This window comes from Enterobacter asburiae (assembly GCF_007035645.1).
GTDB lineage: Bacteria > Pseudomonadota > Gammaproteobacteria > Enterobacterales > Enterobacteriaceae > Enterobacter > Enterobacter asburiae_B.
The window spans coordinates 1,264,300-2,184,257 of sequence record NZ_AP019632.1 but is presented as its reverse complement, the minus strand read 5'-3'; the positions used below and the strand labels follow the sequence as shown (position 1 = coordinate 2,184,257).

Here is a 919,958-nt window from a genome sequence, read left to right as displayed (position 1 = left end):
GGTCGAGGATGTCCACGTACACCACGTTCTCAACGCTCACCGCCTTTGCCGAGGCGGGCAGCAGCGCCAGCCCAAACCCCGCCGAGACCAGGCTTATCACGGTGGGCACGTCGGTCGCGTTTTGCACCACGTCCGGCTGAAAGCCCGCCCCGCTGCAGGCGTCATAAAAGTACTGTTCCAGCCCCATTCCCTCCGGGTCGCGCAGGGAGATCCATTTTTCGTCCTTCACCGACGAAAGCGTTAGCGCGGAAGATCCCGCCAGCGGATGCTGACGATACAGCGCAAGTACCGTTTTCTCTGACGTGAACGGGCGGCTTTGCAGATCGTCAGGCAGCGACGGCAGCGGCGCCCGGATAATGGCCACATCGAGCTGGTTGCTCTGCACGGCCGCGTAGAGCGTCTGCACGTTTCCCGTCACCAGCGACATGGTAATGGCCGGCCAGCGCGTATGCATCTGGCGCAGCGCGGCGGGCAGCCTGCCGTCGAACATCGCGCTCGACACGCACCCCAGGTTTAATACCCCCTGCTCGCCCCGTGCCGTTTGCCTGGCGTCCAGAACCGCCTGCTCGGTCAGGGAGATGGCGAGCCTGGCTTTCACCAGAAACGCTTCACCTGCGGGCGTCAGGGTTAAGCGGCGGTTCGCCCGGCTAAAGAGCGTGACGCCTAAACGTTCTTCCAGCGCCTTTATCTGCTGGCTCAGGGCCGGTTGCGCCATGTTCAGACGCTCAGCGGCCCGGTGCATGTGGAGCTCTTCGGCCACCACGATGAAATGGCGCATCTGACGAAACTGCACGGAACGCTTCCTTTTTTGATATTAATTTACTTATCAATTTAGCAGTAATGATGCAATTGATGCTATTGGTCATTGCCATAAAAATGGAGGTATTCAAACGAGGGAGGAAAATATGGAAAACCCGATCAACGATCTCCGCAGCGCCATCGCCCTGCTTCAGCGCCACGAAGGGCAGTATCTTGAAACCGATTATCCGGTCGATCCCAACGCGGAGCTGGCGGGAGTCTACCGCCATATCGGCGCGGGCGGCACGGTAAAACGTCCAACCCGTACGGGCCCGGCCATGATGTTCAACAGCGTGAAGGGCTATCCGGGCTCCCGCATCCTGGTGGGCATGCACGCCAGCCGCGAGCGTGCCGCGCTCCTTCTGGGCTGCGAGCCCTCTGAACTTGCAAAACACGTCGGCCAGGCGGTGAAAAAGCCGGTTGCGCCGGTTGTCGTTCCGGCCTCGCAGGCGCCCTGCCAGGAACAGGTTTTCTACGCAGACGACCCTGACTTCGACCTGCGCAAGCTTCTTCCGGCCCCCACAAACACGCCGATTGATGCGGGCCCGTTCTTCTGTCTGGGGCTGGTGCTGGCAAGCGATCCGGAAGACAGCTCGCTGACGGATGTCACCATCCACCGCCTCTGCGTTCAGGAGCGCGACGAGCTTTCCATGTTCCTTGCCGCCGGTCGGCATATCGAAGTCTTCCGCAAAAAGGCGGAAGAGGCCGGAAAACCGCTGCCGGTGACGATCAATATGGGGCTCGATCCTGCCATCTATATCGGCGCGTGCTTTGAGGCGCCCACCACGCCGTTTGGCTACAACGAGCTGGGCGTCGCCGGGGCGCTGCGCCAGCAGCCGGTCGAACTGGTGCAGGGCGTGGCGGTAAAAGAGAAAGCGATCGCGCGGGCGGAAATCATCATCGAGGGCGAAGTGCTTCCGGGCGTGCGCGTAAGAGAAGATCAGCATACCAACACCGGCCACGCGATGCCGGAGTTCCCGGGCTACTGCGGCGAGGCGAACCCGTCCCTGCCCGTGATCAAAGTGAAAGCCGTGACCATGCGAAACCACGCGATCCTGCAAACGCTGGTAGGACCGGGAGAAGAGCATACCACCCTGGCCGGTTTACCGACGGAAGCCAGCATTCGCAATGCCGTTGAAGAGGCGATTCCGGGCTTCCTGCAAAACGTCTATGCGCATACCGCGGGCGGCGGTAAATTCCTCGGGATCCTGCAGGTGAAAAAACGCCAGCCGTCAGACGAAGGCCGTCAGGGACAGGCGGCGCTCATTGCCTTAGCCACCTATTCGGAGCTGAAGAACATCATTCTTGTCGACGAAGACGTGGATATTTTCGACAGCGACGACATCCTGTGGGCGATGACCACCCGCATGCAGGGCGATGTCAGCATCACCAATATTCCGGGGATCCGCGGCCACCAGCTGGATCCGTCCCAGTCGCCGGATTACAGCACCTCAATTCGCGCAAACGGCATTTCCTGCAAGACCATCTTCGACTGCACGGTGCCGTGGGCGCTGAAGGACCGCTTCGAGCGCGCGCCGTTTATGGAGGTGGATCCGCGTCCGTGGGCGCCGGAGCTGTTCGCTGATAAGAAATAAATAGCTGAAAATTTAATAAGGTCACTCTGGCTTAAGCCGGGTGACCTTTTATTATTAGAGCGCCATATTTAATTCATCTCTCACTAAACTGATTAATCAGCGCCGCCATAACCGCAGCACAAATAAAGTAATGAATGAAAAGCCAGATAAAGCTATACCAGGCGAAATTCATCACCTCAAGGATCCGCCATGGACTGGAAAAGAGCCTGCTCATGATAATTCCGGGCAAGCGGATCGCCGGTACTTTTCGATTCGGCCACACTGCCCATACGGCTATCGCCGACAGCAGCAAAAAGATCGCCGTCATCAGGAGTGGTGGCCCCAGACCGGGTGTAGTAATGGCCGAAAGAGCAGCAAAATAGAGTCCGCCAAAGAACCACTGAATAATAATGAGTGAAAGCAGGAACTCAATGCCTAAAAAAGCGCTGAGCAATCTGGGTCTGGAATGGGCGCTTATCAACACCATATCGCTGACGTAAAGGTAGAAAATAAGCGTTGCAATTGTAATGGTACTGACGAGGGTAATACCCCCAGTGGAGGGTAAAATAGCGCTGAAAAGAAAACCCCAGAATGCCAATAAGAAAAGACCCGCCGATGTGAGGCCTAATCGTGCTCTCTGCAGGAACTGCAGAATAAAAGGATTGAGCCGGGGGAGGATTTCCGGAAAAGATTGCAGTACGTATTGATATCGTGTTGCCATAGTTTCAATCAAACCCGGCAATAATCGTATCCAAAAAGGTACGTTCGGTCGTTCACTTCTGAGCAGCTTAATAGCCAGCCTCTCCCGCCATGATCCCTGCTTCCCTTCCGCCTCCATTTTCTGCCAGGCTCGGAGGATTTCAGTTTGGCGGATCTGATGATTAATGGCGTGTTGAAGGTAAAGCGGGATGATATGGCTAAAGTCGTAATCATGTATCCGCCAGTTCAGCATTTCCGCCACGATATCAAGTTGCGCTTCAGTTAATCCAGCCTGTTCAGCCAGTGCAGCGGCAAGACGTTGACTGAAAAGCCGTTGTTGTTCAAGACTTCCTCGCCCGTTAATGCGGGCGGAGAGATGCTTGAGAGAAGCAATGCCGGATATTTCTTCGTTGACGAGCTTATAAGCCAGAGCAGATATTTCCTGTTCCGTATATAACGCTTCGCGCTCTGGTAAGAAAACGGTCACGCGTTCATCAGTTTCTTCCTGACGATCAACCATTGCCGCTGGTTCATCAACTAAAACACGTTGTGGATCCTTCTCTTTGCCTTCCTTTGCTAAGCGTTTTGCATCGTCAAAGGCTTCCCGTAGGCGTTGGTAACCAGTGGGGTCGGTATCAGGACGATTCTTTTTTAACTGGCGTGCGTAGGCTCGCCGAATTTCCGATTCATCCTCTGTAGGAGCAATATCAAGAGTTTGCCAGATGCTCATCTACCTGACCCCTTCGTAGCTATTGAGAAAAAGTTCAACCTCTCGTGCAGAACGTTCAATCCGCTGCGGCTCCTGACTCTCAAGAGCCCACTCAAATTCTGTTGTAAGCCGGTCAATGCAGGCTCGCTCGTCCCCCAGCAGCCGTTCATAGAGTCGCGAACAGCGAGCCAACAGCGCGACGTTTTCCTTACGATCGCGAGGGTGGATTTTGAGTGCGGCGAGCTTTTGCAGACTCTCGGCAATTTGTTCATCGCTCATCTGCCCCGGCACTTTTTCAATAATCCGTCTTGAGATGGCGGGGTTTCCCTGACACTGACATTCGACTTCCAGCAAACCATCGAGGGTATAGGTAAAGCGGACATCCAGAGAGACCTCTCCCGCCGGTGCAGGTGGGACATCAATACTCATTTCACCCAGAAAAATATTATCGCGAACTTTGCGCGCCTCCCCCTGGTAGATCTTCAGCAATACAGTGCGTTGATTATCTTCAACGGTATTGACTGTCTCCATCTTACTCACGGGTAGAAAGGTATTTCGTTCGATGAGTGGCAGGAAAAATCCCGTCTCAAGACGCTCCGAACTCCGCCTGGCAACTTCAACACCCAGAGAAAAAGGCATCACGTCCGTGAGAATGATATCCTCCACGGCGACATCAGACATGACCATACCGGCCTGAACGCCAGCACCAAGGGCTACGGCTTCGTCGGGATGAAGATCGTGACGTGGGAAGCGACCAAAAAGTCGCGCGACAGTCTGGCGGACGAGTGGCATGCGCGTCGCCCCTCCCACCAGAAGGATATGGTCCAGATCGCGCACGGAGAAACGCGCATCATTGAGCGCCTGCTGAACAGGATGTTGAAGCCGATTTAAAAGCGGTTTGCAGCACTGGGCAAATTGCTCTTCATTCATTAACCATCGCCACTCCGTATCATTCCAGCATAGAGTGACCTCGGCCTGTGCATGCTGGCTAAGCGTCAGTTTCATGCTTTCGGCTTTCGCCAGCAGCTCGGCCCTCACCGTATCGGGGGCTGCTTTTAGAGCCGGGTGTTGTTGCAACATCCATTGCAGAATGGCATCCGAAAAATCATCTCCACCTAAGCGTACGTCTCCGCTGCTGGCACGGACTTCCACCACGCCCTCAAACATATCAATAATGGATACATCGAATGTCCCACCGCCAAGATCGAAAGTGAGATATTTTTGTTCTCTGTTTTCCAGTAACCCAAAAGCAAGAGAAGCTGCGGTAGGTTCGTTTAAAAGGCGGATGGCATTCAGGCCGGCCAGGCTGGCAGCATTTTTTACCGCCCGTCGTTGTACATCATTAAAATAAGCCGGAACGGTGATGATCGCATCGGATATAGCCTGGCCAAGCCAGGCTTCAGCATCCTCTTTCAACTGGCGAAGCAGCAGAGCAGATAACTCCTCCGCACGAAATTGCCTTAGCCCAAGCGGAAGCTGGATGTCTGTCCCCATGAAACGCTTAAAGCTCGCCTGCGTGAGATGCGGGTGAGTTTGTAAACGATCCCGGGCAGGACGGCCTGTCAGGATATTGCCGTCATCATCAAGACCCACGACTGAAGGGGTCAGAACCTCACCAATTTTATTCGTAACCAGCACTGGCCGCCCCTCAAGCCAAACGCTGACCGCGCTGTTCGTTGTCCCGAGATCGATTCCCAGCACCTGATTATGCGTCATCGGTATACCTGTTTTTCATTGTTACTCTATTGATTATACAAATAGTTAGAAGAGAACTAATGCCCAAAAAAAGGGGGATCTTGATATTATTGCCGCTTCCCCTGCTTTCTTGTACCCTTTCACCGGAAACCCTGCCCCCACAAACATTGAGACATCCGGACACCTATGACTGCACATATTTCCAAAGATCCCTTGCATGGCGTAACGCTGGAGATGATGGTCAATGCCCTGGTGGCAAAATACGGCTGGAGCGAACTGGGCGACCGAATCAAAATTAACTGTTTCAGAAAAGATCCCAGCGTTAAATCGAGCCTGAAATTTCTGCGCCGTACCCCGTGGGCGCGCGCGGAAGTGGAAGCCCTGTATCTGGACTCCCTCAACGATGAGGTAAGCACAGAACAGGCGGCGCCCGCCTTTAATCCCTGGGCCAACAGTCGGATTATCAAGAGCTAATACGCAAATGACGCGACACGTAAAACGTATTGGTGCGCTGTCTGCCTGCGCGCTTTTACTTGTGAGCTGCTCCTCCAAACCGCCGAAATCACTGGTTACCCCTCTTCCCACCGCGAGCAAACCGACGCAGCAGGCAAACGAGCCGATGCGCGGGATCTGGCTGGCGACCGTCTCACGTCTCGACTGGCCGCCGGTGGCCTCGGTGAACGGCCGCAGCGCGGACCAGCGCATCGCGATGCAGAAGCAGGCGCTGACAAGCAAGCTCGACAACCTTAAGCGCCTCGGCATTAACACGGTGTTTTTCCAGGTGAAGCCGGACAGCACGGCCCTCTGGTCATCAAAAATTTTGCCGTGGTCGGATATGCTGACGGGCAACATCGGCGAGTATCCGGGATACGATCCGCTGCAGTTTATGCTGGATGAAGCGCACAAGCGCGGCATGAAAGTGCATGCCTGGTTCAACCCGTACCGCGTGTCGACCAACACCAAACCGTCCACCATCGCCGCCCTGAACCGGACCGCCTATCAGACCCCGTCCAGCGTCTATGTCCAGCACCCTGAGTGGGTGCGCATCTCGGGCGACCGTTTTGTGCTCGACCCCGGCATTCCGGAAGTGCGCGACTGGATAACCAAAGTGGTGACCGAAGTGGTGGCGAACTACGCGGTAGACGGCGTGCAGTTCGATGATTATTTTTACGCCGAATCGCCGGGGTCCGCGCTCAATGATTCGCAGACCTGGCGGCAGTACGGTCAGGGATTTGCCTCAAAGGCCGACTGGCGTAGACACAACACGCAGCAGCTGATCGTCCAGGTTTCCCGCGCGATTAAACAGACCAGGCCCGACGTTGAGTTTGGCGTCAGCCCGGCGGGCGTGTGGCGTAACCGCTCCTTTGACCCGGCAGGCTCGGACACCCGTGGCGCCGCGGCCTACGATGAGTCCTACGCCGATACGCGGCAGTGGGTTCAGCAGGGCCTGCTGGACTACATCGCTCCGCAGATTTACTGGCCCTTCTCCCGGGACGCCGCGCGCTACGACGTGCTGACCAAATGGTGGGCCGACGTCGTGAAGCCGACCCACACTCGCCTGTATATCGGCATTGCGTTCTACAAGGTGGGCGAGCCGTCGAGAAACGAGCCGGACTGGACGGTTCAGGGCGGCGTGCCGGAGCTGAAAAAGCAGCTCGATCTCAACGATTCGCTGCCCAACGTGAACGGCACCATCCTGTTCCGGGAAGATTACCTGAACCAGCCGCAGACCCAGCAGGCGGTGAACTACCTGAAAGGACGCTGGGGAAGCTAAATGCCATCAGGCAGAAACGCCCCGTTTCTGCCTGTTTTTTTACGGCTTCGGCCCGAACATCGCCTCAAGCTGCTGCGCATCCGGCATACCGACCACCTGCTGCAGCTCATTTTCCGCATTCAGATAGTAAATGGCCGGCGTGGCGTTAGCGCCCAGGCTGTCCATCAGCGTCTGGTGCTTCTGCAGGATCGCTACCGTTTCGCGGGAAGCCTCGCCCTCTGGCTTCGGTAATTTTTTGCCACCTGAAAGCTCATATTCGCGCCAGGCCGAAACCGGATCTTTCGCATTCAGAATCGCCGAGGCGTTACGTCCGCTGTTGGGGTTGAGAAACGCCACCAGCAGCGTGTTGAGCTGCACCTTGCCCGCCTTCACCCACGGCTGCGCTTCGGCCCAGAACTGCTTGCAGTACGGACAGAACGGATCGGCGAAGACAAAGACCTTACGCGGGGCGTTATCCGCCCCTTCCTTCAGGGGATGCGCCGCGTTGAGGTTCTTCCACATCTCGCGTCCCATCGGGGCGTAGATCTCTTTCTGGAAATAGCCCTCGCTGAGGTTTTTTCCTTTGTCATCGTACAGATAGCCTGAGATGACGTGCTTGCCGTCCGGCGTTAAAAAGAGCGTCACGCCCATGTCCTGATACTGCCCCAGCCAGGCGGGCGCGCCGCCGGGCGCATCCAGCTTCTTGATGATTTTAATGTTCTGCTGCTCGCCGAAGTGCTTCACCACGTCCGGTATGGCTTCAGCCGCCTGCGCCAGCCCTGACGCCGTCAACGCTGAAAGTAACAGTAATTTTTTCATTTCCCTCTCCGGTTTGTCGGGGGCATTCCGCCCCCTTCAGGTTAGCGGTTTTTCAGTGCGTCACTGACCATTTCGTCGAACTGTTCAAACGGCACCCAGCCGGGCAGCAATCCCTCGCCGATGAGCGTGGCGGGCGTGCCCTGGATCCCCATTTTTTCCGCGACGATCAGGCTGCGCTTGATCGTCATCAGGCTCTCCTCATCCGGCGTCGCGACGCTCACGCCCGCCCGCTTCTGCGCCTCCTGAATGCTGGCGTCATCGTGGTACCCCTTTTTTGCCATCAGGGTGTGGTTAAGCTTCATAAACTGCCCGGGCTCCTGACGCCAGAGCGTTAACGCATCGCGCGCGGCGGTCAGCGAACTTTCCGAGCGGAAAGGTAAAAACTTAAAGACTACCGCCACGTCCGGGTGTTTTTCGACGATCTTCTCCAGATACGGATCGAATTTTTTACAGTACGGACAGTTGTAGTCGGTAAACACCACCAGGGTGAGCTTTGGGTTTTTCGCGCCGATGCGCGGGGAGTTTGGATCGTTAAACAGAAAATCATACACCATCTTCTGCGCACGCTGCTCCTGGTCCAGCGTTAGCGGCTGGGCAGCGAACACCTGAACCGGCGCCAGCAGGAGCAGAAGCGTAATAAGGAGTTTTTTCATAATACGTTTAGCCTTTTGCGTTATTCAGGGTGGCGATCAAAGTGCGCTTGTCCAGCAGCGGCGAGAGGATTTCCCCCTCAGGCAGACCGGGGCCATACGCTGCGTTAAACGGAATGGCGTAACGGTTTCGCTTCGCCAGAAAATCGGCGATAAACGCGGACGGCTGGCTCCAGTCTCCGCGAAGGGCCACCACGTCCGGCTGGCGCAGCGCGGCAATAACGTCCGGCTGATTCAGCACCCGATGCTCGTTAACTTTGCAGGTCACGCACCAGTCCGCCGAGATATCCACGAACACCCGTTTCCCCTGCGCCAGCGCCTGCTGGATGGCCTCCTCGCTGAGCGGCTGCCACGGGATGGTCTGCGCAGCATTTTGTGCCGGAGCGGCAGGCGGCGCGTTAAGCAGCCCGCGCGCCTGATACCCACCAAACGCCGACAGCGCGATCACCACGAGCCAGAACAGCGGTGAGGATTTTTGCCCCTTCAGCGCGAACAGCGCCAGCGCGACGGCAGTCAGCACCAGCATCACAATCTGGCTGACCGCCTCGCCCAGATGCACGCTCAACAATGTTGCCAGCCAGAGGCTGGAGGCGAGCATCATCAGGCCCAGAACGACTTTTAGCGTGTTCATCCAGCGGCCGGGTTTCGGCAGCAGCATGGCCGTTTTCGGCACCAGGGCAACAAACAGCCACGGCAGGCTCATACCCACGCCGAGCATCAGGAAGATCAGCCACAGGGAGTGTAGCGGTGCGCCAAGGGCAAAGGCGACCGCCGTACCGAGGAACGGCGCGGAGCACGGCGTGGCAAGCAGCGTGGCGAACATCCCTTCGCAGAAGCTGCCGCCAATCCCCGATCCCCCTGCCGTCGCCAGCCGTCCCGTGGCGGCGGAAGGCAGCAGCATCTCAAACGCGCCAAACAGGTTCAGCGCAAACAGGAAGGTGACGGCGACCATCAGGCCGATAAACCACGGGTTCTGGAACTGAATGCCCCACCCCAGCGACGCCCCGGCCAGCTTCAGTGCGGTCACCATCCCCGCCAGCAGCATAAAGGAGGTGAGGATCCCGGCGCTGGTGGCCAGAAAGCGCAGCCTGATCGCGCGCCTGTCCGATCCCGACTGCAGGATGCTGTTAAGCTTCATGCCCATGACCGGCAGCACGCAGGGCATCAGGTTGAGGATCAGCCCGCCCAGCAGCGCAAAGAGCACCATTTTTCCCGTCCCTTCAGGCGCGGAGGACGCTGCGGGCGTCGCGCCAACGGTCATGGTGGTTTGCTGCGCATTGCCGCCGCTGGTCAGCACAAACGACAGCCTCTTGCCCTCCAGCGAGGCGGGTTTATCGCCCCATTCGTCGGTCACGGGTACCGTCACCCGAAGCGTATTGCCGTCGTGTTTGATGACCGGCTCGCCGGGAAGAATGTCACCCTCCAGCGGGTCAAAGTAGATCCCCGGATTATCCCACTTCCCGTCCGTCGTGCCGGTAATCACCAGCTTGTCGCCAGCGAGCCATGCGGAGAGATCCCTGGATACGCCTGACGTACCGGGCACGGCACGCATCGCCTGCTCGAACTCGCTACGGAAGCCCTCATCTACCGGCTGGGTAAAATCGAGATGCAGCGGGTAGTCCGTCAGCAGGCAGACGTTACTGCACGTGGAAAGCGTGAGCGTCCCGTCGAGCGTGTCGCCCTTCACTCCGTTGAGCGTAATCGGGATCGCGACCTTATCGTGATAGCCCTGCGTCGTCATGCCGGAGATATCGAAGCGCGACGGGACCGGCCAGGACCAGCTATCCGTTACGCCTTCCGGCCAGCCGATTTTTGGCGCGACGCCGCCCTCGCCCGGCGATCGCCAGTAGGTTTTCCAGCCGGGCTTCAGCTCAACGGTGAGCAGGCCTTTAACGTGCGTTTGCTCCCTCTCCGCCTGAAAGCGGATGCGGGCGTGATCGTTTTGGGGGGAAACCAGCCAGCCGGTGTCTGCCGCATGGACAATGCCGATGCAGGACAGCCACAGGAAGACGAATCCCCTGAAGAGGTTAACCATGTTTTACTCCGTGAACAGTGAAAATTATCGTGAGAGGACGATGATTTTCATTCACGGAAAACGCAGTTTTTAAGGTGTATTCGGGGAGGCGGTGCCTGAACGGGCTGTTCCGCGGGAGCCAATACCCGCCCTTGCGTAAACAGCTGCAGCAGCGCGAAGAAGATGATAATGGCCGGTAGCGCGCCGTCGAAGAACAGCGGCTGGGCGCAAAGCAGCGAGTGTGCGCCCAGCTGACAGGGCGACGGGCCGGGCTGTTCAGTGTTGCTACTTTGACCCGGGGCATCTGCACTCAGAGAAATTTGCGGATCCAGTCCCTGTAAAAAATGATTGAGCATCACCGCACGCTGCACGAGGCAAAGCGCCATCGCGAGACAGGTGACGATCAAAAGCCATTTTCCGAGGAGCTGACGGTTGCGCATAACGTTCCAGAGTAACAAGACGCCCCGATCATAAACGATAGTGATGAATCTACAAGTGCCGGAAGTGTAAGGTTTTGTCTGTCGCCGCTATTCGCCCGTCAGCGCGTCGTAGACGTCGCGCAGCCGCGTGCGCAGAAACAGCACCGCCTTGTGCTTGCGGGATAACAAAGCCTGTCCGCTGGCGCCGGTCTCCTCTGCCAGCATTTTAATGCTGTAGCCGTGGAGTTCGGTCTTTTCAAACACCTCCCTCTGCGGCGGCGGCAGTTCAGACAGCGCCTGCCCCAGCTCTTCCCACAGCAGCGTTTTGAGGTACTCCTCTTCCGGCGTATACGGTACGCCGAACAGGGTTTCGGCCAGCTCGTCCTCGGGGAAACCCTCTTCGTCTTCGCCCGTAAAATAGCCGGAGAGCGGTACCTCGCGCTTTTTACGCGCCCGGTCGGTCATCTCGTTACGCGCCGCGCGGAACAGCCAGGCGGCGACGTTTTCGACCGGCTGTTCCACTTTCATCAGCTGATAGGTGACTTCCTGCAAAATGTCGTCGGCATCATCGCGAACGGACGTCCGTCCGCGAATGAAGGCTGTCAGCCGGGCGCGGCAGGCATTGAGCGCCGACATCAGCATGGATCCGCCCGCCTCCCCGGCTTTCATTTCGCTCACTCTGCTTCCGGCGCTTTTGGCGTGGCGTCTTCGCGCTTATCGTCACGATGACCGTGCCAGCCGCAGTGGCCGCGACCGTGGCGACCAAACCCTTCGCGACGCTGCTGAATAAACGCCTCGCGCTGTTCGGGCGTCATGTTCATCCAGCGCTCGTGCATCCGGCGGTGCGCGCCAAACATCCCCGGACGGAAACCCAGCCCGCCAAACAGAATGCGGCTCAGCACCAGAATGCCCAGCGCCTGCCAGAAGCCAATGGCCTTCACGCCGAGGATGGCCGGGAGCAAGGCGTTCCACAGGGTCATCACCAGCAGGCCGAGCACGATGAAAATCACCGCGCCGATGACTAAGCCCTTGCCCATACGGTGGCGACCGAATCCGCGCCCATGACCTCTGTCGTGCATATCAAAATCTCTCATGGTGTTTACCTCGTTTACAGTAACTGATTATGGCTTGTGATGAGGTAGACGGATGAGGGAGGGAAATATTGCTGGGGGAATAAAAATTTTTGGGCTGACGATTTTGGACTCATAGCGATAACGGCTGGCGGGCGCTATGAGTCGCTTGCAGGCAAATCATCTCGTACGAAGAATTCGCTTAGCCAGTGCGATAGCAATAACGGCCAGTATGATTGACACCAGTGCCAGGAAGATGAGCAAGGATAATAGTGGATTTAACAAGCCACCTAAACTGGTGAAGTCGCTGATACGGCCAAGTTGCTCGGACGTGCATACACGCAAAATGATCTCAGGAATAATAAGCAAAAATATAATGATGGTCAGGACATAAACCAAAGCACTCTTGCGCTTTCCCATTTTCGATGTTGCCCCTTTCTCAAACATGATCAATGATAATAAGATAATGATACTGCAAGGTTATATAAAATGGCACAAAACTATTTGCAACTAAAAATGCAGTCGAATAAACGGTTAGCTATTGCACTAACAAACTCGCTTCGAGACATGCATGAAGACCATATGGCAACTCTGGAAAAGGTGAAACAGGGAACGCAGCGCCTGGTTAGCTACGGTGCATGCCTGATGCCAGACGAGTATTATCGTAACGCTTGCCGTGATACGTGGCGCGAAGATAAACGCTTAGTCCTTGCCTTAGGTGAAATTTACAACAGAAAAGATGTCACTTTGGACATGGTTGAAATTTATTTTAGGAAAACTCTTAATAGGCTGGGCGAACAAAAGAGTAAAGACCTGATTACTAATATCCATAACTTATTGGGTAAAGCTGCCGAGCATGCCTCTGCTAAAGCCAGCAAGTTAGCCCTCTCCTTTACCCTTGCGAATCTGATCATCAACAGCAGGGATTTTAAGCAAAATCATATCAGGCTTGTGAACTCATTCTCGACTTGGTTCGTTAATGGTGCAACACTTTACTCAAAGGCTCAGGTAGCGGCATCTGCGGCTAATCGACTCAAATTCCAGGATCCTCAGTACTACCAGGCACTTTATAAAGAAAATATTGAGATGTTATATTTCTTAATCGAGCCGCAAATGTCTGAAATTATCTACCAGGTAAACTCCGGAGATAATAACGAGCAAGTGATAGGTGACGCTTTGTACGAGATACTGCGAAAATGAAGCAAGCAATCTTATGGCTTTTGAAGTCGTTTTTTTACCTGGTGCCAGCGTTACTTATTGTACTTGGGATATATTTTTTTATCCGGTTTATACCGGACTATGCTGCTTTACTCAGCGTCGTTTGGGTGATTGCTATTTCTTTTATTTATGTGAAATATAATAAATGGTATTAAAACAGTCCTATTAGGTCTACAGGCTGACCTCATGGGAAAGCAACTTGGAAAGTTTCGCACATTAAGTAGATAAAAGGCTCCCTGCGGAGCCCCCCTCATACAATCAAGCCTGCACCGGCAAACTAAAACTCGAAATACTCCGCGAAAGCTGCTGCGCCTGCTCTTCCAGCGAGGCCGCTGCCGCAGCGGACTGCTGCACCAGCGCGGCGTTCTGCTGGGTCACGCCATCCATCTCGGTCACCGCCTGGCCGACCTGGCTGATCCCGCGGCTCTGCTCTTCGGAGGCGACGGAGATCTGCTCCATCAGCGTATTCACTTTATTCACCGACGAAATAATCGAGTCAATCACCTCGCCCGAGCGGCTGACCAGCTCCGCGCCGTTTTTCACGCTCGAGACCGACTGCGCAATCAGGTTCTCGATGTCCTTAGCCGCCACCGCGCTTTTCTGCGCCAGGGTGCGCACTTCGCTGGCCACGACCGCAAAGCCGCGGCCCTGCGTTCCCGCGCGCGCCGCTTCTACCGCCGCGTTCAGCGCCAGGATGTTGGTCTGGAAGGCGATGCTGTTAATCACGCTGGTAATGTCTTCGATGCGCTTCGAGTTCGCCGCGATGGTATTCATCGTGTCGATGACTTCACGGGTCACCGCTTCACCGGTGTGGGCATTTTTCACCGCGTCCTGCACCAGTTTCCCGGCCTGATAAACGTTGTCGGTATTGTTCGCCACCGTCGCGCTCAGCTCTTCCATGCTGGCTGCCGTCTGGGTCAACGCGGAAGCCTGCTGCTCGGTACGTGACGCCAGGTCGATATTTCCGGAGGCAATCTCCTGCGCCGCGTGCGTTACGGTATGGCTCGCGTCGCGCACCTGGGCGATGGTCGCCAGCAGCGCCTGACGCATCTGCTCCATTGAGCTCATAAGATGATCGATTTCGTTATGTGCGCTCCCCTTGACCGGTACCGGAACGTCCAGCTTGCCCGCCGCAATCTGGCTGCAGTGCTCGCGCGCCAGGTTGACCGGCGCAAAAACAAAGCGCTTCATCAGCAGGCTGACGGCGACAATCACCACCACAAACAGGCTGGCGATAGCGGCAATGATCGCAAGGCCAGAGACGAAGTTACTGCTCGCATTCTCGTTCAGGCTTTTGGCATATTTCTGGTGGACGGAAAGGACCTGGTCGAGAACGATCTCGTACTGGCGGTCGAGGCGGGAGACTTCCGGGATCAGGGCGTTAAATTTGGCGACATCGTGCGCCTCGGCGGCATCGATCAGCGGCGCCAGCCCCTGGTTGCGGTAGTTTTGCCAGGCGTCCTGATAGGCAGTCACCAGCGGCGCTTCATCCGTCAGACGCGGCGAAGCCATAAAGGCCGCAAAGGCGTGGTCCGCTTTGGTCAGCGCCTCCTTCACGGCGGTTAACTTTGCAGCCCCGTCTGCCGAGTTGCCCGCTTCCACCATCTTCACATACTCCATCACCCGCACGCGCAGCGTACGGCTATGGTTGATGGGGTCAATAATGGACAGCACAACCTGGATCTCTTTGTTAACGTTATCCAGGGAATTATTACTTTTAATGATGAGGCCAACGCTGGTGACAGTGCTGACAACAAAGAAGAAAAGCAGCGAGAACAGGACGATCAGGGACGACTTTTTCAACGACATAAACCAATACCTCAAGGAAAATTATTCCTTATGGTTATCGGCCATTCCAAAACTTAAATTAATTAAAGTTATTGAAGTATCGAACCGGGCTATTTCGCTGGCTTATAGCGTCGCTGCAGGGTGGCATTGAGCTTGCGCTGCAACGGCTGCGGCGTCTCCCCTTCGATCAATTTGCTAATCAAATCAAAGCAATGCCACGCCAGCTGGCGGTTATCCTGACGAATGGTATCCACCGGGATTGTCAGCGAATCGTAGAGATAATGATCGTCAAAACTGGCTAACCTGATATCACTTTGCAACAGGTTGTGCTGGCCCATATAGCGCAGCACCCCTTCCAGCAGCCCGCAGGCGGCGGCGAACAGCGCTTTCGGCGGACGCCCCAGACGGGCGCAGAGTTCAGCAAACATCTCGTAACCGGAGCTCGGGTGATAGTTGCCGTGAATGATCCACTCGGGGCGCAGCTCCACGCCCGCCTCTCGCAGACCTTGCTTAAACCCTTCCAGGCGGTCGCGCGTCGGAGAAAGGCGCGGCTGGCCGCCGAGGAAGTAGAATTCATCAGGGTGCTGGCGCGCAATGTCGGCCACCAGTTCCGCCGTTGGAGTAATGGAATCGGTGATCACCAGCGGCAGCGCGCTGTCGTTGATGTGGCGGTCAAACAGGACAACGGGCAGCTGCTCGCTCAGCTTGTGGTAGTCCGCATCGTTAAGCATGCTGGAGGCCACAATCAGCCCATCCACCTGACGTGCCACCATGTTGTTCACCACCACCGTCTCCTGCCCCGGGTTTTCATCGCTGCAGGAGATCAGCAGCTGAACGCCCGCCTCGCGGCACAGCGTTTCCAGCTCGTGAGAAAACACGGCAAAACCGTAGTTGGTGATCTCCGGAACTACCAGACCAACGGTGTGGCTGCGGTTATCGCGCAGCGACCGGGCGTGAATGCTGGGCTGATAGTGGTGCTCTTTTGCAATCGCCAGCACGCGCTCGCGCGTCTCTTCCGCCACGCGAAGCTCTTTGCTGCGCCCGTTCAGGACCAGGCTGGCGGTGGCTTTTGACACACCCGCCAGCTCCGCGATGTCTTTAATGGTGACGCGTTTTGTTTTTCTCACAACGACTTAGATCCGGCTGCCAAAACCCTCATTCTATCATGCAGGCGCGCAGCGACCAGTAGCGTAATGTGATATCGGACGCACCTTCGAATCGCACCAGGGCCGGATGGTCAGGAAAATAGCGGCTGCTCATCACTCCTTCACCGTGATTGATGAAGATTTCAACGCTGGAGCGGTCGCAGAGAACGCGCAAATGGCTGACGTCGCCCTGCCAGTAGCGGGTCAGCGTTTCACCGGTTTTCAGGCTCGCGCGTTCAAGACGTATACCCTGCTCATCGACCGTGAGGCGCAGCACGCCGCCAAAATCGACATTCACCTGCGATGCGCTCAGCTCAAACTCCAGGCACGTCGCGTCCAGGTCCGGCGCCTCGCTGGCGCGCCCCTGCCAGCGCTGCTCATCTTCACGCAGCGCCGCCAGCTCGCGCGCCGGGGTCTGCCAGAGCCTGCCGTCGCGATAGCGTAATTCGCGCGGGCAGGTCATCTGATGCATCCAGCCGTGCGCCCGGGTTGGCTGAAGCATCTCTTCCCCGTCCGGTACGCCCATCCAGCCGATCAGAATGCGTCGGCCGTCTTCCGCCAGCGTCGTTTGCGGAGCGTAAAACTCAAAGCCCGCGTCCAGCTCGTGCAGGTCGCCGTGATCGAACGCGGCGTTTGCATAGTCAAACGCCCCGCTCATCCAGGTCGCCGGATAGGTGTTGAGATAGCGATGCGGCTCGCGCGCCAGCCCCTGCGGACAGCTGATTAAGATGTGCGTTCCGTCGAGCGCGAACAGGTCCGGACACTCCCACATATAACCCGCGTCCGTCAGGCCGTTAACCCCGTGACCGGCGATCTCACCGCAGGACGCCCAGGCGTGCAAATCGGCTGACTTAAACAGCAGCACCTTGCCGCGCTTTTGCAGATCCTGCGCGCCGAGCACCATGTACCACATCCCGTCGTGCTGCCACACCTTCGGGTCGCGCACGTGGCCGGTATAGCCTTCCGGCAGCGCCAGCACCGGCCCCAGCTTCGTAAAGGTCCCGTCCGGCTGTTCCACTGCGAGGCACTGCCAGGCGGTGCGGCTGCCGTCATCGAACTTGACGTTGCCGGTATAGCACAGTGTTAAAACGCCATCGTTATCCACGGCGCTACCGGAGTAGCAGCCGTTGCGGTCATACTCTTCATCCGGCATCAGCGCCAGCGGCTCGTGCTGCCAGTGCACCAGGTCCGCAGAGCTCCAGTGCCCCCAGCATTTAAACCGATGCTCGCAGTCCAGCGGGTTCCACTGATAGAACAGGTGGTAGCGGCCGGCAAACCAGATAAACCCGTTGGGATCGTTCATCAGCCCCGTCACCGGCGCGGGGTGCCACTGCGGATAGTGGCTATCCGCAAGCGCCCGCGGCTGACCTTTCATAACGGCCTGCAGGATCGCAGGCCAGCGGGAAGGTAACGTCATTATTCAGAGTCCGTTTTATATTTCAGCAGCAGTGAGACGGTAAACGCCACGCCGAAGGCAATCACCATACCGATAATATAGTTGAGCAGCGAGCTGGCCTGCACGATGGCCATGCCCGGAATAGCGGTCAAACCAACGGCGGTCATGTACACATGGACTGAGACTACCCAGGCCCCGCCCACCGCGCCGCCAATCAGCGCGGCGATAAACGGCTTAACAAAGCGCAGGTTGATACCAAAAATGGCCGCTTCGGTGATGCCCAGCATCGCAGAGAACGCCGACGGTAAGGTAATGGCTTTGATTTTGGCATCTTTGGTTTTGAACCACACCGCCAGACAGGCGCCGCCCTGCGCCACGTTCGCCATGGCCCAGATCGGCAGCAGGAAGTTCACGCCAATCGACGGGTTGCCCAGCAGCCCGGCTTCAATCGCGTGGAAGCTGTGGTGAATACCGGTGATCACAATCACCGAGTAAAGCCCGCCGAACAGCAGCCCGGCCAGCCAGCCCGCGTGTTCAATTAACGTGCTCAGGATAAAGGAGATGCCGTCGCCCAGCGCGCGCCCCGCCGGGCCGATAATCAGCAAGGCGATAAAGCCGGAGATAACGACGGTGAGGAACGGCGTCAGGATCAGGTCTAACGCGTCCGGGATCGCGCGGCGCAGGTTTTTCTCCACGATGCTCATAAACCAGACGGCCAGCAGCACCGGGAACACCGTGCCCTGATAGCCAATCATCGCAATCTCAAGGCCGAAGAAGTTCATGGTGTGGAAGCCGGAGGCCACGCCCCAGGCGTTGGTCAGCGCCGGGTGCGTCAGAATGCCGCCCAGCGTCGCGCCGAGATACGGGTTGCCGCCAAATTCCCGCGCGGCGGTAAAGCCGATCAGAATAGGCAGAATGATAAACGCCGCGGAGCTGCACATGTCCAGCATGATGTAGAGAGCGTTATCCGCATTGACCCAGCCGTAGGTTTTCACCATGCCGAGCAGGCCCATCAGCAGGCCGGAGGCCACAATCGCGGGAATGATCGGGACAAAGATGTTGGAGAGCAGACGGGCAATGCGCTGGAACGGGTTCAGCTTGCGTGCCGCCAGGTCCGCGGCCTCAGACTTGCTGGATTCGCTAATCCCCGCCGCCTGAATAAACGCGGCGTAGACCTTGTTGACCACGCCCGTGCCAAAAATCACCTGCATCTGTCCGGCGTTACGAAAACAGCCTTTTACGCCGTCGACCTTGCCGATCGCCTGCTGATCGGCAAGCGCGTCATCGACCAGCACCAGACGAAGACGCGTTGCGCAGTGCGCCGCGCTGGCGATATTTTCCTTGCCACCGAGCAGCGGAATAAGCTCGCGGGCGATTTGATTAAAATCCATAGATACCTCTGCCTGACTTCTTTTTATGATGTGCGAAACGCTCCCGCAAAGCGGGAGCGTGATGGGTTAAAACCAGGTTTCCATCTGGACCCCAAAGTTCCATTCCCCGCCGGCGTTGAAGCCGCTGCTGCCAAAGGCATCATCGCTGGCGTAATGATCCAGTTTGCTGCTCCAGTCCATCCAGGTGGCAAACAGGCGCAGCTCCGGACGGCTGAAGAAATCGCCGATTTTGCTCGCTTTTAACGTCGGCGCAAAGGTCAGCTTGTAGAAACTGCCGTTGACGGCGTTGCGGTCCTTATAGCCTTCCGGATTTAAATCCATGTACTGATAGCTTCCCTCAAACGCCAGGGCGAAGTTCTGCGTCACTTCTTTAATCAGGCGGGTGTTAAGCGTCACCCACTCATAGCTATCGCCCTTGACGTAGCGATCTTTACTGCTCTGCGCCAGTACGGCGGGCGCAACGCTCCAGCCGCCGCCGACTGGCGTGACACCGTAACTTGCGAAGCGCCAGGTATCCGCCTCAGACAGCAGCGCGCCGTCGGAACCTATGCTTTTCACTTCCGCACCCAGCCCGTGACCGTACAGCAGCGCCGTTTTGGCTGTCCCTTCCCGCAGGCCGTAGAAGCTCTCGTTATGCAACCCGACCAGGGCATGAACGCCTGTATTGGCGGCGTCAGTTTTGATGAGATCGCCGTTGGTGTCTTTACGGTCGTCGTTATCCTTCGCCCGCAGGCCGCTCACCATCAGCTGGAACGGTCCGGCGAAGTGGTTCATGCTGAGAATATAGTTCTGAACGTTATTGTCGGTCTGCTCCACGCTGCCGAAGTTGCGGCCGTAGATGGAGAAGTTGCTGCGCAGCGACTCGTTCCATTTCACGTCGTAGACGCCGCCGCCGGTACCGGCCAGGAACACCACGTCGGAGTCCAGCCAGTGAATATCAAAGTTGTCGCGGTCGAAGCGTTTACCCGCCCAGAAGGTGCTGCCCTTCAGCGCGCCGGTAAAATCAGGCAGGTTGCCCAGCTCCGCGAAGGCCTGGCGAATATTAAGATCGCTGGTATCGGCTGACCAGTCGTTATAGGTTCGCTGACCGTCGGCCAGCATCGCTTTAAAGCGCGTAGTCGCCCCGTTATCCAGAGTTTGCTTGTGCTCCAGGTTCAGCTCGACGTAGGTGTCGGCTTCGTTACCCAGACGCCCTACCGCGCCGCCGGTTTCTCCGGCCGGGGTCAGATAAGGACCGCTTTTGCTGCTGGAGGCCGCATCGTTCATCAGAAGGCCCGAACGGGCGTAGCCGTGGAACTCAAACCCGCTGCTTTGATCCGCCTTCTTTTCCAGCGCTGTGGTGCGCTGCGCCACCGCCTGGGCTGTCGTTTGCGTCTGCTGCTGCGCAGCCACCAGCTGCTGCGTTTTTTGTTCCGCATCGGTGGCGCGTTTCTCAGCCACCTGCGCACGCGTTTCCGCAGCCTGGAGGCGCAGCTCCATCGCGGCAAGACGCGCTTCGATACTTGTCATATCCGTCTGGGCAAAAACAGAGGTACTTCCGGCCAGCATGCCTATCATCACGGCAAGTCTGCGTTTTTTATACATTTTGTCGCATCCCTAAAAGAAGTCATTAAACGTGCTAAATTGCTAAACCGGTTTAGGTTGCTGATACTAAACCTCTGAATTTTGGATCGGCAATCTTTTTTGCTAAACCGTTTTAGTAAGTGTGATCGAGGCGACAATTCAGGCCGCCGGATGGCGGCCAGTGAAGGAAGGAATTACAGATCGTGCTGCCACGGCAATGCGGTCATTGCCCCTTTGGCCGTGGTGGCTAATGCGCCGCAGCGCTGGGCTAAGGCGATGACCGGCGTCAGATCCTGCCCGGCGGCCAGCCCGTAGAGCAGCCCCGCCACAAAGGCATCGCCCGCGCCGGTGGTATCGACACACTCGACGGGCGTTGCCGGATAGTGCTTCACGGTGCCGTCATGCCAGGCGATCACCCCCTCTTTTCCCTGGGTGACCAGCACCAGACGCGCCGGGCAGCGCGCCATCAGCGCGTCCAGGCCGACGTTTACCTCGACATTTCCGGTTAAAAACGCCAGCTCTTCGACGGAGAGTTTCACCACGTCGGCGCTCTGCAGGGCCTGTTCCAGGCAGCGGCGCAGCGCGTTCTCATCCGGCCAGAGATCCGGGCGAATATTGGGGTCGAAGCTGACGTAACCGCCCGCCTCGCGAATAGCGGCCATCGCCTCAAACGTCGCAGAACGGCTCGGCTCTGCGCTTAATGCGATGGAACAGACGTGTAGCCATTCCCCCGCGCTGAACGTCGGCAGATCGGCGGTTTCGAGAAACAGATCGGCGCTCGGGCGCACCATAAAGGTAAACGAGCGTTCGCCCTGGTCATCCAGATCGACCACCACCGTTGAGGTGCGGTGCGCCGGGTCAAGGCGCATAGACTTCACGTCAACCTTTTCGTCAGCGAGAGTTTTCGCCATAAAGCGCCCGAAGGGATCGTCGCCAACCCTGCCGATAAAGGCGCTCTGGCCGCCCAGCCGGGCAATACCGACCGCAACGTTTGCCGGTGCGCCGCCGGGACACTGCAGCAATCTGCCTTCTCCATCGGGCAGCAAATCCACCACCGCATCGCCAAGTACCCAGATTTTTTTCATGTGATCCTCGTAGCTAAACTATGTTAAACCGTTTTAGCTATTTAAGCACAGGCAGGGCGAAGGGGAAATAACGCGGGAGGAAAATTGGCTAACGCACCAGATGCGGCCAGTGAATATCACCGACGCCATTAAGCTGCGGACGGGCAAACAGAAAGCCCTGGAAACGCCGGATCCCGGCAGACTCGAGCCAGCACCACTCCTCTATCTTCTCGATTCCTTCGGCCACCAGGGTAATTTCGAGATCGGAGCAACAGCTGACGATGGAGCGCACAATCGCCTGCTTCGGGCCGCTGAGGTGGATATCGCTAACTATCTCCCGGTCGATCTTAATTTTGTCCGGCTGGAAGCGAGTCAGCAGCGAAAGACCGGCATAGCCGGAACCGAAATCATCGATCGCCAGGCCAATCCCCTCACCGCGAAGTTGCTTGATGGCGCTATTGAACTGGTTGAAGCCGGAGATCATCTCGTTTTCCGTCACTTCAATGACTACCTGCTCCGGCTGCAGCCCATGTTTTTTTATCTCGCTGACCAGGAATTCCACGGCGTTGGGAACATTCACCAGCGACATCGGCAGCAGGTTTACCGCAATCTTATGGCTGCCAATGCCCAGCTTTTCCGCGAGAGCAAAGGCATACGCCTTCGTCTGGAGATCGACTTCGTAGATTTTGTCCGGGTCGAGGGCGCTGAAGAAATGCTCCGGGCTGCCGCCTTCGTTGCCGCGAATAAGGGCTTCAAGCGAACTGATCTTCCCTTCCGAGGGCTCAACAATGGGCTGGAGCGCAAACTGACAGGTTTGGTTGGCCATCAGCCCCAGGTGTTCGCCAAAGGGCAACACCTCGGGTGAAAGCGTCCATTTTTCAGGTACGTAGCGTGCACCCGACAGGGCCGGACGTTTACCCGTGATAAACGTCTGGATAAATTTGAACACCCGGTCATCGGATGTGAGATAGCTGTCCAGCTTGCTGTAATTCAGAACCGACTGCAGCACCTCTTTCGGTGACTGCGTCTGCAGATCGAACAGCAGCATACCGACGTTTTCGAAGCGCCTGCGCGGGCCATAGTCCCGCATCAGCTCTACCACTCCACTGTGCCGCTTGTCGTCACGGATTTTATGGAACAGCTTAAGCACGCTCTCTTCCGACCCTTCGAGTATTTGCAGCACGTCGCTGCCTTTTGCGAGCAGAACCCCGGTGATATTCAGACTGGCATTGCGGATCCGGGCGCGCTCCACCAGTTCCCGCAGCTCGGTGGAGGGGCGGGATAAATTCAACTGGCTTCGGTAAATCAGAGTCGTCAGCACAAAAATGGGTTCCGATGAGAAAGAGAGGTGCCTTGAAGCTACTATTTAACATACTTAATCAATGCGACCTAACATATTCACACCGCAGGGGAACGTTACTTTTCCCCGCTGCCAATTCGGCTGTCTATCCGCCCCTGCATGTAGTCGTAAAACGGATTCGAGGTGACCCGCATAAGCGCCTCTTTCCCGACGCTCAACACGGAGGTTTCGCCCCAGAGCGCAATCGTCCCCAGGCTGATACCGTAGCGGTTTTTCACCCGAGGCTCACGGCCATAGAGATCGTCATCCGGCGGGAACGGCACCGCAACGTGCGACAGGGAATAGACATCCTGCGGCCAGGACTGCGCAAGCGGCACGACCGTCTCCCGGGTGCTGCCTGCCGGAGTGATTTTCGCCACCGTCGAGAAGCTGTGTGCGTCCGCATTGGTAATAATGGTGACACCGTAACGCCTCTGCGCAACCGGCAGCAGCGCCGAGGTTGCCGTCCACGACGACGGTTTGAACAGCGGGCGGAAGCTCGCCGCCTGGTTGATGTCAAACACCACCAGCTCGCTGCCGTTTGCCGAAAGCTGGTCAAACAGGCCGGTCACCACCGCGCGGGTGCTGACCGTGGAATCCATGACCGACTGGAACGCCAGGATCGGCGGCAAATTCGCCAGCCTGTTCTCCCGCGCCTCGCGGCCAATTTGCTCCTGCAGGGCCTTCGTCAAAAGCCATGACTGGCGGGCGGCGTTCACCGGGAACGAGTTATATTTGTACGGGTTATATTCCGGAGAGATATTCAGCCACGCCGCTTTGGCAAACGCCGGCAGCAGCGCCGGTAACCCGGCGAAACCGGCAAAGCGCGCAAAGGCCGTCACGCCGATCATCGGTGAGAGCAGTATCACCTGCTGCGGTTTACGCAGCGCAGGCGCGTCCAGCGCATCGAGGGCATATTTCATCGCCAGCGCCCCGCCGTTGGAGTAACCCACCAGATGCAAAGGCGCACCCTCGCCCGCCAGACGCGTGGCTTCCCGCACCGCAAGACGCGTTGCCGCGAGCCACATCTCCCAGTCGACGTCCGTCAGCGCGCCGGGCGCGGTGCCGTGCCCGGGCAGGCGCGGCACCACGGCTACAAAGCCGTGCTGTTGATAGTTCACGGCAAGCCGCCGGACGCTGTAAGGCGAGTCCGTCAGACCGTGCAGCAGCACTACCGCGCCGCGCGGCTTTCCGGCAGGCATCAGCACAAAGGAGCGGTTGGCATCGGGCGTAAACTGTCCCGGCCACACCAGGCTCTGGCGATAATAGCGGTTTAACGGCGTACGTTCCTCGCCCTCTGTTTTCGCCGTCACCGCGCGATAAAGATCGGCGAAAATGGCGTTTTCCCGGGCGATATACCGGGCAAAATCGGCGTTATCCATCTCGCGCACGGACATCTCATCGGCCCGCCAGGTATGCCACAGGTGCAGTTCCGGTCCCTGCTGCGAGAGATACACCCGCACCGCCAGCAGGACGATCAGTACGATCCCGACGACCATCCCTATTTTCTTTGCAAGCGCCATCAGGCGCACGCTGACTCGCCAGGGCAGATTTACCATGCCGGGATCCCTTTTATATTCACAGTACATCTATCTTATCAAAAATGTGAACGGACTGACGTATTTACCAAATTCATACCTGCCGCGTCAGACAGTGCACCAAAAGTGAACTACGCTGCACAAATGTTGATCATTGGTTAAGCAAATATTGCATGAAGTTTACTGCACAGCGGGTTTCACCCGCCCTGTGAACATGGCACGCGTCATGCATTGTTAACCAGGTAACAAAAATTCGGCCATTGACAGCCTGTTAACAGCGAGGCGGTATGACGACGAAACCCGAGATGTTGAGCCGTATCGAAGCGACGTTCAGCCAGCTCACGCCCAGCGAAAAGCGGGTCGGAAGCTGGCTGCTGGCGCACGCCGCGCAAATCCCGTTTGAAACGGCGGAGAGCATCGGTCAGGCGAGCGGGACCAGCGGAATTACCGTCGGACGCTTCCTGCGCAAGCTGGGGTATCGCAACCTGGAAGATGTCAAAAAGAGCCTGCGCGATCCGTATCAGCCCTGGGGTATGAACGAGCGGCTGGACTCCTGGCAGCAGCAGCGCCCCCTTTCCAGCCGCCTTCAGCATGCCCTGTCGCTGGAAGTGGATGCCATCATGCAGGTGTACCAACTGGCGCAAACGGACGCCTTCCGTCAGGTGGTGCACAACCTCGCCCACGCCGACGCGGTGTTCGTGCTGGGGATCCAGTCCACGCGCGGGATTGCCAACGCCTTCTTCAGCCACCTCGAGTACCTCCGCCCGCGCGTGAGCTATTCGGAGGGCGCTTCCGGCAGCTGGGTGGAATCCCTCAACTCGGGGTTTTCGCACCCGTACGTCGTGCTGACCGATACGCGCACCTACTCCGCGATGGCCCGCCAGTACTGCCGCGTCGCCAGCGAGAAAGGCATTCCGCTGGCCTTAATCACCGACATCTGGTGCCCGTGGGCGCGGGATTACCCGATGGATTTACTGCAGGTGAAAACCGATACCGGTCACTTCTGGGATTCACTTGCCCCCGTGAGCTGTCTGTTCAACCTGCTGCTGTCGGGCGTGGTGGAGGTGCTGGGTGAGGCGCTCCCGGCGCGTCTGGCGGTAAACCGGCAATTACAACAAGAGTTTGGTCAATTCGAACGCTAAAGGAGCGGAGCTATGCCCGAAGAGAGTGAACTGATTGATGTGGCGAAGACGTTTCTCACGCTGCATATCGATCTGAAGTACGCCACCGCCGACAACATCACCGGCCGTCCGATCTATCAGGAGGCGCTATGCCTGCTGCATACCGACGCGGCCACCGCGCTGGCAAAAGCCATTAGCATTGCCGCGCTGGCCGGGCTGAAGCTGGTGGTCTACGACGCCTATCGGCCGCAGCAGGCGCAGGCCCAGCTGTGGGATGCCTGCCCGAACCCGGAATACGTGGTCGACGTGGCGATTGGCTCCAATCACAGCCGCGGTACGGCCATCGACGTCACCCTGATGGATGAACATAACGCCGTGCTGGATATGGGGGCCGGTTTTGACGAAATGCACGACCGCTCGCATCCGTATCACCCTTCCGTGCCGCCGCACGCCCAGCGCAACCGTCTGCTGTTGAACGCCATCATGTTCGGCGGTGGTTTTGTGGGTATCAGCAGCGAATGGTGGCACTTCGAACTGCCGAACGCCGCCAGCTATCCGCTGCTTGACGACCGTTTTGCCTGTTTTCCCCTGACGCACACTTCTCTTTAAACCTGGAGCACTGCCATGAAAACATCGCTTGTCTCGACCCTGATCGCCGCCACGCTGGCCCTGAGCGCCCCGCTGGCGCTGGCTGCCGTTCCGAAAGACATGCTGGCGATCGGTAAAGCCGCCGACCCGCAAACGCTCGATCCTGCCATCACTATTGATAACAATGACTGGACCGTCACCTATCCGTCCTACCAGCGTCTGGTCAAGTACAAGCCGGGCTCTACCGAGGTGGAAGGCGATCTGTCGACGGGCTGGAAGGCGTCTGAAGACCAGAAAGAGTGGACCTTTACCCTGGCGGATAACGCGAAATTTTCCGACGGCACGCCGGTCACCGCCGAGGCGGTAAAGCTCTCCTTTGAGCGCCTGCTGAAGCTCGGCCAGGGGCCGTCTGAAGCCTTCCCGAAAGACCTGAAAATTGATGCCGTCGATGACCATACGGTGAAGTTCACCCTCAGCCAGCCGTTCGCGCCGTTCCTCTACACGCTGGCAAACGACGGGGCGTCCATCATTAACCCGGCGGTGCTGAAGGCCAACGCGGCAGACGATGCTCGCGGTTTTCTGGCGCAAAACACCGCCGGTTCCGGGCCGTTTATGCTGAAAAGCTGGCAGAAAGGCCAGCAGCTGATCCTGGTGCCTAACCCCCACTGGCAGGGTGAAAAGCCGCACTTTAAGCGCGTATCGGTGAAAATTATCGGTGAGAGCGCCTCGCGCCGACTGCAGCTTTCCCGCGGCGATCTGGACATTGCCGACTCCCTGCCGGTCGATCAGCTTGCGGCCCTGAAGCAGGAAGGTAAAGTCGCCGTCGCGGAATACCCGTCCCTGCGCGTGACTTACCTCTATCTCAACAACAGCAAAGCGCCGCTCAATCAGGTGGATTTACGCCGGGCCATCTCCTGGGCGACGGATTACCAGGGGATGGTGAAAGGCATTCTGAGCGGCAACGGCAAGCAGATGCGCGGCCCGATCCCGGAAGGCATGTGGGGCTTTGACGCCACGGCAATGCAGTACAGCTTTGACGAGGCCAAAGCTAAAGCCGCGCTGGAGAAGGTCAAAGACAAACCCGCCAGCCTGACCTTCCTCTACTCGGACAACGATCCGAACTGGGAGCCTATCGCCCTCTCCACTCAGGCCAGCCTCGGCAAGATCGGCATTAGCGTCAAGCTGGAAAAACTGGCCAACGCCACCATGCGCGACCGCGTCGGAAAAGGCGATTACGACATTGCCATCGGCAACTGGAGCCCGGACTTTGCCGACCCGTACATGTTCATGAACTACTGGTTCGAATCGGACAAAAAAGGGCTGCCGGGCAACCGCTCGTTCTATGAGAACAAAGAGGTTGATTCGCTGCTGCAGGCCGCGCTGAAAACCACCGACCAGGCGGAACGCACCAAAGATTACCAGCAGGCGCAAAAGGTGGTTATCGACGAGGCGGCCTACGTTTATCTGTTCCAGAAAAATTACCAGCTGGCGATGAACAAAGAGGTCAAAGGCTTCACCTTTAATCCGATGCTCGAGCAGGTGTTCAACATCGCCACCATGAGCAAATAACGGTTCTCGCCGGGGGAAAGCGTATGACGTTCTGGAGCATAGTGCGCCAGCGCTGCTGGGGGTTAATCCTGGTGGTGGCCGGTGTCTGTATTATCACCTTTATTATTTCACACCTGATCCCCGGCGATCCGGCCCGTCTGCTGGCCGGCGACCGCGCCAGCGACGAAATCGTGCAGAACATCCGCCAGCAGCTAGGGCTGGACCAGCCCCTGTATGTTCAGTTTGGCCGCTACGTGGACGCTCTGGCGCACGGTGATTTAGGCACGTCCATCCGCACCGGACGCCCGGTCGCGGAAGACCTGAAGGCCTTTTTCCCCGCCACGCTGGAGCTGGCCTTTTGTTCTCTGCTGCTGGCGCTGGTCATCGGCGTGCCGCTGGGGATTTTATCGGCGGTGTACCGCAACCGCTGGCTGGATCACCTGGTGCGTTTAATGGCGATGACCGGGATCTCCACGCCGGCCTTCTGGCTTGGGCTGGGCGTCATTGTGCTGTTCTACGGGAACCTGCAGATCCTGCCGGGCGGCGGCAGGCTGGACGACTGGCTCGATCCGCCGACGCAGGTCACCGGCTTTTATCTGCTGGACGCGCTGCTGGAGGGCAACGGTGAGGTCTTTTTCAACGCGCTTCAGCACCTGATTTTACCCTCGCTGACGCTGGCGTTTGTTCACCTGGGGATCGTGGCGCGCCAGGTTCGCTCGGCGATGCTGGAGCAGCTTAGCGAGGATTACATCCGCACCGCGCGCGCCAGCGGCCTGCCCGGCTGGTACATCGTCCTGCGCTACGCCCTGCCGAACGCGATGATCCCGTCCATTACCGTGCTCGGGCTGGCGCTGGGCGATCTGCTCTACGGCGCCGTGCTGACCGAAACCGTCTTTGCCTGGCCGGGCATGGGCGCCTGGGTGGTGACATCCATTCAGGCGCTCGATTTCCCTGCCGTAATGGGCTTTGCCGTCGTCGTTTCGCTGGCCTACGTGCTGGTTAATCTGGTGGTCGATCTGCTTTACCTGTGGATTGACCCGCGAATCGGGCGCGGAGGTGCCGAATGATGTTAACGCAGGAAACGCCCGTCCCGGCTAAAACCGCCGGACAACGCATCAACTGGGCAAAGCTGTTCTGGATGCTGCGTCAAAGCCCGCTCACGATCGTTGGCGGCGTCATTATGATTGCGATGCTCTTCCTGATGGTGGCTTCGCCGTGGATCGTTCCGCATGACCCGAACGCGCTGGATTTGACCGCCCGCCTGCAGGCGCCGTCTGCGCAACACTGGTTTGGTACCGATGAGGTGGGACGCGACCTGTTTAGCCGCGTGCTGACGGGCAGCCAGCAGTCGATTACCGCCGGGCTGGCGGTCGTGGTGATTGCGGGCGGTATTGGCTCGCTGCTGGGCTGTTTGTCCGGCGTACTGGGCGGGCGCGGCGATGCCATCATCATGCGGGTGATGGACATCATGCTCTCCATTCCTTCCCTGGTGCTGACCATGGCGCTGGCCGCCGCGCTCGGTCCGAGCCTGTTCAACGCCATGCTGGCGATTGCGATTGTCCGCATCCCGTTTTACGTCCGCCTGGCGCGCGGGCAAACCCTGGTGGTGCGCCAGTTTACCTACGTTCAGGCCGCCCGCACGTTTGGCGCGTCCCGCTGGCATTTGATCCGCTGGCATATCCTGCGCAACGCCCTGCCGCCGCTGATTGTGCAGGCTTCGCTGGATATCGGCAGCGCCATTCTGATGGCCGCCACGCTGGGGTTTATTGGCCTGGGCGCGCAGCAGCCCACCGCCGAATGGGGCGCGATGGTGGCCGTGGGCCGTAACTACGTGCTGGACCAGTGGTGGTACTGCGCCTTTCCCGGTGCGGCGATTTTGATTACCGCCGTGGGCTTTAACCTGTTTGGCGACGGTATCCGCGATCTGCTGGATCCGAAATCGGGAGGAAAACAGTGATGACCGAACCGGTATTACGTATTGAGGACCTGCACCTGAGCTTCCCGGTTTTTCGCGGTGAGGTCCACGCGCTGAATCACGTCTCGCTGGAGATCGGCAGGGGCGAAATTGTCGGCGTGGTGGGTGAGTCGGGCTCGGGTAAATCCGTGACTGCCATGCTCGCCATGCGGCTACTGCCGGAAGGGAGCTACCGCATTCATCACGGTCAGGTGAAGTTACTCGGCGAAAACGTCCTGACGGCGTCCGAGAAGCAGCTTAGACAGTGGCGCGGAGCCAGAGTGGCGATGATTTTTCAGGAGCCGATGACAGCCCTCAACCCGACGCGGCGGATTGGCAAACAGATGGTGGAGGTGATCCGCCAGCATCAGCCGCTTTCGCGGCGCGAGGCGCAGCAGAAGGCGATTACCCTGCTGGAAGAGATGCAAATCCCGGACGCGAAGCAGGTCATGGAGCGTTATCCGTTTGAACTCTCCGGCGGCATGCGCCAGCGGGTGATGATCGCCCTTGCCTTCTCCTGCGAGCCGGAGCTGATCGTCGCCGACGAACCGACCACCGCGCTGGACGTTACCGTCCAGCTCCAGGTGCTGCGCCTGCTGAAGCATAAGGCGCGGGCCAGCGGGACCTCGGTGCTGTTTATCAGCCATGATATGGCCGTGGTATCGCAGCTCTGCGACAGAATGTACGTGATGTATGCCGGGAGCGTGATCGAGAGCGGTGCCACGCAAACGCTGATCCACCGACCCGTGCATCCCTACTCCATCGGCCTGCTGCGGTGCGCACCGGAAAACGGCCAGCCGCGCGACCTGCTTCCCGCCATCCCCGGCACGGTGCCCAACCTCAGCAAGCTTCCGCAGGGTTGCGCCTTCCGCGAGCGCTGCTTTGCCGCCGGGGCGAAATGCAGCGAAACGCCGCGCTTACAGCCCAATGGCGCAGAAGGCCAACAGGCCGCCTGCTGGTATCCGCAACGGGAGAAACACCATGACTGATGTACTGCTGGAACTGGATAGCGTGCACGTGAACTTTGCGGCGCGCAAAAACTGGCTGGGCCGCGTGACGGAACAGGTCCATGCCCTCAACGGGCTCGATCTGCAGATCCGTCGCGGGGAAACGCTGGGCATTGTCGGTGAGTCCGGCTGCGGAAAAAGCACGCTGGCCCAGCTGCTGATGGGCATGCTTAAGCCCAGCACCGGCGCGTGTCAGCGGGCGCACCACGCGGGCGGCATGCAGATGGTGTTTCAGGATCCGCTCTCCTCCCTCGACCCGCGATTGCCGGTCTGGCGCATCATCACCGAGCCGGTGTGGGTGCAAAAACGCAGCAGCGAGCGCGAGCGCCGCCAGCTGGCAGAAAACCTGGCGCTGCAGGTGGGCATTCGCCCGGAATATCTCGACAGGCTTCCGCACGCCTTCTCCGGCGGGCAGCGCCAGCGCATCGCCATCGCAAGGGCGCTCTCATCCGACCCCGATATTATCGTGCTTGATGAACCCACCAGCGCGCTGGATATCTCCGTGCAGGCGCAAATCCTCAACCTGCTGGTGAACCTGCAACAGCAGCGTAATCTGACCTACGTGTTAATCTCGCATAACGTCTCGGTGGTCAGACACATGAGCGACCGCGTGGCGGTGATGTACCTCGGGCAGATTGTGGAGCTGGGCAGCGCCGCGCAGGTGCTTGGCGAGCCGCGCCATCCCTACACCCGTCTGCTGCTCGACTCAGTTCCCCGCACCGGTGAACCGCTGGATGAAAATCTGGCGTTACGCAAAACGGAGCTTCCCGGCAATCGTCATCTGCCCGAAGGCTGTTTTTTCCGTGACCGTTGTCCGATGGCAGCGCAGGGGTGCGAACGTCCCCAGCCGCTACAGCCCTCACGCGAGGACCGTAACGTGCGCTGCTGGCGCAGTCTGGGTTAGATTTGCGCCATCCCGCCGTCCACAAACAGCTCGATGGCGTTAATAAAGCTGGCCGCGTCGGAGGCCAGAAACGCCACCGCTTTACCCACCTCGCCCGGCGCGCCTAAACGCCCCAGCGGTACCTGGGCGGCCAGCGCGTCGTACAGCCCCTGACGGTGTTCTTCCGGCACCAGATCGCCGAGACCTGGCGTTTTGATTGGACCCGGGCTCACCACGTTGACGCGGATCCCGCGGCCCTGCAAATCCAGCGCCCAGGAGCGGGCAAAGTTGCGCACGGCGGCCTTGCTGGCGCTGTAGACGCTGAAGTTGGCCGTCCCTTTAATGGACACCGTCGATCCGGTCAGAATAATCGACGATCCGGTGGACAGCAGCGGCAGCGCCTTCTGGACTGTAAACAGCACTCCGCGCACGTTGGTGCCAAAAATCCGGTCAAACTGCTCTTCGGTGATCGCGCCCAGCGGCAGCATATCGCCGCCACCGGCATTGGCGAACAGGATATCAAGACGGCCTTCTTCTTTGGCTATCCGGGCATAAACCTCATCCAGATCGGCAAGCTTTGAGGCGTCCGCGCGAATGCCCGTTGCGGTTGAAGCAATTTCCGCCACCGCCGCGTCCAGCTCGGCCTGGCGACGACCGGTGATGTACACCTTAGCGCCCTGCGCCGCCAGTTCCTGCGCCGTGGCAAGACCAATACCGGTGCTGCCGCCGGTGACCAGTGCAATTTTTCCTGAGAGAGTCGTGTTCATGTCATTTACCTTTTGTTGGGTTTGCGGTGCGCGCTTTCGCTCGCGTTGGACAAACTTTAGCCCTTGCGGCATTTGTGAAAAACGGGCAAAAATGAAAATGACTATTCACATACCGAAATAATCCGAGGTCATCATGGACCAGCTCATGGCGATGCGCGCCTTTACGCGGGTCGTGGAATCCGGCAGCTTTACCCGTGCGGCGGACTCGCTGAATATGCCGATCGCCACGCTGAGCAAGCTGGTCAAATCGCTTGAGTCGCACCTGGAGATACGCCTTCTGCACCGCACCACTCGCCGGGTGGTCGCGACGCCTGAAGGGATGGAATACTATGAAAAAGCGCTCAGGGTGCTGATTGATATCGAAGATATCGACACCTCGTTTCGCGTTTCCCGCGCGACGCCAAAAGGGCATTTGCGGGTTGACGTGGGCGGCTCCACCGCCCGGGACGTGCTCATCCCCCTGCTTCCGGAATTTATGCAGCGCTACCCGGAGATCCGCATCGACCTTGGCGTGGCCGACCGGCCGGTCGATCTCATCAGCGGTAACGTAGACTGCGTGATCCGCGGCGGTCCGCTGGACGACTCGACCCTCATCGCCCGTCATCTCGGTAACGCCGAAATGGTCACCTGCGCGACGCCGGGTTACCTGAAAAATCACGGCGTCCCGGCCTATCCGCAGGAGCTGCGCAACGGCCACAAGCTGATTAGCTATCTCTCGCCCGTCACCGGACGGCCGTTTCCGTTTCGCTTCCGGCAGAACGGCGAGGCGCTTGAAATCAACATTCCGCACTATCTCGGCGTCAATGAAAGTAATGCCCATCTGGCAGCTGCCGCGGCGGGGCTGGGAATCGTTCAGACCTTTGAGTATTCGGCAAAGTCGTATTTACAGGCGGGCACGCTGGCGGCGATCCTGGGCGACTGGCGCCCGGCCGCGTATCCGTTTCATGTAGTTTACCCGCAGAACCGGCATTTGACGCACAGACTGAAGGTATTTATCGCCTGGCTGGCGGAGGTGTTCCCCGCCGCGCTGAAGGGATAGCCGGGCTCAAACCCGGCTGTGGCTTAATTGAGCTTATAGTCCAGCGTAATCTCAGCTTTCAGGAGCTGCGAGACCGGACAGCCCGTTTTTGCTTTCTGAATAATGCCGTCGAACTGCTGCGGGGCGATGCCGGGAACGGTCACCTTGCTTTTCAGGGCAACTTTAGTAATGGCAAAGCCGCCGTCGGTTTTATCCAGAGAGACGTCCGCGGTGGTATCAATGGAATCGGCTGTATAGCCCGCTTCGCCGAGCATCAGCGACAGCGCCATTGAGAAGCAGGCCGCATGTGCCGCGCCAATCAGCTCTTCGGGGTTGGTCCCCTTTTCGCCCTCAAAGCGGGTATTGAAACCATAAGGCTGCTGATTGAGAACGCCGCTCTCGGTGGAAACCGTTCCTTTTCCGCGCTTAATGTCGCCAGACCAGTGTGCCGAACCGTGCTTATGAATAGTCATTCTTGCTCTCCTTTTGGCTTACAAAGGGTTAAGTATAGACTACGCATCTGACCCACCCTGGAACACAGACAATTCCAGGACTTTCACCTGCTGTACCGACAAAAAGGATAAAGATTATGGCCCTAAAAATCAGGATGGCCGTTGCCGTCACCACGCTGGCTCTGTCGCTCTCTTCACTGGCGAAAACGCCGGAGAACTTTATCTATACCAGCTCGGGCGATCTCGACGCGGCGTTTCCGCTTGTTGCGCGAAGCGATATCGGCGGCGTGCAGATCGTTTACAACTGGCGCCTGCTGGAACCCGAGAAGGACAGCTATGACTTCTCGCGGATTGAGCAGGATCTGGCGCGCGTTAAGGCCGCCGGAAAAAAACTCTTTATTCAAATCCAGGATCGTTTCTTTGAGCCGGACGCCCGCTACGTTCCGGACTATCTGATGCGCGACACGCAGTACGGTGGCGGGATTGCGCCGCAGTTCGATAACCCCGGCGAAGGCAAGCCGGTCGGTTCAGGATGGGTGGCGCGTCAGTGGGATCCCGCCGTGCGCCAGCGCTACCAGGCACTGCTGGCCGCCCTCGCGAAACGCTTTGATGGCGAGGTGTATGGGGTAAACCTGCCCGAAACCGCCATTGATCTCGACGAAAAAAATCCGCCCGTCGGGTTTACCTGCGACGGCTATTTCGCGGGTGAAATGGAAAACCTGGCCTTTGCGCGAAAGGCTTTTCAGAAATCTCACGTGGTGCAGTACGTGAACTTCTGGCCGTGCGAATGGGATAACGACCACAACTACATGGGGCGTCTGTTTGCGTATGCCAGCGCCAACAACATCGGCCTGGGTGGGCCGGACATTGTTCCCAACCGCAAGGCACACATGAAGAATGCCTATCCCTTCTTCCATAAAAATAAACAGACGCTGCCGCTCATCGCCATGGCGGTTCAGGAGCCGACCCTGACCTATAAGGATCCTCAGACCGGAAAACCGTTCACCAAAGCGGAATTTGTCCGCTTCGGCGAAAGTTATCTCGGTGCCGATATTATTTTCTGGAGCACGACGTCTCCCTGGCTAAAGGCGAAGTAATCCTTTCTTATGCCAGGTAGCGCGACAGTTCGTCAAGGAACACGCGCAGCGCGGCAGGCTGGTATTCCCGGGACTGATAAATGCCATGGATGGCAAGCGGTTTCGGCTCAAGCGCCTCCAGTACCGGCACCAGCAATCCCTGTTCCAGCGCGGCAGACGCTTCGCGCTCCGGCAGCATGGCGATACCGCAGTGCTTAATCGCCGCGTCCATCAACAGCGAAGAGATGCTGGCGCTCAGGTTGCCGCTGACGGCCACGCTCAGGCTTTCCCCTTCCGGCGTTAGAAAGTGCCAGGACTGCCCGGCAAAAAAGCTGTAGTGCAGACAGTTGTGCTGCGCTAATTCTTCAGGGCTGACGGGGATACCGTGCTGTGCCAGATACGCCGGCGAGGCGCAAAGCACCGAGCGACACTCCCCCAGCCGGCGGGCAATCATGCCGGGTTCGGGGTTGTCGGTAATGCGCACGGCGACATCAATGCGCTCTCCCACCAGGCTGACCGGGTGGTTATTCACGTCCAGCTCGATGCGCAGCTGCGGGTAGCGCGAGAGCAGCTCAGGCAGGACCGGCGCAATCAGGTGCATGGCGGTAAAATGGGCGCAGGCCACCCGCAGCGTGCCGGACGGCAGATCTTTCTCCGACTGGCCCTCGATTTCCTGCGAAATCTGCGAGAGCGTCCGCGTTTTTTGCAGCACCTTTTCCCCTGCCGCGGTCAGCGTCAGCTTGCGCGTGGAGCGGTTTACCAGGCGCGTTCCCGCCCACTTCTCCATTTGTTCAAGGTAGCGGCTCACCATAGGTCGGGAAATGCCCAACGCGCGGGCCGCCGCGCTCAAACTGCCCAGCTCGCATATCCGGTTGTAAACCTGAGCGGCGATAACGCGATCCATATAAGCTCCATTTGCTCGATTTATGAAACTAAGCATGTCTTGTTTCAGGAATTCTGGCAAATGAGAATATCCGTACAATAGACACATTCCTGAACAACAGAGACAACAGCATGAAATTCACTCACCTTGCCCTGCTTTCCACCCTTTTCACTCCTGCGGTTTTTGCCGCGCCGTTAACCATTGATACCTATAACCCGCAGGAAAAAGGCATTTTCCCGGTCTCCTCCACGCTGGTTTCCGGCCCGAAAGAGGCGGTGCTGTTTGACGCGCAGTTCAGCGTGAAGGATGGCGAAGCGCTGGTAGAGAAAATTCGCCGCAGCGGTAAAACCCTGAACAAGATTGTGATCACCTCCGGCGATCCGGATTTCTATTTTGGCCTGCAGCCGCTGGTCAAAGCCTTCCCGAATGCCAAAGTGGTGGCCACGCAGCATGTGGTTGACCATATTAAAGCCACCAAAGACGCCAAGCTCGCCTTCTGGGGGCCGCAGATGAAGGACGGCGCGCCAACGGAGCTGGTCGTCCCGCAGGTGCTTGCCTCCACCACGTTCATGGTTGACGGGGAAAAGGTCGATATCGAGCAGCCAGACAGCTATGCGGGCTATGTGTGGATCCCGTCGGCAAAAACGATCCTCGGCGGCACCGGGGTAGCCTGGGGTATTCACGTCTGGACGGCAGACACCCAGACGCCGGAAAGCCGCAAGCAGTGGCAGGAAACGCTGGAGAATATGGCCGCGCACAAACCTGAGCGCGTGATCCCGGGCCACTATCTGGGCACCCCACCAGCGGGCACTGGCGCGATTGAATTTACCCGCGACTATCTGAAGCGCTTTGAAAAGGCTTTAGCCGCGCATAAAGATTCCGCAGGCGTTATCAGCACCCTGAAAAAACAGTATCCGGGCCTGGCGGATGAAAGCTCGCTGGAATTAAGCGCCAAAGTGAATACTGGCGAAATGAAGTGGTAATTTAAAAACGGCTCCTGCTATATTTCCGCGATAGCAGGAGCTCCACCAAAATATCCCCGCCGTTACCCGTCGATATAGCCACACCTTTTAAAAGCGCATAAAAGCATGCACTTATGTCATTTTTATTTCTAAGATGAATCTGAACCACAACCGGGAAAATATTTGCCATTCTGTTTATGAATTAAATTTTTTGCGAGCCGTACCATTAAACAGACAACGACACGGAGGCAGCATGTTTACTTATTACCCGGCTAATACTGCAGCAGCACAACCTGAACTCGTTAACGCGATTGCGCAGGGTCTTCACGCCGAGCACGGTGCTGTGACTGAAGATGACATTTTGATGGAACTGACCAAGTGGGTGGAATCCACGGATAATGACATCCTCAGTGACATCTACCAGCAGACTATTAACTACGTCGTCAGCGGGCAAAACGCACCCTTGTAAAAACCTGCTAAGCTGGATCTGCAACCTAAGGGGTTACATTTCGTTTGCGTGAGCAAACTGGTCCTTAAAACTATCAACAGGATTGAGGAGTTAACATGAAATCGAACCGTCAGGCACGCCATATTCTGGGACTGAATTACAAGCTTTCAAATCAGCGTAAAGTGGTGATTGAAGGCGACCACGAAACGCAGGTCACTCACGCCACCGGCAGAAAACGCCACGCCGGCAAGTAAGTTCCAGACTGAGATCCAGAACACCATCGGTAATCCCGATGGTGTTTTTGTTTATGTGTTGCGGTAATTAATATTTAGCTCCTTTATAATACCGCCTGACCGCACCCCATCGCACAGGCCAGAAAGATGACAAACAGCAGTGTCAGGGACGGATCTTCATAAAAAGAGTGAGTGACATGGACAACAAACTGAAAAAACATCGTTCCTTATACATCCCATACGCCGGACCGGTTTTACTCGAATTCCCCCTGCTCAACAAAGGCAGCGCCTTCAGCATGGAAGAGCGCAGCAGCTTTAACCTGCTGGGTTTACTGCCCGAAGTGGTTGAAACCATTGAAGAACAGGCGGAGCGCGCGTGGATCCAGTATCAGGGTTTCAAAACCGAAATCGACAAGCACATCTACCTGCGCAACATTCAGGACACCAATGAAACCCTCTTCTATCGCCTGGTGCAGAACCATCTCGAAGAGATGATGCCGGTGATCTACACCCCGACGGTGGGTGCGGCCTGCGAGCGTTTCTCAGAGATCTACCGTCGTTCACGCGGGGTATTCATCTCCTATCAGAACCGTCACAACATGGACGATATTCTGCAGAACGTGCCAAACCACAATATCAAAGTGATTGTGGTGACCGACGGCGAACGTATTCTCGGCCTCGGCGACCAGGGCATTGGCGGGATGGGGATCCCAATCGGTAAACTCTCTCTCTACACCGCCTGCGGCGGCATCAGCCCGGCGTATACCCTGCCGGTGGTGCTGGACGTCGGGACCAACAACCAGCAGTTGCTCAACGATCCGCTCTATATGGGCTGGCGCCATCCGCGCATTACCGACGACGAGTACTATCAGTTTGTCGACGATTTCATTCAGGCCGTGAAGCACCGCTGGCCGGACGTTCTGCTGCAGTTTGAAGACTTCGCGCAGAAAAACGCGATGCCGCTGCTGAACCGCTATCGCGATGAGATCTGCTCCTTTAACGACGACATCCAGGGCACCGCGGCCGTGACCGTGGGTACGCTTATCGCTGCCAGCCGCGCAGCCGGCAGCCAGCTGAGCTACCAGAAAATCGTCTTCCTGGGCGCTGGCTCTGCGGGCTGTGGTATCGCCGAGCAGATCATCGCCCAGACGCAGCGCGAAGGCTTAAGCGAAGAGCTGGCCCGCTCCCGCGTCTTTATGGTTGACCGTTTCGGCCTGCTGACCGACGCTATGCCGAACCTGCTGCCGTTCCAGAACAAGCTGGTGCAGAAGCGCGATAACCTAAAAAACTGGGATACCGACAACGAAGTCCTTTCCCTGCTGGACGTGGTGCGCAACGTGAAGCCGGATATTCTGATCGGCGTTTCCGGGCAAACAGGCCTCTTCACCGAAGAGATCATTCGCGAGATGCACAAGCACTGCGAGCGCCCTATCGTGATGCCGCTTTCCAACCCGACCTCCCGCGTGGAAGCGACGCCTCAGGACATCATCGCGTGGACCGAAGGTAACGCGCTGGTCGCGACCGGCAGCCCGTTCGACCCGGTGGTGTGGAAGGATAAAACCTATCCGATCGCCCAGTGCAACAACTCTTACATCTTCCCGGGGATTGGTCTGGGCGTGATCGCCTCCGGCGCGTCCCGCATTACAGATGAGATGCTGATGTCGGCGAGCGAAACCCTCGCGGGCTACTCGCCGCTGGTCAACAACGGTGAAGGGCTGGTGCTGCCGGAGCTGAAAGACATTCACAAGGTGTCGCGCGCTATCGCGTTTGCGGTAGGTAAAATGGCGCAGCAGCAGGGCGTGGCGGTGAAAACCTCTGCCGACGCGCTGCAGCAGGCCATCGACGACAACTTCTGGAAACCTGAATACCGCAGCTATCGTCGTACCTCGATTTAATCCGCTCCGACCGGTCCCTCTCCCTTCGGGAGAGGGACTTTCAATAAATTCATTAACCAGTAGCGATTCAGATTCTCGAAGCGAAATGATTAACTTGCAGCCACGCCCTGGTCCGGCTGTAAATCGCCGAGGCGTTTCCTGCAGGCCGGGGCGAGGCGCAGGGATGCGCCGAGAGGGCGGGCTTTACAGGGATGTTACCTCCGCCCATCCCCGATAAGCCGGAAGGAATAAGCCGAGGGCACCGCGAAGCGGCGATTTACCGCCGGGAGCCCGGGTCGCCAGGGTGGTGGCGACTGAGCCACCCTGGCACGTTCACAGGTCATGTCGTTACAGAGTAGCAAGGAACATAAAGTGAACGGAATGACCACTACAGCCGTATGTTCCCCTCACCCTAACCCTCTCCCAAAGGGAGAGGGAATTAGATTCGCCCCCCACTAGCCAAACTCCTTTTCCCCCGCTACACTCCTTCCATCCATTAACCCACTGAATATATAAGGAGGCCAATTATGCTGTACTGTGAAATTTTCAATGTTTCACATACATTTGGTGATCGCACCAGCTCAAGCGTTATCGGTATCGTGCTGCGATAACTTCTGCTTGAGCGAAGACACCAACCCCTGAAATCCCTTCTCTCGGGCTTACTGAGTTATCGTCAGCGATGTTTGACGAGGCATAAACATGCCTGTAACTCTTGGGTAAGCAACAATGAGCACTTTACTCACTGCACAATCTTTACGCGTTGATACGGCGTTTGGCACGCTCTTCGACTCACTCTCCTTTACGCTGAAAAAAGGCGACCGCATTGGCCTGCTGGGCGACAACGGTTGCGGCAAAAGCACGCTGCTGAAGGTGCTGGACGGCACTGACTCCCCCGCCGCCGGAACGGTCGCGCTGGCCGGGCACTGCCTGATGGCGCGCGTGGAGCAACATCTCCCGGACGCCATTTTCCCGTTGACCATGCTGGATGCCGTACTCGCACAGCTGCCTTTAGCCGAGCGCGATAGCCTGCGCTGGAAAGCCGAAACGCTGCTGGCAGGCATGGGCTTCACGCCGCAGGATATGGCGCTGCAATCCGCCACGCTGAGCGGCGGACAGCACACGCGCCTGCTGCTGGCGCGGGCCCTGATTCACGAGCCGGATCTGCTCCTGCTCGATGAACCCAGCAACCACCTTGATTTGCCGACCATGCTCTGGCTGGAACACTTTCTGCAGAACTGGTCAGGCAGCTTCGTGCTGGTTTCGCACGACCGACAGCTGCTGGACGCCGTCACTAACGGCAGCTGGATCCTGCGCGATAAAACGCTGCACTACTTCGCCCTTCCCTGCACGGCCGCCCGCAAGGCGCTTGAAGCAAAGGATGAAAGCGACGCGCAGCGCCACAAGGCGGAGCAAAAGGAGATCGACCGCGTGACCGCCAGCGCGAAGCGGCTGGCGACCTGGGGCAAGGTTTACGACAACGAAGACCTGGCCCGCAAAGCCAAACAGATGGAAAAACAGGTCGAACGGCTGAAGGAGAGCCAGACGGCGCTCACGGCAGGCAGCCCGTGGACGTTAACCCTGCGCGGCGACGCGCTGCGGGCCGACCGTTTGCTGGAAATGGAGAATCTCGACGTTCCTCCTGCACCTGGCCTGCCGGCGTTATTCAGCATCGAAATGGCGCGGCTAAAAAGCGGCGATCGCGTGGCGATTGTCGGTCGTAACGGCTGCGGCAAATCGTCGCTGATGAGGCTTATCTGGCAACAGTTTGCCGATGAGTCCGCAAACAGCGGGTTGAAAATCCATCCGCGCGTGTCGCCAGGCTATTACGACCAGACGCTTCACCAGCTTGCGGACAACGCCACGCTGCTCGACGCGCTGGAGCCTTTCGCGCCGGATCCGCAGAACCGCAAAATGGCGCTGATAAGCGCGGGTTTCCCGTGGGCGCGTCACGGGCAAACGGTCAGCACGCTCAGCGGCGGCGAGCGCTCGCGCCTGCTGTTCGTTGGCCTGACGCTTGCCCGCTACAGCCTGCTGATGCTGGATGAGCCGACCAACCACCTCGACATGGAAGGCAAAGAGGCGCTGGCGCAAACCCTTCAGCAGTTTGAAGGCGGCGTCCTGCTGGTCAGCCATGATCGTCAGCTAATTAGCCAAAGCTGCAACCGTTTCTGGCTGATTGAAGAGGGAAAGCTGAGCGAGTGGCACGATGCAGAAGCGGTGTTTGAGCGCCTGCGTGAAAGCGCGGGGCTGGCGACATCCACCGCGCCCACCATCGACGCGGCGACGGTTCAACCCTCGCCGTATGACGATCTGCTCGAACGGCTGGTCGCGCTGGAAACGCTGCTGGAAGACGATCTGGCGCGTAAGCCGAAGCATCAAAAGCCGCAGCTGCAGGCGCAATGGCGTAAAGAGATTGAGGAGATAGAGGCACAGCTGTAAGTCTGCGCCCGGCGAGTCTCTCGTCGGGCCAGTATTTTCCCCCTAAATTATTAGAGGAACGCCGTATTCTTATTCTGAAAATGGATTAAATAATGACATTATGTTGCCGTTGCCTTGCATTACAGCGCCAAACCACTAATCCTTGAGGGGTATTACACCTGCTATGCAGATACTCATCATGAACAAGGAGATACACATGAAGGCTGCTGTTGTCACTCAGGATCATCAGGTCAATATCACCGAAAAAACCTTACGCCCGCTAAAGCACGGGGAGGCCCTGCTGAAGATGGAATGCTGTGGCGTATGCCATACCGATCTCCACGTGAAGAACGGTGATTTTGGCGATAAAACCGGGGTTATCCTGGGCCACGAAGGGATTGGTATCGTAAAAGAAGTCGGCCCCGGCGTGAAGTCGCTGAAAGTCGGCGACCGCGCAAGCGTGGCCTGGTTTTTTGAAGGCTGTGGCCACTGCGAATACTGTAATACCGGCAACGAAACCCTGTGCCGCGACGTGAAAAATGCCGGTTACTCCGTTGATGGCGGCATGGCGGAAGAGTGCATCGTCACCGCGGATTACGCGGTAAAAGTGCCGGACGGTCTGGAATCCGCTGCGGCCAGCAGCATCACCTGTGCCGGCGTTACCACCTACAAAGCGGTTAAGGTGTCCGGAATCAAACCAGGCCAGTGGATTGCGATTTACGGTCTGGGCGGGCTGGGCAACCTCGCGCTGCAATATGCCAAAAACGTCTTTAACGCCAAAGTCATCGCTCTCGACGTTAACGACGAACAGCTGAAGCTGGCGGCCAGCATGGGTGCGGATTTAACCATCAACTCCCGCAGCGAAGACGCCGCGAAAATTGTGCAGGAGAAAACCGGCGGCGCGCATGCCGCAGTCGTCACTGCCGTCGCAAAAGCGGCCTTTAACTCCGCCGTTGACGCCGTGCGTGCCGGTGGCCGCGTGGTCGCCGTTGGCCTGCCGCCGGAAGCGATGAGCCTCGACATTCCGCGTCTGGTGCTGGACGGCATCCAGGTGGTGGGTTCCCTGGTCGGCACCCGTCAGGATCTGCAGGAAGCCTTCCAGTTCGCCGCTGAAGGTAAGGTGGTGCCGAAAGTCACGATGCGTCCAATCGAGGACATCAACGCCATCTTTAAAGAGATGGAACAGGGCCAGATCCGCGGCCGTATGGTGATCGACCTACGTTCATAATCGTTCATCTTTCATTACCGCTCCTCGCTGGGGCGGTTTTTTTATAGCCATTTTCCGGCAATCCTTATCTTAATTCCTTGGTTCCCTTGTTTTCCCCCGCGCCCGATGATGAATCCGACGCTAACAAGAAGATAACAAAGGAATTCACCATGCAAATCCCATTTCGTCTGCCGCTGCTGACGGCGCTGATTCTGGCGACAACCGCAGCCTGGGCCGCAGATGCGCCCGTCAAAGGCGGCACGCTGATTTATCTGGAGCAACAGGCGCACACCAATCTCTATCCGCCTGCCGGTGGCTTTTACCCGAACGGCGGCATTTTGAATCAAATCACCGACAAGCTGACGTGGCAGAACCCAAAGACGCTGCAGGTGGAACCCTGGGTGGCCGAAAGCTGGACCACCAACGCCGATAAAACCGAATACACCTTTAAGCTTCGTCCCGGCATCACCTTCTCCGACGGCACGCCGCTGGACGCCAACGCCGTGGCGAAAAACTTTGATACCTACGGTTTAGGCAATAAGGCGCAGCGCCTGCCGGTGTCAGAAGTGATCAATAACTACGATCGCAGCGAAGTCATCGACCCGCTGACCGTGAAGTTCTACTTCAAAAAACCGTCGCCGGGGTTCCTGCAGGGCACCGCCACCATTGGCTCGGGGCTGGTCTCGCTCAGCACGCTGAAGCGCAACTTCGAAGAGCTGGGAGATGCCCGCCACATCATTGGTTCCGGCCCGTTTGTGGTGAAGGACGAGAAGCTGGGTCGTGAAGTGACGCTCGAAGCCCGCAAAGACTACCAGTGGGGGCCGAAAAACCTGACGCAACAGGGGCCAGCCAATCTCGATGGCATCAAGTTTATCGTGACCCAGGAAGACAGCGTGCGCGTCGGCGCCCTGCTGGCGGGTCAGGCCGACTTTATTCGCCAGGTACAGGCGTATGACGAAAAGCAGGCGACCGATCAGGGCTATAAGATCTACGCCGCCCCGACGCGCGGGGTGAACGACAGCATCAGCTTCCGCCCGGATAACCCGCTGGTCTCCGATATTCGCGTTCGCCAGGCGCTGCTGCATGCCACCAATGCAAAACAGGTGGTCGAGACCCTCTTCTCGGCCAACTATCCGCAGGCGAAGTCCGTGATTGCGGGTTCCGCCGCAGGCTTTGTCGATCTCAGCGACAAATTGACCTTTGACCCGGCAAAAGCCAACCAGCTGCTGGACGAGGCGGGCTGGAAAGCAGGCGGCGACGGGATCCGCGCCAAAGACGGCCAACGTCTGGCGCTGACGGTGTATGAATCCCTGCCGCAGCCGCAAAACAAAGAGGTGCTGCAGCTGGTTGCCCAGCAGTGGCGCCAGGTGGGCGTGGCGCTGAGCGTCAAAGCCGGAGACGCAGGCAGCCGCACGCTGGATAACCTTGACCCGCTGAAAACCCCGTTAACCGTCTCCGAAGTGGGCCGCGCCGATCCGGACGTGGTGAAAAGCATGTTCTACCCGGCTAACCGCGACGCGCTGCTGCAAAAAGGCGGATCCAGCGACAAGGTCAAAAACTTCCGTGACGACAGGCTGAATGCGCTGCTGGTGAACATTTCGGCTGAGGTCGACCCGCAAAAACGCCTGCAGCTGACGGGAGACGCCCAGCGCTACCTGCTGGATAACGCCTACGTCATTCCGATTTTCGAGGAGCCGCAGGTCTTCGCCGGTGCGCCGTGGCTGAAAGGCGTCAATTTTGAAGCGGTAGGCCGCCCGTCGTTCTACGGCGCGTGGATTGAGAAACACTGAGGAGCTGACGATGCGCCACGCACTTCTTCAACGCTTTGGGCACGGGCTGCTGGTGCTGTGGGCCGCCTTTACCCTCTCGTTCGTGTTGCTCCAGGTGCTGCCGGGCGACGCGGTGCTGATTAAATTTCAGAACCCGGACCTGGGCTTAAGCCCGGCGCAAATCGAGGAGATGCGCGTGGCCTACGGCGCGGACAGCCCGCTGTGGCAACAATACGGCCACACGCTGCTGGCGATGCTGCGCGGGGATTTCGGCTATTCGCTACAGGCCGGCGTGCCGGTCAGCGAGCTGATTGCCAGCAATCTGCCGGATACCCTGAGCCTCGCCCTGCCCGCGTTTGTACTCGCGGTCCTGCTGGCCTTTGCGCTGGCCTTTGCATCACGTCTGCCGGGTCTGCGCTGGCTGAGCAATACCCTTCAGTCTCTGCCGGTCCTGTTTATCTCCTTACCGACGTTCTGGCTGGGGATTGCCCTCATCCAGCTTTTTTCTTTTCAGCTGCGGCTGATCCCGGTGATTAACCCGACGCCGCTGCAGGGGCTGATCCTGCCGATCGTGACCGTCGCGATCCCGATCTCCGCCCCGCTGGCGCAAATTCTGATGCGCAGTCTGGACCAGGTGGCGACGCAGCCGTTTGTCGCCGTCGCCCGTGCCAAAGGGCTGAGTGAAACCGCCGTCCTGTGGCGTCACGTCACCGGCAACGCCCTGCTGCCGGTCCTGAACATTGCCGGGCTGCTGCTGGGCGAGCTGATTGCCGGGGCGCTGATCACCGAAACCGTTTTTGGCCGCAGCGGGCTCGGGCAGCTGACCCAGCAGGCGGTGAATAACCAGGATATCGCCGTACTTCAGGCGGTAGTGATGATTTCCGCCCTCGGTTTTGTCCTGATCAATCTGCTGGTGGATCTGCTGATGCCGCTGCTGGATCCCCGTCTGCAAACCGTTACCGGAGGTGCATCATGAGTCTGGTCGATTACGCGGCCGCCGCGCGAAAACGCGTTCCTGCCTGGCAGGGCGTGGAATGGCAGCCGGGACTGTGGCTGGCATGGGGGGTGATTATTCTCGCCGCTTTTGCCGCCGTAGCGCCCGGCCTGTTAACCCACTACAGCCCGATTGAGGGCATCGCCGGGGCACAGCGCCTGGCACCGCAGGCGGGACACTGGCTCGGGACCGATCAGCTTGGCCGCGATGTTTACACGCGTATTGTCTACGGTGCATCACACTCCCTGAGCGCGGCGCTGGCCGCCGTGACGATGGGGCTGGTGGTCGGTACCGGTTTAGGGGTGATCGCCGGGGCGTTCGCCGGACGCGTCGAGTCTCTGCTGATGCGCTTCGTCGACGTGTTGCTCTCCATCCCGTCTCTGCTGCTCTCGCTGACGGTGATTATTCTGCTCGGGTTTGGCACCGTTAACGCCGCGATTGCCGTCGGCGTTGCCTCCATTGCCAGCTTCGCCCGCCTCGCGCGCGGTGAAGTCGTGCGTATCCGCCATACGGATTATGTCGAAGCGGCGTTCGGCAGCGGCGGGACGTTTTTCGCCGTGCTGTGGCGACACATCCTGCCCAACGCGTTAACCGCCGTCCTCGCCTTTGCCACGCTGCAGTTTGGTCAGGCCATCCTGGCGCTCTCCACGCTGAGCTTTCTCGGCTACGGCACCCCGCCGCCGGTGCCGGAATGGGGCTTGTTGATTGCCGAAGGCCGTAACTATCTCTCTACCGCCTGGTGGCTCACCACCTTCCCCGGCGTCGTCGTCATCGCCGTGGTGCTGGCCACCAACCGTATCAGCCAACAGTTCAGCGGAGGTCGCTAATGACCGTTCTCTCAGTGGAAAATTTGACGATTAGCTACCGTACCGCGCGCCAGTGGCGAGAGGTGGTGCATAACGTCAGCTTCACGCTCGGACGAGGGGAAATGCTGGCGTTCGTCGGCGAATCCGGATCCGGCAAGACGACCACGGCGCAGGCGATCATTGGCCTGCTGGCCGATAACGCCCGGCGCGATGCGGGAAAAATATCGCTCAACGGCGAGGAGATTAGCCGATGGTCCGCGAAGCGTCTCGATACCCTTCGCGGCGCGAGAATTAGCCTGGTACCGCAGGATCCGGGTAATTCGCTCAACCCGGTGAAGACCATCGGGGCGCAGGTCGGAGAGATCGTTCAGCTCCACCAGAAGGTGACCCGCGCCGAGCGCGACGAGCAGGTGCTCGCCCTGCTGACAAAGGTCGGCCTGAGCCATCCCGAACAGCGCATGACGCAGTATCCCCATCAGCTCTCCGGCGGGATGAAACAACGCGTGCTAATTGCCATCGCGATAGCGCTGCGCCCGGACGTGATCGTTGCCGATGAGCCCACCAGCGCGCTGGATGTGACGGTGCAAAAACGTATTCTCGATCTGCTGGATATCCTGCGCCGGGAGTCGGGTACCGCCGTTCTGTTTGTCACCCACGATCTGGCGCTGGCCGCACAGCGCGCGGACAGGCTGCTGGTGTTTCGCGATGGCGAGGTTCAGGAACAGGGCAACACCGCCGATATCGTCCGCACGCCGCAGCACGCCTACACCCGCCAGCTGTTGAGCGATCTCCAGGGCCAGCGCCTGACCATCGCCCCGGTAGCCGGTCTCCCGCTCGCGTCGCCGGCCATTCGCGCCCGCGCCATCAGCAAGCAATTCTCCCTGGGCAAAGGTCATCAGCTTCAGGCGCTGGATCGGGTGACGTTTGACGTCAGGCGCGGCAGCACGCACGCGCTGGTCGGTGAATCCGGCTCCGGGAAAACCACCCTCGCCCGTATTTTGCTCGGTTTTGAACAGGCCGACAGCGGACAGGTCATTATTGATGATATTGATGCCACCGCGCTCAGCCGCGAGGCCCGCCGTCAACTGCGCCAGAAGATCCAGTTCGTCTACCAGAACCCGTTTGCCTCTCTCAACCCGCGACAGACGCTGTTCGAGATCATCGAGGAGCCCCTGAAGAACTTTTCTCACCTCAGTAAGGCGGAGCGAAAGCTCCGGGTGGAGACGGTGGCGCAGCGGGTTGCCCTGCCCGTCGAATTCCTGACCCGCACCGCCCGGGAGCTTTCAGGCGGACAGCGGCAGCGCGTTGCCATTGCCCGGGCGCTGATCCTGGAGCCGACCATTCTGGTGCTGGACGAAGCCACCTCCGCGCTGGACGTCACCGTGCAGGCGCAGATCCTGGCTCTGCTTCAGCAGCTGCAGCAGCAGCTGGGACTGACCTACCTCTTTATCACGCACGATCTGTCAACCGTCCGCCGGATCGCTCACAGCGTCACGGTGCTTCGCGGCGGTCAGGTGGTCGAACAGGGCGACGTCGGAACCTTATTCGCGTCGCCGCAGAACGACTATACCCGCGAGCTGATTGACGCCATTCCCCATTTTTCACCCGCTACGGAGGAGTTCGCATGACGCGAAAACGCCTGGGATTTTTCACCCGCCTGCTCGACGACGCTGCGCCGAAGGAGCGCTATCGTCTGGCAACTGAACAGATCCGCCACGCCGAACGCCACGGTTTTGACAGCGCCTGGATTGCCCAGCACCACTTTCATGAAAGTGAAGGCGGCCTGCCGTCGCCGCTGCTGTTTCTGGCGCACGTAGCCGCGCATACCGAAACCATCCGGCTGGGCACGGCCATCATCACCCTGCCGATGGAAAACCCGCTGCGCGTCGCGGAAGATGCCGCCGTGCTCGATTTACTCGCCGATGGTCGTCTTGAGGTCGGTTTTGGTTCGGGCGGCACACCGACCTCATTTCTGCCGTTCGGCCTGACGTTTGAGGAGCGCGGCGCGGCCTTTGCTGACCATTTGCATGTGATCCAAAGCGCCTGGCGCGGGGATTCGCTTACCCATCCGGATAACCACCTTTACCCGCCTGCGCCACAGCTGGCCGACCGTATCTGGATTGCCACCTTCTCTGTTGACGGAGCCGTTCGCGCCGCCCGGGCCGGACACGGTTTAATGCTCTCCCGCACGCAGCCGCGCCCGGCAGACCGGCTGGATTTAACGCTCGACGAGATCCAGAACCCGATTGTGGATGCCTACCTTGAGGCGCTGCCTGCGGGCATCGCACCGCGCATTCTGGCCTCCCGTACGGCGTTCGTCGCCGACAGCGACGACTATGCGCTCAGGGTCGCAACGCCGGGCCTCACGAAACAGGCCCAGCAGCATCGCGCTGCCGGGCACGTGGTTAAAGGTGACAACGTCACTGATTATCGCCGCCAGTTTGACGCGCATATTGGTTCGCCCGACACGGTGCTGCATTCGCTGAATGCTGATTCCATTCTCAGGCGCGCCACGGATATCTCATTCCAGGTCCATTCGGTCGAACCCTCGCATCGCGACACGCTGCGGTCCATCGAACTGATCGCCGAACGTATTGCCCCCCACATCCTTTGAGGAGACACCTATGTCGTTAAGTCAGGACATTCTCGCCGAGCTGGCGGAAATTAAACCCGGTTCCCCTCTGGCAGAGGCGCGCGCCACGCGTGATGCCGCCACGCGCCACGCGCAGGGCAGCTACGAAATCCTGTTTAGCCAGCAGGATGCTGATTTTGCACTCGACGAGCGCTTCGCCGTGGCGGCAAAAGTCGCCAGGTGGCACAGCGCGGAGGCGCTGGCCGCGCACTATGCGGGGTTTGGCCTGGCCGATCCCACCTCAGAACGCCTGACCCCGGCGCTGAACTTCGCGCGCCTGCTGACGTTCTCCCCCGTCGAAGCGACGCCCGCAGCGTTAAAGGCGCTGACCCAGGCGGGATGGAGCAAGGAAGGCATTGTTACCCTGGCGCAGCTTATTGCGTTTGTGAGCTTCCAGAGCCGACTCATCACCGGGCTGCGGCTGCTGAATGACAGGCCCGTCGCCAAAAGCGATGCGCCGGTGGCGGCAGGCATCTGGCACACGACCGCAACAACGGTCACCGGAAAGGCGGCCCCCGTCGCGTTCACCCAGCAGGAGCTGGGATGGGAACCGTGGATAGCGGCCAAACCGCTGGCGGATTTCCGTGACGATGAGGTTGCCATCCTGGCGAAATTTGGCCATACCGATTCCGAGTACTTCCGCCTGCTGGCGCGCAACCTGCCGGTGCTTGAACAGCGCACGTTAACGGATAAAGGCATTTTTTATACATCGGGGGGATTGCCGCGCGCCGAGCGCGAGCTGGCCGCAACGGTCGCCAGTAAAATCAACGGCTGCATTTACTGCGCATCTGTCCATGCGCGTAAAGCCAGCCAGCTGTCAAAGGATGACGCGGCGGTAGAGGCCCTGCTGGCCGTGCGGCCGGGGCGGTCCCTGAGCGAGGGGCAATCCGCACGCTGGCAGGCGGAAATCGATTTTGCGGCGGCGCTGTCGGTCACGCCGCCTGCCGCCACGCCGCTGCACCTTGCCGCGCTGGAAAAAGAGGGGCTGGATACCTTAGCGCAACTCGATCTGGTGCAATCCGCCGCGTTCTTCGTCTGGGCCAACCGCCTGATGCTGACCCTGGGTGAGCCCTGGCTTGCCTGAAGCCTGTCAGGCTAGCGCGCGAGCGTTAGCCTGAGCCCGTCTGGCCCGCAGGTGACCGTAGATCAGCAGTGCACTCATGGCCGAGAAAGAAAGTATTGCCGCCGGCAGCGTGACGTAACGCCAGCTAAAGCCGAGGACAATCATCATTCCGCCAAAGTACGCGCCAATCGCACTGCCGAGATTAAACGCCATCTGTCCCCCTGCCGCCCCCAGCATCTCACCGCCCTTCGCATTTTGCAGAAGCAGAATTTGTAGCGGCGCAGAGAGCGCGAACAGCCCGGCACAGCAGATAAAGCCCATGATCAGCGAGGCCGTTTTCAGTTCACCAAAGGCGAAAAGCAGCAGCAGCGAGGCGACAATCACCATGTCGGTGGTGGCCGCAATGCGCAGCGGGCTAAAACGCCCCGAGAGCTTACCGCTCAACAGATTGCCCAACACCATGCCAAGCCCCATCAGCATCATGATGGCCGTCATCATCCCTTCTGAATAACCGGAGACGTTGACCATAAAAGGCTTAACGAAGCTGAACCACGCGAACACCCCGGCGTTGCCAAACATGGTGGCGGCAAAGATCAGCCAGGGTTCTGGTTTTTTCAGAAAGTGGAACTGCTCGGTTAATTTGATTTCTGATGTGTCGCGGATGTCCGGCACCCAGAGCAGAACCGAAAGGATCACCAGCGCATCGAACACGGCAATCAGAAAAAAGGTATAACGCCAGCTGAACTGGTGCCCGAGCCAGGTCCCCAGCGGAACGCCCATCAGGTTGGCCACGGTCATACCGGCGATCATCCCAGCCACCGCGACCGTCACCTTACCCGGAGGCGCAATTTTAGACAGGATAATCGCCCCGACGCCAAAAATAGCCCCGTGCGGAAAGCCGGAAATCAGCCGCCCCACCGCCAGCCAGAAATAGGACGTGGAAAACGTGAACAGGGCATTGCCGACCGCGGACATCGCCACCAGAAACAGCAGCGTGGTTTTTAACGAAAACTTGCCTGAGAACAGCGCCACAATCGGGGCGCCAATCACCACGCCGAACGCATAAAACGAGATCATATTCCCGGCGGAGGGAATCGAAATACCGGTGTCATGTGCCAGCTCGGTTAACACGCCCATAATGCCAAATTCGGCCATTCCCAGGCCAAATGTGCCAAGCGCCAACGAAAAAATTGTCTTTTTCATACTTCAACCACTGGTTAATCACACGCGACGGACATTATTGAATAATCTTGTATGGTGAGCCAGTTCAAATCCGTTGGCTGGCAGGTTAATCCATTAATTCAGGTGGATTACACTTCATAGTGCGGCCTCGCTTTTTTCCGCGCCGGACAATCTGAGGATGACCATCATGGGAAGCAAAAAGAAAACCAGTGTCGCTGTTGATGTCGTAAAGAATGCTCCGTTAAAGACCAAAGAGTACGAACAAGAGCTACGTCGCCTCCACGTTGAACTGGTTAAGCTCCAGCAGTGGGTTGTCGCCAAAGGGCTAAAGGTGTGTATTGTTTTTGAAGGACGCGACGGAGCGGGTAAAGGCGGCACCATTAAAGCGATCACCGAGCGCGTCAGCCCTCGCGTGTTTCGCGTTGTTGCCCTCCCTGCACCCACCGAGAAAGAGAAAACCCAGCTCTATTTTCAGCGTTATGTTCCCCATCTACCTGCCGCCGGGGAGATCGTCATTTTCGACCGCAGCTGGTACAACCGCGCGGGCGTCGAGCGGGTAATGGGATTCTGCACCCCCGAGCAGGTTGAAAAGTTTCTAGATGGTGCGCCGGTGATGGAAAAAGCGATGGTGGATGCCGGGATTATCCTGCTGAAATACTGGCTGGAGGTTACGCCTAAAGAGCAGGAGCGCCGCCTGCGCGACCGTATTAACGATGGTCGTAAAATCTGGAAGCTATCGCCGATGGATATTAAATCCTTTAACCAGTGGGACGAGTATACCCTCGCGCGCGACGCCATGTTTGAAGCGACAGATACCGCCTGGGCGCCGTGGTTTGTAGCGCGTTCGGAAGATAAAAAACGCGTGCGCCTGAATATTATTTCGCACCTGCTCACCCAAATTCCCTATAAAGAAATTCACGTCGAAAAAGTGGATTTACCGAAACGTAAAATTGGTAAAGTCAAACCCACAAAATATCCGTTCCGGTATGTGGAGGAGCGGTTCTGAAATTACTGGAATACGCCTCGCAGAATGTAGATTACTAGGGGATACGGTATTGTTTTTTGTTGGCTGCGGTTGATAATGACCGCACCAACAAAGGAGATACTATGACATACCCAGCAGAGCACACACCCTCCCAACGCATAAAATCGGCAAAACCGTCGAGCAACACCGCACCAGACTCCGCTGACCCGCGTCAGCCATCAGAAGCGGATCGTTCATTTATTCGCTCAATGAATGAGTTTGTCGAAAAACATGGAACCATTACTGATGATGAGTTTTTCAGGGTGCTTTAATGCTGAGACAATTTAATGTTTTCCGAAATACATCTGCGGCCACCCGGGATAAGCTTCCCTATTATATGCTCATTCAGGATGATTGTTATGATGATCTTGCCACGCGCGTCATTGTGCCACTCGCGAGAAATAATAAATTACCGTTATGGCAGAGCCATCTGGCTCCAGGCGTAAATATCGATTTTGAAACATTTCTGTTTTATTCGCCAATGATAACCAACCTTAACAATAACAAAATAAATCCTAAAGACTTTGTTTGTAACTTACGCCACGCACGTCATGACGTTATAGCGGCAGTTGATCGTTTATTGACTAATACATGACGCCAGCCGGTCAGGCATTTGCCCTGTCTGCGCAAACTCAGCGCCGCCGGGCAAAGCCGACGGCGCAGGTCTTACTTCATTCCTTCCGTGCTTTCCTGTTTCGCTTCCAGTCGTTCCACTTCACGATACCAGCGCGGGTGGTGTTTCTGCGCCCAGCGGCGGCTCACCTTCCCTTCAATCATCCCTTTAATCGATCCCTTTACCCAGAACGCCATATACATATGGATCAGGATGGCGTGGATCAGAATGATGGCCGAGGTGGCGTGGATCAGCAGCGCGTAGCGAATCACCTGAATCGGAAAATAGTGCGCAAAATACGGACGCCAGATAATCACGCCGGTCACCAGAAGCACAAAAATCATGATCATGATGGTCCAGAACATCATCTTCTGCCCGGCGTTGTATTTCCCCACCTTCGCGACCTTATGCTCGTTGCCCTTCAGGACTTCGACGATCCCTTTCACCCACGGGATATCCTGCCTGTCCGGGATGTTGTGGTGGACAAAGCGCACGAACATAAACATCAGCACCACGAAAATCAGCACGCCGAAGAACGGGTGCAGAATGCGCCCCATCTGCGGCGTGCCGAAGGTTTCGGTCAGCCACTGCAGCGTCGGGAAGAAGAACGAAATCCCCGACACCGCCACCAGGAAGAAGCAAATCACGACCGTCCAGTGACAGGCGCGGTCAACAAACTTCGTGCGCACGATCGTTTTCGACTTACTCATGATGCTCCTCCTCGTCCTCATCCACCTCTTTGTTTGGCCCGATACCGATGTAGTGATAAATCAGCCCGGCAAAGGTGGCGATAAAGCCCGCCGCCGAAAGCGGCTTAAGCGCCCCTTTCCAGAGGTTGATGGAGGTATCGATCGCCGGATCCTTCGGCAGGTTGTGGTACAGCTCCGGCTGGTCGTTATGGTGCAGCACATACATCACGTGCGTACCGCCCACGCCCTGCGGGTTATAAATGCCCGCATTCTCGTAGCCGCGCGCTTTCAGCTTGTCCACTCGCGCCTGCGCCACGTCCAGCATCTCTTTTTTAGTGCCGAAGTGGATCGCCCCTGTCGGGCAGGTTTTCACACACGCAGGCTCCTGCCCGACGCTGACGCGGTCCACGCACAGGGTGCATTTGTATACCCGGTTATCCTCTTTATTGAGGCGCGGGATATTAAACGGACAGCCCGCGATGCAGTACCCGCAGCCGATGCAGTTGTCCTGCTGGAAGTCGACGATACCGTTGGCGTACTGAATAATCGCGCCGGCAGACGGGCACGCCTTCAGGCAGCCCGGATCTTCACAGTGCATACAGCCGTCTTTACGGATGAGCCATTCCAGCCTGCCGTTCTGGTCGGTTTCGCTAAAGCGCATCACCGTCCAGGATTTGGCGCTCAGATCCGCCGGATTGTCGTAGACCCCCACGCAGTGCCCCACCTCGTCGCGGATATCGTTCCACTCCGAGCAGGCCACCTGGCAGGCCTTACAGCCCACGCAGGAGGAGACGTCGATAAGCTTGGCAACCTCTGCCTTATAGTCCCGCGCGCGGGGCGCGGGGGTAATCGGGTTGGTCGCGGAGCGTTTGATAACGTCTTGTGTTTCCATCGCCATTGAATCGCTCCTTACGCTTTCTCGATGTTGACCAGAAACGCCTTGTACTCCGGCGTTTGCGAGTTGGAATCGCCGACGTTTGGCGTCAGGGTATTGGCGATGTAGCCTTTCTGCGCCACGCCCTCAAAGCCCCAGTGCAGCGGGATCCCGACGGTTTCCACCTGCTGGCCGTGCACGTTCAGGCTTTGGAGACGACGCGTCACCACCGCCACCGCGCGAATAAAGCCGCGCTTGCTGCTTACCTTCACGCGGTCGCCGTTGGCGATGCCTTTCGCCTTCGCCAGCGTCTCGCTGATCTCCACAAACTGTTCCGGCTGCGCGATGGCGTTAAGCCGCGCGTGCTTGGTCCAGGTGTGGAAATGCTCGGTCAGGCGATAGGTCGTCCCTACGTACGGGAACTTGTCCTTTTTGCCTAAGCGCAGGACGTCGTCTTCGTAGATACGCACCACCGGGCTTGAGACCACGTTCGGATGCAGCGGGTTGGTGCCGAGCGGCGTTTCCATCGGCTCGTAGTGTTCCGGGAACGGCCCTTCCGCCAGCTTGTTGAGGGCAAACAGGCGTCCCAGCCCTTCCGGCTGCATGATGAATGGCCCGGTGTTGCTGCCCGGCGCGGCGGTGTTGTAGTCCGGGATATCGTTCCCCGCCCACTTCGCCCCGTTCCACTGGATCAGCATGCGTTTCGGATCCCACGGCCTGCCGTTTACGTCTGCAGACGCGCGGTTGTACAGCACGCGACGGTTCAGCGGCCACGCCCATGCCCAGCCCAGCGTATTGCCCAGCCCGGACGGGTCGGCGTTGTCGCGGTTGGCCATCTGGTTGCCCTGCTCCGTCCAGCTGCCGGTGTAGATCCAGCAGGACGACGCCGTCGTGCCGTCATCGCGCAGCAGCGCGAAGCTGTTCAGCAGCTGGCCTTTCTTAGCCACCAGGTTGCCGCTGGCGTCATAGAGATCCGCCAGCGCCACGCCGTTGTTCTCTTTGGCGACTTCCTCTGACTCAGGATGGTCAGGCTGCCTGTAGCTCCAGCCCATCTTCAGCAGCGGCTCAGCGCCCTTGCCGCCTTCGGTGCGGTACATTTCGCGCAGGCGATGGTAAATCCCGGCCAGGATTTCGCCGTCGTTACGCGCTTCGCCCGGCGCATCCTGGCCTTTCCAGTGCCACTGCAGCCAGCGGCCAGAGTTAGCGATTGAACCGTCCTCTTCCGCAAAGCAGGTGGACGGCAGGCGGAACACTTCGGTCTGAATCGACGCCGGATCGACATCGTTCGATTCCCCGTGGTTCTGCCAGAAGGTTGACGTTTCGGTCACCAGCGGATCGATAACCACCATGTACTTCAGCTTGCTCAGGCTGCGAACGACTTTGTTCTTGTCCGGGAAGGAGGCCACCGGGTTAAAGCCCTGGCAGATATACCCCGTGACGTCGCCCTTATCCATCATGTTGAAATACTTGATGACGTCGTACGCCTGATCCCACTTCGGCAGCCACTCAAAGCCCCAGTCGTTCTCCTTCTGCGCCGCGTCGCCGTAGAAGGATTTCATCAGGCTGACGTAGAACTTCGGATAGTTGCTCCAGTAGTTCACCTGATCCGGCAGCGTTGCTTTCGGCGTATTGGCCTCAAGATACGTTTGCAGATCCGCCTGCTTTTCCGACGGCAGCGTCAGGTAGCCGGGCAAGCTGGTGGAGAGCAGACCGAGGTCGGTCAGCCCCTGAATGTTGGAGTGACCGCGCAGCGCGTTTACGCCGCCCCCCGCCATGCCCATGTTGCCGAGCAGCAGCTGGATCATCGCCATGGTGCGGATGTTCTGCGCGCCGACGGTGTGCTGCGTCCAGCCCAGCGCGTAGAGGAACGTGGTGGTTCTGTCGGCGGCGCTGGTGGAGGCAAGCACTTCACACACCTTCAGGAAGTCCGCTTTCGGCGTGCCGCAGATGTTTTCCACCACCTCCGGCGTATAGCGGGAAACGTGCTGTTTCAGCAGGTTCCACACGCAGCGCGGGTGCGTCAGGCTTTCATCACGCAGCGCGTAGCCGTTTTCATCGAACTGATAGTTCCAGGACGTTTTATCGTACTGGCGCTTTTCGGCGTCATAGCCGCTAAACAGCCCGTCATCGAAGGCAAAATCATCCCGCACCAGCAGGTTCGCGTTGGTGTAGTGCTTAACGTATTCCGCGTTAATTTTGTTGTTTTCGATCAGGTACAGCAGCACGCCGGACAGGAACGTAATGTCCGTACCGGAGCGGATCGGCGCATAGATATCGGCCACCGATGCCGTACGCGTAAAGCGCGGATCGACGACGATAAGCGTCGCATCGTTGTTATTTTTCGCTTCCATCGCCCAGCGGAACCCCACCGGATGAGCTTCAGCGGCGTTACCGCCCATCACCACCACGACGTTAGCGTTTTTGATATCAACCCAGTGGTTGGTCATCGCACCGCGACCAAATGTTGGAGCAAGACTTGCTACCGTTGGTCCGTGTCAGACGCGCGCCTGGTTGTCTACCGCCAGCATGCCGAGAGAGCGCACAAATTTTTGCGTCAGCATGCCGGTTTCATTACTCGCCGCAGACGCGCACAGCATCCCGGTGGAAAGCCAGCGGTTAACCGTTACGCCCTGGGCGTTCTTTTCAATAAAGTTGGCGTCGCGGTCGGCTTTCATTAATTTGGCAATACGGGAGAAGGCCTCATCCCAGGAGATACGCTGCCACTTGTCGGAACCCGGCGCGCGGTATTCCGGGTAGCGCAGGCGGTTTTCGCTGTGAACGTAGTCCAGCAGCCCCGCCCCTTTCGGGCAAAGCGCCCCGCGGCTCACCGGATGATCCGGATCCCCTTCAATATGGTAAATCGCTTCTCTGGCGTTCTTCGCGCCATCGCCCAGGCTATACATCAAAAGCCCACAACCTACGGAGCAGTATGTGCAGGTGTTACGGATCTCTTTCGCGCGCAGCAGCTTATAGTTGCGTGCCTGAGCCAGCGCCATTTTGGGAGCAAATCCCAGCATGGCTGCCGTTGTTCCGGCCATACCGCCCGCGCAGATTTTAAAAAATTGTCTGCGGCTGACGTCCATTGTTGTCCTCGTTTTCATATAAGACTTCGCGCCGCAAACTAACAGCAAAGCCCCTGTTTTTTTTGCGTCAAATCAAGGTCATCTGCCTTCACCCCCTTAATAGTCACCCCCGGAACCTTTAAATACTCCTTTTTGATTAACGGTTTAAGAGAATAATTGGCGACAGCGTCAGGATGAATGCGATACATTTTTCCTCTGATTTTTATTGCAATGGCGAAGTAATGGACAGAAAGAGAGCAACGCTTATTGGGCTGGCGGCAATACTGCTATGGAGCACCATGGTAGGCCTTATTCGAAGCGTGAGTGAGGGACTGGGCCCGGTAGGCGGTGCGGCGATGATCTACACCCTCAGCGGATTACTGTGTCTGGTGACGGTAGGATTTCCTGATATCAGGCGGTTTTCACCCCGCTATCTTATTGCCGGCAGCGTTTTATTTGTCAGCTACGAAATATGCCTGGCGCTGTCGCTGGGCTATGCCGCAACGCGATCGCAGGCTATTGAAGTGGGCATGGTCAATTACCTTTGGCCAAGCCTGACCATTGTGTTTGCCATCTTGTTCAACGGGCAGAAATCGACCCTGTGGGTGATCCCCGGCTTAGCCGTCTCATTGCTGGGCGTCTGCTGGGTATTGGGCGGAGAACAGGGTTTACATCTTGATGAAATAACCCGCAACATCGTTTCCAGCCCGCTGAGCTACGCGCTGGCGTTTGCCGGGGCATTTATCTGGGCCGCCTACTGCACGGTCACCAGCAAATTTGCGAAAGGACAAAACGGCATTACCCTGTTTGTTTTGCTGACCGCGCTGAGCCTGTGGGTGAAATATTTCCTGAGCGATCAGCCCGAGATGGTGTTCACGCTTCCGGTGATGGTGAAACTGGTCATGTGCGGTATTGCGCTTGGGTTTGGTTACGCCGCATGGAATATTGGCATCCTTCACGGTAACGTCACGGTACTCGCTGCCGTATCCTATTTTACCCCTGTCCTCTCCGCCGCGCTTGCCGCCGCAGTGCTGAGTTCGCCCCTCTCATTCTCGTTCTGGCAAGGCGCGCTGATGGTCTGCGCCGGGTCGTTGCTCTGCTGGTACGCAACAAGAAAATAATGCTTCTCTAACGGCCGGGCGAATTTCAGCCCGGCAACATAATTAACATAAATTTAAAGTGTGATCGCTCCTCGGAATATTTATCATAATTATCGCATTTCCGTTTAAATTCGGTTTATATTTGCCGTCTTCTGTAAACGGCCGAAAAGATAATTGACACAAACTGACAACACCATGAAATTAATTAACTGCGAATATTAACGTCATGGATAGCATTAAATGCAATAATTCATTTCTGACGTGTTCATGGCAATATTCGCAATATACGTCGTGATTTACCCCTAACCTACTGTTCTTAAGTCAAAACAATAATAATAACCCCCTCAAAGCATCGACAATACCGAAATCTAACGCAATAGACTAAAACACGCAGAAATTATAGCGATAGCAATAGTCCCGCAGAATACACAATTATTAATCGTATGAAATTCGGTCGCATTGTTTGAACAATCGCCTTTTTGCACGATCGAGATCACACTAATTGAAATTATCTCTAATATTTTGAAACTTATTATTGAAATAAGACTACGAGATTTTTAAAAATAGCATGCCATTGACGAACAGCCTCGTTTAGAAATCGTTTACAGTGGTTCAGGAAATACTCAAAAAAAATTATAAGGAACATTTAAGATGAAACTTAAATTAGTTGCAGTGGCAGTCACTTCCATGCTGGCAGCAGGCGTTGTTAACGCTGCCGAAATTTACAACAAAGACGGTAACAAGCTGGATCTGTACGGTAAAGTAACAGGTCTGCACTATTTCTCTGATGACGCTGGCGCAGATGGCGATAAAACCTACATGCGTATCGGCTTCAAGGGCGAAACTCAGGTTAACGACCAGCTGTCCGGCTACGGCCAGTGGGAATACCAGATTCAGGGTAACAAAGACGAAGGCGACAACCAGTCCTGGACCCGTGTGGCGTTTGCCGGTCTGAAGTTTGCTGAAGCAGGCTCCTTTGATTACGGTCGTAACTACGGCGTAATTTACGACGTGACCTCCTGGACCGACGTTCTGCCAGAATTCGGCGGCGACACCTACGGTGCCGACAACTTCCTGCAGTCTCGTGCAAACGGCGTTGCGACCTACCGTAACCAAGACTTCTTTGGTCTGGTTGACGGCCTGAACTTTGCTCTGCAGTATCAGGGCAAAAACGGCAGCGTAAGCGGTGAAAACACCAGCGGTCGCAGCCTGCTGAACCAGAACGGCGACGGCTACGGCGCGTCCCTGACTTACGATCTGGGTGAAGGCTTCAGCGTGGGTGGCGCAATGTCCTCTTCACGTCGTACCGCTGACCAGAATGCGGCTGGCGTATACGGTGAAGGCGACCGCGCTGAAGTGTACAGCGGTGGTGTGAAATACGACGCAAACAACATTTACCTTGCTGCACAGTACTCTCAGACCTATAACGCAACCCGCTTCGGTACCTCTAACGGTAATCGCAGCGACATCTACGGTTTTGCAAACAAGGCGCAAAACTTCGAAGTTGTGGCTCAGTATCAGTTCGACTTTGGCCTGCGCCCATCCATCGCTTACCTGCAGTCCAAAGGTAAAGACATCGAAAACTTCGGCGACCAGGATCTGGTTAAATACATCGATGTTGGCACAACCTACTATTTTAACAAAAACATGTCCACCTACGTGGATTACAAAATCAACCTGCTCGACGACAACCAGTTCACTCGCCAGGCAGGCATCGGTACCGACAACATCGTTGCGCTGGGTCTGACCTACCAGTTCTAAATCTTGTCTGTACAAAAGCCAGCTGAATAAGCTGGCTTTTTTTATCCGTCACTTTTACCCGGCTGACGGCTCCCCGCTCGCCGCCCGACGCAGCCAGTTTTGCAGCAGCTTACCGTCCTCGGTCATCTCCGAATCCGAACGCACGCAGAGGTGATAGTCGCGCCCGTCATCAATGGGTAAGTCAAATATCTTCACCAGTTCGCCGCTCTCAAGATAAGGCGCGATCAGCGGCTCGCGCATCAGCGCGCAGCCCAGCCCGGCCTGCACGCCCGCCAGCGTTAACAGCCCGTCTTCAAACAGGGGGCCGCTGCGCCGCAGAGCTCGTTTTACCCCCTGCAGCAGAAACCACTGCGGCCACGTGGTGCGCTCCTCATCATGCAGCAGCGGCATTTGCAGCAGTTGCTCAGGCGTGTCGATATGGCCATGAATGCGCAAAAACGCGCGGCTGCACACCGGCACCATCTGTCCGGAAATCAGCTTTTCGCTCTGATAGCCCGCCCACTGGCCGTTACCAAAACGAATCGACATATCCGACGCATCGCTCAGATAGTTACGATGGTTGGCATACACTACGTTGATCTCGGTCTGCGGATTGGCACGCATAAAATCAGGCAGACGCGGGATAAACCACCCCATGCCAAAAAGCGGGATCAGGCTGATGGTGACCTGACGCGTTTGCGCCTGCCCGGCCAGATGCTCCGTTGCCTGGCGCAGCACGTTAAACGCCGCACGGATCGAACGGTAATATTCCCGTCCGTGCTGGCTCAGCACCAGCCTGCGCCCCTGACGCGCCGTCAGCGGCATTTGCAGATACCCTTCGAGCACCTTGAGCTGATGGCTGACCGCCGATGGTGAGATATCCAGCTCCTGCGCGGCAAGCGTGACGCTGCCCAGCCGGGCGATGGCCTCAAAGGCACGGACGGCCCGAAGCGGCGGATCGTTTGCCAGACGGCTGTCTGCATACGCAGGCAAACCCGCCGATTGTTCTGTTTTATTCATATGTTGATTTCTTTAGGCTTTTCACCTGAAAACGTGATTACATTATCTTTATATAAATCATTAAGATAAAACAATATCGGTTTATCATAAGAAATAATATATGTGTATTTTACAATTAAATTCATTTATCGGATGGTAGCCGCAGAAAGAAGACTTTGCGGGAACAGACGTTGGATACACTCATACAACAACTGATCAACGGTGTGATGCTGGGCAGCATTTACGCGCTGATCGCGCTGGGCTATACCATGGTGTATGGCATCTTGCGCATTATTAACTTTGCTCACGGCGATATTCTGATGGTCGGTGCGCTCACCACCCTTTCCGCCATTAACGCCCTGAACACTACCTTTCCTCACATGCCGCTGCTGTTGCAGCTTGGCGTTGCCCTGGCGATTGCCATGGCCGTTTGCGCCCTGCTGGCAATGGCCGTAGAGCGCTTTGCCTACCGTCGACTGCGCAACGCCCCGCGCCTGGCACCGCTTATTTCGGGTATCGGCGTCTCGGTCCTGCTGCAAACCGTGGCGATGATTATCTGGACGCGCAATCCGCTGATGTTCCCGCAGATCCTGCCCATGGAACCGATCGCCGTAACGTCGGGAAGTGAAATGCATCCCCCTGCGATTGTGACCGTCACCGGCATTGTTACCGTAGCGCTGGCGCTTGCGGTGATGACGGGGCTATGGCTGCTGGTGGAATACACCCGCCTGGGCCGCGGCATGCGCGCCGTGGCGGAAAACCCGCGCGTTGCCACGCTGATGGGGGTTAACCCCAATGCCATTATTACCCTGACGTTCGCCATTGGCGGCGTATTTGCCGCGCTGGCAGGCGTCATGATGGCCAGCAACTACGGCAACGCCAGCTTCTCGATGGGCTTTTTGCCCGGGATCAAAGCCTTTACCGCCGCCGTGCTGGGAGGTATTGGTAACATTCGTGGCGCAATGATTGGCGGGATCCTGCTCGGCATTATCGAAGCGCTGGGCGCAGGTTACCTGGGTGAACTGACCCACGGCGTCTTTGGCAGCAACTATCAGGACGTTTTTGCCTTCATGGTCCTGATTCTGGTGCTGGTCTTCCGTCCGGCAGGCCTGCTGGGCGAGCGCGTAGCGCACAGGGCGTGAGGGAAACAATGACAACGCTTCAACTACAAACCCCGGCGGCGACGCGCAAATTCTGGTCAGGCATGGTCCTGTTCTGCCTCGCGCTGCTGATTGCTCCCGTGGTGGCCACGCAGCTTGGCGGCAACTACTGGGTGCGCGTTATCGACTTCGCCCTGCTCTACATCATGCTGGCGCTGGGGCTTAACATTGTGGTGGGCTATACCGGCCTGCTGGATATGGGGTTTATCGCCTTTTACGCGGTCGGCGCCTACCTCGCAGCACTGATGGCCTCGCCACACCTGCTTGAGGTTTTCCCGATCCTCAATGTCTGGTTCCTGGACGGGCTGCACACCTCATATCTGCTGATTATTCCGCTGGCGGCGCTCGTCGCTGCGGTCTGCGGCATTTTACTGGGTGCTCCCACGCTGAAGCTGCGCGGGGACTACCTGGCGATAGTGACCCTCGGCTTTGGCGAAATCATCCGCATCCTGATGCGCAACCTTGACCGTCCGGTGAACATCACCAACGGTGCGAAGGGCATTACCGGGGTGGATACGCTGAATCTGTTCGGCCTGAAGTTCAGCGGCGTATACCACTGGTTTGGTTTCAAAGTGCCCGCCCTGTGGCTGTGGTACTACCTGCTGATGCTGGTGATTGTGGCGATTATTTTTGTCTGCCTGCGCCTGCAGCATTCCCGTATTGGCCGCGCCTGGCACGCCATCCGTGAAGATGAGGATGTGGCCCGCGCGATGGGCATCAACGTGCGTAACTATAAGCTGTTGGCCTTTGCGATGGGTGCCTCTTTTGGCGGCGTGGCGGGTGCCCTGTTCGGCGCGTTCCAGGGCTTTGTCTCCCCGGAATCCTTCACGTTACAGGAATCCATTGCCGTGCTGGCGATGGTGGTGCTGGGCGGGATGGGACACATTCCGGGCGTGATCCTCGGCGCGATACTGCTTACCGCCCTGCCGGAACTGTTGCGCAGTCAGGCAGCCCCGGTTCAGCAGGCGCTGTTCGGTACGGTACTGATTGACCCGGAAGTGCTGCGTCAGCTGTTCTACGGCCTGGCGCTGGTGCTGGTCATGCTGGTGCGTCCTGCCGGGATCTGGCCGGTACGCCACAAGGAGGTGAATACATGAGTCTGTTAACCGTACGCAACATGTCCAAACGCTTCGGCGGGCTTACCGCCGTGGATGACGTTTCGATTACCGTGAACAAGGGCGAGATCTACGGCCTGATTGGTCCTAACGGGGCGGGAAAAACCACCTGTTTTAACCTGATCACCGGGCTTTATCCGGCGGACAGCGGTGAATTTTCCATTGCCGATAAGCCCTATTTCCCAAAGCACATTGAGAAAGTCACCGCCGCCGGGATCGCGCGCACCTTCCAGAACGTGCGCCTCTTTAACGACATGTCGGTGCTGGAAAACGTGATGGTGGGCCGCCACGTGCGCACCCGTAACGGCCTGTGGGCCGCGCTCAGCCGCCACAAACGCGCTCGCGCGGAAGAGACGCAGACCCGGGAGCTGGCCTGGCACTGGCTGGAGTACACCGGCATTGCGAAGTTCGCCCACTACCGCGCCTGCGATCTGGCGTATGGCCATCAGCGACGTCTGGAGATTGCCCGCGCGCTGGCAACGGATCCGCTGCTGCTGGCGCTGGACGAACCCGCCGCCGGGATGAACGCTGCTGAAAAAGTGGCGCTCGGCGAGCTGCTTATCCGCCTTCGCGATGACGGCAAAACCCTGCTGATGATTGAACATGACGTCAAGCTGGTGATGGGCATCTGCGATCGCCTGACGGTGCTTGATTACGGCAAAACGCTCGCCAGCGGCACGCCGGAGAGCGTGCGTCGCGACCCGGCAGTGATCGCCGCCTGGCTTGGAGGCAACGCCCATGTCTGAATTACTGAAGGTGGAACGTCTGGACGTGCATTACGGCGGCATTCAGGCCGTACGCGATGTCTCTTTTACCCTGCGCGAGGGCGAACAGGCTACGCTGATCGGCGCTAACGGCGCGGGGAAAAGCTCCACGGTGCGCGCCATTACCGGGCTGGAAAGCTTTAGCGGCCGTATTGAATTCAACGGTAAAGCGGTGCGTAAGCACAGGCCCGAAACCCTGCTCCGTGACGGTCTGGTGATGGTCCCGGAAGGCCGGGGGATCTTCTCCCGAATGACGGTGCTGGAAAACCTGCAGATGGGCGCCTGGCTCAGGCGTGACACTGTCACCGTTAAGCGCGAGATGAACGAGATCTTCGAGCGCTTCCCGCGCCTGGGAGAACGCCAGCATCAGCTCGCCGGCCTGCTGTCCGGCGGAGAACAACAGCTGCTGGCCCTTAACCGCGCCCTGCTCAGCCGCCCGCGCCTGCTGATCCTCGACGAACCCTCGATGGGCCTCGCCCCGAAGATGGTAGAAAACATTTTTGCCGTCATTGCCGGCCTGCGCGAGCGCGGCGTTGCCCTGCTGCTCATCGAACAAAACGCCCGTCTCGCGCTGGAGGTGACCGACAGCGCGTGGGTGATGGACAGCGGCAGCATTGTTCATCATGGCGAATCGAAAGCGCTGCTCAATGACGACCAGATTGCACAGATTTATTTGGGCGAAATGCCCGTTTAACAACACCAGCCAACATCAGGGAAATACAATGAAAACAGTAAAAATCAGTGCGCTTAGCGCCGCTATCCTCCTCGGCAGCTTTGCCTCGACGGCCGCGTGGGCAGCCGACGGCGAAACCGTGGTTATCGGTCTGGCAGGCCCGCTCACCGGCCCGTCTGCACGTATCGGTAAGGACCTGGAGAACGGCGCGCAGCTGGCCATTGACGACATTAACAAGCAGCACCCGACCATCGGTGGCAAAGCGGTGACCTTCAAACTGCAGTCCGAAGACGATCAGTCCGACCCGCGCACCGCCGTGGCCGTGGCGCAGCGTCTGGTGGATAGCGGCGTGGCGGGCGTTGTCGGTCACTGGAACACCGGTACCAGCATTCCTGCCGCACGTATCTATCACGATGCGGGCATCGCACAGGTGGCACCGGTCGCGACCGGTCACGCCTATACCAGGCAGGGTTTTGATACCAGCTTCCGCGTCATGGGCCACGACGACGACGGCGGTCAGCTAGCCGGTCAGTACGCGGTCAATACGCTGAAAGCCAAACGCATTGCGGTGATCGACGACCGTACCGCCTTTGGTCAGGGGCTGGCGGACCAGTTTATTAAATCCCTTGAAGCGCAGGGCGTGAAGGTTGTCGATCGTCAGTACGTTGATGACAAAACGGTGGATTTCAGCGCCGTGCTGACCGCCATCCGGAGTAAAAACGCCGATCTGATCTTCTTCGGCGGCGTCGATAGCCAGGCCGCACCGCTGGCGCGTCGTATCAAACAGCTGGGCATGAACGCCACCCTGATGGGCGCAGGCGGATTTGTCAGCCAGACGTTCCTGCAGCTGGCGCAGAAAGAAGGCGAAGGCGTGGTGGCGCTGGAGCCGGGTCTGCCCGTTGACCAGATGCCGGGTGGAAAGGCATTCGAACAGGCCTATCAGTCCCGCTACCACACCCATATCGAACTGCACGCCCCGTTCGCCTATGACGCCACCCGCGTGCTGATTGCGGCGATGGAAAAAGCAGACTCCGTTGAGCCATCCGACTATCTGCCCGCCCTGCGCGCCATCAGCTACTCCGGCGTCACCGGCCAGATCGCGTTTGATAAAGAAGGTAACCTGAAATCGCCGTCCTTCACCGTTTACAAAGTTGTCGACGGCAAATGGCAGCCGCAGACCGTGCTGGGTGGCGCAAAAGCGAAGTAACGCAGCGAGGGCAATGTGATGAGTGATAATAACGAGCTGGGCATTCTCGCCCGCCGCAAAATTGAAGCAGAAATTATAAAGCCAATTTATGAAATCCTGGTGCGCGAGATAGGGAAAACCCGCGCCCAGGCGGTCATTGGCGAGGCCATTGAGCAGGCCGCAATTGACGCAGGCAAAGCGTTTGCCAGCAAAGAACCCAACGGCGCGGACGTCAGGAGCTTCATCGCCCTGCAGTATCTGTGGGAGAAAGATAACGCCCTGGACGTGAAGGTGATCGACGCCGACGACCAGCAGTACAACTACAACGTGACCCGCTGTCGTTACGCGGAGATGTATCACGAAATGGGGCTGGGCGAGATTGGTCATCTGCTCTCCTGCGCGCGCGATGAAAAATTCATCGTTGGCTATGCGCCTGACGTGAAGCTCACCCGCACGACCACCATCATGCAGGGCGGTTCGTGCTGTGATTTCCGCTACCGCAGCAGTAAGGACAAAACATGATCCGCGTCAACGCCGCACGGCTGTGGTCAACGCTTGAGATGATGGCGCAGATCGGCGGCACGCCCGCCGGAGGCGTGACCCGTCTGGCGCTGAGCGAGGAAGATCGTATTGCGCGTAACCTGCTGCGCGACTGGGCGCTGGACGCAGGTTTCACCTGCGACGTCGACAGCATGGGCAATATGTTTATCCGTCGCGCGGGGAAAAACCCGCAGCTTGCCCCGGTCATGACGGGTTCACATGTGGATACCCAGCCGCTGGGCGGTAACTACGACGGTGTTTACGGCGTGCTGGCCGGGCTGGAGCTGCTGCGCACCCTTAACGATCATAACGTTGAGACCGAGCGTGACGTTGTGCTGGTGAACTGGACTAACGAAGAGGGCGCGCGCTTTGCGCCGGCCATGCTCTCTTCAGGGGTCTGGACGGGACAGTTTAGCGAAGCGTACGCCCATGCCCGCGCGGATAACGATGGCATCACCGTGGGCGAAGCGCTGGATAGCATTGGCTACCGGGGTGAAACCCCTGCCCGCGCGTTTCCGGTTCACGCCTGCTACGAACTGCACATCGAACAGGGCCCGATCCTGGAAGATGAAGCCATTGATATCGGGTTAGTCCGCGCGGCAATGGGCCAGCGCTGGTTTACCCTGACGCTGGACGGATTCGCCGCCCACGCGGGCACGACGCCGATGCACAGCCGCCGCGACGCGCTGACCGCCTTCGCAGAGCTGGCGCTGAAGGTGGAAGAGATTGGCTACCGGCATGCGCCGGACGGACGCGCAACGATCGGTATGGCGAAGGTTACGCCAAACTCGCGCAACGTCGTGCCGTCTCGCGTGGAATGCAGCGTTGAGTTTCGCCATCCTATGCAGCAGGCGCTGGAAACCATGGAAGCGGCGCTGCATAAGGTGGCTGAAAGCCTCAGCCTGCGCGGCGTCGCGGCTGCCGTTGAGCGCATTTTCGACTACGCGCCCATCGCGTTTGACGCCGAATGTCTGGCGCGTTCGGAGAAGGCCGTGGCGGAACTGGGCTATTCGTCGAAACCGATGGTCTCCGGTGCGGGACATGACGCCTGCTATGTCAGCAAAATGGCGCCCGCCAGCATGATCTTTATCCCCTGCGTGAAAGGCATCAGCCATAACGAAGCGGAAAGGATCCTGCCAGATTGGGCGGAAAAAGGGGCGAACGTGTTATTGCATAGCGTCCTGTCCGCGTCCCTTCAGAGATAGAACGGTGCGAAAGCAGAGGGCTCTGCTTTCGCCAGAATCTACACGGCAACGCGTCGGCTGATTTCGACAACCCGATCGCTGGGAAGGTGATAGTGGTTGATGACGTGCGTGCAGTTGCGCTTCATGAACGCAAAGATGTGCCGTTGCCAGGCCGCCATCCCTGCCTCACCCTCGCCTGCCACAATGGTTTCATGCCCGACATACCAGGTGGCGTCATCCGTGGCGAAAAGCGCGTTAATCTCGCTGACACCCTGCAGCAAACGCGGGATGTCCGGGTGTTCCATAAAGCCATACTGCGCCACGCCGTGCCAGTAGCCCGGCGCGCGCTGCTCTACCCTGATGCGTTGTTCTTCCCCCACGTAGGGCACATTCAGAATATCAATGGTAAGCGACAACACATCCTGCTGTAGCGCCCGGTTTCGCGCGACGTGCCAGCGCATGACCGGCGGGATATTGTTTTGTGTCCGGGTCAAAAAGACGGCGGAGCCCGCCACTCTGGGCACCGTCTTTTGCTGAAGCTGGGCAAAGAACGCATCCACGCTGACGCCCTTCTCGCCCACCGATGCGGATACCGCCTTAACGCCGCGGTGCCAGATCAGCATCACCGTACAAATAGCGGCGGCCATCAGCAGCGGAATATAGCCGCCCTCCAGGACCTTAATCAGATTGGCAAACAAGAAGGTGGCATCAATCACCAGGAAACAGAGGGCAATCACCGCGCTGCTGGCCAGGCTCCAGCGCCACACTTCGCGCATCGCCACAAACAGCAGCCCCGTGGTCATCAGCATGGTTAACGACACGGCAATGCCGTACGCGGCGGCGAGCTTATCGGAGGATTTAAAGAACACCACCAGCCCGATGGTCACCCCCATCAGCAGCCAGTTGATTATCCCGATATAAATCTGGCCGTAGCTTTCCGCCGCCGTCTGCTTGATGCGTAATCGGGGTAACCAGCCAAGCTGTATGGCCTGGCGCGTCATGGAAAAAGCGCCGGTAATAATCGCCTGACTGGCGATGATCGTCGCCAGCGCGGCAAGAATGATGAGCGGAACCTGCAGCACCGGCGGACAGAGCGTATAGAAAAGGTTTTGTTTGCTGTCGGCACCGGCCAGAATCAGCGCTGACTGGCCGGCATAGTTGAGCAGCAGCGAAGGAAAGACGATGCCGTACCAGGCAAGCCTGATGGGCTTTTTGCCAAAATGCCCCATGTCTGCATACAGGGCCTCGGCCCCCGTCACGCAGAGAAAAACGCCGCCCAGGACCAGGAAACTGGTGTACCCGTTCGAAAACAAAAACGCGATGCCGTACGCAGGGTTGAGGGCCAGCAATACCGAGGGGTGTTGAACGATCCCCCGCACGCCCAGGGCAGCAATCGCCAAAAACCAAACCGCCATAACCGGGCCAAATATTTTCCCTATTCGCGCAGTCCCAAAAGGCTGAAGAAGAAACAGCGCCAGCAGAACCGCCACCGTCAGGGGCAATATGTACGGCTGAGATTCAGGAATGACCATCTCCAGCCCTTCAAGGGCAGAAAGCACGGAGATTGCCGGGGTTATCGCGCCGTCACCGTAAATTAAAGCGGCACCGATCAGGGCGGAAAAAATAACCCAGCGCCCGCCTTTGCCTTTCTCCACCAGAAGCGACATTAAGGCCATGATGCCCCCCTCGCCATGATTATCAATTCGCATGGCAAAGGCGGCATATTTTATGGACGTTACCAGGATGAGTGTCCAGGTAATCAGGGAGAGCAGGCCCAGTATGACGCCGGGCGTAGGGTCATGCTCAGAGAGCGAAAGCACCGTGCGGAAGGTATAGAGCGGGCTGGTGCCGATATCACCAAAAACGACGCCCAGCGCGCCCCCTGCAAGCAGGGTTAACCGGGAGAGCGGTTGGGACGGTTCACTGCTGTGGCGAGGGCGCATATTTTCCAGCAAGAGTCAGATAATCCTTTAAAAAACATAGCCCATCTGCCCCACCCGCGCCAACCGCGCGCCCTGTATTACTGCGGCTTGACCCTCGCCAGGCTGAACCAGATCCCCACTGCCAACAGCAGCAGCATTCCGCCCGCGCTGCCCAGCGCCACGCTGTGCGAGGTGATAAACGCGCTTTTCGCCGCCTCAATCACCGATTCCGCCAGCGTCGGGGTCAGATCCTGCGCCACCTTCATCGCCTCGCCAATGGATGACGAGGCTTTATCTGCGAGCGAGGCGTTCAGCCCCTGCGGCAGGTCAATCGACGCCGAGAAGCTGCGGGTCAACAGCAGACCAAAGATGGCGATCCCCAGCCCGGCGCCCAGTTCATAGGACATGGTTTCAATCGCCCCTGCCGCGGCGGCTTTCTCTTTCGGCGCAGCGGCCATAATCGCCGAGGTCGAGGCCAGCAGCGCGCTGGCGGCGCTAAAGCCGAGCAGCACCATCAGGGCAGAAGCCAGCAGCTGCTGCGTGCTGAAATCAAGCATCGACAGGCCGATAAAGCTAACGGCGCTGAGCCCCATTCCGCCAGCCGCGACGATGCGTAGCCCTAATCGCCCGACCAGCACACCCGCGATCGGACCGCTAAACCCGCTCGCCACCATCACCGGCAGCATGAACATTCCCGCTTCAAACGGCGTAAAGCCGTGAACAAACTGCAGCTCCTGGGCCATCAGCAGCTCAAACCCGACCAGGGCAATCATGGCGGTCATCGCCATCACCACGCCGCTCAAAATGATGCGATGGCAGAACAGACGCATGTCGATCATCGGCACGCGGGCGCGGAGCTGAATACGCACGAAGATAAACAGCAGCACCGAGCCGGTAACCAGCGCGGACGCGACCACCCACGGCGACAGTGCGCCTTTGAGGGCTGTTTTTGCGCTGTAGACCAGCAGCAAAATCGCCACAATCAGCATAATGGCATGGCTGATATTCAGCGGCTGCTCCGGGCGGCCCTGCTGAGGAGGCACAAAACGCGCGGCCAGCGAAACCACCACCAGCACGATCGGCACGTTGATTAAAAACACCGAGCCCCAGTAGAAATGCTCGAGCAGCATACCGCCAATCAGCGGGCCAAACGCCGCGCCACCGGACCCCACCGCGGCCCAGACGCCGAGCGCAATGTTACGATCCCGCGCGTCGATAAACAGCGTACGGATCCCAGCCAGCGTGGCCGGAATAATCATCGCCGCGCCGATTGCCAGCGAGGCGCGCGCCGCAATAAGCCAGCCTGCTGACGGGGCAAACGCTGCCGCCAGCGACGACAGGCCAAACAGCGTGCTGCCAATCATGAGCAGTCGTTTGAAGCCAATGCGGTCACCCAGGGCGCCCATCGGCAGCACCATTCCCGCCATGACCAGCGAGTAAATATCGATGATCCACAGCAATTCATTGCCGCTGGCGCCCAGCGTCATGCTCAATGTCGGCGCCGCCACGTGCAGCACCGTCGCGTCGATCGCCACCGGGATATACACCAGCACGATAATCACTAACGCTAACCACTGACGAAACATAAATTTCCTTTTCTTTTAAAACATGGACACATGTCCAGGATGCGATCCTACGTAAAGTTGAACGCATGTCCAGCTTTTTGTTACACTCGTTTCATTCCCATTGAGAGTGAGTAAACATGCGATATCTGAGCAAGGATGAACGGCGGGAAGCCATCTTACAGGCCGCCATGCGCGTGGCGCTGGCTGAAGGACTGGCGGCAATGACGGTACGCCGTATTGCCGCCGAGGCCGGAGTCGCCACCGGCCAGGTGCATCATCATTTTACGTCCGGCGGCGAGCTAAAATCGCTGGCCTTCGTACGGCTAATTCGCGAGCTGCTGGATGCGGATGTCGCGGGTAAACAGGCCGGCTGGCGGGAACAGCTTCATGCCATGCTCGGCAGCGATGACGGGAGGTTTGAGCCCTATATTCGCCTGTGGCGTGAAGCGCAGATCCTGGCCAGCCGCGATGCCGACATCAAAGGTGCCTATGTGATGACCATGGAGATGTGGCACCAGGAAACGGTGGCGCTTATCAAAGCGGGAACGGAGGCCGGGGCATTAAATCCGGGCGATCGAGCGGAAAATATTGCCTGGCGCTTGATTGGTCTGGTGTGCGGTCTTGACGGAATGTATATCTTAAACATGCCCGAAATGGACGAAGCCGCCTTTAACAACCATCTTGATAAATTAATCACGCTCGAGTTGTTTTCTAGCCCGTCTCAGCAGTGATGTTGCCGGGTAGCGGCGACGTCTTACCCGGCCTGCGCATTATTTCCCGGCCTGAGGATGTGTATCAAAGCCCGCCATTACCGCCGTCAGCTCTGCCAGTGAAAATCCGTGTTTTGCATCGTCAACGCCCAGCCCAAAGCGTTCCTGCATCAGCTGGTAAAGCGCCTCAGCATCCGGCAAATGGATCTGTTCTTCTACGTGACCGTTCTGCCAGTGGGTAAAGTTGAAGTTGGTTAGCGTCAGCTTGCCGCCGTCCGGCAGATGGCGACACATCAGCAGATGATGACGGAAATGCGACTGCGGCCAGTGCGCCGACCAGAAATTCCCCATCACGTAATCGCTGAAATACTGCGTCGTCAGGTCAAACTGGTACATCGACTGCCAGTGCTCGTGGTGACGGAACTGCAGCACCCAGTCGTTCCCCTCGCTCAGCAGACGATACAGCCCGTGCGGCGTCTCCTGTTCTTCATTAGCGAGCAGTCGAATCGGCGCCGTCAGCGTCTGGCCGCCAAACCCCACATCGGCAATCCAGCGCTCACCGTTAAGCTCAACCAGCAGCAGACGGTGCGTGCGCGGCGGCATTTGCGGCGGATTCGCTAATACCACGCGCCCCAGCACGCTACGCACCGTAAACCCGACTTCACGCAATACGCGCTCGAACAGGCCGTTTTGCTCAAAGCAGTACCCTCCGCGACGTGCGTTGACCAGCTTGTCGACCAGACACCGATCGTCAAGCTGGATTTCGCGCGGCAGAACGACATCAATATTCTCAAAAGGGATGGCACAGTTGTGATGTAAATGCAGCGCGCGCAGGGTATCGATATCCACCCGCGTCGGTTGCGCCCAGCCGATGCGGGCAAAATAGGCGGTCAGAAATGGGGACATGCATCAGTTTCCTTTGATTGAGATGTTCTGTTTATAAACTAATTTTACGCATCCACTTTGATTTCCGTGCTTTTTCGTCATACTCATCGGTGTAGATGAGGAGATCCTATGAGCCACTTTCGCCCCGTTGAATTACGTCATGCCAGCCGTCTGCTGAACCACGGCCCAACTGTGCTTATCACCAGTCGGGATGAAAGCCTCGACAGACGCAACGTGATGGCCGCCGCATGGTCAATGCCCGTTGAGTTTGAACCGCCGCGCATCGCGATAGTCGTGGATAAAAGTACCTGGTCACGCGAGCTGATTGAGCGCAGCGGGAAGTTTGGCATCGTCATTCCCGGCGTGGCGGCGGCCAACTGGACATACGCGGTCGGTAGCGTCAGCGGGCGCGATGAGGACAAATTCAACTGCTACGGGATCCCGGTCGTGAACGGTCCTGAACTTGGCCTGCCGGTAATTGAAGAGAAATGTCTGGCGTGGATGGAGTGTCGGTTATTACCCGTGACCTCAGCGGCAGAAAAATACGATACGCTGTTTGGTGAAGTGGTTTCAGCGGCAGCCGATGAACGCGCGTTTATCGCCGGGCGCTGGCAGTTTGACGGGGATAAGCTGAATACACTGCATCATCTTGGTGCCGGGACGTTTGTCGCGAGCGGGAAGATGGTGAAGGCGCTGGATTGATTTACTTAATCATATCATACTGAATTATAGTAAATTTCTATGGCATTTTATGTTTACCATTGCGTTTTAAAACGGAGGATATTTCCGGAGTTGCTGCATTAGCACTCTCGCGTTAAGGAAATATCAATGACATGGAATAAAGATGGCGCAATCTCGTATGCCAAATCACACGCCCAACCTAAGAGTACGGGTTATTGTGCTCACTACGTCACCGAAGCGATCAGAACAGGTGGAAGATTAAAAATCCCCAATACGCGTCTGGCAAAAGACATGGGGCGAACATTGGTCAATGCTGGATTCCGCCTGGTATACGATCAACCTCATGCTGGTGACGTAGCCGTTATCCAGAATATTGCGGGCCACGATAGCGGGCACGTTTGCATATACGATGGTCAGCAGTGGATTAGCGATTTTGTACAACGCTCTCTGTATCCAGGACCGGCCTACCGAAACATACAGCCTCATTACGAACTGTTCAGGCATGACTAATGAAAACACTCTTCTTTTTACTTTTCGCCCTGTCTCCGTTCGCTGTCGCAGATAACATTTATGCACCGGGCCAGGCGGCGCTTAAATTCAATCAATGGTATATCGCGCAGTTAGATCAGAACAAACCGCCCGTACTCAATCCGGACATTATGAATAATTACGTTGCCGCAGAGACTATCGCAGCAATTAAAGAAATGTACTCTGGCGACAGTAACGAAAAAGACATGCCAGATGCGGATATGTTTATCAAATCACAGGACTGGGATGAAGACTGGGATCAGATAACCGTCTTACATTCTGATTTTGATGCCGTTTGCACAAACGTCTATATCGCGTTTGGGAAGAAACAAGATCACGTTGTAGCAGATTGTCTCGTTCAGGAAAAAGGCGTATGGAAAGTTCGCTCGGCCACGCTGATTAAGTAACAACGTAATATGAAAGGAAACGCCCTCTGTCGCAGAGGAAAAAGCACACGATAGCCCAGCGGCTACCGTGTGCAATTAATTACTTCGCACGTCGTGAAATAATCTCATCCGCAACATTCCGCGGGGCTTCCGCAAAATGATGGAACTCCATCGTATACGTCGCGCGTCCCTGGGACATCGAGCGCAATGTCGTGGCATAACCAAACATCTCTGCCAGCGGCACGTCAGCGCGAATAATCTGGCTTCCGTACTGCTCTGCCATCCCCTGCACCATGCCGCGGCGGGAGGAGAGATCGCCCATAATGTTACCGGCGTACTCTTCCGGCGTTTCCACCTCCACGTGCATGATCGGCTCGAGAATCACCGGATCCGCCCTGCGGGCGCCCTCTTTGAAGCCGAGGATCGCCGCCATGCGGAACGCCATCTCCGAGGAGTCGACGTCGTGATACGAGCCAAACGTCAGCGTCGCTTTGACATCAACGACCGGATAGCCCGCCAGCACGCCGCTGTTCATCGCTTCCCGCAGCCCTTTCTCAACGGACGGGATATACTCGCGCGGCACCACGCCGCCCTTGGTGGCATCTTCAAATTTAAAGCCACTCCCGGGCTCCAGCGGCTCCAGGCTCAGCACCACATGGCCGTACTGCCCTTTACCGCCGGACTGACGAACAAATTTACCTTCGATATCCTTCACCGTTTTACGCAGGGTTTCACGGTAGGTTACCTGTGGGCGGCCAATGTTCGCCTCGACGCCAAACTCGCGCTTCATGCGGTCGACGATGATCTCAAGGTGTAGTTCACCCATCCCGGAGATAATGGTCTGGCCGGACTCTTCGTCAGTATGCAGGCGGAAAGACGGATCTTCCGCCGCGAGACGCTGCAGCGCGATCCCCATTTTCTCCTGATCGCCTTTGGTTTTCGGCTCGATCGCCAGCGAGATAACCGGATCCGGGAACTCCATGCGTTCAAGCGTGATCACGGCGTTCGGATCGGTGAGCGTGTCGCCGGTGGTCACATCCTTCAGACCCACGCAGGCCGCGATGTCTCCGGCGCGCAGTTCGTCCACCTCGTGGCGATCGTTGGCATGCATCAGCACGATACGCCCGATGCGCTCTTTCTTCCCTTTCACCGGGTTGTACACTGCGTCGCCTTTGCGCAGCACGCCAGAGTACACGCGGATAAAGGTCAGTTGCCCAACGTACGAGTCGCTCATCAGCTTGAATGCCAGGGCCGAGAACGGCTCATCATCGCTTGGATGACGCTCCGCGTGCTGCCCTTTTTCATCCACGCCATCAATGGCAGGCACGTCCAGCGGCGACGGCATGAGCTCAATGACCGCATCGAGCATGCGCTGCACGCCTTTATTTTTGAACGCGCTGCCGCACAGCATCGGCTGAATTTCACCCGAGATGGTGCGAATACGCAGCCCTTTGATAATTTCCGCTTCCGTCAGGTCGCCGGTTTCCAGGTATTTGTCCATCAGCTCGTCGCTGGCTTCCGCCGCCGCAGAGACCATTTTTTCCCGCCATTCCTGGGCGGTACTGACCAAATCGTCCGGCACGGGCGCATAGGTGAACACCATGCCCTGCGACGCGTCGTCCCACAGAATGGTGCGCATCTTGATGAGATCCACCACGCCGGTGAAATGATCTTCTGCACCCACCGGGATGACAATCGGCACCGGATTGGCCTTCAGGCGCTCCTGCATCATCCGCACGACGCGGAAGAAATCGGCACCCGGACGGTCCATTTTGTTGACGAAGGCCAGACGCGGAACGTGATATTTATTGGCCTGACGCCAGACGGTTTCCGACTGCGGCTGCACGCCGCCCACGGAGTCATACACCATCACGGCGCCGTCGAGCACGCGCATGGAACGTTCCACCTCAATGGTGAAATCCACGTGCCCCGGGGTGTCAATGATGTTGATCCGGTGCGGCTCATAGCCTCTGTCCATACCCGGCCAGAAGCAGCTGACGGCCGCGGAGGTAATCGTGATCCCGCGCTCTTGCTCCTGCGCCATCCAGTCAGTGGTTGCCGCGCCATCGTGTACTTCACCCAGCTTGTGGCTCATCCCGGTGTAAAACAGGATGCGCTCAGTGGTGGTGGTTTTACCGGCATCGATATGCGCGGAGATACCGATGTTGCGATAACGTTCGAGAGGGATGGGTCGGGGCATGATATTTCCTTAGTCACTATGACTTGTCTGTGACGACCAGGATGGTCGTGCATTCGTTCGTTTGCTATAATAGTCCTATTGTACGAGTATTATCGAACTATTTTTTAACGGTTGACCTATTGTTGATATAGCTCAATCTGACGCCAAACGCAGGAAAACGATGATCCCAAACCACCCTGAAACTGAACAAATACTGCTGGAAAATGTGCTGTTTGCCCTCGGCAACCCGCTCCGGCTTGCGATCATTCGCCGTCTGGCCGATGGTAGCGAACTCAGCTGTAACGCGCTGCGCCCGGAGGATGTAGTGAAATCGACAATGACCCACCACTGGCGCGTACTGCGCGACAGCGGCGTTATCTGGCAGCGCCCGCAGGGGCGGGAGAACATGATTTCGTTGCGAAGAGAGGATCTGGATGCCCGTTTTCCAGGGCTGATGGAGATACTTTTACAGGCTAAATCATAAGGATATACCTGTTCTCCCCTGAAAAATGCCCCGTAAAGATGTAAGGGGCATAATGTCAGCAGAGGGATTTATCTTACGTGCATACGATATTCAATCATTCCACTTTTCTTCGCAATCCAGTCGTACAATCGTTGCCCGCGATAATTGGCTTCATGCGTATGCCAGTAAAGGTGACTGGCATGATGTTTTCTCGCTTCTCTCTGAACATATTCTATTAACTGTTTGCCAATGTGTTTGCCCCTTACGGCTTCGCAGACGTATAAATCTTCGAGGTAGCAGTAATCGCTCTCAGCCCATGTCGAACGGTGAAAAAGATAATGCGCAAAACCCACTACGTCTCCATTACATCGTGCCACCACGCAGAATAGCGGCTCAACGGAGCTGAAAAATCGTTGCCAGGTTCGTTCAGTAATGGGCCCGGACAGATCGACGTTGTAAAACGCCTGATATTTTCCCCATAGCGGCATCCAGCTTTCAAAATCACGTTCTTTAACTGCCTCAATTATCACGCTCGTATTATTCATATTGCCTCTTTGCTCACCCGTTTATTCGTTTCAGGAAGAGTGTATTCGCTGAATGGCACGTTTTGCCCCGCCAATTCTCGGCATCAAGGCAGACCAATTTTTCATCCTGCTGCATGCACTATTGCTTTAGAATCAAGAGATACAGAGTGAAAGTGGACAACGTAATGTTTAAGCACGCGCAGCTAGAAACGGTTAAGGCATGGATTATCGACCCCGCTAACGGATCGCTACCGCTTCATGAAAGGATCCAGAGAGCAATACGGACGCTGATACTGGAAGGGGTATTATCCCACGGAAAGACCCTTCCTGCTTCACGCGCGCTGGCGGCTTCTCTCGGCGTTTCACGGGACACCATTGAAGCGGCCTACTCCAGCCTGCATGCCGAAGGTTTTATTGAGAGACAAACAGGCAGAGGGAGCTTCGTCTCTTCCAGCGCGCGTTTTTTAAAACCCCGTCCTCGACAGCATCAGCCAACCGCTAAGATACGAAAAGCAAAACTCAGCGTCCGAGGAAAGATCGTTTATGAAAGCGGCGGGATCCGCGAGTTTTCTTCACCTCGCCCCCTTGCGCCCGGCATTCCTGAAACCCGCATGTTTCCCCTTCCGATCTGGGAGCGTCTTCAGCGACAGGTACTGAAGGAGTTTCAGCACCAGGCGTTAGAGCAAAGTCCACCCCAGGGTATAGAGCGCCTGCGACGGGCAATTGCGGAATATGTCAACCTTGAGCGCGGAACGCGTGCGAGGGCAGAACAGGTCATCGTTCTGACAAGTTCTCAACAGGCGCTTGCGCTCTGTTCCCACGTGCTGATGGACGCCGGGGATGGCATTGTCATTGAAGATCCCTCTTATCAAGGGGCACACAAAGCGTTCAACGCTGCAGGGCTTCGCTGTATTCCGGTTCCTCTTGATGAAAAAGGCATCTCGGTTGACGGGCTTAATTCTCTGACCGAGCCTGCCAGGGCGATCTACCTTACGCCTTCTCATCAGTACCCCACCGGGGTGACGCTCTCTCTTGACCGACGACTGGCAGTTGTTAAATGGGCAAACCGTTACGGAGCCTGGATTATTGAGGATGACTATGACAGCGAGTTTCACTACGAAGGTAAGCCTATGGCCAGTCTTCAGGGGCTTGATACGTATAACCGGACAATTTATATCGGCACGTTCACCAAGTCTCTGTTCCCTGGGCTGCGAATTGCCTACATGATCGTTCCCTCAGAATTGACAGAGCCCTTTACCATGGCGAGGACATTAATGGATGGTCACACCGCCTCAATAACCCAGCTGACGCTGGCTAAATTTCTGGAGGGAGGCCATTTTGGCGCCTATGTTCGTAAGATGCGGAGTATTTATGTTGCTCGTCGCGACACGCTGGCAAGCATGATGGACGAATATCTCTCCGAATATGTTACCTGTGAAACGCCTGCGGGGGGAATGCAAATGCCTTGTCACCTGAAGCACGGCATATCCGAGAAAGAAATAGCCACCGCCGCCCGCCGCGCGGGTGTTGATATACTTGGTCTTACCAATTTATATGCAGGTCCCCCCGCGTCCACCGGTTTTTTGATGGGATTTGCTGCTTACACGGAAAGGGAAATAGAAGACGCTGTAAAAAAACTGGCCGCAATTTTCCGTCATGTTTGATGCCGTCGACCGGTCAGCGGCGAATACTCATTCCAGGCGAGCAAGGCTATAAACAGGGATCCGCCGGGTTGTTTTGGTGAGCGTATCAAACACCTCGGCGTCGGACGTCACGATCCTCATCCCCGTTTTGCGTAATCTCTGCACATCGGCCGCGATGCGCTGAATGCCAAACCAGAAAAGCCCGTCGAGTGCCGTCACCGACAGCCCGTTTTCCAGCGCCAGCCTGAGGCGTTCCTTCGGGGCTTTAACCTGCTGGGCAATTTGCCGGTAAGGCAGTTCATTGCATCCTGTCGCGTCACTGCGCTGGATACGCGTTTTCAGCTGATAGGTAAATTCGTCAGGTATTCCGTCGAGATCTCTTTTCAGGCTATAGACGCAGCCAAAGCGCTTGCCGTTAAACAGAACATTTTTCTGACTGAGCTGAAGCTCTTTTCTGACAATGTCTATCAGCTGGGGCGCACGGGTAAGGAGCAGCCTGAAGGGCAGCTCGAAGCTGGTGACGTAATCCACATTGAGCAACGCGAGGCGCAGCCGCTCCTCTGCACCGGACTGTTGCTCACGACACTCCTCCATCACCTCTGCCCACTGGCGCGTCAGGCGCTCCGGCTCGGCGGCTTCGGTAAGGAGATATTTTTCAATCTGATAATCAACTCTTCCGGTCATCGTGTGGTATCCCGTCGCTGTGGGTGCGGTAATTCTATACAGCGCGGTGAGTTTTATAAAGGACTGAACCGCAGCGGCACCCTGAAAATGTCTTTGCGATTCAGCATCCTGACGTTTCGGATCAGTGCGCCATTATCCAGCCCATCAGCAGCGTGGCGAAAATCACCGTCGACGCGCCGCCGATGCGGGTGGCGATCTGCGCGAACGGCATCAGCGACATCCGGTTAGACGCGGACAAAATGGCCACGTCCCCCGTTCCGCCCAGCCCGCTGTGGCAGCAGGTCACAATGGCCGCTTCAACAGGATACATATTCAGACGCGACGCGATAAAGTAGCCGCTCAGCGCCATCGCAATCACGACCGAACCGCATACCACCACGTATCCCACCGAGAAGACCGACACCACGCTTTCAAGCGGCACGTATAACATCCCGAGGCCGATCATCAGCGGCCAGACCAGCGCAGCCGAGACGAATTTATAGCAGCTGTGCGCGCCCTGCTCCATTGAGGCCGGGATAACCCTGAAGTATTTACACAGGACGGCAATCAGGATCATCAGCACCGGGCCGGGAATGTGTACCAGTTTTTCAAACAATCCGCCGACGATGAAAAACGCGCACACCATCAGCAATCCGCCCCCCATCAGATGAAAATCCGTCTGCTGCGTGCTTTGCGCCCCGGCAAACAGGCTGGTGTCGTCTTTACTCCGCGTAAGCATGCCATTTCCCGAAAGCGCAGGGCGTTTCGCGCCGAGACGCGCCAGCGAGCCCGCACAAATAATGGCGAAGATATTCCCGACGACCGCAGCGGGTGCCAGCTGCGCAACGTAGACGTCCGGCGTCTGCCCCAGTATTGCCGAATAGGCCAGGGACAGCGGCAAAATCCCCTCGCCAATCCCGCCGCCGATGATGGGCACAATGATGAAGAAGAAGGTGTGGTAAGGCGTATAACCAAACAGTGAGCCCACAATGAGGCCGCTCAGCACGGCCATGCATGTTCCGGCCACCAGTGGAACAAACATGCGCATCATCCCCTGGATCAGCAGCACCCGGTTCATCCCCAGAATGCTGCCGACCACCAGGCAGGCGATGACGAAATAGAGCAGATTCGCCTCTTTCATCAGCAGATGCACGGTATCAAGGGTATGTTTCCCGAATACGCCAAAATAGACCAGCACGGAGGGGACCATCAGGCACAGGATCGCCGGGCCGCCGATATCTTTCAGCACCGGGATTTGACGCCCTACTTTGGCAAACGCGAAGCCGAGGGTCATGATGACCGCGAGTCCACCAATCATATTTTTTGGCAGCAGCCCTGCCCAGGCGGACGTCGCCACAATCGCGGCAATCCCGACGAACAGCATCAACGGGACCGTGCCCACCTCGGTATTGTTGAGCCCAAAGGCAAAACGCGAGGTCGACAGTTCAGAAGTCGGTACAGGATTATCTTTCATATAATCACCTGAATTTGTGTTCGGATAAACAGAGAAAGGAATAACTGAAACTATTCCTGATACGAATAAATGTTCTTAAATATAAATAAAGACTTAGATGGCCTTTTCTAAAAACAGGCTCAACATGAAATTAGCACGGGCCTGCCGGGAGAAATGTGAACAATTCGGCTCTTTGCTTTTAAATAACTTAATTCAGCATTAAGTAACTAAAGTTATTTATGGCGACCGTTGTCGCTTTCTTGCGTCTTATCAATATTTGACGCAAGTATTAGTTATCCAACTAATGCAATCTTTTTGAAATTAATAAAACCAGAGAGAGTGTGACCCTTGTCACTCCTGCCCTGCTTTCTAAGCGCTAGATTAGCGCTGCAATAAAACACATAAAATACCCTACAGGAAATACTATGCCTTCATTACTATTACAGTCACTGTTTCCGCTCGTCTTTATAATGTTACTTGGATGGCTAAGTGGAAAGCTGGGATATTCCCGGCGAGAAGATGCAAACGTCATGGCAACCGTGGTGATTCGTTTCGCCCTTCCTTTCCATCTTTTTATCGGTGCACTGCATACCGACCCGAATAAAATTAAGAACCTGACCTTTATGGCCGTTTTAGTTGTCGGTTTAATGGGATCGTATTTACTGACGCTATTTATTTCGCGCTACGTTTTTCGCCACGATATCAAAACCAGCGCCATTCAGTCTCTGGTTTGCGCCTTTCCTGATATGGCCTACTTTGGCGCACCGGTCCTGGCGGTATTGATTGGGCCGGAAGGATTTATCGGCGTGCTGATTGGCAATATTATTACCAGCGTTATCATGATCCCTCTGACTATCGTCCTGATTCGTATGGGTGATAAAAACGGTCAAGATGGCCTGGAGGCACTGCACCCGGGCGCGATGATCGTGCAAAACCTCATCAAGGCGGCACGCAATCCTATCGTCTGGATCCCGGTCTCCGGCGTCTTGCTCAGCCTGGCCGGCGTGCAGATACCGTCCATTCTCAGCATGCCTATCGAAATGGTTGGCAAAGTTTCAGGCGGACTATCCCTGTTTGCCCTCGGCCTGCTGTTTTACGGTGAGCGTCCAAAACTGAACGTGCAGACGTTTACCAACATCAGTATTAAAAACCTTATTCAGCCGGCAATGATGGCCGCCGCAGGGATCGCCTTTGGCCTGAGCCACACCTTACTGCAGCAGGTCGTCATTATTGGCGCAACGCCTTCCGCGATTGCCGCAGGGATGTTTGCTTTACGCAGCGATACCTATATTGATACCGCATCCTCTTCCATATTAATTGGCACTGCCGTCGGGGTCGTGACCGAAGGCATTATGATCTATTTCATCTCTTAATCTGCTTTAAATAAAAAATTCAGGAGTTAACCATGTCCCGGAAAGAAGTTCTGTACACCCCCTATAACGGGGCCGTATTGCTGGAAAATCCGTTGCTAAATAAAGGACTCGCATTTATTAAAGAAGAGCGTGACAATTTTAATCTGCATGGGTTATTGCCGCACAACGTTGAAACCATTGAAGAACAAACCGAGCGCGCCTGGGTGCAGTTCTGCCATTTTAAAAGCGATATTTCACGTCATGTTTACCTGCGAAATATTCAGGACACCAATGAAACGCTCTTTTATAACCTCCTGCGTTCGCATCTCAAAGAGACGTTACCGATTATCTATACCCCGACGGTCGGTGAAGCCTGCGAGCATTTCTCCACGATTTATCGACGCGCGCGCGGCCTGTTTATTTCATGGCCGAATCGCCATCGTATTGATGAGATGCTGCAAAGCTTTTCGCGCAACGACGTTCGCGTGATTGTGGTGACGGACGGGGAACGTATTTTAGGGCTTGGCGATCAGGGCATCGGCGGAATGGGTATCCCAATTGGTAAGCTGTCGCTGTATACCGCCTGCGGAGGGATCCATCCGGCCTCTACCCTGCCGATTATGCTGGATGTCGGCACCAATAATCAGCAGCACCTCGACGACCCGATGTACATGGGCTGGCGCCACCCGCGCATCAGCGACGACCAGTACGCTGAGTTTATGGATATGTTTGTCAGCACCGTTAAAGCGCGCTGGCCCAATGTGCTCCTGCAATTTGAGGACTTTGCGCAGAAAAACGCCACCAGGCTGCTTCAGCGCTACCGCGACCAGCTGTGCTGCTTCAATGATGATATCCAGGGCACGGCCGCCGTGACCGCCGGTACGCTGATGGCGGCGGCCCATGCCGCGGGCACGCGCATTCGCGACCAGCGCGTGGTCTTCCTGGGCAGCGGCTCTGCCGGATGCGGGATAGCTGAAAAAATTGTGGCGCTGATGGTGGATGACGGCCTGACCGAGCCGGAAGCGCGCAGCCGGATCTTTATGGTCGATCGCTTCGGCCTGCTGACCGACGACATGACCAACCTGCTCGATTTCCAGAAAAACCTGCTTACCGCGCGCGACGCCGTATGCAGCTGGCAGGTTGACGCGAAGAACATTTCCCTGCTGGACGTGGTGAAGAACGCGCATCCCACGGTGATGATCGGCGTTTCGGGCCAGCCGGGGCTGTTCAGCGAAGAGATTGTCAAAGAGATGCATCGCCACTGTCCGCGCCCGATCATCATGCCGCTCTCGAACCCGACCTCGCGGGCGGAAGCCCAGCCGCAGGATCTTATCGCCTGGACCCAGGGTGCCGCGCTGGTGGCCACCGGCAGCCCGTTCGCCCCGGTATTCTGGGAGAATGAACACTACGAGATCGCCCAGTGTAACAACGCCTATATTTTCCCGGGCCTGGGGCTGGGCGTACTGGCCTGCAACGCGCGCCGGGTGACGGAAGAGATGCTGATGGCAGCAAGCCGCAGCCTGGCCGCGCAGTCTCCGCTGGTCACCACGGAAAAAGGCGGATTGCTGCCGCCGGTAGATCAGATTGAAACGGTTTCACGCCAGATTGCCGTTGCCGTCGCCCGGGCCGCGATTGAACAGGGCGTGGCTCCGGCGATAGATGATGAGACGCTGATGGCGCGTATTGAGAAGACCTGGTGGCAGGCGGACTATGCGCCGTACCGCAGGTCTGCGCTGTAAGCCTCGATCCTGCCCTCACTGCACGGTGAGGGCTGGATTGCTGCCTTAATGCTGGACGCCCGACCGTTCGGAAAGATCGGCGGCAGACAGGATATCAGCCTTTGGTGCCACGCTCTTGCGGCGGGCATACCGGTCAGGCTGACCTTCAGGACGCGTTTTGAAGCGCCGGTGCAGCCACATATACTGTTCTGGCGCCATCCGTACCGCCTGCTCAATCGCCCTGTTCATCTGCGTCGCAACAGATTCTTTATCGCCCCCCTGCAGCGACTCGCTGATATCCTCCAGAATAATCAGTTCGTAGCCTGTACCGTCCGCCCGGCGGCGCGGCACAAAGGGAATGACGGCAGGCTTAGCGCTTTTGACCAGCATATAGCTTCCAGCGGTCGTGGCGGCATCCGCAACCGCAAAGAACGGCACAAAGACGCTATTGGTTTTGCCATAGTCATGGTCCGGGGCGTACCACAAAATTTCATTCTGCTTCAGCGAGCGGATCATGCCCTTTAAATCATGACGATCGAGCATGGTTTTATTGGAGCGCAGGCGCCCGCGCGTCTGAAGCCAGTCCAGCAGCGCGTTATTATTCGGACGATACACCCCAATGCCGGGGTTGAGCATGCCAAAGATCCGCGCGCCCAGCTCAAGGGTGAGAAAATGCATGCCAACGAGCACCACGCCATTTCCCTTTGCCCGCGCCTTTTCCATGTGCTCATAACCCGTCACGGTAAAGCATTTCTTCACCCGCCACGCAGGCCAGAACCATGCCATCCCGGTTTCGATTACCCCCATTCCTACCGATTCAAAATTACGCTGCAGCAGTGACTCTCGCTCCGCCTTTTTCATCTCCGGAAAACAGAGTTCCAGGTTGCGGCGGGCAATCTCAACGCGGCGCGGAAGCAGGCGCATCGCCAGCCGTCCAAGACTGTGGCCGATTCGGAACAGCAGCGGATAAGGTAGCAGCATGATGAGCCACAGCGCGGCGATGCCGGCCCAGCTTAGCCAGTAACGAGGGTGAAGAAAGGCGAGTGAAAAACGGGGTAATTTTGTCATGAGAAAATTATCCTTTAGCGTGTCTGTCCTTAACTGATTCTGTTTGAGATCTTTCCTAAGGATGTATGAAATGTCAGTCAGAAACGTAAAGTGTAACGGATAAGATAAAACGCATTTTTATCGATTTTTGCGAAAAAGCGGGAAGACGAGACGGGAAAAACCGGGGAGGAGAGTTCCCCCCCGGCAATTGCGCTTACATTGAATAGCCTGGCTTTTTGATTAATTCGTCCAGCTTCGGTCCTATTTCGGTATCCCAGACCTGCTCTTTCCAGTCCTCCTGGTTCACCTGATTCAACGCAACGGACACCGAGCTGTCTTTGCTGTTGAAATGGCGAATAATGACCTCAGCAATATCCTCGGCCAGTGCGGTTTTTTGTTCGTCGTTCAAATCGCGGGGAAAACATTTGATATCTACGTGTGGCATATGCAGGCTTCCAGTTGTGAGTCAGGGCTCCACGTTATCAGATAATACCGTTGGCCTTTAACACCTTGTGCAGTTCCGGCAGCTGACATACGGTATCTGCGATGGCCGTCAGTTTCGGCGTATTGGCCGCAAACCAGTCATGGCGTGGCCCCCAGGTTCGCGCCACCGCGATATAAACATCCAGCAGCGTCAGCCGTTCACCCAGCGCAAACGGGGCGGCCTTGAGCTGAGTTTCGAACCACAAATAGAGGGACTTCCGGTATTCGATGCAGTTTTTCTGCAGCTGTTCAGGCGCATCCTGCGCCCAGCGTTCGGGATAGTCCGCATACGTAAACGTGGGATAGACGTTGGCCACAAACCAGATCAGCAAGCGCTGAAACTGCTGGCGTTCGGCCTGCCCCACGGGCGGCGCAAGATCGGGACATCTGTCGAGCACCATCAGGGCGATTGCCGCCGTTTCGGTCATGATGGCGCCATTTTCCAGCTCCAGCGTGGGTACCTGACACAGCGGGTTGAGCTTTTGCAGCAGCTCACGCTGCGGGCCGGGCTGGTCAAACCCGTCCACGTTGATAAATTGATAAGGGATATCAGCCAGGGTTAGCATCACTTCACCGATTGCCGAGCCCCAGCCGGGTACGCCATAGAGTTTAATCATGTTGCCTCCGCAGGGATGAAAACCCTAAGTGTATACCCGTCATACTTCAAGTTGCAGGTGCGTTGGCTGCACTCACTCACCCCAGTCACGTACTTGTGTACGCTCCCGGGGATTCGTTCCCTTGCCGCGTTACTCGGCCTGTAGCCTCGCCCCTTCGGGGCCAGCGCAAGCGCTGTTCAAAACGGCAAGCCGTTTTGTCCTGCAACTCGAATTATTTTGGGTATAGAGCACCATTAGTAGGTTATCCCAGGCGGGTTGACCTCCGACTGCGCCACCGCTTCGCCCTGCTCGCCCCAGCGCGCCAGCACCTTCTGGTAATCTCCGCGCTTAATCGCGCCGTCCAGCGCGGCCTGCAGCGCGTACACCAGCTCATTGCCCTTTTTGGTGGTGGTGGCGACATAGGCTTTTTTCGGCCCTAAACCGACCACGCGGGTTTTACCCGTGAGCGCCGCTTTGTAGGCTGAAACCGACTGAGGGCCAAAGAACACATCCGCCCTGCCGGACTGAATATAGAGATTGCCCGAGGCATCGTCGTGGAGATAGACCGGCAGCGCAGGCGCCCGCCCTGCCTTTTTGTTCTCTTCGTTCCAGCCCAGCAGAATGCGCTCCTGATTGGTACCAGAGCCGACGATCACCTTTTTCCCGGCCAGATCTTCCGCGCTTTTGATTGACTGGATCTCGCTGGTGGATTTCACCGAAAACGCCAGCGAATCGACGCGGTAGGTCGCAAAATCAAATTTCTCTTTACGCTGTTCGGTCACCGCAATGTTCACCAGCGCCACGTCGTAGCGCCCGGAGGCGATCCCGAGCGGCCAGTCTTCCCACGCCGTCGGCACCAGCTTCAGCTTTAGCCCCAGGCTGCCCGCCAGCAGGCGGGCGATATCCGGGTCGCTGCCAATGCGCGTGCGGTTATCGCTGGCCAGCAGCGCCAGCGGCGGAGAATTCAGCGCCGAAACGGCGACCGTCAGCGTACCCGGCTCAACGAATTTGTAATTGGCGGGGATCTTCCCCACGGCCTGACGATCCACCGTCACCGGCAGCGGCTGCTCGTTGGCTTTCAAATCAATGCTGGCGTGGCTCGCCGCCGTGAAGACCAGCCCCGCCAGAAGTCCATATTTCATTGGCACTCCTTACAAGACTTTGGAGAGAAACTGGCGCGTTCGCGCATGTGACGGACGGTTTAATACCTCGTCACTGCTTCCCTGCTCGACGATTTTTCCGTCGACCATAAACACCACCTGATCCGCCACTTCACGGGCAAAGCCGATCTCGTGGGTCACTACCACCAGCGTGGTGCCGGACCGGGCCAGCTTTTTGATCACGTCTAACACTTCCCCCACCAGCTCCGGGTCCAGCGCCGAGGTGGGCTCATCAAACAGCATCACGCGGGGACGCAGCGCCAGCGCGCGGGCAATGGCAATACGCTGCTGCTGCCCGCCGGAGAGATGACGAGACCAGGCATCGGCTTTATCCCGCAGCCCGACCACGTCCAGCAGGCTGTACGCCCTTTCCACCGCCTCCTTTTTGCTGAGCTTTTTATGCGCGATGGGCGCCTCAATCAGGTTTTCCAGCACCGTGAGGTGCGGAAAGAGATTGAAGTTCTGAAACACGTAGCCCACGTTGACGCGCTGCTTGAGGATCTCCTTCTCCTTCAGCTCATACAGCCTGTCGCCCTCACGGCGATAGCCGATGTAGTCTCCGTCGATCTGAATAAAACCTTCATCGACGCGCTCCAGGTGATTAATGGTGCGCAGCAGCGTCGATTTACCGGAGCCGGACGGCCCGAGGATCACCGTCACGGACCCGGGCGGGATCTCAAGCGAAACGTTGTCGAGCGCCTTATGGCGACCGAAATACTTGCTGACGCCGGTAATCGAAATATGTCCTTCAGGAGAGGCTTGCATGGACGGGCTCCTGTGCTGGCGTGGTGGTGACAGAACGGGTGCGACGAGCGGCACGGTTCTGGTTAACGGCAGAGCGGCGTTCGCTGCGGGCAAGCGCGCGCTCGACGCCATACTGGATAGCGGACAGGACGGTGGTGATCGCCAGATACCATGCGGCACCGACCATCAGCAGCGGGATCACCTCCTGCGTGCGGTTGTAGATCATCTGGATGGTATAGAACAGCTCCGGCATCGCCAGGACGTACACCATCGCCGTGCCCTTGGCGAGGCTGATGATTTCATTGAACCCCGACGGCAGAATGGTGCGCAGCGCCTGAGGCAAAATGATGCGCACCGTGCGTCGCCAGGCCGGCAGACCGAGCGCGGCGGCGGCCTCATACTGGCCGTGATCGACCCCGAGGAATCCGCCGCGAACGATCTCGGCGGTATAGGCGCTTTGCACCAGGGTGAGCCCCACCACGGCGGTAGAAAACTGACCCAGCACGTTGATGGTTTCAAAGCTGCCCCAGGTGATGCCGGTGAACGGCACGCCGAGCGAAAGCGTGTCGTAGAGATAGGAGAAGTTGTAGAGAATGATCAGCACCACGATCAGCGGCAGCGACCGAAACAGCCAGATGTAGGCCCACGCCAGGCTGCTCAGCAGCCAGGATGAAGAGAGTCTCGCCAGCGCCAGCATGCCCCCAAGCACCACGCTCAGCGCGGTGCCGATCAGCGTCAGCAGCAGGGTCTGCCCGACACCTTCGAGGATCACCGGGTCAAAGAACCAGCGGGCAAACACCGTCCACTCCCAGCGCGGGTTAAAGGCCACGGACTGAATCACGACCGCCAGGACAAACAGCGCCACCGCGGCGCCGACGGCCCGCAGCGGATAACGCGCCGGGACCACCTTAATGGTTTCAACGTTGCTCATCGTCGTTCCTCATGCGGTTTTACTGAACGCTTCGCGTACCAGCGTTTTGGTGAAGCGCAGCCGACCGTCAAACGGCGGCTGGCTGTACTCTTCCGGATCGCGGTTCAGATCGAACTGCGCCTGATAGCCCTGGCTGAGATAGAGCCGTACCGCTTCCGGCTGGCGAAATCCGGTTGTCAGGTATATTTGGCTGTACCCTGCCAGCACCGCCCTGCGCTCAAGCTCCTGCACCACGCGCCCGGCAAGCCCCTGCTGACGCAGGGTTTTGTCCGTCCAGATGCGTTTGATTTCTGCGGTGCGTTCGTCGAAAGGTTTGTACGCGCCGGTGGCGATAATCTTCCCGTCGCGCTCCAGTATGATAAACAGCCCCTGCGGCGCTAAATACCACTCTGTAAGCTCAACTTCCGCGTCTTTGGAGAAGTAGTCCCCGTAGCGGGCGGCATATTCACCGAACAGCCCTTCGATAATGGGCTGAAGCTCGGCGTCTTCCGGTGAAACATCACGAAATCGTTCGCTCATCACGCCTCCTTAATCGCCCAGGCCAGCCGGGTTCACTTCTGACTGAGGAATACGCTCAACGCCTTCCCCCCAGCGGTTCAGCACTTTGTCGTAGTCGCCGTTTTTGATCACGCCGTTCAGCGCGGTTTGCACCGGCTCAACCAGCCCGCTGCCTTTCTTCAGCGTAACCGCAATGTGCGCCGCCTTCGGCCAGCCGCCGTCGACGCTACCCACCAGTTTGGTTTTCCCGTTCAGCGCCGCTTTCCAGGCGCCAATCACGTTCGGACCAAAGTAGGCATCCGCGCGCCCGGACTGCAGGGCCAGCGTTTGTGCCGCATCGTCTTTGGTGTAGATCGGGGTAAAGGGCTTCAGGCCCTTCTTCAGGTTTTCGGCATTCCAGGCCAGGAGGATGGCCTCCTGGTTGGTGCCGGAGCCGACGATAATCCGCAGCCCGGCGATGTCCTCAGCCTTTTGCAACGACTTGATCGGGCTGGTTGATTTCACGTAGAACCCGAGGGAATCTTTGCGGTAGGTGGCAAAGTCAAACTTCTCTTTACGCTCTTTGGTGACGGTGATGTTGCTGATAGCGGCATCATATTTCCCGGAAGCCACGCCCAGCGGCCAGTCTTCCCAGGAGGTTGGCACCACGTTTAGCTCCAGCCCGAGGCTGTCAGCGACCAGACGGGCGACGTCAACCTCGCTTCCCAGCAGCGTTTTGTTGTCGTCGGAAAACACCGTCAGCGGTGGTTGATTGAGGCCCGCCACCGCCACGGTAAATTTCCCCGGCACGGCAAAGCGATAATCTTTCGGCAGCTGTGCCACCGCCTCGCTGTTTTTGACGGTATTAACCGGCGTTTTATTGGCCTCGATGCTCACGCCGGTGCCGTTAATATTCACATTCTCTGCCCAGACGGCAGGGGTAAAGGCCAGCGCGAGCGCCAGAATAAGCGTTGTTTTCTGCATAGCGGGGTTCTCTTTTATTGTTGTGTGTATTGGTTTTTAGGTTCGTCTAAGCCGAGGCTTTCGCGCAGCGTGGTGCCCGGGTAGTCGGTACGGAACAGGCCGCGCGCCTGTAAAACGGGCACTACCTGGTCAACAAAGCGCGGGAAGGTGTCCGGCGTACCGCCCTGAATGATGAAGCCGTCTGCGGCATAGCCTTCAAACCAGGCCTGCAGGCCGTCGGCCACCTCTTCCGGCGTACCGGAAAAGCGCGGTCGCGGCGAGGCGGCTTCCAGCGCCACCTGACGCAGGGTTAAGCTGCGCTCGCGGGCGTTACGCTTAATTTCATCAGTGGTGCTGCGGAAGCTGTTTTTGCCTAAGTCGCCGATATCCGGGAACGGCTCGTCGAGCGGGTACTGGCTGAAATCGTGATGTTCGAAATAGCGTCCGAGGTAGTTGAGGGCATCGTTAATCGACACCAGCGCCGCCGTGGTTTGATACTGGTTTTCCACGTCATCGGCGTCTTTACCCACAATCACGCTGACGCCCTGGAAAATATGTAAATCTGACGCGCGGCGTCCGTTACTTTCCAGCTGCTGCTTCACGTCGCGATAAAAGGCTTTTGCCTCATCGAGGGTCTCGTGATGGGTAAAAATGGCGTCGGCATGTTTCGCCGCCAGCTTTTTCCCGTCGTCCGACGCGCCCGCCTGAAAGACAATCGGCCGCCCCTGCGGCGTTCGACCAATATTCAGCGGCCCGGCGACCTGGAAGAAATCACCGTGGTGGTCCAGGGTATGCAATTTTGCCGGGTCAAAAAACTGACCGCTCTCTTTGTTGCGCACAAAGGCATCGCCTTCCCAGGAATCCCATAGCCCTTTCACCACGTCGAGATATTCATCCGCAATGCGATAGCGCAGCGCGTGCTCGGGATGTTTTTCACGGGAAAAGTTCTTCGCTGACCCTTCCAGCGGCGAAGTCACCACGTTCCAGCCCGCGCGTCCGTTGCTGAGGTGGTCGAGGCTGGCGAACTGGCGCGCCGTAGTGAAAGGCTCGCTGTAGGAGGTGGATAAGGTTCCTACCAGCCCCAGGCGCGAGGTGATGCTGGCGAGAGCGGATAACACCGTCAGCGGTTCAAAGCGGTTTAAAAAATGCGGGATCGATTTCTCGTTGATATAGAGACCGTCGGCAACGAATAAAAAATCAAGTTTGCCCTCCTCCGCCTTTAACGCCGTCGCTTTGACGAAATCAAAATTGATGCTGGCATCGGCGACGGCCTCAGGGTGACGCCAGGCGGACATATTTCCCGATGCACCATGCAAAATGGTCCCGAGCCGCAGTTGACGATGTGCAGACATATTCACCTCTCCAGAATTAAACGTGTTGCAGGGCTTTTTCCGCAAGCTGTGCAAAATAGCGGGCAGCGGGCTCAATTAATGCCTCATCCGGGTTGAATGCCGGATGATGTAAACCATACGGGCTGTTGCTGCCGATGCTGACAAACGCCCCCGGGATCTGCTGCAGATAGACCGCGAAATCTTCCCCGCCCATATGCAGCTCGGCGTGCCGGGTTTCGTAGCCTGCTTCTCTGGCGACCGAGGTGGCGAAATCGGCCCAGCGCTCGTCGTTCACCAGCGCGGTGGGCCCGGCATACCAGGTGATATCAATCTGCGCGCTAAAGGCGCTGGCAAACCCGGCGGCGATTTCGCCCACGCGGGCTTTCACGTTCTGCTGCACTTCCGTGCGGTGGGTGCGCAGCGTGCCTTCCAGCTCGACGCTTTCCGGCAGCACGTTCCAGGTGTTACCGCCTGCAATGCGCGTCACGCTCAGCACCACCGAATCCAGCGTATTGACGTTGCGGCTGGCGACGCTTTGCAGCGCCGTCACCAGCTGGCTCGCCAGCACGATGGCGTCATTACCTTCGTGCGGACGTGCGGCGTGCGCACCCTTACCGGTAATGCGGATCACGAAGCGATCGACGTTGGCATAAAACGGCCCGCCTCGGGTAGCGAACTCACCGACCGGCAGGCCGGGCTCGTTATGCATGCCGAAGATGGCGCTGACGTCGCGCAGGGCGCCGGCCTGCACCATGCTCTTCGCACCGCCAAAGTTCTCTTCGGCAGGCTGAAACAGGATCCGCACCCGGCCGTTAAGCGAGGCTTCCCGCTCTTTCAGCTTTAACGCGGCGCCGAGGATCACGCTGGTGTGGATATCGTGTCCGCAGGCATGCATTACGCCTGCACGCTGGGAGCTAAACGGCACGCCGCTGCGCTCTTCAATCGGCAGGGCATCAATATCTGCGCGCAGCGCAATCAGTTTGTTGCCCGAGCCGATTTCCGCCACCAGCCCGGTCGACAGGTCGTAAGGCTGCGGGGTGATCCCGGCATTCGTCAGCCACTGGCGCAGACGCGTTGTGGTTTCCACTTCCTGGCCGGAGAGCTCCGGGTTCTGGTGCAGCTCGCGACGCCAGGCAATCAGCTGTTCGCCAAAGCTCATACGGTGACCTCCTTGTTAAGACGCGCCTCGGCAAGCAGGCGCAGCGACGCGACGCGCGTTGCCCCCTCCGCTACCGGCGTGTCGATGATAAATTCGTCAATGCCCCACTTTTCATGCAGGGCGTTAAGCTGTTCGAGCACCGACTCAGCCGTACCCGCCAGCAGCGACTGCGCCCGACGTGCAATGCGCACCGGCTCGCTGCCCGCCTGGCGCGCAAAGGCGTAGGCCTGCTCTTCGCTGGCCACGGTGACTCGCTGGCCGTTTGCCAGCTCAACGCCCCACACTTCGACCTTCTGCGCCAGGGCTTCCGCCTCTGCCTGCGTCGGCGCGACAATCGCCTGTACCGCCACAATTACGTCCCGCGCGCTGTTCTTACGCCAGGTCGAGACCACCTCGCGCAGCAGGTCCGGGTCACCGTTCAGATGCGCGGCAAACACAAAGTGCCAGCCGAGCCCGGCGGCCAGCAGCGCGCTATCGATACTCGCGCCCAGCAGGAAACCCTCTGCAGGCAGCGGCGGCAGCGGCGTGGCGCGAACGGCCTCTTCATGAGACTGATGCTCAGGACGGATCCAGCGATCGAGCTGGGCCAGCTGTTCGGCGAAGCTGCCCTTTTCCTCTTGATTCAGCCCCTGCTGCAGCGCGCGGGTTGAGAGCGGCAGCCCGCCGGGGGCTTTTCCGACGCCGAGATCCACGCGGCCGGGCGCCAGCGCGGCCAGCACGTTAAAATTCTCGGCGACTTTATAAGGGCTGTAGTGCTGGAGCATCACGCCGCCGGATCCGACGCGGATGCGCGTTGTCTGCCCGAGGATCCAGGCAATCAGCAGCTCCGGCGAGGGGCTGGCAAGGTGGGGAGTGTTGTGGTGTTCGGCAATCCAGAAGCGGTGATAGCCCAGATTTTCTGCCTGCTGCGCCAGCGCCAGGGTACGCGCCAGTGCATCGGCAGCCGTTTCGTTTTCAGCGATGGGGCTTTTATCCAGAATGCTGATTCGCCATGACATGTTGCGTTCTCGTTTGACTTAACATGTCGACATTATTAAAGGCGCATTTCACCACTGAGAAACAATTAATTTACATTTAGTTTGCCGGAAATCAGATATATAAAACCATGCTAAGAATAAGACTTTAAGTCGGCAATCAGCGTTTTCCCCTGCTCGCGCCGGGTAATGCGGACGAAGCGAATATGCCCATACTGCGGGTTTTGCAGATCGGCTTCATAACGCGTTCGGTTGTTACGCCAGGTTTTCATCGTCCAGATGAGAATGGACTCTCTGCTGAAGAACGCGCGCCGGAAACTCTCTTTGTTCCCGGTGCCGGGCCAGAGCTCGCGCTTATGCCAGGCGCGTTTGACTGCCCTGGTGACCGCCTGCCAGAGGGTGCGGGCAAAGCCATAATCCACCCACACCACAACGTCGACATTACGCCATTTCACCGGCCGCGTGCGGTTATAGTTGCCGTCAAGCACCCAGTCTGGCGAAGCCTGTAGCGCCTGCTCCAGCTTTTCCTGAAACACATCGTCCGGCGTTCCCTGCCAGTCAGGTCGCCAGTAGAGTCTGTCCATCTCGATATAGGGAATAGCCAGTTCGGTCGCAATCTGCTTCGCCAGCGTGCTTTTTCCGCTCCCGCTGGTCCCGATGACGTTAATTTTCACCTCAGCCTCACTGTGTTATCGAAAACTGACCAAATGATAGCGTTTTGATCCTGTTAACGAAACGCTATTTCAGCATGACAATTTTTCCTGAGAGACGATCTCCCTCTTTCAGTTTGGGTTATGTCGTTTATTTGCAGCGACTCCAGAATACACCCCTGAAAATATTTTCATTTTTATTACATTCGAGAACATTAGCAGATTAAAAATAATGAACAACGGGTATTTCAGGCAGTCAGAATTTCAGACAGAATATGCAGCAGTTCTTTATATAAAAATAATCACATTAATCTTGCCGGAGCATTTTCCGGGCATTTTTTATTCTTGCACATCATCATGGAGTTACTCATGAGGCGTAACAGTCCCGTTACACAAAACGAGTATTTACTTAACGATGGTTCGACGTTAATGTCGACCACCGATACCAAAAGCCATATTACCTATGCTAATTCCGCTTTTATCGAAGCCAGCGGATATAAAGAAGAACATCTTCTGGGTGAGCCGCATAACCTCATCCGCCATCCCGACATGCCTGCCGAAGCGTTTGGCGACATGTGGTATACCCTGCAGCAGGGTGAGACCTGGACGGGGCTGGTGAAGAACCGTCGTCATAATGGCGACCACTACTGGGTGCGGGCAAACGTGACGCCTGTCTGGCAGGGTGGATCCCTGACGGGGTATATTTCCGTGCGAAATATACCCGCACGGGAAGAGATTGCGGCCAGTGAAAAACTGTATGCAAAAGTGCGTAATAACGAATTAAAACATTACCGCTTTTATAAAGGGTTACTGGTTCGGCGCGGTTTATTTTCGTTTATGTCGCTCTTTAAATGTCTTAGCACCAGTAAACGCATCCATCTGGGTATTGCGACGACGGCGTTACTCTCCTGCCTGGCGGTGTATTTATTCCCTGATAAACTTGTGCAGTCGGGAAGTCTGGCGCTGCTGTTTATTGCCCTGACCTATTATCTTCATGCGCAGATCGCCCGTCCGGTAAAATCTATTGTGCAACAGATGCAGCGCGTGGTTTCAGGACGTAAAACGGACTATTACCATTTTGACAGGATCGACGACATCGGGCTGATGATGCGTCTGGTAAATCAATCAGGCTTGAACCTCAATTCGCTGGTTGACGACGTCGGGGCGCAAATCAGCGGGATTGGCACCATCAGCCAGCAGGTCGCGAAAGAAGGTGCAGCGCTGCAGACGCGTTCAGAAGAGACCGCAGACTTTCTGCAGCAAACCGCGTCGGCGGTGGAAGAGATCGCCAGCGCGGTGGAGCAGACTGCAGAAACGGCTAAAGAAGCCACGGAGATGGCGGATCGCACCCGCGACAGCGCCCACCGCGGTGAAGCGATGATGAAAGAGACCATCGGTATGATGCAATCCGTGTCGCAGGATAACAGCCAGATCGTCGATATTATCAGCGTTATCGATCGTATTGCCTTCCAGACCAACATTCTTGCGCTGAATGCGGCCGTGGAAGCGGCGCGTGCAGGTGAAGCCGGGCGCGGTTTTGCCGTGGTGGCGGCCGAGGTGCGCAATCTTGCGCAGCACTCCGCGACGGCGGCGAAAGAGATCAAAGCGCTGATTGAGAAAAACGTCGCCAGCGTCAACGCAGGCGTGGAGAAGGTAGAACAAACCGAAACGCAGCTGACGGTTATGATCGACAACGTGCTGCGGGTCTCCTCCCTGATTAAGGAGATCGGCCACGCCACGCAGGAGCAAACCCAGGCGCTGACGCTCATCAACGCCTCTATCTCCCGTATCGGCGCAATGACCCACAACAATACGGGGATGGTGGATAACGTCACTCACGCGGCGAATCACCTGACGCAGCGCACCACGCGCCTGCAGCAGGCGATTGCCGTTTTTGGCGGTTAGCCGCTGGGGTTTTGAAGTCTGAGTCCATTTTTGTGCGTTATCGCAGAGCCGTCGTCAGCCTGTTACCGCTTTCAGGTTACAGGCGGATGCTCTGCAACAGTTAAAATCTTTACCACCTGGTAATAATTAAGAGATTCTGATGATTAAATAATCAACCCGCCAAATGTTTTGTCTAAAAACTCATCACGATTCAGCGTGTTGTGATCGCCGTCTGCTCTGACCACACGATTTCCTTCGACGTGCATCACTTTCGGCACGGTTATATTTTGCGTCGCTTATGAATTGCAGGTAGGATGCCTCGCCATGTTTCGCCTTATCCATACGCAGAATGACTGGGAAGGCGACATGTGTTTGCGCAGAAGCAATCGTTTGTATTGCGCTCTGCCAGGCAGGACTATCACGATAATGGTTCAGACAGGCAAACAGGTAACTCAATGAAAACAAGCAATAAAAGCGCAGCCGATCATCATGCTGCTAAACGTCGCTGGTTGAACTCCCACGAAGAGGGCTACCACAAAGCGATGGGCAACCGTCAGGTTCAAATGATCGCCATCGGCGGCGCTATCGGAACGGGTCTGTTTTTAGGTGCCGGTGCGCGTCTGCAAATGGCTGGCCCGGCTCTCGCCCTGGTCTATCTGGTGTGCGGGATCTTCTCTTTCTTCATTCTTCGTGCGCTGGGCGAACTGGTACTGCATCGCCCTTCCAGCGGAAGCTTCGTCTCTTACGCCCGTGAATTCCTCGGTGAAAAAGCGGCCTACGTTGCGGGCTGGATGTACTTCGTCAACTGGGCGATGACCGGTATTGTCGATATCACCGCCGTTGCGCTGTATATGCACTACTGGGGCGCGTTTGGCGATGTGCCGCAGTGGGTCTTTGCGCTTGGCGCGCTGGCGATTGTCGGCACCATGAACATGATCGGCGTGAAGTGGTTCGCGGAGATGGAGTTCTGGTTTGCGCTGGTAAAAGTGCTGGCCATCGTGGTGTTCCTGGTCGTGGGTACCGTCTTCCTCGGCAGCGGTAAACCGCTGGACGGCAATGCCACCGGCTTCCACCTGATAACCGATAACGGCGGATTCTTCCCGCACGGTCTGCTGCCTGCGCTGGTCCTGGTTCAGGGCGTGGTGTTCGCCTTCGCCTCCATCGAACTGGTGGGTACCGCAGCAGGTGAATGTAAAGATCCGCAGACCATGGTGCCAAAAGCCATTAACAGCGTGATCTGGCGTATCGGTCTGTTCTACGTCGGTTCCGTGGTGCTGCTGGTTCTGCTGCTCCCGTGGACTGCCTATCAGGCAGGTCAGAGTCCGTTTGTGACCTTCTTCTCTAAGCTCGGCGTGCCTTACGTTGGCAGCATCATGAACATCGTGGTCCTGACGGCGGCGCTCTCCAGCCTGAACTCCGGTCTTTACTCTACCGGTCGTATCCTGCGCTCCATGTCGATGGGCGGTTCTGCGCCGAAGTTCATGTCGAAGATGAGCAAGCAGCAGGTTCCCTATGCGGGGATTCTGGCAACGCTGGTGGTTTACGTTTTTGGCGTGTTCCTGAACTATCTTGTGCCGTCCCGCGTATTTGAGATCGTTCTGAACGTGGCTGCACTGGGGATTATCGCCTCCTGGGCCTTTATTGTGGTCTGCCAGATGCGTCTGCGCAAAGCGATCAAAGAAGGCAAAGCGGCTGATGTGAGCTTCAAGATGCCGGGCGCACCGGTGACCTCCTGGCTCACCCTGCTGTTCCTGTTCAGCGTGCTGGTGCTGATGGCGTTTGACTACCCGAACGGTACTTACACCATTGCGACCATTCCGCTGCTGGCGGTACTGCTGATTGCCGGCTGGTTCGGCGTGCGTAAGCGCGTTCACGAAATTCACAGCACCGCGCCGGTTCATCACGACGATGAAAAACACGACGCACCGCTGGTGGAAGAAACCTCGCGTTAAGCGTCCGTAAGCATCAAAAAGGGAAGGCAAATGCCTTCCCTTTTTTATTTACAGCGCGATACGAATGACGTCGTCAGGCTGGGTGGCTTCCTGCTGGCGAGTCGATTTTTGTTTCACCGTCACGTACAGGGTTTTGCCATCCGCAGAGAGCGCCAGGCTGTTCGGGTAGACCGGCGTGTCGAAGGTTTTTGTGACCTTATACGTTTTCGCGTCAATCACGCTCACCTTACCCGCTTCACGGTGCGTCACGTAAACCTCATTGCGCGTTGGGTTAAACAGGACGGCCAGTGATTCAGGCGCGGCGATCTTCTCCATCACGCTGCCGTCTTTCAGGCTCACCACCAGCACTTCCGGCTGTTTTGAATCGGTCAGGAACGCGCGCTGGCCGACGGTATCGAGGCTGAGGTTCAGGTAGAAGTGCTCTTTGCCGTCATCCTGCACTTTTTTGCGGCTCAGGATTTTATTGGTGGCCGTATCAATGGTTACCAGCTCGCCGTCCGCATTCGTGGTGTACAGACGTTTTGCCTGCGCATCCAGCGCCAGGCCGGTGCTGTACGTACCGGTATTGGCAATGGTCTCTTTCAGCTTCAGCGTGGCGCCGTCCACCACCCAAATCACGCTCTCTTTGCCGACACCGGTGATGTAAATCGTGTTGGTCGCGTCATCCGCCACCAGCTGGCGCGGCTGCAGCGGTTTGATGGTTTCACTGCGCTGGCGATTATCGAGCACCAGTCGCCCTTTCACGTCGCCCGTTTTCGCATCGATGGCCGTCACCGCGCCGTTGATGGTGTTGCCAAACCACAGGGTTTGCGTCGCGCCGTCGAGCGTGGCGCCAAAGGGTTTGAGATCGCTGTGAATCGCCTGCGTCACGTCCAGCGTGACCGGATCAAGGCGATAGATAACTCCGCCCTTATCGGTTTTGCGGCTTTGCGAGGTCGCCACCCACAGCGCATTCTCCTGCTGGCTAACCGCCATTTCATACGCCCCTTTGCCCACCGCTTTACGCAGCACCTCTTCGGCGGCATGCACCTGGAACGTCCCGGCAAGCAGTAAAGTGGCAGACAGCAGTGACAGGCTCAGACGCGGCGAGCACAGATGACGTAAAGACATAACAATTCCTTTTCTGAAAAGAGGGGTTGGGCTGACATCACTTCCGGCAGGCAACGTCATGGCATTGCCTTTTGATAATGAGAATAGTAATCATTAATGAACTGAATGTGGAGTTTTTCTTTCGCGTCTCGCCTTTCATTAACGCAATGTGCGGTTATAGTTTTCAAAACATTTACAAAACCTTTAACATGTATGGACATGTTCCATTTGGTTCGTTTATACACCACAACCGGTTTTATTCATGAAAATCATTTCTGCCCGTAAGGCTTCTCTCCCGCTGCTGCTGGTTCCCGTTATTTTCGCGCCGCTAACCGCAATGAGCGCGGAGGAACAGACCATGATCGTCAGCGCCACGCCGCAAACCGTATCGGAACTGGATACCCCGGCCGCGGTCAGCGTCGTCAATGGCGATGACATGCGCCACGCCGCGCCGCGCATCAACCTGTCTGAATCTCTTGGCAGCGTCCCGGGACTGCAAATTCAGAACCGCCAGAACTATGCCCAGGATCTCCAGCTTTCAATGCGTGGGTTTGGTGCCCGCTCAACGTTTGGCGTGCGCGGTATCCGTATGTATGTCGACGGTATCCCTGCCACTATGCCGGACGGACAGGGCCAGACCTCTAACATCGATCTCTCCAGCGTGGAGAGCGTTGAAGTGCTGCGCGGCCCCTTCTCTGCCCTGTACGGCAACGCCTCCGGCGGCGTGATTAACATCAACACCCAGACCGGTCAGCAGCCGCCTACCATTGAAGCCAGCAGCTATTACGGCAGCTACGGTACCTGGCGCTACGGCATGAAAGCCACCGGCGCGATGGGTGACGGCACCCACGCGGGCGATGTGGATTACACCGTTTCCACCACCCGCTTCACCACCAAAGGCTACCGCGACCACAGCGGCGCGCGGAAAAACCTCGCTAACGCCAAACTGGGCGTGCGCATTGACGACGTCAGCAAGCTGACGCTGATTTTCAACAGCGTGGACATGAAGGCCAACGATCCGGGCGGGCTGAGCTATCAGGAGTGGCAGAACAATCCGCGTCAGTCTCCGCGCGGCGATCAGTACAACACCCGCAAGACCATCAAGCAGACCCAGGCCGGTCTGCGCTACGATCGTCAGCTCAGCACTCAGGACGACCTCAGCGTGATGATGTACGCCGGCGAACGTGAAATGACGCAGTACCAGTCGATTCCGTATCAGCCGCAGCTGAAAGCCTCCCACTCCGGCGGCGTGATCGATATGCAGCGTCATTATCAGGGTATCGATACCCGCTGGACGCACCGCGGCGAGCTGCTGGTGCCGGTGACGTTTACTACCGGCCTGAACTACGAAAACCTGAGCGAAGATCGTCGCGGATACGAGAACTTCGTGATGAACAACGGCGTGCCGGACTACGGCGTGAAGGGTGACAAGCGTCGAAACGAACGTAACCTGATGTGGAACGTTGACCCTTACCTGCAAACCAGCTGGCAGCTGACGCAGAAACTGTCGGTAGATGCGGGAGTGCGCTACAGCTCGGTCTGGTTTGATTCCAACGACCATTACGTTACGCCGGGCAACGGCGATGACAGCGGTGACGCGAGCTATCACAAGTGGCTCCCGGCCGGTTCCGTGAAGTATGCGGTGACGGACGCATGGAACCTCTACGCTGCCGCAGGGCGTGGATTCGAAACGCCAACCATCAACGAGCTCTCCTATCGCGCCGATAACCAGGGCGGCCTGAACATCGGCCTGCAGCCGTCCACCAACAACACGTATGAAGTGGGCAGCAAAACCCGCATCGGCAATGGCCTGCTGACCGCGGCGCTGTTCCGCACCGATACGGATGATGAGATCGTGGTGGATGCCAGCTCTGGCGGGCGTACCAGCTATAAAAATGCCGGTAAAACCCGTCGTCAGGGGGTGGAAGTCTCCCTCGACCAGCAGTTTGCCGAGAACTGGAAGCTGAAGATGGCATGGACTTACCTGGATGCCACCTATCGGACTAACGTCTGCAGCGACGCAGACTGTAACGGTAACCGTATGCCGGGCATTGCCCGCAACATGGGTTACGCCTCGTTTGGCTGGCAGCCGGATGAAGGCTGGTACGCGGGTTCAGACGTGCGCCACATGAGCGACATCATGGCCGATGACGAGAATACGGCGAAAGCGCCATCGTATACGGTGGTCGGGCTGAACACCGGGTACAAATTCAACTACGGCAGCTGGGGCATGGACGTCTTTGGCCGCGTCGATAACCTGTTCGATAAAGAGTACGCGGGCTCGGTTATTGTCAACGAGTCTAACGGTCGTTATTACGAGCCTGCACCAGGCCGTAACTACGGGGTCGGGCTGTCGGTCTCTTATCGCTTCGAGTAAGCAATAAGAAAAGTTTATTTTATTAATGAAATAACGCTCCTGATGGCAATAAACCATCAGGAGTTATTCACCAGATAAATAATTAGGGGCGGAATATAGTCGCTCTGCTAAATAATCTCTTAGTTAAAATATTGTCGCTGTAAAAGCAAATTCGCTTCATCAATCACCTTATCAATCGCCTTCTGGCAGGCAACAACATCTCTTCGCTCAAGGGCGGAAAGCAGTTCGTCATAGTGATATGTCGAGGCTTTGATGTCGTTAAGCTCCTGATGCAGATAGTTCATACAGGGCCCGATGCGCACCCACAGCTGCTCTATTAAGGCATTAAGCGTAGGCATTTCCGCATACTGATAAAGCGTAAACCGGAAGACGCGATTCGCATGCAATGCCTGCTGGACGTTCCCGTTGCGCATGGCCTCATGAAAGGCATCCGACAATTTGCGCAACGCCTCCAGTTTGCTATCAGACATATTCTGACAGGCCGCGGCGACCGCCATCGGCTCAAGCTGCTTGCGGATAGCGTTAATCTCGTTATAGCGCTCCAGCGTGACCTCCGGAACCAGAAATGCCTGCGCCGGCGTGGCGTGTAGCGCCCCTGATGACACCAGGCGCAACAGCGCCTCGCGAACAGGGGTAATACTGGTTCCTAATTTATCGGCAATCTCTTTCGTAATCAGTCGTGCCCCAGGTTTGAGTGAGCCTGTAATTAACGCTCCTTTCAAACTGTGTTCAACTTGCATGGTAAGACTGACCCTTTGGGCTTTTTCTAAGTGGTCCAAATCAAGCATGTTCAATTCCTGTAGCTAAAACTTAATGCTATTTTTAAACGCCAGTTTTAATAAAACGACGCTGGTCCGATATATCCTGTATCGTCATGCCTGGTGGTGGGAAGTACGTAAAAACATCAAAAAAGCAAAGTTTGTTTTTTTATTGGTTTCGGGCCCGTCCGGGAAGCGGGCGCGAAATGCCATGTTCATTAATTAAAGACAATATATCGTATCTTCACAAATAAATATGGCGGGAAACCCCGCCATAGTGCTGTTTATTTATTGTCACTCGCGACGCGAATCACGACTTTGCCGAAGTTACGCCCTTCGAGCAGGCCAATCAGCGCCTCGGGCGCGTTCTCCAGCCCGTCCGTTATCTGTTCACGATAGTGGATTTTGCCCTCCTGCACCCAGCGTCCCATCGCTTCCTGGAACTCTTTAATGCGGTGACCGTAATCCTGGCCGATGATAAAGCCCTGCATACGAATGCGTTTCTTCAGGATGGTCGCCATCAGGAGCGGCAGGCGATCCGGCCCCTCGGGCAGGCCCGTCGCATTGTAGCCGCTCACCAGGCCGCACACCGGCACGCGCGCGGAGGTATTCAGTAACGGCAGCACGGCGTCAAATACTTTCCCGCCGACGTTTTCATAATAGACGTCAATTCCTTGCGGACAGGCACGTTTCAGCTGTTCGGCAAAGTCGGCCGCGTGATGATCCAGACACAGGTCAAACCCGAGGACCTCAACGGCATGGCGGCATTTTTCAGCCCCGCCGGCGACGCCGACCACCCGGCAACCTTTGATTTTACCGATCTGCCCGACGGTCGCGCCAACCGGGCCTGTCGCCGCGGCGACCACCAGCGTTTCGCCCGCTTTTGGCTGCCCGATATCCAGCAATCCCATATAGGCGGTAAAGCCCGGCATACCCAGAATACCCAGCGCCCAGGAAGGATGTGACGGATTTTCGCCCAGCTTCACCAGGCCGCTGCCGTCCGAGAGTTCATATTCCTGCCAGCCGCTGTAGCCCAGCACCCACTCCCCGGCTTTGAAGTCGGGATGATTCGACTGCTCAACGCGGCTGACCGTTCCCCCCACCATCACCGCGCCCAGCTCAACCGGTGGTGAATAGGATGGCGCATCGCTCATGCGCCCCCGCATGTACGGGTCCAGCGACAGCCAGACGGTGCGCAGCAAAAGCTGTCCCTCAGCCGGGGCGGGAACAGGCTGCGCTTCGAGACGAAAATTTTCCGCCACCGGCGCACCCTGAGGACGGGAGGCCAGTACCCAGCGGCGATTTTGCGAAACAGGTTGATTCATCGGGATCTCCTTCTGGTACAAATGTCATTACAGCCTGGCTCACGATCGGCGTTATCGCATTAGCATTACGAGGCAGACTGGTTAAGCCGTACGACCAGATAGATGCAGGTTTCATTCGTTTCGTTGATGAACCGGCAGTCATTTGGCGGCCCCAGCTCGAGACAGTCTCCGGCGTGCATTTCGTGGCGCGTATCGCCCTCCTGAAACACCAGCTCGCCGGACTGAAGCCAGATAAGCTGACGTGCCAGCGCGTAAGAAGAGGCAGGCATCGGAACATCGCTGCCCGCGGGCAATTCAACCTGAACAAGGTCGATGGGAAGATCGGTGCGGGGAGAAACATGGCGGCGGAGGTAGTGCGTCTGTGGGTCGCGCCAGACGGGCTGGTTGGCAAGGCGCAGCAGCTTGCCCTCCTGCATTTCGGCCCGGGCAATGAGCGTGGACATGCTGATACCAAACGCGCCGGACAGACGGGCCAGCAAGGTGGCTGTCGGGCTGCTGTCTCCGCGTTCTATCTTGTGGATCATCGCGCGCGAGACCCCTGCCCGGTCAGCAAGCTCGCTCAGGGACCATCCGCGAGACTCGCGTTCAAGGCGAATTCTTGCGCTAATCCGTTGATTCATTGTGTCTGTTATGGTGTTCATGACGTCATACTATAGTGTATGAACGGCATTTCAATGGGCTTTTGATAACAAAAAAATATGGCTTATGCCGTAGCGATCGGGAGATACGATTGTGTAATATCGTAGGAATAACGTAATACTATAGTAAACAACACACAGAGGGTTAATCATGATCGTTCGTCATGCCTGCAAGGAAGACTGCGCCGCGATAGGAAAAATCTACAACCACGCGGTGCTGCATACTGCCGCGATCTGGAACGATAAAACCGTCGATACCGATAACCGAATCGCCTGGTTTGAGGCGCGCACGCTCGCGGGTTACCCGGTTCTGGTGAGTGAGGAAGACGGCGTTATCACCGGTTACGCCTCTTTCGGTGACTGGCGCGCCTTCGACGGTTTCCGTCATACGGTTGAGCATTCGGTCTACGTCCACCCGGACCATCAGGGAAAAGGCATTGGCCGCACGCTGATGATCGCGCTGATTAACGAGGCCCGCGCCATCGGCAAACACGTGATGGTGGCCGGTATTGAAGCGCAAAACCATGCCTCGATTCATCTCCACGAAACTCTTGGTTTTGTCACCACGGGGCAGATGCCGCAGGTGGGAACCAAGTTTGGCCGCTGGCTGGACTTAACCTTTATGCAGCTGCAGCTGGACGAGCGCAGCGATCCGGACGCTATCCCATGAATCAATCCCTGACCCTGGCGTTTCTGGTGGCGGCGGGAATAGGTCTGGTGGTGCAAAATACCTTAATGGTGCGTATCACCCAGTCCTCCTCCACGATCCTTATCGCGATGCTGCTGAACTCCCTGGTCGGCATTGTGCTGTTTGTCAGCATTCTGCTGCTGAAACAGGGCGTCGCCGGATTTAGCGAGCTGGCCGCAACGGTACGCTGGTGGACGCTTATCCCGGGGCTGCTGGGGTCGTTTTTCGTGTTTGCCAGCATCAGCGGGTATCAGAACGTTGGCGCGGCGACGACTATCGCCGTGCTGGTAGCAAGCCAGCTGATTGGCGGACTGGTGATGGACGTGCTGAGGAGCAACGGCATTCCGCTGCGCGCCCTGATTGGCCCGGTGTGCGGCGCGGTGATGCTGGTCGTCGGGGCCTGGCTGGTGGCGCGACGCCAGTTTTGAACGTTACAGTATGGTGCCGCCTTTGGTCAGCTGTTCCTCACGCGCGTCCAACTCCTCTTTATGCTGCTTACCGTGGTGCGAAATCGCGGTACGCAGACGCTGCTGCTGGGTGTAGCGTTCTTCACGGCTGAGATCTGCATCATCACTTAATTCGATCAGCAGTTCATTCATATGGGTGATGACGCTCTCTTCAATGGCGGCATCGACACGGGCGGTAACTTCATTTAAATGTGACATTGTCACTCCTTGTTATGTGCCCGGTGGCGGCTACGCCTTACCGGGCAATAAAACGCTTAGTTCAGCTTCGCCTTAGAGAAATCGCTGCCCATCAGGCTCACGCTGTATCCGGTCACGTTGCTGCGGGTCGCATAGAACGTTTTCCCGTTTGCCAGTGCGATCCACGGCGCCTGCTGGTAGAAGATCTCCTGCGCCTGGCCGTAGAGTTTCGCGCGCTCGGCCGGGCTGCTGGTCAGCTTCGCTTTTTGCACCAGATCATCATAACCCTTATCGCACCAGCGCGCGGCGTTGGATCCGGTTTTAATGCTGTTGCAGCCCAGCAGCACGTCGGCAAAGTTGTCCGGGTCGCCGTTATCGGACATCCAGCCAAACAGCGCGGAGTCATGTTCGCCTTTACGCATTCCGGAGAGATATTCCCCCCACTCGTAAGAGACAATTTTGGCCTTCACGCCGACTTTCGCCCAGTCGCTCTGGATCATCTCCGCGATACGACGCGAGTTCGGGTTGTACGGACGCTGAACCGGCATTGACCACAGCGTGACTTCCGCCCCCTTCTCCAGCCCCGCCTGCTTCAGCAGCGCTTTCGCTTTTTCAGGATCGTAGCTGTAGTCCTTCAGGTCTTTATTAAAGCCCAGCATATTTGGCGGGATCGGCGATTTTGCCACCGTACCGGAACCCATAAAGACCGCATTGACGATAGCCTTCTTGTCGGTCGCGTAGTTAAGCGCCTGGCGCACCAGCACGTTATCAAACGGTTTTTTCTCGGTGTTAAACGCCAGATAGCCGACGTTTAGCGCATCGACCGAGTGCAGCGTCAGGTCTTTGTTGTTCTTGATGGCGTCAAACTGAACCGGGGACGGTGCAGGAATAATCTGGCACTCGTTGGTCTGCAGCTTCGCCAGACGGGTTTCCACATTCGGCGTGATGGAGAAGATGAGATGCTTCGTCGGCACCTCGCCTTCCCAGTAGTTCGGGTTAGCGACGTAGCGAATCAGCGAATCCACCTTGTACTGCTGCAGGACATAAGGCCCGGTGCCAATCGGCCAGGTGTCCACGTTTTCAGGCGTGCCTTTTTTCAGCATCGCGTCGGCGTATTCGGCGGAAAGAATCGAGGCGAAATCCATCCCCCAGTCGGCCAGAAACGCGGCGTTAGGCTCGCTGAGGGTGAACTGAACGTGATAGTCGTCGACCTTTTTCACGTCCTGAATCAGCTTATCGAGCCCGACGTCGTTAAAGTATTCGTAGTTGCCCTGCGACACGTTGTGATAAGGGTGTTTAGGGTCTTTCTGACGCAGAACCGAGAAAATAACGTCATCGGCGTTAAAATCGCGCGTCGGTTTGAAGTATTTATTGCTGTTGAACTTCACCCCTTTGCGCAGGGCAAAGGTATAGGTCTTGCCGTCAGGCGAAATCGTCCAGGACTCCGCCAGCGACGGGACCGGGGTGTTTTTCACCGGGTCAAAGTTGATCAGGCGGTTGTACAGTACCTGAGAGCTGGCCACAAAAGACGGGCCAGAGCTGGCGATTTGCGGGTTGAAGGACTCGGGGGACGCTTCAGAACAGTAAATAAGGGTGTCGTTGTTTGCCGCCCATGCGGCACCGGCCGGTAACAGCGCGCTCAGCGCAAGGGCGAGCAGTGTTTTCCCTGTAGACATGGTTATAACCCTGACAGTTTTATTATATAAGACAGTAATAACAGCACAGGCGATATGACCTGGCAAATAACGAAACACTATCAGGTTATTCTAAAGCCGCGTTTTTTGCTGTTTTAACAGCCAGCGCCCGAAAAGGTGATTTGCCTTAAGGGCCATTATTCGTCAAGCACAACCGTCACTTTCTATGCCGCAAGAAATCGGTCCTTTTAGCGTCTCTTCCCCCGTTTGGTTGCTTCCTCGTTTCGTTAAAGTAACGGTGTGAAGAAGTATATGGGATCAAATCGTGGCAAAAACTCTTTTACGCAGCGGTAACCTGGATGACTTTCAGGCCGTGGGCGGCGGCGGACAAGCCGTTTTTGAATCAGCGTTACAAATCCGGGAAGCGCTCCGGTTGCGCAAACAACAGGCCATCGTCGACTGTCTGGCTATTCCGCAGGTCAACGACAGCGGTGACCGCGTGGACTGGTATTCCCCCGTTGAAGGGAGCGTAACCAGCTGGAAAGCGGCCGATGAAGATGACCGTTATCGCGCCCTGCGCTACCTGGAAAACACGCTAGCCAGCGTTGAGTCGTTAAGCAAGAAATGCCTCCTGTCGCCCAAAACCGCGCAGCAGCTTTTTGGTTCTCTGCTGTCGAAGGCGTTTCAGTTCCCGGGTGAAAACTTCCTCTTCCTGGTGGACGGAAAGCCGGTCATCAGCTTCTGGGGGTTCGTCAACCTGAACGAGAATGCGCGCGACGATGTTCTCGACTGCCTGCGTGAATCGCTGGTCCCTGAGCCCGCCCCCGTTGTGATTGAAGATCCTGAACCCGAGCCTGAGCCAGAACCGGTTGTAGCATTTGAACACGCCGACGAGCCGCTGATCGCCCCTTCCACGGTGGTGCGCATCACGCCGGAAGATCTGTATGAGCCAGAGCCGGCCCCGGCCGTTGCGCAACCCGTTCAGGAACCGGCTGTGCCGATCGTCGCGAAAAAGCGCCGCGTTCCCCTGTGGACGCTGCCGGTTGCCGTCGCGATCGTTGCCGCCATTGCCGCACCGCTGCTGTGGCCAAAACAGTCGCCTTCCGCTGAGCCCGCCCCGGTGCCCGCCCCCCAGCCCGTAGAGATTGCGCCAAAGCCGATCAAAGCGGTTGAGCCGCTGGCCATGAAATTACCGCTGCATCAGGCAGAGGTCCTGGCAAGCAAAGAAAAAGAGCCTGCTCTGGCGCCTGCGCCACAGCCTGCCCCGGTGGTGATTGTCGCCATCCCGAAAGATGCCATGGTGATGGAAGCGAATCAGGTGAAAGCGGGATCGACGCGTTTCCTGAACGGCACCTGGCGTGCGGTTCTGGACGTGAAAGATCCAGTCACCGGCAAGCCGCCGTCAATGCGCTATCAGATCCAGAACAATAAGGGCTTCGCCCGGGTTGTCCATGGCGACAACGTTGTCTGCCGCGCGGAGGTCTTCTCCGGCCTGCACAGCAACGGCGAGCTGATGATTAAAAGTCGCGGTACTGCCCGCTGCACCGACGGCTCCCGCTACCCGATGCCGGAGGTTGCCTGTAAAGCAGGCGCCAGCGATATCGCAGAATGTCGCGCCCGTTATGATGCCAATACCGTCGTTCCCCTGACGTTCAAGAAAGCAGGTGCCTGATCCTATGCTGGTTAATCTTTGCGACTATAAACAAAGCGTCACGCTTATTGCCAACAGCGGCGTGCAGTTCCTTGATTTCGGTCTGACGCCGCAGGACACCGCCAGCAACGGGCGCTTCGTACGTAAAACCGCGAACGGCCCGCTGCTGCGGCTCGATTTCGACCTGGTTAACGGGCGCTATACCGTGCCGGGAACGAACGGTGGTCAGCCTGAAGTGGTTAAACCGGAAACCACCATCCCGCTGCATCAGTCCCTGGCGGTGCTGGACGGCGTCTGGCTTCCGGTTCCGTTCCTGCGCTTCAACCCGCCGCGAACCTTTGTTGAGGGGCCGGATAACTGGGCCCGCGTTCAGGTGCGCAGGCTGGATACACCCGATACGGCAGGCAATACGCACCGCGTCACGCTCGCCCTTGACAGCCAGATTGCAGAACACGCCACGTCCGCCCTGTCCCCGGTTGAAAACGATATTCTGAACGGGACCCGATTCGCGCTGGCCTGGCGAGACAACGAAGTTGAAAGTTTCCTCGACCAGACCTGGATTGACGGCTGGCTGCGCGAGGCCTTTACCCAGTATGCCGACGGCGTTGAAAACCGCTCAGAACGCGATCTCCAGCAAGCGATGCGCGGGTTTGAATATCAGGCCCACTGGCTTAACCTGCTGACCATGCTCGGTGAACAGCTTACCGTGCCGGAAGTGAAATTTGTTACCCATACGCTCAGCACGCCTGCCATTCCGGTCGACCTGATCCTCGACGTGGGCAATACCCACACCTGCGGCGTCATTATCGAAGACCACGGCGATGCGAACGATGGCCTGCGCCAGACCGCCGAGCTGCAGGTACGCTCATTAAGCGAGCCGCAGTTCCTGAATGCGCCGCTGTTTACCAGCCGTCTCGAGTTTTCGGAAGCGCGCTTTGGCAAACAGCACTTCTCGGTTGAAAGCGGTCGCGAAGATGCCTTTGTCTGGCCGTCGATTGTTCGCGTGGGCGATGAAGCCCGCAAGCTGGCGATGCAGCGTCTTGGGACCGAAGGCAACAGCGGCATCTCCAGCCCGCGTCGCTACCTGTGGGATGAAACGCCAGTCGTGCAGGACTGGCGCTTTAGCCAGATGAACAGCAAAACCCAGCGTGAGCCGCTTGCCACCGCGTTTCCGCTGATGAACCTGATGAACGATGACGGCGAACCGCTCTTCACGCTGCCGCAGGACGAGCGGCTGCCGGTCTTCTCGCCGCAGTACAGCCGCAGTACGCTGATGACGCACATGCTGTGCGAGCTGCTGGCGCAGGCGCTGGGGCAGATCAACAGCGTCGCCACGCGCCTGCGTCTGGGCTTCCCCGCGTCACCGCGCCAGCTACGCACCCTGATCCTGACCCTGCCCTCGGCCATGCCAAAGCAGGAGCGCGAGATTTTCCGTCGCCGCATGTTTGAAGCCATCGCCATCGTCTGGAAAGCGATGGGCTGGCACCCGCAGGATGAGGATTTTGTCACCCGCAAACAGCAGGATAAAAGCGTGGTGCCGGTTCCTGAAATCCAGATGGAGTGGGATGAAGCCAGCTGCGGTCAGCTGGTCTGGCTGTATAACGAAGCGATCTCCCGCTTTGGCGGTCAGACCGAAGCCTTCTTCGCCTCCCTGGCCCGCCCGGACCGTGAGCCTGAGCCGGGTAACCAGCCGGGCCGCGCGCTGCGCGTTGCCTCCATCGACATCGGCGGCGGCACAACGGATATGGCGATCACCCATTATCAGCTGGATGACGGTTCCGGCAATAACGTCAAGATCACCCCGCAGCTGCTGTTCCGTGAAGGTTTTAAAGTCGCGGGCGACGATACGCTTCTGGACGTGATTCAGCGCTACGTGTTGCCTGCCCTGCAAACGCAGCTGCAAAAATCCGGTATCGCGGACGCCTCGCTGCTGATGGCGTCGCTGTTTGGTGACTCCGGGCGCATAGACACCCAGGCCGTACTCCGCCAGCAAACGGCGCTTCAGCTGTTTATGCCGATTGGCCACGCTATTCTTGCCGCGTGGGAATCGAGCGACGTTGACGATCCGCTGGCCGGTCTGCATGCCACCTTTGGCGATCTCCTGCCGCAGAAACCGACCCGCAACGTAATGAATTATCTGCAGCAGGCGATCGATCATGCCCTGCCTGCGGGTTCAGACGCGTTTGACCTGTTCGCCGTGCCGCTGCACGTGAACTTCCGCGAAATGCAGGATGCGATGCTGGCCGGGCAATTTACGCTGGCCTCGCCGCTCCACGCGGTGTGCGAGGCGATATCCCATTACAGCTGCGATATTCTGCTGATCACCGGACGCCCCGGCTGCCTGCCTGGCGTTCAGGCGCTGATTCGTCATCTGCAGCCGGTGCCGGTCAACCGCATCGTCTGGCTGGATAAATACCAGGTGCACGAGTGGTATCCGTTCAGCCAGCAGGGGCGCATTGGCAACCCGAAATCAACGGCCGCGGTGGGGGCCATGCTCTGCAGCCTGGCGCTCGACCTGCGTCTGCCGCGCTTCAACTTTAAAGCCGCAGACATTGGTGCGTATTCAACCGTGCGGTATCTCGGCGTGCTGGATAACACCGTTAATACCCTGCGCGAGGAAAACGTCTGGTATCAGGATATCGACCTCGATAAGCCGGGCGCGAAGCTCGACGCGCGTCTGCACTTCCCGCTGCGCGGTAACGTTACCCTCGGCTTCCGCCAGCTGGCGAACGCGCGCTGGCCCGCCACGCCGCTCTACACGCTCAGCATCAACTCGGCTGAACTGGCGAAAGCCATTGCCGGTGACGGCGTGCTGAACGTGCGGCTGAAGCTCTGCGGCGGCAGCAAGCAGGAAGGTCCTGAGGCCTTCGAGCTGAGCGATGCCTGGCTGCAGGACGGCACGCCGGTTGCCCCTGACGCATTAACCTTCAAACTGAATACTTTGGCCGATCGCCGACACAGCGGTAGCCACTACTGGATCGACAGCGGGAGCGTATACCTGAAATGACAGCGACGACGACAACCACTCAGGCCTTAATCGGGTGGATTAATGAGACGCGCCTGAACGCCCCTGTGCTGGATAACGATGCCGACGCCCTGCTTGCTCGCATCAACGCGGCGCAGGCGCGGGAGCAGGCCATTGAACGCGCCATGACCCGCCAGAGCAGCATTGGGCTTTACGGTCATTCACAGAGCGCGAAAGCCCATCTGCTGTTGTCCCTGTGCGGCAGCGGTAATGGACGCCTGAACGTGACGCCGGGCCAGCGCACCTTTGACTATTTTTCGCATATCAATCCGGGACATGCCCTCACCAACATGGCCGTCCGCTTCACGCCGGAAAGCCCGGAGGTGGCGGATGAGGCGTTCCCGCTGCGTCTGAGCCTGGTCACCGAGGCCGAGCTGGTACAGCTGTTTATTGCCCGCACGACGCTGCATCCGCAGATGCGCGCGGTGGATAAGGCGGTCATTGAGACACGTCTGGAGAAATGGCGCGGGCTGCGCCAGCCGCAGGGCGTGCCCGGCATCACGGCTCAGGAAGTGGGTACGATAGCCCGCTTCTGGCAAAGCACCGTACCCACCGCTAAGCAGCAAATTGATGATGCCCTGTGGCATGAGTTCGCCCGGCTGGTGCCTTCTCTCGATCTCAGCACGCGGGCCAGCGTCTGGTCGCTGCTGTGGGGCGAGCAGCAGGAGTTAACCCAGCAGTGGTTAAAACTGGCCCATGTGCTGCACCAGACCAGCCATGCCGGCGAGCTTGCTGCCCCGCTTAGCCTGCTGGTGGACAGCTTTGGCCTGCCGGGTGAAGGGTTCCTGACGCACGACGGCACGTTAGATCTTCAGGACGCGCAGGAGACGCTGCTTCATCCGCTAAATAGCGGTGAAATGCTTAACGCCATCAGCATCCCCGTCGACGTGCTGGCCTTCCTGACCCGCGAGCTGGTGCTGCCGGTTGAGAACGGCGCGCTGGATAACGTCGATATTATTGATATTCCTGTTTTTGAAGATAACCGTGCCGACCCGCTACGCCAGGCGAAGTCCCAGTGGCTGCTTGAGCATTACCGTCAACAGCTTCAGCCGGATGTGCTGGTGATTTGCAATGCGACGGCGCAGCACGAGCAGACGGCCAAAAAAGCAAAAGTGCTGATGAACTGGGTCAAGGAGACGCAGCCTGCTGAAGAATCTGCCCTGCCGGGGCTGGTATGGGCGATTACGCCACACGACGCCCGCTTTACCACCCGGCAGAATCTCGATGAAGCCGTACAGCATCTGCTCGGAAAGCCGGGTTTACGCTGGGGCACGCTGCAGGCGCTGGACAGCCACAGCATGCAGCGCGTCATCGAATGGCTGTCTCAGGCCACGTTACCCGCCCAGCGACAGAAGCGTCTCGGCACGCTGAAAGGCTTGCTGCGACAGGAGCTCTCATCGCTGATGCAAAGCTATCTGGCGCCGCTGGTTGAAGAGCCGGGGAAAAGACGCGCTCAGGCCGAAAGCATGGTGCGCACGCTGCAAAGCAGCGCCGCCCGCCACGGCGAACTGCTTGAAGGCCTCCTGCCGCCGCTGAAAGCCTATGAAACGCTGCTTGCCGTTCAGCAGCCGCGCGAGGAGCAGGTGAACGGGCTGTTTACGGACACTATTGACCTGTTTGCCGAGAACGCGCAGGAAAGCACCGGTCTGTTCCAGACAAAAGACAAAGCGCGCCTGGCGCACAGAGTCTGGATAAATCACCTGCGTCAGTGGAGCCGCAATGAGGCCACGGCCGCGCGCCTCGGGCTGGATCCTGCGGTATTACAGCAAATCGCGGATGTGCTGGTGGTCACCAGCTACCGGCTTAATCTGCCTCAACAGCTTCAGCGCATTGTCGAAGCGGATAAAAGCAGCGCTGCGCAACTGCATGCCGTGATGGGCAATTTCATTGGCTGGCTGGGTTACGACCAGACGCCCGTGGCTACACGTCCGGCAAGCCGCATCCGCAAGGGGCAGGCAATCTTCGTCACGCCAGTGGTCAGCAGCGCGGAGCCTCGATTGACGCGCCTGGGGGAACAGCCTGTGCATGCGGCCACCGCATACGTTTACGACTGGCTGGTCGCCCTCTATAGCCGCGCGATAGAGAACATTGATTACCAGCATCCGCATGATGTTCAGCCTGACGCTCGTCAGGCCTTGTACGCGTTATTACGCTGAACGCTGATTAACAATGTAGCCGCATTTCTTGCCGGGTAGCGTTGCGCTTACCCGGCCTACATTTCGCAACGGTGCAAGCGTAGCGCCGCCGGGCGAAACTTTTGCGCACATCACTCCGTCATACACCCGGCTAACGTCTGTGCCAGCGCAGACGGATTCTCCCACGACATCGAATGCCCCGCCGCAGGGATAATTTTTACCTCAACGCCCTTTTGCTTCAGATTGTCCACATCGTCATCCGGCAGAGACAGCTCGCCGAAAATCAACGTTACCGGGCAAGGAAGTGACAGGAACTGCGCTTCCCATTCGGGCTCAACGCCCGCCACCAGGCTCGATGCGCCCCGCCAGACGGCATATGGCGCATTGCTCTGCAGACACCCTGCCCACGCCGTTTTTTCCGCACTGAGCATGGCGTCATAGCCCTGGTTCAGAAACTGCTGCTCAGTTTGCGCTGCAATAGACCGGCTAAACATCCCCCCACCCGCATGAAAATTGGGCTCTGACACCATCAGCCCCTTCACGCGCGACGCCAGCAACCCCGCCGTTTCGATAGCAATGCTGCCGCCCATGCTGTGGCCGTATAACCAGAAGGCATCCAGCTTAAGGTGGTCAATCAGCTCCGCCACAACGTGGGCCTGGTCGGTGGTTTTATAGCTGTAGTGTTCAGGCTTGTCGCTGTAGCCGCTGCCGGGCAAGTCGATGAGGATCGCTCTGCGCGCGCCAAACAGCGGGTCATGAACGACACGGGGATATTCATAGGAAGAGGCGCAGCCCAGCCCGTGAATGAACACCACGGGATCGCCGGTGCCGGGCAGGTCATGCCAGCGCACGGTACAACCGGCCTGCTGCGAGTAAAAACTGTTCATAAGCACTCCTTTTACGATGCACTGTGTATTTATACAGTTAGCGTATCGGGAATGCCATATTCATCTTTTAAAAATGGAAGCGTGCTTCAGAAAAGCGAGACCAGCAGCGCAACGGGAAAGCTCATTGGCCAGGTTGACCCCACCAGAAAAGCGCTGAGCAGGCGGATACGTTTGCGGTCTTTAGAGAGGAACCAGGTAATTAATGCGCAGATGGAAGCCATGATTGCGTAAAAAACCAACATCTTTTGATACAACGTCATTCTGTATACCAGAGCCGAAAAAATAACCGCACGCAATATGCGTCATATGTTGATACAGATCAAGTTTTTTCGTTACAGAATAACCACTTAAAGATTACGGATAATAACAACTGAGTATCTTGCGTAACACTCATGGCGGGCGCGGGAAACGCCTGGCCGCGCATGCGGCCAGGCAGGGCGGACTTAGTGTTTGATCATGACATGCCGCACGACCGTATAATCCTCAAGCCCGTAGACCGACATATCTTTGCCGTAGCCGGATAATTTCATGCCCCCGTGCGGCATTTCGCTCACCAGCATAAAATGGGTATTCACCCAGGTGCAGCCGTACTGCAGGCGCGCGCTCAGGCGATGGGCGCGGCCCACGTCTTTGGTCCAGACAGATGACGCCAGGCCATACTGCGAATCGTTCGCCCAGGCCAGCACCTGCGCCTCGTCGTCAAATTCGGTGACGCTCACCACCGGGCCAAACACCTCCCGCTGAACGATGGCGTCGTCCTGTTTTGCCCCCGCCAGCAGGGTTGGCTGGAAGTAGTAGCCTGCCCCCTCTTTTTTGCTCCCGCCGGTGACAACGCGGATATGACCGAGTGCTTTCGCCTCATCGACGGCCTGACAGACGCGTGAAAGATGGGCGGCCGAGCTGAGCGGCCCCAGTTCGGTCGAGGCATCCTCCGGCGCACCCATTTTAAGGCTGGCTACCGCTGCGCCCAGCTTTTCCACCAGCGCGGCATAGATGCCCTTCTGGGCATAAATACGGCAGGCCGCCGTACAGTCCTGTCCGGCATTGTAGAAACCAAACGTCCGCACCCCTTCGACAACCGCATCCAGGTCGGCATCATCAAAGACGATAACCGGCGCTTTACCGCCCAGCTCCATGTGGGTGCGTTTAATGGAGGACGCGGTATGGCCGATGATATGTTCCCCGGTAGCAATCGAACCGGTCAGCGAAACCATACGGACCTTTTCATGCCCGGTAAGCGGGTCACCGACCGTTTTCCCCCGGCCAAACAGGACGTTCAGAACGCCTGCCGGGAAGATATCTTTTGCCAGCTCTCCCAGCTTCAGCGCGGTCAGCGGCGTGATCTCTGAGGGCTTAATCACCACGCAGTTCCCAGCCGCCAGCGCGGGTGCCAGCTTCCAGGCCGCCATCATCAGCGGATAGTTCCAGGGGGCAATAGAGGCAACCACGCCCACCGGATCGCGGCGGATCATCGACGTGTGACCGTCAAGGTACTCCCCGGCGGCCAGCCCGTTCAGACAGCGGGCGGCCCCGGCAAAGAAACGGAAAACGTCGACCACCGCCGGAATTTCATCTCCCAGAGCACAGTGCAGCGGCTTGCCGCAGTTGAGGGATTCGAGCCGGGCAAAGTCCTCCCCATGCGCTTCAATCGCATCCGCCAGCTTCAGCAGGTACTCGGCGCGGGTCTTCGGCGTGGTTTGTCCCCACTCCACAAAAGCACGGTCGGCCGCCTGAACCGCCGCGTCGACCTGAGCCGCTGACGCCTCAGCAATCTCCAGCAGGAGTTCTCCAGTGGCCGGGTTATAGACCGGCTGTTTTTCTCCCTCTCCGGTTACCAGTTTTCCCTCTATCAGCAGTTGTGTTTGCATAGCATTTTCCTGTTGAATTCACTGTTATTTCCCGCTGCCGGCGATATTCTCGCCGTCGCGGGTTAGCCACCAGGCTCCCAGAATGGGGATAGTTGTCACCAGCATCACCAGCAGTGCTACGACGTTGGTGACCGGCACGTCGCGCGGACGACCGAGCTGATTGAGCAACCACAGCGGTAACGTGCGCTCGTGTCCCGCCGTAAACGTTGTGACGATTATCTCGTCAAACGACAGGGCAAACGCCAGCATTCCCCCGGCCAGCAGCGCGGAACCCAGATTGGGCAGCACCACATAGCGGAAGGTTTGCCATCCGTCGGCCCCGAGATCCATCGACGCTTCCACCAGGCTCCAGGAGGTGCGTCTGAACCGGGCAATCACGTTGTTAAACACCACCACCACGCAAAAGGTGGCGTGTCCCACCACGATGGTGAAAAACCCCGGCTCAAGGTCAATCGTTTTGAATGCCGTCAGCAGCGCCAGACCGGTGATGATCCCCGGTAACGCAATCGGCAACAGCAGCAACAGCGAGATCGCATTCTTGCCAAAAAACTCGCTTCGCCACAGCGCCGCTGCAGCAAGCGTGCCAAGCACAAGGGCAATCGCGGTGGAGAGCGCGGCAATCTGAAGTGACAACGTCACGGATTCAATAATATCGCCGCGCCCCGCCGCCACGCTGAACCACTTCAGCGTCAGCCCCTGCGGCGGAAAGCTGAAGGCCGCGTCTTCGGTATTAAAGGCATAGGTCGCGATAATCAGCAGCGGGAAGTGCAGGAAGATAACGCCTCCCCACGCTGCCACTTTCAGGAACAGCGGTGCGCGTTCAGAGTGCATCGAATGCTCCCAGACGTTTCACGAACGCCAGATAGAGTGAAATCAGCACGATGGGCACCAGCGTGAACGCGGCGGCCATGGGCATATTGCCAATGGCACCCTGCTGCGAGTAGACCATGTTACCGATGAAGTAACCCGGCGGCCCCACCAGCTGTGGAACGATGAAATCCCCCAGCGTCAGGGAAAAGGTGAATATTGAGCCCGCGGCAATACCCGGGATCGCCAGCGGCAGAACGACGTAGCGAAAGGTCTGACGAGGGCGCGCGCCGAGGTCGGCTGAGGCCTGCAGTAGCGAGGCAGGCAGGCGTTCCAGCGCCGCCTGGACGGGCAAGATCATAAACGGCAGCCAGATATAGACGAAGACCAGAAACCGTCCCAGCCCGGAGGTGGACAAGGTGTTGCCGCCAATTGCCGGGAGCGTAAGGAGTGAGGTCAGGATCGGCTCCAGCCCCATATGGTTGAGAAACCACTGCGCCACCCCATCCTTCGCCAGCAGCAGCGTCCAGGCGTAGGCTTTGACGATGTAGCTCGCCCACATTGGCAGCATCACGGCGATATAGAAAAACGCTTTCCACTTGCCGCGGGTGTATCGCGCCATGTACCAGGCCATCGGGAATGCCAGGATGGCGCTGGCTATCGTCACCGCAATCGCCATGGTTAACGTGCGCAGGATGATGTCGTAGTTTGCCGGGTTGAAAAGCGCCTGAATGTTCGCCAGGGTCAGATCCGGCGTGACGGCCATGGTGAAATCGTCAAAGGTGTAAAAACCTTGCCACAGCAGGGTCAGAAGCGATCCTAAATAGACGATGCCAAACCACATGAGCGGCGCGAGCAGAAGCAGGAACAGGCCGAGCGACGGTTTACGCCAGAACAGCGCCGTCATGCGGCTTAAGCGCCCGTGCGAGGCGGGAGGATGCGCAACGCTCATAGACATTTCACCTCTCCTCGTGCAGGCGAATCATCGCCTCGCGTGACCACGATGCCATCACCGCCTGCCCCGGCGCAATGCCGCTCAGCGACGAGGTTTCACTGAGATTGGCCTGGCTCACCAGCAGCTTGGCGCCATCTGCGAGCTTCAGCTCCAGCCGCGTGGCCGCTCCCTGATACTGAACGGCCTGCACGATGCCCTCAACCTGAACCTCTCCCTCCTCATTAAGGCGAATATGTTCCGGGCGCAGGGAATAGCTACCTTCCATGCCGCATATTTTCTGCGCAAGGCCTGCATCAAAGACGTTGGACGTGCCGACAAAACCGGCGACAAACGGCGTGCGCGGACGCATGTAGAGATCGCGCGGGGTATCCACCTGCTCGATGCGCCCGTTATTGAACACCGCCACCCGGTCTGACATGGAAAGGGCCTCGCCCTGATCGTGGGTGACAAAAATAAAGGTGATGCCGAGTTCCTGCTGAAGCTTCTTCAGCTCGAACTGCATCTGTTCACGCAGTTTGAGATCAAGCGCACCTAAGGGCTCATCCAACAGCAGGACGCGCGGCTCATTGACCAGCGCCCGGGCGATGGCGACACGCTGTCGCTGGCCGCCGGAAAGTTGCGAGGGTTTGCGGGCAACGGCAAAGCTCAGGCCCACTTTTTCCAGGGCATCACGGGCCTGCGCATGGCGTTTTTTCTTGTCGATGCCTTTGACCATCAGCCCGTAGGCAACATTGTCGAGGATCGACATATGCGGGAACAGCGCGTAGTCCTGAAAGACGGTGTTCACATCCCGCTCCCAGGGAGGCAGTTCGCTCGCCTCTTTACCGAAGATAGAAATCGTGCCGCCTGACAGCTGCTCAAAACCCGCTATCAGACGCAGGCAGGTGGTTTTGCCGGAGCCCGAAGGCCCCAGCATGGAGAAAAATTCTCCGTCACGAATAGCAATGGTGACCCCATCCACCGCCCGTACGTCGCCGTACAGACGGGAAACGTTGTTAAACTCTACCGCGTACGTCATGTTCTGCTCCCGGGCAATTAACGACCGCCCATGATGGCGATGTAATCCTGCGTCCAGCGGCTGTAAGGGACAAATTTGCCGCCTTCGGCGATGGGGGTTTTCCAGAACATGATTTTGTCGAACTCGTTATAACCGTTTGTTTCGCAGCCTTTATCACCCAGCAGCGTGCTGGCCTTACACCCTTCTGCAACCACGGGCAGGGAGCCAAACCAGGCCGCCAGATCGCCCTGCACTTTAGGCGTCAGCGACCAGTTCATCCACTTATAGGCGCACATCGGGTGTTTTGCCTGCGCATGCAGCATGGTGGTATCCGCCCAGCCGGTCACCCCCTCTTTCGGGAAGACGGTGGCAACGGGCTGGTTCTCGGCCTTCAGCGCATTCGCCTGATACGGCCAGGCGCTGGAGGCCACGACGCCTTCATTTTTGAAATCGCTCATCTGAACGGTGGTGTCATGCCAGTAGCGGTGGATCAGCGCATGCTGGTCGCGCAGCACTTTCAGCACGGCGGCATACTGTGCTTCGGTGAGCTGGTAAGGATCTTTGATACCCAGCTGCGGCTGGGTAGCTTTGACGAAGAGCGCGGCATCGGCGATATAAATCGGGCCGTCATAGGCCTGAACGCGTCCCTGATTGGTTTTACCGTCCGGCAGATCCTGTTTGGTAAAGACCACGCTCCAGCTGTCCGGCGGCGTCGGGAAGGTTTTGGTGTTGTACATCAGCAGGTTTGGCCCCCACTGATACGGCGTGCCGTAGACTTTCCCGCCGACGTTAAACCATTCCCCTTTTACAATCCGCGCGTCGAGCGTTTTCCAGTTGGGGATGAGGTCCGGGTTAATGGGCTGAACGCGTTTACCCATGATCAGGCGCAGGGAGGCGTCACCCGAGGCGGTGACCAGGTCATATCCCCCTTTCGCCATCAGGCTGACCATTTCATCCGACGTGGCCGCCGTCTTGACGTTGACCGCACACCCGGTCTCTTTTTCAAACTGGGTGACCCAGTCATAATTTTTATCCGTCTGTCCGCGTTCGATGTATCCCGGCCAGGCGATAATATCCAGCCGACCTTCCCCGTCGCCGATGGCCTTTGGTGGTTCTGCGGCTTGCGCTGTCATGATAGTCATGCCGAGCGCGCACAGGCTGCTGCGGGCAAAATGTTTGCTCATAAGAGTTACTCCTGTCGCAATGAAATTTAGCGGCAGCCGTGCCGTAAAAATATCTCCCTTATTAAACGTAGACCGCGCAAATGCGCCGCACCGTACGGCTTCAGGAAATTTCATCAAGGTGTGACCGAGGGCGCATTCCCCGTTAACTGGATTATAGACAAGGAGTTAGCCGCGAGAGACGGTATGCAGATTTCCTATGACAGGGCACCGCGAAATATTCGCAGCGCCGTCATCAGGATAAGAATTGATTATTTAAATAACGGAGAAAAGTTTATTCCAGCATCGTGCTAATTAATTTTCCTAACTGAATGACCGCCTGCTCTTCTCGCTCTCCCCAGGCCCAGGAGGTATTAAACCGGAAGAACGGTGTCCACGCGTCGGAGGTGGAAAACATCTTTCCGGGCGCAATGCTGATGTGGTGCGTTAAGGCTTTTTCGCTGAGCAGACCCGCATCCAGCTGCGCCGGAAGCTCCAGCCATAAAAAGTAGCCGCTGTCGTTATGGTGAATTTTGACGCCGGCAGGCATATGGCGCAAAAGAGACTGCCAGGCCTGCTGTTTTCGCTCGGCGAGGGTACGCCGCAGGCGGCGCAGATGGGCGTCGTAGCGTTTCGTCGCCAGATAATCCACCAGCGCCAGCTGCACGGGTGAGCTGGTGGAGAGCGTGCTCATCAGCTGCAGCTGCTGAATGCGTCTCGCGTGTTTTCCTGCCGCAACCCAGCCGATGCGAAAACCGGCCACCAGGCATTTTGAAAAGGACGAGCAGTGCAGCGTCATGTCCTGACGATCCCATGCTTTCGCCGGGAGCGGCTTTTCGCGGCCAAAATAGAGCTCGCTGTAGACATCGTCTTCAATCAGGGTGACGTTGTGCTGCGTTAACAGCGCGACAAGCTGCGCTTTTTTCTCCGCGCTCAGCGTGAAGCCAAGCGGGTTCTGACTGTTGGTCATGATCCAGCAGGCTTTAACCGGGTACTCCTTCAGCGCCTGTTCAAGGGCATTCAGATCAATCCCCTCGCGGACATCCGTCGCAATCGACAACGCTTTGAGCTTCAGGCGTTCCAGCGCCTGCAGCGCGCCGTAGAAACACGGGTTTTCGACTATCACCCAGTCGCCCGGCTCGGTTACCGCCTGCAGGCTGAGATTGAGCGCTTCAAGCGCGCCTGCGGTGATCACAATCTCTTCCGGGGAGATGTTCATCCCCTGCTGCGCGTAGCGACGGGCAATGGCGTGGCGGAGATCGACGTTACCCGGCGGCAGGTTCTCAATCACGCTCATCGCCGTCGCGGTTTTGCTGACGTTCGCCAGCGAGCGGTTGAGCTGCTGCAGCGGGAAAAGTCGGGGATCGGGAAACGCGGAGGCAAAAGGAACAACGGACGGGTCGCGGCTGGCCTGTAAGACGTCGAAGATGTAGGTGTTGATATCCACTACTTCATCACGTATCACCTGGGCAGGTGGAGCAGGCTGATGTGCGGTCGGGCGCGAGGCAACGTAATAGCCCGACTGCGGTCTGGCGACAATGCGCCCCTGACTTTCCAGCATCTGATACGCGTGGCCAACGGTCATAAAACTCATGCCGCTGCTCGCCACCTGCTCTCGCAGCGAAGGCAGCTTATCGCCCGGCAGCCATACGCCAAGCTCAATCTGCGAGATAATTTGTTGCGCCAGACGCTGGTATTTTTTCATCAAATTCTCCTTGTGACCGACAGTGTATATCAGCAGGAGAAAAAGAGAAGATTTAGCTAACTGTTATGGTTCGGGAAACGAATTACTTACGGTACTCGGTAACGTGGCTTTGCGCCTGACGCGCGGCGGCCAGGTGATCGAGCGTAATCATCGACGATTTGCAAAAGATGCATTTCGCGCCGAGTGGGTTTTTCTCAGACATATCAAAGACTGAGGTACGGTACTGCGAGCCATGACAGCATGGGCAGCGGAAATGAATATAAGAAGTCATAGGATTCTCCTGTGAACGTAAAAACGTAAATTACTAATGGGCCGATTGGGCAATAATGGTTTTAAACAAAACGAATCGGAAAGTAGATAAAGACCCAAGAGAGGCTGCGGAGAGGCACAACGTGATGAGAACTGCTTTATAAAACTACGTCAGATATTTATTTGGACTCAAAACCAGAGGGCCATTAACGCACGGCGCAGACGACAAGGCAAGCAGTTTTATGCGTAAAATTCATAAAAAGACGGTTTTTATTCCTCATGCGAGGTATATCAGATGACTAAAGCATGAGTTTTAAGTCAACTGTTATGGTTAAAAATCACTTTTCTGCGTCTGATAGTCCGAACGTTGCCCCTATACCATAACAGCACACCGTTTGACATTGAGGCTGTGCATGTTTGGTTTAGATGCTTTTCACCTTGCACGGATACAGTTTGCCTTTACCGTATCCTTTCACATTATTTTCCCGGCGATCACCATCGGCCTGGCAAGCTATCTTGCCGTACTCGAAGGGCTGCGGCTGAAAACCAAAAATCCGGTCTGGCGCTCGCTGTACCATTTCTGGTCGAAGATTTTTGCCGTCAACTTTGGCATGGGCGTGGTCTCCGGGCTGGTGATGGCCTACCAGTTCGGCACCAACTGGAGCGGATTTTCACAGTTTGCGGGCAGCATTACCGGCCCGCTGCTGACCTATGAAGTGCTGACCGCCTTCTTCCTCGAAGCCGGGTTCCTCGGCGTGATGCTGTTCGGCTGGAACAAAGTCGGGCCGGGTCTGCACTTCTTCGCCACCTGCATGGTGGCGTTGGGCACTATTATTTCTACCTTCTGGATCCTCTCGTCGAACAGCTGGATGCAGACCCCGCAGGGCTATGAGATCGTCAACGGTCAGGTCGTGCCGGTGGACTGGTTCGCCGTGGTGTTTAACCCCTCCTTCCCTTACCGCCTGCTGCATATGTCGATAGCCGCATTCCTGAGCAGCGCCCTGTTTGTGGCCGCATCCGCGGCATGGCATCTGCTGCGCGGCAATAATACCCCTGCCATACGGGCAATGTTTTCGATGGCGCTGTGGATGACGCTGATTGTCGCCCCCATCCAGGCCATGGTTGGCGATATGCACGGTCTGAACACCTTAAAGCACCAGCCCGCCAAGATTGCCGCCATTGAAGGCCACTGGGAAAATCCGCCGGGTGAGCCTACCCCGCTGCTGCTGTTTGGCTGGCCGGATATGGAGCAGGAGCGCACCCGCTTTGGGCTGGAGATCCCAGCGCTGGGGAGTCTTATCCTGACGCACAGCCTGGATAAACAGGTTCCGGCTCTCAAAGAGTTCCCGAAGGAAGACCGTCCGAATTCCACCATCGTGTTCTGGTCATTCCGCATCATGGCGGGCCTGGGCATGCTGCTGCTGCTGCTCGGGGTGATGGCTCTCTGGCTGCGCTACAAAAAACGCGTGTATTCGTCTCGCCCCTTCCTGTGGTTTGCGCTGCTGATGGGGCCAACCGGGCTGATTGCCATCCTGGCCGGGTGGATCACCACCGAAGTGGGCCGCCAGCCGTGGGTGGTCTACGGACTCCAGCGAACGAAGGATGCGGTTTCTGCCCACGGTGACCTGCATATGAGCGTAAGCCTGCTGGCCTTCTTCGTCGTCTATACCTCGGTATTCGGCGTGGGTTACAGCTATATGGTGCGCCTCATCCGAAAAGGCCCGCAGCCGCATGAAACTTTCGCCACCGAGTCCGACGGACGTCCGGCGCGCCCGCTTTCTGCCGTCACAACTGAACATAAGGAGCAGCCATAATGGGTATCGACCTTTCCATTATCTGGTTTGTGATCATCGTCTTCGCCACGCTGATGTATATCGTGATGGACGGTTTTGATCTGGGGATTGGCATTCTGTTCCCGGCCACGCAGAACGCCGACGATCGCGACGTGATGGTCAACAGCGTCGCGCCGGTCTGGGACGGAAATGAAACCTGGCTGGTGCTTGGCGGTGCCGCCCTGTTCGGCGCATTCCCGCTGGCCTATGCGGTGATCGTTGATGCCCTGACCATTCCGCTAACATTAATGCTGATCGGACTTATTTTCCGCGGAGTGGCATTTGAGTTTCGCTTTAAAGCCACGCCGGCCCACCGCCCCTTCTGGGATAAGGCGTTTATTGGCGGTTCAATTCTGGCAACGTTCACCCAGGGCGTGACGGTAGGCGCCGTCATTAACGGCTTTACCGTCACCGGCCGGGCCTATACCGGCGGCCCCTTTGACTGGTTTACCGCGTTTAACCTGTTTTGCGGCGCGGGGCTGGTGGTGGCTTATGCGCTGTTAGGCTCTACCTGGCTGGTGATGAAAAGCGAAAACGCGCTGCAGGAGCGGATGCGTGAGGTGTCGAAAACGCTGTTAATCGTGCTGCTGGCGTTTATTGCGGCGATCAGCCTCTGGACGCCGCTGGCGCAACCGGCCATCGCTGCGCGCTGGTTTACGCTGCCGAATCTGTTTTATCTGCTGCCGGTCCCTGCCCTGGTGGTGATTTTTAGCCTGTACCAGTGGCGCTGCCTGAATAATCCCGCCAGCCATAGCCGTCCGTTTATTCTGACGCTGGGACTGATATTCCTCGGCTTTAGCGGGCTTGGGATCAGCATCTGGCCGCATATTATTCCACCGTCGATCACCCTGTGGCAGGCCGCCGCCCCGACGCAAAGCCAGGGCTTTATGCTGGTGGGCGCGCTGTTGATCATTCCCGTTATTCTGGTCTACACCTTCTGGAGCTACTACGTGTTTCGCGGCAAAGTTCAGCATGGGGAGGGTTATCACTGATGCAACAACCGGTCTGGAAAAGATTGCTGTGGCTGGCCATTATCTGGGGCGGCAGCGTACTGGCGCTGGCTGCTGTCAGTATGCTCTTCCGCATGCTGATGACGGCGGCAGGATTTAAATCGCATTAACGTCATTCCGGGCAACCGCTGCGTTGCCCGGCTCCTCCCAGCACTTTCAGATAAACCCCATTAACGCACGGCAGAGTATCGTTACACTGGAAAAAGATTCACAGTATTTATAGTTTGAGAAGAAAAATGAAAAAGCTCATTGCGTTAAGCGTTATTAGTCTTGTCCTTTCCGGCTGCGTTAATCCGGGCAAAGCCTCCGTACAGCCGGAGCAACTTAAAAACCATCGCTTTGTGCTGGAAAACGTCAACGGTAAGGCCGTGAAGACCGCGACAACGCAACCTGAGATCGGTTTTAGCGCGCTGCCAGATATCAGCCTGGTGAATAACATCAGCGTTTCTGGTCAGATGTGTAACCGCTTCAACGGACAGGGGAAATTGTCCGAAGGCGAGCTGAAGGTTAAAACGCTGGCCATGACCCGTAAGCTCTGTACTGAGTCGCAGCTGAATGAGCTGGATCAGACCATCGGCGACATGCTGCGCAAAGGGGCGCAGGTCGACCTGACTGAGGACCAGTTAACGCTGGCGACAGCCGATAAAACGCTGATGTTTAAGCGTGTAGAATAATCAGTAGTTACCGCAGCTTCCAACGGCAAGCGACTGTTCACTACAGCGTTTGCCGTTTGGCAAGGCGCACATCCCAATAGCAGAACCATCAAGCTGGCGGGCGACAGACAGCGAACCGCCAATCATCGCGCAGTTGGCCTGACCTGAACTGGACATTGCCGCTTTCATTCCCGGCGCCACGTGGGCTGCCGTTGCCTGCTGGACTGGCTCACTGCTACATGCCGACAACAATAACGCGGCACACCCTACCCAAAATGCTGAACGCATGCTCTCTCCCCCATGAATAATGCGAAACCTATGCATAATAGGCATCACATCCCGTGTCGTCGAGAGCGGAAGTGCGTATTTATGCGCTTTAGAAACAATTTCTCGCAATTTTTTCGCCAAAAGTTTGATCTACTCATTGATGGCAGGAATACCAAGGACACAAAAGCGAAAATCGTAAAATCCCCCGTTTGCTAGAATACACAGATAATATTCAGGGTTTGTTGCCGTAATACAGACCCCTATTTTTTGCGCAATGTAAGGGTGTTGTCCTATGCAAACTATTGACGGTAATGGTGCAGTTGCCTCAGTCGCGTTTCGCACCAGTGAAGTTATCGCCATCTACCCGATTACGCCAAGTTCTACCATGGCCGAGCAGGCGGACGCATGGGCGGGTAACGGGTTAAAAAACGTCTGGGGCGATGTTCCGAGAGTGGTTGAGATGCAGTCTGAAGCCGGTGCGATTGCCACGGTACACGGTGCGCTTCAGACCGGCGCGCTTTCCACGTCGTTTACCTCCTCACAGGGATTGCTGTTAATGATCCCTACGCTTTACAAACTCGCCGGTCAGCTGACGCCCTTCGTTCTGCACGTTGCCGCGCGCACCGTTGCTACCCACGCGCTCTCTATCTTTGGTGACCACTCCGACGTGATGGCCGTGCGCCAGACCGGCTGTGCGATGCTATGTGCCAGCAGCGTTCAGGAAGCGCAGGACTTTGCCTTAATTTCGCATATCGCCACGCTTAAAAGCCGCGTGCCGTTTATTCACTTCTTTGATGGTTTCCGCACCTCTCACGAAATCAACAAAATCGTCCCGCTGGCCGACGATACTATCCTGAATCTGCTGCCGCAGGCGGAAATCGACGCGCATCGCGCCCGGGCTCTGAATCCTGAACACCCGGTTATTCGCGGGACATCGGCGAACCCGGATACCTATTTCCAGTCCCGCGAGGCCACTAATCCCTGGTACAACGCGGTTTACGACCATGTTGAACAGGCAATGGATGACTTTGCCGCCGCAACCGGCCGGCAGTACAAACCGTTTGAGTACTACGGCCATCCGCAGGCGGAACGGGTAATTGTGCTGATGGGGTCAGCCATTGGGACCTGTGAAGAGGTAGTAGACGAGCTGCTGACGCGTGGTGAAAAAGTTGGCGTGCTTAAGGTGCGTCTCTATCGTCCGTTCTCGGCCAAACATCTGCTTTCGGCTCTGCCTGAAAGCGCCCGCGCTGTGGCGGTGCTCGACCGTACCAAAGAGCCGGGCGCGCAGGCGGAACCCCTCTATCTGGATGTGATGACCACCCTGGCAGAAGCCTTTAATCAGGGCGAACGTGAAACGCTGCCGCGCGTAATCGGGGGTCGCTATGGTTTGTCCTCCAAGGAGTTTGGGCCGGACTGCGTGCTGGCGGTATTCAACGAGTTAAGCGAAGCGAAACCCAAACCGCGCTTTACCGTCGGCATTTATGATGATGTGACGAATCTGTCCCTGTCTCTGCCGGAAAACACCCTGCTCTCGACCGCCAAACTTGAGGCGCTGTTCTACGGTCTGGGCAGCGACGGCAGCGTCTCCGCGACCAAAAACAACATCAAAATTATCGGCAACTCCACGCCGTGGTACGCCCAGGGGTACTTCGTCTACGACTCCAAAAAAGCAGGCGGCCTGACCGTATCCCACCTGCGCGTGAGCGAACAGCCCATCCGCTCTGCGTATCTTATTTCTCAGGCCGATTTTGTTGGCTGCCACCAGCTGCAGTTTATCGATAAATACCAGATGGCCGAGCGTCTGAAGCCCGGCGGCATTTTCCTCCTCAATACGCCGTACAGCGCGGACGAAGTCTGGGCGCGGCTGCCGCAGGAAGTTCAGGCGGTGCTGAACCAGAAAAAAGCCCGTTTCTACGTGGTCAACGCTGCAAAAATTGCCCGCGAATGTGGCCTGGCTGCGCGTATTAATACCGTTATGCAGATGGCCTTCTTCCATCTGACCAATATTCTGCCAGGCGACAGCGCGCTGGTGGAGCTGCAGGGTGCGATTGCTAAAAGCTACAGCAGCAAGGGCCAGGAGCTGGTCGAGCGAAACTGGCAGGCGCTGGCGCTGGCACGCGAATCGCTGTTTGAGGTAACGCTGCAGCCGGTGAATGCCGCAAGCCCGAACCGCCCTCCGGTGGTGTCCGATGCGGCGCCCGATTTCGTTAAGACCGTGACGGCGGCGATGCTGGCCGGCCTGGGCGATGCCCTGCCCGTCTCCGCGCTACCGCCGGATGGCACCTGGCCGATGGGCACCACGCGCTGGGAAAAACGTAACATTGCCGAAGCGATCCCCATCTGGAAAGAAGAGCTGTGTACCCAGTGCAACCACTGCGTTGCGGCCTGCCCGCACTCCGCCATTCGTGCCAAAGTGGTTTCACCGGAAGAGATGGAAGCCGCGCCTGCCAGCCTGCATTCGCTGGATGTGAAATCTCGCGATATGCGCGGACAGAAATACGTTCTGCAGGTCGCGCCGGAAGATTGCACCGGCTGTAACCTGTGCGTCGAGGTCTGTCCGGCGAAAGACAGGCAGGATCCGGAGATCAAAGCCATCAATTTGATGTCGCGTCTGGAGCACGTCGAAGAGGAGAAGGTCAACTATGACTTCTTCCTGAATCTGCCGGAAATCGATCGCAGCAAACTGGAACGTATTGATATTCGTACGTCACAGCTGATTACGCCGCTGTTTGAGTACTCCGGGGCCTGCTCCGGCTGCGGTGAAACGCCGTATATCAAGCTGCTTACCCAGCTGTACGGTGACCGGATGCTGATTGCCAACGCAACCGGCTGTTCATCCATCTACGGGGGCAATTTGCCTTCTACGCCGTACACCACCGACGCGAATGGGCGCGGTCCGGCGTGGGCAAACTCGCTATTCGAGGACAACGCCGAATTCGGCCTGGGCTTCCGCCTGACCGTCGACCAGCACCGCGCGCGCGTGATGCGCCTGCTGGAGCAGTTTGCCGGGCAGATCCCCGCTCAGCTCAATGACGCGCTTCATGCGGACGCGACGCCAGAAGAACGTCGTGAGCAGGTTGCTGAGCTGCGCCGCGCGCTGCAGGGCGTTTCGGGGGCTGAACAGCTGCTGACCGACGCTGACGCTCTGGTCGAAAAATCAATCTGGCTGATTGGCGGTGACGGCTGGGCTTACGATATCGGCTTTGGCGGACTGGATCACGTGTTGAGCCTGACCGAAAACGTCAACATCCTGGTTCTGGATACGCAGTGTTATTCCAATACCGGCGGCCAGGCGTCGAAAGCGACGCCGTTAGGCGCGGTAACGAAATTCGGCGAACACGGTAAACGCAAGGCGCGCAAAGATCTCGGCGTGAGCATGATGATGTACGGTCACGTTTACGTCGCGCAAATCTCGCTGGGTGCCCAGCTTAACCAGACGGTGAAAGCGATTCAGGAAGCGGAAGCGTATCCTGGCCCGTCGCTGATCATTGCCTACAGCCCTTGCGAAGAGCATGGCTACGATCTGGCCCTCAGCCACGACCAGATGCGTCAGCTGACCGCGACCGGCTTCTGGCCGCTGTACCGGTTCGACCCGCGTCGTGCAGACGAGGGTAAATTACCGCTGGCGCTGGATTCGCGTCCGCCGTCGGATGCCCTGGCCGAGACGTTAATGCAGGAACAGCGCTTCCGTCGCCTTAACGCCCAGCAGCCGGAAGTGGCCGGGCAGCTCTGGAAAGATGCCGCTGCTGACCTGCAAAAACGCTATGACTTCCTGGCGCAGATGGCGGGTAAAGCCGATAAACCAACCAGCGACTAGTTCCCCTGCCCGGCTTGTCCGGGCATTTTTTTTCCATAAAAAAAGCCCGGCGTATTCACACCGGGCGAATCCAGATAATCATTGAATATCTATTTAGTTTCCTTAATAGCATTCATGTTAATTATGGATGAATCATCTTACAGGCATATAACGCCGGCCAGATTACCTTAATTAACGCCTGATTAATAATTTCAATTTAATATAGTTACTTTTAAATCATTCATCAAACCAATGATCATTTCTACCGATTTATTCGGTTTAGATTTTACTTAGTTCGTAACAATTATATTTTATTACTCTTACACGGGAGTGATTTAGCATGAGACAACTTTCTCATTCTGAAAGTTCAACAGGTAATTAAATAAAAACAACTGCAAAGGAATATCACAATGCAAAGAAAAGTACTGGCTCTGATGATTCCGGCTCTGTTAATAGCTGGTTCTGCTCAAGCAGCAGAAATTTATAATAAAGACGGTAACAAATTAGATCTGTACGGAAAAGTAGATGGTCTGCACTACTTTTCCGATAACAAAGGTGCTGACGGCGATCAAACCTATATGCGTCTGGGTTTCAAGGGTGAAACGCAGATCAACAACACGATGACCGGCTATGCGCAGTGGGAATACAACATTCAGGCCAATAACACGGAAGGGTCTGATAATCAGTCCTGGACGCGTCTGGCCTTCGCCGGTGTAAAAGTGGGTGACTACGGCTCCTTCGATTACGGTCGTAACTACGGTGTCCTGTACGACGTGGAAGGCTGGACCGATATGCTGCCTGAGTTCGGTGGCGACTCCTACACCAAAGCCGACAACTTCATGACCGGCCGCGCAAACGGCGTGGCAACCTACCGTAACACCGACTTCTACGGTCTGGTGCAGGGCCTGAACTTTGCGCTGCAGTATCAGGGCAAAAATGAAGACGCCAGCAACAACCAGGAAGGTACCAACAACGGTCGCGACACGCGTCACGAGAACGGTGACGGCTTCGGTATCTCCACAACCTATGACTTCGGCATGGGGATTACAGCGGGTGCCGCGTATACCTCTTCTGACCGCACCAACGAGCAGGTCATGAATACCACTGCGGGTGGAGACAAAGCGGATGCCTGGACGGCGGGCCTGAAGTATGACGCCAATAACATCTATCTGGCGGCAATGTATTCTGAAACCCGCAATATGACCCCATATGGTGATAATACCGACGCCGTGGCGAACAAAACCCAGAACTTCGAAGTGACCGCGCAGTACCAGTTCGACTTCGGCCTGCGTCCGTCCCTTTCCTACCTGCAGTCGAAAGGTAAGGATCTGGGCAACGGCCAGGGCGACCAGGATCTGGTTAAATACGCTGACGTAGGGGTCACCTATTACTTCAACAAAAACATGTCCACCTACGTTGATTACAAAATCAACCTGCTGGATGAAGATGACAACTTCTACAAAGACAACGGCATCAGCACCGATGATGTTGTAGCGTTAGGCCTGGTTTACCAGTTCTGATTGTCAGAGCCCGCATAATCATGCGGGCTCGCTTGTTTTTTGAAGTTCGTCACATAAGACAGTTTAAGAAAGGGGTTGGTTGAGGGAAAGTTGAAAGTAAGCTGGTTAAACTGCGGTGATAGCCCTTTCTTCACTAAGGATAACAGCGTTGTTTGGTCGTGTATCCCTTGCCTTACTTACCCTTTTAGCATTGCTGTGGATGGCGTTAATTTTTGATTTTGGTGATATCGTCGGGCATCTCGGGGCGCTATTAAACCATCTGGATGGCAGTTAACTATTGTCCCTGGAAATAAAAAGCCACCAGCGGTGCCGGTGGCGGGTAAACGCGTATGTCGCGTTATTTTTTCACAGGTTGAGGCTTTTTATCACCTGATTCAGGGGCCTCACGCGGATCGTCTTTTTCAACACAGAGCATAGTTTCTCCTGTTTCAGTTACCCACTGCCAACTATAGCCGGAGGAGTAAAAGAGTGGCCAGGCGGCAATCATGCCTGCTCTTCCCCTTTCTCGCGAAAAGAGAGATATCCAAATACCCCACTATCCCCATCCATGGGATGGTTAACGCCGTCCATCACCTTCACCTCTGGAAAATCAAAAGGTGAAACGTTTTCAAAACAGGCGACATTAACGCCATATTCGTTTGGGTTAGAACGCCGCTGATGGAACGTGTAGATCCCGCATACCGAGCAGAAGAAATGCCGTGCCGTTCCCGTGTTAAAGCGGTACTCGGTGAGCTTATCTTCACCTTTGGTCACCTTAATGCCTGACAGCGGCGCAGAGACGACGACAGCGCCCCGCATACGACAAAAGGAACAGCTGCAGCGCCGCGCGGTATTCAGACCATCAGTGAGCTCAACGGTGAACGCCACCGCGCCGCAATGGCACTTCGCGTTTCGTCTTTCAGCCATGGGCTATACCCCTTTTCTCACCAGCTCGGCAGCCTTAACGAAAACCTCATCTTCTACGCCATCGCCTTTTTTCCTGCCGAGCCTGACCAGTTCATCAACAATGCTGTTGCGATGGATCGGTTTCTGCGCTGAAACTAGCCCAATAACGGCGGCCCCAATCGCCAGCCCCACTAATCCGGTTTGTTCATCTTTGTTCATCATGCTTACGCTCCTGGTCCAACCAACAAGCTTAGCAGGAATACGGTAAAACGGAATGACGGACAAGTTCAGACAGGTATGACTTCTAAAATCGACAGATAGGAACCGGTATCTATTATTTTGTTCAGCTTCAAATTGGTCTGTTCAAACAAGACCTGATACTCAGGCTCTGTTCTTGCCCGCCCGCCATCAAAGCTTGTTAACAGAAGAAGGTCAATTTCAAATCGTCCCTGCTGATTATTTTCTTTTTTAATAAGCGGTTCAAAAATTAATAATCGGGAGTTATCTTTCATTGCATTTCTGCAGCACTGAAGTATCTGAATCGCCTTCTCATCAGGCCAGTCCATCAAAATATATTTAAGTAAAAAAATGTCCGCTGCAGGACAGGCTTCAAAAAAGCTGCCCTCTACGGTCTTCCATCGGCGATTATCATTCAATAGTGAAAGTCTGTTCCGCTCAAGCACGTCTTTTTGATCAAACAAGATCCCTGTCAAGGTCGGATTTCGACGTAAAATTGCCAGCAATAAATTACCCAGCCCACCGGCGATATCGGCAACGACAGCGTTTTCAGGGAATGAATAGCTACCAGTAATAGTTTCATTTTCTACGGATGACATAGAGGCCATACCAGCATGAAAAATGTTGCTTCCCGTCACCGTGTCATCATGCTGCCAGTAATCGTAAAAAGGCTTGCCAAACAATGAATTAAAAACAGGTTTGCCTTGTAATATTTCATCCATTCTAGCCGCTGGCTGCCAGAATGTTTGGTCTGTCAACATAAGAACTGCCGCCCGTAAGGAAAATTCATGATCGGAACGCAGGAATTGAGCTGAATGGCTAAGACCGTATTCCGTTTCGGATAATTCGTTGAACACCCCACGCGAAGACAATAAGCGCATGATTCGATGAAGATAGTCGCCATCGACATTAAGCTCCTTCGCCAGCTGCTTAACGGATTTCTTTCCTTCAACCAGAAGATCTGCAACGCCTAATATCGCGACAGCCCGAAGTGCTGCCTGCCAGACAAAACCCATGCTTTGCTCTAACAAACACATTCCTTCTTTACGGCTTAGCAAATCCAGACTATTACGTTGTGACATTTTCTGCTCCTTACCAGTAAAGATGCGCTGAACAACTTAAATTCGCTAGCAAGCGTAAGTCTGGTAGTGAGCTTTATCCATAATTTCAGAAAGGATTATTTATGCGGTTTCGTACCGTTTAGCATACAATCTCTTTAAATATGTAAAAAAACAGGGCCACTTACTCTTTATTTTGATTAGTAACATAGTGACACTATTATTGTGTAAATAATTGCTTTGATGAGAAAAATGCCTGCCATGAGAAATGACATTTCATATTTAAAATCTCGGCGTCAGTCCAAACTTTGGCGTTTTGATGTTTGCAGCCCAAATCTTGATATCGTTTTGCAGGAGGATCGTGAAATCGGATTTTAAATGCGTCACCATGCTATTGACGCTGTCCGCATCAACCACTGAAAAATGTTCAATTCTGTTTTGTCCTACCTGAACACAATAATATTTGGCGGGCAGTACTTTACCATTCACATTTAGCGGCAGGTTTTTCTCACCGCAACGGCCTTCAGTAATATAGGACACCAGTAAATTAGCGGATTTTCTTCCTGGCTGGGAGACACTCACCATGACCGGGAAACCTTCCGAGGTCTGTGTCATATCATAAAGAACCGCATTTTTTATATACCAGGTATTATATTCCCGCTCCTGAAAAGCAGACCAGGAAGGCGCAGAAAAGAGCACCAGCACTGCCAGAATAAGAGATTCTATTTTCATGGGATGTTGTCGTCCGTGTTGTTGCACGTATTATTCAGATTGTGCAAAAAACAGCAACCACTTAAGAATAGTCCTACTACTATTGGCAGTGACGGAGGAGTAAATTAAAGATATGCCTTACCGTCAGCAGTCCCTGCCAACGCTCATAAAAGAGAATAAGAAGAAAAATGATAAACGGCCGCCATCATGGCGATGCTGACGACGACGCTGATGAAAAAGTAGCTTTTGAAGGGCTGCTTTTGGGTTTTATGGCGAAAGAGTTGTTGGCCGACAATGGCGCCAGGCCAGCCACCTGTCACGCCAAATACCAGCAATGTCGCTTCCGGAACCCTGCGCATCCCCTTCCGCGCCGCCATTTTATCGGCGCCATACATGAACAACGTCATCACGTTGATCGCCAGAAACCACATGACCAGAGAATGGGTAGCAAGAAGGCTGCCGATCGCAGCGATAATCAGGAGTAAATAACAAAAGCGATTAAGGGTCATAGCACGAGCCACGGGGTGTTTAGCAGTTTTGGATGACGCATTATACGTTAACTGACGAAAATCTCAGAGTGAGACGGCTATTCTAAAATGCAAACTGCGCCCCGGGCCTTTACTGGTTAACATTTAAACTGCGGTAATAAGTAAGCATTATTTCATTATGCGTTGACCGCTAGCATTTTTTTCTTAAAAAATTAACCTGAAACAACTTACGTCGAAAACACAGCGTAAGAGCATTGTTTTAACAAAACAATAATCATTACCCCCATCAATCTAAAGAGGGTGCGACAATATTGATTAAAGTCAAATTAAACGTTAGCCAGCTAATATTTAAAGCCATCCATTCATTTAAGAACACCCAAAACAATGTTGAAAACAATTAATTTGACCATCCGGTCAATGCATAACAAAATATTACCGTGGTTAAAGCAATAACGGTCTGCATTTTTGGGGGATGATGTCCCCCCTTTTTATTTTCTCAGAAACAACCGAATAAAGATTATTCCACCCTGACCTTAACTTTTGGCTTCGACAAGAGAACTTTGACCAGTTCCTTGAAAGGAAGAGGTTTGTAAAAGAAATACCCCTGTAAAAACCGGATATGATTGCGTGTGAGGTAATCGAGCTGCTCTTCAGTTTCAACGCCTTCCGCCACGATGCTAATTGAGAGTTTTTTGGCCAACTCCAGTACCGAATCAAGGATTAGGGTTGAGTCCTCATTCGCGTTAACCCTGGCAACAAAGCTCTGGTCGATTTTAATGTAGTCAATGTGCAGATCCTGCAGATAGGACAGGCCGGAATAACCCGTACCAAAGTCATCCAGCGCAATGGCAAATCCGTTATTATGTAGCTCATTCAATGTATTAACGAGTTGTTCATCAATGTCGAGCGGTTCACGCTCCGTCACCTCAACGACGAGGTTGAGATCCTGTTGAGTGAAGCTGCGCTTGTAGTGGAGACACTCTTCAACAAAGGTGGGCGCAACGATATGAGAAGCGCTGAAGTTAATCCCTACGTGAAACCCTTCCGGCAGCAATGTCGCAATAGCATTCATGTGTATTGCAACCTGCCTCATTAAGCTCTGAGTCAAAGGAATAATTAAACCGGATTTCTCCGCAAGAGGAATGAAGGATGCAGGAGAAATAAACCCTGATTGTGGATGTTTCCATCTGGCCAGCACTTCCACACCCCGCAAGGTTCCCTCTTTGCCGCTCACGACGGGTTGGTAATACGGAATAATTTCATTTCTGTAAATGGCGATGCGCAGTGACTCTTCGGGTGAAACATCCTTAGAAATATAGCGTTGAAGAATATAAGCAGAGAGAGACGATATTATCAGCAGGAATAACACCACGCCTCCGGCTCGATTGAATAATCTCTTAAGACTAAAAAGAGGTGGAGAGTTGAATTGTACCGAGAAAGGATAACCAGAGGCTTTTACCGTTAATATCTCTTTCTTCGTATGGTCTGCCGCCGTCACATCACCTGTCAGGCTTAAAAGGGTATTGCCTACTCTCAGGGAATATTCAACGCCATTTAATGGCATATCCAGCGCATCCCGGATATGGCTATCGCTGATGCTAACGATGATCCGGCTTCCGGCGTGAATTGTCTGATACAAGAGAACCGGAAGACCGTTGACGGTACTGGCCGAAGGGACGAGGAGCAATGATGACTCAGGCAGCACTGAGCTGTTGACCAACAATACGCGGTTTCCCGGTAACGAGGAGCACCAGACCGCATCATTTTTCAGAATAACGATCGTTCTCAGGTGAGGCTGTAATGCCGCCTCGGTGCCCAGCCGATATTGCCCTTCAGCATCACACTCATTCTCGGCAAGTTGCATTGCCATCTCAGTCGCATGGCGAGCTTCTTTAAGAATAACATTCATGTTCCGTACGACGTAGTGCGCCTCTGCCAGGCTATCAGCCCGCGCAGAATACCAAACCTGTAAATTGATGATAAAAACGCCGAGCAAAAACATTGTCGTGGCTGCAGCTACGGGGATAGATGCATGGCGCATTTAGGGTTCTCGATTTAAGTAAAGTTGCCGCTTCAACGATGGTGAAGTGATTGAATTGTCATCGTCTTAAGCATGGTTGATAACGTAATAAATACCATGACAGGCGTCAGAAAAGTTCTCGTAAACCAGATTCAGGGGAAACAAAAGGCCGCCGAACGGCAGCCCTGGTGGATAAGTGTCTATTAATATCGCTTTATTGTATTGATCGGGGTTCTTTCTGACCAGTCTGGCCGCTCGCCGGCCATGATGGCACGCTGTTGCGTTGGCGTCACAGACTGAGTTATTTCAGGCATTGACTTGTATTCGGGTTGTTTAGGTGGACTGAGAACCAGATCGGAGCTACAGCCTGACAGCAGGAAAATGGCCAGTAGAGATGAACTAAGCTTGAACACGTTAAACCCTTCCAATGGGATAATATTTAAAGAAAAAGCGTGGTGCTGGTTGCATCCAGGTGACTCGTTACTGATATTCAAAGCCACGCGCCTGGCTGCAGACAGCAGATTCACCACACAGATAACCTCGTAAGGATATATTTACCAGGGCAATACGCGCAACGCTTTGTTTTCCTTCCCACCCGAACTAAAAATGCAAGGAAAGGCGACTCTGCTTCTACAGTCGAGGGGGTTTATGCTAAAACCGCTATTCCGATTCTTTTGGTTAAGAGTTAAGAAGGGATTTGAATGGTTCAGGTTGAAGAATTAAAAATGAAGTACCCAGGCGCAGTGGCCTGGCAAATGGGTGACGGCCCGGAACTGGCGAGCGTGCTTGCGGACCTGATTAAAAAAGGAATCAAAACGGCCACCTGCGGATCTTTTGCCTCGTACGCGCAGGATGTGTCTGCTCCGCGGATGGGGAGCTACAACATAATTCTTGATGGCCAGAATGTCCCGGTCTGTGTGATCCGGCTGGTTTCAATGCGGCTGGTGCGTTTTTGCGATGTAAATGAAGAATTCGCTCGCAAAGAGGGTGAAGGCGATTTAAGCCTTGAATACTGGCAGAAAGAGCATCAGCGATTTTTCTTCCGCGAAGGCCATTTTTCTGAAGATATGGAACTGATCGCGGAAGAATTTGAATTGGTTGAGGTGCTGTAAGCTGAAATAAAAGTGATACTTATCCCAGCGAGCCTGCACCCTTCTGATGCCCTCCCAGGTTTGTCAGGCTTTTTAAAGCTACCCTTGTCGATATAACGCATCACCCCGGCATCACTAGCCATTACCCTTAAGCCTGCATGATGTGAATCATTATAGGGCTCCAGATTTAACGCAGCTGTAAAACGTGCTGGTATTCGCCGCCGGAATCCGTACCATACGCGGCATACAATGTTTGCCCCTGCTGGCTCCGAAGGTAGTACTAAATGCAAGAGAATCAAGAGATTAACAAAAAAGAGCAATACAACCTGAATAAACTGCAAAAGCGACTGCGCCGTAACGTGGGCGAAGCCATTGCAGACTTCAACATGATTGAAGAAGGTGACCGCATCATGGTCTGCCTGTCAGGGGGTAAAGACAGCTATACCATGCTGGAGATCCTGCGTAATCTTCAGCAAAGCGCACCGGTGAAATTTTCCCTGGTGGCGGTCAACCTTGACCAGAAACAGCCGGGCTTTCCGGAGCACATTCTGCCGGAATACCTCGAGAAGCTGGGCGTTGAGTACAAAATCGTCGAAGAAAATACCTATGGCATTGTGAAAGAGAAAATCCCGGAAGGGAAAACCACCTGCTCACTCTGCTCTCGTCTGCGCCGCGGCATTCTGTATCGTACCGCGACGGAGCTGGGCGCGACCAAAATTGCGCTGGGCCATCACCGCGACGATATCCTGCAAACGCTGTTCCTCAATATGTTCTACGGCGGCAAGATGAAAGGCATGCCGCCTAAGCTGATGAGCGATGACGGCAAGCACATTGTGATCCGCCCTCTCGCCTACTGCCGCGAAAAAGACATTGAGCGTTTTTCTCAGGCTAAAGGTTTCCCGATCATTCCATGTAACCTGTGCGGCTCTCAGCCGAACCTGCAGCGTCAGGTGATTGGCGACATGCTGCGCGACTGGGATAAGCGTTATCCGGGTCGTATCGAAACCATGTTCAGCGCGATGCAAAACGTTGTCCCTTCCCATCTCGCGGATGTGGAGCTGTTCGACTTTAAAGGCATCAACCACGAGTCAGAAGTTGTGAACGGCGGGGACCTGGCGTTTGATCGGGAAGATATTCCCATGCAGCCAGCGGGCTGGCAGCCGGAAGAAGATGACAATCAGTTTGAAGAGCTGCGTCTCAACGTGCTTGAAGTGAAGTAAGCGATTAGCGTCTCAGAAACACCTTCTGAGACGCTTCATTCTTTATTTCAGCAGACGTACGCGACAGGTTTTACCCTTAATTTTCCCGTTTTGCAGCTGCTTCCATGCCTTATGGGCAACCGCCTGGCGAACCGCTACGTAGACATGCGCCGGATGGACCGCAATCTTGCCGATATCCGCCCCGTCCAGACCCACATCCCCGGTCAGCGCCCCTAATACGTCACCTGGACGCATCTTGGCTTTTTTACCGCCATCAATGCACAGCGTCGCCATTTCAGCCTCCAGCGGCACAATGCTGGCGCTGGCCGGTGCATTCATCCAGTTCAGCTTAATCTGCAGCATCTCAGAGAGAATGTTGGCGCGCTGCGCCTCTTCCGGTGCGCAGAAGCTGATCGCCAGACCGCTGTTTCCCGCGCGCGCGGTACGGCCAATACGGTGCACGTGCACTTCAGGATCCCACGCCAGCTCAAAGTTCACCACCAGCTCCAGGGATTTAATGTCCAGACCGCGCGCAGCGACGTCGGTTGCGACAAGAACGCGGGCGCTGCCGTTAGCGAAGCGGACCAGCGTCTGATCGCGATCGCGCTGTTCCAGATCGCCATGCAGCGACAATGCGCTCTGGCCGGCGGCATTCAGGGCATCACAGACCGACTGACAGTCTTTTTTGGTATTACAGAACACCACGCAGGACGCAGGCTGATGCTGGCTCAGCAATTTCTGCAGGAGCGAAATTTTCCCCTGCTGCGAAGTTTCAAAGAACTGCTGCTCGATGGCGGGCAGCGCATCTACGCTGTCGATTTCAATGGTAAGCGGATTTTTCTGCACGCGCCCGCTGATGGCGGCGATGGCCTCCGGCCAGGTCGCGGAGAACAGCAGCGTCTGACGATCGGCCGGGGCGAAACGGATCACCTCGTCAATTGCATCGCTGAAGCCCATATCCAGCATCCTGTCTGCCTCATCCATCACCAGCGTTTGTAACGCATCCAGCGAGACGGTGCCTTTTTGCAGGTGATCCAGCAGGCGGCCGGGCGTTGCGACAATAATGTGCGGCGCATGCTGGAGTGAATCACGCTGCGCGCCGAACGGCTGTCCGCCGCAGAGGGTTAAAATCTTGGTGTTGGGCAGGAAACGCGCCAGGCGACGCAGTTCACCCGCGACCTGGTCTGCCAGTTCGCGTGTCGGGCACAGCACCAGAGACTGGGTCTGAAAAAGCGCCGCATCGATGTGCTGCAACAGGCCAAGGCCAAATGCCGCCGTTTTCCCGCTGCCCGTTTTCGCCTGCACGCGCACGTCACGGCCCTCGAGGATGGCGGGCAACGCGGCCGCCTGAACAGGCGTCATCGTGAGGTAACCCAACTCGTTGAGGTTATCGAGCTGGGCGGCGGGCAGAACATTCAGGGTAGAAAAAGCGGTCACAGTAGTCTCTCGTGGTCATCTTTGCGGTCAGATGGCGCGTATCCTCGCAGATCTCGCGATTCGATGCGACAATTTAATCGGTTCTTGATCTGGCGGCGGGTCGGGCATCGGCTGCGGACGCGGGATGGGATCGGGCATTGGCACCGGATCGGTGGGGACGGGATCGGATTGACGCGATTGTTGCAGTAGCAGAGCGTTCAGGATGCTCATCATTCCCTCCAGAATTTGCTGTCGTCCCTTTTAGGGTAGACGCTGAGAATCAGGAGGCAAAAAAAAGCCGACTATGAAGTCGGCGTCGTACGAATCAATTGTGCTATGCAGTAATTCAAAAAAGGAAGTAAGACAATATGGAGCGCAACGCCCATCGCTTGACGTTGCATTCACCTGCGGGAGTAATATTGCACCTTACGGGGTAGATGTTTATTGACTTCGCTCAATTAAAAGAGCGTTTTGATCCCGTTAAAAGCTGAAAAAAGCGTAAATTTACAGCCATTTACTACGATGCAACCACCATGCAACACCACCAATCAAAACAACTAACATCACGCAAAACGCGGTAAAGCCGTAGCGATAAGCGCCACCCGGAATTCCCCCAAGGTTCACGCCAAACAGCCCGGTAAGAAACGTGCTGGGTAAAAACACCATCGCCATCAGGGACATCGTATAGGTTCTTCTCGCCAGAGACTCCTGCATCACCTGCGCGATTTCGTCCGCCATCACCGCCGTTCTGGCAATACAGGAATCAATCTCGTCCAGCCCTCGCCCCAGCCTGTCGGCAATATCCTGCATTCTGCGTCGCTGATCGTCATTCATCCAGGCGAGCCTTTCGCTGGCAAGACGCGCATACACGTCGCGCTGCGGCGTCATGTAGCGGCGCATCACAATCAACTGCTTACGCAATAAGGCCAGAAAACCGCGCGGCGGGATCTGCTGATCGAGCAGGTTATCTTCCAGGTCGATGATTTTGTCGTGCAGCTCTTCAATAAATTCACTCGCATGATCGGTAAGGGCGTCGCAGACGTCCACCAGCCAGCTGCCGCAGTCGACCGGCCCGGTGCCCTCTTTCAGATCGTTGACGATGTCATCCAGCGCCAGAACTTTTCGCTGGCGGGTCGACACAATGAGCCCATCGTCCATGTAGACACGCATCGCAACCAGCTGATCCGGGCGTTCATCCGTGCTGCCGTTAATGCAGCGCAGGGTGATCAGCGTCCCGTCACCCATTCGACTCACGCGGGGCCGCAGGCTTTCACCCGCCAGCGCATCGCGCACGTTATTGGGCAAGAGCGGCGTCGAGGCCAGCCAGTCAGCGCTGTCCGGGTGGGTGTAGTTCAGATGTAGCCAGCAGGGATGCGCACTATCGATCACATCATTATCTTCCAGCGGTCGCGCACCGCCGCGACCATCCAGCACCCACGCAAAAACTGCGTCTGGAACGTTTAGTTCAGATCCTTTAATGCTTTCCACTGCGCCTCCACCTTTTTAGCTCTTCGGTGTCAGTCTAGCTTTCATCAGGGGTTAAGCAACAACTATGTATTCCATCGCGCTGAAATCGCTCAGGAATTGTACATACCAGGCGGAGGCGTGAAAAAAGCCTGGCATGCCAGGCTTTGAGGTGCTGTCAGAGAGAGTGCTCTGGCCGCTGCAGGAAGGATGGCGAGCCGCCAGATGATGAGGACAAGGATGACTGATCGAGCCTGAAATTACGCGTTCGGGTCTGCAGCTCAATCACCTGATTACGCAGTACATCAGACGAACCGTTGAGTTCCTCTGCCATTGCCACGTTACTTTGTGTGACCCGCTCCAGCTCCGATAGCGCCAGGGTAATCTGAGAAATGCCTTTCTCCTGCTCTGAGGTTGACGCGGAAATGTCGTCCATTAAGCGGCTTACATTTCCCGAGCCGGTCACGATTTCATGCATGTTTTTCTCTGCCTGTGACACAACGCTGGCTCCCTGCGTGACGTTACTGCTGGTGACTTCAATCAGCGTTTTGATATTCTTCGCGGCCTCCGCGCTGCGGTGTGCCAAGTTTCTTACCTCTTCCGCGACGACAGAAAAACCCTTGCCATGATCGCCCGCCCTTGCCGCCTCCACGGCCGCGTTGAGCGCCAGGATATTCGTCTGGAACGCAATGCCGTCAATGAGCGAAATAATCTCCGTCATCTGCTGCGCGCATTCGGTAATGGACTGCATATTGCTGGCGACCTGTCCCATCAGCTCGCCACCCTTGCGCGCCTGTAACGTCGCCACATTTGCCTGCTCGCTCGCCAGGCGGGTGTTATCGGCATTGTTTTTGGTGCTCGCGGCCATTTGCTCCATGCTGGCTGCGGTTTGCACCAAAGACGCAGACTGCTGTTCGGTTTTCACCGAAAGCTGAGCGCTACGTGCCGAGAGTTGATCCGATAAGGTCATGGCGGTTTGCGATGACGCTCTGATCTCACGCACCAGCGTCGCAATATTGCCGGAAAGACTATTGATCCCGGGGATGAGCCGGCCCGCACAGTTATTGCCAAATTCAGGGATAGATACGCCAAGGTTACCTGCGGTCACCTCCTCAATACTTCTCTTCACCGTATTGATCGGCGTCACAAGATACTTCGTCATATAGACCCAGAGCAAAAATAGCGCAACGAAATTGATGACATTAAGCGAAATAAAGAGAGACGTATTGCTGGAAAATAGAACAACGACACCTGCACTTACCAAAAAAAGAGAGAAAAGGAACCCGATAATAAAGGTCCTTACACTAATATTTTTTAGCATGATAATACCCACGTTTTATATTTTGGTCGGCACTTAGACTTATAGCATTGGCCCGGAAGTTTTTCATCGCAAACAACGCTTGTTTTTTGTTTCGCCGTTAGCATCCTGAGATTTACGTTAAGTCAGATAAAAAGAGCGTATTAGTGAAAATGTTTTGCTCAGCATGCTGTGATACTGTTCTCCAGCCATGTTAAGCGATAGTATCGCCCGCGGTGAGACGACACGATCGCCCTCATATTTAAGGAGCTTTGCTACTGTTATTCGTTCTTGTTTAGCAATGCTTAATATATTAACAAGAGAATATATTTTATATTCTTAATAAGTTTTAGAGTATTAATATGACTGGTCATTTTTCACGATAAATAACTAATATGGTTTGAATGCGCATGTTCGTTGCCCGATAAAGATGTATCCGGCAGGCGAAATCGGTAACCCTCTCAGGCGTGGGATTGCATAATGCTCAATATATCGTGGGACCCTGTGTTAATCGCTATCTCTTATCTGGTGGCGTTTATCGCCTCCTTTGTGGCGCTGGACAGCGCCGGAAAGATCCCCCTCTCCAGCCGAAAGGCTGCCCTGTTCTGGCGCATTGCCGGTGGGGTCACGCTGGGCATTGGCATTTGGTCGATGCACTTTATCGGCATGCTGTCGATGCAAATGCCCATGATGATGAGCTACGACCTCTGGTTAACCCTTGCGTCACTGGGCGTCGCGGTGGTTGCATCGGCCACGGCACTTAATATTGCCGTCGCGGGCAAAAAACTTTCTCCCTTTCGACTGATCTTTGCCACGGCGATCCTGAGCGCTGGCGTGGTGTCGATGCACTACATCGGTATGGCGGCCCTGATGCTGGATGGCAGCATCATCTGGGATCGCCGCCTCGTGGGGTTGTCCGTGGTTATTGCGGTTGTTGCCTCCGGCACGGCGTTGTGGCTGGCTTTCCGCCTGCGGGATAAACACAAAGGCGTCTTTATCAATCGCATTCTCGCGGCCTTCGTCATGGGTGCCGCCATTTGTGCGATGCACTATACCGGCATGAGTGCCGCGCGGTTTCAGGAAATGGCGCATACCCTCCCTGGCGGGATCGGCGAGCTGGGGTTATCCATCTGGGTGTCGGTCACCACGCTCTGCCTGCTCGGCGTGATGTTAATCATTTCGCTGATCGATTCCCACCGGCGCACCTGCCGGCTGACGGATAATCTGCATCAGCTCAACCGCCAGCTTGAGCTACAGGCGCGGTTTGACGCGCTCACCGGGCTCGCAAACCGCCACCAGATGGATCTCCGCATGCAGGATTGTCTGCGCAGCGCGCTGCTGAGCAAGAAGCCATTTGCGGTTATTTTCCTGAACGTCGATCACTTCAAACGCGTTAACGATACGTGGGGTCACAGCGTCGGTGATGAGCTATTGATCACGGTCGCGCAGCGCATCACGGCCCGGCTCACGCGAGAGATGACCCTGGCAAGGCTGGGAGGCGACGCCTTTATCCTGCTGGTGCCGGAATGTGACGACGACAGGCTCAACGCCCTGGTCACCGCGTTGCTCGAAGACGTGCGACGCCCTCTGTCCGTCTGCGGGCATACGTTAAGCACAACGATCAGCGCGGGCGTAAGCCTCTATCCTCAGGATGGCGAAACGCTGCACGAGCTAAAGCTCAAGGCGGATGCAGCATTACATCGCGTCAAGGAAGATGGCCGCAACGGCTGGGCGATTTACCGGACCGAGATGTCAACAGCGATCCCGGCGAAACCCGGTTTCCTGCAGGAGCTTTCTCAGGCGCTTGAGCGCGATCAGTTTGAGCTGTGGTACCAGCCAACCTGGCATGCGGGAGAGAAAACCATTCACGGTTTTGAAGCCCTTCTGCGCTGGCGGCATCCTGAGCAAGGGGTTGTGCTGCCTAATCTGTTTATCCCCTCCCTGGAACAAACGGGCTTAATTATTCCGGTAGGTAACTGGGCCATTGAAGCGGCATGCCGACAGCTTCATTTCTGGACTGAGCAAGGCTTCAGCCAGTGGACGCTGTCTCTCAACCTATCCCCCATCCAGTTTGAACAGCCTGATATTTTCCAGATCGTCTCGTCGATGCTGGAAAAATATAGCTTGTCTCCGTCCCGGCTGATCCTGGAGGTAACGGAAAGCACCGCGCTTAAAAATCTCGACCGCAGCATTGAGTTGCTCAATGCGTTTAATCATGCGGGGATCGTTGTCTCGATTGATGATTTTGGGACGGGCTATTCCAACCTTTTGATGCTGAGCGTGCTGCCAGCAAAAGAGCTCAAGATCGACAGAAGCTTTGTCACGTCGATGCTGGAAAATGAAAAAAGCTACAAGCTGGTTGAAACCATTATCAGTATCGCCCGGACCATGGAGATGAATGTGGTGGCAGAAGGGATCGAGACGGAAGAACAGCAGGCGGTTCTCACCCGACTCGGCTGCGATTACCTGCAGGGATATCTGTTCTCTCGCCCCTTACCTGCCGAACAGGTACCGTGGCTACTGCTGCAGATAAACTCAGACAAACAGATTATACCCATTAATAAAATTCAAACGGACCCCGCATTTATTTCTCAAAAAAATCATGCCTGACGGGGTTAAGTGGAGTATGTTTCAAGGGAGTACACGCGAGTCAATTCTGTCATGATTGTCAGGCACATGTTGTCGATGAACAGGAAACGCCTATGTCGCAACCTTGTTTTGATGCGTTGAATGTAATTAAAACACCCGTGTGGCTCGTTTCACCCGTGTTGGAAAAGATCATTTTTGCGAATGTGGCCGCAACGCAGATCATGGGGGATAAAACGCTCGATGACCTGCGCAAAGGGATCTACTCTGCCAGTGCGCAAACCGTCCTGTCGATGTATGTATCTGAACTGAAAACAGAGCAGGAGATCGTCGAAATCTGGACAACAAGCCGGGATGGACAGGATACGCCGTTAAGCTGTCGTCTCTCGCTTGCCCACTACGCGCCCTGGGGCGATGTGATTGTTTTCGAGGGCATCTCCCAACAAATACTCTCAGGATTGAAGGCCAGCCGTTCCGCTACCTACCGTCGGAAAAAACAGGGTTTTTATGCACGCTTTTTTCTGACCAACAGCGCCCCAATGCTGTTAATCGATCCGGCCCGCGACGGTCAAATCGTCGATGCGAATCTGGCCGCGCTCAATTTTTATGGTTATTCACATGATGACATGTGCAGTAAGCATACCTGGGAAATCAATACGCTGGGGCGAGATGTGATGCCCATTATGACTGCGATTGCCGCGCTGCCCGGTGGTCATAAGCCGCTCAATTTTGTTCACCGCCTTGCCGATGGATCCACCCGCCACGTTCAGACGTATGCCGGGCCCATTGAGATCTACGGTGACAAGCTGATGCTGTGCATCATCCACGATATCACCGAGCAAAAAAGGCTGGAGCAGGAGCTGGAACATGCGGCGTTACGTGACTCCATGACGGGGTTACTCAACCGGCGCCAGTTCTACGCGATTACCGATCAAAGCAATCTGAATAAACTTCCCTCGCAGCAGCAATTTAGCCTGCTGCTGGTGGATACCGACCATTTCAAAAACATTAATGACCTGTTCGGCCATCTGAAAGGCGATGAGGTGCTTATCGCCCTTTCCCGGACGCTGGAAGACTGTAGTCGGGAGGGCGATATGGTGTTCCGCTGGGGTGGCGAAGAGTTCGTTATCCTGCTGCCGCGCACCTCTCTCGACACCGCGATGCAGATTGCCGAGTCAGTCCGTGCAGCCGTTGCCCGCATTACGATTCCAGGCTTGCCGCGGTTTACCGTCAGCATCGGCGTAGCGCGGCACAATCAGGGTGAAAGTATTGACGAGCTGTTTAAGCGTGTGGACGATGCGCTGTATCGCGCTAAAAATGACGGACGCAATAAAGTCCTTGCGGCATGAAACTGGAGTATCCGGAAAAGCCCCGCTACAATGCCCACCTCGAATCAATTAGCGTCAGGTGGGTAAAAACCGCAATGGGAAAAACAGAAATAATACTCACCTTAATTATTTTACTCCTTATTATATTTGGCTTCTGGTTTATTTTTAGCGGTGAGATCTGGTATCTCGTCGAGTTCCTGGAAAATAGCCTTTACCCGACCTTCGATGCACCGTAACGCACGTTTAATCGCTTGTTTCACCTACCGAATATGTCAGGTATCTGCTTCCGTTACAGCCGCGTAAAATACGCGGCGTTATCCTCCAACAACGTTGATAACGAATCACTTATTCATTTGCTTATGTTGCCCGTGCTCTGACGGGCTTTTTTATTTCCGGCAATTCACCCACGCCAGGCTATATCTTAATCATCTTTATTGATAGAGGTGAGGAAAGATGAGCAAGAAGATCCTGATGCTGGTTGGCGATTACGCCGAAGATTACGAAACCATGGTGCCTTTTCAGGCGTTGCAGATGATTGGTCATCAGGTGGACGCGGTCTGCCCCGACAAACCGAAGGGCGACTACATCATGACGGCAATTCATGACTTTGACGGCGCCCAGACCTACAGCGAAAAGCCCGGTCACCGCTTTACCCTCAATGCCGATTTTTCAGCCGTAAAGGAGCAGGACTACGACGCGCTGCTCATCCCCGGCGGGAGAGCGCCCGAGTATCTGCGGTTAAATGAGGACGTCTTAAAGCTGGTACAGGCATTTGACGCCGCGCGTAAGCCGATTGCCGCAGTGTGCCACGGACCACAGCTGCTTGCTGCCGCGGGGATTCTGAAAGGACGAACCTGTAGCGCCTACCCGGCCTGTGCGCCTGAAGTCCGTCTCAGCGGTGGTCACTACGCCGCTATTGGCATCGATCAGGCCCATGTAGACGGTAACCTGGTGACGGCTCCCGCCTGGCCCGCGCATCCGCAGTGGCTGGCGAAGTTTAATGCGCTGTTAGAATAACAGAGACCCGGTATCGGGCCACGCATAGCGAATGAAGCGGTAACGAGTTTTGCAGACCTGGCGCATTCTCGCGCCAGGCCTCATAAAACATCAGTGCTTCTCGATAAACATCGTCCGGCTATACGCCACGTCTTCCGGGTTATTGATGGGGTAGCCTTTCACCCAGGGCTTAATCAGGCGACCATTGGTGTACTGGTAAATGGGCGCGATAGGCGCTTTCTCCAGGAGGATTTTCTCCGCCATGTTGTAGTCGGTATTACGCGCTTTCGCCGTGGTTTCCAGCGTCGCCTGGTGGATAATTTTATCGTAGGCCGGGTCGTTGAAACGCGAGATATTGCCGCTGTGGGTGGAGGTCAGCAGGGACAGGAAGGTCGACGGCTCATTGTAATCGCCTACCCATGACGCGCGGATCACATCAAAATTGCCGGTATTACGGCTGTCGATATAGGTTTTCCACTCCTGGTTTTGCAGTTTGACGTCCACACCGAGATTTTTCTTCCACATGGACGCCACCGCAATGGCGATTTTCTGATGGTTTTCCGAGGTGTTGTACAGCAGGGTCAACTTCAGCGGACGCTGCGGGCCGTAACCTGCGGCCTGGAGCAACGTTTTCGCCTGAGCGTTCAGCTCCTGCTGGGACATCTGCTCGAACGGTGAAGGCTCAGGGGTGAAGCCCGCCGTCACGTCAGGGGTGAAATGCCAGGCCGGCTTCTCGCCTGTACCTAATACCTTTTCCGCCATAATGCGGCGATCGATAGTCATGCTCAGCGCAAGACGCACCCGGGCATCGGCCGTCGGGCCCTTTTGCGTGTTAAACGCATAGTAATAGGTCCCGAGCTGAGGCGGCGTATACACCTGTCCCGGAATGTCCTTCAGGAGCTTCTGATACATGTTTTTCGGGAACGATTCGGTGATATCAATATCCCCCGCCAGATAGCGCTTAGTGGCGGACGATTCCTGATTAATCGGAATGAAGGTCACTTTTTGCAGGACAGTTTTCGCGTTGTCCCAGTAGTGCGTATTCGGCACGACAACCAGTTTTTCATTCACCACGCGGTCGTTCAGGACGTACGCGCCGTTACCCACCAGAGCGCCCGGACGCGTCCACTCTTTCCCGCTTTCAACGTTCGCTTTTTGCACCGGATAGAAGGCGAAGTTTGCCGTCAGGTTGCTAAACCACGGGAGCGGTTTGTCCAGCTGGACGCGTAAGGTTCTGGCATCCACCGCCGTCACGCCCAGGGTATCTGGCGCCGCTTTGCCATCGATAATGGCCTGCGCGTTATTGATGCCCGCCAGCGCCGCAAACCAGGCAAACGGAGACGTGGTTTTCGGGTCAACCAGACGCTGCCAGCTGTAGACAAAATCCTGCGCGGTGACGGGCGTACCGTCAGACCATTTCGCGTTATCGCGCAGGATGAACGTCCAGATACGGTTATCGTTGCTCTGCCAGCGCGTCGCCACGCCGGGGGTCAGCTCCCCTTTCTCGTTCTGATTCACCAGCCCTTCGAAAAGATCGCGAATTACCTGAATCTCGGGTAATCCCACCGCTTTTGCCGGATCGAGCGAAGCCGGCTCGTCTTTAATATGCCTGACCAGCTCCTGTTTTTGCGCCAGTACCGTGCCCTGGGGCACATCAGCAGCGTACGAGAGTGTAGAGAGTCCGCACAGGTACAGTGCAGCGCAGAGACGCGAAACAGGATGCTTCATAAGATCCCCTTTGATGAATTCAGGTAACAAGCAGATGCGTAATTATTTGTTTCGAAACAGAGAAATGCAAATACCTTACGCCTGAATAGTGATTTAAGGCAATTCTCAAGCGTTACGGAAACTATTTGATTAACAGCGGGTTTTGCACAACACTGCCAGTAGAGACTTCTTTATCAGGATTTCGTATGGCAATCACCCGACCACGAGCGGAGCGCGGGGCCTTTCCGCCGGGCGCTGAGCAATATGGCCGCTCATTTTTAGGCGCATCGCTGATCTGGTTCCCGGCGCCCGATGCCGATCGCAGCAGCGGTTTGATCATTGCCGGCACGCACGGAGACGAGAACTCGTCCATAGTCACGCTTTCCTGCGCGCTGCGGACGCTGACGCCTTCATTGCGCCGTCACCACGTGATTCTTGCCGTCAATCCGGACGGCTGTCAGCTTGGATTACGGGCGAATGCGAGGGGCGTTGACCTGAACCGTAATTTCCCGGCGGCAAACTGGCGCGCCGGAGAAACGGTTTATCGCTGGAACAGCTCCGCCGAGGAGCGGGACGTGGTGCTGCTGACGGGAGACAAGCCCGGCTCGGAGCCGGAAACGCAGGCGCTGTGCCAGCTTATCCATAAGATCCACCCCGCCTGGGTTGTCTCCTTCCACGATCCGCTGGCCTGCATTGAAGATCCGCGTCACTCCGACCTGGGCGCGTGGCTGGCGCAGGCTTTCGCCCTGCCGCTCGTCACCAGCGTGGGCTATGAAACACCCGGATCGTTCGGTAGCTGGTGCGCCGATTTGAGCCTGCCCTGCATCACCGCTGAATTCCCGCCAATTTCCTCCGACGAAGCCAGCGAAAAATACTTAAACGCGATGATGGAGCTACTGCGCTGGCAGCCTCAAAGATGAAGCACGCCGCTGGTAAAATTAAGCGCCGGTGAAACGTCGACCGCCAGCCACGTCGGGCCGTCCAGATCGGCGAAACGGACCTGATTGACCAGCGGCAGCGCCGCGCCGATCGCCCGGGATGTGCAGAGCATGCATCCAAGCATCAGGGAAAAGCCCTGCGCCTGCGCTTCCGCCGCCAGGGCCAGCGCTTCTGTCAGCCCGCCGGTCTTGTCGAGCTTGATATTGACCATCTCATAGCTGCCCTTAAGCGCGCTCAAATTCTCGCGGGTATGACAGCTTTCATCCGCACAGACGGGCAGCGGATGGATAAAATTCTTCAGCGCCGCCTCATCCTTCGCTGGCAGAGGCTGTTCCAGCATCGCTACGCCCAGGTCAGCCAGCAGCTGGCATCGCGCGGCAAGCCCCTCGGGATGCCACGACTCGTTGGCGTCAACAATCAGCGTGGCCGAGGGAACCGCCGAGCGAATGGCGACCATCCGCTCGCTGATCAGGCGATCGTCGAGCTTCACTTTTAACAGCGTGGCCCCGGCGTCAAAGAGCGCTTTTGCGCTGGCAGCCATCTGCTCCGGCTCACCAATCACGACCGTTTGCGCCGTCACGACGGACTCCGGCAGCGATACCCCCAGCAAGGACGTCAGCGATTGTTCCTGCCTGGCGGCCTCAAGGCTCCAGAGCGCACAGTCGATGGCGTTGCGCGCTGCCCCGGCGGGTAAACGCTGCTGTAACGCCTCGCGCGTGAGCCCTTTTTGCAGGTCAGGCACCAGGGTCATGATATGCGCCATCACCGACGCAGGACTTTCTCCATAGCGCGGGTAAGGCGTACATTCCCCAACGCCTTTAACCCCCTCTTCTTCAATTTCAACCACGACCACGCTGGCTTCACTTCGACTGCCGCGGGAGATCACAAACGGGGTATGCAATGGCCAGGCTTCTTCATAGACCTTAACGCTTCTCATCACTGACTCCTTGCGGCCCGGAAAGGCGAAAAATTTGGTTTGCCGTGTTATCCGCTGATGGCATACACTAGCCCCGACGTTAACTATATGTAAACAGGAAGATATCTATGTCACAACTCGTTCATTTCCAGGGCAACCCGGTTGCTGTTGCAGGTTCCATTCCGCAGGCTGGCAGCAAAGCGCAGGCTTTTACTCTGGTGGCTAAAGATCTGTCTGACGTCACACTGGCTCAGTTTGCGGGTAAACGCAAAGTACTGAACATTTTCCCAAGCATTGATACCGGCGTTTGTGCCGCGTCCGTGCGTAAATTCAACCAGCTGGCGACTGAAATGGACAACACCGTTGTGCTGTGCATTTCCGCTGACCTGCCGTTTGCCCAGTCCCGTTTCTGCGGTGCTGAAGGCCTGAGCAACGTTATCACCCTCTCCACCCTGCGCAGCGCAGATTTCCTCGAGAAATACGGCGTCAGCATCGCGGAAGGCCCACTGAAAGGTCTGGCGGCACGTGCCGTACTGGTTCTGGATGAAAACGACACCGTTGTCTTCAGCGAACTGGTTAACGAAATCACCACCGAGCCGGATTACACTGCCGCGCTGGACGTGCTGAAAGCATAATAAGTACTTAGCATTCTATACAACTTATTCTCAACCTCGCCGCGGCGGGGTTTTTTATTATAATAAAGCTGAATCGTTAAAGCATAAATGCTCACAAATCACATTAGTCATGCAATAAAAACGTCGACGCGTAACATTAACGTGATCAATAACGCATAATAATCGTTAAAATTCTCTATTTTCGACCGCAGTGAAGCACATCACATTTCCCTTTTTGCCTAAACATTAGATTTGCTTACGAAAGAAAATAATCGTTTCAGCAAAAAGGATAAAATATGAAAATTAAATTCGCTTTTACGCTCCTTGCGGTACTGAGTTCTGGCCATGCAGCGGCCAAAACCTGGGTGCTGACAAGCGCTGAAAGCAGCGTAGAGAAAGGAAACTGGAAGATTTCCAGTGATGAGCTGAAAGTTAAAGACCAAACGTTCAGCATTGAGCAAAAAGTCTTGCACGGTGGTAAACAGGAAGGCAGCAAAGTCATCATAATCAGCAGTAAAGACGGCCTGACGATTACCCTGAGCCCGACCCGCGGGATGAACCTTCTGCATGTAGAAGGCTTTGGCACCCGACTGGGGTGGAATTCGCCCGTTAAAGAGGTCGTTAATCCGGCATATATCAATCTTGAGAGCCGCAACGGTCTCGGCTGGCTGGATGGTTTCAACGAGATGATGGTGCGCTGTGGCTATGAGTGGACAGGACATCCGGTCACCGCTGACGGGCAAATTTACACCCTGCACGGCAGGGCCGGTAATACCCCCGTTTCGCAGGTCGAGGTTGAAATCGCCGATGCCGCCCCGCATGAAATCCGCGTTCGGGGTTTGATCAAAGAGAGCACGTTTAAAAAATCGGATCTGCAAACCATGACCGAACTGCGCTACGTTCCCGGAACTAACCAGTTCAGCCTGCACGATGTTCTGACCAACCATGCGGATTACCCTCATGATTACCAAATCATCTATCACAGCAACTTCGGCACGCCGATCCTCGAAGAAGGCGCCCGTTTCCTTGCGCCGGCGGCGAGCGTGAGCCCGTTCAATGACTACGCCAAGGCGGGCGTTAACGACTGGCAAACCTATGCCGGGCCGACAAAAGGCTTTGATGAGATGGTCTTTAACATTAAACCGCTCTCGGACAATAACCACGAAACGCTTGCGGCGGTGGTCAATAAAGCCGGAGATAAAGGCGCGTCAATCCAGTTTGATACCCGCCAGCTGCCCGTGCTGACCTTATGGAAGAACACCGATACGCTGAAGCAGGGCTACGTCACGGGCATTGAGCCGGGCACCAGCTACGCCTACCCCGTTACGATTGAACGCGAGCAGAAGCGGGTTAAGCAGCTGCAGCCCGGTGCCAGCGCGCAGTTTGACCTGACCTATACCCTGCTGCACAGCCCGCAGCAGGTGAAAGAGGTCGAAAACAGGATTGCATCGATTCAGGGAGAGACAAAAACAGACATCGTTAACACGCCGATGGCGAAGGAATAAACGCAAAGTAAAAAGCCTCTTTACAGAGGCTTTTTGTTATTCGTCGCCTTTCTTATGATTCAACCCATACTCACGCAGCTTGTTCGCGATCGCGGTATGCGAGACGCCAAGGCGTTTTGCCAGCTTGCGGGTGCTGGGATAGCTGCGGTACAGCTGCGTCAGCACTGAACGCTCAAAACGGCTGGTGATATCGTCCAGCGAACCTTCCATCGCCTCTTCGCCAACCGATACCGTCCCCGCGTCGTAATCAGGCAACAGAATATCCTGCGGACGCAGTTCATAGCCTTCCAGCTGGGTCAGCGCACGATAAACGGCGTTTTTAAGCTGGCGAATGTTGCCCGGCCAGCCGTAGCGCATCAGCACCGTGCCGAGATCGGCAGACAGCTTCGGACGCGGCACCCCCTGCTCGTCGGCAAAGCGGGCGACGAACAGCTCCGTGAGCGGCATGATGTCCTGCGGGCAATCGCGCAGCGGGGGAATATTCAGCGTCAGGACGTTGAGGCGGTAATAGAGATCTTCGCGGAAGATCCCCTTTTGCACCAGTTCCACCAGGTTTTTCTGGGTGGCGCAAATGACGCGCACGTCCACATGCACTTCGTGATCCTCACCGACGCGGCGGAAGGTTCCGTCGTTCAGGAAACGCAGCAGCTTAGCCTGCATGCGCGGCGACATTTCGCCGATTTCGTCCAGCAGCACGGAGCCACCGTTAGCCTGCTCGAAGAACCCTTTCTTGCCTTCCGGCGCGTGGCCAAACAGCTCGCTTTCAACGGCGTCTTCCGGAATAGAGGCGCAGTTAAGTGCCAGATAAGGCTTAGCCGCACGCGGGCTCGCCAGATGCACGGCGTGAGCCAGCAGGTCTTTCCCGGTGCCGGTATCCCCGGTAATCAGCAACGGCGCGGTCAGGCTTGCGAGCTTGCGCGCCTGATCAACCACATGACGCATTTTCGGGCTGACGGCAATAATCTGGCTGAACGCGCCAACGTCCTGGCTGGAAATGTTCTGCAGCTGGCGACCCATGCGTAACGTCGAGCGCAGCATGATCACCGCCCCGGTCAACACGCGGGTATTCCCTTCCCCTTTCAGATAGACCGGCGTGATCTCCATCAGGAAATTCTGCCCGTTAATCACCACATGCTCGCTAAGCGTGTTCTGCGGATTGCTGTCCAGCCAGCGCTGGAAGTTAAAGCCGGGGATCAGCTGCGCGGCGTTATGATTGCTGAGCTTCTCCTGGCTCTGCGCGAAAAGCTGGCAGCTCGCGTGGTTAACGCGCTCAACTTTGCTTTTCAAATCCAGGGAGAGGAACGGCTCAGGCATCGCTTCCAGCAGCGCGCTCAGCGCCAGATGCTCACGCTCAGAGGGCATCCAGGGAATGGTGCGTACATCCGTAACGCCAGCGATACGGCGGATTTCCGCCATCAGGCTGCTGAAGGTATTAAATTCAATTTCGGCAAAATTGAGGTAAATTCGCCCGACAGGATCGATCTCAATGCCACGTAAATCAATGCTACGTAAAACAAGAAGATCGAGTAACTCGCGGGTCAGACCGAGACGGTCTTCACAGAAGACTTCAAGACGCATGGGAAATTCACCGTTTTAAGCCAATAACAGTAAAATGATATGCCAGAACACGGTGATCGGGAAGATGGCTGTCAAGAAATATTGACAGCCAGCACGATAAGTGAACAAAACCTCACGGAGCCGGTTTTTTATTGAGCGTCTCTTTAAGCTGGCCGATCAGCTCGCGCCTGAAATCCCCCAGCCGGGGCTTATCGCCATCAATCCACGGCAGCGGACGGCAGACTTCCATCGCTTTAATCCCCAAACGCGCGGTCAATAATCCCGCGCCGATACCCTGCGCGGCACGAGCGGAAAGACGCGCCGCCAAATCCTGCGACATCCAGTCCATTCCGACTTCGCGCACCAGTTCACTCGCCCCGGCAAACGCGATATTGAGCAGGACCAGCTTGAACAGCCGGAGTCGACTGTAGTAACCCAGCTCTATGCCGTAAAGGTTCGCGATACGGTTGATCAGGCGCAGGTTACGCCAGGCGATAAAGGCCATATCGACCAGCGCCAGCGGGCTGACGGCAATCATCAGGGTGGATTCCGCCGCAGAACGGCTGATCTCGCGTCGCGCCTGGGCATCCAGCACCGGCTGAACCATATGGGAGTAGAGCGTCACCACTTCCCGGTCATTCTGGGTTTCATGGATGGCGGCATACCAGCGCTGAAGCGCCGGATGCGACTGATCGATTCCGGCCTGGCTGGCCAGCTTTTCACAGAACGCGCGGCCTTTGCCGGTGCCGTGGCTGTGGAGCAGATCCCGCGCCTCATCACGCTCGTGCGCGCGCTGGCGCAAACGCCAGAGCCGCCGCCACTCGGTGGCAACCGACCCGATACCCGCTCCCACAATCAGCGCGCCCGCGGCACATCCGCTCAGCGCGACCCAGTCCTGAGTTTGCCAGGCGTTCATCGTCCACTGCGCGCCCTGCCCAACCACGCTTACGCCAAACAGCGCCAGACCGGCGGTGACCATCCTGCGCCACAGGCTGCGTTTTGGACGCAGGGCGGCTTCCACAACCGCCTCAGCAGGACCTTCCTCGACGCCGGGCTCCTCGGTCAGGGCCGGGGCAAAGTTATCAGCCTGCGTGCCGCTGAACGTCTGCGCGGTTTTAAACGCCTCCTGAGGATCCTGCTCAAGCGTTCCGGTAAAGTCTATGCGCGGTTTTAACGGTTCCGTCATCGCAATTTATCTCCAATCAAAAACTCCAGCGCCGCATCCAGACGGATGTGTGGTAATGGCCGATCGACGCTCATTGCCTGCGGGCGGAAGGCTTCAAACTGGAAGCCCTGGTTCTGCCAGAAGGCCTGACCCGGCAGCCGCGCAGGCACTTCGCCCGGATAGACGGTAAGCGGTTCACCGTCGCTGAGCCGGTTCCCGCGTAATGCCGGTATTTTCTCGCCGTTAAGATCAATCAGCCCGCTTTGCGTTGCCTGCACGGACGCAAGCCCAAGGCAATCCATGCCGATCCCTTCGAAGGCGGCGTTTTGCCAGGCGTCCTGCACCAGCTGCTGCAGCAGCGATACCATATTGGCATGCTGGTCGACCGTGACGTGATCGGCCTTGGTGGCCGCAAAGAGCAGTTTATCGATCACCGGTGAGAACAGACGGCGAAACAGCGTCCGCTGCCCGTAGTGAAAACTTTGCATCAGCTGCGTCAGCGCCAGACGCATATCGTTGAAGGCCTGCGGCCCGCTGTTGAGCGGCTGCAGACAATCCACCAGCACAATCTGACGGTCAAATCGCAAAAAGTGGTTTTTATAGAATCCCTTGACCACTTTTTCACAGTAGTAATTGTAACGCTCGCGCAGCATCCCGGCGTTAGTGTGCCTGTCGGCCTGCGCCAGCTTCGACTCGCCCACCCTATCCACGTCCGGCCAGGGGAAGAACTGAAGCGCAGGCGCGCCCGCTAAATCACCCGGCAGGACAAAGCGACCCGGCTGAATGAAGTGCAACCCTTCCTGCTTGCACTGGTGCAGATACGCCGTCCAGGCTTCGGCAATGGCCGCCAGACGGTTTTCATCGGCTGGCGCAAGCGGGTCCAGGCCTTCGCACAGCTGTCGCCATTTGGCCGACCACCCGGCGCGCTGCCCCTGCAACAAGCCCGTCATCTGGCGGGACCAGCTGAGGTAATCCTGCGCCAGCATCGGCAGGTCGAGCAACCATTCACCGGGGTAATCGACGATTTCAAGGTACAGCGTAGAGGTATCCTTGAAGTGGCGCATCAGGGATTCATTGGAGCGAAAGCGGAGCGCGAGGCGAATTTCACTCACCCCTCGCGTCGGCGTCGGCCACATGGGCGGATCGCCATAGAGCTGCGCCAGCCCTTCGTCATAGGTAAAACGTGGAATCCCAAAATCACGCTGAGGAACGCGCTTCACGCCCAGCAGGCGTTCTTCCCGCACCGCGCTGAGCAGCGGCAGACGCGCCCCGGCGTGCAGGTTCAGGAGCTGGTTCACCATCGCGGTGATAAACGCCGTCTTACCGCTGCGGCTCAGCCCCGTCACGGCCAGACGCAGATGACGGTCAACGCCGCGGTTCACCAGTGAATTGATTTCGTTTTTAAGTCGCTTCATCGCCGTCCTTCGTTGCCTGGAAGCCTTGAATGCATGGCTTCAGAATACAATAAATGGGGGCAGATCGTTGATTATCAATTCTTATTTATTGCTATTGCCATTTTCTCTCCAGTAAGATGAACGGCATTGCTGTCAGTCCGGAGTGAGTAAGGTGTATGTCACCCACCATCTATGATATCGCACGGGTTGCGGGCGTATCGAAATCAACCGTTTCCCGCGTTCTGAATAAACAAACGAATATTTCTCCCGAAGCGCGTGAAAAAGTGCTGAAGGCGATTGACGAATTAAATTATCAGCCCAACAAACTGGCCCGTGCCCTGACCTCTTCAGGCTTCGATGCCATTATGGTTATTTCAACCCGATCAACCAAAACCACTGCCGGAAATCCTTTTTTCTCCGATGTCCTTCATGCCATTACGGCAAAAGCGGAAGAAGAAGGATTTGACGTTATTTTACAAACGTCAAAAAGCAGCGAAGACGATCTGCTGAAATGCGTGAGTAAAATAAAACAGAAGATGATCAAAGGGATCATTATGATGAGCTCACCGGCAAATGAATCCTTTTTCACCACGCTGGATGCGTATGGCGTACCGGTAGTGGTTATCGGTAAAGTGGAAGGTGAGTATCAAAATATCTATTCCGTCGACACGGATAATTTCCATGACAGCGCCACGCTGACCGAAACCTTTATTAAAAACGGACGCCGTAAAATTGCCTGTCTGCATGCCCCGCTTGATTATCATGTTTCGATCGATCGCCTTGCGGGCTATAAAGCCAGTCTGGAAAAGCACCATATTGCCCTTAACCCGGACTGGATCAGGGATGGCGGTTATACCCATGAGAGTGCGCTTACGGCGGCGCTGGAATTGTTGTCTTCACCCACGCCGCCTGATGCAGTATTCGCTACCGACAGCATGAAGTTACTTAGCCTCTATCGCGCGGCGGATGAGTTGAACCTGATGATCCCGGAGCAGGTGGTGATAGCCGGATACAGTGACCCGATGCTGTCTCTCATTTTAACGCCCGCACCTGGCGGCTTTGATATCCCCACCCGAAAGCTGGGGGAAGAGAGCTGCGATCTTCTTTTCAGGCGTATTGCGGGTCATCCCGCCCCGCAAAAAGTGCTGGTTGATACCCACTTTTTGTTGGCTGCTTCCCTTCGCTAAAACCAGGGGCGAAGTGCCCCTGGCGTGCAGTCGGTCAGAACGCGTAGTTTACGCCAACCCCCGCATAGTGGAAGCGGTCGCTTTCGCCTTCATCGTGGTTTTCCCACTCATAGGCGTATTCCAGCGTCATGGATAAACCATTGTTGAAATCGTAAGCGTAGAGGAGACCGAGTCGGTTGAAATCGTGTCCTTCACGCTCAGGATCGTCCTGCCAGTCCCAGTTCGACCAGCGATCGAGCCCCAGGCGGGTATAAGGCGTTAAGGTGGTCTGGCCTAACGAAATGGGCAGATAGGCACGAATTTCCTGAGTAGAAAACTCGCCGTTATTACGGGAACTGTCCATATTGAAGCCGCGCTCTAAATAATAATTCACTTTAGCAGCAAAGGTTTCGTTAATGGTCCAGGTAAAGCCCGTTTCGGTTTCAACGCGGCTGTCAGCATAGCCGGTTTTTTGCAGATCGTTAGCAAACTGATACATGGCAAACCAGCCGCCAAAACGCCAGTCATCGGTTAATTTAATATCCCAGTCAGGCTGAACTTTGTAGCGCTGCATATTAGCGCTGCCGTCTTTGGCACCGTGCTCATCTTTAAAGTGATAACCATAATTACGGAAACCGCCGGTCAGACCGAAGGTGAAATTATCGGTTCCGATAAAGCGATAGCGTAATTGAAATTCAGGACGATCGAAATAGGTTCCACGGGTCATACTGCTGTAATCAACCGGCCCCTCCTGATACATCGCCAGCGAAATAGTCCACGCATCCCAGGTTGCATTAAACCACACGGAAGGTTCATATAATCCATCTTTATCGTCGCCCTGCCCCTCAACGTTTTCGATTTCATACATTGCGCCAATATTAAATTCCCACTGTTTAGCTGCTTCTGATGCTTGTGCACAGCTAACTCCTGCGCACAGAACGAGCGCAGCACTTCTTAGTAGAGTACTCATTTAATTTTCCCTTTATAAGTAACAAACAAAAAAACCGGAAATTTGCATTTCCGGCGAACACCTTTCTTATCTAATAGCCGCTTCGGTTTCAGCGTCGAAGAAATGGCACTTATTCATATCGAACTGGATGTTGATATTATCCCCTGCGGCATAATCATTCGCCGCGCCAGCGCGAACCACCAGCTCATGACCGCCAACGGTGGCGTAAAGCATGAATTCCGCGCCGGTCAGTTCGGCTACGCTGACTTTCGCCGCGATATTTTTACCACTGCTCTGCAGAGTGAGAATATCTTCCGGGCGGATCCCAAACACCACCGCTTTGCGCTGATACCCTGCGGCATTCAGTGAAGCGAGCTTGTCTTCCGGGATCGCCAGACGCAGCGTTTCCGTGACGAAATAGCGATCGTCGATAGCACCGCGAATAAAGTTCATGGCTGGCGATCCAATAAACCCAGCAACAAACATGTTTGCCGGTTCGTTGTATACCTGCTTCGGAGCGCCGACCTGCTGAATAATGCCGTCTTTTAAGATCACGATGCGGGTCGCCATCGTCATGGCTTCCGTCTGGTCGTGGGTCACGTAAATCATCGTGGTGTTGAGCTTCTGGTGCAACTTGCTGATTTCAGCCCGCATCTGCACGCGAAGCTTGGCATCAAGGTTGGAGAGCGGTTCATCCATCAGGAACACGCCCGCTTCGCGCACGATCGCCCTGCCCAACGCCACGCGCTGTCGCTGGCCGCCGGACAGCGCGCCCGGTTTACGCTTGAGGTACTCGCGTAATCCGAGGATCTGTGCCGCCCAGTTAACGCGCTCGTCGATAACCACAGGCGCAATTTTTTGCATCTTCAGGCCGAACGCCATGTTGTCGTAGACCGTCATATGCGGATAAAGCGCATAGTTCTGGAACACCATCGCGATATCGCGTGACTTGGCGGGCACGTCATTCATGCACACCCCGTCAATAATCAGTTCACCCGCGCTGATCTCCTCCAGACCGGCAATCATGCGCAGCGTCGTGGATTTCCCGCAGCCCGAAGGCCCGACGAAGACGATGAACTCCTTGTCTTCTATTTCGAGACTGAAATCCTTAACCACGTGGACCTGGTTATCATAGATTTTCTGAATGTGTTTCAGGGACAGTTGAGCCATTGTTAATTCCTTATCAATACGTCCGGGATGCCCAAAACTCGGTCAGGCATTTCCAGGTCAGTTCCCGCGTTGAATGAAGTTGTAAACCCGCATGGTTCAGGCCAGATCCAATCCCAACCGATAGCATTCCCGCCGCGTTGATCGCCTCAACGCCTGCAGGTGCATCTTCGATACCTATAGCCGCGTCAGGACGCACATTCAGGCCTGCACAGGCAGCAAGGAAGATCTCCGGGTCTGGCTTTGAGCGGCGAATACGGGAAGCATCGGCGCAAAAATCGAAGGCCTGATGAATGCCCAGCGCGTGCAGGATCCCCGGGGCATTCAGGGATACGGAGGCGAGCCCAATTTTGACCTTCGCCGCACGGATATCCGCCAGGACGTCGCGAATACCCGGAAGCAGTGAATCCTCCGTCAGCGACGCCAGAGACTGGACATAGAGCGCGTTCTTTTTCGTCGCCAGCGCGAGGCACTGCTCATGGCTGAACATCCCCTCTTTCCCGCCATGCTTCAGGATGCGCTGCAGGGAATCCATGCGGCTAATGCCCTTCAGCTGTTCGTTAAATACTTCGTCGAAGGTGATGCCGATTTCATCCGCCACTGCACGCCAGGCCAGAAAATGGAGGTGTGCGGTATCGGTGATCACACCGTCCAGATCGAATACAACCGCCTTAAGCGTCATGGCGCCCCTCCGTGGTAGCGGTCCCATTAACAGGTGCAAGAAAATCCTTATAAGCGCAAACTGTCCGCCCCGATACGTGTAGCGTCTTGCCCCACAGCGTCAACATGGAAGGTGCCGAAGCTTCAATGGTTAACACCTCGTTTTCACAGGTGAAGTGCAGCGTTGCATTTCGCCAGCGCAGCGGGAATGCCAGTCTTCGCCAGTGGGCCGGCAACCTGGGCGAAAGATGCAGCTCCCCATCCACTATCTGCATACCGGCAAAGCCCTGAATGACGCCGGACCAGATAGCGCCGGTCGCAGCGGCGTGAATTCCGTCATCGCAGCTGTGCGGGTCGTCCCCAAGATCGATAGCGACGCCATCGCGCCAGAAGGCGTAGGCACCTTCGACGTCACCACAGCGGGCAGTCACAATGCCGTGAATGGCCTTGCTCAGCGAAGAGTCATGGATCGTGCGGGGCTCATAGAACGCCAGATTGGCGGCACACTGTTGCGGGGTAAACCGCTCCGGCAACAGGTAGGTAAGCATCACCACATCAGCCTGCTTAAGGATCTGCATGTCGTTGACTTCCGCGCGGGAATAATCGAGCAGAATGGTCTGCTTACCCGCTTTGGCTTTGTAGCGGCTGAGATCGATGGCCGGTTTGGCCATGAAGGTATCATCCTGCGGGATCACACCGTCTGGATTGGCCTCCGGCAGCCATAAGCACTTCAGGAACCGTGTCGCTTTGTGCGTAAAACCTTCATCCTCGCGCCCAAATATCGCCATAAACTGGCGAGCGCAGGCAACGTTGTGCCAGGCCAGATAGTTGGTATACGCGTTGTTGTTCACATGCTCGGTGTATTCGTCAGGTCCGATAACATCATGGATTTCGAGACGACCATTAATTTCCGTCGCGCGGCCCATCCAGAACGCGGCGGTTTCCATCAGCAGCGTCAGGCCTTCGTTTCGCATAAAGGTCTCATCCTGCGTCGCCTGCCAGTAAGCGACGACGGCCCAGGCAATGTCCGCCACGATGTGGTGTTCCGCCAGCGCGGAGGCCACCTTCTGGCGCGTGCCGGTTCGGATGTTGATAGCCGCGAACTCCGGCGTCTCTTCCAGCCCGCTGGCGGCGCTTTCCCATGGGAACAACGCGCCGGGCCAGCCGTTGCGACGGGCTTTTTCCCGCGCCCCGGCCAGGTTGAGCCAACGATAGCGCAGCAGGCTACGGGCGATTTGAGGTCGCGTGAAGAGATGGAAAGGCAGCAGGAAAATTTCGGTATCCCAGAAGACGTGGCCTTTATACCCCTCGCCCGTCAGCCCTTTGGCGGCGATACTGCTTCGCTCATCATGGGCTGGCGTCATGGTCGTCAAATGCCAGACGGCGTAATCCAGCGCCATCTGATCCTGATGTTCCGTAGAGTCCACCTCCACCCGAGCGTTACGCCAGACCTCTTGCCAGGCACACGCCGAACTCTCAAGCAAGGCGTCGTAGCCTCTTGCCGCACAGACCTTAAGATCGGCCAGCGCGTTTCGGGCGAACGAGGCCTGCGACAGTGCTTTATCACTGCGATGTGCCACCCAGACGATTTTTTCAAGCGTGACAGTGTCACCCTTAGCAATCGTCAGCGAATGATGAACGCTGAGACGACGATTTTTGGCGGTGAAACAGCTATCGCTCTTCGCGGAGAGCTGACAATATGCTGAAACAACAATCTCAGACGCGCGGTCCTGCGTTTCATATACGCCCTGCATATATTGCTGGTCGAACACTCTGACCGACATTTCATCCAGATGCTGTCTGCCGCTGTTCGTTTGAGTTGCGTCAATGCCGGTTTGCAGCACGGCCTGCGTGGCGGCATCGAGCGGTGTAATCGAAAGCTGCATGGCCACTAAGGGCAACTGGTCTAGCGACACAAAACGACGGCTCTCCAGACGATAGCGTTTCCCGTCAGGCGAGCGCCAGACGACGCTGCGACGAAGCTCGCCATTAGCAAACGCCAGCTCGCGCTGCCACTCGAGGATTTCGCCTGACAGGAGCGTGAAATTGACGCTATCCAGCTCAACATCAATACCGATGATATCCGGCAGATTGATTAGCTCAGTGGTCTCGTTGCGACCAGCACGATGATAGAGGCCCGCAAGATACATGCCTCTGGTTTGCTGGGTGTAATCTTCTTCGTGCGCAGCCCGGAGCCCCATGTAGCCATTACCGCAGGCCATGATGGAGGCGTATTTATTCAGGCTGTGTGGACAAAAGTCCGGGTCGGTTAATACAGACACGTTTAGCATAACGTCACGCTTTCCCCTGTTTCTGCTGATTCATACAGCGCGGCGACGAGCTGCTGGATAACCAGCCCCTGCTCCGCATCAGCGATCATGACGGGTTCTCCCTGCACATGCCGTACGAAGGCATCCATACTGCGCATATGACGCCGATCGTCAGCCTCTTCACGCTGCGTGAGGGTGACTAAAGTACCGGCTTCGTCGTTGTAGATGTGCGCCGGGAACAGCATGGCGCCAGCCTTTTCGCCGCAGAATGCGACGTTCATGATGGATTGTTCACGGATATTGAGCGCAAACGACGTGTCCAGACGCAGAATGCCGCCGTTGCAAAATTCAATGGTGCCAAACAGGGCATCTTCAACGGTAAACTGCGTGGGATCCCACGCACCAAATTGGCCGCTGCTTTTACGGTTTCCCAGCCTCTGGAAGCTGTGTGCCGTCACCTTTTTTACCGCCGGGAACCCCAGCACGTACATCGCGGCATCGAGCATATGGATGCCGATATCAATCAGCGGCCCACCGCCCTGAAGCGTTTTGTTGGTAAAGACGCCCCAGCCGGGAACCCCGCAGCGGCGTAGCGCCTGCGCCGTGGTGTAATAAATTTCGCCCAGTTCCCCCTTTATCACAGCTTCACGCAGCAGTTGCGTATCAAGAGCAAAACGATGGTGAAAATCATACGCCAGCACTTTTCCTGCCTTGCGCGCGGCCATGCGCATCCGATCTGCCTCCTGCGGCGTCATGGCCGGCGGTTTTTCACACATCACGTGGCAGCCTGCTTCCAGCGCGGCCATGACGTGCCCGAAATGGAACCGGTTAGGCGAACAGACGCTCACCACATCCGGCTTAACCGCCTCGAGCATCTCTCGCGCATCCTGCCATGCCGAGGAAATACCATGACGTTCCGCAAACGCCCGAGCCTGTTCAGGATGGCTGTCCATGACAGCCACCATCTGAACATCACTGCGCGTGGCGTAATACGAGGCATGCACTTTATCCGCGACCTGTCCGGCGCCAATGATGGCGACGCGCAGAGGCGAAGGTGTAGAAGCACTCATCACGCTCGTCATCCTTAGCATTTACGCAAGTAAGTGAGCGAGTCCCGGTATGCCTGAGCCGGATCCTCGGCGCGAACACGGCATTCATACACCACGTAACCCCGGTAGTTATCCGCACGCAGCCGATCGAATAGGCTGGCAAAATCGAGGCTGCCGCTGCCCGGCTGGTAGCGGTGGTTATCTGCGATGTGCACATGGCCCAGCAGATCGCGGTGCTGATACAGCGCATCCGTCAGCGAGTCTTCTTCGATGTTCATATGATAGAAATCGCCGATGATCTGCACGTGCTTCAGGCCGTTCTCTTCGATATAGCGACGCGCATCAGCCAGGGTGTTGATCATATGATCCTGATAGCGGTTCAGCGGTTCCAGGTAGACGGTCGTTCCGGTGCGCGCCGCTACCTCATCCAGCCAGCGCAGGGAGGCGCTTACGGCTTTGCGGTCACCGTCCAGGCTGCGTGGAGAGGTCATTGGCGGCAGACGGAAGGTAAACATTCCCCAGGCAGCAGGCACGATAATGCCCTTGCCGCCCACTTCAGCCAGCGCTTCCAGGATACGTTCAATCTCCTGTAACCCGTTCAGACGACGTTCTTCGATGAAGTCGCCAATCCAGCCATCGTATCCGCCACAGGCCGTCGTCACCGGCAGTCCGGTGGCCTTAATCGCCGCTTTTACCTCGGCGAGGTTTTCCACCAGCAGCTTGCCGTCAATTTCGTAGCCATCAAAACCCATCGCTTTGATGTACTGGAATTTCTCCATGATATTGACCGGGAAAAAGGCCTGATTTTGTGTTGCGATTTTCATGTTTTGCTTTCCTTAGCTTAAAAAGTGACGCCCATTTTGATGCTCAGTTCCGGGTGCTGATCGACATACTTCATGTAGCTTTCCGGGCTGGTGGTGAAGGTGACGACCGGGTCGATGAGATCTTCACAATTTAGATAGCCGTTCATCAGCAGTTCCCAGCAGGTCTCTTCAATACGTTTACGGTTCCAGCGCGGGTAATCCGGGTTGGGTTCGCTACAGGCGCGGGAGAAGACAATCTTCGCGTTATTGAAATGCGCTTCGCGGCCGAGGTTAAAGCCTTCCGCGAACGGTTTCGCGAAGGCTACGTAGGAGATAGTGCCGCCATAGGCGAGCCCGCGCAGCGCGGACTGCAGCGCATCTGCAAAGCCGCTGGTTTCGATGATCACGTCCGCGCCCTGCTTCCCGGTCAGCTTTTTGATTTCCAGACCGACATCGGTGCCGATTGGGTTCAGACAGTGGTCAGCCCCATGACGGCGGGCAATCTCACAGCGGTGTTCGATAGGGTCGACGCCGATGACGATTGACGCACCGGCTTTTTTGGCCAGCTGGATCGCAATTTGCCCAATGGCTCCCAGACCGACCACGACAACAAAGTCGCCCACGCGAACGTTGGCATCACGCACGCCGCTCATGGCGAACTGCGCCGGATCGTAGCAAACGGCGTTTTTCCAGGAGGCGCCCTGCGGCATTTTGCGCAGCTTATAGTTATTCACCGCGTTAACGATCACCGTTTCCTGCAGCGGTGCGTAGCAGCAGACGCTGTCGCCGATCTGGTATTCCGTGACGTCAGCACCGCATTCGATAATCTCGCCAGCAATCATATTGCCCAGCTGGAACTTACCGAATTCGATCCCGCGGGCCGCCCCCTCTTCACGTGGGGTAAACATCTGCCACTCCGCGTTGAACTCTTCGTCAATAAACGGACTGGCGGCGCGGAAATCCACCACTTCGGTACCGTGTTTAGGCGCGCCAAAGCGGGCGCGAATTTTCACTTCATGGACGGCAACCGGACGATCTTCATATTCCACCAGCGCCGCCACGCGTGGCGCTGTCGCAACTAATTTTTTCATGACTGACTCCTTGTTAAAATTGGCCGCCTCAGCCCTTCACGCCACCGGCGGTCAAACCACTTTTAATAAAACGTTCAGACAGGGCGTACATGATGACCACCGGAAGCGCCGTCACCAGCGATGCCGCCATCATGCGACCCCAGATATAATCTGGCGTGCTAAAGAGCGTGTTCAGCCCAACCGGCAAGGTGAAATGGCTGGCGCTGGACAGGAAAATGGACGCAAACAGGTAGTCGTTCCACGCCACCATGAAGCAGTAGACAAACACCGACACGAGCCCGGAAATCGCCAGCGGCACGGTGATGCGGAAGATGATTTGCAGGCGGTTCAGGCCGTCCATTATCGCGGCTTCTTCGATTTCGTCCGGGATGGTGTCGAAATAGCTGCGCAGCATGAACACCGCTGTCGGTAACGTTTGGGTCACCATGGTGATAATCAGCGCCAGCTCGGTGTCGTAGATCCCAAGAGCAGTGATGATTTTGAACAGCGGCACCACCAGCAATATTCCGGAGAACATGTAGACGGTGTAGAAACTCGCATTGATCGTCGTGCGGCCCTTAAAACGCAGTTTGGACAAGGCGTAAGCCCCCAGCGTGCCGAGAAATACGGCAATCACCGAGGAGGTCAGCGACACCACCATGCTGTTTTTGAAATAGTCCACGAACGGGAAAATCAGAGGGTTAAAGATGTCGACGTAATGCTGCAGCGTCCACGCCTGCGGCAAAATGGTCGGGTTAAGCGATATCGCCTCTTTCGCACTCTTAAACGACGTCATCAGCATCACGAAGAACGGGAACAGCGTGATGACCAGGAACACCGCCAGACCGAGATAAAAACCAATACGGCTCAGTACGCGTTTATTTGTTGCCATTGAGGTTTACCCTTTTTCTGGTCAGCAGAATCACCGCGAAGATGATCACGAACAGCACGACAGAGATCGCCGCAGCCTTACCCAAATCGTTGAAAGCGAATGCGGTTTTGTAGAGATAGACGCCCAAAATATCGACCTTGGTCGTCAACAGGTAGACATCCGCAAACATGTAGAACATCCAGATAGTGCGAAGCGTCACCACCGTTGCCAGCACCGGCATAATCGCGGGCAGCGTAACGATTCGAAAACGCTGCCAGGCATTCGCGCCGTCCATTTCCGCCGCTTCATACAGCGACTTATCAATGGTCTGCAAAATCGCGAGGAACGAAATGAACGCGTACGGGAAGTAGCGCCAGATGGCGAACAGCACCACCAGTACAAAGCTGCTGCCAGGATTGTCGAACCACAGCGGCGCCTGGTCATACAGATGCAGCAGGTCAACGCCCAGATAGTTCACAATGCCGTAGCCGTTGTTGAACATGTATTTCCATGCAAACACCAGCGAAATGGACGGGGTGACGTAGGATAAAATCACCAGTGAACGTGCCGTTTTCCGCAGACGGAATTCACGGTTAAAGAAGATCGCCACCGCCAGCCCCAACCCCGTGCTGCCGATCACCACCAGCGCCGTGTACCAGAACGTCATCCACAGCGAGTGCCAGAATGCTGCATCACTGAGAATGCGAATGTAATTATCCAGCCCGACAAACACAGCGCTAATGCGCGGGTTAAGCGGCAGACGTAAGAAACTGATTTCAATATTGGAAATCATTGGCCAGGCCACCAGGCCCCCCAGCAAAATCAAGCTGGGGGCCAACAGCAGCATGGCGAAAGGCATATCTGAACGACCAGAAAACAACGTCTTCATAATTTCCTTCCGCAGAGCGCTCCTATCGTTGTGAAATCAGATCGGTCAGACGCTTCTGGCTGTTACTAAGCGTGTTGCTGAGATCTTTTTTCCCCACCGTGACGTTATGCACCATGGAACTGATGATGCCGGACCCGGTAACATCGCCCATGCGTGTGAAGTTTTTGTCGCCCACGGCGCCAAATACCTGCACATTCGGGAACTGCGCAATCAGTTCGTAAGGCAGTTGCCCAAACGCTTTAATCACATCGTTGTTTTTCCAGGTATCGGTGCCCACCACCAGCTTGTTCACCGGCAGTGCCGCGCCGGGCGACATCATGACCCAGTCGGTTGCGTTTTGAGCCTGCTCCATCCAGGTCACAAACTTTTCAGCCGCCTGAGTCTCATCTTCGGTTTGACCGGTGGTAATCGTCAGCGACGTGACCATGCCGTAAACGGCAGAAGAGGTTTCTGTTGGGACGACGAAGCCCAGGTTGGCAGGGTTTCCGTCCTGGAATACCGCCGGAAGGATGTAGGTGGAGTAAACCGCCATCGGCGCAGAACCGTTCATGAAGGCATCTTTGATCTCCATGACGTCGTTTGAACCCGGCATGGTAGTCGCGGCCAGATCTTTATAAAACGCCAGGGCTTTTGCCATTTCAGGGGTATCGATATCGACGTTCCCTTTGGCATCAAAAACGTTCGCACCGCCGGAAAGCGCAAACTGGGAGAATGCCTGCTCCGTCATCACGCTTTCGGCGGTGGGCAGCGCAATGCCGTAATGTTTTTTGGTCGGGTCATTGAGCCTCTGGCTGGCTTTCAGCAGCTGTTCCCAGTTATGCGGCTCCTGGATACCTGCCGCAGCAAGCGCATCTTTGTGATACCAGACGCCGGATAGCCAGGCGCTGACTGGCACTCCCGTCCAGGCAGAACCGTCTTCCGTACGAACAACACGCAAGATGCCGTCATAGAAGGTGTCCTCGCCTACCGCTTTAATGGCTTCGCCGATAGCTTTGCGATCCAGGAGCTGTTCCTTGTCCATAACTTTCGCGTAGTCATGGCTGACTTCAATCACCTCTGGCAGCGCGCCCGTTCTGGCGAGCGTAATAACCTTGGTGTTGTAGGCATCCTCTTCGACCGGCACCTGTTTCACCGTGATGCCGGGGTTCTCTTTCTCGAACTTTTCGATAAGCTTCGTGATAACCGCCTGGCGCTCCTGCTCGACTGACGAGTGCATAAACTCAATGGTGACAGCAGACTTTTTGTCGTCCTTGCATCCTGATAACAAGGCGCACGAAACCAGTGCTGAAATCAGCACAATTCTGGGCATTTTCATTTTTAAGGTCCTTTTTAGTTTTCTTTAATCCACAACACCTGCCATGGATATAGGGTCAGCGTTTTATCTGTAATATCTTTCCCGGAAATCAACTCCGTTCCGGAATGAATATCGGATTCCACCGTTTGAATGCCGTCACTGAAATTAAACAGCGCCGTTACTTTCTCACCACAACCCGCCACGCGAACGATTTTTAAAACATATTTACCTGACGCACTGAAATAAGCTTCACTGTCAGGATGGAATGCTTTCTCCGCCCGACGCAGCGTGATTAACTGGCTTAACGAGCAATAGACCTGAGAACGCAGGCTATTTTTATCTTCAAGCAGGCTATCAATTTGCCCTGCCGTGTATTTCTCACGATTAATCGCACGGTTGTATCCCAGGCGTTCAACACCTGCATAATCATTACGTGAACCGAGAATGCTCTGGATATAAACCGCAGGCACGCCGGGGAAGCTTAAAAGGACGGCATGCGCCAGAATAAACCGGGCAATCCGTTGGCTATCAAGACTGTCACGCGTACTTAAAGCATCCAGATAGGTCACATTAATTTCATAAGGACTGCGTGTACCATCCGGGTTATTTTTCCAGTTAACCAACGCCCCTTCAGCCTGAAGTTTTTCCACAAGCGAGAGGATTTCCGACTCGGGTAAAATTCCGCGTAACGGATTCAGACCAATCCCGTCATGCGAGGCCAGGAAGTTAAACCAGGTGGTTTTCGTGGAAGGCAACGTCAGCGACGCTGCCCACTGGCTCAGCGTCCCGACGTCCTGAGAATGCACCGCATGCAGCACCAGCGGGGGCAAAGAGAACTGATAAACCATCTGCGCTTCATTTTCGCCGTCACCGAAGTAAGCAACGTTATCTTTATGCGGAACGTTCGTCTCGGTAATAATCACCGTTCCAGGGGCGACAGCCTCGGTAATCGCGCGGAAAAGCTGGATGAGCTGGTGGGTTTGCTCAAGGTGGATGCAGTTTGTTCCGGGTATTTTCCACATGAATCCCACCGCATCCAGACGAATGTATCGCGCCCCTTCAATCAGGTAATGCAGCAGCACGTCGACCATCGCGATCAGCACCTGCGGAGAGGCGAAATTGAGATCGACCTGGTCCTCGCTGAAGGTGGTCCACAGGTGTCGCACGCTGCCGTCATGCAGCGTGAAAGGCGTAAGAAGCGGTAAGGCACGCGGACGCGTCACCGCGGATAAGTCTGTTTCAGGATCGACAGAAATAAAGAAATCTTCATATCCTGGCATTTGCTTCAGATAATTAGCGAACCATTTGCTTTTGGCTGACATATGGTTGCATACGAAATCGAACATTAAACTGGCTGACTGTTTTAATTCAGCAACGTCTCGCCACGTTCCGGTTTCCGGTGCAACCTCGTGATAATCGATAACAGAAAAACCGTCGTCCGAAGACCATGGATAAAAAGGCAAGAGATGAACATGAGAAAAAGAACGAGAAAGCCACCTGTTATAAAAACGTGTAAACACCGGTAGCGCCTTCTCCCCTTTCGCTGAAAACTGATCGGCATAGGTAATCAGGACAACGTCTTTTTCATCCCAACCCGTTTTACGTTTTTCCGTAATAACAGAAGCGGCATTTCCAATATTTTCCAGCAGCACATTAAGATGGGCGTCAGAAAACGTTTCCCCGTAAACAATATTAATGAGTTCTTTAATTTTTGTATTCATTTCATTTTCCATGGTAGCGGTCCCACGGAGTGGCAATCTACTCCCATGAAAAATATCTGTCAACGGACCAGAAAGGAGAAAAAGGTGATTGCAAAGCAGCTCAGCGCAATATTGTGAGCTGCCGCAAAGAAAGAACCGGGAAAAGAGGAAATGCGGTTAACCGTCGCCAGTCCCTCCCCCGTCAGGGAAAGGGCTAACGCCAGCAGGAATTATTGGGATAAGTAACGGCGAGAAAGCCGTTTTGCCACCTTTTGCAGCAGCGGTTCGAGCGCCACGGCCAGCACCATTCTGACCGGTTTGCGGGCAACGGATTTGATCGCCCAACCCGCCACGCCTGCCGGGCCGAACCGTAACGCGGTCAGCAGGACCAGTTTACCTGCGATTTTCAGGCCGGGTTTTACCTTCTGACCGGCCTGTTGCCAGTGTTGTTTCATCTCATCTCTCTCTTAAAGCTGACGAAAGCGACTTCTCAGCGTAAAGGTATCCGACGTGACATAGCGTTCCATTTCCCGTAGCCGCTTCTCACCGGCGGCGAGCTGCTCATCAACGGCATTGAGAAGATCGCTGCTGGTCGGAGCTCCCTCCGCAGCCAATTCTCCTTCTGGCATCGGGTCAAGAACAAACGACAGGACGATGTATGCCACCAGGGTAATAAACGCCAGGCCGAAGAATATCGATAGCACCGCGACCACGCGGACAAGTTTGACCGGGACATCAAGATAGTGAGCCAGCCCGGCACAAACGCCGCGCACCATGCCCTGCTGTGGAATACGCCACAGCTTTTTGTTCAGATTCAGTCCAGACATTAACGGTCCCTCCAGTTTGGATGCTCAGCATCCAGGATGGCTTCCAGCGCCTGAATGCGTTCGCGCATTTTGTTCGCCTCGTCGGAGAGCTGTACCAGACGCTGTTGTTCACTCTGGGAGAGTTCGCCCCGAGAAGAACGGTTGCTGTAGTGCAGCCATAGCCAAATCGGCAAAACGAACAGCACGAAAATTGTCAGGGGAATGGCCAGAAAAAGCGCGCTCATGTGTACTCCTTGTCTTATGATGCGGCACGCTCAGGTGCCGCAGGAATTATTATTGGTTGTCTTGCTTCATTTTGGCTTTCAGTGCCGCCAGCTGCTCGCTGATTTCATCATCAGCCTTCAGATCGGCGAACTGTTGATCCAGCGACTTCTGCTTGCCGATGCCGTGGCTTTCGGCTTCCGCTTCCATGTGGTCGATACGACGTTCAAACGATTCAAAACGCGCCATCGCTTCATCCAGCTTACCGCTGTCTAGCTGACGACGCACGTCGCGGGAGGAGCTTGCCGCCTGGTGACGCAGGGTCAGCGCCTGCTGACGCGCGCGGGTTTCGCTCAGTTTGTTTTCAAGCTCACCAATCTCTTTCTTCATACGGGTGAGCGTGTCGTCCACCAGCGTCACTTCATGCTCGAGCGTCGCGACCATATCAGCCAGCTTCTGTTTTTCGATCAGCGCCGCACGGGCCAGATCCTCTTTGTCTTTACGCAGCGCCAGCTCCGCTTTTTCCTGCCATTCGTTCAGCTGAGCGGTTGCCTGTTCAATACGACGCGTAAGCTGTTTTTTCTCCGCCAGCGCGCGGGCGGAGGTTGAACGCACTTCAACCAGCGTGTCTTCCATCTCCTGAATCATCAGACGTACCAGCTTCTGCGGATCTTCCGCTTTCTCAAGCAGTGAGTTGATGTTGGCGTTCACGATGTCGGCAAAACGAGAAAAAATACCCATAATCAAATCCTCATAGTTCTGTTATCGGGCTATGCCCTGCTGTACTGATAATACAAACATCATGCCAGGTTTTTATCTTATTGATTTCACTGAGTCTGATTGATTTTTACGCAGTGAAGAACTATTCTTCCCTGGTGAATATCGCTAAGGAGTGGTTAATTTCATCATGCCCGGATACAAAGACAATTTACTCGGCGAAGCAAACAGCTTTCTCGAAGTGCTGGAACAGGTCTCTCGCCTGGCGCCGCTCAATAAACCGGTGCTGATCGTCGGTGAACGCGGAACGGGGAAAGAGCTGATAGCCAACCGTCTGCATTACCTCTCCGGGCGCTGGGATGGCCCCTTCATTTCCCTTAACTGCGCGGCGCTGAATGAAAACCTGCTCGACACCGAGCTCTTCGGCCATGAAGCGGGGGCGTTTACCGGTGCCCAGAAACGCCATCCCGGACGCTTTGAGCGCGCCGACGGCGGTACGCTGTTTCTGGATGAGCTGGCCACCGCGCCCATGCTGGTGCAGGAAAAACTGCTGCGCGTGATTGAGTACGGCGAGCTGGAGCGCGTCGGCGGCAGCCAGCCGCTGCAGGTTAACGTACGCCTGGTGTGCGCCACGAACGCCAACCTGCCGGAGATGGTGGCGGAGGAGAAATTCCGTGCCGACCTGCTTGACCGCCTGGCCTTTGACGTCGTTCAGCTTCCACCCCTGCGCGAGCGCAGAAGCGACATCATGCTGCTGGCAGACCAGTTTGCGATTCAGATGTGCCGAGAGCTCGGACTGCCGCTGTTCCCCGGCTTCAGCGATTATGCGCAGGAGACGCTGCTGGCTTACCACTGGCCGGGAAATATCCGCGAACTGAAAAACGTCGTGGAGCGCTCCGTCTATCGCCACGGCAGCAGCGAGACGGAGCTGGACAATATCATTATCGATCCTTTTCAGCGCAGCGCAGCGCCGCTACCCACACCAGCGTCTTCAGGCGATCTCCCTACTCTCCCCCTTGATTTACGCCAGTTCCAGAACGATCAGGAGAAACAGCTGCTGGAGCAAAGCCTGAAGACGGCGAAATATAACCAGAAACGGGCGGCTGAACTGCTGGGTCTGACCTACCATCAGTTAAGGGCATTGCTCAAAAAGCATCAAATGCGCTGACAATATCAGCACTTACCTGCAGACATTTTTACGAAGCAGGCGTAAGTGCGATACACTTTGCAGATCGAACCTAAAAACCTTAAAAATTATGCGTCTGGTTTTATCGTCCTTTTTAGCACTCGGTCTGTTTAGCAGCCTGGCCTTTGCCGCGCCCGGGCAAACTCCCCAGCCTGACATTCGTGACAGCGGCTTTGTCTATTGCGTAAGCGGCCAGGTGGATACCTTCAACCCGCAAAAAGCGGGCAGCGGCCTGATCGTGGATACCCTGGCCGCGCAGCTTTACGACCGTCTGCTTGATGTTGACCCATACACCTACCGTCTGGTGCCTGAGCTGGCGGAAAGCTGGGAAGTGCTGGATAACGGCGCAACGTACCGTTTTAACCTGCGCGATGACGTCGCGTTTCAGCGCACGCCTTGGTTTACCCCCACGCGCAGGCTGAACGCAGATGACGTGGTCTTTACCTTCCAGCGCATCTTTAACCGCAACCACCCGTGGCATAACGTTAACGGGGATAATTTCCCCTATTTCGACAGCCTGCAGTTTGCTGATACCGTCAAGAGCGTGCGCAAGCTGGACAACCGGACGGTTGAATTTACGCTGACGCGCCCGGATGCCTCCTTCCTCTGGCATCTGGCGACCCACTATGCGTCAGTCATGTCTGCTGAATACGCGGCGACCCTGACGAAAAAAGATCGTCAGGAGTTACTCGATCGTCAGCCGGTCGGCACCGGTCCGTTCCAGCTCGCTGAATACCGCGCCGGGCAGTATATTCGTCTGCAGCGTCATGAGCATTTCTGGCGCGGCACCCCGCTGATGCCGCAGGTGGTGGTCGATCTCGGTTCAGGTGGAACGGGACGTCTGTCGAAACTGCTCACCGGGGAGTGCGACGTGCTCGCCTGGCCCGCGGCCAGCCAGCTCACCATTTTGCGTGACGATCCGCGCCTGCGCCTGACGTTACGCCCCGGCATGAATATCGCTTATCTGGCCTTTAACACGGATAAGCCGCCGTTGAATAACCCTGCCGTACGCCACGCTCTGGCGCTGGCGATTAACAACCAGCGTTTGATGCAGTCGATCTACTACGGCACGGCGGAAACCGCCGCCTCAATTTTACCGCGCGCCTCGTGGGCCTATGACGGTGAAGCTAAAATTACGGAATACAATCCGGCAAAAGCGCGTGAACAGCTGAAGGCGCTGGGGGCGGAAAACCTCACGCTGCAGCTTTGGGTGCCAACCAGCTCCCAGGCGTGGAACCCGAGCCCGCTTAAGACCGCCGAACTGCTGCAGGCAGATATGGCGCAGGTGGGCGTCAAAGTGATCATCGTACCGGTTGAGGGCCGTTTCCAGGAGGCGCGCCTGATGGACATGAATCATGATTTAACCCTGACCGGCTGGGCGACCGACAGTAACGATCCGGACAGTTTCTTCCGGCCGCTCCTGAGCTGTGCGGCGATAAATTCGCAGACCAACTACGCCCACTGGTGTAACCGGGAGTTTGACGCCGTGCTGCAAAAAGCGCTGGCTTCCCAGCAGCTGGCCTCACGCATCGACGCCTATGATGAAGCGCAGAAGATCCTTGCCCAGGAACTGCCGGTGCTGCCGCTGGCCTCTTCCCTGCGTCTTCAGGCCTATCGTTACGATATTAAAGGCCTGGTGCTGAGTCCGTTCGGCAACGCCTCGTTCGCCGGCGTGTCGCGTGAAAAAGAACAAGAGGTGAAAAAACCATGATTATTTTTACCTTACGTCGGCTCCTTTTGCTGCTGGTGACGCTCTTTTTCCTGAACTTTGTCGGCTTCAGCCTGAGCTATTTCACGCCCCACGCCCCGCTCCAGGGGTCGTCGCTGTGGGATGCCTGGCTGTTCTGGTTTAACGGGCTGCTGCACTGGGATTTCGGCGTGTCCAGCATTAACGGGCAGCTGATTTCTCAGCAGCTGAAAGAGGTTTTCCCGGCCACGATGGAGCTGTGTATTCTGGCCTTCGGCTTTGCCCTGATGGTCGGGATCCCCGTGGGCATGCTGGCCGGGATCTATCGCAATAAATGGCAGGATAAGTTTATCAGCGCCCTCGCCCTGTTCGGCTTCTCCATCCCGGTATTCTGGCTGGCGCTGCTGCTGACGCTGTTCTTCTCGCTGACGATGGGCTGGCTGCCGGTTTCAGGTCGTTTTGACCTGCTCTATACGGTTAAAACGGTGACGGGTTTTGCCATCATTGATGCGTGGCTGTCCGATTCGGTGTGGCGCCATGAGATGATCGTCAGCGCCGTGCGCCATATGGTATTGCCGGTTCTGACGCTGGCGGTTGCGCCAACAACCGAAGTGATCCGCCTGATGCGCCTGAGCACTATCGAGGTGTTTGACCAGAACTACGTCAAAGCCGCGGCCACGCGCGGGTTGTCACGCCTGACCATACTGCGCCGCAACGTCCTGCACAACGCGCTGCCGCCGGTTATTCCGCGTCTGGGATTACAGTTTTCCACCATGCTGACGCTGGCGATGATTACCGAGATGGTCTTTAGCTGGCCAGGCCTGGGGCGATGGCTGATTAACGCCATCCGCCAGCAGGACTACGCCGCTATTTCTGCGGGCGTGATGGTGATTGGTTCGCTGGTGATTATTGTTAACGTGTTGTCCGATATTCTGGGTGCCATGGCTAACCCATTGAAGCATAAGGAATGGTATGCCTTACGATAGCGTATACAGTGAAAAGCGCACGCCCGGCGTGCTGCGTACCGTGTGGCGTAAATTCTATGGTGACACCACGGCGATGATCGGCCTTTACGGCTGCGCCGGACTGGTGTTGCTTTGCGTCTTTGGCTCGTGGTTTGCGCCGTACGGCATCGACCAGCAGTTCCTTGGCTATCAGCTGCTGCCACCGTCCTGGTCGCGCTACGGTGAAGTCTCTTTCTTCCTGGGAACGGACGACCTCGGACGTGACGTGTTGAGCCGCCTGTTGAGCGGTGCAGCCCCGACGGTGGGCGGCGCATTTGTGGTGACGCTCGCGGCTACGATCTGCGGGCTGGCGCTCGGTATTTTTGCGGGATCCACCCATGGCCTGCGTTCGGCGGTCCTTAACCACATTCTGGATACGCTGCTGTCGATTCCGTCCCTGCTGCTGGCAATCATTGTTGTTGCCTTTGCCGGTCCGCACCTGTCGCATGCCATGTTCGCCGTCTGGCTGGCTATCCTGCCCCGCATCGTGCGCTCGGTTTACAGCATGGTGCATGATGAGCTGGAAAAAGAGTACGTCGTCGCCGCGCGTCTGGACGGCGCGACGACCTTCAACATTCTGTGGTTTGCCGTGCTGCCCAACATCGCCGCCGGGCTGGTCACAGAGATCACCCGCGCCCTGTCGATGGCGATTCTGGACATCGCGGCGCTCGGCTTTCTCGACCTCGGTGCACAGCTGCCGTCGCCCGAATGGGGTGCAATGCTCGGCGACGCGCTGGAGTTGATCTACGTGGCACCCTGGACGGTCATGCTGCCGGGGGCGGCCATTATGGTGAGCGTGCTGCTTATCAACCTGCTGGGCGACGGTATTCGCCGTGCAATTAACGCGGGGGTGCAATAATGCCGCTTCTTGATATTCGCAACCTCACCATCGAATTCAAAACCGGTGAAGGCTGGGTTAAAGCCGTCGATCGCATCAGTATCACCCTTGCAGAGGGTGAAATACGCGGGCTGGTGGGGGAATCCGGCTCGGGAAAAAGCCTGATTGCCAAGGCTATCTGCGGCGTGGCGAAAGACAACTGGCGCGTGACGGCAGACCGTATGCGTTTTGACGATATCGATCTGCTGCGTCTCTCCCCCCGCGAGCGGAGAAAGCTTGTCGGGCATAACGTCTCGATGATTTTCCAGGAGCCGCAGTCCTGTCTCGACCCGTCCGAACGCGTGGGTAAACAGCTCATGCAGAACATTCCCGGCTGGACCTATAAAGGCCGCTGGTGGCAACGCGTTGGCTGGCGCAAGCGCCGCGCCATCGAGCTTTTACACCGCGTCGGGATCAAAGATCACAAAGACGCGATGCGCAGCTTCCCTTATGAGCTGACCGACGGCGAATGTCAGAAAGTGATGATTGCCATCGCGCTGGCAAATCAGCCGCGTTTGCTGATTGCGGATGAGCCCACCAACGCGATGGAACCCACCACGCAGGCGCAAATTTTCCGCCTGCTGTCGCGTCTCAACCAGAATAACAACACCACCATTTTGCTGATCAGCCATGACCTGCAAATGCTCAGCAAATGGGCGGATAAAATTGACGTCATGTACTGCGGGCAAACGGTCGAAACCGCGCCGAGTGAAGATCTGATCGGCGCGCCGCATCATCCGTATACGCAGGCGCTTATCCGCGCCATTCCGGATTTTGGCAGCGCGATGCCGCATAAGAGCCGCCTGAATACCCTGCCGGGGGCGATTCCGCTGCTGGAATCCCTGCCGATAGGCTGTCGTCTGGGGCCAAGGTGCCCATATGCTCAGCGTAAATGTATCGAGACGCCACGCCTGACCGGGGCCAAGAATCATCTGTACGCCTGTCATTTCCCGCTGAACATGGAGAGAGAGTGAAATGGTCGAAACCTTACTGGAAGTTCGCAACCTGAGTAAGACCTTTCGCTACCGTACGGGGCTGTTTCATCGTCAAACTGTCGACGCGGTGAAGCCGCTGAGCTTTACGCTGCGTGAAAAACAGACCCTGGCGATCATCGGCGAGAACGGTTCCGGGAAATCCACCTTGGCGAAAATGCTCGCCGGCATGGTTGAACCGACTGCAGGCGAAGTGTTGATTGACGATCATCCTCTGACGTTCGGCGATTACTCTTTCCGCAGCCAGCGCATCCGCATGATTTTCCAGGATCCCTCGACCTCGCTTAACCCGCGCCAGCGCATTTCGCAGATCCTCGATTTTCCGCTGCGTCTGAACACCGACCTGGAGCCGGAGGCGCGCCGTAAGCGCGTATTTGAAACCCTGCGTATGGTTGGGCTGTTGCCGGATCACGAAAGCTACTACCCGCATATGCTGGCCCCCGGCCAGAAACAGCGTCTGGGCCTGGCGCGTGCGTTGATTTTGCGGCCAAAAGTGATCATTGCGGATGAAGCGCTTGCCTCGCTGGATATGTCGATGCGCTCGCAGCTGATTAACCTGATGCTGGAATTGCAGGAAAAACAGGGGATCTCGTATATCTACGTCACCCAGCATCTGGGAATGATGAAGCACATCAGCGATCAGGTGATGGTCATGCACCAGGGCGAAGTTGTCGAGCGCGGCAGCACGGCGGATGTGATGGCCTCCCCGCTTCATGAGCTGACAAAACGACTGATTGCCGGTCATTTTGGTGAAGCATTGACCGCCGATGCGTGGAGAAAAGACCGCTAAGCGCGACGCTCAACACAAATTGCCCCACTAAATTAAGGATTAAATAGCCTGCGTGCGCTATTTAATCCTTTAATTTTTCGTCTCCATCCCTGCTCCATATTTTAAGCAATATCAATCAACAGTTCTTCTCCAGAATATCCGGACATTACGGAGGAGAAGAAATGAACACCGCCACTTACGTTTTAAAATACACAGAGTATCTCATCAGAAAATGCCGCTCATTTTTAATGACGGACCTGCATTTTCATACCGTGAGGCTTAAGAAAACAACTGGGGAAACCCCTGACATTAACTCGCCCACGACGTTGAGTGAAAAAATATGCCATCGGCTGGTCTATGACCATAATAACTTCTACACGATGCTTGCCGATAAACTCGCCGTTCGGGCATACGTTTCCTCCAGAACAACGCGCGTGAAAACGGTGCCATTAATTGGCGTTTATACCCGGCCGTCGCAGATTGATTTTTCAGTTCTTCCTGACAAATTCGTCCTTAAGTGCAACCATGACAGCGGCAGCACAATAATATGTACAAACAAAGCGCAATTTAATGAAAAAGAAGCGTGTAAAAAGCTGAGCCTCGCGTTAAAGAAAAATCTTTACTACACCACGCGCGAATGGCAGTACAAAAACATTACGCCGAGTATACTTTGCGAGCCGTTTATCGATCTCTTCGACGACGCTGACAGGAATACAACGCCCGAAATGCTGAGGATCCATTGTTTTCACGGCGTTGCCCACTATGTAGAAGCGGATTTTACGGATGATAACGGCAAAGGGTTTATCAACGTTTATGACAGGTACTGGAACTTACAACCCTTCCGGATGGAATATCCAAATACTTCAGCAGAACCATGCGAACCGCTCTTATTCCGCCAGGCTTTGTTGGCCTCCCAGGAGCTGGCGGATGGAATTGACTACTGCCGCGTTGACCTTATGCTAAAAAAAGATGAAATCTATTTCAGCGAAATAACCTTAAGCCCGAGACGCGGTAAGCTGACGATTACCCCGCAGGAGTGGGATGCTAAGTTAGGAAAAATATGGCATTTATCGCCGGCAGGCACATTTGACCTGCCGCTGAAGCTCACGAGTCGGGCCAGGTGAGTTTAAATATCGAGTGGTTTTGCGTCGATAAGGTATAGGTAACATCGCCACCATGAGCCAGCATGATGGCTTTTACCACCGACAAGCCCAAACCACAGCCTTCCGGGTTCACATGTCTGGCGCCATTATCGCGCTGAAAGGGCTGAAACAGGAAATCATGAAACTCTCTGGGGATGCCCGGTCCCCCGTCCTGAATAAGGATAAAATTGCCTTTATCAGAAACGCCATTTTTCACGATGAGCGTGCGCGAGGTTGAATAGTGTAAGGCATTATCAAATAAAACGGTCAAACACTGATTGATGCGCAATGGATCGAATACGCACTGCTGCTCCCTCAGGTCTGTATTGACGGTAAAAGCCTTACGGCTGAACTCGGGCATGAACGTATCGAGTGCGTTCTGTATTGTCCCTTTTAGATCCGTTCTTGACTGGCATAACGTGTATCCCGCCCCGCCATCCGAACTGATAACCCGGAGATCTTCAATCAGGCGGGTTAACCCTTCCGTCTGTTTGAGAAGATTATTAAACAGCACCGGATCCGGGGTAAAAACGCCGTCAACCAACCCCTGAAGCCGTCCGCGTAAGATCGTGACCGGGGTTCTCAGCTCATGCGCAATAGCGGCATTCCAGGATTTTCTCTGAATATCCAGCGTCTGTAATTTTTCCGCCATTTCATTGAAATCCGTCACCAGGTGATTGATCTCACCCAGCCGGGAACTGGCGCAGAATGCCCGGGCATCCAGATCGCCCTGAGAAATCTTTTTCAGGCTGGACGCTACCGCGTTTAGCGGGGTGAGGATCCGCGATGACAGTTTGACCGTGAAAAAGAGGGCAATAATCATACTGATCGTAGTCGCGGTCCCAATCCATACCCAGTCCCACATCGTCATCTGCTCGTCATCGCCCGCAGCAGGGCCGCCCGGGAGTTGATCCAGAATAAAGGAGTAAAAAAACCAGGAGCCGAGTATGGCGATGGCAATGATCGTAAACGTCAGCAACAGCATATACGTTAAGATCTGACGGCTCAGAACAGACTCTTTGTTCATTTCTTTTCCCCAAGCCGGTAGCCCATGCCTCTGATGCTCTCGGGAACACCATAGAGGCCGGCAAGCTCCAGTTTTTTACGCAACTTGCTCATATGGCTGTCGACCGTTCTGTCGAGCGTATCCCCTTCCGGCAGACACGCGTTGAGCAGCTCTTCGCGGGAGCAGACCTTTCGCGGATATCTCACCAGGTATGTGAGCAATTTAAATTCGGTCGTCGTTAATACCGGGGAGACAACCTCTGCGCCCACGGTGACTTCCACGTAGAAGTCATCCGGATAGACCGTAATAAAGGGCGTTCTGAGCGGCTGGGAACCCGCCTGCTGAAGCGCGGGTTTTGTCCTGCGCAGCACCGCCTCAACCCGGGCGACAACTTCAGAAGGGTTGAAAGGTTTGATCACGTAATCATCCGCGCCCAGCCTCAGCCCCATGAGCTTATCGACATCCTGATCGAGAGCGGAAACCATAATGACGGGGACAGCACTTTCCTGACGAAGCGTGGTAAGTACGCTCCAGCCGTCACATACGGGCAGGTGAATGTCCAGCAATATGAGATCCGGTTTATGGAGGCGATCGAGCGCTATGGCCTGTTCGCCCTGCCTGGCTCGGAGCGTTTTCATTCCCGAACGCTCCAGGTAGCTCATCAGTATATCGGCGATTTCGTCTTCATCTTCAACAACAAGGATCAGCGTATTTTTGTGCATTTTATCTCCGCGGGTGAAATCCCTTTGAGCTCGCTATTAGATATCTTTAGCACAATAAGACACAGCCTCCGCGAAAAAGTGCCGTGGTCACGAAAATTTCCCGGTTGATTTAAATGCCCGGTTATTTCTCCATACAGCCTACACATTCCGTCAATAATGACTCGACAATGCCCGTTCAAAATCGCTATTGAGACAAAACTCTTTTTACATTTAGCGTTGCACATTATCCCTGTTACTTAAAGATTTTATGAAGTTGGCTGAAATAATGAACATGGAACTTTCTAAATATTTCTCTCCTAAAAAACTGGGCTTATATTCCCTGTTCCTGCTGCTGTCCTGGGGATTACTTTATATCTGGCTGATGCTGGTACACAAAATGGATGAAAAAGTCGCCTCAACGCTGCTCTCTTCACCCATTATCTATGGCTGCATCGCATTGTCGGTTGTCTCTCTGATAATCCAGAATAAAGCCGGCGCGTTGACTGAGCTACTCGTCGTCGCCTTCTGGCTGTTGGTGATTTTTGTTTATCTCATTATTACGTTCACCGTGTTGTTAAACGCGATGCCCGATATCGAGGATCTGGTCTTTTACTACGAGTGTTATTTGATCATTTTTTTTGGTGGAGCCCCGCTGTACCTTATTATGAGAATGATTTGAGCCGTTGCTCCACATAGCCTCCACAAACCGCCCATTTCCGCTAAACAGGCGCGCGGTAGACTCTCCCTCACGCTATTTTGCACAAAAATAACTCACCTAAGAATCTGATAAAACTTATCCATAATGATGAACCGTAATAATCTTCGTTCTTCTGAACCTGCCGGAGTGATGCACTCGCTAAAAAAACTCGCGATACGGCACCGGAAAAAACTGGTTGTCACTTTTTTCCTGGTGGTGGCCGAAAACGTGACGTTTTTACTTTATCCCGTTCTGGCTGGCATCGCGATAAATGCCATCCTCGCCGGTGAAACGCTTAACGCCGCGCTGTATGGCCTGATGGTGCTTTGCATGTGGTTCATCGGTGCGGCCAGACGAAGCGTAGACACGCGCACGTTTGCACGCATTTATGCCGGACTCGCGGTTTCCGTCGTCCTGGCACAGCGCAAATATCAGCTTAACCATTCGGCGATCGCCGCCAGGGTAACGCTCTCGCGCGAATATGTGGATTTCTTTGAAATGCACCTTCCCCTGCTTATTACCTCGCTGAGCTCACTTTTTGGTGCCGCAATCATGTTGCTGTTTATTGAATTTTGGGCCGGCGTCATGTGCTTTGCGATTGTATTTATCCTGCTCGGATTTGTCTCAGGATATGCCCGTAAAAATGAATGGCTGTTCATGCGCCTGAATAATCGGCTGGAAAAAGAAGTGGATTATGTCCATAAGGCGGGCACGGCTACCCTTCACCGCCATTACTCCACGCTGGCGCGTTTGCGTATCGCATTATCTGACCGCGAGGCGTGGGGTTATTTGTGGGTCGGCGTGCTTGTTGCCGCGCTTTTTACGCTGACCATCGTCTGGATGACGCGCTCAACCGGCATCACCGCCGGACATATTTACTCGGTGATGACCTACATGTGGATGTTCGCGACGAGCCTCGATGACGCGCCGCAGCTTCTTGAGAAATTTTCGCAGCTCAGGGATATCGGCAAGCGCGTATCCACTGATGATGAAATTCACGTAACCGGACGTTAATTTAATGCCGCATTTTTTTATCGAACGCCCCGTTTTCGCCTGGGTAGTGGCGCTTTTTATCGTTCTGGCAGGGCTCCTGTCTATTCCCCGTTTGCCGGTTGCGCAGTATCCGGCGGTGGCGCCGCCTGGAATCATTATTTCCGTCAGTTACCCCGGGGCCAGCCCCGATATCATGAACACGTCGGTGGTATCGTTAATCGAGCGCGAAATCTCCGGCGTAGATAATTTGCTCTACTTTGAATCATCCAGTGACACAACCGGTTCGGCATCGATTACCGTCACCTTTAAACCGGGCACGGACATCAAGCTGGCGCAGATGGATCTGCAGAATCAGATTAAGATCGTCGAGCCTCGTCTGCCTCAGGCGGTAAGGCAAAACGGCATCAACGTCGAGGCCGCTAACTCTGGCTTTTTAATGATGGTGGGGCTGAAGTCGGCGACGGGTCAATTTGAGGAAGCCGATTTAAGCGACTATTTTGCCAGAAACGTCAGTGACGAGCTTCGTCGCGTGCCCGGCGTAGGGAAAGTTCAGCTGTTTGGCGGCGAAAAAGCGCTGCGCATCTGGTTGGATCCCATGAAGCTCCACGGCTACGGGCTTTCGGTAAGCGATGTTCTTACCGCCGTTGGCCAGCAAAATGCCCTGGTTTCGCCCGGCAAAACGGGAGATGAGCCAGCCTCTGCAGGACAAGGGGTGACGTATCCCATCACCGTGAAGGGACAGCTCTCCTCGGTTGAGGCGTTCAGGAATATCACCCTGAAATCTGACGCATCCGGTGCCCGCCTGAAATTGTCCGACATTGCGCGGATTGAATCTGGCCTGCAAAGCTACGCTTTTGGTATCCGTGAAAATGGCGTGCCCGCAACGGCGGCGGCAATTCAGCTCTCGCCTGGCGCGAATGCGATGAGCACGGCTTCCGGCGTACGGGTGCGCATCGACGAACTTTCCCGGGTGTTACCCGAAGGAATGGCATTTACGATCCCCTTCGACACCGCGCCGTTTGTAAAACTTTCTATCATGAAAGTTGTTCAGACATTTGTGGAAGCGATGGTCCTCGTCTTCCTGGTTATGCTGCTGTTTCTGCACAAGATACGCTGTACGCTTATCCCGGCGATTGTTGCTCCCGTCGCGCTTCTTGGCACCTTCACGGTGATGCTATTGAGCGGCTACTCCATCAATATTCTGACGATGTTCGGCATGGTGCTGGCAATAGGGATTATCGTTGATGATGCCATCGTGGTCGTGGAGAACGTTGAACGACTGATGGAGGAAAAAAGCCTGTCTCCGCGTGACGCCACGCGGCAAGCCATGCAGGAAATCACCCCGGCGATTATTGGCATCACGCTGGTGCTGACCGCCGTCTTTATCCCCATGGGGTTTGCGGAAGGATCCGTCGGGATTATCTACCGACAATTTTGTATTTCCATGGCGGTCTCCATACTGCTGTCCGCGTTTCTTGCCCTGACGCTGACGCCTGCCCTGTGCGCAACGTTACTCAAGCCGCATAAGCCAGGAAAGAGCGGAGGCGGAAGATTCGCGGTCGGGTTTAACGCGCGCTTTCGTTCGCTCACCGCCAGTTACGAAGCCGGGCTGGGTGCCGTTCTGAAGCGAACCGGGCGTATGCTGCTCCTGTACGCTGCGCTTTGTGCTGCGCTGTTTTTGGGATTGTCTTCGTTACCGTCGTCCTTTCTGCCGGACGAAGATCAGGGCTACTTTATGTCCTCAATCCAGCTGCCTTCAGATGCCACGATGCAGCGTACCCTCAACGTGGTTAAAAAATTTGAAGAGGAAATTGCGGCCCGGCCGGATATTGAAAGCAACATTATGATCCTGGGGTTTGGATTTTCAGGTTCAGGACCTAACTCGGCTATGGCCTTCACCACGCTGAAGGACTGGAAAGATCGGCAGGGCTCGACGGCCCAGGGGGAAGCCGACCGGATACAGGCCAGCATGGCAAACGTCTCTGATGCCGTCACGATGAGCCTGCTCCCGCCGGCCATTTCGGATATGGGCACCTCGTCGGGCTTCACCTGGTACGTGCAGGACAGAGCGGGACTGGGCTACGAGGCGTTAAAGCGCGCTGCCGACGCTCTGGTCCTGCAGGCCAACCAGCGCCCTGAACTGAGTGACGTGTATATAGACGGTCTGCCGGAAGGAACAAGCCTTGCGCTCCAGGTGGACAGAGAAAAGGCGGAAGCGATGGGCGTCGCATTTGATGAAATCAACCAGACGCTCTCCGTCACCCTGGGCTCAAATTACGTCAATGACTATACGAACAACGGCCGCGTCCAGCAGGTGATTATTCAGGCCGATGCGCCTTACCGAATGCAGCCTGAGCAGATACTGACATTATCAGTGAAAAACCGGATGGGACAGATGGTGCCGGTATCGACGTTTGCCACGCTTTCCTGGCACGTTGCGCCCCAGCAGTTGACGCGTTATCAGGGATATTCGGCTATTCGCATTACCGGAAATGCGGCGCCGGGAGAGTCCAGCGGCACCGCAATGAAGGTTATGGAGAGTTTGTCCAGAGATTTACCTCAGGGCATGGCTGGCGAGTGGGCAGGCAGTTCATTGCAGGAGAGAAAATCGGAATCTCAGCTTCCGGGCCTTATCGTCCTGTCGATACTGGTCGTGTTTATGGTGCTAGCCGCCCTGTATGAGAGCTGGTCTATTCCATTTGCGGTCATGCTGGTCGTTCCGCTGGGTCTTATCGGCGCGGTGATCGCGGTGTCCGTTGCCGGCATGACGAATGACGTTTTCTTCAAGGTCGGCCTGATTACGCTTATCGGCCTGTCGGCCAAGAACGCCATTCTGATTGTTGAATTTGCGAGGCAGCTCCATCGCCAGGGTCAGCCCCTGCTGGCGGCAACCATTCATGCCGCCGGCCAGCGCCTGCGCCCTATTCTGATGACGTCGTTAGCCTTCACCTTAGGGGTTGTTCCGTTGATGCTGGCCAATGGTGCGAGCGACAGTACGCAGCATGCCATCGGTACCGGCGTATTTGGCGGCATGATTAGCGGTACGCTTCTCGCCATTTTCTTCGTACCGGTTTTCTTTATCGTCATCGCGCGCTTCATCGACAATCTCAGGAAAGCGTGAATACCCTCGCGGGATCGCGCTTCCTCGCTGGTTGGATGAGGTGAACCTGTTGCCGGGTGATATACTGGACGAATGCTGAAATTTTGAGCCCCCGCGAGTCCGCGGCGCATTCTTCGGGGCAGGCGTCTTCGGAGAACAGCGAGAAATATCGTGACACAAGGGGCTGTGAGTGGGCTATAATTTCGAGCTAATTTCGAATGATTTTGAAATACTGCCTGTAACGCTATGAATTACAAGGCAAAATTAGTAATGAATATAAGGATTAAAGCTATGGGTTTTCTTTCCGGTAAGCGCATTCTGGTGACTGGCGTTGCCAGCAAACTGTCCATCGCATACGGCATCGCACAGGCAATGCATCGCGAAGGCGCTGAGCTGGCGTTCACCTACCAGAACGACAAGCTGAAAGGCCGTGTTGAAGAGTTTGCCGCGCAGCTGGGTTCCAGCATCGTTCTGGAATGTGACGTTGCACAAGACGAAAGCATCGACGGCATGTTTGCTGAACTGGCAAAAGCATGGCCGAAATTCGACGGTTTCGTTCACTCCATTGGCTTCGCTCCTGGCGACCAGCTGGACGGCGACTACGTGAACGCGGTTACCCGTGATGGCTTCAAAATCGCTCACGACATCAGCTCCTACAGCTTCGTTGCGATGGCGAAATCCTGCCGCGCGATGCTGAACCCGGGCGCAGCCCTGCTGACCCTGTCCTATCTGGGCGCTGAGCGTGCTATCCCTAACTACAACGTTATGGGCCTGGCGAAAGCCTCTCTGGAAGCCAACGTACGCTACATGGCGAACGCAATGGGTCCTGAAGGCGTGCGCGTTAACGCCATCTCTGCAGGTCCTATCCGCACCCTGGCAGCTTCCGGTATTAAAGATTTCCGTAAAATGCTGGCACACTGCGAAGCGGTTACCCCAATTCGTCGTACCGTTACCATTGAAGATGTGGGTAACTCTGCAGCATTCCTGTGCTCTGACCTTTCCGCTGGTATCTCCGGTGAAGTGGTTCACGTTGACGGCGGCTTCAACATCGCTGCAATGAACGAGCTGGAAATTAAATAAGCTGTGACTCTCTTCCCGCACGGGAAGAGAGTTTTCCCCCCGCACCACCCCTTCGTTATTCCGTTCTGCTATTTGTTATCACCTAACAATATTTTTCCCTTTATCTGCCTTACGCCAGGATATTGATCGCCATTTTGAGATCAAGGAACGCACATGGAACAACGCCGTTTTTCCGGCAAAGGCCACTGGTATCACGAGACCCAGTCGAACCACGCGCAGACAGATGTTCTGCCTCTGGTGCCCGAAGCCGCTAACGTCGACGATCGTTTTTTGCTCGATTTAGCCCTGCCTGATGAGATTGTCACCGCCTGTTCTGGCTGGCTTACCCCTGCCAGAGCCTTGTGCCACCAGCTGTTTCCGCTCTCGATTCCCGTGAACCGCCTGCATACGCTCAGCGCCTACGATCGGCTCAGCACCGCGCTAACGGTCGCCCAGGCCTGTGGGGTTCAGCGGCTTTGTAACCATTACGCCGCCCTCCTCGCCCCGCTTCCCGGCCCGGACTCCTCGCGCGAAAGCAACCGACGTCTGGCGCAAATTACGCAGTACGCCCGCCAGCTCGCCAGCTCTCCTGATGTGATTGATGATAAAGCGCAAAACCAGCTTGATGAGGTTGGCCTGTCAATATATGACATTGTGGTGATTAACCAGATTATCGGGTTTATCGGTTTTCAGGCGCGCGTGGTCGCGGTTTTTCAGGCGCTGTTAGGACACCCCGTTCGCTGGTTGCCAGGCCATCATATTCAGCCGCACACGCTGCCCGCGAGCCACGCCGCCTGGGTGCCGCTATTGCCCGTCGTCGAGCTGCGCTATGCGAGTGCGCATCAGCTTGAGTCGCTGTCCCGCTGGCAGGCAGAACCCGCGCTGGAGGCGCTGACGCCGGTCCTTTGCCATGAGCCTTCGCTGCTCGACCTGACCGGAGAAATCCTGTTAAACACCCGCGAAGCGATCCCGCTGACGTCCCCCGCACTTTCGGCGGCGGTCGAACTGCTGACGCGCTCTCCGGACCGCTTCAGCGCCGCGCAGTTTACCCCGCTCACGGATCAGGGACTCCCCGGCGAACATGCCATCACGCTGCTTACCCGCAGCGCGTTTGATGGCTGGCTCAATCGTCTGAAAGTCGCGTTTGGTAAAGAGGAATAACCATACTAATTACCCAAAGAGCGCTTGCTGAGACAGTGAGAATCGCGTAAAACTGTCAGCCGCTCAATGGCTACGAAAATAGAACATTATGTTTCAGGACAACCCGCTGCTAGCGCAGCTTAAACAGCAACTGCATTCCCAGACGCCGCGTGCAGAAGGGGTCGTAAAAGCCACGGAAAAGGGCTTTGGCTTCCTTGAGGTTGACGCGCAGAAAAGCTACTTCATTCCGCCTCCGCAGATGAAGAAAGTGATGCATGGCGATCGCGTCATGGCCGTCATTCATACCGAGAAGGACCGCGAGTCTGCCGAGCCGGAAGAACTGATCGAACCGTTCCTGACCCGTTTTGTGGGCAAGGTGCAGAGAAAAGACGATCGTCTTGCTATCGTTCCGGATCATCCCCTGCTGAAAGATGCTATTCCCTGCCGCGCCGCCCGTGGCGTTGAGCATGATTTTAAAGAAGGTGACTGGGCCGTAGCAGAAATGCGCCGTCATCCTCTGAAAGGCGATCGCGGTTTTTATGCTGAGCTGACCCAGTTCATCACCTTTGGCGCCGACCATTTCGTGCCATGGTGGGTCACGCTGGCACGCCATAATCTTGAAAAAGAAGCGCCGAACGGCGTAGCGACCGAGATGCAGGACGAAGGTCTGACGCGCCGCGATCTCACCGCGCTGGAGTTTGTCACCATCGACAGCGCCAGCACGGAAGATATGGATGACGCGCTGTACGCTGAAGAGAGCGCCGATGGCAAACTGCATCTGACCGTCGCCATTGCCGATCCAACCGCCTGGATTGCCGAAGGCAGCAAGCTTGATGACGCGGCTAAAATCCGTGCGTTCACCAACTACCTGCCGGGCTTCAACATTCCGATGCTGCCGCGCGAATTGTCAGACGATCTCTGCTCGCTGCGTCCAAATGAAGTGCGCCCGGTCCTTGCCTGCCGCATGATTATCGCCGCAGATGGCGCGATTGAAGACGATATCGAGTTCTTTGCCGCCACCATCGAATCGAAAGCCAAGCTGGCCTACGATAACGTGTCCGACTGGCTTGAAAATACCGGTAGCTGGAAACCTGAATCAGACGCCATTGCCGCGCAAATCCGTCTGCTGCATCGCATCTGCCTCAACCGCGGCGAGTGGCGTAAAACCCACGCGCTGGTGTTCAAAGACCGCCCGGATTATCGCTTTGTTCTGGGCGAGAAAGGCGAAGTGCTGGACATCGTGGCCGAACCGCGACGCATTGCGAACCGCATCGTTGAAGAGGCGATGATTTCCGCCAACATCTGTGCCGCACGCGTGCTGCGCGACAAACTGGGCTTTGGCATTTACAACGTCCACACTGGGTTTGATCCGGCGAATACCGAAGCGCTGGCGGCCCTGCTGAAAAATCACGATGTGCACGTTGATCCGGAAGAAGTGCTGACGCTGCCGGGCTTCTGCAAGCTTCGCCGCGAGCTGGACGCGCAGCCGTCGGGCTTCCTGGACAGCCGCATTCGTCGCTTCCAGTCCTTCGCTGAAATCAGCACCGAGCCTGGCCCGCACTTTGGCCTTGGCCTCGAAGCTTACGCCACCTGGACATCGCCGATCCGTAAGTATGGCGATATGGTTAACCACCGCCTGCTGAAAGCGATTATCAAAGGTGAAACCATTGCCCGTCCTCAGGAGGACACCACGCTGCAGATGGCCGATCGTCGCCGTCTGAACCGCATGGCCGAGCGTGACGTTGGTGACTGGCTGTACGCACGTTTCCTGCAGGATAAAGCCGGTACGGACACCCGTTTCGCCGCAGAGATCATCGATATCAGCCGCGGGGGCATGCGCGTCCGTCTGGTCGATAACGGTGCTGTCGCGTTTATTCCTGCGCCGTTCCTGCACGCGGTTCGTGACGAAATGGTCTGTAGCCAGGAAAACGGTACCGTGCAAATTAAAGGTGAAACAGTTTACAAAGTCACCGACGTGATTGACGTTACTATCGCCGAAGTTCGCATGGAAACCCGCAGTATTATCGCGCGCCCTGTCGCCTGATAACCGGTTCAATTGTCGGCCGTTTCCTTTCCGGAAGGGCCGACAATTTTTCTTTTTATGCCCGCCACAAAATCATTATTTTTCCTTACTATTTTCAGTATCCCTTCGCCCAAAACCGCCATAATTATCTACAGTAAAAGAGTGTTGTTATATTCGGTTACGTGAATTTCTATACGCTCAGTATCCTTTTTAACCTGACTCGTTTTATTATAAGAAAGCAGGGAAAAACAACAGGTTCACTTCGGTTTTGCCGCTGTTTCTCAACGGAAAAGTCGACAGCAAATGAATAATTTGTGCGCTAATGAACAGCTGCGGGAGAAAACATGATGGACGATCTGGAGCAGAATTTGCTGTTTCGCTACATGGGGACTCACAGCCCGTGGTGGCGCCTGTCAGCCGACAGCAACGCTCTGCACCTCTCCACCAGCGAAAATGCCGATGTCACTCAGGTCGTGGCGCTGGACGATGAACAGGCCGATCTCATCCGTCATTTAACCGTTATTACCTCCAGCATTTCCATGTCGCTCTCCCTGTACGGGGAAGATGTCCCGGTTCATCTTGTGGGCCGTAAAATTACCCGCAACGAGTGGGCAGGCACCGCTTCCGCCTGGAACGATACACCCTCCGTGGCGCGCGATCTGGCTCAGGGGCTCTCTTTCGCGGAACAGGTTGTCTCAGAGGCCAACTCCGTCATTGTTATTCTCGATCAGCACGGCAATATTCAGCGTTTTAACCGGCTTAGCGAAGAGTACACCGGCCTGAAAGAGCAAGAAGTGATTGGGCAGAACGTGTTTAAGCTGTTTATGAGCCGCAGCGAAGCGGCAGCCTCAAAGCGCAATATTACCGGTTTTTTTCGCAACGGCAGCTCCTACGAAGTCGAACGCTGGATCAAAACGCGTAAAGGGCAGCGCCTTTTTCTGTTCAGAAACAAATTCGTGCACAGCGGCAGCGGTAAAAATGAAATTTTCCTTATCTGTTCCGGGACAGATATTACCGAGGAGCGCCGCGCTCAGGAACGACTGCGCGTGCTGGCCAATACCGATACCATCACCGGCCTGCCCAACCGCAATGCGATCCACGATCTGATTTCTGACGCCATCGACAACCGCGGCGACACGCAGGTGGGCGTGGTGTATCTCGATCTGGATAACTTTAAAAAGGTCAACGACGCTTACGGGCATATGTTTGGCGATCAGCTGTTGCAGGCTGTCGCCCTCGCCATCTTGAGCTGTCTGGATGAAGAACAGGTGCTGGCGCGTCTTGGCGGCGATGAGTTTATCGTCATGGCCACCAATACCTCTCAGGGCTCTCTGGAGGCGATGGCGTCGCGCATTTTAACCCGCCTGCGCCAGCCGTTCCGAATCGGTCTGATTGAGATTTATACCGGCTGCTCTCTGGGTATTGCCCTCGCCCCGCAGCACGGAAACGACCGGGAAAGCGTTATTCGCAACGCCGATACCGCCATGTACACTGCCAAAGAGAACGGCCGGGGCAAGTTCTGCGTCTTCTCACCCGAGATGAACCAGCGCGTATTTGAGTATCTCTGGCTGGATACCAACCTGCGCAAGGCCCTGGATAACGATCAGCTTCTGATCCACTATCAGCCGAAAATAACCTGGCGCGGAGAAGTCAGAAGCCTTGAAGCGCTGGTCCGCTGGCAATCACCAGAACGCGGCCTGATCCCGCCGCTGGAGTTTATCTCTTATGCCGAAGAGTCGGGGTTGATTGTGCCGCTGGGCCGCTGGGTGATGCTCGACGTGGTTCGTCAGGTGGCAAAATGGCGCGATAAGGGAATAAACCTGCGCGTGGCGGTGAACGTCTCTGCACGCCAGCTGGCCGACCAGACTATTTTCAGCGACTTAAAGCAGGCGCTGAAGGATCTGAATTTTGAATACTGCCCGGTCGACGTTGAGTTGACCGAAAGCTGTCTTATCGAAAATGAAGAGCTGGCGCTGTCCGTGATCCAGCAGTTCAGCCGACTCGGGGCGCAAATTCATCTGGATGATTTTGGCACCGGCTACTCTTCCCTTTCTCAGCTGGCCCGCTTCCCTATCGACGCCATTAAGCTCGATCAATCTTTCGTCAGGGATATTCATAAGCAGTCTATTTCCCAGTCACTGGTGCGCGCTATCGTCGCGGTGGCGCAGGCGTTAAATCTGCAGGTGATTGCCGAGGGTGTGGAGAATGCAAAAGAAGACGCCTTTCTGACCAAGAACGGCGTCAACGAACGGCAGGGTTTTCTGTTTGCTAAGCCGATGCCCGCTGCCGCATTCGAGCGATGGCTAAAACGATATCAAGCGCGAAATCAATGTTAACTGGCTTTACGCAGGCCCGCCGCGTGATGGCGGTTTTGCAGCGTGACCAGACGCTCCATGTAGGCGATATCTTTCGGCTCCAGGCAGAAAGCGGCATCAACCCAGTCTTCCGTGATGTCCATCAGTTCACTGCGAGGCAATTGCAGAACGCGCGTACGGGCGCGCAGCATCGCCCTTACGCCATTCAGTTTTGGCCGCAGCGTGTCGATGAAGGTTCGGGTGGAGACATAGCTTTGTCCCGGTTCAAACAGGACATCCACCAGCCCGTGCTGTTCGTACCATTCAGCCGTATGGGATTCCCCTTTGTAGATGAGTTCCTCCGCCAGCTTCATGCCTGCACGGCGTGCAACCAGGGAATATCCTCCCATACCCGGAAACAGGTTGAAGGCTATCTCCGGGAAACCTAAACGGGCATCGCGCTGAGCCAGGACGAAATGGTGCGCCAGAGCGGCCTCAAACCCGCCCCCTAACGCACTGCCTTCTACCATTGCCAGAGTGATGGCTCCCGTATCAAACCCCCGTGAGGCCGCATGGACGCAATCAACGCAGGCGCGAGCGTACGCCCGTAACGCTTCCCGACGTCCGTTCTGAATGCACTCGACGAAGAACTGTAAATCACCGCCCGTATTGTACATCTCGGGAACCAGCGATCCGGTTACCCAAAAATCAACCGCAAACCCAGACTGGCGAACCAGCCATAAAAAGTTCATGATCTCCTCTATTAACGCATGGTTAAAGCAAGGACGTGGCTGAGCCCGCAGCATCATCCAGACCGTGTGACGCTCCGCCTCGTAATACCCTGACAGCTGAGTGAACCGTTCAGTATCGGTAAACAGTGTGCAGGTAGGCTGATTGATAACTGTCATAGTCTAATTCCTCTTATAAAAAAGCGCCTTGCGCGCAGTTTTAGACTAATCCAGTCATTAAGCCTGCTGCATGAGGGGGAATAAATTTATCACTTACGTTTATGTAATTTAGTTATTGCATTTTTTCCCTTCTCTTTTGAACCTATTTTCTGCATCATTGAAAATATTAACTTTTCGCGCCTGGGGTGAGATTATGTCGACTATTGACGCACAAGCTGTAGCACAACGAATTGATACCGTGCTGGATATCCTGGTGGCGGGCGATTATCACTCTGCTATCCGTAATCTCGAGATCCTGAAGTCTGAACTTCTTGCTCAGAATGGTGCTGACAATGCGCCAGAAAACAGACAGCCAAAAGCTCCGTGGGAAGTTTAATCCCACCGTCTCCGACCTCGTTTCGCTTTATTAAATGGATGCTATGAATTCCCGACAACAACTCATTTTGCAGATGGTCATCGATCAGGGACGCGTAAGCGTAGTCGATCTCGCTAAAACCACCGGCGTTTCTGAAGTCACCATCCGTCAGGATCTTAATCTGCTGGAAAAACAGAGCTACCTGCGTCGCGCTCACGGATATGCTGTCCCGCTGGACAGTGATGACGTCGAGACGCGCATGATGAATAACTACGCGCTCAAACGTGAACTGGCGGAATTTGCCGCGTCCCTGGTGAACAACGGCGAGACCGTCTTTATTGAAAACGGCAGCAGCAATGCCCTTCTGGCGCGCACGCTTGCCGATCAAAAAGACGTTACCATCATCACCGTCAGCAGCTATATCGCGCATTTGCTCAAAGAGACGCGCTGCGAGGTGATTCTGCTGGGCGGTATTTACCAGAAAAAAAGTGAAAGCATGGTAGGCCCGCTGACCCGTCAGTATGTTCAGCAGGTTCATTTCAGCAAGGCCTTTATCGGGATTGACGGCTGGCAACCGGAGACAGGTTTTACCGGCCGGGATATGATGCGCTCCGACGTGGTGAATGCCGTGCTGGAAAAAGAGTGTGAAGCCATTGTGCTGACCGACAGCTCTAAATTTGGCGCCGTTCACCCTTATACGATGGGCCCGGTTTCACGCTTTAGCCGCGTGATTACCGATGAACGGTTGAGCGATGCGCACCGTAATAAACTGGAAGATGACGGGCTGATCGTCAATATTATTAAAACGACCGCCTGAGTTCCCTCCGCGCCCGAATTTCGGGCGCATACGCCCTTCTTTCTCTGAGATGATTCCTGGTACTTCTTTAAGAGTTTTTACCTGTTTAACCTGCATTAAAGTCGTAAAATTAATGTTAGCGATATAACAGGAAGTGACTATCACCTGCGTGATTACGTAACGCCTGCGCGACCAGCTTTCACGGAGAACAGAATTAAGTATTCGATTCGTCTATACTTAACGTGTACATCTTTCCGTGAATCGATAATTCAGGAGAAAGTATTATGACCTTAACCAGCAAAAAATTAGCCGCCGCTGTTCTGGCAATCACTGTAGCAATGTCCCTGAGCGCGTGCTCTAACTGGTCTAAACGTGACCGTAACACCGCTATTGGTGCCGGTGCCGGTGCTCTCGGTGGTGCAGTATTAACGGATGGTAGTACGCTGGGTACATTAGGTGGCGCTGCTGTCGGTGGTATTATCGGTCACCAGGTTGGCAAATAATTATTCTCTAAGCCTTCCCCGGTATTGCGATATTTGAACGCATTTCAGGTCTGACATACGCACGTATATAACACGAGCCACGGCATTTGCCGTGGCTCATTTATTTTAACCGCCTGCCAGTTTGACTTTCATCCCTTTGGCTTCCAGCAGAGATTTTATTAAATCGCGCTTATCTCCCTGGATTTCAATAATACCGTCTTTCACGGCGCCGCCGCAGCCACATTTCTTTTTCAACTCGGCCGCCAGCTTTGCCAGTTCAGCATCACCCAGGTCAATGCCGGAGATAAGGCAAACCCCTTTCCCTTTTCGTCCACTGGTCTGGCGCTGGATCCGAACGATGCCGTCCCCCTTAGGACGTTCCACTTTCGCTTTCGGCTCGTCTATACGCCCGCTGTCGGTTGAATAGACCAGACGGCTGTTGGAATCGGTCATTAGGCCCCCTTTTTCAGCGATGCGTTGATAGCCTTAAGCGTCTCAGCCGGGTTGGCAGACTGCGTCACCGGACGCCCGATGACCATATAGTCAACGCCAGCAGCTAGCGCCTGCTCAGGCGTCATAATGCGGCGCTGATCGCCCACTTCGCTGCCTGCAGGACGGATACCCGGCGTAACCAGTTTAAAATCCTGGCCCAGCGCTGATTTGAAACGTACCGCTTCCTGCGCGGAACAAACAACGCCATCCAGGCCGCAATGCTGCGTCAGACGCGCGAGACGTTCGGCATGCTCGGCGGGTGACAACGTCACGCCCAGGTCGCGTAGATCGTTTTCGTCCATACTGGTCAGTACGGTGACCGCAATCAGCAACGGTGCATCTTTACCGAACGGCAGGAGCGCCTCACGGGCGGCCGTCATCATTCTTGCCCCACCCGATGCGTGGATGTTGACCATCCATACGCCCAGCTCTGCGGCTGCGGCAACCGCGTGCGCCGTGGTATTCGGGATATCGTGGAATTTCAGGTCGAGGAAAACGTCAAAGCCGCGCTGCTGCAGATCGCGAACGATTTGCGGTCCAAACAGCGTGAACATCTCTTTGCCAACTTTCAGACGGCAGTCGCGAGGGTCGATGCCGTCGACAAACGCCAGTGCAGCGTCACGCTTATTGTAATCAAGCGCAACAACAACAGGAGAATCCGTAATTACGCGGGAAGTGGAGGATGTAACAGACGTCATGACCAGCCCTTTTCGTCTATGGGCGCGCAGCGGCGCGGAACAGATAAACGGCCAGCATTCTACCTGCCGACGCCGCAAATTGACAGGATCCATTTACGCGCCTGCCAGGCCGGCAAACCGCACGGAGTTCAGGACAAGGGAAAAACCTTCAGTATGTTGTAACTAAAATGCGGCGTTTTAAAAAATTACTGCCCGTCCAGGCCACGGATTGGCTTGATGGTGGACCAGGCGCGGCAGGAAGGACAGTGCCAGTAGAGCGTATACGCGGTAAAACCACACTTCTGGCAGCGATAGCGCGGCTTGCTGCGCACCTGTTCGCCAACCATGTCGCGCAGCACCATCAGGCTCTCTTTGGCGCGCCCTTCTTCAGCGTCGTTCAGGTGGTAATCCATTAGCTTATGGAACACCCGCATGGTCGGATGACGTTGCAGCTGACGCGTAATATAAACCTGCGCGGTGTCGCTTCCCTCATACTGCTCAACAACGTCAGAGAGCATCAGTTCAGCGGTGGCGCCGGTATTTTCTTCCACGCAGCGACGCAGGAAAGCTACCCACTCTTCCTGCTTGTCGAGCTGTTGATAGCAGGTTTGCAGCATTTCCAGCGTTTCACTGACCAGTTCTTTGTCCTGGTCGATAACCCGCAGCAGGCTTTCAACGGCTTTGGCGTAGTCGCCATTCGCCATAAAGACGCGCCCCATCATGATGGAGATGCGCGCGCTGTTGCGGTCCGCGGCGGCGCCTTTCTTCAGCAGCGCCATGGCTTTATCCATGTCGTCGTTGCCCATCTGCTGAAGAGCAAGCTCACAGTAGAAATGGGCGATCTCAACGCGCTGCTTATCTTTACCCAGCTTCACCAGACGTTCAGCGGTATCAATGGCTTTCTGCCAGTCGCTGGTGGCCTGATAAATCTGCAGGAGCTGCTGCAGCGCGCCGATGCGGAAATCTGTTTCGTCCACCAGCTGCGCGAACATATCTTCAGCGCGATCGTACAACCCCGCGGCCATGTAATCCCGCCCCAGCTGTTGCACCGCAAGGAGACGTTGATCGTAGGTCAGCGAGGCGCTTTCCATCAGAGTCTGGTGAATGCGAATGGCGCGATCGACCTCGCCGCGCGAGCGGAACAGGTTGCCCAGGGTGAGATGCGCTTCAACCGTCCCCGTATCCTCTTTCAGCATATCGAGGAACAGATCTACCGCTTTGTCCTGCTGATTGCTCAGGAGGAAGTTCACCCCCGCAACGTAGTCGCGGGAGAGCCGGTTGGCCTCATCCTGTTTTGTTTGTTGCGCACTTCTGCGGCCCATATACCAGCCATAGGCTGCGGCTACAGGCAAAAGCAGAAACAACAACTCCAGCATAGTCGATTATTCCTTCACGACCGGCACACCAGAGCTTTCCGGAATGTCAGACGCAGGGGCAATGTTATTTTCGAGTCGCTTAATTTTACGTTCAGCGCGCGCAAGAGAAACACGGACTTTCAGCCAGAACAGACCGCAAACCAGCCAGCCAATGGCAAAGCCGGCAGCAAATAAGACCGCCAGCAGGCTTGAGACGCGATACTCACCCTGAGCCAGCAGATAGTTAAACGTCACCTGCTGATCGTTTTGTGCACCCAACGTGACTGAAATGACAAAAATCGCCAATACCAGTAAGAAAATGAGTAAATATTTCACATTACTTCCCGTTATGTGGTTCAAGCGAATAAAGTGTGTTCAATTCACCGCAATCAGCCTTATAAACTACCATTTTAGCGACGAGCGCGAAACGGAAAAAGTGACGCGCAGGTCATGGATCTATGGGCAAAATGCGGAATATCAACCGTCAGGCGTCTGTCTGGTCCCTTTCGGCTATTTCTTCTTTCTCTTCTGGCGGTGGCGTTAGCGGGCCGCAGAATCGTTCAGTGAGCCAGGTCGCCATCATAATCAGCAGCCATGAGATGAGCGTGGCGACGACCAGGTCGCGCGGCCAGTGCATCCCCAGCAGCAAGCGGCTGCCCATAACCCCCGTCGCCCAGACCAGTAAAATCACGATAGTAATCGTTCGACGCCTTGGCCAAAGCAGCCCAACCCCCAGCAACGCCCAGCTGGCCGCAAACATGGTGTGACCGGAAGGAAACGCGAACCCGGTCTCTTTCTGCCAGTGTTTACGCAAGAATTTAGGGATATCCTGCTGTTCCGCAAGCTGTTCTTTCACCAGCGCGCCGCGATCTTTACGCTTTAAATTGTAGAACTCATCTACCGGAACATGATGCGTTTTTTCCAGCCAGACGACAAAAGGACGCGGCTCCTGAACGCGATCTTTAACCCAGGACTTCACGCCCTGACCGACAAGGATAGCGCCCCCGAGGATCGCAAAGAGCATCAGCGCCGTGCGCAGACGAAAGCGCAGGCACCACAGAAACCAGGCGCAGAGGAGTACGTGGGTAATAATCCCCCACGGCTGGGTGACCGTTTCCGTTATCCAGTATAACGTTTTCAGCCACGTGGCGTTCTGCCCGGGCTGCCACATCCAGCCTGAAAGCCATACGGCCAGAGGCATAATCAGTAAAATGGCCGCACCTGCTGCCGTACGTCTGGCGATTGAAAGCATGTCTTCTCCTTTTTCGCTAAGCGTCACAATCATAACTGAAATTAATCCTCCGGGTGGATATGTCGGATCGTGCGTTTAACGTTCATATAGCATGGTGCCCATTAGGCGAACCTGCTGAGCTTGTGGCAAAATGAACTGATACAGAAAGCAAAACAGGGCAAAGGCACGAAACGTGTCAGCCTACTCTGGAGAATCACATGCAGCTTAAACGTGTGGCAGAAGCCAAACTGCCAACCCCATGGGGCGATTTCCTGATGGTGGGTTTTGAAGAACTGGCAACCGGACAGGATCATGTCGCGCTGGTGTATGGCGACATTTCAGGGCAGACGCCGGTTCTGTCCCGCGTCCATTCAGAGTGTCTTACCGGCGACGCGCTGTTCAGCCTGCGCTGTGATTGTGGTTTCCAGCTGGAAGCCGCCCTGTCTCATATTGCAGAAGAAGGCCGCGGAGTGTTGCTTTATCACCGTCAGGAAGGTCGTAATATTGGTCTACTGAATAAAATCCGCGCTTACGCGCTTCAGGACCAGGGCTACGATACGGTTGAAGCAAACCATCAGCTTGGCTTTGCCGCTGACGAACGCGACTTCACCTTGTGCGCCGATATGTTCAAACTGCTGGGTGTGGACGAAGTTCGCCTCCTGACCAATAATCCGAAAAAAGTGGAGATCCTGACCGAAGCGGGGATCAACATCGTCGAGCGCGTACCGCTGATTGTCGGCCGAAACCCGAAAAACGCCCACTACCTGGATACCAAAGCCGCCAAAATGGGCCATCTGCTGAAAGAGTGATGCTAAAAAGCCCGGCACGGGTGCCGGGCTCGTTTCATCAGTCCAGCATCTTACGAATCACATAATGTAAAATGCCGTCGTTCTGGTAATAGGTCAGCTCGGTTGCCGTATCAATACGGCACCGGCAATCCAGCACCTCGGTTTCCCCGTCTGCCCGCGTTAACTTCACCGGCACCGTTTTCCCCGGCTGCAGGTTTTGCAGACCGCTAATCTCAATCTGCTCTTCCCCGGTCAGTCCCAGCGTTTTACGCGTCACGCCCTGAGGGAACTCGAGCGGCAGGATCCCCATACCGATCAGATTCGAGCGGTGAATACGTTCGAACGATTCGGCGATGACCACGCGAACGCCAAGCAGACGCGGACCTTTCGCCGCCCAGTCGCGGCTGGAGCCGGAACCGTACTCTTTCCCGGCGATCACTGCCAGCGGCGTTCCTTCCTGTTGATATTTGACCGCCGCATCATAGATCGAAACGACTTCCGTCCCCGGCAGATGGCGCGTCATGCCCCCTTCCACGCCCGGGACCATTTCGTTACGAATGCGGATGTTGGCAAACGTTCCGCGCATCATGACTTCATGATTACCGCGACGAGATCCGTAGGAGTTAAAATCGCGGCGTTCGACGCCCCGGCTTTGCAGATAACGGCCTGCCGGGCTATCGGCTTTGATACTCCCCGCCGGAGAGATATGGTCGGTCGTGACGGAATCTCCCAGCATCGCCAGTATGCGCGCGCCGTGGATATCCTTAAGCGGTGCCGGCTCGGCCAGCATCTCATCAAAGAACGGCGACAGACGAATATAGGTCGAGTCATCCTGCCAGTCGTAGGTATCTGAGCCCACGACGTTGATGGTTTTCCACTCCGGCGTGCCTTCAAAGACCTCCGCATACTCTTTGCGGAACATCTCGGTTGAGACCTTTTCAACGGCCAGCGCGATTTCACGTGAAGATGGCCAGATATCTTTCAGGTATACAGGATCGTTCTTGCGATCGTGACCAATCGGGTCGGTCGCCAGGTTGATATTCATGTTCCCTGCAAGGGCATATGCCACAACCAGCGGCGGTGAGGCGAGCCAGTTGGTTTTCACCAGCGGGTGAATACGCCCTTCAAAGTTTCGGTTACCGGACAAGACCGCGCCTACCGTCAGGTCACCCTGCCTGATCGCCGTTTCAATGGGTTCAGGCAGCGGGCCGGAGTTACCAATACAGGTCGTACAGCCGTAGCCCACGAGGTTAAAGCCCAGTTCGTCAAGGTACGGCGTCAGTTTGGCCTGCGCCAGGTAATCCGATACCACTTTGGAACCCGGTGCCAGCGAGGCCTTGACCCATGGCTGAGGTTTTAGCCCAAGCTCTACCGCCTTTTTCGCCAGCAGACCGGCCGCCATTAAGACGCTGGGGTTCGAGGTGTTGGTACAGGAGGTAATAGCCGCAATAACAACCGCGCCATCCGGGAGCTGATACTGATGTCCGTTCAGAACATAGTCGACCGGACGGTGATCTTTCTGCGCCACGTTCACTTCAAGGGCATTGCTGGCGGCAAAGGCTTTTGGCACGTCACTCAGCGCAACCCGATCCTGTGGACGTTTCGGTCCGGCGAGGCTCGCCTCGACGCTTCCCATATCGAGTTCGAGCGTGCTGGTGAAGACCGGTTCATCGCCCGGGTTTCGCCACATGCCCTGCGCTTTGGTATAGGCCTCCACCAGCGCGACCTGCTCTTCGCTGCGCCCGCTAAGGCGCATGTATTCCAGCGTGACGTCATCGATGGGGAAAAAGCCGCAGGTTGCACCGTATTCCGGCGCCATATTGGCAATGGTGGCGCGGTCGGCCAGCGGCAGCGAATCCAGACCATCCCCGTAGAATTCTACAAACTTGCCCACCACACCATGCTTACGCAGCATCTGGGTGACGGTGAGCACCAGATCGGTGGCGGTAATGCCTTCAGACAGCTTGCCGGTGAGCTTGAAGCCCACCACGTCAGGGATAAGCATGGACACCGGCTGGCCGAGCATGGCCGCTTCCGCTTCGATACCCCCGACGCCCCAGCCCAGCACGCCCAGACCGTTGATCATGGTGGTATGGGAGTCCGTGCCCACCAGCGTGTCCGGATAGGCGACCCACTCTTTATCCTGCAATTCACTCCAGACGGCTTTACCCAGATATTCAAGGTTAACCTGGTGACAAATACCGGTCCCTGGCGGGACCACGCTAAACCGGCTGAACGCCTGCTGCCCCCACTTCAGGAACACGTAGCGCTCGTGGTTGCGCTCCATCTCCAGACGCACGTTCTCGCCAAAGGCGTCGTCATCCCCAAAGCGGTCAACGGTTACGGAGTGGTCAATGACGAGGTCAACGGGGGAAAGCGGATTCACTTTTGCCGTATCTCCGCCGAGACGCTTAACGGCCTCGCGCATCGCGGCTAAATCAACGACGGCAGGAACACCGGTAAAGTCCTGCATCAGCACCCTGGCCGGGCGGTAGGCGATTTCTCTGTCGGCATGGGCATTTTCCAGCCACCCTGCCAGCGCCTGGATATCATCGAGGGTGACAGAGTCACCGTCCTGCCAGCGCAACAGATTTTCCAGTAAAACTTTCAATGACTTGGGTAAACGCGAAATGTCCCCAAGCGTTCTGGCAGCCAGCGGCAGGCTGTAGTAATGCCAGGTTTTATTTTCTGCCTGTAACGTATCCTTACTGGCTTCGCGTAGGGTTAACGACATAAGCTCCTCCTTAATCACAGAGATGCCCCGACAATCATCAGGGCCGTAATTAAAGATAACACAAAGATGTCGTAACGTTTTGATAACAACCCAAATTGATAAATTTAGGATTGGTCCAGAAAGGAAAAACAAAAAACCCCGCCGTAGCGAGGTTTTACAATTTAGTGGAGGGCCAACCAGATGAGCTGACTCCAGAACAGAATCGACACGGTAAAAACGCCGATCCATGACCAGTATTTGTGAGACGTCATGTTATTCATCATAGGGACACCAGGCATTATTTATTAAAAGTTCCGAGGTAAGTCCTCAGTGCTATATTGCTGATGTGTATTTATTAAAGAGTACGAAAGTGCAGAGTCGATATTCAGACTATTTGCATCATTACGCAATTAACTAAATTATTGTTTTTTGGGTTCGTCTTCTGCGAACACATCAATAAACGCTTGCTGCTGCGGCGTCAGTTTCCAGGACGCGGGTACAACAGTCGCAGGTGCTTTACGCCCTCTGTGGCCGTTGTCACGATGCTGACACATCTGTTTTACCGTTTCTGTACGTACCGTCACTGCCATATTTAACCCCAATATTTCCAGGCCAGGAGAGCAACCACCACCCAAAACAGGGTAGAGACGAGAAAGACCGCCAGCCAGGCTTTACGCTTGAGCGCAGGATCCCTTTGCGGTTCTTCACTTCCTGAAGGCATTGCTAACCTCATACAATCGACATCGCTTATCATTTAGGACCAAACAATTGGTACAATTAATCATCTGTTGAGATAAATCCTAAAGAAACTTTAGCCGAAAAGCCAGTGAATTTACGCACCGGAAGGTATGAAATATTCAATCTTTTGACCAGAAATAAATAATTGAAAAGAAAAATTTGCGAAGGCGTAAATTAGTTTCTACTTTTGTCGCCAATTCACGACATTATAACCATACGGATTAAATGGATAATGACATTATATGACAGGGGATACGCAGATGATGATAATTCTAATTTAGCTTTGAGGCGTTATTTCGGTATCTTTCCCTAAGGGAAAGATACCGGGTGTGATTATTTTTCGGGGAGTTTGATGTCTTTAAACATCTCTTCAATATCTTCATTTGAGCGTAATGCAACGGCGGTATCAACCACGTCACGCGTTAAATGAGGGGCAAAGCGCTGAATAAAATCATACATATAGCTGCGCAGGAAGGTGCTGCGACGGAAGCCAATCTTTGTGGTGCTATGACTGAAAACATCATGCGCATCAAGACGCACCAGGTCAGGGTCTGACACCGGATCCACCGCCATGCTGGCAATAACGCCCACCCCCAGACCAAGCCGCACATAGGTTTTAATCACGTCGGCGTCCGTCGCGGTAAAGACAATGCGCGGCGTTAACCCTGCCCGGTTAAAGGCCGTATCAAGCTCGGACCGTCCGGTAAAGCCAAACGTATACGTTACCAGCGGATATTGCGCCAGCTCTTCGATAGAGACCGACCCTTTGCCCGCCAGGGGGTGATCGGGGGTCACCACGATAGAACGGTTCCAGTGATAGCATGGAAGCATCACCAGATCGTCATACAGGTGAAGCGCTTCGGTGGCGATGGCAAAATCTGCATTCCCCTTGGAAACGGCTTCAGCAATTTGCGTTGGCGAGCCCTGATGCATATGCAAAGAGACGCGAGGATAACGCTCGATAAAGCCTTTGATAACGCCGGGTAGCGCATAGCGCGCCTGGGTATGCGTCGTGGCAATATACAGCGAACCTTTATCCGGCCAGGTGTGTTCTCCCGCCACAGACTTAATCGCATCGACTTTGGAGAGGACTTCACGCGCAATGCGGATGATTTCCTGCCCCGCAGGCGTCACCTGGGTGAGATGCTTACCGCTGCGGGCAAATATCTGGATACCTAACTCGTCCTCCAGCATACGAACTTGTTTGCTGATGCCCGGTTGCGAGGTATACAACCCCTCGGCGGTAGAAGAGACGTTAAGGTTATGATTCACCACCTCAACGATATAACGAAGCTGCTGTAATTTCATGCCAGACCATCCGATTTAGCGCATGCGGTCAATCGCTTAAGACGATTTAATAATAAGAAACAGGTTAACTATAACCACTATATCATTTATAGCCTGACTGTATAGTACGGAACAAAAAATAATAACAAGGCAATAAAAAAGGGCCGGAAATCCGGCCCTTTTACAGGTAAGTTACGGTAAGGGAAGATTATTTCTTGCCTTCAACCCATTTGCCATCGACAAAGAAGGCAGACCATCCGGTCGCTTTACCCTCTTTCTCGGCCGCAACATACTGCTGCTTAGTTTTACGGCTAAACCGTACCACGGTTTTGTTGCCTTCCGGATCCTGCTGTGGCGCATCGGCCAGATAACGCAGTTTCTCAGGCAGACGATCGCGGAAGCGATGCAACTCTTCCACCAGCGGCGCGCGCGTTTCACGCGATTTCGGGAAGGTGTTGGCGGCCAGGAAGACACCTGCGGCACCATCACGCAGCACGAAGTACGCGTCGGATTTCTCGCACGGCAGTTCTGGCAGCGGAACCGGATCTTCCTTCGGAGGAGCCACTTCGCCGTTACGCAGAATTTTGCGCGTGTTTTTACACTCGTCGTTGGTACAGGCCATGTACTTACCGAAACGCCCCATTTTCAGGTGCATTTCAGAGCCGCACTTCTCGCATTCCACAATCGGGCCGTCATAGCCTTTAATGCGGAACTCGCCCTCTTCGATCTCATACCCGTCACACGTTGGGTTATTACCGCAGACGTGCAGCTTACGTTTTGGATCGATCAGGTAGCTGTCCATTGCCGTGCCGCATTTCTTGCAGCGGCGTTTGGCACGCAGAGCGTTAGTTTCCGCATCGTCACCCTCCAGCACGTTGAGAACTTCGTTCTCAGGCACCAGGTTGATGGTGGTTTTGCAGCGCTCTTTTGGTGACAGCGCATAGCCGGAGCAGCCAAGGAATACGCCCGTGGTTGCTGTGCGGATCCCCATCTTGCGGCCGCAGGTTGGACAGTCGATGCTGGTCAGAACCATCTGGTTAGGCAGCATGCCGCCCTCTTCAGGATCTTTCTCCGCTTTTTCAAGCTGGTCGGTAAAGTCGCTGAAGAAGCTGTCGAGTACCTTTTTCCATTCCGCCTGATGGCTGGCAACCTGGTCGAGGCTGTCTTCCATTTGCGCGGTGAAATCGTAGTTCATCAACTCGCGGAAGTTTGCCTCCAGACGGTCAGTGACGATCTCACCCATTTTTTCCGCATAGAAACGGCGGTTTTCAACGCGTACGTAGCCACGGTCCTGGATCGTCGAGATGATGGACGCGTAGGTCGACGGACGACCAATACCGCGTTTTTCCAGCTCTTTCACCAGGGACGCTTCACTGAAGCGCGCAGGCGGCTTGGTGAAGTGCTGGGCTGGCACGAGGTCAACCAGCGAGAGCTCATCCCCTTTATTTACCGCCGGCAGCGTTCGGTCTTCATCACCTTTACGCAGCGCTGGCATCACCTTCGTCCAGCCGTCGAAACGCAGGATACGACCGCGCGCTTTGAGACGGAACTCACCCGCACCAACGGTCAGCGTGGTGGAGTCGTACTGCGCTGGCGTCATCTGGCACGCCACGAACTGGCGCCAGATCAGCTGATACAGCTTCTGCGCGTCGGCTTCCATGTCTTTCAGCGATTCCGCTAACACCGAGACGTCAGAAGGACGAATCGCTTCGTGTGCTTCCTGAGAGTTCTCTTTGCTGGCGAACTGGTTAGCGCTTTCCGGCAGGTATTTCTTACCGAAATTGTCACTGATGTAGCCGCGCACCATGCTGACCGCGTCCTGACTCAGGTTGGTTGAGTCGGTACGCATGTAGGTGATGTAGCCCGCTTCATACAGGCGCTGGGCCATCATCATGGTCTTCTTCACGCCATAACCCAGACGCGTGCTTGCAGCCTGTTGCAGCGTGGAGGTAATAAACGGTGCCCCCGGCTTGCTGCTGGTCGGTTTGTCTTCACGTTCCAGCACCTGATAGCGTGCTTTTTCCAGCAGCGCTACGGCGGCCATGGTCTGGTCGCGGTTTTCTGGACGGAAAGGCTTGTCGTTGTGATGGCTCACCTGCAGCGGCAGAGCGTCACCGCCCGGCGTGGTCACATTGGCATCGACTTCCCAGAACTCTTCCGGCACGAAGGCTTTAATTTCGCGCTCACGCTCAACGACCAGACGCACGGCGACGGATTGCACACGCCCTGCGGACAGGCCACGGGCAATCTTCTTCCACAGCAGTGGAGAGACCATGTAGCCCACAACGCGGTCCATAAAGCGACGAGCCTGCTGTGCGTTTACGCGGTCAATATTCAGTTCGCCCGGCTTCTCAAACGCCTGACGAATCGCATTCTTCGTAATTTCGTTAAACACTACACGGCTGTAGCGTTTGTCATCACCACCGATCACTTCCCGCAGGTGCCACGCAATGGCTTCCCCTTCGCGGTCAAGGTCGGTTGCGAGATAGATGTGGTCTGCTTTTTCAGCAAGCTGCTTCAGCTCGTTAACGACTTTTTCTTTCCCGGGCAGCACTTCATATTGTGCATCCCAGTTATGCCATGGGTTAACACCCATGCGGTTGACAAGCGCGCTACGTTCATCCTTTTTAGGCTTTTTAGCCCCTTTGGTGGAGGTAGAGTCTGCGCTCTTTTTGCTGGCTGAGCCACTGGTCGGCAAATCGCGGATATGACCGACGCTGGACTTAACCACGTAGTCATTACCCAGATACTTATTGATCGTTTTGGCTTTTGCCGGGGACTCAACGATGACGAGAGCTTTACCCATATTCACCTTTACCTAATTTAATTCTTCCAGGAATACGCCGCACGTTGATTTCCCTTCCGCTGACGACGAGCCAATGATATTGCGACTGCCTCAGGAGATATCAACCCCTTTGACTTACCGGACGTTAATGAGAAGACGCCCAGGTGATTGAGTTTTCGGGTATTTTTCTCACATCTCGTGTAATTCGTGACGAATTCCCGGTTGAATGTCAAGCAATTCTGTTGCCAGAATGACGAAAGCGCACACTCTACCTGATAAAATTCGTTACGCAACTTTATTAGCATGCAAAAGCAGATCCCGCCAGCCAGGACCCTGCACCTTATCCCCTCACATTACAGGGAAAATTTGCCCCCAAAGCGCCCTCGGCGTAGACTATTGTCACTGTTTAAGGAGTGGATTATGCAGAATACGACCCAACCTATTGACCGAGCCTCTCTGCTTATCGAAGCAAACAAGCTTATCCGTGACCATGAAGATACGCTGGCGGGCATTGAAGCCACCGGGGTAGAGCAGCGTAATGGCGTGCTGATTTTCAGCGGCGAATACTTCCTTGACGAACAGGGTTTACCGACCCCGAAAAGCACCGCCGTGTTTAACATGTTCAAATACCTGGCGCATACGCTTTCAGAGAAATATCACCTGGTCGATTAACGCAAAACGCGAGGCATATGCCTCGCGTTTTTGTTTACAGCAGCGGTTTTTGTCCGCGCTGTAGCCAGCGCAGCAGCAGACGGTCCGCGCTTTCTGCCGCACTGTTGGTAAAGCGGTCAAGGAGTCGCTTACGCTGGGTAAAGCGCACGCCCACCAGTTCCCGGCCTTCCATCAGATTGAGCAGCAGATCGTCGCTGGTTCCGACTTCATCCACCAGCCCTTTCTCCTGCGCCTGGACGCCGTACCAGTGCTCGCCCGTCGCGACCTGTTCAATATCGAGCGTTGGGCGCATACGGTGTACAAAATCTTTAAAGAGATGATGCGTTTCGTTGAGATCTTCGCGGAATTTTTGACGCCCTTCTTCCGTGTTTTCCCCCAGCAGCGTCAGGGTACGTTTGTACTGACCCGCCGTGTGAAGTTCGATATCAATCTCTTTATTTTTCAGGAAGCGGTTAAAGTTCGGAATTTGTGCGACCACGCCGATCGAGCCAATAATGGAGAACGGCGCGGCAACAATTTTGTCCGCCACGCAGGCCATCATGTAGCCACCGCTCGCGGCCACTTTATCCACGGCAACGGTCAGCGGGATCTGTTTTTCACGCAGGCGCTGCAGCTGTGAGGCGGCCAGTCCGTAACCGTGAACCACCCCGCCCGGGCTTTCAAGACGCACGACAACCTGATCCTGCGGTGTCGCCACGGCCAGAACGGCAGTCACTTCTTCCCGCAGAGAAGACACTTCATGCGCATCCATACTGCCTTTAAAATCGAGCACATAGACGCGCGGCGTGGCCTTATCCTGCGGCGCATTGAGCTTTGCTTTTGCCTTTGCCGCTTTGGCTTCCTGTTTATGCTTTTTCTTCTGCGCTTTCTGCCAGAGTTTCTGTTGATGACTATCAAGCAGCGCCAGAGACATCTCTTCCTGCATCTCTTTATACTGCTCGCTCAGGCGGGTGATGCGTAACTCCCCACGCTGACGCTTGCGCTGCGTCAGGTTGGCAATCAGAACGGCAACCACCGCAATGGCAACCACCACCGTCGCGATTTTGGCCAAAAACAACCCATATTGAGAAAGTAATTCCACGCGTTTCACCTTGATTTAACCACGAATCTTTCACGGCAGTGTACAACAGCCCTGCCCATGCGTCTCGCTCGTGACATTACCTCTGCGAGCCGCCTTCAGGAATCCCCGGACTGGAGTTTAAATATTTGCAAATTGTTAATTTTACAGTAATGCGTCCTGTAGACTGATTGAATTATTAAGCTAATTCGGGCATAAAGCCGAAAAGTCATCATAAAGGCGCCATTGCGTCACCGGTCGCCTGAGGAGTCACCGTGCATTATCAACCGCAAAAAAATCTGCTGCAAAACCGGATTATTCTTGTCACCGGTGCCAGCGACGGGATTGGCCGCGAGGCAGCCCTGACATACGCCGAATATGGCGCCAACGTCATTCTGATCGGGCGCAACGAAGAAAAACTGAAAAACGTCGCCCAGGAGATTGAGGCCGTATGCGGCACGCCGGCCCCGTGGTATACGCTCGATTTACTGACCTGCACGCCTGCGGTGTGCCAGGAATTAGCCCAGCGCATCAGCGCTCACTATCCGAGACTCGACGGCGTGCTGCATAACGCCGGTTTGCTAGGTGAAGTGCGTCCGATGGATGAACAGGATCCAGATATCTGGCAGCAGGTGATGCAGGTCAACGTCAACGGCACTTTTTACCTCACACAGGCATTGCTTCCTTTATTACTCAAATCCGAGTCCGGGTCACTGGTCTTTACCTCGTCCAGCGTTGGCCGTGAAGGACGCGCAAACTGGGGAGCCTATGCCGTATCAAAATTCGCGACCGAAGGCATGATGCAGGTGCTGGCGGAGGAGTACCAGAACCGCCATCTGCGCGTAAACTGCATTAACCCGGGCGGTACGCGCACCAAAATGCGCGCCAGCGCGTTCCCGAGCGAAGATCCGCAGAAGCTGAAAACCCCGGCAGACATTATGCCGCTCTATCTCTGGCTGATGGGCGACGACAGCCGCCGCAAAACCGGGATGACCTTTGACGCCCAGCCGGGACGTAAACCAGGAATTTCGCAATGAGTGAAGAACGCCATCAGCAGCGCCAGCAGCGTCTGAAAGAACAGGTCGATGCGCGCGTCGCGGCAGCCCAGGACGAACGTGGGATCGTCATCGTTTTTACCGGCAACGGAAAAGGGAAAACCACCGCCGCATTCGGCACGGCGACACGCGCCGTTGGACACGGTCAAAAAGTGGGTGTGATCCAGTTTATCAAAGGCGAATGGCCCAACGGTGAGCGGAATTTGCTTGAGCCTCACGGCGTTGAGTTTCAGGTGATGGCGACCGGGTTTACGTGGGATACTCAGAACCGGGAAACGGATACTGCAGCCTGTCTCGCCGTCTGGGAGCATGCAAAGAGAATGCTGGCCAATCCCTCGCTGAATATGGTTCTGCTGGATGAGATCACCTATATGGTCGCCTACGACTACCTGCCGCTGGAAGCCGTGCTGGATGCTCTGAAGAATCGTCCTGTACACCAGACGGTTATCGTCACGGGGCGCGGATGTCATCGGGATATTCTGGAGATGGCCGATACCGTCAGCGAGCTGCGTCCGGTCAAACATGCGTTTGATGCAGGCATCAAAGCGCAAATTGGAATTGATTACTAAAGAAAAAAGCCCGGTGCGTTCACCGGGCTTTAATATTAACCGTTGTTGTTACGGCTGCCGGAGCGGCGGCTGCTGCTCACCTGGCTGTGGCGCTTCACCGCGCGACGGATCTGATTCGCCTTCATGCGACGACGATCTTTTTCCACCGCCACTTTTGAGGTGGTTTCCGGCGTCAGGCCAACCAGCTCGCGCAGGTAGTTGGTTTGGGTCAGATCCAGTTCGGTATAACCCCCGCGCGGCAGACCTTTCGGCAGCAGAATGTCGCCGTAACGAACGCGGATCAGGCGGCTAACCTGCACGCCTACCGCTTCCCAGAGACGACGCACCTCGCGGTTACGGCCTTCGGTCAGGGTCACGTTGTACCACTGGTTAATGCCTTCCCCACCGGTAAACTTGATGGTTTTGAACGCCGCAGGACCGTCTTCAAGCTGAACGCCACGCGACAGATCGCGCAGTTTATTTTCGTCAACCTGGCCAAATACGCGCACCGCGTATTCACGTTCCACTTCACGGCTTGGGTGCATCAGACGGTTTGCCAGTTCACCATCGGTAGTAAACAGCAGCAGACCGCAGGTGTTCACGTCCAGACGGCCGACGGCAATCCAGCGAGCGCCACGCAGTTTAGGCAGACGGTCAAACACCGTCGGACGACCTTCCGGGTCGTTGCGGGTGCACAGCTCGCCTTCCGGCTTGTAGTAAGCCAGTACGCGGCAGATCTGTTCAGCGGACTCTTTAACGGAGATAAGATGACCATCGATGCGGATCTTCAGCCCCGGTACGATTTCTACGCGGTCACCCAGCGTGGCGATTTTACCGTCCACACTCACGCGGCCCGCTTCAATAATGGCTTCGATTTCACGGCGTGAACCGTGGCCGGCACGCGCCAGCACTTTCTGTAACTTCTCGCTCATTGAGCTTCCTCAGGTGTCGCCTTCACAGGCGTCGAATCAGGTCAAAAGAGGGCTGAGCCCTGCTTTGATGGCCGCGTAGTATATCTGCTTATACCTTTACAAGAAAGGCTTTACGTCACCCACGCCTTCACGAATCACTTCCGGTGCATCTTCGGTTAAGTCGACCACGGTGGTCGGCTGCTGGCCGAGATAGCCGCCGTGAATAATCAGCTCGACCACCTTCTCCAGGCGATCTTTGATCTCTTCCGGATCGGACTCGGTAAACTCGCTTCCGGGCAGCATCAGCGAGGTGGAGAGCATCGGTTCACCGAGGGTTTCCAGCAGCGCCTGCGCAATCGGGTTCGACGGCACGCGCATGCCGATGGTTTTGCGTTTCTCCTGCAGCAGACGACGCGGTACTTCCTTCGTGCCCTTCAGGATGAAGGTGTAGTTACCGGGCGTGTTGTTCTTAATCAGGCGAAACGCCACGTTATCAACATACGCATAGGTCGATAGCTCAGAGAGATCGCGGCACATCAGGGTAAAGTTATGGCCGTCCGGCAGCTGGCGAATACGGCAAATGCGCTCCATTGCCCCTTTATCTTCAATTTTACAGCCCAGCGCGTAGCCTGAATCGGTCGGGTAGACAATCACGCCGCCTTTGCGGACGATCTCCACGGCCTGGTTGATCAGACGTGGCTGCGGGTTATCCGGATGGATATAGAAAAACTGACTCATACTTCCCTCTCTTCAATTTGCTGCGGCTGTTCCCAGAGCTGCCAGACCGGCTCAACGCCAGCAGGCAACCAGAGCTTGCGCCCCAGTTCGATCCACGCGCAGGGCTGATGGAAATCAGAGCCCTGTGACCCAAGCAGGCCGAACTGGCGGGCATAGGTCGCGAGCTGCGCGCGCTCGTTGGGCGCCTGCTGACACTGGGCGACTTCCATCGCCTCGCCACCGCATTCGGCAAAGTGTGCCAGCAGCCTTTTCAGCCATTTAGCAGAAAGATTATACCGCCCAGGATGGGCCAGCACGGCCTTACCGCCAGAATGATGAATCACATCAATAGCTTGTTTTATTGTACACCACTGTGGCGGAACGTATCCGGTTTTACCGCGCGCCAGATACTTTTTAAAGACGTCCGCCATAGTCGTCGCTTTGCCCGCGTCGACCAGAAAACGGGCGAAATGACCGCGGGTGACCGCCCCGCCGTTCGCCATCTTTTGCGCGCCTTCCAGCGCGCCCGGAATATGCGCCTTTTCCAGACGCTCGCCGATCATCTCTGCGCGCTGATTGCGGCGCGTTTTTTGTTCTTGCAAAAATGCCGTAAGTGCCGGATGGTCTATATCGATATTCAGGCCAACAATATGAATCTCATGGTTTTCCCAGACGGTCGAGATCTCGACGCCGGACACCAGATTCAGCGCCAGCCCGCTGCGGGCGATCTCGGCGCGCGCCGCCGGAATGGCATCTGTCGTATCGTGATCGGTTATCGCCAGCGTGCCGACACGCATTTCAACGGCGCGATGAACCAGGGCTTCGGGTGTCAGCAGGCCATCAGAGGCCTGAGTATGGCTGTGTAAATCATAAATAATGGCGTAGGTGGTATCGCTCAAAGCACTTCCCATAACAGGTTGGAGACATCCGAAAACACCATGATACCGACTTAACGTGAAATTCTGAAATCAAGGGTTGACAACTCGCCATCGAACTAGTTAACTAGTACGCAAGTTCACACGAGAAAGGTATCTGAAAATGACAGCACATTTCACTCTGCACGGCTGGTGGCGCACTTCCTGATCTTCGGGCAGTGTCACGCGTCTGCGAAATGCAAACAGATACCCGCCCGCTACCCAGCGGGCTTTTTTTTGAACAAAATATGAGAACAACAACATGCAAACAGCCAAACCTCATCTCGAACTGCTGACCTGCGAGGCGGCCTATCGCCACAACCCGACCGCGCTGTTTCATCAGGTGTGCGGGGCACGTCCGGCAACGCTGCTGCTGGAATCGGCGGATATCGACAGCAAGGACGATCTCAAAAGCCTGCTGCTGGTCGATAGCGCGCTGCGCATTACCGCTTTAGGTGACACTGTCACCATCAAGGCATTATCAGACAATGGCGCATCGCTGCTGCCGCTGCTGGATGCCGCCCTGCCTTCAGGCATTGAAAACGAACATCATCCAGAAATGCGCATTCTGCATTTCCCGCCGGTGAGCCAGCTGCTGGACGAAGACGCGCGCCTCTGCTCCCTGTCCGTTTTCGATGCCTTCCGCCTGCTGCAGAATCTGGTCACCGTGCCGCAAGACGAGCGTGAAGCGATGTTCTTCGGCGGGCTGTTTGCTTACGACCTGGTTGCCGGTTTTGAAGATTTGCCGGAAACCGAGCAGGGTAATCGCTGCCCGGATTATTGCTTCTATCTGGCTGAAACTCTGCTGGTGATCGACCACCAGAAGCAATACACCCGCATCCAGGCAAGCCTGTTCACGCCGTCTGCCGCTGAGAAAAACCGTCTTGAGCACCGCATCGCTCAGCTGCAGCAGCAGATGACGGAAGCGCCGCCCGCGCTGCCGGTGCAGCGCGTGGAGAAAATGACCTGCGACGTTAACCAGACTGACGATCAGTACGGCGCCGTGGTTCGCCAGATGCAAAAAGCGATTCGCGCCGGGGAAATTTTCCAGGTCGTGCCGTCCCGTCGCTTCTCGCTGCCCTGCCCGTCGCCGCTCGCAGCCTACGACGTGCTGAAAAAGAGTAACCCAAGCCCGTACATGTTCTTCATGCAGGACAACGAATTCACGCTGTTCGGCGCCTCGCCGGAAAGCTCGCTGAAGTACGATGCCACCAGCCGTCAGATTGAGATCTACCCGATTGCCGGAACCCGTCCGCGCGGGCGTCGCGCCGATGGCTCGCTGGACCGCGATCTGGACAGCCGCATCGAACTTGAAATGCGTACCGACCACAAAGAACTCTCCGAGCACCTGATGCTGGTTGACCTGGCGCGTAACGATCTGGCACGCATTTGCACCCCAGGCAGCCGCTACGTGGCGGACCTGACCAAAGTCGACCGCTATTCGTTCGTGATGCACCTGGTCTCCCGCGTGGTCGGCGAGCTGCGCCACGATCTCGACGTGCTGCACGCCTACCGCGCCTGCATGAACATGGGCACCCTGAGCGGCGCGCCGAAAGTGCGCGCCATGCAGCTGATTGCCGCCGCCGAAGGACGCCGTCGCGGCAGCTACGGCGGCGCGGTGGGTTACTTCACCGCCCACGGCGATCTCGACACCTGCATCGTAATCCGCTCCGCCTATGTTGAAGACGGTATTGCCACCGTTCAGGCGGGTGCCGGGATTGTCCTTGATTCTGTTCCGCAGTCTGAAGCTGACGAAACGCGCAGTAAAGCCCGTGCGGTCCTTCGCGCCATTGCTACCGCACACCATGCACAGGAGATTTTCTGATGGCTGACATTCTGCTGCTCGATAATATCGACTCCTTTACCTATAACCTGGCAGATCAGCTGCGTGCGAATGGCCATAACGTCGTTATCTACCGCAACCACGTTCCTGCGCAGACCCTGATTGACCGTCTGGCCACCATGCAAAACCCGGTGCTGATGCTCTCCCCGGGGCCAGGCGCACCGAGTGAAGCCGGCTGTATGCCGGAGCTGCTGACCCGTATGCGCGGCAAACTGCCGATCGTCGGCATCTGCCTCGGCCATCAGGCGATCGTTGAAGCCTATGGCGGCTACGTTGGCCAGGCGGGTGAGATCCTGCACGGTAAAGCGTCCAGCATTGAACATGACGGCCAGGCGATGTTTGCCGGCCTGCCGAACCCGCTCCCGGTCGCGCGCTATCACTCGCTGGTTGGCAGCAATATTCCCGCCGGGCTGACGATCAACGCCTCGTTTGAAGGCATGGTGATGGCGGTGCGCCACGATGCGGACCGCGTCTGCGGCCTGCAGTTCCACCCGGAATCGATCCTGACCTCCCACGGCGCCCGCCTGCTGGAGCAGACGCTGGACTGGGCGTTACAGAAGCTGGAGCAGACCAATACCCTGCAGCCGATTCTGGAAAAACTGTATCAGGCGCAGACCCTGAGCCAGCAGGAGAGCCATCAGCTCTTCTCCGCCGTGGTTCGCGGCGAGCTGAAGCCTGAACAGCTGGCAGCCGCGCTGGTGAGCATGAAGGTGCGCGGCGAAAGCCCGCAGGAGATCGCCGGTGCCGCTACGGCCCTGCTGGAAAATGCCGCCCCGTTCCCGCGCCCGGACTATCAGTTTGCGGATATCGTCGGTACCGGCGGTGACGGCAGTAACAGCATCAATATCTCCACCGCCAGCGCCTTCGTGGCGGCGGCGTGTGGTTTGAAGGTCGCGAAGCACGGTAACCGCAGCGTTTCCAGCCGGTCAGGTTCTTCCGATCTGCTCGCCGCATTCGGTATTAACCTCGATATGAACGCCGAGCGTTCCCGTGAAGCGCTGGATGACCTGGGCGTCTGCTTCCTGTTTGCGCCGAAGTATCACACCGGTTTCCGCCACGCGATGCCGGTTCGTCAGCAGCTTAAAACCCGCACGCTGTTTAACGTGCTCGGCCCGCTGATCAACCCGGCTCATCCGCCGCTGGCGCTGATTGGCGTTTACAGCCCTGAGCTGGTACTGCCGATTGCCGAGACGCTGCGCGTGCTGGGTTATCAGCGTGCCGCCGTGGTGCACAGCGGCGGTATGGATGAGGTTTCTCTTCATGCGCCAACGCTGGTGGCCGAACTGCGCGACGGCGAAATCCTGAGCTATCAGCTGGACGCTGCCGACTTCGGCCTTGCGCCATACCATCAGGAAGCGCTGGCAGGCGGTACGCCGGAAGAAAACCGTGACATTCTCACGCGCTTATTACAAGGTAAAGGAGAGGTTGCCCATGAGGCCGCCGTTGCTGCCAACGTCGCCATGCTGATGCGTTTGCACGGTGAGGAAGACCTGAAGGCCAACGTTCAAAAAGTTCTGGATGTACTGCGCTCCGGTGCAGCTTACGATCGCGTTACCGCACTTGCGGCAAGAGGGTAAAGAATGCAGACCGTTTTAGCGAAAATCGTTGCCGATAAGGCCATCTGGGTGGAAGCCCGCAAGCAACAGCAGCCGCTTGCCAGTTTCCAGAATGACGTCGTCCCGAGCAGCCGTCGTTTCTATGACGCCCTGCGGGGGACGCGCACCGCGTTTATTCTTGAGTGCAAAAAAGCGTCCCCGTCCAAAGGCGTTATTCGTGACGATTTCGACCCGGCGCGTATTGGCGGCATTTATAAGCATCACGCGTCAGCCATCTCCGTGCTGACGGATGAGAAATATTTTCAGGGCAGCTTCGATTTTCTGCCGATCGTCAGCGGCATCGCGCCGCAGCCGATCCTGTGCAAAGACTTTATTATCGACCCGTATCAGATCTGGCTGGCGCGTTTTTACCAGGCCGACGCCTGCCTGCTGATGCTCTCAGTGCTCGACGACGAGCAGTATCGCCAGCTTTCCGCCGTGGCGCACAGCCTGAACATGGGCGTGCTGACCGAAGTGAGCAATGAAGAGGAGCTGGAGCGCGCGATTGCGCTGGAAGCCAAAGTGGTCGGCATTAACAACCGCGATCTGCGTGACCTGTCCATTGACCTTAACCGTACCCGTCAGCTGGCGCCGCGTCTGGGGTCTGGCGTTACGGTGATCAGCGAATCCGGCATTAACAGCTACGCCCAGGTGCGCGAGCTGAGCCACTTCGCCAACGGTTTCCTGATTGGCTCGGCCATGATGGAGCATGACGATCTCAACGCGGCCGTGCGGCGCGTGCTGCTGGGTGAGAACAAAGTCTGCGGCTTAACCCGCGAACAGGATGCCCAGGCCGCGTATGAAGCGGGGGCAATTTACGGCGGGCTGATCTTTGTGGACTCCTCTCCTCGCGCGGTCAGCGAAGAGCAGGCGCGTAAGGTCATCGCATCGGCTCCGCTCGGCTACGTGGGCGTTTTCCGCAACGCAGATATTGCAGACGTTGCGGCAAAAGCCGACGCGCTATCCCTGAGCGCGGTGCAGCTCCACGGCAGTGAAGACCAGCGCTACATTGATACCCTGCGCGCCGCGCTGGCACCACAGGTGCAAATCTGGAAAGCACAAAGCGTTGGCGATACGTTGCCCTCGCGTAACCTGAACCATGTGGACAGATACGTCCTCGATAACGGCCAGGGCGGCACCGGCCAGCGTTTTGACTGGTCGCTGCTGAACGGCGAAAAGCTAGACAACGTCCTGCTGGCGGGCGGATTAAGCCCGGATAACTGCGTAGAAGCCGCTAAAACCGGCTGCGCAGGCCTCGATTTCAATTCAGGCGTAGAGTCCCAACCGGGTATCAAAGATGCCAGCAAGCTGGCCTCGGTTTTTAAAACTCTGCGTGCATATTAAGGAAGAGAAGATGACGACATTACTTAACCCGTATTTTGGTGAGTTCGGCGGGATGTACGTCCCGCAAATCCTGATGCCCGCGCTGCGCCAGCTGGAAGAAGCGTTTGTCAGCGCGCAGAAAGATCCGGCGTTTCAGGCTGAATTTACCGACCTGCTGAAAAATTACGCCGGTCGTCCGACCGCGCTGACCAAATGCCGCAACCTGACGGAAGGCACCAAAACCACGCTGTATCTGAAGCGTGAAGACCTGCTGCACGGCGGCGCGCATAAAACTAACCAGGTGCTGGGCCAGGCGCTGCTCGCGAAGCGTATGGGCAAAACCGAAATCATCGCCGAAACCGGTGCGGGTCAGCACGGCGTGGCCTCTGCGCTTGCCAGCGCCCTGCTCGGTCTGAAATGCCGCATCTATATGGGAGCGAAAGACGTTGAGCGTCAGTCTCCGAACGTCTTCCGTATGCGTCTGATGGGAGCAGAAGTGATCCCGGTGCACAGCGGCTCCGCGACGCTGAAGGATGCCTGTAACGAAGCGCTTCGCGACTGGTCTGGCAGCTATGAAACCGCGCACTATATGCTCGGTACCGCGGCGGGCCCGCACCCGTTCCCGACTATCGTGCGCGAATTCCAGCGCATGATCGGTGAAGAGACCAAAGCGCAGATCCTCGATAAAGAGGGTCGCCTGCCGGATGCGGTGATCGCCTGCGTTGGCGGCGGGTCTAACGCCATCGGCATGTTCGCAGACTTTATCGACGACGCCAGCGTCGGCCTGATTGGCGTAGAGCCTGCCGGTCACGGCATTGAATCGGGTGAACACGGCGCGCCGCTGAAGCATGGCCGCGTGGGGATCTACTTCGGGATGAAATCCCCGATGATGCAAACCGATGAGGGCCAGATTGAAGAGTCTTACTCTATTTCTGCCGGCCTCGACTTCCCGTCCGTCGGGCCGCAGCATGCGTTCCTGAACAGTACCGGCCGCGCGGACTATGTCTCCATTACCGATGACGAAGCGCTGGAAGCCTTTAAAACGCTGTGCCGCAGCGAAGGGATCATCCCGGCGCTGGAGTCTTCCCACGCCCTGGCGCACGCGCTGAAAATGATGAAAGAAAACCCGGAAAAAGAGCAGCTGCTGGTGGTGAACCTTTCCGGACGCGGTGACAAAGATATCTTCACCGTTCACGATATTCTGAAAGCACGAGGGGAAATCTGATGGAACGCTACGATAACGTATTTGCAGAGCTGAAATCCCGCCAGGAAGGCGCGTTCGTTCCCTTCGTCACCCTGGGCGATCCGGGCCCGGAACAGTCGCTGAAGATCATCGACACCCTGATTGAAGCCGGCGCCGACGCGCTGGAGCTGGGTATTCCGTTCTCCGATCCGCTGGCGGATGGCCCGACCATCCAGAATGCGACGCTGCGCGCATTCGCCTCCGGGGTGACGCCGACCCAGTGCTTCGAGATGCTGGCGGCGATTCGCCAGAAGCACCCGACCATTCCGATCGGCTTGCTGATGTACGCCAACCTAGTGTTCAACCGCGGTATCGATGAGTTTTACGCCGAGTGCGCACGCGTGGGCGTCGACTCCGTTCTGGTGGCAGACGTGCCGGTCGAGGAATCTGCGCCATTCCGTCAGGCGGCCATGCGCCATAACGTCGCCCCGATTTTCATCTGCCCGCCGAACGCCGATGACGCCCTGCTGCGCCAGATTGCCTCTTACGGACGCGGGTATACCTACCTGCTCTCCCGCGCGGGCGTGACCGGTGCCGAGAATAAAGCGGCGTTGCCTCTGCATCATCTGGTGGAGAAGCTGGCCGAGTATCATGCCGCGCCTCCGCTGCAGGGGTTCGGGATTTCATCCCCGGATCAGGTCAGCGCAGCGATTGACGCGAAGGCGGCAGGTGCCATCTCCGGCTCCGCAATTGTGAAGATCATCGAGAAGAACGTGGACAAGCCAGAGCAGATGCTGGCTGAGCTGAAAGCGTTTGTGACCGCAATGAAAGCGGCGACGCACAAAGCATAACCTCTCTACCGTCTGGCTCCCTGCCAGACGGTTACCCTTCCTTCCCCACCTTCTACAACGGATTACCTCAAAATTGATCCCGTCGATATTTTCGGCGTGAATGGCTTTCCATTCTGGCGTGCAAGCGTATGATCTGGACTCTTTTTTATCTTTAATCCTTCTGAGTTCAGAGGCTTATTCATGTCATGGCACGCCTTCAAACAGACTTACCTGGTTAAGTTCTGGTCACCTGTCCCGGCCGTTATCGCGGCAGGCATTCTCTCTACCTACTATTTCGGCATCACCGGCACCTTCTGGGCCGTGACCGGCGAGTTCACCCGCTGGGGTGGTCAATTGCTACAGCTCGCTGGCGTGCATACCGAAGAGTGGGGTTACTTTAAACTCATTCATCTGGACGGCACGCCGCTAACCCGCATCGACGGAATGATGATCGTCGGCATGTTCGGCGGCTGTTTCGCGGCGGCGCTGTGGGCAAACAACGTTAAGTTGCGTATGCCCAAAAGCCGGATTCGCATAATGCAGGCGGTGGTCGGCGGTATCATTGCCGGGTTTGGCGCCCGTCTGGCGATGGGCTGTAACCTGGCCGCTTTCTTTACGGGTATTCCTCAGTTTTCGCTTCACGCCTGGTTCTTTGCTGTCGCCACGGCCATCGGCTCTTACTTCGGTGCAAAATTCACCCTGCTGCCGCTGTTCCGCATTCCGGTGAAAATGACAAAAGTCAGCGCAGCGTCTCCGTTAACCCAGAAGCCGGACCAGGCGCGTCGCCGTTTCCGCCTCGGTATGCTGGTCTTTTTGGCTATGGTCGCCTGGGCGCTTTGCACTGCGATGAATCAGCCCAAACTCGGCCTGGCGATGCTGTTCGGCGTGGGTTTTGGTCTGCTCATTGAACGCGCGCAGATCTGCTTTACCTCCGCGTTTCGCGATATGTGGATCACCGGCCGCACGATGATGGCGAAGGCGATTATCGCCGGGATGGCGGTCAGCGCCATCGGTATCTTCAGCTATGTTCAGCTGGGCGTTGAACCGAAAATCATGTGGGCTGGCCCAAATGCGGTGATTGGCGGCCTGCTGTTCGGCTTCGGTATAGTGCTGGCTGGCGGGTGTGAAACCGGCTGGATGTACCGCGCCGTTGAAGGTCAGGTGCATTACTGGTGGGTGGGGCTGGGAAATGTTATCGGCTCGACGATCCTGGCGTACTTCTGGGACGATCTGTCCCCGGCGCTTGCCACGAGCTGGGACAAGGTCAACCTGCTGAGCACCTTCGGCCCTCTCGGCGGCCTGCTGGTCACCTATGCCCTGCTGCTGGTCGCTTTTTTACTGGTTGTCGCGCAGGAGAAACGTTTCTTCCGTCGCGCGAGTGTTAAAACAGAACCCCAGGAGAATGCTGCATGAAAGAGATCGTGCCCGATTACCGTCTGGATATGGTCGGTGAACCCTGCCCTTATCCGGCTGTTGCCACGCTTGAAGCCCTACCGCAGCTCAAAAAAGGGGAAATTCTGGAAGTGGTCAGCGACTGTCCGCAGTCCATTAACAACATTCCGCTGGATGCGAAAAACCACGGCTACACGGTGCTGGATATCCAGCAGGATGGCCCGACCATTCGCTATTTGATTCAAAAATGATCGCTAAGGGCCTCGCGAGGGGCCTTTATCGCATTGAATTATAAGACATCTTGATCCACGGCAAAAACGCGATCTTTGACTTAAGTAAAATCTCACTTCCCTTTTGAAGGAGGTTTTCGCGGTTTGATGTATTTACGAGCTTTACTGGTTTTCGCCTTATTAATTCCCTTCCATGCGCTGCCCCTGAATTTCTCTTCTACCTTCCTGCGCCTTAATTGTCCGCAAAGAGGACTTGTCGAGGTCATTCTGCACGTTTATGACCATACCCAGGAGCGATGGCACGGTCATTTTGAAACCGGTGCGGGACATAAACGTGCGGGAGATACCGAAATCATCCCGTTTGCCAACGGCGATATTCTTTTTCATTCCCTGTCCAGCGACGCTTTCAGCTATTTATATGATGGGGAAAATATCCTGAGGCACTGCGTAAAGCTTGATGAGCGGCCGGTTTATCCGTCGTTTTGAAGTGAGCAAAGCAAACTGGCCACCCTGTGGCCAGTTTGACGGGGGATCAGAAACGATAACCCGCAGAGAACATAAACACCCATGGATCCAGGCGAGTATTGATACTTTGCTGCTGACCGCCCGCCTTGAAGCGTACGTCCGTATCAATATCCATGTACCAGACCGAGGCGTTAATCAACCAGTCGCGGTTAATCAGATAGTCCAGACCGACCTGCCCCGCCATGCCCCAGGAATCTTTCAGGCTGAGGTCAGTCAGACCGGCCTCTTTACCGGTATCGTTAAACTTCTCGTCAAAGAAGGTGGTGTAGTTCACACCGGCGCCAATATAAGGACGCACCTTGCTGCTGGCATCGCCAAAGTACCATTGCGCCATCAGCGTTGGCGGTAAATGGTGAACCGTAGCGATATCACCGGTTGCGCCCAGACCCACGCGATGACGGAACGGCGTTGCAGCCAGAAGCTCAACACCAACGTTTTCCGTCGCCATATAGGTGAACGTTAACCCTAACTGGGTGTTATTACTGACGTTAAAACCGCCCATACCCAGCACGTTATCCGATCCTTCAGTCGGGCGAACCGTAGCCGAACCGGCACGAATAAAGAATTCGCCTGCTTCATGCGCATACGCGCCGCCAGAGAGACTGCTTAATACAAGGGCTGCCACCGCTAATTTTTTCATATCCGCTCCATCGTTGTGGTTTTAATCGCGGATGAGAATATACTCACAAATGAGTAATAAGTGATCTGCTACAGATCACATTAAAACCAGTAACTTAACATTCATTGATCTGGATTAATTTTTTGTTACACATCCAAAAGCGATAAGTTGTTTCCATGTCAATTTTTGGCATTTCACGGTTACAAAATTTTCCCTTTTCCCCCTCTTGCTCTTCCTCTGACGGCTGGATAATTTATCGCTCTCACAAGTTGATTTGATGCGTTCTTCTTTTGCAGGTGTGCCATGAGTGACATTAACCCGTGCATGACGTGCGGAGCCTGTTGTGCGTATTTTCGAGTCTCTTTCTACTGGGCCGAAGCCAGCGATGGCGGCGGTACCGTTCCGGTTCATCTTACTGAGCCGTTAACGCCCTTTCTGCGCTGCATGAGCGGCACAAACCAAAAGCAGGCCCGCTGCGTAGCGCTACAGGGTGAGCCCGGGGTCTCTACCCGGTGTTCCATTTATGAGGATCGGCCCAGCCCGTGTCGGGAATTTGCCATGTCGGGGGAAGATGGCCAGGTCAACGAAGCCTGCAATCGCGCCCGGGCGCGCGTTGGATTACCGCCGCTTTACAAAGATATGCTTTTCCATACAAGCCTTGATGCTGCCACAGCAGGTGCATCCGGTGTACAATTGCCGGCTAATTAACACCTGCAATACTCAAGGAGAGTGCATGTCTATCACGGCGAAGTCTGTCTACCGTGACACGGGAAACTTTTTCCGCAATCAGTTCATAACCTTTTTACTGATCGCGTTGCTATGTGCCTTTATCACGGTGGTGCTGGGCCATGCCTTCTCACCGAGTGAAGAACAGATTGCCAGCCTGAGCCAGGGCGACCATCTTGCCGGAAGCGTGGGGCTGTTTGAACTGGTGCAAAACATGACGCCGGAGCAGCAGCAAATTCTGCTGCGGGCGTCTGCCGCGTCCACGTTCTCGGGCCTGATCGGTAATGCGGTTCTGGCGGGCGGCGTTTTGCTGATGATTCAGCTGGTCTCGGCGGGTCACCGGGTCAGCGCCTTACGGGCGATTGGTGCGAGTGCGCCAGTCTTACCTAAGCTGTTTATCCTGATCTTTTTAACCACCATGCTGGTGCAAATGGGGATTATGCTGGTCGTGGTGCCGGGCGTATTACTGGCTATCGTGCTCTCATTTGCGCCTGTGATGGTCGTGCAAGATAAGATGGGGATTTTTACCGCGATGCGCAGCAGCATCAGACTGGCATGGGCGAATATGCGTCTGGTGGCTCCCGCCGTGATCGGCTGGCTGCTCGCCAAAACGCTCCTGCTGTTGTTTGCACCGAATTTTGCGGTATTAACGCCAAATGTTGGTGCGGTAGTGGCGAATACGCTGAGCAACCTGATTTCAGCGGTACTGCTGGTCTATCTGTTCCGCCTGTATATGTTAATTCGTCAGTAATCCTGAGGCGGGCGGCATCGCTGCCTCCCGCCCCGCTCAGAAGATGGAATCACAGAATGAAGCAGTTTCTTGATTTTTTACCGCTCGTGGTCTTTTTTGCTTTTTATAAGCTGTACGATATTTATGCCGCGACCACTGCGCTGATCGTTGCGACCGCTGTTGTACTCATCTACAGCTGGGTTCGCTATCGTAAAGTCGAAAAAATGGCGCTGGTTACCTTCGTCCTGGTCGCCGTATTCGGCGGGCTGACTCTGTTCTTCCACAATGATGAATTTATTAAGTGGAAAGTGACCGTTATTTACGCGCTGTTTGCGGGCGCATTGTTAATTAGCCAGTGGGTCATGAAAAAGCCGCTGATCCAGCGCATGCTGGGCAAAGAGCTGACGCTGCCTCAGGAAGTCTGGTCCCGTCTAAATATCGCCTGGGCGGTCTTCTTTATTCTCTGTGGTCTTGCCAATATCTATATTGCCTTCTGGCTGCCGCAGAATATCTGGGTCAACTTTAAGGTCTTCGGCCTGACCGCGCTGACGCTTATCTTCACGCTGTTAAGCGGCGTATACATCTATCGCCACATGCCGCAGGACGACAAGCACTGATTAATGACTGACCAGAACGTCTACGACAGGCGTTCTGGTCTATTCTCTCCGCTGTGAAATCATAGTAGCATCCCGCCTGAAGTCTTCCGTTACGAGTTAAAACAATGACAACAACTAACGCCCCGCAGGGCGAACTGGTTTTACGCACACTGGCAATGCCCGCTGACACCAATGCCAATGGCGATATTTTTGGCGGCTGGCTGATGTCGCAGATGGATATGGGCGGCGCAATTCTGGCTAAAGAGATTGCCCACGGGCGCGTGGTGACTGTGCGAGTGGACGGCATGACCTTCCTGCGCCCGGTTGCGGTGGGAGATGTGGTTTGCTGCTACGCGCGCTGCGTCAAACGCGGCAACACCTCTATTTCAATCAACATCGAAGTGTGGGTTAAGAAAGTCTCTTCTGAACCCATTGGACAGCGTTATAAGGCCACTGAAGCGCTGTTTATTTATGTTGCAGTCGATAGCGAGGGAAAACCTCGTCAACTTCCGCAGGCCTGATCGACAGGCAAAAAAAAGCCTCCATCAGGAGGCTTTTTTTATTCCATCTGCGCCCCGCCGTTCAGGCGGAAAACAATATTCACAATCAGTCCGCTGCCCGGTTTTCCGGCTTCATAGCGCCATCTGCGCATCGCCGATTTCACTTCGCGCTCAAACATATTGGAAGGCTGAGCGGACAAGATTTCCACGTTATCCACGCGGCCATCGGCAGTGACGTCAAATTTAACCCGTACGCGGCCTTCAATACGTAAGGCCTGCGCCCGCGCCGGATACTGAGGCTGGTTGCGACTCAGTGCGCGCGGGCCCGCGGGGGCACTGACTGTCGGCTTAGGCGCGGTTGCGGTGTTATTCATCACCGGACGCGAAGGCGCCGCATTCTCGACCGTCTGGGTCGCACGTGGTTCAACCGGACGTTCCTCGCGTTTCGGACGCTCCTCGACCTTCTTCACCGGTTTTGGCTTCGGCTTAGGTTTTGGCTTCGGTTCAGGCTTGTGGATCACCACCGGCGCTTCCTTCGGTGGCGGCGGAACAGGCTCGGGCTCTGGCTCAGGTTCAGCCACCGGCTGCGGTGGCGGAGGTGCAGCCTGCGGCGGTTCGAGATCCGCTGGCGATACCATCGTCACCGAAATCGGCTGCGCGGGCGCGGGCATTTCAATAACCTGATGAACCGAGGTATACAGCAAACCCGCCACAACAGCACCGTGAATCACGACAGAAAGCAGCGTCGGCCAGGGGAAGCGGCGAGGTAAATCAAGGGTCATCGAAGTCATAATCATCAACGTTAAAAAACCGAACACTGATTTTAAATGCAAATAGCAATCATATTCAATAAGACACTTTGCTCTGGCGCAACTTTAGCGCATAAGAGGCCAAAAAAGGCGCATTCAGATCAGGGTATTAACATTGTTTTTATTTTACATTGCAGTCGTTTGCCCTTTAACATAACGTAACTGACACTTTTACCGGTTAAGGAGCTTCGCCGTGTTTTACGTGATTTACTCTGAAGATGTTGCTGATTCGCTCGAAAAACGCCAGGCTGTGCGCCCTGCGCATCTGGCACGTTTGCAGCTGCTCCAGGATGAAGGCCGTTTACTGACCGCCGGCCCAATGCCTGCAGTAGACAGCAACGATCCGGGCGCCGCCGGTTTTGCCGGTTCCACAGTGATTGCTGAGTTTGAATCTCAGGAAAGCGCTCAGGCATGGGCTGACGCAGATCCGTATGTTGCCGCAGGTGTATATGCGAAAGTAACGGTTCGACCGTATAAGAAAGTGTTCTGATACCAAAGCGGCTCCGAAAGGAGCCTTTTTTATGGTGGAAGTTACGCGTCTCTGCGCCGGGTAAACTGCTGCTCCGTTATAAGGGTTCCCCACTGATCGCCCTCCCACTCTTTAACGAGCGTAAATCCAAACGATTCGTATAAACGTCGTGCGGCGGTCAGCTTATTGAATGTCCAGAGATGCACGGCAGAGAAACCTACGCTGTCGCAAAAGCGCATCGCTTCGGTCAGCAGTTTTTTCCCCACCCCGTGTCCCCGGCAGCCATCGTCGAGAATAAACCAGCGCAGATGGGCTTCACCCGGGGCTAAATCCTCGCCATCTATCGCCACTGACCCCACTATCCTGCCGTTCATCACCGCCAGCCAGATCTGGTTGCATGGCTTATCCAGGCGGTCACTAAATTCCGCAACTCCCGTAGCCACTTTGGCCTCAAAAAAACGGCCAAAATGATGCTCGCGCGCGTAATAGATCCCGTGCATCTCCGCGACACGGCCAATCATGCCGGGAATATCTCCCTGCACTATCGTGAGCTCGTCGGGGCGCATGTCGCTACCCGTCTCACGGCACGCCAGCAGCGCGTTGGCATAAAGGGAGAGTCCTTCAGAAATGGTCTGCTGCTGCGCAGGAGCCAGACTCTTTATTGCTGAGACCACGCGATCATTGCTAAAGGTATTAATTTTACTGACCGTCTCATGGCCTTTCGCGGTCAGCCTGAGGCTCTTCGCTCTCGCATCTTCAGGTGAAGTCACTTCCTCGAGTTCGCCCGCAGCAATCAGGCGAGCCAGCATCCGGCTGACGCTGGATTTATCCAGGCCCAGCAGCTGCACCAGCTGACTCGCCGTCATCTCTTTGCGTAGGGCTATTTCGACCAGGGTATGGACGGTGGACGGTGAGTAATTCGTTGAGGCCAGGGTCGAGGCCATAAAACCTAACTCTCGCACCATCAGGCGCGAGGAACGTCGAATAACACTGACTACCGGGGTTTCGCTGTGCATGTTGTGCCCTCATCATTTAGTTGCACTATACAACTAACCAATGAGGGGTTGTCAAACATAATAAAAAAGCTCCCTCAGGAGCCTTTCAAACCATCAATGCAGCGACGCTAGCCTCGCCGCAAACCCGACAAACAGCAGCCCTATCAGCCCGTTCCCCAGCTTTGCCAGTTTCTTTTTCGTTTTCAGATAACGCGTGACAAACGCGCCGGAGAAGATCAGGAAGCTCATGTACATAAAGCTTATCAACTCCAGCGTCGTCGCGAGGATCAGGAAAGAAGTTCCAGTGCTCTGTGCATTCACGTCAATGAACTGAACGAAGAACGATACGTAGAACAGAATCGCTTTGGGATTGGTCAGGCTTAATACCAGCGAACGTTTCATGATCATACTGGCTGGTTCGGGGCCGCTCTCATTCGCGTTTTTCTGGCGGTTCACCACCGACCAGAGCATTTTGCCGCCCAGCCAGAGCAGATAGAAAGCCCCGAGATAGCGCACGATATTAAACAATACCGGCGTGGTCTGGATTAATGCCGCGACGCCCGCCCAGGCCAGAAACATCAGCACCGCATCGCCGATAAATACGCCCGTGGCGGCAAGATACCCTTTTTTAACGCCGTGACCGATCCCGGTTTTGAGCACAAACAGGGTATTCGGCCCTGGCACCAGCACGATAAAAAACGCGCCGACAACATACGTCCAGAAATTCAGTACGCCAAACTCCGCAAACACTTCTCCCTCCTTTTGCTAAACACAACAGGAATATCGCTGCAAATACGCTATTCCTAAAAAATCAGACGCTATAATATCAGCGGGCACCCGTTACGGTGCCCTCATGGTTTCAGATATCCTGGACTGCGAACAGCAACGCATTGCGGTGTCTGGTCAATCCACATTTTCTGATGGCGTGAATACGCATATTGCGGCGGGATTGTGCTTCCAGCCAACGAGCCTTGCGACGACTCACCTGTCGCAACATGCGCCAGCGCCCTACTTCTGTTCTACTGCGCTTCATGTCTACAACTCTTTAACTTACAGAGTCGCCATTATAAACCCAACCCGGCAGCAAACCAGCGCTTTTACCTGGCGTTTTTATTTGCCAGATGAATCCTGATGCGTACACTCATAACAATACGCTTTCAAAAGGATTTTTTTACCTATGACAACCTTCTACACCGTGGTGAGTTGGCTGGTCATTTTGGGATACTGGCTGTTAATCGCGGGTGTGACATTACGCATCCTGATGAAGCGCAGAGCCGTACCCTCTGCCATGGCCTGGCTTCTGATCATTTATATCCTCCCGCTGGTGGGAATTATTGCCTATCTCTCTTTCGGTGAGCTTCATCTGGGTAAACGCCGCGCCGAGCGGGCCCGCGCCATGTGGCCCTCCACCGCGAAGTGGCTGAACGACCTTAAAGCCTGCAAACATATTTTTGCCGAGGAGAACAGCAGCGTCGCCTCCTCACTGTTTAAGCTGTGCGAGCGCCGTCAGGGGATTGGCGGCGTTAAGGGCAATCAACTGCAGCTGCTGACCTCGTCCGACGACGTCATGCAGGCGTTAATCCGCGATATTCAGCTGGCTCGTCATAATATCGAGATGGTTTTTTATATCTGGCAGCCCGGCGGGATGGCTGACCAGGTCGCTGAATCGCTGATGGCCGCCGCGCGGCGCGGCATTCACTGCCGCCTGATGCTTGACTCCGCGGGTAGCGTGGCATTTTTCCGTAGCCCCTGGGCGGGCATGATGCGTAATGCCGGGATCGAAGTGGTTGAAGCGCTGAAGGTAAATCTCCTGCGCGTGTTTCTGCGCAGGATGGATCTCCGTCAGCATCGCAAAATGATCATGATCGATAACTATATTGCCTACACCGGCAGCATGAATATGGTTGACCCGCGCTTCTTCAAACAGGACTCTGGCGTAGGTCAATGGGTTGATTTGATGGCACGAATGGAGGGGCCGATTGCCACCTCGATGGGCATCGTGTATTCCTGCGACTGGGAGATTGAAACCGGCAAGCGTATCCTGCCGCCACCGCCGGACGGCAATATTATGCCGTTTGAAGAGGCGAGCGGTCACACTATTCATACCATTGCTTCCGGGCCAGGCTTCCCGGAGGACTTAATCCATCAGGCGCTGCTGACGGCAACCTACTCGGCGCGTGAATATCTGATCATGACGACGCCCTACTTTGTCCCCAGCGACGACCTCCTGCACGCGATCTGTACCGCCGCGCAGCGCGGTGTCGATGTGAGCATCATTTTGCCACGCAAAAATGACTCCCTACTGGTGGGCTGGGCCAGCCGGGCATTCTTCAGCGAACTGCTGGCCGCAGGGGTAAAAATTTATCAGTTTGAAGGCGGATTGCTCCACACCAAGAGCGTTCTTGTCGACGGTGAGCTGAGCCTGGTGGGCACGGTCAACCTGGATATGCGCAGCCTGTGGCTTAACTTTGAAATCACGCTGGTCATTGATGATGCCGGCTTTGGCGGCGACCTTGCGGCGGTGCAGGATGATTATATCTCCCGCTCGCGGCTGCTGGATGCCAGACTGTGGGTAAAACGTCCGATGTGGCAGAGAATTGCCGAACGACTGTTTTACTTCTTTAGTCCGTTGCTGTAAAACGTGCCCAACGATGTTAAACAGGTAGTCATCATGGAAATGGATCTGAACAATCGCCTGACCGAAGACGAAACGCTCGAGCAGGCCTATGACATTTTTCTCGAACTGGCGGTTGATAATCTCGATCCCGCAGACGTGATCCTCTTTAATCTGCAGTTCGAAGAGCGCGGCGGCGCCGAATTGTTCGACCCTTCAGAAGACTGGGCTGAGCATGTTGATTTCGACCTGAATCCTGACTTCTTTGCCGAAGTGGTGATTGGGCTGGCCGATGAAGACGGCGGCGAAATTAACGATATTTTCGCCCGCGTCCTGCTCTGTCGCGAGAAAGACCACAAACTGTGCCATATTCTCTGGCGCGAATAATAAAAAAGGCTGCGATTGCAGCCTTTTTTATTTACTCCGGCAATTCACTGCCGCAGCGGTAACAAAACCGCGCGCTGTGTTCATGTTCGCCCTGCTGGCAATGAGGACACTTGCGCTGCTGCTTGCGGTTCTGGAAGGCGCTGCTCATATGTGTGGTAATAAGTCCCGTCGGGATCGCAATTACCGAATAGCCAATCAAAATCAGCACGGACGCCACGATGCGCCCCAGTGGCGTATGGGGCGTAATATCACCGTAGCCCACGGTGGTGACGGTCACAATAGCCCAGTAGACGGACGCATTGAGCGTCGTAAAGCCATATTTGGGCCCTTCTATTAAATACATCAGCGCGCCAAAAACAATCATGACGATGGCAATAAACGAGTAGAACAAAATAAGCTGATGCCGGGCGCTGACGATCGCACTCCAGAACACGCGTAATGACGGCATAAAACGCAGCAATTTCAGAATACGTAATACCCGAATCACGCGCATCGCGCGCCAGGCAAAGACATAACTCTGGCTGATCTCCGGCCACAGCCACATGACATAGAGCGGCAGGATGGTGGCTAAATCGATAAATCCCCAGAAGCTGAAAACATATCTGGCCGGATTGGGCCAGGCTATTACCCGGAGGAGATATTCAGCGGTAAAGACCAGGGTGATCGCCAGCTCAAGCCAGACAAAGATATGCCATTCGTCAAACGTCAGGTGGTATTGCGTCCCGGCACCCGATTCAATAAAGATGACTACCACGCTGAGGAGCGCAAATAAACCGCACAGACCTTCGAAGCGTCGCCCGGAAACCGTTTCAGGATCGAATAAAAAATGATATAGCCGCCGACGGGCTGACGTGAATAAACGCGACACAGTTACCTCGCAAAAAATAAGGGCTGACATGATGTCAGCCCTTGCGATTATAACGGGTCTACTTTCAGGCAGGAAACCGCATGTCGGAAACTGCCTTCCAGAACCGGTCGCGTTTTAGCACATTCCGGCCCGGCCATCGGGCAGCGCGTGCGGAAGACGCAGCCTGACGGCGGGTTAATCGGTGAGGGTAATTCCCCTTCCAGAAGCTGGATCGTTTTATTCTTTTCCAGATCGGGATCGGGGATCGGCACCGCGGACATTAGCGCTCTGGTGTAAGGATGCAATGGATTGTGGTACACCTCGTCATAGGTGCCCAGCTCCACGGCATGCCCCAGATACATTACCAGCACGCGGTCAGAGATGTGTTTCACCACGGCCAGGTCATGCGCGATGAAGATCAGCGACAGCCCCATTTCGCGCTGCAGCTTCTGCAGCAGGTTAACCACCTGCGCCTGAATGGACACGTCCAGCGCGGAAACCGGCTCATCGCAGATAATCAGCTTCGGTTCGAGGATCAGCGCACGGGCAATACCAATACGCTGGCACTGACCGCCGGAGAACTCATGCGGATAGCGGTTGATGAGGTTTGGCAACAGGCCGACTTTCATCATCATCGCCTTCACGCGGTCGCGCACTTCCTGACGAGACATCTTCGGATGATAGGTGCGCAGCGGCTCGGCAATAATCTCACCGATGGTCATGCGCGGGTTTAATGATGCCAGCGGATCCTGGAAAATCATCTGGATATCGCTGCGCACCTCGCGCCACTCGTCGGGCTTCATGCCCAGCAGATCTTTACCCAGCCAGGCCACTTTACCGTCGGTGGCTTTGACCAGACCGATAATGGCTCGCGCAAAGGTCGATTTACCGCAGCCGGACTCTCCCACCACGCCCAGGGTTTCCCCTTCGTACAGGCGCAGCGTGACGCCGTCCACCGCTTTCAGAGTCTTCGGCGGCTGCCAGAACCACTGTTTGCCGTCTTTGATGTCGAAATGCACTTTAAGATCGGCAATTTCGAGCAGCACGTTGCGTTTTTCATCTAATGCATTCATACCAGCTCCTCCTGCGGCTTAAAGCAGGCGCGCAGACGGCCTGGTGCAAACTCTTCCAGCGGCGGAGCGCTGTTGCAGATTTCCATCGCGTGCGGGCAGCGCGGCTGGAACGGACAGCCTTTCGGCAGACGCAGCAGGTTTGGCGGGTTGCCCGGAATGGTGAGCAGGGATTCCCCTTCCGCATCAAGACGCGGCACCGCGTTCAGCAGACCAATCGAGTACGGATGGGCTGGCTGATAGAAGACATCGCGCGCTTTGCCGTATTCCATGGTACGACCGGCGTACATCACCAGCACTTTGTCACAGATGCCCGCCACTACGCCCAGGTCGTGGGTGATCATGATAATCGCCGTGTTGAACTCGCGCTTCAGCTCGTTTAACAGGGTCATGATCTGCGCCTGTACGGTAACGTCCAGCGCGGTGGTAGGTTCATCGGCAATCAGCAGCTTTGGCCGGCACAGCAGCGCCATCGCAATCATCACGCGCTGACGCATACCGCCAGAAAACTCGTGCGGGAACATGCGCATACGCTTGCGCGCTTCCGGCATTTTCACCGCATCCAGCATTTTGACCGACTCTTCAAAGGCCTCCGCTTTGCCCAGGCCTTTGTGCAGCATCAGGACTTCCATCAGCTGCTCGCCTACGCGCATATACGGATTCAGCGAGGTCATGGGATCCTGGAAAATCATCGAGATCTGCTCAGCGCGCAGCTTGTTCAGCTCGTGTTCCGGCAGGTTGAGGATTTCGCGACCGTTGAATTTAGCGGAGCCCCCAATCACGCCGTTAGCAGCCAGCAGGCCCATCAGCGCAAAGGCAGTCTGGGATTTTCCGGAACCGGATTCCCCTACAATCCCCAGAGTTTCACCCGCGCGCAGGTTGAAGTTGAGATCGTTGACGGCGGTAACATCCCCGTCCGGCGTTTTAAAGGTCACGCGGAGATCTTTAACATCCAGCAGAAGGTTATTCTGCTGTTGCGCCTGTGGCGCAGTGGCCGTTTCAATAATTGTCATGACGGCGCTCCTTAACGGTCTTTCGGGTCGAGGGCATCACGCAGGCCATCGCCGATAAAGTTAAAACAAAACAGGGTAACGACCAGGAAACCCGCCGGATAAAGCAGCAGCCACGGTGAAACTTCCATCGAGTTTGCGCCATCGCTCAGCAGCGCGCCCCAGCTGCTCAGTGGCTCTTGAGTGCCGAGACCCAGGAAGCTAAGAAAAGATTCAAACAGGATCATGCTTGGTACCAGCAGTGAGGCATAAACCACCACCACGCCCAACACGTTAGGAACGATATGGCGAACCACGATATTCCCGGTTGACACACCGCCTACCTGCGCGGCTTCGATAAATTCTTTGCGTTTGAGGCTCAGCGTCTGGCCGCGAACAATACGCGCCATATCCAGCCAGGACACCATCCCGATGGCCACGAAGATCAGCAGGATATTCTGGCCGAAGAAGGTCACCAGCAGGATGACGAAGAACATAAACGGGAAGGAGTTCAGGATTTCCAGCAGACGCATCATTACCGAGTCTATTTTGCCGCCGAGGTAGCCGGAAAGTGAACCGTAGAGCGTACCCACGATCACCGCCACCAGCGCGGCAGCAATACCTACCATCAGCGAGATACGGCCACCGATAGCGACACGCACCAGCAGATCGCGTCCCGAGGAGTCCGTGCCAAAATAGTGGCCTGATTCCATATCCGGCGCGCTGGACATCATGCCCCAGTCGGTGTCGAAATAGGTAAATTGCGACAACATCGGCGCCAGGGTCACAAACAGCGCGATGATCACCAGAACAACCAGACTGGCAACCGCTGCACGGTTGTGCATAAAGCGACGGCGCGCGTCCTGCCAGAGGCTACGACCTTCTACTTCCAGTTTTTCACTGAAGTTTTCCAGCGCCTCGCTGTTTTTCTTACTCAACATCATGGCGTGCTCCAGCGTTAGTAACGAATTTTCGGATCGATGACGGCATACAGCACATCGACAATAGCATTAAAGAGAATGGTCAGCGCACCGACGAGAATGGTCAGGCTCAGCACCAGCGAATAGTCGCGGTTGAGCGCGCCGTTAACGAACAGCTGACCAATGCCGGGCAGGCCGTAGATTGTTTCGATAACCATAGAGCCGGTGATGATCCCAACGAATGCTGGTCCCATGTAGGAAAGCACGGGTAACAGCGCCGGTTTGAGCGCGTGGCGAAAGATAATCCGACGCATCGGCAGCCCTTTAGCGCGCGCGGTACGAATGAAGTTCGAGTGCAGCACTTCGATCATTGAACCACGGGTGATACGCGCGATACTGGCGATGTACGCCAGAGATAATGCCACCATCGGCAAAATCATGAACTTCAATGCCCCGCCGTTCCAGCCGCCGCCAGGCAGCCACTTCAGCGTGATGGCAAATATCATCACCAGTAATGGCGCGACAACGAAGCTGGGTATCACTACCCCGGTCATTGCCACCCCCATTACGGCATAATCCCATTTGGTATTTTGTCTTAGCGCGGCGATGACGCCAGCGGTGACCCCGAAAACGATGGCCAGAATAAATGCCGCAGCACCCAACTTAGCCGAAACCGGGAAGCTGGACGCGACCAGGTCGTTAACGGAATAGTCTTTATATTTAAATGACGGTCCAAAATCGCCGTGGGCCAGCTGCTTCAGGTAATTGAAGTACTGGGTGGAGATAGGATCGTTCAAGTGGTATTTCGCTTCGATATTCGCCATAACTTCAGGCGGTAGCGTACGCTCACCGGTAAATGGACTGCCCGGCGCAAGACGCATCATGAAGAAGGAAATCGTGATGAGAATAAATAGCGTTGGAATCGCTTCAAGACAGCGACGTAGGATAAATTTCAACATTGCCCGTACCTTCTGGCGTGTGCCTATATTATGTGACGTTGGTTAGACACCGTGGGGCGAGCATGCCCGCCCCACTCATTGCCATTAATGCTTGATAATATACAAGTTTTTAACGTAGATATTATCCATCGGGTCTTTACCGGTATATCCACCTACCCACGGTTTCACCAGACGGGCGTTAACGTAGTAGTAAACCGGAACGATCGCGGAATCTTTATCCAGCTGCTGCTCGGCTTTAGAGTACAGTTCTGTACGCTGCGCTTCGTCAGTGGTTTTCAGCGTGTCGCCAATCAGCTTGTCGAACGCTGGGCTCTTATAGTGCGCGGTGTTGTTCGAGCTGTCGCTCAGCATGGTGTTCAGGAAGGAGGTCGGTTCGTTATAGTCCGCACACCAGCCAGCTCGTGCCACATCAAAGGTGCCCTGATGACGGCTGTCGAGGAAGGTTTTCCACTCCTGGTTTTCCAGCTTCACGTTCGCGCCCAGGTTCTTTTTCCAGATTGAGGCAACGGCGATAGCCAGTTTTTTGTGCAGATCGGAAGTGTTGTACAACAGGCTGAAGGTCAGCGGCTTATCTGCGGTGTAGCCCGCTTCGGCCAGCAGTTTCTTCGCTTCTGCGTTACGCTGTTCCTGAGTCTGTTTAAACCACTCTGGCTCGGTCAGTTTTGCGCCATCGGTGTATGGAGGGGTATAGCTGTACGCCGGCAGATCGCCCTGGTTTTTCACTTTGTTCACGATGATATCGCGATCCAGTGCCAGCTTCAGCGCGGTACGAACACGTACGTCGGTAAACGGTGCTTTCTGGTTGTTGATTTCATAGTAATAGGTGCACAGGTACGGATCGACGTGAACTTCTTTAGGGATCTCTTTTTTTAGTTTCTGGAACAGTTCAATCGGCATGTTGTTATAGGTCATGTCGATTTCACCGCTGCGGTAGCGGTTAACGTCAGTCACTTCGGACGAAATTGGCAGGTAGGTCACCTGGTCAATAACGGTTTTCGCGTTATCCCAATACTGCGGGTTACGGTCAAGCACCATACGTTCGTTGACCACCCAGTCTTTCAGCTTATAGGCACCGTTGGTCACGATATTGGCAGGCTGCGTCCATTTCTCACCAAATTTTTCCACGGCGGATTTTGGTACCGGGGAGACGGACGGGTGAACCAGCAGCTTATAGAAGTACGGAACAGGTTCGCTCAACGTCACTTCAAAGGTATTGGCATCGATCGCTTTTACGCCCAGGTCGGTAACAGGTTTTTTGCCCGCGATGATGTCATCAATATTGGCGATGTGGCCATATTGCAGGTAGCTCGCATACGGAGAGGCGGTGGTTGGATTCGCCAGACGCTGCCAGCTATAAACGAAATCTTCGGCCGTGACCGGTGTACCGTCGGACCATTTCGCATCTTTACGCAGATGGAAGGTCCAGACTTTGAAATCTTTGTTTTCCCATTTTTCTGCAACACCCGGCGCCGGGTGGCCGTCTACGTCTGTCACCAGCAGGCCTTCGAACAGGTCGCGGTTAACGTTAGACTCAGGAACACCTTCAATTTTGTGCGGGTCAAGAGACTGAACTTCCGCACCGTTGTTACGCACCAGCGTCTGTTTCTCCGCCAGTTGAACACCTGCAGGAACGTCCGCAGCCATTGCAGCGTTGCCCGCGATTAGCGCAGTTAAAATCCCCGCCGCTACCAGATTTTTTTTTGTGATGATGGACATTGTGTTGGTACTCCACTCATTATAATGACTGGCCTTCGCCAGCTGTGTAATCCCCTTTTGGGGCCTGTACAGCGCAGGAGTTTTTTTTGCTGCTGTCAGGTTCTTCTTTTACTGCTTGCTATCACCGACTTTTTTATTACTGACCGCTCGTATGGCCGTCTTGCGTCGATTCTTTACAGGCCTCCCCTGTTTGAGACCTGCACTGGATATCTGAGAAGAGAACTATATGAAAATAATTCTCATCTGCTTGTTTTATGCTGCAAAATATTAGGCCGGAAAGTATCAAATGGCGTAAACGCGCGCCAATACATTTTGCAAATTTGTTAAGCAATTCTCTTTTACGGTGAGTACCGCATCGTTGAGGGCAGCCCTGCCGGACATCGAACACCACTTAAAAGTCATGATATTCAATAAGATAGAGAAAATTTTCTCTACACGCGCGTCGCTGCGCTATCATCGAGTGATTTTGTACAAAAATTTAACAACTGGTTATTATTTAGCACATTCATCTAGGGGAATGTTGAATTTACTAATATCATTTCGGTTATCTCTCAGCAAGCCCCAGAGTATCATGTGAGTAAAATAACAGATCGATCGAAGGTTTTCTGCGCAGGCGGGTTTGGCGGGAATTAATAACTCATTGAAATACAAGCAATGAACATTATTAGTAGAATTTATTATGATATGTGAGCATTTCAACTTTAGTTATAGGATTTACTGATAATGACGTAAAAAAACGGAGCCGTGGCTCCGTTCTTTCATACGAAATATCAGTGCAGCAAACCGGGGAAAATGCTTTTAATTCCTGTAACGATGAATTCTATCCCTAACGCCATCAACAGCAGACCCATAATACGCGTTATGACGTTAATGCCCGTCTGCCCCAGCAGGCGCACCAGCCAGGGCGCCATGCGGAATACTCCCCAACAGCAGAGTGCGAAAAGCGCAATGGCAACGGAAAAGCCAATCAGGTGCATCAGGCTATGGTAACGCGTGCCCCAGACAATGGTTGAACTGATGGCGCCAGGGCCAGCCATGAGCGGTAAGGCCAGCGGCACCACGCCAATACTCTCGCGGATAGCTGTTTCTGACTTCTCCTGCTTGTTCTGTTTATCCTCGCCCAGCTTACCGCTGATCATGGACATCGCGATGGTCACGACCAGGATCCCACCCGCTATGCGGAAAGAGTCAATCGAAATGCCGAAGAGCTGGAGAATGGCGTCCCCAAGAAAAAGGGAGGTGAGCAATATGATAGCCACTGACAGGTTAGCGGTGAGGTTGGTCTTATTCCTCGCCGCCGCCGTCTGGTAACTCGTCATACTAATAAAGACAGGAATGATCCCCACCGGGTTGACCAGGGCAAACAAACCAATAAAAAATTTAAAATACGTTGGAAAATCAAAGAGCGTTTGGATCACGTTTTGCTCCGCTTATACACATGCCCGGGACTGACACTTTGTCATGAGAAATCGCGCTGAAGATACCCTTTTTATTAGCATACTTCACTCGAAATCTGTGGCAAAACGTTATCATTTCAGGATGTTAAACATATGTATAATCAATGATAGCGTCGCTTCCATTACTTACGTAATTATTTAACACTTGAAAAATCTCAACGAAATAACCCTGCTGAAAGGTATCAGCTTGGGGGAAAATTGACGCAGATCATGATTTCCGTACTCAGAAGTGAGTAATCTTGGTTACGCCCCCAGGGAGATCACCTGACAAAAAGGGATGATGCTAAGGTAAGGCTCTTTTAGTAAATTAGTGTGCTGACGCAGAAAGTAACTCTTTGTTTTACTTTGTGTTACGCAAGTCGTATCGGCTCTGTCTATACTGTGTGACGTATCGAGCGCTGGTTTACTAAAAGAGTTTAAACATTATCAGGAGAGCATTATGGCTGTTACTAATATCGCTGAACTGAACGCCCTCGTCGAGCGCGTTAAAAAAGCCCAGCGTGAATATGCCAATTTCACCCAAGAACAGGTTGATAAAATCTTCCGCGCGGCCGCACTGGCTGCTGCAGATGCTCGAATCCCTCTCGCTAAAATGGCCGTTGCCGAATCCGGCATGGGTATCGTGGAAGATAAAGTGATCAAAAACCACTTTGCTTCCGAGTATATCTACAACGCCTATAAAGATGAGAAAACCTGTGGCGTGCTGTCCGAAGACGACACCTTCGGTACCATCACCATCGCTGAACCTATCGGCATCATCTGCGGTATTGTTCCGACAACTAACCCAACGTCTACGGCTATCTTCAAATCACTGATTAGCCTGAAGACCCGTAACGCAATCATCTTCTCTCCACACCCACGTGCGAAAGACGCGACCAACAAAGCTGCGGATATCGTCCTGCAGGCGGCGATCGCTGCTGGCGCACCAAAAGATCTGATCGGCTGGATCGACCAACCTTCTGTTGAGCTCTCCAATGCGCTGATGCATCACCCGGACATTAACCTGATCCTGGCGACCGGTGGTCCTGGCATGGTTAAAGCCGCATACAGCTCAGGTAAACCAGCGATCGGTGTAGGCGCCGGTAACACCCCTGTTGTTATCGACGAAACTGCTGACATCAAACGTGCCGTTGCGTCTGTACTGATGTCTAAAACCTTCGATAACGGCGTGATCTGTGCATCTGAACAGTCTGTTGTTGTTGTTGATTCCGTGTACGACGCAGTTCGTGAACGTTTCGCCAGCCACGGCGGCTACCTGCTGCAGGGCAAAGAGCTGAAAGCAGTTCAGGACATTATTCTGAAAAATGGCGCACTGAACGCCGCTATCGTGGGTCAGCCGGCTTACAAAATTGCTGAACTCGCAGGCTTTACCGTTCCGGCAACAACCAAAATCCTGATCGGTGAAGTGAAAGTTGTTGACGAAAGCGAGCCGTTTGCACATGAAAAACTGTCTCCAACGCTTGCCATGTACCGTGCGAAAGATTTCGAAGACGCGGTAGAGAAAGCCGAGAAACTGGTTGCCATGGGCGGTATCGGTCACACGTCTTGTCTGTACACCGACCAGGACAACCAGCCAGAACGCGTTGCCCACTTCGGTCAGATGATGAAAACTGCACGTATCCTGATTAACACCCCTGCTTCTCAGGGTGGTATCGGTGACCTGTACAACTTTAAACTCGCACCTTCCCTGACTCTGGGTTGTGGTTCCTGGGGTGGTAACTCCATCTCTGAAAACGTTGGTCCAAAACACCTGATCAACAAGAAAACCGTTGCTAAGCGAGCTGAAAACATGTTGTGGCACAAACTTCCGAAATCTATCTACTTCCGCCGTGGCTCTCTGCCAATCGCGCTGGATGAAGTGATTACTGATGGCCACAAACGTGCGCTCATCGTGACTGACCGTTTCCTGTTCAACAACGGCTACGCTGACCAGATCACCTCTGTACTGAAAGCGGCTGGCGTTGAAACTGAAGTGTTCTTTGAAGTTGAAGCTGACCCTACCCTGAGCGTGGTGCGTAAAGGTGCTGAGCTGGCTAACTCCTTCAAACCAGATGTGATTATCGCACTGGGTGGTGGTTCCCCAATGGACGCCGCGAAAATCATGTGGGTCATGTACGAGCATCCTGAAACCCACTTCGAAGAACTGGCGCTGCGCTTTATGGACATCCGTAAACGTATCTACAAGTTCCCGAAAATGGGTGTAAAAGCGAAAATGATCGCGGTAACCACCACTTCCGGTACCGGTTCAGAAGTTACGCCATTCGCAGTAGTAACGGACGATGCAACAGGTCAGAAATATCCACTGGCTGACTATGCACTGACCCCAGACATGGCTATCGTTGATGCAAACTTGGTCATGGAGATGCCGAAATCACTGTGTGCGTTCGGTGGTCTGGATGCGGTAACTCACGCCCTGGAAGCTTACGTTTCTGTGCTGGCATCTGAGTTCTCTGACGGTCAGGCTCTGCAGGCGCTGAAACTGCTGAAGGAAAACCTGCCAGCGTCCTACAACGAAGGGTCTAAAAACCCAGTAGCACGTGAACGCGTTCACAGTGCAGCAACCATCGCCGGTATCGCGTTTGCGAACGCCTTCCTGGGTGTTTGCCACTCTATGGCGCACAAGCTGGGTTCTCAGTTCCACATTCCTCACGGTCTGGCGAACGCCCTGTTGATCAGCAACGTTATCCGTTATAACGCTAACGACAACCCAACCAAGCAGACTGCTTTCAGCCAGTACGACCGTCCGCAAGCGCGCCGTCGTTACGCTGAAATCGCAGACCACCTTGGCCTGAGCGCACCGGGTGACCGCACTGCTGCGAAGATTGAGAAACTGCTGGCATGGCTGGAAAGCCTGAAAGCTGAGCTGGGTATTCCAAAATCTATCCGTGAAGCAGGCGTTCAGGAAGCTGACTTCCTCGCTCACGTAGATAAGCTGTCTGAAGATGCATTCGATGACCAGTGTACTGGTGCTAACCCGCGCTACCCACTGATCTCCGAGCTGAAACAGATTCTGCTGGATACCTTCTACGGTCGTGAGTTCAAAGAAGGTGACGTTGCCGCTGTGAAAACAGAAGTTCCTGTCATCAAAGCTGACAAGAAAGCGAAGAAAAGCGCTTAATTGAAAGCAGAAGAAAAAACCCGCCTTTATGGCGGGTTTTTTTATGTCTGTATAACAAGGCTGGCGTTATTTCCTGTTGTCGTGTTGAATCGCCGTCAGCGAGCCTACAGACAACGCTTCTTTATAATGCTTACGACAGACTGAAACATAGCGTTCATTACCGCCTATAACCACCTGCTCGCCATCTGCATAAGGTTTCCCGGCCTGGTCAAGACGAAGCACCATGCTGGCTTTTCGACCGCAGAAGCAGATTGTTTTCAATTCGACAAGCTTATCCGACCAGGCAAGCAAATACTGGCTACCAGCAAAGAGCTCACCGCGGAAATCCGTACGCAGGCCGTAACACAGCACGGGAATATCGAGCTCATCAACCACCTCTGAAAGGGCATGAACCTGTTCACGCGTCAGAAACTGGCTCTCATCTACCAGAACACAGTGAATGGGCTGCAAAGCATGTTCTGTACGAATGTCCTCATATAGATCGGTTTTCGGGTTAAACAGTCTGGCAGGCGACGAGAGCCCTATTCTGGAGCTCACCTTCCCTGCGCCAAAGCGATCGTCAATTTCAGCCGTATAAACAACGGTACGCATCCCGCGCTCCTGGTAATTGTACGAGGATTGCAGCAACGCGGTGGATTTCCCGGCATTCATTGCCGAATAGTAGAAATAAAGTTGTGCCATTGGCCGTAAAACCCTAATCAATGTGTAATATTCCCGATGATTCATTGTACCATAATTTGTCTGGTCATCAGCGATGTAGCACACAGAGGAAGCGTTTCAGCGCGGAGTTCACAACCTTCTTTTCATGAAAATAACCCGCTAAAACATGAAGTAAACTCCCTCAGCCTGGCCAATATGTTATATGTTTAGCCAAACATAACACTGCATTTTATAGTGGAATCGCCGTTCATTAAAATTCACTATTTATTAACTATTTCAGTCTTAACATCACGGTGGGGAACTAATACAAAAGGCTGATATTTCTCCGCCGCAACTATAATTCCTGCGGTAAATGTCACAAAAAAAAGAGGCAATCGACCGGGTCCAGCCGGGTTAGCTGATAACAAACGAGACTGTTGGGTGATGAAATTTAAGTTAGCGTAATTAATAATAGCGGCATTATTTAGTATTTTTTGAATTCCTTACATTCCTGGCTATTGCACAACTGAATTTATGGCTCTATTATTAGGTCAACAAACCACCCCCCATTATAAGTTTGAGATTACTACAATGAGCGAAGCACTTAAAATTCTGAACAACATCCGTACTCTTCGTGCGCAGGCAAGAGAATGCACCCTCGAAACGCTTGAAGAAATGCTGGAAAAATTAGAAGTTGTAGTTAATGAACGTCGCGAAGAAGAAAGCGCAGCTGCCGCTGAAATCGAAGAACGTACTCGTAAACTGCAGCAATATCGTGAAATGCTGATTGCTGATGGTATCGATCCAAATGAATTGCTGAACAGCATGGCTGCAGCTAAAACCGGTACTAAAGCCAAGCGTGCTGCTCGTCCTGCTAAATATAGCTACGTTGATGAGAACGGCGAAACTAAAACCTGGACTGGCCAGGGCCGCACTCCTGCTGTTATCAAGAAAGCCATGGACGAACAAGGTAAACAGCTGGACGACTTCCTGATCAAGGATTAATCCAGCCGTATTCAGAAAAATCCCGCGTAATGCGGGATTTTTTTTAACCTAAATTTGTCGCAAACATCCCCTTACACTCTGTCATAAAGCATTATTTGGCAATTTTAATAACTGTACTTTGAGACAGGTTTTGGAAGTGTTTAGGGCACAAAAAAACCGGTGGGCAGCGCCTCACCGGTTTCGGACATATCTAACCGTGGCTTATTTCTTAATACCTACGCTCTCTTTGAGCCAGGTTTTAAATTCTTCACCAAGAGTATTGTGGCGAATACCATATTCAACGAACGCCTGCATATAACCAAGCTTATTACCGCAGTCATGGCTCTTACCTTTCATATGGTAAGCCTCAACGGTCTCTTTCTCGATCAGCATATCAATGGCATCCGTCAGCTGAATCTCATCACCCGCTCCTGGAGGCGTTTTCGCCAGCAGAGGCCAGATTTCAGCGCTCAGGACATAGCGACCTACAACGGCCAGGTTTGAAGGCGCTACGTCGGCTTTAGGCTTCTCTACCACGCCAACCATTGGCACGCTTTCGCCCGGCTCAAGGTTAACGCCTTTGCAGTCAACCACACCGTATGCCGTCACGTCGTCAACAGGCTCAACCATAATCTGGCTGCTACCGGTTTCGTCGAAACGTTTGATCATCTCTGCCAGGTTATCCTGAGAAAGATCGGATTCGTATTCGTCCAGAATTACGTCAGGCAGAATTACCGCTACAGGCTCATCACCTACAACAGGATGTGCACACATCACAGCGTGGCCCAGACCTTTAGCCAGACCCTGACGAACCTGCATAATGGTAACGTGTGGCGGGCAAATAGACTGAACTTCTTCTAACAGCTGACGCTTAACACGTTTTTCCAGCATGGCTTCAAGTTCAAAGCTTGTATCGAAATGGTTTTCGATAGAGTTTTTTGATGAATGCGTAACCAGCACAATTTCAGTGATGCCGGCTGCGATACATTCATTAACGACATACTGGATTAATGGCTTATCAACCAGAGGCAGCATCTCTTTAGGAATTGCCTTAGTTGCTGGTAACATCCTGGTCCCCAATCCCGCTACCGGGATGACGGCCTTTCTGACTTTCGAATTTAGGGCAGCCATTCAAATTCTCCTGAGCTGTTCAAGTTTTGAACTTTTATGCAATAAATAACGCGTTGAGTATATCAGCCTCGCCCCGCAGTCCGGGTCTGAAAAGAACGCGTTGCCGATCAATTAGGACAAATACGCATGAATCTGGGCAGCGATAGTAGCACTCCCCGTAAAACACAGGTAAAGCAATCTTAAAATTAAGATCCAATTGCTTATTCCGTGGACAACATTAAGCGTAGCCGTCCCCCGGTGCCCCAAATTTGGCACTGCCAGGAGGAACAGCGGTGGCTAATTTGATTCAGATACGCCGTACCCAATGTCCCAAGCGGAACACCGTTACTCACCTGAATATGATGTTCACCGGTATTCAGTGAAGCGTTGAGACCTGCTGAAACGAGGATCAGATTCTTTAAACCGCTGTGGTAATAGCCGACCAGCAGCGGGAACTGTCCGGGCAAATTAGCCTGGCGAAAAAGCTGGTTTACCTGTTTGAGCAAACTGCCTAACTCCGGCAGCCGTTGTCCCTGATGCGATAACTGTTCCTGCAGCAAACCATTAAAAAGCGCACGAAGAAGTAACGCGGCTAATACGCCATTATCCCCTGCCCGGGTGACATCCAGAGAATAAAACGCAAGGTCGGAATCAGATAAAGGTGCGATATCCAGTACCAGTCCCGGCTGGTCAGCCGCTACCAGCTGACGATAATTTACGCGGCAGTGTGAAATAGTTTGCTGTACGGGTGGCTGAAGTTCTTGCAACAGTTTCGCCGCAGCAGGAGGATCACTCACCAGGGCATCCCAGTCCTGGAAAAGACGCTCCTCTTCCTCTACCCGGGAATTAAACATATTCGGATAAAGGCACGCTAAGACCGTTTCTCGCAGCCGGTTCAGATCCTTGACCGGTTTAAGCAGAATATCCTGGACACCGAGTCGCAATGCTTTGGCGATATCCGCCATATTCTCTGTGGCAGAGATCACCAGAATCGGCGTCTGGTTGCCTTCGTTACGCAGATGTTCAACCAGCTTCAGCCCGTTCATGCGCGGCATCTCAATGTCGCAAATCATTAAATCGGGCGTAATGCTGATCATTTTTTCCAGGGCGTCGATACCATCTTCAGCCAGTGAAGTGATTGCTCCCAGCGAGGATAACCACGAATCCAGTAGCGATCGGAAAACGGGCTCGTCTTCAACAATCAAAATGTGTTTTCCGGCCAATGGCTGCGTCATGGTTCCTCCCCTGGCTGACAGTAACTAAATAGTGGCATGCGATCGGCACTATCGCCTGTCAGATTTTGCTGAAGTAGTCAAAAAAAGGTGCTTAACGTGCTGTTTGCACAAAAGGCAACAATTCGTCCATTTTCTTTTCGACGGCTAACGAGCCCGCTGCGATGGCGGCCTCAGCCCGATGGAAATCAAGAGTAGAGATTTGCGGACAGTAAGGCTGAATAAGAATATCTGGCGGATCGCCTGCCATACGATTGCGCTTAAGGCGATTCTCCAGTACCTGGATTGACGTGGTCATGATTTCTATCGCCGTCGGCGCGGTAACCGAGCGTCGCGCGGCCATACGCCCGATTCTACCGCGCAGGCGCTCATGCCAGGCCAGCTTCTCGCCCTCGGCATCTTCGCTCTGGAGATTGACCGGCATGAGGTCCTGTTGCATCAGGTGGGCGTCGTGCTGCAGGTCGACGGCAATTACGATATCCGCCCCCATTGCACGGGTCAGAGAGATGGGAACCGGGTTTACAACGCCACCGTCGACAAGCCAGTAACCGTTGTGTGGGACAGGTGCCATGAGCCCCGGCATACTGCAGGAGGCGCGCACGGCAAGATGGATATCCCCTTCGGTTAACCACAGTTCGCGTCCTGTGCTGAGGTTCGTCGCGACGGCGCCAAAGGGCATCTGACAATCAGTGAAGTCTTCGAGAGGCATAACCTGGCGGAACTGGTTAAAGACGCGTTCGCCGCGCAACAGCCCACCACGCTGCCACGAGAGGTCCATCAGACGCAGGACGTCCCAGTAACTGAAGGAACGCACCCAGGTCTCGAGTTCCGGAAGCTTCCCGCACGCGTAGGCGGAGCCGACAAGCGATCCTATTGAACAACCTGCGACAATATCTACGTTAATGCCCATCTTGTTTAAGGCATTAATCACGCCGATGTGTGACCATCCCCGGGCTGCACCTGAGCCCAGCGCCAGTCCAATTTTAACCTTTCTCATTAGCCCTGTTTTACTTCCCCTGGATTCCTGACATAGCGTCAACGCAACAGCTCAGTTAACATAGTGCTACCCGAAGCGTTTTACGCCTTTATTATTTGTTCCAGGAAGAGAATCGTGTCTCAACTCTGCCCTTGTGGTAGCGCTCTGGAGTATAGCCTATGTTGCCAGCGATATCTGTCTGGCGATCAGGTTGCACCAGACCCGTCACACCTCATGCGTTCACGTTACACTGCTTTTGTGATCAAAGACGCAGACTACCTGATTAAAACCTGGCATCCCTCCTGCCACGCTGCCGAATTCAGACAGGACATCGAAGCCGGCTTCGCGAACACGCAGTGGCTCGGCCTTACCGTCTATGAATCCTCAACGGGCAGTCATGTGGATGAAGGTTACGTCAGCTTTGTTGCTCGTTTTACCGAGAATAATAAACCTGGTGCCATTATCGAGCGTTCCCGGTTCTTAAAGGAAAGCGGGCAGTGGTATTATATTGACGGAACGCGCCCACAGTTTGGTCGTAACGATCCCTGCCCGTGTGGTTCAGGTAAAAAATTTAAAAAGTGTTGCGGGCAGTAATGCCTGACAACCCAGACTTCGCAAATACAAACAGGATTTCCCGGCGATGCAATCATTACAACGTAAAGTTCTGCGCACCATCTGTCCCGATCAAAAAGGACTGATCGCACGAATTACCAACATTTGCTACAAACATGAACTGAATATCGTGCAGAACAACGAGTTCGTTGACCACCGTACCGGCCGCTTCTTTATGCGTACCGAACTCGAAGGTATTTTCAACGACACCACCCTGCTTGCCGATCTCGACAGCGCGCTTCCGGAAGGTTCCGTGCGCGAGCTGACCCCAGCCGGTCGACGCCGCATCGTGATCCTGGTGACCAAAGAAGCACACTGTCTGGGCGACCTGCTGATGAAAGCAAACTACGGCGGTCTGGAGGTGGAAATAGCTGCCGTTATTGGCAACCATGAGACGCTGCGCACGCTGGTCGAGCGTTTTGATATTCCGTTCGAGCTGGTGAGCCACGAAGGCCATACCCGTGAAGAACACGACGATCTGATGGCGCAGGCCATTGAAGCGCATAACCCGGACTACGTGGTGCTGGCGAAATACATGCGCGTGTTAACGCCATCCTTCGTGGCGCGTTTCCCGAACAAGATCATCAACATTCACCACTCGTTCCTGCCGGCCTTTATTGGTGCGCGTCCCTACCACCAGGCCTACGAGCGCGGCGTGAAGATCATCGGTGCGACCGCGCACTACGTGAATGACAACCTGGACGAAGGTCCAATCATCATGCAGGACGTGATTCACGTGGACCACACCTACACGGCCGAGGACATGATGCGTGCAGGGCGTGACGTTGAGAAGAACGTGCTCAGTCGTGCGCTGTATCAGGTGCTGGCGCAGCGTGTCTTTGTCTACGGCAACAGAACCATCATTCTTTAATCTTTCGGAAAATGAATTGATTAGCTTTGCGCCTTTACGGATAAAAAGCAGGCAAACAGCTTCATTTACCTAAAGGAATGCTTTACAGGGGCGTCTCATTTGATATGATGCGCCCCGCTTCCAGCAGAAGCAGGTAAGTCAAAAAGCATTACCCCGTGGTGGGGTTCCCGAGCGGCCAAAGGGAGCAGACTGTAAATCTGCCGTCATCGACTTCGAAGGTTCGAATCCTTCCCCCACCACCATCACCTTCAAATGACGCTAAACCCTCTGTTCGCACCAGGCATCATGCATTTCCGTAACGGGGAAGGATGAGAAGCTTCGACCAAGGTTCGATTCGAGCGTAGCGAGAAAGCGTTGCCGCAGGCAACGACCCGAAGGGCGAGGCGCAACGCGCCGAGTAATCCTTCCCCCACCACCATCACTTTCAAATAAATCCAAACCTCCTTTTTGCACCAGGCATCATGCATTTCCGTAACGGGGAAGGATGAGAAACTTCGACTAAGGTTCGATTCGAGCGTAGCGAGAAAGCGTTGCCGCAGGCAACGACCCGAAGGGCGAGGCGCAACGCGCCGAGTAATCCTTCCCCCACCACCATCACTTTCAAATAATCCAAAAAATCATTATAAAACTGAACCGAATCCGCCTTTGTAGGCCGGGTAAGGCGCAGCCGCCACCCGGCGACAGAAGACAGAAGACAGAAGACAGAAGACAGAAGACAGAAGCCAGAAGCCTACATCGCTGGCAAACGACGCTTCACCGGCGAACTCTTCACAATCGACGTATTGCACTGGGCATGCTCCGCCAGGCCGTCCAGCAGCACATCCAGCTGCTCTATCGATCGCACCACCAGCCTAATCACAAAGCAATCTTCCCCTGTGACTTTGTCGCTCTCAATACACTCCGGCATCGCCTGAATGTACTTATCCACCTTATGCAACAACCCCGGCAAAGGCCGCACGCGCACCAGCGCCTGCAGCGTATACCCCAGCGCCGCCAGATTCACCCGTGCGCCATACCCCTGAATCACACCGCGCTCTTCCAGCCTCTTCAGGCGTTCTGCCGTGCTGGGGGAAGTCAGACCGATGCGTCCGCTGAGCACCTTCAAAGACATGCGCGCATCCTCGACCAGACAGGCTAAAATTTGACGGTCGATATCATCGAGAAGGTATTCCATCGTTTTCACCTAATTTTAAAAAGTCATCACTGCATTTCACCTTATCTCATCCCTGTAAAACCCGACAGCGATTTTCGACAATAGCGTCATACAATCAGGAGGTGGATGATGCGTGATTTCCATAAAGGCGTCTGGCAAATGAGCCTGGCGATGTTAATTTCCGGCTCTATCGGTGCGTTTGTTTTACTCAGCGGTCTGCCGGTGACGGAAGTGGTGTTCTGGCGCTGTCTTATCGGGGCAATAGCGCTTTTTATTTTTATCCGGGCAAGTCAAAAGCCCTTCAGTCCCCTCACCCGCACCACGCTGCTGCTGGCCATTCTCGGCGGCGTAGCGCTCGTGGTGAACTGGCTGCTGCTCTTCGCGGCCTATGAACGGATCTCGATTGGTCTTTCTACCGTGGTCTATAACACCCAGCCGTTTATGCTGGTCTTAATGGGGATGTTTTTAGGTGAGCGCGTTAGCCTGGTGAAATGGGGCTGGCTGTTCCTCGCCTTCGGCGGCGTGGTGATCTTGCTCTCCAGCGAGCTGACCGGCGCGCACGGCGGTGAATGGCTCGCCGGAATCGGCCTGGCGATGGCCGCGGCTTTCTTCTATGCGGTCACGGCCATTATTGCCCGCAAGCTCAGATCCGTTGCGCCGCAGCATATTGCCTTTATCCAGGTGCTGACGGGCGTCGTGATGCTTTTGCCGTTTGCCAGCATGCCGTCATTTTCCGGTGATTTTCCCTGGCCGATCCTGCTGACGCTGGGCATCGTCCATACCGGCATTATGTACCAGCTGCTCTACAGCGCGATCCAGAAGCTGCCTACGCCCATTACCGGCTCCCTGTCGTTTATCTATCCGGTGGTGGCGATCGTTGTCGATAATCTGGTGTTCGGACACTCGCTGAACCTGACGCAGCTGGCGGGCGGCGCGCTGATCCTGTTTGCTGCCGCGGGCAATAACCTGGGCTGGGGCGAAAAAAAACCCCGCGAGTGCGGGGTTGGTATCAAAACGGCGAATTAGCGACGGGCGCGCACAATCTGGTATTTGCGCGTCAGGTACTCCACCGGCGCGCTCCAGATATGCACCAGACGAGAGAACGGGAACAGCACAAACAGCGTCATCCCCAGCACCAGGTGAACGCGGAAGATAAACGCCACGCCGTCCAGGTGCGCGGAGGCTCCGCCGTGGAAGGTCACCACGGACTGCGCCCAGCCGACGAGCTTCATCATTTCGCTGCCGTCCATATGCTGCGCCGAGAACGGAATGGTCAGCAGGCCCAGCGCGCACTGCACCATCAGCAGGGAGAGGATCAGAATATCCGCTGCGGTCGTGGTCGCACGCACGCGCGGGCTGAACAGACGACGTTTCAGCAGCAGCAGGCCCCCCACCAGAGTCATCACGCCGCAGGCACCGCCGGCGATCATCGCCATCTTCTGCTTCACCTCGATCGGCAGCCACGCTTCATACATCCAGTGCGGCGTCAGCATCCCGAGGAAGTGACCGGCAAAAATCCCCAGAATACCGATGTGGAACAGGTTAGAGCCCACATGCATCCCTTTGCGATCCAGCATCTGGCTGGAGGCGGCACGCCAGGTGTACTGGCCGTAGTCGTAACGCAGCCAGCTTCCCACCAGGAACACGGTGCCCGCGATATACGGGTAAATGTCAAAGAAGAACATATTCAGGAAGTGCATTAGTGCCGTCCTCCGTTAGAGATATTCAAATATTGCGGGGCAACCGCGCCGGCAAAGCGACGCTGGTGAGCGGAGATTTCAGACTCGCCGCAGTTCTGGTCAGCAAAGAATTTCACCTGCTCTTCTTCCCAGACCGCATCCAGCGCCTGTGGGGTATCGTCGCGGGCTTCATCCGCAATTTTCTCCGCCACTTTTTCACTGTCGACCGCGGCGTTGGCCAGCTTCACCAGCAGATCGAACAGAACAGCATAGCGGCTCTCGCGCTGCTGAAGACGCGCGCCGAGCAGCGCCAGGATCGGCGCGATATCCTGCAGACCGCCCAGCGCCTCCTCTTTCGGCAGCTGCGCCAGGTACTCCAGATACAGCGGGAGATGATCCGGCAGCTCGCGGCTGTCGAGCTGCAGGCCGTGCTGTTCGTACTGGGCCATCAGGTCCACCATCGCCTGCCCGCGGTCACGGGACTCACCGTGAACGTGTTCAAACAGCAGCAGCGACGTAGCGCGCCCGCGGTCAAACAGCTGGCTGTAGTCCGACTGGGCATCCAGAAGGTCGCGCGCCAGCAGATCGCGGAGGAAAACACCCAGCGTCTGGGCATCGTCTTTATCCAGGTTTTCAGATGACGCGAGTGCATCAAAGAGTTCCTGCTGATGCTGCGCAAGCGCAGCATCCGGGTACTCGAGCAGACGCGAAACAATGACGAGTTCAATCATTGGTGCGGCTCCGTTTTGCTGGTCACATCCATGGCATCGATGCGGCGGCTGTTGAACAGGTTGAATTTGCTGTCTGACCCGTGGCAACCGTCGCCAAAGGTAAAGCCACAGCCATTTTTTTCCGGGAAGGCTTCACGGGCCAGCTCGCGGTGGCTGCTCGGCACCACGAAACGGTCTTCGTAGTTGGCAATCGCCAGATAGCGGTACATCTCCTGCGCCTGCGCTTCGGTCAGACCGACCTCTTCCAGCGCGCGGGTATCGGTCACACCGTCTACGGTTTCCGCACGTTTGAAGTGACGCATCGCCAGCATACGCTTCAGCGCGAGCAGTACCGGCTGGGTGTCCCCGGCGGTCAACAGGTTCGCCAGGTACTGAACCGGAATACGCAGGCTTTCCACGTCCGGCAGGATGCCGTTGCTGCCCAGTTCGCCCGCGTCAGCCGCGGACTGAATCGGCGACAGCGGCGGCACGTACCAGACCATCGGCAGGGTGCGGTATTCCGGGTGCAGCGGCAGGGCCAGCTTCCAGTCCATCGCCATTTTGTACACCGGTGACTGCTGCGCCGCGTCAATCACGCTCTGCGGCACGCCGTCCTTCAGCGCCTGTTCAATCACCTTCGGATCGTTCGGATCGAGGAACACGTCCAGCTGACGCTGATACAGATCTTTCTCGTGCTCGGTGCTGGCGGCATTTTCAATCGCGTCCGCGTCATACAGCAGCACGCCGAGGTAGCGAATACGGCCTACGCAGCTTTCTGAGCAGACGGTCGGCATTCCGGCTTCGATACGCGGGTAGCAGAAGATGCACTTCTCAGATTTACCGCTCTTCCAGTTGAAGTAGATTTTTTTGTACGGGCAGCCGGTGATGCACATACGCCAGCCGCGGCACTTGTCCTGGTCGATCAGCACGATGCCATCTTCTTCACGCTTGTAGATAGCGCCGCTTGGGCAGGTCGCCACGCACGCCGGGTTAAGGCAGTGCTCGCACAGGCGCGGCAGATACATCATGAAGGTATTTTCGAACTGGCCGTACATCGCCTTCTGCATGTTCTCGAAGTTCTGGTCTTTGGCGCGTTTCTCGAACTCGCCGCCCAGAATCTCCTCCCAGTTTGGACCGCTGGTGATCTTGTCCATGCGCTGACCGGTGATCAGCGAGCGCGGACGAGCGATCGGCTGGTGCTTGCTTTCCGGCGCGTTGTGCAGGTTCTGGTAGTCGTAGTCAAACGGCTCGTAGTAATCGTCGATGCCCGGCAGGTGCGGGTTAGCGAAGATTTTACCCAGCAGCATCGCGCGGTTACCCATGCGCGGCTGCAGCTTGCCGTTGATTTTACGGATCCAGCCGCCCTTCCATTTCTCCTGGTTTTCCCAGTCGGTCGGGAAGCCGGTGCCCGGCTTGCTTTCCACGTTGTTGAACCAGGCGTACTCCATACCTTCACGGCTGGTCCAGACGTTTTTACAGGTGACCGAGCAGGTATGACAGCCGATGCATTTATCCAGATTCAGCACCATGCCGACTTGTGAACGAATTTTCATTTTACGCTCTCCTGTACCTGGTCATTACCTTCGCCGTCTAACCAGTTAATATTCTTCATCTTACGTACCACCACGAACTCATCGCGGTTCGATCCTACGGTGCCGTAGTAGTTAAAGCCGTAGGCCAGCTGCGCATAGCCACCGATCATGTGGGTCGGCTTCGGCGTAATACGGGTCACAGAGTTGTGGATCCCGCCGCGCTGCTCGGTAATTTCTGACCCCGGCAGGTTAACGATACGTTCCTGCGCGTGGTACATCATGGTCATCCCGGCCGGTACGCGCTGGCTCACCACCGCACGCGCCGTCAGGGCACCGTTGCTGTTGAACACTTCGATCCAGTCGTTATCTTCGATATCCAGATCTTTGGCGTCCGTTTCGCTCATCCAGACAATCGGACCGCCGCGAGACAGGGTCAGCATCAGCAGGTTGTCGCTGTAGGTGGAGTGAATGCCCCACTTCTGGTGCGGCGTCAGGAAGTTCAGCGCCTTCTCAGGGTTACCGTTCGATTTCGCGCCCATCACCGCTTTCACGGAGCGGGTGTCGATTGGCGGACGGTAGACCAGCAGGCTTTCACCGAAGTCGCGCATCCACTGGTGATCCTGATACAGCGACTGACGACCGGACAGGGTGCGCCATGGGATCAGCTCGTGAACGTTGGTGTAGCCCGCGTTATAGGACACGTGCTCATCCTCCAGGCCAGACCAGGTCGGGCTGGAGATAATCTTGCGCGGCTGCGCCTGAATATCGCGGAAGCGGATTTTCTCTTCCTCTTTATTCGTCGCCAGGTGCGTATGGTCGCGACCGGTGAACTCGCTCAGCGCCGCCCAGGCTTTGACGGCAACGTGGCCGTTGGTTTCCGGGGCCAGGGTCAGGATCATCTCTGCTGCATCAATCGCCGTGTTCAGCATGGGCTGGCCTTTCGCCGGGCCGTCCGCTTTGGTGTAGTTGAGCTTGCGCAGCAGATCCATCTCGCTCTGGGTGTTCCAGGCGATCCCCTTCCCGCCGTTACCGATTTTCTCCATCAGCGGGCCGATAGAGGTAAAGCGCTCGTAGGTTGCCGGATAGTCGCGTTCAACCGGAATAATGTGCGGCGCGGTTACGCCCGGGATCAGGTCGCATTCGCCTTTTTTCCAGTCCTTCACGTCCAGCGGCTGCGCCAGTTCGGCGGCGGAGTCGTGCTGGATTGGCAGCGTCACCACGTCGGTCTCTTTGCCGAGGTGCCCTACGCAGACTTCGGAGAATTTCTTCGCGATGTCTTTGTAGATATCCCAGTCGCTTTTCGATTCCCACGCCGGGTCAACGGCCGCAGACAGCGGATGAATAAACGGATGCATATCCGAGGTATTCATGTCGTCTTTTTCGTACCAGGTCGCGGTTGGCAGCACGATGTCGGAGTACAGGCAGGTGCTGGACAGACGGAAGTCGAGCGTCACCACCAGATCCAACTTGCCGTCGAGGCCGTTATCTTTCCACTCCACCTCTTCCGGCTTCACGCCGCCCTGCTTGCCGAGATCTTTCCCCTGGATACCGTTTTCGGTACCGAGCAGGTATTTCAGCATGTACTCGTGGCCTTTACCGGACGAGCCCAGCAGGTTGGAGCGCCAGATGAACAGGTTACGCGGATGGTTTTTACCGTTCTCCGGCTGTTCAGCCGCGAAGCGGATTGAGCCATCCTTCAGGGATTTCACGGTGTAATCCACCGGTGACATGCCCGCCTGCTTCGCCGCTTCCGCAATGCGCAGCGGGTTAGTGCCCAGCTGCGGCGCCGACGGCAGCCAGCCCATGCGCTCTGCGCGCACGTTGAAGTCAATCAGGTGGCCGCTGTAGCGGGATTTATCCGCCATCGGCGACAGCAGCTCCTGCGCGGTGACCGTTTCGTAGCGCCACTGGCTGGAGTGGTTATAGAAGTAGGAGGTACTGTTCATATGGCGTGCCGGACGCTGCCAGTCGAGGGCAAACGCCAGCGGCTGCCAGCCGGTCTGCGGACGCAGTTTTTCCTGGCCGACGTAGTGTGCCCAGCCGCCGCCGCTCTGACCAACGCAGCCGCAGAAGATCAGCATGTTGATCAGACCGCGATAGTTCATATCGAGGTGATACCAGTGGTTCAGACCCGCGCCGACGATGATCATCGAACGGCCGTGCGTTTTGTCCGCGTTTTCAGCGAACTCACGTGCGATACGGGTAATGTGCGCACGTGGCACGCCGGTAATCTGTTCCGCCCAGGCCGGGGTGTAGGCCTTCACGTCGTCATAGCCGGTTGCGCAGTTTTCATCGCCCAGACCGCGTTCCAGACCGTAGTTCGCCATGGTCAGGTCATAAACGGTGGTGACCAGCGCGGTAGAGCCGTCGGCCAGCTGCAGGCGCTTAACCGGTAGTTTGTGCATCAGAACGTTTTTCAGTTCAACCTTGTTGAAGTGCTCTGAACCTTCGCCACCGAAGTACGGGAACCCGACCTCGGCGATCTCGTCCTGGCTACCCAGCATGCTTAGGCGCAGCTCCGTCTCTTCACCGGTCGTACCGTTGCGTTGCTCAAGGTTCCACTTGCCCTTCTCGCCCCAGCGGAAGCCGATTGAGCCGTTTGGCGCCACCAGCTCGCCGTTGCTGTTATACGCAACGGTTTTCCACTCAGGGTTGTTTTCCTGGCCCAGCGAATCCACCAGATCGGCGGCGCGCAGCGTGCGGCCAGCGGCATAGTAGCCCTCCCGCTCTTCCAGCATGACCAGCATCGGCATGTCGGTGTAGCGGCGAACGTAGTCGGTGAAGTACTGGCTTGGCTTATCAAGATGGAATTCACGCAGCATGACGTGGCCCATCGCCATCGCCATCGCGGCGTCGGTACCCTGTTTCGGCGCCAGCCACAGATCGCAAAGCTTGGCGATTTCCGCGTAGTCAGGGGTCACCGCCACGGTTTTGGTGCCTTTGTAACGGACTTCGGTAAAGAAGTGCGCGTCCGGCGTACGGGTCTGAGGTACGTTTGAGCCCCAGGCGATGATGTAGCTGGAGTTATACCAGTCCGCGGATTCCGGCACGTCGGTCTGCTCGCCCCAGGTCTGCGGAGACGCAGGCGGCAGGTCGCAGTACCAGTCGTAGAAGCTCAGGCAGGTACCGCCGATCAGCGACAGATAGCGCGCCCCGGAGGCGTAAGAGACCATCGACATCGCCGGGATAGGCGAGAAGCCCGCCACGCGGTCAGGACCGTAGGTTTTAACGGTGTAGACGTTGGAGGCGGCAATCAGCTCGTTTACCTCTTTCCACGAGGAGCGAACGAAACCGCCGCGACCGCGAGCCTGCTTGAAGCTTTTTGCTTTGTCAGCGTCTTCGATGATGGACGCCCAGGCATCCACCGGATCGCTGTGCTGTACTTTCGCCTCACGCCACATTTTCATCAGGCGCTTGCGCATCAGCGGGTATTTCAGACGGTTAGCGCTGTAGAGATACCAGGAGTAGCTGGCACCGCGCGGGCAGCCGCGCGGTTCGTGGTTTGGCATATCCGGGCGGGTGCGCGGATAGTCGGTCTGCTGCATTTCCCAGGTCACCAGACCGTTTTTAACGAAAATCTTCCAGCTGCATGAGCCGGTACAGTTCACGCCGTGGGTCGAACGGACGACTTTGTCATGCTGCCAGCGCTGGCGGTAACCGTCTTCCCAGTCCCGGTTGGTATCCAGAACCTGGCCGTGCCCATCGGCAAAAGTTTCACCCTTCTGTTTGAAGTAGCGAAACCGGTCCAAAAATTTGCTCATCGGGTATCTCCTGTGTGGAGCCTGTGGCTCTCTAAATCGACATTGCTGATTTGCAGCGAAGGTAACGCCCTGAAAGAGGGGGAGAATTGATAACGATCAAGACGAGGAGGGACTTTCAGGCGAGGGGTTACACCAAATACCACCAAAGCGGTATCTTCAAAAATTTCATATCATCATGAAATATAGAGTTATTTTTATTTTATCGTACAAAAAGCCAGTCAAAATTTAACATCTCAGGTATTAAGGGGTAGAGCCACCTGCAAAGCGATGGCGATCGCAGTGTCACCGCAGGCGTCTGCCGTAAAAGCCGTAAGTATGTTGTAACTATTATTCAGGCTAAAAAAAACGCGGCCCGAAGGCCGCGTAAACGGATAATCACACTTACTTATTTTTCTTGGTATTTCGGCCATATACCAGCCACGTAATCACAACGCAGGCGATATAGAAGACGAGGAAGACTTTCATGGCGCCGGCCGGTGAGCCGGTCAGGTCCAGAGAGATACCGAACGCTTTCGGGATAAAGAAGCCGCCAATCGCGCCGATGGCAGAGATAAAGCCCAGCGCCGCGGCCGTATCCGTCGCCGCTTCGCGCATGGCCTGCTCTTCGCTACCGCCCTGCGCCTTCACCCGATCCATCGTCAGCTTACGGAAGATCACGGAGATCATCTGGAAGGTAGACGCGCTCCCCAGCCCGGCCGTCAGGAACAGCACCATAAACACGCCGAAGAAGGCGATGAAGTTACCGCCCTGCCCGTCGACGGGCAGCGTCAGGAACAGCAGCGCGCAGAAGACCGCCATCACGACGAAGTTCACCAGCGTCACGCGGGTACCGCCGAGACGGTCAGAGACCATGCCGCCCAGCGAACGCGCCAGGGCACCGATAAACGGCCCGAAGAAGGCAAAGTGCAGGATCTGAATCTCCGGGAACTGCGTTTTCGACAGCATCGCGAAGCCCGCAGAGAAGCCGATAAACGAACCGAAGGTGGCCAGATACAGCAGCGCCATCACCCAGAGGTGTCCACGCTTCAGCACCGGCAGCTGTTCGCTCAGCGACGCCTTCGACGCGGACAGGTCATTCATAAAGAACCAGGCTGCGAGGGTGAAGACCACCAGGAAAGGTACCCAGATCCAGGCGGCGTTCTGCAGATAGAGGGAAGAACCATCCGCCTGCTCAACGCCACCGCCGCCAAAGGCCGCGAAAATAGAAACAGAGATCGCCAGCGGGGCAATCAGCTGCATCACGCTGACGCCCATATTCCCCAGGCCGCCGTTAATGCCCAGCGCACCGCCCTGCTTCGCTTTCGGGAAGAAGAAGCTGATGTTCGCCATGCTGGAGGCGAAGTTCGCACCCGCAAAACCGCACAGCAGGGAAATAATCACGAACACGCTGAACGGCGTAGAGGTATCCTGCACCGCGAAGCCGAGCCAGACGCAGGGGACGATCATGATGCCCGTACTGAACGCCGTCCAGCGACGACCGCCAAACACCGGCACCATAAACGCGTAAGGCACACGCAGCAGCGCGCCTGACAGCGACGGCAGCGCGGTCAGCATGAACAGCTGATCGGTCGTAAACGTAAAACCCACTTTCGGCAGATTTACCGCCACCGCGCTAAACAACATCCATACGCAAAACGCTAATAACAAACACGGCACGGAAATCCACAGATTCCGGCTGGCTACACGATGGCCGCGCTGTTGCCAGAACGCCGGATCCTCTGGACGCCAGTCTGTAATAACGGCACCATTTTCCCTTTCGGGAGCGGATGAGTGACTCATAGACACCTCTGATTCTCGAATGATGCTGCAAACATTAGGGCTTTAGGGCGGCGGTAAGTTGATATAAATCAAAGGAAAAGTGGGAGAATTTGCGGCGTAAAATAAGGCCTCACCCTTAGTGAGTAGGCTAATTCGGTAAAAAAGACGTGGTTTTTCACGGCACTGACGGTTCCAGACTACCCCCACCTCCTTCCCCCTACTCCGTTGGCAATTTAGGGGTAATCCTTTATTGGTATGGGTATACTCCAGGGTATGCACCAGAATAGCGCCATTCCTGCAAGCAGGCCACGTCAGGAGCACGCCACCTCTATGTTAAAAAGATGTTTATCTCCGCTGACGCTCGTGAATCAGCTCGCTCTGATTGTTTTGCTGTCCACCGCCATCGGCGTGACCGGCATGGCGATCTCCGGCTGGCTGGTACAGGGCGTACAGGGTAATGCGCATGCCATCAACGAGGCAGGCTCGCTACGCATGCAGAGTTATCGCCTGCTGGCGTCGGTTCCCCTGACGCAGGACGATCGGCCTCTGATTGATGAAATGGAGCGCACGGTCTTCAGCCCCGAACTGGAAAACGCCGCCATCCGCGCCGGTCAGCAATATCAGCTTAAAGCCCTTCAGGGCTACTGGCACACCCAGCTGGAGCCCGGGCTGAAACAGGCGCGCAGCACGGAAACCGTTGCGCAGGACGTGGCGGGGTTCGTCTCACGCATTGATGCGCTGGTCTCCTCTTTCGACCAAACCACCGAATTACGCATCGACCGGGTGGTGATGGTGCACCGCGCCATGGCGCTGTTTATGGGGCTGCTGCTGATCTTCACTATCGTCTGGCTCCGTGCGCGGCTGCTAAACCCGTGGAAACAGCTGCTGGCAATGGCCCGCGCGGTCACCGCACGCGATTTTACCCAGCGCACGCACATCAGCGGGCGCAACGAGATGGCCATGCTCGGTCAGGCGCTCAACACCATGTCTGCAGAGCTCTCCGAGAGCTACGCGGTGCTGGAACAGCGCGTTCAGGAAAAAACGGCCGGACTGGAGCAGAAAAACGAGATCCTCTCCTTCCTGTGGCAGGCCAACCGTCGTCTGCACATGCAGGTGCCGCTATGCGAACGCCTCTCTCCGGTGCTGAACGGCCTGCAAAATCTAACCCTCCTTCACGACCTTGAGCTGCGCGTCTACGACGTGGAAGACGAAGATAACCATCAGGAATTTACCTGTCAGTCGGATATGTCCTGCGATGACAAAGGCTGCCATCTTTGCCCTCGCGGCCTGCCGCCGCTGACGTCCGGCGGCACCACCCTGAAGTGGCGCCTGACCGACAGCCACACCCAGTACGGTATTCTGCTGGCAACGCTGCCAGCCGGGCGTCACCTGAGCCACGACCAGCAGCAGCTGGTCGATACGCTGGTCGAACAGCTAACGGCCACGCTGGCGCTCGACAGACATCAGGAAAAGCAGCAGCAGCTGATCGTCATGGAAGAGCGCGCGACCATCGCCCGCGAGCTTCACGACTCGATCGCCCAGTCGCTCTCCTGTATGAAAATGCAGGTGAGCTGCCTGCAGATGCAGGATGCGGAGATGCCCGAAAGCAACAAGCAGCTGCTCAGCCAGATCCGCAACGAGCTGAACACCTCCTGGATACAGCTTCGCGAGCTGCTGACCACCTTCCGTCTGCAGCTGACCGAGCCGGGCCTGCGTCCGGCGCTGGAGTCCAGCTGTCACGAATTTAGCGCCCGACTGGGGTTCCCGGTGAAGCTGGACTACCAGCTGCCGCCGCGGTTTGTCCCCTCCCACCAGGCCATACATGTACTGCAGATCGCCCGTGAAGCGCTGAGCAACGTGCTCAAGCATTCCGGCGCGACGGCGGTAACGGTCACCGTCAGCCAGCACAGCAATCAGGTGAAGCTCACGGTTCACGACAACGGCCGCGGCGTGCCGGAAAATGCCGAACGCACTAACCACTATGGTTTAATTATTATGCGAGACCGCGCCCAAAGCCTGCGCGGTGATTGCCAGGTTCGCCGGAGAGAGACGGGTGGCACGGAAGTTGTCGTCACCTTTATTCCCGAGAAACCGCTTACAACTGCTCAAGGAGAAACCCATGACTAATCAGGAACCGGCATCCATCCTGCTGATCGACGACCATCCGATGCTGCGTACTGGCGTGAAACAGCTGGTCAGCATGGCGCCCGATATCACCGTGGTTGGCGAAGCCAGCAACGGTGAACAGGGCATTGAGCTTGCCGAATCCCTCGATCCCGATCTGATCCTGCTCGATCTGAATATGCCCGGCATGAACGGTCTGGAAACCCTCGACAAGCTGCGGGAAAAATCGCTTTCCGGACGCATCGTCGTCTTTAGCGTGTCGAACCATGAAGAGGATGTGGTCACGGCGCTGAAGCGCGGGGCGGATGGTTATCTGCTCAAGGATATGGAGCCGGAAGACTTGCTTAAGGCGCTGCAGCAGGCCGCGGCGGGCGAGATGGTTCTCAGCGAAGCCTTAACGCCGGTGCTGGCCGCCAGCCTGCGCGCCAATCGCGCCACCTCTGACCGCGACGTCAGCCAGTTAACCCCGCGCGAGCGCGATATTCTCAAACTCATTGCCCAGGGGCTGCCGAACAAAATGATCGCCCGCCGCCTGGACATCACCGAAAGCACGGTCAAAGTGCACGTGAAGCATATGCTGAAGAAAATGAAGCTCAAATCCCGCGTTGAAGCCGCGGTGTGGGTGCATCAGGAACGCATTTTTTAAGGATTACTCCTCCGGCAGAAGCTTCCAGCGCGGGTCGTTGTCCGGTAATGCGACCAGCGGCTGCACGACGGTCAGCACGATCTCATTGGACGAGACGCGCTGGCCTTTCTCATCTTCCACCACTGCCGACAGGTGCCAGCGGTTTGTCGCCCCTTCACTGTCATCCCAGGCAGGCATAATCACACTCCAGCCGTCGCTGCTGTTGCTTTTGCTTTTGGCCGGCGACGTCAGGCTCAGCGCCTGCGTATCCCCCTGCCAGTGGATCTCACGAATGCCGTGCGCGCTGCGAACCTGAAGCTTCAGCATAACGGTCTCGCCCCCTTTCAGATCCCACGGCGGCGTCGCCAGCCAGACGGACAGCGTTTTACGCTGGCGGAACTCCATCACCGGCAGGCTATTGCGCTCCGGCGAGTCGTAGCGGCTTCCGCGCAGGGAGCGCGTGGCGGCGACTTCACCGGCGGAAAGCTGCTTCACCAGCGGCACGCCAAAGCGATAGTTGAGCTTCAGCCCGAGGTTATTCTGGCTCGCGCCACTTTCGCCCTGCTTGTGCGCGGCGGTCAGGGTGACCAGCGGCACGGGGGTATAGTTAAGCCCCAGATTCACCGCCACCGGATTGTGATAGCCCGTTCCGCTGTTGAAGAGATCGACGTTATCGCCGAAGTATTGCTCGAAGCTCACGCTGGTATTGAGATGATGGAACCACGGCAGCCAGGCTTTAGCGGTGACGTCATAGCCGCGCGCCATGCGCTGCTCCTGGACGTCGGAGCGCTCGCGCCAGCCGGCAAAGGGCTGATAATAGTTGGCTGACAGGCGCAGATTTTCCCCCCACGCTTCCGCGCCCAGCCCGGCACGCTGCAGGTTTTCATCCAGGAGGTTATCGTAAAAGGTGTTGTAACCCAGCAGCCATTTCCCGGCGACCCAGCGCTGGCCTATTCCGGCGTTACTGACCAGGCCATCCGCCTGCTGGGTCAGGCCAAGCTGGCTCCAGCTCAGGTAACGGTTGTTATCGTTCCAGGGGATAAACCAGCTCCCGCTGCTGCCGTTAAATTTGCCATCGTTATCCACCAGTAGGTTCACGCTGGCGTTCCCCCAGGGCGAAAGCCAGGACTCAATCTGCTGGTTCACTTCGCCGCTCACCGCGTCGCGCACCTGGCCAAACGCAAACTGACGCGCCTGCTCGCCCGTTGTCAGGCCGTTGTCGGTCATGCTGGCTTCACCGAAGGCTTTCGCCATTTCGGCCAGGTGTTTTTCCCCCTCGCCCGTTGGCGCCGCCATGCCGAGGTCGGGCAAACTATCCCCGTTATTATCAAAGGGATTTTGCGCCTGCTGGATAAAGGAATTCGGCGCACCGTGAACGGCTCCGACCGTAACAAGGGAGAGTAATAACAGCAAACGAATGCGGGACGATACAGCCATCAACGTCGTAAATAAGAACCTGTGTTTCTGAATAAACTCCTATTATGTTAACGCGATAAGCCTTGAAATGCAGTTCTGGCGGACATTTCAGGATTATCCTGAAACAGCCCTTTCAGCTCCGGCACGCAGGAGCCACAGTTCGTACCGCAGCGCAGCGTCGCCCCCAGCGCGGTGACGGAATCACACCCGCCGACGATCGCCTCCCGTATCGCATTCTCCCCGACGCTGAAACAGCTGCAGATGATGCGTCCCGGATCCGCCGCCTTCCCGACGCTCTGTCCGTTCAACAAGGCGTGGCGTTCTGCGAGAAGCACGGGTGGGGATTGAAAAGCGGCTTCAATCACCGCATGCGCCAGCGCCGGTAACGCGGTGCCCTCCCAGAAGCCCAGCATCAGCTGGCCTTCATGCCAGGCCAGCACGCTGCTGCGTTCACCGGTTTGCGCAACCTGCAGCTGCCAGCCACGAGCGCTGGCGTATTCCATTACCCACGGCAGCAGCGGTTGATCGCCCGCCACCGTCAGGCGTGAGGCTTTACGCCACCAGTAAGCCGAAGAGGGCATTTCCGGCCATTCCCGGGCATAGAGTTCCCCCTGCCAGGCGGGCTGCCAGGGCAGGATCCTGACGGCGGTTTGTTTACTCTCCGGCTGGCCCGAAACCGGATCGCAGCGCCCTTCCACCAGCGCATTCACCTTTCCCTGGCGGGCAAACCCGGCGTTCCAGTGCATCGGGGCAAACGCCTCGCCTTCCCGTATCCCGTCGCTGATTCGCACTCTTGCCACCATCACGCCGCGCGGCGAGCTGATGCGCGCCAGCTGGTCGTCGCACAGGGAAAAACGAACGGCGTCTGCCGGGCCAACCTCAACAAACGGTTCGGCGATATGCTGCATCAGCCTCGCCACGTATCCCGTTCGGGTCATGGTATGCCACTGATCGCGGATGCGCCCCGAGTTGAGAATCAGAGGGTATAAGGCGCTGACCGTCGCGCCGTGCGGCAGAGGGTTAACGGGAACGATGTTTCGGCGCGGAAAATTCCCCGTCGGCCACTGATAAGGCTCAAGCTGATCCCACTCCTCGCGGGTTAGCGCAGCCAGTTGATGAAGACTCAATGCCCGCGCGCCGTCATTTTCAAAGGCCGTCAGCGCCGCATGTTCGCAAAAAATCTCGTGCGGATGTTGCCACGCAAAGGCCTCGCCGTAGCCCAGCCGTTTCGCCATCTGCGCGACGATCCACCAGTCCGGCTTCGCTTCGCCCGGCGCGGGCAGAAACGCGCGCTGGCGCGAAATGCGGCGTTCCGAGTTTGTCACCGTCCCGTCCTTCTCCCCCCAGCCCAGCGCCGGAAAACGGATATGGGCGAACCGGCTGGTGTCGGTATCCTTCATCACCTCAGAAACCATCACCAGCGGGCAGCTCGCCAGCGCCTGACACACCGCGTGGCTGTCCGGCAGCGACACGGCGGGGTTGGTGCCCATGATCCACACCGCCTTCACCTCGCCGCAGGCAATGGCGTCAAACAGGTCCACCGCCATCAGGCCCGGCGTCTGCGCCAGCCGTTCCGTTCCCCAGAAACGCGCCACCCGCGAGAGATCGTCCGGCTCGAAGCTCATGTGCGCCGCCAGCTGGTTAGCCAGCCCGCCCACTTCCCGTCCGCCCATCGCGTTTGGCTGTCCGGTCAGCGAAAACGGGCCGCAGCCCGGACGGTTGAACTTCCCGCTGGCAAGATGAACGTTAATGATGGCGTTACACTTGTCGCTGCCGCTGGCGGACTGGTTGATCCCCATGGTGTAGAGCGTAATCGCGCGAGGCGCGGTGACAAACCAGTCGTAAAAGGTGCCAATATCCTGCGGCGAGAGGCCGCAAAACGCCGCCACGCGGGATATCGGCCACGCCTCGGTTCCCTGAATCAGATTGAGTAACCCGACAAACAGCCCGGCGTCGCTTCCGGGGGCGAGCGCCAGATGCAGATCGGCGATATCACAGGTGGCGGTTCTGCGGGGATCGATTACCACCACCTTCATCTGCGGGTTGTCGTGCTTCGCCTGCACCAGCCGCTGATAGAGCACCGGATGCGTCCAGGCCGCGTTCGAGCCAGCCAGCACCACCAGATCGCTGTTTTCCACATCCTCATAGCTGCACGGCACCACGTCTTCGCCGAAGGCGCGCTTGTAGCCTACCACCGCCGAGGACATGCAAAGGCGGGAGTTGGTATCGATGTTTGCCGCGCCGATAAACCCTTTCATCAGCTTGTTGGCGGCATAGTAATCCTCGGTCAACAGCTGGCCGGAGGCGTAAAACGCCACCGCCTGCGGCCCCCATTTATCGATAATCTCCCGCAGACGATCCCCTGCCGCGTTCAGCGCCTGCGCCCAGTCCACCTCAACACCGTCAACGACCGGGCGCAAAAGCCGCCCCTGTAAGCCCGTCGTTTCTCCCAGGGCCGATCCTTTCACGCACAGGCGGCCCAGGTTCGCAGGATGGGTTTCATCTCCCCGAACGCTGACCGCTTCACCTTCCACGCGGGCGACCACGCCGCAGCCCACCCCGCAGTAGGGGCACGTTGTCCGGGTTTCCGTCATGAGGCCTCCGCACGCATTACCAGAGCGTCGCTGCCAACCCACACCTTGCCGTTTTCAATCTTCACCGGCCAGGCGCGCACCGCGGGTTCGCCGTTCTCAACCTGACAGCCGTCGCGCAGGCGAATGCGCTGCTTGTAGAGCGGGGAAATTACCACCGGCTCACCCGCCGCATCGCCAAGAATGCCGCGGGAAAGCACGTTCGCCTCACCGCCCGGCTCCCTATCGTCGAGGGCGTAAACGGTTTTGCCAAAGCGGAACAGCGCAATCGGCTTACGTCCAAGCCGCGCGCCGATGCCCGCCTGCTCGGGGATATCGTCGATGCCGCATATTTCCTGCCAGCGCTTGCTTCCATCCGCCGCGGTGTCGTTCACCGCGGTGCGGAACAGCGCCAGGCGGTTGGGATCGTTAAGCGTGGTTTGCCATTCGCACTGGTAGGCTTCCACCACCCGGGCCATCTCCTGCTCCAGCTCGTGGGCGATGCCGAGGCTGTCGTTGAGGATCACCTCGCGCAGATAGTCGAGGCCGCCTTTCAGGTTGTCCATCCAGGTGCTGGTGCGCTGCAGGCGATCCGCCGTGCGGATGTAAAACATCAGGAAACGGTCGACGGTGCGGATTAACGTTTCGTCGTCCAGATCGCTGGCGAAGAGATCCGCGTGGCGCGGCTTCATCCCGCCGTTGCCGCACAGATAGAGGTTCCAGCCCTTATCGGTGGCAATCACCCCCACGTCTTTGCTCTGCGCCTCCGCGCACTCGCGGGTGCAGCCGGAGACCGCCATTTTGATTTTGTGCGGCGCGCGCAGGCCCTTGTACCGGTGCTCCAACCGGACCGCGAGACTGGTGGAGTCCTGCACGCCGTAGCGACACCAGGTCGAGCCGACGCAGGATTTCACCGTGCGCAGGGATTTCCCGTAGGCGTGTCCGGTTTCAAAACCAGCCTCCACCAGCGCCTGCCAGATCTCCGGCAGCTGTTCGAGGGTGGCGCCGAAAAGATCGATGCGCTGCCCGCCGGTGATTTTGCTGTACAGGCTGTAGCGCTTCGCAATCTGGCCGATGGCGATCAGCCCGTCGGCGGTCACTTCCCCTGCGGGCATGCGCGGCACGATGGAGTATGTGCCGTCCTTCTGGATGTTGGCAAAATAGCGGTCGTTGGTATCCTGCAGCGGCAGGTGCGCCGGTTTCAGCAGATACTCGTTCCAGCAGGAGGCGAGCACCGACCCCACCAGCGGCTTGCAGATCTCGCATCCGTGCCCCTGTCCGTAGCGGCTGATAAGCTGGTCAAAGGTGCGGATATGGTTGACGCGCACGAGGTGGTAAATCTCCTGGCGCGAGTACGGGAAGTGCTCGCAGATGTCCTTTTTCACCTCCACGCCCTGCTCCGCCAGCTGGAACTCCATCACCTGCTTCACCAGCGCGCTACATCCCCCGCAGCCGGTCGCCGCTTTGGTGCACTGCTTAACGGCGCCGATATCCGCCGCGCCCGCGCTCACCGCCTGACAGATGTCGCCCTTGCTGACGTTATGACACGAACAGATCTGCGCGCTTTCCGGCAGCGCCGCCACGCCCAGCGCTTTTGGCGCGCTGCCTGACGACGCGGGTAATATCAGCGTTTCCGGCTCTTTCGGCAGGCTGATGCCGTTAAGCATCATCTGCACCAGCGTGGCGTACTCGCTGGCATCGCCCACCAGCACGCCGCCGAGCAGCGTTTTGCCGTCATGGCTGACCACGATTTTCTTGTAAATTTGCTGCGGACCGTGCGTCCACTGGTAGCTCAGTGCCCCCGGGGTGCGCCCGTGGGCGTCGCCGAACGAGGCCACGTCCACGCCGAGCAGCTTGAGCTTAGTGCTCATATCCGCGCCGGTGAAGGTTTTATCCTCACCCGCCAGCGCGGCGGCGGCCACCCGCGCCATCTGATAGCCGGGCGCGACCAGACCAAAGACTTTCCCCTCCCACAAGGCGCATTCGCCGATGGCCAGCACGTCCGGATCGGAGGTCTGGCACCCGTCGTCAATGCAGATCCCGCCGCGTTCGCCGATAGCCAGCCCGCTGCTGCGCGCCAGCGCGTCCTGGGGACGAATGCCCGCCGAAAAGACCACCATGTCCGTTTCAAGCTGTTCGCCATTGGCAAAGCGCAGCACCAGCCCGCCGTCCGCGTTGGCGATCTCCGTCGTGGCTTTACTGGTGTGAACGCCGACGCCCAGCGCCTCAATTTTTTTGCGCAGCATCGCCGCGCCGTCGCTGTCGAGCTGGACCGCCATCAGGTTGGGCGCAAACTCCACCACGTGGGTTTCCAGCCCGAGCTGCTTCAGGGCATTCGCCGCCTCCAGTCCGAGCAGGCCGCCGCCAATCACCACGCCGCGGCGCGAGCCCGCCGCATGTGCAGCAATGTTGTCCAGGTCGTCAAGGGTGCGGTAGACAAAACAGCCCGGCAAATCGTTGCCCGGCACGGGCGGAACGAACGGGTATGAGCCGGTCGCCAGCACCAGCTTGTCCCAGTGGGTCTCATGCCCGCTGGCGGTGCGTACCACGCGCGCGTCGCGATCGATAGCGACGATCTGCTGCGACAGGCGCAGCTCAATGCCGCTGTCGGCAAAGAAATCCCCTTCCACCAGAGAGAGCGACGCCGCGCTGCGGCCGCCAAAATATTCCGACAAATGCACGCGGTCGTAGGCGGCATAGCGCTCCTCGCCAAAGACAACGATCTGATACTGCTGATGCAGATTGCGCTTAACGCAGTCTTCGAGGAAATGATGGCCGACCATACCGTGCCCAACCACCACCAGAGTAGGTTTTGTCATAGCATTCTGTCCTGCAACCTGCGGTTGCGTAGTGAAACGATCGAACAGCCAGTCCGCGTGGGCGGGCGCAGCCGTTGCCAGTAAATCGGTAAACGTTGCCGCGCTGCGGCAGTCGCCCATCAGCAGCGCGCCAGCCAGCGCCCCCTGATGGATCAATAAACGACGATAGTGACGGGTCAGCGGATCCCATGCGTTCCAGACCACGTCGCCCTCCTGCTCCGCCGCACGGCCGAGGCTGAACAGCTCCACGCCGGTGACCTTGAGACGCATCCCGCTGTCGGTCAGGGTAAACGGCGCGGTGGCGTCCCCGGCCAGCCGCGCAGCGAGGATCTCCGCCTGCGCCAGGCAGGGGGCGATCAGGCCAAACGTCTGCCCGTCAATTTCGCAGCACTCGCCGATGGCGTAGACGTTCGGTTCGGAGGTTTGCATCTGGTGATCCACCACGATGCCGCGCGCGCAGCGAATGCCGCTGGCCTGCGCCAGCGCGACGCTGGGCTGCACGCCGGTCGCCAGCACCACTCGCGCGGCGACGACGCGGCGTCCGTTGAGCAGCGCCACGCTATTTCCGCTCACCGCTGCGATGCCCGAGGCTAGCTCACATCGCACGCCCCGCGCCGCCAGCGCCTCTTCCAGCAGCATTCCCGCCTGCCGATCCAGCTGCTGCTCCATCAGCCACGGACCGCGATGAACCAGCGTGACGTTGTCACCTGATCGCGCCAGCGCCGCCGCCGTCTCAACCCCGAGCACGCCGCCGCCCAGCACCACCGCCGGACCGGCGATCGCCTGAATGGCCCGGGTATCCTCCAGGGTGCGGAACGTGAACACATGCGGCGCATCGCAGCCGGGGATTGGCGGAATAAAGGGTGTTGATCCGGTGGCAAACACCAGCGCATCCCAGCCCAGCGTGCGGGCGGTGGTTTGCACTTCCCGCGCGTCCACGCTCACGGCGATCGCCTTTTCACCCCGCAGCACCGTCACGCCACGCGACTGGTACCAGTCGTCATCCTGCAAACAGATGTCTGCAGCCTGCTTTTCACCGCCCAGCACCGGCGAAAGCTGGATGCGGTTATAGGCATGCTCCGGCTCGTCACCGATTACGGTGATAGCGAAACGACCGGCAGCACGCCCGGTGAGCGCGGCAATCAGCCGCGTGGCCGCCATGCCATTTCCGATAATGACCAGTCGCATCAAAGCCCCCTCGTTACGCCGCTTTCGGCTGCTTTTCATAGAGGAAATGGAGGATCTGCTGGCGCATGTGGTGATAGCGGCTGTCGTCGGCCAGCTGCACCCGGTTGCGCGGGCACGGCAGGTCAACGCGCAGGATCTCCCCGACGGTGGCCGCCGGGCCGTTGGTCATCATCAGCACGCGATCGGAGAGCAGCACCGCCTCGTCCACGTCGTGGGTAATGAGCACGATGGTGGTGTTCAGCGCCTGCTGGATCTGCATCACCGAGTCCTGCAGATGCGCGCGCGTCAGGGCGTCGAGCGCGCCAAAGGGTTCATCCATCAGAAGGACTTTCGGCTTCATCGCTAGCGCGCGGGCAATACCGACGCGCTGCTTCATGCCGCCGGAGATCTCCCCCGGGCGCTTGTGCAGGGCGTGCCCCATCTGCACGCGGTCGAGGTTATGCTCAATCCACTCCCTGCGCTCCGCCTTGCTCATGCTGTGGCGAAACACGTGATCGACCGCCAGGGCCACGTTGTCGAAGCAGGTGAGCCACGGCAGCAGCGAATGGTTCTGGAAGACCACCGCACGTTCCGGACCCGGCCCGGCGATTTCACGGTTGTCGCAGATCAGCCCGCCTTCCGTCGGCAGGGTAATACCGGCGATGAGGTTCAGCAGCGTCGATTTGCCGCAGCCGGAGTGCCCGATCAGGCTGACGGTTTCGCCCTCGTGGATATCAAAAGAGACGTTTTGCAGCGCCAGAAACTCGCCGCTGGCTGTGGAAAAACGCTGGCTCACGGCCTGGACCTGAATTAATGGTTTCATGTTCGCTCCTTATTTTTCCTGCCAGCTAAAGCGACGGGCGATCAGCATCAGCCCCTGCTCCAGCAGCAGCCCGACCACGCCAATGATGACGATGGCGATGAGAATGTTTTCGACGTTGAGGTTGTTCCACTCGTTCCAGATCCAGAAGCCGATCCCTAAACCTCCGGTGAGCATCTCGGCGGCGACGATCACCAGCCAGGCGATGCCGATGGAGAGACGCACCCCGGTCAGCACCGCGGGCAGCACCGCCGGGAAGAGAATGCGGCGCATGATGGTCCACTCGGAAAGCTGCAGCACCCGGGCCACGTTGAGGTAGTCCTGCGGAATGCGGCGTACGCCTTCGGCGGTGTTGATCACCATCGGCCAGATGGAGCAGATGAAAATGGTCCAGCTCGACGCGGGCTCCGCTTTCTGGAACAGCAGCAGGCCGATGGGCAGCCAGGCCAGCGGGCTAACCGGGCGTAACAGCGCGATCAGCGGGCCGAACATGCGAGAGAAAAAGGTGAAGCGACCAATCAGGAAGCCGAGCGGGATCCCGGTGAGCGCGGCCAGGCCAAAGCCCACCGCCACGCGCTGTAATGAGGCGAGCACGTTCCAGCCGATGCCCATATCGTTAGGCCCGTCGCGATAAAACGGATCGGCAAACAGGGTGATGGCGGAATCGAGCGTGCTGAGCGGCGTCGGGAAACCTTTGCTGTTAATCGCCGCCAGCTGCCAGAGCACCACCAGCAGTCCCAGACCGAGAAACGCCGGGATGATGCGCTGGAGGATCGCATTAATCCGACGCGCAAACGTCGGCGTACGGCGGCGAACCTGCACCGGAGGCAGGACAATCACCTCCCCACTCTCCGGCGTCTCGTGTGAATTCGTCTTTTGCAGATGCTGCATAATCAGGCCCCTTTACGGTGAATGGCGAAACGGCTGGCGTATCCTTCCGGGTCGGTACCGTTCCAGACGGTGCCGTCCATCAATGTGCTGCTGCGTAATGGTGAAGTCGGTGTGCTGATGCCCCCCACCGCCGTGGCGGCATCCTGCCAGACCGCGGTCTGGTTAATGCGCTGCGCGATGCCCGCGTAGTCCGGCGCGGATTTGAGCAAGCCCCAGCGGCGGAACTGGGTTAAGAACCACATGCCGTCGGAGAGATACGGGTAGCTGACGGCCCCCTCGTTGAAGAAGCGGATCGGGTGCGCGTCCTGCCAGCGCTGGCCCAGGCCGTTGTCGTACTCGCCGAGCATGCGTCCGGTGAGATACTGTTCTTTGCAGTTGAGCCACGCCCGGCGGGAGAGGATCTGCGCGGTCTCGCGTTTGTTTTCCGGGGAGGCTTCGATCCAGCGCGCCGCCTCCAGTACCGCGCTCACCAGCGCCCGCGCGGTGTGCGGGTTTTTCTCCACCCAGTCGCGGCGCGTACCGAGGATTTTTTCCGGATGATCGGCCCAGATAGACTGCGACGTGGCGGCGGTAAAACCGATGCGGTCGTTGATGGCCCGGGCGTTCCACGGCTCGCCGACGCAAAAGCCGACCATGTTGCCAATGCGCATGTTCATCACCATCTGCGGCGGCGGCACCACCACCGTGCGCACGTCGTCAAAGGGGTTAATGCCCGCGCTGGCCAGCCAGTAGTAGAGCCACATGGCGTGCGTCCCGGTCGGGAAGGTGTGCGCGAAGGTGTAGGTGCCGGGCGCCTGCTGCCCAATGAGCTTTTTCAGCCCGTCAAGGTCTCGTACGCCCTTCTCCCCCAGATCGCTGGAAAGCGTAATTGCCTGGCCGTTCTGATTGAGCGTCATCAGGTTCGCCATCTGCTGCGGCTTGCCGGCGATGCCCAGCTCCAGGCCGTACAGCAGGCCGTAGAGAATGTGCGCGGCATCGAGTTCGCCCGCCACCAGCTTGTCGCGCACCGCCGCCCAGCTCGCCTCTTTGGTGGGCACGATGGTAATACCGTATTTTTTATCAAAGCCTTTCAGCGCCGCGATAACCACCGGGGCGCAGTCGGTCAGCGGGATAAACCCGATGCGCACCGTTTCCTGCTCCGGTTTATCCGAGCCTGCCGCCCATGCGGCCTGCATGATACCCGGTAACAGCATTGCGCCACTCGCCAGCACGCTGGCCTGCAAAAAACGCCGTCTCGACAAATCCGCCATGACCACTCCTGAAAAAAAAACCAAAAAAAAGCGCCCACGATGCCGAAGCACCAGTGGACGCCTTTATCCCGAAGACGCATGCGCCGCCGTTGGCGCATCGTCAAAAATGGTTAATCCGATAATGCAAAGTGAATGCCAGGTTTTAACCCGCAATTTCCGGGGCGCTAACCGAACTCCCCTCGCCTGCACGCACCTTAATCAGGCACAAAATGCCCGCTGACCGTGCAGCTACTCCTTTGGTGTTACCTGCCATAAATTCTTCACCATCAGCAGCGCGCGGGCGATATCCACCATCCTTTGGTTCTTGTCCATCGCCATTTTGCGCAGCGCCGTCCAGGCCTGTTCCTCACTCATATTCTGGTGGGTCATCAGCACGCTTTTCGCTTTATCAATGACTTTGCGCTCTTCAAGCGTATCGCGCAGCGATGCAAGCTGGCGCGAGAGCTGTTCTATCTCGCGTGCCTGCTGGCGCACCAGGGTGAGCAACGGTTTTTCCGGATACTGTATCAGCGGGTCGTCCTGCTCATCGGCGGGAGGCACGTACTCATCGTTACGGTAAATACGCTCGTCCACCGCCGTCATCAGATCGGCGATGAGCGTCTCCTCCAGCGTGCGCAGATGCTCAAGGCGCGCGGTTTGCAGAGCAAACCAGGCCAGAGCGGTAAGGCCATCATCCGCGGCAGGCTGGCGGGTACAGGCTACGCGCCGGAGTTGCTCCGTTTCACGATCGGGCTGGCAGTGCAGAGAAAAGGTGGTCTGGACGTCAGCGGAGCTGTGTGAGAGAAAAATTTCAAAGCAGGCCTGCTGCCCGTCGATGCGGTCAACCAGCCTCTGGCGAGTCACATCATCGAAAAAGCCCTGCGTGAAGCCAATCGCCCCCAGGGCCCGTTCCTGTCCCGCCAGCTCTTTCCCCTGCATCAGGCTATAAAGGGCAACAAAACGCCCGGCGATTTGCGGATCGTCAATGCTGTCATTGAGCTGCGGCACGATACTGAGCAGATGGCGAAGCATGCGGGAGTAGTGTTCCATCGCCTGCGGCGCCGTTACCGTTTGCTGAATAACACCGTCGCGCAGCGCGGGAAGCATGTCAAGGCACTGAAGCGCGCCGCCGATACGTTCACAGACGGTACTTCCCGGGATCGGCGACTGTTTTTCAAGAATGTCATAAAGTGCAGCAAGGTTTTCATCCACCAGCGCCCGGCTGGCTTTGCATTCAGGGGCGTAGAGCTTACCCTGTGAGCAGAGCCAGACGTTGGACGCCCCACGCTCGCACTGTAACATATGCACCAGTTGGCTAATGCCGTGCACAAGCACGCCAAGCTGTGCCAGCTTGCTGAGCTGCTCCCGGCGCATCATTCTTGCGCGCTCGAGCCATTCAGCAGCGCCTGGCGAAATGCCAGCCATTAATGTCATGCTTACTCTCCAGAACAGCGAAACTCGGGAAAGCTAAGCAATATTCGTGCCTTTATAAGAACAGGAGTCAACATGCAAAAGATTGTGATCGTCGCCAACGGTGCGGCTTACGGCAGCGAATCCCTTTTTAACAGCCTGCGCCTGGCGATTGCGCTGCGTGAAAAAGAGAGCGACCTGGCGTTACGACTCTTTTTAATGTCGGACGCGGTCACCGCGGGGCTGAAGGGTCAAAAACCGGCAGAAGGCTATAACATTCAGCAGATGCTGGAGATCCTCACCGCGCAAAACGTGCCGGTGAAGCTGTGCAAGACCTGCACCGACGGCCGCGGCATTACCGGTCTGCCGCTGATTGATGGCGTAGAGATTGGTACGCTGGTTGAGCTGGCCGAGTGGACGCTGTCCGCCGATAAAGTATTAACTTTTTAATAATAAACTCGTAAAAATATTATTTTCTTATGGACGCGGTTTCAGCATCAAGTTTACCTGCGGGGTTGCCGATAGGCATGGAAACAACACAGCAGGTATTTCACTTATGTTCAGATCGATTCGTGCACGCATCATCGCGGCGACGGCAGGCTGTCTGGTCGTCGCCCTTCTCCTTAATACCGTCATTAACTTCCAGGTCACGCGCCAGGATAACCAGCAGTCCCAGCGCGATATCCTGACCAGCACCAGCGCCAGCCATAACATGGCGATTGCCGACTGGGTAAAAAGCAAGATGACGGTGATCGCCTCCGCGCAGACCGTTGCGCTGAATGACGACCCGGTTCCGGTGTTTAAACAGCTTGCGCAGGCGGGTGGATTCACCAACGTCTATGTTGGCTACGCCAGCAAAACGGCGAAATTCTCTGAACCGGCGGGCGTTCCGGCGGACTATGACCCGACTATTCGCCCGTGGTATCAGCAGGTGGTCAGCACGGACGGTCCGGTTGTCACCGCGCCCTATGTTGACGCGGGAACCGGTAAACTGGTGGTAACCTTTGCGGTGCCGGTGAAAGAAAATGGCACGCTCAAAGCGGTCGTGGCGGGCGATGTGGCGATGGACAGCGTGGTGGCTAACGTGCGCGGGATCCATCCCACCCCGGCCAGCAGCGGGTTGCTTCTGAACAGCGACGGCAGCGTGATTGCCGCTAACGATCCGGCTCTGACGCTGAAACCGTTTGGTGAGACGATCAAGGGCATTGATTTTGCTGCGCTGAAAAGCGGTAACCCCGTCGACGGAACGCTGAACGACGCGGAAAAAACCTTCGTGGCGACAGCCGTGCCGGGCACAAACTGGCTGTTAGTCATCGCGCTCGACAGCGGTGACGCCACCTCCGGCATGCGTTCCCTGCTTAAAGCCTCGGGGATTTCGCTGGTGATCCTCGCACTCCTGAGCGCGGCGATTGTGCATTTCCTGATTGCCCGCCTGCTCAAGCGTTTGTCCGACATTCGCGACGCGATGCACAACATTGCTAACGGCACTAACGATCTGTCCCAGCGCCTGCCGGATAACGGCGAAGACGAGGTCGCGCAGATTGCCCAGGCCTTTAACGCCTTCAGCGATAAGCTGTCGGTGGTGATGGTGCAGCTCCGTGACGCCAGCGAATCGGTGAAAAACGCCGCGCAGGAGATTGCCGCAGGTAACCAGGATCTTTCCGGACGTACCGAGCAGGCGGCATCCAGCCTGCGCGAGACGGCCAGCGCCGTGGAGCAGATCACCGCCTCCGTGACGCAGTCGAATGAATCGGCGGCAGAAGCGAACGACCAGGCGAGCAAGGCCTCAGCGGCCGCGGCGCGCGGCGGCGAGGTGGTATCGCAGGCGATCAGCACCATGCAGTCCATTGAAGTCGCGTCGGCAAAAATTGGCGATATCACCAGCGTGATTGACGGGATTGCTTTCCAGACTAACATTCTGGCGCTGAACGCCTCCGTCGAGGCGGCGCGTGCGGGTGAGCAGGGGCGCGGGTTTGCCGTCGTAGCAGGTGAAGTGCGTAACCTGGCAAGTCGTAGCGCTCAGGCGGCGAAAGAGATCAAATCTCTGATTGACTCCACCACCGACAGCGTGGCAACCGGCTCCCGCTACGTGCATCTGGCGGGGGAAAGCATGGATGAGATCCGCTCCAGCATCGGCAGCGTCTCTGGCATCATGCGTGAAATCTCCATCGCCACCAGCGAGCAGATGAAAGGGATTCATGAGATCAACCACGCGGTGACCCATCTCGACAGAATGGTTCAGCAGAACGCCGAGCTGGTGGTGGAATCCGCCGCCGCCGCGGGAGCCCTGCAGAGCCAGGCGGGCGACCTTGCTGAAACAGCCGGGCATTTCCGCATTTAATCTTCTTCCGGCGCGCGTTTAGCGGGTAAAACGCGCGCTAGCCTAAATTTTGAGGAATTTTGTCATTTTTGTTTAATCGTTATGCCATTTTTTGATCAAAATCAGCATCCCGCCCCCTCCCCTTTGGTGTTATGCCATGAGTGAATTGTGAACAACATCACGCTCGGATATGGCAGCAGGGAGAGCGTTGTTTAAGACTACGGGGTAAAAAATGGCACTGGTAAAAACAAGTTTGAAACTGTTTGGTGGGGATACGGTAGTGGTGCGTTGCTCAGAACGCTGTCGTATTCATCTGATGAGTTCGAAAGCACAAAAACAGTCCCAGGCGGATATTCTCACCGTACAGGACGATAAGGCCTGGCTTACCGTGCCGTATACCGGCACGTGGGATGTGCTGATTGATAGCCACAGCCAGTCGCTGGAGCATTCCGTCAGCTACGTGGCAGCATAAGTTTAAACGCCCGGCAAGCCGGGCGTATTGTCAGGCAAAACCCGGTCGCAGCGCGCTGTTGAGCGGGTTCCCTTCCAGCAGCGCCTTCACCTTCACCACCAGCTCATTTAGACAATCGTCCTTCATGCCGAGGCGCGTCAGCTCCTGATCGAGGGAGAACAGATACTGCGCGTTGGTGCCCAGAGGCCCGCTCGCGGCGGCAATCAACGGGGCAATCACCTGCGTGCGGGTATCCGCTTCATACAGCGGATGACGCGGGTCCATAATAAACACCAGCGCGTTGACGGTGCGTCCGTCGTCCAGTTCCAGCTTGCACCAGCTCGGCATATAGCAGCCGGTGATCATCTCGCGCTTCCAGAGCAGCGTGAGCTCCTCTTCCAGCGTGGCATCCGGCAGGCGATACGCCACGCCCGTGGTGCGCCCGCCCTCTTTCAGTGCAAGCATACGGCCAGGCTGGCACGCGCTGCCGCGTCCGGCCGTCAGGCGCAGGCAAAATGCGCGATGCCAGCCAGGCAGCGTTCCCGTTGCCGATTCGACAAATTCCAGAGCCGGGTTCCACATCAGGGAGCCGTAGCCAAAAATCCATACCGGGCCATCATCCGGGCGGCAGGCAAGCGTGGCAGCGAGTGACGCCGCACGTTGTTCAGCTGACCAGAGAAGCGATTCCTCAATAGCACCAAATGCCGTCTTACAATCTGCCTTCATTAAGAAATCACGCGTTAACACTTTCCACCTCCGCCACTGCATGCTTCCTTGCGACATCTGTAATTCGCCTTCCCGGCATTTTATGCTGGTCATTTTGCCAGCAGTCGAATAACGATAAGCAATTAGCGGACCAGTTGCAATACAACGGAAGTTCAACCGCCTGAAAAGTCAAAATGAAGGCAGCGAATCATTTCATGGCTATTTCTTTTTATGCCATTTATCGTCGTCTCCTTTCTCATATTCATGTTTTACTGCGGCCCAGGCGACTTTGTGGGCCGTCTCTTCACGGCTGGCATCATCCCGGCGATCGTCCTTGTCTTTGTACTGATCCCAGGCGCTGTTAAACGCCTCTTTGTAGATATCCTGCGCGTGAGCGGGCAGAACGTTTTGCACGTTATCCGGTAATTCGCATTTCGCTTTATAGGGCATCACTAACCTCTCTTTTGGTTAAAGAGATAAGTGTGGACGACGATACGCCATGGTGCCACCCGGCAATAATTTATGAGTACATTATATTTTTAATTCGCTGTTATTTAATGAGTATTAAACAAAAACTATTCATTACAGGCATCAGGATTAAAAATAATGGAAAAGGGTAAAATTAAGTAAAAAATAAAGGGTATTTAACAGAGATCTGTTAATTTAATGACCTCAAAAATCTATCTATAATTACAAGCACCTGCATTGATGGAGAAGCACATGACAGCAACACACGAGGCGGTAAAGACCCGCCACAAGGAGACGTCACTCATTTTCCCGGTTCTGGCACTGGCTGTGCTGCTCTTCTGGGGAAGCAGTCAGTCACTGCCAGTGGTGGTTGGTATCAATATTCTTGCCCTGGTCGGCATCTTAACCAGCGCATTTAGCGTTGTTCGCCATGCGGACGTCCTGGCCCACCGTCTGGGCGAGCCGTACGGATCGTTAATTCTCAGCCTTTCCGTTGTTATTCTCGAAGTCAGCCTGATTTCCGCCCTTATGGCGACCGGCGATGCTGCGCCAACGCTGATGCGCGATACGCTCTATTCGATCATCATGATTGTAACGGGCGGCCTGGTGGGCTTCTCTCTGCTGCTGGGCGGGCGCAAATTTGCGACCCAGTATATGAACCTGTTCGGCATTAAACAGTATCTTATCGCCCTCTTCCCGCTGGCGGTTATCGTGCTGGTCTTCCCGATGGCGCTGCCGGGTGCAAACTTTTCCACCGGGCAGGCGCTGCTGGTCGCACTGATTTCCGCCGCCATGTACGGTGTGTTCCTGTTGATTCAGACCAAAACGCACCAGAGTCTGTTTGTGTACGAGCATGAAGACGACGGTGACGATGATGACCCGCACCACGGCAAGCCATCGGCCCACAGCAGCGCGTGGCATACGGTTTGGCTGATCGTGCATCTGATTGCGGTGATTGCCGTCACCAAGATGAACGCTAACCCGCTGGAGACGCTGTTAACCGAGCTGAACGCGCCGGTGGCGTTTACCGGCTTCCTGGTGGCGCTGCTGATCCTGTCCCCTGAAGGGCTGGGCGCGCTGAAAGCGGTGTTGAATAATCAGGTGCAGCGCGCAATGAACCTGTTCTTCGGCTCCGTACTGGCGACGATTTCACTTACCGTACCGGTGGTGACGCTGATTGCCTTTATGACGGGCAACGAGCTGCAGTTTGCGCTGGGCGCGCCGGAGATGATTGTGATGGTCGCCTCGTTGCTGCTGTGCCAGATTTCGTTCTCAACCGGGCGCACCAACGTGCTGAACGGCGCGGCGCATATGGCCTTGTTTATTGCGTATTTAATGACAATTTTTGCGTAGCCTTTTTGCCCAGCGACGCTTCGCTTGCAGGGCCTACGGGTTTTGTAGGCCGGGTAAGCGCAGCGCCACCCGGCAATATGCCCCATAAAAAACCCGCCGAAGCGGGTTTTTTTATTAGTTGCTGGTATCCAGTTCGTCGAAGCTCTTCACCAGATCGTCAATCGCTTTGATCTGTTTCAGGAACGGCTCCAGCTTGTCCAGCGGCAGCGCGGATGGGCCGTCGCATTTCGCGTTAGCCGGATCCGGGTGCGCTTCAATGAACAGGCCGGCCAGACCGGTCGCCATGCCGGCGCGCGCCAGCTCGGTCACCTGAGCGCGACGGCCGCCGGACGCGGCGCCGAACGGGTCGCGGCACTGCAGAGCGTGCGTCACGTCGAAAATCACCGGAGACTGGCCGGAGACATTTTTCATTACGCTGAAGCCCAGCATATCGACAACCAGGTTGTCGTAACCGAAGTTTGCGCCACGGTCACACAGGATCACCTTGTCGTTTCCGCCTTCGATAAATTTATCGACGATGTTGCCCATCTGGCCTGGGCTGACGAACTGGGGTTTTTTCACGTTAATCACGGCACCGGTTTTCGCCATCGCCGCAACCAGGTCAGTCTGACGCGCCAGGAATGCCGGAAGCTGAATCACGTCCACCACGTCTGCCACCGGCTGCGCCTGTGAGGCTTCATGCACGTCGGTGATCACTTTCACGCCAAAGGTCTGCTTCAGCTCCTGGAAAATTTTCATTCCCTCTTCCAGGCCCGGGCCACGGTAAGAGTTGATGGAGGAGCGGTTGGCTTTGTCAAAAGAGGCCTTAAACACGTACGGGATGCCCAGCTTCTGGGTCACGGTCACGTAGTGTTCGCAGATACGCATGGCGAGATCGCGGGATTCCAGCACGTTCATGCCGCCAAACAGTACGAACGGCAGGTCGTTTGCTACCTTGATATCACCAATGCTAACCACTTTTTGTTTCATAGGATCGCCTTATTCAGGTGTGAATCGGAATTAAGATTAATGCAGTGTAATTTGTTTGTGCGAGATCGCGTTGATCTGCGCACGAATCATTTCGCTAATGGGATCTTCCGGACACTGCTCAACGAAATAATTCAAATCATTCAGCGCCACGTGTTCACAGTCGAGCTGCGCGTAGATCAGCCCACGATCGCGAATTTCGTACGGGTCTTCCGGGTTGAACTGCAGCAGCACTTCGCTGGCGCGCAACGCCAGCTCCATCTGACGCTCTTCCATTAACGCAGACTTCAGCGTATCCAGCAGCTTGCGAATCACTTCCGCGTTATCCGCCTCGTCGAGATCTTCGTTGAACAGTTCAGCCACCGGGCTGATATTGCCTTTCAGCCACACGTCCAGCGTATGTTCATCCAGCGTGTCGCCGTTGAAGGGATTAATGAGCCACATTTCACCGTCCAGCCACTCAGCGCGCAGGATCATCTGCGTCGGGAAAATGACCGGGACCAGCGGAATATCCAGACGGTGCGCGACCCACAGCAAAATAGAGCCCAGCGCCACGGCGCTGCCCTGACGATTTTTTAAGACCTGGTCCAGCCATAACGCGTCAGACAGGCGATACACGCCCCGCGTGTCGCAGAAACCCCATTCGCCGTAGAAAAGCTCCAGCAGCTTCTCTAATTGCCAGTCTTGCGGGCGAGCCTGATTAATCTCTTCACGCGCCAGGCTGACCAGATTCTCCAGCTCATCGTAGACAAACTGCGACGTAAAATCGTCGCGAATCATCTCAGAAATCAGGATCATGCCATCGCAAAGCGGCACTTTATTAAATTCGAAATCGGCTAAGGACCTCATGACTTACCCCAGTAACGGTATTCTTGTGGTGGCGAGTTTAATGATGATGTACAGCACCACCAGACCCAGCAGAAAGGCGATAAACCCGACCTGCTGGCTGCGCGGACGACGACGCCCAAGCGCGATAAAACCCAAAACGATGTAGATGATAACGCCAAACAGCTTTTCAGTCAGCCATGCACCTTTATCAGTAAATGGCAGATAGCCGGTCTTCAACATGAGTCCGGCGCCGGAAAGGAGCAATAGCGTGTCGATGCAGTGCGGCGCGATACGCACCCAGCGGGCATCCATCAGCGGATTGTTGCTGTAGCGCCACCAGTAACGGACGATGAAAAAGCTGACGGTCAGCGCAACGGAAATGAGGTGGACGGTAATGAGCACGGTAAACAGGCTCATAGCCACTGCCCCAGCGTCAGGCGTTCGTTGCCGCCGTAGTCGCGGCAGGTTTCGACAGCGGCGTAGCCAGCTTGCGTAAACAGTGCCCGAACGCCCTCTCCCTGCGTCCAGCCATGCTCCACGAGCAGCCAGCCGCCGGGAAGTAAATGTTCCCGTGACGTTGTCACAATGTGTTCGAGATCGGCTAATCCCGCGTTGGCGGCCACGAGCGCCGTCAGCGGTTCGAAGCGCACGTCTCCCTGCGCAAGGTGCGGGTCATGTTCGTCGATATAGGGAGGATTGCTGACAATCATCGCAAATGAGCGATTCTCCAGCGCGGCAAACCAGCTGCTTTGCAGCACCGTCACGTTGCGAAGCCCGAGACGTTCCACGTTACGCTGCGCCAGCGCCACCGCATCGGACATCACATCCACCGCCGTTACCGCGCAGTCGGGCCGCTCGGTGGCCAGCGCCAGCGCGATAGCACCGGTGCCGGTACCGAGATCGAGAATGCTGCAGGCCGCCGCAGGTAAACGCGCCAGCGCCTGCTCCACCAGGCACTCGGTGTCCGGACGCGGGATCAGCGTCGCCGCCGAGACGTACAGCGGTAACGACCAGAACTCACGCTCACCGACCAGATGCGCCACCGGCTCGCCGGTTTTACGGCGAGCAAGCAGCGCGGCGAGCTGCGCTTCCTGTTCCGCGGTCAGTTCGGTTTCGCCAAAAGCCAGCAGATACGTGCGGGCTTTACCCGTCACGTGCTCAAGCAAAATCTCGGCGTCGCGTTTCGGGCTTTCGCTTTCTGAAAGCTCACCGGCCGCCTCACGTAACCAGCGCTGAAAATCCATTATTCCTGCTCGGACAGCGCCGCCAGCTGGTCGGCCTGGTATTCCTGCACGATAGGCTCGATCAGCATATCCAGCTTCCCTTCCATCACCTCGTCCAGACGGTACAGCGTCAGGTTGATGCGGTGATCGGTTACGCGCCCCTGCGGGAAATTGTAGGTGCGGTTACGGTCGCTGCGATCGCCGCTGCCCAGCAGGTTACGCCGCGTAGACGCTTCCGCCTGCTGGCGCTTCGCCATTTCGGCTGCGTGGATACGCGCGCCCAGCACGGACAACGCCTTGGCTTTGTTTTTGTGCTGCGAACGCTCGTCCTGACATTCGACGACGATGCCGGTCGGCAGGTGGGTAATACGGATGGCGGAGTCGGTGGTGTTAACGTGCTGACCGCCCGCGCCAGAGGAGCGGAACGTATCAATACGCAGGTCCGCCGGATTGATGTCGGGCAGTTCAGCTTCCGGCAGCTCCGGCATCACCGCAACCGTACAGGCGGAGGTGTGAATGCGGCCCTGAGATTCGGTGGCCGGCACGCGCTGCACGCGGTGACCGCCGGATTCAAACTTGAGACGACCGTACACGCCGTCGCCGCTGATCTTGGCGATAACCTCTTTGTAGCCACCATGTTCGCCTTCGTTGGCGCTCATGATCTCCACGCGCCAGCGACGCGATTCGGCGTAGCGGCTGTACATGCGGAACAGATCCCCGGCAAACAGCGCCGCTTCGTCACCGCCGGTACCGGCACGCACTTCCACAAACGCGTTACGCTCGTCGTCCGGATCTTTCGGCAGCAGAAGCACCTGAAGCTGCTGCTCCATCTCTTCAGAACGCGCTTTCGCATCCTGCAACTCTTCCTGCGCCATCTCGCGCATTTCAGGATCGTCGAGCATCATCTGCGCGGTTTCGATATCTTCCTGAACCTGTCGCCAGTCGGTAAAGCATTTAGAAACATCACTTAACTGCGCGTATTCACGCGAGAGCGCGCGAAAACGTTCCTGGTCCGCAATGGTCCCGGCATCCCCGAGCAGCGCCTGTACTTCTTCATGGCGCTCGTGCAGAGCTTCCAGTTTAGCGACGATAGAAGGCTTCATAGGCGTAAGTGCACCTTGTCTTAGAAAATGGGTATAGGGCGCTATTCCAGCCCGAGGCTGTTGCGCAGAATAGTCAGGCGTTCATCATCCCCGTCACGGGCAGCCTGCTGAAGAGATTTGGTTGGTGCATGGATCAGGCGGTTGGTCAGTTTCCACGCCAGATCCTGCATAATCGCATTGGCGTCGCCGCCCTGTTCAAGGGCTGCTAACGCTTTGGCAGTCAGGTCATCACGCACCTGCTCCGCCTGCCCGCGGTACTCGCGGATGGTCTCGCTGACGCTTTGCGCGCGCAGCCAGGCCATAAACTCACTGGTTTCCTGCTCAACGATGGTTTCCGCCTGAACCGCCGCCGCTTTACGCTGGGCAAGGTTGTGCGAAATGATGCTTTGCAGGTCATCCACGCTGTAGAGATAGGCATTAGGCAGCTTTCCCACTTCCGGCTCAACATCGCGCGGGACGGCGATATCCACCAGCAGCATCGGCTGATTACGGCGGGACTTCAGGGCACGCTCCACCATCCCTTTTCCGATAATCGGCAGCGGGCTGGCGGTAGAACTGATAATAATGTCCGCCTCTTTCAGGCGTTCATCGATGTCGCTCAGGGCAACCACCTCTGCCCCCACTTCATCCGCCAGCACCTGCGCGCGTTCGCGGGTGCGGTTAGCGATAATCATCTTTTTCACTTTATGCTCGCGCAGATGGCGCGCCACAAGTTCGATGGTTTCGCCCGCCCCCACCAGCATCACGGTGACGGTAGAAAGGGATTCAAAGATTTGGCGTGCAAGGGTGCAGGCCGCGAAAGCAACAGAAACCGCACTGGCACCAATGTCGGTTTCGGTTCGCACACGCTTCGCCACGGAGAACGACTTCTGGAACATGCGCTCCAGCTCGCTGGCCTTCAGATGCCCTTTTTGCGAATCCGCAAAGGCTTTTTTCACCTGACCCAGAATTTGCGGCTCGCCCAGCACCAGCGAATCCAGCCCGCTGGCGACGCGCATCAGATGGCTGACGGCATCGTTGTCCTGATGCCAGTACAGGCTGTTGCGCAGCTCGTCTTCATTGAGGTTGTGGTAGTCACATAGCCAGCGGATCAGCGCTTCGTGCAGGTTGTCCTGCTCTTCCACGCTTAAATACAGCTCGGTACGGTTGCACGTCGAGAGCACCACGCCACCCTGCACCATAGGCTGTGCAAGCAGGCTGTCCAGCGCCAGGTCAAGCGTATCCGGCGAAAACGTCACGCGTTCTCGCAGCGAAACCGGAGCCGTTTTGTGGTTGATGCCGAGTGCTAATAGGGTCATGTTGAGCGGGAGTAGTACCAGCGTTAATAAGGTTAGCAGAACGCATCATACAGGATGCGCGAGATCAATAAAAGGGACTGCCCCCTTTCGGAGTAATAGGTTACACAACCCTTTGAGATAATTTGAACGTAGACGGTAGCCCCCTTCGACGCTAGCATTAACAGTTATAACTGCAACGTATCTCAAGGATTTGTCCTCATTATGACCCGACTGATTCGCCTGCTGCCGCTGGCAGCACTGGTTCTGACCGCCTGTACCGTCACCCAACCAAAAGGCCCGGGCAAAAGCCCTGATTCACCGCAGTGGCGTCAGCATCAGCAGGACGTCCGTAATTTGAACCAGTACCAGACCCGCGGCGCTTTCGCTTATCTCTCTGACGAGCAAAAGGTTTATGCCCGCTTCTTCTGGCAGCAGACGGGGCAGGACAACTACCGCCTGCTGCTGCTGAACCCGCTGGGCAGCACCGAGCTGGAGCTTATCGCCAAACCGGGCGAAGCGCAGATCACCGATAACAAAGGCCAGCACTATACCGCGACCGATGCCGAAGAGATGATTGGCAAGCTGACCGGGATGCCTATCCCGCTCAACAGCCTGCGCCAGTGGATCCTTGGCCTACCGGGCGAGGCAACTGACTACACCCTTGACGATCAGTACCGTCTGAGCCAGGTGAACTACACCCAGAACGGCAAAACCTGGAAAGTGGTGTACAGCGCCTATGACAGCAAGAGTAAACCGTCGCTGCCATCAAACATGGAGCTGACCCAGGGCAGCCAGCGTATCAAGCTGAAAATGGACAACTGGATCGTTAAATGATGACCCACTGGCCCTCTCCGGCAAAGCTGAACCTGTTTTTATACATCACCGGCCAGCGTGCTGACGGTTATCACACCCTGCAGACGCTGTTTCAGTTTATTGACTATGGCGACACGATCTCCATTGAACTGCGCCAGGACGGGCAGATTTGCCTGCTAACGCCTGTCGAAGGCGTGGCGCATGAGGACAACCTGATCGTGCGCGCCGCGCGTCTGCTGATGAAAGCCGCGGCGGAATCGGGCCGTCTGCCCGCGGGAAGCGGTGCGGATATCCGTATCGAGAAACGCCTGCCGATGGGCGGCGGTCTGGGCGGCGGCTCATCCAACGCCGCCACCGTGCTGGTTGCGCTGAACCACCTCTGGGGCTGCGGGCTGTCGAAGGACGAACTGGCAGCCCTGGGCCTGACGCTGGGGGCGGATGTCCCGGTGTTTGTGCGCGGTCATGCGGCCTTTGCTGAAGGCGTGGGTGAGATCCTCTCCCCGGCTGAACCGCCGGAGAAGTGGTATCTGGTTGCCCATCCTGGCGTGAGCATTCCGACGCCGGTCATCTTTAAAGATCCTGACCTGAAAAGGAATACCCCGGTTCGGTCAATAGAAACGTTATTAAATTGTGAATTCAGCAACGATTGCGAGGATATCGCAAGAAAACGTTTTCGCGAGGTTGATGCGGTGCTTTCCTGGCTGTTAGAATACGCGCCGTCGCGCCTGACTGGTACAGGAGCCTGTGTCTTTGCTGAATTTGACACCGAATCCGCCGCTCGTCAGGTGCTTGAGCAAGCGCCGGTTTGGCTGCATGGTTTTGTAGCTCGCGGGATGAACACCTCCCCCCTACAGCAGACCATTCTGGCGCAGACTGAGTTTCGGTGACAACGTCACCCTGTTCCAGACGTTGCATCGCGCTCTTTAATACACCGCCTGGATAGCCTTCGCCTGGCCCGCACAGTTTGCGGCGAACGCTATCCACCACTGGACGCATGCCTGAGGTTCTTCTCGTGCCTGATATGAAGCTTTTTGCTGGTAACGCCACCCCGGAACTAGCACAACGTATTGCCAACCGCCTGTACACTTCCCTCGGCGACGCCGCCGTAGGTCGCTTTAGCGACGGCGAAGTCAGCGTACAAATTAACGAAAATGTACGCGGTGGTGATATTTTCATCATCCAGTCCACCTGTGCTCCAACGAACGACAACCTGATGGAATTGGTTGTTATGGTCGACGCCCTGCGTCGCGCTTCAGCAGGCCGTATCACTGCTGTAATCCCTTACTTCGGCTATGCCCGTCAGGACCGTCGCGTCCGTTCCGCACGTGTGCCAATCACCGCTAAAGTTGTCGCTGACTTCCTGTCCAGCGTCGGCGTTGACCGCGTACTGACCGTTGACCTGCACGCAGAGCAGATCCAGGGCTTCTTCGACGTCCCGGTTGATAACGTATTCGGCAGCCCAATCCTGCTGGAAGACATGCTGCAGCTGAACCTGGATAACCCAATCGTGGTTTCTCCGGACATCGGCGGCGTGGTACGTGCCCGCGCTATCGCTAAGCTGCTGAACGATACCGACATGGCGATCATCGACAAACGCCGTCCGCGCGCTAACGTTTCTCAGGTGATGCACATCATCGGTGACGTTGCTGGCCGTGACTGCGTGCTGGTTGACGACATGATCGATACCGGCGGCACGCTGTGTAAAGCAGCTGAAGCGCTGAAAGAGCGTGGTGCCAAGCGCGTATTCGCTTACGCGACTCACCCGATCTTCTCCGGTAACGCGGTAAACAACCTGCGCAACTCCGTCATTGACGAAGTTGTGGTATGCGATACCATCCCACTGAGCGACGAGATCAAAGCACTGCCAAACGTGCGTACGTTGACCCTGTCCGGGATGCTGGCCGAAGCGATTCGTCGTATCAGCAACGAAGAATCCATCTCAGCAATGTTCGAACACTAATCGAACACGGCCGAAAAACCCGCTGCGGCGGGTTTTTTTGTCTCCGGGTTTTATTTGTATGATTAATGCCTCCTTCACCTGCCATTCACATGACAGATGATGCGCATACGGATGATAGATAATTGTGAAAAACGTAACCTCCTCACATGTTCTGCCCTTTCGCGCCCTCATCGACGCCTGCTGGAAAGAGAAGTACACCTCGTCACGCTTTGTCCGTGACCTGATTGCCGGGATCACCGTCGGCATTATCGCCATCCCGCTGGCGATGGCGCTGGCGATTGGCAGCGGCGTTGCGCCGCAGTACGGTCTGTACACCTCGGCCGTTGCCGGGATAGTCATTGCCCTGACGGGCGGCTCGCGCTTCAGCGTCTCCGGCCCGACCGCCGCCTTCGTGGTGATCCTCTACCCGGTTTCACAGCAGTTTGGTCTGGCAGGCCTACTGGTCGCCACTCTGATGTCCGGCGTCTTTTTGATTCTGTTTGGTCTGGCCCGCTTTGGTCGCCTGATTGAATATATTCCCCTTTCCGTAACGCTGGGATTCACATCGGGGATTGGTATCACCATCGGAACCATGCAGATCAAGGATTTCCTCGGCCTGCAGATGCCCCACGTACCGGAGCACTACCTGCAAAAAGTGGGGGCGCTGTTTATGGCGCTGCCGACGGCCAACCTGGGCGACGCCGCCATCGGGATTGTGACGCTGGGCACGCTGATCGTCTGGCCTCGCCTCGGTATTCGTCTGCCGGGCCATCTGCCCGCGCTGCTGCTGGGCTGCGCGGTGATGGCGATCGTCAATATGTTCGGTGGTCACGTCGCGACTATCGGCTCGCAGTTCCACTATGTTCTGGCGGACGGTTCACAGGGTAGCGGCATTCCGCAACTGCTACCGCAGCTGGTGCTGCCGTGGGACATGCCCGGCTCCAGCTTCACCCTAAGCTGGGATTCCCTGCGAGCCCTGCTTCCCGCCGCGTTCTCTATGGCAATGCTGGGGGCGATTGAATCCCTGCTCTGCGCCGTCGTTCTGGACGGGATGACCGGCACCAAGCACAAAGCCAACAGCGAACTGGTCGGTCAGGGATTAGGCAACCTCGTCGCGCCGTTCTTCGGCGGTATTACCGCAACGGCAGCCATCGCCCGTTCTGCGGCCAACGTGCGCGCGGGTGCAACCTCACCGGTTTCGGCGGTTATCCACTCCGTGCTGGTGATCCTCGCCCTGCTGATCCTCGCCCCGCTGCTCTCCTGGCTACCGCTTTCCGCCATGGCCGCCCTGCTGCTGATGGTGGCCTGGAACATGAGCGAGGCGCACAAGGTGGTGAACCTGCTTCGTCGCGCGCCGAAAGACGACATCATCGTGATGCTGATCTGCATGTCGCTGACCGTGCTGTTCGATATGGTTATCGCCATCAGCGTCGGGATCGTGCTGGCTTCCCTGCTGTTTATGCGCCGTATCGCGCAGATGACGCGCCTTTCCCCGGTTAACGTCGAGGTGCCTGACGATGTGCTGGTGCTGCGCGTGATTGGTCCGCTGTTCTTCGCCGCGGCGGAAGGTCTGTTCAGCGATCTGGAGTCCCGCATCGCGGGCAAACGGGTTGTGGTGCTGAAATGGGATGCCGTACCGGTGCTGGATGCAGGCGGCCTGGATGCCTTCCAGCGCTTTGTGAAACGTCTGCCGGAAGGCTGCGAGCTGCGGGTGAGTAACCTGGAGTTTCAGCCGCTGCGCACCATGGCGCGCGCGGGCGTACAGCCGATCCCTGGCCGACTCTCCTTCTACCCTAACCGTGAAGCCGCGTTAGCGGATCTGTGAGTCTCATGATGCAGAGAAACGTCTCTGCATCATCACCCCGATCGCCTGCTGGAGCCATGCAAGCACGGCAGGCGTCATCCAGGTTCCTTTCATCAGGTGCGGCTCCTGCTGCATGGCAGTACGAAACTTTTGCTGAGTTTCCGGGTTCTTGCCCGCGTAAGACTGGAACAATGCCAGCCAGTTTTCAGCCAGCTTTTGCGCCTCCTCACAGGCAGGATCGATATTTTCCCGCTGCGCCTGATGCAGTTTTGCCACCAGCGGCGGCCACTCCATCATGCGGTCAAAGTAGTGTGCCCGGGTAAAGGCCATCTCTTCGGCAGTGAGATACTTCTCCCATATGCAGAGCTTAGACTCAGCAAACGCGCGCGTGATGTAATCCGTCATCTCCGGCGTGATGCCGGTCTGCGCCTGCATCTGCGGTTCAACGCTGTGCATCTCGTTCAGCCGGGTGAGAAACTCCGGCTTGCCCGCCGTGTCCTGCTCAAGGCGCTCCATCCAGCGCGTCGCCAGATCCATCGCCCGGGCGTCAGTAGCGGGTATATGGTGCTCCAGCAGCGTGTTGGCCTCTGCAACCAGCCCTGACCAGATAGCCGTCAGCGCATCCTTCTGCACCGCAAACGGCAGCTGCTGTAACTCTTCTTTGCTAAACCAGCGATCGTACATATTCATTAACTCCAGAGTCTGTAGCCAGGATTCCAGATCCGGCGTCGCATCGTCGAGAAGCCCGGTTCGCAGCTCCACCAGCCGATCGCGCAGCGTATGTATGCTGCGCAGCTGTTTATCCAGCAGCGTGATTTGCGCATCGAGTAACTCGGTTAACGACAGCGACTCCTGTTCCAGGAAATCCCTGATTTCAGCAAGTTCCAGCCCCGCTTTTGCCAGCGCCTGGATCATATGCAGACGCTGGACATCCGCCAGGTTGTAAAGCCGGTAACCTGCCGCGCTTCTGGCAGAAGGCAGCAACAATCCTGTTTGCTCATAGTGGTGCAATGTCCGCACGGTGATCCCGGCGCGTTTCGCCAGCTCACCCACCTGAATCAACATAACTGCTCCTTTTTCTTTGCAAGTGACGCCACTCTGGAGCCTTACGTTACGTGAGGGTCAACCCTTGATGCAAAAAAAAACGACTCCCTCGGGAGCCGTTTCGGCGTTCTTTATCGTAGCACTAGCTGTGCTTATGCTGATCGCGACGACAGCGTTTGTCGTAGTGGCGCACCCACCAGTATTTATCGCAGACTTCCTCATGCCCGCTCACGCGCGCCCCGGCCAGCCACAATACCGCACCAACGAAGATGCTCAATATCGCGCCGTGCGCGAAGTATTGCGGGAGGTCAATCTGAGGTAACTGGTTTAAAATGGAATAACCCACGCCGGCTACCATCACGAACAGCCCCAATCCCATCAGTACGTTACCGAGTAACGAAGCGTTTTTGCGTTTCATGTGTCACCTCCGGAACTTTGGGTTGTCAGGGGAAAAGCCCCTAATCCTTGTGTGTAAAGTATAGACAACGCCCCTTTTATGAGTTGCGTGAATGATCACAATTACAGATAAGTCCCAAACAAAAGTTTACAAATAAGGCTTTGAACAGCTTGAAATTCTAATGGTTCAAATCAGAAATTATTCGTATTTCGCTGGGAAGATCGCAGAATTTTGTCAAGCGGCGCGCCAGACAGTAAACTACGCGCCAGATCTGGAACCCATTAGGAATTGAATCGTGACGATTAAACTGATTGTCGGCCTCGCCAACCCCGGCGCAGAGTATGCGGCCACCCGCCACAACGCCGGGGCATGGTACGTCGATCTGCTGGCCGAGCGGTTACGTGCTCCCCTGCGTGAAGAACCTAAATTCTTCGGGTATACCTCACGTATCAACCTTGCTGGCGAGGATGTTCGTTTACTGGTGCCCACCACCTTTATGAACCTGAGTGGTAAAGCGGTGGCGGCAATGGCAACGTTTTATCGCATCAATCCGGATGAAATCCTGGTCGCACACGATGAGCTGGATCTCCCGCCCGGCGTGGCAAAATTCAAGCTGGGCGGCGGGCACGGCGGCCACAACGGCCTCAAAGACATCATCAGCAAGCTGGGCAATAACCCGAATTTCCACCGTTTGCGCGTTGGAATCGGCCATCCGGGCGATAAAAACAAAGTTGTCGGTTTCGTACTCGGTAAGCCCCCGGTTTCTGAGCAGAAACTGATTGACGAGGCGGTAGACGAAGCGGCGCGCTGCACTGAAATCTGGCTGAAAGATGGGTTAACCAAAGCGACAAACCGCTTACACGCTTTCAAAGCGCAATAATCCGCCCGATTCGGCTTTTTTACCGCGCGTCATGCGGGTTACGTGTATAATAGGCGTAGTTATTTACTTTTCATCAATCGGTTATCGTTAACGGATTGATTATCAAGATATTAAGGTGATTTAGAAATGGGATTCAAATGCGGTATCGTCGGTCTGCCAAACGTGGGCAAATCCACCCTGTTTAACGCGCTTACCAAAGCGGGTATCGAAGCGGCGAACTTCCCGTTCTGTACCATCGAACCTAACACCGGCGTTGTGCCAATGCCGGACCCGCGTCTGGACCAGCTCGCGGAAATCGTTAAGCCGCAGCGCATTCTGCCAACCACCATGGAATTCGTGGACATCGCGGGCCTGGTAAAAGGCGCGTCCAAAGGTGAAGGCCTGGGTAACCAGTTCCTGACCAACATTCGTGAAACCGAAGCGATCGGCCACGTTGTGCGCTGCTTCGAGAACGACAACATCATCCACGTTAACAACAAAGTGGATCCGGCTGACGACATCGACGTCATCAACACCGAGCTGGCGCTCTCTGACCTCGACACCTGCGAACGCGCTATTCACCGCGTGCAGAAGAAAGCCAAAGGCGGCGACAAGGACGCGAAAGCGGAACTGGCTGCGCTGGAAAAATGTCTGCCACAGCTTGAAAACGCGGGCATGCTGCGCGCGCTGAAAAACCTGACTGAAGAAGACAAGGCGGCGATCAAATACCTGAGCTTCCTGACCCTGAAGCCAACCATGTACATCGCCAACGTTAACGAAGACGGTTTTGAGAACAACCCGTACCTCGACAAAGTGCGTGAAATCGCGGCGGCTGAAGGTTCTGTGGTTGTGGCGGTTTGCGCTGCAGTTGAATCCGACATCGCTGAGCTGGACGACGCCGACCGTGAAGAGTTCATGGCCGAGCTGGGTCTGGAAGAGCCGGGCCTGAACCGCGTGATCCGCGCGGGCTATGAGCTGCTGAACCTTCAGACCTACTTCACCGCTGGCGTGAAAGAAGTGCGTGCGTGGACGATCCCTGTGGGTGCGACAGCTCCTCAGGCGGCCGGTAAGATCCACACCGACTTCGAGAAAGGCTTTATTCGTGCGCAGACTATCGCGTTTGAAGACTTCATCACCTACAAGGGTGAGCAAGGCGCGAAAGAAGCAGGCAAGATGCGTGCGGAAGGGAAAGACTACATCGTTAAAGATGGCGATGTGATGAACTTCTTGTTTAACGTTTGAGTTGTTTTGAATGAAAAAAATCCACGCTTTGGCGTGGATTTTTATTCCGAGATAAATTCCCCGGTTAATACTAAATTTAAAAAATCCCTTCTTTGAGAGGATAATCTTTTATTCCTCCCCAAGGGTCATCTAGCAAAAACTTAGCAGCAATAGCTTCTTTTGCCGGCACAAGAGTGAAATTATAATAAATTTCATCTCCTTCACAAATCTCATAAAAGAGTGAATAAACTTCATCGTTCACATCTATATTTAAATCGAATTTCTCAGTTGCAGAAGCGATTTGAAGCTTATCTTTATCCGTAATGAAAAATGGCACAACAATACAGCGCTGAGCATTTTCATCCATTTTAAAACTATTCTCTATTTTGATATTGACGTTTGCTCCAAACGCGTCCTCTGGTAATGGATCGAATATAACATAATCCTTGTGTAGAACAGCACCTTGAGAAACATTGCCTTTTCCCCACTGACTCAGCTTTTCGTCATAGTCTCGGGATCGTAACACTATTTGACTATGTGAAATTAGTAGATCTACTTTTTGCATGCTCTTATCACTCATAATATTACATCGTATTTTATTTTTGTTGTATCTGGCAGTTCTGAAAAAATAATCTATATTTGAACTATTTTTTAAAAAAATGCACGATTTGGCGTGGGTTTTCCAAAATACTGAACTAGGCGTTTAATAAAAGCAAAACTATAACATAAATATACTATTACTTTCTTTATCAATTTCCAGGCTTCCTAATGCTCCAAGATCTAAAGAATAAATATCATCAGTACCCTTGCACAGATTCAAAAAATACCCAAGATCACCATCTTGACCAATCAACAAAAGGTCAGGCTCAACCTCTTGGATTGCATATGCATTATTTCTTTCAAGCAAATCAAAACAATTGAAAACATAAAGCTGGTCACCATTTGCTCGTTGAATTTCATAAAAGTCAGCGTACTTGACGTTCTCAATTATAAAGCATTTATATTCAGATGGTAAAGAAATGTGCATAAGCTTTTCAATTTCATTTAGCTGATCAATTAAATTTTGTTTTTCCATACCAACTTGCCTTTAAGCTAATAAGTCATATATAAAATAAACATTATTACTATTAAACTATTTCTATTGGTCAAAATATTTATACGAATCCCTAAGCGATTTTCTTCCCTGCTGTTTTAGAACACATGCATCAATCATTTCTTTGTAACTGATATGAAACTATTGTTTCAACGTTGCATACTAATCTCCAGGCTAAGCTCTACGGGTTCGTTGAGTAGAACCTATATTAGCATATAGACTGCCTGATGCGGATTTAAGTAACTTGATTGTTGCGAACCCGCGGCTGTCTGATGACTTCCGTCAGGCGGTTGTACGTGACCTTCTCTGCAGATCCTTCGCGCAGGCAACCGTCCCGCTCTTCCCTTACCAGGTTGCGGTAGTCGTAATCCCAGCGGCGCGGCGACGACGGGCATTGCCGGTAAAGAAGTCCCGACGATGCAGTCGACCAAGGTGGTAGTACTCGCGGCGGGTGGTAAGCAGCTACGGGGGACTATTCTCAGGGTGGAGTTGTTCGTTGCGAGTATAACGACCGCTTATTAAGGGTAACGGTAAGCAAGGCGCGAAAAAAAAATAAGCAAGACACCTGCAAAAGGAAAAAAGACTATTGTTATAAATGGCTACGTGCTGAATTAATTGTTTAACATTTTTTTGGATGAAAAAATCCACGCCAGGGCGTGGATTTGCATTCAGAGATAAACTCCCTCTTCTAATGAGTTTCCAGTAATCGTTGCTTTTGTAAAGGAAACCAGAACATCTGAACCTTGCTTTTTATATTTAACTTCGTAACTACCAGGGTCTAAATAAATGAACTCACCTGAAATAGCATCTGAGTCATCAGGCTCAAGATCTCCGCCTGTGACATCTTCTCCCGCCCCAATGAAAACCTTTCCAGAAGGTACGCTTAAAAATAGTGACCCGGTATATTCATCAACATCATTTTTAATATGAACTTTATAGGCACCATCATCTCCAAGATTGAGAAATAATAGATTCCCTTTATTTATTTCTTCAACTTCATCTTCTGGAAGACTCCACCAATCTGCATCATCATTAATTCTATGCTTTAATGACATCAAATCATAAATAACTAATGTGGCAGTATCTGTTTGTATGCTTATGATTTTTCTCATGCCGTAAGTAAAAGGCCGGAAATATCTCCCCGGCCTAGTCTATTAGTTAACAAAGCTTTCTATAGATTTTATAACGCTTTTATAGAATTGAATCGACTCTTCACCGATTGGTATATTCTCAGTTGGTGAGTCAATTGTTACGCCATGCTCATCATATATTTTATTTCTGACAGGGTTTTTAAAATAATGTTGTGGTAAGATATCCACTTCGCTCGTTTCGATAGTTTTAAATGTTACGAAGTAACCGTTTTTCCAGCATGAATTATCAGTAATGATTGGCGGCAATAGCAAATTATCTTTTGCCAATACAGCATCTTCTTGAAGCGAAGATGTAAAATAGTCATATATATATATAACTATAGCATTTTTGAATGGACCGACATCTATTTTACCCAAGGAGACCATACCATAGCCTAATCGACCATCATTTAACTGAAAGTAAAAAAAATCACCTTGTTTAGGCCATTTTTTTTGCCTTTCATTTCCTGACACTACTGTTAATCTGTCGGCCATTTTACATTAATCCCATTATTTTTAAGCCAATTTTCGCCCCACGAAACAGCATCTGAGTATAACTTCCTTGTCGGACTTATGCTATTTATAGAGTTCTCAAAATGAGGGTTGTTGTGAATAACTGCTTGTTCTATGCTCCGCGCATGACCACGATTTAACGGTTCTTCAGTAATTCTAACTAATTTGTCGAACCTTTCACCATGCTGCACAGCACGGATATCAACATCCTTACTGATACCTACATAGACAGGTTTACCGTCTCTATATCCTAAATAAACATGGGTGTTATTCCCACCTTTTGCCTTTCTTTTAATCCAGTCAGCAAAAGACATGTTTCTCACTGACCGTTTAGGACTCCCATTTTTGCAAGCGGTTAAACCTATAGGATCCCCCCACCCCAGCGCATTCGGCGCATACTGGTAAAGGTTTATCCCTCCCGCCAGCCCTATCGGGTCCTGCTGCGTAAACCTTCCGCAGTCCGGGTCATAATACCGGAACAGATTGTAGTGCAGCCCTGTCTCACGGTCCAGGTATTGCCCCTGCATGCGCAGGTTCTGAGAATATCCTGATACCTGCGTCTCGCTTTCCCGCAGCAGCTTGCCCCAGGCGCTGTTCACCCCTTCCCAGCGCACCTGCCCTTCGATATCCGTCATCCGCTCCGGCGTGCCGTTGGGCTGGCAGTGGAACCAGAAGATCTCCGGAGCATCCACGCCGTCAATACGCGCCAGCGGGTCGTAGCTGTCCTGATCGCTGTAAACGTAGGTGAGCGGCACATCCCCGTGTACCTCCTGCAGCAGGCGGAACCCTTCCCAGACAAACCGGGTTGTGACCGGCTTGCCGGTTGGCTGTCCGCCCAGCATCTGGCGTCGCGTTTTGCTGATGCGTCGCCCGAGCGGATCGTAGCGGAAGCTGACCTGCGTCTGCGGTTTGTTGCGGTCCCGCGGCTGGCTGATGACCTCCGTCAGGCGATGCTCACCGTCGTAGCGGTAGTGCCAGCGGGTCTGGCCGTTCTCTTTTTCCACGGTGCGGCCGTGGATGTCATAGCGCCAGCGAATGCCGTTCAGCTGCGTCAGGCGGTTGTGCGTGACCTTCTCAGCGGATCCTTCGAGCGGGTTACCGGCAGCGTCCCAGCGCCACTGCTCCTGTCCGGGCAGCGTGCCGTCCTGAACGAGCAGGCGCCCGGCGCTGTCGTACTGCCAGCGGTACCAGCTGAACGGGTTATCGTCCCGCTCTTCCCGCACCAGGTTATTTCGGTAGTCGTAATCCCAGCGGCGGGACCAGCGGCGCGGCGACGGGCGCTGCGCATTGCCGGTAAAGACGTCCCGGCGATGCAGTCGGCCAAGACGATCGTATTCGCTGCGGGTGGTCAGCAGCCCCTGAGTGCGGCTGGTCTCCCGGTGGAGTTCGTCGCGGGTAAAGTCGGAGACCGACAGCTTATCGAGAGCAATGCTGAGCAGATGCCCGCTGCCGTAGTAAAACTGCTTGAGCTCGCGGCCGTCGGGAAGCGTGATAGAGGTGCGGTTGCCCAGCGCGTCATACTCCCACGCCAGCTCGCCGTGCTCGCCCGCCTCGCGCGTCACGCGACCAAGCGCGTCATACTCAAAGGCCAGCTCCTGCTCTGCCGCGGTGGTCCACGCGTCGGCTGCAAGCGCAGGATGCAGCCCAATCCGGCTTAACAGCCCGGACGGCGTGTAGTGATAGCGTGTCTGCCCCTCCGGCGTGGTGCGGGCGACCAGCTGGCCGCTCGCGCTCCAGGCGAAGGCATGGGTGATGGCCTCAGGATGACCGGCGGCAAACGTGCGTGCTATCGTGCGTCCGCAGGCGTCATAGCGATACTGCGAGGCTACGCCATCGAGCCCCACCTCTTCCAGCAGCAGCGAGTCCGCGCCCCAGCGGAACTGATACGCTTCGCCGTTTTCATTTTCCAGGGCAATCAGACGCCCGCGGCTGTCCCAGCGGCGACGGACCTCTTCACCCTGGGTATTACGCGTCGCGGTTAATCGCCCTGCCGCATCATATCTGAACTCACTCTCTTTACCGTCGGCGCCCGCATGCTTCACCGGCAGGCCGCGTTCGTTCCATTTGAGCGATTCCGTCCAGCCTTCCGGGCGATCGAGCTGCACCGGACGCCCTGCGGCGTCGTAGCGATATCGCGTCTCTTCCCCGTCGGCGCCAGTCTCGGCCAGCAGCCAGCCCAGCGGATGGTAGCGGTAGAGGGTAATACGCCCGGAACAGTCCGTCGAACGAACAATCTGCCCGGCCTCGTTGTACTCCTGGTAGCGGCTGTTTCCGGCGGCATCGACCTCTTCAACGACCTGGCCGAACTCGTCCCGGCGTAGCTGCGTGGTCTGCCCCATCGGGTCCACCACGCGCTTAAGCCCGTGATGTTCGTCGTACCAGAACCGGGTGGCGCTGCCGTCGGCTTCAATAATGGCCGCAGGAAGCGCGCGGTGTTCCAGCCAGGCGGTGGTGCGGGTATTGCCGTCGGCGTCGATCTCCTGAACCCGGTTGCCCATTTCGTCGTAGACGAAGGTAACGGCATTGCCGAGCGGATCGATGCGTCGCGTCAGAAGCTCGTTCTCGTTCCACTCGTAGCGCCAGTTTTCACCGCGCTCGTCAACGTAGCGGACAATCAGATTCTGCGCGTTCCAGTAGTGGCGGCGCGTCTGGCCGTCGTAGTGCTCGACGGTCGTCAGCCCGACGGCTAAATCGTAGCTAAAGCGGCAGCCGTCGCCGGTGCTGGTGCGGTTTTCCACCACGCGCCAGTGATCGAATTTTTTCCAGCGGTATTCGCTCTCCAGACCGCCCGGCATCCGGTGCCAGACCATCAGCCCGTGCTCGTTATAGCGGTACTCACGCGTCACCACGCCGGAGGCATCCGTCGCGCTCGCCAGCTGGCCGCGCGCGTCGTAGCCCCACTGCATCAGCGGCCATGTCTGGCTGCCGTCAAAATGGCTGGCAGCGGTAACACGCTGCGGGAAACGTTCATCGTCATAGCGCAGGGTGACGTCTATCGCCCGCGGCTCGTCGTGAAGGCCGACCAGCCTGCCGTGCTCGTCCCACTCCGTCAGCAGCGCGTTGCCGTATTCGTCGCTGAGGGAGGCCAGACGCAGGATAGATGGATTCGCCCGGGTCGGTTTATACAGACGCCACACCGCGCCGTCATCGTCGGCAATCGCCACGTCGCCGCTCTCATTGCGGCGGATAATGATGCCTTCGCTGATGCTGTAAAACGCGCGGTCGACAGGCGGCAGCTCGAAGCTCAGCTCGCGCCCGGTTTCGTCGAACCAGGTGGCGTTGTTGTCTTCCAGCGCCAGATAGCTGTCAAAGGTGGTTGCCCAGCCCAGACCGAACAGCCCTTCCCGGGTGGTCAGGCTGTTATAGCTGCGCTGCCAGCGAAGCGGAAAGCGCCCCGGCAGCGAGAAATCGAGCTCGTCGTCGTCATTCAGCACCTTCACGCCGGTGGCGGCGTGAACCGGGTGCGAGGAGCCAAACACGGCATTCACCGCCATATCGGCCAGCATCCCGCCGCCGGCCGCCGCCAGCGCGCAGGGCATGTTTTTCAGGATCTTACCCGGACGCCCGCGCAGCAGGGAGAGTGCAATCATCCCCAGCGCCAGACCCGGCGTTTTACCGCTTTTGATATCGCGAACCGTGAGCGTGTCCCCGCCGATGATCACGTTCGGGGAGACGTCGTCGGAAACGGTGCCTTCGCAGGTGGTGCGATCTTTGGCACGCACCGCGGGCTGCCCGTTGATGAAGACGCTTTTAGAGCCTTCCGCCAGATACTGCGGCCCGGAGTGCTTTTCGCACGCCACCTTGTCCTCTTCCAGCGGCGAGGTTCCCGCGGCGGCAGAGGCCACGCTCGGCTGCCACATTTCGCTGCCAAACTGACCGGCGGCGGATAGCAGCATGCCCGCGTAATCGGCAAAGCTGCCCGGCGACTGCGGCTCGGGGGACGGTGTATCGGCGGGCGTCAGCGTGCCTGCCGCGCGCGCGGCGGGGATTGCGTTGGTGAGAACGTTACTGGAACCGGTAGTGATTTTACCCGCAGGCGACGGCGGGAAAAGCGCATTACCTAACCCCTCAGCGGCGTTGCTGATATCGTCGGTGATCCCCGCGACGTTCGCCAGCACGCCACCGATAATTCCGCTTAACAGACAGCTGGATCCAATTGCCGCCACGCCCGCTGCGGCCGCCCCTGCGCCCAGCAATGGCGCCGCTACGGTTGCAGCTGCGCCTACCGCCGCGCCGATCACCGCATAGGCGGCACCCTCCGCCACAATGCTGGTGATGTCAGCAAAAATGCTGGAGTGAATAATCTCGTCGCCCTTACGGGCCGCCTTGTTATCGCTCATGCCTTACACATTCCGGTTGTCGTTTAGCGTCAGACTCTGCTTAAGCGCGCTCCAGCGCACCTCGTCCTCTTCGGTGAATGCCCTGAGTGCCGAGAGGGTAAAAATCATCAATACCGGTTTGCCCGGCGTCTGCACGGCCAGCTGTTTTTGCCACAGGCGCTGCCCGTTACGGTCAAAGGTGGTCTCAACTTCCAGCCCGTTAATTTTTCCGTCAGGCCCGGCTTTTACGTTCCGGAATTCGCTCTGGGCAATTTCGCCCATCTGCGGACGCAGCACATCCCACTGGCGATGGAACTCGTGTTCATAGTCGCTGCCATCGGGGATAACGCCGCGGCTGACCACCACGGACAGCCCGCTTTCGTCATCGCGAATAATGTTCATGCTGTTATCCTGCCAGGCAGCAGGAAAAAGGGAAAACGAACCTTCCTGGAGGGTGTATTTCATAAGTGAACTCGGGATGATTAATATTGTGAAAAACAAAAAGGCCAATCCATGCTGGCCCTCTGGCTGGCTGTTTTATTATTTACGCCATTGACCTGACTGTTCGACTAAAACATGGCCGCCTTTGCTGACAACCAATTTCGCAGGTGCATAATCTTGATTAGTTGTTCGTTGCAAAATGCATCGCATCAAATCTGGCAGCCCACTGCTGAATATCGGCATTAATAACCGGGCTATTATCTGAAAACTGGTAATGAATAACGTCCGACTCCGGAACCACCCAGGCCGCAAAGATTTTGCCGTCAGGATCGATAACCAGCGCTGACGCGTTCTCCAGATAGAGATCTTTTAGCCAGCCTTCAACAAACAATCCGCCACCTGCGGTGGTATGCGGTTCACCGAAGACATCAAAGTTATCAATAAAGATCTGGTAATGATTTCCCAGCAACGTCCTGAGACTGTCTGTTACTTCGCTGTCGTTAACGATGCGGCTAACCGTTTCGAGCTTATTGTATTGCGATAATTCAAGCGCCGATGACGCTTCAACGACGCCAGCCAATAAAGCCGTGCACAATACGGCTGCCAGATATTTTTTGGTCATAAATCACTCTGAAGAACCATTTTCGTAATTCATGGTTATTTTCACAACCTTACTGTCTTTAACCTCAAAAGAGAGCAATTTCTTACCCAATTCATAGGAAATCCACTGCTCCCCGGAATCATTTTCAACCTGGCCATCGCCGTATGCATTGTTCAGTGCTCTGATTGTTGAACCCACATGAACTCCACGCGGCGTTAAAATATCTGAGGCAGTCAGAGTAATCTGGGAGACGATATAATCATCAACGCTTCGTTCAGCTTTATCCCAACAGAGATTGGAAGTGAATATTGCTAAACCATCCTTTTGATGCTGGTAGAATTTATAGTTCGTTCCGTCAAAAGGAACCTCACCGACAAAATGGCCTTCAAGCGGCACGTCAATTTTACGGGCAATATCAGGAGTCCATCTGTCGCCTAATGCGACAGGCTGGCCTTTGACCTTGACGGAAAAATCCTGTTTTGTCAGAACGGGCGGCATAGCTTCTGCCAAAACCGCATTGCTGCTCAGACAGGTAAACATCAGGGCACAACAAAGAAATGTCGGAGTATGTTTTTTCACATTAGTTGTCATTCAATGAATATTGATTGCGCTTCTCACCACTGGAAACATCGCCAGGACATGGAAGCAGCGTTTCTTATTCGGCGCTTATGACGACTGAACCCAGACAGTCAGGATTTTTCACGGTGAAACTGAAGCTCACCTTTTGTCCATTCATATCTTTTGGCGCTGTATAGCTGGTCACTTCGTTCTCAGAGCGGCCTCGTGGATAATCAGTTAACGTCAGTTGCGGATAATGCTTTTTAACGGTATCGAGAGTGATGCACTGGCCTGACGGTGAAAAATTCAGTAACGGTGCCATACCGTCACTTTCTTTACTTAAACGTAAATCAATTGCAGTAATGTTCGTTCCATCCGCCAGTTTGATATCGTCGGCATTGTAGAAATTGATATATTCATTCTGTTTTGTCAGCCTGAATGACAACGGAGCGTTATCCAGACTGTTAACGGACAACGTTTTGAGTGATGCGCTCATTTGTGCAATGAACTGCCAAAGATCCTGTTTCTGCATGTTACCTCCTGCCATTCCCGTCGTTAATAAAGCCGCAAGCACCGCACCCGTTTTTAGACTATGGATAATTTTTATCATACCAACCGCCATAATAATCTTCGTAATATTGCCCTGTGGTAGACGTTTGTTCGCCTTTGCCAAAGATACGGCCTATCTGCGTACGCGCTTCACTTTCCTTTATAGCCCCCCGTTCGAGGGAATCATAAATACGATTATATTGTGTCTGATTTGCCGGATTGCCCGCAATACCGATATCCCCACCCTTGTTGGCTATGATTTCGCGCTGGACCCGGATATTGTTCAACGTTGCAGCGCCTTCATCACTGAGTGTGCTGTTGAGATAGGCGTCGCGCGAAGAAAAATCAATGTTGGGTTCATATAAAGCGTGGCCACTTTCATGTGACAAAGACTGAACAACCGCATTCGGATTACCGAGCTCGTTTTTATCAACGGTAATAACTCGCTTTTGACGATTGGCAAACGTCCCCTTACCTGCCTCACCTTCTTCAAATGTCCAGCCTCGTTTCTTTAACGTAGCTATGTCATTTTTCATGGTCGGTGATTTATCGACAAGACTATCTACATCCTTGCCATATCCGCTTGAAGGCACACCTGATGATGGGGGTGTTGCAGTTTTAGAGGTTTCGGCAGGCGCGCTTGCAGCCGCACCTGCCTTATTCTCCTTTCCCGGCGTAAATTTCGCCTGCACCGCCGCATCAATATCCCCTTTATGCCCCGATCCCGGTGCCGTTGTGCCCGGCTTGGTGCCAGAGGTATTCAGATGCAGCTTACCGCCCGTGGTGATATACCCATCCCCTTCCACGAAGAAGTTAAACTCTTTGCCGATCAGGTTAATCTTGCCGTTAGCGTTCAGCTCAATGGCGCTCTCACCGGAGACCAGCCGCAGCTTCGTCCCGGAAGCAATAACGTACTCTTCCACCGCAGCATCCAGCTTGCCTTTCCCCGTCAGGATCTCGGTTCCGCCCTTCACGGCCTGGGTTTGGTTCGCTTCCACGCGATGTAGTTCATTTTTCTTCACGTAATGGCTGCGCTCCCCGCCGACGCTGTGCGTTTCATCGTTTTTAACGCTGGTGTCCATGTTGCGCTCGGCCTGGATCCACACCTGCTCTGCGCCCGCTTTATCCTCAAACCGCAGGGCGTTGGCATTGTCGACTGAACCGTCTTTCGTGCGGCTCATAAAGCCCATCTGCGTCGCCGCGGCAGGCAGCGCCCACGGCGGCATGCTCGCGTCGTTGTACACGCGCCCGGTAATAATCGGACGATCCGGATCGCCGTTGATAAAGTCCACCACCACCTCGTCGCCGACGCGCGGGATCTGCACCCCGCCGTAGCCCTGGCCCGCCCACGCGCTCGACACGCGCACCCAGCAGGAGCTGGTGTCATCGCCTTTCGCCAGGCGGTCCCAGTGAAACTTCACCTTCACGCGACCGTATTTGTCCGTCCAGATACTCTCGCCCTTCGGCCCCACCACTTTCGCGGTCTGCGGTCCGTAGGTGCGCGGCCACGCCGTGGTCTGCGCCGGACGGTACACCACCGTCGACGGAATCACCGTGAAATCGGTGCGGTGAATGGTTTCACCCTCGCCGCTGGCGTAGCGGTTCTCTTCGAAGTGGTAACCCGCCGCCGTCACCAGATACTCGCCGTTGTCGCTGAAGAACGGCGCGTTGGTTAAGGTGAAGGTGTGCCCGGGCGCAATCCCCGCCGCCGTGGCGGTGGCCTGAATCTGCTGATGCTCCACCTGCCAGCGTTCCTGACGGATGCGGGCATAGAACTCTCCGTGGCCTTTGTCCACAAAGCGACCCGGCCAGTCGTACACGTCGATGCTGCCCGGCTTCGGCGACGCCGGGTTCTGCTGGGCCTGGAACAGCCACGCGTTCGGCTTGCGGAAGTCATAGTCGTCGAGGCTGTAAATCCCCGGCGTCACGCTGTCCTCCAGCGCCCACTGGCTGATGCCCTCTTCGTCCGTACTGCCGCCGGACGGCGTCTGGTGGTAAGGAATGACCTCATAGCCGCTGAACGGCTGATGCTGCGTGGCGGCGTCGGTGAGCACCAGGGTGTGTTTGTCCGCCTCGTGGCTGAAGTGATAGGCAATCCCCTCCAGCTCCATCAGGCGGCTGATGAAGTCCAGGCTCGACTCCTGATACTGCACGCAGTAATCCCACACCCGGTAGCTGCCGGTGAGCTTATCCTCAACGTTAACCTGATGCTCGCCCAGCAGGGTTTTCACAATCTGCGGCACCGTCTGCCCCTGGAAGATACGCAGGTTACGGTCGCGCTTCATCGGCCACAGGTCCGGCTCAACCGTCAGCTGGTACACCGCATAGCGGGTGCCCGTCAGCTCGACGGCGCTGACCGCCACGCGGGTAATCTTGCCGTTAACATAGCGGGACGTCAGCAGGTTCTGCGTCGGGATGGTCACCGTGACCGGCTGGCCCAGCAGCTTGCTGCGATCGATGCGCGCGTCCGTGCCGAGCACGGTCAGCGTCAGCGCGAACGACTCGGACATCGCCTCGCGGCCCGTCAGTTTCCAGAACAGAAGCCCCTCCACCGGGAGCTGAACGGTAATTCGGTTGAGCATAATCTTTATTCCATCTAGCTTATGCGATTCAGAAAAGAGGTTCGCATCTGTGACTGAGCGTAATTCTAAGGGTTCACCAGCCAGGTGCCCGGCTTGGTGATATCCAGCGTCTGGCCACGCGTTCTTCCGTTGCCCTGGAGTTCAATCTTCACCTCACCGGCCGGCAGCTTGAGCGAGGCATAGCCGTTGGTCGCCGGACGCAGCGCTTTTGGCTCGCCGTTCACTTTCAGCGTTTCGCCGTCGAGGATGCGGATATAGACCAGCGCAACCGGGCTCTCCACAGGCGGCGGAGTCTGCTGGGCCGTCGCCTGCTCGTTAACCTTCGCCGTTTTCGGCTTCACGTCCGGCGCGTTTGCGGCGGTTTCAGTCGGACGCGTCTCTGCCGGTGCCTGTGCAGCCTGCTCGGGAGCATCGTTACCGCCGCTGAACAGCATCGCCCCGGCGACAATACCCACCAGCACGCCTGCGGCAACCATGCCCGGGATCTTGTAGCGGCGCCAGTCGAGCAGCGAAGCCGGTTTTTCGTCCTCGACCGGAACCAGCATCGTGCCGGGCTTTTTCGCCGTCAGCACGTCGTTGATACCGGCGACCGGCATCTCAATCAGCGCGGCGAACTCGTCGATTGACTGCGGACGGTCCTCCATGTGCAGCGCCAGCGCACGGTCGATGGCCTGCAGCAGCGGAATGGAATAGCCCTGCGGCATAATTTCCACCAGCGGTTTGCAGGTATCCTGAATCGAGCGCACCACGCTGACCGGCGGCGGAGAACCCACAATCAGGGTACGCAGCACCGCACCGAGGGCGTAAATATCCGTCCACGGACCCTGCTCGCTTTCGTTATCGTCGGTGTACTGCTCGATCGGCGCAAAGCCCGGGCGCAGCATGGTTTCCGTTTCATCGGAAAGGTTACCGATGGTGCGGCGCGCGGAGCCGAAATCAAGCAGCACCGGCAGGCCGTTATCCTGGATCTGAATGTTATCCAGCGAGATGTCGCGGTGCAGATAGCCTTCGTTGTGGATGGTCTTGATCGCACCGAACAGCATCGGCAGCGTGCGGCGGATCCAGGCCTCGTTGATTAGCTCCGGCTTTTCTTCGCGCAGGCGCGAAAGCGTGGTGCCGCTGTAAAACAGCGTCCCCATGTAGGCCGTGTCGTTTTGCACCCAGAAACGCAGGACGTGCAGCAGGTTCGGGTGGTTAAAGCGCGCCAGCAGACGCGCCTCCTGAATAAAGCTGTTCAGGCCTGCGGAAAACGCTTTGCCAAAGCGCTCGCTGCGCAGCACCAGGGTCATGTCGTCGCCGCGCACGGCGAGCGAGGAAGGCATAAATTCTTTGATAGCGATAGTGCGTTCGAGCTGGTGATCCCACGCGCGATAGACGATGCCAAAACCGCCGCCGCCGATCACCTCTTTGATTTCAAACTCGTTGAAGCGGTACCCGACCGGGAGCGCGTTTGGGACAGTCCGATTGTTATCATTATCCGTCATCTTTTACAGTTCTCTTGATGATTATTACGCGGCAAACTGACAGTGAAACTCGCCCTGCTCGCAGGTGACGTGCAGACGTCGGTACTGCTCGTCGCTGCGGCTGGCGGTAAGTAAGATCTGGCTCATCTGAGGCAGCAAGGTGTTGGTCAGAATAGCATCCACCATGCGGCCACCGGACTCCACCTCGGTACAGCGCTGAACAATCTGTTCCACCACGCTGTCGTCAAACTCAGAAATAATGCTGTGATTCTCTTCCAGACGACGCTCAATGCGCTTGAGCTGCAGGCGAACAATCTGCCCCAGCATCTCGTCGCTGAGCGGGTAGTACGGCACCACCAGCAGGCGGCCCAGCAGCGCCGGTGGGAAGACCTCCAGCAGCGGCTGGCGCAGGGCGCCGCTTAACGCGTCAGGCTCCGGCATCAGCTCCGGATCGGCGCACATGGCGCTAATCAGATCGGTGCCGACGTTGGAGGTCAGAATAATGATGGTGTTACGGAAATCGATGTGGCGCCCCTCGCCGTCTTCCATCCAGCCTTTATCAAAGACCTGGAAGAAGATCTCGTGGACGTCCGGGTGCGCTTTTTCAATTTCGTCCAGCAGCACCACGCTGTACGGGCGGCGGCGCACGGCCTCGGTCAACACGCCGCCTTCACCATACCCTACGTACCCCGGAGGCGCACCTTTTAAGGTGGAAACGGTATGCGCTTCCTGGAACTCACTCATGTTGATGGTGATAACGTTCTGCTCGCCGCCGTACAGGGATTCCGCGAGCGCCAGCGCGGTTTCGGTTTTACCGACCCCGGACGGACCGCACAGCATAAAGACGCCCACCGGTTTGTTGGGATCGTCCAGCTTCGCCCGCGAGGTTTTCACGCGGCGGGCAATGAGATCAAGGCCGTGACGCTGGCCGATAACGCGCTGGTTCAGCGTGTCGGCGAGGTTGAGCACCGCGTCGATCTCGTTTTTCACCATCCGGCCCAGCGGGATCCCGGTCCAGTCAGAGACCACCGCGGCAACCACGTTTTCATCCACCGCCGCAAACAGCAGCGGTTCATCACCCTGTAGGGCGTTCAGCGCCTGCTGCTGTTCCGCCAGCTGGCCGCGCAGCTCGGCGCTATCGTCATCGCCCGCCGCGAACAGCGCCGCGCGCAGGCGGATAATCTCCTGCACCAGGCCGCGTTCTTCTTCCCAGCGCCGGGCCAGGGCTTCGCGTTTTGTTTCATACGCGTCGCGTTCGGCGAGTAAAGCGGTCACGCGATCGGCGTCGCCGGCTCCCACGCGCGCTTCGCGCTCAGCAATCTCAATCTCCACGTCCAGCGCGGCAAGGTGGCGCAGGCAGTCTTCCAGCTGCGCGGGCGGCGCGCTCTGGCTGACCGCAACGCGGGCGCAGGCGGTGTCGAGCAGCGCAACGGCTTTATCCGGCAGCTGACGCGCCGGGATGTAACGATGCGACAGCTTCACCGCCGCGCTGACCGCTTCGTCGAGCAGCAGCACCTGGTGGTGCGTCTCCAGCGGCGACACGGTGCTGCGCAGCATCAGAATGGCTTTCGCTTCGTCCGGCTCGTGGACCTGCACCGTCTGGAAACGGCGGGTCAGCGCCGGGTCTTTCTCGATGTATTTTTTGTATTCCGCCCAGGTGGTGGCGCCGATGGTGCGCAGCTGACCGCGCGCCAGGGCAGGCTTCAGCAGGTTCGCCGCATCGCCGGTCCCCTGCTGGCCGCCAGCGCCAATCAGGGTGTGGATCTCATCGATAAACAGAATGATTGGCGTGGCGCTGGACTGGACTTCGTTAATGAGCGCCTGCAGACGAGCTTCAAACTCGCCTTTCATGCCTGCGCCAGCCTGCAGCATGCCGATATCCAGCAGCCACAGCTGAATATTTTGCAGCGGCTCCGGGACGTCGCCGTCGGCGATACGCAGCGCCAGCCCTTCCACTACCGCCGTTTTCCCGACCCCGGCTTCCCCGGTCAGCAGCGGGTTGTTCTGGCGGCGACGCATCAGGATATCCACCATCTGGCGGATCTCCTCGTCGCGCCCGACAACCGGGTCAATCTTCCCTTCGCGGGCGCGGGCGGTCAGATCCTGGCCGTACTGGGCCAGCGTCCCCTGCGCCGCCGGTACCGTACCCGCCGGTGCGTCTGCGGCGGCAGCGGCCTGCTGCGTCTCTTTGCTGTTTGCGCAAATCGCGTCGAACTGCTCAATCAGCACCTCGACGTTAAGGCGGGTGAACTGCGACGAAATGCTTTTCAGCACGTTAGCCAGGTTCCAGGTTTTAAGCATGCCGATCAGCAAATGGCCGCCGCGAATACGGCTGACGCCAAACTTCAGCGAGCCGAAGACCCAGGCGCGCTCCACGGCGCTGTCAATGTGTTCGGAGAGATCGGTAACGGAACTGGCGCCACGCGGAAGGACATCCAGCGCGGCCACGATATCGCGCGTCAGCTGCTGTTCATCGAGGGCAAAGTGGCGGATGACCTGCTGCAGATCGCCATCCTGCTGCTGCATCAGCTGATGCAGCCAGTGCACCAGCTCAACGTACGGGTTGCCGCGCAGCTTGCAGAACGCAGTGGCGCTTTCCAGAGAGGTAAATAACAGCGTATCCAGTTTGCCGAAAAGCACGGCACGGCTAATTTCTGACATGTTAGTTTCCATTAACAATGATTCGGTATACGGAAGGATTACCGCTCTGCGCGATACAGCAGATCGCCACGCGGGACAGGCTGCGGCTGAAGGCCCAGCCAGGTGTTATAGCCTAATCGCCCATTGCTGCCGAGCGTGGTGCCCTGCACCGCGTCTTCACGCAGGATCACCCGCGTTTCCCATTCAAACTCCACCCCGGCGTACTGACGCACCCAGTCGCGCAGCTCGGTGACCCAAGCTTCACCCGGCAGAAAACGGTTGTACTCCTCCGCGCTCAGCGGGCCAATTTCGATGCGAAACTTGTGCTGCACGTCGCGGACGGCAACGCCGAGAAAGGCGGATTCCCCCATGCGCGGCATGCGGCGCCCTGCGCCAAGCTGCGCCTGCTCGCGCGTGGAAAGCGGCATCCACTGCGGCACGTTGCTGACCAGCTTAACCGGCGCGTTAAAATAGTTGCGCAGGATCTTCTCCAGCCCCTCCGGATCCCGCCCGTGACGGGTCAGGTGCCCGGCGTGGGTAAAGCGAGCATGCGAGCTCAGGCTGCCTTTGTTCATCTGTCCCGGCTGGCCCATGCCAATCAGCGACGCCAGGTAGCCCTCAAAGCGCCTGTTATCAGCGCGATCGAGGGAGACGGTGGGTTGCGCATCCGCCCAGGCGCGGTAAAACAGCAGCGCCAGGCGATGATGGAACAGGTCGGCAAACGCGCTGAGGCTGGTGTCCTGATGATGATAAATTCGCTCGCGGGCGTATTCGGTCATATGGACCGGCAGCGGGCCGTTCGGGCCAAACAGGCCGAAACTGAGGATAGACACCTCGTGCAGCCCGCTTTCCTCCCGCTGGCGGACCTGAGCCAGCGTCGACGGCGCAAAACTCATCGACGGCTGCTGGCCGATGCGCAGCGGCTCAAACTTCGGCAGCGGCGCGCGTCCCAGCGGGTAGCGCTCGCCGCCCTGGGCATCAATGCGCCTTAACAGCTGAAACAGGTCGTAGCGCCAGGGCGTCTCGCGAACCCCTTGCCAGAACGCGTCCGGCAGCCGGGTCAGGCGATGCACGCGCAGCGGTGCAGTGGCAGCGTCACTCATATCAGCGCCCTTTTACCCATGCGCGGCGCCCAGTAGCCAATCTCGCCGCGCTGCTGACTTTTCAGGGTGAACTCCGTAAAGCTGTTGATGGACACCAGGCGGGCAAAGAGACGTTCCATAACGCTGCCAAAGAGCCACGGGCTGGCGCCGGAAAAGGCACGCTCATCGACCGTCAGGGTAATGCCGATCCCGCGGGCGAAAACGACCGGGCCGGGTTCAGGCACGCGGCGGTGAACCGGCTCCAGCACGCAGTGGCGTACCCCCTCCACCTGACGCGCAACGGGCGTTTCTGCCAGGTTGGCGTACAGCCCTAACAGCTGGCGCAGCGCGGCCGCGCCGTCTTCGTTTTCGCTGTCCATCAGGCTGAGGTAGTTCATCTGCAGCTGGCTGATGAGCCGCCAGGTGCTGAACCCTTCCGCCAGCGCCGGACGCGGCGGCGTTGGGCCTTTGCGCAGGGTCAGGGATTTCACCGGCATGGAGTCGGCCATAATGAACTGCCCGAGCTCCTGCTGCAGCATCAGCGGCAGATCGCGGCTGGTGCAGAGCACCTCGGCAGAGATATAGCGCAGGTTTTCCTGCCACGGCGCGTGCTGTTCATCCACCAGCGAAACAAACACCTCCGAGCCGATATAGCCGGTGCGCGTGCCGTAGCGCAGGGCGTGCTCGGACAGCACGCGCTGTTCGCGGCGCAGGGAAAAATAGGCCCCGTAGTTGCCCGCATCGCCGCTCCAGGTGCTCCAGAATGGACGAAACGTCTGGTCATCGCGCTGGCCGTCCGCGCTGCCATAGATTTTTTTGACCGCGTAAATTTCATAATCCAGCGGACGAATGTTATCCACCACCAGATGGTATTCATGCTGGCCTTCATTCAGCTTCTGACGCGCCGCGACCTTTGGGAAAAGGTTGATGACCGGGGTACAGTGCAGCGCCAGATGGCTGGCATCAACCACGCGCTCCAGCTGTTCATCCGATTTATCCAGCAGAATGAAGATGTCGAAGGCTTTTTCGCCTTCACAGCGCTCGATAAGCTTGCCCAGACCGCTCAGGCTAATGAAGCGGAAACGGGCCGGAAACGCGAAATACTCCTGCAGCAGGCGATAGCCGTCAAAGTTGCGCAGATCGTCCGGAAGCAGGGCCTGGTCAGGCTCAAAGCCTTCCTGGCGCAGCGCGTCAGACGCCAGCAGCTGCCGCTGCGGCTGCGGGCTGACCGTCTGACAGACGATCCCGGCGTGATGCTCCATCACCAGCTCCAGCAGCTTCAGCGCTTCAATGTCCGGACCGCCGAGGAAAAATTCCAGACGGTCGAAATCCAGGTGCCCGAGGTTTTGCGGGCCGTCGCAGGCGATGCGGATCCGCAAGGCGCTGCCGATCCCCCGCTGGCTCAGCCCCAGCTGCGCGAGCGGCAGATCGGCGGGCACGCCGCCCAGCTCGACCTTGTCGATTTTCAGCGGCAGCAGGTTGACCTCGTGCGCCGTGGTATAGCTGCAGGTCACGCCGGTTTTTTTTAGCGCCAGGCTGTCCATCATGGTACCGCGCGGCACGATAAAGCCCTTGCTCAGGTCGCCCCGGCTGCTGTCGGGCTCAATCTCCGCAATCGCCATCGACGGCGTGGGCGCGAGATAGTTAGGCGCAATCATCTCCAGCAGACGCTGGGAGAAGCGCGGAAACTCCGCGTCCATTTTCATCTGCACGCGGGAGGTCAGGAAGGCGAAGCCCTCCATCAGACGTTCGGTATACGGGTCCGCCACTTCGATGCCGCGCATGCCCAGCCGTCCGGCGACCTTAGGATAGCGTTCGGCAAACTCGGCCCCCATTTCGCGCAGGTAGGCCAGCTCGCGGTTGTAATATTCGAGCAGTTTACTTTCCATGATTACCCCGCATCTTTCAGTTCAAAATGGCCGTTTTCCAGATCGACATCGGTACGAAACAGAAACTCCAGCGGGTACGGCACACACCATAAACGCCCTTTGATCTCGATGGAGAGCACGTTGTGCAGATCCAGCGAGGAGGTATCCGACACGCAGCGGACCTGCAGCCCCTGCGGCAAAATGCGCGGTTCAAAATTGATGATGGCCTCGGTGAGCTTGCGCTGAATGTCGTGCCATTCGATATCCGACATTCTTTTCCCGGCCAGCGGCGCGACGCCGAAATTGACCACCGATCGCTTCACGTGCGGCAAGGCGCTCAAATCGCCGGAGGCATCGTGGTTGATGGTGTTAAACAGCCACTGCAGATCGCGCAGGACGTTGCGGCGCAGGGCGGCGTGGGTGATCAGATTGCTGTTGGCCGACTCGCGTTTTTTTTCCGGCTCATTATCGGTGAGACGATCCAGCAGCGAGGGCTGCATTTTGTCGCGCGCCCCCACCTTCTCCTGCTTGCTGCGGGCTTGCCAGCCGCTGCGCAGCAGATCGCCTTCGCCAGCGGGATTACTCATCGGCTCCATCCGTCGCAAACGTCACGAGGCTTAAGGAGAGCAGCGGGTATTCGCTTTGATCGCTCAGCCAGGCCTTCTGGCCCCTGCCTTCGTAAAGAGTGCCGTCTTCGTCGAGCGGCTGCCATTCGGTGGTGCGGCCCAGCCTGACCGCATCGGTGGCATCGGCAGCAAACGGGTAACGCGCCGGGATCTGACACACCTGCTCCGTACCGTCGGTCAGGCGCACCAGCGCGTGACGCCAGACCAGATCGGTCACGCTGGCGGGCGCCTGGAAACGGATCTCCGCGATGGCGCTGAACGGCAGCCAGAAATAACGGCCGTTCACGATGGTTTCGCAGACCGGGCCGAGACGGGCATCGCCGTCCATCAGCCAGTCAAACGCCTGCGTCTCCTCGTTTTCGAGGATAATCTGGCCGGGGATGGCTTCAGCCCGATCGAGGCCGTCAAGACGCAGCGCCCGGGCGCGCTCGCCCTCCTCGCTCAGCGCCGCGGCCAGGGTCGTCAGCCACGGCCACTGGGTTTCAGGCATAGCCGGACGCGCCTGTCCCGCCATCACCTGCGCGCGCTGCAGCTCGCCCTGAATGGATTGCTCCAGCAGCGTGACGGTGGGTTTCGCCTGAGGCTTCAGCGCCAGCCAGCTTTTCAGCTGGGTCAGCGCGCGCGTCCAGTTGCCGCTGAGGGTTAAAAACTGCACGAACGCGGCGCGGAGATCGGCATCCGCCGGACGGGCTTTGATTTCAGCTTCAAGGCGCGCCAGCGCGTCGCTGAGCGACTCGCCCGCCAGGTGTTGATAGAGCGTATTCATAGCCATTCCTTAATTCGCCGCGCGCCATGCGCCAACGGCCGGGTCGCGCAGCTGAGGACGCAGGGTGTCAATCAGGACGATATTGAGCGGAGTGCCGGGTGCGACCCAGGCGCTCCAGGTTTTTTTCACCGCCGCAATACGCGCCTGCAGTTTTGCATCGTCGCTGGCGATTTCACGGGAAATCTCCACCGCTACGGTGCCGTTGCTTTTCCAGCTGTTCAGGGCGCTATCGTAAGGCAGGATCATCCAGCTCTGGTCGCTGTTTGGGGTGCTGAACACCATGCGCTCTTTGTTGACGGAGGTGATCAGCGCGTTTTCAGGATCGGCGCTTTGATTCAGACCCGTCACCGGGAAGCCGTGGATATACGTCACCGCCATCTCTTTCTGTCCGCCGTTGCGGGACTGTGAAACCACGGTGTGTCCACTCAGCCAGCTGCCGTTACCGCAGCGGGTGGTGTCAGAATCCGGAATAAAGAGCGCCGGAGCGGAAGCGCCCCCTTCCCAGAAGGTGCGCAGGTGGCAGCCGTCCTGCAGGGTGAATTCCTGCCACGGCGTACGGTCAGCCGCGACGGTGCGGGAAGCCACGTTCTGGTCCGGCGGCAGCAGCGCGCCGCTGGTTGGGGTTGCGGTCACGGTCGCAGCAGGCGCGGCCTGGTCCTGTTTCACCACCAGCGCCCAGTCCTGCGCTTTGCCTGCCGTACCCTGCGCCAGCGTGGTACCCGCCGGATCGTTTAGCGTCCAGCTAAGCTTATTCACTTTGCTGCACTGGTGTTCCAGCAGGGAGCCAAGACGCGGCACAAAGTTCTCCAGCACGGAGACGTCTTTCTTGCCGTTCGCCACAATGCGCAGCGCCACCTCAGGCTTACACCAGCTCTGCGGCGTGTTGTCTTTAATGTTGTCGATCCAGATATCCAGCTTCTGCGCAGGCGACTGCACGATGCGGAAATTCTCAGCCTGCGCGGTGGAGGTGACCGCCAGAAGTGCCAAACCCGATAGCCAAAGTTTCATATCGTTCCTTGTGTGTCTAATCAGTTCCGCAGGGAAGAAATTGCGCTGCGTCAGAGAGGGTGTGCAGCAAAGTGGTGTCCTGAGGGTTGCCCATCCATACCGCCAGGGCAGTATAGTTATCCTGAGCATTTCCCTCCTGTTCGCCATTCTTTTGAATGATTTGGTTCATTAAGGTCAGCCACTCCTGCGGCGTATTGACCATATGCAGCGACTGCTTCATTTGCTCTTCGCTAACGCCGTGCCAGAACCCGTCGGTGCAGAGTAAGAATGCATCGCCGTCTTCAACCTGCACCACGTCGCTGTAGCTCGCTTCCGGCCCGCCGTTTTCAATTCCCAGCGCCAGATAGAGCAAATTGCTGTTCAGGTTGTCGGTCTGGTGACCGGCATCTTTCATCTGCTGCACCAGGCTATGGTCGGTGGTCACATGCCACAGCCATCCCCGGCGAAACAGGTACAGGCGGCTGTCTCCGGCGTGCGCCCAGTAGGCCAGGCCGTAATCACGGTCAATGAACAGGCTGACCAGCGTCGTGCCCATCCGGCGATAGTCCTGAACGGCCTGCTGTTCGCTGAGGATGGTGCGGTTAGCCGTCTGCACGTAGTCGCGGATATGCTGCGCATTAAGATGTTTGTCGCCATCGAAGCGGGAGATAATGCTGTTGCGGGCCAGCTCTGCAGCCACCTCACCGCCCGGCAGGCCCGCGATGCCGTCGCAGACGACAAAGCAGGCTGAACGTTCCCCTATGGTTTCTCCCGTCTGATCCTGGTTGCTGGCGCGCGTCCCCTGGCGGGAGAGAGAAGCCGTTGCGATATTCATTTGTCTTCCGATCCGCTCTGTGAGTCTTTGTACTGATTCACCTCCATGTCGTACGCATGAAGGAAGGCCTCGCCGAACAGGGTGTGGAAGTCATCCTCAATCTCGCCAGCCGTCTCGCCATAGCTGCGAACAAAATAGTCCCACAGGGCGGCTTTGCGGCTGCCCGGCAGCGCCAGACGAGAGGTCATCCCGTTCTGCTTCGCCTGCTCTTCCAGCTGTTCCGGGTTAAAGGACTGCAGCATCGCGGCAATGATGGCGCGGATACCGGAGATCATGCCCAGCTGGTGCGCCTGCAGGTCGATCAGCGCGTCGCGCACGGATTTGGTCGGCGGCATAAAGCCCGGCATCGGAGTGCCGAACATCTGGATCAGCACGGTTTTGCCGGTCGGCAGCAGCTTGAACGGGTTGTTGGCATCGTCCAGCACCATGGTCATATCGGCCTTCACGCCCCGCTTGAGGATGGAGCGCGAGGAGAGCAGCGCCACGGTCCCCTGAGAAAACATGCCGAGGATCTGCCCGAGCTGACGCATATTTTCCCGGTCAAACTGGGGGACGGGCTGCATTTCGCTCAGCCCCATCCCCTCCAGCAGAGCCTCCAGCAGCTCGCCCTGCAGCACTTCGCCCTTCTCACCGCTGTTTGCCGTGGCGGTTGGGGCGGCAGCGTTATTGACCGGGTCAATGCGCAGACGGCCCTTCGGTGCCTGAGCGCTGCTGCGCGCCACGGCCTGTGGCGTAGGCATGGTGAAGCCTGCGTAATCCGGTCGCGCGGGCTCTTCTTCAGCACGCGGTTCTTCCTGCGGCTCAGGGGCGAACAGCGGAGAATCGGCCAGCACGTCCTCTTCCTGCTCGGGTTCCGGCACTGGCGCAGGCTTTTCGGCAATAATGTCATCCGGATGGGTTAATGGCGCGCCGCCCATCAGCCCGAGCGGGTCGTCATTACGCGCGGCTGGCGCGCTGGCCTTACCGCCAAACAGGGCCAGCGGATCGAGCTCATCCGTCGCCTCGTCTTCTGGCTTCACGGGGCTGTTCTCGCCCGGCGGCACCAGCGTTGACGGGGTGACGTCGTCAAAAATACTCTCTTTTTTGAACAACGCTTCGTCGCTGAACAGCGTGTCCGGGTCGACATTCTTACGCTCGAGCTTTGGATCGCTGTCGTTAAACAGCGCCAGCGGATCTTCCGCGTTACGCTCCGGGGCCGCAGGCTGGGAGAACGGATCGTGCGATGGAGCAGGCTGCGGTTTTGTACGATTGCTGGAGATGCTGTCAGAGATGGAGAACTCCTGCATCAGGCTATCCCAGATCTCCGTTGGCACGGCGCTTGGCTCGGCCTTCCCGCGCGGTGCGGCACTCGCCGGCTTCGGTTGCGCAGCGGGCGCGGGTGCGGCTGCCGGACGCGCCTGCTGATGCATACTGGCCGCCATACGGCTTACGGGTTGCGTATCGTGGATCAGTTCGGTCACTTCGATACGGTAGTCATCAATACCGAGAATGTCGCCATCCTGCAGCTCAACCTGACGCCCTCGCTCCAGCGGAATGTCATTTAATACCACGCGGGTGACGCTGCCACGGTTGGTCACGCGGCATTCGCCCTGGGCGTCAACGTGAACAATGGCCTGCAGCCGAGAGATGGTGCGGTCATTATCCGGCAACACCAGATTGTTATCCGTACCGCGCCCAATGGTGCCGCCCGGGGCGTAAAAATCACAGCTGCTTTGCGGCGGCTGATGACCGGGTTTCGTAGAAATAATCGTGAATCGCATGGCGTATTCCTGCTGGTATGATTAGCGCTCAAACGCTGCCGCTCTCGGGGCGAGAACGGCGGCGTTTGAGAAATTGAATATCAAAACTATTTAATGAAGGTGATAAAATATAATCCAACAATGAGCCATAGAGTGAATATTAACGCCTGTAACTTATAACGGCGATGTAATTTTAGCATCCAACCAATTCTTTCTTCAGGTAACGACTGTACATATTTATAAGCATCTTCCTGAACAAGCCTTTCACGCGTGAATTTCATTTCAACGCCTTTATAAAGGCGAACAAACCAGATTATTTTTTGATAATTGGCCAGCGAACCAAAAAAAGAAGCATAGTTGGTTACAAGATCCAGATCATATCCCTTGCGCCGATAGTCTGAAAGTAACCGATTATAATCAGCCTCGTGTTTTTTGAAATAACGAGAACTGAACAAATCCATAATTACAACAACCAGCAATAAAACCACGATAAGAAATAATGATAAATTCTCTATATTCACCATATTTTATCCATCATATACTCAGTCGCTCCGCCCGCTATCTCGCCACCAACGTATCCACCTGCAGCAGCCCCAACAATAGAGCAGGCGAGCAGTCCTACGCCCCCCGTCGCAACACCAAGCGCAACGCATACACCAGCACCTGCCATTGCTCCGTATTTACCACCGTAAATACCCCCTGCCAGGCTTGCACCAAAGCTGCTGTATTTTTTCACAGCGACTTTAGAACAACTCTGCTCTCGTCCTACGGTGCAGGCATTGTAAACTTCATTAGTGGTATTTGCACCTGCAAAACCTATTGCAAGCCACCCTCCCGCTTTAAGAAAACGAGCGGCCTTAGAGGCATTATCGATATAAGTTGAATAACCACGAATAGAGGCGACCCCGGCTGTACTCCATTCATGTACAATGGATCTGCTTGACAAGCCTAATGCATGCTTCAATTCGTTATAGGGCTTCATCTTTAAGGTCAGTCGGGACAATTTGTTTAATAAACCATCCAACTCAGAAAAGAGGCGCTGACGTTCAACAAAAAACTGTTGGCTTATCAATGTCCCTTGTGCTCTGTACTGATTCTGGTAAGCCAATTCAATGGATTTAAGTTTTTTTTCTATTTCACTAAAATATTTTTCACCTGCATCAGCAACGACACCAAGGGACTTATCCATAAAATTAGTAACTGCAGCTATGGTACTAAAATGTTGATTAAAGAAATTCGCTTCACCAGAATTAAGATCGGCCAGAGCACCGTTGACTTTCTTTTTAGCGAGCTGTAATTGCTTAAGCTGCACAGAATTATTACTTCCCGGTGCACCAAGAATCAACATCTGCCCAGGTTTTGACCACTGCACATCACTATTAACCTGCATGAAATAACGTGCAGCATCACTATTTGGATCGTTGAATAAAAGCCTTGTCTGGAAATCCAGGGTTCCGGGTTCCTGAACAATACAATATCCCGGATTAACTAATGATTGGCTAGCCATATTCATTCCCTTTGATTTTTACAAAAACGCTCACAAATAAGCATACCCATTCAAATAAAAACGGAGTTGAATTAATATCCAAAGGTTGACACTTTCTTAAAAACATCAACATTTGAAAACGCTCCTATTCTATTCTAACCAGCGATAATTCGCCTCTGGAATTTATACTGAGAATAAAGCGAGTAGCATATCGAACAATAGTATTATGATTTCTCGATTCTAATACCACATCATACTCCCCTGACTGCCAGTCTACTTTATCCCAGCGTAGGCACTCTTCAGATTTCAAAAAGCGGCTGGAAGGAAATGCTCCTGGAGAGAAGATGCTTTCCCATTCGTTACCTGCACGTCGAGATATAGAGGGTTCATAAACTAGCACAACCTCACCTGGTTCAGTGTCATTCGAAACGCCAAAACAGGGTGCATTTTTTTCCACCTTAACAGTTAAACTCTGAAACTGAGCAGGGTGGGATATGCAGGCGCTACATGATAATACAATGGGTATAACCGTTAACGCTCTTTCCATCGCAAATACGCGCCGAATAGTGAAGCAATCATAATGACCGGGGAAAACTCCCCGGCCACATACGCAATTACGCTTCTTTGTTTTCTTTGATGTTCCAGCCAGCGCTGCTTTCAGCACCTTTACCACCAGACGTGGTCTGCTCCCAGTACTGCTGTTTCACTTTCGCAGCCTGGAATGCATAGGTCACACCAACGGTATCGCCGTTGTCAGCACCGGTGTACTGAACAGAGGTGACCAGCACATCTTCCAGCGTGATGCGGGAGTATTCCACCTGCTGGCCGCCGGCTTTACAGACGGACAGCTCAACTTTGGTCAGGTGTTTGCCGCTGGCGCAGTGTTTCAGGATAGCGGTGGTGGATTTGTCGATCAGCGCGTTAACGTGCAGGTCGTTGAAGTTAACTTTACCGGCACCGCCGCCACCGCCAACGCTCATATTACCTGGCTGGGAAGCGCCCCAGGAGAAGGAGGTAATATCAGTCCAGCCGGTGTGGTTAGAATCTTTAGATTCGCCCGTAACACCCTCGACCTTCAGAAACATATCAATAGCCATAATATCTACTCTTCGTGGATGAACAATATTGCTTTCGAAAAAGCACTTATATGGCAAACAGGAAAGCATGGGGCTGAATAAAACCGTCCATATTTTACCTCTGCCTCATATCAAATGACCCGTGTCATTTGACAGTCTTACATTCCCCCTGAATGAACGGAAAGAATGTGAAGTCTTTACTACTGCGGATTATCCTGAATCCAGGTGCGATCAGGATTTCCGATAATTAATTGAGGTACCAGCTTGTTAAGTTCGTCACTATGATAAAGACGCAGGCAATTTAACGTAACGCCTTTTACATCGGGCTTTCGTTCGGCATGAAAGCCGTTAATGTGATCTTTGTATTTTCCAATGAGCGCATCCATTTTCTCAGTGCCATTTTCAGCATCAAAAGGAATCCACTCAATGAATGCACTCGCACTGCGGGCAGCATCAGCAGAAAACTGGCTGCCTTTATCTGCTACCTGCGCCAGGCAGCGCGCCAGAACAAAATCTTTTAAAACCTGCCGGTATGTTTGCTGCTGATAAAAATCAGGATAGTTATTTCCGGAATACACATAAAAAGTCATAAATACGAGGAAAAAACATAAACGTTTCACCTTATATCCTTTGCCATAAGACCCACAGCGCATCAGTCCGCGTAAAATACTAACTTTCCTCTTTCCATTTTTCTGCGACAACGTATATCCCTATCGCTAATGCATTAAGTCCAGTGCATAAAAATCCATGCATTGCGATTCGCGGGACTTCTGCCGGCCAGTCAAAGATAAACAGATAGTAGCCGGATACCGTCACAAACAACATGAATGAAATTATTAGCAACGTATAAATGGCTAAATAGCTGATGAATTTTCGTATCAACGCTTTCACTGTCAAATTCATTAGCTATCTCGTATTGATCGAAAAGTAGCCGGCCCAATGGGCCGGCTACACTCATCACGCGTCTTTCGTCTTCAGCGACGGCAGTTTGGATACCAGACGCAGGGAAACGGTCAGACCTTCCAGCTGGTAGTGTGGACGCAGGAAGAACTTCGCGGCGTAGTAGCCCGGGTTGTCTTCAATCTCCTGCACCTGCACTTCCGCTGCGGCCAGCGGTTTACGGGACTTGGTCTCCTGAGAGGAGTTCGCCGGGTCACCGTCGACGTAGTTCATGACCCAGTCGTTCAGCCAGCGCTCCATCTCTTCGCGCTCGCGGAAGGAGCCGATTTTGTCGCGCACGATGCACTTCAGGTAGTGTGCAAAGCGGCAGCAGGCGAACAGGTACGGCAGACGAGAGGCCAGACGCGCGTTGGCGGTGGCATCCGGGTCGTGGTACTCGGCCGGTTTCTGCAGCGACTGCGCGCCGATGAAGGCGGCAAAGTCGGAGTTTTTGCGGTGAACCAGCGGCATAAAGCCGTTTTTCGCCAGCTCAGCTTCACGACGATCGCTGATGGCGATTTCGGTCGGGCACTTCATGTCCACGCCGCCGTCATCGCTCGGGAAGGTGTGGCACGGCAGGTTTTCCACCGCCCCGCCGGACTCCACGCCGCGAATCGAGGTGCACCAGCCGTACTCTTTGAAGGAGCGGTTGATGTTGGCGGCCATCGCATACGCGGCGTTCGCCCAGGAGTAGCTGTTGTGGTTCGCGCCGTCGGTCTGCTCTTCAAAGTCAAAGCTGTCGACCGGGTTGGTGCGAATGCCGTACGGCAGGCGCGACAGGAAGCGCGGCATCACCAGGCCCAGATAGCGGGCATCTTCGGATTCACGCAGCGAACGCCAGGCCGCGTATTCGGTGTTCTGGAAGATCTTGGTCAGGTCGCGCGGATTAGCCAGCTCCTGCCAGGACTCCATCTGCATCACGCCCGGCGCGGTACCGGTGATAAACGGACAGTGCGCCGCAGAGCCGATGCGCGCCATTTCGCCCAGCAGCTCAACGTCCTGCGGGCTATGGTCGAAGTAGTAGTCGCCCACGATGCAGCCAAACGGCTCGCCGCCGAACTGACCGTACTCCTGCTCGTAGATTTTCTTGAAGATCGGGCTCTGGTCCCAGCCCACGCCCTTGAAGCGCTTCAGGGTGCGGCCCAGCTCCTGCTTGGAGATGCTCATAAAGCGGATCTTCAGCATCTCGTCAGTTTCAGTGTTGTTCACCAGGTAGCTCAGACCGCGCCAGGCGCTCTCCAGCTTCTGAAACTCTTCGTGGTGAATGATCTGGTTTACCTGCTGCGACAGCTGCTCGTCGATACCGGCGATCAGGTTCTGAATGGTGCGGTAGGTGTCGTTGGAGAAAGTGACGGTATTTTCCAGCGCCTGCTGCGCCAGCGTTTTGACCGCGCTTTCGACGGCTGAACGGGCCTGATCGGTTTTCGGGCGGAACTCTTTGTTCAGCAGCGCGCTGAATTCATCCTGGCTGAACGCCTGACCCGCCTGCTGCTCGTGTTGTTGAGTCTGGTTGCTCATCGATTATTCCTCGCTACCTTTCGCGCTTTCGTCATTTTTCGGCAACTGGCTCAGGGATTTGAGCAGCGTCGGATCCTGCAGAATTTTAGCGATCAGCTCTTCCGCACCGTTTTTGCCGTCCATATAGGTCAGCAGGTTGGAGAGCTGGGTACGCGCTTCCAGCAGCTTGTTCAGCGGCTCGACCTTGCGGGCCACCGCATCCGGCAGGAAGTCGTCCATGCTGTCGAAGGTCAGATCCACGTTGAGCTTGCCTTCGCCGGTCAGGGTGTTATCCACCTGGAACGCCACGCGCGGCTTCAGCGCCTTCATGCGTTCGTCAAAGTTGTCGATGTCGATTTCGAGGAATTTACGCTCGTCGACGGCCGGCAGATTTTCAACCGGTTTGCCGACCAGATCGGCCATGACGCCCATCACAAACGGCAGCTGAATCTTACGTTCTGCACCGTAGATCTCTACGTCATACTCGATCTGCACGCGGGGGGCACGGTTACGTGCGATGAATTTCTGCCCACTGTTACTCATTGCCATGATGTTCTCCATCAAAGATGCGCGGTGAAGGTGAAACGGCAGGCTCCATGCCTGTCGTCATAATGCCTGGACGCGTTATTCGCGGCGCCCAAAGATGTTTTCAAGTTGGTTAACGCCGTCTGGCGCCAGGTCGCGAATAATGTCCATAAAGTTAAGTTCTGACAGCCGCTGCACCCGTTCAATCATCAGCGGTGCGGGGTGGCTCGGTTCGTACTGCGCAAAATACTGCTTCGCTTTTTCCAGCACCAGCTGCGCGTCGGCGCGGCTGGTGATCTGCACGCTGCGCCAGTCGGTGACCGGCTGAACGGGCTGCGCTGCCGTCGACTGCTGCTCGGCCTGGGGTTCTGCCTGCGCCTCACGGTTCGGCAGCAGCTTGCTGATGTCGGTTACCTGACACGCGCTGGCGACCAGTCCGACGGTTTTCAGCAGCTGTTCCATCTCGGGCACGCCGCTTTCACCGAGATGCCCGGTGAGAAGCTCGCGAATCGCCAGCAGACGTTCGTTAATGACGATAACCGCGGCGGTGCCGGGCTGGTCGCCGCGGGCCAGCTCGTCAATCAGCCGTGGACGGCCGCCGGGATAGTCCGGGCATTCCGTCTTGCTGCCGTCCAGCAGGGCCTGGGCATCCCGGAGCGAAATTTCATCGCCGTTTGAACGCAGAAGCGAGGCGTTTCGCACGGCGACGGTGAGGTCGGATTTATCGCTCAGCCCTGCCAGGGCGTTAATGCGATAGAACGGATCGGTTTCGCCATACTCTTCCAGCAGCGGATAGAGCGTCTCCCAGTAACGGGCGATCGCCTCCTGCACCAGCAATAATCCGTCCGCGTAGCCCGCTAGCCCGCGGCGGCGCGTCCAGGCATGGGTTAACGCCAGCAGTACGCGAAGATCTTTGGTGCGGGTCAGCAGGCTGGTGGCGTATTTTTCCACCGTGTTCCAGTCAGCTGGCTCTGCCGGGATAATGGTGTCGCCAAACTGCTGTTCCGCTTTCCCAAGACTTGCCTGATTCATGATCTGGAAGTCGGCGTCGTACTCCAGGTTTTCCCCGCAGGGTTTTTCGGGACTGATTGGCGCGAGAAATTCTTCGATATTCATGAGATCCCTGCTTATTCAAACATGGGCGGATAGAGACCGTGACGCCCCGGACGGGCGCCCCCTGCCGGGTCGAACAGCAGGGTGAAAAGCTGCCCGGTAAAGTTCCCGCTGTGCACGTGGGTGTACAGCGGGTAGCCGTCGCAGCGGTTGGTCCACCAGTAGCTGGTCTGACGCAGCGGATCAAAACACTCGGCCGCCTGAGGCCAGCCCAGCGTGCTCTGCCCGTCCTCGTCATAGCCAATCACATCAAGGATGTCGGAACGCTTTTGCGGCTCGACGGGCTGCGGCGCCGGAATGGTCATCAGCATCTCATCCAGCTGTGAGGCGGAAAAACTGTTGCGCACCGCGTGCAGCCCCAGGCGCCCAATCTGCTGGTACCAGCTTTCGGCCTGGCTGAGCAGGCTGGTCGACCACTCTGACGGGGCGAAGCTCAGCTGCAGGCAAACCGGATACTGTCGGCCAACGCTGTCGCGGCCGGGCAGCAGACAGCCCATCTGGATCATCTGGCTGCCCAGCATGGGCGGTACCACAAAATTCCAGACTGGCGCTTTGTTAAACTGGCGCTCGCCGCTGCGCTGCTCTTCCTGCTGCCAGGCCAGCAGGCCGACCTGGAACCAGTGTGACCACTGGCGCTGTAAAGTGTCAGGAAAGCGACGCTGCAAAAAATCTCCGGCGCTGGGTAACTTGCCATACCAGCTGTAGCGGTTCATCGCAGGGGTATTCGTCATACGGCTGTCCTTGCGGTTATGGGCATGAGAAACGGGGAAGCTGGAACGGGTTACGTATGCTGTTTGGCGCAAACTCCAGCGTGACCTGATGTCCGTCGACGTTGAAGGTAGCCTGACGGCTCAGGCTACCCGCGCCCGGGCTGGTGCTCGCTTTATCGAAGAAGCGGTTGAGCGCCCAGGCGCCGTTGGTGACCAGCGTCGCCGTGCTGCCGTTCGCCAGCCCCAGCTGCATGCGTACCTGGTTGGTGCCGCCCGGCCCCGGCCAGTTCATGATCTGTACGGCCTGTGGGCCGTGGCTGTAGCGCAGCAGCTGGCCGTCGACGTCCAGCGTCAGGTTCAGAATGGAGTTATCCATTCGCACGGTTCGAACCGTCACCTTGAAGGACGGCGTCGTGGCGCCATTAGCAAAGAAAGCGTCGCGAATCGACTGGGCCTGCTGGAACGGTCTCAGCAGCCCTTCACTTCCCGGCAGCGTTTTCCCGTCGATGCCCGGCATAAAGCGCCAGTTTGCCTGGGTGGTATCCACCTTATTGGTCAGATTGTCGCGGAAGAAAGCGTCCATCAGCCCGGTTCCCGGCGCAAACATGCGCGCGAGATCGTCAGGGGTGACCTCGGTGCTGGCGCTGCGCACCAGCGGGTAACGGCCGGCGATTGCCTGACGGCAGAATCCGCCCACCTCAACGTTAATCCGCTTCCGCACGTTTTCGAGGTCGCGGCGCTGGGTATCGCTGCTGGCGCCCACCGCCATATTGCTGAACATGGTTTGCAGCCCGCCCGGCAGGCGACCGGCGCTGGCCTGCAGGCGGCTGATCGCCTCGCCGCCCGGTGCCGGCATACCGCTGTTGGCCGCGTCCTGGACGGCGGTCAGGTAGCGATAGAGCTCATCCACCTGCTTGAGAAAATCATCAAACACGATGGTCTTCCCGCCCTTTTCCAGCGGCTGCGCCAGCTCAATCATCGGCGCGTAGTGGTCGGTGACCAGCTGTTCCGGCGCCTGGGTGACCACGGCGGCCTGGGTCGGCGCAGCGTCATTGTTGCTGAACAGCGCTTCCAGCGTGCGGGTGGCGCGGTTGCTCTGCGCCTGCGCTTTATCCGCATCTTCCGGCGCTGGCGCATTGCGTGACAGCGTCAGGACCTGGCTCAGGTTCTGCACCAGACGGCGCAGAGGCGAGTTTGCGCCGGAGAGCAGGCGCGCGGTGTTGATGCGCTGGGAGAGATCGGCGCTGTTATTGAGCTGAATGTCGGCGAGGAAGCGATCCCAGTTCGCGATAAAATCGCGCATGTAGAGCTGGCGCACGGCGTTATCGATCTGCTGTTTATCTTCCTGCGCCGTCGCGGCCCCCAGCACCCAGGCGTCGTCTTCATGCAGGGCGGTGGTGACGCTGTCAATCTGGCCGTTAAAGCTTTTCCAGTAGCCGTCCGGCGTATACAGACCCGGCACGCCTTCGCTCACCGGCTTGCCGCTTTTGCGTGAAAACACCAGCTCGCTCTGCGGTCCGCCCAGGTCGGAAAGGGAGACCGGCTTGAGGTTGTCATCATGCTCCAGCAGGCGTTTGAGACGACCGTATACGCGCGTGGAGAGCGGCTGCTGATTGATCATCGCTCTTTCGCGGGCCACCAGAGATTCATCCTGCGCGTACGGCGAGGCCTGGATTTTCGGTTCCAGCAGCTGCGTCAGGTGCCATTCAAGCTGCTGCAGCTGCGCCTTCGTGACGTTCTGCGGCAGATTTCGCTGCAGGTTGAGCATCACCCACGAATGCAGGAATTTACCGTCGTAGTGCTTCGGCTGATACAGCATCTGATAGGCTTTCAGCGCTTCATAGCTATATTCCACATCGCTACCGTTGTCGTTGCGCAGCCAGGTGGTGATGTGCATAGCGACGGCAGGCAACAGCATCTGATCCAGCGCTTTCTGGTACAGAGACTGCGAGGCATCGCTGACGTCATCTCCGCGATAGAGCCCCATACGGCGGGAGACGGGCGGATCGTTTACATCAAACGCGTCGCTTTTCGGCAGGTCCACCAGACCGTTCAGCAGCGGCAGCAGATCGAACAGGTCACGCTGGGTCTGGTTCTGCAGCGCTTTGCTCTGCTGGTCCAGCAGCGGCACCTTCGCATCCACCTCTTCCAGATAGGCCTTGTTTTTGGCATAGCTGGTCAGCCACAGACCGCCGAGGATGACCAGCAGGGCCAGCAGCGCCGCGTAGCCGGACCAGATCACCGCCCGGTTGCGCAGCTCCCACCAGCGGTTTTCGCCCGCGATCCCGGCTTCCTGGAAGATGACGTTTTGCAGCAGGTTCTTAATGAAGAAACTCTGACCTTTTGCCCCCGGGATAGGCGCTTCTTTGCTGACCGAATCCCAGTTATCCGCCTCTCCCCCTTCCGGCAGCGACAGCGCGCGGTTCAGTTCGCCCATCACGCGGTCGAACGGCATACCTTCCTGCGTCCCGCTGGCGAAGTAGATCCCGCGCGGAGAGAACTCGGTTTCAAAGTTGGAGCGGGCGAAGACCGTGCTCAGGTAATCCGCCAGCAGCGGACGCAGCGCGGCGAACTCCTGCGGGAAGAGATACGCTTCAGCGCGGGTTTTCGCGTCATGCTCTTTCAGCATGGTTTCCGGCAGCCCGGCATCAAGGCGCTGCTGGAGCAGAGAAAACTCCTGCTGGAAGTTGCCCATCAGGTCGTAATCGGCGTGTTTGGTTTGCTCCCACGGCAGCGTAAAGCCCCAGATCTGGTCGCGCTGCGCTTTGTCGTAGTCGGCAAACCAGGCGCGGAAGCCTTTAAGCAGGTCGGCCTTGGTCACCATCACGTAGACGGGGAAGCGAATACCCAGCTGTTCATGCAGCTCGGACAGACGCTGGCGCAGGTTCACCGCCTGCTGGCGGGACGCCTCGGCGGACTGGGTGAGCAGGTCAGAAATGCTGATGGTGATGATGACGCCGTTGATCGGCTGGCGGCGGCGATACTTGCGCAGTAACCCCATGAACTCCAGCCATTCGCCGGCATCCTGCACCTGCTCGCTCTCCTGGGTGGTGTAGCGGCCCGCCGTGTCCAGCAGCACCGCTTCATTGGTAAACCACCAGTCGCAGTTACGCGTGCCGCCAATGCCCCGCAGCGCGGTTTTACCGAAGCGATCGGCCAGCGGGAACTGCAGCCCGGAGTTAACCAGCGCCGTGGTTTTACCGGAACCCGGCGCGCCGATAATGACGTACCACGGCAGCTGATAGAGATATTGCGTGCTGAAGCGCTGCGTCCACTGGGCGCCCTGGCCCGCTTTGCTGAAGTGCGCTTTTTTAAGCATCTGCGCGGCTTCATCAAAGCGGCTGGCGAGGATCTGCTCCTCGCTGTTCAGCCGCTTCTGCGGATCCGCCGCTTCCGGGCTGGCGGTGTTCTCTTTGAGCTTGTCCATCAGCTTGCGGTTCAGCCAGGCATTGTACAGGCGCGGCAGAATGTGGCCCTGCGCCCAGAGCAGATAGACCACGGCAATGCTGATAATGCGGTTCTGCTCAGACTCAAGCGGTCGGGTGTCCACGATGGACAACAGGGGACCAATCATCCAGATCACCGCCGCAAGCGCCGTTACGCCGAGGAAGCTCCACAGAATGCGGTTGGTCAAGATGGAAAGAAGTGTAGTCAGCATCCTTAGTTTCCTTGCGGCAATCCGTTCAGCTCAGCCTGAGTGTTTTCAGGCGACACCAGCAGAGTAATTTCCACACGGCGGTTACGGGCGCGGTTTTCAGGCGTCGTGTTCGGCGCCACCGGGTTAATCTCGCCCCGCCCTTCCGCTTTCACGCGGCCAGGCTGAGAGAGGCTTCCCTGCAGCATTTTCTGTACCGAGCGGGCGCGTTCCAGAGAGAGTTCATAGTTCGAGGCAAAGCGCGCGCTGCGGATCGGCACGTTGTCGCTGTAGCCCACCACCAGAATTTTGCCGCTGACGTTATTCATCGCCTGCGCAATGCGGTTGATGACCGGTTCATAGCGGTCACGCACGACGGTAGAGGCGGAGGCAAACAGCCCGTCGCCCTTCAGGATAACGACGCTGCGATCCGCTTCGTCTTTCACCGCGACCAGGCCCGCCTCGATTTCAGGCTTCAGGAAGCCGCGCAGGTTCAGCACCGCCGGAAGCTGACGGGCCGGCTGCTGAATAGTGGTTTCCGGCAGCTGGGACTGGTAAATCTTCGCCAGCACCGGGTTGGTGTTATCGCCAAGGCGCCAGTTAAGCACGATATAAAACAGGCAGGCGATAAACCCGGCCAGCGCCACGCAGGCCCACAGGGGAACCATCGGCCGCCAGAGCTTGCGCAGTACCGGACGATCTTCCGGATGGGGAGAAAGCGGCGGCGGATAGCTGCCGCGCACGCCGCGGATCATCTGCCACAGCCGCTGCTTGATGGTTTCAAGCTGCGTGCGGCCATTATCCAGCACCCGATAGCGTCCTTCGAAGCCCAGCAGCAGGCAGTAGTTGATCATCTCCAGCAGCAGGATATGCTCGCGCGGGTTCTGCGACAGGCGCGCCAGCAGCTGGAAGAACTTCTCGCCGCCCCAGGTTTCGTTGTGGAAGGTCACCAGCAGACCGTTGCTTGACCAGACGCCGCTGCTGCCCCAGGGGGTGAGCGCGGCGGCCTCATCGAGCGCCGTACACAGGCAGTAACGCGCCCCGACGATCACTTCGTAGGGCAGCCCCGCCTGCTGACAGCGGACTTCGAAACGGCGAATCTCATCGATCAGACGCTGGCGTAACGCCACCTGATCGTCATGGGAGACCGAATGACGGATCTGCGGAATCGCGTTGAGCAGCGGATTGGCGGCCGCCACCAGCTGGTTGTTGCTACTGGCTCCGGTAAACGCGGCATCACTGCCGGTGTCCTGTCGTTCCTGCATATTAAGCGCTCGCTTTATTATTCTGTCGGGCTACGGATGGCCCAAAACTCCATATCCAGCCCCGGGAACTCCCCTGCAAGATGCAGGGCGAATGCGCCGGACTTATCCATCTCGTGCCACAGCTCGCTGCCCTTCTCCAGTTCAAAGTAGCTGTAGCCGGCATGCCACGGGATCTGCGGCGGCGCGACCGGCATGGCGCGCAGCATAATGCCCGGCAGCTGAAGCTGAACCAGATCGCGGATTTTCGAGACCGGCGCGACCTTCATCTGCGCCGGGAAATGGGTTTGCAGGTGTTCGCCTGGCACATTGGCTTTAACCGCCAGCACGAAGCCGAACTCGCGCACCATGCTGGTTTCAGGCACCGTGGCGATGTTCAGGCCGTGGGAGCGTTCGTTCAGCGGCAGCTGAATTGCGTGGTCTTCCATCACCAGCGACAGCCCCTGACGCAGCATCAGCATCAGTTTGCTGAAGCAGTTAGCCAGATCGTCATGATCGTAAATCGGCAGCACGCTTTCGGCGGTACGCTGCGACGTCCAGGTGGCGAGCTCGGTCGCAAACGGCAGCCAGCTGCGCCAGAGCGTTTCCGGATGCAGCAGCGGGAGGGTTTTTAAATGAGAAACCTCGCCCAGATGACGGTTAACCAGCGACAGCAGCGTGAACTCAATCAGTTCGGAGGTGTTAAAGCGGCCAGGCTGGCGCAGACGACCGCCAATTTGCTGGCTGCGCTGCACCAGCAGACCGTGCAGATCGTTGATCATGCTGTAGATCTGCGGGCTGTTGTTAGCGTTGAGCATCGGCGGGATGTAGCTGTTATCGAGCCGCACGTGGTTGTCGTTACGTTTCTCCGTCACAAACGCCACGCCGATGGCGGTCCATTCCGCCGTGAGGTCTTTTTCCAGCATCAGGGTCAGACGCAGACGGCCAAACTGGACGGTGGCATCCCCCACCGACATGGCGTTGTCGTCTTCCACCTCTTGCTCGAAAGCGATGAAGCGCGCCAGCGAGGCCGGCTCTTCGCTAAAAATCACCTCTTCTCTCTCGCCACGACGAACCGGCAGCGCGAGCACCACCTTTTCGTTGGTGAGATTGTCAGGAATTTTCAGCGGCGCAGGGCCGTTGCGCCCGTTACGCACCTGGAAAAAGGTGCCGTCCGGCAGCAAGCCGCTGCAGTAGCTCAGGGCAATGCATCCCTGACGAAGCATCGCTTCATCCAGTTCCACGTCAAGAAAGCCCCAGAGATATGACCGCTGTAGCGCGCCCCATTCACGAACATGGTTGAGCAGATAGCTTTCAGTCCGCTGAAAATGGTGTGGACGCAGGAACATGCCTTCGGTCCAGACGACCTTTTCTGCTTTCGTCATGATGATGTGTTTCCTGTGTTGAAGCGCGTTACTGGCTGATGACCCGAATGCCGTTCACGTCGAGAAAAACGTTGGCCTGAAGTTCATCCGCGGACCATTTCCAGAACTGGTAGATATGATTTTCGCCAGGCACAGGCAGAGGGAGTGAAACGCGCCATTTTTTGCCATCCAGCATCTGATACTCCGCCATCACGCCGATGTAGCGGGCCTCCGGAGAGCTTTGCCCGCTGAGGGTTTTGGACAGCTGTCCCGGCATCAGGAAGAACACGTCGCTGTTCAGCAGATTCGCGCCTAGCGTGGCTGACGCGTTGTTCTGCAGGGAGTAGAAGTCGCTGGACATGAAATCCGCATCGGATTTCAGCAACAACACCCGGACCTTAAGCGGCGCAGATTCGTTGATTTGTGGATGAGCCTGAAACTGCAGATTGTAGCGGGAGGGGTCGCTGTGTGAAGACGACGTACAACCACTGACCAGGGCGAAAATCACCGCGTAAAAGAATAACCACAGCTTATGAAAATTTTTATTATTCATAAAAATGCGCTCATGCAAGCCGTTTAGTTCAGGATCCAGGTACCGTTAGCGCTGTCTTTGCAGGCTTTGCTGTTGCCATCGACGTCGACACAGGTCGCTTTTTTACGCGCCTTCGGACGAATGGCCTGTTTACGCACGGCGGCGTCGTACAGGTCGGCCTTGATCACGGCGCGCATCGGGACGTAACCAATCAGCTGATCGTTGCCTTCATCGGCAAGCGCCATCCAGTAATGTTCAACCTGACCCAGCACCACGTACGTTTTTCCGGTGTCGAGAGTGCGGATAACTTTGCCGCCGAAGTCAGGACGGCTCATCAGGGAGGCTGGATACATGGCGCGATACGGTTCGTTGACCGGGTTGAACTCCGCCGGCGGCGTCACAGCGTGACGGTGGGTTAAGGTCACGCCGTTGACCTGGCTGGTCTCGATCGTATCGTCGTTGATCACAGGTTTCTGCGGCGCTTTACAGCCCGCCACCGCCATTACAAACAGAAGTGAAAACAGTACGCGCATTTTCATATGCTTTTCCGTAGCGATATTTCGATGATGAAGATAAGGGAGTGAAGTTTGACTTAGGTGCTATTGTTAAAATAGCCAGGATATTTTCGGGGCGTTACTATTTTAAGGGCATAGCTACCGCACGAGCCCTTCAGAATAAGGCCCAGTGTCTTCCTGACATATTTTGACAAACGGTAAACAAGTTTACATGAGCTTCGTCTCAATTCAATATTTACCGGTACGTAACTGTTGGTAAATGAAGCAGTCGGAAAATTATAGGATTAATCCTATGAAAAAACCCGATATGACCTACACCCTTTTATTTCTTAGCCACAAAACATTGCAATCATTTGTTTTATATACAAAAAATACAAAAGATAACCACTTTCATTAACGCAATATGGCTATTATCACCACTACCATAATTAGTAGAATTCGCGTATTGGTGAGGTCAGCAGAATATGTGAAAGATGAATTATTTGTTGCACTAACAGGGTAACTTTAATATTGAATGCACGCGTTAACGTGAATGTGACTATTTCACTTATGTTGCACGACGTTAATTTTACGCCTCAAAATAACTTTATATTTCGCGTTGCGACAATTATCCGGCCAGGCCTGAATTTTATCCTTTAATCATTAAGCCTGAGTTAACCATCCTGACATTATCGCAGCCAAAAATGCTCGCAATAGCCCGCCAGCAGCGACCCGTGTTTATTGCTGCCGCCCGCAGCCTTCATTCGAAATTTTATTGCTGCTACACCCTCTCCTGCTCGCCCCATCTATCTTGCCTACCGTGTGATAGATAAGATTTATTATTAAAATGATAAAATTTCGTTATAATTTCTTTAAATATTTAAACATCAGATCTGATAAATCGCTGTAATAAAACGAATTTAAGATAAAGCATTTTTCTACACCGCATGCGCATAGCCATCCGGTCGTCATTGCTTTCACTTATTGTCCTTTGCAGCGTTTTTATGGGTTCAGACGTTGTGTGACCGAAGAAATCAGGAGTGGGTATGAATAAGAAAAGACGCTCGGTGCCGGGTATCAGACACTATGACGGTCCTGCCGGAGGCTGGGGCGCGTTAAAAGCGACGGCCATCGCGGTACGTACCCAAATGGATACCCTGGACGCTCCCGCCACGCTGCTGCGCACCAACCAGCCTGACGGTTTCGACTGCCCGGGCTGCGCGTGGCCGGATAAAGAACACAAGTCGACGTTCCAGTTCTGCGAGAACGGCGCCAAAGCCGTGACCTGGGAAGCCACCAGCAAGCGCGTTACCCCCGCGTTTCTGGCCGAAAACAGCGTCTCCTCGCTGCTGGCAAAATCGGACTTTGAACTGGAAGGCTACGGTCGACTGACGCATCCCCTGCGCTATGACCGGGCAAGCGATACCTTCCGGCCCGTCGACTGGGAAGAGGCGTTTCACCGCATCGGCGCAGTATTGCGCGGGCTCGAACCGGACCAGGTCGAGTTCTATACCTCCGGACGCGCCTCTAACGAAGCGGCGTATCTGTTCCAGCTGTTCGCTCGCGAATACGGCACCAATAACTTCCCCGACTGCTCGAATATGTGCCACGAGGCCACCAGCGTCGGTTTGCCGCGTTCGATTGGCATCGGGAAAGGCACCGTCTCGCTGGACGACTTCGATAAGACCGAGCTGGTGATCTCCATCGGCCACAACCCCGGCACCAACCATCCGCGAATGATGGGGACGCTCCACGAGCTGGCCCGTCGCAACGTGCCGATTATCGTCTTTAACCCGCTGCGCGAGCGCGCCCTCGAACGCTTCGCCGACCCGCAAAGCGTGATTGAAATGGCGACCTACGGCTCAACGGATATCGCCTCGACCTATTTCCAGGTGAAGGCCGGGGGCGATGCCGCCGCGCTGAAAGGCATTGCCAAACATCTGCTGGAAATGGAGGCCGAACGCGGTGACGTGCTCGACCATGCGTTTATTGCCGAACACACCCAGGGCATTGAGGACTTCGCCGCCGATATCGCGCAAACCCGCTGGGACGAGATCGAGCGCGAGTCGGGCCTGAACCGGGCGGCACTCAAAAAGGTGGCCGACGCCTATGCGAAATCAAATGCCACCATCATTACCTACGGGATGGGTATTACCCAGCACAATAAAGGTACGGCGAACGTCCGCCTGATCGCTGACCTGCTGCTGCTGCGCGGAAACATCGGCAAGCCCGGCGCGGGAATCTGCCCCCTGCGCGGCCACTCTAACGTTCAGGGTAACCGCACCGTCGGGATCAGCGAGAAGCCTACCCCGGCCTTCCTGAACCGTCTGAAGGACGTTTTCGGCTTTGAGCCGCCGTCTCACCACGGACACGATGCGGTGCAGGCCACGCAGGCGATGATCGACGGCCGCGCGAAGGCGCTCATCTGCCTCGGGGGTAATTTTGCCGTCGCGATGCCCGATCACGAGCGGGGTTTTCCGGCGATGGGTAACCTGGATTTGAGCGTGCACGTCGGGACCAAGCTCAACCGTACCCATCTGCTGGTGGGCAAAGAGACCTTTATCTTTCCGTGTCTCGGCCGCACCGAGCTGGATCTCCAGGCCACCGGCCGTCAGTCCATTACCGTCGAAGACTCCATGTCGATGGTGCACGCCTCGTCCGGCAAGCTGAAGCCCGCCTCACCGTTGCTCCGTTCGGAACCGGCTATCGTCGCCGGCATGGCGAAAGCCACGCTGCCGGAAACCCGCGTGGACTGGCTGACGCTGGTAGAAGATTACGACCGGATCCGCGATCTGATCGAGCAGACCATTCCGGGCTTTGAGAATTACAACGCGCGGATCCGCGTTCCCGGGGGCTTCCGTATGCCGCTGCCGCCGACGCAACGCATCTGGCCAACGGCGACGGGAAAAGCGATGTTCTCGGTGTTCGACGGCGTTCACGAGAACGCCAGCGGCGAAGGTGAGCACGTTCTGCGGTTAATCACGCTGCGCAGCCACGACCAGTACAACACCACCATTTACGCGCTGGACGACCGCTACCGCGGCGTGTTTGGCCGCCGCGACGTGCTGTTTATGAACGAAGACGATATGGCGCAGTCAGGCCTGGAACACGGCGACCGCGTGGATATCGAAACCGCCCTCCCCGGCAGCGTCCAGCGTTTGAAGGACATTACCGTGGTGGCGTACAGCATCGCGCCGGGCACCGTCGGCGCCTATTACCCGGAGGCCAACGTGCTGGTACCGCTTGATTATCTGGATAAGGACAGCGGTACGCCGTCTTATAAATCCGTTCCGGTTCGCATCACCCTGCGCTCGAAAGAGATCCGCATGCTGTAAGGCTGCTCGCGCAGAGATAATGATGGATATTAAACAGTTAAAATATTTAATCGCACTCGACGAGACCCGGCACTTTGGTAAAGCGGCCTCGCAGTGCAACGTCACCCAGCCGACACTCTCCATGCGCATCCGCAGCCTGGAAGAGGAGCTGGGGCTGGTGCTGATCGTGCGCGGGCAGCGCTTTGAAGGGTTTACGCCGGAGGGGGAACGCATCCTCGCGTGGGCCCGCGCCCTGATTGCCGCACACGACGGGTTACAGGCGGAAGCCGCGCTGTGCAAAGGCCAGGTGGTGGGCGAATTACGTCTGGGGATGGTGCCGCTGGCGAGCGTGGATCCGATGATCTTTATTCGCCAGCTAACCCAAAAATACCCGGAGCTGACCTACAGCCTCTATTCCATGTCCTCAGCGCAGATCGCCGACGGCGTCAGCCGCAATCAGCTTGAGCTGGGAATTTGCTACCTCAACAGCATCGACACCAGCCTGTTTGACATTATCCAGCTGCCAAAAACAAAGATGGGCCTTCTGCACGACGTCCGCCATTTCCAGCTCGGCCAGGCAACGCTGACGTGGCACGACCTGACGGATTTTCCGCTGGGGTTCCTGACTAAAGGGATGCACTACCGGGCGCATATGGAGGCCAGCTTTAAATCTGCCGGCATCGAACCCACGTCCGTTTTCGAAAGCGACTCGACGTTCCAGATCATTCAGGCGGTTCAGAGCGGCGTGTGCTGCGCCGTCATGCCGCTGAACAACGGGCTGGAGGCACTGAACAGCAACTTCAGGATTGTGCCCATCGCCGACGCGAACATTGAGGCTCCCGTCGGCCTGATTATGCGCAGACAGAAGCCCGTCTCCTCGCTGGCGCTGCGCTGTTTTACAGACGCGCAGGAGATTTATCACGCGGTCAATGAGGCGTAGGCCTCGCGCGTCACCACGCTAAAGCCGCCGATCAGCACCGCGTCGCAAATCTCCCGATGTTCCGGTGAACTGACCAGCGCGTGGAGCGCATCGCGAATGGCGTTAAGCGTTTCAGGCGAGGTGTTATGCGAGGTGATCAGGGGCAGTCCCGGCGTCAGCGGGGTGCGGTCAATGACCGCCAGTCCCGCAAGGCGTTCCGGCTCATGGCGCTGCAGCAGTGCCCAGGTCACGCAGTCGATGGCCGCAATATCCCACGCCCCGCGTTTCACATCAATCAGCGACTGGCGATGGCTGCCGCTGAAGGACGTTTGCGCGAAAAAGGGACCGCCGCTCGCCAGGGGAACCACTATTTTCCGCAGCGCATTGTAGCCGGACTGGGAATCCGGGGAATTACAGACCGCCCGACGTCCGCGAAAACCCGCCAGCGTCAGGTGCCGATCCTCCTCGCGCACCGCCAGAAAGCTGCGGTACTGGATCCCTTCGCAGCCCGGCGCCGCGTAGTGAAAACAGCCGACCACCTGCACGTCCGGGAGCTGCGTGACCAGCGGATAACCGCAGGTCTGGCTGAGGATAAGCGCAGGCTGTTGCCAGTGCCTCAGCAGATCGGACTCCGGCCAGCCGGGATCGCGATCGACGAACACACCGCGCGCGGCCAGCAGCCCCTTTACCGCCAGCCAGAGCGCGCGGGTATTGGCGCGATCCACGGCATACATGGGAAACGCCAGCAGGTTACTCATACCCTTCCCCCTGTTGTTTTGCGGGATGAACGGTGACGTCGACGGGCCTGGCCCAGAACTGACGCAGCCATTCACCATAGCCCCTGACGAGAAAACCGTGGTTTCGCTGCTGGTACGCCTCCCGGTTTTGCTCGTAGATGGCCTTCAGCCCGTACCAGGGAACGCCCGGCAGATCGTGATGTACTGAATGGTAGTTGAGATTCAAAAACAGCACCCGCCAGAACAGCCCCGCCTCATTAATAACGGAGCGCGCCAGCGGGTCGTCCGCCGCGCGATGTTCGAAAAACGATCGGATCTTGGTCAGCGCCAGCGCCGGATAGCTGACCGCCAGCACGAACCAGACGGGTGAAAAGCCGGTATGCGTCATCCAGGCGAAGAGCGCCACCAGCAGCAAAACGTGAATCAGCCACATTGACATTGCCCGCAGCTGAAGGTGACGAAACGCCGCCGCAGCGCTGCCCAGCGTCTGAAGGATATCCAGCAGCGGGGCCAGCATCAGCCGCCCGGCGAAGGTATTCCGCGCCCGAATCATACGTTTCTGCCAGGGGGAAAAGCGCGCCCAGCTCTCGTCGGTAAAATAGTACGACTCCGGGTCATCCACCGGATGGGTCAGGCTATGGTGCCGATGATGGGCGAGATGGGAGTCCCGGTACAGGCCATACGGATACCAGACCGCCAGCGGGAGCGTGCCAAACAGCTGGTTGAGCCAGGCAAAACGCGTGGGGTGCCCGTGGATCAGCTCATGCTGCAGGGACATGTACCAGGCGGTAAACCCGATGAGCAGGAGCGTGGCGGGCAGCAGGCCGAGCGTTTGCCAGAACGCCAGCGTGGCAAACCAGCCTGCATAAATAGTGATAATCAACAGCCACGTGGGCAGTTCGCTGCGCCATAAAAAACCCGATGCAAGGTGGCGGATTTGTTCGCGTTGTTGCGGATGTAAATAGAGGGAGCTTCGTTGACTCATTCCTTCAGACGCCGTTTCGCCAGAGATAATTCTCTGACGATCGGGGATAACGCCTGAAATAACAAAGAACTTAAATCGCATTGCTTTGCCAGAAACGTGGGGCGCACGCGCTGCTTGACTTATTCTGTGATAAAGGTACTTTTCAGGACATGAAGAAGATCCTGATTATTGTTCCCGACGGCGGCATGCTGTTTGAAGCCGCCGGTATCGCCGACATTCTGATGCAGGCCAACCGGCTGCATCCGGAAGGGCTTGCGCAGCCGCGCTACCGGATTATCATCGCCACCACCCAGCCTCACCAGGTGATCCACGGCCAGTCCGGCCTGAATCTGCTGGCGGACTATCGCCTGCCGGAGCTGGACCCGCGTGAACCGCTGGACACCATTATCATCACCGGACGCGGCATGAACGAGCAGGAGAGCACGGCGGTGGTGGACTGGCTGCACCTCGCTGCGCCGCACGCCCGGCGGGTAGCCTCCATCTGCGGCGGCGCGATGCTGCTGGCCCAGACCGGCCTGCTGGACGGTCGCCGTGCGACCACCCACTGGCGGCTGCTGGAGACGATGCAAGTCCAGTATCCGGCTATCCACGTCGAAGGCGGTCCGCTGTATATTCAGGATGGCCCCATCTGGACCTCCGGCGGCGTGAGTTCCGGGTTCGATCTGACCCTGGCGCTGGTGGAAGACGACTACGGATTTACCCTCGCCCGCGACGTGGCGCAGGACATGGTGATGTACCTGCGCCGTCCCGGCGGCCAGCTGCAGTTCAGCCGTTACAGCCTGCAGCAGCCCGGCACATCGGGCCCGATAAGCGAACTGCAAGCCTGGATCCTGCAGAACCTCACCGCCGACCTGTGCGTGGAAAATCTGGCCGAGAAAGCGGCGATGAGCCCGCGTAATTTCACCCGCGTGTTTACCCGCGACGCGGGAGTTTCTCCGGCCCGCTACGTAACCGAAGCGCGTCTGGCCGCGGCCCGCCAGCTGCTTGAGCAGACCCATGACTCCCTTGAGCGCGTTGCCGAGCAAAGCGGGTTTGGCACCAGCATTAACCTGCGCCGCATCTTTGAGAAACAGCTCCACCTCACGCCCGGCGAGTACCGCCAGCGCTTCCACTGCCGCAAAATGGCGTAATCTGATCCTTTTTTGTCATTTACGCCAAAGGGCCCGACGCCTACAGTGACTCCAGACAACAGAGATAAGGAGTGCACCATGGTTAAGGTCGGTATTAACGGTTTCGGCCGTATCGGACGTAATTTCCTGCGCGCGGCGCTGGGTAACCCGGATCTGCAGATTGTGGCCATTAACGATCTGACGGACAGTAAAACCCTCGCCCACCTGCTGAAACATGATTCCCTTCTGGGCAAGCTTCCCGCCCCGGTTGAAGCGGCAGACGGCGCGCTGCAGGTAGACGGGCAGCGGATCGCCGTATTTAGCGAACGCGATCCGGCGAATATCCCGTGGCGTGACGTCGGCGTTGACGTGGTGATTGAGGCCACCGGTTTCTTTACCGAGCGGGAAAAAGCGGCGGTGCATATCACCCACGGCGGCGCCAAGCGCGTCATCATTTCCGCTCCCGGGAAGAACGACGACCTGACGATTGTGATGGGGGTTAATCACGAGCAGTACGATCCCGCCCGTCACGCGGTGGTGAGTAACGGGAGCTGCACCACGAACGGTCTGGCACCGGCCGCTCAGGTTCTGCATCAGCAGTTCGGGATTGAGCATGGCCTGATGAATACCACGCACGCCTACACCAACAGCCAGGCGCTGCACGATCAGCCGGAGAAAGATCTGCGCGGCGCGCGCGCGGCGGCGCTGTCGATTGTGCCTTACTCCAGCGGCGCGGCAAAAGCGCTGGGGAAAGTGATCCCCTCTCTGGACGGCAAACTGACCGGGTACTCCCTGCGCGTGCCGGTGCCGGTGGTGTCGATTGTGGATTTAACGGTAACGCTGAGCCGTAACGTAACCGCCGAAGAGGTGAATGACGCGTTCCGCAACGCGGCCGCCAGCGGGCCTCTGAAAGGCATTCTGGGCTATAGCGATGAACCGCTGGTCTCCAGCGATTACCAGGGCGACCCACGCTCCTCGATTATCGACGGGCTTTCCACGCTGGTGATTGGCGGGAACATGGTGAAGATCCTGGCGTGGTATGACAACGAGTGGGGCTTCTCTAACCGCCTGGTTGATCTGGCGGAGTGGATGGATAAGAAAGGGCTGTAAGTCTTACCGTGATGCCGGGTGGCGCTTGCGCTTACCCGGCCTACAAATTATGTCATCATCCAGTAATATCTCCCCATTCCTCGCTGAATATATAATTCTCAATAATCTCAAGTTTATTTAACTCTTTCTAATTCATCGCATCAATTATAAAAACGCACCAATTAACTTAGAAAATAGGTTAATGTTTATTCTTTACTTTACGTTTAAAAGTGCGAGTCCGATCACTGTCCTTAGACGATAGCGTAGACCATGATACACCCTGCATACAACAGGACCATATTATGTATTACAGCAAGGAAATTATAGAAAGAATTGGATCCGATAAAGATCTTGCATTAAGGCTCGATCGCGCCGTCGCGGGAGTAAAGGACGGTGCCAACGAATATTTAAATAATCTTGGTGATGCTACCACGCGATTGCTTTATTATACGTCTTGCTTTACAGACAATTATCAGGATGTCTGTTCACAATTGCGTTCAGAAGACAAGAGGTTCATTTTTGGTGTTGTAGAATTAGTTAAACACAGAGATTTAATCTTCCGCATGGTTAAGATATATTTAGAAACAATGCTTAAAAACAGAAGTGAAGATGAGAAAAAAAGCATACTCCAGAAAGTCATACCCTTCACAACCAATTATTCAGTTAAACAAGCTTCGAAATTCGGCTTAATTTATGCTGTTACAAAGTACATATGTTATAGCAATCAAATGAATACCGCAGTGCAAAGGGTGTTAATGACAAAAGTTGCAGGGAGAACAGGTGGCGTATTTTTAGTGTTAAACGGTTATGCAATGATTCAACACGCTGCCGACAGTGCCAATAATCTTAAAAAAAACCTTCCGTTATTTTACCATGCATTATATATGGAAAATATTGAAATGATGTTCTTTCTCATCGAACCCGTAATAATGAAAGCTGGCTATCTGAATATTTATACAGCGTCAGACAATGATATTACGAATGCATTTATAAAAATGGCCCAATAATGCGAGAATTCATTAAGAGTATCATTAAACTTATTATCGAAGACTGGAAGAATGATTTGAAAGCATATGGCACAATTTTTGTCATTGTGATCTTATCAACGATACCAGCTACCTTCATCGAGGATGACCAAACCGCAATACTTATCATTGGGGCTATTGTTGTGATTGTTTTTTATATAGCGTACTTCTACGAGCCAAAAGGATGAAACATGTCTAAACCAGCACATATATGGTTTACTGATGAAAATAACGCGCCCGTTTCAGGCGAGTGTTTAATGCCTACCAGATTGGGCTCTACCGAACTCAAATCGTTTAATCACTCCGTCTGGATCCCCACCAGTTCCAACACGGGAAAACTAACCGGGACACGCCTTCATGTTCCAATCACCTTTGAAAAAGAAATAGATCGCATCACACCCCATCTTTTTCGTGCCGTATGTACAGGTAAAACCTTCAAAACGGCATTAATCAAAATGTATAAAATTGATGACGCCGGTATTGAGCGCGAATACTTCAATATCACTCTGGAAAACGTAAAGATAACGAGGATCTCTCCAGTATTGCACCCGCTCGGTATCGCAAGTGCACATATGGAAGAAGTCGAACTTCGCTATGAATCGATTGAATGGAAATATTGCGACGGGAATATCATGTTCAAAGACACCTGGAATGAAAGAGCAACAGCATAGAACAATGAACACCCCTTAAGTCCCTCTCCCAAAGGAGAGGGAAAAGGCTCACTCTGCTTTCACTTTCACGCCCATAAGCACAATCACCATCGCCGTTACCAGCAGAAGGCCGCTTCCGGCGAATACGCCGCTGGCGCCGTTGAGGTCAAATACCGCGCCACCCCCGGCCGCACCGGCACTTATTGCCAGCTGAATTGAGGCCACCAGCAGCCCGCCTGCACTTTCGGCTTCATCCGGAACGGTTGTGGCAAGCCAGGTTGACCAGCCCACCGGAACCAGACCAAATGCAAAGCCCCACAGCGCGACCAGGAACCCGTCCAGCATCGCCAGATGACCAAACGCCACCATCGTGAGCGCGAGAACGCCCATCGCGAACGGCACCAGCGCCAGCGTCAGGCGCAGATTACGCGCCAGCAGATGCCCGGCAACGGAGGTGCCGACAAAGTTGGCGAGCCCAAAGCCCAGCAGGATCAGCGAAATGGTCTCCACGCTCGCCTGCCCCACCGTTTCCAGGAACGGGCGCAGGTAGGTAAAGAAGGCGAAATGGCCGCTGAAAATCAGGATGGTCGCCAGCATGCCGCCGATCATCCCCGGACGACGCAGCACGCGGAACAGCGTACTCAGGCTGCCGCTGCTCTCCGGCTTCATGGACGGCAGGACCCAGAGCTGCCACAGCAGCGCCAGCATGCTCGGCAGAATGCAGAGCACAAAGACGTTGCGCCAGCCGATCAGGCTGCCCAGGTAGCTGCCGAGCGGCGCCGCGACCACCGTGGCTATCGATACGCTGGAAAATATCACCGCCAGCGCCTTCGGCACTTTATCCGCCGGAACCAGACGCATCGTGGTCGCCGTCGACATCGCCCAGAATCCGCCGATGGCTATCCCGAGCAGCAAACGCCCCATCAGCAGGACGTGCAGGTTGGGCGCAAAGGCCACCAGCAGGCTGGAGATAATTTGCAGGACCGAGAAAAACATCAGCACCCAGCGGCGGTCGATGCTTTTGGTCGCCGGCGTAATCAGCAGTCCGGTTACCAGCGCAACCAGCGCGGTGGCGGTGACGGCCTGTCCGGCCATTCCTTCACTCACGCCCAGGCTCGCGGCCATCGGCGTTAACAAACTGGCGGGCAGAAATTCTGCCGTAATCAAACCAAACACCCCCAGCCCCAGTGAATAGACGGCCCGCCAGGCGGGTTTTGCAGGCGCTACCGCCTCGCTCGCCGCGACACATGAATTCATCTGTTTTTCTCCCGTTATAAAAATGTGACAACTGTCGCAAAAGCATAGAAGGTTCACCCTGGACGATCTATGACATATAATCTCCACTTATTGATTATTCGTCCGGAGTTGCGCCATGACCGTACAGTCACCCGATCTGATCAGCGAACTTTTACGCGGCATGCGTCTGTCAGGTGTGAAATACCGGCGGATCCAGGCCAGCGCGCCGTTTGGCGTCGCGTTCCATCAGGCGCCCGGTAGGGCGCAGTTTCATTTTGTGAGCCACGGTAGCGCCCTGCTGCGAATGGAAAGCGGTGCGACGTTCGAACTGAGCAGCGGCGATGCCCTTTTTATTCCTTGCGGTAATTCCCATGCCCTGCTCTCTGACGAGCGGGCAACCATTACGCCCATCAATGCCTTTCCCAGCGAGCCCATCTGCAGCTCGGTGTGTGCCATCACCTGCGAGCCCTGCCCGGAAAGCGAGAACACCATCATCTTTAGCGGATGCATGGATTTTGAGCTGGGCGGGATGCAGCCGCTGATCAAGGCAATGCCGGAAGTGATGATGGTCAGCCGGCTGATGTCCACCTGGCCGGAGATCCACCCGCTGCTGGCGGCGATGGAGCGGGAGTCCGTGTCGCGTCAGGCCGGATACGCCGGGATCCTTGCGCGTCTGGCCGACGTGGTGGCGGCGTTAATCGTGCGCGGCTGGGTTGATGGCGGCTGTGGTAAAGCCACCGGCTGGGTGCAGGTTCTGCGCGACCCGCGCCTGAGCCGGGCCATTTACGCCATGCACCAGCAGCCCGGCCTGAACTGGAGCGTGGCGGATCTGGCAAAAGAAGCGGGCACGTCCCGTTCCGTGTTCGCCGAACGGTTTCTGGCCGCGACGGGAACCACCCCGGCAAAATATCTCAGCGAGCTGAGGATGCGGCTGGCCATCCAGTACATTCGCCACGAAAATCAGCCGATTGAAACCGTCGCGCTGCGGCTGGGGTACGGCTCTCTGGCGGCATTTAGCCGGGCATTTAAGCGCATCATAGGACATGCGCCGGGCACGCTGCGGGAAGCCAGCCAGACGCCGGAAGAGGTCTGACGGGCAGGCAATTATTAACGCGAAGCGGGCAATATTCGTCTAAGGTTTTCAGGTGATTGACAACAGCGGTCACGCTGTTTAGTGAAGACAGGAGACGAACTGATGATAAGACCTCGTACACTACGCCCCGCGTTCTTGCCCCTTGCGTTAGGAGGCGCGCTGCTCGGCGTCACGACTTGCGGTTATGCCGATGATAGCCCCGCAGCCCAGACAACCTCACCCGATATTTTGCTGGGCCCTCTGTTTAACGATGTGCAAAGCGCCAAACTGTTTCCCGATCAGAAAACCTTTGCTGATGCCGTCCCCAAAAGCGACCCGCTGATGATTCTGGCGGATTACCGGATGCAGCACGCGCAGTCCAGCTTTGACTTACGCCACTTTGTCGAGATGAACTTTACGCTCCCTGCGGAAGGGGAAAAATATGTTCCGCCTGCTGGACAAAGTTTACGTGAGCACATCGACGATCTCTGGCCCGTGCTGACGCGCACCACGGATAAAGCCAGCAACAAATGGGATTCCCTTCTGCCGTTACCCAAACCTTACGTTGTGCCCGGCGGCCGTTTCCGCGAGGTCTACTACTGGGACAGCTATTTCACCATGCTGGGCCTGGCGGAGAGCGAACACTGGGACAAAATCAGCGACATGGTGGATAACTTTGCGTATGAGATTGACACCTTCGGCCACATTCCCAACGGCAACCGCAGCTATTACCTGAGCCGCTCCCAGCCGCCGTTTTTCTCAATGATGGTTGAACTGCTGGCGACCCACGACAGCGATGCGCTGAAGAAGTACCGCCCGCAGATGGAGAAAGAGTATGCCTACTGGATGGACGGCGTCGACGCCCTTCAGCCGGGGCAGGCTAACAAACGCGTGGTGAAGCTGGACGACGGCGCTATCCTCAACCGCTACTGGGACGACCGCGATACCCCGCGCCCGGAGTCCTGGCTTGACGACGTGAATACCGCCAAAAGTAACCCTAACCGGCCTGCGACCGAGATCTACCGTGATTTGCGTTCCGCTGCGGCCTCGGGCTGGGACTTTAGCTCGCGCTGGATGGACGATCCGCAAAAGCTCGGCACCATCCGGACCACCAGCATTGTCCCCGTGGACCTGAACGCCCTGATGTTCAAGATGGAAAAACTGCTGGCGCGGGCAAGCCAGGAGAGTGGCGACGCCGCCAGCGCAAGTAAATACGAGGCGCTGGCAACGGCGCGTCAGAAAGCCATCGAGAGCCACCTGTGGAATGATAAAGAGGGCTGGTACGCGGATTACGATCTGAAAAGCAAGAAGGTACGCAATCAGCTCACGGCGGCAGCCCTGTTCCCGCTTTACGTGAAGGCGGCGGCGCAGGACCGGGCCGATAAAGTCGCCGCGGCAACCTCGTCGCGCCTGTTGAAGCCGGGCGGTATTGCGACCACCACCGTCAATAGCGGCCAGCAGTGGGATGCGCCAAACGGCTGGGCCCCGCTGCAGTGGGTGGCGGCGGAAGGGCTGCAGAATTACGGACAGGAGAAGGTCTCGATGGACGTGACCTGGCGCTTCCTGAAGAACGTTCAGCATACTTACGACCGCGAAAAGAAACTGGTCGAGAAGTATGACGTCTCGACAACCGGTACGGGCGGCGGCGGCGGTGAGTATCCGCTGCAGGACGGCTTCGGCTGGAGTAACGGCGTGACGCTGAAAATGCTGGATCGGGTCTGTCCGAAAGCAAAACCGTGCGACAGCGTGCCGGAGAATCAGCCTGCGGCGAATGAGGAAGCTGCGCCGGTGAAAGCTGCGGCGCAGTAAGGGTATTGCCGGGTGGCGGCTACGCCTTCCCCGGCCTGCGCGTGCTGGCTCTAATCCTCACAAATTAATGCGAGTAGCCAACAATCCCCTCGCCCCTTTGGGGAGAGGGTTATGGTGAGGGGAACATACGACTGCGGTGGTCATTCCGTTCACTTTATGTTCCTTGCTACTCTTTAACGACATGATCTGTGAACGTGCCAGGGTGGCTCAATCGCCACCACCCTGGCTACCCGGGCTCCCGGCGGTAAATCGCCGCTTCGCGGTGCCCTCGTCTTATTCCTTCCGGCTTATCGGGGACGGGCGGAGGTAACGTCCCTGTAAAGCCCGCCCTCTCGGCGCATCCATGCGCCTCGCCCCGGCCTTCAGGAAACGCCTCAGCGATTTACAGCCGGACCATGGCGTCGCTGCGAATAAATCGTTTCACTTTAAAAATACAAAATCGCTTCTGGTTAAAAATTTACTGGAGATCCCTCAGCACCGGGAAAGGGAAACGATCGTCAGAAACTATAACTCGCCCCTAGCTGATACGTCCTGTCACGCCCAATCCAGCAGTTGGTCGCGTCGTAGCAGGTCAGCGTCTCTTTATTAGTGATGTTCTGCGCGCTGGCCTTAAGCGTTAGCCCTGCCAGCGAGGGCAGGATTTCACCCATCCGGTAGGAAGCCGCCAGATCGTACTGCGTGGTGCCCCCCAGCTTACCCGCATCGTTTGCCGGAGAGATTTCCATCGGCCCGGTGTAGCGTGCCCCAGCCCCCAGCATCAGTCCTTTCAGCGGCGTGTTGTCAAAGGTGTAATCCCCCCAGAGGTTGAAGGCATTCTCCGGTACCTGCGTTGGACGTTTGCCTTTGTATTTGTCATCTTCCCGGTTGATCGCGTGGGTGTACGCATAGTTGGCAATCAGCGTCAGGTTGTCCGTCGGACGGCTGATGGCGGAGAGCTCTGCCCCTTTGGATTCCACTTCCCCGGTCTGACGATAGTTCAGGAAGCCCGGATCGGAGGTGACGACATTTTTCTGCCGGATGTTAAACACCGAGGCGGTAAAGGTGGTGGCGTAGTCGGCCAGCAAATATTTCACCCCGCCTTCCACCTGCTTGCTGGTAGTCGGTTTGACGTCTTTCGCCACGAGCGTACCCTGCGGCGACACCGGCGCGAAACCTTCTGAATAGCTGATAAACGGCGAAATCCCGTTATCGAAGGCGTAAAGCGCGCCCAGGCGTTTGGTGACGCGATCCTGCGATACCCAGGCTTTATCACCGTTTTGCAGGTAGTTGGTAGTAACGGAGCGGTAATCGTCGTAGCGCAGGCTGCCCAGCAGGTTGAGGCCGCCAAACTCTACCTGATCCTGTAAGTAATAGCCGTTCTGCTGATAGCTGAGACGGTTTTTCTGGGCAGTATAGAGCCCCAGCGCGCTTTCCTGGATCTGCGAATAGTCAGGATGCCGCATATCGATGCCCGGCGTGGCCGACGCGTAGCGATAATGGAAATGGGAATTCAGCTTCTGATAGTCAAACCCGGCCAGCAGGTGGTGTTTCCAGTCGCCCAGGGCAACGGTTTTGGTCACCTGGTTGTCGATGTTGAAGCTCTTAAGGTCTTCATCGGTGGTGTAGGCAAAGCGGTTGAGCTGATACGCCTCGCTTCCCGTGCCTGTCGCGTAGACGCTGCGCTGGTGGGTATCGACGTCGAAATAGCGCGCTTTCTGATTAAAGCCCCAGCCGCTGTCAAATTCATGTTCAAAGCTGTAGCCCAGCATCCACTGACGCTGCTTAAACCCGCTCCATTCGTCTCCGGCATAATCGCGCTTGCCCGCATATTTCGAGCGCAGGTAGGCGAGCGGCAGCGGATTAGACGGCGTCAGGCTCGGGGTGTTTTGCGCCAGCGCGTCCAGGGTGAGGCGGGTTTTGCTGTCGGGCTGCCAGGTGACGGACGGCGCAACCAGGTAGTTTTCATACCGGGTAGTGTGCGGCTGATCGTCGTTTTCCGTGGCTTTGCCCAGCAGACGGTAGTTCCAGTCGCTGTCGGCAATCTGCCCGGTTGAATCGAGGTATCCCTCTTTCAGATTACGGTTTCCGGTGTTAACGCCGATTTCGGTTCGGGCTTCCCGCTGCGGTTTTTTACTTTGAATATTCACCAGCCCGCCCGGCGAACCGCCGCCGTAAAGGACCGATGAGGGGCCTTTCAGGATATCAACGCTGTCGATCAGCAGCGGATCGATGCGCGCTTTGGTATTGCCGGTGACGTTATAGGGCAGCTGCAGCCCGTTGTAGAACTCCTGGTCGACGGTAAAGCCACGAATTTTATATTCGCTCATGTAGGAGGTATTCCCCCGCACCTCGGTTGAGACGCCCGGGGCATAGCGCAGGATTTCATTCACCGAATTCGCATGACGCTTTTCAATTTCCGGCGCAGAGAGGGTCGTGATGACCTGCGGCGTTTTACTTTCGGCAACGGCCGATTTCGTGGCGCTGTTCGTCCAGGCCGGCAGCGCGCTGCCCTGCTCTGAGCCCGTGACGACGATGGTGGATTCTTCGGCAAACGCCGGGACCTGCAATGCCAGCGTGACGGCCCCTGCCAGAGCGCAAAGCGTAAAACGTGAGGTATTCATAATGTCGTCTTGTTGTTAGATGCAATACGGAACGACAATTATTATCATTTAGATTAACAAATCAATACTCAGGCAAAAAAAACGGCCCTCCGCAGAGAGCCGTTTACGTCAATTTATGCTCGTCGCAGTAACCTGAATATGCCCAGCACCACAATGGCACCCACGACAGCGACCAGAAAACTGTGCAGGTCGAAACCACTTATGTTGCCTCCAAAGCCAAACATCGTCGCCAGCCAGCCGCCCACAACCGCACCAACGACCCCGAGTACACAGGTCAAAATAAAGCCGCCGCCATCGTTTCCCGGCATGATCAGTTTAGCGATAGCGCCAGCAATAAGACCAAAGATAATCCAGGCGATGATACCCATAGCGATGCCCTCTTGCAGGTTTAACGCGTGCGCAGAAAACCTTCTGCACAGCTAACTTAAGTATAGGTCATCGCCGGAAAACCATTTTCATCTCACCGACTTATCTTTGGTTAAACAGGCAAAAAAAACTCACCGGTTTGTATTAAGTTTCATTGCAGATTGCCGATAACGCTAAGACAGTCTGTCATCTATCAAGGAGCCATCCGGCGTGAGTCATTACAGTGAGCAGTTCCTCAAGCAAAATCCGCTGGCTGTATTAGGGGTATTACGCGACCTGCAAAAAGGTGAAGTGCCGCTGCGCATCAGCTGGTCGAATAATCAGTTCATCAGCAAGATCCTTGACGCCTCGCAGGATCGGCTGGTGATTGATTTAGGCAGTCAGGAGTATGAAAACCGCGCGGCGCTGAAAGCGGAGAATATCGCGGTGATGGCCGAAACGCAGGGCGCCAAAGTGGAGTTTGTCCTGTCGCGGCTGGAACTGAGCGAATACCAGGGACTGCCGGCTTTTGTTACCCCGCTTCCGACCAATCTCTGGTTTGTTCAGCGTCGTGAATATTTCCGCATCAGCGCCCCGCTTCACCCCGCCTATTTTTGTAAGGCCAAAATGCCGGACAAAAAAGAGATCCGCTTCCGCCTCTTCGATCTGTCGCTGGGCGGCATGGGCGCGCTGATGGACACGCCGAAACCGGACGGGCTGGTAGAGGGCATGCGGTTTACGCAAATCGAACTGGATATGGGGGGCTGGGGTCGCTTTTATTTCGATGCACAGCTGATTGCCATCAGCGACCGCACCGTCGTGGACAGCAAAAATGAAACCATTACCACGCCGCGTCTGAGCTTCCGTTTCCTGAACGTCGGGCCCGGCGCGGAGCGTGAGCTTCAGCGTATTATCTATTCCCTGGAGCGAGAGGCGCGGGAACGCGCAAATAAGGTCCTGTGAAGAAATCGGGCAGCGTGACCGCCGCCCGTCTGCGGCATTACATGGCATCCATCGCTTTCTGTACTTTCCAGATATAACGAGGCGCCTGTGGTGCCGGGTGATTTTTCGCCACATGTTCAAAGAATTCGTCTTTGTCCATGCCGTTAATCTCTTCTATCGCCTCTTTGCGGTCAGAGGAGAAGGTTCTGAGCAACGCGCCGGCACCGTTAACGTAAGACACCACCAGCGCGTACTGCATCACCTCTGGATCCTTAATCCCCTTCAGCACGCCATGCTCCATGATGCTCAGGTAGGCCGTGCCCATTGAAATGTTACGTTCCGGGTTTTTCAGCTCGCTGGTCGACGGCTGGCCGTTCCACCCCATGTAGCGGTAAACCTCTCTGCCCGCCGTTGACGCTTTAAGCTGCATCAGCCCCACCGCGTTAGATTTGCTGACAAGCGTGGGATTACCGCCGGACTCCACCGCAATGATCGCCGTGATGAGACGCGGGCTGACGCCCCAGGCCTTCCCGGCTTGCTCACTGATCGGCATCCACTGCATGGCCCGTTTCACCGGCACTTCCGGGTTCCAGGGCGGGTTTTGATAATCATGTTTTGAACTACAGCCAGCGAGCAACACAATCAAAAAAGCAAACCATCTCAATTTCACGTCATCTATCCTTATAGCCGGTCATCGCGGTGCGCCGCCTCTTGAAGCAGGCAGCGTATAAGCGGCATGATATAGACAATTAGTTTCTCATTCAGCAAGGAATTGCCATGTCTCAGTTTCATCTTATCGCGCCGTCGGGCTACTGCATTAACCAGGACGCGGCGCAGCGGGGCGTTCAGCGTTTGCTGGAATCTGGCCATCAGGTAGAAAATCAGACGATTATCCCCCGCCGCCAGCAGCGTTTTGCCGGTACCGAAGCGCAGAGGCTGAATGATATCAATAGTCTGGTGAACCTGACGGGCGAAAACCGGGTTGTTCTTGCGGTGCGAGGCGGATATGGCGCGAGCCGGCTGCTGGAGAGCATTGACTGGCAGGGGCTGGCGCTGCGCCAGCAGCAGAATCCGCTGCTAATCTGCGGCCACAGCGATTTCACCGTCATCCAGCTTGGGCTGCTGGCCCTGCATAACGTCATCACCTTCAGCGGTCCGATGCTGGCCGGTAACTTCGGCGCACCGGAGCTGGATGCGTTTACCGTGGAACATTTCTGGCGCGCGCTGCGCAATTCTACCTACAGCGTGGAGTGGCAAGGCAATGGGCCGCACTGGGAATGTGAAGGCCAGCTCTGGGGCGGCAATCTGGCGATGCTGGTCTCGCTCATCGGCACGCCGTGGATGCCGCAAATCGAGGACGGCATTCTGGTGCTGGAAGATATCAACGAACATCCGTTCCGCGTCGAGCGCATGCTATTGCAGCTTTATCATGCCGGTATTCTTGAACGCCAGTCCGCGATTGTGCTGGGCAGCTTCAGCGGCTCTGCTCCGAATGACTATGACGCGGGTTACTCCCTGGAGACCATGGTCGACTTCGTTCGCTCGCGGCTGGATATTCCGGTCATCACCGGTCTGGATTTCGGCCATGAGCAGCAAACCGTCACCCTGGCGCTGGGGGCGCATGCCTCCCTGATCCACAACGATTCCGGCACTCGGCTGACCATCAGCGGCCATCCTGTCATAAAGGCATAAAAAAGCCGTTATACCCCCTTAATAAAACGCTGTTGCCGTTGTTAATATGTTAGGGTTTTAGTAACAGCGTTAACATTGAGGTGGGAGTAAGAGAACATTGGATGCCGCAGCGATAATCAGCCTTTTCATTTTGGGTTCCGTCCTTGTAACCAGCAGTATTTTATTAAGTTCATTTTCATCGCGTCTCGGCATACCTATTCTTGTCATTTTCCTCGCCATCGGCATGCTGGCCGGCATTGATGGCATTGGCGGTATCCCATTCGATAACTACCCCTTCGCCTATATGGTGAGTAATCTCGCGCTGGCGGTGATCCTGCTGGACGGAGGGATGCGCACCCAGGCGAGCTCCTTCCGCGTGGCCTTAGGGCCTGCGCTGTCGCTCGCCACGGTCGGCGTGTTGATTACCTCTGGCCTCACCGGGATGATGGCCGCGTGGCTTTTCCATCTCAATATCATGGAAGGTTTGCTGATTGGCGCCATCGTGGGCTCAACCGATGCGGCAGCGGTGTTTTCCCTGCTCGGGGGAAAAGGGCTAAACGAACGCGTTGGCTCCACGCTTGAGATTGAATCCGGCAGTAACGATCCGATGGCGGTATTTCTCACCATTACGCTTATCGAGATGATTCAGCAGCATGAAAGCGGGCTGAGCTGGATGTTTGCGTTACATATCCTGCAGCAGTTCGGCCTGGGGATTGTCATCGGCCTGGCGGGGGGATACCTCTTACAGCAGACGATCAACCGCATCTCGCTGCCCGCGGGGCTTTACCCCCTGCTGGCGCTGAGCGGCGGCATTCTTATTTTTGCCGTCACCACCGCGCTGGACGGCAGCGGCATTCTCGCCGTCTATCTCTGCGGATTCCTGATGGGCAACCGCCCTATTCGCAACCGCCATGCCATTTTGCAGAACTTTGACGGCCTGGCGTGGCTGGCGCAAATCGGCATGTTCCTGGTGCTGGGCCTGCTGGTTACGCCATCGGACCTGCTGCCGATCGCCGTTCCGGCGCTGCTGCTTTCCGCGTGGATGATCTTCTTCGCCCGTCCGCTGTCGGTATTTGCAGGCCTGCTGCCGTTTCGCGGCTTCAACCTGCGCGAGCGGGTCTTTATCAGCTGGGTTGGCCTGCGCGGCGCGGTGCCGATTATCCTTGCGGTGTTCCCGATGATGGCCGGTCTGGATAACGCCCGGCTGTTCTTTAACGTGGCGTTCTTCGTGGTGCTGATTTCCCTGCTGTTCCAGGGAACCTCGCTCGGGTGGGCGGCGAAAAAAGCCAAAGTGGTGGTCCCGCCCGTGGGCTGGCCGGTCTCACGCGTGGGGCTCGATATTCATCCGGAGAACCCGTGGGAACAGTTTGTCTATCAGCTGAGCGCCGACAAATGGTGCGTGGGGGCCTCGCTGCGCGATTTGCACATGCCGACCGAAACGCGCATTGCCGCCCTGTTCCGCGATAATGTCCTGCTGCACCCTACCGGCAGCACCCGCCTGCGCGAGGGGGATATTCTCTGCGTGATTGGTCGCGAGCGCGACCTGCCCGCGCTAGGCAAGCTGTTCAGCCAGTCGCCTCCGGTGGCCCTGGACCAGCGCTTCTTCGGCGATTTTATTCTGGAAGCCAGCGCTAAATTTGCGGATGTGGCGCTGATTTACGGTCTGGATGAAGGTGCTGAAGACGGTGATAACCCGCAAACGCTGGGCGAAATCATCCAGCAGCGGCTTGGCGCTGCCCCGGTCGTGGGGGATCAGGTAGAGTTTGCCGGGATGATCTGGACCGTTGCCGAAAAAGAAGATAACGCGGTGCGGAAAGTCGGTTTAAGGCCGATGGAAGAGGAAGCGGAGTAGTTTTTTTGCCGGGTGGCGGTTTCGCCTTACCCGGCCTACAAAACCCTCTAACGTAGGCCGGGTAAGCGTTAGCGCCACCCGGCGAACATAAGTTACACCGTCACAACCGGCACTCGAGGGGCCAGCGCGCACATCAATTCATACCCCACCGTGCCCGCCGCGGCAGCAACGTCATCAATCTTAACTTCGTTACCCCACAGCTCGACGGGTGAGCCAATGCCCGCCTGCGGGCATGGCGTCAGATCAACGGCCAGCATATCCATAGATACGGTGCCCACCGTTCCCGTGCGAACCCCATCGACCCAGACCGGCGTGCCGGTCGGCGCGATGCGCGGGTAGCCGTCGGCATAACCGCCCGCCACGATGCCAATCCGCTGCTCGCCCTTTGCCCGGTAGCGGCTGCCGTAGCCCACCGTGTCCCCGGCCTTCAGCGTCTGCACGCCAATGATTTCACTGCGCAGGGTCATGACCGGCTTCAGGCCGCTGTTGGCGATATCCTGCCACTGACCGGAGGGAGACGCACCGTACAGAACGATCCCCGGGCGCACCCAGTTATAGTGCGCCTCGGGATGCCACAGCGTGGCCGCCGAGTTCGACAGCGAGCGCGGGCAATCCAGCCCTTCAGCCGCCTGCTCAATGCGGACCATGGCATCGGCAATACCGTCGGGTTTTTCCGCGTCGGCAAAATGCGCCATCAGCGTCATTTCGCCCACGTTTTTCATGGCGCGCAGCTGCTGCCAGACCGTATGCACCCGCTCAGGCTGGAAGCCCAGGCGGTTCATGCCGCTGTTTACCTTGAGATAGATATCCAGCGGAGCATGGAGCTTCGCATCCTGGATCGCCTTAATCTGCCAGTTGCTGTGAACGCTGGTGGTCAGCCGGTACTTATCCAGCAGCGGCAGATCCTCCGCATGGAAAAAGCCTTCCAGCAGTAGAATCGGCCCTTTCCAGCCGCGCTCGCGCAGCAGAATGGCCTCTTCCAGATTCAGGAGCGCAAAACCGTCGGTCGCGCTCAGCGCGCTCCAGATACGGTCGATACCGTGGCCGTAGGCATTCGCTTTCACCACCGACCAGACGCGCGAACCCGGTGCCGCCCGACGAACAATTTGCAGATTATCCTTCAGGGCCTGCAGGTTCAGCTGGGCCAGAACAGGACGGGACATGACAACTCCTTAGCTATGCGCGCCGTGCAGGTGCTGTGGACGCGAAGGCGTAAACCCCGATTGATAGCGCGCGGCGCTTAAATCGTCAAACGGAATTGCCGGCGTGCGCCCGGAAATCAGGTCGCTCAGCAGCTGGCCCGATCCGCAGGCCATTGTCCAGCCGAGCGTGCCGTGTCCGGTATTGGTCCACAGGTTTTTAAACGGCGTGCGCCCTACGATCGGCGTGCCGTCCGGGGTCATCGGACGCAGGCCGGTCCAGAACGTCGCCTGCTCAACAAAACCTCCGCGCGGGAAGAGATCGCCCACGACCATCTCCAGCGTTTCACGACGCGGCTGCAGCAGTTCGGTGTTGAAGCCGACAATCTCCGCCATGCCGCCTACGCGAATGCGGTTGTCGAAGCGGGTAATGGCGATTTTGTAGGTTTCGTCCAGAATGGTCGACACCGGGGCGCCGCTCTCTTCTTTCACCGGGATGGTCAGCGAGTAGCCCTTCAGCGGATAAACCGGAATGTCGAGAATGCCTTTCAGCATGGCGGTGGAGTACGAACCAAACGCCATCACGTAGGCATCGGCTTTGATCACCTCGTCGCCGCACTTCACGCCGTAAATTTTTTCCCCTTCCGACAGCAGCTTGTCGACGGAGGTGTTGAAGCGGAACTTCACCCCCGCCTGCTCGCACATTTGCGCCAGACGTTGCGTAAAGAGCTGGCAGTCGCCGGTTTCGTCATTCGGCAGGCGCAGGCCGCCGGTCAGCTTATGCGCCACTTCCGCCAGCGCCGGTTCAACTTGACCAAGCTGGCTGGCTTCCAGCAGCTGGTACGGTACGCCGGCATCTTCCAGCACGGCGATATCGCGGGTGGCATTCTCGTACTGTTGCTCGGTGCGGAACAGCTGCAGCGTCCCGCCCTGGCGGCCTTCGTACTCAATCCCCGTCGACGCGCGCAGCGCTTTCAGACAGTCGCGGCTGTATTCCGCCAGGCGCACCATGCGCCCTTTGTTCTCCATGTAGTGGCGGGTGTCGCAGTTGCGCAGCATCTGCCACATCCACTTCAGCTGGAACTGCGTGCCGTCAAGGCTGATGGCCAGCGGCGCATGGCGCTGGAACATCCATTTAATCGCTTTCAGCGGAACGCCCGGCGCAGCCCACGGCGCCGCATACCCCGGAGAGATTTGCCCGGCGTTCGCCGCGCTGGTTTCAAGCGCGGGACCGGATTCACGATCGATAACGGTTACGTCATGTCCCGCCTGACTTAAATACCAGGCGCTGGTTACCCCAACGACACCACTTCCCAGTATGACAACACGCATAGCCACTCCATTATGTGCAAAAGAACAATCTTCTAATTACAGATTGATAACCTAGTTGAAAATATTATTCAACATACGACTTTTTTATGGTGACTTACCTCACACATCCCCCAGCATCAGGGGATAGTGCTAATTTGGGATCTCCTGCTGCGCGTTATTTTTAACCAGCATAATATGCTGAGACATACCGTTTTTTTGCCGTATCAAAAACGCGAAATCGCAAAGAAAAAATTTCTACCCCAGCACGCTTTTTAACACGTTGATCTATGCTTGAAAGGAGGCTCTCCAGACAGAGAGAGCACCCACAACGAGGGCGCGCTAATGGCTACTATTGATTCCCTGAACAAGGACAACACACGTCTGAGCGATGGACCCGACTGGACCTTCGAGCTGCTGGATGTTTACCTCGCCGAAATCGACCGGGTCGCAAAGCTGTATCGCCTGGATACCTATCCCCATCAGATTGAAGTCATTACGTCCGAACAGATGATGGACGCCTACTCCAGCGTCGGGATGCCGATTAACTATCCGCACTGGTCGTTTGGTAAAAAATTTATTGAAACGGAACGGCTGTATAAGCACGGCCAGCAGGGGCTGGCGTATGAGATTGTGATTAACTCCAATCCGTGTATTGCCTATTTAATGGAAGAGAACACCATTACCATGCAGGCGCTGGTGATGGCGCACGCCTGCTACGGGCACAACTCCTTTTTCAAGAATAACTATCTGTTCCGCAGCTGGACGGACGCCAGTTCCATCGTCGATTACCTGATCTTCGCCCGTAAATACATTACCGACTGCGAAGAGCGCTACGGCGTGGACGAAGTGGAAAAACTGCTCGACTCCTGCCACGCGCTGATGAACTACGGCGTGGACCGCTACAAACGTCCGCAGAAAATCTCCCTGCAGGAGGAGAAAGCCCGGCAGAAGAGCCGCGAAGAGTACCTGCAAAGCCAGGTGAACATGCTGTGGCGGACCCTGCCGAAGCGTGAGGAGGAAAAAACGATCGCCGAAGCGCGTCGCTATCCGTCCGAGCCGCAGGAGAACCTGCTCTATTTTATGGAGAAGAACGCCCCGCTGCTGGAGCCGTGGCAGCGTGAGATCCTGCGCATCGTGCGCAAGGTGAGCCAGTATTTTTACCCGCAAAAGCAGACGCAGGTCATGAACGAAGGCTGGGCGACCTTCTGGCACTACACCATTCTTAACCATCTGTACGACGAGGGGAAAGTGACCGAGCGGTTCATGATGGAATTCCTCCACAGCCATACCAACGTGGTGTTCCAGCCGCCCTACAACAGCCCGTGGTACAGCGGAATAAACCCGTATGCGCTTGGCTTCGCCATGTTCCAGGACATTAAGCGCATCTGCCAGTCGCCGACGGAAGAAGACAAGTACTGGTTCCCGGATATCGCCGGTTCTGACTGGCTGGAAACGCTGCACTTTGCGATGCGCGACTTTAAGGACGAGAGCTTCATCAGCCAGTTTATGTCGCCGAAGATCATGCGTGATTTCCGCTTCTTCACCGTGCTGGACGACGACCGCAACAACTATCTGGAGATCTCCGCAATCCATAACGAAGAGGGATACCGTGAGATCCGCTCTCGCCTCTCTTCCCAGTACAACCTGAGCAACCTTGAGCCGAATATTCAGGTATGGAACGTCGATTTGCGCGGTGACCGCTCCCTGACGCTGCGCTATATCCCGCACAATCGCGCGCCGCTGGATAAAGGGCGCAAAGAGGTGCTGAAGCACGTGCATCGCCTGTGGGGCTTTGACGTGCAGCTGGAGCAGCAGAATGAAGACGGGAGCGTCGAGCTGCTGGAACGTTGCCCGGCGCGGTTGAATACGCTGTAGTGTTTTTTCGCCGGGTGGCGGCTATGCCTTACCCGGCCTACGGGTTTTGTAGGCCCGGTAAGCGAAGCGCCACCGGGCGAAAAAAAACCTCTCGTATGAGAGGTTTTTTCTTTTAGCGAGTCTGAATCGCTAAATCACCCGGCAGCGTTTTCTGCATACGGTGCCAGATTTCACCGGAATCGTGACCGTAGCGGCGCACCGTCTCATAAACCTGATCGTGCAGGCCTTCGGTACAGAGCTTGCTCAGCTTATGGTAGAAGCCCAGCGCCAGGCTACGCGCTTCCGGATTGGCAAAGTAGTGGCGGCCAATGCGGGTGTAAAGCCCTTTCATACCGTTGAGGATCAGCCCATACACCGGGTTGCCGGAGGCAAACGCCAGGCCGCGGAACACGTTGTAATCGAGAGTGGCAAAAGCATCGGCATGATCTTCCACCTCGTTCGCGCTGGCCAGCACCGCAAGGGCGTCTTCCGGATGCTGACGGAAAGCGGTACGAATAAAGATCGTCGCGATGTTGGTGCGAACGGAGAGCAGATTATCAATGAGCTGCGGCACGCTTTCATGGTCGAGACGCGCCAGCGTTTCAAGAATGTTCAGCCCGGACGTTTCCCAGAAATTGTTCACTTTCGTAGGCTTACCGTGCTGGATCGTCAACCAGCCATCGCGCGCCAGCCGCTGAAGCACTTCACGCAGAGTGGTGCGAGTGACGCCAATCAGTTCAGAGAGTTCGCGTTCAGCCGGAAGAATGGACCCCGCAGGGAAACGATTATTCCAGATGCTTTCGATGATGTACTCTTCCGCGAAACCCGCCGGGCTCTGCGCCTTAATGACCATAGTGAGATTTCCATTACACAGCTTTAGCAAATTGGACTCATCATACCAGAGGCACGCAGTGGCAGGTAGCGCGGCAAAGAGAGAAAAGAGGGATCGCCGTTTCATTTTTGTGAAATTTACAATGCAGCCTTATCCGCCTCCAGGCCGCGATTTTTGCGTATACTGATGTTTTGTCTTACTTGACGGGAAGGACGTCTGTTGTGGAAATTTCTTTTGGGCGCGCGCTATGGCGCAATTTTTTAGGTCAGTCTCCTGACTGGTATAAGCTGATACTGCTGGTTTTCCTGGTCGTTAATCCCATCATTTTTAGCATGAATCCCTTTATCGCCGGCTGGCTGCTGGTGGCGGAGTTTATCTTCACCCTGGCCATGGCGCTGAAATGTTATCCCCTTCTGCCGGGCGGATTGCTGGCGTTTGAAGCCGTCGTCATCGGTATGACCAGCGCCGGGCATGTCAAAGCAGAGCTGGCGTCTAATCTCGAAGTGCTTCTGCTGCTGATCTTTATGGTGGCCGGCATCTACTTTATGAAACAGCTGCTGCTGTTCATCTTCACGCGCCTGCTGCTCAGCATTCCGTCGAAAATGTTCCTCTCGCTGGCGTTTTGCCTTGCCGCCGCCTTCCTGTCGGCGTTCCTGGATGCGCTGACGGTCGTTGCGGTAGTGATCAGCGTCGCGGTTGGGTTTTACGGAATTTATCACCGCGTGGCCTCCTCTCGCCCAAATGAGGACCTGCAGGATGACAGCCACGTCGAGGCGCATAACCGTGACGTGCTGGAACAATTCCGCGCGTTTCTGCGCAGCCTGATGATGCATGCTGGCGTGGGTACCGCGCTGGGCGGCGTGATGACCATGGTGGGCGAGCCGCAAAACCTGATCATTGCCAAAGCGGCGGGCTGGCACTTCGGTGATTTCTTCCTGAGAATGGCCCCGGTGAGCGTACCGGTGCTGATCTGCGGGCTGGCGACCTGTCTGCTGGTGGAGAAGTTTCGCCTCTTCGGATACGGGGCGCAGCTCCCGGAGCCGGTTCGTCAGGAGCTGCATAAATTCGATCTGCAGAGCCGAAGCCAGCGGACGCGCCAGGAGACGCTACGACTGATTGCTCAGGGGATCATCGGCGTCTGGCTTATCGCGGCGCTGGCGTTCCATCTTGCAGAAGTGGGGCTGATTGGCCTGTCAGTCATTATTCTCGCCACCACCTTTACCGGCGTGACGGACGAACATGCCATCGGCAAGGCGTTTACCGAAGCCCTGCCGTTTACCGCCCTGCTGGCGGTGTTCTTTGCCGTCGTGGCGGTGATTATCGACCAGCACCTGTTCGCGCCGATTATTGCCTTTGTATTACAGGCATCACCGGATGCTCAGCTCTCGCTGTTTTACCTGTTTAACGGCCTGCTCTCGTCGATCTCAGATAACGTCTTCGTCGGGACGGTCTACATCAACGAGGCCAAAGCCGCCATGGAGCAAGGCGTTATCAGCGCCGGACAGTTTGAGCTGCTGGCCGTGGCGATCAACACCGGCACCAACCTGCCGTCGGTAGCGACGCCAAATGGCCAGGCCGCCTTCCTGTTCCTGCTGACCTCCGCCCTCGCGCCGCTCATACGTCTTTCTTATGGCAGGATGGTATGGATGGCGCTGCCCTATACGCTGGTGCTCACGATCGTCGGATTGCTTTGCGTCAAAATTACCCTCATTCCCTGTACGCAATGGCTGGTACAAGCGGGTATACTTGCGGCGCAGTAAACTATGCATCTCGGGCAGTTCGCTGCCCGTTTGCCTTTTCGCACGATAAACATCCAATTACGTTTTATTTCGCCAGGTACAGGTGGCGCGAAAAACGAATTCGTTTACACTGCGCTTTCTAAGCATGTTCCAGGGAAATGATTATGTTGAGATTTTTAAACCAGTGCTCCCGCGGTCGCGGAGCGTGGTTGTTAATGGCCCTGACCGCCTTTGCGCTGGAAATGGTCGCGCTGTGGTTCCAGCATGTAATGGGACTGAAACCTTGCGTACTGTGTATTTACGAACGCAGCGCGCTGTTCGGCATTATGGGTGCGGGCCTGGTGGGTGCGATTGCCCCAAAATCGCCGCTTCGCTATGCCGGTATTGCCATCTGGATCTACAGCGCCTGGAAAGGAATTGAACTCTCCTGGCAGCACACCATGATGCAATTGCATCCGTCACCGTTTATGACCTGTGATTTTGCCGCCCGCTTCCCGAGCTGGCTGCCGCTGGACAAATGGCTGCCGCAGGTGTTCGTCGCATCCGGTGACTGCTCCGTTCGCCAGTGGGAATTCCTGACGCTGGAGATGCCGCAGTGGCTGGTGGGCATTTTTGCCGCCTACTTCGTCGTGGCGCTGCTGGTGCTGATTGCCCAGCCGTTCAAACCGAAGAAACGCGATTTGTTCGGAAGGTAAACGCAAAACGGCAACCAAGGTTGCCGTTTTTAGCGTTTGCGCCCTCTCCCACGGGAGAGGGTTGGGGTGAGGGCATCAGGCCGCACAAGCACAAAAAAACCCGCCTCGGCGGTTTTTTTAATCTCAACGGGTCGGGTGGTTCATGATGTGATCTTCCCAGTCCTGCACCTCGGACTCTTTCACCGCAATGTGGCGCACAGAAATACGTTCACCGTGCATCGCCGCTTTTGAACCGGTTAACAGCGGATGCCAGTCAGGCAGACCTTTCCCTTCCGCCAGCAGGCGATACGCGCAGGTATGCGGCAGCCATTCAAACGTCGGCAGATTATCCCGGGTTAACTTGATGCAGTCAGGCTCAAATTCAAACCGGCGCTCATAGTTGCGGCACTGGCAGGTTTTAATGTTTAACTGCTTGCAGGCAACGTTGGTGAAGTAGATTTCGTCCGTATCTTCATCCATCAGCTTGTGCAGGCAGCACTGCCCGCAGCCGTCGCACAATGATTCCCATTCCGCGTCAGTCATGTCGTCGAGAGTTTTGCTTTGCCAGAAAGGGATGTCGTTCATCAGGATGTCCACACGTCAAGAGAAAGCGCACCTTATAACGAGTCTGGCACGTTGTTGCAAGTTTTGCCGCCCTCTTCAGGCGGCAAGATGGGGTTACAGCACGCGGGTTTTCAGCGACAGGCCGTTGAAACCGACCTCAAGCTCCTCACCGCTGAGTAGCGGGCCAACGCCTTCTGGGGTTCCGGTCAGGATCACATCGCCCGGCTTCAGGGTAAAGAAGCGACTCATGTAGGCGATCAGCGGCACAATCTTATGGATCATGTCTGCCGTGGTGCCCTGCTGGCGGATCTCACCGTTAACCTTGAGGCTGAGCGGCGTGTCCTGCGGATCGCCGGTAAATTCGCTCACCGGCACAAACGCCGAAATCGGGCAGGAATTATCAAACCCTTTGGATTTTTCCCACGGCTGCCCTGCTTTCTTCATTTTGCCTTGAACGTCACGCAGGGTCAGATCCAGCGCCACGCCGTATCCGGCAATCGCTTTTTTAACATGTTCTTCTGAGGCCTGGCGCAGCGTCGCGCCGATCAGCACGGCAAGTTCAACTTCGTGATGCACCGAACCCAGCCCCTGGGGCAGCGCCAGCGGCTGGCGGATATCGCAAAGCGCCGTTTCGGGCTTAATAAACAGGACCGGTTCTTCTGGCGTCGCGCTGCCCATCTCCTGAATATGTTTTGCGTAGTTGCTGCCCACGCAAACCACTTTGCTGACGGGATAATCCAGTAATGCACCTTGCCAGTTATGATGTTGATACATGGTCGACCCCTAAACGGTTGATGTGTTGTGCCCAAAAACAGTTGAGACTATTTTTTACCGTTCGCCTCAAGATGCTGTTTTAATAAATTCTCGGGTGGCGGTGGAAGCTGTAAATAATAGCCTTGCTCGGCTAAGGCCGTTTTCACTTTATCCAGATCGGCGTTAATCAGTTTCTTACGACCATCGAGCGGCAGCAGCATCGCCAGCTGTGGTCGGCCAAAGTTCTTCATTAATTCTTCAGGCACGCGTGAAAAATCGTCTTTCTTTTCGACATAAAGATAGGTCTGGTCACGGCTTGTACTTCTGTAGATCACACAAAACATGTTTTTACTCTGAATTAATGGGTGGTTGCTTGCCTCAATATACTCCTGACTATAACATGCCTGATACTCTTCGGAATATCGCAGCGAGTGGTTGCGGTTAATAGCAAATTGAGTAAGGCCAGGATGTCAAACACGCCCATCGAGCTTAAAGGCAGTAGCTTCACCTTATCAGTGGTACATTTGCATGATGCAAAACCCGAGGTTATTCGTCAGGCGTTAGAAGACAAAATCGCCCAGGCTCCCGCCTTTCTGAAGCACGCCCCTGTTGTTATCAACGTCAGCGGTCTTGAGGCTCCGGTTAACTGGAAACTTCTCCAGCAGGCCGTCTCCTCGACCGGACTGCGTATCGTGGGCATCAGCGGCTGCAAAGATACTGAGCTGAAAGCGGAAATTGAGCGTGCGGGGCTGCCCCTTCTGAATGAGGGCAAAGAAAAAGCCTCGCGAGCGGCACCCGTTGCCGTGCAAACGCCCCCTCCTGCGGTGCAAAACGTTACTACCGTCACAAAAACGCGAATGATTGATGTGCCGGTTCGTTCCGGTCAGCGCATTTATGCACCAAACTGTGATCTGATTGTTACAAGCCACGTCAGTGCTGGCGCTGAGCTGATTGCAGATGGCAATATTCACGTATACGGTATGATGCGTGGACGTGCGCTCGCAGGTGCAAGTGGCGATCGAGATGCGCAAATATTTTGTACTCACCTGACGGCGGAACTGGTGTCCATCGCAGGTGAATATTGGCTGAGCGACAAGATCCCAGCCGAATTTTATGGCAAAGCGGCTCGCCTGCTTCTGGCAGACGACGCGTTGACCGTTCAACCGTTGAATTGATCCCTTTTTAACAAGGAATTTCTATGGCACGCATTATTGTTGTTACTTCGGGTAAAGGAGGCGTTGGCAAGACCACCTCCAGCGCGGCCATCGCTACTGGTTTGGCCCAGAAGGGAAAGAAAACCATCGTTATCGACTTCGATATCGGTCTGCGTAACCTCGACCTCATCATGGGATGTGAGCGTCGCGTCGTGTATGACTTCGTAAACGTCATTCAGGGCGATGCCACGCTTAACCAGGCGATGATCAAAGACAAGCGCACCGAGAACCTCTACATTCTCCCGGCTTCTCAGACGCGTGACAAAGACGCCCTGACCCGTGAAGGCGTGGAAAAGGTGCTCGACGATCTGAAAAAAATGGATTTCGACTTCATTGTCTGCGACTCCCCTGCGGGCATCGAAACCGGTGCCCTGATGGCGCTCTACTTCGCTGATGAAGCGATCATCACCACCAACCCTGAAGTTTCATCCGTGCGTGACTCAGACCGCATTCTGGGCATCCTCGCTTCTAAATCCCGTCGTGCGGAAAATGGCGAAGACCCGATTAAAGAACACCTGCTGCTCACCCGCTACAATCCGGGCCGCGTGAACAAAGGTGACATGCTGAGCATGGAAGACGTGCTGGAGATCCTGCGCATTAAGCTGGTGGGCGTTATCCCGGAAGATCAGTCCGTGTTACGCGCGTCTAACCAGGGCGAGCCAGTGATCCTTGATACAATGGCAGATGCAGGTAAAGCTTACGCCGATACCGTTGACCGTCTGCTGGGAGAAGAACGTCCTTTCCGCTTCATTGAAGAAGAGAAGAAAGGTTTCCTCAAACGCCTGTTCGGAGGATAAGTTATGGCATTACTGGACTTTTTTCTCTCGCGGAAAAAGAACACCGCCAACATCGCAAAAGAACGTCTGCAAATTATCGTTGCGGAGCGTCGTCGTAGCGACGCCGAGCCTCACTACCTGCCGCAGCTGCGCAAGGACATCCTGGAAGTGATCTGTAAATATGTGCAGATTGACCCGGAGATGGTCACGGTGCAGCTGGAACAAAAAGACGGGGATATTTCGATTCTGGAGCTGAACGTGACGCTCCCGGAAGCGGAAGAGTCGCGTCCGTAGGTTTGTGTTTTCGTCGCCCCGGTAAGCGCAGCGCCACCGGGGAAATATGCCGGGTATATCGCCCGGCATATTTTTTTTATCGCGGGTAACCGTCCAGCAGCGTATTCAGGCGATCGGCCATCAATTCCCCGCGCCATCCCGCCATCATCTCCGGCACGCCATTCTGCGGCTTCAGCTTCCAGTGCCAGTTCAGCAGCTGGTTAATCTGACGACGTGAGGCGAGCAGTTCCGCGCTCAGCTTGCTTTCCGTTGCAACCGCCTGCACCAGCGCTTTGATATCTTTAAACGCTTTGCGATAGCCCGGCATGTCCATCAGGTTCAGCAGCGGTTCCGGCAGCGCATCTTCCGGCAGCTCCTGCGCTTTGGCGACCAGCGCCAGCAGGGTTTTACCGTGGAAGCGGATCTCGCTGCCCGAAAGCCCAATGCTGTCCAGCTCGCCCAGGCTGCCTGGCATATAGCGCGCGACTGCCCAGAGATGCTCTTCGCGAACCACAAAGTTAACGGCCAGATCGCGCTCGCGCGCTTTACGCAAGCGCCAGTCTGCCAGCAGCTGCAGGCATGCCAGCTGACGCGTGCGCAGCTGCCAGGCGTTGCTGATATCGCGCCAGGCCTCTTTCGGGTCAACCACTTCCTGACGACGCTGCTGGGTCATACGGCACTCGTCCAGCGCAGCAGCGAGCCAGCCGGAGGCTTCTGCCTCTTTCATCAGCTGTCCGGCAATCGGCAGCAGGTAAAACACGTCTGCCGCCGCATACTCCAGCTGACGCTCGGTAAGCGGGCGCGCCAGCCAGTCGGTACGGGATTCGCTTTTATCCAGCGTCAGGCCCGTATACTCCTCCACCATGGCAGCAAAGCCCCATGAGAGCGGACGATTGCTGAATGCCGCGAGGATCTGCGTGTCAATCAGCGGCTGGGGCATGATGCCAAAGGTGTTCAGAAAGACTTCCAGATCCTCACTGCCTGCGTGCAGGTATTTCGTCACGGCGGTATCGAGCAGCAAGTTACGCATCGGCGTCCAGTCGGTAATGCCGAGAGGGTCAATCAGCGACACGTGTTTACCGTCGTACATCTGAATCAAACCCAGCTGCGGATAATAGGTCCGGGTACGGACAAACTCGGTATCCAGGGCAATGGCAGGAAAGTCGCGCGTCACTTCGCACAGCGAAGCCAGCTCGTCGTTGGTCGTGATCATCTGGTAATTCAAAACGGGTTCTCTTTTGTTTGCGCCCATAAAAAACGCCAGCTTAACCGGCGTCTGGGCGATTAGCGTGAAGCTCAGGCCTTATTGTCTACTTTGCCACGGGCTTCGTCACGTAATTCTCGTCGTAATATCTTTCCGACGTTGGATTTCGGCAGCTCATCGCGGAATTCAACCAGCTTCGGCACCTTGTAGCCCGTCAGCTGACGACGGCAAAACGTTACCAGCGCCTCCTCCGTCAGGGAAGGATCTTTTTTGACCACAAATATCTTCACCGCTTCACCGCTGCTGCCGGAAGGGACGCCGACCGCCGCCACCTCGAGTACGCCGCTGTGCTGCATAACCACGTCTTCGATCTCATTCGGATAGACGTTGAAGCCGGAGACCAGGATCATGTCTTTCTTGCGATCGACGATGCGCAGGAAGCCCTCGTCATCCATTACCGCAATATCACCGGTGTGCAGCCAGCCGTCTTTGATGATTTCGTCGGTCGCATCGGGACGCTGCCAGTAACCCAGCATCACCTGCGGACCTCTGACGCAAAGCTCACCCGGCTCGCCCGGCGCGACTTCGTTATCGTTATCATCGACCAGTTTGGCCTCGGTGGAAGGAACCGGCAGACCAATGCTTCCACTGTGATAGTCGATATCGTGTGGGTTCACGCTGACCAGCGGAGCACATTCCGTCAGCCCATAGCCTTCCAGCAAATACTGACCGGTGAGCTTCACCCAGCGCTCGGCGACCGCCTGTTGAACCGGCATGCCGCCGCCCGCAGAGAGATGCAGCGTGGAGAAATCCAGCTGCTGGAACTCTTTGTTATTAAGCAGCGCGTTAAACAGGGTGTTCACCCCCGTCATGGCGGTGAACGGGTATTTCGCCAGCTCTTTCACCAGACCCGGGATATCGCGCGGGTTGGTGATGAGGATGTTCTGACCACCCAGTTCAATAAACAGCAGGCAGTTCATGGTCAGCGCAAAGATGTGATACAGCGGAAGCGCGGTGATCACCACTTCTTTGCCCGGATGCAGAAGCGGCCCGTAGGTGGCGTTCACCTGTTCAAGGTTTGCCAGCATATTGCGGTGGGTAAGCATGGCCCCTTTGGCGACGCCGGTGGTCCCGCCCGTGTATTGCAGAAACGCAAGATCTTCCGCCACCACTTCGGGTTTCACATACTGCATACGGTAGCCCGCATGCAGCGCGCGGCGGAAGGAGATGGCGTCCGGCAGGTGGTATTTTGGCACCAGGCGCTTGACGTATTTAACGACAAAGTTAACCAGCGTGCCTTTGGCGGTCGAGAGTTGATCCCCCATGCGCGTCAGGATGACGTGTTTAACCTGGGTTTTGTCGACCACTTTTTCCAGCGTATGGGCGAAGTTGGACACAATGACAATCGCGGCCGCGCCGCTGTCGTTCAGCTGATGCTCCAGCTCGCGCGGGGTATACAAGGGGTTAACGTTGACGACAATCATCCCGGCTCGCAGGATACCGAACAACGCCACCGGGTATTGCAGCAGGTTCGGCATCATCAGCGCGACGCGGTCCCCTTTTTGCAGCCCCAGCCCTTCCTGCAGATACGCCGCAAACGCGCGGCTACGCTCCTCAAGCTTACGGAACGTCATGACCTCGCCCATATTCACGAATGCGGGCTGGTCCGCGTAGCGCCTTACCGAGTGTTCAAATAATTCCACCAGGGATTGATAACGGTCAGGATTGATCTCAGCAGGAACATCTGCGGGATAACGGTTAAGCCAAACCTTCTTCAATGCATCACCTCTGAAATGAGTGTTCGTCGTCATCACAACCCCGATAATAAACAGTTTGTTAACATTATATTAACTCAGCGTACCAGTTTATTAATTGTTCAGATTTAAGGTTGCGAAGCGCGTCACTCTTTTTTTTCGTTTTATCCGTAAAAAAACAGAGACAGCGGCTGAGCCGCTGTCTCTTTTCTAACAATAACAGTAAGTTACTCAGTAACGATCGTCTGAACCTGTGCAGGACCCGGGTTATACCAGCCCCAGCCCGGGTAGCCGTAACGATAAGGATGTGGACCCCACATCCACGGATCCATCGGCTGAGGCGGCATGATCACCTGCTGTGCCAGCCGCCAGCGTTTATACCCGTTGACCTGCATGGTCATAAATTTATACGGCGTGCTGCCGATTTTGCCCTGCACGGCGCCGGTAATCGGCCCGACGACGGTCACCAGCTGCCCGCGAAAATCGACCGGATCGAGGAAACCGCTGACGTCCGCATAGATACGTCCGCGAGAGGCCTCACCCAGTACCGGCCGCGCGCCGCTGTCCAGCGGAACGGTCGCGATCTCGAGGCGGGTTTTCCCCTGCTGGTTTTGTACGTCTATGACCTTACCGCCAAAGCGCGCTTCCTGGCCGACGTAAAGCTCAGGCGCATTCATCACCCGAACCAGATCCTGCTGTGGCGTCGGGCTGCTGCCCTTAATCGCATCAGGAACGGAAACGCATCCGCTCAGTGCTATGGCAACTGCGCCTGCCATAATAAGGCGTACTACTTTAGTTCGAACCGCCATGATGCGACTCCTTTTTCTCAGTTCCTGTTACTGAGATTCACTCGCGGCCCGGAAGTTTCTTCCACGCAACGGTGTTTCGCAAATAAACCGGCTCCGCGTGTTCAACGGCAACGGTTTTTCCTGCCGCGAGCAGCTGGCAGGCAATCGGAAGCATATCTTCCGCAGCCGGCAGCAGCATGTTGCCGTCCACCAGCGTCACCCCGGTGTCGTTTGCCATGTCTGGCCACGCCGGCCAGCCGGTGCCAACGGTTGCCCACTCCCCGGAGAGCTGCTGCAGCCGCTCAGTGACCGCTTCCGGCTTGAGCACGGCTTCCGTCTCTTCGCCGTGCCACACGCCCTGCTCGTCGCGGGTGTATTCGGCCCAGTAAACTTCGCCCATGCGGGCATCAATCGCGGCCAGCACGCGCGTTGCCCCGGTCATGCGCCATGCGCCCTGGGCCATAGTGGCGAGGGTAGAGACGCCGATCATCGGCAGTTCGGCGCCCAGCGCCAGCCCCTGCGCAATACCAATCCCGATACGTACGCCCGTAAAGCTGCCGGGGCCACGGCCAAAGGCCAGCGCGTCGAGGTCGGTTAAGGAGGTGTTGCCCTGGGTTAAAATGGCTTTTACCAGGGGCAGAATGCGTTGGGTGTGTTCCCGTGGGCACTCTTCGAAATGAGCAGAAACAGCACCGTCGTTCAACAGAGCGACAGAGCAAGCCTCTGTCGCGGTATCAATAGCCAGAATTCGCATCAGTCGTCGCGCTCTCGCAAGGGTCAGTCACAAAATGGCGCGCATCTTAGCACACTCCGGGGTAAATTACTCCGCCGTTGGGTTTGCCAGGAAACGCACCGCGCGTTTTATGTCCCGCGTCCGCGGCGCGGGCGGCAGGCTGGCAAGGAAGGTCGCCCCGTAAGGGCGCATCACCAGCCGGTTATCGCAAATGACCAGCACCCCGCGATCGGTAACGTCGCGGATCAATCGCCCTACCCCCTGCTTGAGCGTAATCACCGCATCCGGCAGCTGTACCTCATCGAAAGGATCGCCCCCGCGCAGACGGCAGTCTTCCATGCGCGCCTTCAGCAGCGGATCGTCCGGAGAGGTAAACGGCAGCTTATCAATAATTACCAGCGAGAGCGTATCGCCGCGCACGTCCACCCCTTCCCAGAAGCTGCTGGTTGCCACCAGCAGGGCATTTCCGGCGCTGACAAACTGCTGTAACAGCTGGCCTTTACTGGTTTCACCCTGCAGCAGAACCGGCAGCGTCATGGTGGCGCGGAACTGCTCGGCTAGATCACGCATCATGGCGTGAGAGGTGCAGAGCATAAAGCAGCGGCCGTTGTTGGCCTCGATCATCGGTTTTAACATCGCGGCCAGATGGCGCGCCGCGCCCGGCTGGTTCGGCAGCGGCAGATTACGGGGAACGCAGAGCAGCGCCTGTTTTTCGTAATCGAACGGGCTGGGCAGGAGCAGGGATTCCGCCTCCTCAATGCCAAGACGTTCCGTGAAGTGATGCAGATCGTCGTTCACCGACAGAGTTGCCGAGGTGAAGATCCAGCTTCCCGGTTTTTGCGCCATCACCTCTTTAAATTTATCCGCCACCGTCAGCGGCGTCAGGGCCAGCGTGAAGTGGCGCGAGGTGCATTCATACCAGTAGCTGAAGCCCGGCTGGTTAATTTCTTTCAGCCGCTTGAGGCGCCCGCGATAGAGCGTGGCGCGCTCGAAGGCGGCATCCAGCAGCGCGGAGCGTCCGAGCGACAGCTTCGCCACGTCGTAGCAAAGCTCTAGCGCATCATCGAGAAGCAGCAGCGCGCGCTGGATGTTTTTGTCCGCCAGCAGCTCGCGCAGGTTGCCGCGATAGCCCGGCTCGCCGAGCTGTAAGCGGAAATCCTGCGCGCTTTGGGCCAGACGGTCGGCGCACTTCTGCAGCTGCTGGGTATCTTTGAGTTCGGTCCGGTAAGCAATGGTGAAATCTTTCGCCAGATCCTGCAGCTGGCGGCTGGAAAGCGACTGGCCGAAGTACTGGCTGGCGATGTCCGGAAGCTGGTGGGCTTCGTCGAAGATCATCACGTCCGCCTCCGGGATCAGCTCGCCGAAACCGCTATCCTTGACGACCATATCCGCGAGGAACAGATGGTGGTTCACCACCACCACATCCGCGTCCATCGCCGTTTTGCGCGCTTTCACCACAAAGCAGTCTTTATACAGCGGGCAGTCGCTGCCGAGGCAGTTGTCGTTGGTGCTGGTCACCAGCGGCCAGGCAGGAGAGTCTTCCGGCACGCTCGCGCAGGTGCTGATATCGCCCTCTTCGGTCTGGTTCGCCCAGGCGCGAAGGATAATAACGTCGCTGAGGGTTTGTACCGGCAGGTCGCCGCCCGCCAGCGCCTGCTGCTCAAGACGTTCCAGGCAGAGATAGTTGGAGCGTCCCTTCAGCAGGGCCAGACGCCCCTTGTATTTCAGCGCTTTCGCCACCGTGGGCAAATCGCGGCTGTAGAGCTGATCCTGCAGCGCCTTCGAACCGGTGGAAATAATCACCTTCTTCTTCGCGCGCAGCGCCGGAGCAAGGTAAGCATACGTTTTACCCGTACCGGTTCCGGCCTCGACCACCAGCGGCTGAGCCTTATCGATGGCGCGTGCAACGGCGTGCGCCATCTGTCGCTGCGGCTCACGGGGTTTAAAGCCGGGGATAGCCTGCGCTAATTGACCTTCAGGGGAAAAATCGTCTGCCACGGTGCTCTCTCACTGTATTTTTGCACAGGGATTATGTCAGCCCAACCTCTCCTGTGCCACCCCAAATAGTGACGACACGAGAACAATATGGCAGTCTTGCCGCCTGACGACGAAAAATAACGAGGAAACGTTTATGACAATTGTGCGCATTGATGCCGAAGCCCGCTGGTCTGATGTGGTGATCCATAACCAGACGCTCTACTACACCGGCGTACCGGCTAACCTGGACGCGGATGCGTTCGAGCAGACGGCTAACACCCTGGCGCAGATTGACGCAGTGCTGGAAAAACAGGGCAGCGACAAATCCCGCATTCTGGATGCGACGATTTTCCTGGCAAACAAAGACGATTTCGCGGCGATGAACAAAGCCTGGGATGCATGGGTAGTGGCGGGTCACGCGCCTGTACGCTGCACCGTACAGGCCACGCTGATGAAACCGGAGTATAAGGTTGAGATCAAGATTATCGCGGCGGTGTAGGCCCGATTATTCTTCTGGATCTTCATCTTCATCTTCGAATCGCGCCACGATCCGTTCGCCGGAATGACTGGCGCGAATCTCCTGAGCGACAACCGTAATCGCCTGTCCGCTGCTCATCCCCTGGGACATCAGTTCCTGAATTCGCTCAACCGCTTTCTGCTGCTGTTCATGGCTCAGAGAAGGTAAACCTGCAAACATCGTCAACTCCTGCTAAATTATTCGCGCTAATTATTTCACGCTGCCCGGTAGTATGCCACACATGAACATGCGCTTCCCCACTGTTATTACCTTGCCCTGGCGTGCAGACGCCGCTGAATTCTGGTTTGCCCGCCTGAGCCATCTTCCGTTTGCGATGCTGCTGCATTCCGGCCATGCGGACCATCCCTATAGCCGCTTCGATATTCTGGTGGCCGATCCGCTAAAGACGCTAACAACCGATGACCTGTCGTTAACGGACGATCCCCTGAAGCAGCTGCAGCAGGCCATTAACGCGCTGGACTTATCTGCCGCACCAAACCCGGACTTCCCTTTCCAGGGCGGCGCGCTGGGCCTGTTTGGGTACGATCTGGGTCGCCGTTTCGAAACGCTGCCGGAGCATGCGCAGGCTGATATTTCCCTGCCAGACATGGCCGTGGGGCTGTATGACTGGGCGTTAATTGTCGATCATCAGAAAAAAAAGGTTTCACTGCTGAGCCATCATGACGTGCAGGCGCGTCTGGCGTGGCTTGAGGCGCAACGGCCTGCACCGGCACAGACGTTTACCCTTACCTGTGGCTGGCGCTCAAATATGACCGCAGCGGAGTATGCCGAAAAATTCGCGCGCGTTCAGGCGTATCTGCAAAGCGGTGACTGTTATCAGGTTAACCTCGCCCAGCGCTTCCAGGCGACATACCGGGGAGATGAGTGGCAGGCGTTTACCCGTCTTAATGCCAGCAACAAGGCGCCGTTCAGCGCGTTTGTCCGTCTGGAACGGGGGGCCATACTCAGCCTGTCACCCGAGCGCTTTATCCATCTGGCCGAGGGCACGATTCAAACCCGTCCGATTAAAGGCACGTTACCGCGTCTTGCGGACCCCGATGCCGATCGCCAGCAGGCGGAAAAGCTCGCCGCCTCGCCGAAAGACCGCGCCGAGAACCTGATGATTGTCGACCTGATGCGTAACGATATTGGCCGCGTCGCTGAACCTGGCAGCGTGCGCGTGCCGGAACTGTTTGTCGTCGAGCCTTTCCCGGCGGTGCATCATCTGGTCAGTACCATTACCGCGCGTCTACCCGCCTCTCGCACCGCCTGCGATCTGCTCCGCGCCGCGTTTCCGGGCGGCTCCATCACCGGCGCGCCAAAGGTACGGGCGATGGAGATCATTGATGAGCTGGAGCCGCACCGCCGCAACGCCTGGTGCGGTAGCATCGGCTATATCAGCCTGTGCGGCACCATGGATACCAGCATTACCATTCGCACGCTGACGGCCTGCGGCGGAAACCTTTACTGCTCGGCCGGGGGCGGCATTGTTGCCGATAGCCAGGTCGACGCGGAATATCAGGAAACCTTTGATAAAGTTAACCGTATCCTGAAACAACTGGAGTAATCACGGGTGGAAAAAGAGAACCTGACGCTGGACAATTTTTTATCTCGCTTTCAGCTATTACGACCGCAGGTCAACCGCGAAGCGCTGAACCAGCGTCAGGCGGCCGTGCTGATCCCGGTCGTGCGTCGCGCGCAGCCGGGCCTGCTGCTCACCCAGCGTTCTCCCCATTTACGTAAGCACGCGGGTCAGGTCGCCTTTCCGGGTGGCGCAGTGGACAGCTCCGACGCCTCGCTGATTGCCGCCGCGCTGCGGGAAGCGCAGGAAGAGGTTGCCATTCCGCCGGAGGCCGTTGAGGTCATTGGCGTGCTGCCGCCCGTCGACAGCGTTACCGGTTTTCAGGTCACGCCGGTGGTCGGCATTATCCCGCCCGGCCTGCAGTATCACGCCAGCGTCGATGAAGTTTCAGCGGTGTTTGAAATGCCGCTCGAAGAGGCGCTCCGGCTCAGCCGCTATCATCCGCTCGATATCCATCGACGGGGGCATGACCATCGGGTCTGGTTGTCCTGGTATCAGCATTATTTTGTCTGGGGCATGACGGCGGGCATCATTCGTGAACTGGCGCTGCAAATCGGCCTGAAACCTTGACTATACTTTACATTCCACCCTTTTTCGCAGGTTTGCGATCCGCGTCGCGCTATTAGCAAAACCCATCGTTAACCATTAGTTTAATTCATGTGAATAGTTAAGCCGAGGTCGGTGTTCCCTCTTACACTATGCGCAGTTATAACATCGTTACTGGAACCCCGGTAACCCTGTCAGGAGTGTGAAAGTGATTAGTATATTCGACATGTTCAAAGTGGGAATTGGCCCTTCGTCTTCCCATACTGTTGGCCCGATGAAGGCCGGTAAACAGTTCGTCGATGATCTGGTCGAAAAAGGATTACTGGAAAGCGTTACCCGTGTCGCCGTGGATGTTTACGGCTCGCTGTCATTAACGGGTAAAGGCCACCACACCGATATCGCCATTATTATGGGTCTGGCAGGCAATATGCCGGATACCGTAGATATTGATGCCATCCCGGCATTCATCCGCGACGTGGAAACACGCGGTCGCCTGCTGCTGGCAAACGGTCAGCAGGAAGTCGATTTCCCGCAGGATGACGGCATGCGTTTCCGTAGCGACAACCTGCCGCTGCATGAAAACGGCATGACCATTCACGCTTACAGCGGTGAAAAAGAGATTTACAGCAAAACGTACTACTCCATCGGCGGTGGCTTCATCGTGGATGAAGAGCATTTTGGCAAAGACAGCGTCGGCGACGTCAGCGTACCTTACCCGTTCAAATCGGCTACAGAAATGCTGGGCTACTGCAAAGAGACCGGTCTTTCACTGTCCGGCATGGTGATGCAGAACGAACTGGCCCTGCACAGCAAAAAAGAGATTGAAGACTATTTTGCGAACGTCTGGCAAACCATGCGCGCCTGTATCGACCGCGGGATGAACACCGAAGGCGTTCTGCCGGGTCCACTGCGCGTACCGCGTCGTGCCTCTGCCCTGCGCCGTATGCTGGTGACCACGGACAAGTTCTCCAACGACCCGATGAACGTGGTCGACTGGGTAAACATGTTTGCCCTGGCGGTTAACGAAGAGAACGCCGCCGGTGGTCGCGTCGTGACGGCGCCAACCAACGGCGCCTGCGGTATCGTTCCGGCAGTGCTGGCGTATTACGATCACTTTATTGAGCCCGTGACGCCGGACATCTACATCCGCTATTTCCTGGCGGCAGGGGCCATCGGTGCGCTGTACAAAATGAACGCCTCCATCTCCGGTGCGGAAGTGGGCTGTCAGGGTGAAGTGGGCGTTGCCTGCTCCATGGCGGCGGCAGGTCTGGCAGAGCTGCTGGGCGCAAGCCCTGAGCAGGTTTGCGTGGCGGCGGAAATCGGTATGGAACATAACCTCGGTCTGACCTGTGACCCGGTCGCGGGCCAGGTGCAGGTGCCGTGCATCGAGCGTAACGCGATTGCCTCGGTGAAAGCCATCAACGCCTCACGTATGGCGATGCGCCGTACCAGCGAACCTCGCGTATCGCTGGATAAGGTGATTGAAACCATGTACGAAACCGGCAAGGACATGAACGCGAAATACCGGGAGACGTCCCGCGGTGGCCTGGCCATTAAGGTGCAGTGCGACTAATACTGCCTTTCGCCCATCTGCAACGGATGGGCGAATTTCCCTCTTCTTTCTCGTCTCCTTCTGCTTTCCCCACTACACTTTTACTGTTGCGTCCGGCTTTTGTGGCTGGTGGCTTATCAGGCGACCGTTCATGCAAACTGCACAAACGATCATTAAAAACTATCGCCGAAAACGCGTTATCGTCTGTGTCACGGTTGCGCTCCTCACGCTCATCCTGACGTTAGGCATTCGCTTCATTTCACAGCGCAATGTTAACCAACAGCGGATCCTCGATTTTACCAGCCACACCGTTCGCGCCCTTGATAACGTCCTGCTTTCTTTAGAGAACCGCCGCAGCGTGCTGCAGCCCCTGGTAGGGCAGCCCTGCCCGCAGGCGCACCTGGCGCTGCGAAAGCAGGCCGCCATTTTGCAGACGGTACGCTCCATCGCCCTGATTAACGAGGGTATCCTGTATTGCTCAAGTATTTTCGGGAGCCGCAACGTGCCCGTTCGCGACTTCCTGAAAGAACTCCCAGCCAGCACGGCGAAGCTGATTTTATCGAGCGACCAGTGGCTGCTTAAGGGTAGCCCGATATTGATCCAGTGGTATCCCGTCTCACAGGACGGTGAAGCTGGCGTTATCGAAATCATCAATATCGATCTGATCGCCAAAATGATCCTCGAGCCCCAGCGCCCGCTCATCAATGACGTGGCGCTGACCGTAGGCGATCGCTTTCTACGCTATGGACAACGCGTCAGCGACAGCCTGACGTTTGATGAAGAGGGCTCTCTTTTCCGGCAATCATCAACCCGAAATCCTTTTACCATTACGGTCAGCGGGCCAGGCCCTGGAGAATTAGCTTTAAAAAGCCTGCCAGCCCAGCTGCCGCTGGGGCTGATGCTCAGCCTGCTGCTGGGCTATCTCGCCTGGCTGGCAACGGCAAACCGGATGAGCTTTACGTGGGAGATCGATATGGGCATTGCGGCGCGGGAATTTGAGCTTTTCTGCCAGCCGCTGGTGAATGCCCGTACCCGGGCGTGCACCGGCGTGGAGATCCTGCTGCGCTGGAATAACCCCCGTCAGGGTTGGATCACCCCGGAGGTGTTTATCCCGCTGGCAGAAGAACATAACCAGATTGTCCCCCTGACCCGCTATGTCATCGCCGAAACGGTGCGCCAGATAGGCTACTTCCCTTCCAGCGCCGGTTTTCACATTGGTATTAACGTCGCCGCCAGCCATTTCCGTCACGCGGCATTGATACAGGACCTGAACCGCCTCTGGTTCAGCGCCGGTCCGCGCCAGCAGCTGGTGATTGAACTCACGGAACGGGATGCGCTGCTGGATGCGGATTATCGCATCGTGCGCGAACTGCATCGCAAAGGGGTGAAGCTCGCCATCGACGATTTTGGTACCGGGAACAGCTCCCTCTCCTGGCTTGAAAAGCTGCACCCGGACGTGCTGAAAATCGACCAGTCGTTTACCACCGCCATCGGTACCGACGCCGTGAACTCGACGGTGACGGATATGATTATTGCGCTGGGTCAGCGGCTGAATATTGAACTGGTGGCTGAAGGGGTCGAGACGGAGGAGCAGGCGCGCTACTTGCGCCGCCATGGCGTGCCTGTCCTGCAGGGGTTTTTCTATGCGCGGCCCATGCCGCTACGGGATTTTCCGAAGTGGCTGGCGGGAAGTTCATCCCCGCCAGCGCATCATAACGGGCACATCGTGCCGTTAATGCCGCTGCGCTAAGCCGGCTTACTCATCTTCGTCGTGGGCTGATTGTTCTTTAACAATACGAACCATATCAACGCGATAGTCGTTGGCTTCAACGATCGTAATGTGCAGCGGCGTCAGCTCGATCACATCTCCGACGCGCGGGATTTGCCCGTTAACGGCGATCACCAGGCCGGCAACGGTCGCGATGTCTTCTTCATCGTTGATCACGTTTTCCAGCCCCAGCGTGTGCGAGAGCGCGTGCAGGTCGGTGGTACCTTTAACCAGCCAGCCTTCACCGTCGGCAACGATCTCTGGCGTTTCGTCGGCATCCGGGAATTCACCGGCAATCGCTTCCAGCACGTCCAGCGGCGTAACCAGCCCCTGCACCACGCCAAACTCGTTGGTGACGATAACAAAGCTACCGCGAGCGCGGCGCAGCACTCCGAGCAGGTTGATAGGATCCAGCGTTTCCGGCACGACAATCGCAGGCGACGCAGCAGCAACGGCTTCCACGTTGACGCCCTCTTCCAGGGCCACCAGCATCTCTTTTGCCCGCACGACGCCGATGATCTCATCCAGCTCTCCGCGACACACCGGGAACAGGCTGTGCGGAGAAGAGAGCAGCTGCTGGCGAATTTCATCGACGCTTAGATTTGCATCAACCCAGCTGATCTCCCCGCGCGGCGTCATGATGCCGCGCAGCGAACGGGAGGCCAGGGAGAGCACGCCGTTGATCATGTAGCGCTCTTGTTCCACAAACGCCCCTTCCGGGACCGGAACCGGGTTATGGTTTTCGGAATCAGACTGGACGTTCACCTGACGACGACCGCCCATCAGGCGCAGAATCGCGTCTGCGGTACGGGCGCGCAGCGGCTGATTCGACTGCTGCTTAATAAAGTTACGGCGCGCAATCTGGTTGAACAGCTCGATCAGAATCGAGAAGCCAATCGCGGCGTACAGGTAGCCTTTCGGAATATGGAAGCCAAAACCTTCCGCCACCAGGCTCAGACCAATCATCAGCAGGAAGCTCAGACACAGCACGACCACCGTCGGATGCTGGTTGACGAAGCGCGTCAGCGGCTTCGAGGCCAGCAGCATGACCGCCATCGCAATAACGACAGCCGCCATCATTACCGGCAGATGATTCACCATGCCGACCGCCGTGATCACCGCATCCAGCGAGAAGACCGCATCAAGCACCACAATCTGCAGCACCACCACCCAGAAGCTGGCATAGCCTTTACCGTGCCCATCATCGTGCTGACGGTTTTCCAGCCGCTCGTGTAGCTCTGTCGTCGCTTTGAAAAGCAGGAATATCCCCCCGATCAGCATGATTAAATCACGCCCGGAGAAGGTGTAATCCATGACGGAGAACAGCGGTTTGGTCAGCGTGACCATCCAGGAGATGACGGAGAGCAGCCCCAGTCGCATAACCAGCGCCAGCGAGAGACCAATCAGACGCGCTTTGTCACGCTGTTTTGGCGGCAGTTTGTCCGCAAGGATGGCGATAAACACCAGGTTATCAATGCCGAGAACAATCTCCAGCACCACCAGCGTGAGCAATCCCACCCAGATTGACGGGTCCATTAAGAATTCCATGACAAGCTCCTGCTAAAGGAATGACGAAACGGTGCCCCACTCAACGTGGGCAAAACAGAGGTAAACAGAGTTGATACGTGGCGAGGATCGCCGGTGAATAAGGCGCGAAATGGCCTGGTTGATGACTGACGTCGGTGACGGTCCATATAGTGGGCTGTAACCCTATACTCCTGAACGATTAAACGGAGGCTAAACATATCAGAGACACTGTGTTTTTAGCAAAGATTTACGTTCCTTTGCAAAGTTCTGTAACACAGCGGCTTTACGCTACAGATAAATCTGTAACGCGTGGCTAAATTACGGATCTTCATCACATAAATTATTTTTTCACTATCTAAAATAATTCGCGGAAGTCTTAGTTTTTTTGAACTCTAACCCTTATCTGAATCGATTCGGTTCGCCAATACGATTCTCAGTACGGCTGCCTGGCAGGCGTATTAATGATAATAAAAGGAGGTAGCAAGTGACCATTGCTATTGTCATAGGCACACATGGTTGGGCTGCTGAGCAGCTACTCAAAACGGCAGAGATGCTGTTGGGCGAGCAGGAAAACGTCGGCTGGATCGATTTCGTTCCCGGTGAAAACGCCGAGACGCTGATAGAGAAGTACAACGCTCAACTCGCGAAGCTGGATACCAGCAAAGGCGTGCTGTTTCTCGTTGATACATGGGGCGGCAGCCCGTTCAATGCCGCCAGCCGCATTGTCGTCGATAAAGAGCACTATGAAGTTGTCGCCGGGGTTAATATTCCCATGCTGGTGGAAACCTTCATGGCTCGCGACGACAATCCGGCGTTCGATGAGCTGGTGGCGCTGGCCGTTGAAACCGGTCGCGAAGGGGTAAAAGCCCTGAAGGCGCAGCCGGTTGAAAAACCCGCCCCTGCGCCTGCAGCGGCACCAAAAGCGGCAGCACCGGCAAAACCGATGGGCCCGAACGATTACATGGTCATCGGCCTTGCGCGTATTGATGACCGCTTAATCCACGGCCAGGTCGCCACGCGCTGGACCAAAGAGACCAACGTTCGACGCATTATCGTGGTCAGCGACGAAGTGGCCGCCGATACCGTACGTAAAACCCTTCTGACTCAGGTTGCTCCTCCTGGCGTTACCGCGCACGTCGTGGATGTCGCCAAGATGATCCGCGTTTACAACAACCCGAAATACGCGGGTGAACGCGTGATGCTCCTGTTCACTAACCCGACAGACGTTGAGCGCATTGTTGAAGGCGGCGTGAAAATCACCTCCGTGAACATTGGTGGTATGGCATTCCGTCAGGGCAAAACGCAGGTCAACAACGCCATTTCAGTCGATGCGAAAGATATCGAGGCATTCAACAAGCTGAATGCGCGCGGTATTGAACTGGAAGCCCGTAAGGTTTCTACGGATCAAAAACTGAAAATGATGGATTTGATCGGCAAAGTTGGGAAATAAGCCCGCGCCGGTTCTCATATAAAGTTTATGTAATAGGAGAAGTGCAATGGAGATTACCACTCTTCAGATTGTGCTGGTGTTCGTCGTCGCATGTATTGCGGGTATGGAATCCGTACTTGATGAATTTCAGTTCCACCGCCCTCTGGTGGCCTGTACGCTGATTGGGGCCGTTCTGGGTGACATGAAAACCGGTATCATCATCGGTGGTACCCTGGAAATGATCGCCCTGGGCTGGATGAACATCGGCGCGGCGGTTGCGCCCGATGCGGCGCTGGCCTCTATCATTTCGACCGTTCTGGTTATTGCTGGTCACCAGAGTATTGGTGCCGGTATCGCCCTGGCGATACCGCTGGCTGCAGCAGGCCAGGTTCTGACCATCATCGTTCGTACTATCACCGTTGCCTTCCAGCACGCGGCGGATAAGGCGGCCGAAAACGGCAACCTCACGGCACTGTCGTGGATCCACGTTTCATCCCTGTTCCTGCAGGCGATGCGTATCGCGATCCCGGCGGTTATCGTAGCGATCTCTGTTGGTACCAGTGAAGTGCAGAGCATGCTGAACGCCATTCCAGAAGTGGTCACCGGCGGTCTGAACATCGCGGGCGGCATGATCGTGGTCGTCGGTTATGCGATGGTCATCAACATGATGCGCGCAGGCTATCTGATGCCGTTCTTCTACCTCGGCTTCGTGACCGCTGCCTTCACCAACTTCAACCTGGTTGCACTGGGTGTGATTGGTGCGGTAATGGCGATTCTCTACATCCAGCTCAGCCCGAAATATAACCGCGTCGCGGGTGCCCCAGCGCAGGCTGCTGGTAACAACGATCTCGATAACGAACTGGACTAGCAGGTGAGCGAAATGGTTGATATGACAAAAACTACCACCGAGAAAAAACTCACTCCGGGTGATATTCGTGGCGTGTTCATCCGTTCTAACCTGTTTCAGGGTTCATGGAACTTCGAACGTATGCAGGCGCTGGGCTTCTGCTTCTCCATGGTGCCGGCGATCAAGCGCCTGTACCCGGAAAACAACGAAGCACGCCGTCAGGCGATCAAGCGTCACCTGGAATTCTTTAACACCCATCCTTACGTAGCGGCTCCGGTTCTGGGCGTAACGCTTGCGATGGAAGAACAGCGTGCGAACGGCGCAGAGATTGACGACGGTGCTATCAACGGTATCAAAGTCGGCCTGATGGGTCCGCTGGCCGGTGTCGGTGACCCAATCTTCTGGGGTACCGTGCGTCCGGTCTTCGCGGCGCTGGGTGCCGGTATCGCGATGAGCGGCAGCCTGCTTGGCCCGCTGCTGTTCTTCATCCTGTTCAACGCCGTGCGCCTGCTGACCCGTTACTACGGTGTGGCCTACGGCTACCGTAAAGGGGTGGACATCGTTAAGGACATGGGCGGCGGCTTCCTGCAGAAACTGACTGAGGGGGCGTCAATCCTCGGCCTGTTTGTCATGGGGGCGCTGGTTAACAAGTGGACGCACGTGAACATCCCGCTGGTGGTATCGACCATCACCGGTCAGGATGGTCAGACGCGCGTCACCACCGTGCAGACGATTCTGGACCAGCTGATGCCGGGCCTGGTACCGCTGCTGTTGACCTTCGCCTGCATGTGGCTGCTGCGTAAGAAAGTGAACCCGCTGTGGATTATCGTTGGCTTCTTCGTCATCGGTATCGCGGGCTACGCAGTCGGCCTGCTGGGTCTGTAAGTTTCAATGCTATAGGCCGGGGGCTTGCCCCCGGTTTTTTTATCTGGAGGATGAATGACTGTCACGGACATCGTACTGGTTTTATTTATTGCTGCCCTTCTGGCTTACGCGATCTATGACGAGTTCATCATGCCCCGCCGTCACGGCGAGACGCTGCTCTCCCTTCCCCTTCTGCGACGCGGGCGCGTGGATGCGTTTATCTTCGCGGGTCTCATCGTTATTCTTATTTACAATAACGTCACTAGCCATGGTGCAATATTAACCACATGGTTATTATGTGCGCTGGCATTAATGGCGGTTTATCTGTTCTGGATCCGCACGCCGAAAATCATTTTTAAATCCCGCGGATTTTTCTTCGCCAATGTGTGGATAGAATATAACCGTATTAAAGAGATGAATTTATCCGAAGACGGTGTGCTGGTGATGCAATTAGAACAACGCCGCCTGCTTATTCGGGTGAAGAATATTGACGATCTGGAAAAAATATACAATTTACTTCTTAAAACTCAATGAGTTAAATATATAGCAATGGCTATATTCTGTGTTTATCTTGCGCAAGAAATATAGCCTAAGCTATATCCTTTTCGTTAATTTGCTCTCTATTTTTTAACGATAATTTCACGCTTAAAGACAAATGAAAATCGTTATCAACAAGCATTTTAAATAATGCTTCTCCATTGTTGTTTTATATTCTCAAAATATGTTAAGGTTGCGCCCGTCGTTGGGGAGTAGCCGATTTCCTGCTCGCAGGAAATGTACGTGTCAACATACTCGTTGAAAAACGTGGCGCGTACGGTTCGCTGACAGCACATCTTATGTGCGGCGCGATCAGGCGAGACCATAGATACATCAACTGCTGTTTACTGGGGGCAGTGATGTGTCATATGGATATCCCCGGTCTGGACGCTGTTATGAATATCTCCGCTACGATCCTCCTCGCTTTTGGCATGTCCATGGACGCATTTGCTGCTTCCATCGGAAAAGGCGCCACGCTCCACAAACCTAAGTTCTCAGAAGCCCTGCGTACCGGCCTCATTTTTGGTGCTATCGAAACGCTGACGCCGCTTATCGGCTGGGGACTTGGCATGCTCGCCAGCCAGTTCGTGCTGGAGTGGAACCACTGGATTGCCTTCGTACTGCTGGTGTTTCTCGGTGGCCGAATGGTGATTGAAGGTTTTCGCGGCGGTGATGATGAAGACGAAGAGCCGCAGCACCGCCACGGGTTCTGGCTGCTGGTCACCACGGCGATTGCCACCAGCCTTGATGCGATGGCCGTCGGCGTCGGTCTGGCATTCCTGCAGGTCAATATTATCGCCACCGCGCTGGCCATCGGCTGCGCAACGCTGATTATGTCCACGCTGGGCATGATGGTTGGACGGTTTATCGGCCCGCTGCTGGGTAAACGCGCCGAGATCCTGGGAGGAATTGTGCTGATTGGCATTGGTGCCCAGATCCTCTGGGCACACTTCGCCGGTTAATCTTCGCGCTGCCAGACGTGGATACTGAAATCCGTCTGGCAGTTAAATATTGATTGTAGAGCTAACGCTTCCCACACTTCCGGTTTTGCCCGCCACGCGAACGGCGTCATCTGCAGCAACGCGGTTGCTTCTTCCCCTTTAAGCGTCATTTCATACGCCACGCCTTGCTCCTGCTTCAGGCTAAAACCGGCCAGCTGTTCAGAATGAGGGGCATGCAGACGCACTTCGTCGTAGATCAGGCCTTTCAGCTCCATCAGATGACGCGGGCCCGGCGTCACGGTGACGACCCATCCGCCCGGTTTCACCACGCGAGCCAGCTCTTCCGCCTTGCAGGGCGCGTAAATGCGGATAACCGCATCCATGCTGGCATCGTCAAACGGCAGCCGGTGGCTGGATGCCACGCAGAACGTCACGTCCGCGTAACGCTTTGCCGCCGCGCGAATGGCCACTTTCGACACGTCCAGACCGAATGTCAACGCGCCCTTCTCGCGTGCGATCCCGGCAAACCGTGCGGTGTAGTACCCTTCCCCGCAGCCGATATCGAGCATGGCGGTGGCTGAACCCGGCAGGATGTCATTCAGCATCTGCGCGACGGTCTCCCGCAGCGGCAGATAGTGCCCGGCATCCAGAAACGCACGACGCGCCTGCATCATCTCTGCACTGTCGCCTGGATCGCGGGAGCGCTTATGCTGCACCGGCAGAAGATTCACGTAGCCTTCTTTTGCCATATCAAATTGATGCCCCTGCGGACAGGTATAGCTTTTATCTGAATCCGTCAGGGCGGCGTGGCAAAGGGGACAGCTGAAGGACATGGTGACTCCGGAGCATAATCAAAGGGCGAAGTGTACCGCTATTCGCCCTGGTTATAAACGCCCGGTTAACGCATAACGATAAGGTGATCGGAACCCGCCGGTAACCCGTCAGGTTTCACATTCTCCAGACGCAGCACGTTGCCCATAATCTCGCTGAAGACAGGTGCGGAAACGGCACCGCCGTAATAGGCACCATTTTGCGGATCGTTAATCACCACCACCAGGGCAAAGCGCGGATCGCTGGCGGGCGCAACGCCGGCCGTATACGCAACGTATTTATCGACGTACTTCCCGCTGTCGTCAATTTTCTTCGCCGTACCGGTTTTCACCGCCACCCGGTAATCACGAACGGCGGCCTTAACGCCCCCGCCGCCGGGCAGCGCAACGCTCTCCATCATGTGCTCCACCTCGTGCGCAATCTCTTCCGGCATGACGCGGTGCCCGATAACGGGTGGATCGATACGCGTAATCGAGAGAGGTCGCTCGAGCCCGAAGCCGCCAATCGTGGCGTAGACATGCGCCAGCTGGAGCGGCGTCACCATCAGCCCATAGCCGAAGGCAAAGGTCGCGCGATCGAGCTGGCTCCAGTATTTACGATTTGGCAACAGCCCCGCGCTTTCGCCCGTTAAGCCAAGCCCCGTATTCGTGCCAAATCCAAAGTTGCGATAGGTATCAATAAGATGCTGGACAGGCATTGCCAGGGACAGTCGTGACACGCCGGTGTCGCTCGATTTTTGCAGGATCCCGGTCATCGTCAGTTCAGGATAATAGCCCACGTCGCGGATACGATGCCCGTCAAGGGTATACGGGTGAGTGTCAATCACGCTGTCTGGCTGGACCAGGCCCTGCTGCAGGGCCGTCATCAGCACCAGCGGCTTGACCGTCGAACCGGGCTCGAACGTATCGCTGATGGCGCGATTGCGGAAATCGTTTATCGTCGCGCCTTCCCGATTATTGGGGTTGAAATCCGGATAGCTCGCCATGGCGAGTATTTCCCCGGTTGGGATATTAATTAGCACCGATGCACCAGACTCGGCCTTGTTCCAGGCCACGGCATTATCGAGCGCATCTTCGGTGATGGTTTGCAGCCGCTCGTCGATACTTAACTGGATGTTATGCGCCGGTGCAGGCGCCACTTCCGTCAGGTTTTCAACCACGCGACCGTATCGGTCTTCCCTTACCTGCCGCACACCCGGCTTACCGGTCAGCTGAGCGTTAAAGCTTTTTTCCACGCCTTCAATGCCCTGCCCGTCAATATTGGTGAAGCCAATCAGGTTCGCTGCCACATGGCCGGCAGGATAAAAACGGCGTGACTCGTCGCGTAAATTGATGCCGGGCAGATTCAGCTTATCGATCCACTTCGCCTGTGCAGGATCGACCTGACGGGCAAGATAAATAAAACGTCCCTGCGGGTTGGCGTTGATTCGCGCCGAGAGTGTGCCCAGGGAGAGATGCAGCGCATTTGCCAACGCCTGCCAGCGTTCATCAACGCCAACGCCCCCTTTTGCCAGCACCGTTTTAGGGTCGGCCCAGACGGCCCGGACGGGCACGCTCACCGCCAGGGGGCGACCTTCGCGATCCATTATCATGCCCCTCGGCGCATCAATCGCCAGCTGGCGGAGGGATCGCATATCTTCCTGCTTCACCAGGTTGTCAGGCTTGATGATTTGCAGCCAGGCAACGCGGCCCAGCAAAAAAGCCAGACTACAAAAAATAGCTAAACAGAGCAGCACAAAACGCGCCGGCGTGAAATTGCCAGCGGTCGTTATCAATTTCTTCTTCACCTGAACCCCAGGACTGTTAAACAACGCCCTGATTTAACGGGAAAAGATGGGGTTAAGGTGGCAAAACAGTGCTACTAACCTCGCAGCTTTGCAACAAGTTACTAACAAGACCGCAAATGGTAATATTTTGAAAGATAAAGGACATAAAAAAGCCCCGCGTTATGCGAGGCTTTATGTCTGAGATTGAAGTGCTAAGCGCTTCAGTCAGCAGCGGTTCGATCAGATAGCAGTTACGTTAACTGCAGCTGGGCCTTTCTGGCCATCCTGAATTTCGAACTCAACGTTCTGGCCTTCAGCCAGAGTTTTGAAGCCGTTACCCTGGATTGCAGAGAAGTGTACGAACACGTCTTTGCTGCCGTCAGCAGGAGTAATGAAACCAAAACCTTTAGACTCGTTGAACCACTTAACTTGACCTTTAATCTTTGCCATTTTGCAAAATTCCTTAGAGTGTTTTCTTAGCCCGCAGGCATTAACTGAGATAAAACTGAGACATTACTGCATGAGGCACTAATATAAGGTTCGGCAGAGAAGCGGTATTCAACGACAACGTGTTTACTCAGGACTTCTTTACTGAAAATGCCACACATAAACAGAACTGTACCTCGTTTGACCCAAAACGTGTTATCACACACTATGTTTAATATGGCAAGCCATTTTTAAACATGTCTCGATCCGCCGCACAAATTCGAACAGTGCCTGTCAGGTTTTGCACAATTATGCGCATCACTTACAGACAGCTCTGCTGCGTAACAAAGACCCAGCGTTGCTTTCACAAGCGCTGTAATCTAAGACTTTTTTAACATAGCTCAATCATTACGAAGCGTCCAGCAACCGGGAAAAGAAATCTTACGTCCTGATTGAGTTAGAACAATTTGTGAAAACTTATGCTTAAATCATTGTAACGCGACCAAATTGTTTCAGAGAAAAAACACTGTTAATAACCCGCGCCGAACTGTATTAAAATGCACCAACTAATAAACAGTGTTATGCACCAAAATAATGAAATTTTTATGACTCTGCATCAAAAGAAGGCAAGCAAAACGTTTCGATAAAAATAAAACATTCCTGAACGCGTTTACAGACAGAATATATGCACTACGTTATCGCTTCGTTTATAAGGATAAATATTCACCAACTTTCAGTATCCTGAAAGAATGATTAACTGGTGCTAAATTATCTAGCGCGTCAGTTAACTCCCGCACAGGTTCATCCAGGGATTCATCTGCCAGTTCAAACACGCCCCAGTGAATGGGAAACGCCAGAGGGCAGCCCAGCTGCTGCCACAATGCCACCGCAGATTGCGGATCCATATGATGGACAGCCATGAACCAGCGTGGGGCATAAGCTCCAATCGGTAACGCGGCAGCATCAATATTGCCCAGACGCTCAGGTATCAACAGCAGCTCGGGCGAATACCCCGTATCTCCGCTGAACCAGAAACGATGATGTCGACCTTCCATAACCCAGCCGCACCATAATGAGCGATTGCGGTTCCATGGCGTGCGCATACTCCAGTGCTGTGCCGGTACGGCGGTCAGCGTCATCCCCTGCCAGATGAAGCTCTGCCACCAGTCGAGCTCAACCACGCGTTTTCCCCCCCGGCGGCGAAACCAGCCGGCCAGGCCCAGCGGAACAAAAAAACTGACCTCGGGGAAGCGTTTGAGAATACGGCGAATGGTCGCGTCATCAAGATGATCGTAATGATTATGGGAGATGACGACCGCATCAAGCTGATGGAGTTGATCGACTGACAGAGCGGGAGGCGTTTTGCGCTGTGGTCCCAGGAAAGGGAGTGGAGAAGCGCGCCGTGAAAAAACCGGATCGGTAAGGATGATATTGCCGTCCAGCTGCAGCATCACGCTCGCGTGTCCCAGCCACCATACCCCATCTTCATGAGGTTGCGTAAGCTCAACCGGTTGCCACCACTGTTGGATAAAGTCTTCATAACCCAGCGCGGGTGGCTTCGGTAAACCGGCCTCTTTACGCGCTTTGCGCCAACGGTCAAGGTCGCCGGGTTGATGTCCAACAGGATAGGTATTACGAAAACCGTTCGGAGTGTGATGTTTCAGGGAGGGGTCATACCAGGGATTTTTCCAGACCACAGCCACCTCCCGGACAAAAGATTAACGCTCAGCCACCAGGCGGATAAAGTCGTCTTCGTCTTTGTTATCTTCAGCGACCGCGTCTTTCGGCGCGTCTTTCTCTTCCGGTTCGTTAGCCTCACACAGACGGCGCAGCAGCGCATTCTGACGTTTTTGCTGATCGAGAAGCGCTTCCAGCAGTTCAATCTGCTCGTTAGTACGGGAACTGGCGCGGTTCACGAAAAACCAGATGACCAGGCCCACAAGCAGAACAACCAAAGAAATCATCAGGGATGCCATATTCAGCAGCCCTGAATTCAGTAACTCACCCATTTCACCACCTCAATAAAAACGTCTATTTTACCACTGGCGCGAAGGAAGGAAATCACCTTGAGAAAAAATGCGTATTACCACGGAATAAACTTATTGATTGCGCAAACGCCGCTAAAAAACTGTACATCCTGATCGCACATCACATTGATCGTCTGCGTCCATAACACCACGCACGCTATCAGCACGATAATCAGAATTACCCAGCGTATTTTTTTCACTCCACACTCCGTCTAAAAACCTGATGTAACGAGGTTATCACGCTTATCTTAAACAAGGACTAACTGTACCGCCATCGCGCTTTTTTTCAGAATCCTGCACTTGTTTCATCGTGAAAACCGTTTACGCTAGCTTTATGATAACAACGACAAAAGAGGTTAATGATGCGCTTCATCATTCGAACAATTATTGCGCTGGCCATCGTCTGGATTGGCCTTCTGCTCACGGGTTACGGTGTGCTCGTGGGAAGCACCGAGAACGCAGCCGGGTTAGGGATTCAATGTAAATATTTAACAGCACAGGGCGTGAGCACTGCGCAATATTTGCATACTGACAGCGGGATCGTTGGCTTGACCCACTGTCCGGTTCTGCGTAAGACATCCGTCGTGATTGATAATGGCTAATCGGCCGGTGAAATGACTGGCAAAAAAAACGCCGCAACAGAGCGGCGTTTTTTTATACGAGCAGAGGTTAAAACGGGTAGTCGTGGTAACCCATCTGTTCAGAAATCTTACGTGCGGCAGTGTGCAGAATAGCCACATATTCATGCAGGCGCTCTTCGGAGAAGCGTAAGGTCGGGAAGGAGATACTCAAGCCCGCGATCACAACCCCAAAGCGGTCAAATACCGGAACGCCGATGCAGCGAAGCCCCTCTTCCTGTTCTTCGTTATCTTCGCCATACCCCTGCTCGCGTACGCGATCGAGCACCGTTAACAGCGCGTCCGTGCTGGTAATGGTTCGCGAGGTACTTTGCTTGTATTCCACGCCTTCGAGGATCTGCTTCACTTCTTCACGATCGCGCCACGCCAGCAGAACCTTACCAATCGCGGTACTGTAGAGCGGGTTGCGACGACCAATGCGCGAATACATGCGCAGATTGTACATGGAGTCGATTTTATGGATGTAAACAATGCTGTCTTCATCCAGCGCGCCGAGATGGATGGTCTCTTTGGTCAGGCGAGAGATTTCACGCATCTGAATATCAGCGCTGCGGATCAGGTCAACATTTTGTAGCGCACGGGCGCCCAGCTCAAACAGCTTCAGCGTCAGAGAGTATTTTTCAGATTCACCTTCCTGGGCTACGTAGCCCAGCGACTTCATGGTTTGCAAAAAGCGATATACGGTGCTTTTAGACATCATCACGCGCTGCGACAACTCTGTAATACCTATTTCACGCTCTTCCCCCAGCGCCTGTAAGATGCCAAAAACCTTCAGCACGGAAGAAACAGAATCTGGCTGTTTATCCAAATCCGCAATAGCCATTTACCACCTCATAGAGAGTGTTTTATAAAAATCAGAACCGGTTTTTATTATAAGTTCCCGTCATGTCACCTGCAATCAATCCGCGTTTACTTCGTTACAAATCTGCGACATATCGCGGCTGTAACAATGCTAAAATAGTTACCCTGAGAATAATTTCACGCTGAGCTTTTTTAATCCTAATGGAAAAGACCCTTTCCGATGGCCTGCCTTTACCCCAGCGGTATGGCGCTATAGCGACCATCATTATTGGTATCTCAATGGCCGTCCTTGACGGCGCAATCGCGAACGTTGCCCTGCCAACCATCGCCAGCGACCTGCACGCCTCTCCCGCCAGTTCGATATGGATCGTTAACGCCTATCAGATTGCGATTGTGGTTTCCCTGCTCTCGTTCTCTTTCCTGGGCGATATGTTCGGTTACCGTCGGGTGTATCAATGCGGTCTGGTGGTTTTCACCTTCACGTCGTTGTTATGCGCACTTTCAGATTCACTGCATACCCTGACGCTTGCCCGCATTGCGCAGGGTTTTGGCGGCGCGGCGCTCATGAGCGTAAATACGGCGTTAATCCGCTTAATTTATCCTCAGCGTCATCTGGGGCGCGGCATGGGGATTAACTCGTTTATTGTCGCCGTCTCTTCCGCCGCCGGGCCAACCATAGCGGCGGCGATCCTTTCCGTTGCGTCATGGCAATGGCTGTTTGCTATTAATGTGCCGCTGGGCATTGTCGCTATATTCTTTGCCCTGCGCTTTCTTCCCGCTAACGGTCCCAAAAGCACCATGCCGCGCTTCGATGTGGCGAGTGCGGTGATGAATGCCCTGACCTTTGGCCTGCTGATTACGGCGCTGAGCGGCTTTGCGCAGGGACAGTCCCTGATGCTTACCGGCGCGGAGCTCATCGCCCTGCTGGCGATCGGCTTCTTCTTTGTTCGCCGCCAGCTCACTCTCCCCGTGCCTTTGCTGCCGGTCGATCTGCTGCGTATTCCCCTCTTTTCCCTCTCTATTTGCACGTCAGTCTGCTCGTTCTGCGCCCAAATGCTGGCCCTGGTTTCTCTGCCCTTCTTTCTGCAGAGCGTGGTCGGCCGTTCAGAAGTGGAGAGCGGCCTGCTGTTAACCCCCTGGCCGCTGGCGACCATGGTGATGGCGCCGCTGGCAGGTTACTTAATTGAACGCGTCCATGCCGGTTTATTGGGAGCGTTGGGGCTGGCGGTGATGGCGACAGGCCTATTCGCGCTGGCTCTGCTACCGTCATCGCCAACCGATCTGGACATCATCTGGCGCATGATTCTGTGCGGCGCAGGGTTTGGCCTGTTCCAGTCCCCTAACAATCACACCATTATCACCTCCGCGCCGCGCCATCGCAGCGGTGGTGCCAGCGGCATGCTGGGGACCGCGCGCCTTCTGGGGCAAAGCACAGGTGCGGCACTGGTTGCCCTGATGTTTAACCTCGCCGGGCAAAACGGCAACCATGTCGCGCTTCTCACCGCGGGAGCCCTTGCCTCGCTCGCGGCGGTCGTCAGCGGCCTGCGCGTGACCCAGCCCAGGGTTCAGGCATAAAAAAAGCCGGGCGGAGTGTTCTCCTGCCCGGCTTATTAGGGTTCTTAGCGTTACTTCAGATATTCCCCACTGCGCAGCGCTTCGATACGTTTATCCAGCGGCGGGTGAGACATAAACAGCTCGCTCAGCGATTTGGATTTACCGTTAATGCAGAAGGCCATCATGCTGTTCGCTTCCTGCGGCTCATAGCTGGTTTTCAGACGCTGCAGCGCGGCAATCATCTTCTCACGACCAACCAGTTTCGCCGAGCCGGCATCCGCGTGGAATTCACGGTGGCGGGAGAACCACATGGTGATGATGCTGGCCAGAATACCGAATACCAGCTCCAGAACCATCGAAACGGCGAAGTAGATCAGCGGGTTGCCGTTGCTCTCTTCACCTTCGTCACGGTTGCCGCCCATAAAGCCTGCCGCGATCTGCGCCAGAATACGGGAGATGAAGATCACGAAGGTGTTCACCACGCCCTGAATCAGGGTCATGGTCACCATGTCACCGTTGGCGATATGGCTGATTTCGTGGGCAATAACCGCTTCGGCTTCGTCACGGCTCATGTTCTGCAGCAATCCGGTGCTGACGGCAACCAGTGACGCATCGCGACGGGCGCCCGTCGCGAAAGCGTTGATGTCCGGGGCATGGTAAATCGCCACCTGCGGCATGGCGATCCCGGCCTGACGGGATTGCTGAGCCACCGTATTCATCAGCCACTGTTCCATATCGTTACGCGGCTGTTCAATAACCTCACCACCCACCGATTTCAGTGCCATCCACTTCGACATCAGCAGGGAGATGAACGAGCCACCAAAACCAAACAGCAGCGCCATAATCAACAGACCCTGAACGCTGCTCGACTGAATTCCTGTCAGGCTTAGCACGAGCCCGAAAACCACCATGACCGCCAGGTTGGTGAGCAGGAAGAGCGCGATTCGCATCATAATTTTCTTTTTACCTCAGTTTAACAAAACGCACTATGCGATTACCCACATCGTATGGGTATTGCGGCTATTTTCAAGCATCCGGCGGGCGTAAGTCACCAGAAAGACACAACTTTACACAATTGGAAATCTGGCTGACGGAAGGATGAAGAACAAAAAGAAACAGGCACAATTCCTTGTGCCTGTTGGGTGATTATTTTGCCGGAGCGGGCTGTACGGCAGGTTTCTCTTTTTCCTGATTCGCCAGGTCGAGAGCGATATGCACCGTCTCGTCCAGATACGGATCCGGCTCCTGGTAATCTTTTGGCAGATCGTCCAGTTTCTTGAGCAGAGGCTTGCCTTCGCGCTTGAAGCGATCGTTGATACGCGCCAGGCGGGTTGCATCGTCTTCGTTATTCTCTTTCTCACGCTGTGCGTAGTTCAGAGAAACGATATTCCGCTTATCTTTCAGGGCATTGAATCGTGCAATGTCCTTCATGATGTACTGGAACTCCGGATCTTTCGCGATGCGGTCGTTATGCGCTTTCAGCAGTTCAGGGCCAAATTGCGTCATATCACCCGCTTTCACGTAGGTCGCGGCATTGATGCTGTCCCACGGCAAGGCGTTATCTTCAAACTTCTCGCCGGTTTCGGTCTCTTCCGTGCCTGTCGGCATCATGATGTCCGGCGTTACGCCCTTACGCTGCGTACTGCCGCCGTTCACGCGGTAGAATTTCTGAATGGTGTACTGAACCGAGCCCAGCGCAGGCCATTCCGGACGCAGCATCTGATCGTAAATACGATTCAGAGAGCGATACTGCTGAACGGTGCCTTTCCCGAAGGTTGGCTCACCGACGATCAGCGCGCGGCCATAGTCCTGCATTGCAGCGGCAAAGATTTCAGACGCGGAAGCACTGAAGCGGTCAACCAGGACCACCAGCGGGCCTTTGTAGTAGACCACACCGTCGTTGTCGGCATCTTCACGCACTTTACCGTTGTTATCGCGCACCTGAACCACCGGACCAGATGGAATGAACAGACCGGAGAGTGAAACCGCTTCCGTCAGCGCCCCGCCGCCGTTACTGCGCAGGTCGATGATAATGCTGCTGACGTTCTGCTTTTCAAGCTTCTGCAGCTGAACCTTCACATCGTCAGTCAGGCCCACGTAGAAGCCAGGAATATCCAGAACACCCACCTTCTCTTTACCCACGGTTTTCACCGACATTTTCACCGCGCGGTCTTCCAGACGGATACGCTCGCGGGTCAGGGTAACGATACGGGTTTTGGTGCCTTTACCGGCAGGCAGAATTTCCAGACGAACCTTGCTGCCTTTCGGACCTTTGATCAGCGCAACCACGTCATCGAGACGCCAGCCGATCACGTCGACCATGTTCTGGCCTGTTTGTCCTACACCCACAATGCGATCGCCTACGCTAATCGCTTTGCTTTTGGATGCCGGGCCACCCGCGACCATGGAATTGATCACCGTGTAATCATCGTCCATCTGCAGCACCGCGCCGATACCTTCCAGAGACAGGCTCATCTCGGTATTGAACTGTTCGGTGTTGCGTGGAGAGAGATAGTTGGTGTGCGGATCGATTTCGTGCGCAAAGGCGGTCATCGCGAGTGAGAAAACATCCTCACTGTTGGTCTGCGCCAGACGACGAATGGCGAATTTGTAACGACGCGTCAGCGTGTCACGGATCTCTTTTTCGTCTTTGCCGGTCAGCTTAAGACTCAGTTCGTCGTATTTAACTTTACCGTCCCACAGCGCATTCAACTCGGCTTCGTCTTTCGGCCAGGGTGCTTTACTGCGATCCAGATTAAAGGTGTCAGTACCGGTGAAGTCCATCGGACGTTCCAGCACTTTCAGCGCGTACTGATAGCGTTCAAAGCGGCGCTTTTGCGACAGGTTGTAGAGATCGTAGAACAGATCCAGCTTGCCAGAACGCAACTCGTCACCCACCTCGGATTTGCGCTTAGCGAACTGCTCGACATCGCTGGCGAGCAAAACGTTATGGCTGTAATCCAGCAAGTTCAGATAGCGGTCAAAGATTTTGGCCGAAAAGGCCTGATCGAGATCGAACTGACGATAGTGCGAGCGGGTAAAACGTGAGGTCACGCGCTCGCTCACCGTCGCGTGCTGCGTCTCTTCCTTGAGAACCGGAATTTGATCAACACGCGTAATATCGTCCACTGCAAAAGCGTGACCTGTTATGGCAAACAGGCCCGCCAGCGCGGTGAGCTTAAAAAAAGTGTTCATGCCAGGCTTGGCCTCCGTTTCAGAACAACAAGTGTTCTGCGCGTACAATCATTGACATACCAGAAGTCAGCTGTACACGAACGCCATCTTTGGTGATTTCCAGTACGGTGGCGTCCATAGCATTGTTACCCGCTTTTACCTTCAGCGCCTGACCTACGCTCAGGGCGTTAATGTCAGAAACCGGCGTATGGCGCGGCTCTTCACGAGGGGCACGCGGGGCTTTTGCTGCTGGTTTGTCTGCACGCGGTTTGCGATCGTTATTATCGTGACGGCGCGGCGCAGGGCGTGGTTTACGCTCACGACGAGGCGCTTCTTCCTGGCCGTTTGCCGCTGCGGCTTCACGTTTTTTCGCCTGCTGTTCTGCACGTTGTGCCTGAACGCGTGCTTTGGCTTCTTCAAGCTGCTTACGCGCGTGCTCAACGTGCTGCTCGTCCAGTTCACCACACGGGTTGCCGTCGAGATCCACGCGGGTCGCGCCAGGTTTGATACCGTACAGGTAGCGCCAGCTCGAAGTATAAAGACGTAAGGCGGAACGCAGCTGAGTTTTGCTGAGGTTCATTTCCCCTTCAACACGCGCCACCAGATCCTGAAAAATACCGACTTTCAGGGGACGAGCTTCACCTTCCGCGCTGAAGCACTGCGGGAAACGCTCGGCCAGAAATGCGATAACTTCTTTACTGCTATTCAACTTAGGTTGATTTTCCATGAAATTTCCTGATTACAACGGACGTTGCCAACAAGCGCAGGCATGAACAGGCGTCATTATAATGACGCTATCAGTAAATGCTACGTTATCCGTTGATTATCCTGCGACGCTCGCAAAGAATTTTTGATAATCGGTTGCGGCGAGTACGTTTTCCAGATTCGCCACCAGCTCGCGCAGCCCCTGTTCGTCCTCGGTTGTAAAGCGACTGAAGACCGTACTGTCGATATCCAGAACGCCAATAATCTGATTTTTGACCACCAGCGGCAGAACGATTTCAGAATTACTGGCGGCGTCACAGGCAATGTGCCCGTCAAACGCATGAACGTCTTCCACACGCTGGACCTGATTTTCGGCCACCGCCGTGCCGCATACGCCACGCCCTACCGGAATACGCACGCAGGCCAGTTTGCCCTGGAACGGACCGAGCACCAGCGTTTCACCTTCCAGGAGGTAAAAGCCGGCCCAGTTCACGTCAGAGAGACGTTCAAACAGCAATGCGCTAGTATTTGCCAGAGTGGCTAAGAAGCTGGTCTCACCCGCCATCAATGCCTTAAAATCGCGGTTCAGATCCGCGTAGAATTCTGTTTTGTTCATTATTCAATCACTTAGTTGTCTTACAAATTTACCGCATAGCCTATTAAAATAAGCATTAAATGCGCTCATGCTCAAGATGAATCCGTTCATGAGTTATTATAACTTTCAACAATACTTATTTGTGCGCAGCTGATGGCCTTAAAAACAACCAAAATTACGCCGACAAGAAAGATAACTGTCCATACGGTGAGCGAAGCTTTGCCACGTGCACATTATCAGCGTTGCCCCCAGTGCGATACGCTTTTTATGTTGCCGAAGATGAAATCGCACCAAAGTGCCTTTTGTCCCCGCTGCGACGCCAAAATTCGCGACGGCCGCGACTGGTCGCTCACCCGCCTCGCCGCCATGGCCGTCACCATGCTGCTGCTAATGCCCTTCGCCTGGAGCGAACCGCTGCTGAAACTCTACCTGCTTGGCGTGCGCATTGACGCCAACGTGCTGCAGGGTATCTGGCAGATGACCCGTCAGGGGGATCCCATCACCGCTGCCATGGTGCTGTTCTGCACCGTTGGTGCGCCGCTGGTGCTGGTCGCCGCCATTGCCTATCTGTGGTTTGGCAATATTCTCGGCATGAACCTTCGCCCGGTGCTGCTGATGCTGGATAAGCTCAAAGAGTGGGTGATGCTGGATATTTATCTGGTGGGCGTGGGCGTTGCGTCAATAAAGGTACAGGACTACGCCTTTTTGCAGCCCGGCATCGGACTCTTTGCTTTCATCAGCCTGGTATTGCTGAGCATCCTGACGCTGATCCACCTGAACGTTGAACAGCTCTGGGAGCGATTTTATCCTCAGCGCCCCGCCACGCGTCCTGATGAAAATCTGCGCGTCTGTCTGGGATGCCACTATACCGGCTTGCCCGACGCGCGTGGGCGCTGCCCGCGGTGTCACATTCCGTTGAGACTGCGGCGCAACAACAGCCTGCAAAAATGCTGGGCCGCGCTGATCGCCTCCCTGGTGTTTCTGATCCCAGCCAATATGCTGCCGATTTCCATCATTTACGTGAATGGCGGGCGTCAGGAGGATACTATCCTCTCCGGGATTATCTCCCTTGCGCACAGCAACGTCGGGGTGGCGGCGATCGTTTTTATTGCCAGTATCCTGGTTCCCTTTACCAAAGTGGTGGTGATGTTTACCCTGCTCATCAGCATTCACTTTAAATGTGAACAAGGCTTACGGACCCGCATTCTGCTGCTGCGGTTCGTCACCTGGATTGGCCGCTGGTCAATGTTAGATCTGTTCGTGATTTCGCTGATGATGTCGCTCATCAATCGCGACCAGCTACTTGCTTTTACAATGGGACCCGCGGCTTTTTATTTCGGCTCTGCGGTGATATTGACTATTCTTGCTGTGGAATGGCTGGATAGCCGCTTACTTTGGGATGCACATGAGTCAGGAAACCCCCGCTTCGCCGACTGAAGCGAGAATTAAAACAAAACGCCGCATTTCGCCATTCTGGTTGCTGCCCGTCATCGCCCTGATGATTGCAGGCTGGCTGATCTGGACGAGCTATGAAGATCGCGGGAGTACCGTCACCATTGATTTCCAGACCGCCGACGGCATCGTCGCCGGGCGAACGCCCGTTCGCTTCCAGGGGGTTGAAGTGGGTACGGTTCAGGACATCTCCCTTGGAAAAGGGCTGAACAAGATTCAGGTGCGGGTCAGTATTAAATCTGACATGCAGGATGCCCTGCGCAGCGAAACGCAGTTCTGGCTGGTCACGCCAAAAGCGTCTCTGGCCGGCGTGTCAGGGCTGGATGCGCTCGTGGGCGGTAACTATATCGGCATGATGCCGGGTAAAGGAGAGCCGCAGGATCACTTTGTTGCCCTGGATACACAGCCCAAGTACCGCCTCAACAACGGCGATTTAATGATCCATCTGCAGGCGCCGGATCTCGGTTCTCTGAACAGCGGTTCGCTGGTCTATTTCCGCAAAATCCCGGTTGGCCGCGTGTACGATTACGCGATCAACCCGAATAAACAGGGCGTCACCATCGACGTGCTGATCGAGCGTCGCTTCACCAATCTGGTGAAAAAAGGCAGCCGCTTCTGGAACGTCTCCGGCGTGGATGCGGACGTCAGCCTGAGCGGTGCGAAAGTGAAGCTGGAGAGTCTGGCCGCGCTGGTAAATGGTGCCATTGCCTTTGACTCCCCGGAAAACTCAAGCCCTGCCACCGCGGATGACTCATTTGGATTGTACGCAGACCTGGCGCACAGCCAGCGCGGCGTGATCGTCAAACTCGCTCTGCCCGATGCTAAGGGGCTAAAAGCGGGTTCAACGCCGCTGATGTATCAGGGATTGCAGGTTGGTCAGCTCACCAAAATGACGCTCAACCCGGGCGGCTCGGTCACTGGAGAAATGACTGTCGATCCGAGCGTGGTCGACCTCCTGCGCGAGAAAACGCGTATCGAAATGCGCAGTCCAAAGCTCTCCCTGAACGATGCCAGCCTCAGCACGCTGTTGACCGGCAATACGTTTGAACTCATCCCCGGTGAAGGTGAGCCCAGCAATAGCTTCGTGATTGCCCCGGCGGATAAATCCCTGCTGCAAAAGCCGGGCGTAGTGACCGTCACGCTGAATGCGTCAGAAAGTTACGGAATCGAAGCCGGCCAGCCGTTAATTTTACACGGCGTGCAGGTCGGCCAGGTGCTGGAGCGTAAGCTCTCCGCGAATGGCGTGACCTTCTCGGTCGCCATCGATCCGCAGTACAGCGACCTGGTGCACGGCGACAGCAAATTCGTGGTGAACAGTCGCGTCGATGTGAAGGTGGGACTGGACGGCGTGGAATTCCTCGGCGCCAGCGCCAGCGAATGGGTTAACGGCGGCATCCGCATTCTGCCCGGTGATAAAGGCCCCGTTCGCGACAGCTATCCGCTGTATGCCAACCTGGAGAAAGCGGTTGAAAACAGCCTGAGCGATCTCCCTACCACCACGCTGACATTAAGCGCCGAGACGCTGCCGGACGTACAGGCAGGTTCCGTGGTGCTGTATCGCAAGTTTGAAGTTGGGGAAGTGATCGCCGTTCGCCCGCGTGCGGACGCGTTTGATATCGAACTGCATATCAAGCCGGAGTACCGCAAGCTGCTGACGCCAAACAGCGTCTTCTGGGCCGAAGGCGGCGCGAAAGTTCAGCTTAACGGTAACGGGCTGACCGTGCAGGCCTCCCCGCTCTCACGCGCGCTGCGCGGGGCAATTAGCTTCGATAATCTTAGCGGCGCGGGCGCGAATCTGCGCAAAGGCGATAAGCGTATTCTCTTCCCGTCCGAAACCGCCGCGCGTGCCGTGGGTGGACAGATTACCCTGCACGCGTTTGATGCCGGTAAGCTGGCGGAAGGCATGCCAATCCGCTATCTGGGCATTGATATTGGACAGATCCAGAAGCTGACGCTGATTACCTCGCGCAACGAGGTGCAGGCCACCGCCGTGCTGTACCCGGAATATGTGCAGACCTTCGCCCGCACGGGTTCGCGCTTCTCGGTGGTGACGCCGCAGATCTCGGCCGCAGGCGTTGAGCATCTCGACACCATCCTGCAGCCGTACATCAACGTTGAGCCGGGCCAGGGCAATGCACGTCGTGATTTCGAGCTTCAGGAAGCCACGATCACCGACTCGCGCTATCTTGGCGGCCTGAGCATCGTGGTGGAAGTGCCGGAAGCCGGCTCGCTGAGCATCGGCACCCCGGTTCTGTTCCGCGGCATTGAAGTGGGTACGGTCACGGGCCTGACGCTCGGTACGCTCTCCGACCGCGTGATGGTGGCGTTACGCATCAGCGAACGCTACCAGCACCTGGTCCGTAATAACTCGGTATTCTGGCTGGCATCCGGCTATTCGCTGGACTTTGGCCTGACGGGAGGCGTGGTGAAAACCGGCACCTTCAACCAGTTCATTCGCGGCGGTATCGCGTTTGCCACGCCGCCGGGCACGCCGCTGGCGCCGAAAGCGCAGCCGGGTAAACACTTCCTGCTGCTCGAAAGCGAACCGAAAGAATGGCGCGAATGGGGAACCGCCCTGCCGCGTTAATCTGAAAGGCTCCGGTGTCAACGCACCGGAGCCTTTATGTTACACTGCGCGCCTGAACTTTTCCCTGTGGTGTGCCCGTGGCTCAAAACTCCGTATTTCTTCCTGAACAATTCCTGGCGCAGATGCGCGAGGCGCTTCCTTCTCACCTGTCGTTAGATGATTTTATCGCCGCCTGCCAGCGTCCGTTACGCCGAAGTATTCGCGTCAACACGCTGAAAATCAGCGTCGAGGATTTTCTGGCGCTGGTCTCGCCGTACGGCTGGCAGCTTACGCCGGTCCCGTGGTGCGCCGAGGGGTTCTGGATCGAACGCGATGACGAAGCCTCGCTGCCGCTGGGCAGTACCGCTGAACATCTGAGCGGCCTGTTCTATATTCAGGAAGCCAGCTCGATGCTGCCGGTGGCCGCCCTGTTCGCCGATGGTAATGCGCCTGAACGCGTGATGGATGTTGCCGCCGCTCCTGGCTCAAAAACCACGCAAATTGCCGCCCGAATGAGTAACCACGGGGCGATCCTCGCCAACGAGTTTTCCGCCAGCCGCGTGAAGGTGCTGCATGCCAACATCAGCCGCTGCGGTATTCATAATGTTGCCCTGACGCACTTCGACGGACGCGTGTTTGGCGCCGCTTTACCGGAAGCCTTCGATGCCATTCTGCTGGACGCGCCCTGCTCCGGCGAAGGAGTGGTGCGTAAAGATCCCGACGCGTTAAAAAACTGGTCAGTTGAGAGCAACCTTGAGATCGCCGCCACGCAGCGCGAGCTGATCGACAGCGCATTTCACGCGTTGCGCCCTGGCGGCACGCTGGTCTATTCCACGTGCACCTTAAACCGCGATGAAAACGAAGACGTCTGCCTGTGGCTGAAAGCGAACTACCCGGAGGCAGTTGAGTTCCTGCCGCTTAACGGCCTGTTCGCCTCGGCACAGGAGGCGGTCACGCCGGAGGGTTTCCTTCACGTGTTCCCGCAGATTTACGACTGCGAAGGTTTTTTTGTGGCTCGTTTGCGTAAAACGCAGGCGGTTGCTCCCCTGCCCGCACCTAAATTCAAGGTCGGCAACTTCCCGTTTTCCCCTCTTAAAGGTCGCGATGCAGCACAGCTTGAAGCCGCCGCCAAAAAGGTTGGGCTGGTCTGGGATGAGAGCCTGCACCCCTGGATGCGTGATAAAGAGATATGGCTGTTCCCGGCACAGATCGAGCCGCTTATCGGAAAGGTCCGTTTTTCCCGAATCGGTATCCGCCTGGCGGAAGTGCATAATAAAGGGTATCGCTGGCAGCATGAGGCCGTTATCGCCCTTGCCGGAGGCGAGAATACCTTTGCCCTGACGCATCAGGAAGCCGAAGAGTGGTACCGTGGTCGCGATGTCTATCCGGACAGCACGCCATCAGGCGATGAAGTGATAGTGACGTATCAGGGATATCCGCTGGGGCTGGCAAAAAAGGTCGGTTCAAGGCTGAAAAACAGCTATCCGCGCGAGCTGGTTCGGGACGGCCGTCTGTTTACCGGTAACGATCGCACAGCCTGAAAAAAAGCGCATTTTTTTACTGGCGATTTTGCTCTCCTTGTCTACGATCAAAAATGGGTGATCGCACTGGTCATACCAGATTTTGACAACCGACCCGGAGAGCACTATGACGAAAACCAGCGTGCGTATTGGCGCTTTTGAGATCGACGACGCAGAGCTGCGCGGCGAAGCACAAGGCGATCGAACGTTAAGTATTCCCTGCAAATCCGACCCGGATTTGTGCATGCAGCTCGATGCATGGGATGCAGACACCAGCGTCCCGGCAATACTTGATGGCGAACATTCTGTCCTTTACCGTGAGCATTACGATAGTAAAACCGATGCCTGGGTCATGCGTCTTGCCTGACCTAAAGAGAACCCGCCCGAAGGCGGGTTATTTATTACTGCAGCTGCGCCAGCGTAAAGTAACCGTCGAAAACAGCCCCCGTATCAATGTAGTGAAGATTATTAAAATCATACCTTCTGTCGAGAGGCGTATGCCCAAACCAGAAATGATCCGCGCCGCTGATGCCCTCTCCTTTGCCCACCATAAATCCCATCAGCCTGTCGCGGTTCCATAAGACGCGCTGGGCACTGACCGGTTTTTGCCACCGGTATTCCGCGGCAGGATAATCAGCATGGGCAATCACATTCAGACCGTTCGCACAGGTTATCTCGATGATATGCGGTAAATCGCGACAGGCGTCGAGCAACGACAGGGCAAGCTGTTGCTGGTCGCGTTCAAGATGCGAAAACCATATTCCGCCATTCATTGTCCAGAGTGAAAAATCGTTATTATCCAGACTGTCGAGAGCCATTTGCTCATGGTTTCCCCGCACGGCACGAAACCATTTTTCATGAATTAACTGCAGGCATTTAACGCTATCAGGGCCACGATCGATCACATCCCCGACTGAAATAAGTAAATCCTCATATGGGTTAAAATGACGGCGTTTAAGCTCATCCATAAGCCACTGGTAACAACCGTGTATATCGCTGACAACCCAGACGTGACGCCACATCCCACCTTCAATTCGCTGATACATAGAACCTCCTTAAAACAGTATAGCCGCCGCAGAAAAGGCGACAGACCGGCGCGGTCGTCACGAAGTGAAACAAACGGTAAACCAAACAGAAATAAAGATCCTCGCGCTATTAATCCCTTTTTATTGGCTCTTTAGAATAAGGGTATAAAAAAAGAGGGGTCTTCACGTGTCTAATACGCACCTGCATAACGATGTTTTCTATCCGCATCGCACAAACATTATTTCCGAGCTGGTGAACGGCAAACGCGTGCCGGGCCCAATCTGGCGTAAACGCGAATATCGCCTGAAGTTCCTTTTACGCTCGCTTCTGTTCTGGTCTTCTACCCATCGCATGCTGGAAGCCCTTTCGGGTCGCGACGATTTCGACAGGCTGCTGGCCTCTCAAATTACGTTGCCCAGCAAGACCCACCGACAGTATCTGATGCGCGGCCTGACGGCTAACGATCGCGCCGACGCTATCGTCAACCATTACTACTGGATTGATAGCCTGAAAGAGAGCGGTCTCGCTCAGGCCCTGAGCAGCCCGCAGGAGCAAACCGTTGTGCAGTTCCACGCCAAAGACGGCGTAACCTATACGGTCAATGCCTCCTCTGCGGGGAAAGCCGAGCGCGAAGGCGAAAGCACGCTGTGGCTACGCGACAACGAGGATACGCTGCTGGCCAGCCTGACCTTTAGCGTCGCGCGCAGTAACGGCCAGCAAGTCATGGTCATCGGCGGGCTTCAGGGGCCCCGCCGCAGCGTATCGCGAGATGTCATTAAGCAGGCCACCCGCGCCTGTCACGGCCTGTTCCCTAAGCGCGTGTTAATGGAAGTTCTTTTTCAGCTGGCTGCACAGTCATCTGTCCGGGCGATTTTTGCCGTCAGCGATGAAGGGCACGTTTTCCGCGCGTTGCGATATCGCCTGAGCAAAGGCCGCCATTTCCACGCCAGCTACGATGAATTTTGGGCGTCTCTGGACGGTAAAAAACTTTCAAGCTTCTGCTGGCAACTGCCGCTGCAGATGGAGCGTAAATCCCTTGAAGAAATTGCCAGTAAAAAACGCGCCGAATACCGCCGTCGCTTTGAGCTGCTCGATGAAATAGAGGCATCCGTTAAGTCCCACTTTTAAGCCTGGCTGGCGTCTTCGCTCACTGCATAGCGGATGCATTCCGTTTAAAAAAGAATGATAAAGCAGCGCACTATTGCACAGGGCGAGGGCGCTCAGTTAGCATTGCGCGAAATGAAACCGGCGAATGCGTTGGGAAGAGCGCAATGTGGGCGCAAAAATGAGGGACTTCGGTAATGATCTATGACTGCTTCTTATATTACGATGAAGATATGCTTCTCGAAATCAGGCTAAACACGCTCGCGGGCGTTGTCGATCGCTTCGTTATCGTTGAGTCAACGTATACCTTTACCGGTAAAAAGAGGCCGCTGCATTTTGACATTAATAAATACAGCCAGTTTAAAGATAAAATTATCTACGTTGTTCATGATAAAGAGCCGATTACGAAAGCCGCTGAAGAATCACACCCTGCTCGGGAGGTGATTCCGGGTCTGCCAGAGGGAATGGTGGTGGATGCGTGGGCAAATGAAGCCGCGCAGAGGAATGCCATCATGCAGGGTTTGACGCATGCCAACGATGATGATTTGATTTTAGTTTCCGATGTCGATGAGATATTTTCACCACAGGTGGTAGCATCGATAAATCCCAAAAAGCTCTGCACCACTATTTATCAGAATTTCTATAATTATCAGTTCAACCTGCAGGTTTTTAATACTGACAACACGCCAAGAAAATGTAAATTACCGCGAGCCACACAATATAAAAATCTCGTTAGTTTCTTTGGCGGCGAACCTGAATCATTCAGGAATCTTAAACGCACCCGAAGCGTTAAAAACTGGTCCTGGCTAAAGTGGAACTGGTTCAAGATTAACAACAGCATTATTGACAATGGTGGCTGGCACTTCTCGTGGGTAATGACACCCGAGCGCATCTCAGAAAAAATGTCGACCATATCCCATACTGAATACGATCTTCCTGAGTTTAACAACCCGGAACACATCATGAAGGTCATTAAAAATGCGGAAGATATCTGGGGGCGGGACAGGACGTTAATCAAGCAAGAGCTAACGGTTGAAAACTTCCCGGAGTACATTGTCCGCCACAAAGACAAATTCAGCGCGTTCATTATTTAGCTTAGGAATGCCCTTTTGCTCGCCAGAGGGCGTTTGCTCAGCGGTCGCTCGGCCACAAAATTTTAACATAGATCCCAAAAAACCCTGGACGCACGCGGTCCTGAGTATGTTATGGTTTAGACAGGATATGGAATGTTCGAGAAAGTTTCGGGTGATTTAGAGTCAACACCGAACAACACTTTGAAAAACATACAGATAAAAAGAGACCGAATACGATTCCTGTATTCGGTCCAGGGAAATGGCTCTTGGGAGAGAGCCGTGCGCTAAAAGTTGGCATTAATGCAGGCTAAGTCGCCTTGCCTTTTAAGAATAGATGACGACGCCAGGTTTTCCAGTCCACAGCAAAAGCGGTCGGAAAAAAAGCGCCAGAGCATCATTAAAAGTGAAAAACCGCAGTGCTTTCGCAAGCATCTGCGGTTTTTTATTGGAAACCCGAACGTTAGCAGAGCTTGTCGGCGCGCTCGATAAACGGCGCCAGACTCATTTTTTGTCCCGGATGCGCCGGGTCATCGATCTGAATAATGCTAATCGGCTGGCCGCTGCTCTTGCCGCTGGCTACCTGCTGCTCTGCGGTATCATTCAGCGGGTATTGCACCAGCGTACTCGGGTTGATCGCATACAGCGCATGGCCTGGACGGCAGGTCAGCATCACCTCTTCGCGATTGAACGCCCATTTGTCCTTACCCACTTCAAAACGACTCACGGTGATAACCTGCGGTGCGGCAAGGGCGCTCCCCGTACAGGCCAGCAATAAGAGAGAAAGTACTGTCTTTTTCATATGATATTTAACCTTGTCAGAAGGGTTCCCAGGTGGCGAACAGACTGACCGTTGCCAGCACCAGCGCTCCCAGCACCACTTCTGCCTGTGTCATCCTGATAAAAATCTGTTGTGCTCGCCCGCTCTCCGGACGAAACCGTGGCACCAGAAAATACCGATTTGCCAGCGCAATTACCACCATCAACGCCACCAGCGCACATTTGAACAACAAAAACCGCACGTAGCCAGCCTGCCAGGGAATATCGAGGCCCAGTATCATGAGCGCATTTATCACCCCGGAGAGCAGCACGCCCGCAACGGCGTAATGCCCCACGCGCGAGAAGCGCATCATGGTAAAGATGGCGGCATTCTGCCAGCGCCCTTTCGCCAGACGCATGCAGAACAGCAGGGGCAGTAATCCGCTAAGCCAGGTGGCGGCACATATCAGGTGAAAAGCATAATTAAGACGCTGCAGCGCCCCCATCGGACCGTCGTTCATCGCCGCATGCCCTACCCCAGCCAGCAGGATAAGCTGGCCCATTGCGAGCAGCAGCAGACGCGAACCTTTCAGCGGCGCGAGCCATGCCGCACTGACCGTCAGCGCAGCGAGAATTATTTGCCACAGCCAGACGCCGCCAAACCGGGTTCCCATCACGCTGAACCAGATCTGTGGCGCAAACACATCTCCCCAGCCGTTGCCCATCAATCCACCCTGCAGCACAAACATCAGGACTGCTGCCGCCAGGCTCACTAAGGCCGCCACTTTCTGCTGCGACTGAAAACGCCGGGACAGCAGACGGTGGAGAGAGGAAGGCGCAAACCAGACGCTGTAAAGCGCATTGCCAAACACCAGCATCAGCGCCCCGAAATGGATAAAGCGTAGCCCGATATAACACAGCGCCAGCATGCTATTTCACGCTAAAGTGATAGCTGCCTTTGGTTTTATGGCCGTCCACGGAGACCACATGCCAGTCCACCTGGTAAGTCCCTGACGCCAGGGTTTGTTCCAGCGGCACGGTGAGCTGAGCCTTATTCTGTTCGTCGCGCGTAGCGGGTCCCGTTTTGATGACCTGCTTTTGCGCATCCGTTACCACTACACCGCTAAAACCAGGTTCGATACCTTCCGAAAAATTCAGCGTAAGTGCCTGCGGTGCGGTCACCACGCTGTCTGCTGCCGGGATCTGCTGTTTAAGATGTGCATGTGCCAGCACGGAAGGCGTCATCATTGTCGAGGCCACAAAAACCAGTGCGCAGACCGCGCGGGAAGCGGAGAAACCCATCCTATCATTCCTTTTTGTTATGTCTGTATGCTAAAGAATAACGCTGTATAATAAACGAGTCGAGGATCATCCTGCCTCCGCTTGTCATCGTCGTGCAATCGCGGTAACGTTGCCGCCGCATAAAAAGGAGAAGGTAATGAAGATCAATCTGGCCGCCCTTCCGCAGGACGAGATGGATAAAGTGAATGTCGATCTCGCAGCCGCTGGCGTCGCGTTCAAAGAGCGTTACAACATGCCCGTCGTGGCTGAAGTCGTGGAACGGGAACAGCCCGCCCATCTGCGCGACTGGTTTCGCGAAAGACTCATCGCCCACCGCCTCGCCTCGGTCAACCTCTCCCGTTTACCGTACGAGCCTAAAGTTAAATAAGCTTAACGAGTCGTTACATTTCCTTACGCGGAATCTGGCAGGATAAGAAAACCCTGATTATTTTAGGTGTATTCTTAAATCTCTGCGACTCAGTGTATAAGGAAGTCACGATGTCACATTGGAATATAGCGGCAGCCCAGTATGGCGGGCTGCATCAGACTGTAGATGACCATGTTAAGCACCACCTGCGCTTCATCGCCGAAGCAGCACGGCAGCGGTGCGATCTGCTGGTTTTCCCTGAACTCTCATTAACGGGCTCTGGCTCGCCGACGTTACCTCCCCCGCCCGATGACGCGCAGCTGGAGCCGCTGCTCAACGCGGCACATCTACATCAGATTACCGTTATTGCCGGGCTCCCCCTGGAACAGAATGGCCAGCGCCAGAAAGGCCTTGTGCTGTTATCGCCCGCTCGCCATCGCATTTTGCGCTATCCGCAAGGGCGCGGTGCCAGCCTCGTGCCGGGGGATAAACACCTTACCATCCTTGATGCACATCCCGATTCGCCCAATCTCGATCCCCGGGCAACGCTTGTTACCAGCTGCCAGTCGGTGGGGGATAATCGCTGGCGGCAGTCCATCAGTAACCTGCAGCGCTTCGCGCATAAATATGCCATTGCGGTGCTGATGGCGAACGCCTGCGGCGGCAGCGCGCTGTGGGATGAAAAAGGCCAGCTGATCGTGCGCGCGGATAAGGGCGAGCTTCTGGTGACCGGCACGCTCGGCGGAGAGGGTTGGCAAGGCGATATCATTCCTTTAGGCTAGGCGTTTTAAGCTCAGGAGTTTTCAATGCTGCGCGTCATCGATACCGAAACTTGCGATCTTCAGGGCGGAATTGTGGAAGTGGCCTCTGTCGACGTGGTTGATGGTAAAATCGTCAACCCCATGAGCCATCTGGTGCGTCCCGATCGCCCCATCAGCCCTCAGGCGATGGCTATCCATCGCATTACCGAATCGATGGTGGCGGATAAGCCGTGGATCGAAGAGATTATTCCGCACTACTACGGTAGCCCGTGGTACGTCGCGCATAACGCCAGCTTTGACCGCCGGGTGTTGCCTGAAATGCCGGGGGAATGGATTTGCACCATGAAGCTGGCGCGTCGTTTGTGGCCTGGGATTAAATACAGCAACATGGCGCTGTACAAGTCCCGCAAGCTGAGCGTTCGTACCCCTGAGGGGCTTCACCATCACCGCGCCCTGTATGACTGCTATATCACCGCCGCGCTGCTGATTGATATTATGAATATCTCTGGCTGGACACCGGATGACATGGCGACGATCACAGGACGTCCCGCGCTGCTGACCACGTTTACCTTTGGTAAATATCGCGGGAAGCCGGTGTCCGAGGTGGCGGATAAAGACCCGGGCTATTTGCGCTGGCTGTATAACAACCTCGACAGAATGAGCCCGGAGCTGCGCTTAACGCTGAAACATTATCTGGGCGACGCTTAACGCTCCGCACGGCCTGGCAGCGTGTCCTGCGCCAGGCCTATCAAGAAGGCATATTCCAGAGCAACCCCTTCGTACGATTTAAATCGCCCCGATTTCCCCCCGTGTCCGGAATCCATGTCGGTACACAGCAGCAGCAGATTGTCATCGGTTTTCAGCTCACGCAGTTTTGCCACCCATTTTGCCGGCTCCCAGTATTGCACCTGAGAATCATGCAAACCGGTGGTGACCAGCATATGCGGGTAGGCTTTCGCCTCCACGTTATCGTACGGGCTGTACTCTTTCATATAGCGGTAGTACAGCTCATCCTGCGGATTCCCCCACTCCTCAAACTCCCCGGTAGTAAGGGGAATGGATTCATCGAGCATGGTCGTGACCACATCGACAAACGGAACCTGCGCGACAATCCCCTTAAAGCGGTCGGGACGCTGGTTGATCGCTGCCCCCATCAGCATACCGCCCGCGCTGCCCCCCATCCCAAAGCAGAGCTGCGGATCGCCGTAGCCCTGCTCAATCAGCGCATCGCAGACGTCGAGGTAGTCATTGAAGGTGTTTTTCTTCTTCAGGAATTTCCCGTCTTCATACCAGTGCTGGCCCAGCTCACCGCCGCCGCGAATATGGGCGATGGCGAAAACAAAACCGCGATCGAGCAGGCTTAACCGGCTGCTGCTGAAATCGGCGTCCATGCTTGAGCCATACGAGCCGTAGCCGTACACCAGGATCGGGTTTTTGCCTTTCTGGAAATGAGCCCGATGGTAAACAAGAGAGACAGGCACCTCCACGCCATCACGGGCGGTGACCCACAGGTGCTCGCTGCGGTAGTTGTCGGACTCAAACCCTTTTACCTCGGTCTGTTTAATGACCTGACGCTGCCCGGTGTCCATATCCAGCTCAAACAGGGTGTCCGGCGTGGTCATGGAAGAGTAGCCGTAGCGCAACCGCGACGATTCGGGTTCAGGGTTGAAACCAATCCACGTCACGTAGGCCGGGTCGTCAAACGCAATCCCCACCACTTCCCGGGTTTTACGGTTGATTTGCCGGATACTGGTCAGCCCGCGCTGACGCTCTTCGACCACCAGCCAGTCGGTAAAGAGGGTGAACCCTTCCAGCATCACCTGATCCCGCGCGGGGATAAGCACCTCCCACTTGCGCTCATCGCGCACTTTGGTTTTATAGAGACCAAAGTTTTTGCCCTCGCGATTGGAGCGCAAATAAAAGCTGTGCTGGAAGTGGTCCAGGCTGTACTCGTGATCCTTGCGGCGCGGCAGGAAACAGAGCGGCTGGGCATCCGGCAGTTCGGCATCCAGCAGCAGAACTTCCGACGTCGTCGCGCTGGCAAGGAAGATAATCACATAGTGGCGTGAGGAGGTTTTATGCAGGCTGACATAGAAGGTTTCGTCTTTCTCTTCATAAACCAGCTCGTCGTCAGCGGAGTCCGTTCCCACGGTATGTCGCCACACCTGGTAAGGCAGCAGCGTCGACGCGTGTTTTTTGACGTAGTAAACCGTCTCGGAATCATTTGCCCAGACAAAATCCGGGGAGACGTTTTCCAGCATTTCCGGATACCAGTTGCCGGTCTCCAGATTACGAAACCGCAGGCCGTACTGGCGGCGGGAGAGATAATCCTCCGCCAGCGCCATCACCGCGTTGTCAGGGGAAATGGACATGCCGCCCAGGGTATAAAACTCGCTGTGGGCGGCGCGCTGGTTGGCATCCAGCAGAATATCCCACTCATCCCATTCGGCGCTTAACACCGACTGACGCTGGTAGATGGGATACTCATTGCCGGGCTCGTAAATATGGCGATAGCGATAGCCATTTTTGGTCCAGGGCGCGGAGATATCGCGCTGGGGAATACGCTGCACCATTTCATTCAGCAACTGGTCCTGAAGCGTCTGCTGGCTGGACATGACCTTGCGGCCATAGTCGTTTTCCTCGTGCAGGTAGTCGAGTACCTCTGGCCGGGAGCGAGAATCGTCCCGCAGCCAGTAATAGTTGTCTATACGCGTATCGCCATGCGTGGTGATCGCATAAGGAGTACGTCGGGCTTTCGGTGGCATGTCATCATTCTTTTAAGTTTTACACACTATAAGGTTGGCAAAACCCACGCATGATGCAAGCGAAACAGCGTCGCGACGGCGACGGCTATCCCTGTAACGCCTGTTTTTGTTCCCGGATATCCCGCTCAATGCCCTCGCGCACGTCCTGAGGGATCTTTAACGCATCGCCCAGGGCGTTAAGGTAGCTCCGCTCCATAAAATGATCGATATCGATGGCTGCGCAGCTGAGTAAATAGAGCTCCAGCGCCTCTTCCTCATTTTTCACACTTTGCGCAAGACGCTGCGGCTCGAGCGGCTGTTCTATCGCCTGCGCCACCAGCACTCTTCCCTTCTCTTCAACGCCGGCTTCGCGCAGCTGCTGCTCGATCGCCGCTCGTTCCTTATCGTCAATATGCCCGTCGCTTTTCGCGGCAAAAACCAGCGCAAGAATGAGCCGTTCGGTACGCAGATCCAGCGGCGAGGTGTGCTCGCCGTAATGCGGTTCATCGCTGTGCGCGGTCCGTATTCTGTCCTTGTATTTATTCCACAGCACGGTGCCCGCGATGGCGCCGCCGCCGGCCAGCAGCGCGCCTGTACCATACTTTGCCAGCAGCTTGCGTGAGGATTTATTCGCGACCAACAGGCCTGCCAGCCCGCCGAGCGCCCCGGGTACCAGCAGTTTGCTGAGGTCCCGTTCGCCAGACGATGTTTTCTGCCCTAACAGGGATTGCAATTGATTTAACCAGCCAGACATGGTTTCCCTCACTTAACGGTGAACATGTTTCACAGCGTAAGCGAGCGGGCGTCAGGAAATGTCTGGTCGGGCTAAAGAAGCGCAAATTTCTGTCCCCTCGCTTAGCCGTGCACGAGACAGACGCAAACGTTTTCGTTTATACTGCGCGCAACTTTTTCAGGGGGATTGTTATGATTCGTTTAGGAACTGCGCTGCGGCCTGCGGCGACGCGAGTGATGCTGTTGGGATCGGGCGAGCTGGGAAAAGAGGTCGCCATTGAGTGCCAGCGTTTAGGTGTGGAAGTCATTGCCGTAGACCGTTACGCCGACGCACCCGCCATGCACGTCGCCCATCGTTCTTATGTGATTAACATGCTGGATGGCGATGCCCTTCGCGAACTGATTACGCGCGAAAAACCCGATTTTGTCGTGCCGGAAATTGAGGCCATCGCCACCGATACGCTGATCGCCCTGGAGCAGGAAGGCCAGCGCGTGGTGCCCTGTGCGAAAGCCGCAAAGCTGACCATGAACCGCGAAGGCATTCGTCGCCTGGCGGCGGAAGAGCTGGGATTGCCCACCTCGAGCTACCGTTTTGCTGGCGATAAGGCCGCGTTTCTGCAGGCCGTCGAGGAAATTGGCTACCCGTGCATCGTTAAGCCGGTGATGAGCTCCTCCGGAAAAGGACAGAGCTTTATTCGCGACAGCGGTACCCTGGATAACGCGTGGGATTATGCCCAGCAGGGTGGCCGTGCCGGAGCCGGTCGCGTAATCGTCGAAGGCGTCGTGAAGTTTGATTTCGAAATCACCCTGCTGACCGTCAGCGCCGTTGACGGCGTCCATTTCTGCGACCCGATTGGTCACCGTCAGGAAGATGGCGATTACCGCGAATCCTGGCAGCCGCAGCAGATGAGCGCCCTGGCGCTAGAGCGTGCTCAGGAGATCGCCCGTAAAACCGTCCTGGCGCTGGGCGGGTATGGCCTGTTCGGCGTGGAGCTGTTTGTGTGCGGTGATGAGGTGATTTTCAGCGAAGTCTCCCCTCGCCCGCATGACACCGGCATGGTCACGCTGATTTCGCAGGATCTCTCCGAATTCGCCCTGCACGTGCGCGCGTTCCTTGGCCTGCCCGTCGGCGGTATCCGTCAGTACGGCCCGGCCGCCTCGGCGGTGATCCTGCCGCAGCTAACCAGCCAGAACGTCACGTTTGATAACGTCGACGGGGCGGTGGGTGCAGGATTGCAGGTACGTCTGTTCGGCAAGCCGGAGATCGACGGAACCCGCCGTCTTGGCGTGGCATTAGCCACCGGGGATAACGTTGACGACGCCGTGGCGAGAGCGAAAGCGGCCGCTGCGAGCGTCAAGGTTGCAGGATAAAAAAACGGGCCAGAAGGCCCGTTTTTCATATGGCGAATGGCTTACTGCTTCGCGCCTTCAACCGCTTCACGAGCCAGTTTGGTGATGCGATCCCAGTCGCCCGCTTCCAGCGCATCCGCCGGAACCAGCCATGAACCGCCGATGCACAGCACGCTTTTCAGCGCCAGGTAGTCACGGTAGTTGGCAGGAGAGATACCGCCCGTTGGGCAGAAGCGTACCTGAGAGAAGGGACCCGCAATCGCCTGCAGCGCTTTGGTGCCGCCGTTCGCTTCAGCCGGGAAGAATTTGAATTCTTTCAGACCGTAGTCCATGCCCAGCATCAGTTCAGAGACGGTGCTGATGCCAGGGATCAGCGGAATAGTACCTTCGGTGGCGGCTTTCAGCAGCGGCTCGGTCAGGCCAGGGCTGATGGCGAACTGCGCGCCCGCTTCGGTCACTTCCGCCAGCTGCTGCGCGTTGAGAACGGTACCCGCACCGATGATGGCGTCCGGCACTTCTTTGGCGATAGCGCGGATAGCGTCCATCGCGCAGGCGGTGCGCAGGGTCACTTCCAGAACGCGAACGCCACCCGCAACCAGCGCTTTCGCCATCGGTACAGCGTGCTCCAGCTTGTTTACCACGATAACCGGCACGACAGGGCCAGTGGTCAGGATTGCTTCTGCACTTGTTTTCCAGTTTTTCATCAGAGTTTTCTCTCGCCAGATCGTTAAAATCAAGTCGTCTTAAAACGTAATACAGGTTGCGCCCTGCTCCGCACCGGAGAGTTTCTCACGCAGCGCGCTGAACATTTCGCGTCCGGTCCCCACGCGCGATGCGCTCAGGTCAGGAATATGGGGCTGACGTGCCGCCAGCTCGGCTTCATCCACCAGCAGGGTTAACTCGCCCGTCTGGCCGTTCACGCGGATCATGTCACCGTCGCGCACTTTCGCCAGCAGACCGCCGTCGTAGGCTTCCGGCGTCACGTGGATGGCTGAAGGCACTTTACCGGATGCCCCGGAGAGGCGTCCATCGGTGACTAGCGCAATTTTGAAACGGCGGTCCAATAATACACCAAGTGGTGGCATAAGTTTATGTAATTCTGGCATCCCGTTGGCTTTAGGCCCCTGGTGACGCACCACCACCACGCAGTCTTTATCGAGCAGACCGGCGTCAAAGGCGGGTAACACGTCATGCTGGCTTTCAAATACCACCGCCGGCGCTTCGATAACCTGGTTCTCTTCCGGTACGGCAGAGGTCTTCATTACCGCACGACCGAGGTTGCCGCTCAGCACTTTGGTGCCGCCGTGAGGAGAGAACGGTTTGTCGATAGTGGCAATCACCTGCGCATCAAGAGACGCGCTCGCCCCTTCACGCCAGTCCAGCTCGCCGTTGTTCAGCCACGGCTCCTGGGTGTAGCGCTGAAGGCCAAAGCCCGCCACGGTATTCACGTCTTCATGCAGCAGCCCGCCTTTCAGCAGCTCGCGCATCAGCAGCGGTACACCGCCTGCGGCCTGGAAGTGGTTAATATCCGCCGGACCGTTCGGGTACAGGCGCGCCATCAGCGGCACCACGGAAGAGATCTCGGAGAAGTCATCCCAGTTAATCAGAATGCCCGCCGCACGCGCCATGGCCACCAGGTGCATGGTGTGATTGGTTGAGCCCCCGGTTGCCAGCAGCGCGACAATCCCGTTGACGATGACTTTTTCGTCGACCATTTTGCCCATCGGCATCCATTCGTTGCCGTTGCCGGTCAGACGCGTGACCTGACGGGCCGCGGCCTCTGTCAGCGCCTTGCGCAGCGGCGCATCTGGCTGGATAAAGGACGAGCCCGGAAGCTGCATTCCCATAAATTCCACGACCATCTGGTTAGTGTTAGCCGTACCGTAGAACGTACAGGTTCCCGGCGCATGATAGGACGCGGCTTCCGCCTCCAGCAGCGCCTGACGGTCTGCTTTCCCTTCCGCGTACAGCTGGCGGATACGCACTTTTTCTTTGTTCGGCAGACCGCTCGCCATTGGGCCGGACGGGACGAAGATCGCAGGCAGATGCCCAAACGACAGCGCCGCCATCACCAGGCCCGGGACAATCTTGTCGCACACGCCGAGGTACAGCGCGCCATCGAACATATTGTGTGACAGCCCCACCGCAGCAGACATGGCAATCACTTCGCGGCTCAGCAGGGACAGCTCCATACCGTCCTGCCCCTGCGTCACGCCGTCACACATGGCAGGTACACCGCCCGCCACCTGGCCCACCGCATTTACGCTGTGCAGCGCGTTACGGATGATAGTGGGATAAACCTCATACGGCTGGTGGGCGGAAAGCATATCGTTATAGGAGGTAATAATGGCGATATTGTTACGCAGCATGCTTTTCAGCGACGCTTTATCATCAGGCTGGCAGGCGGCGAAGCCGTGCGCCAGGTTCCCGCAGGCCAGCTGAGATCGGTGGACGGTGCTGCTCTTTGCCTGTTCAATCCGGGCGAGGTAGGCCGAACGGGTCTCTTTCGAGCGCTCGATAATGCGTTGTGTTACGCGTAACAATGTCGGATTCATAAAAGCTCCTCTAAATTATCTGTCCGGCTCGGGAGTTTACAAAGTCGCTGGCAGTTGTTAACAACGCTGAAACGCTTGCTGTCCGGAGCTCAGGGGCAAAATCACTTCCGGCAGTGTAATAAAAAAAGCTCCGCGGGTGAATCCACGCGGAGCTTAAAAGTTGAAAATTGTGCCACTAGCTGTGTTAGATCATGTTACCGGTAAAATAACACTTTCGAGCTAGAGGATTATCTCACTCAAACTCGTTCCAGGAGCGGCCATCGCGGGTGATCATCGCCACCGACGCGACAGGTCCCCAGGTACCCGCCTGATACGGTTTTGGCGCATCCTGATCGGCAGCCCAGGCTTCGGTGATGGAGTCGACCCATTTCCACGCCTCTTCCACTTCGTCGCGACGCACGAACAGCGCCTGGATACCGCGCATGGTTTCCAGCAGCAGACGCTCGTAAGCATCGGCCAGGTGCGTCTGATTGAAGGTTTCGGAGTAGCTCAGATCCAGCTTGGTGGTCTGCAGGTTGTGTTTATGATCCAGCCCCGGCACTTTGTTCAGGATCTGGATATCCACGCCCTCGTCCGGCTGCAGACGAATAGTCAGTTTGTTCTGCGGCAGTTCCTGCCAGGACTCTTTGAACAGGTTCAGTTCCGGGTTTTTGAAATAAACAACCACTTCGGAACATTTGGCCGGCAGACGTTTACCTGTGCGCAGGTAGAACGGAACGCCCGCCCAGCGCCAGTCGTCGATATCCACGCGGATCGCCACGAAGGTCTCGGTGTTGCTGGACTTGTTCGCGCCCTCTTCTTCCAGGTAGCCCGGCACTTTTTTGCCTTGCGCAAACCCGGCGGTGTACTGGCCGCGGACGGTCTTCTCACGCACGTTGGAGCGATCGATGCGGCGCAGTGACTTCAGCACCTTCACTTTTGCGTCACGGATGCTGTCAGCCGTCAGGTCAGACGGTGGAGACATGGCAATCATGCACAGAATTTGCAGCAGGTGGTTCTGGATCATGTCGCGCATCTGACCGGCCTGGTCAAAGTAACCCCAGCGACCTTCAATCCCCACCTCTTCCGCCACGGTGATTTCCACGTGGTCGATAGTGCGGTTGTCCCAGTTATTCACAAACAGGGAGTTAGCGAAACGCAGCGCCAGCAGGTTCAGTACCGTCTCTTTACCGAGGTAGTGGTCGATACGGTAGACCTGGCACTCTTCAAAGAACTCGCCCACCTGGTCGTTGATTTCACGCGAGGTTGCCAGCGACGTACCCAGCGGCTTCTCCATCACGACGCGCGCCGGTTTGGCGTTCAGTTTGGCTTCGCCCAGACCTTTGCAGATGGCGCCGAAGGTGCTTGGCGGCATGGCGAAATAGTTAATGGTGACACGGTTTTTCTGATCCAGCATCGCGCCTAAGCGGGTAAACGCGCTGACGTCATTAACGTCCAGGTTGCAGAAATCGAGGCGTCCACTCAGGGTATCCCACAAACTTTCATCAATTTTTTCCTTCATGAAAGTTTCGAGCGCCTCGCGGACGACTTTGGTATAAGCGTCCTTATCCCAGTCTGCGCGCCCGACACCCAGGATACGGGTATCCGGATGAATTTGGCCCGCTTTCTCCAGTTGATACAGGGAAGGCAGCAATTTTCGGCGTGCAAGATCGCCTTTCGCGCCGAAAATGACCAGGTCACATGCCTGGGCTGTTTGCGTTACCGCCATGTCATTCTCCTCAGTTGGATCACCTGGTACTTCTGCCAGGTATCGTTGTAATTTTATTACAATGCACTGTACTGCTTTTACGTCATTCCCGAAACCATTAGCGCTTATCGTCGCGTGCGATAACGCGATTTTTCCCCCTTTGGAGGATTACGACGGCGCAATGACGCAACAACCGTCGTTTCTTTGCGCAACGGGGTCACAGCAAAACCCGACACCGATCAAGTAATGAAAAAAAACAACAACATTATCTTGTCGATTGTTACCCTTAATGGAAGCCACAAGGGTAATATCGGTTAAATCGAATCACGATTTCATCAATTTATGAAATCGTTTACACCCATGAGCGTCCTGTTAACATGAACATGCTGGAAAAAATCCAGTTTCAACTGGAACACCTTAGCAAATCCGAGCGAAAAGTGGCCGAGGTCATTCTCGCCTCCCCCGCTCAGGCGATTCATTCAAGCATCGCCGCTCTGGCACAGGAAGCGGGTGTTAGCGAACCGACGGTCAATCGCTTTTGCCGCAGCCTGGAAACGCGCGGCTTTCCTGATTTTAAACTGCATCTGGCACAAAGTCTGGCTAACGGCACCCCATATGTTAATCGTAATGTGGATGAAGACGACAGCGTTGATGCCTATACCGCGAAAATTTTTGAATCGGCCATGGCTTCGCTTGACCACGTGCGCCAGTCTCTGGACATGAGTTCCGTGAATCGCGCGGTGGATTTGCTCACCCAGGCCAAGCGGATTGCGTTCTTTGGTCTCGGGTCGTCTGCCGCCGTGGCGCATGACGCCATGAACAAATTTTTCCGCTTTAACGTCCCGGTGATTTATTCCGATGACATTGTGCTGCAACGCATGAGCTGTATGAATTGCAGTGAAGATGACGTCGTGGTACTGATTTCGCACACCGGGCGCACCAAGAGTCAGGTAGAGCTGGCACAGCTGGCCCGTGAAAACGATGCCATGGTGATTGCCCTCACCACGGCAGGCACGCCGCTGGCGCGTGAGGCGACGCTGGCGATCACCCTCGACGTGCCGGAAGACACCGACATTTATATGCCGATGGTTTCCCGACTGGCGCAGCTCACCGTGATTGACGTGCTGGCAACCGGTTTTACCTTGCGTCGGGGCGCAAAATTCCGGGATAACTTGAAGCGGGTCAAGGAAGCGCTGAAGGAATCGCGTTTTGATAAAGAATTGCTTATAAAGAGCGATGTTCCCTGATAGTTGATAACGAAGACGTAACCAATAATTACGATGTAACGATTTACGGCATTCGGTCCCCTCTCCGCTGCCTTGCAGCAGATGAAGGCCGATTCAATGTTCACGCAACACCAAAGTTGTTTCAGTCAACGGAGTATTACATGTCCAGAAGGCTTCGCAGAACCAAGATCGTAACCACCTTAGGCCCGGCCACCGATCGCGATAATAATCTTGAGAAAATTATCGCCGCCGGCGCCAACGTGGTGCGTATGAACTTCTCTCACGGTACGCCAGAAGACCATAAATTACGTGCCGATAAAGTGCGTGAAATCGCAGCCAAACTGGGCCGCCACGTTGCTATCCTCGGCGATTTGCAGGGTCCAAAAATTCGTGTATCGACCTTTAAAGAGGGTAAGGTTTTCCTCAATATCGGCGACAAATTCCTGCTTGATGCCAACCTGGGCAAAGGCGAAGGCGATAAAGAGAAAGTCGGTATCGACTATAAAGGCCTGCCGGCTGACGTGGTGCCGGGCGATATCCTGCTGCTCGACGACGGTCGCGTACAGCTGAAGGTGCTGGAAGTTCAGGGCATGAAAGTGTTCACCGAAGTCACCGTCGGCGGCCCGCTCTCCAACAATAAAGGCATCAACAAACTGGGCGGCGGCCTCTCTGCAGAAGCGCTTACCGATAAAGACAAAGCGGACATCGTGACGGCTGCGCTGATCGGCGTTGACTACCTGGCGGTCTCCTTCCCGCGCTGCGGTGAAGATCTGAACTATGCGCGTCGTCTGGCGCGTGATGCAGGCTGCGATGCTAAAATCGTCGCGAAAGTTGAACGCGCGGAAGCCGTTTGCGATCAGGATGCCATGGACGATGTGATCCTCGCGTCCGACGTGGTAATGGTTGCGCGTGGTGACCTGGGCGTGGAAATTGGCGACCCTGAGCTGGTAGGGATCCAGAAAGCGCTGATTCGTCGCGCACGTCAGCTGAACCGCGCGGTGATCACCGCCACTCAGATGATGGAATCGATGATCACCAACCCAATGCCAACCCGCGCAGAAGTCATGGACGTGGCTAACGCCGTGCTGGACGGTACCGATGCGGTGATGCTCTCTGCGGAAACCGCTGCGGGCCAGTATCCGGCAGAAACCGTGGCCGCTATGGCGCGCGTCTGCCTGGGCGCTGAAAAGATCCCAAGCATCAACGTTTCTAAACACCGTCTGGACGTGCAGTTTGACAACGTGGAAGAAGCGATTGCGATGTCTGCGATGTATGCGGCAAACCATCTGAAGGGCGTTACCGCGATCATCACCATGACCGAATCTGGCCGCACCGCGCTGATGACCTCTCGTATCAGCTCTGGTCTGCCGATCTTCGCCATGTCCCGTCACGAACGTACCCTGAACCTGACGGCGCTGTACCGCGGCGTGACGCCGGTTCACTTCGACAGCACCAGTGACGGCGTAGCTGCGGCGCATGATGCCGTAAACCTGCTGCGCGATAAAGGCTATCTGGTGTCCGGTGATATCGTCATTGTGACCCAGGGCGACGTTATGAGCACCATCGGCTCAACCAACACCACGCGCATTATGACCGTCGAGTAATAATGTCTGTGTTAAAAAGCCCTCTCCAGATGGAGAGGGCTTTTTTTATTTCCGCGGATAAAGCTCTTTGCGTTTATAGGGCTCGGTTTCACCCGGCTTACGCGTTTTAAGCAGCTTCAGGATCCACGTGTACTGTTCGGCATGCGGCCCCACCAGAATTTCCACCTCTTCGTTCATTCGACGCGCGATCGTGTGGTCGTCCGCGGTCAGCAGATCATCCATCGGCGGACGGACCTCAATACTCAGGCGATGCGTTTTGCCGTCATAGACCGGGAACAGCGGGATCACGCGGGCACGACAGACTTTCATCAGGCGACCAATCGCGGGGAGCGTCGCTTTATAGGTCGCAAAGAAATCGACAAACTCGCTGTGCTCTGGGCCGTGGTCCTGATCCGGCAGATAGTAGCCCCAGTACCCCTGACGCACCGACTGAATGAAGGGCTTAATGCCATCGTTACGCGCATGCAAACGTCCGCCAAAACGACGACGCACCGTATTCCAGACAAAATCGTAGATTTTATTTCCCTGGTTATGGAACATCGCCGCCATTTTCTGGCCCTGAGACGCCATCAGCATCGCCGGAATATCAACGCCCCAGCCGTGGGGAACAAGGAAAATGACTTTCTCGTCATTGCGGCGCATCTCCTCGATGATGTCCAGCCCTTTCCAGTCAACGCGATCGACGATTTTATCCGGCCCTTTCAGCGCCAGTTCAGCCATCATCGCCATTGCCTGCGGGGCGGTGGTGTACATCTCATCAATGATTGCCTCGCGCTCGGCGTCGCTTTTCTCAGGAAAACAGTAGTAGAGGTTGATCTGCGCGCGACGGCGGGCGCTCTTGCCTAAACGCCCGGCCAGACGGCCAATTTTCCCCAGAACGGGATCGCGTACGGAAGCCGGCAGCAACGCCATCCCCGCAAAGGCATAGACACCAAGCCAGGCGCCCCAGTTGCGCGGATGGCGGAAGGATTTTTCAAACTCAGGAATGTATTCAATATTGTTTTTTTTGGTTTCCATGCTGGATCCAGGGTCTGATGACGCAAAATTTTATTCAGATAGTGTAGCGAGGCAGTCGTCCACGCACAAAAGAAAAAGCCGGCGTCAGTGTGCGCCGGCTTTTTTAACAAAAACAGAGAGCTTAGTTTAGGCTCAGCTGCGGCATCACCTCTTTCACCTGCGCCAGATAATCAGTACGATCTTTACCTGTCAGGCCTTCGGTACGCGGCAGTTTCGCCGTCAGCGGGTTCACGGCCTGTTGGTTGATCCACACTTCATAGTGCAGGTGCGGGCCGGTAGAGCGTCCGGTATTGCCGGAAATCGCGATACGGTCACCACGCTTCACCTTCTGGCCTGGTTTGACCAGCAGCTTGCGCAGGTGCATGTAGCGGGTCGTATAAGTACGACCATGTCGTACCGCGACATAATATCCGGCGGCACCGCTACGCTTGGCCACCACCACTTCACCATCTCCAACCGCCAGTACCGGCGTGCCCTGCGGCATGGCAAAGTCAACGCCACGGTGCGGCGCGACGCGCCCGGTTACAGGGTTCAGACGACGCGGGTTAAAGTTAGAGGAGACGCGGAACTGTTTTGCCGTCGGGAAACGCAGGAAACCTTTCGCAAGGCCCGTACCGCTGCGGTCATAGAACTTACCGTCTTCGGCACGAATCGCGTAGTAATCTTTGCCTTCGGAGCGCAGACGTACGCCCAGCAGTTGGCTTTGCTCGCGCTTGCCGTCCAGCATTTCGCGGGACATCAGGACGGAGAACTCATCGCCCTTCTTCAGCTTGCGGAAATCCATCTGCCACTGCATGGCTTTAATCACCGAGCTGATTTCAGCGCTGGTCAGGCCTGCATCGCGCGCGCTGGAGACAAAGCTCGCGCCCACGGTGCCTTTCAGAACGCTGTTAACCCAGTCGCCCTTCTGCATTTCGCTGGTCATTTTGAAACCGTTTGCAGTGCGATCGTAGGTGCGGGTTTCGCGGCGGGACATTTCCCAGGTCAGACGCTGGAGATCGCCATCCGCCGTTAAAGTCCAGGAGAGCTGTTGTCCGATTTTCAGGTTACGAAGATCTTTATCCGCAGCCGCCAGCTGGCTGATATTGCCCATGTCGATGCCGTACTGGTTCAGCACGCTGCTCAGCGTATCCCCGGTAGAGACAACATATTCGTGGATACCCGCCTCGTTCTCGGTTTTATCGTCCAGCTCATCCTGCGGGATGGCTTCATCTTCCTGAGCCGCCTGGTCGATAGGCTCACTGGCTTCAGGCAGCAAAGAACGGATTTCGCTCTTTTCAAGCTCAATGGTTTTAATGATAGGGGCAGAACTCGGGTGGTAAACATAGGGCCGCCAGACGGCGACCGCTAAGGTGAGAACTGTAAGCGACCCCAGCATAACGCGGTGGGGTCGTGGCAGATTGTTAAATGCCAGGGCGACAGAGCGGGCTATCTGTTGCACGTATTCACTTCCTCGTTAATCTCCTTTCAGGCAGCTCGCATACTGGTTCGCCAGTTGGCTGAGAAACTGCGAATAGCTCGCTTTGCTCAACTGGATATTCGTACCTAGCGGGTCAAGGGTTCCCATGCGCACGGATGTTCCCCTGGCCACGGCTTCTACGACCGCTGGCCTGAACTGTGGCTCAGCAAAAACGCATGTCGCTTTTTGCTCAACCAACTGTGTTCTGATTTCATGTAAACGCTGCGCACCAGGCTGAATTTCAGGGTTGACGGTGAAGTGGCCCAGTGGGGTCAAACCGTAGTGTTTTTCGTAATAGCCGTAGGCGTCATGAAAAACGAAATACCCTTTACCTTTCAACGGTGCGAGCTCATTACCAACCTGCCTATCGGTTGCGGCTAATTGTGCCTCAAAATCCTTCAGGTTGGCGTCTAGTTTGGCTCGACTTTGCGGCATAAGTTCCACTAATTTGTCGTGGATTGCAACCGCTGAAAGCCGCGCTATCTCTGGGGATAACCAAAGATGCATGTTGTACTCGCCGTGATGGTGATCTCCATCACCTTTTTCGCCGTCTGCGGCATGATGGTCATGTTCGTCGCCGTCGTCATCCGCCCCTTTCATGAGCAACGGTTTCACGCCGGAGAGTTCGGCAATCGCGACCTGTTTTTCGCCAGCAACCTGTTTTGCTGACTTTTGCATAAACGCTTCCATTTCAGGACCAATCCAGACGACTAAGTCCGCGTTTTGTAAGCGTTTTACATCTGACGGGCGCAGGGAATAGTCATGCTCAGATGCACCATCAGGGAGCAGAACCTGGGTTTCCGTTACCCCGTCGGCAATGGCCGACGCGATGAATCCGAGTGGTTTAAGCGAAGCGACAACCGCAGCGTTAACATCTTGTGCGGTTGTACCCAAAAGGGCAGCGGATAATGCTGCGAAAAGAAGCGTATTTTTATGTAACATAATGCGACTAATCATCGTAGTGAATGCGTGGAATGTGATATTATAACATTCGTTGACTTCTTCAAGCTTAAAATGACATGACGACATTGGTTTCTCTTGAAAATATTTCGGTCTCATTCGGGCAGCGCCGCGTCCTCTCTGACGTGTCGCTCGATCTGAAGCCCGGCAAAATTCTGACGCTGCTCGGCCCCAATGGCGCAGGCAAATCCACCCTGGTGCGCGTGGTGCTGGGTCTGGTCGCACCCGATGAAGGCGTGATTAAGCGCGAGGAAAAATTGCGTATTGGCTATGTGCCGCAAAAACTTCATCTCGACGCAACGCTGCCGCTGACGGTCAGCCGTTTCCTGCGTCTGCGCCCCGGCACCCGAAAAGCCGATATTCTCCCGGCGCTAAAACGCGTGCAGGCGGGCCATCTTGTCGATGCGCCGCTGCAAAAACTGTCCGGCGGTGAAACTCAGCGTGTTTTGCTTGCCCGCGCGCTGCTGAGCAGCCCGCAGCTGCTGGTACTGGATGAACCAACTCAGGGTGTGGATGTGAATGGTCAGGTTGCGCTTTATGATTTGATCGACCAGCTCCGTCGGGAACTTGATTGCGCCGTGCTGATGGTGTCTCACGACCTGCATCTGGTAATGGCAAAAACCGACGAAGTGCTGTGTCTCAACCACCATATCTGCTGTTCCGGTACGCCTGAAGTGGTGTCAATGCACCCGGAGTTTATCTCCATGTTCGGCCCCCGCGGCGCTGAACAGCTGGGTATTTACCGTCATCATCATAATCATCGCCATGATTTACAGGGACGAATCGTACTGCGTCGGGGAAATGGACACTCATGATTGAACTGTTACTGCCCGGCTGGCTGGCCGGGATTATGCTTGCCTGCGCCGCGGGTCCGCTCGGCTCGTTTGTTGTCTGGCGCAGAATGTCCTATTTTGGCGATACCCTGGCGCATGCGTCCCTGCTGGGCGTAGCCTTTGGTCTGCTGCTGGATGTAAACCCCTTCTACGCGGTGATTGTGGTCACGCTGCTGCTGGCCGCCGGTCTGGTCTGGCTGGAAAAGCGCCCTCACCTCGCCATTGATACGCTGCTTGGCATTATGGCGCACAGTGCCCTGTCTCTGGGCCTGGTGGTGGTCAGCCTGATGTCGAACATCCGCGTGGATCTGATGGCCTACCTCTTCGGCGACCTTCTGGCCGTAACGCCGGAAGATCTCATCGCTATCGCCGTTGGCGTGGTGGTGGTGCTCGCTATTCTGCTCTGGCAGTGGCGGAATTTACTGGCCATGACCGTCAGTCCGGATCTGGCATTTGTCGACGGCGTGAAGCTGCAGCGCGTAAAACTGCTGCTGATGCTGGTGACGGCGTTAACGATTGGTGTCGCAATGAAGTTTGTCGGCGCGCTGATTATTACGTCGCTGCTGATCATCCCTGCCGCCACGGCGCGTCGTTTTGCCCGTACGCCGGAGCAGATGGCCGGCGTAGCCGTGATTATCGGAATGATTGCGGTAACGGGGGGATTAACCTTCTCGGCGTTCTATGACACGCCAGCGGGGCCGTCAGTGGTGCTCAGTGCGGCGGTGCTGTTTATCTTCAGTATGATGAAAAAGACCGCGAACTAACATGGAGGGCGCTGAGGCCCTCACCCTGCCCCTCTCCCTCAGGGAGAGGGAACACAACATTACGGCATTGCCGGTGGCGTAATGCCGAAATGATTCCACGCCCGCACCGTTGCCATACGTCCACGCGGGGTGCGTTGCAGGAAGCCCTGCTGGATCAGATACGGCTCCAGCACATCTTCAATCGTCTCACGCTCTTCCCCAATAGCCGCAGCCAGGTTATCCAGCCCGACAGGGCCGCCAAAGAACTTGTCCAGCACCGCCAGCAGCAGTTTACGGTCCATATAGTCAAAGCCTTCGGCATCGACGTTAAGCATATCCAGCGCCTGAGCGGCGATCTCCGCGGAAATCGAGCCATCGTGCTTCACCTCGGCAAAGTCACGCACGCGGCGCAGCAGGCGGTTGGCGATACGCGGCGTACCGCGGGAACGCTTCGCCACTTCAAACGCGCCCTCTTCGCTCATTTCGAGCCCCATATAGCGAGCGCTACGGCCAACGATGTGCTGGAGGTCCGCCACCTGGTAAAACTCAAGACGCTGCACGATGCCGAAACGGTCGCGCAGCGGAGAGGTCAACGACCCGGCGCGGGTGGTGGCGCCAATCAGGGTAAAGGGCGGCAGATCGATTTTGATGGAGCGCGCGGCCGGGCCTTCACCGATCATGATATCCAGCTGGTAATCTTCCATCGCCGGATAGAGCACTTCCTCCACCACCGGCGACAGGCGGTGGATCTCATCGATAAACAGCACGTCATGCGGTTCGAGGTTGGTCAACATCGCCGCGAGATCGCCCGCCTTCTCCAACACGGGGCCGGAGGTGGTGCGCAGGTTGACGCCCATTTCATTGGCAACGATATTAGCCAGCGTAGTTTTGCCTAAACCGGGAGGGCCAAAAATAAGCAGGTGATCGAGCGCATCGCCGCGCAGCTTTGCCGCCTGGATGAAAATCTCCATCTGGGAACGAACCTGCGGCTGGCCGATATACTCATCAAGCAGTTTTGGGCGAATCGCGCGATCCACCACGTCATCTGCCTGAATAGTGCCTGCCGACACCAGGCGGTCTGCTTCAATCATCCTTTACCTCACAATGCAGCGCGCAGCGCTTCACGAATCAGGGTTTCACTGCTGGCGTCCGGTTTGGCAATTTTGCTCACCATACGGCTGGCCTCCTGAGGTTTATAGCCCAGCGCCACCAGCGCGGCAACCGCTTCCTGCTCGGCGTCATCATCCGTCGCAGGGCCGCCAGGAGAGGTCAGTACCAAATCGGCAGCCGGAGTGAACAGATCGCCATGCAGACCTTTAAAGCGGTCTTTCATCTCGACAATCAGGCGCTCGGCGGTTTTCTTACCAATGCCCGGAAGCTTAATCAGCGCCGCAGGATCTTCGCGCTCGACGGCATTCACAAACTGTGGTGCCGACATGCCGGACAAAATCGCCAGCGCCAGCTTCGGACCGACGCCGTTGGTTTTAATCAGCTCGCGGAACAGGGTGCGTTCCTGCTTGTTATTGAATCCGTACAGCAGCTGGGCATCTTCACGCACCACAAACTGGGTAAAGACAATCGCCTCTTTGCCCGCGTCCGGCAGCTCGTAGAAGCAGGTCATCGGCATATGGACTTCATAGCCCACGCCACCCACTTCCAGCAGCACTAACGGGGGTTGTTTTTCAATGATGATGCCTCTGAGTCTGCCTATCACGTGACGCTCCTGCGTTCTGGGAGAAATTAACTGCCGACATAATAAAAAAAGGCTGGATGTTTATCCAGCCTGATTTCTGATTATCGTAACCTGCCTCGCGCCAGATTGAGTCGCGACTCGCTCATTTGCATCGCGTTCTGGCTGACGTGACAGTGGGTAATCGCAATCGCCAGCGCATCCGCGGCGTCGGCCTGCGGGTTCGCGGGAAGCTTCAGCAGGGTACGCACCATATGCTGCACCTGGCTTTTCTCCGCGCTCCCAATGCCCACCACCGTCTGCTTGACCTGACGCGCCGCATATTCGAATACCGGCAAATCCTGGTTCACGGCAGCGACGATGGCAACACCGCGCGCCTGACCGAGCTTTAGCGCTGAATCGGCGTTTTTCGCCATAAAGACCTGCTCAATGGCGAAATAGTCCGGCTGAAACTGGGTGATGATCTCCGACACGCCCGCATAAATGAGCTTCAGGCGCGAAGGAAGATCGTCCACTTTGGTGCGAATACAGCCGCTGCCCAGGTAGGTTAACTGGCGTCCCACCTGACGGATAACGCCATAACCGGTGACGCGTGAGCCTGGGTCAATCCCGAGAATAATCGACATCACGCGTCTCCCGTAAACGGTTTACAGGCTCTCATCAGAGAGTCGCTGCAACCTCATCAGAGATTTCACCGTTGTGGTACACTTCCTGCACGTCGTCGCAGTCTTCGAGCATGTCGATCAGACGCAGCAGTTTCGGTGCCGTTTCCGCATCCATGTCCGCTTTGGTGGACGGGATCATGGACACTTCAGCGTTGTCCGCTTTCAGGCCAGCCGCTTCCAGCGCGTCGCGCACGGCACCCATCTCTTCCCACGCGGTATAAACGTCGATAGCGCCGTCATCGAAGGTCACCACGTCTTCCGCACCGGCTTCGAGCGCCGCTTCCATGATTGCATCTTCGTCGCCTTTCTCGAAGGAGATGACGCCTTTTTTGCTGAACAGGTAAGCAACGGAACCGTCAGTGCCCAGGTTGCCACCGGTTTTGGTGAACGCGTGGCGCACTTCCGCAACGGTACGGTTACGGTTGTCGGACAGACACTCAACCATCACCGCAGTACCGCCGGGGCCGTAACCTTCATAAATGATGGTTTCCATGTTCGCGTCTTCATCACCGCCCACGCCACGTGCGATTGCACGGTTCAGGGTGTCACGCGTCATGTTGTTTGACAGCGCTTTATCTACCGCCGCGCGCAGACGCGGGTTAGATGCCGGGTCGCCGCCGCCCAGACGCGCTGCTGTCACCAGCTCGCGAATGATTTTGGTAAAGATCTTACCGCGCTTGGCATCCTGTGCCGCTTTGCGGTGTTTGGTGTTGGCCCACTTACTATGACCTGCCATAAAAAGTTCTCCAAAAATCGCGCCTTCTCAGGCTGCGTTAATTACAAATTCTTCAATCGCCTGCCGGTTGCTCCACGACTTGGTCAGTGCGGCGGCATCCGCCGCATTCACCCAGCGGTAGGTCAGGTGTTCGGTAAACACGATCTCCCGTTCATGGGGGAGCGCGAGACAGAACCACGACTCCGTATTGCGCTCGGTACCCGGCGCGTAGCGATGACGTAAATGGCTAAAAATTTCAAACTCCACCGTGCGCTGGCAGTCCTTCAGGGTCAGTTGCTCGCGGGCAACGTCAATGGTGACCTCTTCCTTTACTTCGCGCGCGGCGGCCTGCGACGCGGTTTCCCCCTCTTCCAGACTGCCGGTAACCGACTGCCAGAAATCAGGGTCATCGCGCCGCTGCAACATCAGCACCCGCTTCGTGTCTTCTGCATAAATGACCACCAGGACCGAAACGGGAAGCTTATATGCCATATCAGTTTTTCTCTTCCTTCTTCACCACTTCAATGCCCAGCTCGGCCAGAGAGGCCGGGTTGGCAAAGCTTGGCGCTTCGGTCATCAGACACGCTGCGGCAGTGGTTTTCGGGAAGGCAATAACATCACGAATGTTATCGGTGCCGGTCAGCAGCATGGTCAGACGGTCAAGACCGAAGGCCAGGCCCGCGTGCGGCGGCGTACCGTATTTCAGGGCGTCCAGCAGGAAGCCAAACTTCTCGCGCTGCTCCTGCTCGTTGATGCCCAGAATGCCGAACACGGTCTGCTGCATTTCACCGCTGTGAATACGCACGGAACCGCCGCCCACTTCGTAGCCGTTGATCACCATGTCATAAGCGTTCGCGACCGCATCTTCCGGTGCCGCTTTCAGCTCTGCCGCCGTCATGTCTTTTGGCGAGGTGAACGGGTGGTGCATTGCGGTCAGGCCGCCTTCACCGTCGTCTTCAAACATTGGGAAGTCGATAACCCACAGCGGCGCCCATTTGTTTTCGTCGGTCAGGCTCAGGTCTTTGCCGAGCTTCAGACGCAGCGCGCCCATCGCATCCGCCACGACTTTCTTGTTGTCTGCGCCGAAGAAGATCATGTCGCCGTCCTGCGCGCCGGTGCGCTCAAGGATCGCTTCCACGATGTCCGCGTTCAGGAATTTCGCTACCGGGCTGGTGATGCCTTCCAGACCTTTCGCGCGCTCGGTCACTTTAATATAGGCCAGACCTTTCGCGCCGTAGATCTTGATGAAGTTGCCGTAGTCGTCGATCTGCTTGCGGCTCAGGGCAGCACCATCAGGTACACGCAGCGCTGCTACGCGGCCTTTAGGATCGTTAGCCGGGCCAGCGAAGACGGCAAACTCAACGCCTTTCACCAGGTCTGCTACGTCCACCAGCTCCATCGGGTTACGCAGGTCTGGTTTGTCAGAGCCGTAACGACGCTCGGCTTCAGCGAAGGTCATGATAGGGAAATCGCCCAGCTCAACGCCTTTCACGTCGTTCCACAGGCTACGCACCAGGGCTTCCATAACTTCACGCACCTGCTCGGCGGTCATGAAGGAGGTTTCCACATCGATCTGGGTAAATTCTGGCTGGCGGTCAGCGCGCAGATCTTCGTCGCGGAAGCATTTCACGATCTGATAGTAGCGATCGAAGCCGGACATCATCAGCAGCTGTTTGAACAGCTGCGGAGACTGCGGCAGCGCGTAGAATTTGCCTTTATGAACGCGGGATGGGACCAGGTAATCGCGCGCGCCTTCCGGCGTGGCTTTGGTCAGCATCGGGGTTTCGATGTCGAGGAAACCGTGGTCATCCATAAAGCGACGCACCAGGCTGGTGATTTTCGCACGGGTTTTCAGGCGCTGAGCCATTTCCGGACGACGCAGATCCAGGTAGCGGTATTTCAGACGCGCTTCTTCAGTGTTGACGTGGTTGGAGTCCAGCGGCAGCGCTTCTGCACGGTTGATGATCACCAGATCGGACGCCAGCACTTCGATGGCGCCCGTCGCCATGTCGGCGTTGACGTTTTTCTCGTCACGCGCGCGCACGGTGCCGGTAACCTGAATGCAGAACTCATTACGCAGCTCAGAGGCCAGCTTCAACGCATCTGCGCGATCCGGATCGAAGAACACCTGGACGATACCTTCGCGGTCGCGCATATCGATGAAGATAAGGCTACCAAGATCACGACGACGATTGACCCAACCACACAGGGTGACCTGCTGTCCGACGTGGGACTGACGCAGCTGCCCGCAATATTCTGTACGCATGAGATATCCCTTAATTAGCCGCAGGCTAAATGTCGCCTGGTATGCAGGCTACTATGTCGCAGCTTTCTGTATGTCACAACTGGATGAAAAAAGGCGGCTATTATACTGGAAATTCCGCCGGACGATAAGAGCGAACCACGGCCTGGCGGTCGTTTGCTGCACTCTTATTGCGCATTCTCACAAAAATTAACAAAATTATCCGCCCAGGAACAGGCCATCACATCGTATGGTGTCTGGAAGTGATTCATTTAACGGGAGTAACGATGTTAACACTTGATGCCAGTAAAACCGCACTTGTCGTGATTGATTTACAGGAAGGCATTCTGCCCTTCGCCGGCGGCCCGCATACCGCGGATGATGTGGTCAGCCGCGCAGCTCGCCTGGCGGAAACATGTCGTGCCAGCGGTGCGCCTGTTGTCATGGTGCGCGTCGGCTGGTCCGCTGATTACGCTGAAGCGTTAAAACAGCCCATTGATGCCCAGGCTCCGGCACGCGCCCTGCCTGAAAACTGGTGGACGTACCCGGCCGCACTCGGCACACGCGACAGCGACATCGAAGTGACCAAACGCCAGTGGGGGGCATTTTACGGTACCGATCTCGAGCTGCAGCTCCGACGTCGCGGCATCGACACCATCATCCTGTGCGGCATTTCCACCAACATCGGCGTGGAGTCTACCGCCCGCAACGCGTGGGAGCTGGGCTTTAACCTGGTGATCGCCGAAGATGCCTGCAGCGCGGCCTCCGCGGAACAGCACCAGGGCAGCATGACCCATATCTTCCCGCGCATCGGCCGCGTGCGCAGCACGGATGAGATTGTCAGCGCGCTATGATGTACGTGGGCCTGCCCCAGTGGTCGCACCCGAAATGGGTGCGCCTTGGCATCACCAGCCTTGAGGAATATGCCCGGCACTTCAACTGTGTCGAGGGTAACACCACGCTGTATGCGCTCCCTAAAGCCGAGATTGTTACGCGCTGGCGGGAACAAACGACCGACGACTTCCGCTTCTGCTTTAAGTTTCCGGCCACCATTTCCCACCAGGCCGCGCTGCGCAACTGCGGGGATTTGACCGAAGAGTTTTTTACGCGCATGTCGCCGCTGGCGAACCGCATCGGTCAGTACTGGATCCAGCTGCCAGCCACGTTTGGCCCGCGCGATTTACCTGCGCTCTGGCAGTTCCTGGATGCCCTGCCCCGTGAATTCGCCTACGGCGTTGAAGTCAGGCATCCTGAATTTTTTGCGAAGGGCGAAGCAGAAAAAGCGCTCAATCGCGGCCTGCTTGAGCGTTCCGTTAACCGGGTGATCCTCGATAGCCGGCCGGTGCACAGCGCTGTCCCCCATAGCGAAGCCATTGTTGAAGCTCAGCGTAAAAAACCGAAAGTGCCGGTCCATGCCATCGTGACCGCGCATAACCCAATGGTCAGGTATATCGGCAGCGATAACATGCAGCAAAATCAGGCGATGTTCGCCGTCTGGCTGCAAACGTTAGCGAAGTGGGAACACACCACCACGCCGTATCTCTTTTTGCACACGCCGGATATCGCCCAGGCGCCCGAACTGGTCGATGCTCTGTGGCAGGCCTTGCAGGCTGCGGTGCCGTCCGTGGGCAGCGCCCCTTCCATTCCACAACAATCTTCTCTTTTCTGATATCACCCCCTATCATAGTGAAGTGCCATCTGCCAAAAACAGGGAGTTTGTATGGTCAGCGCGCTGTATGCGGTGTTAGGTGCATTACTGCTGATTAAGTTTTCATTTGATGTTGTGCGCCTCAGAACGCTGTACCGCGTCTCTTACGGTGACGGCGGGTTTTCCGAGCTACAAAGCGCTATCCGCATTCACGGCAATGCGGTCGAATACATCCCCGCAGCCTTAATCCTGCTGCTTTTTATGGAGATGAATGGCGCAGAAACCTGGATGGTGCACATCTGTGGCCTGCTTCTTATTGCTGGCCGCCTGATGCACTATTACGGTTTTCACCACCGCTTAATCCGCTGGCGTCGTTCCGGCATGAGCGCGACCTGGTGTTCGCTTTTGCTGATGGTGCTGGCTAACCTGTGGTATATGCCGTGGGAGTTGGTTTTCTCCCTCCATTAGCGCACAATACGCCACTTTATTTTTCCCGGATTTTTACGTTATGTCAGATCGCGACACGCTTTTTTCCGCGCCTATCGCCAGCCTGGGCGACTGGACCTTCGATGAACGGGTAGCCGAAGTCTTCCCGGATATGATCCAGCGCTCTGTTCCCGGTTATTCCAATATTATCTCTATGATCGGCATGCTGGCTGAGCGCTTCGTTCAACCCGGCACGCAGGTCTATGACCTGGGCTGCTCGCTTGGCGCGGCAACGCTGTCGGTTCGTCGTAACGTTCACCACGAAGGCTGCCGAATCATTGCCGTCGATAACTCCCCGGCGATGGTTGAGCGCTGCCGTCGCCACATTGACGCGTATAAAGCCCCTGTTCCGGTCGACGTGGTGGAAGGCGATATCCGCGAGATTGAGATCAATAACGCCTCGATGGTGGTGCTGAATTTCACCCTGCAGTTCCTGGTGCCTGAAGACCGCCAGCTGCTGCTGGACAAAATTTATCAGGGGCTGAATCCCGGCGGCGCGCTGGTGCTCTCGGAGAAATTCAGCTTCGAAGATGCCGAGGTTGGCGAACTGCTGTTCAATATGCACCACGATTTCAAACGGGCGAACGGCTACAGCGAGCTGGAGATCAGCCAGAAGCGCAGCATGCTCGAAAACGTGATGCTGACGGATTCCGTAGAAACCCACAAAGCGCGTCTGAGCAAAGCCGGTTTTGAGCACAGCGAACTGTGGTTCCAGTGCTTTAACTTTGGCTCTCTGGTGGCGCTGAAAGCGGGAGAATCCGCATGATCGAATTCAGCAACTTCTATCAGCTGATTGCCAAAAACCAGCTTTCCCACTGGCTGGAAACCTTGCCCGCGCAGATTGCCGCCTGGCAGCGCGATCAGCAGCACGGCCTGTTAAAGCAGTGGTCAAACGCGGTGGAGTATCTGCCCGAACTGACCCCGCATCGTCTGGACCTTCTGCACAGCGTAACCGCCGAGAGCGAAGAGCCGCTCCCGGCCGGGCAGATCAACCGCATCGAAACGCTGATGCGTAACCTGATGCCGTGGCGCAAAGGGCCGTTTTCACTTTACGGCGTGAACATCAATACCGAATGGCGCTCGGACTGGAAATGGGATCGCGTGCTGCCCCACCTTTCCGACCTGACCGGACGTACCATTCTGGACGTGGGCTGTGGCAGCGGTTACCACATGTGGCGCATGATTGGCGCGGGGGCGCATCTGGCGGTCGGTATTGACCCGATGCAGCTGTTCCTGTGCCAGTTTGAAGCGGTGCGTAAGCTGCTGGGTAACGACCAGCGCGCGCACCTGCTGCCGCTGGGCATTGAACAACTGCCTGCCCTGAAAGCCTTTGATACCGTCTTCTCCATGGGCGTGCTGTACCACCGTCGTTCCCCGCTTGAACACCTGTGGCAGCTGAAGGATCAGCTGGTCAGCGGCGGCGAGCTGGTGCTGGAAACGCTGGTGATTGAAGGCGATGAACATGCCGTTCTGGTCCCGGGCGATCGCTACGCGCAGATGCGCAACGTTTACTTCATCCCTTCCGCGCTGGCGCTGAAGAACTGGCTGGAGAAGTGCGGGTTTGTGGATGTGCGGATTGCAGACGTCAGCGTGACCTCAATTGAGGAACAGCGCCGCACCGACTGGATGATCACCGAATCGCTGGAGCAGTTCCTCGACCCGGCCGACCACAGCAAAACCATCGAAGGCTATCCAGCCCCGATGCGTGCGGTGTTAATTGCGACGAAGCCGTAGTTTTCCCCTCACCCCGGCCCTCTCCCCATAGGGGCGAGGGAGAAAAACCGCACCGAGCCGTCCCCTCTCCCCTATGGGGAGAGGGTTAGGGTGAGGGGAGAAAAAAAGGCCCCTGTTGAAATTGCAGGGGCCTGGTACAAGCAAGCATCATATTGGGCGACATGATGCGCGGTAAAAATCGGTACGTTGCTACACGTGATGGCGCTCAATCAGCGACTTCATTTCCGCAACCGACTCTCCCTCTACGCCATAGCGTGAATACTCATCCGCTTCAGCATCCGTCGACATTGACAATCCTGTATTGCGATAACGCATCGGCGAAGGTATCCATTTACCCGCGGAGCTGTGCAGCTCTTCTACCCCTGCGTTTAAAAACCGTTCCAGATTGCTGGCGCGGACTCCCGCACCCGCCATTATTATTGGAACACCGGAATGTGCTTTTAGTTCCGTAATTAATTGCAGTCCTTTTTCAGCTGACGCCTGCTGACCCGATGTCAGGATGCGCGCCACGCCAAGTTCTTCAAGCGTTTCAAAGGCCTGGAGCGGATCTTTACACATATCAAATGCGCGATGAAAAGTGACGGCCAGCCCCTGCGCGGCGCTCATAATCTGACGCATGCGCGGTATATCGATGTTGCCGTCTTCATTCAGCAGGCCGGTCACCAGCCCCGGAAACCCCAGGTCCCGAACGAGTGCGATATCATCAAGCATGGCACTGAACTCGCCCGCCGTGTAACAAAAATCACCGCCGCGCGGACGAATAATCGGGTGAACGGGAATGGTGACGGCCTGACGGGCAGACCTCAACACGCCGTAAGACGGCGTCAGCCCGCCCTCTTTGGGTGCCGCACACAGTTCAATGCGGTCAGCCCCGTGCTTTTGCGCGGTCACGGCACACTCCACGCTGTAACAACAAATCTCCAGCAGCGCCATTTAATCCTCCTGAAATTCCACTAAACGAAACATCATGACACACCGTCCGTTTTCAGTCCCGGCGTGAATTCACATCTCTTACGCTTCGCTGGCAACGATCTGCTCAATGGTCCACGGATGAAACTTCACCGTGACCTGTCCGTCAGTGACGGCCAGCGTCGGGTTAGGTAACCGCTCGCGCTCGCCTTTGGGTGAACTCGTCTTCACAAAAATCCCCGGCTTGCTTAAGCCTTCGTCGGAAAGGAGGGCCAGCGCGCGCGCGTTCAACGTTTCCGGCTCACCCGGCAGGACTATTTCGATATGCTCCCAGCCTTCGTGCGGATAGCGTTTCTCGCCCGGCCACGGCAGTTCAACCACGCTGAATTGCCAGTGCGCCACGTTCACCGGTTCATGCAGTTTGAACAGGCAAATGGGGCGACCATTGATGATGTTCTCGGAGAGCAACTCGCCGCACCGTTCGAACCCGCGACGCCAGCGCTCGGCCGTGGCATTCTGATGACAGCGCAAAGAGATGTGATCGGCCTCAAGCGGCGCAATATCCAGACCAAGACGGGTGGCAAGTTCTGTGAACGCCTGGGTGAAGCGCGGTAAATCTGCGGAAATATCATGCAGTTCGTCAATGGATTGCCAGTTCGCCATAAGTCACTCTCTTTTCATGTCGCAAAGCCGCTAATTTACTCTGTTGCCCTGTTTTGACCAACCGCAGAATCCGGCTTTTTGCGACTGCATGATTATGCACACCTTCACCGCCTGGATTCTGAGCAATCTTCAGGCCCCGCAATGCTGACGCCAGAGGGCATTTGCAGTATACTCCCGCCCTAAATTCTTTAACTGGCGCGGGCGGCTGTAAGCCCGCATCAAAAACGTAAGGTATCCAGGTGAATATTCAGGCTCTTCTCTCCGAAAAAGTCAGTCAGGCACTGATTGCCGCAGGCGCACCTGCGGATTGCGAACCGCAGGTTCGTCAGTCAGCAAAAGTACAGTTTGGCGACTATCAGGCTAATGGCGTGATGGCAGTGGCTAAAAAACTGGGCATGCCGCCGCGACAGCTCGCTGAGCAGGTACTGACGCATCTGGATCTTTCCGGCATTGCCAGCAAAACCGAAATCGCCGGTCCGGGCTTTATCAACATCTTCCTTGAGCCTGCATTCCTGGCAAGCCACGTTGATGCGGCCCTGAAATCTGACCGTCTGGGCGTTTCCCAGCCGGAGGCGCAGACCGTCGTGATCGACTACTCTGCGCCGAACGTGGCGAAAGAGATGCACGTTGGCCACCTGCGCTCCACTATCATCGGTGATGCCGCGGTGCGCACGCTCGAGTTCCTCGGTCACAAGGTGATCCGCGCGAACCACGTGGGCGACTGGGGTACCCAGTTCGGCATGCTGATTGCTTACCTGGAAAAACAGCAGCAGGAAAACGCCGGTGAAATGGCGCTGGCGGACCTGGAAGGGTTCTACCGCGAAGCCAAAAAACACTACGACGAAGACGAAGCCTTTGCCGAGCGCGCGCGCAGCTACGTGGTTAAACTGCAGGGTGGCGACCAATACTTCCTCGAGATGTGGCGCAAGCTTGTCGACATCACCATGTCGCAGAACCAGCTGACCTATAACCGTCTGAACGTCACCCTGACCCGTGACGACGTGATGGGTGAAAGCCTCTATAACCCAATGCTGCCCGGCATTGTGGCTGACCTGAAAGCCAAAAACCTGGCGGTAGAGAGCGAAGGCGCAACGGTGGTGTTCCTTGATGAGTATAAAAACAAGGAAGGCGAACCGATGGGCGTGATCATCCAGAAAAAGGATGGCGGCTACCTCTACACCACCACTGACATCGCCTGTGCGAAATACCGTTACGAGACGCTGCATGCTGACCGCGTGCTGTACTACATCGACTCCCGTCAGCACCAGCACCTGATGCAGGCGTGGACCATCGTGCGTAAAGCCGGTTACGTGCCGGATTGCGTGCCGCTGGAACACCACATGTTCGGCATGATGCTGGGTAAAGACGGCAAGCCGTTCAAAACCCGTGCGGGCGGTACCGTGAAGCTGTCCGACCTGCTGGACGAAGCGCTGGAACGCGCCCGCCGTCTGGTGGCCGAGAAGAACCCGGACATGTCTGCCGATGAGCTGGAAAAACTGGCCAACGCCGTGGGTATCGGTGCGGTGAAATACGCGGATCTCTCCAAGAACCGTACCACTGACTATATCTTTGACTGGGATAACATGCTGGCGTTTGAAGGCAATACGGCGCCTTACATGCAGTATGCCTACACCCGCGTGCTCTCGGTGTTCCGTAAGGCGAACATTGATGAAAACGTACTGGCGAATGCGACAGTGACCATCACGGAAGATCGTGAAGCGCAGCTGGCAGCGCGCCTGCTGCAGTTTGAAGAGACGCTGACGGTTGTCGCGCGTGACGGCACGCCGCACGTGATGTGTGCTTACCTGTACGATCTGGCGGGGCTGTTCTCCGGCTTCTACGAACACTGCCCTATTCTGTCTGCGGAAAACGAATCGGTCCGCAACAGCCGCCTGAAGCTGGCGCAGCTCACGGCGAAGACCCTGAAGCTGGGTCTGGATACCCTGGGTATCGAAACCGTAGAACGCATGTAATACAAAAAACCCGGCAAGCGCCGGGTTTTTTCTTATCAGAAATACTTCCGCAAATATTCCGTTAAACAGAGAATCGCCATCGCCTGTCCGTACGGCATCGACGTCAGCGGGATCTGGCGATAAAACTCAAGATCGCTGCCCATGCCCGTGCCGAACGACGTTTGCAACAGCTCGCCTTCCGGCGAAATATTTTTGACGATACCGCGAATCGCTTTTTCTGCCACTCCGGCATACTCCGTGCCAACGTAGCGCTTGCGCACGGCTTTCAGAATGCCGTAGGCAAACCCTGCCGTGGCGGACGCCTCAAGATAAGAATGTGGATCGTCGAGCAGCGTATGCCATAGCCCGCTGTCGTCCTGATATTTCGCCAGCGCGGCAATCTGCGCATTCAATACCTGCACAAGGTAGCGGCGTACGGCGCTGTTTTCCGGCAGATCCACAAGCTCAAGGAAGTCCGGGATCGCGATGGTGAGCCAGCTGTTGCCGCGCGCCCAGCGGGCACGGGCGAAGTTATGGTTGCCGTCGTAGCTCCAGCCGTGGAACCACAGCCCGGTCTCCCGGTCCATCAGGTTCTGCACATGCAGCAGGAACTGATACACCGCCTCTTCAACGTATTCCGGTTTGTTGAGCAGCTTGCCGATTTTCGCCAGCGGCAGCACCGTCATCATCAGCGTGTCATCCCACATCTGTTGATGGTTTTCTTCCGCCAGAGTGATGTGCTGCATCCCGCCGTGTTCCGTACGCGGCATCTCGGCCATCGCCCATTCCGCCCAGCTTTCCAGCCACGGCCGCAAGGCCTGATTTTTGGTCTCTTCGTAGCGATAAGCCAGCGTCAGGAACGGCGACATGGTATTCACGTTTTTGGTGGTCGCGCCTTCCGCAAAGCGGTCGGCAAACCAGCTGTCGATGATGTCTCGCATACCTTCGTCGCCGGTCTGGCAGTAATATTGCCAGATACCGTACAGGCCAACGCCGTGCGTCCACTCCCATCCGGCCCAGCCTTTAGTGTCGATCACGCGCCCGTCGTCCAGCCGCAGCAAAAATTCACCCGTTTTGTCGTGGATATTGACCAGGCTATGCGTCACCTTTTGAATCAGCGATTTCAGTTCGTCTCGGGCGATAAAGCGCTCTGGCTGACGTAATAACGGGCTATGTTTGACAGGCCAAACTTTCATCATCTTAACCTCTGTTGTATGTCGAATTCAGTACCGCGCGATCCTTCAGCGAGGGTGCCGCTGGCTTATTGCGATTCAGATAACCGATGTTGTTATTGCCCCACAGTGACTCATAAGGCATACCGGCCAGCATCTCGACGGTGGCGCGGGCGTGTGGCGTCGCTGACTCAGGCATCGCATGACCACACTCACGCATTTTCGCGGTCTCCTCGCGCAGCGTGCTGTGGGTCTGCAAATTGAGCCTGAAGCGCAGGGAAACGAGGAAGCCGCAGAACAGCACCAGGATCGTGCCCACGCTCAGGATCGTCAAAATGGTGTGGCTCACTTCCGCAGGCTGTACTTTCTGACCGCTGACAAAGCCGGACATCTGCATCACGATACCCACCAGCATCACCGCACCGGCCTGTGACGCCTTACGGGTCAGGGTCATGATGCCCGCGAAGATCCCTTCGCGGCGCTGGCCGGTGATCGCTTCATCCACGTCAGCAATGTAGGTATAGGTGTTCCACGGCACGTAGTTGATACCGCCGCGACCGAGACCGGCAACCGCTGAGATCAGCAACAGCAGAGCGTAGACGTCACTCAGGCCCGCGTAATAGAGCATGGCGTAAGAGAGAGACGCCAGACCAAACAGCACCACGACCATGCGGTAGGACGGTGCAGGCCCGAAACGGATGCACAGCGGGATCATGGCGATAACCGCAAAGAACTGGAAAATAGCCATCGTGCCCAGCAGATTGGACGCCATTGACGCTTCCTGCATCAGCACAAACACCACGTAGTAGGTGAATACCGCATTAAACACGTCCTGCGCGATATAGCCGCCAAGGTACATGCCCAGATGCTGACGGAAAATCTTGATGCGCAGCGTGGAGCTTAACTCAACGATCAGGCGGTTGAGGCTCTGCCCCAGCGTCAGCTTCTTCTTCTCTTCTTCAGCACGCAGCGCCGCTTCTGACCACTCTTCGCGCGGGCGTTCCCAGGTAAAGAACCAGACGAAGGTTAGCATCAGGGCGCAGAGCAAGGAGAAGACCAGGCTTGCGTAGAAGAAGGAGATCGCGTTTTCTTTCCCGAAGTGGGTTAACAGGATCCCCGGCAGGAAGGAGGCCAGAATGGCGGACATCTGCGCCATTGAGATACGCGCCCCGGAGAACTTGGTTTTCTGTTTAAAGTCATCGGTCATTTCCGGTACCAGCGTTTCGTACGGCACCAGAATCATGGTGTAGACAATATCAAACACCAGATAGGTCAGCAGGTAGTACCAGAAGCTCATGTCCCCAACCCACATCAGCGAGTAGCTGAACACGCACGGAATCCCCAGCAGGATAAAAAACTTACGACGGCCGAAGCGCTTACCGAGCCAGGTTGTCCCAAAGTTATCGGTTAAAAAGCCCATTAACGGGCTAACGACGGCATCCAGCACCCTTGCAGTGGCAAAGATAAACGTTGCTTCGATCGGTGAGAGCCCGCAGAAGGTGGTATAAAAATATAAAAGCCAGGCCGCCGTCAGGGCGGTTGTACCCGCTCCGAGGAAATCGCCTGACCCGTAAGCGAGATAATTTGCGAGCCCAATTTTACGTGTTCTCATTGCCGTCACCCCTAATCAGTTTTGGGAGACTCCCTGCAAGAAAGCGTCTTCCGGGAGCTTTTATACGGCTACAGTAAATGCATCGACCGGTTGATACCTTTCTGTTTCTGCCATCACTAAGAGGGTCAATGGCAATAATGCAAAGAGTACCGTCACGCGCGTCACTGATTTATAAAACAGCGTTTCTATTTGATCAAAAGGTGAGGTCAGTTTTGAGAGCCAGCCATCAAAATTGCTGATGGCTGGTGAAAGGCAGGGTGTTAGCGGTAGTTCACGATGACAGAATTACTCTGTACTTTCAGCGCCGGGATTAAACGTCCCCCGCCCGGCACTTCCCAGATGAAACGCAAAGGTTCAATGGCCGGTACGCCGTTGAACGCCTGCGTCGTGCCATTTTCGCCATCGATTTCCGTGCAGCGCGTCTGAGAACAGAGGCGCACCCGCAGCCCTGCGGGCGTTGGGCCAATCAGCCGGTAATTCCAGACCACCAGGCCCATCTGACCGGAAACGCCTTCAGAAGGCGACAGCGGGTTAGATGACATAGCAACGCCCCGGTTGCTGAGGGTCACTCCCATGCTGCTTGCCTGCCAGGTGCCTTCCCCGGCAGCGTGCGCCGCCAGCGGGAAGAACAAAATCCAGAGCCATTTACGCATTATTTTCCTCCGATCGTCGCGGTCATGCGGATGTGACGGTTATCCGACAGCTCCATATTCGACAGCACGACCAGCTGATTCAGGCTACGACGCAGGAAGCGCGACAGCAGCGGACGCAGCGCATGGTTAACCAACAGCACCGGCGGTGCGCCCAGCATCTCCTGGCGCGCCAGCGCCTCCTGCGTTTGCGCCAGCAGACGGTCCGCCAGGCCCGGCTCCAGGCCGCCCCCGCCCTGCAGGGCCTGCAGCAGCAGGCGTTCAAGCGGCGTATCGAGGCCAATGACCTGCACTTCTCCGGTTCCCGGGAACCACTGCTGGGTGATCGCACGACCCAGCGCCACGCGTACCACCGCCGTCAGCTCGTGCGGATCGCTTTGTATCGGCGCATGCTCGGCAAGGGTTTCGAGAATGGTGCGCATATCGCGGATCGGCACTTTCTCTTCGAGCAGGTTTTGCAGCACCTTGTGCAGCGTAGTCAAAGTCACCACGCCCGGGACCAGATCTTCCGTCAGCTTCGGCATCTCCTGCGTGACGCGGTCCAGCAGCTGCTGCGCTTCCTGACGGCCAAACAGCTCTGCCGAGAATTGCCCAATCAGGTGATTAAGATGGGTCGCCACCACGGTACTGGCTTCAACAACCGTATAGCCCTGGATTTGCGCCTGCTCTTTCAGGGCACTTTCAATCCAGATAGCGGCCAGGCCAAAGGCCGGATCGATGGTTTGCTCGCCCGGCAGCGTGCCTGCGGCGGTGCCCGGGTTAATCGCCAGCCAGCGGCCCGGATAGGCATCACCGCTGCCAATTTCGACCCCTTTCATCAGAATGCGATAGCGCGCGGGCGGCAGGTCCATATTGTCGCGGATGTGTACAACCGGCGGCAGGAAGCCCATATCCTGGGCGAATTTTTTACGGATACTGCGGATACGGCCAAGCAGCTCGCCATCCTGCTGGAAATCGACCATCGGAATCAGGCGATAGCCCACTTCCATTCCCAGGGAATCTTCCAGCTGAACGTCGTTCCAGGTCGCTTCGACGGCCTGGGTATTCTCCGGCATTTTTACCTGAACAGGTTCCGCTGCCGGTTTGATTTCACGGCCACGCATCCACCAGGCAAGCCCCAGCAGACCCGCCGTAAACAGCAGGAAGACGAGGTTTGGCATCCCCGGCACCAGGCCGAGCAAACCCAGAACGGCAGCGGCCAGCAGCATAACGCGCGGGTTGCTGAAGAGCTGGCCCACCATCTGCTCGCCAACGTCCTGATCGGTACTCACGCGGGTCACAATCACGCCCGCCGCCGTGGAGATAACCAGCGCCGGGATCTGCGCAACCAGACCGTCACCAATGGTCAGCAGCGTATAGCTTTCCGCCGCGTGCCCCATGTCCATCCCGTGCTGCAATACCCCCACCAGCAGGCCGCCGACCACGTTAATCACCATGATCAGAATGCCCGCGATGGCGTCACCGCGCACAAACTTGCTCGCACCGTCCATGGAGCCGTAGAAGTCCGCTTCCTGAGTTACTTCCGAACGGCGTTTTTTGGCTTCATCTTCGGCAATAAGGCCGGCGTTCAGGTCGGCGTCGATCGCCATCTGCTTGCCCGGCATCCCATCCAGCACAAAACGCGCGCCCACTTCCGCGATACGCCCTGCACCTTTGGTGATAACCATAAAGTTGATGATAACGAGGATAACGAACACCACGATACCGATAGCGAAATTGCCGCCCACCAGGAAGTGGCCGAACGCTTCCACCACTTTACCTGCCGCTGCCGCACCGGTGTGACCTTCCATCAGGATGATACGCGTGGACGCGACGTTCAGCGCCAGTCGGAGCAAGGTGGTAAACAGCAGAATGGTCGGGAATGCGGCAAACTCCAGGGTACGCTGGGTGAACATCGCCACCAGCAGCACCATAATGGACAGCGCAATATTGAAAGTGAAAAGCAGATCGAGGATGAATGCCGGGAGCGGCAGTACCATCATCGACAAAATTAGCAGGATCAGAATCGGCCCGGCAAGGATTTGCCATTGGGTCGATTTCAGGTTGCCGGGCAGGCGCAACATTGCCACCAGATTAGCCATCAGTGTCCTTCTCGTTCATAAAATCCAGCGCGGCAGGCACCGGAAGGTTTTCAGGTTTCACAGGCCGCTGACCGCCAGCCAGACGCCAGCGCTTCAACTGCCACACCCAGGCCAGCACTTCCGCCACGGCGGCGTAAAGTTGTCCCGGGATCTGTTGTCCGATATCCGCATGGCGGTACAGCGCACGCGCCAGCGGAGGGGCTTCCAGGATCGGCACGCGGTTTTCAGTACCAATTTCCCGGATACGCAGTGCGATCAGCCCCGCCCCTTTCGCAACGACTTTCGGCGCGCTCATTTTGTTTTCGTCATAGCGCAGCGCAACGGAATAGTGTGTCGGGTTGGTGACGATGACGTCGGCCTTCGGCACATCGTCCATCATCCGGCGACGGGCGGCGGCACGCTGCATCTGGCGGATGCGCCCTTTCACGTGCGGGTCACCTTCCATCTGCTTATATTCGTCACGGATATCCTGACGCGACATGCGCAGCTTTTTGAAGTGGGTATAAAGCTGGAAGATCACGTCAAAACCCACCATCGGGATAATGCTGAGCACCACCAGCAGCGCGCAGAGCCCGACCAGATTCAGCGCGTTGCTCATCGCGGTGAGCGGCGATTCGCTGATAAGACGCATCATTTCCGGCCAGTGGTACCAGAGGTAAAACCCCGCGGAACTGCCCATCAGCACCGATTTGAGAACGGCTTTGAGCAGCTCAGCCCCGGTCTGCGCAGAGAACATTTTCGCGATACCCGGCAGCGGGTTCAGTTTGGAAAATTTCGGTTGCAGCGATTTGGCACTAAAAACCAGGCCGCCGAGCATCACCGGAGAGACCAGCGCGACCAGCACGACCCCGGTTATCAGGGGCAGCAGCGCGACCATGGCCCCTTTAATAAGCTGAATAATCTGGCTGAGGATCAGATTCGGATCGTTGACCATGCTGTGGTCAAAACGTAACCCGGTGGACAACATTCCCGCCAGCTTGCGGGCGAGCGACTCCCCGCCCCACCAGATAATGCACACCCCTACGATAAGGATCAGCAGGGAGGTCAATTCTCGGGATCGGGGGATCTGCCCTTCCTCACGCGCTTTTTCTAGTCGGTGGGGTGTGGGGGCTTCCGTTTTGTCGTCGTTCTCTTCTGCCACAGTGCATGCTCAGCCCATTACGTCACGGGTATCATGCCAGCACCGCCTTTCATCAATGGGTTGATAAACCCCTATAACCGGGTCTTTTTATCCAGTTTAAGCCCCCCTCTGCAATTCGGGTGAGTGAAAAGAGGGCAAGAAATGTTCGAACGAACATTCTCCAGCTTTTGTGATGTGTTTCATATTACAAAATGAATTAAGCGCAGTTTTAAAGAACATTTGCTCTAAAATATCCCGAAAAAAAATTAACATAACCGTCGATTTTAACTACTTGGTATTGCAGGAATGATATAACTATGTAAATTCAATAATTCAGAGCCATTAAAATTATATAAATCATTACCCCACAAAATCCAAAAATGGATAAATCTGTATAACATTAATCCTGAGACTCCCTTACCCGCATAAAATTAAATGTTATAATTTCACGCGACATAATTTACTTTCAACCAGAAAGCAAAATGCATGCCAGATAATTATTTTTACTTAAAGGAACATTTAAGATGGATTTAAAAAAGAATATTATTGCGGGCTTAGCCCTTGCAACACTGTCGATGAATGGTTTCGCCGCAGAAATGAATGCTGGCACTATTCACTTCACGGGTGAAATTATCGAATCAAGCTGCACCATTCAGGGTGACGACGGCACGGACAGTACTATACCACTGGGTACCTATCCTACATCATTGTTTAATACCGTTGGGAAGGAGACCGCACTTACGGAGTTCTCCATTACGCTGGCGAACTGCCCGTTAACAAGCGCTGGGCTTCCAGCTGTTCAGCTGACCTTTAACGGCCCAACGACCCTGACCAAGACCAAGACGCTACTGGACGTCAGTAAAATTACCACCACGGGCGAAACCGCGGCCACCGGTATCGGCATTGCCGTCAGCCCGGCGGGTAAAGATGATAAGCTCATCACGATGGATGGCGCTGAAGGGCAGATCTATATCGAACTGGCGACAAAATCCGAAGATACGATTAAAGCTGATTTTAATGCCCGCTATAAATCATTTGCAGATGCGGTTACCGCCGGTCCGGCAGATGCTGATATGACGGTAAATATTCTTTACCGTTAATAATCGTATTACTGATATTCATAATATATATATTTAGGCGTCATGACATTTAAGGAGTCATGATCTGATAATAGTCCGGACTCGGACTATTATCATTTCCCTTCAACCTCCTTTATTAAAGGTTTCACTATGCGCATTTTACTCCAGGTCTTATTATGCATCCCTGTTATTGCAAGCACCTTTTGTCACGCAGCAGGTATTCAGATCGGTCGCACACGCATAATCTACGATGCCGCGAAAAAGGAAGTTGCCCTGCCCTTACAAAATAATGATAAAGAGCTTCCATGGTTAATACAGTCATGGACGGATACAGGTGATGGCAAAACGCACGGACCGTTTATCGTGACACCGCCTCTCTTTCGGCTCGATCCGCAAAAAGAGCAAAGCCTGCGTATTACCTGGAACGGGACAACCTTAGCAGGCGATAAAGAATCTCTGTTCTATATGAACGTACGAACCGTTCCTGCCACGGCTACGGATGAGGGAGACAAAAACGTCCTGCGGTTAATCTATAAAACGCGTCTGAAACTGTTCTGGCGCCCAGTCGGACTGAGCGGTACGCCCTATGAATCCTGCAAAAACCTGCGCTTCGCGCGTCATGGTCAGCAGCTCACTGTCATCAACGAGGGGGCATTCTACAGCGTCTTTGATTCACTTGCGCTGGGAGCGCACAAAGTGGAGAAAGCCGACATGGTTGCCCCTAAATCCCGCGCTGACATTCCTCTTCCTGACAATGCTCAGGGAACGAGCGTCACCTGGCGCTGCATAACCGATTACGGCAATGCTTCCGAAAAATACACCGCCACCCTGGCGCAGGATTAAAAAACCGCGATGATGACAGGACGTAATGATATGTCATACGAGCGGCTCTTTAGACCGAATCCGCTACTTCGCTGCCTTGGCGGTGTCTTGCTCATCGCGAGCTTCTCGACGCTGGCCCGTGAGTATCGTTTCTCACCCTCATCGCTTGAAGGAGACATGCTGGCCCAGCAGGATATCGACCTTTCACTCTTTTCAAAGTCGAATGCTCAGCTACCCGGCACCTATTCTTCACGAGTGCAGGTGAACGAACACCGCCTGAGCACCACCAGTATCGCTTACGTCAGCTCCCCGGAAGGGTCACTGATACCGCAGCTCACACCGGATATGCTGCGGGCATGGGGGGTTGCTATCGACCAGTATCCCGCCTTGCTTGCATTACCCGCCAATAAGGCTTTGCCTAAAGATATCAGCAACTATATCCCCCAGTCCTCCGCGCGGCTTGATTTTTCAACCATGACATTAGCGTTGAGTATTCCTCAGGCCGCGTTAAGAAGTACCGGTCGCGATTACATCGATCCCTCGCGCTGGGACGACGGTGTTCCCGTGTTGTTCAGTGACTACGCTTTCTCAGGATCAAAAAATAAGGAGAGCGGCGACAACAGCGCCACCAGTCAGTATCTGAATTTGCGCACCGGCGCCAACCTGGGTGGCTGGCGAGTGCGCAACTATTCAACGTGGAGCAATTCAGAGAATGAAAACCTGTGGGAAAACATCAATACCTTCCTCCAGCATGACGTTGACGCCCTCAAGGCACAGTTCACGGCCGGAGAAAGCAACACGCGGGGCGAGGTATTTGATAGCTTACAGTACCGGGGCGTTAACCTTGCGTCGGATGAAGAGATGCTTCCCTACAGCCAACGCGGCTATGCCCCTGTCATACGCGGCATCGCCAGTTCAAATGCGGAAGTCTCGGTGCGCCAGAATGGCTACCTCATCTATCAGCAAAATGTCGCGCCGGGCGCGTTCGAAATCGACGATCTCTACTCCACGACCAACAGCGGCGATCTGGACGTTACGGTGAAAGAAGCTGACGGCACCGAGCATCACTTTACGCAGCCCTACTCCAGTATCGCGGTTATGCTGCGGCCTGGGCGTATGAAGTACGAAATGACAGCAGGCCGTTATCGTGCTGAAAGCGGGAGCGACCAAAAGGAACCCGATTTTTTCCAGGGCAGCATGATTTACGGTTTAAATAACCTTCTCACCTGGTTTGGAGGGCTGACGCTCTCGAAAGACTATAACGCAGCCAATACCGGTGCCGGTCTGGCGCTCGGGCCGCTGGGCTCGCTGTCCGCTGACGTTACCATGGCCGACACCCGGCTAGACGATAACAGCCAGCATACCGGCCAGTCATGGCGTTTGCTTTATACCGGTAAGCTGGATTCGACCGATACCAACTTCAGCCTCGGCAGCTACCGATACTCCAGCCGCGGGTATTACAGCTTTGCCGACGCCAACCAAAAGCATGACGGCCACGAAGACGATCTGCAGTTTCGTTACAATAAACGCAACCGCATTCAGGCCAGCGTTAGCCAAACCGTTGCTGGGGTAAGTCTGTATCTTAACGGCTATCAGCAGGATTACTGGGGCACCTCTAAAAAAGAGCGCAACCTGTCTCTGGGATTCAATACCGTTGTTTCCGGCACGAGCTATCACATTGCCTATACGTACAGCAAAACCAACGGCGACGAGTCTGACAGGATGGTTTCTTTGGGATTTAGCATTCCTCTCGCCAGATGGCTGCCACGCGCCTGGAGTAGCTATAACATCAGCAACACTAAAAATGGCTATACGCGGCAAAACGTGGGCCTCAGCGGCACGCTTCTGGAGGATGAGCGTCTGAGCTACTCGTTGCAGCAGAGCCACTCCAACCACGACGGGGAAGATATCAGCAGCGTCTATGGCAGCTACCGCTCGCAGTACGCCAATCTGACCGCCGGATATTACGCTTCCACCGATCACTCTCAGCAGCTTAACTACGGCATTAGCGGCGGTATTGTTGCCCATCCTCAGGGCATCACGCTGGCTCAACCTTTAGGAAGCCAGTTTGCTATCGTCAACGCCAACGATGCTTCCGGCGTCCGTTTCCTGAACCAGCGGGGTATTCAGACCGACTGGCAGGGTAACGCAGTCATTCCATCGCTCACTCCGTACCAGGAGAATAATATTCGTATTGATACCTCGAGCCTGCCGGAAAATGTGGACAGCAGCGATACCGCCATCACCGTCATTCCCTCGCGCAACGCGGCAGTTCTGGCCAGATTTGACGCCCACACAGGCTACCGGATGCTGGTCACCCTGAAGCGTCCAAACGGTCTCCCCGTTCCGTTCGGCGCCATCGCGACCAGTAGCGACCCGGTGATGAGCGGCATTATCGATGAAACCGGCACAGTCTATCTGGCAGGCATTGGAGAGACCGCGCAGCTCATCGTGAAATGGGGTAACGGCACGGGCCAACAGTGCCGCGCCAGCATTACGCAACAGTCAGCTAACCAAACCGAAAGCCCTAACGGTATTCGCTCGGTTAGCGAGCTTTGTCAGCAGGAATAAGCACATGACAACTATACTCACGAAACGGGCCGTCTGGGCTTCATTGGCCACGGCATTGAGCCTGGCCGCAACCAGCCCGTGCAGGGCCGCGACTTTACTTCATAACTGCTTCAGTACGCCGCAAGCCTACACCACGTCGTTCGATCATGAGTTTTCGTCCAGCGAAAATATTGCCAATCATGACTATGATGTGCCAAATCATCTGGTCGGCAATGGCCCGGTGATAGTGGCCAACTGCAGCTGTCCCGGAAATATGTTTTCTTCGAGCATGGTCTATGAAAAAACGTTTGCCGGAAGCCCGCTGAATCCTGGAACAAACGGATACGGCTACTTGACCGAAAAGATCGATGCCGATATCACCGCCTATGCGGATGCAATCAACTCTCCGGACGGCACTTCTTTGACCCCGTTACCTGTCAATGAATACCCGACGTCCAGAGGTAATATGCGTAGCACTACCGAGAATGCACTCGCCAAAACGGAGGGAAATGCCAACGTTTGCAATAGCAGCACCCAGCCGAGCAACGCCGCTGTTATAAAGCGTAATTTCCGCTGGAACGTCGTTGCGATCCTGCTTCACGTTAAAAAACCCATCCTGGGTCAAGAGGTGATCCCTTCGACGATCGTCGCGCAAAACTATGCCTGCCTCTATTTCGGCACGGGGACAAGCTGCGATCCCGGGCAGGCAGAACAGGTCTCTGATATCTGGTTTAGCGGCACGTTATCTGCGCCGCTAAGCTGCACTATCAACGCAGGCAGCACCATTGAGGTTGAGTTCGGCAGCATCGTCAGCAAGCAATTCGTCATTAAGGGGCAACCGCCGAAACGTTATGCTATCAAAAACGTTGATATTGCCTACCACTGTGATGATAACGCAGTGGGAAACACGGACCGGATAAAGCTCACGCTAACCGCTGATCAGGGGGTCGCGGACAGCAGTACGCCGTACATTGCAAAACTTCTGGACAGGGACGATCTCGGGGTGCGTGTATATGATGAACACAGTCAGAACGTCGCGCTGGACGGGACCTATGAGTTTCCGGTGACGATGGACGCGCAGGGAAACGGTGTGGTCAAAATTCAGGCTGTACCGGTCAGCACGACCAATGCCTCCCCGGCCCCCGGCCGCTTTGAAGGTAACGTGACGGTGAAGATGGATCTTCGCTAACCGAACTACCCTCAGGCTGACGCCGCAGCCTGAGGGTAATCAGAACAATCAGAAGCCGAGGCTGTCGAGCAGATCGTCTACCTGATCCTGGCTTGCCACAACGCCCGCCTTGCTGGCGTCGAGCTGTGGACCATTGAGCAGGCTTTCGTTCTCGCGTTTTGGACGGGCCGCCGGTTCCGGGATGTTCTCCAGCAGAACCATCAGCAGCTGACGCTCAATCTCCTGGATAACATCCATCATGCGCTTGATCACCTGACCGGTCAGGTCCTGGAAATCCTGCGCCATCATGATGTCCAGCAGCTGGGCGTTGGTGAAGCTGGTGTGCCCCGGCACATCACCCAGGTACTGACGGGTATCCGTCACCAGCTCACGGGCATCCGCCAGCTCGATAGGGTTCTCAAACCACTCGTCCCAGCGTTTGCTCAGCGCTTTCGCCCCCTTTTCCATCGCATCCTGGTGCGGCTGTGACGCTTCGACGCTGTTCAGCGCACGTTCCGCGGCCTGAGCGGTCATCTGCACAACATAGTCCAGACGATCGCGGGCATCAGGAATGGCTTCCGCCGCTTCGGCAATCGCCTGATCCAGACCCAGCTCACGCAGGCTGTCACGCAGCATGCGCGTCAGGCTGCCGATGCGGACGATAATATCGCTCGGCGAGTGTTCTTCAACGGGTTTCATAGCAGGTTGCAACATTTCCATCACCTCACATGCCGAGTTTCTCGAAGATCTTACCGAGCTTCTCTTCCAGGGTTGCCGCGGTGAATGGCTTCACCACATAGCCGCTTGCGCCCGCCTGTGCAGCGGCAATGATGTTCTCTTTTTTCGCTTCTGCAGTAACCATCAGAACCGGCATAGACGCCATTCCGGCATCAGCACGAATGGTTTTCAGCAGTTCCAGACCGTCCATGTTTGGCATGTTCCAGTCGGAGATAACAAAACCAAACCCGCCAGCCTGCAGTTTGTTCAGCGCATCAACGCCGTCTTCTGCTTCTTCAACGTTGTTGAAGCCCAGCTCTTTCAGCAGGTTGCGCACGATGCGACGCATGGTGGAAAAGTCATCCACAACCAAAAACTTAAGCTCTTTATCCGCCATAAAATAATACTCCTGAGTCAAATACGTATTGCCTGTCCGGCACTGATTTTCGCCAGCATCTGCTGGCTTACCTGGCTAAGATCGACCACTTCGCTCACGCCACCCATATTGATGGCCTCGCGCGGCATGCCGAACACCACACAACTTGCTTCATTCTGCGCAATCGTCCAGGCGCCAGCCTGGTGCATTGCAAGCATTCCGGCGGCACCATCGTTGCCCATCCCCGTCAGGATCACCCCAACGGCGTTGCGCCCCGCATGTTTCGCCACCGAATGAAACAGCACATCCACCGACGGACGGTGCCGGTTGACCGGCGGTCCGTCATGAATTTTGATTTGATAGTTAGCGCCGCTGCGCGACAGCTCCATATGCTTGTCGCCCGGGGCGATATAGGCATGTCCCGGGAGCACGCGCTCGCCGTCTTCCGCCTCCTTCACGCTGATCTGGCACAGCTTGTTCAGGCGTTCGGCGAACGAACGGGTAAAGCCTGGCGGCATATGCTGAGTGATCAGAATACCCGGACTTGAAAGCGGCAATGGCTGGAGTACATGACGAATTGCCTCTGTTCCTCCGGTTGACGCTCCAATAACCAGCAGTTTTTCCGAGCTGAGTAAGGGACCGGCCTTCAGGGTCGCAGGCGCGGCCAATGGCGTATGGGCAGCAAGCTTCGCCCGCGACGCGGTGCGGATCTTCTCCGCAATCATTTCGCTGTAGGCCAGCATCCCTTCGCGAATGCCAAGCTGCGGTTTGGTGACAAAATCCACCGCCCCCAGCTCCAGCGCGCGCAGGGTGATTTCCGATCCTTTTCCGGTCAGGGAGGAGACCATCACCACCGGCATGGGCCGAAGCCGCATTAATTTTTCGAGGAAATCTATGCCATCCATGCGCGGCATCTCGACATCCAGCGTTAGCACGTCGGGGTTATATTTTTTAATTAAATCCCGCGCTACCAGAGGATCGGGCGCAGTCGCCACCATCTCCATGTCGCTGTGGCTATTGATAATTTCAGTCATGATCTGACGCATCAGCGCTGAATCATCGACAGACAACACCCTGATTTTACTCATGCTTTTTCCTTACTCAGCGCATATACCGTTTGCCCACGCAGGCTAAACTCACGCGCGAGGTTGCTGAAGTTTTCCGAGTGCCCGGCAAACAGTAAACCGTCAGGCTTGAGCAACGGAACAAACCGACGCAAAATGTCCTGTTGCGTCGTTTTATCAAAATAGATCATGACGTTACGGCAAAAAATGGCATCGAACGGCCCCGGCACGTTGTACTGCTTATCCAGCAGGTTAACGGGCGCGAATTCGACGCAGTTCGCCAGCTCCTGGCGTACGCGCACCAGGCCTTCATGCGGGCCCGTGCCGCGCATGAAATAACGCTGCAGCTGCTGCGGCGACAGCGTTTTCAGTTCATCCTGGCGATACACGCCGTTACGCGCCTTCTCCAGCACCTCGGTATCGATATCGCTGGCGTAGACTTTCCAGCGTCCGGGCGTCATGCCCAGGGTGTCAGCAAGGGTTATCGCCAGCGAGTACGGCTCTTCACCCGTCGAGGCGGCCGCGCTCCATACGCGATACTCCCCGGTGCGACGGCGGGCGTGCTCGGCCAGGACCGGGAAGTGGTGAGCTTCACGGAAAAACGCCGTCAGGTTGGTGGTTAACGAGTTAATAAAAGCCTGCCACTCTGCGCTGTTCTGGTTCGCCTCGAGCATGCTCAGATAGCGGCCAAAATCATCCAGCCCCAGCGTACGCAAGCGCCGCACCAGACGGTTGTAGACCATGTCCCGCTTATGATCCGCAAGCACGATCCCCGCACGCTGGTAGATTAACTGACATATCCGACGAAAATGCGCGTCGGACAGCGCGAGGCGCTGTGTCATCTGCAACAATAATGACGTTTGCCCAGGGGGCATTGGTGATGTCATAGCGCCTTCTTAATTACATTCAGGATACAACTGGCACGGCCTGCGACCGCCCGACTTCTGTTACTGCTTCAACGTGCTCTTTCACATTAAATACCGCGACCAGTCCGGTCAGACGATCCGCCTGGCTGGCCAGCTGATCGGTTGCCGCTGCAGCTTCCTCAACTAACGAGGCGTTTTGTTGCGTCACCTGATCCATCTGGCTGACGGCCTGGGCAACCTGCTCAATCCCGCGACGCTGTTCATCCGACGCAGAGGCAATCTCGCCCATGATGTCGTTCACCCGCGTCACGGAGGTGACGATCTCGTGCATGGTTTTCGCCGCCGTATCCACCAGCGTTGAGCCCTGCTGAACACGCGAAACCGACTCTTCGATCAGCACCTTAATCTCTTTCGCCGCGTTGGCGCTGCGGCTCGCCAGGTTACGCACCTCCCCCGCCACCACCGCAAACCCGCGCCCTTGCTCACCGGCGCGCGCCGCTTCCACGGCGGCATTCAGCGCCAGAATGTTGGTCTGGAACGCGATACCGTCAATCACGCTGATGATGTCACCAATTTTCTGCGAGCTGGTGGCAATCTCCTGCATGGTGCTGGCGACATGGGACGCCTGGTCGCCGCCTTTCTTCGCCGTCATCGCCGCCTGTTTTGACAGGTCAGACGCCTGACGCGCGTTATCGGCGTTCTGGCCTACCGTCGCGGTTAACTGCTCCATGCTGGCCGCCGTCTGCGCCAGCGAGGCCGCCTGCTGCTCGGTGCGGGACGAGAGATCGTTGTTCCCCGCCGCAATCTCAGAGATCCCAGTGTGCATGGCATAACTGCCCTGCCGCACGTCGCTCACCGTTTCCCGCAGGGATCCCTGCATCGCCTTCAGGCTGGCAAAGATCGCCGAAATTTCGTTCTTGCCGAACACCGCCACCGGACGCGCCAGGTCCCCTTTCGCAATACTGTCGAAGTGGCTGCTGATAATCGCCAGCGGCTGCACAATCATTCTGCGCGACCAGAGCAGCGCCCCGCCGGTCAGCAGCCCTGCCAGAATCACCACCACGGCAAAGATGACGCCCGACATGTGATAGCTTTGACGGCTCTGGTCACCGGCACGCTGAACAGACTGGTTAATATCCTGCTGCCACGCGTTAAAGCTGCCGTCAAACGCCGCCTGAGACGCCTGAACCGGTGCAGTCATAAAGTCCGAAAGCTGGTTGTTCTCAAGCCACGTCGCCTGGTGGTCCAGATCGCTGTACCACTGCTCAAAGTTCGTCTTCATGGCGGCCTTCAGCGCTTTCTCTTTCTCACTGTCGGCGGCCTGCGCCGTAAAGGCTTTAAACTGTGCGTCAGCCTGCTTCAGGCTGTCGCGCGCGGTCGCCATCAGCGCTTTAATGTCATCCGGCGGATAACTCAGCGCGGTTAAGGTTCCCGCCTTATTCAGCGCAGTGCTTGCCTGCAACAGCACGGCACGCGTTTGTGCCAGTGCGGAGCGCTGCTGATTACTCGCCTCAACTTCCTGCAAATTCTGATAGCCATCGCGAAACGCCCAAAAAGACAACCCGTTACTGCCAACCTGCAACACACCGCAAAGGATCAGAATCAAAAACAGTGTGGTCGAGATACGAATACGATTTAACATCCACGCTCCCATCAAGCGGCAAGCAGCCGCGGTTTAATTGTCAGTCAAAATGTTTCCCAGTTTTCATCTTGTCCGGTCGTCGCGGTGCGCGTACGGTTTACAGCCGATTCAGCGGCTGGCGCACGATACGTCGCCTGCGGGGTGACCGTATTTCCAGCGAGTGAAGCGAGACGAAACGCCGAGACGGCCATCTTCAGACGGCTCGCCTGGTCTTCCAGAGCAGCGGCCGCAGCAGCGGACTCCTGCACCAGCGCGGCGTTTTGCTGTGTCACGCGATCCATTTCCGATACCGCCAGGGCAACCTGGTCGATACCACGACTCTGCTCATCGGACGCAGAGGCGATTTCACCCATGATGTCCGTCACGCGGGTGACGGCATTCACGATGTCATTCATGGTCTCCCCGGCGCTTTCCACCAGCACGGAGCCGGTATCCACGCGGGAGACGGAATCTTCAATCAGAGACTTGATCTCTTTGGCCGCGTTGGCGCTGCGGCTGGCCAGGTTGCGTACTTCCCCGGCCACCACGGCAAACCCGCGCCCCTGTTCACCCGCGCGCGCCGCTTCCACGGCGGCGTTCAGCGCCAGAATGTTGGTCTGGAAGGCAATGCCGTCGATAACGCTGATGATGTCGGCGATTTTCTTCGAGCTGTCGGCGATTTCGTGCATGGTTTTCACCACGCCATCCACCACGCGGCCGCCGCGCTGCGCCGTCTCGGAGGCGCTTTCCGCCAGCTGAGACGCCTGGCGGGCGTTATCGGCGTTCTGCTTCACGGTCGCGGTGAGCTGCTCCATGCTGGCGGCCGTCTCTTCCAGGGCGGACGCCTGCTGCTCGGTACGAGAAGAGAGGTCGTTATTCCCCATCGCAATTTCGCTGGTGCCGGTGTAGATAGCCTCCGACCCGTTACGTACGTTGGCAACGGTTTCGATTAACGAACGCTGCATATGGTCAACGCTGTTTGCCAGCTCGGTGATCTCATTGCGCCCGGAAACGGTCAGCGTTTTGGTCAGGTCACCGCCGGCAATTTCACGAATGTGGGCAATGACGCGCCCGAGAGGGTTCAGCAGGATATGGCGAATGCCGTACCAGACCGCGACCAGCACAATGACCAGCGCCAGCGCCATCACGGCCATCTGCCATTTTGCAAAGCGGTAGTCATTCTGGCTTGCCGTAAAGGCCGAGTGATAGAGATCGCCACTGACCTTCGCGTATTCCCCCAGCGCCGCGCCGAGTGCGTTTTGCATCCCCTGCGTTGGCTGCGCGAAATAGGCGTCCATGTTGCCGCTCTCCAGGAACTGAATCAGCTCTGTCAGGCCGGTATGGTAGGCATTGTATTTTTCATCGATATTCTGGCTCACCTGCTCCATAGCAGGCTGCGGGGCGATCTTTTTGAAGGCGTCGTAATGTTTCGCGGCGTCAGCGAGGGTGGCACGGGCATTTTTCAACAGATCGGTTTTCGCGCTGCTCTGCTGATTGTTGGGGTCCATCATCATGCGCGCGGACGAGCGGCTCAGGTTGATACGCGTTTGCAGCATCAGATCCCACGTCGACGTGAGTTCACTCTGCTGCAGGCGGAGATCGTTCGAGGCCGCGAAGCTGTCCTGGTTCTGTTTTAATGACGAGAAAAAAAGCCCGCCGGAGATGAGCTGAAGAAGTGCGAAAATGACCAGCACCATCATGAGCATTGTGACAACGCGGATACGGTTCAACATACAACACCTTCTCATAGATTTATTAACGGTGTTATCGGCACAGCCCACAGGAACTTTACATTTGCGAAAGGGAAAAGCGCGGGGTTAAAACGCCACGTCGACAATCAGCGTGTCGGTGTAGGTTCCGGCGGGCGGCGTGGCCTGATTGGTCAGGACTTTCGCGGTGTAGTTGTAGGTGCGCAGTAAACCGTCGGTACTGACCTGGGACGATACCGCGCTTGACCAGCGCTCGCTGCCGCTGCCGCCCCAGCGGTTACCGGTGGCTTCCTTATAGATGTCGTAGCTCATGGCGTTGCTGCCGCTCACCATCCGCCGCACGTTGTTCAGCGCGTTGGCACCGTTATTAATGCCGATGGTATACGAACTTCCTTTGGTACAGGTGACGGCAATCGCCTGCGAGACGGTGGGGAAACTTTGCACCAGCGGCGCGCTGTTGAAGTTCACATCTGGCGTGGTCATGGCGCTGCAGTCGTTGGTGACGGTCATATCCAGCAGGATGGTGGTTGTCGCGGTTCCCGTCTGATTGATTGTGCAAATGCCAAGCGCGCCCACGGAGCAGACGCTGTAGTTAATGCTGAAGGTTAACTGCACCTGATATGGCCCGGCAGTGACGTTTTGCCCGGCGACGGTGCGGAAATAGAGCGGAATGTTGTACTGCTTTGACCCCAGCAACCCCAGCAGGGTACTCCCGCTCCAGGTATATGATTTACTTATCTGTACCTCGCTGCTGCTCGCGCATCCCGATAACCCGCACAGCCGGGTGGGGATCACGTCGGTGATGGCCGCATTATCCGTGCGTTTCATCGTGGCCCGGCTGCTGCCCGAAACCGATGCCGCGGTGTAGGTCAGCGTTACCGAGTCGCTGGTCAGCATATTCAGTACGGCATCGCAGGCCACCACCAGCGTGCCGGTGGTTTGAACTTCTCCGGTTCCGCTAAGCGCGAACGAGGTGACGCTGCCAAACGACGCATTAACCGTACTGACGGTACACGCCGCCCAGCCGCCGCCGGAGAACAGCAGCAGGATGAATAGCAGCAGGCGCGTCATGGCTCCTCCCGGCAAACCAGCGGCCCGTAGGTTTTCAGCTTGTGCTCCGGATTGGCCCCCACGGTCAGGGTAGTCTTACAGCGCCTCCCGTCAGGTGCGATCACCTCCAGCGGGTTCACATCGCTGAGATTTTCCAGCCAGGCGATGCCGTCATACCCCACCACCGCATTGCTGCGCGAGGCGCGTCGAACCTGGCTTCCCACCGGCAACGCCTTCCCGCGCGCGTCATGCAGAATAACGCTGGCCACCCGTTCCTGCTCCATCGGGAAATCGACCAGATAGCCGCTGTGGCGCCGAATCGCGATCCGCCGCTCGGTCTCTTTCAGACGGGTATCCGCCGGCAGATTCAAAGTATCAATCCGGTAGCTTGCCGGGTAATACGCCGACACCCCGCTGACCAGCAGGTAGCCGTTGTTATTGGTTTTACCGACGGGCTGGTTCTCATAGCTGACGGGCACATCCGGGTGGCCATCGGTACTGATGACCACAAACGCATCGTTGATCTTATTCGCCGCGAACAGCTCGCCGTCCATCAGCACAACGGCGCCCATCGCCTCGCCCCACCAGGTCATGGTATCCCTTTCGCCATAGCCGCCGCCCTGCAGCTCGATGTTGTTATTGCGCCAGCCCAGCGTACCCTGTTGATAATCACTGGATCTTGACTGGTTGGCCCAGGCCATGTTCCAGCTGAACCCACCGTCAGAAGGCATGGAGTGGTTGTAGTTAATGCGCTGGGTACTGCCTGCATCCGGGGTGTTTTCAACGGTGACGGCAGCGCTGTCGCGCGCCCCCAGCGGCACCTGCAGCGACAGCGCGACCGTCCAGTCTCCCCGCTGCCGATCCCGGCTGCCGGCCAGGTAAATGCTGCTCGCTCCCCACAGGTTTCGGCTCCAGGAGAGATTGAGCAGCTCGGTTTTTTGGCTGTCAAAACTCTCCACGCCGATCCAGGCCGCACCGATGTTGCCGTACCGTCCCAGATTGAAGGTCAGCGAATACTGGTCCGTATTACGGCTAAAGCTGGCGATGGGCTTATTGTTTTCGTCATATACCGTCGGCTGATCGTAAAGGGCCAGATTGCCAAAGCCGCGGTCGCGACGCGTGTGCTGGGTGGCGACGCTAAACTCGCTGGTACTGTACTGGTAACCCCAGTTGATTTGCCCGCCCGCATCACCGCGCATGCGGCTTTGCGAGTAAGAGGTATTCACCACGCCAAACTGGCCGAGTTTTATCACCGTCCCCGCGCCGCCCAGCGCCAGCTCCTGCGCCCCTTCCGCGTGGCCCTCGAGGGTTAGCCAGTCCGTCATCCCGTAGCGATACGAGCCGCTGCCGGCTGCCGGACCGTAGTCAAAATTCTTGATGCCGTAATTACGCCGCAGGCTGCCGAGCGTCACGGCGCCGTCGCTCAGCCCTTGTTTGAGCAGGTCGCTGGTGACGTAAAACGGTAGCGTGGTGCTTACCTGGCGCCCCAGCGCATCCGTTGTGACCAGCACCGCATCCCCGGCGCCGTTGATATAGGGCAGATTAGTCAGGGTGAAGGGGCCCGGCTGAAGCTGGGTTGAGCCGGAGCGATAGCCGTTGATAAAAAGATCGACCGAAGTGGGTACCGCGGCTTCCCCCGCGAACTCGGGCAGCGGCCATGTCACCAGGTCAGGACGCAGGGAGAAATCCCGCCCGACGCTTATCCCCCCCATCCGCACGCTGGAGCTCCAGCTCAGGGCATCGCTGATCACGTCCCCGGCGCTCCAGCTCATCGCGTCATCTTCGTTAGTGAACAGCAGGGTCGTGTCATAGCGGACATACCCTTCCTGCTGTCCGTCGTTACCGGTGAAATTTTCCCGCGCGTAACCGGTCGAGGAAAACGAGCCGTTCTCGTTGAAGTAGCGGAACTCATGCCAGATCGACGCCTGACCGCCGATATGTTCCGTGTGGTTGGTGTAGAGATCGTAATTCAGCAGCGCCCCGCGCCCGTAGTGCGGTTTGGCCTGCGCCGCTTGCGCGCTGAAAGGCGTCACGCGGGCCGTCACCCAGTCGCGGGGAACGTTAAGCAGCAGGCGCTGCGCTGCGCTGTCGTACTCCACCCGAACCTGAGCAAGCGAGGAGAGATTTACCTCGCCGGTGGGAACGTGCGCCGGGGGCAGCCCCGCGCGCAGCAAATCGGCGCTGGAGATAAAGAAAGCGCCTTTACGCTGCGTCACGGGCACGACCAGGCCGGTATCGTAGTGATTGACCACGATGGCCAGCTGGAAAACCGCTTCATCATTTATCGCCTGTGCCTGGGGAGGCGGCGGTAAACTGTCGTCGCCGGGCCCGGCCAGAGTCGCTGAACTGACGCATAGCAGTATCATCATCGCCGGCTTCAGTTGACGGGCGTCGACTGCCATTGTTCGTCCCTGGCATTAATCTGCGCGCTGATCCGCTCTGGCTGACGAATGCCAGCGGGTATAGGCCAGCTGCGGGTGCTGCCCGGCAGGACGTAACCCAGCAATCCCTCCGCCACCGTGCGTTTCTGACCGCCCTGCTCCAGCGCCACCTGGCTCAGCCTGACGTGAACATCACCCCGATTTTTGACCTCCAGCGCAGGCTTCCCCTCCGCCTGCGTCACCCGCCAGCTCAGGTTTTGGGTCTCCGCCAGCGCGTGATGCGCGCCCTCTTTGATGGTCGGGATCCCCTGTCCATATACGAACAGAGGGATGGAGTAACGCATCTGCAATTTCAGGCCGATGGCGGGTTCGGCTTTGGCATCTGGCTGGGGAATTTCATCGACGATAATGCGATAGGCCTGTTCGACCCCAGCGGGAACCGAAGCCTGTTTGATAAGGCGAATAAGCTGCTTGCTGCCTGTGCCAATCGTGACGATGGGCGGGCTGGCGACCACGTCCTGCTGCGCGGTATAGCGCTCGTGTCCGTCCTCCTGCTTCCAGCGCACAATGCGGACCTGCATCGTCGTGGCACTATTTCCCTGGTTCTGGATCCACAGTTCCGTGGCGTTGGCGTCTGCAGCAAGCCAGGGATCGATGGGCCAGAGCAGGATGGTGGCCGCCGCCTGCGCCTGGCCAGCAACCGCCATTCCCAACGCGCCCGCCAGACAAACCGGTCTGAAAAATGGCTTCATCAACACTCTCCCTTTATTACCATGACAAGGTCACGGTGAGCTGATCGGAATAGGTTCCCGCCGGGCTAAACCCGGTCAATAGCGCCACGCCAAAAAGCGGCAGCGCGATGTTATTGCTGTTGGTATAGGTCACCGCTATCGCCTGGTTGACGCCAATTTCGCTGTTCGCGGCCAGCGAGCTGCTGCTGTAGAGCCGGTATGGCACCATATCGACGCCGTTCGCGCGCTTCATGCGGCGAACGGATGAATAATTTTGACCGCCATTAATGCTCATGCTCAGCGCCACGCCTGGCGTACAGGCAATAGACAACGCCCCGTTCGGTACAAAGCTGGTGCTCACCGGCGCGCTCTCAACGCCGTTATGGCTGCCAAAATCCAGCGTACCGAGAAGCCCTCCGCTACCGGTGGCCACCGCGCATCCCGGTACGATCGTCGCGCTGACCTTAAACGACTGGGATGTCACCGCATCCGCCGTGGGCATCGTGAGCAATCCGACGATCAGCGCGAAAAAAGGCTGCACGCGTCCCTCTGCGCGTTTGCGCAGACCTGTGAGAGATGCCTTCATGGCGGTTTGGGACTAGTAGGTGACGCTGACGTTAATCGTGTCGGTGTAGGTTCCCGGAACGACCGTCACGCTGTTACCGCCGCCGGTAATCCGTCCGTAGAGGGTGTAACTGTCCACCCCTCCGGCCGTAGACGCGATCGGCAGCGCGGCGTTATTGGCAATCACGGTGTTAAACCCGCTGTCGCTGTACAGGCTGTAAGCCACGCCCTGTGCCGCGTTGGCCGTATTCACCAGATAGCGTTCAGGCGTGCCCGGCGAACCGACAACCGAGCCGGGCGCGGTGGAGTGGGTATTACCGGTGATCGCGACCGTATAGCTGGCGGTCGTACATTGAATGGTGAAGGTGTTTCCGCCGCTGGCGCCGCTCAGCTGCGTCGTAAGCGTGGAAAAGGTTGCCGGATGGGTACCGAAATCGAGCGTACCGAAGTTAATACCACTTTGTGCGGGCGAGCCGTTTATCAGACACCCGTTTGTCAGCGTCAGCGTTGCACCGATGGTGCCGCTGCTGGTGACGGCCAGCGCCTGATGGGCCGTTGTCGCAGCCAGTAAGGTGCCTGCGCAGATCAAAAGAAGTTTTCTTTTCATTTACCACCCTCCAGAAGACGTCTCCGTTCCCTTGCCACATTTTATTTTTGTCGTTCAAGATGTTAGCCCCGCTTAACGTTCCTCTGAGGGGGTTATTGAGAATTTAGTTTATGGATATCGCTTCGACCACCAGCCCGTTAACGCATAAGGCATATGTCTTATTGACTCAACTTTATTATAAATAACAGCAAGTTAAATTAATTCAGGCAACAATTTCATTCTATCCGGGGAGAATATATCCATTAAAGTGTGACGACGATCACAATATATCGTCAGCGCATTAACAACAAAATTAATAAAAATTAAAAAGGAGTTGTATCCCCCTACACTTTGCGTCAATTTATGTGCCGAATAATTTCCCGCATCGTAATAAAAAATTTATATGTATCGACGCGGGCTACATCTGAAGCGCATAGAGGGTCTTTTTTCGTGGCAAGTGCAAACAAACTCACACTCTTCATCGTGATATTCATGCTGGCGGGTATTCTTTCAGGGGCAGCAATTCATGAGTACGCATCTGCGGATGCCATCAAAGCCTGGTCGGATAATATTACCCTTCTGACCGATATTTTCCTCCGTCTGATCAAAATGGTCATTGCACCCTTGGTCTTCAGCACGCTCACCGTCGGCATTATGAAGCTGGGCGAAACCTCCACTATTGGCCGCGTTGGCGGCAAAGCGATGGTGTGGTTTATCAGCTCATCCGTGCTCTCTATTCTGGTTGGCCTGTTCATCGTCACGCTGGAGCATCCGGGAAGCGGTCTGAACCTGACGGTTCCGACAGAAGCGGTGGATACCGGCCTGGCCGTTGGCGGCATGACGCTGAAAGCGTTCCTGTCACACACCATTCCGACCAGTATCGCGGGGGCGATGTCGAACAATGAGATCCTGCAGATTGTGGTGTTCTCAATGTTCTTCGGCATCGGCGGCGCGTCGCTGGGGCAGAAATTCAACGCGCCGCTGGTGGCCGCGCTGGATGTGGTTTCCCATATCATGCTGAAGGTAACGGGTTACGTGATGTACGTTGCTCCGCTGGCCATTTTCGCGGCGATTTCATCCGTCATTGCCACGCAGGGTCTGGGCATTCTGCTGAACTACGCCTCCTTTATTGGCGGCTACTATGTTGCCATTCTTCTTACCTGCATGGTGCTGCTGGCCGTGGGCTACATGGTGCTGAAAAAAGAGGTGTTTCGCCTGGTCAGCATGCTGAAAGATCCGGTCCTGGTGGCCTTTACCACCAGCAGCTCTGAAGCCGCCTACCCGAAAACGCTGGAACAGCTGGAGCGCTTCGGCTGCTCGCGCAACATCGCCTCTTTCGTTCTGCCGATTGGCTACTCGTTCAACCTGGTGGGTTCGATGGTGTACTGCTCTTTCGCCTCGATGTTTATCGCTCAGGCGTACAACATTCACCTGAGCTTCTCTGAAGTGACGGTGCTGATGCTGACCCTGATGCTGGCGTCGAAAGGGATTGCCGGCGTACCGCGTTCTTCACTGGTGGTGCTGGCAGCAACCATTCCGAGCTTTAATATTCCGGTGGCGGGTATTCTGCTGCTGATGGGGATCGACCACTTCCTGGACATGGGCCGTTCCGCAATTAACGTGCTGGGCAATGGTATTGCGACCGCGATGCTGTCACAGAATGAAGGCGCGCGGGAAGCGGAAGCTGAAGCTGAGCTGGTAAAGCAGGAAGCGTAAGGTGAAAAAAAGGGTGAGGCCTGATGCCCTCACCCCTGCCCTCTCCCACAGGGAGAGGAAGCAAACACAAAAAACGGCAACCTGGGTTGCCGTTTTGCATTTACCTACGCTACGTGACTCGCGGCGATATCCAGCAGCGCCATCTCATCGCTGTTCAGCAGCTTCTCGATGTTCACCAGAATCAGCATACGCTCGCCGAGCGCGCCCAGGCCGGTCAGGTATTCGGTCGACAGCGTGACCGCAAACTCCGGCGCAGGACGAATTTGGTCAGAGGTCAGGGAAAGCACATCAGATACGCCGTCCACCACGATACCTACCACGCGCTGCCCCAGATTCAGAACGATCACCACGGTGTTGTCGTCGTAATCAACGTCGCCCTGGCTGAACTTCACGCGCAGGTCCACGATTGGCACAATGACGCCACGCAGGTTGGTGACACCTTTAATAAAAGCAGGCGTGTTAGCGATGCGGGTAACCTGGTCGTAACCACGGATTTCCTGCACTTTCAGGATATCGATGCCGTACTCCTCATCGCCTAAAGTGAATACCAGGAATTCCTGCCCTGATGGCTCGCCCGCCAGTTTCGTTACATTACTCATACCGGTCATGTTATTACCTTCTACTTAATCAGGCGGCTGTGTACGCCACACGTTGTTCACGATTTAATCCCTGAAGCGCCGACACATCGACGATCAGCGCCACGCTACCATCACCCAGAATGGTGGCGGCAGAAATACCCGGCACTTTGCGGTAGTTGCTTTCGAGGTTCTTCACTACCACCTGGTGCTGACCAATCAGCTGATCGACCAGCAGCGCGTAGCGACGGCCCGCGCTTTGCAGGATCACAACGATGCCCTGCGTGGCCTCTGTCTTCGCCCCGTCCACTTCGAACACTTTCCACAGCTCAACCAGCGGCAGGTACTCACCGCGCACTTCTAGGACGCGCTCGCCGCCCGCCAGCGGATGCAGATCTTCTTCACGCGGCTGCAGGGATTCCATTACGGCGTTCAGCGGCAGGATAAAGACTTCGTCCGCCACTTTGACTGACATGCCGTCGAGGATCGCCAGCGTCAGCGGCAGCAGGATGCGAATGGTGGTGCCGGAACCCTGTTTAGACTGGATCTCAACGTGGCCGCCCATCTCCTGGATGTTACGTTTCACCACGTCCATGCCCACACCGCGTCCGGACACGTCGGTCACCTGCTCCGCGGTAGAGAAGCCCGGCGCGAAGATCAGCATGCCCACTTCTTCATCGGTCATGTTTTCATTGACCGCCATCCCCTGCGAAATCGCTTTTGCCAGGATGCGCTCGCGGTTAAGACCCGCGCCGTCATCGGTCACTTCGATGCAGATGTTCCCGCCCTGGTGTTCCGCAGAGAGGATCAGGTTGCCGACCGGCGATTTTCCGGCGGCGATGCGGTTTTCCGGCAGTTCAATACCGTGGTCGAGGCTGTTACGCACCAGGTGCGTTAACGGGTCGATAATGCGCTCGATCAGGCTCTTATCCAGTTCGGTTGAGCTGCCCATCAGGGTCAGTTCAATCTGTTTATTCAGCTTGCTGGCAAGGTCGCGAACCAGACGCGGGAAGCGGCTGAAGACATATTCCATCGGCATCATACGGATGGACATGACCGATTCCTGCAGGTCGCGGGCGTTACGCTGCAGCTGACCCATGCTGGTGATCAGATCGCCGTGCGTAACCGGGTCCAGTTCGTTAGAACGCTGAGCAAGCATCGACTGGGTGATCACCAGTTCGCCCACCAGGTTAATCAGCTGGTCGACCTTCTCAACCGCAACGCGGATGCTGGTTGACTCGCTGGAGCGCGCGGCAGGTTTCTCACCGCGGCCAGGTGCTGCGGCCTCTTTTGGCACTGCCTTCAGCGCCGGAGCCGCAGGAGCCACAGCCGGTGCGGCGGCCTGAGCGACAACGGCCACCTCTTCCACTGCCACAGGGGCGTCAACCGCAGCCGTTTCGGTTTCGAAGGCGATCTGGTCAGCTTCAATCACAAAGCACAGCACCGCGACGATATCGTCCTGGCCAATACCGTCATCAAGCGTCGCGGCAAGGCTGTCTTTGCCTTTTACCACGTTGCTTAACTTCGCCAGGTTACCCAGCTCTTCTTCCAGCAGGTTAACTTCATTCTCTTTGAGACGTGACAGCACAACGCGCAGTTTGCCCGATTGTGCAGCGGCTGGCGCGGCCTCGTCGGCAGCAACCGCATCGACAACGCTCAGTTTCGCCGCAGGGACAACGGCTGCAGCGACTTCACCTTTTGCTTCCAGGGCGAGCTGGCGCAGCGCATTGCAGATGTATTCAAAGCTGGCGGCATCAGGCTCTGCCGAACTTTTATAGGCGTCGAGCTGTTCCTGCATAATATCTTTGGTTTCCAAAAACAGGTTGATAATGTCGGTATTGAGCTGCATCTCACCGCGTCGTGCTTCATCAAGCAGGTTTTCCATTAAATGGGTCGTTTCCTGCAGGATGGTAAATCCAAACGTTCCGGCTCCGCCTTTAATAGAGTGCGCCGCACGGAAGATGGCATTGAGCTGCTCGGAGTCCGGTGCTTCGGGCACCAAATCGAGCAAGTGTTGCTCCATATCGGCCAACAATTCGTCGGCTTCATCAAAGAATGTCTGGTAAAAATCGCTAATATCCATGCTCACGCTATCACCTCGGATTGGCTGGTGGCGATGTTGGAACGGCAGCCGAAGGAACGGCCCCAGGCTGTTTTAAATCGTCCAGTGACTCATTCTGACTTTCGGCGTTTTCATGCAGGATGGCCTGCTCCGCCTGCTGGTTCAGCACTAAAAGACTGATACGACGGTTGATGGCATCATCCGGCCCGCGGTCGGAAACGCGCATGGTTGCGGCCATGCCGACTACGCGCAGTACCTTGCCATCATCAAGCCCACCTACCACCAGCTCGCGACGCGAGGCGTTGGCACGATCGGCAGAAAGCTCCCAGTTGCTGTATCCCTTCTCCCCACTGGCGTACGGGAAATCATCCGTGTGTCCTGACAGGCTGATTCGGTTAGGAATGCCGTTCAGCACCGGTGCAATGGCACGCAGAATATCGCGCATGTACGGTTCGACTTCCGCACTCCCGGTTTTAAACATTGGGCGGTTCTGGCTGTCGATAATCTGAATACGCAGCCCTTCCTGCACCAGGTCGATCTTCAGATGCGGGCGCAGCGCGCGCAGCTTCGGATCCGCTTCAATCAGCTGATCGAGATCGCCCCGCAGTTTCTTCAGACGCGCCTGCTCCATCTTTCTTTTCAGCTCGTCGATGTTCGGCTCTTTTTTCACCTCACCCTTCTGCTGGGTGTAATCATCGCCGCCGCCCGGGATCGGGCTTTCGCTGTTAGAGATACGCGGCCCACCGGCCACCGCCGTTGCCAGCGGCGTACGGAAATATTCGGCAATCTGGATCAGTTCTTTTGGGCTGGAGATGGAGATCAGCCACATCACCAGAAAGAACGCCATCATTGCGGTCATAAAGTCGGCGTACGCAATTTTCCACGAGCCGTGTGCGCCATGCCCGCCGCCCTTGTGCTTGCGTTTTTTTACGATGACGATCGGATGGGACTGGTTTTTCATGCGTCCTCAGTTGTCGTCTGTTGGTTTGGGTTTTTCACCGCACGCACGTGTTCTTCAAGCTCGATAAACGACGGACGCTCGCTGGAGTAAAGCGTTTTACGGCCAAACTCAACCGCGATCGGTGGCGCGTAACCGTTGAGGTTAGAGAGCAGCGTGATCTTCACGCACTGCATCATTTTGGTGGTTTCCGCGCTCTTCTGGCGCAGAACGCTCGCCAGCGGAGAGATGAAGCCGTACGCCAGCAAAATACCGAGGAAAGTCCCCACCATCGCGTGGGCAATCAGCGCGCCCAGCTCGGCTGCCGGACGGTCTGCCGAGGCCAGGGCGTGAACCACGCCCATTACCGCGGCAACGATACCGAATGCCGGAAGCGAGTCGCCGACCAGCGCCAGGCTGTTGGCCGGCACTTCAGATTCGCTTTCGTGGGTTTCGATCTCTTCGTCCATCAGCGCTTCGATTTCGAAGGTGTTCATGTTGCCGCTGATGATGAGTCGCAGATAGTCGACGATGAAATCCAGCATCATGGCATCAGCAAGAATTCGCGGATAGCTGGCAAAAATTTCGCTCTCTTTCGGGTTTTCAATATCCCGTTCAAGCGAGAACATGCCCTGCTGACGCGACTTCGCCATCAGGCGATAGAGCAGTGCCAGCAGATCCATATACATGCTTTTGGTGTATTTCGAGCGACGGAACAGCAACGGAATCGCTTTCAGCGTGCCCTTGATCGATTTACCGTTGTTACCAACGATAAAAGCCCCTACCCCTGCACCGCCGATGATAATAAGTTCAGCCGGTTGATAGAGTGCTCCAAGGTGCCCGCCGGTCATCATGTAACCGCCGAAAACTGTACCGAGAACTACCAGGTAACCTAATAAGATAAGCACGACATCATCCTTCCGCTAGTGACTATGGCAAGGACGTCCAGCTCGCAGCGTTTACCGTTTGCGGGGTAAAAAAAAGCAGCGGTAATTGCTTACCGCTGCTGGAATCTTTCCCACACGTTCGGGTTAAACAGCTTGTTCGATCTGTTCATCCAGCAGTTGTGGAATAATATCGGCAGCATCCCGGGAAAGTTTACGTCTTTTTACTGCGCGGGATGGAGGCTGACATAAACTACAGGCGAAGCTGCCTGCAGGTTGATGAGCATGGGTAATAAAATTGCCGTCGCAGCAGTTGCAGCGCGACAGTTCAAGCATTCCGCTCTCAACAAAACGCACCAGCGTCCATGCGCGGGTCAGCGCCAGCAGAGGGCCTTCTTCCTGCTGTGGGCATTGTTCAAGGTAAAGTTTGTACGCTTTGATCACGGCGTCAACGCCGCTACACAAACCGGTTTTGAGAAGATACTGCCAGGCATTACAGAACATGGAAGCATGAATATTCTGCTCCCACGTCATAAACCAGTCGGTAGAAAACGGCAGCATGCCTTTCGGCGGGGGACTACCACGTAACTCTTTGTACAGTTTGATGAGACGGCCACGGCTCAGCTGAGTCTCGCTTTCCAGCATTTGTAAACGAGCACCCAGTGTAATCAGCTCCATGGCCAACTGTATGTCACGCGCTTCCTGAACAATGCTTTTCTCGCTCATTGCTAGGCCCTTTTCTTACGGGCTACGTCATCAGGCTGGCTGATTTCGTTAAGCAAGCGAGTGGAAAGAAGAATACCGGTATGGATCTGTTGAAGATCGTCCACACGGGATTCCTGCGTCAGACGCGTTATTGTCTGTGAATCATCGAAACGGAACTGGCAAACCAGTTGATTCGTTTCAGCCAGTTTAACCATCTGCGGGAGGGTTAAGCCGCCCAGCATGGTTGCCATTTCTTCGTTAATACCCAGACGAAACATCGCGGACGCCTTGTCCTGACTAATCAAACGCTGCGCGAGCAGTAAATACGACAAATTGATGTCATAGATATGTTTTAGCAACTCGGATGTATGCATTGTTCCCATCCCGAATAACCAACTATTATTTTTATGCGGAAAGACCGCACCCCGTGATGTCGCCGGGAAATCACCCGGTATAAAAAAGAAAAGGCTAAATGCATAGTTGAATTTAGGTTTGTATTCACTGAAACCGTAAGAGAGAAACCGCGAATGCGTCTCTTACATGATTTATCATTTCTTACAAATAACTAAGATTTTTCCTAATTCGACGCAAACTCTACTCGTCAGTTTTGACACATACAATCCAGCCACCCTCAAATTTAAAAAAAATGTGATCCACGTCACACAATTTAAGTGAATATGACCCATAAATCCATCAGTATGACTTGTAATTTGTTCAATATTTAGCCAATCGGTACTGTTTTGTATTCTTAATTGACGAATACTCATGCAGAAGGGTGATCCGAACTGGCATGCAACGTGCTTTTCATACCGTAAGCGCCGCGCGGAAACATTTACATCAGGCCCCTCTCCTGGAAACATTTTTCTTACCGTGAAAAAACATATAGTTATGCAGGTAGCACAAAAAAGATGTTTCAGGACGTGATCATTCGAGATGAGTTTGTAACGGGTCAGAACGATTTAACAGTCAAGGCGTGAATTTGTGTGATTTACGTTAAGTTGTTAATTTTTTTCATTTAGGCGCGTTTTTCAGTTATTCTTCTTATAAGAATAATTAATGAATAATTATGATAAGCTTCACACTAATGTCGTAATCTGCTCTTGCAGAACCGGAGATTTCGCGGTAAAGGTGGTTAAACGCTGTCTTTCAGACATCTAAGGAGTGCGCCATGAGTTACTCCCATCTTCTTGTTTCCGTTGCAGTTTCCCCCGAAAGCCATCAGCTCGTCGCCCGGGCGGTTTCCATTGCCAGACCCCACAATGCCCGCATCAGCCTCATCACCCTCGCCGCAGAGCCGGAGATGTATAATCAGCTGGCCGCCCCCATGCTGGAGGATATTCGCGAGGTTCTGCAGGAAGAAACGCAGCAATTTCTGCGCGAATTAGTGGAAAAGGCACAATATCCTGTTTATGAAACTGTTATTGCGACCGGGGAACTTAACGCCCATATTCTCGATATGTGTCGCAGACAAAATATAGATTTAGTGATTTGCGGGAACCATAACCACAGCTTTTTATCGCGGGCAGCCTGCGCGGCGAAATCTATTGTCGCGTCGAGCCAGGTCGATGTGCTGTTAGTGCCGCTTGGGGGGCATTAGCCCCCCAGCAGTAAATCAGGCGAGTTTAGGGAAGGTCGCGATCTTTTTTTGCAGATCGCCTTCATGACTTTGCGGAGCGATATTCCGGAGATCCTGAATAAAACGCGCCTGCCAGTGGTTAATATCGTTCTTCCGGATCGTCTCCATCATGTCAGCATGGCGGGAAATACGTTCCGTGAGCGGCATTGTCAGGGCGCGATTCAGCGCGTTCGCCACATCATCCCTGTCATAAGGGTTAACGATGAGCGCCGACGTGAGCTCATTTGCGGCTCCGGCAAACTGGGAAAGCACCAGAACACCCGGGTCGGCAGGATCCTGGGCCGCCACATACTCTTTCGCTACCAGATTCATCCCGTCGCGCAGCGGCGTGACCAGCCCAACGTCAGCATAGCGGAAGACCTTCATCAGGATCTTACGGTCAAAGTGTTGATTCAGGTAAAACAGCGGCGTCCAGCCCAGCTGGCCGTAGCGACCATTAATGCGCCCTGCTTCTGTCTCCAGCTGATGACGAATATCCTGATAGGCCTGAACCTCACCGCGCGACGTCGGCGCAATCTGGGTATAGCGAATTTTCCCGTGATGCTGCGGGTATTTATCCAGCAGCGTTTCATACGCCAGGAAGCGTTCCGGCAGCCCTTTGGAATAATCAAGACGCTCAACCGAGAAGATATTTTTCACGTGCTTGAGTTCATTCTTAAGCTGCGCCAGCTTCGGCGGCAGCGGGCCGGAAGCCTGCTCCGCGATTTCGTCAGGTTCAATCCCTATTGGATAGACCTCGGTGTGGAAGGTTTTCCCCCACGCCGTATGGGTTTTCCCGCCTTTGGTCACCAGACGCGCTTTGCCAGACACGGAGTCAAGGAACGCGAGGCGGTCATTTTCGGTCTGGAAGCCCAGCAAATCGTAATCGCACAGCGCCTCAAGCAGCTCTTCATGCGGCGGCAGCGCGGTAAAAATTTCCGGCGTCGGGAACGGGATGTGCAGGAAGAAGCCAATCCGGTTATTCACCCCCCTCTTTCGCAGCTCTCTCGCGAAGGGCAACAGGTGATAATCGTGGATCCATAAAATATCGTCTTCTTCTATTAATGGCAGCAGTTTATCCGCCAGCAGCGCATTTACGCGCGAGTAGCCTTCGAAGGATTCACGCTGGAATTTGACCAGGTCAAGACGATAGTGGAACGCAGGCCACAGGACGGCATTTGAGAACTGCGAGTAATACTCGTCATAATCTTTCTCTTTCAATGCAAATGAAGCCCACGTAATGTTTCCGCGCGTCACCTTGTTGAGCGGTTTCTCCTCTTCACTAATTTCTCCACTCCAGCCAAACCACAGCCCGCCAGCGGCTTTTAAGGCACCTAACACCCCTACCGCCAGGCCACCCGCGCTGGCTTTTTTATCATCCGGCGGTGCGATTCGGTTAGAGACGACGACTAAGCGACCCATAATGGTTTCCCCCTTTGCTTTGCGCTATTTGTTGTTGTTGCTGGTTAGCGATGTCAGATATCCACTGCCAGACGCTGGCGACATCCGCCAGCCGCCATTCGGCAACCGTGTCACCAGGCCCCACCTTGACGGCGATCCCTCCGGCCTGATTCACCACGCGAAACCCGGCCTCGTCGGTCAGGTCATCCCCAATGAAAACGGGCGTTCGCCCTTTGAAAGGCGGCGACGCCATAAACGCGGCGATGGCCGCGCCTTTATTAATCCCTTTCGGTTTTAACTCCACGACGCATTTGCCGGGCTGCAACGCCAGCTGTGGATGGGCATCCGCAACCGTTTGAGCCAGCGCCAGTACGGCCTCCTCATGCTGCGGCGCCTGACGATAATGCAGGGCAAAGGCCATGCCTTTGGCTTCCAGCTCGGTGCCAGGCAGCGCTTCCAGCGCAGCAGAAAGCTGCTTCTGGAGCGTTTGCGTGAGTGCGTCAGGGAGTGAAACGATATGCGTGTGATCATGGATGTCGCGGCGCTCCGCTCCGTGTACACCGGCCAGCGGAAAGTGGTAAGGACTGGCGAGCGTATCCAGCTCGGCCATTGAGCGCCCTGATATCAATGCCAGTGCTCCCTCGTTCATGAGCGAGAGCTGGTGCAAATCCTGTAACACCGCATCCGGAATAGACACCTGGTCAGGGTGCGGTTTTATCCCGGCGAGCGTGCCGTCGAGATCGAAAAAGAAAGCATAGTGTCCGGGCAGTACAGGCGGTGCGGTTAACATGTCAGCCACCCTTTTCCTCCTTACGGTTTACGAGAGGTAAACGCCTTTACCTCTTTCATAGCCATGTAAGTATAGACAGTGTGACGTCGCTCGCCATTTGACAACCGCCCCGCCAGTTTTACTGGCGGGGCGGTTAAGGGGTCAACTATGGTTATAAGTTGAGCAATAAAAGACGGGAAAAAGGGTTACAGGGTACGCTTCGCTTTTTGCTTGTAACGGTCGAAAATCACCGCTGCCAGCAGGATCAGACCACGAACCACGTACTGCGAGAACGGCGAAATATTCAGCAGGTTCATGGCATTCTCCACCGTGCCTAAAATCAGGATACCGGCCACCACATATGAGATTTTTCCGATGCCACCCTTGAGGGAAACGCCCCCTAAAACGCAGGCCGAAATGACGATCAGCTCGTAGCCAATAGAGGTCATCGGCTGGCCGCTTGTCATACGCGAAGCCAGGATAATCCCCGCGGCGGCAGAAACCAGCCCTGAGAGCACGAAGATAATAATCTTGGTTCGCACCACCGGTACCCCGGCCAGACGGGCGGCCTCTTCGTTACCGCCAATCGCCAGCGTATTACGGCCAAAGGTGGTCCGGTTGAGCAGGAAGCCGAACAGGATCAGGCAGGCCACGGTCAGCCAGATTGGCGCAGGCAGCCCCAGCCAGTTGGCGTAACCCAGGGTAAAGAAGCGCTCGTCTTCAATCCCCACCGCTTTACCGTCGGAGATGATATAGGCCAGCCCGCGGACAATTTGCATCGTCGCAAGCGTGGTGATCAGGGCGTTAATCTTCAGGCGTGCGATAACAAAACCGTTCACCAGACCGCTGATGACGCCGAGTAGCAGACCGGCGAGAACGCCAATCCACAGGCTCTCCGTCATGTTGATCACCACTGCCGTCGTGACGCCCGCACAGGCAATCACCGACGCCACCGACAGGTCAAAATCGCCGGAGGCCAGGCAGAACAGCATCCCGCAGGCCACCATCCCGGACATGGAAATGGCCAGCCCCAGCCCCTTCATATTAATGAAGGTGGCAAAGTTAGGAACAAAGATCGCGCAGGCGAGGAACAGTGCGGCAAAGACCACCAGCATGCCGTACTGATCCCAGATACGTCCAAAACTCAGCGCCGACTTCGACTTCGGCGCTCCGGATGTAGTAACAGAGGACATCATTAACTCCTTACTCAGGCGACAGCCTGGCTGACTTTAGGCATGGCGAGGTTCAACGCCTGTTGTTCATTCGCCTGTTCATGAAGTAATTCACCGGCAATTTCGCCTTCACGCATCACCACAATGCGGTCGGCCACGCCAAGCACCTCCGGCAGATCGCTGGAGGCGAAGAGCACCGCCACGCCGCGTTTTGCCAGCTCATAGATCACGTTATAAATCTCGTGTTTTGCCCCCACATCGATACCGCGCGTCGGCTCATCCAGCAAAATGACCTTCATATCTTCCGACAGCCAGCGGCCTAAAATCGCCTTCTGCTGGTTTCCGCCTGACAGATTCATGATCAGCTGTTCCGGACCCGGCGTTTTGATATTCAGCGAGCGAATATGGTGGTCGGCGTTGCTCGACTCCCAGCCATCGTTTATCAGGCAGCCTGCGCGAATAAACTTGCGGCGAGCGGAAATATTGATGTTGTCGCGTACCGAATGCACCGGAATAATCCCCTCGGCTTTACGGTCTTCCGGGCAGAGCATCATGCCCGCCCTGATTGCGTGGGCCGGTTTCTGGATATCGACCCGTTCACCATCAATAGAAACCAGCCCATCGGTAATGCGGGTACCGCCGAACAGGCCTTTCATTAATTCACTGCGCCCCGCCCCCACCAGACCAAACAAGCCGACAATTTCGCCGCTGCGAACGGATAACGAAATCGGCGTGCGCACGCCCGGCGCTTTGACGCTGTCCAGACGCAGACGTTCAGGGCCGTACTGACGCGGCTGCCAGTGATAAATATCACCCAGCTCGCGTCCAACCATCGCCTGAACAAGCTGGTCATGGTTAACCTGCTGCATGTCGGTAAAGGTGCGCACATAGCGCCCGTCTTTAAAGACGGTGATGGCGTCGCTCAGGGCAAATATCTCTTCCATGCGGTGCGAGACATACAAAATCGTACGGCCTTCCTGACGCAATTCGCGGAGCACGCGGAACAGATTTTCAATTTCACGCGCAGAGAGCGAACTGGTGGGCTCATCGAAGGCGATAATTCTGGCGTTACGCGCCAGCGCCTTGGCAATTTCAACCATCTGCCACTGGCCGATGGATAGATATTTCAGCGGCGTCTGGGGATCGACATCCAGACCCAGGTGTTTAAGCTGCAGCCCCGCTTCATAATTAAGTAGCGAACGATTTACCACGCCGCCTTTGTGCGGGAGCTGTCCTAAATAGATGTTTTCCGCCACGGTCATCTCGGGAATGAGGTGCAGCTCCTGATAGATGATCGCCACCCCGGCATTGAGCGCCGCCGTGGTATCGGCAAACGCCACCTCTTCGCCGCGAATGGCCAGCGTGCCGGTCGTAGGCGCGTAGTTGCCGCTGAGGATCTTCAACAGCGTGGATTTCCCCGCGCCGTTTTCCCCCATCAGGGCGTGAACCTGGCCGGCATAGCAGTCGAAGCTGATATCGGTCAGCGCGTTAACACCGGGGAAAGTTTTCCCGATGCCGCGAAAAGAGAGATACGGATCAGACTGTCGCATAACGTCTCCGTGATTCCTGTAGTGTGTACGTCTGGCCCCTCACGATGCATGAGGGGCACAATCACAGCGTATTACTTACCGCCCAGCCCTTTTTTCGCCAGCTCCTCTTTGAAGTTGTCGCGGGTAATCAGCACCACGTCGGTCACTTCGGTAAATTTCGGCGGTTCGGCCCCTTTGGTTACCCAGTTGTAGAGCATCTCACTGGATTTGTAGCCGTGAACGTCCGGGCTTGGCAGAAGAGAACCATAGAAGCCGGTAGCCTGCGCTTTGGACAGCTCGCTGACGGCGTCAACGCCGTTGATGCCAATCCCGATCACGTCAGGCGCTTTGAAGCCCTGGCCTTCCGTCGCGCGCACCCCGCCCAGCACGGTGTTGTCGTTCATGCCGACCACCAGCCAGTGTTTGACCTCCGGATGCTGGACCAGCATAGAGTTCGCGGCGTCGAAAGCGCCCGGGATATCGTTGGATTTGGTTGGGACTTTATAGATCTGTTTTTCCGGGAAGCCAGCCGCTTTCAGCGCATCCATTGAACCGGTAGTACGACGACGGGCGGTGTCCAGCTCGTCAGCCGTGATAGCCATCACCGCGGTCTCTTTGACATCCCAGCCGCGCTTTTGCATCTCTTTATAGAGTTCCTGGCCCTGGCGTTCGCCGATTTTGGTCGCCGCCATCATGACCAGCGGGACGGTGTCCATCGGCTTGCCTTTGGCGTTAACGAACTGATCGTCAACCGCGATGACCTTCATATCGTAACCGCGCGCTTTCGCCGCGATTGCCGACCCCAGCTTTGGATCCGGAGTACAGATAACGAAACCTTTTGCACCGCTGGCCGCCAGGCTGTCGATGGCGTTCAGGGTTTTTTCGCCGTCAGGCACGGCGATTTTAATGACTTCAAAACCTAAATCTTTCCCGGCTTTATCTGCGAATTTCCACTCAGTCTGGAACCAGGGCTCTTCGGGCTGTTTTACCAAAAAACCGAGTTTTAAATTCTCAGCGATAGCGGATTGTGACATAACGGCAGCCAGACCGATGGCCGCCAGCGCTTTAGTAAATTTGTGCATGGTAAACTCCAGCTTTAGCAATCTTTTCTGTAGGGAATAAGTGCGTGCTTCTTATTTAATCGGACTTAAAACAAGGCATTAGCGCTTACCTCGTCATAAGCGTTATTGCTGGTGATAGTTTTAGCGGGAAATTAATCATCCATAAGAGAGCCCCATCACACCGCAGAATTACAGTAATTGCGTACATAAATTCAGCGAAAAATGACATAAAAAAGGCAGAATTTGTCAGACAAATAGAATAGGGTTAAGCAGAATTATCCATAAGATTAGCCAAGATATCCCTGATGCCTCTCAGCGGGCAAAACGGCACCTGGCGTTAAGGGGTTCAACATGTTTTTCATCACGAATGTACAACTCACCTGAAAAAACGTTATTCCGCAGAATTTGATTTAGCGCAATTTTATTGACACATCATATATTCGAAATGATTAATCCGTATTTTTCCTTTTCCCGGAGTAATATTCCAACTTAATATTTTCGAAAGAGTAACAGTGTGTCCTTAAGATAAAAACCGTTAATTATTAGGCCATTAAGTCACATTCAATTCATGGCGAGCTAATTGTATTTCTGTACTATATTAAACTTTGTAATGTATGGTAAATATAGTCTGATTAAGAGTTTTCTTAGACCCGATACAAGGGTATGCTTATTTATATCGAACACAGGAAGTGAATTTCGGTCGACTTCGGTCACGGCAGAATGTCTATTTCTGCTCTTCTCTTCGTATTTGCCTGGCGCTCAGGTTACGCAACGGACATCACGTCCCACAGTCAATAAGGATATGAGTATGGCTACCCAAACGATGATGCAAAAACTTAACGCGCAGATGAACCTTGAGTTCTACGCCTCGAATCTGCACCTTCACTTAAGCGCGTGGTGTGCCGAGAATAGTCTTACGGGGTCTGCCACATTCTTTCGCTCTCAGGCGCAAAGTAACGTCACCCACATGATGCGTGTCTTTAACTTCCTGAAAGCCGCAGGGGCAAATCCTGTCGTTAAAGCCCTTGATGGGATCAACGAAAACTACTCTTGCCTGGAAGAACTGTTTCAGAAAACGCTTGAAGAGTACGAGCAACGCTGCAGCACGCTCAGCAAACTTGCCGATGAAGCCAAAGCGCAGCAGGATATTACGACGCTCAAATTCTTACGCGATATGGACAAAGAGCAGCAGCAGGATGGCATGCTGCTGAAGACGCTGGCGGATGAGATCCATAATGCGCAGCAGGCGGGTTTATGTCCTGAGCAAACCGACCGTCATCTGCTCGACATTGTGGCGGTCCAGCACCACTGAGTTTTGGCCTGCTTCCGTCCCGGGGAGCAGGCCCCCCTCCCATCTCCAACCTTCTGCTTTTGCTGAAATTTAACAAATCAGATCTGGCTCCCAATGATTAACCACACAACGTGTGATGATTTATTTAGTTACATAATCATTGACGAGGGAGCATCATGATCACCATTGAGTTTGTTGTCATTCTCCTCTGCCTGCTGACGGGTACGCGTTTCGGCGGTATGGGGCTTGGGTTAATCAGCGGTATTGGTCTTTTTATTTTATGTTTTGTCTTTGGTCTGCAACCGGGTAAACCGCCGGTTGACGTTATGCTGACCATCCTTGCGGTGATTGGCTGTGCGGCTACGCTGCAGACTGCGGGCGGCCTCAACGTCATGATGCAGTTTGCTGAACGCCTGCTGCGCAAACACCCGCAGCACATCACCCTGCTCGCCCCTTTCACCACCTGGATGCTGACCTTTCTGTGCGGCACCGGCCATGTGGTCTACACCATGTTCCCCATCATCGCGGATATCGCCCTCAAAAAAGGGATCCGCCCCGAGCGCCCCATGGCCGTGGCCTCGGTGGCATCACAGATGGCGATTACGGCTTCCCCCGTTTCCGTTGCCGTTGTGTCGCTGGTGTCTATCCTGGCGGCACAGCATGGGATCGGCCACGCGTGGGGGATTCTGGAAATTCTCGCCGTGTCGGTTCCCGCTTCGCTCTTCGGCGTAGCCATTGCGGCCCTGTGGAGTTTACGCCGTGGGAAAGATTTGGCTGACGACATAGAGTTTCAGGAAAAGCTGAAAGATCCTAAGCAGCGCGAATTTATCTATGGCGGGACCGAGACGTTAATGAATCAGCGTTTCCCTAAACAGGCCTACTGGTCCACGTGGATTTTCTTTGCCGGTATTGCTGTGGTCGTTTTGCTGGGGGCATTCCCGGAACTGCGCCCCGCTTTTGAAGTGAAAGGCAAAATGACGGCGCTGTCGATGAACCTTGTCATTCAGATGATGATGTTAATTGCGGGCGCCGTGATGCTGATGGCCTGTAAGGTCAATGCGTCGGCCATTTCCAACGGCGCGGTGTTTAAGGCCGGTATGGTCGCGATCTTCTCGGTGTTCGGCGTGGCGTGGATGAGCGATACCTTTTTCCAGGCGCATCTCGACGAGTTAAAGCTGGCGCTGGAAGGCGTGGTGAAGAGCCACCCGTGGACGTATGCCATTGTGCTGTTTCTGGTGTCAAAACTGGTGAACAGCCAGGCGGCTGCGCTGACGGCCGTTGCGCCAATGGGTCTCATGCTCGGCATCGACCCGAAAATGCTGATCGCCTTTTTCCCGGCGTCCTACGGCTATTTTGTCCTGCCGACCTATCCCAGTGATTTGGCCTGCATCGGCTTTGACCGTTCAGGCACCACCCGCATCGGCAAATTTATCATCAACCACAGCTTTATTCTGCCAGGGCTGATTGGGGTAAGCTGCGCGTGCGCGGCGAGCTACCTGCTGGTCCAGACGTTCTTTTAACCGCTTCAAAGGGCGACACGTGCCGTCGCCCCTACCCCTGCTTTAGTGGGACTCACCCTGCGGCGTGAATCGCAGCTCAATCAGCGCGATAGCTTTCTGGATCGCACGAAGCGTAACCGGGTCAGCGGCAGCAGGATGGCTGGCGAAATCGATGTTTTTCAGCTGCGTAGACATCTTCTCGCGCACTTCAACCGGCGCAATCACGTCCAGAACATCAAGGATTTGTTTGATAACCAGCTGACAGGCGACAACGTCAGAGACCAGTTCCTGATCGGCGCTCAGGTTTTGTGACATGGGCTTTCTCCTTATTTAAAGGCCGCCATAGTAGCAAAACACCCCCCCTGACATCTTCCCTTCATCGCCTGCAGGTACAAAAAAACCCGCCGAAGCAGGTTTTTTTAATCAGAACATGGCGCCTGGCGGCACGTCTTTGAACGTGCGGCAGTAATTGGCCCACATGCTTTTCAGGATTTTGCGCAGTTTCACGATGATGCTCCATTAACTTGTTATACAACTTTATTGTCAACGTGCTTATAATATGACCATTATCACAAAAATCAATCATTTTGTGATGCTCATCACATTTTTATAAGAGGTTGTCCTGATAGCACTCCCCTCTGACCCGTTGCGAAGAGTGAGGGCAGATTGTCCGGCTATTCCAGGCATTGCAGCGGGCATCTGCGGGTACGATAAGATATTTCCATCCACTCAGAGCGAACCATGAAAAGAGTCATTGTAGCCGGCACAATCCTGCTGCTCGCGGGGTGTAGTATCAACCGCCAGGCTGAAGTCAGCAGCCTCGACGCGCCGAACGGCATCGTCCGCCTCGATTACGGCCAGGCAGCGCTGCAAAATGCGTATTCCGATGAGTATGTGAATAACGGCACGGCGGCAAAAGCGTGTCAGAGCATGGGGTATGCCACCGCCTCAGCCTATGGTCAGCCCATCAAAACCTGCACCCTGACGAGCGGCTCTTTGTGCCTGAACGAGAGCGTGACTATCCAGTATAAATGTATGGGTTACGCCGTTAACCCTAAGTCAAATAACCCCTGGTATTAATCAACCCTGCCAGCGTTTGCTGGCAGTATATTTCATTACGAACAAAAACAATTCTCATTAATAAATTATAAAAATCGCCAATGCGTTTTATTCCCATTCGTATTTTAAATAAATAAAATAAAAATTTTACGTTTTGCAAATAATTAAATAACAAATTATAGTGTCGCTCATTGTGAACCAGAAATAATAATCCGGAGCGTCACCATGCTGAAAACTGAAATGATCGACAAGCTCAACGCACAAATGAACCTTGAGCTTTTTTCATCCCTGCTCTACCAGCAGATGAGCGCCTGGTGCAGCTACCACAGCTTCGAAGGTGCGGCCGCGTTTCTGCGTCGTCACGCTCAGGAAGAGATGACCCACATGCAGCGTCTGTTTGATTATCTTACGGATACGGGCAGCCTGCCGCGCATTGAAACCGTGACATCACCTTTCGCTGAGTATAATTCTCTCGATGAACTGTTCCGCGCCACCTACGAGCACGAGCAGCTGATCACGCAGAAAATTAACGAACTGGTTCATGCGGCGATGACCAGCCAGGATTATCCAACCTTTAATTTCCTGCAGTGGTACGTCGCTGAGCAACACGAAGAAGAGAAGCTGTTTAAATCCGTGCTGGATAAATTATCTCTGGTGGGGAAATCCGGCGAAGGTCTTTACTTTATTGATAAAGAACTTTCCACTCTCGATACGCAGAATTAATTTCAGCGCGGTGCCGGTTTCCGGCACCGCGCTGATTTACATACACCCCGCGCAGCTGGTGCAGCGCCAGTCATGAGGATTCACCGCCTGGTAAAAATAGCGGTAGCTGGACGTCTCCAGCAGAATCCCCACCTCGAAGAACATATCCGTTAACCAGTCGACATTCTCAACGATCCACTCATCTTCCTGTAAGCCTTGCGCAAAGGTTTCATCTTCAGGATCGATAACCGAATAGATTGCCCAGGTGCCCATATCCTTTTCGCGACGGGACTCGGGAAGTATCAGGGGTTGGTTCTGCCAGCTGATTATCCAGTGCCCATGGCACAACAGGTTACCTCCCCGGCTCCATGCCGCGGTGAAGGGATTCTCCCCAGCCATAAAACCCTCACTTAATTTGATAATTTATATTTATTGTTTACGTTACGCCGGAATATCGCTCAGCAATATTGTCCTTATGAAGTAGGCATCCACCTAAAAAGGATCAGATCGCCAACTATCCGTAAATTATTCATTACACCACTTGTAACGGTGATTTGACGAGTTACGGCTTTTCCCTTACTCTGCGCCGCAGATTTTGTCGCGGTTAAGCATCGTTGTAGAGGAAAGCGTGAGAAACAGAACCCTGGGAAGTATTTTTATCGTCGCCGGAACGACGATTGGCGCAGGAATGCTGGCAATGCCCCTGGCAGCCGCGGGCGTGGGATTTGGCATGACCCTGCTGCTGCTGGGTACGCTCTGGGCGCTGATGTGCTACACCGCCCTGCTGCTGCTTGAGGTTTACCAGCACGTGCCCGCCGACACCGGTCTGGGTTCGCTTGCGGCGCGCTATCTGGGACGCTACGGCCAGTGGATAACCGGCTTTAGCATGATGTTCCTGATGTACGCCCTGACCGCCGCCTATATCAGCGGCGCCGGGGAACTCATCGCCTCCAGCGTCAACGACTGGTTTGGCTCTGACATCACCCCAGCGACGGGGGCTATCTTCTTTGCGCTCATCGGCGGCGGCGTGGTCTGCGTGGGGACATCGCTGGTCGATCTGTTTAACCGCTTTCTGTTCAGCGCCAAAATTCTCTTCCTGATTATCATGCTGGTGCTGCTGGCGCCGCACGTGCACAAGGTCAACCTGCTGACGCTGCCGCTGGAAAAAGGGCTGGCACTCTCCGCGATCCCGGTCATTTTCACCTCATTTGGCTTCCACGGCAGCGTGCCGAGCATCGTCAGCTATATGAACGGTGATATCCGCAAGCTGCGCCGCGTCTTTATTATCGGAAGCGCGATCCCGCTGATCGCCTATATCTTCTGGCAGCTGGTGACGCTGGGCAGCATTGACTCTTCAACCTTTATTGGGCTGATGGCGCAACATGCTGGCCTGAACGGTTTTTTGCTGGCGCTGCGCGAAGTCGTCACCTCCCCGCACGTGGAGCTGGCGGTACACCTGTTTGCCGACCTGGCGCTGGCAACCTCGTTCCTGGGCGTGGCGCTCGGCCTGTTTGATTATCTGGCCGACCTGTTCCAGCGTCGCAATACCGCGGCCGGACGGTTGCAGACGGGGGCCATAACCTTCCTGCCGCCGCTCGCTTTTGCGCTGTTTTACCCACGCGGGTTTGTGATGGCGCTGGGCTACGCAGGGGTGGCGCTCTCTATCCTGGCCCTGCTGCTCCCTTCCCTGCTGGCGTGGAAGAGCCGCCAGCAGCATCCTCAGCAGGGATATCGCGTGGCGGGAGGAAAACCGCTGCTGTGCGTTGTGTTTGGCTGTGGGGTGGTGATTATTCTGGTGCAGGTATTGATTGCAGCCGGGATGCTGCCGGAAGTGGGTTAAATAAAAAAGGGGCTATCATCAGCCCCTTTTTTTATCAGTGCAAACAGCAGCTCTTAAACTTCTTCCCGCTGCCGCAAGGACACGGATCGTTACGCCCGACCTTCGTGCCGTTCACCGTCGGCTTCTTCACTTCCGGCTGCTGCGGGTTGTTAACCCAGTATTGATATAAACGCAGTGCCGCAGGCTGGATGCTTTCGATGCTGGCGATATACTCCTCTTCGGACAGTTCATCCAGCTTTTCGCTGTTCTCTTCCGTCCCGTGCAGGGCAATCACGTCAAGATCGGCCTTCAGGGCTTCCGGCAGGGCTGACCAGTCCGTCAGCGCCACGCCGCGCATATAGCCATAGCACCACTCTTCCACCACGGTATAGCTCTCATCATCCACGTCGTTATAACCAAACATCGGTTCAAACTGATCCGGGTACTCGCTCAGGCGCTCTGCAATATCGTTCATATGCTTAAAGCAGAGATCGATAAAACGGTTCATCTCACGATCGTTTTTCCAGCGCGGAATGTACTTCTCGCCGCCCCACACCGCCACCAGCCAGGCATCTGGCTCAACGACAACAGGACCGGAAAGCACTGCGGTAAGCATGCCGTCCAGTTCGGACACGTCAATCACGGACGCGTCATCATGACCGTAAGACATTAACGTCTCTTCAAGCCACGCCATTTCGCTTTCATTCAATGGGCCTTCAGTCATCGCTGACACTCCTGCAAAAGGAAACGATCCTAACACATAACTCACGCCTCTCCGGGCTGAAGTTTAGGTCTTTATTGCTGCAAAAACGTGCAAATCGTGACCTTTGCACAACTTATGGGCTTTATTGTTAACGATATGTGATCTCCGCTGTAATTTCTTCTCCTCCCGCAAGGCGGCATAACGCGGCGCTCTATACTCAAACATGTCGCAAGCTCGTCAATGGGTTAACCATTCTGGCAACGTTTTTGCTTAACGTTCTTCGCGCGCCTCTGCGCAGGGAAATCTCGCCGTAATATGCAGGATGCCGTCTGTATCTTGTTCGTTTAGTGCATTTTGTTCTTGCTCGTGTTTCGGATTGGCTGCGCCGTCGGGCGTTCGGGTTTACGCCGTGGTGCAAAAACCTCTTTGCTAAGGAACATAATAATGTCGCTGAAATTAATCAGAACTCCTCTTTCTCTTGTGTTGGCCGGTTGCCTGGTGACGGCGTTTTCCGCCCGGGCAGATATTGTGATTGGCGTGGCCGGGCCGTTCACGGGTCCGAATGCCACCTATGGCGATCAGTACTGGCACGGCGCAACGCAGGCCGCTGAAGACATTAATGCCGCAGGCGGCATTAACGGCGAGAAGATCAAACTGGTTCAGGGGGATGATGCCTGCGAGCCCAAGCAGGCCGTGGCCGTCGCCAACCGTTTAGTTGACCAGGATAAAGTCAACGCCGTGGTCGGCCATTTCTGCTCCTCTTCCACAATGCCCGCCTCCGAGGTGTATAGCGACGCGGGCATTATTGCGATTACCCCCGGCTCAACTAACCCGCTGATCACCGAACGCGGCATGAGCGACATGTTCCGCATGTGCGGACGCGATGACCAGCAGGGTCAGGTTGCCAGCGACTTCATCATCGACAAGCTGAAAGCCAAGCGCGTGGTAATTATTCACGATAAAGACACCTATGGTCAGGGTCTGGCTGACGCCACCAAAGCGGCGCTGGCGAAACGCGGGGTTCAGGATGTGATGTATGAGGGGTTATCTCGCGGTGAGAAAGACTTTAACGCGCTGGTGACCAAGATCGGCGCGCAAAAACCGGACGTCGTGTTCTTCGGTGGCTGTCACCCGGAAGCCGGTCCGCTGGTTCGCCAGATGCGTGAACAGGGCGTGCAGGCGAAATTCTTCTCCGGCGACTGTATTGTCAACGAAGAGATGGTGACCGCCGCGGGGGGCCCGCAATACACCAACGGCATTTACATGACCTTCGGTAAAGATCCGCGCCTTATCCCGGACGGTAAAGCGGTTATCGAGAAATTCCGCGCCGGTAAATTCGAGCCGGAAGGTTACACCCTTTACTCCTATGCCTCCGTACAGGCCATTGCCGCAGCCTTCAAGGCCACCGGCGGCAAGGACTCCGCCAAAGCCAGCGAGTGGCTGAAAGCCAATTCCGTCGACACGGTGATGGGCAAAAAAGCGTGGGACAGCAAGGGCGATCTGAAAGTGTCTGACTACGTGGTTTACCAGTGGGACGACAAAGGCAAATATAAGGAAGTGCAGTAACGGGACGGAGTCACGCTCAACGTCGGCGGGCCTGCCCGTCGGCGCGTAATAAACATCAGGCTGCGCGCATCGCGCAGCCTATAAAACGAGCGCGCTAAGATGAGTACATTCTTCCTGCAACAGTTAATCAATGGCTTAACGCTGGGCTCCGTCTACGGTTTAATCGCCATCGGCTACACCATGGTGTACGGCATTATCGGGATGATCAATTTCGCCCACGGCGAAGTGTATATGATTTCCGCCTATCTCTGCGCCATCGGCCTGGCGCTGCTCTCGTTCTTCGGTCTGCAGTCGTTCCCGCTGCTGATCCTCGGGACGCTGGTGTTCACCATCGTGGTAACCGGGGTGTACGGCTGGACCATCGAGCGTATCGCCTACAAGCCGCTGCGCAACTCCACGCGCCTGGCGCCGCTGATCTCCGCCATCGGGATGTCGCTTATCCTGCAAAACTACGCGCAGCTGAGCCAGGGTCCGCGCCAGCAAGGGGTGCCGACCATGCTGGACGGCGTGATTCGCCTGCATCTTGGCGACGGGTTCGTACAGATAACCTACACCAAAGTGTTTATTCTGATTGCCTCGTTTGCCGGCATGCTGGTGCTCACCTGGATTATCAACCATACCCGGCTGGGGCGGATGTGCCGCGCGGTACAGCAGGATCGTAAGATGGCCTCCATTCTGGGCATTAACACCGACCGGATTATTTCGCTGGTCTTTGTGATCGGCGCGGCGATGGCCGGTCTGGCAGGCGTGCTGATCACCATGAATTACGGCACCTTTGATTTCTACGTCGGGTTCGTGATCGGCATTAAAGCCTTTACCGCGGCGGTACTCGGCGGCATCGGCTCCCTCCCTGGCGCGATGCTCGGTGGCCTTATCCTGGGCGTGGCGGAAGCCCAGTTCTCGGGCATGGTGAACTCGGACTATAAAGATGTCTTTTCGTTCGGCCTGCTGGTCATGATCCTGATTTTCCGCCCCCAGGGGCTGCTTGGGCGCCCGATTGTGGCCAAAGTGTGAGGGAGAGAATGATGACATCACACGGTTTTTCACTTAAACGCTGCATGCTGGACGCGATTTTTTCCGGGCTGATTGCGCTGGTTATTTTCGGCCCCATTGCGGGCGTGGTGCTGGACGGTTACAGCTTTAACTTCGCCGGACAGCGGCTGGCCTGGATGGTCGGCATCGTCATGCTCGGGCGTTTTCTGCTGAGCGCCTTTTTAGGTACCGCCGCGGGCGCCCGTTTCCAGGCACGCTTCGAAGCCGATAGCGCGGGCGTATATGTCCGGCCACCGGAATACAAAAGCCGCATGCGCTGGATTATTCCTCTGGTAATTGCTCTTGCGATTTGCTTTCCGTTTGTCGCCACGAAATATGTGCTGACCGTCGCCATTCTCGGGCTGATCTACGTGCTTCTCGGTCTGGGGCTGAACATCGTCGTGGGTCTGGCCGGCCTGCTGGATCTGGGATATGTCGCGTTCTACGCAATTGGGGCGTACGGTCTGGCGCTGGGATACCAGTATCTCGGCTTAGGCTTCTGGAGCATGCTGCCGCTGGCGGCAATCATGGCCGCCGCCGCAGGCGCCCTGCTCGGTTTCCCGGTACTGCGCATGCACGGTGACTATCTGGCCATCGTCACACTCGGGTTCGGGGAGATCATTCGCCTGATACTGAACAACTGGCTGACCTTCACCGGCGGACCAAACGGCGTGTCGGCCCCTCCCCCCACCTTTTTCGGTCTGGAATTTGGGCGACGCGCGAAAGAAGGCGGCGTGCCCTTCCACGAGTTTTTCCACCTGACCTATAACCCGAACATGAAGTTTATTTTTATCTACGCGGTGCTGTTCCTGGTGGTGATGCTCGTGCTCTACATCAAGCACCGCCTGACGCGGATGCCGATTGGTCGGGCGTGGGAAGCACTGCGTGAAGACGAAATTGCCTGCCGCTCGATGGGGTTAAATCATGTTCTGGTTAAGCTGTCGGCCTTTACGCTGGGCGCATCGACCGCAGGGATTGCCGGGGTGTTCTTCGCCACCTATCAGGGGTTCGTGAACCCGACCTCCTTCACGTTCTTTGAATCTGCACTGATCCTCGCCATCGTGGTGCTGGGCGGTATGGGCTCGACGCTTGGCGTAGTGCTGGCCGCTTTTGTGCTCACCGTAACGCCGGAACTGCTGCGCAGTTTTGCCGAGTACCGCGTCCTGCTGTTTGGCATGCTCATGGTGGTGATGATGATCTGGCGTCCGCGCGGTTTGATCCGCATTAACCGCAGCGGGTTCGCCGTGCGTAAGGGTGTCGCACCATGAACGGAACGATATTACGCGTTGAACATCTGATGATGCACTTCGGCGGAATTAAGGCGCTAAATGACGTCAACCTGGACGTACAGCGTGGCTCAATTACCGCCCTTATTGGGCCAAACGGGGCGGGAAAAACAACCGTGTTTAACTGTCTGACGGGCTTCTACAGGGCCTCCGGCGGCAACATTTTATTTAATACCCGCCATAAAACGACCAACGTTATTCAGGTGCTCGGACAAAAATTCCAGCCGGGTGACTGGATTAACCCCGCGCAGTTCGGGCAGCGTCTGTTCTACAAAATGTTTGGCGGAACGCATCTGGTCAACCGCGCAGGGCTGGCCCGCACGTTTCAAAATATCCGTCTTTTTCGCGAGATGTCTGTCGTGGAAAACCTGCTGGTTGCGCAGCATATGCGCGTTAACCGCAATCTGCTCGCCGGGATCTTAAATACGCCGGCATACCGGCGGGCGGAAAGCGACGCCCTGGACAGGGCCTTCTACTGGCTGGAAGTGGTGGATCTGGTGGAGTGCGCCAATCGTCTGGCGGGAGAGATGTCGTACGGCCAGCAGCGGCGTCTGGAAATTGCGCGAGCAATGTGCACCGGCCCGGAAATGATCTGTCTGGATGAACCCGCCGCCGGACTTAACCCGGTTGAAACGCATAAGCTCAGCAGCATTATTCGCTTTCTGCGGGATCATCATGACATCACGGTATTACTGATTGAGCATGATATGGGGATGGTGATGGAGATTTCGGACGACATTATCGTGCTCGACCACGGGGATGTTATTGCCAGGGGAAAACCCGAGCAGATCCAGCATGATGAAAAGGTCATTGCCGCCTACCTGGGTACGGATGAAAGCGAGGTCAACCTATGAGCGAACCGCTGCTGGCATTTCGCGGGGTGGATGTGTTTTACGGCGTCATTCAGGCGCTTAAACAGGTTTCCCTCGAGGTCAATAAGGGTGAAACCGTGGCGCTGATTGGCGCAAACGGCGCGGGTAAATCGACATTGCTGATGTCCATCTTTGGCCAGCCCCGCATTCGCAGCGGACAGATCCTTTTCGGCGGTGAAGATATCAGCCATAAATCCACCCACTACGTCGCGTCCGGCGGCATCGCGCAGGCGCCGGAAGGCAGACGAATTTTCCCGGATATGACCGTTGAAGAGAACCTGCTGATGGGGACCATCCCCATCGGCAGCCAGTTTGCCGCTGAGGATATGCAAACCATGTTCGACCTGTTCCCGCGCCTCAAGGAGCGACGCAAGCAGCGCGCGATGACCATGTCCGGCGGAGAGCAGCAGATGCTGGCGATCGCCCGGGCGCTGATGAGCCGTCCGAAGCTGCTGCTGCTGGATGAACCGAGCCTCGGTCTGGCGCCGATTGTGGTGAAACAGATCTTCCAGACGCTGCGCGAGCTGGCCCGCAACGGCATGACCATCTTTCTGGTGGAGCAGAATGCGCATCACGCGCTGAAGCTTTCCGACCGCGGGTATGTGATGGTTAACGGGCAGATCCGGCTGAGCGGCAGCGGCGAGGAGCTGCTGGGAAATCAGGAGGTGAGGAAGGCGTATTTGGGCGGGGTTTGACTACACGATGTTCATGCGCCATCGAATCACCTTTATACTGTTTAACATCGGCGATTCAGCTGCCTTTCATGACGTGTGTCGCTGCGCTTCTTCTCCTCTAAGCCAAAACTATATCAATAAATCGCACTATTTATTGTAGGCCCGAGCAAGCGTAGCTCCAGCGGGAGGAACGCAAAAAGATACTTTGTCAGCAGTCTTAAGCTCCCCTTTTTGGGATATCACAACAATGCTTTCCTTGAAAAAGGATAAAATAATTTACTCGCGTAAATCCTTTTTATAGGCAATAAGCGTCCTTATGCGATAAAGTAATAAGGTGAAAACCTCACATTACTTACACAGCAAAACTATTAGCTAACAGGTGATTACATGAAGAAATTTATTAAATGGATTTTCTATATCTTTATTGCTTTGATGGTTCTGGGATATATCGTCGGTAAAAACGACAAATCTGAAGCAGGCGCGACTTCGTCTTCTGCATCAGTTGCGGATACGCAAGAGTCAGTACCGCAAAAAGAAGTGTTTACAACCTCCGCAAGGCAGCTTTTTAAAGCTTATGAAGAAAATGAAGTTGCAACCGATGAAAACATGAAAGGTAAGCTCGTCGCAGTCAAGGGGGTTGTTCAGTCCATTGATAAAGATTTTACAGACTCAATTATCATCGGCTTACAAACAGACAACCAGTTCATGCCTGCACGAATGGAGATGGAAAACTCAGAAAAGGCTACTGCTGCAGCAATGAAAAAAGGACAGCAGGTCACTGTTATTTGTAAAAAAATGATCCGAGTAATGGGTGCTCCTTCTGGACGAGATTGTTTATTCGCAAAATAACGAATCGGGAGGGTTGCCCTCCCATTCCATTCCCCCGATCCATCCTGTCGCCAACATCATGCCACTTATCCATACCTGATATGCTTATATAATACCCTTATTCCACACGCCAATCGCGTTGCAGTATCGGGGTAACATAAAGATATGTAGACGCGACGATGTAATCGCCTGGCTGTACTTGCGAAAAGCTGGAATAATAATCGGAGAGCGAAATCAGAAAATAAAAAAACCACCTTTCGGTGGTTTATACGACACTGCTTATTGCTTTGATTATTCTTTGTTTCCCATGGTAGCCGGAGTGGGACTTGAACCCACACAGCGCGAACGCCGAGGGATTTTAAATCCCTTGTGTCTACCGATTCCACCATCCGGCCAGGGAAGAAAGTGGAGGCGCGTTCCGGAGTCGAACCGGACTAGACGGATTTGCAATCCGCTACATAACCGCTTTGCTAACGCGCCGTAAAACTTTTCAAACTGACACCCGCTACTGCGCATGTCTTTAATCTGGAGCGGGAAACGAGACTCGAACTCGCGACCCCGACCTTGGCAAGGTCGTGCTCTACCAACTGAGCTATTCCCGCATGTCATCAAGTAAACATCTAACCACTTGATTTCATTATCGTCCGGCTTGCTGTGCCGCCGTTCGATGCGTTGCATTCTACTGATATGACGTTATGAGTCAACGTTATTTTTTGCATCCCTGGATCGTTTGCTGAAAATTACGGCGAAACGATCACTGATCAAGCAAATCCCCGCGCGCAGCGTTCAAATATTGCAGCATGGACCACAGCGTCAGCACTGCCGCCACCCACAGCAGACCAATTCCCGCCCATTCAACCCAGGCGTTCGGACGCCAGAGCATCCAGACCAGCGCCGCCATCTGCGCCGTCGTTTTGACTTTACCAATCCACGAGACCGCCACGCTGCTGCGTTTCCCCAGTTCCGCCATCCACTCGCGCAGCGCAGAGATAATGATCTCGCGGCCGATCATGGTTGCCGCGGGCAGCGTCACCCACCAGGTATGATAGTGCTCGGCTACCAGCACCATGGCGATAGCGACCATCACTTTGTCTGCCACCGGATCGAGGAAGGCACCGAAACGGGTGCTTTGATTCCAGCGGCGCGCCAGATAGCCATCAAACCAGTCGGTGACCGCTGCGATAAGGAAGATCAATGCGCAGGCGAAAGGTGCCCAGACGACCGGCAGGTAAAATGCCAGTACAAAGAACGGGATGAGTACGACACGGAAGAGAGTGAGCAACGTAGGGATATTAAATTGCATAATGACGGTAACTGTTTGTTGTCAGTAAAATTTAGCTCTATGTTGCTACAGAGCCCTCAATGTTTCAACGAGTAGTAGATCTTTTCTGCCAGGCCTTGCGAAATACCCGGCACTTTTGCAATTTCCTCCATGCTGGCGTTGAGTAATCCTTGCAATCCGCCCATATATTTCAGCAGCATCTGGCGACGTTTTGGCCCCACGCCTTCGATCGTTTCCAGGCTACTGGTATTTTTCACCTTCGCCCGTTTTTTGCGGTGACCGCTGATGGCATGATCGTGTGATTCATCGCGAATATGCTGGATGACGTGCAGCGCCGGGGAGTCCGGCGGCAGGCTGAAGCCCTCGCCTTCCGGCTCGAAGAACAATGTCTCCAGACCGGCCTTACGATCGGCCCCTTTTGCGACCCCCAGCAGCAGCGGATGGTTTTTATCCCAGCTGACATCAAGCGATTCAAATACCGCTTTCGCCTGGCCGAGCTGCCCTTTCCCGCCGTCAATCAGGATCACATCCGGAATTTTGCTCTCTTCTATGGCTTTACCATAGCGACGACGCAGCACCTGATTCATGGCCGCATAGTCATCGCCCGGCGTGATCCCGGTGATGTTGTAGCGGCGATACTCGGCGCGCAGTGGGCCATTCGCATCAAAAACCACGCAGGAGGCCACCGTCTGTTCTCCCATTGTGTGACTGATGTCGAAACACTCCATCCGTTTCACTTCCGGAAGCTTCAGCAGCGTCGCCAGGGCCGTTAAACGCTGGTTGACCGTCGACTGCTGCGACAGCTTAGTGGTGAGTGCCGTCGCCGCGTTGGTTCGCGCCAGCTTCAGATAACGCGCGCGATCGCCGCGCGGTTTAGTTTGTACATTCACCCGACGGCCCGCCAGTTCAGAGAGCGAATCGGCCAGCAGGGTTTTATCGTCAAGATTAAAATCGAGCAGGATCTCAGAAGGCAGCGTGCGCATCTGGCTCCCCTGCAGGTAGAACTGGCCTACAAAGGTTTCCACCACTTCACCCAGTTCAGTACCGCCGGGCACTTTCGGGAAATAGCTGCGGCTGCCGAGCACTTTGCCCTGGCGAATAAACAGCACGTGCACGCAGGCCATCCCGGCGTCAAAGGCTACGCCGATGACGTCGAGATCGTCACCGGTATTCGAGACAAACTGTTTCTCAGTGACTCTGCGCACCGCCTGGATTTGGTCGCGGATACGCGCGGCCTCTTCGAACTCGAGTGCGGCACTGGCTTTTTCCATCCGCGCGATCAGCTGCGTTAAGACCTGATCGTCTTTTCCGGCTAAGAACAGGCGCACATAATCCACCTGCTGGGCATACTCTTCTTCACTTACCAGCCCTTCCACGCAAGGCCCCAGGCAGCGTCCAATCTGGTACTGCAGGCACGGGCGCGAGCGGTTACGGTAAACGCTGTTTTCACACTGGCGGATAGGGAAGATTTTTTGCAGCAGCGCCAGCGTTTCACGCACGGCATAGCCGTTAGGGAACGGCCCGAAGTATTCGCCCTTGGCGTGTTTTGCACCGCGGTGCATCGCGAGGCGCGGATGGGTATCGCCGCTCAGAAAAATAAACGGGTAGGACTTATCATCACGCAACAGAACGTTATAGCGCGGCTGGTAGAGCTTTATATAGTTGTGCTCAAGCAGCAGCGCTTCTGTCTCGGTGTGCGTGACGGTGACATCAATATTCTGAATGAGTGAGACCAGCGCTTCGGTCTTACGGGAGGCCAGGTTACTGCGAAAATAGCTGGAGAGGCGTTTTTTAAGATCTTTTGCCTTCCCCACGTAGATAACCGTACCGCCAGCGTCATACATGCGATAGACGCCAGGCTGGCTGGTTACGGTTTTCAGAAATGCTTTTGAATCGAACACATCACTCACTGACTTAACAACGTCTCCGCATTACACAAACCGTGCCGGATGGCCAGGTGCGTCAGTTCAACGTCGCCATGAATGTTCAGTTTACTGAACATCCGGTAACGATAGCTGTTCACCGTTTTCGGGCTGAGATTCAGCTGCTCCGAGATCTCATTCACCTTCTGACCTTTGGTGATCATCAGCATAATCTGCAATTCACGCTCGGACAAACTGGCAAACGGTGATTCGGTTTTCTCGGGCTCGATCTGACTCAGCGCCATCTGCTGGGCAATGTCGGACGCTATGTAGCGCTGTCCGGCAAACACGGAACGGATCGCATTGACGACTTCCTGCGGCGCAGCACCTTTACTCAGGTAGCCCGCTGCGCCCGCCTGCATCACTTTCGCGGGCAGTGGGTTTTCGGTATGCACGGTCAGCATGATGACTTTTGTATCAACAAAGGTACGCGCGATTTTGCGTGTTGCTTCAAGGCCACCGATACCGGGCATGTTCATATCCATCAGTACCACATCGGCCGAGTTTGTGCGGCACCATTTTACCGCATCTTCGCCGCAGCACGCCTCACCGGCAACCTTAATACCTTTAATATCTTCAAGAATGCGTCGTATCCCTGCGCGCACCAGTTCGTGGTCATCAACAAGAAGGACGTTGATCAAAGGAAATGTCTCCAGAATAGGGATAACGCTACTGAGTGATAATTTGGTTTATATTAACGGTTTTCCTCGCAAGATTAAAACGTTAAAAAACCGGCTATTCGATTTTGCTCTCGTTTTTGGAAATTAGGCTGTACAGTCCGTGGAAAGAGAGACCATGCATTCAGGGCTTTTGCAGCTTTTTTTAAGCATCTGTATTCAAAAAGTTACAAAAAACTTGCAGGCTTTTCCTGCAAAAAAACAGATCTCAAATTTTTGTAACAATAATTAACGGCAAGCGAACCGGGCATAAACAATTAATAGACTTTAACGGCGGTTTAGTTTACCGGTACGTTCTGTTTACGCAATTAAACATCAACGTAAAAGTACGAAAAACAACCGCTGCATTTTTTGCTGCAGCTTGTGGTATACTCCGCCGCCTTGACTTTCGTCGTCGCGCTTTAGCGCCGTTAAATAATGAGGAAAATAAATGAGCACACCTGAATTTGCCACTGCGGAGAATAACCAGGAACTGGCACAGGAAGTAAACTGCCTGAAAGCACTGCTGACGCTGATGCTGCAGGCGATGGGCCAGGCGGATGCCGGTCGTGTGATCATTAAAATGGAAAAACAAATCGCGGAGATGGAAGACCAGGCTGAATCTGCGGTATTTGCTAACACCGTTAAGCAAATCAAACAAGCCTACCGCCAGTAACAAAAAACGGCTGGATGCAGTGCATTCAGCCGTTTGCTCGTCTGTCACGCAGAACGTATTATCCCGTCAGATCAGTCCCGTTGCCGCCGCGTAGCACGCAATCTGGGTTTTGTTAGGCGCGTTGAATTTCTTCTGCATATTTTTCTGATGGAAGTTAACGGTATTCTCTGAGATAGAGAGAATGATCGCTATTTCCGCTGACGTCTTCCCTTCCGCAGTCCATTTCAGAATTTCGCGCTCGCGTTTGCTGAATTTCATTTCAGGTGGCATGACCATCTCATCTTCAAAACGCACCAGAGAAGTTAAGGCCATTTGCACCAGCATTTGCAGCCGCAGTTCTATTTCCTCATGGGCAAACGGCCCTTCCAGTGCACTAGTACGGGAAACAGACAGGAAGCCAAGCGCATGATTAGGCAGCATCAGGCACTGCGTTATTCCCGCGCGTAAACCGTGGTCCTGGGCGCTATGCCATAATTCCTGCGCCTCGGCAAATAATGCGTCTGTCCAGGGCAAATGACCCTGGATGAAATTTTCCGCTTTTAAAACCGGATCGATAGCGAAATAGTTCGCGGATTGATATTGCGCCATCCACGGCTTTGGATAAGTGGTCTGCAAAGAGATTTTAGGGCGCGTAAAGGGCACGGGATGTCGCACGCAGAGCGCGTAATAATCGAATTCCAGCGCCTGAGTTTGCCGCTCTAGCTCTCGATATACCTCATCGGTATTCGTCAATTCCCGAAACCGGAGGGAGCAATCCCGTCGCCAGGTGAAAAAGTCTGAATCCTTCATACTTACTAAATGAAGCCTCTGAAAAGATAATCATTATTATGGTGAATATAACCTAACACATAAAACTTTTTTCTAACTACAAAATATCGGCATTAGCACAATTAACTTTACTATTGATAAGGTTTATCCGGGCCGGATGGAATAAAAAAACAAACGACTGCCCCCGAAGGGAGAATAATTTGCTCCAGCCTAAATTTCTGGAGCAAATTAGTGCAAAAATGCTACTGCATCAGGAATTTTTCAAGGAACTGACGGGTTCGCGGCTGCTGAGGATTAGCGAACAGGCTTTTCGCCGGCCCCTGCTCCACAATCCGCCCCTGATCCATGAAGATGGCTCTGTCAGCCACATCGCGTGCAAAGCTCATTTCATGCGTCACGATCACCATCGTCCGTTTTTCCTGCGCCAGCTGGCGAATGGTGTTCAGCACTTCACCCACCAGTTCCGGATCGAGCGCAGAGGTCGGTTCATCAAAAAGGATCACGTCAGGGCGCATAGCCAGCGCGCGCGCTATCGCCACGCGCTGCTGTTGCCCGCCAGACAGACGGCGCGGATAGCTGGTCTCTTTCCCCGCGAGCCCGACTTTAGCGAGCAGTTCGCGCGCGCGCGCCGTCGCTTCCTCTTTCGATTCACCTTTTACAATGACCGGTCCTTCAATAATGTTCTCCAGCACCGTACGGTGCGGGAAGAGATTAAAGCTCTGGAAAACGAAGCCGACATGCTGGCGCAGGCGGCGAATTAACCCTTTCTGTTGGCTAATGGATTTCCCGGTATCAATCGTTATCTCCCCTACCCGAATAGTGCCGCCTTCCGGCTGTTCAAGCAGGTTAATACTGCGCAGCAGCGTCGTTTTTCCCGAACCGCTTGGTCCGATAATCGCCACCACTTCACCCTGCTCGACTTCAAGATCGATCCCGTGGAGCACCGTTTGACCGTGGAATTTTTTCACCAGGTTTTTGACGTCGATAGCACTCATTTTGGATCACGCTCCTGGCGGTTAAGCTGGTTTTCGAAGTAGTTTTGCAGAGCAGACAGCACCGTCGCCATCACCCAGTAAATCAGCGAGGCGGCCAGATACATGGTAAAGACCTCAAGCGTGCGCGAAGTAATGAGCTGCGCCTGACGGAACAGCTCCGGTACCTGAATCGTTGCCGCCAGGGACGTATCTTTCACCAGGCTAATGAAGCTGTTGCTGAGCGGTGGAAGCGCCACGCGCGCAGCCTGCGGCAGAATGGCCCGACGCAGCGTCTGCCATGGCGTCATCCCGATACTGGCCGCCGCCTCCCACTGCCCTTTGTCAATGGAGGAGATCGCCGCTCGCAGGGTTTCTGACGTGTACGCCGCGGTATTGAGCGACAGACCAATCATCGCTGCGGGGATCGGATCCAGCTCGATACCAAACTGCGGCAAGCCGTAGTAGATCATAAAGAGCTGGGCGATAAGCGGCGTGCCGCGAAATACGGAAATATAAAAGCGCGCCAGCCAGCGTACCGGCAGGATGGGTGACATGCGCATTAATGCCAGCACAAATCCCAGCACCAGCCCGAAGAACATCCCGCCGATACTGAGCTGTAACGTAAATACCGCACCTTTCAGCAGATACGGCAGAGAATCAATAACCAGCTGAATACTTTCTTGCATTATTATTTTTCGACCTGATTTTTAGACATGAGGATGGTAGGCAAACAGCGCAGGCGCCCCGCCGGTATGGACAAATAAAATCGGCCCTTCATCCTTAAAGCGTTTCTGCGCAATGCCGTCAATCAGTCCGGCCATCGCTTTGCCGGTATAGACCGGATCGAGCAGTATCCCCTCGAGGCGCGCCAGCAGCTTCACCGCCTCCATGCCCTCTTCGTTAGGCGTGCCGTAACCAGGCGCAAAATAGTCGTCCCAGAGCAGAATATCGGCCCTGGCCTTCAGCTCCAGCTGCGCGGCTACCGCCTGCTGTAAAGTGACCACCTTCGGCTTCTGATCCGCGACGCTGCGGGATACCGTCACGCCAATCAGCTCGACGTCCGGCAGCAGTTGTTCGAGCCCCACCGCCAGCCCGGCGTGCGTGCCCGCGCTGCCGGACGCGACAACCACGGAGGAAAGGCTTACCGCGCCCTCGCACTGCTGCGCGATTTCCAGCGCACTTTCCACATACCCCAGCGCGCCCAGCGCGTTCGAACCGCCGACGGGGACAACGTAGGGGCGGAACCCCTGCGCTTCCAGACGCGTCGCCAGCTCGTCGAGCTGGGCGGTCGGGTCGGTCAACGCCTCCACCATTTCGACCTGCACGTTAAACAGATCCAGCAGCAGGCGGTTACCGTTGGTAAGATAGTTTTCTGCCCGCGTGCCAATCGGGTTTTCCAGCAATGCCACGCAGTGGAGCCCGAGCTTTGCCGCCACTGCCGCCGTCTGACGAACGTGGTTGGACTGGATAGCTCCGGCGGTAATGAGCGTATCCGCGCCTTCGCGCAGTGCGTCAGCCGCCAGAAACTCCAGCTTGCGCAGCTTATTGCCCCCCATCGCCATCGGCGTCACGTCGTCACGCTTGATAAAAATATCGCGCCCTAAATAATCAGAAAATCGCGGCAGGTACTCCAGCGGCGTCGGCGCGCCGATGAACTCCAGGCGGGGAAAGCGCGTTAAATTCTGTAGTGACATGGGTTCTCCGGTAACTCTGACAAAATGTGATATTTTTCATTATGCACGCAGACGCGAAAGAAATAAAAAAGGCGCTTTTAAAAGCGCCTTTTTTTACGTCAAAGACTTATTTGGTGACGTCTGCACCGAACCACTTCTCGGAGAGCGCCTTCAGGCTGCCGTCTTTTTGCATGTCAGCAATCGCGGAATCAATCGCTTTGACCAGGTCTTCGTTACCTTTACGAACGGCAACGCCTGATTCCTGACGAGAGAACGCATCACCCGCTACCGCCAGGGTATTGTTGGTTTTCTTCACCAGATCCAGCGCTGCCAGGCGGTCAACCAGAATGGCGTCGATACGGCCCACGCGCAAATCCTGGTATTTCGTCGGGTCATCATCATAGGTGCGGATATCCACGCCCTGCACGTTCTGGCGCAGCCACTCTTCGTAGTTGGTACCCAGACCGACACCGACTTTCTTCCCTTTCAGGTCCGCGGCAGTTTTAATTCCGCCTTCGTTGCCTTTCTTCACCAGCGCCTGAATACCGGACACGGTGTACGGCGTAGAGAAGTCATATTTCTTCTTACGCTCGTCAGAAATGGTCACCTGATTAATCACCACATCAATACGTTTGGAATCCAGCGACGCCAGCATACCGTCCCATTTGGTCGGTTTCAGTGACGCTTTAACGCCGAGGTGCTTCGCCAGCTCTTCAGCAAACTCCACTTCAAAACCGGTCAGCTTACCGTCATCGCCCTGGAAGCTGAACGGAGGATAGGTTCCTTCCAGCCCGACCAGCAGCGTACCGCGCTCTTTTACTTTATTCAGCAGGTTTTCTGCGGCGAACGTTTTCACGCTCATGCCCGCAACCAGCGCAACGGCCATAACACCCATCAGCGCCTGACGACCCAGAAGTGCAAATTTCATAAATACCCCGATATAGTGGAATTTTTACGTAGTGTAGAGAAATCGCCTGCAACGTCAAAGGCGACTGCGCTACATCTTATTCTTTTTTAATATATATCAGAAGTTGTTCCGGCGTGGGCTTTCTGCTTTATGGCACCCGGCATTTGTACCTTGTATTGAGCATACTTGCGCAGCGCAATTCGGTAGTTGTTGGTGCTGGTCGCAGGCAGCCACGGCTCCAGATTTTCATCCAGATAACCGGTTTTCAGCAGATCGCGAGAAATGTTGTTTACGGTCAGATGTTGCCCAAGGCGGCGCAGGCGAACGACATATTCGCGAACGGTGCCGTGGCTCATCTCCGTTTGTTCAAACAGGAACTGCTTGAAGCCGATAATATCGAAGAAGTCGCTTTGCTCTTTGCAGTGGAGATCCCCACAGAAACGGCAAAGCGCCACCCACTCTTTTTGCTCTTCGAGCCATGCTGCTTCGTCCATCAACGTGTCGAGACGCGAAATCGCAATCTTATTGACGATTTCGCCCCGGCGAACCAGCGTGATACGATCGAGTAACTTGTTACAGTGGGCGCAATGCGTCTGGCTGTGTTTAAAGTCTTTCAGGTAGCGGCTTAAAGGCCGTCTTTTAGATTGCTGCACCGTCATGATAACTCCTGGTTGTCAATACGTTGTGCGGCATTTTTAAGGTGAATCAATCACCTATAACTTACCCAGCTTGGTTCGTAAGCGTTTAATGGCCTGGCTGTGCAGCTGGCTCACCCGCGACTCTCCCACCTCCAGAACAGCGCCAATCTCTTTGAGGTTAAGCTCTTCCTGGTAATAAAGGGTCAATACCAGCTGTTCGCGTTCAGGCAGAGCTTCAATAGCCTCCATGACGCGCTGGCGTAAATTCCCTTCCATTAAATGGTGTAACGGGTTTTCATGCTGGTGCTCGTCCGTCACCAGCTCGATGCTATCGCCATGCTCTTCGCGCCACTCGTCATAAGAGAAGAGTTGGCTATTATTGGTATCGAGCAACATCTGACGATACTCTTCAACAGCAATGCCAAGACGCTCCGCCACTTCGGTTTCCGTTGCGTTACGTCCCAGTTCCTGTTCCAGCTGCCCCATCGCATGCGCCACTTCGCGCGCGTTGCGGCGAACACTGCGCGGCACCCAGTCGCGGCTGCGCAGCTCGTCCAGCATCGCACCACGAATACGCTGAACTGCGTAAGTCGTAAATGCCGTTCCTTGCAGAGCGTCGTATCGGTCAACTGCATTCAATAACCCGATACCGCCCGCCTGTAGCAGATCGTCGAGTTCCACGCTCGCCGGCAAGCGCACCTGGAGGCGCAATGCTTCGTGACGCACCAGCGGGACATAACGCTGCCACAGCGAGTGTTTATCCATTACACCTTCAGCGGTATAGAGTGAATTCACGATAAACAGCCCTGCGTTAGTTGAGTTATCGGCATGATTATCCGATTCTGCAGGGCGTTCAATTGGATGAAAAAGGGGGATAAAGTGAGGTTATTCTGAGGTTGCCCACAACAGGGGCAACTTTTCTGGCTAAATTAACAGTTGTAACAATGAAAGATCGTCGCCCAGTTTGACGCTATCTATATGTTGATGAAAGAGCTTTCCCGCTTCCTGATTATGCTGGCTAAGGGAGTGGAAGCTGTAAATAACATCAATAATATTATCTTGTTCAATTTTCCCCGCCACGATCGCCTGACCGGCAAGTAACGTTTTAAGGAAATAGAACTCCGCAACGATTAAATAAAGGTTATTCAACATGCTGCGGCCATTGTTCTGCGGGAAGCCCTGCTCCCAGAGTTTGTATTTAAAAAAGTTCTTAAACAAATGGTCATTGGTCGCCAGGTAACTGCCCGCCACATCGCGCCAGACGGACTCGATGTTCTCCATGACTTTCTCTGCCGGCACAGTGTCACCCGCAGACTCAAATTGTTGATAAAGCTGAGAAAAATAACGATTCAACACGGCGCCGCCGCGGCTGGCTGTTTTCTTCGTAAAGAAACTCTGGATGAGCGAAATTAATGCGAATTTCAGTCTGTAGTTCTGATTAAATCCGCCTAATTCCGTTTTGATTTTACCGCTCACCAGTTCGTTAACCAGCGAGAAATAGACCGTTTCGAGCGTGCCGATATTCTCTTCGAGATTATCGAGCTTTTCAGCCACCATGAGGAATTTCACCACGGCGTAAACCTGTTCTTCAACGCTGACGCCCTCAACGCTGAAAATATTCTGGCAGAAGAGATTGATGACCTTTGCCTTCAAATCAATCATCGGCGCATTATTGACGTCCTGCTGAACAATGACAGATTCCATCAACGACATAGACTCCCGATCGTTCAACAGAAGTCGGGTCACTTCCGGACACGAGAGGTTCAGCGATTTTTCGATTTCATTTTTATAGACCCGGTTTGTCCGCGGGAACGACGTACAGGTTGGGCTTAAGGCCTGGATGCCCATGGCGCTATGAACAGAACAGAGTTTTTCCGTATCCATAAACGGGCAGTTTTTACTTTCCGTATGGAAAATCACTTCACCCCAGTGGTCATAGTTTTTTTTGGTGACTTTTATCGCCGTTTTCGCCGTCTGACGAATAGCGGCATTTTTACTGTTCAGATAGCGATTAACGGAGGATTTATCAAACGCGATGGTCCAGCCCTGACAACAATGTTCACGGCATTCCCCACCGACACATGAAAAATCTGCGACCAGCTTTGGTTGAGTGACACTGATTTGTTTCACAGGCGGATTCTCAAATAGCAGAGATAAAAAAACCCCGCCGAAGCGGGGTTTCACGCGTAAAATTAACGCAGCAGAGACAGAACGGTCTGTGGAACCTGGTTTGCCTGAGACAGAACAGAAGTACCAGCCTGCTGCAGGATCTGCGCGCGGGACATGTTGGAAACTTCAGTTGCGTAGTCAGCGTCCTGGATACGGGACTGAGCAGCAGACAGGTTGTTAGAGGTGTTGTTCAGGTTGTTGATTGCAGAAGTGAAGCGGTTCTGCACAGCACCCAGACCGGAACGAGCGGTATCAACTTTAGCAATAGCTTTGTCGATGGTGTCCAGGTCAGTAGCGGTCATTGCTGTCAGGTCGATAGCGTTCACGCCCAGAGTAGTGGTGTCAGCTTTAGCACCGCTCAGGTCCAGATCGATGGTGTCGCCGTCGTTTACGCCAACCTGAATTTTAACTTTACCAGCAGTACCAGCAGTGCCGTCCAGCAGTTTGATGCCGTTGAAGTCAGTTTTGCCTGCAACGCGGTTGATTTCAGCCAGACGCGCTTTAACTTCATCCTGCAGGGATGACAGGTCAGATGCGCTGTTGGTGCCGTTGCTTGCCTGAACAGCCAGTTCACGGACACGCTGCAAGTTGCTGTTGATTTCGTTCAGGGAACCTTCAGCAGTCTGCGCCATGGAGATACCGTCGTTGGCGTTACGTGCAGCCTGGGTCATCCCTTTGATCTGAGCGGTCATGCGGTTTGCAATCGCCTGGCCAGCAGCATCGTCTTTCGCGCTGTTAATACGCAGACCTGAAGACAGACGCTCGATAGCAGTGCCCAGAGAAGACTGAGATTTGTTCAGGTTGTTCTGAGTGGTCAGGGACATCAGGTTAGTATTGATAACTGCCATAATTTTGTTTCCTTCAAAAATTGGGTTTTAGGTCCGGTGCCTAACACTCACAGCGTCTCTCACCGTCAACAAGGTTATCGACGGGTCCCCAAAAGACTTTAGAATCAATTTTTAAAAAAATACAAGCTACTGATTATTAATCATTTTATTTTTAGAAAATCAATTACGGTCAGCCAGAGGCTTATTATTTGCGCTTTTTTAACGCGCAAAGAGATGGCAAAAAAGGCACACACTTAATCGTGTTTTTAATGCACTGATAATGTCCCTAAAGTGCAATCCATTCATTTACCCCGCCAGAACGCGTCTATTCTTCGGATTATTTTTTTCTCACCATCGTAAACTTTTACGTTGAGAGGCCGATAAGAGTCCTGAACTACTTTCGTATTTTAAGGAAAATATGCATGGCTACTATCAGTAACCTCGGGATAGGTTCTGCAGGACTCGGGGATTTATATAATCAGTTGGAAGCGGCAGAGAAAACCAAGCTGACGACGATTACTTCCCAGCAATCAACGTATAACGCACAGTTAAGCGCTTACGGCAAACTGCAGAGCGCCATGACATCGCTGCAGACTGCCACCGCTGCACTGGGTAAAGCAACCACCTGGAACTCAACGTCCGTTAGCAGCACCAACACGGCCTTTACCGCCACGACAACGGCAGACGCGTCCGTGGGTTCCTTTGTTGTCAACGTCAACCAGGTTGCAAAGGCACAGGCACTCACTACCGGCTCTTATGCAAACAACACGGATCTGCTGGGCGATACGACAGGTACAACGCGTAAAATCACCATCACCCAGCCGGGCACGAAAACGCCTTTAGAGGTCACCCTGGCGGATGGCGATACGTCGCTGGCCGGGATCGCGAGCGCCATTAATAAAGCGAACGGCAACGTCACCGCCAGCGTCATTAAAGCGAAAGACGGTGATTACCGCCTGATGCTGTCATCTAAAACCACCGGTACGGATGGTGCGATGACCATCAACGTTACCGGCGACGCCAAGCTGCAAGGCGCCATTGGTTATGATTCAACCACCAAAACGGGCGCGCTGACGGTGAACACCGGAGCTCAAAACGCAATTGTGGTAGTGAACAGCATTTCGATTGAGCGCCAGACGAATACCATTACCGATGCCCTGCCTGGCGTGACTTTCTCGCTGAAAGCAGAAAGCAAGGCAGATGAAACATTGGAGGTGACTCGCGCAACGGATGCGAACCAGAAGGCGATCACCGACTGGGTCACGGCGTATAACTCGCTGCAGTCCACCATTAACAGCCTGACGAAGTATGTTCCGGTTGATGCAGGCGCCGGCAGCCAGTCTACCAGCAACGGTGCGCTGGTCGGTGATGCGAACGTGCGCGGGGTTCAGTCCCAGCTGCGCGGCCTGCTGACCGAAGTGCAGGCCGGCTCCATTCAGATCATGGCCCAGTTGGGGATCACCCAGGATCCGGTGAAAGGCTCGGACGGTACCGTCGGTAACCTGAAAGTCGACACCGATAAGCTGAAAAAAGCGCTGACCGACAACCCGAACGCCGTACAGCAGTATTTTGTCGGTGACGGAAAGAAAACCGGTATGGCGACCCAGATGAACAACACGCTGACCACCATGCTCAGCACCAGTACCGGCAGCGCCGGGGTGATCCAGAACGCGAAAGACGGGATCAACAAAACGCTGAAAACGCTGGGCGAACGTTACGATGCCATGGATGCTCAAATTGAAGCCACCATGGCGCGTTACAAAACCCAGTTCACCAGTCTGGACGTATTAGTCACCAAAATGACCAGTACAGCCAACTACCTGACCCAACAGTTCTCACAAAAGTAGTCGTAGCCTTCAGGAGTGGATATGTATAAGACCTCTGGTGTTCAATCCTATCAGCAGATAGGAGTAGAAAGCGCAGTCATGAATGCCAGTCCACACCAGCTGATTGTCATGTTGTTCGACGGGGCGCATAGCGCCCTTGTTCGCGCGCGTTTGTTCATGGAAGCCGGACAAATTCGAGAGAAAGGCGAAGCCTTATCCAAGGCCATCAACATCATCGACAACGGTTTGAAAGCAGGACTGAACATGGAGGTTGAGAGCGAATTGTCCGGTAATCTTGCCTCCTTGTATGAATATATGGTTCGACGTTTGTTGCTGGCGAATGTCAGTAACGACGTAGACGCAATTGTTGAAGTCGAGGGTTTATTAAACAACATTGCGGATGCGTGGAAGCAAATCGGCCCCAATGCGTCCTCTATTTCAGGATAATTTTGATGAATAATCCCAGCGCTGCGCTTAGCCACTGGCAGGCGTTACATGCTCAGAGCATTGCTATGCTAAATCTCGCACATTCTGGTCAATGGGATGCGCTTATCGAGCAGGAAATGCATTACGTTCAACTGGTGGAAAAAATTTCGCAGACACCCATCATGTCATGCCCTCCGGCTCAGGTTGAGCAAGCGCGTGCGCTGCTGGAAATGATCCTTGAAAATGAGAATGCGCTAAAGGCACTGCTGAAAGTCCGGATGGACGAACTGCGCAATCTGATTGATCAAACCGGTAAACAGCAATCCATCACGTCTACCTATGGAAAGCTGTCAGGGAATATTCTTTATCCAGAAAGTTTTACCCGCGACACACAACTATGATTTCTTCATCCATACTCCAGAAGTCTGCCAATGGCTTCTGGAGCAAGGATGATGAAAAACCCCACCCTGTTACAATGTTTTCACTGGTACTACCCTGCTGGCGGTGAATTGTGGCGAGAGGTCACGGCGTTAGCTCCCAATCTTAACGAAATCGGCATCAACATGATCTGGCTGCCGCCCGCCTGTAAAGGGGCATCCGGCGGGTATTCTGTCGGCTATGACACCTATGACCTGTTCGATCTTGGCGAATTTGACCAGAAAGGCAGTATCGCCACGAAATACGGCGACAAGGCGCAGCTGCTGGAGGCTATTGATGCCCTTAAAAGCAACGACATTGCCGTTCTGCTGGACGTGGTGGTCAACCACAAAATGGGCGCCGATGAAAAAGAGCCCGTGCGCGTTCAGCGCGTGAACGAACAGGACCGCACGCAAATCGATGACGAGGTAATTGAATGCGAAGCCTGGACTCGCTACACCTTCCCAGCCCGGGCCGGGCAGTACTCACAGTTTATCTGGGACTACAAATGCTTCAGCGGCGTCGACCATATTGAAAACCCCGATGAAGATGGCATCTTTAAAATCGTCAACGACTACACCGGCGAAGGCTGGAACGATCAGGTTGATGATGAGATGGGCAACTTCGACTACCTGATGGGCGAAAATATCGACTTTCGCAATCACGCCGTGACCGAGGAGATCAAATACTGGGCCCGCTGGGTCATGGAACAGACGCGCTGCGACGGTTTTCGTCTGGACGCCGTCAAGCATATTCCCGCCTGGTTTTACAAGGAGTGGATTGAGCACGTCCAGGAAGTCGCCGACCAGCCGCTGTTTATCGTGGCGGAATACTGGTCCCATGAGGTGGATAAACTTCAGGCCTATATCGACCAGGTCGAAGGCAAAACCATGCTGTTTGATGCCCCTCTGCAGATGAAATTCCACGAGGCGTCACGTCAGGGCCGGGATTACGACATGAGCCAAATCTTCACCGGTACCCTGGTGGAAGCCGATCCGTTTCATGCGGTCACCCTCGTCGCGAACCACGACACCCAGCCTTTGCAGGCGCTGGAAGCACCGGTCGAAGCCTGGTTTAAACCGCTGGCGTACGCGCTGATCCTGCTGCGGGAAAATGGCGTGCCGAGCGTCTTTTATCCGGATCTCTTCGGCGCCAGCTATGACGACGCGGGAGGCGACGGTGAAACGTACCATATTGATATGCCGGTCATTGAGCAGCTTCACGAGCTGATCCTCGCGCGCCAGCGTTTTGCCCACGGCGTGCAAACGCTGTTTTTCGACCATCCTAACTGCATCGCTTTCAGCCGCAGCGGCACCGATGACGATCCCGGCTGCGTGGTGGTGATGTCGAACGGGGACGACGGCGAGAAGGTGATTTGTCTTGGGGAAAACTACGGCAACAAAACGTGGCGGGATTTTCTCGGCAATCGCGAAGAAACCATCACCACGGCGGCGGATGGCGAAGGGACGTTTACCTGTAATGGGGGAAGCGTCAGCGTTTGGGTGATAGAGGATGCGCTGTAGAACGGGAAACGTGCGGCCTGATGCCCTCACCCCGTCCCTCTCCCACAGGGAGAGGGCGCAAACACCAAAAACGGCAACGAGGTTGCCGTTTTGCGTTTACCCTTAGGGTAGTTTACTCTCTAGCGGATTTTTACTCAGGTAATCGGCACACTCAACCGTTGGACGGTCGACCTTCTGCAGCTCCAGGCCGTCATACTCCAGCGTCGAGCCATCGCGCTCCAGCGGATAGATATCCAGCTTACGCGTCACGTTGTAATAACTGTCTGAACGCAGCATGATTTTACCCGGCACGGCAATCACGCGCTGCCACTGACGGCAGTCCAGCGTATCGCCCTCTTCCGTCACCACCAGCGTGGCAATCGCCTTCGGGCTGACCATGTTGCTCTGCGGCCCTTTCGACTGCCAGTATCCCGCCAGATGCGCCGGGACAGGATGCTTGATCACGTCGTTATAGTTATCGACCTGAACGCACCCGGTCAGTGCCAGCAGCGCGCCAGCAATTGCTATTTTTTTCATCATCTTTCCTGCATTCGAAGAAAAAAATATTGTGGCATTAAAGCGCTGCGGCTGCCAGCGAAGATCGAGAGGTCTTAAACCTGCATCCCCATCACTTCCTGATACGCAGACACCAGTTTGTTACGCACCTGGATCCCCATCTGCAGGGAAACCGAGGCTTTTTGCAAATCGGTCATCACATCATTCAGCGCCACGCCCGGCTCACCGAGGGTGAACTTTTCTGCCTGAGTGCGTGCTGCGGTCTGGGTATCACTGATACGGTCAAGAGCGGCATGCAGTTGCCCCGCGAAGCTGATGCTCGGCTGCTGATCTGCCACATTCTGATTACGGGCCGTCATCGCCGTTGCCTGCAACTGACTGATTACCCCTTCAATGCCCTGTATAGCCATGACTCTCCCCTGGATGGTTTTTTACGCGGTCAAGACTAACAGCTTGTCAATAAGATAATGGCGGTAAATAGCATGAAAAAACCAGGTTATTTGACGCATAGAAAATCACGAATCATCAAATAATGGCAGGGCCATCAATATGGAACTTTTGTCGTGTTTGCCGACCCGGGAGTCAGTTTTGTTTCTCTACACGAATAACGTAAACCACCAGGATTTAAGAGGTGCGCAATGAGTGCAACAGCATCGACAGCGCCGCAGAATAAATCACTCGAGTGGATGAACCGCCTTCGCGCGAATCCTAAAATCCCGTTGATCGTGGCAGGCGCTGCCGCAATTGCGATCCTTGTAGCGATGGTCCTGTGGGCGAAAAGCCCTGATTACCGGACGCTCTACAGCAACCTTTCCGATCAGGATGGCGGCGCCATCGTCACCCAGCTTACCCAGATGAACATCCCTTATCGCTTTGCCGATAATGGCGGTGCGCTTGAGGTCCCGGCTGATAAGGTGCACGAACTGCGTCTGCGTCTGGCTCAGCAGGGGCTGCCGAAGGGCGGCGCGGTTGGCTTTGAGCTGCTGGATCAGGAAAAATTCGGTATCAGCCAGTTCAGCGAGCAGGTGAACTACCAGCGTGCGCTGGAAGGTGAACTGGCCCGCACCATTGAAACATTAGGCCCGGTGAAGAGTGCCCGCGTGCACCTGGCGATGCCTAAACCTTCTTTATTTGTCCGCGAACAGAAATCACCTTCGGCTTCCGTTACCGTGAACCTTGAACCCGGCCGCGCGCTGGACGAAGGGCAAATCAGCGCGGTGACGCACCTCGTTTCCAGCGCCGTCGCCGGTCTGCCGCCGGGTAACGTGACGCTGGTTGACCAAAGCGGTCACCTGCTGACGCAGTCCAATACCGCCGGTCGCGATCTGAATGATGCGCAGCTGAAGTATGCCGCCGATGTCGAAAACCGTCTCCAGCGCCGTATTGAAGCGATCCTCGGCCCGGTGGTGGGTAACAGCAACGTGCACGCGCAGGTAACCGCACAGATCGACTTCGCGAACAAAGAACAAACTGAAGAGCAGTACAGCCCGAACGGCGATGCGGCTCAGGCGGTGATGCGTTCACGCCAGATCAATTCGAACGAGCAGGTCGGCGGTGCCTACCCGGGCGGCGTGCCGGGCGCGCTGTCTAACCAGCCTGCCCCGGCTAACGCGGCACCGATTTCTACGCCGCCGGCCAATCAGCAGAACGGTCAGCAAAATAATCAGCAGACCACCTCAACGACCAGTAACACCGGTCCGCGCACCAGCAGCCGTAACGAAACCACGAACTACGAAGTGGATCGGACGATTCGCCACACTAAACTGAACGTGGGCGACATTCAGCGTCTTTCCGTTGCGGTAGTGGTGAATTACAAAACGCTGGCGGACGGCAAACCGCTGCCGTTGACTGCCGAGCAGATGAAGCAGATTGAAAACCTGACCCGTGAAGCGATGGGTTACTCCGAGAAGCGCGGCGATACCCTCAACGTGGTGAACTCACCGTTCAACTCGGTTGATGAGACCGGCGGTGAACTGCCGTTCTGGCAACAGCAGGCGTTTATCGACCAGCTGATGTCCGCAGGACGCTGGCTGCTGGTGCTGATTGTCGCGTGGCTGCTGTGGCGTAAGGGCGTTCGTCCGCAGCTCCAGCGCCGTGCTGAAGCCGAGAAAGCGGCTCGCGAACAGATGAACACGCGTCAGGAAACGGAAGAAGCGGTTGAAGTGCGCCTCAGCAAAGATGAACAGATACAGCAGCGTCGTGCTAACCAGCGCATGGGCGCTGAGGTCATGAGCCAGCGCATTCGCGAAATGTCAGATAACGATCCGCGCGTCGTGGCGCTGGTCATCCGCCAGTGGATGGGTAACGAACATGAGTAATACGCTTACGGGCACCGATAAAAGCGTCATCCTGCTGATGACCATTGGCGAAGATCGTGCGGCAGAGGTGTTTAAACACCTCTCCCAGCGAGAAGTGCAAATTCTCAGTGCGGCCATGGCCAACGTGCGTCAGATCTCCAACAAGCAGCTGACCGAAGTGCTGGCAGAGTTTGAACAGGAAGCCGAACAGTTTGCCGCGCTCAACATCAACGCCAACGATTACCTGCGCTCCGTGCTGGTCAAGGCGCTGGGCGAAGAGCGTGCCTCCAGCCTGCTGGAAGACATTCTGGAAACGCGCGATACCGCCAGCGGTATCGAAACGCTCAACTTTATGGAGCCGCAGAGCGCCGCCGACCTTATCCGCGACGAGCACCCGCAGATTATCGCCACCATCCTTGTCCACCTCAAACGTGGTCAGGCGGCCGATATTCTGGCCCTGTTCGAAGAGCGTCTGCGTCACGATGTGATGCTGCGTATCGCGACCTTCGGCGGCGTCCAGCCGGCCGCGCTGGCGGAGCTGACCGAAGTGCTGAACAACCTGCTCGACGGTCAGAACCTCAAGCGCAGCAAAATGGGCGGCGTGAGAACGGCGGCGGAAATCATCAACCTGATGAAAACGCAGCAGGAAGAGGCCGTCATTACGGCGGTTCGCGAATTCGACGGCGAGCTGGCACAGAAAATCATCGACGAGATGTTCCTGTTCGAAAACCTCGTCGAAGTGGACGACCGCAGCATCCAGCGCCTGCTTCAGGAAGTGGATTCCGAGTCGCTGCTTATCGCCCTCAAAGGTGCCGAGCAGCCGCTGCGCGAGAAGTTCCTGCGCAACATGTCTCAGCGTGCGGCCGATATCCTGCGCGACGACCTTGCCAACCGCGGCCCGGTTCGTCTGTCTCAGGTGGAAAACGAACAGAAAGCCATTCTGCTTATTGTTCGTCGTCTGGCGGAAACCGGCGAGATGGTGATTGGCAGCGGAGACGACACCTATGTCTAATGAGCTGCCCTGGAAGCGCTGGACGCCGGACGATCTGGCGCCTCCCCTCTCCGAGTTCACGCCGGCCGTCATCGCAACCGAAGAGCTTGACCCGGACGTCGAGCAGCCCGAGCTGACCGAAGAGGAGCAGCAGGCCCAGATGCTGGCGCAGCTGCAAATGCAGGCGCACGAGCAGGGCTATAACGCCGGTCTGAACGAAGGCCGCCAGAAAGGCCACGAGCAGGGGTATCAGGAAGGTCTGGCGAAAGGGTTAGAGCACGGTATCGATCAGGCGCGCCAGCAGCAGGCGCCGATCCATGCCCGCATGCAGCAGCTGGTCAGCGAGTTCCAGCACACCCTGGACGCGCTGGACAGCGTGATTGCCTCGCGACTGATGCAGATGGCGCTGGAAGCCGCGCGTCAGGTCATCGGCCAGACGCCCGTGGTGGATAACACCGCGCTGATCAAACAAATTCAGGGTCTGCTTCAGCAGGAGCCGCTGTTCAGCGGGAAACCTCAGCTGCGCGTCCATCCGGACGACCTGCAGCGCGTTGAAGAGAGCCTGGGCGCGACGCTTAACCTGCACGGCTGGCGTCTGCGCGGCGACCCGTCGCTACATCACGGCGGCTGCAAAGTCTCTGCCGATGAAGGCGATCTGGATGCCAGCGTCGCCACCCGCTGGCAGGAACTGTGCCGCCTGGCGGCACCGGGAGTCGTCTGATGACCGCGCGCCTCACCCGCTGGCTCACCACGCTCGACAACTTTGAGACGAAGATGGCGCAACTGCCATCCGTTCGTCGTTATGGGCGACTGACGCGCGCCACCGGTCTGGTTCTCGAAGCCACCGGCCTGCAGCTTCCGCTGGGCGCGACCTGCGTCATTGAGCGTCAGGATGGTCTGGAAACGCGTGAAGTTGAAAGCGAAGTGGTCGGATTTAACGGCCAGCGCCTGTTCCTGATGCCGCTTGAAGAGGTGGAAGGCATTCTGCCCGGCGCGCGCGTGTATGCCAAAAACATTTCTGGCGATGGGCTGCAAAGCGGGAAGCAGCTGCCGCTTGGCCCTGCCCTGCTGGGCCGCGTGCTGGACGGCAGCGGGAAACCGCTCGACGGGCTGCCCTCCCCGGACACCACCGAAACCGGCGCGCTGATCACCCAACCGTTCAACCCCCTGCAGCGTACCCCTATCGAGCATGTGCTGGATACCGGCGTGCGCCCGATTAACGCCCTGCTGACCGTGGGACGTGGACAACGTATGGGCCTGTTCGCCGGCTCAGGCGTAGGTAAATCCGTCCTGCTCGGCATGATGGCGCGCTATACCCAGGCCGACGTGATCGTCGTGGGGCTGATCGGCGAACGTGGTCGTGAAGTAAAAGACTTTATTGAAAACATTCTGGGTGCGGAAGGCCGCGCCCGCTCGGTGGTGATCGCCGCACCGGCAGACGTGTCGCCGCTGCTGCGCATGCAGGGTGCCGCATATGCCACCCGTATCGCCGAAGATTTTCGTGACCGCGGCAAGCACGTGCTGCTGATCATGGATTCCCTGACCCGTTACGCGATGGCGCAGCGTGAAATCGCGCTCGCCATCGGTGAGCCACCGGCGACCAAAGGCTACCCGCCTTCGGTATTCGCCAAACTCCCTGCGCTGGTGGAACGCGCGGGGAACGGTATCAGCGGCGGCGGCTCCATCACCGCGTTCTATACGGTACTGACGGAAGGCGATGACCAGCAGGACCCGATTGCCGACTCCGCGCGCGCGATCCTTGACGGTCATATTGTGCTGTCGCGCCGTCTGGCCGAAGCCGGGCACTACCCGGCCATCGATATTGAAGCCTCTATCAGCCGCGCAATGACGGCGCTGATAACCGAGAAGCACTACGCCCGCGTGCGTAACTTCAAACAACTGCTTTCCAGCTTCCAGCGCAACCGCGATCTGGTCAGCGTGGGGGCGTATGCCAAAGGCAGCGACCCGATGCTCGACAAGGCGATTAGCCTGTGGCCGCAGCTGGAGGCATTTTTGCAACAAGGCATTTTTGAACGCGCCGACTGGGAAGATTCAATTCAGGCACTGGAGCTGATTTTCCCGCAGGTGTAACACAGGTGGAGGGCGAAGGTCATGGCGCAAAACAGCGCGTTATCAACGCTGAAAGATCTGGCTGAAAAAGAAGTTGATGATGCCGCATTGCAGCTAGGCGCAATGCGACGCGGGTGCCAGCAGGCTGAAGAACAGTTGAAGATGTTGATCGACTATCAGCATGAATATCGCACCAGCCTCAATACCGATATGACACAGGGCATTGGCAGCCAGCGCTGGATTAACTATCAGCAGTTTATCCAGACGCTGGAGAAGGCGATAGATCAGCATCGCCAGCAGCTTAACCAGTGGACCCAGAAAGTCGATACCGCGCTGAATTTCTGGCGCGAGAAGAAGCAGCGACTGCAGGCCTGGCAGACTTTACAGGACAGACAGATCGCGGCAACGACCCTGGCGGAAAACCGTCTGGATCAGAAGAAAATGGATGAGTTTGCCCAGCGCGCATCAATGAGGAAACCGGAATGATCACACTGCAACAACTGCTGATGAGCGACAGCGACCTGTCAGGCGGCACGCAAACGGGGAAAGGCACCGACGGTGCACAGGACTTTCTCTCTCTGCTGGCGGGCGCCCTGTCGGACGCAACGGGCAAGGGCAAAGATGCGCCGCTGACCCTGGCTGACCTGAAAGCCGCCGGCAGTAAGCTGTCAAAAGTGGCTCAGGACGCCAAAGGGGATACCACCCTGCAGGCCAAAATTGCCGACCTGCTCTCGCGCCAGACCGCGCTGAACGGCGATGAAACGTCGCCCGTCACGTCGCTTGATACGCTGGTTTCCGGGCTGGTGCCGCTGTCTAAGGGCGACGCGCTGAAGACGCTCAATGCGGCGAACAGCAAAGATGACGGTAAAAGCGAGCTGAGCGAAGAAGAGCTGGCCGGATTAAGCGCCCTGATGGCGATGCTGCCGCACCAGCAGCAAACTACCGCCTCTCGCGCGGCAGGCAGCGAGGGCGTTTCCGCCACCTCAACGCTGAATTCCGCGACGCTTTCAAACGGCGCGGGCCAACCGTCCCTGAACGCGTCTGCGGGAAGCCACGATAAAGCGCAGAGTGCTACGCCTTATCAGAACCAGGTGAAAAATCACGAGCCGGCCCTGCAGGGCAACGCGCCTGCTACACCGGCCGTGGCCGCGGCGGCAGAGAAGCAGGAGCTCGCCAGTTCGTCCTCATCATCATCACCAACAGCTACTCTGGCACCGATTATGTCCAGCCATGCGACCAGTCAGACGGCCGCCACCGTCGCCAGCGCGCCGTTATTAAGCCAGCCTCTGGGGACCCACGAATGGCAGCAGTCCCTGAGCCAGCACATCACCCTGTTCACTAAGCAGGGCCAGCAGACGGCAGAGCTGCGCCTGCACCCGGAAGATCTGGGTCAGGTGCAAATTTCGCTTAAGCTGGATGATAACCAGGCCCAGCTGCAGATGGTCTCTGCGCACAGCCATGTTCGTGCGGCACTGGAAGCCGCGCTGCCGGTACTGCGGACCTCACTGGCGGAAAACGGCATTCAGCTTGCGCAGAGCAGCGTCAGCAGCGAGAGCTTCGCCGGGCAGCAGCAGTCCTCGTCCCAGCAGCAGCACCAGGCTTCGCGTTCCGGCAACACCGGCGGTTTTAATGAAGAGAGCGATGAGTTACTGCCTGTTCCTGCCGCCCTGCAGTCCGCAGCGCGCGGTAATAGTGCCGTAGACATCTTCGCCTAAACGCCAGAGGTAGCGTGATTATCCCCGTCTTTTCCACGCTTTGACGACAGCAGGACACGGGATAATCACCTTATTAAGCTGTACCGAAACAGGAAGCTCGTATCAGATGACTGACTCCGCTATCACCAAAAAAAGTAAGCGTTCCATCTGGATCCCGCTGCTGGTGTTGATCACGCTCGCCGCCTGCGCTACCGCGGGCTATAGTTACTGGCGTATGCAGCAGGAACCGACCACCGCTGCAGCCAAAGCTGAAGCACCTCCTCCGCCGGCTCCAGTGTTCTTCCCGCTGGATACCTTCACCGTCAATCTGGGTGATGCGGATCGCGTGCTTTACGTTGGCATTACGCTGCGCCTGAAAGATGAAGCCACCCGTTCACGTCTGAACGATTACCTTCCTGAAGTGCGTAGCCGCCTTCTGCTGCTGTTCTCTCGTCAGGACGCTTCGGCGCTGGCTACCGATGTGGGTAAGCAAAAGCTGGTCGACGCCATTAAACAAACGCTGGCGACCCCGCTGGTAAACGGCCAACCTAAGCAGGAAGTCACTGACGTTCTGTATACAGCATTCATTCTGCGGTAACGACATGGGCGACAGTATTCTTTCTCAGGCAGAAATCGATGCGCTGCTCAACGGCGACAGCGATAACAATGATGATCCTAAACCGGGTATTGGCGGCGATAGCGATATTCGTCCCTATGACCCGAATACCCAGCGTCGCGTGGTACGTGAACGTCTGCAGGCGCTGGAGATCATTAACGAACGTTTTGCACGTCAGTTCCGTATGGGGCTGTTTAACCTGCTGCGTCGTAGCCCGGATATTACGGTGGGTGCGATCCGCATTCAGCCGTATCATGAGTTTGCCCGCAACCTGCCGGTGCCAACCAACCTTAACCTGATTCATCTGAAGCCGCTGCGCGGCACCGGTCTGGTGGTGTTTTCGCCAAGCCTGGTGTTCATCGCGGTGGATAACCTGTTCGGCGGCGACGGGCGTTTCCCGACCAAAGTAGAAGGTCGTGAATTCACCCATACCGAACAGCGCGTCATTAACCGCATGCTGAAGCTGGCGCTGGAATCTTACAGCGACGCGTGGAAAGCGATTAACCCGCTGGAAGTGGAGTACGTCCGTTCTGAGATGCAGGTGAAATTTACCAATATCACCACCTCCCCGAACGATATCGTCGTTAACACGCCGTTCCACGTGGAGATCGGTAACCTGACCGGCGAGTTCAACATCTGCCTGCCGTTCAGCATGATCGAACCGCTGCGCGAGCTGCTGGTGAACCCGCCGCTGGAGAACTCCCGCAACGAAGACCAGAACTGGCGTGAAAACCTGGTCCGCCAGGTCCAGCATTCGCAGCTTGAGCTGGTGGCGAGCTTCGCCGATATCCCGCTGCGGTTATCTCAGATCCTGAAATTACAACCCGGCGATGTTTTGCCGATAGAAAAACCCGACCGCATTATTGCCCATGTGGATGGTGTCCCCGTGCTGACAAGCCAGTACGGCACGATTAACGGTCAGTATGCGTTACGCGTTGAGCACTTGATCAACCCGATTTTGAATTCGCTGAATGAGGAACAGCCCAAATGAGTGACATGAACAATCCGTCCGATGAGAACAGCGGAGCACTGGACGATCTGTGGGCTGACGCGTTAAACGAGCAAAAAGCACCCCCGGCCAAAAGTGCAGCGGATGCCGTATTCCAGCAGCTCGGCGGCGGTGACGTCAGCGGCACGCTGCAGGACATCGACCTGATTATGGATATCCCGGTTAAGCTGACCGTTGAGCTGGGACGCACCCGCATGACCATTAAAGAGCTGCTGCGCCTGACGCAGGGTTCCGTGGTGGCCCTTGACGGTCTGGCCGGCGAGCCGCTGGATATTCTGATCAACGGTTATCTGATTGCCCAGGGTGAAGTGGTGGTGGTTGCCGATAAATACGGCGTACGCATCACCGACATCATTACCCCGTCTGAACGTATGCGTCGTCTGAGCCGTTAAGCATGAAAACCCAGGCAACAATATCACAGCCTTCTGCCGTTCCCGGCTCGCCTCTGCTCCAGGTGAGCGGGGCATTGTTCGGTATTATTGCCTTTATTCTTATCGCCGCCTGGCTGGCGAAACGCTTTGGCCTGGCGGGTAAAACCGCCGGTGCCCGCGGCCTGAAGGTCAGCGCCAGCACCACGCTGGGACCACGCGAGCGCGTGGTCATCGTCGAGGTAGACGATGCGCGCCTGGTCCTGGGCGTCACGGCCTCAAACATCAGCGTATTACATAAGCTGCCGCCCGCCCCTGTTGTGGTGGACGAGCGCGCAGACGCCCCTGCGGATTTTCAGTCCGTCATGAAGAGTTTGCTTAAGCGTTCCGGGAGATCCTGATGCGCCGTTTGTTATCCCTGACGCTTGCGGGCGTTGGCCTGTTTGCTCCCGCGGTCTATGCACAGCTGCCCGGTCTGGTCTCCACCCCTCTCGCGGGCGGCGGACAAAGCTGGTCGCTTCCGGTGCAGACGCTGGTGTTCATCACATCGCTGACGTTTATTCCGGCCATCCTGCTGATGATGACCAGCTTCACCCGCATCATCATCGTCTTTGGTCTGCTGCGAAACGCGCTGGGAACCCCTTCCGCGCCGCCAAACCAGGTTCTGCTGGGGCTGGCGCTGTTTTTGACCTTTTTCATTATGTCGCCGGTGATCGACAAGATTTATACCGACGCCTATCAGCCGTTCAGCGAAGACAAAATCTCCATGCAGGAGGCGCTGGATAAAGGCGCTCAGCCGCTGCGAGAGTTTATGCTGCGTCAGACGCGCGAAGCCGACCTGGCCCTCTTTGCCCGCCTGTCCAACACCGGCGAGATGCAGGGACCGGAAGCGGTGCCAATGCGTATTCTTCTGCCTGCCTATGTCACCAGCGAGCTGAAAACCGCGTTCCAGATTGGCTTTACCATCTTTATTCCGTTCCTGATTATCGACCTGGTGATCGCCAGCGTCCTGATGGCGCTCGGGATGATGATGGTGCCGCCCGCGACCATTGCCCTGCCCTTTAAGATCATGCTCTTTGTACTGGTCGACGGCTGGCAGCTGCTGGTCAGTTCGCTGGCGCAGAGTTTCTACAGTTAAGGAACGGCAATGACACCCGAATCGGTCATGATGATGGGCACGGAAGCGATGAAAATCGCGATTGCCGTTGCCGCGCCGCTGCTGCTTGTCGCGCTGGTTACCGGTCTGATTATCAGTATCCTGCAGGCCGCCACGCAGATTAACGAAATGACGCTGTCGTTCATCCCGAAAATCATCGCCGTGTTCGTGGCGATTATCGTGGCCGGGCCGTGGATGCTGAACCTGTTGCTGGACTATATGCGCAACCTGTTTACCAATCTGCCGTACATCATCGGCTGACCTGACGATGCTGCACTTCACCAGCGACCAGTGGGTTCAGTGGCTCGGAGTCTATTTTTGGCCGATGCTGCGCATCATGGCGCTGATATCCACCGCCCCGATTCTCAGTGAGAAATCGATACCCAAGCGCGTCAAGGTGGGGCTGGGCATTATCATCTCCATTATCGTCGCGCCCTCTCTTCCCCCCGTGGATATTCCGATCTTCTCGGCGAATGCGGTGTGGGTGGCCCTGCAGCAGGTGATGATTGGCGTCGCCGTCGGCTTTACCATGCAGCTCGCCTTTGCCGCGGTGCGTACCGCAGGGGAACTGATCGGTCTGCAGATGGGGCTATCGTTCGCCACGTTTGTTGACCCTGGCAGTCATCTCAACATGCCCGTGCTGGCGCGTATTATCGATCTGCTCGCCATGCTGCTGTTCCTGTCGTTCAACGGCCATCTCTGGCTTATCTCCATGCTGGTGGATACGTTCCATACGCTGCCGATTGGCGAAAATCCGGTGAACAGCAACGCTTTCCTCGCGCTTACCCGCGCTGCGGGGCTGATTTTCCTCAACGGGCTGATGCTGGCGCTGCCGATCATCACCCTGCTGCTGACCGTCAACCTGGCGTTAGGTTTACTCAACCGAATGGCGCCGCAGCTTTCGGTGTTTGTCATTGGTTTTCCGCTGACGCTAACGGTTGGGATTTTATTAATGTCATTACTGATGCCACTTATCGCTCCCTTCTGTGAACATTTATTCGGCGAGATATTCAACCTGTTAGCGGATATTGTCAGCGAGCTGCCACGTAAATAATAGCCCTCACTGTTGCTATTGTCTTTCTGAGGATATTCCTAAAATAAAACGCGTAAAACATCTTCCAGGATATATCTGACGCGGTTTAATTGTTTCTAACCATCTCACAATACTTAATATTTACTTTACTTTAAGAAGATTCCTGGCAAATTATACGTAACTTTACGGGATAGTGAGTCCGCCTGAAAGTCTTTGTCATGCTCACAGGTTTATTATTTTTTTCCATCCCGTATGGCTGTTTTGAGCTCTCAGGCAGATGGTGAATTATCGTTACGCATTGAGTGAGGGTATGCCATGTCAACGATCATTATGGATTTATGCAGCTACACCCGGCTAGGGTTAACCGGGTACCTGGCAAGCAGAGGGGTAAGAAAGAGAGACATCAACGATGCACACACCGTTGACGAACTCGCAGCCGCTTGTGACGAACTAAAACCAGGCGTGGTGTTTATTAATGAGGACTGTTTCATTCACGATCCAGCCAACAGTCAGCACATTAAGCAAATCATTAATCAGCATCCAAAAACCCTGTTTATTGTTTTTATGGCGATCGCGAATATCCATTTCGATGAGTATTTGTTGGTCCGTAAAAATTTATTGATCAGTTCTAAATCGATTAAACCCGAGTCGCTGGATGACATTCTGGGTGATTATTTGAATAAAGAAGTTAAAAATGTAGGAGCGGTTAACTTACCCACCCTATCATTAAGCAGGACTGAATCAAGTATGCTGCGAATGTGGATGGCGGGACAAGGAACTATTCAGATCTCTGACCAGATGAATATTAAAGCGAAAACCGTTTCGTCACACAAAGGAAATATTAAAAGGAAAATTAAAACGCATAATAAGCAAGTGATCTACCACGTGGTACGCCTGACCGATAATGTGACGAACGGGATTTTCGTCAACATGCGTTAGTCGCTTAAGACCTGTGCACCCTACCTTTGATCTCTGGCCTGGCCAGAGATTTTTGCTTCTGGAAAGGTTGTCGGGCACGCGATGTGCTACCCGACGCCGTGCTACTCCGCCTTCTCGACAAAAATACCGTCCGGATGCCCCAGTTCGTTAAAAAACCAGATGCCGAGCGGGTAGTCTTCAAGCGATACCAGGTACATTGTGCCTTCGCTAAACTCTTCAATTGCCAGCACCACACCCGGGCGGCGCGGCCCACCGTCCGTTTTAACGGTTACCCGATCGTTGACCTTCATACATTCCTCCTCTGGTTTTGAGCCAGTGTAGAACAAAACGCAAAAACGCACATCGCCGCCCGGCGTGATTGGCGTTTTTATACACAGTCTATACTTACCGTTGGACACGGCTGAAAGAGGAACCCCGTAATGAAGACCGATAAAGAGTACAGCGACACCATCAAGCGCGAAGTCGAGGTGGATGTCGATGCCCTGCTGGCCGCCATCAATGAGATCAGTGAGTCAGAAGTCCGCCGGTCGGACGACAATTCGGACCGCGTCATTGTCAACGGAAGGGATTATCACACCTATCGCGAGCTGGCGGAGGCCTTCGAGCTTGATATTCACGACTTTAGCGTGTCTGAAGCCAATCGGTAGGGCGAAAAAAATCCCGGCCATGGGGATGACCGGGATCAAAACTTGCTTATGCAAGAAGCACTTGAAAATTCGTTACACCAGGAAATCTGATGTACATGCCACACTATCCCCAACGAATTTGGCTGACAAGCATATATTCTTACGATGAATATAATATTTTTAACATAATGCTTTTTGTTATGAGCAATAACACACGCCGAATGCGGGTTTGCCAGGAGCATTCCTCTTTTCTCCGGTTTTCGCCTTCATTATTTTTTAGGAATTTTCTTAGAGCGAGACGCATCTGTTACCAGGAGTCGCTATGCCTTCACTGCGGGATACATTGCTGATTTTCTCTGACCTGGATGGTTCACTGCTGGATATTCACACCTATGAGTGGCAACCCGCCATGCCCTGGCTGGACAGGCTGCTGGATAATCAGGTTCCGGTTATTCTTTGCAGCAGCAAGACCGCGGCAGAGATGCTCGATCTCCAGCTGGATCTGGGGCTGGAAGGCTTGCCTTTTATTGCCGAGAACGGCGCGGTGATTCAGCCTGACGTGCGCTGGGATAAGGTTCAGCGCCAGATCAGGGGGATGACGCACCGGGATATTCGCCCGCGAATCGAACAAATTCGCCTGCAGACGGGCTATAAATTCACCACCTTTGACGACGTGGATGAGCACGTTATCAGCGAGTGGACCGGACTGACGCGCTACCGTTCGGCGCTTGCCCGCAAGCATGAAGCGTCCGTCACGCTCATCTGGCGCGATACCGACGAGAAACTGGTCCAGTTTGAAGAGGAGCTGGTGAATGTCGGCCTGAAATGCCTGCAGGGCGCGCGCTTCTGGCATGTTCTGGACGCTCGCTGCGGCAAAGACGTTGCGGTGAACTGGCTGATTGAGCAATACCGCGAGCTGGAAGAGATTGAACCCACCACGCTGGGGCTCGGCGACGGTCCCAATGATGCGCCCCTGCTCGACAGCGTTGACTTCGCGGTGGTGATTAAGGGCATTAACCGCCAGGGCATCACGCTACGGGACGATAACCCCGCCCGGGTTTATCACACCCGACAGCCCGGCCCGGCGGGCTGGCAGGAGGGGCTGGATCACTTCCTCTCTTAATCGCGCCAGACGACCCGGTTACGCCCGCTCTGTTTGGCCTGATACAGCCGGACGTCCGCCACGGACTGCAGCTGTTCAAACTCGTAGTTACCCGCTTCATCCGCGCTGCTGACCCCAAGCGACGCGCTGACGCGCAGGGTCGTGCTCTTCTTCACCAGGATCTCCTTACTGTTGATCCGGCAACGTATACGGTCCGCGACGCTTCTCGCCTCCTCCAGACCGATCCCCGGCAGGACGACGCAAAACTCTTCCCCGCCTACGCGCCCTGCCACATCATTCTTGCGTAACGCGCTGGCAATCAGCCCTGCCGTGTGGGAGAGCACTTTATCCCCGGCCTGATGGCCGAAGCGGTCGTTGATATTTTTAAAATGGTCGAGATCGATCTGAATCACCGAGAACGGCAGCGACTGCTGGCGACAGGTTTCCGCCAGCAATTTTGCGCGGTCGAACAGCGCGCCGCGATTATTCAGCCGGGTAAGCGGATCATGCCAGGCCTGCCACTGGAGCGAGTGCTGAAGCGTGTACATGTTACTCACCATGCGGCGGATCACCAGCCACGAGATCAACAGCATGGCGGTAAAGAGCGCCCACATCAGCGCCAGCACGATACTGATGCTGCCGAAGTCGTCCTGTACCCCTTCGTGCAGGGTGTGGATCCGCAGGACAACGCCGTCGAAGTGATCGAGCCGCTCCCAGCTCACAAAACGGCTTCCGAGGCGGATCCCGCCGCCGGTGGCGTGCTCAATCGCCTGCGCAATCTGCGCCGTTTCGCGTTCGTCAAAATGGTTAACCGCGTTTTCCGTATGGGCAGAGGTGGCAATCATATTGAGCCGGGTATCGTACAGCTGATACTCCCCTTCCGTTCGGTCTTCCGTCGCATCGGCCAGCAGACGCTGCATGGTGCCCAACGTAAAATCCATCGCCACGACGCCATACCAGTAATGGTCGAAATAGATGGGAACGCTGGCGGTGATCATACGTTCATCATTGGTCCAGGATGAGGGGGTGGAGATGAACCAGCGCACCGCGCGAGCGCGATTGTTCCGTTCTGACTGCTGGGTAAACCAGGACTGCGTGACAAGATGGTAATAGCGGGAGGTAATGTCGCCCGCCTGGTCCGGCGTATCGGTGGAAATGAAAAACCCGGCGCGGGAGACGTAGATCACGCGCGCTTCCGTTTGTGCTCTGGACGACGCCAGCCTGAGCAGATACCCCACTTCGAGCGTGGCAGAAATCTCGTGGCTGAGGCGTTCGGCGTCACGATTCAGAAACGTGGTTTTCTCGACGAATGCATCCGAGACACCGTTAATGGGAAGGGTGCGTTTTTTATCAACGGCAAGCTGCCAGGTAGGTAGCATGCGGACAGTATCGAAGCGTGATACCGCGTTCTGGAGTACATCAAATGCCAGCGGCGTCTGGATTGCATCGCGCATGCCCTGACGAAACAGCAGCATCCTGTCCACGCTGTTCTGCAGCTGCCTGTCCAGCGAACTGGCCACCGTATCCAGATGGTTACGCTGGCTGGAGATGTACGCTTCTTCCAGTACCACCACCTCGCGCCAGGTCAGTAGAGTCGAAAATACCAGAACAACCAGAAAACAGAGATTAACAATCAACCCCGGATTGCTACGCTTATGCAGCCATTGCAAAAAGGATTCTCTTACAACAAAGGTATCGCGCTGCACACACACTCCCTGATCGCTGCCTTACACCCGGTACTAGAGATAAAAACGCCCGGCAAAGCCGGGCGTTATGTGATTAAGCCTTATCCCGCTGGTGCTGCCCGTCCCCCGGCTGAAGCTCATCTTCACGAAATGCTTCCCGCTTGATGCCATAGCCATCGTGCCACCGACATTCCACCATTCCGCTGGAATACCCGGTGACAATCATACGTGGGCCGCCCTTCTTAGGCTTAACTTCATCACTGACCAAAAAGACCATACCTGCCTCCTGTATCAGGGTGAAACTGTTTCAATTTAGACGAGGAATGGTCTTTTTGCATCCCATAACGGGTAACAATTAGTGCGACGTGCCGCGAATTTTTTCAACCAGCTTCACCGCCGCGACCACGATAGCGCCAATGATGAAGCCCAGCACCAGATTCAGCAGCGTGGGCAGAATCGCCGCGACAACGGCCCCCTGCGCCGAGGAAAAATGTTCGATCGCATGGTGCAGCGGCGCGATACCGTGCACCACGATCCCGCCGCCCACGAGGAACATCGCCAGCGTGCCCACCACCGACAAACTCTTCATCAGCCACGGGGCCAGCACCAGCAGGCTTTTGCCGATGCCTCTTGCCACCGCGCTCGATTTCTCCTCCAGCCAGTAGCCGATATCATCCAGCTTGACGATCAGACCCACCAGGCCGTAGACGCCGACCGTGACCAGAATGGCGATGCCGGAGAGGATCAGAACCTGATTCAGGAGCGGCGCGTCAGACACGATACCCAGCGTAATGGCGACAATCTCTGCGGACAGGATAAAGTCGGTCCGAATGGCGCCTTTGACCTTATCGCGCTCGAAGGTTTTCGGATCCTGAGCGGCCAGCGCTTCAAGACGCTGCTGGCGCATCTCCGGCGTATCGCTCTGCTTGCGCGCGCTAAAGGAGTGCAGGACCTTCTCTACGCCCTCGAAGCAGAGAAACGCCCCGCCAATCATCAGCAGCGGCGTGATGGCCCAGGGAATAAACGCGCTGATCAGCAGCGCCAGCGGGACCAGAATCACCTTATTCAGGAAGGAGCCTTTTGCCACGCCCCACACCACCGGCAGTTCACGGTTAGCTCTTACCCCACTCACCTGTTGGGCGTTAAGCGATAAATCATCTCCCAGCACGCCTGCGGTTTTTTTCGCCGCCAGTTTCCCCATCACTGAAATGTCATCCAGTAAGGTGGCAATATCATCCAGCAATGTTAATAAGCTACTTCCTGCCAAAATCTTAATCCTTCATTTTTTGGTAATTAGGTGAATAGTATGGAGCAAAAGCGCAAACCCGGAAACACCCACCTCACGTCAACAAAAAATTCACATCTGCCACACAATTAAAGGGCTCGCCAGCGAGATAGTTTTCGCGTTTACTATCAGCGACCTTTTTATTTCGTCGTGAGGGATTATGCGTTTCCGGCAATTGCTACCGCTCATTGGGGCACTCTTTTCGCTGTACATCATCTGGGGCTCAACCTACTTTGTCATTCGCATCGGCGTGGAAAGCTGGCCGCCACTGATGATGGCGGGCATCCGCTTTCTCTCGGCTGGCGTGCTGCTGCTGGCCTTCCTGCTGCTGCGCGGGCACAAGCTTCCCCCGCTGCGCCCGATGCTGAATGCCGCCCTGATCGGCCTGCTGCTGCTGGCGGTGGGAAATGGGTTTGTAACGATTGCCGAGCACCAGAACGTACCGTCCGGGATCGCCGCCGTGGTCGTTGCCACCGTACCGCTGTTTACCCTCTGCTTTAGCCGCCTTTTTGGTATCCGCACCCGCAAGCTGGAATGGCTGGGGATTGGTATTGGCCTTGCCGGCATCATTCTGCTGAACAGCGGCGGTAACCTGAGCGGGAATCCGTGGGGCGCAATCATCATTCTGATTGGCTCGATGAGCTGGGCGTTTGGTTCCGTCTACGGTTCGCGTATCGAACTGCCGACCGGCATGATGGCGGGCGCGATTGAGATGCTCGCCGCCGGGATTGTACTGCTGCTCGCCTCCACGCTGACGGGAGAAAAGCTGACGACCCTGCCGCCGCTGTCGGGCTTTCTGGCGGTAGGCTACCTGGCGCTGTTTGGTTCCATCATCGCCATTAACGCCTATATGTTTCTGATCCGCAACGTCTCCCCGGCTGTCGCGACCAGCTATGCCTACGTCAACCCGGTTGTGGCCGTGCTGCTCGGGACGGGATTGGGGGGAGAAACGCTCTCTTCCGTTGAATGGCTGGCATTAGGGGTGATTGTTTTTGCCGTCGTGCTGGTCACTCTGGGCAAATATTTACTGCCCGCAAAACCGGTGGTCACGCCTTGCGAGGTGGAGAAACCGTAAGCAGGTGAATACCCTGCGTGTCGATCTGCGCGGTCTGGCCGCCGCCGCAGATCCACTCCTCCAGCCGCTCGGTCAGATCGGTATCGTTCAGTTTTAATCTGCCTCTCAGCGCACACTCCCAGACGATCAGCACCCGCCAGCCCTGCGCAATCAGCGCGGTGAGATCCCGTCTGTCGCGCTCGACGTTCTTGCCAATTTTATCCAGCCAGAAATCGGTGCGCGTCGCGGGGACTTTAAACAGATAGCAGTCGTGGTGATGCCAGAAACAGCCGTGGGTAAAGATGATGCACTGCCAGGCGTCGATGACGAAATCCGGGCGACCCGCAAGCGCGGGATCCTGCAAGCGGAAATCAAACCCCGCCTGCGTCAGCAGCCCGGCCAGGCGCTTTTCGATGGCGGTGTCACGGGTGCCGATGGCACGCATATTTTTGCTGCGCGTGGCCTTATCGTGAACATCCGTCATTGACGGCCTCACCCTGACGGAGTGCCACCGCCTGTCTGATGCGCGAGGCCAGCAGTTTTGCCACGGCGGCGAACGCGGGAACCACCACCGAGTTACCAAACTGGCGGTACGCCTGGGTATCCGAAACCGGAATGCGGAAGCGGTAACCCTGCGGGGTCTCAAATCCCATCAACCGGGCGCATTCCCGCGGCGTTAAGCGTCGCGGCCGGTGACGCTGGTTGTGCGGATCGTCGAAATCTTTTTCACCCAGCGCCTTGTCCCAGCCTCTGTCGATCAGGATCTCTGCCCCATCCTTATAGTAGCGAGCGGACAACGTACGGGTCACGCTGTGCGGATCGTTGGGGTTTACCATCCCAAAACCGAAGCCGTTGCCCTTCGCCTGATGTTTCTTGGCATAGCGGTAGAGGTATTTCCACAGCACCGGGGTAAGGATAAATTTCGCGTCAACGACAGGTTCCAGCAGATCGGCAACGGTAGGACGACGCTCGGGATACAAAGACGGAATATCACGAAGGGTGAAATCCCCCTTGAGATTGAGGTCGCGGCGGAAACCCACCAGCACGATACGTTCGCGATGCTGGGGCAGAAAATGTTTCCCATCAATGATTTTAGGATCGTCCGCGCCCATGTCCTGCGAGTCGGCCACGTCATAACCCAGCTCATCCAGGGTCTGCATAATAATGCGGAAGGTTTTTCCGCCGTCGTGGCTCTTTAGATTTTTGACGTTTTCCAGCACAAAGATGGCCGGGCGACGGGCGTCAATAATGCGCGCCACATCAAAAAACAGCGTTCCCTGGGTATCGCAGGCAAAGCCGTGGGCACGTCCAAGGGCATTCTTTTTGGAGACACCGGCCAGCGAGAAGGGCTGACACGGGAAGCCGGCCAGCAGCACGTCATGCGCCGGGATCGTCTGGCGGATGTGCTCGGCGGCCTGTTCATCGCTCACGCCGCTTTTATGGCTCAGGGTGACATCGCGGATATCCGCGTTGAACTGGTGCTCGTGCGGATCGCAGTACCAGTTGGCCTTGTAAGTCCGGACGGCATGTTTGTTCCACTCGCTGGTAAACACGCACTGTCCGCCGATAGCTTCAAAACCGTGTCGGATACCGCCGATACCGGCGAAAAGATCGATAAAGCGGAAGGCATAGTTCGGGTGCGCGGCAGGAGGACGCGGAAGCAGGTTTTGCAGATAACGAAACTCGCCTTCGCTCAGGCGACGCCCTGCTCGTTCGCTGGTCAGCAGACGCTTAAGGATCGCCGGGCTCCAGTGGCTCTCGCCGTGCGCCACCAGCAGATTGGCCAGCGTTTTAGCATCATAGATATCCAACAGCTGGCGCAGCAACGCCTGCACCGTTGCCGTTGATTTCTCAGCCTGCTCGGGCGCGGGCTCTGTCACTGATCGATTTTCCTGCATTCTTTTAACCGGAGAGTAAAGACTGGAAACAGATTACCACAGTTCAGTTGCGCAAACTGCGACGGAAGCGGCTCAACACCTGGCTATCCAGCCCGATGCAGTCGCCGTGTAATTCGGCACTGAGTTTCGCCATAAACTGGATCAGGAAATCGGCATTGTGGCGTGCCAGCTCGCGGCCCATTTCCGTTTGCATTGTATCAGGCAATCGCAGCAGCTTGGTCTGAAAATGGTCGAGGGCAAACGCACGGTCATCAAGGATACGCGCATCGGCAAAGGGATCGTCTGCATCAAAAAGCGGCACGCCCAGCGCGCCCGAGACGGCAAAGACGCGCGCCAGGCCGATCGCGCCTAACGCTTCCAGCCGGTCTGCGTCCTGCACAATTTTGGCTTCCATGCTCTGTGGCGCAATCCCGGCGCTGAAGCTGTGCGCCTCAATCGCGTGCGCAACGGCGGCTGCGTGCTCTGGCGGAAACTCAGGGAAGTCGCGGCGCAGAATGTCACACGTCCTGCGCGCTGCCATCTGGGATGACCGGCCGCGTTCGGGATGGTTTTTCGGCAGGCTGACAATATCGTGGAAATAGCATGCGGTCAGGATCACCAGCGGCTCCACCGCCTGATCAGCCATGATTTTTTGCGCCGTCATCCAGACCCGACGAAAATGCGAAATATCATGTGCGGTATCGTCGGTGCTGTGGTTTTCCTCAAGCCAGCGCTCAAATCGCTGCTGCCACCGGGCAAGTTCCATCGTCATATCCTGTTGTTTAAAAGTGCATGAATTATAACATAGACGAATTAAATCAATTTAAAAATAGAGCCACGAAATACTTAATAATAATTACACCGTATAAATTCAATGAATTAATTCAGCAGAAAAATAAAGAGATTAATAGAAATGTTTGGCAATATTTCATAGGATTTAATTACATTTTTTTTTGAAACTAAATAACACTTCCTGGAATAGTATCAAGCCTGTAATTGCGGAGGGTGATTACATATATTCATATAAATTATGCTTGAAGGGAATATATAATGAAAAGAAAAGTTCTGGCAATTGTGGTACCCGCGTTATTAATGGCAGGCGCAGCCAATGCGGCTGAAATGTACAACAAAAACGGCAACAAAGTTGACCTGTACGGCAAAGTCGACGCGCGTCATATCTTCTCTGACAACCCTGGCGACGACGGCGACGAAACCTATGTGCAGATTGGTTTCAAAGGCGAAACCCAGATCGCTAACGATCTGATCGGTTACGGCCAGTGGGAATACAAAACCTTCGCTAATAATACCGAGGGCGCGGGTGACAAATCGTTTAACCGCCTGGCGTATGCTGGCCTGAAATATGGCGAATACGGTTCATTTGATTATGGCCGTAATTACGGCGTCGTGTACGACGTTGAAGCCTGGACCGATATGCTGCCTGTATTTGGCGGTGACTCTTACACCTGGACCGATAACTTTATGAACGGTCGTGCTAACGGTCTGGCAACCTATCGTAACCAGGATTTCTTCGGTCTGGCTGAGGGCCTGAATTTCGCGCTGCAGTATCAGGGTGCGAATGAAGGTCAGGATGCAACAGAAGATCAGGAAGGCACGAAAAATGGCCATGACAATGTTCGTTTCCAGAACGGCGACGGCTTTGGTATGTCTACCACCTACGATTTTGACTTCGGTCTGAGCCTGGGTGCGGCATATTCATCTTCCGACCGCACGAACAAACAGGTTGCATACGGTGCAGGTAACTACAACCGCTACAGCCCATATGCAGGTGGCGAACACGCTGAAGCCTGGACCATTGGGGCAAAATATGATGCGCAGGGTGTTTACCTGGCCATGATGTATGCGGAAACCCGCAATATGACGCCATATGGTAATGTTGGTATCGCCAACCAGACCCAGAACTTTGAAGCCGTTGCGCAGTACCAGTTCGACTTCGGCCTGCGTCCGTCTCTGGCATGGGTTTATTCCAAAGGTAAAGACATTGGCGGCAATGATTACAACCCAGGTAATAATTACGACTATGTTGATCAGGATCTGGTGAACTATATCGATCTCGGTATGACCTACAGCTTCAACAAAAACTTCTCGACTTACGTTGATTATAAAATCAACCTGCTGGACAGCGATGAAAGCTTCTACGAAGCCAATGGCATCTCAACTGATGACATCGTTGGCGTAGGCATGACCTACCAGTTCTAATTCCCCAAAATACCAAAGGCCGCAATTGCGGCCTTTTTATTTCTTCACTATCTCTATTACGGCGCTTCCTGCAGTGCCACGCGGATAAACCCGTTATTTTGCGCCAGCAGTTCATGGGCTTTCCACGCATCCAGCCCTGTCAGCACCATCAATACCGCCGTTTTACAGTTATGGTTACAGCTCGCCAGCGCGGCTTTTGCCTCCGCCCGTGTGCATCCCCCCGCTTCCATCACAATGGCGATTTGCCGTTCAGCCCATTTGGTCGTGCCTGCCTCAAGATCCACCCGCAGGTTGCTGTAAACCCGTCCGGTTCGGACGGCCAGCCCGGTGGCAATCATCGAGAGGATCATTTTTTGCGCGATCCCCGCTTTGGTGTTGATATAGCCTGCGACGACGTCGGCCCCTAGCTCCGGAGCGATAACCATGCTTGCCAGCTGTGCGGCTTCGCTTTGCGCATCACCGGTAACAATAGCGACCGGTGAACCCAGAGACCACGCATGACGCATTGCCCCCCAGACCCACGGCGTTTTTCCGCTGACGGTCACGGCCAGCATCATATCGTGTTCACCAAACTTGATGGCCTGCAGATCGGCAACGCCGCGCTCGTAGCTCCCTTCCCCTTCTTGTGCCGTAACGGCCATCACAGGGGTTTTGCCCGGCGCATATTCATCGGCAATCTGTTGCGCTACGCGCCCTGACGGCCCCGCACCAACGACGATCAGGCGACCGCCGTGGCTGAGCGTCGCGGCGGCGTTGTCCACCACGCGGGCAATAGTATCTAAACAGGGGGTAATCGCAGCAGAAATGAGTGCATCATCCTGGTGAATGACTTTCAGCATGTCCAGCGTGGACAATCTATCAATATTCATCGTGCTGGCGTGCCGTCTTTCCTTGACCGAACCGGTAAGCATAACGCTCATAAACAGCCTCCTTATTATGAGTACCCACACACTATAAAGTGTTTTATATAGATGACCTGCGAGGAGGGTCACGAAAAGAGGACCAAATCCACGCCTTTACATGGCTTTAAGAAAAGCGCGTCATCGGCGATAATTACCCCTTTCTTAATCATCGCGGAGTGTTGATGAGCGATTTGCAGCCTTTCCTTCCGACGCGCAAGCGCCCCATGAAGCTGAACACCCTGGTCACGCTGATGGTATGCGCGATTATTGCCTCTGTGCTGCTGGTGGTCTTTGCGCTCTACTCCGTGCAAATCACCCGGGCGACCCGCGATGATGTAAAAGATACGGCTCTGGGTATTGCCAGAACGCTGGCCAACAGCCCGGAGATCCAGCGCGGCCTGATGCAGGCACCGCAGGAGAATATTATTCAGCCCATCGCCCAGGCGGTGACGAAACGAAACGATCTGCTGTTCACCGTGGTCACCGATATGCGGGGTATTCGCTACTCTCACCCGAACGAGGCGCTGCTGGGGCTGCATTTTATCGGTGACGATTTAACTCCCGCGCTTGAGGGCAAAGAGAACGTATCGGTAAACCGGGGTGCGCTCGCCGAAGCGCTTCGCGTCTTCACCCCAGTCTACGACGGCCAGCACGAGCAGATCGGCGTGGTGGCGGTAGGTATCTCCCTGAAAAAGGTTGAAGAGCAGATCGCTCGCGGGCGGCTCAACGCCGTCTGGACCATTTTATTCAGTATTTTTATGAGCTCCATGGCGATTTGGGGTCTGGTGCGGGTACTGAAACGCATCCTGTTCGGGCTCGAACCTTACGAAATTTCCGCCTTGTTCGAACAGCGTCAGGCGATGCTGCAGTCGCTTCGCGAGGGGGTGCTGGCCGTCGATATTCACGGGCGCGTGACGATGATCAACCAGACCGCCAGAGAAATATTGCTTCTCCCTTCCGGCAAGCAGACCGAAAATGCCAGCGCCCCCCTGCTGGCCAGCCTGCGCGAAGTCTCAAAGACGGGCGTCGCGCGCCAGGATCAGGAGATCAGCTGTAACGGGCGTCTATTGCTGTGCAACATGGTGCCCGTTAAAAGCCAGGATCGGGTGATCGGCGCCATCACCACCTTCCGTGATAAAACGGAAATCAGCCAGCTGATGCAGCGTATTGATGGCATGGTTAACTACGTCGAGGCCCTGCGCAGCCACACGCACGAGTTTATGAATAAACTGCATGTGATCCTGGGCCTGCTGCACATGAAGCGCTACGACAAGCTGGAAGAGTACATCATTCAGACTGCACATAATTACCAGACGGATATCGGCACGATACAGAGCAAGGTAAAATCCCCGGTGATTGCCGGGTTCCTGCTGGGTAAAATCAATCGGGCGAAAGAAGCGGGCGTCACCCTGACGCTGGCGGATGAATGCCAGATACCGGATACCGCGAGCGAAGAGCAGGTCGCGGTGCTGATCACCGTGCTGGGTAACCTCATTGAAAACGCGCTCGACGCGATGGAAGGACAGCAGGAAGGTGAGATCGGCCTGCTGCTGCATTATCAGAATGGCTGGCTCAGCTGCGAAGTCAGCGACGATGGCCCCGGCATTGAACCCGCTCAGCTGGAGGCTATTTTTACAAAGGGCTTCTCAACAAAAGGTGAAAACCGCGGCGTTGGGCTGTTCCTTGCTCGCCAGCAAATTCAGAACCTCGGCGGCGATATCAGCGTCGAGTCTGAGCCAGGCGTATTTACCCAATTTTTTGTTCACATCCCCTGGGATAGCGAGAGGAATATCGCGTGATAAATGTATTAATTGTCGATGATGACGCCATGGTAGCCGACCTCAACCGTCTGTATGTCAACCGTGTTGATGGTTTTAGCTGCTGCGGCGTCGCCTCCACGCTAAACCAGGCCGAGGCCATCATTAATAACCCCGGGCAGCCTGTCGATCTGGTGCTGCTGGATGTCTATATGCAGCAGGATAATGGGCTGGATTTGCTGCCCGTTATTCGCGCATCCGGTCGCCCGATCGATGTGATTATGATCTCGTCGGCTGCCGATGCCGCCACGATCCAGACCTCCATCCACTACGGCGTAGTGGATTATCTGATCAAGCCGTTCCAGTTTCCGCGCTTTGAAGAGGCGCTGAACGGCTGGAAGGCAAAGCATAGCCTGATGGGTTCGCACCAGTATTATGAGCAGGCCGACGTCGACCGGCTGATCCACGGCGGGGCGCCGGAACTGGCGGACAGTAAAAAGCTGCCGAAGGGGTTAACGCCGCAAACGCTGCGCACGATTTGCCAGTGGATTGACGCTCACCCGGAGACGGAATTTTCTACCGATGACCTGGCAAGCGCGGTCAATATCTCGCGCGTGTCCTGCCGCAAGTACCTGATTTGGCTCGCGCAAATCAACATTTTGTTCACCAGCATTCACTACGGCGCCACCGGCCGTCCGGTGTATCGCTACCGTCTCCAGCCGGAGCAGACCGGCCTGCTCAAGCAATACTGTCAGTAACGCGGTAGTCGTTATCCAGCAGGGTAAAGCGGAAGTGGTGTGCTGAAGAGAACACCACTTCTTTTGTTTTGGTCACAAAGATAGCTTCAATATCGGGACGAGAACGCAGCGCAGCGCAGCCTTTTTCGACGCCCATGCCGTACATCAGCGTGGTCCAGATATCGCCGTCGATGGAGTCTTTCGAAACAATCGTCACGCTGTCCAGCTCGTTGTCCAGCGGATACCCGGTGCGCGGATCGAGAATATGGTGATAGCGCTTGCCGTTTTGCTCAAAGTAGCGCTCGTACGTTCCCGACGTCACGACGGAGAGGTTCTCTACGGTCATCGTGCCGATCAGCGCATCACCGGCGAACGGTTTTTTCAGCCCCACGCTCCAGCCCCCTTCCGGCGAGCCTAACGTCTGAATGTTTCCGCCGAGGTTGATCAGCCCCAGCTCAGCGCCCTCTTTATGCAGGTAATCACGCACCCTGTCGGCGATATAGCCTTTGGCAATGGCCCCCAGATCGATCTCCATCCCCGCTCTGGTCAGAAACACGCTGCTGCTGGCCTCATCAAGAAGAACATCCTCAGGACGGGTTATCGCCAGCAGCGACGCGATTTCATCGGCAGGCGGAACGCTGTCCCCCTGAAAGCCAATTTTCCAGCGCTTCACCAGCGGACCTATCGCCAGGTTAAAGGCGCTGTCCCTGAACAGGCTTGCCGCTTTGGCACAGCGGATCAGCTCAAACACCGGCCGGCTGACGGTAACCGGATGCTGGCCAGCAGCATGGTTGATGTCCATCACCTGCGAGTGCGCGCGGTTGACGGTGAGCAGATCTTCGTACTGTTTGATCAGGCGAAACACGCGGGACGCGAGGGCTTCGTCGTGGGAGAAGAGTTTCAGGAGAATGGGTGAGCCCATCAGGACGGCGGAGTAGCTGTAAACGCGATGGCTATCAGGCATGGCTGGAGTCCTCAGATGTAGCCCCGGCAGGCACCGCGCCGCCGGGGAAAATGCCGGATAGCGCTGGGCGTATCCGGCCTACAACACAGGGGTCTTACTGCTTTTTCGAACGCATAGCCGCCTGATGTCCTGCAAGCGTACCAAAAATAATGATATCTGCCACTGCGTTACCGCCGATACGGTTACCGCCGTGGATCCCGCCGACCACTTCACCGGCCGCAAACGCCCCTGGCAGCACGTTGTGGTTGCTGTCCAGCACGCAGGTTTCGGTGTTGATGGTCACGCCGCCCATGGTGTGGTGCACGCCCGGTGCAATCTGAATGGCGTAGAACGGCCCTTCGTTGATAGGCGCGCGCAGCGCGGTGGTACGGCCAAAATCATCATCGTGCTGTTTTTCAACGAAGCCGTTGTAACGTTCCAGCGTCGCGAGAAAAGCGTGGTGATCCATACCCAGCGCCTCAGCCAGGGCTTTTGGCGAGCTGGCGCTGGTCACGAAACCTTTCGCGATGTACTCATCCGCGGCTTTGTTTTTGGCACGTACGTGCTCGTCAAAGACGATGTATGCGTATTTCTCCGGCAGCGCGATGATTGACGCCGAGACCTTATCGCGGGTCGACATTTCGTTGTAGAAGCGTTCCCCTTTCTGATTGACCAGAATCGCCCCGCCGCCGCGAATGGATTCGGAAATCAGGTACGAGGTTTTCTGCTCTACGGTTGGGTGAATCTGAATTTCGCCCATATCCACGGTACCCGCCCCGATGCGCTCCAGCAGCGCGATGCCGCCGCCGGTTGCCCCTTTGTGGTTGGTGGTAACGAACCCTTCCAGATCAGGACGGTATTTCACCACCATCTGGCTGTTAGCGCTGAAGCCGCCGGTGGCGACAATCACGCTTTTGGTTGCCACGGTGACGGTTTCGTTCTCTTCGGTAGTCAGGCGTACGCCGGTCACTTCGCCGTTCTCGAAGATGATGTCGCTGACGGAGGTATCCAGCATCACCTCGATGTTGCGTTTGTTGACGTTACGCACCAGGCCGCTGATGAGATAGCCGCCTACCGCTGAACCGTCTTTTGGACGGTGAGTACGGTCGATGCTCATCCCGCCGGTGGTGGTGATGTCGTTCAGCATGATGCCGCGCGTGGCCAGCCACTCAATTGCCTGCGGCGCGTTCTCGACGAAGCGACGCAGCAGTTCCGGGTTGTTCTTGTTGCCGCCGCCTTTCAGGCTTTCCTGATAGAACAGCTCTTTGCTGTCCTGAATGCCCTTCACGCGCTGGAAGCGGGTTTCGGCGGCATTCATACCGGCAGAGGCTTTAATGGTGTTCCCGCCGATGGTCGGCATTTTCTCGACAATCAGCACGCTCGCGCCTTCGTCGTGAGCCTGGATCGCCGCAGCCAGACCGGCGCCGCCGCTGCCGACAACGACCACGTCCACGCTGCGGGTTTCGTTCGGATCAACGCCCTCTTCCGCGGCCAGCGCTTTGCTGGATTTCAGCATCGCTTTCGAGACCGCTTTCTTCACCGCCTCGCTCTGGCTGGTTGCGCCGGTGATGGCATCCACGTGCGGGGTATTGGCGTCCAGAATGCGGGTACGGATCTCTTCAAAGCTGGTTACAAACTCAACGTCTTCGCTCGGGCCGGAGGCCAGTTCGATGTCCGCAATGCGGTCGGTTTCAAGGCTGACGTTAATCACCAGTTCGTTAGCGTCATCCTGCACTTTCTCAGCAAAGGTACCCGGTTTGAATTTGGATTCGCCCATGCTCATGTCGCGGATCATCGCTTCCACCAGCGAGAAGCGCCACAGCGGTTCAGGAATGCTGAGCTCTTCGCGTTTGGTGCTGTCCATAAACAGCTCCAGGCTTTCGCCGGCCGCGATGCGGTCGGTCCAGTCCGGATAAGCGATGGTGGCGCGGCCAACGGCAATCAGGTCGTAACCGTGGTCCAGCGCTTCATTCACATCGGAAGCATTCACCACGCCGCCCACGCCCATGACCGGAACCTGCGCCAGCGTTTCAGAACGCATCGCGCAGTATTTTTCGATAAGCGGGGTGGGATCCTGGGTGTCGACGATGGAAGGACGCAGGGTAGCGCCGACGGAGAAGTGCAGATAGTCCACGCCGCGCGCCGCCAGTTTTTCCAGCAGATACATGGTGTCGTCAAAGCGGATGCCCGGGACTTCCATCTCTTCAGGGGAGAAGCGGTAGCCAATAATAAACGCGTCATCCGCGTACTGGCGCACCATTTTGTGGGTAATGTCCAGCACCGCCAGCGGGAACTTCGCGCGGTTATCGCGGCTGCCGCCCCACTCGTCGTCGCGCTGGTTTGAATTCGGGGAGTAGAACTGCTGAATCAGATAGGTATTCGCCCCGTGGATTTCCACGCCGTCGAAACCGGCCTGGATGGCGCGACGCACCGCCTCACCAAACTTGCCGATCATGCCTTCCACTTCTTCTGCGGTCAGGGCGACAGGCGTTGCGGCACCTTCACGCGGCGCGGCTACGGCGCTCGGGCCAACCGGGGTACGGCCACCAATCAGTTTTGGATCGACCATGCGGCCGCCGTGGTAGATCTGCAGCAGCGCCTTCGATCCTTTGGATTTGATGGCCTCCGCGATTTTAGCCAGCCCGGCAATTTTCTCGTCATTATCAATACCGATGGCACCCGGGAAGGCGAGACCGAGATCGTCGACGAAGCAGCATTCCACAATGATGGTGCCAATGCTGCCGGAACGGGCCCGATAGTACTCCACCAGCTCGCTGGTGACGGTGCCGTCAAAATAGCCGGTACAGGTTGTCATAGGGGCCATTAACAAACGGTTTTTCAGTTCAGTGCCATTCGGTAATGTGAAGGGGCTAAGAATGCGTTCGTTAGTGCTCATAATAGAAACTCCAAACTTTTAAAAATTAAGAATTCGTTATCGGATTGATTTTTTATTTCGTCGTTTTTTGCCGATGTCATGATATTAATATAATGATTTTTTTAGTTTCTAAAGTTATTACGTTAGTTAAAAAACTATTTAATCCCTGCGATAACACAAATAACACATTGGTGTTAGCGATTGTAATTCAGTCATTCACAATAATTTAAAAACCGTTAAAATATGAATGGTAAAACCAATTCACCTTAACACATACAAAATCAATAAAAACAATATATTACAATGACACCAAAATCTATCTTGTTAAAGAAATGATAAAAAACACGCAAAAAGCAGGCAATAACCACATACGCCAGAGTGGTTATTAATAAAAGCATAAAAATAACGCTGCAATTCTATTTTTTTGATCGCGATCAATAGTTATGGCATTCAAAAGCGCAATATAAAAACATCATCTTTTTTTAATTTAGCGCACACAAAAACGCGTTAAATCGCTATTACTGAAAATACAGGAAAGCACCTTTAATAACTAAAAAAAAAGCAAAGAAACTAAATAAAGTGCTTTTTCAGTGCGACCGAATTTTTGACAACTTAAGACGTGAAACTATGAATACAAAAACTGCTGTAACGCCCCCTGTGGCGAACCAGGCATCAAATGGAAACGCAAAACGATTGCTGATGATGGCGCTACCCGTCATCGTCGCCGTACTGCTGCTGTTTGTTCCCGTTCCTGAAGGCTTGCCGCCTTACGCATGGCACTACTTCGCCATCTTTGTCGGCGTGATCGTCGGTCTGATCTTCGAACCGCTGCCGGGTGCGGTGATCGGCCTGACCGGCGTGGTTGCCATCGCCCTGTGCAGCCAGTGGGTGCTGTTCAGCCCCGATCAGCTGGCTGACCCGAAATTCAAGCTGGCGGGAGCCTCCTTTAAGTGGGCGGTGAGCGGGTTTGGTAACTCTACCGTCTGGCTGATTTTCGGTGCCTTTATGTTCGCCGCTGGCTATGACAAAACCCGCTTCGGCCGCCGTCTGGCGCTGATTCTGGTGAAGTACCTCGGCCGTCGCAGCCTGACGCTCGGTTACGCCATCACGTTTGCTGACCTGCTGCTGGCACCGTTCACCCCGTCCAACACCGCGCGCAGCGGCGGGACCATCTACCCGATTATCGCTAACCTGCCGCCGCTGTACGGTTCAAAACCTAATGACCCAAGCGCGCGTAAAATTGGTTCATACCTGATGTGGGTGGCGATCACCGCAGCCTGTATCACCAGCTCAATGTTCCTCTCCGCCCTCGCGCCAAACCTGCTGGCCCTGGCGCTGGTGAAAAGTACGGTTGGGATTGATATCTCCTGGGGCACCTGGTTCCTCGCCTTCCTGCCGCTGGGTATCCTGCTGATTCTGGCCATGCCGCTGCTGGCCTACTGGTTCTACCCACCTGAAGTCAAAGTGAATAACGAAGTGCCGCTGTGGGCGACCCGCGAGCTGGAAAAACTCGGCAAACTGTCCCGCAATGAAATTCTGCTGCTGGTGTTCGTGTGCTGTGCACTGCTGATGTGGATCTTCGCCGCCGCGTGGATTGAGCCTGCCATGGCAGCCCTGCTCATCGTCGGTCTGATGCTGTGGACCGGCGTGCTGGAATGGAACGATATCACAGGTAACAAGGCCGCATGGAACACCTTCGTCTGGTTCGCCACCCTGGTGGCACTGGCGGATGGCCTCTCTTCTACCGGCTTTATCAGCTGGTTAGGTAAAGAAGGCGGTCTGTTGATGAGCGGTATCTCTCCGGGCGTGGCGACCGTCGTCCTGCTGCTGGCGTTCTACCTGCTGCACTACCTGTTTGCCAGCACCACCGCGCACACCACGGCGCTGCTGCCAGCGATGCTGACCATCGCCTCCACCATCCCGGGCATGAATATGGAAGTGTTCGTTCTGCTGATGGTGACCTCGCTGGGCGTCATGGGGATCATCACCCCGTACGGTACTGGCCCAAGCCCGATTTACTACGGTAGCGGCTACCTGCCAACCAAAGACTACTGGCGCCTCGGCACCATCTTCGGTGCCATCTTCCTGGCGGCCCTGCTGCTGATTGGTTATCCGTGGATGTCCATGATGTTCTGATTCCTGACCGCCGGACTTCTCCTCCGGCGGTTTTATTTTTGTGGAGCAATACGCTATGTCAAATAAACCGTTTTTCTACCAGAACCCCTTCCCTCTTTCCCATGACGACACCGAATACTACCTGCTGACCAAAGAGCACGTCTCCGTTGCCGAATTCGACGGTCAGGAAGTGCTGAAAGTGGAGCCGGAAGCCCTGACCCTGCTGGCGCAGCAGGCCTTCCACGATGCCGCGTTTATGCTGCGTCCTTCTCACCAGAAGCAGGTTGCCGCCATTCTCAACGACCCGGAAGCCAGCCAGAACGACAAATACGTTGCCCTGCAGTTCCTGCGTAACTCTGAAATTGCCGCAAAAGGCGTGCTGCCAACCTGCCAGGATACCGGCACCGCGATCATCATGGGTAAAAAAGGCCAGCGCGTCTGGACCGGCGGCGGTGACGAAGCGGCGCTGAGCCAGGGGGTGTATAACACCTACATTGAAGATAACCTGCGCTACTCGCAGAATGCGGCGCTGGACATGTATAAAGAGGTGAATACCGGCACCAACCTGCCCGCGCAGATCGATCTCTACAGCGTGGACGGGGACGAATACAAATTCCTGTGCATGGCAAAAGGCGGCGGCTCTGCCAACAAAACCTACCTCTATCAGGAAACCAAAGCACTGATCACCCCGGCGAAGCTGAAAAACTACCTGGTTGAGAAGATGCGCACCCTGGGCACTGCGGCCTGCCCGCCTTACCATATCGCATTTGTGATTGGCGGTACGTCAGCGGAAGCCACGCTGAAAACCGTGAAGCTCGCTTCCACGCGCTACTACGACGCGCTGCCGACGGAAGGTAACGAACACGGCCAGGCGTTCCGCGACGTTAAGCTCGAACAGGAACTGCTCCAGGAAGCGCAGAACCTCGGCCTCGGCGCGCAGTTCGGCGGTAAATACTTCGCCCACGATATCCGCGTGATCCGCCTGCCGCGCCACGGCGCCTCCTGCCCAATCGGCATGGGCGTCTCCTGCTCCGCAGACCGCAACATTAAAGCGAAGATCAACCGCGACGGGATCTGGATTGAGAAGCTGGAACACAACCCGGGTCAGTATATTCCTGAATCACTGCGCCAGCAGGGCGAAGGCGACGTGGTGAGCATCAATCTGGACAAGCCGATGAAGGAGATCCTGGCGCAGCTTTCCGCGCACCCGGTCTCTACCCGCCTGTCGCTGAACGGGACCATCATCGTGGCGCGCGATATTGCCCACGCGAAGCTGAAAGAGCTGCTCGACAACGGTGAAGAGCTGCCGCAGTACGTTAAAGACCATCCGATCTACTACGCAGGCCCGGCCAAAACGCCGGAAGGCTACGCGTCTGGCTCACTCGGCCCGACCACGGCGGGCCGTATGGACTCGTATGTGGACTTACTGCAATCCCACGGCGCGAGCATGATCATGCTGGCGAAAGGCAACCGCAGCCAGCAGGTAACCGACGCCTGCCATAAACACGGCGGCTTCTACCTGGGCAGCATTGGCGGCCCGGCGGCGGTGCTGGCGCAAAACAGCATTAAGAGCCTGGAATGCGTCGCGTATCCGGAGCTGGGAATGGAAGCCATCTGGAAAATTGAAGTCGAGAACTTCCCGGCGTTTATCCTGGTGGATGACAAAGGCAACGATTTCTTCCAGCAGATCCAGAACAAACAGTGCGCGGGTTGTTCACAGCGCTAGGTTGAGACAGGCCGGGTGGCGCAACGCTGCCCGGCAGTCGCAGAAAGACATGAGCCTGCGTCATGTCACAAAACCGTGATATCAGCCACTTAGCAAAAAGTGGTGAATAAAAAATCAATTAATTGTTAAGTTATTGTTGTCATTAATTGTATTGATCCCGCGAAGGCTATTCATGCAAAACGTGCATCAGCCGATGCGGCATTTGCGCTTATCTATTTCCTCATCCTGATCCAGTTTTCAAAAACAGACGCGTAAAACGTCAACAATAAACTGGAGATAACCATGTTTTCCTCAACCTCACCTGCAACCGTACGCTCGAAAGCGGGCGCCATACTCCGCGTGACGTCCGGCAACTTTCTTGAGCAGTTCGATTTCTTTCTGTTCGGCTTCTATGCCACCTACATCGCCCACACGTTCTTCCCGGCGAGCAGTGAATTTGCGTCGCTGATGATGACCTTCGCCGTCTTCGGCGCGGGCTTTTTGATGCGTCCAATAGGCGCCATCGTGCTAGGCGCGTATATCGACAAGGTAGGTCGCAGAAAGGGGCTGATCGTCACGCTTTCCATCATGGCGGCGGGGACGTTCCTGATCGTGCTTATCCCCTCTTATCAAAGCATCGGTCTGTGGGCGCCGCTGCTGGTGCTGACGGGCCGTCTGCTGCAGGGCTTTTCCGCCGGTGCGGAGCTTGGAGGCGTCTCGGTTTATCTGGCTGAAATCGCCACGCCGGGCCGCAAAGGGTTTTACACCAGCTGGCAGTCCGGCAGCCAGCAGGTCGCCATTATGGTCGCCGCGGCGATGGGCTTTGCCCTGAATGCCCTGATGGAGGAGAGCGCCATTCGCGAATGGGGCTGGCGCATCCCGTTCCTGTTCGGCTGCTTAATCGTGCCGTTTATCTTTTTCCTGCGCCGCAAGCTGGAGGAGACGGAAGAGTTCAGCGCGCGCCGCCAGCATCTGGAGATGCGTCAGGTCTTTAAAACGCTGCTCGGCAACTGGCAGGTGGTGGTCGCAGGCATGCTGATGGTGGCGATGACCACCACCGCGTTCTACCTGATCACCGTCTACGCCCCCACCTTTGGCAAAAAGGTGCTGATGCTCAGCGCCTCGGACAGCCTGCTGGTCACGCTGCTGGTGGCGATTTCTAACTTCATCTGGCTGCCGGTGGGCGGCGCGCTGTCGGATCGCTTCGGGCGCAAGCCGGTGCTGATTGCCATGGCCCTGCTGGCGCTGGCGACCAGCTACCCCGCCCTGACGCTGCTGGCGAGCGCGCCCAGCTTCTCCATGATGCTGAGCGTGCTGCTGTGGCTCTCCTTCCTTTACGGCCTGTACAACGGCGCGATGATCCCGGCCCTGACGGAGATTATGCCTGCTGAAGTGCGCGTGGCGGGGTTCTCTCTGGCTTACAGCCTGGCAACGGCGGTCTTTGGCGGCTTTACCCCGGTCATGTCCACCGCGCTGATTGAATACACCGGTGACAAAGCCTCGCCTGGCTACTGGATGAGTTTCGCCGCCGTGTGCGCCCTGCTGGCCACGCTCTACCTCTACCGCCGCCGCGCGGTATCGCTGCAAAACACCGTCAAGTCACAGGGGGCAGTATGAAACGCACCTATCGCTTTACCGCCAGCGCGCTGGTGCTGACGCTCCTGAGCGTTAATGCCTGTGCCCAGGACGTGAAGGTCATGATTTCAGGCGGCTTCAAGGCCGCCCTGGAAAAGCTGGCCCCGGACTATGAACGCCGGACCGGGGATAAAATCGTGATTATCCCCGGCCCCTCAATGGGCGCTACGCCGCAGGCGATCCCAAACCGACTGGCGCGCGGCGAGAAAGCCGACGTGGTGATTATGGTGGGCGATGCGCTGGAGAAGCTCGAAAAAGCCGACCAGACCCAGCCGGGTTCGCGAACGGAACTCGCGGACTCCCCCGTTGGCATGGTGGTGAAAAAAGGTGCGGATGTCCCTGATATCAGCAGCGAGTCGGCTTTGCGTAAAACGCTGCTGCAGGCCAGCTCCATCGCCTACTCTGACAGCGCCAGCGGCAGGTACGTCAGCCAGACGTTGTTCAAAAAAATGGGGATTGAAAAAGAAGTGGCGGGTAAAGCGACAATGGTCGAGCGTATCCCGGTCGCCTCAGAAGTGGCGAAAGGAAAATACGCCGTCGGTTTCCAGCAGGTCAGCGAGCTGCTGCCGGTTCAGGGCGTCACCTTTATCGGGAAAATCCCGGATAATCTGCAGTACATCACGCGCTTCGCGGGTGCGGTCACCCGTCACGCAGAACATCCCGCAGAGGGGAAAGCGCTGCTGACCTATCTCGCCTCACCGCCCTCCAGGGCCGTCATCCAGAAGACGGGGATGATCCCCGTTACGTCCGGCGATACTGCTCGGTGATCTGCTTTTCCAGTTCAGCCGCAATGTAGGACTGGATGCGCCCCCGGCGCCGGATAAGCCCCACGGTGCGTTTCACTTCCGGCGCCACCAGCGGCAGATGCGTCAGCAGCGTGTGCTCTGACGTCGGCATCGACATGGCGGGAACGGCAGCAATGCCGATCCCCGCCTCTACCATACCGAGCATCGTGGTAACGTGGCGCGTTTCGCAGACGCTGGGGCGTTCGGGAACGATATCCCCCAGCATCCGATCGAGCAGGTTACGGTTGCCTGACGTTTTATCGAGGGAGATATAATCCTGCTGGTAAAAGGCCTGCCACGTCAGGTGACTCTTCTGCGCCAGGGGGTGATCCTTTCGGCACGCCGCAACATAGACATCCTCCACCAGCGGGAAAAATTCGATGTCAGACGGCAGATTTCCTGCGAAGCAGATACCAAAATCCGCCTGGCTTCGGGCCACGGCGTCAATCACATTCCCCGCGCTGCTGTCGATGAGCTTAATGCGAACCCGCGGATAGCGAGACTGAAAACGACGGATCACATCGGGCATAAAGTAACAGGCCGCGGACGGCACCGTGGCAACCGTGATCAGCCCCGTCCGCTCTTCACTGACCTTATCGACATCCGCCAGCATTGACTCAACGTTGTCGAGCAGCTGCGCGGAGCGTTCAGCAAAGTTTTGCCCGTATAACGTTAAGGCCACGCGGCGGGTGGTACGGTCAAACAGCCGGTTTCCCAGCGCGGCTTCCAGCTTTTCAATCCTGCGGCTCAGCGCCGACTGGGATAAGCAGATAGATTCAGCAGCGACACGGAAGTTACCGTATTCCACTAACGCTCTGAAAGCATAAAGATCGTTAAGGTCAAAATTCACGGGCATGGCGTCTGGATGTCCTGTCAGGGAATACGCAACAAAGTCAAAAATAATAGCGTCTTATTGACCCACCGCAACCGGCGCGGTGGTGAAATACGTCAGAGCTCGTTGAGATGCAGGCGAATATACCCGGCGCGATCGGCAATGGCCTGCCGCTCCTCTTCCTTCATGTCCGCAAGCTGTTTAAAGACGATGCCCAGGCGGGGATTGTTACCCAGACGCGCCTGGTTGCGCGCAAAGAAATCCCAGTAAAGGGCATTGAAGGGGCACGCCAGCTCTCCGGTACGCTGGCTGTGTTGATACCGGCACCCCTGACAGTAGTTACTCATCTTATGAATATACGACGCGCTTGAGACGTAGGGTTTACTGGCCAGCAACCCGCCATCGCCAAACTGGCTCATTCCGAGGGTATTGGGCAGCTCCACCCATTCAAAGGCATCAATATAGACCCCCAGATACCATTCATGAACCGCCTGCGGCGACAGGCCGCTGAGCAGGCTAAAGTTCCCGATGACCATCAGGCGCTGGATATGGTGGGCGCAAGCCTCGGTGAGGGACTGCCCAATCGCATGCGCCAGGCAGCGCATCTGCGTCCTGCCGGTCCAGAACCAGTCCGGCAGCGGGGCGTGCTGGTCTAAGGCATTCAGCTCCCGATAGCCCGGCATCTGCGACCAGTAGATCCCACGCACGTACTCCCGCCAGCCGAGAATTTGTCGGATAAACCCTTCGACGGCTGGCAGCGGCGCATGGCCCAAACGCCATGCCTGCTGGGCGGCAGCCACCACTTCCCGCGGATTAAGCATTTTGGTGTTCAGCGCGAACGAAATTAACGAGTGGAACAGAAAAGGCTCCTCAGCGTGCATCGCGTCCTGCCAGGCGCCGAACTGCGGGAGCACGCGAGCGATAAATTCATCCAGCCTGGCTTTGGCTTCCGAACGGCTGAGCGGCCAGCGAAAATTCCCGGCCTGCGGTTCGCCGAAGGTGTTTACGCCGCAGCGCTGGATCTCCGCCCATAAGGCTGAATAATCGTGGCTGGGACGCGAGTCGTCCGGCGCGGGCGGCTCGCCGGACCAGCGTTTGCGATTTTCAGCATCAAAATTCCATTTCCCCCCTTCCGGCTCGCCTTCTGAGGTTAACAGTATGCCGTTCTGACGACGCATTTCCCGGTAAAAGTACTCCATTCGCCAGCTTTTGCGCGTCGCAAAGAACGCGCTCACCTGTTCACGGGTGGTGAAGAAATGCTCGCTGCTGACGCAGGCCGTTTCGACGGACGCCGCTTTCGCCCACGCCTGCAGCTGCGTGTCCAGGCGCCATTCGTCGGGCTCCTGCCATATCACCCTGTCGGCGCCGTAATGCGCGACAAGCGCGTTGAGATTGTCTTCCAGCGCGCCGCGGTTTGAGTCGTCAGAGAGCCGGACATACCTCACCCGATGCCCCTTCTCCTTTAACGCAGAGGCAAACGCGCGCATGGCCGCAAAAATGGCGATCACTTTCTGAGCGTGGTGAAGCACGTACGCGGTTTCGGCCCGCAGCTCAAGCATCACGTAAATGACATTTGGATTACAGGCATCAAACCAGCTGTGGTGCGGATTAAGCTGATCGCCCAGGATCAGGCGCAGTTCGGTCAACGGTGGCTCCTTCGACAGCGCTCGGAACAGTATTTGACCTCATCCCAGCATTTCGCCCATTTCTTGCGCCACGTCATGGGCCGCTGGCAGTGCGCGCACGCCCGGCTGGGCAGGTCCTGCTTGTTACCTTTGAAATCGCTCATCTTTTCAATACCGTATTGATTTCTTCACCAGACCGGTGGATGCAGGCTACGACAGACTTCACAAAATGAAGGTGATGCCCGTAAACCGCTACCCACCGCTACGTACGAATGATAGTTTATTCAGGCTGGAATTGTCGCAGTGAGCGATTTTCTGGCATCTTAACCAAACCTGACTTTCCCATTTTTGTTCAAGTGACGAGTTTGCGAGCAAAGCGATGATAAAGTGGCCCTGGAAAACGAATGAAGCTGGCCGGGATATGGCGCTGCCATGGGATGACGCGCTGACGATCCCTGTTCTGGCTAATCTTAAGCCGGATGAACAAGCGAAACTGGTTCAGCTGGCGGATCGTTTTTTACAGCAAAAACGCCTGGTTCCACTGCAGGGTTTCGAACTCGATCCCCTTAAAAACGCGCGCATCGCCCTGCTTTTCTGTCTGCCAGTGCTTGAATTGGGTATCGAGTGGCTGGATGGCTTCCACGAAGTGCTGATCTATCCGGCTCCCTTTATCGTCGATGACGAGTGGGAAGATGACATCGGGCTGGTGCACAACCAGCGCGTGGTGCAGTCCGGACAAAGCTGGCAGCAGGGACCGATTATCCTCAACTGGCTCGACATTCAGGACTCGTTCGATGCGTCCGGTTTTAATCTGGTTATCCATGAAGTGGCGCATAAGCTCGATACCCGCAACGGCGATCGCGCCAGCGGAGTACCGCTGATCCCGCTTCGCGAGGTGGCGGGCTGGGAGCACGATCTGCACGCGGCGATGGATAACATTCAGGATGAAATAGACCTGGTGGGCGAAAGCGCGGCCAGCATTGACGCCTATGCGGCAACCGACCCGGCCGAGTGCTTTGCGGTGCTCTCGGAGTATTTCTTCAGCGCGCCCGAGCTCTTCGCGCCCCGCTTCCCGGCGCTGTGGCAGCGTTTCTGCCAGTTTTATCAGCAGGATCCGCTCCAGCGTCTGCGGCAAAATGAGGAGTCTGGCGGTCATTCCTCCCGCCAGATCCATTAAGGCTTTTCAGCAGGGGTCCGCTCGGATGACCGTACCCCTATGCTCAACGCTAAAAACAGCACTGCCATTCCCCATGCGGCCACCGTCAAAGACTGCTCGCCGTAAAAGCGCGTCACCACAGGCACCAGCAGCGCGCTGACGCCGTAGCCTAACGTGTGGCTTGTGGCGATGACGCCCGCCCCTTTCCCGGTGGTCAGCCTGTCGTTCAGCAGAAGCTGGTAGCCCGGCGTGGCCATCGCCGCCCCGAGTGAAGTGATAACAATCCCCACGTAGAACAGCGTTAAACCGGCGACAGTCATCAGCCCAAGCCCTGCAACCATTAACACCGCCGCGATGCAGAGCAAGGTCACCGGGGTGAAATGCTGCGGGCGGACCACCAGAAACTGCGCCGCGAGCGTGGCCAGCGCGGCCAGGCTCAGAAGAAGCGCAACATGATGGCTGATCTCCCGGGCGTTGCCCTCCAGCAGAGGGCTAAGATGCGGTGACAGGCCAAGCTGCATCAGGCTGACCAGCGCCGCCAGCAGCAGCGCCAGCAGCAGGAACGGCAGCATCGAGGCCTGCAGGCGGGTCGCCTGGTGCGCCACCGGCGGCAGCGGCGGGTCTGCGGCTTCGCGAAGCACCAGCAGCAGCGCGATTAACGGCGCGATCGCCATCAGCCAGAGCGGCGCAACCGGGCTGACGCTGAGCATCAGCGCCGCCAGCGGCGGGCCGAGCAAACGTCCGCAGCTGAGGCCGGAGCTTATCGTCGCCAGCGCCGCCATTCTTTTCTCCAGCCCCGCACGCTGAATAGCCCACGTCTGGGCCGCAGGCACCAGCCCCGAGACCGTCAGTCCGTAAAGCAGACGTGAAAGAATCAGTCCCGCCAGTCCCCAGACGGTATCCAGCCTTCCGGCCGCCATCGTCCAGACCACCAGCGCCATGACGACGAAACTGGCCAGATAGCCGCTCAGCGAGGCCACCATCACGGCCTTACATCCCCGCCGCTCGCTCTGGCGTCCCCACCAGGGCGAGGCCGGTAAAAAGAGCATGGATCCAAACATCAACAGCCCGGCCCAGACCGAAAGCGACAGCCCGGTCAGGGTCACCAGCTGCGGGAGCATCACCAGCAGGCCGTTTTGCCCGATACCTAATAAACCCGCACATAGCGCCAGGGGCCAGTTGGCTTTTGAGGTGACCTTTTCGGTCAATGTTTCTGAGTCAGCGCGCATGAGAATGTGAACATAGTGTCAATAAATGTGTGGAAATCATGAAGTTTATGAAAACAAATATTGCAAAAATGGTTGCGACTGTAAACAGAATGAATATCATAACGAGAATTATTATCAATCATGGAATGAGGTACATCTATGCGTGCTCTGACCCGCTCTGCCGGTACAGACGTTGCAGCCCAGTGTTTTTTGAACGCCCTGTTGCGCGAAACGAAGGACTGGCGCTATCTCCCCGCTACCGCTGCGGATGCGTTACCGAACATTCATATCCCGCTGTCCCAAACCCAGGCGCTTCGGGTTCCGGTACGCTATTTCTCTCCCACCCAGCATCATCAGTACCGTTTCCCGGCCACGCTTCTTCAGAGCAACAGTGATGACGGTGACGCCGTCACATTTGATCAACTGGTTGATTTAATTCTTGAAAAACCGTCAGTAAAAGGCTCGCTGGATGCCGATACGCTGGCGCGTTTTAAGCAGCGCGTTCTCGAAAGCCATGCCCACACCTGGCAGGCGATCGATCTCCGCCACGGCTGGGTAAACCTGCGCGATAAGCCACTGACGTTTGCTGAAGCGGAACAGGCGCTGCTGGTCGGCCACGCGTTTCACCCGGCGCCGAAGTCGCACGAGCCGTTCAACGAAACAGAGGCGCGTCGCTATCTTCCTGATTTCGCCTCCCGCTTCCCGCTGCGCTGGTTTGCCGTTGAGAGCGCGCTCGTTGCCGGCGACAGCCTGAACGTCTCCCTGCGTGAGCGTCTGCTGCGCTTCGCGGCCCAGAGCGCGCCTGAGCTGCTCGGCCACTTCACCGACACCCGCTGGCTGCTGCCGATGCATCCGTGGCAGGCCGACTTTCTGCTGGAGCAGGACTGGTGCCAGCGTCTGGCGGAAAACGGTGCATTGCAGGACCTGGGTGAAGCGGGCGCGCAGTGGCTGCCTACCAGCTCGTCCCGCTCGCTGTACAGCGAAACCAACAGCGACATGATTAAGTTCTCCCTCAGCGTGCGCCTGACCAACTCCGTGCGCACGCTGTCGGTCAAAGAAGTTAAGCGCGGAATGCGCCTGGCGCGTCTGGCGAAAACGGAACGCTGGCAAGAATTACAGGCCCGCTACCCGACCATGCGCGTGATGCAGGAAGACGGCTGGGCGGGGCTGCGTGACGAAAGCGGCGTTATTCAGGAAGAGAGCCTGATGGCCCTGCGCGTCAATCTGCTGTTCGATACGCCAGACACCCAGACCAACGTGCTGGTGAGCCTGACCCAGGCCGCGCCGGACGGCGGCGACAGCCTGCTGGCCTCCGCGGTGCGCCGTCTGAGCCAGCGTCTGGATTTACCCCTCGCCCAGGCCGCCCGCTGCTGGCTGGACGCCTATTGCGACCGCGTGTTGCTCCCGCTGTTCAGCGCCGAGGCGGACTACGGTCTGGTCCTGCTGGCGCACCAGCAAAATATCCTCGTTGAGATGCAGCAGGATTTCCCCGTCGGGCTGATTTACCGCGACTGCCAGGGCAGCGCGTGGACCGAAGGTGCCGACGCGTGGCTGAATTCAGCGGGCGAAACCGAGGTGGAAAACCGCTTCGGTGAGAGCCAGCTGCTGCGCTACTTCCCTTATTACCTGCTGCTGAACTCTACCCTTGCCGTCACCGCCGCCCTCGCCGCCGCCGGTTTCGACAGTGAGGAGAGCCTGATGTCCCGCGTGCGCGACGCGCTGGCCGAACTGCGCCGCACGGCGAAGCAGACCCGCTGCCTCGACTACGTGCTCGACAGCCCGACCTGGAACTGCAAAGGCAACTTCTTCTGCTACCTGCACGATCGCAATGAAAACACCATCGTCGATCCGGCGGTGATCTATTTCGACTTTAGCAACCCGTTTTACAAGGAGAAGGCGTAATGGCAATCGCGAATATCGTCCATTCCGGCTACGGCTTTCGCTGCACCGCAACGGATCGCGCGCTGCCGCTGACGTTGGGTCTCGACGGCAGCACGGTGCTGGAGCGTCTGAATGGGATCCCGGACGGCTGGCTGGTCGAAGCACTCGATCAGCTGTTTGTTGCCGCGCCCGCGCTGACCGGCATTACCCTGCCATGGGCAACCTGGCAGGATGAACCCCAGGCGCAGGCGCTGTTTAGCCTGGCCCACGGGGACTATCTGGCACGCGAAACCTTCTGGCAGCTGCCGCTGTGGCTGAAAGGCGAACGGCCGCAGGCCAGCGGCGGGATGCAGTTTGATGAGAGCCGTCAGCTGTACTTCCCGCTGCGTCCTCACCGCCCGCAGGGCGAAGTGTACCGTCGTTACGATCCGCAAATTAAGCGCACCCTCAGCTTCCGCGTGGTCGACGTGGCGCTGGACGGCGAGCGCTTTACGCGCTGGATGAACAACCCGCGCGTGAACGCCTTCTGGGAGATGGCGGGCCCGCAGGCCGAGCAGGAAAACTACCTGCGCCGTCAGCTTGACTCGACCTACTGCTACCCGGTTATCGGCTGCTTCGATGACCAGCCGTTCGGCTATTTTGAGCTCTACTGGGCGCCAGAAGACCGCATTGGCCGCCACTACCGCTGGCAGCCGTTTGACCGCGGGCTGCACATGCTGGTGGGCGAAGAGAACTGGCGCGGCGCACAGTACATCCGCAGCTGGCTGCGCGGCCTGAGCCACTATCTGTATCTCGATGAACCGCGCACCGCGCGAATTGTCGCCGAGCCGCGCTTCGACAACCAGCGCCTGTTCCGCCATCTGGCCTCCGCCGGTTTCGAGACGGTGAAAGAGTTCGACTTCCCGCACAAGCGCTCGCGCCTCATCATGAGCCAGCGCCACCGCTTCTTCAGCGAGGTGGAACTGTGAACGCGCTCTGGCAGAAAGTGAACCGCGAGATGGTGGCGAAGATCCTCGCCGAGCTGGAGTACGAACGCACCCTGCGCGCTGAGCCGGTTTCGTCGAACGGCTGGCGCATCGCCATGGGCAACGAGTCCTGGCAGTTTCGCGCCACGCGCGGGATCTGGGGCTGGCTGCATATCGACCCGGACAGCCTGATCGCCGCCAGCGGCGATGCAGTGGAAGCGGAACGCGCGCTGCTGCAGCTGGCGAAAGTGCTGGAGATGAGCGACGCGCAAACGGCAGAGCATATGGAAGATCTCTACGCCACGCTGCGCGGCGACATGCAGCTGCTGCATGCGCGTGAAGCGCTGGACGCGGACGCGCTGATCCACCTCGACCCGGACGAATTACAGTGTCTGATGAGCGGTCACCCGAAGTTTATTTTCAACAAAGGCCGCCGCGGCTGGGGGCTGGACGCGCTGCGTCAGTACGCGCCCGAGTATCGCGGACGTTTTCGCCTTCACTGGGTCGCCGTTCAGCGAGAGCATCTGGTCTGGAGCAGCGACGCCGATTGCGATATCAACGCTCTGCTGGCGAGCGCCATGGACAACGCCGAGCGCGCCCGCTTTGACGCCCGCTGGCACGCGCTGGGTCTCAACGACGGCTGGCTGCCGGTGCCGCTGCACCCGTGGCAGTGGCAGCAGAAGATCGCCGTCCATTTCCTGGCCCAGCTGGCGCGCGGTGAGATGGTTGAGCTGGGCGAATTTGGCGACGAGTATCTGGCGCAGCAGTCCCTGCGCACGCTCACTAACGCCAGCCGTCGCGCGCCGTATGACATCAAGCTTCCGCTGACCATCTACAACACCTCCTGCTATCGCGGCATCCCGGGCAAGTACATTGCCGCCGGGCCGCTGGCTTCGCGCTGGCTGCAGCAGCAGTTCGCTACCGACGCCACGCTGATCCGCTCCGGTGCTCAGGTGCTTGGCGAACCCGCCGCCGGTTATCTGTCGCATCAGGGCTATGCCGCATTGCCGAAAGCGCCCTACCGCTATCAGGAGATGCTGGGGGTGATCTGGCGCGAGAATCCGTCCTGTTATGTAGAAGACGGTGAACAGGCGGTGCTGATGGCGGCGCTGATGGAAACCGACAATGCCGGGCGCCCGCTGATCGACGCGTGGATTAAACGCTCGGGGCTAAGCGCCGACGCGTGGCTTGAAAAGCTGTTTGAGGCAACGGTGATCCCGTTCTATCACCTGCTCTGCCGCTACGGCGTGGCGCTGATCGCCCACGGCCAGAACGTGACGCTGGTGATGAAGGATTACGTCCCGCAGCGCATTCTGCTGAAAGATTTCCAGGGCGATATGCGCCTGGTGGATGAGGATTTCCCGCAGGCCCAGAGCCTGCCGGAGCAGGTGAAGGCCGTCACGGCGCGCCTGAGCGCGGATTACATTATTCACGACCTGCAAACCGGTAATTTTGTGACGGTGCTGCGCTTTATCTCGCGCCTCACGCTGCAATGCGGCGTGAGCGAAACGCGTTTCTACCAGCTTCTGGCCGGGGTTTTACGGGGTTATATGGCGGCGCACCCGGATCTGGCAGAACGCTTCGCCAAATTCGATCTCTTCAAGCCGCAGATTATTCGCGTGATCCTCAACCCGGTCAAACTGACCTTCTCCGAACACGACGGCGGCAGCCGCATGCTGCCGAACTATGTCACCGACCTTGATAACCCTCTTTTTCTCGCCTCCCGGGAGTCAGCGCAATGAAAACCTATGATTTCATCGGCATTGGTATTGGCCCGTTTAACCTTAGCATCGCCGCTCTGGCTGAAGGGCTGGACGGCTTTAGCTCGCTGTTCCTTGAGCGTAAACCGCACTTCTCCTGGCACCCGGGAATGATGGTGCCGGACTGCCACATGCAGACCAGCTTCCTGAAGGATCTGGTCAGCGCCGTGGAGCCAACCAACCGCCACAGCTTCCTGAACTACCTGGTGCAGCGCAAAAAGTTCTACCGCTTCCTGACTACCGAGCAGCGCACCGTCTCCCGCGAAGAGTTTGCGGACTACCTGTGCTGGGCGGCGGAAAACCTCACCAATCTCGCCTTCAGCCAGCAGGTACAGCAGGTGAGCTTTGATGAGAAAAGCGGCCTGTTTGAGGTAATGACCCAGCGCGACCGCTTCCTGGCGCGCCACGTCTGCGTGGGGATTGGCAAACAGATCAACCTGCCTGACTGCGTCACCGCGCAGGACGATACCTGCTTCCACGCCAGCGAGATGATGCTGCGCACGCCGGATCTCGCGGGCAAGCGCGTCACCGTCGTCGGCGGCGGCCAGAGCGGCGCCGACCTCTTTTTGAATATCTTCCGCGGCGAATGGGGCCAGCCGCTGAGCCTGAACTGGGTATCGCGCCGCAATAACTATAATGCGCTGGATGAAGCCGCCTTTGCCAACGAGTATTTCACGCCGGAGTACGTGGACAGCTTCTCCACGCTGGGTGAAGAGGCCCGTCGGCAGATGCTGCACGAGCAGAAGATGACGTCCGACGGGATTACCACCGAGTCCCTGCTGGCGATTTACCGCGCCATGTACCACCGCTTCGAAGTGCTGCGTGAAAAACCCTGGGCGCATCTCCTGCCGTCCCGCTCGGTGACGTCCCTGACGCGCCAGGAAAACGGCCATCGCCTGAGCATTCAGCATCACCTCGACGGCGGCCGCGAGCAGCTGGAGAGTGATGTGGTGATTTTCGCCACCGGCTACCGCGCCGTGCAGCCCGCGTTCCTCGCGCCGCTGTCTCACCGCCTGCATCTGGATACGGACGAAGCCTTCTGCATCAACAACGATTTCACCCTCGAATGGGACGGCCCGCAGAGCAACCGCCTGTTCGCCGTGAATGCCGGGATGCACCGTCTCGGCATTGCCGAACCCCAGCTCAGCCTGATGGCCTGGCGCGCGGCGCGAATTCTTAATCGCGCGCACGCCGACGAGCCGTTTGAGCTGGCTACCACACCCGGCGTTATCCACTGGCGCAGCACCACCAGCCCGGAGAACAGCCCGGTTTTTAAATCGTTAGCAAAAACAACCGAGTACTGACACACACAATCAGGATCAACATAACAATGAAACGTTCTCATCTTTGGGTTTTAAATCCTTGCTTGCTTGCAATGCTTTCTACCTCTGCGTGGGCGGAAGAACAAAAGGAAGAAAATATCGTGGTCTCCGCCAGCCGCGCGCACCGCAGCGTGGCGGAGATGGCGCAGACCACCTGGGTCATTGAACGGGCTGAAATTGAGCAGCAGGTTCAGGGAGGGAAAGAGATTAAAGAAGTGCTGGCACAGCTGATCCCGGGCATGGACGTCAGCAGCCAGGGCCGTACCAACTACGGCATGAACCTGCGCGGCCGCTCCATGATGGTGATGGTGGACGGCGTTCGCCTGAACTCGTCCCGCAGCGACAGCCGCCAGCTGGACTCTATCGATCCGTTCAACATTGACCGTATCGAAGTGATCTCCGGCGCCACCTCGCTCTACGGCGGCGGCAGCACCGGCGGCCTGGTGAACATCGTCACCAAAAAGGGCCAGCCGGATACCGAAGTGGAGTTCCAGACCGGGGCAAAGAGCGGGTTTAACAGCCACAACGATCGCGATGAGAACGTGTCGGCAGCCGTAAGCGGCGGTAACGACAACGCCTCCGGTCGTCTGTCGGTGTCGTATCAGCGCTACGGCGGCTGGTATGACGGCAAAGGCAACGAGGTGATTATCGATAACACCCAGACCGGCCTCCAGTATTCCGACCGTATAGATGTGATGGGCACAGGCACCATCAACATTGACGATCGTCAGCAGCTGCAGCTGACGACCCAGTACTACAAGAGCGAGTCCGACGGCAAGCATGGCCTGTATCTCGGGAAGAACTTCTCGGCGGTAACAGGCGATGCGACCGCGTACAACAAAGATAATCTTGATTCTGACCGCGTACCGGGCACCGAGCGCCATCTGATTAACCTGCAGTACTCCAATACCGATTTCTGGGGCCAGGATCTGGTCGCGCAGATTTACTATCGCGACGAGAGCCTGACCTATTATCCGTTCCCGACCCTGACCAAAGGCGTGGTGAGCAGCATCGGCGCGTCCCAGCAGAAAACCGATTTTTACGGCGGCAAGCTGACGCTGAACAGCAAGCCGGTGGACGATTTAACGCTGACCTGGGGTGTGGATGCCGACCACGAAACCTTCGATGCCAACCAGCAGTTCTTCAACCTGAGCAAGGCCGCGGCGAGCGGCGGCATGGAGCTGGATAACGCCTACAACGTGGGCCGTTACCCGGGCTACAGCATCACCAACCTCGCCCCGTTCCTGCAGGCCAGCTACGACATTGACGCCATCACCCTGAGCGGCGGCGTGCGCTATCAGTACACCGAAAACAAGGTGGACGACTTTGTCGGTTATACCCAGCAGCAGGCCATCGCCACCGGGAAAGCCACCTCCGCCGACGCGGTGCCGGGCGGGAAAACCGATTACAACAACTTCCTGTTTAACGCCGGGATCCTCGGTCGCCTGACCGAACAGCAGCAGCTGTGGTTTAACTTCTCCCAGGGCTTCGAAATTCCGGACCTGGCGAAGTACTACGGCTCCGGCACCTATCAGCTCAGCAACGGTCACTATCGCCTGCTGAACAGCGTCAACGTGAACGACTCGACGCTGGACGGTATCAAGGTCAACGCTTATGAGCTGGGCTGGCGCTACACCGGCGATAACCTGCGCACGCAGGTCGCGGCGTATTACTCGCTCTCGGATAAAACCATCACCATCAACAAGACGGATATGACCATCAACCTGGAAGACGACAAGCGTCGTATCTACGGGGTTGAAGGTCAGGTGGACTATTTCTTCACCGACAGCGACTGGAGCACCGGTGCGAACTTTAACGCCATCAAGTCTGAAACGCGCGAAAACGGCAAATGGGAGAAGCTGACGGTTGACAGCGCCAGCCCGTCGAAAGCCAGCGCATGGGTCAACTGGGCGCCGGGCGACTGGACCCTGCGCGTGCAGAGCACGCAGACCTTTGACGTATCAGACTCCGACGGCAAGAAGATCGATGGCTATAACACGGTCGACTTCCTGGGCAGCTACGCCCTGCCGGTGGGTAAGGTCAGCTTCAGCGTGGAAAACCTGCTGGACAAAGACTACACCACCGCCTGGGGCCAGCGCGCGCCGGGGCTGTATAGCCCAACCTACGGCGCACCGGGGCTGTATACCTATAAAGGCCGCGGACGTACGTTTGGTCTGAACTACTCCGTACTGTTCTGATCCTGCGCGCCGCCTGCGGGCGGCGCATTTTGCTGTGTAATTTCAACGCGAATTTGCTATAAAATCAGCGATTTGCTGAAATTGTCGGCAAACAAACGAAAAGTTTAATTTCCCCCTTTGACAAGGTGAACGCAGGTCGATAATATTCGCCCCGTTCACACGATTCCTCTGTAGTTCAGTCGGTAGAACGGCGGACTGTTAATCCGTATGTCACTGGTTCGAGTCCAGTCAGAGGAGCCAAATTTGAAAAGCCTGCTTTTGAAGCAGGCTTTTTGCTTTTCTGCGTCACTGATGTTAATTCAGAATCGCATCCAGCCTGGCAAGCACTTCATTTACAACGGCGTCAGGTATGCGTTCCAGCCGCATGCCGTTCCGGGCAGACATATCAATGGTTCTGGGCTGATCGCAGCGAATAACGCCCGTTGTTGTTGTCCCCGCCCCTTCCAGTGAAACGGTGAAACCTGCTGTACGTGCAAAGTTTCCGCCGCTGGTGACGGGAACCACTACCGGTAACCGGGTCAGCTTGTTAAACGATGCCTTCGATACGATAAGAACCGGACGTTTTCCACTTTGCTCGTGGCCAGCAATCGGATCCAGTGAAACAAGCCAGATTTCCCCTCTGTCCATTTACAGGATCTCCCTGCCCACCGCAGGCGCATCGATCCATTCCCGCTCCTCTTCGCTCATTTCAGCGTGCGGATCGCACTGCGCCAGCAGCTCCTCAAGCGAATAGTGAGGCCGCTTCTGGGGTTCAATAATCAGGCAGCCATTATTAATGGTCATGCCGACTTCGCTGTCCGTCGACAGCTCCAGCGTTTTCAGCACGGCGGGAGGAACCGCCAGCATGATGGATCCGCCGACCTTTTTCAGACGAGTTGTATACATAGCGCACCTCCGGATATTATATTTTAATATAACATTCATGGCGGGAAGTGCACAATTAGTCATCAGATTCATGGTGATTTCCTTTTCGTATTTAGGTGTCCATAAAGCCGTTATCCATCGAAGGACAGTGCAGGCGGGAACGAAGCGCGGAACTAAGAAGGCTGATAATAAAAAACTCTTTTTGCGGTTCAAAGGGTTATGGCGAATCGGATAAACGAAATGCGAGGCGGCTTCCGGATCGGAGCTGCGCCCGCTGTATTGTCTTTTGACCGTCGGAAAGACCCGTAACGCTCAGGGCAGCCTGGCAATCACCTTAATCTCAAACTGGAATCCGTACAGCCACGTCACGCCGATCCCGGTCAACGTCGGGTAAGGCGCTTCCCCCCAATATTCTGGCAGGATACTCCAGATAGCGTCGAGGTTTGACTCGGGATCGACGACAAAGAGGGTAACGTCAACCACGTCATCGAACGTGCAGCCCGCAGCCGTAAGAACAGCATTAAGGTTATCGAATGCCAGCCGGATCTGCGCGTTGAGATCCTCTTCAGGCGAACCATCCTCCCGGCTACCTACCTGTCCCGAAACAAACAGAAAGCCGTTAGATTTGATAGCGGGTGAATACCGGTTGCGCTCGTAGAGCGCCTGCCGACCGAAGGGAAAAACGGCTTCGCGTGTTGTCATGTTTGTGCCTCTGTAATGGGGCGAAACCCGCCCGGTGAACATAAAGACACTTTACAGTTGCTGTAGCGGGCGGATAAACAAGCGACTTTGTCCATCATTGTTTGTAATATCCAAACAATCGGTGAAAAGAGAGAACAACGGATGGATCGTTTCGATGCGATGCGCGCCTTTGCTCGCGTGGTGGAGGCAGGCAGTTTCACCAGGGCTGCCCAAACGCTTCATATGAGCAAAACCACGGTGACGCAGCTTATTCAACAGCTGGAAGCGCGCCTGCGCGTCAAGCTGCTCCACCGCACCACCCGCAGGCTCGGTGTGACTCCTGATGGCGCGGTCTACTACGAGCGCGTCATCCGCCTGCTGGCGGACATGGAAGATGCTGAAAACAGCCTGTCCAGTGCGACGATGGTGCCCCGGGGGCGACTACGGGTGGACGTGCCCACTCCTCTCGCCCGCCTGGTGCTGGTGCCCGCGCTACCGGCTTTTCACGCGCGCTACCCTGATATCCAGTTCGACATGGGCGTGAGTGACCGGGTGGTGGATCTGATTGGCGACAACGTGGATTGCGTCGTGCGCGGCGGTGAAATCAATGACCAGTCCCTGATCGCACGCCATGTCGGCGATTTGCAAATCGGTGTTTACGTCGCACCGAGCTATGTGGAACGCCTCGGCGCACCTGCGCATCCGCGAGAGCTGGAAAACACGGACCATCGCATAGTGGGATTCTTGTCCTCACGCACCGGTAAGGTTGATCCTCTGGTACTGCACGGTGAGAGCGAACATATTGAAATCACGGGCAGCTACGTGCTTGCAGTGGATGATGGCAATGCCTACCTCGAAGCCGGGCTCGCGGGATTAGGCGTGATTGCGCTACCCGTTTATATGGCGGCAGCACATCAGGCATGTGGCTCCTTGATTCCGCTATTTGAAGACTGGCGTATTAACCCAATGCCCCTGTACCTGGCCTTTCCGCCGAACCGTCATGTCAACGCCAAACTGCGCGTTTTTATTGATTGGATCGTTGAATTGATGCAGCAGCATGTCCCCACTTCTACCCATAAGTAATTGCATCTATTCGCTCATCACCACCGAGTGACGGTCATTCCGGCGGTTTTGAAGCAGGCTTTTTGCTTTTCTGCCCTACAGCACAAACTCATAGTGCGTGCCGTCCGGCAGCTCCACATCAAGCCGCAGCTTTCCGCCCGCAGCCTCAACGTAGCGCTTGAGAGAAGAGAGTTTCAAATCGCGCCCGGGCTTTTCCATTACCGCAACGGTAGGTTGCCTGATACCCAACGCCTGCGCCATTTCTACCTGCGTTTTTTGTACTTTCTCGCGTAACTCAGCAAGATGAATGTTGAGCAAAATATCCGTTGCTATCGCCTGAGCGCTGGCGACAACCTCCGGCTTTTCATCCGCTATAAGCTGCTCAAGGGTTCTTCCCATCGCGCTATTCCCTCTCTTTTAATGTATTCAGCCAGTGAGTGAATTCCCGGTCAGCAACGAGAAGCATCTCATCGTAGAATCGCCTTTCATTGCCGACCTTATTGCCCGCACAAAGCACGATACCCGTGCGGTTTGGATCAAAGGCGAAAAACGCCCGCAAGGGATCGCCCTTACTCTGAATACGTAGCTCTTTCATGTTGCTGTGACGAGAGCCTTTAAGCGTATCAGCGTAGGGTCTCGATAAACCCGGCCCCTTCTCTCGCAAAACCAGCAGTGCTGCAAGTACGCTGGCGCGTTCGGTATCGTCAAGCGAAGTGAACCAGCGATCAAACCTGTCCGTCGTGTTAATTGCCCACACAAGACCTCCCATCCAATATAGATCAAAAGCTATATATGTGCAAAGCTATAGCGATGATTATGCTGAGATGGAAAAGCAGAATCTTGTGGGGTTACGGAAATACTGAATGCGTGACGGAGTAATTCTATGTCTCCCTTGTTGGATATTCATTTTGCTACGAGCAGCATCGAAAAAAGTTCAGCAGCCCAGCAACTGCCGCCAGGCTGCCACTTCCTCATCCAGCCACGCGACAAAAAGAGCCACCTCGGGCTTCGTCTCCGTTGACCGCGCTTTCACCAGCCAGTAAGGCCAGGGATACGGCGCGGTAATTGAGGTTAGCTGGACCAGTTCCCCCCGGGTAATGGTATCCTGAACCAGAGAGCGGCGCTCCAGCGCGATGCCTTTCCCGAGCCGAACGGCTTCGATAATTAAATTCGAGTCGTTAATGCATAAACCGCCAGGCACGATCTCTTTCTCAAGCCCCGCATTCACGCACCACGTTTTCCACGACTCCATGGAAAAAATAATATGACTCTTTGCAATCTCAGCTGGCGTAGCGGGCAGCTCGCCGCCGTTATAGCCGGGTGCGGCCACCACAATAAGCTCATCGGAAAAAAGGTAATGGCTTTCGCTCCCTTCCCAGTTTCCCTTCCCCATTCGTATCGCGATATCTGTTCCTTCCTGCTGCAGGCTGGTGACCGTCAGGCTGGCCTTGATCCGAAGGGTGATAAGCGGATATTTCGCCCGAAAGCGTTCCAGACGCGGCAACAGCCAGTGGCATCCAAAAGACGGAACCATCGCCAGCGTCAGCTCCTGCTTTCTCGGCTTCACCTGTACAAGCCGGGTGGCATCTGCGATATGGTTCAACGCCTCGCGTACCTGTAAGGCATAGAGCCGCCCTTCTTCGTTAATCTGCACCCCGCGTCCCTGACGGATAAAGAGCTTTACGCCCACCATCTCCTCCAGCAGTTTGATCTGCTGGCTGATTGCGGAATGGGTAACGTGGAGCTCTTTCGCCGCCAGCGTCACGCTGCCAAGACGGGCGACGGCTTCAAAGCTTCGCAAACTGGCAATGGGTGGAAAATCCGACATGAAAGCACTCCCTTATCCGCGCTGGATGTATAACGGCAACTTGCCCACATGTCAGTAATACTAACCTTTACGGTAAGATACTGAAGATATTCGCCAGGAAGTTTGTATTGTACTGTTTGTTCATCCTCTTCAATGACGCGTTATTTCACAGAGACAGGAAAACGGCAACGATGATTAAGCTTGTTGGCATGATGGATTCACCTTATGTACGGCGCGTGGCGATTTCCCTTGAACTTTATGGCGTTGAGTTTGAAAGTCAGCCGCTGTCGGTATTCAGCACCTTCGACGCGTTCTCCCGAATCAACCCCGCGGTAAAAGCGCCCACGCTGATTCTGGATAACGGAATACGTTTGATGGATTCGTCGCTGATACTGAATTATTTCGAGGCTCAGGCCACACCCGAGCGGAGACTTCTGCCCGTCGCGCCGGATGCGCTGGCAAACGATATTCAGACGCTGGGTTTTATCCTCGCCGCCGCAGAGAAAGCCGTGCAAAATGTGTATGAGCACAACCAGCGCCCGGTGGAAAAGCAGCACGCTTTATGGGTCGATCGCATTACCACCCAGCTGCTGGCGGCCTGCAGGGAATGGAATGCCTTGCTGGAGACGCGTCCGGCCTCCGCCGTTCCCGATCAGGTTGCCGTCACGAGCACGGTTGTCTGGACGTTTATTCAGTCGATGATCCCGCACGTCGTTAACGCAGCGGATTTTAGAGAGATTCAGGCGGTTACCGAATCATTCGAATCACAGGCGGTCTTTAAAAAATATCCGTTCAGCTAAGCGATGAGCCCGGTCAGCGCAGCGCTACCGGGCAAATCAGCACCTAAATCTGATAATCAATCGCCACTTCTTCCGGCTCCATCACCTGGCGTTTAATCTCATCCACCGACAGCCCGGCGTTACAGAGTTCGATAAAGCGCCACACGTAGTTGCGCTGCAGCTGCCCGCGCTTCAGGCCAAGCCATACGGTGTTTGCGTCGAACAGATGACGCGTATCAAGACGCACCAGGTTCCCGTCCTCGCGTTCTCCGCTGGACTGTTCCGCCACCAGACCAATGCCCAGACCCAGCTCGACGTAGGTTTTGATCACGTCAGAATCCTGCGCGCTCAGCACCACGTCCGGCGTTAGCCCTTTGCGGTTGAAGGCCTCGTCTATGCGCGAGCGTCCGGTGATCCCCTGGCGGTAAGTAATCAGCGGCCATTTCGCAACGTCTTCCAGCGTCAGAGGGGAAACCTGATTCAGCGGATGATCGACCGGGAGTAACAGGCTGTGGTACCAGCGGAACCAGGGAAAGGCCACCAGCAGCGGGTCGTTGCTCAGGCGTTCGCTGGCAATGCCGATATCCGCCCCACCGTTTTGCAGCAGCACTTCAATTTCCTGCGGCGTGCCCTGGATGAGCTCCAGACGGACGTCGGGGAAAAGTTCGCGGAACGCTTTAATCACCGGCGGCAGGCTGTAGCGCGCCTGGGTGTGGGTGGTGGCGATGGTGAGTACGCCCGAGGCGTCATTGGTAAAGAGATCCGCCAGACGACGCACGTTGCTTGCCTCGTTGAGGATCCGCTCAGCGATGGTGAGCAAAGCCTTACCCGGCTCCGTCATGCCGAGCAGCCGCTTGCCGCGACGGATAAAGATCTCTATGCCCAGCTCCTCTTCCAGCTCGCGGATGTGGCGGCTGACGCCGGACTGAGAGGTATAAAGCATATTGGCGACCTCGGTCAGGTTGTAGTCCCGCCTGGCCGCCTCACGGATAATTTTAAGTTGCTGGAAATTCACGATTCACTCCGGCGCATCTGACATAGCTCTATTGTTAGAGTCAGCCGCGCTGCAGAACAAATAATAAAAACCAGCATCTTATGCTTTTATGGAATATCAGCTCACGAGCTGGAGTTCACGGTTCTCAAGCGACGGCTTGCTGACCAGCGACATCAAAATCTCTTTTACCGCCTGCGCCTGCGGCGACAGCGAACCGCGTGCAGACATGTTCAGCGACAGCGGCAGGCTCATCGAAGGCGTGGTGATCCGCGCCATCCAGCCGTTCGCCGCGCTGCACAGCGAGCGTGCTGCGGATTCCGGCAGAACCGTCACCCCCATTCCGCTGGCAATGGCCGCGGTGAGCGTGGAGATTGAGTCAATTTCGCCGATGATTTTGGCCGTCAGGCGGCGCAGGGAGAACGCTTCGTCCACGCGCACGCGCACGGCGCTGTAGTCGCGCGGCAGATAAAGGTTCATCTCTGCCACGGCGGTAAGGTCTACGCTCTGGCCCGGACAGTCGCGGGTGCCCACGAGATAGAGATCTTCTTTCAGCAGCGGCTGGCTGGTGATGCCGGCGACCGGGGAGCGATCGTAAAGGACCGCCATATCCAGCTGGCCGTTGAGCAGTTTGTCATTCAGCACGGAACCGCTGTTTTCGTGCAGGTACACCAGCACTTCAGGCAGCTCGGCGCGAACGGCCTGCAGCAGCGGCATGGTAATAGAGGACGCGGCCGTTCCCGGCGCAAGGCCGATAGAAACGTGCCCGCTCAGGGTCTGGCCCACGTTATTTACCGCCAGCTGCGCCTGTTCACACTGGCGAAGGATGGTGCGCGCATGGGTATACAGGATCTTGCCTGCTTCCGTTGGCGTGACGCCGCGTTTGGTGCGGATCAACAGCTGCTGATCCATCTCGCCTTCCAGAGTAGCCACCTGCTGGCTCAGCGCGGGCTGCGCGATATGCAGCACTTCTGCCGCTTGAGTCAGGCTGCCGATATCGACGATTTTTACGAAGTATTTCAGTCGTCTTAAGTTCATTTTGCCCCCTGTTCGAAATGCTGTGCCGGAACCGGCTGTCGTTGTTGAACAGGTTTTGCAATATGAATGCCACTTTTACCAGGCGGTCCAAATTGTTCGCTAAGCGCCTGAAAATAAGGAAACCTAATCATGGAGGGGGGTTTTATTACCGAAACAGCAGTTTATGATCTGCCCCATTAGGGGTATACCCGCACCATGACGGTGCATTCCGCTGCCAAAAACATCACTTTGCCGATTTTGTCAGCAAACGATCAAAAGGCGTTGATCCACCCTTTGACAAGGCGAACGCAGGTCGATAATATGCGCCCCGTTCACACGATTCCTCTGTAGTTCAGTCGGTAGAACGGCGGACTGTTAATCCGTATGTCACTGGTTCGAGTCCAGTCAGAGGAGCCAAATTTGAAAAGCCTGCTTTTAAAGCAGGCTTTTTGCTTTTCTGCGCAAGGTAAATGCAAAACGGCAACCGGGTTGCCGTTTTTAGTGTGTGCACCCTCTCCCGCGGGAGAGGGCTGGGGTGAAGGCACCAGCCCGCGCTATCCCTTCACATGCCAATCTTAACCGGCATTCCCGACCGCCGTTCCAGTTCAGCGCCCGCGCCCTCGTTTATCAGCTGCGTCCGCTGCGCGGCTGAAATAGGCAGCGGCACTTTCCGGGTTGACTCAAACTCCGCGCGGTTACGCGATAATGGCTCGTGAACTTCCACCCAGCGGCTGCCGTCCGGCTCCGTGGTCATTTTTACGGGCCGATCGATAAGCTGCACGCGGGTTCCCACGGGAACGTTATCGAAAAGATACTTGATGTCGTTATTACGCAGACGAATACAGCCCTGACTCACCCGCAGCCCGATGCCGAAATTCGAGTTTGTGCCGTGAATGGCATACAGCCTGCCGATATAAATCGCATACAGCCCCATCGGGTTATCCGGCCCGGCGGGCACGAATGCCGGCAGCGTTTTCCCTTCTGCCGCATAGGCACGGCGCGTGTTCGGCGTTGGAGACCAGGTTGGCCCCTCCTGCTTACGCTCAACGGCCGTCACCCAGTTACGCGGGGTTTCGCGCCCGGCCTGACCGATGCCGATGGGCAGCACTTCAACGGTGTTACCGCCTGGCGGGTAGTAGTAGAGACGCATCTCCGCCGCATTGACGATAATGCCCTCGCGGACGGTGTCAGGCAAAATCAGCTGCTGAGGTATCACCAGCCGGGTGCCGGATTTGGGCAAAAAAGGATCCACGCCCGGGTTTGCTTCCAGCAGGTTGCTCAGCCCCTGCCCGTGCTGCGCGGCAAAGGCTTCCAGAGGCAGCGTATTACCTTCGGGTACGGTGATGATAATCGGGGTACCCACCAGACGACTGCCTTCCGGCGGGAGTTTATAGGTTACGGCAAACGCACCGGGTACAGCGGCACACAGCGTAAGGACGAACCAGGTAAGTCGAATCATAGTTTTCTGCGCTCAAAAAAGAGAAAGCCCGGACTCAGGCAGGCTTTCTCAGTTTACGCTATCACGCCTCGGTTTTGCGCCACCTGCGCGTCAGCACTTTCTCCGCCTCGACAATAAGGAACATCACAAAACCAATCAGGAAGGTGATGACCCAGTAGCGGAACGGCAGCGCTTCGGTGCCAAACAGCATCTGCATGAACGGTGCGTAAATGATAAGAAGCTGTAGCGCCAGCAGTACGCCGCTCACGATCCAAATCCCTTTGTTCGCCAGCAGGCCTTTGCTCAGCGAGAAGCCGTCATTCACGCGACAGTTGAGCATGTAGAACCACTGCGCAGTGACCAGGGTTTGCAGCAGCACGGTGCGGATAAATTCTGCCGAGTAGCCGCGCGGCTGTAGCCAGGCTTCCAGCACGAAGGCGCTGATGGCAATCATCAGACCGACAAACACCACGCGCCAGATGGCATAGCCGTCCATCACATGGAGATTCGCCTTGCGCGGTGGCCGGTTCATGATGTCCTTCTCACCCGCTTCAAACGCCAGGCCAAACGACAGCGTTGCCGACGTCGCCATGTTCATCCACAGGATCAGGACCGGCGTCAGCGGGATCAGGTTCCCCGCCAGCAGCGCGATGATGATCAGCAGAGCCTGCGCGATGTTGCTGGGGATAACGAACAGAATGGTCTTTTTCAGGTTGTCGTAAACCCGGCGTCCCTCGTGCACCGCGCTGGCAATGGTGGCAAAGTTGTCATCCGTTAACACCATGTCGGCGGCTTCCTTGGTCACTTCCGTCCCCTTAATCCCCATGGCGATACCCACATCCGCCCGCTTGAGCGCGGGGGCATCATTTACGCCATCCCCGGTCATGCCCACGACTTCCTGTTTACTTTGCAGAGCCTGCACAAGGCGGAATTTATCCTCCGGGCTGGTTCGGGCGAAAATATCGTACTGCTGTGCGGCGTCGCTCAGCTGACGATCGTCCATCGCCTCCAGCTCACGTCCGGTGATAGCGCTTGCGGCGTTACCAATCCCCAACATTTGCCCAATGCTCATGGCCGTTTGCGGGTGGTCGCCGGTGATCATTTTCACGCGGATCCCGGCCTGCAGACAGTCGGCAATGGCGGTAATGGCCTCAGGACGCGGCGGATCCATCATTCCCGCGATACCCAGCAGGATCACGCCGTCATGCAGGTCCGGGTGATCCAGCTCGCGTTGTCCCTCGCGGGCAGGTTTCCAGGCCGCGGCCACCATGCGCAGACCTTCCCGGGCATACTCTTCAATCTTCCCTTCCCAGTAAGGCTGATCGAACGGCTGCAGTCCGTCATTCGTCTGCTGGTACTGGCAGAGGCGGAACAGGACGTCCGGCGCGCCGGTGATTAAAATCACCTCTTCATCGCCCAGCCGGTACAGGGTGGACATGTATTTATACTGCGAATCAAACGGGATTTTACTGCGCATTTCGGTATCGACCGGTGGGAGCGGGATTTTCGCCGCCAGCACCTTCAGCGCGCCCTCGGTTGGCCCCCCGGTGATTTTCCACAGCCCCTGCTCGTCTTTGATCAGCTGGCTGTCATTACAGAGGTCAATGGTGCGCAGGTAGCGTTCCAGCAGGGAACCCTGCGTCACGCTGACGGGCGTCGGGTCATCTACGGGGTGAATATTCCCCACCGGTTCGTAGCTGTCGCCCTCTACGCGATAGGTCGTGTCAGCGGTAATCACCGCTTTGACCGTCATTTCATTCATCGTCAGGGTGCCGGTTTTATCCGAGCAGATGACCGTCATCGCCCCCAGCGTTTCCACCGTAGGCAGCTTGCGAATGATGGCCTTGCGACGCGCCATGGCCTGTACGCCAAGCGAAAGGATGATGGAAATGATGGCCGGCAGGCCTTCCGGCACGGCGGCAACGGCGAGGCTAATAAGCGACAGCACCAGTTCAGAAACCGGCATATCCCGGAACAGGAGGCTAAAGACAAACAGCGCCACCATCATCACCAGGATAGTGATGAAGATGGTCTTACCGAGCTTATCCATCTGCACCATCAGCGGCGTGCGGTGTTTTTCAATGTCGGACATCATCTGATTGATGTGGCCCAGTTCGGTCTCGCCCCCGGTTGCCACCACCACGCCTTTACCGCCGCCGGAGCTAACGGTAGTGCCTGAGTAGAGCAGATTATACCGGTCACCTAAGGGCAGTTCCCCGCTTAACGCATCGCTGTTTTTCTCAACAACGGTGGATTCGCCGGTCAGGATGGCCTCCTCCACGCGAAGGTTATGCGCTTCAATCACGCGCAGGTCCGCAGGGATACGATCCCCGGCGCGGATCACCACGATATCTCCCGGAACCAGCGCCGTGGTGGGGATCGTTTCATGATTCCCCTGTCGTACAACCACGGCTTCGCTGGAGAGCATATTGCGAATGCTCTGCAGCGATTTTTCAGCATTGCTCTCCTGGATATGGCCAATCAGCGCGTTAATGATGGCAACCCCAAGGATCACGAACATGTCTACCCAGTGGCCCATGAAGAGCTTAAGCAACGCGGCCACCAGCAGAACATAAATCAATACGTCGTTAAAATGCGCCAGAAAGCGCAGCCAGGCGGGTTTGCCCTTTTTTTGCGGTAACGCATTCTCACCGTGCTGCTGAAGCCGGGCTGATGCCTCTGTGCCGCTAAGGCCTTCCAGGGTGGAGTGGATATTCGACAGGGTTTCGTCAACGGTTTGTTGATAATACGGACGTTCAGGTTTTCCTGTTTTCATCGTTCCTTCCTCAGGTTCTATTCAGAAATCACCTTGCTTCTCTGTAATTAACGAATAACGAAAACAGGAACATGAGCGTAACGAACAATACTTGCCGCCTCCGATCCTAACAAATGGGTTTGAATATTTGGATTTCGCGAGCCGACAATAATCGCGCCGACGGTAAGTTCATCCGCCAGCTTAATAACCTCATCACGAACATTCCCGCTACGGACGTGGAGATGAACACGCTCTTCTGGCAGATTTACTTTTTTGACCAGGTCAGACAGCTTTTCTTTCGAATTATTAATCATATATTCATCCATTTTGCGCGCATCTGAAATAAAACCACGCGTCAGTTCGGCTGAAAATTTGGGCATGACGTGCAGCAAATGAATGTCACCCGATGCGCTTTGCGCCAGAAACTGTGCATGCTGCAACGCTTTATCCGCAAGGCTTGTCTCGTAGACATCCACCGGAACGAGAATGTTTTTATACATATCGAGCATCCTTTTTATAACCAACACGAGAGTGAATGAAGCAAAAAAACGCATTAAATGCAGGGGGTTGCCCTTAATGCCAGTTACGGTAAAAAAAGATGATTAACATTAAACGTAGCACAGGAATATCAGGTTTAGCGCTTCCCCACTGATAATGGTTATTTAACATTTATCTTTTCGCCGACTATGCTCATAGTCAGCTACCGCTTCCGGCTCATGGAGGAATGTATGTATGGTTTAAGCCTGATCCGTCTGGGTATGTTTATTGCGCTTGCCATTATCGCCAGCACGGCGATTGGTTTATTTACCTATATGGTCGTCACTGTTCTGGCAGAATAGTGTCACCCCTGTCCAGGTTATGGAATAAATAAAACAGTTATTTATTAGGGGAATACAGTGAACCGCTACCTCTCTCTTTTACCGTTCGTTTTGTTAACGCTCACGGCGTGCGACCCGAAACCGAAGCAAGACTCCCCCCTTCCCAGGATGGTAAAAGTGGCGGAGGTGACGGTTCCCGGTCACGCCCAGCAGCGCGTTTTCCCCGCCCGCATTGAATCGGGCGATGCCACAGACCTTTCCTTCAAGCGCGCAGGTCAAATTGAAGCGCTCGATGTGCGTCAGGGCGCAGCCATCAAGCAGGGGCAACAGCTTGCCAGACTGAACGCCCGTGAAGCCCAGCAGCGGGTTAACGACAGACAAACGGCGGCGACGCTGGCCCAGAGGCAGTTCGTTCGCTTCCAGACGCTGGCGGGCCGGCAGGCGATTTCGAAAGCGGAAATGGACGTGCAGCGTGCGAACCGCGATTCGGCGAATGCGGCGCTGCAGATTGCCCGGGAAGAGCTGAATCAGATGACGCTTTTCGCCCCCTTCAGCGGGACGGTGGCCAGCGTACATGTCCGAAATCATCAGGTGGTGTCCCCCGGTCAGCCCATTGCCACGTTAACCCGCACCGACCTGCTTGACGTGGTGTTCAGTATCCCCGAAAACCTGTTTAAGACCTTTGATATCCGCAACGCGCAGTATCGCCCCGTGGTGCGAATTAACGCCATTCCGGATCGTGAATTTACCGCCGTCTACAAAGAGCATTCGGGCAGCAGCGACAGCAATACCCTGACCTGGCAGGTGATACTCACCATGCCGCGGCCAGATGATTTTCCCGCCGTCGGTGGCGTAAGCGGTACGGTGACCATCAATTTAACCAACCTCCCGGCGGGCGCGGGCGCTCAGGCGCTGGTCGTACCGGTTGAGGCAGTCTTTAACCCGGACAACAGCCCGCGCAATGAGCCGCACGTCTGGGTCGTAACGGGCGAAGGCGACGCGCTCCATCTTGAAGACCGCAAGGTCAGCGTGGGGCAAGTGAGTACTGAAGGCGTGGTGATCACCAGCGGGCTTAAGGCGGGCGAACGCGTGGTGGCTGCGGGCGTTGGGGAGCTCCATGCTAACCAGCCGGTGCGTATCTGGACGCGTGAACGGGGACTGTAATGGATATCTCTCGTCAATTTATCAATAACCCTGTTCGCGTCTGGCTAACGATCCTGCTGCTGGGCATCGGGGGGATTTTTGCCCTGTTGAATATCGGCAGGCTGGAAGATCCCGCCTTTACCATCAAAACCGCAGTGGTGGTCACCCACTACCCCGGCGCATCCGCTCAGCAGGTGGAAGAAGAGGTGACGCTTCCGCTGGAGAATGCCCTTCAGCAGCTGCCTTATCTGGATAACGTCAGCTCTATCTCGTCAAACGGTCTGTCGCAAATCACCGTTAACATCGCGTCACGCTATCACTCGAACGAGCTGCCGCAGATTTGGGATGAACTGCGCCGCCGCGTGGGCGATGCCTCGCGTCAGTTCCCGCCCGGCGTCGTCACGCCCTTTGTAAATGACGATTTCGGCGACGTGTTCGGCTTCTTCTTCGCCATTTCCGGAGATGAATTCAGTAACCCTGAACTGGTGAGATACGCGGAGCAGCTTCGCCGCGAGTTAATTCTGGTCCCCGGGGTTGCGAAGGTCGCCATCGGTGGGGCGATTAGCCAGCAGGTCAACATTGATATCTCCCTGAGCAAAATGGCCGCGCGCGGCATTACGCTGAACCAGCTTTCCGCCCTGCTCAGCAGACTTAACGTTGTTTCCAGCGCAGGAGAAATCACCTCCGGCACCGAATCCATTCGCCTGCACCCGACCGGCGAGTTCGGGAATCTTGATGAACTGGCGGATCTCATCATCACGCCTTCCGGCACCGGGGCGGCGACGCGTCTGCGGGATATCGCCACGCTGTCGCGCGGGCTGAACGAATCGCCAGCGAGTATCTACCATGCCAACGGCAAAAAAGCCGTCACCATGGGCGTCTCGTTTATTCCCGGGGTGAACGTGATCGACGTGGGCCACGCGCTGGAGGCGAAGCTAAACCAGATGTCGGCGGAAAAACCGGCCGGCATACGGATAGACCTGTTTTACGATCAGGCAGCCGAAGTGGGCCACTCTGTTAACGGTTTTATTATTAACTTCCTGATGGCGCTGGCGATTGTCATCGGCGTGCTGCTGATCTTTATGGGCGTACGCAGCGGGATCATCATTGCGGTTTCTCTCGCCCTTAACGTGCTGGGCACGCTGCTGATTATGTATCTGTGTGGCATTGAGCTACAGCGCATCTCGCTTGGGGCGCTGATTATCGCCCTCAGCATGCTGGTGGATAACGCCATCGTGATTGTCGAAGGGGTATTGATTGCCCGACAGCAGGGCTCCCCGCTGCTAACCGCCATAAACTACATCATCCGCCGCTCCGCCCTGCCGCTGCTGGGGGCGACGGTGATTGCCATCCTGGCGTTTGCCCCTATCGGGCTGTCGCAGGATTCCACCGGGGAATACTGTAAATCCCTGTTCCAGGTGCTGCTGATTTCCCTGATGCTGAGCTGGTTTTCGGCGCTCACCCTCACCCCGGTGCTGATTAAGTGGTGGTTGTTTAAAAACGACAGCGCGCCGGACAACGCTGACGAGTCAGATCCTTATGACAAACGTCTCTACCGCCTCTACCAGCGCCTGCTTAACACGCTGCTGAGCCATAAGGCACCGACGCTCATTGTGATGGCTGCGCTGCTGGCAGCGTCTGTCTGGGGCTTCGGCGCCGTACGGCAAAACTTTTTCCCGTCGTCTAATACGCCCATTTTCTTTGTCGACCTGTGGTTACCCTACGGTACCGATATCAAGTGGACTGAGAAAATGACCAGCGATATCGAAAAAACCATTAACGGCCAGCCTGGCGTGGAGACCACCGTCTCAACCATTGGTCAGGGAAGTATGCGCTTTATTCTGACCTACAGCGGACAGCGCCAGTACAGCAACTATGCGCAGATCATGGTGCGCATGGACGACCAGCGCAACATCTCCGCCCTGACGCGCCACGTGGACGAGTACATCGCGCGAAACTATCCGCAGGTCAACGCCAGCACCAAACGCGTGATGTTTGGCCCCTCCGGCGACAGCGCCATTGAGGTGCGCATTAAAGGCCCCGACCCTGACCGGCTGCGCCTGATTGCCAGCCAGGTGGACGACATCCTCACGCGCGACCCGGCCACGGGCAGCGTCAGGAACGACTGGCAAAACCGCAGCAAGGTGATCCGCCCACATTACGTTGCCGCCCTGGGCCGCGAGCTTGGCGTAGATAAGCAGGACGTCGACAACGCGCTGGAGATGAACTTCTCCGGCAGCCGGGCGGGGCTGTATCGGGAAGGCAGTGACCTGCTTCCGGTCGTGGTGCGCCCGCCTGAGAGCGAACGGCTGGACGCCAGTCACCTGAACAACGTGCTGGTCTGGAGCCAGACGCGGCAGCAGTATATCCCGCTGAGTAACGTCGTCAGCCGCTTCTCGCTGGAGTGGGAAGATCCGCTCATCCTTCGACGCGACCGCTCGCGGGTGCTGACGGTGCAGACCGATCCCGATCCGCTGAGCCAGCAAACCTCCGGGGACATTCTCGCCCGGGTGAAGCCGCAAGTAGATGCCCTTCCCCTGCCACACGGCTACAGCATCGAGTGGGGGGGCGACGCGGAAAACTCCAGCGAAGCGCAGCAGGGGCTATTCACTACGCTACCTCTCGGGTATCTGGTGATGTTTGTCATTACGGTGCTGATGTTCAGTTCGGTGAAAAATGCGGTCGCCATCTGGCTGACCGTACCGCTGGCGCTGATTGGCGTCACGCCGGGATTTTTACTTACCGGCATTCCCTTTGGCTTTATGGCGCTGATTGGTCTGCTGAGCCTGAGCGGAATGCTCATCCGCAACGGCATCGTGCTGGTGGAAGAGATCGAGCAGCAGAAAACGCAGCAGGATCAGCACAGCGCGATCGTTTATGCCGCGACCTCGCGTCTGCGCCCCATCCTGCTCACCGCGTTTACGACCGTACTTGGCCTGGCTCCGCTGCTGCTGGATGTGTTCTTCCAGAGCATGGCCGTTGTGATTATGTTTGGACTGGGGTTTGCTACAATCCTGACGCTGCTGGTACTCCCCGTTATCTATGCGTGTTTCCATCGTAAGGACGAAGCCAAACAACAATGAATGCGACAGGGCTGAACATTATCAAGACGCTGGGCTGCATGACGGCGGTCACCTTCTTTACCATCTACAACACCTGGGATCATTATGATTATGACTATCACTGGATCCTGGGGTTTTTAACCTTTATTTCGACGATTGCCACGCCGCTGTTTTTTGTCGTTGCGGGCTATCTCGACGGACAATCACGGCACGGCACCCGCTGGCAGCTGGGTAAAATTAAAAGTCTGGTGATTGTTTTTCTGTTCTGGATTACGATCTACTACCTGTGGGAGCCCTATCAGCGCGGGTATTTAATCCAGCCCTGGTTCGTGTTTGCGTTTGTGGTGATTTACACCTTCCACCCGGCGGTGGAGTGGCTCAGCCAGCGGCGAAGGCTGTTCTGCGGCGCGATTGCCGCCCTGCTGCTCTTTTCCTACGGATACGATCTGCTGTCAGCGCTCTATCCTGGAACGCACGCCCTTTCTCTTTCACCGCAGTATCGGCTGTGGACGTGGCTGCTGTTTTATCTGACGGGGCAACTCTTTTGCGACCCGAAAATTGCCGAGTGGATTAGCCGCAAAAATGTCGTCAGGGCGGCGGTTGTCGCCATCCCGTTTATCTACCTCTTCACCTGGTTTTACGAGCGCCACTTTTTCTTCGCGCTGTTCAAGGCGGACAGAAACGCCTTTATTCTCACCGGCTCGCAGATTTACATTTTGATCATCGCGCTGGTGATTGCGGCGAACGGCGTGCGCTTTCGCCGCAATGCTGTATTTAAGGAGTCCATTCTGGCCGCCATCAGCAAAACGATGACCGGCGTGTATATTGTGCACTACTCGGTGTTTCATCTGCTGACGGCGCTGATGCCGGTGACCTCTCTCGGTATGAAGCTGGCGCTGATTGTGCTCACCTTCGTCACCTCAGTTCTGTTCTCCATGCTGGTATTGTCTAACGCCGTGGCAAAAAAGGTGATCACCCTTTAGAAGCCTAAGCGCAGCCAGGCAAAGAGCACGTTGCCGTTGTTATAGGTTCCGGGAATATAGGTGAACTGGACGGTAACGCGCTTATACCCGGCGGAAAACAGCGGGAAGATAAACGGTAGCGGGACATAGTTTGCAAAATCATCTCGCGCCGTGATGCCCGCCGCGGCACCGAGCCCAAGACGGAAATCTTTGGCATCATCCAGATACCAGCCCTTCTCCCAGCCATAGCCCATCGCGGGCTGCCATTCGTTATGCGAGTCCTTGAACATCATCGCGAACAGCGCGCTCCAGTTGCCCTCTTCGTTATAGCGGGAAACGCCCAGCCCGCCGCCCCACGGCATTTCATTGTAATTGTCGGTTTTTTCTTTGTCGTACATAAAGCGAGCGTGCCAGCTCAGAAACGGTAGGTACAGGTCGTAACGTTGGGGCTCTTCCCAGGTTTGCGAAATATCATCCGTCAGCGCATTCCACCAGCCGCTGATACGCTGTTCACCATAGACTTTGGGCTCCGCATGAAGCGGTGCGACGAATAAAAACAGGACCATCCAGAATGCCGAAAAGGTGCGTTGCATCGTTATTCCCTCAGCTTAACTTACGCAGCGGTCACTATTACTGTAAACCATTCAGCCTTTAACGGAGCCAGAAGACACAATTATCTCGATGCAGGCGGGGATGAAATTTATTTATTCAGCACCATCCGGAAAGATAAAAACGTTTTCTCAGGCGTTCTGTCGCGGTAGTCTCATAGGTTCCGTTTATATGACGGGCGCAACGTGAGTGACCTTTTCTTATACCAATAATTAAAAAATCAGTACGGACAGGACAACTATGGACTCCACCCTCATCTCCGATCGTCCCAACGAGGAGACACCTTCGCTCAATCGTGCCCGCCGCGCAGCCTTAGGCAGCTTCGCGGGTGCCGTCGTCGACTGGTATGATTTTCTGCTTTACGGCATCACTGCCGCCCTGGTGTTTAACCGCGAGTTTTTCCCCCAGGTCAGCCCTGCGATGGGCACGCTTGCCGCGTTTGCCACCTTCGGCGTCGGCTTTCTGTTTCGCCCGCTGGGCGGAGTGATCTTCGGCCACTTCGGCGACCGCCTGGGCCGCAAGCGCATGCTGATGCTCACCGTCTGGATGATGGGGATCGCCACCGCGCTGATTGGCGTTCTCCCTTCGTTTTCCGCCATTGGCTGGTGGGCGCCGGTACTGCTGGTCACCCTGCGCGCCATCCAGGGATTCGCCGTCGGCGGCGAATGGGGCGGTGCGGCGCTTCTGTCCGTAGAGAGCGCGCCGAAAAATAAGAAAGCGTTTTACAGCAGCGGCGTACAGGTCGGGTACGGCGTGGGCCTTCTGCTTTCCACCGGGCTGGTATCGCTAATCAGCCAGCTCACCACCGACGAGCAGTTCCTGAGCTGGGGCTGGCGCATTCCGTTCATCTTCAGCATCGTGCTGGTCATCGCCGCGCTGTGGATCCGTAACGGGATGGAGGAGTCGGCTGAGTTTGAAAAGCAGCAGGAAAAACCGGCCACGAACAGACGTCTTCCGGTCATGGAAGCCCTCGTCCGGCACCCTGGCGCTTTTCTGAAAATTATCGCCCTGCGCCTGTGCGAACTGCTGACGATGTATATCGTCACCGCGTTTGCCCTGAACTACTCGACGCAAAACCTTGGTCTGCCGCGCGAGCTGTTCCTGAATATTGGCCTGCTGGTCGGCGGGATCAGCTGTCTGACTATCCCCTGCTTCGCCTGGCTGGCTGACAGGTTTGGCCGCCGTCGCGTCTACATCACCGGGGCGCTGATTGGCACCCTCAGCGCCTGGCCATTCTTTATGGCGCTCGAGGCGCAGTCGATCTTCTGGATTGTCTTCTTCGCCATCATGCTCGCCAACATCGCTCACGATATGGTGGTCTGCGTGCAGCAGCCGATGTTCACCGAGCTGTTTGGCGCAAGCTACCGCTACAGCGGCGCGGGCGTGGGCTATCAGGTCGCAAGCGTGGTCGGTGGCGGATTTACGCCGTTTATTGCCGCCGCGCTGGTGACCTTCTCCGGCGGCAACTGGCACAGCGTGGCGATTTATCTGCTGGCCGGCTGCCTGCTGTCGGCGGCGACGGCGCTGCTGATGAAAGAGACGAGCCACGGCTGATCTCCCTTTTGTTTCACAGGCGTGTGACATACTATCGGGTAGAGTCGCACACCTGTGGAACAAGGAGACAGAGATGAATAATAAGGGCTCCAGCCTGACCCCGGCTCAGGCGCTGGAAAAACTCGACGCGCTGTATGAACAGTCCGTCAACGCGCTGCGCGGCGCCATCAGCGAATATATCGAAACAGGGAAACTTCCCGACCAAAAGGCCAGAACCGAGGGCCTTTTTGTTTATCCATCGCTCTCTGTGACCTGGGACGGCAGCGCCAGCAGTAATCCCAAAACCCGCGCCTACGCGCGCTTTACCCACTCCGGCTGCTACAGCACCACCGTCACCCGCCCCGCGCTGTTCCGACCGTATCTTGAAGAACAACTCACGCTGCTGTACCAGGATTACGGCGCGCACATTGCCGTTGAGCCCTCGCAGCATGAGATCCCGTATCCGTACGTGATTGACGGTTCGGCGTTAACCCTTGACCGCTCCATGAGCGCGGGGCTGACCCGCCACTTCCCGACGACGGAACTTTCACAGATTGGCGATGAGACGGCCGACGGGATTTATCACCCGGCAGAATTTTCTCCCCTGTCGCATTTTGATGCCCGCCGGGTCGATTTCTCTCTGGCGCGCCTGCGCCACTACACCGGTACGCCAGTCGAACATTTCCAGCCGTTCGTGCTCTTTACCAACTACACCCGCTACGTTGATGAGTTTGTCCGCTGGGGCTGCAGCCAGATCCTGGACCCGGAGAGCCCGTATATCGCGCTGTCCTGCGCGGGCGGGATCTGGATCACCGCTGAAACCGAAGCGCCCGAGCAGGCCATTTCCGACCTGGCGTGGAAAAAGCACCAGATGCCCGCCTGGCACCTGATCACCGCCGACGGCCAGGGCATCACGCTGATTAACATCGGCGTTGGCCCGTCAAATGCCAAGACCATCTGCGACCATCTGGCGGTACTGCGCCCGGACGTGTGGCTGATGATTGGCCACTGCGGCGGCCTGCGCGAAAGCCAGCTGATTGGCGACTACGTGCTGGCCCACGCCTATCTGCGCGATGACCACGTGCTTGATGCGGTGCTGCCGCCGGATATCCCAATCCCGAGCATCGCCGAAGTACAGCGCGCGCTGTATGACGCCACCAAAGAGGTCAGCGGCATGCCGGGCGAAGAGGTTAAACAGCGCCTGCGCACCGGTACGGTCGTCACAACGGATGACCGCAACTGGGAGCTGCGCTACTCCGCCTCCGCGCTGCGGTTCAACCTGAGCCGCGCGGTGGCGATCGATATGGAGAGCGCCACCATTGCCGCGCAGGGGTATCGCTTCCGCGTTCCTTACGGCACGCTGCTGTGCGTCTCCGACAAGCCGCTGCACGGTGAAATTAAGCTGCCGGGCCAGGCCAACCGTTTCTACGAAGGGGCTATCTCTGAGCATCTGCAGATTGGTATTCGTGCGATTGATTTACTTCGCGCGGAGGGCGACAAGCTGCATTCGCGCAAGCTGCGCACCTTCAACGAGCCGCCGTTCCGCTAATCACGATAAGGAAAAACAATGTCCAGCACATCACCGCTCTCTGCCCTGCGCCACTGGCTTGAGGCCAGCCATCTCGACGGGATGATCGTCCCGCGCGCGGATGCCTGGCAGAGCGAATACTGCGCGCCTTACGACGAAAAGCTGGCCTGGCTGACGGGCTTTGACGGTTCGGCCGGCGTGGCGCTGGTGCTGAAAAACAAAGCGCTGCTGTTCGTCGACGGGCGCTATCAGGTTCAGGCGCGCGTTCAGGTCAATATGGATGAGGTTGAGATCCACCACCTGCACAACGAGCCGCTGGCAGAATGGCTGGCAGAAAACGTTGAGGCAGGAACGCGCATCGGTTTTGACGCGCTGCTGATGACCAACGCGGAGTTTGAGCAACTGTCAGCCACGCCGTGCGAGCTGGTGCCGCTGAAGGTCTCGCCGTTTGACACGCTATGGACCGATCGCCCAGCCGCACCGGCGGGGCTTATCCGTGAGATGCCGGTTGAACACAGCGGCGAACGCAGCGCGGACAAACGTCAGCGCGTCGCCGCCGTGCTGGCCGCAAACAATGCCGATTATCTCGCCGTCACCCTGCCGGATAACATCGCCTGGCTGTTAAACGTCCGCGGTGCGGATATCCCTTACAGCCCGGTACCGCTCTCCTTTGCCCTTCTTGGTCGTGACGGTCACGTTGAGTGGTTTGTTAACGACAATAAGCTCAGCGCTCTGCCTGACTGTGTGCGCAATGCGTTCACCATTGCGCCGCAGGATACCTTTATTGAACGCTGCCAGCAGATTGCCGTAGGCAAACGGGTGATGATTGATGCCGATTCCGCGCCGGTTGCCCTGCGCTTCGCCATTGAACCACGGGGAGAAATTGTCTGGCGGACTGACCCCATCACCCTGATGAAAGCGACTAAAAACCCGGTCGAGCTGGCGGGTTATCGCGAGTGCCATCACCGGGACGGGGCCGCGTGGGTCAACTTCCTCGCCTGGCTGAGCCGCGAAGTGCCGCGGCGCGAGGCGGCAGGACAACCGCTCACCGAGCTTGACGCGCAGGCGCAGCAGCTTGCGTTCCGTCAACAGCAGCCCGGGTTCATCGAGCAGAGTTTTGCAACCATCTCCGCCTCTTCGAGCAATGCGGCGATGTGCCACTACCATTCGAGCGAGGCCAGCAATAAGCCTATCGGCCATGACCATTTTTACCTGAACGATTCCGGCGGCCAGTATGCTAACGGCACCACCGATGCCACGCGCACGCTGGCGTGGGGTAACGTCGATCCGCAGCAGCGCCTGCACTACACTGCCGTGCTGAGAGGCTTCCTGTCGCTCATTACCCTGCAGTTCCCTTCTGGGACTCAGGGGCATCAGCTGGATGCGTTTGCGCGTCGCCCGCTGTGGGAGATGGGGCTGGATTACGATCACGGCACGGGACACGGCGTGGGGCACCAGCTGCTGATCCACGAGAACCCGCATCGCATCGCCAAAAAGGTTAACCCGTGGCCGCTGGTGGCGGGCAATATCATGACTATCGAGCCAGGCTACTATCTGGGCGATAGCCACGGTATTCGTATTGAAAACCAGGTGGAGATTGTGGAGAGCCGTCCGGGTTTCTGCAAATTTGCCTCGCTGACGCTGATCCCGATCGACTTAAGTCAGGTTGAGCTGCATCTGCTGAGCGAGCAGGAAAAGCAGTGGCTGGATGCGTATCACCGGCAGGTACGCGAGGCGCTCTCACCTCTGGTGAATAGCGAAGCGCGTGAGTGGCTGGTTGAGGCGACGGCGCCGATTGGTTTGGTTCGATAGTGCATTGTGCGGGCTGGTGCCCTCACCCCAACCCTCTCCCACGGGAGAGGGTGCACACACTAAAAACGGCAACAAGGTTGCCGTTTTGCATTTACCTTGCGCAGAAAAGCAAAAAGCCTGCTTTAAAAGCAGGCTTTTTAAATTTGGCTCCTCTGACTGGACTCGAACCAGTGACATACGGATTAACAGTCCGCCGTTCTACCGACTGAACTACAGAGGAATCGTGTGAACGGGGCGCATATTATCGATGCTCCCCCATGATGTCAAAGGCAGAATGCACATTTCCGATCGTTTGCCGAATTATTCTCCACTTCGCGCAATTGTCAGGCACTCTTTCGCGGATATTTCCACAGCCAGCGTCCGCTGACCATCCGCCAGTAGAACAGCGCGCCCCGCACGGCCCAGTCGAGGAACATCCCCAGCCAGACGCCGACCACACCCCATCCGAGCATCACCCCGAGCGTATACCCCGCGACAACGCGACATCCCCACATGCCTAGCATCGATACCCACATCGCAAAGCGGGCATCGCGCGCCCCTTTCAGCCCGGCGGGTAATACCCATGAGGCCGCCCAGATGGGCATAAAGGCCGCGTTGAGCCAGATGAGGATCTTAACAACCTCTTTAACGTCGTCTTCGTGGGTATAAAACGAGGCCATCAGCCCGGCAAACGGCGCGGTTCCCCAGGCGATCAGCGTCAGCCCAATGGTTGACAGCCAGAACACGTGCCGCAGCTGCCGCTCCGCCTGGCCTATCTGCCCTTTCCCGAGCCGTTTACCCGTAATAATGGTGGATGCTGAACCCAGCGCGTTACCCGGCAGGTTAATCAGCGAGGCAATAGAGAAGGCGATAAAGTTACCGGCGATAACGTCGGTCCCCATCCCGGCGACAAACATCTGCGTGAGCAGCTTCCCGCCGTTGAACAATACCGATTCAATGCTCGCGGGAATGCCGATGCCCATAACTTCCCAGATAATGGCGAAATTAAAGGGGCGGAAATAGCTTTTTAGCGTCAGACGCAGCGAGGGGGTGATCCCCGCCATCAGCACCCCGATGATGGCTGCCGCACCGATATAGCGTGAAATGGTTAACCCCAGTCCGGCACCGACGAACCCCAGCCCCTCCCACGAGAACACGCCGTAGATCAGCACGCTGCTGATAATGATATTCAGGATATTCATCCCGCCGTTGATCAGCAGCGGAATTTTGGTGTTGCCCGCCCCGCGCAGCGCACCGCTGCCAATCAGCGCAATGGCCGCCGCCGGATAGCTTAAGACGGTCATTTCCAGGTAGGTCAGCGCCAGGTCTTTAACCTCGTTAGTGGCCTCCCCGGCGACAAAATCGATAATCTCTTTACCGAAATAGTGGATCACCGCCGCCAGAACGATCGAAAAAATGGTCATGATCATCAGCGACTGGCGGGCCGCCTCGCGTGCACGTTTGGGATCAAGCTTGCCGAGGCTAAAGGCCACCACCACCGTCGTCCCGAGATCTATGGCGGCAAAGAACGAGATTACCACCATGTTAAAGCTGTCCGCCAGCCCAACCCCAGCCATCGCCTCTTTTCCCAGCCAGCTCACCAGGAAGGTGCTCAAAACCCCCATCAGCAGAACGCAGGTATTTTCCAGGAAGATAGGCACGGCAAGGGGGGTGATTTCACGCCAGAACAGGACACGATAGCTTTTACGTTTTGCATACCATGGCGTGCGCATTATCGCCTGGCGTAAGGAGGCAGTGACGTTCAAAATGGACCTTAGCGAGAAAAGTTGAAACTCCATTTCAAATGATGGGGGACAAATGCTAATCCTGCAAAGTATTTTCCAGAAAAAGATGTGTGGATTTACAACAAACTGACGACAGAATCAGCAATCAGTCGATTTTCCCTAAGATCAGGTTTGACAAAAGTTTTTTCGCCGCTAAGATAAGCCTCCACAACGATTCCTCTGTAGTTCAGTCGGTAGAACGGCGGACTGTTAATCCGTATGTCACTGGTTCGAGTCCAGTCAGAGGAGCCAAATTTAAAAAGCCTGCTTTTAAAGCAGGCTTTTTGCTTTGCGGATGAGGGAAAATGAACGCTCTGTTTGTCTACGGCACGCTGCGCCCGGGCCACGCTAATGCGCATATTCTTGAAGACATCGGCGGCGAATGGCTGGCCGGTTCCGTATCCGGCACGTTTTACGAACGCGGCTGGGGCGCCGCGGCGGACTTCCCGGGAATTGTGCTCCACCCTGACGGCCCCCGCGTCGAAGGCTATCTGTTTATCTCGGATAACCTTGCCGCACACTGGCAAATGCTGGACGAATTTGAAGACGGCTACGATCGGGTTGAGGTCACGGTGACCACCCTTGAAGGCAAGCAGGTTCAGGCCTGGATTTATCAGCTACAGCCGCGTTCTGAATCATAAAAAAAGGCTCTCTGTCACCAGAGAGCCTTTTTCATTATTCGCTGCGATTACTCGCTTTTTGCTTCGCCGTTTTTGATTTCGCCCATCACTTTCAGCTTTTTAGAGATGTCGCGACGCTCTTTGGACAGCTCAGCGTTTTTGATGATGTAGTCATCAACGCGGTCTTCATAGTCGCTCTTCATGCTGGCGATGATGCCCTGAATAGCTTCAACGCTCATACCTGGCTTGATGTAGTCGCTCAGGTTGTCGAGCAGCAGAACACGTTTCTGGTTGTCACGGATCTTCTTCTCAACGTCCTGGATTTCACGCTGCAGCTTGTTTTTGCGGCGGAACAGGCGGACGAATTCCAGAACATCCTGGAACGAAGGCTTGGTAGTTTCCATTTTTACACCCCTGATAATGTGAGATTCGGATTCGTTAAGGCAACCGTTGTAACAATAACCTTACTGACAGCGGCTGCGAATGACAATGAGTATATCGTTTAAAGCTATCATAACCCCAATTGCTGCTGAATCGAAGCAGCAGCCGTCACATACGCCTTTTATTTGCGCAGCGCCCGGCAAATAAGGTGCGATAACAGCTCAAGCTGCCGCGCCAGTTCCATGCTCAGCCAGACGTAGCCATGAATAGGCGTTTCCGCAACGTTATCGCTCTGGCGTTCATTGATTAACTGCTTCAGCTCCGCAACGATCTCATTCAGCCGCTCGCTGTTGGCCAGTATCGGCTGCGGATTCCCTTCATAGAGCGCATGGGCGATGGTCAACAGCGTTTGCTGCGTCATCTGCTGGGTCTCTTTGAGGGTCTGCGCGTTAAGCATCAACAGATGGCTGGGACGTGAGGCCCAGTGCGCGTTGATTTGCAGTTCAAGCATGCACACCAGATTGCGGCTTACCGTCTGGATGGCTTCGAAAATCGATTTTTGAATACGGGTTTCTTTGCTGGCGGGCGTGATCAGGCCGCGCATTTTGACCACGTCGTTGAGGATCGTTTGCAGATGCTTTTCCAGCCGGGGACGCTCGACCAGATTCGGAGAAAAACCGGCCTGATAGACGCGGTTAAAGGCGGTGACGTAGTTCGCCATCTGAATACGCCAGTGCAGAAAAGCGCGCTGCGGCCAGATACCGGTGAAGAGCATGGCCAGCAGTGACCCCAGGATAACATCCCCGCTTCGCCACAGCGCCGTGGTCATATCCCCGGCGGGCGCACCGACAACTACCGCGAGAGTAATCCCAATCAGCAAGGCCTGATACGGTCTTTTGCCCAACGCCAGCCAGCCGCACAGGAACATGGCGGCCCCGCACCATGCCAGCATCACGGGAAATGAGATGAGCTCCAGCTTCAGGGCAATAAGCCCAAGGGCCGAGCCTAAAACCGTCCCGCCAATTCGCTCAAAGGCGCGCGGAACAACGTTCCCCCAAAACGAGATGGGCCCCATCACCACCACCAGGGTGATCAGCGGCCACGTCCCTTCCGGAACATCAAGCAAACGGACCAGTACAAACGTCAATACGAACGCCAGCGCGATGCGGCACCCGTGCACCACGCGGTAATGTTTGTACAAGCGAATTTCAAAAGGGGTTAATGATTTGTCGGGACGCACACCCGCTCTCCAGCTACACGGCAAATCACAATTGTACTGTGTTTTCAGCCGGGCGGCTCGCTCCCGGCTGAAAAACCCTTCATTTAGCAGGCTTAAGCCGTTTTATGCTCTACCGCAATATACATTTCGATATCCCAGTAGCCGTCTGCATTGCCGTCATTGAGATAGCGTTCGAAGCAGGGTTTAAGCGCCATCTGGTACTTATTGTCCTGCAGCAGAGAGTTGAAGAACTGATACCACGGCGTGGCGAAGTCGTAGTTTTCCACGCGCGCCGTCGCCACGGCATAATCCCCGGCCGCGATTTCCGTCATCATGACGCCTTCGCTGTTTTCCGGGATAACGAAATCGTCCGGCACCGTAACGGCCGTATCGCAGCGCAGTTTTTCTGCCGGGACCTCATCGGGGTTATCGTAGTAGACCGCAACCCACTCCAGCGGCTCAATGTGGCGCCCGTCCACCCACATCACCAGCTGTTCAAAGCCCTGTTTTACCGTTTGTTCCCACGGTCCGACCAAATGAAAACCGGCAATCTTACGTTTCTGTTGCTGCTTGATGCTGTAGTCCATGCTGCCTCCATTTATTACTGTATATTTATACACTATAAAGCTGGATTACTATTATCGGCAAACGAGGAGTGTTTATTATGTGAGCAGACTCGCAACCCTGCCAGTCTGCCCATCAGCGGTTAAAGCGTGTGGTGGAGATAATCGCTCATGCGAGAGAACAGTCCGCCCTTATCAACGGCTTCCAGCGTCACCAGCGGCCAGTGCGCCACCACCTTGTCACGGTCATAGAGCTGGATCTCCCCGACCCGCTGATGCGCAGCAATCGGCGCTTCCAGCTCTTTTTTATCCAGCACGTATTTGGCTTTGATGTTCGGCACTTCCGCTTTCGGCAAGGCCAGCCAGAAGTCCTGGTCGGTGCCCAGTTTCACCTGCTCCTTATCGCCGTACCAGATACGCTCTGTCCCCACTTTTTTACCGCTATGCAGGATTTGCACCGTATCGAAGTTCTGCTGCCCCCAGTGCAGCAGTTTTCGGGCCTGGTCCTCACGGCCTTTCGGGCTGTCCGCCCCCATCACCACCGCGATTAAACGGCGCTGGCCGTCAACGGCGGACGCAATCAGGTTAAAGCCCGCCCCCGAGGTGTGCCCCGTTTTAAGCCCGTCCACGTTCATGGTTTTATCCCACAGCAGGCCGTTACGGTTTTGCTGGGTGATCCCGTTCCAGGTCAGGCTCTTTTCGCTGTACATATGATAAAACTCAGGCTCGCCGTGAATGATGGCGCGGGAGAGTACGGCCAGGTCATAGGCCGAGCTGTGCTGGCCCGGCGCGTCCAGCCCGTGGACGGTTTCAAAGTGCGTATCGCGCAGGTTCAGCTTCTGCACGTAGTCGTTCATCATCTTCACAAACTGCGGCTGACCGCCCGCCACGTGATCTGCCAGCGCCACGCAGGCGTCGTTGCCGGAATCGACAATCAGACCGCGGCTTAAATCACGCACGGAGACGCGATCGCCCTCTTTCAGGAACATCAGCGATGAGCCGTCAAAAACCGGGTTGCCTTTTGCCCACGCGTCACGCCCGACGGTGACAATGTCGTCCGGCGTAATGCGATGGCTATCAATGGCCCGATCGACCACATACCCCGTCATCAGCTTGGTCAGGCTCGCCGGATTACGTTGTTGATGTTCGTTGCCCGCCGTTAAGATCTGACCAGTCGTGTAGTCCATCAGCACCCAGGAGCCAGCCTGAATGGCCGGAGGCTGCGGCGAAAAATCCAGTGGTTCGGCCGCAAAAGCAGATGAGACACTCGAAGCGAGTAAAGAAACAGCAATAAACAGACGGCGTTTCAACGGTATATCCTCAGGTCATTAAAAATCGATGACCTTTTTACGGGAGTTCTGATGTCGTTACCTGGCTTAATTGCAAAAAAATGTGACAGAGCACAGATTTTTCTCTGAAGCTGGCGCGCAAATTTGCTCGACGGCGGTGCTTTTTATTCGGTCTGAACCGCACGATCGTTTACCATAGTGACGTCATTTTTTAACAGGATGGTATTACTGGTGTCTGACTCTGCCGCTCGCCCGACTTTTTTATTCCATGACTACGAAACCTTTGGCACGCACCCGGCGCTGGACCGACCGGCGCAGTTTGCCGCCATCCGTACCGACGACGAATTCAACATTATTGGCGAGCCTGAGGTCTTTTACTGCAAGCCGGCTGATGACTACCTGCCGCAGCCCGGGGCGGTCATGGTCACCGGGATCACGCCTCAGGAAGCGCGCGAGAAAGGCGTTAACGAGGCAGAATTCGCCCGACGCATCCACGATCTGTTTACCGTCCCCAATACCTGCGTGGTCGGTTACAACAACATCCGCTTCGATGACGAAGTAACGCGCAACATCTTCTATCGCAACTTCTACGATCCCTATGCCTGGAGCTGGCAGAACCGCAATTCACGCTGGGATTTGCTCGACATCATGCGCGCCTGTTATGCCCTGCGTCCTGAGGGCATTAACTGGCCGGAAAACGAGGAAGGGCTGACCAGCTTCCGGCTGGAACACCTGACGCGCGCCAACGGCATCGAGCACAGCAATGCCCATGACGCGATGGCGGACGTCTATGCCACCATTGCCATGGCGAAGCTGGTGAAAAACGCGCAGCCCCGGCTGTTTGAGTATCTGCTGAGCCACCGCAGCAAGCAGAAGCTCATGACCCTTATCGACGTACCGCAGATGAAACCCCTGGTGCATATCTCCGGCATGTTTGGCGCCTGGCGCGGTAATACCAGCTGGGTCGCCCCGCTGGCCTGGCATCCGGACAACCGTAATGCGGTCATCATGGTGGATTTAGCTGGCGATATTTCGCCGCTGCTGGAGCTCGACAGCGATACCCTGCGCGAACGGCTCTATACCCCGAAAAATGAACTCGGCGATCTGCCCGCGGTGCCGGTCAAACTGGTGCATATCAATAAATGTCCGGTACTCGCGCAGGCGAATACGCTGCGCCCGGAAGATGCGGACAGACTGGGCATTAACCGTCAGCGCTGCCTCGATAACCTGAAAGTGCTGCGCGATAACCCGCAGGTGCGCGAGAAAGTAGTTGCTATCTTTGCCGAGGCGGAGCCGTTCGTGCCGTCTGAAAACGTGGATGCCCAGCTCTACAACGGCTTCTTCAGCGATGCCGACCGCGCGGCGATGAATATCGTTCTGCAAACCGAGCCGCGTAACTTACCGGCGCTGGATATTACTTTCGCCGATAAACGCATCGAAAAGCTGATGTTTAACTACCGCGCACGTAATTTCCCCGGCACGCTGGACGAGGCAGAGCAGGATCGCTGGCTGCAGCATCGTCGCAATGTCTTTACCCCTGAGTTCCTTAATAGCTATGCCCAGGAGCTGGAAATGCTTTATGGCCAGTATGAGGGGAATGCTGAGAAACAGGCGCTGTTGAAATCCCTGTTCCAGTACGCTCAAGAGATTGTCTGAGCGAGGGGTATAAAAAAGCCGGAGGCGATGTCTCCGGCTTTTTTTTGCCCGCTGGCACAGGCGCCAACGGGTGTGTCGTTTTGTAGGCCGGGCAAGCGCTAGCGCCACCCGGCGAGTCATTACGCGACGTCTTCGTACTGCGGAACCGGGTTACGGAAGCTCTTCGTGACGCAGGCCAGGTAAATCAGGCCGATACCCGCCCAAATCAGGCCAAGCACCATAGAGCTCTCTTCCAGGTTAACCCACAGCGCGCCCACGGTCAGGGCACCGCACATCGGCAGGAACAGATACTGGAAGTGTTCTTTCAGCGTCTTGTTACGCTTTTCACGGATCCAGAACTGAGAGATAACCGACAGGTTAACAAAGGTGAACGCCACCAGCGCACCGAAGTTAATCAGCGCCGTTGCCATCACCAGGTCAAAGTTAATCGCCAGAAGCGCAATGGCACCGACCAAGATGATGTTCATCGCCGGGGTACGCCAGGTTGGATGAACGTAGCCGAAGAAGCTTTTCGGGAATACGCCATCGCGGCCCATCACGTACATCAGACGCGCAACGCCTGCATGCGCGGCCATACCGGACGCCAGTACGGTAATGGTGGAGAAGATCAGCGCGCCAACCTGGAACGCTTTACCCGCCACATAGAGCATGATTTCCGGCTGAGATGCATCCGGATCCTTAAAGCGAGAGATATCCGGGAAGTACAGCTGCAGGAAATAGGTCGAGAAAATAAAGATCAGACCGCCAATCAGCGCCGTCAGGAAGATGGCGCGAGGGATCACGCGCTCTGCATCTTTCGTTTCTTCAGACAGGTTGCTGATGCCGTCAAAACCGGTAAAGGAGAAGCAGAGAATGGTTGCCCCGGTAATCATCGGGATCACATGGGCATCACCAGACCAGAACGGCTTGCTGCTCGCCAGAGTGCCGGCGCCTTCGCCGTGGAACACACCGTAAATCACCATGCCAAGAATAACGGCAATCAGGACAACCTGAAGGACGACGATAACGGAGTTAAAGTTGGCAACGGACTTAATGCTGCGCAGGTTAAAGGCGGTCATAAAGGCCACCAGCGCTACGACGAACATCCAGGATGGAATCGACGGCACCAGCGCTTCAAAATAAATTTTTGCCAGCAGAATGTTGATCATCGGCGCGAACAGATAGTCGAGCAGCGAAGACCAGCCCACCATAAAGCCAACTGTCGGGCTGATGGATTTCTGGGCATAGGTGTAGGCGGAACCAGCAGACGGATAGCGACGCACCAGTTTACCGTAGCTCAGCGCGGTAAAGAGGATTGCAATCAGCGCGAAGCCATAAGCCGTCGGCACATGACCGTCTGTGAGGCCTGATACGATACCGAATGTATCGAACAGCGTCATCGGTTGCATATAGGCAAGGCCCATCATAACAACCGGAATCAACGTAAGCGTTTTACGTAATTCCACGCGAGAGGTGTTTGGAGTTGCGTTATGCGACATAGTTATTCTCCTTTACGGTGATAACCGCCACGTAAGCGAAAAATTGCCCCATTTCTTTCTTCCTCAGCGACAACAACTGTCGGATTTTAGTAAATATCTATCCGGTACGAAGCCCGGCCTCTTGGTTTTTAGTTTCGTTTCGTACATGCAAAAAAAAATAACCGACGCCTTTTATATCGTCGATTATTCATTTGGTTGCAGCGGCCGCATTTTGCCCCACATCGGATACAAAAGGCAATACTTTGCAAAGCATGGGACAATTTTCTTTTTGCTAAATGGCTGATTTCTGGACGCCGGGCTGAGAGTAAACGGCGGAGATAGCACTATTTGCTAAAATCTCGTCTCGCCACCAGGCGCTTGCAAGCCCGGCAGTTTGTTCATTCCAGCCTACCCACACCGATTCATTACTGCTTTGAGCAAGTACCTGTTTTTCAACAAGCGCGCCGCTGTCAATAAACCGCTGCGCCAGATAGCGCGGTAAATAGCCGCAGCCCAGGCCGCTTATTTGCAGTTCCAGCTTGGTTTTAAAGTCGAAAACGGTAATGGCCTCCTGCTCATCAAGCAGCTGCGAGGAGACCGAGCATTCCGGACGAGAGCTGTCCCCGACCACGATGGCGCGGTAGCCTTTAATCACGCGACGGTTAAGCGGCTCGGGTTCCTGAGCCAGCGGGTGATGGGGCGCCACGGCAAATACCTGCTCCAGCACGCCCAGCCGGGCAAAACCAAAATCACTCAGCTGGGGAGGCTCATGGAGTGCACCGACAAAGATATCCGCCCTGCCCTGCGTTAAGGCATCCCAGGAGCCACCCAGCACGCCATTGATAAAGATAAGCCGGGTCACGCTGTGGTGTTGATAGAAGGCTTCAATCAGCGGCGTCAGGAGAGAAAATGGGAAGGTATCATCCACGCCAATAACCAGCTCGTTTTCCCAACCCTGATGAAGTTTTACGGCCTGTTTTTCGAGTTCACGAACGGTATGGAGGACTTCACGACCTTTTTCCAGCAGCATCTGTCCTGTTCGGGTAAAACGTGCGCGGTGCCCGGAGCGATCGAGGATCTGGATATTGAGATCGCTTTCCAGTTTTTGAACGGTATAGCTCAACGCAGATGGGGTTTTGTAGAGCTTTGCTGACGCAGCGGCAAAGCTCCCCTCTTTTTCAAGGGCATCGAGAATAATAAGAACATCCAGCAGCGGTTTCATGCTCGCCCCCTTCTGGTGCGCGATCGTCTCCGCTGCGGGTCTTATTCCATGGGCATCACCAGCGGATCGGGATACTGATACTCAAACCCCAGCTCATGACAAATGCGATTGCCATCAACAATTTTGCCTTTACTGTCATCCTTTGCCTCACCAAAAACCGGCGGAGCCAGGCCCAGCTGACGTGCCATCAGCGGGTAAAACGTGCTGCGTGCCGGATGAGAAGGTGCACATATATTATAGATGTGTCCACCTTTCGGAGCCTGTAAGAGTAGCTCAATCGCAGCAACAACATCGTCAAGATGAACAAGATTGACGACATGCTGGCCGTCTGGCGCAGACTTACCGGCAAAAAAGCGTCCCGGATGGCGGCCTGGACCCACCAGCCCCGCCAGACGGACAATATCGACCTGCGTGCCGGGAAGATTATGCAGCCAGTCTTCCAGCTCTTTCAGAACCTGACCGCTCGCCGTCACGGGACGGCGCTCGGAACTCTCTTTCACCACGCCCTCAACTTCGCCATACACCGACGTCGAGCTGGTAAAAATGATGCGCGGAACATGGTGCGCCAGCGCGCTGTCGACGATCTCCTGCATCGCCTGCAGATAAAACGACTCGCCCGGGCCACTGCGCCGCGCGGGGAGCGTGATCACCAGCGCATCGACGTTCATCAGCGTGTCCAGATCGTCAGCATCACACACCAGCTCCGGTTCAAGGCGCAGCTCAACGCCATCAATACCGCACATGCGCGCTGCCTCTACCCCATCCGCCGTGGTTTTGCTCCCGGTCACCTGCCAGCCTTTCGCGGCTAATGACATCGCCAACGGCATTCCCAGCCACCCTAAACCGACAATTGCGACCTTTTTCATGCGAATTCTCCTGACTCTCACTCGTCTTTTATAAGGCTACGCCAGCCCGGCAGAACACACAATTCATAGCATCAATATGAAATGAATTAATGATCAAAAAAAGCCCTTGCAATATGTCGTACAACTGGTTTAGGTTAAAAGACATCAAATGAATAAGCATTCATCGAGAATTTACATGACACGCGTTCAATTTAAACACCACCATCATCACCATCATCCTGACTAGTCTTTCAGGCGATGTGTGCTGGAAGACGTTTGGATCTTCCAGTGGTGCATGAACGCATGAAAAAGCCCCCGGAAGATCTTCTTCCGGGGGCTTTTTTTTGGACCGAATTCAGACAGGTTAAAACAGGTTAACGAGGAATAAAGAATGTTAGATAACTCACGCTTACGCATAGCTATTCAAAAATCAGGCCGTTTGAGCGATGACTCACGCGAACTGCTGGCCCGCTGCGGGATTAAAATTAACCTGCACACCCAGCGCCTGATTGCTCTGGCTGAAAACATGCCCATCGACATTCTGCGCGTGCGTGATGACGATATTCCCGGCCTGGTCATGGATGGCGTCGTTGACCTCGGCATTATCGGGGAAAACGTGCTGGAAGAAGAGCTGCTGACCCGCCGCGCTCAGGGCGAAGATCCGCGTTACTTTACCCTGCGTCGTCTGGACTTCGGCGGCTGCCGCCTGTCGCTGGCTACGCCGGTTGACGAAGCGTGGGACGGCCCGGCCGCGCTGAACGGCAAACGTATCGCCACCTCTTACCCTCACCTGTTAAAGCGTTATCTCGACCAGAAAGGCGTGCAGTTTAAATCCTGCCTGCTGAACGGCTCTGTTGAAGTGGCGCCGCGTGCGGGTCTGGCGGACGCCATCTGTGACCTCGTCTCTACCGGCGCGACGCTGGAAGCCAACGGTCTGCGCGAAGTGGAAGTGATCTACCGCTCTAAAGCGTGCCTGATTCAGCGCGACGGCGACATGGCCGACGCCAAGCAGCAGCTGATCGACAAGCTGCTGACCCGCATTCAGGGCGTGATTCAGGCGCGTGAGTCCAAATACATCATGATGCACGCCCCAACCGAGCGTCTGGATGAAGTGATTGCCCTGCTGCCGGGCGCTGAGCGTCCAACCATCCTGCCGCTGGCGGGCGATCAGCAGCGCGTGGCGATGCACATGGTGAGCAGCGAAACCCTGTTCTGGGAAACCATGGAAAAACTGAAGGCGCTGGGCGCAAGCTCCATCCTGGTGCTGCCTATTGAGAAGATGATGGAGTAATGGCCATGAGCTTTAACACAATCATCGACTGGAACACCTGTAGCGACGCACAGCAGCGCGAGCTGCTGATGCGCCCGGCGATTTCCGCCTCTGAGAGCATCTCACGTACCGTGGCGGAGATCCTGGATAACGTCAAAGCCCGTGGCGATGACGCGCTGCGTGAATACAGCGCGAAGTTTGACAAGACGGAAGTCGGTGCATTACAGGTTACCGAGCAGGAAATCATTGATGCCAGCAATCGTCTGGGTGACGATATCAAGCAGGCGATGGCCGTCGCGGTGAAAAACATTGATACCTTCCACACCGCGCAAAAGCTGCAGACCGTGGATGTCGAAACCCTGCCCGGCGTGCGTTGTCAGCAGGTCACGCGCCCGGTTGCATCCGTTGGCCTCTATATCCCTGGCGGCTCTGCCCCGCTTTTCTCCACCGTACTGATGCTGGCAACACCCGCGCGCATTGCCGGGTGTCAGAAAGTGGTGCTTTGCTCACCGCCACCGATTGCCGACGAGATCCTTTATGCGGCGAAGCTGTGCGGCGTGCAGGCGGTCTATAAAGTGGGCGGCGCGCAGGCGATTTCGGCCCTGGCGTTCGGCACAGAATCCATTCCGAAGGTCGACAAAATTTTTGGCCCGGGCAATGCGTACGTGACCGAAGCCAAGCGCCAGGTCAGCCAGCGTCTGGACGGCGCGGCCATCGATATGCCTGCCGGCCCGTCTGAGGTGCTGGTGATTGCCGACAGCGGCGCAACGCCGGACTTCGTGGCCTCCGACCTGCTTTCTCAGGCGGAACACGGCCCGGACTCGCAGGTCATCCTGCTGACGCCGGATGCCGATATGGCGAAACGCGTGGGCGAAGCCGTTGAGCGCCAGCTTGCCGACCTGCCCCGCGCCGACACGGCACGTCAGGCGCTAGCGGCCAGCCGCCTCATTGTGGCGCGCGACCTGGACCAGTGTATTACCATCTCCAACCAGTACGGCCCGGAGCACCTGATCATTCAGACCCGCAACGCGCGCGATCTGGTTGACAGCATTACCAGCGCGGGCTCGGTGTTCCTCGGCGACTGGTCACCGGAGTCCGCGGGCGATTACGCCTCCGGCACCAACCACGTGCTGCCCACGTATGGCTACACCTCAACCTGTTCGAGCCTGGGCCTGGCGGATTTCCAGAAACGCATGACCGTGCAGGAGCTCTCCCGCGAAGGGTTTGCGTCACTGGCGTCTACTATTGAAACCCTGGCTGCCGCCGAGCGGCTGACCGCCCACAAAAATGCCGTTACGCTGCGCGTTGCAGCCCTGAAGGAGCAAGCATGAACATTGAAGAGTTAGCCCGCGAAAATGTCCGTCGCCTGACGCCTTACCAGTCGGCGCGTCGTCTGGGCGGTAAAGGGGATGTCTGGCTGAACGCCAACGAATTCCCGACGGCGGTGCAGTTCGAACTGTCGCAGCAAACGCTGAACCGCTATCCGGAATGTCAGCCGAAAGCGGTGATTGAAAACTACGCGCAGTACGCGGGCGTGAAGCCGGAGCAGGTGCTAGTCAGCCGCGGCGCGGATGAGGGCATTGAACTGCTGATTCGCGCCTTCTGCGAGCCGGGAAAAGATGCGGTGATGTACTGCCAGCCTACCTACGGCATGTACAGCGTCAGCGCGGAAACCTTCGGCGTAGCGTGTCGCAACGTGCAGGCGCTGGAGAACTGGCAGCTGGATCTTCAGGGGATCGCCGACAATCTCGATGGGGTAAAAGTGGTGTTCGTCTGTAGCCCGAACAACCCGACCGGACAGATTATCAACCCGCAGGATATCCGCACCCTGCTGGAGATGACGCGCGGTAAAGCGCTGGTGGTTGCCGACGAAGCCTACATCGAGTTCTGCCCCCAGGCGACGCTGGCAGGCTGGCTGGAAGAGTATCCGCACCTGGTGGTGCTGCGCACGCTGTCGAAAGCCTTTGCCCTTGCGGGTCTGCGCTGCGGCTTTACGCTGGCGAATAAAGAGGCCATCGACCTGCTGCTGAAAGTGATCGCCCCGTACCCGCTCTCAACGCCGGTTGCCGATATTGCGGCACAGGCGCTGACGCCTCAGGGGATCAACGCGATGCGCGAGCGCGTGGCGCAAATCCTGGAGGAACGGCAGTATCTGGTGACCGCCCTGAAGGATATCCCTTGCGTCGAGCAGGTATTCGACTCGGAAACTAACTACATCCTGGTGCGCTTCACCGCATCGAGTGCCGTATTTAAATCTTTATGGGATCAGGGCATTATCTTACGAGACCAGAATAAACAACCTTCTCTGAGCGGCTGCCTGCGCATTACCGTAGGCACCCATGCAGAGAGCCAGCGCGTGATTGACGCCCTGAAAGCGGAGAAAGTATGACCCAGAAGATCCTTTTCATCGATCGTGACGGCACCCTTATTTCGGAGCCACCAGCCGATTTTCAGGTCGACCGATTCGACAAGCTGGCTTTTGAACCGGACGTGATCCCGGTGCTGCTCAAGCTGCAAAAAGCAGGCTTTAAGCTGGTGATGATCACCAACCAGGATGGTCTGGGTACCGACAGCTTCCCGCAGGCGGACTTTGACGGCCCGCATAATCTGATGATGCAGGTGCTGACCTCTCAGGGCGTGGTATTTGATGACGTGCTGATTTGCCCGCACATGCCGGCCGACGAGTGCGACTGCCGTAAGCCAAAGGTGAAGCTGGTAGAGCGCTACCTGGCTGAAGATGCGCTGGATAAAGCCAACAGCTATGTCATCGGCGATCGCATCACCGATATCACGCTGGCGGAAAACATGGGCATCGCGGGGCTGCGCTACGATCGCAACAACCTTAACTGGGCGAAGATTGGCGAGCAGCTGACAAAACGCGACCGCTATTCCCACGTAGAGCGCAACACCAAAGAGACGCAGATTGATGTGAAGGTCTGGCTGGACCGTGAAGGCGGCAGCAAGATCCACACCGGCGTCGGTTTCTTCGACCACATGCTGGACCAGATTGCCACCCACGGCGGTTTCCGCATGGAAATTACGGTAAAAGGCGATCTCTACATTGACGATCACCACACCGTGGAAGATACCGGCCTGGCGCTGGGTGAAGCCCTGAAGCTGGCGCTCGGCGACAAGCGCGGCATTAACCGTTTCGGCTTTGTCCTGCCGATGGACGAGTGTCTGGCGCGCTGCGCGATGGACATCTCCGGCCGTCCGCACCTGGAATACAAAGCTGATTTCACCTACCAGCGCGTGGGCGATCTGAGCACCGAAATGGTGGAGCACTTCTTCCGCTCCTTGTCCTACACCATGGGCCTGACGCTGCACCTGAAGACCAAGGGCAAGAACGACCACCACCGCGTGGAGAGTCTCTTTAAAGCCTTTGGCCGTACCCTGCGCCAGGCAATTCGCGTGGAAGGTGACGCCCTGCCTTCATCGAAAGGAGTGCTGTAATGAACGTGGTCATTCTGGATACCGGATGCGCCAACCTGAACTCCGTCAAATCGGCGATTGCGCGCCACGGCTATGAGCCGGTGGTAAGCCGTGACCCGGACGTGGTGCTGCGCGCCGACAAACTCTTTTTACCGGGCGTGGGCACCGCGCAGGCGGCGATGGATCAGATTCGCGAACGCGAGCTGGTCGACCTGATCAAAGCCTGTACCCAGCCGGTGCTGGGCATTTGTCTGGGCATGCAGATCCTGGGCCGCCGCAGCGAAGAGAGCAACGGCGTTGACCTGCTGGGCATTATTGATGAAGACGTGCCGAAAATGACCGATCGCGGCCTGCCTCTGCCGCATATGGGCTGGAACCGCGTCTACGCCAAAGCGGGCGACCGGCTGTTTCGCGGCATCGAAGACGGCGCGTATTTTTACTTCGTGCACAGCTACGCCATGCCGGTGAACGTGAATACGATCGCCCAGTGCACCTACGGCGAGGCGTTTACGGCGGCCGTACAGAAAGACAACTTTTTCGGCGTACAGTTTCACCCGGAGCGCTCTGGCGCCGCGGGCGCGCAGCTGCTGAAAAACTTCCTGGAGATGTGATGATTATTCCCGCGTTAGATTTAATTGACGGTACGGTTGTCCGTCTGCATCAGGGCGATTACGGCCAGCAGCGCGACTACGGAAACGACCCGCTGCCGCGTCTGCAGGATTATGCCGCCCAGGGTGCGCAGGTACTGCACCTGGTGGATTTGACGGGCGCGAAAGACCCGGCGAAACGCCAGATCCCGCTGCTTAAACAACTTGTTGCGGGCGTTGATGTGCCCGTCCAGGTCGGCGGCGGCGTGCGTACGGAAGATGACGTCGCGGCGCTGCTGGACGCTGGCGTGGCCCGCGTGGTGGTGGGTTCAACCGCCGTGAAAGATCCTGAGACAGTGAAAGGCTGGTTCCGCCGCTTTGGCGCCGATGCTCTGGTGCTGGCGCTGGACGTGCGTATTGACGAACAGGGGAATAAGCAGGTGGCCGTTAGCGGCTGGCGGGAAAACTCCGGTGTGACGCTGGAAGAATTGGTCGATATCTATCTCCCCGTTGGCCTGAAGCACGTGTTGTGTACGGACATCTCCCGCGACGGAACGCTGGCGGGCTCTAACGTCTCGCTGTATGAAGAGGTCTGTGCGCGTTATCCGCAGGTGGCGTTCCAGTCTTCGGGCGGTATCGGTGATATCGGTGACGTGGCCGCGCTGCGCGGTACCGGTGTGAAGGGTGTGATTGTGGGTCGGGCCCTGCTGGAAGGTAAATTTACTGTGACGGAGGCGATTCAATGCTGGCAAAACGGATAATCCCCTGCCTGGACGTACGCGATGGTCAGGTCGTGAAAGGCGTGCAGTTCCGCAACCACGAGATCATTGGCGACATCGTCCCGCTGGCAAAACGCTATGCCGATGAAGGCGCCGACGAGCTGGTCTTTTACGACATCACCGCCTCCAGCGATGGCCGCGTGGTCGATAAAAGCTGGGTGGCACGCGTGGCGGAAGTGATCGACATTCCGTTCTGCGTGGCGGGCGGTATTAAATCCGCTGACGACGCCGCCAAAATTCTCTCGTTTGGCGCCGACAAGATTTCGATTAACTCCCCTGCCCTGGCCGACCCGGAGCTGATCACCCGCCTCGCCGATCGTTTTGGGGTGCAGTGTATTGTGGTTGGGATCGACACCTGGTATGACGCCGCAACGGGTAAGTACCACGTGAACCAGTACACCGGAGATGAAAGCCGCACGCGCGTGACGCAGTGGGAAACGCTCGACTGGGTGCAGGAAGTGCAAAAGCGTGGCGCGGGTGAAATTGTCCTCAACATGATGAACCAGGACGGCGTGCGTAACGGGTATGACCTCGAGCAGCTGAAAAAAGTCCGTGCGGTCTGCCACGTTCCGCTGATCGCCTCCGGCGGCGCGGGCACCATGGAACACTTTCTCGAAGCCTTCCGCGACGCCAACGTGGACGGCGCGCTGGCCGCATCCGTGTTCCACAAACAGATTATTAATATTGGTGAGTTAAAAACGTACCTGGCCGACCAGGGCGTGGAGATCAGGGTATGTTAACAGAGCAACAACAGGCGCAGCTGGACTGGGAAAAAACTGACGGGTTACTGCCGGTGGTTGTCCAGCATGCCGTCTCAGGCGAAGTGCTGATGCTGGGGTATATGAACCAGGACGCGCTGGCGAAAACGATCGACAGCGGCAAAGTGACCTTCTACTCGCGCACGAAACAGCGCCTGTGGACCAAAGGCGAGACCTCGGGTCATTTCCTGAATGCAGTGAGCATAACGCCTGACTGCGATAACGACACCCTGCTGGTGCTGGTAAACCCAATCGGCCCAACCTGCCATAAGGGCACCAGCAGCTGCTTCGGCGAGGCGAGCCACCAATGGTTGTTCCTGTATCAACTGGAACAGCTGCTGGCAGAGCGTAAAACGGCGGATCCTGAAAGTTCTTACACCGCGAAGCTGTACGCCAGCGGAACCAAGCGTATCGCACAGAAGGTAGGTGAAGAAGGCGTTGAGACGGCACTGGCCGCGACCGTGCATGACCGCGAGGAGCTGACGAATGAAGCGTCTGATTTGATGTATCACCTGCTGGTGCTGCTGCAGGATCAGGAGCTGGATTTGACGGCGGTGATTGAAAATCTTCGCAAACGTCACAAATAAAAAAAACCGGGGAATATCCCCGGTTTTTTTTAATCTGCAAATCAGACTTTGGGTTTGTAGTTGCGCAATGCGTTGCGGCCAAGCACAAAACCGGAACCAAGCAACCCGCCCAGCAGTACAGCAAGAATAAGAGTAATTGCTTTTTTCGGGCTGTCACGACGCACAGGGAGTTCCGGCTTCATGACATAACGGTAAACGTGGATCGTGTCCGGGTTAACGCTCAGATTCTGGATGTCCAGCAGATTTCGCCTGGTCTGGTAATAAGCTCTGGGAAAGACCAACGGGAGAGAAGCTTCGTTGTCAATCATGGATTTCAGCCCCTCACTTCCCAGCAAGAACATCGTTTCCTGAGTCACCTCCTGGGTTTGCTGGAGGCGCGGCGAGGTAATTTTCGCTGCTTCAGCGTTCTTGAGTGCCTCAGCAATCTGTTTGATACGCAGATCTTTCTGTTCCTGAGCGACCTTCTCCTGGTTTTGCAGGGAATCATTCAGGGTCTTTATCTGCGCTTTGATGTTGTCATTAAGGTCAGCGGCCAGTTCTTTAGCCGTTTGCTCATCTACCTGCTGGATGAACTGTGCCAATTGCTTTTGCGCAGCTTCTGCAGATGTACTGGTATACGATACTATTAATGGGAGCGGCTGCTCTTTAACCGTGGGCTCGATCGTCAGTTTTTCAGGCACTGCCTGGTTTTCAAGAGCCTGCGACAACGCCGAGAATGAGGAGCTAAAACGACCGATAGCGCGCGTTTGGTTGTCAAGCATTGTAGGTGCTGCGGTACCATAAAGGATGTTCAATGCATTAGAATAACTGGCAATCTGGGCCGCATCTGGTTGCGTAATAATCGCACTTGAGGTCCATTTTTCCTTTGCGACAGAGAGATATCCAATTGCCAGGGCGATACAAACAACAACAAAGGCGGCTATCACCCACTTCCCACGCCACAGCTGCAGCATTAAATCAAGTAAATCAATTTGCTCCGGGTCATTGCCTCGGCTGACCTGGCTATTGTTATTTTGCGTCATACAATCCCTAACTGATAAAAAAAGGGCAAACATAATTTTGTTTGTATAGTTTATCCATTACTGGCGATTTTTCTATAAGAATCCGATGAGTAATATCGGAAAGATGGGTTATGTAACTTACACCCTTCGCGCTATCATAGACGCCATGTGATGCGTTACGGCATCTATAGAATAGGGTTTATGAGGGAAGCTATGAAATTTTTAGTCACGGGCGCTGCAGGTTTTATCGGTGCGAATGTCAGTAAACGCCTCCTTGAGGCGGGTCATCAGGTTGTTGGTATCGATAATCTCAATGAATACTACGATGTCAACCTGAAGCTGGCGCGCCTGGAACTGTTAAAATCTGAGAGTTTCACCTTCCACAAGCTGGAATTAGCTGACCGGGAAGGTATGGCCACGCTTTTCGCCAGTGAGAAATTTGATCGTGTGATTCATCTGGCCGCGCAGGCGGGTGTACGCTACTCTCTTGAAAACCCTCACGCGTATGCAGATGCCAACCTTATCGGCCATCTCAACGTGCTGGAAGGCTGCCGCCATAATAACGTGCAGCATCTGCTTTATGCCTCGTCCAGCTCCGTATACGGCCTCAACCGCAAGATGCCCTTCTCCACTGACGATTCCGTGGATCACCCGGTCTCACTCTATGCCGCGACCAAAAAAGCCAATGAGCTGATGTCGCACACCTATTCGCATCTGTACAACTTGCCGACCACCGGCCTGCGCTTCTTCACCGTGTACGGTCCGTGGGGACGTCCGGACATGGCGCTATTTAAGTTTACTAAGGCGATCATTGAAGGCAAAAGCATCGATGTCTATAACTACGGTAAGATGAAGCGCGACTTCACGTACATTGATGACATCGCTGAAGCAATTATTCGTCTGCAGGATGTTATTCCTCAGTCAGACACAAACTGGACCGTTGAGACCGGCTCCCCGGCAACCAGTTCCGCGCCTTACCGGGTCTACAACATCGGTAACAGCTCGCCAGTCGAACTGATGGATTACATTACCGCCCTGGAAGACGCGCTGGGTAAAAAAGCAGAGAAAAACATGCTACCTCTTCAGCCAGGCGATGTTCTGGAGACCAGTGCCGATACCCAGGCTCTTTATGAGGTGATCGGATTTAAACCGCAAACCTCGGTTAAGGATGGAGTGAAAAACTTCGTTAACTGGTACCGCGAGTTTTACAAGGTTTGAAAATAAAAAACCCGGCAATTCAGCCGGGTTTTTTACAAAATAACGCAGAGAATCAGTCGCTACCAAACAGATCGCGGGTATAAACCTTATCCGCCACGTCAGCCAGCTCTTCCGCCATGCGGTTTGAAATGATGACATCGGCTTCTTTCTTAAAGGCATCCAGATCGCGGATCACCCGGGAATTGAAGAACTGATCGTCCGGCATGGCAGGCTCATAGATTACAACCTCAACCCCTTTCGCCTTAATGCGCTTCATGATCCCCTGAATGGAAGAGGCGCGGAAATTATCGGAGCCACTCTTCATGATCAGACGGTATACGCCGACCACTTTCGGTTGACGCGCAAGGATGGAATCGGAGATGAAATCTTTACGTGTACGGTTAGCGTCAACAATCGCCGAAATGAGGTTGTTCGGCACAGCCTGATAATTTGCCAGCAATTGTTTAGTATCTTTTGGCAGGCAATAGCCGCCGTAGCCAAATGACGGGTTGTTGTAGTGGTTGCCAATACGCGGGTCGAGACACACACCTTCAATAATCTGGCGGGTATTCAGGCCAAGACTCTCTGCGTAGCTGTCCAGCTCATTGAAATAAGCCACTCGCATTGCCAGGTAGGTATTCGCGAATAGCTTAATCGCCTCAGCTTCGGTGGAGTCGGTGAACAGCACCTGAATATCTTTCTTCACTGCGCCTTCCTGAAGCAGCGCAGCAAAACGTTCAGCGCGCTCTGAACGTTCGCCAATGACGATACGCGAAGGATGGAGGTTATCGTAAAGCGCTCTGCCCTCACGCAGGAATTCCGGCGAGAAGAAGATATTATCAATACCAAACTTTTCTTTAATGGATTTGGTAAAACCGACAGGAATGGTCGATTTAATGACCATCACGGCATCAGGGTTGATCGCGATAACGTCTTTAATCACCGCTTCTACAGTTGAGGTGTTGAAGTAATTAGTTTTAGGATCGTAGTCAGTAGGCGTCGCAATGATGACGTAATCCGCATTGCGGTATGCATCTTCTTTATCTGTCGTGGCGCGGAAATTCAGCGATTTATTGCTGAGATAGTCCTGGATTTCTTTATCCACAATCGGCGATTTTTTCTGATTGAGCATATCCACTTTGGCCTGCACGATATCCAGCGCAACCACTTCATGATTCTGGGCAATCAGAATGCCGTTAGAAAGACCGACATACCCTGTTCCGGAGATTGTTATTTTCATTCGCTAATGACTTCTGTGAGTTAACTGTACTGATGGCCACCAGACCATCGCGATAAACATAACTGTTGGGCTTTGTACCTCCTGGCAAACTGAACTGTCAAGGCAAACCAGGAGTAATCACTACGAGCGGGGCGAGATTCAGACTACTTCGAATAACAGGCGACACTTTTTGCATAAAAAACCCGGAGGCAAGCTCCGGGTTTTGATTACAGCGAGTGAGTTAACTTATTCCATCCATTCGGTATGGAATACGCCTTCTTTATCGGTACGTTTGTAAGTATGCGCACCGAAGTAGTCACGCTGTGCCTGAATCAGGTTAGCTGGCAGCACAGCAGCACGGTAGCTGTCGTAGTAGGCTACTGCAGCAGAGAAGGTCGGAACCGGGATACCGTTCTGGACAGCGTAGGCAACCACATCACGCAGCGCCTGCTGATATTCGTCAGCAATTTTCTTGAAGTACGGTGCCAGCAGCAGGTTGGCGATACCGGCGTTTTCAGCATAGGCATCGGTGATTTTCTGCAGGAACTGCGCACGAATGATGCAGCCCGCGCGGAAGATCTTCGCGATTTCACCGTAGTTCAGATCCCAGTTGTTCTCGTCTGACGCTGCACGCAGCTGAGAGAAGCCCTGCGCGTAAGAAACGATTTTACCCAGGTACAGTGCACGGCGCACTTTTTCAACGAATTCGGCTTTATCACCCGCTGGTTTAGCCTGCGGACCAGACAGCACTTTAGATGCCGCGACGCGCTGCTCTTTCAGAGAAGAAATGTAACGCGCGAAGACGGATTCGGTGATCAGAGACAGCGGTTCGCCCAAATCCAGAGAGCTCTGGCTGGTCCATTTACCGGTACCTTTGTTCGCAGCTTCATCCAGAATCACATCAACCAGGTATTTACCCTCTTCATCTTTCTTCGTGAAGATATCTTTGGTGATGTCGATCAGATAGCTGTTCAGCTCGCCTTTGTTCCACTCGGTGAAAGTTTCCGCGAGTTCTTCATTGGAAAGGTTCAGACCGCCTTTCAGCAGGGAATAAGCCTCAGCAATCAGCTGCATGTCGCCGTATTCGATGCCGTTATGAACCATCTTCACATAGTGACCTGCACCGTCCGGACCGATGTAGGTCACACACGGCTCGCCATCTTCGGCAACGGCAGCGATTTTAGTCAGAATAGGAGCAACCAGTTCGTATGCTTCTTTCTGGCCACCAGGCATGATGGATGGGCCCTTCAGCGCGCCCTCTTCACCACCAGATACACCGGTACCGATGAAATTGAAGCCTTCTGCAGACAGCTCACGGTTACGACGAATGGTGTCCTGGAAGAAGGTATTACCGCCATCAATAATGATGTCACCTTTTTCGAGGTAAGGCTTCAGGGAATCGATAGCTGCATCGGTACCTGCGCCCGCTTTCACCATTAACAGGATACGACGAGGCGTTTCCAGAGACTCAACGAACTCTTTCACCGTATAGAAAGGAACCAGTTTCTTGCCTGGGTTCTCGGCAATCACTTCTTCGGTCTTATCACGGGAGCGGTTGAAAACGGAGACGGTATAACCACGGCTTTCGATGTTGAGCGCCAGGTTGCGCCCCATCACTGCCATACCGACAACGCCGATCTGTTGCTTGGACATTACATACTCCTGTCAGGTGTGGTCACCACGGCTTATGCGCGGCTTGAAATGTGGTTGAGATGTTAACTCAGTATTAGGTGACATGAATAGCTTTTGCTGATCTATGTCACACTGATTGCACAATCCAGGTACAGTCAAGCCGCCAGAAATACGCTGGCGGCAGACCCTCACTTCCTGAGCAAAGCCAGAATTTCTTGCGTTTTCTCTTCCATCAGCGCCGTGTCAGCACGGGACTCCACGTTCAGGCGCACCACCGGCTCGGTGTTGGACGAGCGCAGGTTAAAGCGCCACTGCGGGAACGCCATGCTGATCCCGTCCGTACGGTCAATTTCCAGCGCGTGGATCGCAAAGTGCTGCTCCACGCGGGCAATGGCCTCGGCCGGCTGCGCCAGCTTGCTGTTGATCTCCCCGCTCGCCGGGAACGCCGCCATGCGGTCGCGCACCAGCTCGCCCAGCGTCTGCCCCTTCAGGCACAGCAGCTCGGTCACCAGCAGCCACGGGATCATCCCGCTGTCGCAGTAGGCAAAATCACGGAAGTAGTGGTGGGCGCTCATCTCACCGCCGTAAATGGCGTCTTCTTCGCGCATGCGCTCTTTGATGAAGGCATGGCCGGTTTTGGACATCACCGGCGTGCCGCCCGCCGCGGAGACCACGTCGACGGTGTTCCAGGAAAGGCGCGGGTCATGGATGATTTTCGCGCCCGGGTTTTTCTCGAGGAACGCTTCCGCCAGCAGGCCGACAATGTAGTAGCCCTCGATGAACTGCCCTTTCTCGTCGAACAGGAAGCAGCGGTCGAAGTCACCGTCAAAGGCGATGCCCATGTCCGCGCCGTGCTCAATCACCGCGTTGCGGGTGTCGTCGCGGCACTCCGGCAGCAGCGGGTTAGGAATACCGTTCGGGAAGTTGCCGTCCGGGGTGTTGTGCACCTTGATGAAGGTCACCGGCACGTTCAGCGCCTTAAAGCGGGCTTCCAGCGCATCGACAACCGGACCGGCCGCGCCGTTACCGGAGTTGATGACCAGCTTCAGCGGCTTGAGGTTCGCCACGTTGATGTAGCCCAGCAGGTGGTCGATGTACTCTTTCTGCAGGTTGATTTTTTTGTAGCTGCCGCGCTTCGCGTCGTTCACCGGCGGGAAGTCGTTGGCTTCCGCCAGGCGCTGCACGTCGCGCAGGCCGGTGTCGCCGCTGATAGGACGGGCGCCCTTGCGCACCAGCTTCATCCCGTTGTAGTCCATCGGGTTGTGGCTGGCCGTCACTTCGATACCGCCGTCCACGCCCAGGTGGAAGGTGGCAAAGTAAATCTCCTCGGTCCCGGAAAGGCCGATATCCAGCACGTCCACGCCCGCGTCCTGCAGCCCTTTCGCCAGGGCCAGCTTGAGGGATTCACTGGTCAGACGCACGTCGCCGCCCAGCACAATGGTCTGCGGTTTTAAATATTCGCCGTACGCGCGGCCAATGCGCCACGCGATGTCTTCATTCAGCTCTTCGCCCAGCTTGCCGCGAATATCGTAGGCTTTAAAACAGGTTAATTTTTCCATGATAATTTTACCGTAATCTCAAACACGACCATACCTGTCAGCAAAACGTACAATATCATCCTCTCCAAGATAAGAGCCTGAGCGAACCTCAATCAATTCCAAAGGGATCTTTCCAGGGTTCTCCAGACAGTGCGTTGCTCCAACAGGAATATAAATAGACTCATTTTCACCGAGGAGTTTGGTTTGCTCGTTAATTGTAACTTGTGCAGTTCCTGCGACGACAATCCAATGCTCAGCACGATGGTGATGCATCTGAAGAGAGATACCTTCGCCCGGCTTTACGGTCAATCGCTTAACTTGATAGCGGCTTCCCGTATCAATCGAGTCATATTTACCCCAGGGACGATAAACTTCGCGGTGAGTATGATGTTCATGACGGCCGTCTGCTTTGATCGATTCGACAATTTTCTTCACATCCTGAACGGCGTTACGATCGGCAATCAATACAGCATCCTTGGTCTGCACAACGACCAAATCTTTCACCCCAACAGTAGTCAATAGCCCGGATTCAGAATACAGGAAACTATTTTCGGTATTATAGGACAAGACGTCACCTGTAACGACGTTACCCTCTGGAGTCTTATGGCTAATATCCCAAAGCGAAGACCATGAGCCGACATCACTCCAGCCAGCATCCATTGGCACAACAACAGCATCTGAAGTCTGTTCCATCACAGCATAATCAATCGACTCATCAGGACAAGCTCTGAAAGCTTCCTCGTCAACGCGAATAAAGTTAAGGTCAGGATCAATAGAGCTCATGGCCTTTTCGCACGCCTTAAGAATATCCGGACGATATTTTTTCAGTTCCTCAAGATAGCGATCGGCGCGGAAGAGAAACATCCCGCTATTCCAGTAGTATTCACCGCAGGCAACATAGGCTTCCGCCGTTTCAAGATTAGGTTTCTCAACAAATTGCGCGACCTCAAATGCATCTGCATGCTCAACATCAACGCATGGCACACCTCGACAAATGTAACCATAGCCAGTCTCTGGTTTATGCGGGACGATGCCAAAGGTCACAAGCTTTCCATTTTCAGCATAAGGTAGTGCCTTACGAACTGAATTACGGAAAGCTTCTTCATCCTGTATGACGTGATCGGCGGCCAGAACCAGCATGAGCGCATTACCCTCGTGCTGGGTACGAACTGCAGCAAGTGCAGCCAACGCTATCGCCGGAGCTGTATTACGACCAACCGGTTCGAGGATGATATTCTCAGTGAGTTTATTCATCTGGCGCAATTGCTCGGCAACGATAAAGCGGTGCTGTTCGTTACAAATGACGACGGGACTTTCGCATTCAATGCCCTGTAATCGGTTAATTGTCGCTTGTAACATTGTCAGTTCACCTTCCAGACAGAGAAATTGTTTTGGATAGAGAACACGAGAAAGCGGCCATAAACGACTACCGGAGCCCCCGGCCATAACAACAGGAAATAATGACATGATTGAACTCACTTTAATGATGAATATAAATTAATTATATTCTTAACCATCAACTCTTTAGTAAACATAGTATCAAATCTGGCTTTCGCGCCTTTACTATATGTCTCACTGCTTTGAATAACAGAAACAATTCCTTTAGCAAGTGCTTTAGCATCATTCGGCTCAACAACAATGCCAGTCTCGTTATGCTGATTAACCCAGGCCACACCACTTCGTGGAATATTTGTCGACACAAGCGGTCTGGAGAAACTCATAGCTTCTAACTGAACCACACCAAAAGCTTCAGATTCATGAATAGATGGCAGACAAAAAACGTCACATGCTTTATAATAAGAAGCCAAATCCGAATAATTGATACTACCAAGAAGAATTACTTTATCTGACAATCCATCATTAGCAATTTTTTGCATTAATGAATCAATCAATGGGCCAGTACCGCCAATAAGAACAATGTAATCTTCAGGAAGTTCTTTCGCAGCATCAATCAGGTATTCCATACCCTTATAATAAACAAGACGCCCCAAAGAAAAAATTATCTTTTTATTTTGATAACGTTGCTTGATACTTTTTTCAAGCTCCTCATTCAATGGCATAACACGGGTATCAACCCCAATTGGGATACAAACAATTTTATCCTGATAAGGCTGTAAAGTTGGAGAAGACTGCCCATACACAGGGCTAGTAACGATAATGCTGGTACACTTATCTAAAATCCATTTTTGTAGCGGAGCAAAAAGCATCAATAATTTTTTTTGCTTAACAATATCGCTGTGCCAATGGAGAACTATCTTACCTTTGGGCGGGAATAAAAAGAGTGCCAAAACAGCCAGTGGATTTGGAAGATGGACATGGATAACATCATAATTATTTCTTATTGCTCTCCATCGGGATATTAAGGAAAATGATAGCGGTGTCGAAAAAAGCTGTGCAAACAATTTCTGACGGTAAACTTTATAACGGAGTTTGTCGTCATTTTTTCTTTCTCCAATTGGATCAACACAGAGTACATCAACAGGTTGGTCATTACTTTTTGCGATACCTTCACTTATATCGAATGCTACCTGTTCGATTCCACCATGTACTGGAGGGTAAAATTTGCTAAACTGTAAAACCTTCATTCAAATATTCCTTTGAGAGATCACATCCATAAGTTTCGATGCAACATCACGTACGTCAAATTTTTCTAACCTATGATATCCATTGCGAATCAATACAGGACTGAGCTCATCATAATTTTCAATCAATTCACGTAACTTAGAACTAAAATCTAATGAGTCCTCTGGATTAAAATAATATGCCGCATCGCCACAAACTTCAGGGATACTTGCGCGGTCAGAAGCCATTACAGGACAACCGCGTTGCATTGCTTCCAGAGGAGGAAGTCCGAAACCTTCATATAATGACGGATAGACAAAAATAGAAGCATCTCTGTATTTTAACTCTAAATCGTCATCTGATAGATATCCACAGAATACAATGTTCTCATGCTGTGAAAACGTCACTTTTGAGAAAGCTGTCCCTAACCCTCCCACCACGATGAGTTTATAATCTTCGATTTTTGAATTCAAAAAAGCATTAATAACAAACTCGATATTTTTTCTCGGCTCTAAGGTACCAACCAATAAAATCTCTTTATGCTTAACCGCTTCGCTTGCAATATGATTCTTGAGGTTAATAGATGTATCTACGGAGTTTGGCAATACAGTGATCTTATCTGGATCAACCGCCAGATATTTCTCTATCTCTGATTTTGAAAAGTCACTAACCGTAAAGATACCTCTCGCAATTTTCGACTGAATGGCATAGTTAACCTTGTATACAGCACGGTATAAGAAACGAAACCACTTTGGATATGCGTACAATGACATATCATGGATAGTAAAGTAACAGTTCTTGTAAAACGCAGGTGATAACCCAGTGAAGCAGAGCAGTAACGGGCTACCGACGCTTCTTAGATAACGAGGTAATTCGATTTGTTCCCAGAAGTGACCGTTACGATTTCCTATTTGAAGGATATTAAATTCCTTCCTCCATTTCTCATCAATGAGGTCCGTTTTCGGTGTCAAAAAACAGATATCAGGAACGTGTTTAACGAGTTCCCGACATAGTACCAATGCATATTGCTGTACACCAGTTTTACGTTGAGTCAAAAATCTCGCATTAATATAGATCATTTATTACTCGGCATTCTATAGATGTAACACTGAAACATAAAGAAGGAATAAAATAGAATAAATCTAAAAGGTAATGTAAAGAGCATCGAAGCAACAATATACATTAGAATGATAAAGTGATTCTTATTTGCTTTAAGTCTGGCTGACAACAAACATATACCCAGGACAAATATGAGCAAGCCCGGCAGGCCGAAACTTAAAATAATAAAACTTAAGACATCTTTTGGTGCAAAACTTTCATAGGCACTGGGATCCGACGAAGATAAATAAGATCTCATCTCATTACAGTTTACGTCCAAACCAGAAAGAGCCTGACAATAGTCATGTATAAAAGGTGATAGTGTGCTCTTGAAACCATATACGCCACTGCCAAGTGGATAATCACTAAGATGCCATATGCTGACAATAGGGAAACCTAGACGAGTTACATACGTCATCGTTGCAGAATTTGACAAATTCGCTGCAATGAGTGCAAAAAGGTCATAATATATGAATGCAAGACTGACAAAAAGAACAATAAAAGATAACGGAATGAGTTGGTATGTATAATTATAAAATCCCTTCACCTTGAAAAAATAGACTAGCCCAAGGAGTACTGGAATTATCAGGAATGAAAATTTAGCACCTGAAATATAGGTGGTAATGGCAAACATACACGCAAGGATTAGTCTGTACTTTTGATTAGACAACATCACCATCAAGAACATTAGGCCATAAAAATAGCCATTTAAACTTGGCTCTGCAAAAGTGCCTGCAAATCGAAAGTTTTCATCATATAACCAAGCTCCACCTAATACTTTAACATGAAAACCAAACTTCGCCATGATGTAAAGTATCAGCGCCACGCCAAGAAATAAACTTGATATCTTGACACTAAAACGATATATATTAAAGTTACTTTCAAGTTCTTTAGCATAACTAAATATAACAAACCATAAGAGCATATTTAGTAAAAGTGCGAAGATTTTATCATATTCAGCACCATGATAGAATGCACCAAGCGCAGCACCTAAGAGAAGGATAAAGGCAGAAAAGAGTATCTTTGCAAGGTTAAGACTGCGAATCCTGAAAAGTAGGAGCAATACGATTACAAGGATGATCTTCAGGCCAAAATCAGCAATACTTGAAAGGCCTTTCATCAACCCAATCTGAGAAAAGTCAACACCACTAAAAAGCGAATTAATTAATAACAGTCCAACAAGTGATTTGACAATAAAAGTTGTAGATAAATTATAGTTATTGACAAGTGTGCTACTGGAAATTTCGCTCACCTTAACCTCTTAGTCATTTATTTTTTAACATTAGTCCGTCGATAATCCCCCTGACAAAAGCCTTATAAACTTTATATGGCGTTTTGCGACAAAGTGGATAGACCAACCGGGTAACAATGGTAAAGAAAACGCTAACAATATAATAAGGAGCTTCAATATTTTTTCTGGCGAAAAATATACGGTTCCTTGTCAAATAATATGCACCAAATAGACTTAACCCCCCCCCAGTAGAAGTACTAACCTTATGAAACACTAGAGGTTCATTAATAATTCTAACTCGGCTGCCAGCTATGTTTGCACGATAGAGAAAATCAGTATCATCGTAATAAGCAAAGTAACGAGCATCCATCATACCTATAGTGGCAAACATCGAAGCATGTACAAGTAAAAAACATGTTGGTGCATAATCGCACTCTTCTGGAATATTAGCGTAAATTTCATCGTAGTCGGCTCCCTCAAAAAGATGAGGGGCAATAGCTTTTTTCTTATTAAAAAAAGCGCCTGCGTACCAGACTTTTTTTTCTGGATAACTGAATATTACAGGTGAAACAAGTTTGTATTGTCCCTCCTCAGCAACACTCATCATTTTGCTGAGGGTATCTTCCTGTTCAAAAAGTAGGTCGTTATTAGTGAGTAATATATACTCACACCCATCCTTTAAAGCTTCTTCAATGCCTTGGTTGTTGGCCTGCGCAACCCCAACATTGTTTCCGTCATTATTAATATAGGTATACTCTATGTCTTTCCTCAAGAGAATTTCTTGCGTTAAGTTAAAAGAATCCTGATTTGTACTGTTATCCACAATATAAAGATGCTTGTTCTGATATTTTTGTTTTTCAACACTCGAATAAAAGTCAGGCAGCACACCTGGAGAATTGAACAAAACAGTAACGAGCCCAACTTTTTTCACACTTTCACCTAAGCAATATTAGTATTGATTTAACAGATTCTTGATGCTTTTTACTTGTTTTATTATGAAGACAGTAAATACAACTATAAAAGCTACCTGGATGCCATAAATAACACAATGGATAGTTACCGACTGAGTCATCACCAGACTGACCAGGCAGATGGCTATCATCACAGGTATTACCAGAAACGAGACAAATATCAGCTTTGACTTATACTCAGCTTCAGCCCGATACTTGCATGCGTAAACCGCCATGATTAATACGCCTGAAATAAACGTCGAATAGGCAATTCCAATCGCGCCATAGATACGAACAAAGAAAATCGACAACGCAAAGTTCAATAGTCCTTCGAGCACCGGCAGCCAGGCGATTGATAATTGTTTGCCGTAGGCGACTAACATAAGCCCGTAGGGCGCTGCAATCATTCGGATAAGATAAGCCGCAAGCAGCAAAGAAAACATTACGTGCAGGTTCGTCGCTTGCTGATAGCCCAACCAGACGCCAAGGATATGCACAGAAGCAAACCAGGCAATAAAGACACCGATAAAGACAATCATCGAGAAAATGAAGATAAGTTTGTTAACCAAAAGTTCAACATGCTGGTTATTCCCGTGATTGTGCATCCTTATCATAGGTTGAATTATAGGATTAATCATGGCTCCCAAAATTCCCACCCCAGCATTAACAAGCGTCATTAATACGGCAAAACCAGCTAGTTCCTGAAATGAGTATTTACCGACGGTAAAGGTGCCTATACCGGAAATTAAGAACTGGGCTATATTCCATACTAAGAGCCCACTGAAAAAGACAACTATTGTTTGAAATAAATTCTTATCCAACGATAACTTTGTTCTTTGCGATGTATTTTTTAATTTATATAAAATATAAAATGCAATTTGATTAAAACTGTTTATTGCAAAATAAACCCATGCAATAACATCGAGACCATGGTGAACAAGCAACAGAATCGACGTACCCAGAATCACTTTAAAAAATATATTTATGCCAGCGGTAATATCATTGCGTTCTATACCAGTAAAATAACCAACAAAGGGTGAGAATACGTTATTAATGACAAATGAACTGCCAATTAATATAAGAATTAGTTTAGCATTAGCGTTGGTTTCTGAAACTTCAGGGAAAAATGAGAAAAAGAATTTTGCTAAAATAAATATTCCGCCCAAACATACCATGTTGAGCAGTAACGCAAAAAGCAATGACTGATGCATTGCCTTTTGAAGTTTCTGTGGGTTACTTAAATGAAGGGCGACAAAACGCCCTACCGTAACCTGAAGACCAATTCCAAAAATTCCGATCAAAACCCCGACCTGAAGAGTAAGGGACCAAATCGAAAAATCTACCTTTGAAAGATTGTGTAGTAAAACTGGAGAGATAACTATTCCAAGTATTACATTTGAGAAGCCATTTATTATGTTAGATAAAGAGTTTTTAAGTAACCGCTTAAAGCCACTCATATTTATCTCGCCAGTTCTTCTTTATAACTAGCTATCATAATTTTCAAATCATCAAGCACATGTTGTGGTTTATAATCCGGAATTTCAGTAGATAACTTATTTATGCTGGTTACGGGGAACTCTTCACGAGGAAAATTACCGTCATGCCAGTTAACTTTACAAGCCGTCTCTTTTTCAATGACATCAGCGATTTGCTTAGCTGTTACGTTAAATCCAGATGCGACATTGTATATTTCTTTATTAGTGTTTTGGTTTTCAGCCAACCACACACATGCTTTAGCGACATCATTGACCGAAACATAGTCCTTAGCATATTCAGGCGCAACAAACATGTTGATTTCACCATTATTAATGGCATGACGAATAATGGACGGCAGGAATAATGTACTATTGAGCGCTAAACCATAGACATTGCTAGGTCGAACTACAGTAACATCACGTTCGCTCTTAAGGCACAATTCTTCTGCTACCAGTTTGGTCAGATTAAACAGCTTCCTGTTATCATCCGCAGTTACTACCAGATCGTCAGTTTCATTCGCGCTATGATGGTTCATATAAACTCGAGTTGAGGATATATATACCAGCTTTTCAAACTGTGCATCCTGCAGTAACTTTGCCAACAAAACCGTATTTGCTTCTAGCACAGAAAAATAGCTTTTGGCACAATCACCATTACCAGCACAATAAATGACTTTGCCCAACTCACCATTGAGAGAATTGCAGCTGTTGCGATCAGGAACAACGACATCATGCCCTTGCTCTTTAAGCAATGTAACGATATGTGAACCAATAAAACCGCTACCCCCAATAACTGTATACTTAGCCATTTGTCCAGCCTTTAAGAATCTGTTCTTTGATACTTGCAAGTGAAGGTAAAATACAATCTTTAGCAGAAACTACAGGATTAGAAACTGGCCATTCTATACCCAGATCTGGATCGTTCCAGATAAGACCACCTTCATCGGTTGGATCATAATAATCTGTGCATTTGTACTGGAAACTAGCAGTATCACTTAATACACAGAAACCATGAGCGAAACCAGGAGGAATATAAAACTGAAGAAAATTATCTTCGGATAGAATGACTGAATGATGCTGACCAAATGTTGGTGATTCTGGGCGGAGATCAACGGCCACATCAAAAACAGAACCCTGGGTTACTGAGACTAACTTACCCTGAGGCTTTGTTTTCTGAAAATGAAGCCCGCGCAGAACATTTTTCGTCGATTTAGAACGATTATCCTGAACAAAGTCCAGACCAAATCCTAATTCCTGGTAACGTTTTTTCTGATATACTTCGAAGAAATAGCCACGTTCGTCACCAAAAACTTTAGGTTCAATAATTACAGCATCTTTTAAAGGCGTTTCAATAATTTTCATACTTTTTAATACTTTATGTTGGATTTTCAGTCTTTAGCTAAATGCTGCAAATATTTGCCATAGTCATTTTTATTGAGTTCTTTGGCTAATTTTGCTAACTGTTTCTTATCAATGAAACCTTTGCGATAAGCAATCTCTTCCGGGCAAGAAACTTTGAGACCTTGACGTGATTCGATCGTCTGAATAAAGTTACCTGCCTCAATTAGACTCTCATGCGTTCCTGTATCAAGCCAGGCATATCCACGCCCCATAATAGCAACTGAGAGCGATTTTTTTTCCAGGTAGAGTCGGTTAATATCAGTGATCTCTAATTCACCACGCGCTGACGGTTTCAGCTGTTTAGCCATCTCAATGACGTCATTATCATAAAAATAGAGACCAGTCACAGCGTAATTACTTTTTGGCTTCAGTGGTTTCTCTTCTAAAGAAAGCGCTTTGCCATTCTCATCGAAATCTACCACGCCATAACGTTCAGGGTCTTTCACATGATAGGCAAAGACTGTAGCTCCTTTTTCCTGATTCATTGCCATTTCAAGTTCTTTTGGCAAATCGTGACCATAGAAAACATTGTCTCCAAGGACTAAAGCACAAGAATCGTTACCGATAAACTCTTCACCAATGATAAATGCCTGAGCAAGACCATCAGGACTTTCCTGGACTTTATATTCAATGTTCAGTCCCCATTTTTTACCGTTACCCAGTAATTGCTCAAAGCGCGGGGTATCCTGAGGTGTGCTGATGATGAGAATATCCCGAATACCCGCAAGCATCAGCGTGCTTAACGGATAATAAATCATCGGCTTATCATAGATTGGCAGCAGCTGTTTACTAACCGCCATCGTCACAGGGTAAAGGCGAGTACCTGAACCACCGGCTAAAATAATTCCTTTTCTTTTTGACATGTTCAATGCTTCTTATGACGGGGTTGAAAAGATTAGCGTTGCTCGTAATTTTTATTGATCCAGTCCTGATAGGCACCACTCATAATATTTTGGACCCAATCCTGGTTATCAAGATACCAATGAATCGTTTTCTTAATACCAGATTCAAAGGTCTCTTGAGGTTTCCAGCCGAGTTCCAGAGTGATTTTACTGGCATCGATTGCATAGCGTCGATCGTGGCCTGGGCGATCGGCAACATAAGTGATTTGTTCGCTATACGAGGTATTCTTCGGCTTTATTTCGTCAAGAATATTGCAGATGGTCTGTACTACTTCAATATTCTTTTTCTCATTATAACCGCCAATATTGTAGGTTTCACCTACGATACCTTCCGTGATAACGGTATAGAGAGCACGGGCATGATCCTCAACGTACAACCAGTCACGGATCTGATCACCTTTGCCATAAATAGGCAACGGTTTACCTTGTAATGCATTGAGAATTACCAACGGGATTAACTTTTCTGGGAAATGGTAAGGTCCATAATTGTTTGAACAGTTAGTCACAATAGTTGGGAAATTATAAGTCCGATGCCACGCGCGTACTAAATGATCGCTTGATGCTTTAGAGGCAGAGTACGGGCTGCTTGGAGCATAGGCGGTATGCTCAGTAAACAATGGAAGACTTTTGTTATTATCCCATTCATCAGGATGAGGTAGGTCCCCATACACTTCATCGGTTGAAATATGATGGAAACGAAATCCCTGTTTCTTTTCACCTTCCAGGTTTTGCCAGTATTTTCTGGCTGCTTCAAGCAAGACGTAGGTTCCAACAATATTCGTTTCAATAAACGCAGCCGGACCGGTGATTGAACGGTCAACGTGACTTTCTGCTGCCAGATGCATTACTGCATCAGGTTTATGAGTTGAAAAAATTGCGTCTAATACCTGTGCATCGCAAATATCAGCATGAACAAAAGCATAACGATCGCTGTTTTCAATGCCTTTTAAAGATTGAAGGTTACCTGCATAGGTTAACTTATCAACATTTACCACAGAATCAGTTGTTGAATTAATAATATAACGCGCTAATGCCGAACCGATGAATCCGGCAGCCCCAGTAACTAATATTTTCATCACGATCTCTTTTATATAATTGAAGCCAAGGGTTTTAAAGTACTGATATCAACTTCGTACGCTGACCCATTTATTCTCTTCAAATGAATAATACTTTATAATCTTGGCTGGAACACCTGCGACAACCGAATAATCAGGTATTGATTTAGTCACTACTGAACCAGCACCAATGACGCAATTTTTTCCAATCGTAACACCGGGAGAAATATGCGATCCAAAACCAATAAAAGAACCATCACCTATGGTAACTGGCCGTTGAATATTTGAAATTCGGTCACCAATTTTTGTTGTATCATGAATATTTTCGAAGGGATGGCTCACATCAACAATGGAACAATTCCCGGTAATAGTTACATTGTTGCCAATAGCTACTTTTACACGACCAATAATATGACAATTCTGTTCAATATTTACATTATCACCAATACTGATGACAACCTCATTTTGAGGGTCAACAACTTCTAGCCTTAAACCGTTTCTTATTAAAACTCGCTGCCCAACCTCAATATATTTTGGATTTGCAATGAGTAAGGGCGAGATAATCCTACTACGATGCCCAAAAGATTTCATACAGGTTTTATACTTAACCTGTGAAAAAAATAAATGGAAGGCATTCACTATTTTATTTAGCAACATTTACTGCTTCCCACTCATGTGAACTATGATTGTACATCTTGATAATGCGGGCTGGGTTACCTGCTACTACGCAAAAGCCTGGGAAGGATTTCGTGACAACAGCCCCCGCCCCTACGATGGTCCATTCTCCGAGTGTTACTCCTGGCAAGATTTTAGTATTGAAACCAAGAAAAACGTTTTCACCGAGAACTATCTGCCCTTTGTCAATATCCTTCTGGGTGAGGATAGGCCCCAGTTCAGGATCTATACCATGAGCTAGCGTGCTTATATAAACATAATCACTAATAACGCAATTTTTTGATATCACAATCTTAGAGGCTGTATGAATGTTTACATCTCTGCCGATATAAACCCCATCATGGATAAAGATACCGTTGCGATCTTCATTCGATCTCACAATGAAGGTGGGGTTCTTATGAATGAATACTTTATCACCCACTTGAATTTTATTTCGGAATTTTGTTGCTAACTTCAACTTTAATAGCAAACGATTGAGTAAACCGATCATGCATACCTCTTCAAGTCGCATATATACATCTCAACGCTGGAGGTTCATGTTTGACCACGCTACCGCCCCTGGCTCAATAGCTACCAGTGCACTAAGTCTGCATGAGACGTTGAATTTTATATTTTGTTACTCAGACTGCAGCGTCCATAGCAGCCACAGCGAATCCAGTATTGTGGTATTAATTACAGACCAAAACAAGAAAAACCAACCGTTTGGTATTCAAAACCGTAAGACGTCCGACACTTCGGGTTACTTGCTAAAAACAAAACGACAGAGGATACGAGGGACACTTTAAAATGTGCCCCAAGAATCATCTGTCGTTTTCTCATCAACTTAGGCAAACACAGGTTCGAAAATTTACTCTTCGAGAAGTTTTTCAATTTTCTTACGGAACTTCGCCCCTTCCTTCAGGTTACGCAGTCCATAGTTCACGAACGCCTGCATATACCCCATTTTCTTACCGCAGTCATAGCTGTCGCCGGTCATCAGCATCGCGTCAACGGACTGTTTTTTCGCCAGTTCGGCAATCGCGTCAGTCAGCTGAATACGATCCCAGGCGCCTGGCTCGGTTTTTTCCAGCTCTGCCCAGATATCAGCGTTCAGAACATAACGGCCAACCGCCATCAGGTCCGAATCCAGCGTCTGTGGCTGATCCGGTTTTTCGATGAACTCAACGATGCGGCTCACCTGCCCTTCCGTTTCCAGCGGTTCTTTAGTCTGGATAACGGAGTACTCAGAGAGATCGCCCTTCATGCGTTTTGCCAGCACCTGGCTACGGCCGGTTTCATTGAAACGTGCCACCATTGCCGCCAGGTTGTAACGCAGCGGATCGGCAGAAGCGGTATCGATGATGATGTCCGGAAGAACAACAATGAATGGGTTATCACCCACAACCGGACGGGCACACAGGATAGAGTGGCCCAGGCCCAGCGGCTGCGCCTGACGGACGTTCATGATGGTCACGCCCGGCGGGCAAATAGACTGCACTTCCGCCAGCAGCTGGCGTTTGACGCGTTGCTCAAGCAACGCTTCGAGTTCGTAAGAGGTGTCGAAGTGGTTTTCTACCGCATTCTTGGAGGAGTGCGTAACCAGGACGATTTCTTTGATCCCTGCAGCAACAATCTCATCGACAATGTACTGAATCATTGGCTTGTCGACGATCGGCAGCATCTCTTTAGGAATGGCTTTTGTGGCTGGCAGCATATGCATGCCCAGGCCTGCTACCGGAATGACTGCTTTCAAATTAATCATTATTTCTTCCACCTTAAAATGGTTGACGAATTATAGCTCTTAAACCTGTTTTCGCCAGCATGATTTGCCGTAATCCTTGGGCAATGTTACGCCTTAGCATCACAAATTTCTGTAGTTGTAATCTGATTAGATCGCGCTTTTATGCCAGGAATAGTCTCAAAACTGATGATTGTCGATTATCTGTGCGGAAGCGCAAAGTTAAGCCTTTCCACATTCACTACCTGCTGGTCGACCCGGTCAATATCGACCGAGCTTTGCCCCTTCTCATTCACTGCTTTTATGTTCGCCAGCGACAGCAACGTCTCGTCTTTCGCCATGAACTTGCCCCGCACATCCTTGCGCAGGTCGAAGTTGATCTTCAGGGCGGGCCCCACAGCGGCTTCCTGCATCACATTGATGTTGCGTAAAAAAAGATGCTGCGGCTTGTTGTGCAGTTCAAGCGTCGCCCGCTGCATCTCCACGTTGGTTATCGCCACAAACGAGGTGGCGTTACCGGATGAAATCTGTATTCCGCGCAATTTATACGCAAGCTGACGATTATCGAGATGAATATTGTTGAGCTTGAAGTTCTGCGGGATGGACAAATAATCGCCTTTTATCACCCCATAGCCGATTAACATTCCGGCACTGTTCACCATCTCGACATTATCAATAATGAAATTATCACAGCCATAAATGGCCACCGTGGCGTTGTCTATTCCCGCCTTTTTACTGAAGTCGGGAGTAATATTTTTGGCCTTAATATTGCGGATAACAAAATGCTTACCGTTTTCAACGTGCACCAACTGGCGACAGTTGCTGCCGGTGATGTTTGCCACCACGAAGTTCTTGACGGTTTGCTTCTCCGGATAGTCATTATCGTAAGTGCTGCCGGCGAGGCCAATGCCGATGCCCCAGTTGATCTTGCCGTTGGTGCAGTTGATGTTGTCGATGACATGATCGGAGATCAGGATATTGCGATCGTTGATGGCGACGTTCCACTCGATCGCATCCCCCTGGAGATGGCTAAATTTGCTGTTGGTGATGCGGGCTCCGTCCACCTGGTTGTGGAAACCCTGGCGCAGGATGGCGTAGTTGGCCTGACTCACGCTGATGTTATCAATCAGCAGGTTGCGCATCACGCTCGGTTTCTTGCCGCCGATGTAGATCTGCGTCACCGGGCCAAAACCGCTCATGGCCAGCCCTTTGATAACGCAGTCAGAGCCGCGAACGTCGAGCGTGATGTTCTCCGTGCGGCCAGCACCTTCGCCTATCACTTTGCTGCCTTCCTGCAGAACAAAGCGGCCGCGCCCGTTGCCGGTTAACGCCCCGCGGATCAGCAGCGTTTTACCGTCGGGAATGAAAATACCCGTATTGATGTTTTCGCAGGTGAGCCCGGCCGGGACCACGACGGTGTCGCCGTCATTAAACGCCTGCTTAAAAGCGGCGATCCAGTCGTTGTTATTGTACTGATTAACAGAGACCGTTCTGCCGCTTGCCGCCCGCGCGATGCGTGACGACAGCAGCGGCGTGGCCGCCAGAACGGAGAGAGAAGAGACAAAGGTGCGTCGGGTAATCTTTTTCAGCATACATCCTCGGCGTTACAACGTTTGCAGCAGGCTCGCTAACTGGCGGTTAATCACCTGCTGGTTAAAATCGGTTTCCACTTTTTGTCGGGCGTTATGGAGCACGGGCTCCAGCGCCTGCTGGTCAATATCGCTGAAGGCCGCTAATCGGTCCGCAAGGGCCATCGCGTTATTCTCCGGCACCAGCCAGCCGGAGTGGTCAGACTTAATCAGCTCCGGGATCCCGCTGTGCAGGGTTGATACCACCGGAATACCTACGGCCATCGCCTCCATCAGCGCCACCGGAATGCCTTCCATATCGCCATCGGCGCCCGTTACGGAAGGCAGCAGAAAGACATCCGCCTCGTCGAGCATGGCCTTGACCTCGTGGCTCGGCTTGAAACCCGGCATCTCTACGACATCTTCCAGCTGATACTGTTCGATAAGCGTGCGCAGACGACGCTCCCACGGCCCAATGCCGAGAATGCGATAGTGGAAATCCACCCCGCGCGCTTTCAGCTGGCGGCAGGCTTCAATGGCCACATGCAGGCCTTTCTTCTCGGTCAGGCGAGCAACGGAGATGATCTGCAGCGGTTTTCCCGGCACCTTGACAGGACGGCGAGTGAAGCGCGTTAAGTCCACGCCCATACGCGAAACGGCAATTTTCTCTCCCGGGCAGCCCATGTTTTTCAGGCGTCCGGCCCACAGGTCGCTGATAGGCAGCATCATGTCGCCGCGCCTGAACAGCTGCTGATACTCCGGCGTGTAGTGGTTCAGCACTTCGCGGCTGGAGATATCGATACCGTGGAAGATGGTCGCAATTTTGCCGTCAATCACGCCCAGCTCGCGCAGCTTGGCGGCGGTGACGCCCGCCGGGCCAAAGTGGGCGATAAACACGTCGGCACGATACGGCTGCGCGGTTTGCCCGCAGATGGCCGACAGGATCAGATTGCGGGATTCGGAACCATAGCGGGAAACATTCAGCGCCCGCCACGTCGACGCGCGGTGGATCCCGCGCAAGGTCTGGCTGGCCCGGTGGCGCAGCTTGCTCAGTCTCCCGGACGGCTCATCCTGCAGCCAGCGGGTTTTCGCCTCCAGCCCATACTGGGTATACGCCGCATGGGTATTTTTGGTATCGCCCTTTTGCAGGGCGATAATCTCCACGTCATATCCCATATCGATAAACGCGGTGATTTGGTTCAGGACAAACGTTTCAGACGACAGCGGAAATTTCAGTAAGAAGAAACCAACCTTCATTTCCCCTCCCGTACGCGGTCAAGTACCGATTTCACCATCCCAATGCCCTTCTCGCGCTCGGCTTTCACCGCCACCGCCAGGCGTTCATTGATCGCAGGCAGCTGGCCGAGCGTGTCGCCCACCATCGCACCGAGCGAACCATCGAGCAGATGACGGATATCCACGGCCATTTCCGGCATACCGAGCTGCTGCATGATGCCTGCTGATTTGTGTTCGTAGTTGATGGCAATGGCCGGCGTGCCAAAGTTCATGGAGATAATGGCGGAGTGCAGGCGCGTGCCGACGGTCAGGTCGCAGGCGGAGAGCAGCTTGCCCATCTCCAGATCGTTCAGTTCGTCCATCACCACGTGATAGCGGGACGGATCGTTCACCAGATTGCGCAGGTTCAGCGCCACCATACGGTCGTCTTTGTTGTAGCTGTCGATGCCGGTGCAGGTTGAGAGCGCCAGCACCTGGTACCCGCTGTCCAGCACGCGGTTCACCACGTCGGCGAAGGCTTTCTCATACGCCGCCTGGGTCGTACCTAAACGCTTATCGAAGGGCGCCAGCTCGCGCAGGGTAATCGCGACGGTTTTCTGTTTCGCCGCCACGTCGAGCCAGTGCTGCACCGCGTAGCTTGGCTGGAAGCTGTCGTCCTGGTGATCCACCAGCCACGCGGTGTCCACGCCGTGCTCAACTTTTGAGGTGTCAATTTCGCTGCGCTTCATCATGTCGAGGCTGACCGACTCGCGCAGGATCAGCGCGTCGCAGTGGCCGAAGACGTAGTTTGCGAGCTGGTTAAACTGCGGATCCTGGAATGGCCCCACGCTGTGGCCAATCATAAACAACGGCTTTTTCGCCATAAAGGTGCAGAGCGCATGCTCAAACTGCGGCACGCCGTAGAGATCGACGAAGAACGAACCGCCGACCTGGATAATGGCGTCATAGCCGGACAGCAGACGGACAAAATCGGTAAAGCCCTGCGCGATAGCGATATTGCGCAGCTTGCCGGTATCGGTCACGCGGGAAAGCAGCACCTGGTGCTGGTAGCGACGACGCAGCACTTTTTTCACGCGGCCCATCACGCCCGCGGCGTTGTTATGCTGTTTCATCTGGCTGTAGAGCGGGTCGCCCATCACCGGGCGGTTCAGTAACCAGGATGAGCTGACCGGATAACGGCTCATCACGTCCACTTCGGTCTCAGGCTTAAGGGTGTTAATTGCATCCAGTAAACCGCGCAGGATGGCGCTGTCGCCACGGTTGCCGCAGGTATGGTTGCCAAGAATTAATAATTTCATAATGGCCTCTTAAATAACTAGCCTGCGCGAAGCAGCGTTTTCATTTTTTCGTTACGGCAAAACTGGCGCTTCATCTCCACCACCAGCGCATTGCGCGACAGCACAATCATCACGCCAAATGCCAGCGCGCCCGCGGCAACCTGTACCGCCAGCAGCGCGGCCAGCGGCAGGTGACCGCTGAGGATGATGCCCAGGCCGTAGCTCACCGCCAGGGTCGGCAACGAGAGATAGAACGGCAGCCACAGGCTCAGGATGTACTGACGGTAGCTGGAGCCCAGCACCGGCTTGATCATGATGAAGTAGCTCAAAACGGTATTGATTATCTGCACCAGCAGGAAGCCCAGCGTGACGCCGATGGCGCCTGCCATATGCCCGCCGACGATAATCGCCGGAATAAACAGGAAGGTTTTGAACACGTTGAACTTAAAGCTAATGTCGACGCGCGCTTTTGCCATCAGCAGGGAACCAATCGGATTCCCCACGGAGCGCAGCAGCCCCACCACGCACAGCAGCTGCAGGATCGGGATGATGCCGTTCCACTTCTCGCCAAACACCAGCGGCACGAAGTTGCTGGAAACCACCATCAGCCCCAGCAGCACCGGGAAGTTAATGATCCCCACCACGGAAAGCAGCTTGTAGAAGTTAACGCGCAGCTTCTCGGTGTCGTCCTGGATCTTGGCGAAGGCCGGGAACAGCACGCGGGTGATGATAGGGTTTAGCTTCATCGGCGGCACCACCGCGACGTTGTAGGCCAGGTTGTAGCCCCCCGCCACGCTCGCGCCAAGAATACGCGCCAGCACCAGCGTCGACAGGTTGGTATTCACATAGTTGATGATGCTGTCCGCCGTTAGCCACGCGCCAAAGCGCAGGTTGGACGAGACGGATGCGAGAGAGAAATGCAGCCCGGGACGGTAGATCTTGCGGCCAAAGTAGCCGAACAGCAGCGTGCGCACGGCTGAGTTAACCAGGTATCCGAGGATAGCGGTCATCGCCAGCGGCCAGAAATGGGCGCTCACCACGGTGAAGGTAAAGCCCGCCAGCACCGCGCTGGTCTCGATCATGCCGATCTTGTTGAACTCCAGCTCTTTCTGCATCAGCGCGCGGAACTGCTGCCCGTGCGGGATCACCACGAAAGCAAACGACAGCGTGCGCATCAGCGGAGCCAGATCCGGGTTATGCAGCACGCTGGCGATGGTGTCGCTCAGCAGGAACACCAGCACGAACACGAAAATCCCCAGCCCCACGTTCAGCCAGTAGAGCGTGGTCAGCTCAAGATGGCTGATCTCTTTGCGCTGGATAATCGAGTTGGCGATACCAAAATCAGACAGCGTATCGGCCAGCGCAATAATCACCAGCGAGACGGTCAGCAGGCCGAACTGGTGATTATCAATAATGCGCGCCAGCACGGTCATCTGCACCAGACCGAGGCCAATGATGACGATGGTCGCCATCGCTGACCACTTCGCCCCGCTGATGGTTTTTTCACGTAAGCTCATCTTAGTACGCCGCTTTGTTCACGAAACCTTTGAAGATGGTCAGAAAAACAATCTTGATATCGAACCAGATACTCCATTCACGGATGTACTCCAGATCGAATTCGATACGTTTTTCCATTTTTTCCAGCGTGTCGGTTTCGCCGCGCCAGCCGTTGATCTGCGCCCAGCCGGTAATGCCCGGCTTCACCTTATGGCGCAGCATGTAGCCTTCAATCAGCGAGCGGTACTGCTCGTTGTGCGCCACCGCGTGCGGACGCGGGCCAACAATCGACATGCCGCCGGTGAAGACGTTGATAAACTGCGGCAGCTCGTCCAGCGAGGTGCGGCGCAGGAAGTTCCCCACGCGGGTGACGCGCGGATCGTTCTGCGTTGCCTGGGTCACCACCTTGTCGTTTTCCATCACCTTCATGGAGCGGAATTTCCACACCATAATCGGCTTACCGTCCATACCGTAGCGGGTCTGGCGGAAGATAACCGGGCCGGGAGAGCTCAGCTTCACCGCGAGGGCAATGCAGCACAGCACCGGGGAGATGAGCAGTAAAATCAGCGAAGAGAGCACGATATCTTCCGCGCGCTTCAGCACGCGGTTAATGCCCGACAGCGGGGTGTCGTACAGCGGTACCACCGGCACGCCGTTCACTTCTTCAATGCGTGAATGGAGGATGTTGAAGGTAAAGACGTCCGGGATCAGGATCACCGAACAGGTGGTGTCCGCCAGCTCGCGCATCAGTTGCTTAATGCGGGATTCGTCTCTCATCTGCATAGCGATGTAGACGTTGTGAATTTTACCGGCTTTCGCGTCTTCAATAAGCTGTTCGTAATTGCCCGCCCAGTCCGACGGCACGCCGCCCGGCTTCGCGTCGTGGTAAATCCCGACCACTTCAAACCCTAACCACGGCTCTTTGCGGAAGCTGTCGAGCAGAACCTTACCAACCGGAAGATCGCCCGCTACCGCAACGAAGCGACGGTTATAACCGCGGTTACGCAGCCAGCCCGCACCGAAACGGATCAGGGAACGGCACACCACCATGCCGACGCTGGTGATCAAATACCAGCAGAGATAGGTGACGAGGCGATTATCAAAATCATGGCTGAAGGCCACCAGGCCTGCGCTGAAGATCAGACTCAGGGTCCAGTTCTGCAGCAACAGCATCAGTTCGGTGGTCATTTTCACGCCGCGCCACGAGCGGTAGAAATCGGTCATCCCGCCGATCATCTGAAACACGACCAGCGCAATGAGTGCCATCAGCAGATGCATATATAAGAACGGCAGCCCGCCGATCCGACACACCGCCCACAATCCACCGACCATGATGGTGATATCAGAAAAACGCTGCACCATAGAGATTAACGATGCATTCGTTCTCGCTCGTTCGCGTTTTTTTAGATTCGTCATCGTTGTTCCTGTATTCGGTTCCCCCTCCCGCCGGGAGGGGCAATTGTTACTGATTCAACAGCGCCAGAATGTCCTTCGTTCGGGCTTCCATCAGCGCCGTGTCAGCACGGGACTCCACGTTCAGGCGCACCACCGGCTCGGTGTTGGACGAGCGCAGGTTAAAGCGCCACTGCGGGAACGCCATGCTGATGCCGTCCGTACGGTCAATTTCCAGCGCGTGGATCGCAAAGTGCTGCTCCACGCGGGCAATGGCCTCGGCCGGCTGCGCCAGCTTGCTGTTGATCTCCCCGCTCGCCGGGAACGCCGCCATGCGGTCGCGCACCAGCTCGCCCAGCGTCTGCCCCTTCAGGCACAGCAGCTCGATCACCAGCAGCCACGGGATCATCCCGCTGTCGCAGTAGGCAAAATCACGGAAGTAGTGGTGGGCGCTCATCTCGCCGCCGTAGATGGCGTCTTCTTCGCGCATGCGCTCTTTGATGAAGGCGTGGCCGGTTTTGGACATCACCGGCGTGCCGCCCGCCGCGGAGACCACGTCGACGGTGTTCCAGGAAAGGCGCGGGTCATGAATGATTTTCGCGCCCGGGTTTTTCTCAAGGAACGCTTCCGCCAGCAGGCCGACAATGTAGTAGCCCTCGATGAACTGCCCTTTCTCGTCGAACAGGAAGCAGCGGTCGAAATCGCCGTCAAAGGCGATGCCCATGTCCGCGCCGTGCTCAATCACCGCGTTGCGGGTGTCGTCGCGGCACTCCGGCAGCAGCGGGTTAGGAATACCGTTCGGGAAATTGCCGTCCGGGGTGTTGTGCACCTTGATGAAGGTCACCGGCACGTTCAGCGCCTTAAAGCGGGCTTCCAGCGCATCCACCACCGGGCCGGCCGCGCCGTTACCGGAGTTGATGACCAACTTCAGCGGCTTGAGGTTCGCCACGTTGATGTAGCCCAGCAGGTGGTCGATGTACTCTTTCTGCAGGTTGATTTTTTTGTAGCTGCCGCGCTTCGCGTCGTTCACCGGCGGGAAGTCGTTGGCTTCCGCCAGGCGCTGCACGTCGCGCAGGCCGGTGTCGCCGCTGATAGGACGGGCGCCCTTGCGCACCAGCTTCATCCCGTTGTAGTCCATCGGGTTGTGGCTGGCCGTCACTTCGATACCGCCGTCCACGCCCAGGTGGAAGGTGGCAAAGTAAATTTCCTCGGTCCCGGAAAGGCCGATATCCAGCACGTCCACGCCCGCGTCCTGCAGCCCTTTCGCCAGGGCCAGCTTGAGGGATTCACTGGTCAGACGCACATCGCCGCCCAGCACGATGGTCTGCGGTTTTAAATATTCGCCGTACGCGCGGCCAATGCGCCACGCGATGTCTTCATTCAGCTCTTCGCCCAGCTTGCCGCGAATATCGTAGGCTTTAAAACAGGTTAATTTTTCCATGATGACCCCTTTTTCAGGCAACAGTCGGCCCTGACCACGTAATGGCCAAATTGATTTTTTTGTCATTCGCAGGCCCGGTAAGCACAGCGCCACCGGGCATAATGCAGAGTGCTACACCCGCCCGTAGCGGTCCTGGAAGCGCACGATATCGTCCTCTTCCAGATACGAGCCGGAGCGCACCTCAATTAAGTCGAGAGGAATTTTCCCCGGGTTCTCCAGACAGTGCGTCGCCCCCAGCGGAATATAAATGGACTCGTTTTCACCGAGCAGTTTGACTTCACCGTCGATGGTGACTTTAGCGGTACCCGCGACCACCACCCAGTGCTCGGCGCGGTGATGGTGCATCTGCACCGACAGCCCCTCGCCCGGCTTCACGGTGATGCGTTTCACCTGATAGCGGTCACCGGAGTCGATGGAGTCATATTTCCCCCACGGACGGTACACTTCGCGGTGAATATGGTGCTCGTGGCGGCCATCGGCCTTGATCTGCTCCACCACTTTTTTAACGTCCTGCACGGCATTACGGTCGGCAATCAGCACGGCGTCCTTGGTCTGGACAACCACCAGATCCTTCACCCCGACCGTGGTCACCAGGCCGGATTCGGCGTAGACGTAGCTGTTTTCCGTTTTGTGGCTAATAACATCGCCGTGGTGGACGTTACCCTCCGGGGTATGGGCGCTGATCTCCCACAGGGAGGACCAGGAGCCGACATCGCTCCAGCCCGCATCCATCGGTACCACGACGGCGTCCGCCGTACGTTCCATCACCGCATAGTCAATGGACTCTTCCGGGCAGGCGAGGAACGCCTCTTCATCCACGCGGATGAAGTCGAGATCCGGGTCCACCACCGCCATGGCTTTCTCGCAGGCGTCCAGAATATCCGGGCGGTATTTGCGCAGCTCTTCCAGATAGCGTCCGGCGCGGAACAGGAACATCCCGCTGTTCCAGTAATACTCCCCGCTGGCGACATACGCCTGCGCGGTTTCCAGATTCGGTTTTTCAACAAACTGCGCCACGTCAAACGCCACGCTGTCGCCTTCACCCGGCGTCACGCTGCCGCGACGAATATAGCCATAGCCGGTTTCCGGCAGATCCGGCACGATGCCGAAGGTCACCAGCTTGCCGCTCTCGGCGTAAGGGATCGCCGCACGCACCGCGTCGCGGAACGCGTCTTCCTGCTGGATAACGTGGTCTGCCGCCAGGACCAGCATCAGCGGGTCACAGTCCGGGCTGCTGCGTTTTGCTGCCAGCGCCGCCAGAGCGATCGCGGGCGCGGTATTGCGTCCGGCAGGCTCCAGGATGATGTTTTCGGTGAGCTTATTCAGCTGGCGCAGCTGCTCGGCAACAATAAAGCGGTGCTGTTCGTTACAAATCACCACCGGGCTTTCACACTCCACGCCGTGCAGACGGTTTACCGTCGTCTGCAGCATGGTGAGATCCCCTTTCAGGCAGAGGAACTGTTTTGGATAGAGCACGCGGGACAGCGGCCACAACCGGCTACCAGAGCCACCAGCCATCACAACCGGATACAAAGTGGTTTGACTCATGATTTATCCCCGTATATCTGCAATAAATTGGCTCAGCACGTTCTCTTTCTCGAGCGTGCGTTCGGCATATTCACGTGCCACCGTGTTCACTTTTGGCATGGCAAGTGCCTTCTCAATTCCGGTTACCAGCGCCGGGACCGATTCCGGCTCCACGCACACGGCAATCCCCGGATAGCTGTCGCACAGCTGGCCTAATTCTGTTTCGGCTTCTGCCGTGATCACCGCGTTACCGCCCACTGCCAGAATGTTGGTCAGCTTGGACGGCAGCACCGCGTCCGCGGCGCCGCGTTTTTGCACCACCAGATGGCAGTCGCCCATCTTCAGCAGCGCAGGCAATGCCTCGTAAGACTGAAGCGGGAAAAATTTCACGTTGGTCAGGCCGCGTTCCCCGGCCATTTTTTCCAGCCGCGCCTTTCCACCGCCCTGCCCGACAATCACAAACGTCCACGGATGTTCACTCAGCAGCTGGGCCGCTTCAATCACGCTCTCCAGCCCCTGTTTTTCGCCGATGTTGCCTGAGTAAAGAATGATTTTTTGATCTTCAGGCAAACCGAGCTGCGCGCGCAGGGCCTGAGCGTCTTGCTCAGTTACATCGCGAAAACGCGCCACTTCGGACCAGTTCGGGAAGAAGATCACCTTCTCTGCCGGAACGCCCTTCTCCTGCGCCTTATTCATCATCGAGCGCGAGATAGTCGAGACGTAATCCACGTTGTGCAGGCCGCTGCGCTCAAACGCGCTGGCGAGCTTCGCCACCTTGCCGCCCTTGCTTTTGCCTGCCATCCCCAGGCCCAGCATGGCGTCAACTTCATAATCCTGAATGTGCAGCAGAGTGCGCGCGCCGGAGAGTTTGCCCAGCAGGCGCATGCCCGGCGTGCAAAACAGCGTCGGCACCACGCCGATGATGCGATCCGGCTTCCAGCGACGCTGCGCCATCAGCGGGAAGAAACTGCTCAGGGCAAAGCTGCCCAGATGAATTAACCGCTTCAGCGTCGAGGGCTGCTTAGGCACATACAGCGGGCAGCGCCAGACGGTCGCTGCGCCCTCTTCGCGACGGTAGCGCCAGCTTGAGTAGCGCTCCCCGACTTTCCACTCCGGGTAGTACGGCGGCGCGGTAATGACCCGCACGTCATGTCCCTGGCTCGCCATCCACTCGACCATCTCGCCGGTATATTTACCGATGCCGGTTAATTCCGGCGAGTAGTTGATTCCGTATACGAGGATCTTCATATGCCCGGCACCTCGGCCTGACGTTCGGCCAGGAAATAGGCACGACTGTTGTCATGCACATTGTCGCTGGCAAGCAGCGCCTCTGGCGTCTGCCAGCGGTAGTCGTCATGCTGAGAATCAGGCAGACGCAGGTCTGCCTCACTCACCTTCAGGCGGAACCCCAGCACGATGTAGTGCGTGGTGAACCCGGTGCCTGAAAAGTTATCGTCATAGAAGTGCTGCCAGACCCCGTAAAACTGGCCCGCTGCCATCGGCAGCTGCAGGCCCAGTTCCGCCAGAGTGAGACGCTCAAACGCATCGCTGAGCGTCTCATCCTTCTGCACGCGCCCGCCGGGCACGAACCAGAAGCCCTGTGCAGGACGGTTGGTTCGTTTCCCCAGCAAGAACTCGCCGCGTTCGTTCTCCACGATCAAATCAATTGAGATGAGCGGAGTCGAACGCACTACCGTGGCAAAATCTTCCTGACTTAAAAACATTGTTACCCCCGGAAGCGGTGCTGGTTTTCCAGGAACCACTGGTAGGTACTGGCCAGCCCCTGCTCCAGTGACACCTCGTGATACCAGCCCAGCTGATGCAGACGGGTCACGTCCAGCAGCTTGCGCGGCGTGCCGTCCGGTTTCGTCGCGTCAAACACCACGCGGCCTTTGTAGCCCACTACCTGCGCGATGGTTTGCGCCAGCTCGCGAATGGTGCAGTCCACGCCGGTACCGACGTTGATGTGCGACAGCATCGGCTCGGTGTTCTCCTGCCACACCTCGCGATCCAGCTCCATCACGTGAATGCTGGCGGCAGCCATGTCGTCCACGTGCAGGAATTCACGCATCGGCGTACCGCTGCCCCACACCACCACGTCCGGCGCGTTCTCGGCGGTCGCCTCGTGGAAGCGGCGCAGCAGCGCCGGGATCACGTGCGAGTTGCTCGGGTGGAAGTTGTCGTGCGGTCCGTACAGGTTGGTCGGCATCACCGAACGATAGTCGCGGTTGTACTGACGGTTGTAGGACTCGCACAGCTTGATCCCGGCAATCTTGGCAATCGCGTACGGCTCGTTGGTCGCTTCCAGCGTGCCCTGCAGCAGTTCGCTCTCGGCGATCGGCTGTTTTGCCATTTTCGGGTAAATACAGGACGATCCGAGGAACAGCAGCTTATTCACGTTGTGCAGATGCGCCGCGTGAATGATGTTGCTCTCGATCATCATGTTTTCGTAGATGAAATCCGCCGGGTAGGTGTTGTTAGCGACAATGCCGCCCACCTTCGCCGCCGCCAGATACACCTGGTCAATGCGTTCGTTAGCAAAGAAGTCCTGTACCGCGCGGCTGTCGAGCAGGTTCAGCTCGTCGCGCGTGCGGACAACCACTTCCACGTCACCGCGCTGTTCGAGCTGGCGAACAATCGCGGAACCCACCATTCCGCGATGACCGGCGACAAAAATACGTTGTTTTGTCATTCTCAGGACTCCAGCGCGATGGCAACCTCGTAGCCATGAGACTTGAGCAGGGAGTGTTTTTTCGCTGCTTCAAGATCTTTGGCTACCATCTCGGAAACCATTTCCTGCAGAGTTATTTCTGGTTTCCAGCCCAGCTTCTCGTGCGCTTTGGTTGGGTCGCCCAGCAGGGTTTCCACTTCAGCAGGACGGAAGTAGCGCGGGTCAACCTGGACAATCACGTCGCCTGGCTTCACGCCCGGTGCGTCGTGGCCGGTCACGGAAACCACGATACCTTTCTCTTCCACGCCGGTACCTTCGAAGCGCAGTTTAATGCCCAGCTGTGCCGCTGCCATTTCAACGAACTGACGAACGGAGTACTGCACGCCGGTCGCAATCACGAAGTCTTCTGGCTGTTCCTGCTGCAGCATCATCCACTGCATTTTCACGTAGTCTTTGGCATGGCCCCAGTCACGCAGGGAATCCATGTTGCCGAGGTGCAGGCAAGACTCCAGACCCTGCGCGATGTTGGCGATAGCGCGGGTGATTTTGCGGGTCACGAAGGTTTCGCCGCGACGCGGAGATTCGTGGTTGAACAGGATGCCGTTACAGGCGTACATGCCGTAGGATTCACGGTAGTTCACGGTGATCCAGTAGGCGTACAGTTTTGCTACCGCATACGGAGAGCGCGGGTAGAACGGCGTGGTCTCTTTCTGTGGGATTTCCTGCACCAGGCCGTACAGCTCGGAGGTGGATGCCTGGTAGAAGCGAGTTTTCTTCTCAAGGCCGAGGAAGCGGATTGCTTCCAGCAGACGCAGCGTACCCATGGCATCAACGTCGGCGGTGTATTCCGGGGATTCGAAGGAGACCGCTACGTGGCTCATCGCGCCCAGGTTGTAGACTTCATCCGGCTGTACTTCCTGCAGGATACGGGTCAGGTTGGAGGTATCGGTCAGGTCGCCGTAGTGCAGATGGAATTTCGGGTTCGCCGCGTGAGGATCCTGATAAATATGATCCACACGTTCGGTGTTGAAAGAAGACGCACGACGTTTAATACCGTGTACTTCATACCCTTTTTCCAGCAGGAACTCTGCCAGGTAAGAACCATCCTGCCCGGTAACGCCGGTGATGAGAGCGACTTTAGACATGTTTTATTCCTCTACTTATGAATTTAATCAGAGCCGTTAAGTAGGCTATCTTTTTTGTCATTTTGAACGTGGGCTGTGCTCGAAATCCTCACGTACCTAAGTACGTTCCGGTTTCTCCGCGCAGTCCGCGTTCAAACTGCCTGCAACGATTACGCCTACTTAACAAGGCTCTTCGTTTCAACGCGTTCGCGTATCACCACTGCGGGGTTGCCACGGCAAATTTTATTTGCCGGTAGCGATTTAAAAACGCTGCTGCGGGCACCGACTACCGTGCCATCGCCAACAGAAACACCCGGTGCAACAAAAACATCCGTTGCCAGCCAGCATTTTTCGCCAATCACAACAGGCGAAGCGGTAATATCAAAATGCTGACTCATAAAATCGTGGCTGCCGGTGCACAAATAACATTTCTGTGAAACCACCGAATTTGCGCCAATCGTAATTTCGCCCAGGGTATATAACACCGCGTCATCCCCAACCCATGCGTAATCCCCAAGCGTTAATTTCCACGGATAGGTAATTTTCACAGAAGGTCGGATGACTACGTTTTTTCCGATTTTTGCGCCAAACAGGCGCAATAAAAAAGCTCGCCAGCGGTACATTATTTGCGGCGACCAGGCAAATAACGTTGCCTGAACGGCCCACCACAGCTGTACCTTAATACCGTTCCCGCCCCGAAAACCTTTCGGCACGGAGAAACCTTTTAAATCCTGCATTGCGTTTCCTTATATTCAGGCTTTGTTATATAAGGTTTTCGTTTTGCCTGTGGTACGCAGGCGTAATAAATAGGACAATTCCGCCCAGAACCCCGGCACGCGTAATATTTTACGCTGCACGTTTTTGGCATCCTGGCACAATTCCAGATTATTAGACGTTGACACGCCGCCCATGGAGAATTCAGACACCAGCCCTTTAATTCGACGGAACGGGTAACCTGATTTATACAGGCTGGCTGCCAGCGCATAATCGGAAGACACTTTATACTGCAAATCGTAAGGCTGTTTTTTCAGACCTTTTACCGGGAAGAAAATGGCCTGATGGCTGGCCGGCAGGCTGTGATAGATATACCAGCCTGGCTTCGCGCTGCGGCACACTTTATGTCCGTCGCCAAAATCGAGCAGCGCATCGCCAATATACATGGCGTCCTCTTTCTGGCGAGCCAGCTGACGGGCAAACAGCGCCACGTCTTCATGGAAAATATCGCCCGAGTTCAGGAAGATGGCATAACGGCCTTGCGCCATGTTGATGCCTTTATTCATCGCATCGTAGATGCCTTTATCTTTCTCGCTGATGTAGCGTAAGTTGAACTCACCGTTGAGTTTTTCCAGAAACTCCGCCGTGCCATCGTTCGAGCCGCCGTCGACCACAATCCACTCAAAGGTGAGGCTTGGATCGCGCGCCAGGTTGCGCAGCGAGCGCCAGGTTTTTACCACCCCTTCGTAATTACGAAAAGCGACAGTAATGACGCTAAGAAACATAAATCACCTCATTTCGTCATACGTTCGTAATATTAAGCGCCTTGCGCAGAATAAACGGACAGACAATCAAGAAAGCATATTCCGGGCTAAATATTGACCCGGTAAAAAACAGCGACACCGGAGTAAACAGATAAAGCTGAACGCGAAAGTTCTGGTTATCACCAAACGCGTTAATCATCATTTTGAAAACTTTAAACAGATACCACAGGGTCAACAGTACGGCAAACCACGAAAAATAAATAATTAACAGATACAGACCATTGTCTATGGTTTTACCGACATCTGCACCGTTAAAGATTCCGAATGATGCAACATATTCGTAAAGTGAGCCGAATCTTACTACCCCATCAATATGGGTTAAGGAATAACCCACCATCACCAGTGGCCCAATGATGCGATAATAGGATGAAGACCCTTCCGTTCCCAAATCTCCCAGACGTTCTGAGATGTACGGGAAGGCAAATATCACGCCTACCATAAATACCGTCAGGGAGATAATCGCCAGCGGCAGTTTTTTCTTAATCGCATCTTTGTTCAGGTACTGGAACGCCCACTCCAGCAGGTAAAACAGGATAAATGTCATTACCCCTGAGAACGATCCAGACAGAACAATTCCTGCAAGAATCATAGCATCGGTCTTAGGCGTTTTGATACCAAACTGTTTGATGCTGAGCCAAATTGAGATTAACGCCAGAGCGAAAAACGCCGGTTCAAAATAGAGGGCCGTAGTACGCTTCCCGCCAAACTTGATGAAGTTCAATACATAGCTGTTACTGTAAATGAGATATTTCGAAATTATCTCCATCAGGCTGCTGCCGCCGGTCAGAATAATTTGCGCCATCTCCAGCGCGGCAAGCATAACAATTAACGCTACGGCAATATAAAAGAACCTAAGGATTTTCCGATAATTGTGCGGAGAAATAGTTTTAAACCGAATACTCCAGACCATTCCGATAATAATGACAATATAAACAAACAGCATGGTCGAGGTGACGTATTTACTCGCATCCAGCGACTGGCCAAAGATGTAGTTAAACAGCGTCAGGCCCGTGCCCAGCCCTAAGGCAATCATCAGCTTCTTGAGGTTGATTTTATCGACATACAGCAGAAGCAGAACGGGCAGGAAGGTCACGATGGTTATCGGGAAGCTTTCGCCGAGCTGGGCAATTTTGACGTTGACCAGCAGGTAGATCAGCGGCAGCAGCAGATAACTACAGATTCTGATAGAACGAGACATATTCCTCCAGCATCTGTTGTCCACTGTAGGCCTTGCGGCTGCGGTTGCGGAACGATTCCAGGTCAGTGCCAAAAACGATCTCAGCAATCTGCGCCTTCGGCAGCTGTACCAGCGGCAGAACCTCCTGCTCCGTGAAGGTTTTCCCGCCGGACTTTTCCAGCACTTCGCGCGCCGCATCGCTGTGGGTGGCAATCACCGGCACGCCGATAGAGAGCGCCTCGCAGAGGATCAGCGGGTAGTTATCCACGCGGGAGCTGAACACCAGGGCGTCCATTTCATTCAGCGCGCTCATCAGCTTGCGCTTGTCAGTCTCAAACCCGTGGTTCACCACGTTGGCCCCTTCGAACGGTGAAAACTTGCCGAAGGTGTGAAGCTCTATCTTGTCACCCAGCGCCATCATGTCGCGTACCAGCTGCTGGTTGGTTTTACCGTCGTAACGCAGATCATGCGCAACGATAGCGATTTTCGGTTTGCCCGCGGTTTCGGCCACCGGGGTTAGCTCGGCAAGAATGGCTTCCGTCGCCACGTCGATGCCGTTGTTGATAATCTGACAGCGCCCTGCCCCGTACAGGCTGTTGAAGGCATCCGCCACGTGCTGGCTCGGAGAGATAAACGTACAGCCGAGCGAGAGCATGTCGCGGAACAGCTGACGCTTTCCGGCCACCAGCTGATGCGCGCGATCCACCTTCACCGGCGGGTAGTTGCTTAACGTCGGGCACTTCTGGCAGTTATCTTTCCAGCCTTCACAGCCGTCGGTAAACGCGCAGCGTCCGGTCACGCTCCAGTGATCGTGCAGCGTCCACACAAAGCGGGTGTCGGGCTTGTGGGCCTGCACCTTCTGACAAAACGCCACCACCTCTTCCAGATTCAGCCAGTAGCTGTGCAGAACGTGAAAATGCAGCACAACCGGGCCCACGGTGCGGGTAACCGTGCGGTAAAGATTGTTCAGGTTGCCAAACAGATCGCGGTTAAACAGACGGAACAGCGCAATGTTGGCCATCGAGGTCAGACGCGGCGTGTGCTTGTGCACCTGCGGGAAATTATCGTGGCTGACGCTTTTCTTGCCGCCTTTGCCGTAGCCGTAAATAAACCGAGACTGAAGTCCTTTTTGCAGCGCGCGCTGGTGCAGATCCAGCGCCACGCCTGCCGCTCCGCCTTCTGCGAGGCGTACGTTGAATTGCAGAATGTTCATTTAATCACCTTCACGCGGGCTTTTTCTCCCACCACCAGCGCGTTATCCGGAATGCTGTCCAGCACCACGCTGCCAGCACCAATCGTGACGTTATTACCAATCGTAATGTCACCGACGATCACCACGTTCGCCCCCAGCTCGACGTTATTGCCGATGACCGGGCAGGCCAGGCTGTCAGGCCCGCGGTTGCCAATGGTGACCGCATGACGAATGGTGAAATCATCCCCGGCGACCACAAACTTGTTGATCACCACCGCATAGCCGTGGTGGATGGTAAAGCGGCGGCCAATGGTGGCAGCGGCCTGAATTTCATAGCCAAAAAAGCATTCGGTAATGATGCGGTACAGCACCAGCACGGGCGCCGCCCAGATATTGTTCAGCACGTTTTTCTTACGCCACACCGAGCAAAAGTGCGCGATGCGGTACGCCAGAACCATGCAGCACGGACGCAGGCTCCAGCTGTTAGCGCGGCAATCTTCCAGAAACATTATTTCCCCCGAAGTCCATCAGCCAGGCGCTTGCCGTTACGCACGGAAAGCAGCGTCAGCAGCGTGCGCCAGTTCATGCGCTTATTGCGGATCTGATAGAGGGTAAAGAGCTGATATTTACGGCTGGCACGGTCAAATTTGTCCTTGTGCTTGCGGTAAAAATGGAAGTAGCCGGAGAACTTTTTCGGCGAGGAGGTGATTTGCATCTCCCCGTGGTTGATATGCAGGATCTGCGTGGCCTCTTCCACTTTCCACGGCTCGCCGTATTCCACCACCATGCGCAGGAAGATGTCGTAATCCTGCGCGGCCTTGAGTTCGGTATCGAACAGGCACTCTTTGAAGCGCCACGCCCAGGTGAAGACCTGGTTACCAATAATGTTGCGCTTGTAGAACAGGCGGCGAGAGTACGGCGATTTCGGGTACAGCGGCAGACTCGCGGGCTGCGAGTAAACCTCGCCCTGGCAAACATAGTCGTTGGCATACAGGAAAGCGTGCGTGACCAGCTGTTCTTTATGCGACAGGAAGATAGACAGGCGGTTCGGCGTCCATTCGTCATCGTCGTCGATCCCGGTCAGATACTGCCCTTTGGCCTGCATAATCGCCTGATTACGCACCGCGCACGCGCCGGAGTTAATGGCGTTATGCGTATAGACCACCCGCGGGTCGTTGAGGTCAGTCACAAACTTTTGCAGCTGTTCATACGAGGAAGAGCAGTCATCAACGATGATAAGCTCCCAGTTATCGTAATCCTGTCGCAGGACGGATTTGATTGCGCGGATCGCCAGCTGCTGACGATTCCATGTCGGCATATAGATTGAAACTAAAGGGCGTTGTGTGGTCATCTTTTCCCCTCACCCCGGCCCTCTCCCCAAAGGGGAGAGGGTGAAAGGCAGCCAGTGGTTATCATTACGTTCGTCCCCCACATCCAGCACCGAACAGTCCCCTCTCCCCTTTGGGGAGAGGGTTAGGGTGAGGGGTGTGGGGTGTGTTTTGTTATTTACTGTCAGATTTATATTCGTACTCGTAATAGCCGTAATCCTGGTACCCGGTCGCGCGGCGGAAGATGGAGTTCAGGATCACCCCTTTCACCTCAATCCCGTTCTGCTCGAAGCGGCTCAGGCTGGTTTCCACCTCTTTCAGGGTGTTGACCGCGTAACGCGCCACCATCAGCGTGGTGCCAGCGTGGCGGCCAACAACGGCGGCGTCGGTCACGGCCAGAATTGGCGGCGTATCAATCAGCACCAGGTCGTAGTTTTTGCTCGCCCACTCGATCAGCTGGGTGAAGCGTTCGCTCATCAGCAGCTCGGACGGGTTAGGCGGCACCTGACCGCGTGGGATCAGGTCAAATTTCGGCACCGTTGTGGGTTTCGCGCTCTGGCTGATGTCACCTTTGCCGAGCAGGATTTCCGACAGACCGTTCACGTTGTTGGTGCCCAGCAGTTCGTGGGTGTAGCCCTTACGCATATCGCAGTCGATCAGCAGCACGCGCTTGTTGGTCTGGCTGACCACCGCCGCCAGGTTGGCGCAGACGAAGGTTTTACCGATTGACGGGCTCACGCCGGTTAACATCAGGACGTTGTTTTTGGCCTGCATCATGGCGAAGTGCAGACTGGTACGCAGGCTACGGATCGCTTCGATGGCGAGGTCGGTCGGGTTACCCACCGCCAGAAGCTGGCTCTGTTTGTAACGCTTGACGCCCTTGATGGTTTTGACGCTGTCGCGGGATTTTTGCCACTCGGACAGCGGAATGCTGGCATAGACGTTGATACCGCTCTCTTCCAGCACCTGCGGGCTTTCGATACCGCGGTTGAACAGGGAACGCAGCAGCACGCCGACGATGGAGAGCATCAGGCCGAGAATAATGCTGCCGAGAATAATCAGCGCTTTCTTCGGCTTCAGCACGCCAGGCTGGGTAATGGCCGGGTCGACGATGCGCACGTCACCGACGGTACTGGCTTCGGTGATTTTCAGCTCCTGCTGCTTGTTCAGCAGCTGCATGTAAACCTGCTGTCCTGACTCCACGTCGCGGGTCAGACGCACGATCTCCTGCTGCGTTTTCGGCATCGCGGTCACGCGGTCATTGAGCTTCGCCTTCTCTTCTTCCAGGGTACGGCGTTTCTCCAGCAGCGTGCGGTAGGCCGGGTGACGTTTGGTATAAAGCTTGGAAATCTCCGCCTCTTTGAAGGTCAGCTCGTTGAGCTGCGCATCAATGTTGACCATCGAATCGAGGACCGATTTCGCTTCCAGCGGCAGGTCAACGGAGTCTTTATCCTGACGATAGGCGTTCAGCTTGTTCTCGGCATCATCCAGATGGGCGCGCACTTCCGGGAGCTGTTTCGCGAGGAAGGCCAGGCTTTTCGCCGCTTCCGCCGACTTACGCTCAACGTTCTGCTCAAGGTAGTTGCGGGTAATGCTGTTCAGGATGTCGCGGATTTGATCCTTATCTTCACCGGTAAAGGTCATGCTCAGCACGCCGGTGTCCTTACCGTTTTCGGTGACGGTCAGGTTGTTTTGCAGATTGTTGATCATCCCCAGGGTGGAGAATTTGGTGACGGTGAATTCGCCACCCTCCTGGGCGTTAATCGCGCTGACCATCATGCTGACGCCGTCTTTGGTCAGCATCTGCCCCACTTCGCCGCGGGCGCTAAAACCAGCGTCGCTGGTTAGCTGATACTGTTTAGGGCCAAGCACCGTCAGGGTAAACGTCTGATCGCCTGCCCCTTTTGGCAGCACGAAGTCAGTGACTTTCACCGTGTCGTTGTTGCGCCCCATCAGCCGATCCCAGCCGGCACCAAAGACTGGGAAGGTATTTTTGGTGACGGAGATATCGAGCCCGAGGTCGTGAACCGTTTTACCCAGCACCAGGCGTGACTGGATGAGCTGAATTTCGGCGTCGGATGCCGGCGGCTTGTTCGCCAGCGCGGAACCAATGTCCTGCACCAGCGAGTTGCCGGTATTCTGCTCGATCTGCACCAGCGCATCGGCGCTGTAGATAGGGGTGGCGAACAGCGTATAGACGACGGCCGCCGCGGCGAACACGGCGGTAATGCCCAGCACCCACCACTTTGCCTCTACAACAGTGCCGACCAGGCGCCCAATATCAATTTCATCACTGCCCGAAGTCGGGGCGGCAGAAGGTCTTGTTTTTTCTGTCATTGTTATCCCTGCTGAACTTTCAGTGCCTGCGCCCACTGTTGGGCAGACTGGTCAAGTAAGGTGTAAACCGCCTCAAAGGCCTCATGGCTTTTGCGATACGGATCGGGGATTTCACGTTCATTGTCCCAGTGACCAAACAGCATCACCTTGCCGCGCATCTCCGGAGCGATATCGCACAGCGCATGAATATGGCGTTTTTCCATCGTCAGGATCAGGTCATACTCCCGGCACATGCGGCCAGTGACCTGGCGGGCCACGTGGCCGTCGAGAGAGAGGTGATGATCCCGCGCCACGCTCGTTGCGCGCTCATCGGCACCTTTACCGACCAGTGCACCCAGCCCTGCCGAATCAACGGTCAGTTCGGGCTGGTAGTGTTTCAACAACCGTTCAGCCGTAGGGGAACGGCAAATGTTCCCCACGCATACCACCAGAATTTTGTTAAACATCGCGGATTACCAGGTATGAATGTCGCGCGCCGTATCCGTCATGTAGCGAACGCCACTGATGGTTGGCAGCAACTGGTTGATCAGACGGTTCCAGCGGGCAACCGGCGCGGTGGTGACATACACCACATCGTATGGCTGGAGACGGAACTCCGTTGCCATCACCAGAGAGGTCGCATCGGACATATCCAGCTGGTAGATGTTGGCAATCTTGCCTTTCGCACTGCCCTCACCTTTCAGCGGACGGATAACGAAGATACCGGTCGCGTTAGAGGTCGTCAGATCGATACCTTCAGCATTGCCCAGCGCTTCGGTCAGCGTCATACCGCTGAAGTCCATTTTGAGGGTGCTCTGTTTCTTCACTTCACCCATCACGAAGACTTTCAGATCGTCATTGCGCGGCACGTAGAGGATGTCGCCCGGATAGAGCAGGCGGTTCTGTGTCAGATCGCCGTTTTGCATCAGCGCCTGCAGCGAAATACGCTGCTCCTTCCCGTTGTGGGTGAGCACCACGTTGCGCCAGTCGGCGCCGTCGGTTAACCCGCCTGCGGCGTTGATGGCATCCAGGACGGTCAGAGGAACGTTGGTGATGGCCTGCTGGCCGGATTTGTTCACCTGGCCGGAGATATAGGCTTTTTGCGAGCGGAATGCGGCGATATTAACGTCCACCTGCGGATCGGCGATGTACTGCGCTAAGCGGCCGGTAATATCACTACGGATCTCGGCAAGCGTTTTCCCTGCAACATGGACTTTACCAATGTAGGGATAGAACATGGTGCCATCTGACTGCACCCAGTTACCGGTGTCGCTTGAGCTACGGTACTGGCCCGCTGGCGTGGTCAGTTCAGGGTGGTCCCAGACGGTCACGTTGATCACGTCACCCGGCCCCACGCGGTACTGGTAGGACGCAATTTCCTGGTCCAGCGACATATTCGGCTGGGCAACATTCGGACGTGGACGTAATTGTTCGACCAGACGAGGCGTAAGTGGATAAACATTCACCATTTTGTCGAGATCAAAATCGGCATCCTGTTGCTTGATCACATCCTTACCCATTGTTGACATATTGCTGCCGGGAAAGACCGTGCAACCACTCATCAAGGTCACAGACACCAATAATGGCATCAATTTCATTTTGGATTTCATCATTGATTATTTATCACTTTGGCAGAGTAATTATCCTGTGCAATTTAAATAAGCTCGAGTCGTATTGGGTTTCAGCATGCAGTTAATCAAATAGAAATATAACTGGCATCAGTCCTAAAAAAAGCTTATTCATCCATTGGCTATTGACAGAATAATCGAGGCTGATTCACACGCTTTCAGGCACGCTACCGCCCTTGGCTTTCAGTTACCAATCCACTGACTAAACAATGTGTTATGGATAGACACCCTCTTGAGCAAGGTCTTCTGGAAATATATCAGTCGCTTGAGAAACCCGACGGATAATGAATAACCATCCCTGAAGACCGAACATTAATAGCAACACCGAGATTTAACATTTGATGCTGGGAGAATTGTTGCAGCTAACCTAATAGCAGGCAAGGAGACAACCGTCCTAATATCGGTTTTTAAGATTAATATTAAGAGCAAATTTTTGACCTTTTAGGAATTTCTTTATATTGACAAAATGAGAGTAAAAATCATCACCTGCGATATATCCTAAAATGCATTTCTTGTAATTAAATATACGTATTTCGCTTATTTACACCCTATTGAGAATGCTCTCTTTTTTACCCGTCGTATTAAGAGAAATCTCAGCCCGGCATTGCAATTTCCCCCAGCTTTATCCATGATCGAAGTGTGACATTTGTCATATAACAGAAGGTATTGCTATTACTATGGAATGGATTGCCGATCCCTCAATCTGGGCCGGGCTGGTTACGCTGGTCGTCATCGAGCTGGTGCTCGGGATTGATAATCTGGTCTTTATCGCCATCCTCGCTGAAAAACTGCCCCCTTCCCAGCGCGACCGCGCGCGCGTGACGGGTCTGATGCTGGCGATGGTGATGCGTTTACTGCTGCTGGCCTCTATCTCCTGGCTGGTGACGCTCACTCAGCCTCTGTTCTCCATTCACGGCCTGAGTTTCAGCGCCCGCGATCTGATCATGCTCTTCGGCGGGTTGTTCCTGCTGTTCAAAGCCACGGTGGAGCTCAACGAGCGGCTGGAGGGCAAAGACAGCGAGAATCCAACCCAGCGCCGCGGAGCGAAATTCTGGCCGGTGGTGGCGCAAATCGTGGTACTGGATGCGGTCTTCTCCCTCGACTCGGTGATCACCGCCGTCGGGATGGTCGACCACCTTGTGGTGATGATGGCCGCGGTGATCATTGCCATAACGCTGATGGTGATGGCCAGCAAGGCGCTGACCCGCTTTGTGAACAGTCACCCGACTATCGTGATCCTCTGCCTGAGCTTCCTGCTGATGATTGGCTTTAGCCTGGTGGCCGACGGTTTTGGCTTCCATATTCCGAAAGGCTACCTGTACGCCGCCATCGGCTTCTCCGTCATGATTGAAGCGCTCAACCAGCTGGCGATATTTAACCGCCGCCGCTTCCTGTCCGCGAATCAGACCCTGCGTCAGCGCACGGCCGACACGGTTATGCGCCTGCTAAGCGGTAAGAAAGAGGATGCGGAGCTGGATGCCGAATCCTCCGCCATGCTGGCCGATCGCAGCGACGGGCCGATCTTCGACCCGCAGGAACGACGGATGATCGAGCGGGTGCTTAATCTGAATCAGCGGACGGTCAGCAGCATCATGACCTCGCGGCACGACATTGAGCATATCGACCTGACGGCACCAGAAGAGCACATTCGCGCCCTGCTGGATAAAAACCAGCACACCCGCGTGGTGGTGACCGGCGGTGAAGAGGAAGAGGAGCTGCTGGGCGTGGTGCACGTTATTGACCTGCTCCAGCAGCAGCTTCACGGCGAGGCGCTCAACCTGCGCGTTCTGGTGCGCCAGCCGCTGGTCTTCCCTGAGGGGCTACCGCTGCTTTCCGCCCTTGAGCAATTCCGTAACGCGCGCACGCACTTTGCCTTTGTGGTGGATGAGTTTGGTTCGGTGGAAGGACTGGTCACGCTCAGTGACGTCATGGAAACCATTGCCGGTAATCTGCCTAACGAGGTGGATGAGATTGACGCCCGCCATGACATTCAGAAAAACGCAGACGGGTCGTGGACGGCTAACGGCCACATGCCGCTGGAAGACCTGGTGCAATACGTGCCGCTGCCGCTGGATGAAAAACGGGAATATCACACGATTGCCGGCCTGCTGATGGAGTATTTGCAGCGTATCCCGCAGCCGGGAGAAGAGGTTCAGGTGGGCGACTATCTGCTCAAAACGCTGCAGATTGAAAACCATCGCGTGCAGAAGGTTCAGCTCATTCCGCTGCGGGATGAGGAAGAGCTGGATTTTGAGGTTTAGGTAAAACAAAACGGCAACCCGGTTGCCGTTTTTAGTGTTTGCTCCCTCTCCCGTGGGAGAGGGCCGGGGTGAGGGCATCAGGCCGCAACGCCACCCGGCGCAACGGACATCAAAGCTTATCCAGCAGCTTCTTCACATCCTTACCATCCTGTGAATCTTTATTACGATCCGCCCAGCCGCTAAGCCGACGTTTCGCTTCATCCTGCAGATGCTTGCGCAGGATCTGATCCACCTGCAGGCTGTAATTCAGGGCCTGCCATTTGCCGTATACGGTCAGCGGGACCGGCGTCTCTTTCAGGAAGTCGATGAGCTTGCTTTCACCCTGCCAGCCGGAAAGTACCCGCACGTTAAAGCGCGTATCCGCCGTCTCTTTCACCAGATCCAGCTTACCTTCACCGGTCATTGATAAAAGTGAAGAGGCGCCCTGCATTCCGTTGAGAGTAAGTTGTCCGTTGTCCAGCGTCAGGTCCGCGGTGAAGCTGTCGAGGCGCGTGGCGCTGTCGTAGTTATCCTGGGCCTTCACATCGCTGCTGCGCTCAACCGCCTGCTGCACCAGCTGCTGGAAGTTAAGCCCTTCCATACGGGAATTCTTCAGTTCAAGATGCGCCTGCCCCTGCCACTCGCGGCGGAAAGCATCGGCATCAATTTTCGTGCCTGAGAAGTCACCCGCGAGCGTCAACTGCCCCGTCAGGGATATCGGATAGTTAAAGGCGTTCAGGATGGTGCCTATCTCAACGTTGTCGAGACGCGGCTGGAATTCGGCGCTGGCAACGTCTTTACGGACATCCAGCGTGCCGGGCAGCGAGAGGTTTCCTGCGCCCATCTTCCCGCTCAGTTCGGAGATCACCAGCAAACCGTTATGGTTAAACATCTGGCTGCTCACGTCGGTAAAATCAATGCCGCGCCAGCGCAGGCTATTGGCTTTCAGCAGAATATCCGCCGTGAATCCGCGCAGAGCGTTATAGTCAGGCTGATCGAGATTAGACGAGATAACCGGACGTGATGCCGGTGCCTGGCTTTGCCCCGTCTGGGTGGCATCGTTGTCCGTGGCGCTGGCCGGCAGAGGCGGCAGCAGGTTTTCCAGATTGAGCTTGTCAAACTGCAGATTCAGCACCCACTTCGGCTTCTCTTCGAGCGTGACGCTCGCCTGCCCCTTCAGGCTACTGTCATTTGCCTGCAGGTTGAGATTATCCAGCTCGAGCTGCTTTTGCTCTTCGCGCCACACGGCCTTCAGCGTTCCCTGCCCGGTTATTCCCTGGGTGGGGAGATCGGCACCCGTCAGCTGCCAGTTCAGCTGCTGGATGTCGGCCGTGAGCTGATGCGGGTAGTCCGAGGCGTTCACATTAGCATTCAGCGACAGGGTCAAATCGCGCTGATCGCGGTTCACGCGCCCGCTAAATTCCAGCGACGCAAGATGGTGAGCATCCTGTTCCATCTGCAGGTTGATGTTGCGAATGGTCACCTGCTCCTGGTGCTCATGCTGGAAAACCAACACGCTGTCGGCAACTTTCAGCTTGCCGATATCAAAGGACCAGCCGGTATCGGACGGTTCATCAGGCAGGGTATTTTCGCGCGGCGCAACCGGCGCACTGGCATCACGCACGGCTTCGGTTTGCGGAGTGAGCTGAATCACCGCGCCTTTCAGCATCACCTGCTTAACCTGCAGCTGATGGGAAATGAGCGGGATCAGCGCCACATCGAGACGCATGTTGTCTGCGGACACCAGCGGCTGGGACGCCCCCGGTGCCGTGAGCGACATGCGGCCAGAGAGAATGCTGAGCTGCGGCCAGACGTGCCAGCGCAGCGGCCCGTCAAGCTTCAGTTGATAACCACTGCGCACCTCGACCTGCCGCACCATGTAAGCGCGGAAATCGTTGGGGTTAACCAGCAGAACCAACGCCGAAAGGCCAGCCACCAGCACCACCAGCAAAATCATCAGCGTCGTCAGAACTCTTCTCATGGCATCCTCAATGGACTAACGATCAGTCTTTATCAATACGGCTGGCAACCGCGCCCTGCTGGTCGCGATATTTTGCGTCCTGCCGACGGTTATAAGGACGATCTGCCGGACCTGACAGCGGTTCAAAGCTTAACGCGCCGATCATCATGCCCGGACGCAGCGCCAGCGGCAATTTACCGGCATTGAAGAATTCCAGCACGATACGCCCCGACCAGCCTGGATCGATACGGTGCGCGGTCACGTGAACCATCAGCCCCAGTCGCGCCAGCGAAGAACGACCATCAAGCCAGCCGACCAGGTCCGGAGGCAGAGTGACGGATTCAAACGTCACCGCCAGGGCCAGTTCACCCGGATGCAGATAAAAAGCTTCGCCTTCATCAATTACGATTTCGTCACTCATCACGCGATCGAGCGCGGCGCTGACTTCGTCCTTCGGCCCGCTGAGGTCAATGAACGGCGCAGTGTGGCCACTAAAGGTGCGGAATTTATTCCCCAGGCGGACATCAACGGTCACGCCATTGATACGCTCAACGGGTGGGCGCGGGGTAATAGACAAACGGCCTTCATCCAGCCAGGCTTCAATATCGCGATCGCAAAGACGCATGCCACTTTCTCCTTTCATGCATCGTACCCTGAGGCGGTAAGCGCTCAGGGTAAAACCAGGTTATCTCTGAACGGTACACAATTCACGCGGGTTATTCAAAAAACTGGCTGATTTTCGCTTTTAAGATATCAATAGCAATGCGGTTTTTACCCCCGCGCGGCACGATGATATCGGCGTATTGTTTGGATGGCTCAATAAACTGCAGGAACATCGGGCGGACCGTTTTCTGATATTGCGCCATGACGGAGTCCATCGAACGGCCGCGTTCATTCACGTCACGCTTGATGCGGCGCATCAGGCAGATATCCAGCGGGGTATCGACGAAAATCGAGAAGTTCATGGATTCACGCAGGCGGGCGTCGGTCAGCAACAGGATGCCTTCAAGGATAATGACCTTTTTCGGCTCGATGCGGATGGTTTCCCGGGTGCGGGTGTGTTCTACGTAACTGTAAACGGGCAGTTCAATCGCCTGGCCGCTCTTAAGCGCTTCTAAATGCTGGAACAGCAAGCTGTGATCCATTGCATTTGGGTGGTCATAGTTGGTTTTGACGCGCTCTTCCATCGACAGATGGGATTGATCTTTGTAATAGCTGTCTTCGGGAATGACGCCGATATGCTCATCACCTACTTGTTCACGCAGTTCGCGATAAAGCGTACTGGCAATTAGACTTTTACCTGAAGCCGATGCGCCGGCGATGCCTATAATGACGCATTGATGAGACTTATCAGTCATAAATTTAGCGACCTGATTAACCTGGATGTTAAGGAAGGACGACGCCGGAGCGTCAAACGCGGCAATTATAGGGATTTCGCGGGCGTGATACCAGTCGAAAGCACAGGTTCTGCGAGACTGGCCGAAAAGTGACGTCTTATTCCCTGAGTGAAATTTAAATGAACGTTTTTTCAGCGTTTAACCGTTTTTTTTCACGGAGCCTCTATTTAATAAGTCTGTGGTGTCAAATTCTGAGCGGTCACCATATGAATTGTAAATTGTTTGTACTAGCATAAACCAAATTATCAAATTCACGCGTTCGGACATCTTCCCTGACGGCATGGCGTCTCTGGATAAAGCGGTAATGAATAAACAATACCAGCGGGTTTTGGTTACCACCCCACATCCTTTAATACGACTTGTCTGTCTGGGCCTGGTCACCTTTATCTTTACCTTATTTTCCCTGGAGCTTACCCGGTTCGGCACCCTGCTGGCCCCGCTCTGGTTCCCTACCGCCATTATGATGGTGGCGTTTTATCGCCATGCAGGAAAAATGTGGCCGGGAATCGCCCTGGCCTGTTCGTTCGGCAATATTCTGGCCACCTGGATGCTCTTTTCGTGGGGATCGATAAGCCTCACCTACACCTCGATTAACGTGGTTGAAGCCTTTACCGGCGCGCTATTGCTGCGCAAATTGCTCCCGTGGTACAACCCGCTGCAGAATCTGAATGACTGGATCCGCGTGGCCATCGGCAGCGCGGTGATCCCGCCGCTGGTGGGCGGCTTGCTGGTATCCCTGCTGGCTCCCGGCCCTGAACCCCTGCGTAATTTCTTCGTCTGGGTGCTGTCCGAAGCCATCGGCGCGCTGGCGGTGGTACCGTTGGGGCTGTTGTTTAAACCGCATTATCTGCTGCGCCACCGTGACCCGAGACTGCTGCTGGAAACCCTGACCACGCTGGCCGTAACGCTGGCCCTCAGCTGGGCAGCCATCACCTGGCTGCCGTGGCCTTTCACCTGCGTTATCGTTTTGCTTATGTGGAGCGCCGTGCGCTTGCCGCGAATGGAAGCGTTCCTGGTGTTTCTGGTTACCGTGATGGTTGTGTCGCTGATGATTGCCCGAAATCCTGTGGCGCTGACAACCCAGCACGTCGGGGCGATGCTGAACGCCCCCTGGCTGCCGTTCCTGATGCTGCTCCTGCCTGCCAACGTGATGACCATGGTGATGTACGCCTTCCGCGCTGAGCGCAAACACATCACCGAAAGCGAGGAGCGTTTCCGCAATGCGATGGAGTATTCCGCCATCGGTATGGCGCTGGTCAGCATTGAGGGCAAATGGCTGCAGGCTAACAAGGCGCTGTGCAATTTCCTCGGTTACAGCCAGACGGAGCTCCAGTCGCTGACCTTCCAGCAGCTTACCTGGCCGGAAGATCTGCACACCGACCTGGAACAGCTCGAACAGCTGGTCAACGGCGACATCAATACCTATACCCTTGAGAAGCGCTATTACACTCGCGACGGGGAAGTGGTCTGGGCGCTCCTTGCCGTCTCCGTCGTGCGCCATGCCGACGGCTCGCCGCTCTATTTTATCGCCCAGATTGAAGACATTAACGATCTAAAGCAGACCGAGTGGGTCAACAAACGCCTGATGGAGCGCATTACGCTGGCTAACGAAGCGGGCGGCATCGGCATCTGGGAGTGGGATCTGGAGCCAGACATTATCAGCTGGGACAAGCGGATGTTTGAGCTGTATGAAATCCCGCCGCACATCAAGCCTACCTGGCAGCTCTGGCATGACACGATGCTGCCGGAAGATCGTGCCCACGCTGAGCAGGTGCTGCGGGACTCGCTGATTTCCCGTCTGCCGTTTAAGCTGGAATTCCGCATCCGCGTGAAGGAAGGCGTGCGCCACATTCGCTCCCTGGCGAACCGGGTGCTCAATAAGCAGGGTGAAGTCGAACGGCTGCTCGGGATCAACATGGACATGACCGAGGTGAAGCAGCTCAACGAGGCCCTCTTCCAGGAAAAAGAGCGTCTGCACATCACCCTCGATTCTATCGGTGAAGCGGTGCTGTGCACCGATATCAACATGAACGTCACCTTCATGAACCCGGTAGCCGAGAAAATGAGCGGCTGGCTGCAGACCGAGGCTATCGGCCAGCCGATCCTCAAGGTGTTGCACATCACCTTTGGTGAAAAAGGGCCGCTGATGGAGAATATTCACAGCGGCGATATGTCCCGTTCCGATATCGATCAGGACGTGGTGCTGAACTGCCGGACCGGCGGGAATTTTGATATTCACTACAGCATTACGCCGCTCAGCACGCTGGACGGGCAGAATATTGGCTCGGTTATCGTGATTCAGGACGTGACCGAGTCGCGCAAAATGCTGCGTCAGCTGAGCTACAGCGCCTCCCACGATGCCCTGACCCATCTGGCAAACCGGGTCAGCTTCGAAAATCATCTTAAACGGCTCCTGCAGACCGTTCGCGAAACGCGCCAGCGTCATGCTCTGGTCTTTATCGATCTCGATCGCTTCAAAGCCGTCAACGATACGGCAGGCCATGCGGCGGGGGATGCCCTGCTGCGGGAGCTCTCCTCCCTGATGTTGACCATGCTCCGCTCCAGCGACGTGCTGGCGCGACTGGGCGGAGATGAGTTCGGGTTACTGCTGCCGGACTGCAATATTGAAAGCGCGCGCTATATCGCCGGGCGCCTGATCCACACGATTAATGACTATCACTTTATGTGGGAAGGCCGCCTGCACCGGATCGGCGCCAGCGCAGGCATCACGCTGATTGATGAAAATAACCATCAGGCGTCGGAGGTGATGTCGCAGGCCGATATAGCCTGTTATGCCTCGAAAAACAGCGGGCGCGGCATGGTGACGGTTTACGAACCCCAGCAGGAGCGGGATCACAACACGCGCAGCATGATGTCGCTTGATGAACAGTGGCACATGATTAAAGACAATCACCTGATGATGATCGCCCGCAGCGTCGCTTCCCCGCGTATCCCGGAAAGCAGTAATTTCTGGCTGCTGTCGTTACGCCTGTGGACCAGCCAGGGCGAAGTCCAGGAAGAGCATGCCTTCCGCTCGGGTCTGGCCGAGCCTGAGCTTTTGCACGCCCTCGACAGACGTATTTTTAATGAGTTTTTCCGCGCCTCTGCCGCACAGGTCGCCAGTAAAGGCATGGGGGTGGCGCTGCCGCTTTCTGAGGCCGGTTTAGCCAGCGTAACGCTGGTCGATGAGCTTCTCGACCTGCTGGATAAAAGCCCTATGCCGGGTCGTCTGCTGCATCTGGTTATCCCTGCCGACGTGGTGTGCAGCCCGGATAAAAACCTGCAGCGGAGTCTGCAAAAGCTTCGCCAGGCGGGCTGCCGCGTGATCTTCAGCCAGGTGGGCCGCGACATGAACGTCTTCACCCACCTGACCGCCAATATGGCCGACTATCTGATGCTGGACGCAGAGGTGGTAAGCAACGTGTATGGCAACCTGATGGATGAGATGATGGTGACCATTGTTCAGGGCCACGCCCAGCGTCTGGGGATGAAAACCATCGCGGGTCCGTGCAATCAGCCCATCATGATGGATACGCTCTCCGGCATCGGCATTGATTTTATCTATGGCGACACCATCGCCGAGCCGCAGCCGCTGGATCTACTGCTCAACACCAGCTATTTCGCCATCAACTGACGGCGTCCAGCCGTCGGTATACCAGATGTGCAGCAGCGCGTAAGAGCGCCACGGCTGCCAGCGTTCGGCATAACGCCGAATCTGCGCGGGCGTCATCCCGGCAAAGCGTTGCTTAATCAGATAATCATCAGGCAGAAAGACATCTTTCGCCTGCCAGCCGCGCAGGGCCAGGTAGTTTGCCGTCCAGCGCCCTATTCCCGGCCGCTGCTGTAGCGCCTTCATCCCGGCCTCAATATTCTCGGGTGGGAAAAGCGGAAACGTCCCGTCAATGACCGACTGCGCCAGATGAATTAACGACTCCGCGCGTTTTACCGGCATGCCCAACGCTTTCAGCGCCAGCGGGTCCGCTGCCGCCAGCGCGTCCGGGGTGGGGAAGCAGAGATAGCCCGGACACTCCGCGATCGGCTCGCCGCACAGCGCCACCACGCGCGACGTCAGTTTCGCCGCCATCGCCACGCTCACCAGCTGCCCGAGGATCGCCCGGACGCCCTGCTCGTACGCGTCCATCGCCCCCGGCAAACGCAAGCCCGGCCGGGCAGCACCGAGATCGCCCAGCGTATCCGCGATGTGCTGCGGGTTGCACGCGAGATCGAACAGGCGTTCGATGCGTTCAAGGCACGTCTGCGCAACCGGGATTAACCCCGGACTGAGCGTCACGTTCAGCGTATGGGTAGCGATATCCGGCGTCACGCGAAATATCCCCTGATGCCCTTCGCAGGCAAAACTGCGCTCGTAGTAGTCGTGGGTGACGGTTTCAATGCCCGTCACCGCACGCGCGCCGAGAAAGCCAAACATCCACTGCCAGTCGTAAGGGGGTTGCCAGTTCAGGGTGTACATCGTCTCTCCTTTTGGGTTCTCCACAGCATAAACGGAAAGGTCCTGTTTCGCCTTGCTTTCATATTCCTGTTGTCGCCATGCGGACATTTCGTTAAAGTCTCGCCCCTTCTCACTGGCATGGGGATTAATCGTGTTTATTGGATTCGACTACGGTACGGCAAACTGCTCGGTTGCGGTTATGCAAGACGGGCAGCCACAGCTTCTGAAAATGGAAAAAGAGAGCACGCTGCTGCCGTCAATGCTCTGCGCGCCGACGCGTGAAGCGGTAAGCGAATGGCTGTTCCGCCACCATCAGGTTCCGGCCACGGCGGCGGAGACCCAGGCGCTGCTGCGCCGGGCGGTCAGCTTTAACCGCGAGGAAGACATCGACGTTACGCCCTCCAGCGTGCAGTTCGGCCTCTCTTCGCTCGGGCACTATATTGAAGATCCTGAAGAAGTTTACTTCGTTAAGTCGCCAAAATCCTTCCTCGGCGCCAGCGGCCTGAAGCCGCAGCAGGTGGCGATGTTCGAAGACCTGGTGTGCGCGATGATGCTGCATATTCGCACTCAGGCGCAGACGCAGGTCTCCGATGCGATTACCCAGGCGGTCATTGGCCGCCCGATCAACTTCCAGGGGCTGGGCGGCGATGAGGCTAACCAGCAGGCGCAGGGGATCCTTGAACGCGCGGCGCACCGGGCAGGCTTCCGCGACGTGGTGTTCCAGTACGAGCCGGTTGCAGCGGGGCTGGATTTTGAAGCCACGCTGACGGAAGAGAAGCGCGTATTAGTCGTGGATATCGGCGGGGGCACCACGGACTGCTCGCTGCTGCTGATGGGGCCGCAGTGGCATAACCGTCGCGATCGTGAAAATAGCCTGCTCGGGCACAGCGGCTGCCGCGTAGGCGGTAACGATCTCGATATCGCGCTGGCATTCAAGAGCCTGATGCCGCTGCTCGGCATGGGCGGTCAGACGGAAAAAGGCATCGCCCTGCCGATCCTGCCGTGGTGGAACGCGATTGCCATCAACGATGTGCCTGCGCAGAGTGATTTTTACAGCACCGCGAACGGCCGCTTCCTGAACGATCTGGTGCGCGACGCGCAGGACGCCGAAAAAGTTGCCCTGCTGTATAAAGTGTGGCGTCAGCGCCTGAGCTACCGCGTGGTGCGTACTGCCGAAGAGAGCAAAATTGCCCTTTCCGATCGTACCGAGCATGCGGTCTCCTTGCCGTTTATCAGCGACAATCTGGCCACCGCGATTTCGCAGGACGGGCTGGAGACGGCCCTCGCGCAGCCGCTACAGCGTATTCTGGAGCAGGTGCAGCTGGCGCTGGAGAACGGTAAAGAGAAGCCGGACGTTATCTACCTGACCGGGGGTAGCGCCCGTTCGCCGCTGATCAAGAAAGCACTGGCGGAACAGCTGCCGGGCATTCCGATTGCCGGTGGCGATGACTTTGGCTCCGTTACCGCTGGTCTGGCGCGCTGGGCGCAGGTGATGTTTAGCTAGCGTTGTCGCGGTGCGGTCTGGTGCCCTCTCCCACAGGGAGAGGGAGAAAACACCAAAAACGGCAACGGATGTTGCCGTTTTGCGTTTACCTCCATTCAGACCATTCCTGACAGTCTTCCATATTTCCTCCATTTTTCCGCTGTGTTAGCTGACTAAACTAGTATCATTCCCCGAAGTCTTCAGGATGAGAACGTACAACGATGAAAGGCAGTAACAAATCCCGCTGGGCAATCGCCGCTGGCATCATTGTGGTGGTCCTTGCCGCCGCCTGGTACTGGCACAGTCAATCCGCGAACACCGCAGCCCCCGCCGGTGCCAATAGTCAGGCACAGCGCCCGGCAGGCGGAGGGCGTCAAGGCATGCGCGGCGGCGCGCTGGCGCCGGTACAGGCGGCGACGGCAGTGAATAAAGCCGTTCCTCGCTATCTAACGGGCCTTGGGACCATTACCGCCGCCAACACCGTGACGGTGCGCAGCCGCGTCGACGGTCAGCTGATGGCCATTCACTTCCAGGAAGGTCAGCAGGTCAAAGCTGGCGATCTGCTGGCGGAAATCGACCCGAGCCAGTTTAAGGTCGCCCTCGCCCAGGCGCAGGGGCAGCTCGCGAAGGACAAAGCCACCCTCGCCAACGCTCGCCGCGATTTGGCCCGCTACCAGCAGCTGGTGAAAACCAACCTCGTGTCTCGTCAGGAGCTGGACACCCAGCAGTCGCTGGTCAGCGAAACGCAGGGTACCATCAAAGCCGACGAGGCCGCCGTGGCCAGCGCACAGCTGCAGCTGGACTGGAGCCGCATCACCGCGCCGATTGACGGGCGCGTGGGCCTGAAGCAGGTCGATATCGGCAACCAGATCTCCAGCGGCGACACCACGGGCATCGTGGTGATCACCCAGACCCACCCGATTGATTTAGTCTTTACCCTGCCGGAAAGCGACATTGCGACCGTGGTGCAGGCGCAAAAAGCCGGTAAAGGGCTGGTGGTTGAAGCCTGGGACCGCAGCAACAAGCAGAAGCTGAGCGAAGGCTCCCTGCTCAGCCTGGATAATCAGATCGACACCACCACCGGCACCATCAAGCTGAAGGCGCGCTTTAACAACCAGGACGATGCCCTCTTCCCGAACCAGTTCGTCAACGCGCGCATGCTGGTCGCCACCGAAGAGAACGCGGTGGTGATCCCAACGGCTGCCCTGCAGATGGGTAACGAAGGTAACTTCGTCTGGGTACTTAACAGCGACAATAAGGTCAGCAAGCACCTGGTGAAAACCGGTATCCAGGACAGCCAGACGGTGGTCATCGCCGCAGGCCTTTCCGCAGGCGACCGCGTGGTCACCGACGGCATTGACCGTCTGACCGAAGGGGCTAAAGTGGAAGTGGTTGAACCTGCGAAACAGGGAGAGAAATCCTGATGCAGGTTATGCCCCCAGGCTCTACAGGCGGGCCGTCACGCCTGTTTATCCTCCGTCCTGTCGCCACCACGCTGCTGATGGTGGCGATCCTGCTCGCCGGGATTATCGGCTATCGCTTCCTGCCCGTGTCGGCGCTACCGGAGGTGGATTACCCAACGATTCAGGTTGTCACTCTCTATCCCGGAGCCAGCCCGGACGTGGTGACGTCCGCCATTACCGCCCCGCTGGAGCGCCAGTTTGGGCAGATGTCTGGGCTAAAACAGATGTCCTCCCAGAGTTCCGGCGGGGCATCCGTCGTGACGCTGCAGTTCCAGCTGACGCTGTCGCTGGACGTCGCCGAGCAGGAGGTACAGGCCGCCATCAACGCCGCCACCAACCTGCTGCCTTCGGACCTGCCTAACCCGCCGGTCTACAGCAAGGTGAACCCGGCCGATCCGCCGATCATGACGCTTGCCGTCACCTCCTCCGCCATGCCGATGACCCAGGTAGAGGATATGGTCGAAACGCGCGTGGCGCAGAAAATTTCACAGGTCTCCGGCGTCGGCCTCGTCACGCTGGCGGGCGGCCAGCGCCCCGCCGTGCGCGTGAAGCTGAACGCGCAGGCGATTGCCGCGCTGGGCCTGACCAGCGAAACCATCCGCACCGCCATCAGCAGCGCCAACGTTAACTCGGCAAAAGGCTCGCTGGACGGCCCTACCCGCGCCGTGACGCTCTCTGCCAACGATCAGATGCAGTCCGCCGATGAATACCGTCAGCTGATTATTGCTTACCAGAACGGCGCTCCGGTGCGTCTGGGCGACGTGGCGACCGTGGAGCAAGGTGCCGAAAACAGCTGGCTCGGCGCCTGGGCCAACAGGCAGCAGGCGATCGTGATGAACGTGCAGCGCCAGCCGGGCGCCAACATCATCGAAACCGCCGACAGCATCCGCACCATGCTGCCGCAGCTGATCGAAAGCCTGCCGAAATCGGTCAGCGTGAAGGTGCTTTCCGACCGTACCACCAACATTCGCGCGTCGGTCACCGACACCCAGTTTGAGCTGATGCTGGCGATTGCGCTGGTCGTCATGATCATCTATCTGTTCCTGCGTAACGTTCCGGCAACCATTATTCCCGCCGTCGCCGTGCCGCTCTCGCTGGTCGGGACCTTTGCGGTGATGGTGTTCCTCGATTTTTCGATTAACAACCTGACGCTGATGGCGCTCACCATCGCCACCGGGTTCGTGGTGGATGACGCCATCGTCGTTATCGAGAACATTTCGCGCTATATCGAGAAAGGCGAAAAGCCGCTGGCGGCCGCGCTGAAGGGCGCGGGCGAAATCGGCTTTACCATTATCTCGCTGACCTTCTCGCTGATTGCGGTGCTGATCCCGCTGCTGTTTATGGGCGATATCGTCGGGCGTCTGTTCCGCGAGTTTGCCGTGACGCTGGCGGTCGCCATTTTGATCTCCGCCGTGGTGTCGCTGACCCTGACGCCGATGATGTGCGCCCGCATGCTGAGCCACGAGTCCCTGCGCAAGCAAAACCGCTTCTCGCGCGCCTCCGAGCGGATGTTCGAGCAGATTATTGCCGCCTACGGCCGCGTGCTGGCGAAAGTTCTGAACCATCCGTGGGCCACGCTCGGCGTGGCGCTGGGAACCCTGGCGCTCAGCGTGATGCTGTGGATTTTCATTCCGAAAGGCTTCTTCCCGATTCAGGACAACGGCATTATTCAGGGCACGCTGCAGGCTCCGCAGTCGGTCTCCTTCGCCAGTATGGCCCAGCGCCAGCAGCAGGTGTCTGAAATCATCATGAAGGATCCGGCGGTCGAGAGCCTGACCTCCTACGTGGGCGTCGACGGCACCAACCCGTCGCTCAACAGCGCGCGTCTGCAGATCAACCTCAAGCCGCTGGATGAACGCGACGATCGCGTCAACGCCGTCATTGAGCGTCTGCAAAACGCCGTCGCGCGCGTGCCGGGCGTTGAGCTTTACCTGCAGCCGATTCAGGATTTGACCATTGATACCCAGGTCAGCCGCACGCAGTACCAGTTCACGCTGCAGGCCACCTCGCTGGACGCGCTCAGCACCTGGGTGCCGCAGCTGGTGAATAAGCTTAACACCCTGCCGCAGCTCGCCGACGTCAGCAGCGACTGGCAGGACAAAGGGCTGGCGGCATACGTGAACGTCAACCGCGATACCGCCAGCCGCCTGGGCATTACCATGTCGGATGTGGACAACGCCCTGTACAACGCCTTCGGTCAGCGCCTGATCTCCACCATCTACACCCAGGCGAACCAGTATCGCGTGGTGCTGGAGCACAACACTGAGAACACGCCGGGACTGGCGGGGCTGGACTCGGTGCGCCTGACCAGCAAAGACGGCGGCATTGTGCCGCTGAGCGCTATCGCCACGGTGGAAGAACGCTATACCCCGCTGTCGATTAACCATCTGGATCAGTTCCCGTCCACCACCATCTCCTTCAACGTGCCGGACAATTATTCTCTCGGCGAAGCGGTGGAGGCCATTCAGGCTGCTGAAAAAGAGCTCAGCTTCCCGTCCGATATTCAGACCCAGTTCCAGGGCAGCACGCTGGCGTTTCAGGCCGCGCTGGGTAACACCATCTGGCTTATCGTCGCGGCGGTCGTGGCGATGTACATCGTGCTCGGCGTGCTGTACGAAAGCTTTATCCACCCGATCACCATCCTCTCTACCCTGCCGACGGCGGGCGTGGGGGCGCTGCTGGCACTGATGCTGGCGGGCAGCGAGCTGGACGTCATTGCCATCATCGGCATTATCCTGCTTATCGGGATCGTGAAGAAAAACGCCATCATGATGATCGACTTCGCCCTGGCCGCCGAGCGCGAGCAGGGCATGTCGCCGCGCGACGCCATCTTCCAGGCCTGTCTGCTGCGTTTTCGTCCAATCCTGATGACGACGCTGGCCGCCCTGCTGGGCGCGCTGCCGCTGATGCTCAGCACCGGCGTTGGCGCGGAGCTGCGCCGTCCGCTGGGTATCGGCATGGTCGGCGGTCTGCTGGTAAGCCAGGTGCTCACGCTCTTCACTACGCCGGTTATCTACCTGCTGTTTGACCGCCTGGCGCTGTGGACCAAAAGCCGCTTCCCGAAACGTGAAGAGGAGGCATAAGTGAAGTTTTTCGCCCTCTTCATTTATCGCCCGGTGGCGACGATTTTAATCTCGCTCGCCATTACCCTCTGCGGCGTGCTGGGCTTCCGGCTGCTGCCGGTAGCGCCTCTGCCGCAGGTGGATTTCCCGGTGATCATGGTCAGCGCCTCGCTGCCGGGCGCGTCACCGGAGACCATGGCCTCGTCGGTTGCCACGCCGCTGGAGCGCTCGCTCGGGCGGATTGCGGGGGTCAACGAGATGACCTCCAGCAGCTCGCTGGGCAGCACGCGCATCATTCTGGAGTTCAGCTTCGACCGGGATATTAACGGTGCGGCGCGCGACGTGCAGGCGGCCATCAACGCCGCACAAAGCCTGCTGCCGAGCGGGATGCCGAGCCGCCCAACCTACCGCAAGGCCAACCCGTCCGATGCGCCGATCATGATCCTGACGCTGACCTCCGATACGTACTCGCAGGGGCAGCTTTACGACTTTGCGTCTACCCAGCTGGCGCAGACCATCTCACAAATTAACGGCGTCGGTGACGTGAGCGTCGGCGGGAGCTCCCTGCCCGCCGTGCGCGTAGGCCTAAACCCGCAGGCGCTGTTCAACCAGGGCGTGTCGCTGGATGACGTGCGCTCCGCCATCAGCACGGCCAACGTCCGCAAGCCGCAAGGGGCGATTGAGGACGGCAGCCACCGCTGGCAGATCCACACCAACGACGAGCTGAAGACCGCCGCGGAATATCAGCCGCTCATTATTCACTACAACAACGGCGCGGCGGTGCGCTTGAGCGACGTCGCCAGCGTCACCGACTCGGTGCAGGACGTGCGCAACGCCGGGATGACCAACGCGAAACCGGCCATTCTGCTGATGATCCGCAAGCTGCCGGAAGCGAACATTATTGAGACGGTGAACAGCATTCGCGCCCGTCTTCCGGACCTGCAGGAGACCATCCCGGCAGCAATCGATCTGCAAATTGCCCAGGATCGCTCCCCGACCATTCGCGCCTCGCTTGAAGAGGTGGAGCAAACGCTGATTATCTCCGTCGCGCTGGTGATCCTGGTGGTCTTCCTGTTCCTGCGATCCGGTCGCGCGACGCTTATCCCGGCGGTGGCCGTGCCGGTCTCGCTGATCGGTACCTTTGCCGCCATGTACCTGTGCGGGTTTAGCCTCAACAACCTGTCGCTGATGGCCCTGACGATAGCGACGGGCTTCGTGGTGGATGACGCCATCGTGGTGCTGGAAAACATTTCCCGCCACCTGGAAGCGGGCGTGAAGCCGCTGCAGGCCGCGCTGCAGGGCACGCGCGAGGTGGGCTTTACGGTGCTCTCCATGAGCCTGTCGCTGGTGGCGGTATTCCTGCCGCTGCTGCTGATGGGCGGGCTGCCGGGCCGGCTGCTGCGCGAGTTCGCCGTCACCCTCTCCGTCGCCATCGGGATTTCGCTGGTTATCTCCCTTACGCTGACGCCAATGATGTGCGGCTGGATGCTCAAGCGCAGCAAGCCCCATTCGCAGCCGCGCCGCAAAGGCTTTGGTCGCCTCCTGATGGCGATGCAGGAAGGCTACGGCAAATCGCTGAAGTGGGTGCTGAACCATACCCGGCTGGTCGGCCTGGTGCTTATCGCCACCATTGGGCTGAACGTCTGGATGTACATCACCATCCCGAAAACCTTCTTCCCGGAGCAGGACACCGGCGTGCTGATGGGGGGGATTCAGGCGGACCAGAGCATTTCGTTCCAGGCGATGCGCGGCAAGCTGCAGGACTTTATGAAGATCATTCGGGAAGACAAAGCCGTGGATAACGTCACCGGCTTTACCGGCGGGTCACGCGTTAACAGCGGGATGATGTTTATTACCCTGAAACCGCGCGGCGAGCGCAACGAAACCGCCCAGCAGGTGATTGACCGCCTGCGGGTGAAGCTCGCCAAAGAGCCGGGGGCAAACCTGTTTTTGATGGCCGTTCAGGATATCCGCGTCGGCGGCCGTCAGGCGAACGCCAGCTATCAGTACACGTTGCTCTCGGACGATTTAGCCGCCCTGCGCGAGTGGGAGCCGAAGATCCGCAAGGCGCTGGCCGCCCTGCCGGAGCTGGCGGACGTCAACTCCGATCAGCAGGACAACGGCGCCGAGATGGCCCTGACCTACGACCGCGAAACCATGTCGCGTCTGGGCATTAACGTTGAAGCCGCCAACAGCCTGCTGAACAACGCCTTCGGCCAGCGCGAGATCTCCACCATCTACCAGCCGATGAACCAGTATAAGGTGGTGATGGAGGTTGACCCGCGCTACACCCAGGACATCAGCGCCCTGGACAAAATGTTTGTGATTAACAACGACGGCAAGGCGATTCCGCTCTCCTACTTTGCCAGCTGGCAGCCTGCCAACGCGCCGCTGTCGGTGAACCATCAGGGGCTGTCGGCGGCGTCGACCATCTCCTTTAACCTGCCCGCCGGTTCGTCGCTTTCAGAAGCCAGCGACGCAATCAACCGCGCGATGACGCAGCTTGGCGTGCCGTCCACCGTGCGCGGCAGCTTTGCCGGCACCGCGCAGGTGTTCCAGGAGACGATGAACTCGCAGGTGATTTTGATTCTGGCCGCCATCGCCACGGTCTATATTGTGCTGGGCGTGCTGTACGAGAGCTACGTTCACCCGCTGACCATTCTCTCGACGCTGCCGTCGGCGGGCGTGGGGGCGCTGCTGGCGCTGGAGCTGTTCGGCGCGCCGTTCAGCCTGATCGCGCTCATCGGGATCATGCTGTTGATCGGCATCGTGAAGAAAAACGCGATCATGATGGTGGATTTCGCCCTGGACGCCCAGCGCAACGGCAATCTGTCGCCGGAAGAGGCCATCTTCCAGGCCTGCCTGCTGCGTTTTCGTCCGATCATGATGACCACCCTGGCGGCGCTGTTTGGCGCACTGCCGCTGGTTATCTCGGGCGGAGACGGCTCAGAGCTGCGCCAGCCGCTGGGGATCACCATTGTCGGCGGCCTGGTCATGAGCCAGCTGCTGACGCTGTACACCACGCCGGTGGTCTATCTGTTCTTCGACCGCCTGCGGCTGCGCTTTTCGCGTAAAAACAGAACCACGGTGACCGGGTAAATGACTGAGCTTCCCAGCAGCGTTCGCTGGCAATTATGGATAGTCGCTTTCGGCTTCTTTATGCAGTCGCTGGATACGACCATCGTCAACACCGCCCTCCCCTCCATGGCGAAAAGCCTGGGAGAGAGCCCGCTGCATATGCATATGGTGATTGTCTCCTACGTGCTGACGGTGGCCGTCATGCTGCCAGCCAGCGGCTGGCTGGCGGACAAAGTGGGCGTGCGCAATATCTTCTTTACCGCCATCGTGCTGTTTACCACCGGCTCGCTGTTTTGCGCCCAGGCCAGCACCCTCGACCAGCTGGTGATGGCGCGCGTGCTGCAGGGCGTCGGCGGGGCGATGATGGTGCCCGTCGGGCGGCTAACGGTTATGAAGATCGTGCCGCGCGAGCAGTACATGGCGGCGATGACCTTTGTGACGTTGCCCGGTCAGGTGGGGCCGCTGCTGGGCCCGGCGCTCGGCGGCATTCTGGTGGAGTACGCCTCCTGGCACTGGATCTTCTTAATCAACCTCCCGGTTGGCATCATCGGCGCCATCGCCACCATGACGCTGATGCCGAACTACAAAATGCAGACGCGGCGCTTTGATTTCTTCGGCTTTATCATGCTGGCGGCGGGCATGGCCACGCTGACCCTGGCGCTCGACGGGCAAAAGGGGCTCGGCATTTCGCCCCTGACGCTGGGGATGCTGGTCGTTATCGGCATCACCGCCATTCTGTGGTATCTGCGGCATGCCAGAGGTAACGATAAGGCGCTGTTCAGCCTGAGCTTGTTTAAAAACCCCACCTATCGCCTTGGCCTGTTTGGCAGCTTCGCCGGGCGCGTCGGCAGCGGCATGCTGCCGTTTATGACGCCCGTTTTCCTGCAAATCGGAATGGGATTTTCGCCGTTCCACGCGGGCCTGATGATGATCCCGATGGTGCTCGGCAGCATGGGAATGAAGCGCATCGTGGTGCAGGTGGTGAACCGCTTTGGCTACCGTCACGTGCTGGTAACCGCCACGCTGGGGCTGGCGCTGGTCAGCCTGCTGTTTATGGCCGTGGCGCTGATGGGCTGGTACTACGTTCTGCCGCTGGTGCTGTTCTGCCAGGGGATCGTCAACTCCATGCGCTTCTCGTCGATGAATACCCTGACGCTGAAGGACCTGCCGGACGATCTGGCGAGCAGCGGCAACAGCCTGCTGTCGATGATCATGCAACTCTCAATGAGCGTCGGGGTCACAATCGCCGGATTACTGCTCGGCATGTACGGCCAGCACCACCTCAGCGTCGACACGCCGGTGGCGCATCAGGTCTTTTTGTATACCTATTTAAGCATGGCGGTCATCATCGCCCTGCCCGCTTTCATCTTCGCCAGAGTGCCGGATGATACCAGCAAGAACGTCGTGATTAGGCGCGGCAAAAGGAGTGGCTCATGAAATTCTGGCGTCCGGGCATTACCGGCAAGCTCTTCGTGGCGATATTTGCCACCTGTATCGTCCTGCTGATCACCATGCACTGGGCGGTGCGGATCAGCTTTGAGCGCGGTTTTATTGATTACATCAAACATGGCAATGAACAGCGTTTACAGGGCTTAAGCGATGCGCTGAGTGAACAGTACGCCCAGCACGGCAACTGGCGTTTTCTGCGCAATAACGACCGCTTTATTTTCCAGATCCTGCGCTCGCTGGAGCACGATACCGGTGACGATCGCCCGGGGCCGGGCATGCCGCCGCACGGCTGGCGCACCCAGTTCTGGGTGATTGACCAGGACATGCGCACGCTGGTGGGTCCGCGTGCGCCGATCCCGCCGGACGGCACCCGTCGTGCGATTAAAGTCAACAATGCGACGGTCGGCTGGGTTATCGCCTCTCCGGTGGAGCGCCTGACGCGCAATACCGACATCAACTTTGACCGCCAGCAGCGCCGGACAAGCTGGCTGATTGTCGCCCTCTCCACCCTGCTCGCCGCGCTCGCCACCTTCCCGCTGGCGCGCGGTCTGCTCGCCCCGGTGAAAAGACTGGTGGAAGGCACGCACAAGCTGGCCGCCGGGGATTTTACCACCCGCGTCGATACCCGCAGCCAGGACGAACTGGGCAAGCTGGCGCAGGATTTTAACCAGCTCGCCAGCACGCTGGAGAAGAACCAGCAGATGCGCCGCGACTTTATGGCCGATATTTCTCACGAGCTGCGCACCCCTCTGGCGGTGCTGCGCGGCGAGCTGGAGGCCATCCAGGACGGCGTGCGCCAGTTTACGCCTGAATCGGTGGCCTCTCTGCAGGCGGAGGTGGGCACGCTCACCAAGCTGGTGGACGATCTCCACCAGCTCTCCATGTCCGACGAAGGCGCGCTGGCCTACCAGAAAGCGCCGGTGGACGTGATTAACATTCTGGAAGTGATCAGCGGCGCCTTCCGCGAGCGGTTTGCCAGCCGCAACCTGAAAATCGATCTCTCCCTGCCGGACAGCGCGGTGGTATTCGGCGACAAAGACCGGCTGATGCAGCTGTTCAATAACCTGCTGGAAAACAGCCTGCGCTACACCGACAGCGGCGGCGGGCTGCATATCTCCGGCAGGCAGGAAAACGGGCGCTTTGCCCTCACCTTCGCGGACTCAGCCCCCGGCGTGCAGGACGCGCAGCTGGAAAAACTGTTTGAACGTTTCTACCGTACCGAAGGCTCCCGTAACCGCGCCAGCGGCGGTTCCGGACTGGGGCTGGCGATTTGCGTTAACATCGTCGAGGCGCATAATGGCACGATCCGCGCCGCCCATTCGCCTTTTGGCGGGGTTAGCATTACAGTAGAGTTACCTCTGGAACGGGATTTATCGAGAGAAGTATGACCGAGTTACCAATTGACGAAAACACGCCGCGCATTTTGATTGTGGAAGACGAGCCCAAGCTTGGGCAGCTGCTGATCGACTATTTACGCGCGGCCAGCTACGCCCCGTCGCTGATCAGCCACGGCGACCAGGTGCTGCCATACGTGCGTCAGACCCCGCCGGATCTGATCCTGCTGGATTTAATGCTGCCGGGCGTTGACGGACTGACCCTGTGCCGGGAAATTCGTCGCTTCTCCGACGTGCCGATCGTCATGGTCACCGCCAAAATTGAAGAGATTGACCGCCTGCTGGGGCTCGAAATTGGCGCGGACGATTACATCTGCAAGCCCTACAGCCCGCGTGAAGTGGTCGCCCGCGTGAAAACCATTCTGCGCCGCTGCAGGCCGCAGCGCGAGCTTCAGGTGCTCGATGCCGAAAGCCCGCTGATTGTCGACGAAAGCCGCTTCCAGGCGAGCTGGCGCAGCAAGCTGCTGGACCTGACGCCTGCGGAGTTCCGCCTGCTGAAAACCCTCTCCCACGAGCCGGGAAAAGTGTTCTCCCGCGAACAGCTGCTGAACCACCTGTATGACGATTACCGCGTCGTGACCGACCGCACCATCGACAGCCACATCAAAAACCTGCGCCGCAAGCTGGAGGCGCTGGACACCGAGCAGTCGTTTATCCGCGCGGTGTACGGCGTGGGGTATCGCTGGGAAGCGGATGCGTGCAGGATAATGTGATTAACGATGATTTACAGCTATGTATAGTACAGTCACATATTTTTAAACAATACAGAAAAGAAGTCTGGTTCTATTTTTTTCTTTAAGGAAATATCATGGCAGATAATCTTTTGGAAATGATCGTCTTTGGCCGACCAGCCACGGTTAACAGGAAAGGCCCTAAATCTTTGAAGGCAATCTGGCAATCGAAAGTTTTTAATTCTGCAAGCGCAGAATATACTGGCATGCAGGTTAAGTATAAGACAACTTTTAAAATATTTTATTTCCCACATAACAACTCTTATTCAGACGTAGACAATGGACTTAAATTTACCATTGATGCCCTGGCTCCGGTAGTCATGGAGAATGACAGGCAAATAACGCGCATTATTGCTGAGCGATTCGTGAAGGAGCCTGGGAAATCCCTTGTCGTTCCATTATCCCTAGCTCCCTCAATTGCTAAAATATTAGAAATAAGAGAAAACAACTCACCTGCAGAATATATGACCTTAATTAAACTTGAAAAATATAAATGCAATGGAGGCAAGCTATGGTAAACTACTATGATTATTACCATTACCAGGTTGAATTAATTAAAACAGAATATACTTTAAAAGAGTATATTGTTTATGAAGACTTACCAAGAACACCTTCATATAAAAATTTTCTATTTGATTTAGTTGCAATTAGCAAAGACAAAAAAGAAATTATAATCATAGAAATAGTAAATAAGCGTCACGGTGACCATTACCATAAGCGTATAAGAATGATGGAAGAATTAACCACCCATCCTTTTTTACATCACTATTTTAATGTTGATAAAGATGCTCAAATATTGGTTGACTTTAGATATATTGATAATCGAGAGAGTGAGCAATCGGAAATAAATGCTAAGATCCAAGAGAAATTTTCTGAGGATAATATAGCTATTATTCTTTCCGAAAGAATACCACCACTTTATCTTAATAATGAAAGCACTGCAACCAATTCATTTATTAGAGACTGGATTTATATAGCAAGAATGATTCGTTCCATGATCTCTTTTCACAGAACACAAAACAATCATCATCGAAACAAGAATTCAACCCTTGATTATCTTAACCTGATACTTTACGAATTTGAAATACATCCTCTGGAACAAATTAATGCAGAAGTGAGAGACCTTTACACACTATATTCAATTGTGCTAAGTGTTATCGAAGGAAATAAAGTATCAGAACTTGAAGCCAGAGAAATGAGATGGCATCTAAAATACCTACAGCAGCAACTCAAAATAAAAATTACATCAGAAAAAAATAAATAACAATGCAAATTTAGCCGTAATTAACTTTACGGCTAAAATAAATAATAATTCAATCTTTACCTCCCTGCCCCGCAGCGCTACAATGCCCGCCCTTAAAGTGGGGGATCTCCCCTTACCGCTGCACCTGGTGCACGCGGATCTGACCTGTCATCAGAACGAGAACAAACATGTTTAAACCGGAACTCCTTTCCCCGGCGGGAACGCTGCAAAATATGCGTTACGCTTTCGCCTATGGTGCCGACGCCGTTTATGCGGGCCAGCCGCGCTACTCGCTGCGCGTGCGCAACAACGAATTCAACCACGAGAACCTGCAGCTCGGCATCAACGAAGCGCATGCCCTGGGCAAAAAATTCTACGTGGTCGTGAACATCGCGCCGCACAACGCCAAGCTGAAAACGTTCATCCGTGACCTGAAGCCGGTGGTGGATATGGGGCCGGACGCGCTGATCATGTCGGACCCGGGTTTAATCATGCTGGTTCGGGAGAACTTCCCGGAGATGGATATTCACCTCTCCGTACAGGCTAACGCCGTCAACTGGGCAACGGTGAAATTCTGGAAGCAGATGGGGCTGACCCGCGTCATCCTGTCCCGCGAGCTTTCGCTGGAAGAGATCGAAGAGATCCGCACCCAGGTGCCGGATATGGAAATCGAAATCTTCGTTCACGGCGCGCTGTGCATGGCCTACTCCGGCCGCTGCCTGCTCTCCGGCTATATCAACAAGCGCGACCCGAATCAGGGCACCTGCACCAACGCCTGCCGCTGGGAATATAACGTCCAGGAAGGCAAAGAGGATGACGTCGGTAATATCGTGCACAAGCACGAGCCTATTCCGGTAACCAACGTTGAGCCGACGCTGGGCATCGGCGCGCCAACCGACAGCGTGTTTATGATTGAAGAAGCCAAACGTCCGGGCGAGTACATGACCGCCTTTGAAGACGAGCACGGCACCTACATCATGAACTCGAAAGATCTGCGCGCCATCGCCCACGTCGAGCGTCTGACGCAGATGGGCGTGCACTCCCTGAAGATCGAAGGCCGCACCAAATCCTATTACTACTGCGCGCGTACCGCACAGGTGTACCGCAAAGCCATCGACGATGCGGCGGCCGGTAAACCGTTCGATACCAGCCTGCTGGAAACCCTGGAAGGCCTGGCGCACCGCGGCTATACCGAGGGCTTCCTGCGTCGTCATACTCACGATGACTACCAGAACTACGAGCACGGCTACTCCGTTTCCGAGCGCCAGCAGTTTGTCGGTGACTTTACCGGCGAGCGCAAAGGCGCGCTGGCGGCCGTCGCGGTGAAAAACAAATTCACCAAAGGCGACAGCCTGGAGCTTATGACCCCGCAGGGCAACATGAACTTTACGCTGGAGCATCTGGAAAACGGCAAAGGCGAGGCGATTGACGTGGCGCCGGGCGACGGGCATACCGTATGGCTGCCGGTTCCGGAAGAGGTGGAGCTGAAGTTTGCGCTGCTGATGCGTAACTTCAACGGTGAAAGCACCCGAAACCCACACGGCAAATAGTTAATCAGGGAAATTTTTTCGCGCTGGGATAATTCTTAGAATCGGATCACATACCGCTTCGTTCAATACGGGTATTATCCCCCCGCTGAAAAACATAACCCATAAATGCTAGCTGTACCAGGAACCACCTCCTTAGCCTGCGTAATCTCCCTTACGCGGGCTTATTTTTTGCCTTCTCTCTCCTCAACCCAGGCAATAAGCTCGTCGATTTGCCCCTCAGAGAATACGGCTATCCCATGCTCTGCGAACAACGATGCAGCCACACCCCTCCCCGCTTTATGGATCCCGCGAAAAGATCCGTCATAAATAAACTGACTGCCGCACGTGGGGCTGCCATCGGTTAATAGCGCTGCGCTACACCCCGACTCCTGAGCAGCGCGTAGCGCGAGCCAGGCTGCAAGCTGATACTGCTCAGTCACATCCTGCCCTGTATTTTCAGTAATTCTGGCTTGCCCGTGCATTACGTCTTTGCCATCAGCGGACATAATCTCTGCCGGAGGACGAGGTACAGGCATCCCGGCCGCAAGTTCAGGGCAGTGGATAACCAGACGTTGTTCCTGCTGCCAGCGAGCGAGCAGCTCGTTCATTCGCGCTTTTTCACTTCCGTTATAACGAACCTTAAAGCCCATAAGGCACGCGCTTACCAAAATTTTATTCATCATCACTTTCCTGTGATTACGTTACTATCATCGCTGGAGTGTAACGCGCTTTCGGGCATATTTTGTTCCTTTCATCCTGTTCTTACCCGCTTTTTTCCTCTCTGCTATACACTCTTACTAACGCTAAAAAAGGGAGCAGCGCGGATGGCAACCTATCCAGACAGTTTATTGATTCTCAATGGCAAAAGCGCGGGCAACGATCTGTTGCGTCAGGCAATTCAGGGTTTGCGCGATGACGGCGCGCGCATTCACGTCAGGGTGACGTGGGAAAAAGGCGACGCGGCACGCTATATCAATGAAGCCCTCGGGCTTGGCGTCAGCACCATCATTTCCGGCGGCGGCGATGGCACCATCAATGAGATTGCGTCAGCGCTTATCGACCTGCCCCCGGCAAACCGGCCGGTGATGGGTATTTTACCGCTCGGCACCGCCAATGATTTTGCCACCAGCGCCGGGATCCCGGAAGAGCTGGAGAAAGCGCTCCAGCTGGCGATCCTCGGCAAGGCCACCGCTGTGGATATTGCGCAGGTGAATGATAAAACCTGCTTTATCAATATGGCGACGGGCGGGTTTGGCACGCGCATCACCAGCGAAACGCCGGAAAAGCTGAAGGCGGCGCTGGGCGGCGTGTCGTACCTGATCCACGGCCTGATGCGCATGGACACCCTCAAGCCTGACCGCTGCGAAATTCGCGGCGAGGATTTTCAGTGGCAGGGTGATGCGCTGGTGATTGGGATTGGCAACGGGCGTCAGGCGGGCGGCGGACAGCAGCTCTGCCCGGAGGCGCTGATTAATGACGGTCAGCTCCAGCTGCGTATTTTCACGGGCGACGGCCTGCTGCCCGCGCTGTTTACCACGCTGACGCAGCCGGAAGAGAGTCCAAATATCATCGCCGGGAAATCGGCGTGGTTTGAAGTGAATGCGCCGCACGGGATGACCTTTAACCTCGACGGAGAGCCGCTGAGCGGAACGCAGTTCCGCATTGAGGTGTTGCCCGGCGCGCTGCAGTGCCGGCTACCGCCGGACTGCGTGCTTTTGCGCTGATGTATCACACGGTGAGCAATGATGCCCTCACCCAACCCTCTCCCACCGGGGAGAGGGAGATGGAGCCGTCAGGCAATCGTGACTTTGCTGTCCAGATAGACGTCCTGAACCGCATTGATCAGCTTCACGCCGTCGGCCATCGATTTCTTAAACGCCTTGCGGCCAAGGATCAGCCCCATACCGCCCGCGCGTTTGTTGATCACCGCCGTACGCACCGCGTCTGACAGGTCGGTATCACCGCCCGCCGCGCCGCCGGAGTTGATCAGCCCCGCACGGCCCATGTAGCAGTTCGCCAGCTGGTAACGCACCAGGTCGATCGGGTTATCGCTGGTCAGCTTGCTGTAAACGCGGTCGTCGGTGTAGCCAAAGTTCACCGCTTTGTAGCCGCCGTTATTCTCGGCCATTTTCTGCTTCACGATATCCGCGCCGATGGTTGCCGCCAGGTGGTTCGCCTGCCCGGTCAGGTCGGCCGACACGTGGTAATCCACGCCGTCTTTCTTGAACGCGTTGTTGCGCAGATATGCCCACAGTACGGTGACCATGCCCAGCTCGTGCGCGCGCTCAAACGCCGCGGAGATCTCTTCAATCTGACGACGGGACTGTTCAGAGCCGAAGTAAATCGTCGCCCCTACCGCCACCGCGCCCATGTTAAACGCCTGCTCGACGCTGGCGTAGAGGGTCTGGTCATATTCGGTTGGATAGCTAAGGGTTTCGTTGTGGTTCAGCTTCACAAGGAACGGAATGCGGTGGGCATAGCGGCGCGAAACCGAGGCCAGCACGCCGTAGGTAGAGGCCACGCAGTTACAGCCCGCTTCAATCGCCAGCTCAACAATGTTCTTCGGATCGAAATAGAGCGGGTTCGCCGCAAAAGAGGCGCCCGCAGAGTGCTCTACGCCCTGGTCCACCGGCAGAATAGAGAGATACCCGGTGCCGCCGAGCCGCCCGGTGTTGTAAAGCGTCTGCATATTTCGCAGGACCGCAGGCGGACGGTTGTTATCGATCATCACGCGGTCAACGTAGTCGTGACCAGGCAGATACAGCTGGTCGGCTGGAATGGTCATACAACGATGCTGTAAAAGGCTGTCGGCGTCTTTGCCAAGCAACTGCGCAATATCAGTCATGTGATACTCCCGTAAGTCCGACGTCGTGTCGGTGTGTGTTTATCCAGTCCCATCTTTTATGGGCAGACTAAGCCTGGTACCGACTTAACAGATTTTCCACTCTTTGCTTTTTTTTTCAGCACAATCTGCTGGCTCGATTCGTGTACAACAAAACTGTTACATTGATCAAACAATCGCCACAAAGGTATTTAAAAGGTATTATTGAGTGGTATGTTAAAGGCGTACCCTCTCTGACATGCAGGATTAAAAAATGAAAACGAAAGTCCAACTGTCATTCATGATGTTTGTTGAATGGTTTATCTGGGGCGCGTGGTTTGTGCCGCTGTGGCTGTGGCTGAGCAAAAGCGGTTTTACCGCCGGGGAAATCGGCTGGTCTTACGCCTGTACCGCTATTGCCGCGATCCTCTCCCCGATTCTGGTCGGCTCGCTGACGGACCGCTTCTTCGCCGCGCAGAAAGTGCTGTCAGTGCTGATGTTCGCCGGAGCCATTCTGATGTACTTCGCCGCGCAGCAAACCCAGTTCAGCACCTTCTTCCCGCTGCTGCTGGTTTACTCCCTGACCTATATGCCGACCATCGCGCTGACCAACAGTATCGCCTTTGCCAACGTGGACGACGTTGAGGCCGATTTCCCGCGCATCCGCGTGATGGGTACCATCGGCTGGATCGCCTCCGGGCTGGCGTGCGGATTCCTGCCGCAGATGCTGGGCTACAGCGATATTTCCGATACCAATATCCCGCTGCTGATGACGGCAGCCAGCTCCGCCCTGCTCGGCGTATTTGCCCTGTTCCTGCCGAATACGCCGCCGAAAAGTACCGGCAAGCTGGATTTCAAAGTGATGCTCGGGCTGGACGCGTTAATCCTGCTGCGCGACAGAAACTTCCTGGTATTCTTCTTCTGCTCGTTCCTGTTCGCCATGCCGCTGGCCTTCTATTACATCTTCGCCAACGGCTATCTCACCGAAGTGGGGATGAAAAACGCCACCGGCTGGATGACGCTCGGCCAGTTCTCCGAAATCTTCTTTATGCTCGCCCTGCCGTTCTTTACCAAACGCTTTGGTATTAAGAAGGTCTTACTGCTGGGCCTGATTACCGCCGCCATCCGCTACGGGTTCTTTGTTTACGGCGGAGCGGAACAGTACTTTACCTACGCCCTGCTGTTCCTCGGCATTCTGCTGCACGGCGTGAGCTACGACTTCTATTACGTCACCGCGTACATCTACGTGGACAAAAAAGCGCCGGTGCACATGCGCACCGCCGCGCAGGGCCTGATTACGCTGTGCTGTCAGGGCTTTGGTAGCCTGCTGGGTTACCGCCTGGGCGGCGTGATGATGGAAAAAATGTTCGCATACAAAGAGCCGGTGAATGGGCTGACCTTCAACTGGGCCGGAATGTGGACGTTTGGTGCAATCATGATTGCCGTGATTGCCGTGCTGTTTATGCTGTTTTTCCGCGAATCGGATAAAGAGATCGCCGCCATTGCGGTGGTTGATGGCGATGCCGCGCTGACACAAGGGGAAGTTAAATGAAACAAGAACGTGTTCTCGGTGCCCTTTACGGGCAGGCGTTAGGGGATGCGATGGGCATGCCGTCGGAGCTGTGGCCGAGAAAGCGCGTCAAGGCGCACTTCGGCTGGATCGACCGCTTCTTACCCGGCCCGGCAGAGAATAATGCGGCCTGCTATTTCAAACAGGCAGAGTTCACCGACGATACCTCAATGGCGCTGTGCCTGGCGGACGCGCTCATCGAGTGCGACGGGGAGATTAACGCGGACGTTATCGGCAAGCATATTCTGCGCTGGGCGCTCGATTTTGACGCGTTTAATAAGAACGTGCTCGGCCCGACCTCCAAAATCGCGCTTAACGCGATTCGCGACGGCAAGCCGGTTAGCCAACTGGACAACAACGGCGTAACCAATGGGGCGGCGATGCGCGCCTCCCCGCTGGGCTGCCTGCTCCCGGCCACGCGTCTGGAACACTTTGTTGAGCAGGTGGCACTGGCCTCCAGCCCGACCCATAAATCGGACCTCGCCATTGCCGGCGCGGTGGTGATTTCCTGGGCGGTTTCCCGCGCTATCGACGGCGAAAGCTGGCAGAACATCGTCGATGCGCTGCCGGGTATCGCCCGCTATGCGCAGGAGGCGAAAACCACCACCTTCAGCGCATCGCTGGCGGCACGTATTGAGCTGGCGCTTAAGACCGTGCGGGAAGCCAACGGGGTTGAGTCCGCCAGCGAGCAGGTTTACCAGCTCGTGGGGGCCGGAACCAGCACCATTGAGTCCGTTCCGGCGGCCATTGCGATGGTCGAACTGGCGGGAACCGACCCAAACCGCTGCGCCATTTTATGCGCCAACCTGGGCGGCGATACCGACACCATTGGCGCGATGGCGACGGCCATCTGCGGCGCGCTCCACGGCGTGCAGGCGATTGACCCGGCGCTCAAAGCCGAACTCGACGCCGTAAACCGGCTCGATTTCGGCCACTATTGCGAGAAACTGCTGCACTACCGGGAGCAAAGGGAGGGCGTATGAATTCATTTGCCCAACGTCTCGACACCCTGCACGCCACGCGCCCGGTGACGGTGCTGGGCGCGGCGGTGATTGACGTCATCGCCGACGCCTACGCCCTGCCCTGGCGCGGGTGCGATATCGAACTCAAACAGCAGGGCGTGAATATTGGCGGCTGCGCGCTGAACATTGCCATCGCCCTGAAACGGCTCGGCATTGCGTCGCAAAATGCCCTGCCCGTCGGCCACGGCGTCTGGGCGGATATTATCCGCAACGCCATGGCGAAGCAGGATCTGCACAGCGCCATTGCGGCCGAAACCGGCGATAACGGCTGGTGCCTGGCGCTGGTGGAGCCAGACGGAGAGCGCACCTTCATGTCCTTTAGCGGCGTGGAGAACCAGTGGCAGCAGAGCTGGCTTGATGTGCTTAACATCCCGTCGAACAGCCTGGTCTATTTATCCGGCTATCAGCTGGCCTCACCGTGCGGCGAGCTGCTGACACGCTGGCTGGAGGGATTACAGGACGTGACGGCCTTTATCGATTTCGGCCCCCGCATCGCGGATATTCCCGACGCGCTGATGGCGCGGATTATGGCCTGCAGGCCGATCGTGTCGCTTAATCGTCAGGAAGCAGAGATCGCAGCCGAACGACTGGGCGTAGCGGCTGACAACCTGGGTGCGGAGTGGCAGCAGCGCTTCGGCGCCGCGCTGATTGTGCGTCATGATAAAGACGGTGCCGCGTGGTATGACGGCGACGATGCGGGCGTTGTTCCTGCGTTCCCGGCGACGGTTGTGGACACCATTGGCGCTGGCGACAGCCACGCGGGCGGCACGCTTGCCGGGCTGGCGGCGGGATGGTCACTGGCAGACGCCGTTCTGCTGGGGAATGCCGTGGCGTCCTGGGTGGTCAGCCACCGCGGCGGGGACTGCGCCCCGACTCGCGAGGCGCTACTCCTCGCACACAAAGACGTATAGATCGCTGCGACAGTAGCTGATGCTGTACTCAATCGGCCGGTGCTGTTGGTCAAGCGCGACCTGCTTGATCACCAGCACCGGTATTTTTTCGTCCATCTTAATGTGCGCCTGAAACTCGCTGTCCGGCATGCGGGCGCTAACCCGTGAACGGGTGCGCTGCGGGAAAATATTCTGACTGCGGAAGTAATCGTACAGCGAAATGCCAATCGCATCGGGATCGGGAATGAGGCCAACCGGCACCCAGGACTCTTCAATCGACACCGCATCGTCATCCACATAGCGAATGCGCTTGAGCAAAAAGACCTCGCTGTCCGGCGGGATCGACAGATGGTTTGCGACCTCTTCCGGACACTTCACCACCCGCTTGTTGACCCACAGCGTATTAGGCTTTTGGCCGCGCAGCACTACCTGCTGGGAAAAACCGCGCGCCTCTTTCAGCGAATATTCAAAGATATTGTTGATTTGCGTGCCATAGCCACGGGAGCGAGTGACCACGCCCTCTTCCTCCAGCGCCTGCATCGCCTTTCGCACGGTGATGCGCGACACCCCGGTTAACTGGCTCAGATCGCGCTCGCCGGGCAAAATATTCCCGTGCTCCAGCACCCCGCTGCGCACCGCGTTTTTTACCGTTTCGGCAAATTTCAGGTACAGCGGCGTGTTGTCAGGCGCGGCGATCCGTTCATTCAGTTGAGCGATTAACCGGGTATGCGCTTGTTCCATCTCTGTTTTCTCAGGCGTGGTGTTTCCAGCCAGTATACTGGGTTACCACCATGCATGAAAATGATGAACCGGCCCAATACCGTGACCCACTTCCAGAGTATCGGCTTTTGCCAGCGCCGCCGAGAGCCAGGTTTTCGCTTCGCGCACCGTATCGGCCCAGCCGTCATGCCGCGGGCGCAGCGCCGCCAGCGCGGCGGAGAGCGTGCAGCCCGTGCCGTGGGTGTTTTTGGTCTGCACGCGCGGCGCGGTAAAACGTACTTCGCCGTCGCGGGTAAAGAGCCAGTCCGGGCTTTCAGCATCATCCAGATGACCGCCCTTCATCAGAACCGCGTCGCAGCCCATCGCCAGCAGCGCGTTTCCCTGCGCTTTCATCTCGCGTTCAGTTTGCGCATGCGATGTGCCCAGCAGCGCGGCGGCTTCCGGCAGATTGGGCGTGATCAGCGCCACCTGCGGCAACAGCTTATTGCGCAGCGTCTCGACGGCGGAGGCGGAGAGCAGCGGGTCGCCGCTTTTTGCCAGCATGACGGTATCCAGCACCACGTTTTGCACCTGATAGCGTTTAAGCCGCTCGGCCACCGCCTCCACAATATCCGTCTCCGCCAGCATGCCGATCTTGGTGGTATCGATGCGCACATCGCTGAACACTGAATCCAGCTGCGCGGCAACAAAATCCGGCTCGATACGATAGACCGACTGAACGCCGCGCGTGTTTTGCGCCACCAGCGCGGTAATGACCGAGCAGCCGTACGCGCCAAGGGCCGAGAAGGTTTTGAGATCGGCCTGGATACCCGCGCCGCCGCTGGGATCGGTGCCGGCAATGGTCAGGGCGTTAATCCGCTTCATGCCTGCTCCTCCAGCGTATAGAGCGCATCCAGGAACGCGCTGGCAAAACTGCCTGGCCCACGTGACTGCGCAACGGCCACCGTTCCGGCCCGCTTCATCCATCCGCAGGCGGCAGCGACGTTATCCATCCGGTCGCCGGGCAGCGAGCAGCTCGCCGCCACAACGGCAGAAAGCGCGCATCCGGTTCCCACTACGCGCGTCATCAACGGATCGCCGCCAGTTACCGTGCGGGTGCGTTGCCCGTCGGTGATGTAATCCACTTCTCCCGTGACCACGACAATTGCATTCGTCTGACGCGCCAAAGCCTGCGCGGCAGGCACCGCGCTGGCTGCGGTATCGGTTGTATCGACACCGCGTCCGCCCGCGCTCATTCCGGCAAGGGCCAGAATCTCGGAGGCATTGCCGCGAATGGCGGCCGGTTTCAGAGCAAGGATTTGATGGCAAAAACGGGTGCGGAACGTCAGGGCACCCGCAGCAACCGGGTCCAGCGTCCAGGGCTTGCCTGCCGCCACCGCGCTTTCTATTGCCCGACGCATCGACTGGGCGCGCGGCGAGGTCAGCGTACCAACGTTAATCAGGAGCGCATCGGCGATCCCAGCAAACTGTTCAGCCTCTTCGGCCTCAATCACCATCGCGGGTGATGCGCCAAGCGCCAGCAAAACGTTGGCCGTAAAGGTCTGTACGACATCGTTGGTCATACAGTGGGTCAGCGGAGAATGGGTTCGGAAGTGGTGTAAAACGTGTAAATCAAGCAGGTCAGGCTGCATGGGTTCGCTCCTGCCTTGCGTGAAGAAGCGATGACCGGGAAGGCATCTGACTTCCCTACGCTGGCATTATCCAGATCAGGTAATACGGGTATTTCTCAGCCTTCACAAGGAAGGGCACCCCGAGTCAAAATACTTTTAAAACATTGAGTTATGAAACTCATTAACGTTATGTAGTGTAACCGCGGCCCCAGGCCAGGCGCAAGGAGTTTCGATTTATCACGCCGTTGTCACAGCGGAAATCTCCAGGCGCTCTTTCCCGTCATTTGCCAACATTTATTACGCTTTAGTTAATTCTGGTTCAGTAATTGTTAATACGTTATTGAAAAACTTTATTACGTACTTTTGCTGAGACTATTATTTTTATTTTTTATTACGTGCTCATTCCGCTTTTATAAGATAGATAAACTTCTTTCGCATGAAAGAATAAGACAGTATTAATTTATTTAACTCTATTAAACATTTGTACTTTCATCAATAGCTTAACGCTTCCCTTGATTTATCGCACAATCCATAAGTTAATGTATACATTAAATAAACCTCCTCGATACAGCACCCTGCCCTTTCATTTATTCATATCATTTATGATTTAGATCAAAATCATCAATTTGGGTTTAATCGATAGTTTATTCACGCCACTAAAAAAGGTCCGGGCATTGAATATTCTGTTTTGACATACGGAAATACAGATATCCACATGCTACTAAAGCCAAAACTGTTCTGATTAATTTTGTTTTTTAATACGTTAATGATGTGAGTCCTTCGAATGAAAATTTTCAATAAATCTGTTATTTCTGTTTTTATATTTGGGGTGGTCGCCGGTAGCGCCATGAATATTACCAACGCTGCTGCTGCCGTTTGGGATGACGCATCAATCACAGATATTGTGAATGACCATCAAGACCAAATTACGCAAAACAGGGTCGATAGCATTGCTCGCGATCTCTCAACTGAAAATCGCTTAACGCAGGTGGATAGCGACCTTCAATCCACTAAATTAGGTGTTTTGGTTATTGAGCAAGCCACAAATGACGCTTACCAAAAAGCCTTGCTTGCTGGTGCGCTTGCAGATACCGCCAATCAAAAAAGCGATGCGGCTTTACAGGGCGTTATGACGAACGGCACAGAAATTATCAATATGGAAAACGTTAACAAAGTGCAAGATAACCGTCTTGACAGCCTGGAAAATGCCCCTAAACCCACTAACGGCGTAGATGGCAAAGATGGCGTGACGACCACCGTGACGCACATGCAGGTAGACGCAGCAACACAAACTAAAGTGGCTAATAATACCCAGGCAGTTACCGCCACCGCACAGGATCTGCTGGCAACGAAACAGACGTTACAGGCAATGAATAACAATACCAACCAGCAATTTAAATCACTGCACGATGAAGTAGATAATAATAAGAAGCAAGCTAATGCCGGTATTTCAGGTGCCATGGCGATGGCTGGATTACCGCAGGTACAAACGAATCAGCATGTTATGTTCTCTGCTGGCGGAGCCACATACAATAGTGAAAGCGCCCTAGCCGTTGGGGCATCCGTTAACTTTAGTTCACATGTGATCGCGAAAGTGAGCTTCTCTGATGATACCGCCAATAATATGGGAGCGTCAGTTGGCGTCGGAATGGGCTTTTAACGATATAGAACTTAAGCATTATTAACCGGCGCCATTACGTTAATAACCCCCTTGCCTCCGGCAAGAATAGCGATGACAGAAAAAACATGCTCAGACATATCATTATTTCAGCGACCCTGTATCTGATGCTCATTGGCGTCGGTATTTGGATCGGCATGATGTACGTATCTTATTATCTGTGCGTTTTATAAAGTGAACAAAAGTTTAGCCATGAAAACTCAATTAATATGGATTGCACTGATGTTGACGGTAGCGACAACACCGGCTCATGCGATTAACGCGCACTATCGTGCTCAATTAGAACGTTCAGGATGTACTGAGATGAACGCGAATGACGGCTCTTGTGATATCCATAAAACAAAAGCCCAAAATGCGGCGCAGCACGCAACAGCTGCGGGCCACGACCCTTTGCGTGAAGCCACTTTTACATCGGATGCGGTTAACGCCACGATTTCAAATGGCTTTTTTAACGCCACTATTAACGGCAAAAAGGCCACCGTGAAACGTCTGAATGCTCATTTCTATGAGATCCACGGTAATGGTTTTGTTATATCGCTAAGCATTGATGAGAACGGCATTACGGCGGCGTCCTGGAATAAGACGACGGGGCGTAACCACGGCATTTTGCAGGTGTCGCAGAAATAAAGCGAACAAGGAGGCAGTCTGCCTCCTTTTCGGTCAGCGAATGGCACGATTTGTCACACTCTTTTTTATGAATTTACAGTCAGGGCAGAACACACGTAACATTCTGTTTTTCTTTACCATAAAGTGCAATTTTCTTTCTTAAAAAGGGGATATCCCCTCCCCTGAGCGCCATGTCACAAAACAGTAAACAAATTAACCATTGAGCCCCGTGGCAAAAGGCTCTATATTGGCGGCGTTTTTTTCAGGCCCCCATCTGTTTTTTAACTTTTTATTCAATCGTGGCTCATAACGAAGCGGCGGTTGTAGGAGTGATATGATGACGGATAAAGTCCGTATTGACACCGTAGATGCCCACAAAAGCAACGAAACCTATCTGGCCCGTCAGGCCGAGTTTGAATCTAACGTCAGGAGTTATCCGCGCAAACTGCCTTTAGCCATCACTAAAGCAGAAGGCGTGTGGATCACCGATGCAGATAATAAAGAATACCTTGACTGTTTAGCAGGCGCGGGGACCCTTGCGCTTGGCCATAACCATCCTGATGTGCTGAAAAGCATCCAAAATGTCATTACCAGCGGCTTGCCGTTACATACCCTGGATCTGACTACGCCTCTTAAAGACGCGTTTTCTGAATACCTGCTCTCTCTGCTGCCTGGTCAGGGCAAAGAGTACTGCCTGCAGTTCACCGGGCCATCCGGTGCTGACGCCGTTGAAGCGGCGCTGAAGCTGGCGAAAAAAGTGACCGGTCGTAGCGGTATCATCAGCTTCTCTGGTGGTTACCACGGTATGACCCACGGCGCGCTGTCCGTGACCGGCAACCTGTCTCCGAAAGAAGCGGTTGACGGTATGATGCCAGAAGTGCAGTTCATGCCTTACCCGCACGAGTACCGTTGCCCGCTGGGTATCGGTGGTGAAGCGGGCGTGAAAGCGCTGACGTACTACTTCGATAACCTGATCAACGACGTTGAAAGCGGCGTGCGTAAACCTGCTGCGGTGATTCTGGAAGCCGTTCAGGGCGAAGGCGGCGTGAACCCGGCTCCGGCTGAGTGGCTGCAGCGCATCCGTAAAGTGACTCAGGAACACGGCATTCTGCTGATCCTCGACGAAGTTCAGGCTGGCTTTGCCCGTACCGGTAAATTCTTCGCCTTCGAACACGCAGGCATTGAGCCAGACATCATCGTGATGTCTAAAGCCGTAGGTGGCGGTCTGCCGCTGGCCGTTCTCGGTATTAAAAAGCAGTTTGACGCATGGGCACCAGGTCACCACACCGGTACCTTCCGCGGCAACCAGCTGGCGATGGCGACCGGCCTGACCACGCTGAAAATCCTGAAAGATCAGAACATCGCGGGCAAAGTTGCCGCTCAGGGCGAATGGCTGAAAGGCCAGCTGAAAGAGATGGCGAAACGCTATCCTGTTATCGGCCACGTGCGCGGTCTGGGCATGATGATCGGTATTGAGATCGTTAAGCCACACGAAGCCGCTGACCACATGGGCTGCTTCCCGGGCGACGGCGAGCTGTCTGCACTGATTCAGAAGAAGTGCTTCGAAGCCGGTCTGATTCTGGAGCGCGGCGGCCGTAACGGTATCGTTCTGCGTCTGCTGCCGTCTCTGCTGATCAGCGACGAAGAGCTGAAAATCTTCCTGGATAAATTTGAGCAGGCACTGCTTGCTGCGGGCGTTCGCCCGGCGTAACCGGAGTTATTGATTACGATGTCTGATTCAAACCCAATTTTGTTCTCCTCTGCGCAGAGCATTGAAGCTTACCAGCAGGCGATCGAACAAAGCACTCAGGCTGTGATGCAGTGGCTGAAACAGCCTGAGATGTACCAGGGCAAAACGGTCGCAGAGCTGCGCGACCGTATTAAGCTGGATTTCAACCCGAAAGGGCTGGGCAACGAAGCGGCGATTGAACGCGCCGTGGAGTTCTTCCTGAAAGACAGCTTGTCCGTTCATCACCCGCAGTGTGTGGCGCACCTGCACTGCCCAAGCCTGGTCGTAAGCCAGGCGGCGGAAGTGCTGATCAACGCCACTAACCAGAGTATGGACTCCTGGGATCAAAGCCCGTCCGCAACCATTATCGAGATCAAGCTGATCGAGTGGCTGCGTACCCGCGTGGGTTATCAGGCCGGCGACGCAGGTGTCTTCACCAGCGGCGGCACCCAGAGCAACCTGATGGGCCTGATGCTGGCTCGCGATGCGTTCTTCGCGCGTCAGGGTCACTCCGTTCAGCAGGACGGCCTGGTCGGCGATCTGCGCAAAATTCGCGTACTGTGCTCTGAAAACGCACACTTCTCCGTGCAGAAAAACATGGCGCTGATGGGTCTGGGCTACCAGTCCGTCGTGCAGGTGAAAACGGACGAATTCTCCCGCATGGATCTGACCGATCTGGCGGCGAAAATCGAACAGTGCAACGCGAACGGCGAGCAGATTCTGGCGATCGTCGCAACGGCAGGTACCACCGATGCCGGTGCTATCGACCCGCTGCGTGCGATTGCAGAGTTGGCCGCGAAGCAGAACATCTGGGTACACGTTGATGCGGCCTGGGGCGGCGCGCTGCTGATGTCTGAGCAGTATCGTCACTACCTGGACGGCATCGAGCTGGTGGATTCCGTCACTCTGGACTTCCACAAGCAGTTCTTCCAGACCATCAGCTGCGGCGCGTTCCTGCTGAAAGAAGCGCGTCACTATGAGCTGATGCGCTATCAGGCGGCCTACCTGAACTCCGAGTTCGACGAAGAAGCCGGCGTGCCTAACCTGGTGTCAAAATCTCTGCAGACCACCCGTCGTTTTGACGCGCTGAAGCTGTGGATGAGCCTGGAAGCGCTGGGGCAGGAGCAATACGCGGCGATCATCGATCACGGCGTGACCCTGGCGCAGCAGGTTGCGGCCTACGTGAAAGAGCAGCCTGCTCTGGAACTGGTTATGCAGCCACAGCTGGCAAGCGTTCTGTTCCGCTTCCGCGGACAGGTTCAGATGGATGACGCGGGCATCGCCCTGCTGAACCAGAAAATTGGTGATGCGCTGCTGGAATCCGGCCGTGCGAACGTTGGTGTGACCGAGCACAACGGCGTCACCTGCCTGAAGCTGACGCTGCTGAACCCAACCGTGACGCTGGAAGATATTAAAATCCTGCTGTCTCTGGTGGAGCGCACCGCGCAGGAAGTTCTGGCTAAGTAATACAGCACCCCTCTTCCGCCGGGAGAGGGGTTATTTTTATACGCCTACCCACCACATCCTTAATTTTAATCCCCAGTAACTCGTCCAGCCCGTCGTGGTACTGACCACATGACCCTTCGACACAATGACCAGCGTCGGCGTGACGCTCACCTGCCACTGCTGCGACAACGCACCGTTTTCATCGTTAATCACCGGCATTTTCAGCTGTTTCTTTTCAACCCAGCGCGCAAGCTTTGCGTTATCGCCGGAACGCATGGCAATGCTTACGACGTTGCCCCCCTCTTTCGCCAGTTTATTGACCGAAGGCGTCGTGTAACGGCATATACTGCACCAGGTGGCCCAGACGTAAATCAGCAGCGGGCGTTCCTGGCTCAGCGCCGCGATATCGTGAATATTGCCGTCGATGCTCTGCATCGGTGTTGCACTAAAACTGGCGGGGAGTGTCGGTTTTCGGTACCGATCAACACCCCACACTACGGCCAGCGTCAGCAGAACGAATATGATCCCTTCCCGCACCCAGCGGCGCAGTCGACTGTTTTTGCGGTTATCCATTGTGACCTCATGTTTTAACGAAGGTCATCTTAACGGGCAATACGCCATCACGCTGTAAAGAAATGTCGCGTCAGGTTTATTCCTGGGTATAACCGTAGTCGTAATGGCTATATCCCGAGTTGTAATAGAGCGCAGCCGATTTCACGATATCATTGAGGATCGCGCCATTCACCTGCACACCCATCTGCTGCAGACGTTTCAGGCAGTTCTCGATCTCCTTGACGCTGGTTTTACCAAAGCGGGCGACCAGAAGCGTGGTAGCCGCTGCTCTGGCTATCAGCAAGGCATCCGTTACGGCAAGCACGGGTGGAGTGTCGACAATCACGATGTCATACAGTTTGTCTATCTGCGACATTACGGCCTGGAAGCGTTCACTCATGAGCAGCTCAACGGGATGTGAAGGTTGGGGTCCGCAGGTCAATACATCAAAACCGCCTTTCTCAACGCGTTGAATTGCTTCCTGCCACTCAACGGTTCCTCCGAGCACGCAGGATAATCCCCGATGATTGCGCAGTTTGAAAACATTGTGGACATATCCCTTGCGCATATCCGCATCAATAAACAGCACTCGCTGTCCGGCCTGAGCGGCAATCGACGCCAGTGAAGTACTGACCAGGGTCTTTCCGCAGTCCTGCGTGGGGCCAGACACCACGACGATCCGGTTTGTGGCATCCATCATGGTAAAATGCAGACTGGTGCGCAGGCCGCGCACCGCCTCGACAAACATATCTGCCGGGCGGTCAACGGGCAAAAAAGGAACATTCGACGTCCTGTGCTTCCATCGGGAAGCAAACAGGGTTTTCCTGCGCAGGTGCGTTTTTTTCCAGAGCCATACCGAGCGCGGAAGCGTCGCCAGAAGCGGTATCCCCTGCACTTCCAGTTGTTCAGACGAGGTAATGCCCCGATTAAAGGCTGAGCGCATTAAAACCATGCCGGCAGAGAGCATCAACCCCATCAGCATACCCAGTACAATAATGAACGCTTTGCGCGGTTTGATTGGATCTGGCTGCGTCACGGCCGGGTCAATGATCCGCACGTTCCCGATAGCGCTGGAGCGCGAGATACTCAACTCTTGCTGACGCGTCAGTAACTGCAGGTATATGGTACGCCCGGATTCAACGTCACGACTCAGGCGTAAGATTTCCTGCTGCGTGGAAGGCATGGATGAGACGCGGTTATTCAGGCGCGCGCGCTCTCGCTCAAGTGTTTGTTTCTTCTCCCGCAAAGCACGGTAGGTGGGATGGTCCTTTTTGAAAAGCTGGGAAACCTCTGCTTCGCGGAACGTCAGCTCGTTAAGCTGGTTTTCCACGTTAACTACCTGATCGAGGACTGACTTCGCCTCCAGAGATAAGTCGACAGAATCGCGTTGCTCTCTGTAGGCATTCAGTCGCGCTTCGGCTTCATCCAGTTCCCGGCTGATCTTAGGTAATTGATCCTGTAAGAACGTGAGGCTGCGGGAATCTTTCGCTTCCTGGCGCGCAATATTCTGACTGAGAAAATTTTCAGCAATGGTATTAAGCACCATGGCGATCTTGCCGGAGTCTTCACCCGTTAACGTTAATGCGATCATACCGCTCTGTTTAGCCGACTCCACAACCGTAAGTCTCTTCTGAATAGCGTTGATCGCGTCAAGCCTTGTGACGGTTTCGAGGGTAAACTGGGTGCCAGGTTCCGCGCTGAGCGATGTCACCAGAATCGATATGCCGTCTTTAACAAGCGTTTTTCCCACAACGCCGTCTGCTACAAGCATTTTTCCCTCAAGACGATACCGCCCTTGCTCCTGTACGGTGAGTAAAAGCGTTTGTGGCTTACCTTCCAGAAGAGGAATAGTCAGCGTGCCAATCGTTATTTTATCGGATTTACGTCCCCGCACGTGTTCCCATAAAGACCCGATGACCGGGAACAGACGCCGCCTGACGTTGTACGTCAACCCTAACTGATCGACGGTCTCCCCCAGGATCATCCGTGATTTAAGGAGTAAAAGTTCCGGCGCGACGTCAGGTGAGAGATCGGGCCCGAACGGAGTCAGGTTCTTGAGCAGTGAGTTATTCTGCTTCGCTTCAACCTGTATCAGGGCATCAGCCTGATAAACTGGCGTGGCGCTGAACGCATATATCCCCGCACATACCGTGAGCAGGAGCGTGACACACGCGATCGTCACCCGGTGATCAAACATCTCAGCAAGCAACTGAAGAAGATCGATCTCATTATTCTGCGGTGTCGCAGCCTTATATTTCTCTGATTTAGAAGACGACATAACGGCATCATTCCTTATTGACTCAAACGACGAGCCCATTCCTGACTGGCTTTTCCCAATTGCTCGAAAACATATTCATAGGCTTCACGACTTTTGTTGTAAGGGTCGGGAATGTCCCTGATGTCCAGCCATTGTCCAAAGAGCAGCGATTTTCCCCGGTTCTCCGGGGCCATTGTGGCAATGAAACGGAGGTGTTCCGGCCCCATCACCAGGATCAAATCGGCTTGTTGCAACAGGTTACGCGTCACCTTGCGGGCAATATGCCCCTCCAGCGAAACGCCATGACGCCGGGCCACAGCCTGCGCAGCCGCATCCGCCGGATGCCCCTCAAGCCCCAAAATACCTGCCGAGTTCACCTGCTTGCCGGGTAATTGCTGTCGCAACAGCCGCTCACCAATCGGTGAACGGCAAATATTGCCGGTGCAGACCACTAAGATTGACTGGAACATTACTGCGGCCACGATCTGATGTAACGAACGGTTTCGGTCAGGTCATGGACGCCGCTGATGGTAGGCACCAGCTGGGAGATCACGCGATTCCAGCGTGATAACGGTGCCGTGGTGACGTAGACAATGTCATACGGTTCCAGCTGGAATTCCGTACCCAGCACCATGGCTGAGGCATCTTCCGCATTGAGTTGATAGATGTTGGCAATTTTGCCCGTGTCGCCTTTTTCCGTTACCTGCCTGATAACAAAAATGCCGGTTGCATCAGCCATATTTTGGTTAAGCCCACCGGCATTGCCCAGGGCTTCGGCCAGCGTCATGCCGCTACGATCCATCTTAAGCGTGCTCTGTTTAACCACCTCGCCCATCACGAACACTTTCAGCGCGTCGTTTCGGGGAATAAACAGGATATCGCCTGAATAAAGCAGCTTATTTTGCATCAAATCGCCATGCTGCATCAGTGCATAGAGCGAAAGGCGGGAGTCCTTGCCATCATGCGTCAGCACGACGTTACGCCAGTCGGCATCCGCAGAAAGACCGCCAGCGGCGTTAACCGCATCCATCACCGTCAGCGGAATATTGGTTATGGGTTGCTGGCCTGATTTTTCGACCTCTCCGGTGACATAGGCTTTTTGGGAACGGAAGGCGGCAACGCTGACGTCCACCTGCGGGCTCTCAATGACTTTATCCAGTCGAGATGTAATCTCTTCACGTACCTGTGAAACCGTTTTTCCCGCCACCCGCAACTTACCGACGTAGGGATAAAAGAGCGTACCATCGGCGTTGACCCAGTTGCCGGCATCGCTCGCACTACGATATTGTCCCGCGGGCGTTGTTAATTCAGGGTGATCCCAGACGGTGACCGTCAGGATGTCGCCTGTGCCAATACGGTATTCCCAGTTTTTGATCTGCTCATCCAGATTAGGATTTGCCTGAGATTTCGATACGGTTGGACGCAGCTTTTCAATCAACCCCGGCGTTAGTGGAAAAATTTCCACGTGCTTATCAAGCTGATAATTAACATCTTCCGCCGTATTGACTTTTTTCCCGTACACGCTCAAGTTCTGTCCGGGGGAAAATACACATCCCGTTAACTGACTAATGGTGAGAAATAACAGCGAAAATGCAGTTGTACTTTTCATTTATATAACTATTTCTTTTTAACGTTGCGCTTATCGTAAAGCTTGCAAATGAACTCAACATAAGTTCATGAAATTTAATTATTTATTCAACTTCGGCATGTAATTTCGGCATGATAAAGCGCAAGCCAACTGGCCTCTAAAAAAAACGATTGATCTTGTAAAAAAGGTAGTAAGTGCGCTTCGCCCGAAGGCAATATTAAATGTCCTTCAGTGGGAAAGCATTCGTATTACAGTCCAATTTTGACGTAAAAAGTTATTTTCAGGTTCGAGTATCGAAATAATAAATATTAAAAATATAAAGCACAGGCATTATTCACCACAATGATGAACATCATCCAGTTTGACTACACAAAACCGTCCACTTTTGTTACATTTTTTCTCAAACATACCCTGCGTTGATACTTAAAATGGACTGTCTGCTCCGCTTTGCACGACCTGCAGACGAAAAGTATCTGTAACGATATCACTGGAGAAAAAATGGCTAAGCGTAAATTGCTGCTTCTGGGTGTATTACTGTCTCTGGCGGGATCTGCATTCGCAGCCCCGCAAACGGCCGCTGCGCCATCGGGCATCAAGGCCTATGAAGAACAAGAGTTCATCGCTGACTTTACGAAATTCAAGATTGGCGACACGGCGCCGGCGCAGTATCAAACGCCGGAGTACACCATCAAACAGTACCAGCTGCGTAACCTGCCGGCTCCGGATGCCGGAACCCACTGGACCTACATGGGTGAGAACTACGTACTGATCGGCGATGCTGATGGCAAGATCTACAAAGCCTACAATGGAGATATTTTCTATCACCGCTAACGCAATTCTGATTCGCCCCTGGCAGGAAAGCGACCGCCCTTTCCTGCGCACGCTCTACCTCCACGCCCGGCGTGAAGCCTGGCCATGGCTGGACAGCGCGGACTGGCAGCTTGAAGACTTTGACGCGGCAACCTGCGACGAAGTGATTTGGGTTGCTGTTCAGAACGGTCATCGCCTGGGTTTTGCCTCCGTCTGGACGAACGATAATTTCCTGCACAACCTGTTTGTCGATCCGCAGTATCAGAGCCTGGGCGTCGGGCATGAGTTGCTTGAACACGTACAGAAGACGTTTACCAGTACGGGTTCACTTAAGTGCCTGGTGAAGAATGCGCGGGCTATTGCGTTTTACCAGCGACACGGCTGGCACATAGAGGCGACGGGTAATTCTCCGGACGGAGAGTATTATTTGATGCACTATCGGTTGAGTTAAAGTCGGGTGGCGGCTTCGCCTTACCCGACCTACGTGATGGTGCCATTTGTAGGCCGGGTAAGCGAAGCGCCACCCGGCAATTAGGAGCTGAGGAATTACACCGCGCGGAACGCGATTTCCCCCGGGATGATTTCGCCCTGCCAGTAGAGCTGCGCCGCAACGCGTCCCGCCAGCTGGCGATACATTTCCGCAAATTCGCTGTCCGGACGGCTGACAACCGTGGGCTTTCCGCTGTCCAGATCTTCACGCAGGGTAATGTGCAGCGGCATCTGCCCCAGCAGCTGGGTGTGATACTTCGCGGCCAGTTTTTCTGCACCACCCGTACCGAAGATAGGTTCGTGGTGACCGCAGTTGCTGCAGATGTGCACGCTCATGTTCTCGACGATACCGAGCACCGGCACTTCCACCTTCTCGAACATCACGATGCCTTTTTTGGCGTCGATCAGCGCGATATCCTGCGGCGTAGTCACGACGACCGCCCCCGTGACCGGAATGTTCTGCGCCAGCGTCAGCTGAATGTCACCGGTGCCCGGCGGCATGTCCAGCACCAGATAATCCAGATCAGGCCACATCGTCTCCTGCAGCATCTGCAGCAGCGCTTTGCTGGCCATCGGGCCGCGCCAGACCATGGCGTTATCGTCAGTCACCAGGTAACCGATGGAGTTGGTCGCCAGACCGTGCGCCATAATTGGCGCCATGTGGGTCCCGTCCGGCGAGGTGGGGCGCTGGTTTTCCGCGCCCAGCATGTTAGGAATAGACGGACCGTAGATATCCGCATCCAGAATGCCGACCTTTGCCCCTTCCGCTGCCAGCGCGAGCGCCAGGTTAACGGCGGTAGAAGATTTCCCTACCCCGCCCTTGCCCGAGCTGACGGCAATGATATTTTTCACGCCGTTCACGCCAGGCTGGTTTTTCACGCGCTTCAGCGTGGCGATGCTGTGGCTCAGCTTCCAGTCGATCGCCTTCGCACCGGTAATACGCAGCAGCTCAGAGCTGGTCTGCTCTTTCAGCGCGTCAAAGGCGCTGGTCCAGACGAACGGCATCTGCAGCTCAATGTGCAGGGTATCGTCCAGCCAGGCAACGTGGTGTAACGCTTTCAGCGTAGTGAGATTGTGCTTCAGGGTTGGATGCTGAAAGTTAGCCAGCGTCCCGGCGACCATTGCTCGTAAGGCTTCCGGTGATTTGGCCTGGGATTGAGAACTCATCCCGACTCCTTTGTAGTTGTTCTGAAAAAAGACGTGTAATTACCAAGTTTACCCCAGAGGTAACAATTATTCATTTATGGATTAATGCCCTTATCACTTGGCGTAGTTATTACCTTTCGGGTAACATCAAAAACCCTTTTCACAGTTAAAAGAAGTAATGCCTACTATGACTCAAGTCGCGAAGAAAATTCTGGTAACGTGCGCACTGCCGTACGCCAACGGCTCAATCCACCTCGGCCACATGCTGGAGCATATCCAGGCTGATGTCTGGGTCCGTTACCAGCGAATGCGCGGCCACGAGGTTAACTTCATCTGTGCGGACGATGCTCACGGCACGCCGATCATGCTGAAAGCGCAGCAGCTGGGGATCTCCCCGGAGCAGATGATTGCCGAAATGAGTCAGGAGCATCAGACTGATTTTGCTGGCTTTGACATCAGCTATGACAACTATCACTCCACGCACAGCGACGAAAACCGCGAGCTGTCGGAGCTGATCTACACCCGTCTGAAAGAGAACGGTTTTATCAAAAACCGCACTATCTCTCAGCTGTACGATCCGGAAAAAGGCATGTTCCTGCCGGACCGTTTCGTCAAAGGCACCTGTCCGAAATGTAAATCCCCGGACCAGTACGGCGATAACTGCGAAGTGTGCGGCGCGACCTACAGCCCGACCGAGCTTATCGAGCCGAAATCCGTGGTATCCGGTGCCACGCCTGTGATGCGTGACTCCGAGCACTTCTTCTTCGACCTGCCGTCCTTCAGCGAAATGCTGCAGGCGTGGACCCGCAGCGGCGCGCTGCAGGAGCAGGTGGCGAACAAAATGCAGGAGTGGTTCGAATCCGGCCTGCAGCAGTGGGATATCTCCCGCGATGCGCCGTACTTCGGCTTTGAAATCCCGAACGCGCCGGGCAAATACTTCTACGTCTGGCTGGACGCGCCAATCGGCTACATGGGCTCCTTCAAGAACCTGTGCGACAAGCGTGGCGACACCGTCAGCTTCGACGAATACTGGAAGAAAGATTCCACGGCAGAGCTGTATCACTTTATCGGTAAAGACATCGTTTATTTCCACAGCCTGTTCTGGCCGGCGATGCTGGAAGGCAGCAACTTCCGCAAGCCAACCAACCTTTTCGTACACGGCTACGTGACGGTGAACGGCGCGAAGATGTCCAAGTCTCGCGGGACGTTCATTAAGGCCAGCACCTGGCTGAACCACTTCGACGCGGACAGCCTGCGCTACTACTACACCGCGAAGCTCTCTTCCCGCATCGACGATATCGACCTGAACCTGGAAGATTTCGTGCAGCGCGTGAACGCGGACATCGTCAACAAGGTGGTGAACCTGGCCTCCCGTAACGCGGGCTTTATTGCCAAACGTTTTGACGGCGTGATGGCGGCTGAACTGGCTGATCCTGCCCTGTACAAAATCTTTACCGACGCGGCAGCCACCATTGGCGACGCGTGGGAAGCGCGCGAGTTCGGTAAAGCCGTGCGCGAAATCATGGCCCTGGCCGACCTGGCAAACCGCTATGTGGACGAACAGGCACCGTGGGTTGTCGCGAAACAGGAAGGTCGTGATGCCGATCTGCAGGCCATCTGCTCCATGGGCATCAACCTGTTCCGCGTGCTGATGACGTACCTGAAGCCGGTTCTGCCGCAGCTGGCAGCCCGCGCTGAAGCGTTCCTGAACACCGAACTGACCTGGGATGCCATGGCGCAGCCGCTGCTCGGCCACAAGGTGAACACCTTCAAAGCGCTGTACAACCGCATCGAGATGAAGCAGGTTGAAGCCCTGGTTGAAGCGTCTAAAGAAGAGGTTAAAGCGGCTGCGGCACCGGTGACCGGCCCGCTGGCAGACGATCCGATTCAGGAGACCATTACCTTTGACGATTTCGCCAAAGTCGACCTGCGCGTGGCGCTGATCGAAAACGCGGAATTCGTGGAAGGTTCTGACAAGCTGCTGCGCCTGACGCTGGATCTGGGCGGCGAGAAGCGTAACGTCTTCTCCGGCATCCGTTCAGCCTACCCGGACCCGCAGGTGCTGATCGGTCGTCAGACCGTGATGGTGGCGAACCTGGCGCCGCGCAAAATGCGCTTCGGCATCTCTGAAGGGATGGTGATGGCCGCAGGCCCTGGCGGGAAAGATATCTTCCTGTTAAGCCCTGATGAAGGCGCGAAGCCTGGCCAGCAGGTGAAATAACAAAAAAGCCGGAGATAATCTCCGGCTTTTTTTTGTCCGGCGGCGCTACGCTTGCACGGCCCTACGGGTTTTGGAGACCGGGTAAGGCGAAGCCGCCACCCGGCTAAATCACGCCTTCGGGTGATGCACCCGGTGGGTCAGCCCGCGCAGGAAATTACGCAGAAACTGATCGCCGCACTCGCGGTAGTTTTTATGATCCGGCGCGCGCATCATGGCGGTCACTTCCGGCACGGATACGCGGTATTTTTGCTCCGTCATGATCGCCACGATATCGTCCGTTTTCAGCGAGAACGCGATGCGCAGCTTTTTCAGCACCGTATTGTTGTTCACGCGACGCTCCAGCGCCAGCTCCGGCGCGGCCGGATCCTTGCCACGTTTGTCGTAAATCAGGCCATTCAGGAAACCCGACAGAATGATGTCCGGGCAGCGAACAAAGCCCTCTTCATCTTCTTTGGTCATCCAGGTATCGAAACCGGCAGACGTGGATTCCATGTCCGACAGCGCAAGAATGCGCACCATGTCGTTGTTGTTTGCTTTCAGGGTGTAGCGCAGGCTACGAAGAATATCGTTACTTAGCATAGAGCCTTCGAATGTCGATGATGCAATGGCGCGCAGTGTATCAGTTTTACAGGCCAATCGCCTCTTTCAAACTCTTGAGATAGCGACGGCTGACGGGTACCGTTTGCCCGGCACGCAGCACCAGCTCGGCCTGGCCGTTATCTTCCAGGCGGATCTCCTTCAGGTGCGCCATGTTCACCAGATACTGGCGATGGCAGCGGATCAGCGGCGTGCGGCTCTCCAGCGTGCGCAGGGTCAGCTCGGTAAACCCTTCGTTCCCTTCGGCGCTGGTGACAAACACCCCGCTCAGGCGGCTGCTGACAAACGCCACATCATCCATCTGCAGAAGATAAATTCGGCTGTGCCCGGTGCAGGGGATAAACTTCAGCGGCTGCTGGTTTTCCGGCAGCAGCGTGACGTCCTGTACGGTTCGCTCCTGGCGTAAACGGGTGAGCGTTTTTTCCAGACGCTTCTCTTCGATCGGCTTGAGCAAATAGTCAAACGCGTGCTCCTCAAAGGCCTTAACGGCATATTCGTCGAACGCCGTCAGAAACACGATATAGGGGCGATGCGCCGGGTCGAGCATGCCGACCATCTCCAGCCCGCTGATGCGGGGCATCTGAATATCGAGGAACAGCACGTCCGGGCGCAGCTTGTGCACCGCGCCGATGGCCTCAATGGCGTTCGCGCACTCCCCCACAATCTCAATATCAGGCTGCTCCTGCAGCAGAACGCGCAGGTTTTCTCGTGCCAGCGGCTCGTCATCCACGATCAGCACTCTTAACATGCGTTTTCCTCCAGCGGCAGTCGTACGGTAATACGGGTAAATCGGTCTGGCTCACAGGCGACGGTAATGCCGCAGTCGTCGCCAAAATGGGCGCGCAGGCGTTTATCCACCAGGCTCATCCCTAAACCGCCGGAGGCGGAAGGCTGATAAAGGCCGGCATTATCTTCAATATCCAGCACCAGATGGTGGTTGAAACGGCTGGCGGCAATGGTTATCTCCCCCGTTCCCAGAAGCTGTGACGTGCCGTGTTTAATGGCGTTTTCGACAATAGGCTGCAGGGTAAAGGCCGGGAGATGCTGATACGCCAGCTCGTCCGGAACGGAGAGCGACACCTGCAGGCGCGACTGGAAACGCGCCTGCTCGATCTGCAGATAGGCATTCACGTGCTCAATCTCATCGGCGAGGGTCACGATCTCAGACGGCCGTTTCAGGTTCTTACGGAAAAAGGTCGACAGAAACTGCACCAGCTGCGCGGCCTGATCGCTGTCGCGGCGGATCACCGCTTTGAGCGTGTTGAGGGCATTAAACAGGAAATGCGGGTTGACCTGGGCATGCAGCAGCTTAATTTCAGACTGCGTCAGCAGGGCTTTCTGCCGCTCATACTGCCCGGCGAGGATTTGCGCGGACAGCAGCTGGGCTATCCCCTCCCCCAGCGTTCGGTTGATGGAGCTGAACAGACGGTTTTTGGCCTCATACAGCTTGATAGTCCCCATCACCCGCTGATTTTCCCCGCGCAGCGGAATCACCAGCGTGGAGCCCAGCTTGCACTGCGGATGCAGCGAACAGCGGTAAGGCACTTCGTTACCGTCGGCATAAACCACCTCACCGGTTTCAATGGCGCGCAGCGTATAGGCTGAGGAGATCGGTTTACCCGGCAGATGGTGATCGTCCCCGGTGCCGGTAAAGGCCAGCAGCCGCTCGCGATCGGTTATGGCCACCGCGCCGATATCCAGCTCCTTGTAGAGCACCTGCGCGACCTTCATGCTGTTCTCTTCGTTAAACCCCTGGCGCAGGATCCCTTCGGTCGAGGCGGCGACCTTCAGCGCCGTGGCGGAAAACGCCGAGGTGTACTTCTCAAACATGGCGCGCTTGTCGAGCAGAATGCGCATAAACAGCGCCGCACCCACGGTGTTGGTGACCATCATCGGAGCGGCAATACTGCTGACCAGGTGCAGCGCATCTTCAAACGGACGGGCAATGAGCAGAATGATCGCCATCTGCGCCACTTCGGCCACAAAGGTAATGGCACCGGCGGTAAGCGGGCTAAAGACTTTATCCGGGCGGCCGCGTTTGATCATGTAGCTGTGCACCAGGCCGCCGAGCAGCCCTTCCACGATCGTTGAGATCATACAGCTGAGCGCCGTCATTCCGCCCATGGAATAGCGATGCAGCCCCCCGGTTAAGCCAACAAGGCCACCGACGACGGGACCGCCCAGCAGCCCGCCCATCACCGCGCCGATAGCGCGCGTGTTGGCAATAGAGTCTTCGATATGGAGGCCAAAATAGGTCCCCATAATGCAGAAAATAGAGAAGGTAACGTAGCAGAGCAGCTTGTGCGGCAGACGTACGGTAACCTGCATCAGCGGGATAAACAGGCGCGTTTTGCTCATCAGCCAGGCAATGACAAGAAACACGCACATCTGCTGAAGCAACAGCAGCACCAGATTAAACTCGTACATACTCAAAACCGCACACGCTAAAAACGCGTAACATACACTGATGCGGGTTTACTTTCTTTGAAGCATCCCAAAAAAGCGCAAAATCGTGTCCGTTATCACACCTTTTTCTGAATATCGCGCATGCTTCGCATTGTTTGTTCAAAAATCAATCAATCCTTCCTGGTTCGCCAAAGTGGGTCTACAGTTAAGCTGGGAACGCGTAAGCCAGGGGGCGAATATGGCGCTTTACACGATAGGTGAAGTGGCACTCCTTTGTGATATCAATCCCGTTACCCTACGGGCGTGGCAGCGACGGTATGGATTGCTTAAACCGCAGAGGACCGACGGTGGGCATCGCCTTTTCAATGAGGCCGATATCGACCGCATCCGCGAAATTAAAAGCTGGATCGACAACGGAGTGCAGGTCGGCAAAGTGAAGTCCCTGCTGAGCCATGATGACCCGGACACGCAACACCTCTGGCGCGAACAACAGGAAACCCTGCTGCGGCTTCTGCAGGCGGGGAATCTTCAGCGCCTGCGCGCATGGATAAAAGAGCAGGGCCGCGACTATCCGGCACAGACGCTGATCTCCCATCTTTTCATTCCGCTCCGTCGACGTCTGCAATGCCAGCAGTCCACCCTGCAGGCGCTGCTCAGCATGCTCGACGGGGTGCTGATCAACTATATTGCCGTCTGCCTTGCCTCAGCGAAGAACAAAGCCGGAAAAGATGCGCTGGTGGTCGGCTGGAACGTGCACGATACCACCCGCCTGTGGCTGGAAGCGTGGATTGCGACCCAGAAGGGCTGGCGCGTGGATGTCCTGGCGCACTCGCTGGCGCAGCTTAAGCCCGAGTTTTTCGACGGTCAGACCCTGCTGGTCTGGTGTGGAGAAGTGCCGTCCGCCACGCAGCAACAGCTGCTGACGGAATGGCGAGAGAATGGTTACCCGGTTTATTCCCTTGGCCCGGATGAGCCATAACGGCATTTAATGGTTCATTAACAGCTGCGCTTCACCGTATAATTGTTCCGTTAACAACAGGAGCACATGATGAAGGCAACCAAACTGGCCATTATTACCCTTTTTGTCCTGATGGCCGTGAGCGGTATCGGCGGTGTGATGCTGGCAGGATACTCGTTTATTGTTCGCGGCGGTGTCGGCTGAGGTACAGCGCCAGCCGCTCAAAAAGGCGATCGACGACGATTGCCGCCAGCGCGACCAGCACCGCCCCCTGCACAATGTAAGCCGTATTAAACCCGCTCAGGCCGATAATAATCGGCGTTCCCAGCGTATTGGCACCGACCGTAGACGCAATGGTCGCCGTCCCGATGTTAATAATCACCGACGTGCGGATCCCGGCAATGATAACCGGCGCCGCAAGTGGCAGTTCAACCTTGCGCAGCCGCTGGCCGCGACTCATCCCCATCCCTTCTGCCACGCTCAGCACCGACGCCGGTACCGCCGCGAGGCCCGCCAGCGTGCCCTGCAGCACCGGCAATACGCCGTATAAAATCAGCGCAATAATGGCGGGTTGCTGACCAAAACCCATCACCGGCACCGCTATCGCCAGCACCGCCACCGGGGGAAACGTCTGGCCAATCGCCGCTATCGTCTCCACCAGCGGACGAAATTCTTTGCCCGCAGGTCGCGTGACCGCGATGCCTGCCCCAACCCCCAACACAACCGCGATGGCGCTTGAGAGCGCCACCAGCCAGAGATGCGCCAGAGCGAGATTAATAAAGCTCTCCTGCTGATAAACCGGCCGCGGCAGCCCCGGGAAAAGAGCGTTAAACAGCGCCGCGCTGTGGGGCATCAGAAACAGTAAGGCGACAAAGAGCGCTACCAGCCAGAGGAGCGGATCACGCAGTGCCTTCACGCGTCACCTCCCCGGCCAGCAGATCGCGAAAATGTAAGGTTCCGCACGGCGTACCGCGGGAGTCCGAGACGGGCAATACCTCGCACTGGCGCGCGACAAACGCCGAGAGGGCATCCCGCAGGCTCATCTGCGCCTGTAGAGGTTCGCCGCTCACCGGTACCTCCTCCCGACGCATATAGTCGCTGACCGTCCGCAGGGAGAGCAGCCTCACGCCCAGCTCGCTGCGGCCAAAAAACTCGCGCACAAAGTCGTTCTTAGGCCATGTTAATAGCTCAAGCGGCGAGCCCTGCTGCACCACTTCGCCATGATCCATCAGCACCAGATGGTCGGCCAGGCGCAGAGCTTCATCAATATCGTGCGTCACGAGAACGATCGTGCGTCCGAGAATGCGGTGAATGCGGGTCATCTCCGCCTGCAGCGCCCCGCGCGTGACCGGATCCAGCGCGCCGAAGGGTTCATCCATCAGCAGTACCTGCGGGTTAGCCGCCAGCGCGCGCGCCACGCCCACGCGCTGCTGCTGGCCTCCGGAAAGCTGGTGCGGATAGCGATCGCGCAGCGCGGGCTCCAGCCCCAGGAGCGACATGAGTTCATCCACCCGGTCGGCGATTTTCACCCGCGACCATTTCTCCAGCTGCAGCACGGTGGCGATGTTCTGCGCCACCGTCCAGTGCGGAAACAGGCCGATAGACTGAATGGCATAGCCCATCCGGCGGCGCAGCTCCAGCACCGGCAGGCTGCGGATCTCTTCCCCGGCAAAGCGGATCAGCCCGCTGTCATGCTCAACCAGGCGGTTGATCATCTTCAGGGTGGTGGATTTTCCCGAGCCGGAGGTGCCAATCAGCACAGAAAACGCGCCCTCGGCAAAGTTCAGATTCAGGTGGCTCGCCGCCGGGCGACCGGCAAAGGTTTTACTGACATCATGAAATTCAATCATTGGCTCTTCTCCTGAGCAGCGCGAGCCATAAGGCAAACAGCGCGTCGACGACAACCGCCAGCGCAATCGTGGGCACCACGCCCAGTAACACCAGATCGAGGGCACTGCTGAGCAGCCCCTGAAACACCAGCGCGCCAAAGCCGCCCGCACCAATCAGCGCCGCTATCACCGCCATGCCGACGGTTTGTACCGCCACCACCCGCAGGCTGCGCAGCAGCAGGGGCAGCGCCAGCGGCAGCTGAATTTTCCAGAAACACTGCCGCGCGCTCATCCCCATCGCATGGGCGCTTTCAAGCACATCCGGCGCGACCTGACCCAGCCCCGCGACCACGCCGCGCACCAGCGGCAGCAGCGCATACAGCACCAGCGCGATAAGCGCGGGCGTTAACCCCGTTCCGGCTATGCCGAGCGTACCCAGCACCGGAAATGACTTCACCAGCCCCGCCAGCGGGGCAATCAGCAGGCCAAACAGCGCGACGGAAGGTATGGTCTGGATCACGTTGAGCACGGCAAACACCCCACCCTGGCGTGAAGGATGACGATAGCACCACATGCCGAGCGGTATCCCGATCAGCAGAGCCGGGATCAGCGTGCCAAAAAGGATCGTCAGGTGTTGCGCCAGGGCATCATCAAACACCTCCTGACGGTTGGCGTACTCTTTCAGCAGCGAGAGATTGTTCAGCTCACCGCTGAACAGCAGGAACAAGGGAATGCACCATATCTGCGCGTTGAGCACCCAGCGCCAGACGGCGCTGGAGATGAGTCGACGAATGGCGTCGCTGCAAACCAGCAGACACAGCGCCAGCCACAGCCAGAGGCCGCTGCCCACCGTGGTTCTCGCCAGCGGACTTTCCGCTGACGCCATATGCGTCGCCGCCTGCCCGGCCCCCCAGAACAGGATGATAAACAGCCCTTCAGCGAGGAGCAGCGTCAGCCACTGCGCCGTGCGCCCTTGCCAGAATGAAAGAGCAACCCACGCGGCCAGCGCCGCCGTCAGCCACCACGGCGTAAAGGACCAGACGTCCCAGAGAGAGCGCCCCTCCCCTGACATCAGGCGGTTAGGGGCGACATTCACAAACGGCAGCGCGACTGCCGCGATGGCCACGCAGGCCAACAGCAGCAGTACGCGGTTATGACATTTTATTGGCACAGCCCTTTCCCGTTACTTCACAAGCCCTTGTTGTTTCAGGAAGTCGGCGGCCACTTTTTTGGCATCCAGCCCCTCGACGGCAATGCTGGCATTCAGCTGTTGCAGCGTTTTTTCATCCAGTTTTTCGAAGACCGGCTTGAGCCATTCTGCAATATCCGGATAGGCTTTCAGCACCGCCTCGCGCACGACCGGGGTCGGGGCGTAAATCGGCTGTACGCCTTTAGGATCGGTCAGGGTTTGCAGGCCGAGCGCCGCCACCGGGCCGTCGGTGCCGTAGGCCATTGCCGCGTTAACGCCGGAAGTTTGCTGCGCCGCCGCCTTAATGGTTACCGCCGTATCCCCGCCCGCCAGCGAGAGCAGCTGCGCCTGGTCGAGCTTGAAGTCGTAGGCTTTTTCGAACGCCGGGAGCGCGTCAGGACGCTCGATAAACTCCGCGGACGCTGCCAGCTTAAAGTCGCCCTTCTCTTTCAGATAGCGGCTGAGATCCGCAAGCGTAGTCAGCTTGCCTTTCTCCGCCACGTCCTTGCGCACGGCGATAGTCCAGGTGTTGTTGGCCGGGGCCGGCGTCAGCCAGACCAGCTTGTTCTGTTCTGCGTCCAGTTTTTTGACTTTCTCATACCCGGCTTTGGCGTTTTTCCATGCCGGATCGTTTTCATCTTTGAAGAAGAATGCCCCGTTGCCGGTGTATTCCGGATAGATATCCAGCTCGCCGGAGGTGATCGCCCCGCGCACGACGGGCGTGGTGCCCAGCTGAACTTTATTGACGGTTTTCACGCCGTGGCTTTCCAGCACCTGCAAAATAATATTGCCGAGCAGCGCGCCTTCGGTATCGATCTTTGAGCCCACTTTTACCGGCTCCGCCGCCTGTAACGGCAGGCTTAGCGCCGCCAGCAGCACCGCAGATCCCAACATCCCCTTTGCAATCGTCATTCCGCTATCCTCATTTTTTTATCGCCTTTTTCAGAGGCTTGAGAGAAAAGCGTAGCTTAAAACAGCGGATTTACCCGGCAAAATGCCTTTTTAGCATAACGTAAGACGCATCCCCCGGAAGCCGGGGGATGCAAAGGAAGGAAGGTTACAGCAGCTCGAACTCGCCTTTATTCACGCGGGCAGAATCCACCCCGATAAAGACTTTAAACTTGCCCGGTTCCGCATCGTATTTCATCTGCTGGTTCCAGAACTTCAGCGCATCCACGTCAATCGGGAAGCTGATGGTTTGGGTTTCGCCAGGCTTCAGGTTGACCTTCTCGAAGCCGCGCAGCTGTTTCACCGGACGGCTCATCGAGGCGGTGACATCCTGAACGTACATCTGAATCACCGTTGCCCCTTCGCGCTTGCCGGTGTTGGTCACTTCGACGCTGGCGGTAACTTTGCCGTCACGCTTCAGGGTCGGCGCCGACATTTTCACGTCAGAAACCTTGAAGCTGGTGTAGCTCAGACCGTAACCAAACGGATACAGCGGGCCGTTAGCTTCGTCGAAGTAACGGGACGTGTACTTGTTCGGCTTGTCGGCGTTATACGGGCGACCGGTGTTCAGGTGGCTGTAGTAGACCGGGATCTGCCCAACGGAGCGCGGGAAGGACATCGGCAGCTTGCCCGACGGGTTGTAATCACCAAACAGCACGTCGGCGATGGCGTTACCGCCTTCGGTACCAGCGAACCAGGTTTCCAGAATGGCGTCAGCATGCTGGTCCTCTTTCACCAGCGCCAGCGGACGACCGTTCATCAGTACCAGCACCAGCGGCTTGCCGGTGGCTTTCAGGGCGGCGATCAGATCGCGCTGGCTCTGCGGAATGGTGATGTCGGTACGGCTGGAGGCCTCGTGCGCCATACCCTGCGCTTCGCCCACGACCGCGACAACCACGTCAGACTGTTTCGCGGTATTCACCGCCTCGTCGATCATCTCCTTCGGCGTGCGCGGATCGACCTTCACCGCTTCCTCGTACTGGTTGAGGAAGGTGACGATGTCTTTGTCGCTGGTGACGTTCGCCCCTTTGGCGTACACCACTTTCGCGTTATCACCCACGGCACTCTTAATCCCGGTCAGCACGGTCACGGACTGATCGGCCACGCCTGCTGCAGACCAGCTGCCCATCACGTCGCGCTTGCTGTCGGCCAGCGGGCCCACTACGGCAATGGTGCCGGATTTTTTCAGCGGCAGCGTGTCGAGGCGGTTTTTCAGCAGCACCAGGCTTTCGCGCGCCACGTCACGCGCTTCTTTGCGGTGCAGGCGGCTTTCGGCGTTGGTATCTGCCGGGTCAGAATCCTTCGGCCCCAGATGGCTGTACGGATCGTTAAACAGCCCCATGTCGTATTTCACGTTCAGCACGTGGCGCGCGGCATCGTCCAGCTCCGCCATCGTTACCTTGCCGCTCTTCACCAGCCCGGGCAGGTATTTGCTGTAGTACTCGTCGCTCATGCTCATGTTGATGCCCGACTTGAGCGCCACGCGCACCGCGTCTTCCGGATCGGAGGCGGTACCGTGTTTAATCAGCTCTTTAATCGCGCCGTGGTCAGAAACGGTGATGCCCTTAAAGCCCCACTGATCGCGCAGCACGTCTTTCAGCAGCCAGGAATCGGACGTCGCAGGCGTGCCGTTCAGCGAGTTCAGCGCCACCATTACCGCGCCGCTGCCCGCATCCAGCCCTGCCTTGTACGGCGGCATGTAGTCGTTGAACAGACGCTGCGGGCTCATGTCGACGGTGTTGTACTCTTTCCCGCCTTCAACCGCGCCATAGGCCGCGAAGTGTTTGACGCTGGTCATCACCGAGTAGCGATCCGCCGGGCTTTTGCCCTGCATCGCTTCCACCATGGTTTTCCCCATCGTGGAGGTTAAATACGTATCTTCACCAAAGCCTTCCGAGCCGCGGCCCCAGCGCGGATCGCGCGAGACGTCCACCATTGGCGCCCAGGTCATGTTCAGGCCGTCGTCCGCCGCTTCATAAGCCGACACGCGCCCGACGGTTTTCACCGCGTCGAGGTTAAAGGAAGAGGCTAAACCGAGGCTAATCGGGAAGACGGTACGCTGGCCGTGCACCACGTCATAGGCAAAGAACAGAGGAATTTTCAGGCGGCTGAGATCCATCACCTGATCCTGCATCTTGCGGATATCCTGGCGGGTGACGGTATTAAAGATGGCCCCTACCTGCCCGTCTTTGATCATCTCGCGGATGGCCTCTTTCGGGTTATCCGGGCCGACGCTGATAAGACGCAGCTGGCCGATTTTCTCATCGACCGTCATTTTTTTGAGCAATTCAGTGACAAACGCGTCCCGTGCTTCAGGCGTGAGCGGGTGATTACCAAACAAATCCTCTGCCAGCGCAGGTTGCAGCGCCAGGCTGACGGCGACACCTACAGAACATAGCCATTTCATGTCGTTTTACTCTCTCATCAATAACCGCCGGACGATCTCGGCCATACCGTGCGAAAAGCGCAGTGTGCCACAAACCCTCGAAACGTTGCAGGGTTATTCTCTGATTTTTCTCGTGAATACTCGACCGCTTAACAGTTAATCGCGCTATGCTTTACAGCGAGAAATTTGCCCCACCACAAGGAGTGGAAGATGACTTCTGTTCGAACAAACGATAACACGACTTTTATTAACGAACTGTCGCGCCTGGTTGGCTCCTCTCACCTGCTTACCGACCCGGCCAAAACCGCCCGCTACCGCAAAGGCTTCCGCTCCGGTCAGGGCGAGGCGCTGGCGGTGGTCTTCCCCGGCACGCTGCTGGAGCTGTGGCGCGTGCTGAGCGCATGCGTCGCCGCCGACAAGATTATTTTAATGCAGGCCGCCAATACCGGCCTGACCGAAGGCTCCACGCCGAACGGCAACGATTACGATCGCGACATCGTGATTATCAGCACCCTGCGCCTCGACAAGCTGCACCTGCTGGACAAAGGCGAGCAGGTGCTCGCGTTCCCCGGCACGACGCTCTACTCCCTGGAAAAAGCGCTTAAGCCGCTGGGCCGTGAGCCGCACTCGGTGATTGGCTCCTCCTGCATTGGCGCCTCGGTGGTCGGTGGGATCTGCAACAACTCCGGCGGTTCCCTGGTGCAGCGCGGCCCGGCCTACACCGAGATGTCGCTGTTTGCCCGTATTGACGAAAACGGCAAGCTGACGCTGGTGAACCATCTGGGAATCGATCTCGGCGCGACGCCGGAACAGATCCTCAGCAAGCTCGACGACGATCGCGTGAAGGACGAAGACGTTCAGCACGACGGTCGTCATGCGCACGATCACGACTACGTGACCCGCGTGCGGGATATCGACGCCGATACGCCGGCGCGCTACAACGCCGACCCGGACCGCCTGTTTGAATCCTCCGGCTGCGCCGGGAAGCTGGCCGTGTTTGCCGTACGTCTGGATACCTTCCCGGCGGAGAAAAAGCAGCAGGTGTTTTACATTGGTACCAATCAGCCTGAGGTTCTGACCGAAATTCGTCGTCATATTCTGGGCGAATTCACCCATCTGCCGGTGGCGGGCGAGTACATGCACCGGGACATTTACGACATCGCCGAGCGTTACGGCAAAGATACGTTCCTGATGATCGACAAGCTCGGCACCGACAAAATGCCGTTCTTCTTCACCATGAAGGGACGCACCGACGCGATGCTGGAGAAAGTGTCGCTGTTCAAACCCCACTTCACCGACCGCTTTATGCAGAAGCTGGGCAACGTTTTCCCGGCGCACTTACCGGAGCGAATGAAAACCTGGCGCGATAAGTACGAGCACCACCTGCTGCTGAAAATGGCCGGAGACGGAATTACCGAAGCGCAGTCCTGGCTGACCGAATTCTTCAAAACCGCCGAAGGGGATTTCTTTGCCTGTACGCCTGAAGAGGGCAGCAAAGCGTTCCTGCACCGTTTTGCCGCCGCGGGCGCCGCCATCCGTTATCAGGCGGTGCATTCCGAAGAGGTGGAAGACATTCTGGCGCTGGATATCGCCCTGCGACGTAACGACACCGAGTGGTTTGAGCACCTCCCGCCGGAAATCGACAGCAAGCTGGTGCATAAGCTCTATTACGGCCACTTTATGTGTTATGTCTTCCATCAGGATTACATCGTCAAAAAAGGGGTCGATGCGCATGAACTGAAGGAGCAGATGCTCGCCCTGCTGCGTGAACGCGGCGCACAATATCCTGCGGAACATAACGTCGGGCATCTTTATAAAGCCCCTGACGCACTTAAGCAGTTTTATCGCGAGAATGACCCTACAAACAGCATGAATCCCGGCATTGGTAAAACAACGCGGAAGAAATACTGGAAAGAGAGCGCGGATGCGGAGCAGCGCGTAACGCAAGCGTCTGATTAATTCCTATAGCCAAATTTGAGAGATTGTTTAGCGCGCCTTAATCGTAATAGAGTAACCGTCTGACGCCGGAGGAACGTTTCTCCGGCTTTCTATAACGAGGAGCAGGCACATCATGTCGGCTGTTGATGTTTTATCCGAGACCGAACTGGAAGTGCGCGATGCCCTTCCCGATGATGTGCATGCCATCGCCGCCATCTATGCATGGCATGTGCTGCACGGGCGCGCGTCATTTGAAGAAGTCCCCCCTACCATCGACGAAATGCGTCAGCGTATGAAAAGCGTGGCTGAGAGCGGTTTACCGTGGCTTATCGCGCTGTATCGCGGCATCGTGGTGGGCTACTGCTACGCCACGCCTTACCGCCCGCGACACGCCTACCGCTATACCCTGGAAGAGTCGATTTACGTGGATGCCAGCATTACCGGGCGCGGTTTTGGCTCGGCATTAATGGATGCGCTGATCGCCCGCTGCGAGCAAGGCCCGTGGCGGCAGATGATTGCCGTTGTAGGCGATGGCAACAATAATGCCGGCTCGCTGCGGCTGCATAAAAAGCACGGCTTCGATATTGTCGGTCAGCTGCGCAGCGTGGGGTATAAGAAAGGCGACTGGCGGGATACGGTGATTATGCAGCGCTCGCTCAACGATGGTGACTGGACGCTGCCGGAATAAACGCAAAACGGTAACCTGGGTTACCTTTTTTTGTGTTTTCTCCCTCTCCCTGCAGGAGAGGGGCGGGGTGAGGGCATCAGCGCGCACAAACGACTCAGTCGTTCTGCGCCGTCGCCATCTGTTCCGCTTTCTGCTTTTTATACGTCAATGCTGCGGCAGGAACGGGCTGCACTTTCCCGGTTTCAATCCAGGTACGCAGGCGGCTCGCGTCCGCGAAGTGGGTATATTTGCCGAAGGCATCCATCACCACCAGCGCCACCGGCTTACCGTTAAACACGGTGCGCATCACCAGACAGTGTCCTGCCGCGTTGGTAAAGCCGGTTTTGGTTAACTGAATATTCCAGTTATCGCGGTATACCAGATGGTTAGTGTTGCGGAACGGCAGCGTATAGGCCGGGTTCGCAAAGGTCGCCATCTCTTCACGGGTGGTGCTGAGCTGACCAATCAGTGGATACTGTTTGCTGGCAATCAGCAGTTTCGTCAGATCGCGGGCCGTGGAGACGTTGTTGATCGACAGTCCCGTCGGTTCAACATAATGCGTATTGGTCATCCCCAGCGCTTTGGCTTTCGCGTTCATCGCGCGGATAAAGGCGTCATAGCCGCCCGGATAGTGGTGCGCCAGGCTCGCCGCCGCACGGTTTTCAGACGACATCAGCGCCAGCAGCAGCATATTCTTACGGCTGATTTCACTGTTCAGCCGCACGCGAGAGTAGATCCCCTTCATCTCCGGCGTGTGGCTGATGTCCACCTTCAATTTTTCGTCCAGCGGCAGATGTGCATCAAGCACCACCATCGCGGTCATTAATTTGGTAATCGAGGCGATCGGGCGCACCAGGTCCGGATGGCTGGCGTAGATCACCTTATTGGTGTTGAGATCGACAATCATCGCGCTGCCGGACGCAATTTGCGGCTGAGCAGCAGCGGCGGTCACCGCGGGCGTTTTAGCGACGGCCGGCACGGCAGCGGACGCGCCCAGCAACAGCGCCAGGCTAAGTAAAGAGACTCGGAATTTCAGCATGGTGAGACTTCTGATAATTATTCACGCACGTCATGACGTACACCGCCTGTATCAACGGATAAACACAGGCTGGCTTCGGCATCATAGCGGTCACCGGGCGTTGTCGCCAGCGGATAATCGTGAACAGATGCTGCATTGCTGGCATTTACGCCAGCAATGCAGTGAACTCAGAAGAGACGGTATCCGTAACCCCAAAGAATAACCGTCAGCGCCAGTAGCGCCTCCAGCACCAGCACCCCGATGGCGAGTGTTGAACTGGAAAAACTCAGGCCTTCTTCTTTATTGATATTCAGGAAGGTTGGAACCCCCAGATACAGCAGATACCCGGTGTAAAAGAGGGCAATGGTACCGATCAGCGCGCACAGCCAGACCAGTGGATAGAGCGCAACAATACCGCTTAAGAACAGCGGGGTCGCGACATATCCGGCAAAGACCATACAGTGCGCCAGCGATGGACGTTGCGGGTAGTTACGCGCCATCCAGTGAATGACGCGCCCCATTATCGCCACACCCGCCAGCATCAGGCCATAAAAAACAATGGCCAGATAGAGCCCGGTAAACCAGGAAAGCTGAACCACGGTGCCGTCACCGAAGTTCCAGCCGATTTGTGTTGTTCCGATAAAAGCGCATATTACCGGCACCGCAGCCATCAGCAGCACGTGGTGCGTGTAATGATGCGAGACCGTTTCGTTCTCACTTTTAATGACATGCATCTCACGATCGGGATGGGAGAAAAGTCCCCAGACATGGTTCATAGCGCCCCCTTGTTGTCGGCCCGTCAGCGATACCTTAAGTATAATGCAGGCTTTAGATTATTTTCTGTACAGTGGGAAATTTCCGTTGATTTCCCCGCTGTTGATTCATGGGGTATATGATTAAACGAGGTACGCTGAGGGAGATAACATTTACGTAATGGATATTAACGCACTCATTGAACAATATGGATATGCCGCGCTGGTCGTCGGTAGCGTGGCAGAAGGTGAAACCATCACGCTGTTAGGCGGCGTCGCCGCGCATCAGGGATTGCTGAAATTCCCGCTGGTCGCCGCAGCGGTCGCGCTCGGCGGAATGATTGGCGATCAGCTGCTCTACTTTCTCGGGCTGCGCTTCGGGCCCACGCTGCTTAAGCGTTTCGGAAAGCATCAGAAGAAAATCCGCCGCGCTCAACGGCTCATTCAACGTCATCCCTATCTGTTCGTCATCGGCACGCGCTTTATGTATGGCTTTCGCATTATCGGGCCGATACTGATTGGCGCCAGCCATCTGCCGCCAAAAATTTTCTTGCCGCTCAATGTTCTTGGTGCGATAGCCTGGGCGCTGATCTTTACGACGCTCGGCTACGTCGGGGGCGAAGTGATTGGCCCGTGGCTGCATAATCTCGACCAGCACCTGAAGCACTGGGCGTGGTTGATTCTGGTGGTTGCGGCGGTGATCGGGGTCAGGCTGTGGCTGAAGCACCGGGATAAGACGCGGGATGAGGAGTGAGTGCGGTCTCCTCCCCTCACCCCGGCCCTCTCCTAAAGGGAGAGGGTGTTTTTAGTTCCCTCTCCCTTTGGGAGAGGGTTAGGGTGAGGGAAAACTACCCCTCCGGCTTAAACTGCGGGTTCGCCAGCATAAAGCCCCCGTCGACAATAAACGATTGTCCCGTCGTGTAGCTGGCGTCGCTGTCGCACAGCCATGCCACCAGGCTGGCAATCTCTCTGGTGTGGCCCGGTCTTGCCAGCGGGATTTCCGGCATTGAGCCCTCCTTCACTTCACTGTCGTCCATGTCGTTCATCGGTGTGGCAATGGCGCCCGGCGCGACGGCGTTCACCAGAATGTTGTGCTTAACCAGTTCCATCGCCATGGATTTGGTTAACCCGCCAAGCGCGTGTTTTGCCGCCGTGTAGGCGCTGGCCTCCGGCAGCGGCGTGTGCTCGTGCACCGAGGTGATATTCACAATCCGCCCTCCTTTCCCCTGCTTCACCATCTGCCGGGCGGCAATCTGCGAACAGAGAAACGCGCCGTCCACGTCGACGGTGAAAATGTTCCGCCAGTCGTCAAACGGCATCTCAAGGAACGGCGCTTTGGTCATCGCTCCGGCATTGTTAACCAGCACGTCCAGCCGACCAAAACGCGCAATCAGCGTTTCAATAGCCTTTGCGCCTTCCGGCAGCGTGCTTAAATCAAGATGGATAGTCTCTGCGCGCTGCCCCTGCGCTTCAACTTCGCGGCAGGTTTCCAGCGCCCCTTTTTCATCCGAGTGCCAGGTGACGCCAATATCAAACCCGCGCTCTGCGAGCATCAGCGCCGTGGTTTTACCAATCCCGGAATCCGATGCGGTCACTATCGCTACTCTGGTCATACTCACCTCCTGAAAAACTGCAAAGAGGTAAGTATAGATAATGACCATTTTTAGCCATGATGATAGCCGCCGCCCAGCGCCGACGTCAGCTGCAGCGTGGCGTCGACATACTGGCCTTTCAGCAACAATCCGGCGAGGTCTTCCCTGAGGGCCGGGATCCTGGCTTCACTGACCCGCGAGCCCGCAACGATCCCCGCGCTGAAGCGCGCCTGCGCCAGCGCCACAACCCGCGCCGCATCTTTTTCAACCTGCTGCTGATGGTGGTTCTTCGCCGTCAGCGTTTCGACTTCACTGGCCGTGCGCGCCACCTGATTGACCGCTTCGACCACCGCTTTGTTGTAGTTCGCGACCGAGAGATTGTTCTGCGCCTGGGCGATATCCAGGCTGGCGTTCAGCCTGCCGCTGTCGAAGATCGGCAGCGTCGGCAGCGTCAGCCCGGCGGTCACGCCCATCTGCTGCGCTGAAGCGCGAAACAGATCGCTCAGATGGAGGGCATCCTGCTGTAAGAACGCCATCAGGTTCACGTCAGGGTAGAAAGCCGCTCTGGCGGCCTCCACCTCGCTCATGGAGGCTTCGATATACCAGTGCGCCTCCTGAAGATCGGGACGGCGTGCCAGCAGTTCATAACCGAGCGTCGGCGGTAGCGCGGCGTCAACCGTCGGCAGCGCATGCCGCGTAAGCGTTACGGAGGAAGAATTCGTCAGCGCGACCAGACGCGCCTCAACGGCTTTCATCTTCCCGTTGACTTCTGCCAGCTGTTCTTCGGTTTTGCTGGCGTCGATATCGGTTTCCACCCCTTCAACGGAGGAGGTGATCCCGTGCTGATACAGTTCGCGGTCGGCGCCGATTATGTTGTCCTGCTCATGTTTGATCTGCGCGAGAACCTCCCCTGCGGCGGCCTGAGTTTGCCACTCCCAGTAGAGCCGCGCCACGCTGCTGGCCAGCAGCTGGCGGGTCTGCTCCAGCTCCGCTTTTTGCGCATTCACTTTGCCAATCCGGGCCTCGACCCGGGCGCGATTTTTTCCCCACAGATCGAGATCCCAGCCTGCGGTCAGGCCGAAGGTGCCGTTGGTGTACCACGGCCCGGTGGTGCCTGCAGCCGGGTCGGTAAGGGCGAAAGGCCCCATCAGCCCTTCGGCGGACATTTTCTGGCGTTCCGCATCGGCGGAAAAATCAATCTGCGGACCGTCAGCGGCCATTGCGGCTTTGGCCTGGGCTTCGGCAAGCGTAATGCGCTGACGGGCAATCTGCATATCCGGCGCATCGCTCAACGCTTTCGCAATCAGCCCGTTAAGCTGGGGATCGTTATACGCTTTCCACCACTCATTCTTCGGCCAGTCCTGATGATTCAGAACCGTATTCACCGACGCCGCAGCGGTTTGCGTTTTAATGGGAGACACCGTGGCATGTTCAGGCGCACAGGCTACCAGAATAAAAGCGAAGGGTGCACTCAGAGATAAAATAAGAGAACGTTTCATGACGCCATACACTCAAAAAATAAAGGCGCACGTTACGCTCGATATCGTTCATTTTTTTAGTAACGCGTGGCAATCCGCAAATTGTCATACATTTTAATACCCGGAAATTTATTCCCAAAAAGAATGATTAAATTCAATGCATTCACGCCAAATATAAATACGCTGCTACACTTATTCAGGACATACATGAGCGGGAGAAAGGAATGAAAATATTACTGTGGGTTATTTTAATTATATTTCTGATAGGGCTCTTAGTGGTTACCGGCGTATTCAAGATGATTTTCTGATCTATTTGCCCGGCTCAGAGCCGGGCAACGTCATTAATATCAGGCTTTCAGCGAAGCCCCTTTCGTGGCAATCACCTCTTTATACCAGTAGAAACTTTTCTTACGGCTGCGCGCCAGCGTGCCGTTACCGCCGTCATCGCGATCGACGTAAATAAAGCCGTAGCGCTTGGAGAGTTCAGCTTTAGACGCGCTCACCAGGTCGATTGGCCCCCAGCTGGTATACCCCATCACCTCAACGCCGTCGTCAATGGCTTCACGCACCTGCACCAGGTGGTCGTTAAGGTAGCTGATGCGATAGTCATCCTGCACCACGCCGTCCGCATCCGGTTTATCCTTCGCCCCCAGGCCATTTTCCACGATAAACAACGGCTTCTGATAGCGATCCCAGAGCACGTTCAACAGGGTACGCAGGCCGATGGGGTCAATCTGCCAGCCCCATTCGGAACTTGCCAGATGCGGGTTTGGCACCATGCTCAGGATATTGCCGCGCGCCTGCTGGTTGAGGGCCTCATCCGCGGTGACGCAGCCCGTCATGTAGTAGCTGAACGAGATAAAATCGACGGTCGATTTCAGCGCCTCGCGGTCGTCATCCGTGACCTCAAGCTGAATCCCGCTGTCGCGGAAGAAGCGCTGCATATAGCCCGGGTAGGCGCCACGGCACTGCACGTCGCCAAAGAATTGCCACGCGCGGTTTTCCTGCAGCGTCTCCAGAACATCTTCCGGCTTGCAGGTCAGCGGATACATCAGGCCGCCCAGCAGCATGTTGCCGATTCTGGCATCCGGGATAATCTCGTGGCAGGCCTTCACGGCCAGCGCGCTGGCCACCAGCTGGTGGTGGATCGCCTGGTACACCTCCCCTTTGCTGCTGGTTTCCGGCAGGCCCACGCCGGTCATCGGCGCGTGCAGAGACATATTGATCTCGTTGAAGGTCAGCCAGAGCTTCACCTTCTCCTTGTAGCGCGCAAACACGGTACGGGCGTAGCGCTCGAAGAACCCAATGGTCTGGCGGCTGCCCCACCCGCCGTACTGCTTCACCAGCCCCCACGGCATTTCGTAATGCGAGAGCGTTACCAGCGGGGTAATGCTGTGCGCGGCCAGCTCGTCAAACAGCCGGTCGTAAAACGCCAGCCCCGCTTCGTTAGGCTGCAGCTCGTCGCCGTTCGGAAAAATGCGGGTCCAGGCAATGGAGACGCGCAGGCAGTTAAAGCCCATCTCAGCGAACAGTTTGATGTCTTCCGGGTAGCGGTGATAGAAGTCGATGGCGACGTCCTTGATGCCGCTGTCGCCCGCCACGCGCTCAACCACCGGGCCGAAGACACCCTGCGGCTGAACGTCCGAGGTGGACAGCCCTTTCCCCTCCTCCAGATACGCGCCTTCTACCTGATTCGCGGCAACCGCGCCGCCCCATAAAAAATCGTCCGGGAAAGTTTTCATCACGTTCTCCTGTTATTGATGGCTTACGCTGAGTAACGGAGCACCGGCTCTGACGGACGTTGCCGCCACGGTCACCACGTCACGATACTCATCGCTGTTACTGATAATGATCGGGGTCGCCAGGTCGTATCCGGCATCGATAATCGCCTGTCGGTCAAACTCCAGCAGCAGATCGCCGGGCTGCACCCTGTCGCCCACCTTCACGTGGGCGGTAAACGGCTTGCCGTCTAGCTTCACGGTATCGATACCCACGTGGATTAACACTTCTATCCCGCTGTTGCTGAGCAGGCCGATGGCGTGTTTGGTCTGAAACAGCGAGGCCACCACGCCGGCAAACGGGGCCACCACTTTGTTATCCGAGGGAATAATCGCGGCACCGCTGCCCAGCAGGCCGCTGGCAAACGTGGTATCCGGCACCTGGTCGAGCGCCAGAACGGTCCCGGTCATCGGGGATAAGACATCGTTTTCCCCTGCCGTAACCGCAGCTTCCGCCGCTGCGCGTCCCGGCATACCTGCCACCAGCGTCAGGCCACAGCTCAGCACCAGCGCTACCGCGGTGCCGATCACGCCGCCCCACAGCGTGGCGTTTACCCCACCCGGCGGAATCATCTGGGCGATGGTAAAGATATTGGCGAAGCCGAAGGAGTAAACGTGGGTATCGCTGAAGCCGACAATCGCCCCGCCGATAGCTCCCGCCACGCAGCCAAAGATGAACGGACGACGCAGCGGCAGGTTTACGCCATACACAGCGGGTTCGGTGATACCAAATATCCCGGCCGTTACCGATGAACCCGCCAGCATCTTCTGACGGGCATCGCGGGTACGCAGGAAGATCCCCAGCGCTGCCCCCACCTGGCCAAACACCGCGGGCAATAGCATTGGCAGCATGGAGTCATGCCCCAGCACCGCCAGGTTGTTAATCATCAGCGGCACCAGCCCCCAGTGCAGGCCAAAAATAACGCAGACCTGCCACAGCGCGCCCATCGCCGCGCCCGCCAGCCACGGTGCCAGAACGTAAATGCTCTGATAGCCGTTCGCCAGCATCTGGCTCAGCCAGGTCGCCAGCGGCCCGATAACGAGGAAGGTCAGCGGCACGGTTAATCCTAAGCAGATCAGCGGCGCGAAGAAGTTTTTCATCGAGGAAGGCAGCAGCCTGGTGCTCTGCTTTTCCAGCCAGCAGCTGACCCACGCGGCGAGAATAATCGGGATCACCGACGAGCTGTAGTTAAACCAGGTGACAGGAATGCCCAAAAAAGCGTCCGATACCGCGCCCGGCTGCTGGCTGGCGTTAAACGCCGCAATCATCATCGGATGGGTAAGCGCCCCGCCGATCACCATGGTAATAAACGGGTTGCCGCCGAATTTTTTCCCGGCGGTGTAGCCCAGCACCAGCGGGAAGAAGAAGAACAGCGCGTCGCTGGCGGCGAACCAGATTTTATAGGTGCCGCTCTCAGTGCTGAGCCAGCCGCACACCACCGCCAGCGCCAGCAGCCCTTTCAGAATACCGGACGCGGCCAGAATGCCGATAAACGGGGTGAAGATCCCGGAGACGATGTCAATCAGGCGGCCCAGCAGGTTGCCCTTTTCCCCCCTCTCTTCTACGACGGGCGCGTCATCGGTAAGGCCTGCCTCATTGCGCACCGCCTGCCAGACGTCGTGGACGTGGTTGCCAATCACTACCTGAAACTGGCCGCCGCTTTCGACCACCATGATCACGCCCGGGTTTTTCTTCAGCCCTTCCGCATCCGCCCGTTGATTCTCTTTCAGTTTGAAGCGAAGCCGGGTCGCGCAGTGTACAAGACTGACGATGTTCTCTTTTCCGCCAACGTGGCCGAGAATATCCTTCGCTAAAGCCTGGTATTCCATCTCGATTTCCTTACATCCGATGCCCGCAGACACCTGTTGACTGAGTACAAAAAATAAAAAAACCCGAGAACGACCTTCTGACGAAGGCCGCGCTCAGGTTTTGCCTGCGTGATGCAGTAACAATCCTGTTTTGAGGCTTAACGCCCCTCTTTTCTCACCCGCTCGATATGAATAGCGAGGAACATAATTTCTTCGGTCGTCAGCTCACGCTGATAGCTTTTGTTCAGGTGCTGAGCGATTTTCTCGGCGCATTTCCACGCTTTCGCGTAGTTGTCTTTTACCGCCGTATGCAGCGAGACGTCGTCATCTTCCACCACGGTGCGTGTCAGCATCCGCTGGGCAAAAAACTTCAGGTGGGTGACGAAACGCTGATAGCTGAGCGACTCTTCATCATACTCAAGCTGCAGCTGATACTTCACCAGCTGCAGGATCTCCTGCATCACCCGCGTCACGTGCATCACTTCCGGCATTTCGCTGTTCAGCTGCGCGGTGACCAGATGCAGCGCGATAAACCCGGCCTCATCCTCTTCCAGCTCGACGTTCAGGCGTCTGGCAATAATGGCCCGCGCCTCCTGCCCTAATTCGAACTCCTTCGGATACAGCCGTTTAATATCCCACAGCAGCACGTTTTTGATGGCCAGCCCGTTCTTCTGCCGCTCAATCGCAAAGTAGCAGTGGTCGGTGAGGGTGATATACAAACTCTCCTGCAGCTTGCCCAGCCGCTGCGCCGCCAGCCCGATGATGCGGTCGCAGGTGGTCATCACTTCCAGCGGAATTTGACTCAGCAGCTCGCCAAGTCGACGCACCAGTTCATCGCTTTGCAGCGCAAATACCTTTTCAACCAACGCGGTATCCAGCGCTTCGCCGACGCGCTTCTGAAAGGCCAGCCCACGGCCCATCACCACCTGTTCGCGCCCGCGCTCATCCTGAACAACCACCACGTTATTATTGAGTATCTTGGCGATTTTCATCTGAACCCCAGAAACAAAAAAACCTGACCTCCGGCAGATGCCAGAAAATCAGGTTTTGCCTGTCTAAGCAGTAACAATCCAGTTCTGGCACTCTATCAGTTTCATTCATAGCCTCAATGCATCACGCGTCAGAAACGTGACGCGGATCGAACTTGCTACGGTGATATCAGAAGCTCACCACCGTTTTCAGCTCGGTAACCCAGGCATCCTGGGTGCGACTGACCCCGCCGGGATGGTGCCAGTACTGAATGCCCGGCTGCAGCTCCAGCCACGACACCGGACGGAAGCGATAATAAAACTCACCGTTCAGGGAGTGGCCTGGCTCCGGGTGATACTCCGGATCGTTATAGTCCGACACGCCGCTCAGGCTGTTCATATAGCGCTGGTTGCGGGCGTACTGGCTGCTCATATCAATCCAGGTTAGCCCGAAGCCAATCCAGTCTTCCGGCCGCGCGTCAAAAAGCCCGCGGTAGCGCAGCGAGGCGGCGTAAACCTGGTGCATGTAGTTGGTACTCTGATCCGCAAGGCTCATGCTGAAAGAGGTGCTCAACCCGCGACTCGGGTCATCCTGATGCTGCGTAAGCTGCTGGTTCAGCCCGGCGTACATGAACCAGGTCCGGCTGTGGGTATCAAAGCCGTTCGGGTCCGTCGCGCCCGCCCCGCCGGATTTGCCGCGATAGAGATCGGTTTGCGGCGCGTTGGTAAACACCACGCCCAGGTTATACGCGCCCGGCAGGCCGTTAATCAGCGGACGCGCTTCGATTTCAACCGGCAGTAAGACCCCTTTGCTGCCCTTCGTCGACCAGCTCCACGCGTGGCTGCGGCTGGAGGCCTCGGGATTTTGCTCCATCACGCCGCCCTTCAGGGTCAGCGTCGGCGTTAATTTATACGCAAGCGTGGTGCCCCAGGTGTGAACGTTCCAGTTATTCCACGTCAGCGAGTTGGCTGACTTCCCGCCGCACTGCGACAGGAGCTGGAAATCACAGGGGGTGATTTGATCGAAGGTCTGCACCTTGTTCATCATCCCGATGCGCCAGGTCAGACGCCGGTCGTCAAAGCTGCGGGCAAAGGTCAGCCAGCCCAGACGGGTAATCGACTGCCCGCCCCAGCTCTCCTGGGTCAGATCGTTAAAGTTAACGCGCGGGTCCTGCACGCGTTTGGTGGTAAGGTCGTCATTGTGGTTACGGTTGACGATATTCCCCTCGATACGCGCGTCCGGGATACCGGTCCGTCGCTCCAGGTCCTGGTTGAAGGTCAGCGCAAACTGGTCAATATAGGCCACGTGGGAGTCGTGGTTATATCCGCCACCGCCGTTCCAGCCAATTTCATTCAGGTATCCGAGATTCCAGGTAAAACCGTTATCGTTGAGGATTTTACGTATGCCGAGCATTTCGCCCAGAACAGGCTCCGGTGGATCTTCAAAACCTAATACCGTTCCGTTCCAGTCTTGCGCCACCGACAGCGGGGATATCGCTAATAAGGCGAGCGCAAAGAATTTATTTTTATATGCCATAATAACAACCTGTGATTGAGTATTTTGTGCGTAACCGGCCGCAGGAAATTTTTCTATTTCCTGTCGATATTTCATTTTTTTAAAATCAGTAAAAAGCGCTAAGCCAAATTTCTCTCCTGCGTAAACGAGAGGCAAAAAAAAACCTAAGCGCTCCACAGCGAAAATGCTGTGAAACGCTTAGGTTTTGCCTGTTAACCAGTAACAATCCTGCGTTGAAAACAGTGGCACCTTAACACCGTCGCGCCACGTTGAAAACCTGAACTGTTTTCTGATTTAAAAAAGTGTGAGCAATTTAACGCTTATTATTTTGACTGAATCACCCGGGCAATATCAGACGAAGTCTGCAATGTCCGAATTTCCTGAAATAATCCCAGCGCTTCATCGTACTCTTTGCGTAAATAGCTCAGCCACTGTTTAATTCGCGCGACGTGATACAAACCGGTATCGCCCTGCTTTTCCAGTCGGCTGTATTTTTGCAGCAGCGTGACGACGTCTTCCCACGGCATTCGCGGCTCGTTATATTTCACCACCCGGCTGAGGTTCGGCACATTCAGGGCGCCGCGACCGATCATCACCGCATCGCAGCCGGTGGCCTTCAGACAGGCCTGCGCGCTCTCATAATCCCAGATTTCACCGTTGGCGATCACCGGAATGGTGAGGCGCTTGCGGATCTCACCGATCGCCTGCCAGTTAATGCGCTCGGCCTTGTAGCCATCTTCTTTGGTGCGGCCATGCACCACCAGCTCGGTGGCCCCGGCCTGCTGCACCGCATCGGCGATTTCAAACTGCCGCGCGTCGCTGTCCCATCCCAGGCGCACCTTCACCGTCACCGGCAAATGCGAAGGCACGGCCTCACGCATGGCCTTCGCGCCGCGGTAAATCAGCTCAGGATCTTTCAGCAACGTCGCCCCGCCGCCGCTGCCGTTCACCAGCTTCGACGGGCAGCCGCAGTTGAGATCCACCCCGTAAGAGCCCAGCTCAACCGCGCGGGCGGCGTTTTCCGCCAGCCATTCAGGATACTGGCCGAGCAGCTGAATACGCACCAGCGTGCCGGAAGAGGTCCGGCTCTGGTTGTGCAGCTCGGGGCACAGGCGGAAGAAGGATTTTACCGGCAGCAGCATATCGACCACGCGCAGAAACTCCGTCACGCAGAGATCGTAATCGTTCACCTCGGTCAGAAGCTCGCGCACGAGGGAGTCGAGCACGCCTTCCATTGGGGCCAGTAAAACACGCATAGCAGTACCTGTGAAAAAAAGACGCGCTATAGTAGCCGCTCTCTATATCGCTGGGAAGCGCTTCTGTTCAGGGAGAAAGTCAGCCGGCGTTGCCCCCACAATGGCGCGAAACGCCGCCGCAAATGCCGCCTGCCCGGAAAACCCCAGCATCCAGGCCACCTGCTTAACCGGGTATCCGTTGGCGAGCAGGTCCAGCGAGGCACAAATCCTTGCGCGCTGTCGCCAGGCCCGGAAGCTAAACCCGGTATCTTTGATAAAGGCGCGTGAGAATGTGCGTTCAGACATCGCGGCCTGTTCCGCCAGCCTGTCCATCGAAACGTCCCAGAAATTGCTGGCAATGATGTCACAGGCAACGCGATGTAACCGCTCATCCACGGGCATCGGTAATTCGGCCGAAATCTGCTGCGCCTCGCTGAGGATTTCGAGCAGCAAAACGGCCATGCTGCGCTGGCTGGCTGGCCGGTATTGCGCACTGAACAGCCCGGCAATCAGCTCTTTGAACAACGCCGTCGCCATAATCACGTGAACCTCTTCTTTCCGTTTAAAAGATCGGCATTGCGATATCAGCGCGGGGCTAAACCAGACCGCGCGGAGCTCCGTTGCGGATAACACGCTGTAGGTATGCTCCTGAAAGGGAGGGATCCAGAGCGCGCGCTGTGGCGGTATGACCCAACGCTTATTGCCGGTTTCGACCAGCATCCCCCCTTTGATGGCAAACAAAAGTTGCCCCTGTGGATGCTGGTGAGGGGGATCCACTTCGCCGCGCGTATAGCTAATAGCCCCTCTGGACCATCCGATGGCATCGTCGTGAATTGGCGTTTTATCGATAACGGTTGGCATTTCACATTCCTCCCTTCCTCTTATGATGCTGCTTGTACACGTAACCGGAGAGAGACGCAATGCACATTCATTTTATCATTCATGAATATTTCGAAGCGCCAGGCGCATATGAAGTCTGGGGGGAAAATCGCGGCTGTAGTATGAGCTACTCCAGAGTTTATCAGGGCGATCCGTTACCCGAGGATCTGCAGAGCACAGACTTGCTTATCATCATGGGAGGCCCGCAGTCACCTGCCACCACGCTTCAGGAGTGCCCCTGGTTTGACGCGCAGGCGGAAATGCGGCTCATCGGCCGCGCAATAGAGGCAGGTAAAACGGTGATTGGCGTTTGTCTGGGCTCGCAGCTTATCGGTGAAGCGCTGGGCGCAGCGTTTTGCCATAGCCCGGAAAAAGAGATCGGCAAATTTCCCGTCAGGCTCACAGATGCTGGCAAGGCGAACCCGCTGTTTGAGGATTTTGGCCACGAGCTGAACGTCGGACACTGGCATAACGACATGCCAGGGTTGACGCCGCAGGCTAAAGTGCTGGCTTACAGCGAGGGCTGCCCCCGTCAGATCGTGCAATATGGCGAACGGGTTTACGGTTTTCAGTGTCATATGGAACTGACGCCGGAGGTGGTTGAGCTGCTGATTGAACATTCGCAGAACGATCTCCGCCGCGCGGCTGAATTTCGTTTTGTCGAAACGGCGGAAAAACTTCGCTCGCATGATTATCAAGAAATGAATCAGGTGCTGTTTTCTTTTCTGGATAAACTCGTCGCCCAACGCGAGGCCTGACTCAGAGGCATTTCTCTGGCTCGTCACTTCGCCACCGCACGCCCTTTCCTCTAAACTGTAGCCTGCCCCTGTGCGGTGATACCAGACGTTCCATTCTGGAATGTCTGGTATGCTCAAATTTCATGATGTGATCCGTGGCACATTTTTGGGTTTAATTGTATGATGAATGCGTTTCAGCAAGGACTATCACCATGAGCAAATCATTGAACATTATCTGGCAATATCTGCGCGCATTCGTCCTGATTTACGCCTGCCTGTACGCCGGGATTTTCATCGCGTCGCTGCTGCCGATCGTCATTCCCGGCAGCATTATCGGTATGCTGATCCTCTTTGTTTTGCTGGCGCTGCAAATCCTGCCCGCAAAATGGGTCAACCCCGGCTGCTTCGTCCTTATTCGCTATATGGCGCTGCTTTTCGTGCCCATCGGCGTCGGGGTCATGCAGTATTTTGATTTGCTCAAGGCCCAGTTCGGCCCGATTGTGGTCTCCTGCGCGGTCAGTACGCTGGTGGTTTTCCTTGTGGTGAGCTGGAGTTCACATCTGGTGCATGGCGAACGTAACGTGGTCGGGGAGAAAACAAAAAAATGATGGCCAATATCTGGTGGTCGCTGCCGTTAACCCTGGTGGTATTCTTCGCCGCGCGGAAACTTGCCGCACGTTTCAAAATGCCATTGCTGAACCCGCTGCTGGTGGCGATGGTGGTGATTATTCCGTTCCTGCTGCTCACCGGCATTCCCTACGAACGCTACTTTGCCGGCAGCAAAATTTTAAACGACCTGCTGCAGCCTGCCGTTGTGGCGCTCGCCTTTCCTTTATACGAGCAGCTCCATCAGATCCGCGCCCGCTGGAAATCCATCATTACCATCTGTTTTGTGGGCAGCCTGGTGGCGATGATCACCGGCACGTCGGTGGCGCTGTTGATGGGGGCCTCCCCGCAAATTGCCGCCTCTATCCTGCCTAAATCGGTGACCACGCCTATCGCGATGGCGGTCGGCGGCAGCCTCGGCGGGATCCCGGCCATCAGCGCGATGTGCGTCATTTTCGTCGGTATTCTGGGTGCGGTGTTTGGTCACACCCTGCTGAACGGGATGCGTATTCACACTAAAGCGGCACGGGGACTGTCGATGGGGACCGCCTCCCACGCCCTGGGCACCGCCCGCTGCGCGGAGCTGGATTATCAGGAAGGGGCGTTTAGCTCGCTGGCGCTGGTGATCTGCGGGATTATCACCTCCCTGCTGGCCCCGTTCATTTTCCCGCTGATTCTGGCGGTGATGGGCTAAAATTTGCGATGCGTCGCGCAAATTTCATTTTGATTTCATAAGTTGCATACATAATGAGAAGTGGATCACATATAAAGCCCTGACGGCTCCGTAAACTACCGATCCATTAACCCTTATGAGGCAAACGCCATGCACCCACGTTTTCAAGCTGCTTTCGCCCAGCTTGCAGAGAATTTGCAGTCAGCCCTGGCTCCCGTTCTGGCAGATGCACACTTCCCCGCCCTGCTGACCGCGGAGCAGGTCACGATGCTGAAACAGGCAACGGGACTGGACGAAGACGCGCTGGCTTTCGCACTGCTTCCTCTGGCTGCCGCCTGCGCGCGGGCCGATCTCTCCCACTTTAACGTCGGGGCCATTGCGCGCGGCGTCAGCGGAACCTGGTACTTCGGTGGCAATATGGAGTTCCTGGGCGCGACCATGCAGCAAACGGTTCACGCCGAGCAGAGCGCCATCAGCCACGCCTGGCTGCGCGGTGAAAAAGCCCTGAGCGCCATTACCGTTAACTATACCCCCTGCGGCCACTGCCGTCAGTTTATGAACGAGCTGAACAGCGGGCTGCAGCTGCGCATCAACCTGCCGGGCCGCGCGCCGCACACGCTGGGGGATTATCTGCCTGACGCGTTTGGCCCGAAAGATCTGGAGATCAAAACGCTGCTGATGGACGAGCAGGACCACGGTTACGCCCTGTCCGGCGATGACCTGAGCCAGGCGGCCATTCGCGCGGCCAACAAAAGCCACACGCCGTACAGCAAGTCTCCGAGCGGCGTGGCGCTGCAGTGCCGCGATGGCCGGATCTTTAGCGGCAGCTACGCGGAAAACGCCGCGTTTAACCCAACCCTGCCACCGCTGCAGGGCGCGCTTAATCTGCTGAGCCTGAACGGCTATGACTATCCGGACATTCAGCGCGCTATTCTGGCAGAAATTGCCGATGCGCCGTTGATTCAGTGGGATGCGACCGCCGCGACGCTTAAAGCGCTGGGCTGCACGACGATTGACCGCGTACTGCTTGCGTAATCCTTCCGGCGGGCAGAAATGCCCGCCAGTTTGCTGAAAAACCCCTCAGTTGAGTCGCTGTTTCTTGCGCTAACCAGGCGGGTAAAGTAGCCTGAGTTAAATTTCATCCACGAACGAGCCATCTCCATGTTAAAGCGCGTTTTTTACAGCCTGTCTGTCCTGGTCGGCATACTGCTGTTGATCGTGCTGGGTCTCGACCGCTGGATGAGCTGGAAAACCGCCCCCTACATCTTTGATGACCTGCAGGACCTGCCCTATCGTCAGGTTGGCGTGGTGCTCGGCACCGCCAAGTATTACCGCACCGGCGTGATCAACCAGTATTACCGTTACCGCATTCAGGGCGCGCTGAACGCCTACAACAGCGGCAAGGTGAACTACCTGCTGCTGAGCGGCGATAACGCGCTGCAAAGCTACAATGAACCGGTGACGATGCGTAAGGACCTGATTGCCGCGGGCGTGGACCCTGCCGATATCGTGCTCGACTACGCCGGATTCCGCACCCTGGACTCCATCGTGCGCACGCGTAAAGTCTTCGATACCAACGACTTCATCATCATTACCCAGCGCTTCCACTGCGAGCGCGCGCTGTTTATCGCGCTGCATATGGGCATTCAGGCGCAGTGTTACGCGGTGCCGTCGCCAAAAGATATGCTGAGCGTGCGCGTGCGCGAGTTCGGCGCGCGTTTTGGCGCTCTGGCCGATCTGTATATCTTCAAACGCGAACCGCGCTTTTTAGGCCCGCTGGTTCCGATTCCGGCGATGCACGAAGTGCCGGAAGACGCGCAGGGTTACCCGGCCGTCACGCCCGAGCAGCTGCTGGATATGCAGAAAAAGGAGAAATAACAGGACCGCCTTTATACTTTCTTTACGCCGGGCCTGACGCTTTTTATCCCCCCTTTACGTCGGCTCTTTTATGCTGAGTTCACTGCCGCTACGGCTTCATTGAAGAATGACTATGAACTCAATAATGAATGCGTTTTTCCTCAAAAGTCTCCGCCCGTATTTTAACTTTCCCGGTTTATCACTTCCTGGCGCACTCAATTCCGGTCTCTGGCTTGATGAAAAAATTGACGCCCTGCAGCACAACATTTCAGTGGAAGTGGCAGATTATCTGGAACGCTACCCCCAGACGAAACACATTGACGTTTACCTGAACGATATCAACGGCACGATGCGCGGCAAGCGTCTGTCGGTGGAGAGCATGCTGAGCCTGGAAAAAGGCTGTTATTTTCCCCTTTCGGTCTACTCGATGGATCAGAAAGGAAAAATCGCCGCCCCACTTCATGATGAACCGGACCGACTCTGCGTGCCGGTCGCCGGCTCCCTGCGCCCCTGCCCGCAGGATCCGCAGCACAACGCGCAGATCCTGCTGACGATGAAAGACAGCGACGACACCCCCTGCCCGCTTGAGCCGCGCGTGATACTGCAGAACGTGCTGGCCCGCTTCCACCAGCACGGCCTCTTCCCGGTGATTGCCCCGGAAATCGAGTTCTATCTGACGGGACATGACAATCGGGATCCGCAAAATCAGGGCTGTTTTCATATGGATACTACGACGGCCCATGCGGCACTGTTTGACGAGCTGGAACAGCTGGCGCACCTGCAGCGCATCCCGCTGTCCGGGATCGTGGCGGAAGCCGAGTCCGGTCAGTACGAATTAAACCTGAAGCACAGCCATCGCGTCGTTGAGGTCTGCGATAGCGTGCTGGCGCTTCGTCGCCTGACCCGTTACGTTGCCGAAAAGCACGGCCTGCAGGCCAACTTTATGGCGAAGCCTTTCAGCCAGCTTTCCGGCAGCGGTTTGCACTTCCATTTCAGCCTGAACAATCGTCACGGCGAAAACGTCTTTGCTTCCCCGGTGAACGCGCTTAACAGCATGATGCGTTTGTGCATCGCGGGGCAGCTGGCGCTGATGCCCGCCTCCGTTGCCATTCTTGCGCCGGGCGTTAACGCGTTTCGTCGCCTGCGTAAAAACCTGACGGAGCCCGTATTTAACTCCTGGGGCTATAACACCCGCTCCGCCGCCCTGCGTATTCCCTGCTCGGATGACCACAACCGTCGTATCGAGTACCGGCTGGCCGGGGCCGATGCCAATCCCTATCTGGTGGCAGCAACTATCCTGACCGGCATGCTGTACGGGCTGGAAAACATCGACGACGAGGATTTGCCCGAACCGCAGCATGATGAACCCGCGCTGCCGCTGTTTCAGCAGGAGGCGATTGAGACCTTTGCCCGCTGTCAGTACCTCACCGACAGCCTGGGCGACGCTTTTTCCGAACAGTGGGTCGCCTGCAAGCTCTCTGAACTCGACTGGTTTGAGCGCATCGTGACCCGAGAGGAGTCACAGCTGGCATAAGGCATAAAAAAGCCCGCTCGATGAGCGGGCCGGATAACGCGAGGAGCAATTACTTCTTACGCGCGTACTTCAGTGAATCCAGCGCAACCGCGAAGATAATGATGGCGCCTTTGATGATGTACTGCCAGTACGGGTTCACGCCGATATAGGTCAAGCCGTAGTTGATGACGGTGAAGATAATCACACCGGTCACCACGCCCAGTACCGTACCCACGCCGCCGCTGAAGGAGACGCCGCCCACCACGCAGGCTGCGATCGCATCCAGCTCGTACATGAAGCCAAGGTTGTTGGTTGCAGAGCCGATACGGCCCGCTTCCAGCATCCCGCCGAAGGCGTAGAACACGCCGGACAGGGCATAAATGATGAGCAGGTTCAGGGCAACGTTCACGCCGGACACTTTCGCCGCTTCCGGGTTACCGCCGATTGCGAAGATGTTTTTACCAAAGCGCGTTTTGTTCCACAGGATCCAGACGAAGGCCACCGCAATCAGCGCATAGAAGGTGATATACGACAGGCGGAAGCTGCCCAGCGCGATGAACCCTTGCGTAAAGGTCGAGAAGCCGCTGTCAAAACCCGAGATGGGGGAAGCACCGACAAAGTCGTAGTACAGGGAGTTGATACCGTAAACGATGATCATCGTACCCAGCGTGGTGATAAACGGCGTCACGTTCAGGTAGGCGATAATGATACCGTTGATCAGACCAATCACCGCACCGATGGCGCAGACAATCAGGATCACCACGAAAATCGGCATGGTGGCCATTTCCGGGAAGACCTTGTTGGCGTTTTCCATCGACTGCAGCAGGGTTGCCGCGATAACCGCCGCCAGACCCACCTGACGACCGGCAGAAAGGTCCGTCCCCTGGGTTACGATCAGGCCCGCCACGCCCAGCGCAATGATAATACGCACGGAGGACTGGGTCAGAATGTTACTCAGGTTCAGCAGGCTTAAGAACGTAGGGTCCTGGAAAATGATGATAGCCAGCAGTACTAAAAGAACAACGTAAATACCGCCTTCTTTCAGGTAAGTGAGAAAACTTTTTTTATTTAACGCACTCATGAGGAGCCCCTGATCTTAAAGGTGCAAAGACGCAAGACGCAAAATTTCGTTTTGCGTTGTCGTTTTGGTGTCAACAATACCGGCAACGAGACCATTGCTCATAACCAGAATACGATCCGTGATCCCTAACAATTCCGGCATTTCGGAAGAAATAATAATGATCCCTTTATTCTTTTTCGCCAGTTCGGCAATCAGCTGATAAATTTCAAACTTCGCGCCGACGTCAATGCCGCGGGTCGGTTCATCCAGCATCAGAATTTCTGGCTGGGTTAATAACCAACGTCCGATAATGACTTTCTGCTGGTTACCGCCTGACAGCGAACCAATTTGGGTGCGGTGTCCCGGCGTTTTCACGCGCATGGAGTCAATAACCCATTGGGTATCGCTCTTCATGCGGGAGTTATCCAGCAGCCCGACTTTGTTTTTGTAATTGCGAATGTTAGAAATTAACGAGTTAAAGTTAATATCCAGATAGGCATAAATACCGGTCGAACGACGCTCTTCCGTCACCAGCGCAAAACCATTATTAATGGCTTCGTTGGCGTTGTGGTTGTTAATTTTCTTACCGTGCAGCGTAATAGTGCCTTCGGCTTTCTCACGGATACCGAACAGGGTTTCCACGATATCGGTACGTTTTGCCCCGACCAGACCGGCAATCCCCAGGATTTCGCCCTTGTGCAGGTCGAAGGAGACATCGCGAATAGACGGCTGACGTAACGAGGTCAGATTGCGCACTTCCAGGATCACTTCGCCCGGCTTGTTTTCTTTGTCCGGGAAGCGCTGGTTAAGGGAACGGCCGACCATCATGGCGATGATCTTGTCCATGTCCAGCCCTTCCAGCGGCTGCGTGGCAATCCACTGACCGTCGCGCAGAATGGTAATCTCATCGCACAGCTGGAAGATCTCTTCCATTTTGTGGGAGATATACACAATGCCGCAGCCGCGATCTTTTAGCTTACGAATAATGGTAAAAAGGTGATTAACCTCTTTTTCCGTTAATGACGATGTCGGTTCGTCCATAATGACGATTTTCGCATCATAGGAGAACGCTTTGGCGATTTCGATCATCTGCATCTGGGAGACGGATAATGTTCCCACGCGGGCGCGCGGATCGATATCAATATCCAGCTCATCAAAAATCGCTTTGGTGTCGCGATACATTTTGTCCTGATCGACAAAGACACCCTTGGTTGGATAACGCCCCAACCACATGTTATCCATGACTGAACGCTGCAGCACCAGGTTTAATTCCTGGTGAACCATCGAGATACCGTTTTCCAGTGCTTCTTTCGCTGAATGGAAATCGATCTCTTTCCCCTGAAAAAGAATGCTGCCAGAATCTTTTTGATAGATCCCAAAAAGACATTTTAATAATGTTGATTTACCCGCACCGTTCTCCCCCATCAGGGCATGAATAGAGTGAGGACGAACTTTTAAATTAACATTATCGAGTGCCTTAACGCCGGGAAATGACTTGTTGATACCGCTCATTTCCAACAGGTATTCACCGGATGACTGAGTATTTGTGCTGACCATAATTATACCTTGTTGGCCTCGCATATCGCGTTATAAAAGGGCGCAACGAATTGCGCCCAGTGGAGACAGTACCGCTAACTTATTTACCGATAAACTCAGCCAGGTTGGACTGGTCTACGCCCACGTAAGGTACGCGAACGATTTTGTTTTCAATTTTCCAGCTGGTGCCATCTGCCGCGCCTTTGCCATCGGCCAGGTTTTTCGCCAGATCGAAGGTCGCTTTCGCCTGGTTGTTGGCATCGTTCAGAACGGTACCGGCCATCGCACCGGATTTAACCAGCGCCAGCGCTTCTGGCAGTGCATCTACGCCGAACACAGGAATGGAGGATTTGTTGTGTGCTTTCAGCGCTTCTACCGCACCCATTGCCATCGCATCGTTGTTCGCGATAACCACTTCGATTTTGTTTGCGTTAGGGCCGGACAGCCACGCGTCCATTTTATCTTTCGCCTGAGCGGTATCCCACATCGCGGTATCTAACGCCAGCTGCTGGGTTTTCAGACCCTTGTCGTTCAGCTCTTTGATAACGTAGGTGGTACGGGCTTCAGCATCCGGGTGGCCGGGTTCGCCTTTCAGCAGCACGAACTGAATCTGACCGTCTTTGTTCAGGTCCCAGTTCGGGTTCGCCGCCCAGTGTTTCGCGATCAGATCGCCCTGAATAATACCGGACTCTTTGGAGTCGGTACCGACGTAATACGCTTTGTCGTAGCTATCCAGCGCTTTACGGGAAGGTTCTTTGTTGAAGAAGACGATTGGCACGTTCTGGCCGCGCGCTTTTTCAATAACCGTGCCTGCTGCAGCCGGGTCAACCAGGTTGATGGCCAGGGCTTTCACGCCTTTCGCCAGCAGAACGTCGATCTGGTCGTTCTGTTTGGACTGGTCGTTCTGGGAGTCGTTCATCAGCAGCTGAACGTCTGGCGCTGCTTTCGCATCTTTCTCAATCGCTTTACGTACAACAGACATGAAGTTGTCGTCGTATTTATAGATGGTCACACCAATACGGGTATCCGCAGCGTGCGCTGCTGCACCAAAAAGCATGCTTGCCATTACGGCAGACAGGGTCAACACCTTCTTATTCATGGTATCTCCGGTTTTTTTTATGCAGGGTAGTTCTTGTGAATAACGATCGGCGGGCAGGTGTTAATAAAACGTTACTGACAGCCGAAGTTCACTTATAAAATTTCTATCTTCCGTGTTCGGTAACGCTCCAGAAATGCGTTTTATTCGTTGTTTGCGGCACATTGGCTATAGTGAAAGTGAATAATCACCGTTACATAGCGTTTCAGCCCCTAAAACGCTGACATCATAGTCAGCGTCTTGTTAAGATACTGTGAATTTACTCACAGATTGAAAACGGTTACATCACCTCAAGTAATCAGTTAGTGATCGGAACCACAATTTGCCGGGCCGCGACGGAGTGCCGACGCACTAAAGTCGGCATGAAACAGTGCGTTGCGCCCGGATCCAGCAGCCCTGCCGCCCCCTGTAACGCCAGCTCAGTCGCCAGTTTCGCCATAGAGGCAATGGGGTAACGCACCGTTGTCAGCTGCGGGTCGGTGTAACGGGCAATCGGGATATCATCAAAACCAATGAGTGATAAATGCTGTGGCACCGCAATGCCGTTATCTTTCAGCGCCGTCAGGGCGCCTGCCGCCATGCTGTCGTTATAGGCAAACACCGCAGTAAGCTGCAGGTTGCGGCCCAGCAGCTCCACCATCGCCGCCTCGCCGCCCTGCATGTCCGGCGTACCGGTGCCCGTCCAGCTTTCTGACGGCGTAATGCCGTGCTCTTTCAGGGCGTTTTGCCACCCCTCGCGCCGCAGGTCGTCATCTTCAATATGATGGCTGGAGGCCAGATAACCGATCCGCTGATGCCCGTTGTTGATGAGCATTTTCGTCGCCATCATGGCGCCGCTGACGTTATCCAGCCCGACGCAGCGATGGGCATAGCCGGGGACGATGCGGTTGATCAACACCATGCCCGGGATCTGATCCATAAAGCCGGTTAGCTCTTCATCGCTCAAGGCTTTTGAATGGACAATCAAGGCGTTACAGCGCTGGCGGATCAGCACTTCGATGGCATGGCGCTCCTTTTCCGCCTCATGATAGCTATTGCCGATCAGGACATATTTTTGATGCTGCTGGGCGACCACGTCGACCGCTTTGACCAGCGCGCCGAAAAAGGCATCCGATACATCCATCACCACCACGCCGATGGTGTCGCTGACCTGCGTCGCAAGCGCCTGGGCATTGGCATTTGGCCGGTACCCGAGCTGGGTCACGGCTTTCATTACGGTTTCACGGGTTTCAGGGCTGACCAGCGCGCTATTGTTCAGCACGCGTGAGACGGTAGCCACAGAAACGCCCGCCTGACGGGCGACGTCACGAATGGTGATCATATTCACCATCCTTCAAAGGATTGCAGCAACTCACAGACACCCCCTGTGTTTAGCAAGGTGGCTATTTTGGCAGCGAGAGAAAGGGGACTACGTGAAGAAGCTCACACTCATGAAAACGCTTACATCCGTTTTGTTAATGATTGTGATCCAGATCGTTATCTGGATGTGTTCCTCAATGATACCCCTGAAGCATGTGCGGTTAACTGACGCCACACCCACTCCAGCGGTCCCTGGCGGAAATAGCGTAGCCAGAGAACAGAAAACGCCAGGTTAATCACCCAGACCGGAATAACAAACGCCAGCAGCGTGAGGCGGTCGAATTTCATAAACAGGCCAAAGCGATAGAAAAGCGTGGTGCATATCAGCGTTTGTAGCAGGTAATTGCTCAACGCCATGCGGCCCACGCAGGCGATAGCGCTGACGATCCACAGGCGGGAAAGCGTTGGCCAGTAGCCATAGATCAGCGCCGCGTAGCCGATGGTCTGGAACGGCGCGCTCAGTTCGCGCGGCACCTGGAGCAGGAACGCGCACCAGCGGTAATCCCAGTGGATATGCCACTGCGTGATTATCGCCGGGAGGTTAATCAGCACGCCGATCAGCACCAGCCCGACACCCGTTCGCCGATAGTGACGCAGGCTGAACTCCCCTTTCAGCCAGCCGGTGCGCATCAGTGACGCGCCCATCAGCATCATGCCCGCCAGCTGCCAGCCGTATTGCGCGCCCAGCGCAAGGAGGTTATCCCCCAGCATATCCGCGCGGTTGCTTATCGCTTCCGTACCGCCCTTCAGCTTCCAGTACTGTTCGTACTGCAGGTTAGCGGCATCCGGGATCCAGGAACGGTTCGTCGCCTCGCCGGAGATCATCCCCAGCAGCAGCAATACAGCAAGCCCCATGACATAGAGCATCACGCCGGTGTTAAACAGGCTTTTTACGCTGTGCGCATCGCGAATCAGACGCCAGCAGATGAGCCCGACTAACCCATACGCGAGAAGAATATCGCCGTCCCAGAAGAACAGGCCGTGGATAAAGCCGAGGAGAACCAGCAGCGTCAGGCGCGACTGGATCCAGCGCGTACCGCGTTTGAGAAGGAGTTGCAGACCTGCACCAAACAGCAGGGCAAACAGCGTGAGGAATTTAACCTGTGCGAAGAGATCGAGAACAGCCCAGGTCCATGCATCACTGCGCGTGATGTCGCCATACCAGGCAGGATTGAGATAAGCCGCCTTCGGCAGGCCGAAGGCGCTGATATTAAGCAGCAGGATACCGAGAATGGCGACGCCGCGAACAAAATCGAGCGTGACGTTTCGCTCCATGGTTCCTGCCCTGTAAGACTTAGTTGTGGTGACGTACGGCGCGCAGGAACTCCTGGCGGGTATTCTGGCTCGATTTAAACAGGCCGCCCAGCGACGTGGTGGTCGTTGCACTGGTCGCATCACGCACGCCGCGCGCCTTCACGCAGTAGTGAACCGCGTCGATAGAGACGGCCACGTTATTGGTGCCCAGCAGCGTTTGCAGCGCGGTCAGGATCTGCTGCGTCAGACGCTCCTGCACCTGCGGACGCTGAGCAAAGAACTGCACGATGCGGTTGATTTTCGACAGGCCAATCACCGTATCTTTTGGGATATACGCCACGGTCGCTTTACCGTCGATGGTCACGAAGTGGTGTTCGCAGGTGCTGGTCAGCGTGATATCGCGTACAGTCACCATTTCATCCACTTTCATCTTGTTTTCAATGACGGTGATTTTCGGGAAGTTGGCGTAATCCAGCCCGGAAAAAATTTCGTCGACGTACATTTTCGCGATGCGGTGCGGCGTCTCCATCAGACTGTCGTCACTCAGATCGAGATTCAGCAGCTCCATGATCTCGGTCATATGACCGGCAATCAGACGCTTGCGGGTTTCATTGTCCAAATCCTGTACGGGCGGACGCAGTGGCGTTTCAAGACCGCGCGCAACCAGGGCTTCGTGGACCAGGGCAGCTTCTTTACTGAGTGATGACATTTTGTTCTCCTGCAGGTGTGGCGTCTTTTGCCCTCGTTGTGGCAAAAGTATGCGCTCATTGTGCGTGAGGCGGCGCACATAATCCAGTATTCACGACGATAATTATTGCAATTGCTGTTGCCTTTCAGCGTGACGATTCCAGACCAGCGCTCCGCCGACGAACAGCGCAACGCCCGCCAGCCCCAGCGCGGGCTCCAGCCGGTGGGTAAGCCAGGTTGATAACGCCGAGGTCATCGGGCCAATCAATTGACCAATCGCATACCCGGTGGTGAGCAGGCCTGCCATATAGCGCGTATGGTTTGGCGCCAGCTCGCGGCCGTATAAAAGAGAGAGCTGCACGGCACACAAAAAACCGCCGCCCACCAGCAGCCCGCCCGTCAGCAAACCGCCAATCCCCGGCAGAAGCCAGGCCGCCAGCACGCCAGCCCCCTGTAACCACAGCACGATAGCCAGCCTGCGGTTCGCCGTTGAGGTGTGGCGTAAAAGAATACTGAGCGCAATGCCCACCACGGCGGCGATACCAAAAATCGGCCAGACAAACTGGGCGAACAGGCTGCCGGGAAAACGCACCGCAGCCATTTGCGACAGGAATGTCGCCGGGAGGATATAGCCAAACCCGGCCAGGCTGTAGCTCCAGACCAGGCGCTTTAAATCCGCCGTCAGCACCAGCGGCTCCGGCGCGGTGCCGGGGCGATGGAGCTGCCCGGATCGCGGCAGGTAGCGCGCCACCAGCGCAATCAGCACCAGCGCCAGCACGCCGTAGATTTGCCATGCCGCCCCGGCCGAAAGGGATTTCGCCTGGATATAGACGGCGAGCAGCCCGCTCAGGGCAATGCCCGCCCCTGGCCCGGCAAACACGGCGGCGCTCAGGCCCGGTTTACCCAGCTGCCCCAGCCGTTCGTTGGTCCAGGCGGCAATGAGTACCATCGACCAGCCGCTCATGCAGCCAATCACGAAGCGCAGCAGGCCGTGCACGACGGCGTTATCCGCCGCCGCGGAGAGCAGCGTCAGCGCAACCGCGCCGGTGATGCCAAGCCAGAGGCGCGTTTCCACAAAGCGGTGCGCGCGCATGGCATCCCATGCGCCCACCAGATAGCCCAGATAATTCATCGCCGCCACCAGACCCGCGCTGGTCAGCGTAAGCTGTCCGGCAGCAATCATGAGCGGTACCTGAGGCGTAAAGGCAAAGCGCCCTATCCCCATCGCCACCACCAGAACGACAAACCCACTGAGCGCAATACGCAGCGCCATGACCGCTCCAATTGTTAAAGAAAAGTAAATTTATGATGCAGCATCTCGCCGTCTGGCGAAAGTGAAAGTTACTCACAGGTCAATGAAAAGACTGTATTATGGTTTTTATGAATACGCATTCTCATTAAGGAGCCCTGCATGGAACTGCTCGAAGAGCACCGTTGTTTTGAAGGTCGACAGCAGCGCTGGCGGCATGACTCCACCGTCCTGAACTGTGCGATGACGTTCAGCATTTTCCTGCCGCCGACGGAAAATCCGCCGGTTCTGTTCTGGCTTTCGGGCCTGACCTGCAACGACGAAAACTTCACCACCAAAGCGGGCGCGCAGCGACTTGCCGCCGAGCTGGGTATTGCGCTGGTGATGCCTGATACCAGCCCGCGTGGTGATGATGTAGCCGACGATGCAGGATACGACCTGGGTAATGGCGCCGGGTTTTATCTCAATGCGACCGAGCAGCCGTGGGCAGGCCACTACCGCATGTATGACTACATTCGCGACGAGCTGCCCGCGCTGATTCAGTCCGGGTTTGCGGTAAGCGACCGCTGCGCCATCAGCGGACACTCTATGGGCGGTCACGGGGCGCTGATCATGGCGTTAAAAAATCCGGGAAAATACGTCAGCGTGTCGGCATTTGCGCCAATTGTGAACCCAACGCAGGTGCCGTGGGGGCAGAAAGCCTTCACGAACTATCTGGGTGAAGATGAAGCAAAATGGCAGGAATGGGACAGCTGTGCGCTGATGCTGGCCAGCAGCTCGGCAAATGCGATCCCGGTGCTTGTCGATCAGGGCGATGCGGATCAGTTCCTCGCCGGGCAGCTACAGCCTGCGGTGCTCGCAGAAGCGGCACGCCAGAAGGACTGGCCGCTGACGCTGCGCATTCAGCCGGGGTATGACCACAGCTATTACTTCATCGCGTCCTTTATTGAGGATCATCTCCGCTTCCATGCGGAGCATTTGTTTGGGTAAGTGCGAGTGTGTGCGCTCTGATGCCCTCACCCTGGCCCTCTCCCACAGGGAGAGGGAACAAATACTAAAAACGGCAACTTACGTTGCCGTTTTGCTTTTACCCTGGCCGCATCAGAACTTGTAATCCACACCGACAAAGTAGCGACGGCCGTCTTCCGTATAGCTGTAATCGTCACGGCTCAGATCTTTATCCAGCAGGTTCTGCACGCCCGCGCGCAGCTTCACGCTTTTCGTCGCCTGCCACGCGGCGCCGGTATTCCAGATGACATAGCCACCCGGCGTTGGTGCACTGCTGGTCAGCGCGCGTTTCTCACCGGTGTAGTTGCCCTGAACGTAGAACGACCAGTCCTGCGTCGCCTTCCAGTCAACGGTACCGTTGGCGGTGTGGAACGGCAGATCGGACAGCGGCTTGTTGCCGCCGTTGCTGATGTCACGGCCGTCGTTGTAGGTGTAGTTCAGGGTCAGTTTCCAGTCGTCCGCCAGCGGGAGTTTCAGCTCGGTCTCCACCCCGCGGATACGCGCCTTGTTAACGTTGTAGTAGCGGAAAATTGGTTCACCGTCCGCATTCAGGCCAACGTAGTTAGGGTAGCCCTGCGCCTGTTTCGCATTGGCCGTACGGCTGATGCTGATGCGATCATCCACGTTATTCTGGAAGGTGGTAACGCTGGCCTGCACGCCCTCTAACCAGCCCTCTTCCCCGCTGTAGTACAGACCGAATTCAAAGCTTTCGCTGGTTTCCGGTTTTAGATCCGGGTTACCGACAATCTCACAGGCACCGCGACACGAGCCGGTGACCCAGTCCGGGCTCAGCTGGAGCAGTGACGGCGCTTTAAACGCGGTAGCCCAGCCCCCTTTCACCGTTACGGTATCGGTCGCGTTGTAAACCAGATAGGCTCGCGGGCTCCAGTGGTCGCCGTAGGTATCATGGTCATCCATACGGATGCCGGTGGTCAGCGCCAGAGGTTCAAAGATACGCCACTCATCTTCAAGGAACAGGGCATACTGGCTTGTCGAGGTACTGCTGCTGGAACCGCCCGTCAGGTTGACCGGATCCTTCAGCTTATCGTGACGCCATTCCCCGCCGAAGGTCAGCAGCTGGTTGATTTCGCCCAGAGGCAGCACGTATTTCCCGTCCACCGCGTTGCTCTCGGAGGTGATCGGATTGCTGTTGCCCGGGTTTTTGTTATCCACCTTTTCGCCGTAAACCTTCAGCTCGCTGTTGCCGACGCCCCAACGGCCGTTGTGGCTGAGAGAGTAGTTCTGACGCTCAAGGCGGTTTTTATCGAGGGAATCCGAGTCGCGATCCTGACGGTCGAAGCCGTAGCCCGCCGTAAAGTCGTGGTTTTCAGACGGTGTCCAGGCGAACTCCACATTCGCATCGCGGCTGGTGAAGCCCTCAATGCGCGGCGTTTCACCACTCGCCGTGGTAGAGGACTTCTGCTGACCGTCTTTCTCACGCTTCGCGAGGCTACCGTAGGCTTTCAGCCCCAGCAGGCCGTCCACCAGCGGACCGCTGGTATAGAACTGACCGTTGTAGGTGTCTCCACGGTCGCGGTGCTCCTGAATCGTGGAATCGGCGCTCAGGGTGCCCGTCCATTTCTGGCCGATTTTTTTGGTGATAATGTTCACCACGCCGCCCAGCGCATCGGAACCGTAAAGAGAAGACATCGGTCCGCGCACCACTTCGATTCGTTCGATGGCGTCAACCGGCACCCAGTTGAGGTCGAAATCATTATGGCGGAATACCGCGTTACGCGAGTTGACGCGCTTGCCGTCGATCAGGATCAGCGTATAGCTGCTGTCCAGTCCACGAATACTTACCCCTTTACGGTTGTCCCCTTCGCTCGTGAGCTGAACGCCCGGCACCTCCCGTAACACATCTTTCAGATTCTGAACGGGTTTGCGCTGCAAATCTTCCTGGGTAATCACGCTGATGCTTGCCGGGGCGTCTTTCAGGTTTTGCTCGGTCGCGGAGGCCGTTACAACCATTGTGTCGCCGGATTCCGCTGCGATAACAGGCAGGGCCAGGGACATTGCGGACGCACAAAGTCCTCCCCTGACGAAGGGATTCAACCTAAACATTCCATATCTCCATGAGGTAAATACAACTAAATCAAATCATCATTGCTCACAGCGTCTTCCTTGCCGCCCACATCTGAGGTGGGTCGGTGACACGCTTATTTTTGATAACGATAAAGCAAACGATAATTATTATCAATTAAATTGTTAAGAAATATATCTTTGTATCAGAATGCGGGAATAAAAAAACCCGCTCGATTGAGCGGGTTAAAAGAGAGGAAGTGCGGTTATTGTTTAAATCGTTCCGGGAATTCCATTTCACTGTAGCGAACGAATTTTGTTCCTTTCGTCAGCTTGTAGCCAAACCAGATGACGAGGAACAGCGGAATACCAATGTAGGTCGCCGTCACGGCGCCCCAGTCAATGGTGTCCGCCAGGAACGCTTCATAGTTCTGTCCCAGCGTAATGATCAGGCACAGAATGAAGGCGAAAATAGGACCCAGCGGGAAGAAACCGGAGCGATACGGCAGCGAGTTAATATCGTGGCCCTGCTTGACGAAACCACGGCGGAAACGGTAGTGGCTAATAGCAATCCCCAGCCAGGCAATAAAGCCCGTCATCCCGGACGTGTTAAGCAGCCACAGGTACACCGTCTGGTTGCCAAACATGGAGGTCAGGAAGCACAGACCGGCAATCACCGTTGTGGCGTACAGCGCGTTACGCGGCACACCGCCACGGGACAGTTTCGCAAAGATACGCGGCGCCTTACCGTCGCATGCCAGCGTGTAGAGCATACGGGTGGACGCGTACATCCCGGAGTTACCGGCTGAAAGCACTGCGGTCAGGATAACGGCGTTCATCACCGCCGCGGCCGAAAGCAGACCGGCGTGCTGGAAGACCAGCGTGAACGGGCTGACGCTAATGTCTTTTACGTCATTACGCAGCAGGCTTGGATCGGTGTACGGGATGATCAGGCTGATAATCAGGATCGCGAACACATAGAACAGCAGGATACGCCAGAATACCTGACGGACCGCACGCGGAATATTTTTCTCCGGATTCTCTGACTCACCGGCGGCGATACCAATCAGCTCGGTCCCCTGGAAGGAGAAGCCGACAATCATCGCCACGCCAATCATCGCCGAAAGGCCACCGGCAAACGGCGCATCGCCTATCGCCCAGTTACTCCAGCCCGCAGGTTCTGCGCCTTTGAAAATACCAACGATCATCGCCACACCGACGACGATAAAGATGATGACGGTTGCCACTTTGATCAAAGAGAACCAGTATTCCGCTTCGCCGAAACCGCGCACGGAGATGTAGTTCAGCAGGAAGATGACGGCCAGGAACAGGGCGCTCCAGATCCAGCCCGGCGTATCCGGGAACCACCAGTTCATCACCAGCTGTGCGGCGACAAGGTCAACGGCGATAGTGACCGCCCAGTTGTACCAGTAGTTCCAGCCCAGCGCGAAGCCGAAGCCTTCTTCAACGTATTTTTGACCGTAGGTCGAGAACGAACCGGATACCGGCATGTACGCGGCCAGTTCGCCGAGACTGGTCATCAGGAAGTACACCATCAGGCCAATCAGGATATAAGAGAAGAGCGCCCCACCCGGGCCGGCTGCCGAAATCGTTGCGCCAGAGGCAACGAAAAGACCTGTTCCGATTGAGCCGCCAATGGCGATCATCGTCAGGTGACGCGCCTTGAGTTCACGACGTAGCGTGGGCGCTTCTGTGGTTTTAATTTCTGAAACCATATGAAAATGCTGTCCATTTAATAAATGAGGCGCGATTGTAGCAGACGATCCGCGTTCCTTCCGGCAGAAATACTCAGTTATAAGAGAGCTTCATGACTCGGCCAGGATTATAAGTAAAGCATAAAAACGTGGGGTGACAGGCGCGCGTAGCCCCGGTAAGCGAAGCGCCACCGGGAAACGTTAAATGGCGCAGTAGCGCAGAAAACGCTGCAGAGAGCTGGAAAGGTGTTTCTGACGGTGATGGATGCACCATAGCGTGCGCACCAGTTTCGGCAACGGAACCGGGATTTCAACCAGCGACCCCGTCTCAAGCTGTTCGGCAATGACGCGCCGGGAAAGACAGCTGATCCCCAGGCCATGACGCACCGCGTGCTTGATAGCCTCAGAGTTCCCAAGCTCCATCCCTAACTGGAAATGCGGCAGATGGGAAAGCAGCAGATAATCGACAATTTCACGCGTGCCGGAGCCCTGCTCGCGCAGGATCCACTGCGCCTGCGCCAGGCGCTCCAGCGTCACCTCGCCCTGCAATAACGACGAAGCCGGGGACGCAAACACCACCAGCTCATCCTCCAGCCAGGGCTCGGCAATGATATCGACGTTATGGCAGGGTCCTTCGATGAGGCCGATATCCACGCGGAAATCAATCACCGCGTTGATAACGTCCTGGCTGTTACCCACGCTCATCTCCAGCGGCAGGGTCGGGAAATCCCGGCGGTAGCGGGCAATCACTTCCGGCAGAATGTAGTTCCCAATGGTGCTGCTGGCGTAGACGCGGATCGCGCCGTTGTCTTCGCGGAACAGCTGCTCGATTTCGATAGCCTGCTCCAGCAGCGCCAGCGCGCGTGGATAAAGAAGACGACCGTGCTCGTTGACCACTAGTCTCTTCCCTACCCTGTCGAACAGCTGCACGCCCAGCTGCCCTTCAAGATCGGTCAACGCCGCGCTGACCGCAGACTGCGAGAGCGCCAGCATTTGTGACGCCTGGGTCGTCGAGCCGCTTTTCAGCACCTCGGCAAACACTTCCAGCTGACGCAATGTAATGTGCATGGTTGCTTACCACTTATATAGATTGATTATAAGTATATAATCAATTTTATTTTTAAGCCAGAGCACCGTAACCTTTAGCCAGACAAAGGAGAAGGTTATGTCAGAAATCACCTTACAACATCATCGTACAGTGTGGCACTTCGTGCCGGGTCTCGCGCTTAGCGCAGCAGTGACCGCCGTAGCGCTATGGGGCGGCAGCATCCCGGCTATCGCGGGCGCAGGTTTTAGCGCGTTGACGCTGGCCATTTTGCTGGGCATGGTCGTGGGAAATACCGTTTACCCGCACATCTGGAAATCCTGCGACGGCGGCGTGATCTTTGCCAAACAGCACCTGCTGCGTCTCGGGATCATCCTTTACGGCTTCCGTCTCACCTTTTCGCAGATTGCGGACGTGGGCGTGAGCGGAATCGCTATCGACGTCCTGACCCTGACCAGCACCTTTTTGCTGGCCTGCTTTATTGGCCAGAAAATATTTGGCCTGGATAAGCAAACCAGCTGGCTGATCGGTGCCGGGAGCAGTATCTGTGGGGCCGCGGCGGTGCTGGCAACAGAGCCCGTCGTTAAAGCCGAAGCCAGCAAGGTGACCGTGGCGGTGGCGACGGTGGTGATCTTCGGTACGCTGGCAATCTTCCTCTACCCGGCCATGTATCTGCTGGTGGCCCACTGGTTCAGCCCGGAAACCTACGGCATCTATATCGGTTCGACCATGCACGAAGTGGCCCAGGTGGTGGCGGCAGGACATGCCATTAACCCGGAAGCCGAAAACGCGGCGGTGATTGCCAAAATGCTGCGCGTAATGATGCTGGCGCCGTTCCTGATTTTCCTCGCGGCGCGGGTTAAGCAGCTAGCACCGGCAGGCGGCAGCGAGAAAAGCAAAATCACCATTCCGTGGTTTGCGATCCTGTTCATCGTGGTCGCTATCTTTAACTCCTTCCACCTGCTGCCGAAAGCGGTGGTGGATATGCTGGTGACGCTGGATACCGTGCTGCTGGCGATGGCCATGGCGGCGCTGGGGGTCACCACACACGTCAGCGCGCTGAAAAAAGCCGGTGCCAAACCGCTGCTGATGGCGCTGGTGCTCTTCATCTGGCTGATTGTCGGGGGCGGTGCGATTAACCTCGCGGTCCATAGCCTGATGGCATAAACCATTTCGTCCTTCTCCTGCTAACCCGCTATCATAAGCGTTTCGGGTTAGCAGGAGTTTTTTTATGAAATATGTTGGAGCGCACGTCAGCGCTGCAGGTGGCCTTGCGAATGCCGCCATTCGCGCCGCCGAAATCGAGGCGACCGCTTTCGCCCTGTTCACCAAAAACCAGCGCCAGTGGCGCGCCGCGCCGCTCACCGCTGACGTGATTGATGATTTCAAAGCCGCCTGTGAGAAGTACCACTACGGGCCAGGCCAGATCCTTCCCCACGACAGCTACCTGATCAACCTCGGTCACCCGGTTGAAGAGGCGCTGGAAAAATCTCGCGAGGCGTTTCTTGATGAAGTACAGCGCTGCGAACAGCTAGGGCTGACGCTGCTGAACTTCCATCCGGGCAGCCATCTGATGCAAATCGATGAAGATGCCTGCCTGGCGCGCATTGCCGAATCCATTAACATCACGCTGGACAAGACCAAAGGCGTCACCGCGGTAATAGAGAATACCGCCGGTCAGGGCAGCAATCTCGGCTTTAGGTTTGAACATCTGGCGGCGATCATCGACGGCGTGGAGGATAAATCCCGCGTTGGCGTGTGCATTGATACCTGCCACGCGTTTGCCGCCGGCTATGACCTGCGTACAACCGAGGCAACGAAAAACACGTTCGATGAGTTCGAGCGCATTGTTGGCTTTAAGTACCTGCGCGGAATGCACTTAAACGATGCGAAAAGCGCCTTTGGCAGCCGCGTTGACCGCCACCACAGCCTGGGTGAAGGCAACATTGGCCACGATGCGTTCCGCTTCATTATGCAGGACGCCCGCTTCGACGGTATTCCGATGGTGCTGGAAACCATTAATCCGGACATCTGGGCAGAAGAGATTGCCTGGCTGAAGGCACAGCAAACCGCTGAACAGGCGGCATAAAAAAAGCCGGGTGCATAATGCAACCCGGCTTTTTTGTGGTTTATCGCTTACGCTGCTTTCGCCACGACTTCCGCTTCAGGACGTTTCAGCACCGCGTATGACAGACCCGCCACCAGCGTACCGGCAACGATGGCCAGCAGGTAGCCCAGCACCGGCGTGATGGCGCCAGGGATAAGCAGCACGAACAGACCGCCGTGTGGTGCCATCAGCTTCGCGCCAATCGCCATGGAGATCGCCCCGGTCACAGCCCCACCCGCGATACAGCACGGCAGTACACGCATTGGGTCACGTGCTGCGAACGGAATCGCCCCTTCGGTGATGAAGCACAAGCCCAGAACCAGCGCCGCTTTACCGCCTTCCTGCTGTGCTTTATCGAACTTACGACGGGCAATAATCGTCGCCAGGCCGAGCGCCAGAGGAGGCACCATACCTGCCGCCATGATCGCTGCCATCGGTGCGTAGGTCTGGGTACTCAGCAGGCCAACACCAAAGGCGTACGCCGCTTTGTTCACCGGACCACCCATGTCGGTACACATCATGCCGCCGAGAATTGCGCCCAGCAGAACCGCGTTCGCGGTACCCATGGTTTGCAGCCAGTGGGTCAGACCCGCCAGGATGCCCGCAACCGGCTTACCAATCAGGTAAATCATCGCCAGACCGACCACCAGGCTGGAAATCAGCGGGATGATCAGAATCGGTTTCAGCGCTTCCATACTCTGCGGCAGCTTGAGCTTCGAGCTGATGAGCTTCGCGACGTAACCGGCCAGGAAGCCCGCAATAATACCGCCGATAAAGCCAGAACCGGTGCTCACGGCCAGCATACCGCCGATAAGGCCCGGCGTCAGGCCAGGACGGTCAGCAATGGAGAAGGCAATAAAGCCTGCCAGAACGGGGACCATCAGTGCGAACGCGGATCCGCCGCCAATCTGCATTAACGCAGCGGCCAGCGTGCCTTGCTCTTTAAACGCGGTAATACCAAATGCGAACGAGAGGGCGATACACAGACCACCCGCAACCACCATCGGCAGCATGTAAGACACACCGGTCAACAGATGGCGATAAGCGCCTGCAGACTCTTTCTTACCTTCCGTCGCGGTTTGACGCGCGCCGGTTGCCTGATACGGCTTCGCTTCCACCAGCGCTTTATCAAACTCCTGCGCGGTCTTTTTCAGCGCCAGGCCGGTAGACGTGCGGTACATTGGCTTACCGGCAAATTTCGCCAGGTCCACTTCGATATCCGCCGCCACAATCACCAGATCGGCCTCAGCCACTTCTTCAGGGGTGATAGCGTTGCCGGCACCGACGGAGCCGCGCGTTTCAACTTTAACCCACCAGCCGCGTTTTTTCGCTTCGGTTTCAATGGCCTCAGCCGCCATAAAGGTGTGAGCCACGCCCGTCGGGCAGGCCGTCACCGCAACAACGCGTTTCGGACCCGTGGCCGCAGCCGGTGCCGTCGCGACAGGCGCGCTGTAGACAGACGCGTGCCCTTTCGCTTCGCTCAGGAACAGTTCCGGATGTGCCACCGCGCGATTAATATCGCCCAGCCACACTTTTTTGCCGTTCAGCGCACTGTCAGCCGGGATGTTGTCGCCCAGGACAATGACCAGTTCGGCATCGCCCGGGTTATCAATGATCTCAAGATGTGCTTTGTTCGCCGCCGCTCCCAGCAAGGTCTTCGCCATATAGGCGCGAGCCTGTCCGAGACCGGAGTCAATGATCAGCAGCGTTTTCATTATTCCTCTCCTGCTGTTAGTTAAAAGGTTTTAAGTCAACGCGCGCCATCATCGCGGCTAACTGGGTACGATCGGTAATACCGACATTGCTCTGGCTTACGGCCAGGGCAGCAACGGCAGTGGCAAGACGTAAAGTATGTTCACTGGATTCACGCATCAGCAGACCATAAATCAGGCCGCCAACCATGGAATCCCCTGCGCCAACGGTGCTGACAACGTCAACCGACGGCGGTTTGGCGATCCATTCGCCAGAAGCGTTAACCCACAACGCTCCTTCTGCACCAAGCGAGATAACCACGTGAGCGATACCCTGCTCGCGCAGCGCATGGGCAGCGTCAATCACATCTTTTAATTCCGGCAGCTTACGACCCGCCCAGATCTCCAGCTCGCGGCGATTCGGCTTCACCAGCCACGGTGAGGCTTTCAGACCGGCAACCAGCGCGTCGCGGCTGCTGTCAAAAATAATGCACGGGCACTGGCTGCGCAGGCGCGTCATCCAGTCGGTAAACGCTTCCGGGCTCACGCCGGACGGCAGGCTGCCGCTGACGCAGACCATGTCAAACTGACCAAGCCAGGTCAGAGAGTCGTTAACAAAACGCTCCCAGTCAGACGGCGTCACTTCGAAGCCAGAGAAGTTAAGATCGGTCACTTCACCGTCTTTCTCCGTCAGCTTGACGTTGATGCGGGTACGGCCCTGAACAACCTGAAAACGGTTGGCAATGCCCAGCTCGCTGAACAGCTGCTGGAAACCATCCTGGTTATCTTTACCGAGGAATCCACCCACGGTGACGTCGATACCGAGATCCTTGAGCACTTTCGCGACGTTAATCCCTTTGCCCGCAGCATGCAGGCCGGTGGTACGCACGAGGTTGACTTCGCCGCGCTCAATTTCCGGGCAAAATCCTACCAGGTCATAAGCCGGGTTCAGCGTAATAGTCGCAACACGTCTGCTCATTATGCGCCCTCCCCCAGACCTGCCGCGATGGCGTCGCCAATCGCTTTCAGCGCCTGTTCAGCATCAGCACCCTGCGCGGTGAAACGCAGACGGTGGCCTTTCTTCACGCCCAGCGCGACAACTTTCATCAGACTACGGCCGTTGGCCGGTTTGCCCGTGCCATCAAGATTCGCCACGGTGATCTCACTCTCGAATTGTTTAATGGTATTCACCAGCATGGTGCCCGGACGGGCATGCAGGCCGTGCTCGTTGCGTACCACGAACTCCGCGGTCTGCACGTCTTCGGTCGGCGCATCATCACTGGTCAGCAGTGCCAGCACGGTAGAGGCATCAGCGTTCAGCAGTTTTTCAGCTTGGTTGTTCAGCAGCAGATCGCCAAGACGCTTGAGCACGGAAACCGGCTGCTCATCGTTCATCGCCACGGTCACCAGCATGGCCGCACGCTCGCCTTCCACGTCAAACGCATTAGCCGCGCGGCTCACGGCGATAGCGCTGCGCAGGTTGCCTTCAGCACTGTCGTTCAGCCAGATACCCTGACCAAGATTCAACGGCTTATCGTTAATCACGCGCGTCACAAACGTGGCATCCGCCGCGCCGGCTTCTTTCAGACGACCCGCGTTAAGCGCCTGCAGCGTTACCAGATCGGAGGCAACCACGTCCAGCGTCAGCGTTTCGTTATCCAGCTTCAGCGCTTCGCTCTGTTTTTCGCCCATCAGCAGGGCGCGCAGCTCTTCAGCTGTGGTCGCGGACTTCAGCTGTTCAGCCACATCGTCATCGCTCAGGACATGCGTCAGCTGACGCAGCAGACCTAAGTGTTCGTCGCTGCTGGCCGCGATACCGATAGCCACATACGCCACCTGACCGTCGCCCCAGAGCACGCCCTGCGGGAACTGATAAACCTGAACGCCGGTTTTCAGCACCTGATCGCGGGTGTCGGTTGTGCCGTGCGGAATGGCAATGCCATTGCCGAGGAAGGTTGAGGTCTGCTGCTCGCGGGCCAGCATGCCGTTTACATAGCCGTCCGCGACGTTACCCGCCTGCACAAGCGCAGCGGCAACCTGGCGAATAGCCTCTTCTTTATCCCCGGCCTGAGCGCCCGGGTGGATATCCTGAACAGATAACTGGAACATGGTTCTCCACTCCTGCTGAACTTGAATCGTTTCAGCTTTAATGAGAAAAAATGCGCTAGCCTGCTCCGTTTGTTAAAACAAGATAGCGCTGAAACGTTTCAAAAAGTCTTGCGCTTTCTGCAATGTCTTGCAAGTAAACTCGTATTTGCGATATCAGAATTTAGAGATACAGCACATTTCTTCTTCGTTCAGCTGAATTTTGCTGAAGTTCAGCAAGAAAGTTTCAGCTAAGGTCAGCCGGGTGGGACGGAAGTTGAAATGCCATTTTGATTTTTCGTGGCATCATTGACCGCACCCACTGTTTATTTTTTAGCTGACGGCGTAAACTCCGCCCCTCTCTGCTACTCGCTAATTATAAAACATGCATAACACCCCTGCGGCCGTCTCGCCGAAGCCCTTTGATTTGACCTCAGCGGCATTCCTGGTTGTTGCCTTCTTCACGGGCATTGCCGGTGCGTTACAGACGCCAACATTGAGCCTATTTCTGACAAATGAGGTTCACGTCCGCCCGGCAATGGTCGGCTTCTTTTTTACCGGGAGCGCCATCATCGGCATCATGGTCAGCCAGTTTCTGGCGGGACGATCCGACAGAAAAGGCGATCGTAAAAGCCTGATCGTTTTCTGCTGTCTGCTGGGGGTCATGGCCTGCGTTCTGTTTGCCTGGAACCGCAACTATTTCATTCTGCTCTTCGTCGGGGTATTCCTGAGCAGCTTTGGCTCAACGGCGAACCCTCAGCTGTTCGCCCTTGCCCGCGAACACGCGGACCATACCGGACGTGAAGCGGTGATGTTCAGCTCTGTCCTGCGTGCTCAGGTGTCGCTGGCATGGGTGATTGGCCCGCCGCTAGCCTACGCGCTGGCGATGGGTTTTGGCTTTACGGTGATGTACCTGAGCGCGGCCGTCGCGTTTGTGGTGTGCGGCGCGCTGGTGTGGTTCTTCCTGCCGTCCATGCGCAAAGAGCCAAAAGTAGCAACGGGCGTGCTGGAAGCGCCGCGACGCAACCGCCGCGATGCCCTGCTCCTGTTTGTTATCTGCACGCTGATGTGGGGCACCAACAGCCTGTATATCATCAATATGCCGCTGTTTATTATTGATGAACTGCACCTGTCGGAGAAGCTGGCGGGCATCATGATGGGCACCGCAGCCGGGCTTGAGATCCCGACGATGCTCATTGCGGGCTATTACGCAAAGCGCTTCGGAAAGCGTTTTTTAATGCGCATCGCCGCCATCGCCGGTCTGCTGTTTTATATCGGTATGCTGACGGTACATACGCCGGGGCTGTTGCTGGCTTTACAGCTGCTGAACGCCATTTATATAGGCATTCTCGCCGGGATAGGGATGCTCTATTTCCAGGATCTGATGCCGGGCCAGGCAGGCTCTGCCACCACCCTTTATACTAATACCACCCGCGTGGGCTGGATTATCGCGGGCTCAATGGCCGGTGTCGTTGCCGAAATCTGGAACTATCACACGGTGTTCTGGATTGCGCTGGTGATGTGCACGCTGACGATCGGCTGTCTGGCGAGGATTAAAGACGTTTAGGGCGCGGTGAGCGCTTCCAGCTCAAGAAGGTACGTCATCGCCTGCCCTCGCGTGCTGCCACACATTTCGGCAGTGGGCTGAAGCCCGGAGCAGACTTTCGGGCGCAGCGGTGAGCCAAAGATCATGCACAGGTTCGTTTCCGAGAGCTGAACGCAGCGAGTATTGGCAGGCTTGCCCTCCGGCATTCCTGGAATGGGGCTTGAAATGGACGGTGCAGTACAGCACGCGCCACAATCGGGACGGCAATCCATAAATGCTCTCTTTCGCTGACGATCGCCCGCGCAGTCGGGCATCGCGCGCACAGTAACACCTTTTGCGTATTGATAGCAAAAGCCACGAATTCCTCTTGCCTGAAAGGCCGCGCGCGAGTAATTTGGCGCGATATTTTTTACCTCCCGTAAACAGGATTACTGCAATGCCAAGAGCGAACGAAATTAAGAAAGGTATGGTGCTGAATTACAACGGCAAACTGCTGATTGTGAAAGATATCGACATTCAGGCACCCAGCGCCCGTGGTGCAGCAACGCTGTATAAAATGCGTTTCGCCGATGTGCGTACCGGCCTGAAGGTGGAAGAGCGCTTTAAAGGTGACGATATCGTCGATACCGTGACCCTGACCCGTCGCTACGTTGATTTCTCCTACATCGACGGCAACGAATACGTGTTCATGGACAAAGAAGATTACACCCCGTACATCTTTACCAAAGACCAGATTGAGGAAGAGCTGCTGTTCATCCCTGAAGGCGGCATGCCTGACATGCAGGTTCTGACCTGGGACGGCGTGCTGCTGGCGCTGGAGCTGCCTCAGACCGTCGATCTGGAAATCGTGGAAACCGCACCCGGCATCAAAGGCGCATCCGCAAGTGCGCGCAACAAACCGGCTACCCTGACCACCGGCCTGGTTGTGCAGGTGCCGGAATACCTCTCCGCTGGCGAGAAGATCCGCATCCATATCGAAGAAAAACGCTATATGGGTCGCGCCGACTGATTGCGGTGTTTGTCGGGTGGCGGCTTAGCCTTGCCCGACCGACAAAAACACAAAAACCGGCTCTCAGGCCGGTTTTTGTGTAGGCCCGGTAAGCGTAGCGCCACCGGGCAACAGCGCTTACAGAAGCTCCGGATACTTCGTCATCTTCAGCGCCAGCTCAACGCCGCGCACTTCCGCCATCCCTTTAAGCCGGCCAATCGCCGAATAGCCCGGGTTGGTTTTCTTACGCAGATCGTCCAGCATCTGGTGGCCGTGATCCGGACGGAACGGGATAGGACGCACATCGCCCGCCTGCTTGCGACGCGCCTCTTCCGCCAGAATGGCGTCTACCACCGCTACCATGTTCACATCGCCGCCCAGGTGCGCCGCCTCGTGGAAGGTTTTTGGGTTCTCTTCACGGCAGGTCGCACGCAAGTGCGTAAAATGAATGCGATCGCCAAAGGTTTCAATCATCCGCACCAGGTCGTTATCCGCACGCACGCCGTAGGAGCCGGTACACATGGTGAAGCCGTTATAGATGCTGTTTACCGTCTCTTTCAGCCACTGCATATCTTCAATAGTGGAAACAATGCGCGGCAGGCCGAGTATAGGACGCGGTGGATCGTCCGGGTGCACCGCCAGACGCACACCAGCTTCTTCAGCAACCGGCACGATAGCGCGCAGGAAATACGCCATGTTTTCACGCAGCTGCTGCTTATCAATATTGCCATATTCCGCCAGGCGCGCGCGGAACTGATCCAGGGTATACCCCTCTTCCGCGCCCGGCAGGCCCGCAATGATATTACGGGTCAGCTTTTCGATGTCTGCATCACTGGCGGCGTTAAACCACGCAAGCGCCTGCTGCTGCTCTTCCGCGGTGTAATCCGCTTCGGCGCCAGGGCGTTTCAGAATGTGCAGCTCAAACGCCGCGAAGGCGATCTGGTCGAAACGCAGGGCTTTCGAGCCGTCCGGCATCTGATATTCAAGGTCGGTACGCGTCCAGTCGAGGATAGGCATGAAGTTATAGCAAACCGTATCAATGCCGCAGGCCGCCAGGTTGCGAATGCTCTGCTGATAGTTAGCAATCCAGGTCTGGTAGTCCCCGGAATGGGTTTTGATGTCTTCGTGAACCGGGATGCTCTCTACTACAGACCAGGTTAACCCCTTCTCCGCCAGCAGCGCCTGACGCTGTTGAATTTCTTCAGCCGGCCATACCTGACCGTTAGGAATATGATGCAGCGCCGTGACGACACCCGTTGCGCCTGCCTGGCGCACATCATCAAGAGAAACCGGATCGTTCGGCCCGTACCAACGCCAGGTTTGTTCCATTGCCTCACCCTCTTAAGTTGTTATACCAATATGCGTTACTGCAATGACGACTACCATACATGTTTACCGCTAAGGGTCAACATACCGCCACACATTGATTGATCAAACTCACAGAACGGGGATATTTACGGCTCACCAATTTTATTTGCTGTCATATAACTTTACACTGGCATTGTTAATTAATGGTTAATCAGGTGTGTATCTCATGAAGACAATTGCCTCCACCGCCCTTCCTGCCCAGGTTCAGCAGCCTCGCTACGATCGTCAGCAACTGCGCTCCCGCATCGTCCATTTTGGCTTTGGCGCGTTTCACCGTGCGCACCAGGCATTATTAACAAACCGGGTGCTTAATGAAAAAGGCGGCGACTGGGGTATTTGTGAGATTAGCCTTTTCAGCGGCGACGTGCTGATGAGCCAGCTGCGCGCGCAGGATCATCTGTTCACCGTGCTGGAGAAAGGGGCAGAAGGCAATGAGGCGATTATCGTCGGTGCCGTCCATGAATGCCTTAACGCAAAGCTGGACTCTCTGCCCGCCATTATTGAGAAATTTTGCGAGCCTCAGGTCGCAATTGTGTCGCTCACCATCACGGAGAAAGGCTATTGCATCGATCCCGCTACCGGGAAACTCGATCTGCACAACGCCCGGATAATCCATGACCTTGAAAACCCCTCAGAGCCGCATTCCGCACCCGGGATCCTGGTCGAAGCGCTCCACCGCCGCCGCGAGCGTGGGTTGCCTGCGTTTACCGTGCTCTCCTGCGACAATATCCCTGATAACGGGCACGTGGTGAAAAACGCGGTGCTGGGCATGGCGCAAAAGCGTTCCGCAGCGCTGTCTGAATGGATTGACAGCCACGTGAGCTTCCCGGGGACGATGGTCGACAGAATTGTTCCCGCCGCGACGGACGCCTCGCTGGCGGAAATCACCGACGCGCTCTGCGTTGAAGATCCGTGCGCCATCAGCTGTGAACCGTTTATTCAGTGGGTGGTGGAAGATAATTTTGTTGCCGGCCGTCCGGAGTGGGAAGTCGCGGGCGTTCAGATGGTGCAGGATGTTCTGCCCTGGGAGCAGATGAAATTGCGCATGCTCAACGGCAGCCACTCTTTCCTGGCGTATCTGGGGTACCTCGCGGGCTATGCCCATATTAATGAATGCATGGAGGACGCTGCGTTCCGCGAAGCTGCCCGTCGGCTGATGCTGGACGAGCAGGCGCCCACATTACGCATTAAGGATGTCGACCTCACCGCCTACGCCGATAGCCTGCTCGAGCGCTTTGCCAACCCGGCACTCCAGCATCGGACCTGGCAAATCGCGATGGACGGTAGCCAGAAGCTTCCGCAAAGAATGCTGGACGGGATCCGCGTTCATCTCGAGCGAAAAACACCGTGGTCGCTGCTGGCTCTGGGCGTGGCCGGCTGGATACGCTACGTCAGCGGTACCGACGACCGTGGCAATGCGATTGATGTTCGCGATCCCCTCAGCGATAAAATTAGCACGATGGTCAATGCCAGCAGCGACGCCGACCGCGTAAACGCCCTGCTGGGGCTGAGCGAGGTCTTTGGTCACGATCTCGCGCAAAACAGCGCGTTTGTGGAGGCTGTCAGCCAGGCATACCAGCGCATCACCCGCCACGGCGCGCGTCAGGCTGTTATCGAGACGTTAAATATTTAACGATTATTGCGCTTAACGCGAACGGATGAAGCCTCCGTTCGCCCTCCCCCTTCTCACCGGTCACGTTTTTCGCCAGGATAGAGAGATTAGTGTTATAGCATCACAATCCTCATCTGGAGCGCACGTGACCAAAACCAACCTCATCACCGGTTTTCTCGGCAGCGGTAAAACCACCTCAATTCTCCACCTGCTGGCGAATAAAGATCCTGCCGAGAAATGGGCCGTGCTGGTCAATGAATTTGGCGAGGTAGGCATTGACGGCGCGTTACTGTCATCCAGCGGCGCGATGATTAAAGAGATCCCCGGCGGGTGCATGTGCTGCGTCAATGGCCTGCCGATGCAGGTCGGGCTCAATACGCTGCTGCGTCAGGGCAAACCCGACCGCCTGCTGATTGAGCCCACCGGGCTGGGCCATCCGAAGCAGATCCTCGATTTACTGACCGCCCCGGTTTACGAGCCGTGGATCGACCTGCGCGCCACCCTGTGTCTGCTCGATCCGCGTCAGCTTCTGGATGACAAGGCGGTGGCCAATGAGAATTTCCGCGATCAGCTCGCCTCAGCTGACGTTATTGTCGCGAATAAAGCAGATCGCGCCACGGCTGAAAGCCAGGCCGCGCTGGACGCGTGGTGGCAACATTTCGGCGGCAACCGCACGCGGGTGCAGACCACCCAGGGGAATATTGATAGCGCCCTGCTTGACCTTCCTCGTCTGAACATGGCTGAACTTCCGGCCAGTGCGGAACATCAACATCATCATCCGGTGAAACAGGGTTTAGCCGCGCTCAGCCTGCCGGAACATCAGCGCTGGCGTCGTAACCTGAACAGCGGCCAGGGATATCAGGCCTGCGGATGGATATTTGATGCTGAAACCGTTTTCGACACCATCGGGATCCTGGAGTGGGCCCGACTTGCTCCCGTCGATCGCGTGAAAGGGATCATGCGCACGCCAGACGGGCTGGTGCGAATTAACCGTCAGGGTGATGATTTCTTTATTGAAACGCAAAATGTGGCGCCGCCTGACAGCCGAATAGAGTTAATTAGTGCGGTTAACGCCGACTGGAATGCCCTCCAGTCCAGCCTGTTGAGGATTCGTTTAAGTTCGGGCGGCTAACGTTGCCCCAGTTTTCACTCTATGCAGAACGTTATGACAACTCGATTTCCCCTGATATTACTGCTTAATGTCGCCGGTCTGGCGCTTTTCTTCTCCTGGTATATCCCGGCGGATCATGGTTTCTGGTTCCCGCTGGATTCTGCCATTTTTCACTTCTTCAACCAGGAGCTGGTGAAGAGCAACGCGTTCCTGTGGCTGGTGGCAATTACCAACAACCGCGCCTTCGACGGCTTCTCGCTGCTGGCCATGGGCTGCCTGATGCTCTCTTTCTGGCTGAAAGAGGATAAAGCCGGGCGTCGGCGTATTCTCATTATCGGTCTGGTGATGCTGCTGTTTGCCGTTGTCATTAACCAGCTGGCAACTGCGATTATTCCGGTTAAGCGTTCAAGCCCAACGCTATTCTTCACCGATATTTATCGCGTCAGCGAACTGCTGCATATTCCAACAAAAGATGCGTCGAAGGACAGTTTCCCCGGCGATCACGGCATGATGCTGCTTATTTTTTCCGCAATTATGCTTCGCTATTTCGGCAGAAAAGCTTTTGCCATAGCCCTGATTATTTTTGTGGTTTTTGCCTTCCCGCGCGTAATGATTGGCGCTCACTGGTTTACCGATATTGCCGTCGGTTCGCTCTCCGTGGCGCTGATTGCGCTGCCGTGGTGTTTAATGACCCCACTGAGCGACAGGATAATAGCGCTATTCGATCGCTATCTTCCCGGAAGAGCGCAACAACAATTAAACAAATAACTAACCTAAATTAACGTGAGCTATCAGGGATCGACATGATCCCTGATAGCGTTCTCGCCGCGATCTTCCCGCACTGTCATATTCTCGTCATCATATTCATGATAAAAATGAAGCAATTGCATACTGGCGCAGCGGATCCGTCGCTATTTTGAGCAATTCTATGTTTTTACTTTCTGTATCACATTTTCTTATAAAAAAAAGGCTTTTTTTTCTCGCAATACCCCAGGCAATCGGTTAATCTCGAACTCGTTTTGCCCCATAGAGATAATTATTTCACTGGCGAATAATTTTGTGCGCTGTGCCACAAATGTGACCAGAAAGAATTGTCTCAATGTGAACAGATAATTAGTCTCGTCACGTTTGGCATTTTTATAACGATATTTGTCGTTAAGGACTTCAAGGGATAATAAACAAAATGGTCAAATCTCAACCGTTTCTGAGATATATCTTACGGGGGATCCCGGCGATAGCAGTCGCGGTACTGTTATCTGCATGTAGTACATCGAACACCGCAAAGAATATGCATCCTGAGACGCGTGTTGTGGGAATGGAAGATTCCTCGTCACTGCAAGCCTCTCAGGATGAATTTGAAAATATGGTACGTAATCTGGACGTGAAGTCCCGCATTATGGACCAGTATGCTGACTGGAAAGGCGTGCGCTATCGCCTTGGTGGCAGCACAAAAACAGGTATTGATTGTTCCGGTTTTGTACAGCGTACGTTCCGTGAGCAATTTGGGTTAGATCTTCCGCGTTCAACCTATGAACAGCAGGAGATGGGCAAGTCGATTTCACGTACCAAACTGCGCACCGGTGATTTAGTCCTGTTCCGTGCCGGTTCTACAGGTCGACATGTTGGCATCTACATTGGTAATGACCAGTTTGTACATGCCTCCACCAGCAGCGGTGTGACCATTTCCAGCATGAATGAACCGTACTGGAAGAAGCGCTACAACGAAGCACGCCGCGTACTGACCCGCAGTTAATATGACTATTGTATCGTTGGTTATCCCTTGGCTGACGATATGATGAAAAAAAGCACTGCTTCGGCAGTGTTTTTTTTTGCCCGTTACACTGAATACATCCAGCGGCATTTCAGGAATCACGACGTCTATGTTCACCCGCTATTTCTCCAGCAATCGCAAAATACTGATCCTCAGCATCATCACAGGCCTGATCGCCGCCCTGCTCCTGGGTTCGTTGCAATTTTTCTGGAGCTACCACAAGCGGGAAGTCAAATTCGACACCCTGATCCACGATGTGAGCATCTATATGGAGAGCTACTTCGATGAGTTAAAAAATTCTATCGATGTGCTCCAGCCGCTCACGTTAAACAACTGCCACGACGTCAATCAGGAACTTACCTCGCGCGCTGCCTTTAGCGTTAACGTTCGCGCATTCCTGCTGGTCAGAGACAAAATGGCGTTCTGCTCTTCTGCCACCGGGCCGATGAATGTGCCCATGGAGGAGCTGATCCCCGAGCTGCACATCGACAAACAGATTGATATGGCGTTACTTCCCGGCACCCCCATGTTGCCCAACAAGCCCGCGATTGCCATCTGGTACCGTAACCCGCTAGCGAAGGACGGCGGCGTGTTTACCTCGGTGAACCTCAATCTGACGCCTTACCTGCTCTACACCGCGCGCCAGGACGAATTTGCCGGCATTGCCATCATTATTGGCGACCATGCGCTGTCAACGCGGTCCAGCACGCTGGTCCTTGCGCATGACCTGCATGAAACGCCGGCCCGTACCGCGACGCTGAAAGACGTGCCCCTGACCATCAACCTGTATGCTGACGCATGGACCAGCGATGAAATTCTCTACGCCCTGTTCTTCGGGCTGGTATGCGGCATTTGTGCCGGATCGCTCAACTACTATATCCTCAGCATTCGCCTCAACCCGGGTAAAGAGATTTTAAGCGCGATTAAGCGCGGTCAGTTTTACGTGGTTTATCAGCCCGTCGTCGATGCTAAATCGCTCCAGATGACCGGGCTTGAAGTGCTGATGCGCTGGAAACACCCGACGATGGGGGAAATTCCGCCGGACGCGTTTATCAACTTTGCCGAAGCGCAGAAGCTGATTGTCCCGCTGACGCTGCATCTCTTCGACCTTATCATTCACGATGCCCCCGTGTTACAAACTCTGTTACCTCCGGGAGCAAAGGTGGGCATCAACATTGCGCCGGGGCATCTGCATGCGGAAAGCTTCAAAGACGATATGCGCACCTTCAAAGCGCTACTGCCGCAGGATTACTTCCAGATCGTGCTGGAAATCACCGAGCGCGACATGCTCAATCATCGGGAAGCCAACAGCCTCTTCGAATGGCTACACAACGAAGGGTTTGAGATAGCCATTGATGATTTTGGTACCGGCCACAGCGCGCTGATTTATCTTGAGCATTTCACCATGGACTACCTCAAGATCGACCGCGGCTTTGTTAATGCGATTGGCACTGAGACCGTGACGTCGCCGGTGCTGGATGCCGTCCTGACGCTGGCAAGACGACTGAATATGTCGACCGTCGCCGAAGGGGTGGAAACGCCGGAACAGGCCGCCTGGCTGCGCGAACACGGCGTTAATTTCCTGCAGGGATACTGGATTAGCCGCCCGATGCCGCTGGCGCAGTTCCGCGAATGGCGGCCTGATATTTCGCCCGAGGGCGATTAATTTCACATTGCCCGTGACGTCACTTATTATTCAGCTTAACCGAGCCGGTCTGTAAAAGAGGGAGCCGCCGCGAGATGCTTATGCGCTTCATGTTGCTGATGTTGGCACTAACGAGCCTGTCCAGCCAGGCGCAAGCCATCAAAGAAAATATCGCCTTCGCGGTGATTGGCGAGCCGAAATATGCGGTCAATTTTACGCACTTCGATTACGTTAACCCTGCCGCGCCGAAGGGCGGAAAGGTCACGCTTTCCGCCACGGGAACATTCGACAACTTCAACCGCTTCGCCCTGCGCGGCGTGGCGGCCGCGCGAACGGAATCGCTTTACGATACGCTCTTCGTCACGTCGGATGATGAGCCCGGCAGCTATTATCCGCTGATTGCCGAGAACGTGCGTTACGCCGATAACTTCGCCTGGGCGGAAATCTCGCTGAACCCGCGAGCGCGTTTTCACGACGGTACGCCGGTGAAGGCCAGCGACGTCGCGTTCACCTTTCATAAATTCATGACCGAAGGCGTCCCCCAGTTCCGCATCGTGTATAAAGGGGCTTCCGTCAGAGCCATTGCGCCGCTCACCGTGCGCATCGAGCTGAGCGAACCGAACAAAGAGAACATGCTTAGCCTGTTCTCGCTGCCGGTGATGCCTGAATCGTTCTGGAAAAATCATAAGCTAAGCGACCCGCTTTCCACGCCGCCGCTGGCAGGCGGCCCATACCGCATCACCGACTGGCGCATGGGGCAATATGTCGTTTACTCTCGCGTGAAAGACTACTGGGCGGCAGACCTGCCGGTAAACCGCGGGCGCTGGAATTTCGACACCCTTCGCTATGATTACTACCTCGACGATAACGTGGCGTTTGAAGCGTTCAAAGCCGGCGCTTTCGATTTACGCGTCGAGAGCAGCGCCAAAAACTGGGCGACCCGCTATATCGGAAAAAATTTCGCCAAAGGCTATATCGTCAAAGACGAGCACAAAAATGAGTCTGCCCAGGACACCCGCTGGCTGGCGTTTAATATTCAGCGTCCGGTATTCAATGACCGCCGGGTGCGCGAAGCCATTTCCCTGGCCTTTGATTTTGAGTGGATGAACAAAGCGCTGTTTTACGGGGCTTATAGCCGTGCCAACAGCTATTTCCAGAACACCGAATACGCCGCGCGCGATTACCCGAAAGCCGACGAGCTGGCACTGCTGGCGCCGCTGAAAGCGGAGCTGCCGCCGCAGGTGTTCACCACCGTGTTTCAGCCACCCGCGTCGGACGGTGACGGTTACGACCGCGACAACCTGCTGAAAGCCAGCAAACTGCTGGATGACGCGGGCTGGCACCTGAAAAATCAAAAGCGTGTCGATGCCAAAACGGGTAAGCCTCTCAGCTTTGAGCTGCTGCTCTCGTCCGGGGGCAACGATCAGTGGGTACTGCCGTTTAAGCACAACCTTGAGCGGCTGGGCGTGACCATGAACATTCGCCAGGTCGATAACGCGCAGATCACCAGCCGCATGCGCAGCCGTGATTACGACATGATGCAGCGCCTGTGGCCCGCGCAGCCGTGGCCCAGCTCCGACCTGCAAATCTCCTGGGCCTCCAGCTACATTGACTCCTCATACAATGCGCCAGGTGTAAAAAGCCCGGCGATTGACGCGCTGATTGCGAAAATAGTGGCGGCGCAGGGGGATAAAGAAAAGCTCCTGCCGCTCGGGCGCGCCCTCGACAGGGTCCTGACCTGGAACTACTACATGCTGCCGATGTGGTATATGGGCGAAGATCGCCTGGCGCGCTGGGACAAGTTCTCCGTGCCTGCCGTGCGCCCTGTCTACTCCCTGGGCTTTGATACCTGGTGGTATGACGTTAACAAAGCCGCCAGACTTCCCGCTGAGCGGCGATAAGGAATCATCATGGGTGCCTATCTTCTCCGTCGTCTCCTGCTGGTCATCCCCACCCTGTGGGCCATCATCACGATTAACTTTTTTATCGTGCAAATCGCCCCCGGCGGCCCGGTCGATCAGGCGATTGCCGCCATTGAATTTGGCAACAGCGGCGGCATGCCCGGCGGCGGCGGTGAAGGGATGGGCGCGAGCCATGCGCGAACCGGCGTAGGGAATATCAGCGAAAGCCATTATCGCGGCGGACGCGGGCTGGATCCGGAGGTGATCGCCGAGATCACCCACCGCTACGGCTTTGACAAACCGATTCACGAACGCTATTTCAAGATGCTCTGGGATTACATCCGCTTTGATTTTGGCGATAGCCTGTTTCGCAGTGCGTCAGTGTTAACGTTGATCAAGCAAAGCCTGCCGGTTTCGATAACGCTCGGGCTGTGGGGAACGCTGATTATCTATCTGGTTTCTATACCGCTTGGGATCCGCAAAGCGGTGTATAACGGCAGCCGGTTTGATATCTGGAGCAGCACGTTTATCATCATCGGCTACGCCATCCCGGCGTTTCTGTTTGCCGTCCTGCTGATTGTCTTTTTTGCCGGGGGAAGCTATTTCGACCTCTTCCCGCTGCGGGGGCTGGTCTCCGCCGATTTTAGCTCCCTGCCGTGGTATCAGAAAATCACCGACTATCTCTGGCATATCACGCTGCCGGTGCTGGCCACGGTCATCGGCGGGTTTGCGGCCCTGACCATGTTGACCAAAAACGCCTTTCTCGATGAAATTCGTAAGCAGTACGTTGTCACGGCCCGCGCCAAGGGCGTGAGCGAGAAGCAGATCATGTGGAAACACGTGTTCCGCAACGCCATGCTGCTGGTGATCGCCGGATTTCCGGCCACGTTCATCGGCATGTTTTTTACCGGCTCGCTGCTGATAGAGGTGATGTTCTCGCTCAACGGCCTGGGGCTGCTGGGCTATGAGGCTACCGTGTCGCGCGATTATCCGGTGATGTTTGGCACACTTTATATTTTCACCCTGATTGGCCTGCTGCTGAATATCATCAGTGATATCAGCTATACGCTGGTCGATCCCCGAATCGATTTTGAGGGCCGCTGATGCCGCGTTTAAGCCCCGTCAACCAGGCCCGCTGGGCCCGCTTTCGCCACAACCGCCGCGGCTACTGGTCGCTGTGGATTTTTGCCGTGCTGTTTGCCTTAAGCATGTGTTCGGAGCTGATCGCCAACGACAAGCCGTTGCTGGTGCATTTTAACGACCGCTGGTACGTGCCGGTTATCGCCAGTTACAGCGAAAGCGACTTTGGCGGCCCGTTTGCGACACCGGCGGAGTATCAGGATCCGTGGCTTCGCCAGCAGATTGAGCAGCACGGCTGGGCGCTCTGGGCGCCGGTACGCTTTGGCGCAAACAGCATTAACTTCGCCACCACGACGCCCTTCCCTTCCCCGCCCTCCGCGCAAAACTGGCTGGGAACGGATGCTAACGGCGGCGACGTGCTGGCGCGCATCCTGTACGGCACGCGAATTTCTCTTCTCTTTGGGCTGATGCTGACGATCTTCTCAAGCGTAATGGGCGTCGTGGCGGGCGCCGTTCAGGGCTACTACGGCGGGAAAATCGACCTGTGGGGCCAGCGGGTTATTGAAGTCTGGTCAGGCATGCCAACGCTGTTTCTGATCATCCTGCTTTCCAGCGTGGTGCAGCCCGGCTTCTGGTGGCTGTTAGGCATCACCGTCCTGTTCGGCTGGATGGCGCTGGTGGGCGTGGTGCGCGCGGAGTTCCTGCGCACCCGCAATTTCGACTATATTCGCGCCGCGCAGGCGCTTGGCGTGAGCGATCGGGGGATCATCTTCCGCCACATGCTGCCCAACGCGGTCGTGGCAACGCTCACTTTCCTGCCGTTTATTCTGTGCAGCTCCATCACCACCCTCACCTCGCTGGATTTTCTTGGTTTCGGGCTACCGCTGGGTTCCCCGTCGCTCGGCGAACTGCTGCTGCAGGGCAAGAACAACCTGCAGGCGCCGTGGTTAGGCATCGCCGCCTTTCTTTCCGTGGCCGTGCTGCTGTCGCTGCTGATTTTTATTGGCGAAGCCGTGCGCGATGCCTTCGATCCGAACAAGGCGGTATAAAATGACCCAGCCTCTTCTCAGTATTGATAACCTGTCTATTGCTTTTTCTAAGCAGGACGAGACGCGCACCGTGGTCACCGACCTGTCGCTGCAGATCCAGACCGGTGAAACGCTGGCCCTGGTGGGCGAGTCGGGTTCAGGCAAGAGCGTTTCGGCACTCTCTATCCTGCGGCTGCTGCCTTCTCCGCCGGTGAGCTACCCGCAAGGGGATATTCTGTTTCACGGCAGCTCGCTGCTGCATGCCGACGAACATACCCTGCGCGGCATTCGCGGCAACAAAATCGCGATGATCTTCCAGGAGCCGATGGTTTCCCTCAACCCGCTGCACAGCCTGGAGAAACAACTCTATGAAGTGCTCTCCCTGCACCGGGGGATGCGCAAAGAGGCCGCGCGGGGAGAAATTCTGGATTGTCTGGAACGAACGGGCATACGCAACGCGGCCAAACGGCTGAATGATTTTCCGCATCAGCTCTCCGGCGGCGAACGCCAGCGCGTGATGATCGCTATGGCCCTGCTCACGCGACCCGAGCTGTTGATTGCCGACGAGCCTACAACGGCGCTGGACGTGACGGTACAGGCGCAAATATTGACGCTGCTGCGGGAACTGCGTGACGAGCTGAACATGAGCCTGCTGTTTATCACGCACAACCTGAGCATTGTGAGAAAGCTGGCCGACAGCGTCGCGGTGATGCAAGACGGACGATGCGTTGAACAGAATAGCGCGTCCACGCTGCTGAGCGCGCCGCAGCACCCCTATACGCAGCGTTTGCTCGACAGCGAACCTTCCGGCGACCCGGTTCCACTCGCGGCTGACAGCACACCGCTGCTGCGCGTTGAGGATTTGTCCGTCTCGTTCCCGATCCGCAAAGGTATTCTGCGGCGCATCGTCGACCAGAATCCGGTGCTGAAAAACATCCGCTTCTCGCTGCGCCCGGGAGAATCTCTGGGGCTGGTGGGCGAATCCGGTTCCGGCAAAAGTACCACCGGTCTGGCGCTGCTGCGCTTAATTGCCTCCCAGGGCGAGATCCTCTTTGACGATATGCCGCTGCACCGCTGGAACCGCCGTCAGATGCTGCCCGTGCGGCCCCGCATGCAGGTGGTGTTTCAGGATCCCAACTCCTCGCTTAACCCCCGGCTCAGCGTGTTACAGATTATCGAAGAGGGTCTGCGCGTGCATCAGCCCGGCCTGAGCGCTCAGCAGCGCGAGGAGGAAGTTATGCGGGTGATGGCCGAAGTGGGCTTAGATGCCGAGACGCGCCACCGCTATCCGGCTGAATTCTCCGGCGGCCAGCGCCAGCGTATCGCCATTGCCCGCGCGCTGATCCTGAAGCCGGAGCTGATTATTCTGGATGAACCAACGTCGTCGCTGGACAGAACCGTTCAGGCGCAGATCCTGGCGCTGCTGAAAGGGCTTCAGGAAAAACACCGGCTGGCCTATATCTTTATCAGCCACGATCTACAGGTGGTGCGGGCGCTATGCCATCAGGTGATTGTGTTGCGACAGGGAGAAGTGGTCGAGCAGGGAGAGTGCCAGCGCGTATTTAGCGCGCCAACGCAGCGCTACACGCGCCAGCTGTTGTCGGCAGACTAGCGGTCAGAACGGGTACTGGCCGGAGAAAGGCTCCGCGATGGCAACGCCAAAATTCTTCAGACGGCATGTGGCGGCAAACTCGTCCTGGCTCTTCACGAACAGGCACGGCTCACCTTCACACTCCAGCACGGAGCTGTCCACTTCGATATCCGTCAGGGCCTGACTGAGACGCTCCATCACCCGCCATGCATTTTCGTCGCTCGGGCTCAGCAGCTTGAGTGCCACCAGGCAGTTTTCACAGCCCGCGACGCTTTGCGGAATCGGTTCAACTTTCGAACCTGCAAAACCCGCCGACCAGCGATAGCTCTGGGGCAAGCGATGGACAATGGAGAGTTGTAATGTATTCACGTTCGTTCCCCGGAAGCAAAATTTACTTCACAATTTATTTACATTTATAGTAACACATCATCGCCAGCCTGCACTATTCAGCGCTTTTTTATCGATATCCAGGCTCGCGTCGGCGCTATATGTACCCGTTTCTGCGATCTAACTCAACCTTTTTGAATACAATGATGTGACTTTTTACACAAATAGATTTTACATAAAATAAACAAACACGGAATAAACGAACGGGGGTTTGGTTGATATGCATCAACAAAAAAGGCCCTGTCGGGCCTTCTCTGTATTTTAGTGGGCCGCTTTTCGCGGTCGACTGGCGTAAAGATAGAAGAGTATCGAGCTGGTTGCGCAAAAAGCCATCGCCCACAGCATGGGCCATGCTGTCGTAAAGGTGGCCATTGAAAGCAACGCCCCAACGATAGCGCCAATACCGAAGCGGAACGTCCCCGCCAGGGAAGAGGCGGTACCCGCCATATGCGGAAACTCATCCAGGATCACCGCCATCGCATTAGATGACACCATCGACACGCAGCCGACAAAGGCCGCCACGCCGACCACCAGCGCCCAGAAGCCCACGCCCAGAAACGCGCTCACCACCAGCCAGATAGCCATCACAAACTGGATCCACAGACCGGCGCGGAACATGTTCAGCGCCCCCACCCGCCGGACAAAACGGCTGTTGATGATGGTCATGATGAACAGGAAGACGATGTTAAGCGCGAAATAGTAGCCGAAGTGCTGCGGCGAAACGTGGTTCAGCTCAATGTAGACAAACGGCCCGGCGCTCAGGAAGGAGAACATCCCGGCGAAGCTGAACCCGCTTGCCAGCATATAGCTGAGCACGCGCTTGTGGCGAAACAGCGAGGCAAAGTTGCCTATTGTGGTTCGGATGTGGAATTTCTGACGGCGCTCGACGGGAAGCGTTTCATCAATAAAGAAGAAGATCATCGCCGAGGCCAGCAGCGCGGCCAGGGCCAGGATCCAGAAAATCACATGCCAGCTAAACCACACCAGCACCGCGCCACCGGCCATCGGGGCCACCAGCGGCGCAATCGTCGTCACCAGCATCACGAACGACATCATGCGGGAGAACTCTTCCTTCGGGTAGATATCGCGCATCAGGGCGTTAATCACCACGCTTGCCGCAGCCGCCGCCAGACCGTGGAAGAAGCGCATGATAATCAGATGATCGATGGTCTGCGCCAGCGCACAGGCAACCGCTGCGGCTGCAAAGACCAGCGTCCCGCCCAGAATAACGGGCTTGCGTCCAAGGCTGTCCGCCATCGGGCCATAAAACAGCTGGCCGAGGGCAAAGCCGAGAATATAGGTGCTGAGCGTCATCTGCGCGCTGCCCGCCGGAACGCCAAACTGCGCGGAAATGACCGGCAGCGCGGGCAGGTACATATCAATAGACAGCGGCATCAGCATGGCCAGCAGGCCAAGAATGAAGACGATTTTGAACGACGAGTGTGGCCTGGTGGTCACAGAGCTCTCCTGAAATTAGTGCGAAGGCAGACCGACGCTGGCGATCTCTTCTTCCGTTAACGGGCGATATTCGCCTGGCGCCAGGTCGGGATCGAGTTCGATCGCACCAATCCGCTCACGATGCAGGCCAACAACGTGGTTCCCCACCGCGGCAAACATACGTTTCACCTGATGGTAGCGCCCTTCGCTGATGGTCAGACGGACCTCCGTCGGCGCGATCACCTCAAGCACGGCGGGTTTGGTCAGATCTTTTTCATTATGCAGCTGAACGCCTTTCGTGAATTGCTCTGCCGTGTCATCCGACACCGGCGACTCCAGCGTGACCAGATAGGTTTTCTCGCAGTGGTGACGCGGGGAAGTAATGCGATGCGACCACTGCCCGTCGTCGGTCATCAGCACCAGACCCGTGGTGTCGATGTCGAGGCGGCCTGCGGCGTGCAGCTTGTGCGCCACCGGTTCGTCGAGGAAATAGAGCACCGTCGGGTGATCGGGATCGTCCGTTGAGCAGACGTAGCCTTCCGGCTTATTGAGCATGAAGTAGCGCGGACCGTGCTGCTGGGTCAGCGGATTGCCGTCATACTCCACCTGATGGTCAGGTTGCAGTTTGAACGCGCTGTCTCTCACAATGTCGCCATCCACGGTAACGCGGCTGGCGCGAATTTCGCGCCCGGCAATAGCGCGGCTTACGCCGAGTTGCTGAGCGATAAACTTATCAAGTCGCATGAAATCTTTTTAGCCTTAATGGTGCTGGAAGTCGGACAACAGGTCCGAAAAAAGAAGCAGTCTGGAACGGTTCAGTATAATGGTCTGGTTGCGTCACTCAAGGGAAAAAGTTTCGTGGCATACTATGTGCGGAATAACGAAACCGAGACCCCATGACTTTTACACTTCGTCCCTATCAGCAGGAAGCCGTTGACGCCACCCTCGCCTGGTTCCGTAAACATCGCGAGCCGGCGGCGATTGTGCTCCCGACCGGCGCAGGCAAAAGCCTGGTCATCGCCGAACTGGCGCGTCTGGCCCGTGGTCGCGTGCTGGTGCTGGCACACGTCAAAGAGCTCGTCGCGCAAAACCATGCCAAGTATTGTGCGCTTGGGCTGGAAGCCGATATTTTCGCCGCCGGGCTAAAGCGCAAAGAGAGCCACGGCAAAGTGGTCTTCGGCAGCGTGCAGTCGGTGGCGCGCAATCTGGAGCTGTTTCGCAGCGAATTTTCGCTGCTGATTGTTGACGAGTGTCACCGCATCAGCGATGACGACGACAGCCAGTATCAGCAAATCCTGGCTCACCTGAAAGCGGTGAACCCTCACCTGCGCCTGCTGGGCCTGACGGCGACCCCGTTTCGCCTGGGGAAAGGCTGGATCTATCGCTACCATTATCACGGCATGGTGCGCGGCGATGAGAAGGCCCTGTTTAGCGACTGCATTTACGAACTTCCGCTGCGCTACATGATTAAACATGGCTACCTGACGCCGCCTGAACGGCTGGATATGCCGGTGGTGCAGTACGATTTCAGCCGTTTGCAGGCGCAGAGCAACGGCTTATTCAGCGAAGCGGATCTCAACCAGGAGCTGAAAAAGCAGAAGCGTATTACGCCGCATATCATCAGCCAGATTGAGGAGTTCGCCGCGACGCGCAAAGGGGTAATGATCTTTGCCGCTACGGTTGAGCACGCGCGAGAGATCACCGGGTTACTGCCCGCCGGCGACGCGGCGTTAATCACCGGCGAAACGCCCGGCCCGGAGCGCGACGGCCTGATTGACGCCTTTAAAGCCCAGCGGTTCCGCTATCTGGTAAACGTGTCGGTATTGACCACCGGCTTTGACGCCCCGCACGTCGACCTGATCGCCATTTTGCGCCCGACCGAATCGGTCAGTCTGTATCAACAAATTGTTGGCCGCGGCCTGCGCCTGGCCCCGGGAAAAACCGACTGCCTGATTCTGGATTATGCCGGTAACCCGCACGATCTCTATACGCCTGAGGTCGGCGCGCCAAAAGGAAAAAGCGACAACGTGCCCGTGCAGGTCTTTTGCCCTGCCTGCGGTTTTGCCAACACCTTCTGGGGAAAAACCACCGCCGACGGTACGCTGATCGAACACTTTGGCCGCCGCTGTCAGGGCTGGTTTGAAGATGATGTCGGGCACCGCGAGCAGTGCGATTTCCGCTTTCGGTTCAAAAACTGCCCGCAGTGCAACGCCGAAAACGACATTGCCGCCCGCCGCTGCCGGGAATGCGACACGGTGCTGGTTGACCCGGACGACATGCTGAAAGCGGCGCTAAAGCTGAAAGATGCCCTGGTGCTGCGTTGTTCCGGCATGGCACTGCAGCCCGGCGCCGATGAAAAAGGCGAGTGGTTGAAAATCACCTATTACGACGAAGACGGGGCGGACGTCAGCGAGCGCTTCCGGGTTCAGACGCCTGCCCAGCGAATGGCCTTCGAACAGCTGTTTATCCGCCCGCATACCCGCACGCCGGGCGTGCCCCTGCGCTGGATAACCGTCGCCGATATCGTGCGCCAGCAGGTGTTATTACGCCATCCGGATTTTGTCGTCGCCCGTAAGAAAGGCCAGTTCTGGCAGGTGCGCGAGAAGCTCTTTGACTACGAAGGTCGCTTCCGTCGCGCCAACGAATTGCGCGGTTAGCGGGACTTTTCATTGATGTGAGGGGCATTTGAGTATAAAATGCCGCCCGCTTCACATCCGTGAGGCAGAACACTCACCTGCTGCTGGGTCGCCTGTAGTAGGGTTTTAAATACAGAGAGAAATCAATGTTCACTATCGAAGCAGAAGTACGTAACGTGCAGGGTAAGGGTGCGAGCCGCCGCCTGCGTAACGCTAACAAGTTCCCGGCTATCGTTTACGGTGGCGAAGCTGCTCCAGTTGCAATCGAACTGGATCACGACAAACTGTGGAACCTGCAGACCAAAGCTGAATTCTACAGCGAAGTTCTGACCATCGTTGTTGGCGGTAAAGAAGAAAAAGTGAAAGTTCAGGCTGTTCAGCGTCACGCGTTCAAGCCAAAACTGACTCACATCGACTTCGTTCGCGCGTAATCGCAAACACGTCGAAAAAAAACCCCGCTTCTGCGGGGTTTTTTTATGGCTGTTATTTCCCGCCCGAGGTGCGGCGCTGAAGCTGATCGCGCAGGTTCGGCGGCGTACCTTTAATGGTCAGCGTATCGGTGGCCGGATCCCAGAAGATGCGCTCACCCAGCAACATCGCGTCAAAGTTGATGGTTAACCCACCGCCGCTGCCGGCAAACTTGGTTAACTGACGCAGCGTACTGCGATCCGCCGGGAAGCTCTCTTCAAGCTCATAGCCTTTCTCCGCGGTGAATTCCTGGAAGCTGACTTCGCTGACGCCCGCCAGCTCTTTTGACAGGGACTCCAGCTCGATCTCCTCCCCTGCCTGCAGCTGTTCGTTGCAGTAGCTGTAAACCTGCTGGCGCACGGTCTGGCGCTCAGATTTATCGAGCTGCGCTTCAGCCGTGAAGTCGTCAACCGCCTGGAGCAGCCCTTTGTTCTGCGCTTTGGCGTTAAGACCTTCGCTGGCACCGAGGAAATCCATAAAGAAATCCGCCACTTTGCGGCCCACGCGCCCTTTCAGGAAAGTCAGGTAGCGGGTCGACTCCGGGTTAGTTTCCCATTCGGTTAAATCAATACGCGCCACGATATCCGCATGGTTGATATCCAGATAATGCGTTGAGCTGATATCCAGCTGCTCGTTCACGCGCATGCTGCTTAAGTTATTCAGCACGGTAACCAGCAGATACTCGACCGCCAGGTAGCGATAGTGGCAGAACAGCACGATCCCGCCGTCGGCGAACGGATATTTCGCCAGCTCGTCGCGCAGACGCCCGGTGGCGGCGCGGCTAAACGCCAGGAAATCCTCTTCGCCCTGACGCTGCAGGCGCAGGCTATCGGCCAGTTCACTCTCTTCGCTGAACAGGCCATAGGCTTTATTTTTGGCACTGTAGACGCGATGCAGCTCTGCCATCATCTCCACCACGGTCGCCGTGGGTTCCAGTAACGAATCGCGCAGCACCACTTCAAGGGTTTGCTCATCACGCTTGATAAGCTGGTGCAAGGCAATCTGGTTGATTTCCAGACTCATGATAAACTCTCCTTTTAGACCGGGCGGTATTCAACCACCACCAGGACATGTGTGCAACAACAGATAAAAAAGGGGAAAAAAAGCTGTTGCTACGGTAATATGTTGCCCTTTCATCAACAAACTGATTTTGATTTATGCCACAACATTCCCGCTACAGTGATGAACACGTTGAACAACTGCTCAGTGAGCTGGTCAACGTACTGGAAAAACATAAAACGCCGACCGATCTCTCCCTGATGGTTTTGGGAAATATGGTCACCAACCTGATTAACACCAGCGTTGCTCCGGCTCAGCGTCAGGCGATCGCAAAATCTTTCGCCCAGGCTTTACAGTCGTCCGTCAGCAACGACCCGGCCCATTAAGGGATACGAACAACAGTTTATGGTGACGAATCGTCAGCGCTACCGTGAAAAAGTCTCCCAGATGGTCAGCTGGGGGCACTGGTTTGCCCTGTTCAACATTCTGCTGGCGACGGTCATTGGCTGCCGTTATCTGTTTGTCGCAGACTGGCCAACAACGCTAACCGGGCGTATCTACTCCTGGATAAGCGTTGTCGGTCACTTTAGCTTTTTGGTTTTCGCCACCTATCTGCTGATCCTGTTCCCCTTGACGTTTATCGTCATGTCGCAGCGTCTGATGCGGTTCTTGTCCGCCATCCTTGCGACGGTGGGGATGACGCTGCTGCTTATCGACAGTGAAGTGTTCACCCGCTTCCACCTGCACCTCAACCCCATCGTCTGGGAACTGGTGATTAACCCCGACCAGAACGAAACGGCCCGTGACTGGCAGCTGATGTTTATCAGCGTCCCTGTGATCCTGCTGATTGAGATGCTGTTCGCCACCTGGAGCTGGCAAAAACTCCGCAGTCTGACCCGGCGACGCCATTATGCGAAGCCCGTCGCCGCGCTCTTTTTCGTCTCCTTTATCAGTTCGCACATCATGTATATCTGGGCGGATGCGAACTTCTATCGCCCTATTACCATGCAGCGCGCGAACCTGCCGCTCTCGTACCCGATGACGGCCCGTCGCTTCCTCGAGAAACACGGTCTGCTTGATGCGCAAGAGTACCAGCGCCGTCTTATCGAGCAGGGCAACCCGGAAGCCGTCAGCGTTCAGTATCCTCTGAGCGACCTGAACTACCGCGATATGGGGCGCGGGCAAAACGTCCTGCTGATCACCGTCGATGGCCTGAACTATTCCCGTTTCGAGAAGCAGATGCCTGCGCTGGCCGCTTTCGCGAGTCAGAACGTCTCGTTTACTCAGCATATGAGCTCCGGTAACACAACCGATGCGGGCATCTTTGGCCTCTTCTATGGCATTTCAGCCGGCTACATGGACGGCGTACTGTCTACCCGCACGCCTGCGGCGCTGATCACCGGGCTGAATCAGCAAGGCTATCAGCTAGGGTTGTTCTCCTCCGATGGCTTTAACAGCCCGCTCTACCGCCAGGCGCTGCTGTCCGATTTCTCACTGCCGACGGCACAAAATCAGTCCGACGCGCAGACCGCCAGCCAGTGGATAAACTGGCTGCAGCGCTACGCCCAGGAAGATAACCGCTGGTTCTCATGGGTTGCCTTTAACGGCACAACGCTTGCCAACAGCAATAAGAGTGACTTTGCGCGCCGCTACGGTCGCGCGGCTGGCGATGTTGATGCGCAGATAGGCCGCGTGCTTGACGCGCTTCGCGAGTCGGGCAAGCTGGACAATACCGTGGTGATCGTGACCGCGGGCCATGGCATCCCGCTAGGTGACGAGACGAAGAGTATGAGCTGGTCTCGCCCGAATCTGCAGGTTCCGCTGGTGATCCACTGGCCAGGCACCCCGGCGCAGCGCATCAATATGCTCACCGAGCATAAAGATGTGATGACCACCCTGATGCAACGCCTGCTGCACGTCAGCACGCCAGCAAACGAGTATTCGCAAGGTCAGGATCTCTTCAGCGCCGCGCGCCGCCACAGCTGGGTGACGGCGGCGGGGAATAATACGCTGGTGGTGACCACGCCGAAGCTGACGCTGGTGCTGAACAGCAACGGGAATTATCAGACGTATAATCTGCAGGGCGAACGGTTGAAAGACCAGAAACCGCAGCTGAGCCTGCTGCTTCAGGTCCTGACGGATGAGAAGCGCTTCATCGCTAACTGATTAATAATAAACCAGTTAGCGACAGATTCCCTTGCATTCAAAACGGAATCGAGTAGTATTCTTTTTATGCGTCGGCACGTAGCGCAGCCTGGTAGCGCACCGTCATGGGGTGTCGGGGGTCGGAGGTTCAAATCCTCTCGTGCCGACCAAAAACACATTGAAAACCAGACTCTTATGGCTGGTTTTTTATTTTCGTGAAATTGTAATGGCGAAACAATGGTGAAATGATGGTAGAACCTTCCTTTAAATTGCCGGGCAATCATCGTTACCGACCCGGTTAAGACTATGTGTTAGCACGCCAAAAACCTCAACGTCATCCAGCGCATCGCCTTCTATCGCTTCACCATCTTCAGTTATCAATGCCGACCCGTAGAGCTTTGCAAACTCGTTCCTGTTATCCATTCTTACCAGTAGCGTATCTCCCTGCTCAGGCCTCAGAGCAACGTTAATCAGAGCCCAACCAGACGTCGTTTCTATTACCCTGCAGTTCCCGTCGATTCCGCATAGCAGATCGATGGTTAGCCGCTGTTCCTGGTGATCCATAGCCGGTGAAGGAAATCCCATCAGAACACCCTCCCCATGTTGCGCAGTATCCAGTAACGGTTATCGCTGCAGTCGGTAGTTTTGTCGGCGAAATCAGGCTGATAACGTTCAATCCATGCGTTTGCATCGCCGCGGCTGAAGTGCCAGTTCTTCTCTCTTAACTTAGCAATGAAGCAATCTGTTCTAAGGAAGAGATAACCCTTTGTGTTCTGCTGTATTGCTTCTGTAAATGCTGAACGTATGTCTGATTGGCGTGGCATATACACCTCAATTAATACTGTATATGCGTACAGCATAATTAAGGAATGCATTTAGATCAACTGTCGTATTGCTACGCTTCGGATGCTAAAATCGCCCTTAAAAAAAGGGGTTACCGTGAAAAAAACAGCATTATTACTGGCGCTTATGCCATTTTTCAGTCACGCAGAATCTGCATACAGAATTGATGAGGGACAGCTTAGCTTTTTCGGTATTACAAATAAAATCAATAACATGAGACTATCGCAGGCAACACCAAAGAATTATTTATTTTTTGGTGACTCCATCATTCAGGGCTTAAACCCTAACGGAATGCATATGAGTTACGTTAACCTAGGGATCGGTGGCGATACTGTCCATGGCGTTTTCAAAAGAATACGGGAGACGCCTATCGAAAGATATGATGGAATTCTCGTTTCAGTGGGAGCCAATAACTTCTTGCAGGGAGAATCTGGATGGGATCTTGGTGATGAGTTAATGGAGGTTATTGATTATGCGGCCCCTAAAGCAAAGAAACTATTTGTTATGGAGACGTTCATCCCTAACAGGACTATGAACCTTACCGTTTCATCTGACTTCGCATCCGCTAATGCAAAAATCCATACTGCTTGCGCAAAATATATAAACTGCCAGGTGATTCCCATGCCAGAGGGAATGATCGGGAAGGAAGGTCTTAAGAAGGAATTCTCGATCAGCGATGGCATCCATCTGAATGCCGTGGGTTACACCTTATGGAAGATAGAAATTAATAAGAAAATGGCTGACTTCCCTGTCAACTATTACTATCGCGCCCGCTATTGAGGCAGTAACTTATCCTTTATACGCTCGATGAAGTATCGTGAGGCGGCTGGGGTTAGATGGCCCCAGTCAGCTGCAGCTAAAGAATGAGCATCTTCTCCCACTCGAGTAACGCAGCCTTGGTCATTGCAAAGCTCTTTCATCGCTGAGATATACTCGACCCCATCCGCTTTTAGTTCTTTACTGAGCAGTTCATCCCAAGCAAACATACCTTTATTGAGTCCATACTCCATGTATTTTGGAGGGTATGTTCCAAACTGGTCCCAGTACTTCAACATAATTGCTACAAGATTCTCGTTCCACTGAGGTACCGGTCCGATAACTATGATCTCTGTTGCCGGTGAAGCCCGGCGAATTCTGGCAATAGTGTCTTTTATTCCTGCGACAGCCTGCGCTGGGTCCTGAATAGTGTTACTTCCTAAAACCATCCAGGTGATTACAACTTTCTCCGGTTTGATGGCAGCCAGAATCTGTAGTTTTTCCTCGTTCGTTGTAATCAGGTCTTTCTTGTTATCGGCCAGCGACAGGTTAGTAAAGAATGGTGAACCATTACCGTCGGTAAACTGTTCGATGGAGAATGATTTCTTGGTTTCTTTCTGAAGAGCTTTCAGTCCAGGGTATAGGGCCGCTGCATACGAGTCACCCCACAAGAATATTTTGTGTTTACCTGTCTCTGCACACTGGCGGATCCTTTCCTGCTCACTCATACCGATAGGAGATGAATGACACACGCCATTTCTCCAGACAGCAGGTATCTCAAAGAAGGAGTAAACATCCTTAATCTTGGTCAGTTCATTAATTTTCCCATCGTAGCGAGATGGAAGACCTTCAGATTGATAAACAAATAAACCTGATGCCAGAACAACACTGAATGCTGCTGCCAGAACGTGCCGACGAGCGAAAGACGCCTTCAATTTGAGAGATTTGTCGCCGCGAAGTCTGTTTTCTACCAGTGTATACGATATCCATCCAAGCATAATGGATACTACGATGCCGCATAGCGAAGCCGAAGCGCCAGAAATTTCATTCTGAAGCATGTATACGACGACGGGCCAATGCCACAGGTAAATAGAATACGATGTCGTTCCGAGGAACTGCGCAAACCTGTTATTGGTGAGGATGGAGTCATGCCTATTTGCAGCAAGAATCATGCTGGCACCGAGAACAGGAATCAGTGCCATATACCCCGGCCACGCAACACGCTCGCTCATTAAAAGATAAGACGCCAAAACCAGAATAAACCCTGTCAACTCGACAAATTTTGCTCGTTTTGCGGTTAGGCCCAAAGGGTAAAGGCAAACCAGCCCACCTGCCACCATCTCCCACGCACGCGTATGGATCAGATAAAACGCCGAACTTTGATGCGATTCAGGGGTTAGAATGGACAATGCGTACGACAATCCACATACGCCTATTAACCCTACACCGAGACGATTCCGACCTAAATATCTGACAAGACAGAGAATGATGAAAGGATAAATAAGATAAAATTGCCACTCCACCGACAAAGACCAGGTATGAAGCAGCCATTTTGTGTGTGAGGAGGCATCAAAGTAGCCTGACTCGAGCCAATACATTCCGTTAGAGATAAACAACAGGCTACCAACTGTGTGTTTAGCTAACTGTGTCAGGCCAATCGGTGACAACTTCCAGATGCCATAAGCCATCAACACAGCACACAGAAATGCCAGCGCAGGAATTATTCGTCGACCTCGATCAAGGTAAAATCCCCAGACTGATAACTTTCCTGTATCATATCTGCCAACAATTATTCTGGTCATTAAATAACCAGATATAACAAAAAACACATCGACGCCCGCAAATCCGCCAGGCAACCAAGTTGGGTTAAAATGGAAAAGGACTACAGCGAATACTGCAAACGCACGCAGTCCGTTGATATCATAACGAAAATTCATGAAATCAGGCTTAGATTATTTGTGGTGAGTGAATATTACCACATTAAGCCTTGCTTATTACAAACGGAATCCCTGAGTTGAAAAGCTTGAGATTTGGCAGGTTGGTGACTGTTGTTAAAGTAGCCGTCAAGATGCCAACATCACACTGAATCCCTGTTGAATTGACTATGAACTGAATGGCAAATGTACCCGCCGTAACGCCAGTACCAAGATTAACACCCTGCGTCTCAGATCCATTTAAAAACAGGCCTAGCCTCAATGTTCCTGATGTAAGTTTGACTGATGCGGCCTTAACCCCATTGAAGTCGCTGAGAATGATTTCTGTTCCATCACTCATTGCAGCATTGAAACAAATAGCATCGCCAAGACCGATCATTTCTGAGGAATAATTTTTATTATTCCGAGTCGTGGTTGAGGCAATATTAAGTGTTGGTAATATTACTCCTGAAAATGTCATGTCATTACCAATGGATGCGCTTTGCTGTAAGTTAATGCCTATTACATGCAACCCTGCATACATTGGACGGTAAAACTTAGTGGTTGAATCCCAGTTGAAGTCCGGTCCGCCGTACTGCTTCTGAGGATAAATAATTCCCATTGAATCAGCATTGTCTGTAACAGATGCAATGCATGCGCCTGTCCATTGCAGCTGATTTAATTGAATTGCCTTCTGACCCTTAGCGAATTTAACCGGATAGTTCAACCCGGTCACTGACGATTCCTTGGTCATTGTCATGGTGGGACCACATCTCGATCCATGCTCTGTAATCGTGTAATTCGTTGAGTTCGTAAAAAACTGGCTTCCGTCGAGCCCAGCATTATCGCCAGCATTGGAAATCTCGTGATAGGTAGTCAAAGGCATCGCGAGGTTATAACCAGCCTGCCGATATGCGGCATCGGATGGGTGCACGCCGTCCGGGAAAGACACGCTTGGGCTGATAACATTGGTCGACTGATTGAACAACTCATGCTGATCAACCAGGTCTACGCACATATCCCTCGCAACCTGACGCATCACATCCACAAATAATTTAAGCCTTCTATTGTTTGCTGGAGTGCCGGTTAGTATTGGAACGTTCGGGTTTGGCGTTACAAGAACAGGGACAGCATTATTTTTTCTTGAAATATTTACAAAATCGATGAGGTCTAGTCGATAGGTTAAAATATCTTTTCCCGTCTGGTTATCGTTGATCCCATGGTTGCAATAAACAATATCGCATGCTGATTCAGTCAGTCTTTGCTCATAGGTCTTCCCTTCCGGGTTATCAGTTCCTCTCATCATGTCGTAAAGAGTTGTGCTATTAATGCCATAATTAGTGACGGTGCAATTAACGCCTGTGATTAGCAGCAACGCTTCTTTCAGCATTTTCATCGGTTCGTTAGGGCTGACGTTGTTAATATCGCCTGAACGTGCACCTTTCATTGTTGAGTCACCAAACCCCTTAATTTTTAATGCCGTTCCAGCCTGGAGGAGCTTCCCTAATGTGGCTGCGGTTTTACCGCGATAATAGACAATATTCTCAACGGCCGTGACTCTACCTGTGAGCGCCACTAAATCAGATTGTTTTGCCGCACCATTCACCAGGTTGACGCCGCCTGGAGAAGCCAGATCGTTACGAAGGGCGGTATCTCCAACACTCAACCATTTTCCAGGCCCTATGCCGCCAGTTGATTCTGGTGTAGATGAAGGAGGAACAACTTTACCACCAGCAGGGAAACTTCCTGTCCATTTGTAATATGTGTTGTTGGCAGTATTCAGAAGAGCTTCATTCAGGTTAACTGTAGCACCAGTGGTGAAGCTAACACCAGACAAAGTAATGATCCCGTATGAAGCTGCAGCATCTGCAACCATGACTTCAAGCCCATACCAGGTACGACGCCCAACACCAAAACGGTCTAACCAGATAGCCTCAGTAAGGCTGTTCAATGCAAAGTCATAATTCTGCGCGTTGTCGTACAAATCGCGAGGGTCAGTGGAACCAATCGGATTGCCTGTGTTATAGGTTGTCATAGCTTCCTCAGAAATAAAAAAACCCGCCGAAGCGGGTTTGTTATCAACTATTATCTAAGCGACATCGCCGGGGTAGGAGGCATCGTCGTACTGATATTTTGCTGGGTTGTACTGGATTGCGGTCACATCATTCGTTCCATCATTTCCCGGTGATATTTCACCTATAAGAGCGTCATAGCCTACACGGATTGAAGAACAGAACATCAGTCGTGGCGGCTCAACTGAAGGATCGCCCATTATCCATGTTTCAGGAGATAACGAGCTGCTGTAAGGGACGGTAAGTGTGAAGTCATCTATCCTGGTTGGAATAAGCAGCGCTGATGCCATGCCCTCCTGGTCACGAATTACAACCCGTGGATTTTGGAAGGACCAGTCAGGTGCTTCACTGAGTGTCAGCGTTATGATGCTGCTGTTATAACTCATCTTCTCAATCAGGCAACTTAGCGTCTGATTACCCGGTATATCATCCGTGAAAATCACCCTGTCCATAAATTCATAACAGAGCGCATCCATTTCAGTCGATGTGTCATGTGAAAGGCGCTGGAGTTGATACCCAAGCAACCTCCGCATTCCAATGCGATACGCTCTATCCTGGTTAAGAACACCATCAAGCTTGAAATTCTCAACTTTCACAGGTGTTGGTTTATCAGGTAACCGGCACTGAACAGTTTCCTCTGCCCAGGTGAGTTCGTTAATGTATGTCACATCAACGCCGTCATAATCATCTTCATTCGGTGCCTTGAAAGATGTTGTCAACTCGGCAGTGGTTTCCTGTGGCGTGATCATACCCGTCCAGGGCTTTACCCCTTCCCTTCCAGCTGATGCCATCCCGTCAGAAAGAAGGAAATATCCCATGCCTGCATTAGTGATCGTCTTCAGCATTTCCAGTGCCGAAACCGTATCCGTTGTTGCAAAGTCAAACGTCTCGCCACGAGGGGTCCAGTAAGTTTCCTCAAGAGCATCAATCGCTGTTCTGTCAATTTCAGTATCGTTATACCCAAGCGACTTGAGCACATGATACAGAGCTGCGCTGATACTTCTGGAACTGCCCTCATCATACTGGCGTGTAGGTGTGACATTTACGCGCCTGTCAGACTGAGCTCCCAATCTGTTGCCTGTTCTGATGCTCAGAGCTATCGTCGTGATATCACGATAGCTCGTTGGCCTTTTAGGTAAGCGTGAACGTAGCGCCTGCCAGTAGACCTGATCACGGGTAGAACCTCCTGCCGGTGCTTCTTTCCTTCGCATACGGATTTCATACTGCCCAGGAGAAACATCGATCACTCTGGTAAAACCAATCTGGTCTTCAACGCTCCTTGTGTATTCCAGCTCTAAAGTTGTCCAGTCTACGGCACCGGCAATCCGGTATTGAATATAAATGCCTACTGTTTTGGAGCGCTTCTTACCCTTGCTGTTGTATTTTGCCAGTCCATTCTGAAAGTTAAGGTTAACCTCAATACAGTTAGTGGTCTCGCCATCAGGACAAGTAAGAAACGGGCCTATCCAGTCATAGTCATCATTTACGCCAGTAACTGAACCATCAAGAACAGTACGCTGAATAAATCCTGTCCATGTCGGATCGTCCGTGATGACTGTATTTCCGGAGCCATCCGTAGTTACCTTCACCCTGCTGACCGTAATGGTTAGCCCAGAAATTGACGTAATTTTATAGCTATATTCTGTTGGATATAATGTCAGACGCTGAGCCCCGACAGGTATTCCGGCAAATTTCGTTCCGGTTGCTGAATCGTAAGCGAGGCGGATACTTGCTGGAACAGCAGCAGTGCCACCAGTGGATTTAACGCCGGCAGTATCAACCGGAGCGCTTCCAAATACACTTAACGGCAAAGTGCTATGGGTAATCGATCCACCAGCAAACGGGCTGCTTTGTTCGTCAATGACCACTCTACCTGAATTATCCCTTGCCCTTAAACCGGATGAGCCAAGCTGGCTGGTTATGGCATTAACAAGACCGCTCATCGTTACATAATTACTGGTCAGGGAAATTGTATACGTTATGGTTTTCCAGGTGACTGTGAAGGTCTGAGGGGTGCTGCTGAAATCATAAGTGGTTGGGGAAGCGCTGGCAGCAATACTCGCTGTGCTTCCACCTACCCCAGGTACCGCTGGAACTGCTGGGCTATATGCGGCAACGAACAAATCAAACGTATCATTATTCACCTCAAGCGTCATGGCCATCCCTACAACCGGAGCCATCTCCGACACAGAGCCATAAATTACGCTGTAGCCGTTGTTGATATCGATGGAATAAGTGTCAGGTGCTTCAATATCAATGATGGTGCCGGTGGTCCAGGAAGGAGGAATTTCTGTATCTTCAGAACTGGACGATGAACCAATCAAAGTAACCGTATTGGTATTAAATAAAATCGCCTCTGAGACAACGCTTACTGTCTCAGGACCGCTTGAACCAAGATCAAGACCGGCAGTGCCAGATGTTGTATTTCCAACCTCTGGTGAGTTGAACCAGTTCTCGGTTCGGGTATCGGCAGAAACATCCGCGCCAGGCGGATAGACGGTATAAGAAACATCTTCCCCAAAAGCAGCGAACGGGGTATTACCAATACGCATTTCTGTCGCAGGAATGGCAAAGCGGCCAATTCCAATATTCAGAAACATGCTGGTGATCATGTCTTTTTCGTTAACGAAACGACTTACCGGCTGTACAACGTAATCTGGCCATACGCGGTACTTGCCGAAAATTTCACGAATTGGATCACCGAGTTTGGCGGTATTCGCTTTCGCCGGGTTGAGGTCAATCTGATCGCCATTACCAGGCTGGCTGTAACCGCCAGTTTGCATATTGCTCATCATAAAGATGGAATACGCAGCACTCGCCACCGCAACCGCAACTGCGGCCCATGCAGCTATCTCCAGACCTGTACCGTATGGCACTGGATAGATTTTAACGTCAGTTTCCTGGTGAAGAATCAAGCCTTCCCACTGGTCTGGTGGCACTGGCTTGTTGTTTACTTCAACTGAAATTGGATGTTCTCTTTCGAGAGTCCACCCTTCAACGTTTTCAGTTAGCCAGCCTGAAAGGCTTACGTCATCATTTTCGTGAGTTTCCAGCGGCTCACCTGGCAGCCTTGACGGGTAGATTCTGATTGTCACTGGTAATACTCCACTTTCACAAAACGACTCTCAAAGCGTGACAGGGGGAGGAATGTGACGTTGGATTTAGGGTTGCACTCAGCAGCATAAAGCGAACCGCCAATATCCACGACAATAGCTACATGCGTTACCATCCCACCCGAATAGCATGCAATCCCCGCCCCTGGTGCTGGATCGCATTTTGTGAGCTCTGACATCAGCCCGCGCGCTTCTCTGTCAAGGCCGTCATTATCCTTTGTTACCCCGGCGAACTCAGGCCACAGAGGCAAATTAAGGTCACTACGGATTTCGTTCACTATCCCGAAACAGTCAAGTTCAGGGTAAACGCGGCCGCCCTTCAGCCAGGTGACTGAACGGTATTTATCTGGATCAAACATGAGCAGTCCTTACGTCAGATAACGAAGACCAGGGAAGTCAGGGAGTGTGTAACGGTAACGGGGCCACGCGGTATCAAGGATATTCATATAGCCTGCTGTAATCTGCACCTCGGTAGCAGTCCATGACCCGCCTTTAATCGCCAGCGTATAAGGAGGTGCAGCGGGTGCGGTAAGGTCAGATGAAACGTAACGCCTGAATGTCAGGCTGGCATTGCTCAGATTATCAAGCGCGTTTCTGATAGCCGTTGAAACCACCCCGTCAATATTGCTGATGGCAAATTTCAGGTCCTGCGTACCATCAGCGTTTCTGGCTGGTAAGGCGATATCAATCGCAGAGCCGGTGAACGTTTCCTGTTGCCCATTTTCCAGTGTCACCGTGATATCGTCCCAGCCACGCGTTAACCAGTAATCGACGCCGCCCACTGTTATTTGCAGGGTATCAATGATCACCTCATCACCACTGCTGGCATAGAGCCTGTTTAATACCGTCATGCTGCTGGCCACTCCCTGTTAAGCGCAATGTCGATAATATCCATCCCGGTAATAAATTCCGGGAACTGGCCCCATGGCGGAGGAAGAACAATCGGACGATCATAGAGTTCTAACTCTGCGGTGTACTGCCAGTAGTTTCCCCCTATGATGTTTGGCCCCTGATAGATATCAGTGAAGCGACAAACCTTTGAAGACTCGCCTCCAGGTGTTCGTAGCTTCATATTGAACCATGCTGAGCCGTCAGTTATTGCATCACGAAACCATGCCTCAAACGCCTGGGCCTCCATATCAGTGAATGTCCATGTGACACTGGCCATTGTCGGGGTAGACATATAGCGTCTACGCTGTCTTGCTCGACCTGAAGTTAATGACGTTCTGAGTAACGGGCTTACCGGCTTTAATCCATATCCCTCCTGAAGAGGGACAGGAAGCGAGTCGTGCGGATAGTTGATATTGGTTGTGATAGCCATTAGCCCCTCTTCCTCGATGCAGTCCATCCACTATTCAGAGCTTTCGAAGCTTTACCGGTTCCGGCAGAAAGATCGTTAGCCGTCATCTGATGACCAAGAGCTGCGCCACGTTTCACAGCATCCTCTATCAGTAACAGCGTACGCTGGTCAGGGTCACCATGAATCTCGATAGGAACGGTAACATTTCCTGCCTGCTGTGCTGATGATTGTTTATTAACACGATCCAGAGTGGCATCCAGTTTTGCACTGGTTTTAGCTGTAGTAACCCTTTCACCTTTCTGTAATAACCAAGTCCCTGTTTCTGGCACGCTGTCCATGCCATCGTGTGCCATACCAGAAAGAGCTGATACGCTTACACCAGCAACCAGGGGAGCGGTGATAGCTGCTGCGGCAGCCATAGAAGCAGGCGCTAGTGCTGGACCAACGATAGGGATTGCAGCTGTTGATGCGTACGCGGCGAGCTGAGCCTGGAATGATGTCGCCTGTGCATTACCTATCAGTGTTCCTGCTGCGGAAGCCTGAGCAGTTTTACCGACAAGCAGTTGAACACCCTGATACACCAGCCATTGGGCGGCCATCTCCGTAAGGGTTTTAATAACTATCTGGCCGAGGTCAGAAAAAACGTTGCTGAAGAAATCACCAACGCTTTCAGCACCAGTAATTAAATCCTGAAGATTATCTGCTATAGAAGACGTTGCGCTATCAAGGATAGATGTCATCCCATCAGCGGCAATCTGATAATAGTCAGATGACTTCTCAGCATAATCATTCAACGAGTCGAATATTCCGCTTTGCCAGTCGCCCATCTTGTCATCAGATTTTAGGTAGTAGTCCTCCTGTATTTCCAGACGTTCATTCAGAGCGTCCTGTAGCTCCTGCGTTTCTTTGTCATAGAGGGATTTTGTAATGTCTCCACTCTGATACTGTTTCTGAAGATCTGCTTGTTTTTCAAGAAAACCACTCTGAATATCCAGTAGTTCCTGCATGCGCTGGCGCGTCTTCTTGCCCATACCAGCACCAACGAACTCCGCATCATTGGCAGACTTGTCGTTTTGATTTTGCTTTCTGAGATTTGCCGCGAACTCTGCAAGCTTCAGGTTTTCCTCATTGGACTTTTTGAGAGCATTAAGCCTGTCAACCTCTGTAGCTAACTGCTGAAGCCTCTCCTGCTGGGCGGCATTAATGCCGGTTAGCTTGCCTGTTGTTAAATCGAACCGGAGTTTTTCAACCTCGGTTACTTCCTGATTTTTTTTACCGGTGACGTCGATTAACGCGATCTGGCGCTGATAACTCGTTTCCAGAGCCTTGAATGCAGATTCAAGTTTCTTGGCACCTGCGTCAGGGGTAACTTTACCGTTAGTGCGACCTGGAGGGAGTCCAAATTGTCCGGCTGTTCCAACAGTAGCCGAACCCAGAGGAAGGGCTCCAACAACTGGTTTAGCAAGTTTATCTCGGGTTTGAATGAGCATACTCAGCTCATCGTTGAGAGCTTTAACGCTATCATCACCACCGGTGAACCAGGAGAACATTGATTTATCCTGAGAGTAAATACTCTTTCTTCCCTCAAGATTTTTTTGAAGATAAGCAATGCGCTCATTAACCTGATCAATGTTGTTGAGGTCAATTTTACCGCTCAGAGCCGCAAATCTATTGCCAGTACTTGCGGCGAGTTGACCAGCACCTGCTGCCGCTTTAACAAGCCAGCCAGCGAGTTGAGCAACCTCAGAAACCAGGTCAGCAAGTCCCTGTAATACTACCGGGTCGGTTAAAACATCCCGAAGCTTATCCAGAGACTTTTGCAATGGGGTAAGATCAACTTTTGCCAGGCCTGCGGCAATCTGAATTTTAAGCCCCGAAACTTGTGCCTCCATATCTTCGAATAACTGGTTTACCTTTACCAGGTCATCAATAGAGGAAGGGTCTGGTGCTACCCCGTATTCTTTCGCCAGATCAATAAACTGTTTCAGTTTTTCATTATTGTTATCAAACAGCGGAAGCAGTTTTGAAAGATCATTGCCTAGACTTTCAAGAATGGTTGTCTTTTCAGCATTGGTGCCGATTTTTCCAAGAGACTCACCAATCGCCAGAAGTTGTTTGTCAGGGCTTACTTTTGATAATTTCTCAGCAGACAGGCCAAGAGCATTCAGCGCATCAACAGCCTCACCAGATTTATTAAGGACTGCGTCTCCAATTTTATCGCCAATATCTTTGAAGATATCGGCCATCTGATCGCCTGATACGCCTGCCTTTTCTGCAGCAAACTGCCAGGCTAAAAGCTCCTGTGTAGATATCCTTAACGACTTTGCCCAACGGTCAGTTTCGGTTATCTGCTTGGAAGTACTTTTCAGTAACTGAAAGCCAGCAGCACCAACAGCCAGACCTGCAGTTACTGCTGCAGCACCAATGCCAGCCAGCGCCGCACTGGCTGATGCCGCATCATCCTGTACCTGTTTGCTCCACTTCGCTGAAGCGCGTTCTGCCTGATTAAGACCTGAAACAAATCCACCAGTTTTTGCAATCAGGTCGATTGTCAGTGTACCGAGATTTTTCCCAGCCATAATTTATGTCCACTCCTTCATGGCCTCTTCGAGAGTGATCGCGGGCGCGTTGATGTGGGGGGTGAAGTCTGTAATTCTGAAAGGTGGGGTATCTTTTCCCCGGTTGATGTTTGCCAGCACAGAAGCAACCAAGCCGGCAGCCCATTCGGTGCGCATCATTGGGTTAAGGCTGCCGAACTTGGAACGGTACACTGACCAGATTTGATATTCCCTGATGCTCAACTTTTCCTGGGCTTCAGCAATGGTCCTTCCACCTATGCCATTGAGGACTAATTCACACCAGAATTCGTCTTCTGCACTGAGCTCTCCTTTCCCAGAGAGTTAACTTCCTGGATTGCTACAAGGAGGGCAATAGTCAGGCTTCCATCGAGGGCCCCACGCTCAGGATCAGCATGTCCGGTAATATCATCAGGAGTGAAAACAGGTTCGCCATTCTCATCGCAAATGGAAGAGGCAATACGACCAGCCACCCCGTCTGATTTTCCGCTCAAAGCAAGGATGTCAAACTTAGCAGAATGATATCCAATTGGACGCACATAAGTCGTGGCCACATGTTTTTTACCTTCCTTATCGGTCCATTCAATCTCCTTCTCTACCGGACGACCGGTGAATGCCCCTGCATTTTTAATCGTGTCGAGCGTCAGTTTCATCATCATCTTCCATTAAAAAGCGGGAGTAATCCCCCGCATGTTTTATCTTTAACTCCCGGATTCGACCTTACGAACCCAGACGCCAGCTCCGCTGCGCTGCAGAGTTGCGGCCGTCGTTACAACCGTGTTCTGCTGCCAGTCAAACGGGAAGTCACTGACATACGCCTGGAAGGTGTACCAGGTTCTGTCAGGTGGCAGGTCCATTTCCCCATTAACCAGCGTTGGAGCGCTTTCACCATCAGACCAGCCAATAGCCCATTGGATGACTTCATCCTGATATTGGTCATCTTCAGCGAGTTGCCACATTAAGAAATGCGATTCGTTTTTCGGGTCGGCATTAATCGTTGCCGAAGCTTGCCCTGGCGTGCGCAATCCCTTCTTAAACTTCTTACTGTTACGCTCACTAAGACAAGTATCTTCGATCTGGTCAGCCGGGTTGGTGCCAGGGTTAAAGTTGGTAATACATTCAATCTCGTGGATCACCCCACGAATTAACCCATACAACTGGGTTCCCTGCGTCAATACAGACATAGTTATCTCCGGACATAAAAAAACCCGCCTAAGCGGGTTTGTTGAAGGTTACTTTATCGGGGGACTATCCAGTCGACATCAAATGAATAGTGGTAACTTTTGGTTTCATCATCCCGGTCCTGCTCACCCCATCTGACGATATAAGCATGAGGTTCAATTGCATCGCGTAATGCTTTAGCAACAGCGATTGCTTCTTCTTCGCTTTTTGCATATACGTCAACCTGAATCGAAAATGAGTCAGCATCTGGACGCTGCTTTAAATAGTTTTCAGGGCCACCACCAGGCATGTTTGTCCACACGGCATATGGGTAAACAACCTGATCCGTCTGAAGTTTAAATGGATACAACCTGACAGGGCTTGAACCAAGCAGATTAATAACCTCAGAACTGGCAGAGCATATAGGAAATATTGGAGCTATCATGCTGATGTTCCCTTTTTCTGAGCTCGCTTAATAGCGCGATCTATACCGGCTTCAAAGTTCACAGAAAAGGTTGTAAAAACCTCATTCATGCGTGAATTCGCAGCAGCTCTAACCAAAGGTTTAGGTGACATTTTTTCGGTACCAAACTCCAGTAAACGCCAGTGTGGCGTGGGAGCATCTTTTGCCAGGCTTGGATCTTTCTTCAGAACTGCCCCCTGAAGAATTCCTACCCGGAAAGCCAGATCACCTGTTTGTTTATAGCGTCTGTTATTCCAGCGAACGGCGGCATTATCGGAGATTTTACGCGCGGTGTGAGGGTCGTCTAAACGCATGGCATTCTGTTTTACTTGTTCAAGAATTACATTGGCCGCTTTTCTTAGAGCTGCTCTTCCCGACTTGCGCTTAGTCTCGCTCTGTATGGCATCCAGTTTTCCAAGTAAGGAATCAATACCAGTAAGTTTAAATTCGACACTGTCAGCCATCGCTTACCCCCATTGAACACGGAAGAGTAAGATATTCATTCCCGCTTTTTGGATCAGGTAAAACACCTTCGATATTGTATATTCCACCGCGAAAAAGGATGCGATGTTTGCGAGTAATCCCGGTACGGAAGCGAATCGTTATGCGGGTAGTGATTTCTCCCTGCGATGCCTGCGCCGCGATAAATTCACGGGCAGACAACGGGTAAACCTCTGCCCAGACAATTGCGACATCACGCCAGGTTTTATTTACAGCTCCTGTATCAGGATTCTGTGCCGTCACCGGCTCCTGGATTGTTACCTGGTGCCGTAATTTCCCGGCCTGCATACTACCCCCTTGCTTTTTGGCTGAGGTATTGTGGCTTCAAATCATCAAGCGCAGAAATTTCGATTGTGTCATCTTCAGCCATAGACTGGATAATGAGGTCACATAGTGCCACATTCGAATCAGCCAGTCGGTTTATCGCGTCCGTTTGTGCCATTTGCGCTGCTGTCTGTTCGCGTAGCGCCGATATCAGTTCGTTTGCCTGTTGCTCGTTCATACGCAATTTTAACCCATTTTTTTAACCACTCGCGCCTTTCAGCGCATCCTGAACAGGACATTTTTACACCCCGTAAATTCGGTATGGTTGCAGCAAGGCTTCAACTGCAAAGGGTACTTCTGCCACTGTCTGGCCGACGGACACTGTCTCTCTGTTGGCATACCAGTGTCCGATCAGCAATAACATGGCTGTCTTAACATCATCATTCAGTAGAATCGGATCCGGGTCGTCTGAATAGCCAGGGCTGCTTTCGTTCTCATACAGCGTTCGCCTTGTCCATGTCTGGACGTACCGGGCCGCCGCACCGGTGTATAAAGTCAGCAGGGCATCATCACCGGTAAAGTCGGTATCAATTCGGCAGTGCTGTTTCACCACATCTTGATCAATCATTTGTTTGCCCCGAAAAAAAGCGGCCCGAAGGCCGCAATATTTATCAGCTACCCGCGCCGGTGCTGAATGAACCGTACACGAACGCCTCAGGGCGTTTCACAGCCAGCGCCAGACGTTCTTCGCAACGGATGGTGATCATGTTTTTCTCGAAGTCGTCGGCGTTCTCCGTGGAGATCACCACGTTCGCATCTTCGCGGTCGAAGATTTGCGCGCCAGCGTTGAATGCACCGGTCAGGAATTTACCCTGGAAGGCTGCCGCTTCCGTTGCAACAACCGGCAGACCCCACAATGTCGGGCCAGTCAGTGCCGCCGGGTTTGCCAGGATGTAACGGCCCAGGCTGTCTTTTGTCAGCTCGATCCGCGCCCAGTCAATGAAGTGAAGAACGTGACCGGATGCAGGGAAGCGCGCCAACTGCGCCTGCAACATTGCCAGACGCAGATCATCAATCCCGCTCTGCTGTTCGACAGTGAACGCCGGATTAAAAGCGGATGCCTGAGGAACGATGCCATGCAGATGAACGCCGGTACCATCACCGAAGAGAATTTCCTGCTCTTCTGCATACTTCAGCCCGTAGCGCATTTCGGCATCAACGGTGGACTGCAACTGTGCGAAGTCATCCAGGATCTGCTTTGAGGCTTTGAACAGGTGGGCGATAGTGCTGACGCCAGTGATTTTAGGCGTGAACTCAATTTCGCTGTATGGTTTCTGCGTATTTTCAGGAACCACTTTCGCGTTATTGGTAAAGCCTGTCTGCTGCACCCAGAAAATAGCCGGGGAGGAAGTGCGACCTGGTGCAATCAGATCGCGGATGAACAGGCGCTGCTTCGGTGCCGTATCAATACCCGGCAGGCGCTGAGGCTCCACAACACCATCAGGAACATCTGCAGAAGTCAAAGCAGCCTTCACAGGGATGCTGATACGTTTACCACCTTCAACACCGGCAGCAAAGGTTTTGAGCGCCTCGGCAGAGATCACCTGCTGGCCGATTGACTCCACAACATGCTTCGCGTTTGCCAGCGGCATCTGGGCAACATGTTGTTCCAGTTCGCCCATAGCTGCCTTCAGCGTTTTTTCTGCCTCACGCAGTGCGTTGAACTCAGAAGCCATTTTATCGACGGCTGCCTTTGTTTCTTCTGACAGCTTGCCGGATTTCTGCGCCTCTTTGAGTGCATCTTCTGCTTTAGCGTTGAACTTGCCGGTTGCCTCTTCAATGCTGGCCGTGACTTTTTTCAGAATATCGTTTACTTCAGACATAAAGGGTCCTTATTTGACTAACGCCGCCAGGGCGATTTCAAGTGAATTGATGGTCTCAGGTTTGATATCTTCGGCAGCGCCCGGCGTACCGTCGTTGGTGGTGACAGCGCCAGGCATGCCACCGGATAAGGCTTTAATGAGTTTTCTGCGCTCAGAGCGCGGGGTGTTTGTCTTGGCCAGCAATGCATCAAGTTTGCGAAGCGCGGCTGCAGGCGATTCGTCGCCGTCGCTGACCGCATCAGCAGAAAGCAAGCTGTCTGCCAGTCCCTTCGCCACAGCATCACTGCCACCTATATAGCTTTCCGCGTCCATCAGCTTCTGCACGGCGGCCATATCAAGGCCGGAGCGCGCCGCGTAGATGTCAGCCATAGCGGTATCGAAGGGTTCCAGTGACTGTGCCAGTTCTGCAAAATCATGACGGTTTCCCATCGCGTATACCCAGCAGTTGTGGATCATCAGGAAGGCACCGCGGCCAATCTGAATATCATCCCCGGCCATCGCAACTATCGAGGCGGCGCTGGCGGCAATGCCCAGCACCTTCACCGTTACACGGCCTTCGTATTCGCGGAGCAGGTTATAAATAGCCAGACCTTCGAACATGTCGCCGCCCGGTGAGTTGATATTCACCGTGACGTCGGCGCCGTTCATAGCCCGAAGCGCACCGGCAATACGTTTAGCTGTTACCCCTTCGCCCCAGTAGTCCTGCCCGATAACATCAAAAACAGAAATGCTGTTATCGTCGGTGGCCGCCGCTTTGATCCCGCCGTCCCAGCGGTCCAGTGCGGACGGTAATGTTTCACAGGTAACGCGCGCGCAGGGGCGACCCGCCGGTGCTACCGGAAGTTGTTTTTTGCTCATCAGGAAAGTGCTCCTAAGCGGCCTGTTTCAGCGGAGATTGTTCAAAGGAAATATCGGGGAATACGTGGTTATGCAGCTCTCGCAGGGCCAGTGCCTGAACAGCAGGGTTGCTGCTTTCGAGATTTTTCAGTTGCGTCAGGTTGAGCTGAACGGTGTAAATATCGCCCCCTTCAATTGGCGGCATGTTCTCAAGACGACGAACGTCATTACGGGACATCCAGCCATTTTGAAGCGCGCTGGTATAGTATGCCGCGCGACCTGCACTATCGGCTCGCAGTAGACCTTCAACAGAGAATTCTGCAAACACTTCGTCATCGCTGTCGAGTAAGCACCGGCCAATTTCCTGCTCAATATTCACCAGCAGCGGTCGAAGTGTATGAGTCAGGAACTGCAGGTTCATACCTTCCAGGCTTGATGCCCAGCTGCTTTGTTTCGTGGTGTGACCAACCATGAAAGGCGGCACGCGAAACCATCGGCAGATTTCCTCAATGCTAAATGCGCGGCTTTCGAGCATCTGAGCATCTTCCGGGTTCATGGTCACGCCCTGATATTTCAGGCCGCCTTCAAGAACCATAATTTTTCCGGCGTTTTTGGAGCCGGTGAATGATGCCATATAGCCACGAAGTCTTTCACGTTGATCGTCTGTCAGCGCATTATCAGCGGAGAGAAAACCTGAGCTCTGCAGACCCTGCTCGAATATCTTCGCCGCGGACTCTTCAACGGCCATTGCTGAACCGATCACATCCCGGCCAGTCTTCATCGGCATCATGCCGCAAACACCGTCCAGGCCGAACCCGCGAATGTGCATGATGTTTTTGACCGGAATGACGCGCTCGTTTCCGTTTTCAGTGTATTTGTATTCCAGCGCACCGGTAGTGAGGCGTTTAACCACCATGTTCTGCGGCAGCAAAGGCACCAGCGAAACCAGGCGGTTTGCGATGAATTTCTTCTCAATGAAGGCGTTCCCGCGCAGGCAAATACTGGCGACCACCATCAACATAAAGCGTGATGGTGTCATTTCTGAATTGGGTCGGCGGCACAGTATCGAATAGGCCGGATGATCGGTTGCCGCTTTACGCGAACCGTCAGGCTGTCGAACGTATATTTTCAGTGGAAGGGTTGAAATAGACTCGCTTAACAGTCTTACGCATGCCCACACAGCCGATAGCTGGATGGCTTTATCGGCCGTGACCACCTTTCCGCTGCTGCTGGTGCCAAACCATTCCTCCCAGAACGTGCCGGTAGTCAGGCTGATAGGCACACCAAGCCAGTTAAGCAGAGCGCTTTTCACCCTGCCTGGCTGTTTGTTTTTTTTCATCAGAAACCTACCATGATGGGATTATTGAAGAATCCGGAGAGATCCTGCTGGTCGTTGCCACCGTTAACCAGAACGCGGCTCATTGCTGTGAACAATGCCGCCGGGCCATCAATCTTGGCCTCTGGTGTGGACTTGTTCGGGAAAATGTTCTCGTTCCGGTCAGGTTTGACGGTTACGTTGGACATCATCCAGTTCATTACCGGGTGATCGCTGTGATGGAAGCGGCCACCGTATACCAGTGCTTCGACCTCTTTCATCGCCTCAGAGAAATTGCGAACCGTCTGCGGCACTTCCACCAGCGGCAGCCCTTCTTCTGCCAGCGCAAGGCTGAACTGCGTCGCACTCCACGGGTCGAAGCCAATTTCTTTCAGACTCTCGCCAGCAACCCACACCTGTAGCTCTTCCTTAATCTGAGCATGGTCGATTACATCCCCGTCGGTAAGGATCAGCTTGTCCATCCCGGCCCACTTACGATAGAGCTCTGCCATCTGGCGTGAACACTTATCAAGGCGTCCCTCCGGCAGCCAGAATTTAAAATCCGCATGAACGTGGCCACCTGGTGCGCGCCAGACTTTAGCGGCTGCACAGATATCAATTTTGTTTGAAAGGTCAACGCCCACCCAGGAGGGATAGGTTTTAAGTTCGTGCTGCGGGGCGATAAACTCGCATTTTTCCCATTTCATCATGTCCATCCAGGCAGACTCAGCGGTAACCCAGATGTTCATGTGTTTGGTGAAAAAGTTAATCCTGGCCGAAACCTGCTCTTTCGCCTTTTTAGCCAGGCGGCGAAGGTCATCCCAGCGCTTACAGATACCCAGCCCCGGATTCGCCTTCTGCCAGACTTTTTCATCAAAGGGATCGTCACCTTCATCTAAGGTGTAGATGATGGCAAAAAACGTATCGTCTTTAACCAAGCCTCGCAGGACCTTGATTGCGTAATCGCGTAGTTCGTAACAGATGCCTTCTTTGTTGAAGCCGGCGGTGGTGATACCGAAAAGCAGAGATTGCAGGCGCGCGCCGGTGGCCGTCTCAAGAACGTCCCAGACGTCACGGGTTTTATGAGCATGCAGCTCGTCGACGATGGCGCAATGAATGTTCAGGCCGTCGAGGTTGTTCGCATCTGATGATAAAGGCTCGAATTTGGAGGCCGTTTGCTCCTGGTAGATAGCGAGCTTGTTGAATTCGAAGATCCGCCCAAGAGTGGCTTTCGCCTTCTTGACCATATTTTTCGCGTCTTCAAAAACAATTCGCGCCTGGTCACGGGTGGTTGCAGCGGAATAAACCTCCGCCCCGCCTTCGCCGTCTGCGCCAGCCATATAAAGCCCCACACCGGAGCAAAGCGTTGATTTGGCATTTTTACGGGCCACCTCAACATCTGCTGTACGGAAACGCCGAACCATCACCGGCCGACCGCTGCCGTCGTTACGCAGAACGGTTTCCCCCGTCTCTTCGTTAACCAGCGGGATAACAAAGCCAAAAATATTAATCAGGATGAAAACATGCCAGTCCATCAGCTCAATAGGCTGGCCTGCTAGAGCGCCTTTTACGTGAGGAACAAAATTATAGAAATTCAGAATGTGCTGCGCGCGTGGCTCACTGAAGAAAATACCGCGCTCTTCGCCGTGTGCCAGATCGTCAAGAAAACGCTGGCAGGCAAGGCGAACATACTCACAGGCAATAATTTCTCCCGCCACCACCCTCTCGGCGTAGCGGATGCCTTCTGCAACCTTAGCCATTAATCCCTCGCTTTCATAAACTCGGTCAGCGGGTCGACCGCATCAGGACCTTTTGCATTCACTTTAGAGCGGCTTGCTGGCGTCATGCCGAACTCACCGAGCATGGCACGTAGACGTTTCCAGGCATCAGCTTTCATGATTGCCGCCGGGTGAGCTTTGATCATCACATCCCCGCTCTGCGTTTCGGTACGGTAGGTGTACCCCTCAATTTCAAGCGTGTCGCAGTGGTGCCGGTATTCGGTATATGCCTCAACCAGCAACTCAAGGGCTCTGGCGTCCAGTTGGGACATAACACCAATAGCATCGAGCTCATCGGCCATCCGCTTGAACCAGTATTTCCCCTGCTTGTCGAAATGCTTCGGCGTTGGGGGTACCCCTGCAGCGGGTTTTGGTTCGTTCTCATTGATCGGGCGTTTTGATGGGTTACCCCTCACCAAACGTAGATGGGTCGGGGTTTTCGGTGGTCCAGACATAATCGAAAACTCCTATTAATCATCGAATGGGGGACCCCATAAAAAAGTTTTCTAACCTGCGGCGATGTGAAAAGAGGTTAGGCGGCGGTCCTTAGCCGCGTCGTTCCTGAACTTTCAACCCGCCCTCCCCCTCGGTCTACTCAAATGAGAATTGATGTCATTTGAGTCTTTCGACCGCTGTCTTCGCCCTGTGGCAGGGCTTGCAGAGGCTTTCGAGGTTGGACAGGTCATCGGTCCCCCCATTTGCTTTGGCGGTGATGTGGTCCACCGTCTCAGCGGGTGTATACCTTCCATTTCGCAGGCATTCCTGACAAAGGTGTTTATCTCTGTCGAGAACGATTGGGCGCAGCCTGTCCCACTTGCTGCCATAACCTCGCTGATGTCTGCTCTGTCCTCGCTGATGCTGCTGCCAGCCTTCGTTAAGGTGCCTGGGACAATAGCCTGAGCGGTCTGTGGTTGTGCCAGGACAGCCACGCTTGCGGCATGCTCTCGGTATTAACGCAGGCATTAGGCTAACCTCCACGCCCTACGTCGCTCTGTTCGTGGCGCTGAGTCAGGGTGACGCTCAACCGGTTCGCCGTCAGCATGATCCACCAGCGAGTAACACGGATAAACCACTGCGCCGCCATAGGCATCACCTACGGCATAATCAGCTGGCTTGCTGCTGTCCCATCGAGAAAGGACTCGTTCAATATTCTGAGGGGGTACGCTATAACAAACGCCGTGTATAAGCCGCTGCAGCGTGATGTAATCAGCCTGAGTCTTATCAGCAACAATCAGCCGCTCAGCTATCTGCATTTGATACTGAGGTGGTCGGCCAGTACCGAGATAAAAGCTCAACATGTCGTCAGGAAAACGAGCCAGCCAGTCAGTGACCTTTTCGGTGAATCCGGGTACCGGAAATGCGTCGTCTTCCAGCACCACTACCCGGCAAGGTTGCTCGGCAGCCCATTCGATAGCGCGCCGATGATTCCAGTTAGCACCGTGGTTACCGTCATCAATAAGCAGATGAGCATCCAGCAGCGCGGTAAGTCGTTGCGCATGACCTATGCGAGAGTGATGTCCAACCACAACAAACTTAATATCTGTCAGCATCATTATGGGTAAACACCTTATTACGGGCTCGTCGTGCAACCTCAGCGGCTTCATGCTTACAGTCAAAGTAACCAAGGTGATGACGGGTACCATGCTCTTTATAGTGAGCACACCATTTCTTCATATCCCGATTCCAAGTAACGCCACGAAATCCTGACGCAGAGGAGTGACGATGCCTGTTTTCAGCGTTTTGTTTTGGTGTTGCTATTCGAAGATGTTTTGGGTTGACGCAAAGAGTGTTATGGCAGGTATGGTCAATCAAATATCCGTCTGGGATAGGTCCGTTGCAAAGTTCCCATGAAGCTCTGTGTGCAAGAATCATCTTTCCAGGCCCGCCAGCAGTAACTCCAGCTTTCAAATGCCCGTAAAATAAATACTTCCCACCGCCTATAGGACTCTTTCTCTTAGCCGCATTCCAGATCCAGCATTCATCTGGAGAAGCAACAACGACCTTTTCCCAGAATCTTTCACTGAAAGTTCTGGTCTTTTTCATATAAGCCTATTTGTGTTTAAACCAGGCGCATTCTTTGCCAATACCATCAGTCTTAAAAACTGTATGGATGCGCGGGCCGGTGACAATGCGATCGCCAAAAGACTTAGCGACAATGCCAAAAGCGATCATATCCCCCACCGCAGCGCCAGCCTGTTCTTTCTTCCAGAAGCGATAACTCTCGATCCGGTAGTAAAGACGGATGATGCCGTGAGCGAACGCCATAACATCAGCGCGGCTGCCACCCAGCAGACCAGCGTTAAGCATCACATTATTGCGGTGCGCTTCAATGAACTCCTGATAGATACGCTCAGGATGATTCTGCTTTGCCCAGGTGTCGGCGTAGGTCTTCGGTTCGGAACCGACGTAAACATTCCCTGGCTGCATTTCATCCCATGGTGCGCGAAGCATTTCGACATCGGTACCATCGGTACACCAGACGAACCGGTATTCAGGGTGATCGCGTAGATGCTGCCAGATGTGAAGCCAGCGCCGGAAGTAGACATTCATCTTCACGTCAGGGACGCGATACAGCTCAACGTCTGCCGGTGCCGTATGCAGCTCATCCACCAGCGCAATACGGCTACAATTCCGAAGTGATGAGGCCCATTTAGCCAGCATGTCAGGCGAGGCAGCCATTTTCGTACCGCGCTGCGGGTCTGGCTGGCTGGTCAGTAACGTAGTGATAACCACGTCGCGCTGAGATCGATACTCGGCATAGCCTGTATAGCCTGAATCCCGGCGCTGCCCGTAAATCACAGCGTTCTTTTTATCGAGCGCTTCACGTTCTGGCCTCGGTATGCTGCGCGCGCCTTCTTCGTACTCGTCCATTGAATGAATCAGCTTTTCAGAGCCAACCACATCAGCAAACGCCCAGGACGTTAAGCCAGCGTTATAAATCCGAAGCGCCAAATCAGGATGCTCATACATGCCCCTACCATACACCGGATCGAACCCGCCAACCTTCTCAATAGCATTGCGATGGTAGTACAGCATCACACCACGCTGCCCGGTGTAAGCAATATGCTTATCATCCCGGTACAGAACGGTCATATCGTTAATCTTTCGCGGGCCAGCCAGATCGAGAAACTGATAAGCCAGGTGCGGCTCTGGAGATTCGATATACGGCAGGTGCCAGTTGTCGGCGATAGGCCAGCCGTCGTCATCCCATAAAAACAGGTGCTCGCACCCGGCATCCATCAGGGCTGACAGGCTAGCGTTCTTCGAAGCAACAATGCCGAGTGATGTTTCATGGCGAAGCAGCTGCACGCCGTGTGGCACTACCACTGCAGGTTTTGAACCATCATCGACAACCACCACCAGCGCGCCGGCGGGAAGATGCTTCTGGTGCTGCTCAATGGAGCGCTTTAAAACGTCTGCCCGGTTGTGTGTCGTTATTGCAATGCCGATCCGCGATGAATTTGTGCAGGCGGGAGCATACGGAATACCATTAATTGTGACATCCATATTGCTACCCATTTATTTTTTCACACAGATTGCTTGCGTATTAGTAGAACGGGCAGTTTCAAACTGTTTAAGGAATTCCGCCTTAGCCGCCTCACATGTTTCCTGCGATGAAAACTCCTGTGAACGGATGCTGGCGAAATCGTTATCCGCCCATGCTGATGCATACAGCGAAAAAATCAGGATAAAAGTACTCATGGTTGTTCCTTTTAGGCGTGAGCCTGTCGCACGGCAAAGCCGCCGAAAGTTAACGGTTTGCCCAGGCTCACAGCTGAAAGACTTTCTTTGATGTGCGCGTGCGATGCGCATAAAAAAGCCCCGACTGTACGAGGCCTATTTTTGCTTGTCTGTAACTTAGATTTGTGACATCTATAATCGATAACAATGCTATGGACAGTCTGAATGAGGTTAGTGATGTATGTGCTTTACGTTATCCTGATGTTGCTTGCTGCCATATGGATAGTTTTAATCTTCGATATTAACGAAGCTACTCATCAACTTATTCGATTAATAGATTATTTTGAGGAATTCTTTACAGTCCAATAAATCCAATTAAAAGGCCTGTTCTCTGTTTTTCATTTCCTGACAGTTCGCCTGCCACGCTTTGTTATGCGCCAGGATGTCTTTCTTCGTCTGCTTATCCAGTACATCCCAGTCGTGATCCGTTCCGTAAATGGGTTTAACCCAGTCGCAAGCCGTGTCCACTACCTCAACCCTTGCGGGTCCAGTCTGTGCGCAGCTCGCGATCAACATTGTCATCAGGCATGTGGTTAACAGTCTGCTGTACATTGCTGGCCTCTTTCGTTGCTTCTACCCGGCGTTCTGCTGCTGCGACCGTGGCTGCGGCCTTTTCTTCGGTGCGCTGCTGGTCTGCTTTGGCTTCCGCTTTGCTGGTGCCGCGTGAATGACCCAGGCCAAACGCGGCGGCGATAGCAGCAAACACCGCGACAACGAGTCCGGTAATCATCTCAAGCGTCATATAACCACCCGCTCCTTTACCCAGCCATAAACAAACGTCTCGTTCGCGCTGCGCTGTTCTGCCAGTTCGAGATAACGCTGACCCTGGCTGCAATTCAGGGCACGGAGCATAACCAGCTCCCCCTCTTTTCCTCGCCGGGCAAGATAGCTTTTTAATGCGCTGATAGTTCGCGGACCGATAAAACCATCTGCAATCAGATCGGGATAGAGCGAGCCCTGAATGTTGAACACGTTCAGCCAGCGCTGGAACCATTTGGTCTGAACCGATGGTCCCATGTTAACGCCGGTATCGCACAGTTCGGCAGCGATGGCTGGTGATACCTCAGAAACAAGATCAAAGCGTGGCCCTGTCCAGTAGTCAGCCGTCAGGATATCCAGCGCCTGTTGGCGGGTCAGGTTCCGCATATCCCCGGTGAATCCGTGGGCGCGAGCTACCGCTTGTGTGATCCCCCAGTTAGTTGGACCGCCCTTGTCGTCAGGGTGATTAACATAGCCGCCCTCTTTACCGAGGATGGCATTAAAAATTTCGTCTTTGGTCATGCGAATGCCTCAGGACGTCAATGATGCGTGCTACGTTTCCCCGAGCCCAGAGAACGGCGGCGCATATCAGGACGTTCACCAGCACCACGAACCAGTGCGATTCATGGTACAGGCCGAACAGGTAACGGAAAGGGACGCTGGCGTATACCAGCACCGTGAAATAAGCCATCAGCGATATCAGAGGGCGATGTCTCGCCCCGCCGCGCTGGTAGAACATCAGAGCAAGGACGATCACCCCACAGATGAGGGCATTCACCATCGCACTCGGATCACTTGTTACCATTGCTGGCCCCTCCACCACGTAAACGTGAGAGAATTCCAAACAGGCTACCCAAATCCTGACTATTGACGAACGTCAGCAGCTTAATAGCAATGGCGGCTACGATTACCGCGCCCAGCGCATCAAGTGGCCTGTCGCTATACCCGGTCCATTTGGAGAAGTAAGAGCCAAGCAGTGGCGCGCCGATAACACCGAAGATGAATGAGGTGATGAAGTAGCCCACTAGCTTAAGGCGACTGATATTAACCGCAGTAGCGACGTAGAACACCGCACCAGCGAATGCGCCAAACACCACACCGTAATCTATGCCGGTTGCCAGGCCGAACATGCTGGCCCCCATCAGACCACCAGTCGCTACCGTAGTGCCAGAAACAGGATCGGACATTTAGCCCCCTCTTATTGCCGTAAGTCCTCTCAGAACGAGGGGAAACAAAAAAAGGCCGCCAGTAGGCAGCCTCTAAAGTGACAAAAACCTCGTCATTGCGCGGTTTATGAATAGCTCTAAGTTCGTGGCGTAGATACCACTCTTAGCACAGTAACCCATAAATTGCGGACCGCACTAATGATTTTTTATTTTTTTAGATGTAAATTGATGGAAATATCTGCATTTCCATTCAGAAGAGGTAATCGTGAAAGTATTTATAAGTTGGTCAGGTCAGCGAAGCAAAGTTGTGGCTGAGATTTTCAGTGATTGGCTAAAGTGCGTAATCCAAGCTTCACAACCTTGGATCTCAACAAGAGACATTGACCGTGGTGCAATTTGGTTTTCAGAAATTAATGATAAATTGAAAGATGTTTCAGTGGGAGTAGTATGTCTTACACAAGAGAACAAAAATAAACCTTGGATTCTTTTTGAAACCGGCGCATTAGCTAAAGGCCTTACTACCAATAGAGTTTGCACTTTTTTGATTGACCTTAATCCTGAAGACTTACAAGACCCACTTGCACAATTCAATCATACGACTCCGAACAATCATAGTGTTTGGGAACTAACAAGAACAATTAATGCTTGCCTTGTTGACAAGGCTTTAGATGAGAGGATATTAAGACAAGTATTTGATACCTACTGGCCTCAGTTTGAGGATAGTTTCAATGCAGCCTTAGTTAACAACCCACCACAAGAAGTAATTCCTCCACGAACTGAGCAGGATATCCTGACAGAAATACTAAATAACACTCGCACCTTGAATCAGCGCGTTAGACAACTCGAAGCCAACAACAACGAATTAAATGCTAATAAAACCACAAAAGCAAACATTACAAAGAATGAGATTCGGAGATTGAATAATCAACTGGAAAGCATAATGCAATCAGGGATTTACAATGAAGATGAAGTTATGGCGTCTTTGGATAGCTATAGCCTCCCTGAAGATTTTATTAGAGATCAAATTAGATTTAGCATTATCAACTATCGTCATAAACCTCTTAAAGTCAGCATTGAATAAAATATCCCCCCCGTAAATTAATTATTTACGGGGGCTTATCATCAATCCATGTCCAATTGAACATCAAGCATGGAAAGGCAGCCTTCAATAAAACCCTCTGCCATCTGAATTTCAATCCGTATTATCTTCTCGTCTTTTTTTCGCGCTTTCGCAATTTTCCGTTTTGAGATGCCATAAAGATAATGCGCAACTAAGAGCGAATGCTCATAGGGCTTACGCTTTTTAAGACGCGCTAAGCAGCCTTCAATAATTAGTGCGTCGTCGTCAGTGCATGAAAGGCGGTATTGACTCGTTTGTGGAAGAAGTCCTTTGAAGCCTGCAGCGATTGGTGAGTAATCAACTCCAGAGTTATCGCACGCGGCCCATCCACCCCAACGTTCTAAAACTAACTGAATATCACGCATGTTTTCTCCACTGTTCATGCTAATACGCCTATTGCCAGCGCACGATCTAAAAACCGAATCAATAGCGATAACTGGTCGCCGTGCTTCGCTTCAAATGCCACAGGATCTGCGTGCAACTCATCGTGATGCGCTCTGCACAGCGGTATCACAAACAGGTCGTGCGCTTTGGTACCCATTCCACCCTGCCCGTGGCCTATCAGGTGGTGGGGGTCGTCTGCCGGGTTATTACAGCAACTGCACTGCTGCGACTTCACCCAGCGGGTGTACTTATCGTTCTCCCAGCGGCGGCGCTTTGGCCTCAGCATGAAAGATTCCGGTGATTCAGGATCGACCTTCACCGAGACTACCTTCTTAACTTTCTCCTGGAGGATTTCAGTCGCCGGTAAAGACGGAACAATCTCACTTTCCCGCATCACTGAGCTGTGAGATTCAGGCTTAATCCGGAGCGCCTGGCTAGCCACTGATTCAGGAATTAGGTCAGCCAGATCGTTACGTACCATCCACCAGCAGAACTCCGGCAGCGTCAGGGTGTGGTCTGCACCAAAGCCCAGCATAATATTCACCCTTTCGAGTAGCCATTTTACCAGGTTCTGCATGGCAATTCCTGCCAGTCTTTCAGTGGTTTGTTCGCGCAACTGGTTATCACATCCCCAACAAAGGCGAATGCTTCCGGGTGCGTGACGCATTATCGTGAAGTCCTTTGAGTGCCAGTCATTGTGGGGCCACTGACATTCGAATTTACGCTCCAGCCAGGCATCAAGACTGCTAAGACCACCAGCATGCTGAATAACTCTCTCATTCAGGAAAAGCTCATGCACACTGACATCATCCGTCAGTGGCTGGTGTGCTTCAGGAATCAGCCCAGATGGCAGATGCTGGATAGCTTCCGAAGGTGTCTCAATCACAACCCGGCCACGACGAAACAGCCACAGCAATTCGTTGCCTGGGCGGAACAGCACAACTCCCGACATTGGTGCTACTTCAGGTGTCAGTATTGCTCTCACCTTATTACTCCTACGGCTGGTTGATGTTTAGTGATCGATATTTCAACCCTGCCACCCGGAACTTTAGGGCCCCACTCCACCAGCATTCGCTGTACCTGGCTGTCATCCTCCCAGATGCCAGCATGTGTAAGCGCGTCAAATAGAGCCTTGTTGTAATTGTCGATGTCCCGGCAGCGTGCATCTGGCGGAAAGAGAAGGATCTCCACCGCTGCTGGCGACGATGATGGTTTTGGAAGGCAACGCAGCTGCTCAATAATCGCTGCGCATGCCGCACTCTGATATGCCCTGCCTTTCTCACTGATAAGATGGCGGCCTTTTAACGGTCCCTTGTTAGGGGCTCGCCAGTAGGTATTTACGCTCGGCGGGAACGGGAGCACCAGTTTCATAAACTCGCTCCCTGTTTTTTCAGCCACTCTACAGCACACTCTCTGGCTTTCTCTCCACCAGATAACAGGCCTTTAATGATCTCTACCGGATCTGTATCCCATTCCGTTTTGACGACGGTAATGCCCCTGGCAGCGCCAGGAGCAATAGAGAGGTAGCCTTTTTTCTTTAGTGCCTTAACGTGCTCAGCGGCAGCGTTCTGCGATGAGCAACCAATCAGTTCAGCAAGCTCTATCAACGTGGGTGGGAAGCCAACCTTTTCAATGTGAAGCTTGATAGCTTCATACACTTCACTTTGACGCGGCGTTAACTCGTTCATGAGTCCTCCCCAATACGACCCTTGTAGCGTCCAAAGCGACCGTTAAGCCGCCCGATGATGCTGTAGAACATCATTAGGCTTACCCCCATAGGCTTAACCTTCTCGTGATATTTCTTAAGGATCGGCGTCGCTATTGAGTTCCAACCTGCTGATGGATTCTCTGTGATAGCTTTCTTAAGCGCGGTGCTGCATTGACGAGCAACATCACGAACCGCGTTATCCTGCTCGGTTGATAGTTTTATCATGCTGCATGCTCCCGGTTATTTGTGACAGGAACAGCAACGCCGGGTATCAATTCAACTGCAGATGATTCAGCCTGATTACCCCAGTGGTCCCAGCCAGGCACACCGCAACGGCTGAACAGTTCAATGCGCGGAACGTCACCATAGAGCTTCTCCAGACGGAAACGCACCTCTGCAGGTTTCTGGCTGTGCTCACCGAGTGGGCTGTAGATAACCTGCTTGATGCTTGCGCACTTCCGCTCAAGTCCGTTCCCCCTGGTGGCGATCAAAAGGTCTTCCGTATTGGCTCGGGTGTAGTTTCCGCCGTTCATGCGGGTCTGTTCGTTCAGCAGGTCGAGGAAGTCGTAAAAGTCCTCTACTCCACCTGCCTGAAGAGCTTTGTTGATGTGCTGCTCTGCCAGCGGGTTGAACTTAACCCAGGTGAAGCCCTTCATCGTGCGGACCTTGAAGCCCCAGGCTTCAGCCAGTTCAATCGCTTCGCGGGTATGCGTGCCGGTGAACCACATAGCCAGAACTGCATCATCTGCAGCCAGGTCCCACACAGGAATACGCTTCATGTCGATCAGCTTCATCGTGCCGTAGTGATTAGTAGCCGCGCCGTTGCTGACAGTGTTGCCGTATTCCCAGGCTGGGTCAGCGTAAATCAGAGAGTATTTCATCAGATGTTCCTCGCTCGGCCAGCCAGACACCAGCCATCACCGGTGGTTTTAACCCTCGGCGCCATGCTCAGGCAGCGCTTACGCTCTTTGAGAATTTTGGCTCGCATGGTTTCGTTCTTTGAGCGATTGAATGCCTCCATCAGAACGGTCGCAGCACGCAGATAAAGTCCCTTGTCAGATAACTCTTTAGCCTTGTCCATCATCGCAATGACGGCTGTGTTTGGTGCCGCTTCCTGCTTTGGCTCAGGGGTTACTTCATCTTTTTTGATCGGCGCGCGTGGGATGATCGGCCCAATAGGTCCTGTCGGGGCTTTTGCGTAGTAACGGAAGTTAGGACGCACACCTTTGCGCTCAGCGCGGTTAAGCATGACCAGGCGGCATACCGCACGCTGAACACTGTGCAATGCGTACTCCGGTAGTGCTGCGGCGATCTGCTTGTTCGTCATTCCGGGGTTATTAGCCACGAAAAGCTGGATTGTTTTGAGAAAGCTCATGAGTTCGCTCCTCTGAAACCGTTGGGGACTTTGCTGTAATCAGTGTTCTGGAAGCTGGAACGGAACACGCCATCTTCTCGGGCCCACTCTCCGTTTACGCGAGGAGGACGCCCAGCTTTTGCCCAGCTTTTCGCTGACTTCAGATAGCCTGGGAACTTTGTTGGCTGGAAAAGAGTCTGTGGGCGAAGGTAAGCCGACATCGTGAGGTCGTCGCTCCACTTGGCGTTGCAGTAATCCACCACCAGCGATAACTCTTCAACGGTGTAACCTTCACTGATTCTGGCGCGGATGTTCTGCAGCGAAGTTGTTGAAACCTGATAACGCGAACTGGTCACCTGGTTCAGATGGGTTAAAACCTGTTTAGCCTGATCGGTGATAAACACATCACCGTCTGGTTGCGGGGCAACCGGACAAATAGGTTTTTTAATATCTGTAGTATTCTCTGTTGTATTCTCTGTAAGAACATCAGTGCAATTTGACCTGATGAGAGCTGTTCGTTTTGACCCGATGGAGCGTTTCACTTTGACCTCTTCCATCGGTTCATTTTGACCTGATGGAAGAGTGCAATTTGAACTCTTCGAGTTGGTCACTTTGACCTCATCTAAAAGTTCGCTTTCGTAGTTGATCGTGTAGTAGTTCGTCATGTCGCGCTGAGACTTGTTCAGTTGCTCAACTTTGAGCACGCCGAGGTTCTTCAGGCGGGTGAATGTGCGCTTCAGCGTAGACTCAGACCAGAACGGGAACTGCTCCAGCCACTGCTCGTTGGTGTTGTAAATCCAGCGCACGCCGTCACGCTCCAGTCCGGAGGTGGTTTCTTTAAGCCAGTAGTTAACCTGCTGCAACGCAATGGCCTCGTTCAGGCCAATGCTGTACGCAAGGTCAGGGTTTATCACTATCGGCCGGGATGGCATCAACAGGCTCATGGTCGTCCTTTAACTCTGTAAATTTACGCTGGAATTGTTCAAGAGGGCTGAAGCACTCATGATCGTACCCTTCGCGAAGGTATATAACGCGTCGAGTCTGTGGCTCCCACCTGACGACGTGGACGGGGATGCCTCTGTGGTCTCTGAATCGCCGGTCAACTTCAGCCATTCCTCACGCCCCTTCTCGTTCATCTGAGCAAAAGCCTCTACCATCGCGTTCTCAGGCTGGTAGTTGTTCACACCAGCCTGGTCGTTTAATCTCTCCACATAGCCGAACGGGGAGTCTTTTCCCACCAGTGGAAGGCATCTGAATTGCTTCGCTGGTCTCAATCGGTTTAAACTGTTCATGCGTTAGTTTCTCCACTGAATACGACACGCCAAGACGCCAGGGGCCTGCACGCCCGCTGGCGTCACTTTTTTGGGGATTTATTCCGGCTAAACAGCGCGACAATCGCGCGGATTTCTTCTTCACGCGCAGCCAGGTGACGGCGGTGATGTTCGTGAATCTCTTCAGCTTCATGCGGCTCAATCACTCCATCTTCCAGGGCTTTCTGGATAATCTGATCAACCTGTCCGCGTGCTGCTGCAGTTCTCATAGCGCGGGTAAACAGATCTACGCGATCGAGATCTTCCAGCTGCGGAACGTCCACCAGTAGAGCGCCGCGACGTTGCGCGAAGTAATCAGCTAGGAGAGACGTGTTTGAAATGTCTTCCATCGCCTCCAGCTCGTTCACTTCAAAGAAGCGGCAACCGTTCTTCTCGTACAGGTTGTTGTTGAACTGCGTTACTGACATGCCAAGAGCACCGGCCATAGCCTCACGGCCACCGGGGTACGCTTTGCACATCGCTTTCACTACTTCTTTCAGGCTTGGCTCTACCATGTTGGTTATCCTTTGGTAGTTATTTTTCAACTGAGAGTTGTGTAATGTTTTTAACAACTGGCAACCCGTCATTTTGATTTGGGTAGATGTCAGGGCGGAGCTGATGGGGAGTTACTGCCCATCCGCCCCATTGACATAATTGAATAACTCTTTCAGATGGCACTCGATTTTTAGCTATCCAATTAGCAACAGATTGAACTGACTGAAATTCAAATCTTCTTGATACTTCTGAGATAGAACCCACCGCCCTCACAGCTTTGGCGGTAACATTCTTAAGATGAGGTGTCATGTTGTCTCCTATTGATAAGCACCAACCAATACTACTTATAGTAGCATTTATTAGCAACTTAAAATAGAAATGACAACTATGTCTTGTGCGCTTAATCTTCTACTTATGGTGGAAGATGCTAAATACAAAGACTTTGCCGACAGGCTAAACAAGTCTCTCCAAGAGAAATCTATTGGAGTAAAAGAATTGTCACAGTTCAGTGGTGTCTCATATGAGATGGCGCGACGCTATACTCTTGGCACAGCAAAGCCAAGGGATGAAAAGATGATTCGAATTGCTGAAAGGCTTGCAGTTTCACCGGCCTATCTTGATTACGGAGTTCCAGTTAACGGCGGGGACTTGCCCCCTGTTGGTACCGTAAGAATTGAGCAATTGGATGTTCATGCGTCTGCTGGTTCAGGATTTATTAACCAACCTTTTCCAACGATAGTCAGTTCAATCGAGATTCCTGAAGAGAGAATTTACGAATTATTCGGTCGAAGAACTCTAGATGGCATTGTCATGATCAACGTTGATGGCGATAGCATGATGCCCACGTTATGCCCGAAAGATTTACTGTTCATCGATAGCCGCATTGACCGGTTTAACGGAGATGGCGTATACGTTTTCAACTTTGAAGACAGCACTTTTGTTAAACGACTGCAGAAGGTAAAGGGCAGACGATTGGCAGTTCTTTCAGATAATGAGCGCTACCCTCCCTTCTTCATAGAAGAACATGAGATGAATGAAGTTTATATATTTGGCAAATTAATCAGATGCTTACCATTAAAAATGATGGAATTTGGCTAATACTTCATTTATTCCAAACCGGCGAAAGCCGGTTTTTTTTCGCCTGTAATTCATACACATAGTCAAACACTCTACCTAACATTCAATTTTTTCTACTTTCAGTAGTTGATTTCATCTACTTAAAGTAGCTATATTATTTCCATCACCAGCGAACATTGTGGGTATTCATCATGAGCACTAGCGCAAACAGAAAGATGGTAAATCTCCCTAAAGGGATGATGTTTACACCTGTTTATAGCAAGTGCCCTAAATGCGGTTGTGACCTACAAAAGTGGCATGATTCCCTTGTAGATCAGATAAGCACCAAGCAAGCAAAGAATGGTGCCTGTGGTACTGAATTTGCGCTTGAAGCCGGTACCAAGAAATCTTTGGCCCATGGCCTCTTCGAGGATTGTGTAGCGTGGATGATTTTTCCATTCACCACAGCAAAAAAATATGCCGCCAAGAGAAATAAGAAGCGCTGAATTTGTAGGTAATTTTGGTAGCAGTCCACCAGCGGTAGAGAGGAATACGATTGTGCAAATGACGATCAGCGCCTTGTACCAAACATCCAACTGAAGGTTGGATAAAGGATTGTTCATGTTATTCAGTTTCTTGGTTGTGTGAGAACTCCAAGAATACCACCGAGCCTGATGTGGTGAAAAGACAGGCAGCAGTTGCAGTACGGTATATGGCACATGTGCCGCAGCGGTCCGGGGATTCCTTAGGCAGTATCCCGATCCAGCGGGTAGCCGGAATGTGCAAGCCAGTTGTGTACGACAGCCAGAGACGTTTCACCAGCGTGGCGATCAGGTGTGACACCTCGGAAGAGACGAGGATACAACGTTGAGAGCACTATCTGTGAATAAGCACACCAGGCAAACGCTACGTGATGCCCAACCGATAGCTGTTTAGAAGCATCATTTAGTGCTCTCAACGTTGTGGATGTGGCTCAATTGGATAGAGCGCCCCTTTTGTGGGGAGTTGAGCACTACTCAAGGATCATAACCTGGAGTATCTCATGCGGCTGGCCAGACGTTATCTGGGTTCGAGTCCCAGCGCCACAACCACATCACGTTAGGACCGTGGTAAACCGTAGTAGCTGTACCAGATGCTGTGTGTAGTCTTGGCGGTCGGCAGTTGTGAATGTCCTTAATGTCGACCGCCCCTTTTACACAACTGAAAGCGCGTTCAGCCGGTTCCTTGAGAGGCCTTAGTCGTTAAATCAACTCAGGGGAACGCGCTCCCAATTGTGGAGAAGCTAACTGGCGGTGGCAGCCGCCCGTTTCACTAAGTGCCCTGGTTGGGTGCTTACTAAAACGAAACCCCTTTAATTTTTGTCGCCGAACGGCGAGGGATTCGTTCAACCAAAAATCAGCGCTGTGCAGAGCGCTTATAACACGGAGAAACTATCCATGACGAACACACAGAACGTCACCGAGTTACAACCACGCATGACAAGAGAGCAGCTTATTGACGCAGCTCGTAAGGCCGCCCCTCTCCTCCCTGCAGCTTACGGCTGGATGGTTAACGAACTGGCTACACGCCTTGATGTTTCCAGCGTCGCGCTCTGTGAAGCGTTGGCGCAGCGTAAGGAACTGGCTGAGCAGAACGCCACCCTTCTCCAGGATGTAGAGAGTTGGGCTAAAGAGTGCGACCGCATTGTGGAGCGTCACACTAAGACCCGAACCAATATGCATCTTCTGGAAGCTCAGCGTGAACTCCGCGAACTGCCTCCTGTGGTGATTTCCATGAAGAACGAGGTTGCTCTCTGATGGCTAACTCATTCAAGCAAATGACCAAGGCCGGTGTAATTAAGCGCACCGACACCGGGATGTTTATCGCCCTTTCCGATATCCATGTTCGTGAAGGTTTCAATAAGCGTGAAGACGACGAACGCACCCGCCAGGCTGATGATGACCTGTTCAACTATCTGATGAACGGCGGATCAGTTCCACCACTGGAAGTTATCGCACGTGATGAAGGTGGTGTTTGGGTTGTTGAAGGTCACCGCCGTCGCCGCTGCTATGCGCGCTGCGCTGAAGCTGGCAAGCCAGTAGACCGCATCCACATCATGCCATTTAACGGTAACGATGTGCAGCGCCTGGCGCGCATCATGACCAGTAACAACCAGCTGCCGCTCTCAGATATGGAACAGGCTGCAGTTATTCAGGAGCTGCATAACGCCTTCAATCAGACCACCAGCGAGATCGCAAAACTGGTCAACAAGTCTGTTCATACTGTCGAAAAGCTCCTGCTCCTTAGCACAGCTAACCACGACGTTCAGAAAGAAGTTAAGTCTGGAAGCGTGTCTGTTGATGTTGCCGTTGACCGAGTAAAAGAGTTTGGCGAAAAGGCCGGTGAGGTTCTTCAGAAGGATAAAGCTTCCGCTGCCGCAAAGGGTAAGAAGAAAGTTACCCGCAGCGTTATAGCGCCAGAAATTAGCGTTAAGAAAGCGCGTCGCCTTGTTGAACTGATTAGCCTGGCCGGGATAAGTGACACAGGTGTTATCTCTCTCGAAGGTATGGCCCATGCAGAAGCATCGCAAATTATTGATGAGCATACAGCCATAGCCGCCCAGCTTCGCAAAGGAGCTCAGTCATGAGCAAAGCAAAAGCATTACAGCCAAAATTCAATGTCGGTGAAACTGTCAATTACACCGACCGTCAGGGCAGAAAGCAAAGCGGCAAGGTGCGGCATATTGAGGGCAAATGGACTGCGTTTGGCAGTGCTTACCTTATCTACACCGTTCAGCATCCGAGCTACCGAAATGGGAAGATGCACTGTGGGGAAGACGTTATCGAAGGAGCCGCCCAATGAGCAACATCGACAAACGCGCAACAGAGATGCTGATTGAAAACGGAGTGCTGGTTGCCGACACGCTGAGGCATTTGGCTGATAACGAAATCGACTCCGATTACTTTGCTATTTGCCACACCAACGAAAACGGAACTGAAATTGAATGCGAGCTGGCAATTACAGATTACGCACGCCAAGCGGCTGGAACCGTTGATGATCTGGTAAATGCGCTGGAAGCCGCAGAGAAGCAGATTGCAGATTTGAAAGAGGCGTTCAGCATTGCATTGTCTGCTGCTGGCATCGACGTCCCCGCCGCAGCCGGTAAAGGAGAGGCATCATGATCACCTTCACCAAAGAGCAACTGATCGCTTCTGCGCACGCGCGTATTGAGTTTGCAGAGATGATGTTGTCTGGAGAGTTAGAGCCTCTCAAAGAACGCACATGGTCAATTGAGCTGAAGCTGGCGCGTATCGCGCTGGCATCGCTCGAAGCGGAGAAATGTGCCGAGCCGGTGGCGTTCATCAACGGAGCATGGACACTGGTCTATTACCGCCCACCGAAAGAGCTTGGACTGAAAATCGGTGACAAGCTATACGCCGCCCCGCCAGCTCAGATGCTCGAAATTGAGAACCTGGAGCACTTCATCTCGTTCTGGAAGAAGGTGCAGGCAGGACAGATGAAACCAGGGAAAAATGACATCGATCATACAGTTTGGTTTCTGGAAGGGCTCTCTAACTTAACCGCCCCGCCAGCGCCGGTAGCTGTACCTGATGAAATGACAATGCAAAAAGCGCTTTCAGCAATCGATAGACTGTCTTGGCAGGAATGCACCAGAGACGCTTACATGCTTGGCTGGAACGCCTGCCGAGCCGCCATGCTTAATCAGGAGAAGAGCAATGGATAATCGCTACGAAATAGCAGAGCAAAACGGCATGAGTCGGGAGTTTGCTGACTGGTTCTTTGATAACAAAAAGGCTGGCTGTGGAAACGTCTGGTTCATGATGATGGCGGCAATGTGGGAAGGTTGGCAAGGCCGCGCCGCCATGCTTCAGGGTGCCGATGGCAACTCTCCGGCGCACTCCGGTTGCCGCCCGGCGCAAAACTGCATCCCTCCGGCGCAATGCGGCAACTCTCCGGTGATTCCTGATTGGCAAGCCAAGGCCGAGAAGATGGCTGAGCTCCACGGCAGCAGCTTCGTTGTATTCCGAAATGGAGAATCTCCGCAGTGTGCTGAACCGTCAAAAGTGATTATTTCGTTCACTGATGAAGGTCTTGGGCATGGCGACACGGGCAATTTTCGGGAAATCGTGAATTCGTCAACCAAAGATTTTCGGGAAAACGCGGAAGCGTCAACCAAATGCTGGTGCCGAACCTGCCGACCAATAACCCTTACTGACATGCGCTTCGTCGTCTGCCCCGAATGCGGCAACAAACGCTGCCCGCACGCCAATGACCATCGGAATGCATGTACAGGAAGCAACGAGCCAGGTCAGGAAGGAAGTGCATATCCAGCAGCACCGATGCCGGAGGTGAAGTGATGGCTAACCTGCAGCTGGCTGTTAACGGTGAATACTTCGACCAGATGAAGTCCGGAGAGAAGAAATTTGAGTATCGACTACTCAATGATTACTGGCGCAAGCGACTGGTTAACCGAGAATATGACAGGCTGATTATTACTCGCGGGTATCCGCGCGCTGATGATTCAGAGCGTCGGATTGATGTCCCATATCGAGGCTACAAACTGCAGTCAATTATTCATAAGCATTTTGGTGAAGACCCCGTGAATGTATTCGCTATAAGGGTTGATATCGATGCCTAACCCATTCGACGCAGTGATGTTCGTGCTGCTGGTCATCAGCGCACTTCAGGGTATGGGGTGGCTGCCATGGTGAGCAAACTCAAACAGCGGCGCATGCGCCGCCTTAAAGCCGATGTGGCCTGGTGGCGCGATGAAGCAGAGGATTGCCGCTACCGCCTTCTGGAACTGGCCGGGGAAATCGACAGGCTCCGCGCACTGGTTATCCGCGTGCCGATGCCGGTTCTAATGCCAAAGGAAATGGTCCACCAGCTCTACTACACCGAAACAAAAAGATGTCGTACCTGCAATGATGGGCTCCGAGGTGGTTGCTCATCTTGCATTTTCTATAAGCGATAGCCGGGTGCAGCCGGTTAAGTGGAGAATAGCCATGGCCAAGTTGATGAAGGCGAGTCTGTGGGGTAAGCGAGAGTTTGAACCAGGCTCTGTTCCAGATAACAGAACTATCCGACGCTGGATTGAAAACGGTAAGCTTCAGGGCCGTATCGTAGATGGTACGATCCTGGTTAGTTCCTCAGAAAAATGGGGCGTTGACTCAATTGTCAGTGAAAGAGTTCGTCAGTTAATTCAAGAGGATTAACATGGCCGCAAGACCACGCAAAAGGGAGAATCGCAATCTCCCTGACTTCCTGCTTTTTGATAAAGCTACAGGGCAATATCGCTTTACGCTTATAACCGGAAAACGTAAAAGCATAGGAACTGATCGCGTAATGGCAATCGCTATTGCCAAAGAATATAACCTAAGAATGCGACCTGAAAAGGTGCCGTCAGTAGAAAGCTTGATTAGAGACTCGGGCGGAATTAATGGAGAAGCTAAACCATTCAGTGAGCATGTTGACCGAATTATGGCCCGCGCCGTTGCCGATGAAAAACCATCACCAGGCACCCTGGATGATTGGAATAATGACGTGTTCAGGGTAAAGGAATTTTTTACCAATATCCCGGCTTGTGACATTGTTCTTGAACACGTGAACCAATTTATTAATCGGTACCATGCCGATGCATCCGCTAACGTTCAAAACAGAAAGGTAAGCTTTCTCAAAAAGCTGTTCTCTTATGCAGTTGATGAATCATTAATGATGGATAACCCTGCAGCACGTAAAAAAATGCGGCGTGTTGAAGAGAAGAAGCGTAAACGTCTTCCGTTGGATATCTTTATCGCTATGAGGAACGCGGCTGAGCCATGGTTGAGAACAGCTATGGATTTGGCACTGCAGACGACGCATGCCCGCCTCGAAGTTTCGCGAATAAAATATTCCATAAGAGAGCCGAAAAACGGCATTTGTGGATGTGTATGGTTAGACGAACCTGAAAACGGGATATACGGTACGTTGTACATCCACCGACAGAAAGTTCAAAAGAAAGAGGCATCACACGTAGCGATCCCAATTGGAGGGGAGCTGAAGAGGATTATTGACGATAGCCGGGATAGTGTTGCCAGTCCGTATGTCGTACACCGAATACCTGAACGAAATAACAAACGGAGTAAAGAGGTTTCACACCCTACGCAGGTAGCACCTGATTATCTTAGCCGAGCGTTCTCTGCACTACGTGACAAGCTTGGATTGTGTGATCATCTTCCAATGGATGAACGCCCAACATTTCACGAGATAAGGGCACTGGCCGCGCATTTGTTTGATAGCCAGGGTATCGATCCACAAGGAAGGATGGCCCATAGTGACGCCAAGTCAACAAAGATTTATACCAGCAATCATATCGACTGGGTTATGGTTCCACACGGTGAGATAAAGGCAGGCTAGCCAATGGCGAAACCACCCCCTAACTCATTGATGTATATAGTGCAGATAATGCATAAAAATCACTGTTTGTTCATACAGTCAAAAGCGCTACAGGCCAGTAGTGGTGCGGCTTAGAAGCATTTTACGCAGGTGTCATGGGGTGTCGGGGGTCGGAGGTTCAAATCCTCTCGTGCCGACCAAAAACATATTGAAAACCAGCCTGATGGCTGGTTTTTTTATTTCGCCTCGTCCGGCGTTTTGCGCAGATACACAAGCGTAGTCAGACAAATCACCGCTCCGGCATAAAACGTATATTCCGCGCCAAACGTTTCCCATATCGCGCCGGCTCCCACGCTGGCGATTAACAATCCTACGCCGCTGACCAGACTAAAAATACCGAAAGCCGTACCGCGCAGATCGGGCGGTGCGGTTTTAGCGATCATTGCCGCCAGTAGTCCCTGGGTCATACCCATATGTATTCCCCAAAGCGCGACGCCTAAAATGACCCCCATCCAGTGGCTGCTCAGCGCCAGAACAATATCTGCACCAATCAGCACCATTAGCCCCCACTGCAGAAGCCGGGTGTGGCTCATGCCATCAGAAAGTTTGCCAAAAGGGTAAGCGGAAAGGGAATAGAGTACGTTCATGACCACCATCACCAGCGGAATAAGGGCCAGAGGAACGCCCGACTGCTGCGCACGAAGGACGAGAAAAGCCTCGCTAAACCGGGCAAGCGTGAACACTGCACCAAGGCCAATCACCCACCAGCACGCTTTACCCAGCCGCCTTAAATTCTCTCGTTTAATGGGGTTTGTGCGTTTATGTTCGAGGGGAGTTTTCGGCTCCTGAAGGCCAAAATAGAGCAAGGCAACTGAAAGCAGACCGGGGATAAGGGCTATCCAGAAAACAGTGCGAAAGTCGTTGTCCAGCAACAGCATTAAGCTTACGGCCAGTAATGGGCCAAGAAATGCGCCTGTGGTATCCATTGACTGACGCAGACCATATGCCGCACCACGCATTTCCGGCGGCGTGACGTCTGCAACCAGCGCATCCCGCGGTGCGCCCCGTATCCCCTTCCCCGTACGATCTATCAGACGTGCGCCTAAAACCATCCCGGAAGAGGACGCTAATGCGAAAAGGGGTTTGCTTAACGCCCCCAGGCCATACCCTAGCAGGGCCAGCCCCTTACGTTGACCCAGGTAGTCGCTTATCGCCCCCGAAAAGACCTTAATAAAAAGCGCGGTGGCCTCCGCCAGCCCTTCAATCAGGCCGATAAACAGCACGCTCGTACCGAGGGTGGTCATCATAAAAAGTGGCAGCAGGCTGTGAATACTCTCTGACGAGATATCCATCAACATACTGACGCCTCCCACAACCCAGACGCCTTTGGGGATCTGGCTGAGCACTGGAAATCTGGAACGCATCTACCGCTCCTGCTTTAAAAACAGTTGCCTGAATGCTTACAGGATAGGATATCGCGGATTAAAAAAACCTGAGGAGAGTGGGATGAGACCATAAAAAAAGCCATCCGGCAGGATGGCTTAGTTATCGCAGGTCGACGCTTAATGCTTCTCACGTCCGCCCAGGAAGAAAATGCCCAGCGGGATGGCCAGCAGAACGGTGAACACCAGGCTGTAGACGAAGATCATCGCCGACTGCAGGACATACATGCTGGTTGTCCAGGCTGAGAGGGGAATATTGTACTGTTCGATAACGCCAACAATGGTTGCCCGCCCCACGCACGCGGCGGCAATCATAAATACGACCAGCAGCGCCAGGAGGAACTTGCGGCCTTCAGGCGTTTTCAGTTTTGCACGAACCATCTCTCTTCCCTTTTACAGATGAATAACAATATATAGGGTCTAAAATAACACGAACTGGCACCTGACTCCACACCAGCATAAACAACCACTAAACAGGTAAATTAAAAGCGTATAACGCTACCCATAGTGAAAATGTAAGTAAATAACACCAATCATTCATCGTTGTTATGTTAACCTGCGCAGGATCGTTTTGACATAAAGGAATGACAATGAAAAACGCACCTAAATTTGCTATCGCCCTCATCGCCGCCGCGTGCGTCAGCAGCAGCGCTTTCGCCAGCGAAACCCCAAAACAGCAGCCGCTGGAAAAAGTGGCTCCGTACCCGCAGGCGGACAAAGGGATGAAGCGTCAGGTGATTCAGCTGCCGGTTCAGCAGGATGAAGCGAACTTCAAAGTGGAACTGTTAATTGGCAAGACGCTGGAAGTGGACTGCAACCAGCACCGTCTGGGCGGTCAGCTGGAAAGCAAAACCCTGGAAGGCTGGGGTTACGACTATTACGTCTTTGACAAAGTGACCTCTCCGGTTTCCACCATGATGGCCTGCCCGGACGGCAAGAAAGAGAAGAAATTTGTAACGGCGTATCTGGGCGACAACAGTCTGTTGCGCTACAACAGCAAGCTGCCGATCGTGGTCTATACGCCTGAAAACGTGGAAGTGAAGTATCGCATCTGGAAGGCTGATGAGAACATCGGACAAGCCGTAGTACGTTAAAAATAAGTCGGGTGGCGGCTTCGCCTTACCCGACCAGGAAAGGGTGCGCTCTGGTGCCCTCACCCCAACTCTCTCCCACCGGGAGAGGGAGAAAACACTAAAAACGGTAACGGATGTTACCGTTTTGCTTTTACCTTACAGCGCGATATCCGCAACCGGTTTGTTTTCCGGCTGAGGCTTCAGCTCCGCTTTTGGCGCCGCATCCGCAGCCTGTGGCTTGATGTACTGCAGCTGCAGTACGCGGCTGGTGTATTCCAGCTCCTGCTCCGTCGCGCTCACGTTGCCGTTCAGCTTCGTGCCGTAGGATGGAATAATGGTTTTCAGCTTCGCCTGCCATTCCGGGCTGGCGACTTTATCTTTAAACACTTTTTCCATCAGGTGCAGCATGATTGGCGCAGCGGTAGACGCGCCCGGCGACGCACCCAGCAGCGCGGCGATGGTGCCATCCTTATCGCTTACCACTTCGGTACCCAGACGCAGCACGCCGCCCTCTTTCGGATCGCGCTTGATGATCTGTACGCGCTGACCCGCCTGCCACAGACGCCAGTCTTCTTTCTTCGCCTGCGGATAGTACTCTTTCAGCGCCTCGAAACGGTCGTCGTCAGAGAGCATCACCTGGCTAATCAGGTATTTCACCAGGTCGAAGTTATCCAGACCCACGTCCATCATCGGCTTGACGTTAGAGGTGGTCGTGGCGCTGAGCAGATCCCACAGGGAGCCATTTTTCAGGAACTTGGTGGAGAAGGTCGCGAACGGCCCAAACAGCACCACGCGTTTGCCGTCAAGCATACGGGTGTCGATGTGCGGAACAGACATCGGCGGTGCGCCAACGGAAGCCTGGCCGTACACTTTTGCCAGATGACGATTCACCACTTCCGGGTTATCGGACACCAGGAACTGGCCGCCCACCGGGAAGCCCGCGTAGTCGTCCGCTTCCGGAATACCGGACTCCTGCAGCAGCTTCAGCGCCGCGCCGCCCGCACCGATAAAGACAAATTTCGCCTTGATGACGTGCTCGGCTTCGTTGTTTTTCAGATCGGCGACGGTCACGCTCCAGCTGTTATCCGCGTTGCGCTTGAAACCGCGCACTTCGGTGCTGAGCTGCAGGTTGAAGTTCTCTTTTTTCTTCAGAGACGCCACCAGCTGACGGGTAATTTCACCGTAGTTAACGTCGGTACCAATTTCGGTACGGGTCGCCGCCACTTTCTGGTTCGGGTCACGACCTTCCATGACCAGCGGAGCCCACTCTTTAATCTGCGCGTGGTCTTCAGAGTATTTCATCCCGCGGAACAGCGTGCTCTGCTGCAGAGCGGCGTAGCGCGCGCGCAGGAAGTTAACGTTCTGTTCGCCCCACACAAAGCTCATGTGCGGCACGGTGTTGATGAAGGAGTGCGGGTCGTGCATCACGCCGCTGTTGACCTGATGAGACCAGAACTGGCGAGAAACCTGGAATGCTTCATTGATCTCTACCGCCTTCTCGATACTAATGGAACCGTCCTTTTTCTGCGGCGTATAGTTCAGTTCCATGAGTGCCGAATGTCCGGTACCGGCGTTATTCCATCCGTTCGAACTCTCCTGCGCCACGCCATCAAGGCGCTCGACCATGGTCATAGACCAGTCCGGCTGCAGTTCTTGCAGATAGGTTCCCAGCGTGGCGCTCATGATACCGCCACCAATTAAAAGGACGTCCGTTTCCTGCTCTTTTGGTGCGTCAGCTTTCGCCGCCATTGAGACGGTGTTAAGCCCCACGGCCAGAGAAAAGAGCATGGCAGTCATTTTTTTCATAATTTATGCCTTAGTGTAAAAGTGCTTGATGCGTGGAAATTGCAGGTGAAAAAAGCTGCGGGGGCACGGTAACAACTTTTAAATATTGTTTAAAGGTTACGAAATTATTGTAATTGTGAAATTTAATGATGGATTGTTTGTGAGGAATTATCGATGCGTCTGGTAAAGCGCGGTTTTACTGGCTAGTATGTTGCGTTTTGCGATCGCGCGCACGGAAGCCTGCCCTAACCAGCGAACTGTTATGTCCTTACCCCATTCTGCCGTATCCCCCGAAGACCGCGTAGCCAACGTGCTGCGTTCCCCTAAGCAGCTGACGCGTGAAACGCTGGCAGGCGTGATTACCGCCCTGGCGCTGATCCCCGAGGTTATCTCATTTTCGGTGGTGGCGGGCGTTGACCCGAAGGTCAGCCTGATCGCCTCCGTGGTGCTGTGTCTTGCCATGTCTGTACTCGGTGGGCGTCCTGCGATGGTCACGGCAGCGGCCGGGTCCGTGGCGCTGGTCATTGGCCCGATGGTGCATCAGCACGGCGTACAGTACATTCTTCCCGCCGTGCTGATGGCGGGCGTAATTCAGATTCTGTTTGGCGTGCTGGGCATGGCAAGGCTGATGCGCTTTATACCTCAGTCGGTCATGACCGGATTTGTTAACGCCCTGGGCATTTTGATCTTCTTCGCTCAGGTCCCGCATTTCTGGAGCCGAAGCCCGCTGATTGTGGGCCTGTTCGTCCTGACGCTGCTGATCGTGCTGTGGGTGCCGCGCTATATCAAAAGCATCCCTTCCCCGCTGATTGCGATTGTTGTGCTTACCTTGTTCACCGTTTCAACCGGTCAAACCCTGCCGACCGTGGGCGATGAAGGCTCCATGAGCGGCGGTTTACCGGGTCTTACCGAGCTGCTGGTCCCGCTCAATGTGCAGACGCTGAGCATTATCTGGCCGTGCGCGCTGAGCATCGCGTTTGTCGGCCTGCTGGAATCCCTGCTGACGGCAAAGCTGGTGGATGAGCTGACCGCGACACCGTCAGGTAAACGCCGCGAAAGCATTGGACTAGGCGTCGGCAATATTCTGGCCGGATTTTATGGCGGGATTGCAGGCTGCGCGATGATCGGACAAACCATCGTCAACGTGGAGATGGGGAAAGGTCGAAGCCGCATTTCAACCTTTGCGGCGGGCATTGTGCTGCTGATTCTGGTGACGGCGCTCAGCGACGTGATGGCCAACATCCCGATGGCGGTGCTGGCGGGTATTATGGCGATTGTCGCCGTCAAAACCTTCAGCTGGCACAGCCTTCAGCCAGCCACGGTGAAAACGGCCCCGATAGCAGAAACGGTCGTCATGCTGGTCACCGTTGCCGCCACGGTATCAACCGGCAATCTGGCGATTGGCGTGCTGGGCGGGATTATCGTCATGGCACTCCTCCCCGCCCGCATTAAGCGTCGACTTAAAGCAGAAAAATCGTCGCCAGCCCAAGAAAAATAAAGAAACCGCCGGTATCAGTGATGGCGGTGATCATCACGCTCGACCCCACCGCGGGGTCGCGCCCCAGTTTGGTCATCGTCAGCGGGATAATGACCCCCATCATTGATGCCACCAGCAGGTTCAGCACCATCGCCAGCATCATCACCCCACCCAGGGCCATATCGTCGTACAGCCACCAGGTGATGCCGCCCATAATCCCGCCCCACACCAGGCCGTTGATCAGCGCCACGCCCATCTCCCTGAAGATCAGAAAGGCGAAGTTACCGGGCTGAATATTTTCCAGCGCCAGCGCGCGGACGATCATGGTGATGGTCTGGTTTCCGGTGTTGCCGCCAATTCCGGCCACAATCGGCATCAGCGAGGCCAGCGCCACCAGCTGCGAAATGGTGTGTTCAAAACCGTCGATCACGCGGGAGGCGATAAACGCGGTACACAGGTTAATGGCCAGCCACGCCCAGCGCGTTTTCACCGCCTTGCCGACGGAGGCATGGACGTCATCTTCGGCGCTGATCCCCCCGAGCGCGCGAAGGTCGTTGTCGGTTTCTTCGTAGACCACATCAACGATCTCATCGATGGTCAGACGCCCCATCAGTTTGCCGACTGAATCCACGACGGCGGCACTCACCAGGTCGTCACGCTCGAAGGTACGCGCCGCTTTTTCCGCGTCGTCTTCCGGAGAGAAGACCATCGGCTCGTTTTCCATCACCTCGCTCACCTTCCGCTGGGTGCTGTTGAGCAGGATGGTTTTCAGCTCCAGCTCGCCAAGCAGGGTTTTATCCCGGGAGGTGACAAAGAGTTTATCGGTGTTGTCCGGCATTTTGCCCAGGCGACGCAGATAGCGCTGCACGGTACCGAGCGTCACGTCCGGTCGCACCGTGATAACGCCGAACTCCATGATCGCGCCGACGCTGTTTTTCTCGTAGTGCATCACCTGGCGCACGCGCGCGCGTTCATCGGCAGGCAGCGACGCCAGCAGGCGGCCGGTCAGGTTTCGCGGCAGGTGCTGAACGAGGTAAATCTGCTCGTCGATATCCAGGGTTTGCAGAGCGTCGAGAATATCCCGATCGCTCATCTCGTCGATCAGGTCGTCCCAGACGTTTTCGGAGGCCTCAAGCAGCACCTGCCCACGCTCGTGATCCTGCACCAGACGCCACAGGGCGTGGCGTTCTTCCGAGGGCAGCGCTTCAAGGGTATCCGCCAGATCCGGCGGGGGTAAATGAGCAACCAGCGCACCTACCTCAGCAATATCGTCGGCCAGGGTGCCGACATCATATTGCTCAGCCAGGGTGAGTTTGCCTAAAAGCGTAGAAGTGACCGCTTTATCGGTCGTGAGAAGCCAGATGAGTCGCGCGCGCTCCTGGTCACGCTGTCTGGCGCTGTTTTTCTTTAATACCGACATCAATCATAAATCCATTAAATGAGTTGGGGTTAAGCATAGCGCGGGGATATGTAAATAAGAATAAACAACGCGGCGGGATGGAGAAAAAAGCGGCATCGCGGCCACGATTTATCCCCTCTCCCAGTGGGAGAGGGCCAGGGTAAGGGCATCAGGCCGTGCGCGCTACCGCGTCACGCGAGGCCGCAACGCGCTCTTCACCGGTCAGCTCGCTCAGCTTGCCGTCACGCATCTCCAGCAGGCGGTCAGCATGAATGAAGTAGTGATCGTCGTGGCTGATGGCGAAAATGGTTTTGCCCATCTCCTGCATCAGCGGCAACAGCACCTGATAAAACTCGCGGCGGAAATGCGGGTCCTGATCCGCAGCCCACTCGTCCAGCAGGATGATGTCACGCTCTTCCGCCAGCGCCAGCAGCAGCGCCACGCGCTTTTTCTGCCCTTTGGAAAGCTTCAGGTTGAGGATCTTCCCGTCCTGTAACTCCAGCTTGTGCGACATCTGCAGCTGCGCCAGCCATTTTTCCACCAGCGCAGGATTGGCCGGTTGCCCTTCCGGCCCCAGCAGTTGGTCAAACAGCCAGACGTCGGTGAACACCGCCGAGAAAAGCTTGCGGTAATCCTCGGGCTTCTCCGCGCTCAGCGCCCTGCCATCCAGCAAAATCTCGCCCGACTGCGGCTGATAGAGTCCGGTCAGCAGCATCGCCAGCGTAGATTTACCGCTGCCGTTGCCGCCGATGAGGAACAGCAGTTCACCGCGGCGGAGCGTCAGGTTGACCGGCCCCACGGAGAAGGCGCTGTCCTGATAGCGAAACGTGACGTTACGCAGCTCCAGCGTCTGCCAGTTCGGGAAGGCCTGCGGGCGCGGGAATTCGGCTTTAAACGGCGCGAGATCGAATTTTTTGAGCTTATTAAAGGCCACCTGCGCACTCAGCAGGGTGGGCAGCGCACCGACCGCCGAGAGCAGCGGCGTGCGTAAAAACAGCAGCGTCAGCGAGTAGGTTGCCGCGACGTTGGTGTCCGCCCAGCCCAGGCCGTTCGCCATCCAGAATACCAGGCCAATGGCACCCAGCATCATGATGTTTGACCAGTTCACCGCGCTCAGGTGGAAGGTATCGGCGCGAATAATATGATGACGGTATTCGCGCGCGTCCGGGATATAGAGATGATTAAAGATATGCTCGGCGCGCTCGCGGTTCAGGGTGAGCTCTTTGCGCCCTTCCAGCACCGTCTGGTAATCGTTGTAGAGCTTATCTTCGGTTTCGCGCAGCACCGCCATGTGTTTATAGACGCGCGACACCAGCATAAAGCCGCCCCAGATGGTAATGGCAATCCACAGGGCGGTCACCGCCAGCATTTTGCTGGAGAGCCAGGCGAGATAGGCAGCCGAGCCAAAGGTCAGAACGATCCCCTGCACCAGCTCCGGCAGCCGAACGAACGCGATGGTGATGGCGCGCACGTCGCTGGTCAGCCCCGCCAGCAGGGATGCGCTGCCGAGCTGCTCAACGCGCTCAACCTGGGTATCGAGGATCCGCTTGATAAACTCACTGCGCAAACGGAAAACGAAATGGTGCCCGAGCGCGGTCAGCGCCAGCTGGGAACCGAGCGTAACCGCCATCAACAGGAGCAGCAGGCCGAGAAACTCCGGCAGAACGGAGAGCGAGGTGTCGACCATTTCAATCAACCGCACGTTAATAAACGCGATCAGGCCAATACCCAGCGCGGCGCTGGCGAGGCTTAACGCCATTACTGCGATGAAGGGCCAGCGATACTGACGCCAGACGAGGAGAAGTAGTTGCATGCAGGCAATCCGGACAATAAAAATCAGCCAGCAGTGTAAACTGCCCTGCGTGTACATCAAGAATAATTCTTATTTTTGTTTACTCGCCCCCGCCTGACGGAAGGTCAGGTTGAAACGGTATTCACCCGTCAGCGGATGGACCCCGGGCTTCAGCGGCTGAATGCCGTGATAGTATAGCCGCGACTCCCTGCCCCACACCACCACATCGCCATGTTCCAGCATGATGCGCTTGAGCGGGTCGTTGCGGCGTAATCCCCCAAACTGGAAGACGGCAGGCAAACCTAACGATACCGAGACGATAGGCGCGCGCAGATCGGGTTCATCCTTGTCCTGATGCAGCGAGAGCTTCGCGCCAACGGCGTAGCGGTTGATCAGGCAGGCATCCGGCCGGAAGTCAGGATACTGCGCTGCTACGGCGGCCTCGTGGCAGAGAGCCTGAAAAACCGCAGGCATCGGGGGCCACGGCTGGCCGGTAGCGGGATCGTTCGGGGCATACAGATAGCCCCGCTCGTTCGTCGCCCAGCCCAGCTCGCCGCAGTTGGCCATGGCTACCGACATGGTGTAGCCGCCCGGCGTCACCATATGGCGAAACGGCGAAACCGCCGTCACCTCGTCGATACCGGCCAGCAGCGCCGCCGCACGGGAGAGCGCAAAGCGGCGCAGGATCACCGCCCCCGGCGCAAGCGGCTCCTGCCAGGGTTCAGCATCCGCAAAAAGATCGAGCATTATCCCTCCTGGCGTTTCGCCTCACGTTTCAGTAATAGCGCTTTTCGCGCCGTCCCCCAACGGTAACCCGACAGCGCGCCGTCGTTACGAACCACGCGATGACAGGGGATCACAATCGCCAGCGTGTTTGCCGCACAGGCTCCGGCAACGGCGCGTACCGCACTGGGCTGGCCAATCGCCTGCGCCACCTGCTGGTAACTTGCCGTTTCGCCGCAGGGAATGTTGCGAAGGGCCTGCCAGACGCGCTGCTGGAATGCGGTTCCGCGAATATCCAGCGGCAGCGCAAGCGGTACGTCGCGATTATCGATACTGGCAATCACCTGCTGGACCCGCTGCGCGAAATCCTCTTCCAGCGGCGCATGTGCTGCTTTTGGAAATTGCGCGGCAAGCTCTTCGGCTAATTCTTCATCGCTGTCACCCAGCAGGATCGCGCAGATCCCCCGCTCGCTTTCTGCCACCAGACAGCGTCCTAACGAACAGTCGCTGATGGCATAACGCACCGCCACATCCCCTTTGCGGTACTGCTTCGCCGTCATGCCCAGCGCATCGTTGGCTTTACGATAATAGCTGCTGCTGTCGGGAAACCCCGCTGCCAGCACGGCGTCGGTAATTTTGTCTCCCTGTGCAAGCGCGGTGCGCAGGCGCTGGCCTCGCGCCGCCTGCTGCCAGGCTTTTGGCGTCATGCCGGTCACGGACTTAAACAGACGGTGGAAATGGAAAGGGCTCATGGCCACCTGCTGCGCCAGCCCCTCAAGGGTTAGCGTGGGATCCTGCTCCAGAAGACGGCAGGCGTGTTCCACTTTTGCCAGCTTCTGCTCCTGCGGATCGCGTTTGTCCGGCATGCAGCGCTTGCACGGGCGAAATCCTGCCTGTACGGCATGGTGGGCATCGGGATAAAAGCGGACGTTTTTACGCAGCGCGTGGCGGGCACGGCATGACGGGCGGCAGAAAATTCCCGTCGTCTGCACGGCGAAGACAAACCGCTCGTCAGCGCGCGGATCGCGGGCCAGCACGGCCTGCCAGCGATCCTCATCGGTAATAAAGGTCGGGTTTCTCATTATCGGCTCCTCATGTAAGCATACATAGAGCGTGCCTGAGCGCCAGTGATAAAAAACCCGCAACCTTGCTTTTTAATTTTTGTCGTGCACCAGGAAACTCTTGAACTGCGGCGAGCTCCAGGTTTTGAACCCGTCGCCCTCTTTGGTGATCATATAAACCGCCAGTCCTTCCTGGCGAACCACCTCTTTGGCTTTTTCCGGGCCGAGAACCATTAATCCGGTATCCCAGGCATCCGCTTCCAGCGCGGTGGGGGCAATGACCGTCACCGAGACCAGATTATGCGTGATGGGACGGCCGGTCTGCGGATCGATAACATGCGAAATACGCTTCCCGTCAAGCTCGTAATAGTTACGGTAGCTTCCGGAAGTACTGATGCCGTGACCGTTGATATCCACTATCGCCTGCACGGCATTTTGCCGATCGGTCGGTTTTTGAATCGCTACGCGCCACGGCTTATCGCTGGCGTTCATCCCCCGGCTGACTAACGCGCCGCCCACGGAGACCAGATAACGGGAAATGCCTTCCTGGGCCATCAGCGCAGCAAGATGATCCGCCGCATAGCCTTCCCCAACCGTCGACAGATCGACAAACAGATCGGGGATATCTTTTTGCAGGTACTGTTGCCCGTACTGATTGATCACCGTCAGATGCTGCAGCCCTGTCCGGGCGCGGGCGTCATCAATGGCCGCCTGTTCAGGCGTGGTCATCGGCTGTTTGTTAGGGCCAAATCCCCAGAGGTTCACCAGAGGTCCGACGGTCACATCCATCGCCCCATTGGTTTTGTAACCCACGCGTATGGATTCGGTCACGATATCGGCCATCGCTTCGCTCACCGGCCACAGGGAGGTACTGGTGGAGAGATTAAAGCGCATCAGCGCCGAATCATTTTTATAGGTTGAGAGCAGCTGATCGTCGGCATCCAGCTGAGACTGGATTTTGCCGCGAAGTTCATCTGTGCGTGTTTTATCAAGGTTCATCACGCTGACGCGCCAGAAGGTGCCCATCGTTTTGCCTTCGAGCACCGTCGCGGCGGGTGCGTCGGTTTTCGCCACGGGTGTGGGATCGTTACACGCGGTCAGGAAAAAAAGCATAGCCAGAAAGCTGGCGCGTAAAAAAGTCATGTCCATTCATTATTATCCTCATGCCAGGGCGGCAAGAGTACACCAAAACGGGTGAGTTGTGAGAATCCGGGAAGCACAAAAAAGGGGCCATCAGGCCCCTTACGTCACACGGTAAAGCGATTAGAACTGGTAAACCAGGCCCAGCGCGACGATATCGTCAGTACCGATACCCGCCTGACGGGTGAATTCATTTTCATCAACCAGGTTGATTTTGTAATCCACGTAGGTGGACATGTTTTTGTTGAAGTAGTAAGTCGCACCAACATCAACATATTTCAGCAGATCCTGATCGCCGTAACCTTCGATGTCTTTCCCTTTAGACTGCAGGTAAGCCACGGATGGACGCAGGCCGAAGTCGAACTGGTACTGAGCAACCACTTCGAAGTTCTGCGCTTTGTTAGCGAAGCCGTAAGCGGTAGTCGGGCTGCTGCCGTTAGAGGTACCGAAACGGGTTGCGTTGTAGGTCTGGGAGTACTGCGCTGCCAGATAGATGTTGTTGGCATCGTATTTCAGGCCGCCAGAATAGACTTCTGCGTTATCGCCATGACCGTAAACGCTTGCGCCGTTCTGATCGGCGGTACGTTTGGAGGAGGACATTGCGCCACCCACGCTGAAACCTTCGCCCAGGTTATAGGTCACGGATGCACCGTAGCCGTCGCCGTTCTGTTTCAGCAGGCTACGGCCACCTACGTTTTCACCGCTTACGCTGCCGTTTTTACCCTGATACTGCAGGGCAAAGTTCAGACCATCCACCAGACCGAAGAAGTCCTGGTTACGGTAGGTCGCTACGCCGTTAGCACGGGACTGCAGGAAGTTGTCTGCGCCGTAGGTATCGCCGCCAAATTCTGGCAGAACGTCAGTCCAGGAGGTTACGTCGTAGATTACGCCGTAGTTACGACCGTAATCGAAAGAACCCGCGTCACCGAATTTCAGACCCGCGAACGCCACACGCGTCCAGGCATCGTTTTCGCTTTCGGAGGTGTTGCCCTGGATCTGGTATTCCCACTGGCCGTAACCGGTCAGCTGATCGTTAACCTGAGTTTCGCCTTTGAAGCCAAGACGCATGTAGGTCTGGTCGCCGTCGGCACCCTTGTCGTCAGAGAAATAGTGCAGACCATCGACTTTGCCGTACAGATCTAATTTGTTGCCATCTTTGTTATAAATTTCGGCCGCATTTGCTGCGCCTGCCACCAGGAGTGCTGGTACCAGGAGGGACAGTACTTTAACTTTCATTTTATTAACCCTCTGTTATATGCCTTATAATTGCCACTGCTTACTGGTTAACCCTCATTAACCAGTCGGCAATTTCATTCTCCTCAAAATTACAGAATAATCCAATGCGAATATGATACGAAAACTTTGAAGATGTTTCATTTATCTATCAACATGTTTCAAAATGTAAATATCAAGGAACTTTTACAAAGCACAAATAGCTTAGAAAATTAGCACTTATAATCAAACGAAAAAATCACCCCATTAACATCAGTAAGTTACAATAAAATCCGTTACAGCACTGAATGACAAAACAAGATCGCAGCTAATCTCTAAAATAACTCTCGCTATCATCATTAACTTTATTTATTACCGTCATTCAGTTTTGAATGTCTGTTTATCCCTAATTGAACCGGATGCTTCGCATTCGGTTTTTTTTTACCTTTCTTTACGTAACTTCTCTTTTTTTGTGCTACCGCACAGTAATTGTAACGACTATTAACTAAATTCTCGTCGGGTATTCTTCGAAGTCCATAAATTGGTGCAAAAACTTAATTTCTTGTTAATTCGTGCTATTTATTGACGGCGTGGGTCGATTATTTGTACGCGCATGGCGAGTTTGTACATGTTTTCTGCACTCCCCGCCGCCGATATTGTCCGGAGAAAAAGTCGCCTCTTCCCGGACAGTCGCGCTGGAAATTCAGTTATTACCCTTTATACTGCCCTATCGCCACAGAGCACGACCATAACGGGTTAAAGATATCAATGAGTCAGACTGAAACTACCGCCCCGAGCAAATTCTCCCTCCTCCCAGGGAGCATCACCCGTTTCTTTCTTCTTTTGATCGTTGTGCTGTTAGTCACCATGGGGGTGATGGTACAAAGCGCGGTTAACGCCTGGCTGAAGGATAAGAGCTATCAGGTCGTTGATATCACCCACGCCGTGCACAAGCGCATAGACACCTGGCGCTACGCCACCTGGCAGATTTACGACAATATCGCGGCTGCCCCGACCTCCTCATCCGGGGATGGACTTCAGGAGACGCGGCTTAAGCAGGATGTCTATTATCTCGAAAAACCGCAGCGTAAGACCGAGGCTCTTATTTTCGGTTCTCACGACAGCGCGACGCTTGAGATGACGCAGCGTATTTCGACCTATCTGGATACCCTTTGGGGTGCCGAAACGGTACCGTGGTCGATGTATTATCTGAACGGTCAGGATAACAGCATGATCCTGATCTCAACGCTGCCGTTAAAAGATCTCTCGTCCGGCTTTAAAGAGACAACCGTGGGCAGCATCGTCGATTCCCGCCGGGCAGAGATGCTGCAGCAGGCGAATGCCCTCGATGAACGTGAGAGCTTCTCTTCCCTGCGTCGTCTGGCCTGGCAAAACGGTCATTATTTTACCCTGCGCACCACGTTTAACCAGCCAGGACACCTGGCGACGGTGGTGGCCTTCGATTTACCGATTAATGATTTAATCCCGCCGGACATGCCGCTCGACAGCTTCCGTCTGGAGCCCGATAGCAGCACCCAGAACATGCGGGCAGCGTCTGACAAAGAGGCCGCAGAGAGCGTATCGATCTCCTTTAACGGCTCGAAAATCGAAATTGCCTCATCGCTGAATTCGACCGGTATGCGTCTGGTGTGGCAGGTGCCGTTTGGCACGCTGTTGCTCGATACCCTGCAAAATATCCTGCTGCCTCTGCTGTTGAATATCGGTTTGCTGGCGCTGGCGCTGTTTGGCTACAGCACCTTCCGTTTTCAGTCGGGTCGTCAGAGCGACGCCTCTGCGGTTCCGGCCGGCACCAGCAATGAGCTGCGCGTATTACGTGCACTGAATGAAGAGATTGTTTCCGTGCTGCCGCTTGGGGTCCTGGTTCACGACCAGGAGGCGAATCGTACGGTGATGAGCAACAAAATTGCCGACCATCTGCTGCCGCACCTTAACCTGCAGAACATCACCACCATGGCGGATCAACACCAGGGGGTGATTCAGGCCACCATCAACAATGAACTGTACGAGATCCGTCAGTTCCGCAGCCAGGTGGCTCCCCGCACGCAAATCTTCATTATCCGTGATCAGGATCGCGAAGTGCTGGTCAATAAAAAGCTCAAGCAGGCACAAAGGCTGTATGAGAAAAACCAGCAGGGGCGCGCCGCATTTATGCAGAACATTGGCGATGCCTTCAAGCAGCCGTTAAAAACGCTGGCGACCCAGGCGGCGGCGTTAAACATCTCTGAAAGCCACCAGCTTGCCTGCCAGGCCGATTCGCTGGTCAGAATGGTTGATGAGATCCAGCTGGCGAACATGCTGGAGAATGATTTCTGGAAGGGAACGCCAGCCCTCTTCTCCATTCAGGATCTGATCGATGAAGTGGTGCCTGAAGTACTGCCCGTCATCAAGCGCAAAGGGCTGCAGCTGCTGATCAATAACAATCTCCCTGCGAATGACGAACGCCACGGCGATCGCGAAGCGCTGCGCCGAATTCTGCTGATGATTATTCAGTATGCCGTGACCACCACGCAGATCGGCAAAATCACCCTTGAAGTCAGCACCGAGGAGTCGGCAGAAGACCGTCTGACGTTCCGCATCCTGGACACCGGGGAAGGCGTCACAACGAGCGAAATTGATAATCTGCACTTCCCGTTCCTGAATGACACGCAGAGCGATCGCTACGGCAAGGCCAATGCCCTGACCTTCTGGCTGTGCGATCAGCTGGCGCGTAAGCTCGGCGGCCACCTGAATATCAAAGCTCGTGAATCCCTCGGCACCCGCTATTCTCTGCACGTGAAAATGGCGGCCAATCCGCAGGAAGAAGATGAGGAACGTCTGCTGGATGACGTCGTGGTGATGGTCGACGTGACCTCGAACGAGATCCGCAATATTGTCGTTCGTCAGTTAGAAAACTGGGGAGCGGCCTGCATCACGCCGGATGAAAGACTTGCAAGTCAAGAATTTGATCTGTTTTTAACTGATAATCCGTCTAATCTTACTGCCTCCGGCTTGCTTTTAAGCGATGATGAGTCAGGCGTGCGGAAAATCGGCCCTGGCCAGCTGCGCGTCAACTTTAATATAAGCAATGCGATGCAGGAAGCTGTACTACAACTAATAGAAGAGCAGCTGGCGCAGGAAGAGATAACGGAGTCACCGTTAGGCGGCAATGAAAATGCCGAGCTTCACGCCAGCGGATACTATTCACTCTTTGTTGATACAGTACCAGATGATGTTAAGCGGTTGTATACTGAGTCCGCTGCGAATGATTTTGCAGCGCTGGCACAGACAGCACACCGGCTTAAAGGGGTGTTTGCCATGCTTAATCTGGTTCCCGGCAAGCAGTTATGTGAAACGCTGGAACATCTAATTCGTGAGAAAGATGCCTCTGGCATTGAAAAATACATCAGCGACATTGACGCCTACGTCAAAAGCTTGCTGTAGCAAGGTAGCCTTATACATGAACAATATGAACGTAATTATTGCCGATGACCATCCGATTGTACTGTTCGGTATTCGCAAATCACTTGAACAGATCGAGTGGGTGAATGTAGTCGGTGAATTTGAAGACTCTACAGCACTGATCAATAACCTCCCAAAGCTTGATGCACACGTGCTCATTACCGATCTCTCCATGCCTGGAGACAAATACGGTGATGGGATCACGCTCATCAAATACATTAAGCGTCACTTCCCGGATATCTCGATCATTGTTCTGACCATGAACAACAACCCGGCGATCCTGAGCGCGGTGTTGGATCTGGACATCGAAGGGATTGTGCTGAAACAGGGCGCCCCGACCGATCTGCCAAAAGCGCTCGCTGCGCTGCAGAAAGGCAAGAAGTTCACGCCTGAGAGCGTCTCTCGTCTGCTGGAAAAAATCAGCGCGGGTGGCTACGGTGACAAACGCCTGTCCCCGAAAGAGAGTGAAGTTCTGCGCCTGTTCGCAGAAGGTTTCCTGGTAACCGAGATTGCCAAGAAGCTGAACCGCAGCATTAAAACCATCAGCAGCCAGAAGAAATCAGCGATGATGAAGCTGGGCGTGGACAACGATATTGCTCTGCTGAACTATCTCTCCTCCGTTACGCTGAGCGCAACGGACAAGGATTGATCCCGGACGGGTGTGTGGCCTGATGCCCTCACCCCGTCCCTCTCCCACGGGGAGGGGGTGAAAAAACGAAAAGGCCCTTGCGGGCCTTTTTTATATTCTGGTTTTTCTCACGCGATCCGCGTAAATCGACAACGTCTGCTTCAGCACGTCCAGCGTCACCGGTTTCGACAGACAGCTGTCCATGCCTGACTCCAGACAACGCTGTTTCTCTTCCGCCAGCGCGTTCGCCGTTACGCCCACTACCGGCAGCGTCAGGCCAAGCTGTCGGATGCGCTGCGTAAGACGGTAGCCGTCCATGTTTGGCATGTTGACGTCGCTAAGCACGATATCAATATGATTTTTACTCAGCACATTCAGCGCATCCACGCCGTCATTGGCGGTTTTGCACTGGTAGCCCAGCGATCCAAGCTGGTCAGCCAGCAGGCGACGGTTAATCGGATGGTCATCCACCACCAGAATCATCATATCGTCATTCACCGACGCCAGAGACTCCGGTGACGGCAATCCGCCCGCGCCGTCGCGCTCTTCCAGCTCCACTTTGTAGATGCGCGCCAGCAGGCTCAACAGCTCGTGCGGCGTTGCAACACTGTGTACCCATTCCCCGGGCGCACGCTCGACAGGAATGCCGATATGGCGACGGCAGAAGAGCACCGACCCTCTCCCCTGCCACGGCTGCTCCGGCATCTCGTCCGCAATCAGCACATCGTCCACATCCGGCGTTTGACCTTCATAGAGACACACCCTCACGCCGCTGTGGGCAAGCAGCGCCGTCAGGTAGTCATTCAGCGAGGCGTTATGCACCGCCAGCCAGCAGCGCTTGTCGCTCAGCCCGTCCACCGTCGCTTTTGCCGGATACTGCGCCGAATAGAGCGGAATACGGATGGTGAACTGGCTGCCCATGCCGGGCTCGGTATCCACAGAGATATCGCCGTCCATCATGCTGACGAGCTTCTCACAAATCGCCAGCCCCAGTCCGGTGCCCTGGAAGTTACGCTGCACGCCGGTCCCGACCTGGAAGAACGGGTCGAACAGTCGGACCACTTCCTTCGCCGGGATGCCGACGCCCGTGTCGCGCACGCGAATGCTCAGGTAATCCCCCGCCCGGCAGACGTGCAACACGATACAGCCAACGTCGGTGAATTTGATGGCGTTGCTGAGCAGGTTAGAAATGACCTGCTGCAGGCGCATCGGATCGCCGTGCAGCGTCAGCGGCACGTCAGGTTCAATAAAGCAGTAGAGCCCCAGCTGTTTACGCACCACCAGCGGCAGATAGTTGGCGCTGATGTGGTTCATCACCTCGCGCGGCGAGAACTCCCGCGGTTCGATTTTCAGCTGCTCAGACTCAATTTTAGAGAAGTCGAGAATATCGCTGATGATTTTCAGCAGCAGGCTGGAGGAGTTGTTCATTGCCGTCACCAGCCTGTCGACCCCTTTCGGCAACTCTTTGGTCTGCAGCAGGTCGAGGTTACCGATGATCCCGTACAGCGGCGTTCGCAGCTCGTGGCTGACGGTGGCAAGGAACATGGATTTCGACTGGCTGGCCTGCTCCGCGGCCTGCGCCATCTCCTGCAACGACTCTTCCATCTTCACGCGCGCGGAGACATCCACCAGCACGCAAATCGCCACGTTTTCATTGCGATAGCGGGAATGCACAAAGCTGATCTGCAGGTTGGTGTGCGTGCTGGTGAGCACATCGACAAAGTTAACCTGCTGACCGCAGATAATTTGCGTCAGCCTCTGGCGGTCCTCGTGCGTCAGCATGTTCAGGTAGTTATGCGCCAGCTCGTTACTCAGGATGTTGGTTCCGTCCTGGGTACGCAGAATACAGATCCCCACCGGCGCCGACGCGACAATCTTCCGGTTAAACTGCTCGTGTTCCTCCAGCCGCTGGGCGTCGCTTTCGGCCGGAATAAAGATTTTCCGCTCATACATGCGCGCCAGGGTAAACAGCGCCCCGCCCGCGATCAGGTTCAGCAGAATCGCATTCATGATGAGAATACGTATCCGCTCAAGCACCATATCCACCGGCAGCGAATAGACAATACTCAGCGACGAAGGCGGCAGGCTCTTCTTCAGCACCAGCTCGCGGAAGCCCGAGGTATAGCCAAACCACGACCGCTCCTGCATCCAGTGCGGTTCAACGTTTAACCGGTTATCCGGCCCGGCGAGTGAGATCAGCTGATGACCGTTTTCATCCAGAATGGTCACCCCCATAGGCAGGCTGCCCGGAGTGAAAAAGTTTTCCATACGAATGGTCTGCTCAATCCCCAGCAGCGCCTGCAGGCGATTGCCCAGATACACCGGCGTCAGGGCGTAGAAATAGCCCACGCCCGGTCGCGGGCCCTGGCTAACCCAGAAGATGTTATTCCCGCGCTCGTCCTGCGGCGCATTGCGGTATTTCACAATACGTTCATGCAGGCTTTTCAGCGCATCGTCACGCTCAACGGGCACGTCGCGCAGGCCAAAGTCAGCCATGCAGAGATTTTCACTGCCAATCAGGAATACGCGGTTCAGGTCATAGGCGGCGGAGAAATTGTCGCGCCAGTAGCGCATAAACCAGGCAAGGGATTCCAGCGACCCGCGCCAGGTATTGCTCATGGTGGAGCAATCGGAATCCGGGAACAGCGGCTGGAAGTCCGGGACTTCGGTTTTGTCGTTACGCCCGCGAAGCGCAAGAATGCCGTTTTCCGCCGTCAGACGATTTTCGGCAATATACTTCAGCTCCTTCATCACGTCAGACGTTCGCTGAATGTAGCGCTGGGCCTGGTCGGAGCTTAAGTTAAACTCCTGGCGGATCTCCGCTTCTTTCTGGTGTAGCGCGTTAACGATGTAAAACACCGAGAACAAGGCCACCAGCAGCCAAAGCAAGAGCGCCAGCGCCCGAAACAGATAGCGAGAAACTTTCAGCGTAGTACGAAAGGAGACGAGGTATTTCAAGGGGGCGAGGCTCCGCCGTCGGGGTCAAAAGAATGTGGTTAAGGTAGCGGTAAACGCGCCAGGTCGCAACGTTGACTTATCTGCTTGTGCAAAAGAAAAGGGCCGGAATCCGGCCCTTTTTTGCATCAGGAGACATTACTCGTCAGCGTCATCCGCTACGTCATCGTCGGTGTCGGCTTCCGGCGCGATATCATCATCGCCTTCCGCAACGCTACCGTCGATGGAATCGAGCTCTTCGTCATCCACCGGCTCAGCAACGCGCTGCAGACCCACCACGTTTTCATCTTCCGCTGTACGGATGAGGATCACGCCCTGGGTGTTACGCCCCACCACGCTGATCTCAGACACGCGGGTACGCACCAGCGTACCGGCATCGGTGATCATCATGATCTGATCGGCATCGTCTACCTGCACCGCGCCCACAACGGAACCGTTGCGCTCGGTCACTTTGATAGAGATAACGCCCTGCGTGCCGCGAGACTTGGTTGGGTATTCCCCTTCCGCCGTACGTTTACCGTAACCATTCTGCGTCACGGTCAGGATAGCCCCTTCACCGCGCGGAATAATCAGAGAAACAACGCTGTCTTCGCCAGCCAGTTTGATACCACGAACGCCCGTAGCGGTACGACCCATTGCACGAACGGCGTTCTCTTTAAAGCGCACCACTTTACCGGCCGCAGAGAACAGCATCACTTCATCAGAACCGGAGGTCAGATCCACACCGATCAGCTCGTCGCCTTCGTTCAGGTTCACCGCGATGATCCCGGCGGAACGTGGGCGGCTGAACTCGGTCAGCGCGGTTTTCTTCACGGTACCGCTGGCGGTCGCCATAAAGACGTTCACGCCCTCTTCGTACTCGCGTACCGGCAGGATGGCGGTGATACGTTCATTCGCTTCCAGCGGCAGCAGGTTAACGATTGGACGGCCACGCGCGCCACGGCTCGCTTCCGGCAGCTGATAGACTTTCATCCAGTACAGACGACCGCGGCTGGAGAAGCAGAGGATCGTGTCATGGGTGTTCGCCACCAGCAGGCGGTCAATAAAGTCTTCTTCTTTAATGCGTGCCGCAGATTTACCTTTACCGCCACGACGCTGTGCTTCGTAGTCGGTCAGCGGCTGATACTTCACATAGCCCTGGTGAGACAGGGTGACCACCACGTCTTCGCGGTTGATCAGATCTTCAATGTTGATATCAGAGCTGTTCGCGGTGATTTCGGTGCGGCGCGCATCGCCGAACTGATCGCGGACCAGCTCCAGCTCTTCACGGATCACTTCCATCAGACGCTCTGCGCTGCCCAGAATATGCAGCAGTTCAGCAATCTGTTCCAGCAGCTCTTTGTATTCGTCGAGCAGTTTCTCGTGCTCAAGGCCGGTCAGTTTCTGCAGACGCAGATCCAGAATCGCCTGAGCCTGCTGTTCAGTCAGGTAATACTGACCGTCACGCACGCCGAACTCAGGTTCCAGCCACTCAGGACGCGCTGCGTCATCGCCCGCACGTTCCAGCATCGCGGCGACGTTACCCAGATCCCACGGACGGGAAATCAGGGCGGCTTTCGCCTCCGCCGGGGTTGGCGCACGACGGATCAGTTCGATGATCGGGTCGATGTTGGCCAGCGCAACCGCCAGCGCTTCAAGGATGTGCGCACGGTCGCGCGCTTTGCGCAGTTCGAAGATGGTACGACGGGTCACCACTTCACGGCGGTGACGCACGAACGCGCTCAGGATCTCTTTCAGGTTCATGATCTTCGGCTGACCATGGTGCAGCGCAACCATGTTGATACCGAAGGAAACCTGAAGCTGAGTCTGGGAGTACAGGTTGTTCAGCACAACCTCACCCACCGCGTCGCGTTTGATCTCAATCACAATGCGCATACCGTCTTTGTCAGACTCGTCACGCAGCGCGCTGATGCCTTCAACGCGTTTTTCTTTTACCAGCTCGGCGATTTTTTCAATCAGACGCGCTTTGTTCACCTGATACGGGATCTCGTGAACAATGATGGTTTCACGGCCGGTTTTAGCGTCCGCTTCAACTTCGGCGCGGGCACGGATGTAAATCTTGCCGCGGCCGGTGCGGTACGCTTCTTCAATACCGCGACGACCGTTGATAATCGCCGCCGTTGGGAAGTCCGGACCCGGGATGTGTTCCATCAGCCCTTCAATGCTGATGTCTTCATCGTCGATATAGGCCAGGCAGCCGTTGATCACTTCGGTGATATTGTGCGGCGGAATGTTGGTTGCCATACCGACCGCAATACCGGACGAACCGTTAACCAGCAGGTTCGGGATCTTGGTTGGCATCACATCTGGGATGCGCTCGGTGCCGTCGTAGTTATCGACGAAATCAACGGTCTCTTTTTCCAGGTCGGCCATCAGCTCATGAGCGATTTTCGACATACGGATTTCCGTATAACGCATCGCCGCAGCGGAGTCGCCGTCGACTGAACCAAAGTTACCCTGACCATCTACCAGCATGTAACGCAAGGAGAATGGCTGCGCCATACGAACGATGGTGTCATACACGGCGGTATCACCATGCGGGTGATATTTACCGATGACGTCACCGACGACGCGGGCAGATTTTTTATAGGCTTTATTCCAGTCATTGCCCAATACGTTCATGGCGTATAGTACGCGACGGTGTACCGGCTTAAGGCCATCGCGGACGTCCGGCAGCGCACGGCCAACAATGACCGACATCGCATAGTCCAGATAGGAGCTCTTCAGCTCTTCCTCGATGTTAACCGGTGTAATTTCTCTCGCAAGGTCGCTCATCTAACCGCTATCCCTCTACTGTATCCCGGATTCAAAGGTCGCAAATTATAACACAGCCGAGGTGATTGAGGTAAACCTATACGCTTTATTCACGGGGATTGCCTGATATACTCCTTTGTCTTGCTAAATAAGGAGTAAAAGCGCCCATGAATGCCGAAAAATCCCCGGTGGTTCACAACGTTGACCACGAAGAGATTGCCAAATTTGAAGCGGTGGCGTCCCGCTGGTGGGATCTCGAAGGTGAGTTCAAACCGCTGCATCGCATTAACCCGCTGCGTCTGGGCTATATCGCGGAGCGTTCCGGCGGTCTGTTCGGTAAGAAAGTGCTCGACGTCGGCTGCGGCGGCGGCATCCTGGCTGAGAGCATGGCGCGCGAAGGGGCGAATGTTACTGGCCTGGATATGGGCTTTGAACCGCTGCAGGTGGCCCGCCTTCACGCGCTGGAGTCCGGCATACAGGTGGAATACGTGCAGGAAACCGTGGAAGAGCACGCGGCAAAACACGCCCATCAGTACGATGTGGTGACCTGCATGGAGATGCTGGAGCACGTTCCCGATCCGCAGTCGGTGGTGCACGCCTGTGCAAAACTGGTGAAACCGGGCGGCCAGGTCTTCTTCTCAACCATCAACCGTAACGGTAAAGCCTGGCTGATGGCCGTTGTCGGCGCGGAGTATGTGCTGCGCATGGTGCCGAAAGGGACGCACGACGTGAAGAAATTCATCAAGCCTGCGGAACTGTTAGGCTGGGTTGACCAGACGTGGCTCAAAGAGCAGCACATCACCGGCCTGCACTACAATCCGTTGACCGATAAATTCAAGCTCGCACCGGGCGTAGATGTTAACTATATGTTGCACACCACCGCCAAAAACGACTAACGTCATTCGTTATTCTTATAAAGATTGCGCGACATCATGTTGCGCAATTCTGACCTCCCGTTGAAGAAATCAGCACTCGATCAAATTTTGAATTTTTTTTCTTAATTATTGACATGTCTTCCAGGCCTTACGGTACGAGGACTTAGCCTTTTTTACCCTTTCACAACCTCAATTTAACGCCAAAATCAACCCTTGTGCTGAAAAGATTCGATACTAGAATACTCACCATATAGCGTTTTTCTTATCGCAAACCCCCTACATGTAGTATTTATCCACAGAGTTAGTCACAAGACGGATCTGTGGATAAGCGGGGGATATTTTTTTATTTCACGGACAGGTAAAACCCACATGAATCAGAGTCTGCTGGTGACAAAGCGCGACGGTACTACCGAGCGTATCAATCTGGACAAAATCCATCGAGTTCTCGACTGGGCAGCAGAAGGACTGAACAACGTATCTATCTCCCAGGTTGAACTGCGTTCCCACATTCAGTTCTACGACGGCATCAAAACGTCTGATATCCACGAAACAATCATTAAAGCAGCGGCAGACCTCATCTCCCGCGAAGCACCGGATTATCAGTACCTCGCTGCACGTCTGGCGATTTTCCACCTGCGTAAAAAAGCCTACGGCCAGTTTGAGCCGCCGAAGCTTTACGATCACGTAGTGAAAATGGTTGAGCTGGGCAAATACGACACGCATCTGCTGGAAGACTATACGGAAGAAGAGTTCGAGCAGATGAACGGGTTTATCGATCACTGGCGCGACATGAACTTCTCCTACGCGGCGGTGAAGCAGCTCGAAGGCAAATACCTGGTTCAGAACCGTGTAACCGGTGAGATCTACGAAAGCGCCCAGTTCCTCTATATTCTGGTGGCCGCCTGCCTGTTCTCTAACTACCCGCGTGACACCCGTCTGGAATACGTGAAGCGTTTCTACGATGCGGTATCCACGTTCAAGATTTCTCTGCCGACGCCAATCATGTCTGGCGTGCGTACCCCAACCCGTCAGTTCAGCTCCTGCGTACTGATCGAGTGTGGTGACAGCCTGGATTCCATCAACGCCACCTCCAGCGCGATCGTGAAATACGTCTCCCAGCGTGCCGGTATCGGCATCAACGCCGGTCGCATCCGTGCGCTGGGCAGCCCGATTCGCGGCGGTGAAGCGTTCCACACCGGCTGTATCCCGTTCTATAAACACTTCCAGACGGCAGTAAAATCCTGCTCTCAGGGCGGCGTGCGCGGCGGTGCTGCGACCCTGTTCTACCCGATGTGGCACCTGGAAGTGGAAAGCCTGCTGGTTCTGAAAAACAACCGCGGCGTGGAAGGCAACCGCGTGCGTCACATGGACTACGGCGTGCAGATCAACAAGCTGATGTACACCCGTCTGCTGAAAGGCGAAGACATCACCCTGTTCAGCCCGTCCGACGTTCCGGGCCTGTATGACGCGTTCTTTGCCGATCAGGACGAGTTCGAGCGTCTGTACACCAAATACGAAAAAGACGACAGCATCCGCAAGCAGCGCGTGAAGGCGGTAGACCTGTTCTCCCTGATGATGCAGGAACGTGCCTCTACCGGCCGTATCTACATCCAGAACGTGGACCACTGCAACACCCACAGCCCGTTTGATCCAGTAGTTGCGCCAGTGCGCCAGTCTAACCTGTGCCTGGAGATCGCCCTGCCGACCAAACCGCTGGAAGACGTGAACGACGAAAACGGTGAAATCGCGCTGTGTACGCTTTCCGCGTTCAACCTGGGCGCAATTAAGAGCCTGGACGAGCTGGAAGAGCTGGCGGTGCTGGCGGTTCGCGCGCTCGACGCTCTGCTGGACTACCAGGATTACCCAATCCCGGCCGCTAAACGCGGTGCAATGGGCCGCCGTACCCTGGGTATCGGCGTGATCAACTTCGCCTACTGGCTGGCGAAAAACGGCAAGCGTTACTCCGACGGCAGCGCCAATAACCTGACGCACCAGACGTTCGAAGCGATTCAGTACTACCTGATGAAAGCCTCTAACGAGCTGGCGAAAGAGCAAGGCGCGTGCCCGTGGTTCAACGAAACCACCTACGCGAAAGGCATTCTGCCAATCGACACCTACAAGAAAGACCTGGATGCGATCGTCAGCGAGCCGCTGCACCTCGACTGGGAAGGCCTGCGCGAGTCCATCAAGACCCACGGCCTGCGTAACTCCACGCTCTCTGCCCTGATGCCGTCCGAGACCTCTTCGCAGATCTCTAACGCCACCAACGGTATTGAACCGCCGCGCGGCCACGTCAGCATCAAAGCGTCGAAAGACGGCGTGCTGCGTCAGGTGGTGCCGGATTACGAAACGCTGGGTAATAACTACGAGCTGCTGTGGGAAATGCCAAACAACGACGGCTACCTGCAGCTGGTGGGTATCATGCAGAAGTTTATCGACCAGTCGATCTCTGCCAATACCAACTATGACCCGACGCGCTTCCCGTCCGGCAAGGTACCGATGCAGCAGCTGCTGAAAGACCTGCTCACCGCCTACAAATTTGGCGTGAAAACGCTGTACTATCACAACACCCGTGACGGTGCGGAAGACGCGCAGGACGACATGGTACCGTCAATTCAGGACGATGGCTGCGAAAGCGGCGCATGTAAGATCTAATGAAGGGCGGGGATATCCCCGCCTTTATTTCGTAAGACAGGACACACTCATGGCATATACCACCTTTTCACAGACGAAAAACGACCAGCTCAAAGAGCCGATGTTCTTCGGCCAGCCGGTCAACGTGGCACGCTACGATCAGCAAAAATATGACATCTTCGAAAAGCTGATTGAAAAGCAACTCTCCTTCTTCTGGCGCCCGGAAGAAGTGGACGTCTCCCGCGACCGTATTGACTACCAGTCGCTGCCGGATCACGAAAAACATATCTTCATCAGCAACCTGAAGTACCAGACGCTGCTGGACTCCATTCAGGGTCGAAGCCCGAACGTGGCGCTGCTGCCGCTGATCTCCATTCCTGAGCTGGAAACCTGGGTGGAAACCTGGGCGTTCTCCGAGACGATCCACTCCCGCTCTTACACCCACATCATCCGCAACATCGTGAACGATCCGGCGGTGGTGTTTGACGATATCGTCACCAACGAGCAGATCCAGAAGCGCGCGGAAGGCATTGCCCATTACTACGACGAGCTGATCGAGATGACCAGCTACTGGCATTTGCTGGGCGAAGGTACGCACAACGTGAACGGTAAAACCATCACCGTTAACCTGCGCGCGCTGAAAAAACAGCTGTACCTGTGCCTGATGAGCGTCAACGCGCTGGAAGCGATCCGCTTCTACGTGAGCTTCGCCTGCTCCTTCGCCTTTGCAGAGCGCAAGCTGATGGAAGGCAACGCCAAAATCATTCGTCTGATCGCCCGCGATGAAGCCCTGCACCTGACCGGTACCCAGCACATGCTGAACCTGCTGCGCAGCGGGACGGACGATCCGGAGATGGCGGAAATTGCCGAAGAGTGCAAGCAGGAGTGCTACGACCTGTTCGTGCTGGCGGCTCAGCAAGAGAAAGAGTGGGCAGACTACCTGTTCCGCGACGGCTCCATGATTGGCCTGAACAAAGACATCCTGTGCCAGTACGTTGAGTACATCACCAATATCCGCATGCAGGCTGTCGGTCTTGACCTGCCGTTCCAGACGCGCTCTAACCCAATCCCGTGGATCAACACCTGGCTGGTGTCCGATAACGTGCAGGTTGCGCCGCAGGAAGTGGAAGTCAGCTCTTATCTGGTCGGTCAGATTGATTCTGAAGTCAACACCGACGACCTGAGCAACTTCCAGCTCTGATGTCACGCGTCACGCTACGTCTTTCCGGCACTGAGGTACTGTGTCGGGAGGAGCACCCTTCTCTGCTGGTGGCGCTTGAGGCGCATCAGGTAGAAGTAGAGTACCAGTGTCGTTCCGGCTACTGCGGCTCCTGCCGCTGCCGTCTGGTCGCTGGCCAGGTGGACTGGCTGACCGAGCCGCTGGCCTTTATCAACGAAGGGGAAATTTTGCCCTGCTGCTGCCGGGCAAAAGGCGATATAGAGATCGAGATGTGATGTTGTCCGTATCCCCTCTCCCGGTGGGAGAGGGTTAGGGTTAGGGTGAGGGTATCAGGCCGCAGAGCCTGATTGTCGGGTGGCGGCTTCGCCTTACCCGACCTGCCAAACCTACTTCCGGTGAATGAATTCGACCGCTTTATCCGGGAAATCCGTAAACAGTCCGTCCACGCCCGCCTGGTTATACAACACCTCATAAAGCTGATTCACGTCCGTGGCATACGGCGGCAGCTGGTCTGCACGCACGGTATACGGATGCACCTGCATCTTGCTGGCGTGCGCCTCTTTCACCATCGCCGTCAGCTTCACGTGGCCCGGCGCTGAGCCTTCCGCCACCAGCATGTGGTAATCCGGCCCGATGCCGTCGGCGTACTGCGCAATCTGCTTCATCGCGCCCGGCTTAAACATCCAGTCGTAGCTGTAGTTCACCCACTTGCCGTCCGGCTGCTTCTCCTGGGTTTCATTCCAGTCGGTATAGGCAATCAGCTGAACCAGATTGAGGTTCATCCCCATCTTCGGCTCCAGCTCGGTTTTGATGCGCTTCAGCTCGGCGGCGTCAAAACACTGCAGGTAGACTTTGTCCTTCTTGCTGGTGTAGCCGTACTGTTTCAGCACCTCCAGCGTCTTCGCGGCAATGTCTTTGCCTTCCTGATGGTGGAACCACGGCGCTTTGATCTCCGGGTAGATGCCGATATTTTTACCGGTTGAGTGGTTCAGCCCCTGAACAAACTCAATCTCTTCCTGGAAGGTATGGATCCGGAAGTCAGACTTGCCCATCGGGAAACGTCCCGGATAGACCTGCACCTTCTTGCCGTTTTCAATCTCGAAGCCCTCGGTAAACTTCAGGGAACGGATCTCCGCCAGGGTGAAATCAATGGCGTAGTAGCGGCCATCTTTGCGCGCGCGGTCCGGGTATCGATCCGCCACGTCCGTCACGCGGTCAAGATAGTGGTCATGCAGGACGACCAGCTGGTCGTCCTTCGTCATAACCAGATCCTGCTCCAGATAATCCGCGCCCTGGGCATAGGCCATCGCTTTCGCCGGGAGCGTATGCTCCGGCAGATAGCCGCTGGCGCCGCGGTGGGCAATAACGATTTTATCCGCCGCCAGCGCGGAGCCTGTCATCAGGCCCGCCAGCAGCAGGCCGGTTGTTACGTAAGATGATTTCATCGCAATGCTCCTTATTGACGACGCGCCAGCACTTCCGCGTGGTGACGTTTCTCACCGATCATGACCACAATGAGCAGCAGTACCGCCAGCACGCTGCCGCCGATCATCACCATAAAGCCGCCGTCCCAGCCGAAGAAGTCTACGGTGTAGCCCACGATGGCGCTCGCCGCGACCGAACCGCCCAGATAGCCGAACAGACCGGTAAAGCCTGCCGCCGTGCCTGCCGCTTTTTTCGGCGCCAGCTCCAGCGCGTGCAGACCGATCAGCATCACCGGACCGTAAATCAGGAAGCCAATAACAATCATGCAGGCCATGTCTACTGATGGGTTACCCGGCGGGTTGAGCCAGTAAACGACGGTCGCGATGGTGACCAGGGTCATAAAGAACACGCCCGTCGCGCCGCGGTTGCCTTTAAACACCTTATCTGACATCCAGCCGCAAAGCAGCGTGCCCGGGATCCCGGCATATTCATACAGGAAATAGGCCCAGGAGGACTTATCCAGCGCGAAGTGCTTCACCTCTTTCAGGTAGGTCGGGGACCAGTCCAGAATGCCGTAGCGCAGCAGATAAACGAACACGTTCGCCACCGCGATGTACCACAGCAGCTTGTTCGGCAGGACGTACTTCATGAAGATCTGTTTTGCGGTCAGCTCTTCTTCGTGCTCCTTGCTGTAATCATCCGGATAGTCGTTTTTGTACTCTTCAATCGGCGGCAGGCCGCAGGATTGCGGCGTATCGCGCATCAGCGCGAAAGCGATAATCGCCACGACGATGGCGCCAAAGGCAGGCATATAGAGCGCTGCGTGCCAGTCGTTGAACCAGGCCATCCCCAGCAGGAACAGCAGCGGCGGGATACCGCCACCGACGTTATGCGCGCAGTTCCACACCGACACGATGCCGCCGCGTTCCTTCTGCGACCACCAGTGCACCATGGTACGTCCGCACGGCGGCCACCCCATCCCCTGGAACCAGCCGCAGAGGAACAGCAGCACGAACATGACGGCGATGCTGGAGGTTGCCCACGGCACAAAGCCCATGAACAGCATGACCGCAGCCGCCAGGATCAGGCCGGCGGGCAGGAACACGCGCGGATTCGAGCGATCCGATACCGACCCCATGATGAATTTGGAAAAACCGTAGGCGATTGAGATCCCCGACAGCGCGAACCCCAGATCGCCGCGGGAGAAGCCCTGCTCCACCAGATACGGCATGGCGAGCGCGAAGTTTTTACGTACAAGGTAGTACGCCGCGTACCCGAAGAAGATCCCCAGGAAAATTTGCCAGCGCAGACGGCGGTATAGCGGATCAATTTCTGCCTCTGGCAGACGCGCCCTGTGCGGCGCAGGTTTGAAGATACTGAGCATAACAGCCTCCGTGGCCTTGAATTGAATGGGCAGGTGGCTCGCACCTGAATTCCAGAGGCGGGGATGTTAAGAAATCACGGTGATTGTTACTGTGAATCAACGCACAGATTGTTACAGAAATATGACAGAATGCGCAAAAAAGCGCATGAAATCACGTTCCACTTTCGAATTTCGCGCGTTTATGTTCGAAATCAAACAAGCCACACTATTGGTATGGCTAAATGATAAAAAAACGAACATAGAGGGTAAACAATGACCATTCACGATCCTCGCTACAGCGATGTGATAATCATTGGCGGTGGCGCAACCGGCGCCGGGATCGCACGCGACTGCGCCCTTCGCGGCTTAAGCGTCACGCTGCTGGAGCGCCACGATATCGCCACGGGCGCAACCGGGCGTAACCATGGTTTGCTGCACAGCGGCGCGCGGTATGCGGTGACCGACGGTGAATCCGCACGCGAATGTATTGCTGAAAACCAGATCCTCAAGCGTATCGCCCGCCACTGCATTGAGCCGACCGACGGCCTCTTTATTACTCTTCCCGAAGATGACCTCGCCTTTCAGGACACCTTTATTACCGCCTGCACTGCGGCGGGCATTCAGGCTGAGGCCATGGACCCGGCGCTGGCGCGGCGGCTGGAACCGTCGGTTAACCCGGCGCTTATCGGCGCGGTAAAAGTGCCTGACGGCACCGTTGACCCCTTCCGCCTGACCGCCGCCAATATGCTGGACGCCCGCGAGCATGGCGCGCAAATCCTGACCGGGCACGAAGTGACCGGGCTTATCCGTGAAGGTCATCGTATCTGCGGCGTGCGGATCCTTGATACGCAATATAACGAACACAGCGAGCTGTATGCCGCCGTGGTGGTTAACGCGGCGGGGATCTGGGGGCAGCGCATCGCGGAATACGCGGACCTGTCGGTACGCATGTTCCCGGCAAAAGGCTCGCTGCTGATCCTCGACCACCGCATCAATAACCACGTGATCAACCGCTGCCGCAAACCGTCCGACGCCGATATCCTCGTCCCGGGCGACACCATTTCGTTAATCGGTACCACCTCAACCCACGTCGACTACAGCGAGATTGACTACAACCGCGTGATCGCCGAAGAGGTCGACATCCTGCTGCGCGAAGGGGAAAAACTGGCCCCGGTGATGGCGCAGACGCGTATTCTGCGCGCCTACGCGGGCGTGCGTCCGCTGGTTGCCAGCGACAACGACCCGAGCGGACGTAACGTCAGCCGGGGCATCGTGCTGCTCGATCACGCCGAACGCGACGGCATGGACGGGTTTATCACCATCACCGGCGGCAAGCTGATGACCTACCGCCTGATGGCCGAGTGGGCGACCGATGCCGTCTGCCGCAAGCTGGGCAATACCGAACGGTGCGTGACGGCAGACCAGCCCCTGCCCGGCTCGCGGCAGTCCACCGAAAAAACGCTGCAAAAAATTATCTCCCTGCCTGCGCCGCTGCGGGGATCCGCTATCTACCGCCACGGCGACAGAACGCCGCAGTGGCTCGGTGAAGGACGCCTGAGCCGCAGCCTGGTGTGCGAGTGCGAAGCCGTCACCGCCGGTGAGGTGCAGTATGCGGTGGAGAGCCTGACGGTCACAAGCCTGCTCGATCTTCGTCGCCGCACCCGCGTGGGAATGGGTACCTGTCAGGGCGAGCTGTGCGCCTGTCGTGCCGCCGGGCTGCTGCAGCGTTTTCACACCACTACCGCCACCCAGTCGCTCGATCAGCTCAGCGCGTTTTTAAACGAGCGCTGGAAAGGCATTCAGCCTGTCGCCTGGGGCGATGCCCTGCGCGAAAGCGAATTTACCCGCTGGGTCTACCAGGGGCTTTGCGGTCTTGAGAAGGAGCAACGCGATGAAATTTGATACCGTAATCGTCGGCGGCGGGCTGGCAGGCCTGCTCTGCGGCATCAAGCTCACGAAGCAGGGGCTGCGCTGCGCCATTATCACCCGGGGCCAGAGCGCCCTGCACTTCTCGTCGGGCTCGCTGGATCTGGTGGACGACGCGTACCGCGATAAGCTCCCGCCGGAGCATCCGTATCACCTGATTGGCGCCCAGCATATTGACCGCTTTGCGCTGGAAACCGAAGCGCTGCTGGCAGACTGCGGCGCGCGTCTGAAGGGAAGCGCCCGGCTCAATCACCAGCGCGTCACGCCGCTCGGCACCCTGCGCTCTGCCTGGCTCAGCCCGGAAGAAGTGCCCGTTGCTCCCTTCAACGCCGCGCGCGTGCGGGTCGTGGGCATTAGCGGCTTTCTGGATTTTCAGCCCCATCTCGCGGCGGCGTCGCTCTGTCGCCAGGGCGTCAATGCCGAAACGGCAGAGATAGAGCTGCCTGAGCTTGATGTCCTGCGCGACAACCCGAGCGAATTTCGCGCGGTGAATATCGCCCGTTTTCTGGATAACGAGGACAAATGGCCGCTGCTGTATGACGCGCTCAGACCGCTCAGCGACAGCTGTGACGCCCTGCTGATGCCCGCCTGCTTTGGTTTACGCGACAACCGGCTCTGGCGCTGGCTCTCGGATCGTCTGCCCTGCTCGCTTGGCCTGCTGCCAACCCTGCCTCCGTCCGTACCCGGCATTCGCCTGCATACCCAGCTCCAGCGCCAGTTTGTCGCGCAGGGCGGCGTGTGGATGGCGGGTGATGAGGTGAAAAAAATCACCCTGACCGACGGCGCGGTCAGCGAAATCTGGACGCGCAACCACGACGATATTCCGCTTCGTGCCCGCTTTACGGTGCTGGCAAGCGGCAGCTTCTTCAGCAACGGGCTGCTGAGCAGCCGGGAGGGCATCCGGGAAGCCATTATGGGGCTCGATGTTCGCCAGCGAGCCTCCCGCGCGGACTGGTATCAAAGTGACTTCTTCTCGCCGCAGCCCTGGCAGCAGTTCGGCGTGATTGTCGATAACCAGCTGCATCCGCAACTTTCCGGTAAGCCCGTCAGTAATCTTTTTGCCATCGGCTCGCTGCTGGGCGGGTACGATCCCATTGCCCAAGGATGCGGTGGCGGGGTCTGCGCCGTCACGGCGCTGTATGTGGCAGAGCAGATTAGCCAGCGCACGGAGGCTGAACAATGAACGACACCCGTTTTGAAAGCTGCATTAAATGCACGGTGTGTACCACCGTCTGCCCGGTGAGCGGCGTGAACCCACGCTATCCCGGACCAAAGCAGGCCGGACCGGACGGCGAGCGTCTGCGCCTGAAGGACGGCAAGCTGTACGACGAGGCGCTGAAATACTGCATCAACTGCAAACGCTGCGAAGTCGCCTGCCCGTCGGATGTGAAAATCGGCGATATCATCCAGCGCGCCCGGGCGCGCTACAGCACGCAAAAGCCGACGCTGCGGGACGCTATTTTGAGCCACACCGATCTGATGGGCAGCGTCTCGACGCCGTTTGCCCCGCTGGTGAATGCCGCGACCTCCCTCAAACCGGTGCGTCAGCTGCTGGATGCCACGCTGAAGATAGACCATCACCGCAGCCTGCCGAAATATTCTCACGGCACCTTCCGCCGCTGGTACAAATCCGTCGCGGCGGAGCAGGCGCAGTACGCCGACCAGGTGGCTTTTTTCCACGGCTGCTATGTGAACTACAACCACCCGCAGCTGGGCAAAGATCTGCTGAAGGTGCTTAACGCCATGGGAACGGGCGTTCAGCTGCTGAACAAAGAGAAGTGCTGCGGCGTACCGCTGATCGCCAACGGGTTTACCGATAAAGCGCGCAGGCAGGCTCAGAGCAATGTCACGTCACTGCGCGAAGCGATTGTCGATAAAGGTATTCCGGTGCTGGCGACCTCGTCCACCTGTACCTTCACCCTGCGCGATGAGTACCCGCATCTGCTGGACGTGGATAATACCGGCCTGCGCGAGCACATCGAGCTGGCGACACGCTTCCTGTGGCGCAAGCTCGATAGCTGGCAGACGTTGCCGCTGGGGAAATTGCCCCTGAAAGTGGTGTATCACACGCCGTGTCATATGGAGAAAATGGGCTGGTCGCTCTATACGCTTGAGCTGCTGCGGTTAATTCCGGACCTGGAGCTGACGGTGCTGGATTCGCGCTGCTGCGGGATTGCGGGAACCTACGGGTTTAAGCGTGAAAACTACGGAACGTCACAGGCGATTGGCGCCCCGCTGTTCCGTCAGATTGAAGAGAGCGGCGCGGATATCGTGGTAACGGACTGCGAAACCTGCAAGTGGCAGATTGAGATGTCCACCAGCAAGCGCTGCGAACATCCAGTCACCCTGCTGGCGAAGGCGCTGGGCTGAACATGGCCGGGGCGAAACGCCCCGGCCATGGTTTTACTCCACGAACAGCGACTCGACAACGTTGATCCAGCCGTGCTCGCTGGCAACCTCTTTGCCATTCAGCCAGCGGCGCAGCATGTTCAGCGCCATCATGGCGCAAACCTCCTGACGCACCGCCAGGCTGTGGCGGGTGATGTTCATTTTTACCCGCAGGGCCCAGGTCCCTTCCGGCGTCGCCAGCGCGAAGTTAAGGTGTTCCTCGTCCAGCCCCCCGACAAACAGCGCCAGACCGGCAAAATGCTTCACCCTTCTCTCGGAAGCCCAGCGGGCGGTTTGCGCCAGGGTCTCCTGCTGGAACGGCACCACTTCGCTGGCCAGCAGCGGCGCGTTGACGCGCGACAGCTGCAGCGCCAGCAGGCCACCGGTGAACTGCTCGCTTAAGGTCACACTCAGCTGACGCGACTGCAGATGCGTCGCAATCTGCGCGGGTAGCCCTTCCGTCCCTTCAAAGATCAGGCTTTCGCCCGCCACGCGCTGCACCTCGGGCCACAGGGCCAGCATCGCCTCTTTCTGTTCGGCCGGACCTGTCAGCTTAAGCTCAATGATCGGCATGGAGGAGCGGTAGCCCATGGAGACGCCCGGCGGCAGCGGGAGAGGGTCAAGGCTCTGGGCCAGATCGCTTTCCGAGCGGCCAAAGGTGGTCAGACGCAGGCACAGCGGCGGTTCAGGCAGGGTAAAACGATCGCGAAGGCGCGGCAGGATCTGCTGCTCGACCATCACTTTAAATTCTGAGGGCACGCCCGGCGTGAAGAACATCAGGCAGCGGTTCAGCTGCATGGCAAACCCGCACGCGGTACCCACCGGGTTATCGACCAGCTCGGCGCTGGCGGGAATTTCAGCCTGTTTGCGGTTGCTGGGGGCCATGACGCGGCCACGTTCGGAGAAAAAGCGCTCCATCTGCGAAAGCCACGCCTCATGCAGCACCAGCCCTTCGCCTTTTGCGGTCGCGGCGGCCAGCGCGCTGAGATCGTCACCGGTGGGGCCGAGTCCGCCATTCACAATCAGCACGTCGCAGTGTTCGCTGCGCTCGCGCAGAATAGCGACCAGCGACTCAAGATTGTCGCCCACCGTATTGCGGCGCGTTAACGGTAATCCTTGCTCAAAGAAAAGATCGGCAAGCCAGGCGGCATTGGTATCAATAATTTGTCCATGCAGCACTTCGTCGCCGGTGGATAACATCTCCACGTTAATCATTATGTTCTCCCGCTTATTTGGTCAAAACACTATAGCGCAAACGCGGGGTGGAGAAGAGAGAAACTGGCGCGACAGAACGCCGCGCCGGAGTGATTAGAAGCCTGCGCTGACGCCCACGTACGGGCCGTCGGCCAGCGCGTTGTCGCGGTTGCCGTCTTTGCCGGCCAGGTTCAGATAGCGATAGCCCGCTTCGATGGTAATCGGACGCATGATGGTCCAGCGCGCGCCGGCGTTGGCCTCTTCATAGCTTTCGATACCGCTTGAGAGGGAGTCCGGCGAATAGTAGTACTCACCAAACAGGCCGAAGCTGTCGCCAATTTTCCACTGCAGGCCACCGCCCACTGCCGCCGCGTACCCTTCGTCACCGTCATTTGGGTTGGTGTAGATACCTTTACCGCCGACGGTGGCCAGGAACGGGCCAAGAGGAACGTTCAGACCCAGGCCGAGGCTCGCCGCGTCGCCGTCGTCATCGTTATGCGTCCAGCCGCCGGTCATCGCCAGACCGGAAGTCTCGGTACCCATGCCAAAGCCCAGGTGGGTATAATCCTGACCCGCCGAGCCGTTAATGCTGATGGCGTTAGCCGCCGCAGATACAACCATCAGGCCGAAGCCCACGAATGCCACTTTTTTCATTGTCGTGATCCCACACAATTATTATAAAGAAGTCCCAAAACCGCGAGATTTTAACCGGAGTCTTCCGGGGATCAAGCACTCTGCGTGCGGCAGGTCAGTAGATTGTAATTATTTGAAACGGCTATTATCCCTTCAGCGAAGCGTTCACCCACTGCTGCAACGCGCGGCGCGAGACTTTAATGCCGCCATTTTTGAGTTCGGTCGGCAACAGCAGCCAGCGGACGGGTTGTTCAAAACGCGCTACCTTATCCCTGACCCAGTCAGGTAAACAGGTGATATCCGTTCCCGGCTCGCACTCCACCACCGCCACCGGACGCTGTCCAAACTCGGCGTCGTCCAGCGGGACGATAAACACCTGGTTAATATGCGGATGGCGGGCGATAACGCGCTCAAGGCTTTCCGGCTGGATCCCTTCTCCGCCGCTAAAAAAGAGGTTGTCCATGCGGCCCAGGATCGTCAGGCGGCCGTCATGCCATTCCCCGCGATCGCGGGTAGCGAACCATCCCTGCGCGTTGGTCAGCGGAACCAATTCGCCGTCCCGCCAGTAGCCTGAGGCCATACTCTCTGCCCGGATCCAGACTTCACCGTCAACCACCTGCACCTCTCTGCCCGGCAGCGCATAGCCTACGTCCGACTCGCCGTCCGCCGCTTTCGCGCAGACGGTAGAGGCAAACTCGGTCAGGCCGTAGCCGCAGAAGGTGCGAATCCCCTGCTCGCGCGCCTGCTGCGTCAATTCCACAGGGATGGCGGCTCCGCCCAGCAGCACCGCTTTCAGTGCAACAGGCTGGTGGGTGTTAAGCAGACGCCAGAGCTGGGTCGGCACCAGCGAAGCGTGCGTACAGCCGCGCAAAGCCTGCGCCAGCGGCTGTTTCTCGCGCACGGTTAACCGCGCGCCGGCCTGCAGCCAGCGCCATAAAATCCCCTGGCCGGAAACGTGAAACAGCGGCAGCGAAAGCAGCCAGTCGTCGTCTTCGCCGTAGGGCATCAGCGCCAGCACGCCGCGCGCGCTGGCGAGATGGGCGTCGCAGGTATGCACCGCCGCTTTCGGCAGCCCGGTGGAGCCGGAGGTTAGCGTCATCGACGCCAGCCGCGCCGGCTGCCACGCAACGCGATATTCCCCGGCGCGCTCGCGCATGCTCAGGGCAGGAAGACCGTCGCAGGTACCGTCCAGCGCCAGCGCAAAGCGCAGCGTCATCTGCGGGAGCAACACGTCCAGCAGCGGGCGAGGCAGCTGCGGATTGACGGGAAGAATGCGCGCCCCGCACTGGAGCAGCGCCAGCCACGCCAGCAGGGTTTGCGGATGATTATGGGCCAGCAGCAGCACGCCGTCGCCCTCCTCCACGCCCTGCAGGTGAAACTCTGCCGCAAGGCGGTCGACGCGGGCGCACAGCTGCTGCCAGCTGAGCACCTCGTCGTTCAGCCTGAGGGCCGGTTTATCAGCAAACTGCGCGCGCCAGTGCCGCCACGGCCAGTCGTTAAAACTCATAACAACGGCTCCAGCGCCGCGACGTTGAGGCACGGCAGCGCGCTGTCCGGCCACCTGCGGATAAGCTGAGCCTGCATCAGGTTCAGCGTGTCGAGGCCAGGGATCGTATCCGGCGTTAGCCAGGCGGCAATGCGCGCCAGCTGGGTCAGCCCAAGGCTGGACTCAATCGACGAGCTGATGACCGCCGTCAGCCCTGAGGCATGCGCTGCCACGACCTGCTCTCGCACCTTCGCCAGGCTGCCGGTCAGCGTTGGTTTAATCACCACCGCGCTGACGCCGGGCTCGGCGACAAATTCAAAATCGTCCTCGCGCAGGCTTTCATCCCAGGCGATGGCAATCCCCGTTTCGCGGGCAAACGCGCGTGAATCGTCGCGGGTTTTGCACGGCTCTTCGAGGAAGGCAATGCGGCTGCGGTACGCCGGGTTGACGTACTTTGCAAACTGCTGCGCCTTGAGCGGCGTCCAGGCGCGGTTAGCGTCCAGACGCAGATGAAGGTCGGGGATTGCTTCCAGCAGCAGGTTAGCGACCATGCCGTCGCGCACCGCTTCGTAAAGACCGACTTTAATTTTCGCCACTTTCTCGCCCGGCATGGCGGAGAGCAGCGCGAACAGCTCGTCAGGATCGCCCGTACAGAGCGGTGCCGCGCGGTAGTTAGCCTCTTCAGGCAGGCTGCCGTCCAGCTCCGCCAGGGCGCAGCTGATGCCAAAAGCCGCGGAAGGCACCTCCGGCAACGCCGGATCCGCGCCCTCACGCCACGCGTCCGCCCACGCCAGCAATGCTGACTGCGCGTCATCCAGCGACTCCAGGCTAAAGCCCGGCAGAGGTGAAATTTCGCCCCAGCCTTCCCGCTCGTCCTGCTGCAGATGCACGAAGAAACCGTCACGGGTTTTTAACCGCCGTTCACGCAGCACCACGCCCGCGTCCATCGGTATCTGCCAGCGGTAAACCTGCGCGCGACGCATTACGGGTTCCGTTTGTATTTGCTGAAGTCCGGCTGGCGTTTTTCGTTAAACGCGTTGCGCCCTTCCTGACCCTCTTCGGTCATGTAGAACAGCATGGTGGCGTTGCCCGCCAGCTCCTGCAGACCCGCCTGTCCGTCGCAGTCGGCGTTGAGAGCGGCTTTGAGGCAGCGCAGCGCCATCGGGCTGTTTTGCAGCATTTCGCGGCACCAGCGAACGGTCTCTTTTTCGAGATCGGCAATCGGAACCACGGTATTCACCAGGCCCATATCCAGCGCTTCCTGAGCGTTGTACTGACGGCACAGGAACCAGATTTCACGGGCTTTTTTCTGCCCGACGATGCGCGCCATGTACGAGGCGCCCCAGCCGCCGTCGAAGGATCCCACTTTCGGACCGGTCTGGCCGAAGATGGCATTTTCTGCGGCGATGGTCAGATCGCACATCATGTGCAGCACGTGACCGCCGCCGATGGAGTAGCCCGCTACCATCGCCACTACCGGTTTCGGACAGGTGCGGATCTGACGCTGGAAATCGAGGACGTTCAGGTGGTGGGTACCCGCATCGTCCTGGTATCCGCCGTAGTCGCCGCGCACTTTCTGATCGCCGCCGGAGCAGAACGCTTTATCGCCTTCGCCGGTCAGGACAATCACGCCGATGTTATCGTCGTAGCGCGCATCCGCCAGGGCCTGAATCATCTCTTTCACGGTCAGCGGACGGAAGGCGTTACGCACCTGCGGGCGGTTGATGGTGATTTTGGCAATGCCGTCGGTGGATTTGTGGTAGCGAATGTCGGTGTAGCCTTCGGAGCAGTCCTGCCATTCAACCGGGGCGTAAAGCATGTTTTCATCAGGGTAGATCATAGAGTGTCCTTTATTCGATAACGCAGTATCTGAGCCAGACTCGCGATAACCGCATCGGGGTTTTCCCGGTGGGCGTTGTGTCCGGCGTCTGGAATGGCATGGCGAACGGCGTTCACTTCCGCGGCAAGGGCCGCGAACTTCTCATCCCGTTCGCCATAGAGATAGTCAAAAGAGAAATCGCGTGCGCTAAGCGCGGCACGCAAATCCGGCTGCACGGCCAGCGAGGTCGTCTCAAGCATCATCGCCAGCGTCGCGCCGTTGTTCTGGCTGCGCAGGGTAATAAGCGCATCGCGCTGGGCGTCCGTGAGGGAGGCGAACACGGGCTGTTGGTACCAGTCAGCGAACACCTTCTCCAGCGGTTCGGTGCGAAAACGCGTTGCCCAGCGGCGGTCGGACGCCAGCCGCGCACTTCGCGCATCGGCATCCTGCAGGCCCGGGTGTCCACCTTCAACAATCACCCCGAGCAGCCCCTTCGGCTGCTGGCAGGCATGAAACATCGCAATGCGGCCGCCGAGGGAGTACCCGATGAGCCAGAATTTAAGTATGTTGTAACTAAGAAGGGTTCGGGTGAGCAACGTGCTCATCTCGTCAAACCCCATCACGCCCAGATTCCGGGATCCGCCGTGCCCCGGCAGATCCAGATACAGCCGGGGATAATCGCTGAGCCCTTCACCGACCCTCTGCCACTCGCGGCGGTCGCCCGAAAAACCGTGCAAAAAGACCAGCCAGGGATAGCCCGGTTTGCCAGCCTGCTTCACGCCAGAGAGGATCACAGCTGGCTCACCTGCGCCAGCAGGCTTTGCAGGGCCTGCGCACCGTCAGCCTCGTTCACCACCAGCTCAATCAGCGTCGCGCCCGGCTGTTTCCAGGCGCTGCTTAACGCCGCGTCCAGCTGTTCCCAGCTTTCCGGGCGATGGTATTTCAGGCGAAACATCGCCGCGGCGTGTTCGAACTGCACGTTCTGAGGCATCAGATAGAAGCGCTCGCGCTCGCTCTGCGGCGTTGGCAGCAGGGAGAAAATCTGCCCGCCGTTGTTGTTGACCACAATCAGCACAAACGGGGCTGACGCCTGACGCAGCAGCGCCAGCGCGTTGAGATCGTAGAGCGCGGAGAGATCGCCCACGATCGCCAGCGTCGATTTCGCGCTGGCGCGCTGCACGCCCGCCGCCGTAGAGATCAGCCCGTCGATGCCGCTGGCACCGCGGTTGCTGTACACCGGGTAGCCCGCGGGCAGCTTCGAGAAAGCGTCAATCAGCCGCACGACGAGGCTGTTGCCGACAAACAGCTGCCCCTGTTCAGGCAGGTACTGGCGAATGCGGTGCGCCAGCCCGGCTTCGCTAAACGCTTCACAGTGCGCTTTGGTCAGTTCCCACGCCTGGCGCGAAAGGTCCGGTATAGCCACCGCCCAGGGCTTGCGTTTCTCAGCCGGATGAAGCGTCAGCCAGGCGTCGATACTGCTGACCAGACGACGGCCGCGGTGGTGCGCCGGGTCAAGCCGTCCTTCCAGCGAATCCACCAGCCAGTACTCTTCCGGCGTGCAGGTGGCCTGCCACTGCAGTAACCGTTTGCCGGTCAAACTCGATCCAAGCTGGACCACAATCTGCGCCTGCGCAAGCTCGGTGACCGCTTTCGCGTTACCCAGCCAGAGATCGGCGCACGGCAGCGGCTGACCGGTCTGCGAAAGCACGTCGCCAATCAGCGGCCAGCCAAGGGTTTGCGCCCATTCGGCAACCAACTTGCCTTCGGCGGCGCTCATGCGCCCGGCAATCACCACGCCGCGCTTCTGCCGCCAGAAGAACCAGTCGCGCTGCTTCGCGCTCTCAAGATGCGTCTGTTCGCGCAGCCACGGTTTTTCACTCTGCCACCAGTCGCCGAGGGACTGCTGCCAGTCAAGACCGGTGTCGTCCAGCTCGCCGTAGAGCGGCTCGGCAAACGGGCAGTTGATATGCAGCGCCCCGCTGCGCAACGTCTCCATGGCGTGATCGACAGTGGAGACCAGCCAGCTTGCCGGAATATCCTGGGTGGGACGCGGTAACGAAATCGTCTGCGAGGGATGCGAAGAAAAGAGCCCCGGCTGGCGAATGGCCTGATTGGCGCCGCAGTCGATAAGCTCAGGGGGACGATCGGCCGTCAGTAAGATCAGTCTTTCACCCGTTAACCCGGCTTCTATCAGGGCCGGATAGAGGTTCGCCACGGCGGTACCGGAGGTGACGATCACCGCCACAGGTTCTTTGCTGACTTTCGCCAGACCCAGCGCCAGATGCCCGAGGCCGCGTTCATCAAAGTGGGTGTGGTGAATCAACGCCCGGTTTTCTGCGGCCGCCAGCGTCAGCGGCGTTGAGCGAGAACCCGGTGCAATACACACGTGCCTGACGCCATGGCGCGTCAGGGCTTCAAGGATCACCGCCGCCCAGCGTCGGTTAAAAGAACTTACTGACATGAGATTGTCCGGTATCAAGAATGCGACACAGTATAAATAATAGAAAAAATTGGAATTTTGATATGAATCGGGATTGCGCGAATCTGTATTAATCCCTTAGGAGCAGAGAGCGCAATCCGGCGGCTTTGTTTTCAATCTCCTGCCACTCCTGCTCCGGGTCAGATCCGCTGACAATACCGGCGCCGGCGTAGAGCCGCAGGGAGTCCTCCTGAACGCGCGCGGAGCGCAGCGCCACGCAGAACTCACTCTGTTCGGGGGATAAGTACCCGGCCGAACCGGCATACCACTCGCGGTTAAAGGGTTCAACCTTCTGGATGAACTCGCGCGCGGGCTGTCGGGGTAATCCGGCAACGGCCGCGGTCGGCTGCAACATGAGCAGACACTGCTCGTCGTCGGCCTGTTTCAGCTCGGTCCAGATACAGCGGCGCAAATGCTGCACCTTACGCAGGCGTACCACCTGGGGGGGCAGTACCTCAAGCGTCTGCGTAGAGTGCTGAAGACGCTGGCAGATATCTTCCACCACCAGCATATTTTCGCGCTGGTTTTTATCATCGTTCAGCAGCCACTCGCCCAGACGCTGCGCCTGTTTATCATCATTGTGGCTGGCGACGGTACCCGCCAGCGCTTCCGTGCGCAGCAGCTTGCCGCGCCGACGCCAGAGACGCTCGGGCGTAGAGCCGAGAAACGCGTTGCTGGCGTCGAATACCATGCAGAAATGATAGCAATGTAAATTCAGGGCGCGGCTGGCGGCCATCAGCGCGACGGGGTTAACGCGCTGCGTGAACTGCAGATCGGTTGCCCTGGCGAGCACCACTTTTTCAAACTCACCGCGCGCGATGGTCTCCGTCGCCCTGCGGATAAGTTTCAGCCATTCGGCCTGCTGCGGCTGATGGGTTTCGTGCTCAACCTGCACGGAGAGCGGACGGATAGATTTGGCAGGACGAAGCCGCTGTAAAAAATCCTGCGCGACGCGGGCATCCTCCACAAGCGAGCGGTCGCTCCAGAGCTGCAGGCGCAGCGTGGCGTTGCCGGCGGTACGTCGCCAGAGCAGTCGCGGTAAAAAGAGGCTCCCCTGTTCGGGATTAAAGGCGTTCAGGCCGCAGATGCGAGTATCTTGCGCCGCATTTTGCTCGCGCAAAAACTGCGAGGCTAATGCCAGAGAGGAAAATTGGTTGACCGCCCCCAGCGCGGCCAGCTCTTCATCGCCGTTACGCTGCTGCCAGTAAAACTGCGGATAACACTGCTGCTCGCCCAGCCAGGCGAGGGGATCGAAGGCGTCGTTTAACGGGAAAGAGACGTCGAAATGACGTATGCCGGGTGCTGCGGGTAACGCTTGCGATAGCTGGGTACGCAGTTGCTCCAGCGCGAGGAAAATCGAATTCACGCGAACCTCTCCCTGTTAAAACCTCGTATTATACGGGGTACTGGCCATAAATAGCAGTACCCACGTATAGGGAGTGGTTAAGCGGCTTAACGACGGGCTAACAGCAGCCCCAGCACCAGCCCAACGGCAGCACCCACCCCAATACCCTGCCACGGTTTTTCATGCACGTAATCATCGGCACGATACACCGCTTTTTTGGCACGGTAGTAGTAAGTATCTGACGCATGGCTGACGCGGTTTTTCACTTCATGCAGCGCCTGCTCGGCACGGGCTTTTAGCTCAATATATTTCTGATCGGCAGGGTCGCCGGAGGAACGTAACACCTCTTCCAGCGTTTCGCTCAGCAAGGCCAGGTCGTCGTCGATACGGGTATCCCAGGATTGAAATGACATATTTTTCTCCATGTTAGTACACCAGTCCGCTAACTATAGCCAACGAGATGCCATTACGCCTGTTTCACTTCTCGCGCCATGCCGACGTGCGGAATGCCATCTTCATCGTATACCTCCGTCACTGGCGCAAAGCCAAAGTGCCCGTAAAAGGATTGAAGATGCGCCTGCGCGCCGAGGTATAACGCCTTGTCCGGCCACTGTTTCCGGCACGCCTCCAGCGTTTTTTCCATCAGCTGATAGCCCAGTTTTTCCCCTCGCGCTTTGCCGCTAATGATGACGCGGCCAATGACGACGGGCTCAAAATCGTCTTCGCTTTTCAGAATCCTCGCATACGCCACCAGCTCGTTATCCCGCCAGCCGAGGATATGGCGGTTCTCACCGACAAGGTCATCACCATCGATGTCCTGATACGGGCAGGTCTGTTCCACAACAAACACTTCACAGCGCAGCTTCAGCAGGGCGTAAAGTGAATGAACGGTGAGGTCGCTATGATGTAAATCTTGCCACTGGATCATGTCAGTCTCCTTCCTGGGGTTCATCACGTTATACTAAACCCCTCCCCGTTCGGCAAAGGGCTGATTGCGTTATGGAACTGATTTTTCTGGGTACGTCCGCTGGCGTGCCAACCCGCTCACGAAACGTGACGGCGATCCTGCTGGATCTTAAGCATCCCACCCGCGGCGGGCTGTGGCTGTTTGACTGCGGTGAAGGGACGCAGCATCAGCTGTTACACACCGCTTACCACCCCGGCAAGCTGGATAAAATTTTTATCACCCATCTGCATGGCGACCACCTGTTTGGCCTTCCCGGCCTGCTGTGCAGCCGCTCGATGGCCGGTAACGCCAACCCGCTGACGATTTACGGGCCAGCGGGTATTCGTGAATTTGTCGAAACTACGCTGCGCCTGAGCGGGTCATGGACAGATTATCCGCTGGAGGTCATTGAGATTGCCGAAGGGCTGGTATTCGACGACGGGGATTATCGGGTTACCGCTCAACCGCTCAATCATCCTGTGGAGTGCTATGGCTACCGTATTGATGCGCATGATAAACCCGGCGCGCTGGATGCCGCCGCGCTGATGGCCGACGGCGTAAAACCCGGGCCGCTGTTCCAGCGTCTGAAGCACGGAGAGACCGTCACGCTGGAGGACGGACGCGTCATAAACGGCCAGGATTATCTCGCCGCACCGCAGCCCGGCAAAAAACTGGCGATTTTTGGCGATACGGCCCCGTGCCCGGCGGCGCTCACTCTGGCCCAGGGCGTGGACGTCATGGTGCATGAAGCGACGCTTGAAACGGCGATGGAAGAGAAAGCCAACAGCCGGGGCCATAGCTCCACGCGTCAGGCGGCACAGCTTGCCCGTGACGCGGGCGTCGGGCGGCTCATCGTCACTCATGTCAGCTCGCGCTACGACGCGCGGGGATGCGCAAACCTGCTGGCAGAGTGCCGCGCGCTGTTTCCGGAATCTGAGCTGGCCGAAGATTTCGCTCAGGTTAGCGTTTAGTCCTTCATTTTTCCCTGAGGATGCCGATAACGATTAAAAGGTCAGCATTTCTCTCGAGGGTAGAATGGATAATTTCCAGAAAGATATTGATGACAGGGCGAATCTGACCCTGTCGAACCGTTTTGAACTGTTGCTGTTCCGTCTTGGCACCTCTCTGAACGAAAATAAATCCGAGCTGTTTGGCATTAACGTCTTTAAGCTGCGTGAAATTGTGCCGATGCCGGAGTTCACGAAACCCGCCGGGATGAAGTCACCTCTGATGGGAATGGTGAATATACGCGATCAGGTGATCCCGGTGATTGACCTGGCCGCCGTGGCGGGCTGTAAGCCAACCACCGGGCTGAACATCCTGCTGATCACCGAGTATGCGCGCAGCGTGCAGGCGTTTGCCGTGGAATCGGTTGAGAACATCATGCGTCTGGACTGGAAGCAGGTGCATGCGGCGGAAACCGCCGTCAGCGGTCGCTACATCACCAGCATCGCGTGTCTTGACGAGAAGACCGATACCAACGATCTGGCGATGGTGCTGGACGTTGAGCAGATCCTGTATGACATCACCCCGGCCAATCACGATCTGCACGCCACGAACCTGAAGACCACCAAATTCCATATCAAACCGGGCGCTGTCGCCATCGTCGCGGAAGACTCCAAAGTGGCGCGCTCGATGCTGGAAAAAGGTCTGCAGGCCATGGAGATCCCGGCACAGCTGCATATCACCGGCAAAGACGCGTGGGAAAAAATCGGCGTGCTGGCGGCGCAGGCCCAGGCTGAAGGGGTTCCCATCACCGATAAGATCGCTCTGGTGCTGACCGACCTCGAAATGCCGGAGATGGACGGTTTTACGCTGACGCGCAAAATCAAAACCGACCCGATATTGAAGGACATTCCGGTCGTGATCCACTCTTCCCTTTCCGGCAACGCCAACGAAGACCATATTCGCAAGGTGAAGGCGGACGGGTATGTGGCGAAGTTTGAGCTGAACGAACTGTCGTCGGTGATTGAGGAAGTGCTGGACCGCTCGATGAAGAAGATTGACGGACCGTTGATTAGCCGGAAGCAGCTGGCTTAGTCGGGTGGCGCTACGCTTACCCGACCTACAAAACCCGTAGGCCCTGCAAGCGTAGCGCCGCTGGGCAAACCATAAAAAAACCCGCCGAGGCGGGTTTTTTCGTTACGTGCGGGCTGGTGCCCTCACCCCGTCCCTCTCCCACCGGGAGAGGGCGCAAACATTAAAAAAGGCAACTTTCGTTGCCTTTTTGCTTTCACCTTACATCAGCGGCATCGCTCGCTGCACGATATCAATCAGCGGCTGCGGATAGATACCGAAGATCAGCACCAGCAGTGCGGAGATAAGCACGACGATACCACCGGCGCTGTACTGCCAGTTGGTTGGGGCATCACGATTGAGCTGCTGAGGCGCGCTCAGGTACAGGCTCACGGCCACGCGCAGGTAGTAGTAGAGGCCAATCGCGGAGCCGATAACCACGCCCGCGGTCAGCCACCACAGGTGCGCCTGCACACCGACGGCCAGCACGTAGAACTTACCGATAAAGCCGAGCGTCATCGGGATACCTGCCAGAGAGAGCATCATCACGGTCATTACCGCGGACAGGATCGGACGGTGCCAGAACAGACCACGGTAGGAGAACAGTGAATCGGCATCCGGGCCACGGTACGGGCTGGACATCAGGCTCACCACGCCGAAGGCGCCGAGGCTGCTGAACAGGTAACCGGCCAGATACACGCCCACGGCTTCCATTGACATCTCGCCGCTCTGCAGCGCAATCAGCGCCACCATCAGGTAGCCCAGATGAGAGATAGACGAGTAGCCCAGCAGACGCTTGATGTTGGTCTGGCTCAGCGCCATCAGGTTACCGAAGATGATGGAGACGAACGCGATAATGCCCAGCACCACGCGAACCGCTTCGCTGTCACCAACCGGCGCGTACAGGAACAGACGCATGACCACACCGAAGATAGCGATCTTGCTCGCCGTCGCCAGGAAGGTCGACACCGGAGCCGGAGCGCCCTGGTATACGTCTGGCGTCCACAGGTGGAACGGCACCAGAGAGAGTTTGAAGCCGAGGCCAACAATCATCATGCCCAGACCCGCCAGCAGCAGCGGCTCATGCAGCATGCCGTCACCGAGGCTCTTGCCGAGCGCCATGAAAGAGAGGTTACCGGACTGTGCGTACAGCAGCGCAATACCAAACAGCAGGAACGAGGATGCCGCAGCAGACAGAATGGTGTACTTGATGCTTGCTTCCAGGGAGCGCTTCTGACGGAAGGCGTAACCAATCAGGCCGAACAGCGGCAGAGAGATCAGCTCAATACCGAGGAACAGAGCGGCCAGGTGGTTCGCATTCGCCAGCAGAATGCCGCCCAGCGCGGCAATCAGAACCAGCAGGTAAAACTCTTCTTTGTTGTCGTTGTAGCCTTCGAGCCACGGGTACGCAAAGGTACAGGTTGCCAGGCTCGCCAGCAGCACCAGACCGGTATACAGCATGGCGTAACCATCAACGCGCATCAGCGGGGTGACGTCCATCGCCCCACCCTGGCCAACAAACCAGAGAGAGACTAACGCGGCGTTCAGGCCGATGACCGACAGCGTGGCATTCAGGAAGTGATTGCGTCGCCACGCAATGGAGAGCATCACAACCACCACCGTCAATCCGACGATCAGCAGCGGTAGCAGCGCGATCAGTTGTTGTGGAGTTATTGTCATGGCGAATTACGGCCTTGTAGTAGAAGCAGAATTAACAAACCACTGCTGGATGTTACCCATCGCGCTATGCGAGGTATCCAGAATCGGCTGCGGGAAGAAGCCCAGCAGCACCAGCAGTACGACCAGCAGCAGGATGATGAACAGCTCACGCAGCGACATCCCCGGCAGTTCTTGTGCAGCAATTTCGCTCTTCGCTTTACCGAAGTAAGCGCGGTGCAGCATCGCCAGCGAGTACACGGAAGCGAACACCAGACCAAAGGTGGAGATCACGGTAATCACCGGTACCACTTTGAAGCTGCCGAACAGAATCATAAATTCGCCGACGAAGTTACCGGTACCCGGCATCCCCAGGGTAGCCACTGCAAAGAACATGGACAGCGCTGGCAGCCATTTAATTTTGCTCCACAGGCCGCCCATCATGCGCATGTCGCGGGTATGCAGACGTTCGTACAGCTGACCGCACAGGATGAAGAGGCCGGCTGCGGACAGACCGTGCGCAATCATCTGGATCACCGCGCCCTGGTACGCCAGCTGGCTGCCGGTGTAGATAGCAATCAGCACGAAGCCCATGTGGGAAACGGAGGTGTAGGCAATCAGACGCTTGATGTCGTACTGCGTGAAGGCCATCCAGGCACCGTAGAAGATACCGATCACACCCAGCCACATGGCAATCGGTGCGAACTCTGCGGAGGCATTCGGGAACAGCGGCAGTGCGAAACGCAGCAGACCGTAGGCCGCCGTTTTCAGCAAGATGCCCGCCAGGTCAACGGAACCCGCCGTTGGTGCCTGAGAGTGCGCGTCTGGCAGCCAGCCGTGCAGCGGAACGACCGGCATTTTCACCGCGAACGCGATGAAGAAGCCCAGCATCAGCAGGTATTCAACGCCGTGGGACATTGGCGTTTTCAGCAGATCTTCGTAGTTGAAGGTCCAGGTTCCGGTCGCGTTGTGGTGAACAAACACCAGCGCCAGAATAGCAATCAACATCACCAGACCACTCGCCTGGGTATAGATGAAGAACTTGGTTGCCGCCGTGATACGCGTTTTACCGTCGGACGCCTTGTGGCCCCACAGCGCGATCAGGAAGTACATCGGCACCAGCATCATCTCCCAGAAGAAGAAGAACAGGAACATGTCGATGGCAAGGAACACGCCGATCACGCCGCCCAGGATCCACATCAGGTTCAGGTGGAAGAAGCCCTGGTATTTTTCGATTTCTCGCCAGGAGCAAAGTACCGCCAGAACGCCGAGCAGACCGGTCAGCACCACCATCAGCAGCGACAGACCGTCAATCGCCAGGTGGATCGTAATGCCGAAACGCGGGATCCACGGCAGGATGAACTCAGACTGCCACTGCGGAATGCCCGCAGACTGGGTCAGTGAGTAACCGCCCTGCAACCACAGTTGCAGGCCAAGCGCGAGCGTCAATCCCATGGTGATCAGCGCGATCCAGCGCGGCATCTTCACGCCAAAGCGTTCAGTCTGCCAGCACAGGAAGCCGCCGATGAAGGGAATTAATATTAGCCAGGGTAGTAACATGGCGATTTACATTCCTTTTTAAGGCCCCCAGCAGGGGCCTGATTTTCAACGAATTCGAATAAAATTCACTTAACGATCAACGCAACACCATCAGCAGCGCCAGCACGACAACCGCACCGATGCTCATGGACGCCACATACCAGCGCAGGTAACCGTTCTCGCTGTACAGCAGGCCTTTACCTGCAAAGCGGGAAAGGATCGCCGGGATATTCATCAGGCTGTTCAGTGGGTCGCGCTTCAACAGCCACGCAATGCCCAGGAACGGCTTAACGAAGATCATGTCGTACAGCCAGTCGAAGCCCCACGCGTTGTACCACCAGGTGCCCAGCAGACGGCCCGGCGCACTGTTGGCAACGGCAGTCACCAGCGTACGTTTGCCCAGCCACAGCCATGCAGCGATCAGGATGCCCGCGATAGCGACCACACCGGAGGTGATTTCAAGCGTCAGAACGCGACCGTGCTCAAGCTCGGTGGTGTCTGGCAGTACGCCCTGCAGCGGTGGCACAATCATCGCGCCAACGAAGGTGGACAGTACCAGCAGCACAATCAGCGGCAGGTGGTGGGTGATCCCCTTCCCTGCGTGAGCGTGAATTTGTTCTTTACCGTGGAATACGATGAAAATCATACGGAAGGTATACAGGGAGGTCATGAACGCACCGACCAGACCCGCAACCATCAGATTGATATGACCATTCGCCATGGCACCCGCAAGGATTTCGTCCTTACTGAAGAAGCCCGCGGTGATCAGCGGCAGTGCCGCCAGCGCCGCGCCACCCACCAGGAAGCAGACATACACCAGCGGAATGGACTTACGCAGTCCGCCCATCTTGAAGATATTCTGCTCGTGATGGCAGGCCAGGATCACGGAACCGGATGAGAGGAACAGCAGCGCTTTAAAGAACGCGTGCGTCATCAGGTGGAAAATGGCTGCGTCCCACGCCTGAACGCCCAGCGCCAGGAACATGTAACCAATCTGGCTCATGGTGGAATACGCGAGAACACGTTTGATGTCGGTCTGCACCAGCGCGGCAAAGCCTGCCAGCACCAGCGTGACCGCACCGACGATACCCACCAGATGCAGAATTTCCGGGGTCATCAGGAACAGGCCATGGGTACGCGCAATCAGGTAGACACCGGCGGTTACCATGGTCGCGGCGTGGATCAGCGCGGAGACAGGGGTTGGACCCGCCATCGCGTCGGCCAGCCAGGTCTGCAACGGCAGCTGCGCGGATTTACCCACGGCGCCACCCAGCAGCATCAGCGTTGCCCACCACAGCATGTTGTTGCCTGCAGCGAAGTGCGCCGGCGCCAGTTCCACCATTTCGCGGAAGTTCAGCGTGCCCAGTTCGTTGTAAAGAATGAACAGCGCGAAAGCGAGGAAGACGTCACCCACGCGGGTCACGACGAACGCTTTCATGGCCGCTGCGCCATTCTTCGGATCGGTGTAGTAGAAACCGATCAGCAGGTAAGAACACAGACCTACGCCTTCCCAGCCCAGATACATCAGCAGCAGGTTATCGGCCAGCACCAGAACCACCATGCTGGCGATAAACAGGTTGGTGTAGGCGAAGAAGCGGGAGTAACCCTCTTCACCGCGCATATACCAGGAGGCGAACATGTGGATCAGGAAGCCCACGCCGGTGACCACGGAAAGCATGGTCAGCGAGAGGCCGTCCAGCACCAGGTTGAAGCCGATGTTGAAATCACCGACCGACATCCAGGTCCACAGCGGCACGCTGAAAGGCTGACGCCCGTTGTTAAAGAAGTCGATACCCGCATACGCCGTCACCAGCGCAGCCAGACCGATGGAGCCAATGCCCACGGTCGCAGACAGATTCTCAGACCAGCGGCCGCGAGAAAACGCCAGCAGCACGAAGCCAATCAGCGGAAAAATAATGGTTAAGGCAAGCATGTTCATCCACGCAACTCACTTACTGAATCGATGTTCAGGTTCTGGCGGCGACGATGGAGCTGCAGCAACAGCGCCAGGCCAATACTCGCTTCGGCAGCCGCGAGGCTGATGGCGAGAATGTACATCACCTGACCATCGGTCTGGCCCCAGTAGCTTCCGGCGACCACGAAGGCCAGCGCGGAGGCGTTAATCATGATTTCCAGACCGATCAGCATAAACAGCAGATTGCGGCGGATAACCAGACCGGTCAGACCCAGAACGAATAAAATCGCAGCGAGGATCAGTCCATGTGTTAAGGGGATCATGCGCGCTCCTCCGTTTTTCTTTTCGCGCGGTCGTCAGTGCGGTTGCTCAGCACCTCGCCAGCGCGCTCTTCGCGGCCAACGTGGAAAGCAACAACCAGACCTGCCAGCAGCAGCATTGAGGCCAGTTCAACCGCCAGAACGTATGGGCCAAAGAGCGTGATACCGACCTCTTTAGCGCCAATCGGCGTGCCGTCGATGCCCTGATCGTTGACGCCCAGAATGGCGTAAACAATCACCGCCAGCATGATGGCCGACAAAATTGCCGGGCCAATCCACACCTGCGGTTTTAACCACTGACGTTCCTGCTCAATTTCAGAGCCGCCCAGGTTCAGCATCATCACCACGAACACGAACAGCACCATGATGGCCCCGGCGTAGACGATGATTTCCAGCGCACCGGCGAAGTGCGCGCCCAGTGCGAAGAACACCCCGGAAATGGCCAGCAGCGAGATGATTAAGTACAGCAGCGCATGCACCGGATTGGTGTGCGTAATCACTCGTAGCGTAGCCAGGATGGCGATAAGGCCACAGATATAAAAAGCGAATTCCATTGCCCTCTCCTTACGGTAACAGGCTCTTGACGTCGATAGGCTTAGCTTCGTTCTCTGCTTCGCCCTTATCTTTGCCGTCGATTGCCATACCCGCCATCCGGTAGAAGTTATATTCCGGGTATTTGCCCGGACCGGAAATCAGCAGATCCTCTTTCTCGTACACCAGGTCCTGACGCTTGTACTCACCCAGCTCGAAGTCTGGAGTCAGCTGAATCGCCGTGGTTGGGCACGCTTCTTCACACAGACCGCAGAAGATGCAGCGTGAGAAGTTGATGCGGAAGAACTCAGGGTACCAGCGGCCGTCTACCGTCTCTGCTTTCTGCAGAGAGATACAGCCTACCGGACACGCTACCGCACACAGGTTACAGGCAACGCAGCGCTCGGAACCGTCCGGGTCGCGCGTCAGCACGATACGGCCACGGTAGCGCGGCGGCAGATATACCGGCTCTTCCGGGTACATCCGGGTTTCGCGTTTGGCAAACGCGTGCAGGCCGATCATCCAGATACTGCGTACCTGGGTACCAAAGCCTACCAGTAATTCTTTTAAGGTCATGGTCTATAGCCCCTTATGGCTGCTGCCAGAGAATGACAGCCGCCGTTACCAACAAGTTGACGAGCGTCAGCGGCAGGCACACTTTCCAGCCGAAGGACATTACCTGGTCATAACGCGGACGCGGTAACGCTGCGCGAATCAAAATGAACATCATCATGAAGAACGCGGTTTTCAGCGCGAACCAGATGAACGGCGGTAAGAACGGGCCATGCCAGCCACCGAAGAACAGCGTTACCATCAACGCGGAAATGGTGACGATACCGATGTACTCGCCCACGAAGAACAGACCGAATTTCATACCGGAATATTCGATGTGGTAACCGTCGGCCAGTTCCTGTTCGGCTTCTGGCTGGTCAAACGGGTGACGGTGACACACCGCCACGCCCGCGATAGCAAAGGTAATAAACCCAAAGAACTGCGGGATAACGTTCCAGATGTCGGCCTGGTTATTGACGATGTCGGTCATGTTGAATGAACCGGCCTGCGCCACCACGCCCATCAGGGAGAGCCCCAGGAACACTTCGTAGCTCAGCGTCTGCGCGGAAGCACGCATCGCACCCAGCAGCGAGTATTTGTTGTTACTGGACCAGCCTGCGAACAGCACCGCGTACACCGCGAGGCCTGCCATCATCAGGAAGAACAGAATGCCGATGTTCAGGTCAGCGACTACCCAGGTCGGGCTGACCGGAACGATAGCAAACGCCAGCAGCAGCGAGGTGAAGGCGATCATCGGTGCCAGAGTAAAGATCACGCGGTCCGAGAAGCGCGGGATCCAGTCCTCTTTAAAGAACATCTTGATCATGTCCGCGACCAGCTGGAGTGAACCACCCCAACCCACGCGGTTCGGTCCGTAACGGTTCTGGAACAGACCGAGCAGACGACGTTCACCAAAGCTCATGAACGCGCCGCAGGTGACCACCACCAGCAGGATAACAATCGCTTTCAGAATGCTCAGCAGGATGTCGATAAGATCCGGCGTTAACCAACTCATGCTTTTGCCTCCTGCAGATTATCAAGACGCGCACCCGCCAGAACCGGCGCGATGCCAGGCATACCCATCGGCAGACCCACCTGCCCTGCTGTCAGACCTTCGGAGATAATCAGCGGCAGGCTGATTGTCTGGCCGTCATAGCTAAAGGCGATGTTCGCGCCCGCGTTTACGCCAAGCTTCGCGGCATCCGCCGGGTTGAGCTTGATGTAAGGCTGCGGCATACGGGTCTGGAAGACATGCGAACGCTGAGACAGCTCGTCGCTACCGAACAGATGGTAGTACGGCGCGATACGCCAGCTGCCATCCTGCGCCTGGAAGCTCGCCGGTACGGAGGTGAAGAAGTCCAGACCGGTTTCGGAGGCTTCAATCAGACGCACGCCCGGATCGCCGTGACGCAGGGAGCCACCCACTTCAGCCTGGAACTTGTTCCATGCCTGCGGGGAGTTCCAGCCCGGCGCCCATGCGAATGGGATTTGCGAACGCGGCGCAGACGGCTGGTTGTTCCCTTCCATAGAGAAGGCGAACATGGTGTCTTTATCCTGCGGCTGGCGCGGTTCGTGCACGCTGATATTGGCGCGCATCGCGGTACGGCCGCTGTAACGGTGCGGTTCACGCGCCAGTTTCTGGCCGCGAATGCGGAAGCTGGCTTCAGGCGCGGCATCTTTAATGCCTGCCAGCTGAGGCAGTTTTTCGACTACCGCGTCGATAACGTGGTCGAGCTGCGTCCAGTCCACTTCACGGCTCTGCACGGTGCTGTGCAGGGAGTGCAGCCAGCGCCAGCTTTCCAGCATCACATTGTTGCTGTCGTAGTACGCCGGATCGTAAACCTGGAAGAAACGCTGGGCGCGACCTTCGTTGTTGATAACGGTACCGTCGCTTTCTGCGAAGCTTGCCGCAGAGAGCACCAGGTGCGCTTTGTCCATGATCGCGGTGCGCTGATGGTCAATGACCATCACCAGCGGCGCTTTGGAGAGCGCGGCGTCAACGCGAGCAGCAGAGGCGTGGCGATGCAGGTCGTTTTCCAGCACCACAACGGCGTCAGCGGCACCGGATTCCAGTTCGCTTAACGCTTCTTCCAGCGAGCCGCCGCCGATCATGCCCAGACCGATGCTGTTCACCGCACGGGCAATCATGGTCACACCGACGTCCGCACCGCGGCCTTTCAGGGCTTTGGCAACGTTGGCTGCCGCCTGAATGATATCCGCGCTGCCGGCGTTGGTACCGGAAATAATCAGCGGTTTTTTCGCACCTGCCAGGGCCTGAACAATCACGTCGACCTTGTTCTGCAGGTCGCGATCCAGCTCAACGGCCGGCGAGTTGCTGTCCAGCGCGTGGGCAATGGCAAAGCCGAGGCGCGCCTGATCTTCAACCGGCGCGCAGTAGGTCCACGCCGCGATATCGTCCAGACGGGTGTTGTCGACGTTCGTCACAAACAGAGGATGCTTCGCGCGCTGGCCGATGTTGAGGATCGCCGCAATCTGCCAGTCAGCCACTTTCTGCGCCGCTGCCATTTCACGTGCTTTCCCCTTCACCGCCTGACGAACCGCCAGAGCGGCGCGTGCGCCCGTCTGCGTCAGGTCTTCACCCAGCACCAGGACCGCATCATAAGATTCGATTTCGCGCAGCGCAGGGGTATGAATACCGCCTTCACGCAGCACTTTCAGTACCAGCTGCAGACGTTCCTGCTCGCCCTGAGCGATACCGGTATAGAAGTTTTCCGCGCCAACCAGCTCGCGCAGCGCAAAGTTGCTTTCGATGCTGGCACGCGGGGAGCCGATACCGATCACTTTCTTCGACTGGCGCAGAATATCTGCCGCGCCCTGCATCGCCTGCTCAGCGTTCAGGGTAATGAAGTCGTCGCCACGGCGCTGAACCGGCTGACGCGGACGGTCCTTCAGGTTCACATAGCCATAGCCGAAACGACCACGGTCGCAGAGGAAGTAGTGGTTAACGGTACCGTTGTAACGGTTTTCGATACGACGCAGCTCGCCGTAACGCTCACCCGGGCTGGTGTTACAGCCGAGGGAACACTGCTGGCAGATGCTTGGCGCAAACTGCATGTCCCATTTACGGTTGTAACGCTCGGAGTGGGTTTTATCGGTGAATACGCCTGTCGGGCAGATTTCTACCAGGTTACCGGAGAATTCGCTTTCCAGCACGCCGTCTTCCGGACGACCGAAGTAGACGTTATCGTGCGCGCCATACACGCCCAGATCCTGACCGTCTGCGTAGTCTTTGTAGTAACGCACGCAGCGGTAGCAGGCGATGCAGCGGTTCATTTCGTGAGAGATGAACGGCCCCAGGTCCTGATTACGGTGGGTACGCTTGGTAAAGCGATAGCGACGGAAGCTGTGGCCGGTCATCACGGTCATATCCTGAAGGTGGCAGTTACCGCCCTCTTCACAGACCGGACAGTCGTGCGGGTGGTTGGTCATCAACCATTCCACAACGCTTTCGCGGAACTGTTTAGCTTCTTCGTCATCAATCGAAATAAAAGTGCCTTCGGTGGCTGGCGTCATACAGGACATCACCAGGCGACCACGCGTGTCTTCCGCGTTTTGATATTGCTTCACCGCACACTGGCGGCAAGCACCGACGCTGCCCAGCGCCGGATGCCAGCAAAAGTACGGAATATCGAGGCCAAGAGACAGACAAGCTTCCAGCAGGTTGTCCGCCCCGTTGACTTCGTATTCTTTGCCGTCTACATGAATCGTAGCCATTAGCATGCTTCCAGTTGGCTCGGTCGAAACCGAGCGTTAATCAAAATTCTTGTCGTTACCAGCGCGCTTTAAGCAGGTTCGGCTGAATCCCATTGATAGCATGGGTATTGCTGAACGGCTGCTTGATGCCTGCTTCGAACTCGTCGCGGAAATATTTGATCGCGCTCTGCAGAGGTTCGACGGCACCCGGTGCGTGGGCACAGAAGGTTTTACCCGGGCCTAAGAATCGACACAGTTGCTCAAGCGTCTCGATATCCCCAGGCTGGCCTTCGCCACGTTCGATTGCACGCAGGATCTTCACGCTCCACGGCAGACCATCACGGCACGGTGTACACCAGCCGCAGGACTCGCGGGCGAAGAACTCTTCCAGGTTACGCACCAGCGAGACCATGCCGATCTCGTGGTCGACGGCCATCGCCAGCGCCGTACCCAGACGGCTGCCTGCTTTACCAATGCTTTCGAATTCCATTGGCAGATCAAGGTGGGCTTCGGTCAGGAAGTCTGTCCCTGCCCCACCCGGCTGCCAGGCTTTGAATTTCAGGCCATCGCGCATGCCGCCAGCGTAGTCTTCAAGAATTTCACGTGCGGTGGTACCGAACGGCAGTTCCCAGACGCCAGGATTTTTAACGCGACCAGAGAAGCCCATCAGCTTGGTACCGGCATCTTTACTTGAGGAGATGCCCTGATACCACTCCACGCCGTTGGCGAGGATAGCCGGAACGTTACACAGGGTTTCAACGTTGTTTACGCAGGTCGGTTTACCCCATACGCCGGAGCTTGCCGGGAACGGTGGCTTGGAACGCGGGTTCGCGCGGCGGCCTTCCAGGGAGTTAATCAGCGCGGTTTCTTCACCGCAGATATAACGCCCTGCGCCGGTGTGCACGAACAGTTCAAAGTCAAAGCCGGTACCCAGGATGTTTTTACCCAGCAGGCCCGCTTCGGTGGCTTCGGCAATCGCGCGACGCAGGTTTTCCGCCGCTTCAATGTACTCACCGCGCAGGAAGATGTAGCCACGGTACGCTTTCAGCGCAAACGCGGAGATCAGCATGCCTTCCACCAGCAGGTGCGGCAGCTGTTCCATCAGCAGGCGGTCTTTATAGGTGCCCGGCTCCATTTCATCGGCGTTACACAGCAGGTAACGGATGTTCATGGATTCGTCTTTCGGCATCAGGCTCCACTTCAGACCGGTGGAGAAGCCCGCACCGCCGCGCCCTTTCAGGCCGGAGTCTTTCACCGCATTAACGATGTCGTCCGGCGCCATGCCGCCAAGGGCTTTGCGCGCGCCGGCATAGCCGTTTTTGCTCTGGTATTCGTCGAGCCATACCGGCTGTTTGTCATCGCGCAGACGCCAGGTCAGCGGATGCGTCTCAGCAGTACGAATTACAGTTTTCATTTGTACTGCTCCAGCAGGTCAGGAATCGCTTCCGGCGTCAGATGGCTGTGAGTGTCCTCATCAATCATCATGGTCGGCCCCTTGTCGCAGTTACCCAGGCAGCAGGTTGGCAGCAGGGTAAAGCGTCCATCGAACGTGGTCTGGCCCGGCTTGATATTGAGCTTTTTCTCAATCGCAGCCTGAATGCCCTGATAACCGGTGATGTGGCAGACAACGCTGTCACAGTAGCGGATCACATGGCGGCCGACCGGCTGACGGAAGATCTGGCTGTAGAACGTGGCTACGCCTTCTACGTCACTTGCCGGAATACCCAGCACTTTCGCGATCTCATAGATCGCCCCATCCGGCACCCAACCACGCTGTTTCTGTACGATTTTCAGCGCTTCAATGGACGCCGCACGCGGGTCTTCGTAGTGGTGCATCTCGTGCTCAATGGCGGCACGTTCTGCTTCACTCAGCTCAAAAGCCTCGGTTTGTGGTTGTTGATTCTCGTGCATAATTAGCGGTCCACATCTGACATAACAAAATCGATACTACCCAGATACACAATCAGGTCGGAGACCAGACTGCCGCGGATGGCGGACGGGATCTGCTGCAGGTGCGCAAAGCTCGGCGTACGCACGCGGGTACGGTAGCTCATGGTGCTGCCGTCACTGGTCAGGTAGTAACTGTTAATACCCTTGGTCGCTTCAACCATCTGGAAGGATTCTTGCGCCGGCATGACCGGACCCCAGGAAACCTGCAGGAAGTGGGTGATCAGGGTTTCGATATGCTGCAGCGTGCGCTCTTTCGGTGGCGGCGTCGTCAGCGGGTGATCCGCCTTGAACGGGCCTTCCGGCATGTTGTTGAGGCACTGCTCAAGGATGCGCAGACTCTGGCGCAGCTCTTCCACTTTCAGCATCACGCGGGTGTAGCAGTCGGAAACACCGCCGCCCACCGGGACTTCAAAGTCGAAGTTCTCGTAGCCAGAGTAAGGACGGGCTTTACGCACGTCGAAATCAATACCGGTCGCACGCAGGCCTGCACCTGTCGTACCCCACTCCAGCGCTTCTTTCGCGCCGTAGGCAGCAACGCCCTGGGAACGGCCTTTCAGGATGGTGTTACGCAGCGCGGCTTTCTCGTATGACGCCAGACGTTTTGGCATCCAGTCGAGGAACTCACGCAGCAGACGGTCCCAGCCGCGCGGCAGATCGTGTGCCACGCCGCCGATACGGAACCATGCCGGGTGCATACGGAAACCGGTAATCGCTTCCACCAGATCGTAGATTTTCTGACGGTCGGTAAAGGCGAAGAAGACCGGAGTCATCGCGCCGACGTCCTGAATGAACGTGGAGATGTACAGCAGGTGGCTGTTGATACGGAACAGTTCTGACAGCATAACGCGAATCACGTTAACGCGATCCGGCGTAACGATACCCGCCAGTTTCTCAACGGCCAGCACGTATGGCATTTCGTTGACGCAGCCGCCGAGGTACTCGATACGGTCGGTATACGGAATGTAGCTGTGCCAGGATTGACGCTCGCCCATCTTCTCAGCACCACGGTGGTGGTAGCCGATGTCCGGAACGCAGTCGACAATCTCTTCGCCATCAAGCTGAAGGATAATACGGAATGCACCGTGCGCAGACGGGTGGTTTGGACCGAGGTTGAGGAACATGAAGTCCTCGTTGTCGGTACCGCGCTTCATGCCCCAGTCTTCCGGCTTGAAGGTCAGCGCTTCCATTTCCAGGTCCTGTTTGGCTTTGGTCAGCTCAAACGGATCGAATTCGGTTGCACGCGCAGGGTAGTCTTTACGCAGCGGGTGGCCGGTCCAGGTCTGCGGCATCATGATGCGCGTCAGATGCGGGTGGCCGTCGAAGGTCATGCCGAACATTTCCCAGGTTTCACGCTCATACCAGTTCGCGTTCGGGAAAAGTTTGGTGATCGTCGGCAGATGCATGTCGTTTTCAGACAATGCCACCTTGAGCATGATATCCGTATTACGGTCTATTGAGATCAGGTGGTAGAAAACGGAAAAATCCGCAGCAGGGAGACCCTGGCGGTGGGTACGCAGACGTTCATCCATGCCGTGTAAGTCAAACAGCATGACGTACGGTTTTGGCAATTTCTTGAGGAAATCGACAACTTCCAGCAATTGCTCACGCTTCACCCAAACAACGGGTACCCCGGTGCGGGTAGCCTGAACAGTAAAGGCATCCGGCCCAAAACGGTTGCGCAGTTCGCCAATGACTGGGTCATCCAGATGATCCCGGGTCTGCCAGGCGGCTTCTTGCGCGGTTAAGTCGGTCATATTGTTCACCATTGCAAATGGTCCGTGGTGACTGTTGAGCCTGGCTTCGCGCTATTTGAGTAGTGATATGCGAAGGTGTTCTCCAGGCCTACAGGCGCAAATTAAATTTCGTCAGGCGTACGCAGATTGGTGACGGCAATACGTTCACCACGTTTACGCTCGCGCTCAGACTGCATGTTCGCGCGATACACACCCTGATCGCCAACAACCCACGACAGTGGGCGACGTTCTTTACCGATAGATTCCTGCAGCAGCATCAGCGCCTGCATGTAGGCTTCCGGACGTGGCGGACAACCCGGGATGTACACATCCACTGGGATAAATTTATCTACGCCCTGCACGACGGAATAAATGTCGTACATACCGCCAGAGTTTGCACATGCGCCCATGGAGATAACCCATTTTGGCTCCAGCATCTGGTCATACAGACGCTGAATAACAGGTGCCATCTTGGTAAAGCACGTACCGGCTACCACCATCAGGTCAGCCTGACGCGGGGAAGCACGGAGTACCTCGGCCCCAAAACGCGCAACGTCATGCACCGCAGTGAATGACGTCACCATTTCAACGTAGCAGCAAGAAAGGCCAAAGTTGTAAGGCCAGATGGAGTTCTTACGACCCCAGTTGACCATATCGTGCATGGCATGTTCGAGCTTGCCCATGTACACGCTTTTATTGACTTCTTGCTCCAGGGGGTCGGTTACGATCTCCTGTTTTTGCAGGGGGTAACGGTCATTCTCACCGTTAGGATCTATGCGGGTGAGCGTATAATCCATCTTATTGCCTCGCTGTTACTGCTGACGATTAGAGATACTGTTTTCCGGGTTGATGTGTTCACGACGTGAACGCGCAGGCGTCCAGTCAAGCGCGCCAATACGCACCAGATAAACCAGACCGGCCAGTAGCACTAAAATGAAAATTGCGGCCTCGACAAAGCCCACCCAACCACTTTCGCGGATGGACGTTGACCATGCGAAAAGGTAAAGCGCTTCCACGTCGAAGATGACGAAGAACATGGCTACCAGATAGAACTTGGCAGACAGGCGTAAGCGAGCGGAACCTACTGAATCAATACCTGATTCGAAAGGTGTGTTTTTGTGCCTTGCACGGGCGCGACCGCCCAGGAACCAGCCGCCGACTAACATCAGGCAGCACAGGCCAATGGCTACAATAAGAAAGATTGCGAATGCCCAGTGATGAGCGATGACTTCTGTGGATGTTGACATACTCATTGCTTACTCATCAAAAGTGATACCAACGACACTGCTCTTGCTGGCAGATGGGCATCACATCGATTCATGGGGAGGAACAAATAACCTTACACTAACTGTCGGAAATGAGACGTAGACAGCAAAATGATGGGGTTTTTTACTCCTTTCTATAACCTATTGTCAACTTTAACAAAGGTTTCTTCACATTAAATTACATCGAGCGATTCTCATTAACATTTGGTGCCCTTTAACCCTGGTGGGTGCATGACTTTCCGTCAAATGTATGTTGTTGAATCGTGTCCGTTTCGGAAGTAAAAAAAATAACCCTCCTATTTTGACAGGATTTGCCAACGATTCCTCCCCCCAAATAGGAGTATTTTCTTGATCTGCGACACGCTTTTGTTAATTCAACATGGAAAACGGCAACATATTTCCTGTTTTTTTAACATGAGAGGGATATGGGCGAAGTTAGAACGGAAAACGGACAAGTTTTAAGCAAAAGTATTCAGCTTATTGATAAATAAGAGAGTATCCTGAAAACCCTTGCGCCATAAGCGGGTATTATTGCGTAAAAAAGCCACTGCATGTGAAAATCACACGAGTGGCTGTTTTTTACACTTACATTTTGTTACCAGAATATTGAGCTATCGATCACTCAAAATCCCCTTCGACGATCAGGGAGTCATCCCCCCCTTCGGAGGTAACACGCTCGAATTGCCACGGGTTATGGTAGTTTTCCATCGCCTCGAACACCACTTTGGCCAACTCATTATGGCTGGACGAATTGTGGCAGAGCAGATACTCCGTATCCGGCAGCGCAGGAAGACCGTCGGATTTCCCCAGGACGCGCAGATCGGGGCTCATCATCTCTACCGGACGGGCCGTTACGCCCAGACCGGCCTTCACGGCGGCACGAACCGCTGGCAGCGTGGAAGCCACATACGCCAGACGCCACGGAATGTTGGCCTCATTCAGCGCCGTGAGCACCATATCGCGGAACGGGCTCGGGTCATCCAGCAAGACCAGCGGAACCGGCTCCCCTTTTTGCAGCACGTACTCGGCTGCGCAATACCAGTGCGTAGGTGATGTGCGCAGCGTCAGGCAATCAAACTGCCCGGGACGATGCGTCGTCACCACAAGGTCGACTTTGTGCTCATTTAACATCTCAACCATAAAGGCATTACGTTTTACGCTAACGTCCAGCGCAAGCTTCGGATAAACCGAACTAATACGGTTGAGAAGAAACGGCAATATAGTATCCGCTGACTCATCAGATGCGCCTAACGTTAGCACCCCTTGAAGGTTGCTAAACATTAATGACATACATGCTTCATCATTAAAGCGAAGAATTTTCCTGGCATAACCCAGTAGCTGAATACCGTGTTCCGTTAAGAGCTTATTACGCCCGTGACGTGCAAAAAGCTCTTTACCAACCAGTTGCTCCAGCCGCTGCATTTGCTGGCTAACGGCGGACTGAGTTCGGCAAACGGCGGCAGCAGCTGCTGCAAAAGTGTTGAGATCGGCGACCGCAACAAACGTTCTCAGCAGATCGAGGTCGAGATTCATTATCGGACGATTTGCATTTATCATATCTATTCACTTTCAGGTTGCTCGTGCGGAGCTGCCCGGGTTGAAGCTGTGTGTAACAGTTAAGCAATTCCCTCTGAAGGTTTTCCCTCGCATCCCGGCCCGGCAGACTGCCTGACAGATAGTTATTGTGCTGCTTTATATCAACAGTCAGAAAGCACGTTTCATGACGTTATTTTTATTCTCTTAAACGTTCAGGATATTTAGATGTTCGCAGGTTTATGTAAATTACATTAAAGGTATAACACCTTTTCTGCCATCTTTATCGCAGCGCTGTCAACGTAGCAGGAGATGTGCGACACATTCCAGCCAGAGATAACTCCAACAATAACAATCAATTAATTCGAAAAGTCAGTGCCAGATATACAAAATTCTTGCATCTGTCCTCTGCTTTCCTGAAAGACATCTTAACCCAAATCCACTTTATTTATAAGTCTTATTGCAATATTGAGGATTAAAGAAGAATGTTAAGCTTCTAAACTAATTTTATTAAAATTAACTAAAGTTGCATTTTATAGGTTAATAATAAATAAATTTTAATTTAGATTAAGACCATTCATTAATGGCACTTAACATTAATTTTACATGAGTAACTTTTAGCCACATTATGCTTTTACAGGAACATGTATCAAGCATTCAGGTTTTACGAAAAGTCACGCAGGGTGATTGCTACCATTGTCAGGTTCACCACTTATTTTTACCAGCACAATATACAGAATTCTGTCAAATGAATAGCACATTTAACCTATCATCGTGCCATGCGCACAACTTTAAGACAGTAAAAAAGCTAACGCACAGCGAAAAAGATTTATCAAAATTTTGCTCCCAGCACAAAATCTTCTACTGCACACCCTTCAAAACGAAGCGAGGGGGGAGTACATTATTCCGTGCTGACTTCCACGGCAGGGAGCGGCAATAATAGCGAAAAGGTTAAAGGTTCATGTCCCCTATCGAAAAATCCAGCAAGCTAGATAACGTCTGTTATGACATCCGCGGCCCGGTTCTGAAAGAGGCAAAACGCCTTGAAGAGGAAGGCAACAAGGTTCTGAAACTCAACATTGGTAACCCTGCGCCATTTGGTTTTGAAGCGCCGGATGAAATTCTGGTTGATGTGATCCGCAACCTTCCTACTGCACAAGGCTATTGCGATTCAAAAGGACTTTACTCCGCACGTAAAGCCATCATGCAGCACTACCAGGCACGCGGTATGCGTGATGTTACCGTTGAAGATATCTATATCGGCAATGGCGTTTCCGAACTGATCGTGCAGGCGATGCAGGCGCTGCTGAACAGCGGGGACGAAATGCTGGTTCCCGCGCCGGACTATCCGCTGTGGACGGCTGCCGTATCACTGTCGAGCGGGAAAGCCGTGCACTATCTGTGCGACGAGTCCTCCGACTGGTTCCCGGACCTCGATGATATTCGCGCAAAAATCACGCCCCGCACGCGCGGCATCGTGATCATTAACCCGAACAACCCAACGGGCGCGGTGTACTCAAAAGAGCTGCTGATGGAGATCGTCGAGCTCGCCCGCCAGCACAACCTGATCATCTTTGCCGACGAAATCTACGACAAGATCCTGTACGACGCGGCACAGCATCACTCAATCGCCGCGCTGGCCCCGGATCTGCTGACCGTCACCTTTAACGGCCTGTCTAAAACCTACCGCGTGGCCGGTTTCCGTCAGGGCTGGATGGTACTGAACGGCCCGAAAAAGCACGCCAAAGGCTATATCGAAGGGCTGGAGATGCTGGCCTCGATGCGTTTATGTGCCAACGTTCCGGCGCAGCACGCGATCCAGACGGCGCTCGGCGGCTATCAGAGCATTAGCGAGTTCATCGTTCCCGGTGGTCGCCTGTATGAACAGCGCAACCGCGCGTGGGAGCTGATCAACGATATCCCTGGCGTTTCCTGCGTGAAGCCGAATGGGGCGCTGTATATGTTCCCGAAAATTGACGCGAAGCGCTTCAATATTCATGACGACCAGAAAATGGTGCTGGATTTCCTGCTTCAGGAAAAAGTGCTGCTGGTTCAGGGGACGGCGTTTAACTGGCCGTGGCCGGATCACGTGCGTATCGTGACGCTGCCGCGCGAAGATGATCTCGAAATGGCCATCAGCCGCTTCGGGCGCTTCCTCTCCGGATACCATCAGTAATCTTAAAATCAGGCTACTTCGGTAGCCTGATTTGCATCTTCCCTCCCTTCCCCGCACAATGAACGCCTGTCGCAGTGAAGACAAAAGGTAACCTATGAGTCAGAGTCATTTCTTCGCCCACCTCTCCCGCCTGAAACTCATCAACCGCTGGCCGCTGATGCGTAATGTCCGCACGGAAAATGTCTCAGAGCACAGTCTGCAGGTTGCGATGGTCGCTCACGCGCTGGCCGCCATTAAAAACCGCAAATTCAACGGTCAGGTCAATCCAGAGCGCATCGCCCTGCTGGCGATGTACCACGATGCGTCAGAAGTGCTGACCGGCGATCTGCCCACGCCGGTGAAATATTTCAACTCGCAAATTGCGCAGGAATATAAGGCCATCGAGAAAATTGCCCAGCAGAAGCTGATTGACATGGTGCCGGATGAGTTGCGCGACATTTTTGAGCCGCTCATCGATGAGCATCAGTACACGGAAGATGAAAAGTCTCTGGTCAAGCAGGCCGACGCGCTCTGCGCCTACCTGAAGTGTCTGGAAGAGCTGTCCGCGGGGAATAACGAATTTTTACTGGCGAAAACGCGTCTGGAAAAAACGCTGGAATCCCGCCGCAGCGAAGAGATGGACTATTTTATGCAGGTGTTTGTGCCAAGCTTCCATCTGTCGCTGGATGAGATTAGCCAGGATTCACCGTTGTAATCTGTTTGCCCAGCGGCGCTGCGTTTGCGGGGCCTGCGGGTTACAGGCCGGGTAAGGCGCAGCCGCCACCCGGCAAAATTATCAGAACGGGAACAGGACCGGTATCAACACCACGCACACCACCATCACCAGCACGGTGAACGGCACGCCCAGCTTCACGAAATCACTGAACTTATAATGCCCGGGCCCCAGCACCAGCGTATTCACCGGTGAAGAGACTGGCGTCATAAATGCCGCGGAGGCCGCCATTGCGACCATCATCGCAAAGGGATACGGCGACACGCCCATGGATTTGGCCATCGCCAGCGCAATCGGCGCCATCAGTACCGCCGTCGCGGTATTGGAGATAAACAGACCGATGGTGGCGCACATGATAAACAGACAGACCATCATCATGTACGGCCCATACCCGCCGCCAACGTCCATTAAGCCTTTAACAATCAGATCCACCCCGCCGGTTTTTTGCAGCGCCAGGGCAAAAGGCATCATCCCGACAATGAGGATAATGCTCGGCCAGTGAATGGCTTTATAGGCGCTTTCGGCGTCAATGCAGCGGAATTTGCCCATCAGCAGGCAGGCGATGATTGCCGCGACCGGATTGGGAATTTCATCGGTCAGCATCAGCGCCACCATCAGCACCAGACAAAAAATCGCGTGGGGCGCCTGGCTGTGCGCAGGCGACGCGTCGTTCTCCTCGACAGGCATGTTGAGTACCACAAAATCGCGCCCTTTTTGCCCAAGCTGGCTAATTAGCTTCCAGTTACCAACAACAAGGAAGATATCGCCCAGCAGGATCGGCTCATCCACCACCGCCCCTTCCATCGCCACGCCATCGCGCTTCAGCCCCACGACATTCAGGCCATAACGGGTTCGGAACCCCATTTCCCGCACGGTTTTACCCAGCAGTTCCGATTCCGGGATCAGCGATACTTCGGCCATGCCGACATCCAGCGCCTGATCGGAGAAATAATCCCCGCGCAGCACCATCGGTTCCAGCAGCTGTTCGCTGCAAAACTCGCGCAGATCCACGTCCGCGGTGGACATATCAATCAGCAGGACGTCCCGCGCGCGGAACTCCGACACCCCGTTGACGTTGACGATCACCCGACGAAAACGACGCCAGCGCTCTACGCCAATCACGTTCGCGCCATAGCGCTCACGCAGCTTCAGGTCGTCAAGACGCTGTCCCACCATCGGCGAGCCGGGGCGAATAGCCAGACGGCGCGCGCGCCCGGTGAGACGGTACTCTTTAATCAGATCGCGGAAGGTGCGTCGCTTCCACCCTTCTTTATTTTTGTCCTGTTTTTCACCTTTCAGGGCAAACCGGGTCAGCAGCATGTAGACCACGCCCATCACCAGAATGACCAGCCCAAGCGGGGTGACGCTGAAAAAACTGAAGCCCTGGAATCCTTCCCGGATCAGCTCGCTGTTGACGACCAGGTTCGGCGGCGTTGCCACCAGCGTCATCATGCCGCTAATCAAACCGGCAAAACTCAGGGGCATCATCAGGCGCGACGGCGAGATCTGCATCCGCATGGAGACGCTCAGCACCACCGGGATAAAGATGGCGACCACGCCCGTTGAGCTCATAAACGCTCCCAGCCCGGCGACGGTCACCATCAGGTAGATCAGCATTTTGGTTTCGCTGCTGCCCGCCACCTTCACCAGCCACGACCCCATAATGGTCGCCACGCCGGTACGCACCAGCCCATCACCAATAATAAACAGGGCGGCAATCAGGATAACGTTAGGATCGCTAAACCCGGAGAAGGCTTCCGGCAGCGTGAGCGTACCGCTCAGCACAAACGCGACGATGACAAACAAGGCGACGGCGTCCATGCGTACCTTGCCCGTTGCAAAAAGAAGGATGGCGATTAAAAGCAGGCTCAGGACCCAAATCAGTTCACCGTTCACAACATGTCCTTGTCAGTGGGAGATGAGGAATTTTGCCATAAAAAAGCCCCAGCAATGTGGGGCTATATCATGTGATTACATTTTTAGCGAGACGGTTACAACCCCGTCAGAGGCTTTCGAAACAGCCAGCGCCGTCAGCGAATCCAGCACAAAGTCTGCCTCCTCCAGGCGGGGAGATCTCGCCGGAACATTCACCGCGATAACGTGGCTTCCGGCGTTCAGCCCGGCCAGTACGCCAGCGGCCGCGTCTTCCACCACCACGCACTCTTCAGGCTCGAGGCCCAGCAGTTCAGCGCCCAGTAAAAACGCGTCGGGCTCCGGTTTACCGCGCTTTACGCGCTCCGCCGTGATAAACACTTCTGGCGTCGGCAGACCTGCCGCCTTGTGACGGGCGTGGGCGACGGGAATGGAGCCTGAGGTAACGATAGCCCATGGGATCTGCGCCTCGTTCAGATGCTCAAGCAGCTCGCGCGCGCCCGGTAAGGCGGTGATGCCGTCCGTATCCGTGGCTTCAATATGTTCCAGGTATTTGAACTCCGCCTGAATTTCGTCCTCAGAGCGTCCGGCCAGGAAGTGCCGTAGCGAGGTGATGGCCTGTTTGCCATGGATAAAATTCAGCACGTCCTGATGGTCGATGCCATGTCTGTCAGCCCAATGGCACCAGGAACGCTCCACAACCGGCAGCGAATCCACCAGCGTACCGTCCAGATCAAACAGAAAACCTCTACACTGCACACGCACCTCCGTCAGGCATTAATGATTTGTTGAATTTCGTTGCTGCTTAAATGGTACTGGCGCGGGCAGGCGTGCCACGCGCTTAGCATTCGCTGATATTTATCCCACATTGGGGTCTGCGCGTTGAAGCCGTGGGTGCCCGCGTCAAAGTGGGTATAGCGCCCTTCTGTATTCACCATAAAGCGAACATAGCTCAGATAACGCGCTTCCGTTGCGGCATCAAAGCCTAAGAAGGTCACGCGGCGCTCGTCAATGGACTGCTGATCTTTGAGATTCGTCCAGGACACGTGCAGGGCGTGATACATCTCCATAATGTCGATCACGATGCGACAGGTTTCTTCTTTCAGCTCGCCAAACTCGCGGTCCAGTTCGCGCATTTGCAAACCAAAACCGCGTTCAACGATGGTTTGCAGGCGGCTGTAGCGCGCAGCGTTATCGGGATCAAGCATAGTCATCATCTTGTACTGGTTGGACAAAATCAGACGTTGAGCATGGGTCATTTCCATCTTTCGACTCCTGTAGCGCATTGCACTTTAAAAAAAAGACACGGTAACTGATTGTTACTGTGCCTTCTTTTCGTCGTCGTTTCGATGATCAATCACAAATCATCGAGGAATGTTTTATCCAGTTGCTTAAAAGCGCGCTTTAACGTGTCCGCCAGCGCCTGGTAGTCCGGCTTGCCTTCGACCGGGGCGAGCGCCTGTCCGGCCTCCTCCAGTTTTCCGCGCACTTCATAAAACCAGTGTAAAATAGAAGGGGGAAGCGGAGTGATGGACCGTTTACCTAACCACCACAGGCCCTGCATTGGCAGGCTTAACGCGAAGAGCGCCGTCGCGACTGAAGGACCAAGCTGCCCGCCCAACGCAATCTGCCAGCACAGCGTAAAGACAGCGACAGGCGGCATAAAGCGAATCGCATAGCGCGTGGCGCGAATGGTGCGATTCTCAATGAACATCGGCGCAAGGCGCTTTTCCATCGGCCACGTCTTTGCGTAATGCTGTCCCCGACGAAACAGACTAAAGAAATTTACGGACGGGTTCTCTGGTGTCGACATGGCTGTACCTCAACTTCACATATAAAAATTAAAATTTTCGTGCAAAACCACAACAAGCTATGACAACGTTCAAAATATTTTGTCATCACTACCCCGTATCGGGTATCCTGTGCCAGCCTGATAGGGCCATAGACGAGAATCATTAACTCGTCAAATTATTGCACATTATGCCATTGGCTGAAAATTGTGCAAAATGGCATAAAATCATAGTTATTTCTTCCATCATGCCACAATGTTCGTTTGGCATGATGTTAATCATAAATGTCTGAGTCCTCATGCGTTACGCTGTTAGACTCACTGACGTTTTTTTAGCCACGTATCAATAATAGGTACTTCCATGTCGAGTAAGTTAGTACTGGTTCTGAACTGCGGTAGCTCCTCACTGAAATTCGCCATCATCGATGCGCTCAACGGTGACGAATACCTCTCTGGTTTGGCCGAATGTTTCCATCTGCCTGAAGCACGTATCAAGTGGAAGATGGACGGCAGCAAACAAGAAGCGGCTTTAGGTGCAGGCGCCGCTCACAGTGAAGCGCTGAACTTTATCGTTAACACTATTCTGGCACAAAAACCAGAACTGTCTGCTCAGCTGACTGCGATTGGTCACCGTATCGTCCACGGCGGCGAAAAATACACCAGCTCCGTCGTGATCGACGAATCTGTGATCCAGGGCATCAAGGACTCTGCGTCCTTCGCACCGCTGCACAACCCGGCTCACCTGATCGGTATCGCTGAAGCGCTGAAATCCTTCCCGAATCTGAAAGACAAAAACGTGGCCGTATTCGACACCGCGTTCCATCAGACCATGCCGGAAGAGTCTTACCTCTATGCCCTGCCATACAGCCTGTACAAAGAACACGGCGTACGTCGCTACGGCGCGCACGGCACCAGCCACTTCTATGTAACTCAGGAAGCCGCAAAAGTTCTGAACAAGCCGGTTGAAGAACTGAACATCATCACCTGCCACCTGGGCAACGGTGGTTCTGTTTCTGCTATCCGCAACGGTAAATGTGTTGATACTTCCATGGGTCTGACCCCGCTGGAAGGTCTGGTGATGGGTACCCGTTCCGGTGACATCGACCCGGCGATCATCTTCCACCTGCACGACACCCTGGGCATGAGCGTTGACCAGATCAACAAAATGCTGACCAAAGAGTCCGGCCTGCTGGGTCTGACCGAAGTCACCAGCGACTGCCGTTACGTTGAAGACAACTACGCAGAGAAAGAAGACGCTAAACGTGCAATGGACGTTTACTGCCACCGTCTGGCGAAGTACATCGGCTCTTACACTGCGCTGATGGACGGTCGTCTGGACGCGGTTATCTTCACCGGTGGTATCGGTGAGAACGCGGCAATGGTTCGTGAACTGTCCCTGGGCAAACTGGGCGTTCTGGGCTTCGACGTTGATCACGAGCGTAACCTGGCTGCCCGCTTCGGCAAGTCTGGCTTCATCAACAAAGAAGGCACCCGCCCTGCTCTCGTTATCCCAACTAACGAAGAACTGGTCATTGCGCAAGACGCGCACCGCCTGACTGCCTGATTCCACACCGCCAGCAATGCTGGCGGTGCTGTTTTGTAACCCGCCCAATTGCGGCGGTAACGAAAGAGGATAAACCGTGTCCCGTACTATTATGCTGATCCCTACCGGAACCAGCGTCGGCCTGACCAGCGTCAGCCTTGGCGTTATCCGTGCTATGGAACGCAAAGGCGTTCGTCTGAGCGTCTTTAAGCCAATCGCCCAGCCACGTGCCGGTGGCGATGCGCCAGACCAGACCACCACCATCGTTCGCAAGAACTCCAATCTGCCAGCGGCTGAACCGCTGAAGATGAGCCACGTTGAATCTCTGCTGTCCAGCAACCAGAAAGACGTGCTGATGGAAGAGATCATCGCCAACTACCATGCTAACGCGCAAGACGCGGAAGTGGTGCTGGTTGAAGGTCTGGTCCCGACGCGCAAACACCAGTTTGCCCAGTCTCTGAACTTTGAAATCGCGAAAACCCTGAACGCAGAGATCGTTTTCGTGATGTCTCAGGGCACCGACACCCCAGAGCAGCTGAACGAGCGTATCGAACTGACGCGCAGCAGCTTCGGCGGCGCGAAAAACACCAACATCACCGGCGTGATCGTGAACAAGCTGAACGCACCGGTGGATGAGCAGGGCCGTACTCGCCCTGACCTGTCCGAGATCTTCGACGACTCTTCTAAAGCGAAAGTCATCAAAGTTGACCCGGCTAAGCTGCAGGAATCCAGCCCGCTTCCGGTTCTGGGCGCGGTGCCATGGAGCTTCGATCTGATTGCCACCCGTGCAATCGATATGGCGCGTCACCTGAACGCTACCATCGTTAACGAAGGCGACATCAACACCCGCCGCGTGAAGTCCGTGACCTTCTGTGCGCGCAGCATTCCGCACATGCTTGAACACTTCCGCGCAGGTTCCCTGCTGGTGACCTCCGCAGACCGTCCTGACGTGCTGGTTGCCGCCTGCCTGGCCGCGATGAACGGCGTGGAAATCGGTGCGATCCTGCTGACCGGTGCCTACGAGATGGACCCACGCGTCAGCAAGCTGTGCGAACGCGCGTTCGCTACCGGCCTGCCGGTCTTCATGGTGAACACCAACACCTGGCAGACCTCCCTGAGCCTGCAGAGCTTCAACCTGGAAGTGCCGGTTGATGACCACGAGCGTATTGAGAAAGTTCAGGAATACGTAGCGGGCTACATCAACGCAGACTGGATCGAATCCCTGACTGCGACCTCCGAGCGCAGCCGCCGCCTGTCTCCTCCAGCATTCCGTTACCAGCTGACCGAGCTGGCGCGTAAAGCGGGCAAACGCGTTGTTCTGCCAGAAGGCGACGAACCACGTACCGTTAAAGCGGCTGCTATCTGTGCAGAGCGCGGCATCGCGACCTGCGTGCTGCTGGGTAACCCGGATGAGATCACCCGCGTTGCGGCGTCTCAGGGCGTTGAGCTGGGCGCTGGCATCGAAATCGTTGACCCTGAAGTGGTTCGCGAAAGCTACGTTGCCCGTCTGGTTGAGCTGCGTAAGAGCAAGGGCATGACCGAAGCCGTTGCGCGCGAACAGCTGGAAGACAACGTGGTGCTGGGCACGCTGATGCTTGAGCAGGACGAAGTTGACGGTCTGGTTTCCGGTGCGGTTCACACCACGGCGAACACCATCCGTCCACCGCTGCAGCTGATCAAAACCGCGCCAGGCAGCTCTCTGGTTTCTTCCGTGTTCTTCATGCTGCTGCCTGAACAGGTTTACGTTTACGGCGACTGCGCGATCAACCCGGATCCAACCGCAGAGCAGTTGGCAGAAATCGCTATCCAGTCCGCGGACTCCGCGATTGCCTTCGGTATCGAACCGCGCGTAGCGATGCTCTCCTACTCCACCGGTACTTCTGGTGCAGGTAGCGACGTAGAGAAAGTGCGTGAAGCGACCCGTCTGGCGCAGGAAAAACGTCCTGACCTGATGATCGACGGTCCGCTGCAGTACGACGCCGCCGTAATGGCCGACGTTGCGAAATCCAAAGCGCCAAACTCGCCGGTTGCAGGTCGCGCTACCGTGTTCATCTTCCCGGATCTGAACACCGGTAACACCACCTATAAAGCGGTGCAGCGTTCAGCAGACCTGATCTCCATCGGGCCAATGCTGCAGGGCATGCGCAAACCTGTGAACGACCTGTCTCGTGGCGCGCTGGTTGACGATATCGTCTACACCATCGCTCTGACCGCGATCCAGTCTTCGCAGCAGCAGTAATGTTAAAAAGCCCGGTGGCGCCAGCGCTTACCGGGCAACAAAAAGGCGACCACTTAACGGGTCGCCTTTTTTATTTACAGCAGCTCTCGCGCCGCCGATACAATGTCATGTGCCGTCAGGCCATACTCCTTCTGCAGGAAATCCTGCGTCCCCACCTGGCCGTAACGCTCCTTGACGCCCACCCGCCGCATCGGTACCGGGCAGGTTTCCACCAGGACTTCCGCCACCGCCGATCCCAGCCCGTTGTGAATGCTGTGGTTTTCACAGGTGACGATGCGACCGGTTTTCTCGGCGTAGTTTTTCACCAGCATCCGGTCGATGGGCTTCAGGGTAAACATGTCGATGACCGCCGCGCTGACCCCCTCCTGCTCAAGCTGGCGCGCCGCTTCCAGCGCTTCCGCCACCATGATGCCGTTGGCAATCAGGGTTATATCGGTTCCTTCGCGCAGCACGTTGCCTTTGCCAATAGTGAAGGTTGAGCCCGGGGCATATACGCTCGGCGCCTGCTTACGGATGGTGCGTACCCAGTAGAAGCCTTCGAGGTCGATAAGCTGGCGCAGCACGTCCTCAAACATCACCGCGTCGGTCACCTCCAGCACCACCGAATGCGCCAGACCGCGTACGATGCCCATATCCTCAAACGACATATGCGTCCCGCCGTTATGGCAGGCCGTCACGCCCGCATCCGAGGCAATTACCTTCACGTTGTTGCGCTGATAGTCCAGGGACATAAACAGCTGGTCGAAGCAGCGACGGCTGGCAAACGCGGTGAAGGTATGAACGAACGGTATACGCCCGGTAAGCGACAGCCCCGCCGCAGTGCCAATGACGTTGGCCTCCATAATGCCGCAGTTAATCACGTGCTGCGGATAATCGCGCGCCACGCCGTCCATCGCCATCGAGCTCATCAGATCCGCTTCCAGGGCGATAATCTCGCTTCCCGCCTCAATCTGCTTTGCCACAAAGCCCGCGTAGACCTTACGCATCTCAACGGCGTCTTTCTCTCCTGCCGGTGCAACCTTAATCATGTGAAGCCTCCAGTTGGCGAATCGTCTCGTTGAGGGCCGCTTTGCTCTCCGCGGTCAACCGCAGGTGGTGCGAGTTGCTGAGCTGTTCCAGGTACGGCACCCCCTGCCCTTTGATGCTGTCGAGGATGACGACTAACGGACGCGCGTCGGCAGCCGGGACCCGCGACGTCACCGCCAGCAGTCCCGGGATGTCGTCGCCCTTCACCGTCGCCACGTCAAAGCCAAAGGCGCGGAATTTCCCCTCCAGGTCGAACGCGCTGATAATTTCGTCCAGCTCGCCGTCGAGCTGCTGTTTGTTCCAGTCCACGAACACCGTCAGGTTGTTAAGGCGATGATGAGCGATAAACTGGAAGGCTTCCCAGCACTGCCCCTCGTTCAGCTCGCCGTCACCGACGATGCAGAAGACGCGGTTCGGTCGCCCCGCCAGCCTGTGCGAGAGCGCCATACCGCCGGCAATTGAGATCCCCTGCCCCAGCGAACCGGTGGTGGCGTCCACGCCGCGCGTTTTCAGACGGTCCGGGTGGCTTGGCAGGCGCGTGCCGTTCTGGTTCAGGGTGATCAGCTCTTCCACCGGGAAGTAGCCCTTGATCGCCAGCGTGCTGTAGAGCGCCGGGCCCGCATGGCCTTTCGACAGGACAAAATAGTCTCGCTCCGGCCAGTCCGGATCCGCCGGGTCGATTTTCATCACCGCGCCGTACAGCACGGCCAGGGTTTCAACCACCGACATACTGCCGCCATAGTGTCCAAAGCCCAGCTGCGTCAGGGATTTCAGCGTCTCAAGACGGATCTGACGCGCGAGTTCGGTTATCTCTTTCTCATTCATGATTTGGCTCCGGTGTTTTCCTGCGCGTTACCGCCCGCAGGTTTGTTTTTCGCGAAGACGTTGTACGCCACCAGCAGCGCGAACAACGCCACAACCAGTCCGGTGATGGCAAGCGGCGACAGGAAGCGCGCCAAGTTGCCGAGCACAATCCCGACCGCGCCAAAGTCGGCGTCCGAGAAGGTGGTGTTGGCAAAGCCAATGGCGCCCAGCACCGGCAGCAGCAGGACCGGCAGGAAGGTGATCAGCAGGCCGTTAGCAAAGGCGCCAATCATTGCCCCGCGGCGTCCGCCGGTGGCGTTACCGAACACGCCCGCCGTTGCGCCGGTGAAGAAGTGCGGCACGACGCCCGGGAGAATCAGCACCCAGCTAAACTGACCGCAGATGAACAACCCTACAATCCCGCCGAGGAAGCTGAACAGGAAGCCAATCAGCACCGCGTTTGGCGCATAGGGATACACCACCGGGCAGTCCAGCGCAGGACGCGCGTTCGGCACCAGTTTTTCCGAGAAGCCGGTAAAGGCCGGAACGATTTCCGCCAGAATCAGGCGTACGCCCTGCAGGATGATGAACACGCCCGCCGCGAAGGTGATCGCCATGATGATGGCGTAGACCAGGTAATTCTGACCGCCGCTGAAGGTAGCCTCCACGTACTCACGTCCGGCGCTCACCGCCATGATCAGGTAGATAATCATCATGGTCAGGGAGATGGAGATCGAGCTGTCGCGCAGGAAGCTCAGGTTCTTCGGCAGGTTCATCTCTTCGGTTGAGCGGGAGCCTTTGCCAACCTTGCTGCCAATCCAGCCGGACAGCACGTAGCCCAGCGTGCCGAAGTGCCCGAAGGCAATCTCATCGTTGCCGGTAATGCGCTTCATGTAGCGCTGTGCAATCGCCGGGAAGAAGGCCATGATCAGGCCGAGGATCAGCGAGCCGGTAAAGACCAGACCCACGCCCTCAAAGCCTGCCACCGTCAGGATCACGCCAATCATGCACGCCATATAAAACGTGTGGTGCCCGGTCAGGAAGATGTACTTCAGGCGGGTAAAGCGCGCGACGATAATATTCGCCACCATGCCGAAGGCCATAATAAGCGCGGTCGCCGCACCGTATTTTTCCAGCGCAATTGACACAATCGCTTCATTGTTTGGAATAATGCCCTGAATCGTAAAGGCGTGCTCAAACATACCGCCCAAAGGATTTAATGACCCCACCAGCACCGTGGCACCGCCGCCCAGCACAATAAAGCCGAGAATGGTTTTAATCGTCCCTTTCACCACGTCCGAAAACGCTTTTTTCTGCGCAACCAGACCAATAAGCGCAATTAAGCCGACCAGCACCGAAGGGACTTTTAAAATATCAACAACGAAATTCAGCGTTTCAAGGATAAACATATCCACCTCGCCTTATCAGGGTTATTGTCTTTCGAACCAGGCGCACAGCTGCGCTTCAAGTTCGTTGATGTCGATGATGTTGTTAATCACCACCAGCTGGCTTTCCGGCACGCTGGCGCTGGCCGCAATGTCTTTTGCCATCACGAACAGATCGGCTGCGCCCGGCGTGGCCGAGGAGAGATCGGAATGTTCAACCTCAGCCTCAATCTCCAGTTTTTTAAGCACCTTTTTAATATTCATTTCGACCATAAAACTGCTGCCCAGGCCGGAGCCGCAAATAGCCATGATTTTCATTGTTGTCCCCTTATTTTGAGTAGAGCACGCCCCATCACGCTGTCGCGTAATGTTGTGAATAATCGGATTAAAGAATTAAATCAGAAGCGGTCAATAACCGTTTTAATTTCCTCCAGGGTATTCGCCTGATGCAGTTTCTCCATATCCTCGTCGCTGGAAAATAATTCTGCGAGTGCGGATATCATTTCGATATGGCTATGTTTATCCGGTGCCGCGAGCATAATAATCACATCGACAGGGTCAAACTCACCGGCACCAAACGAGACGCCCTGTTTTAGTTTTAATAAAGACAACCCCAGTCCTTTGGCGCCTTCCTCCGGCCGCGCGTGCGGCATCGCCAGCCCTGGTGCCAGCACATAATAGGGTCCTAACGTGTGGTGCTGCTGGATGATGGCCGTGACGTATTCAGGCTCAATCACCTGCAAATCCAGAAGCGGCTTCGCGCACAGCTCAAGCGCCTGCGGCCAGTTTTCCACGCTCTCCTGTAGCGTGATGGTTGTATCATATATCCATTTTTTGAGCATTTTTCACTCCCGCTACACGCTAAAGATGAGCAAACTTTATTCAACACATCGCTGAATGACTGCGATCGCGATCACAAAGATAGCGCTACCAACCGTTAACATGCAGAAATGTGATAGCGCTATCAAATTGCGATCACGGCGCTAAATCACAGCAAAAAAAGGGATTTAAGGCGTATACTGCCTGTCACGTGAAGCGAAGGAAATGAAGAACGCGTCTGGTCAGCAGGAAGGTGTATGTCTCTAACCCGAAAACGGCGCAGTACCGGTAAAGTGACACTCGCCGATGTCGCACAGCTTGCCGGTGTGGGCACGATGACCGTGTCCCGTGCACTCCGCACGCCCGAACAGGTTTCCGATAAACTACGTGAAAAAATTGAAGCTGCCGTGCAGGAGCTGGGTTATATGCCTAATCTTGCCGCCAGCGCGCTGGCCTCGGCGTCGTCATGGACGATAGCCATGGTGGTGCCTAACCTCTCCGAAGCCGGATGCTCGGAGATGTTCGCCGGACTACAGCAGGTGCTACAGCCTGCCGGGTATCAGATCATGCTGGCTGAATCCCAGCATCGTCTTGAGCAGGAGGAGAAATTGCTGGAGACGCTGCTGGCGTCGAATATTGCCGCCGCTATCCTGCTCAGCGTTGAACATACCGATACCGTTCGCCACTGGCTGAAAAACGCCTCTATTCCGGTGATGGAAATGGGTGCCATGCGCGCCGACCCGATTGATATGAATATCGGGATTGATAACGTAGCGGCCATGTATGAACTTACGGAAATGGTGATTAAGCGCGGCTATCAAAATATTGGCCTGCTGTGCGCCAACCAGGAGCAGTGGATTTTCCAGCAGCATTTGCAGGGCTGGTACAAAGCCATGCTTCGCCACCATATGTCGCCGAACCGTGTGATTAACGCGGCGATGCCGCCGAGCTTCTCGACCGGCGCGGCACAGCTGCCAGAATTCCTGCTGGCGTGGCCGGAGCTGGATGCGCTGGTATGCGTCTCTGACGAGCTGGCCTGCGGCGCGCTGTACGAGTGCCAGCGCAGGCGAATCAAGGTGCCGGACGATCTGGCTGTGGTAGGCTTTGGCGATAGCGATGTGAGCCGCGTCTGTCAGCCGCCGCTGACGACGATGGCGGTGCCGCATCGTAAGATTGGCGTTGAAGCCGGGAAAGCGCTACTGGAGCGTCTGAATGACGGGGACTGGCGCGATCAAAAGCCCATCGCGTCCAGTCTTTGTCTGAGAGAGAGTTGCTGACGCTTACTCAGCTTCTTCCTCTTTCTCTGATTTGGTCGATTCGTTTTTGGCGTTGCGGGTCATCCACAGCGCCAGCGCTTTTAACGAATCCGGCGTGAACTCGTCGCAGCGCGCGGTGATCTCTTCCGGCGTCATCCAGCTGACTTCACTCACCTCTTCTTCCTGCAGAGCGAACGGGCCGTGGGAGACGCAGCTAAACAGCCCGCCCCAGACGCGGCAGTTTTCGTCTTCGAAATAGAACTGACCGTGCTCGGCAAACGGCACACCGGCGATGCCTAACTCTTCTTCTGCTTCGCGACGTGCGGAATCCAGCAGCACTTCATCTGCCTGAACAACACCGCCAGCGGTGGCATCCAGCATACCCGGGAGAAAATCTTTGGTGTCCGTACGGCGCTGAACCAGAATTTTGCCCATCCCGTCATGCACAACGATGTACGTTGCGCGGTGGCGCAGACGCTCCGCACGCATTTGTTCGCGGCTGGCCTGCGCGATCACTTCATTCTCTTCGCTGACAATGTCAACCCACTCTGTACTTGCCAAATGACTCTGCTCCACCATCGGGAAACCTTCTCTTCTAAGCGCTCTTTCGGCGCGTTTGCAGTTGAGGTGTAACTTACGGATTAATCGCTACCTGCGCAATAACTTGCTGATCATTAAGTGCGATAACGCTCAGGGTATTTCCATCCAGCATGCCATAGCTCGCAGGATAACCGCCTTTCGGTATGCTGACCGAACCCGGATTGAAGTGATAAATCTCACCGCGTTTTTCAGCAACCGGAATATGAGTATGACCGTAAACCAGGACATCGCCAGCCGCGAGCGCCGGGAGATTATCAGGGCTAAAAAGATGCCCGTGCGTCAGGAACAGGCGGCTTTGTTCCAGCAGCACCTGTTGCCATGGCGCGGTAAGGGGAAAATGCAGCAGCATCTGGTCCACCTCGCTGTCGCAGTTGCCGCGAACGGCAATGATGCGCGAGGCGTACGGGTTGAGCTTTTCCGCGACCTGCGCCGGGGCGTAGCCCTCCGGCAGCGCGTTGCGCGGGCCGTGGTTGAGGACATCCCCCAGAATAATCAGCCACTGCGCGCCGCTTTGTGCAAACAGGGAAAGGACACGCTCGGTAGCGGGCAGCGATCCATGGATATCCGACGCAAACATCAGTTTCATCAGTCACTCCTCGGGAAAACAGACTGCCCCCATCATACCTGAAGCGTCAGGGCTTATCAGCCCGCGCGCTTAGCCGAGAGTGCCACATAGCGCTGCACGGAGGCGCGCTGCCACTGAAACGCGGCATAATCCACCAGCTGCTGCGGCACCTCATCGCCGTTGAGGATCAGGCGGTTTAGCATCAACGCCAGATCGGCGTCGGCGATGCACCACTCGCCGAACAGGTTCGGGTTGCCGTGTGCGAGGAGCGAGGTGGCGGTTTCAATCAGTTTTTGCGCGCTTTCACGGCCTTCAGCGCTGAGCGCTGGCTTTTTGCCCCCGGCAAACACGACATCAGTTGAGCGTTCCACGCGAATCGGCACCAGATCGCTCCGCAGCCACGCCTGGATCTGCCGCGCCCGCGCGCGTTTTTGCAGATCGTGAGGATAAATGCGCTCCCACTCAGGCGGCGCGAACCGATCTTCCAGATATTCATCGATCGCCGACGATTCGCTCAGGGCAAAACCGTCGATCTCCAGCACCGGCACGCGTCGGGTCAGGTCGTAGCCCTGCCACTGCGGTTTGAGATGTTCACCGCCGTCAAGATCAACGGTCTTCAGCGTAAAAGTGAGCCCTTTTTCGGCCAGCGCAACGTATACGCTCATGACATAGGGAGAAAAGAAATTCGCATCGGACCACAACGTGATTACGGGCTGGTTCATAACATCCTCATCGGCTGATCGGTTTTTTACTCAACATATAATCTCTTTGCCCCGCTGTCACTTGATGAAAACTCACGATTTACAACAACCACCTATACTCATTTGTCATGGCACCACTATTCGCATGGACAGGAGTTGAGAATGATCGACCTTTATTACGCCCCTACCCCAAACGGCCATAAGATCACCCTTTTTCTTGAAGAAGCCGAGCTGGATTACAGAATCATTCGCGTGGATATCAGCAAAGGCGATCAGTTCAGCCCTCTCTTTCTGGCTATCTCGCCGAATAATAAAATCCCGGCCATTATTGATAACCACCCGGCAGACGGGGGCAGGCCGCTGAGCCTGTTTGAGTCCGGTGAGATTTTGCTCTATCTGGCGGAGAAAACCGGCAAACTGCTGAGCGGCGAACTGCGCGAGCGTCACCATACCCTGCAATGGCTCTTCTGGCAGGCGAGCGGACTGGGGCCCATGCTGGGGCAAAATCATCATTTTACCGCTTACGCCCCGCAGCCCATTCCTTATGCAATAGAACGCTATCAGGTTGAGACTCAACGGCTCTATGACGTTCTGAACCGTCGGCTGGAGAAAACGCCGTGGCTCGGGGGCGATCATTACAGTATTGCCGACATCGCCTGCTGGCCGTGGGTGAATACGCATGAAAAACACCGAATTGACCTTGCCGCTTACCCGGCGGTGAACAACTGGTTTGAGCGCATACGAACCCGCCCGGCCACCGAGCGAGCGATGCAAAAAATCCAGCAGATTTAACCCTCTATGAGGCTGGGTGCCCGCGAGCCTCTCATGTATGATGAGCAGGAAATACTGACACGGAGAAGACCTGCAATGTCACAGCCAGACGCTATTATTCGCATAAAAAATTTACGCTTGCGCACCTTCATCGGCATCAAAGAGGAAGAGATCGCCAACCGTCAGGATATTGTCATTAACGTGGTAATTCACTATCCCGCAGACAAAGCGCGGGCCAGCGAAGACATCAACGACGCGCTGAACTACCGCACAATAACCAAAAACATCATTCAGTACGTGGAGAATAACCGCTTCTCTCTGCTGGAAAAATTAACTCAGGATGTGCTCGATATCGCACGCGAACATCACTGGGTCACTTATGCTGAAGTTGAGATCGATAAACTTCACGCCCTGCGCTACGCCGATTCCGTCTCCATGACGCTAAGCTGGCGACGCCAGGCGTAACCCTGGAGGTTGTATGAAGATTTTGCTGACCGGCGGCACGGGCCTTATTGGTCGTCACCTCATTGCGCGTCTGCAGGCCTTGCATCACGACATTACCGTGGTCACGCGCAGCCCGGAGAAAGCGCGCCAGGTGCTCGGGGCGGGTATCGATATCTGGAAAAATCTGGCCGAGCAGCAAAATCTGGACGGCTTCGACGCCGTCATTAACCTCGCGGGGGAACCCATCGCCGATAAGCGCTGGACGGAAGAGCAAAAACAGCTGTTATGCAGCAGCCGGTGGAACATCACCGAAAAGCTGGTCGAGCTGATCCGCAATAGCCACACGCCGCCTTCGGTGCTGATTTCGGGTTCAGCCGTGGGCTATTACGGCGATCTCGGCGAGGTGGTGGTGACCGAGGAAGAGCCGCCGCATAACGAGTTTACCCATAAGCTCTGCGCCCAGTGGGAGCGTATCGCCTGCGCGGCGCAGAGCGATCGCACCCGCGTCTGCCTGTTGCGGACCGGCGTCGTGCTTGCGCCGAAGGGCGGCATTCTGGCGAAGATGCTTCCCCCTTTCCGGCTTGGACTTGGTGGGCCGATCGGTAATGGCCGTCAGTATCTGGCCTGGATCCATATCGACGATATGGTCAACGGTATTCTCTGGCTGCTGGATAACGATCTGCGCGGGCCGTTTAACATGGTTGCGCCGTATCCGGTGCGTAACGAACAGTTTGCCCACGCGCTGGGGCATGCCCTGCACCGCCCGGCGATATTGCGCGTGCCTGCCACGGTCATTCGCCTGATGATGGGTGAAGCGTCTGTGCTGGTATTAGGCGGACAGCGGGCGCTGCCAAAACGGCTGGAAGCGGCCGGGTTTGCGTTCCGCTGGTATGAATTAGAAGAGGCGCTGGGGGATGTGGTGCGGTGAATATGTTACAGTGACAGGCCATGTTCCGAAGATATGGCGTAACAATGGCAACCATCACCACACCCCGGCTTCACCTCACTCCTTTCGAACCCACTGACTGGGCCTTCTTCCGTTCGCTGCGTGAAGATCGCAGCATCATGCGCTACATGGCCGCCATCGCGCCGGAAAAAGAGACCCGACGCACGTTTGCCGCACGCCTGATGGCGGAGCATGTCTTTGTGATCCGCTCTCTGGAGGACGATACGCCGCTGGGCGATATCGGCCTGCAAATCAGCCCTGAGAATCGTGAAGAGGCCGATATTGGCTATACGGTTGTGCCTGCCGCGCAGGGAAAAGGGATTGCCAGCGAGGCGCTGCGCGCGGTGTGTGATTACGCGTTTAACCAGACCAGCGTGAAAGCGATTAACGCGTACGTGCTGGCAGATAACGGCGGTTCGGTGCGGGTGCTGGAGAAAGCCGGGTTTGTGCGCACGCAGGTGCTGGAAAAGGCGTATGAAATTGACGGCGTGCGCTATGACGACTGGGTGTATCGGCTGGAGTACAGTGCGGCTTGATGCCCTCTCCCACAGGGAGAGGGGGAAAGGCAAAACCTACTTCAACGACCCTTTCAGGAACTGCTGCAGGCGCGGGCTTTGCGGGTTCGCCAGCACCTCGTCCGGGTGGCCCTGCTCTTCAATTTTCCCCTGATGCAGGAAGATAACGTGGTTCGAGACGTTACGGGCGAAGCCCATCTCGTGCGTCACCACCACCATCGTTTTGCCCTCTTCGGCCAGCTTCTGCATGATGCGCAGCACTTCGCCAACGAGTTCCGGGTCCAGCGCGGAGGTCGGTTCGTCGAACAGCAGCACCTCCGGTTCCATCGCCAGCGCGCGGGCGATGGAGACGCGCTGCTGCTGACCGCCGGAGAGATGCACCGGGTATTTCATCTGCTGGCGCTCGTCGATACCCACTTTCGCCAGGTATTTCACCGCGCGCTCGCGGGCTTCCTGCTTGCTCAGGCCCAGCACCTGAATCGGTGCTTCCATCACGTTCTCCAGCACCGTCATGTGGCTCCAGAGGTTGAAGTGCTGGAACACCATCGTCAGGCGCGTACGCAGCAGTCGCAGCTGGTGCTTATCCGCGACCTTCAGCTGGCCGTCTTTATCACGGACCAGGTTAATATTCTGCCCGCTCACCACAATCGAGCCTTCGCTCGGTTTTTCGAGGAAGTTAATGCAGCGCAGGAAGGTACTTTTACCCGAGCCGGATGAGCCGATAATACTGATCACGTCGCCCGCATTCGCCTGCAGCGACACCCCTTTCAGCACTTCATGTTCGCCGTAGCGTTTGTGCAAATCAATAACGTTTAATTTGTTCTCAGCCATCATCTTTCTCAGTGCGTCGAAGAAGGTTTTATATGCTGCAACCAGCGTTTTTCAGCCTTACGGAACAGGCTAATCAGAACATAAGAGATAATTAAATAGAGCACCGCCGCAATGCCAAACGCGGTAAACGGCTGATAGGTCGCGGAGTTAATATCGCGCGCGATTTTGAGCAGATCCGGCACCGTCGCGGTAAAGGCGAGCGCGGTGGAGTGCAGCATCAAAATCACTTCGTTACTGTACGCCGGTAACGCGATACGCAGTGCCGACGGCAGAATAATGCAGCGATAAAGTTTCACTGAGGAAAAGCCGTACGCGCGCGCCGCTTCAATCTCACCGTAAGGGACAGAGCGAATTGCCCCGGCGAAAATCTCGGTGGTGTAGGCGCAGGTGTTGAGCGTCAACGCCAGCACCGTACAGTTCAGACCGCTGCGGAAGAACGCATTCAGCATCTCAGTGCCTTTTACGATCTCAAGCGTATACATCCCCGAATAGAACACCAGCAGCTGCACGTACAGCGGCGTACCGCGAAACACGTAGGTAAACAGCCAGATCGGGAACTGGATAAATTTATTGTTCGACACGCGGCCAATGGCAAGAAACACCGCCAGAATGCCGCCCATCACCACGGAGGAGATCAGCAGCCAGAGCGTAATCGCCACGCCGGTAAAGCGGTAGCCATCCGTCCACAGCAGCGATTTCCAGTATTCCTGAATAATCTCAATCACAGGTCAGCCCTCTTCACACCCACGGAGTAGCGACGCTCGAGCAGAAGCAGCACACCATTGGAGGCGGTCGTAAAGACCAGATAAATCACGCCACAGACCACCGCAAAGTAGAACGGCTCCCAGGTGCTCTTGCCCGCCAGCTGAGTCGCTTTCACGACGTCTTCCAGACCGAGCAGCGAGACCAGCGCTGTAGCTTTGAGGATAACCTGCCAGTTGTTGCCGATGCCCGGCAGCGCATAGCGCATCATGGCCGGGAACATAATCCGACGAAACGTTTGTGAAGAGGTAAAACCAAATGCGGTTGCCGCCTCAATGTGGCCTTTCGGAACGGCCATGTAGGCACCGCGGAAGGTTTCGGTGAAGTAGGCACCGTAGATAAAACCGAGGGTAATAATACCGGCCACCATCGGGTCGATATCAATTTGTCCCATGCCCATCGCGTCCGTTACGCTGTTCAACGCAATCTGCAGACCGTAAAAGATCAGCAGCATCAGCACCAGATCGGGAACGCCGCGAATAAGCGTGGTGTAGCCTTCAAAAATAAGCGCCAGCGGTTTGTTAGCCGAAAGCTTCGCCCCTGCGCCTGCCAGACCTATCAGCACCGCCAGCACCACGGAGCTGATAGCCAGCTCAAGGGTGACAAGCGCGCCCTGTAAAATAACGCCAGAAAATCCGTACAGCATACCGCGAGCCCTGTCGTATCGTGAGTGGTGGAACCGTGTCTTTTCCCCTCCCGCACCGGGAGGGGCCGCACGTTATTTGACGGGGCGATTAGCCGCCGTAAACATTAAAATCAAAATACTTTTTCGCCAGCTTGTCGTAGGTGCCGTCAGCGCGCATTTCAGCAAACGCTTTGTTCAGCGCCTCACGCAGCTCATTGTCTTCTTTGCGCAGGCCCATGCCGGTGCCCACACCAAACAACTTCACGTCCTTAATGGACGGGCCGCCAAACTTGTAATCTTTACCCACCGGCGTTTTCAGGAAGCCTTCGCTTGCCGCGACTTCATCCTGGAATGCCGCATCAATTCGGCCTGCCGTCAGGTCTGCGTAGATATTTTCCTGGCCCTGATAGGAGACGATTTCAATCCCCTTCGGCGCCCAGTGTTCGTTGCCGTAAGTTTCCTGCGTGGTGCCCTGCAGCACGCCGACGCGTTTGCCTTTCAGGGACTCCAGCGTTGGCTGAATGTCAGAAGCTTTAGCCACCACCAGACGAGAATCGGCCGCGTAGAGTTTGTCGGTGAAGGCAATCTCCTGCTGGCGTTTTTCGGTGATGGAGAGCGAGGACATGATTACGTCGATTTTTTTCGCTTTCAGGGACGGGATCAGCGCATCCAGCGGGTTCTCAACGTAGGTACACTGTGCTTTGATGCGTTTGCACAGCTCATTGGCCAGATCGATGTCAAAACCGACCAGTTCACCCTTTGAATTCTTCGATTCGAACGGCGCATAGGTTGGATCGGTACCAATCCGAATTTTCTGCGGAATGGCTGCGAATGCCGCGGTGGCGCTGGAAAAGGCCAGCACCAGAGATAGTGACAACACGAGTTTTTTCATATTTGTCCTCAACAAACTGTCTTCATACGGGATTTTTACGACGACGGGGTGGTGCTAATGTGCCATTAATCCCCTCTTTCAGGCAAAGACTAATGCCCTTAAGGCGGGAATTTTTGCATTATAAATGCGTAAGTATGCACAAAGCGATCCAATACGGTGCAACAAATGCACCGCATTGGGTCAACCGCTCCCGCAACGCACCTTTGCGGTGCGTTAGCGTCAGGCATTATTCACCGTATACATTGAAGTCGAAGTATTTCTTCGCCAGTTTGTCGTAAGTACCGTCTTTACGCAGCTCTGCAAAGGCTTTGTCGAAGGCGGCTTTCAGCTCGGTATCATCCTTACGCAGGCCAATACCGGTGCCGTCACCAAAGTATTTTTTGTCTTTTACCGACGGGCCCGCAAACGCATAGTCTTTACCCGCAGGCTGTTTCAGGAAGCCTTCGCTCGCGGCGACTTCATCCTGGAATGCCGCATCCAGACGGCCTGCGGCCAGGTCAGAGTAAATCAGATCCTGGTTCTGGTAAGCCACCACGTCTACGCCCTTCTCACGCCAGGTCGCGTTGGCATAACCTTCCTGCGTCGACCCCTGAAGCACGCCAACATGCTTGCCTTTCAGCGAGTCGATGGTTGGCTTAATCGGGGAGCCTTTCGGCGCAATCAGGCGAGAATCCGCAGCGTAGAGCTTGTCAGAGAAGGCAATCTCCTGCTGGCGTTTTTCGGTGATGGAAAGAGAAGAGATAATGGCGTCGATTTTCTTGGCTTTCAGCGACGGGATTAACGCGTCAAAGTCGCTGCCCACCCATGTGCATTTCACCGCAATGCGTTTGCACATTTCATTTCCCAGATCGATATCAAACCCCACGAAATCGCCTTTCGCATCCTTGGAAGAGAATGGCGCGTAGGTTGCGTCTGTACCGATACGAACCGTCTGTGGAAGCGCTGCGTAGCTACCTGCTGCCGCACTTAACCCCACGAGCAAAGACAGAGCCAGAACCGTCTTCTTCATACATTTACCCTCAAGTACCGTGATTTTATTATGTATTGTGTTGTGTGTTGTGTTGCAGGCTTCATCTTGCAGGTCTTATGCCACATTGCCGTCTGGTCAAAACTTCGACGTTAAATATGTTAATAAAACGTTGCGATATTGCCTTAATGGTGAAAGATAGCAGGTCTGCCGAACGAACCGGAAAGAGAAAAAGGGAAAAAACGAATTAAATGTCGAGGATATGATCGCCGTTGCATAATTGCCCTGAAACAGGGCAACGTCTCTTTTCATGCACTCTGTTTGTGCACAGATTCAGGCCCCTTGCCAGCGGGTGAAGAGATCTTCAGGCAGGTCGATGTCAAACTGATCCAGCACGCGGTTGACGGTCTGATTAATCACGTCGTCCAGCGAGGTCGGGCGATGATAAAACGCCGGAACCGGCGGCATGATGATGGCCCCAAGCTCGGCGGCCTGGGTCATTAAACGCAGATGGCCGAGATGCAGCGGCGTTTCCCGCACGCAGAGCACCAGAGGACGACGCTCCTTCAGCACCACATCCGCCGCGCGCGTCACCAGGGTGTCGGTATAGCTGTTCACAATGCCGGAGAGCGTTTTAATCGAACAGGGCAGGATAACCATGCCGGCCGTTTTAAACGAGCCTGAGGAGATGCTGGCGGCGATATCACGGGCATCGTGAACCACGTCCGCCAGTGCCTGAACATCGCGCAGGGAGAGATCGGTTTCCAGAGAGAGGGTCTGCCGTGCCGCCTGGCTCATCACCAGATGGGTCTCGACTTCCGCCACGTTACGCAGAACCTGTAACAGACGTACGCCGTAAATCGCGCCGCTGGCGCCGCTGAGCCCAACAATGAGTCGTTTCATGATTTTCGCCCTTACTGATTTCAGGGCAGACTGTGCAGGATTTTGCGGGGAGTTGCAAGTGAGGGCATTCGCCCTCACCTGCCGGAGCATCAACCTTCGTTGTGCATCTCTAAGCTTTCAAGATCGTTCTGCATCTGAACGGCTTTCGCATCGTCGTTGCGCAGAGAATCAAGATAGTCGAGGTACTGCTGGTCAACGTCTTTGGTCACGTAAATACCGTTGAACACGGAACATTCAAACTGCTGGATTTCCGGGTTCTCGGCACGCACCGCGTCGATGAGATCGTTTAGATCCTGGAAAATCAGGCCGTCGGCACCGATGATCTGGCGAATTTCATCCACTTCACGGCCGTGAGCGATCAGCTCGTTGGCGGTTGGCATATCGATGCCGTACACGTTCGGGAAGCGAATCTCCGGCGCGGCAGAAGCCAGGTAAACTTTCTTCGCACCCGCTTCGCGCGCCATCTCGATAATCTGCTCAGAGGTGGTGCCGCGAACGATGGAGTCATCCACCAGCAGCACGTTCTTGTCGCGGAATTCCGCGCGGTTGGCGTTCAGCTTGCGGCGCACGGACTTACGGCGCAGGTGCTGGCCCGGCATGATAAAGGTGCGGCCAACGTAGCGGTTCTTCACGAAGCCCTGACGGTATGGCTTGTCCAGAATGCGGGCGATCTCCAGCGCGATATCGCAGGAGGTTTCCGGAATAGGAATAACCACATCGATGTCGAGATCGTCCCACTCGCGGGCAATCTTCTCGCCCAGCTTGGTGCCCATGTTGACGCGCGCGCTGTAGACGGAAATCTTGTCGATGAAGGAATCCGGGCGGGCAAAGTAAACGTATTCAAACAGGCACGGGTTGCTGACCGGGTTATCGGCACACTGGCGGGTAAACAGCTGGCCCTTCTCGGTGATATAAACCGCTTCGCCCGGCGCAACGTCGCGCAGGAACTCAAAGCCCAGGGTATCCAGCGCCACGCTCTCAGAGGCAACCATATATTCGGTACGGCCATCGCCAAGGTCGCGCTTGCCGAGCACCAGGGGACGAATGCCGTTTGGATCGCGGAAGGCAACCATGCCGTGACCAATGATCATCGCTACGCAGGCGTACGCGCCGCGGATCTGGCGGTTGGTCGCGGCAATCGCAGCAAAGATGTTGTCTGCTTCCAGCGGGTAGTGACGGAAGTTATCCAGCTCGCTGGCGAACACATTGAGCAGAATTTCAGAATCAGAGGTGGTGTTAATGTGGCGACGTTTCTCTTCGAACAGCTTTTTACGCAGCTCATGCGCGTTGGTCAGGTTGCCGTTATGAGCAAGGGTGATGCCATACGGTGAGTTGACGTAGAAAGGCTGTGCCTCAGAGGCGCTGGAACTGCCAGCAGTAGGATAACGAACGTGACCGATCCCCATATTACCTTGCAGACGCTGCATATGGCGGGCTTCAAACACATCGTTTACCAGGCCATTCGCCTTGCGTAAACGGAAGCAGTTGTTTGCATCAATGGTGATGATACCCGCAGCATCCTGCCCACGGTGCTGAAGCACCGTTAACGCGTCATAAATCGACTGGTTTACCGGCATGAAACCGGCGATACCGACAATACCGCACATTCGTCTTTTCCTCGTTAAGCCACATCTCAGGGTTTATGCCCTGGGCAAAAAACTCGACGAGCTTTGCAGATAGTCAAAGAACCATCTGATGATGAAGCTGAACTCTGGAATGAGCTGCGATTTCTGCCAGTCTTCGCTTTTGGAGAACCCGGTGAAGGTATCCAGGAAGAACAGGATCGCGGCCACAATCAGCACGCCTCGTAACGCCCCGAAACAGATCCCGAGCACCCTGTCCGTTCCTGACAGACCGGTTTTCTCGACCAGCTGACCTATCACGTAATTCACGATAGCGCCGACAATCAGCGTTGCGATAAACAGCACCGCGATGGCAATTCCGTTTCGGACCAGTTCATCTTCAAAGCCCGTGAACCAGACAGACAGGTAAGTGTAGTAATGACTGGCAACAAAGAAAGCACAACCCCAGGTTACCAGCGATAACGCTTCACGAACAAAGCCACGGATCAGGCTAACCAGACAGGAAAAACCAATCACCGCAATGATGGCGTAATCAATCCAGACCATATGTGTCCCACGATTTAACGCCCTGTCATCCAGTTCGGGGCGAATTCTAACAGAAAAAGAAAACGTTTGCGTAGGGATTTCCTTCCCGCGCGTAAATAAAAAAGGCGCTGAAAAAATGTTCAACGCCACGGTCCATTTGACGTCTCTGTGGACGTCTGCTCCCCCTCACCCCGGCCCTCTCCCTCAAGGGAGAGGGAGCAAACCACTCCGAGGTTGGGTAAGATCTTATCAGTTCGCGCTGTAGCCCATCACCACACCGCTCAGGCCGGAGATCTGCTTCAGCTCGCCGAGCGAACCTTTAAGCTTATCTTTGGACGCTTCTGGCCCCACGAGGATACGGGTAATTTTACCCTGCACCGGCGTGGAAGGTGAAGTGTAAACACGATATCCCGCACTGCGCAGTTTGCTCACGACCTCGTTAACTTTGTCGGCGTTTTTCAGCGCGCCGAGCTGCACAACGTACGCTTTTCCGGTCGGTGCAGCGTCTTGTTTTGCCGGCGGTGGGGTTTCTGATGCGGCAGCCAGCTGCTCTGCGGCTTTATCCCGCTGCGGTTTCGGCTGCGGCTTCTCAACCGGCTTCGGTTTTTCAACGGGTTTAGGCTGCTCTACCGGCACCGGATCGATATCGCTGCTGCTCGCTGCCGCCAGACGAGACGGATCGAGCGACGGTGCGGCGGCATCGCCTGCACGCACCTCTTCCGCCGCGCCTTCCGGCGGCTGAGCAGGCAGCGCCTGCGTCGCCGCTGGCAGCATATCCGGCTCATCGCGGTCACCCGGTTTCGGCACCAGCGGAATAGCGGCAAACTCGTCCTGATAATGCTTTTTCTGCCCGTCGAGCAGACCCGGGAGAATAATCACCCCGAGCGCGACCAGCACAATGGTTCCTGTTAAACGGTTCTGAAACTTACTCGCCACCGGTTCTCCCCGCGTCCATCACTTCCATGACATGTGCCACCGTGTGGAATGAACCACACACCAGCACGGTATCTTCTGGTTTAGCATCCGCCATCGCGGCATGCCAGGCCTGAGCCACGCTACTATAGATTGCGCCTTTGCCGAGATGTTCCATCAGCTGCTCAGCCGTCGCGCCGCGCGGCCCCTCCAGTGGAGCACAATACCAGCTATCGACCACACTCTCCATGCAGGCCAGCGTCCCGCCGATATCTTTATCATGAAGCATACCGATAACCGCCAGCACGCGCCCGGTTTTTGGTAACGATTTGAGACGTCCCGCGAGATACGCCGCCGCATGCGGGTTATGCGCCACGTCCAGAATCAGGCGCGGTGACTCGCTGACAATCTGGAAACGCCCGGGCAGAATTGCGCTCTGAATACCGTCACGAATTGCCTGCTCGCTGACCACGAGGCCGCTGGCGCGCAGTGCCGCCAGCGCGGTTGCCGCGTTCGGCTGCGGCACCTGCGGCAGCGGCAGATTGTCCAGCGCGCCCTGCGCATCGCTAAAGCGCCAGCCGTTATTCTGAACCTCATACTGCCAGTCAACGCCGCGGCGCAGCAGACGCGCGCCCTTCTCATTTGCCACGTCAGCAATGGTGTGCGGCATGTCCGGCTCGCCGACCACGGCGGGTTTATTCGCCCGGAAAATACCGGCCTTCTCGCGGCCAATGCTTTCACGATCCGGTCCCAGCCAGTCGATATGGTCCAGCGCGATGCTGGTGACCACCGCCACGTCCGCACTCACCATATTGGTGGCATCAAGACGTCCGCCGAGGCCGACCTCAAGGATCACGACATCCAGCTGCGCCTGTTTGAACAGCCACAGCGCCGACAGGGTACCGTATTCAAAATAGGTTAATGAGATCTCACCGCGTGCGGCTTCAATTTCCGCGAACGACGCCGTATGCGCCGATTCCGGCAGCTCGCTGTTCTGCACGCGAACGCGCTCGGTGTAGCGGACCAGGTGTGGAGAGCTGTACACGCCAACTTTGTAACCTGCGGCCATCAGGACAGATTCCAGCGTGCGGCAGGTAGTGCCTTTACCGTTGGTGCCCGCGACGGTGAACACGAAAGGTGCCGGTTTGAGCACATCAAGACGCGCGGCGACCTGGCTTACGCGCTCAAGCCCCATATCGATGGTTTTACTGTGCAGGTTTTCCAGATAAGAAAGCCACGCGGCCAGGGGCGACGTGGCTTGGGGAATGCTTTTATTTTCCATAATGCCCGGTTGTCATTAACAGATTAGAAAGCAAAAGGGCAGCGCCAACCGGCCCTGCCCTTTTCAGTTATCAGGCCTCGGGTTCCTGATCCGGTACCACCACGCCTTCGCGCGGCTCATCCGGGTTCGGCGCTGGCAGATTCATCAGCTTCGCCAGAATGCTCGCCAGCTTCAGGCGCATTTCCGGACGGCGGACGATCATATCGATAGCGCCTTTCTCAATGAGGAACTCACTGCGCTGGAAGCCCGGCGGCAGTTTTTCACGAACGGTTTGCTCGATAACGCGAGGACCCGCAAAGCCGATCAGCGCTTTTGGCTCAGCGATGTTCAGGTCGCCCAGCATCGCGAAGCTCGCAGAGACGCCGCCCATGGTTGGGTCGGTCAGCACGGAGATGTACGGAAGACCGCGCTCCTGCATTTTCGCCAGCGCAGCAGAGGTTTTCGCCATCTGCATCAGCGACATCAGCGCTTCCTGCATACGTGCACCACCGGAGGCTGAGAAGCAGATCAGCGGACAGTTGTCTTCCAGCGCCTGCTCAACGGCACGCACGAAGCGCGCACCGACCACGGAGCCCATTGAGCCGCCCATAAAGGAGAACTCAAAGGCAGCGGCGACAACCGGCATCTCATGCAGGGTGCCTTTCATGACGATCAGCGCGTCTTTCTCGCCGGTCTCTTTCTGTGCAGAGGCCAGACGATCTTTATATTTTTTGGAATCGCGGAACTTCAGCACGTCTTTTGGCTCAAGTTCGCTACCCAGCTCTACCAGAGAGCCTTCGTCCAGCAGGCTATGCAGGCGGTTGCGCGCCGACATACGCATATGGTGGTCACACTTCGGACACACCTCAAGGTTGCGCTCCAGCTCTGCGCGATACAGAACCTGACCGCAGCTATCACACTTCGTCCATACCCCTTCAGGAATGCTCGCTTTGCGCGTTGGGGTAATGTTGCTTTTAATTCGTTCAATCCAGCTCATTGATAACCTTTCTGCCTGAACCTGGTCGTATGCCAGTTTTGCTATAAGAGGCGAATAATGCCATTTTTGCCTCCAACAGACCATGAATGTTGCACATTAAAACATAACAGCCCGAAACTTTGGATAAAAAAGTGGTCGAACCGCCAGTGTGCATTTACTTCGCTTGTTTTGCCGCCGCACGTTTGTGGCGAATGATTTCGATAACGCCAGGCAGTACGGAAAGCACAATAATCGCTACAATCAGTAACTTAAGGTTTTCCTGCACCACCGGGAGATCGCCAAACAGATAGCCTGCGTAGGTAAACAGCAGTACCCACAGCAGCGCGCCAACCACGTTGTATGCCGCAAAATGACGATAGGACATATGCCCCATTCCCGCCACAAACGGTGCAAATGTGCGCACAATAGGCACAAAACGCGCAAGGATAATGGTTTTCCCGCCATGGCGTTCATAAAACGCATGGGTTTTATCTAAATAGCTGCGACGGAAAATTTTCGAATCAGGATTGCTGAAAAGCCGCTCACCGAACACCCGTCCAATCGTATAGTTGACCGCATCACCGACAATGGCGGCAATCACCATCAGCACAACCATAAGATGCACGTTCAGATCGTTAGTGGGTAACGCCGATAGCGCCCCGGCAACGAACAGCAGTGAATCCCCTGGCAGGAATGGGGTAACGACCAGACCGGTTTCACAAAACAGAATGAGGAACAGAATGGCGTAAACCCAGACGCCATACTGCGCGACCAGCTCCGCCAGGTGAACATCAATATGCAGAATGAAATCAATCAGAAAACGTATTACGTCCATATTGTCTAAGCCCTAATTGCACCTTTGTTTAGTCCGCTAAAAACAGCGGGCCCATTGGCGGTTTCGGCAGGTCAAATCGATCCGGATAGTCTACTGAGACCAGATACAATCCTTCCGCTTTCGCCGTGGCTGCCGCAAGCGTTCTGTCCTTCGCTGCCAGCAGGTCTGCAATCCAGCTCTCCGGCTGGTGTCCGGCACCCACTTCCATCAGGCTGCCCACAATATTCCTAACCATATGATGTACAAAGGCATTGGCTTTGATATCCACCACCACATACGCGCCAAAACGGCTGACGTTTATGTGCATGACGTTGCGCCACGGCGTGCGGGACTGACACTGCACCGCACGAAACGACGTAAAGTCATTTTCACCAATCAGACACTGCGCCGCGCGATGCATACGTTCTGCATCAAGCGGTTCATAAAAATGCGTGACGCCCTGGCTTAACACCGCCGGACGCAGGCGCTGGTTGTAGATGACATAACGGTAGCGACGCGCCGTGGCGCTGAAGCGCGCGTGAAAATCATCCGGCACAGCTTTTACCCAACGCACCGCAATGTCACCAGGCAAATTCGCATTTACACCCAGCGTCCAGGCGGCATCCTTACGCACGGCGGTGGTTTCAAAGTGCACCACCTGCCCCGTGCCGTGAACTCCCGCGTCCGTACGTCCCGCGCACAGGACGTTAATCGGCTCGTTTGCCACCTGAGAGAGCGCTTTCTCCAGCTTCTCCTGGACGCTGCGCACCTCGTTCTGACGCTGCCAGCCATAATATTTACTGCCGTCGTACTCAATTCCGAGGGCAATTCTATGGACCGGCTTTTGTTCCACGTCTGACATCAGTACAGGTACTCCTGCACCAGTTTTTCAGCGATTTTGACCGCCATCAGCGCGCCGCCGAAGCGAACGTTATCGGCAACGGACCAGAACTGAACCTGCTCCGGCATCCCGTAATCGTTACGCACGCAGCCAACGGAAAGATGCGCGCTACCGGTGGCATCGCCAACCTGGGTCGGGAACTCGCTCTCTTCAGAGAGCACGATGTCTTCACCGCGGCCAAACGCGTCGCGCGCCTCTTCTGCCGCCAGCGGACGGAGGGCTTCAAAGCCGACCATCTGCGCGTGGCCGTAGAAGACCGGAGACTGCACGACGTTCGCGGAAATCATCAGGCCATCGTCCTGCAGAATTTTACGCACTTCATCGACGATACGGCGCTCTTCGCGCACGGAGCCCTCGCGGTCCGGCAGCAGCGGCAGCATGTTGAACGCCAGCTGGCGCCCAAAGAAATCGTCTTCGTCAATCGGGATACCGTTCAGCAGCTTCGCGCTCTGCCCGGCCAGCGCGTCAACGGCCTTTTTGCCGTTCGCGGACGCGGACAGCAGGCTGGTGACGGTAATGCGCGACAGGCCACCGTCGTCGATCAGCGGTTTCAGGGCGGTCAGCAGCTGGCTGGTGAGGCTGTTCGGGACCGCAATGACGTTACGGTTGCGGTAGTCAGCCAGCACAAACGGGTTCACGTCCGGCACCACCAGCGGCACATCCGGCTCCATTGAGAACAGACCGCTCAGGTCGATCACCAGGCAGCCTGCGTTAGTCGCCTCTTCAACGTACGCAGCCGTCGCTTCAGCGCCCGCGGCGAAAAACGCCAGCTGCGCCTGCGTCCAGTCGAACGCGGCCGCGTCCTGGACCATGACGGATTTACCGTTAAAACGCAGATGCTCACCTGCGCTGTCGGTACGGGCCAGCGCATAGATATCGCCCACCGGGAACTGACGCTCAGCAAGGGTTTCGAGCAGGGCTTCGCCCACGGCACCCGTGGCACCTAAAATGGCAATGTTCCAGCCTTCAGACATGGTGGTTTACTCCAGAAATAAAAAAGCGTCCCTGTCGGAGTATCCGACAGGGAGCATTAAGAAGACATTAATGCGCCGGGTGATGAACGGCGTTAAATCCCAGCTTATGCAGCAGCGTCGCCGACGGGGCGTCGTCGCATATTACATACAGGGAAGACCACTCGCGGCGCTCAACGTAGTTCTTGCGCAGCTTATCAAATTCACCCGGGATCCCCGCCACTTTACGCAGCAGCGCATCATCGCGGCGCACATCATACACCAAATGCACCAGCCTTTTCAGCGTTGCCTGATCGAGCGGACCGTGCAGGGTAATGCGGCCAAATTCAGGCGCGGGGAGTAAGGTATCCAGCGCCACCTGCTGCGGATGGCCGATAAAAGCGCTGTAGGCTTCGAAGACCTGCGTCGTGCCGCGCGCTTTCCCCTCGAGGGTATAACCGGCGATATGCGCCGTGCCCACGTCTACCTTGTTAAGCAGCTCAACGTTGAGATCCGGCTCCGGCTCCCAGACGTCCAGCACCACGCTGAGGTCTTGTCCTTCGTTCAGGCATGTCAGCAGCGCGGCGTTATCTACCACCGGACCACGGCAGGCATTTATCAGAATAGTGCCAGCCTTCAGACGACGGATCAGCGCCTCGTCAGCAAGATGCAGCGACTTATACGGCCCCTCTTTAAACAGCGGCGTGTGGAACGTCAGCACGTCACACTGTGCAACCAGCTCATCCAGCGAGCGGAAATCCTCGTCATCGCCGTTATCTTTACGCGGCGGATCGCACAGCAGCGTGCGGATCCCTAACGCTTCAAGGCGCTTTTGCAGGCGCCCGCCGACGTTACCCACGCCGACAATCCCCACGGTGCGGTCCTTCAGCGCAAACCCGTCGCGCTCGGCCAGCATCAGCAGGGAGGAGAAAACGTATTCCACAACGGCGATGGCGTTACAGCCCGGCGCGGCGGAAAAACCGATTCCGGCCTGCTTCAGCCATTTATCATCCACATGATCGGTCCCTGCCGTTGCGGTTCCGACAAACTTAATCGCTTTACCGGCGAGCAACGCCTCATTTACTTTAGTCACCGAGCGCACCATCAGCGCGTCTGCGTCATCCAGTTCGTTGACCGGGATCGGGCGACCAGGGACAGCCTTAACGTTACCCAGGCGGCTAAACAGCTCACGGGCGTAAGGCATATTTTCATCAACGAGGATTTTCACGTCTGAGTACCTGTTTGAGAGGAAGAAAACCTGCCAAGTGTGCCATAATCTCGCCGCCAGGCATATATGTATGCCTGGTTTACGCTGAGTTTTGACTTTAAGGATTTTTGACGATGCAGCCCATTTCAGGTACGCCGCCACGCCCTCCGGGTGAAGGCCCCGTCACGCCAAACGTTGCCGGTGAACAACCGCTATCCACGCAACAGCGCACCGTGCTGGAGCGACTGATCACGCGCCTGATTGCGCTGACTTCACAGCAAAACGCGGAAGTCTGGGCCGGGGTAAAGCATGATTTAGGCGTGAGGAACGACGCACCGCTGCAGTCGCGCCATTTCCCTGCTGCCGAGCAAAACCTGAACCAGCGTATCAATACCGCGCAGCAGAACCACACCACGCGCCAGATTGTTGCTCAGCTGACGGAGCTGCTGGGTCAGGGCAATAACCGGCAGGCGGTGAGCGATTTTATTCGCCAGCAGTATGGTCAGACCGCGCTGGGCCAGCTGACGCCCGACCAGCTCAAAACCGTGCTGACCCTGCTGCAGAACAACGAGCTGTCTATTCCGCAGCCTCAGGTGCGCCCGGCGACCGAGCGTCCGCTGCTGCCAGCCGAGCACAACACGCTCAAGCAGATGGTGACGAAGCTGGCTGCGGCCACCGGCGAACCGACGAAGCTTATCTGGCAATCCATGCTGGAGCTGTCCGGCGTGAAGGCGGGTGAGTTAATACCGGCCAAACAGTTTACGCATCTGGTGACCTGGCTCCAGGCGCGCCAGACGCTCAGCACCCAGAATGCCCCTACCCTGCATACCGTCCAGGCGGCACTGAAGCAGCCGCTTGAGCCGCACGAGTTTGAAGTCATCCGGGATTACGCCCAGCAAAACTGGCAGGCCACGCCACAAACGGTTCTGACCACCGCGCAGGTGCAGGATCTGCTCAATCAAATCTTCGTTCGCCGCGCCGAGCGCGAAGGCGGCGTGCCGGAGGTGAGAAACATTCAGCCGATCTACAGCCCGCTGTTTGCGCCGGTCGTCGAGACGTTCAGAACGCTCTCTGCGCGTCCGGGATTGATGTTTATTGCGCTACTCATTGCGCTGGCGATTTTCTGGCTGGTTGCCTGAGGTTGGTTTTGCCCGGTGGCGCTGCGCTTACCGGGCCTACAGCGGCTCGAACCGTAGGCCGGGTAAGGCACAGCCGCCACCCGGCAATAACGGCTCAAGTCCTGCGAAACGCCACCAGCGTCACCACGATCCCCACCACTGCGGAAACCGCACCGGCCAGAAAGACGGACGGATAACCAAACGAGGTGGCTAACACCCCGGCCAGCGGTCCGGTTACCCCGTATGAGATATCCTGAAAGGCCGCATAGCCGCCCAGCGCCGTACCGCGCACCTGCGGGGCCACGCGCTTCACCACTTCAACGCCCAGCGCCGGGAAGATCAGTGAACAGCCGCAGCCGGTCAGCGCCGCGCCAAGCAGCGCAACGGATGCCACGGGTGCATTCCACAGCAGCAGCAGACCGATGGTTTCAATCACCAGCGACGCCACCGCCACCTTCACGCCGCCAAAGCGATCCGGCATCCAGCCGAAGAAAACGCGCATCAGCACAAACGCGCCGCCAAACGCGGTGAGCGTAAAACCGGCCATCGCCCAGCCGCGGCTCATAAAATAGAGCGAGACGAAGGTACCAATCACCGCAAAACCCACGCCCTGCAGCGCCAGGCCAAGTCCCGGCTGCCAGATTTGGCCGACCACGCTCCACAGGGAAGGACGCTCGCCTTTGTGCGCGGGCACCTTACGCACCGAGCCGTTAAACGCCCACGCCAGCAGGGGTAAAACCATGGTGGTGGCAGCCAGCGCCGCAAATCCAAACTGGCTATTGATCAGCAGCCCAAGCGGTGCGCCTGCGGCCAGCGCGCCATAGATGGCCATACCGTTCCAGGACATCACCTTGCCGGAGCGTGCCGGCCCCACCAGACCCATTCCCCAGGTCAGGGTGCCGGTCAGCAGCTGGCTTTCACCAAAGCCCAGGATTAAGCGGCCCAGCACCAGCAGCGCAAACTTATACGCGGCGTCTACCGGCAGGAGAGCAGCCAGCAGCCATGCGCCGCCCGCCAGCCCACAGGCAAACATCCCCTGTAGCGCCGAGCGTTTTGCACCGTGCTGATCCGCCAGCCGTCCGGCGTAACCGCGGGTCAATACCGTGGCTAAAAACTGAATGCCCACGGCAATGCCGACCATGGTGTTGCCATAGCCCAGCTCCTGATGAACGAACAGCGGGATCACCGGCAGCGGCAGGCCGACGGTCATATAGGTTAGAAATACCGCGAAAGCGATACGGAACAGCGAGACGTTCGCTGAAGGGGTTGTTTCTGTTTGAGTTACTGCAGTCATGCTTTACTCCGAAATGAAGAGTAAGGCGGGGAAATGCCACGCCCCCTCTACCTGATGATCAGGATTAAGGTGCGTTGGTTGACGTTAAACGCTTACGCATTATCGTGAGGATAATGTTGAGGGGTGAAGTTTGCCTGTGAGATCAGCCGCTTGTCAATGCATAAAAAAAGGGAGCCTTATGGCTCCCTTCCGGAATCAAACGTAAAACTTATGCTTTCAGCTTACGCATAACCAGCGTGGCGTTGGTGCCACCGAAGCCGAAGCTGTTTGACATGACGGTGGTCAGCGTCGCGTCCATTGGTTTGGTCACGATGTTCAGGCCAGCAGCCTGCTCGTCCATCTCATTGATGTTGATGCTTGGCGCGATAAAGCCGTTTTCCAGCATCAGCAGAGAGTAGATCGCTTCCTGCACGCCAGCCGCACCCAGAGAGTGACCGGTCATGGCTTTGGTCGCGGAGATTGCCGGGCTGTTGTCGCCGAAGACTTCACGGATCGCACCCAGCTCTTTCACGTCGCCTACCGGAGTAGAGGTACCGTGGGAGTTCAGGTAGTCGATTGGGGTGTCAACGCCGTGCATCGCCATCTTCATGCAGCGCACCGCGCCTTCGCCGGATGGCGCAACCATGTCGGCGCCGTCAGACGTTGCACCGTAGCCCACGATTTCAGCGTAGATGTGCGCGCCACGTGCCAGGGCATGCTCCAGCTCTTCAACCACAACCATACCGCCGCCGCCCGCGATAACGAAACCGTCACGGTGCGCATCATAGGTACGGGAGGCTTTATCCGGAGTTTCATTGTACTTGGTGGACAGTGCGCCCATCGCGTCGAATTCACAGGCCATTTCCCAGCCCAGCTCTTCGCCGCCGCCAGCAAATACGATGTCCTGTTTACCCAGCTGGATCTGCTCAACAGCATTACCGATGCAGTGCGCGGAAGTCGCACACGCGGAGCTGATGGAGTAGTTCACACCGTGGATTTTGAATGGGGTCGCCAGGCACGCGGAAACCGCAGAACCCATGGCTTTGGTGACCACGTACGGACCTACAGCTTTCAGACCACGCGGGCTACGCATTGCGTCAGCGCCGAATACCTGCGCTTTTGATGAGCCGCCGGAACCGGCGATCAGACCCACGCGCGGGTTGTTCTGATAAACCTCTTCACTCAGGCCGGAATCTTTGATCGCTTCCTGCATGGAGAGATAAGCATAAATAGAGGCATCGTTCATGAAACGAACCACTTTGCGGTCAATCAAACCGGTGGTGTCCAGTTTGACGTTACCCCATACGTGGCTACGCATACCTGAATCTTTAAACTCTTCAGAGAAAGTGATCCCGGAGCGTCCTTCACGCAGAGATGCCAGGACTTCCTGCTGGTTATTACCGATGCTGGAAACAATGCCCAGGCCAGTAATCACTGCACGTTTCATTCAATACCTCTGTAAGTCGCACTATAGTAAGTTTCGAGTCGCACAATAGCGTACACTTGTACGCCGAACAAGTCCGATCAGACATTTTCTGCGGAAATTTGCACCGATGGACTCACATCGTTAAGATCGTGCCACTGCCTGTCAGACGAGTAACTTACGTGAAACAAAACGCTATACAACCCGCCAACCTCGAATTCAACGCTGAGGGTACACCTGTTTCCCGAGATTTTGATGACGTCTATTTTTCTAATGATAACGGACTCGAAGAAACTCGCTATGTTTTCCTCGACGGAAACCAGCTCAGCACCCGCTTCCCGGAGCATCCGCGGAGCCTGTTTGTGGTCGCGGAAAGCGGATTCGGTACCGGGCTCAATTTTCTGACCCTTTGGCAGGCGTTTGACCAGTTTCACGCTGCCCACCCTGAGGCTACGCTACAAAGATTACATTTCATCAGTTTTGAAAAATTCCCGCTCACCGCGCACGATCTGCGGCTCGCTCATCAGCGCTGGCCAGAGCTTGCTGCCTGGACGGAGCAGCTTCAGGCGCAGTGGCCACCCCACATCGGCGGCTGCCACCGTCTGATTCTGGACGGCGGACGCGTGACGCTGGATTTATGGCTTGGCGACATCAATGACCTGACCGATACGCTCGATGATTCGATGAATCAGACGGTGGACGCGTGGTTCCTTGACGGCTTTGCCCCCGCCAAAAACCCGGACATGTGGAGCCAGCATCTGTTTAGCGCGATGGCGCGGCTGGCGCGCCCTGGCGCAACGCTTGCCACCTTCACCTCGGCAGGCTTTGTCCGCCGCGGGCTGCAGGAGGCGGGCTTTACCATGCAGAAAACCAAAGGTTTTGGCCGCAAGCGCGACATGCTGGTCGGCAGAATGGAGCAGACGCTGGACATCCCCGCCAGTGCCCCCTGGTTTGCACGCGGCGCCAGCGCATCCCGTGAGGTGGCGATAGTCGGCGGGGGGATCGCCAGCGCTCTGCTGTCTCTCGCGCTTCTCCACCGCGGCTGGCAGGTCACGGTCTACTGTGATGACGACGCGCCAGCAAGCGGCGCGTCCGGCAACCGCCAGGGGGCGCTCTATCCGCTTTTAAGCGCGCACGACCCGGCCCTGTTCCGGTTTTTCCCGGCGGCGTTTACCTTCGCCCGTCGCCTGTACGACGCCCTGCCGGTGGCGTTCGATCATGACTGGTGCGGCGTGACGCAGCTCGGCTGGGATGAAAAGAGCCAGCAAAAAATCACGCAGATGCTGTCGCTGGGCCTGCCTGACGAGATTGCACGCGCGGTAAGTGCGCAAGAGGTGGCAGACACCGCTGGCGTGGAAACCGGGTGTGGGGGCATTCAGTATCCGCTCGGCGGCTGGCTGTGCCCGGCTGAACTGACCGCGGCGGTCATTGCCCTGGCGCAGTCGCGCGGGCTGACGGCGCATTATGCTCACAAGGTTGAATCGTTGAGCCGGACAGAACGCTGGAATCTGCGTTTTGCTGATGGCAAAGAGGCAAGCCATGCCAGCGTTGTGCTGGCAAACGGACATAACATCAGCCAGTTTATCCAGACAGAGTCATTGCCGGTTTATCCGGTCGGCGGCCAGGTAAGCCATATTCCTTCCGCGCCCGAACTGAACAAACTACGTCAGGTGCTGTGCTATGACGGCTATCTGACGCCGCAAAATCCGTCTAACGGCCACCACTGCATCGGGGCCAGCTATCATCGTGGCGAAACGGATATGCGCTACAGCGAAGCGGATCAGGCCCAAAACCGCCAGCGCCTGATTGACTGTTTCCCGGATGCGGCGTGGGCGAAAGAGGTTGACGTCAGCGAGGGTGACGCGCGCTGCGGCGTGCGCTGCGCCACCCGCGACCATTTGCCGATGGCGGGAAATGTGCCGGACTACGACGCGACGCTTGAGGCCTATCAGGATCTTGCTGATAACCGGGATAACGCGGTAAGCGCGCCGGTTTATCCGGAGCTGTTTATGCTGGGTGGATTAGGGTCTCGCGGGCTCTGTTCCGCGCCGCTGCTGGCAGAAGTTTTAGCTGCGCAAATGAGCGGCGAGCCGATTCCGCTGGACAGGGTTACGCTTGCGGGGCTGAATCCGAATCGATTGTGGGTACGGAAACTGCTGAAGGGGAAGAAGGTTAAGTAGGGTGCGGTCTGGTGCCCTCACCCCGTCCCTCTCCCACAGGGAGAGGGAGGTGAAACACTTACTTCGCTTTCGCCTGCTGGAACAAAGTGTCCCACATGCCTAACACCAGAGACTGATCGCGCGGCGAGAGCTCTCCGGCCTGAATGGCTTTCTCCAGACTGCGGGCCACTTCGGCGTGAACGGCGTCGGCAGAGTGATCGTCTCCCGCTTCCAGCTCGGCTACCGCGAGCGTCAGGTGACCACGCAGATAACCGCTGGCGAACAGCTCATCATCACTGGCGTGTTCCACCATGTCATCAATTAACGCCAGAATGCGTGATTCAAATTCTGCGATCATCTTCTTTCCTCTGTTAAAGATCTTCCGGCCAAGGGAAGCATTCCGCCGTGATAACCGGCGTGTGGTAATAATTCTGTAAGGCCTCGATCAGGCGTGCCGGACGTTCCGGGATGCCTTTCTCAAGATATTCCATCACCTGCGCGTGAACGCGGCGCTGGAAGACGATACGGTCTGGCTCGAAGTCGCCTTCGAGGTTGTCACAGCTGACGTTGAACGGGAAACCCGCCGCGACGCAGAATAGCCATTCCAGCGCCTGCGGCTTCACTTCCACATCTTCAAACTGGCCCTGAGTGGCGGCATCACGTCCGTCCGGGCAGTACCAGTAACCGAAGTCCACCAGCTCGCGCCGCGCTTTCCCCGCAATGCACCAGTGCGAAATCTCGTGCAAGCCGCTGGCATAAAAGCCGTGGGCAAAGACGATGCGGTTATACGGAACCTCCGCATCAGCAGGAAGATAGATCGGTTCGTCGTCGCCTTTAATCAGACGGGTATTAAAATCGTCGGCAAAACAGCCGTCGAAAATCTCAATCAGCTGTTCGTATTTATGAGTACTGTTCATTAGTGCATCCCCAACCAGGTGAGGATCTCCTGTCCATGGCTGTCATAAAGAAGTTTGGCGCTCATTACGGCCGAGACGATGACGATCATCGGGCGAATAAGTTTTTGTCCTTTGCTTAATACCAGACGCGAGCCCGCGCGCGCGCCCAGGAACTGCCCTGCCATCATCACAAATCCGGTTGCCCAGATAACCTTGCCGCCGATGATAAACAGCAGCAGGCCGCCGACGTTTGAGGTCGCGTTGAGCACTTTGGCATGGGCGGTGGATTTGGCGAGGTTAAACCCGGCCAGCGTCACGAACGCCAGCGCATAAAATGAACCCGCCCCCGGCCCGAAGAAACCGTCGTAAAAACCCACGCTGCCCCCGGCAATCAGGGCAAACGGCAGGCCGTACAGGCGACGCTGGCGGTCTTCTTCACCGAGCTTTGGCATCAGCAAGAAGTAAAGCCCGATGCAGATGACCAGAATCGGCAGGATCTGGCGCAAAATATCGGACTGCACGTGCTGAACCAGCAGCGCGCCCGACGTGGAGCCGATAAAGGTCATCAGGATATTGAGCTTCTGATCGGCAAGGCTCACCACCTTGCGGCGGATAAAATAGAGCGACGCCGAGAGCGAACCGCCGCAGGCCTGCAGCTTGTTGGTGGCAAGCGCCTGCGCCGGGCTCATGCCCGCCGCCAGCAGCGCGGGCACGGTTAACAACCCGCCGCCGCCCGCGAGCGCGTCGATAAAACCGGCCAGCATGGCCACAAAGAACAACACCACCAGCAGCAGCGGCGACACCATAAACAGATCGACGAAATTATCCATTAAAGTACATGCTCATCCAGTAGCGCCTGGCAGGAAGGCGGCAACGGAGGCGGTGTCTTCTTCTCAGGCTTAGAGGTTCCAGGTTTTGCCGGCTCAAACCAGCTTTGCAGTTCCGCACCGCAGCCATCGCCTGGCGGAGGTAGCGGCTGATCTTCACATTCCAGGCTATTCGCCGGGCAGCGCAGACGAACGTGCATGTGCGCACGATGCTGGAACCACGGGCGCACTTTGCGCAGCCAGTCGCGATCGGTTCCGGCATCCAGGCAGAGCTGCTGCTTGATGGCCGGGTTGACGAAAATACGCGTGACGTCATTATCTTCTGCCGCCAGCTTGATCATGCTGGATACGTCCCGCGTCCACAGGGACGGCACCACGCGCTTACCGTCGCTCGCCACCAGATCTAGCGCCTGCGGTTTCAGCAGCTGGGCGGAGGTCCAGCGCGTTTTCGGCAGCTGCAGGAAGATATCGACATCCAGTCCGGTCTGGTGGCTGGCGTGTCCACCGTTAAAACGCCCGCCGGCAGGCATCCCCATATCGCCAATCAGCATCGTGCCCAGCCCCAGATTATGTACCTGATTGCCCAGACGCTGGATGAACAGCACCAGGTCCGGGTGGCCGAAATAACGCCGCTGATCGGTGCGCATCACCTGATAGGTATCAGACTGGAGAGGAAGCTCCTGGGCACCGACGATACAGCCGTTGGAAAAGGCGCCAATGGACTGCGCGCTCCCCGCCACCGGATGGGTGATTTTTTGCCATGGCGTCGCGGCCAGACTGGCTCCACTGGCGAGCAGCGCCAGCAGAGCAATTGCGGTTTTTTTCATGTTTACCAGCGTGGAATGGTGGTCGTCACATCCGCATTCTGCGCGCGCTGGCGCAGGAAGTGATCCATCAGCACGATCGCCAGCATCGCTTCTGCGATCGGCACCGCGCGGATCCCCACGCACGGATCGTGACGTCCTTTGGTGATCATCTCAACTTCTTCGCCATCGCGGTTAATCGTGTGGCCCGGCACGGTGATGCTGGAAGTTGGCTTCAGCGCGATGTTGGCAACAATCTGCTGCCCGCTGCTGATACCGCCCAGGATGCCGCCCGCATGGTTGCTCTGGAAGCCCGCTTTCGTAATCTCATCGCGGTTTTGGCTGCCGCGAAGCTGAACCACGTCAAAGCCGTCGCCAATCTCTACGCCCTTCACCGCGTTGATGCTCATCAGCGCGTGGGCAATGTCGGCGTCGAGACGGTCAAATACCGGCTCGCCCCAGCCAGCCGGGACGCCGTCGGCCACCACGGTCACTTTCGCGCCAATGGAGTCGCCCTCTTTTTTCAGGCCACGCATCAGTTCATCCAGCGCCTCAAGCTTGTCGGCATCGGCGCAGAAGAACGGGTTTTGTTCAACCTGATCCCAGTCTTTGATCGCCAGCGGAATGTCGCCCATCTGGGTCAGACAGCCGCGGATAACGATGCCAAATTTCTGCTGCAGGTATTTCTTAGCAATCGCCCCTGCCGCCACGCGCATCGCGGTTTCACGCGCGGAAGAACGTCCGCCGCCGCGATAGTCGCGGAAGCCGTACTTTTGTTCGTAGGTGTAGTCGGCGTGGCCCGGACGGAAGACGTCTTTGATGGCGCCGTAGTCCTGGGAGCGCTGATCGGTGTTTTCGATCAGCAGGCCAATGCTGGTCCCGGTGGTGCGACCTTCAAAGACGCCGGAGAGAATTTTCACCTGATCCGGCTCGCGACGCTGCGTGGTGTAGCGAGAGGTGCCCGGGCGACGACGGTCGAGGTCGTGCTGTAAATCGGCTTCGGTCAGTTCGATGCCTGGCGGTACGCCATCAACGATACAGCCCAGCGCCAGCCCATGTGATTCCCCAAAGGTGGTCACGCGGAATACCTGTCCAATACTGTTTCCTGCCATCACGGCTCCGATGTTGTAGTTTGTGTTTGAGCGATGTGAAACGGGCCGAAGCCCGCTGGATTAATCTTTATAGATGCTGAAGTATTCGCGCGCGTCGAGCAGCTGCGCTTTGGTCAGCATAAAGACGCCGTCACCACCGTTGTCGAACTCAAGCCAGGTGAACGGCACATCCGGGTACTGCTCTATCAGATGTACCATGCTGTTGCCCACTTCACAAATCAGAACGCCGTCGTCGGTCAGGTAATCCGGCGCGCAGGCCAGAATGCGGCGGGTCAGCTTCAGGCCATCAGAGCCTGACGCCAGACCCAGCTCCGGCTCGTGACGGTATTCGTTCGGCAGATCGGACATGTCTTCCGCATCAACGTACGGCGGGTTGGTGACGATAAGATCGTACTGCAGCGTCGGCAGATCGCGGAACAGGTCGGAGCGAATTGGCGTAACGTGATGGATCAGGCCGTGCTCTTCGATGTTGTGCTCGGTCACGGCCAGCGCGTCGGTGGAGATATCTACCGCGTCCACTTCCGCTTCCGGGAAGGCGTACGCGCAGGCAATCGCGATGCAGCCGCTGCCGGTACACATATCCAGAATGTGCTGCGGCTGATGGCCTATCAGGCCTTCAAAGTGGTTGTTGATCAGCTCGCCAATCGGCGAGCGCGGCACCAGCACGCGTTCATCGACATAGAACTCGTGGCCGCAGAACCAGGCTTTGTTGGTCAGGTAGGCGACCGGAATGCGCTCGTTCACGCGGCGGATCACGCGCTCAACGATGCGGTGTTTTTCGCTGGAAGTCAGGCGCGCGGTGCGCATGTCTTCCGGAATGTCCAGCGGCAGGTAGAGAGACGGCAGCACCAGCTGTACGGCTTCATCCCACGGATTATCGGTACCGTGACCGTACCAGATATTAGCGGCGCTGAAGCGGCTAACCGACCAGCGCAACATGTCCTGTATGGTATGCAGCTCGTTTACTGCTTCATCGACAAAAATTTTATCCACTCTTTCCTCCAGGGCATGCTCGCATAATTTTCGGCGGCTAGTTTGCCATGAAGACGGCGATAAATCAGCAATGACGCGTCGCGCTTGAGGTTAAAAAATGCGTTTAGTCGGGTACACTGTCGGAAATACGAGATGAGAATGACGAATGAAAAAGAAAACATCGCTCAGCGAGGAGGATCAGGCGCTCTTCCGTCAGCTGATGACCGGGACGCGTAAAATCACGCAGGACACCATCGTCCATCGCCCGCTGCGTAAAAAAATCAGCGAAGTACCGGTCAAGCGCCTTCTGCAGGAGCAGGCCGATAACAGCCACTATTTTTCAGATGAATTTCAGCCGCTGCTCAACACGCAAGGGGCTGTGAAGTACGTACGCGAAGACGTCAGCCATTTTGAGCTGAAAAAATTACGCCGCGGGGATTATTCGCCGGAGCTGTTTCTCGATCTGCACGGTTTAACGCAGATGCAGGCGAAACAAGAGCTGGGGGCGTTGATCGCCGCCTGTCGCCGTGAACATGTTTTTTGCGCCTGCGTGATGCACGGCCACGGTAAACATATCCTCAAGCAACAAACGCCGCTGTGGCTGGCTCAGCACCCACACGTAATGGCTTTTCATCAGGCACCGAAAGAGTACGGCGGAGATGCCGCGTTGCTGGTGTTGATTGAAGTGGAAGAGTGGCAGCCGCCAGAGTTGCCCTGACAGAATGGCGGGAAGCACATTGCGCCCCGCCATATCGCACGTCACGTCAGATCGCTTTTGCCATCTTCAGGTTGCACGGACTCATTTGCCAGTTGAAGACACCTTTGCCCGTTTCGTCGAGAGAAACATTGGCAATGGCGGATGTCGTGAACATCGGAGGAGTCTCGCCCGGGCACAGCTCAGATACCAGATAGCCAACCAGTGGCAGGTGGGAAATGACCAGCGCGGAGGCGACACCTTCATTGCACAGCGCCTGAAGATAAGCGCTGACAAGGCCTACATCGCCACACGGGGTGAGTTCAGGCAGAACATCCACACTGGTCGGCAGGTTCATACACTCCCCTACCACATCCAGCGTCTGTTCTGCACGCAGGAACGGACTCACCAGAACGCGTTCGATGTCCACTTTTTGACCGTTAAGCCAGGTCGCCATCAGACGAGATTCGTCGCAGCCACAGACGGTCAAAGGACGTACTGAGTCACTGGCGGCATCGAGTGCCGCGTCGCCGTGACGCATGATAAAAACTTGCATATTGCACCGCTTTTGTTAACCAGAATCACCGGCGTTAACTACCCGCGATAAATGCTAAGAGGTAGAAAACCCGATGGCCGGGCATTGTGCCTGATCCATTCGGTGAATGAAACGCTGTTTTTTACCTCAATGGCGTAAGTATAGTCAATCTCTGTTTACAAAATCGCCAGAACAGGTCCATTCACTTCAGGATTTACCCTTCTTTGACCTCAGCTTACGAGGACAGTTTCCCTTGCAGGCCAAAATGTCTGGCCGCGTTCCGCCATCTGCAATAATTGGTCACACGGTGTAAACCGTGGACCATATTGCGAAGCCAGACGTTGCAGGATAGCAACCACTTCACCCGCGCCGAGCGTATCCATGTAACGGAACGGGCCGCCAAGGAACGGCGGGAAACCAATGCCAAATACCGCGCCGATGTCACCATCGCGTGCACTCTTGATCACCTGCTCATCAAAGCAGCGCGCCGCTTCATTGAGCATCATCATCACGCAGCGCTCAGCGCACTGAACGGCGGACAGTTTTCCCTGACCTGTGGTCGAAATGAGTCCATATACCGAAGGGTCGACCTGTTTCCTGCTTTTACGCCCTTTCGCGCCGTAAAGATAGAAACCGCGTTCATTTTTTCTGCCTTTGCGATCGTCCTTCAAAATCGCAGAAACAATGTTTGCAGGTGGGCTAAAACGATCGCCATATGCAGCTTCCAGCACTGGTATAATTTTAGTGCCGGTGTCTATTCCCACCTCATCCAAAAGTTGGATTGGGCCAACGGGGAAACCAAACTTTACCAGCGCCTCGTCGACGTGCTCAATCTTCTCCCCTTCCGTCAGCAACCGCATTGCTTCATTAATGTAGGGAGCCAGAATGCGGTTGACGTAGAAGCCAGCTTTGTCCGCTACCACAATCGGGGTTTTGCCCTGTTTTTTCGCCAGCTTCACCACGGTGGCAACAGTTTGCGGACTGGTAGTCGCGTGCGGAATAACTTCCACCAGCGGCATTTTTTCGACCGGGCTAAAGAAATGCAGCCCAATCACCTGCTCCGGGCGCGCGGCTTTCGCTGCGATATCGCCAATCGGTAATGACGACGTATTGGAGGCAAAAATGGTATGCGGGGCGCAATGTTGCTCAACGTCTGCCACCATCTGCTGTTTAAGCGCCAGATCTTCAAACACGGCTTCAATCACCAGATCGCGGTGCGCAAAACCGCTGTAATCCGTCGTACCGGATATCATCGCCAGGGTTTTGTCGCGCTCGCTTGCCTTGATATGGCGGCGCTTGACCTTTTGATCAAGGTTCTGCCAGCTATACTGTAGCGCGTGATTGATCCCCTTAGGATTAATGTCTTTGATTCGTACAGGCAATTTGCCTTTGCTGGCGGTAACAAAAGAAATTCCGCCACCCATGAGCCCCCCACCCAGTACGCCAATCGCACGCAGCGGAGCGGGCTGCGCCTCGCTGCCCGGATCTTTTTTCACTTCCGTGCTGGCGAAGAAGATGCTGCGTAGCGCCTGCGACTGCGGCGTCATCGCCAGTTCGCCAAAGGCTTTGGCCTCCGCGGCATAGCCGCTGCTGCTTCCCTGCGACAGCCCGGTCTCGATCACTTCGAGGATCCGCTTTGCCGCCGGGTAATTGCCTTTGGTTTTTTGTTCGGTCTTTTTGCCCACCATGTTGAACAGGAGCGTTCTTCCCAGCGGGCCGGCCAGCACGCGCTCACGTACCGGCAGAGGACGTTTTGCCTGACGCCCTTTCAGCGCAAGCTCAACGGCGGCTTCCAGCAAAATGGACTGCGGCACGACGTCATCGACCAGACCGGCTTTCATCGCCTGACGGGCACGCAGCTGTTTACCGGTTAAGATCATCTCCAGCGCCGTGCTTACGCCCACCAGGCGCGGCAGTCGTTGCGTTCCGCCGGAGCCAGGCAGCAGGCCCAGCTGCACTTCCGGCAGACCCAGAATCGTTTTCGCATCGTCGGTGCAAATCCGGCTGTGACAGGCCAGCGCCAGCTCAAGCCCACCACCCAGGCAGGCACCGTGGATCGCGGCAATGACCGGGATCGGCAGACCGTTGATCTCCGCCATGACCTGCTGGCCCTGACGCGCCAGCTCTTCGGCTTCCAGAGCGCTTTGCGCCCGGGCGATCATGTTGATATCCGCGCCGGCGATAAAGTTATCCGGCTTGGCAGAGATAAAGACCAGACCACGAATCGCTTTGTTGTCGCGGATCTGCTTTAGCATCGTGCGCACCTGAACACCAAATTCGGCCTTCAGGGTATTCATCTTTTCATCAGGCACATCGATCGTGATAACGGCCACGTTATCGAGGCGAACCGTCAGATTAAATGCAGATGGCATATCCATTATTCAGCCTCCAGAACCATTGCTGCGCCAAGGCCACCCGCCGCACAGGCGGTAACGAGGCCAAACCCGCCGCCACGGCGACGGAGTTCATGTAAAGTTTGCGTGATCATCCTCGCCCCTGTGGCGGCAAATGGATGACCGTAGGCGATAGAGCCGCCCAGCACGTTGAATTTACTTTGATCCACTTCGCCTGTGGCATGGGCGCGGCCCAGCACATCGCGCGCGAAACGCTCGCTTGCCAGCAGCTGTACGTTTGCCAGGGTTTGCGCGGCAAACGCTTCATGCATATCAATCAGGGTTAAATCAGCCAGCGTCAGCCCCGCGCGCTCCAGCGCCAGCGGCGTGGACCACGCCGGACCTAACAGCATGTCCTGCCAGACATCAATGGCGGTGAAGGCATAGCTGCGTAAATAGCCCAGGGGAGTGATGCCCAGCTCCTTCGCGCGGGATTCGGTCATCAGGATCACGGCGGCGGCGCCATCCGTCAGCGGCGTACTGTTCGCCGCCGTCACCGAGCCGTGTTTGCGGTCAAACGCCGGGCGCAGTTTGGCGTAATCCGCCAGCGTTGAGGTGCCGCGAATATTGTTATCTTCCACAAGCGGTTCACGGTAGGGGGGAATATAGGCGGTCATGACCTCGTCGGTCAGCTTGCCTTCCGACCAGGCTTTTGCCGCAAGCTGATGCGAGCGATGCGCCAGAGCATCCTGCTGTTCACGCGTAATGCCGTACGTTTTTGCCATCTGCTCGGCGGTATCGCCCATGCGCAGGCCGGTGGAGTATTCCGCGACGGCAGGTGGTACAGGCATGAGGTCGCGCAGGCGTAAACGCGAGAAGAGTTTGAGTTTCTGACCCGTCGTGCGGGCTTTATTGGCATCCACCAGGATGCGCGCCAGCTTTTTACTGACCCCAATTGGCAGCACCGAAGAGGAGTCGGCTCCACCCGCAATCCCGGCGCGAATCGTGCCCGCCATCAGGCTTTCAGCGACGTTAGCCACAGCCTGGAAGCTGGTTGCGCAGGCGCGGCTGACGCTGTAGGCATCGGTATGCACGTTCATCCCGGTACCGAGGACGATTTCACGCGCAATATTGGGGGCTTCAGGCATCTGCACGACCTGACCGAATACCAGCTGTTCGATGACCTCAGGCGGAATTTCGCTGCGAGCCAGCATCTCCCCCACTACCATTTTCCCCAGGTCGACGGCCGGTATGCCATGAAACGCCGTTGCCTGACGCGCAAATGGCGTGCGCAATCCACTGACTATGGCAATGCGATCGCCCTGACGGGTAATAAGCGGTAATGCCTGACTCATAACACTCCCCTGTAAAAAATTTTCGCAAACATAAAGTGGTCTGACCTGATAATAGTCTTAACCATTTTTTTACATTCAGCCAATCGGGGAAACGAAAAAGTGCGAGCTAAAACACAGAGAAGAAAAAGAAAATGCCCCCAAGGAAAAAGCAAAACGGTAACCCACAGGTTACCGTTTTTAGTGTTTGCACCCTCTCCCGTGGGAGAGGGCTGGGGGTGAGGGCATCAGGCCGCAGAGATTAACGCAGGCCCAGCTGGAAAATCAGCGTTTCTGCTTCGCAGGCGAAGATAAAGTCGATGTCCAGCTTCACGCCGCCTTCCACTTCGGTAAAGGTAGACTTGATTTCACACGGATCGGATTCAACGTCACGCGCACGCTTGCTCAGCGCGGTCAGGGTCTCTTCCGCTTCGGCACGGTTGGTGAATACACGGCTGTAAGAGGCGGTGCAATCGGTGTTGTCCATGATGGTCCCAACATCCATACAGCAGCAAACCGGGGTTTCATCAGCACTGCATTTACTCATAGCTCAATTTCCTCTGTATTCGCGCAGCGCGCGAGATAGACACGATGCTGATATTTTACGCCCCGGAGCGGGCGCTCTCCAGCCGTTAATGGCGCAAAATCGGAGAAGTGACCAATATCACACTAAAAAATGATCTAAAACAAAAACCACCCTTTTGGGTGAGTCGTGATGGTCACAATTTTGCCAACCAGATCTCGTTTCACGAAACATGTTTGAAAATATTAATAAACAAACTTGCAACATTCCGGCTGGTCAGACCTATACTCTGGCCACTGGTCTGATTTGTCTGTCATACCTCAGACCCTACACTTCGCGCTCCTGTTACGGTATGTAACAATTATTGAATAAAAATAACTCAATGAGGTTATGGTCATGAGCCAGAAAACCCTGTTCAACAAGACTGCGCTGGCAGTCGCAGTGGCACTCGTCTCCACTTCCGCCTGGTCAGCGGGCTTTCAGTTAAACGAATTTTCTTCCTCTGGCCTTGGCCGTGCGTATTCCGGGGAAGGCGCTATCGCTGATGATGCGGGTAACGCGAGTCGTAACCCCGCGTTGATCATGATGTTCGATCGTCCGACTTTTTCTGCCGGTGCGGTTTATATCGATCCTGATGTCAACGTTTCTGGTAAGTCGCCTTACACGGGTGCGAGCCTTAAAGCAGACAATATTGCCCCAACAGCATGGATCCCAAACCTGCACTTCGTTGCACCTATCAACGAACAGTTTGGCTGGGGTGCATCGGTAACGTCTAACTACGGCCTGGCTACCGAGTTCAATAACAACTACCCGGCTGGTGAATACGGCGGTAAAACAGACCTTACTACGCTGAACCTCAACCTGAGCGGTGCGTATCGCCTGAACGATAACTGGAGTTTTGGCCTGGGCTTTGATGCCGTCTACGCCGATGCGAAGATCGAACGTTATTCCGGGGAACAGACCGCTCGCCTGCCTAAAAACAGCAATAAAATTGCCAGTCTTGAAGGTGATGAGTGGGGCTATGGCTGGAACGCCGGTATCCTGTACGAGCTGGATAAAAACAACCGTTGGGGCCTGACCTATCGTTCCGAAGTGAAAATTGACTTCGACGGCGATTACAAGAGCGGTATCCTGACGCCTGTGAACAATCTGGTTCCAGGTGCGGGCACCACCATTCCTTGGGGAACGTCCAACCAGACCGTTCCAGGTTCACTGTCACTGCATTTGCCAGAAATGTGGGAAGTCTCCGGTTACAACCGCGTTGCGCCACAGTGGGCTATTCACTATAGCCTGGCCTATACCAGCTGGAGTCAGTTCCAGGAGCTGAAAGCGACCGGTACCAATGGTCAAACGCTGTTCTATAAGGACGAAAGCTTCCACGACGCCTATCGTATAGCGTTGGGTACCACCTACTACTACGATAAGAACTGGACTTTCCGCTCCGGTATCGCATTTGACGACAGCCCGGTTCCGGCAGATAAACGTTCCATTTCCATTCCGGATCAGGACCGCTTCTGGTTAAGTGCTGGCGCGACCTATGCGTTGAACGAGAATGCATCCATCGATGCGGGCGTATCTTATATGCACGGTCAGAAAGTGACGTTCAAGGAAGGTCCGTACGAGTTTACCTCTGAAGGTAAAGCCTGGCTGTTCGGTACGAACTTCAACTACGCGTTCTAATCGCGCTGGAATCAAAAAAGGTGAGCATTGCTCACCTTTTTTATTTACTCCGAATCGATATCTTTTAGTTCGTTTTCGATCGCCTTCGCGTTTGGATTCTCTTCCGGCTTCAGCTTGCCGCCGTTGGCAATAAAGTCATGATTCTGGAAGTACGCTTCACGCACCATAATGTACGGGTCAGAAGACTGGCGCAGCAGACCATCGGAGTCGAGCAGTTGCGCGCGGGTTTCAATCCCTTCCACCGTCCATTTACCCACCGACAGCGGCCAGGTCAGCCACGACAGAACCGGATACAGCGTATCCACCATATCGCCGCCATCATCACGGAGGGTGAAACTACCGTAGAACGGTAAATGCACGTACGGACCATACCCGACGCCATAGTGTCCCATCGTGCTGCCGAAACGGTGCGGTTGTTCACGCTGCAGTTTCTGGTTAGCCATACCTGCAACATCAATAAAGCCACCCATCCCCAGAATGGAGTTCAGGAAGAAGCGGGTAAAGTGGACCATCCCCTGATACGGGTCGCCCTGCAGGAAGTAGTTCACCATTACCGCAGGCTCTTCGAGGTTGCTGGTAAAGTTACTTAACCCGTTACGCGCAGGTTGTGGAACATAATCGCGCCATGCTACTGCCAC

General features: G+C 55.7%; 852 protein-coding genes, 9 tRNA genes, 2 other RNA genes, 8 pseudogenes, 1 riboswitch and 2 other annotated features (2 of these 874 only partly in view). Of the genes and pseudogenes, 345 read left to right on the top strand and 526 right to left on the bottom strand.

From position 1 onward, the window contains the following. Positions 1-793: the 5' portion of a LysR substrate-binding domain-containing protein gene (locus FOY96_RS10330; protein WP_033145589.1), read on the bottom strand. The gene continues 92 nt to the left of window position 1, outside the view; only the first 793 of its 885 coding nucleotides appear in the window; the start codon lies at positions 791-793; its stop codon lies off the left edge, out of view. 112 nt (positions 794-905) lie between these two features. On the opposite strand from FOY96_RS10330, the gene FOY96_RS10325 reads away from it, so the two are divergent. After that, positions 906-2,393, top strand: a complete 1,488-nt coding sequence (locus FOY96_RS10325) for a UbiD family decarboxylase (protein WP_143346983.1) — start codon at positions 906-908, stop codon at positions 2,391-2,393. Positions 2,394-2,466: 73 nt separating this feature from the next. Here the strand turns inward: FOY96_RS10325 and FOY96_RS10320 are convergent, their stop codons facing one another. Together FOY96_RS10320 and FOY96_RS10315 are read right to left on the bottom strand one after the other, a co-directional pair. Next, on the bottom strand, positions 2,467-3,801 hold the full coding sequence (locus FOY96_RS10320; RefSeq protein ID WP_058840934.1) for a J domain-containing protein: 1,335 nt from the start codon (positions 3,799-3,801) through the stop codon (positions 2,467-2,469). Further along, positions 3,802-5,496, bottom strand: coding sequence for an Hsp70 family protein (locus FOY96_RS10315; RefSeq protein ID WP_143346982.1), 1,695 nt, complete (start codon positions 5,494-5,496; stop codon positions 3,802-3,804). Positions 5,497-5,661: 165 nt separating this feature from the next. Between FOY96_RS10315 and FOY96_RS10310 the strand changes: the two genes are divergently transcribed. Continuing rightward, positions 5,662-5,949, top strand: coding sequence for a VF530 family protein (locus FOY96_RS10310; protein ID WP_033145603.1), 288 nt, complete (start codon positions 5,662-5,664; stop codon positions 5,947-5,949). 7 nt (positions 5,950-5,956) lie between these two features. After that, positions 5,957-7,249 carry a glycoside hydrolase family 10-like protein gene (locus FOY96_RS10305; RefSeq protein ID WP_143346981.1) on the top strand — a complete coding sequence of 431 codons (1,293 nt, stop codon included), beginning with the start codon at positions 5,957-5,959 and terminating at the stop codon, positions 7,247-7,249. Positions 7,250-7,288: 39 nt separating this feature from the next. On the opposite strand, the gene dsbG is transcribed toward FOY96_RS10305, so the two are convergent. The 7 genes from dsbG to FOY96_RS10270 all read right to left on the bottom strand — a co-directional run bounded on the left by dsbG (position 7,289) and on the right by FOY96_RS10270 (position 12,620). After that, positions 7,289-8,047 carry a thiol:disulfide interchange protein DsbG gene (dsbG, locus tag FOY96_RS10300; RefSeq protein ID WP_143346980.1) on the bottom strand — a complete coding sequence of 253 codons (759 nt, stop codon included), beginning with the start codon at positions 8,045-8,047 and terminating at the stop codon, positions 7,289-7,291. Between the two features lie 41 nt (positions 8,048-8,088). Further along, positions 8,089-8,700: a DsbA family protein gene (locus tag FOY96_RS10295; RefSeq protein WP_064672569.1), complete on the bottom strand. Its 612-nt coding sequence runs from the start codon at positions 8,698-8,700 to the stop codon at positions 8,089-8,091. Between the two features lie 7 nt (positions 8,701-8,707). Beyond that, the gene (locus FOY96_RS10290; protein ID WP_143346979.1) at positions 8,708-10,732 is read right to left on the bottom strand and encodes a protein-disulfide reductase DsbD family protein; all 2,025 of its coding nucleotides are present in this window, start codon (positions 10,730-10,732) and stop codon (positions 8,708-8,710) included. A 47-nt stretch (positions 10,733-10,779) separates the two neighbouring features. Then, a complete protein-coding gene (locus tag FOY96_RS10285) occupies positions 10,780-11,151 on the bottom strand; it encodes a hypothetical protein (protein ID WP_143346978.1) in 372 nt (123 codons plus the stop codon). 87 nt (positions 11,152-11,238) lie between these two features. Further along, positions 11,239-11,799, bottom strand: coding sequence for an RNA polymerase sigma factor (locus FOY96_RS10280; RefSeq protein ID WP_143347768.1), 561 nt, complete (start codon positions 11,797-11,799; stop codon positions 11,239-11,241). Positions 11,800-11,804: 5 nt separating this feature from the next. Next, positions 11,805-12,224 carry a hypothetical protein gene (locus FOY96_RS10275; protein WP_094935025.1) on the bottom strand — a complete coding sequence of 140 codons (420 nt, stop codon included), beginning with the start codon at positions 12,222-12,224 and terminating at the stop codon, positions 11,805-11,807. Between the two features lie 156 nt (positions 12,225-12,380). Further along, a complete protein-coding gene (locus tag FOY96_RS10270; RefSeq protein WP_094935024.1) occupies positions 12,381-12,620 on the bottom strand; it encodes a hypothetical protein in 240 nt (79 codons plus the stop codon). A 69-nt stretch (positions 12,621-12,689) separates the two neighbouring features. On the opposite strand from FOY96_RS10270, the gene FOY96_RS10265 reads away from it, so the two are divergent. After that, positions 12,690-13,400, top strand: coding sequence for a hypothetical protein (locus FOY96_RS10265; RefSeq protein ID WP_165356698.1), 711 nt, complete (start codon positions 12,690-12,692; stop codon positions 13,398-13,400). A gap of 276 nt (positions 13,401-13,676) precedes the next feature. Here the strand turns inward: FOY96_RS10265 and FOY96_RS10260 are convergent, their stop codons facing one another. The 8 genes from FOY96_RS10260 to FOY96_RS10225 all read right to left on the bottom strand — a co-directional run bounded on the left by FOY96_RS10260 (position 13,677) and on the right by FOY96_RS10225 (position 24,663). Then, positions 13,677-15,227, bottom strand: a complete 1,551-nt coding sequence (locus FOY96_RS10260) for a methyl-accepting chemotaxis protein (protein ID WP_143346977.1) — start codon at positions 15,225-15,227, stop codon at positions 13,677-13,679. 89 nt (positions 15,228-15,316) lie between these two features. Next, positions 15,317-16,333: a LacI family DNA-binding transcriptional regulator gene (locus tag FOY96_RS10255; RefSeq protein ID WP_029741322.1), complete on the bottom strand. Its 1,017-nt coding sequence runs from the start codon at positions 16,331-16,333 to the stop codon at positions 15,317-15,319. A gap of 28 nt (positions 16,334-16,361) precedes the next feature. Then, entirely contained in the window at positions 16,362-17,768 is a 1,407-nt protein-coding gene (locus tag FOY96_RS10250) for a sucrose-6-phosphate hydrolase (RefSeq protein ID WP_143346976.1), read from the bottom strand. Beyond that, a complete protein-coding gene (locus FOY96_RS10245) occupies positions 17,768-19,138 on the bottom strand; it encodes a sucrose-specific PTS transporter subunit IIBC (RefSeq protein WP_032656958.1) in 1,371 nt (456 codons plus the stop codon). The genes FOY96_RS10250 and FOY96_RS10245 overlap by 1 nt, the downstream gene beginning before the upstream one ends. A 66-nt stretch (positions 19,139-19,204) precedes the next feature. Beyond that, positions 19,205-20,722, bottom strand: coding sequence for a carbohydrate porin (locus FOY96_RS10240; protein WP_143346975.1), 1,518 nt, complete (start codon positions 20,720-20,722; stop codon positions 19,205-19,207). Between the two features lie 173 nt (positions 20,723-20,895). Further along, positions 20,896-21,786: a fructokinase gene (gene cscK, locus FOY96_RS10235; RefSeq protein ID WP_143346974.1), complete on the bottom strand. Its 891-nt coding sequence runs from the start codon at positions 21,784-21,786 to the stop codon at positions 20,896-20,898. Between the two features lie 88 nt (positions 21,787-21,874). Beyond that, positions 21,875-23,086 (bottom strand): diguanylate phosphodiesterase, encoded by a 1,212-nt coding sequence (locus tag FOY96_RS10230; protein WP_143346973.1) that lies wholly within the window; start codon positions 23,084-23,086, stop codon positions 21,875-21,877. A gap of 95 nt (positions 23,087-23,181) precedes the next feature. After that, positions 23,182-24,663 carry an alpha/beta hydrolase gene (locus FOY96_RS10225; RefSeq protein ID WP_143346972.1) on the bottom strand — a complete coding sequence of 494 codons (1,482 nt, stop codon included), beginning with the start codon at positions 24,661-24,663 and terminating at the stop codon, positions 23,182-23,184. Between the two features lie 266 nt (positions 24,664-24,929). On the opposite strand from FOY96_RS10225, the gene FOY96_RS10220 reads away from it, so the two are divergent. Genes FOY96_RS10220 through FOY96_RS10190 form a run of 7 tightly spaced genes read left to right on the top strand, consistent with a single transcriptional unit; the run spans position 24,930 to position 31,764 of the window. Continuing rightward, positions 24,930-25,784, top strand: coding sequence for a MurR/RpiR family transcriptional regulator (locus FOY96_RS10220; RefSeq protein WP_143346971.1), 855 nt, complete (start codon positions 24,930-24,932; stop codon positions 25,782-25,784). Between the two features lie 12 nt (positions 25,785-25,796). Continuing rightward, positions 25,797-26,372, top strand: a complete 576-nt coding sequence (gene ddpX, locus FOY96_RS10215; protein WP_143346970.1) for a D-alanyl-D-alanine dipeptidase — start codon at positions 25,797-25,799, stop codon at positions 26,370-26,372. 15 nt (positions 26,373-26,387) lie between these two features. After that, complete coding sequence (locus tag FOY96_RS10210) at positions 26,388-27,920, top strand: ABC transporter substrate-binding protein (RefSeq protein ID WP_143346969.1); 1,533 nt, start codon at positions 26,388-26,390, stop codon at positions 27,918-27,920. Positions 27,921-27,943: 23 nt separating this feature from the next. After that, positions 27,944-28,966: an ABC transporter permease gene (locus FOY96_RS10205; RefSeq protein ID WP_143346968.1), complete on the top strand. Its 1,023-nt coding sequence runs from the start codon at positions 27,944-27,946 to the stop codon at positions 28,964-28,966. Then, positions 28,963-29,856: a D,D-dipeptide ABC transporter permease gene (gene ddpC / locus FOY96_RS10200; protein ID WP_094935015.1), complete on the top strand. Its 894-nt coding sequence runs from the start codon at positions 28,963-28,965 to the stop codon at positions 29,854-29,856. The genes FOY96_RS10205 and ddpC overlap by 4 nt, the downstream gene beginning before the upstream one ends. Beyond that, entirely contained in the window at positions 29,856-30,842 is a 987-nt protein-coding gene (locus FOY96_RS10195) for an ABC transporter ATP-binding protein (RefSeq protein ID WP_143346967.1), read from the top strand. The genes ddpC and FOY96_RS10195 overlap by 1 nt, the downstream gene beginning before the upstream one ends. Then, positions 30,835-31,764, top strand: coding sequence for an oligopeptide/dipeptide ABC transporter ATP-binding protein (locus tag FOY96_RS10190; RefSeq protein ID WP_143346966.1), 930 nt, complete (start codon positions 30,835-30,837; stop codon positions 31,762-31,764). The genes FOY96_RS10195 and FOY96_RS10190 overlap by 8 nt, the downstream gene beginning before the upstream one ends. On the opposite strand, the gene FOY96_RS10185 is transcribed toward FOY96_RS10190, so the two are convergent. Next, positions 31,761-32,510, bottom strand: coding sequence for an SDR family NAD(P)-dependent oxidoreductase (locus tag FOY96_RS10185; protein WP_143346965.1), 750 nt, complete (start codon positions 32,508-32,510; stop codon positions 31,761-31,763). The two genes, FOY96_RS10190 and FOY96_RS10185, sit on opposite strands and share 4 nt — an antisense overlap. A 133-nt stretch (positions 32,511-32,643) precedes the next feature. On the opposite strand from FOY96_RS10185, the gene FOY96_RS10180 reads away from it, so the two are divergent. Further along, a complete protein-coding gene (locus FOY96_RS10180) occupies positions 32,644-33,549 on the top strand; it encodes a LysR family transcriptional regulator (RefSeq protein ID WP_047060930.1) in 906 nt (301 codons plus the stop codon). Between the two features lie 23 nt (positions 33,550-33,572). On the opposite strand, the gene FOY96_RS10175 is transcribed toward FOY96_RS10180, so the two are convergent. Next, positions 33,573-34,001: an OsmC family protein gene (locus tag FOY96_RS10175; RefSeq protein ID WP_143346964.1), complete on the bottom strand. Its 429-nt coding sequence runs from the start codon at positions 33,999-34,001 to the stop codon at positions 33,573-33,575. A gap of 116 nt (positions 34,002-34,117) precedes the next feature. On the opposite strand from FOY96_RS10175, the gene FOY96_RS10170 reads away from it, so the two are divergent. Continuing rightward, on the top strand, positions 34,118-35,077 hold the full coding sequence (locus FOY96_RS10170; protein WP_064672585.1) for a hypothetical protein: 960 nt from the start codon (positions 34,118-34,120) through the stop codon (positions 35,075-35,077). A gap of 7 nt (positions 35,078-35,084) precedes the next feature. Here FOY96_RS10170 and FOY96_RS10165 read toward each other — a convergent pair whose 3' ends face one another. After that, a complete protein-coding gene (locus FOY96_RS10165; RefSeq protein ID WP_063409232.1) occupies positions 35,085-35,960 on the bottom strand; it encodes a LysR family transcriptional regulator in 876 nt (291 codons plus the stop codon). Between the two features lie 110 nt (positions 35,961-36,070). Here FOY96_RS10165 and FOY96_RS10160 point away from each other — a divergent pair, with 110 nt between their 5' ends. The 12 genes from FOY96_RS10160 (at position 36,071) to FOY96_RS10100 (ending at position 50,366) form a co-directional block, all read left to right on the top strand. After that, complete coding sequence (locus tag FOY96_RS10160) at positions 36,071-36,922, top strand: Vmh family MBL fold metallo-hydrolase (RefSeq protein WP_143346963.1); 852 nt, start codon at positions 36,071-36,073, stop codon at positions 36,920-36,922. A gap of 232 nt (positions 36,923-37,154) precedes the next feature. Continuing rightward, positions 37,155-37,370, top strand: a complete 216-nt coding sequence (gene bdm / locus FOY96_RS10155; protein ID WP_013096534.1) for a biofilm-dependent modulation protein — start codon at positions 37,155-37,157, stop codon at positions 37,368-37,370. A 95-nt stretch (positions 37,371-37,465) separates the two neighbouring features. Then, positions 37,466-37,603 carry a stationary-phase-induced ribosome-associated protein gene (sra, locus tag FOY96_RS10150; protein ID WP_008501714.1) on the top strand — a complete coding sequence of 46 codons (138 nt, stop codon included), beginning with the start codon at positions 37,466-37,468 and terminating at the stop codon, positions 37,601-37,603. A 176-nt stretch (positions 37,604-37,779) separates the two neighbouring features. Further along, entirely contained in the window at positions 37,780-39,477 is a 1,698-nt protein-coding gene (locus FOY96_RS10145) for an NAD-dependent malic enzyme (RefSeq protein WP_039262819.1), read from the top strand. 705 nt (positions 39,478-40,182) lie between these two features. Further along, positions 40,183-41,895 (top strand): ABC-F family ATP-binding cassette domain-containing protein, encoded by a 1,713-nt coding sequence (locus tag FOY96_RS10135; RefSeq protein WP_143346962.1) that lies wholly within the window; start codon positions 40,183-40,185, stop codon positions 41,893-41,895. 196 nt (positions 41,896-42,091) lie between these two features. Beyond that, the gene (gene adhP / locus FOY96_RS10130) at positions 42,092-43,102 is read left to right on the top strand and encodes an alcohol dehydrogenase AdhP (protein WP_033145630.1); all 1,011 of its coding nucleotides are present in this window, start codon (positions 42,092-42,094) and stop codon (positions 43,100-43,102) included. A gap of 149 nt (positions 43,103-43,251) precedes the next feature. Then, on the top strand, positions 43,252-44,871 hold the full coding sequence (locus FOY96_RS10125) for a TIGR04028 family ABC transporter substrate-binding protein (RefSeq protein WP_143346961.1): 1,620 nt from the start codon (positions 43,252-43,254) through the stop codon (positions 44,869-44,871). A 10-nt stretch (positions 44,872-44,881) separates the two neighbouring features. Beyond that, positions 44,882-45,826: an ABC transporter permease gene (locus FOY96_RS10120; protein WP_024909556.1), complete on the top strand. Its 945-nt coding sequence runs from the start codon at positions 44,882-44,884 to the stop codon at positions 45,824-45,826. Beyond that, complete coding sequence (locus FOY96_RS10115) at positions 45,823-46,671, top strand: ABC transporter permease (protein WP_047060936.1); 849 nt, start codon at positions 45,823-45,825, stop codon at positions 46,669-46,671. Before FOY96_RS10120 ends, FOY96_RS10115 begins: the two co-directional genes overlap by 4 nt. Next, positions 46,671-48,278, top strand: a complete 1,608-nt coding sequence (locus FOY96_RS10110; RefSeq protein ID WP_143346960.1) for a dipeptide ABC transporter ATP-binding protein — start codon at positions 46,671-46,673, stop codon at positions 48,276-48,278. Before FOY96_RS10115 ends, FOY96_RS10110 begins: the two co-directional genes overlap by 1 nt. Beyond that, positions 48,275-49,264: a putative FMN-dependent luciferase-like monooxygenase gene (locus FOY96_RS10105; RefSeq protein ID WP_126327653.1), complete on the top strand. Its 990-nt coding sequence runs from the start codon at positions 48,275-48,277 to the stop codon at positions 49,262-49,264. Before FOY96_RS10110 ends, FOY96_RS10105 begins: the two co-directional genes overlap by 4 nt. A 10-nt stretch (positions 49,265-49,274) precedes the next feature. Next, positions 49,275-50,366: an alkylhydroperoxidase domain protein gene (locus FOY96_RS10100; protein ID WP_143346959.1), complete on the top strand. Its 1,092-nt coding sequence runs from the start codon at positions 49,275-49,277 to the stop codon at positions 50,364-50,366. Positions 50,367-50,372: 6 nt separating this feature from the next. On the opposite strand, the gene araJ is transcribed toward FOY96_RS10100, so the two are convergent. Beyond that, positions 50,373-51,548: an MFS transporter AraJ gene (gene araJ / locus FOY96_RS10095; protein ID WP_033145636.1), complete on the bottom strand. Its 1,176-nt coding sequence runs from the start codon at positions 51,546-51,548 to the stop codon at positions 50,373-50,375. 166 nt (positions 51,549-51,714) lie between these two features. Between araJ and ppk2 the strand changes: the two genes are divergently transcribed. The 3 genes from ppk2 to FOY96_RS10080 all read left to right on the top strand — a co-directional run bounded on the left by ppk2 (position 51,715) and on the right by FOY96_RS10080 (position 53,146). Further along, entirely contained in the window at positions 51,715-52,533 is an 819-nt protein-coding gene (gene ppk2 / locus FOY96_RS10090) for a polyphosphate kinase 2 (protein ID WP_143346958.1), read from the top strand. Positions 52,534-52,634: 101 nt separating this feature from the next. Continuing rightward, positions 52,635-52,823, top strand: coding sequence for a hypothetical protein (locus FOY96_RS10085; protein WP_048976763.1), 189 nt, complete (start codon positions 52,635-52,637; stop codon positions 52,821-52,823). Further along, positions 52,823-53,146: a CcdB family protein gene (locus FOY96_RS10080; RefSeq protein ID WP_143346957.1), complete on the top strand. Its 324-nt coding sequence runs from the start codon at positions 52,823-52,825 to the stop codon at positions 53,144-53,146. Before FOY96_RS10085 ends, FOY96_RS10080 begins: the two co-directional genes overlap by 1 nt. 71 nt (positions 53,147-53,217) lie before the next feature. On the opposite strand, the gene fdnI is transcribed toward FOY96_RS10080, so the two are convergent. Genes fdnI through fdnG form a run of 3 tightly spaced genes read right to left on the bottom strand, consistent with a single transcriptional unit; the run spans position 53,218 to position 57,810 of the window. Beyond that, entirely contained in the window at positions 53,218-53,874 is a 657-nt protein-coding gene (gene fdnI / locus FOY96_RS10075; RefSeq protein WP_143346956.1) for a formate dehydrogenase-N subunit gamma, read from the bottom strand. Beyond that, positions 53,867-54,751, bottom strand: coding sequence for a formate dehydrogenase subunit beta (gene fdxH / locus FOY96_RS10070; protein WP_047060942.1), 885 nt, complete (start codon positions 54,749-54,751; stop codon positions 53,867-53,869). The genes fdnI and fdxH overlap by 8 nt, the downstream gene beginning before the upstream one ends. Before the next feature lie 11 nt (positions 54,752-54,762). Beyond that, the gene (fdnG, locus tag FOY96_RS10065; RefSeq protein WP_143347767.1) at positions 54,763-57,810 is read right to left on the bottom strand and encodes a formate dehydrogenase-N subunit alpha; all 3,048 of its coding nucleotides are present in this window, start codon (positions 57,808-57,810) and stop codon (positions 54,763-54,765) included. 221 nt (positions 57,811-58,031) lie between these two features. On the opposite strand from fdnG, the gene yddG reads away from it, so the two are divergent. Both yddG and FOY96_RS10055 read left to right on the top strand, forming a co-directional pair. Beyond that, complete coding sequence (yddG, locus tag FOY96_RS10060) at positions 58,032-58,910, top strand: aromatic amino acid DMT transporter YddG (RefSeq protein WP_047060943.1); 879 nt, start codon at positions 58,032-58,034, stop codon at positions 58,908-58,910. 630 nt (positions 58,911-59,540) lie between these two features. Next, positions 59,541-60,650, top strand: a complete 1,110-nt coding sequence (locus tag FOY96_RS10055) for a porin OmpC (RefSeq protein WP_033145646.1) — start codon at positions 59,541-59,543, stop codon at positions 60,648-60,650. 54 nt (positions 60,651-60,704) lie between these two features. On the opposite strand, the gene FOY96_RS10050 is transcribed toward FOY96_RS10055, so the two are convergent. Next, positions 60,705-61,649: a LysR substrate-binding domain-containing protein gene (locus FOY96_RS10050; RefSeq protein ID WP_143346955.1), complete on the bottom strand. Its 945-nt coding sequence runs from the start codon at positions 61,647-61,649 to the stop codon at positions 60,705-60,707. Positions 61,650-61,819: 170 nt separating this feature from the next. On the opposite strand from FOY96_RS10050, the gene FOY96_RS10045 reads away from it, so the two are divergent. From FOY96_RS10045 to FOY96_RS10015, 7 genes are read left to right on the top strand one after another with little or no spacing between them, the layout of a single operon-like run. Then, positions 61,820-62,770 (top strand): branched-chain amino acid ABC transporter permease, encoded by a 951-nt coding sequence (locus tag FOY96_RS10045; RefSeq protein WP_069302874.1) that lies wholly within the window; start codon positions 61,820-61,822, stop codon positions 62,768-62,770. A gap of 8 nt (positions 62,771-62,778) precedes the next feature. Next, entirely contained in the window at positions 62,779-63,885 is a 1,107-nt protein-coding gene (locus tag FOY96_RS10040; RefSeq protein ID WP_143346954.1) for a branched-chain amino acid ABC transporter permease, read from the top strand. Beyond that, a complete protein-coding gene (locus FOY96_RS10035) occupies positions 63,882-64,649 on the top strand; it encodes an ABC transporter ATP-binding protein (RefSeq protein ID WP_058840975.1) in 768 nt (255 codons plus the stop codon). The genes FOY96_RS10040 and FOY96_RS10035 overlap by 4 nt, the downstream gene beginning before the upstream one ends. Beyond that, entirely contained in the window at positions 64,642-65,361 is a 720-nt protein-coding gene (locus FOY96_RS10030) for an ABC transporter ATP-binding protein (protein ID WP_143346953.1), read from the top strand. Before FOY96_RS10035 ends, FOY96_RS10030 begins: the two co-directional genes overlap by 8 nt. Before the next feature lie 28 nt (positions 65,362-65,389). Beyond that, on the top strand, positions 65,390-66,547 hold the full coding sequence (locus FOY96_RS10025) for a branched-chain amino acid ABC transporter substrate-binding protein (RefSeq protein ID WP_143346952.1): 1,158 nt from the start codon (positions 65,390-65,392) through the stop codon (positions 66,545-66,547). Between the two features lie 18 nt (positions 66,548-66,565). Further along, complete coding sequence (locus FOY96_RS10020; protein WP_029741099.1) at positions 66,566-67,048, top strand: L-2-amino-thiazoline-4-carboxylic acid hydrolase; 483 nt, start codon at positions 66,566-66,568, stop codon at positions 67,046-67,048. Then, positions 67,045-68,271, top strand: a complete 1,227-nt coding sequence (locus FOY96_RS10015; protein WP_143346951.1) for a Zn-dependent hydrolase — start codon at positions 67,045-67,047, stop codon at positions 68,269-68,271. The genes FOY96_RS10020 and FOY96_RS10015 overlap by 4 nt, the downstream gene beginning before the upstream one ends. Before the next feature lie 38 nt (positions 68,272-68,309). Here FOY96_RS10015 and FOY96_RS10010 read toward each other — a convergent pair whose 3' ends face one another. Then, entirely contained in the window at positions 68,310-70,193 is a 1,884-nt protein-coding gene (locus FOY96_RS10010) for a potassium transporter Kup (protein ID WP_143347766.1), read from the bottom strand. A 77-nt stretch (positions 70,194-70,270) separates the two neighbouring features. Continuing rightward, positions 70,271-71,758 carry an MFS transporter gene (locus FOY96_RS10005; protein WP_143346950.1) on the bottom strand — a complete coding sequence of 496 codons (1,488 nt, stop codon included), beginning with the start codon at positions 71,756-71,758 and terminating at the stop codon, positions 70,271-70,273. A gap of 116 nt (positions 71,759-71,874) precedes the next feature. Between FOY96_RS10005 and FOY96_RS10000 the strand changes: the two genes are divergently transcribed. Further along, positions 71,875-72,468 carry a TetR family transcriptional regulator gene (locus FOY96_RS10000; protein ID WP_143346949.1) on the top strand — a complete coding sequence of 198 codons (594 nt, stop codon included), beginning with the start codon at positions 71,875-71,877 and terminating at the stop codon, positions 72,466-72,468. 39 nt (positions 72,469-72,507) lie between these two features. Here FOY96_RS10000 and nhoA read toward each other — a convergent pair whose 3' ends face one another. After that, positions 72,508-73,353, bottom strand: a complete 846-nt coding sequence (nhoA, locus tag FOY96_RS09995) for an N-hydroxyarylamine O-acetyltransferase (RefSeq protein WP_143346948.1) — start codon at positions 73,351-73,353, stop codon at positions 72,508-72,510. Positions 73,354-73,461: 108 nt separating this feature from the next. Between nhoA and FOY96_RS09990 the strand changes: the two genes are divergently transcribed. The 3 genes from FOY96_RS09990 to FOY96_RS09980 all read left to right on the top strand — a co-directional run bounded on the left by FOY96_RS09990 (position 73,462) and on the right by FOY96_RS09980 (position 74,948). Continuing rightward, positions 73,462-74,034 carry a flavin reductase family protein gene (locus tag FOY96_RS09990; RefSeq protein ID WP_033145657.1) on the top strand — a complete coding sequence of 191 codons (573 nt, stop codon included), beginning with the start codon at positions 73,462-73,464 and terminating at the stop codon, positions 74,032-74,034. A gap of 126 nt (positions 74,035-74,160) precedes the next feature. Next, positions 74,161-74,523 carry a hypothetical protein gene (locus tag FOY96_RS09985; RefSeq protein ID WP_069302881.1) on the top strand — a complete coding sequence of 121 codons (363 nt, stop codon included), beginning with the start codon at positions 74,161-74,163 and terminating at the stop codon, positions 74,521-74,523. Further along, a complete protein-coding gene (locus tag FOY96_RS09980; RefSeq protein ID WP_064672604.1) occupies positions 74,523-74,948 on the top strand; it encodes a DUF3828 domain-containing protein in 426 nt (141 codons plus the stop codon). Before FOY96_RS09985 ends, FOY96_RS09980 begins: the two co-directional genes overlap by 1 nt. Before the next feature lie 79 nt (positions 74,949-75,027). Here the strand turns inward: FOY96_RS09980 and fusA are convergent, their stop codons facing one another. Beyond that, positions 75,028-77,127: an elongation factor G gene (gene fusA / locus FOY96_RS09975; protein ID WP_143346947.1), complete on the bottom strand. Its 2,100-nt coding sequence runs from the start codon at positions 77,125-77,127 to the stop codon at positions 75,028-75,030. Positions 77,128-77,287: 160 nt separating this feature from the next. On the opposite strand from fusA, the gene FOY96_RS09970 reads away from it, so the two are divergent. Next, positions 77,288-77,590: an ArsR/SmtB family transcription factor gene (locus FOY96_RS09970; protein ID WP_033145659.1), complete on the top strand. Its 303-nt coding sequence runs from the start codon at positions 77,288-77,290 to the stop codon at positions 77,588-77,590. A 68-nt stretch (positions 77,591-77,658) separates the two neighbouring features. Here FOY96_RS09970 and FOY96_RS09965 read toward each other — a convergent pair whose 3' ends face one another. Then, positions 77,659-78,114: a GNAT family N-acetyltransferase gene (locus FOY96_RS09965; protein WP_143346946.1), complete on the bottom strand. Its 456-nt coding sequence runs from the start codon at positions 78,112-78,114 to the stop codon at positions 77,659-77,661. A gap of 164 nt (positions 78,115-78,278) precedes the next feature. Here FOY96_RS09965 and pdxR point away from each other — a divergent pair, with 164 nt between their 5' ends. Continuing rightward, positions 78,279-79,757 (top strand): MocR-like pyridoxine biosynthesis transcription factor PdxR, encoded by a 1,479-nt coding sequence (gene pdxR, locus FOY96_RS09960; protein ID WP_143346945.1) that lies wholly within the window; start codon positions 78,279-78,281, stop codon positions 79,755-79,757. 27 nt (positions 79,758-79,784) lie between these two features. Here pdxR and FOY96_RS09955 read toward each other — a convergent pair whose 3' ends face one another. Then, positions 79,785-80,420: an ECs1377 family protein gene (locus FOY96_RS09955; protein WP_143346944.1), complete on the bottom strand. Its 636-nt coding sequence runs from the start codon at positions 80,418-80,420 to the stop codon at positions 79,785-79,787. A gap of 121 nt (positions 80,421-80,541) precedes the next feature. Next, positions 80,542-81,873: a 2-hydroxycarboxylate transporter family protein gene (locus FOY96_RS09950; RefSeq protein ID WP_143346943.1), complete on the bottom strand. Its 1,332-nt coding sequence runs from the start codon at positions 81,871-81,873 to the stop codon at positions 80,542-80,544. 404 nt (positions 81,874-82,277) lie between these two features. Here FOY96_RS09950 and FOY96_RS09945 point away from each other — a divergent pair, with 404 nt between their 5' ends. Both FOY96_RS09945 and FOY96_RS09940 read left to right on the top strand, forming a co-directional pair. Continuing rightward, on the top strand, positions 82,278-83,225 hold the full coding sequence (locus FOY96_RS09945; RefSeq protein ID WP_023311961.1) for an AEC family transporter: 948 nt from the start codon (positions 82,278-82,280) through the stop codon (positions 83,223-83,225). A gap of 32 nt (positions 83,226-83,257) precedes the next feature. Beyond that, positions 83,258-84,943 (top strand): NAD-dependent malic enzyme, encoded by a 1,686-nt coding sequence (locus FOY96_RS09940; protein WP_087822652.1) that lies wholly within the window; start codon positions 83,258-83,260, stop codon positions 84,941-84,943. A gap of 45 nt (positions 84,944-84,988) precedes the next feature. Here the strand turns inward: FOY96_RS09940 and FOY96_RS09935 are convergent, their stop codons facing one another. From FOY96_RS09935 to FOY96_RS09880, 11 genes and pseudogenes are all read right to left on the bottom strand, one after another. Then, the gene (locus FOY96_RS09935; protein ID WP_033145666.1) at positions 84,989-85,990 is read right to left on the bottom strand and encodes a Kdo(2)-lipid IV(A) acyltransferase; all 1,002 of its coding nucleotides are present in this window, start codon (positions 85,988-85,990) and stop codon (positions 84,989-84,991) included. A gap of 193 nt (positions 85,991-86,183) precedes the next feature. Beyond that, positions 86,184-86,414, bottom strand: a complete 231-nt coding sequence (gene pptA, locus FOY96_RS09930; protein WP_143346942.1) for a tautomerase PptA — start codon at positions 86,412-86,414, stop codon at positions 86,184-86,186. A 37-nt stretch (positions 86,415-86,451) separates the two neighbouring features. After that, positions 86,452-87,069, bottom strand: coding sequence for a glutathione S-transferase family protein (locus FOY96_RS09925; RefSeq protein WP_143346940.1), 618 nt, complete (start codon positions 87,067-87,069; stop codon positions 86,452-86,454). A 233-nt stretch (positions 87,070-87,302) separates the two neighbouring features. Further along, positions 87,303-88,190 (bottom strand): ABC transporter substrate-binding protein, encoded by an 888-nt coding sequence (locus FOY96_RS09920; protein WP_143346938.1) that lies wholly within the window; start codon positions 88,188-88,190, stop codon positions 87,303-87,305. A 9-nt stretch (positions 88,191-88,199) separates the two neighbouring features. Further along, the gene (locus tag FOY96_RS09915; protein WP_033145669.1) at positions 88,200-88,973 is read right to left on the bottom strand and encodes an amino acid ABC transporter ATP-binding protein; all 774 of its coding nucleotides are present in this window, start codon (positions 88,971-88,973) and stop codon (positions 88,200-88,202) included. After that, complete coding sequence (locus FOY96_RS09910; protein WP_033145670.1) at positions 88,957-89,883, bottom strand: amino acid ABC transporter permease; 927 nt, start codon at positions 89,881-89,883, stop codon at positions 88,957-88,959. Before FOY96_RS09910 ends, FOY96_RS09915 begins: the two co-directional genes overlap by 17 nt. A gap of 9 nt (positions 89,884-89,892) precedes the next feature. After that, positions 89,893-90,402 carry a GNAT family N-acetyltransferase gene (locus tag FOY96_RS09905; RefSeq protein WP_143346936.1) on the bottom strand — a complete coding sequence of 170 codons (510 nt, stop codon included), beginning with the start codon at positions 90,400-90,402 and terminating at the stop codon, positions 89,893-89,895. A gap of 9 nt (positions 90,403-90,411) precedes the next feature. Next, positions 90,412-92,675, bottom strand: a pseudogene (locus tag FOY96_RS23110) (NtaA/DmoA family FMN-dependent monooxygenase). A gap of 16 nt (positions 92,676-92,691) precedes the next feature. Continuing rightward, a complete protein-coding gene (locus FOY96_RS09890; protein ID WP_143346934.1) occupies positions 92,692-93,813 on the bottom strand; it encodes an amidohydrolase in 1,122 nt (373 codons plus the stop codon). Then, the gene (locus FOY96_RS09885; protein WP_032656861.1) at positions 93,810-94,811 is read right to left on the bottom strand and encodes an LLM class flavin-dependent oxidoreductase; all 1,002 of its coding nucleotides are present in this window, start codon (positions 94,809-94,811) and stop codon (positions 93,810-93,812) included. The genes FOY96_RS09890 and FOY96_RS09885 overlap by 4 nt, the downstream gene beginning before the upstream one ends. A gap of 110 nt (positions 94,812-94,921) precedes the next feature. Further along, entirely contained in the window at positions 94,922-95,461 is a 540-nt protein-coding gene (locus FOY96_RS09880; RefSeq protein WP_048979190.1) for an AAA family ATPase, read from the bottom strand. Between the two features lie 345 nt (positions 95,462-95,806). Between FOY96_RS09880 and FOY96_RS09875 the strand changes: the two genes are divergently transcribed. Both FOY96_RS09875 and ansP read left to right on the top strand, forming a co-directional pair. After that, positions 95,807-97,342 carry a methyl-accepting chemotaxis protein gene (locus tag FOY96_RS09875; protein ID WP_039262861.1) on the top strand — a complete coding sequence of 512 codons (1,536 nt, stop codon included), beginning with the start codon at positions 95,807-95,809 and terminating at the stop codon, positions 97,340-97,342. 434 nt (positions 97,343-97,776) lie between these two features. Beyond that, entirely contained in the window at positions 97,777-99,273 is a 1,497-nt protein-coding gene (gene ansP, locus FOY96_RS09870) for an L-asparagine permease (RefSeq protein ID WP_023311978.1), read from the top strand. Positions 99,274-99,321: 48 nt separating this feature from the next. On the opposite strand, the gene yncE is transcribed toward ansP, so the two are convergent. Further along, positions 99,322-100,383 (bottom strand): 7-bladed beta-propeller protein YncE, encoded by a 1,062-nt coding sequence (gene yncE / locus FOY96_RS09865; RefSeq protein WP_143346933.1) that lies wholly within the window; start codon positions 100,381-100,383, stop codon positions 99,322-99,324. 241 nt (positions 100,384-100,624) lie between these two features. Between yncE and pqqU the strand changes: the two genes are divergently transcribed. Further along, entirely contained in the window at positions 100,625-102,739 is a 2,115-nt protein-coding gene (pqqU, locus tag FOY96_RS09860) for a TonB-dependent receptor PqqU (RefSeq protein ID WP_143346931.1), read from the top strand. A 119-nt stretch (positions 102,740-102,858) separates the two neighbouring features. On the opposite strand, the gene FOY96_RS09855 is transcribed toward pqqU, so the two are convergent. The 3 genes from FOY96_RS09855 to FOY96_RS09845 all read right to left on the bottom strand — a co-directional run bounded on the left by FOY96_RS09855 (position 102,859) and on the right by FOY96_RS09845 (position 105,463). Continuing rightward, positions 102,859-103,527 (bottom strand): GntR family transcriptional regulator, encoded by a 669-nt coding sequence (locus FOY96_RS09855; RefSeq protein ID WP_023311981.1) that lies wholly within the window; start codon positions 103,525-103,527, stop codon positions 102,859-102,861. Between the two features lie 254 nt (positions 103,528-103,781). Next, positions 103,782-104,822: an NADP-dependent oxidoreductase gene (locus FOY96_RS09850; protein WP_143346929.1), complete on the bottom strand. Its 1,041-nt coding sequence runs from the start codon at positions 104,820-104,822 to the stop codon at positions 103,782-103,784. 65 nt (positions 104,823-104,887) lie between these two features. Beyond that, a complete protein-coding gene (locus FOY96_RS09845; protein WP_023311983.1) occupies positions 104,888-105,463 on the bottom strand; it encodes a helix-turn-helix domain-containing protein in 576 nt (191 codons plus the stop codon). A gap of 148 nt (positions 105,464-105,611) precedes the next feature. Between FOY96_RS09845 and FOY96_RS09840 the strand changes: the two genes are divergently transcribed. Together FOY96_RS09840 and FOY96_RS09835 are read left to right on the top strand one after the other, a co-directional pair. After that, positions 105,612-106,130: a GNAT family N-acetyltransferase gene (locus FOY96_RS09840; RefSeq protein ID WP_143346928.1), complete on the top strand. Its 519-nt coding sequence runs from the start codon at positions 105,612-105,614 to the stop codon at positions 106,128-106,130. After that, entirely contained in the window at positions 106,127-106,576 is a 450-nt protein-coding gene (locus FOY96_RS09835; RefSeq protein WP_032656841.1) for a DMT family transporter, read from the top strand. The genes FOY96_RS09840 and FOY96_RS09835 overlap by 4 nt, the downstream gene beginning before the upstream one ends. A gap of 3 nt (positions 106,577-106,579) precedes the next feature. Here FOY96_RS09835 and FOY96_RS09830 read toward each other — a convergent pair whose 3' ends face one another. After that, positions 106,580-106,813 carry a YdcY family protein gene (locus tag FOY96_RS09830; RefSeq protein WP_033145682.1) on the bottom strand — a complete coding sequence of 78 codons (234 nt, stop codon included), beginning with the start codon at positions 106,811-106,813 and terminating at the stop codon, positions 106,580-106,582. A 56-nt stretch (positions 106,814-106,869) separates the two neighbouring features. Continuing rightward, on the bottom strand, positions 106,870-108,468 hold the full coding sequence (locus tag FOY96_RS09825) for an ABC transporter substrate-binding protein (RefSeq protein WP_032656839.1): 1,599 nt from the start codon (positions 108,466-108,468) through the stop codon (positions 106,870-106,872). A gap of 283 nt (positions 108,469-108,751) precedes the next feature. On the opposite strand from FOY96_RS09825, the gene FOY96_RS09820 reads away from it, so the two are divergent. From FOY96_RS09820 to FOY96_RS09810, 3 genes are read left to right on the top strand one after another with little or no spacing between them, the layout of a single operon-like run. Further along, complete coding sequence (locus FOY96_RS09820; RefSeq protein ID WP_143346927.1) at positions 108,752-110,098, top strand: SrfA family protein; 1,347 nt, start codon at positions 108,752-108,754, stop codon at positions 110,096-110,098. 4 nt (positions 110,099-110,102) lie between these two features. Continuing rightward, on the top strand, positions 110,103-113,084 hold the full coding sequence (locus FOY96_RS09815) for a virulence factor SrfB (RefSeq protein WP_096151119.1): 2,982 nt from the start codon (positions 110,103-110,105) through the stop codon (positions 113,082-113,084). Then, on the top strand, positions 113,081-115,258 hold the full coding sequence (locus FOY96_RS09810; RefSeq protein WP_143346926.1) for a virulence factor SrfC family protein: 2,178 nt from the start codon (positions 113,081-113,083) through the stop codon (positions 115,256-115,258). Before FOY96_RS09815 ends, FOY96_RS09810 begins: the two co-directional genes overlap by 4 nt. A gap of 110 nt (positions 115,259-115,368) precedes the next feature. On the opposite strand, the gene FOY96_RS09805 is transcribed toward FOY96_RS09810, so the two are convergent. From FOY96_RS09805 to ymcF, 9 genes are all read right to left on the bottom strand, one after another. Continuing rightward, complete coding sequence (locus tag FOY96_RS09805; RefSeq protein ID WP_143346924.1) at positions 115,369-116,124, bottom strand: alpha/beta fold hydrolase; 756 nt, start codon at positions 116,122-116,124, stop codon at positions 115,369-115,371. A gap of 86 nt (positions 116,125-116,210) precedes the next feature. Beyond that, complete coding sequence (locus FOY96_RS09800) at positions 116,211-116,384, bottom strand: GhoT/OrtT family toxin (RefSeq protein ID WP_013096478.1); 174 nt, start codon at positions 116,382-116,384, stop codon at positions 116,211-116,213. Between the two features lie 183 nt (positions 116,385-116,567). Further along, positions 116,568-117,992 (bottom strand): aminobutyraldehyde dehydrogenase, encoded by a 1,425-nt coding sequence (gene patD, locus FOY96_RS09795; RefSeq protein WP_143346923.1) that lies wholly within the window; start codon positions 117,990-117,992, stop codon positions 116,568-116,570. Positions 117,993-118,016: 24 nt separating this feature from the next. After that, positions 118,017-118,823, bottom strand: a complete 807-nt coding sequence (locus FOY96_RS09790; protein ID WP_029741505.1) for an ABC transporter permease — start codon at positions 118,821-118,823, stop codon at positions 118,017-118,019. Further along, positions 118,813-119,757, bottom strand: coding sequence for an ABC transporter permease (locus tag FOY96_RS09785; protein ID WP_023311994.1), 945 nt, complete (start codon positions 119,755-119,757; stop codon positions 118,813-118,815). The genes FOY96_RS09790 and FOY96_RS09785 overlap by 11 nt, the downstream gene beginning before the upstream one ends. Before the next feature lies 1 nt (position 119,758). Then, on the bottom strand, positions 119,759-120,772 hold the full coding sequence (locus tag FOY96_RS09780) for an ABC transporter ATP-binding protein (protein ID WP_143346922.1): 1,014 nt from the start codon (positions 120,770-120,772) through the stop codon (positions 119,759-119,761). A gap of 17 nt (positions 120,773-120,789) precedes the next feature. Continuing rightward, positions 120,790-121,935 carry a putative ABC transporter substrate-binding protein YdcS gene (ydcS, locus tag FOY96_RS09775; protein ID WP_109844060.1) on the bottom strand — a complete coding sequence of 382 codons (1,146 nt, stop codon included), beginning with the start codon at positions 121,933-121,935 and terminating at the stop codon, positions 120,790-120,792. A 271-nt stretch (positions 121,936-122,206) separates the two neighbouring features. After that, the gene (locus FOY96_RS09770) at positions 122,207-123,616 is read right to left on the bottom strand and encodes an aminotransferase-like domain-containing protein (protein WP_143346921.1); all 1,410 of its coding nucleotides are present in this window, start codon (positions 123,614-123,616) and stop codon (positions 122,207-122,209) included. A gap of 82 nt (positions 123,617-123,698) precedes the next feature. Next, positions 123,699-123,887 carry a cold shock small protein YmcF gene (ymcF, locus tag FOY96_RS09765; RefSeq protein WP_023335881.1) on the bottom strand — a complete coding sequence of 63 codons (189 nt, stop codon included), beginning with the start codon at positions 123,885-123,887 and terminating at the stop codon, positions 123,699-123,701. 391 nt (positions 123,888-124,278) lie between these two features. On the opposite strand from ymcF, the gene FOY96_RS09760 reads away from it, so the two are divergent. From FOY96_RS09760 to hslJ, 4 genes are all read left to right on the top strand, one after another. Further along, positions 124,279-125,679 carry a cytochrome ubiquinol oxidase subunit I gene (locus FOY96_RS09760; RefSeq protein WP_143346920.1) on the top strand — a complete coding sequence of 467 codons (1,401 nt, stop codon included), beginning with the start codon at positions 124,279-124,281 and terminating at the stop codon, positions 125,677-125,679. Continuing rightward, on the top strand, positions 125,679-126,689 hold the full coding sequence (gene cydB, locus FOY96_RS09755) for a cytochrome d ubiquinol oxidase subunit II (RefSeq protein WP_033145694.1): 1,011 nt from the start codon (positions 125,679-125,681) through the stop codon (positions 126,687-126,689). The genes FOY96_RS09760 and cydB overlap by 1 nt, the downstream gene beginning before the upstream one ends. Beyond that, positions 126,689-126,817 carry a DUF2474 domain-containing protein gene (locus tag FOY96_RS09750; RefSeq protein ID WP_008501283.1) on the top strand — a complete coding sequence of 43 codons (129 nt, stop codon included), beginning with the start codon at positions 126,689-126,691 and terminating at the stop codon, positions 126,815-126,817. The genes cydB and FOY96_RS09750 overlap by 1 nt, the downstream gene beginning before the upstream one ends. Before the next feature lie 126 nt (positions 126,818-126,943). Beyond that, on the top strand, positions 126,944-127,381 hold the full coding sequence (gene hslJ / locus FOY96_RS09745; protein ID WP_143346919.1) for a heat shock protein HslJ: 438 nt from the start codon (positions 126,944-126,946) through the stop codon (positions 127,379-127,381). Here the strand turns inward: hslJ and FOY96_RS09740 are convergent, their stop codons facing one another. Then, positions 127,382-127,648 (bottom strand): putative hemolysin, encoded by a 267-nt coding sequence (locus FOY96_RS09740; RefSeq protein ID WP_023312003.1) that lies wholly within the window; start codon positions 127,646-127,648, stop codon positions 127,382-127,384. A 271-nt stretch (positions 127,649-127,919) separates the two neighbouring features. Here FOY96_RS09740 and nifJ point away from each other — a divergent pair, with 271 nt between their 5' ends. Then, on the top strand, positions 127,920-131,444 hold the full coding sequence (nifJ, locus tag FOY96_RS09735) for a pyruvate:ferredoxin (flavodoxin) oxidoreductase (RefSeq protein WP_143346918.1): 3,525 nt from the start codon (positions 127,920-127,922) through the stop codon (positions 131,442-131,444). Between the two features lie 389 nt (positions 131,445-131,833). Next, positions 131,834-132,943 carry a porin OmpC gene (gene ompC / locus FOY96_RS09730; protein WP_047060983.1) on the top strand — a complete coding sequence of 370 codons (1,110 nt, stop codon included), beginning with the start codon at positions 131,834-131,836 and terminating at the stop codon, positions 132,941-132,943. A gap of 337 nt (positions 132,944-133,280) precedes the next feature. On the opposite strand, the gene FOY96_RS23105 is transcribed toward ompC (FOY96_RS09730), so the two are convergent. From FOY96_RS23105 to FOY96_RS09700, 7 genes are all read right to left on the bottom strand, one after another. Then, a complete protein-coding gene (locus tag FOY96_RS23105; protein WP_223239581.1) occupies positions 133,281-133,358 on the bottom strand; it encodes a hypothetical protein in 78 nt (25 codons plus the stop codon). 68 nt (positions 133,359-133,426) lie between these two features. Further along, positions 133,427-133,849, bottom strand: coding sequence for a GFA family protein (locus FOY96_RS09725; protein WP_033145698.1), 423 nt, complete (start codon positions 133,847-133,849; stop codon positions 133,427-133,429). Positions 133,850-133,852: 3 nt separating this feature from the next. Next, complete coding sequence (locus FOY96_RS09720; RefSeq protein ID WP_143346917.1) at positions 133,853-134,050, bottom strand: hypothetical protein; 198 nt, start codon at positions 134,048-134,050, stop codon at positions 133,853-133,855. A 65-nt stretch (positions 134,051-134,115) separates the two neighbouring features. Continuing rightward, the gene (locus tag FOY96_RS09715) at positions 134,116-135,147 is read right to left on the bottom strand and encodes a methyltransferase (RefSeq protein WP_143346916.1); all 1,032 of its coding nucleotides are present in this window, start codon (positions 135,145-135,147) and stop codon (positions 134,116-134,118) included. 258 nt (positions 135,148-135,405) lie between these two features. Beyond that, positions 135,406-135,855, bottom strand: a complete 450-nt coding sequence (locus FOY96_RS09710; RefSeq protein WP_033145699.1) for a hypothetical protein — start codon at positions 135,853-135,855, stop codon at positions 135,406-135,408. 143 nt (positions 135,856-135,998) lie between these two features. Further along, a complete protein-coding gene (locus FOY96_RS09705; protein WP_064672627.1) occupies positions 135,999-136,343 on the bottom strand; it encodes a DUF1294 domain-containing protein in 345 nt (114 codons plus the stop codon). A 496-nt stretch (positions 136,344-136,839) separates the two neighbouring features. Next, a complete protein-coding gene (locus tag FOY96_RS09700; RefSeq protein WP_143346915.1) occupies positions 136,840-138,363 on the bottom strand; it encodes an EAL domain-containing protein in 1,524 nt (507 codons plus the stop codon). A gap of 680 nt (positions 138,364-139,043) precedes the next feature. Here FOY96_RS09700 and FOY96_RS09695 point away from each other — a divergent pair. The 3 genes and pseudogenes from FOY96_RS09695 (at position 139,044) to ttcA (ending at position 140,653) form a co-directional block, all read left to right on the top strand. Beyond that, positions 139,044-139,454, top strand: coding sequence for an ASCH domain-containing protein (locus FOY96_RS09695; RefSeq protein ID WP_039262890.1), 411 nt, complete (start codon positions 139,044-139,046; stop codon positions 139,452-139,454). 156 nt (positions 139,455-139,610) lie between these two features. Next, positions 139,611-139,682, top strand: a pseudogene (locus tag FOY96_RS23265) (hypothetical protein); the annotation flags it as partial. 35 nt (positions 139,683-139,717) lie between these two features. Next, entirely contained in the window at positions 139,718-140,653 is a 936-nt protein-coding gene (ttcA, locus tag FOY96_RS09685) for a tRNA 2-thiocytidine(32) synthetase TtcA (protein WP_023312015.1), read from the top strand. Between the two features lie 42 nt (positions 140,654-140,695). On the opposite strand, the gene dbpA is transcribed toward ttcA, so the two are convergent. The 4 genes from dbpA to FOY96_RS09665 form a co-directional block, all read right to left on the bottom strand. Beyond that, positions 140,696-142,069: an ATP-dependent RNA helicase DbpA gene (gene dbpA / locus FOY96_RS09680; RefSeq protein ID WP_033145704.1), complete on the bottom strand. Its 1,374-nt coding sequence runs from the start codon at positions 142,067-142,069 to the stop codon at positions 140,696-140,698. 27 nt (positions 142,070-142,096) lie between these two features. Next, positions 142,097-142,279: a proline-rich small protein YnaL gene (ynaL, locus tag FOY96_RS23100; RefSeq protein ID WP_071884843.1), complete on the bottom strand. Its 183-nt coding sequence runs from the start codon at positions 142,277-142,279 to the stop codon at positions 142,097-142,099. Between the two features lie 273 nt (positions 142,280-142,552). Beyond that, complete coding sequence (zntB, locus tag FOY96_RS09670; protein WP_023335899.1) at positions 142,553-143,536, bottom strand: zinc transporter ZntB; 984 nt, start codon at positions 143,534-143,536, stop codon at positions 142,553-142,555. A 154-nt stretch (positions 143,537-143,690) separates the two neighbouring features. After that, complete coding sequence (locus FOY96_RS09665) at positions 143,691-144,833, bottom strand: methyl-accepting chemotaxis protein (RefSeq protein ID WP_071884844.1); 1,143 nt, start codon at positions 144,831-144,833, stop codon at positions 143,691-143,693. Positions 144,834-145,289: 456 nt separating this feature from the next. Here FOY96_RS09665 and FOY96_RS09660 point away from each other — a divergent pair, with 456 nt between their 5' ends. From FOY96_RS09660 to FOY96_RS09645, 4 genes are all read left to right on the top strand, one after another. Continuing rightward, positions 145,290-147,419: a putative bifunctional diguanylate cyclase/phosphodiesterase gene (locus tag FOY96_RS09660; protein WP_143346914.1), complete on the top strand. Its 2,130-nt coding sequence runs from the start codon at positions 145,290-145,292 to the stop codon at positions 147,417-147,419. Between the two features lie 92 nt (positions 147,420-147,511). Beyond that, positions 147,512-148,744, top strand: a complete 1,233-nt coding sequence (locus tag FOY96_RS09655) for a sensor domain-containing diguanylate cyclase (RefSeq protein ID WP_143346913.1) — start codon at positions 147,512-147,514, stop codon at positions 148,742-148,744. Between the two features lie 74 nt (positions 148,745-148,818). Then, entirely contained in the window at positions 148,819-148,959 is a 141-nt protein-coding gene (locus FOY96_RS09650; protein WP_021240268.1) for an Ecr family regulatory small membrane protein, read from the top strand. Between the two features lie 217 nt (positions 148,960-149,176). After that, entirely contained in the window at positions 149,177-149,740 is a 564-nt protein-coding gene (locus FOY96_RS09645; protein ID WP_033145709.1) for a DJ-1/PfpI family protein, read from the top strand. Between the two features lie 90 nt (positions 149,741-149,830). On the opposite strand, the gene FOY96_RS09640 is transcribed toward FOY96_RS09645, so the two are convergent. Then, positions 149,831-151,447, bottom strand: coding sequence for a peptide ABC transporter substrate-binding protein (locus FOY96_RS09640; protein ID WP_143346912.1), 1,617 nt, complete (start codon positions 151,445-151,447; stop codon positions 149,831-149,833). A 185-nt stretch (positions 151,448-151,632) separates the two neighbouring features. On the opposite strand from FOY96_RS09640, the gene mpaA reads away from it, so the two are divergent. Next, on the top strand, positions 151,633-152,346 hold the full coding sequence (gene mpaA, locus FOY96_RS09635) for a murein tripeptide amidase MpaA (protein WP_045355868.1): 714 nt from the start codon (positions 151,633-151,635) through the stop codon (positions 152,344-152,346). On the opposite strand, the gene ycjG is transcribed toward mpaA, so the two are convergent. Further along, complete coding sequence (gene ycjG, locus FOY96_RS09630; protein ID WP_143346911.1) at positions 152,337-153,302, bottom strand: L-Ala-D/L-Glu epimerase; 966 nt, start codon at positions 153,300-153,302, stop codon at positions 152,337-152,339. The two genes, mpaA and ycjG, sit on opposite strands and share 10 nt — an antisense overlap. A 107-nt stretch (positions 153,303-153,409) precedes the next feature. Here ycjG and tpx point away from each other — a divergent pair, with 107 nt between their 5' ends. After that, the gene (gene tpx, locus FOY96_RS09625) at positions 153,410-153,916 is read left to right on the top strand and encodes a thiol peroxidase (protein ID WP_023335907.1); all 507 of its coding nucleotides are present in this window, start codon (positions 153,410-153,412) and stop codon (positions 153,914-153,916) included. A gap of 275 nt (positions 153,917-154,191) precedes the next feature. Next, positions 154,192-155,400 (top strand): aldose 1-epimerase family protein, encoded by a 1,209-nt coding sequence (locus tag FOY96_RS09620; RefSeq protein WP_143346910.1) that lies wholly within the window; start codon positions 154,192-154,194, stop codon positions 155,398-155,400. A 36-nt stretch (positions 155,401-155,436) separates the two neighbouring features. Here FOY96_RS09620 and tyrR read toward each other — a convergent pair whose 3' ends face one another. The 3 genes from tyrR to FOY96_RS09605 all read right to left on the bottom strand — a co-directional run bounded on the left by tyrR (position 155,437) and on the right by FOY96_RS09605 (position 159,537). Beyond that, the gene (tyrR, locus tag FOY96_RS09615) at positions 155,437-156,978 is read right to left on the bottom strand and encodes a transcriptional regulator TyrR (RefSeq protein ID WP_023335909.1); all 1,542 of its coding nucleotides are present in this window, start codon (positions 156,976-156,978) and stop codon (positions 155,437-155,439) included. Between the two features lie 112 nt (positions 156,979-157,090). Then, a complete protein-coding gene (locus FOY96_RS09610) occupies positions 157,091-158,143 on the bottom strand; it encodes a YcjF family protein (protein ID WP_143346909.1) in 1,053 nt (350 codons plus the stop codon). Beyond that, complete coding sequence (locus FOY96_RS09605) at positions 158,140-159,537, bottom strand: YcjX family GTP-binding protein (RefSeq protein WP_143346908.1); 1,398 nt, start codon at positions 159,535-159,537, stop codon at positions 158,140-158,142. Before FOY96_RS09605 ends, FOY96_RS09610 begins: the two co-directional genes overlap by 4 nt. Positions 159,538-159,692: 155 nt before the next feature. Between FOY96_RS09605 and FOY96_RS09600 the strand changes: the two genes are divergently transcribed. Next, positions 159,693-160,703, top strand: a complete 1,011-nt coding sequence (locus FOY96_RS09600; protein ID WP_143346907.1) for a LacI family DNA-binding transcriptional regulator — start codon at positions 159,693-159,695, stop codon at positions 160,701-160,703. 34 nt (positions 160,704-160,737) lie between these two features. On the opposite strand, the gene FOY96_RS09595 is transcribed toward FOY96_RS09600, so the two are convergent. The 15 genes from FOY96_RS09595 to pspA form a co-directional block, all read right to left on the bottom strand. Next, positions 160,738-161,652, bottom strand: coding sequence for an OmpG family monomeric porin (locus FOY96_RS09595; RefSeq protein WP_047060998.1), 915 nt, complete (start codon positions 161,650-161,652; stop codon positions 160,738-160,740). A gap of 66 nt (positions 161,653-161,718) precedes the next feature. Continuing rightward, positions 161,719-162,801: an ABC transporter ATP-binding protein gene (locus tag FOY96_RS09590; protein ID WP_039262901.1), complete on the bottom strand. Its 1,083-nt coding sequence runs from the start codon at positions 162,799-162,801 to the stop codon at positions 161,719-161,721. Positions 162,802-162,814: 13 nt separating this feature from the next. Continuing rightward, positions 162,815-163,480 (bottom strand): beta-phosphoglucomutase, encoded by a 666-nt coding sequence (gene pgmB, locus FOY96_RS09585; protein ID WP_143346906.1) that lies wholly within the window; start codon positions 163,478-163,480, stop codon positions 162,815-162,817. Beyond that, positions 163,470-165,749, bottom strand: coding sequence for a glycoside hydrolase family 65 protein (locus tag FOY96_RS09580; protein WP_143346905.1), 2,280 nt, complete (start codon positions 165,747-165,749; stop codon positions 163,470-163,472). The genes pgmB and FOY96_RS09580 overlap by 11 nt, the downstream gene beginning before the upstream one ends. Next, positions 165,743-166,801, bottom strand: coding sequence for a D-glucoside 3-dehydrogenase (gene ycjS, locus FOY96_RS09575; protein WP_143346904.1), 1,059 nt, complete (start codon positions 166,799-166,801; stop codon positions 165,743-165,745). Before ycjS ends, FOY96_RS09580 begins: the two co-directional genes overlap by 7 nt. Positions 166,802-166,812: 11 nt before the next feature. Further along, positions 166,813-167,601, bottom strand: a complete 789-nt coding sequence (ycjR, locus tag FOY96_RS09570) for a 3-dehydro-D-guloside 4-epimerase (RefSeq protein ID WP_143346903.1) — start codon at positions 167,599-167,601, stop codon at positions 166,813-166,815. A gap of 17 nt (positions 167,602-167,618) precedes the next feature. Next, a complete protein-coding gene (gene ycjQ, locus FOY96_RS09565; RefSeq protein ID WP_143346902.1) occupies positions 167,619-168,671 on the bottom strand; it encodes a D-guloside 3-dehydrogenase in 1,053 nt (350 codons plus the stop codon). Between the two features lie 28 nt (positions 168,672-168,699). Continuing rightward, a complete protein-coding gene (locus FOY96_RS09560; protein WP_143346901.1) occupies positions 168,700-169,542 on the bottom strand; it encodes a carbohydrate ABC transporter permease in 843 nt (280 codons plus the stop codon). Next, positions 169,529-170,410 (bottom strand): carbohydrate ABC transporter permease, encoded by an 882-nt coding sequence (locus FOY96_RS09555; RefSeq protein WP_023312040.1) that lies wholly within the window; start codon positions 170,408-170,410, stop codon positions 169,529-169,531. The genes FOY96_RS09560 and FOY96_RS09555 overlap by 14 nt, the downstream gene beginning before the upstream one ends. Before the next feature lie 22 nt (positions 170,411-170,432). Then, positions 170,433-171,725: an ABC transporter substrate-binding protein gene (locus tag FOY96_RS09550; protein ID WP_143346900.1), complete on the bottom strand. Its 1,293-nt coding sequence runs from the start codon at positions 171,723-171,725 to the stop codon at positions 170,433-170,435. Between the two features lie 14 nt (positions 171,726-171,739). Continuing rightward, a complete protein-coding gene (locus FOY96_RS09545) occupies positions 171,740-173,437 on the bottom strand; it encodes a sugar phosphorylase (protein ID WP_143346899.1) in 1,698 nt (565 codons plus the stop codon). Positions 173,438-173,634: 197 nt separating this feature from the next. Further along, positions 173,635-173,859, bottom strand: a complete 225-nt coding sequence (pspD, locus tag FOY96_RS09540) for a phage shock protein PspD (RefSeq protein WP_023312043.1) — start codon at positions 173,857-173,859, stop codon at positions 173,635-173,637. A gap of 12 nt (positions 173,860-173,871) precedes the next feature. Beyond that, positions 173,872-174,231, bottom strand: a complete 360-nt coding sequence (gene pspC, locus FOY96_RS09535; protein ID WP_023312044.1) for an envelope stress response membrane protein PspC — start codon at positions 174,229-174,231, stop codon at positions 173,872-173,874. After that, positions 174,231-174,455 carry an envelope stress response membrane protein PspB gene (gene pspB, locus FOY96_RS09530; protein WP_023312045.1) on the bottom strand — a complete coding sequence of 75 codons (225 nt, stop codon included), beginning with the start codon at positions 174,453-174,455 and terminating at the stop codon, positions 174,231-174,233. Before pspB ends, pspC begins: the two co-directional genes overlap by 1 nt. 49 nt (positions 174,456-174,504) lie before the next feature. Next, complete coding sequence (gene pspA, locus FOY96_RS09525) at positions 174,505-175,173, bottom strand: phage shock protein PspA (RefSeq protein WP_029740507.1); 669 nt, start codon at positions 175,171-175,173, stop codon at positions 174,505-174,507. A 166-nt stretch (positions 175,174-175,339) separates the two neighbouring features. Between pspA and pspF the strand changes: the two genes are divergently transcribed. The 7 genes from pspF to FOY96_RS09490 all read left to right on the top strand — a co-directional run bounded on the left by pspF (position 175,340) and on the right by FOY96_RS09490 (position 182,788). Further along, entirely contained in the window at positions 175,340-176,317 is a 978-nt protein-coding gene (gene pspF, locus FOY96_RS09520; RefSeq protein ID WP_143346898.1) for a phage shock protein operon transcriptional activator, read from the top strand. An 88-nt stretch (positions 176,318-176,405) separates the two neighbouring features. Next, on the top strand, positions 176,406-178,046 hold the full coding sequence (gene sapA / locus FOY96_RS09515; protein WP_143346897.1) for an ABC transporter substrate-binding protein SapA: 1,641 nt from the start codon (positions 176,406-176,408) through the stop codon (positions 178,044-178,046). Continuing rightward, positions 178,043-179,008 (top strand): putrescine export ABC transporter permease SapB, encoded by a 966-nt coding sequence (gene sapB / locus FOY96_RS09510; RefSeq protein ID WP_023312049.1) that lies wholly within the window; start codon positions 178,043-178,045, stop codon positions 179,006-179,008. The genes sapA and sapB overlap by 4 nt, the downstream gene beginning before the upstream one ends. Continuing rightward, positions 178,995-179,885 carry a putrescine export ABC transporter permease SapC gene (gene sapC / locus FOY96_RS09505; protein ID WP_032656751.1) on the top strand — a complete coding sequence of 297 codons (891 nt, stop codon included), beginning with the start codon at positions 178,995-178,997 and terminating at the stop codon, positions 179,883-179,885. The genes sapB and sapC overlap by 14 nt, the downstream gene beginning before the upstream one ends. Beyond that, positions 179,885-180,877 (top strand): putrescine export ABC transporter ATP-binding protein SapD, encoded by a 993-nt coding sequence (gene sapD, locus FOY96_RS09500; protein ID WP_033145732.1) that lies wholly within the window; start codon positions 179,885-179,887, stop codon positions 180,875-180,877. Before sapC ends, sapD begins: the two co-directional genes overlap by 1 nt. A gap of 1 nt (position 180,878) precedes the next feature. Beyond that, positions 180,879-181,685: a putrescine export ABC transporter ATP-binding protein SapF gene (gene sapF / locus FOY96_RS09495; RefSeq protein ID WP_023312051.1), complete on the top strand. Its 807-nt coding sequence runs from the start codon at positions 180,879-180,881 to the stop codon at positions 181,683-181,685. 161 nt (positions 181,686-181,846) lie between these two features. Further along, the gene (locus tag FOY96_RS09490) at positions 181,847-182,788 is read left to right on the top strand and encodes an ATP-grasp fold amidoligase family protein (protein WP_143346896.1); all 942 of its coding nucleotides are present in this window, start codon (positions 181,847-181,849) and stop codon (positions 182,786-182,788) included. Here the strand turns inward: FOY96_RS09490 and FOY96_RS09485 are convergent. Next, the gene (locus tag FOY96_RS09485) at positions 182,769-183,833 is read right to left on the bottom strand and encodes an ATP-binding protein (protein WP_143346895.1); all 1,065 of its coding nucleotides are present in this window, start codon (positions 183,831-183,833) and stop codon (positions 182,769-182,771) included. The two genes, FOY96_RS09490 and FOY96_RS09485, sit on opposite strands and share 20 nt — an antisense overlap. Then, positions 183,830-184,534 carry a response regulator gene (locus FOY96_RS09480; RefSeq protein ID WP_143346894.1) on the bottom strand — a complete coding sequence of 235 codons (705 nt, stop codon included), beginning with the start codon at positions 184,532-184,534 and terminating at the stop codon, positions 183,830-183,832. The genes FOY96_RS09485 and FOY96_RS09480 overlap by 4 nt, the downstream gene beginning before the upstream one ends. A gap of 247 nt (positions 184,535-184,781) precedes the next feature. Here FOY96_RS09480 and crrC point away from each other — a divergent pair, with 247 nt between their 5' ends. The 7 genes from crrC (at position 184,782) to pdeR (ending at position 195,861) form a co-directional block, all read left to right on the top strand. After that, on the top strand, positions 184,782-185,192 hold the full coding sequence (gene crrC / locus FOY96_RS09475) for a colistin resistant protein CrrC (protein WP_143346893.1): 411 nt from the start codon (positions 184,782-184,784) through the stop codon (positions 185,190-185,192). A gap of 123 nt (positions 185,193-185,315) precedes the next feature. Continuing rightward, complete coding sequence (locus tag FOY96_RS09470) at positions 185,316-186,224, top strand: ABC transporter six-transmembrane domain-containing protein (protein ID WP_063441951.1); 909 nt, start codon at positions 185,316-185,318, stop codon at positions 186,222-186,224. Between the two features lie 4 nt (positions 186,225-186,228). Continuing rightward, entirely contained in the window at positions 186,229-189,324 is a 3,096-nt protein-coding gene (locus FOY96_RS09465; RefSeq protein WP_143346892.1) for a multidrug efflux RND transporter permease subunit, read from the top strand. A gap of 270 nt (positions 189,325-189,594) precedes the next feature. Next, positions 189,595-190,383: an enoyl-ACP reductase FabI gene (gene fabI / locus FOY96_RS09460; protein WP_003856831.1), complete on the top strand. Its 789-nt coding sequence runs from the start codon at positions 189,595-189,597 to the stop codon at positions 190,381-190,383. A 153-nt stretch (positions 190,384-190,536) separates the two neighbouring features. Further along, positions 190,537-191,523 carry a CMD domain-containing protein gene (locus FOY96_RS09455; RefSeq protein WP_094935679.1) on the top strand — a complete coding sequence of 329 codons (987 nt, stop codon included), beginning with the start codon at positions 190,537-190,539 and terminating at the stop codon, positions 191,521-191,523. A gap of 88 nt (positions 191,524-191,611) precedes the next feature. Then, entirely contained in the window at positions 191,612-193,546 is a 1,935-nt protein-coding gene (locus FOY96_RS09450) for an exoribonuclease II (protein WP_143346891.1), read from the top strand. A gap of 323 nt (positions 193,547-193,869) precedes the next feature. Further along, positions 193,870-195,861, top strand: coding sequence for a cyclic di-GMP phosphodiesterase (gene pdeR, locus FOY96_RS09445; RefSeq protein WP_143346890.1), 1,992 nt, complete (start codon positions 193,870-193,872; stop codon positions 195,859-195,861). Here the strand turns inward: pdeR and FOY96_RS09440 are convergent. Then, a complete protein-coding gene (locus FOY96_RS09440) occupies positions 195,858-196,727 on the bottom strand; it encodes a crotonase/enoyl-CoA hydratase family protein (RefSeq protein WP_143346889.1) in 870 nt (289 codons plus the stop codon). The two genes, pdeR and FOY96_RS09440, sit on opposite strands and share 4 nt — an antisense overlap. 193 nt (positions 196,728-196,920) lie before the next feature. Between FOY96_RS09440 and FOY96_RS09435 the strand changes: the two genes are divergently transcribed. The 3 genes from FOY96_RS09435 to osmB all read left to right on the top strand — a co-directional run bounded on the left by FOY96_RS09435 (position 196,921) and on the right by osmB (position 198,381). Next, positions 196,921-197,103, top strand: a complete 183-nt coding sequence (locus tag FOY96_RS09435; RefSeq protein WP_024907126.1) for a YciZ family protein — start codon at positions 196,921-196,923, stop codon at positions 197,101-197,103. A 43-nt stretch (positions 197,104-197,146) separates the two neighbouring features. Further along, positions 197,147-197,899: a DNA-binding transcriptional regulator YciT gene (gene yciT / locus FOY96_RS09430; RefSeq protein ID WP_023312063.1), complete on the top strand. Its 753-nt coding sequence runs from the start codon at positions 197,147-197,149 to the stop codon at positions 197,897-197,899. Between the two features lie 263 nt (positions 197,900-198,162). Further along, positions 198,163-198,381 carry an osmotically-inducible lipoprotein OsmB gene (gene osmB / locus FOY96_RS09425; protein WP_008501216.1) on the top strand — a complete coding sequence of 73 codons (219 nt, stop codon included), beginning with the start codon at positions 198,163-198,165 and terminating at the stop codon, positions 198,379-198,381. 105 nt (positions 198,382-198,486) lie between these two features. Here the strand turns inward: osmB and yciH are convergent, their stop codons facing one another. From yciH to pgpB, 5 genes are all read right to left on the bottom strand, one after another. Next, positions 198,487-198,813 carry a stress response translation initiation inhibitor YciH gene (gene yciH, locus FOY96_RS09420; RefSeq protein WP_143346888.1) on the bottom strand — a complete coding sequence of 109 codons (327 nt, stop codon included), beginning with the start codon at positions 198,811-198,813 and terminating at the stop codon, positions 198,487-198,489. Further along, positions 198,813-199,550 (bottom strand): orotidine-5'-phosphate decarboxylase, encoded by a 738-nt coding sequence (gene pyrF / locus FOY96_RS09415; RefSeq protein ID WP_143346887.1) that lies wholly within the window; start codon positions 199,548-199,550, stop codon positions 198,813-198,815. Before pyrF ends, yciH begins: the two co-directional genes overlap by 1 nt. A gap of 185 nt (positions 199,551-199,735) precedes the next feature. Then, on the bottom strand, positions 199,736-200,905 hold the full coding sequence (gene lapB, locus FOY96_RS09410) for a lipopolysaccharide assembly protein LapB (RefSeq protein WP_023335944.1): 1,170 nt from the start codon (positions 200,903-200,905) through the stop codon (positions 199,736-199,738). A gap of 6 nt (positions 200,906-200,911) precedes the next feature. Further along, positions 200,912-201,220, bottom strand: a complete 309-nt coding sequence (locus FOY96_RS09405) for a LapA family protein (RefSeq protein ID WP_023312067.1) — start codon at positions 201,218-201,220, stop codon at positions 200,912-200,914. A 148-nt stretch (positions 201,221-201,368) separates the two neighbouring features. Then, a complete protein-coding gene (gene pgpB, locus FOY96_RS09400; RefSeq protein ID WP_143346886.1) occupies positions 201,369-202,136 on the bottom strand; it encodes a phosphatidylglycerophosphatase B in 768 nt (255 codons plus the stop codon). A gap of 197 nt (positions 202,137-202,333) precedes the next feature. On the opposite strand from pgpB, the gene ribA reads away from it, so the two are divergent. Further along, complete coding sequence (gene ribA, locus FOY96_RS09395; RefSeq protein ID WP_008501210.1) at positions 202,334-202,924, top strand: GTP cyclohydrolase II; 591 nt, start codon at positions 202,334-202,336, stop codon at positions 202,922-202,924. Between the two features lie 37 nt (positions 202,925-202,961). Here the strand turns inward: ribA and acnA are convergent, their stop codons facing one another. The 6 genes from acnA to topA all read right to left on the bottom strand — a co-directional run bounded on the left by acnA (position 202,962) and on the right by topA (position 210,447). Beyond that, on the bottom strand, positions 202,962-205,637 hold the full coding sequence (acnA, locus tag FOY96_RS09390) for an aconitate hydratase AcnA (RefSeq protein ID WP_143346885.1): 2,676 nt from the start codon (positions 205,635-205,637) through the stop codon (positions 202,962-202,964). A gap of 161 nt (positions 205,638-205,798) precedes the next feature. Continuing rightward, on the bottom strand, positions 205,799-205,897 hold the full coding sequence (ymiC, locus tag FOY96_RS23095; RefSeq protein WP_032623144.1) for a small membrane protein YmiC: 99 nt from the start codon (positions 205,895-205,897) through the stop codon (positions 205,799-205,801). 138 nt (positions 205,898-206,035) lie between these two features. Further along, positions 206,036-206,206, bottom strand: coding sequence for a hypothetical protein (locus FOY96_RS22960; RefSeq protein ID WP_032656727.1), 171 nt, complete (start codon positions 206,204-206,206; stop codon positions 206,036-206,038). Positions 206,207-206,208: 2 nt separating this feature from the next. Then, positions 206,209-206,349 (bottom strand): YmiA family putative membrane protein, encoded by a 141-nt coding sequence (locus FOY96_RS09385; RefSeq protein ID WP_213327741.1) that lies wholly within the window; start codon positions 206,347-206,349, stop codon positions 206,209-206,211. A gap of 338 nt (positions 206,350-206,687) precedes the next feature. Beyond that, positions 206,688-207,662 (bottom strand): HTH-type transcriptional regulator CysB, encoded by a 975-nt coding sequence (cysB, locus tag FOY96_RS09380; RefSeq protein ID WP_024907120.1) that lies wholly within the window; start codon positions 207,660-207,662, stop codon positions 206,688-206,690. Positions 207,663-207,849: 187 nt separating this feature from the next. Beyond that, the gene (gene topA / locus FOY96_RS09375) at positions 207,850-210,447 is read right to left on the bottom strand and encodes a type I DNA topoisomerase (RefSeq protein ID WP_033145741.1); all 2,598 of its coding nucleotides are present in this window, start codon (positions 210,445-210,447) and stop codon (positions 207,850-207,852) included. A gap of 399 nt (positions 210,448-210,846) precedes the next feature. On the opposite strand from topA, the gene FOY96_RS09370 reads away from it, so the two are divergent. Further along, complete coding sequence (locus FOY96_RS09370; protein ID WP_023312072.1) at positions 210,847-211,098, top strand: YciN family protein; 252 nt, start codon at positions 210,847-210,849, stop codon at positions 211,096-211,098. A gap of 34 nt (positions 211,099-211,132) precedes the next feature. On the opposite strand, the gene sohB is transcribed toward FOY96_RS09370, so the two are convergent. Next, entirely contained in the window at positions 211,133-212,179 is a 1,047-nt protein-coding gene (sohB, locus tag FOY96_RS09365) for a protease SohB (RefSeq protein WP_048975113.1), read from the bottom strand. Between the two features lie 251 nt (positions 212,180-212,430). Here sohB and FOY96_RS09360 point away from each other — a divergent pair, with 251 nt between their 5' ends. Together FOY96_RS09360 and cobO are read left to right on the top strand one after the other, a co-directional pair. Further along, complete coding sequence (locus FOY96_RS09360; RefSeq protein ID WP_143346884.1) at positions 212,431-213,192, top strand: YciK family oxidoreductase; 762 nt, start codon at positions 212,431-212,433, stop codon at positions 213,190-213,192. Continuing rightward, positions 213,189-213,779 (top strand): cob(I)yrinic acid a,c-diamide adenosyltransferase, encoded by a 591-nt coding sequence (cobO, locus tag FOY96_RS09355; protein WP_143346883.1) that lies wholly within the window; start codon positions 213,189-213,191, stop codon positions 213,777-213,779. The genes FOY96_RS09360 and cobO overlap by 4 nt, the downstream gene beginning before the upstream one ends. A gap of 35 nt (positions 213,780-213,814) precedes the next feature. Here the strand turns inward: cobO and rluB are convergent, their stop codons facing one another. From rluB to rnm, 3 genes are all read right to left on the bottom strand, one after another. Continuing rightward, positions 213,815-214,690 (bottom strand): 23S rRNA pseudouridine(2605) synthase RluB, encoded by an 876-nt coding sequence (gene rluB, locus FOY96_RS09350; RefSeq protein WP_023312076.1) that lies wholly within the window; start codon positions 214,688-214,690, stop codon positions 213,815-213,817. A 96-nt stretch (positions 214,691-214,786) separates the two neighbouring features. Next, positions 214,787-215,407, bottom strand: a complete 621-nt coding sequence (locus FOY96_RS09345; protein WP_003856793.1) for an L-threonylcarbamoyladenylate synthase — start codon at positions 215,405-215,407, stop codon at positions 214,787-214,789. Beyond that, complete coding sequence (gene rnm, locus FOY96_RS09340; RefSeq protein ID WP_032656720.1) at positions 215,404-216,285, bottom strand: RNase RNM; 882 nt, start codon at positions 216,283-216,285, stop codon at positions 215,404-215,406. Before rnm ends, FOY96_RS09345 begins: the two co-directional genes overlap by 4 nt. A gap of 139 nt (positions 216,286-216,424) precedes the next feature. On the opposite strand from rnm, the gene trpL reads away from it, so the two are divergent. The 9 genes from trpL to FOY96_RS09295 all read left to right on the top strand — a co-directional run bounded on the left by trpL (position 216,425) and on the right by FOY96_RS09295 (position 225,182). Beyond that, positions 216,425-216,469: a trp operon leader peptide gene (gene trpL / locus FOY96_RS23260; RefSeq protein ID WP_106993556.1), complete on the top strand. Its 45-nt coding sequence runs from the start codon at positions 216,425-216,427 to the stop codon at positions 216,467-216,469. Next, positions 216,446-216,539 (top strand) — a sequence feature (Trp leader region). (Overlaps the previous gene by 24 nt.) A gap of 23 nt (positions 216,540-216,562) precedes the next feature. Then, the gene (locus tag FOY96_RS09330; RefSeq protein ID WP_087822730.1) at positions 216,563-218,125 is read left to right on the top strand and encodes an anthranilate synthase component 1; all 1,563 of its coding nucleotides are present in this window, start codon (positions 216,563-216,565) and stop codon (positions 218,123-218,125) included. Continuing rightward, on the top strand, positions 218,125-219,720 hold the full coding sequence (trpD, locus tag FOY96_RS09325; protein ID WP_058841298.1) for a bifunctional anthranilate synthase glutamate amidotransferase component TrpG/anthranilate phosphoribosyltransferase TrpD: 1,596 nt from the start codon (positions 218,125-218,127) through the stop codon (positions 219,718-219,720). Before FOY96_RS09330 ends, trpD begins: the two co-directional genes overlap by 1 nt. A gap of 3 nt (positions 219,721-219,723) precedes the next feature. Beyond that, entirely contained in the window at positions 219,724-221,082 is a 1,359-nt protein-coding gene (gene trpCF, locus FOY96_RS09320; RefSeq protein ID WP_143346882.1) for a bifunctional indole-3-glycerol-phosphate synthase TrpC/phosphoribosylanthranilate isomerase TrpF, read from the top strand. Positions 221,083-221,092: 10 nt separating this feature from the next. Next, on the top strand, positions 221,093-222,286 hold the full coding sequence (gene trpB, locus FOY96_RS09315; protein WP_143346881.1) for a tryptophan synthase subunit beta: 1,194 nt from the start codon (positions 221,093-221,095) through the stop codon (positions 222,284-222,286). Next, entirely contained in the window at positions 222,286-223,095 is an 810-nt protein-coding gene (gene trpA / locus FOY96_RS09310) for a tryptophan synthase subunit alpha (RefSeq protein WP_143346880.1), read from the top strand. The genes trpB and trpA overlap by 1 nt, the downstream gene beginning before the upstream one ends. 180 nt (positions 223,096-223,275) lie before the next feature. Next, positions 223,276-224,487, top strand: a complete 1,212-nt coding sequence (yedE, locus tag FOY96_RS09305) for a selenium metabolism membrane protein YedE/FdhT (protein WP_143346879.1) — start codon at positions 223,276-223,278, stop codon at positions 224,485-224,487. Next, on the top strand, positions 224,484-224,717 hold the full coding sequence (gene yedF, locus FOY96_RS09300) for a sulfurtransferase-like selenium metabolism protein YedF (RefSeq protein ID WP_003856774.1): 234 nt from the start codon (positions 224,484-224,486) through the stop codon (positions 224,715-224,717). Before yedE ends, yedF begins: the two co-directional genes overlap by 4 nt. Positions 224,718-224,843: 126 nt before the next feature. After that, on the top strand, positions 224,844-225,182 hold the full coding sequence (locus tag FOY96_RS09295; protein WP_071891551.1) for a hypothetical protein: 339 nt from the start codon (positions 224,844-224,846) through the stop codon (positions 225,180-225,182). A 46-nt stretch (positions 225,183-225,228) separates the two neighbouring features. Here FOY96_RS09295 and ompW read toward each other — a convergent pair whose 3' ends face one another. After that, the gene (gene ompW, locus FOY96_RS09290) at positions 225,229-225,861 is read right to left on the bottom strand and encodes an outer membrane protein OmpW (protein WP_023312086.1); all 633 of its coding nucleotides are present in this window, start codon (positions 225,859-225,861) and stop codon (positions 225,229-225,231) included. 282 nt (positions 225,862-226,143) lie between these two features. Between ompW and FOY96_RS09285 the strand changes: the two genes are divergently transcribed. The 4 genes from FOY96_RS09285 (at position 226,144) to yciA (ending at position 228,413) form a co-directional block, all read left to right on the top strand. Further along, a complete protein-coding gene (locus FOY96_RS09285; RefSeq protein ID WP_021240310.1) occupies positions 226,144-226,548 on the top strand; it encodes a YkgJ family cysteine cluster protein in 405 nt (134 codons plus the stop codon). 25 nt (positions 226,549-226,573) lie between these two features. Continuing rightward, a complete protein-coding gene (locus FOY96_RS09280) occupies positions 226,574-227,317 on the top strand; it encodes a YciC family protein (RefSeq protein ID WP_032656704.1) in 744 nt (247 codons plus the stop codon). Positions 227,318-227,373: 56 nt separating this feature from the next. After that, positions 227,374-227,913 (top strand): septation protein A, encoded by a 540-nt coding sequence (locus FOY96_RS09275; RefSeq protein WP_025756566.1) that lies wholly within the window; start codon positions 227,374-227,376, stop codon positions 227,911-227,913. A gap of 104 nt (positions 227,914-228,017) precedes the next feature. Then, a complete protein-coding gene (gene yciA / locus FOY96_RS09270) occupies positions 228,018-228,413 on the top strand; it encodes an acyl-CoA thioester hydrolase YciA (protein WP_008502796.1) in 396 nt (131 codons plus the stop codon). A gap of 38 nt (positions 228,414-228,451) precedes the next feature. Here yciA and tonB read toward each other — a convergent pair whose 3' ends face one another. Then, complete coding sequence (gene tonB / locus FOY96_RS09265; protein WP_058841307.1) at positions 228,452-229,174, bottom strand: TonB system transport protein TonB; 723 nt, start codon at positions 229,172-229,174, stop codon at positions 228,452-228,454. Positions 229,175-229,394: 220 nt separating this feature from the next. Between tonB and FOY96_RS09260 the strand changes: the two genes are divergently transcribed. Then, positions 229,395-229,691: a YciI family protein gene (locus FOY96_RS09260; protein ID WP_029741731.1), complete on the top strand. Its 297-nt coding sequence runs from the start codon at positions 229,395-229,397 to the stop codon at positions 229,689-229,691. Positions 229,692-229,732: 41 nt separating this feature from the next. Here the strand turns inward: FOY96_RS09260 and FOY96_RS09255 are convergent, their stop codons facing one another. The 3 genes from FOY96_RS09255 to FOY96_RS09245 all read right to left on the bottom strand — a co-directional run bounded on the left by FOY96_RS09255 (position 229,733) and on the right by FOY96_RS09245 (position 231,698). After that, positions 229,733-230,686 carry a helix-turn-helix domain-containing GNAT family N-acetyltransferase gene (locus FOY96_RS09255; protein WP_143346878.1) on the bottom strand — a complete coding sequence of 318 codons (954 nt, stop codon included), beginning with the start codon at positions 230,684-230,686 and terminating at the stop codon, positions 229,733-229,735. 93 nt (positions 230,687-230,779) lie between these two features. Further along, positions 230,780-231,415 (bottom strand): leucine efflux protein LeuE, encoded by a 636-nt coding sequence (gene leuE / locus FOY96_RS09250; protein WP_033145755.1) that lies wholly within the window; start codon positions 231,413-231,415, stop codon positions 230,780-230,782. 109 nt (positions 231,416-231,524) lie between these two features. Continuing rightward, complete coding sequence (locus tag FOY96_RS09245) at positions 231,525-231,698, bottom strand: YciY family protein (protein WP_086379783.1); 174 nt, start codon at positions 231,696-231,698, stop codon at positions 231,525-231,527. A gap of 144 nt (positions 231,699-231,842) precedes the next feature. On the opposite strand from FOY96_RS09245, the gene cls reads away from it, so the two are divergent. Further along, positions 231,843-233,303, top strand: coding sequence for a cardiolipin synthase (gene cls, locus FOY96_RS09240; RefSeq protein ID WP_029741729.1), 1,461 nt, complete (start codon positions 231,843-231,845; stop codon positions 233,301-233,303). A gap of 33 nt (positions 233,304-233,336) precedes the next feature. Then, positions 233,337-233,666: an HI1450 family dsDNA-mimic protein gene (locus FOY96_RS09235; RefSeq protein WP_006810881.1), complete on the top strand. Its 330-nt coding sequence runs from the start codon at positions 233,337-233,339 to the stop codon at positions 233,664-233,666. A 31-nt stretch (positions 233,667-233,697) separates the two neighbouring features. On the opposite strand, the gene FOY96_RS09230 is transcribed toward FOY96_RS09235, so the two are convergent. From FOY96_RS09230 to FOY96_RS09200, 7 genes are all read right to left on the bottom strand, one after another. Next, positions 233,698-234,534 carry an ion transporter gene (locus FOY96_RS09230; RefSeq protein WP_143346877.1) on the bottom strand — a complete coding sequence of 279 codons (837 nt, stop codon included), beginning with the start codon at positions 234,532-234,534 and terminating at the stop codon, positions 233,698-233,700. A 47-nt stretch (positions 234,535-234,581) separates the two neighbouring features. After that, positions 234,582-235,586 carry a murein tripeptide/oligopeptide ABC transporter ATP-binding protein OppF gene (oppF, locus tag FOY96_RS09225; protein WP_023312094.1) on the bottom strand — a complete coding sequence of 335 codons (1,005 nt, stop codon included), beginning with the start codon at positions 235,584-235,586 and terminating at the stop codon, positions 234,582-234,584. Next, positions 235,583-236,596: an ABC transporter ATP-binding protein gene (locus FOY96_RS09220; protein ID WP_023312095.1), complete on the bottom strand. Its 1,014-nt coding sequence runs from the start codon at positions 236,594-236,596 to the stop codon at positions 235,583-235,585. The genes oppF and FOY96_RS09220 overlap by 4 nt, the downstream gene beginning before the upstream one ends. A gap of 11 nt (positions 236,597-236,607) precedes the next feature. Continuing rightward, positions 236,608-237,516, bottom strand: a complete 909-nt coding sequence (gene oppC / locus FOY96_RS09215) for an oligopeptide ABC transporter permease OppC (protein WP_023312096.1) — start codon at positions 237,514-237,516, stop codon at positions 236,608-236,610. Positions 237,517-237,530: 14 nt separating this feature from the next. After that, positions 237,531-238,451 (bottom strand): oligopeptide ABC transporter permease OppB, encoded by a 921-nt coding sequence (gene oppB / locus FOY96_RS09210; RefSeq protein ID WP_008502786.1) that lies wholly within the window; start codon positions 238,449-238,451, stop codon positions 237,531-237,533. An 84-nt stretch (positions 238,452-238,535) separates the two neighbouring features. Next, complete coding sequence (gene oppA / locus FOY96_RS09205; protein WP_033145757.1) at positions 238,536-240,167, bottom strand: oligopeptide ABC transporter substrate-binding protein OppA; 1,632 nt, start codon at positions 240,165-240,167, stop codon at positions 238,536-238,538. Positions 240,168-240,937: 770 nt separating this feature from the next. After that, entirely contained in the window at positions 240,938-241,585 is a 648-nt protein-coding gene (locus tag FOY96_RS09200; protein ID WP_023312098.1) for a YchE family NAAT transporter, read from the bottom strand. A 478-nt stretch (positions 241,586-242,063) separates the two neighbouring features. Here FOY96_RS09200 and adhE point away from each other — a divergent pair, with 478 nt between their 5' ends. Next, positions 242,064-244,742 carry a bifunctional acetaldehyde-CoA/alcohol dehydrogenase gene (gene adhE, locus FOY96_RS09195; RefSeq protein WP_023312099.1) on the top strand — a complete coding sequence of 893 codons (2,679 nt, stop codon included), beginning with the start codon at positions 242,064-242,066 and terminating at the stop codon, positions 244,740-244,742. A 66-nt stretch (positions 244,743-244,808) separates the two neighbouring features. Here adhE and tdk read toward each other — a convergent pair whose 3' ends face one another. Beyond that, on the bottom strand, positions 244,809-245,423 hold the full coding sequence (tdk, locus tag FOY96_RS09190; RefSeq protein WP_033145758.1) for a thymidine kinase: 615 nt from the start codon (positions 245,421-245,423) through the stop codon (positions 244,809-244,811). Between the two features lie 549 nt (positions 245,424-245,972). On the opposite strand from tdk, the gene hns reads away from it, so the two are divergent. Next, positions 245,973-246,386, top strand: coding sequence for a histone-like nucleoid-structuring protein H-NS (hns, locus tag FOY96_RS09185; RefSeq protein ID WP_008502781.1), 414 nt, complete (start codon positions 245,973-245,975; stop codon positions 246,384-246,386). Between the two features lie 201 nt (positions 246,387-246,587). Here hns and galU read toward each other — a convergent pair whose 3' ends face one another. The 3 genes from galU to rssA form a co-directional block, all read right to left on the bottom strand. Continuing rightward, positions 246,588-247,496, bottom strand: coding sequence for a UTP--glucose-1-phosphate uridylyltransferase GalU (gene galU / locus FOY96_RS09180; protein WP_033145759.1), 909 nt, complete (start codon positions 247,494-247,496; stop codon positions 246,588-246,590). A 200-nt stretch (positions 247,497-247,696) separates the two neighbouring features. Next, positions 247,697-248,710, bottom strand: coding sequence for a two-component system response regulator RssB (gene rssB / locus FOY96_RS09175; RefSeq protein WP_048980116.1), 1,014 nt, complete (start codon positions 248,708-248,710; stop codon positions 247,697-247,699). A gap of 91 nt (positions 248,711-248,801) precedes the next feature. Further along, positions 248,802-249,704, bottom strand: coding sequence for a patatin-like phospholipase RssA (gene rssA, locus FOY96_RS09170; protein WP_143346876.1), 903 nt, complete (start codon positions 249,702-249,704; stop codon positions 248,802-248,804). 114 nt (positions 249,705-249,818) lie between these two features. Here rssA and FOY96_RS09165 point away from each other — a divergent pair, with 114 nt between their 5' ends. The 5 genes from FOY96_RS09165 (at position 249,819) to FOY96_RS09145 (ending at position 251,760) form a co-directional block, all read left to right on the top strand. After that, entirely contained in the window at positions 249,819-250,277 is a 459-nt protein-coding gene (locus tag FOY96_RS09165; RefSeq protein WP_045888025.1) for a YchJ family protein, read from the top strand. Between the two features lie 46 nt (positions 250,278-250,323). After that, positions 250,324-251,166, top strand: a complete 843-nt coding sequence (gene purU / locus FOY96_RS09160) for a formyltetrahydrofolate deformylase (RefSeq protein ID WP_143346875.1) — start codon at positions 250,324-250,326, stop codon at positions 251,164-251,166. A 157-nt stretch (positions 251,167-251,323) separates the two neighbouring features. Continuing rightward, a tRNA-Tyr gene (locus FOY96_RS09155) sits at positions 251,324-251,408 on the top strand. 45 nt (positions 251,409-251,453) lie between these two features. Then, positions 251,454-251,584, top strand: a non-coding RNA gene (locus FOY96_RS09150) — RtT sRNA. A 45-nt stretch (positions 251,585-251,629) separates the two neighbouring features. Further along, a non-coding RNA gene (locus tag FOY96_RS09145) (RtT sRNA) lies at positions 251,630-251,760 on the top strand. A 136-nt stretch (positions 251,761-251,896) separates the two neighbouring features. On the opposite strand, the gene FOY96_RS09140 is transcribed toward FOY96_RS09145, so the two are convergent. After that, positions 251,897-252,340: an Lrp/AsnC family transcriptional regulator gene (locus FOY96_RS09140; RefSeq protein WP_143346874.1), complete on the bottom strand. Its 444-nt coding sequence runs from the start codon at positions 252,338-252,340 to the stop codon at positions 251,897-251,899. 108 nt (positions 252,341-252,448) lie between these two features. Between FOY96_RS09140 and FOY96_RS09135 the strand changes: the two genes are divergently transcribed. Further along, entirely contained in the window at positions 252,449-253,345 is an 897-nt protein-coding gene (locus tag FOY96_RS09135) for a DMT family transporter (protein ID WP_039263577.1), read from the top strand. Here the strand turns inward: FOY96_RS09135 and narI are convergent. The 5 genes from narI to FOY96_RS09110 form a co-directional block, all read right to left on the bottom strand. Continuing rightward, the gene (gene narI / locus FOY96_RS09130) at positions 253,342-254,019 is read right to left on the bottom strand and encodes a respiratory nitrate reductase subunit gamma (RefSeq protein ID WP_023312107.1); all 678 of its coding nucleotides are present in this window, start codon (positions 254,017-254,019) and stop codon (positions 253,342-253,344) included. The two genes, FOY96_RS09135 and narI, sit on opposite strands and share 4 nt — an antisense overlap. Then, positions 254,019-254,729: a nitrate reductase molybdenum cofactor assembly chaperone gene (gene narJ, locus FOY96_RS09125; protein WP_033145763.1), complete on the bottom strand. Its 711-nt coding sequence runs from the start codon at positions 254,727-254,729 to the stop codon at positions 254,019-254,021. The genes narI and narJ overlap by 1 nt, the downstream gene beginning before the upstream one ends. Then, the gene (gene narH / locus FOY96_RS09120) at positions 254,726-256,261 is read right to left on the bottom strand and encodes a nitrate reductase subunit beta (protein ID WP_023312109.1); all 1,536 of its coding nucleotides are present in this window, start codon (positions 256,259-256,261) and stop codon (positions 254,726-254,728) included. The genes narJ and narH overlap by 4 nt, the downstream gene beginning before the upstream one ends. After that, on the bottom strand, positions 256,258-260,001 hold the full coding sequence (locus FOY96_RS09115) for a nitrate reductase subunit alpha (RefSeq protein WP_143346873.1): 3,744 nt from the start codon (positions 259,999-260,001) through the stop codon (positions 256,258-256,260). Before FOY96_RS09115 ends, narH begins: the two co-directional genes overlap by 4 nt. A 381-nt stretch (positions 260,002-260,382) precedes the next feature. Beyond that, positions 260,383-261,780 carry a NarK family nitrate/nitrite MFS transporter gene (locus FOY96_RS09110; RefSeq protein WP_033145765.1) on the bottom strand — a complete coding sequence of 466 codons (1,398 nt, stop codon included), beginning with the start codon at positions 261,778-261,780 and terminating at the stop codon, positions 260,383-260,385. Positions 261,781-262,089: 309 nt separating this feature from the next. Here FOY96_RS09110 and narX point away from each other — a divergent pair, with 309 nt between their 5' ends. Continuing rightward, positions 262,090-263,886, top strand: coding sequence for a nitrate/nitrite two-component system sensor histidine kinase NarX (gene narX / locus FOY96_RS09105; protein WP_143346872.1), 1,797 nt, complete (start codon positions 262,090-262,092; stop codon positions 263,884-263,886). After that, positions 263,879-264,529, top strand: coding sequence for a two-component system response regulator NarL (gene narL, locus FOY96_RS09100; protein ID WP_008499531.1), 651 nt, complete (start codon positions 263,879-263,881; stop codon positions 264,527-264,529). The genes narX and narL overlap by 8 nt, the downstream gene beginning before the upstream one ends. Before the next feature lie 3 nt (positions 264,530-264,532). Here the strand turns inward: narL and FOY96_RS09095 are convergent, their stop codons facing one another. The 7 genes from FOY96_RS09095 to nasR all read right to left on the bottom strand — a co-directional run bounded on the left by FOY96_RS09095 (position 264,533) and on the right by nasR (position 276,854). Further along, entirely contained in the window at positions 264,533-265,945 is a 1,413-nt protein-coding gene (locus FOY96_RS09095; RefSeq protein WP_143346871.1) for a YchO/YchP family invasin, read from the bottom strand. Between the two features lie 47 nt (positions 265,946-265,992). Further along, positions 265,993-268,518 carry a nitrate reductase gene (locus FOY96_RS09090; protein ID WP_143346870.1) on the bottom strand — a complete coding sequence of 842 codons (2,526 nt, stop codon included), beginning with the start codon at positions 268,516-268,518 and terminating at the stop codon, positions 265,993-265,995. After that, positions 268,515-272,501, bottom strand: a complete 3,987-nt coding sequence (gene nirB, locus FOY96_RS09085) for a nitrite reductase large subunit NirB (RefSeq protein WP_143346869.1) — start codon at positions 272,499-272,501, stop codon at positions 268,515-268,517. The genes FOY96_RS09090 and nirB overlap by 4 nt, the downstream gene beginning before the upstream one ends. A gap of 13 nt (positions 272,502-272,514) precedes the next feature. Continuing rightward, positions 272,515-273,303, bottom strand: a complete 789-nt coding sequence (locus FOY96_RS09080; protein ID WP_143346868.1) for an ABC transporter ATP-binding protein — start codon at positions 273,301-273,303, stop codon at positions 272,515-272,517. 9 nt (positions 273,304-273,312) lie between these two features. After that, positions 273,313-274,191: a nitrate ABC transporter permease gene (ntrB, locus tag FOY96_RS09075; RefSeq protein ID WP_047061038.1), complete on the bottom strand. Its 879-nt coding sequence runs from the start codon at positions 274,189-274,191 to the stop codon at positions 273,313-273,315. 2 nt (positions 274,192-274,193) lie between these two features. Continuing rightward, on the bottom strand, positions 274,194-275,441 hold the full coding sequence (locus tag FOY96_RS09070; RefSeq protein ID WP_143346867.1) for a CmpA/NrtA family ABC transporter substrate-binding protein: 1,248 nt from the start codon (positions 275,439-275,441) through the stop codon (positions 274,194-274,196). Between the two features lie 228 nt (positions 275,442-275,669). Further along, positions 275,670-276,854, bottom strand: coding sequence for a nitrate regulatory protein NasR (gene nasR, locus FOY96_RS09060; protein ID WP_143346866.1), 1,185 nt, complete (start codon positions 276,852-276,854; stop codon positions 275,670-275,672). 72 nt (positions 276,855-276,926) lie between these two features. Here nasR and FOY96_RS09055 point away from each other — a divergent pair, with 72 nt between their 5' ends. The 3 genes from FOY96_RS09055 to FOY96_RS09045 all read left to right on the top strand — a co-directional run bounded on the left by FOY96_RS09055 (position 276,927) and on the right by FOY96_RS09045 (position 279,622). After that, the gene (locus tag FOY96_RS09055; RefSeq protein ID WP_008499522.1) at positions 276,927-277,280 is read left to right on the top strand and encodes a DsrE/DsrF/TusD sulfur relay family protein; all 354 of its coding nucleotides are present in this window, start codon (positions 276,927-276,929) and stop codon (positions 277,278-277,280) included. Between the two features lie 106 nt (positions 277,281-277,386). Next, positions 277,387-279,171, top strand: a complete 1,785-nt coding sequence (locus FOY96_RS09050) for a methyl-accepting chemotaxis protein (RefSeq protein WP_039263586.1) — start codon at positions 277,387-277,389, stop codon at positions 279,169-279,171. 211 nt (positions 279,172-279,382) lie between these two features. Further along, positions 279,383-279,622, top strand: a complete 240-nt coding sequence (locus FOY96_RS09045; RefSeq protein WP_010432930.1) for a DUF1883 domain-containing protein — start codon at positions 279,383-279,385, stop codon at positions 279,620-279,622. 30 nt (positions 279,623-279,652) lie between these two features. Here the strand turns inward: FOY96_RS09045 and FOY96_RS09040 are convergent, their stop codons facing one another. Continuing rightward, positions 279,653-280,348 carry a gamma-glutamylcyclotransferase gene (locus FOY96_RS09040; RefSeq protein ID WP_047061041.1) on the bottom strand — a complete coding sequence of 232 codons (696 nt, stop codon included), beginning with the start codon at positions 280,346-280,348 and terminating at the stop codon, positions 279,653-279,655. Between the two features lie 177 nt (positions 280,349-280,525). Further along, the gene (gene chaB, locus FOY96_RS09035; protein WP_143347765.1) at positions 280,526-280,756 is read right to left on the bottom strand and encodes a putative cation transport regulator ChaB; all 231 of its coding nucleotides are present in this window, start codon (positions 280,754-280,756) and stop codon (positions 280,526-280,528) included. Positions 280,757-281,026: 270 nt separating this feature from the next. Here chaB and chaA point away from each other — a divergent pair, with 270 nt between their 5' ends. Then, positions 281,027-282,127 carry a sodium-potassium/proton antiporter ChaA gene (gene chaA, locus FOY96_RS09030; protein ID WP_143346865.1) on the top strand — a complete coding sequence of 367 codons (1,101 nt, stop codon included), beginning with the start codon at positions 281,027-281,029 and terminating at the stop codon, positions 282,125-282,127. 114 nt (positions 282,128-282,241) lie between these two features. Here the strand turns inward: chaA and kdsA are convergent, their stop codons facing one another. The 6 genes from kdsA to hemA are packed head-to-tail and all read right to left on the bottom strand — an operon-like array spanning position 282,242 to position 287,545. Next, the gene (kdsA, locus tag FOY96_RS09025) at positions 282,242-283,096 is read right to left on the bottom strand and encodes a 3-deoxy-8-phosphooctulonate synthase (RefSeq protein WP_029741601.1); all 855 of its coding nucleotides are present in this window, start codon (positions 283,094-283,096) and stop codon (positions 282,242-282,244) included. 36 nt (positions 283,097-283,132) lie between these two features. After that, positions 283,133-283,942, bottom strand: coding sequence for an invasion regulator SirB1 (sirB1, locus tag FOY96_RS09020; RefSeq protein ID WP_023312124.1), 810 nt, complete (start codon positions 283,940-283,942; stop codon positions 283,133-283,135). 3 nt (positions 283,943-283,945) lie between these two features. After that, positions 283,946-284,338: an invasion regulator SirB2 gene (gene sirB2 / locus FOY96_RS09015; protein WP_039263588.1), complete on the bottom strand. Its 393-nt coding sequence runs from the start codon at positions 284,336-284,338 to the stop codon at positions 283,946-283,948. Then, positions 284,335-285,165, bottom strand: coding sequence for a peptide chain release factor N(5)-glutamine methyltransferase (gene prmC / locus FOY96_RS09010; protein WP_143346864.1), 831 nt, complete (start codon positions 285,163-285,165; stop codon positions 284,335-284,337). The genes sirB2 and prmC overlap by 4 nt, the downstream gene beginning before the upstream one ends. Continuing rightward, positions 285,165-286,247: a peptide chain release factor 1 gene (gene prfA, locus FOY96_RS09005; protein ID WP_021240360.1), complete on the bottom strand. Its 1,083-nt coding sequence runs from the start codon at positions 286,245-286,247 to the stop codon at positions 285,165-285,167. The genes prmC and prfA overlap by 1 nt, the downstream gene beginning before the upstream one ends. 41 nt (positions 286,248-286,288) lie before the next feature. Then, positions 286,289-287,545, bottom strand: a complete 1,257-nt coding sequence (gene hemA / locus FOY96_RS09000; protein ID WP_023335999.1) for a glutamyl-tRNA reductase — start codon at positions 287,543-287,545, stop codon at positions 286,289-286,291. A 201-nt stretch (positions 287,546-287,746) separates the two neighbouring features. Between hemA and lolB the strand changes: the two genes are divergently transcribed. From lolB to dauA, 4 genes are all read left to right on the top strand, one after another. Continuing rightward, a complete protein-coding gene (gene lolB / locus FOY96_RS08995; RefSeq protein ID WP_023312128.1) occupies positions 287,747-288,358 on the top strand; it encodes a lipoprotein insertase outer membrane protein LolB in 612 nt (203 codons plus the stop codon). Beyond that, positions 288,355-289,224 (top strand): 4-(cytidine 5'-diphospho)-2-C-methyl-D-erythritol kinase, encoded by an 870-nt coding sequence (gene ispE, locus FOY96_RS08990; protein WP_029741606.1) that lies wholly within the window; start codon positions 288,355-288,357, stop codon positions 289,222-289,224. Before lolB ends, ispE begins: the two co-directional genes overlap by 4 nt. Positions 289,225-289,349: 125 nt before the next feature. Continuing rightward, positions 289,350-290,297, top strand: coding sequence for a ribose-phosphate diphosphokinase (gene prs / locus FOY96_RS08985; protein WP_003856663.1), 948 nt, complete (start codon positions 289,350-289,352; stop codon positions 290,295-290,297). Between the two features lie 124 nt (positions 290,298-290,421). After that, positions 290,422-292,101, top strand: coding sequence for a C4-dicarboxylic acid transporter DauA (gene dauA, locus FOY96_RS08980; protein ID WP_143346863.1), 1,680 nt, complete (start codon positions 290,422-290,424; stop codon positions 292,099-292,101). A 3-nt stretch (positions 292,102-292,104) separates the two neighbouring features. On the opposite strand, the gene FOY96_RS08975 is transcribed toward dauA, so the two are convergent. After that, positions 292,105-293,145 (bottom strand): MerR family transcriptional regulator, encoded by a 1,041-nt coding sequence (locus FOY96_RS08975; protein WP_143346862.1) that lies wholly within the window; start codon positions 293,143-293,145, stop codon positions 292,105-292,107. A 121-nt stretch (positions 293,146-293,266) separates the two neighbouring features. Next, complete coding sequence (ychH, locus tag FOY96_RS08970; protein WP_023312132.1) at positions 293,267-293,542, bottom strand: stress-induced protein YchH; 276 nt, start codon at positions 293,540-293,542, stop codon at positions 293,267-293,269. Between the two features lie 274 nt (positions 293,543-293,816). Here ychH and pth point away from each other — a divergent pair, with 274 nt between their 5' ends. Both pth and ychF read left to right on the top strand, forming a co-directional pair. Continuing rightward, entirely contained in the window at positions 293,817-294,401 is a 585-nt protein-coding gene (pth, locus tag FOY96_RS08965; RefSeq protein WP_143346861.1) for an aminoacyl-tRNA hydrolase, read from the top strand. A gap of 126 nt (positions 294,402-294,527) precedes the next feature. Then, positions 294,528-295,622, top strand: a complete 1,095-nt coding sequence (gene ychF, locus FOY96_RS08960) for a redox-regulated ATPase YchF (protein WP_010432886.1) — start codon at positions 294,528-294,530, stop codon at positions 295,620-295,622. 76 nt (positions 295,623-295,698) lie between these two features. Here the strand turns inward: ychF and comJ are convergent, their stop codons facing one another. The 33 genes and pseudogenes from comJ to FOY96_RS08790 all read right to left on the bottom strand — a co-directional run bounded on the left by comJ (position 295,699) and on the right by FOY96_RS08790 (position 334,049). Next, on the bottom strand, positions 295,699-296,166 hold the full coding sequence (gene comJ, locus FOY96_RS08955; RefSeq protein ID WP_269473780.1) for a competence protein ComJ: 468 nt from the start codon (positions 296,164-296,166) through the stop codon (positions 295,699-295,701). A 153-nt stretch (positions 296,167-296,319) separates the two neighbouring features. Next, positions 296,320-296,676, bottom strand: coding sequence for an SMI1/KNR4 family protein (locus tag FOY96_RS08950; protein WP_094934685.1), 357 nt, complete (start codon positions 296,674-296,676; stop codon positions 296,320-296,322). A gap of 292 nt (positions 296,677-296,968) precedes the next feature. Continuing rightward, positions 296,969-297,156, bottom strand: a pseudogene (locus FOY96_RS23250) (RHS repeat domain-containing protein); the annotation flags it as partial. Positions 297,157-297,362: 206 nt separating this feature from the next. Then, entirely contained in the window at positions 297,363-297,806 is a 444-nt protein-coding gene (locus tag FOY96_RS08935; protein ID WP_143346859.1) for a DUF6386 family protein, read from the bottom strand. A gap of 42 nt (positions 297,807-297,848) precedes the next feature. After that, the gene (locus FOY96_RS08930; protein ID WP_094934687.1) at positions 297,849-298,319 is read right to left on the bottom strand and encodes an Imm26 family immunity protein; all 471 of its coding nucleotides are present in this window, start codon (positions 298,317-298,319) and stop codon (positions 297,849-297,851) included. Then, on the bottom strand, positions 298,304-302,677 hold the full coding sequence (locus FOY96_RS08925) for an RHS repeat-associated core domain-containing protein (RefSeq protein WP_269473779.1): 4,374 nt from the start codon (positions 302,675-302,677) through the stop codon (positions 298,304-298,306). The genes FOY96_RS08930 and FOY96_RS08925 overlap by 16 nt, the downstream gene beginning before the upstream one ends. A gap of 3 nt (positions 302,678-302,680) precedes the next feature. Beyond that, the gene (locus FOY96_RS08920; protein WP_094934688.1) at positions 302,681-303,121 is read right to left on the bottom strand and encodes a DcrB-related protein; all 441 of its coding nucleotides are present in this window, start codon (positions 303,119-303,121) and stop codon (positions 302,681-302,683) included. 157 nt (positions 303,122-303,278) lie between these two features. Then, the gene (locus FOY96_RS08915) at positions 303,279-303,719 is read right to left on the bottom strand and encodes an Ivy family c-type lysozyme inhibitor (protein WP_269473778.1); all 441 of its coding nucleotides are present in this window, start codon (positions 303,717-303,719) and stop codon (positions 303,279-303,281) included. Positions 303,720-303,722: 3 nt separating this feature from the next. Beyond that, positions 303,723-304,277, bottom strand: coding sequence for a hypothetical protein (locus tag FOY96_RS08910; RefSeq protein ID WP_258235810.1), 555 nt, complete (start codon positions 304,275-304,277; stop codon positions 303,723-303,725). Positions 304,278-304,353: 76 nt separating this feature from the next. Next, complete coding sequence (locus tag FOY96_RS08905) at positions 304,354-304,866, bottom strand: hypothetical protein (protein WP_224435103.1); 513 nt, start codon at positions 304,864-304,866, stop codon at positions 304,354-304,356. Further along, positions 304,847-307,387, bottom strand: coding sequence for a type VI secretion system Vgr family protein (locus tag FOY96_RS08900; RefSeq protein WP_143346857.1), 2,541 nt, complete (start codon positions 307,385-307,387; stop codon positions 304,847-304,849). The genes FOY96_RS08905 and FOY96_RS08900 overlap by 20 nt, the downstream gene beginning before the upstream one ends. Before the next feature lie 65 nt (positions 307,388-307,452). Next, positions 307,453-308,871, bottom strand: a complete 1,419-nt coding sequence (locus tag FOY96_RS08895; protein ID WP_096151594.1) for a serine/threonine protein kinase — start codon at positions 308,869-308,871, stop codon at positions 307,453-307,455. Positions 308,872-308,895: 24 nt separating this feature from the next. After that, a complete protein-coding gene (gene tssH / locus FOY96_RS08890) occupies positions 308,896-311,511 on the bottom strand; it encodes a type VI secretion system ATPase TssH (RefSeq protein WP_143346856.1) in 2,616 nt (871 codons plus the stop codon). A gap of 38 nt (positions 311,512-311,549) precedes the next feature. Continuing rightward, entirely contained in the window at positions 311,550-312,593 is a 1,044-nt protein-coding gene (tssG, locus tag FOY96_RS08885) for a type VI secretion system baseplate subunit TssG (protein ID WP_094934693.1), read from the bottom strand. Next, positions 312,590-314,461, bottom strand: a complete 1,872-nt coding sequence (gene tssF / locus FOY96_RS08880; RefSeq protein WP_039263601.1) for a type VI secretion system baseplate subunit TssF — start codon at positions 314,459-314,461, stop codon at positions 312,590-312,592. The genes tssG and tssF overlap by 4 nt, the downstream gene beginning before the upstream one ends. A 2-nt stretch (positions 314,462-314,463) precedes the next feature. Beyond that, entirely contained in the window at positions 314,464-315,027 is a 564-nt protein-coding gene (gene tssE, locus FOY96_RS08875) for a type VI secretion system baseplate subunit TssE (RefSeq protein ID WP_033145789.1), read from the bottom strand. Continuing rightward, positions 315,020-315,832, bottom strand: coding sequence for a type VI secretion system accessory protein TagJ (locus FOY96_RS08870; protein ID WP_096151591.1), 813 nt, complete (start codon positions 315,830-315,832; stop codon positions 315,020-315,022). Before FOY96_RS08870 ends, tssE begins: the two co-directional genes overlap by 8 nt. 9 nt (positions 315,833-315,841) lie before the next feature. Next, a complete protein-coding gene (locus FOY96_RS08865) occupies positions 315,842-316,840 on the bottom strand; it encodes a hypothetical protein (RefSeq protein WP_033145791.1) in 999 nt (332 codons plus the stop codon). A 16-nt stretch (positions 316,841-316,856) separates the two neighbouring features. Beyond that, positions 316,857-317,654 (bottom strand): PP2C family protein-serine/threonine phosphatase, encoded by a 798-nt coding sequence (locus tag FOY96_RS08860; protein WP_014884226.1) that lies wholly within the window; start codon positions 317,652-317,654, stop codon positions 316,857-316,859. Continuing rightward, positions 317,651-319,414, bottom strand: a complete 1,764-nt coding sequence (gene tagH / locus FOY96_RS08855) for a type VI secretion system-associated FHA domain protein TagH (protein ID WP_143346855.1) — start codon at positions 319,412-319,414, stop codon at positions 317,651-317,653. Before tagH ends, FOY96_RS08860 begins: the two co-directional genes overlap by 4 nt. Before the next feature lie 86 nt (positions 319,415-319,500). After that, positions 319,501-319,917, bottom strand: coding sequence for a hypothetical protein (locus FOY96_RS08850; RefSeq protein WP_033145793.1), 417 nt, complete (start codon positions 319,915-319,917; stop codon positions 319,501-319,503). Next, on the bottom strand, positions 319,911-320,900 hold the full coding sequence (locus FOY96_RS08845; protein ID WP_143346854.1) for a hypothetical protein: 990 nt from the start codon (positions 320,898-320,900) through the stop codon (positions 319,911-319,913). Before FOY96_RS08845 ends, FOY96_RS08850 begins: the two co-directional genes overlap by 7 nt. Before the next feature lie 593 nt (positions 320,901-321,493). Next, on the bottom strand, positions 321,494-321,976 hold the full coding sequence (locus tag FOY96_RS08840; RefSeq protein ID WP_008502640.1) for an Hcp family type VI secretion system effector: 483 nt from the start codon (positions 321,974-321,976) through the stop codon (positions 321,494-321,496). 179 nt (positions 321,977-322,155) lie between these two features. Further along, positions 322,156-322,545: a T6SS amidase immunity protein Tai4 family protein gene (locus tag FOY96_RS08835; protein WP_048980953.1), complete on the bottom strand. Its 390-nt coding sequence runs from the start codon at positions 322,543-322,545 to the stop codon at positions 322,156-322,158. A gap of 367 nt (positions 322,546-322,912) precedes the next feature. Then, entirely contained in the window at positions 322,913-324,412 is a 1,500-nt protein-coding gene (gene tssC / locus FOY96_RS08830; RefSeq protein ID WP_014884232.1) for a type VI secretion system contractile sheath large subunit, read from the bottom strand. A gap of 3 nt (positions 324,413-324,415) precedes the next feature. Beyond that, entirely contained in the window at positions 324,416-324,940 is a 525-nt protein-coding gene (gene tssB / locus FOY96_RS08825; protein ID WP_008502644.1) for a type VI secretion system contractile sheath small subunit, read from the bottom strand. Positions 324,941-325,015: 75 nt separating this feature from the next. Continuing rightward, entirely contained in the window at positions 325,016-326,032 is a 1,017-nt protein-coding gene (tssA, locus tag FOY96_RS08820; RefSeq protein ID WP_143346853.1) for a type VI secretion system protein TssA, read from the bottom strand. An 11-nt stretch (positions 326,033-326,043) separates the two neighbouring features. After that, complete coding sequence (tagF, locus tag FOY96_RS08815) at positions 326,044-326,760, bottom strand: type VI secretion system-associated protein TagF (protein ID WP_033145799.1); 717 nt, start codon at positions 326,758-326,760, stop codon at positions 326,044-326,046. A 16-nt stretch (positions 326,761-326,776) separates the two neighbouring features. Further along, positions 326,777-330,397: a type VI secretion system membrane subunit TssM gene (tssM, locus tag FOY96_RS08810; protein WP_063440431.1), complete on the bottom strand. Its 3,621-nt coding sequence runs from the start codon at positions 330,395-330,397 to the stop codon at positions 326,777-326,779. A gap of 2 nt (positions 330,398-330,399) precedes the next feature. Beyond that, a complete protein-coding gene (locus tag FOY96_RS08805; protein ID WP_033145801.1) occupies positions 330,400-331,638 on the bottom strand; it encodes a DotU family type VI secretion system protein in 1,239 nt (412 codons plus the stop codon). A 17-nt stretch (positions 331,639-331,655) separates the two neighbouring features. Beyond that, a complete protein-coding gene (tssK, locus tag FOY96_RS08800; RefSeq protein ID WP_024909829.1) occupies positions 331,656-332,999 on the bottom strand; it encodes a type VI secretion system baseplate subunit TssK in 1,344 nt (447 codons plus the stop codon). Positions 333,000-333,027: 28 nt separating this feature from the next. After that, positions 333,028-333,531: a type VI secretion system lipoprotein TssJ gene (gene tssJ / locus FOY96_RS08795; protein WP_023312162.1), complete on the bottom strand. Its 504-nt coding sequence runs from the start codon at positions 333,529-333,531 to the stop codon at positions 333,028-333,030. A gap of 23 nt (positions 333,532-333,554) precedes the next feature. Further along, positions 333,555-334,049, bottom strand: a complete 495-nt coding sequence (locus FOY96_RS08790; RefSeq protein ID WP_033145802.1) for a hypothetical protein — start codon at positions 334,047-334,049, stop codon at positions 333,555-333,557. A gap of 1,001 nt (positions 334,050-335,050) precedes the next feature. On the opposite strand from FOY96_RS08790, the gene FOY96_RS08785 reads away from it, so the two are divergent. Together FOY96_RS08785 and FOY96_RS08780 are read left to right on the top strand one after the other, a co-directional pair. Beyond that, complete coding sequence (locus tag FOY96_RS08785; protein WP_033145803.1) at positions 335,051-337,339, top strand: FdhF/YdeP family oxidoreductase; 2,289 nt, start codon at positions 335,051-335,053, stop codon at positions 337,337-337,339. Between the two features lie 22 nt (positions 337,340-337,361). Then, entirely contained in the window at positions 337,362-338,258 is an 897-nt protein-coding gene (locus FOY96_RS08780) for a LysR family transcriptional regulator (RefSeq protein ID WP_143347764.1), read from the top strand. Here the strand turns inward: FOY96_RS08780 and FOY96_RS08775 are convergent. After that, positions 338,237-338,995 carry a phosphate/phosphite/phosphonate ABC transporter substrate-binding protein gene (locus FOY96_RS08775; protein WP_143346852.1) on the bottom strand — a complete coding sequence of 253 codons (759 nt, stop codon included), beginning with the start codon at positions 338,993-338,995 and terminating at the stop codon, positions 338,237-338,239. The genes FOY96_RS08780 and FOY96_RS08775 overlap by 22 nt on opposite strands. Beyond that, the gene (locus tag FOY96_RS08770; protein ID WP_143346851.1) at positions 338,988-339,959 is read right to left on the bottom strand and encodes a fatty acid desaturase; all 972 of its coding nucleotides are present in this window, start codon (positions 339,957-339,959) and stop codon (positions 338,988-338,990) included. The genes FOY96_RS08775 and FOY96_RS08770 overlap by 8 nt, the downstream gene beginning before the upstream one ends. A 149-nt stretch (positions 339,960-340,108) precedes the next feature. Between FOY96_RS08770 and FOY96_RS08765 the strand changes: the two genes are divergently transcribed. The 4 genes from FOY96_RS08765 to FOY96_RS08750 all read left to right on the top strand — a co-directional run bounded on the left by FOY96_RS08765 (position 340,109) and on the right by FOY96_RS08750 (position 343,853). Further along, a complete protein-coding gene (locus tag FOY96_RS08765; protein WP_143346850.1) occupies positions 340,109-341,089 on the top strand; it encodes a GlxA family transcriptional regulator in 981 nt (326 codons plus the stop codon). Positions 341,090-341,167: 78 nt separating this feature from the next. Next, the gene (gap, locus tag FOY96_RS08760; protein ID WP_069302984.1) at positions 341,168-342,178 is read left to right on the top strand and encodes a type I glyceraldehyde-3-phosphate dehydrogenase; all 1,011 of its coding nucleotides are present in this window, start codon (positions 341,168-341,170) and stop codon (positions 342,176-342,178) included. Positions 342,179-342,459: 281 nt separating this feature from the next. Further along, entirely contained in the window at positions 342,460-343,164 is a 705-nt protein-coding gene (locus tag FOY96_RS08755) for a hypothetical protein (RefSeq protein ID WP_143346849.1), read from the top strand. A gap of 209 nt (positions 343,165-343,373) precedes the next feature. Further along, positions 343,374-343,853, top strand: coding sequence for an Hcp family type VI secretion system effector (locus tag FOY96_RS08750; RefSeq protein ID WP_143346848.1), 480 nt, complete (start codon positions 343,374-343,376; stop codon positions 343,851-343,853). A gap of 48 nt (positions 343,854-343,901) precedes the next feature. On the opposite strand, the gene FOY96_RS08745 is transcribed toward FOY96_RS08750, so the two are convergent. Beyond that, a complete protein-coding gene (locus tag FOY96_RS08745; RefSeq protein ID WP_047741732.1) occupies positions 343,902-345,089 on the bottom strand; it encodes an MFS transporter in 1,188 nt (395 codons plus the stop codon). Positions 345,090-345,204: 115 nt separating this feature from the next. On the opposite strand from FOY96_RS08745, the gene FOY96_RS08740 reads away from it, so the two are divergent. Both FOY96_RS08740 and FOY96_RS08735 read left to right on the top strand, forming a co-directional pair. Further along, positions 345,205-346,161 carry an AraC family transcriptional regulator gene (locus tag FOY96_RS08740; RefSeq protein WP_143346847.1) on the top strand — a complete coding sequence of 319 codons (957 nt, stop codon included), beginning with the start codon at positions 345,205-345,207 and terminating at the stop codon, positions 346,159-346,161. Positions 346,162-346,263: 102 nt separating this feature from the next. Then, complete coding sequence (locus FOY96_RS08735) at positions 346,264-347,949, top strand: alpha,alpha-trehalase (protein WP_058841376.1); 1,686 nt, start codon at positions 346,264-346,266, stop codon at positions 347,947-347,949. Between the two features lie 497 nt (positions 347,950-348,446). Here FOY96_RS08735 and FOY96_RS08730 read toward each other — a convergent pair whose 3' ends face one another. Both FOY96_RS08730 and FOY96_RS08725 read right to left on the bottom strand, forming a co-directional pair. Then, positions 348,447-350,549, bottom strand: coding sequence for a TonB-dependent siderophore receptor (locus FOY96_RS08730; protein WP_094934708.1), 2,103 nt, complete (start codon positions 350,547-350,549; stop codon positions 348,447-348,449). Positions 350,550-350,662: 113 nt separating this feature from the next. Then, the gene (locus tag FOY96_RS08725; protein ID WP_008502662.1) at positions 350,663-350,917 is read right to left on the bottom strand and encodes a GlsB/YeaQ/YmgE family stress response membrane protein; all 255 of its coding nucleotides are present in this window, start codon (positions 350,915-350,917) and stop codon (positions 350,663-350,665) included. Between the two features lie 208 nt (positions 350,918-351,125). On the opposite strand from FOY96_RS08725, the gene ycgR reads away from it, so the two are divergent. After that, positions 351,126-351,857 (top strand): flagellar brake protein YcgR, encoded by a 732-nt coding sequence (ycgR, locus tag FOY96_RS08720; RefSeq protein WP_023312174.1) that lies wholly within the window; start codon positions 351,126-351,128, stop codon positions 351,855-351,857. Between the two features lie 37 nt (positions 351,858-351,894). Here ycgR and emtA read toward each other — a convergent pair whose 3' ends face one another. Beyond that, a complete protein-coding gene (emtA, locus tag FOY96_RS08715; RefSeq protein ID WP_048979610.1) occupies positions 351,895-352,506 on the bottom strand; it encodes a membrane-bound lytic murein transglycosylase EmtA in 612 nt (203 codons plus the stop codon). A 107-nt stretch (positions 352,507-352,613) separates the two neighbouring features. Between emtA and ldcA the strand changes: the two genes are divergently transcribed. Together ldcA and FOY96_RS08705 are read left to right on the top strand one after the other, a co-directional pair. Further along, positions 352,614-353,528: a muramoyltetrapeptide carboxypeptidase gene (gene ldcA / locus FOY96_RS08710; protein ID WP_143346846.1), complete on the top strand. Its 915-nt coding sequence runs from the start codon at positions 352,614-352,616 to the stop codon at positions 353,526-353,528. A 97-nt stretch (positions 353,529-353,625) separates the two neighbouring features. Then, positions 353,626-355,359: a potassium/proton antiporter gene (locus FOY96_RS08705; protein WP_048977594.1), complete on the top strand. Its 1,734-nt coding sequence runs from the start codon at positions 353,626-353,628 to the stop codon at positions 355,357-355,359. 92 nt (positions 355,360-355,451) lie between these two features. Here FOY96_RS08705 and dadX read toward each other — a convergent pair whose 3' ends face one another. Then, positions 355,452-356,522, bottom strand: coding sequence for a catabolic alanine racemase DadX (gene dadX / locus FOY96_RS08700; protein WP_143346845.1), 1,071 nt, complete (start codon positions 356,520-356,522; stop codon positions 355,452-355,454). Positions 356,523-356,531: 9 nt separating this feature from the next. Next, positions 356,532-357,830 (bottom strand): D-amino acid dehydrogenase, encoded by a 1,299-nt coding sequence (locus tag FOY96_RS08695; protein WP_032658462.1) that lies wholly within the window; start codon positions 357,828-357,830, stop codon positions 356,532-356,534. 321 nt (positions 357,831-358,151) lie between these two features. Here FOY96_RS08695 and FOY96_RS08690 point away from each other — a divergent pair, with 321 nt between their 5' ends. Further along, positions 358,152-359,684: a SpoVR family protein gene (locus FOY96_RS08690; protein WP_023293929.1), complete on the top strand. Its 1,533-nt coding sequence runs from the start codon at positions 358,152-358,154 to the stop codon at positions 359,682-359,684. Positions 359,685-359,796: 112 nt separating this feature from the next. Here FOY96_RS08690 and fadR read toward each other — a convergent pair whose 3' ends face one another. Next, a complete protein-coding gene (gene fadR, locus FOY96_RS08685) occupies positions 359,797-360,516 on the bottom strand; it encodes a fatty acid metabolism transcriptional regulator FadR (protein ID WP_023336056.1) in 720 nt (239 codons plus the stop codon). A 200-nt stretch (positions 360,517-360,716) separates the two neighbouring features. Here fadR and nhaB point away from each other — a divergent pair, with 200 nt between their 5' ends. After that, positions 360,717-362,255, top strand: coding sequence for a Na(+)/H(+) antiporter NhaB (gene nhaB, locus FOY96_RS08680; protein WP_143346844.1), 1,539 nt, complete (start codon positions 360,717-360,719; stop codon positions 362,253-362,255). 143 nt (positions 362,256-362,398) lie between these two features. Then, on the top strand, positions 362,399-362,929 hold the full coding sequence (gene dsbB, locus FOY96_RS08675; RefSeq protein WP_023312182.1) for a disulfide bond formation protein DsbB: 531 nt from the start codon (positions 362,399-362,401) through the stop codon (positions 362,927-362,929). Between the two features lie 123 nt (positions 362,930-363,052). Here dsbB and ycgN read toward each other — a convergent pair whose 3' ends face one another. From ycgN to FOY96_RS08660, 3 genes are all read right to left on the bottom strand, one after another. Beyond that, entirely contained in the window at positions 363,053-363,493 is a 441-nt protein-coding gene (ycgN, locus tag FOY96_RS08670; protein ID WP_033145818.1) for a cysteine cluster protein YcgN, read from the bottom strand. A gap of 93 nt (positions 363,494-363,586) precedes the next feature. After that, on the bottom strand, positions 363,587-364,246 hold the full coding sequence (locus tag FOY96_RS08665) for a fumarylacetoacetate hydrolase family protein (protein ID WP_143346843.1): 660 nt from the start codon (positions 364,244-364,246) through the stop codon (positions 363,587-363,589). Between the two features lie 47 nt (positions 364,247-364,293). Continuing rightward, complete coding sequence (locus tag FOY96_RS08660; protein WP_029742143.1) at positions 364,294-364,569, bottom strand: YcgL domain-containing protein; 276 nt, start codon at positions 364,567-364,569, stop codon at positions 364,294-364,296. A gap of 123 nt (positions 364,570-364,692) precedes the next feature. On the opposite strand from FOY96_RS08660, the gene minC reads away from it, so the two are divergent. Genes minC through minE form a run of 3 tightly spaced genes read left to right on the top strand, consistent with a single transcriptional unit; the run spans position 364,693 to position 366,509 of the window. Then, complete coding sequence (gene minC, locus FOY96_RS08655; protein WP_023312186.1) at positions 364,693-365,400, top strand: septum site-determining protein MinC; 708 nt, start codon at positions 364,693-364,695, stop codon at positions 365,398-365,400. A 23-nt stretch (positions 365,401-365,423) separates the two neighbouring features. Next, positions 365,424-366,236, top strand: a complete 813-nt coding sequence (gene minD / locus FOY96_RS08650; RefSeq protein WP_023312187.1) for a septum site-determining protein MinD — start codon at positions 365,424-365,426, stop codon at positions 366,234-366,236. A gap of 3 nt (positions 366,237-366,239) precedes the next feature. Next, the gene (gene minE, locus FOY96_RS08645) at positions 366,240-366,509 is read left to right on the top strand and encodes a cell division topological specificity factor MinE (protein ID WP_008500504.1); all 270 of its coding nucleotides are present in this window, start codon (positions 366,240-366,242) and stop codon (positions 366,507-366,509) included. Positions 366,510-366,585: 76 nt separating this feature from the next. Here the strand turns inward: minE and rnd are convergent, their stop codons facing one another. The 5 genes from rnd to yoaA all read right to left on the bottom strand — a co-directional run bounded on the left by rnd (position 366,586) and on the right by yoaA (position 372,965). Then, the gene (gene rnd, locus FOY96_RS08640) at positions 366,586-367,713 is read right to left on the bottom strand and encodes a ribonuclease D (protein WP_087822872.1); all 1,128 of its coding nucleotides are present in this window, start codon (positions 367,711-367,713) and stop codon (positions 366,586-366,588) included. Positions 367,714-367,784: 71 nt separating this feature from the next. Then, a complete protein-coding gene (gene fadD / locus FOY96_RS08635) occupies positions 367,785-369,470 on the bottom strand; it encodes a long-chain-fatty-acid--CoA ligase FadD (RefSeq protein ID WP_023312189.1) in 1,686 nt (561 codons plus the stop codon). 203 nt (positions 369,471-369,673) lie between these two features. After that, positions 369,674-370,255 (bottom strand): Slp family lipoprotein, encoded by a 582-nt coding sequence (locus FOY96_RS08630; protein ID WP_033145820.1) that lies wholly within the window; start codon positions 370,253-370,255, stop codon positions 369,674-369,676. A 37-nt stretch (positions 370,256-370,292) separates the two neighbouring features. Then, complete coding sequence (gene tsaB, locus FOY96_RS08625) at positions 370,293-370,988, bottom strand: tRNA (adenosine(37)-N6)-threonylcarbamoyltransferase complex dimerization subunit type 1 TsaB (RefSeq protein ID WP_038417432.1); 696 nt, start codon at positions 370,986-370,988, stop codon at positions 370,293-370,295. A 66-nt stretch (positions 370,989-371,054) separates the two neighbouring features. Next, a complete protein-coding gene (gene yoaA, locus FOY96_RS08620; RefSeq protein ID WP_109845086.1) occupies positions 371,055-372,965 on the bottom strand; it encodes a DNA repair helicase YoaA in 1,911 nt (636 codons plus the stop codon). A gap of 133 nt (positions 372,966-373,098) precedes the next feature. Between yoaA and FOY96_RS08615 the strand changes: the two genes are divergently transcribed. Next, positions 373,099-373,443, top strand: a complete 345-nt coding sequence (locus FOY96_RS08615; RefSeq protein WP_008500498.1) for a RidA family protein — start codon at positions 373,099-373,101, stop codon at positions 373,441-373,443. Between the two features lie 6 nt (positions 373,444-373,449). On the opposite strand, the gene FOY96_RS08610 is transcribed toward FOY96_RS08615, so the two are convergent. Continuing rightward, on the bottom strand, positions 373,450-373,641 hold the full coding sequence (locus FOY96_RS08610) for a YoaH family protein (RefSeq protein ID WP_023336068.1): 192 nt from the start codon (positions 373,639-373,641) through the stop codon (positions 373,450-373,452). A gap of 61 nt (positions 373,642-373,702) precedes the next feature. Between FOY96_RS08610 and pabB the strand changes: the two genes are divergently transcribed. The 4 genes from pabB to FOY96_RS08585 all read left to right on the top strand — a co-directional run bounded on the left by pabB (position 373,703) and on the right by FOY96_RS08585 (position 378,891). Beyond that, positions 373,703-375,028: an aminodeoxychorismate synthase component 1 gene (gene pabB, locus FOY96_RS08605; protein ID WP_143347763.1), complete on the top strand. Its 1,326-nt coding sequence runs from the start codon at positions 373,703-373,705 to the stop codon at positions 375,026-375,028. A 6-nt stretch (positions 375,029-375,034) separates the two neighbouring features. Further along, positions 375,035-375,613 (top strand): CoA pyrophosphatase, encoded by a 579-nt coding sequence (locus FOY96_RS08600; protein ID WP_048977605.1) that lies wholly within the window; start codon positions 375,035-375,037, stop codon positions 375,611-375,613. A gap of 184 nt (positions 375,614-375,797) precedes the next feature. Beyond that, the gene (gene sdaA / locus FOY96_RS08595) at positions 375,798-377,162 is read left to right on the top strand and encodes an L-serine ammonia-lyase (protein ID WP_023312197.1); all 1,365 of its coding nucleotides are present in this window, start codon (positions 375,798-375,800) and stop codon (positions 377,160-377,162) included. Between the two features lie 130 nt (positions 377,163-377,292). Further along, positions 377,293-378,891, top strand: coding sequence for an EAL domain-containing protein (locus FOY96_RS08585; RefSeq protein WP_143346842.1), 1,599 nt, complete (start codon positions 377,293-377,295; stop codon positions 378,889-378,891). Positions 378,892-378,897: 6 nt separating this feature from the next. Here FOY96_RS08585 and yoaE read toward each other — a convergent pair whose 3' ends face one another. Then, a complete protein-coding gene (yoaE, locus tag FOY96_RS08580; RefSeq protein WP_143346841.1) occupies positions 378,898-380,457 on the bottom strand; it encodes a CNNM family cation transport protein YoaE in 1,560 nt (519 codons plus the stop codon). Beyond that, a complete protein-coding gene (locus FOY96_RS23245) occupies positions 380,445-380,603 on the bottom strand; it encodes a protein YoaL (protein ID WP_370883520.1) in 159 nt (52 codons plus the stop codon). Before FOY96_RS23245 ends, yoaE begins: the two co-directional genes overlap by 13 nt. Before the next feature lie 317 nt (positions 380,604-380,920). Here FOY96_RS23245 and manX point away from each other — a divergent pair, with 317 nt between their 5' ends. The 5 genes from manX (at position 380,921) to mntP (ending at position 385,075) form a co-directional block, all read left to right on the top strand. Continuing rightward, a complete protein-coding gene (manX, locus tag FOY96_RS08575; protein WP_032658500.1) occupies positions 380,921-381,886 on the top strand; it encodes a PTS mannose transporter subunit IIAB in 966 nt (321 codons plus the stop codon). Positions 381,887-381,932: 46 nt separating this feature from the next. Continuing rightward, a complete protein-coding gene (gene manY / locus FOY96_RS08570) occupies positions 381,933-382,733 on the top strand; it encodes a PTS mannose transporter subunit IIC (RefSeq protein ID WP_008500490.1) in 801 nt (266 codons plus the stop codon). A gap of 12 nt (positions 382,734-382,745) precedes the next feature. Continuing rightward, positions 382,746-383,597, top strand: a complete 852-nt coding sequence (locus FOY96_RS08565) for a PTS mannose transporter subunit IID (RefSeq protein WP_006810994.1) — start codon at positions 382,746-382,748, stop codon at positions 383,595-383,597. Positions 383,598-383,651: 54 nt separating this feature from the next. Next, complete coding sequence (locus FOY96_RS08560) at positions 383,652-384,110, top strand: DUF986 family protein (RefSeq protein ID WP_111964794.1); 459 nt, start codon at positions 383,652-383,654, stop codon at positions 384,108-384,110. A 398-nt stretch (positions 384,111-384,508) separates the two neighbouring features. After that, positions 384,509-385,075 (top strand): manganese efflux pump MntP, encoded by a 567-nt coding sequence (gene mntP / locus FOY96_RS08555; RefSeq protein WP_029741998.1) that lies wholly within the window; start codon positions 384,509-384,511, stop codon positions 385,073-385,075. Here mntP and rlmA read toward each other — a convergent pair. The 7 genes and pseudogenes from rlmA to mgrB form a co-directional block, all read right to left on the bottom strand. Beyond that, positions 385,072-385,887: a 23S rRNA (guanine(745)-N(1))-methyltransferase gene (gene rlmA / locus FOY96_RS08550; protein WP_143346840.1), complete on the bottom strand. Its 816-nt coding sequence runs from the start codon at positions 385,885-385,887 to the stop codon at positions 385,072-385,074. The two genes, mntP and rlmA, sit on opposite strands and share 4 nt — an antisense overlap. Before the next feature lie 65 nt (positions 385,888-385,952). Further along, a complete protein-coding gene (ftsI, locus tag FOY96_RS08545; protein ID WP_033145830.1) occupies positions 385,953-387,671 on the bottom strand; it encodes a peptidoglycan glycosyltransferase FtsI in 1,719 nt (572 codons plus the stop codon). Positions 387,672-387,890: 219 nt separating this feature from the next. Next, the gene (gene cspE / locus FOY96_RS08540) at positions 387,891-388,100 is read right to left on the bottom strand and encodes a transcription antiterminator/RNA stability regulator CspE (protein ID WP_001062678.1); all 210 of its coding nucleotides are present in this window, start codon (positions 388,098-388,100) and stop codon (positions 387,891-387,893) included. 13 nt (positions 388,101-388,113) lie between these two features. Continuing rightward, positions 388,114-388,258, bottom strand: a pseudogene (locus FOY96_RS08535) (DUF2627 domain-containing protein). 525 nt (positions 388,259-388,783) lie between these two features. After that, positions 388,784-389,773 carry an MBL fold metallo-hydrolase gene (locus FOY96_RS08530; RefSeq protein ID WP_143346839.1) on the bottom strand — a complete coding sequence of 330 codons (990 nt, stop codon included), beginning with the start codon at positions 389,771-389,773 and terminating at the stop codon, positions 388,784-388,786. Positions 389,774-389,794: 21 nt separating this feature from the next. Beyond that, entirely contained in the window at positions 389,795-390,085 is a 291-nt protein-coding gene (locus FOY96_RS08525; protein WP_008500484.1) for a YebO family protein, read from the bottom strand. Between the two features lie 74 nt (positions 390,086-390,159). Then, positions 390,160-390,303 (bottom strand): PhoP/PhoQ regulatory lipoprotein MgrB, encoded by a 144-nt coding sequence (mgrB, locus tag FOY96_RS08520; protein ID WP_006175995.1) that lies wholly within the window; start codon positions 390,301-390,303, stop codon positions 390,160-390,162. Between the two features lie 162 nt (positions 390,304-390,465). Here mgrB and FOY96_RS08515 point away from each other — a divergent pair, with 162 nt between their 5' ends. Then, entirely contained in the window at positions 390,466-390,705 is a 240-nt protein-coding gene (locus tag FOY96_RS08515; protein ID WP_033145832.1) for a YobH family protein, read from the top strand. Positions 390,706-390,772: 67 nt separating this feature from the next. Here FOY96_RS08515 and kdgR read toward each other — a convergent pair whose 3' ends face one another. Further along, positions 390,773-391,564, bottom strand: coding sequence for a DNA-binding transcriptional regulator KdgR (kdgR, locus tag FOY96_RS08510; RefSeq protein ID WP_023312208.1), 792 nt, complete (start codon positions 391,562-391,564; stop codon positions 390,773-390,775). 179 nt (positions 391,565-391,743) lie between these two features. Between kdgR and FOY96_RS08505 the strand changes: the two genes are divergently transcribed. Further along, entirely contained in the window at positions 391,744-393,117 is a 1,374-nt protein-coding gene (locus FOY96_RS08505; RefSeq protein WP_143346838.1) for an MFS transporter, read from the top strand. Between the two features lie 50 nt (positions 393,118-393,167). On the opposite strand, the gene htpX is transcribed toward FOY96_RS08505, so the two are convergent. The 4 genes from htpX to FOY96_RS08485 form a co-directional block, all read right to left on the bottom strand. Further along, the gene (gene htpX / locus FOY96_RS08500) at positions 393,168-394,049 is read right to left on the bottom strand and encodes a protease HtpX (protein WP_014884290.1); all 882 of its coding nucleotides are present in this window, start codon (positions 394,047-394,049) and stop codon (positions 393,168-393,170) included. A gap of 193 nt (positions 394,050-394,242) precedes the next feature. Beyond that, positions 394,243-396,291: a carboxy terminal-processing peptidase gene (gene prc / locus FOY96_RS08495; RefSeq protein WP_029741991.1), complete on the bottom strand. Its 2,049-nt coding sequence runs from the start codon at positions 396,289-396,291 to the stop codon at positions 394,243-394,245. A gap of 19 nt (positions 396,292-396,310) precedes the next feature. Beyond that, entirely contained in the window at positions 396,311-396,997 is a 687-nt protein-coding gene (gene proQ, locus FOY96_RS08490; protein WP_014884292.1) for an RNA chaperone ProQ, read from the bottom strand. 96 nt (positions 396,998-397,093) lie between these two features. Then, complete coding sequence (locus FOY96_RS08485) at positions 397,094-397,591, bottom strand: GAF domain-containing protein (RefSeq protein ID WP_008500476.1); 498 nt, start codon at positions 397,589-397,591, stop codon at positions 397,094-397,096. Positions 397,592-397,723: 132 nt separating this feature from the next. On the opposite strand from FOY96_RS08485, the gene yebS reads away from it, so the two are divergent. From yebS to FOY96_RS08465, 4 genes are all read left to right on the top strand, one after another. Further along, positions 397,724-399,007: a membrane integrity lipid transport subunit YebS gene (gene yebS, locus FOY96_RS08480; protein ID WP_023312213.1), complete on the top strand. Its 1,284-nt coding sequence runs from the start codon at positions 397,724-397,726 to the stop codon at positions 399,005-399,007. Next, entirely contained in the window at positions 398,976-401,609 is a 2,634-nt protein-coding gene (locus tag FOY96_RS08475) for a PqiB family protein (RefSeq protein WP_143346837.1), read from the top strand. Before yebS ends, FOY96_RS08475 begins: the two co-directional genes overlap by 32 nt. Before the next feature lie 77 nt (positions 401,610-401,686). Continuing rightward, on the top strand, positions 401,687-403,129 hold the full coding sequence (gene rsmF / locus FOY96_RS08470; RefSeq protein ID WP_143346836.1) for a 16S rRNA (cytosine(1407)-C(5))-methyltransferase RsmF: 1,443 nt from the start codon (positions 401,687-401,689) through the stop codon (positions 403,127-403,129). 106 nt (positions 403,130-403,235) lie between these two features. Continuing rightward, the gene (locus FOY96_RS08465; RefSeq protein ID WP_008500472.1) at positions 403,236-403,475 is read left to right on the top strand and encodes a YebV family protein; all 240 of its coding nucleotides are present in this window, start codon (positions 403,236-403,238) and stop codon (positions 403,473-403,475) included. A gap of 34 nt (positions 403,476-403,509) precedes the next feature. Here FOY96_RS08465 and pphA read toward each other — a convergent pair whose 3' ends face one another. Continuing rightward, positions 403,510-404,154: a protein-serine/threonine phosphatase gene (pphA, locus tag FOY96_RS08460; RefSeq protein ID WP_033145837.1), complete on the bottom strand. Its 645-nt coding sequence runs from the start codon at positions 404,152-404,154 to the stop codon at positions 403,510-403,512. A gap of 166 nt (positions 404,155-404,320) precedes the next feature. On the opposite strand from pphA, the gene FOY96_RS08455 reads away from it, so the two are divergent. Both FOY96_RS08455 and FOY96_RS08450 read left to right on the top strand, forming a co-directional pair. Continuing rightward, positions 404,321-405,262, top strand: coding sequence for a VirK/YbjX family protein (locus FOY96_RS08455; RefSeq protein WP_094935590.1), 942 nt, complete (start codon positions 404,321-404,323; stop codon positions 405,260-405,262). Between the two features lie 173 nt (positions 405,263-405,435). Next, positions 405,436-406,332 carry a glycosyltransferase family 17 protein gene (locus FOY96_RS08450; RefSeq protein WP_143346835.1) on the top strand — a complete coding sequence of 299 codons (897 nt, stop codon included), beginning with the start codon at positions 405,436-405,438 and terminating at the stop codon, positions 406,330-406,332. 439 nt (positions 406,333-406,771) lie between these two features. Here the strand turns inward: FOY96_RS08450 and FOY96_RS08445 are convergent, their stop codons facing one another. The 3 genes from FOY96_RS08445 to yobA are packed head-to-tail and all read right to left on the bottom strand — an operon-like array spanning position 406,772 to position 408,369. Then, positions 406,772-407,110, bottom strand: coding sequence for a YebY family protein (locus tag FOY96_RS08445; protein ID WP_033145840.1), 339 nt, complete (start codon positions 407,108-407,110; stop codon positions 406,772-406,774). Positions 407,111-407,126: 16 nt separating this feature from the next. Further along, on the bottom strand, positions 407,127-407,996 hold the full coding sequence (copD, locus tag FOY96_RS08440; RefSeq protein WP_143346834.1) for a copper homeostasis membrane protein CopD: 870 nt from the start codon (positions 407,994-407,996) through the stop codon (positions 407,127-407,129). Position 407,997: 1 nt separating this feature from the next. Beyond that, positions 407,998-408,369 (bottom strand): CopC domain-containing protein YobA, encoded by a 372-nt coding sequence (gene yobA / locus FOY96_RS08435; protein ID WP_143346833.1) that lies wholly within the window; start codon positions 408,367-408,369, stop codon positions 407,998-408,000. Positions 408,370-408,505: 136 nt separating this feature from the next. On the opposite strand from yobA, the gene FOY96_RS08430 reads away from it, so the two are divergent. The 3 genes from FOY96_RS08430 (at position 408,506) to exoX (ending at position 410,184) form a co-directional block, all read left to right on the top strand. After that, the gene (locus tag FOY96_RS08430; protein ID WP_008500465.1) at positions 408,506-408,736 is read left to right on the top strand and encodes a DNA polymerase III subunit theta; all 231 of its coding nucleotides are present in this window, start codon (positions 408,506-408,508) and stop codon (positions 408,734-408,736) included. 110 nt (positions 408,737-408,846) lie between these two features. Further along, entirely contained in the window at positions 408,847-409,497 is a 651-nt protein-coding gene (locus tag FOY96_RS08425) for a carbon-nitrogen hydrolase family protein (RefSeq protein ID WP_048979922.1), read from the top strand. 24 nt (positions 409,498-409,521) lie between these two features. Beyond that, positions 409,522-410,184 carry an exodeoxyribonuclease X gene (gene exoX, locus FOY96_RS08420; protein ID WP_010432611.1) on the top strand — a complete coding sequence of 221 codons (663 nt, stop codon included), beginning with the start codon at positions 409,522-409,524 and terminating at the stop codon, positions 410,182-410,184. Here exoX and ptrB read toward each other — a convergent pair. After that, positions 410,181-412,241 carry an oligopeptidase B gene (ptrB, locus tag FOY96_RS08415; protein ID WP_143346832.1) on the bottom strand — a complete coding sequence of 687 codons (2,061 nt, stop codon included), beginning with the start codon at positions 412,239-412,241 and terminating at the stop codon, positions 410,181-410,183. The two genes, exoX and ptrB, sit on opposite strands and share 4 nt — an antisense overlap. Positions 412,242-412,326: 85 nt before the next feature. Further along, positions 412,327-412,974 carry a tellurite resistance TerB family protein gene (locus tag FOY96_RS08410; protein ID WP_143346831.1) on the bottom strand — a complete coding sequence of 216 codons (648 nt, stop codon included), beginning with the start codon at positions 412,972-412,974 and terminating at the stop codon, positions 412,327-412,329. A gap of 170 nt (positions 412,975-413,144) precedes the next feature. Between FOY96_RS08410 and purT the strand changes: the two genes are divergently transcribed. Then, positions 413,145-414,323 (top strand): formate-dependent phosphoribosylglycinamide formyltransferase, encoded by a 1,179-nt coding sequence (gene purT / locus FOY96_RS08405; protein ID WP_048977667.1) that lies wholly within the window; start codon positions 413,145-413,147, stop codon positions 414,321-414,323. Positions 414,324-414,364: 41 nt separating this feature from the next. Here purT and kdgA read toward each other — a convergent pair whose 3' ends face one another. The 3 genes from kdgA to zwf form a co-directional block, all read right to left on the bottom strand. Beyond that, positions 414,365-415,006, bottom strand: coding sequence for a bifunctional 4-hydroxy-2-oxoglutarate aldolase/2-dehydro-3-deoxy-phosphogluconate aldolase (gene kdgA, locus FOY96_RS08400; RefSeq protein ID WP_014884307.1), 642 nt, complete (start codon positions 415,004-415,006; stop codon positions 414,365-414,367). A gap of 39 nt (positions 415,007-415,045) precedes the next feature. After that, entirely contained in the window at positions 415,046-416,857 is a 1,812-nt protein-coding gene (gene edd, locus FOY96_RS08395; RefSeq protein ID WP_047061092.1) for a phosphogluconate dehydratase, read from the bottom strand. 232 nt (positions 416,858-417,089) lie between these two features. Continuing rightward, positions 417,090-418,565, bottom strand: coding sequence for a glucose-6-phosphate dehydrogenase (gene zwf / locus FOY96_RS08390; protein ID WP_023312228.1), 1,476 nt, complete (start codon positions 418,563-418,565; stop codon positions 417,090-417,092). Positions 418,566-418,921: 356 nt separating this feature from the next. On the opposite strand from zwf, the gene FOY96_RS08385 reads away from it, so the two are divergent. Beyond that, a complete protein-coding gene (locus FOY96_RS08385) occupies positions 418,922-419,791 on the top strand; it encodes a MurR/RpiR family transcriptional regulator (RefSeq protein WP_023312229.1) in 870 nt (289 codons plus the stop codon). Between the two features lie 140 nt (positions 419,792-419,931). Further along, positions 419,932-421,374: a pyruvate kinase gene (gene pyk, locus FOY96_RS08380; RefSeq protein WP_143346830.1), complete on the top strand. Its 1,443-nt coding sequence runs from the start codon at positions 419,932-419,934 to the stop codon at positions 421,372-421,374. 45 nt (positions 421,375-421,419) lie between these two features. Here the strand turns inward: pyk and lpxM are convergent, their stop codons facing one another. The 3 genes from lpxM to znuA all read right to left on the bottom strand — a co-directional run bounded on the left by lpxM (position 421,420) and on the right by znuA (position 424,792). After that, positions 421,420-422,391, bottom strand: coding sequence for a lauroyl-Kdo(2)-lipid IV(A) myristoyltransferase (lpxM, locus tag FOY96_RS08375; protein WP_029741765.1), 972 nt, complete (start codon positions 422,389-422,391; stop codon positions 421,420-421,422). A gap of 121 nt (positions 422,392-422,512) precedes the next feature. Further along, positions 422,513-423,832 (bottom strand): murein DD-endopeptidase MepM, encoded by a 1,320-nt coding sequence (mepM, locus tag FOY96_RS08370; protein WP_024909694.1) that lies wholly within the window; start codon positions 423,830-423,832, stop codon positions 422,513-422,515. Positions 423,833-423,847: 15 nt separating this feature from the next. After that, a complete protein-coding gene (znuA, locus tag FOY96_RS08365) occupies positions 423,848-424,792 on the bottom strand; it encodes a zinc ABC transporter substrate-binding protein ZnuA (protein ID WP_143347762.1) in 945 nt (314 codons plus the stop codon). 77 nt (positions 424,793-424,869) lie between these two features. Here znuA and znuC point away from each other — a divergent pair, with 77 nt between their 5' ends. Together znuC and znuB are read left to right on the top strand one after the other, a co-directional pair. Beyond that, on the top strand, positions 424,870-425,625 hold the full coding sequence (gene znuC / locus FOY96_RS08360) for a zinc ABC transporter ATP-binding protein ZnuC (protein WP_023312233.1): 756 nt from the start codon (positions 424,870-424,872) through the stop codon (positions 425,623-425,625). Continuing rightward, on the top strand, positions 425,622-426,407 hold the full coding sequence (gene znuB / locus FOY96_RS08355; RefSeq protein WP_029741768.1) for a zinc ABC transporter permease subunit ZnuB: 786 nt from the start codon (positions 425,622-425,624) through the stop codon (positions 426,405-426,407). Before znuC ends, znuB begins: the two co-directional genes overlap by 4 nt. 59 nt (positions 426,408-426,466) lie before the next feature. On the opposite strand, the gene ruvB is transcribed toward znuB, so the two are convergent. The 6 genes from ruvB to aspS all read right to left on the bottom strand — a co-directional run bounded on the left by ruvB (position 426,467) and on the right by aspS (position 431,722). Beyond that, positions 426,467-427,477, bottom strand: coding sequence for a Holliday junction branch migration DNA helicase RuvB (gene ruvB, locus FOY96_RS08350; protein WP_023312235.1), 1,011 nt, complete (start codon positions 427,475-427,477; stop codon positions 426,467-426,469). A gap of 8 nt (positions 427,478-427,485) precedes the next feature. Then, the gene (ruvA, locus tag FOY96_RS08345) at positions 427,486-428,100 is read right to left on the bottom strand and encodes a Holliday junction branch migration protein RuvA (RefSeq protein WP_023312236.1); all 615 of its coding nucleotides are present in this window, start codon (positions 428,098-428,100) and stop codon (positions 427,486-427,488) included. Positions 428,101-428,180: 80 nt separating this feature from the next. Beyond that, positions 428,181-428,702, bottom strand: a complete 522-nt coding sequence (gene ruvC / locus FOY96_RS08340; protein WP_003859749.1) for a crossover junction endodeoxyribonuclease RuvC — start codon at positions 428,700-428,702, stop codon at positions 428,181-428,183. 34 nt (positions 428,703-428,736) lie between these two features. Then, complete coding sequence (locus FOY96_RS08335) at positions 428,737-429,477, bottom strand: YebC/PmpR family DNA-binding transcriptional regulator (RefSeq protein WP_008500447.1); 741 nt, start codon at positions 429,475-429,477, stop codon at positions 428,737-428,739. 27 nt (positions 429,478-429,504) lie between these two features. Next, positions 429,505-429,948 carry a dihydroneopterin triphosphate diphosphatase gene (gene nudB, locus FOY96_RS08330; protein WP_033145850.1) on the bottom strand — a complete coding sequence of 148 codons (444 nt, stop codon included), beginning with the start codon at positions 429,946-429,948 and terminating at the stop codon, positions 429,505-429,507. Position 429,949: 1 nt separating this feature from the next. Next, the gene (gene aspS, locus FOY96_RS08325) at positions 429,950-431,722 is read right to left on the bottom strand and encodes an aspartate--tRNA ligase (RefSeq protein WP_143346829.1); all 1,773 of its coding nucleotides are present in this window, start codon (positions 431,720-431,722) and stop codon (positions 429,950-429,952) included. A gap of 263 nt (positions 431,723-431,985) precedes the next feature. On the opposite strand from aspS, the gene FOY96_RS08320 reads away from it, so the two are divergent. Genes FOY96_RS08320 through cmoB form a run of 5 tightly spaced genes read left to right on the top strand, consistent with a single transcriptional unit; the run spans position 431,986 to position 435,566 of the window. Next, entirely contained in the window at positions 431,986-432,552 is a 567-nt protein-coding gene (locus FOY96_RS08320; protein ID WP_143346828.1) for a hydrolase, read from the top strand. Beyond that, complete coding sequence (locus tag FOY96_RS08315; protein ID WP_045887970.1) at positions 432,549-433,367, top strand: DUF72 domain-containing protein; 819 nt, start codon at positions 432,549-432,551, stop codon at positions 433,365-433,367. The genes FOY96_RS08320 and FOY96_RS08315 overlap by 4 nt, the downstream gene beginning before the upstream one ends. Before the next feature lie 51 nt (positions 433,368-433,418). Beyond that, a complete protein-coding gene (locus FOY96_RS08310; RefSeq protein WP_021240443.1) occupies positions 433,419-433,814 on the top strand; it encodes an MAPEG family protein in 396 nt (131 codons plus the stop codon). Between the two features lie 40 nt (positions 433,815-433,854). Then, positions 433,855-434,598, top strand: a complete 744-nt coding sequence (cmoA, locus tag FOY96_RS08305; RefSeq protein ID WP_029741772.1) for a carboxy-S-adenosyl-L-methionine synthase CmoA — start codon at positions 433,855-433,857, stop codon at positions 434,596-434,598. Beyond that, positions 434,595-435,566, top strand: coding sequence for a tRNA 5-methoxyuridine(34)/uridine 5-oxyacetic acid(34) synthase CmoB (gene cmoB / locus FOY96_RS08300; protein ID WP_039263658.1), 972 nt, complete (start codon positions 434,595-434,597; stop codon positions 435,564-435,566). The genes cmoA and cmoB overlap by 4 nt, the downstream gene beginning before the upstream one ends. A gap of 189 nt (positions 435,567-435,755) precedes the next feature. Here cmoB and cutC read toward each other — a convergent pair whose 3' ends face one another. After that, positions 435,756-436,499 (bottom strand): copper homeostasis protein CutC, encoded by a 744-nt coding sequence (gene cutC, locus FOY96_RS08295; RefSeq protein ID WP_033145856.1) that lies wholly within the window; start codon positions 436,497-436,499, stop codon positions 435,756-435,758. Positions 436,500-436,577: 78 nt separating this feature from the next. Further along, positions 436,578-437,138 (bottom strand): VOC family protein, encoded by a 561-nt coding sequence (locus FOY96_RS08290; protein ID WP_033145857.1) that lies wholly within the window; start codon positions 437,136-437,138, stop codon positions 436,578-436,580. A gap of 239 nt (positions 437,139-437,377) precedes the next feature. Between FOY96_RS08290 and argS the strand changes: the two genes are divergently transcribed. Then, a complete protein-coding gene (argS, locus tag FOY96_RS08285; protein WP_033145858.1) occupies positions 437,378-439,111 on the top strand; it encodes an arginine--tRNA ligase in 1,734 nt (577 codons plus the stop codon). A gap of 35 nt (positions 439,112-439,146) precedes the next feature. On the opposite strand, the gene bglB is transcribed toward argS, so the two are convergent. The 5 genes from bglB to flhB form a co-directional block, all read right to left on the bottom strand. Next, on the bottom strand, positions 439,147-440,286 hold the full coding sequence (gene bglB / locus FOY96_RS08280) for a beta-galactosidase BglB (RefSeq protein WP_143347761.1): 1,140 nt from the start codon (positions 440,284-440,286) through the stop codon (positions 439,147-439,149). A gap of 4 nt (positions 440,287-440,290) precedes the next feature. Beyond that, positions 440,291-441,874: an MFS transporter gene (locus FOY96_RS08275; protein ID WP_143346827.1), complete on the bottom strand. Its 1,584-nt coding sequence runs from the start codon at positions 441,872-441,874 to the stop codon at positions 440,291-440,293. 260 nt (positions 441,875-442,134) lie between these two features. Beyond that, complete coding sequence (gene flhE, locus FOY96_RS08270) at positions 442,135-442,527, bottom strand: flagellar protein FlhE (RefSeq protein WP_033145861.1); 393 nt, start codon at positions 442,525-442,527, stop codon at positions 442,135-442,137. Beyond that, positions 442,527-444,605, bottom strand: a complete 2,079-nt coding sequence (gene flhA / locus FOY96_RS08265; RefSeq protein WP_033145862.1) for a flagellar biosynthesis protein FlhA — start codon at positions 444,603-444,605, stop codon at positions 442,527-442,529. The genes flhE and flhA overlap by 1 nt, the downstream gene beginning before the upstream one ends. Further along, entirely contained in the window at positions 444,598-445,746 is a 1,149-nt protein-coding gene (gene flhB, locus FOY96_RS08260; RefSeq protein WP_033145863.1) for a flagellar biosynthesis protein FlhB, read from the bottom strand. The genes flhA and flhB overlap by 8 nt, the downstream gene beginning before the upstream one ends. Before the next feature lie 503 nt (positions 445,747-446,249). Between flhB and FOY96_RS08255 the strand changes: the two genes are divergently transcribed. The 4 genes from FOY96_RS08255 (at position 446,250) to FOY96_RS08240 (ending at position 451,365) form a co-directional block, all read left to right on the top strand. Beyond that, positions 446,250-446,825, top strand: coding sequence for a fimbrial protein (locus tag FOY96_RS08255; RefSeq protein WP_094935603.1), 576 nt, complete (start codon positions 446,250-446,252; stop codon positions 446,823-446,825). Positions 446,826-446,954: 129 nt separating this feature from the next. Further along, positions 446,955-447,647 carry a fimbrial biogenesis chaperone gene (locus FOY96_RS08250; RefSeq protein ID WP_143346826.1) on the top strand — a complete coding sequence of 231 codons (693 nt, stop codon included), beginning with the start codon at positions 446,955-446,957 and terminating at the stop codon, positions 447,645-447,647. 30 nt (positions 447,648-447,677) lie between these two features. After that, positions 447,678-450,197 (top strand): fimbria/pilus outer membrane usher protein, encoded by a 2,520-nt coding sequence (locus FOY96_RS08245; RefSeq protein WP_172620509.1) that lies wholly within the window; start codon positions 447,678-447,680, stop codon positions 450,195-450,197. Positions 450,198-450,201: 4 nt separating this feature from the next. Beyond that, a complete protein-coding gene (locus FOY96_RS08240; RefSeq protein ID WP_143346824.1) occupies positions 450,202-451,365 on the top strand; it encodes a fimbrial protein in 1,164 nt (387 codons plus the stop codon). 48 nt (positions 451,366-451,413) lie between these two features. On the opposite strand, the gene cheZ is transcribed toward FOY96_RS08240, so the two are convergent. The 11 genes from cheZ to FOY96_RS08185 all read right to left on the bottom strand — a co-directional run bounded on the left by cheZ (position 451,414) and on the right by FOY96_RS08185 (position 463,030). Beyond that, positions 451,414-452,058, bottom strand: coding sequence for a protein phosphatase CheZ (cheZ, locus tag FOY96_RS08235; protein ID WP_023312251.1), 645 nt, complete (start codon positions 452,056-452,058; stop codon positions 451,414-451,416). Between the two features lie 10 nt (positions 452,059-452,068). Further along, positions 452,069-452,458, bottom strand: a complete 390-nt coding sequence (gene cheY / locus FOY96_RS08230) for a chemotaxis response regulator CheY (RefSeq protein WP_008500431.1) — start codon at positions 452,456-452,458, stop codon at positions 452,069-452,071. 17 nt (positions 452,459-452,475) lie between these two features. Next, a complete protein-coding gene (locus tag FOY96_RS08225) occupies positions 452,476-453,525 on the bottom strand; it encodes a protein-glutamate methylesterase/protein-glutamine glutaminase (RefSeq protein WP_029741783.1) in 1,050 nt (349 codons plus the stop codon). After that, positions 453,522-454,388 (bottom strand): protein-glutamate O-methyltransferase CheR, encoded by an 867-nt coding sequence (gene cheR / locus FOY96_RS08220; protein WP_023312253.1) that lies wholly within the window; start codon positions 454,386-454,388, stop codon positions 453,522-453,524. The genes FOY96_RS08225 and cheR overlap by 4 nt, the downstream gene beginning before the upstream one ends. A gap of 19 nt (positions 454,389-454,407) precedes the next feature. Then, positions 454,408-456,009: a methyl-accepting chemotaxis protein IV gene (tap, locus tag FOY96_RS08215; RefSeq protein ID WP_023312254.1), complete on the bottom strand. Its 1,602-nt coding sequence runs from the start codon at positions 456,007-456,009 to the stop codon at positions 454,408-454,410. Positions 456,010-456,053: 44 nt separating this feature from the next. Then, positions 456,054-457,721 carry a methyl-accepting chemotaxis protein II gene (tar, locus tag FOY96_RS08210; protein WP_058841404.1) on the bottom strand — a complete coding sequence of 556 codons (1,668 nt, stop codon included), beginning with the start codon at positions 457,719-457,721 and terminating at the stop codon, positions 456,054-456,056. A gap of 84 nt (positions 457,722-457,805) precedes the next feature. Next, positions 457,806-458,768: a Csu type fimbrial protein gene (locus tag FOY96_RS08205; RefSeq protein WP_143346823.1), complete on the bottom strand. Its 963-nt coding sequence runs from the start codon at positions 458,766-458,768 to the stop codon at positions 457,806-457,808. Beyond that, positions 458,765-461,149: a fimbria/pilus outer membrane usher protein gene (locus tag FOY96_RS08200; RefSeq protein WP_143346822.1), complete on the bottom strand. Its 2,385-nt coding sequence runs from the start codon at positions 461,147-461,149 to the stop codon at positions 458,765-458,767. The genes FOY96_RS08205 and FOY96_RS08200 overlap by 4 nt, the downstream gene beginning before the upstream one ends. Continuing rightward, positions 461,125-461,880, bottom strand: coding sequence for a fimbrial biogenesis chaperone (locus tag FOY96_RS08195; protein WP_143346821.1), 756 nt, complete (start codon positions 461,878-461,880; stop codon positions 461,125-461,127). Before FOY96_RS08195 ends, FOY96_RS08200 begins: the two co-directional genes overlap by 25 nt. A gap of 16 nt (positions 461,881-461,896) precedes the next feature. Then, positions 461,897-462,445 carry a Csu type fimbrial protein gene (locus tag FOY96_RS08190; RefSeq protein WP_039263671.1) on the bottom strand — a complete coding sequence of 183 codons (549 nt, stop codon included), beginning with the start codon at positions 462,443-462,445 and terminating at the stop codon, positions 461,897-461,899. Positions 462,446-462,457: 12 nt separating this feature from the next. Then, on the bottom strand, positions 462,458-463,030 hold the full coding sequence (locus tag FOY96_RS08185; protein ID WP_023312260.1) for a Csu type fimbrial protein: 573 nt from the start codon (positions 463,028-463,030) through the stop codon (positions 462,458-462,460). A gap of 429 nt (positions 463,031-463,459) precedes the next feature. On the opposite strand from FOY96_RS08185, the gene FOY96_RS08180 reads away from it, so the two are divergent. After that, on the top strand, positions 463,460-464,725 hold the full coding sequence (locus FOY96_RS08180) for a dicarboxylate/amino acid:cation symporter (protein WP_033145875.1): 1,266 nt from the start codon (positions 463,460-463,462) through the stop codon (positions 464,723-464,725). A 104-nt stretch (positions 464,726-464,829) separates the two neighbouring features. Here the strand turns inward: FOY96_RS08180 and cheW are convergent, their stop codons facing one another. From cheW to flhD, 6 genes are all read right to left on the bottom strand, one after another. Further along, positions 464,830-465,333 (bottom strand): chemotaxis protein CheW, encoded by a 504-nt coding sequence (cheW, locus tag FOY96_RS08175; RefSeq protein ID WP_023312262.1) that lies wholly within the window; start codon positions 465,331-465,333, stop codon positions 464,830-464,832. Between the two features lie 19 nt (positions 465,334-465,352). Continuing rightward, positions 465,353-467,389 carry a chemotaxis protein CheA gene (gene cheA, locus FOY96_RS08170; protein WP_033145876.1) on the bottom strand — a complete coding sequence of 679 codons (2,037 nt, stop codon included), beginning with the start codon at positions 467,387-467,389 and terminating at the stop codon, positions 465,353-465,355. A gap of 4 nt (positions 467,390-467,393) precedes the next feature. Beyond that, positions 467,394-468,323 carry a flagellar motor protein MotB gene (gene motB / locus FOY96_RS08165; RefSeq protein ID WP_032658606.1) on the bottom strand — a complete coding sequence of 310 codons (930 nt, stop codon included), beginning with the start codon at positions 468,321-468,323 and terminating at the stop codon, positions 467,394-467,396. Further along, positions 468,320-469,207, bottom strand: coding sequence for a flagellar motor stator protein MotA (motA, locus tag FOY96_RS08160; protein ID WP_008500417.1), 888 nt, complete (start codon positions 469,205-469,207; stop codon positions 468,320-468,322). The genes motB and motA overlap by 4 nt, the downstream gene beginning before the upstream one ends. 123 nt (positions 469,208-469,330) lie before the next feature. Continuing rightward, entirely contained in the window at positions 469,331-469,909 is a 579-nt protein-coding gene (gene flhC / locus FOY96_RS08155) for a flagellar transcriptional regulator FlhC (RefSeq protein ID WP_013096051.1), read from the bottom strand. 2 nt (positions 469,910-469,911) lie between these two features. Continuing rightward, positions 469,912-470,262, bottom strand: coding sequence for a flagellar transcriptional regulator FlhD (gene flhD, locus FOY96_RS08150; protein ID WP_008500415.1), 351 nt, complete (start codon positions 470,260-470,262; stop codon positions 469,912-469,914). Positions 470,263-471,056: 794 nt separating this feature from the next. Here flhD and uspC point away from each other — a divergent pair. Beyond that, positions 471,057-471,485 (top strand): universal stress protein UspC, encoded by a 429-nt coding sequence (gene uspC, locus FOY96_RS08145; RefSeq protein WP_033145878.1) that lies wholly within the window; start codon positions 471,057-471,059, stop codon positions 471,483-471,485. Positions 471,486-471,500: 15 nt separating this feature from the next. Here the strand turns inward: uspC and otsA are convergent, their stop codons facing one another. The 5 genes from otsA to araF all read right to left on the bottom strand — a co-directional run bounded on the left by otsA (position 471,501) and on the right by araF (position 477,456). Beyond that, positions 471,501-472,925 (bottom strand): alpha,alpha-trehalose-phosphate synthase, encoded by a 1,425-nt coding sequence (gene otsA, locus FOY96_RS08140; RefSeq protein WP_033145879.1) that lies wholly within the window; start codon positions 472,923-472,925, stop codon positions 471,501-471,503. Continuing rightward, positions 472,900-473,703 carry a trehalose-phosphatase gene (otsB, locus tag FOY96_RS08135; RefSeq protein WP_033145880.1) on the bottom strand — a complete coding sequence of 268 codons (804 nt, stop codon included), beginning with the start codon at positions 473,701-473,703 and terminating at the stop codon, positions 472,900-472,902. Before otsB ends, otsA begins: the two co-directional genes overlap by 26 nt. A gap of 176 nt (positions 473,704-473,879) precedes the next feature. Then, a complete protein-coding gene (araH, locus tag FOY96_RS08130; RefSeq protein WP_029742191.1) occupies positions 473,880-474,866 on the bottom strand; it encodes an L-arabinose ABC transporter permease AraH in 987 nt (328 codons plus the stop codon). Positions 474,867-474,880: 14 nt separating this feature from the next. Then, positions 474,881-476,395 (bottom strand): L-arabinose ABC transporter ATP-binding protein AraG, encoded by a 1,515-nt coding sequence (gene araG, locus FOY96_RS08125; protein ID WP_143346820.1) that lies wholly within the window; start codon positions 476,393-476,395, stop codon positions 474,881-474,883. 71 nt (positions 476,396-476,466) lie between these two features. Beyond that, positions 476,467-477,456: an arabinose ABC transporter substrate-binding protein AraF gene (gene araF / locus FOY96_RS08120; protein ID WP_003859687.1), complete on the bottom strand. Its 990-nt coding sequence runs from the start codon at positions 477,454-477,456 to the stop codon at positions 476,467-476,469. Between the two features lie 787 nt (positions 477,457-478,243). Here araF and FOY96_RS08115 point away from each other — a divergent pair. Together FOY96_RS08115 and FOY96_RS08110 are read left to right on the top strand one after the other, a co-directional pair. Then, entirely contained in the window at positions 478,244-478,747 is a 504-nt protein-coding gene (locus FOY96_RS08115) for a non-heme ferritin-like protein (RefSeq protein WP_023312270.1), read from the top strand. A gap of 155 nt (positions 478,748-478,902) precedes the next feature. After that, positions 478,903-480,246 (top strand): anaerobic C4-dicarboxylate transporter, encoded by a 1,344-nt coding sequence (locus FOY96_RS08110; protein ID WP_023312271.1) that lies wholly within the window; start codon positions 478,903-478,905, stop codon positions 480,244-480,246. 42 nt (positions 480,247-480,288) lie between these two features. On the opposite strand, the gene FOY96_RS08105 is transcribed toward FOY96_RS08110, so the two are convergent. Continuing rightward, complete coding sequence (locus tag FOY96_RS08105) at positions 480,289-480,540, bottom strand: DUF2766 family protein (RefSeq protein WP_008500405.1); 252 nt, start codon at positions 480,538-480,540, stop codon at positions 480,289-480,291. Positions 480,541-480,648: 108 nt separating this feature from the next. Next, positions 480,649-480,732, bottom strand: coding sequence for a stress response protein AzuC (gene azuC / locus FOY96_RS08100; RefSeq protein ID WP_014884364.1), 84 nt, complete (start codon positions 480,730-480,732; stop codon positions 480,649-480,651). A gap of 234 nt (positions 480,733-480,966) precedes the next feature. Between azuC and yecR the strand changes: the two genes are divergently transcribed. Both yecR and ftnA read left to right on the top strand, forming a co-directional pair. Beyond that, a complete protein-coding gene (gene yecR, locus FOY96_RS08095; protein WP_023336145.1) occupies positions 480,967-481,305 on the top strand; it encodes a YecR family lipoprotein in 339 nt (112 codons plus the stop codon). Positions 481,306-481,509: 204 nt separating this feature from the next. Next, a complete protein-coding gene (gene ftnA, locus FOY96_RS08090; protein ID WP_023336146.1) occupies positions 481,510-482,007 on the top strand; it encodes a non-heme ferritin in 498 nt (165 codons plus the stop codon). 36 nt (positions 482,008-482,043) lie between these two features. Here ftnA and FOY96_RS08085 read toward each other — a convergent pair whose 3' ends face one another. Further along, complete coding sequence (locus FOY96_RS08085; protein ID WP_143346819.1) at positions 482,044-482,385, bottom strand: hypothetical protein; 342 nt, start codon at positions 482,383-482,385, stop codon at positions 482,044-482,046. Positions 482,386-482,614: 229 nt separating this feature from the next. Here FOY96_RS08085 and tyrP point away from each other — a divergent pair, with 229 nt between their 5' ends. Further along, the gene (gene tyrP / locus FOY96_RS08080) at positions 482,615-483,826 is read left to right on the top strand and encodes a tyrosine transporter TyrP (RefSeq protein WP_143346818.1); all 1,212 of its coding nucleotides are present in this window, start codon (positions 482,615-482,617) and stop codon (positions 483,824-483,826) included. Positions 483,827-483,860: 34 nt separating this feature from the next. Here tyrP and FOY96_RS08075 read toward each other — a convergent pair whose 3' ends face one another. Continuing rightward, complete coding sequence (locus FOY96_RS08075) at positions 483,861-484,529, bottom strand: YecA/YgfB family protein (protein ID WP_059312428.1); 669 nt, start codon at positions 484,527-484,529, stop codon at positions 483,861-483,863. A 423-nt stretch (positions 484,530-484,952) separates the two neighbouring features. On the opposite strand from FOY96_RS08075, the gene FOY96_RS08070 reads away from it, so the two are divergent. The 6 genes from FOY96_RS08070 to FOY96_RS08045 all read left to right on the top strand — a co-directional run bounded on the left by FOY96_RS08070 (position 484,953) and on the right by FOY96_RS08045 (position 490,787). Then, positions 484,953-486,074, top strand: coding sequence for a branched-chain amino acid ABC transporter substrate-binding protein (locus tag FOY96_RS08070; RefSeq protein WP_033145885.1), 1,122 nt, complete (start codon positions 484,953-484,955; stop codon positions 486,072-486,074). Between the two features lie 99 nt (positions 486,075-486,173). Beyond that, positions 486,174-487,088, top strand: a complete 915-nt coding sequence (locus FOY96_RS08065) for an ABC transporter permease subunit (protein ID WP_023336149.1) — start codon at positions 486,174-486,176, stop codon at positions 487,086-487,088. Positions 487,089-487,099: 11 nt separating this feature from the next. After that, positions 487,100-488,374: a high-affinity branched-chain amino acid ABC transporter permease LivM gene (gene livM, locus FOY96_RS08060; protein ID WP_096151451.1), complete on the top strand. Its 1,275-nt coding sequence runs from the start codon at positions 487,100-487,102 to the stop codon at positions 488,372-488,374. Next, entirely contained in the window at positions 488,371-489,246 is an 876-nt protein-coding gene (locus FOY96_RS08055; RefSeq protein ID WP_039263773.1) for an ATP-binding cassette domain-containing protein, read from the top strand. The genes livM and FOY96_RS08055 overlap by 4 nt, the downstream gene beginning before the upstream one ends. Next, on the top strand, positions 489,243-489,959 hold the full coding sequence (locus tag FOY96_RS08050; protein ID WP_096151452.1) for an ABC transporter ATP-binding protein: 717 nt from the start codon (positions 489,243-489,245) through the stop codon (positions 489,957-489,959). Before FOY96_RS08055 ends, FOY96_RS08050 begins: the two co-directional genes overlap by 4 nt. Before the next feature lie 366 nt (positions 489,960-490,325). Then, positions 490,326-490,787, top strand: coding sequence for an OB-fold protein (locus FOY96_RS08045; protein WP_087822808.1), 462 nt, complete (start codon positions 490,326-490,328; stop codon positions 490,785-490,787). A 287-nt stretch (positions 490,788-491,074) separates the two neighbouring features. Here FOY96_RS08045 and FOY96_RS08040 read toward each other — a convergent pair. From FOY96_RS08040 to uvrY, 6 genes are all read right to left on the bottom strand, one after another. Next, positions 491,075-491,161: transfer RNA gene (locus tag FOY96_RS08040), tRNA-Leu, on the bottom strand. 11 nt (positions 491,162-491,172) lie between these two features. Next, positions 491,173-491,246 (bottom strand) — tRNA-Cys (locus FOY96_RS08035). Positions 491,247-491,292: 46 nt separating this feature from the next. Beyond that, positions 491,293-491,368 (bottom strand) — tRNA-Gly (locus tag FOY96_RS08030). A 152-nt stretch (positions 491,369-491,520) separates the two neighbouring features. Then, entirely contained in the window at positions 491,521-492,069 is a 549-nt protein-coding gene (gene pgsA / locus FOY96_RS08025; RefSeq protein WP_028019572.1) for a CDP-diacylglycerol--glycerol-3-phosphate 3-phosphatidyltransferase, read from the bottom strand. A 56-nt stretch (positions 492,070-492,125) separates the two neighbouring features. Continuing rightward, positions 492,126-493,958 (bottom strand): excinuclease ABC subunit UvrC, encoded by a 1,833-nt coding sequence (gene uvrC, locus FOY96_RS08020; protein WP_032658637.1) that lies wholly within the window; start codon positions 493,956-493,958, stop codon positions 492,126-492,128. Continuing rightward, entirely contained in the window at positions 493,955-494,611 is a 657-nt protein-coding gene (uvrY, locus tag FOY96_RS08015; RefSeq protein WP_013096026.1) for a UvrY/SirA/GacA family response regulator transcription factor, read from the bottom strand. Before uvrY ends, uvrC begins: the two co-directional genes overlap by 4 nt. 372 nt (positions 494,612-494,983) lie before the next feature. Here uvrY and FOY96_RS23350 point away from each other — a divergent pair. After that, positions 494,984-495,052 (top strand): annotated as a pseudogene (locus tag FOY96_RS23350) (hypothetical protein); the annotation flags it as partial. 25 nt (positions 495,053-495,077) lie between these two features. Then, positions 495,078-495,302: a DUF2594 family protein gene (locus FOY96_RS08010; RefSeq protein ID WP_008500345.1), complete on the top strand. Its 225-nt coding sequence runs from the start codon at positions 495,078-495,080 to the stop codon at positions 495,300-495,302. 66 nt (positions 495,303-495,368) lie between these two features. Here the strand turns inward: FOY96_RS08010 and sdiA are convergent, their stop codons facing one another. The 9 genes from sdiA to FOY96_RS07965 form a co-directional block, all read right to left on the bottom strand. After that, positions 495,369-496,091 (bottom strand): quorum-sensing transcriptional regulator SdiA, encoded by a 723-nt coding sequence (sdiA, locus tag FOY96_RS08005; protein WP_143346817.1) that lies wholly within the window; start codon positions 496,089-496,091, stop codon positions 495,369-495,371. 221 nt (positions 496,092-496,312) lie between these two features. Then, positions 496,313-497,065 carry an L-cystine ABC transporter ATP-binding protein TcyN gene (gene tcyN, locus FOY96_RS08000; RefSeq protein ID WP_143346816.1) on the bottom strand — a complete coding sequence of 251 codons (753 nt, stop codon included), beginning with the start codon at positions 497,063-497,065 and terminating at the stop codon, positions 496,313-496,315. Then, complete coding sequence (gene tcyL, locus FOY96_RS07995) at positions 497,062-497,730, bottom strand: cystine ABC transporter permease (RefSeq protein ID WP_014884380.1); 669 nt, start codon at positions 497,728-497,730, stop codon at positions 497,062-497,064. The genes tcyN and tcyL overlap by 4 nt, the downstream gene beginning before the upstream one ends. Before the next feature lie 21 nt (positions 497,731-497,751). Continuing rightward, positions 497,752-498,738 carry a D-cysteine desulfhydrase gene (gene dcyD, locus FOY96_RS07990; protein WP_048977123.1) on the bottom strand — a complete coding sequence of 329 codons (987 nt, stop codon included), beginning with the start codon at positions 498,736-498,738 and terminating at the stop codon, positions 497,752-497,754. Positions 498,739-498,844: 106 nt separating this feature from the next. Beyond that, the gene (gene tcyJ / locus FOY96_RS07985) at positions 498,845-499,645 is read right to left on the bottom strand and encodes a cystine ABC transporter substrate-binding protein (protein ID WP_023336163.1); all 801 of its coding nucleotides are present in this window, start codon (positions 499,643-499,645) and stop codon (positions 498,845-498,847) included. An 86-nt stretch (positions 499,646-499,731) separates the two neighbouring features. Beyond that, positions 499,732-500,283, bottom strand: a complete 552-nt coding sequence (gene fliZ, locus FOY96_RS07980) for a flagella biosynthesis regulatory protein FliZ (protein ID WP_008500339.1) — start codon at positions 500,281-500,283, stop codon at positions 499,732-499,734. A gap of 54 nt (positions 500,284-500,337) precedes the next feature. Then, positions 500,338-501,057 (bottom strand): RNA polymerase sigma factor FliA, encoded by a 720-nt coding sequence (locus FOY96_RS07975; protein ID WP_039263779.1) that lies wholly within the window; start codon positions 501,055-501,057, stop codon positions 500,338-500,340. A 129-nt stretch (positions 501,058-501,186) separates the two neighbouring features. Continuing rightward, complete coding sequence (gene fliB / locus FOY96_RS07970) at positions 501,187-502,446, bottom strand: flagellin lysine-N-methylase (RefSeq protein ID WP_139153139.1); 1,260 nt, start codon at positions 502,444-502,446, stop codon at positions 501,187-501,189. Between the two features lie 8 nt (positions 502,447-502,454). Then, a complete protein-coding gene (locus tag FOY96_RS07965) occupies positions 502,455-503,279 on the bottom strand; it encodes a flagellin N-terminal helical domain-containing protein (protein WP_058841426.1) in 825 nt (274 codons plus the stop codon). 401 nt (positions 503,280-503,680) lie between these two features. Between FOY96_RS07965 and fliD the strand changes: the two genes are divergently transcribed. From fliD to amyA, 4 genes are read left to right on the top strand one after another with little or no spacing between them, the layout of a single operon-like run. Next, the gene (fliD, locus tag FOY96_RS07960; protein WP_143346815.1) at positions 503,681-505,105 is read left to right on the top strand and encodes a flagellar filament capping protein FliD; all 1,425 of its coding nucleotides are present in this window, start codon (positions 503,681-503,683) and stop codon (positions 505,103-505,105) included. A gap of 21 nt (positions 505,106-505,126) precedes the next feature. Beyond that, entirely contained in the window at positions 505,127-505,531 is a 405-nt protein-coding gene (gene fliS, locus FOY96_RS07955) for a flagellar export chaperone FliS (protein ID WP_023312296.1), read from the top strand. Positions 505,532-505,536: 5 nt separating this feature from the next. Beyond that, positions 505,537-505,911 carry a flagella biosynthesis regulatory protein FliT gene (gene fliT, locus FOY96_RS07950; protein WP_023312297.1) on the top strand — a complete coding sequence of 125 codons (375 nt, stop codon included), beginning with the start codon at positions 505,537-505,539 and terminating at the stop codon, positions 505,909-505,911. Positions 505,912-505,962: 51 nt separating this feature from the next. After that, the gene (gene amyA / locus FOY96_RS07945; RefSeq protein WP_048981003.1) at positions 505,963-507,450 is read left to right on the top strand and encodes an alpha-amylase; all 1,488 of its coding nucleotides are present in this window, start codon (positions 505,963-505,965) and stop codon (positions 507,448-507,450) included. A 102-nt stretch (positions 507,451-507,552) separates the two neighbouring features. On the opposite strand, the gene yedD is transcribed toward amyA, so the two are convergent. Together yedD and fliE are read right to left on the bottom strand one after the other, a co-directional pair. After that, complete coding sequence (yedD, locus tag FOY96_RS07940; RefSeq protein ID WP_023312299.1) at positions 507,553-507,966, bottom strand: lipoprotein YedD; 414 nt, start codon at positions 507,964-507,966, stop codon at positions 507,553-507,555. A 74-nt stretch (positions 507,967-508,040) separates the two neighbouring features. Further along, positions 508,041-508,355 carry a flagellar hook-basal body complex protein FliE gene (fliE, locus tag FOY96_RS07935; protein ID WP_008500329.1) on the bottom strand — a complete coding sequence of 105 codons (315 nt, stop codon included), beginning with the start codon at positions 508,353-508,355 and terminating at the stop codon, positions 508,041-508,043. Positions 508,356-508,583: 228 nt separating this feature from the next. On the opposite strand from fliE, the gene fliF reads away from it, so the two are divergent. The 14 genes and pseudogenes from fliF to rcsA all read left to right on the top strand — a co-directional run bounded on the left by fliF (position 508,584) and on the right by rcsA (position 520,118). Continuing rightward, positions 508,584-510,263, top strand: a complete 1,680-nt coding sequence (gene fliF / locus FOY96_RS07930; RefSeq protein WP_047061123.1) for a flagellar basal-body MS-ring/collar protein FliF — start codon at positions 508,584-508,586, stop codon at positions 510,261-510,263. Then, the gene (gene fliG / locus FOY96_RS07925) at positions 510,256-511,254 is read left to right on the top strand and encodes a flagellar motor switch protein FliG (protein WP_023312301.1); all 999 of its coding nucleotides are present in this window, start codon (positions 510,256-510,258) and stop codon (positions 511,252-511,254) included. Before fliF ends, fliG begins: the two co-directional genes overlap by 8 nt. Then, entirely contained in the window at positions 511,247-511,954 is a 708-nt protein-coding gene (fliH, locus tag FOY96_RS07920) for a flagellar assembly protein FliH (protein ID WP_023312302.1), read from the top strand. Before fliG ends, fliH begins: the two co-directional genes overlap by 8 nt. Further along, positions 511,954-513,324 carry a flagellar protein export ATPase FliI gene (fliI, locus tag FOY96_RS07915; RefSeq protein ID WP_023336182.1) on the top strand — a complete coding sequence of 457 codons (1,371 nt, stop codon included), beginning with the start codon at positions 511,954-511,956 and terminating at the stop codon, positions 513,322-513,324. Before fliH ends, fliI begins: the two co-directional genes overlap by 1 nt. A 21-nt stretch (positions 513,325-513,345) precedes the next feature. Then, the gene (gene fliJ / locus FOY96_RS07910) at positions 513,346-513,789 is read left to right on the top strand and encodes a flagellar export protein FliJ (RefSeq protein WP_143346814.1); all 444 of its coding nucleotides are present in this window, start codon (positions 513,346-513,348) and stop codon (positions 513,787-513,789) included. Further along, a complete protein-coding gene (gene fliK, locus FOY96_RS07905; protein ID WP_143346813.1) occupies positions 513,786-515,018 on the top strand; it encodes a flagellar hook length control protein FliK in 1,233 nt (410 codons plus the stop codon). The genes fliJ and fliK overlap by 4 nt, the downstream gene beginning before the upstream one ends. Before the next feature lie 106 nt (positions 515,019-515,124). Next, positions 515,125-515,595, top strand: a complete 471-nt coding sequence (gene fliL, locus FOY96_RS07900) for a flagellar basal body-associated protein FliL (RefSeq protein WP_023312306.1) — start codon at positions 515,125-515,127, stop codon at positions 515,593-515,595. A 4-nt stretch (positions 515,596-515,599) separates the two neighbouring features. Beyond that, the gene (gene fliM, locus FOY96_RS07895) at positions 515,600-516,604 is read left to right on the top strand and encodes a flagellar motor switch protein FliM (protein ID WP_023336184.1); all 1,005 of its coding nucleotides are present in this window, start codon (positions 515,600-515,602) and stop codon (positions 516,602-516,604) included. Continuing rightward, entirely contained in the window at positions 516,601-517,014 is a 414-nt protein-coding gene (fliN, locus tag FOY96_RS07890) for a flagellar motor switch protein FliN (RefSeq protein WP_023312308.1), read from the top strand. The genes fliM and fliN overlap by 4 nt, the downstream gene beginning before the upstream one ends. A gap of 2 nt (positions 517,015-517,016) precedes the next feature. Further along, positions 517,017-517,391, top strand: a complete 375-nt coding sequence (fliO, locus tag FOY96_RS07885; RefSeq protein ID WP_023312309.1) for a flagellar biosynthetic protein FliO — start codon at positions 517,017-517,019, stop codon at positions 517,389-517,391. Continuing rightward, positions 517,391-518,128, top strand: a complete 738-nt coding sequence (gene fliP, locus FOY96_RS07880) for a flagellar type III secretion system pore protein FliP (protein WP_033145903.1) — start codon at positions 517,391-517,393, stop codon at positions 518,126-518,128. Before fliO ends, fliP begins: the two co-directional genes overlap by 1 nt. Before the next feature lie 9 nt (positions 518,129-518,137). After that, on the top strand, positions 518,138-518,407 hold the full coding sequence (gene fliQ / locus FOY96_RS07875) for a flagellar biosynthesis protein FliQ (protein ID WP_008500315.1): 270 nt from the start codon (positions 518,138-518,140) through the stop codon (positions 518,405-518,407). Positions 518,408-518,414: 7 nt separating this feature from the next. Then, positions 518,415-519,207: pseudogene (gene fliR / locus FOY96_RS07870) on the top strand (flagellar biosynthetic protein FliR); the annotation flags it as partial. A gap of 287 nt (positions 519,208-519,494) precedes the next feature. Continuing rightward, positions 519,495-520,118, top strand: coding sequence for a transcriptional regulator RcsA (rcsA, locus tag FOY96_RS07865; protein ID WP_008500313.1), 624 nt, complete (start codon positions 519,495-519,497; stop codon positions 520,116-520,118). A 101-nt stretch (positions 520,119-520,219) separates the two neighbouring features. On the opposite strand, the gene dsrB is transcribed toward rcsA, so the two are convergent. After that, the gene (gene dsrB / locus FOY96_RS22955; protein ID WP_013097741.1) at positions 520,220-520,408 is read right to left on the bottom strand and encodes a protein DsrB; all 189 of its coding nucleotides are present in this window, start codon (positions 520,406-520,408) and stop codon (positions 520,220-520,222) included. 129 nt (positions 520,409-520,537) lie between these two features. Between dsrB and yodD the strand changes: the two genes are divergently transcribed. Both yodD and FOY96_RS07850 read left to right on the top strand, forming a co-directional pair. After that, complete coding sequence (gene yodD, locus FOY96_RS07855; protein ID WP_008500310.1) at positions 520,538-520,765, top strand: YodD family peroxide/acid resistance protein; 228 nt, start codon at positions 520,538-520,540, stop codon at positions 520,763-520,765. Positions 520,766-521,066: 301 nt separating this feature from the next. Next, a complete protein-coding gene (locus tag FOY96_RS07850) occupies positions 521,067-521,867 on the top strand; it encodes a mannosyl-3-phosphoglycerate phosphatase-related protein (protein WP_143346812.1) in 801 nt (266 codons plus the stop codon). Here FOY96_RS07850 and dgcQ read toward each other — a convergent pair. The 3 genes from dgcQ to FOY96_RS07835 all read right to left on the bottom strand — a co-directional run bounded on the left by dgcQ (position 521,864) and on the right by FOY96_RS07835 (position 524,798). Beyond that, the gene (dgcQ, locus tag FOY96_RS07845) at positions 521,864-523,552 is read right to left on the bottom strand and encodes a cellulose biosynthesis regulator diguanylate cyclase DgcQ (RefSeq protein WP_143346811.1); all 1,689 of its coding nucleotides are present in this window, start codon (positions 523,550-523,552) and stop codon (positions 521,864-521,866) included. The two genes, FOY96_RS07850 and dgcQ, sit on opposite strands and share 4 nt — an antisense overlap. A 73-nt stretch (positions 523,553-523,625) precedes the next feature. Then, complete coding sequence (locus FOY96_RS07840) at positions 523,626-523,808, bottom strand: YodC family protein (RefSeq protein ID WP_023312315.1); 183 nt, start codon at positions 523,806-523,808, stop codon at positions 523,626-523,628. Between the two features lie 78 nt (positions 523,809-523,886). Next, positions 523,887-524,798, bottom strand: a complete 912-nt coding sequence (locus FOY96_RS07835; RefSeq protein ID WP_032658668.1) for a DUF808 domain-containing protein — start codon at positions 524,796-524,798, stop codon at positions 523,887-523,889. Positions 524,799-524,976: 178 nt separating this feature from the next. On the opposite strand from FOY96_RS07835, the gene yedA reads away from it, so the two are divergent. Then, entirely contained in the window at positions 524,977-525,891 is a 915-nt protein-coding gene (gene yedA, locus FOY96_RS07830) for a drug/metabolite exporter YedA (RefSeq protein WP_033145907.1), read from the top strand. Here yedA and FOY96_RS07825 read toward each other — a convergent pair. From FOY96_RS07825 to FOY96_RS07815, 3 genes are all read right to left on the bottom strand, one after another. After that, the gene (locus FOY96_RS07825; RefSeq protein ID WP_064672751.1) at positions 525,863-526,354 is read right to left on the bottom strand and encodes a very short patch repair endonuclease; all 492 of its coding nucleotides are present in this window, start codon (positions 526,352-526,354) and stop codon (positions 525,863-525,865) included. The two genes, yedA and FOY96_RS07825, sit on opposite strands and share 29 nt — an antisense overlap. Beyond that, complete coding sequence (locus FOY96_RS07820) at positions 526,335-527,750, bottom strand: DNA cytosine methyltransferase (RefSeq protein ID WP_069303031.1); 1,416 nt, start codon at positions 527,748-527,750, stop codon at positions 526,335-526,337. Before FOY96_RS07820 ends, FOY96_RS07825 begins: the two co-directional genes overlap by 20 nt. 61 nt (positions 527,751-527,811) lie before the next feature. Then, positions 527,812-528,513, bottom strand: a complete 702-nt coding sequence (locus tag FOY96_RS07815) for a phosphohydrolase (RefSeq protein WP_064672753.1) — start codon at positions 528,511-528,513, stop codon at positions 527,812-527,814. A 284-nt stretch (positions 528,514-528,797) separates the two neighbouring features. Here FOY96_RS07815 and ompC (FOY96_RS07810) point away from each other — a divergent pair, with 284 nt between their 5' ends. Beyond that, complete coding sequence (gene ompC / locus FOY96_RS07810; RefSeq protein ID WP_143346810.1) at positions 528,798-529,964, top strand: porin OmpC; 1,167 nt, start codon at positions 528,798-528,800, stop codon at positions 529,962-529,964. A 56-nt stretch (positions 529,965-530,020) separates the two neighbouring features. On the opposite strand, the gene FOY96_RS07805 is transcribed toward ompC (FOY96_RS07810), so the two are convergent. After that, entirely contained in the window at positions 530,021-530,884 is an 864-nt protein-coding gene (locus tag FOY96_RS07805; protein ID WP_143346809.1) for an N-acetylmuramic acid 6-phosphate etherase, read from the bottom strand. A gap of 164 nt (positions 530,885-531,048) precedes the next feature. On the opposite strand from FOY96_RS07805, the gene FOY96_RS07800 reads away from it, so the two are divergent. Together FOY96_RS07800 and dcuR are read left to right on the top strand one after the other, a co-directional pair. Further along, entirely contained in the window at positions 531,049-532,665 is a 1,617-nt protein-coding gene (locus FOY96_RS07800) for a sensor histidine kinase (RefSeq protein WP_143346808.1), read from the top strand. Then, on the top strand, positions 532,662-533,381 hold the full coding sequence (dcuR, locus tag FOY96_RS07795) for a two-component system response regulator DcuR (protein WP_033145914.1): 720 nt from the start codon (positions 532,662-532,664) through the stop codon (positions 533,379-533,381). Before FOY96_RS07800 ends, dcuR begins: the two co-directional genes overlap by 4 nt. Here dcuR and FOY96_RS07790 read toward each other — a convergent pair. Beyond that, positions 533,362-534,324, bottom strand: coding sequence for an FAD:protein FMN transferase (locus FOY96_RS07790; protein ID WP_143346807.1), 963 nt, complete (start codon positions 534,322-534,324; stop codon positions 533,362-533,364). The two genes, dcuR and FOY96_RS07790, sit on opposite strands and share 20 nt — an antisense overlap. A 94-nt stretch (positions 534,325-534,418) precedes the next feature. Continuing rightward, positions 534,419-537,199 (bottom strand): flavocytochrome c, encoded by a 2,781-nt coding sequence (locus FOY96_RS07785; RefSeq protein ID WP_143346806.1) that lies wholly within the window; start codon positions 537,197-537,199, stop codon positions 534,419-534,421. 606 nt (positions 537,200-537,805) lie between these two features. On the opposite strand from FOY96_RS07785, the gene FOY96_RS07780 reads away from it, so the two are divergent. The 4 genes from FOY96_RS07780 (at position 537,806) to FOY96_RS07765 (ending at position 543,400) form a co-directional block, all read left to right on the top strand. Then, positions 537,806-539,314, top strand: a complete 1,509-nt coding sequence (locus FOY96_RS07780; RefSeq protein WP_072210827.1) for an anion permease — start codon at positions 537,806-537,808, stop codon at positions 539,312-539,314. A gap of 55 nt (positions 539,315-539,369) precedes the next feature. Further along, positions 539,370-541,019, top strand: a complete 1,650-nt coding sequence (gene fumA, locus FOY96_RS07775) for a class I fumarate hydratase FumA (protein ID WP_143346805.1) — start codon at positions 539,370-539,372, stop codon at positions 541,017-541,019. Between the two features lie 282 nt (positions 541,020-541,301). After that, on the top strand, positions 541,302-542,615 hold the full coding sequence (locus FOY96_RS07770) for an MFS transporter (RefSeq protein ID WP_029741700.1): 1,314 nt from the start codon (positions 541,302-541,304) through the stop codon (positions 542,613-542,615). Then, complete coding sequence (locus tag FOY96_RS07765) at positions 542,612-543,400, top strand: substrate-binding domain-containing protein (protein WP_143346804.1); 789 nt, start codon at positions 542,612-542,614, stop codon at positions 543,398-543,400. Before FOY96_RS07770 ends, FOY96_RS07765 begins: the two co-directional genes overlap by 4 nt. On the opposite strand, the gene psrA is transcribed toward FOY96_RS07765, so the two are convergent. The 3 genes from psrA to FOY96_RS07750 form a co-directional block, all read right to left on the bottom strand. Beyond that, positions 543,375-544,274 (bottom strand): L-proline-binding transcription factor PsrA, encoded by a 900-nt coding sequence (gene psrA / locus FOY96_RS07760; RefSeq protein ID WP_045887829.1) that lies wholly within the window; start codon positions 544,272-544,274, stop codon positions 543,375-543,377. The genes FOY96_RS07765 and psrA overlap by 26 nt on opposite strands. Before the next feature lie 92 nt (positions 544,275-544,366). Next, complete coding sequence (locus tag FOY96_RS07755) at positions 544,367-545,896, bottom strand: cryptochrome/photolyase family protein (protein ID WP_172620508.1); 1,530 nt, start codon at positions 545,894-545,896, stop codon at positions 544,367-544,369. Beyond that, a complete protein-coding gene (locus tag FOY96_RS07750) occupies positions 545,893-546,039 on the bottom strand; it encodes a DUF2256 domain-containing protein (RefSeq protein WP_071891562.1) in 147 nt (48 codons plus the stop codon). The genes FOY96_RS07755 and FOY96_RS07750 overlap by 4 nt, the downstream gene beginning before the upstream one ends. Positions 546,040-546,254: 215 nt before the next feature. On the opposite strand from FOY96_RS07750, the gene mtfA reads away from it, so the two are divergent. Continuing rightward, complete coding sequence (gene mtfA / locus FOY96_RS07745; protein WP_033145920.1) at positions 546,255-547,052, top strand: DgsA anti-repressor MtfA; 798 nt, start codon at positions 546,255-546,257, stop codon at positions 547,050-547,052. On the opposite strand, the gene FOY96_RS07740 is transcribed toward mtfA, so the two are convergent. Then, on the bottom strand, positions 547,049-548,260 hold the full coding sequence (locus FOY96_RS07740; RefSeq protein WP_143346802.1) for an MFS transporter: 1,212 nt from the start codon (positions 548,258-548,260) through the stop codon (positions 547,049-547,051). The genes mtfA and FOY96_RS07740 overlap by 4 nt on opposite strands. A gap of 138 nt (positions 548,261-548,398) precedes the next feature. Between FOY96_RS07740 and FOY96_RS07735 the strand changes: the two genes are divergently transcribed. From FOY96_RS07735 to FOY96_RS07710, 6 genes are all read left to right on the top strand, one after another. Continuing rightward, positions 548,399-550,141: an IucA/IucC family protein gene (locus FOY96_RS07735; RefSeq protein ID WP_143346801.1), complete on the top strand. Its 1,743-nt coding sequence runs from the start codon at positions 548,399-548,401 to the stop codon at positions 550,139-550,141. Beyond that, a complete protein-coding gene (locus FOY96_RS07730; protein ID WP_143346800.1) occupies positions 550,141-551,088 on the top strand; it encodes a GNAT family N-acetyltransferase in 948 nt (315 codons plus the stop codon). The genes FOY96_RS07735 and FOY96_RS07730 overlap by 1 nt, the downstream gene beginning before the upstream one ends. Next, positions 551,085-552,827: an IucA/IucC family protein gene (gene iucC / locus FOY96_RS07725; protein ID WP_143346799.1), complete on the top strand. Its 1,743-nt coding sequence runs from the start codon at positions 551,085-551,087 to the stop codon at positions 552,825-552,827. Before FOY96_RS07730 ends, iucC begins: the two co-directional genes overlap by 4 nt. Further along, positions 552,824-554,149, top strand: a complete 1,326-nt coding sequence (locus FOY96_RS07720; RefSeq protein ID WP_143346798.1) for a lysine N(6)-hydroxylase/L-ornithine N(5)-oxygenase family protein — start codon at positions 552,824-552,826, stop codon at positions 554,147-554,149. The genes iucC and FOY96_RS07720 overlap by 4 nt, the downstream gene beginning before the upstream one ends. 26 nt (positions 554,150-554,175) lie before the next feature. Next, on the top strand, positions 554,176-556,365 hold the full coding sequence (locus tag FOY96_RS07715) for a TonB-dependent siderophore receptor (RefSeq protein ID WP_045142987.1): 2,190 nt from the start codon (positions 554,176-554,178) through the stop codon (positions 556,363-556,365). A 164-nt stretch (positions 556,366-556,529) separates the two neighbouring features. Beyond that, positions 556,530-556,605, top strand: a tRNA-Asn gene (locus tag FOY96_RS07710). 54 nt (positions 556,606-556,659) lie between these two features. Here the strand turns inward: FOY96_RS07710 and FOY96_RS07705 are convergent. The 3 genes from FOY96_RS07705 to FOY96_RS07690 form a co-directional block, all read right to left on the bottom strand. Next, complete coding sequence (locus FOY96_RS07705; RefSeq protein WP_032658722.1) at positions 556,660-556,992, bottom strand: type II toxin-antitoxin system PemK/MazF family toxin; 333 nt, start codon at positions 556,990-556,992, stop codon at positions 556,660-556,662. Then, positions 556,993-557,250, bottom strand: a complete 258-nt coding sequence (locus tag FOY96_RS07700; RefSeq protein ID WP_033145928.1) for an AbrB/MazE/SpoVT family DNA-binding domain-containing protein — start codon at positions 557,248-557,250, stop codon at positions 556,993-556,995. 291 nt (positions 557,251-557,541) lie between these two features. Then, entirely contained in the window at positions 557,542-557,931 is a 390-nt protein-coding gene (locus FOY96_RS07690; protein WP_109845238.1) for a RidA family protein, read from the bottom strand. Positions 557,932-558,072: 141 nt separating this feature from the next. On the opposite strand from FOY96_RS07690, the gene FOY96_RS07685 reads away from it, so the two are divergent. Next, positions 558,073-558,993: a LysR family transcriptional regulator gene (locus FOY96_RS07685; RefSeq protein WP_143346797.1), complete on the top strand. Its 921-nt coding sequence runs from the start codon at positions 558,073-558,075 to the stop codon at positions 558,991-558,993. A gap of 75 nt (positions 558,994-559,068) precedes the next feature. Here FOY96_RS07685 and proR read toward each other — a convergent pair whose 3' ends face one another. The 3 genes from proR to FOY96_RS07670 form a co-directional block, all read right to left on the bottom strand. Further along, complete coding sequence (gene proR, locus FOY96_RS07680; protein ID WP_143346796.1) at positions 559,069-559,371, bottom strand: transcriptional regulator ProR; 303 nt, start codon at positions 559,369-559,371, stop codon at positions 559,069-559,071. Positions 559,372-559,375: 4 nt separating this feature from the next. Then, positions 559,376-559,729: a type II toxin-antitoxin system RelE/ParE family toxin gene (locus FOY96_RS07675; RefSeq protein WP_126795992.1), complete on the bottom strand. Its 354-nt coding sequence runs from the start codon at positions 559,727-559,729 to the stop codon at positions 559,376-559,378. 177 nt (positions 559,730-559,906) lie between these two features. Then, positions 559,907-560,800, bottom strand: a complete 894-nt coding sequence (locus FOY96_RS07670; RefSeq protein ID WP_143346795.1) for a LysR substrate-binding domain-containing protein — start codon at positions 560,798-560,800, stop codon at positions 559,907-559,909. 170 nt (positions 560,801-560,970) lie between these two features. Between FOY96_RS07670 and FOY96_RS07665 the strand changes: the two genes are divergently transcribed. Continuing rightward, positions 560,971-561,579 (top strand): glutathione S-transferase family protein, encoded by a 609-nt coding sequence (locus FOY96_RS07665; protein ID WP_143346794.1) that lies wholly within the window; start codon positions 560,971-560,973, stop codon positions 561,577-561,579. A 43-nt stretch (positions 561,580-561,622) separates the two neighbouring features. Here FOY96_RS07665 and cbl read toward each other — a convergent pair whose 3' ends face one another. Then, positions 561,623-562,573: an HTH-type transcriptional regulator Cbl gene (cbl, locus tag FOY96_RS07660; RefSeq protein WP_023336219.1), complete on the bottom strand. Its 951-nt coding sequence runs from the start codon at positions 562,571-562,573 to the stop codon at positions 561,623-561,625. A 96-nt stretch (positions 562,574-562,669) separates the two neighbouring features. Beyond that, positions 562,670-563,587 carry a nitrogen assimilation transcriptional regulator NAC gene (gene nac / locus FOY96_RS07655; protein WP_008499475.1) on the bottom strand — a complete coding sequence of 306 codons (918 nt, stop codon included), beginning with the start codon at positions 563,585-563,587 and terminating at the stop codon, positions 562,670-562,672. Positions 563,588-563,907: 320 nt separating this feature from the next. Between nac and FOY96_RS07650 the strand changes: the two genes are divergently transcribed. Next, positions 563,908-563,983, top strand: a tRNA-Asn gene (locus FOY96_RS07650). A 145-nt stretch (positions 563,984-564,128) separates the two neighbouring features. On the opposite strand, the gene ldtA is transcribed toward FOY96_RS07650, so the two are convergent. The 3 genes from ldtA to FOY96_RS07635 all read right to left on the bottom strand — a co-directional run bounded on the left by ldtA (position 564,129) and on the right by FOY96_RS07635 (position 568,259). Further along, positions 564,129-565,025: a L,D-transpeptidase gene (gene ldtA, locus FOY96_RS07645; RefSeq protein ID WP_143346793.1), complete on the bottom strand. Its 897-nt coding sequence runs from the start codon at positions 565,023-565,025 to the stop codon at positions 564,129-564,131. Between the two features lie 61 nt (positions 565,026-565,086). Then, entirely contained in the window at positions 565,087-567,780 is a 2,694-nt protein-coding gene (locus FOY96_RS07640) for a cation-transporting P-type ATPase (RefSeq protein ID WP_143346792.1), read from the bottom strand. A 47-nt stretch (positions 567,781-567,827) separates the two neighbouring features. Continuing rightward, on the bottom strand, positions 567,828-568,259 hold the full coding sequence (locus FOY96_RS07635) for a universal stress protein (RefSeq protein ID WP_023312348.1): 432 nt from the start codon (positions 568,257-568,259) through the stop codon (positions 567,828-567,830). Between the two features lie 396 nt (positions 568,260-568,655). Here FOY96_RS07635 and FOY96_RS07630 point away from each other — a divergent pair, with 396 nt between their 5' ends. From FOY96_RS07630 to FOY96_RS07620, 3 genes are read left to right on the top strand one after another with little or no spacing between them, the layout of a single operon-like run. Next, positions 568,656-569,741, top strand: a complete 1,086-nt coding sequence (locus FOY96_RS07630; protein ID WP_172620507.1) for an efflux RND transporter periplasmic adaptor subunit — start codon at positions 568,656-568,658, stop codon at positions 569,739-569,741. Then, positions 569,741-572,803: an efflux RND transporter permease subunit gene (locus FOY96_RS07625; RefSeq protein ID WP_143346791.1), complete on the top strand. Its 3,063-nt coding sequence runs from the start codon at positions 569,741-569,743 to the stop codon at positions 572,801-572,803. The genes FOY96_RS07630 and FOY96_RS07625 overlap by 1 nt, the downstream gene beginning before the upstream one ends. Beyond that, positions 572,800-573,765 carry an acyltransferase gene (locus FOY96_RS07620; RefSeq protein ID WP_143346790.1) on the top strand — a complete coding sequence of 322 codons (966 nt, stop codon included), beginning with the start codon at positions 572,800-572,802 and terminating at the stop codon, positions 573,763-573,765. Before FOY96_RS07625 ends, FOY96_RS07620 begins: the two co-directional genes overlap by 4 nt. On the opposite strand, the gene pagP is transcribed toward FOY96_RS07620, so the two are convergent. After that, complete coding sequence (pagP, locus tag FOY96_RS07615) at positions 573,762-574,337, bottom strand: lipid IV(A) palmitoyltransferase PagP (RefSeq protein WP_143346789.1); 576 nt, start codon at positions 574,335-574,337, stop codon at positions 573,762-573,764. The genes FOY96_RS07620 and pagP overlap by 4 nt on opposite strands. Before the next feature lie 256 nt (positions 574,338-574,593). Here pagP and shiA point away from each other — a divergent pair, with 256 nt between their 5' ends. From shiA to FOY96_RS07600, 3 genes are all read left to right on the top strand, one after another. Then, positions 574,594-575,907: a shikimate transporter gene (shiA, locus tag FOY96_RS07610; protein WP_143346788.1), complete on the top strand. Its 1,314-nt coding sequence runs from the start codon at positions 574,594-574,596 to the stop codon at positions 575,905-575,907. 73 nt (positions 575,908-575,980) lie between these two features. After that, positions 575,981-577,435 (top strand): AMP nucleosidase, encoded by a 1,455-nt coding sequence (locus FOY96_RS07605; RefSeq protein WP_023312354.1) that lies wholly within the window; start codon positions 575,981-575,983, stop codon positions 577,433-577,435. Positions 577,436-577,453: 18 nt separating this feature from the next. Further along, complete coding sequence (locus tag FOY96_RS07600) at positions 577,454-579,226, top strand: aminopeptidase P family protein (RefSeq protein WP_143346787.1); 1,773 nt, start codon at positions 577,454-577,456, stop codon at positions 579,224-579,226. A 144-nt stretch (positions 579,227-579,370) separates the two neighbouring features. On the opposite strand, the gene FOY96_RS07595 is transcribed toward FOY96_RS07600, so the two are convergent. Then, positions 579,371-579,446: transfer RNA gene (locus FOY96_RS07595), tRNA-Asn, on the bottom strand. Positions 579,447-579,549: 103 nt separating this feature from the next. After that, the gene (gene emmdR / locus FOY96_RS07590; RefSeq protein ID WP_143346786.1) at positions 579,550-581,004 is read right to left on the bottom strand and encodes a multidrug efflux MATE transporter EmmdR; all 1,455 of its coding nucleotides are present in this window, start codon (positions 581,002-581,004) and stop codon (positions 579,550-579,552) included. Between the two features lie 161 nt (positions 581,005-581,165). Here emmdR and FOY96_RS07585 point away from each other — a divergent pair. After that, positions 581,166-581,241, top strand: a tRNA-Asn gene (locus FOY96_RS07585). A 53-nt stretch (positions 581,242-581,294) separates the two neighbouring features. Then, entirely contained in the window at positions 581,295-581,630 is a 336-nt protein-coding gene (locus tag FOY96_RS07580; protein ID WP_045142990.1) for a gamma-glutamylcyclotransferase family protein, read from the top strand. Between the two features lie 47 nt (positions 581,631-581,677). On the opposite strand, the gene FOY96_RS07575 is transcribed toward FOY96_RS07580, so the two are convergent. The 4 genes from FOY96_RS07575 to dacD all read right to left on the bottom strand — a co-directional run bounded on the left by FOY96_RS07575 (position 581,678) and on the right by dacD (position 585,082). Further along, entirely contained in the window at positions 581,678-582,013 is a 336-nt protein-coding gene (locus FOY96_RS07575; RefSeq protein WP_008499467.1) for a DUF496 family protein, read from the bottom strand. A gap of 158 nt (positions 582,014-582,171) precedes the next feature. Then, positions 582,172-583,230, bottom strand: coding sequence for an FUSC family protein (locus FOY96_RS07570; protein WP_033145945.1), 1,059 nt, complete (start codon positions 583,228-583,230; stop codon positions 582,172-582,174). Between the two features lie 92 nt (positions 583,231-583,322). Continuing rightward, entirely contained in the window at positions 583,323-583,796 is a 474-nt protein-coding gene (gene sbmC, locus FOY96_RS07565) for a DNA gyrase inhibitor SbmC (protein WP_033145946.1), read from the bottom strand. A 119-nt stretch (positions 583,797-583,915) separates the two neighbouring features. After that, entirely contained in the window at positions 583,916-585,082 is a 1,167-nt protein-coding gene (dacD, locus tag FOY96_RS07560; RefSeq protein WP_032658759.1) for a serine-type D-Ala-D-Ala carboxypeptidase DacD, read from the bottom strand. A gap of 198 nt (positions 585,083-585,280) precedes the next feature. Here dacD and sbcB point away from each other — a divergent pair, with 198 nt between their 5' ends. After that, entirely contained in the window at positions 585,281-586,717 is a 1,437-nt protein-coding gene (gene sbcB, locus FOY96_RS07555; protein WP_370650855.1) for an exodeoxyribonuclease I, read from the top strand. A gap of 119 nt (positions 586,718-586,836) precedes the next feature. Here the strand turns inward: sbcB and plaP are convergent, their stop codons facing one another. The 4 genes from plaP to FOY96_RS07535 form a co-directional block, all read right to left on the bottom strand. Beyond that, a complete protein-coding gene (gene plaP, locus FOY96_RS07550) occupies positions 586,837-588,195 on the bottom strand; it encodes a putrescine/proton symporter PlaP (protein ID WP_143346785.1) in 1,359 nt (452 codons plus the stop codon). Beyond that, a complete protein-coding gene (yoeI, locus tag FOY96_RS07545) occupies positions 588,185-588,247 on the bottom strand; it encodes a membrane protein YoeI (RefSeq protein ID WP_099458931.1) in 63 nt (20 codons plus the stop codon). Before yoeI ends, plaP begins: the two co-directional genes overlap by 11 nt. A 219-nt stretch (positions 588,248-588,466) precedes the next feature. Continuing rightward, a complete protein-coding gene (locus FOY96_RS07540; RefSeq protein ID WP_143346784.1) occupies positions 588,467-589,396 on the bottom strand; it encodes a LysR substrate-binding domain-containing protein in 930 nt (309 codons plus the stop codon). Between the two features lie 41 nt (positions 589,397-589,437). Beyond that, positions 589,438-590,262 carry an SDR family oxidoreductase gene (locus FOY96_RS07535; RefSeq protein WP_024908072.1) on the bottom strand — a complete coding sequence of 275 codons (825 nt, stop codon included), beginning with the start codon at positions 590,260-590,262 and terminating at the stop codon, positions 589,438-589,440. Between the two features lie 175 nt (positions 590,263-590,437). On the opposite strand from FOY96_RS07535, the gene hisL reads away from it, so the two are divergent. The 9 genes from hisL (at position 590,438) to hisIE (ending at position 597,654) form a co-directional block, all read left to right on the top strand. Continuing rightward, entirely contained in the window at positions 590,438-590,488 is a 51-nt protein-coding gene (hisL, locus tag FOY96_RS07530; protein WP_001364200.1) for a his operon leader peptide, read from the top strand. After that, positions 590,464-590,587: a sequence feature (His leader region), on the top strand. (Overlaps the previous gene by 25 nt.) A 45-nt stretch (positions 590,588-590,632) precedes the next feature. Further along, a complete protein-coding gene (gene hisG / locus FOY96_RS07525; RefSeq protein ID WP_028018500.1) occupies positions 590,633-591,532 on the top strand; it encodes an ATP phosphoribosyltransferase in 900 nt (299 codons plus the stop codon). 5 nt (positions 591,533-591,537) lie between these two features. Then, positions 591,538-592,842, top strand: a complete 1,305-nt coding sequence (hisD, locus tag FOY96_RS07520; protein ID WP_033146555.1) for a histidinol dehydrogenase — start codon at positions 591,538-591,540, stop codon at positions 592,840-592,842. Beyond that, positions 592,839-593,900 carry a histidinol-phosphate transaminase gene (hisC, locus tag FOY96_RS07515; RefSeq protein WP_143346783.1) on the top strand — a complete coding sequence of 354 codons (1,062 nt, stop codon included), beginning with the start codon at positions 592,839-592,841 and terminating at the stop codon, positions 593,898-593,900. Before hisD ends, hisC begins: the two co-directional genes overlap by 4 nt. Further along, positions 593,897-594,964 (top strand): bifunctional histidinol-phosphatase/imidazoleglycerol-phosphate dehydratase HisB, encoded by a 1,068-nt coding sequence (gene hisB, locus FOY96_RS07510; protein ID WP_143346782.1) that lies wholly within the window; start codon positions 593,897-593,899, stop codon positions 594,962-594,964. Before hisC ends, hisB begins: the two co-directional genes overlap by 4 nt. Then, positions 594,964-595,554 (top strand): imidazole glycerol phosphate synthase subunit HisH, encoded by a 591-nt coding sequence (gene hisH, locus FOY96_RS07505; RefSeq protein WP_032636077.1) that lies wholly within the window; start codon positions 594,964-594,966, stop codon positions 595,552-595,554. Before hisB ends, hisH begins: the two co-directional genes overlap by 1 nt. After that, positions 595,554-596,291 carry a 1-(5-phosphoribosyl)-5-[(5-phosphoribosylamino)methylideneamino]imidazole-4-carboxamide isomerase gene (gene hisA / locus FOY96_RS07500; protein WP_143346781.1) on the top strand — a complete coding sequence of 246 codons (738 nt, stop codon included), beginning with the start codon at positions 595,554-595,556 and terminating at the stop codon, positions 596,289-596,291. Before hisH ends, hisA begins: the two co-directional genes overlap by 1 nt. Further along, on the top strand, positions 596,273-597,049 hold the full coding sequence (gene hisF / locus FOY96_RS07495) for an imidazole glycerol phosphate synthase subunit HisF (RefSeq protein WP_023330862.1): 777 nt from the start codon (positions 596,273-596,275) through the stop codon (positions 597,047-597,049). Before hisA ends, hisF begins: the two co-directional genes overlap by 19 nt. Further along, the gene (gene hisIE, locus FOY96_RS07490; protein ID WP_143346780.1) at positions 597,043-597,654 is read left to right on the top strand and encodes a bifunctional phosphoribosyl-AMP cyclohydrolase/phosphoribosyl-ATP diphosphatase HisIE; all 612 of its coding nucleotides are present in this window, start codon (positions 597,043-597,045) and stop codon (positions 597,652-597,654) included. Before hisF ends, hisIE begins: the two co-directional genes overlap by 7 nt. A 41-nt stretch (positions 597,655-597,695) precedes the next feature. On the opposite strand, the gene wzzB is transcribed toward hisIE, so the two are convergent. Next, the gene (gene wzzB, locus FOY96_RS07485; protein ID WP_143346779.1) at positions 597,696-598,676 is read right to left on the bottom strand and encodes an LPS O-antigen chain length determinant protein WzzB; all 981 of its coding nucleotides are present in this window, start codon (positions 598,674-598,676) and stop codon (positions 597,696-597,698) included. Positions 598,677-598,868: 192 nt separating this feature from the next. Here wzzB and FOY96_RS07480 point away from each other — a divergent pair, with 192 nt between their 5' ends. Beyond that, entirely contained in the window at positions 598,869-599,873 is a 1,005-nt protein-coding gene (locus tag FOY96_RS07480; RefSeq protein ID WP_143346778.1) for an NAD-dependent epimerase, read from the top strand. Between the two features lie 52 nt (positions 599,874-599,925). Here the strand turns inward: FOY96_RS07480 and ugd are convergent, their stop codons facing one another. From ugd to FOY96_RS07300, 36 genes are all read right to left on the bottom strand, one after another. Next, positions 599,926-601,092: a UDP-glucose 6-dehydrogenase gene (gene ugd / locus FOY96_RS07475; protein WP_039263831.1), complete on the bottom strand. Its 1,167-nt coding sequence runs from the start codon at positions 601,090-601,092 to the stop codon at positions 599,926-599,928. Between the two features lie 225 nt (positions 601,093-601,317). Continuing rightward, positions 601,318-602,724 (bottom strand): NADP-dependent phosphogluconate dehydrogenase, encoded by a 1,407-nt coding sequence (gene gndA, locus FOY96_RS07470; RefSeq protein ID WP_028013772.1) that lies wholly within the window; start codon positions 602,722-602,724, stop codon positions 601,318-601,320. Positions 602,725-602,891: 167 nt separating this feature from the next. After that, the gene (gene cpsG, locus FOY96_RS07465) at positions 602,892-604,262 is read right to left on the bottom strand and encodes a colanic acid biosynthesis phosphomannomutase CpsG (protein WP_112778163.1); all 1,371 of its coding nucleotides are present in this window, start codon (positions 604,260-604,262) and stop codon (positions 602,892-602,894) included. 18 nt (positions 604,263-604,280) lie between these two features. After that, on the bottom strand, positions 604,281-605,708 hold the full coding sequence (gene cpsB, locus FOY96_RS07460; protein WP_039262644.1) for a mannose-1-phosphate guanyltransferase: 1,428 nt from the start codon (positions 605,706-605,708) through the stop codon (positions 604,281-604,283). 8 nt (positions 605,709-605,716) lie between these two features. Beyond that, the gene (locus FOY96_RS07455) at positions 605,717-606,826 is read right to left on the bottom strand and encodes a glycosyltransferase (protein WP_143346777.1); all 1,110 of its coding nucleotides are present in this window, start codon (positions 606,824-606,826) and stop codon (positions 605,717-605,719) included. Next, complete coding sequence (locus FOY96_RS07450) at positions 606,827-607,882, bottom strand: glycosyltransferase family 4 protein (protein WP_039262632.1); 1,056 nt, start codon at positions 607,880-607,882, stop codon at positions 606,827-606,829. Continuing rightward, positions 607,879-609,153: an oligosaccharide repeat unit polymerase gene (locus tag FOY96_RS07445; RefSeq protein ID WP_143346776.1), complete on the bottom strand. Its 1,275-nt coding sequence runs from the start codon at positions 609,151-609,153 to the stop codon at positions 607,879-607,881. Before FOY96_RS07445 ends, FOY96_RS07450 begins: the two co-directional genes overlap by 4 nt. Positions 609,154-609,166: 13 nt before the next feature. Beyond that, positions 609,167-610,063 (bottom strand): glycosyltransferase family 2 protein, encoded by an 897-nt coding sequence (locus FOY96_RS07440; protein WP_143346775.1) that lies wholly within the window; start codon positions 610,061-610,063, stop codon positions 609,167-609,169. Positions 610,064-610,081: 18 nt separating this feature from the next. Then, the gene (locus FOY96_RS07435; RefSeq protein WP_143346774.1) at positions 610,082-611,539 is read right to left on the bottom strand and encodes an MATE family efflux transporter; all 1,458 of its coding nucleotides are present in this window, start codon (positions 611,537-611,539) and stop codon (positions 610,082-610,084) included. 2 nt (positions 611,540-611,541) lie between these two features. Then, the gene (locus FOY96_RS07430; protein WP_143346773.1) at positions 611,542-612,366 is read right to left on the bottom strand and encodes an NAD-dependent epimerase/dehydratase family protein; all 825 of its coding nucleotides are present in this window, start codon (positions 612,364-612,366) and stop codon (positions 611,542-611,544) included. Further along, positions 612,359-612,919 carry a dTDP-4-dehydrorhamnose 3,5-epimerase gene (gene rfbC, locus FOY96_RS07425; RefSeq protein ID WP_039262638.1) on the bottom strand — a complete coding sequence of 187 codons (561 nt, stop codon included), beginning with the start codon at positions 612,917-612,919 and terminating at the stop codon, positions 612,359-612,361. Before rfbC ends, FOY96_RS07430 begins: the two co-directional genes overlap by 8 nt. A 26-nt stretch (positions 612,920-612,945) precedes the next feature. Continuing rightward, positions 612,946-613,821: a glucose-1-phosphate thymidylyltransferase RfbA gene (rfbA, locus tag FOY96_RS07420; protein ID WP_143346772.1), complete on the bottom strand. Its 876-nt coding sequence runs from the start codon at positions 613,819-613,821 to the stop codon at positions 612,946-612,948. 32 nt (positions 613,822-613,853) lie between these two features. Beyond that, a complete protein-coding gene (gene rfbB, locus FOY96_RS07415) occupies positions 613,854-614,936 on the bottom strand; it encodes a dTDP-glucose 4,6-dehydratase (RefSeq protein ID WP_143346771.1) in 1,083 nt (360 codons plus the stop codon). 48 nt (positions 614,937-614,984) lie between these two features. Next, positions 614,985-615,572, bottom strand: a complete 588-nt coding sequence (locus FOY96_RS07410) for an acyltransferase (RefSeq protein ID WP_143346770.1) — start codon at positions 615,570-615,572, stop codon at positions 614,985-614,987. Next, entirely contained in the window at positions 615,559-616,080 is a 522-nt protein-coding gene (locus FOY96_RS07405) for an acyltransferase (RefSeq protein WP_143346769.1), read from the bottom strand. Before FOY96_RS07405 ends, FOY96_RS07410 begins: the two co-directional genes overlap by 14 nt. A gap of 357 nt (positions 616,081-616,437) precedes the next feature. Next, positions 616,438-617,331 carry a GalU regulator GalF gene (galF, locus tag FOY96_RS07400; RefSeq protein WP_143346768.1) on the bottom strand — a complete coding sequence of 298 codons (894 nt, stop codon included), beginning with the start codon at positions 617,329-617,331 and terminating at the stop codon, positions 616,438-616,440. Positions 617,332-617,507: 176 nt separating this feature from the next. Then, on the bottom strand, positions 617,508-618,899 hold the full coding sequence (gene wcaM / locus FOY96_RS07395; RefSeq protein WP_143346767.1) for a colanic acid biosynthesis protein WcaM: 1,392 nt from the start codon (positions 618,897-618,899) through the stop codon (positions 617,508-617,510). Between the two features lie 12 nt (positions 618,900-618,911). After that, positions 618,912-620,132, bottom strand: coding sequence for a colanic acid biosynthesis glycosyltransferase WcaL (gene wcaL, locus FOY96_RS07390; RefSeq protein WP_143346766.1), 1,221 nt, complete (start codon positions 620,130-620,132; stop codon positions 618,912-618,914). Then, complete coding sequence (gene wcaK / locus FOY96_RS07385; protein WP_032658813.1) at positions 620,129-621,409, bottom strand: colanic acid biosynthesis pyruvyl transferase WcaK; 1,281 nt, start codon at positions 621,407-621,409, stop codon at positions 620,129-620,131. The genes wcaL and wcaK overlap by 4 nt, the downstream gene beginning before the upstream one ends. Positions 621,410-621,426: 17 nt before the next feature. Then, complete coding sequence (gene wzxC / locus FOY96_RS07380; protein WP_039262643.1) at positions 621,427-622,905, bottom strand: colanic acid undecaprenyl disphosphate flippase WzxC; 1,479 nt, start codon at positions 622,903-622,905, stop codon at positions 621,427-621,429. Position 622,906: 1 nt separating this feature from the next. Then, positions 622,907-624,301 (bottom strand): undecaprenyl-phosphate glucose phosphotransferase, encoded by a 1,395-nt coding sequence (gene wcaJ / locus FOY96_RS07375; protein ID WP_033145973.1) that lies wholly within the window; start codon positions 624,299-624,301, stop codon positions 622,907-622,909. A gap of 46 nt (positions 624,302-624,347) precedes the next feature. Further along, the gene (cpsG, locus tag FOY96_RS07370) at positions 624,348-625,718 is read right to left on the bottom strand and encodes a colanic acid biosynthesis phosphomannomutase CpsG (RefSeq protein ID WP_143346765.1); all 1,371 of its coding nucleotides are present in this window, start codon (positions 625,716-625,718) and stop codon (positions 624,348-624,350) included. Between the two features lie 111 nt (positions 625,719-625,829). Then, positions 625,830-627,266 carry a mannose-1-phosphate guanyltransferase gene (cpsB, locus tag FOY96_RS07365; protein WP_033145975.1) on the bottom strand — a complete coding sequence of 479 codons (1,437 nt, stop codon included), beginning with the start codon at positions 627,264-627,266 and terminating at the stop codon, positions 625,830-625,832. Between the two features lie 3 nt (positions 627,267-627,269). After that, positions 627,270-628,493 carry a colanic acid biosynthesis fucosyltransferase WcaI gene (gene wcaI / locus FOY96_RS07360; protein ID WP_143346764.1) on the bottom strand — a complete coding sequence of 408 codons (1,224 nt, stop codon included), beginning with the start codon at positions 628,491-628,493 and terminating at the stop codon, positions 627,270-627,272. Next, positions 628,490-628,969 carry a GDP-mannose mannosyl hydrolase gene (locus FOY96_RS07355; RefSeq protein ID WP_029742031.1) on the bottom strand — a complete coding sequence of 160 codons (480 nt, stop codon included), beginning with the start codon at positions 628,967-628,969 and terminating at the stop codon, positions 628,490-628,492. Before FOY96_RS07355 ends, wcaI begins: the two co-directional genes overlap by 4 nt. Before the next feature lie 2 nt (positions 628,970-628,971). Continuing rightward, a complete protein-coding gene (gene fcl, locus FOY96_RS07350; protein ID WP_013097874.1) occupies positions 628,972-629,937 on the bottom strand; it encodes a GDP-L-fucose synthase in 966 nt (321 codons plus the stop codon). A 2-nt stretch (positions 629,938-629,939) separates the two neighbouring features. Next, entirely contained in the window at positions 629,940-631,061 is a 1,122-nt protein-coding gene (gene gmd / locus FOY96_RS07345) for a GDP-mannose 4,6-dehydratase (RefSeq protein ID WP_014884502.1), read from the bottom strand. Positions 631,062-631,216: 155 nt separating this feature from the next. Further along, positions 631,217-631,777, bottom strand: a complete 561-nt coding sequence (wcaF, locus tag FOY96_RS07340) for a colanic acid biosynthesis acetyltransferase WcaF (protein ID WP_033145979.1) — start codon at positions 631,775-631,777, stop codon at positions 631,217-631,219. Between the two features lie 15 nt (positions 631,778-631,792). Beyond that, complete coding sequence (gene wcaE, locus FOY96_RS07335; RefSeq protein WP_033145980.1) at positions 631,793-632,539, bottom strand: colanic acid biosynthesis glycosyltransferase WcaE; 747 nt, start codon at positions 632,537-632,539, stop codon at positions 631,793-631,795. A gap of 16 nt (positions 632,540-632,555) precedes the next feature. Beyond that, positions 632,556-633,776 (bottom strand): colanic acid polymerase WcaD, encoded by a 1,221-nt coding sequence (gene wcaD / locus FOY96_RS07330; RefSeq protein WP_029742034.1) that lies wholly within the window; start codon positions 633,774-633,776, stop codon positions 632,556-632,558. Then, a complete protein-coding gene (gene wcaC, locus FOY96_RS07325; RefSeq protein ID WP_143346763.1) occupies positions 633,751-634,968 on the bottom strand; it encodes a colanic acid biosynthesis glycosyltransferase WcaC in 1,218 nt (405 codons plus the stop codon). The genes wcaD and wcaC overlap by 26 nt, the downstream gene beginning before the upstream one ends. Beyond that, on the bottom strand, positions 634,965-635,456 hold the full coding sequence (gene wcaB, locus FOY96_RS07320; protein WP_032642828.1) for a colanic acid biosynthesis acetyltransferase WcaB: 492 nt from the start codon (positions 635,454-635,456) through the stop codon (positions 634,965-634,967). The genes wcaC and wcaB overlap by 4 nt, the downstream gene beginning before the upstream one ends. Continuing rightward, complete coding sequence (gene wcaA, locus FOY96_RS07315) at positions 635,456-636,298, bottom strand: colanic acid biosynthesis glycosyltransferase WcaA (RefSeq protein WP_023312403.1); 843 nt, start codon at positions 636,296-636,298, stop codon at positions 635,456-635,458. The genes wcaB and wcaA overlap by 1 nt, the downstream gene beginning before the upstream one ends. Before the next feature lie 151 nt (positions 636,299-636,449). Beyond that, positions 636,450-638,612 (bottom strand): tyrosine-protein kinase Wzc, encoded by a 2,163-nt coding sequence (gene wzc / locus FOY96_RS07310; RefSeq protein WP_143346762.1) that lies wholly within the window; start codon positions 638,610-638,612, stop codon positions 636,450-636,452. 2 nt (positions 638,613-638,614) lie between these two features. Beyond that, entirely contained in the window at positions 638,615-639,058 is a 444-nt protein-coding gene (wzb, locus tag FOY96_RS07305; protein WP_023312405.1) for a low molecular weight protein-tyrosine-phosphatase Wzb, read from the bottom strand. 6 nt (positions 639,059-639,064) lie between these two features. Further along, complete coding sequence (locus FOY96_RS07300; RefSeq protein WP_014170829.1) at positions 639,065-640,204, bottom strand: polysaccharide export protein; 1,140 nt, start codon at positions 640,202-640,204, stop codon at positions 639,065-639,067. A 692-nt stretch (positions 640,205-640,896) separates the two neighbouring features. Here FOY96_RS07300 and FOY96_RS07295 point away from each other — a divergent pair. Continuing rightward, complete coding sequence (locus FOY96_RS07295) at positions 640,897-642,480, top strand: TerC family protein (RefSeq protein WP_143346761.1); 1,584 nt, start codon at positions 640,897-640,899, stop codon at positions 642,478-642,480. Between the two features lie 109 nt (positions 642,481-642,589). Here the strand turns inward: FOY96_RS07295 and asmA are convergent, their stop codons facing one another. The 3 genes from asmA to udk all read right to left on the bottom strand — a co-directional run bounded on the left by asmA (position 642,590) and on the right by udk (position 645,777). Then, a complete protein-coding gene (gene asmA, locus FOY96_RS07290) occupies positions 642,590-644,440 on the bottom strand; it encodes an outer membrane assembly protein AsmA (protein ID WP_143346760.1) in 1,851 nt (616 codons plus the stop codon). Positions 644,441-644,462: 22 nt separating this feature from the next. Continuing rightward, positions 644,463-645,044, bottom strand: coding sequence for a dCTP deaminase (gene dcd, locus FOY96_RS07285; RefSeq protein WP_023312408.1), 582 nt, complete (start codon positions 645,042-645,044; stop codon positions 644,463-644,465). A gap of 91 nt (positions 645,045-645,135) precedes the next feature. After that, on the bottom strand, positions 645,136-645,777 hold the full coding sequence (gene udk, locus FOY96_RS07280) for a uridine kinase (protein ID WP_033145985.1): 642 nt from the start codon (positions 645,775-645,777) through the stop codon (positions 645,136-645,138). A gap of 343 nt (positions 645,778-646,120) precedes the next feature. On the opposite strand from udk, the gene FOY96_RS07275 reads away from it, so the two are divergent. Continuing rightward, entirely contained in the window at positions 646,121-649,450 is a 3,330-nt protein-coding gene (locus FOY96_RS07275) for a diguanylate cyclase (RefSeq protein WP_143346759.1), read from the top strand. Here FOY96_RS07275 and alkA read toward each other — a convergent pair. Further along, complete coding sequence (gene alkA / locus FOY96_RS07270; protein ID WP_143346758.1) at positions 649,415-650,287, bottom strand: DNA-3-methyladenine glycosylase 2; 873 nt, start codon at positions 650,285-650,287, stop codon at positions 649,415-649,417. The two genes, FOY96_RS07275 and alkA, sit on opposite strands and share 36 nt — an antisense overlap. 130 nt (positions 650,288-650,417) lie before the next feature. On the opposite strand from alkA, the gene yegD reads away from it, so the two are divergent. The 10 genes from yegD to trhP all read left to right on the top strand — a co-directional run bounded on the left by yegD (position 650,418) and on the right by trhP (position 665,719). Then, positions 650,418-651,770 carry a molecular chaperone gene (yegD, locus tag FOY96_RS07265; RefSeq protein WP_087823004.1) on the top strand — a complete coding sequence of 451 codons (1,353 nt, stop codon included), beginning with the start codon at positions 650,418-650,420 and terminating at the stop codon, positions 651,768-651,770. A gap of 200 nt (positions 651,771-651,970) precedes the next feature. Next, positions 651,971-653,173, top strand: coding sequence for an MdtA/MuxA family multidrug efflux RND transporter periplasmic adaptor subunit (locus tag FOY96_RS07260; RefSeq protein ID WP_143346757.1), 1,203 nt, complete (start codon positions 651,971-651,973; stop codon positions 653,171-653,173). Further along, on the top strand, positions 653,173-656,295 hold the full coding sequence (locus tag FOY96_RS07255) for an MdtB/MuxB family multidrug efflux RND transporter permease subunit (RefSeq protein ID WP_143346756.1): 3,123 nt from the start codon (positions 653,173-653,175) through the stop codon (positions 656,293-656,295). The genes FOY96_RS07260 and FOY96_RS07255 overlap by 1 nt, the downstream gene beginning before the upstream one ends. Then, positions 656,296-659,373: a multidrug efflux RND transporter permease subunit MdtC gene (gene mdtC / locus FOY96_RS07250; protein WP_143346755.1), complete on the top strand. Its 3,078-nt coding sequence runs from the start codon at positions 656,296-656,298 to the stop codon at positions 659,371-659,373. After that, positions 659,374-660,789 carry an MFS transporter gene (locus FOY96_RS07245; RefSeq protein ID WP_143346754.1) on the top strand — a complete coding sequence of 472 codons (1,416 nt, stop codon included), beginning with the start codon at positions 659,374-659,376 and terminating at the stop codon, positions 660,787-660,789. Then, positions 660,786-662,189 carry an envelope stress sensor histidine kinase BaeS gene (baeS, locus tag FOY96_RS07240; protein ID WP_023312417.1) on the top strand — a complete coding sequence of 468 codons (1,404 nt, stop codon included), beginning with the start codon at positions 660,786-660,788 and terminating at the stop codon, positions 662,187-662,189. Before FOY96_RS07245 ends, baeS begins: the two co-directional genes overlap by 4 nt. Continuing rightward, positions 662,186-662,908 (top strand): envelope stress response regulator BaeR, encoded by a 723-nt coding sequence (gene baeR / locus FOY96_RS07235; protein WP_143346753.1) that lies wholly within the window; start codon positions 662,186-662,188, stop codon positions 662,906-662,908. The genes baeS and baeR overlap by 4 nt, the downstream gene beginning before the upstream one ends. Positions 662,909-663,003: 95 nt before the next feature. Further along, the gene (locus FOY96_RS07230) at positions 663,004-663,444 is read left to right on the top strand and encodes a RusA family crossover junction endodeoxyribonuclease (RefSeq protein WP_096179264.1); all 441 of its coding nucleotides are present in this window, start codon (positions 663,004-663,006) and stop codon (positions 663,442-663,444) included. After that, on the top strand, positions 663,438-664,190 hold the full coding sequence (locus tag FOY96_RS07225) for a hypothetical protein (protein WP_143346752.1): 753 nt from the start codon (positions 663,438-663,440) through the stop codon (positions 664,188-664,190). Before FOY96_RS07230 ends, FOY96_RS07225 begins: the two co-directional genes overlap by 7 nt. 167 nt (positions 664,191-664,357) lie before the next feature. Continuing rightward, positions 664,358-665,719 (top strand): prephenate-dependent tRNA uridine(34) hydroxylase TrhP, encoded by a 1,362-nt coding sequence (gene trhP, locus FOY96_RS07220; protein ID WP_023312421.1) that lies wholly within the window; start codon positions 664,358-664,360, stop codon positions 665,717-665,719. Between the two features lie 161 nt (positions 665,720-665,880). On the opposite strand, the gene FOY96_RS07215 is transcribed toward trhP, so the two are convergent. Then, complete coding sequence (locus FOY96_RS07215) at positions 665,881-666,381, bottom strand: 2-thiouracil desulfurase family protein (RefSeq protein ID WP_112778153.1); 501 nt, start codon at positions 666,379-666,381, stop codon at positions 665,881-665,883. A gap of 141 nt (positions 666,382-666,522) precedes the next feature. On the opposite strand from FOY96_RS07215, the gene yegS reads away from it, so the two are divergent. Continuing rightward, a complete protein-coding gene (gene yegS, locus FOY96_RS07210) occupies positions 666,523-667,422 on the top strand; it encodes a lipid kinase YegS (protein ID WP_033145995.1) in 900 nt (299 codons plus the stop codon). A gap of 68 nt (positions 667,423-667,490) precedes the next feature. On the opposite strand, the gene fbaB is transcribed toward yegS, so the two are convergent. Next, positions 667,491-668,543 carry a class I fructose-bisphosphate aldolase gene (gene fbaB, locus FOY96_RS07205; RefSeq protein WP_023312424.1) on the bottom strand — a complete coding sequence of 351 codons (1,053 nt, stop codon included), beginning with the start codon at positions 668,541-668,543 and terminating at the stop codon, positions 667,491-667,493. Between the two features lie 250 nt (positions 668,544-668,793). Here fbaB and FOY96_RS07200 point away from each other — a divergent pair, with 250 nt between their 5' ends. From FOY96_RS07200 to FOY96_RS07190, 3 genes are read left to right on the top strand one after another with little or no spacing between them, the layout of a single operon-like run. Beyond that, positions 668,794-670,071, top strand: a complete 1,278-nt coding sequence (locus FOY96_RS07200; RefSeq protein WP_033145997.1) for a nucleoside permease — start codon at positions 668,794-668,796, stop codon at positions 670,069-670,071. Further along, on the top strand, positions 670,068-671,072 hold the full coding sequence (locus tag FOY96_RS07195) for an ADP-ribosylglycohydrolase family protein (RefSeq protein ID WP_143346751.1): 1,005 nt from the start codon (positions 670,068-670,070) through the stop codon (positions 671,070-671,072). The genes FOY96_RS07200 and FOY96_RS07195 overlap by 4 nt, the downstream gene beginning before the upstream one ends. Continuing rightward, positions 671,069-672,022, top strand: coding sequence for a PfkB family carbohydrate kinase (locus FOY96_RS07190; protein ID WP_143346750.1), 954 nt, complete (start codon positions 671,069-671,071; stop codon positions 672,020-672,022). Before FOY96_RS07195 ends, FOY96_RS07190 begins: the two co-directional genes overlap by 4 nt. On the opposite strand, the gene FOY96_RS07185 is transcribed toward FOY96_RS07190, so the two are convergent. The 3 genes from FOY96_RS07185 to thiM are packed head-to-tail and all read right to left on the bottom strand — an operon-like array spanning position 671,996 to position 674,352. Next, positions 671,996-672,742, bottom strand: a complete 747-nt coding sequence (locus tag FOY96_RS07185; protein ID WP_023312428.1) for a GntR family transcriptional regulator — start codon at positions 672,740-672,742, stop codon at positions 671,996-671,998. The two genes, FOY96_RS07190 and FOY96_RS07185, sit on opposite strands and share 27 nt — an antisense overlap. A 42-nt stretch (positions 672,743-672,784) precedes the next feature. Further along, on the bottom strand, positions 672,785-673,585 hold the full coding sequence (gene thiD / locus FOY96_RS07180; RefSeq protein WP_143346749.1) for a bifunctional hydroxymethylpyrimidine kinase/phosphomethylpyrimidine kinase: 801 nt from the start codon (positions 673,583-673,585) through the stop codon (positions 672,785-672,787). Continuing rightward, entirely contained in the window at positions 673,582-674,352 is a 771-nt protein-coding gene (thiM, locus tag FOY96_RS07175; protein WP_143346748.1) for a hydroxyethylthiazole kinase, read from the bottom strand. The genes thiD and thiM overlap by 4 nt, the downstream gene beginning before the upstream one ends. Positions 674,353-674,387: 35 nt before the next feature. Next, a riboswitch (TPP riboswitch) is annotated at positions 674,388-674,484 on the bottom strand. A gap of 631 nt (positions 674,485-675,115) precedes the next feature. Here thiM and FOY96_RS23090 point away from each other — a divergent pair. The 4 genes from FOY96_RS23090 (at position 675,116) to FOY96_RS07150 (ending at position 679,811) form a co-directional block, all read left to right on the top strand. Then, positions 675,116-675,991 (top strand): YadA C-terminal domain-containing protein, encoded by an 876-nt coding sequence (locus tag FOY96_RS23090; protein WP_233462373.1) that lies wholly within the window; start codon positions 675,116-675,118, stop codon positions 675,989-675,991. A 210-nt stretch (positions 675,992-676,201) separates the two neighbouring features. Next, entirely contained in the window at positions 676,202-676,636 is a 435-nt protein-coding gene (locus FOY96_RS07160) for a hypothetical protein (RefSeq protein WP_143346747.1), read from the top strand. A gap of 313 nt (positions 676,637-676,949) precedes the next feature. Beyond that, entirely contained in the window at positions 676,950-678,326 is a 1,377-nt protein-coding gene (locus tag FOY96_RS07155; RefSeq protein WP_014884533.1) for a diaminobutyrate--2-oxoglutarate transaminase, read from the top strand. Positions 678,327-678,344: 18 nt separating this feature from the next. Beyond that, the gene (locus FOY96_RS07150) at positions 678,345-679,811 is read left to right on the top strand and encodes a pyridoxal phosphate-dependent decarboxylase family protein (RefSeq protein ID WP_023312433.1); all 1,467 of its coding nucleotides are present in this window, start codon (positions 678,345-678,347) and stop codon (positions 679,809-679,811) included. A gap of 36 nt (positions 679,812-679,847) precedes the next feature. Here the strand turns inward: FOY96_RS07150 and FOY96_RS07145 are convergent, their stop codons facing one another. The 4 genes from FOY96_RS07145 to FOY96_RS07130 all read right to left on the bottom strand — a co-directional run bounded on the left by FOY96_RS07145 (position 679,848) and on the right by FOY96_RS07130 (position 684,208). Next, a complete protein-coding gene (locus tag FOY96_RS07145) occupies positions 679,848-680,363 on the bottom strand; it encodes a protein disulfide oxidoreductase (protein WP_143346746.1) in 516 nt (171 codons plus the stop codon). 76 nt (positions 680,364-680,439) lie between these two features. After that, positions 680,440-682,620 carry a polysaccharide biosynthesis tyrosine autokinase gene (locus FOY96_RS07140; protein ID WP_143346745.1) on the bottom strand — a complete coding sequence of 727 codons (2,181 nt, stop codon included), beginning with the start codon at positions 682,618-682,620 and terminating at the stop codon, positions 680,440-680,442. Positions 682,621-682,634: 14 nt separating this feature from the next. Beyond that, a complete protein-coding gene (locus FOY96_RS07135) occupies positions 682,635-683,069 on the bottom strand; it encodes an arsenate reductase/protein-tyrosine-phosphatase family protein (protein WP_033146006.1) in 435 nt (144 codons plus the stop codon). Next, positions 683,069-684,208 (bottom strand): polysaccharide export protein, encoded by a 1,140-nt coding sequence (locus FOY96_RS07130; RefSeq protein ID WP_143346744.1) that lies wholly within the window; start codon positions 684,206-684,208, stop codon positions 683,069-683,071. The genes FOY96_RS07135 and FOY96_RS07130 overlap by 1 nt, the downstream gene beginning before the upstream one ends. Before the next feature lie 477 nt (positions 684,209-684,685). Here FOY96_RS07130 and FOY96_RS07125 point away from each other — a divergent pair, with 477 nt between their 5' ends. Both FOY96_RS07125 and FOY96_RS07120 read left to right on the top strand, forming a co-directional pair. Next, a complete protein-coding gene (locus FOY96_RS07125; RefSeq protein WP_023336316.1) occupies positions 684,686-685,018 on the top strand; it encodes an RcnB family protein in 333 nt (110 codons plus the stop codon). Next, positions 684,969-685,448, top strand: coding sequence for a GNAT family N-acetyltransferase (locus FOY96_RS07120; protein ID WP_033146561.1), 480 nt, complete (start codon positions 684,969-684,971; stop codon positions 685,446-685,448). The genes FOY96_RS07125 and FOY96_RS07120 overlap by 50 nt, the downstream gene beginning before the upstream one ends. Before the next feature lie 95 nt (positions 685,449-685,543). Here FOY96_RS07120 and apbC read toward each other — a convergent pair whose 3' ends face one another. Continuing rightward, positions 685,544-686,653: an iron-sulfur cluster carrier protein ApbC gene (gene apbC, locus FOY96_RS07115; RefSeq protein WP_033146008.1), complete on the bottom strand. Its 1,110-nt coding sequence runs from the start codon at positions 686,651-686,653 to the stop codon at positions 685,544-685,546. A 166-nt stretch (positions 686,654-686,819) separates the two neighbouring features. On the opposite strand from apbC, the gene metG reads away from it, so the two are divergent. After that, the gene (gene metG, locus FOY96_RS07110) at positions 686,820-688,853 is read left to right on the top strand and encodes a methionine--tRNA ligase (RefSeq protein WP_143346743.1); all 2,034 of its coding nucleotides are present in this window, start codon (positions 686,820-686,822) and stop codon (positions 688,851-688,853) included. Positions 688,854-688,961: 108 nt separating this feature from the next. Here metG and FOY96_RS07105 read toward each other — a convergent pair whose 3' ends face one another. Genes FOY96_RS07105 through FOY96_RS07095 form a run of 3 tightly spaced genes read right to left on the bottom strand, consistent with a single transcriptional unit; the run spans position 688,962 to position 691,877 of the window. Then, positions 688,962-689,432 (bottom strand): YehS family protein, encoded by a 471-nt coding sequence (locus FOY96_RS07105; RefSeq protein WP_023312442.1) that lies wholly within the window; start codon positions 689,430-689,432, stop codon positions 688,962-688,964. 46 nt (positions 689,433-689,478) lie between these two features. Further along, entirely contained in the window at positions 689,479-690,198 is a 720-nt protein-coding gene (btsR, locus tag FOY96_RS07100; protein WP_023312443.1) for a two-component system response regulator BtsR, read from the bottom strand. Further along, complete coding sequence (locus tag FOY96_RS07095; protein WP_023312444.1) at positions 690,192-691,877, bottom strand: sensor histidine kinase; 1,686 nt, start codon at positions 691,875-691,877, stop codon at positions 690,192-690,194. Before FOY96_RS07095 ends, btsR begins: the two co-directional genes overlap by 7 nt. A 217-nt stretch (positions 691,878-692,094) precedes the next feature. On the opposite strand from FOY96_RS07095, the gene mlrA reads away from it, so the two are divergent. Together mlrA and FOY96_RS07085 are read left to right on the top strand one after the other, a co-directional pair. Then, positions 692,095-692,835: an HTH-type transcriptional regulator MlrA gene (mlrA, locus tag FOY96_RS07090; protein WP_033146010.1), complete on the top strand. Its 741-nt coding sequence runs from the start codon at positions 692,095-692,097 to the stop codon at positions 692,833-692,835. Positions 692,836-692,904: 69 nt separating this feature from the next. Then, positions 692,905-693,018 (top strand): protein YohO, encoded by a 114-nt coding sequence (locus FOY96_RS07085; protein ID WP_008500895.1) that lies wholly within the window; start codon positions 692,905-692,907, stop codon positions 693,016-693,018. On the opposite strand, the gene FOY96_RS07080 is transcribed toward FOY96_RS07085, so the two are convergent. The 5 genes from FOY96_RS07080 to bglX form a co-directional block, all read right to left on the bottom strand. Further along, on the bottom strand, positions 692,993-693,730 hold the full coding sequence (locus FOY96_RS07080) for an ABC transporter permease (protein WP_033146011.1): 738 nt from the start codon (positions 693,728-693,730) through the stop codon (positions 692,993-692,995). The genes FOY96_RS07085 and FOY96_RS07080 overlap by 26 nt on opposite strands. Continuing rightward, the gene (locus tag FOY96_RS07075) at positions 693,714-694,664 is read right to left on the bottom strand and encodes an ABC transporter ATP-binding protein (protein WP_033146012.1); all 951 of its coding nucleotides are present in this window, start codon (positions 694,662-694,664) and stop codon (positions 693,714-693,716) included. Before FOY96_RS07075 ends, FOY96_RS07080 begins: the two co-directional genes overlap by 17 nt. Further along, positions 694,657-695,814, bottom strand: a complete 1,158-nt coding sequence (locus tag FOY96_RS07070) for an ABC transporter permease (RefSeq protein WP_064672829.1) — start codon at positions 695,812-695,814, stop codon at positions 694,657-694,659. The genes FOY96_RS07075 and FOY96_RS07070 overlap by 8 nt, the downstream gene beginning before the upstream one ends. 12 nt (positions 695,815-695,826) lie before the next feature. Further along, positions 695,827-696,744 (bottom strand): glycine betaine ABC transporter substrate-binding protein OsmF, encoded by a 918-nt coding sequence (gene osmF, locus FOY96_RS07065; RefSeq protein WP_021241490.1) that lies wholly within the window; start codon positions 696,742-696,744, stop codon positions 695,827-695,829. Between the two features lie 145 nt (positions 696,745-696,889). Further along, positions 696,890-699,187: a beta-glucosidase BglX gene (gene bglX / locus FOY96_RS07060; RefSeq protein WP_143346742.1), complete on the bottom strand. Its 2,298-nt coding sequence runs from the start codon at positions 699,185-699,187 to the stop codon at positions 696,890-696,892. Between the two features lie 189 nt (positions 699,188-699,376). Between bglX and dld the strand changes: the two genes are divergently transcribed. Then, the gene (gene dld, locus FOY96_RS07055; RefSeq protein ID WP_143346741.1) at positions 699,377-701,125 is read left to right on the top strand and encodes a D-lactate dehydrogenase; all 1,749 of its coding nucleotides are present in this window, start codon (positions 699,377-699,379) and stop codon (positions 701,123-701,125) included. Positions 701,126-701,237: 112 nt separating this feature from the next. Further along, the gene (locus FOY96_RS07050) at positions 701,238-701,792 is read left to right on the top strand and encodes a GNAT family N-acetyltransferase (protein ID WP_143346740.1); all 555 of its coding nucleotides are present in this window, start codon (positions 701,238-701,240) and stop codon (positions 701,790-701,792) included. Between the two features lie 94 nt (positions 701,793-701,886). Here FOY96_RS07050 and pbpG read toward each other — a convergent pair whose 3' ends face one another. Together pbpG and FOY96_RS07040 are read right to left on the bottom strand one after the other, a co-directional pair. Then, positions 701,887-702,810 carry a D-alanyl-D-alanine endopeptidase gene (gene pbpG, locus FOY96_RS07045; RefSeq protein WP_023312453.1) on the bottom strand — a complete coding sequence of 308 codons (924 nt, stop codon included), beginning with the start codon at positions 702,808-702,810 and terminating at the stop codon, positions 701,887-701,889. A gap of 167 nt (positions 702,811-702,977) precedes the next feature. After that, positions 702,978-703,565 (bottom strand): Yip1 family protein, encoded by a 588-nt coding sequence (locus tag FOY96_RS07040; RefSeq protein WP_033146018.1) that lies wholly within the window; start codon positions 703,563-703,565, stop codon positions 702,978-702,980. Between the two features lie 157 nt (positions 703,566-703,722). Here FOY96_RS07040 and FOY96_RS07035 point away from each other — a divergent pair, with 157 nt between their 5' ends. Further along, the gene (locus FOY96_RS07035) at positions 703,723-704,295 is read left to right on the top strand and encodes a DedA family protein (protein ID WP_143346739.1); all 573 of its coding nucleotides are present in this window, start codon (positions 703,723-703,725) and stop codon (positions 704,293-704,295) included. A gap of 94 nt (positions 704,296-704,389) precedes the next feature. Here FOY96_RS07035 and FOY96_RS07030 read toward each other — a convergent pair whose 3' ends face one another. Beyond that, positions 704,390-705,154: an SDR family oxidoreductase gene (locus FOY96_RS07030; RefSeq protein ID WP_072210830.1), complete on the bottom strand. Its 765-nt coding sequence runs from the start codon at positions 705,152-705,154 to the stop codon at positions 704,390-704,392. A gap of 50 nt (positions 705,155-705,204) precedes the next feature. Next, positions 705,205-706,632, bottom strand: a complete 1,428-nt coding sequence (mdtQ, locus tag FOY96_RS07025; RefSeq protein WP_143346738.1) for a multidrug resistance outer membrane protein MdtQ — start codon at positions 706,630-706,632, stop codon at positions 705,205-705,207. 203 nt (positions 706,633-706,835) lie between these two features. Between mdtQ and yohP the strand changes: the two genes are divergently transcribed. After that, a complete protein-coding gene (yohP, locus tag FOY96_RS23345) occupies positions 706,836-706,919 on the top strand; it encodes a small membrane protein YohP (protein ID WP_015572324.1) in 84 nt (27 codons plus the stop codon). 39 nt (positions 706,920-706,958) lie between these two features. Here the strand turns inward: yohP and FOY96_RS07015 are convergent, their stop codons facing one another. The 6 genes and pseudogenes from FOY96_RS07015 to FOY96_RS06990 all read right to left on the bottom strand — a co-directional run bounded on the left by FOY96_RS07015 (position 706,959) and on the right by FOY96_RS06990 (position 714,778). After that, entirely contained in the window at positions 706,959-708,353 is a 1,395-nt protein-coding gene (locus FOY96_RS07015; protein WP_143346737.1) for a glycoside hydrolase family 1 protein, read from the bottom strand. Positions 708,354-708,365: 12 nt separating this feature from the next. Beyond that, positions 708,366-710,332 (bottom strand): annotated as a pseudogene (gene bglF / locus FOY96_RS07010) (PTS beta-glucoside transporter subunit IIABC). A gap of 24 nt (positions 710,333-710,356) precedes the next feature. Next, entirely contained in the window at positions 710,357-711,190 is an 834-nt protein-coding gene (gene licT / locus FOY96_RS07005; RefSeq protein WP_023616723.1) for a BglG family transcription antiterminator LicT, read from the bottom strand. Positions 711,191-711,356: 166 nt separating this feature from the next. Then, positions 711,357-712,703 (bottom strand): carbohydrate porin, encoded by a 1,347-nt coding sequence (locus FOY96_RS07000; protein ID WP_143346736.1) that lies wholly within the window; start codon positions 712,701-712,703, stop codon positions 711,357-711,359. A gap of 302 nt (positions 712,704-713,005) precedes the next feature. Continuing rightward, the gene (dusC, locus tag FOY96_RS06995; protein WP_143346735.1) at positions 713,006-713,938 is read right to left on the bottom strand and encodes a tRNA dihydrouridine(16) synthase DusC; all 933 of its coding nucleotides are present in this window, start codon (positions 713,936-713,938) and stop codon (positions 713,006-713,008) included. Between the two features lie 42 nt (positions 713,939-713,980). Beyond that, complete coding sequence (locus tag FOY96_RS06990; RefSeq protein ID WP_143346734.1) at positions 713,981-714,778, bottom strand: AraC family transcriptional regulator; 798 nt, start codon at positions 714,776-714,778, stop codon at positions 713,981-713,983. 59 nt (positions 714,779-714,837) lie between these two features. Here FOY96_RS06990 and FOY96_RS06985 point away from each other — a divergent pair, with 59 nt between their 5' ends. The 6 genes from FOY96_RS06985 to FOY96_RS06960 all read left to right on the top strand — a co-directional run bounded on the left by FOY96_RS06985 (position 714,838) and on the right by FOY96_RS06960 (position 720,203). Further along, positions 714,838-715,554 (top strand): type 1 glutamine amidotransferase, encoded by a 717-nt coding sequence (locus FOY96_RS06985; protein ID WP_033146027.1) that lies wholly within the window; start codon positions 714,838-714,840, stop codon positions 715,552-715,554. Positions 715,555-715,745: 191 nt separating this feature from the next. Further along, positions 715,746-716,141, top strand: coding sequence for a CidA/LrgA family protein (locus tag FOY96_RS06980; protein ID WP_023312463.1), 396 nt, complete (start codon positions 715,746-715,748; stop codon positions 716,139-716,141). Further along, positions 716,138-716,833, top strand: a complete 696-nt coding sequence (locus FOY96_RS06975; RefSeq protein ID WP_063143785.1) for a CidB/LrgB family autolysis modulator — start codon at positions 716,138-716,140, stop codon at positions 716,831-716,833. Before FOY96_RS06980 ends, FOY96_RS06975 begins: the two co-directional genes overlap by 4 nt. 129 nt (positions 716,834-716,962) lie before the next feature. Then, complete coding sequence (gene cdd, locus FOY96_RS06970; RefSeq protein ID WP_029740399.1) at positions 716,963-717,847, top strand: cytidine deaminase; 885 nt, start codon at positions 716,963-716,965, stop codon at positions 717,845-717,847. A gap of 126 nt (positions 717,848-717,973) precedes the next feature. Then, positions 717,974-718,690, top strand: a complete 717-nt coding sequence (sanA, locus tag FOY96_RS06965) for an outer membrane permeability protein SanA (protein WP_008500918.1) — start codon at positions 717,974-717,976, stop codon at positions 718,688-718,690. A 124-nt stretch (positions 718,691-718,814) separates the two neighbouring features. Further along, positions 718,815-720,203 carry a glutamine synthetase family protein gene (locus FOY96_RS06960; RefSeq protein WP_143347759.1) on the top strand — a complete coding sequence of 463 codons (1,389 nt, stop codon included), beginning with the start codon at positions 718,815-718,817 and terminating at the stop codon, positions 720,201-720,203. Positions 720,204-720,252: 49 nt separating this feature from the next. On the opposite strand, the gene mglC is transcribed toward FOY96_RS06960, so the two are convergent. From mglC to FOY96_RS06925, 7 genes are all read right to left on the bottom strand, one after another. Next, positions 720,253-721,263, bottom strand: coding sequence for a galactose/methyl galactoside ABC transporter permease MglC (mglC, locus tag FOY96_RS06955; RefSeq protein ID WP_008500921.1), 1,011 nt, complete (start codon positions 721,261-721,263; stop codon positions 720,253-720,255). 15 nt (positions 721,264-721,278) lie between these two features. After that, positions 721,279-722,799, bottom strand: a complete 1,521-nt coding sequence (gene mglA, locus FOY96_RS06950; protein ID WP_023312467.1) for a galactose/methyl galactoside ABC transporter ATP-binding protein MglA — start codon at positions 722,797-722,799, stop codon at positions 721,279-721,281. Between the two features lie 79 nt (positions 722,800-722,878). Next, on the bottom strand, positions 722,879-723,877 hold the full coding sequence (gene mglB, locus FOY96_RS06945) for a galactose/glucose ABC transporter substrate-binding protein MglB (protein ID WP_023312468.1): 999 nt from the start codon (positions 723,875-723,877) through the stop codon (positions 722,879-722,881). A 295-nt stretch (positions 723,878-724,172) separates the two neighbouring features. Next, entirely contained in the window at positions 724,173-725,195 is a 1,023-nt protein-coding gene (gene galS, locus FOY96_RS06940; RefSeq protein ID WP_029740403.1) for an HTH-type transcriptional regulator GalS, read from the bottom strand. Between the two features lie 155 nt (positions 725,196-725,350). Beyond that, positions 725,351-726,508, bottom strand: coding sequence for a DUF418 domain-containing protein YeiB (gene yeiB, locus FOY96_RS06935; protein ID WP_143346733.1), 1,158 nt, complete (start codon positions 726,506-726,508; stop codon positions 725,351-725,353). A gap of 19 nt (positions 726,509-726,527) precedes the next feature. Further along, positions 726,528-727,196 carry a GTP cyclohydrolase I FolE gene (gene folE, locus FOY96_RS06930; RefSeq protein WP_023312471.1) on the bottom strand — a complete coding sequence of 223 codons (669 nt, stop codon included), beginning with the start codon at positions 727,194-727,196 and terminating at the stop codon, positions 726,528-726,530. Positions 727,197-727,298: 102 nt separating this feature from the next. Continuing rightward, positions 727,299-728,447, bottom strand: coding sequence for a YbfB/YjiJ family MFS transporter (locus FOY96_RS06925; RefSeq protein WP_039263162.1), 1,149 nt, complete (start codon positions 728,445-728,447; stop codon positions 727,299-727,301). Positions 728,448-728,585: 138 nt separating this feature from the next. Between FOY96_RS06925 and fghA the strand changes: the two genes are divergently transcribed. Continuing rightward, positions 728,586-729,413 (top strand): S-formylglutathione hydrolase, encoded by an 828-nt coding sequence (gene fghA, locus FOY96_RS06920; protein WP_143346732.1) that lies wholly within the window; start codon positions 728,586-728,588, stop codon positions 729,411-729,413. Positions 729,414-729,524: 111 nt separating this feature from the next. On the opposite strand, the gene cirA is transcribed toward fghA, so the two are convergent. The 3 genes from cirA to yieE all read right to left on the bottom strand — a co-directional run bounded on the left by cirA (position 729,525) and on the right by yieE (position 734,236). Then, a complete protein-coding gene (gene cirA, locus FOY96_RS06915; RefSeq protein WP_058841517.1) occupies positions 729,525-731,495 on the bottom strand; it encodes a catecholate siderophore receptor CirA in 1,971 nt (656 codons plus the stop codon). A 224-nt stretch (positions 731,496-731,719) separates the two neighbouring features. Further along, positions 731,720-733,189 carry an amino acid permease gene (locus FOY96_RS06910; RefSeq protein ID WP_023336352.1) on the bottom strand — a complete coding sequence of 490 codons (1,470 nt, stop codon included), beginning with the start codon at positions 733,187-733,189 and terminating at the stop codon, positions 731,720-731,722. 180 nt (positions 733,190-733,369) lie between these two features. Next, positions 733,370-734,236, bottom strand: coding sequence for a DNA-binding transcriptional regulator YeiE (yieE, locus tag FOY96_RS06905; protein ID WP_023312476.1), 867 nt, complete (start codon positions 734,234-734,236; stop codon positions 733,370-733,372). 97 nt (positions 734,237-734,333) lie between these two features. Between yieE and FOY96_RS06900 the strand changes: the two genes are divergently transcribed. After that, positions 734,334-735,380: a YeiH family protein gene (locus FOY96_RS06900; protein WP_143346731.1), complete on the top strand. Its 1,047-nt coding sequence runs from the start codon at positions 734,334-734,336 to the stop codon at positions 735,378-735,380. A 64-nt stretch (positions 735,381-735,444) separates the two neighbouring features. Further along, a complete protein-coding gene (nfo, locus tag FOY96_RS06895) occupies positions 735,445-736,302 on the top strand; it encodes a deoxyribonuclease IV (protein ID WP_045354228.1) in 858 nt (285 codons plus the stop codon). Between the two features lie 47 nt (positions 736,303-736,349). On the opposite strand, the gene fruA is transcribed toward nfo, so the two are convergent. The 3 genes from fruA to fruB are packed head-to-tail and all read right to left on the bottom strand — an operon-like array spanning position 736,350 to position 740,120. After that, the gene (fruA, locus tag FOY96_RS06890) at positions 736,350-738,035 is read right to left on the bottom strand and encodes a PTS fructose transporter subunit IIBC (RefSeq protein WP_087823036.1); all 1,686 of its coding nucleotides are present in this window, start codon (positions 738,033-738,035) and stop codon (positions 736,350-736,352) included. 16 nt (positions 738,036-738,051) lie between these two features. Beyond that, complete coding sequence (gene fruK / locus FOY96_RS06885) at positions 738,052-738,990, bottom strand: 1-phosphofructokinase (RefSeq protein ID WP_014170919.1); 939 nt, start codon at positions 738,988-738,990, stop codon at positions 738,052-738,054. Then, positions 738,990-740,120, bottom strand: coding sequence for a fused PTS fructose transporter subunit IIA/HPr protein (gene fruB / locus FOY96_RS06880; protein WP_112778298.1), 1,131 nt, complete (start codon positions 740,118-740,120; stop codon positions 738,990-738,992). Before fruB ends, fruK begins: the two co-directional genes overlap by 1 nt. A 361-nt stretch (positions 740,121-740,481) precedes the next feature. On the opposite strand from fruB, the gene setB reads away from it, so the two are divergent. Continuing rightward, positions 740,482-741,663, top strand: a complete 1,182-nt coding sequence (setB, locus tag FOY96_RS06875) for a sugar efflux transporter SetB (RefSeq protein ID WP_143346730.1) — start codon at positions 740,482-740,484, stop codon at positions 741,661-741,663. Here the strand turns inward: setB and FOY96_RS06870 are convergent. Then, complete coding sequence (locus FOY96_RS06870; RefSeq protein ID WP_023312483.1) at positions 741,660-741,914, bottom strand: YkgJ family cysteine cluster protein; 255 nt, start codon at positions 741,912-741,914, stop codon at positions 741,660-741,662. The two genes, setB and FOY96_RS06870, sit on opposite strands and share 4 nt — an antisense overlap. A 164-nt stretch (positions 741,915-742,078) precedes the next feature. On the opposite strand from FOY96_RS06870, the gene yeiP reads away from it, so the two are divergent. Further along, positions 742,079-742,651, top strand: coding sequence for an elongation factor P-like protein YeiP (gene yeiP / locus FOY96_RS06865; protein ID WP_008500940.1), 573 nt, complete (start codon positions 742,079-742,081; stop codon positions 742,649-742,651). Positions 742,652-742,768: 117 nt separating this feature from the next. On the opposite strand, the gene uxuA is transcribed toward yeiP, so the two are convergent. Next, complete coding sequence (gene uxuA, locus FOY96_RS06860) at positions 742,769-743,959, bottom strand: mannonate dehydratase (protein ID WP_143346729.1); 1,191 nt, start codon at positions 743,957-743,959, stop codon at positions 742,769-742,771. Positions 743,960-744,164: 205 nt separating this feature from the next. Here uxuA and FOY96_RS06855 point away from each other — a divergent pair, with 205 nt between their 5' ends. The 9 genes from FOY96_RS06855 to yejF all read left to right on the top strand — a co-directional run bounded on the left by FOY96_RS06855 (position 744,165) and on the right by yejF (position 755,758). Next, positions 744,165-745,631, top strand: coding sequence for a mannitol dehydrogenase family protein (locus tag FOY96_RS06855; protein ID WP_143346728.1), 1,467 nt, complete (start codon positions 744,165-744,167; stop codon positions 745,629-745,631). Positions 745,632-745,755: 124 nt separating this feature from the next. Beyond that, positions 745,756-746,742 (top strand): CobW family GTP-binding protein, encoded by a 987-nt coding sequence (locus FOY96_RS06850; RefSeq protein WP_045888641.1) that lies wholly within the window; start codon positions 745,756-745,758, stop codon positions 746,740-746,742. 33 nt (positions 746,743-746,775) lie between these two features. Next, complete coding sequence (locus FOY96_RS06845; RefSeq protein ID WP_029740964.1) at positions 746,776-747,489, top strand: phosphatase PAP2 family protein; 714 nt, start codon at positions 746,776-746,778, stop codon at positions 747,487-747,489. A 415-nt stretch (positions 747,490-747,904) separates the two neighbouring features. After that, on the top strand, positions 747,905-748,474 hold the full coding sequence (gene mepS / locus FOY96_RS06840; RefSeq protein WP_008500946.1) for a bifunctional murein DD-endopeptidase/murein LD-carboxypeptidase: 570 nt from the start codon (positions 747,905-747,907) through the stop codon (positions 748,472-748,474). A 127-nt stretch (positions 748,475-748,601) separates the two neighbouring features. Beyond that, the gene (locus FOY96_RS06835) at positions 748,602-750,158 is read left to right on the top strand and encodes a cyclic di-GMP phosphodiesterase (RefSeq protein WP_143346727.1); all 1,557 of its coding nucleotides are present in this window, start codon (positions 748,602-748,604) and stop codon (positions 750,156-750,158) included. 74 nt (positions 750,159-750,232) lie between these two features. Further along, a complete protein-coding gene (locus tag FOY96_RS06830) occupies positions 750,233-752,038 on the top strand; it encodes an extracellular solute-binding protein (RefSeq protein ID WP_143346726.1) in 1,806 nt (601 codons plus the stop codon). A 9-nt stretch (positions 752,039-752,047) separates the two neighbouring features. Then, positions 752,048-753,142 carry a microcin C ABC transporter permease YejB gene (locus FOY96_RS06825; RefSeq protein WP_024908182.1) on the top strand — a complete coding sequence of 365 codons (1,095 nt, stop codon included), beginning with the start codon at positions 752,048-752,050 and terminating at the stop codon, positions 753,140-753,142. Continuing rightward, a complete protein-coding gene (locus FOY96_RS06820) occupies positions 753,142-754,167 on the top strand; it encodes an ABC transporter permease (RefSeq protein WP_033146047.1) in 1,026 nt (341 codons plus the stop codon). Before FOY96_RS06825 ends, FOY96_RS06820 begins: the two co-directional genes overlap by 1 nt. A gap of 1 nt (position 754,168) precedes the next feature. Beyond that, the gene (gene yejF, locus FOY96_RS06815) at positions 754,169-755,758 is read left to right on the top strand and encodes a microcin C ABC transporter ATP-binding protein YejF (protein WP_143346725.1); all 1,590 of its coding nucleotides are present in this window, start codon (positions 754,169-754,171) and stop codon (positions 755,756-755,758) included. A gap of 3 nt (positions 755,759-755,761) precedes the next feature. Here the strand turns inward: yejF and FOY96_RS06810 are convergent, their stop codons facing one another. From FOY96_RS06810 to rsuA, 3 genes are all read right to left on the bottom strand, one after another. Further along, positions 755,762-756,106 carry a YejG family protein gene (locus FOY96_RS06810; protein ID WP_028013883.1) on the bottom strand — a complete coding sequence of 115 codons (345 nt, stop codon included), beginning with the start codon at positions 756,104-756,106 and terminating at the stop codon, positions 755,762-755,764. Positions 756,107-756,385: 279 nt separating this feature from the next. Further along, positions 756,386-757,582: a Bcr/CflA family multidrug efflux MFS transporter gene (locus FOY96_RS06805; RefSeq protein WP_008500953.1), complete on the bottom strand. Its 1,197-nt coding sequence runs from the start codon at positions 757,580-757,582 to the stop codon at positions 756,386-756,388. Between the two features lie 15 nt (positions 757,583-757,597). Continuing rightward, a complete protein-coding gene (gene rsuA / locus FOY96_RS06800; RefSeq protein WP_045354252.1) occupies positions 757,598-758,305 on the bottom strand; it encodes a 16S rRNA pseudouridine(516) synthase RsuA in 708 nt (235 codons plus the stop codon). A gap of 152 nt (positions 758,306-758,457) precedes the next feature. On the opposite strand from rsuA, the gene radD reads away from it, so the two are divergent. Both radD and rplY read left to right on the top strand, forming a co-directional pair. After that, positions 758,458-760,218 (top strand): DNA repair helicase RadD, encoded by a 1,761-nt coding sequence (radD, locus tag FOY96_RS06795; protein ID WP_143346724.1) that lies wholly within the window; start codon positions 758,458-758,460, stop codon positions 760,216-760,218. Between the two features lie 125 nt (positions 760,219-760,343). Beyond that, positions 760,344-760,628, top strand: a complete 285-nt coding sequence (rplY, locus tag FOY96_RS06790) for a 50S ribosomal protein L25 (RefSeq protein ID WP_023312497.1) — start codon at positions 760,344-760,346, stop codon at positions 760,626-760,628. A gap of 52 nt (positions 760,629-760,680) precedes the next feature. Here the strand turns inward: rplY and yejK are convergent, their stop codons facing one another. Continuing rightward, a complete protein-coding gene (gene yejK / locus FOY96_RS06785; protein WP_008500957.1) occupies positions 760,681-761,688 on the bottom strand; it encodes a nucleoid-associated protein YejK in 1,008 nt (335 codons plus the stop codon). A 134-nt stretch (positions 761,689-761,822) separates the two neighbouring features. Between yejK and FOY96_RS06780 the strand changes: the two genes are divergently transcribed. The 3 genes from FOY96_RS06780 to FOY96_RS06770 all read left to right on the top strand — a co-directional run bounded on the left by FOY96_RS06780 (position 761,823) and on the right by FOY96_RS06770 (position 763,979). After that, positions 761,823-762,050 (top strand): YejL family protein, encoded by a 228-nt coding sequence (locus FOY96_RS06780; RefSeq protein WP_008500958.1) that lies wholly within the window; start codon positions 761,823-761,825, stop codon positions 762,048-762,050. Between the two features lie 19 nt (positions 762,051-762,069). Further along, positions 762,070-763,830 (top strand): LPS biosynthesis-modulating metalloenzyme YejM, encoded by a 1,761-nt coding sequence (gene yejM, locus FOY96_RS06775; RefSeq protein ID WP_047060568.1) that lies wholly within the window; start codon positions 762,070-762,072, stop codon positions 763,828-763,830. Between the two features lie 72 nt (positions 763,831-763,902). Further along, a tRNA-Pro gene (locus tag FOY96_RS06770) sits at positions 763,903-763,979 on the top strand. Positions 763,980-764,073: 94 nt separating this feature from the next. Here the strand turns inward: FOY96_RS06770 and FOY96_RS06765 are convergent. After that, positions 764,074-764,394, bottom strand: coding sequence for a LexA family transcriptional regulator (locus tag FOY96_RS06765; RefSeq protein ID WP_143346723.1), 321 nt, complete (start codon positions 764,392-764,394; stop codon positions 764,074-764,076). Then, complete coding sequence (locus FOY96_RS23085; protein WP_143346722.1) at positions 764,394-764,633, bottom strand: hypothetical protein; 240 nt, start codon at positions 764,631-764,633, stop codon at positions 764,394-764,396. The genes FOY96_RS06765 and FOY96_RS23085 overlap by 1 nt, the downstream gene beginning before the upstream one ends. A gap of 115 nt (positions 764,634-764,748) precedes the next feature. Between FOY96_RS23085 and FOY96_RS06755 the strand changes: the two genes are divergently transcribed. Beyond that, the gene (locus FOY96_RS06755; RefSeq protein ID WP_172620506.1) at positions 764,749-765,432 is read left to right on the top strand and encodes an SGNH/GDSL hydrolase family protein; all 684 of its coding nucleotides are present in this window, start codon (positions 764,749-764,751) and stop codon (positions 765,430-765,432) included. On the opposite strand, the gene FOY96_RS06750 is transcribed toward FOY96_RS06755, so the two are convergent. The 30 genes from FOY96_RS06750 to FOY96_RS06605 form a co-directional block, all read right to left on the bottom strand. Then, positions 765,426-767,345: an acyltransferase family protein gene (locus FOY96_RS06750; protein WP_143346720.1), complete on the bottom strand. Its 1,920-nt coding sequence runs from the start codon at positions 767,343-767,345 to the stop codon at positions 765,426-765,428. The genes FOY96_RS06755 and FOY96_RS06750 overlap by 7 nt on opposite strands. A 43-nt stretch (positions 767,346-767,388) precedes the next feature. Beyond that, on the bottom strand, positions 767,389-769,356 hold the full coding sequence (locus FOY96_RS06745; protein ID WP_143346719.1) for an SGNH/GDSL hydrolase family protein: 1,968 nt from the start codon (positions 769,354-769,356) through the stop codon (positions 767,389-767,391). 54 nt (positions 769,357-769,410) lie between these two features. After that, the gene (locus FOY96_RS06740; protein ID WP_143346718.1) at positions 769,411-772,488 is read right to left on the bottom strand and encodes a host specificity factor TipJ family phage tail protein; all 3,078 of its coding nucleotides are present in this window, start codon (positions 772,486-772,488) and stop codon (positions 769,411-769,413) included. Further along, on the bottom strand, positions 772,485-772,865 hold the full coding sequence (locus FOY96_RS06735; protein ID WP_143346717.1) for a nitrite transporter: 381 nt from the start codon (positions 772,863-772,865) through the stop codon (positions 772,485-772,487). Before FOY96_RS06735 ends, FOY96_RS06740 begins: the two co-directional genes overlap by 4 nt. Before the next feature lie 9 nt (positions 772,866-772,874). After that, on the bottom strand, positions 772,875-773,357 hold the full coding sequence (locus tag FOY96_RS06730; RefSeq protein WP_143346716.1) for a DUF1833 family protein: 483 nt from the start codon (positions 773,355-773,357) through the stop codon (positions 772,875-772,877). Beyond that, a complete protein-coding gene (locus tag FOY96_RS06725) occupies positions 773,354-773,827 on the bottom strand; it encodes a hypothetical protein (protein WP_143346715.1) in 474 nt (157 codons plus the stop codon). The genes FOY96_RS06730 and FOY96_RS06725 overlap by 4 nt, the downstream gene beginning before the upstream one ends. Then, positions 773,827-776,385, bottom strand: a complete 2,559-nt coding sequence (locus FOY96_RS06720) for a phage tail tape measure protein (RefSeq protein WP_143346714.1) — start codon at positions 776,383-776,385, stop codon at positions 773,827-773,829. Before FOY96_RS06720 ends, FOY96_RS06725 begins: the two co-directional genes overlap by 1 nt. A gap of 3 nt (positions 776,386-776,388) precedes the next feature. After that, positions 776,389-776,607, bottom strand: coding sequence for a phage tail assembly protein T (locus tag FOY96_RS06715; protein WP_269473777.1), 219 nt, complete (start codon positions 776,605-776,607; stop codon positions 776,389-776,391). A 47-nt stretch (positions 776,608-776,654) separates the two neighbouring features. Beyond that, on the bottom strand, positions 776,655-777,035 hold the full coding sequence (locus tag FOY96_RS06710; RefSeq protein ID WP_143347758.1) for a phage tail assembly chaperone family protein, TAC: 381 nt from the start codon (positions 777,033-777,035) through the stop codon (positions 776,655-776,657). A gap of 48 nt (positions 777,036-777,083) precedes the next feature. After that, positions 777,084-777,566, bottom strand: a complete 483-nt coding sequence (locus FOY96_RS06705) for a phage tail tube protein (protein WP_143346712.1) — start codon at positions 777,564-777,566, stop codon at positions 777,084-777,086. Between the two features lie 53 nt (positions 777,567-777,619). Further along, positions 777,620-777,988, bottom strand: coding sequence for a tail completion protein gp17 (gp17, locus tag FOY96_RS06700; RefSeq protein WP_143346711.1), 369 nt, complete (start codon positions 777,986-777,988; stop codon positions 777,620-777,622). Further along, complete coding sequence (locus tag FOY96_RS06695; protein ID WP_143346710.1) at positions 777,985-778,470, bottom strand: HK97-gp10 family putative phage morphogenesis protein; 486 nt, start codon at positions 778,468-778,470, stop codon at positions 777,985-777,987. The genes gp17 and FOY96_RS06695 overlap by 4 nt, the downstream gene beginning before the upstream one ends. After that, complete coding sequence (locus FOY96_RS06690; protein ID WP_143346709.1) at positions 778,463-778,795, bottom strand: phage head closure protein; 333 nt, start codon at positions 778,793-778,795, stop codon at positions 778,463-778,465. Before FOY96_RS06690 ends, FOY96_RS06695 begins: the two co-directional genes overlap by 8 nt. 1 nt (position 778,796) lies before the next feature. Beyond that, complete coding sequence (locus FOY96_RS06685) at positions 778,797-779,009, bottom strand: hypothetical protein (RefSeq protein ID WP_143346708.1); 213 nt, start codon at positions 779,007-779,009, stop codon at positions 778,797-778,799. Positions 779,010-779,072: 63 nt separating this feature from the next. Further along, complete coding sequence (locus tag FOY96_RS06680; protein WP_143346707.1) at positions 779,073-779,399, bottom strand: head-tail connector protein; 327 nt, start codon at positions 779,397-779,399, stop codon at positions 779,073-779,075. A 43-nt stretch (positions 779,400-779,442) separates the two neighbouring features. After that, positions 779,443-780,654: a phage major capsid protein gene (locus tag FOY96_RS06675; RefSeq protein ID WP_143346706.1), complete on the bottom strand. Its 1,212-nt coding sequence runs from the start codon at positions 780,652-780,654 to the stop codon at positions 779,443-779,445. Positions 780,655-780,663: 9 nt separating this feature from the next. Beyond that, positions 780,664-781,512 carry a head maturation protease, ClpP-related gene (locus FOY96_RS06670; RefSeq protein ID WP_143346705.1) on the bottom strand — a complete coding sequence of 283 codons (849 nt, stop codon included), beginning with the start codon at positions 781,510-781,512 and terminating at the stop codon, positions 780,664-780,666. Positions 781,513-781,525: 13 nt separating this feature from the next. Further along, on the bottom strand, positions 781,526-782,830 hold the full coding sequence (locus FOY96_RS06665; RefSeq protein ID WP_071283826.1) for a phage portal protein: 1,305 nt from the start codon (positions 782,828-782,830) through the stop codon (positions 781,526-781,528). Next, positions 782,830-784,566 carry a terminase large subunit gene (locus tag FOY96_RS06660; RefSeq protein WP_143346704.1) on the bottom strand — a complete coding sequence of 579 codons (1,737 nt, stop codon included), beginning with the start codon at positions 784,564-784,566 and terminating at the stop codon, positions 782,830-782,832. The genes FOY96_RS06665 and FOY96_RS06660 overlap by 1 nt, the downstream gene beginning before the upstream one ends. Next, positions 784,566-785,039, bottom strand: coding sequence for a phage terminase small subunit P27 family (locus FOY96_RS06655; RefSeq protein ID WP_086538230.1), 474 nt, complete (start codon positions 785,037-785,039; stop codon positions 784,566-784,568). Before FOY96_RS06655 ends, FOY96_RS06660 begins: the two co-directional genes overlap by 1 nt. 157 nt (positions 785,040-785,196) lie before the next feature. After that, the gene (locus FOY96_RS06650) at positions 785,197-785,547 is read right to left on the bottom strand and encodes an HNH endonuclease (protein WP_143346703.1); all 351 of its coding nucleotides are present in this window, start codon (positions 785,545-785,547) and stop codon (positions 785,197-785,199) included. Continuing rightward, a complete protein-coding gene (locus tag FOY96_RS06645; RefSeq protein WP_143346702.1) occupies positions 785,547-786,137 on the bottom strand; it encodes a hypothetical protein in 591 nt (196 codons plus the stop codon). The genes FOY96_RS06650 and FOY96_RS06645 overlap by 1 nt, the downstream gene beginning before the upstream one ends. Continuing rightward, on the bottom strand, positions 786,118-786,627 hold the full coding sequence (locus tag FOY96_RS06640) for an HNH endonuclease signature motif containing protein (protein WP_071925305.1): 510 nt from the start codon (positions 786,625-786,627) through the stop codon (positions 786,118-786,120). The genes FOY96_RS06645 and FOY96_RS06640 overlap by 20 nt, the downstream gene beginning before the upstream one ends. Before the next feature lie 6 nt (positions 786,628-786,633). Continuing rightward, positions 786,634-788,091 carry a glycosyltransferase family 2 protein gene (locus FOY96_RS06635; protein WP_143347757.1) on the bottom strand — a complete coding sequence of 486 codons (1,458 nt, stop codon included), beginning with the start codon at positions 788,089-788,091 and terminating at the stop codon, positions 786,634-786,636. A gap of 12 nt (positions 788,092-788,103) precedes the next feature. After that, complete coding sequence (locus FOY96_RS06630) at positions 788,104-788,286, bottom strand: hypothetical protein (protein WP_143346701.1); 183 nt, start codon at positions 788,284-788,286, stop codon at positions 788,104-788,106. 354 nt (positions 788,287-788,640) lie between these two features. Then, the gene (locus tag FOY96_RS06625) at positions 788,641-788,793 is read right to left on the bottom strand and encodes a hypothetical protein (RefSeq protein WP_248269890.1); all 153 of its coding nucleotides are present in this window, start codon (positions 788,791-788,793) and stop codon (positions 788,641-788,643) included. A gap of 4 nt (positions 788,794-788,797) precedes the next feature. Next, positions 788,798-789,067 (bottom strand): hypothetical protein, encoded by a 270-nt coding sequence (locus FOY96_RS06620; protein ID WP_143346699.1) that lies wholly within the window; start codon positions 789,065-789,067, stop codon positions 788,798-788,800. Continuing rightward, positions 789,064-789,606: a glycoside hydrolase family 108 protein gene (locus tag FOY96_RS06615; protein ID WP_143346698.1), complete on the bottom strand. Its 543-nt coding sequence runs from the start codon at positions 789,604-789,606 to the stop codon at positions 789,064-789,066. The genes FOY96_RS06620 and FOY96_RS06615 overlap by 4 nt, the downstream gene beginning before the upstream one ends. Next, entirely contained in the window at positions 789,584-789,889 is a 306-nt protein-coding gene (locus FOY96_RS06610; protein WP_143346697.1) for a phage holin family protein, read from the bottom strand. The genes FOY96_RS06615 and FOY96_RS06610 overlap by 23 nt, the downstream gene beginning before the upstream one ends. Continuing rightward, complete coding sequence (locus FOY96_RS06605; RefSeq protein ID WP_135346114.1) at positions 789,876-790,271, bottom strand: phage holin family protein; 396 nt, start codon at positions 790,269-790,271, stop codon at positions 789,876-789,878. Before FOY96_RS06605 ends, FOY96_RS06610 begins: the two co-directional genes overlap by 14 nt. 244 nt (positions 790,272-790,515) lie before the next feature. On the opposite strand from FOY96_RS06605, the gene FOY96_RS06600 reads away from it, so the two are divergent. Beyond that, positions 790,516-791,331, top strand: a complete 816-nt coding sequence (locus FOY96_RS06600; protein ID WP_143346696.1) for a toll/interleukin-1 receptor domain-containing protein — start codon at positions 790,516-790,518, stop codon at positions 791,329-791,331. Between the two features lie 41 nt (positions 791,332-791,372). On the opposite strand, the gene FOY96_RS06595 is transcribed toward FOY96_RS06600, so the two are convergent. From FOY96_RS06595 to FOY96_RS06545, 11 genes are all read right to left on the bottom strand, one after another. Next, positions 791,373-791,735, bottom strand: coding sequence for an antiterminator Q family protein (locus FOY96_RS06595; protein ID WP_143346695.1), 363 nt, complete (start codon positions 791,733-791,735; stop codon positions 791,373-791,375). A 14-nt stretch (positions 791,736-791,749) separates the two neighbouring features. Beyond that, on the bottom strand, positions 791,750-792,739 hold the full coding sequence (locus FOY96_RS06590; protein WP_143346694.1) for a DUF968 domain-containing protein: 990 nt from the start codon (positions 792,737-792,739) through the stop codon (positions 791,750-791,752). After that, positions 792,736-793,125, bottom strand: a complete 390-nt coding sequence (locus FOY96_RS06585; protein ID WP_143344961.1) for a RusA family crossover junction endodeoxyribonuclease — start codon at positions 793,123-793,125, stop codon at positions 792,736-792,738. Before FOY96_RS06585 ends, FOY96_RS06590 begins: the two co-directional genes overlap by 4 nt. Next, on the bottom strand, positions 793,122-793,442 hold the full coding sequence (locus tag FOY96_RS06580) for a LexA family protein (protein ID WP_143346693.1): 321 nt from the start codon (positions 793,440-793,442) through the stop codon (positions 793,122-793,124). Before FOY96_RS06580 ends, FOY96_RS06585 begins: the two co-directional genes overlap by 4 nt. Then, complete coding sequence (locus tag FOY96_RS06575) at positions 793,439-793,687, bottom strand: hypothetical protein (protein ID WP_143346692.1); 249 nt, start codon at positions 793,685-793,687, stop codon at positions 793,439-793,441. Before FOY96_RS06575 ends, FOY96_RS06580 begins: the two co-directional genes overlap by 4 nt. After that, a complete protein-coding gene (locus FOY96_RS06570; RefSeq protein WP_143346691.1) occupies positions 793,684-794,343 on the bottom strand; it encodes an MT-A70 family methyltransferase in 660 nt (219 codons plus the stop codon). The genes FOY96_RS06575 and FOY96_RS06570 overlap by 4 nt, the downstream gene beginning before the upstream one ends. After that, a complete protein-coding gene (locus FOY96_RS06565) occupies positions 794,343-794,837 on the bottom strand; it encodes a hypothetical protein (RefSeq protein ID WP_143346690.1) in 495 nt (164 codons plus the stop codon). The genes FOY96_RS06570 and FOY96_RS06565 overlap by 1 nt, the downstream gene beginning before the upstream one ends. Beyond that, positions 794,834-795,760 carry a conserved phage C-terminal domain-containing protein gene (locus tag FOY96_RS06560; protein ID WP_143346689.1) on the bottom strand — a complete coding sequence of 309 codons (927 nt, stop codon included), beginning with the start codon at positions 795,758-795,760 and terminating at the stop codon, positions 794,834-794,836. The genes FOY96_RS06565 and FOY96_RS06560 overlap by 4 nt, the downstream gene beginning before the upstream one ends. Then, a complete protein-coding gene (locus FOY96_RS06555) occupies positions 795,717-795,929 on the bottom strand; it encodes a DUF4222 domain-containing protein (protein ID WP_074134593.1) in 213 nt (70 codons plus the stop codon). Before FOY96_RS06555 ends, FOY96_RS06560 begins: the two co-directional genes overlap by 44 nt. A gap of 241 nt (positions 795,930-796,170) precedes the next feature. Next, complete coding sequence (locus tag FOY96_RS06550) at positions 796,171-796,641, bottom strand: YmfL family putative regulatory protein (protein ID WP_059290948.1); 471 nt, start codon at positions 796,639-796,641, stop codon at positions 796,171-796,173. 19 nt (positions 796,642-796,660) lie between these two features. Beyond that, positions 796,661-796,930 carry a transcriptional regulator gene (locus tag FOY96_RS06545; protein WP_073961581.1) on the bottom strand — a complete coding sequence of 90 codons (270 nt, stop codon included), beginning with the start codon at positions 796,928-796,930 and terminating at the stop codon, positions 796,661-796,663. A 69-nt stretch (positions 796,931-796,999) separates the two neighbouring features. Between FOY96_RS06545 and FOY96_RS06540 the strand changes: the two genes are divergently transcribed. Beyond that, positions 797,000-797,719 (top strand): LexA family transcriptional regulator, encoded by a 720-nt coding sequence (locus FOY96_RS06540; protein WP_143346688.1) that lies wholly within the window; start codon positions 797,000-797,002, stop codon positions 797,717-797,719. 263 nt (positions 797,720-797,982) lie between these two features. On the opposite strand, the gene FOY96_RS06535 is transcribed toward FOY96_RS06540, so the two are convergent. Further along, positions 797,983-798,300: a hypothetical protein gene (locus FOY96_RS06535; RefSeq protein ID WP_143346687.1), complete on the bottom strand. Its 318-nt coding sequence runs from the start codon at positions 798,298-798,300 to the stop codon at positions 797,983-797,985. An 813-nt stretch (positions 798,301-799,113) separates the two neighbouring features. Between FOY96_RS06535 and FOY96_RS06530 the strand changes: the two genes are divergently transcribed. From FOY96_RS06530 to FOY96_RS06485, 10 genes and pseudogenes are all read left to right on the top strand, one after another. Continuing rightward, complete coding sequence (locus FOY96_RS06530) at positions 799,114-799,473, top strand: hypothetical protein (RefSeq protein WP_143346686.1); 360 nt, start codon at positions 799,114-799,116, stop codon at positions 799,471-799,473. Beyond that, on the top strand, positions 799,473-800,303 hold the full coding sequence (locus tag FOY96_RS06525; protein WP_143346685.1) for a chromosome partitioning protein ParB: 831 nt from the start codon (positions 799,473-799,475) through the stop codon (positions 800,301-800,303). The genes FOY96_RS06530 and FOY96_RS06525 overlap by 1 nt, the downstream gene beginning before the upstream one ends. Further along, complete coding sequence (locus FOY96_RS06520) at positions 800,300-800,518, top strand: hypothetical protein (RefSeq protein WP_143346684.1); 219 nt, start codon at positions 800,300-800,302, stop codon at positions 800,516-800,518. Before FOY96_RS06525 ends, FOY96_RS06520 begins: the two co-directional genes overlap by 4 nt. A gap of 23 nt (positions 800,519-800,541) precedes the next feature. Further along, positions 800,542-800,766 (top strand): annotated as a pseudogene (locus FOY96_RS06515) (ead/Ea22-like family protein); the annotation flags it as partial. Between the two features lie 68 nt (positions 800,767-800,834). Beyond that, positions 800,835-801,401, top strand: a complete 567-nt coding sequence (locus FOY96_RS06510) for a hypothetical protein (protein WP_143346683.1) — start codon at positions 800,835-800,837, stop codon at positions 801,399-801,401. Further along, positions 801,394-802,035, top strand: coding sequence for a hypothetical protein (locus FOY96_RS06505; protein ID WP_143346682.1), 642 nt, complete (start codon positions 801,394-801,396; stop codon positions 802,033-802,035). Before FOY96_RS06510 ends, FOY96_RS06505 begins: the two co-directional genes overlap by 8 nt. After that, the gene (locus tag FOY96_RS06500; RefSeq protein ID WP_143346681.1) at positions 802,035-802,316 is read left to right on the top strand and encodes an ASCH domain-containing protein; all 282 of its coding nucleotides are present in this window, start codon (positions 802,035-802,037) and stop codon (positions 802,314-802,316) included. Before FOY96_RS06505 ends, FOY96_RS06500 begins: the two co-directional genes overlap by 1 nt. 66 nt (positions 802,317-802,382) lie before the next feature. Continuing rightward, positions 802,383-802,652: a YeaH/YhbH family protein gene (locus FOY96_RS06495; protein ID WP_143346680.1), complete on the top strand. Its 270-nt coding sequence runs from the start codon at positions 802,383-802,385 to the stop codon at positions 802,650-802,652. Positions 802,653-802,683: 31 nt separating this feature from the next. Continuing rightward, positions 802,684-802,893, top strand: a complete 210-nt coding sequence (locus FOY96_RS06490; protein ID WP_032659100.1) for a hypothetical protein — start codon at positions 802,684-802,686, stop codon at positions 802,891-802,893. 1 nt (position 802,894) lies between these two features. Further along, positions 802,895-804,073, top strand: coding sequence for a phage integrase Arm DNA-binding domain-containing protein (locus FOY96_RS06485; RefSeq protein WP_143346679.1), 1,179 nt, complete (start codon positions 802,895-802,897; stop codon positions 804,071-804,073). A gap of 215 nt (positions 804,074-804,288) precedes the next feature. Here the strand turns inward: FOY96_RS06485 and FOY96_RS06480 are convergent, their stop codons facing one another. Further along, positions 804,289-805,476 (bottom strand): MFS transporter, encoded by a 1,188-nt coding sequence (locus FOY96_RS06480; protein WP_039263195.1) that lies wholly within the window; start codon positions 805,474-805,476, stop codon positions 804,289-804,291. A gap of 138 nt (positions 805,477-805,614) precedes the next feature. After that, positions 805,615-805,875 (bottom strand): DUF2534 family protein, encoded by a 261-nt coding sequence (locus tag FOY96_RS06475; RefSeq protein WP_008500962.1) that lies wholly within the window; start codon positions 805,873-805,875, stop codon positions 805,615-805,617. A 209-nt stretch (positions 805,876-806,084) separates the two neighbouring features. Here FOY96_RS06475 and eco point away from each other — a divergent pair, with 209 nt between their 5' ends. Next, a complete protein-coding gene (eco, locus tag FOY96_RS06470; RefSeq protein WP_033146052.1) occupies positions 806,085-806,588 on the top strand; it encodes a serine protease inhibitor ecotin in 504 nt (167 codons plus the stop codon). Positions 806,589-806,723: 135 nt separating this feature from the next. On the opposite strand, the gene mqo is transcribed toward eco, so the two are convergent. After that, complete coding sequence (gene mqo, locus FOY96_RS06465; protein WP_048975356.1) at positions 806,724-808,373, bottom strand: malate dehydrogenase (quinone); 1,650 nt, start codon at positions 808,371-808,373, stop codon at positions 806,724-806,726. Positions 808,374-808,560: 187 nt separating this feature from the next. On the opposite strand from mqo, the gene FOY96_RS06460 reads away from it, so the two are divergent. Next, a complete protein-coding gene (locus tag FOY96_RS06460; protein ID WP_143346678.1) occupies positions 808,561-809,850 on the top strand; it encodes a SulP family inorganic anion transporter in 1,290 nt (429 codons plus the stop codon). Here FOY96_RS06460 and mgtE read toward each other — a convergent pair. The 6 genes from mgtE to FOY96_RS06430 form a co-directional block, all read right to left on the bottom strand. Beyond that, complete coding sequence (mgtE, locus tag FOY96_RS06455) at positions 809,813-811,249, bottom strand: magnesium transporter (RefSeq protein ID WP_021241530.1); 1,437 nt, start codon at positions 811,247-811,249, stop codon at positions 809,813-809,815. The two genes, FOY96_RS06460 and mgtE, sit on opposite strands and share 38 nt — an antisense overlap. Positions 811,250-811,397: 148 nt before the next feature. After that, a complete protein-coding gene (locus tag FOY96_RS06450; RefSeq protein WP_096150833.1) occupies positions 811,398-813,041 on the bottom strand; it encodes a multidrug ABC transporter permease/ATP-binding protein in 1,644 nt (547 codons plus the stop codon). Positions 813,042-813,110: 69 nt separating this feature from the next. Further along, on the bottom strand, positions 813,111-813,767 hold the full coding sequence (gene alkB, locus FOY96_RS06445) for a DNA oxidative demethylase AlkB (RefSeq protein WP_143346677.1): 657 nt from the start codon (positions 813,765-813,767) through the stop codon (positions 813,111-813,113). Continuing rightward, a complete protein-coding gene (gene ada / locus FOY96_RS06440) occupies positions 813,767-814,825 on the bottom strand; it encodes a bifunctional DNA-binding transcriptional regulator/O6-methylguanine-DNA methyltransferase Ada (protein WP_087823045.1) in 1,059 nt (352 codons plus the stop codon). Before ada ends, alkB begins: the two co-directional genes overlap by 1 nt. Before the next feature lie 72 nt (positions 814,826-814,897). Then, positions 814,898-815,953: an FAD:protein FMN transferase ApbE gene (gene apbE / locus FOY96_RS06435; protein ID WP_033146056.1), complete on the bottom strand. Its 1,056-nt coding sequence runs from the start codon at positions 815,951-815,953 to the stop codon at positions 814,898-814,900. Positions 815,954-816,067: 114 nt separating this feature from the next. Beyond that, positions 816,068-817,180: a porin OmpC gene (locus FOY96_RS06430; protein WP_047060579.1), complete on the bottom strand. Its 1,113-nt coding sequence runs from the start codon at positions 817,178-817,180 to the stop codon at positions 816,068-816,070. A 744-nt stretch (positions 817,181-817,924) separates the two neighbouring features. Here FOY96_RS06430 and rcsD point away from each other — a divergent pair. After that, positions 817,925-820,597 (top strand): phosphotransferase RcsD, encoded by a 2,673-nt coding sequence (gene rcsD / locus FOY96_RS06425; RefSeq protein WP_143346676.1) that lies wholly within the window; start codon positions 817,925-817,927, stop codon positions 820,595-820,597. Between the two features lie 16 nt (positions 820,598-820,613). Further along, positions 820,614-821,264, top strand: a complete 651-nt coding sequence (gene rcsB / locus FOY96_RS06420) for a response regulator transcription factor RcsB (RefSeq protein WP_003859405.1) — start codon at positions 820,614-820,616, stop codon at positions 821,262-821,264. Positions 821,265-821,354: 90 nt separating this feature from the next. Here the strand turns inward: rcsB and rcsC are convergent, their stop codons facing one another. Continuing rightward, positions 821,355-824,201 (bottom strand): two-component system sensor histidine kinase RcsC, encoded by a 2,847-nt coding sequence (rcsC, locus tag FOY96_RS06415; protein WP_039263203.1) that lies wholly within the window; start codon positions 824,199-824,201, stop codon positions 821,355-821,357. A 135-nt stretch (positions 824,202-824,336) separates the two neighbouring features. Continuing rightward, complete coding sequence (gene gyrA, locus FOY96_RS06410; protein ID WP_039263204.1) at positions 824,337-826,973, bottom strand: DNA topoisomerase (ATP-hydrolyzing) subunit A; 2,637 nt, start codon at positions 826,971-826,973, stop codon at positions 824,337-824,339. Between the two features lie 146 nt (positions 826,974-827,119). On the opposite strand from gyrA, the gene ubiG reads away from it, so the two are divergent. The 4 genes from ubiG (at position 827,120) to yfaE (ending at position 831,916) form a co-directional block, all read left to right on the top strand. Continuing rightward, entirely contained in the window at positions 827,120-827,848 is a 729-nt protein-coding gene (gene ubiG, locus FOY96_RS06405) for a bifunctional 2-polyprenyl-6-hydroxyphenol methylase/3-demethylubiquinol 3-O-methyltransferase UbiG (protein WP_048980024.1), read from the top strand. A gap of 348 nt (positions 827,849-828,196) precedes the next feature. Next, entirely contained in the window at positions 828,197-830,482 is a 2,286-nt protein-coding gene (nrdA, locus tag FOY96_RS06400; RefSeq protein ID WP_023312513.1) for a class 1a ribonucleoside-diphosphate reductase subunit alpha, read from the top strand. 49 nt (positions 830,483-830,531) lie between these two features. After that, positions 830,532-831,662 (top strand): class Ia ribonucleoside-diphosphate reductase subunit beta, encoded by a 1,131-nt coding sequence (nrdB, locus tag FOY96_RS06395; protein ID WP_023312514.1) that lies wholly within the window; start codon positions 830,532-830,534, stop codon positions 831,660-831,662. After that, positions 831,662-831,916 (top strand): class I ribonucleotide reductase maintenance protein YfaE, encoded by a 255-nt coding sequence (yfaE, locus tag FOY96_RS06390; RefSeq protein WP_023294104.1) that lies wholly within the window; start codon positions 831,662-831,664, stop codon positions 831,914-831,916. Before nrdB ends, yfaE begins: the two co-directional genes overlap by 1 nt. A gap of 111 nt (positions 831,917-832,027) precedes the next feature. Here the strand turns inward: yfaE and glpQ are convergent, their stop codons facing one another. Beyond that, on the bottom strand, positions 832,028-833,086 hold the full coding sequence (gene glpQ, locus FOY96_RS06385) for a glycerophosphodiester phosphodiesterase (RefSeq protein ID WP_143346675.1): 1,059 nt from the start codon (positions 833,084-833,086) through the stop codon (positions 832,028-832,030). 11 nt (positions 833,087-833,097) lie between these two features. Further along, complete coding sequence (glpT, locus tag FOY96_RS06380; protein ID WP_045888627.1) at positions 833,098-834,450, bottom strand: glycerol-3-phosphate transporter; 1,353 nt, start codon at positions 834,448-834,450, stop codon at positions 833,098-833,100. Between the two features lie 252 nt (positions 834,451-834,702). Between glpT and glpA the strand changes: the two genes are divergently transcribed. From glpA to glpC, 3 genes are read left to right on the top strand one after another with little or no spacing between them, the layout of a single operon-like run. Next, complete coding sequence (gene glpA / locus FOY96_RS06375; protein ID WP_143346674.1) at positions 834,703-836,331, top strand: anaerobic glycerol-3-phosphate dehydrogenase subunit A; 1,629 nt, start codon at positions 834,703-834,705, stop codon at positions 836,329-836,331. After that, complete coding sequence (gene glpB, locus FOY96_RS06370) at positions 836,321-837,538, top strand: glycerol-3-phosphate dehydrogenase subunit GlpB (protein ID WP_143346673.1); 1,218 nt, start codon at positions 836,321-836,323, stop codon at positions 837,536-837,538. The genes glpA and glpB overlap by 11 nt, the downstream gene beginning before the upstream one ends. Then, positions 837,535-838,725 carry an anaerobic glycerol-3-phosphate dehydrogenase subunit GlpC gene (gene glpC / locus FOY96_RS06365; protein ID WP_143346672.1) on the top strand — a complete coding sequence of 397 codons (1,191 nt, stop codon included), beginning with the start codon at positions 837,535-837,537 and terminating at the stop codon, positions 838,723-838,725. The genes glpB and glpC overlap by 4 nt, the downstream gene beginning before the upstream one ends. 33 nt (positions 838,726-838,758) lie before the next feature. On the opposite strand, the gene FOY96_RS06360 is transcribed toward glpC, so the two are convergent. The 10 genes from FOY96_RS06360 to FOY96_RS06315 form a co-directional block, all read right to left on the bottom strand. Continuing rightward, positions 838,759-839,958: a nicotinamide mononucleotide deamidase-related protein YfaY gene (locus FOY96_RS06360; RefSeq protein ID WP_058841543.1), complete on the bottom strand. Its 1,200-nt coding sequence runs from the start codon at positions 839,956-839,958 to the stop codon at positions 838,759-838,761. Between the two features lie 93 nt (positions 839,959-840,051). After that, positions 840,052-840,591, bottom strand: a complete 540-nt coding sequence (locus FOY96_RS06355; RefSeq protein WP_045354282.1) for a YfaZ family outer membrane protein — start codon at positions 840,589-840,591, stop codon at positions 840,052-840,054. A gap of 124 nt (positions 840,592-840,715) precedes the next feature. Beyond that, positions 840,716-842,077 (bottom strand): o-succinylbenzoate--CoA ligase, encoded by a 1,362-nt coding sequence (gene menE, locus FOY96_RS06350; protein WP_143346671.1) that lies wholly within the window; start codon positions 842,075-842,077, stop codon positions 840,716-840,718. Further along, entirely contained in the window at positions 842,074-843,039 is a 966-nt protein-coding gene (gene menC, locus FOY96_RS06345; protein ID WP_143346670.1) for an o-succinylbenzoate synthase, read from the bottom strand. The genes menE and menC overlap by 4 nt, the downstream gene beginning before the upstream one ends. Beyond that, positions 843,039-843,896 carry a 1,4-dihydroxy-2-naphthoyl-CoA synthase gene (menB, locus tag FOY96_RS06340; RefSeq protein ID WP_023312524.1) on the bottom strand — a complete coding sequence of 286 codons (858 nt, stop codon included), beginning with the start codon at positions 843,894-843,896 and terminating at the stop codon, positions 843,039-843,041. The genes menC and menB overlap by 1 nt, the downstream gene beginning before the upstream one ends. Then, the gene (gene menH / locus FOY96_RS06335) at positions 843,893-844,669 is read right to left on the bottom strand and encodes a 2-succinyl-6-hydroxy-2,4-cyclohexadiene-1-carboxylate synthase (protein WP_143346669.1); all 777 of its coding nucleotides are present in this window, start codon (positions 844,667-844,669) and stop codon (positions 843,893-843,895) included. Before menH ends, menB begins: the two co-directional genes overlap by 4 nt. Beyond that, the gene (gene menD, locus FOY96_RS06330) at positions 844,666-846,336 is read right to left on the bottom strand and encodes a 2-succinyl-5-enolpyruvyl-6-hydroxy-3-cyclohexene-1-carboxylic-acid synthase (protein ID WP_143346668.1); all 1,671 of its coding nucleotides are present in this window, start codon (positions 846,334-846,336) and stop codon (positions 844,666-844,668) included. The genes menH and menD overlap by 4 nt, the downstream gene beginning before the upstream one ends. A gap of 88 nt (positions 846,337-846,424) precedes the next feature. Continuing rightward, positions 846,425-847,720 carry an isochorismate synthase MenF gene (gene menF, locus FOY96_RS06325; protein WP_143346667.1) on the bottom strand — a complete coding sequence of 432 codons (1,296 nt, stop codon included), beginning with the start codon at positions 847,718-847,720 and terminating at the stop codon, positions 846,425-846,427. Between the two features lie 86 nt (positions 847,721-847,806). Further along, positions 847,807-848,112 carry a stress response protein ElaB gene (gene elaB, locus FOY96_RS06320; RefSeq protein ID WP_008500219.1) on the bottom strand — a complete coding sequence of 102 codons (306 nt, stop codon included), beginning with the start codon at positions 848,110-848,112 and terminating at the stop codon, positions 847,807-847,809. A 53-nt stretch (positions 848,113-848,165) separates the two neighbouring features. After that, positions 848,166-848,627, bottom strand: a complete 462-nt coding sequence (locus FOY96_RS06315) for a GNAT family N-acetyltransferase (protein ID WP_033146075.1) — start codon at positions 848,625-848,627, stop codon at positions 848,166-848,168. A 71-nt stretch (positions 848,628-848,698) separates the two neighbouring features. On the opposite strand from FOY96_RS06315, the gene rbn reads away from it, so the two are divergent. Both rbn and FOY96_RS06305 read left to right on the top strand, forming a co-directional pair. Next, positions 848,699-849,616 carry a ribonuclease BN gene (gene rbn / locus FOY96_RS06310; protein ID WP_143346666.1) on the top strand — a complete coding sequence of 306 codons (918 nt, stop codon included), beginning with the start codon at positions 848,699-848,701 and terminating at the stop codon, positions 849,614-849,616. Positions 849,617-849,680: 64 nt separating this feature from the next. Then, a complete protein-coding gene (locus tag FOY96_RS06305; RefSeq protein WP_033146077.1) occupies positions 849,681-850,685 on the top strand; it encodes a chemotaxis protein in 1,005 nt (334 codons plus the stop codon). 198 nt (positions 850,686-850,883) lie between these two features. Here the strand turns inward: FOY96_RS06305 and nuoN are convergent, their stop codons facing one another. From nuoN to lrhA, 14 genes are all read right to left on the bottom strand, one after another. Beyond that, positions 850,884-852,341, bottom strand: coding sequence for an NADH-quinone oxidoreductase subunit NuoN (gene nuoN / locus FOY96_RS06300; RefSeq protein WP_029740937.1), 1,458 nt, complete (start codon positions 852,339-852,341; stop codon positions 850,884-850,886). Between the two features lie 6 nt (positions 852,342-852,347). Continuing rightward, entirely contained in the window at positions 852,348-853,877 is a 1,530-nt protein-coding gene (nuoM, locus tag FOY96_RS06295; protein WP_023312532.1) for an NADH-quinone oxidoreductase subunit M, read from the bottom strand. A 76-nt stretch (positions 853,878-853,953) separates the two neighbouring features. After that, positions 853,954-855,795, bottom strand: a complete 1,842-nt coding sequence (gene nuoL, locus FOY96_RS06290) for an NADH-quinone oxidoreductase subunit L (RefSeq protein WP_014884634.1) — start codon at positions 855,793-855,795, stop codon at positions 853,954-853,956. Next, positions 855,792-856,094, bottom strand: coding sequence for an NADH-quinone oxidoreductase subunit NuoK (gene nuoK / locus FOY96_RS06285; RefSeq protein WP_003861496.1), 303 nt, complete (start codon positions 856,092-856,094; stop codon positions 855,792-855,794). Before nuoK ends, nuoL begins: the two co-directional genes overlap by 4 nt. Beyond that, complete coding sequence (gene nuoJ, locus FOY96_RS06280; protein WP_023312534.1) at positions 856,091-856,645, bottom strand: NADH-quinone oxidoreductase subunit J; 555 nt, start codon at positions 856,643-856,645, stop codon at positions 856,091-856,093. Before nuoJ ends, nuoK begins: the two co-directional genes overlap by 4 nt. 10 nt (positions 856,646-856,655) lie before the next feature. Beyond that, positions 856,656-857,198 (bottom strand): NADH-quinone oxidoreductase subunit NuoI, encoded by a 543-nt coding sequence (gene nuoI, locus FOY96_RS06275; RefSeq protein ID WP_003861491.1) that lies wholly within the window; start codon positions 857,196-857,198, stop codon positions 856,656-856,658. A 13-nt stretch (positions 857,199-857,211) separates the two neighbouring features. Beyond that, entirely contained in the window at positions 857,212-858,189 is a 978-nt protein-coding gene (gene nuoH, locus FOY96_RS06270; RefSeq protein WP_008500211.1) for an NADH-quinone oxidoreductase subunit NuoH, read from the bottom strand. Continuing rightward, the gene (gene nuoG, locus FOY96_RS06265) at positions 858,186-860,909 is read right to left on the bottom strand and encodes an NADH-quinone oxidoreductase subunit NuoG (protein ID WP_143346665.1); all 2,724 of its coding nucleotides are present in this window, start codon (positions 860,907-860,909) and stop codon (positions 858,186-858,188) included. Before nuoG ends, nuoH begins: the two co-directional genes overlap by 4 nt. Before the next feature lie 55 nt (positions 860,910-860,964). Then, the gene (gene nuoF, locus FOY96_RS06260; RefSeq protein ID WP_023312536.1) at positions 860,965-862,302 is read right to left on the bottom strand and encodes an NADH-quinone oxidoreductase subunit NuoF; all 1,338 of its coding nucleotides are present in this window, start codon (positions 862,300-862,302) and stop codon (positions 860,965-860,967) included. Continuing rightward, positions 862,299-862,799 carry an NADH-quinone oxidoreductase subunit NuoE gene (gene nuoE / locus FOY96_RS06255; protein WP_006176513.1) on the bottom strand — a complete coding sequence of 167 codons (501 nt, stop codon included), beginning with the start codon at positions 862,797-862,799 and terminating at the stop codon, positions 862,299-862,301. Before nuoE ends, nuoF begins: the two co-directional genes overlap by 4 nt. A gap of 2 nt (positions 862,800-862,801) precedes the next feature. Beyond that, entirely contained in the window at positions 862,802-864,604 is a 1,803-nt protein-coding gene (gene nuoC, locus FOY96_RS06250) for an NADH-quinone oxidoreductase subunit C/D (protein WP_143346664.1), read from the bottom strand. A gap of 89 nt (positions 864,605-864,693) precedes the next feature. After that, on the bottom strand, positions 864,694-865,368 hold the full coding sequence (nuoB, locus tag FOY96_RS06245; RefSeq protein ID WP_003861482.1) for an NADH-quinone oxidoreductase subunit NuoB: 675 nt from the start codon (positions 865,366-865,368) through the stop codon (positions 864,694-864,696). A 15-nt stretch (positions 865,369-865,383) separates the two neighbouring features. After that, on the bottom strand, positions 865,384-865,824 hold the full coding sequence (gene nuoA, locus FOY96_RS06240) for an NADH-quinone oxidoreductase subunit NuoA (protein ID WP_014171000.1): 441 nt from the start codon (positions 865,822-865,824) through the stop codon (positions 865,384-865,386). Positions 865,825-866,454: 630 nt separating this feature from the next. Continuing rightward, positions 866,455-867,393: a transcriptional regulator LrhA gene (gene lrhA, locus FOY96_RS06235; protein WP_029741933.1), complete on the bottom strand. Its 939-nt coding sequence runs from the start codon at positions 867,391-867,393 to the stop codon at positions 866,455-866,457. 937 nt (positions 867,394-868,330) lie between these two features. Between lrhA and alaA the strand changes: the two genes are divergently transcribed. Both alaA and yfbR read left to right on the top strand, forming a co-directional pair. Beyond that, the gene (gene alaA / locus FOY96_RS06230) at positions 868,331-869,545 is read left to right on the top strand and encodes an alanine transaminase AlaA (protein ID WP_008500204.1); all 1,215 of its coding nucleotides are present in this window, start codon (positions 868,331-868,333) and stop codon (positions 869,543-869,545) included. A gap of 94 nt (positions 869,546-869,639) precedes the next feature. Continuing rightward, a complete protein-coding gene (yfbR, locus tag FOY96_RS06225) occupies positions 869,640-870,239 on the top strand; it encodes a 5'-deoxynucleotidase (RefSeq protein WP_023312539.1) in 600 nt (199 codons plus the stop codon). Between the two features lie 81 nt (positions 870,240-870,320). Here yfbR and FOY96_RS06220 read toward each other — a convergent pair whose 3' ends face one another. From FOY96_RS06220 to yfbV, 4 genes are all read right to left on the bottom strand, one after another. Next, positions 870,321-872,153, bottom strand: a complete 1,833-nt coding sequence (locus FOY96_RS06220; RefSeq protein ID WP_143346663.1) for an SLC13 family permease — start codon at positions 872,151-872,153, stop codon at positions 870,321-870,323. A gap of 75 nt (positions 872,154-872,228) precedes the next feature. Continuing rightward, positions 872,229-872,888 carry a sugar phosphatase gene (locus tag FOY96_RS06215; RefSeq protein WP_143346662.1) on the bottom strand — a complete coding sequence of 220 codons (660 nt, stop codon included), beginning with the start codon at positions 872,886-872,888 and terminating at the stop codon, positions 872,229-872,231. Between the two features lie 11 nt (positions 872,889-872,899). Next, positions 872,900-873,394 (bottom strand): YfbU family protein, encoded by a 495-nt coding sequence (locus FOY96_RS06210; protein WP_008502874.1) that lies wholly within the window; start codon positions 873,392-873,394, stop codon positions 872,900-872,902. Between the two features lie 92 nt (positions 873,395-873,486). Continuing rightward, positions 873,487-873,942, bottom strand: a complete 456-nt coding sequence (yfbV, locus tag FOY96_RS06205; protein ID WP_143346661.1) for a terminus macrodomain insulation protein YfbV — start codon at positions 873,940-873,942, stop codon at positions 873,487-873,489. A 337-nt stretch (positions 873,943-874,279) separates the two neighbouring features. Between yfbV and ackA the strand changes: the two genes are divergently transcribed. Further along, the gene (ackA, locus tag FOY96_RS06200; RefSeq protein ID WP_033146081.1) at positions 874,280-875,482 is read left to right on the top strand and encodes an acetate kinase; all 1,203 of its coding nucleotides are present in this window, start codon (positions 874,280-874,282) and stop codon (positions 875,480-875,482) included. Between the two features lie 76 nt (positions 875,483-875,558). Then, positions 875,559-877,700, top strand: coding sequence for a phosphate acetyltransferase (gene pta / locus FOY96_RS06195; RefSeq protein ID WP_023312545.1), 2,142 nt, complete (start codon positions 875,559-875,561; stop codon positions 877,698-877,700). Between the two features lie 74 nt (positions 877,701-877,774). Here pta and FOY96_RS06190 read toward each other — a convergent pair whose 3' ends face one another. The 5 genes from FOY96_RS06190 to FOY96_RS06170 all read right to left on the bottom strand — a co-directional run bounded on the left by FOY96_RS06190 (position 877,775) and on the right by FOY96_RS06170 (position 881,757). Then, positions 877,775-878,728, bottom strand: coding sequence for a transketolase family protein (locus FOY96_RS06190; RefSeq protein ID WP_033146082.1), 954 nt, complete (start codon positions 878,726-878,728; stop codon positions 877,775-877,777). Continuing rightward, on the bottom strand, positions 878,721-879,551 hold the full coding sequence (locus FOY96_RS06185; protein WP_094934240.1) for a transketolase: 831 nt from the start codon (positions 879,549-879,551) through the stop codon (positions 878,721-878,723). Before FOY96_RS06185 ends, FOY96_RS06190 begins: the two co-directional genes overlap by 8 nt. Next, a complete protein-coding gene (locus FOY96_RS06180) occupies positions 879,548-880,939 on the bottom strand; it encodes a PTS ascorbate transporter subunit IIC (RefSeq protein ID WP_023312548.1) in 1,392 nt (463 codons plus the stop codon). The genes FOY96_RS06185 and FOY96_RS06180 overlap by 4 nt, the downstream gene beginning before the upstream one ends. 21 nt (positions 880,940-880,960) lie before the next feature. Beyond that, positions 880,961-881,233, bottom strand: coding sequence for a PTS sugar transporter subunit IIB (locus tag FOY96_RS06175; RefSeq protein ID WP_094934241.1), 273 nt, complete (start codon positions 881,231-881,233; stop codon positions 880,961-880,963). Between the two features lie 80 nt (positions 881,234-881,313). Continuing rightward, entirely contained in the window at positions 881,314-881,757 is a 444-nt protein-coding gene (locus tag FOY96_RS06170) for a PTS sugar transporter subunit IIA (RefSeq protein WP_094934242.1), read from the bottom strand. Positions 881,758-881,991: 234 nt separating this feature from the next. Here FOY96_RS06170 and FOY96_RS06165 point away from each other — a divergent pair, with 234 nt between their 5' ends. Then, on the top strand, positions 881,992-883,011 hold the full coding sequence (locus FOY96_RS06165; protein WP_126329804.1) for a LacI family DNA-binding transcriptional regulator: 1,020 nt from the start codon (positions 881,992-881,994) through the stop codon (positions 883,009-883,011). Positions 883,012-883,014: 3 nt separating this feature from the next. On the opposite strand, the gene yfcD is transcribed toward FOY96_RS06165, so the two are convergent. The 3 genes from yfcD to yfcF are packed head-to-tail and all read right to left on the bottom strand — an operon-like array spanning position 883,015 to position 884,877. Beyond that, on the bottom strand, positions 883,015-883,569 hold the full coding sequence (gene yfcD / locus FOY96_RS06160; RefSeq protein WP_023312551.1) for an NUDIX hydrolase YfcD: 555 nt from the start codon (positions 883,567-883,569) through the stop codon (positions 883,015-883,017). A 55-nt stretch (positions 883,570-883,624) separates the two neighbouring features. Continuing rightward, positions 883,625-884,176 (bottom strand): phosphodiesterase, encoded by a 552-nt coding sequence (yfcE, locus tag FOY96_RS06155; protein ID WP_032659187.1) that lies wholly within the window; start codon positions 884,174-884,176, stop codon positions 883,625-883,627. Between the two features lie 56 nt (positions 884,177-884,232). Beyond that, positions 884,233-884,877: a glutathione transferase gene (gene yfcF / locus FOY96_RS06150; protein WP_143346660.1), complete on the bottom strand. Its 645-nt coding sequence runs from the start codon at positions 884,875-884,877 to the stop codon at positions 884,233-884,235. A 141-nt stretch (positions 884,878-885,018) separates the two neighbouring features. On the opposite strand from yfcF, the gene yfcG reads away from it, so the two are divergent. The 4 genes from yfcG to FOY96_RS06130 all read left to right on the top strand — a co-directional run bounded on the left by yfcG (position 885,019) and on the right by FOY96_RS06130 (position 887,553). Beyond that, positions 885,019-885,648, top strand: coding sequence for a GSH-dependent disulfide bond oxidoreductase (yfcG, locus tag FOY96_RS06145; protein WP_033146088.1), 630 nt, complete (start codon positions 885,019-885,021; stop codon positions 885,646-885,648). Between the two features lie 75 nt (positions 885,649-885,723). Next, positions 885,724-886,092 carry a dihydroneopterin triphosphate 2'-epimerase gene (gene folX / locus FOY96_RS06140; RefSeq protein ID WP_023312555.1) on the top strand — a complete coding sequence of 123 codons (369 nt, stop codon included), beginning with the start codon at positions 885,724-885,726 and terminating at the stop codon, positions 886,090-886,092. Positions 886,093-886,105: 13 nt separating this feature from the next. Then, positions 886,106-886,999, top strand: a complete 894-nt coding sequence (locus FOY96_RS06135) for a TIGR01777 family oxidoreductase (protein WP_033146089.1) — start codon at positions 886,106-886,108, stop codon at positions 886,997-886,999. Positions 887,000-887,043: 44 nt separating this feature from the next. Continuing rightward, positions 887,044-887,553 (top strand): GNAT family N-acetyltransferase, encoded by a 510-nt coding sequence (locus FOY96_RS06130; RefSeq protein ID WP_143346659.1) that lies wholly within the window; start codon positions 887,044-887,046, stop codon positions 887,551-887,553. A gap of 36 nt (positions 887,554-887,589) precedes the next feature. Here FOY96_RS06130 and hisP read toward each other — a convergent pair whose 3' ends face one another. The 15 genes from hisP to pdxB all read right to left on the bottom strand — a co-directional run bounded on the left by hisP (position 887,590) and on the right by pdxB (position 901,662). Then, positions 887,590-888,363, bottom strand: a complete 774-nt coding sequence (hisP, locus tag FOY96_RS06125; protein WP_023312558.1) for a histidine ABC transporter ATP-binding protein HisP — start codon at positions 888,361-888,363, stop codon at positions 887,590-887,592. Between the two features lie 8 nt (positions 888,364-888,371). After that, positions 888,372-889,088 (bottom strand): ABC transporter permease, encoded by a 717-nt coding sequence (locus FOY96_RS06120; protein WP_008502590.1) that lies wholly within the window; start codon positions 889,086-889,088, stop codon positions 888,372-888,374. Further along, entirely contained in the window at positions 889,085-889,771 is a 687-nt protein-coding gene (locus FOY96_RS06115; protein ID WP_023336422.1) for a histidine ABC transporter permease HisQ, read from the bottom strand. Before FOY96_RS06115 ends, FOY96_RS06120 begins: the two co-directional genes overlap by 4 nt. 88 nt (positions 889,772-889,859) lie before the next feature. Beyond that, the gene (gene hisJ, locus FOY96_RS06110; protein ID WP_023336423.1) at positions 889,860-890,642 is read right to left on the bottom strand and encodes a histidine ABC transporter substrate-binding protein HisJ; all 783 of its coding nucleotides are present in this window, start codon (positions 890,640-890,642) and stop codon (positions 889,860-889,862) included. A gap of 226 nt (positions 890,643-890,868) precedes the next feature. Beyond that, on the bottom strand, positions 890,869-891,651 hold the full coding sequence (gene argT / locus FOY96_RS06105; protein ID WP_023312560.1) for a lysine/arginine/ornithine ABC transporter substrate-binding protein ArgT: 783 nt from the start codon (positions 891,649-891,651) through the stop codon (positions 890,869-890,871). A gap of 291 nt (positions 891,652-891,942) precedes the next feature. Continuing rightward, entirely contained in the window at positions 891,943-892,512 is a 570-nt protein-coding gene (locus FOY96_RS06100; RefSeq protein ID WP_029740194.1) for a UbiX family flavin prenyltransferase, read from the bottom strand. Positions 892,513-892,601: 89 nt separating this feature from the next. Further along, positions 892,602-894,119, bottom strand: coding sequence for an amidophosphoribosyltransferase (gene purF, locus FOY96_RS06095; protein ID WP_024908947.1), 1,518 nt, complete (start codon positions 894,117-894,119; stop codon positions 892,602-892,604). Between the two features lie 33 nt (positions 894,120-894,152). Beyond that, a complete protein-coding gene (cvpA, locus tag FOY96_RS06090; protein ID WP_000262116.1) occupies positions 894,153-894,641 on the bottom strand; it encodes a colicin V production protein in 489 nt (162 codons plus the stop codon). Between the two features lie 228 nt (positions 894,642-894,869). Then, positions 894,870-895,556, bottom strand: coding sequence for a cell division protein DedD (dedD, locus tag FOY96_RS06085; RefSeq protein ID WP_039263233.1), 687 nt, complete (start codon positions 895,554-895,556; stop codon positions 894,870-894,872). Beyond that, positions 895,546-896,814, bottom strand: coding sequence for a bifunctional tetrahydrofolate synthase/dihydrofolate synthase (gene folC, locus FOY96_RS06080; protein ID WP_143346658.1), 1,269 nt, complete (start codon positions 896,812-896,814; stop codon positions 895,546-895,548). The genes dedD and folC overlap by 11 nt, the downstream gene beginning before the upstream one ends. Before the next feature lie 70 nt (positions 896,815-896,884). Further along, positions 896,885-897,790: an acetyl-CoA carboxylase, carboxyltransferase subunit beta gene (accD, locus tag FOY96_RS06075; RefSeq protein ID WP_003861408.1), complete on the bottom strand. Its 906-nt coding sequence runs from the start codon at positions 897,788-897,790 to the stop codon at positions 896,885-896,887. A gap of 154 nt (positions 897,791-897,944) precedes the next feature. Next, a complete protein-coding gene (locus tag FOY96_RS06070) occupies positions 897,945-898,604 on the bottom strand; it encodes a DedA family protein (RefSeq protein ID WP_039263236.1) in 660 nt (219 codons plus the stop codon). 28 nt (positions 898,605-898,632) lie between these two features. After that, positions 898,633-899,445: a tRNA pseudouridine(38-40) synthase TruA gene (truA, locus tag FOY96_RS06065; RefSeq protein ID WP_023312566.1), complete on the bottom strand. Its 813-nt coding sequence runs from the start codon at positions 899,443-899,445 to the stop codon at positions 898,633-898,635. Then, positions 899,445-900,458: an aspartate-semialdehyde dehydrogenase gene (locus tag FOY96_RS06060; protein WP_039263237.1), complete on the bottom strand. Its 1,014-nt coding sequence runs from the start codon at positions 900,456-900,458 to the stop codon at positions 899,445-899,447. The genes truA and FOY96_RS06060 overlap by 1 nt, the downstream gene beginning before the upstream one ends. Positions 900,459-900,525: 67 nt before the next feature. Continuing rightward, positions 900,526-901,662 (bottom strand): 4-phosphoerythronate dehydrogenase PdxB, encoded by a 1,137-nt coding sequence (pdxB, locus tag FOY96_RS06055; RefSeq protein WP_143346657.1) that lies wholly within the window; start codon positions 901,660-901,662, stop codon positions 900,526-900,528. 113 nt (positions 901,663-901,775) lie between these two features. On the opposite strand from pdxB, the gene flk reads away from it, so the two are divergent. Continuing rightward, complete coding sequence (gene flk, locus FOY96_RS06050; protein WP_029740201.1) at positions 901,776-902,780, top strand: flagella biosynthesis regulator Flk; 1,005 nt, start codon at positions 901,776-901,778, stop codon at positions 902,778-902,780. A gap of 94 nt (positions 902,781-902,874) precedes the next feature. Here the strand turns inward: flk and FOY96_RS06045 are convergent, their stop codons facing one another. After that, positions 902,875-904,053 (bottom strand): MFS transporter, encoded by a 1,179-nt coding sequence (locus FOY96_RS06045; RefSeq protein ID WP_032659215.1) that lies wholly within the window; start codon positions 904,051-904,053, stop codon positions 902,875-902,877. Positions 904,054-904,261: 208 nt separating this feature from the next. Continuing rightward, positions 904,262-905,479 (bottom strand): beta-ketoacyl-ACP synthase I, encoded by a 1,218-nt coding sequence (gene fabB / locus FOY96_RS06040; RefSeq protein ID WP_143346656.1) that lies wholly within the window; start codon positions 905,477-905,479, stop codon positions 904,262-904,264. 158 nt (positions 905,480-905,637) lie between these two features. On the opposite strand from fabB, the gene mnmC reads away from it, so the two are divergent. Further along, the gene (gene mnmC, locus FOY96_RS06035) at positions 905,638-907,635 is read left to right on the top strand and encodes a bifunctional tRNA (5-methylaminomethyl-2-thiouridine)(34)-methyltransferase MnmC2/FAD-dependent 5-carboxymethylaminomethyl-2-thiouridine(34) oxidoreductase MnmC1 (protein WP_143346655.1); all 1,998 of its coding nucleotides are present in this window, start codon (positions 905,638-905,640) and stop codon (positions 907,633-907,635) included. 58 nt (positions 907,636-907,693) lie between these two features. Here mnmC and FOY96_RS06030 read toward each other — a convergent pair whose 3' ends face one another. The 6 genes from FOY96_RS06030 to prmB are packed head-to-tail and all read right to left on the bottom strand — an operon-like array spanning position 907,694 to position 912,245. Continuing rightward, complete coding sequence (locus FOY96_RS06030) at positions 907,694-907,972, bottom strand: YfcL family protein (RefSeq protein WP_023312573.1); 279 nt, start codon at positions 907,970-907,972, stop codon at positions 907,694-907,696. 13 nt (positions 907,973-907,985) lie between these two features. Further along, positions 907,986-908,531 carry an elongation factor P hydroxylase gene (locus FOY96_RS06025; RefSeq protein ID WP_033146101.1) on the bottom strand — a complete coding sequence of 182 codons (546 nt, stop codon included), beginning with the start codon at positions 908,529-908,531 and terminating at the stop codon, positions 907,986-907,988. Beyond that, positions 908,531-909,340: a sulfite exporter TauE/SafE family protein gene (locus FOY96_RS06020; protein WP_038417370.1), complete on the bottom strand. Its 810-nt coding sequence runs from the start codon at positions 909,338-909,340 to the stop codon at positions 908,531-908,533. The genes FOY96_RS06025 and FOY96_RS06020 overlap by 1 nt, the downstream gene beginning before the upstream one ends. Beyond that, entirely contained in the window at positions 909,340-910,164 is an 825-nt protein-coding gene (gene mepA / locus FOY96_RS06015; protein WP_024908935.1) for a penicillin-insensitive murein endopeptidase, read from the bottom strand. Before mepA ends, FOY96_RS06020 begins: the two co-directional genes overlap by 1 nt. Before the next feature lie 2 nt (positions 910,165-910,166). Then, positions 910,167-911,252 carry a chorismate synthase gene (gene aroC / locus FOY96_RS06010; protein WP_045888688.1) on the bottom strand — a complete coding sequence of 362 codons (1,086 nt, stop codon included), beginning with the start codon at positions 911,250-911,252 and terminating at the stop codon, positions 910,167-910,169. 60 nt (positions 911,253-911,312) lie between these two features. Continuing rightward, on the bottom strand, positions 911,313-912,245 hold the full coding sequence (gene prmB, locus FOY96_RS06005; protein WP_033146104.1) for a 50S ribosomal protein L3 N(5)-glutamine methyltransferase: 933 nt from the start codon (positions 912,243-912,245) through the stop codon (positions 911,313-911,315). A gap of 145 nt (positions 912,246-912,390) precedes the next feature. Here prmB and smrB point away from each other — a divergent pair, with 145 nt between their 5' ends. Next, entirely contained in the window at positions 912,391-912,942 is a 552-nt protein-coding gene (gene smrB, locus FOY96_RS06000; protein ID WP_033146105.1) for an endonuclease SmrB, read from the top strand. Positions 912,943-912,988: 46 nt separating this feature from the next. Here smrB and sixA read toward each other — a convergent pair whose 3' ends face one another. The 4 genes from sixA to FOY96_RS05980 form a co-directional block, all read right to left on the bottom strand. Then, positions 912,989-913,474, bottom strand: a complete 486-nt coding sequence (gene sixA, locus FOY96_RS05995) for a phosphohistidine phosphatase SixA (protein ID WP_032659231.1) — start codon at positions 913,472-913,474, stop codon at positions 912,989-912,991. A 209-nt stretch (positions 913,475-913,683) separates the two neighbouring features. Further along, positions 913,684-915,831, bottom strand: coding sequence for a fatty acid oxidation complex subunit alpha FadJ (gene fadJ / locus FOY96_RS05990; protein WP_143346654.1), 2,148 nt, complete (start codon positions 915,829-915,831; stop codon positions 913,684-913,686). Further along, complete coding sequence (gene fadI / locus FOY96_RS05985) at positions 915,831-917,141, bottom strand: acetyl-CoA C-acyltransferase FadI (protein WP_033146108.1); 1,311 nt, start codon at positions 917,139-917,141, stop codon at positions 915,831-915,833. The genes fadJ and fadI overlap by 1 nt, the downstream gene beginning before the upstream one ends. A 238-nt stretch (positions 917,142-917,379) precedes the next feature. Then, a complete protein-coding gene (locus tag FOY96_RS05980; RefSeq protein ID WP_045888684.1) occupies positions 917,380-917,664 on the bottom strand; it encodes a YfcZ/YiiS family protein in 285 nt (94 codons plus the stop codon). 372 nt (positions 917,665-918,036) lie between these two features. Here FOY96_RS05980 and fadL point away from each other — a divergent pair, with 372 nt between their 5' ends. Continuing rightward, positions 918,037-919,320, top strand: coding sequence for a long-chain fatty acid transporter FadL (gene fadL, locus FOY96_RS05975; protein WP_064672903.1), 1,284 nt, complete (start codon positions 918,037-918,039; stop codon positions 919,318-919,320). A gap of 44 nt (positions 919,321-919,364) precedes the next feature. Here the strand turns inward: fadL and mlaA are convergent, their stop codons facing one another. Beyond that, on the bottom strand, positions 919,365-919,958 hold the 3' portion of the coding sequence (mlaA, locus tag FOY96_RS05970) for a phospholipid-binding lipoprotein MlaA (RefSeq protein ID WP_023312585.1). 159 nt of this gene lie beyond the right edge of the window; 594 of the gene's 753 nt are visible here — the last part of the coding sequence; the start codon falls outside the window, past its right edge; it ends in the stop codon at positions 919,365-919,367.

Excerpts from the sequence above, each read along its gene's own strand:
- truA (WP_023312566.1), bottom strand. The coding sequence starts at position 899,445 with ATGTCAGACGTGGAACAAAAGCCGGTCCATAGAATTGCCCTCGGAATT.
- FOY96_RS07535 (WP_024908072.1), bottom strand. The coding sequence starts at position 590,262 with ATGAAAAAGGTCGCAATTGTCGGTTTAGGGTGGCTGGGAATGCCGTTG.
- FOY96_RS07245 (WP_143346754.1), top strand. The coding sequence starts at position 659,374 with ATGACTGAGCTTCCCAGCAGCGTTCGCTGGCAATTATGGATAGTCGCT.
- FOY96_RS06975 (WP_063143785.1), top strand. The coding sequence starts at position 716,138 with ATGATGGCCAATATCTGGTGGTCGCTGCCGTTAACCCTGGTGGTATTC.
- pspF (WP_143346898.1), top strand. The coding sequence starts at position 175,340 with ATGCCCGGATACAAAGACAATTTACTCGGCGAAGCAAACAGCTTTCTC.
- yedE (WP_143346879.1), top strand. The coding sequence starts at position 223,276 with ATGTCATGGCACGCCTTCAAACAGACTTACCTGGTTAAGTTCTGGTCA.
- FOY96_RS10035 (WP_058840975.1), top strand. The coding sequence starts at position 63,882 with ATGAGTCTGTTAACCGTACGCAACATGTCCAAACGCTTCGGCGGGCTT.
- FOY96_RS07015 (WP_143346737.1), bottom strand. The coding sequence starts at position 708,353 with ATGAAAACTTTCCCGGACGATTTTTTATGGGGCGGCGCGGTTGCCGCG.
- yciA (WP_008502796.1), top strand. The coding sequence starts at position 228,018 with ATGACAACAACTAACGCCCCGCAGGGCGAACTGGTTTTACGCACACTG.
- FOY96_RS07450 (WP_039262632.1), bottom strand. The coding sequence starts at position 607,882 with ATGATCTATATTAATGCGAGATTTTTGACTCAACGTAAAACTGGTGTA.
- FOY96_RS08630 (WP_033145820.1), bottom strand. The coding sequence starts at position 370,255 with ATGGCGGTTCGAACTAAAGTAGTACGCCTTATTATGGCAGGCGCAGTT.
- livM (WP_096151451.1), top strand. The coding sequence starts at position 487,100 with ATGACATCACACGGTTTTTCACTTAAACGCTGCATGCTGGACGCGATT.
- yfcD (WP_023312551.1), bottom strand. The coding sequence starts at position 883,569 with ATGGTGGAGCAGAGTCATTTGGCAAGTACAGAGTGGGTTGACATTGTC.
- FOY96_RS07730 (WP_143346800.1), top strand. The coding sequence starts at position 550,141 with ATGGCAATCGCGAATATCGTCCATTCCGGCTACGGCTTTCGCTGCACC.
- galS (WP_029740403.1), bottom strand. The coding sequence starts at position 725,195 with ATGATCACCATTCGTGACGTCGCCCGTCAGGCGGGCGTTTCTGTGGCT.
- fliJ (WP_143346814.1), top strand. The coding sequence starts at position 513,346 with ATGGCGCAAAACAGCGCGTTATCAACGCTGAAAGATCTGGCTGAAAAA.
- FOY96_RS09470 (WP_063441951.1), top strand. The coding sequence starts at position 185,316 with ATGATGAACCGTAATAATCTTCGTTCTTCTGAACCTGCCGGAGTGATG.
- FOY96_RS08525 (WP_008500484.1), bottom strand. The coding sequence starts at position 390,085 with ATGGGTGAGTTACTGAATTCAGGGCTGCTGAATATGGCATCCCTGATG.
- nuoG (WP_143346665.1), bottom strand. The coding sequence starts at position 860,909 with ATGGCTACGATTCATGTAGACGGCAAAGAATACGAAGTCAACGGGGCG.
- FOY96_RS07435 (WP_143346774.1), bottom strand. The coding sequence starts at position 611,539 with ATGAGTGGCTTTAAGCGGTTACTTAAAAACTCTTTATCTAACATAATA.
- FOY96_RS07225 (WP_143346752.1), top strand. The coding sequence starts at position 663,438 with ATGGTAAACTACTATGATTATTACCATTACCAGGTTGAATTAATTAAA.
- FOY96_RS09925 (WP_143346940.1), bottom strand. The coding sequence starts at position 87,069 with ATGATTAAACTCTATGGCGTACCCGGCTGGGGCTCGGCAATCGGTGAA.
- FOY96_RS10085 (WP_048976763.1), top strand. The coding sequence starts at position 52,635 with ATGACATACCCAGCAGAGCACACACCCTCCCAACGCATAAAATCGGCA.
- FOY96_RS10145 (WP_039262819.1), top strand. The coding sequence starts at position 37,780 with ATGGACAACAAACTGAAAAAACATCGTTCCTTATACATCCCATACGCC.
- pdeR (WP_143346890.1), top strand. The coding sequence starts at position 193,870 with ATGATGGACGATCTGGAGCAGAATTTGCTGTTTCGCTACATGGGGACT.
- glpA (WP_143346674.1), top strand. The coding sequence starts at position 834,703 with ATGACCATTCACGATCCTCGCTACAGCGATGTGATAATCATTGGCGGT.
- FOY96_RS06820 (WP_033146047.1), top strand. The coding sequence starts at position 753,142 with ATGCCGCGTTTAAGCCCCGTCAACCAGGCCCGCTGGGCCCGCTTTCGC.
- FOY96_RS09965 (WP_143346946.1), bottom strand. The coding sequence starts at position 78,114 with ATGAATAATACGAGCGTGATAATTGAGGCAGTTAAAGAACGTGATTTT.
- trpCF (WP_143346882.1), top strand. The coding sequence starts at position 219,724 with ATGCAGACCGTTTTAGCGAAAATCGTTGCCGATAAGGCCATCTGGGTG.
- FOY96_RS07715 (WP_045142987.1), top strand. The coding sequence starts at position 554,176 with ATGAAACGTTCTCATCTTTGGGTTTTAAATCCTTGCTTGCTTGCAATG.
- FOY96_RS07160 (WP_143346747.1), top strand. The coding sequence starts at position 676,202 with ATGAAAACTCAATTAATATGGATTGCACTGATGTTGACGGTAGCGACA.
- FOY96_RS10270 (WP_094935024.1), bottom strand. The coding sequence starts at position 12,620 with ATGGGAAAGCGCAAGAGTGCTTTGGTTTATGTCCTGACCATCATTATA.
- dcd (WP_023312408.1), bottom strand. The coding sequence starts at position 645,044 with ATGCGTCTTTGCGATCGCGATATTGAAGCCTGGCTGGATGAAGGCCGT.
- ftnA (WP_023336146.1), top strand. The coding sequence starts at position 481,510 with ATGCTGAAAACTGAAATGATCGACAAGCTCAACGCACAAATGAACCTT.
- FOY96_RS07815 (WP_064672753.1), bottom strand. The coding sequence starts at position 528,513 with ATGGAACTTGCCCGGTGGCAGCAGCGATTTGAGCGCTGGCTTGAGGAA.
- yfcG (WP_033146088.1), top strand. The coding sequence starts at position 885,019 with ATGATCGACCTTTATTACGCCCCTACCCCAAACGGCCATAAGATCACC.
- chaA (WP_143346865.1), top strand. The coding sequence starts at position 281,027 with ATGACAGCAACACACGAGGCGGTAAAGACCCGCCACAAGGAGACGTCA.
- FOY96_RS10295 (WP_064672569.1), bottom strand. The coding sequence starts at position 8,700 with ATGAAAAAACTCCTTATTACGCTTCTGCTCCTGCTGGCGCCGGTTCAG.
- FOY96_RS08695 (WP_032658462.1), bottom strand. The coding sequence starts at position 357,830 with ATGCGTGTTGTCATACTGGGAAGTGGTGTCGTTGGGGTAACCAGCGCC.
- FOY96_RS08740 (WP_143346847.1), top strand. The coding sequence starts at position 345,205 with ATGACCGTACAGTCACCCGATCTGATCAGCGAACTTTTACGCGGCATG.
- FOY96_RS09275 (WP_025756566.1), top strand. The coding sequence starts at position 227,374 with ATGAAGCAGTTTCTTGATTTTTTACCGCTCGTGGTCTTTTTTGCTTTT.
- FOY96_RS08870 (WP_096151591.1), bottom strand. The coding sequence starts at position 315,832 with ATGAATACGCTCTATCAACACCTGGCGGGCGAGTCGCTCAGCGACGCG.
- purT (WP_048977667.1), top strand. The coding sequence starts at position 413,145 with ATGATTCGTTTAGGAACTGCGCTGCGGCCTGCGGCGACGCGAGTGATG.
- wcaE (WP_033145980.1), bottom strand. The coding sequence starts at position 632,539 with ATGTTTCTTAGCGTCATTACTGTCGCTTTTCGTAATTACGAAGGGGTG.
- FOY96_RS09970 (WP_033145659.1), top strand. The coding sequence starts at position 77,288 with ATGATCCCAAACCACCCTGAAACTGAACAAATACTGCTGGAAAATGTG.
- FOY96_RS06780 (WP_008500958.1), top strand. The coding sequence starts at position 761,823 with ATGCCACAACATTCCCGCTACAGTGATGAACACGTTGAACAACTGCTC.
- ptrB (WP_143346832.1), bottom strand. The coding sequence starts at position 412,241 with ATGCCACCGAAAGCCCGACGTACTCCTTATGCGATCACCACGCATGGC.
- FOY96_RS09845 (WP_023311983.1), bottom strand. The coding sequence starts at position 105,463 with ATGAACACCATAACAGACACAATGAATCAACGGATTAGCGCAAGAATT.
- rfbA (WP_143346772.1), bottom strand. The coding sequence starts at position 613,821 with ATGTCAAAAAGAAAAGGAATTATTTTAGCCGGTGGTTCAGGTACTCGC.
- FOY96_RS06575 (WP_143346692.1), bottom strand. The coding sequence starts at position 793,687 with ATGATAAAACTATCAACCGAGCAGGATAACGCGGTTCGTGATGTTGCT.
- FOY96_RS09235 (WP_006810881.1), top strand. The coding sequence starts at position 233,337 with ATGGAAATGGATCTGAACAATCGCCTGACCGAAGACGAAACGCTCGAG.
- ycjR (WP_143346903.1), bottom strand. The coding sequence starts at position 167,601 with ATGAAAATCGCAACACAAAATCAGGCCTTTTTCCCGGTCAATATCATG.
- FOY96_RS09905 (WP_143346936.1), bottom strand. The coding sequence starts at position 90,402 with ATGAGCGAACGATTTCGTGATGTTTCACCGGAAGACGCCGAGCTTCAG.
- FOY96_RS07740 (WP_143346802.1), bottom strand. The coding sequence starts at position 548,260 with ATGCGCGCTGACTCAGAAACATTGACCGAAAAGGTCACCTCAAAAGCC.
- FOY96_RS06030 (WP_023312573.1), bottom strand. The coding sequence starts at position 907,972 with ATGATCGCAGAATTTGAATCACGCATTCTGGCGTTAATTGATGACATG.
- araH (WP_029742191.1), bottom strand. The coding sequence starts at position 474,866 with ATGTCCTCTGTTACTACATCCGGAGCGCCGAAGTCGAAGTCGGCGCTG.
- FOY96_RS09620 (WP_143346910.1), top strand. The coding sequence starts at position 154,192 with ATGAAAATTAAATTCGCTTTTACGCTCCTTGCGGTACTGAGTTCTGGC.
- FOY96_RS09115 (WP_143346873.1), bottom strand. The coding sequence starts at position 260,001 with ATGAGCAAATTTTTGGACCGGTTTCGCTACTTCAAACAGAAGGGTGAA.
- FOY96_RS09655 (WP_143346913.1), top strand. The coding sequence starts at position 147,512 with ATGTCGCAACCTTGTTTTGATGCGTTGAATGTAATTAAAACACCCGTG.
- hslJ (WP_143346919.1), top strand. The coding sequence starts at position 126,944 with ATGAAAAAGCTCATTGCGTTAAGCGTTATTAGTCTTGTCCTTTCCGGC.
- FOY96_RS06475 (WP_008500962.1), bottom strand. The coding sequence starts at position 805,875 with ATGGTTCGTGCAAAACTGAAAACGCCTGAAGGCCGCAAGTTCCTCCTG.
- FOY96_RS07230 (WP_096179264.1), top strand. The coding sequence starts at position 663,004 with ATGGCAGATAATCTTTTGGAAATGATCGTCTTTGGCCGACCAGCCACG.
- FOY96_RS10165 (WP_063409232.1), bottom strand. The coding sequence starts at position 35,960 with ATGGATCGCGTTATCGCCGCTCAGGTTTACAACCGGATATGCGAGCTG.
- FOY96_RS09095 (WP_143346871.1), bottom strand. The coding sequence starts at position 265,945 with ATGGCTGTATCGTCCCGCATTCGTTTGCTGTTATTACTCTCCCTTGTT.
- FOY96_RS07185 (WP_023312428.1), bottom strand. The coding sequence starts at position 672,742 with ATGGAACAAGCGCATACCCGGTTAATCGCTCAACTGAATGAACGGATC.
- FOY96_RS09385 (WP_213327741.1), bottom strand. The coding sequence starts at position 206,349 with ATGAGGTTAGCAATGCCTTCAGGAAGTGAAGAACCGCAAAGGGATCCT.
- minD (WP_023312187.1), top strand. The coding sequence starts at position 365,424 with ATGGCACGCATTATTGTTGTTACTTCGGGTAAAGGAGGCGTTGGCAAG.
- narI (WP_023312107.1), bottom strand. The coding sequence starts at position 254,019 with ATGCACTTCCTGAATATGTTCTTCTTTGACATTTACCCGTATATCGCG.
- pyk (WP_143346830.1), top strand. The coding sequence starts at position 419,932 with ATGTCCAGAAGGCTTCGCAGAACCAAGATCGTAACCACCTTAGGCCCG.
- wcaJ (WP_033145973.1), bottom strand. The coding sequence starts at position 624,301 with ATGACGAATCTAAAAAAACGCGAACGAGCGAGAACGAATGCATCGTTA.
- fcl (WP_013097874.1), bottom strand. The coding sequence starts at position 629,937 with ATGACAAAACAACGTATTTTTGTCGCCGGTCATCGCGGAATGGTGGGT.
- FOY96_RS07135 (WP_033146006.1), bottom strand. The coding sequence starts at position 683,069 with ATGTTCCAGTCAATCTTAGTGGTCTGCACCGGCAATATTTGCCGTTCA.
- wzzB (WP_143346779.1), bottom strand. The coding sequence starts at position 598,676 with ATGACGCAAAATAACAATAGCCAGGTCAGCCGAGGCAATGACCCGGAG.
- FOY96_RS08465 (WP_008500472.1), top strand. The coding sequence starts at position 403,236 with ATGACGAAAACCAGCGTGCGTATTGGCGCTTTTGAGATCGACGACGCA.
- FOY96_RS10190 (WP_143346966.1), top strand. The coding sequence starts at position 30,835 with ATGACTGATGTACTGCTGGAACTGGATAGCGTGCACGTGAACTTTGCG.
- sirB2 (WP_039263588.1), bottom strand. The coding sequence starts at position 284,338 with ATGAGCCTGTTTACCGTGCTCATTACCGTCCACCTCATTTCCGTTGCG.
- cmoB (WP_039263658.1), top strand. The coding sequence starts at position 434,595 with ATGATCGAATTCAGCAACTTCTATCAGCTGATTGCCAAAAACCAGCTT.
- sirB1 (WP_023312124.1), bottom strand. The coding sequence starts at position 283,942 with ATGAGGTCCTTAGCCGATTTCGAATTTAATAAAGTGCCGCTTTGCGAT.
- ispE (WP_029741606.1), top strand. The coding sequence starts at position 288,355 with ATGATGACCCACTGGCCCTCTCCGGCAAAGCTGAACCTGTTTTTATAC.
- FOY96_RS09650 (WP_021240268.1), top strand. The coding sequence starts at position 148,819 with ATGGGAAAAACAGAAATAATACTCACCTTAATTATTTTACTCCTTATT.
- FOY96_RS06605 (WP_135346114.1), bottom strand. The coding sequence starts at position 790,271 with ATGTCCGATCCTGTTTCTGGCACTACGGTAGCGACTGGTGGTCTGATG.
- FOY96_RS06835 (WP_143346727.1), top strand. The coding sequence starts at position 748,602 with ATGTTCACCCGCTATTTCTCCAGCAATCGCAAAATACTGATCCTCAGC.
- sapB (WP_023312049.1), top strand. The coding sequence starts at position 178,043 with ATGATTATTTTTACCTTACGTCGGCTCCTTTTGCTGCTGGTGACGCTC.
- FOY96_RS07410 (WP_143346770.1), bottom strand. The coding sequence starts at position 615,572 with ATGTTGCTAAATAAAATAGTGAATGCCTTCCATTTATTTTTTTCACAG.
- FOY96_RS10195 (WP_143346967.1), top strand. The coding sequence starts at position 29,856 with ATGACCGAACCGGTATTACGTATTGAGGACCTGCACCTGAGCTTCCCG.
- wcaL (WP_143346766.1), bottom strand. The coding sequence starts at position 620,132 with ATGAAGGTTGGTTTCTTCTTACTGAAATTTCCGCTGTCGTCTGAAACG.
- FOY96_RS10105 (WP_126327653.1), top strand. The coding sequence starts at position 48,275 with ATGACGCGAAAACGCCTGGGATTTTTCACCCGCCTGCTCGACGACGCT.
- tpx (WP_023335907.1), top strand. The coding sequence starts at position 153,410 with ATGTCACAACTCGTTCATTTCCAGGGCAACCCGGTTGCTGTTGCAGGT.
- ntrB (WP_047061038.1), bottom strand. The coding sequence starts at position 274,191 with ATGCAGCATCTGCAAAAGACGAATTCACACGAGACGCCGGAGAGTGGG.
- FOY96_RS09610 (WP_143346909.1), bottom strand. The coding sequence starts at position 158,143 with ATGACGGAACCGTTAAAACCGCGCATAGACTTTACCGGAACGCTTGAG.
- FOY96_RS07200 (WP_033145997.1), top strand. The coding sequence starts at position 668,794 with ATGAAAACGAAAGTCCAACTGTCATTCATGATGTTTGTTGAATGGTTT.
- FOY96_RS10285 (WP_143346978.1), bottom strand. The coding sequence starts at position 11,151 with ATGCGCAACCGTCAGCTCCTCGGAAAATGGCTTTTGATCGTCACCTGT.
- FOY96_RS09140 (WP_143346874.1), bottom strand. The coding sequence starts at position 252,340 with ATGGAATACCTTCTCGATGATATCGACCGTCAAATTTTAGCCTGTCTG.
- FOY96_RS08085 (WP_143346819.1), bottom strand. The coding sequence starts at position 482,385 with ATGGCTGGGGAGAATCCCTTCACCGCGGCATGGAGCCGGGGAGGTAAC.
- FOY96_RS08775 (WP_143346852.1), bottom strand. The coding sequence starts at position 338,995 with ATGAGTAACCTGCTGGCGTTTCCCATGTATGCCGTGGATCGCGCCAAT.
- nuoI (WP_003861491.1), bottom strand. The coding sequence starts at position 857,198 with ATGACCTTAAAAGAATTACTGGTAGGCTTTGGTACCCAGGTACGCAGT.
- FOY96_RS07355 (WP_029742031.1), bottom strand. The coding sequence starts at position 628,969 with ATGTTTTTAAGTCAGGAAGATTTTGCCACGGTAGTGCGTTCGACTCCG.
- topA (WP_033145741.1), bottom strand. The coding sequence starts at position 210,447 with ATGGGTAAAGCTCTCGTCATCGTTGAGTCCCCGGCAAAAGCCAAAACG.
- nuoF (WP_023312536.1), bottom strand. The coding sequence starts at position 862,302 with ATGAAAACTGTAATTCGTACTGCTGAGACGCATCCGCTGACCTGGCGT.
- FOY96_RS06495 (WP_143346680.1), top strand. The coding sequence starts at position 802,383 with ATGGTGAGCAAACTCAAACAGCGGCGCATGCGCCGCCTTAAAGCCGAT.
- FOY96_RS08450 (WP_143346835.1), top strand. The coding sequence starts at position 405,436 with ATGATCTATGACTGCTTCTTATATTACGATGAAGATATGCTTCTCGAA.
- FOY96_RS08010 (WP_008500345.1), top strand. The coding sequence starts at position 495,078 with ATGAGCACACCTGAATTTGCCACTGCGGAGAATAACCAGGAACTGGCA.
- FOY96_RS08905 (WP_224435103.1), bottom strand. The coding sequence starts at position 304,866 with ATGATAAAAATTATCCATAGTCTAAAAACGGGTGCGGTGCTTGCGGCT.
- rfbB (WP_143346771.1), bottom strand. The coding sequence starts at position 614,936 with ATGAAAATATTAGTTACTGGGGCTGCCGGATTCATCGGTTCGGCATTA.
- FOY96_RS09560 (WP_143346901.1), bottom strand. The coding sequence starts at position 169,542 with ATGGCAACAAATAAACGCGTACTGAGCCGTATTGGTTTTTATCTCGGT.
- FOY96_RS06925 (WP_039263162.1), bottom strand. The coding sequence starts at position 728,447 with ATGGCGCTGCGTATTGCGCTCAGTGGGTTTGTCGTTCTGGTGGTGGCG.
- hisD (WP_033146555.1), top strand. The coding sequence starts at position 591,538 with ATGAGCTTTAACACAATCATCGACTGGAACACCTGTAGCGACGCACAG.
- pspA (WP_029740507.1), bottom strand. The coding sequence starts at position 175,173 with ATGGGTATTTTTTCTCGTTTTGCCGACATCGTGAACGCCAACATCAAC.
- FOY96_RS08430 (WP_008500465.1), top strand. The coding sequence starts at position 408,506 with ATGAAGATCAATCTGGCCGCCCTTCCGCAGGACGAGATGGATAAAGTG.
- FOY96_RS09945 (WP_023311961.1), top strand. The coding sequence starts at position 82,278 with ATGCCTTCATTACTATTACAGTCACTGTTTCCGCTCGTCTTTATAATG.
- araG (WP_143346820.1), bottom strand. The coding sequence starts at position 476,395 with ATGCGACAGTCTGATCCGTATCTCTCTTTTCGCGGCATCGGGAAAACT.
- tssE (WP_033145789.1), bottom strand. The coding sequence starts at position 315,027 with ATGAGTAATCCCGCTGGCGAAGGCGATCTGCTGCGCAGCGGCTGGCAA.
- FOY96_RS06680 (WP_143346707.1), bottom strand. The coding sequence starts at position 779,399 with ATGATTGATCAAGATGTGGTGAAACAGCACTGCCGAATTGATACCGAC.
- nuoC (WP_143346664.1), bottom strand. The coding sequence starts at position 864,604 with ATGGTGAACAATATGACCGACTTAACCGCGCAAGAAGCCGCCTGGCAG.
- FOY96_RS07125 (WP_023336316.1), top strand. The coding sequence starts at position 684,686 with ATGGCTAAGCGTAAATTGCTGCTTCTGGGTGTATTACTGTCTCTGGCG.
- FOY96_RS06570 (WP_143346691.1), bottom strand. The coding sequence starts at position 794,343 with ATGAAATACTCTCTGATTTACGCTGACCCAGCCTGGGAATACGGCAAC.
- FOY96_RS08275 (WP_143346827.1), bottom strand. The coding sequence starts at position 441,874 with ATGAGAACACGTAAAATTGGGCTCGCAAATTATCTCGCTTACGGGTCA.
- pqqU (WP_143346931.1), top strand. The coding sequence starts at position 100,625 with ATGAAAATCATTTCTGCCCGTAAGGCTTCTCTCCCGCTGCTGCTGGTT.
- FOY96_RS09955 (WP_143346944.1), bottom strand. The coding sequence starts at position 80,420 with ATGACCGGAAGAGTTGATTATCAGATTGAAAAATATCTCCTTACCGAA.
- FOY96_RS10030 (WP_143346953.1), top strand. The coding sequence starts at position 64,642 with ATGTCTGAATTACTGAAGGTGGAACGTCTGGACGTGCATTACGGCGGC.
- FOY96_RS07690 (WP_109845238.1), bottom strand. The coding sequence starts at position 557,931 with ATGACAACACGCGAAGCCGTTTTTCCCTTCGGTCGGCAGGCGCTCTAC.
- FOY96_RS08935 (WP_143346859.1), bottom strand. The coding sequence starts at position 297,806 with ATGAGAAAAATCATAAGCATACAAACAGATACTGCCACATTAGTTATT.
- FOY96_RS06990 (WP_143346734.1), bottom strand. The coding sequence starts at position 714,778 with ATGCCAACCGTTATCGATAAAACGCCAATTCACGACGATGCCATCGGA.
- FOY96_RS09640 (WP_143346912.1), bottom strand. The coding sequence starts at position 151,447 with ATGAAGCATCCTGTTTCGCGTCTCTGCGCTGCACTGTACCTGTGCGGA.
- mglC (WP_008500921.1), bottom strand. The coding sequence starts at position 721,263 with ATGAGTGCGTTAAATAAAAAAAGTTTTCTCACTTACCTGAAAGAAGGC.
- wcaA (WP_023312403.1), bottom strand. The coding sequence starts at position 636,298 with ATGACCACACAACGCCCTTTAGTTTCAATCTATATGCCGACATGGAAT.
- FOY96_RS10175 (WP_143346964.1), bottom strand. The coding sequence starts at position 34,001 with ATGACTATTCATAAGCACGGTTCGGCACACTGGTCTGGCGACATTAAG.
- FOY96_RS06735 (WP_143346717.1), bottom strand. The coding sequence starts at position 772,865 with ATGTTTGATCCAGATAAATACCGTTCAGTCACCTGGCTGAAGGGCGGC.
- FOY96_RS09840 (WP_143346928.1), top strand. The coding sequence starts at position 105,612 with ATGATCGTTCGTCATGCCTGCAAGGAAGACTGCGCCGCGATAGGAAAA.
- FOY96_RS07790 (WP_143346807.1), bottom strand. The coding sequence starts at position 534,324 with ATGCCTGATAGCCATCGCGTTTACAGCTACTCCGCCGTCCTGATGGGC.
- FOY96_RS07825 (WP_064672751.1), bottom strand. The coding sequence starts at position 526,354 with ATGACGGATGTTCACGATAAGGCCACGCGCAGCAAAAATATGCGTGCC.
- yfcF (WP_143346660.1), bottom strand. The coding sequence starts at position 884,877 with ATGAACCAGCCCGTAATCACGTTGTGGTCCGATGCGAATTTCTTTTCT.
- FOY96_RS09595 (WP_047060998.1), bottom strand. The coding sequence starts at position 161,652 with ATGAGTACTCTACTAAGAAGTGCTGCGCTCGTTCTGTGCGCAGGAGTT.
- FOY96_RS09645 (WP_033145709.1), top strand. The coding sequence starts at position 149,177 with ATGAGCAAGAAGATCCTGATGCTGGTTGGCGATTACGCCGAAGATTAC.
- FOY96_RS08115 (WP_023312270.1), top strand. The coding sequence starts at position 478,244 with ATGGCTACCCAAACGATGATGCAAAAACTTAACGCGCAGATGAACCTT.
- FOY96_RS10080 (WP_143346957.1), top strand. The coding sequence starts at position 52,823 with ATGCTGAGACAATTTAATGTTTTCCGAAATACATCTGCGGCCACCCGG.
- FOY96_RS09555 (WP_023312040.1), bottom strand. The coding sequence starts at position 170,410 with ATGAAGACGTTGTTTTCTGGTCGTTCAGATATGCCTTTCGCCATGCTG.
- prfA (WP_021240360.1), bottom strand. The coding sequence starts at position 286,247 with ATGAAGCCTTCTATCGTCGCTAAACTGGAAGCTCTGCACGAGCGCCAT.
- yecR (WP_023336145.1), top strand. The coding sequence starts at position 480,967 with ATGAAAAGAGTCATTGTAGCCGGCACAATCCTGCTGCTCGCGGGGTGT.
- hisP (WP_023312558.1), bottom strand. The coding sequence starts at position 888,363 with ATGGCTGAGAACAAATTAAACGTTATTGATTTGCACAAACGCTACGGC.
- nrdA (WP_023312513.1), top strand. The coding sequence starts at position 828,197 with ATGAATCAGAGTCTGCTGGTGACAAAGCGCGACGGTACTACCGAGCGT.
- FOY96_RS08240 (WP_143346824.1), top strand. The coding sequence starts at position 450,202 with ATGACAACTATACTCACGAAACGGGCCGTCTGGGCTTCATTGGCCACG.
- mglA (WP_023312467.1), bottom strand. The coding sequence starts at position 722,799 with ATGGTCAGCACAAATACTCAGTCATCCGGTGAATACCTGTTGGAAATG.
- pgsA (WP_028019572.1), bottom strand. The coding sequence starts at position 492,069 with ATGCAATTTAATATCCCTACGTTGCTCACTCTCTTCCGTGTCGTACTC.
- FOY96_RS10185 (WP_143346965.1), bottom strand. The coding sequence starts at position 32,510 with ATGAACACGACTCTCTCAGGAAAAATTGCACTGGTCACCGGCGGCAGC.
- FOY96_RS06720 (WP_143346714.1), bottom strand. The coding sequence starts at position 776,385 with ATGGCTGGGAAAAATCTCGGTACACTGACAATCGACCTGATTGCAAAA.
- FOY96_RS06510 (WP_143346683.1), top strand. The coding sequence starts at position 800,835 with ATGATCACCTTCACCAAAGAGCAACTGATCGCTTCTGCGCACGCGCGT.
- tagH (WP_143346855.1), bottom strand. The coding sequence starts at position 319,414 with ATGCGATTCACGATTATTTCTACGAAACCCGGTCATCAGCCGCCGCAA.
- FOY96_RS06070 (WP_039263236.1), bottom strand. The coding sequence starts at position 898,604 with ATGGACGTAATACGTTTTCTGATTGATTTCATTCTGCATATTGATGTT.
- rfbC (WP_039262638.1), bottom strand. The coding sequence starts at position 612,919 with ATGAAAATTATTGAAACGCCTTTAAAAGATGCTGTAATTATTGAACCT.
- apbC (WP_033146008.1), bottom strand. The coding sequence starts at position 686,653 with ATGAGTTCTCAATCCCAGGCCAAATCACCGGAAGCCTTACGAGCAATG.
- trhP (WP_023312421.1), top strand. The coding sequence starts at position 664,358 with ATGTTTAAACCGGAACTCCTTTCCCCGGCGGGAACGCTGCAAAATATG.
- FOY96_RS10170 (WP_064672585.1), top strand. The coding sequence starts at position 34,118 with ATGGCCCTAAAAATCAGGATGGCCGTTGCCGTCACCACGCTGGCTCTG.
- fabI (WP_003856831.1), top strand. The coding sequence starts at position 189,595 with ATGGGTTTTCTTTCCGGTAAGCGCATTCTGGTGACTGGCGTTGCCAGC.
- flhC (WP_013096051.1), bottom strand. The coding sequence starts at position 469,909 with ATGAGCGAGAAAAGCATTGTTCAGGAAGCGCGTGACATACAGTTGGCC.
- tyrR (WP_023335909.1), bottom strand. The coding sequence starts at position 156,978 with ATGCGTCTTGAAGTCTTCTGTGAAGACCGTCTCGGTCTGACCCGCGAG.
- ompW (WP_023312086.1), bottom strand. The coding sequence starts at position 225,861 with ATGAAAAAATTAGCGGTGGCAGCCCTTGTATTAAGCAGTCTCTCTGGC.
- fusA (WP_143346947.1), bottom strand. The coding sequence starts at position 77,127 with ATGCCCCGACCCATCCCTCTCGAACGTTATCGCAACATCGGTATCTCC.
- acnA (WP_143346885.1), bottom strand. The coding sequence starts at position 205,637 with ATGTCGTTAACCCTACGCGAAGCCAGTAAGGATACGTTACAGGCAGAA.
- wzb (WP_023312405.1), bottom strand. The coding sequence starts at position 639,058 with ATGTTTAACAAAATTCTGGTGGTATGCGTGGGGAACATTTGCCGTTCC.
- yfcE (WP_032659187.1), bottom strand. The coding sequence starts at position 884,176 with ATGAAACTGATGTTTGCGTCGGATATCCATGGATCGCTGCCCGCTACC.
- FOY96_RS08750 (WP_143346848.1), top strand. The coding sequence starts at position 343,374 with ATGTCTAAACCAGCACATATATGGTTTACTGATGAAAATAACGCGCCC.
- FOY96_RS07255 (WP_143346756.1), top strand. The coding sequence starts at position 653,173 with ATGCAGGTTATGCCCCCAGGCTCTACAGGCGGGCCGTCACGCCTGTTT.
- sapD (WP_033145732.1), top strand. The coding sequence starts at position 179,885 with ATGCCGCTTCTTGATATTCGCAACCTCACCATCGAATTCAAAACCGGT.
- nac (WP_008499475.1), bottom strand. The coding sequence starts at position 563,587 with ATGAACTTAAGACGACTGAAATACTTCGTAAAAATCGTCGATATCGGC.
- FOY96_RS09580 (WP_143346905.1), bottom strand. The coding sequence starts at position 165,749 with ATGCTAAACGTGTCTGTATTAACCGACCCGGACTTTTGTCCACACAGC.
- FOY96_RS07295 (WP_143346761.1), top strand. The coding sequence starts at position 640,897 with ATGGAATGGATTGCCGATCCCTCAATCTGGGCCGGGCTGGTTACGCTG.
- FOY96_RS06535 (WP_143346687.1), bottom strand. The coding sequence starts at position 798,300 with ATGAACAATCCTTTATCCAACCTTCAGTTGGATGTTTGGTACAAGGCG.
- yciT (WP_023312063.1), top strand. The coding sequence starts at position 197,147 with ATGAATTCCCGACAACAACTCATTTTGCAGATGGTCATCGATCAGGGA.
- yeiB (WP_143346733.1), bottom strand. The coding sequence starts at position 726,508 with ATGGAGCGAAACGTCACGCTCGATTTTGTTCGCGGCGTCGCCATTCTC.
- FOY96_RS06900 (WP_143346731.1), top strand. The coding sequence starts at position 734,334 with ATGTCAGAAATCACCTTACAACATCATCGTACAGTGTGGCACTTCGTG.
- FOY96_RS09710 (WP_033145699.1), bottom strand. The coding sequence starts at position 135,855 with ATGAAAATAGAATCTCTTATTCTGGCAGTGCTGGTGCTCTTTTCTGCG.
- FOY96_RS06530 (WP_143346686.1), top strand. The coding sequence starts at position 799,114 with ATGACGAACACACAGAACGTCACCGAGTTACAACCACGCATGACAAGA.
- kdgA (WP_014884307.1), bottom strand. The coding sequence starts at position 415,006 with ATGAAAAACTGGAAAACAAGTGCAGAAGCAATCCTGACCACTGGCCCT.
- FOY96_RS07085 (WP_008500895.1), top strand. The coding sequence starts at position 692,905 with ATGAAGGCAACCAAACTGGCCATTATTACCCTTTTTGTCCTGATGGCC.
- FOY96_RS23245 (WP_370883520.1), bottom strand. The coding sequence starts at position 380,603 with ATGGACCGTCACCGACGTCAGTCATCAACCAGGCCATTTCGCGCCTTA.
- FOY96_RS09800 (WP_013096478.1), bottom strand. The coding sequence starts at position 116,384 with ATGACGTTGTATCAAAAGATGTTGGTTTTTTACGCAATCATGGCTTCC.
- FOY96_RS07190 (WP_143346750.1), top strand. The coding sequence starts at position 671,069 with ATGAATTCATTTGCCCAACGTCTCGACACCCTGCACGCCACGCGCCCG.
- FOY96_RS08895 (WP_096151594.1), bottom strand. The coding sequence starts at position 308,871 with ATGACGGATAATGATAACAATCGGACTGTCCCAAACGCGCTCCCGGTC.
- tssC (WP_014884232.1), bottom strand. The coding sequence starts at position 324,412 with ATGAGCAACCAGACTCAACAACACGAGCAGCAGGCGGGTCAGGCGTTC.
- FOY96_RS06355 (WP_045354282.1), bottom strand. The coding sequence starts at position 840,591 with ATGAAAAAAGTGGCATTCGTGGGCTTCGGCCTGATGGTTGTATCTGCG.
- FOY96_RS06620 (WP_143346699.1), bottom strand. The coding sequence starts at position 789,067 with ATGACGCTTGAGATGATTACCGGACTCGTTGTCGCGGTGTTTGCTGCT.
- wcaD (WP_029742034.1), bottom strand. The coding sequence starts at position 633,776 with ATGTCTCGTTCTATCAGAATCTGTAGTTATCTGCTGCTGCCGCTGATC.
- FOY96_RS08615 (WP_008500498.1), top strand. The coding sequence starts at position 373,099 with ATGACAATTGTGCGCATTGATGCCGAAGCCCGCTGGTCTGATGTGGTG.
- nfo (WP_045354228.1), top strand. The coding sequence starts at position 735,445 with ATGAAATATGTTGGAGCGCACGTCAGCGCTGCAGGTGGCCTTGCGAAT.
- FOY96_RS06045 (WP_032659215.1), bottom strand. The coding sequence starts at position 904,053 with ATGACTGCAGTAACTCAAACAGAAACAACCCCTTCAGCGAACGTCTCG.
- pdxR (WP_143346945.1), top strand. The coding sequence starts at position 78,279 with ATGTTTAAGCACGCGCAGCTAGAAACGGTTAAGGCATGGATTATCGAC.
- crrC (WP_143346893.1), top strand. The coding sequence starts at position 184,782 with ATGAAGTTGGCTGAAATAATGAACATGGAACTTTCTAAATATTTCTCT.
- folC (WP_143346658.1), bottom strand. The coding sequence starts at position 896,814 with ATGGAAAATAAAAGCATTCCCCAAGCCACGTCGCCCCTGGCCGCGTGG.
- gndA (WP_028013772.1), bottom strand. The coding sequence starts at position 602,724 with ATGTCCAAGCAACAGATCGGCGTTGTCGGTATGGCAGTGATGGGGCGC.
- mepA (WP_024908935.1), bottom strand. The coding sequence starts at position 910,164 with ATGAAAAAAACCGCAATTGCTCTGCTGGCGCTGCTCGCCAGTGGAGCC.
- FOY96_RS08805 (WP_033145801.1), bottom strand. The coding sequence starts at position 331,638 with ATGCAGGAACGACAGGACACCGGCAGTGATGCCGCGTTTACCGGAGCC.
- tssA (WP_143346853.1), bottom strand. The coding sequence starts at position 326,032 with ATGAATATCGAAGAATTTCTCGCGCCAATCAGTCCCGAAAAACCCTGC.
- FOY96_RS10050 (WP_143346955.1), bottom strand. The coding sequence starts at position 61,649 with ATGAATAAAACAGAACAATCGGCGGGTTTGCCTGCGTATGCAGACAGC.
- dadX (WP_143346845.1), bottom strand. The coding sequence starts at position 356,522 with ATGTCCCGTCCTGTTCTGGCCCAGCTGAACCTGCAGGCCCTGAAGGAT.
- FOY96_RS08925 (WP_269473779.1), bottom strand. The coding sequence starts at position 302,677 with ATGAGCGATAACAAGGCGGCCCGTAAGGGCGACGAGATTATTCACTCC.
- FOY96_RS06985 (WP_033146027.1), top strand. The coding sequence starts at position 714,838 with ATGCACATTCATTTTATCATTCATGAATATTTCGAAGCGCCAGGCGCA.
- oppB (WP_008502786.1), bottom strand. The coding sequence starts at position 238,451 with ATGTTGAAATTTATCCTACGTCGCTGTCTTGAAGCGATTCCAACGCTA.
- FOY96_RS09665 (WP_071884844.1), bottom strand. The coding sequence starts at position 144,833 with ATGCTAAAAAATATTAGTGTAAGGACCTTTATTATCGGGTTCCTTTTC.
- yedA (WP_033145907.1), top strand. The coding sequence starts at position 524,977 with ATGCGTTTCCGGCAATTGCTACCGCTCATTGGGGCACTCTTTTCGCTG.
- FOY96_RS08185 (WP_023312260.1), bottom strand. The coding sequence starts at position 463,030 with ATGAAAAGAAAACTTCTTTTGATCTGCGCAGGCACCTTACTGGCTGCG.
- FOY96_RS09760 (WP_143346920.1), top strand. The coding sequence starts at position 124,279 with ATGTTTGGTTTAGATGCTTTTCACCTTGCACGGATACAGTTTGCCTTT.
- rluB (WP_023312076.1), bottom strand. The coding sequence starts at position 214,690 with ATGAGCGAGAAGTTACAGAAAGTGCTGGCGCGTGCCGGCCACGGTTCA.
- FOY96_RS07050 (WP_143346740.1), top strand. The coding sequence starts at position 701,238 with ATGTCGGCTGTTGATGTTTTATCCGAGACCGAACTGGAAGTGCGCGAT.
- FOY96_RS08950 (WP_094934685.1), bottom strand. The coding sequence starts at position 296,676 with ATGGAAAAACAAAATTTAATTGATCAGCTAAATGAAATTGAAAAGCTT.
- FOY96_RS10325 (WP_143346983.1), top strand. The coding sequence starts at position 906 with ATGGAAAACCCGATCAACGATCTCCGCAGCGCCATCGCCCTGCTTCAG.
- FOY96_RS07145 (WP_143346746.1), bottom strand. The coding sequence starts at position 680,363 with ATGGATAACCGCAAAAACAGTCGACTGCGCCGCTGGGTGCGGGAAGGG.
- cls (WP_029741729.1), top strand. The coding sequence starts at position 231,843 with ATGACAACCTTCTACACCGTGGTGAGTTGGCTGGTCATTTTGGGATAC.
- hisH (WP_032636077.1), top strand. The coding sequence starts at position 594,964 with ATGAACGTGGTCATTCTGGATACCGGATGCGCCAACCTGAACTCCGTC.
- yfaE (WP_023294104.1), top strand. The coding sequence starts at position 831,662 with ATGTCACGCGTCACGCTACGTCTTTCCGGCACTGAGGTACTGTGTCGG.
- FOY96_RS08915 (WP_269473778.1), bottom strand. The coding sequence starts at position 303,719 with ATGACCAAAAAATATCTGGCAGCCGTATTGTGCACGGCTTTATTGGCT.
- FOY96_RS08920 (WP_094934688.1), bottom strand. The coding sequence starts at position 303,121 with ATGAAATACACCCTCCAGGAAGGTTCGTTTTCCCTTTTTCCTGCTGCC.
- rcsB (WP_003859405.1), top strand. The coding sequence starts at position 820,614 with ATGAACAATATGAACGTAATTATTGCCGATGACCATCCGATTGTACTG.
- FOY96_RS08045 (WP_087822808.1), top strand. The coding sequence starts at position 490,326 with ATGAAGAAATTTATTAAATGGATTTTCTATATCTTTATTGCTTTGATG.
- thiD (WP_143346749.1), bottom strand. The coding sequence starts at position 673,585 with ATGAAGCGGATTAACGCCCTGACCATTGCCGGCACCGATCCCAGCGGC.
- FOY96_RS10025 (WP_143346952.1), top strand. The coding sequence starts at position 65,390 with ATGAAAACAGTAAAAATCAGTGCGCTTAGCGCCGCTATCCTCCTCGGC.
- patD (WP_143346923.1), bottom strand. The coding sequence starts at position 117,992 with ATGCAAACACAACTGCTGATAGAGGGAAAACTGGTAACCGGAGAGGGA.
- FOY96_RS06705 (WP_143346712.1), bottom strand. The coding sequence starts at position 777,566 with ATGTCTGTATTGACGCAGGGAACCCAGTTGTATGGGTTAATTCGTGGG.
- rssA (WP_143346876.1), bottom strand. The coding sequence starts at position 249,704 with ATGAGAAAGGTTAAAATTGGACTGGCGCTGGGCTCAGGTGCAGCCCGG.
- FOY96_RS10010 (WP_143347766.1), bottom strand. The coding sequence starts at position 70,193 with ATGCGCCCTCGCCACAGCAGTGAACCGTCCCAACCGCTCTCCCGGTTA.
- FOY96_RS10015 (WP_143346951.1), top strand. The coding sequence starts at position 67,045 with ATGATCCGCGTCAACGCCGCACGGCTGTGGTCAACGCTTGAGATGATG.
- FOY96_RS10020 (WP_029741099.1), top strand. The coding sequence starts at position 66,566 with ATGAGTGATAATAACGAGCTGGGCATTCTCGCCCGCCGCAAAATTGAA.
- FOY96_RS07850 (WP_143346812.1), top strand. The coding sequence starts at position 521,067 with ATGCCTTCACTGCGGGATACATTGCTGATTTTCTCTGACCTGGATGGT.
- dsbB (WP_023312182.1), top strand. The coding sequence starts at position 362,399 with ATGTTGAGATTTTTAAACCAGTGCTCCCGCGGTCGCGGAGCGTGGTTG.
- fdxH (WP_047060942.1), bottom strand. The coding sequence starts at position 54,751 with ATGGCGATGGAAACACAAGACGTTATCAAACGCTCCGCGACCAACCCG.
- FOY96_RS07075 (WP_033146012.1), bottom strand. The coding sequence starts at position 694,664 with ATGATTGAATTTCATGATGTCAGTAAAACCTTTGCCGGTCGCCCGGCG.
- pyrF (WP_143346887.1), bottom strand. The coding sequence starts at position 199,550 with ATGACGTCTGTTACATCCTCCACTTCCCGCGTAATTACGGATTCTCCT.
- tdk (WP_033145758.1), bottom strand. The coding sequence starts at position 245,423 with ATGGCACAACTTTATTTCTACTATTCGGCAATGAATGCCGGGAAATCC.
- fliK (WP_143346813.1), top strand. The coding sequence starts at position 513,786 with ATGATCACACTGCAACAACTGCTGATGAGCGACAGCGACCTGTCAGGC.
- dld (WP_143346741.1), top strand. The coding sequence starts at position 699,377 with ATGACTTCTGTTCGAACAAACGATAACACGACTTTTATTAACGAACTG.
- zwf (WP_023312228.1), bottom strand. The coding sequence starts at position 418,565 with ATGGCGGTAACGCAAACAGCCCAGGCATGTGACCTGGTCATTTTCGGC.
- nuoJ (WP_023312534.1), bottom strand. The coding sequence starts at position 856,645 with ATGGAATTCGCTTTTTATATCTGTGGCCTTATCGCCATCCTGGCTACG.
- FOY96_RS10245 (WP_032656958.1), bottom strand. The coding sequence starts at position 19,138 with ATGGATTTTAATCAAATCGCCCGCGAGCTTATTCCGCTGCTCGGTGGC.
- folE (WP_023312471.1), bottom strand. The coding sequence starts at position 727,196 with ATGTCATCACTCAGTAAAGAAGCTGCCCTGGTCCACGAAGCCCTGGTT.
- metG (WP_143346743.1), top strand. The coding sequence starts at position 686,820 with ATGACTCAAGTCGCGAAGAAAATTCTGGTAACGTGCGCACTGCCGTAC.
- FOY96_RS08785 (WP_033145803.1), top strand. The coding sequence starts at position 335,051 with ATGAATAAGAAAAGACGCTCGGTGCCGGGTATCAGACACTATGACGGT.
- licT (WP_023616723.1), bottom strand. The coding sequence starts at position 711,190 with ATGAAAATCGCCAAGATACTCAATAATAACGTGGTGGTTGTTCAGGAT.
- FOY96_RS09725 (WP_033145698.1), bottom strand. The coding sequence starts at position 133,849 with ATGGCTGAAAGACGAAACGCGAAGTGCCATTGCGGCGCGGTGGCGTTC.
- osmF (WP_021241490.1), bottom strand. The coding sequence starts at position 696,744 with ATGACGATTGCAAAGGGGATGTTGGGATCTGCGGTGCTGCTGGCGGCG.
- glpQ (WP_143346675.1), bottom strand. The coding sequence starts at position 833,086 with ATGAAATCATCTTACGTAACAACCGGCCTGCTGCTGGCGGGCCTGATG.
- FOY96_RS09785 (WP_023311994.1), bottom strand. The coding sequence starts at position 119,757 with ATGTCTATGAGCGTTGCGCATCCTCCCGCCTCGCACGGGCGCTTAAGC.
- elaB (WP_008500219.1), bottom strand. The coding sequence starts at position 848,112 with ATGTCATTTCAATCCTGGGATACCCGTATCGACGACGACCTGGCCTTG.
- trpD (WP_058841298.1), top strand. The coding sequence starts at position 218,125 with ATGGCTGACATTCTGCTGCTCGATAATATCGACTCCTTTACCTATAAC.
- FOY96_RS09810 (WP_143346926.1), top strand. The coding sequence starts at position 113,081 with ATGACAGCGACGACGACAACCACTCAGGCCTTAATCGGGTGGATTAAT.
- FOY96_RS07140 (WP_143346745.1), bottom strand. The coding sequence starts at position 682,620 with ATGTCGTCTTCTAAATCAGAGAAATATAAGGCTGCGACACCGCAGAAT.
- FOY96_RS10310 (WP_033145603.1), top strand. The coding sequence starts at position 5,662 with ATGACTGCACATATTTCCAAAGATCCCTTGCATGGCGTAACGCTGGAG.
- fliD (WP_143346815.1), top strand. The coding sequence starts at position 503,681 with ATGGCTACTATCAGTAACCTCGGGATAGGTTCTGCAGGACTCGGGGAT.
- mntP (WP_029741998.1), top strand. The coding sequence starts at position 384,509 with ATGAATATCTCCGCTACGATCCTCCTCGCTTTTGGCATGTCCATGGAC.
- FOY96_RS09935 (WP_033145666.1), bottom strand. The coding sequence starts at position 85,990 with ATGACAAAATTACCCCGTTTTTCACTCGCCTTTCTTCACCCTCGTTAC.
- FOY96_RS08200 (WP_143346822.1), bottom strand. The coding sequence starts at position 461,149 with ATGGCAGTCGACGCCCGTCAACTGAAGCCGGCGATGATGATACTGCTA.
- FOY96_RS07300 (WP_014170829.1), bottom strand. The coding sequence starts at position 640,204 with ATGATGAAATCCAAAATGAAATTGATGCCATTATTGGTGTCTGTGACC.
- FOY96_RS06505 (WP_143346682.1), top strand. The coding sequence starts at position 801,394 with ATGGATAATCGCTACGAAATAGCAGAGCAAAACGGCATGAGTCGGGAG.
- FOY96_RS10125 (WP_143346961.1), top strand. The coding sequence starts at position 43,252 with ATGCAAATCCCATTTCGTCTGCCGCTGCTGACGGCGCTGATTCTGGCG.
- flhA (WP_033145862.1), bottom strand. The coding sequence starts at position 444,605 with ATGGCTAATCTGGTGGCAATGTTGCGCCTGCCCGGCAACCTGAAATCG.
- FOY96_RS07120 (WP_033146561.1), top strand. The coding sequence starts at position 684,969 with ATGGCAAGATCTACAAAGCCTACAATGGAGATATTTTCTATCACCGCT.
- minE (WP_008500504.1), top strand. The coding sequence starts at position 366,240 with ATGGCATTACTGGACTTTTTTCTCTCGCGGAAAAAGAACACCGCCAAC.
- FOY96_RS10110 (WP_143346960.1), top strand. The coding sequence starts at position 46,671 with ATGACCGTTCTCTCAGTGGAAAATTTGACGATTAGCTACCGTACCGCG.
- mepS (WP_008500946.1), top strand. The coding sequence starts at position 747,905 with ATGGTCAAATCTCAACCGTTTCTGAGATATATCTTACGGGGGATCCCG.
- FOY96_RS06545 (WP_073961581.1), bottom strand. The coding sequence starts at position 796,930 with ATGACACCTCATCTTAAGAATGTTACCGCCAAAGCTGTGAGGGCGGTG.
- tap (WP_023312254.1), bottom strand. The coding sequence starts at position 456,009 with ATGTTAAATCGTATTCGTATCTCGACCACACTGTTTTTGATTCTGATC.
- radD (WP_143346724.1), top strand. The coding sequence starts at position 758,458 with ATGACTTTTACACTTCGTCCCTATCAGCAGGAAGCCGTTGACGCCACC.
- FOY96_RS06135 (WP_033146089.1), top strand. The coding sequence starts at position 886,106 with ATGAAGATTTTGCTGACCGGCGGCACGGGCCTTATTGGTCGTCACCTC.
- tcyJ (WP_023336163.1), bottom strand. The coding sequence starts at position 499,645 with ATGAAATTTGCACTTCTGGGTCGTCAGGCGCTGATGGGTGTTATGGCC.
- FOY96_RS09700 (WP_143346915.1), bottom strand. The coding sequence starts at position 138,363 with ATGCGCCATGCATCTATCCCCGTAGCTGCAGCCACGACAATGTTTTTG.
- FOY96_RS08865 (WP_033145791.1), bottom strand. The coding sequence starts at position 316,840 with ATGAAACTTTGGCTATCGGGTTTGGCACTTCTGGCGGTCACCTCCACC.
- FOY96_RS09550 (WP_143346900.1), bottom strand. The coding sequence starts at position 171,725 with ATGAAAATGCCCAGAATTGTGCTGATTTCAGCACTGGTTTCGTGCGCC.
- FOY96_RS09835 (WP_032656841.1), top strand. The coding sequence starts at position 106,127 with ATGAATCAATCCCTGACCCTGGCGTTTCTGGTGGCGGCGGGAATAGGT.
- FOY96_RS09850 (WP_143346929.1), bottom strand. The coding sequence starts at position 104,822 with ATGAATCAACCTGTTTCGCAAAATCGCCGCTGGGTACTGGCCTCCCGT.
- ycjG (WP_143346911.1), bottom strand. The coding sequence starts at position 153,302 with ATGAGAAGCGTTAAGGTCTATGAAGAAGCCTGGCCATTGCATACCCCG.
- FOY96_RS08730 (WP_094934708.1), bottom strand. The coding sequence starts at position 350,549 with ATGAATACCTCACGTTTTACGCTTTGCGCTCTGGCAGGGGCCGTCACG.
- fliQ (WP_008500315.1), top strand. The coding sequence starts at position 518,138 with ATGACACCCGAATCGGTCATGATGATGGGCACGGAAGCGATGAAAATC.
- udk (WP_033145985.1), bottom strand. The coding sequence starts at position 645,777 with ATGACTGATAAGTCTCATCAATGCGTCATTATAGGCATCGCCGGCGCA.
- emmdR (WP_143346786.1), bottom strand. The coding sequence starts at position 581,004 with ATGGAGTTTCAACTTTTCTCGCTAAGGTCCATTTTGAACGTCACTGCC.
- ugd (WP_039263831.1), bottom strand. The coding sequence starts at position 601,092 with ATGAAAATAACAATCTCCGGAACAGGGTATGTCGGTCTTTCTAACGGC.
- FOY96_RS09920 (WP_143346938.1), bottom strand. The coding sequence starts at position 88,190 with ATGAAATATGGACTTCTGGCGGGGCTGGTCTTCACGGCGGCGAGCCAC.
- nirB (WP_143346869.1), bottom strand. The coding sequence starts at position 272,501 with ATGCGACTGGTCATTATCGGAAATGGCATGGCGGCCACGCGGCTGATT.
- FOY96_RS08055 (WP_039263773.1), top strand. The coding sequence starts at position 488,371 with ATGAACGGAACGATATTACGCGTTGAACATCTGATGATGCACTTCGGC.
- yfbV (WP_143346661.1), bottom strand. The coding sequence starts at position 873,942 with ATGTCGACACCAGAGAACCCGTCCGTAAATTTCTTTAGTCTGTTTCGT.
- FOY96_RS08560 (WP_111964794.1), top strand. The coding sequence starts at position 383,652 with ATGACTGTCACGGACATCGTACTGGTTTTATTTATTGCTGCCCTTCTG.
- FOY96_RS06845 (WP_029740964.1), top strand. The coding sequence starts at position 746,776 with ATGACAACTCGATTTCCCCTGATATTACTGCTTAATGTCGCCGGTCTG.
- yoaE (WP_143346841.1), bottom strand. The coding sequence starts at position 380,457 with ATGGAATTCTTAATGGACCCGTCAATCTGGGTGGGATTGCTCACGCTG.
- wcaK (WP_032658813.1), bottom strand. The coding sequence starts at position 621,409 with ATGAAATTATTAATTCTTGGCAACCATACCTGCGGCAACCGTGGCGAC.
- cirA (WP_058841517.1), bottom strand. The coding sequence starts at position 731,495 with ATGTTTAGGTTGAATCCCTTCGTCAGGGGAGGACTTTGTGCGTCCGCA.
- FOY96_RS09600 (WP_143346907.1), top strand. The coding sequence starts at position 159,693 with ATGTCACCCACCATCTATGATATCGCACGGGTTGCGGGCGTATCGAAA.
- psrA (WP_045887829.1), bottom strand. The coding sequence starts at position 544,274 with ATGCCCGTGAATTTTGACCTTAACGATCTTTATGCTTTCAGAGCGTTA.
- FOY96_RS07785 (WP_143346806.1), bottom strand. The coding sequence starts at position 537,199 with ATGAGCACTAACGAACGCATTCTTAGCCCCTTCACATTACCGAATGGC.
- cheR (WP_023312253.1), bottom strand. The coding sequence starts at position 454,388 with ATGACATCACCAATGCCCCCTGGGCAAACGTCATTATTGTTGCAGATG.
- FOY96_RS09950 (WP_143346943.1), bottom strand. The coding sequence starts at position 81,873 with ATGAAAGATAATCCTGTACCGACTTCTGAACTGTCGACCTCGCGTTTT.
- FOY96_RS06485 (WP_143346679.1), top strand. The coding sequence starts at position 802,895 with ATGGCCGCAAGACCACGCAAAAGGGAGAATCGCAATCTCCCTGACTTC.
- yebS (WP_023312213.1), top strand. The coding sequence starts at position 397,724 with ATGGCCTTAAAAACAACCAAAATTACGCCGACAAGAAAGATAACTGTC.
- FOY96_RS06825 (WP_024908182.1), top strand. The coding sequence starts at position 752,048 with ATGGGTGCCTATCTTCTCCGTCGTCTCCTGCTGGTCATCCCCACCCTG.
- FOY96_RS10005 (WP_143346950.1), bottom strand. The coding sequence starts at position 71,758 with ATGTTTCGTCAGTGGTTAGCGTTAGTGATTATCGTGCTGGTGTATATC.
- FOY96_RS06695 (WP_143346710.1), bottom strand. The coding sequence starts at position 778,470 with ATGGCTGACAGTGTCGAATTTAAACTTACTGGTATTGATTCCTTACTT.
- FOY96_RS06960 (WP_143347759.1), top strand. The coding sequence starts at position 718,815 with ATGAATGCGTTTTTCCTCAAAAGTCTCCGCCCGTATTTTAACTTTCCC.
- FOY96_RS07540 (WP_143346784.1), bottom strand. The coding sequence starts at position 589,396 with ATGAAACCGCTGCTGGATGTTCTTATTATTCTCGATGCCCTTGAAAAA.
- yddG (WP_047060943.1), top strand. The coding sequence starts at position 58,032 with ATGGACAGAAAGAGAGCAACGCTTATTGGGCTGGCGGCAATACTGCTA.
- FOY96_RS09660 (WP_143346914.1), top strand. The coding sequence starts at position 145,290 with ATGCTCAATATATCGTGGGACCCTGTGTTAATCGCTATCTCTTATCTG.
- lrhA (WP_029741933.1), bottom strand. The coding sequence starts at position 867,393 with ATGATAAATGCAAATCGTCCGATAATGAATCTCGACCTCGATCTGCTG.
- fghA (WP_143346732.1), top strand. The coding sequence starts at position 728,586 with ATGGAACTGCTCGAAGAGCACCGTTGTTTTGAAGGTCGACAGCAGCGC.
- FOY96_RS06490 (WP_032659100.1), top strand. The coding sequence starts at position 802,684 with ATGGCCAAGTTGATGAAGGCGAGTCTGTGGGGTAAGCGAGAGTTTGAA.
- FOY96_RS09110 (WP_033145765.1), bottom strand. The coding sequence starts at position 261,780 with ATGAGTCACTCATCCGCTCCCGAAAGGGAAAATGGTGCCGTTATTACA.
- FOY96_RS06660 (WP_143346704.1), bottom strand. The coding sequence starts at position 784,566 with ATGGCTAAGGTTGCAGAAGGCATCCGCTACGCCGAGAGGGTGGTGGCG.
- FOY96_RS08790 (WP_033145802.1), bottom strand. The coding sequence starts at position 334,049 with ATGAAAATGCGCGTACTGTTTTCACTTCTGTTTGTAATGGCGGTGGCG.
- flk (WP_029740201.1), top strand. The coding sequence starts at position 901,776 with ATGCAGCCCATTTCAGGTACGCCGCCACGCCCTCCGGGTGAAGGCCCC.
- adhP (WP_033145630.1), top strand. The coding sequence starts at position 42,092 with ATGAAGGCTGCTGTTGTCACTCAGGATCATCAGGTCAATATCACCGAA.
- FOY96_RS06980 (WP_023312463.1), top strand. The coding sequence starts at position 715,746 with ATGAGCAAATCATTGAACATTATCTGGCAATATCTGCGCGCATTCGTC.
- FOY96_RS08770 (WP_143346851.1), bottom strand. The coding sequence starts at position 339,959 with ATGAGTCAACGAAGCTCCCTCTATTTACATCCGCAACAACGCGAACAA.
- FOY96_RS10055 (WP_033145646.1), top strand. The coding sequence starts at position 59,541 with ATGAAACTTAAATTAGTTGCAGTGGCAGTCACTTCCATGCTGGCAGCA.
- baeR (WP_143346753.1), top strand. The coding sequence starts at position 662,186 with ATGACCGAGTTACCAATTGACGAAAACACGCCGCGCATTTTGATTGTG.
- cheZ (WP_023312251.1), bottom strand. The coding sequence starts at position 452,058 with ATGTTGCAACCTGCTATGAAACCCGTTGAAGAACACTCGCCGAGCGAT.
- rplY (WP_023312497.1), top strand. The coding sequence starts at position 760,344 with ATGTTCACTATCGAAGCAGAAGTACGTAACGTGCAGGGTAAGGGTGCG.
- fliE (WP_008500329.1), bottom strand. The coding sequence starts at position 508,355 with ATGGCTATACAGGGCATTGAAGGGGTAATCAGTCAGTTGCAGGCAACG.
- oppA (WP_033145757.1), bottom strand. The coding sequence starts at position 240,167 with ATGTCCATCATCACAAAAAAAAATCTGGTAGCGGCGGGGATTTTAACT.
- FOY96_RS08225 (WP_029741783.1), bottom strand. The coding sequence starts at position 453,525 with ATGAGTAAAATCAGGGTGTTGTCTGTCGATGATTCAGCGCTGATGCGT.
- FOY96_RS07405 (WP_143346769.1), bottom strand. The coding sequence starts at position 616,080 with ATGATCGGTTTACTCAATCGTTTGCTATTAAAGTTGAAGTTAGCAACA.
- FOY96_RS07430 (WP_143346773.1), bottom strand. The coding sequence starts at position 612,366 with ATGGCTAAGTATACAGTTATTGGGGGTAGCGGTTTTATTGGTTCACAT.
- ychF (WP_010432886.1), top strand. The coding sequence starts at position 294,528 with ATGGGATTCAAATGCGGTATCGTCGGTCTGCCAAACGTGGGCAAATCC.
- cpsG (WP_112778163.1), bottom strand. The coding sequence starts at position 604,262 with ATGGAAAAATTAACCTGTTTTAAAGCCTACGATATTCGCGGCAAGCTG.
- flhE (WP_033145861.1), bottom strand. The coding sequence starts at position 442,527 with ATGCGTAAATGGCTCTGGATTTTGTTCTTCCCGCTGGCGGCGCACGCT.
- FOY96_RS08250 (WP_143346826.1), top strand. The coding sequence starts at position 446,955 with ATGCGCATTTTACTCCAGGTCTTATTATGCATCCCTGTTATTGCAAGC.
- fadJ (WP_143346654.1), bottom strand. The coding sequence starts at position 915,831 with ATGGATATGCCATCTGCATTTAATCTGACGGTTCGCCTCGATAACGTG.
- FOY96_RS06060 (WP_039263237.1), bottom strand. The coding sequence starts at position 900,458 with ATGTCTGAAGGCTGGAACATTGCCATTTTAGGTGCCACGGGTGCCGTG.
- gyrA (WP_039263204.1), bottom strand. The coding sequence starts at position 826,973 with ATGAGCGACCTTGCGAGAGAAATTACACCGGTTAACATCGAGGAAGAG.
- fliN (WP_023312308.1), top strand. The coding sequence starts at position 516,601 with ATGAGTGACATGAACAATCCGTCCGATGAGAACAGCGGAGCACTGGAC.
- FOY96_RS06165 (WP_126329804.1), top strand. The coding sequence starts at position 881,992 with ATGTCTCTAACCCGAAAACGGCGCAGTACCGGTAAAGTGACACTCGCC.
- sapC (WP_032656751.1), top strand. The coding sequence starts at position 178,995 with ATGCCTTACGATAGCGTATACAGTGAAAAGCGCACGCCCGGCGTGCTG.
- FOY96_RS08475 (WP_143346837.1), top strand. The coding sequence starts at position 398,976 with ATGAGTCAGGAAACCCCCGCTTCGCCGACTGAAGCGAGAATTAAAACA.
- FOY96_RS08505 (WP_143346838.1), top strand. The coding sequence starts at position 391,744 with ATGGAAAAGACCCTTTCCGATGGCCTGCCTTTACCCCAGCGGTATGGC.
- FOY96_RS07000 (WP_143346736.1), bottom strand. The coding sequence starts at position 712,703 with ATGGCATATAAAAATAAATTCTTTGCGCTCGCCTTATTAGCGATATCC.
- FOY96_RS10320 (WP_058840934.1), bottom strand. The coding sequence starts at position 3,801 with ATGAGCATCTGGCAAACTCTTGATATTGCTCCTACAGAGGATGAATCG.
- wcaI (WP_143346764.1), bottom strand. The coding sequence starts at position 628,493 with ATGAAGATCCTCGTATACGGAATCAACTACTCGCCGGAATTAACCGGC.
- FOY96_RS06645 (WP_143346702.1), bottom strand. The coding sequence starts at position 786,137 with ATGATGCTGACAGATATTAAGTTTGTTGTGGTTGGACATCACTCTCGC.
- FOY96_RS06305 (WP_033146077.1), top strand. The coding sequence starts at position 849,681 with ATGGATAATTTCCAGAAAGATATTGATGACAGGGCGAATCTGACCCTG.
- cdd (WP_029740399.1), top strand. The coding sequence starts at position 716,963 with ATGCACCCACGTTTTCAAGCTGCTTTCGCCCAGCTTGCAGAGAATTTG.
- yciH (WP_143346888.1), bottom strand. The coding sequence starts at position 198,813 with ATGACCGATTCCAACAGCCGTCTGGTCTATTCAACCGACAGCGGGCGT.
- folX (WP_023312555.1), top strand. The coding sequence starts at position 885,724 with ATGTCACAGCCAGACGCTATTATTCGCATAAAAAATTTACGCTTGCGC.
- FOY96_RS07705 (WP_032658722.1), bottom strand. The coding sequence starts at position 556,992 with ATGGACAGAGGGGAAATCTGGCTTGTTTCACTGGATCCGATTGCTGGC.
- smrB (WP_033146105.1), top strand. The coding sequence starts at position 912,391 with ATGAAAAAGAAAACATCGCTCAGCGAGGAGGATCAGGCGCTCTTCCGT.
- FOY96_RS06180 (WP_023312548.1), bottom strand. The coding sequence starts at position 880,939 with ATGTTTATCCTTGAAACGCTGAATTTCGTTGTTGATATTTTAAAAGTC.
- fliT (WP_023312297.1), top strand. The coding sequence starts at position 505,537 with ATGAATAATCCCAGCGCTGCGCTTAGCCACTGGCAGGCGTTACATGCT.
- narX (WP_143346872.1), top strand. The coding sequence starts at position 262,090 with ATGTTAAAAAGATGTTTATCTCCGCTGACGCTCGTGAATCAGCTCGCT.
- FOY96_RS09080 (WP_143346868.1), bottom strand. The coding sequence starts at position 273,303 with ATGAAACCATTAATTCAGGTCCAGGCCGTGAGCCAGCGTTTTTCCACA.
- rcsD (WP_143346676.1), top strand. The coding sequence starts at position 817,925 with ATGAGTCAGACTGAAACTACCGCCCCGAGCAAATTCTCCCTCCTCCCA.
- otsA (WP_033145879.1), bottom strand. The coding sequence starts at position 472,925 with ATGGGTCGCTTAGTCGTCGTCTCTAACCGAATCGCACCGCCGGATGAT.
- FOY96_RS06555 (WP_074134593.1), bottom strand. The coding sequence starts at position 795,929 with ATGGCTGAAGTTGACCGGCGATTCAGAGACCACAGAGGCATCCCCGTC.
- FOY96_RS09280 (WP_032656704.1), top strand. The coding sequence starts at position 226,574 with ATGTCTATCACGGCGAAGTCTGTCTACCGTGACACGGGAAACTTTTTC.
- FOY96_RS07640 (WP_143346792.1), bottom strand. The coding sequence starts at position 567,780 with ATGAAAACAGGAAAACCTGAACGTCCGTATTATCAACAAACCGTTGAC.
- fdnI (WP_143346956.1), bottom strand. The coding sequence starts at position 53,874 with ATGAGTAAGTCGAAAACGATCGTGCGCACGAAGTTTGTTGACCGCGCC.
- FOY96_RS06585 (WP_143344961.1), bottom strand. The coding sequence starts at position 793,125 with ATGAAACTGGTGCTCCCGTTCCCGCCGAGCGTAAATACCTACTGGCGA.
- pagP (WP_143346789.1), bottom strand. The coding sequence starts at position 574,337 with ATGCAACGCACCTTTTCGGCATTCTGGATGGTCCTGTTTTTATTCGTC.
- narJ (WP_033145763.1), bottom strand. The coding sequence starts at position 254,729 with ATGATTGAACTCGTCATTGTTTCGCGTCTGCTCGAGTACCCGGATGCT.
- FOY96_RS08075 (WP_059312428.1), bottom strand. The coding sequence starts at position 484,529 with ATGACTGAAGGCCCATTGAATGAAAGCGAAATGGCGTGGCTTGAAGAG.
- FOY96_RS10000 (WP_143346949.1), top strand. The coding sequence starts at position 71,875 with ATGCGATATCTGAGCAAGGATGAACGGCGGGAAGCCATCTTACAGGCC.
- FOY96_RS07575 (WP_008499467.1), bottom strand. The coding sequence starts at position 582,013 with ATGGAAACTACCAAGCCTTCGTTCCAGGATGTTCTGGAATTCGTCCGC.
- FOY96_RS08190 (WP_039263671.1), bottom strand. The coding sequence starts at position 462,445 with ATGAAGGCATCTCTCACAGGTCTGCGCAAACGCGCAGAGGGACGCGTG.
- FOY96_RS06175 (WP_094934241.1), bottom strand. The coding sequence starts at position 881,233 with ATGAAAATCATGGCTATTTGCGGCTCCGGCCTGGGCAGCAGTTTTATG.
- fruK (WP_014170919.1), bottom strand. The coding sequence starts at position 738,990 with ATGAGCAGACGTGTTGCGACTATTACGCTGAACCCGGCTTATGACCTG.
- cpsB (WP_039262644.1), bottom strand. The coding sequence starts at position 605,708 with ATGTCATTATTTCCTGTTGTTATGGCCGGGGGCTCCGGTAGTCGTTTA.
- FOY96_RS09890 (WP_143346934.1), bottom strand. The coding sequence starts at position 93,813 with ATGAGCTTTGGCGAACAGCTGATTGCCTGGCGTCGCGAGCTGCACCAG.
- FOY96_RS08660 (WP_029742143.1), bottom strand. The coding sequence starts at position 364,569 with ATGTTTTGTGTGATCTACAGAAGTACAAGCCGTGACCAGACCTATCTT.
- nuoK (WP_003861496.1), bottom strand. The coding sequence starts at position 856,094 with ATGATCCCCTTAACACATGGACTGATCCTCGCTGCGATTTTATTCGTT.
- FOY96_RS06100 (WP_029740194.1), bottom strand. The coding sequence starts at position 892,512 with ATGAAACGACTCATTGTTGGGCTCAGCGGCGCCAGCGGCGCGATTTAC.
- FOY96_RS10160 (WP_143346963.1), top strand. The coding sequence starts at position 36,071 with ATGAAATTCACTCACCTTGCCCTGCTTTCCACCCTTTTCACTCCTGCG.
- adhE (WP_023312099.1), top strand. The coding sequence starts at position 242,064 with ATGGCTGTTACTAATATCGCTGAACTGAACGCCCTCGTCGAGCGCGTT.
- FOY96_RS10180 (WP_047060930.1), top strand. The coding sequence starts at position 32,644 with ATGGACCAGCTCATGGCGATGCGCGCCTTTACGCGGGTCGTGGAATCC.
- FOY96_RS08585 (WP_143346842.1), top strand. The coding sequence starts at position 377,293 with ATGCAAACTGCACAAACGATCATTAAAAACTATCGCCGAAAACGCGTT.
- FOY96_RS07030 (WP_072210830.1), bottom strand. The coding sequence starts at position 705,154 with ATGACCAGAGTAGCGATAGTGACCGCATCGGATTCCGGGATTGGTAAA.
- ackA (WP_033146081.1), top strand. The coding sequence starts at position 874,280 with ATGTCGAGTAAGTTAGTACTGGTTCTGAACTGCGGTAGCTCCTCACTG.
- FOY96_RS06650 (WP_143346703.1), bottom strand. The coding sequence starts at position 785,547 with ATGCCTGCGTTAATACCGAGAGCATGCCGCAAGCGTGGCTGTCCTGGC.
- FOY96_RS09450 (WP_143346891.1), top strand. The coding sequence starts at position 191,612 with ATGTTTCAGGACAACCCGCTGCTAGCGCAGCTTAAACAGCAACTGCAT.
- fliM (WP_023336184.1), top strand. The coding sequence starts at position 515,600 with ATGGGCGACAGTATTCTTTCTCAGGCAGAAATCGATGCGCTGCTCAAC.
- FOY96_RS09780 (WP_143346922.1), bottom strand. The coding sequence starts at position 120,772 with ATGACGTACGCGGTAGAGTTTAACAACGTTTCCCGTCTGTACGGCGAC.
- yncE (WP_143346933.1), bottom strand. The coding sequence starts at position 100,383 with ATGTCTTTACGTCATCTGTGCTCGCCGCGTCTGAGCCTGTCACTGCTG.
- FOY96_RS09295 (WP_071891551.1), top strand. The coding sequence starts at position 224,844 with ATGTATTTACGAGCTTTACTGGTTTTCGCCTTATTAATTCCCTTCCAT.
- narH (WP_023312109.1), bottom strand. The coding sequence starts at position 256,261 with ATGAAAATTCGTTCACAAGTCGGCATGGTGCTGAATCTGGATAAATGC.
- FOY96_RS06360 (WP_058841543.1), bottom strand. The coding sequence starts at position 839,958 with ATGATTAACGTGGAGATGTTATCCACCGGCGACGAAGTGCTGCATGGA.
- pabB (WP_143347763.1), top strand. The coding sequence starts at position 373,703 with ATGAACATGCGCTTCCCCACTGTTATTACCTTGCCCTGGCGTGCAGAC.
- pgmB (WP_143346906.1), bottom strand. The coding sequence starts at position 163,480 with ATGACGCTTAAGGCGGTTGTATTCGATCTGGACGGTGTGATCACCGAT.
- htpX (WP_014884290.1), bottom strand. The coding sequence starts at position 394,049 with ATGATGCGAATCGCGCTCTTCCTGCTCACCAACCTGGCGGTCATGGTG.
- FOY96_RS08110 (WP_023312271.1), top strand. The coding sequence starts at position 478,903 with ATGATCACCATTGAGTTTGTTGTCATTCTCCTCTGCCTGCTGACGGGT.
- eco (WP_033146052.1), top strand. The coding sequence starts at position 806,085 with ATGAAAAACGCACCTAAATTTGCTATCGCCCTCATCGCCGCCGCGTGC.
- FOY96_RS09135 (WP_039263577.1), top strand. The coding sequence starts at position 252,449 with ATGCGTGATTTCCATAAAGGCGTCTGGCAAATGAGCCTGGCGATGTTA.
- FOY96_RS06855 (WP_143346728.1), top strand. The coding sequence starts at position 744,165 with ATGAAGACAATTGCCTCCACCGCCCTTCCTGCCCAGGTTCAGCAGCCT.
- fabB (WP_143346656.1), bottom strand. The coding sequence starts at position 905,479 with ATGAAACGTGCAGTGATTACTGGCCTGGGCATTGTTTCCAGCATCGGT.
- FOY96_RS06690 (WP_143346709.1), bottom strand. The coding sequence starts at position 778,795 with ATGCAGGCCGGGAAATTACGGCACCAGGTAACAATCCAGGAGCCGGTG.
- FOY96_RS09720 (WP_143346917.1), bottom strand. The coding sequence starts at position 134,050 with ATGATGAACAAAGATGAACAAACCGGATTAGTGGGGCTGGCGATTGGG.
- bglX (WP_143346742.1), bottom strand. The coding sequence starts at position 699,187 with ATGAAATGGCTATGTTCTGTAGGTGTCGCCGTCAGCCTGGCGCTGCAA.
- dusC (WP_143346735.1), bottom strand. The coding sequence starts at position 713,938 with ATGCGTGTTTTACTGGCCCCAATGGAAGGCGTGCTCGACTCCCTCGTG.
- shiA (WP_143346788.1), top strand. The coding sequence starts at position 574,594 with ATGGACTCCACCCTCATCTCCGATCGTCCCAACGAGGAGACACCTTCG.
- ldtA (WP_143346793.1), bottom strand. The coding sequence starts at position 565,025 with ATGATTCGACTTACCTGGTTCGTCCTTACGCTGTGTGCCGCTGTACCC.
- mtfA (WP_033145920.1), top strand. The coding sequence starts at position 546,255 with ATGATAAAGTGGCCCTGGAAAACGAATGAAGCTGGCCGGGATATGGCG.
- FOY96_RS06315 (WP_033146075.1), bottom strand. The coding sequence starts at position 848,627 with ATGATCCAGTGGCAAGATTTACATCATAGCGACCTCACCGTTCATTCA.
- fruB (WP_112778298.1), bottom strand. The coding sequence starts at position 740,120 with ATGTTCCAGTTATCTGTTCAGGATATCCACCCGGGCGCTCAGGCCGGG.
- tssJ (WP_023312162.1), bottom strand. The coding sequence starts at position 333,531 with ATGAATAATAAAAATTTTCATAAGCTGTGGTTATTCTTTTACGCGGTG.
- hisG (WP_028018500.1), top strand. The coding sequence starts at position 590,633 with ATGTTAGATAACTCACGCTTACGCATAGCTATTCAAAAATCAGGCCGT.
- FOY96_RS06595 (WP_143346695.1), bottom strand. The coding sequence starts at position 791,735 with ATGCGTGATATTCAGTTAGTTTTAGAACGTTGGGGTGGATGGGCCGCG.
- tcyL (WP_014884380.1), bottom strand. The coding sequence starts at position 497,730 with ATGCAAGAAAGTATTCAGCTGGTTATTGATTCTCTGCCGTATCTGCTG.
- cutC (WP_033145856.1), bottom strand. The coding sequence starts at position 436,499 with ATGGCGCTGCTGGAGATTTGTTGTTACAGCGTGGAGTGTGCCGTGACC.
- FOY96_RS09255 (WP_143346878.1), bottom strand. The coding sequence starts at position 230,686 with ATGCACAGCGAAACCCCGGTAGTCAGTGTTATTCGACGTTCCTCGCGC.
- FOY96_RS09715 (WP_143346916.1), bottom strand. The coding sequence starts at position 135,147 with ATGTCACAACGTAATAGTCTGGATTTGCTAAGCCGTAAAGAAGGAATG.
- FOY96_RS08070 (WP_033145885.1), top strand. The coding sequence starts at position 484,953 with ATGTCGCTGAAATTAATCAGAACTCCTCTTTCTCTTGTGTTGGCCGGT.
- mgtE (WP_021241530.1), bottom strand. The coding sequence starts at position 811,249 with ATGTCGGTATTAAAGAAAAACAGCGCCAGACAGCGTGACCAGGAGCGC.
- plaP (WP_143346785.1), bottom strand. The coding sequence starts at position 588,195 with ATGTCGCATAACGCAACTCCAAACACCTCTCGCGTGGAATTACGTAAA.
- FOY96_RS07700 (WP_033145928.1), bottom strand. The coding sequence starts at position 557,250 with ATGTATACAACTCGTCTGAAAAAGGTCGGCGGATCCATCATGCTGGCG.
- FOY96_RS10220 (WP_143346971.1), top strand. The coding sequence starts at position 24,930 with ATGACGACGAAACCCGAGATGTTGAGCCGTATCGAAGCGACGTTCAGC.
- FOY96_RS10305 (WP_143346981.1), top strand. The coding sequence starts at position 5,957 with ATGACGCGACACGTAAAACGTATTGGTGCGCTGTCTGCCTGCGCGCTT.
- prc (WP_029741991.1), bottom strand. The coding sequence starts at position 396,291 with ATGAACACTTTTTTTAAGCTCACCGCGCTGGCGGGCCTGTTTGCCATA.
- thiM (WP_143346748.1), bottom strand. The coding sequence starts at position 674,352 with ATGCAGCCTGACCTGCTTGATTTACACGTTTTACACCACTTCCGAACC.
- gmd (WP_014884502.1), bottom strand. The coding sequence starts at position 631,061 with ATGTCTAAAGTCGCTCTCATCACCGGCGTTACCGGGCAGGATGGTTCT.
- FOY96_RS08105 (WP_008500405.1), bottom strand. The coding sequence starts at position 480,540 with ATGTCACAAAACCTGAGCGCCGATCAGGAACTGGTCTCTGACGTTGTC.
- tar (WP_058841404.1), bottom strand. The coding sequence starts at position 457,721 with ATGTTGAACCGTATCCGCGTTGTCACAATGCTCATGATGGTGCTGGTC.
- FOY96_RS08385 (WP_023312229.1), top strand. The coding sequence starts at position 418,922 with ATGAACATGCTGGAAAAAATCCAGTTTCAACTGGAACACCTTAGCAAA.
- yedF (WP_003856774.1), top strand. The coding sequence starts at position 224,484 with ATGAAAGAGATCGTGCCCGATTACCGTCTGGATATGGTCGGTGAACCC.
- FOY96_RS09885 (WP_032656861.1), bottom strand. The coding sequence starts at position 94,811 with ATGTCATGGCGAATCAGCATTCTGGATAAAAGCCCCATCGCTGAAAAC.
- dsrB (WP_013097741.1), bottom strand. The coding sequence starts at position 520,408 with ATGAAGGTCAACGATCGGGTAACCGTTAAAACGGACGGTGGGCCGCGC.
- FOY96_RS07455 (WP_143346777.1), bottom strand. The coding sequence starts at position 606,826 with ATGAAGGTTTTACAGTTTAGCAAATTTTACCCTCCAGTACATGGTGGA.
- FOY96_RS09740 (WP_023312003.1), bottom strand. The coding sequence starts at position 127,648 with ATGCGTTCAGCATTTTGGGTAGGGTGTGCCGCGTTATTGTTGTCGGCA.
- nudB (WP_033145850.1), bottom strand. The coding sequence starts at position 429,948 with ATGGCATATAAGCTTCCCGTTTCGGTCCTGGTGGTCATTTATGCAGAA.
- FOY96_RS07625 (WP_143346791.1), top strand. The coding sequence starts at position 569,741 with ATGGATATCTCTCGTCAATTTATCAATAACCCTGTTCGCGTCTGGCTA.
- fliH (WP_023312302.1), top strand. The coding sequence starts at position 511,247 with ATGTCTAATGAGCTGCCCTGGAAGCGCTGGACGCCGGACGATCTGGCG.
- FOY96_RS07620 (WP_143346790.1), top strand. The coding sequence starts at position 572,800 with ATGAATGCGACAGGGCTGAACATTATCAAGACGCTGGGCTGCATGACG.
- FOY96_RS06730 (WP_143346716.1), bottom strand. The coding sequence starts at position 773,357 with ATGACGGTATTAAACAGGCTCTATGCCAGCAGTGGTGATGAGGTGATC.
- FOY96_RS07275 (WP_143346759.1), top strand. The coding sequence starts at position 646,121 with ATGAATAAACAATACCAGCGGGTTTTGGTTACCACCCCACATCCTTTA.
- FOY96_RS10240 (WP_143346975.1), bottom strand. The coding sequence starts at position 20,722 with ATGTATAAAAAACGCAGACTTGCCGTGATGATAGGCATGCTGGCCGGA.
- FOY96_RS10260 (WP_143346977.1), bottom strand. The coding sequence starts at position 15,227 with ATGTCGTTGAAAAAGTCGTCCCTGATCGTCCTGTTCTCGCTGCTTTTC.
- cheY (WP_008500431.1), bottom strand. The coding sequence starts at position 452,458 with ATGGCGGATAAAGAGCTTAAGTTTTTGGTTGTGGATGACTTTTCCACC.
- FOY96_RS07750 (WP_071891562.1), bottom strand. The coding sequence starts at position 546,039 with ATGAGCGATTTCAAAGGTAACAAGCAGGACCTGCCCAGCCGGGCGTGC.
- FOY96_RS07105 (WP_023312442.1), bottom strand. The coding sequence starts at position 689,432 with ATGCTAAGTAACGATATTCTTCGTAGCCTGCGCTACACCCTGAAAGCA.
- FOY96_RS09830 (WP_033145682.1), bottom strand. The coding sequence starts at position 106,813 with ATGTCACATTTAAATGAAGTTACCGCCCGTGTCGATGCCGCCATTGAA.
- tagF (WP_033145799.1), bottom strand. The coding sequence starts at position 326,760 with ATGACGAATACCCCTGCGATGAACCGCTACAGCTGGTATGGCAAGTTA.
- rbn (WP_143346666.1), top strand. The coding sequence starts at position 848,699 with ATGGAACTGATTTTTCTGGGTACGTCCGCTGGCGTGCCAACCCGCTCA.
- aspS (WP_143346829.1), bottom strand. The coding sequence starts at position 431,722 with ATGCGTACAGAATATTGCGGGCAGCTGCGTCAGTCCCACGTCGGACAG.
- FOY96_RS09435 (WP_024907126.1), top strand. The coding sequence starts at position 196,921 with ATGTCGACTATTGACGCACAAGCTGTAGCACAACGAATTGATACCGTG.
- FOY96_RS06675 (WP_143346706.1), bottom strand. The coding sequence starts at position 780,654 with ATGTCTGAAGTAAACGATATTCTGAAAAAAGTCACGGCCAGCATTGAA.
- FOY96_RS07215 (WP_112778153.1), bottom strand. The coding sequence starts at position 666,381 with ATGATGAATAAAATTTTGGTAAGCGCGTGCCTTATGGGCTTTAAGGTT.
- tssM (WP_063440431.1), bottom strand. The coding sequence starts at position 330,397 with ATGCTGACTACACTTCTTTCCATCTTGACCAACCGCATTCTGTGGAGC.
- hisC (WP_143346783.1), top strand. The coding sequence starts at position 592,839 with ATGAACATTGAAGAGTTAGCCCGCGAAAATGTCCGTCGCCTGACGCCT.
- FOY96_RS10040 (WP_143346954.1), top strand. The coding sequence starts at position 62,779 with ATGACAACGCTTCAACTACAAACCCCGGCGGCGACGCGCAAATTCTGG.
- lpxM (WP_029741765.1), bottom strand. The coding sequence starts at position 422,391 with ATGGAAACCAAAAAAAACAATATTGAATACATTCCTGAGTTTGAAAAA.
- sdiA (WP_143346817.1), bottom strand. The coding sequence starts at position 496,091 with ATGAAGGATTCAGACTTTTTCACCTGGCGACGGGATTGCTCCCTCCGG.
- pspC (WP_023312044.1), bottom strand. The coding sequence starts at position 174,231 with ATGTCTGGACTGAATCTGAACAAAAAGCTGTGGCGTATTCCACAGCAG.
- copD (WP_143346834.1), bottom strand. The coding sequence starts at position 407,996 with ATGCTGGCGCTGTGTTATATCGGGCTACGCTTTATCCATTTCGGGGCG.
- FOY96_RS08690 (WP_023293929.1), top strand. The coding sequence starts at position 358,152 with ATGGCTACTATTGATTCCCTGAACAAGGACAACACACGTCTGAGCGAT.
- FOY96_RS07840 (WP_023312315.1), bottom strand. The coding sequence starts at position 523,808 with ATGGTCTTTTTGGTCAGTGATGAAGTTAAGCCTAAGAAGGGCGGCCCA.
- FOY96_RS10290 (WP_143346979.1), bottom strand. The coding sequence starts at position 10,732 with ATGGTTAACCTCTTCAGGGGATTCGTCTTCCTGTGGCTGTCCTGCATC.
- cvpA (WP_000262116.1), bottom strand. The coding sequence starts at position 894,641 with ATGGTCTGGATTGATTACGCCATCATTGCGGTGATTGGTTTTTCCTGT.
- yfbR (WP_023312539.1), top strand. The coding sequence starts at position 869,640 with ATGAGTCAGAGTCATTTCTTCGCCCACCTCTCCCGCCTGAAACTCATC.
- chaB (WP_143347765.1), bottom strand. The coding sequence starts at position 280,756 with ATGCCCTATAAAGCGAAATGCGAATTACCGGATAACGTGCAAAACGTT.
- cspE (WP_001062678.1), bottom strand. The coding sequence starts at position 388,100 with ATGGCAAAGATTAAAGGTCAAGTTAAGTGGTTCAACGAGTCTAAAGGT.
- yedD (WP_023312299.1), bottom strand. The coding sequence starts at position 507,966 with ATGAAAAAAATAGCAATTGCTGGCGCGCTGCTGGCACTGACCGGGTGC.
- FOY96_RS10225 (WP_143346972.1), bottom strand. The coding sequence starts at position 24,663 with ATGGTAAATCTGCCCTGGCGAGTCAGCGTGCGCCTGATGGCGCTTGCA.
- znuB (WP_029741768.1), top strand. The coding sequence starts at position 425,622 with ATGATTGAACTGTTACTGCCCGGCTGGCTGGCCGGGATTATGCTTGCC.
- hisIE (WP_143346780.1), top strand. The coding sequence starts at position 597,043 with ATGTTAACAGAGCAACAACAGGCGCAGCTGGACTGGGAAAAAACTGAC.
- FOY96_RS06670 (WP_143346705.1), bottom strand. The coding sequence starts at position 781,512 with ATGAGCAAAAAACAACTTCCGGTAGCACCGGCGGGTCGCCCCTGCGCG.
- yobA (WP_143346833.1), bottom strand. The coding sequence starts at position 408,369 with ATGGGTTTCTCCGCTTCCCGCGCGGTCTGCGCACTGGTTTTTGTGGCC.
- FOY96_RS09770 (WP_143346921.1), bottom strand. The coding sequence starts at position 123,616 with ATGAAAAAATACCAGCGTCTGGCGCAACAAATTATCTCGCAGATTGAG.
- apbE (WP_033146056.1), bottom strand. The coding sequence starts at position 815,953 with ATGGACATGACTTTTTTACGCGCCAGCTTTCTGGCTATGCTTTTTTTC.
- FOY96_RS08255 (WP_094935603.1), top strand. The coding sequence starts at position 446,250 with ATGGATTTAAAAAAGAATATTATTGCGGGCTTAGCCCTTGCAACACTG.
- FOY96_RS09940 (WP_087822652.1), top strand. The coding sequence starts at position 83,258 with ATGTCCCGGAAAGAAGTTCTGTACACCCCCTATAACGGGGCCGTATTG.
- FOY96_RS09045 (WP_010432930.1), top strand. The coding sequence starts at position 279,383 with ATGGCACTGGTAAAAACAAGTTTGAAACTGTTTGGTGGGGATACGGTA.
- ymcF (WP_023335881.1), bottom strand. The coding sequence starts at position 123,887 with ATGACTTCTTATATTCATTTCCGCTGCCCATGCTGTCATGGCTCGCAG.
- hisJ (WP_023336423.1), bottom strand. The coding sequence starts at position 890,642 with ATGAAAAAACTCGTGTTGTCACTATCTCTGGTGCTGGCCTTTTCCAGC.
- galU (WP_033145759.1), bottom strand. The coding sequence starts at position 247,496 with ATGGCTGCCCTAAATTCGAAAGTCAGAAAGGCCGTCATCCCGGTAGCG.
- FOY96_RS09480 (WP_143346894.1), bottom strand. The coding sequence starts at position 184,534 with ATGCACAAAAATACGCTGATCCTTGTTGTTGAAGATGAAGACGAAATC.
- FOY96_RS06745 (WP_143346719.1), bottom strand. The coding sequence starts at position 769,356 with ATGACAACCTATAACACAGGCAATCCGATTGGTTCCACTGACCCTCGC.
- mpaA (WP_045355868.1), top strand. The coding sequence starts at position 151,633 with ATGGCAATCACCCGACCACGAGCGGAGCGCGGGGCCTTTCCGCCGGGC.
- FOY96_RS08765 (WP_143346850.1), top strand. The coding sequence starts at position 340,109 with ATGAAGAAGATCCTGATTATTGTTCCCGACGGCGGCATGCTGTTTGAA.
- fadL (WP_064672903.1), top strand. The coding sequence starts at position 918,037 with ATGAGCCAGAAAACCCTGTTCAACAAGACTGCGCTGGCAGTCGCAGTG.
- rcsA (WP_008500313.1), top strand. The coding sequence starts at position 519,495 with ATGTCAACGATCATTATGGATTTATGCAGCTACACCCGGCTAGGGTTA.
- tssB (WP_008502644.1), bottom strand. The coding sequence starts at position 324,940 with ATGGCAATGAGTAACAGTGGGCAGAAATTCATCGCACGTAACCGTGCC.
- FOY96_RS08900 (WP_143346857.1), bottom strand. The coding sequence starts at position 307,387 with ATGCTCAACCGAATTACCGTTCAGCTCCCGGTGGAGGGGCTTCTGTTC.
- FOY96_RS07965 (WP_058841426.1), bottom strand. The coding sequence starts at position 503,279 with ATGGCAGTTATCAATACTAACCTGATGTCCCTGACCACTCAGAACAAC.
- nuoH (WP_008500211.1), bottom strand. The coding sequence starts at position 858,189 with ATGAGTTGGTTAACGCCGGATCTTATCGACATCCTGCTGAGCATTCTG.
- FOY96_RS06020 (WP_038417370.1), bottom strand. The coding sequence starts at position 909,340 with ATGGATAATTTCGTCGATCTGTTTATGGTGTCGCCGCTGCTGCTGGTG.
- FOY96_RS06830 (WP_143346726.1), top strand. The coding sequence starts at position 750,233 with ATGCTTATGCGCTTCATGTTGCTGATGTTGGCACTAACGAGCCTGTCC.
- ruvC (WP_003859749.1), bottom strand. The coding sequence starts at position 428,702 with ATGTCGATTATTCTCGGGATTGACCCAGGCTCACGCGTCACCGGTTAT.
- ydcS (WP_109844060.1), bottom strand. The coding sequence starts at position 121,935 with ATGAGCAAACATTTTGCCCGCAGCAGCCTGTGCGCGCTCGGCATGACT.
- FOY96_RS09590 (WP_039262901.1), bottom strand. The coding sequence starts at position 162,801 with ATGGCTCAACTGTCCCTGAAACACATTCAGAAAATCTATGATAACCAG.
- FOY96_RS08425 (WP_048979922.1), top strand. The coding sequence starts at position 408,847 with ATGTCACATTGGAATATAGCGGCAGCCCAGTATGGCGGGCTGCATCAG.
- FOY96_RS10210 (WP_143346969.1), top strand. The coding sequence starts at position 26,388 with ATGAAAACATCGCTTGTCTCGACCCTGATCGCCGCCACGCTGGCCCTG.
- bdm (WP_013096534.1), top strand. The coding sequence starts at position 37,155 with ATGTTTACTTATTACCCGGCTAATACTGCAGCAGCACAACCTGAACTC.
- FOY96_RS07195 (WP_143346751.1), top strand. The coding sequence starts at position 670,068 with ATGAAACAAGAACGTGTTCTCGGTGCCCTTTACGGGCAGGCGTTAGGG.
- alkB (WP_143346677.1), bottom strand. The coding sequence starts at position 813,767 with ATGCTCGATCTTTTTGCGGATGCTGAACCCTGGCAGGAGCCGCTTGCG.
- FOY96_RS07040 (WP_033146018.1), bottom strand. The coding sequence starts at position 703,565 with ATGAACCATGTCTGGGGACTTTTCTCCCATCCCGATCGTGAGATGCAT.
- FOY96_RS06500 (WP_143346681.1), top strand. The coding sequence starts at position 802,035 with ATGGCTAACCTGCAGCTGGCTGTTAACGGTGAATACTTCGACCAGATG.
- FOY96_RS08245 (WP_172620509.1), top strand. The coding sequence starts at position 447,678 with ATGTCATACGAGCGGCTCTTTAGACCGAATCCGCTACTTCGCTGCCTT.
- pgpB (WP_143346886.1), bottom strand. The coding sequence starts at position 202,136 with ATGCTTTCAATCGCCAGACGTACGGCAGCAGGTGCGGCCATTTTACTG.
- menE (WP_143346671.1), bottom strand. The coding sequence starts at position 842,077 with ATGAGTTTTAACGACTGGCCGTGGCGGCACTGGCGCGCGCAGTTTGCT.
- dsbG (WP_143346980.1), bottom strand. The coding sequence starts at position 8,047 with ATGAAAAAATTACTGTTACTTTCAGCGTTGACGGCGTCAGGGCTGGCG.
- FOY96_RS09605 (WP_143346908.1), bottom strand. The coding sequence starts at position 159,537 with ATGAAGCGACTTAAAAACGAAATCAATTCACTGGTGAACCGCGGCGTT.
- uspC (WP_033145878.1), top strand. The coding sequence starts at position 471,057 with ATGAGTTACTCCCATCTTCTTGTTTCCGTTGCAGTTTCCCCCGAAAGC.
- uxuA (WP_143346729.1), bottom strand. The coding sequence starts at position 743,959 with ATGGAACAAACCTGGCGTTGGTACGGGCCGAACGATCCGGTTTCTCTT.
- FOY96_RS08860 (WP_014884226.1), bottom strand. The coding sequence starts at position 317,654 with ATGAATATCGCAACGGCTTCTCTCTCCCGCCAGGGGACGCGCGCCAGC.
- fliO (WP_023312309.1), top strand. The coding sequence starts at position 517,017 with ATGAAAACCCAGGCAACAATATCACAGCCTTCTGCCGTTCCCGGCTCG.
- FOY96_RS05980 (WP_045888684.1), bottom strand. The coding sequence starts at position 917,664 with ATGAGTAAATGCAGTGCTGATGAAACCCCGGTTTGCTGCTGTATGGAT.
- FOY96_RS23105 (WP_223239581.1), bottom strand. The coding sequence starts at position 133,358 with ATGCTCTGTGTTGAAAAAGACGATCCGCGTGAGGCCCCTGAATCAGGT.
- sbcB (WP_370650855.1), top strand. The coding sequence starts at position 585,281 with ATGGTATTACTGGTGTCTGACTCTGCCGCTCGCCCGACTTTTTTATTC.
- FOY96_RS10205 (WP_143346968.1), top strand. The coding sequence starts at position 27,944 with ATGACGTTCTGGAGCATAGTGCGCCAGCGCTGCTGGGGGTTAATCCTG.
- kdgR (WP_023312208.1), bottom strand. The coding sequence starts at position 391,564 with ATGGCTATTGCGGATTTGGATAAACAGCCAGATTCTGTTTCTTCCGTG.
- FOY96_RS09465 (WP_143346892.1), top strand. The coding sequence starts at position 186,229 with ATGCCGCATTTTTTTATCGAACGCCCCGTTTTCGCCTGGGTAGTGGCG.
- proQ (WP_014884292.1), bottom strand. The coding sequence starts at position 396,997 with ATGGAAAATCAACCTAAGTTGAATAGCAGTAAAGAAGTTATCGCATTT.
- FOY96_RS07685 (WP_143346797.1), top strand. The coding sequence starts at position 558,073 with ATGGATCGTTTCGATGCGATGCGCGCCTTTGCTCGCGTGGTGGAGGCA.
- aroC (WP_045888688.1), bottom strand. The coding sequence starts at position 911,252 with ATGGCAGGAAACAGTATTGGACAGGTATTCCGCGTGACCACCTTTGGG.
- gp17 (WP_143346711.1), bottom strand. The coding sequence starts at position 777,988 with ATGATAGCTCCAATATTTCCTATATGCTCTGCCAGTTCTGAGGTTATT.
- FOY96_RS06910 (WP_023336352.1), bottom strand. The coding sequence starts at position 733,189 with ATGGTTTCAGAAATTAAAACCACAGAAGCGCCCACGCTACGTCGTGAA.
- FOY96_RS22960 (WP_032656727.1), bottom strand. The coding sequence starts at position 206,206 with ATGGCAGTGACGGTACGTACAGAAACGGTAAAACAGATGTGTCAGCAT.
- FOY96_RS06655 (WP_086538230.1), bottom strand. The coding sequence starts at position 785,039 with ATGTCTGGACCACCGAAAACCCCGACCCATCTACGTTTGGTGAGGGGT.
- fliF (WP_047061123.1), top strand. The coding sequence starts at position 508,584 with ATGAGTGCAACAGCATCGACAGCGCCGCAGAATAAATCACTCGAGTGG.
- argT (WP_023312560.1), bottom strand. The coding sequence starts at position 891,651 with ATGAAGAAGACGGTTCTGGCTCTGTCTTTGCTCGTGGGGTTAAGTGCG.
- yejK (WP_008500957.1), bottom strand. The coding sequence starts at position 761,688 with ATGAGTCTGGAAATCAACCAGATTGCCTTGCACCAGCTTATCAAGCGT.
- wcaM (WP_143346767.1), bottom strand. The coding sequence starts at position 618,899 with ATGCTGAAAAAGATTACCCGACGCACCTTTGTCTCTTCTCTCTCCGTT.
- FOY96_RS09910 (WP_033145670.1), bottom strand. The coding sequence starts at position 89,883 with ATGAGCAACGTTGAAACCATTAAGGTGGTCCCGGCGCGTTATCCGCTG.
- nuoM (WP_023312532.1), bottom strand. The coding sequence starts at position 853,877 with ATGTTACTACCCTGGCTAATATTAATTCCCTTCATCGGCGGCTTCCTG.
- fliZ (WP_008500339.1), bottom strand. The coding sequence starts at position 500,283 with ATGACGGTGCAGCAATCTAAAAGACGGCCTTTAAGCCGCTACCTGAAA.
- FOY96_RS08050 (WP_096151452.1), top strand. The coding sequence starts at position 489,243 with ATGAGCGAACCGCTGCTGGCATTTCGCGGGGTGGATGTGTTTTACGGC.
- araJ (WP_033145636.1), bottom strand. The coding sequence starts at position 51,548 with ATGAAAAAGACAATTTTTTCGTTGGCGCTTGGCACATTTGGCCTGGGA.
- ynaL (WP_071884843.1), bottom strand. The coding sequence starts at position 142,279 with ATGAGCATCCTGAACGCTCTGCTACTGCAACAATCGCGTCAATCCGAT.
- tssF (WP_039263601.1), bottom strand. The coding sequence starts at position 314,461 with ATGGAAAGTAAACTGCTCGAATATTACAACCGCGAGCTGGCCTACCTG.
- pbpG (WP_023312453.1), bottom strand. The coding sequence starts at position 702,810 with ATGCTGAAATTCCGAGTCTCTTTACTTAGCCTGGCGCTGTTGCTGGGC.
- FOY96_RS07155 (WP_014884533.1), top strand. The coding sequence starts at position 676,950 with ATGATGACGGATAAAGTCCGTATTGACACCGTAGATGCCCACAAAAGC.
- ddpX (WP_143346970.1), top strand. The coding sequence starts at position 25,797 with ATGCCCGAAGAGAGTGAACTGATTGATGTGGCGAAGACGTTTCTCACG.
- rssB (WP_048980116.1), bottom strand. The coding sequence starts at position 248,710 with ATGACGCAGCCATTGGCCGGAAAACACATTTTGATTGTTGAAGACGAG.
- glpB (WP_143346673.1), top strand. The coding sequence starts at position 836,321 with ATGAAATTTGATACCGTAATCGTCGGCGGCGGGCTGGCAGGCCTGCTC.
- ychH (WP_023312132.1), bottom strand. The coding sequence starts at position 293,542 with ATGAAACGCAAAAACGCTTCGTTACTCGGTAACGTACTGATGGGATTG.
- FOY96_RS09370 (WP_023312072.1), top strand. The coding sequence starts at position 210,847 with ATGCAGAATACGACCCAACCTATTGACCGAGCCTCTCTGCTTATCGAA.
- FOY96_RS09545 (WP_143346899.1), bottom strand. The coding sequence starts at position 173,437 with ATGGAAAATGAAATGAATACAAAAATTAAAGAACTCATTAATATTGTT.
- FOY96_RS08665 (WP_143346843.1), bottom strand. The coding sequence starts at position 364,246 with ATGTATCAACATCATAACTGGCAAGGTGCATTACTGGATTATCCCGTC.
- cpsG (WP_143346765.1), bottom strand. The coding sequence starts at position 625,718 with ATGGAAAAATTAACCTGTTTTAAAGCCTACGATATTCGCGGCAAGCTG.
- FOY96_RS07635 (WP_023312348.1), bottom strand. The coding sequence starts at position 568,259 with ATGTATAAAAACATTCTCGTTCCGGTGGATGTCTACGAGACAAGCCTT.
- ddpC (WP_094935015.1), top strand. The coding sequence starts at position 28,963 with ATGATGTTAACGCAGGAAACGCCCGTCCCGGCTAAAACCGCCGGACAA.
- FOY96_RS07150 (WP_023312433.1), top strand. The coding sequence starts at position 678,345 with ATGTCTGATTCAAACCCAATTTTGTTCTCCTCTGCGCAGAGCATTGAA.
- FOY96_RS07770 (WP_029741700.1), top strand. The coding sequence starts at position 541,302 with ATGTTTTCCTCAACCTCACCTGCAACCGTACGCTCGAAAGCGGGCGCC.
- cysB (WP_024907120.1), bottom strand. The coding sequence starts at position 207,662 with ATGAAATTACAGCAGCTTCGTTATATCGTTGAGGTGGTGAATCATAAC.
- FOY96_RS10115 (WP_047060936.1), top strand. The coding sequence starts at position 45,823 with ATGAGTCTGGTCGATTACGCGGCCGCCGCGCGAAAACGCGTTCCTGCC.
- FOY96_RS08445 (WP_033145840.1), bottom strand. The coding sequence starts at position 407,110 with ATGAAAAAGACAGTACTTTCTCTCTTATTGCTGGCCTGTACGGGGAGC.
- ompC (WP_047060983.1), top strand. The coding sequence starts at position 131,834 with ATGCAAAGAAAAGTACTGGCTCTGATGATTCCGGCTCTGTTAATAGCT.
- FOY96_RS09330 (WP_087822730.1), top strand. The coding sequence starts at position 216,563 with ATGCAAACAGCCAAACCTCATCTCGAACTGCTGACCTGCGAGGCGGCC.
- fliS (WP_023312296.1), top strand. The coding sequence starts at position 505,127 with ATGTATAAGACCTCTGGTGTTCAATCCTATCAGCAGATAGGAGTAGAA.
- FOY96_RS06460 (WP_143346678.1), top strand. The coding sequence starts at position 808,561 with ATGTTGCGTTTTGCGATCGCGCGCACGGAAGCCTGCCCTAACCAGCGA.
- FOY96_RS09750 (WP_008501283.1), top strand. The coding sequence starts at position 126,689 with ATGCAACAACCGGTCTGGAAAAGATTGCTGTGGCTGGCCATTATCTGG.
- ompC (WP_143346810.1), top strand. The coding sequence starts at position 528,798 with ATGAAAAGAAAAGTTCTGGCAATTGTGGTACCCGCGTTATTAATGGCA.
- FOY96_RS08565 (WP_006810994.1), top strand. The coding sequence starts at position 382,746 with ATGGTTGATATGACAAAAACTACCACCGAGAAAAAACTCACTCCGGGT.
- yejF (WP_143346725.1), top strand. The coding sequence starts at position 754,169 with ATGACCCAGCCTCTTCTCAGTATTGATAACCTGTCTATTGCTTTTTCT.
- ansP (WP_023311978.1), top strand. The coding sequence starts at position 97,777 with ATGAAAACAAGCAATAAAAGCGCAGCCGATCATCATGCTGCTAAACGT.
- FOY96_RS07480 (WP_143346778.1), top strand. The coding sequence starts at position 598,869 with ATGAAATTTTTAGTCACGGGCGCTGCAGGTTTTATCGGTGCGAATGTC.
- FOY96_RS08320 (WP_143346828.1), top strand. The coding sequence starts at position 431,986 with ATGTTAACACTTGATGCCAGTAAAACCGCACTTGTCGTGATTGATTTA.
- FOY96_RS10280 (WP_143347768.1), bottom strand. The coding sequence starts at position 11,799 with ATGAAAGCCGGGGAGGCGGGCGGATCCATGCTGATGTCGGCGCTCAAT.
- purU (WP_143346875.1), top strand. The coding sequence starts at position 250,324 with ATGCAATCATTACAACGTAAAGTTCTGCGCACCATCTGTCCCGATCAA.
- kdsA (WP_029741601.1), bottom strand. The coding sequence starts at position 283,096 with ATGAAACAAAAAGTGGTTAGCATTGGTGATATCAAGGTAGCAAACGAC.
- FOY96_RS06725 (WP_143346715.1), bottom strand. The coding sequence starts at position 773,827 with ATGGCTATCACAACCAATATCAACTATCCGCACGACTCGCTTCCTGTC.
- FOY96_RS06525 (WP_143346685.1), top strand. The coding sequence starts at position 799,473 with ATGGCTAACTCATTCAAGCAAATGACCAAGGCCGGTGTAATTAAGCGC.
- FOY96_RS06665 (WP_071283826.1), bottom strand. The coding sequence starts at position 782,830 with ATGAAAAAAAACAAACAGCCAGGCAGGGTGAAAAGCGCTCTGCTTAAC.
- FOY96_RS09985 (WP_069302881.1), top strand. The coding sequence starts at position 74,161 with ATGACATGGAATAAAGATGGCGCAATCTCGTATGCCAAATCACACGCC.
- bglB (WP_143347761.1), bottom strand. The coding sequence starts at position 440,286 with ATGAAAGTTTGGCCTGTCAAACATAGCCCGTTATTACGTCAGCCAGAG.
- wcaF (WP_033145979.1), bottom strand. The coding sequence starts at position 631,777 with ATGCAGGATTTAAAAGGTTTCTCCGTGCCGAAAGGTTTTCGGGGCGGG.
- FOY96_RS10315 (WP_143346982.1), bottom strand. The coding sequence starts at position 5,496 with ATGACGCATAATCAGGTGCTGGGAATCGATCTCGGGACAACGAACAGC.
- mdtQ (WP_143346738.1), bottom strand. The coding sequence starts at position 706,632 with ATGAAACGTTCTCTTATTTTATCTCTGAGTGCACCCTTCGCTTTTATT.
- FOY96_RS06565 (WP_143346690.1), bottom strand. The coding sequence starts at position 794,837 with ATGAGCTTTCTCAAAACAATCCAGCTTTTCGTGGCTAATAACCCCGGA.
- FOY96_RS06540 (WP_143346688.1), top strand. The coding sequence starts at position 797,000 with ATGACAACTATGTCTTGTGCGCTTAATCTTCTACTTATGGTGGAAGAT.
- FOY96_RS08755 (WP_143346849.1), top strand. The coding sequence starts at position 342,460 with ATGTATTACAGCAAGGAAATTATAGAAAGAATTGGATCCGATAAAGAT.
- ymiC (WP_032623144.1), bottom strand. The coding sequence starts at position 205,897 with ATGAATAACATGACGTCTCACAAATACTGGTCATGGATCGGCGTTTTT.
- menD (WP_143346668.1), bottom strand. The coding sequence starts at position 846,336 with ATGTCAGTAAGTTCTTTTAACCGACGCTGGGCGGCGGTGATCCTTGAA.
- FOY96_RS10100 (WP_143346959.1), top strand. The coding sequence starts at position 49,275 with ATGTCGTTAAGTCAGGACATTCTCGCCGAGCTGGCGGAAATTAAACCC.
- hemA (WP_023335999.1), bottom strand. The coding sequence starts at position 287,545 with ATGACCCTATTAGCACTCGGCATCAACCACAAAACGGCTCCGGTTTCG.
- FOY96_RS06580 (WP_143346693.1), bottom strand. The coding sequence starts at position 793,442 with ATGAACGAGTTAACGCCGCGTCAAAGTGAAGTGTATGAAGCTATCAAG.
- fadR (WP_023336056.1), bottom strand. The coding sequence starts at position 360,516 with ATGGTCATTAAGGCGCAGAGCCCGGCGGGTTTCGCGGAAGAGTACATC.
- menC (WP_143346670.1), bottom strand. The coding sequence starts at position 843,039 with ATGCGTCGCGCGCAGGTTTACCGCTGGCAGATACCGATGGACGCGGGC.
- purF (WP_024908947.1), bottom strand. The coding sequence starts at position 894,119 with ATGTGCGGTATTGTCGGTATCGCCGGTTTCATGCCGGTAAACCAGTCG.
- wzxC (WP_039262643.1), bottom strand. The coding sequence starts at position 622,905 with ATGAGCTTACGTGAAAAAACCATCAGCGGGGCGAAGTGGTCAGCGATG.
- FOY96_RS06130 (WP_143346659.1), top strand. The coding sequence starts at position 887,044 with ATGGCAACCATCACCACACCCCGGCTTCACCTCACTCCTTTCGAACCC.
- mqo (WP_048975356.1), bottom strand. The coding sequence starts at position 808,373 with ATGAAAAAAATGACTGCCATGCTCTTTTCTCTGGCCGTGGGGCTTAAC.
- FOY96_RS06750 (WP_143346720.1), bottom strand. The coding sequence starts at position 767,345 with ATGAATTTTCGTTATGATATCAACGGACTGCGTGCGTTTGCAGTATTC.
- pptA (WP_143346942.1), bottom strand. The coding sequence starts at position 86,414 with ATGCCACACGTAGATATCAAATGTTTTCCCCGCGATTTGAACGACGAA.
- FOY96_RS06640 (WP_071925305.1), bottom strand. The coding sequence starts at position 786,627 with ATGAAAAAGACCAGAACTTTCAGTGAAAGATTCTGGGAAAAGGTCGTT.
- FOY96_RS06765 (WP_143346723.1), bottom strand. The coding sequence starts at position 764,394 with ATGGGATTTCCTTCACCGGCTATGGATCACCAGGAACAGCGGCTAACC.
- FOY96_RS08610 (WP_023336068.1), bottom strand. The coding sequence starts at position 373,641 with ATGTTTGCAGGTTTACCTTCTCTGAGCCATGAACAGCAGCAGAAAGCG.
- FOY96_RS09915 (WP_033145669.1), bottom strand. The coding sequence starts at position 88,973 with ATGCAAGCCTCTCCTGAAGGACATATTTCGATTACCGGCGTCAGCAAG.
- tsaB (WP_038417432.1), bottom strand. The coding sequence starts at position 370,988 with ATGCGAATTCTGGCTATTGATACCGCGACAGAGGCTTGCTCTGTCGCT.
- fadI (WP_033146108.1), bottom strand. The coding sequence starts at position 917,141 with ATGAGTCAGGCATTACCGCTTATTACCCGTCAGGGCGATCGCATTGCC.
- FOY96_RS07580 (WP_045142990.1), top strand. The coding sequence starts at position 581,295 with ATGAACGCTCTGTTTGTCTACGGCACGCTGCGCCCGGGCCACGCTAAT.
- nuoN (WP_029740937.1), bottom strand. The coding sequence starts at position 852,341 with ATGACAATAACTCCACAACAACTGATCGCGCTGCTACCGCTGCTGATC.
- fliL (WP_023312306.1), top strand. The coding sequence starts at position 515,125 with ATGACTGACTCCGCTATCACCAAAAAAAGTAAGCGTTCCATCTGGATC.
- FOY96_RS07665 (WP_143346794.1), top strand. The coding sequence starts at position 560,971 with ATGATTAAGCTTGTTGGCATGATGGATTCACCTTATGTACGGCGCGTG.
- ldcA (WP_143346846.1), top strand. The coding sequence starts at position 352,614 with ATGTCTCAGTTTCATCTTATCGCGCCGTCGGGCTACTGCATTAACCAG.
- sra (WP_008501714.1), top strand. The coding sequence starts at position 37,466 with ATGAAATCGAACCGTCAGGCACGCCATATTCTGGGACTGAATTACAAG.
- znuA (WP_143347762.1), bottom strand. The coding sequence starts at position 424,792 with ATGTTACATAAAAATACGCTTCTTTTCGCAGCATTATCCGCTGCCCTT.
- FOY96_RS06185 (WP_094934240.1), bottom strand. The coding sequence starts at position 879,551 with ATGAATGAGAAAGAGATAACCGAACTCGCGCGTCAGATCCGTCTTGAG.
- sapF (WP_023312051.1), top strand. The coding sequence starts at position 180,879 with ATGGTCGAAACCTTACTGGAAGTTCGCAACCTGAGTAAGACCTTTCGC.
- minC (WP_023312186.1), top strand. The coding sequence starts at position 364,693 with ATGTCAAACACGCCCATCGAGCTTAAAGGCAGTAGCTTCACCTTATCA.
- prmC (WP_143346864.1), bottom strand. The coding sequence starts at position 285,165 with ATGGATTTTCAGCGCTGGTTACGTGAGGCGGCCGGTGAGCTTTCAGAA.
- hisB (WP_143346782.1), top strand. The coding sequence starts at position 593,897 with ATGACCCAGAAGATCCTTTTCATCGATCGTGACGGCACCCTTATTTCG.
- FOY96_RS07720 (WP_143346798.1), top strand. The coding sequence starts at position 552,824 with ATGAAAACCTATGATTTCATCGGCATTGGTATTGGCCCGTTTAACCTT.
- FOY96_RS10135 (WP_143346962.1), top strand. The coding sequence starts at position 40,183 with ATGAGCACTTTACTCACTGCACAATCTTTACGCGTTGATACGGCGTTT.
- FOY96_RS09980 (WP_064672604.1), top strand. The coding sequence starts at position 74,523 with ATGAAAACACTCTTCTTTTTACTTTTCGCCCTGTCTCCGTTCGCTGTC.
- FOY96_RS09090 (WP_143346870.1), bottom strand. The coding sequence starts at position 268,518 with ATGACGGAAACCCGGACAACGTGCCCCTACTGCGGGGTGGGCTGCGGC.
- proR (WP_143346796.1), bottom strand. The coding sequence starts at position 559,371 with ATGGGAAGAACCCTTGAGCAGCTTATAGCGGATGAAAAGCCGGAGGTT.
- pphA (WP_033145837.1), bottom strand. The coding sequence starts at position 404,154 with ATGTATCAGCGAATTGAAGGTGGGATGTGGCGTCACGTCTGGGTTGTC.
- FOY96_RS06190 (WP_033146082.1), bottom strand. The coding sequence starts at position 878,728 with ATGATTAAGGTTGCACCGGCAGGAGAGAAAGACGCCGTTGAGATGCGT.
- gap (WP_069302984.1), top strand. The coding sequence starts at position 341,168 with ATGGTTAAGGTCGGTATTAACGGTTTCGGCCGTATCGGACGTAATTTC.
- FOY96_RS10250 (WP_143346976.1), bottom strand. The coding sequence starts at position 17,768 with ATGACGTTACCTTCCCGCTGGCCTGCGATCCTGCAGGCCGTTATGAAA.
- araF (WP_003859687.1), bottom strand. The coding sequence starts at position 477,456 with ATGCACAAATTTACTAAAGCGCTGGCGGCCATCGGTCTGGCTGCCGTT.
- FOY96_RS09805 (WP_143346924.1), bottom strand. The coding sequence starts at position 116,124 with ATGAACAGTTTTTACTCGCAGCAGGCCGGTTGTACCGTGCGCTGGCAT.
- ada (WP_087823045.1), bottom strand. The coding sequence starts at position 814,825 with ATGAGAAACCCGACCTTTATTACCGATGAGGATCGCTGGCAGGCCGTG.
- FOY96_RS08315 (WP_045887970.1), top strand. The coding sequence starts at position 432,549 with ATGATGTACGTGGGCCTGCCCCAGTGGTCGCACCCGAAATGGGTGCGC.
- yegS (WP_033145995.1), top strand. The coding sequence starts at position 666,523 with ATGGCAACCTATCCAGACAGTTTATTGATTCTCAATGGCAAAAGCGCG.
- oppF (WP_023312094.1), bottom strand. The coding sequence starts at position 235,586 with ATGAATGCATTAGATGAAAAACGCAACGTGCTGCTCGAAATTGCCGAT.
- FOY96_RS06210 (WP_008502874.1), bottom strand. The coding sequence starts at position 873,394 with ATGGAAATGACCCATGCTCAACGTCTGATTTTGTCCAACCAGTACAAG.
- FOY96_RS09285 (WP_021240310.1), top strand. The coding sequence starts at position 226,144 with ATGAGTGACATTAACCCGTGCATGACGTGCGGAGCCTGTTGTGCGTAT.
- FOY96_RS08485 (WP_008500476.1), bottom strand. The coding sequence starts at position 397,591 with ATGAACAAAACAGAATTCTACGCGGATCTGAACCGCGATTTTAAGGCA.
- FOY96_RS07035 (WP_143346739.1), top strand. The coding sequence starts at position 703,723 with ATGGATATTAACGCACTCATTGAACAATATGGATATGCCGCGCTGGTC.
- FOY96_RS08335 (WP_008500447.1), bottom strand. The coding sequence starts at position 429,477 with ATGGCAGGTCATAGTAAGTGGGCCAACACCAAACACCGCAAAGCGGCA.
- FOY96_RS09345 (WP_003856793.1), bottom strand. The coding sequence starts at position 215,407 with ATGAGTCAGTTTTTCTATATCCATCCGGATAACCCGCAGCCACGTCTG.
- FOY96_RS08840 (WP_008502640.1), bottom strand. The coding sequence starts at position 321,976 with ATGGCTATTGATATGTTTCTGAAGGTCGAGGGTGTTACGGGCGAATCT.
- FOY96_RS09695 (WP_039262890.1), top strand. The coding sequence starts at position 139,044 with ATGGTTCAGGTTGAAGAATTAAAAATGAAGTACCCAGGCGCAGTGGCC.
- motB (WP_032658606.1), bottom strand. The coding sequence starts at position 468,323 with ATGAAAAACCAGTCCCATCCGATCGTCATCGTAAAAAAACGCAAGCAC.
- tcyN (WP_143346816.1), bottom strand. The coding sequence starts at position 497,065 with ATGAGTGCTATCGACGTCAAAAACCTGGTGAAAAAATTCCACGGTCAA.
- FOY96_RS09855 (WP_023311981.1), bottom strand. The coding sequence starts at position 103,527 with ATGCTTGATTTGGACCACTTAGAAAAAGCCCAAAGGGTCAGTCTTACC.
- narL (WP_008499531.1), top strand. The coding sequence starts at position 263,879 with ATGACTAATCAGGAACCGGCATCCATCCTGCTGATCGACGACCATCCG.
- FOY96_RS08975 (WP_143346862.1), bottom strand. The coding sequence starts at position 293,145 with ATGTTGATTCAGGTGGGTGAGCTGGCGAAACGCGCCGGGATCACCGTG.
- FOY96_RS10265 (WP_165356698.1), top strand. The coding sequence starts at position 12,690 with ATGGCACAAAACTATTTGCAACTAAAAATGCAGTCGAATAAACGGTTA.
- nuoL (WP_014884634.1), bottom strand. The coding sequence starts at position 855,795 with ATGAACATGCTTGCCTTAACCATTATTTTTCCGCTGATTGGCTTCGTG.
- amyA (WP_048981003.1), top strand. The coding sequence starts at position 505,963 with ATGAAAAACCCCACCCTGTTACAATGTTTTCACTGGTACTACCCTGCT.
- FOY96_RS23090 (WP_233462373.1), top strand. The coding sequence starts at position 675,116 with ATGAAAATTTTCAATAAATCTGTTATTTCTGTTTTTATATTTGGGGTG.
- accD (WP_003861408.1), bottom strand. The coding sequence starts at position 897,790 with ATGAGCTGGATTGAACGAATTAAAAGCAACATTACCCCAACGCGCAAA.
- osmB (WP_008501216.1), top strand. The coding sequence starts at position 198,163 with ATGACCTTAACCAGCAAAAAATTAGCCGCCGCTGTTCTGGCAATCACT.
- btsR (WP_023312443.1), bottom strand. The coding sequence starts at position 690,198 with ATGTTAAGAGTGCTGATCGTGGATGACGAGCCGCTGGCACGAGAAAAC.
- FOY96_RS06115 (WP_023336422.1), bottom strand. The coding sequence starts at position 889,771 with ATGCTGTACGGATTTTCTGGCGTTATTTTACAGGGCGCGCTTGTCACC.
- FOY96_RS09825 (WP_032656839.1), bottom strand. The coding sequence starts at position 108,468 with ATGTCTACAGGGAAAACACTGCTCGCCCTTGCGCTGAGCGCGCTGTTA.
- FOY96_RS06560 (WP_143346689.1), bottom strand. The coding sequence starts at position 795,760 with ATGAGCCTGTTGATGCCATCCCGGCCGATAGTGATAAACCCTGACCTT.
- FOY96_RS09440 (WP_143346889.1), bottom strand. The coding sequence starts at position 196,727 with ATGACAGTTATCAATCAGCCTACCTGCACACTGTTTACCGATACTGAA.
- FOY96_RS06170 (WP_094934242.1), bottom strand. The coding sequence starts at position 881,757 with ATGCTCAAAAAATGGATATATGATACAACCATCACGCTACAGGAGAGC.
- flhD (WP_008500415.1), bottom strand. The coding sequence starts at position 470,262 with ATGCATACATCCGAGTTGCTAAAACATATCTATGACATCAATTTGTCG.
- sbmC (WP_033145946.1), bottom strand. The coding sequence starts at position 583,796 with ATGGACTACAGCATCAAGCAGCAACAGAAACGTAAGATTGCCGGTTTT.
- baeS (WP_023312417.1), top strand. The coding sequence starts at position 660,786 with ATGAAATTCTGGCGTCCGGGCATTACCGGCAAGCTCTTCGTGGCGATA.
- ttcA (WP_023312015.1), top strand. The coding sequence starts at position 139,718 with ATGCAAGAGAATCAAGAGATTAACAAAAAAGAGCAATACAACCTGAAT.
- galF (WP_143346768.1), bottom strand. The coding sequence starts at position 617,331 with ATGATTAATTTGAAAGCAGTCATTCCGGTAGCAGGCCTGGGCATGCAT.
- FOY96_RS08850 (WP_033145793.1), bottom strand. The coding sequence starts at position 319,917 with ATGGTGAATATAGAGAATTTATCATTATTTCTTATCGTGGTTTTATTG.
- FOY96_RS08930 (WP_094934687.1), bottom strand. The coding sequence starts at position 298,319 with ATGGCCGACAGATTAACAGTAGTGTCAGGAAATGAAAGGCAAAAAAAA.
- wzc (WP_143346762.1), bottom strand. The coding sequence starts at position 638,612 with ATGACAGAAAAAACAAGACCTTCTGCCGCCCCGACTTCGGGCAGTGAT.
- FOY96_RS23085 (WP_143346722.1), bottom strand. The coding sequence starts at position 764,633 with ATGCCACGCCAATCAGACATACGTTCAGCATTTACAGAAGCAATACAG.
- FOY96_RS07600 (WP_143346787.1), top strand. The coding sequence starts at position 577,454 with ATGTCCAGCACATCACCGCTCTCTGCCCTGCGCCACTGGCTTGAGGCC.
- manY (WP_008500490.1), top strand. The coding sequence starts at position 381,933 with ATGGAGATTACCACTCTTCAGATTGTGCTGGTGTTCGTCGTCGCATGT.
- hns (WP_008502781.1), top strand. The coding sequence starts at position 245,973 with ATGAGCGAAGCACTTAAAATTCTGAACAACATCCGTACTCTTCGTGCG.
- ubiG (WP_048980024.1), top strand. The coding sequence starts at position 827,120 with ATGAATGCCGAAAAATCCCCGGTGGTTCACAACGTTGACCACGAAGAG.
- FOY96_RS08725 (WP_008502662.1), bottom strand. The coding sequence starts at position 350,917 with ATGGGTATCATCGCCTGGATTATCTTTGGTCTTATTGCTGGCGCTATC.
- yodD (WP_008500310.1), top strand. The coding sequence starts at position 520,538 with ATGAAGACCGATAAAGAGTACAGCGACACCATCAAGCGCGAAGTCGAG.
- hisA (WP_143346781.1), top strand. The coding sequence starts at position 595,554 with ATGATTATTCCCGCGTTAGATTTAATTGACGGTACGGTTGTCCGTCTG.
- FOY96_RS09245 (WP_086379783.1), bottom strand. The coding sequence starts at position 231,698 with ATGAAGCGCAGTAGAACAGAAGTAGGGCGCTGGCGCATGTTGCGACAG.
- tssH (WP_143346856.1), bottom strand. The coding sequence starts at position 311,511 with ATGTCAGAAATTAGCCGTGCCGTGCTTTTCGGCAAACTGGATACGCTG.
- cscK (WP_143346974.1), bottom strand. The coding sequence starts at position 21,786 with ATGAAAAAAATCTGGGTACTTGGCGATGCGGTGGTGGATTTGCTGCCC.
- FOY96_RS09815 (WP_096151119.1), top strand. The coding sequence starts at position 110,103 with ATGCTGGTTAATCTTTGCGACTATAAACAAAGCGTCACGCTTATTGCC.
- FOY96_RS07130 (WP_143346744.1), bottom strand. The coding sequence starts at position 684,208 with ATGAAAAGTACAACTGCATTTTCGCTGTTATTTCTCACCATTAGTCAG.
- yeiP (WP_008500940.1), top strand. The coding sequence starts at position 742,079 with ATGCCAAGAGCGAACGAAATTAAGAAAGGTATGGTGCTGAATTACAAC.
- rsuA (WP_045354252.1), bottom strand. The coding sequence starts at position 758,305 with ATGCGACTTGATAAGTTTATCGCTCAGCAACTCGGCGTAAGCCGCGCT.
- tonB (WP_058841307.1), bottom strand. The coding sequence starts at position 229,174 with ATGACCCTTGATTTACCTCGCCGCTTCCCCTGGCCGACGCTGCTTTCT.
- ribA (WP_008501210.1), top strand. The coding sequence starts at position 202,334 with ATGCAGCTTAAACGTGTGGCAGAAGCCAAACTGCCAACCCCATGGGGC.
- fliG (WP_023312301.1), top strand. The coding sequence starts at position 510,256 with ATGAGTAATACGCTTACGGGCACCGATAAAAGCGTCATCCTGCTGATG.
- FOY96_RS09050 (WP_039263586.1), top strand. The coding sequence starts at position 277,387 with ATGTTCAGATCGATTCGTGCACGCATCATCGCGGCGACGGCAGGCTGT.
- FOY96_RS06615 (WP_143346698.1), bottom strand. The coding sequence starts at position 789,606 with ATGACCAAAGACGAAATTTTTAATGCCATCCTCGGTAAAGAGGGCGGC.
- fumA (WP_143346805.1), top strand. The coding sequence starts at position 539,370 with ATGTCAAATAAACCGTTTTTCTACCAGAACCCCTTCCCTCTTTCCCAT.
- mglB (WP_023312468.1), bottom strand. The coding sequence starts at position 723,877 with ATGAATAAGAAGGTGTTGACCCTGTCTGCCGTAATGGCAAGCATGCTT.
- FOY96_RS08835 (WP_048980953.1), bottom strand. The coding sequence starts at position 322,545 with ATGACTTTTTATGTGTATTCCGGAAATAACTATCCTGATTTTTATCAG.
- cmoA (WP_029741772.1), top strand. The coding sequence starts at position 433,855 with ATGTCAGATCGCGACACGCTTTTTTCCGCGCCTATCGCCAGCCTGGGC.
- FOY96_RS09705 (WP_064672627.1), bottom strand. The coding sequence starts at position 136,343 with ATGACCCTTAATCGCTTTTGTTATTTACTCCTGATTATCGCTGCGATC.
- rlmA (WP_143346840.1), bottom strand. The coding sequence starts at position 385,887 with ATGTCCTTCAGCTGTCCCCTTTGCCACGCCGCCCTGACGGATTCAGAT.
- FOY96_RS06430 (WP_047060579.1), bottom strand. The coding sequence starts at position 817,180 with ATGAAAGTTAAAGTACTGTCCCTCCTGGTACCAGCACTCCTGGTGGCA.
- sapA (WP_143346897.1), top strand. The coding sequence starts at position 176,406 with ATGCGTCTGGTTTTATCGTCCTTTTTAGCACTCGGTCTGTTTAGCAGC.
- FOY96_RS06025 (WP_033146101.1), bottom strand. The coding sequence starts at position 908,531 with ATGAACAGTACTCATAAATACGAACAGCTGATTGAGATTTTCGACGGC.
- FOY96_RS07670 (WP_143346795.1), bottom strand. The coding sequence starts at position 560,800 with ATGTCGGATTTTCCACCCATTGCCAGTTTGCGAAGCTTTGAAGCCGTC.
- ycjQ (WP_143346902.1), bottom strand. The coding sequence starts at position 168,671 with ATGAAAAAATTAGTTGCGACAGCGCCACGCGTGGCGGCGCTGGTGGAA.
- FOY96_RS08290 (WP_033145857.1), bottom strand. The coding sequence starts at position 437,138 with ATGGCGAACTGGCAATCCATTGACGAACTGCATGATATTTCCGCAGAT.
- hisF (WP_023330862.1), top strand. The coding sequence starts at position 596,273 with ATGCTGGCAAAACGGATAATCCCCTGCCTGGACGTACGCGATGGTCAG.
- FOY96_RS08310 (WP_021240443.1), top strand. The coding sequence starts at position 433,419 with ATGGTCAGCGCGCTGTATGCGGTGTTAGGTGCATTACTGCTGATTAAG.
- FOY96_RS08410 (WP_143346831.1), bottom strand. The coding sequence starts at position 412,974 with ATGTCTGGCTGGTTAAATCAATTGCAATCCCTGTTAGGGCAGAAAACA.
- FOY96_RS07095 (WP_023312444.1), bottom strand. The coding sequence starts at position 691,877 with ATGTACGAGTTTAATCTGGTGCTGCTGTTGCTTCAGCAGATGTGCGTG.
- cheW (WP_023312262.1), bottom strand. The coding sequence starts at position 465,333 with ATGACCGGTATGAGTAATGTAACGAAACTGGCGGGCGAGCCATCAGGG.
- ruvB (WP_023312235.1), bottom strand. The coding sequence starts at position 427,477 with ATGATTGAAGCAGACCGCCTGGTGTCGGCAGGCACTATTCAGGCAGAT.
- FOY96_RS10120 (WP_024909556.1), top strand. The coding sequence starts at position 44,882 with ATGCGCCACGCACTTCTTCAACGCTTTGGGCACGGGCTGCTGGTGCTG.
- yieE (WP_023312476.1), bottom strand. The coding sequence starts at position 734,236 with ATGCACATTACATTGCGTCAGCTGGAAGTGTTTGCCGAGGTGCTGAAA.
- nuoB (WP_003861482.1), bottom strand. The coding sequence starts at position 865,368 with ATGGATTATACGCTCACCCGCATAGATCCTAACGGTGAGAATGACCGT.
- asmA (WP_143346760.1), bottom strand. The coding sequence starts at position 644,440 with ATGAGAAGAGTTCTGACGACGCTGATGATTTTGCTGGTGGTGCTGGTG.
- FOY96_RS08845 (WP_143346854.1), bottom strand. The coding sequence starts at position 320,900 with ATGGCTAGCCAATCATTAGTTAATCCGGGATATTGTATTGTTCAGGAA.
- pspB (WP_023312045.1), bottom strand. The coding sequence starts at position 174,455 with ATGAGCGCGCTTTTTCTGGCCATTCCCCTGACAATTTTCGTGCTGTTC.
- FOY96_RS06610 (WP_143346697.1), bottom strand. The coding sequence starts at position 789,889 with ATGGTAACAAGTGATCCGAGTGCGATGGTGAATGCCCTCATCTGTGGG.
- alaA (WP_008500204.1), top strand. The coding sequence starts at position 868,331 with ATGTCCCCTATCGAAAAATCCAGCAAGCTAGATAACGTCTGTTATGAC.
- FOY96_RS09220 (WP_023312095.1), bottom strand. The coding sequence starts at position 236,596 with ATGACAATTATTGAAACGGCCACTGCGCCACAGGCGCAACAGCAGAAT.
- nuoE (WP_006176513.1), bottom strand. The coding sequence starts at position 862,799 with ATGCACGAGAATCAACAACCACAAACCGAGGCTTTTGAGCTGAGTGAA.
- glpT (WP_045888627.1), bottom strand. The coding sequence starts at position 834,450 with ATGCTCAGTATCTTCAAACCTGCGCCGCACAGGGCGCGTCTGCCAGAG.
- FOY96_RS08745 (WP_047741732.1), bottom strand. The coding sequence starts at position 345,089 with ATGAATTCATGTGTCGCGGCGAGCGAGGCGGTAGCGCCTGCAAAACCC.
- FOY96_RS06630 (WP_143346701.1), bottom strand. The coding sequence starts at position 788,286 with ATGAGTACTTTTATCCTGATTTTTTCGCTGTATGCATCAGCATGGGCG.
- tssG (WP_094934693.1), bottom strand. The coding sequence starts at position 312,593 with ATGAGTGACGCTGCCACTGCACCGCTGCGCGTGCATCGCCTGACCCGG.
- FOY96_RS09055 (WP_008499522.1), top strand. The coding sequence starts at position 276,927 with ATGCAAAAGATTGTGATCGTCGCCAACGGTGCGGCTTACGGCAGCGAA.
- comJ (WP_269473780.1), bottom strand. The coding sequence starts at position 296,166 with ATGCAAAAAGTAGATCTACTAATTTCACATAGTCAAATAGTGTTACGA.
- FOY96_RS08515 (WP_033145832.1), top strand. The coding sequence starts at position 390,466 with ATGCGCTTCATCATTCGAACAATTATTGCGCTGGCCATCGTCTGGATT.
- lolB (WP_023312128.1), top strand. The coding sequence starts at position 287,747 with ATGACCCGACTGATTCGCCTGCTGCCGCTGGCAGCACTGGTTCTGACC.
- lapB (WP_023335944.1), bottom strand. The coding sequence starts at position 200,905 with ATGCTGGAGTTGTTGTTTCTGCTTTTGCCTGTAGCCGCAGCCTATGGC.
- FOY96_RS06635 (WP_143347757.1), bottom strand. The coding sequence starts at position 788,091 with ATGGATGTCACAATTAATGGTATTCCGTATGCTCCCGCCTGCACAAAT.
- exoX (WP_010432611.1), top strand. The coding sequence starts at position 409,522 with ATGCTGCGCGTCATCGATACCGAAACTTGCGATCTTCAGGGCGGAATT.
- FOY96_RS09790 (WP_029741505.1), bottom strand. The coding sequence starts at position 118,823 with ATGCACTCTGAACGCGCACCGCTGTTCCTGAAAGTGGCAGCGTGGGGA.
- mlrA (WP_033146010.1), top strand. The coding sequence starts at position 692,095 with ATGGCGCTTTACACGATAGGTGAAGTGGCACTCCTTTGTGATATCAAT.
- glpC (WP_143346672.1), top strand. The coding sequence starts at position 837,535 with ATGAACGACACCCGTTTTGAAAGCTGCATTAAATGCACGGTGTGTACC.
- nhoA (WP_143346948.1), bottom strand. The coding sequence starts at position 73,353 with ATGTCCCCATTTCTGACCGCCTATTTTGCCCGCATCGGCTGGGCGCAA.
- FOY96_RS09990 (WP_033145657.1), top strand. The coding sequence starts at position 73,462 with ATGAGCCACTTTCGCCCCGTTGAATTACGTCATGCCAGCCGTCTGCTG.
- setB (WP_143346730.1), top strand. The coding sequence starts at position 740,482 with ATGCATAACACCCCTGCGGCCGTCTCGCCGAAGCCCTTTGATTTGACC.
- FOY96_RS06550 (WP_059290948.1), bottom strand. The coding sequence starts at position 796,641 with ATGGTAGAGCCAAGCCTGAAAGAAGTAGTGAAAGCGATGTGCAAAGCG.
- FOY96_RS07260 (WP_143346757.1), top strand. The coding sequence starts at position 651,971 with ATGAAAGGCAGTAACAAATCCCGCTGGGCAATCGCCGCTGGCATCATT.
- FOY96_RS09485 (WP_143346895.1), bottom strand. The coding sequence starts at position 183,833 with ATGAACAAAGAGTCTGTTCTGAGCCGTCAGATCTTAACGTATATGCTG.
- FOY96_RS08195 (WP_143346821.1), bottom strand. The coding sequence starts at position 461,880 with ATGAAGCCATTTTTCAGACCGGTTTGTCTGGCGGGCGCGTTGGGAATG.
- FOY96_RS06520 (WP_143346684.1), top strand. The coding sequence starts at position 800,300 with ATGAGCAAAGCAAAAGCATTACAGCCAAAATTCAATGTCGGTGAAACT.
- FOY96_RS07735 (WP_143346801.1), top strand. The coding sequence starts at position 548,399 with ATGCGTGCTCTGACCCGCTCTGCCGGTACAGACGTTGCAGCCCAGTGT.
- FOY96_RS10275 (WP_094935025.1), bottom strand. The coding sequence starts at position 12,224 with ATGAGAGATTTTGATATGCACGACAGAGGTCATGGGCGCGGATTCGGT.
- yejM (WP_047060568.1), top strand. The coding sequence starts at position 762,070 with ATGGTGACGAATCGTCAGCGCTACCGTGAAAAAGTCTCCCAGATGGTC.
- FOY96_RS07765 (WP_143346804.1), top strand. The coding sequence starts at position 542,612 with ATGAAACGCACCTATCGCTTTACCGCCAGCGCGCTGGTGCTGACGCTC.
- fliI (WP_023336182.1), top strand. The coding sequence starts at position 511,954 with ATGACCGCGCGCCTCACCCGCTGGCTCACCACGCTCGACAACTTTGAG.
- dcyD (WP_048977123.1), bottom strand. The coding sequence starts at position 498,738 with ATGTCACTACAGAATTTAACGCGCTTTCCCCGCCTGGAGTTCATCGGC.
- trpB (WP_143346881.1), top strand. The coding sequence starts at position 221,093 with ATGACGACATTACTTAACCCGTATTTTGGTGAGTTCGGCGGGATGTAC.
- fliP (WP_033145903.1), top strand. The coding sequence starts at position 517,391 with ATGCGCCGTTTGTTATCCCTGACGCTTGCGGGCGTTGGCCTGTTTGCT.
- FOY96_RS06870 (WP_023312483.1), bottom strand. The coding sequence starts at position 741,914 with ATGGATTGCCGTCCCGATTGTGGCGCGTGCTGTACTGCACCGTCCATT.
- oppC (WP_023312096.1), bottom strand. The coding sequence starts at position 237,516 with ATGATGTTGAGTAAGAAAAACAGCGAGGCGCTGGAAAACTTCAGTGAA.
- edd (WP_047061092.1), bottom strand. The coding sequence starts at position 416,857 with ATGAATCCGACATTGTTACGCGTAACACAACGCATTATCGAGCGCTCG.
- wcaC (WP_143346763.1), bottom strand. The coding sequence starts at position 634,968 with ATGAACATTCTGCAATTCAACGTACGCCTCGCAGAAGGCGGAGCGGCA.
- alkA (WP_143346758.1), bottom strand. The coding sequence starts at position 650,287 with ATGTACACCCTGAACTGGCAACCCCCTTACGACTGGCAGTGGATGTTT.
- cobO (WP_143346883.1), top strand. The coding sequence starts at position 213,189 with ATGAGTGAAGAACGCCATCAGCAGCGCCAGCAGCGTCTGAAAGAACAG.
- nuoA (WP_014171000.1), bottom strand. The coding sequence starts at position 865,824 with ATGAGTATGTCAACATCCACAGAAGTCATCGCTCATCACTGGGCATTC.
- ppk2 (WP_143346958.1), top strand. The coding sequence starts at position 51,715 with ATGGGAAGCAAAAAGAAAACCAGTGTCGCTGTTGATGTCGTAAAGAAT.
- FOY96_RS08205 (WP_143346823.1), bottom strand. The coding sequence starts at position 458,768 with ATGACGCGCCTGCTGCTATTCATCCTGCTGCTGTTCTCCGGCGGCGGC.
- sixA (WP_032659231.1), bottom strand. The coding sequence starts at position 913,474 with ATGCAAGTTTTTATCATGCGTCACGGCGACGCGGCACTCGATGCCGCC.
- FOY96_RS09455 (WP_094935679.1), top strand. The coding sequence starts at position 190,537 with ATGGAACAACGCCGTTTTTCCGGCAAAGGCCACTGGTATCACGAGACC.
- FOY96_RS06450 (WP_096150833.1), bottom strand. The coding sequence starts at position 813,041 with ATGCAACTACTTCTCCTCGTCTGGCGTCAGTATCGCTGGCCCTTCATC.
- FOY96_RS09070 (WP_143346867.1), bottom strand. The coding sequence starts at position 275,441 with ATGGCGGATTTGTCGAGACGGCGTTTTTTGCAGGCCAGCGTGCTGGCG.
- fbaB (WP_023312424.1), bottom strand. The coding sequence starts at position 668,543 with ATGACTGATATTGCGCAGTTGCTTGGCAAAGACGCCGACAGCCTTTTA.
- FOY96_RS08065 (WP_023336149.1), top strand. The coding sequence starts at position 486,174 with ATGAGTACATTCTTCCTGCAACAGTTAATCAATGGCTTAACGCTGGGC.
- znuC (WP_023312233.1), top strand. The coding sequence starts at position 424,870 with ATGACGACATTGGTTTCTCTTGAAAATATTTCGGTCTCATTCGGGCAG.
- nrdB (WP_023312514.1), top strand. The coding sequence starts at position 830,532 with ATGGCATATACCACCTTTTCACAGACGAAAAACGACCAGCTCAAAGAG.
- nasR (WP_143346866.1), bottom strand. The coding sequence starts at position 276,854 with ATGACATTAATGGCTGGCATTTCGCCAGGCGCTGCTGAATGGCTCGAG.
- FOY96_RS06710 (WP_143347758.1), bottom strand. The coding sequence starts at position 777,035 with ATGAAACTGACGCTCGACACGATTAAAAATGCAGGGGCATTCACCGGT.
- tssK (WP_024909829.1), bottom strand. The coding sequence starts at position 332,999 with ATGACGAAAGCAGAAAAGGTCGTCTGGACCGAAGGCATGTTCCTGCGT.
- menB (WP_023312524.1), bottom strand. The coding sequence starts at position 843,896 with ATGATCTACCCTGATGAAAACATGCTTTACGCCCCGGTTGAATGGCAG.
- fruA (WP_087823036.1), bottom strand. The coding sequence starts at position 738,035 with ATGAAAACGCTGCTGATCATTGACTCCGGTCTCGGACAGGCTCGCGCC.
- sanA (WP_008500918.1), top strand. The coding sequence starts at position 717,974 with ATGTTAAAGCGCGTTTTTTACAGCCTGTCTGTCCTGGTCGGCATACTG.
- FOY96_RS07805 (WP_143346809.1), bottom strand. The coding sequence starts at position 530,884 with ATGAGCGTTATGCTTACCGGTTCGGTCAAGGAAAGACGGCACGCCAGC.
- FOY96_RS09490 (WP_143346896.1), top strand. The coding sequence starts at position 181,847 with ATGAACACCGCCACTTACGTTTTAAAATACACAGAGTATCTCATCAGA.
- cydB (WP_033145694.1), top strand. The coding sequence starts at position 125,679 with ATGGGTATCGACCTTTCCATTATCTGGTTTGTGATCATCGTCTTCGCC.
- pspD (WP_023312043.1), bottom strand. The coding sequence starts at position 173,859 with ATGAAACAACACTGGCAACAGGCCGGTCAGAAGGTAAAACCCGGCCTG.
- trpA (WP_143346880.1), top strand. The coding sequence starts at position 222,286 with ATGGAACGCTACGATAACGTATTTGCAGAGCTGAAATCCCGCCAGGAA.
- FOY96_RS07800 (WP_143346808.1), top strand. The coding sequence starts at position 531,049 with ATGAGCGATTTGCAGCCTTTCCTTCCGACGCGCAAGCGCCCCATGAAG.
- FOY96_RS06685 (WP_143346708.1), bottom strand. The coding sequence starts at position 779,009 with ATGAACGAGCAACAGGCAAACGAACTGATATCGGCGCTACGCGAACAG.
- FOY96_RS07605 (WP_023312354.1), top strand. The coding sequence starts at position 575,981 with ATGAATAATAAGGGCTCCAGCCTGACCCCGGCTCAGGCGCTGGAAAAA.
- yohP (WP_015572324.1), top strand. The coding sequence starts at position 706,836 with ATGAAAATATTACTGTGGGTTATTTTAATTATATTTCTGATAGGGCTC.
- cpsB (WP_033145975.1), bottom strand. The coding sequence starts at position 627,266 with ATGAGTCAAACCACTTTGTATCCGGTTGTGATGGCTGGTGGCTCTGGT.
- FOY96_RS06480 (WP_039263195.1), bottom strand. The coding sequence starts at position 805,476 with ATGCGTTCCAGATTTCCAGTGCTCAGCCAGATCCCCAAAGGCGTCTGG.
- nifJ (WP_143346918.1), top strand. The coding sequence starts at position 127,920 with ATGCAAACTATTGACGGTAATGGTGCAGTTGCCTCAGTCGCGTTTCGC.
- FOY96_RS08735 (WP_058841376.1), top strand. The coding sequence starts at position 346,264 with ATGATAAGACCTCGTACACTACGCCCCGCGTTCTTGCCCCTTGCGTTA.
- wcaB (WP_032642828.1), bottom strand. The coding sequence starts at position 635,456 with ATGTTTCTGGAAGATTGCCGCGCTAACAGCTGGAGCCTGCGTCCGTGC.
- ycgN (WP_033145818.1), bottom strand. The coding sequence starts at position 363,493 with ATGAACGACATCCCTTTCTGGCAAAGCAAAACTCTCGACGACATGACT.
- FOY96_RS08780 (WP_143347764.1), top strand. The coding sequence starts at position 337,362 with ATGGATATTAAACAGTTAAAATATTTAATCGCACTCGACGAGACCCGG.
- FOY96_RS07780 (WP_072210827.1), top strand. The coding sequence starts at position 537,806 with ATGAATACAAAAACTGCTGTAACGCCCCCTGTGGCGAACCAGGCATCA.
- FOY96_RS09875 (WP_039262861.1), top strand. The coding sequence starts at position 95,807 with ATGAGGCGTAACAGTCCCGTTACACAAAACGAGTATTTACTTAACGAT.